The organism is Bradyrhizobium sp. USDA 4452, assembly GCF_054063575.1.
Genome location: NZ_JBSSGK010000001.1, coordinates 774809 through 1693671, shown reverse-complemented (window position 1 = coordinate 1693671; position 918863 = coordinate 774809). Strand labels below are relative to the sequence as shown.

The 918863-nt window shown below is 64.4% G+C and carries 815 protein-coding genes, 1 tRNA gene, 12 pseudogenes and 1 riboswitch (1 of these 829 cut by a window edge); of the genes and pseudogenes, 509 read left to right on the top strand and 319 right to left on the bottom strand.

Going from position 1 to position 918863, the window contains the following annotated elements; genetic code table 11:
* Nucleotides 1-366: 366 nt before the first annotated feature.
* Nucleotides 367-1158 carry an enoyl-CoA hydratase/isomerase family protein gene (locus ACVISU_RS08150; protein ID WP_456706578.1) on the bottom strand — a complete coding sequence of 264 codons (792 nt, stop codon included), beginning with the start codon at nucleotides 1156-1158 and terminating at the stop codon, nucleotides 367-369.
* Between the two features lie 260 nt (nucleotides 1159-1418).
* On the opposite strand from ACVISU_RS08150, the gene ACVISU_RS08145 reads away from it, so the two are divergent.
* Nucleotides 1419-2639 (top strand): NAD(P)/FAD-dependent oxidoreductase, encoded by a 1221-nt coding sequence (locus tag ACVISU_RS08145; protein WP_157113629.1) that lies wholly within the window; start codon nucleotides 1419-1421, stop codon nucleotides 2637-2639.
* A 116-nt stretch (nucleotides 2640-2755) separates the two neighbouring features.
* On the opposite strand, the gene ACVISU_RS08140 is transcribed toward ACVISU_RS08145, so the two are convergent.
* Nucleotides 2756-3676, bottom strand: coding sequence for a ribokinase (locus tag ACVISU_RS08140; protein WP_456706577.1), 921 nt, complete (start codon nucleotides 3674-3676; stop codon nucleotides 2756-2758).
* A 20-nt stretch (nucleotides 3677-3696) separates the two neighbouring features.
* Nucleotides 3697-4590 (bottom strand): sugar kinase, encoded by an 894-nt coding sequence (locus ACVISU_RS08135; RefSeq protein ID WP_456706576.1) that lies wholly within the window; start codon nucleotides 4588-4590, stop codon nucleotides 3697-3699.
* Nucleotides 4591-4812: 222 nt separating this feature from the next.
* On the opposite strand from ACVISU_RS08135, the gene ACVISU_RS08130 reads away from it, so the two are divergent.
* The 10 genes from ACVISU_RS08130 (at nucleotide 4813) to ACVISU_RS08085 (ending at nucleotide 15425) form a co-directional block, all read left to right on the top strand.
* Nucleotides 4813-5673, top strand: coding sequence for a VOC family protein (locus ACVISU_RS08130; RefSeq protein WP_456706575.1), 861 nt, complete (start codon nucleotides 4813-4815; stop codon nucleotides 5671-5673).
* A gap of 244 nt (nucleotides 5674-5917) precedes the next feature.
* Nucleotides 5918-6574, top strand: a complete 657-nt coding sequence (locus ACVISU_RS08125) for a TetR/AcrR family transcriptional regulator (RefSeq protein ID WP_456706574.1) — start codon at nucleotides 5918-5920, stop codon at nucleotides 6572-6574.
* A gap of 239 nt (nucleotides 6575-6813) precedes the next feature.
* A complete protein-coding gene (locus ACVISU_RS08120) occupies nucleotides 6814-7623 on the top strand; it encodes an ABC transporter permease (protein WP_456706573.1) in 810 nt (269 codons plus the stop codon).
* Between the two features lie 59 nt (nucleotides 7624-7682).
* Nucleotides 7683-8681, top strand: a complete 999-nt coding sequence (locus ACVISU_RS08115; protein ID WP_456706572.1) for an ABC transporter substrate-binding protein — start codon at nucleotides 7683-7685, stop codon at nucleotides 8679-8681.
* 3 nt (nucleotides 8682-8684) lie between these two features.
* Nucleotides 8685-9530 carry an ABC transporter ATP-binding protein gene (locus ACVISU_RS08110; protein ID WP_050404576.1) on the top strand — a complete coding sequence of 282 codons (846 nt, stop codon included), beginning with the start codon at nucleotides 8685-8687 and terminating at the stop codon, nucleotides 9528-9530.
* 13 nt (nucleotides 9531-9543) lie between these two features.
* On the top strand, nucleotides 9544-10947 hold the full coding sequence (locus ACVISU_RS08105; RefSeq protein WP_456706571.1) for a hypothetical protein: 1404 nt from the start codon (nucleotides 9544-9546) through the stop codon (nucleotides 10945-10947).
* Complete coding sequence (locus tag ACVISU_RS08100) at nucleotides 10944-12095, top strand: Gfo/Idh/MocA family protein (protein WP_456706570.1); 1152 nt, start codon at nucleotides 10944-10946, stop codon at nucleotides 12093-12095. Before ACVISU_RS08105 ends, ACVISU_RS08100 begins: the two co-directional genes overlap by 4 nt.
* Nucleotides 12096-12109: 14 nt before the next feature.
* Nucleotides 12110-13303: a dihydrodipicolinate synthase family protein gene (locus ACVISU_RS08095; protein ID WP_456706569.1), complete on the top strand. Its 1194-nt coding sequence runs from the start codon at nucleotides 12110-12112 to the stop codon at nucleotides 13301-13303.
* On the top strand, nucleotides 13303-14166 hold the full coding sequence (locus ACVISU_RS08090; protein WP_456706568.1) for a sugar phosphate isomerase/epimerase family protein: 864 nt from the start codon (nucleotides 13303-13305) through the stop codon (nucleotides 14164-14166). Before ACVISU_RS08095 ends, ACVISU_RS08090 begins: the two co-directional genes overlap by 1 nt.
* A gap of 113 nt (nucleotides 14167-14279) precedes the next feature.
* Nucleotides 14280-15425 (top strand): alpha-hydroxy acid oxidase, encoded by a 1146-nt coding sequence (locus ACVISU_RS08085; protein WP_456706567.1) that lies wholly within the window; start codon nucleotides 14280-14282, stop codon nucleotides 15423-15425.
* An 18-nt stretch (nucleotides 15426-15443) separates the two neighbouring features.
* Here the strand turns inward: ACVISU_RS08085 and rocD are convergent.
* From rocD to ACVISU_RS08070, 3 genes and pseudogenes are all read right to left on the bottom strand, one after another.
* Nucleotides 15444-16659: pseudogene (gene rocD / locus ACVISU_RS08080) on the bottom strand (ornithine--oxo-acid transaminase).
* Nucleotides 16660-16786: 127 nt separating this feature from the next.
* Nucleotides 16787-17464 (bottom strand): ion channel, encoded by a 678-nt coding sequence (locus ACVISU_RS08075; protein WP_456706566.1) that lies wholly within the window; start codon nucleotides 17462-17464, stop codon nucleotides 16787-16789.
* 4 nt (nucleotides 17465-17468) lie between these two features.
* Entirely contained in the window at nucleotides 17469-18692 is a 1224-nt protein-coding gene (locus ACVISU_RS08070; RefSeq protein WP_456706565.1) for a cytochrome P450, read from the bottom strand.
* A gap of 208 nt (nucleotides 18693-18900) precedes the next feature.
* Between ACVISU_RS08070 and ACVISU_RS08065 the strand changes: the two genes are divergently transcribed.
* The 6 genes from ACVISU_RS08065 to cnbZ all read left to right on the top strand — a co-directional run bounded on the left by ACVISU_RS08065 (nucleotide 18901) and on the right by cnbZ (nucleotide 26016).
* Nucleotides 18901-19434 (top strand): thiamine pyrophosphate-binding protein, encoded by a 534-nt coding sequence (locus tag ACVISU_RS08065; protein ID WP_050404568.1) that lies wholly within the window; start codon nucleotides 18901-18903, stop codon nucleotides 19432-19434.
* Nucleotides 19431-20021 (top strand): thiamine pyrophosphate-dependent enzyme, encoded by a 591-nt coding sequence (locus ACVISU_RS08060; protein ID WP_456706564.1) that lies wholly within the window; start codon nucleotides 19431-19433, stop codon nucleotides 20019-20021. The genes ACVISU_RS08065 and ACVISU_RS08060 overlap by 4 nt, the downstream gene beginning before the upstream one ends.
* Nucleotides 20022-20085: 64 nt before the next feature.
* Nucleotides 20086-20787, top strand: coding sequence for a TetR/AcrR family transcriptional regulator (locus tag ACVISU_RS08055; RefSeq protein WP_050404566.1), 702 nt, complete (start codon nucleotides 20086-20088; stop codon nucleotides 20785-20787).
* A 1-nt stretch (nucleotide 20788) separates the two neighbouring features.
* Nucleotides 20789-21982, top strand: a complete 1194-nt coding sequence (locus tag ACVISU_RS08050; RefSeq protein WP_050404565.1) for an efflux RND transporter periplasmic adaptor subunit — start codon at nucleotides 20789-20791, stop codon at nucleotides 21980-21982.
* An 83-nt stretch (nucleotides 21983-22065) separates the two neighbouring features.
* Nucleotides 22066-25167 carry a multidrug efflux RND transporter permease subunit gene (locus ACVISU_RS08045; RefSeq protein ID WP_050404564.1) on the top strand — a complete coding sequence of 1034 codons (3102 nt, stop codon included), beginning with the start codon at nucleotides 22066-22068 and terminating at the stop codon, nucleotides 25165-25167.
* 105 nt (nucleotides 25168-25272) lie between these two features.
* Nucleotides 25273-26016 (top strand): 2-amino-5-chloromuconate deaminase CnbZ, encoded by a 744-nt coding sequence (gene cnbZ / locus ACVISU_RS08040; RefSeq protein ID WP_456706563.1) that lies wholly within the window; start codon nucleotides 25273-25275, stop codon nucleotides 26014-26016.
* A gap of 172 nt (nucleotides 26017-26188) precedes the next feature.
* Here cnbZ and ACVISU_RS08035 read toward each other — a convergent pair whose 3' ends face one another.
* The 12 genes from ACVISU_RS08035 to ACVISU_RS07980 form a co-directional block, all read right to left on the bottom strand.
* A complete protein-coding gene (locus ACVISU_RS08035) occupies nucleotides 26189-27079 on the bottom strand; it encodes an ABC transporter permease (RefSeq protein ID WP_456706562.1) in 891 nt (296 codons plus the stop codon).
* Between the two features lie 4 nt (nucleotides 27080-27083).
* On the bottom strand, nucleotides 27084-28025 hold the full coding sequence (locus tag ACVISU_RS08030) for an ABC transporter permease (protein WP_456706561.1): 942 nt from the start codon (nucleotides 28023-28025) through the stop codon (nucleotides 27084-27086).
* A 31-nt stretch (nucleotides 28026-28056) separates the two neighbouring features.
* On the bottom strand, nucleotides 28057-29568 hold the full coding sequence (locus tag ACVISU_RS08025; protein ID WP_456706560.1) for an ABC transporter substrate-binding protein: 1512 nt from the start codon (nucleotides 29566-29568) through the stop codon (nucleotides 28057-28059).
* A 17-nt stretch (nucleotides 29569-29585) separates the two neighbouring features.
* Nucleotides 29586-30683: an ABC transporter ATP-binding protein gene (locus tag ACVISU_RS08020; protein ID WP_456706559.1), complete on the bottom strand. Its 1098-nt coding sequence runs from the start codon at nucleotides 30681-30683 to the stop codon at nucleotides 29586-29588.
* Nucleotides 30680-31669, bottom strand: coding sequence for an ABC transporter ATP-binding protein (locus ACVISU_RS08015; protein ID WP_456706558.1), 990 nt, complete (start codon nucleotides 31667-31669; stop codon nucleotides 30680-30682). Before ACVISU_RS08015 ends, ACVISU_RS08020 begins: the two co-directional genes overlap by 4 nt.
* The gene (locus ACVISU_RS08010) at nucleotides 31666-32376 is read right to left on the bottom strand and encodes a DUF1028 domain-containing protein (RefSeq protein ID WP_456706557.1); all 711 of its coding nucleotides are present in this window, start codon (nucleotides 32374-32376) and stop codon (nucleotides 31666-31668) included. The genes ACVISU_RS08015 and ACVISU_RS08010 overlap by 4 nt, the downstream gene beginning before the upstream one ends.
* 9 nt (nucleotides 32377-32385) lie before the next feature.
* Nucleotides 32386-34191: a gamma-glutamyltransferase family protein gene (locus ACVISU_RS08005; protein ID WP_456706556.1), complete on the bottom strand. Its 1806-nt coding sequence runs from the start codon at nucleotides 34189-34191 to the stop codon at nucleotides 32386-32388.
* Between the two features lie 120 nt (nucleotides 34192-34311).
* Nucleotides 34312-35307, bottom strand: a complete 996-nt coding sequence (locus tag ACVISU_RS08000) for an ABC transporter ATP-binding protein (RefSeq protein WP_456706555.1) — start codon at nucleotides 35305-35307, stop codon at nucleotides 34312-34314.
* Nucleotides 35304-36287 carry an ABC transporter ATP-binding protein gene (locus ACVISU_RS07995; protein WP_456706554.1) on the bottom strand — a complete coding sequence of 328 codons (984 nt, stop codon included), beginning with the start codon at nucleotides 36285-36287 and terminating at the stop codon, nucleotides 35304-35306. The genes ACVISU_RS08000 and ACVISU_RS07995 overlap by 4 nt, the downstream gene beginning before the upstream one ends.
* A complete protein-coding gene (locus ACVISU_RS07990) occupies nucleotides 36284-37243 on the bottom strand; it encodes an ABC transporter permease (RefSeq protein WP_456706553.1) in 960 nt (319 codons plus the stop codon). The genes ACVISU_RS07995 and ACVISU_RS07990 overlap by 4 nt, the downstream gene beginning before the upstream one ends.
* Before the next feature lie 11 nt (nucleotides 37244-37254).
* Nucleotides 37255-38235 carry an ABC transporter permease gene (locus ACVISU_RS07985; RefSeq protein WP_456706552.1) on the bottom strand — a complete coding sequence of 327 codons (981 nt, stop codon included), beginning with the start codon at nucleotides 38233-38235 and terminating at the stop codon, nucleotides 37255-37257.
* A gap of 103 nt (nucleotides 38236-38338) precedes the next feature.
* Entirely contained in the window at nucleotides 38339-39937 is a 1599-nt protein-coding gene (locus ACVISU_RS07980) for an ABC transporter substrate-binding protein (RefSeq protein ID WP_456706551.1), read from the bottom strand.
* 408 nt (nucleotides 39938-40345) lie between these two features.
* On the opposite strand from ACVISU_RS07980, the gene ACVISU_RS07975 reads away from it, so the two are divergent.
* From ACVISU_RS07975 to ACVISU_RS07950, 6 genes are all read left to right on the top strand, one after another.
* Nucleotides 40346-40600, top strand: a complete 255-nt coding sequence (locus ACVISU_RS07975; RefSeq protein ID WP_050404552.1) for a DUF6489 family protein — start codon at nucleotides 40346-40348, stop codon at nucleotides 40598-40600.
* 65 nt (nucleotides 40601-40665) lie between these two features.
* A complete protein-coding gene (locus tag ACVISU_RS07970; protein ID WP_244522157.1) occupies nucleotides 40666-41400 on the top strand; it encodes an alpha/beta hydrolase in 735 nt (244 codons plus the stop codon).
* A gap of 53 nt (nucleotides 41401-41453) precedes the next feature.
* Nucleotides 41454-43004: a WS/DGAT/MGAT family O-acyltransferase gene (locus ACVISU_RS07965; protein ID WP_456706550.1), complete on the top strand. Its 1551-nt coding sequence runs from the start codon at nucleotides 41454-41456 to the stop codon at nucleotides 43002-43004.
* A gap of 12 nt (nucleotides 43005-43016) precedes the next feature.
* On the top strand, nucleotides 43017-44012 hold the full coding sequence (locus tag ACVISU_RS07960) for an alpha/beta fold hydrolase (protein WP_456706549.1): 996 nt from the start codon (nucleotides 43017-43019) through the stop codon (nucleotides 44010-44012).
* A gap of 124 nt (nucleotides 44013-44136) precedes the next feature.
* Nucleotides 44137-47370 carry a bifunctional cytochrome P450/NADPH--P450 reductase gene (locus ACVISU_RS07955; protein ID WP_456706548.1) on the top strand — a complete coding sequence of 1078 codons (3234 nt, stop codon included), beginning with the start codon at nucleotides 44137-44139 and terminating at the stop codon, nucleotides 47368-47370.
* Nucleotides 47371-47501: 131 nt separating this feature from the next.
* Entirely contained in the window at nucleotides 47502-48176 is a 675-nt protein-coding gene (locus ACVISU_RS07950) for a spermidine synthase (protein ID WP_456706547.1), read from the top strand.
* A gap of 77 nt (nucleotides 48177-48253) precedes the next feature.
* Here ACVISU_RS07950 and ACVISU_RS07945 read toward each other — a convergent pair whose 3' ends face one another.
* Complete coding sequence (locus ACVISU_RS07945) at nucleotides 48254-48649, bottom strand: nuclear transport factor 2 family protein (RefSeq protein ID WP_430641505.1); 396 nt, start codon at nucleotides 48647-48649, stop codon at nucleotides 48254-48256.
* Nucleotides 48650-48838: 189 nt separating this feature from the next.
* Nucleotides 48839-49759, bottom strand: coding sequence for an alpha/beta fold hydrolase (locus ACVISU_RS07940; protein WP_050404039.1), 921 nt, complete (start codon nucleotides 49757-49759; stop codon nucleotides 48839-48841).
* A 181-nt stretch (nucleotides 49760-49940) separates the two neighbouring features.
* On the opposite strand from ACVISU_RS07940, the gene ACVISU_RS07935 reads away from it, so the two are divergent.
* From ACVISU_RS07935 to ACVISU_RS07855, 17 genes and pseudogenes are all read left to right on the top strand, one after another.
* Nucleotides 49941-50324 (top strand): hypothetical protein, encoded by a 384-nt coding sequence (locus ACVISU_RS07935; protein WP_050404033.1) that lies wholly within the window; start codon nucleotides 49941-49943, stop codon nucleotides 50322-50324.
* A complete protein-coding gene (locus tag ACVISU_RS07930; RefSeq protein WP_456706546.1) occupies nucleotides 50321-51409 on the top strand; it encodes a PHA/PHB synthase family protein in 1089 nt (362 codons plus the stop codon). Before ACVISU_RS07935 ends, ACVISU_RS07930 begins: the two co-directional genes overlap by 4 nt.
* Nucleotides 51410-51596: 187 nt before the next feature.
* Nucleotides 51597-52193, top strand: coding sequence for an N-acetyltransferase family protein (locus ACVISU_RS07925; RefSeq protein WP_456706545.1), 597 nt, complete (start codon nucleotides 51597-51599; stop codon nucleotides 52191-52193).
* Between the two features lie 181 nt (nucleotides 52194-52374).
* Nucleotides 52375-52851 (top strand): phasin, encoded by a 477-nt coding sequence (locus ACVISU_RS07920; protein WP_050404030.1) that lies wholly within the window; start codon nucleotides 52375-52377, stop codon nucleotides 52849-52851.
* Between the two features lie 220 nt (nucleotides 52852-53071).
* Nucleotides 53072-54355, top strand: a complete 1284-nt coding sequence (locus ACVISU_RS07915) for a DUF445 domain-containing protein (RefSeq protein WP_456706544.1) — start codon at nucleotides 53072-53074, stop codon at nucleotides 54353-54355.
* A 197-nt stretch (nucleotides 54356-54552) separates the two neighbouring features.
* The gene (locus ACVISU_RS07910) at nucleotides 54553-55323 is read left to right on the top strand and encodes an esterase/lipase family protein (RefSeq protein ID WP_456706543.1); all 771 of its coding nucleotides are present in this window, start codon (nucleotides 54553-54555) and stop codon (nucleotides 55321-55323) included.
* 91 nt (nucleotides 55324-55414) lie between these two features.
* Nucleotides 55415-56284 carry a phenylacetic acid degradation operon negative regulatory protein PaaX gene (gene paaX / locus ACVISU_RS07905; RefSeq protein WP_456706542.1) on the top strand — a complete coding sequence of 290 codons (870 nt, stop codon included), beginning with the start codon at nucleotides 55415-55417 and terminating at the stop codon, nucleotides 56282-56284.
* 76 nt (nucleotides 56285-56360) lie between these two features.
* The gene (gene paaA, locus ACVISU_RS07900; protein ID WP_050404027.1) at nucleotides 56361-57353 is read left to right on the top strand and encodes a 1,2-phenylacetyl-CoA epoxidase subunit PaaA; all 993 of its coding nucleotides are present in this window, start codon (nucleotides 56361-56363) and stop codon (nucleotides 57351-57353) included.
* 12 nt (nucleotides 57354-57365) lie between these two features.
* Nucleotides 57366-57653 (top strand): 1,2-phenylacetyl-CoA epoxidase subunit PaaB, encoded by a 288-nt coding sequence (gene paaB, locus ACVISU_RS07895; protein ID WP_050404026.1) that lies wholly within the window; start codon nucleotides 57366-57368, stop codon nucleotides 57651-57653.
* A gap of 117 nt (nucleotides 57654-57770) precedes the next feature.
* A complete protein-coding gene (gene paaC, locus ACVISU_RS07890) occupies nucleotides 57771-58547 on the top strand; it encodes a 1,2-phenylacetyl-CoA epoxidase subunit PaaC (protein ID WP_050404025.1) in 777 nt (258 codons plus the stop codon).
* Nucleotides 58541-59044: a 1,2-phenylacetyl-CoA epoxidase subunit PaaD gene (gene paaD, locus ACVISU_RS07885; RefSeq protein ID WP_456706541.1), complete on the top strand. Its 504-nt coding sequence runs from the start codon at nucleotides 58541-58543 to the stop codon at nucleotides 59042-59044. Before paaC ends, paaD begins: the two co-directional genes overlap by 7 nt.
* 2 nt (nucleotides 59045-59046) lie before the next feature.
* Complete coding sequence (paaE, locus tag ACVISU_RS07880) at nucleotides 59047-60123, top strand: 1,2-phenylacetyl-CoA epoxidase subunit PaaE (protein WP_456706540.1); 1077 nt, start codon at nucleotides 59047-59049, stop codon at nucleotides 60121-60123.
* 95 nt (nucleotides 60124-60218) lie between these two features.
* Nucleotides 60219-60674 carry a hydroxyphenylacetyl-CoA thioesterase PaaI gene (gene paaI, locus ACVISU_RS07875; protein WP_456706539.1) on the top strand — a complete coding sequence of 152 codons (456 nt, stop codon included), beginning with the start codon at nucleotides 60219-60221 and terminating at the stop codon, nucleotides 60672-60674.
* A 19-nt stretch (nucleotides 60675-60693) separates the two neighbouring features.
* Nucleotides 60694-62022, top strand: coding sequence for a phenylacetate--CoA ligase PaaK (paaK, locus tag ACVISU_RS07870; RefSeq protein ID WP_456706538.1), 1329 nt, complete (start codon nucleotides 60694-60696; stop codon nucleotides 62020-62022).
* A gap of 132 nt (nucleotides 62023-62154) precedes the next feature.
* Nucleotides 62155-62479 (top strand): annotated as a pseudogene (locus ACVISU_RS07865) (GIY-YIG nuclease family protein).
* Nucleotides 62480-62590: 111 nt separating this feature from the next.
* A complete protein-coding gene (locus tag ACVISU_RS07860; RefSeq protein ID WP_456706537.1) occupies nucleotides 62591-63601 on the top strand; it encodes a quinone oxidoreductase family protein in 1011 nt (336 codons plus the stop codon).
* 142 nt (nucleotides 63602-63743) lie between these two features.
* Nucleotides 63744-64799 carry a YeeE/YedE family protein gene (locus ACVISU_RS07855; RefSeq protein ID WP_456706536.1) on the top strand — a complete coding sequence of 352 codons (1056 nt, stop codon included), beginning with the start codon at nucleotides 63744-63746 and terminating at the stop codon, nucleotides 64797-64799.
* Between the two features lie 81 nt (nucleotides 64800-64880).
* Here ACVISU_RS07855 and ACVISU_RS07850 read toward each other — a convergent pair whose 3' ends face one another.
* The 3 genes from ACVISU_RS07850 to ACVISU_RS07840 all read right to left on the bottom strand — a co-directional run bounded on the left by ACVISU_RS07850 (nucleotide 64881) and on the right by ACVISU_RS07840 (nucleotide 66514).
* The gene (locus ACVISU_RS07850) at nucleotides 64881-65261 is read right to left on the bottom strand and encodes a response regulator (protein ID WP_456706535.1); all 381 of its coding nucleotides are present in this window, start codon (nucleotides 65259-65261) and stop codon (nucleotides 64881-64883) included.
* 5 nt (nucleotides 65262-65266) lie between these two features.
* Complete coding sequence (locus ACVISU_RS07845; RefSeq protein ID WP_456706534.1) at nucleotides 65267-65659, bottom strand: response regulator; 393 nt, start codon at nucleotides 65657-65659, stop codon at nucleotides 65267-65269.
* Nucleotides 65660-66121: 462 nt separating this feature from the next.
* Nucleotides 66122-66514, bottom strand: coding sequence for a hypothetical protein (locus tag ACVISU_RS07840; protein ID WP_456706533.1), 393 nt, complete (start codon nucleotides 66512-66514; stop codon nucleotides 66122-66124).
* A gap of 243 nt (nucleotides 66515-66757) precedes the next feature.
* On the opposite strand from ACVISU_RS07840, the gene ACVISU_RS07835 reads away from it, so the two are divergent.
* Entirely contained in the window at nucleotides 66758-67246 is a 489-nt protein-coding gene (locus ACVISU_RS07835; RefSeq protein ID WP_456706532.1) for a lipocalin-like domain-containing protein, read from the top strand.
* A gap of 227 nt (nucleotides 67247-67473) precedes the next feature.
* Nucleotides 67474-68580, top strand: a complete 1107-nt coding sequence (locus tag ACVISU_RS07830; RefSeq protein ID WP_456706531.1) for an HWE histidine kinase domain-containing protein — start codon at nucleotides 67474-67476, stop codon at nucleotides 68578-68580.
* Nucleotides 68581-68758: 178 nt separating this feature from the next.
* On the opposite strand, the gene ACVISU_RS07825 is transcribed toward ACVISU_RS07830, so the two are convergent.
* Nucleotides 68759-69658 (bottom strand): DMT family transporter, encoded by a 900-nt coding sequence (locus ACVISU_RS07825; RefSeq protein ID WP_456706530.1) that lies wholly within the window; start codon nucleotides 69656-69658, stop codon nucleotides 68759-68761.
* 90 nt (nucleotides 69659-69748) lie between these two features.
* On the opposite strand from ACVISU_RS07825, the gene pdxR reads away from it, so the two are divergent.
* On the top strand, nucleotides 69749-71206 hold the full coding sequence (gene pdxR, locus ACVISU_RS07820) for a MocR-like pyridoxine biosynthesis transcription factor PdxR (protein WP_456706529.1): 1458 nt from the start codon (nucleotides 69749-69751) through the stop codon (nucleotides 71204-71206).
* Nucleotides 71207-71559: 353 nt separating this feature from the next.
* Here pdxR and ACVISU_RS07815 read toward each other — a convergent pair whose 3' ends face one another.
* The 6 genes from ACVISU_RS07815 to ACVISU_RS07790 all read right to left on the bottom strand — a co-directional run bounded on the left by ACVISU_RS07815 (nucleotide 71560) and on the right by ACVISU_RS07790 (nucleotide 77245).
* Nucleotides 71560-72780 carry a bifunctional alpha/beta hydrolase/OsmC family protein gene (locus ACVISU_RS07815; protein WP_456706528.1) on the bottom strand — a complete coding sequence of 407 codons (1221 nt, stop codon included), beginning with the start codon at nucleotides 72778-72780 and terminating at the stop codon, nucleotides 71560-71562.
* 25 nt (nucleotides 72781-72805) lie between these two features.
* Nucleotides 72806-73468, bottom strand: a complete 663-nt coding sequence (locus tag ACVISU_RS07810; RefSeq protein ID WP_456706527.1) for a sulfite oxidase-like oxidoreductase — start codon at nucleotides 73466-73468, stop codon at nucleotides 72806-72808.
* A gap of 12 nt (nucleotides 73469-73480) precedes the next feature.
* The gene (locus ACVISU_RS07805) at nucleotides 73481-74803 is read right to left on the bottom strand and encodes an MFS transporter (protein WP_456706526.1); all 1323 of its coding nucleotides are present in this window, start codon (nucleotides 74801-74803) and stop codon (nucleotides 73481-73483) included.
* Between the two features lie 85 nt (nucleotides 74804-74888).
* Nucleotides 74889-76115 carry a cytochrome P450 gene (locus ACVISU_RS07800; RefSeq protein WP_456706525.1) on the bottom strand — a complete coding sequence of 409 codons (1227 nt, stop codon included), beginning with the start codon at nucleotides 76113-76115 and terminating at the stop codon, nucleotides 74889-74891.
* 74 nt (nucleotides 76116-76189) lie between these two features.
* Complete coding sequence (locus ACVISU_RS07795) at nucleotides 76190-76396, bottom strand: ferredoxin (protein WP_016842874.1); 207 nt, start codon at nucleotides 76394-76396, stop codon at nucleotides 76190-76192.
* Nucleotides 76397-76624: 228 nt separating this feature from the next.
* The gene (locus tag ACVISU_RS07790; RefSeq protein WP_456706524.1) at nucleotides 76625-77245 is read right to left on the bottom strand and encodes a TetR/AcrR family transcriptional regulator; all 621 of its coding nucleotides are present in this window, start codon (nucleotides 77243-77245) and stop codon (nucleotides 76625-76627) included.
* A gap of 115 nt (nucleotides 77246-77360) precedes the next feature.
* Between ACVISU_RS07790 and ACVISU_RS07785 the strand changes: the two genes are divergently transcribed.
* Together ACVISU_RS07785 and ACVISU_RS07780 are read left to right on the top strand one after the other, a co-directional pair.
* Nucleotides 77361-78107, top strand: coding sequence for an SDR family NAD(P)-dependent oxidoreductase (locus ACVISU_RS07785; protein WP_050404009.1), 747 nt, complete (start codon nucleotides 77361-77363; stop codon nucleotides 78105-78107).
* A 232-nt stretch (nucleotides 78108-78339) separates the two neighbouring features.
* Nucleotides 78340-78972 carry a TetR/AcrR family transcriptional regulator gene (locus ACVISU_RS07780; RefSeq protein ID WP_050404008.1) on the top strand — a complete coding sequence of 211 codons (633 nt, stop codon included), beginning with the start codon at nucleotides 78340-78342 and terminating at the stop codon, nucleotides 78970-78972.
* A gap of 61 nt (nucleotides 78973-79033) precedes the next feature.
* On the opposite strand, the gene ACVISU_RS07775 is transcribed toward ACVISU_RS07780, so the two are convergent.
* Nucleotides 79034-80458, bottom strand: coding sequence for an amidase (locus tag ACVISU_RS07775; protein WP_456706523.1), 1425 nt, complete (start codon nucleotides 80456-80458; stop codon nucleotides 79034-79036).
* Nucleotides 80459-80546: 88 nt separating this feature from the next.
* Between ACVISU_RS07775 and ACVISU_RS07770 the strand changes: the two genes are divergently transcribed.
* Entirely contained in the window at nucleotides 80547-81398 is an 852-nt protein-coding gene (locus tag ACVISU_RS07770) for an alpha/beta hydrolase (RefSeq protein ID WP_456706522.1), read from the top strand.
* Between the two features lie 113 nt (nucleotides 81399-81511).
* Here ACVISU_RS07770 and ACVISU_RS07765 read toward each other — a convergent pair whose 3' ends face one another.
* Nucleotides 81512-82288 (bottom strand): SDR family oxidoreductase, encoded by a 777-nt coding sequence (locus ACVISU_RS07765; RefSeq protein ID WP_456706521.1) that lies wholly within the window; start codon nucleotides 82286-82288, stop codon nucleotides 81512-81514.
* A 168-nt stretch (nucleotides 82289-82456) separates the two neighbouring features.
* Here ACVISU_RS07765 and ACVISU_RS07760 point away from each other — a divergent pair, with 168 nt between their 5' ends.
* On the top strand, nucleotides 82457-83533 hold the full coding sequence (locus ACVISU_RS07760; RefSeq protein ID WP_050406785.1) for a tartrate dehydrogenase: 1077 nt from the start codon (nucleotides 82457-82459) through the stop codon (nucleotides 83531-83533).
* A gap of 153 nt (nucleotides 83534-83686) precedes the next feature.
* Here the strand turns inward: ACVISU_RS07760 and ACVISU_RS07755 are convergent, their stop codons facing one another.
* From ACVISU_RS07755 to ACVISU_RS07745, 3 genes are all read right to left on the bottom strand, one after another.
* The gene (locus tag ACVISU_RS07755) at nucleotides 83687-84598 is read right to left on the bottom strand and encodes an NAD(P)-dependent oxidoreductase (protein WP_456706520.1); all 912 of its coding nucleotides are present in this window, start codon (nucleotides 84596-84598) and stop codon (nucleotides 83687-83689) included.
* 31 nt (nucleotides 84599-84629) lie between these two features.
* The gene (locus ACVISU_RS07750) at nucleotides 84630-85880 is read right to left on the bottom strand and encodes an allantoate amidohydrolase (RefSeq protein WP_456710779.1); all 1251 of its coding nucleotides are present in this window, start codon (nucleotides 85878-85880) and stop codon (nucleotides 84630-84632) included.
* 123 nt (nucleotides 85881-86003) lie between these two features.
* Nucleotides 86004-86921 carry a LysR family transcriptional regulator gene (locus ACVISU_RS07745; protein WP_456706519.1) on the bottom strand — a complete coding sequence of 306 codons (918 nt, stop codon included), beginning with the start codon at nucleotides 86919-86921 and terminating at the stop codon, nucleotides 86004-86006.
* A gap of 120 nt (nucleotides 86922-87041) precedes the next feature.
* On the opposite strand from ACVISU_RS07745, the gene ACVISU_RS07740 reads away from it, so the two are divergent.
* From ACVISU_RS07740 to ACVISU_RS07715, 6 genes are all read left to right on the top strand, one after another.
* Entirely contained in the window at nucleotides 87042-87860 is an 819-nt protein-coding gene (locus ACVISU_RS07740; RefSeq protein WP_456706518.1) for a putative hydro-lyase, read from the top strand.
* An 87-nt stretch (nucleotides 87861-87947) separates the two neighbouring features.
* Entirely contained in the window at nucleotides 87948-89195 is a 1248-nt protein-coding gene (locus ACVISU_RS07735; RefSeq protein WP_050406781.1) for an ABC transporter substrate-binding protein, read from the top strand.
* A 31-nt stretch (nucleotides 89196-89226) separates the two neighbouring features.
* Entirely contained in the window at nucleotides 89227-90105 is an 879-nt protein-coding gene (locus ACVISU_RS07730; RefSeq protein WP_050406780.1) for a branched-chain amino acid ABC transporter permease, read from the top strand.
* A complete protein-coding gene (locus ACVISU_RS07725; protein WP_456706517.1) occupies nucleotides 90105-91091 on the top strand; it encodes a branched-chain amino acid ABC transporter permease in 987 nt (328 codons plus the stop codon). Before ACVISU_RS07730 ends, ACVISU_RS07725 begins: the two co-directional genes overlap by 1 nt.
* Nucleotides 91088-91819, top strand: a complete 732-nt coding sequence (locus tag ACVISU_RS07720) for an ABC transporter ATP-binding protein (protein ID WP_050406779.1) — start codon at nucleotides 91088-91090, stop codon at nucleotides 91817-91819. Before ACVISU_RS07725 ends, ACVISU_RS07720 begins: the two co-directional genes overlap by 4 nt.
* Nucleotides 91803-92507, top strand: coding sequence for an ABC transporter ATP-binding protein (locus tag ACVISU_RS07715; protein ID WP_063695218.1), 705 nt, complete (start codon nucleotides 91803-91805; stop codon nucleotides 92505-92507). The genes ACVISU_RS07720 and ACVISU_RS07715 overlap by 17 nt, the downstream gene beginning before the upstream one ends.
* Before the next feature lie 190 nt (nucleotides 92508-92697).
* Here ACVISU_RS07715 and otnC read toward each other — a convergent pair whose 3' ends face one another.
* Entirely contained in the window at nucleotides 92698-93354 is a 657-nt protein-coding gene (otnC, locus tag ACVISU_RS07710) for a 3-oxo-tetronate 4-phosphate decarboxylase (RefSeq protein WP_456706516.1), read from the bottom strand.
* Between the two features lie 41 nt (nucleotides 93355-93395).
* Between otnC and ltnD the strand changes: the two genes are divergently transcribed.
* The 6 genes from ltnD (at nucleotide 93396) to ACVISU_RS07680 (ending at nucleotide 103082) form a co-directional block, all read left to right on the top strand.
* Entirely contained in the window at nucleotides 93396-94379 is a 984-nt protein-coding gene (gene ltnD / locus ACVISU_RS07705) for an L-threonate dehydrogenase (RefSeq protein ID WP_456706515.1), read from the top strand.
* A gap of 12 nt (nucleotides 94380-94391) precedes the next feature.
* Nucleotides 94392-95174, top strand: coding sequence for a 2-oxo-tetronate isomerase (gene otnI, locus ACVISU_RS07700; RefSeq protein ID WP_456706514.1), 783 nt, complete (start codon nucleotides 94392-94394; stop codon nucleotides 95172-95174).
* Complete coding sequence (gene otnK, locus ACVISU_RS07695; RefSeq protein WP_456706513.1) at nucleotides 95171-96457, top strand: 3-oxo-tetronate kinase; 1287 nt, start codon at nucleotides 95171-95173, stop codon at nucleotides 96455-96457. The genes otnI and otnK overlap by 4 nt, the downstream gene beginning before the upstream one ends.
* A gap of 178 nt (nucleotides 96458-96635) precedes the next feature.
* Nucleotides 96636-98327: a methyl-accepting chemotaxis protein gene (locus ACVISU_RS07690; protein ID WP_456706512.1), complete on the top strand. Its 1692-nt coding sequence runs from the start codon at nucleotides 96636-96638 to the stop codon at nucleotides 98325-98327.
* Between the two features lie 386 nt (nucleotides 98328-98713).
* Nucleotides 98714-101893: an efflux RND transporter permease subunit gene (locus ACVISU_RS07685; protein WP_456706511.1), complete on the top strand. Its 3180-nt coding sequence runs from the start codon at nucleotides 98714-98716 to the stop codon at nucleotides 101891-101893.
* Complete coding sequence (locus tag ACVISU_RS07680; protein ID WP_050406771.1) at nucleotides 101880-103082, top strand: efflux RND transporter periplasmic adaptor subunit; 1203 nt, start codon at nucleotides 101880-101882, stop codon at nucleotides 103080-103082. The genes ACVISU_RS07685 and ACVISU_RS07680 overlap by 14 nt, the downstream gene beginning before the upstream one ends.
* Before the next feature lie 253 nt (nucleotides 103083-103335).
* Here ACVISU_RS07680 and ACVISU_RS07675 read toward each other — a convergent pair whose 3' ends face one another.
* Together ACVISU_RS07675 and ACVISU_RS07670 are read right to left on the bottom strand one after the other, a co-directional pair.
* Entirely contained in the window at nucleotides 103336-104847 is a 1512-nt protein-coding gene (locus tag ACVISU_RS07675) for an acetyl-CoA acetyltransferase (RefSeq protein ID WP_456706510.1), read from the bottom strand.
* Nucleotides 104848-104996: 149 nt separating this feature from the next.
* Complete coding sequence (locus ACVISU_RS07670; protein ID WP_050406769.1) at nucleotides 104997-106130, bottom strand: nitronate monooxygenase; 1134 nt, start codon at nucleotides 106128-106130, stop codon at nucleotides 104997-104999.
* A gap of 278 nt (nucleotides 106131-106408) precedes the next feature.
* Between ACVISU_RS07670 and yghU the strand changes: the two genes are divergently transcribed.
* Nucleotides 106409-107287, top strand: a complete 879-nt coding sequence (yghU, locus tag ACVISU_RS07665; protein WP_050406797.1) for a glutathione-dependent disulfide-bond oxidoreductase — start codon at nucleotides 106409-106411, stop codon at nucleotides 107285-107287.
* 124 nt (nucleotides 107288-107411) lie between these two features.
* Here the strand turns inward: yghU and ACVISU_RS07660 are convergent, their stop codons facing one another.
* The 5 genes from ACVISU_RS07660 to ACVISU_RS07640 form a co-directional block, all read right to left on the bottom strand.
* A complete protein-coding gene (locus ACVISU_RS07660; RefSeq protein WP_456706509.1) occupies nucleotides 107412-107687 on the bottom strand; it encodes a GNAT family N-acetyltransferase in 276 nt (91 codons plus the stop codon).
* Nucleotides 107688-107696: 9 nt separating this feature from the next.
* On the bottom strand, nucleotides 107697-108314 hold the full coding sequence (locus tag ACVISU_RS07655; RefSeq protein WP_050406767.1) for a flavin reductase family protein: 618 nt from the start codon (nucleotides 108312-108314) through the stop codon (nucleotides 107697-107699).
* Between the two features lie 274 nt (nucleotides 108315-108588).
* Nucleotides 108589-109863 (bottom strand): acyl-CoA dehydrogenase family protein, encoded by a 1275-nt coding sequence (locus ACVISU_RS07650; protein ID WP_018270539.1) that lies wholly within the window; start codon nucleotides 109861-109863, stop codon nucleotides 108589-108591.
* A gap of 174 nt (nucleotides 109864-110037) precedes the next feature.
* Nucleotides 110038-110415: a VOC family protein gene (locus tag ACVISU_RS07645; protein WP_050406765.1), complete on the bottom strand. Its 378-nt coding sequence runs from the start codon at nucleotides 110413-110415 to the stop codon at nucleotides 110038-110040.
* Nucleotides 110416-110585: 170 nt separating this feature from the next.
* Nucleotides 110586-111368: an SDR family NAD(P)-dependent oxidoreductase gene (locus ACVISU_RS07640; protein WP_050406764.1), complete on the bottom strand. Its 783-nt coding sequence runs from the start codon at nucleotides 111366-111368 to the stop codon at nucleotides 110586-110588.
* A gap of 163 nt (nucleotides 111369-111531) precedes the next feature.
* Here ACVISU_RS07640 and ACVISU_RS07635 point away from each other — a divergent pair, with 163 nt between their 5' ends.
* Genes ACVISU_RS07635 through ACVISU_RS07625 form a run of 3 tightly spaced genes read left to right on the top strand, consistent with a single transcriptional unit; the run spans nucleotide 111532 to nucleotide 113686 of the window.
* The gene (locus tag ACVISU_RS07635) at nucleotides 111532-112326 is read left to right on the top strand and encodes an enoyl-CoA hydratase/isomerase (protein WP_212311161.1); all 795 of its coding nucleotides are present in this window, start codon (nucleotides 111532-111534) and stop codon (nucleotides 112324-112326) included.
* Nucleotides 112323-113309, top strand: a complete 987-nt coding sequence (locus ACVISU_RS07630) for a phosphotransferase family protein (RefSeq protein ID WP_456706508.1) — start codon at nucleotides 112323-112325, stop codon at nucleotides 113307-113309. The genes ACVISU_RS07635 and ACVISU_RS07630 overlap by 4 nt, the downstream gene beginning before the upstream one ends.
* A gap of 2 nt (nucleotides 113310-113311) precedes the next feature.
* A complete protein-coding gene (locus ACVISU_RS07625) occupies nucleotides 113312-113686 on the top strand; it encodes a DUF6285 domain-containing protein (protein WP_050406761.1) in 375 nt (124 codons plus the stop codon).
* Nucleotides 113687-113786: 100 nt separating this feature from the next.
* Here ACVISU_RS07625 and ACVISU_RS07620 read toward each other — a convergent pair whose 3' ends face one another.
* Nucleotides 113787-114566: an enoyl-CoA hydratase-related protein gene (locus tag ACVISU_RS07620; RefSeq protein ID WP_050406760.1), complete on the bottom strand. Its 780-nt coding sequence runs from the start codon at nucleotides 114564-114566 to the stop codon at nucleotides 113787-113789.
* A 220-nt stretch (nucleotides 114567-114786) separates the two neighbouring features.
* Between ACVISU_RS07620 and ACVISU_RS07615 the strand changes: the two genes are divergently transcribed.
* Complete coding sequence (locus tag ACVISU_RS07615) at nucleotides 114787-116061, top strand: acyl-CoA dehydrogenase family protein (RefSeq protein WP_063695243.1); 1275 nt, start codon at nucleotides 114787-114789, stop codon at nucleotides 116059-116061.
* A gap of 26 nt (nucleotides 116062-116087) precedes the next feature.
* Entirely contained in the window at nucleotides 116088-116558 is a 471-nt protein-coding gene (locus tag ACVISU_RS07610; protein ID WP_050406759.1) for a GFA family protein, read from the top strand.
* A gap of 102 nt (nucleotides 116559-116660) precedes the next feature.
* Here the strand turns inward: ACVISU_RS07610 and ACVISU_RS07605 are convergent, their stop codons facing one another.
* Together ACVISU_RS07605 and ACVISU_RS07600 are read right to left on the bottom strand one after the other, a co-directional pair.
* Nucleotides 116661-118241 (bottom strand): fatty acid--CoA ligase, encoded by a 1581-nt coding sequence (locus ACVISU_RS07605; protein WP_456706507.1) that lies wholly within the window; start codon nucleotides 118239-118241, stop codon nucleotides 116661-116663.
* A gap of 145 nt (nucleotides 118242-118386) precedes the next feature.
* Nucleotides 118387-119262, bottom strand: a complete 876-nt coding sequence (locus ACVISU_RS07600) for an SDR family oxidoreductase (RefSeq protein ID WP_050406795.1) — start codon at nucleotides 119260-119262, stop codon at nucleotides 118387-118389.
* 100 nt (nucleotides 119263-119362) lie between these two features.
* Here ACVISU_RS07600 and ACVISU_RS07595 point away from each other — a divergent pair, with 100 nt between their 5' ends.
* The 3 genes from ACVISU_RS07595 to ppc all read left to right on the top strand — a co-directional run bounded on the left by ACVISU_RS07595 (nucleotide 119363) and on the right by ppc (nucleotide 124776).
* Complete coding sequence (locus ACVISU_RS07595) at nucleotides 119363-120175, top strand: crotonase/enoyl-CoA hydratase family protein (RefSeq protein ID WP_050406757.1); 813 nt, start codon at nucleotides 119363-119365, stop codon at nucleotides 120173-120175.
* A 110-nt stretch (nucleotides 120176-120285) separates the two neighbouring features.
* Nucleotides 120286-121833 carry an acyl-CoA synthetase gene (locus ACVISU_RS07590; RefSeq protein ID WP_456706506.1) on the top strand — a complete coding sequence of 516 codons (1548 nt, stop codon included), beginning with the start codon at nucleotides 120286-120288 and terminating at the stop codon, nucleotides 121831-121833.
* Between the two features lie 150 nt (nucleotides 121834-121983).
* Nucleotides 121984-124776, top strand: coding sequence for a phosphoenolpyruvate carboxylase (ppc, locus tag ACVISU_RS07585; protein ID WP_456706505.1), 2793 nt, complete (start codon nucleotides 121984-121986; stop codon nucleotides 124774-124776).
* A gap of 44 nt (nucleotides 124777-124820) precedes the next feature.
* Here ppc and ACVISU_RS07580 read toward each other — a convergent pair whose 3' ends face one another.
* From ACVISU_RS07580 to ACVISU_RS07565, 4 genes are all read right to left on the bottom strand, one after another.
* Nucleotides 124821-125933 carry an SMP-30/gluconolactonase/LRE family protein gene (locus tag ACVISU_RS07580; protein WP_456706504.1) on the bottom strand — a complete coding sequence of 371 codons (1113 nt, stop codon included), beginning with the start codon at nucleotides 125931-125933 and terminating at the stop codon, nucleotides 124821-124823.
* Nucleotides 125934-126072: 139 nt separating this feature from the next.
* Entirely contained in the window at nucleotides 126073-126987 is a 915-nt protein-coding gene (locus ACVISU_RS07575) for an SDR family oxidoreductase (RefSeq protein ID WP_456706503.1), read from the bottom strand.
* A gap of 107 nt (nucleotides 126988-127094) precedes the next feature.
* A complete protein-coding gene (locus tag ACVISU_RS07570) occupies nucleotides 127095-128234 on the bottom strand; it encodes a thiolase C-terminal domain-containing protein (RefSeq protein WP_050406753.1) in 1140 nt (379 codons plus the stop codon).
* A 4-nt stretch (nucleotides 128235-128238) separates the two neighbouring features.
* Entirely contained in the window at nucleotides 128239-128652 is a 414-nt protein-coding gene (locus ACVISU_RS07565) for a Zn-ribbon domain-containing OB-fold protein (RefSeq protein WP_021079894.1), read from the bottom strand.
* Between the two features lie 222 nt (nucleotides 128653-128874).
* On the opposite strand from ACVISU_RS07565, the gene ACVISU_RS07560 reads away from it, so the two are divergent.
* From ACVISU_RS07560 to ACVISU_RS07515, 10 genes are all read left to right on the top strand, one after another.
* On the top strand, nucleotides 128875-130122 hold the full coding sequence (locus ACVISU_RS07560) for an amino acid ABC transporter substrate-binding protein (RefSeq protein WP_456706502.1): 1248 nt from the start codon (nucleotides 128875-128877) through the stop codon (nucleotides 130120-130122).
* Nucleotides 130123-130167: 45 nt separating this feature from the next.
* The gene (locus tag ACVISU_RS07555) at nucleotides 130168-131091 is read left to right on the top strand and encodes a branched-chain amino acid ABC transporter permease (protein WP_456706501.1); all 924 of its coding nucleotides are present in this window, start codon (nucleotides 130168-130170) and stop codon (nucleotides 131089-131091) included.
* Nucleotides 131084-132004 (top strand): branched-chain amino acid ABC transporter permease, encoded by a 921-nt coding sequence (locus tag ACVISU_RS07550; RefSeq protein ID WP_050406750.1) that lies wholly within the window; start codon nucleotides 131084-131086, stop codon nucleotides 132002-132004. The genes ACVISU_RS07555 and ACVISU_RS07550 overlap by 8 nt, the downstream gene beginning before the upstream one ends.
* Complete coding sequence (locus ACVISU_RS07545; RefSeq protein ID WP_456706500.1) at nucleotides 131994-132725, top strand: ABC transporter ATP-binding protein; 732 nt, start codon at nucleotides 131994-131996, stop codon at nucleotides 132723-132725. Before ACVISU_RS07550 ends, ACVISU_RS07545 begins: the two co-directional genes overlap by 11 nt.
* Complete coding sequence (locus ACVISU_RS07540; protein WP_456706499.1) at nucleotides 132715-133434, top strand: ABC transporter ATP-binding protein; 720 nt, start codon at nucleotides 132715-132717, stop codon at nucleotides 133432-133434. The genes ACVISU_RS07545 and ACVISU_RS07540 overlap by 11 nt, the downstream gene beginning before the upstream one ends.
* 162 nt (nucleotides 133435-133596) lie before the next feature.
* Complete coding sequence (locus ACVISU_RS07535; protein ID WP_456706498.1) at nucleotides 133597-134946, top strand: amidase; 1350 nt, start codon at nucleotides 133597-133599, stop codon at nucleotides 134944-134946.
* Nucleotides 134939-135625 carry a DUF2848 domain-containing protein gene (locus ACVISU_RS07530; RefSeq protein ID WP_050406746.1) on the top strand — a complete coding sequence of 229 codons (687 nt, stop codon included), beginning with the start codon at nucleotides 134939-134941 and terminating at the stop codon, nucleotides 135623-135625. Before ACVISU_RS07535 ends, ACVISU_RS07530 begins: the two co-directional genes overlap by 8 nt.
* Before the next feature lie 157 nt (nucleotides 135626-135782).
* Complete coding sequence (locus ACVISU_RS07525; protein ID WP_050406745.1) at nucleotides 135783-136526, top strand: 2OG-Fe(II) oxygenase; 744 nt, start codon at nucleotides 135783-135785, stop codon at nucleotides 136524-136526.
* A gap of 11 nt (nucleotides 136527-136537) precedes the next feature.
* Complete coding sequence (alkB, locus tag ACVISU_RS07520; protein ID WP_456706497.1) at nucleotides 136538-137191, top strand: DNA oxidative demethylase AlkB; 654 nt, start codon at nucleotides 136538-136540, stop codon at nucleotides 137189-137191.
* 26 nt (nucleotides 137192-137217) lie between these two features.
* Nucleotides 137218-138432, top strand: coding sequence for an MFS transporter (locus ACVISU_RS07515; RefSeq protein ID WP_456706496.1), 1215 nt, complete (start codon nucleotides 137218-137220; stop codon nucleotides 138430-138432).
* Here ACVISU_RS07515 and ACVISU_RS07510 read toward each other — a convergent pair.
* From ACVISU_RS07510 to hpaH, 6 genes are all read right to left on the bottom strand, one after another.
* Nucleotides 138429-140057: a thiamine pyrophosphate-dependent enzyme gene (locus tag ACVISU_RS07510; protein ID WP_456706495.1), complete on the bottom strand. Its 1629-nt coding sequence runs from the start codon at nucleotides 140055-140057 to the stop codon at nucleotides 138429-138431. The genes ACVISU_RS07515 and ACVISU_RS07510 overlap by 4 nt on opposite strands.
* 24 nt (nucleotides 140058-140081) lie before the next feature.
* Nucleotides 140082-140954 carry a fumarylacetoacetate hydrolase family protein gene (locus ACVISU_RS07505; RefSeq protein WP_456706494.1) on the bottom strand — a complete coding sequence of 291 codons (873 nt, stop codon included), beginning with the start codon at nucleotides 140952-140954 and terminating at the stop codon, nucleotides 140082-140084.
* Nucleotides 140955-141020: 66 nt separating this feature from the next.
* The gene (gene hpaD, locus ACVISU_RS07500; RefSeq protein ID WP_456706493.1) at nucleotides 141021-142004 is read right to left on the bottom strand and encodes a 3,4-dihydroxyphenylacetate 2,3-dioxygenase; all 984 of its coding nucleotides are present in this window, start codon (nucleotides 142002-142004) and stop codon (nucleotides 141021-141023) included.
* Between the two features lie 107 nt (nucleotides 142005-142111).
* A complete protein-coding gene (gene hpaE, locus ACVISU_RS07495) occupies nucleotides 142112-143656 on the bottom strand; it encodes a 5-carboxymethyl-2-hydroxymuconate semialdehyde dehydrogenase (protein WP_456706492.1) in 1545 nt (514 codons plus the stop codon).
* Entirely contained in the window at nucleotides 143649-144047 is a 399-nt protein-coding gene (locus tag ACVISU_RS07490; RefSeq protein ID WP_456706491.1) for a 5-carboxymethyl-2-hydroxymuconate isomerase, read from the bottom strand. The genes hpaE and ACVISU_RS07490 overlap by 8 nt, the downstream gene beginning before the upstream one ends.
* Before the next feature lie 21 nt (nucleotides 144048-144068).
* Nucleotides 144069-144875, bottom strand: coding sequence for a 2-oxo-hept-4-ene-1,7-dioate hydratase (hpaH, locus tag ACVISU_RS07485; protein WP_456706490.1), 807 nt, complete (start codon nucleotides 144873-144875; stop codon nucleotides 144069-144071).
* A gap of 110 nt (nucleotides 144876-144985) precedes the next feature.
* Between hpaH and hpaR the strand changes: the two genes are divergently transcribed.
* Nucleotides 144986-145519, top strand: coding sequence for a homoprotocatechuate degradation operon regulator HpaR (gene hpaR, locus ACVISU_RS07480; protein WP_456706489.1), 534 nt, complete (start codon nucleotides 144986-144988; stop codon nucleotides 145517-145519).
* A 27-nt stretch (nucleotides 145520-145546) separates the two neighbouring features.
* On the opposite strand, the gene ACVISU_RS07475 is transcribed toward hpaR, so the two are convergent.
* Nucleotides 145547-146542: a GntR family transcriptional regulator gene (locus ACVISU_RS07475; RefSeq protein ID WP_456706488.1), complete on the bottom strand. Its 996-nt coding sequence runs from the start codon at nucleotides 146540-146542 to the stop codon at nucleotides 145547-145549.
* Between the two features lie 289 nt (nucleotides 146543-146831).
* Between ACVISU_RS07475 and ACVISU_RS07470 the strand changes: the two genes are divergently transcribed.
* From ACVISU_RS07470 to ACVISU_RS07420, 11 genes are all read left to right on the top strand, one after another.
* Entirely contained in the window at nucleotides 146832-147977 is a 1146-nt protein-coding gene (locus tag ACVISU_RS07470; RefSeq protein WP_050406736.1) for an ABC transporter substrate-binding protein, read from the top strand.
* A gap of 216 nt (nucleotides 147978-148193) precedes the next feature.
* The gene (locus ACVISU_RS07465) at nucleotides 148194-149066 is read left to right on the top strand and encodes a branched-chain amino acid ABC transporter permease (RefSeq protein ID WP_050406735.1); all 873 of its coding nucleotides are present in this window, start codon (nucleotides 148194-148196) and stop codon (nucleotides 149064-149066) included.
* Entirely contained in the window at nucleotides 149063-150835 is a 1773-nt protein-coding gene (locus tag ACVISU_RS07460; protein ID WP_456706487.1) for a branched-chain amino acid ABC transporter ATP-binding protein/permease, read from the top strand. Before ACVISU_RS07465 ends, ACVISU_RS07460 begins: the two co-directional genes overlap by 4 nt.
* Nucleotides 150835-151563 carry an ABC transporter ATP-binding protein gene (locus ACVISU_RS07455; protein WP_456706486.1) on the top strand — a complete coding sequence of 243 codons (729 nt, stop codon included), beginning with the start codon at nucleotides 150835-150837 and terminating at the stop codon, nucleotides 151561-151563. Before ACVISU_RS07460 ends, ACVISU_RS07455 begins: the two co-directional genes overlap by 1 nt.
* Before the next feature lie 36 nt (nucleotides 151564-151599).
* Nucleotides 151600-152685: a malate/lactate/ureidoglycolate dehydrogenase gene (locus ACVISU_RS07450; RefSeq protein ID WP_456706485.1), complete on the top strand. Its 1086-nt coding sequence runs from the start codon at nucleotides 151600-151602 to the stop codon at nucleotides 152683-152685.
* 49 nt (nucleotides 152686-152734) lie between these two features.
* Nucleotides 152735-153511, top strand: a complete 777-nt coding sequence (locus ACVISU_RS07445) for an HpcH/HpaI aldolase family protein (protein WP_050406732.1) — start codon at nucleotides 152735-152737, stop codon at nucleotides 153509-153511.
* A 179-nt stretch (nucleotides 153512-153690) separates the two neighbouring features.
* The gene (locus ACVISU_RS07440; protein WP_050406731.1) at nucleotides 153691-155214 is read left to right on the top strand and encodes a UxaA family hydrolase; all 1524 of its coding nucleotides are present in this window, start codon (nucleotides 153691-153693) and stop codon (nucleotides 155212-155214) included.
* Nucleotides 155215-155321: 107 nt separating this feature from the next.
* Nucleotides 155322-155819 carry a GDSL-type esterase/lipase family protein gene (locus ACVISU_RS07435; protein WP_456706484.1) on the top strand — a complete coding sequence of 166 codons (498 nt, stop codon included), beginning with the start codon at nucleotides 155322-155324 and terminating at the stop codon, nucleotides 155817-155819.
* A 100-nt stretch (nucleotides 155820-155919) separates the two neighbouring features.
* Nucleotides 155920-159177: a transglutaminase family protein gene (locus ACVISU_RS07430; RefSeq protein WP_456706483.1), complete on the top strand. Its 3258-nt coding sequence runs from the start codon at nucleotides 155920-155922 to the stop codon at nucleotides 159175-159177.
* 83 nt (nucleotides 159178-159260) lie between these two features.
* On the top strand, nucleotides 159261-161729 hold the full coding sequence (locus tag ACVISU_RS07425; RefSeq protein WP_456706482.1) for a circularly permuted type 2 ATP-grasp protein: 2469 nt from the start codon (nucleotides 159261-159263) through the stop codon (nucleotides 161727-161729).
* Complete coding sequence (locus ACVISU_RS07420; protein ID WP_050406728.1) at nucleotides 161726-162604, top strand: transglutaminase family protein; 879 nt, start codon at nucleotides 161726-161728, stop codon at nucleotides 162602-162604. Before ACVISU_RS07425 ends, ACVISU_RS07420 begins: the two co-directional genes overlap by 4 nt.
* Before the next feature lie 45 nt (nucleotides 162605-162649).
* Here the strand turns inward: ACVISU_RS07420 and ACVISU_RS07415 are convergent, their stop codons facing one another.
* The 3 genes from ACVISU_RS07415 to ACVISU_RS07405 all read right to left on the bottom strand — a co-directional run bounded on the left by ACVISU_RS07415 (nucleotide 162650) and on the right by ACVISU_RS07405 (nucleotide 166285).
* Complete coding sequence (locus tag ACVISU_RS07415) at nucleotides 162650-164152, bottom strand: sensor domain-containing diguanylate cyclase (protein ID WP_050406727.1); 1503 nt, start codon at nucleotides 164150-164152, stop codon at nucleotides 162650-162652.
* Nucleotides 164153-164323: 171 nt separating this feature from the next.
* Nucleotides 164324-166030, bottom strand: a complete 1707-nt coding sequence (locus ACVISU_RS07410; RefSeq protein WP_456706481.1) for a methyl-accepting chemotaxis protein — start codon at nucleotides 166028-166030, stop codon at nucleotides 164324-164326.
* A gap of 84 nt (nucleotides 166031-166114) precedes the next feature.
* Nucleotides 166115-166285, bottom strand: coding sequence for a hypothetical protein (locus tag ACVISU_RS07405; RefSeq protein WP_157113234.1), 171 nt, complete (start codon nucleotides 166283-166285; stop codon nucleotides 166115-166117).
* Nucleotides 166286-166377: 92 nt separating this feature from the next.
* Between ACVISU_RS07405 and ACVISU_RS07400 the strand changes: the two genes are divergently transcribed.
* The 4 genes from ACVISU_RS07400 to ACVISU_RS07385 all read left to right on the top strand — a co-directional run bounded on the left by ACVISU_RS07400 (nucleotide 166378) and on the right by ACVISU_RS07385 (nucleotide 172952).
* Nucleotides 166378-167760 (top strand): ethanolamine ammonia-lyase subunit EutB, encoded by a 1383-nt coding sequence (locus tag ACVISU_RS07400; protein WP_456706480.1) that lies wholly within the window; start codon nucleotides 166378-166380, stop codon nucleotides 167758-167760.
* Between the two features lie 129 nt (nucleotides 167761-167889).
* Entirely contained in the window at nucleotides 167890-169476 is a 1587-nt protein-coding gene (locus ACVISU_RS07395; RefSeq protein WP_456706479.1) for a B12-binding domain-containing radical SAM protein, read from the top strand.
* Nucleotides 169477-169480: 4 nt separating this feature from the next.
* Entirely contained in the window at nucleotides 169481-170269 is a 789-nt protein-coding gene (gene eutC, locus ACVISU_RS07390; protein ID WP_456706478.1) for an ethanolamine ammonia-lyase subunit EutC, read from the top strand.
* A 298-nt stretch (nucleotides 170270-170567) separates the two neighbouring features.
* On the top strand, nucleotides 170568-172952 hold the full coding sequence (locus tag ACVISU_RS07385; protein ID WP_456706477.1) for an efflux RND transporter permease subunit: 2385 nt from the start codon (nucleotides 170568-170570) through the stop codon (nucleotides 172950-172952).
* An 80-nt stretch (nucleotides 172953-173032) separates the two neighbouring features.
* Here the strand turns inward: ACVISU_RS07385 and ACVISU_RS07380 are convergent, their stop codons facing one another.
* Entirely contained in the window at nucleotides 173033-173536 is a 504-nt protein-coding gene (locus tag ACVISU_RS07380; protein WP_456706476.1) for a hypothetical protein, read from the bottom strand.
* A gap of 406 nt (nucleotides 173537-173942) precedes the next feature.
* Between ACVISU_RS07380 and ACVISU_RS07375 the strand changes: the two genes are divergently transcribed.
* From ACVISU_RS07375 to ACVISU_RS07335, 9 genes and pseudogenes are all read left to right on the top strand, one after another.
* Nucleotides 173943-174179, top strand: coding sequence for a hypothetical protein (locus ACVISU_RS07375; RefSeq protein ID WP_050406720.1), 237 nt, complete (start codon nucleotides 173943-173945; stop codon nucleotides 174177-174179).
* Between the two features lie 196 nt (nucleotides 174180-174375).
* Nucleotides 174376-175254: a squalene synthase HpnC gene (hpnC, locus tag ACVISU_RS07370; RefSeq protein ID WP_050406719.1), complete on the top strand. Its 879-nt coding sequence runs from the start codon at nucleotides 174376-174378 to the stop codon at nucleotides 175252-175254.
* On the top strand, nucleotides 175251-176087 hold the full coding sequence (hpnD, locus tag ACVISU_RS07365) for a presqualene diphosphate synthase HpnD (RefSeq protein WP_050406718.1): 837 nt from the start codon (nucleotides 175251-175253) through the stop codon (nucleotides 176085-176087). Before hpnC ends, hpnD begins: the two co-directional genes overlap by 4 nt.
* Nucleotides 176087-177337, top strand: coding sequence for a hydroxysqualene dehydroxylase HpnE (gene hpnE / locus ACVISU_RS07360; protein ID WP_456706475.1), 1251 nt, complete (start codon nucleotides 176087-176089; stop codon nucleotides 177335-177337). The genes hpnD and hpnE overlap by 1 nt, the downstream gene beginning before the upstream one ends.
* 65 nt (nucleotides 177338-177402) lie before the next feature.
* The gene (shc, locus tag ACVISU_RS07355) at nucleotides 177403-179364 is read left to right on the top strand and encodes a squalene--hopene cyclase (protein ID WP_050406716.1); all 1962 of its coding nucleotides are present in this window, start codon (nucleotides 177403-177405) and stop codon (nucleotides 179362-179364) included.
* Nucleotides 179361-180119, top strand: a complete 759-nt coding sequence (locus tag ACVISU_RS07350; RefSeq protein WP_050406715.1) for a phosphorylase — start codon at nucleotides 179361-179363, stop codon at nucleotides 180117-180119. The genes shc and ACVISU_RS07350 overlap by 4 nt, the downstream gene beginning before the upstream one ends.
* Before the next feature lie 359 nt (nucleotides 180120-180478).
* Complete coding sequence (locus tag ACVISU_RS07345; RefSeq protein ID WP_050406714.1) at nucleotides 180479-181123, top strand: TetR/AcrR family transcriptional regulator; 645 nt, start codon at nucleotides 180479-180481, stop codon at nucleotides 181121-181123.
* A 198-nt stretch (nucleotides 181124-181321) separates the two neighbouring features.
* Nucleotides 181322-181830 (top strand): annotated as a pseudogene (locus ACVISU_RS07340) (class II aldolase/adducin family protein).
* Complete coding sequence (locus ACVISU_RS07335) at nucleotides 181827-182726, top strand: Rossmann-like and DUF2520 domain-containing protein (RefSeq protein WP_456706474.1); 900 nt, start codon at nucleotides 181827-181829, stop codon at nucleotides 182724-182726. The pseudogene ACVISU_RS07340 and the gene ACVISU_RS07335 overlap by 4 nt, the downstream one beginning before the upstream one ends.
* A gap of 70 nt (nucleotides 182727-182796) precedes the next feature.
* Here ACVISU_RS07335 and hpnH read toward each other — a convergent pair whose 3' ends face one another.
* The gene (gene hpnH, locus ACVISU_RS07330; RefSeq protein WP_050406712.1) at nucleotides 182797-183957 is read right to left on the bottom strand and encodes an adenosyl-hopene transferase HpnH; all 1161 of its coding nucleotides are present in this window, start codon (nucleotides 183955-183957) and stop codon (nucleotides 182797-182799) included.
* Nucleotides 183958-184003: 46 nt separating this feature from the next.
* On the bottom strand, nucleotides 184004-184930 hold the full coding sequence (ispH, locus tag ACVISU_RS07325) for a 4-hydroxy-3-methylbut-2-enyl diphosphate reductase (RefSeq protein WP_050406711.1): 927 nt from the start codon (nucleotides 184928-184930) through the stop codon (nucleotides 184004-184006).
* Nucleotides 184931-185381: 451 nt separating this feature from the next.
* Between ispH and hpnN the strand changes: the two genes are divergently transcribed.
* Nucleotides 185382-187997 (top strand): hopanoid transporter HpnN, encoded by a 2616-nt coding sequence (gene hpnN, locus ACVISU_RS07320; protein WP_050406710.1) that lies wholly within the window; start codon nucleotides 185382-185384, stop codon nucleotides 187995-187997.
* Nucleotides 187998-188121: 124 nt separating this feature from the next.
* On the opposite strand, the gene ACVISU_RS07315 is transcribed toward hpnN, so the two are convergent.
* Nucleotides 188122-188781, bottom strand: coding sequence for a DUF2147 domain-containing protein (locus ACVISU_RS07315; protein WP_050406709.1), 660 nt, complete (start codon nucleotides 188779-188781; stop codon nucleotides 188122-188124).
* A gap of 102 nt (nucleotides 188782-188883) precedes the next feature.
* Here ACVISU_RS07315 and hpnO point away from each other — a divergent pair, with 102 nt between their 5' ends.
* A complete protein-coding gene (hpnO, locus tag ACVISU_RS07310) occupies nucleotides 188884-190275 on the top strand; it encodes an aminobacteriohopanetriol synthase HpnO (protein ID WP_050406708.1) in 1392 nt (463 codons plus the stop codon).
* Between the two features lie 103 nt (nucleotides 190276-190378).
* Here hpnO and ACVISU_RS07305 read toward each other — a convergent pair whose 3' ends face one another.
* From ACVISU_RS07305 to ACVISU_RS07290, 4 genes are all read right to left on the bottom strand, one after another.
* On the bottom strand, nucleotides 190379-191149 hold the full coding sequence (locus tag ACVISU_RS07305) for an anti-sigma factor family protein (protein WP_456706473.1): 771 nt from the start codon (nucleotides 191147-191149) through the stop codon (nucleotides 190379-190381).
* Nucleotides 191146-191703 carry a sigma-70 family RNA polymerase sigma factor gene (locus ACVISU_RS07300; RefSeq protein WP_456710778.1) on the bottom strand — a complete coding sequence of 186 codons (558 nt, stop codon included), beginning with the start codon at nucleotides 191701-191703 and terminating at the stop codon, nucleotides 191146-191148. The genes ACVISU_RS07305 and ACVISU_RS07300 overlap by 4 nt, the downstream gene beginning before the upstream one ends.
* A 94-nt stretch (nucleotides 191704-191797) precedes the next feature.
* Complete coding sequence (locus ACVISU_RS07295; protein WP_456706472.1) at nucleotides 191798-192121, bottom strand: cupredoxin domain-containing protein; 324 nt, start codon at nucleotides 192119-192121, stop codon at nucleotides 191798-191800.
* A gap of 24 nt (nucleotides 192122-192145) precedes the next feature.
* The gene (locus ACVISU_RS07290) at nucleotides 192146-193099 is read right to left on the bottom strand and encodes a metallophosphoesterase family protein (protein WP_194455469.1); all 954 of its coding nucleotides are present in this window, start codon (nucleotides 193097-193099) and stop codon (nucleotides 192146-192148) included.
* Nucleotides 193100-193349: 250 nt separating this feature from the next.
* Between ACVISU_RS07290 and ACVISU_RS07285 the strand changes: the two genes are divergently transcribed.
* A complete protein-coding gene (locus ACVISU_RS07285) occupies nucleotides 193350-193757 on the top strand; it encodes a GFA family protein (protein WP_456706471.1) in 408 nt (135 codons plus the stop codon).
* Nucleotides 193758-193869: 112 nt separating this feature from the next.
* Here ACVISU_RS07285 and ACVISU_RS07280 read toward each other — a convergent pair whose 3' ends face one another.
* The 3 genes from ACVISU_RS07280 to ACVISU_RS07270 all read right to left on the bottom strand — a co-directional run bounded on the left by ACVISU_RS07280 (nucleotide 193870) and on the right by ACVISU_RS07270 (nucleotide 195237).
* The gene (locus ACVISU_RS07280) at nucleotides 193870-194256 is read right to left on the bottom strand and encodes a hypothetical protein (RefSeq protein ID WP_456706470.1); all 387 of its coding nucleotides are present in this window, start codon (nucleotides 194254-194256) and stop codon (nucleotides 193870-193872) included.
* Nucleotides 194253-194681 carry a universal stress protein gene (locus ACVISU_RS07275; protein ID WP_456706469.1) on the bottom strand — a complete coding sequence of 143 codons (429 nt, stop codon included), beginning with the start codon at nucleotides 194679-194681 and terminating at the stop codon, nucleotides 194253-194255. The genes ACVISU_RS07280 and ACVISU_RS07275 overlap by 4 nt, the downstream gene beginning before the upstream one ends.
* 181 nt (nucleotides 194682-194862) lie before the next feature.
* Nucleotides 194863-195237, bottom strand: a complete 375-nt coding sequence (locus ACVISU_RS07270) for a Spy/CpxP family protein refolding chaperone (RefSeq protein WP_456706468.1) — start codon at nucleotides 195235-195237, stop codon at nucleotides 194863-194865.
* Nucleotides 195238-195630: 393 nt separating this feature from the next.
* On the opposite strand from ACVISU_RS07270, the gene cax reads away from it, so the two are divergent.
* Complete coding sequence (gene cax, locus ACVISU_RS07265; protein WP_456710777.1) at nucleotides 195631-196734, top strand: calcium/proton exchanger; 1104 nt, start codon at nucleotides 195631-195633, stop codon at nucleotides 196732-196734.
* Nucleotides 196735-196835: 101 nt separating this feature from the next.
* On the opposite strand, the gene ACVISU_RS07260 is transcribed toward cax, so the two are convergent.
* From ACVISU_RS07260 to ACVISU_RS07235, 6 genes are all read right to left on the bottom strand, one after another.
* Nucleotides 196836-197165 (bottom strand): hypothetical protein, encoded by a 330-nt coding sequence (locus ACVISU_RS07260; protein WP_063695217.1) that lies wholly within the window; start codon nucleotides 197163-197165, stop codon nucleotides 196836-196838.
* Between the two features lie 223 nt (nucleotides 197166-197388).
* Nucleotides 197389-197892 carry a hypothetical protein gene (locus ACVISU_RS07255; protein ID WP_456706467.1) on the bottom strand — a complete coding sequence of 168 codons (504 nt, stop codon included), beginning with the start codon at nucleotides 197890-197892 and terminating at the stop codon, nucleotides 197389-197391.
* Nucleotides 197893-198656: 764 nt separating this feature from the next.
* Complete coding sequence (locus tag ACVISU_RS07250) at nucleotides 198657-199559, bottom strand: alpha/beta fold hydrolase (protein WP_456706466.1); 903 nt, start codon at nucleotides 199557-199559, stop codon at nucleotides 198657-198659.
* Between the two features lie 7 nt (nucleotides 199560-199566).
* The gene (locus ACVISU_RS07245; RefSeq protein ID WP_456706465.1) at nucleotides 199567-201186 is read right to left on the bottom strand and encodes a GMC family oxidoreductase; all 1620 of its coding nucleotides are present in this window, start codon (nucleotides 201184-201186) and stop codon (nucleotides 199567-199569) included.
* 98 nt (nucleotides 201187-201284) lie between these two features.
* A complete protein-coding gene (locus ACVISU_RS07240; RefSeq protein ID WP_050406789.1) occupies nucleotides 201285-202592 on the bottom strand; it encodes an MFS transporter in 1308 nt (435 codons plus the stop codon).
* A 239-nt stretch (nucleotides 202593-202831) separates the two neighbouring features.
* Nucleotides 202832-203059, bottom strand: coding sequence for a MaoC family dehydratase (locus tag ACVISU_RS07235; protein WP_456706464.1), 228 nt, complete (start codon nucleotides 203057-203059; stop codon nucleotides 202832-202834).
* 123 nt (nucleotides 203060-203182) lie between these two features.
* Here ACVISU_RS07235 and ACVISU_RS07230 point away from each other — a divergent pair, with 123 nt between their 5' ends.
* From ACVISU_RS07230 to ACVISU_RS07220, 3 genes are all read left to right on the top strand, one after another.
* Nucleotides 203183-203953 (top strand): IclR family transcriptional regulator domain-containing protein, encoded by a 771-nt coding sequence (locus ACVISU_RS07230; protein WP_050406694.1) that lies wholly within the window; start codon nucleotides 203183-203185, stop codon nucleotides 203951-203953.
* Between the two features lie 126 nt (nucleotides 203954-204079).
* Nucleotides 204080-205417, top strand: a complete 1338-nt coding sequence (locus ACVISU_RS07225; RefSeq protein WP_456706463.1) for an amidohydrolase — start codon at nucleotides 204080-204082, stop codon at nucleotides 205415-205417.
* Nucleotides 205418-205521: 104 nt separating this feature from the next.
* The gene (locus tag ACVISU_RS07220; RefSeq protein ID WP_157113233.1) at nucleotides 205522-206163 is read left to right on the top strand and encodes a pyridoxamine 5'-phosphate oxidase family protein; all 642 of its coding nucleotides are present in this window, start codon (nucleotides 205522-205524) and stop codon (nucleotides 206161-206163) included.
* Here the strand turns inward: ACVISU_RS07220 and ACVISU_RS07215 are convergent.
* The gene (locus ACVISU_RS07215; RefSeq protein ID WP_456706462.1) at nucleotides 206142-206567 is read right to left on the bottom strand and encodes a hypothetical protein; all 426 of its coding nucleotides are present in this window, start codon (nucleotides 206565-206567) and stop codon (nucleotides 206142-206144) included. The genes ACVISU_RS07220 and ACVISU_RS07215 overlap by 22 nt on opposite strands.
* A 283-nt stretch (nucleotides 206568-206850) precedes the next feature.
* Between ACVISU_RS07215 and ACVISU_RS07210 the strand changes: the two genes are divergently transcribed.
* Nucleotides 206851-208023, top strand: coding sequence for a M20 aminoacylase family protein (locus ACVISU_RS07210; RefSeq protein ID WP_050406690.1), 1173 nt, complete (start codon nucleotides 206851-206853; stop codon nucleotides 208021-208023).
* 133 nt (nucleotides 208024-208156) lie between these two features.
* Here the strand turns inward: ACVISU_RS07210 and ACVISU_RS07205 are convergent, their stop codons facing one another.
* A complete protein-coding gene (locus tag ACVISU_RS07205; RefSeq protein WP_456706461.1) occupies nucleotides 208157-209338 on the bottom strand; it encodes a cytochrome P450 in 1182 nt (393 codons plus the stop codon).
* Between the two features lie 138 nt (nucleotides 209339-209476).
* Between ACVISU_RS07205 and ACVISU_RS07200 the strand changes: the two genes are divergently transcribed.
* On the top strand, nucleotides 209477-210382 hold the full coding sequence (locus ACVISU_RS07200; protein WP_456706460.1) for a LysR family transcriptional regulator: 906 nt from the start codon (nucleotides 209477-209479) through the stop codon (nucleotides 210380-210382).
* Nucleotides 210383-210462: 80 nt separating this feature from the next.
* On the opposite strand, the gene ACVISU_RS07195 is transcribed toward ACVISU_RS07200, so the two are convergent.
* From ACVISU_RS07195 to ACVISU_RS07185, 3 genes are all read right to left on the bottom strand, one after another.
* A complete protein-coding gene (locus tag ACVISU_RS07195; RefSeq protein WP_063695215.1) occupies nucleotides 210463-212085 on the bottom strand; it encodes an inorganic phosphate transporter in 1623 nt (540 codons plus the stop codon).
* 580 nt (nucleotides 212086-212665) lie between these two features.
* Nucleotides 212666-214114 carry a UdgX family uracil-DNA binding protein gene (locus ACVISU_RS07190; RefSeq protein WP_456706459.1) on the bottom strand — a complete coding sequence of 483 codons (1449 nt, stop codon included), beginning with the start codon at nucleotides 214112-214114 and terminating at the stop codon, nucleotides 212666-212668.
* Nucleotides 214114-215349, bottom strand: coding sequence for a putative DNA modification/repair radical SAM protein (locus tag ACVISU_RS07185; RefSeq protein WP_050403341.1), 1236 nt, complete (start codon nucleotides 215347-215349; stop codon nucleotides 214114-214116). The genes ACVISU_RS07190 and ACVISU_RS07185 overlap by 1 nt, the downstream gene beginning before the upstream one ends.
* Nucleotides 215350-215517: 168 nt before the next feature.
* On the opposite strand from ACVISU_RS07185, the gene ACVISU_RS07180 reads away from it, so the two are divergent.
* The 5 genes from ACVISU_RS07180 to ACVISU_RS07160 all read left to right on the top strand — a co-directional run bounded on the left by ACVISU_RS07180 (nucleotide 215518) and on the right by ACVISU_RS07160 (nucleotide 222416).
* Entirely contained in the window at nucleotides 215518-216312 is a 795-nt protein-coding gene (locus ACVISU_RS07180; RefSeq protein ID WP_456706458.1) for an ImuA family protein, read from the top strand.
* 67 nt (nucleotides 216313-216379) lie between these two features.
* Nucleotides 216380-217990, top strand: a complete 1611-nt coding sequence (locus tag ACVISU_RS07175; RefSeq protein ID WP_456710776.1) for a Y-family DNA polymerase — start codon at nucleotides 216380-216382, stop codon at nucleotides 217988-217990.
* Nucleotides 217987-221445 (top strand): error-prone DNA polymerase, encoded by a 3459-nt coding sequence (locus tag ACVISU_RS07170; protein WP_050403338.1) that lies wholly within the window; start codon nucleotides 217987-217989, stop codon nucleotides 221443-221445. Before ACVISU_RS07175 ends, ACVISU_RS07170 begins: the two co-directional genes overlap by 4 nt.
* Nucleotides 221446-221508: 63 nt before the next feature.
* Nucleotides 221509-221724 carry a hypothetical protein gene (locus tag ACVISU_RS07165; protein WP_050403337.1) on the top strand — a complete coding sequence of 72 codons (216 nt, stop codon included), beginning with the start codon at nucleotides 221509-221511 and terminating at the stop codon, nucleotides 221722-221724.
* A gap of 155 nt (nucleotides 221725-221879) precedes the next feature.
* On the top strand, nucleotides 221880-222416 hold the full coding sequence (locus ACVISU_RS07160) for a GlcG/HbpS family heme-binding protein (protein ID WP_050403336.1): 537 nt from the start codon (nucleotides 221880-221882) through the stop codon (nucleotides 222414-222416).
* Nucleotides 222417-223195: 779 nt separating this feature from the next.
* On the opposite strand, the gene ACVISU_RS07155 is transcribed toward ACVISU_RS07160, so the two are convergent.
* Nucleotides 223196-223483 carry a hypothetical protein gene (locus ACVISU_RS07155; protein WP_050403335.1) on the bottom strand — a complete coding sequence of 96 codons (288 nt, stop codon included), beginning with the start codon at nucleotides 223481-223483 and terminating at the stop codon, nucleotides 223196-223198.
* 198 nt (nucleotides 223484-223681) lie between these two features.
* Between ACVISU_RS07155 and ACVISU_RS07150 the strand changes: the two genes are divergently transcribed.
* The 3 genes from ACVISU_RS07150 to ACVISU_RS07140 all read left to right on the top strand — a co-directional run bounded on the left by ACVISU_RS07150 (nucleotide 223682) and on the right by ACVISU_RS07140 (nucleotide 229712).
* Nucleotides 223682-225088 (top strand): CoA transferase, encoded by a 1407-nt coding sequence (locus tag ACVISU_RS07150; protein ID WP_456706457.1) that lies wholly within the window; start codon nucleotides 223682-223684, stop codon nucleotides 225086-225088.
* Nucleotides 225089-225239: 151 nt separating this feature from the next.
* Nucleotides 225240-226487 (top strand): efflux RND transporter periplasmic adaptor subunit, encoded by a 1248-nt coding sequence (locus ACVISU_RS07145; protein WP_456706456.1) that lies wholly within the window; start codon nucleotides 225240-225242, stop codon nucleotides 226485-226487.
* A gap of 90 nt (nucleotides 226488-226577) precedes the next feature.
* Nucleotides 226578-229712 (top strand): efflux RND transporter permease subunit, encoded by a 3135-nt coding sequence (locus ACVISU_RS07140; RefSeq protein WP_456706455.1) that lies wholly within the window; start codon nucleotides 226578-226580, stop codon nucleotides 229710-229712.
* On the opposite strand, the gene ACVISU_RS07135 is transcribed toward ACVISU_RS07140, so the two are convergent.
* Nucleotides 229705-230673, bottom strand: a complete 969-nt coding sequence (locus ACVISU_RS07135; RefSeq protein ID WP_456706454.1) for an amidohydrolase family protein — start codon at nucleotides 230671-230673, stop codon at nucleotides 229705-229707. The genes ACVISU_RS07140 and ACVISU_RS07135 overlap by 8 nt on opposite strands.
* A 137-nt stretch (nucleotides 230674-230810) precedes the next feature.
* On the bottom strand, nucleotides 230811-232229 hold the full coding sequence (locus ACVISU_RS07130) for a TolC family outer membrane protein (protein ID WP_083991948.1): 1419 nt from the start codon (nucleotides 232227-232229) through the stop codon (nucleotides 230811-230813).
* Nucleotides 232230-232473: 244 nt separating this feature from the next.
* Here ACVISU_RS07130 and ACVISU_RS07125 point away from each other — a divergent pair, with 244 nt between their 5' ends.
* Nucleotides 232474-234336 (top strand): acetyl-CoA hydrolase/transferase C-terminal domain-containing protein, encoded by a 1863-nt coding sequence (locus ACVISU_RS07125; protein WP_456706453.1) that lies wholly within the window; start codon nucleotides 232474-232476, stop codon nucleotides 234334-234336.
* A 97-nt stretch (nucleotides 234337-234433) separates the two neighbouring features.
* On the opposite strand, the gene ACVISU_RS07120 is transcribed toward ACVISU_RS07125, so the two are convergent.
* Nucleotides 234434-235213: an enoyl-CoA hydratase gene (locus ACVISU_RS07120; RefSeq protein WP_456706452.1), complete on the bottom strand. Its 780-nt coding sequence runs from the start codon at nucleotides 235211-235213 to the stop codon at nucleotides 234434-234436.
* Nucleotides 235214-235336: 123 nt separating this feature from the next.
* Nucleotides 235337-236008 (bottom strand): hypothetical protein, encoded by a 672-nt coding sequence (locus tag ACVISU_RS07115; protein WP_050403328.1) that lies wholly within the window; start codon nucleotides 236006-236008, stop codon nucleotides 235337-235339.
* Between the two features lie 324 nt (nucleotides 236009-236332).
* Between ACVISU_RS07115 and ACVISU_RS07110 the strand changes: the two genes are divergently transcribed.
* Nucleotides 236333-236878 carry a sigma-70 family RNA polymerase sigma factor gene (locus tag ACVISU_RS07110; protein WP_050403327.1) on the top strand — a complete coding sequence of 182 codons (546 nt, stop codon included), beginning with the start codon at nucleotides 236333-236335 and terminating at the stop codon, nucleotides 236876-236878.
* Nucleotides 236879-236880: 2 nt separating this feature from the next.
* Complete coding sequence (locus ACVISU_RS07105; RefSeq protein WP_050403326.1) at nucleotides 236881-237519, top strand: NrsF family protein; 639 nt, start codon at nucleotides 236881-236883, stop codon at nucleotides 237517-237519.
* A gap of 109 nt (nucleotides 237520-237628) precedes the next feature.
* Here ACVISU_RS07105 and ACVISU_RS07100 read toward each other — a convergent pair whose 3' ends face one another.
* The gene (locus ACVISU_RS07100) at nucleotides 237629-238735 is read right to left on the bottom strand and encodes a DUF2336 domain-containing protein (RefSeq protein WP_456706451.1); all 1107 of its coding nucleotides are present in this window, start codon (nucleotides 238733-238735) and stop codon (nucleotides 237629-237631) included.
* 60 nt (nucleotides 238736-238795) lie between these two features.
* Nucleotides 238796-239944: a GGDEF domain-containing protein gene (locus ACVISU_RS07095; protein ID WP_456706450.1), complete on the bottom strand. Its 1149-nt coding sequence runs from the start codon at nucleotides 239942-239944 to the stop codon at nucleotides 238796-238798.
* 419 nt (nucleotides 239945-240363) lie between these two features.
* On the opposite strand from ACVISU_RS07095, the gene ACVISU_RS07090 reads away from it, so the two are divergent.
* The 4 genes and pseudogenes from ACVISU_RS07090 to ACVISU_RS07075 all read left to right on the top strand — a co-directional run bounded on the left by ACVISU_RS07090 (nucleotide 240364) and on the right by ACVISU_RS07075 (nucleotide 243407).
* Entirely contained in the window at nucleotides 240364-240933 is a 570-nt protein-coding gene (locus ACVISU_RS07090) for a sigma-70 family RNA polymerase sigma factor (RefSeq protein ID WP_050403323.1), read from the top strand.
* Nucleotides 240930-241670, top strand: a complete 741-nt coding sequence (locus ACVISU_RS07085; RefSeq protein ID WP_456706449.1) for a hypothetical protein — start codon at nucleotides 240930-240932, stop codon at nucleotides 241668-241670. Before ACVISU_RS07090 ends, ACVISU_RS07085 begins: the two co-directional genes overlap by 4 nt.
* An 80-nt stretch (nucleotides 241671-241750) precedes the next feature.
* Nucleotides 241751-242247: pseudogene (locus ACVISU_RS07080) on the top strand (S8 family serine peptidase); the annotation flags it as partial.
* A gap of 650 nt (nucleotides 242248-242897) precedes the next feature.
* Complete coding sequence (locus tag ACVISU_RS07075; protein WP_456706448.1) at nucleotides 242898-243407, top strand: TIGR03809 family protein; 510 nt, start codon at nucleotides 242898-242900, stop codon at nucleotides 243405-243407.
* Here ACVISU_RS07075 and ACVISU_RS07070 read toward each other — a convergent pair.
* From ACVISU_RS07070 to meaB, 5 genes are all read right to left on the bottom strand, one after another.
* Nucleotides 243404-244774 (bottom strand): TIGR03808 family TAT-translocated repetitive protein, encoded by a 1371-nt coding sequence (locus ACVISU_RS07070; protein ID WP_456706447.1) that lies wholly within the window; start codon nucleotides 244772-244774, stop codon nucleotides 243404-243406. The two genes, ACVISU_RS07075 and ACVISU_RS07070, sit on opposite strands and share 4 nt — an antisense overlap.
* 410 nt (nucleotides 244775-245184) lie before the next feature.
* The gene (locus tag ACVISU_RS07065) at nucleotides 245185-246381 is read right to left on the bottom strand and encodes a tetratricopeptide repeat protein (protein WP_456706446.1); all 1197 of its coding nucleotides are present in this window, start codon (nucleotides 246379-246381) and stop codon (nucleotides 245185-245187) included.
* 32 nt (nucleotides 246382-246413) lie between these two features.
* Nucleotides 246414-246740, bottom strand: a complete 327-nt coding sequence (locus ACVISU_RS07060) for a hypothetical protein (protein ID WP_456706445.1) — start codon at nucleotides 246738-246740, stop codon at nucleotides 246414-246416.
* A 143-nt stretch (nucleotides 246741-246883) separates the two neighbouring features.
* Complete coding sequence (locus ACVISU_RS07055; protein WP_456706444.1) at nucleotides 246884-247531, bottom strand: pyroglutamyl-peptidase I family protein; 648 nt, start codon at nucleotides 247529-247531, stop codon at nucleotides 246884-246886.
* Nucleotides 247528-248520: a methylmalonyl Co-A mutase-associated GTPase MeaB gene (gene meaB / locus ACVISU_RS07050; protein ID WP_456706443.1), complete on the bottom strand. Its 993-nt coding sequence runs from the start codon at nucleotides 248518-248520 to the stop codon at nucleotides 247528-247530. Before meaB ends, ACVISU_RS07055 begins: the two co-directional genes overlap by 4 nt.
* A gap of 157 nt (nucleotides 248521-248677) precedes the next feature.
* Between meaB and ACVISU_RS07045 the strand changes: the two genes are divergently transcribed.
* The gene (locus ACVISU_RS07045; protein WP_050403314.1) at nucleotides 248678-249148 is read left to right on the top strand and encodes an SRPBCC family protein; all 471 of its coding nucleotides are present in this window, start codon (nucleotides 248678-248680) and stop codon (nucleotides 249146-249148) included.
* Nucleotides 249149-249162: 14 nt separating this feature from the next.
* Here the strand turns inward: ACVISU_RS07045 and ACVISU_RS07040 are convergent, their stop codons facing one another.
* The 9 genes from ACVISU_RS07040 to ACVISU_RS07000 all read right to left on the bottom strand — a co-directional run bounded on the left by ACVISU_RS07040 (nucleotide 249163) and on the right by ACVISU_RS07000 (nucleotide 257282).
* Nucleotides 249163-249978, bottom strand: a complete 816-nt coding sequence (locus tag ACVISU_RS07040; RefSeq protein WP_456706442.1) for an RsiV family protein — start codon at nucleotides 249976-249978, stop codon at nucleotides 249163-249165.
* A 34-nt stretch (nucleotides 249979-250012) separates the two neighbouring features.
* Complete coding sequence (scpA, locus tag ACVISU_RS07035) at nucleotides 250013-252169, bottom strand: methylmalonyl-CoA mutase (protein WP_456706441.1); 2157 nt, start codon at nucleotides 252167-252169, stop codon at nucleotides 250013-250015.
* A 12-nt stretch (nucleotides 252170-252181) separates the two neighbouring features.
* A complete protein-coding gene (locus tag ACVISU_RS07030) occupies nucleotides 252182-252652 on the bottom strand; it encodes a GFA family protein (RefSeq protein WP_456706440.1) in 471 nt (156 codons plus the stop codon).
* Nucleotides 252649-254523 (bottom strand): methylmalonyl-CoA mutase family protein, encoded by a 1875-nt coding sequence (locus tag ACVISU_RS07025; protein ID WP_456706439.1) that lies wholly within the window; start codon nucleotides 254521-254523, stop codon nucleotides 252649-252651. The genes ACVISU_RS07030 and ACVISU_RS07025 overlap by 4 nt, the downstream gene beginning before the upstream one ends.
* Nucleotides 254524-254629: 106 nt before the next feature.
* Entirely contained in the window at nucleotides 254630-255121 is a 492-nt protein-coding gene (folK, locus tag ACVISU_RS07020; protein ID WP_456706438.1) for a 2-amino-4-hydroxy-6-hydroxymethyldihydropteridine diphosphokinase, read from the bottom strand.
* A complete protein-coding gene (gene folB / locus ACVISU_RS07015; RefSeq protein ID WP_050403309.1) occupies nucleotides 255114-255494 on the bottom strand; it encodes a dihydroneopterin aldolase in 381 nt (126 codons plus the stop codon). The genes folK and folB overlap by 8 nt, the downstream gene beginning before the upstream one ends.
* Nucleotides 255491-256348 carry a dihydropteroate synthase gene (folP, locus tag ACVISU_RS07010; RefSeq protein ID WP_456706437.1) on the bottom strand — a complete coding sequence of 286 codons (858 nt, stop codon included), beginning with the start codon at nucleotides 256346-256348 and terminating at the stop codon, nucleotides 255491-255493. The genes folB and folP overlap by 4 nt, the downstream gene beginning before the upstream one ends.
* 98 nt (nucleotides 256349-256446) lie before the next feature.
* A complete protein-coding gene (locus ACVISU_RS07005; protein ID WP_018270650.1) occupies nucleotides 256447-256854 on the bottom strand; it encodes a DUF4332 domain-containing protein in 408 nt (135 codons plus the stop codon).
* 62 nt (nucleotides 256855-256916) lie between these two features.
* Nucleotides 256917-257282 carry a DUF2267 domain-containing protein gene (locus tag ACVISU_RS07000; RefSeq protein WP_456706436.1) on the bottom strand — a complete coding sequence of 122 codons (366 nt, stop codon included), beginning with the start codon at nucleotides 257280-257282 and terminating at the stop codon, nucleotides 256917-256919.
* A 391-nt stretch (nucleotides 257283-257673) separates the two neighbouring features.
* Here ACVISU_RS07000 and ACVISU_RS06995 point away from each other — a divergent pair, with 391 nt between their 5' ends.
* Both ACVISU_RS06995 and ACVISU_RS06990 read left to right on the top strand, forming a co-directional pair.
* Nucleotides 257674-259293 (top strand): helicase HerA-like domain-containing protein, encoded by a 1620-nt coding sequence (locus ACVISU_RS06995; RefSeq protein ID WP_456706435.1) that lies wholly within the window; start codon nucleotides 257674-257676, stop codon nucleotides 259291-259293.
* A gap of 96 nt (nucleotides 259294-259389) precedes the next feature.
* Nucleotides 259390-260790 (top strand): M20/M25/M40 family metallo-hydrolase, encoded by a 1401-nt coding sequence (locus ACVISU_RS06990; RefSeq protein ID WP_456706434.1) that lies wholly within the window; start codon nucleotides 259390-259392, stop codon nucleotides 260788-260790.
* 207 nt (nucleotides 260791-260997) lie between these two features.
* Here the strand turns inward: ACVISU_RS06990 and ACVISU_RS06985 are convergent, their stop codons facing one another.
* Nucleotides 260998-261777: a class II aldolase/adducin family protein gene (locus ACVISU_RS06985; protein ID WP_456706433.1), complete on the bottom strand. Its 780-nt coding sequence runs from the start codon at nucleotides 261775-261777 to the stop codon at nucleotides 260998-261000.
* A 168-nt stretch (nucleotides 261778-261945) separates the two neighbouring features.
* A complete protein-coding gene (locus tag ACVISU_RS06980) occupies nucleotides 261946-263595 on the bottom strand; it encodes a glycosyltransferase family 39 protein (RefSeq protein ID WP_063695212.1) in 1650 nt (549 codons plus the stop codon).
* A gap of 284 nt (nucleotides 263596-263879) precedes the next feature.
* On the opposite strand from ACVISU_RS06980, the gene ACVISU_RS06975 reads away from it, so the two are divergent.
* Together ACVISU_RS06975 and ACVISU_RS06970 are read left to right on the top strand one after the other, a co-directional pair.
* Nucleotides 263880-264827: a DUF308 domain-containing protein gene (locus ACVISU_RS06975; RefSeq protein WP_456706432.1), complete on the top strand. Its 948-nt coding sequence runs from the start codon at nucleotides 263880-263882 to the stop codon at nucleotides 264825-264827.
* A gap of 177 nt (nucleotides 264828-265004) precedes the next feature.
* Nucleotides 265005-265418, top strand: a complete 414-nt coding sequence (locus ACVISU_RS06970; RefSeq protein ID WP_063695211.1) for a MucR family transcriptional regulator — start codon at nucleotides 265005-265007, stop codon at nucleotides 265416-265418.
* A gap of 5 nt (nucleotides 265419-265423) precedes the next feature.
* Here ACVISU_RS06970 and ACVISU_RS06965 read toward each other — a convergent pair whose 3' ends face one another.
* A complete protein-coding gene (locus ACVISU_RS06965; RefSeq protein WP_050403304.1) occupies nucleotides 265424-265855 on the bottom strand; it encodes a SufE family protein in 432 nt (143 codons plus the stop codon).
* Nucleotides 265856-265999: 144 nt separating this feature from the next.
* Nucleotides 266000-266377 carry a DUF5330 domain-containing protein gene (locus tag ACVISU_RS06960; protein WP_456710775.1) on the bottom strand — a complete coding sequence of 126 codons (378 nt, stop codon included), beginning with the start codon at nucleotides 266375-266377 and terminating at the stop codon, nucleotides 266000-266002.
* Nucleotides 266378-266810: 433 nt separating this feature from the next.
* Between ACVISU_RS06960 and ACVISU_RS06955 the strand changes: the two genes are divergently transcribed.
* Both ACVISU_RS06955 and ACVISU_RS06950 read left to right on the top strand, forming a co-directional pair.
* The gene (locus tag ACVISU_RS06955) at nucleotides 266811-268622 is read left to right on the top strand and encodes an ATP-binding protein (RefSeq protein ID WP_456706431.1); all 1812 of its coding nucleotides are present in this window, start codon (nucleotides 266811-266813) and stop codon (nucleotides 268620-268622) included.
* Nucleotides 268615-269379, top strand: a complete 765-nt coding sequence (locus ACVISU_RS06950; RefSeq protein WP_456706430.1) for a peptidoglycan-binding domain-containing protein — start codon at nucleotides 268615-268617, stop codon at nucleotides 269377-269379. Before ACVISU_RS06955 ends, ACVISU_RS06950 begins: the two co-directional genes overlap by 8 nt.
* A gap of 78 nt (nucleotides 269380-269457) precedes the next feature.
* Here the strand turns inward: ACVISU_RS06950 and ACVISU_RS06945 are convergent, their stop codons facing one another.
* Nucleotides 269458-271101: an ankyrin repeat domain-containing protein gene (locus ACVISU_RS06945; RefSeq protein ID WP_456706429.1), complete on the bottom strand. Its 1644-nt coding sequence runs from the start codon at nucleotides 271099-271101 to the stop codon at nucleotides 269458-269460.
* Between the two features lie 226 nt (nucleotides 271102-271327).
* On the opposite strand from ACVISU_RS06945, the gene ACVISU_RS06940 reads away from it, so the two are divergent.
* The gene (locus ACVISU_RS06940) at nucleotides 271328-271672 is read left to right on the top strand and encodes a DUF1491 family protein (RefSeq protein WP_456706428.1); all 345 of its coding nucleotides are present in this window, start codon (nucleotides 271328-271330) and stop codon (nucleotides 271670-271672) included.
* On the opposite strand, the gene ACVISU_RS06935 is transcribed toward ACVISU_RS06940, so the two are convergent.
* The gene (locus ACVISU_RS06935) at nucleotides 271669-272640 is read right to left on the bottom strand and encodes a DUF2336 domain-containing protein (protein WP_456706427.1); all 972 of its coding nucleotides are present in this window, start codon (nucleotides 272638-272640) and stop codon (nucleotides 271669-271671) included. The genes ACVISU_RS06940 and ACVISU_RS06935 overlap by 4 nt on opposite strands.
* A gap of 256 nt (nucleotides 272641-272896) precedes the next feature.
* On the opposite strand from ACVISU_RS06935, the gene ACVISU_RS06930 reads away from it, so the two are divergent.
* Complete coding sequence (locus ACVISU_RS06930) at nucleotides 272897-273091, top strand: hypothetical protein (RefSeq protein ID WP_050403343.1); 195 nt, start codon at nucleotides 272897-272899, stop codon at nucleotides 273089-273091.
* Nucleotides 273092-273107: 16 nt separating this feature from the next.
* A complete protein-coding gene (locus ACVISU_RS06925) occupies nucleotides 273108-273875 on the top strand; it encodes a hypothetical protein (protein ID WP_050403297.1) in 768 nt (255 codons plus the stop codon).
* On the opposite strand, the gene ACVISU_RS06920 is transcribed toward ACVISU_RS06925, so the two are convergent.
* Nucleotides 273872-274732 (bottom strand): LysR family transcriptional regulator, encoded by an 861-nt coding sequence (locus ACVISU_RS06920; RefSeq protein ID WP_456706426.1) that lies wholly within the window; start codon nucleotides 274730-274732, stop codon nucleotides 273872-273874. The genes ACVISU_RS06925 and ACVISU_RS06920 overlap by 4 nt on opposite strands.
* A 91-nt stretch (nucleotides 274733-274823) precedes the next feature.
* Here ACVISU_RS06920 and ACVISU_RS06915 point away from each other — a divergent pair, with 91 nt between their 5' ends.
* Nucleotides 274824-275666 carry an MBL fold metallo-hydrolase gene (locus tag ACVISU_RS06915; protein WP_456710774.1) on the top strand — a complete coding sequence of 281 codons (843 nt, stop codon included), beginning with the start codon at nucleotides 274824-274826 and terminating at the stop codon, nucleotides 275664-275666.
* 45 nt (nucleotides 275667-275711) lie between these two features.
* On the opposite strand, the pseudogene ACVISU_RS06910 reads toward ACVISU_RS06915, so the two are convergent.
* From ACVISU_RS06910 to ACVISU_RS06900, 3 genes and pseudogenes are all read right to left on the bottom strand, one after another.
* A pseudogene (locus tag ACVISU_RS06910) lies at nucleotides 275712-276284 on the bottom strand (DUF1254 domain-containing protein); the annotation flags it as partial.
* Complete coding sequence (locus tag ACVISU_RS06905) at nucleotides 276281-276859, bottom strand: DUF1214 domain-containing protein (protein ID WP_050403293.1); 579 nt, start codon at nucleotides 276857-276859, stop codon at nucleotides 276281-276283. The pseudogene ACVISU_RS06910 and the gene ACVISU_RS06905, both read right to left, overlap by 4 nt.
* 1 nt (nucleotide 276860) lies before the next feature.
* Nucleotides 276861-279146, bottom strand: coding sequence for a transglycosylase domain-containing protein (locus ACVISU_RS06900; protein WP_456706425.1), 2286 nt, complete (start codon nucleotides 279144-279146; stop codon nucleotides 276861-276863).
* Nucleotides 279147-279422: 276 nt separating this feature from the next.
* On the opposite strand from ACVISU_RS06900, the gene ACVISU_RS06895 reads away from it, so the two are divergent.
* The 7 genes from ACVISU_RS06895 to ACVISU_RS06865 all read left to right on the top strand — a co-directional run bounded on the left by ACVISU_RS06895 (nucleotide 279423) and on the right by ACVISU_RS06865 (nucleotide 288064).
* Nucleotides 279423-279944 carry a YcgN family cysteine cluster protein gene (locus tag ACVISU_RS06895; protein ID WP_456706424.1) on the top strand — a complete coding sequence of 174 codons (522 nt, stop codon included), beginning with the start codon at nucleotides 279423-279425 and terminating at the stop codon, nucleotides 279942-279944.
* 193 nt (nucleotides 279945-280137) lie between these two features.
* Nucleotides 280138-281730: an MDR family MFS transporter gene (locus ACVISU_RS06890; protein ID WP_456706423.1), complete on the top strand. Its 1593-nt coding sequence runs from the start codon at nucleotides 280138-280140 to the stop codon at nucleotides 281728-281730.
* Between the two features lie 446 nt (nucleotides 281731-282176).
* On the top strand, nucleotides 282177-283400 hold the full coding sequence (locus tag ACVISU_RS06885) for an ABC transporter substrate-binding protein (RefSeq protein ID WP_050404978.1): 1224 nt from the start codon (nucleotides 282177-282179) through the stop codon (nucleotides 283398-283400).
* Between the two features lie 94 nt (nucleotides 283401-283494).
* Nucleotides 283495-284370 (top strand): branched-chain amino acid ABC transporter permease, encoded by an 876-nt coding sequence (locus tag ACVISU_RS06880; protein ID WP_050404977.1) that lies wholly within the window; start codon nucleotides 283495-283497, stop codon nucleotides 284368-284370.
* A 1-nt stretch (nucleotide 284371) separates the two neighbouring features.
* Entirely contained in the window at nucleotides 284372-285298 is a 927-nt protein-coding gene (locus ACVISU_RS06875) for a branched-chain amino acid ABC transporter permease (protein ID WP_456706422.1), read from the top strand.
* Entirely contained in the window at nucleotides 285299-286777 is a 1479-nt protein-coding gene (locus ACVISU_RS06870; protein ID WP_456706421.1) for an ATP-binding cassette domain-containing protein, read from the top strand. It begins immediately after the preceding gene.
* 45 nt (nucleotides 286778-286822) lie between these two features.
* Complete coding sequence (locus ACVISU_RS06865; protein ID WP_050404974.1) at nucleotides 286823-288064, top strand: ABC transporter substrate-binding protein; 1242 nt, start codon at nucleotides 286823-286825, stop codon at nucleotides 288062-288064.
* A 59-nt stretch (nucleotides 288065-288123) separates the two neighbouring features.
* Here the strand turns inward: ACVISU_RS06865 and ACVISU_RS06860 are convergent, their stop codons facing one another.
* Together ACVISU_RS06860 and ACVISU_RS06855 are read right to left on the bottom strand one after the other, a co-directional pair.
* A complete protein-coding gene (locus ACVISU_RS06860) occupies nucleotides 288124-289338 on the bottom strand; it encodes an NAD(P)/FAD-dependent oxidoreductase (RefSeq protein ID WP_456706420.1) in 1215 nt (404 codons plus the stop codon).
* Nucleotides 289339-289420: 82 nt separating this feature from the next.
* Entirely contained in the window at nucleotides 289421-291115 is a 1695-nt protein-coding gene (locus ACVISU_RS06855; RefSeq protein ID WP_456710773.1) for a thiamine pyrophosphate-requiring protein, read from the bottom strand.
* Nucleotides 291116-291378: 263 nt separating this feature from the next.
* Between ACVISU_RS06855 and ACVISU_RS06850 the strand changes: the two genes are divergently transcribed.
* A complete protein-coding gene (locus tag ACVISU_RS06850) occupies nucleotides 291379-291543 on the top strand; it encodes a Flp family type IVb pilin (protein ID WP_050404973.1) in 165 nt (54 codons plus the stop codon).
* Here the strand turns inward: ACVISU_RS06850 and ACVISU_RS06845 are convergent.
* Entirely contained in the window at nucleotides 291536-291691 is a 156-nt protein-coding gene (locus ACVISU_RS06845) for a hypothetical protein (RefSeq protein WP_456706419.1), read from the bottom strand. The genes ACVISU_RS06850 and ACVISU_RS06845 overlap by 8 nt on opposite strands.
* Nucleotides 291692-291755: 64 nt before the next feature.
* Nucleotides 291756-292733: a non-homologous end joining protein Ku gene (gene ku, locus ACVISU_RS06840; RefSeq protein WP_050404972.1), complete on the bottom strand. Its 978-nt coding sequence runs from the start codon at nucleotides 292731-292733 to the stop codon at nucleotides 291756-291758.
* A 240-nt stretch (nucleotides 292734-292973) separates the two neighbouring features.
* Between ku and ACVISU_RS06835 the strand changes: the two genes are divergently transcribed.
* From ACVISU_RS06835 to ACVISU_RS06805, 7 genes are all read left to right on the top strand, one after another.
* Nucleotides 292974-293126 (top strand): hypothetical protein, encoded by a 153-nt coding sequence (locus tag ACVISU_RS06835; RefSeq protein WP_456706418.1) that lies wholly within the window; start codon nucleotides 292974-292976, stop codon nucleotides 293124-293126.
* A gap of 449 nt (nucleotides 293127-293575) precedes the next feature.
* The gene (locus ACVISU_RS06830) at nucleotides 293576-293734 is read left to right on the top strand and encodes a hypothetical protein (protein WP_172803494.1); all 159 of its coding nucleotides are present in this window, start codon (nucleotides 293576-293578) and stop codon (nucleotides 293732-293734) included.
* A gap of 163 nt (nucleotides 293735-293897) precedes the next feature.
* A complete protein-coding gene (locus ACVISU_RS06825) occupies nucleotides 293898-294095 on the top strand; it encodes a hypothetical protein (RefSeq protein WP_050404971.1) in 198 nt (65 codons plus the stop codon).
* A gap of 157 nt (nucleotides 294096-294252) precedes the next feature.
* Nucleotides 294253-294528 (top strand): hypothetical protein, encoded by a 276-nt coding sequence (locus tag ACVISU_RS06820; RefSeq protein ID WP_456706417.1) that lies wholly within the window; start codon nucleotides 294253-294255, stop codon nucleotides 294526-294528.
* Nucleotides 294529-294583: 55 nt separating this feature from the next.
* Nucleotides 294584-295000 carry a hypothetical protein gene (locus tag ACVISU_RS06815; protein WP_050404969.1) on the top strand — a complete coding sequence of 139 codons (417 nt, stop codon included), beginning with the start codon at nucleotides 294584-294586 and terminating at the stop codon, nucleotides 294998-295000.
* Between the two features lie 94 nt (nucleotides 295001-295094).
* The gene (locus tag ACVISU_RS06810; RefSeq protein ID WP_456706416.1) at nucleotides 295095-296123 is read left to right on the top strand and encodes an NAD-dependent epimerase; all 1029 of its coding nucleotides are present in this window, start codon (nucleotides 295095-295097) and stop codon (nucleotides 296121-296123) included.
* Between the two features lie 1136 nt (nucleotides 296124-297259).
* A complete protein-coding gene (locus ACVISU_RS06805) occupies nucleotides 297260-297472 on the top strand; it encodes a hypothetical protein (RefSeq protein ID WP_456706415.1) in 213 nt (70 codons plus the stop codon).
* 173 nt (nucleotides 297473-297645) lie between these two features.
* Here the strand turns inward: ACVISU_RS06805 and ACVISU_RS06800 are convergent, their stop codons facing one another.
* Nucleotides 297646-297831: a hypothetical protein gene (locus ACVISU_RS06800; RefSeq protein ID WP_050404968.1), complete on the bottom strand. Its 186-nt coding sequence runs from the start codon at nucleotides 297829-297831 to the stop codon at nucleotides 297646-297648.
* A 673-nt stretch (nucleotides 297832-298504) separates the two neighbouring features.
* On the opposite strand from ACVISU_RS06800, the gene ACVISU_RS06795 reads away from it, so the two are divergent.
* The gene (locus tag ACVISU_RS06795) at nucleotides 298505-298879 is read left to right on the top strand and encodes a helix-turn-helix domain-containing protein (protein ID WP_050404967.1); all 375 of its coding nucleotides are present in this window, start codon (nucleotides 298505-298507) and stop codon (nucleotides 298877-298879) included.
* A 13-nt stretch (nucleotides 298880-298892) separates the two neighbouring features.
* Here ACVISU_RS06795 and ACVISU_RS06790 read toward each other — a convergent pair whose 3' ends face one another.
* A complete protein-coding gene (locus ACVISU_RS06790; protein WP_050404966.1) occupies nucleotides 298893-299198 on the bottom strand; it encodes a hypothetical protein in 306 nt (101 codons plus the stop codon).
* A gap of 95 nt (nucleotides 299199-299293) precedes the next feature.
* Between ACVISU_RS06790 and ACVISU_RS06785 the strand changes: the two genes are divergently transcribed.
* Nucleotides 299294-300736: an undecaprenyl-phosphate glucose phosphotransferase gene (locus ACVISU_RS06785; protein WP_050404965.1), complete on the top strand. Its 1443-nt coding sequence runs from the start codon at nucleotides 299294-299296 to the stop codon at nucleotides 300734-300736.
* Nucleotides 300737-300775: 39 nt separating this feature from the next.
* Here ACVISU_RS06785 and ACVISU_RS06780 read toward each other — a convergent pair whose 3' ends face one another.
* The 4 genes from ACVISU_RS06780 to ACVISU_RS06765 all read right to left on the bottom strand — a co-directional run bounded on the left by ACVISU_RS06780 (nucleotide 300776) and on the right by ACVISU_RS06765 (nucleotide 303849).
* Complete coding sequence (locus tag ACVISU_RS06780; protein WP_456706414.1) at nucleotides 300776-301357, bottom strand: hypothetical protein; 582 nt, start codon at nucleotides 301355-301357, stop codon at nucleotides 300776-300778.
* Nucleotides 301350-302129, bottom strand: coding sequence for a metallophosphoesterase family protein (locus ACVISU_RS06775; protein WP_456706413.1), 780 nt, complete (start codon nucleotides 302127-302129; stop codon nucleotides 301350-301352). Before ACVISU_RS06775 ends, ACVISU_RS06780 begins: the two co-directional genes overlap by 8 nt.
* 7 nt (nucleotides 302130-302136) lie before the next feature.
* Complete coding sequence (locus ACVISU_RS06770) at nucleotides 302137-303429, bottom strand: hypothetical protein (RefSeq protein WP_456706412.1); 1293 nt, start codon at nucleotides 303427-303429, stop codon at nucleotides 302137-302139.
* Between the two features lie 135 nt (nucleotides 303430-303564).
* Nucleotides 303565-303849 (bottom strand): hypothetical protein, encoded by a 285-nt coding sequence (locus ACVISU_RS06765; RefSeq protein ID WP_456706411.1) that lies wholly within the window; start codon nucleotides 303847-303849, stop codon nucleotides 303565-303567.
* Between the two features lie 375 nt (nucleotides 303850-304224).
* Here ACVISU_RS06765 and ACVISU_RS06760 point away from each other — a divergent pair, with 375 nt between their 5' ends.
* The 7 genes from ACVISU_RS06760 (at nucleotide 304225) to ACVISU_RS06730 (ending at nucleotide 312356) form a co-directional block, all read left to right on the top strand.
* Nucleotides 304225-306498: a polysaccharide biosynthesis tyrosine autokinase gene (locus ACVISU_RS06760; protein ID WP_456706410.1), complete on the top strand. Its 2274-nt coding sequence runs from the start codon at nucleotides 304225-304227 to the stop codon at nucleotides 306496-306498.
* Between the two features lie 67 nt (nucleotides 306499-306565).
* Nucleotides 306566-307324: a class I SAM-dependent methyltransferase gene (locus ACVISU_RS06755; protein ID WP_456706409.1), complete on the top strand. Its 759-nt coding sequence runs from the start codon at nucleotides 306566-306568 to the stop codon at nucleotides 307322-307324.
* A gap of 3 nt (nucleotides 307325-307327) precedes the next feature.
* Nucleotides 307328-308443 carry a glycosyltransferase family 4 protein gene (locus tag ACVISU_RS06750; protein WP_456706408.1) on the top strand — a complete coding sequence of 372 codons (1116 nt, stop codon included), beginning with the start codon at nucleotides 307328-307330 and terminating at the stop codon, nucleotides 308441-308443.
* Entirely contained in the window at nucleotides 308440-309732 is a 1293-nt protein-coding gene (locus ACVISU_RS06745; RefSeq protein WP_456706407.1) for an O-antigen ligase family protein, read from the top strand. The genes ACVISU_RS06750 and ACVISU_RS06745 overlap by 4 nt, the downstream gene beginning before the upstream one ends.
* Nucleotides 309729-311048: a polysaccharide transporter gene (locus tag ACVISU_RS06740; protein ID WP_456706406.1), complete on the top strand. Its 1320-nt coding sequence runs from the start codon at nucleotides 309729-309731 to the stop codon at nucleotides 311046-311048. The genes ACVISU_RS06745 and ACVISU_RS06740 overlap by 4 nt, the downstream gene beginning before the upstream one ends.
* Nucleotides 311045-311671, top strand: a complete 627-nt coding sequence (locus ACVISU_RS06735; RefSeq protein WP_456706405.1) for a class I SAM-dependent methyltransferase — start codon at nucleotides 311045-311047, stop codon at nucleotides 311669-311671. Before ACVISU_RS06740 ends, ACVISU_RS06735 begins: the two co-directional genes overlap by 4 nt.
* 13 nt (nucleotides 311672-311684) lie before the next feature.
* Nucleotides 311685-312356: a methyltransferase domain-containing protein gene (locus tag ACVISU_RS06730; protein ID WP_456706404.1), complete on the top strand. Its 672-nt coding sequence runs from the start codon at nucleotides 311685-311687 to the stop codon at nucleotides 312354-312356.
* Nucleotides 312357-312377: 21 nt separating this feature from the next.
* Here ACVISU_RS06730 and ACVISU_RS06725 read toward each other — a convergent pair whose 3' ends face one another.
* The 3 genes from ACVISU_RS06725 to ACVISU_RS06715 all read right to left on the bottom strand — a co-directional run bounded on the left by ACVISU_RS06725 (nucleotide 312378) and on the right by ACVISU_RS06715 (nucleotide 315806).
* A complete protein-coding gene (locus tag ACVISU_RS06725; RefSeq protein WP_050404953.1) occupies nucleotides 312378-313097 on the bottom strand; it encodes a class I SAM-dependent methyltransferase in 720 nt (239 codons plus the stop codon).
* Nucleotides 313098-313105: 8 nt separating this feature from the next.
* The gene (locus ACVISU_RS06720) at nucleotides 313106-314416 is read right to left on the bottom strand and encodes a nucleotide sugar dehydrogenase (RefSeq protein ID WP_456706403.1); all 1311 of its coding nucleotides are present in this window, start codon (nucleotides 314414-314416) and stop codon (nucleotides 313106-313108) included.
* Between the two features lie 79 nt (nucleotides 314417-314495).
* Nucleotides 314496-315806 (bottom strand): glycosyltransferase family 4 protein, encoded by a 1311-nt coding sequence (locus tag ACVISU_RS06715; RefSeq protein ID WP_050404951.1) that lies wholly within the window; start codon nucleotides 315804-315806, stop codon nucleotides 314496-314498.
* A gap of 117 nt (nucleotides 315807-315923) precedes the next feature.
* Between ACVISU_RS06715 and ACVISU_RS06710 the strand changes: the two genes are divergently transcribed.
* The 12 genes from ACVISU_RS06710 to ACVISU_RS06655 all read left to right on the top strand — a co-directional run bounded on the left by ACVISU_RS06710 (nucleotide 315924) and on the right by ACVISU_RS06655 (nucleotide 335017).
* Nucleotides 315924-317162 (top strand): glycosyl hydrolase, encoded by a 1239-nt coding sequence (locus tag ACVISU_RS06710; RefSeq protein WP_456706402.1) that lies wholly within the window; start codon nucleotides 315924-315926, stop codon nucleotides 317160-317162.
* 112 nt (nucleotides 317163-317274) lie between these two features.
* A complete protein-coding gene (locus tag ACVISU_RS06705) occupies nucleotides 317275-319461 on the top strand; it encodes a bi-domain-containing oxidoreductase (protein WP_456706401.1) in 2187 nt (728 codons plus the stop codon).
* Entirely contained in the window at nucleotides 319458-321449 is a 1992-nt protein-coding gene (locus tag ACVISU_RS06700; protein ID WP_456706400.1) for an alginate lyase family protein, read from the top strand. The genes ACVISU_RS06705 and ACVISU_RS06700 overlap by 4 nt, the downstream gene beginning before the upstream one ends.
* The gene (locus ACVISU_RS06695; RefSeq protein ID WP_050400835.1) at nucleotides 321446-322600 is read left to right on the top strand and encodes a glycosyltransferase family 4 protein; all 1155 of its coding nucleotides are present in this window, start codon (nucleotides 321446-321448) and stop codon (nucleotides 322598-322600) included. Before ACVISU_RS06700 ends, ACVISU_RS06695 begins: the two co-directional genes overlap by 4 nt.
* A gap of 651 nt (nucleotides 322601-323251) precedes the next feature.
* Nucleotides 323252-324694 carry a calcium-binding protein gene (locus tag ACVISU_RS06690; protein WP_050400834.1) on the top strand — a complete coding sequence of 481 codons (1443 nt, stop codon included), beginning with the start codon at nucleotides 323252-323254 and terminating at the stop codon, nucleotides 324692-324694.
* A 115-nt stretch (nucleotides 324695-324809) separates the two neighbouring features.
* Entirely contained in the window at nucleotides 324810-325133 is a 324-nt protein-coding gene (locus ACVISU_RS06685; RefSeq protein ID WP_456706399.1) for a hypothetical protein, read from the top strand.
* Nucleotides 325127-325741, top strand: coding sequence for a class I SAM-dependent methyltransferase (locus ACVISU_RS06680; protein ID WP_050400833.1), 615 nt, complete (start codon nucleotides 325127-325129; stop codon nucleotides 325739-325741). Before ACVISU_RS06685 ends, ACVISU_RS06680 begins: the two co-directional genes overlap by 7 nt.
* Before the next feature lie 191 nt (nucleotides 325742-325932).
* Nucleotides 325933-328167 (top strand): peptidase domain-containing ABC transporter, encoded by a 2235-nt coding sequence (locus tag ACVISU_RS06675; protein ID WP_050400832.1) that lies wholly within the window; start codon nucleotides 325933-325935, stop codon nucleotides 328165-328167.
* The gene (locus ACVISU_RS06670) at nucleotides 328157-329503 is read left to right on the top strand and encodes an HlyD family type I secretion periplasmic adaptor subunit (protein WP_050400831.1); all 1347 of its coding nucleotides are present in this window, start codon (nucleotides 328157-328159) and stop codon (nucleotides 329501-329503) included. Before ACVISU_RS06675 ends, ACVISU_RS06670 begins: the two co-directional genes overlap by 11 nt.
* Nucleotides 329500-331551 carry a tetratricopeptide repeat protein gene (locus ACVISU_RS06665; RefSeq protein ID WP_456706398.1) on the top strand — a complete coding sequence of 684 codons (2052 nt, stop codon included), beginning with the start codon at nucleotides 329500-329502 and terminating at the stop codon, nucleotides 331549-331551. Before ACVISU_RS06670 ends, ACVISU_RS06665 begins: the two co-directional genes overlap by 4 nt.
* A 323-nt stretch (nucleotides 331552-331874) precedes the next feature.
* Entirely contained in the window at nucleotides 331875-334082 is a 2208-nt protein-coding gene (locus ACVISU_RS06660) for a glycosyltransferase WbsX family protein (protein WP_456706397.1), read from the top strand.
* An 11-nt stretch (nucleotides 334083-334093) separates the two neighbouring features.
* On the top strand, nucleotides 334094-335017 hold the full coding sequence (locus tag ACVISU_RS06655; RefSeq protein WP_050400828.1) for a glycosyltransferase family 2 protein: 924 nt from the start codon (nucleotides 334094-334096) through the stop codon (nucleotides 335015-335017).
* Nucleotides 335018-335122: 105 nt separating this feature from the next.
* On the opposite strand, the gene ACVISU_RS06650 is transcribed toward ACVISU_RS06655, so the two are convergent.
* Complete coding sequence (locus tag ACVISU_RS06650) at nucleotides 335123-336112, bottom strand: hypothetical protein (RefSeq protein WP_456706396.1); 990 nt, start codon at nucleotides 336110-336112, stop codon at nucleotides 335123-335125.
* Between the two features lie 434 nt (nucleotides 336113-336546).
* Here ACVISU_RS06650 and ACVISU_RS06645 point away from each other — a divergent pair, with 434 nt between their 5' ends.
* Complete coding sequence (locus tag ACVISU_RS06645) at nucleotides 336547-337791, top strand: glycosyltransferase family 92 protein (RefSeq protein ID WP_456706395.1); 1245 nt, start codon at nucleotides 336547-336549, stop codon at nucleotides 337789-337791.
* 102 nt (nucleotides 337792-337893) lie between these two features.
* On the opposite strand, the gene ACVISU_RS06640 is transcribed toward ACVISU_RS06645, so the two are convergent.
* The 3 genes from ACVISU_RS06640 to rfbA are packed head-to-tail and all read right to left on the bottom strand — an operon-like array spanning nucleotide 337894 to nucleotide 340595.
* Nucleotides 337894-338601 (bottom strand): hypothetical protein, encoded by a 708-nt coding sequence (locus ACVISU_RS06640; RefSeq protein ID WP_456706394.1) that lies wholly within the window; start codon nucleotides 338599-338601, stop codon nucleotides 337894-337896.
* Between the two features lie 25 nt (nucleotides 338602-338626).
* Complete coding sequence (gene rfbB, locus ACVISU_RS06635) at nucleotides 338627-339694, bottom strand: dTDP-glucose 4,6-dehydratase (protein ID WP_063695206.1); 1068 nt, start codon at nucleotides 339692-339694, stop codon at nucleotides 338627-338629.
* Entirely contained in the window at nucleotides 339684-340595 is a 912-nt protein-coding gene (gene rfbA / locus ACVISU_RS06630; protein ID WP_050400825.1) for a glucose-1-phosphate thymidylyltransferase RfbA, read from the bottom strand. Before rfbA ends, rfbB begins: the two co-directional genes overlap by 11 nt.
* Nucleotides 340596-340703: 108 nt before the next feature.
* Between rfbA and rfbC the strand changes: the two genes are divergently transcribed.
* The 3 genes from rfbC to ACVISU_RS06615 are packed head-to-tail and all read left to right on the top strand — an operon-like array spanning nucleotide 340704 to nucleotide 342170.
* The gene (gene rfbC, locus ACVISU_RS06625; protein ID WP_050400824.1) at nucleotides 340704-341258 is read left to right on the top strand and encodes a dTDP-4-dehydrorhamnose 3,5-epimerase; all 555 of its coding nucleotides are present in this window, start codon (nucleotides 340704-340706) and stop codon (nucleotides 341256-341258) included.
* Nucleotides 341258-341767 carry an SDR family oxidoreductase gene (locus ACVISU_RS06620; RefSeq protein ID WP_456706393.1) on the top strand — a complete coding sequence of 170 codons (510 nt, stop codon included), beginning with the start codon at nucleotides 341258-341260 and terminating at the stop codon, nucleotides 341765-341767. Before rfbC ends, ACVISU_RS06620 begins: the two co-directional genes overlap by 1 nt.
* Nucleotides 341673-342170, top strand: a complete 498-nt coding sequence (locus tag ACVISU_RS06615) for an SDR family oxidoreductase (RefSeq protein WP_456706392.1) — start codon at nucleotides 341673-341675, stop codon at nucleotides 342168-342170. The genes ACVISU_RS06620 and ACVISU_RS06615 overlap by 95 nt, the downstream gene beginning before the upstream one ends.
* 136 nt (nucleotides 342171-342306) lie before the next feature.
* On the opposite strand, the gene ACVISU_RS06610 is transcribed toward ACVISU_RS06615, so the two are convergent.
* Nucleotides 342307-343614, bottom strand: coding sequence for a UDP-glucose dehydrogenase family protein (locus ACVISU_RS06610; protein ID WP_456706391.1), 1308 nt, complete (start codon nucleotides 343612-343614; stop codon nucleotides 342307-342309).
* Nucleotides 343615-343841: 227 nt separating this feature from the next.
* On the opposite strand from ACVISU_RS06610, the gene ACVISU_RS06605 reads away from it, so the two are divergent.
* Entirely contained in the window at nucleotides 343842-346190 is a 2349-nt protein-coding gene (locus tag ACVISU_RS06605) for a glycosyltransferase family 2 protein (RefSeq protein ID WP_456706390.1), read from the top strand.
* Here the strand turns inward: ACVISU_RS06605 and ACVISU_RS06600 are convergent.
* Together ACVISU_RS06600 and ACVISU_RS06595 are read right to left on the bottom strand one after the other, a co-directional pair.
* Nucleotides 346131-348686, bottom strand: coding sequence for a glycosyltransferase (locus tag ACVISU_RS06600; protein WP_456706389.1), 2556 nt, complete (start codon nucleotides 348684-348686; stop codon nucleotides 346131-346133). The genes ACVISU_RS06605 and ACVISU_RS06600 overlap by 60 nt on opposite strands.
* A gap of 25 nt (nucleotides 348687-348711) precedes the next feature.
* Nucleotides 348712-349647, bottom strand: a complete 936-nt coding sequence (locus tag ACVISU_RS06595) for a hypothetical protein (protein WP_456706388.1) — start codon at nucleotides 349645-349647, stop codon at nucleotides 348712-348714.
* Between the two features lie 197 nt (nucleotides 349648-349844).
* On the opposite strand from ACVISU_RS06595, the gene ACVISU_RS06590 reads away from it, so the two are divergent.
* The 4 genes from ACVISU_RS06590 (at nucleotide 349845) to galE (ACVISU_RS06575) (ending at nucleotide 353742) form a co-directional block, all read left to right on the top strand.
* A complete protein-coding gene (locus ACVISU_RS06590; RefSeq protein WP_050400838.1) occupies nucleotides 349845-351080 on the top strand; it encodes a glycosyltransferase family 4 protein in 1236 nt (411 codons plus the stop codon).
* A 15-nt stretch (nucleotides 351081-351095) separates the two neighbouring features.
* A complete protein-coding gene (locus ACVISU_RS06585; protein WP_050400818.1) occupies nucleotides 351096-351758 on the top strand; it encodes a ParA family protein in 663 nt (220 codons plus the stop codon).
* Between the two features lie 187 nt (nucleotides 351759-351945).
* Entirely contained in the window at nucleotides 351946-352575 is a 630-nt protein-coding gene (locus ACVISU_RS06580; RefSeq protein WP_456706387.1) for a transglutaminase-like cysteine peptidase, read from the top strand.
* A gap of 171 nt (nucleotides 352576-352746) precedes the next feature.
* Complete coding sequence (gene galE, locus ACVISU_RS06575; protein ID WP_456706386.1) at nucleotides 352747-353742, top strand: UDP-glucose 4-epimerase GalE; 996 nt, start codon at nucleotides 352747-352749, stop codon at nucleotides 353740-353742.
* Nucleotides 353743-353831: 89 nt separating this feature from the next.
* On the opposite strand, the gene ACVISU_RS06570 is transcribed toward galE (ACVISU_RS06575), so the two are convergent.
* A complete protein-coding gene (locus tag ACVISU_RS06570) occupies nucleotides 353832-354200 on the bottom strand; it encodes a hypothetical protein (RefSeq protein ID WP_063695205.1) in 369 nt (122 codons plus the stop codon).
* A 362-nt stretch (nucleotides 354201-354562) separates the two neighbouring features.
* Here ACVISU_RS06570 and ACVISU_RS06565 point away from each other — a divergent pair, with 362 nt between their 5' ends.
* From ACVISU_RS06565 to ACVISU_RS06535, 7 genes are all read left to right on the top strand, one after another.
* Entirely contained in the window at nucleotides 354563-355225 is a 663-nt protein-coding gene (locus ACVISU_RS06565) for a response regulator transcription factor (protein ID WP_050400815.1), read from the top strand.
* A gap of 218 nt (nucleotides 355226-355443) precedes the next feature.
* A complete protein-coding gene (locus ACVISU_RS06560) occupies nucleotides 355444-356820 on the top strand; it encodes a sensor histidine kinase (protein ID WP_050400814.1) in 1377 nt (458 codons plus the stop codon).
* Between the two features lie 122 nt (nucleotides 356821-356942).
* Nucleotides 356943-357113, top strand: a complete 171-nt coding sequence (locus ACVISU_RS06555) for a hypothetical protein (RefSeq protein WP_172803493.1) — start codon at nucleotides 356943-356945, stop codon at nucleotides 357111-357113.
* Between the two features lie 1079 nt (nucleotides 357114-358192).
* Nucleotides 358193-359587, top strand: coding sequence for a hypothetical protein (locus ACVISU_RS06550; protein WP_050400813.1), 1395 nt, complete (start codon nucleotides 358193-358195; stop codon nucleotides 359585-359587).
* Between the two features lie 59 nt (nucleotides 359588-359646).
* Nucleotides 359647-360396 carry a hypothetical protein gene (locus ACVISU_RS06545; RefSeq protein WP_456706385.1) on the top strand — a complete coding sequence of 250 codons (750 nt, stop codon included), beginning with the start codon at nucleotides 359647-359649 and terminating at the stop codon, nucleotides 360394-360396.
* Nucleotides 360397-360912, top strand: a complete 516-nt coding sequence (locus tag ACVISU_RS06540; RefSeq protein ID WP_456706384.1) for a type II toxin-antitoxin system VapC family toxin — start codon at nucleotides 360397-360399, stop codon at nucleotides 360910-360912.
* 67 nt (nucleotides 360913-360979) lie between these two features.
* Nucleotides 360980-361756, top strand: coding sequence for a DUF5677 domain-containing protein (locus ACVISU_RS06535; RefSeq protein ID WP_456706383.1), 777 nt, complete (start codon nucleotides 360980-360982; stop codon nucleotides 361754-361756).
* 600 nt (nucleotides 361757-362356) lie between these two features.
* Here ACVISU_RS06535 and ACVISU_RS06530 read toward each other — a convergent pair.
* A complete protein-coding gene (locus ACVISU_RS06530) occupies nucleotides 362357-363163 on the bottom strand; it encodes a Crp/Fnr family transcriptional regulator (RefSeq protein ID WP_456710772.1) in 807 nt (268 codons plus the stop codon).
* Nucleotides 363164-363611: 448 nt separating this feature from the next.
* On the opposite strand from ACVISU_RS06530, the gene ccmI reads away from it, so the two are divergent.
* From ccmI to ACVISU_RS06490, 8 genes are all read left to right on the top strand, one after another.
* Nucleotides 363612-364751, top strand: a complete 1140-nt coding sequence (ccmI, locus tag ACVISU_RS06525) for a c-type cytochrome biogenesis protein CcmI (RefSeq protein ID WP_050400812.1) — start codon at nucleotides 363612-363614, stop codon at nucleotides 364749-364751.
* Between the two features lie 59 nt (nucleotides 364752-364810).
* On the top strand, nucleotides 364811-365305 hold the full coding sequence (gene ccmE, locus ACVISU_RS06520) for a cytochrome c maturation protein CcmE (protein ID WP_456706382.1): 495 nt from the start codon (nucleotides 364811-364813) through the stop codon (nucleotides 365303-365305).
* Nucleotides 365302-367287 (top strand): heme lyase CcmF/NrfE family subunit, encoded by a 1986-nt coding sequence (locus ACVISU_RS06515; protein ID WP_456706381.1) that lies wholly within the window; start codon nucleotides 365302-365304, stop codon nucleotides 367285-367287. The genes ccmE and ACVISU_RS06515 overlap by 4 nt, the downstream gene beginning before the upstream one ends.
* Nucleotides 367287-367793 (top strand): cytochrome c-type biogenesis protein, encoded by a 507-nt coding sequence (locus ACVISU_RS06510; protein WP_456706380.1) that lies wholly within the window; start codon nucleotides 367287-367289, stop codon nucleotides 367791-367793. Before ACVISU_RS06515 ends, ACVISU_RS06510 begins: the two co-directional genes overlap by 1 nt.
* 170 nt (nucleotides 367794-367963) lie before the next feature.
* The gene (locus ACVISU_RS06505; protein ID WP_050400808.1) at nucleotides 367964-369547 is read left to right on the top strand and encodes a Do family serine endopeptidase; all 1584 of its coding nucleotides are present in this window, start codon (nucleotides 367964-367966) and stop codon (nucleotides 369545-369547) included.
* A 265-nt stretch (nucleotides 369548-369812) separates the two neighbouring features.
* Entirely contained in the window at nucleotides 369813-370493 is a 681-nt protein-coding gene (locus ACVISU_RS06500) for a winged helix-turn-helix domain-containing protein (protein ID WP_456710771.1), read from the top strand.
* Entirely contained in the window at nucleotides 370477-371931 is a 1455-nt protein-coding gene (locus tag ACVISU_RS06495) for a sensor histidine kinase (protein WP_050400806.1), read from the top strand. The genes ACVISU_RS06500 and ACVISU_RS06495 overlap by 17 nt, the downstream gene beginning before the upstream one ends.
* The gene (locus ACVISU_RS06490) at nucleotides 371928-374891 is read left to right on the top strand and encodes a bifunctional [glutamine synthetase] adenylyltransferase/[glutamine synthetase]-adenylyl-L-tyrosine phosphorylase (RefSeq protein ID WP_456706379.1); all 2964 of its coding nucleotides are present in this window, start codon (nucleotides 371928-371930) and stop codon (nucleotides 374889-374891) included. The genes ACVISU_RS06495 and ACVISU_RS06490 overlap by 4 nt, the downstream gene beginning before the upstream one ends.
* A 155-nt stretch (nucleotides 374892-375046) precedes the next feature.
* Here ACVISU_RS06490 and ACVISU_RS06485 read toward each other — a convergent pair whose 3' ends face one another.
* From ACVISU_RS06485 to ACVISU_RS06465, 5 genes are read right to left on the bottom strand one after another with little or no spacing between them, the layout of a single operon-like run.
* Nucleotides 375047-375268, bottom strand: a complete 222-nt coding sequence (locus ACVISU_RS06485; RefSeq protein WP_050405110.1) for a formate dehydrogenase subunit delta — start codon at nucleotides 375266-375268, stop codon at nucleotides 375047-375049.
* A complete protein-coding gene (gene fdhD / locus ACVISU_RS06480; RefSeq protein WP_050405109.1) occupies nucleotides 375252-376088 on the bottom strand; it encodes a formate dehydrogenase accessory sulfurtransferase FdhD in 837 nt (278 codons plus the stop codon). The genes ACVISU_RS06485 and fdhD overlap by 17 nt, the downstream gene beginning before the upstream one ends.
* Before the next feature lie 2 nt (nucleotides 376089-376090).
* The gene (gene fdhF / locus ACVISU_RS06475; protein WP_456706378.1) at nucleotides 376091-378967 is read right to left on the bottom strand and encodes a formate dehydrogenase subunit alpha; all 2877 of its coding nucleotides are present in this window, start codon (nucleotides 378965-378967) and stop codon (nucleotides 376091-376093) included.
* Between the two features lie 12 nt (nucleotides 378968-378979).
* Entirely contained in the window at nucleotides 378980-380536 is a 1557-nt protein-coding gene (locus ACVISU_RS06470; protein ID WP_456706377.1) for an NADH-ubiquinone oxidoreductase-F iron-sulfur binding region domain-containing protein, read from the bottom strand.
* Entirely contained in the window at nucleotides 380533-381009 is a 477-nt protein-coding gene (locus ACVISU_RS06465; protein WP_456706376.1) for a formate dehydrogenase subunit gamma, read from the bottom strand. Before ACVISU_RS06465 ends, ACVISU_RS06470 begins: the two co-directional genes overlap by 4 nt.
* 256 nt (nucleotides 381010-381265) lie before the next feature.
* Here ACVISU_RS06465 and ACVISU_RS06460 point away from each other — a divergent pair, with 256 nt between their 5' ends.
* The 3 genes from ACVISU_RS06460 (at nucleotide 381266) to mdoH (ending at nucleotide 385943) form a co-directional block, all read left to right on the top strand.
* A complete protein-coding gene (locus tag ACVISU_RS06460; RefSeq protein WP_050405105.1) occupies nucleotides 381266-382162 on the top strand; it encodes a LysR family transcriptional regulator in 897 nt (298 codons plus the stop codon).
* 206 nt (nucleotides 382163-382368) lie between these two features.
* Complete coding sequence (locus ACVISU_RS06455; RefSeq protein WP_456710770.1) at nucleotides 382369-383835, top strand: glucan biosynthesis protein G; 1467 nt, start codon at nucleotides 382369-382371, stop codon at nucleotides 383833-383835.
* Nucleotides 383823-385943 carry a glucans biosynthesis glucosyltransferase MdoH gene (gene mdoH, locus ACVISU_RS06450; protein WP_456706375.1) on the top strand — a complete coding sequence of 707 codons (2121 nt, stop codon included), beginning with the start codon at nucleotides 383823-383825 and terminating at the stop codon, nucleotides 385941-385943. The genes ACVISU_RS06455 and mdoH overlap by 13 nt, the downstream gene beginning before the upstream one ends.
* A gap of 8 nt (nucleotides 385944-385951) precedes the next feature.
* Here mdoH and ACVISU_RS06445 read toward each other — a convergent pair whose 3' ends face one another.
* A complete protein-coding gene (locus tag ACVISU_RS06445) occupies nucleotides 385952-388273 on the bottom strand; it encodes an ATP-binding protein (RefSeq protein ID WP_456706374.1) in 2322 nt (773 codons plus the stop codon).
* A 191-nt stretch (nucleotides 388274-388464) separates the two neighbouring features.
* Entirely contained in the window at nucleotides 388465-389853 is a 1389-nt protein-coding gene (locus tag ACVISU_RS06440) for a cation diffusion facilitator family transporter (protein ID WP_456706373.1), read from the bottom strand.
* Nucleotides 389854-390098: 245 nt separating this feature from the next.
* On the opposite strand from ACVISU_RS06440, the gene ACVISU_RS06435 reads away from it, so the two are divergent.
* The 3 genes from ACVISU_RS06435 to ACVISU_RS06425 all read left to right on the top strand — a co-directional run bounded on the left by ACVISU_RS06435 (nucleotide 390099) and on the right by ACVISU_RS06425 (nucleotide 392409).
* Complete coding sequence (locus ACVISU_RS06435; RefSeq protein ID WP_456710769.1) at nucleotides 390099-390695, top strand: TetR/AcrR family transcriptional regulator; 597 nt, start codon at nucleotides 390099-390101, stop codon at nucleotides 390693-390695.
* A gap of 70 nt (nucleotides 390696-390765) precedes the next feature.
* Nucleotides 390766-391614, top strand: coding sequence for a DMT family transporter (locus ACVISU_RS06430; RefSeq protein ID WP_050405100.1), 849 nt, complete (start codon nucleotides 390766-390768; stop codon nucleotides 391612-391614).
* Nucleotides 391615-391914: 300 nt separating this feature from the next.
* The gene (locus tag ACVISU_RS06425) at nucleotides 391915-392409 is read left to right on the top strand and encodes an RlpA-like double-psi beta-barrel domain-containing protein (protein WP_172803491.1); all 495 of its coding nucleotides are present in this window, start codon (nucleotides 391915-391917) and stop codon (nucleotides 392407-392409) included.
* Between the two features lie 33 nt (nucleotides 392410-392442).
* On the opposite strand, the gene ACVISU_RS06420 is transcribed toward ACVISU_RS06425, so the two are convergent.
* The gene (locus ACVISU_RS06420) at nucleotides 392443-393411 is read right to left on the bottom strand and encodes a zinc-binding dehydrogenase (protein ID WP_456706372.1); all 969 of its coding nucleotides are present in this window, start codon (nucleotides 393409-393411) and stop codon (nucleotides 392443-392445) included.
* 193 nt (nucleotides 393412-393604) lie between these two features.
* On the bottom strand, nucleotides 393605-394600 hold the full coding sequence (locus tag ACVISU_RS06415) for an NAD(P)H-dependent flavin oxidoreductase (RefSeq protein ID WP_050405098.1): 996 nt from the start codon (nucleotides 394598-394600) through the stop codon (nucleotides 393605-393607).
* A gap of 96 nt (nucleotides 394601-394696) precedes the next feature.
* Between ACVISU_RS06415 and ACVISU_RS06410 the strand changes: the two genes are divergently transcribed.
* Nucleotides 394697-394825, top strand: coding sequence for a hypothetical protein (locus ACVISU_RS06410; RefSeq protein WP_456706371.1), 129 nt, complete (start codon nucleotides 394697-394699; stop codon nucleotides 394823-394825).
* Between the two features lie 20 nt (nucleotides 394826-394845).
* On the opposite strand, the gene ACVISU_RS06405 is transcribed toward ACVISU_RS06410, so the two are convergent.
* The 5 genes from ACVISU_RS06405 to ACVISU_RS06385 form a co-directional block, all read right to left on the bottom strand.
* Complete coding sequence (locus ACVISU_RS06405; RefSeq protein ID WP_016846946.1) at nucleotides 394846-395280, bottom strand: CBS domain-containing protein; 435 nt, start codon at nucleotides 395278-395280, stop codon at nucleotides 394846-394848.
* Nucleotides 395281-395559: 279 nt separating this feature from the next.
* The gene (oxlT, locus tag ACVISU_RS06400; protein ID WP_456706370.1) at nucleotides 395560-396876 is read right to left on the bottom strand and encodes an oxalate/formate MFS antiporter; all 1317 of its coding nucleotides are present in this window, start codon (nucleotides 396874-396876) and stop codon (nucleotides 395560-395562) included.
* 236 nt (nucleotides 396877-397112) lie between these two features.
* Entirely contained in the window at nucleotides 397113-398408 is a 1296-nt protein-coding gene (gene oxlT / locus ACVISU_RS06395; RefSeq protein ID WP_456706369.1) for an oxalate/formate MFS antiporter, read from the bottom strand.
* A 241-nt stretch (nucleotides 398409-398649) separates the two neighbouring features.
* On the bottom strand, nucleotides 398650-398802 hold the full coding sequence (locus tag ACVISU_RS06390) for a hypothetical protein (RefSeq protein ID WP_172803490.1): 153 nt from the start codon (nucleotides 398800-398802) through the stop codon (nucleotides 398650-398652).
* A 417-nt stretch (nucleotides 398803-399219) separates the two neighbouring features.
* A complete protein-coding gene (locus tag ACVISU_RS06385) occupies nucleotides 399220-399726 on the bottom strand; it encodes a DUF2147 domain-containing protein (protein WP_456706368.1) in 507 nt (168 codons plus the stop codon).
* Nucleotides 399727-399859: 133 nt separating this feature from the next.
* On the opposite strand from ACVISU_RS06385, the gene ACVISU_RS06380 reads away from it, so the two are divergent.
* Both ACVISU_RS06380 and ACVISU_RS06375 read left to right on the top strand, forming a co-directional pair.
* Complete coding sequence (locus tag ACVISU_RS06380; RefSeq protein ID WP_172803489.1) at nucleotides 399860-400417, top strand: DUF2975 domain-containing protein; 558 nt, start codon at nucleotides 399860-399862, stop codon at nucleotides 400415-400417.
* Nucleotides 400418-400428: 11 nt separating this feature from the next.
* Nucleotides 400429-400668, top strand: a complete 240-nt coding sequence (locus ACVISU_RS06375) for a helix-turn-helix domain-containing protein (protein WP_050405125.1) — start codon at nucleotides 400429-400431, stop codon at nucleotides 400666-400668.
* 129 nt (nucleotides 400669-400797) lie between these two features.
* Here the strand turns inward: ACVISU_RS06375 and ACVISU_RS06370 are convergent, their stop codons facing one another.
* The 6 genes from ACVISU_RS06370 to ACVISU_RS06345 form a co-directional block, all read right to left on the bottom strand.
* On the bottom strand, nucleotides 400798-401943 hold the full coding sequence (locus ACVISU_RS06370) for an MFS transporter (RefSeq protein WP_456710768.1): 1146 nt from the start codon (nucleotides 401941-401943) through the stop codon (nucleotides 400798-400800).
* Between the two features lie 338 nt (nucleotides 401944-402281).
* Nucleotides 402282-402764 (bottom strand): hypothetical protein, encoded by a 483-nt coding sequence (locus ACVISU_RS06365; RefSeq protein WP_157113225.1) that lies wholly within the window; start codon nucleotides 402762-402764, stop codon nucleotides 402282-402284.
* Nucleotides 402765-402978: 214 nt separating this feature from the next.
* Nucleotides 402979-403494 (bottom strand): inorganic diphosphatase, encoded by a 516-nt coding sequence (locus tag ACVISU_RS06360; RefSeq protein ID WP_456706367.1) that lies wholly within the window; start codon nucleotides 403492-403494, stop codon nucleotides 402979-402981.
* A gap of 247 nt (nucleotides 403495-403741) precedes the next feature.
* Nucleotides 403742-405019 carry a formyl-CoA transferase gene (frc, locus tag ACVISU_RS06355; RefSeq protein ID WP_456706366.1) on the bottom strand — a complete coding sequence of 426 codons (1278 nt, stop codon included), beginning with the start codon at nucleotides 405017-405019 and terminating at the stop codon, nucleotides 403742-403744.
* Nucleotides 405020-405081: 62 nt separating this feature from the next.
* Nucleotides 405082-406815 (bottom strand): oxalyl-CoA decarboxylase, encoded by a 1734-nt coding sequence (oxc, locus tag ACVISU_RS06350; RefSeq protein ID WP_456706365.1) that lies wholly within the window; start codon nucleotides 406813-406815, stop codon nucleotides 405082-405084.
* Between the two features lie 59 nt (nucleotides 406816-406874).
* A complete protein-coding gene (locus tag ACVISU_RS06345; RefSeq protein WP_050387017.1) occupies nucleotides 406875-407570 on the bottom strand; it encodes a GntR family transcriptional regulator in 696 nt (231 codons plus the stop codon).
* A 217-nt stretch (nucleotides 407571-407787) separates the two neighbouring features.
* Between ACVISU_RS06345 and ACVISU_RS06340 the strand changes: the two genes are divergently transcribed.
* The 5 genes from ACVISU_RS06340 (at nucleotide 407788) to ACVISU_RS06320 (ending at nucleotide 413284) form a co-directional block, all read left to right on the top strand.
* On the top strand, nucleotides 407788-409917 hold the full coding sequence (locus ACVISU_RS06340) for an acetate--CoA ligase family protein (protein WP_050405092.1): 2130 nt from the start codon (nucleotides 407788-407790) through the stop codon (nucleotides 409915-409917).
* Nucleotides 409918-410103: 186 nt separating this feature from the next.
* On the top strand, nucleotides 410104-410511 hold the full coding sequence (locus tag ACVISU_RS06335; protein ID WP_050405091.1) for a hypothetical protein: 408 nt from the start codon (nucleotides 410104-410106) through the stop codon (nucleotides 410509-410511).
* Nucleotides 410512-410660: 149 nt separating this feature from the next.
* The gene (locus ACVISU_RS06330; protein ID WP_050405090.1) at nucleotides 410661-411440 is read left to right on the top strand and encodes an NYN domain-containing protein; all 780 of its coding nucleotides are present in this window, start codon (nucleotides 410661-410663) and stop codon (nucleotides 411438-411440) included.
* Nucleotides 411441-411649: 209 nt separating this feature from the next.
* Entirely contained in the window at nucleotides 411650-412039 is a 390-nt protein-coding gene (locus tag ACVISU_RS06325; protein ID WP_050405089.1) for a DUF1236 domain-containing protein, read from the top strand.
* Between the two features lie 183 nt (nucleotides 412040-412222).
* Nucleotides 412223-413284, top strand: a complete 1062-nt coding sequence (locus ACVISU_RS06320) for a ketopantoate reductase family protein (protein WP_050405088.1) — start codon at nucleotides 412223-412225, stop codon at nucleotides 413282-413284.
* 104 nt (nucleotides 413285-413388) lie between these two features.
* Here the strand turns inward: ACVISU_RS06320 and ACVISU_RS06315 are convergent, their stop codons facing one another.
* The 4 genes from ACVISU_RS06315 to ACVISU_RS06300 form a co-directional block, all read right to left on the bottom strand.
* Entirely contained in the window at nucleotides 413389-413928 is a 540-nt protein-coding gene (locus tag ACVISU_RS06315; protein ID WP_456706364.1) for a tetratricopeptide repeat protein, read from the bottom strand.
* The gene (locus ACVISU_RS06310) at nucleotides 413925-414602 is read right to left on the bottom strand and encodes a tetratricopeptide repeat protein (RefSeq protein WP_456706363.1); all 678 of its coding nucleotides are present in this window, start codon (nucleotides 414600-414602) and stop codon (nucleotides 413925-413927) included. Before ACVISU_RS06310 ends, ACVISU_RS06315 begins: the two co-directional genes overlap by 4 nt.
* A gap of 142 nt (nucleotides 414603-414744) precedes the next feature.
* Nucleotides 414745-415347, bottom strand: a complete 603-nt coding sequence (locus ACVISU_RS06305; protein ID WP_456706362.1) for a thiamine pyrophosphate-dependent enzyme — start codon at nucleotides 415345-415347, stop codon at nucleotides 414745-414747.
* An 8-nt stretch (nucleotides 415348-415355) separates the two neighbouring features.
* The gene (locus ACVISU_RS06300) at nucleotides 415356-415907 is read right to left on the bottom strand and encodes a thiamine pyrophosphate-binding protein (protein WP_092079801.1); all 552 of its coding nucleotides are present in this window, start codon (nucleotides 415905-415907) and stop codon (nucleotides 415356-415358) included.
* A gap of 181 nt (nucleotides 415908-416088) precedes the next feature.
* Here ACVISU_RS06300 and ACVISU_RS06295 point away from each other — a divergent pair, with 181 nt between their 5' ends.
* The 4 genes from ACVISU_RS06295 (at nucleotide 416089) to ACVISU_RS06280 (ending at nucleotide 419868) form a co-directional block, all read left to right on the top strand.
* The gene (locus ACVISU_RS06295) at nucleotides 416089-417054 is read left to right on the top strand and encodes a Bug family tripartite tricarboxylate transporter substrate binding protein (protein WP_456706361.1); all 966 of its coding nucleotides are present in this window, start codon (nucleotides 416089-416091) and stop codon (nucleotides 417052-417054) included.
* 4 nt (nucleotides 417055-417058) lie between these two features.
* Nucleotides 417059-417955: an amidohydrolase family protein gene (locus ACVISU_RS06290; protein WP_456706360.1), complete on the top strand. Its 897-nt coding sequence runs from the start codon at nucleotides 417059-417061 to the stop codon at nucleotides 417953-417955.
* Nucleotides 417956-417970: 15 nt separating this feature from the next.
* Nucleotides 417971-419020: a hydroxyacid dehydrogenase gene (locus ACVISU_RS06285; protein WP_456706359.1), complete on the top strand. Its 1050-nt coding sequence runs from the start codon at nucleotides 417971-417973 to the stop codon at nucleotides 419018-419020.
* Nucleotides 419021-419655: 635 nt separating this feature from the next.
* The gene (locus ACVISU_RS06280; protein ID WP_456706358.1) at nucleotides 419656-419868 is read left to right on the top strand and encodes a hypothetical protein; all 213 of its coding nucleotides are present in this window, start codon (nucleotides 419656-419658) and stop codon (nucleotides 419866-419868) included.
* A gap of 209 nt (nucleotides 419869-420077) precedes the next feature.
* On the opposite strand, the gene ilvD is transcribed toward ACVISU_RS06280, so the two are convergent.
* On the bottom strand, nucleotides 420078-421922 hold the full coding sequence (gene ilvD, locus ACVISU_RS06275) for a dihydroxy-acid dehydratase (protein WP_063695201.1): 1845 nt from the start codon (nucleotides 421920-421922) through the stop codon (nucleotides 420078-420080).
* A 215-nt stretch (nucleotides 421923-422137) separates the two neighbouring features.
* Between ilvD and ACVISU_RS06270 the strand changes: the two genes are divergently transcribed.
* Nucleotides 422138-422695, top strand: coding sequence for a carboxymuconolactone decarboxylase family protein (locus ACVISU_RS06270; protein WP_456706357.1), 558 nt, complete (start codon nucleotides 422138-422140; stop codon nucleotides 422693-422695).
* A gap of 4 nt (nucleotides 422696-422699) precedes the next feature.
* Entirely contained in the window at nucleotides 422700-423563 is an 864-nt protein-coding gene (locus ACVISU_RS06265; protein WP_456706356.1) for an SDR family NAD(P)-dependent oxidoreductase, read from the top strand.
* 10 nt (nucleotides 423564-423573) lie between these two features.
* On the opposite strand, the gene ACVISU_RS06260 is transcribed toward ACVISU_RS06265, so the two are convergent.
* Entirely contained in the window at nucleotides 423574-424257 is a 684-nt protein-coding gene (locus ACVISU_RS06260; RefSeq protein ID WP_229194286.1) for a TetR/AcrR family transcriptional regulator, read from the bottom strand.
* A gap of 64 nt (nucleotides 424258-424321) precedes the next feature.
* On the opposite strand from ACVISU_RS06260, the gene ACVISU_RS06255 reads away from it, so the two are divergent.
* Complete coding sequence (locus tag ACVISU_RS06255; protein WP_456706355.1) at nucleotides 424322-426478, top strand: alpha/beta hydrolase fold domain-containing protein; 2157 nt, start codon at nucleotides 424322-424324, stop codon at nucleotides 426476-426478.
* A 59-nt stretch (nucleotides 426479-426537) separates the two neighbouring features.
* A complete protein-coding gene (locus ACVISU_RS06250; protein WP_456706354.1) occupies nucleotides 426538-427761 on the top strand; it encodes an ABC transporter substrate-binding protein in 1224 nt (407 codons plus the stop codon).
* An 11-nt stretch (nucleotides 427762-427772) separates the two neighbouring features.
* Here the strand turns inward: ACVISU_RS06250 and ACVISU_RS06245 are convergent, their stop codons facing one another.
* Nucleotides 427773-428768, bottom strand: a complete 996-nt coding sequence (locus ACVISU_RS06245; RefSeq protein ID WP_456706353.1) for a LysR family transcriptional regulator — start codon at nucleotides 428766-428768, stop codon at nucleotides 427773-427775.
* Nucleotides 428769-428859: 91 nt separating this feature from the next.
* Here ACVISU_RS06245 and ACVISU_RS06240 point away from each other — a divergent pair, with 91 nt between their 5' ends.
* From ACVISU_RS06240 to ACVISU_RS06195, 10 genes are all read left to right on the top strand, one after another.
* Nucleotides 428860-429885, top strand: a complete 1026-nt coding sequence (locus tag ACVISU_RS06240) for an ABC transporter permease (protein WP_244521899.1) — start codon at nucleotides 428860-428862, stop codon at nucleotides 429883-429885.
* A 75-nt stretch (nucleotides 429886-429960) separates the two neighbouring features.
* Nucleotides 429961-430986: a sugar ABC transporter substrate-binding protein gene (locus ACVISU_RS06235; RefSeq protein ID WP_456706352.1), complete on the top strand. Its 1026-nt coding sequence runs from the start codon at nucleotides 429961-429963 to the stop codon at nucleotides 430984-430986.
* Between the two features lie 105 nt (nucleotides 430987-431091).
* Nucleotides 431092-433236, top strand: a complete 2145-nt coding sequence (locus ACVISU_RS06230) for an ABC transporter permease (protein ID WP_456706351.1) — start codon at nucleotides 431092-431094, stop codon at nucleotides 433234-433236.
* Nucleotides 433236-434357, top strand: a complete 1122-nt coding sequence (locus tag ACVISU_RS06225; protein ID WP_050405076.1) for an SMP-30/gluconolactonase/LRE family protein — start codon at nucleotides 433236-433238, stop codon at nucleotides 434355-434357. Before ACVISU_RS06230 ends, ACVISU_RS06225 begins: the two co-directional genes overlap by 1 nt.
* Nucleotides 434358-434368: 11 nt before the next feature.
* The gene (locus ACVISU_RS06220) at nucleotides 434369-435892 is read left to right on the top strand and encodes a sugar ABC transporter ATP-binding protein (protein WP_050405119.1); all 1524 of its coding nucleotides are present in this window, start codon (nucleotides 434369-434371) and stop codon (nucleotides 435890-435892) included.
* 347 nt (nucleotides 435893-436239) lie between these two features.
* Entirely contained in the window at nucleotides 436240-438555 is a 2316-nt protein-coding gene (locus tag ACVISU_RS06215) for a bifunctional salicylyl-CoA 5-hydroxylase/oxidoreductase (RefSeq protein ID WP_456706350.1), read from the top strand.
* Nucleotides 438552-439331, top strand: coding sequence for an SDR family NAD(P)-dependent oxidoreductase (locus ACVISU_RS06210; RefSeq protein WP_456706349.1), 780 nt, complete (start codon nucleotides 438552-438554; stop codon nucleotides 439329-439331). The genes ACVISU_RS06215 and ACVISU_RS06210 overlap by 4 nt, the downstream gene beginning before the upstream one ends.
* Nucleotides 439332-439342: 11 nt before the next feature.
* On the top strand, nucleotides 439343-440182 hold the full coding sequence (locus tag ACVISU_RS06205) for an enoyl-CoA hydratase family protein (protein WP_050405118.1): 840 nt from the start codon (nucleotides 439343-439345) through the stop codon (nucleotides 440180-440182).
* A 1-nt stretch (nucleotide 440183) separates the two neighbouring features.
* Nucleotides 440184-440579 carry a RidA family protein gene (locus tag ACVISU_RS06200; RefSeq protein WP_456706348.1) on the top strand — a complete coding sequence of 132 codons (396 nt, stop codon included), beginning with the start codon at nucleotides 440184-440186 and terminating at the stop codon, nucleotides 440577-440579.
* A 311-nt stretch (nucleotides 440580-440890) separates the two neighbouring features.
* The gene (locus ACVISU_RS06195) at nucleotides 440891-442132 is read left to right on the top strand and encodes a flavin-dependent oxidoreductase (RefSeq protein WP_456706347.1); all 1242 of its coding nucleotides are present in this window, start codon (nucleotides 440891-440893) and stop codon (nucleotides 442130-442132) included.
* 114 nt (nucleotides 442133-442246) lie between these two features.
* On the opposite strand, the gene ACVISU_RS06190 is transcribed toward ACVISU_RS06195, so the two are convergent.
* Entirely contained in the window at nucleotides 442247-442699 is a 453-nt protein-coding gene (locus tag ACVISU_RS06190; protein ID WP_026192554.1) for a cupin domain-containing protein, read from the bottom strand.
* A 21-nt stretch (nucleotides 442700-442720) separates the two neighbouring features.
* Nucleotides 442721-443887 carry an ABC transporter substrate-binding protein gene (locus ACVISU_RS06185; RefSeq protein WP_456706346.1) on the bottom strand — a complete coding sequence of 389 codons (1167 nt, stop codon included), beginning with the start codon at nucleotides 443885-443887 and terminating at the stop codon, nucleotides 442721-442723.
* A 291-nt stretch (nucleotides 443888-444178) separates the two neighbouring features.
* Here ACVISU_RS06185 and ACVISU_RS06180 point away from each other — a divergent pair, with 291 nt between their 5' ends.
* The 3 genes from ACVISU_RS06180 (at nucleotide 444179) to ACVISU_RS06170 (ending at nucleotide 447276) form a co-directional block, all read left to right on the top strand.
* Nucleotides 444179-444673, top strand: a complete 495-nt coding sequence (locus tag ACVISU_RS06180; protein WP_456706345.1) for a MarR family winged helix-turn-helix transcriptional regulator — start codon at nucleotides 444179-444181, stop codon at nucleotides 444671-444673.
* A gap of 3 nt (nucleotides 444674-444676) precedes the next feature.
* Complete coding sequence (locus tag ACVISU_RS06175) at nucleotides 444677-445492, top strand: alpha/beta hydrolase (RefSeq protein ID WP_456706344.1); 816 nt, start codon at nucleotides 444677-444679, stop codon at nucleotides 445490-445492.
* Between the two features lie 140 nt (nucleotides 445493-445632).
* Entirely contained in the window at nucleotides 445633-447276 is a 1644-nt protein-coding gene (locus ACVISU_RS06170; protein ID WP_456706343.1) for a benzoate-CoA ligase family protein, read from the top strand.
* Nucleotides 447277-447311: 35 nt separating this feature from the next.
* Here the strand turns inward: ACVISU_RS06170 and ACVISU_RS06165 are convergent, their stop codons facing one another.
* Both ACVISU_RS06165 and ACVISU_RS06160 read right to left on the bottom strand, forming a co-directional pair.
* Nucleotides 447312-448919, bottom strand: a complete 1608-nt coding sequence (locus ACVISU_RS06165; RefSeq protein WP_456706342.1) for an MDR family MFS transporter — start codon at nucleotides 448917-448919, stop codon at nucleotides 447312-447314.
* Between the two features lie 8 nt (nucleotides 448920-448927).
* Nucleotides 448928-450115, bottom strand: a complete 1188-nt coding sequence (locus ACVISU_RS06160) for an HlyD family secretion protein (RefSeq protein ID WP_456706341.1) — start codon at nucleotides 450113-450115, stop codon at nucleotides 448928-448930.
* A 155-nt stretch (nucleotides 450116-450270) separates the two neighbouring features.
* On the opposite strand from ACVISU_RS06160, the gene ACVISU_RS06155 reads away from it, so the two are divergent.
* Nucleotides 450271-450975: a TetR/AcrR family transcriptional regulator gene (locus ACVISU_RS06155; protein ID WP_456706340.1), complete on the top strand. Its 705-nt coding sequence runs from the start codon at nucleotides 450271-450273 to the stop codon at nucleotides 450973-450975.
* The gene (locus ACVISU_RS06150; RefSeq protein ID WP_456706339.1) at nucleotides 450975-451397 is read left to right on the top strand and encodes a hypothetical protein; all 423 of its coding nucleotides are present in this window, start codon (nucleotides 450975-450977) and stop codon (nucleotides 451395-451397) included. Before ACVISU_RS06155 ends, ACVISU_RS06150 begins: the two co-directional genes overlap by 1 nt.
* Before the next feature lie 22 nt (nucleotides 451398-451419).
* On the opposite strand, the gene ACVISU_RS06145 is transcribed toward ACVISU_RS06150, so the two are convergent.
* Nucleotides 451420-453117, bottom strand: a complete 1698-nt coding sequence (locus ACVISU_RS06145) for an ATP-binding protein (protein WP_157113224.1) — start codon at nucleotides 453115-453117, stop codon at nucleotides 451420-451422.
* Nucleotides 453118-453274: 157 nt separating this feature from the next.
* The gene (locus ACVISU_RS06140) at nucleotides 453275-454201 is read right to left on the bottom strand and encodes a LysR family transcriptional regulator (RefSeq protein ID WP_456706338.1); all 927 of its coding nucleotides are present in this window, start codon (nucleotides 454199-454201) and stop codon (nucleotides 453275-453277) included.
* Between the two features lie 153 nt (nucleotides 454202-454354).
* Here ACVISU_RS06140 and ACVISU_RS06135 point away from each other — a divergent pair, with 153 nt between their 5' ends.
* From ACVISU_RS06135 to mmsB (ACVISU_RS06085), 11 genes are all read left to right on the top strand, one after another.
* Nucleotides 454355-455386 (top strand): class 1 fructose-bisphosphatase, encoded by a 1032-nt coding sequence (locus tag ACVISU_RS06135; RefSeq protein WP_456710767.1) that lies wholly within the window; start codon nucleotides 454355-454357, stop codon nucleotides 455384-455386.
* 11 nt (nucleotides 455387-455397) lie between these two features.
* Nucleotides 455398-456273 (top strand): phosphoribulokinase, encoded by an 876-nt coding sequence (locus ACVISU_RS06130; RefSeq protein ID WP_050405064.1) that lies wholly within the window; start codon nucleotides 455398-455400, stop codon nucleotides 456271-456273.
* Complete coding sequence (gene tkt / locus ACVISU_RS06125) at nucleotides 456270-458282, top strand: transketolase (protein ID WP_456706337.1); 2013 nt, start codon at nucleotides 456270-456272, stop codon at nucleotides 458280-458282. The genes ACVISU_RS06130 and tkt overlap by 4 nt, the downstream gene beginning before the upstream one ends.
* A gap of 15 nt (nucleotides 458283-458297) precedes the next feature.
* On the top strand, nucleotides 458298-459380 hold the full coding sequence (gene fba, locus ACVISU_RS06120; protein WP_050405062.1) for a class II fructose-bisphosphate aldolase: 1083 nt from the start codon (nucleotides 458298-458300) through the stop codon (nucleotides 459378-459380).
* Nucleotides 459381-459416: 36 nt separating this feature from the next.
* Nucleotides 459417-460874: a form I ribulose bisphosphate carboxylase large subunit gene (locus tag ACVISU_RS06115; RefSeq protein ID WP_035653486.1), complete on the top strand. Its 1458-nt coding sequence runs from the start codon at nucleotides 459417-459419 to the stop codon at nucleotides 460872-460874.
* Between the two features lie 12 nt (nucleotides 460875-460886).
* A complete protein-coding gene (locus ACVISU_RS06110) occupies nucleotides 460887-461312 on the top strand; it encodes a ribulose bisphosphate carboxylase small subunit (protein ID WP_050405061.1) in 426 nt (141 codons plus the stop codon).
* Between the two features lie 111 nt (nucleotides 461313-461423).
* Entirely contained in the window at nucleotides 461424-462365 is a 942-nt protein-coding gene (gene cbbX / locus ACVISU_RS06105; RefSeq protein WP_050405114.1) for a CbbX protein, read from the top strand.
* On the top strand, nucleotides 462362-463078 hold the full coding sequence (locus tag ACVISU_RS06100; protein WP_456706336.1) for an HAD family hydrolase: 717 nt from the start codon (nucleotides 462362-462364) through the stop codon (nucleotides 463076-463078). Before cbbX ends, ACVISU_RS06100 begins: the two co-directional genes overlap by 4 nt.
* A gap of 527 nt (nucleotides 463079-463605) precedes the next feature.
* Nucleotides 463606-464679, top strand: a complete 1074-nt coding sequence (gene chvE, locus ACVISU_RS06095; RefSeq protein ID WP_050405059.1) for a multiple monosaccharide ABC transporter substrate-binding protein — start codon at nucleotides 463606-463608, stop codon at nucleotides 464677-464679.
* A 61-nt stretch (nucleotides 464680-464740) separates the two neighbouring features.
* Nucleotides 464741-466321, top strand: a complete 1581-nt coding sequence (mmsA, locus tag ACVISU_RS06090) for a multiple monosaccharide ABC transporter ATP-binding protein (RefSeq protein WP_456706335.1) — start codon at nucleotides 464741-464743, stop codon at nucleotides 466319-466321.
* On the top strand, nucleotides 466318-467508 hold the full coding sequence (mmsB, locus tag ACVISU_RS06085) for a multiple monosaccharide ABC transporter permease (protein WP_456706334.1): 1191 nt from the start codon (nucleotides 466318-466320) through the stop codon (nucleotides 467506-467508). Before mmsA ends, mmsB (ACVISU_RS06085) begins: the two co-directional genes overlap by 4 nt.
* Nucleotides 467509-467726: 218 nt before the next feature.
* On the opposite strand, the gene ACVISU_RS06080 is transcribed toward mmsB (ACVISU_RS06085), so the two are convergent.
* Nucleotides 467727-468950, bottom strand: coding sequence for an ABC transporter substrate-binding protein (locus ACVISU_RS06080; protein ID WP_456710766.1), 1224 nt, complete (start codon nucleotides 468948-468950; stop codon nucleotides 467727-467729).
* 185 nt (nucleotides 468951-469135) lie between these two features.
* Between ACVISU_RS06080 and ACVISU_RS06075 the strand changes: the two genes are divergently transcribed.
* A complete protein-coding gene (locus tag ACVISU_RS06075) occupies nucleotides 469136-470767 on the top strand; it encodes a flavin-containing monooxygenase (RefSeq protein ID WP_456706333.1) in 1632 nt (543 codons plus the stop codon).
* Nucleotides 470768-470935: 168 nt separating this feature from the next.
* Here the strand turns inward: ACVISU_RS06075 and ACVISU_RS06070 are convergent, their stop codons facing one another.
* The 4 genes from ACVISU_RS06070 to cobU form a co-directional block, all read right to left on the bottom strand.
* The gene (locus ACVISU_RS06070) at nucleotides 470936-471982 is read right to left on the bottom strand and encodes a LacI family DNA-binding transcriptional regulator (protein WP_456706332.1); all 1047 of its coding nucleotides are present in this window, start codon (nucleotides 471980-471982) and stop codon (nucleotides 470936-470938) included.
* 134 nt (nucleotides 471983-472116) lie between these two features.
* Nucleotides 472117-472287: a hypothetical protein gene (locus ACVISU_RS06065; RefSeq protein WP_157113223.1), complete on the bottom strand. Its 171-nt coding sequence runs from the start codon at nucleotides 472285-472287 to the stop codon at nucleotides 472117-472119.
* Nucleotides 472265-472897 carry a 5,6-dimethylbenzimidazole synthase gene (gene bluB / locus ACVISU_RS06060; RefSeq protein WP_456710765.1) on the bottom strand — a complete coding sequence of 211 codons (633 nt, stop codon included), beginning with the start codon at nucleotides 472895-472897 and terminating at the stop codon, nucleotides 472265-472267. Before bluB ends, ACVISU_RS06065 begins: the two co-directional genes overlap by 23 nt.
* Nucleotides 472898-472929: 32 nt before the next feature.
* Nucleotides 472930-473433 carry a bifunctional adenosylcobinamide kinase/adenosylcobinamide-phosphate guanylyltransferase gene (gene cobU, locus ACVISU_RS06055; protein ID WP_456706331.1) on the bottom strand — a complete coding sequence of 168 codons (504 nt, stop codon included), beginning with the start codon at nucleotides 473431-473433 and terminating at the stop codon, nucleotides 472930-472932.
* Nucleotides 473434-473581: 148 nt separating this feature from the next.
* Here cobU and cbiB point away from each other — a divergent pair, with 148 nt between their 5' ends.
* Together cbiB and cobD are read left to right on the top strand one after the other, a co-directional pair.
* The gene (gene cbiB / locus ACVISU_RS06050; RefSeq protein ID WP_456706330.1) at nucleotides 473582-474523 is read left to right on the top strand and encodes an adenosylcobinamide-phosphate synthase CbiB; all 942 of its coding nucleotides are present in this window, start codon (nucleotides 473582-473584) and stop codon (nucleotides 474521-474523) included.
* An 11-nt stretch (nucleotides 474524-474534) separates the two neighbouring features.
* Nucleotides 474535-475503 carry a threonine-phosphate decarboxylase CobD gene (cobD, locus tag ACVISU_RS06045; RefSeq protein WP_456706329.1) on the top strand — a complete coding sequence of 323 codons (969 nt, stop codon included), beginning with the start codon at nucleotides 474535-474537 and terminating at the stop codon, nucleotides 475501-475503.
* A gap of 229 nt (nucleotides 475504-475732) precedes the next feature.
* Here cobD and ACVISU_RS06040 read toward each other — a convergent pair whose 3' ends face one another.
* Both ACVISU_RS06040 and cobO read right to left on the bottom strand, forming a co-directional pair.
* On the bottom strand, nucleotides 475733-477181 hold the full coding sequence (locus ACVISU_RS06040; protein WP_456706328.1) for a cobyric acid synthase: 1449 nt from the start codon (nucleotides 477179-477181) through the stop codon (nucleotides 475733-475735).
* Nucleotides 477182-477195: 14 nt separating this feature from the next.
* Nucleotides 477196-477849 carry a cob(I)yrinic acid a,c-diamide adenosyltransferase gene (gene cobO / locus ACVISU_RS06035; protein ID WP_456706327.1) on the bottom strand — a complete coding sequence of 218 codons (654 nt, stop codon included), beginning with the start codon at nucleotides 477847-477849 and terminating at the stop codon, nucleotides 477196-477198.
* A 36-nt stretch (nucleotides 477850-477885) separates the two neighbouring features.
* Nucleotides 477886-478101: riboswitch (cobalamin riboswitch) on the top strand.
* Nucleotides 478102-478194: 93 nt separating this feature from the next.
* On the opposite strand from cobO, the gene ACVISU_RS06030 reads away from it, so the two are divergent.
* From ACVISU_RS06030 to cobJ, 7 genes are read left to right on the top strand one after another with little or no spacing between them, the layout of a single operon-like run.
* Complete coding sequence (locus ACVISU_RS06030) at nucleotides 478195-478569, top strand: DUF1636 family protein (protein WP_456706326.1); 375 nt, start codon at nucleotides 478195-478197, stop codon at nucleotides 478567-478569.
* Nucleotides 478566-479600: a cobalamin biosynthesis protein CobW gene (cobW, locus tag ACVISU_RS06025; RefSeq protein ID WP_050405048.1), complete on the top strand. Its 1035-nt coding sequence runs from the start codon at nucleotides 478566-478568 to the stop codon at nucleotides 479598-479600. Before ACVISU_RS06030 ends, cobW begins: the two co-directional genes overlap by 4 nt.
* Nucleotides 479600-482848, top strand: a complete 3249-nt coding sequence (cobN, locus tag ACVISU_RS06020; RefSeq protein WP_456706325.1) for a cobaltochelatase subunit CobN — start codon at nucleotides 479600-479602, stop codon at nucleotides 482846-482848. Before cobW ends, cobN begins: the two co-directional genes overlap by 1 nt.
* Entirely contained in the window at nucleotides 482845-484008 is a 1164-nt protein-coding gene (cobG, locus tag ACVISU_RS06015; protein ID WP_456706324.1) for a precorrin-3B synthase, read from the top strand. Before cobN ends, cobG begins: the two co-directional genes overlap by 4 nt.
* Nucleotides 484008-484637, top strand: a complete 630-nt coding sequence (locus tag ACVISU_RS06010; RefSeq protein WP_063695197.1) for a precorrin-8X methylmutase — start codon at nucleotides 484008-484010, stop codon at nucleotides 484635-484637. Before cobG ends, ACVISU_RS06010 begins: the two co-directional genes overlap by 1 nt.
* A gap of 2 nt (nucleotides 484638-484639) precedes the next feature.
* Nucleotides 484640-485371 (top strand): precorrin-2 C(20)-methyltransferase, encoded by a 732-nt coding sequence (locus ACVISU_RS06005; RefSeq protein WP_456706323.1) that lies wholly within the window; start codon nucleotides 484640-484642, stop codon nucleotides 485369-485371.
* Complete coding sequence (cobJ, locus tag ACVISU_RS06000; protein ID WP_456706322.1) at nucleotides 485368-486102, top strand: precorrin-3B C(17)-methyltransferase; 735 nt, start codon at nucleotides 485368-485370, stop codon at nucleotides 486100-486102. The genes ACVISU_RS06005 and cobJ overlap by 4 nt, the downstream gene beginning before the upstream one ends.
* Here cobJ and ACVISU_RS05995 read toward each other — a convergent pair.
* Nucleotides 486078-486827: a cobalt-precorrin-6A reductase gene (locus tag ACVISU_RS05995; protein ID WP_456706321.1), complete on the bottom strand. Its 750-nt coding sequence runs from the start codon at nucleotides 486825-486827 to the stop codon at nucleotides 486078-486080. The genes cobJ and ACVISU_RS05995 overlap by 25 nt on opposite strands.
* Between ACVISU_RS05995 and cbiE the strand changes: the two genes are divergently transcribed.
* From cbiE to cobF, 6 genes are read left to right on the top strand one after another with little or no spacing between them, the layout of a single operon-like run.
* Nucleotides 486826-488007: a precorrin-6y C5,15-methyltransferase (decarboxylating) subunit CbiE gene (cbiE, locus tag ACVISU_RS05990; protein WP_456706320.1), complete on the top strand. Its 1182-nt coding sequence runs from the start codon at nucleotides 486826-486828 to the stop codon at nucleotides 488005-488007. The genes ACVISU_RS05995 and cbiE overlap by 2 nt on opposite strands.
* On the top strand, nucleotides 488004-488372 hold the full coding sequence (locus ACVISU_RS05985; RefSeq protein ID WP_456706319.1) for a cobalamin biosynthesis protein: 369 nt from the start codon (nucleotides 488004-488006) through the stop codon (nucleotides 488370-488372). The genes cbiE and ACVISU_RS05985 overlap by 4 nt, the downstream gene beginning before the upstream one ends.
* Complete coding sequence (gene cobM / locus ACVISU_RS05980) at nucleotides 488369-489154, top strand: precorrin-4 C(11)-methyltransferase (RefSeq protein WP_456706318.1); 786 nt, start codon at nucleotides 488369-488371, stop codon at nucleotides 489152-489154. Before ACVISU_RS05985 ends, cobM begins: the two co-directional genes overlap by 4 nt.
* Nucleotides 489151-490461 (top strand): cobyrinate a,c-diamide synthase, encoded by a 1311-nt coding sequence (locus ACVISU_RS05975; protein ID WP_456706317.1) that lies wholly within the window; start codon nucleotides 489151-489153, stop codon nucleotides 490459-490461. The genes cobM and ACVISU_RS05975 overlap by 4 nt, the downstream gene beginning before the upstream one ends.
* Complete coding sequence (cobA, locus tag ACVISU_RS05970; protein ID WP_456706316.1) at nucleotides 490458-491186, top strand: uroporphyrinogen-III C-methyltransferase; 729 nt, start codon at nucleotides 490458-490460, stop codon at nucleotides 491184-491186. The genes ACVISU_RS05975 and cobA overlap by 4 nt, the downstream gene beginning before the upstream one ends.
* Nucleotides 491187-491193: 7 nt before the next feature.
* Nucleotides 491194-491943, top strand: coding sequence for a precorrin-6A synthase (deacetylating) (gene cobF, locus ACVISU_RS05965; protein WP_456706315.1), 750 nt, complete (start codon nucleotides 491194-491196; stop codon nucleotides 491941-491943).
* 38 nt (nucleotides 491944-491981) lie between these two features.
* On the opposite strand, the gene ACVISU_RS05960 is transcribed toward cobF, so the two are convergent.
* The 3 genes from ACVISU_RS05960 to ACVISU_RS05950 form a co-directional block, all read right to left on the bottom strand.
* The gene (locus ACVISU_RS05960; RefSeq protein WP_456706314.1) at nucleotides 491982-492242 is read right to left on the bottom strand and encodes a hypothetical protein; all 261 of its coding nucleotides are present in this window, start codon (nucleotides 492240-492242) and stop codon (nucleotides 491982-491984) included.
* A 272-nt stretch (nucleotides 492243-492514) separates the two neighbouring features.
* Nucleotides 492515-493021, bottom strand: coding sequence for a YkgB family protein (locus ACVISU_RS05955; RefSeq protein WP_456706313.1), 507 nt, complete (start codon nucleotides 493019-493021; stop codon nucleotides 492515-492517).
* A 35-nt stretch (nucleotides 493022-493056) separates the two neighbouring features.
* On the bottom strand, nucleotides 493057-493593 hold the full coding sequence (locus ACVISU_RS05950; RefSeq protein WP_456706312.1) for a carboxymuconolactone decarboxylase family protein: 537 nt from the start codon (nucleotides 493591-493593) through the stop codon (nucleotides 493057-493059).
* A gap of 129 nt (nucleotides 493594-493722) precedes the next feature.
* Between ACVISU_RS05950 and ACVISU_RS05945 the strand changes: the two genes are divergently transcribed.
* Nucleotides 493723-494718 (top strand): AraC family transcriptional regulator, encoded by a 996-nt coding sequence (locus ACVISU_RS05945; RefSeq protein ID WP_456706311.1) that lies wholly within the window; start codon nucleotides 493723-493725, stop codon nucleotides 494716-494718.
* Between the two features lie 54 nt (nucleotides 494719-494772).
* Here the strand turns inward: ACVISU_RS05945 and ACVISU_RS05940 are convergent, their stop codons facing one another.
* From ACVISU_RS05940 to ACVISU_RS05925, 4 genes and pseudogenes are all read right to left on the bottom strand, one after another.
* Nucleotides 494773-495447 (bottom strand): peroxiredoxin-like family protein, encoded by a 675-nt coding sequence (locus ACVISU_RS05940; RefSeq protein ID WP_456706310.1) that lies wholly within the window; start codon nucleotides 495445-495447, stop codon nucleotides 494773-494775.
* A gap of 146 nt (nucleotides 495448-495593) precedes the next feature.
* Nucleotides 495594-496472 (bottom strand): LysR family transcriptional regulator, encoded by an 879-nt coding sequence (locus tag ACVISU_RS05935; RefSeq protein WP_456706309.1) that lies wholly within the window; start codon nucleotides 496470-496472, stop codon nucleotides 495594-495596.
* 98 nt (nucleotides 496473-496570) lie between these two features.
* Entirely contained in the window at nucleotides 496571-497497 is a 927-nt protein-coding gene (locus ACVISU_RS05930) for a response regulator transcription factor (RefSeq protein WP_050400064.1), read from the bottom strand.
* Nucleotides 497487-500856 (bottom strand): annotated as a pseudogene (locus ACVISU_RS05925) (hybrid sensor histidine kinase/response regulator). The gene ACVISU_RS05930 and the pseudogene ACVISU_RS05925 overlap by 11 nt, the downstream one beginning before the upstream one ends.
* Nucleotides 500857-501023: 167 nt before the next feature.
* Here ACVISU_RS05925 and urtA point away from each other — a divergent pair.
* The 7 genes from urtA (at nucleotide 501024) to ACVISU_RS05890 (ending at nucleotide 507661) form a co-directional block, all read left to right on the top strand.
* Nucleotides 501024-502286: an urea ABC transporter substrate-binding protein gene (urtA, locus tag ACVISU_RS05920; RefSeq protein WP_050400067.1), complete on the top strand. Its 1263-nt coding sequence runs from the start codon at nucleotides 501024-501026 to the stop codon at nucleotides 502284-502286.
* Nucleotides 502287-502406: 120 nt separating this feature from the next.
* Nucleotides 502407-503333 carry an urea ABC transporter permease subunit UrtB gene (gene urtB, locus ACVISU_RS05915; RefSeq protein WP_092125363.1) on the top strand — a complete coding sequence of 309 codons (927 nt, stop codon included), beginning with the start codon at nucleotides 502407-502409 and terminating at the stop codon, nucleotides 503331-503333.
* A gap of 17 nt (nucleotides 503334-503350) precedes the next feature.
* Nucleotides 503351-504487, top strand: a complete 1137-nt coding sequence (urtC, locus tag ACVISU_RS05910) for an urea ABC transporter permease subunit UrtC (RefSeq protein WP_050400070.1) — start codon at nucleotides 503351-503353, stop codon at nucleotides 504485-504487.
* A gap of 12 nt (nucleotides 504488-504499) precedes the next feature.
* Entirely contained in the window at nucleotides 504500-505255 is a 756-nt protein-coding gene (urtD, locus tag ACVISU_RS05905; protein ID WP_063695194.1) for an urea ABC transporter ATP-binding protein UrtD, read from the top strand.
* 11 nt (nucleotides 505256-505266) lie between these two features.
* A complete protein-coding gene (urtE, locus tag ACVISU_RS05900) occupies nucleotides 505267-505956 on the top strand; it encodes an urea ABC transporter ATP-binding subunit UrtE (protein ID WP_050400072.1) in 690 nt (229 codons plus the stop codon).
* A 28-nt stretch (nucleotides 505957-505984) separates the two neighbouring features.
* Nucleotides 505985-507214 (top strand): formamidase, encoded by a 1230-nt coding sequence (fmdA, locus tag ACVISU_RS05895; protein ID WP_050400074.1) that lies wholly within the window; start codon nucleotides 505985-505987, stop codon nucleotides 507212-507214.
* Between the two features lie 96 nt (nucleotides 507215-507310).
* Nucleotides 507311-507661, top strand: a complete 351-nt coding sequence (locus ACVISU_RS05890; protein ID WP_050400075.1) for an FmdB family zinc ribbon protein — start codon at nucleotides 507311-507313, stop codon at nucleotides 507659-507661.
* 14 nt (nucleotides 507662-507675) lie between these two features.
* Here the strand turns inward: ACVISU_RS05890 and ACVISU_RS05885 are convergent, their stop codons facing one another.
* The 5 genes from ACVISU_RS05885 to ACVISU_RS05865 form a co-directional block, all read right to left on the bottom strand.
* Nucleotides 507676-508461 (bottom strand): ABC transporter ATP-binding protein, encoded by a 786-nt coding sequence (locus ACVISU_RS05885; RefSeq protein ID WP_456706308.1) that lies wholly within the window; start codon nucleotides 508459-508461, stop codon nucleotides 507676-507678.
* A complete protein-coding gene (locus ACVISU_RS05880; protein WP_050400078.1) occupies nucleotides 508458-509231 on the bottom strand; it encodes an ABC transporter permease in 774 nt (257 codons plus the stop codon). The genes ACVISU_RS05885 and ACVISU_RS05880 overlap by 4 nt, the downstream gene beginning before the upstream one ends.
* A 76-nt stretch (nucleotides 509232-509307) precedes the next feature.
* Complete coding sequence (locus ACVISU_RS05875) at nucleotides 509308-510252, bottom strand: ABC transporter substrate-binding protein (RefSeq protein WP_050400080.1); 945 nt, start codon at nucleotides 510250-510252, stop codon at nucleotides 509308-509310.
* Between the two features lie 145 nt (nucleotides 510253-510397).
* A complete protein-coding gene (gene hutC / locus ACVISU_RS05870; RefSeq protein ID WP_050400081.1) occupies nucleotides 510398-511141 on the bottom strand; it encodes a histidine utilization repressor in 744 nt (247 codons plus the stop codon).
* Nucleotides 511138-512496, bottom strand: coding sequence for a formimidoylglutamate deiminase (locus ACVISU_RS05865; protein ID WP_456706307.1), 1359 nt, complete (start codon nucleotides 512494-512496; stop codon nucleotides 511138-511140). The genes hutC and ACVISU_RS05865 overlap by 4 nt, the downstream gene beginning before the upstream one ends.
* A gap of 85 nt (nucleotides 512497-512581) precedes the next feature.
* Between ACVISU_RS05865 and hutI the strand changes: the two genes are divergently transcribed.
* The 15 genes from hutI (at nucleotide 512582) to ACVISU_RS05790 (ending at nucleotide 530865) form a co-directional block, all read left to right on the top strand.
* Nucleotides 512582-513796: an imidazolonepropionase gene (gene hutI, locus ACVISU_RS05860; protein WP_456706306.1), complete on the top strand. Its 1215-nt coding sequence runs from the start codon at nucleotides 512582-512584 to the stop codon at nucleotides 513794-513796.
* Nucleotides 513793-515352: a histidine ammonia-lyase gene (gene hutH / locus ACVISU_RS05855; protein WP_456706305.1), complete on the top strand. Its 1560-nt coding sequence runs from the start codon at nucleotides 513793-513795 to the stop codon at nucleotides 515350-515352. Before hutI ends, hutH begins: the two co-directional genes overlap by 4 nt.
* A gap of 18 nt (nucleotides 515353-515370) precedes the next feature.
* Nucleotides 515371-517038: a urocanate hydratase gene (gene hutU, locus ACVISU_RS05850; protein ID WP_456706304.1), complete on the top strand. Its 1668-nt coding sequence runs from the start codon at nucleotides 515371-515373 to the stop codon at nucleotides 517036-517038.
* 371 nt (nucleotides 517039-517409) lie between these two features.
* Nucleotides 517410-518564, top strand: coding sequence for a transporter substrate-binding domain-containing protein (locus ACVISU_RS05845; protein WP_050400285.1), 1155 nt, complete (start codon nucleotides 517410-517412; stop codon nucleotides 518562-518564).
* A complete protein-coding gene (locus tag ACVISU_RS05840; RefSeq protein WP_050400089.1) occupies nucleotides 518561-519202 on the top strand; it encodes an ANTAR domain-containing protein in 642 nt (213 codons plus the stop codon). The genes ACVISU_RS05845 and ACVISU_RS05840 overlap by 4 nt, the downstream gene beginning before the upstream one ends.
* A 128-nt stretch (nucleotides 519203-519330) precedes the next feature.
* Complete coding sequence (locus ACVISU_RS05835; protein WP_050400090.1) at nucleotides 519331-520581, top strand: transporter substrate-binding domain-containing protein; 1251 nt, start codon at nucleotides 519331-519333, stop codon at nucleotides 520579-520581.
* Between the two features lie 125 nt (nucleotides 520582-520706).
* Nucleotides 520707-521576 (top strand): urea ABC transporter permease subunit UrtB, encoded by an 870-nt coding sequence (gene urtB / locus ACVISU_RS05830; RefSeq protein ID WP_456706303.1) that lies wholly within the window; start codon nucleotides 520707-520709, stop codon nucleotides 521574-521576.
* Between the two features lie 16 nt (nucleotides 521577-521592).
* Nucleotides 521593-522732, top strand: a complete 1140-nt coding sequence (gene urtC / locus ACVISU_RS05825; protein WP_456706302.1) for an urea ABC transporter permease subunit UrtC — start codon at nucleotides 521593-521595, stop codon at nucleotides 522730-522732.
* Nucleotides 522729-523481 carry an urea ABC transporter ATP-binding protein UrtD gene (gene urtD, locus ACVISU_RS05820; RefSeq protein ID WP_456706301.1) on the top strand — a complete coding sequence of 251 codons (753 nt, stop codon included), beginning with the start codon at nucleotides 522729-522731 and terminating at the stop codon, nucleotides 523479-523481. Before urtC (ACVISU_RS05825) ends, urtD (ACVISU_RS05820) begins: the two co-directional genes overlap by 4 nt.
* The gene (urtE, locus tag ACVISU_RS05815) at nucleotides 523474-524166 is read left to right on the top strand and encodes an urea ABC transporter ATP-binding subunit UrtE (protein ID WP_456706300.1); all 693 of its coding nucleotides are present in this window, start codon (nucleotides 523474-523476) and stop codon (nucleotides 524164-524166) included. The genes urtD (ACVISU_RS05820) and urtE (ACVISU_RS05815) overlap by 8 nt, the downstream gene beginning before the upstream one ends.
* Before the next feature lie 32 nt (nucleotides 524167-524198).
* Entirely contained in the window at nucleotides 524199-525236 is a 1038-nt protein-coding gene (locus tag ACVISU_RS05810) for an aliphatic amidase (RefSeq protein ID WP_016845713.1), read from the top strand.
* 78 nt (nucleotides 525237-525314) lie between these two features.
* On the top strand, nucleotides 525315-526646 hold the full coding sequence (locus tag ACVISU_RS05805; RefSeq protein ID WP_456706299.1) for a purine-cytosine permease family protein: 1332 nt from the start codon (nucleotides 525315-525317) through the stop codon (nucleotides 526644-526646).
* A gap of 34 nt (nucleotides 526647-526680) precedes the next feature.
* On the top strand, nucleotides 526681-527700 hold the full coding sequence (locus ACVISU_RS05800) for an alpha/beta fold hydrolase (protein WP_456706298.1): 1020 nt from the start codon (nucleotides 526681-526683) through the stop codon (nucleotides 527698-527700).
* A gap of 34 nt (nucleotides 527701-527734) precedes the next feature.
* Complete coding sequence (locus ACVISU_RS05795; protein ID WP_456706297.1) at nucleotides 527735-528562, top strand: AAA family ATPase; 828 nt, start codon at nucleotides 527735-527737, stop codon at nucleotides 528560-528562.
* A 14-nt stretch (nucleotides 528563-528576) separates the two neighbouring features.
* The gene (locus ACVISU_RS05790) at nucleotides 528577-530865 is read left to right on the top strand and encodes a VWA domain-containing protein (protein ID WP_456706296.1); all 2289 of its coding nucleotides are present in this window, start codon (nucleotides 528577-528579) and stop codon (nucleotides 530863-530865) included.
* A 9-nt stretch (nucleotides 530866-530874) separates the two neighbouring features.
* On the opposite strand, the gene ACVISU_RS05785 is transcribed toward ACVISU_RS05790, so the two are convergent.
* Together ACVISU_RS05785 and ACVISU_RS05780 are read right to left on the bottom strand one after the other, a co-directional pair.
* Nucleotides 530875-531462: an ANTAR domain-containing response regulator gene (locus ACVISU_RS05785; protein WP_050400105.1), complete on the bottom strand. Its 588-nt coding sequence runs from the start codon at nucleotides 531460-531462 to the stop codon at nucleotides 530875-530877.
* Nucleotides 531459-532622, bottom strand: coding sequence for a transporter substrate-binding domain-containing protein (locus tag ACVISU_RS05780; RefSeq protein WP_456706295.1), 1164 nt, complete (start codon nucleotides 532620-532622; stop codon nucleotides 531459-531461). Before ACVISU_RS05780 ends, ACVISU_RS05785 begins: the two co-directional genes overlap by 4 nt.
* 420 nt (nucleotides 532623-533042) lie before the next feature.
* On the opposite strand from ACVISU_RS05780, the gene ACVISU_RS05775 reads away from it, so the two are divergent.
* From ACVISU_RS05775 to ACVISU_RS05735, 9 genes and pseudogenes are all read left to right on the top strand, one after another.
* Nucleotides 533043-534443, top strand: coding sequence for an amidase (locus tag ACVISU_RS05775; RefSeq protein ID WP_456706294.1), 1401 nt, complete (start codon nucleotides 533043-533045; stop codon nucleotides 534441-534443).
* A 17-nt stretch (nucleotides 534444-534460) separates the two neighbouring features.
* Nucleotides 534461-535456, top strand: a complete 996-nt coding sequence (locus tag ACVISU_RS05770; protein WP_050400109.1) for an acetamidase/formamidase family protein — start codon at nucleotides 534461-534463, stop codon at nucleotides 535454-535456.
* Between the two features lie 55 nt (nucleotides 535457-535511).
* Nucleotides 535512-536726, top strand: a complete 1215-nt coding sequence (locus tag ACVISU_RS05765; RefSeq protein ID WP_456706293.1) for an urea ABC transporter substrate-binding protein — start codon at nucleotides 535512-535514, stop codon at nucleotides 536724-536726.
* A gap of 94 nt (nucleotides 536727-536820) precedes the next feature.
* Nucleotides 536821-537688, top strand: a pseudogene (locus ACVISU_RS05760) (ABC transporter permease subunit).
* A 13-nt stretch (nucleotides 537689-537701) separates the two neighbouring features.
* Nucleotides 537702-538775, top strand: a complete 1074-nt coding sequence (locus ACVISU_RS05755) for a branched-chain amino acid ABC transporter permease (RefSeq protein ID WP_456706292.1) — start codon at nucleotides 537702-537704, stop codon at nucleotides 538773-538775.
* A gap of 3 nt (nucleotides 538776-538778) precedes the next feature.
* Nucleotides 538779-539498, top strand: coding sequence for an ATP-binding cassette domain-containing protein (locus ACVISU_RS05750; RefSeq protein ID WP_456706291.1), 720 nt, complete (start codon nucleotides 538779-538781; stop codon nucleotides 539496-539498).
* Nucleotides 539488-540198, top strand: a complete 711-nt coding sequence (locus ACVISU_RS05745) for an ABC transporter ATP-binding protein (RefSeq protein ID WP_083991936.1) — start codon at nucleotides 539488-539490, stop codon at nucleotides 540196-540198. The genes ACVISU_RS05750 and ACVISU_RS05745 overlap by 11 nt, the downstream gene beginning before the upstream one ends.
* 63 nt (nucleotides 540199-540261) lie before the next feature.
* The gene (locus ACVISU_RS05740) at nucleotides 540262-541023 is read left to right on the top strand and encodes an SDR family NAD(P)-dependent oxidoreductase (protein WP_456706290.1); all 762 of its coding nucleotides are present in this window, start codon (nucleotides 540262-540264) and stop codon (nucleotides 541021-541023) included.
* Nucleotides 541024-541039: 16 nt separating this feature from the next.
* Nucleotides 541040-542443 carry an amidase gene (locus ACVISU_RS05735; RefSeq protein ID WP_456706289.1) on the top strand — a complete coding sequence of 468 codons (1404 nt, stop codon included), beginning with the start codon at nucleotides 541040-541042 and terminating at the stop codon, nucleotides 542441-542443.
* Nucleotides 542444-542475: 32 nt separating this feature from the next.
* On the opposite strand, the gene ACVISU_RS05730 is transcribed toward ACVISU_RS05735, so the two are convergent.
* A complete protein-coding gene (locus ACVISU_RS05730; protein ID WP_456706288.1) occupies nucleotides 542476-543678 on the bottom strand; it encodes a serine hydrolase domain-containing protein in 1203 nt (400 codons plus the stop codon).
* Nucleotides 543679-543910: 232 nt separating this feature from the next.
* Here ACVISU_RS05730 and ACVISU_RS05725 point away from each other — a divergent pair, with 232 nt between their 5' ends.
* From ACVISU_RS05725 to ACVISU_RS05675, 11 genes and pseudogenes are all read left to right on the top strand, one after another.
* Complete coding sequence (locus tag ACVISU_RS05725; RefSeq protein WP_050400123.1) at nucleotides 543911-544585, top strand: helix-turn-helix transcriptional regulator; 675 nt, start codon at nucleotides 543911-543913, stop codon at nucleotides 544583-544585.
* 780 nt (nucleotides 544586-545365) lie between these two features.
* Nucleotides 545366-545659: pseudogene (locus ACVISU_RS05720) on the top strand (gamma-glutamyltransferase); the annotation flags it as partial.
* Nucleotides 545660-545908: 249 nt separating this feature from the next.
* The gene (locus ACVISU_RS05715; protein ID WP_456710764.1) at nucleotides 545909-547576 is read left to right on the top strand and encodes an amidohydrolase; all 1668 of its coding nucleotides are present in this window, start codon (nucleotides 545909-545911) and stop codon (nucleotides 547574-547576) included.
* A complete protein-coding gene (locus ACVISU_RS05710) occupies nucleotides 547576-548664 on the top strand; it encodes a CobW family GTP-binding protein (protein WP_456706287.1) in 1089 nt (362 codons plus the stop codon). The genes ACVISU_RS05715 and ACVISU_RS05710 overlap by 1 nt, the downstream gene beginning before the upstream one ends.
* 31 nt (nucleotides 548665-548695) lie before the next feature.
* On the top strand, nucleotides 548696-550009 hold the full coding sequence (locus tag ACVISU_RS05705; RefSeq protein ID WP_050400130.1) for an ABC transporter substrate-binding protein: 1314 nt from the start codon (nucleotides 548696-548698) through the stop codon (nucleotides 550007-550009).
* A gap of 1 nt (nucleotide 550010) precedes the next feature.
* On the top strand, nucleotides 550011-550742 hold the full coding sequence (locus ACVISU_RS05700; protein WP_050400132.1) for an ABC transporter ATP-binding protein: 732 nt from the start codon (nucleotides 550011-550013) through the stop codon (nucleotides 550740-550742).
* On the top strand, nucleotides 550729-551427 hold the full coding sequence (locus ACVISU_RS05695; protein ID WP_456706286.1) for an ABC transporter ATP-binding protein: 699 nt from the start codon (nucleotides 550729-550731) through the stop codon (nucleotides 551425-551427). The genes ACVISU_RS05700 and ACVISU_RS05695 overlap by 14 nt, the downstream gene beginning before the upstream one ends.
* A gap of 18 nt (nucleotides 551428-551445) precedes the next feature.
* Nucleotides 551446-552312 (top strand): branched-chain amino acid ABC transporter permease, encoded by an 867-nt coding sequence (locus tag ACVISU_RS05690; RefSeq protein WP_456706285.1) that lies wholly within the window; start codon nucleotides 551446-551448, stop codon nucleotides 552310-552312.
* A gap of 5 nt (nucleotides 552313-552317) precedes the next feature.
* Nucleotides 552318-553337 (top strand): branched-chain amino acid ABC transporter permease, encoded by a 1020-nt coding sequence (locus ACVISU_RS05685; RefSeq protein ID WP_456706284.1) that lies wholly within the window; start codon nucleotides 552318-552320, stop codon nucleotides 553335-553337.
* Between the two features lie 65 nt (nucleotides 553338-553402).
* Nucleotides 553403-555415 (top strand): copper amine oxidase, encoded by a 2013-nt coding sequence (locus ACVISU_RS05680; RefSeq protein WP_456706283.1) that lies wholly within the window; start codon nucleotides 553403-553405, stop codon nucleotides 555413-555415.
* Nucleotides 555412-555720, top strand: a complete 309-nt coding sequence (locus ACVISU_RS05675; protein WP_050400142.1) for a hypothetical protein — start codon at nucleotides 555412-555414, stop codon at nucleotides 555718-555720. Before ACVISU_RS05680 ends, ACVISU_RS05675 begins: the two co-directional genes overlap by 4 nt.
* Here the strand turns inward: ACVISU_RS05675 and ACVISU_RS05670 are convergent.
* From ACVISU_RS05670 to ACVISU_RS05660, 3 genes are read right to left on the bottom strand one after another with little or no spacing between them, the layout of a single operon-like run.
* Nucleotides 555706-557058: an aminotransferase class III-fold pyridoxal phosphate-dependent enzyme gene (locus tag ACVISU_RS05670; RefSeq protein WP_456706282.1), complete on the bottom strand. Its 1353-nt coding sequence runs from the start codon at nucleotides 557056-557058 to the stop codon at nucleotides 555706-555708. The genes ACVISU_RS05675 and ACVISU_RS05670 overlap by 15 nt on opposite strands.
* 10 nt (nucleotides 557059-557068) lie before the next feature.
* Nucleotides 557069-557734: an HAD-IA family hydrolase gene (locus ACVISU_RS05665; protein WP_456706281.1), complete on the bottom strand. Its 666-nt coding sequence runs from the start codon at nucleotides 557732-557734 to the stop codon at nucleotides 557069-557071.
* Entirely contained in the window at nucleotides 557731-558993 is a 1263-nt protein-coding gene (locus ACVISU_RS05660; RefSeq protein ID WP_050400287.1) for a Tm-1-like ATP-binding domain-containing protein, read from the bottom strand. Before ACVISU_RS05660 ends, ACVISU_RS05665 begins: the two co-directional genes overlap by 4 nt.
* A gap of 219 nt (nucleotides 558994-559212) precedes the next feature.
* Between ACVISU_RS05660 and ACVISU_RS05655 the strand changes: the two genes are divergently transcribed.
* From ACVISU_RS05655 to ACVISU_RS05640, 4 genes are all read left to right on the top strand, one after another.
* The gene (locus ACVISU_RS05655) at nucleotides 559213-560697 is read left to right on the top strand and encodes an aldehyde dehydrogenase (RefSeq protein ID WP_456706280.1); all 1485 of its coding nucleotides are present in this window, start codon (nucleotides 559213-559215) and stop codon (nucleotides 560695-560697) included.
* On the top strand, nucleotides 560694-562082 hold the full coding sequence (locus tag ACVISU_RS05650; protein WP_456706279.1) for a transaminase: 1389 nt from the start codon (nucleotides 560694-560696) through the stop codon (nucleotides 562080-562082). Before ACVISU_RS05655 ends, ACVISU_RS05650 begins: the two co-directional genes overlap by 4 nt.
* 75 nt (nucleotides 562083-562157) lie before the next feature.
* A complete protein-coding gene (locus ACVISU_RS05645; RefSeq protein WP_456706278.1) occupies nucleotides 562158-562880 on the top strand; it encodes an SDR family oxidoreductase in 723 nt (240 codons plus the stop codon).
* A gap of 53 nt (nucleotides 562881-562933) precedes the next feature.
* Entirely contained in the window at nucleotides 562934-563704 is a 771-nt protein-coding gene (locus ACVISU_RS05640) for an SDR family NAD(P)-dependent oxidoreductase (protein WP_050400152.1), read from the top strand.
* A 52-nt stretch (nucleotides 563705-563756) separates the two neighbouring features.
* On the opposite strand, the gene ACVISU_RS05635 is transcribed toward ACVISU_RS05640, so the two are convergent.
* A complete protein-coding gene (locus tag ACVISU_RS05635; protein ID WP_456706277.1) occupies nucleotides 563757-564479 on the bottom strand; it encodes a LabA-like NYN domain-containing protein in 723 nt (240 codons plus the stop codon).
* 993 nt (nucleotides 564480-565472) lie between these two features.
* On the opposite strand from ACVISU_RS05635, the gene ACVISU_RS05630 reads away from it, so the two are divergent.
* The 15 genes from ACVISU_RS05630 to ACVISU_RS05560 all read left to right on the top strand — a co-directional run bounded on the left by ACVISU_RS05630 (nucleotide 565473) and on the right by ACVISU_RS05560 (nucleotide 578133).
* The gene (locus ACVISU_RS05630; RefSeq protein ID WP_050400155.1) at nucleotides 565473-565688 is read left to right on the top strand and encodes a hypothetical protein; all 216 of its coding nucleotides are present in this window, start codon (nucleotides 565473-565475) and stop codon (nucleotides 565686-565688) included.
* 90 nt (nucleotides 565689-565778) lie between these two features.
* Nucleotides 565779-565994, top strand: coding sequence for a hypothetical protein (locus ACVISU_RS05625; protein ID WP_050400156.1), 216 nt, complete (start codon nucleotides 565779-565781; stop codon nucleotides 565992-565994).
* Between the two features lie 70 nt (nucleotides 565995-566064).
* A complete protein-coding gene (locus ACVISU_RS05620) occupies nucleotides 566065-566571 on the top strand; it encodes an A24 family peptidase (RefSeq protein WP_456706276.1) in 507 nt (168 codons plus the stop codon).
* Between the two features lies 1 nt (nucleotide 566572).
* Nucleotides 566573-567541, top strand: a complete 969-nt coding sequence (gene cpaB, locus ACVISU_RS05615; RefSeq protein ID WP_456706275.1) for a Flp pilus assembly protein CpaB — start codon at nucleotides 566573-566575, stop codon at nucleotides 567539-567541.
* 8 nt (nucleotides 567542-567549) lie between these two features.
* Nucleotides 567550-568740, top strand: coding sequence for an AAA family ATPase (locus tag ACVISU_RS05610; RefSeq protein ID WP_456706274.1), 1191 nt, complete (start codon nucleotides 567550-567552; stop codon nucleotides 568738-568740).
* Between the two features lie 194 nt (nucleotides 568741-568934).
* Entirely contained in the window at nucleotides 568935-570182 is a 1248-nt protein-coding gene (locus ACVISU_RS05605) for a CpaF family protein (RefSeq protein ID WP_456710763.1), read from the top strand.
* Nucleotides 570182-571108, top strand: a complete 927-nt coding sequence (locus ACVISU_RS05600; RefSeq protein ID WP_456706273.1) for a type II secretion system F family protein — start codon at nucleotides 570182-570184, stop codon at nucleotides 571106-571108. The genes ACVISU_RS05605 and ACVISU_RS05600 overlap by 1 nt, the downstream gene beginning before the upstream one ends.
* Entirely contained in the window at nucleotides 571045-572013 is a 969-nt protein-coding gene (locus ACVISU_RS05595) for a type II secretion system F family protein (RefSeq protein ID WP_456706272.1), read from the top strand. Before ACVISU_RS05600 ends, ACVISU_RS05595 begins: the two co-directional genes overlap by 64 nt.
* A gap of 3 nt (nucleotides 572014-572016) precedes the next feature.
* Entirely contained in the window at nucleotides 572017-572670 is a 654-nt protein-coding gene (locus tag ACVISU_RS05590) for a methyltransferase family protein (RefSeq protein ID WP_456706271.1), read from the top strand.
* 27 nt (nucleotides 572671-572697) lie between these two features.
* A complete protein-coding gene (locus ACVISU_RS05585; RefSeq protein ID WP_456706270.1) occupies nucleotides 572698-573144 on the top strand; it encodes a hypothetical protein in 447 nt (148 codons plus the stop codon).
* Nucleotides 573145-573153: 9 nt separating this feature from the next.
* Nucleotides 573154-574470, top strand: coding sequence for a pilus assembly protein TadG-related protein (locus ACVISU_RS05580; RefSeq protein WP_456706269.1), 1317 nt, complete (start codon nucleotides 573154-573156; stop codon nucleotides 574468-574470).
* Nucleotides 574470-574886 carry a TadE/TadG family type IV pilus assembly protein gene (locus ACVISU_RS05575; protein WP_456706268.1) on the top strand — a complete coding sequence of 139 codons (417 nt, stop codon included), beginning with the start codon at nucleotides 574470-574472 and terminating at the stop codon, nucleotides 574884-574886. The genes ACVISU_RS05580 and ACVISU_RS05575 overlap by 1 nt, the downstream gene beginning before the upstream one ends.
* A gap of 411 nt (nucleotides 574887-575297) precedes the next feature.
* Nucleotides 575298-576956, top strand: coding sequence for a type II and III secretion system protein family protein (locus ACVISU_RS05570; RefSeq protein WP_456706267.1), 1659 nt, complete (start codon nucleotides 575298-575300; stop codon nucleotides 576954-576956).
* Between the two features lie 12 nt (nucleotides 576957-576968).
* Nucleotides 576969-577361: a hypothetical protein gene (locus tag ACVISU_RS05565; RefSeq protein ID WP_456706266.1), complete on the top strand. Its 393-nt coding sequence runs from the start codon at nucleotides 576969-576971 to the stop codon at nucleotides 577359-577361.
* A 235-nt stretch (nucleotides 577362-577596) separates the two neighbouring features.
* Nucleotides 577597-578133, top strand: a complete 537-nt coding sequence (locus tag ACVISU_RS05560) for a tetratricopeptide repeat protein (RefSeq protein ID WP_456710762.1) — start codon at nucleotides 577597-577599, stop codon at nucleotides 578131-578133.
* 36 nt (nucleotides 578134-578169) lie between these two features.
* Here ACVISU_RS05560 and ACVISU_RS05555 read toward each other — a convergent pair whose 3' ends face one another.
* Together ACVISU_RS05555 and ACVISU_RS05550 are read right to left on the bottom strand one after the other, a co-directional pair.
* The gene (locus ACVISU_RS05555; RefSeq protein WP_456706265.1) at nucleotides 578170-579303 is read right to left on the bottom strand and encodes a hypothetical protein; all 1134 of its coding nucleotides are present in this window, start codon (nucleotides 579301-579303) and stop codon (nucleotides 578170-578172) included.
* 197 nt (nucleotides 579304-579500) lie between these two features.
* The gene (locus ACVISU_RS05550; RefSeq protein ID WP_050400174.1) at nucleotides 579501-579767 is read right to left on the bottom strand and encodes a hypothetical protein; all 267 of its coding nucleotides are present in this window, start codon (nucleotides 579765-579767) and stop codon (nucleotides 579501-579503) included.
* Nucleotides 579768-580114: 347 nt separating this feature from the next.
* Here ACVISU_RS05550 and dinB point away from each other — a divergent pair, with 347 nt between their 5' ends.
* Both dinB and ACVISU_RS05540 read left to right on the top strand, forming a co-directional pair.
* On the top strand, nucleotides 580115-581362 hold the full coding sequence (gene dinB, locus ACVISU_RS05545; protein ID WP_456706264.1) for a DNA polymerase IV: 1248 nt from the start codon (nucleotides 580115-580117) through the stop codon (nucleotides 581360-581362).
* A gap of 114 nt (nucleotides 581363-581476) precedes the next feature.
* Entirely contained in the window at nucleotides 581477-581686 is a 210-nt protein-coding gene (locus tag ACVISU_RS05540) for a hypothetical protein (protein ID WP_050400177.1), read from the top strand.
* A gap of 69 nt (nucleotides 581687-581755) precedes the next feature.
* On the opposite strand, the gene ACVISU_RS05535 is transcribed toward ACVISU_RS05540, so the two are convergent.
* Nucleotides 581756-582526 carry an SGNH/GDSL hydrolase family protein gene (locus ACVISU_RS05535; protein ID WP_456706263.1) on the bottom strand — a complete coding sequence of 257 codons (771 nt, stop codon included), beginning with the start codon at nucleotides 582524-582526 and terminating at the stop codon, nucleotides 581756-581758.
* 30 nt (nucleotides 582527-582556) lie between these two features.
* Between ACVISU_RS05535 and ACVISU_RS05530 the strand changes: the two genes are divergently transcribed.
* The 3 genes from ACVISU_RS05530 (at nucleotide 582557) to ACVISU_RS05520 (ending at nucleotide 585981) form a co-directional block, all read left to right on the top strand.
* Nucleotides 582557-583621, top strand: a complete 1065-nt coding sequence (locus ACVISU_RS05530; RefSeq protein ID WP_456706262.1) for a hypothetical protein — start codon at nucleotides 582557-582559, stop codon at nucleotides 583619-583621.
* A gap of 974 nt (nucleotides 583622-584595) precedes the next feature.
* On the top strand, nucleotides 584596-585369 hold the full coding sequence (locus ACVISU_RS05525) for a hypothetical protein (RefSeq protein WP_456706261.1): 774 nt from the start codon (nucleotides 584596-584598) through the stop codon (nucleotides 585367-585369).
* A gap of 405 nt (nucleotides 585370-585774) precedes the next feature.
* On the top strand, nucleotides 585775-585981 hold the full coding sequence (locus tag ACVISU_RS05520) for a hypothetical protein (RefSeq protein WP_244521890.1): 207 nt from the start codon (nucleotides 585775-585777) through the stop codon (nucleotides 585979-585981).
* A gap of 302 nt (nucleotides 585982-586283) precedes the next feature.
* On the opposite strand, the gene ACVISU_RS05515 is transcribed toward ACVISU_RS05520, so the two are convergent.
* Nucleotides 586284-586655 carry a hypothetical protein gene (locus ACVISU_RS05515; protein WP_456706260.1) on the bottom strand — a complete coding sequence of 124 codons (372 nt, stop codon included), beginning with the start codon at nucleotides 586653-586655 and terminating at the stop codon, nucleotides 586284-586286.
* Between the two features lie 616 nt (nucleotides 586656-587271).
* On the opposite strand from ACVISU_RS05515, the gene ACVISU_RS05510 reads away from it, so the two are divergent.
* The 4 genes from ACVISU_RS05510 (at nucleotide 587272) to ACVISU_RS05495 (ending at nucleotide 592202) form a co-directional block, all read left to right on the top strand.
* Nucleotides 587272-588261, top strand: coding sequence for a TAXI family TRAP transporter solute-binding subunit (locus tag ACVISU_RS05510; RefSeq protein WP_456710761.1), 990 nt, complete (start codon nucleotides 587272-587274; stop codon nucleotides 588259-588261).
* A 269-nt stretch (nucleotides 588262-588530) separates the two neighbouring features.
* On the top strand, nucleotides 588531-588878 hold the full coding sequence (locus ACVISU_RS05505; RefSeq protein WP_456706259.1) for a hypothetical protein: 348 nt from the start codon (nucleotides 588531-588533) through the stop codon (nucleotides 588876-588878).
* Between the two features lie 36 nt (nucleotides 588879-588914).
* Nucleotides 588915-589514 (top strand): DsrE family protein, encoded by a 600-nt coding sequence (locus tag ACVISU_RS05500; RefSeq protein ID WP_456706258.1) that lies wholly within the window; start codon nucleotides 588915-588917, stop codon nucleotides 589512-589514.
* A gap of 114 nt (nucleotides 589515-589628) precedes the next feature.
* Entirely contained in the window at nucleotides 589629-592202 is a 2574-nt protein-coding gene (locus tag ACVISU_RS05495; RefSeq protein ID WP_456706257.1) for a hypothetical protein, read from the top strand.
* 33 nt (nucleotides 592203-592235) lie between these two features.
* On the opposite strand, the gene ACVISU_RS05490 is transcribed toward ACVISU_RS05495, so the two are convergent.
* Nucleotides 592236-593618 carry a polysaccharide biosynthesis/export family protein gene (locus ACVISU_RS05490; RefSeq protein WP_456706256.1) on the bottom strand — a complete coding sequence of 461 codons (1383 nt, stop codon included), beginning with the start codon at nucleotides 593616-593618 and terminating at the stop codon, nucleotides 592236-592238.
* 372 nt (nucleotides 593619-593990) lie between these two features.
* On the opposite strand from ACVISU_RS05490, the gene ACVISU_RS05485 reads away from it, so the two are divergent.
* The 6 genes from ACVISU_RS05485 to ACVISU_RS05460 all read left to right on the top strand — a co-directional run bounded on the left by ACVISU_RS05485 (nucleotide 593991) and on the right by ACVISU_RS05460 (nucleotide 601522).
* Complete coding sequence (locus ACVISU_RS05485; RefSeq protein WP_456706255.1) at nucleotides 593991-594248, top strand: hypothetical protein; 258 nt, start codon at nucleotides 593991-593993, stop codon at nucleotides 594246-594248.
* A 107-nt stretch (nucleotides 594249-594355) separates the two neighbouring features.
* Entirely contained in the window at nucleotides 594356-595459 is a 1104-nt protein-coding gene (locus ACVISU_RS05480; RefSeq protein ID WP_456706254.1) for a GumC family protein, read from the top strand.
* Between the two features lie 235 nt (nucleotides 595460-595694).
* Nucleotides 595695-597035 (top strand): hypothetical protein, encoded by a 1341-nt coding sequence (locus tag ACVISU_RS05475; protein ID WP_456706253.1) that lies wholly within the window; start codon nucleotides 595695-595697, stop codon nucleotides 597033-597035.
* A 507-nt stretch (nucleotides 597036-597542) separates the two neighbouring features.
* Nucleotides 597543-598307, top strand: coding sequence for an FkbM family methyltransferase (locus ACVISU_RS05470; RefSeq protein ID WP_050400193.1), 765 nt, complete (start codon nucleotides 597543-597545; stop codon nucleotides 598305-598307).
* 301 nt (nucleotides 598308-598608) lie between these two features.
* Complete coding sequence (locus ACVISU_RS05465; protein WP_050400194.1) at nucleotides 598609-599832, top strand: glycosyltransferase family 4 protein; 1224 nt, start codon at nucleotides 598609-598611, stop codon at nucleotides 599830-599832.
* A 235-nt stretch (nucleotides 599833-600067) separates the two neighbouring features.
* Nucleotides 600068-601522 carry an oligosaccharide flippase family protein gene (locus ACVISU_RS05460; protein ID WP_456706252.1) on the top strand — a complete coding sequence of 485 codons (1455 nt, stop codon included), beginning with the start codon at nucleotides 600068-600070 and terminating at the stop codon, nucleotides 601520-601522.
* Between the two features lie 99 nt (nucleotides 601523-601621).
* On the opposite strand, the gene ACVISU_RS05455 is transcribed toward ACVISU_RS05460, so the two are convergent.
* Complete coding sequence (locus ACVISU_RS05455) at nucleotides 601622-602920, bottom strand: serine hydrolase domain-containing protein (protein WP_456706251.1); 1299 nt, start codon at nucleotides 602918-602920, stop codon at nucleotides 601622-601624.
* 339 nt (nucleotides 602921-603259) lie between these two features.
* Here ACVISU_RS05455 and ACVISU_RS05450 point away from each other — a divergent pair, with 339 nt between their 5' ends.
* The 4 genes from ACVISU_RS05450 (at nucleotide 603260) to ACVISU_RS05435 (ending at nucleotide 606470) form a co-directional block, all read left to right on the top strand.
* On the top strand, nucleotides 603260-604147 hold the full coding sequence (locus ACVISU_RS05450; protein ID WP_456706250.1) for a hypothetical protein: 888 nt from the start codon (nucleotides 603260-603262) through the stop codon (nucleotides 604145-604147).
* Nucleotides 604148-604263: 116 nt separating this feature from the next.
* Nucleotides 604264-604689 (top strand): hypothetical protein, encoded by a 426-nt coding sequence (locus ACVISU_RS05445; protein WP_456706249.1) that lies wholly within the window; start codon nucleotides 604264-604266, stop codon nucleotides 604687-604689.
* On the top strand, nucleotides 604649-605422 hold the full coding sequence (locus ACVISU_RS05440; protein WP_456706248.1) for a glycosyltransferase family 4 protein: 774 nt from the start codon (nucleotides 604649-604651) through the stop codon (nucleotides 605420-605422). The genes ACVISU_RS05445 and ACVISU_RS05440 overlap by 41 nt, the downstream gene beginning before the upstream one ends.
* A 181-nt stretch (nucleotides 605423-605603) precedes the next feature.
* On the top strand, nucleotides 605604-606470 hold the full coding sequence (locus ACVISU_RS05435; RefSeq protein WP_456706247.1) for a heparin lyase I family protein: 867 nt from the start codon (nucleotides 605604-605606) through the stop codon (nucleotides 606468-606470).
* Nucleotides 606471-606542: 72 nt separating this feature from the next.
* On the opposite strand, the gene ACVISU_RS05430 is transcribed toward ACVISU_RS05435, so the two are convergent.
* The 3 genes from ACVISU_RS05430 to ACVISU_RS05420 all read right to left on the bottom strand — a co-directional run bounded on the left by ACVISU_RS05430 (nucleotide 606543) and on the right by ACVISU_RS05420 (nucleotide 611094).
* A complete protein-coding gene (locus ACVISU_RS05430) occupies nucleotides 606543-607802 on the bottom strand; it encodes a glycosyltransferase family 4 protein (protein ID WP_456706246.1) in 1260 nt (419 codons plus the stop codon).
* Nucleotides 607783-609045 (bottom strand): nucleotide sugar dehydrogenase, encoded by a 1263-nt coding sequence (locus tag ACVISU_RS05425; protein WP_456706245.1) that lies wholly within the window; start codon nucleotides 609043-609045, stop codon nucleotides 607783-607785. Before ACVISU_RS05425 ends, ACVISU_RS05430 begins: the two co-directional genes overlap by 20 nt.
* A 306-nt stretch (nucleotides 609046-609351) precedes the next feature.
* Nucleotides 609352-611094, bottom strand: a complete 1743-nt coding sequence (locus ACVISU_RS05420; protein ID WP_456706244.1) for a hypothetical protein — start codon at nucleotides 611092-611094, stop codon at nucleotides 609352-609354.
* Nucleotides 611095-611819: 725 nt separating this feature from the next.
* Here ACVISU_RS05420 and ACVISU_RS05415 point away from each other — a divergent pair.
* The 7 genes from ACVISU_RS05415 (at nucleotide 611820) to ACVISU_RS05385 (ending at nucleotide 618898) form a co-directional block, all read left to right on the top strand.
* Complete coding sequence (locus tag ACVISU_RS05415) at nucleotides 611820-612980, top strand: Gfo/Idh/MocA family protein (protein WP_456706243.1); 1161 nt, start codon at nucleotides 611820-611822, stop codon at nucleotides 612978-612980.
* Entirely contained in the window at nucleotides 612967-613626 is a 660-nt protein-coding gene (locus ACVISU_RS05410; protein ID WP_050400293.1) for a sugar transferase, read from the top strand. The genes ACVISU_RS05415 and ACVISU_RS05410 overlap by 14 nt, the downstream gene beginning before the upstream one ends.
* A 41-nt stretch (nucleotides 613627-613667) precedes the next feature.
* Nucleotides 613668-614831, top strand: a complete 1164-nt coding sequence (locus tag ACVISU_RS05405) for a DegT/DnrJ/EryC1/StrS family aminotransferase (protein ID WP_456706242.1) — start codon at nucleotides 613668-613670, stop codon at nucleotides 614829-614831.
* Between the two features lie 26 nt (nucleotides 614832-614857).
* On the top strand, nucleotides 614858-615595 hold the full coding sequence (locus ACVISU_RS05400; RefSeq protein ID WP_206600777.1) for an acyltransferase: 738 nt from the start codon (nucleotides 614858-614860) through the stop codon (nucleotides 615593-615595).
* Nucleotides 615596-615621: 26 nt separating this feature from the next.
* Nucleotides 615622-616575 (top strand): glycosyltransferase, encoded by a 954-nt coding sequence (locus ACVISU_RS05395; RefSeq protein ID WP_456710760.1) that lies wholly within the window; start codon nucleotides 615622-615624, stop codon nucleotides 616573-616575.
* A 92-nt stretch (nucleotides 616576-616667) separates the two neighbouring features.
* Nucleotides 616668-617684 carry a polysaccharide deacetylase family protein gene (locus tag ACVISU_RS05390; RefSeq protein WP_456706241.1) on the top strand — a complete coding sequence of 339 codons (1017 nt, stop codon included), beginning with the start codon at nucleotides 616668-616670 and terminating at the stop codon, nucleotides 617682-617684.
* Nucleotides 617685-617746: 62 nt separating this feature from the next.
* Nucleotides 617747-618898, top strand: a complete 1152-nt coding sequence (locus ACVISU_RS05385; RefSeq protein WP_456706240.1) for a glycosyltransferase — start codon at nucleotides 617747-617749, stop codon at nucleotides 618896-618898.
* A gap of 95 nt (nucleotides 618899-618993) precedes the next feature.
* On the opposite strand, the gene asnB (ACVISU_RS05380) is transcribed toward ACVISU_RS05385, so the two are convergent.
* Nucleotides 618994-620937 carry an asparagine synthase (glutamine-hydrolyzing) gene (gene asnB / locus ACVISU_RS05380; RefSeq protein ID WP_456706239.1) on the bottom strand — a complete coding sequence of 648 codons (1944 nt, stop codon included), beginning with the start codon at nucleotides 620935-620937 and terminating at the stop codon, nucleotides 618994-618996.
* An 876-nt stretch (nucleotides 620938-621813) separates the two neighbouring features.
* Between asnB (ACVISU_RS05380) and ACVISU_RS05375 the strand changes: the two genes are divergently transcribed.
* From ACVISU_RS05375 to asnB (ACVISU_RS05360), 4 genes are all read left to right on the top strand, one after another.
* On the top strand, nucleotides 621814-623595 hold the full coding sequence (locus ACVISU_RS05375) for a heparin lyase I family protein (protein WP_456706238.1): 1782 nt from the start codon (nucleotides 621814-621816) through the stop codon (nucleotides 623593-623595).
* 494 nt (nucleotides 623596-624089) lie between these two features.
* Nucleotides 624090-626834: a type I secretion system permease/ATPase gene (locus ACVISU_RS05370; RefSeq protein WP_456706237.1), complete on the top strand. Its 2745-nt coding sequence runs from the start codon at nucleotides 624090-624092 to the stop codon at nucleotides 626832-626834.
* Nucleotides 626821-628245 (top strand): HlyD family type I secretion periplasmic adaptor subunit, encoded by a 1425-nt coding sequence (locus ACVISU_RS05365; protein ID WP_456706236.1) that lies wholly within the window; start codon nucleotides 626821-626823, stop codon nucleotides 628243-628245. Before ACVISU_RS05370 ends, ACVISU_RS05365 begins: the two co-directional genes overlap by 14 nt.
* A gap of 528 nt (nucleotides 628246-628773) precedes the next feature.
* Nucleotides 628774-630441 (top strand): asparagine synthase B, encoded by a 1668-nt coding sequence (gene asnB, locus ACVISU_RS05360; protein WP_456706235.1) that lies wholly within the window; start codon nucleotides 628774-628776, stop codon nucleotides 630439-630441.
* A 21-nt stretch (nucleotides 630442-630462) separates the two neighbouring features.
* Here asnB (ACVISU_RS05360) and ACVISU_RS05355 read toward each other — a convergent pair whose 3' ends face one another.
* Nucleotides 630463-631629: a GNAT family N-acetyltransferase gene (locus ACVISU_RS05355; RefSeq protein ID WP_456706234.1), complete on the bottom strand. Its 1167-nt coding sequence runs from the start codon at nucleotides 631627-631629 to the stop codon at nucleotides 630463-630465.
* A 358-nt stretch (nucleotides 631630-631987) separates the two neighbouring features.
* A complete protein-coding gene (locus tag ACVISU_RS05350) occupies nucleotides 631988-632425 on the bottom strand; it encodes a hypothetical protein (protein WP_050401263.1) in 438 nt (145 codons plus the stop codon).
* 1910 nt (nucleotides 632426-634335) lie between these two features.
* Between ACVISU_RS05350 and ACVISU_RS05345 the strand changes: the two genes are divergently transcribed.
* On the top strand, nucleotides 634336-635553 hold the full coding sequence (locus ACVISU_RS05345) for a heparin lyase I family protein (protein WP_456706233.1): 1218 nt from the start codon (nucleotides 634336-634338) through the stop codon (nucleotides 635551-635553).
* Between the two features lie 1196 nt (nucleotides 635554-636749).
* Here ACVISU_RS05345 and galE (ACVISU_RS05340) read toward each other — a convergent pair.
* Nucleotides 636750-637760, bottom strand: a complete 1011-nt coding sequence (gene galE, locus ACVISU_RS05340) for a UDP-glucose 4-epimerase GalE (protein ID WP_050400217.1) — start codon at nucleotides 637758-637760, stop codon at nucleotides 636750-636752.
* Nucleotides 637761-637982: 222 nt separating this feature from the next.
* Complete coding sequence (locus ACVISU_RS05335; RefSeq protein ID WP_050400218.1) at nucleotides 637983-638903, bottom strand: LuxR C-terminal-related transcriptional regulator; 921 nt, start codon at nucleotides 638901-638903, stop codon at nucleotides 637983-637985.
* A 469-nt stretch (nucleotides 638904-639372) separates the two neighbouring features.
* On the opposite strand from ACVISU_RS05335, the gene ACVISU_RS05330 reads away from it, so the two are divergent.
* From ACVISU_RS05330 to ACVISU_RS05310, 5 genes are all read left to right on the top strand, one after another.
* The gene (locus ACVISU_RS05330) at nucleotides 639373-640026 is read left to right on the top strand and encodes a LuxR C-terminal-related transcriptional regulator (RefSeq protein WP_456710759.1); all 654 of its coding nucleotides are present in this window, start codon (nucleotides 639373-639375) and stop codon (nucleotides 640024-640026) included.
* 296 nt (nucleotides 640027-640322) lie between these two features.
* Entirely contained in the window at nucleotides 640323-641162 is an 840-nt protein-coding gene (locus ACVISU_RS05325; RefSeq protein ID WP_456706232.1) for a 4'-phosphopantetheinyl transferase family protein, read from the top strand.
* Nucleotides 641163-641312: 150 nt separating this feature from the next.
* Nucleotides 641313-642314 (top strand): thioesterase domain-containing protein, encoded by a 1002-nt coding sequence (locus ACVISU_RS05320; RefSeq protein WP_050400221.1) that lies wholly within the window; start codon nucleotides 641313-641315, stop codon nucleotides 642312-642314.
* Between the two features lie 40 nt (nucleotides 642315-642354).
* Nucleotides 642355-644331 (top strand): non-ribosomal peptide synthetase, encoded by a 1977-nt coding sequence (locus ACVISU_RS05315; protein WP_456706231.1) that lies wholly within the window; start codon nucleotides 642355-642357, stop codon nucleotides 644329-644331.
* Nucleotides 644332-644395: 64 nt separating this feature from the next.
* The gene (locus tag ACVISU_RS05310; RefSeq protein ID WP_456706230.1) at nucleotides 644396-645583 is read left to right on the top strand and encodes an acyl-CoA dehydrogenase family protein; all 1188 of its coding nucleotides are present in this window, start codon (nucleotides 644396-644398) and stop codon (nucleotides 645581-645583) included.
* Nucleotides 645584-645661: 78 nt separating this feature from the next.
* Here ACVISU_RS05310 and ACVISU_RS05305 read toward each other — a convergent pair whose 3' ends face one another.
* Complete coding sequence (locus tag ACVISU_RS05305) at nucleotides 645662-645895, bottom strand: hypothetical protein (RefSeq protein ID WP_050400224.1); 234 nt, start codon at nucleotides 645893-645895, stop codon at nucleotides 645662-645664.
* Nucleotides 645896-646189: 294 nt separating this feature from the next.
* On the opposite strand from ACVISU_RS05305, the gene ACVISU_RS05300 reads away from it, so the two are divergent.
* The 5 genes from ACVISU_RS05300 to ACVISU_RS05280 are packed head-to-tail and all read left to right on the top strand — an operon-like array spanning nucleotide 646190 to nucleotide 651327.
* Nucleotides 646190-647140, top strand: coding sequence for a PDR/VanB family oxidoreductase (locus ACVISU_RS05300; protein WP_456706229.1), 951 nt, complete (start codon nucleotides 646190-646192; stop codon nucleotides 647138-647140).
* 18 nt (nucleotides 647141-647158) lie between these two features.
* Nucleotides 647159-648499 carry a Rieske 2Fe-2S domain-containing protein gene (locus tag ACVISU_RS05295; protein WP_456706228.1) on the top strand — a complete coding sequence of 447 codons (1341 nt, stop codon included), beginning with the start codon at nucleotides 647159-647161 and terminating at the stop codon, nucleotides 648497-648499.
* A complete protein-coding gene (locus tag ACVISU_RS05290) occupies nucleotides 648496-648972 on the top strand; it encodes an aromatic-ring-hydroxylating dioxygenase subunit beta (protein WP_456706227.1) in 477 nt (158 codons plus the stop codon). Before ACVISU_RS05295 ends, ACVISU_RS05290 begins: the two co-directional genes overlap by 4 nt.
* 7 nt (nucleotides 648973-648979) lie before the next feature.
* On the top strand, nucleotides 648980-650596 hold the full coding sequence (locus tag ACVISU_RS05285; RefSeq protein ID WP_456706226.1) for an ATP-dependent acyl-CoA ligase: 1617 nt from the start codon (nucleotides 648980-648982) through the stop codon (nucleotides 650594-650596).
* 2 nt (nucleotides 650597-650598) lie between these two features.
* A complete protein-coding gene (locus ACVISU_RS05280) occupies nucleotides 650599-651327 on the top strand; it encodes an SDR family NAD(P)-dependent oxidoreductase (protein ID WP_050400232.1) in 729 nt (242 codons plus the stop codon).
* Between the two features lie 9 nt (nucleotides 651328-651336).
* Here ACVISU_RS05280 and ACVISU_RS05275 read toward each other — a convergent pair whose 3' ends face one another.
* From ACVISU_RS05275 to ACVISU_RS05260, 4 genes are read right to left on the bottom strand one after another with little or no spacing between them, the layout of a single operon-like run.
* Complete coding sequence (locus tag ACVISU_RS05275) at nucleotides 651337-651819, bottom strand: MarR family winged helix-turn-helix transcriptional regulator (RefSeq protein ID WP_050400233.1); 483 nt, start codon at nucleotides 651817-651819, stop codon at nucleotides 651337-651339.
* Nucleotides 651819-652313: a MarR family winged helix-turn-helix transcriptional regulator gene (locus tag ACVISU_RS05270; protein WP_456706225.1), complete on the bottom strand. Its 495-nt coding sequence runs from the start codon at nucleotides 652311-652313 to the stop codon at nucleotides 651819-651821. The genes ACVISU_RS05275 and ACVISU_RS05270 overlap by 1 nt, the downstream gene beginning before the upstream one ends.
* Complete coding sequence (locus tag ACVISU_RS05265; RefSeq protein ID WP_456706224.1) at nucleotides 652313-653878, bottom strand: indolepyruvate oxidoreductase subunit beta family protein; 1566 nt, start codon at nucleotides 653876-653878, stop codon at nucleotides 652313-652315. The genes ACVISU_RS05270 and ACVISU_RS05265 overlap by 1 nt, the downstream gene beginning before the upstream one ends.
* Nucleotides 653875-656034: a thiamine pyrophosphate-dependent enzyme gene (locus tag ACVISU_RS05260; RefSeq protein WP_456706223.1), complete on the bottom strand. Its 2160-nt coding sequence runs from the start codon at nucleotides 656032-656034 to the stop codon at nucleotides 653875-653877. The genes ACVISU_RS05265 and ACVISU_RS05260 overlap by 4 nt, the downstream gene beginning before the upstream one ends.
* Nucleotides 656035-656150: 116 nt before the next feature.
* On the opposite strand from ACVISU_RS05260, the gene ACVISU_RS05255 reads away from it, so the two are divergent.
* From ACVISU_RS05255 to ACVISU_RS05225, 7 genes are all read left to right on the top strand, one after another.
* Complete coding sequence (locus ACVISU_RS05255; protein WP_456706222.1) at nucleotides 656151-657179, top strand: carbon-nitrogen hydrolase family protein; 1029 nt, start codon at nucleotides 656151-656153, stop codon at nucleotides 657177-657179.
* A gap of 232 nt (nucleotides 657180-657411) precedes the next feature.
* On the top strand, nucleotides 657412-658518 hold the full coding sequence (locus ACVISU_RS05250) for a cupin domain-containing protein (RefSeq protein ID WP_456706221.1): 1107 nt from the start codon (nucleotides 657412-657414) through the stop codon (nucleotides 658516-658518).
* Nucleotides 658519-658560: 42 nt separating this feature from the next.
* A complete protein-coding gene (locus ACVISU_RS05245) occupies nucleotides 658561-659469 on the top strand; it encodes a fumarylacetoacetate hydrolase family protein (protein WP_456706220.1) in 909 nt (302 codons plus the stop codon).
* A 94-nt stretch (nucleotides 659470-659563) separates the two neighbouring features.
* Complete coding sequence (locus tag ACVISU_RS05240) at nucleotides 659564-659899, top strand: acyl-CoA thioesterase (protein ID WP_456706219.1); 336 nt, start codon at nucleotides 659564-659566, stop codon at nucleotides 659897-659899.
* The gene (locus ACVISU_RS05235) at nucleotides 659896-660033 is read left to right on the top strand and encodes a hypothetical protein (RefSeq protein WP_456706218.1); all 138 of its coding nucleotides are present in this window, start codon (nucleotides 659896-659898) and stop codon (nucleotides 660031-660033) included. The genes ACVISU_RS05240 and ACVISU_RS05235 overlap by 4 nt, the downstream gene beginning before the upstream one ends.
* Before the next feature lie 90 nt (nucleotides 660034-660123).
* Nucleotides 660124-660309, top strand: a complete 186-nt coding sequence (locus tag ACVISU_RS05230; protein ID WP_456706217.1) for a hypothetical protein — start codon at nucleotides 660124-660126, stop codon at nucleotides 660307-660309.
* Nucleotides 660306-660620: a hypothetical protein gene (locus tag ACVISU_RS05225; RefSeq protein WP_456710999.1), complete on the top strand. Its 315-nt coding sequence runs from the start codon at nucleotides 660306-660308 to the stop codon at nucleotides 660618-660620. Before ACVISU_RS05230 ends, ACVISU_RS05225 begins: the two co-directional genes overlap by 4 nt.
* Here the strand turns inward: ACVISU_RS05225 and ACVISU_RS05220 are convergent.
* Nucleotides 660605-660688, bottom strand: a pseudogene (locus ACVISU_RS05220) (IS5/IS1182 family transposase); the annotation flags it as partial. The gene ACVISU_RS05225 and the pseudogene ACVISU_RS05220 overlap by 16 nt on opposite strands.
* 392 nt (nucleotides 660689-661080) lie before the next feature.
* Between ACVISU_RS05220 and ACVISU_RS05215 the strand changes: the two are divergent.
* Nucleotides 661081-663309, top strand: coding sequence for a multiheme c-type cytochrome (locus tag ACVISU_RS05215; protein WP_456706216.1), 2229 nt, complete (start codon nucleotides 661081-661083; stop codon nucleotides 663307-663309).
* A gap of 43 nt (nucleotides 663310-663352) precedes the next feature.
* Here ACVISU_RS05215 and ACVISU_RS05210 read toward each other — a convergent pair.
* Nucleotides 663353-663594 (bottom strand): annotated as a pseudogene (locus tag ACVISU_RS05210) (transporter); the annotation flags it as partial.
* Nucleotides 663595-663806: 212 nt separating this feature from the next.
* Here ACVISU_RS05210 and ACVISU_RS05205 point away from each other — a divergent pair.
* On the top strand, nucleotides 663807-666488 hold the full coding sequence (locus tag ACVISU_RS05205) for an arylsulfatase (RefSeq protein WP_456706215.1): 2682 nt from the start codon (nucleotides 663807-663809) through the stop codon (nucleotides 666486-666488).
* A gap of 21 nt (nucleotides 666489-666509) precedes the next feature.
* Nucleotides 666510-666788: a hypothetical protein gene (locus ACVISU_RS05200; RefSeq protein WP_456706214.1), complete on the top strand. Its 279-nt coding sequence runs from the start codon at nucleotides 666510-666512 to the stop codon at nucleotides 666786-666788.
* Between the two features lie 501 nt (nucleotides 666789-667289).
* Here the strand turns inward: ACVISU_RS05200 and ACVISU_RS05195 are convergent.
* From ACVISU_RS05195 to ACVISU_RS05180, 4 genes are read right to left on the bottom strand one after another with little or no spacing between them, the layout of a single operon-like run.
* Entirely contained in the window at nucleotides 667290-668003 is a 714-nt protein-coding gene (locus ACVISU_RS05195) for an ABC transporter ATP-binding protein (protein WP_456706213.1), read from the bottom strand.
* Entirely contained in the window at nucleotides 668000-669769 is a 1770-nt protein-coding gene (locus ACVISU_RS05190) for a branched-chain amino acid ABC transporter ATP-binding protein/permease (RefSeq protein ID WP_456706212.1), read from the bottom strand. The genes ACVISU_RS05195 and ACVISU_RS05190 overlap by 4 nt, the downstream gene beginning before the upstream one ends.
* Nucleotides 669766-670809: a branched-chain amino acid ABC transporter permease gene (locus tag ACVISU_RS05185; protein ID WP_456706211.1), complete on the bottom strand. Its 1044-nt coding sequence runs from the start codon at nucleotides 670807-670809 to the stop codon at nucleotides 669766-669768. The genes ACVISU_RS05190 and ACVISU_RS05185 overlap by 4 nt, the downstream gene beginning before the upstream one ends.
* Before the next feature lie 42 nt (nucleotides 670810-670851).
* Nucleotides 670852-672003 (bottom strand): ABC transporter substrate-binding protein, encoded by a 1152-nt coding sequence (locus tag ACVISU_RS05180; protein WP_456706210.1) that lies wholly within the window; start codon nucleotides 672001-672003, stop codon nucleotides 670852-670854.
* A 224-nt stretch (nucleotides 672004-672227) separates the two neighbouring features.
* Here ACVISU_RS05180 and ACVISU_RS05175 point away from each other — a divergent pair, with 224 nt between their 5' ends.
* The 6 genes from ACVISU_RS05175 to ACVISU_RS05150 all read left to right on the top strand — a co-directional run bounded on the left by ACVISU_RS05175 (nucleotide 672228) and on the right by ACVISU_RS05150 (nucleotide 677997).
* On the top strand, nucleotides 672228-672548 hold the full coding sequence (locus tag ACVISU_RS05175; RefSeq protein ID WP_456706209.1) for a hypothetical protein: 321 nt from the start codon (nucleotides 672228-672230) through the stop codon (nucleotides 672546-672548).
* An 82-nt stretch (nucleotides 672549-672630) separates the two neighbouring features.
* Nucleotides 672631-673413: an aspartate/glutamate racemase family protein gene (locus ACVISU_RS05170; protein ID WP_050400252.1), complete on the top strand. Its 783-nt coding sequence runs from the start codon at nucleotides 672631-672633 to the stop codon at nucleotides 673411-673413.
* A 136-nt stretch (nucleotides 673414-673549) separates the two neighbouring features.
* A complete protein-coding gene (locus ACVISU_RS05165) occupies nucleotides 673550-674728 on the top strand; it encodes a thiolase family protein (RefSeq protein WP_083991922.1) in 1179 nt (392 codons plus the stop codon).
* Nucleotides 674725-675966, top strand: coding sequence for an SDR family NAD(P)-dependent oxidoreductase (locus ACVISU_RS05160; RefSeq protein WP_456706208.1), 1242 nt, complete (start codon nucleotides 674725-674727; stop codon nucleotides 675964-675966). The genes ACVISU_RS05165 and ACVISU_RS05160 overlap by 4 nt, the downstream gene beginning before the upstream one ends.
* Nucleotides 675967-676000: 34 nt before the next feature.
* Complete coding sequence (locus ACVISU_RS05155) at nucleotides 676001-676783, top strand: cyclase family protein (protein ID WP_456706207.1); 783 nt, start codon at nucleotides 676001-676003, stop codon at nucleotides 676781-676783.
* A gap of 56 nt (nucleotides 676784-676839) precedes the next feature.
* A complete protein-coding gene (locus ACVISU_RS05150) occupies nucleotides 676840-677997 on the top strand; it encodes an ABC transporter substrate-binding protein (RefSeq protein ID WP_456706206.1) in 1158 nt (385 codons plus the stop codon).
* A gap of 85 nt (nucleotides 677998-678082) precedes the next feature.
* Here the strand turns inward: ACVISU_RS05150 and ACVISU_RS05145 are convergent, their stop codons facing one another.
* Nucleotides 678083-678589 carry a MarR family winged helix-turn-helix transcriptional regulator gene (locus ACVISU_RS05145; protein ID WP_050400255.1) on the bottom strand — a complete coding sequence of 169 codons (507 nt, stop codon included), beginning with the start codon at nucleotides 678587-678589 and terminating at the stop codon, nucleotides 678083-678085.
* Between the two features lie 664 nt (nucleotides 678590-679253).
* On the opposite strand from ACVISU_RS05145, the gene dusA reads away from it, so the two are divergent.
* Complete coding sequence (gene dusA / locus ACVISU_RS05140) at nucleotides 679254-680249, top strand: tRNA dihydrouridine(20/20a) synthase DusA (protein WP_456706205.1); 996 nt, start codon at nucleotides 679254-679256, stop codon at nucleotides 680247-680249.
* 9 nt (nucleotides 680250-680258) lie between these two features.
* Here the strand turns inward: dusA and ACVISU_RS05135 are convergent, their stop codons facing one another.
* From ACVISU_RS05135 to ACVISU_RS05120, 4 genes are all read right to left on the bottom strand, one after another.
* Nucleotides 680259-681176 (bottom strand): LysR family transcriptional regulator, encoded by a 918-nt coding sequence (locus ACVISU_RS05135; protein WP_456706204.1) that lies wholly within the window; start codon nucleotides 681174-681176, stop codon nucleotides 680259-680261.
* A gap of 165 nt (nucleotides 681177-681341) precedes the next feature.
* A complete protein-coding gene (locus tag ACVISU_RS05130) occupies nucleotides 681342-683459 on the bottom strand; it encodes a muconate/chloromuconate family cycloisomerase (RefSeq protein WP_456706203.1) in 2118 nt (705 codons plus the stop codon).
* Between the two features lie 72 nt (nucleotides 683460-683531).
* A complete protein-coding gene (locus ACVISU_RS05125; RefSeq protein ID WP_456706202.1) occupies nucleotides 683532-684056 on the bottom strand; it encodes a flavin reductase family protein in 525 nt (174 codons plus the stop codon).
* Nucleotides 684053-684682 (bottom strand): FAD synthetase, encoded by a 630-nt coding sequence (locus ACVISU_RS05120; protein WP_456706201.1) that lies wholly within the window; start codon nucleotides 684680-684682, stop codon nucleotides 684053-684055. The genes ACVISU_RS05125 and ACVISU_RS05120 overlap by 4 nt, the downstream gene beginning before the upstream one ends.
* A gap of 263 nt (nucleotides 684683-684945) precedes the next feature.
* On the opposite strand from ACVISU_RS05120, the gene ACVISU_RS05115 reads away from it, so the two are divergent.
* Together ACVISU_RS05115 and catC are read left to right on the top strand one after the other, a co-directional pair.
* On the top strand, nucleotides 684946-686523 hold the full coding sequence (locus tag ACVISU_RS05115; protein ID WP_456706200.1) for a 4-hydroxyphenylacetate 3-hydroxylase N-terminal domain-containing protein: 1578 nt from the start codon (nucleotides 684946-684948) through the stop codon (nucleotides 686521-686523).
* A 111-nt stretch (nucleotides 686524-686634) separates the two neighbouring features.
* Nucleotides 686635-686925 (top strand): muconolactone Delta-isomerase, encoded by a 291-nt coding sequence (gene catC, locus ACVISU_RS05110; RefSeq protein ID WP_456710758.1) that lies wholly within the window; start codon nucleotides 686635-686637, stop codon nucleotides 686923-686925.
* Here the strand turns inward: catC and ACVISU_RS05105 are convergent.
* The 4 genes from ACVISU_RS05105 to ACVISU_RS05090 all read right to left on the bottom strand — a co-directional run bounded on the left by ACVISU_RS05105 (nucleotide 686922) and on the right by ACVISU_RS05090 (nucleotide 691057).
* Entirely contained in the window at nucleotides 686922-687506 is a 585-nt protein-coding gene (locus tag ACVISU_RS05105; RefSeq protein WP_456706199.1) for a TIGR02281 family clan AA aspartic protease, read from the bottom strand. The two genes, catC and ACVISU_RS05105, sit on opposite strands and share 4 nt — an antisense overlap.
* 25 nt (nucleotides 687507-687531) lie before the next feature.
* Entirely contained in the window at nucleotides 687532-687735 is a 204-nt protein-coding gene (locus tag ACVISU_RS05100; RefSeq protein WP_050400264.1) for a DUF1289 domain-containing protein, read from the bottom strand.
* Between the two features lie 154 nt (nucleotides 687736-687889).
* Nucleotides 687890-689494, bottom strand: a complete 1605-nt coding sequence (locus ACVISU_RS05095; RefSeq protein ID WP_456706198.1) for a sensor histidine kinase — start codon at nucleotides 689492-689494, stop codon at nucleotides 687890-687892.
* A gap of 690 nt (nucleotides 689495-690184) precedes the next feature.
* The gene (locus ACVISU_RS05090; RefSeq protein ID WP_456706197.1) at nucleotides 690185-691057 is read right to left on the bottom strand and encodes an NAD(P)-dependent oxidoreductase; all 873 of its coding nucleotides are present in this window, start codon (nucleotides 691055-691057) and stop codon (nucleotides 690185-690187) included.
* A gap of 204 nt (nucleotides 691058-691261) precedes the next feature.
* On the opposite strand from ACVISU_RS05090, the gene ACVISU_RS05085 reads away from it, so the two are divergent.
* The 5 genes from ACVISU_RS05085 to ACVISU_RS05065 all read left to right on the top strand — a co-directional run bounded on the left by ACVISU_RS05085 (nucleotide 691262) and on the right by ACVISU_RS05065 (nucleotide 696114).
* Complete coding sequence (locus tag ACVISU_RS05085; protein ID WP_050400268.1) at nucleotides 691262-691699, top strand: VOC family protein; 438 nt, start codon at nucleotides 691262-691264, stop codon at nucleotides 691697-691699.
* A 103-nt stretch (nucleotides 691700-691802) separates the two neighbouring features.
* Nucleotides 691803-692933 (top strand): Mrp/NBP35 family ATP-binding protein, encoded by a 1131-nt coding sequence (locus ACVISU_RS05080; RefSeq protein ID WP_456706196.1) that lies wholly within the window; start codon nucleotides 691803-691805, stop codon nucleotides 692931-692933.
* A 205-nt stretch (nucleotides 692934-693138) separates the two neighbouring features.
* Complete coding sequence (locus ACVISU_RS05075; RefSeq protein ID WP_456706195.1) at nucleotides 693139-693372, top strand: hypothetical protein; 234 nt, start codon at nucleotides 693139-693141, stop codon at nucleotides 693370-693372.
* Nucleotides 693373-693687: 315 nt separating this feature from the next.
* The gene (locus ACVISU_RS05070) at nucleotides 693688-694776 is read left to right on the top strand and encodes a TRAP transporter substrate-binding protein (protein WP_375780394.1); all 1089 of its coding nucleotides are present in this window, start codon (nucleotides 693688-693690) and stop codon (nucleotides 694774-694776) included.
* Between the two features lie 249 nt (nucleotides 694777-695025).
* Complete coding sequence (locus ACVISU_RS05065; protein ID WP_050400272.1) at nucleotides 695026-696114, top strand: TRAP transporter substrate-binding protein; 1089 nt, start codon at nucleotides 695026-695028, stop codon at nucleotides 696112-696114.
* Nucleotides 696115-696358: 244 nt separating this feature from the next.
* Here ACVISU_RS05065 and ACVISU_RS05060 read toward each other — a convergent pair whose 3' ends face one another.
* From ACVISU_RS05060 to ACVISU_RS05040, 5 genes are all read right to left on the bottom strand, one after another.
* Nucleotides 696359-696913 (bottom strand): hypothetical protein, encoded by a 555-nt coding sequence (locus ACVISU_RS05060; protein ID WP_456706194.1) that lies wholly within the window; start codon nucleotides 696911-696913, stop codon nucleotides 696359-696361.
* 62 nt (nucleotides 696914-696975) lie between these two features.
* Entirely contained in the window at nucleotides 696976-697176 is a 201-nt protein-coding gene (locus ACVISU_RS05055) for a hypothetical protein (protein ID WP_050400274.1), read from the bottom strand.
* A gap of 39 nt (nucleotides 697177-697215) precedes the next feature.
* On the bottom strand, nucleotides 697216-698811 hold the full coding sequence (locus ACVISU_RS05050; protein ID WP_050400275.1) for an efflux transporter outer membrane subunit: 1596 nt from the start codon (nucleotides 698809-698811) through the stop codon (nucleotides 697216-697218).
* Entirely contained in the window at nucleotides 698811-702068 is a 3258-nt protein-coding gene (locus tag ACVISU_RS05045) for an efflux RND transporter permease subunit (RefSeq protein WP_456706193.1), read from the bottom strand. Before ACVISU_RS05045 ends, ACVISU_RS05050 begins: the two co-directional genes overlap by 1 nt.
* Nucleotides 702069-702113: 45 nt before the next feature.
* On the bottom strand, nucleotides 702114-703313 hold the full coding sequence (locus tag ACVISU_RS05040; protein WP_456706192.1) for an efflux RND transporter periplasmic adaptor subunit: 1200 nt from the start codon (nucleotides 703311-703313) through the stop codon (nucleotides 702114-702116).
* A 390-nt stretch (nucleotides 703314-703703) separates the two neighbouring features.
* On the opposite strand from ACVISU_RS05040, the gene ACVISU_RS05035 reads away from it, so the two are divergent.
* Nucleotides 703704-704378 (top strand): response regulator transcription factor, encoded by a 675-nt coding sequence (locus ACVISU_RS05035; RefSeq protein ID WP_050400277.1) that lies wholly within the window; start codon nucleotides 703704-703706, stop codon nucleotides 704376-704378.
* A gap of 2 nt (nucleotides 704379-704380) precedes the next feature.
* Nucleotides 704381-705715, top strand: coding sequence for a sensor histidine kinase (locus tag ACVISU_RS05030; protein ID WP_456706191.1), 1335 nt, complete (start codon nucleotides 704381-704383; stop codon nucleotides 705713-705715).
* A gap of 36 nt (nucleotides 705716-705751) precedes the next feature.
* Here ACVISU_RS05030 and ACVISU_RS05025 read toward each other — a convergent pair whose 3' ends face one another.
* The 6 genes from ACVISU_RS05025 to ACVISU_RS05000 form a co-directional block, all read right to left on the bottom strand.
* Complete coding sequence (locus ACVISU_RS05025; RefSeq protein ID WP_456706190.1) at nucleotides 705752-707041, bottom strand: M20/M25/M40 family metallo-hydrolase; 1290 nt, start codon at nucleotides 707039-707041, stop codon at nucleotides 705752-705754.
* Between the two features lie 116 nt (nucleotides 707042-707157).
* Nucleotides 707158-708762 (bottom strand): TRAP transporter large permease, encoded by a 1605-nt coding sequence (locus ACVISU_RS05020; RefSeq protein WP_050400280.1) that lies wholly within the window; start codon nucleotides 708760-708762, stop codon nucleotides 707158-707160.
* The gene (locus tag ACVISU_RS05015; RefSeq protein WP_050400305.1) at nucleotides 708759-709298 is read right to left on the bottom strand and encodes a TRAP transporter small permease subunit; all 540 of its coding nucleotides are present in this window, start codon (nucleotides 709296-709298) and stop codon (nucleotides 708759-708761) included. The genes ACVISU_RS05020 and ACVISU_RS05015 overlap by 4 nt, the downstream gene beginning before the upstream one ends.
* Nucleotides 709299-709644: 346 nt before the next feature.
* On the bottom strand, nucleotides 709645-710679 hold the full coding sequence (gene moaA, locus ACVISU_RS05010) for a GTP 3',8-cyclase MoaA (protein WP_456706189.1): 1035 nt from the start codon (nucleotides 710677-710679) through the stop codon (nucleotides 709645-709647).
* A gap of 279 nt (nucleotides 710680-710958) precedes the next feature.
* Nucleotides 710959-711426 carry a hypothetical protein gene (locus tag ACVISU_RS05005; protein ID WP_050400282.1) on the bottom strand — a complete coding sequence of 156 codons (468 nt, stop codon included), beginning with the start codon at nucleotides 711424-711426 and terminating at the stop codon, nucleotides 710959-710961.
* Nucleotides 711427-711586: 160 nt separating this feature from the next.
* A complete protein-coding gene (locus tag ACVISU_RS05000) occupies nucleotides 711587-712267 on the bottom strand; it encodes an HAD hydrolase-like protein (RefSeq protein ID WP_050400283.1) in 681 nt (226 codons plus the stop codon).
* 74 nt (nucleotides 712268-712341) lie between these two features.
* Here ACVISU_RS05000 and ACVISU_RS04995 point away from each other — a divergent pair, with 74 nt between their 5' ends.
* From ACVISU_RS04995 to ACVISU_RS04970, 6 genes are all read left to right on the top strand, one after another.
* Nucleotides 712342-713175 (top strand): SDR family NAD(P)-dependent oxidoreductase, encoded by an 834-nt coding sequence (locus tag ACVISU_RS04995; RefSeq protein WP_456706188.1) that lies wholly within the window; start codon nucleotides 712342-712344, stop codon nucleotides 713173-713175.
* Nucleotides 713176-713282: 107 nt separating this feature from the next.
* Nucleotides 713283-713981: a ribose-5-phosphate isomerase RpiA gene (gene rpiA, locus ACVISU_RS04990; RefSeq protein ID WP_157113203.1), complete on the top strand. Its 699-nt coding sequence runs from the start codon at nucleotides 713283-713285 to the stop codon at nucleotides 713979-713981.
* Nucleotides 713982-714004: 23 nt separating this feature from the next.
* Entirely contained in the window at nucleotides 714005-714538 is a 534-nt protein-coding gene (locus tag ACVISU_RS04985) for a DUF2059 domain-containing protein (protein ID WP_063695183.1), read from the top strand.
* A gap of 67 nt (nucleotides 714539-714605) precedes the next feature.
* Complete coding sequence (gene gor, locus ACVISU_RS04980; protein ID WP_456706187.1) at nucleotides 714606-715991, top strand: glutathione-disulfide reductase; 1386 nt, start codon at nucleotides 714606-714608, stop codon at nucleotides 715989-715991.
* 511 nt (nucleotides 715992-716502) lie between these two features.
* The gene (locus tag ACVISU_RS04975) at nucleotides 716503-716712 is read left to right on the top strand and encodes a DUF2934 domain-containing protein (protein WP_050404699.1); all 210 of its coding nucleotides are present in this window, start codon (nucleotides 716503-716505) and stop codon (nucleotides 716710-716712) included.
* A 57-nt stretch (nucleotides 716713-716769) separates the two neighbouring features.
* Nucleotides 716770-717123: a cupin domain-containing protein gene (locus ACVISU_RS04970; protein WP_456706186.1), complete on the top strand. Its 354-nt coding sequence runs from the start codon at nucleotides 716770-716772 to the stop codon at nucleotides 717121-717123.
* 66 nt (nucleotides 717124-717189) lie between these two features.
* On the opposite strand, the gene ACVISU_RS04965 is transcribed toward ACVISU_RS04970, so the two are convergent.
* Together ACVISU_RS04965 and ACVISU_RS04960 are read right to left on the bottom strand one after the other, a co-directional pair.
* Nucleotides 717190-717582 carry a DUF3592 domain-containing protein gene (locus ACVISU_RS04965; RefSeq protein WP_456706185.1) on the bottom strand — a complete coding sequence of 131 codons (393 nt, stop codon included), beginning with the start codon at nucleotides 717580-717582 and terminating at the stop codon, nucleotides 717190-717192.
* 828 nt (nucleotides 717583-718410) lie between these two features.
* A complete protein-coding gene (locus tag ACVISU_RS04960) occupies nucleotides 718411-719337 on the bottom strand; it encodes an alpha/beta hydrolase family protein (protein WP_456706184.1) in 927 nt (308 codons plus the stop codon).
* A 146-nt stretch (nucleotides 719338-719483) separates the two neighbouring features.
* Between ACVISU_RS04960 and ACVISU_RS04955 the strand changes: the two genes are divergently transcribed.
* From ACVISU_RS04955 to ACVISU_RS04945, 3 genes are all read left to right on the top strand, one after another.
* Nucleotides 719484-720872, top strand: coding sequence for a class II 3-deoxy-7-phosphoheptulonate synthase (locus ACVISU_RS04955; RefSeq protein ID WP_456706183.1), 1389 nt, complete (start codon nucleotides 719484-719486; stop codon nucleotides 720870-720872).
* A gap of 42 nt (nucleotides 720873-720914) precedes the next feature.
* The gene (locus tag ACVISU_RS04950) at nucleotides 720915-721268 is read left to right on the top strand and encodes a diacylglycerol kinase (protein WP_092127200.1); all 354 of its coding nucleotides are present in this window, start codon (nucleotides 720915-720917) and stop codon (nucleotides 721266-721268) included.
* Between the two features lie 142 nt (nucleotides 721269-721410).
* On the top strand, nucleotides 721411-723162 hold the full coding sequence (locus tag ACVISU_RS04945) for an NAD+ synthase (protein ID WP_456706182.1): 1752 nt from the start codon (nucleotides 721411-721413) through the stop codon (nucleotides 723160-723162).
* Nucleotides 723163-723165: 3 nt separating this feature from the next.
* Here ACVISU_RS04945 and ACVISU_RS04940 read toward each other — a convergent pair whose 3' ends face one another.
* Nucleotides 723166-724323, bottom strand: coding sequence for a DUF2865 domain-containing protein (locus tag ACVISU_RS04940; protein WP_456706181.1), 1158 nt, complete (start codon nucleotides 724321-724323; stop codon nucleotides 723166-723168).
* Nucleotides 724324-724466: 143 nt separating this feature from the next.
* The gene (locus ACVISU_RS04935) at nucleotides 724467-724790 is read right to left on the bottom strand and encodes a hypothetical protein (RefSeq protein ID WP_456706180.1); all 324 of its coding nucleotides are present in this window, start codon (nucleotides 724788-724790) and stop codon (nucleotides 724467-724469) included.
* A 295-nt stretch (nucleotides 724791-725085) separates the two neighbouring features.
* On the opposite strand from ACVISU_RS04935, the gene cysS reads away from it, so the two are divergent.
* The 4 genes from cysS (at nucleotide 725086) to ACVISU_RS04915 (ending at nucleotide 729119) form a co-directional block, all read left to right on the top strand.
* On the top strand, nucleotides 725086-726486 hold the full coding sequence (gene cysS, locus ACVISU_RS04930; RefSeq protein ID WP_456706179.1) for a cysteine--tRNA ligase: 1401 nt from the start codon (nucleotides 725086-725088) through the stop codon (nucleotides 726484-726486).
* Nucleotides 726483-726989 (top strand): GNAT family N-acetyltransferase, encoded by a 507-nt coding sequence (locus tag ACVISU_RS04925; RefSeq protein WP_456706178.1) that lies wholly within the window; start codon nucleotides 726483-726485, stop codon nucleotides 726987-726989. The genes cysS and ACVISU_RS04925 overlap by 4 nt, the downstream gene beginning before the upstream one ends.
* A complete protein-coding gene (cimA, locus tag ACVISU_RS04920) occupies nucleotides 726986-728584 on the top strand; it encodes a citramalate synthase (RefSeq protein WP_050404688.1) in 1599 nt (532 codons plus the stop codon). The genes ACVISU_RS04925 and cimA overlap by 4 nt, the downstream gene beginning before the upstream one ends.
* Nucleotides 728585-728741: 157 nt before the next feature.
* Entirely contained in the window at nucleotides 728742-729119 is a 378-nt protein-coding gene (locus tag ACVISU_RS04915; RefSeq protein ID WP_456706177.1) for a VOC family protein, read from the top strand.
* A gap of 143 nt (nucleotides 729120-729262) precedes the next feature.
* On the opposite strand, the gene ACVISU_RS04910 is transcribed toward ACVISU_RS04915, so the two are convergent.
* Nucleotides 729263-729868, bottom strand: a complete 606-nt coding sequence (locus ACVISU_RS04910; protein ID WP_050404686.1) for an LOG family protein — start codon at nucleotides 729866-729868, stop codon at nucleotides 729263-729265.
* A 213-nt stretch (nucleotides 729869-730081) separates the two neighbouring features.
* On the opposite strand from ACVISU_RS04910, the gene ACVISU_RS04905 reads away from it, so the two are divergent.
* The 4 genes from ACVISU_RS04905 to ACVISU_RS04890 all read left to right on the top strand — a co-directional run bounded on the left by ACVISU_RS04905 (nucleotide 730082) and on the right by ACVISU_RS04890 (nucleotide 734738).
* The gene (locus tag ACVISU_RS04905) at nucleotides 730082-732070 is read left to right on the top strand and encodes an ABCB family ABC transporter ATP-binding protein/permease (RefSeq protein ID WP_456706176.1); all 1989 of its coding nucleotides are present in this window, start codon (nucleotides 730082-730084) and stop codon (nucleotides 732068-732070) included.
* A 53-nt stretch (nucleotides 732071-732123) separates the two neighbouring features.
* The gene (locus ACVISU_RS04900; protein WP_050404685.1) at nucleotides 732124-732822 is read left to right on the top strand and encodes a phosphatidylserine decarboxylase; all 699 of its coding nucleotides are present in this window, start codon (nucleotides 732124-732126) and stop codon (nucleotides 732820-732822) included.
* A gap of 79 nt (nucleotides 732823-732901) precedes the next feature.
* A complete protein-coding gene (gene pssA / locus ACVISU_RS04895; RefSeq protein ID WP_050404706.1) occupies nucleotides 732902-733783 on the top strand; it encodes a CDP-diacylglycerol--serine O-phosphatidyltransferase in 882 nt (293 codons plus the stop codon).
* Nucleotides 733784-734018: 235 nt separating this feature from the next.
* Nucleotides 734019-734738 carry an RraA family protein gene (locus tag ACVISU_RS04890; RefSeq protein WP_456706175.1) on the top strand — a complete coding sequence of 240 codons (720 nt, stop codon included), beginning with the start codon at nucleotides 734019-734021 and terminating at the stop codon, nucleotides 734736-734738.
* 183 nt (nucleotides 734739-734921) lie between these two features.
* On the opposite strand, the gene ACVISU_RS04885 is transcribed toward ACVISU_RS04890, so the two are convergent.
* Both ACVISU_RS04885 and ACVISU_RS04880 read right to left on the bottom strand, forming a co-directional pair.
* Complete coding sequence (locus ACVISU_RS04885; protein ID WP_456706174.1) at nucleotides 734922-735542, bottom strand: TerC family protein; 621 nt, start codon at nucleotides 735540-735542, stop codon at nucleotides 734922-734924.
* 283 nt (nucleotides 735543-735825) lie between these two features.
* Nucleotides 735826-736110, bottom strand: a complete 285-nt coding sequence (locus ACVISU_RS04880) for a hypothetical protein (protein ID WP_050404705.1) — start codon at nucleotides 736108-736110, stop codon at nucleotides 735826-735828.
* Between the two features lie 315 nt (nucleotides 736111-736425).
* Between ACVISU_RS04880 and ACVISU_RS04875 the strand changes: the two genes are divergently transcribed.
* The 6 genes from ACVISU_RS04875 to ACVISU_RS04850 all read left to right on the top strand — a co-directional run bounded on the left by ACVISU_RS04875 (nucleotide 736426) and on the right by ACVISU_RS04850 (nucleotide 741942).
* Nucleotides 736426-737253 carry an SDR family NAD(P)-dependent oxidoreductase gene (locus tag ACVISU_RS04875; protein ID WP_050404682.1) on the top strand — a complete coding sequence of 276 codons (828 nt, stop codon included), beginning with the start codon at nucleotides 736426-736428 and terminating at the stop codon, nucleotides 737251-737253.
* 203 nt (nucleotides 737254-737456) lie between these two features.
* Nucleotides 737457-738104, top strand: coding sequence for a helix-turn-helix domain-containing protein (locus tag ACVISU_RS04870; RefSeq protein ID WP_456706173.1), 648 nt, complete (start codon nucleotides 737457-737459; stop codon nucleotides 738102-738104).
* Between the two features lie 167 nt (nucleotides 738105-738271).
* On the top strand, nucleotides 738272-738562 hold the full coding sequence (locus tag ACVISU_RS04865; protein ID WP_083991916.1) for a circadian clock KaiB family protein: 291 nt from the start codon (nucleotides 738272-738274) through the stop codon (nucleotides 738560-738562).
* The gene (kaiC, locus tag ACVISU_RS04860) at nucleotides 738552-740018 is read left to right on the top strand and encodes a circadian clock protein KaiC (RefSeq protein ID WP_050404679.1); all 1467 of its coding nucleotides are present in this window, start codon (nucleotides 738552-738554) and stop codon (nucleotides 740016-740018) included. The genes ACVISU_RS04865 and kaiC overlap by 11 nt, the downstream gene beginning before the upstream one ends.
* Nucleotides 740019-740054: 36 nt before the next feature.
* Entirely contained in the window at nucleotides 740055-741185 is a 1131-nt protein-coding gene (locus ACVISU_RS04855) for a two-component system sensor histidine kinase NtrB (protein ID WP_456706172.1), read from the top strand.
* Between the two features lie 10 nt (nucleotides 741186-741195).
* Nucleotides 741196-741942 carry a response regulator gene (locus ACVISU_RS04850; protein ID WP_456706171.1) on the top strand — a complete coding sequence of 249 codons (747 nt, stop codon included), beginning with the start codon at nucleotides 741196-741198 and terminating at the stop codon, nucleotides 741940-741942.
* Nucleotides 741943-741966: 24 nt separating this feature from the next.
* Here the strand turns inward: ACVISU_RS04850 and ACVISU_RS04845 are convergent, their stop codons facing one another.
* The 3 genes from ACVISU_RS04845 to ACVISU_RS04835 all read right to left on the bottom strand — a co-directional run bounded on the left by ACVISU_RS04845 (nucleotide 741967) and on the right by ACVISU_RS04835 (nucleotide 744906).
* On the bottom strand, nucleotides 741967-742563 hold the full coding sequence (locus tag ACVISU_RS04845; protein WP_050404677.1) for a DUF2889 domain-containing protein: 597 nt from the start codon (nucleotides 742561-742563) through the stop codon (nucleotides 741967-741969).
* Between the two features lie 92 nt (nucleotides 742564-742655).
* On the bottom strand, nucleotides 742656-744212 hold the full coding sequence (locus ACVISU_RS04840) for an acyl-CoA synthetase (RefSeq protein ID WP_456706170.1): 1557 nt from the start codon (nucleotides 744210-744212) through the stop codon (nucleotides 742656-742658).
* Complete coding sequence (locus ACVISU_RS04835; protein WP_456710757.1) at nucleotides 744142-744906, bottom strand: TetR/AcrR family transcriptional regulator; 765 nt, start codon at nucleotides 744904-744906, stop codon at nucleotides 744142-744144. Before ACVISU_RS04835 ends, ACVISU_RS04840 begins: the two co-directional genes overlap by 71 nt.
* Before the next feature lie 94 nt (nucleotides 744907-745000).
* On the opposite strand from ACVISU_RS04835, the gene ACVISU_RS04830 reads away from it, so the two are divergent.
* Genes ACVISU_RS04830 through ACVISU_RS04810 form a run of 5 tightly spaced genes read left to right on the top strand, consistent with a single transcriptional unit; the run spans nucleotide 745001 to nucleotide 749023 of the window.
* On the top strand, nucleotides 745001-746185 hold the full coding sequence (locus ACVISU_RS04830; protein ID WP_456706169.1) for a lipid-transfer protein: 1185 nt from the start codon (nucleotides 745001-745003) through the stop codon (nucleotides 746183-746185).
* Nucleotides 746186-746193: 8 nt separating this feature from the next.
* Nucleotides 746194-746625, top strand: a complete 432-nt coding sequence (locus ACVISU_RS04825; protein WP_050404673.1) for a MaoC family dehydratase N-terminal domain-containing protein — start codon at nucleotides 746194-746196, stop codon at nucleotides 746623-746625.
* Nucleotides 746622-747029, top strand: a complete 408-nt coding sequence (locus tag ACVISU_RS04820) for a MaoC family dehydratase (RefSeq protein WP_050404672.1) — start codon at nucleotides 746622-746624, stop codon at nucleotides 747027-747029. The genes ACVISU_RS04825 and ACVISU_RS04820 overlap by 4 nt, the downstream gene beginning before the upstream one ends.
* Before the next feature lie 8 nt (nucleotides 747030-747037).
* Nucleotides 747038-747865: an SDR family NAD(P)-dependent oxidoreductase gene (locus tag ACVISU_RS04815; protein WP_456706168.1), complete on the top strand. Its 828-nt coding sequence runs from the start codon at nucleotides 747038-747040 to the stop codon at nucleotides 747863-747865.
* 12 nt (nucleotides 747866-747877) lie between these two features.
* Complete coding sequence (locus ACVISU_RS04810; RefSeq protein ID WP_050404670.1) at nucleotides 747878-749023, top strand: acyl-CoA dehydrogenase family protein; 1146 nt, start codon at nucleotides 747878-747880, stop codon at nucleotides 749021-749023.
* A 23-nt stretch (nucleotides 749024-749046) separates the two neighbouring features.
* On the opposite strand, the gene ACVISU_RS04805 is transcribed toward ACVISU_RS04810, so the two are convergent.
* Nucleotides 749047-750537: a methyl-accepting chemotaxis protein gene (locus ACVISU_RS04805; protein WP_063695235.1), complete on the bottom strand. Its 1491-nt coding sequence runs from the start codon at nucleotides 750535-750537 to the stop codon at nucleotides 749047-749049.
* Nucleotides 750538-751387: 850 nt separating this feature from the next.
* Between ACVISU_RS04805 and ACVISU_RS04800 the strand changes: the two genes are divergently transcribed.
* Together ACVISU_RS04800 and ACVISU_RS04795 are read left to right on the top strand one after the other, a co-directional pair.
* A complete protein-coding gene (locus ACVISU_RS04800; protein ID WP_456706167.1) occupies nucleotides 751388-753052 on the top strand; it encodes a thiamine pyrophosphate-binding protein in 1665 nt (554 codons plus the stop codon).
* Complete coding sequence (locus tag ACVISU_RS04795; protein ID WP_456706166.1) at nucleotides 753052-754323, top strand: NAD(P)/FAD-dependent oxidoreductase; 1272 nt, start codon at nucleotides 753052-753054, stop codon at nucleotides 754321-754323. The genes ACVISU_RS04800 and ACVISU_RS04795 overlap by 1 nt, the downstream gene beginning before the upstream one ends.
* A gap of 23 nt (nucleotides 754324-754346) precedes the next feature.
* Here the strand turns inward: ACVISU_RS04795 and ACVISU_RS04790 are convergent, their stop codons facing one another.
* The 4 genes from ACVISU_RS04790 to ACVISU_RS04775 all read right to left on the bottom strand — a co-directional run bounded on the left by ACVISU_RS04790 (nucleotide 754347) and on the right by ACVISU_RS04775 (nucleotide 757061).
* Entirely contained in the window at nucleotides 754347-754580 is a 234-nt protein-coding gene (locus tag ACVISU_RS04790; RefSeq protein ID WP_050404666.1) for a hypothetical protein, read from the bottom strand.
* 286 nt (nucleotides 754581-754866) lie between these two features.
* Complete coding sequence (locus tag ACVISU_RS04785) at nucleotides 754867-755055, bottom strand: hypothetical protein (protein ID WP_456706165.1); 189 nt, start codon at nucleotides 755053-755055, stop codon at nucleotides 754867-754869.
* 750 nt (nucleotides 755056-755805) lie between these two features.
* Nucleotides 755806-756786 carry an NADPH:quinone oxidoreductase family protein gene (locus ACVISU_RS04780; protein ID WP_050404664.1) on the bottom strand — a complete coding sequence of 327 codons (981 nt, stop codon included), beginning with the start codon at nucleotides 756784-756786 and terminating at the stop codon, nucleotides 755806-755808.
* Nucleotides 756787-756842: 56 nt separating this feature from the next.
* Nucleotides 756843-757061: a hypothetical protein gene (locus tag ACVISU_RS04775; RefSeq protein ID WP_157113201.1), complete on the bottom strand. Its 219-nt coding sequence runs from the start codon at nucleotides 757059-757061 to the stop codon at nucleotides 756843-756845.
* Here ACVISU_RS04775 and ACVISU_RS04770 point away from each other — a divergent pair.
* The 7 genes from ACVISU_RS04770 to ACVISU_RS04740 all read left to right on the top strand — a co-directional run bounded on the left by ACVISU_RS04770 (nucleotide 757060) and on the right by ACVISU_RS04740 (nucleotide 765577).
* Nucleotides 757060-757833: a motility protein A gene (locus ACVISU_RS04770; RefSeq protein WP_050404663.1), complete on the top strand. Its 774-nt coding sequence runs from the start codon at nucleotides 757060-757062 to the stop codon at nucleotides 757831-757833. The genes ACVISU_RS04775 and ACVISU_RS04770 overlap by 2 nt on opposite strands.
* Before the next feature lie 28 nt (nucleotides 757834-757861).
* Nucleotides 757862-758692 (top strand): OmpA/MotB family protein, encoded by an 831-nt coding sequence (locus ACVISU_RS04765; protein ID WP_050404662.1) that lies wholly within the window; start codon nucleotides 757862-757864, stop codon nucleotides 758690-758692.
* A gap of 112 nt (nucleotides 758693-758804) precedes the next feature.
* Nucleotides 758805-760736 carry a potassium transporter Kup gene (locus tag ACVISU_RS04760; protein ID WP_456706164.1) on the top strand — a complete coding sequence of 644 codons (1932 nt, stop codon included), beginning with the start codon at nucleotides 758805-758807 and terminating at the stop codon, nucleotides 760734-760736.
* 155 nt (nucleotides 760737-760891) lie between these two features.
* Nucleotides 760892-762817, top strand: a complete 1926-nt coding sequence (locus tag ACVISU_RS04755) for a potassium transporter Kup (protein ID WP_456706163.1) — start codon at nucleotides 760892-760894, stop codon at nucleotides 762815-762817.
* A 136-nt stretch (nucleotides 762818-762953) separates the two neighbouring features.
* Nucleotides 762954-763283: a rhodanese-like domain-containing protein gene (locus ACVISU_RS04750; protein WP_016848419.1), complete on the top strand. Its 330-nt coding sequence runs from the start codon at nucleotides 762954-762956 to the stop codon at nucleotides 763281-763283.
* Nucleotides 763284-763291: 8 nt separating this feature from the next.
* Nucleotides 763292-764461: an aminotransferase gene (locus tag ACVISU_RS04745; RefSeq protein ID WP_050404660.1), complete on the top strand. Its 1170-nt coding sequence runs from the start codon at nucleotides 763292-763294 to the stop codon at nucleotides 764459-764461.
* 45 nt (nucleotides 764462-764506) lie between these two features.
* Nucleotides 764507-765577: a polyamine ABC transporter substrate-binding protein gene (locus ACVISU_RS04740; protein ID WP_456710756.1), complete on the top strand. Its 1071-nt coding sequence runs from the start codon at nucleotides 764507-764509 to the stop codon at nucleotides 765575-765577.
* Between the two features lie 130 nt (nucleotides 765578-765707).
* Here ACVISU_RS04740 and ACVISU_RS04735 read toward each other — a convergent pair whose 3' ends face one another.
* From ACVISU_RS04735 to ACVISU_RS04705, 7 genes are all read right to left on the bottom strand, one after another.
* Entirely contained in the window at nucleotides 765708-766643 is a 936-nt protein-coding gene (locus ACVISU_RS04735) for a lipid A biosynthesis lauroyl acyltransferase (protein ID WP_456706162.1), read from the bottom strand.
* A gap of 17 nt (nucleotides 766644-766660) precedes the next feature.
* On the bottom strand, nucleotides 766661-767938 hold the full coding sequence (locus ACVISU_RS04730) for a beta-ketoacyl-ACP synthase (protein ID WP_063695180.1): 1278 nt from the start codon (nucleotides 767936-767938) through the stop codon (nucleotides 766661-766663).
* 27 nt (nucleotides 767939-767965) lie between these two features.
* Complete coding sequence (locus ACVISU_RS04725) at nucleotides 767966-769150, bottom strand: beta-ketoacyl-ACP synthase (RefSeq protein ID WP_050404657.1); 1185 nt, start codon at nucleotides 769148-769150, stop codon at nucleotides 767966-767968.
* Nucleotides 769143-769619: a 3-hydroxyacyl-ACP dehydratase FabZ family protein gene (locus ACVISU_RS04720; protein WP_456706161.1), complete on the bottom strand. Its 477-nt coding sequence runs from the start codon at nucleotides 769617-769619 to the stop codon at nucleotides 769143-769145. Before ACVISU_RS04720 ends, ACVISU_RS04725 begins: the two co-directional genes overlap by 8 nt.
* Nucleotides 769620-769628: 9 nt before the next feature.
* Complete coding sequence (locus ACVISU_RS04715) at nucleotides 769629-769928, bottom strand: acyl carrier protein (protein WP_021081038.1); 300 nt, start codon at nucleotides 769926-769928, stop codon at nucleotides 769629-769631.
* Between the two features lie 181 nt (nucleotides 769929-770109).
* On the bottom strand, nucleotides 770110-770466 hold the full coding sequence (locus tag ACVISU_RS04710; RefSeq protein WP_050404703.1) for a hypothetical protein: 357 nt from the start codon (nucleotides 770464-770466) through the stop codon (nucleotides 770110-770112).
* An 84-nt stretch (nucleotides 770467-770550) separates the two neighbouring features.
* Nucleotides 770551-771426, bottom strand: a complete 876-nt coding sequence (locus tag ACVISU_RS04705) for an ion channel (protein ID WP_456706160.1) — start codon at nucleotides 771424-771426, stop codon at nucleotides 770551-770553.
* A gap of 93 nt (nucleotides 771427-771519) precedes the next feature.
* Here ACVISU_RS04705 and ACVISU_RS04700 point away from each other — a divergent pair, with 93 nt between their 5' ends.
* A complete protein-coding gene (locus ACVISU_RS04700; protein ID WP_050404654.1) occupies nucleotides 771520-772146 on the top strand; it encodes a ParB-like protein in 627 nt (208 codons plus the stop codon).
* Here the strand turns inward: ACVISU_RS04700 and ACVISU_RS04695 are convergent.
* The 3 genes from ACVISU_RS04695 to ACVISU_RS04685 form a co-directional block, all read right to left on the bottom strand.
* The gene (locus tag ACVISU_RS04695; protein WP_456706159.1) at nucleotides 772107-772619 is read right to left on the bottom strand and encodes an MgtC/SapB family protein; all 513 of its coding nucleotides are present in this window, start codon (nucleotides 772617-772619) and stop codon (nucleotides 772107-772109) included. The genes ACVISU_RS04700 and ACVISU_RS04695 overlap by 40 nt on opposite strands.
* 8 nt (nucleotides 772620-772627) lie before the next feature.
* Entirely contained in the window at nucleotides 772628-773206 is a 579-nt protein-coding gene (locus ACVISU_RS04690; RefSeq protein ID WP_050404652.1) for a peroxidase-related enzyme, read from the bottom strand.
* 184 nt (nucleotides 773207-773390) lie between these two features.
* Nucleotides 773391-775142, bottom strand: a complete 1752-nt coding sequence (locus ACVISU_RS04685; RefSeq protein WP_157113200.1) for an ATP-binding protein — start codon at nucleotides 775140-775142, stop codon at nucleotides 773391-773393.
* 398 nt (nucleotides 775143-775540) lie between these two features.
* Here ACVISU_RS04685 and ACVISU_RS04680 point away from each other — a divergent pair, with 398 nt between their 5' ends.
* The 8 genes and pseudogenes from ACVISU_RS04680 to ACVISU_RS04645 all read left to right on the top strand — a co-directional run bounded on the left by ACVISU_RS04680 (nucleotide 775541) and on the right by ACVISU_RS04645 (nucleotide 784553).
* On the top strand, nucleotides 775541-777433 hold the full coding sequence (locus ACVISU_RS04680; protein WP_430641488.1) for a putative bifunctional diguanylate cyclase/phosphodiesterase: 1893 nt from the start codon (nucleotides 775541-775543) through the stop codon (nucleotides 777431-777433).
* Nucleotides 777434-777453: 20 nt separating this feature from the next.
* Nucleotides 777454-777651 (top strand): annotated as a pseudogene (locus tag ACVISU_RS04675) (catechol 2,3-dioxygenase); the annotation flags it as partial.
* A 127-nt stretch (nucleotides 777652-777778) separates the two neighbouring features.
* Entirely contained in the window at nucleotides 777779-778261 is a 483-nt protein-coding gene (locus ACVISU_RS04670; protein ID WP_456706158.1) for a DUF1801 domain-containing protein, read from the top strand.
* Between the two features lie 128 nt (nucleotides 778262-778389).
* Entirely contained in the window at nucleotides 778390-779667 is a 1278-nt protein-coding gene (gene soxC / locus ACVISU_RS04665) for a sulfite dehydrogenase (RefSeq protein ID WP_050404649.1), read from the top strand.
* On the top strand, nucleotides 779654-780199 hold the full coding sequence (locus ACVISU_RS04660) for a c-type cytochrome (protein ID WP_456706157.1): 546 nt from the start codon (nucleotides 779654-779656) through the stop codon (nucleotides 780197-780199). Before soxC ends, ACVISU_RS04660 begins: the two co-directional genes overlap by 14 nt.
* A gap of 190 nt (nucleotides 780200-780389) precedes the next feature.
* The gene (locus tag ACVISU_RS04655) at nucleotides 780390-780695 is read left to right on the top strand and encodes a BA14K family protein (RefSeq protein WP_456706156.1); all 306 of its coding nucleotides are present in this window, start codon (nucleotides 780390-780392) and stop codon (nucleotides 780693-780695) included.
* A gap of 145 nt (nucleotides 780696-780840) precedes the next feature.
* On the top strand, nucleotides 780841-782328 hold the full coding sequence (locus ACVISU_RS04650) for an amino acid permease (protein WP_456710755.1): 1488 nt from the start codon (nucleotides 780841-780843) through the stop codon (nucleotides 782326-782328).
* 653 nt (nucleotides 782329-782981) lie between these two features.
* A complete protein-coding gene (locus ACVISU_RS04645) occupies nucleotides 782982-784553 on the top strand; it encodes a porin (protein WP_456706155.1) in 1572 nt (523 codons plus the stop codon).
* Between the two features lie 648 nt (nucleotides 784554-785201).
* On the opposite strand, the gene ACVISU_RS04640 is transcribed toward ACVISU_RS04645, so the two are convergent.
* Both ACVISU_RS04640 and ACVISU_RS04635 read right to left on the bottom strand, forming a co-directional pair.
* Nucleotides 785202-786551, bottom strand: coding sequence for an aminotransferase class III-fold pyridoxal phosphate-dependent enzyme (locus tag ACVISU_RS04640; protein ID WP_456706154.1), 1350 nt, complete (start codon nucleotides 786549-786551; stop codon nucleotides 785202-785204).
* A 12-nt stretch (nucleotides 786552-786563) separates the two neighbouring features.
* A complete protein-coding gene (locus ACVISU_RS04635; protein ID WP_456706153.1) occupies nucleotides 786564-787505 on the bottom strand; it encodes an FCD domain-containing protein in 942 nt (313 codons plus the stop codon).
* A 56-nt stretch (nucleotides 787506-787561) separates the two neighbouring features.
* On the opposite strand from ACVISU_RS04635, the gene ACVISU_RS04630 reads away from it, so the two are divergent.
* The 6 genes from ACVISU_RS04630 to ggt all read left to right on the top strand — a co-directional run bounded on the left by ACVISU_RS04630 (nucleotide 787562) and on the right by ggt (nucleotide 795542).
* Nucleotides 787562-788722 (top strand): C45 family autoproteolytic acyltransferase/hydolase, encoded by a 1161-nt coding sequence (locus tag ACVISU_RS04630; protein ID WP_456706152.1) that lies wholly within the window; start codon nucleotides 787562-787564, stop codon nucleotides 788720-788722.
* Complete coding sequence (locus ACVISU_RS04625) at nucleotides 788722-790290, top strand: ABC transporter substrate-binding protein (protein WP_456706151.1); 1569 nt, start codon at nucleotides 788722-788724, stop codon at nucleotides 790288-790290. Before ACVISU_RS04630 ends, ACVISU_RS04625 begins: the two co-directional genes overlap by 1 nt.
* A gap of 15 nt (nucleotides 790291-790305) precedes the next feature.
* Nucleotides 790306-791250 (top strand): ABC transporter permease, encoded by a 945-nt coding sequence (locus ACVISU_RS04620; protein ID WP_456706150.1) that lies wholly within the window; start codon nucleotides 790306-790308, stop codon nucleotides 791248-791250.
* Between the two features lie 16 nt (nucleotides 791251-791266).
* Nucleotides 791267-792079, top strand: coding sequence for an ABC transporter permease (locus tag ACVISU_RS04615; protein WP_456706149.1), 813 nt, complete (start codon nucleotides 791267-791269; stop codon nucleotides 792077-792079).
* Nucleotides 792076-793689, top strand: coding sequence for an ABC transporter ATP-binding protein (locus tag ACVISU_RS04610; protein WP_063695179.1), 1614 nt, complete (start codon nucleotides 792076-792078; stop codon nucleotides 793687-793689). The genes ACVISU_RS04615 and ACVISU_RS04610 overlap by 4 nt, the downstream gene beginning before the upstream one ends.
* A gap of 146 nt (nucleotides 793690-793835) precedes the next feature.
* On the top strand, nucleotides 793836-795542 hold the full coding sequence (gene ggt, locus ACVISU_RS04605; RefSeq protein ID WP_456706148.1) for a gamma-glutamyltransferase: 1707 nt from the start codon (nucleotides 793836-793838) through the stop codon (nucleotides 795540-795542).
* Nucleotides 795543-795601: 59 nt separating this feature from the next.
* Here the strand turns inward: ggt and ACVISU_RS04600 are convergent, their stop codons facing one another.
* On the bottom strand, nucleotides 795602-795952 hold the full coding sequence (locus ACVISU_RS04600) for a hypothetical protein (protein ID WP_050404735.1): 351 nt from the start codon (nucleotides 795950-795952) through the stop codon (nucleotides 795602-795604).
* A gap of 561 nt (nucleotides 795953-796513) precedes the next feature.
* Between ACVISU_RS04600 and ACVISU_RS04595 the strand changes: the two genes are divergently transcribed.
* The 4 genes from ACVISU_RS04595 (at nucleotide 796514) to ACVISU_RS04580 (ending at nucleotide 800178) form a co-directional block, all read left to right on the top strand.
* The gene (locus ACVISU_RS04595; protein WP_456706147.1) at nucleotides 796514-798991 is read left to right on the top strand and encodes a penicillin-binding protein 1A; all 2478 of its coding nucleotides are present in this window, start codon (nucleotides 796514-796516) and stop codon (nucleotides 798989-798991) included.
* 158 nt (nucleotides 798992-799149) lie between these two features.
* Entirely contained in the window at nucleotides 799150-799362 is a 213-nt protein-coding gene (locus ACVISU_RS04590; RefSeq protein ID WP_456706146.1) for a hypothetical protein, read from the top strand.
* A 188-nt stretch (nucleotides 799363-799550) separates the two neighbouring features.
* Nucleotides 799551-799624 (top strand) — tRNA-Gln (locus ACVISU_RS04585).
* Between the two features lie 146 nt (nucleotides 799625-799770).
* Nucleotides 799771-800178, top strand: coding sequence for a GNAT family N-acetyltransferase (locus ACVISU_RS04580; RefSeq protein ID WP_050404733.1), 408 nt, complete (start codon nucleotides 799771-799773; stop codon nucleotides 800176-800178).
* A gap of 197 nt (nucleotides 800179-800375) precedes the next feature.
* Here the strand turns inward: ACVISU_RS04580 and ACVISU_RS04575 are convergent, their stop codons facing one another.
* From ACVISU_RS04575 to ACVISU_RS04565, 3 genes are all read right to left on the bottom strand, one after another.
* Nucleotides 800376-800912, bottom strand: coding sequence for an invasion associated locus B family protein (locus ACVISU_RS04575; RefSeq protein ID WP_456710754.1), 537 nt, complete (start codon nucleotides 800910-800912; stop codon nucleotides 800376-800378).
* A gap of 106 nt (nucleotides 800913-801018) precedes the next feature.
* Nucleotides 801019-804165, bottom strand: coding sequence for a multidrug efflux RND transporter permease subunit (locus ACVISU_RS04570; protein WP_456706145.1), 3147 nt, complete (start codon nucleotides 804163-804165; stop codon nucleotides 801019-801021).
* The gene (locus tag ACVISU_RS04565; RefSeq protein WP_050404731.1) at nucleotides 804162-805331 is read right to left on the bottom strand and encodes an efflux RND transporter periplasmic adaptor subunit; all 1170 of its coding nucleotides are present in this window, start codon (nucleotides 805329-805331) and stop codon (nucleotides 804162-804164) included. Before ACVISU_RS04565 ends, ACVISU_RS04570 begins: the two co-directional genes overlap by 4 nt.
* 183 nt (nucleotides 805332-805514) lie before the next feature.
* On the opposite strand from ACVISU_RS04565, the gene ACVISU_RS04560 reads away from it, so the two are divergent.
* The 7 genes from ACVISU_RS04560 to ACVISU_RS04530 all read left to right on the top strand — a co-directional run bounded on the left by ACVISU_RS04560 (nucleotide 805515) and on the right by ACVISU_RS04530 (nucleotide 812151).
* On the top strand, nucleotides 805515-805976 hold the full coding sequence (locus ACVISU_RS04560; protein WP_456706144.1) for a MarR family winged helix-turn-helix transcriptional regulator: 462 nt from the start codon (nucleotides 805515-805517) through the stop codon (nucleotides 805974-805976).
* 123 nt (nucleotides 805977-806099) lie between these two features.
* On the top strand, nucleotides 806100-806339 hold the full coding sequence (locus ACVISU_RS04555) for a hypothetical protein (RefSeq protein WP_028344615.1): 240 nt from the start codon (nucleotides 806100-806102) through the stop codon (nucleotides 806337-806339).
* Between the two features lie 226 nt (nucleotides 806340-806565).
* The gene (locus ACVISU_RS04550) at nucleotides 806566-809130 is read left to right on the top strand and encodes a TonB-dependent receptor (protein ID WP_456706143.1); all 2565 of its coding nucleotides are present in this window, start codon (nucleotides 806566-806568) and stop codon (nucleotides 809128-809130) included.
* 18 nt (nucleotides 809131-809148) lie between these two features.
* Complete coding sequence (locus tag ACVISU_RS04545; RefSeq protein ID WP_050404729.1) at nucleotides 809149-809838, top strand: Fe2+-dependent dioxygenase; 690 nt, start codon at nucleotides 809149-809151, stop codon at nucleotides 809836-809838.
* A 3-nt stretch (nucleotides 809839-809841) separates the two neighbouring features.
* Complete coding sequence (gene exbB / locus ACVISU_RS04540) at nucleotides 809842-810873, top strand: tonB-system energizer ExbB (RefSeq protein WP_456706142.1); 1032 nt, start codon at nucleotides 809842-809844, stop codon at nucleotides 810871-810873.
* Between the two features lie 3 nt (nucleotides 810874-810876).
* Nucleotides 810877-811341, top strand: a complete 465-nt coding sequence (gene exbD / locus ACVISU_RS04535; protein ID WP_456706141.1) for a TonB system transport protein ExbD — start codon at nucleotides 810877-810879, stop codon at nucleotides 811339-811341.
* Between the two features lie 12 nt (nucleotides 811342-811353).
* Complete coding sequence (locus ACVISU_RS04530) at nucleotides 811354-812151, top strand: cell envelope integrity protein TolA (RefSeq protein WP_050404727.1); 798 nt, start codon at nucleotides 811354-811356, stop codon at nucleotides 812149-812151.
* A gap of 283 nt (nucleotides 812152-812434) precedes the next feature.
* Here ACVISU_RS04530 and ACVISU_RS04525 read toward each other — a convergent pair whose 3' ends face one another.
* The 4 genes from ACVISU_RS04525 to ACVISU_RS04510 all read right to left on the bottom strand — a co-directional run bounded on the left by ACVISU_RS04525 (nucleotide 812435) and on the right by ACVISU_RS04510 (nucleotide 816033).
* Nucleotides 812435-813655, bottom strand: a complete 1221-nt coding sequence (locus ACVISU_RS04525) for an ABC transporter substrate-binding protein (protein ID WP_456706140.1) — start codon at nucleotides 813653-813655, stop codon at nucleotides 812435-812437.
* Nucleotides 813656-813845: 190 nt separating this feature from the next.
* On the bottom strand, nucleotides 813846-814253 hold the full coding sequence (locus ACVISU_RS04520; RefSeq protein ID WP_456710753.1) for a hypothetical protein: 408 nt from the start codon (nucleotides 814251-814253) through the stop codon (nucleotides 813846-813848).
* A gap of 101 nt (nucleotides 814254-814354) precedes the next feature.
* Nucleotides 814355-815035 carry a site-2 protease family protein gene (locus ACVISU_RS04515; RefSeq protein WP_456706139.1) on the bottom strand — a complete coding sequence of 227 codons (681 nt, stop codon included), beginning with the start codon at nucleotides 815033-815035 and terminating at the stop codon, nucleotides 814355-814357.
* Between the two features lie 83 nt (nucleotides 815036-815118).
* Entirely contained in the window at nucleotides 815119-816033 is a 915-nt protein-coding gene (locus ACVISU_RS04510) for a DMT family transporter (RefSeq protein WP_456706138.1), read from the bottom strand.
* Nucleotides 816034-816126: 93 nt separating this feature from the next.
* On the opposite strand from ACVISU_RS04510, the gene ACVISU_RS04505 reads away from it, so the two are divergent.
* On the top strand, nucleotides 816127-816996 hold the full coding sequence (locus tag ACVISU_RS04505) for a LysR substrate-binding domain-containing protein (protein ID WP_456706137.1): 870 nt from the start codon (nucleotides 816127-816129) through the stop codon (nucleotides 816994-816996).
* A gap of 211 nt (nucleotides 816997-817207) precedes the next feature.
* Here ACVISU_RS04505 and ACVISU_RS04500 read toward each other — a convergent pair whose 3' ends face one another.
* From ACVISU_RS04500 to gntR, 4 genes are all read right to left on the bottom strand, one after another.
* The gene (locus tag ACVISU_RS04500; protein ID WP_050404723.1) at nucleotides 817208-817954 is read right to left on the bottom strand and encodes an SDR family NAD(P)-dependent oxidoreductase; all 747 of its coding nucleotides are present in this window, start codon (nucleotides 817952-817954) and stop codon (nucleotides 817208-817210) included.
* A 22-nt stretch (nucleotides 817955-817976) separates the two neighbouring features.
* Nucleotides 817977-818708, bottom strand: a complete 732-nt coding sequence (locus ACVISU_RS04495) for an SDR family oxidoreductase (protein WP_050404722.1) — start codon at nucleotides 818706-818708, stop codon at nucleotides 817977-817979.
* Between the two features lie 122 nt (nucleotides 818709-818830).
* The gene (locus ACVISU_RS04490; RefSeq protein ID WP_456706136.1) at nucleotides 818831-820669 is read right to left on the bottom strand and encodes an IlvD/Edd family dehydratase; all 1839 of its coding nucleotides are present in this window, start codon (nucleotides 820667-820669) and stop codon (nucleotides 818831-818833) included.
* Nucleotides 820670-820893: 224 nt separating this feature from the next.
* Nucleotides 820894-821922 (bottom strand): HTH-type transcriptional regulator GntR, encoded by a 1029-nt coding sequence (gntR, locus tag ACVISU_RS04485; RefSeq protein ID WP_050404720.1) that lies wholly within the window; start codon nucleotides 821920-821922, stop codon nucleotides 820894-820896.
* 205 nt (nucleotides 821923-822127) lie between these two features.
* Here gntR and ACVISU_RS04480 point away from each other — a divergent pair, with 205 nt between their 5' ends.
* The 15 genes from ACVISU_RS04480 (at nucleotide 822128) to ACVISU_RS04410 (ending at nucleotide 837588) form a co-directional block, all read left to right on the top strand.
* Entirely contained in the window at nucleotides 822128-823195 is a 1068-nt protein-coding gene (locus ACVISU_RS04480) for an ABC transporter ATP-binding protein (RefSeq protein WP_050404719.1), read from the top strand.
* Nucleotides 823196-823308: 113 nt separating this feature from the next.
* Nucleotides 823309-824631 (top strand): ABC transporter substrate-binding protein, encoded by a 1323-nt coding sequence (locus tag ACVISU_RS04475; protein ID WP_050404718.1) that lies wholly within the window; start codon nucleotides 823309-823311, stop codon nucleotides 824629-824631.
* 106 nt (nucleotides 824632-824737) lie between these two features.
* Complete coding sequence (locus ACVISU_RS04470) at nucleotides 824738-825697, top strand: carbohydrate ABC transporter permease (protein WP_050404717.1); 960 nt, start codon at nucleotides 824738-824740, stop codon at nucleotides 825695-825697.
* Entirely contained in the window at nucleotides 825690-826598 is a 909-nt protein-coding gene (locus tag ACVISU_RS04465; RefSeq protein ID WP_050404716.1) for a carbohydrate ABC transporter permease, read from the top strand. Before ACVISU_RS04470 ends, ACVISU_RS04465 begins: the two co-directional genes overlap by 8 nt.
* A 52-nt stretch (nucleotides 826599-826650) precedes the next feature.
* Nucleotides 826651-827637: a D-erythronate dehydrogenase gene (gene denD, locus ACVISU_RS04460; RefSeq protein WP_456706135.1), complete on the top strand. Its 987-nt coding sequence runs from the start codon at nucleotides 826651-826653 to the stop codon at nucleotides 827635-827637.
* Nucleotides 827638-827663: 26 nt separating this feature from the next.
* Nucleotides 827664-828620 (top strand): sugar kinase, encoded by a 957-nt coding sequence (locus ACVISU_RS04455; RefSeq protein ID WP_456706134.1) that lies wholly within the window; start codon nucleotides 827664-827666, stop codon nucleotides 828618-828620.
* Entirely contained in the window at nucleotides 828617-829267 is a 651-nt protein-coding gene (gene eda, locus ACVISU_RS04450) for a bifunctional 4-hydroxy-2-oxoglutarate aldolase/2-dehydro-3-deoxy-phosphogluconate aldolase (RefSeq protein ID WP_456706133.1), read from the top strand. The genes ACVISU_RS04455 and eda overlap by 4 nt, the downstream gene beginning before the upstream one ends.
* A gap of 137 nt (nucleotides 829268-829404) precedes the next feature.
* Nucleotides 829405-830577: an acetyl-CoA acetyltransferase gene (locus ACVISU_RS04445; protein WP_456706132.1), complete on the top strand. Its 1173-nt coding sequence runs from the start codon at nucleotides 829405-829407 to the stop codon at nucleotides 830575-830577.
* A gap of 18 nt (nucleotides 830578-830595) precedes the next feature.
* Nucleotides 830596-832128: a class I adenylate-forming enzyme family protein gene (locus ACVISU_RS04440; RefSeq protein ID WP_456706131.1), complete on the top strand. Its 1533-nt coding sequence runs from the start codon at nucleotides 830596-830598 to the stop codon at nucleotides 832126-832128.
* Between the two features lie 128 nt (nucleotides 832129-832256).
* Nucleotides 832257-832457, top strand: a complete 201-nt coding sequence (locus ACVISU_RS04435; protein WP_050404710.1) for a hypothetical protein — start codon at nucleotides 832257-832259, stop codon at nucleotides 832455-832457.
* Between the two features lie 171 nt (nucleotides 832458-832628).
* Nucleotides 832629-833828, top strand: coding sequence for a CaiB/BaiF CoA transferase family protein (locus tag ACVISU_RS04430; RefSeq protein ID WP_050404709.1), 1200 nt, complete (start codon nucleotides 832629-832631; stop codon nucleotides 833826-833828).
* Between the two features lie 11 nt (nucleotides 833829-833839).
* On the top strand, nucleotides 833840-835006 hold the full coding sequence (locus ACVISU_RS04425) for an acyl-CoA dehydrogenase family protein (protein ID WP_456706130.1): 1167 nt from the start codon (nucleotides 833840-833842) through the stop codon (nucleotides 835004-835006).
* A 141-nt stretch (nucleotides 835007-835147) separates the two neighbouring features.
* Complete coding sequence (locus ACVISU_RS04420) at nucleotides 835148-836284, top strand: thiolase family protein (protein ID WP_456706129.1); 1137 nt, start codon at nucleotides 835148-835150, stop codon at nucleotides 836282-836284.
* Nucleotides 836281-836640: a Zn-ribbon domain-containing OB-fold protein gene (locus ACVISU_RS04415; protein ID WP_456706128.1), complete on the top strand. Its 360-nt coding sequence runs from the start codon at nucleotides 836281-836283 to the stop codon at nucleotides 836638-836640. The genes ACVISU_RS04420 and ACVISU_RS04415 overlap by 4 nt, the downstream gene beginning before the upstream one ends.
* A gap of 420 nt (nucleotides 836641-837060) precedes the next feature.
* On the top strand, nucleotides 837061-837588 hold the full coding sequence (locus ACVISU_RS04410; RefSeq protein WP_050402151.1) for a carboxymuconolactone decarboxylase family protein: 528 nt from the start codon (nucleotides 837061-837063) through the stop codon (nucleotides 837586-837588).
* A 217-nt stretch (nucleotides 837589-837805) separates the two neighbouring features.
* Here the strand turns inward: ACVISU_RS04410 and glsA are convergent, their stop codons facing one another.
* Both glsA and ACVISU_RS04400 read right to left on the bottom strand, forming a co-directional pair.
* Entirely contained in the window at nucleotides 837806-839665 is a 1860-nt protein-coding gene (gene glsA, locus ACVISU_RS04405; RefSeq protein ID WP_456706127.1) for a glutaminase A, read from the bottom strand.
* Nucleotides 839666-839947: 282 nt separating this feature from the next.
* On the bottom strand, nucleotides 839948-840169 hold the full coding sequence (locus ACVISU_RS04400; protein ID WP_050402149.1) for an acetyl-CoA carboxylase biotin carboxyl carrier protein subunit: 222 nt from the start codon (nucleotides 840167-840169) through the stop codon (nucleotides 839948-839950).
* 130 nt (nucleotides 840170-840299) lie between these two features.
* Here ACVISU_RS04400 and ACVISU_RS04395 point away from each other — a divergent pair, with 130 nt between their 5' ends.
* Nucleotides 840300-841274, top strand: a complete 975-nt coding sequence (locus tag ACVISU_RS04395; protein ID WP_050402148.1) for an IclR family transcriptional regulator — start codon at nucleotides 840300-840302, stop codon at nucleotides 841272-841274.
* The gene (locus tag ACVISU_RS04390) at nucleotides 841204-842763 is read left to right on the top strand and encodes an acyl-CoA carboxylase subunit beta (RefSeq protein WP_456706126.1); all 1560 of its coding nucleotides are present in this window, start codon (nucleotides 841204-841206) and stop codon (nucleotides 842761-842763) included. The genes ACVISU_RS04395 and ACVISU_RS04390 overlap by 71 nt, the downstream gene beginning before the upstream one ends.
* A gap of 118 nt (nucleotides 842764-842881) precedes the next feature.
* On the opposite strand, the gene ACVISU_RS04385 is transcribed toward ACVISU_RS04390, so the two are convergent.
* The gene (locus ACVISU_RS04385) at nucleotides 842882-844045 is read right to left on the bottom strand and encodes a patatin-like phospholipase family protein (RefSeq protein ID WP_456706125.1); all 1164 of its coding nucleotides are present in this window, start codon (nucleotides 844043-844045) and stop codon (nucleotides 842882-842884) included.
* A 221-nt stretch (nucleotides 844046-844266) separates the two neighbouring features.
* Here ACVISU_RS04385 and ACVISU_RS04380 point away from each other — a divergent pair, with 221 nt between their 5' ends.
* Nucleotides 844267-845046: an acetoacetate decarboxylase gene (locus ACVISU_RS04380; protein WP_456706124.1), complete on the top strand. Its 780-nt coding sequence runs from the start codon at nucleotides 844267-844269 to the stop codon at nucleotides 845044-845046.
* 17 nt (nucleotides 845047-845063) lie between these two features.
* On the opposite strand, the gene ACVISU_RS04375 is transcribed toward ACVISU_RS04380, so the two are convergent.
* The 3 genes from ACVISU_RS04375 to ACVISU_RS04365 all read right to left on the bottom strand — a co-directional run bounded on the left by ACVISU_RS04375 (nucleotide 845064) and on the right by ACVISU_RS04365 (nucleotide 848317).
* The gene (locus ACVISU_RS04375; RefSeq protein WP_456706123.1) at nucleotides 845064-846368 is read right to left on the bottom strand and encodes an MFS transporter; all 1305 of its coding nucleotides are present in this window, start codon (nucleotides 846366-846368) and stop codon (nucleotides 845064-845066) included.
* A 202-nt stretch (nucleotides 846369-846570) separates the two neighbouring features.
* The gene (locus ACVISU_RS04370) at nucleotides 846571-847767 is read right to left on the bottom strand and encodes an acetyl-CoA C-acyltransferase (RefSeq protein ID WP_050402143.1); all 1197 of its coding nucleotides are present in this window, start codon (nucleotides 847765-847767) and stop codon (nucleotides 846571-846573) included.
* 382 nt (nucleotides 847768-848149) lie between these two features.
* Entirely contained in the window at nucleotides 848150-848317 is a 168-nt protein-coding gene (locus tag ACVISU_RS04365) for a hypothetical protein (protein WP_456706122.1), read from the bottom strand.
* A gap of 288 nt (nucleotides 848318-848605) precedes the next feature.
* Here ACVISU_RS04365 and ACVISU_RS04360 point away from each other — a divergent pair, with 288 nt between their 5' ends.
* Nucleotides 848606-849865: an MFS transporter gene (locus tag ACVISU_RS04360; protein WP_456706121.1), complete on the top strand. Its 1260-nt coding sequence runs from the start codon at nucleotides 848606-848608 to the stop codon at nucleotides 849863-849865.
* 104 nt (nucleotides 849866-849969) lie between these two features.
* Here the strand turns inward: ACVISU_RS04360 and ACVISU_RS04355 are convergent, their stop codons facing one another.
* Complete coding sequence (locus ACVISU_RS04355) at nucleotides 849970-852249, bottom strand: FdhF/YdeP family oxidoreductase (protein WP_456706120.1); 2280 nt, start codon at nucleotides 852247-852249, stop codon at nucleotides 849970-849972.
* 225 nt (nucleotides 852250-852474) lie between these two features.
* On the bottom strand, nucleotides 852475-853245 hold the full coding sequence (locus tag ACVISU_RS04350; RefSeq protein ID WP_456706119.1) for an enoyl-CoA hydratase: 771 nt from the start codon (nucleotides 853243-853245) through the stop codon (nucleotides 852475-852477).
* A 135-nt stretch (nucleotides 853246-853380) separates the two neighbouring features.
* Between ACVISU_RS04350 and ACVISU_RS04345 the strand changes: the two genes are divergently transcribed.
* Nucleotides 853381-853932, top strand: a complete 552-nt coding sequence (locus tag ACVISU_RS04345; RefSeq protein ID WP_456706118.1) for a PaaI family thioesterase — start codon at nucleotides 853381-853383, stop codon at nucleotides 853930-853932.
* Nucleotides 853933-853992: 60 nt separating this feature from the next.
* A complete protein-coding gene (locus tag ACVISU_RS04340) occupies nucleotides 853993-854601 on the top strand; it encodes a TetR/AcrR family transcriptional regulator (protein ID WP_456706117.1) in 609 nt (202 codons plus the stop codon).
* A gap of 143 nt (nucleotides 854602-854744) precedes the next feature.
* Here the strand turns inward: ACVISU_RS04340 and ACVISU_RS04335 are convergent, their stop codons facing one another.
* Nucleotides 854745-855251, bottom strand: coding sequence for a chromosome partitioning protein ParB (locus tag ACVISU_RS04335; RefSeq protein ID WP_456706116.1), 507 nt, complete (start codon nucleotides 855249-855251; stop codon nucleotides 854745-854747).
* 100 nt (nucleotides 855252-855351) lie between these two features.
* Nucleotides 855352-856269: a LysR family transcriptional regulator gene (locus ACVISU_RS04330; protein ID WP_456706115.1), complete on the bottom strand. Its 918-nt coding sequence runs from the start codon at nucleotides 856267-856269 to the stop codon at nucleotides 855352-855354.
* Between the two features lie 120 nt (nucleotides 856270-856389).
* Here ACVISU_RS04330 and ACVISU_RS04325 point away from each other — a divergent pair, with 120 nt between their 5' ends.
* From ACVISU_RS04325 to ACVISU_RS04285, 9 genes are all read left to right on the top strand, one after another.
* The gene (locus ACVISU_RS04325) at nucleotides 856390-857886 is read left to right on the top strand and encodes a CoA-acylating methylmalonate-semialdehyde dehydrogenase (protein WP_456706114.1); all 1497 of its coding nucleotides are present in this window, start codon (nucleotides 856390-856392) and stop codon (nucleotides 857884-857886) included.
* Between the two features lie 126 nt (nucleotides 857887-858012).
* Nucleotides 858013-859158: an isobutyryl-CoA dehydrogenase gene (locus tag ACVISU_RS04320; RefSeq protein ID WP_050402135.1), complete on the top strand. Its 1146-nt coding sequence runs from the start codon at nucleotides 858013-858015 to the stop codon at nucleotides 859156-859158.
* Nucleotides 859155-860237 (top strand): enoyl-CoA hydratase/isomerase family protein, encoded by a 1083-nt coding sequence (locus tag ACVISU_RS04315; RefSeq protein ID WP_456706113.1) that lies wholly within the window; start codon nucleotides 859155-859157, stop codon nucleotides 860235-860237. The genes ACVISU_RS04320 and ACVISU_RS04315 overlap by 4 nt, the downstream gene beginning before the upstream one ends.
* Before the next feature lie 25 nt (nucleotides 860238-860262).
* Entirely contained in the window at nucleotides 860263-861150 is an 888-nt protein-coding gene (gene mmsB, locus ACVISU_RS04310) for a 3-hydroxyisobutyrate dehydrogenase (RefSeq protein WP_456706112.1), read from the top strand.
* Between the two features lie 152 nt (nucleotides 861151-861302).
* Nucleotides 861303-863027: an AMP-binding protein gene (locus tag ACVISU_RS04305; protein ID WP_456706111.1), complete on the top strand. Its 1725-nt coding sequence runs from the start codon at nucleotides 861303-861305 to the stop codon at nucleotides 863025-863027.
* A gap of 11 nt (nucleotides 863028-863038) precedes the next feature.
* Nucleotides 863039-863518 carry a MaoC family dehydratase gene (locus ACVISU_RS04300; RefSeq protein ID WP_456706110.1) on the top strand — a complete coding sequence of 160 codons (480 nt, stop codon included), beginning with the start codon at nucleotides 863039-863041 and terminating at the stop codon, nucleotides 863516-863518.
* A gap of 140 nt (nucleotides 863519-863658) precedes the next feature.
* A complete protein-coding gene (locus tag ACVISU_RS04295; protein WP_244521876.1) occupies nucleotides 863659-863805 on the top strand; it encodes a hypothetical protein in 147 nt (48 codons plus the stop codon).
* Nucleotides 863806-864071: 266 nt separating this feature from the next.
* Nucleotides 864072-864989: an SDR family NAD(P)-dependent oxidoreductase gene (locus tag ACVISU_RS04290; RefSeq protein ID WP_050402130.1), complete on the top strand. Its 918-nt coding sequence runs from the start codon at nucleotides 864072-864074 to the stop codon at nucleotides 864987-864989.
* 2 nt (nucleotides 864990-864991) lie between these two features.
* Nucleotides 864992-866215 carry an NAD(P)/FAD-dependent oxidoreductase gene (locus tag ACVISU_RS04285; RefSeq protein ID WP_456706109.1) on the top strand — a complete coding sequence of 408 codons (1224 nt, stop codon included), beginning with the start codon at nucleotides 864992-864994 and terminating at the stop codon, nucleotides 866213-866215.
* 6 nt (nucleotides 866216-866221) lie between these two features.
* On the opposite strand, the gene ACVISU_RS04280 is transcribed toward ACVISU_RS04285, so the two are convergent.
* Nucleotides 866222-867439, bottom strand: a complete 1218-nt coding sequence (locus ACVISU_RS04280) for an MFS transporter (RefSeq protein ID WP_456706108.1) — start codon at nucleotides 867437-867439, stop codon at nucleotides 866222-866224.
* A gap of 92 nt (nucleotides 867440-867531) precedes the next feature.
* Between ACVISU_RS04280 and ACVISU_RS04275 the strand changes: the two genes are divergently transcribed.
* Complete coding sequence (locus tag ACVISU_RS04275) at nucleotides 867532-868434, top strand: LysR family transcriptional regulator (protein ID WP_050402128.1); 903 nt, start codon at nucleotides 867532-867534, stop codon at nucleotides 868432-868434.
* Here ACVISU_RS04275 and ACVISU_RS04270 read toward each other — a convergent pair.
* The 3 genes from ACVISU_RS04270 to ACVISU_RS04260 form a co-directional block, all read right to left on the bottom strand.
* Entirely contained in the window at nucleotides 868431-869510 is a 1080-nt protein-coding gene (locus tag ACVISU_RS04270; RefSeq protein WP_342710932.1) for a D-TA family PLP-dependent enzyme, read from the bottom strand. The two genes, ACVISU_RS04275 and ACVISU_RS04270, sit on opposite strands and share 4 nt — an antisense overlap.
* A gap of 127 nt (nucleotides 869511-869637) precedes the next feature.
* The gene (locus tag ACVISU_RS04265) at nucleotides 869638-871455 is read right to left on the bottom strand and encodes an ABC-F family ATP-binding cassette domain-containing protein (protein ID WP_456706107.1); all 1818 of its coding nucleotides are present in this window, start codon (nucleotides 871453-871455) and stop codon (nucleotides 869638-869640) included.
* A gap of 4 nt (nucleotides 871456-871459) precedes the next feature.
* Nucleotides 871460-871957 carry a YaiI/YqxD family protein gene (locus ACVISU_RS04260; RefSeq protein ID WP_050402125.1) on the bottom strand — a complete coding sequence of 166 codons (498 nt, stop codon included), beginning with the start codon at nucleotides 871955-871957 and terminating at the stop codon, nucleotides 871460-871462.
* A 136-nt stretch (nucleotides 871958-872093) separates the two neighbouring features.
* Here ACVISU_RS04260 and ACVISU_RS04255 point away from each other — a divergent pair, with 136 nt between their 5' ends.
* Nucleotides 872094-872885 carry a hypothetical protein gene (locus tag ACVISU_RS04255; RefSeq protein ID WP_456706106.1) on the top strand — a complete coding sequence of 264 codons (792 nt, stop codon included), beginning with the start codon at nucleotides 872094-872096 and terminating at the stop codon, nucleotides 872883-872885.
* Nucleotides 872886-873055: 170 nt separating this feature from the next.
* Here the strand turns inward: ACVISU_RS04255 and ACVISU_RS04250 are convergent, their stop codons facing one another.
* Nucleotides 873056-875428: a xanthine dehydrogenase family protein molybdopterin-binding subunit gene (locus ACVISU_RS04250; RefSeq protein ID WP_456706105.1), complete on the bottom strand. Its 2373-nt coding sequence runs from the start codon at nucleotides 875426-875428 to the stop codon at nucleotides 873056-873058.
* Between the two features lie 209 nt (nucleotides 875429-875637).
* Here ACVISU_RS04250 and ACVISU_RS04245 point away from each other — a divergent pair, with 209 nt between their 5' ends.
* Both ACVISU_RS04245 and ACVISU_RS04240 read left to right on the top strand, forming a co-directional pair.
* Nucleotides 875638-876681 (top strand): Ppx/GppA phosphatase family protein, encoded by a 1044-nt coding sequence (locus ACVISU_RS04245; protein ID WP_456706104.1) that lies wholly within the window; start codon nucleotides 875638-875640, stop codon nucleotides 876679-876681.
* A 33-nt stretch (nucleotides 876682-876714) separates the two neighbouring features.
* The gene (locus ACVISU_RS04240) at nucleotides 876715-877407 is read left to right on the top strand and encodes an RlmE family RNA methyltransferase (protein WP_456706103.1); all 693 of its coding nucleotides are present in this window, start codon (nucleotides 876715-876717) and stop codon (nucleotides 877405-877407) included.
* A gap of 525 nt (nucleotides 877408-877932) precedes the next feature.
* Here the strand turns inward: ACVISU_RS04240 and ACVISU_RS04235 are convergent.
* A complete protein-coding gene (locus ACVISU_RS04235) occupies nucleotides 877933-879420 on the bottom strand; it encodes a DHA2 family efflux MFS transporter permease subunit (RefSeq protein ID WP_456706102.1) in 1488 nt (495 codons plus the stop codon).
* A 141-nt stretch (nucleotides 879421-879561) separates the two neighbouring features.
* On the opposite strand from ACVISU_RS04235, the gene ACVISU_RS04230 reads away from it, so the two are divergent.
* The 4 genes from ACVISU_RS04230 (at nucleotide 879562) to ACVISU_RS04215 (ending at nucleotide 883173) form a co-directional block, all read left to right on the top strand.
* Complete coding sequence (locus ACVISU_RS04230; protein WP_456706101.1) at nucleotides 879562-879807, top strand: hypothetical protein; 246 nt, start codon at nucleotides 879562-879564, stop codon at nucleotides 879805-879807.
* 201 nt (nucleotides 879808-880008) lie between these two features.
* Entirely contained in the window at nucleotides 880009-881499 is a 1491-nt protein-coding gene (gene guaB / locus ACVISU_RS04225) for an IMP dehydrogenase (RefSeq protein WP_456706100.1), read from the top strand.
* A gap of 261 nt (nucleotides 881500-881760) precedes the next feature.
* Nucleotides 881761-882783 carry an NADP-dependent oxidoreductase gene (locus ACVISU_RS04220; protein ID WP_050402118.1) on the top strand — a complete coding sequence of 341 codons (1023 nt, stop codon included), beginning with the start codon at nucleotides 881761-881763 and terminating at the stop codon, nucleotides 882781-882783.
* A 141-nt stretch (nucleotides 882784-882924) separates the two neighbouring features.
* Complete coding sequence (locus ACVISU_RS04215; protein WP_050402117.1) at nucleotides 882925-883173, top strand: hypothetical protein; 249 nt, start codon at nucleotides 882925-882927, stop codon at nucleotides 883171-883173.
* Between the two features lie 6 nt (nucleotides 883174-883179).
* Here the strand turns inward: ACVISU_RS04215 and ACVISU_RS04210 are convergent, their stop codons facing one another.
* Complete coding sequence (locus ACVISU_RS04210) at nucleotides 883180-884016, bottom strand: metallophosphoesterase family protein (RefSeq protein ID WP_456706099.1); 837 nt, start codon at nucleotides 884014-884016, stop codon at nucleotides 883180-883182.
* A 440-nt stretch (nucleotides 884017-884456) separates the two neighbouring features.
* On the opposite strand from ACVISU_RS04210, the gene ACVISU_RS04205 reads away from it, so the two are divergent.
* Together ACVISU_RS04205 and ACVISU_RS04200 are read left to right on the top strand one after the other, a co-directional pair.
* Complete coding sequence (locus ACVISU_RS04205; protein ID WP_050402115.1) at nucleotides 884457-884879, top strand: MAPEG family protein; 423 nt, start codon at nucleotides 884457-884459, stop codon at nucleotides 884877-884879.
* A gap of 22 nt (nucleotides 884880-884901) precedes the next feature.
* Nucleotides 884902-886200 carry an RsmB/NOP family class I SAM-dependent RNA methyltransferase gene (locus tag ACVISU_RS04200; protein WP_050402114.1) on the top strand — a complete coding sequence of 433 codons (1299 nt, stop codon included), beginning with the start codon at nucleotides 884902-884904 and terminating at the stop codon, nucleotides 886198-886200.
* A gap of 174 nt (nucleotides 886201-886374) precedes the next feature.
* Here ACVISU_RS04200 and ACVISU_RS04195 read toward each other — a convergent pair whose 3' ends face one another.
* Nucleotides 886375-887649 carry an MFS transporter gene (locus tag ACVISU_RS04195; protein WP_456706098.1) on the bottom strand — a complete coding sequence of 425 codons (1275 nt, stop codon included), beginning with the start codon at nucleotides 887647-887649 and terminating at the stop codon, nucleotides 886375-886377.
* A 115-nt stretch (nucleotides 887650-887764) separates the two neighbouring features.
* On the opposite strand from ACVISU_RS04195, the gene ACVISU_RS04190 reads away from it, so the two are divergent.
* The gene (locus ACVISU_RS04190; protein ID WP_050402112.1) at nucleotides 887765-888217 is read left to right on the top strand and encodes a winged helix-turn-helix transcriptional regulator; all 453 of its coding nucleotides are present in this window, start codon (nucleotides 887765-887767) and stop codon (nucleotides 888215-888217) included.
* A 186-nt stretch (nucleotides 888218-888403) separates the two neighbouring features.
* Here the strand turns inward: ACVISU_RS04190 and ACVISU_RS04185 are convergent, their stop codons facing one another.
* Entirely contained in the window at nucleotides 888404-888736 is a 333-nt protein-coding gene (locus tag ACVISU_RS04185; protein ID WP_456706097.1) for a DHCW motif cupin fold protein, read from the bottom strand.
* A 91-nt stretch (nucleotides 888737-888827) separates the two neighbouring features.
* Nucleotides 888828-889199 carry a nuclear transport factor 2 family protein gene (locus ACVISU_RS04180; RefSeq protein WP_456706096.1) on the bottom strand — a complete coding sequence of 124 codons (372 nt, stop codon included), beginning with the start codon at nucleotides 889197-889199 and terminating at the stop codon, nucleotides 888828-888830.
* A 136-nt stretch (nucleotides 889200-889335) separates the two neighbouring features.
* On the opposite strand from ACVISU_RS04180, the gene guaA reads away from it, so the two are divergent.
* Nucleotides 889336-890946 (top strand): glutamine-hydrolyzing GMP synthase, encoded by a 1611-nt coding sequence (gene guaA / locus ACVISU_RS04175; RefSeq protein WP_456706095.1) that lies wholly within the window; start codon nucleotides 889336-889338, stop codon nucleotides 890944-890946.
* A 56-nt stretch (nucleotides 890947-891002) separates the two neighbouring features.
* Here the strand turns inward: guaA and ACVISU_RS04170 are convergent, their stop codons facing one another.
* Both ACVISU_RS04170 and ACVISU_RS04165 read right to left on the bottom strand, forming a co-directional pair.
* Complete coding sequence (locus ACVISU_RS04170; RefSeq protein ID WP_456706094.1) at nucleotides 891003-891860, bottom strand: DUF6602 domain-containing protein; 858 nt, start codon at nucleotides 891858-891860, stop codon at nucleotides 891003-891005.
* A 328-nt stretch (nucleotides 891861-892188) separates the two neighbouring features.
* Entirely contained in the window at nucleotides 892189-892752 is a 564-nt protein-coding gene (locus tag ACVISU_RS04165) for a TetR/AcrR family transcriptional regulator (RefSeq protein ID WP_456706093.1), read from the bottom strand.
* A gap of 111 nt (nucleotides 892753-892863) precedes the next feature.
* Between ACVISU_RS04165 and ACVISU_RS04160 the strand changes: the two genes are divergently transcribed.
* Nucleotides 892864-893517 carry a glutathione S-transferase gene (locus ACVISU_RS04160; RefSeq protein WP_050406522.1) on the top strand — a complete coding sequence of 218 codons (654 nt, stop codon included), beginning with the start codon at nucleotides 892864-892866 and terminating at the stop codon, nucleotides 893515-893517.
* Between the two features lie 117 nt (nucleotides 893518-893634).
* On the opposite strand, the pseudogene ACVISU_RS04155 reads toward ACVISU_RS04160, so the two are convergent.
* Nucleotides 893635-894235 (bottom strand): annotated as a pseudogene (locus tag ACVISU_RS04155) (NADPH-dependent F420 reductase).
* A gap of 31 nt (nucleotides 894236-894266) precedes the next feature.
* Nucleotides 894267-895001 carry an SDR family NAD(P)-dependent oxidoreductase gene (locus ACVISU_RS04150; RefSeq protein ID WP_050406615.1) on the bottom strand — a complete coding sequence of 245 codons (735 nt, stop codon included), beginning with the start codon at nucleotides 894999-895001 and terminating at the stop codon, nucleotides 894267-894269.
* 240 nt (nucleotides 895002-895241) lie between these two features.
* Here ACVISU_RS04150 and ACVISU_RS04145 point away from each other — a divergent pair, with 240 nt between their 5' ends.
* Complete coding sequence (locus ACVISU_RS04145; protein ID WP_456706092.1) at nucleotides 895242-896138, top strand: LysR family transcriptional regulator; 897 nt, start codon at nucleotides 895242-895244, stop codon at nucleotides 896136-896138.
* A gap of 688 nt (nucleotides 896139-896826) precedes the next feature.
* Here the strand turns inward: ACVISU_RS04145 and ACVISU_RS04140 are convergent.
* Nucleotides 896827-897063: a hypothetical protein gene (locus tag ACVISU_RS04140; RefSeq protein ID WP_050406520.1), complete on the bottom strand. Its 237-nt coding sequence runs from the start codon at nucleotides 897061-897063 to the stop codon at nucleotides 896827-896829.
* Nucleotides 897064-897285: 222 nt separating this feature from the next.
* Nucleotides 897286-897924: a glutathione S-transferase family protein gene (locus ACVISU_RS04135; RefSeq protein ID WP_050406519.1), complete on the bottom strand. Its 639-nt coding sequence runs from the start codon at nucleotides 897922-897924 to the stop codon at nucleotides 897286-897288.
* A gap of 264 nt (nucleotides 897925-898188) precedes the next feature.
* Here ACVISU_RS04135 and ACVISU_RS04130 point away from each other — a divergent pair, with 264 nt between their 5' ends.
* Both ACVISU_RS04130 and ACVISU_RS04125 read left to right on the top strand, forming a co-directional pair.
* Complete coding sequence (locus tag ACVISU_RS04130; protein WP_456706091.1) at nucleotides 898189-898662, top strand: VOC family protein; 474 nt, start codon at nucleotides 898189-898191, stop codon at nucleotides 898660-898662.
* Between the two features lie 188 nt (nucleotides 898663-898850).
* On the top strand, nucleotides 898851-900113 hold the full coding sequence (locus ACVISU_RS04125) for a serine hydrolase domain-containing protein (protein WP_456706090.1): 1263 nt from the start codon (nucleotides 898851-898853) through the stop codon (nucleotides 900111-900113).
* 7 nt (nucleotides 900114-900120) lie between these two features.
* Here ACVISU_RS04125 and ACVISU_RS04120 read toward each other — a convergent pair whose 3' ends face one another.
* From ACVISU_RS04120 to ACVISU_RS04105, 4 genes are all read right to left on the bottom strand, one after another.
* Nucleotides 900121-900618 carry a peptide deformylase gene (locus tag ACVISU_RS04120; RefSeq protein WP_456706089.1) on the bottom strand — a complete coding sequence of 166 codons (498 nt, stop codon included), beginning with the start codon at nucleotides 900616-900618 and terminating at the stop codon, nucleotides 900121-900123.
* Between the two features lie 69 nt (nucleotides 900619-900687).
* Entirely contained in the window at nucleotides 900688-901560 is an 873-nt protein-coding gene (locus ACVISU_RS04115; protein ID WP_456706088.1) for a GNAT family N-acetyltransferase, read from the bottom strand.
* A 67-nt stretch (nucleotides 901561-901627) separates the two neighbouring features.
* On the bottom strand, nucleotides 901628-902488 hold the full coding sequence (locus ACVISU_RS04110; RefSeq protein ID WP_050406515.1) for a DMT family transporter: 861 nt from the start codon (nucleotides 902486-902488) through the stop codon (nucleotides 901628-901630).
* Nucleotides 902485-902994, bottom strand: coding sequence for a MarR family winged helix-turn-helix transcriptional regulator (locus ACVISU_RS04105; RefSeq protein ID WP_456706087.1), 510 nt, complete (start codon nucleotides 902992-902994; stop codon nucleotides 902485-902487). Before ACVISU_RS04105 ends, ACVISU_RS04110 begins: the two co-directional genes overlap by 4 nt.
* A gap of 213 nt (nucleotides 902995-903207) precedes the next feature.
* Between ACVISU_RS04105 and ACVISU_RS04100 the strand changes: the two genes are divergently transcribed.
* Nucleotides 903208-904005, top strand: coding sequence for a DUF899 domain-containing protein (locus tag ACVISU_RS04100; protein ID WP_050406614.1), 798 nt, complete (start codon nucleotides 903208-903210; stop codon nucleotides 904003-904005).
* A 134-nt stretch (nucleotides 904006-904139) separates the two neighbouring features.
* On the opposite strand, the gene ACVISU_RS04095 is transcribed toward ACVISU_RS04100, so the two are convergent.
* Nucleotides 904140-905042 (bottom strand): LysR family transcriptional regulator, encoded by a 903-nt coding sequence (locus ACVISU_RS04095; RefSeq protein WP_456706086.1) that lies wholly within the window; start codon nucleotides 905040-905042, stop codon nucleotides 904140-904142.
* Nucleotides 905043-905144: 102 nt separating this feature from the next.
* On the opposite strand from ACVISU_RS04095, the gene ACVISU_RS04090 reads away from it, so the two are divergent.
* From ACVISU_RS04090 to ACVISU_RS04080, 3 genes are all read left to right on the top strand, one after another.
* Nucleotides 905145-905699, top strand: a complete 555-nt coding sequence (locus ACVISU_RS04090; protein WP_456706085.1) for an N-acetyltransferase family protein — start codon at nucleotides 905145-905147, stop codon at nucleotides 905697-905699.
* Nucleotides 905696-906874, top strand: coding sequence for an MFS transporter (locus ACVISU_RS04085; protein ID WP_456706084.1), 1179 nt, complete (start codon nucleotides 905696-905698; stop codon nucleotides 906872-906874). The genes ACVISU_RS04090 and ACVISU_RS04085 overlap by 4 nt, the downstream gene beginning before the upstream one ends.
* Nucleotides 906875-906945: 71 nt before the next feature.
* Nucleotides 906946-908409 carry a M20/M25/M40 family metallo-hydrolase gene (locus tag ACVISU_RS04080; RefSeq protein ID WP_456706083.1) on the top strand — a complete coding sequence of 488 codons (1464 nt, stop codon included), beginning with the start codon at nucleotides 906946-906948 and terminating at the stop codon, nucleotides 908407-908409.
* A gap of 3 nt (nucleotides 908410-908412) precedes the next feature.
* Here ACVISU_RS04080 and ACVISU_RS04075 read toward each other — a convergent pair whose 3' ends face one another.
* From ACVISU_RS04075 to ACVISU_RS04060, 4 genes are all read right to left on the bottom strand, one after another.
* Entirely contained in the window at nucleotides 908413-908922 is a 510-nt protein-coding gene (locus ACVISU_RS04075) for a DUF1993 domain-containing protein (RefSeq protein WP_456706082.1), read from the bottom strand.
* Nucleotides 908923-908939: 17 nt separating this feature from the next.
* Nucleotides 908940-909458, bottom strand: coding sequence for a glutathione S-transferase C-terminal domain-containing protein (locus ACVISU_RS04070; protein ID WP_456706081.1), 519 nt, complete (start codon nucleotides 909456-909458; stop codon nucleotides 908940-908942).
* 174 nt (nucleotides 909459-909632) lie between these two features.
* On the bottom strand, nucleotides 909633-909905 hold the full coding sequence (locus ACVISU_RS04065) for a hypothetical protein (RefSeq protein WP_456706080.1): 273 nt from the start codon (nucleotides 909903-909905) through the stop codon (nucleotides 909633-909635).
* Nucleotides 909906-909931: 26 nt separating this feature from the next.
* Nucleotides 909932-911371, bottom strand: coding sequence for an MFS transporter (locus ACVISU_RS04060; protein WP_456706079.1), 1440 nt, complete (start codon nucleotides 911369-911371; stop codon nucleotides 909932-909934).
* A 67-nt stretch (nucleotides 911372-911438) separates the two neighbouring features.
* Between ACVISU_RS04060 and ACVISU_RS04055 the strand changes: the two genes are divergently transcribed.
* Nucleotides 911439-912380, top strand: a complete 942-nt coding sequence (locus ACVISU_RS04055; RefSeq protein ID WP_456710752.1) for a LysR family transcriptional regulator — start codon at nucleotides 911439-911441, stop codon at nucleotides 912378-912380.
* A 21-nt stretch (nucleotides 912381-912401) separates the two neighbouring features.
* Here ACVISU_RS04055 and ACVISU_RS04050 read toward each other — a convergent pair whose 3' ends face one another.
* A complete protein-coding gene (locus tag ACVISU_RS04050; RefSeq protein WP_050406612.1) occupies nucleotides 912402-913307 on the bottom strand; it encodes a LysR family transcriptional regulator in 906 nt (301 codons plus the stop codon).
* Between the two features lie 214 nt (nucleotides 913308-913521).
* On the opposite strand from ACVISU_RS04050, the gene ACVISU_RS04045 reads away from it, so the two are divergent.
* On the top strand, nucleotides 913522-915039 hold the full coding sequence (locus ACVISU_RS04045) for an MFS transporter (protein ID WP_456706078.1): 1518 nt from the start codon (nucleotides 913522-913524) through the stop codon (nucleotides 915037-915039).
* A 48-nt stretch (nucleotides 915040-915087) separates the two neighbouring features.
* On the opposite strand, the gene ACVISU_RS04040 is transcribed toward ACVISU_RS04045, so the two are convergent.
* Together ACVISU_RS04040 and ACVISU_RS04035 are read right to left on the bottom strand one after the other, a co-directional pair.
* Complete coding sequence (locus tag ACVISU_RS04040) at nucleotides 915088-915492, bottom strand: cupin domain-containing protein (RefSeq protein WP_050406611.1); 405 nt, start codon at nucleotides 915490-915492, stop codon at nucleotides 915088-915090.
* A gap of 102 nt (nucleotides 915493-915594) precedes the next feature.
* Nucleotides 915595-915996, bottom strand: coding sequence for an Ohr family peroxiredoxin (locus ACVISU_RS04035; protein ID WP_050406505.1), 402 nt, complete (start codon nucleotides 915994-915996; stop codon nucleotides 915595-915597).
* A 148-nt stretch (nucleotides 915997-916144) separates the two neighbouring features.
* On the opposite strand from ACVISU_RS04035, the gene ACVISU_RS04030 reads away from it, so the two are divergent.
* Nucleotides 916145-916612, top strand: coding sequence for a MarR family winged helix-turn-helix transcriptional regulator (locus ACVISU_RS04030; RefSeq protein WP_456706077.1), 468 nt, complete (start codon nucleotides 916145-916147; stop codon nucleotides 916610-916612).
* Nucleotides 916613-916764: 152 nt separating this feature from the next.
* On the opposite strand, the gene ACVISU_RS04025 is transcribed toward ACVISU_RS04030, so the two are convergent.
* The gene (locus ACVISU_RS04025) at nucleotides 916765-917331 is read right to left on the bottom strand and encodes an AAA family ATPase (protein ID WP_456706076.1); all 567 of its coding nucleotides are present in this window, start codon (nucleotides 917329-917331) and stop codon (nucleotides 916765-916767) included.
* Nucleotides 917332-917540: 209 nt separating this feature from the next.
* On the opposite strand from ACVISU_RS04025, the gene ACVISU_RS04020 reads away from it, so the two are divergent.
* Complete coding sequence (locus tag ACVISU_RS04020; RefSeq protein WP_456706075.1) at nucleotides 917541-918704, top strand: ABC transporter substrate-binding protein; 1164 nt, start codon at nucleotides 917541-917543, stop codon at nucleotides 918702-918704.
* Between the two features lie 147 nt (nucleotides 918705-918851).
* On the opposite strand, the gene ACVISU_RS04015 is transcribed toward ACVISU_RS04020, so the two are convergent.
* Nucleotides 918852-918863, bottom strand: partial view of an aminoglycoside phosphotransferase family protein gene (locus ACVISU_RS04015; RefSeq protein WP_456706074.1) — the end only. 798 nt of this gene lie beyond the right edge of the window; the window shows 12 of its 810 coding nt (coding positions 799-810); its start codon lies off the right edge, out of view; it ends in the stop codon at nucleotides 918852-918854.

The window sequence follows — 918863 nt, the reverse complement described above, 5'->3', positions numbered from 1 at the left end:
GCACACTAAAATTCGACATGCCCCGCCTCTTTTGCTCATATGGATCAAAATATTAATTTCTCGCGCGCACCCCGGCTAATACTGCGAGGCGCTTGCCAATACAGAAATCGTAACACTGCTTGTCACTCAGTGTCACTAGCGTCGAAGTCCGCTGCGGCTCAAAATGCGCCACTCGAATTCCTCGCAAGGTGCATGGAGCAGCAGCGAAGACTTTGCATGCGGCACGAAAATGCTGAGCCCGATCGCCTCATGCACGCTTAAACCTTCAAATGAAGACCAGTTCTGGTCGATGGTCGCCCTTCGCAAGCGCGCAAGGCGGACGGTCCCGGACCTATGCATACCCGCCTTGGGAAGGCCGTCGCACGCCTACTTCGACTTGCTGGTGAACTTCTTCACCGCGACGCGGAAATCGTCGGTGTGCATCGAGGTGATGATCTTGTGTTCCTCGGCATCGAGCTGCTGCTTGGTCGGCGTGGTGGCCGCCTGATAGACCAGCGCCTTGGTCCCGGCGATCGCGGCGGGCGGGTTTTTCGCGAGGCGCTCGGCGAGCTGCCGCGTCGCGGCCTTCAGCTCGGCAGCGGGGACGGTCTTGACCACCAATCCCCATTCATAGGCCTGCTGCGCGGTGAAGCCGTCCTCGGCCAGGAAGATCTGCAGCGCGCGGCGGGTCCCGACCGTGCCGACGATGCCGACCGTGCTGCCGCCGTCGGGCGACACGCCGATCTTGGCATAGGCGGGCGTGAAGCGGGCATCCTCCGCGGCGATGCACAGGTCGGTCACGAAGGCGAGGCCCATGCCGGCGCCGGCCGCCGAACCATGCACGCTGGACAGCACGATCTTCGGCATCCGCCGCACCGCCTCGATGAAGGCGTGATAGTGATGAAGCATCTCGCCGACCACGGGGGCGACGTTGTTGGCTTCGGTCGCAGCGCCGATGGTCTGCAGATCGCCGCCGGCGCAGAAGGCGCGGCCTTCGCCCTCGATGACCAGCACGCGGACATCCTTGTTGGCTTCGACCTCGGCGGCGAGCTGCTCGAGCTTCTTGGCAATCGTCATATCGATCGCGTTGAACGCGGCCGGCCGGTTCAGCGTGATGGTCGCGATGGCGCCGTCGATGCGGAGCAAAGCGGGGTCGTTGGCGGAGGCGGGTGCTGGCATTTTTGAAGACCTTGGGCTTGTTGTTTCCGGGCATTTAAGGCCTAGGCGGCAGCCGTGGCAATCCGGCTCCGCGCGAAGGCGCGGTATCGGGTGGCCAGAATCCCCCGAGACCCCCTTGCATCGGCGCGAGCCATGAGGCCAAATGGCCGTCAGCCTTCGGTACGCAGACACGAGCGCTGTGGGGACGGGGCAAGCAAGCTAACATCGACAAGAGGAAACGGCATGGGTCACTCCTGCTCGCGCGTATGTGGGTTGTTCCGATGACAGGCTCGGTCGTCATCGTCGGCGCCGGACATGCCGGCTTCCAGCTCGCGGCATCGCTGCGCCAGGCCGGCTTTGCCGAGCGCATCGCCCTGCTCAATGACGAAGGCCATTTGCCGTACCAGCGGCCGCCTTTGTCGAAGGCCTATCTGAAGGGGACCGGTGGGCCCGAGACCCTGATGTTCCGGCCCGACAAGTTCTACCAGGACAACAAGATCGAGCTGATCACCGACCGCGCCCATGCGGTCGACCGCAACGCGAGGAAGGTGGCGCTCGCTTCCGGCACGTCGCTCGACTACGGCCATCTGGTGTTCGCGACCGGCGCGCGGAACCGGCTGCTCGATATTCCGAACGCCAGGCTCGACGCTGTCCGCTACCTGCGCATTCTCGACGAGAGCCAGGCGTTGCGCGATCTGATCGCACCCGGCATGCGCGTCGTCGTGATCGGCGCGGGCTTCATCGGGCTCGAATTTGCCGCCACCGCGCGGGCCAAGGGCCTCGAGGTCGACGTCGTCGAGCTCGCCTCGCGCGTGATGGCGCGCGCAGTGACCGCCGAGATCTCCGAGTTCTCGCAGTCGCGTCACAGCGCTGCCGGCATACGGATCCATCTCGGGGTGCAGGTCACGGCGATCGAGGCCGATGGTACGAAGGTCACCGGCGTCAGCCTGAGCAACGGGACGCATATCCCGGCAGATCTCGTCGTGGTCGGCGTCGGCGTGCTGCCGAATGTCGAGCTCGCCGCAGAAGCCGGCCTGCCGGTTGCATCGGGCATCATCGTCGACGAGCATCTCTTGACCGCCGATCCGAACGTCTCCGCAATCGGCGATTGCGCGCTCTACACCAGCAAGCGCTTCGGCGGATCGCTCCGGCTGGAGTCGGTGCAGAACGCGACCGACCATGCGCGCTGCGTGGCGGCGCGGCTGACCGGCAAAACCGAGGTCTATGACGGACTGCCGTGGTTCTGGAGCGACCAGGGGCCCGACAAGCTGCAGATGGCGGGTCTCACCACCGGCTACGACCGCGTCGTGGTGCGCGGCGACCGCGCGCAGGGGGCGTTCTCGGCGTTCTGCTACCGCGGCGACAAGCTGCTCGGCATCGAATCGGTCAATCGCGCCGGCGATCACATGTTCGGCCGCCGGCTGCTCGGCGCCGGCGGTTCGATCACGCCGGAGCAGGCGGCGGATGCGAGCTTCGATTTGAAGAGCGCGCTGGCTAGTTGAATCGTCGTCCCGGCGTCGTGTGCGATTGCGCACGGGGCCGGGACCCATACTCCGCGGCGCTGGTTGGTGGAGACGAACGCTGTCACTGCGCGCGTGCCCCAAACTGTGGCCGGTGGCTATGGATCCCGACGTGTGGAGAGAACGGCCTTCACCTCTTCAACCGTCGGCATCGATGGCGCGGCCCCCATCCGCTGCACGCAGATCGACGCAGCAATGTTCGCATAAGCCAGCGCGTCGCCGAGCGGCTTGCCGATGGCGAGCTGCGAGGCGAGGGCGCCGACGAAGCAATCGCCGGCGCCTGTGGTGTCGACGGCCTTGACCTCGCGTCCGGGCACAAGCAGCGGTTGATCCTCGACCAGCGCCAGCACGCCGCGCCTGCCGAGCGTGACACAGACGGTCTTGCCATGCCCGAGGGTCCGGGCCGCCTCGGCGAAGCGGGATGGATCGTCGCTGTCGCGCAGCTCGGCTCCCGTCAGCAGGCCAAGCTCGGTCTCGTTGAGAATCAAAACGTCGACCAGATCGAGCAGTGCCTTGTCGGCCTGTTTCGCCGGCGCCGGATTGAGGATCGTGGTGACGCCGGCGGCGCGGGCGCGGCTGAAGAACGCGGCGATCGTCGGCAGCGGGATCTCGAACTGGCTGACAGCGACGTCGCCCTTCGCAAGCACGGGTGCTGCGACATCGTCGGCATCGACCAACCCGTTGGCGCCCGGCACGACGACGATGGTGTTGTCGGCATTGGCCAGCGTGATGATCGCCGTGCCCGAATGGGTGCCGCCGGTGTCCTTGACGAAGGGGAGATCGACGCCTTGCGCGGCGAGGAAGGCTCTCAGCTCCTTGCCGAACGCGTCGATGCCGAGCCGGCCGACCAGCGTGGTCGGCACGCCCTGCTTGGCCGATGCCACCGCCTGGTTGGCGCCCTTGCCGCCGGGGAAATACAGCACCGCCTCGCCGGCGACGGTCTCGCCTATTTTCGGATGGCGCTCGGCGGTCGCCACCACGTCCATGTTGATGCTGCCGGCGACGAAGACGCGCCCCATGACCTGCCCCCTCAGCCCTGTCAGACCGCCGCGCCGAACTCCTGCTTGACCGCGGCGATGTCGGCGAGCGTCGGCAGGCCGGCCTCGTTGCCGAGCTTCTGGATCTTGAAGGTCGATGCCGCGCGCGCGAACTCGAAATGCTCATGCCAGGCTTTGCCGGGATTGGCGAGATAGGAATAGATATAGGCGCCGTGGAAGACGTCGCCGGCGCCGTTGGTGTCGATCACGCGCTTGCGCGGGATTGGAAACGCCGGCAGCGTTTGCACCTTGCCCGCCTCGTCGTACCAGAGCAGGCCGCGCTCGCCCATGGTGACGCCGCCGACCTTGCAGCCGCGGCTCTTGAGATAGTCGAGCATGTGCTCCGGGGTCTTGTCCATCTGCTCGCACAGCCGCTCGGCGACGATCGCGACGTCGATGAAGGCGAGCAGCTCGTGGGTGTTGGTGCGCAGGCCGCCGCCGTCGAGCGAGGTCAGGATCCCGTCCTCGCGGCACAGCTTCGCATAATGGATGGCGGCGTCCGGCTGGTGGCCGTCGATGTGCAGCGCGCGGCAGCCCTTGATGTTCAGGAGCGGAAAGGGGTGGATGTGCTGGTCGTCGCGGCAGCGCACGATGGCACGCTTGCCGTCGTTCGGCATGATGAAGGACAGCGAGGAGGAGTTCACCTTGCGCGGATGGAACGAGATGCCGTACCTGTCGGCCATGTCCCAGAACATCCGTCCCAGCCAGTCGTTGGCCATGGTGGCGATCAGGTCCGGCTCGATACCGAGCTTGGCGCAGCAGAACGCCGCGGTCACCGCGTTGCCGCCGAACGACACGGCGTAGGCGTCTGCGACGTGCTTTTCGTCGCCGACCGGCATGTGATCCGTGATGAAGGTGACGTCGATATAGGTCTGTCCAATGAAGAGAGCCTGCATTCGCTTCCCGTCGTCGCTTGGTGTGGTCCCGGCCGACGATGAGACTAGCACCGCTGGTCGGCCGATATCGCTGAAATTATTCGCAACCCTGCTTGGTTTACAGGTAGAGATGATGGATGTGCCGTCCCGTTCTGGTATGCGGCATAACGGCCGGTAGCAGGTCGCGGTTCCGGGATTCGCAAGGAGAAGCACAATGACGGCAGATTCGGGGAGGCCAATGCCATGATTACCGGTCTCGATCACGTCGTCGTCCTCACCGGCGACATCGCTGCCGCCAGCGCCGCCTATGAGGCGCTGTTCGCGCGGGCGCCGGCCTGGCGCAACAGCGGCGACGGCGCCGACCGCGTGCTGTTCACGCTCGACAACACGACGCTGGAATTGATGGCGCCGCGCGGCGACGACGCGGCCGCCCAGCGCGTCCGCAGCGCGCTCGTCACGCAAGGCGAGGGGCTTGCGAGCCTCTGCTTCCGCACCAGCGATATCGCCCGGACGCACCGCAGGCTGGATCGGTTGACGCTGAAGCCCGAGCCCGTCGCCGAGGTCGAGAGCCGCGACGAGGCCAGCGGCGCCACGCTGTCATGGAAGCGGACGCGCGCGGCGACCGATGCGACGCGCGGTGTGCGCATGTTCTTTTTGGAGCGGGAGCAGGAGCGGCCGCTGTCGGTGCGCACCACGCCGGCCTCGATCACCGCGATGGATCATGTGGTGGTGTCGACCGCCGATCCGGAACGCGCTGCTGCGCTCTATGGCGCGCGGCTCGGGCTCGACATGGCGCTCGACCGCTCGCATCCGGAATGGGGCCGGCTGATGTTCTTCCGCTGCGGCGACCTCGTGGTCGAGGTCACGCACCGGCCGGCCAAGGACAGCAGCAAGGCGGAGACCGACGCGCCGGACCGGCTGCGCGGCATCTGCTGGCGCGTCGCCGATATCGAGGCCACGCGCGCCCGGCTGGTTGCCGCCGGGGTCGACGTCTCGGAGATTCGCACCGGCCGCAAGCCCGGCACGCGCGTGATGACCGTACGCAACGGCACATGCGGCGTGCCGACGCTCCTGGTGCAGCCCTCACAGGGGAAGCCAGACTAGGGGCGTTCGTTCTGCGTGTCGTCACGGCAGCGTGCGTGGCGCGCAAATGAGTTCTATTCGTCATTCCGGGCTCTCGCTGCGCGAGCCCCGGAATGACGAAAGAGAAATATTCCCGCATGGCCGTCACGACAACATTCGTTCTCAAACGCTGCGCGTCATGCTACACTTGACAGTTCAGCATCACCGGGCGATCGATTTGGCGAAAGCAAAGCGGATACAGAGATGGCAGCGCGATCCCCAGGGGATGCGGCTGCGGATTCTCGAGGCGGCCAAGCAGGAATTCGCCGCCCACGGCCTCGCCGGCGCGCGGGTCGACCGGATCGCGGCCAATGCCGACGCCAACAAGCGCATGCTGTACTACCATGTCGGCAACAAGGAGGATCTCTATCTCGAGGTGCTGGAAGGCGCCTACGAGAAGATCCGTGCCGAGGAGCGCAACCTCGATCTCGAGCATCTCGATCCGCCCGAGGCGATCGGACGGCTGATTGATTTTACGTGGAACTATTTTCTGCGCAATCCCGAGTTCCTGGCGCTGCTGAACACGGAAAACCTCGCCAAGGCAAAGCACCTGAAGCGCTCGACCAAGGTCAAGTCGATGCACTCGCCCTTTGTCGAGATGATCCGCACCGTGGTGAGGCGCGGGGTCGAAAGCGGCGATTTCCGCGACGCGGTCGATCCGGTGCAGCTCTATATCTCGATTGCGGGGCTGGCGTTCTTCTATCTCTCCAACAGCGCCACCTTGAGCGTGATCTTCGGCCGCGACCTGCTCAAGAAGGACGCCCGCGACGAGCGCCTCGAGCACATGACCGCGCTGGTGCTGGCGGCGCTGACCGGCAAGTCCACTGCAACGTTTGGCAGCGCGATGCCGGTGCTGCGCACGGCCGAACACAGGGCGGTGTGAACGCATCGCAGCCCTGTAGCCCGGATGGAGCGAAGCGCAATCCGGGCAACTCTATCCGTGGACAGATCGGTCCCGGATTGCGCTTCGCTTCATCCGGGCTACGCGTCCTTCATCGATAAAAATTTCGTCTGACGAAAGTCGCGTGCTTGCCGCGATTTTACCGCGCGCGAGGGGCTGGACAGTATTTATCCAACGGGTTAATTTCTGCACGAACAGAGAAAACTGCAAGGGAGTGTGGCGTGGCGGAGGCAAAGAGCCCTTCGGGCCTGTCGGGGGTGCTGAATGCGGCGTGGGTGCGCCCGTTCCTGTTCCTGGTGGTCATCGTGGTGGCCTGGGACCTCGCGATCCGTCTGTTCCACATCCCGGCCTATCAGATCCCGTCGCCTGGCGACGTCGTCGCGGTGCTGTGGAGCGACTGGCCGGAGCTGCTGCGGCAGTCCTGGCCGACCACCTATGCGACGATCTGCGGTTTCCTGCTCTCGGCGTTGTTCGGCATTCCCACAGCCATGCTGATCGCGGGTTCGAGGACTGTCGAGAGCTACGTCTATCCGCTCTTGGTGTTCTCCCAATCCGTGCCGAAGATCGCAATCGCGCCGCTGTTCGTGGTGTGGTTCGGCTTCGGCATCATCCCCAAGGTGATCTCCGCGTTCCTGCTCGGCTTCTTCCCCGTCGTGGTCTCGGCGGTGCAGGGCTTCAAATCGGTCGATCCCGATATGGTCGACCTGGCGCGCGCGATGCAGGGCAGCCGCTTCAAGGTGTTCTGCGCCGTCAACCTGCCGCATGCGATGCCCGCGATCTTCTCCGGCCTGAAGGTGTCGGTGACGCTTGCTGTGGTCGGTGCCGTGGTCGGCGAATTCGTCGGCTCCAATTCCGGCATCGGCTACGTGATGCAGCGCTCGATCGGCACCTTCGACCTGCCGACGATGTTCGCCGCATTGGTGATCCTGGCGCTGCTCGGCGTCATCCTGTTCTGGATCGTCGACCGCATCGAGCGGCTGGTGATCCCCTGGCACGTCAGCCAGCGCGACGACATCAGCTTCGCGTCCTAGCGCAGCAACCGGACAAGCGGCCCACGCAAGGACCGCGGTACAATAAAGGGAGAACAACCATGAAGCGTTTGATTGCGGTCGCCGGCGCCGCACTGGCCTGGACCGCGCTCGCGGTGGCGCCGGCTGCTGCGGCCGACAAGGTCGTGCTGATGCTGAACTGGTACGTCTATGGCGAGCACGCGCCGTTCTATTACGGCAAGGCCAAGGGCATCTATGCCGCCGAGGGTATCGACCTCGAGATCCAGGAAGGCCGCGGCTCGGCTGCGACGACGCAGGCGGTGGCGGCCAAGACCGCCGATTTCGGCTATGTCGACGTGCCGACGATGATGCGCGCCGCGGTCAAGGGCGCGCCTGTGATTGCCACCGGCGTGCTGCTGCAGACCAGCCCGATGTCGGCGATGGGCTTCGTCGACAAGAACATCAGGAAGCCGGAAGACATCAAGGGCAAGACGGTCGCGATCACCCCTGCGGATTCGATGACCCAGATCTGGCCGCTGTTCCTGAAGAAGACCGGCCTGAAGGAAAGCGACTTCAATACCGTCGCCGGCGACGGCCAGACCAAGCTCAACGCCGTGATCAACGGCCAGGCCGATCTCCTGCTCGGCTACGTCATGGACCAGTCGATGAAGATCAAGGACGCCACCGGGAAGGACGTCTATCCGATCAAGTTCGCCGACTACGGCATCAACATGGTGTCGTCGGGCATCATCGCGAACTCCGACTATGTGAAGGCCAATGCCGATTTGGTCCGCCGTTTCATGTCGGCGACGACCAAGGCGGTGGAGGCAGCCGAGAAGGAGCCGAAGGCGGCGGCGCAGTCGATCCTCGACGCCAATCCGAAGGGCGGCAAGCTCGACACGCTGACGCAGGGCTTCGAGCTGACGATCCCGCTCTATCGCACGCCGGAGACCAAGACCAAGCGGCCGTTCCAGGTCACCGACCAGAACATGACCGAGTCGGTCGATCTGATGGTCGAGTATGGCGGCCTCGACGCCAAGGCGAAAGCCAATCCGAAGGCGTTTTACACCAACGACTATCTGCCGAAGGGTGACTCGTAAGCCATGAAATCGGCAATCAAGAGCGCTGCCGAGCAGCCCGCCGCGCATCTGCGCCTGGTCTCGGACCGCGCGGCCGGCGCCACCGCCGGCATCAAGCTGTCGGGCGTGTCGAAGACCTACCGCTCGCGCGACGGCGACGTGCCGTCGCTGCGGCCGCTCGACTTCACCATCAACGACGGCGAGTTCTTCGTCGTGGTGGGGCCCTCCGGCTGCGGCAAGTCCACGCTGCTCAAGATGATCTCCGGTCTGCTGCCGCCGACCACGGGCGAGGTGCTGGTCGACGGCGAGCCGGTGACGAAACCGCACGGCAATGTCGGCATCGTGTTCCAGAACGCGCTGTTGCTGCCGTGGCGCAACATCCTCTCCAACGTGATGCTGCCGATCGACATGAAGCAGCTCGCCCGCGACAAATATCTCGCCCGCGCCAAGGCGCTGCTGAAGCTGGTCGGGCTCGAGGGCTTTGAGAAGAAGCTGCCGTGGCAATTGTCCGGCGGCATGCAGCAGCGCGCCTCGATCTGCCGCGCGCTGGTGCACGATCCCAAGATCATGCTGATGGACGAGCCGTTCGGCGCGCTCGATGCCATGACGCGGGAGCGCATGAATGTCGAGCTGATGCGGATCCAGCGCGAGACCGGCAAGACGGTGCTGCTGATCACGCATTCGATCCCCGAAGCCGTATTCCTCGCCGACCGCGTGCTTGTCATGACCGAGCGGCCCGGCGCGATCGCCGCGATCTACGACGTGCCGATGCCGCGGCCACGCTCGCTAGAGACGATGTCCGATCCCGTCTTCACCGAACTGGTGCAACGGATCCGCAAGCATTTCTTTACCCAGGGGTCGCTGGACTAACACCGAGCCTCCAATGCCGCCTCGCCTCAGAGTCAACGATATCGCTTTCTTCGAACGGCCGCTGCCGTTCGTCCGGCCGTTCCGATTCGGCGCGGTGACGATCACGGCATCGACGCAGCTGTTCGTGCGCGTCGAGATCGAGGTGGAAAGCAAGGGCCGCGCCACCGGCGCCAGCGCCGAGATGCTGGCGCCGAAATGGTTCGACAAGCGGCCGCACCTGACGGAAGCGCAGTCGCTCGACGGCCTGCGCCGCTCGCTTGCGATTGCGCGCGAACTCTATCTGGCGAAGGGCTTTGACACCGCGTTCGGCCGGCATGCCAAATGTATCGGCCCGCAGGTTGCGGCCTGCGCCGCGGAGGATATTCCGCCGCTCACCGCCGGCTTCGGCCCGGCCGAGATCGACAAGGCGATCCTGGATGCGTTGCTGCGCGCGGCCGGCGTGAATTTCTTCGAGGGGATGGCCGGGAATATCGCCGGTATCGATGCGCGGCTAACGCCGGATCTCGACGACGCGGTCATCGCGCGGTTCCTGTCGACGCGCAGGCGGCCGGATCGTGTCGCCATCAGGCATACGGTTGGGATGGACGACACGGTTGAGGGAGACGGCGGCGTCGCCGACCCCAACGAGAATGCGGATGCGCGCTATTTCAAGCTCAAGCTAAACGGCGATCCCGCCCATGACGCCGCGCGGCTGGCGCGAATCGGCCGAGAGCTCGCAAGGCTGCCTTACGCCACCAAGGTCACGCTCGACGCCAACGAGCAATATGCCGACCTTGCGGCGTTGAGCGCACTTGTCGACCGGCTCGATCACGACGCGGCGCTTCGGCCGATCGCGGCAAACCTGCTCTACATCGAGCAGCCGATGCCGCGTGATATCACCAAAGCCTCGCCGCTCGGGGGGCTGGCCACGCGCAGCTTCATCATCGATGAGGCGGACGATTTCTATGATGCCTTCCCGCAGGCGCGGGCGCTCGGCTATCGCGGCATCTCCTCGAAATCGTGCAAGGGCATCTACAAGTCGGTCATCAACGCCACCCGCGCGGCAGCGTGGAGCGCGGATGGCGGCGAATATTTCATCAGCGGCGAGGACCTGACCTGCCAGGCCGGGCTCGGCGTGCAGCAGGACCTTGCGCTTGGTGCGTTGATCGGCGTCGCCCATGCCGAGCGCAACGGACATCATTACGTCGACGGCTTTGCCGACACCCCGGCCGACGAAGCCGACGCTTTCCTCACCGCGCATCCCGATCTCTACACGCGCGCCGGCGGCAAGGTTCGCCTTGCGATCCATGACGGCGATCTGCTGACGGGATCGATCGCCGCAGCATCAGGCTTTGCAAGTTCGATCCATCCGGACTGGTCCACCATGCAGCCGCTGAAGCGGCCAACACCACGCCTTTCGCAGGAGCAGACGATATGACGACCAAACGCCTCGGCCTGATCATGAACGGCATCACGGGCCGGATGGGTCTCAACCAGCACCTGATCCGCTCGATCGTCGCGATCCGCGAGCAGGGCGGCGTGCTGCTCGCCAACGGCGACCGCATCATGCCCGATCCGATCCTGGTCGGCCGCGACGCCGAGAAGGTCGGCGCGTTGGCGAAGCGCTACAACATCGAACGGCACACCACCGATCTCGATCGCGCGCTCGCCGACAGAAATGACACCGTGTTCTTCGACGCGGCCACGACACAGGCGCGGCCCTCGCTGCTGACCAAGGCGATCAACGCCGGCAAGCATGTGTATTGCGAAAAGCCGATCGCGACCAATCTCGAGGAAGCCGTTGCGGTGGTGAAGCTCGCCAACGCCAAGGGGTTGAAGCACGGCACGGTGCAGGACAAGCTGTTCCTGCCGGGCCTGAAGAAGCTCGCCTTCCTGCGCGACTCCGGCTTCTTCGGCCGCATGCTCTCGGTACGCGGCGAGTTCGGCTACTGGGTGTTCGAGGGAAGCTGGCAGGAGGCGCAGCGGCCGTCCTGGAACTACCGCGCCGAGGATGGTGGCGGCATTATTTTGGACATGGTCTGCCACTGGCGCTACGTGCTCGACAATCTGTTCGGCGAGGTCGAGAGCGTGGTCTGCATCGGCACCACGGACATTCCCGAGCGCTATGACGAGAAGGGCAGGAAGTACCAGGCGACCGCCGACGATTCCGCTTACGCGACTTTCAAGCTGAAGGGCGGCGTGATCGCCCATATCAACATGAGCTGGGTGACGCGGGTTTACCGCGACGACCTCGTCACCTTCCAGGTCGACGGCACCCATGGTTCGGCGGTGGCGGGCCTGACCGACTGCATGATCCAGGCCCGCCAGGCAACGCCGCGGCCGGTGTGGAATCCGGACGAGAAGCGGCTGCACGATTTTTATGCCGACTGGCAGAAGCTGCCGGAGAACGTCATCTACGACAACGGCTTCAAGGAGCAGTGGGAGATGTTCATCCGCCACGTCTGCGAGGATGCGCCCTACAAATACACCCTGCTGGAAGGTGCCAAGGGCGTGCAACTCGCCGAATGCGCGCTGAAGAGCTGGAAGGAGCGACGCTGGATCGATGTCGCCCCGATCGTGGTCTGAGAAAGGGCTTTGTCATGAACAAGCCGGTCCTGCCGATGTCGTCGCTGTCGCTGAAGCTGCCGACCGCTGGCGGCAGCCTCGAAACCTATCGCCTGGCGGCGTCGCGGAGCTTTCCGGCAAAGCTCGAGGGTGCGCTCAATCGCGTCGCGTTCTCCGCCGCCCATGTGGTCGCCGATCCGCGTGCCGATGTCGATCCCTGGCTGACGGCTGCGATCGATTGGGACCGGACAATCGCGTTCCGCGAGCATGTCTGGGACCTCGGCCTCGGCGTCGCCGAGGCGATGGACACCGCGCAGCGCGGCATGGGCCTCGATTGGCCGACCTCGCTCGAGCTGATCCGGCGCTCGGTGAAGGCGGCGAAGGCCAGAGGCGACGCGTTGGTGTTCTCGGGCGCCGGCACCGATCATCTCGCGGTCGAGGACGCGAAGTCGATCGACGACGTGATCCGTGCTTATGAGGAGCAGATCGCGGCGGTGGAGAAAGCCGGCGGCCGCATCATCCTGATGGCCTCGCGAGCGCTCGCGAAGCTCGGACAGAGCGCGGAGGATTACGCAAGGGTCTATGACCGCGTGCTCTCGCAGGTCCGCGAGCCCGTGATCATTCACTGGCTCGGCGACATGTTCGATCCGGCGCTATCTGGCTACTGGGGCACGGCCGATCTCGACACGGCGATGGACACCGCAGTTGCGATCATCAACGCCAATGCGGCCAAGGTCGATGGCGTCAAGGTCTCGCTGCTCGACAAGCAGCGCGAGATCGACATGCGACGGCGGCTCGATCCGCGCGTGAAAATGTACACCGGCGACGATTTCAACTATGCGGAGCTGATCGCCGGCGACGACAAGGGTTTCTCGCATGCGCTGCTCGGCATCTTCGACGCGATCGCGCCGGCAGCGTCCTATGCGCTGTCGCGGCTGGCTGCGGGCGACGCGGCCGGCTTCCACGACGTGCTGGGCCCGACGGTGCCGCTGTCGCGCCACATCTTCAAGGCGCCGACCCGCTTCTACAAGACAGGCATCGTGTTCATGGCGTATCTCAACGGGCATCAGGATCATTTCACGATGGTCGGCGGGCAGGAGAGCGCGCGCTCGACCGTTCATCTCGCCGAGCTGTTCCGGCTCGCCGACCAGGCCGGGCTGCTCGCCAATCCGGAGCTGGCGACGCAGCGGATGAAGACCGTGCTCGCGACGCGGGGCATCGACGCCTGATGCGCGACTTCTCCAACGATCATCGCTGGCTGTCGCTGAATACGGCGACGGTCCGCAAGCAGGGCGATCTCCTCGCCATCATCGATGCCTGTGCGCGTCACGGCATCCGCGCCATCGATCCCTGGCGCGACCAGGTCGCCGCCGTCGGCCTCGAGCGCGCCGCGCGTGCGGTGCAGGACGCCGGGCTCGACCTGTCAGGCTATTGCCGCGGTGGCATGTTCACGGCTGACAGCGCGCATCGCAGCGAGGCGCGCGACGACAACCGCCGTGCGGTCGACGAGGCGGCAGCGCTCGGCGCGTCCTGCATCGTGCTGGTGGTCGGCGGCCTGCCGCAATATTCGCGGCCGGGCAGCGCAGCGTCCAAGGACATCGCGGCGGCGCGCGATCAGGTGCATGACGGCATTGCCGAGCTGCTGGACTATGCGAAGCAGGCAAAGCTGCCGCTTGCGATCGAGCCGTTGCATCCGGCCTATGCCGCCGACCGCGCCTGCGTGAACACCACGAAGCATGCGCTCGACATCTGCGACGCGCTCGATTCCGGCCGCACCGGCGCGATCGGCGTCGCGCTCGACGTCTATCACATCTGGTGGGATCCCGAGCTCAAGAGCCAGATCGCGCGCGCAGGCAAGGATCGCCTGCTCGCGTTCCATGTCTGCGACTGGCTGGTGCCGACCAAAGACATCCTCAACGATCGCGGCATGATGGGTGACGGCGTGATCGATATCAAATCGGCGCGCGCGATGGTCGAGGCGCAGGGTTTTGCGGGCTATTCTGAGATCGAGATCTTCTCGAATGACTGGTGGGGCCGGCCGCTGGATGAGGTGCTGCAGACCTGCATCGAGCGGCATCGGACGGTGGTTTGATCCGACGGCAGGTTCGGTGGACAAGGCGAAGTGTGCCCGGTATTCCGGATGCGGTGGGTATGAACGGCGCTAAGGGCCGTTGAACCCCGCGGTCCGGACCTTCGGAGCACGACATGCGTTTGAGCGATTGCCACAATTTCCACGACTTCCGCGAGCTGGCGAGGCGGCGGCTTCCGGGGCCGATCTTCAACTATATCGACGGCGGGGCGGACGACGAGGCGACGCTTCGGCAGAACACCGCGAGCTTCGAGCGTTGCGATCTGGTGCCGAATATCCTGCGCGGCGTCGAGAACGTCGATCTCTCGGTCACCGTGATGGGCCAGAAACTGGCGACGCCGTTCTATTGTTCGCCGACCGCGTTGCAGCGCCTGTTTCATCATCAGGGCGAGCGGGCCGTCGCTGCTGCCGCGGCGAAATACGGTACGATGTTCGGCGTGTCCTCGCTTGGCACCGTGAGCCTGGAGGAATTGCGCAAGGCCTATGCGACGCCGCAGGTCTATCAGTTCTATTTCCACCGGGACCGCGGCCTGAACACGGCGATGATGCAGCGCGCTAAGCAGGCCGGCGTCGACGTGATGATGCTGACGGTCGACAGCATCACCGGCGGCAATCGCGAGCGCGATTTGAGGACCGGGTTCTCGATTCCGTTCCGGCTGACGCTCGGCGGCATGCTGCAATTCGCCATCAAGCCAGCCTGGGCCATCAATTACGTCACGCATGAGAGTTTCAAGCTGCCGCAGCTCGATGAGCATGTCGATATGGGCAGCGGCACGATGTCGATCGGGCGCTATTTCACCGAAATGCTCGATCCGGCGATGACATGGGACGACGTCTCGCAAATGGTCCGGCAGTGGAATGGCCAGTTCTGCCTGAAGGGCGTGATGTCGGTCGATGATGCCAAGCGCGCGGTCGAGATCGGCTGCACCGGCATCATCCTGTCCAATCACGGCGGCCGACAGCTCGATGGCTCCCGGGCGGCGTTCGATCAGCTGGCCGAGATCGTCGATGCCGTGGGCGACCGGATCGACGTGATGATGGACGGCGGCATCAAGCGTGGCAGCCACGTGCTGAAGGCGCTGTCGCTGGGCGCCAAGGCCGTCGGGCTCGGACGATTCTATCTTTATCCGCTGGCATCGGCCGGCCAGGCCGGAGTCGAGCGGGCGCTTGGTCTGTTGCAGGCGGAGCTGGTGCGGGACATGCGGCTGATGGGATGCTCCTCGGTCAGCCAGCTCTCCCGTGCAAACCTGCGGTTCAGATAGCCGCCCATTATCCCGCCATCACGAACGGTCCTGCGTCAACGCGGCGCCGATCTGCTCCAGCGCCCAATCGACCTGATCGGGCGTAATCACCAGCGGCGGGGCGATCCGGATGGTGTGGTCATGGGTGTCCTTGGCGAGGATGCCCTTCCCGCGCAGCACCTCGCAGTAGCGGCGCGCAGGACCGGCTTCGGGGCGAAGCTCGACCGCGAGCATCAGCCCGCGTCCGCGCACTTCGCGAACCGTGTTGGGCACGAATGATCCGCAATCCCTCGAGGAAGCGCGCGCCTTGGGCGGTCGCGTTCTCGATCATGCCTTCGTCGACCAGCACGCGCAGCGCCGCGCGCGCGATCGCGCAGGCGAGCGGATTGCCGCCGAAGGTCGAGCCGTGCTGGCCGGGCTTCAGCGTGCCGAGCACCTCGTTGTTCGAGAGCACTGCGGAGACCGGATAGAAGCCGCCGGACAGCGCCTTGCCGAGCAGCGTGACGTCGGCCTCGATGCCTTCGTGCTGTTCCGCCAGCAGCTTGCCGGTGCGCCCGAGCCCGGTCTGGATCTCGTCGAGGACCAGCATGATGTTGTTGCGGGTGCAGAGCGCGCGGACTTCGGCGAAATAGCCGGCGGGCGGAATGATGACGCCGGCCTCGCCCTGGATCGGCTCGACCAGGAAGGCGACGGTATTCGGCGTGATCGCATCTTCCAGCGCCCTGGCGTCGCCGAACGGAATGATCCTGAAGCCCGGCGCGAACGGACCGAAATGCTTGCGGGTATCAGGGTCGGTGCTGAAACCGACGATCGCAAGCGTGCGCCCATGGAAATTGTCGGCGCAGACGATGATCTCGGCCTGGTCGTCAGGCACGCCCTTGACCTCGTAGCCCCATTTGCGCACCGACTTGATGGCGCTCTCCACCGCCTCTGCGCCGCTGTTCATCGGCAGCACCTTGTGCGATCCGGTCAACTCGGCGAGTTCCTCGTAGAACGGGGCGAGCTGGTCGTTGTGGAAGGCTCGCGAGGTCAGCGTCAGCCGGCCGGCCTGCTCGACCATGGCGGCGAGGATCTTTGGATGGCAATGACCCTGATTGACCGCCGAATAGGCCGACAGGCAATCGAGGTAGCGTTTGCCGTCGGTATCCCAAACCCAGACGCCTTCGCCGCGCGACAGCACGACGCCGAGCGGCGCGTAGTTCTGGGCGCCGAACCGCGCTTCCCTTGCGATGAAATCGGAGACTGGCGGACGCATGCTTCGTCACTCCAGTTGCGCCGGCACGATGGGTGCCGCCCTGCATATTATCACTGATTTGGGTATCGGCCCGCGCGGCTTAAAGGATTGCTGTGGACCAAATTCGGTCCATTCTGTTCGTGCTGCGCTACGAATCCTGATCGCGGTGCGCGAGCTCGAGCGTGACGAGCCGGGCGAGCAGTGTCGCCGGATAGAGCTGGCCGAAGATCGCCTCGACATTGCAGAGGCTGCGCGCAATCGGATGCAGCGGCGCGACGTCGCCATAGCCAGTCGTTGTGAGCGTGGCGAAGGAGAAATAGATCAGCTGGCTCGCGAGCGATGGCCGGTCCTCGACCTTCATGCCGGCAAACGCATCCGGCACCAGCGTGCCGATGAAGGTGTAGAGCGCCGCGAAGATCACCGCCACCGTAAGATACAGCAGCACCGCGCCGATCACGCGGTGATAGGTGACGCGTCCCGGCGCGAAGGTCGCGCGCGCGACCGTCACCGCCATCGTGATGCCGACCAGCAGCCACGAGGCGGCGAACAGATTGAGATCGAGGATCGAGGGCGAGCGCAGCCGCAGGATCGCGCCGGTCACGATCATCGCGAGCGCGACCAGCATCGTGACGACGGCAATGGCGCTGCCCGACATCACGAATACGCCGCCGACCAGGAAGATGGCGAGCAACAGCTCGAACACCTGGAACTCGAACAGGCCTAGCGCCTGCAGCGGCGCCACCACGAACATCATGATCACGAGTAGCACGGTGAGCACCGTCAGCAGCGAATCGCCCCAGCGCTCGCGCAATTGCCCTGTCGTCATCGGATCAAGCACCGCGCCGGCATGGCACGCTGAGGAAGCCGCGGAAGCGCACCCGGCCGCCGCGCACCGGCTCGCCGTCGAGCACATAGTTGGGGAAGCGCTTGAGGAAGCGCGAGATCGCGATGGCGCCTTCGAGGCGCGCCAGCGCCATGCCGGCGCATTGATGCGCGCCGGTGCCGAAGGCGAGGTGGCGGTTCGGCGTGCGCGCGACGTCGAAGTCTTCAGGGTTGGGGAACTGTGCGGGGTCGCGGTTGGCGGCGCCGATGCACAGCGTGACCAGTGTGCCGGGCGGCAGCTTGATGCCGCCGAGCTCGGTCTCCTCCACGATCATCCGGTTGCCGAGCTGGTTCGAGCTCTCGTAGCGCAGCATCTCCTCGACGGCGGTCTTGATCAGCTCGGGCTGCGCGATCAGCCGCTGCTTCTGCTCGGGATGTTGGGTGAGCGTCACCAGCCCGTTGCCGATCAGGTTGGTCGTGGTCTCGTGGCCGGCGTTGAGCAGGAAGATGCAATTGTGCAGCAATTCCTTCGCGGTCAGCCGCTCGCCATTGTCCTCACCCTGGATCAACCGCGTCAACACGTCGCGTTCGGGATTGCCCGGCTTGGCGCGGCGGCGTTCGACCAGGGTTTCGAGATAGGCGAGGAAATCCTTCACCGCATCATTGCCGCGGTCGAACGCGTCCTTGCCGATCACCGGCTCCAGCGCGCCCAGGATCGCCAGCGACCAGTCGCGCAGCGGCTCGCGCTCGTCGTGCGGCACGTCGAGCAAATTGCCGATCACCTCGACCGGGATTGCGGAGGCGAAGTCGCCGATCAGCTCGAAGCGGTCGCGGGTCTCGATCCGGTCGAGCAGGCTGTCGACCAGCGCGATCAGGTCCGGCTCCATGCCGGCGATCGCCCGCGGCGACAAGGCACCCATGATCAACCGCCGCACGCGGGTGTGCGCCGGCGGGTCATTGAAGACGAGGCTGGTCGTGTGATGCTCGTAGAGCAGCGAGTTACCGTATTTCGGCAGGAACTCCTTCTTCTTGTCGGAGGAGAACGTCCTGGTGTTCTTGTAGGCGGCGATCAGGTCGTCGTAGCGGGTGAGAAAATAGCAGCCGTTCGGCAGCCGCTTGACGGGCGCGTGTTCGCGCAGCGCGCGATAGGTCGGGTAGGGGTCGGCGTAGAAGTCAGCCGTCAGCTTTTCCAGGTCGAAGCGGTCAGCCAGCTCTCGCGCGTGCCCGTTCATGGCGGATATCCAGCCCTTTATTAGTTTCATTTGCAACTATCGTAAGCTGCGGGCAAGGGCCGCGCAACACAATTTGCAGGATCGGGAGCAGCGCGCCGTGCGCCGCGCGATGCGAGGAAATCGCAGAGCCATATGCGGTTTTGCGCTTTGATGAAGCTTGCGCGCGCCTCTACAGTCGCGGCCAAACAACAGAGAGCCGGAAACGCCGATGCACGCCCGAGCCGAGTCCGCGGCCTCCTGGCCCGAGGAGATTTTTTCGATTCTGCAGCGCTTCGAGGTGCGTCAGGTGCCCTATGTGCCGGACGCCGGGCATTCCGAACTGATCGAGCGCGTACTGGGATCGTCTTCGATGCGCGGCATTGCGCTGACCACCGAGGAGGAGGGCGTGGCGCTGCTCGCAGGCGCCTGGGCCGGCGGCCAGCGCGGCGTGCTGCTGATGCAGTCGAGCGGGGTCGGCAATTGCATCAACATGCTGTCGCTGGTGCAGATCTTCCGCCTGCCGTTCCTCACCCTGGTGACGATGCGCGGCGAGTGGGGCGAGTTCAATCCCTGGCAGGTGCCGATGGGCTCGAACACCCAAGGCATTCTCGAATTGGCGGGGATCAAGGTGCTGCGCGCCTCGCGTCCGGACGAGGTGCGCGAGGTCGTCGAGGCCGGCGCGGCGCAAGCCTACAACGCCTGCACGCCAACCGCCGTGCTGCTGTCGCAGCGTCTGATCGGGGCAAAGGTCTTCACCAAATGAGCAAAGCCAATCTCCTCGACCGCCGCGCGGTGGTTTCCGAACTGCTCAGGGATCGCAAGGGCGCCTTCGCCGTCGGCGGCCTCGGCGCCTCGACCTATGACATCGCCGCCGCCGGCGACCACGACCGCAACTTCTATCTCTGGGGCGGCATGGGCGGCGCCGTGATGATCGGGCTCGGCCTCGCGCTGGCCCAGCCGACGCTGCCGGTCGTCGTGATCACGGGTGACGGCGAGATGCTCATGGGCATGGGAAGCCTTGCGACCGTCGCGCTGCAGCAGCCGAAAAACCTCTCGATCATCGTGCTCGACAACGAGGCCTATGGCGAGACCGGCGGCCAGGCCAGCCATACCGGCGGAACCGCCGATCTCGTGGGTGTTGCCAAAGCCTGCGGGATCGCCGATAGCCGCGCGATCAGCACGATGGCTGAGGTCGAGGCTTTTGCGTCGTCTTTGCAAGATGTTACGGCCGGACCACGGTTTGCCAGCGCGAAGATCGATGGGACCAATCTGGAGCGCGTGCTGTCCAGCCGCGACGGCACCTACATCGTCAACCGCATCAGAGGGTCGATCGGCCACACTCCAATTTAAAGTAGCTCTCGCGGTGCAATAGAACCTTGACTTTTGGTAAAGTGAGTGATTACTCACGACCCAAATGTCGACCTTACGCATGACGAGTGACTTGCGGCGTCAGTTGATCCTGAGCGCCGCAAAGCGGTGTTTCGCCCGCAACGGCTTTGCCGGCACCACGACCAAGAGCGTGGCGGCCGCGGCTGCCATTTCAGAAGGGCTGCTGTTCAAGCACTTCCCATCGAAGGCGGCACTCTACGCCGAGATTCTTGCCGAGGAGTGCGAGGCGGATCCCGATCTCGTGCATCTGCTCGGCCAGGAGCCGTCGACTGCGACGCTGGTCGAACTGGTGCAGGGCATGGTCGGCCACTTCATGCAGCTGCGCGACGCGCCGGACCAGGAAGAGGCGCAGCGGATGCGGCTGATGGTGACGAGCCATCTCGACGATGGCGAGTTTGCGCGCCTGCTCTACGACAAGGTCGGCAAGCTGATCGGCCCGACCTTCGCTGCCTCGCTCGAGCGCGCGATCGCCGCCGGCGAAGCGACGCGGATCGGCGACGAGCCGCTCAACCTGTTCTGGTTTGCGCACCATACCGTGCTTATGGGCGCGCTGACGCAGCTGCCTGCGACACCATGTCTCCCCTATGGCGATGCCGCTGCGGCCGAGCGGCAGCTCTGCCAGTTCATTCTTCGCGGCATCGGACTTACCGAAGCCGCAATTTCAACTCATTTGGGCCGCCAGCCGTCGCCGAGCGCAGGACCGTCGGTAACTGCAGAAAGTGCATGACATGAATATTCAGACCGAAAGCCACATCTCGGGGCAACCGATCAAGGAGAAGCAGGCCAAGCGTCCCGTCCGTCTGGTGCGCTGGTTCATCATCGTGGGATTGTTGCTGGCCCTGCTGGTCGGCGCGCTGGTCGGCTTCAACGCCTTCCGCAGCCACATGATCGCGCAGTTCTTCGCCAACAATAAGCCGCCGCCGTCGAACGTCTCGGTCGCCGAGGCGAAGACGGAAGTGATTCCGAATCTGCTGACCGCCGTCGGCGATCTCGTCGCGGTGCATCAGGTCAACGTCACCAGCGACGTGTCGGGCCGTATCACCGAGATCCTGTTCACGGCCGGCAGCCATGTGAAGGCGGGCACGCCGCTGGTCCAGCTGTTCGATGCTCCGGAGCAAGGCGACCTTGCCAACTACAAGGCGCAGGCGACCGTGGGCGAATTGCAACTCGATCGTGCCAAGCAGCTCGCGTCGCGCCAGTTCGGTCCGCAGTCGACCGTCGACACGGCGCAGGCTGCTTACGACCAGGCCAAGGCGGGCATCGCCAAGACCGAAGCCCTGATCTCGCAGAAGCTGGTGCGTGCACCGTTCGAGGGCGATCTCGGCGTGCGCCAGGTCGAAGTCGGCCAGTATCTGACGGCCGGCACGCAGATCGTGTCGCTGACCGACCTGTCGGTGCTGTATGCGAACCTGACCGTGACCGAGAAGCAGAGCTCGCAGATCAAGGTCGGCCAGCTCGTGCGGGTCGCAGTCGACGCCTATCCGGGGCGCACCTTCGAGGGCAAGATCACGACCGTCGAGCCGCAGATCGCGACCGAGACCCGCAACATCCGGGTGCAGGCCACGATCCAGAATCCGGACAGCATCCTCAAGCCCGGCATGTTCGCGACCACCACGATCGTGATGCCCGAGAAGCCACCCGTCGTGACCATTCCCGAAACCGCGGTTGACTACACGCTGTACGGCGACTCGGTGTTCCTGATCACGGAGAAGAAGGGCGACGACGGCAAGACCACGCTGACCGCCGAGCGCACCTTCGTGAAGACCGGCAATCGTGTGCAGGGCCGCGTCGAGATCCTCAAGGGCCTGAAGGCCGGGGACAAGGTCGTGGCCGTCGGCCAGATCAAGCTGCAATCGGGCATGCCTGTCGAGATCTCGAAAGATCCGGCGCCGCCGGTTCCGGCCGAGCCGCCGCGCTACTGATCTTCACAATCTGAACTCGGAGGGCCGGTTGGCCCTCCGCCACATGTTGCCGCAACCGGCAGACAACACGAATCGAGTTGGCGATGGCCTTCACTGATATTTTCATCAAGCGCCCGGTGCTGTCGGTCGTCGTCAGCTTGCTGATCCTGTTGATCGGCTTGCGCGCGGCGATGGTGCTGCCGATCCGGCAATATCCGAACCTGTCGAATACCGTCGTGACGATCACGACGTCGTATCCCGGCGCGTCGCCGGAGCTGATCAACGGCTTCATCACCACGCCGATCGAGCAGGCGGTCGCGTCGGCCGAAGGCGTCGACTACATGACGTCGAATTCGGTGCTCGGCACCTCGACGATCCAGGTCTACGTCAAGCTCAATCACGATCCGAACCAGGCACTCACCGAAGTCCTCGCCAAGGTCAATTCGGTCAAATATCTGATCCCGAAGGAAGCCTTCGATCCGGTCGTGACCAAGGCGACCGGTGACACCATCGCCGTGATGTATCTCGGCTTCTCCAGCGAGGAGCTGACCGGATCGGCGATCTCGGACTATCTGACCCGCGTCGTGCAGCCGGTGCTCTCGACGGTCGACGGCGTCGCATCGGCCGACATCCTCGGCGGCCAGACCTTTGCGATGCGCGTCTGGCTCGATCCGACTCGGATGGCCGGACGCGGCGTGTCGCCGAACGACGTTGCGGCCGCGATCGCAGCCAATAACTTCCAGGCGGCCGCCGGCCAGACCAAGGGCTTCTTCATCGTCTCCAACGTCTCGGCCAATACCGACCTGCAGAACATCGATCAGTTCAAGCGAATGATCGTGAAGGCGAAGGACGGCGGCTTCGTGCGCATCGAGGACATCGCGACGGTGGAGCTCGCGGCGCAGTCGACCGACGCCAGCGTCGCCTTCAACGGCGAGCATGCGATCTTCATCGGCATCAAGGCGACGCCGCAGGGCAACCCGCTGACCCTGGTGAAGGGCGTCCGCGCGCTGTTCCCGGACCTCGAGCGCAACCTGCCGCCCTCGATGAAGATGAAGGTGGCCTACGACTCCACCAAGTTCATCCAATCGTCGATCGACGAGGTCGAGAAGACGCTCACCGAAGCGGTCCTGATCGTGGTCGTCGTCATCTTCCTGTTCCTGGCCTCGCTCCGCTCGGTGATCATCCCTGTCGTCACCATTCCGCTGTCGCTGGTCGGCGTCTGCATCCTGATGCTGGCCGCAGGCTTCAGCTTCAACCTGCTGACGCTGCTGGCGATGGTGCTGGCGATCGGTCTCGTGGTCGACGACGCCATCGTGGTGGTGGAGAACATCCATCGACATCTCGAGGAGGGCCTGCCACCGGTGCAGGCATCGCTGAAAGGTGCGCGCGAAATCGTCGGTCCGGTCATCTCGATGACGATCACGCTCGCCGCGGTGTACGCGCCGATCGGCTTCCTCGGCGGCGTCACCGGCACGCTGTTCCGCGAATTCGCCTTCACGCTGGCCGGCTCGGTGATCGTGTCGGGCGTGATCGCACTGACGCTGTCGCCGATGATGTGCTCGGTGTTCCTCAAGAGCGCTGAAGAGGGCCGTTTCGCCAAGCTGGTCAATCGCGTGTTCGGCGCGGTGACGCGTGCCTACGGCCGCCAGCTCGACCGTTCGCTCGACTACCGCCCGATCACGGCCCTGTTCGCCGTGACCATCCTGGGTCTGGTCGGCTTCCTCTACATGCACATCCAGAAGGAACTGGCGCCGCAGGAGGACCAGGGCATCGTGTTCGCGGTGACCAAGGCGCCGAAATACGCCAACATCGACTACATCGATTTCTACGGCGACAAGATGGACAAGGAGTTCCAGAAGTTCCCCGAGACCGACCTGCGGTTCATCCTGAACGGCATCACCGGCCCGCAGGGCGGCTTCGCCGGCATGCTGCTCAAGCCGTGGGATGAGCGCAAGCGCTCGGCCCAGACGCTGCAGCCGCTGGTGCAGGCCGAGCTGTCGAAGATCGAGGGCGTCAGCGCGTTCGCGTTCAGCCTGCCGCCGTTGCCCGGCGGCCCCGGCGGTCTTCCGGTGCAGATGGTGATCTCTTCGACCGCCGGCTTCCAGCAGGTGTTCGACCAGATGAACAAGCTGAAGGAAGCCGCGCGCAAGAGCGGCCTGTTCATCGTCACCGACAGCGACCTCGACTTCAACCAGCCGGTGGTCCGCGTGAAGGTCGATCGCTCCAAGGCGAGCGACCTCGGCATCACCATGCAGTCGATCGGCGGCGCGCTGGCGACGCTGCTCGGCGGCAACTACGTCAACCGCTTCAACCTGGAAGGACGCTCCTATCAGGTGATCCCGCAGGTGCCGCGCGCCGCCCGCCTCGCGCCGGAATCGTTCGACAACTATTATGTGCCGACCGCGACCGGGCAGCTGGTGCGGCTGTCGACCGTGGTTTCGGTCGAGACCGGCGTCGATCCGAACGCGCTGACGCACTACAACCAGCTCAACTCGTCGACCTTCCAGGCCGTGCCGATGCCCGGCGTCTCGATGGGCCAGGCGGTCGAGTTCCTGCAGGGTGAAGCCAAGAAGCTGCCGTCCGGCTTCAGCTACGACTTCCTCGCCGACTCCCGGCAGTACGTCCATGAAGGCAACCAGCTGCTGGTCACCTTCGCGTTCGCCATCATCATCATCTTCCTGGTGCTGGCGGCGCAGTTCGAGAGCCTGCGCGATCCGTTCGTGATCATGATCTCGGTGCCGATGGCGATCGTCGGTGCCCTGATCCCGCTGTTCTTCGGCGTTGCCACCATGAACATCTACACCCAGGTGGGCCTCTTGACGCTGGTCGGACTGATCACCAAGCACGGCATCCTGATGGTGGAGTTCGCCAACGAACTGCAGCTCAACGAGGGACTGGACCGCCGTTCGGCGATCGAGATGTCGGCCCGGATTCGCCTGCGTCCGATCCTGATGACGACGGCGGCCATGGTCACCGGCCTGCTGCCGCTGCTCACGGCCTCGGGCGCCGGAGCGGCGAGCCGCTTCTCGATCGGACTCGTCGTCGTCACCGGCATGACGATCGGCACGCTGTTCACCCTGTTCGTGCTGCCGATGGTCTACACCGTGATCGCGACCGACCACCAGGCCGCCGCCCGTTCGGACCGCGCCAAGCAGATCGCCGACTACGAGCTCGAAGGCCGCGGCGGCGCCTTGAAACCGACCTGAGCCCTCCAAGCTCATGCTCGCAGGGAAGGCGGCACTGGCGAAAGCCACTGCCGCCTTTTCTTCGTCTCGTGCTAGCCTCGCCGCAAAGATTGGGAGGAAGCAGGCATGGCGAGCGAATTTGCGGCGGGCAATTACCGGTTCATTCCGGCCGTGTTCCAGTATTCAAGCGGTGCGCAGGCCAACGCTGGGTATGAGATCGAGCGGGTGCGCTTCGATCGCCTAGTGCCGCTTGCGGAAGGCTTTGCGCGGATTGCGGCCTACATCAAGGACGCCGGCCGGCCGCTGACCTCGTTCTGCGCCTGCGAGCTGCGTTCGCCGGCTGCCTTCACCGAGGACGGCTTCCGCGCCTTCAACCAGCATTATGTCAAGACGCTCGCCGAATGGGGTCTGTTCGATGGCACCATCAATCCGGTGGCGCGCAGCAATGTCTGTCCCGAGATCGATCCGCCGGCCGAGCCGTCGTTCCACGCGTTCTCGTTCACGCGGCCGAGCACGAGCACGTCACCGTCCTTCGTGATCGCCGGCGGCGCCGAGGCACGCAGCGGCACGGCGAGCTACCCCGACCGCATCGTCTGCTATCGCGATCTCAGCCCCGGCGCGTGGCGCGAGAAGGTCCGCTTCACTGCCAGTGAGATGGAGCGCCGCCTTGCCGAATTCAGCTTCGGCTGGCAGGACACGACCGCGGTGCAGGCCTACACCGTGCACGACATCCATCCCGTGATCGTCGACCAGCTGGTCCGCCGCGGCGCCACGCGCTCGGGCCTGACCTGGCACTTCTGCCGGCCGCCGGTGATCGATCTCGAATACGAGATGGATTGCCGCAGGGTGCTGCGCGAGGTGGTAATTTAGCCGAGTAATCTGACGCGCGCACTGCTAGGCCCGTCGTCCTGAGGAGCGCGTAGCGCGTCTCGAAGGATGCACGGCCACCAGCCGGGCCGTCGACCCTTCGAGACGCGCGTACCGCGCTCCTCAGGGTGACGGGGGAAGAATGGGGTTCGCTGCGGTAGGGCAGCGACGGGCCTCACCGCGCCTTCGGATCGAGCGCGTCGCGCAGGCCGTCGCCGACCAGGTTGAACGACAGCACGACCAGGAAGATCGCAAGCCCCGGCCAGATCGCCATCCATGGCGCGCTGGTCAGGAAACGTTGCGCGGCATTGAGCATGCTGCCCCAGGACGGCGCCGGCGGCTGCTGGCCGAGGCCGAGGAAGGACAGCGCGGCTTCGGCGATGATCGCGGCAGCGATCGACAGCGTGGCCTGCACCAGCAGCGCCGGCAGGATGTTGGGCAGGATGTGGACCAGCGCGATGCGCCAGCGCGGATTGCCCATGGCGCGCGCCGCCTCGACATAATCCTCGACCTTGACGCTCATCACCTGGCCGCGGGTCAGGCGGATGAAAATGGGTGTCGCCGAGACGCCGATCGCGATCATGGCGTTGCTGAGACTTGGGCCCAGGAACGCGGCCAGCGCAATCGCCAGGATCAGGAACGGGCAGGCCAGCATGGCATCGGTGATGCGGCTGATCAGCGCGTCGATGAAGCCGCCGCGATAGCCGGCGACGAGGCCGAGCGGCACGCCGATCGCAAGCGCGATGCCGACCGAGATGACGCCGGCGAGCAGCGAGGCGCGGGCGCCGAACACGACGCGCGCGAGCACGTCGCGGCCGAGCTCGTCGGTACCGAACCAGTGCTGCATCGACGGCGCCTTGCGCACCAGCGACCAGCTCGTCGCGACCGGATCGTAGGGCACGATCAGCGGCGCGAAGACGGCAAGCAGAACAAAGAGCGCGATCACGGCAAGGCCCAGCACGGCGCCCTTGCGCCGGATCAGCCGCCGCAAGGCGCGCCGTGCCGGACTCTCGAGCGTCTCGGCGGCTGCATGCGAAGCGAGGGGACTGAGTACGGCGTCGGTCATCCGGTCAGCTCCTCAGCCGCGGGTTGACTAGGATGTAGGCGATGTCGGCGATCAGATTGAGCGTGATGTAGATCGTCGCCGTCGTCAGCACCACGCCCTGCACGACCGCATAGTCGCGGTTGAATACGGCGTCGACGATCAGCTTGCCGAAGCCCGGGATCGAGAAGATCTGCTCGGTGAGAACCGCACCCGACAGCAGCGTGCCGAGCTCGAGCGCACCGAGCGTGATGATCGGCGTCAGCGCATTGCGCATCGCATGCTTGAGGATCACCGTGCGCTCGGACAGGCCCTTGGCGCGTGCGGTGCGGACATAGTCGCTCTCCAGCACCTGCAGCATCGCGCTTCGTGTGTGTCGCATCAGGACCGCCGCGATCGCATTGCCGAGCACGAAGGCGGGCATCACGGACGCGGCGAGGCTGGCGCGCCAGTTTTCGGTGAGCGGCACATAGCCGGAGGCCGGCAGCCAGCCAAGTTCGACGGAGAACAGGAAGATCAGCATGATGCCGAGCCAGAAATTCGGCGTCGAGATACCCCACAGCGCGAACAAATTGGCGCCGTAATCCCAAGCGGTGCCTTTCTTCACCGCCGAGATGATGCCAGCGGGGATGCCGATCAGGAAGGCGACCACGATCGCCATGCCGGCGATCTGCATCGTAACCGGCAGCTTCTGCGCGATCAGGCTCGACACCGGCATCTTGTTGCGCAGGGACTCGCCGAGGTCGCCCGTCAGCACGCCCTTGACCCAATAGGCATATTGCACCGGGATCGGTTGATCGAGGTGATATTGCTGGCGGATCTGTTCGATGACGGCCGGATCGCGCTCCTCGCCGGCCATCACGAGTGCCGGATCGCCGGGCAGCAGATGTTGCAGCGAGAAGATCAGCAGCGAGACGAAGAACAGCGTCGGGACCAGCTGAACCAGCCGCTTGGCGAGGAAGTTCAGCATGGTCGGTCTCGCATGCGCTGCGCTGTGGCGATCATTTCAGTTTCAGCCCGACCACGCGCACCAATCCATCCGGCATCTGCCGGTATCCCTCGACCTTGGTGGAGTGCGCGATCAGGAGCGTGCGGTGATAGAGATAGATGATCGGCTCGTCGTTGAGCACGATCCTGGTCATCTTCTCGTAGATCGCCTTGCGCTGGGCGGGATCGTTGATCAGCCGCGCATCTTCCATCAGCTTGTCGGCTTCCGGGTTGGAGTAGCCGCCATCGTTCTGCGGCGCCCTGGTGTGCAGGAAGACGTAGGAATTGCCGTCAGGATCGATGCGGCCGCTCCAGTTGATCTGGAACACCTGGAATTCGCCCGCCTGGGCCTGCTTGAACGTCGTCGCAAATTCGACCACGCGGATCTTGATGTCGAAGCCCGCTTCGGCCGCCATCGACTGCACGACCTGGGCCACGGCTTCGTTCTCGGCCCCTTTAGGGACCATGTAGTCGATGGCGACCGGCAGGGTGACGCCGGCCTCCTTGAGCAGCGCCTTGGCCTTGGCAAGGTCGCGTCCCCGAACCGGAAATGCCTTCTGATAGTAAGGATGCGTCGGGCTGACCCACTGATTGCCCGGCGTGAACTCGCCGTTGAAGACGACCTGGTTGAGTGCCTCGCGATCGATCGAGAGATCGAGCGCCTGCCGCACCTTCTCCGACTGGCTGAGCGGCCCCTTGCTCTTGTCGTTGGCGATGTTGATGGTGAGGCCGAGATAGCCGAGTTCAGGAGCAGTCGACAGCACCAGCCGTTTGTCGGCGCGGACGTCCTTGATGTCGGTGGCGAGCACGCGCTCGATCAGGTCGAGCCCGCCGGATTTCAGATTGGCGAGCCGCACCGTGGCATCGACGATCGGAAGGAACACGATGCGATCGATGAAGACGTTGTCCTTGTTCCAGTAATCGGCGAATTTCTCGAACACCATGCGGTCCTGCTGCACGCGTTCGACGAATTTGTAGGGTCCGGCGCAGACCGGATGCAGCCCGAATTTGTCGCCCGCCTCCTTCACCGCCTTCGGCGAGACCATCATGCCGGCGCGGTCGGTCAACTGGGCGATCAGCGGCGAGTAGGGCGTCTTGAGCACCAGCTTGATGGTCAGGGGATCGACGACGTCGACATGGTCGAGCGCCGCCAATTCCGGTTTGCGAAACGAGGCCGGCAGTGTCAGATGACGCTCCAGCGAGAATTTGGCGGCCTCGGCGTCGAATGGTTCGCCGTCGTGGAACTTGACGCCCGGCCGGAGCTTGATCGTCATCTCCTTGCCGTCGGCCGAGTTCTCGTAGGATAGCGCGAGCTGCGGAACGATGTTCAGCTTCTCGTCAATGTCGAACAGCTTGTCGCAGAACGCCGAAAACACGATGCGCCCGACATAGGTGCGCCCGATCGAAGGATCGAGAATGTCGGGGTCCTCGGCGATCCCGATGCGAAGCGTCGTCTCGGCACGCGCACTCGCTCCGCACCAGGTCACGAGGGCCGCCATCAGGACCGCCAAGCGCCAAAATCTCATCGCCAACCCCTTATTTCCTACGTCTTTATTTCCTGTGAAATAACCCCACGCCGCTCCGAGGCTTCCGCCGCATTGAACGCCGCCACCAGCTTTTCCAGTGCCGGCGAGAATCCGCCGTCGGACGGCACGATCGCCTCCGCGCCGGGCAGCTCGCCGGTCCGGTGACAGGCCGTTGCATATCCGGTGCCATCTTCGCGCAACTGCGGCACTTCGCTGCGGCAGCGCGCGACCACATAGGGGCAGCGGGTATGGAAGCGGCAGCCCGTCGGCGGATTGAGCGCGCTCGGCAGCTCGCCTTCCAGCACGATGCGGCTGCGTTTGGCACGCGGCTTCGGCACCGGGATCGCCGACAGCAGCGCGCGGCTGTAGGGATGGCGCGGGGCGGCGAACAGTGCTTGCGCCTCCGCCGTCTCGACGATGGTGCCGAGATTCATCACGGCGACGCGGTCCGCGATGTGCTTGACGACGGCGAGATCGTGCGAGACGAAGATGTAGGCGAGCTTCAGGCGATCCTGCAGGTCGCGCAGCAAATTCAATATCTGCGAGCGGATCGAGACGTCGAGCGCCGACACCGGCTCGTCGCAGATGATCAGCTTCGGCTCGACCGCGAGCGCACGGGCAATTGCGACGCGCTGGCGCTGGCCGCCGGAGAATTCGTGGGGATAGCGGCGCGCAAAGCGCGGCTCGAGCCCGACCAGACGCAACAGCTCTTCGACCCGCGCGCGGCGGTCTGCGGCCGGGACGAGATTGTGCAGCGCCAGCGGCTCGGTCAGGATCTGGCTCACCGTCATGCGCGGGTTGAGCGAGGCGTAGGGGTCCTGGAAGATCAGCTGCGCATCGCGGCGGAACGCGCGCAATTGCGCGGCGTTGAGCGTGCCGAGGTCGCGGCCTTCGAAGGTGACGCGGCCAGCGTCCGGCTCGATCAGCCGCAGCACCAGCCGGCTGACGGTTGATTTGCCGCAGCCGGATTCGCCGACCAGCGCCAGCGTCTTGCCGGCCTCGACCGTGAAGCTGACGCCGTCGACCGCCTTCACATGCGCGGTCGGCCGGCCAAACACCGAACGTTCGGCGACGAAATGCTTCACCAGCCCCTCGACCTCGAGCAGCGCAGTCATGACACCAGCCGCTCCAGCGGCGCGCGGAGGCAGCGCGAGGCGTGGGTTGCGCTCAGCAGCGCGAGCGGCGGCGGCAACCGGGTGCAGGCATCTTCCACGAACGGGCAGCGCGCGGCGAAGCGGCAGCCCGTCGGCGGGTTCGCCATATTCGGCACCATGCCCTCGATGGTGGCGAGGTGGCTGGTGCGACGGTCGAGCCGCGGGATCGAGCCGAGCAGGCCGACCGTGTAGGGATGTTGCGGGTTAGCGAACAGCTCATCCACCGGGGCACGCTCGACGATCTCGCCGGCATACATCACCGCGACCTCGTCGCAGACCTCCGCGACGACGCCGAGATCGTGGGTGATCAGGATGATCGCAGCCCCGCTCGCGGCCTTCAGCTCGCGCATCAGGTCGAGGATTTGCGCCTGCAGCGTGACGTCGAGCGCGGTGGTCGGCTCGTCGGCGATCAGGAGCTGCGGATCGCAGGCCAGCGCCATCGCGATCATCACGCGCTGGCGCATGCCGCCGGACAGCTTGTGCGGATAGTCGTCGATGCGTTTCTCGGGCGAGGGGATATGCACGCGGCGCAGCAGCTCGATGGTGCGCTCGCGCGCCGCGCGCCGGGAGCCGCCGCGGTGGCGCAAAATCGTCTCGGTGATCTGGTCGCCGATGGTGAAGCTCGGGTTGAGTGAGGTCATCGGCTCCTGGAAGATCATCGCGAGGCGATTGCCGCGCAGGTCGCGCAGCGTCGCGTCCGGCACGTCGAGCAGGTCGAAGCCGTCGAAGCGGATCGCGCCGGAGACCGCGGCGGATTGCTTCGGCAGCAACCCCATGATCGCGAGCGAAGTGACGCTCTTGCCGCAGCCGGACTCGCCGACCAGGCCGAGCGTGGCGCCCTTGGCGACGGACAGATCGACACTGTCGACGGCATGCGTCATGCGGCCGTCGTCACCATGGAAGGTGACGCGCAGGCCCTCGATCTCGATCAGCGGGCCGGCTGTCATGCGCGGCTCTTGGCTGCCGCTGCGATGCCGGCCTCGATCCTGGCGCGGTCGCTGATTCCGGCCGGGTTGTCCCGGGTCGGCATGAAGGTCCGGAATGGAACCCAGTGTTCACGGCTGACCGCTTCGAGCCGTTCGAGCTCGCGCAAGGGATCGGCGTGGTCGTCGACCCGCAGGTCGAGCAACGGCCATTGCTCGGTGCCGTGGATCAGCAGCGCCGCCGATTGCTTGCCGCGCTTGTCGCCGCCGGCTGCTTCACCGGCAAACATCGCCTTGATCAGCCGCTCTGCGAACGGCAGCTTCTGGTTCGCGGCATAGACGCGCGCGGTCTCGTCGAGCACGGCGGAGCCGGCCAGCATGTTGCCGGCAATCGAGAAGCCGTCGCCGGCGATATGGCCGAACCAGTCGATGCAATCCTTGCCGGAGTGGGCGGCGATCCGGCCCTTGCTGTCCATGACATGCACCTGCCGGCTCTCGCGGCCGCTGTCGGGCGCGAGCAGCGCCGCGATCGTCTCATGCGGGCTGTTGCCGTCGCGCAGCAGCGCGAGGCCGTCGATGCCGTAATAGGGATTGACCAGCGCCTGTGTCGCGATGGCGCCGATGTCCGGTGCGATGTGCGGCACCAGCGCGCCGACCGCGAAGAACCGCGTCGCGACCGCGATGCCGAGCTGGCCGGTGGCGCTGTCGCGGGCGATGATCGACCAGGTCATCCGAAACCTCTAGCGGCCCGCGGCATAACCCTGCATGCCGCGCGGATTGGCGGCGGCGCGGCGACGGGGGCCGACCTTCGAAGCCGCGGTAAGGCGGCCTTCCGACCAATCCGGGCCAATCTCCACCACATGGCCGCGGCGCTTCAATTCATCGATGGTCGGTTTCGGCACGCGGTTTTCCAGCACCAGCACGCCGGGACGCGAAGTGCGCGGCCAGAACGAGATCGGGAAATGCTCGGAGTGCCAGGCCGGCGCGTCGATCGCCTCCTGCAGATTGAGCCTGGCGTGGACATGGCGCAGGAAGAACTGCGTGATCCACTGATCCTGCTGGTCGCCGCCCGGCGAGCCCCAGGAGAGATAAGGCTCGCCGTCGCGCAGCGCCATGGTCGGCGACAGCGTGGTGCGCGGCCGCTTGCCCGGCGCCAGCGAGGCCGGGTGATTTTCTTCCAGCCAAAACATCTGGGCGCGGCTGCCGAGGCAGAAGCCGATCTCGGGAATCACAGGCGAGGATTGCAGCCAGCCGCCGGATGGCGTCGCCGAGATCATGTTGCCGGCCTTGTCGATGATGTCGAAATGCACGGTGTCGCCGCGTACCTCGCCGAACCGGCCGACCGTCGGTTCGCCCGCGCCCATGGCGCCGACCGCCTCGCGATGTCCTTCCGCGTGCCGCAGCTTCACGACACCGCCGAAGCCTGCGACCGAGCCGGGGCGGAAGTCGAGCGACGCCTTGTCCTTCGAGATCAGCTTGCGTCGTTCGTTGTTGTAGGCATCCGACAGCAGCGTTTCGATCGGGATGTCGGTGAACTTCGGATCGCCGTAGAACGTCTCGCGATCGGCATAGGCGAGCTTGGCGGCTTCGATCTGCAAATGGATGAAGTCCGGGCCTGCGGGATCGAGCCCGTCGAGTTCGAAACCCTTCAGCAGCGCGAGCTGCTGCAGCATCACCGGACCCTGGCTCCAGACGCCGCACTTCTGCACGGTGTAGCGGCCGTAGTCATAGGTCAGCGGCGCCTCGATGGTCGGCTGCCAGCGCGCCATGTCGTCGGCCGACAGCACGCCGCGATGCGGCGAGCCGGAGACGTCCATGACCTCCTGGGTGCGGCAGAACCTGTCGATCGCCTCGGCGACGAAGCCCTTCGACCAGGCCTGTCGCGCGCGCTCGATCTGCGCGATGCGGTCACTTCCCGCGCTCTCCGCCTCGGTCAGGATGCGAGCGTACGTCTCAGCAAGCTTTTTGTTGGTGAACATGGTGCCGGGCTTCGGCACCTCGCCATTGGGCAGATAGACCTCGGCCGAGGTGCTCCAGTATTTCCGGAACAGCTGCTCGACGGTCTTGATCGTGGCGGAGGCGCGCTCGACCAGCGGATGGCCGTCGCGGGCATAGCCGATCGCGGGCTCCAGCACGTCGCGCAGCCTCAATGTGCCGTAGTCGCGCAGCAGCAGCATCCAGGTTTCGAACGTGCCGGGCACGCACGCCGCGAGCAGGCCGGTGCCGGGCACCATCTCGAGGCCTTCGCTGCGATAATGCGCGATCGTCGCCTTGGCCGGCGCCGGTCCCTGGCCGCAGATCACTTCGGTCTTGCCGCGCTTGACGTCGTGCACGATGAGCGGGACGTCGCCGCCTGGGCCATTCAGATGCGGCTCGACCACCTGCAGCGTGAACGCCGCCGCAACGCCGGCATCGAAGGCGTTGCCGCCCTTCTCCAGTGCCGCCATGCCGACCGCGGTCGCGATCCAGTGCGTCGAGGTGACGACACCGAAGGTGCCTTCGATCTCGGGCCTTGTGGTGAACGGATCGGGATTGACGTTGCTCATGCTGCGCTTCCGGCTGGGTCTCTAAAAGGTCTCTCGACAGGTCTCTTGGCGCGCGCACTTGATCACAGGCGGGCTGGTATGCCAACCGCTTGGTGGACATGGCCGCTCCCATCCGCGTGATCATGCCGGAACGGCGGCGGCGGGGCTGTTGACCGCGTGGCAGGCGACGCCGTCGATCAGTTCCGGCGCCTTCTCGCGGCAGAGATCGAAGGCGAGGGGACAGCGCGGATTGAACGCGCAGCCCCGTGGCGGATCGATCGGGTTGGGAATCTCGCCCTTGACCGGGATGCGCTGGCGGCCGGACATCGCAAGGTCCGGAACCGCGCCGAGCAGCATCTTGGTGTAGGGCATCCGCGGGTTCTCGAACAATTTCCGGCCCTCGGCGATCTCGACGATGCGGCCGAGATACATCACGCCGATCCGGCTCGCCATGTGGCGGACGACTGCCAGATTGTGACTGATGAAGAGATAGGTCAGGCCGAACTTGTCCTGCAGATCGCGCATCAGGTTGAGGATCTGCGCCTGCACCGAGACGTCGAGCGCCGAAGTCGGCTCGTCGCAGACGATGAACTCGGCCTCCGACGCCAGCGCGCGGGCGATCGCGATGCGCTGGCGCTGGCCACCGGAGAACTCATGCGGGAATTTTTGGCCGTCGTCGGGGTGCAGACCGACCAGCGACAGCAATTCGCCGACCCGGGCCTTGATGTCGCGCTCGCCCTCGATCAGGTCGAAGGCGCGGATCGGCTCGGCCACGATAGCGGCGACTCGGTACCGTGGATTGAGGCTCGCATAAGGGTCCTGGAAAATCATCTGGATGCGCCGGCGCAGCCGGCGGCGCGCCTGGCCTTGTCGCGGATCGGTCATCGAGATGCCGTCGATGACGACTTCGCCCGAACTCGGTGGCAGCAGGCCAACGACCATGCGTGCGACCGTGGTCTTGCCGGAGCCGGATTCGCCGACCAGCGCAAACGTCTCGCCGCGCTTGATGTCGAAGCTGACGCCGTCGACGGCCTTCAGGAATTCGAGATGGCCGCCTTCGATCACCCGGTTGAGCCATGGCTTGGAGACGTCGAAGACGCGGCGCAGGTTCCTGACCTCGATCAAGGTCCCGTTCATGCCGCGGTCTCCTTCGCCGGCTCGAACAGGTGGCAGGCGACCGATTGGTCACCTTGCCGGATCGGCTCGGGGCGCTCGACGCGGCAGCGATCGAAGACGAACGCACAGCGCGGATTGAACGGGCAGCCCGGCGGGATCGCCGACAGCCGCGGCATCGCGCCCGGGATCTGGACGAGGCGCTTGTCCTCGCCCGCGAGCGTCGGGATCGCGCCCATCAGGCCCTTGGCATAGGGATGCAGCGGGTTGCGCACCACTTCCTGCACCGGGCCGATCTCGGCGATGCGGCCGGAATACATCACTGCGACGCGGTCGCAGGTCTCGGCGATCACCCCCATGTCGTGGGTCACCAGCATCACGGCGGTGCCGTGGTCGCGGCCGAGCCGCTTGATCAGCGCGATGATCTGCGCCTGCACCGAGACGTCGAGCGCGGTGGTCGGCTCGTCGGCGATGATCAACTCGGGCTCGGCGCAGATCGCAAGCGCGATCACGACGCGTTGGCGCATGCCGCCGGAGAATTTATGCGGGTAGCCGTCGATGCGCTTTTCCGGCGCAGGGATGCCGACCTCGGCCAACAGGTCGATGGCGCGCCGGCGCGCGGCGCTTTCGCTCAAGTTGGTGTGGGTGCGAATGGTCTCGATGATCTGGTCGCCGATCCGGTAGAGCGGATTGAGGCTGGTCAGCGGATCCTGGAAGATCATGCCGATCCGCTTGCCCCTGACGCGGCGGATTTCTTCCGGCGGAAGATGGTCGATCCGCGTGCCCGACAGCTCGATCTCGCCGCTACAGATGCGGCCGGGCGGATCGATCAGCCCGATCACCGCAAGGCCGGTGACCGACTTGCCGGCGCCGGACTCGCCGACCACGCCAAGCACCTCGCCCTTGGCGATGTCGAACGACACGCCGTTGATGGCGCGCAACGTGGCGCGGCGGGTGACGAATTCCACCTCGAGATTGCGCACGGAGAGAACAGGCTGGGTCATCGGAGCTTTGGGTTGAGTGCGTCGCGCAGCCAGTCGCCGAGCAGGTTGATGGAGAGGATCAGGCCGGCCAGGGCAATGCCCGGGAAGGCGACGATCCACCATTCGCCGGCGAACAGATAATTGTTGCCGATCCGGATCAGGGTGCCGAGCGAGGGCATGGTGTCGGGCATGCCGGCGCCGAGGAACGACAGCGTCGCCTCGGTGATGATCGCGAGCGCGAGGTTGATGGTGGCGATGACCAGGATCGGGCCCATCGTGTTCGGCAGCACGTGCCGCAGCATGATCTTCGGTGCCGGCAGGCCGATCAACTGCGCCGCCGCCACGTAATCCTTGTTCTTCTCGACCATGACCGAGCCGCGCACGGTGCGGGCATATTGCACCCAGAAACTGAGGCCGATCGCGATGATCAGGACGCCGAGCGTGCTCATCTCGTCGAGCCGGTTGCCGAGCAGTGACTTGGCGACGCCGTTGACCAGCAGGGCGATCAGGATCGCCGGGAAGGTGAGCTGGACGTCGGCGATCCGCATGATCACGCTGTCGACCACGCCGCCGAAATAGCCGGCGACCAGCCCAAGCGCGATACCGAGTGCGCCGGCGAACACCACGCCGGCAATGCCGACCGCAAGCGAAATGCGCAGGCCGTAGAGGATCGCGGAGAGCACGTCGCGGCCCTGCTCGTCGGTGCCGAGCAGGAACGGGCTCTGGCCGTCGGCGGTCCACAGCGGCGCGATCCGCGAGTTGATCAGTTGCAGCTGTGCCGGATCGAACGGGTTCTGCACCGCAAGCCAGGACGCAAAGATCGCCAGCAGGAAGAAGAGCAGCGTGATCGCGGCGGCGACCATCGTGAGCCTGGAGCGGCGGAACGAATAGAAGATGTCGCTGTCGAGCGCGCGCCTGAACCAGCCGGCAGGTGCCTGGTGGCCTTCGCTGCGATGGGGGACGACGGCGTCGGACATCGGTCAGCCCCTCACGCGGCGCGGCCGATGGTCGAACGCAGGCGCGGATCGACCACGGTGTAGAGGATGTCGACCACGAGATTGATGGTGACGAAGATCAGCGAGACCATCAACAGATACGCGGCCATGATCGGGATATCGACGTTTTGCACGGCCTGCACGAACAGAAGCCCCATGCCCGGCCACTGGAACACGGTTTCGGTGATGATCGAGAAAGCAATAACCGAGCCAAACTGCAGGCCGGCCACCGTGATCACCGGAACCAGGGTGTTCTTCAGCGCATGGCCGAAATGGATCGCGCGGGTGGTCAGCCCGCGGGCGCGGGCGAAGCGGATATAGTCGGTGCGCAGCACCTCCAGCATTTCGGCGCGCACCAGCCGCATGATCAGGGTCATCTGGAACAGCCCGAGCGTGATCGCCGGCATGATGATCGCCTTCCATCCGGAGACGGTGAGCAGCCCGGTCGACCACCAGCCGAGCTTCACCACCTCGCCGCGGCCGAAGGAGGGCAGCCAGCCCAAGGTCACGGCAAACAGATAGATCAGGAGGATGCCGATCAGGAATGTCGGCAGCGAAATGCCGATCAGCGATACCGCCTGGAATAATCTGGCGAGGATGGTGTCGCGGCGCAGCGCCGAATAGACCCCCATCAGGATGCCGGCCACCATCGCAAAGATGGTGGCGACGATCGCAAGCTCCAGCGTCGCCGGCATGCGCTCAGCCAGCAGCGAGGAGACCGGCAGGCGGAACTGGTAGGACACGCCGAACTTGAACTGCAGCGCATTGATGAAGTAGCGGCCGAACTGCACCAGCACGGGATCGTCGAGGCCGAGCGAGTGCCGGATCTCGGCGCGCTGCGCGGCCGAAGTGTCGATCGAGACGATCTGGTTGACCGGGTCGCCGGCGAAGCGGAACATCGCGAACGCGATGACGCCGACGGCAAGCATGACGCCGATCGCCTGCAGGAAACGCCGAAGAGTGAAAGCGAGCATCTCTACCTTTCACTGCTTTTGACATTTGGCGCGCGGCTTCGCGCGGCCGGAAAACGCGAGGTCCCGGAAGCCTGCGCTTCCGGGACCCAATTCGCTGCAACCACTATTCACCCTGCTTGGTCGCCCAGTACAGCAGCACCTGGTTGTCCGCGCGCTGGGTCAATTTGACTTTTTTCGACACGCCCCACACCAGCGGTTGCTGATGCAGCGGAATGTAGCCGTAATCCTTGATGACGATCTCGTAGGCCTGCTTGATCAGCTGGTCGCGCTTGGCGGTGTCGCTCTCGACCAGGATCTTGTCGGTGAGCGCGTCGACTTCCTTATTGCAATAGCCGCCGAGATTGGCCTCACCCCGGGTCGAATCCTTCGGATCGTCGCGGCAGCCGAGGATGTCGTGCAGCACGTTGTGCGAGTCCGACGTCGCGGGCGTCCAGCCCAGCATGAAGAACGAGGTCTGGTAGCCGCCGGGCTTCAGCACCTTGCCGAAATACTGCGCCTTCGGCTGCGCCAACAGGTTCACCTTGACGCCGATGCGGGCCAGCATGCCGACCACCGCCTGGCAGATCGCGGCGTCGTTGACGTAGCGGTCGTTCGGGCAATCCATCGTGACTTCGAAGCCGTTCGGATAGCCGGCGTCGGCCAGCAGCTTCTTGGCACCATCCGGATCGAGTTTCGGCCGGGTGAACTCCTTCGACAGCGGATAGAGCTCGGGCGCGATCATCAGGGTCGAGGGCGTCGACATGCCGCGCATCACGCGGGTCTTGATCAGGTCGACGTCGATCGTCTTGTAGAAGGCTTCGCGAACCCTGATGTCCTTGAACGGATTCTTGCCCTTGACGTTGGAATACAGCAGCTCGTCGCGGGCCATATCCATGCCGATGAAGATGGTGCGGATCTCGGGTGCGGTCATCACGGTGGCGACGCCGCTGGAATTGACGCGCTGGATGTCCTGCAGGGGAACCGGCTCGATGACGTCGACCTCGCCCGAGAGCAGCGCGGCGACGCGGGTGGCGTCGGAGCCGATGGGCGTGAAGATGATCTCCTTGAGATTGTGCTCCACCTTGCGCCAGTAATCCGGAAACGCCTTGAACACGGTCTTCACGCCGGGCTGATGGCTCTCGATCGTGAAGGGGCCGGTGCCGTTCTCGTGCAGCGCCGCGTAGCTCGGCGTGGTTGCGGAGGCCGGCGTCGGTGCTACCGAGTTGTTCTCCTCGCACCACTTCTTGTCCATGATGTACCAGCTATCCCATTGCGAGGTCAGGATGGGATTGGGCGAGTCCAGCGTCACGTCGACGGTGTAGTCGTCGACCTTGGTGAACTTGGCGTCGGCCGGGACGTTGCTGAGGAAGTTGGAGCCCTTGGCGCGGACGCGGTCGGCGGAGAACAGCACGTCGTCGGCGGTGAAGGGGTCGCCATTGTGGAATTTCACGCCCTTGCGCAGATGGAAGCGCCATTTGGTCGGGGTCAGCGTCTCCCAGCTTTCCGCCAGTGCCGGAATGATCTTGAGGTCCTTGTCGCGCGCGGTGAGGCCTTCGTAGACGTGGGCGTGGTGCGCGATCGTCGTGGTCTCCTTCAGGGTGTACGGATCGAGCGACTTCAGCTCACCCTGATTGGCATATTTCAGCGTCTGAGCCGATGCCGGCAAGGCAAAGGCGACCAGCGCGACGGCAGTCGCCGCAAACAAACTCCAACGTACCGACATGTGATCCCGCGTCCCCGTTTTTGTCCGCCGGCTGCTTTGTCCGGCTGGTATTATTGATGCATGTTGCCAGAGTTTACCGACGGCGCAAGCGCGATTTCCCAAAGGGTTAATCGCCTCGCGCGGGTGCAGCGCAATGAATGAGATATGAGGGTAGGCGGCCAGCGCGGGCGCGTGACATGCGACTTTCGGTGTGCCGCTTGCCGGTCGCCGAATGATCGCCGGCGAGCCCAGTTCGGGCCGGTCGTTCCAAATGGTTTGGAGCCGTCGCTCCAAACGGTTTGGTTGACCATAGCGGATGATTGAGGCCGACTATAGATCGGGGCGGATACGGCTCGCTTGCGCGACGGACCCGGTCCCGGCGATACTGCGACGCGCCAAGGCGAACAAGGCGCATTTGAGGAGGCGGAAATGAAAGTCAACGTCGAGATAGATTGCACGCCCCTTGAAGCGCGACAGTTCTTCGGCCTGCCGGACGTGGCACCGATGCAGAACGCGGTCATGGACAGGCTGCAGCAGCAGATGCTGTCGAACATCGAGAAAGTCTCGCCGGAAGCATTGATGCAAAGCTGGTTCACCTTCGATCCCAAGCTCGCCGAGCGCTTCCAGGACATGTTCGTGACGATGGCCGGCCTCGGCGGCATGGGCAAGAAGGACAAGAAATAGTGGTGGCCGCGAAAGGGAGCGTTGATGCGGCCGAACGCCGATTGCGCCCACCCAGCGTGTTTCTGATGCTGGCGGAAGCGCGCGGCGTGCTCGAGCTGAATTCGAGCCTGCTGCTGTCGCCGCTGCTGATGCAGGCGCCGAAGGGCGACGGTCATCCGGTGCTGGCGCTGCCCGGCTTCCTCGCCAGCGACCTGTCGATGGCGCCGATGCGTCGCTATCTGAAGGAACTCGGCTATGACGCCTACGCCTGGAACATGGGCCGCAATCTTGGCGGAATCTCCAGCCGGCGGGCTGCGCTGCGCGACCTGTTGAAGCGGGTCCATGAGGCGTCCGGGCGCAAGGTCTCGATCATCGGCTGGAGCCTCGGCGGCGTCTATGCGCGCGACCTGGCGTCGCAGATGCCGGAACTGGTGCGCTCCATCATCACGCTGGGCAGTCCGTTCGCCGACGACATCCGCGCCACCAACGCGACCCGGCTGTACGAACTGCTGTCCGGCGAGCAGGTGGACGACATCCCCGAGATTCGCGCGGCGATCGCCGGCGACATGCCGGTGCCGGCAACCTCGATCTATTCACGCACCGACGGCATCGTGAACTGGCGGACCTCGCGGGTGCGGCCGTCGGCGACCGCCGAGAACATCGAGGTGCATCTCGCCAGCCATCTCGGCCTCGGCGTCAATCCCGCGGCGCTATGGGCGATTGCGGACCGGCTGGCACAGCCGGAAGGGGAGTTCCGGCATTTTGACCGCTCGGGCCCCTTTGGCATTGCTTATGGGCCGGCAGAACAGGCACTATCCTAACGGCGAGAAGCGCCGCCAAGGCGCCCGCGTGAGTTGGCTCTCGGGAGGAGATCATGAGCGACGCCAAGAAGCTGTCCTCGCTGGACGCATCGTTTCTGTATCTGGAAACGCCGGAGATGCCGATGCATGTCGGCAGCATGGCGATCTTCCGCCTGCCCGACGGCTACAAGGGGGACTTCTTCGAGGAGTTCAAGGCGATGATCGCCTCGCGGCTGCACATCGCGCCGATCCTCAAGTCGCGCCTGCAGAAGGCGCCGCTCGACATCGACCACCCCTCCTGGGTCGAGGACGACCAGTTCGACATCGACCGCCACATCTTCCGCGCCAGCCTGCCCGCACCGCACGATCGCGCCACGCTGGAGCGCATCGTCGGATGGATGCACGCCAAGCTGTTGAACCGCGCCCGCCCGCTCTGGGAGTTCTATGTCTTCGAGGGCATGAAGGACAACGAGATCGGGCTTTACTCCAAGATGCACCACGCCTGCATCGACGGCGGCGCCGGCGCGGCGCTGACCAGCATGATTTACGACCTCACGCCGGTGCCGCGGCAGATCGCGCCGCCGAGCGCGAAGAAGGTCGCGCAGGAGCCGCGCGACATCGCGGCCAATCTGATCGACGCCTATCAGCAGCTCTGGACCCAGCCGTTCGAGGCGGCCGCCGCCGCGCAAAAGAGCCTGGAGCTGCCGCGCTCCGGCAAGAGCGACCTCGGCTCGATCCTGTTCGACAACGCCATGTTCCAGATCGAGAGCGCGGTGAAGTTCGCAGGCTCCATGCCGACCGTGCTCAAGAGCCTTTCCGACGTCGTCGCCAAGGTCGCCGATCCGCGGTCGCGCGAGAGCCTGCAGGCAATGTCCTCGCCGCCGACCATCCTCAACAAGGCGATCTCGTCCGAGCGCAGCTTTGCCGGCACCTCGATCTCGCTGTCGCGCGCCAAGGCGCTGGCCAAGGCATCGGGCGGCAAGCTCAACGACGTCGTACTGGCGCTCGCCTCGGGCGTGGTGCGGCGCTATCTGATCAGCCAGGGTGCGCTGCCGAACAAGTCGCTGACGGCCGGCGTGCCGATCTCGCTGCGCGAGGAAGGCAACGCCGAATCCAACAACCAGGTGTTCGGCATGGTCTGCTCGATCGCGACCGACGTCGAGGACCCGAAGAAGCGGCTGGAAACCATCATCGCGCAGTCCACCAAATCCAAGGAGATGTCGCATCCGCTGCGTGCCCTGGTGCCGCAGGTCTCCAACATCTCCCTGTTGGGCGCGCCGATCCTGGTACAGATCATGGCGCTGCTCTATAGCCGCTCCGACCTGTCGAACGTGCTGCCGCCGGCGACCAATATCACTGTGTCGAACGTGCCGGGGCCGCGGCAGACGCTGTACGCGGCGGGCGCAGAACTGCTGCACATCTTCCCGGTCTCGATCTCGACCCACGGGATTGCGCTCAACATCACCGTGCAGAGCTACCGCGATCAGCTCGATTTCGGCTTCATCGTCGGTGCCAACATCATTCCGCATGTGCAGGTGATGTGCGACATGCTGCCGCTCGAATTCGATGCACTCGAGGCGGCGTTTGCGCCCGCGCCTGCCGACATCAAGGGCGCGGCCGAATAGAAAGACCTGTCAATGATCGAAATGCCACCGCTGCAGTTCGCCGAGACGAACGGCATCCGCATGGGGTTCTACGAAGCAGGCCCCAAGACCGACGCACCGCCCGTGGTGCTGTGCCACGGCTGGCCAGAACTGGCATTCTCTTGGCGTCATCAAATCAAGGCGCTGGCCGAGGCCGGCATCCGGGTGATTGCACCGGACCAGCGCGGCTATGGCGCGACCGACCGGCCGGAGCCGGTCGAAGCCTACGACATGGAGCACCTGACCGGCGACCTCGTCGGCCTGCTCGACCGCCTCAAGATCGACAAGGCGATCTTCGTCGGCCACGACTGGGGCGGCTTCGTCGTCTGGCAGATGCCGCTCAGGCATCCGTCCCGGGTCGCCGGCGTCGTCGGCGTCAACACGCCGCATTGGGACCGCGCGCCGATGGATCCGATCGCGCTGTTCCGCCAGCGCTTCGGCGACCAGATGTACATCGTCCAGTTCCAGGACCCGGCACGCGAGCCGGACCGGATTTTCGGCAGCCGGGTCGAGCAGACCTTCGATGCCTTCATGCGCAAGCCGGCGCCGCGCGCCGCCGATGCGCCGCCCGAACAGCCGATCGCCGGCGTCGGCGCCTCGGCGCGGCTCAATCTGGCGTTCCCGCAGATGATCGCGAACTACGACGCCAGGCACGATCCGCGGACGCCGATCCTGTCGGCCGAAGAGAAGAAGGTGTTCGTCGACACCTTCACCAAAACCGGCTTCACCGGCGGCATCAACTGGTATCGCAACTTCACCCGCAACTGGGAACGATCGGCGGGACTGGACCATCACGTGAAGGTGCCGTCGCTGATGATCATGGCCGAGAATGACGCGGTGCTGCCGCCCTCGGCCGCCGACGGCATGGAGAGACTGGTGCCGGATCTCGAAAAATACCTTGTCCGCGACAGCGGCCATTGGACGCAGCAGGAAAAGCCTGACGAGGTCAGCGCCAAGCTGATCGAGTGGCGCAGAAAGCGATTTGGGTAATTTCTTGCCGTCATCGCGAGGAGCGAAGCGACGAAGCAATCCATTCTATCCGCTTGCGGCACGATGGATTGCTTCGCTTCGCTCGCAATGACGGCTGAGAGGCAAGGCAGGGGGCACTTCGACAATGGCATCCGGCAACAGACTGAGTCCGATCCCGCATCCGCCGACGAAGCCGGTGGTCGGCAACATGCTGTCGCTGGATTCGAACGCACCGGTGCAGCATCTGGTCAAGCTCTCCAAGGAGCTCGGACCGATCTTCTGGCTCGACATGATGGGCGCGCCGCTCGTGATCGTCTCCGGTCACGATCTGGTCGATGAGCTCTCCGATGAGAAGCGCTTCGACAAGGCGGTGCGCGGCTCGCTGCGCCGGGTGCGCGCGGTCGGTGGCGACGGGCTGTTCACCGCCGACACCAAGGAGCCGAACTGGAGCAAGGCGCACAACATCCTGATGCAGCCGTTCGGCAACCGCGCCATGCAGTCGTATCACCCGAGCATGGTCGATATCGCCGAGCAGCTGGTCAAGAAATGGGAGCGCCTCAACGCCGACGAGGAGATCGAGGTCGTCCACGACATGACGGCGCTCACCCTCGACACCATCGGGCTGTGCGGCTTCGACTATCGCTTCAACTCGTTCTATCGCCGCGACTACCATCCCTTCGTGGAATCGCTGGTGCGCTCGCTCGAGACCATCATGATGACCCGCGGCCTGCCGCTCGAGGGTCTTTGGATGCAGAAGCGGCGCAAGACGCTCGCCGACGACGTCGCCTTCATGAACAAGATGGTCGACGAGATCATCGCCGAGCGACGCGGCAACACCGACGTGACCAGCGACAAGAAGGACATGCTGGCGGCGATGATGACCGGCGTCGACCGCTCCACCGGCGAGCAGCTCGACGACGTCAACATCCGCTACCAGATCAACACCTTCCTGATCGCCGGCCACGAGACCACCTCCGGCCTGCTGTCGTGCACGATCTATGCGTTGCTGAAACATCCCGAGGTACTGAAGAAGGCCTATGAGGAGGTCGACCGCGTGCTTGGTCCCGACCTCGATGCGCGGCCGACCTATCAGCAGGTGACGCAGCTCACCTACATCACCCAGTGCCTGAAGGAGGCGCTGCGGCTATGGCCGCCGGCGCCGGCCTACGGCATCGCTCCGCTCAACGACGAGACGATCGGCGGCAAGTACAAGCTGAAGAAGAACACCTTCATCACCGTGCTGGTGATGGCGCTGCATCGCGATCCCTCGGTCTGGGGCCCGAACCCCGACGCGTTCGATCCGGAGAATTTCAGCCGCGAGGCGGAGGCCAAGCGGCCGATCAATGCCTGGAAGCCGTTCGGCAACGGCCAGCGCGCCTGCATCGGGCGCGGCTTCGCCATGCACGAGGCGGCGCTCGCGATCGGCATGATCCTGCAGCGCTTCAAGTTGCTCGACGTGCATCGCTACCAGATGCACCTGAAAGAGACGCTGACGATCAAGCCCGAAGGCTTCAGGATCAAGGTGCGGCCGCGTGACGACAGGGATCGCGGCGCGTTCGCCGGCGGCACGAGCGCCGTCGCGGCTGCGCCGAAGGCACCGCGCGCGCCGACCACGCGCCCCGGCCACAACACGCCGATGCTGGTGCTCTACGGCTCCAACCTCGGCTCGGCCGAGGAATTGGCGACCCGGATGGCCGATCTGTCGGAGATCAATGGTTTCGCGGTACGGCTCGGGCCGCTGGACGACTATGTCGGCAAGCTCCCGGAGGAGGGCGGCGTGCTGATCATCTGCGCCTCTTATAACGGCGCGGCGCCCGACAACGCGACGCAGTTCGTCAAATGGCTTGAGAGCGGCCTGCCGAAGGACGCCTTCGCCAAGGTGCGCTACGCGGTGTTCGGCTGCGGCAACAGCGATTGGGCCGCGACCTACCAGTCGGTACCGCGCTTCATCGACGAGCAGCTGACCAAGCATGGCGCCCGCGCCGTCTATCCGCGCGGCGAGGGCGATGCGCGCAGCGATCTCGACGGCCAGTTCCAGAAATGGTTTCCGGAGGCCGCGAAGGTCGCGACCAAGGAATTCGGCATCGACTGGAATTTCACCCGCACCGCCGAGGACGAACCGCTCTATGCGATCGAGCCGGTGGCGCAGGGCGCGGTCAACACCATCGTGACGCAGGGCGGCGCGGTGCCGATGAAGGTGCTCGCCAACAACGAGCTGCAGAACAAGGAAGGTGCCCATCCGTCGGAGCGCTCGACCCGGCATATCGAAGTCGAACTGCCGGCCAGCCTGAAGTATCGCGTCGGCGACCATCTCAGCGTGGTGCCGCGCAACGATCCGACCCTCGTCGATTCCGTCGCGCGCCGGTTCGGTTTCCTGCCGGCCGACCAGATCCGCCTGCAGGTCTCCGAAGGCCGCCGCGCGCAGCTGCCGGTCGGCAACGCCGTGTCGGTCGGGCGGCTGCTCACCGAGTTCGTCGAACTGCAGCAGGTCGCGACCCGCAAGCAGATCCAGATCATGGCCGAGCACACCCGCTGCCCGGTGACCAAGCCGAAGCTGGTGGCCTATGTCGGCGACGACGAGGCCGCGGCCGAGCGCTATCGCGCCGAGGTGCTGGCGAAGCGCAAATCGGTGTTCGACCTGCTCGAGGAATATCCGGCCTGCGAGCTGCCGTTCCACCTCTACCTCGAAATGCTGTCGCTGCTGGCGCCGCGCTATTACTCGATCTCGTCGTCGCCGGCCGTCGCGGCGCAGCGTTGCAGCGTCACCGTTGGTGTCGTGGAAGCACCTGCAAGCTCGGGTCGCGGCATTTATAAAGGCGTCTGCTCGAACTATCTGGCGCGCCGCCGCGCCGGCGACACCGTCCATGCCACAATCAAGGAAACCAAGGCCGGCTTCCGCCTGCCTGACGACAACACTGTCCCCATCATCATGATCGGGCCGGGCACGGGCCTCGCCCCGTTCCGCGGCTTCCTGCAAGAGCGCGCCGCGCGCAAGGCGAAGGGCGCGACGCTGGGCCCCGCGATGCTGTTCTTCGGCTGCCGCCATCCGGAGCAGGACTTCATCTATGCGGACGAACTGAAGGCGTTCGCCGCCGATGGCATCAGCGAGCTCTACACCGCGTTCTCGCGCGCCGACGGGCCGAAGACCTACGTGCAGCATCTCGTCGCCGCGCAGAAGGATCGCGTCTGGGAGCTGATCGAGAAGGGCGCGATCGTCTATGTCTGTGGCGATGGCGGCAAGATGGAACCCGACGTCAAGGCGACGTTGATGTCGATCTATCGCGAGCGCACTGGAGCCGACGCCGACGCTGCCGCGCGCTGGATCGAGGAGATGGGCACAGGGAACCGCTACGTGCTCGACGTCTGGGCCGGCGGGTAATTGCTACGTTGTAGCCCGGATGAAGCGAAGCGAAATCCGGGGCCAGTCGACCTGCGTGCGACACCGTCCCGGATTGCGCTCCGCTCCATCCGGGCTACGGCAGATGTGCGCGCCATGTTACAACCCGCCGCATGATTCCATGGGAAAAGATCGACACCGGGCGCATTCCCGGCACCGAAGGTGAACTGCGTCTGATGCGGCGCGGCCGCGAATTCTCGATCATGCTCGGCACCAACGAGCTGATGAACAGCCGTCTGTCGGGCTCGGAGGAGGCGCTGGCGACGCTTGCTGCGAAGAAGATCGAGCAGGTCGCAACGCCGCATTTCCTGATCGGCGGCCTCGGCATGGGCTTTACGCTGCGGGCCGCGCTCAAAGTGCTCGGACCCGGAGCGAGAATTGTGGTGGCCGAACTGGTGCCGGCGGTGGTTGCCTGGGCAAGAGGCCCGATGGCGGAGATCTTCGGCGACAGCCTGAGCGATCCGCGCGTGAGCATCGAAGAGGTGGACGTTGCCGACGTGATCAGGCGCCATCCCTCGAGCTTCGATGCCATCCTGCTCGATGTCGACAACGGCCCCGAAGGCCTGACCCGCAAGGCCAATGACGGGCTGTACGATGTCGCCGGACTCAGGGCTGCGCACACCGCCTTGCGGCGCGGCGGCGTGCTCGCTGTCTGGTCGTCAGGGCCGAATGCGAAATTCCCCAAATCGCTGTCGCGGGCCGGATTTGCGGTCAACGAAATTGCCGTCCGCGCCACGGGCCGCGGCCGCGGCGTCCGCCACGTGATCTGGATCGCGGCCAAGGACTAGCGGGCATTTCGATGCGCTCATCATCCTGATCATATCATGTGTCCGGTGCGCCGGGCCGGCCAGACACGTGGATACGTTCAGAACATCGTGTTGTTGTTCGCCGGATTCTCCGGCACCGGCTGCACCACGTCCCAATGTTCGACGATCTTGCCGTCCTCGAGCTTGAAGATGTCGATGATCGCATTGCCGCGGGTGCCGGGCTCGCGCACGGCGTGGACGTGCAGGATCACGTAGTCGCCATCGACGAACGAGCGCTTGATCTCGCTGTGCGAGTTCGGAAACTTCTCGCGCAGGAAGCCGATGAACTTGCGGAAGCCTTCGGGCCCGTCCGCTGCGCCCGGATTGTGCTGGACGTAGCGGTTGCCAACATAGGCGAGCGCGGCGTCGGCGTCCTTCTGGTTCAACCCCTTTTCGTAGAAGGCCAGCACCGCCTTGCGGTTGGCTTCCTGCTGCGCCTCGCTGGTCGCGGCCATCGCAGCGGAAGACGCGAGCGCGAGGAGGAGAGCGGCAACGGCTGTCCGTGGCCTGAGAAGGGTCTTCATCTGGTAGCTCCCGGTGGCTGATGACGCGCGACCCGCGCGGTGCATCGCGCTGTCTACAGCCTCCGCGCGGCCGCCGGAAGAACGCACCCCCGGTTCACATGGTTACCAGAAGATACCTGCCTAGGCCGCCTTCGCCGCGGCCCCATGCGCGTGCTTGTCGATCGCGTCGATGATCTGCGGCCACATCGGGATCGGCAGCGCATGGCCCATGCCCTCGATCATCAGGAGTTTCGCTCCCGGGATCGAGACCGCGGTGTCCTTGCCGCCCTCGGGGTGCACCAGCGGATCGACGGTGCCGTGGATCACCAGCGTCGGCGCCTTGACGCTGCGCAAGCGCTCCTTGCGGCTACCCGAGGCGAGGATGGCGCGGAGCTGGCGGCCGACGCCCTCCGGATTGAGGCCACGCTCAAAGGTGCGCCGGGCGCGCTCGGGATCGAGCGCCTCGTCTTCGGGGAACGAGCCGTTGCGCAGCACCTTCCAGGTCTGGCCGAACCGCACGAAATACTCCTCCTTGCTCTTCGGCGGCGGCGCCATCAGCACCGCGGTGGCCTCGCGGGTCGGACCCGGTATCTTCGGATTGCCCGTGGTCGACATGATCGAGGTCAGCGAGAGCACGCGCTCGGGAAAGGTGATCGCAACCTCCTGCGCGATCATGCCGCCCATCGAGGCGCCGACCAGATGCGCCTTGCGGATGCCGAGCGCATCCATCAATCCGATCGTGTCGCGCGCCATGTCGGCCAGCCGGTAGGGCGCTGCGACCGGAATCTTCAGCAAGCGCAGCTTGAGCAGCTCGAGCGCAGTCAGCCGCTTGCCGCCGCTCATGCGGGAGGACTTGCCGATATCCCTGTTGTCGAACCGGATCACGCGAAAACCGCGCGCAGCAAGCCGGCGACAGAATTCGTCGTCCCAATGGATCATCTGGGCGCCGAGCCCCATGATCAGCAGCAGCGGCTCGGCATTCGCATCGCCAAATATCTCGTAGCAAATGTCTATGCCGTTGGCGCGGGTGAGTTGCGGCAACTGATGGGCGAGCGTGGTCACGGGCGTCCTCTCCTGGATTCGCGGTCAGGAAGCTGCATGCTGCCATGGATTGACGCAGCGCAGAAGAGCTTCGACGTCGCCGGGCGCACCGCGCAGTTGACCGATCAGCGGCAACAGTGTCGTATGGCACAAACAAACGGAAGCGCGGCAAGCGCTCGCAATTGGTGTGGAGGAGGGCCGCATGGCCGACAAGGGCAACGACCCTGCCGTGATCTGGCAGACGATGATTGGCGAGATGGAGAAGGGGTTCAACTCCTTCGGCAACCAGTTGATGAGCTCGCCTGAATTCTCGAAGGTGATGAACCAGGCCGGCAGCGCTGCGGCCGGCGCGCAGAAGCAGCTCGGCGAACTGATGGAGAAATATCTGCTGGCGATGAACCTGCCGAGCCGGGCCCAGCTCGTCGGCATGGCCGAGCGTCTGCAGTCGATGGAGACCCAGCTCAACGAGATCAAGACGCTGCTGCAGCAGGTGCACCACAATTCGCTGGCGCCGGACGACGGCCACGGCGCAACGCCACGGCCGCCGCGCACGAGGCGCCCGCCATCGGAGGGAGACGGCAGATGAATGCTCCCACCTCCACCCCCTTTGATTTCGCCTCGATCTCCGAGCGGGTACAGTCCGAGGTGCAGCGCGCGATCCAGCGCAGCATCAAGGGTGTCGAGTATTTCTCGAGCTCCGGCCCCGAGCTCGGCTCGACGCCGAAGGACGTGCTGTATTCGCGCGGCACCATGAACCTCTATCACTACCGGCCGCAGGCCGACGAAGTCTATCGCGTGCCGGTCCTGATCGTGATGGCGACCACCAACCGCGGCTACATCCTCGATCTGGTGCCAGGGCAGAGCTTCATCGAATTCCTGCTGAAGCGCGGCTTCGACGTCTACATGCTGGACTGGACCGCGCCGAAGCCCGAGGAAAAATCGCTGCGCATGGAGGACTACGTCCTCGACTTCATCCCGGAATCGGTCCGCCGCGTGCAGCAGGACTCCGGTGAAAAGGACGTCTCCGTGATCGGCTATTGCTTCGGCGGCGTATTGTCGCTGCTCTATGGCTCGATCTTCAACGACGGGCCGATGAAGAACCTGATCTGCTTCACCACGCCGATCGATTTCCGCGAGATGAAGCTGTTCTCGAACTTCGCCGACCGCCGCTACTTCGACGTCGACCGCCTGATCGACAGCACCGGCAATATGCCGCCCGAACTGATCCTGCAATCGTTCGACATGTTGCGGCCGGCCGCGCGCGTCGTCGGCCAGATCCAGCTCTGGGACAACATCTGGAACGACGAGTTCGTGAAGTCGTACCGGATGTTCGACCGCTGGGCGACCGATACGCTGCCGCTGGCGGGCGAATATTTCCGCGCCATCACCAAGGACCTGATGTGGGACAACAAGCTCTTCAACGACACCATGACGGTCGGCGGCCGCCCGGCCAAGCTTGCCGACATCAAGGTGCCGATCCTGCACGCGGTCGCCGAGCACGACCACATCGTGCCGTATGATGCGGCAAAGCACCTCATCACCAAGATCGGCTCCGAGGACAAGGAGGAGGTGATGCTGAAAGGCGGTCACGTCTCGTTGGTCGCCGGCGCCAATGCAATCAAGCGGCTGTGGCCGAAACTGGACTCCTGGTTGGGCAAGAGATCGACCTGAGAAGGGTCGACTAGTGTCCCGAATCCGAAGTTCGCATCATTTGCCGCACCTTCGGAGCGAACTTCGGATTCGATAAGGACACTAGCAAACTTATGAATCTAGTGTGCTTTATGAATGCGAAGTTCGTGAAAGCGCCTGCCGCGAAATCGCACGAACTTCGCATTCAGCACACTTGAGAGAGATCGACATGACCGAACAACGTTCCTATCCGCGCCACGTCAAGACCGAGGCCGGCGACATCGAGTTCCGCCTGATGAGGCGGGCCGACGAGGCCGCGGTGCTGGCCTTCGCGCAGAAGCTACCGACGCATGATCTCTTGTTCCTGCCGCGCAACATCAGCCAGCCGAAGGTGCTGTCGGCCTGGATCAACGAGATCGAACGCGGCGACATCACGAGCTTGCTTGCGATCAAGGACGGCAGAGTGGTCGGCTGCGGCACCCTGGTGCGCGATCCGCACTCCTGGTCGCCACATGTCGGCGAGATCCGGATGGTGGTGTCAACAGACGTGCGCGGGCAGGGCGTCGGCCGGGCGCTGTCGCAGGAGACGTTCGCGATCGCCCTTGGCGCCGGGCTGGAGAAGTTCTCGGTGCAGATGACCGTCGACCAGCGGGCGGCGATCGCGCTGTTCGAGAGCCTCGGCTTCAAGGCGGAGGCCCTGCTGCGCGACCATGTCAGGGATGTCGAGGGCAAGACCCACGACATCGTCGTGCTCGGGCACAATGTGGCGCAGGTCCGGGCGCAAATGGAGGCATATGGGGTGCCCGGCGCGGTTGGGGGTGTCTAAATACCTCTAACTGCCGGTTCCAGAGGCAATCTGCCGGATATTCACGCTGTTCACAGGCTCGTGATATCGCGGTGCAACATTGATGTTGCGACGCACCATGAATTGTGGCACAACAGCCTTGCCCCGGGCCAAACCGGACGGGGTGAGCCCATAGCTCAAACCTGAGGATGGAGAGACCCCAATGACCACCGAAACCAATTCCGTGCTGAACAGCGTCAAGGAAGCCTTCGCGCCCGTCACCGAGGCGTTCACCAAGCTCCAGAACCTGGAAGTTCCGGAAGCCGCCCGTGAGTTCGTGAAGAAGCAGGCCGAGGCCGCCAAGACCCGTGCCGCCGACGCGTATGCCGGCTCCGAGAAGGTGACCAACGTGATCGAGACGGCTGTTGCCGGTTCGGTGACCGAAGCCGCCAAGATCAGCCGCAACATCCAGCAGGCGCTCTACCAGGACGCCGAGGCGTTCTTCGCCGGCATCGACAAGCTCGCTTCCGCCAAGTCGTTGAGCGAAGCTGCCCAGATCCAGTCGGACCTGGTCCGTGCGCGCGGCGAACTGTTCGTCTCGCGGGCGAAGGCCACCACCGAGTATCTCGGCAAGCTCGTCACCGACGGTGCGAAGACCGCGCAGGACAACTTCTCGAAGGTCTACAGCAAGACCGCCTGATCGCGCCTGCGCTGACCAACCGCCCTTTTCGAAGGCCCGCCATTTTGCGGGCCTTCTTTTTTGCGGTGCTTCTCATACATCGTTGATGCCGCGACTGCCGTCATTGCGAGGAGCAATAGCGACGAAGCAATCCATTTCTCCGCAAGCGGTGAAATGGATTGCTTCGCTCCGCTCGCAATGACGGCTAGTGTCCTGCCAGTGCGAGAACCCTTCGATCCCCATGACCCTTCCCGCCGCCCTCATCGCAACGCCCGTCGATGCCGAACGCGCCGCCGAACTGCGGCGCGTCAAGTGGCTGGCGACCGGCGTGCTGGCGGCAACCCTCGTCATCTTCATCGCAGCGAAGGCGCTGCTGCCGGTGCATCCCGCCTTCGGCTTCATCGCCGCCTTCGCCGAGGCCGCGACCATCGGCGGGCTCGCCGACTGGTATGCCGTCGTCGCCCTGTTCAAGCGGCCGCTGGGGCTGCCGATCCCGCACACCGCGATCATCCAGAGCAACCAGGCGCGCATCGCCGAGAAGCTCGGCGAATTCATCGAGAACAATTTCCTGGAATCCGGCCCCGTAGAGGCCAAGCTGCGCGAGATCGATTTCGGCAGCTTCATTGCCGACTGGCTGCGCGACCGCAAGCGTTCGGAGGATCTCGCCCGCTTCGTGCTGCGGATGCTGCCCGAAGCGTTTGCGGCGACCGAGAGCTCGGGCCTGATGCAGTTCATCAGCCGCCGCGTTACGACGCAGGTGCTCTCGATCGACCTTGCGCCGCTCGCGGCCGGCGCGTTGCGCGGCTTCGTGCAGGAGGGCAAGCATGGCGGCCTGCTCGACGACCTCTTGCGCGTGCTGCACCAGACGCTGACGCAGAAGGAGACAATGACGGTGATCCGCGACAAGGTCCGCGCGGAAATGCCGACGCTGCTGAGACTCTATCGCGCCGACAAGTTCGTGGTGAACCGGATCATCGCCTCGGCCACGAAGTTCTTCGAGGAGGTGCGCAACGATCCGCAGCATCCGTTCCGCGGCGAGTTCGACCGCATGCTGCTGTCGTTCGTCGATCGGCTCGGCAGCGACAACGCGTTCGCCGATCGCATCGACGGCCTCAAGCGCGACCTGATGGCGCGGCCGGAGCTTGCCAATCTCGGACGCACGATCTGGGCCAACGTCAAGGATTTCATCGAGCGCAGCGCCTCGGGCGAGTCGCAGGTGCTGCAGCATCAGCTGGCGCGGATGTTCGTCGAGGCCGGCGACGCGCTCGACGGCGACGCCGAGCTGCGCACCGAAATCAACCAGGGCCTGGTCGCGATCCTGCGCACCGTCGTTGCCGAGCAGAAGAGCGGCGTCTCGAGCTTCATCGCCGACCAGATGAAGAGCTGGGACATGGAGCAATTGATCTCGCTGATCGAGGTCAATGTCGGCAAGGATTTGCAATACATCCGCTTCAACGGCTCGCTGATCGGCGGGCTTGCCGGTTTGGCGCTTTACACGCTGGAATACGTGCTGCGGCTGCTGTGACCGATTGGGCACGCAAGTGACTTTAGTTGTGGCAAGTGTGACCTGGGCCGCTTGCACGAAAGTGATCGGTTCCCTAGCTTTTCAAGGTTGATTGTTGCGTTGCGGAACGATTCCGCCGGGTTTGCGTCAATCCGATTGACCCATCCTGTTGATCCCATTGCCGGCCGCGGAGACGTCGTGCCGGAAGAGGAGTTGAAATGTCCCTTGCTGCGCAGACGCTACGCCCGCCGTCCAGGACGCTGATGTTCCTGGAAGGCCGCGCCATTCACGAGCTCGGTGCCTTTCTTGGTGCATTGCCGCTGCTGAGCCTCGCGCCGCGCGGCGATGGGCATCCGGTGCTGGTGCTGCCCGGGCTGATTGCCTCCGACATGTCCACGCGCCCGCTGCGCGACTTCCTCAAGAGCAAGGGCTACGCCGTCAGCGGCTGGCGCCAGGGCCGCAACCTCGGGCTTCGCGCCGGCGTGCAGGACGGGATGGTCGATCTGCTGCAGGAGATGAATGAGACCAGCGGCCGCAAGGTCTCGGTGGTCGGCTGGAGCCTCGGCGGCCTCTATGCGCGCCAGCTCGCCAAGATGATGCCGGAGCGCGTGCGCCAGGTGATTACCCTCGGCAGCCCGTTTGCCGCCGGCCCGAAATCGACCAACGCCTGGCGCGTCTACGAGATGGCCAGCGGCCGCCGTGCCGACGAAGAGGACCAGCGTTTCGGCGGCTCGCTCGCCAGCGCACCGCCGGTGCCGACCACCGCGATCTTCAGCCGCACCGACGGCGTCTGCGCCTGGCAGGGGTGCCGTGAGCAGGCCTCGTCGATGACCGACAGCATCGAGGTCGAGAGCAGCCATTGCGGCATGGGCCATCATCCGGCCGTGGTCTATGCGGTCGCCGATCGCCTCGCGCAGAAGGACGGCGAGTGGGCGCCGTTCGATCGCAGCGGCTGGCGCAGCCTGGTCTATCCGGATCCGAACCGCTGAGGCTTCTTTCTTGCCTCGCCCCGCTTGCGGGGAGAGGCTAGCTCAGGCGGCTGCATTGTCGTTCCTCGACAAAACGCGCTATGCGTTGCGCATGCCACAGCCGCTTGCCCGCATCGTCGATCAGCTGAAGCGCGAGCCGTCGCGCACCGGCTCGATCATCATCACCGTGTTCGGCGATGCCATCGTGCCGCGCGGCGGCTCGGTGTGGCTCGGCACGCTGCTGGAATTCTTCAAGTCGCTCGACATCGACGGCAATGTGGTGCGCACCGCGATGTCGCGGCTTGCGGCCGACGGCTGGCTCGAGCGCAGCAAGGTCGGTCGCAACAGTTTCTACCGCTTGAATGCCAAGGGCCGGCAGACCTTCGACACCGCAACGCGGCACATCTACGATCCGCCGCCATCGGACTGGACCGGCCGCTTCGAACTGCTGTTGATCGGCAACGCCGAGGATCGCGACGCCGCGCGCGAGGCCTTGAAGAATGCCGGCTTCGGCAGCCCGCTGCCGGGCGTGTGGGTCGCGCCGTCGGGCGCGCCGATCCCCGATGAAGCCTCGCGCGCAATCCGTCTCGAAGTCTCCGCGGAAGACGACAGCGGGCGTCGGCTGCTCAGCGAGAGCTGGCCGCTCGATCGCACCGCGGACGCCTATCTGAAGTTCATGAAGACGTTCGAGCCGCTGCACGGCTCGATCACAAGAGGCGAGAATCTGAGCGATGCCGATGCCTTCACCGCGCGCATCCTGCTGATCCATCATTACCGCCGGGTCGTGCTGCGCGATCCGTTGCTGCCACCGCCGCTGCTGCCGAAGGATTGGCCGGGCCGGGCGGCCCGCAAACTCTGCGGCGAGATCTATCGCGGGCTGCTTCCGGCGTCGGAACAATGGCTTGACGATCATGCGACCAACGAGGACGGGCCGCTGCCAAAGCCCAACGGGGCGGTGGCGCGACGTTTCGAGGGCATCTGAACATATTACAGAAATATCTTGCATTCTGAAATTTGTGTTATATATTTCCACCTAACAACGCACTGGGAGGTCGGCCATGTACACGCAGGCGCTCAACTCATCCGACGGCGACGATCGCGGCGTCGAGGATGTCGCCCATGCCAGTCAGTTCCAGGCCCGCATCGATGCCGACGAGCGCATCGAGCCGAACGACTGGATGCCCGCGGCCTACCGCAAGACGCTGACACGGCAGATTTCCCAACACGCCCATTCCGAAATCGTCGGCATGCTGCCCGAAGGCAACTGGATTACCCGCGCGCCGTCGCTGCGCCGCAAGGCCGCGCTGCTCGCCAAGGTGCAGGACGAATGCGGCCACGGCCTCTATCTCTACGCCGCCGCCGAGACGCTCGGCACCTCGCGCGAAGAGCTCGTCGACGCGATGCTCGCGGGCAAGGCGAAATATTCCTCGATCTTCAATTACCCGACCCTGACCTGGGCCGACATCGGCACCATCGGCTGGTTGGTCGACGGCGCCGCGATCATGAACCAGATCCCGCTGTGCCGCTGCTCCTATGGCCCCTATGCGCGCGCGATGATCCGCGTCTGCAAGGAAGAGTCATTCCATCAGCGCCAGGGTTTTGAGATCATGGTGACGCTGTGCCGCGGCACAGCGGAGCAGAAGGCGATGGCGCAGAACGCGCTCGATCGCTGGTGGTGGCCGGTGCTGATGATGTTCGGCCCGCCGGACCAGGTCAGCCAGCACAGCGACACCTCGACCAAGTGGAAAATCAAGCGCTTCTCCAACGACGAGCTGCGCCAGAAATTCATCGACGCCACCGTGCCGCAGGCCGAGTTCCTCGGGCTCAAGATCCCCGATCCCGGCATGAAGCAGAACGAGAACGGCAATTGGGTGCACAGCCCGATCGACTGGGACGAGTTCAAGCAGGTGCTGGCCGGCAACGGCCCCTGCAACCGCGACCGCCTCGCCGCGCGCCGCAAGGCGCATGACGAAGGCGCCTGGGTTCGCGAGGCGGCTGCGGCCTATGCCGAGAAGCGCAAGAGCCGCCGGCTCGCGCAAGCCGCAGAATAAGGAGCGCTCGAGATGGCCACGCCGAACACCCCGCTCTGGGAAGTCTTCATCCGCAGCCGCAACGGGCTTGCGCACAAGCATGTCGGCTCGCTGCACGCGGCGGACTCGACGCTGGCGCTGCAAGCCGCGCGCGACATCTACACCCGCCGCGGCGAGGGACTGTCGATCTGGGTGGTGCCCTCGAATGCGATCACCGCGTCCGATCCGTCCGAGAAGGGCATGATGTTCGAGCCGGCGGAGTCGAAGATCTACCGCCACCCAACCTTCTACGACGTTCCCGACGAAGTCGGGCATATGTGACGGCGCCTCCGCTCGTCATTGCGAGCGCAGCGAAGCAATCCATCGGGCCGCGAAGCAACAAGCAAGCATGGATGCTTCGCTGCGCTCGCAATGACGGCTGAACAGCGAGTTGAAAAGATGGCAACCGCCAACATTGAAGTCTCCGAGACGCCGCTGGTGCTCTACGCGCTGCGCCGTGCCGACGATGCGCTGATCCTCGGCCATCGGCTGTCCGAATGGTGCGGCCATGCGCCGGCGCTGGAGGAGGACATGGCGCTCGCCAATATGGGGCTCGATTTGCTCGGCCAGGCCCGCGAGCTCTACAGCTACGCGGCCAAGGTCGAGGGCCGTGGCAACGACGAGGACAAGTTCGCCTATCTGCGCGACGTCCGGCAGTACCGCAATCTGCTGCTGGTCGAGCAGCCGAACGGCGATTTCGCCCGCACCATGGTGCGGCAGTTCTTCTACGCGGTGTTCGCCGATCTCTACTGGCGCGCGATGATGGCATCCAACGATCCGACGCTCGCTGCGATCGCGGCGAAATCGGAGAAGGAGAGCGCCTATCATGTCAGGCACTCGTCGGAATGGATCGTCCGTCTCGGCGACGGCACCGCGGAGAGCCATCGCCGCGCGCAGAATGCGATCGACGATCTCTGGGCCTATACCGGCGAGATGTTCGCGGTCGACGACGGCGAGCGCGGCCTGATCGACGCCGGCATCGCGATCGATCCTGCAACGCTGAAGCCACGCTGGCTGAAGACCGTGACCGGCATCGTCAACGAGGCGACGCTGGCGCTGCCGAACAGCGACTGGATGCAGCAAGGCGGCCGCTCTGGCAGCCACAGCGAGCATCTCGGCCATCTCCTCAGCGAACTGCAGTCGCTGCAGCGGACGTTCCCGGGGGCGACATGGTGACCGTTGCGCTCAGCGATGCCGATCTGCGCCGGCGCGCCTGGCACGCGGCTGCGCAGGTGGTCGATCCCGAAATTCCTGTATTGACGATCGCCGATCTCGGCGTGCTGCGCGATGTCGCGGTCCATGACGGCCATGTCGAGGTCGCGATCACGCCGACCTATTCCGGCTGTCCTGCCATGAACATGATCGCGCTCGAGATCGAGCTCGCGCTGGAGCGCGAGGGCATTCATGCGCCGAAGGTCCGCACCGTGCTGTCGCCGGCCTGGACCACCGACTGGATGAGCGAGGACGGCCGCCGTAAGCTGAAGGAGTACGGCATCGCGCCGCCGCAGCCCGGCTCCTCGCGCCGCGCGCTGTTCGGCGAGCAGCAGGTCGCATGCCCGCAATGCGGCTCTGTTGATACCGAACTGCTGTCCGAATTCGGCTCGACCTCCTGCAAGGCGCTTTGGCGTTGCAAGAGCTGCCGTGAACCCTTCGACTACTTCAAGTGTCATTGACCATGTCGACACCAAGATTCCACCGACTGTCCGTCAGCGATCTGCGCCGCGAGGCGTCCGACGCAATCTCGATGACCTTTGCGATCCCCGACGATCTGCAAGGCGATTATCGTTTCACGCCCGGCCAGTACCTGACCTTGCGCACCACGATGGACGGCGAGGAGGTTCGCCGCTCCTACTCGATCTGCTCGGGCCCCGACGACGGCGAACTGCGCATCGCGGTGAAGAAGGTCGACGGCGGTGCATTCTCGAACTGGGCCGCCGACGAGCTGAAGGCCGGCGATGAGCTCGATGTGATGACGCCGACCGGCCGCTTCGGCATCGCCCACGCACCCGGCGAAGCGCGGACCTATGTCGGCTTCGCCGCCGGCAGTGGCATCACGCCGATCCTCTCGATCATCAAGGGCGTGCTGGCGCGCGAGCCGGACAGCCGCTTCTTCCTGTTCTACGGCAACCGCACCACCGAAGGCGTCATGTTCCGCGAGGCGCTGGAGGAGCTGAAGGACCGCTTCATGCAACGGCTGTCGGTGTTCCACGTCATCTCGGGCGAGGAGCAGGACATCCCGATCTTGCACGGCCGGCTCGACGGCGAGAAGGTGCGGGTGCTGCTGCGCTCGCTGGTGCCGGCCGCAACGGTCGATCACGTCTTCGTCTGCGGCCCTGCCGCGATGAGCGAGACCATCGAGACGACCTGCCGCGAAATCGGCATCGCCGACGAGCGCATCCATGTCGAGCGCTTCGTCTCGGAGTTCGGCGGCAAGCCGCGAGCGAAGGTCGTCGTCCCGGCCGGAGCGCCGCCCAAGGCGATCGCCTCCCTGATCATCGACGGCAAGCGCCGCGAGGTCCCGGTGGCCGACGGCGAGTCGATCCTCGACGCCGCGCTGCGCGCCGGCATGGACCTGCCGTTCGCCTGCAAGGGCGGCATGTGCTCGACGTGCCGCGCCAAGCTGGTCGAAGGCGAGGCGCCGATGGACCTGAACTATTCGCTGGAGCCGTGGGAGCTGAAGGCCGGGTTCATCCTCACCTGCCAGGCCAAGCCCTGCTCCGGCAAGGTCGTGGTCGATTACGACCACGTCTAATTGTTTCTGCGCGTTGACACTCAAGGTGTCGCGCCCAACACTAGCTTAACGCCAAGAGGCCCTTAGCAAACGGGCCCGCGCACAGGGAGTTCGATGTGAACGTCAAGGCCACGCTATCGCCCGAAGATGTCGCCCGCGCCTGCGCGGATGCGATGTGGAAGGAAGACGACGCCAGCAAGGGCCTCGGCATGGAGCTGGTCGAGATCAAGCCGGGGCAGGCCATGATGGCGATGACGGTGCAGCCGCACATGGTCAACGGCCAGCGCATCTGCCATGGCGGCTACATCTTCACGCTGGCGGATTCCGCCTTCGCGTTTGCCTGCAACAGCCGCAACGACCGTGCGGTGGCGGCGCAGGGCAACATCACTTTCATCCGGCCCGGCAAGCTCGGCGACCGCCTGGTGGCGACCGCGCGCGAGATCTCGCGCAGCGGCCGGTCGGGAATCTACGACGTGCGCGTCACCGCCGGCGACAGCGTGATCGCCGAATTCCGCGGACATTCGCGGGTGATACCCGGCACCTGGCTGCCGGACACCGACATCAAGGCATAAGGCTTCAGGGGAAACGTCGATGGCAACGGCAAAGACGGTCAAGGATAGCGGCTATCACGCCGAGCTCGATGCGGCCGAACGCGCCTCGCGCGACGAGATCATGGCGCTGCAGACCAGACGGCTCGCCTGGTCGCTCAAGCACGCCTATGACAATGTCGCGCACTACAAAAAGAGCTTCGACGCGGCGGGCGTGCATCCGACGGACTTCAAGCAGCTTTCCGATCTCGGAAAATTTCCGTTCACGGTGAAGACCGATCTGCGCGACAATTACCCCTTCAACATGTTCGCGGTGCCGCGCGAGCAATTGGTGCGGGTCCATGCCTCCTCGGGGACAACAGGCAAGCCGATCGTAGTCGGCTACACCAAAGCCGACATCGACACCTGGGCGGATGTGATGGCGCGCTCGATCCGCGCTGCCGGCGGCCGCACCGGCATGCTGATGCACAACGCCTATGGCTACGGCCTGTTCACCGGCGGCTTAGGTGCGCATTACGGCGCCGAGCGGCTCGGCTGCACGGTGATCCCGATCTCCGGCGGCATGACCGAGCGGCAGGTGCAGCTGATCAACGACTTCCGGCCCGACATCATCACGGTGACGCCGAGCTACATGCTGGCGATCCTCGACGAGTTCAAGCGGCAGGGGTTCGACCCGCGCAAATCGTCGCTGAAGTTCGGCATCTTTGGCGCCGAGCCCTGGACCAACGCGATGCGCGTCGAGATCGAGCAGGCCTTCGACATGGACGCCACCGATATCTACGGCCTGTCCGAGGTGATCGGCCCCGGCGTCGCGCAGGAATGCGTGGAGACCAAGGACGGCCTGCATATCTGGGAGGATCACTTCTATCCGGAGGTGATCGATCCGCTGACCGGCAAGGTCTTGCCCGACGGCGAGAAGGGCGAACTGGTGTTCACCTCGCTGACCAAGGAAGGCTTTCCGATCATCCGCTACCGCACCCGCGACCTGACGCGGCTGCTGCCCGGCACGGCGCGGCCCGGCATGCGGCGGATGGAGAAGGTGACCGGCCGTTCCGACGACATGATCATCCTGCGCGGCGTCAACGTGTTCCCGACCCAGATCGAGGAAGCGCTGCTGGCGACCGACTGGTGCGGCGGTCATTTCGTCATCGAACTCACTCGTGAGGGCCGCATGGACGAGATGACGGTGCTCGCCGAAGCCCGGCCGGAGAGCTGGGACGGCGAAGGGCTCGTCGCGCACGCCGAGAAGGTCTCCGCCTTCATCAAGAACACGATCGGCATCTCCACCCGCGTCCGCGTCGTGGCGCCCGAGACGCTGGAACGTTCGCTCGGCAAGGCGAAACGTGTTTACGACAAGCGGCCGAAGGATTAGCTCTATCCCCTCATGGTGAGGAGGCGCGCAACGCCGTCTCGAACCATGAGGCCCGTTCGTGGCCTCATCCTTCGAGACACCGCTTCGCGGCTCCTCAGGACGAGGGGAGAGAGCGAGTGATCAGGAGCGGAAATGTCCGAGGGCGGCGCGCTTCTCTACATCCTCCGATGCGCTGATGGGAGTTTCTATATCGGCACCACCCGGACGGCGCTTGAAATCAGGGTGGCTCAGCACAATGCTGGCTCACTCGGGGGGCTACACCGCGACGCGTCGCCCGGTGACTTTGGTGTTCTCTCAATGGTTCGATCGCACAACGGATGCAATCGAAAATGAGCGCAAGCTCAAGAAATGGAGCCGCGCGAAGAAGGAAGCCTTTGTGAAAGGCGACTTCGCAGCTCTTCGCCAGCTCTCCGCTCGGCGCTCCAAACATCCGACCAAGCATTCCGCAACGCGCTAGCCGCTGCCCCTCTTGAACTAATTGCTTAATTCGGTAGTTACGGGAAAAGCTGTCATGGTATCGATCCATGCGGCCCCAAGATGCCGTCAGTTGTGCGAGCCGGAGCCCTTGATGCCTATCCCTGAACCTCATGGTCGCCCGGTCGAAGCGCGCTGTGTCCGGCTGCTGGCCAAGGCGGAGAACGCGGCAGCGGTCGCGCCGGTGATCGAAAGGCACGCGCTGTCGCGCGGCGCCGACGATCTGCTCATCGAGGTGAAGGCCGCGGCGGTCAACCCGTCCGACGTCAAGGCCGCAACCGGGCTGATGCCCTACGCCGTGTTCCCACGCACCTCGGGCCGCGACTACGCCGGCGTTGTGATCGACGGCCCCGTTGAATTCATCGGGCGCGAGGTGTTCGGCTCGTCCGGCGACCTCGGCATCCGCCGCGACGGCACCCACGCCACGCATCTGGTGGTCGAGCAAGATGCCGTGGTGGAAAAGCCCGCCGGCATGTCCTGGGACGAAGCCGCCGGGATCGGCGTGCCCTTCGTCACTGCGATGGAAGGCCTGCGCCGCGCCGGTCTGCCGAAGGCGGGCGAGACCGTGCTTGTCATGGGCGTCAACGGCAAGGTCGGCCAGGCCGCGGTGCAGATCGCAAGCTGGCACGGCGCGCGCGTGATCGGCGTGGTGCGCAAGCGCGAGCCCTATGAGGGCCACAGCAATGCGCCGGTCGAAGTGGTCGACGCCTCTGCCACCGATGTCGCCGCGCGAGTGCGCGAACTCACTGGCGGCAAGGGCGCCGACATCGTCTACAACACGGTGGGGGACCCCTATTTCCAGGCCGCGCACAAGTCGTTGGCGCTGCGCGGCCGGCAGATCCTGATCGCCGCGGTCGACCGCATCGTGCAGTTCAACATCCTCGAATTCTATCGCGGACAGCACACCTATGTCGGTATCGACACGCTCGCGCTGTCGTCGGTTGCGACCGGCGAGGTGTTGCGCGAGCTCGCGCCGGGCTTCGCCGGCGGGCATCTGCAGCCTTTTCCGATCAAGCCGGGCGCGATCTATCCGCTGGAGCAGGCCAAGGCGGCGTTTGTTGCCGTGGCAGGCTCGTCGCGCGACCGCGTGATCTTGCGGCCATGAACGACCGTCATTGCGAGCGAAGCGAAGCAATCCATCGTTCCATGTGCGCGGAAGCAATGGATTGCTTCGTCGCTTCAGCGCAAATTGCCCTTGCAATTTTGTCGCGAGCTCCTCGCAATGACGAACTCTTGAGGACCTTCCCATGGACCCCGCCACAACAGTCATCCTCGCCGCCCTGATCATCGGCCTGATCTATGGCTCGGTCGGGCTCGTCAGCGGCTTCTGCATGATGAGCGGCCTGCGCGGCTGGTGGGCCGACGGCGACGGCCGGCTGGTGCGCACCTACGCGCTGGCGATGGGGATTGCGATCGCGGCCTCGCAGCTGTTGGCGGCAGCCGGCCTCGTCGATCTCGGCAAGTCGATCTACCTGCAGCCGTCGTTCTCGGCGCCGGTGATGTTTCTCGGCGGTCTCTTGTTCGGCTACGGCATGGTGCTGTCGAACGGCTGCGGCTCGCGCGCGCTGGTGCTGCTCGGGCGCGGCAATCTGCGTTCCTTTGTGGTCGTGATCGTGCTCGGTATTTTTGCCGAGATGACGCTGAAAGGTCTGATCGCGCCCATGCGGATCGCGATGGTGCAGGCGTCGCAGGCTGCGGTCTCGGTCAATTCGGTGCCGGCGCTGCTGGCAGGCGCCGGCCTTGGCGCGATACCCGCGCGGATGATCGCAGCCTCGGTGCTGTCAGCCGTTCTGATCCTCTTCGCCTTTGCCCACGCGCCGTTCCGCAAGTCGCCGGGCCAGATCGCGGCCGGCCTGATCGTCGGCCTGCTGGTGGCGGGCGGCTGGTACGCGACCGGCACTCTCGGCGCCGATGATTTCAATCCGGTGCCGGTCACGTCGCTCACCTTCATCGCGCCGATCGCCGATGCCTTGCAATATGTCATGCTGTCGACCGGCTCGACGCTCAATTTCGGCATCGTCACCGTGTTCGGCGTGTTCGCCGGCAGTCTGGTCACGGCTGTTACCACCGGGCGATTCCAGCTCGAAGGCTATCGATCGCCGCAGCACATGCTGCGCTCGGCAGGCGGCGCCGCGCTGATGGGCGCCGGCGGCGTGATGGCCTTCGGCTGCTCGGTCGGGCAGGGGCTGACCGGCTTGTCGACGCTGTCGCTGTCGTCCTTCATCGCGGTCGCCGGCATCATGCTCGGCACCGGCGCCGGCCTGCGCGGGAGCTTGCGGGTCAGGCCGTTAGCGACGGCCTAGGGCGTGTACTCATGACCGTCGGCTTCCAGGCGGCTTTTGACCCTGAGCGGACCTCGGCTGTTCGCGGCAAATCCTTGGAACTCACGGCCTCCTTCGGGTCGCTAACAGTTGACGGATATGGTCCAGCACGGGGTGGTAATTCGGCTTCTTCCCCGCCTGCGGACCCTCCTCGCAAAGATCGCCGGCCAACGCGAGGACCTTGCCGACTGTGGCGCCCAGCATCGTCTTCACAGTTGGGTGGTTGTTCCGTATCCACGCAGAAAGAGCAAACCCGGAACCTGTGGGACCGCCTGCGTCGATCAACGCAACGTCGATCTTGTGTTTGCCACCCGCGAGGAATTCACGTGCCTCGTCGTGGTCCGTTGCCTCTACTACGCGATAGCCGCACTCGCGAAGGTACTCGGACAGCGGATGGCGCACGAGCACGTCCCGTTCGACGACCAATACAGTTGCTGTTTGCATGCATACTATAGCGCTGAGCCGAGCATCTCCGCGATCAGCATTTCGATCTGCTTGGGATCGTATGGCTTGCTGATGAACCGACCTACGCGGCTCGCTGCGCTCTCCAGTTCTATGCTTCCAGATGCAACGAGGACAAGCAGCATCGGTTGCATGACGCGCACTTTCTCAGCCAAATCAAGACCATCAAGGGTTCCGGGCATTCGAATGTCGGTTATGAGTGCCTCAATCCGCTCGCCTGATGAGATGTAATCCATCGCATCATCTGCAGTGCTCGCCTCGATGACCTGGAACCCTGCGCCTCGAAGCTGCTCAGCGAGGTCGGAGCGGATAAGCCATTCGTCCTCCACGAGCAAAACCCTAACCCGATCGCTCCTTAGCTGCTGCTCTTGGGGGACCATCGTTGGCTCCTCGGATGCTGTCAGTCAAACCGCAGGAGGGTGCAATGTTCCAAGCCATTGAGCCCTCTAAGGTTTGCACGGTTGCACGCCGACCAGAAGAATCGATCAGCGACTCCGAGTACACGGTAACAACTGAAAACGCGCGCGAGCATTGCATAGGTTAAAAGCCCCTTATGGCGCGGCAGTTGGGTTTCTTTCGTTCGAGCAAGAGAAGACCGGGTTCCCGGGTGAACGGAGTTCCGGAAAAGTTTCATGGATTATTGTTTGTCTGGTTCCGGGAGTGTGATGATCTCACGGGCGGTTTCGTGGAGTTCATCCAATGCAGGATATGAGGGCACATCTAGAGAAGCTTCGGCAAGAAGCGGAAGAGTGCGAACTGATCAGCAAGCTCGCGACCAACGGGGCTAAAAAGCACCTCTTCGCCAAGTTGGCTGCACATCACCGAGCACTGGCGGACGAGGTTCAAAAAGCGATGAGCGTATCCAATCCCCTGATATAAGTTCCTCTAGAAACATCACTGCGGCGCAGGCGTTGCTTTCTGACCAACGATGACGGAGCGCGATCATGGCGAATGATCGGCAGATTTATCGTGTGGAGCAATGTGACCGCGAACAAGTCAAGCAGATCATCGACCTCATCTGCCAATCGCGAAAATCCCTTGCTCTGAAACAACCCGACACTTTCCTGGGCCACAAGACGCAAGAGCCTTTCCCAGCAGAGGAAGACCGGCATGGCCAAGGGCACTAAGCCCGGCGATCGACTAAACACGTCCTCTAAGCGCGCGCGAGCCAGGTTGCGGGACTTGGTTACCCGATCGAAAGAGGTCGAACCTCCCCCGGTGATGGAGAGGATCAAGCTGGTGTCGGAAAAGAAGCCTGCACCGCAGAACGAACCGGAGAACGAGTAACGAATTTCCGCAATTGGCCCGTGGCTGACCTTAACCCAGAGCGGGGCGATGTCCGCTTCTGCGAGGTGACTCGAACAAGGGCATGCTGGCTGCCGGGGGCAGCCTTTGACCCTGAACGGACATTCCAGCTTCTAAACTTCTGCGCTAATATTGGGCTACAAGAAGGGCAGAGCATTGGAGGGCGGCTTCTTATGTCGAAGTTGAAGTGCCTTGCTGTCTTCGCTGGTTGGCTTATTCCAGCGTATGCGAGCTTCGCCGACGACCGTGAAAAGGTGATCGGCATCTGGAAACTTGTTTCTCAAGAGATTGAAATTCAGGCCACGGGGCAGAAAGAACCTGTCTTCGGAAGTTCTCCTACGGGATACGCGATTTTCACGGCCGAGGGCCGGGTGATGTTTGTCCTGACCGGAGAGGGGCGCAAGCCGCCGCAAACGGTCGAAGATCGCGCCGATTTGCTGAACAGCATGGCTGCCTATACCGGCATCTATCGTCTCGAAGGTGACAAATGGATTACGAAGGTCGATGTCGCTTGGAACCCTGAATGGGTGGGTACTGAGCAAACACGCTTCTTCAAATTAGACGGTGATCGCCTTCAGGTCACCTCGACGTGGCGAATAATGCCCAATTGGGCAGATAGGGGGATGCAGAGAAGCCTTCTTGTGTTCGAAAGAACGAAATAGAAGTTAGAAAACCTACCTTCGCGAGCCGGGCAGCGCCCGGTTGCGTTGCATGCGTCTCTTATTGGCCCTTCGCTTCCGTTAGGGTGTTGCGGCGAGATGTCCGGGGTCCGGGGTAGAGCGGAAGCTCCCCAGCGCTGGTCAAAACGGCGCGGTTGACCCGCAACGGACTTGACACGAGCTGTGTCGCGAGCCTTGTTCCCGATGGTAAAACCTGCTTGATGGACACCATGGGCACCGTTCGCAACGTCGAAGGCGATTTTCCCCAAGGTGGGGGCGAAGCTGCCGCACTCATCAGGTCTCTTGACTGGTCTGCCACCGGCCTGGGGCCCATCGCGGAATGGCCTGCACACCTCAAAAGTGCAGTCAGCCTTATGCTGCCGGCAAAAGCACAGATAGTGCTGTTCTGGGGGCCGGAGTTTGTGGCGCTATACAATGACGCTTATGCACCGTCGATAGGTCAGAAGCACCCAACGGCTCTTGGACGGCCTGCACGCGAGAACTGGGCCGAGTTGTGGGATGATTTAGAACCGCTACTCAGAAGCGTCCTCAATACCGGCGAAACTGTCTTCGCCAAGGATCGTCCCTTCTACATCGAGCGCCACGGCTACCCAGAAACGGTCTACTTCGACATTTCCTATTCTCCTGTTCAAAACGAGGCGGGCGAAATTGGCGGTGTACTTTGCATCGTCAGTGAGACGACCGAACGTGTATCTGCGCAAGAGCGCCAACGGCTGCTCGCTCGGGAGGCAAACCATCGCGTAAAGAACATGTTTGCCGTTTTCCAAGGCATCATAAGTCTGAGCGCTCGGTCAGCTCGAACGCCGCAGGAAATGGCTCAGTCCTTACGAGGCCGTCTGAACGCTCTCATGCAGGCCAAGGATCTGATCCGTCCCGGGATTATGGGTACGGAGATCCACAGCGAGCGAACGACCGTAGGAGACGTCGTGCGAACGGTCTTGCGACCGTACGAAGATGACACGTTTCGCGAACGCGTCATCTTAACAGGACCCACTGTGCCCGTGGGTGCTATGGCCGTGACCGGTCTCGCTCTCGCGCTGCACGAAACCACAACGAATGCGGCCAAGTATGGCGCGCTATCGGAGCCGACCGGTTCGATCAGTGTCACATGGGCGACCAAGGGCGGCAACTTACACCTTGATTGGAAGGAAACCGGCGGCCCCGCAATTGTTGCTCCGCCATCAGCCAAAGGTTTTGGGAGCGTGCTTGCAGAGCGCAGCATTTCTGGTCAGCTCGGCGGCAAGGTTGAACACAGTTGGCTGCCGAGCGGGCTCAGGCTGAGGGTTACGGTTCCTCTGGATCGTCTTGCAGTCTGAGGCTGTGCCCGGCCGTAGCATTTTGCGGCAAGCGTCCATTGAGGTTCTGTTTCGTAGCAACTCGAGCGGGACCATCAAATGACCGATTGTGGCCCAAGGCCGACATGCAGCAATGTCGGTTCGACGTCAGCTTCCGAGACCGAAGCGGACGTGACGAATCTATGAGTACAGGCCCTAGTTACGCCCGCGCCGGCGCATCCGCCAGCGCGCTCAGCGCGATGCCGCCGACGATCAAGGCCGCGGCAATTGCCAGCGACAGATCGATCGGCTCGCCGAGCAGCAATGCTGCGGTCACGATCCCGACGATCGGGGTCCCCGTGGTGCCGAGCGAGGTCGTCAGCGCCGGCAGGCTCTTGTTGACCATGGACATCGCCCAATAGGCCAGCGCCGTGCCGATTAAGCCGGAATAGAGAAACAGCAGCACGAGGTGCGGCGACCATGTCACCGTGGGCACGCCCTCGGTGACCAGCGCCGTCGCCGTCAGCACCACCGTCGCGACCAGCACCTGCCACAGCAGGAGTTGCAGCGGCGTCGCGATCCAGCGGTGCGAGCGGATGTAGATGATGTTCGCGGCCCAGCAGATCGCCGCAAGGATGATCATGCCGGCGCCGACGATGACGTGCAGATTGCTCCAGTCCAGCGACGTCGGGTTGAGGATCACGCAGAGTCCTGCAAGCCCGGAGGCGACGCCGACCAGCTTCAATGGTCCGAGCCGTTCGGTCCGCGCTGCGCCGGCGGCGAGCGCGACCCAGAGCGGCGTGGTGTAGCCGAGCACGATGCCCTTGCTGGCCGGCAGGTAGCGCAGGCCGCCCGCGACCAGGGTCGAGAAGAACGTCATGTGCAGCAGTGCGACGCTGAGCACGACGGGGACGTCGGCGATCCGCGGAATGATCAGATTGCCGCTGGCGCGCAGGATCACCAAGAGGGCGACGAGAGCAATCCAGCTGCGGATCGATGCGGTCCACAGCGGCGGCACCGCCTCGACCAGCGATTTCGTCACCGACCAGTTGATGCCCCAGGCCAGCACCACGACGACGAACAGGGCGGCGGCCTTGGCAGGGGATAGGGATTGGTTCACGGGCGGGGTCCTTGCAGGCGATACCGCTTGTGAATAGGATCACGCTGGCTCTCTCGAAAGAGCCAGATTGGACAGATCGAAGGAGCCAGATTGATCCTCGCCGAATTGCTCGCGCTGAAGCGTGCGGATGATGCCGGGCTGACCGCGCAGCTGACGCAGCAATTGCGGGCGCTGATGGCGGCGGGCCGGATCAGGAGCGGAGCCGTGCTGCCGTCGAGCCGCACCCTTGCGGCCGAGCTCGACGTGTCGCGCAACACGGTGACGCATGCCTATGAGCAGCTCGTGGCCGAGGGGTATCTGCGCGTCGCCGCGCGGCGGCGGCCGGTGGTCACGGATGATATCGAGGCGCGCTTTGCCAAGCCTGTGCCCGCGCCGCGGCGCGATGCCGCTCGTAAGCCGTTGCTGTCGCCCTGGGCTCTGCAGCTCTCCGACATGGATTGGCCGCTGTCCTATCAGGCCGATTTTCGGCCGCTGCGCCCTGGACTAGCGGATGCGCGCGAGTTTCAGCACGAGATCTGGGCGCGCTGCCTGCGCCGCAGCGCGCTGCGGCGTCGCTTCAACGACCAGACCGTGGTCAACCGGCCGAGCCTGCGCGAGGCCTTGCGCGACTATCTCGAGATCAGCCGCGGCGTGCGCGCCGAGGCCGATCAGATCCTGATCCTGCCGGCGGCGCAGGCGGCACTGACGTTGATCGCCGCGACCACCGTCGTCGCCGGCGATGCGGTGTGGACCGAGGATCCCGGCTATCCCGGCGCCGCGGCGGCGTTTCGCGCGGCCGGCGCCGATGTCGTCGGTATCAGGCTCGATCAATGGGGCATGATGCGGATGCGTGCGGCGCGCGCGCCGAAGCTCATTTTCACGACGCCGTCGCATCAGCACCCGACCGGGCGGGTGATGCCGGTGGCGCGCCGCACCGAGCTGTTGGCGGCGGCCGAGCCCGGCAAGACCTGGATCGTCGAGGACGATTACGACGGCGAGTTTCACTATGACAGCCGCCCGATGCCGGCGCTGCAGGGGCTCGATCGCGAGGGACGCGTGCTCTATCTCGGCACGTTTGCAAAAGCGATGACTGCCGATATCCGCATCGGCTATCTGGTGGTGCCGCCACAACTGGCGCGGACGATGGAGATCGCGCAGCGCCATCTCGGGCTGATCGCTTCCGTGCACGTCCAGGAGGCGCTGGCCGGCTTCATGGCCGACGGACATTTCCTGGCGCATGTCAGGCGGATGCGGCGGATCTATCGCGCGCGCCGCGATTACCTCGTTGCGGCGCTGGCGAGCCAGCTCGGCGAGGTGCTCGCGGCCGAGGTCCCGCCCGGTGGGATGCAACTGATCGCGCGCTTCAGGGATGGCGCCGCGGACCACAGCACAGTGGCGCGGCTGGTGGCCGCCGGCGTCGAGGTGCGTGCGCTGTCGAGCCTCGCGCTGGAGCGGCCACACGACCACGGCCTGTTGCTCGGCTTCGCCGCCTGGCGCGAGAACGAGATCGGCGCCGCGGTGCGCATCATGGCGAACTGCCTGGCCGGCAAGCGGGCCGGGCGTGGCTAAAGCAGGATGAGTTTTGGTTGAATCGGCTTGCCGCGGTCTCGGTTCACCTCTCCCCGTTGGGGAGAGGTCGGATTGCGAAGCAATCCGGGTGAGGGCTCTTGCTCTCGATAGACCGTAACCCCTCACCCGATTTGCTGCGCAAATCGACCTCTCCCAAGGGAGAGGTGAACCTCCGATGCCGATCCAGCTTAACCTAATCTCATCGCGCTTTAGGCCGCGAGGTGCCGCTGCACGATTTCGGAATATTGGAAATGTATCGCTGAGTTGCCCGACGTGTCAAGCGGTCTTGTCGAACGCCGGGCGGCCGCCGGCTACTGTGTATGGGGTTGTTTTCGATTTTTTCAGTCCGCCCCTCACTCCGCCGCCTTGGTGACGATCCGTACCTCCGACGTCAGCGTCTTGTGCACCGGGCATTTGTCGGCGATCTCCATCAGCCGCTTGCGCTGGTCGGCGTCGAGCTCGCCCTCGATCCGGATGACGCGGTCGATCTGGTCGAGCATGCCCTCGCGGGTCTCGCACTCCTCGCAATCCTTGGCATAGATCTTGTTGTGCTGCAGCGTCACGGTGATGCGATCGACCGGCAGCGACTTGCGATCGGCATACATCCGCATCGTCATCGAGGTGCAGGCGCCTAATCCGGTGAGCAGGAAATCGTACGGCCCGGGGCCGGTGTCATCGCCACCGACGGCCACCGGCTCGTCGGCGATTAACCGGTGCGGACCTGTCGTGACGATCTGCTGGAACTTGCCGTTGCGGGTCTCCTGCACCACGACATTGCGCGGCGCGCTGCCGGTGTCGGCCACGGGCTGCGGCGCGAGATCGACGTAGCGCTCGGCCCAGGCGCCGATCACGCCGGCGACATAGGCTGCATCCTGCTTGCCGCTCAGCAGATGGTCCGCGCCCGCAAGCGAGACGAAGCTCTTGGGGTGCTTGGCCGCGATGAAGATGTTGGTGGCGTTGTCGATGCCGACGGTGTCGTCGGTCGGCGAATGCATCACCAGCAGCGCCTTGTGCAGCTGCTTGACTTGCGCCATCAAATTCTGCTCGGCGACGTCGTCGAGGAATTCGCGCTTGATGCGGAAGGGACGGCCGGCGAGCGACACTTCGCCTTCACCCTGCGCGCGGATGTCCTCGATGCGGTCCTTGAAGAGATGCGTGACATGCACGGGATCGGACGGCGCGGCGATGGTCGCGACCGCCTTCGCCTCCGGAATCCGGCCGGCGGCCGCGAGGATTGCGGCGCCGCCGAGGCTGTGGCCGATCAGGATCGCGGGCGCCTTGCGCGTCTCGCGCAGATGGTCGGCGGCGCGGACGAGGTCGGCAACGTTCGATGAGAACGTCGAATTGGCGAAATCGCCTTCGCTGGAGCCGAGGCCGGTGAAGTCGAAGCGCAGCGTGGCGATGCCCTTGGCGGCGAGCGCTGTCGCGATGCGCTTGGCCGCCAGCACGTCCTTGCCGCAGGTGAAGCAGTGCGCGAACAGCGCATAGGCCTTGACCGGCCCATCGGGCGTATCAAGCGCGGCGGCAAGCTGATGGCCGCCGACACCGGTGAATTGAAAGCGTTCATGCGGCACGGCAGGCTCCATCGGTGGGGTGTTGTCAGTCGCCAGAATAGCGCTGTTCGGCCCAGGGATCACCGCGATTGTGATAGCCGCGCACCTCCCAGAAGCCCGGCGCATCTTCGGTGAGGAATTCGATGCGCTGCAGCCATTTGGCGCTCTTCCAGAAATACAGATGCGGCACCACCAGCCGCACCGGGCCGCCATGCTCCTGCTCCAGCGGCTGGCCCGACCAGCTATGGGCAAGCAGCGCGTCCTCGGCGGCGAAATCCTCGAGCGCGAGGTTTGTCGTGTAGCCGTCATACGAATGCAGCACGACGAAGCGCGCGTCCTCACGCGGCTGGCAGGCGGCGAGCAGGTCGCGCGTCGCAAGCCCCTCCCACTGATTGTCGTAGCGCGACCAGGTGGTGACGCAGTGGATGTCGGAGACGAACTGCGTCTGCGGCTGCGCCAAGAATTGCGGCCAGTCCCAGTAGATCGTCTGCTCGACCGCGCCGTAGACGTCGAGCCGCCAGCGCTCCCGCGTCACGTTCGGCAGCAGCCCGAGATCGAGCACCGGCCAGTCCGCCGTCAGATGCTGGCCCGGCGGCAGGCGCTGCTCCTCCGGCCTTGTGACCTTGCCGGTGAGGAATTTGCCCTCGCGCGCCCAGCGCTGCTTGCTGCGCGTCAGCTTGCTTTCGGGCGGTTCGTGATCGTCGGTCATGGCGTCATGCCGTCATTCGTGGCGATGCATCGCGGAGTCGTGCTTGGTGTCGCGCATGGTCGAGTAGATCAAGAGCGACAGGAAGATCATGCCGCTGAGATAATAGTAGAACCAGTCCTCATGCCCGATGCTCTTGAAATAGAGTGCGACTGCGGGCGCGGTACCGCCGAAGATCGATACCGTGATGGCGTAGGGCAGGCCGACGCCGAGCGCGCGGACGTTGGTCGGGAACAGCTCGGCCTTCACGATCGCATTGATCGAGGTGTAGCCGGCGACGAAGATCCAGGCGCAGCAGATCAGCAGGAACGCGATGAAGGGCGACTTGGTCTCCTTCAGCGCGGTCAGGATCGGGATCGTCGCCAGCGTGCCGGCGACGCCGAAGAAGATCAAGAGGGGCTTGCGGCCGATCTTGTCGGAGAGCCCGCCATAGATCGGCTGCAGGAAGGTCGCGAAGATCAGCGAGCCGAAGATCACGAAGGTGGTCTGGTCCTCGGTGAGGCCGACCGACAGCTTCACGAAGGTCTGCATGTAGGTGGTGAAGGTATAGAACGCCGCGGTGCCGCCGGCGGTGAGACCGACCACCAGCAGCAATTCGCGCGGATAGTTCAACAGGCCGACGATCGAGCCGGTCGGCTTGGAGACCTTCTTGGCCTCCTCGAACGCCTCGGTCTCGTGCAGGCCGCGCCGCATCACCGCTGCGAAGATCGCAAGCAGGGCGCCGATCACGAACGGAATCCGCCAGCCCCAGGCCTTCAGCTCGTCCGGGGTCAGGAACACCTTCTGCAGCAGCAAGAGCACGATGATCGCGGTCAGCTGGCCGCCGATCAGCGTGACGTACTGGAAGCTGGAATAGAAGCCGCGATGCTTGGGATCGGCGACCTCGCTGAGATAGGTGGCGCTTGCGCCGTATTCGCCGCCGAGGCTCAGGCCCTCGATGACGCGGGCGAGTGCCAGGATCGCCGGGGCCGCAAAGCCGATGGTGGCATAGGTCGGCGTCACCGCGATGATCAGCGAGCCGAAGCACATGCAGACCACCGAGAGCGTCAGCGACAGCCGCCGGCCGTAGCGGTCGGCGATGAAGCCGAACAGCCAGCCGCCGAGCGGTCGCATCAGGAAGGTGGCGGCGAACAGCACGGCAGCATTGAGCTGCTGCACCACCGGATCGCTGTGCGGGAAGAACGCCGGCGCGAAATACAGTGCGAAAGCGGTGTAGGCGTAGAAATCGTACCATTCGACGAGATTGCCGACCGAACCGATGAAGATCGCCTTGACCCGCCGCTCGACGTCATGGATGTCGAGATGATCGCTCGCGGATTGAGCGGTTTGTTCGGACATTGGCAGGCCTCCCCGGATTCTCTGGCGCGATTCCGGGGCAACCTAGCTCATTTGCGTGGTGCGATGTAACTGCTGTCCTGGTCCTTCAGGCGTTCTTGCCGAACAGAACGGGCAGTTGACGCGGGCCGCGCACCGTGCCTTCGGACCAGGTGACCTTGCCGGCCGGGTCGAGGCGGAAATCCGCAATCCGCTTCAGCCATTCCTCGATCGCCACCTGCATCTCCATCCGCGCCAGGTTGGAACCGACGCAGCGGTGGATGCCGAGGCCGAAGGCGGCGTGGCGGTTCTCCTTGCGGTCGATCACCACCTTGTCCGCATCGGGGAACATCGCAGGGTCGCGATTGGCCGCGGGGAACGACAGCAGCACCATGTTGCCGGGCTTGACCGGGCAGCCGGAGATCGTGGTTTCCTTCATCACCTCGCGCGCCATCGTCACCGGCGAATAAGCGCGCAGGAATTCCTCGATCGCGGTCGGGATCAGCGCCGGCTCCGCGACCAGGCGCTCGCGGTCGGCGGGCGTCCTGGCGAGGTGCCAGAGCGAGGAGCCGATCGCGCTCCAGGTGGTGTCGATCCCGGCGATCAGGAGCAGCCGCAACGAGCCGAGCACGTGCTCGTCGGTCAGCGGCTGGCCTCCGGGGCCCTTGGCCCGCAACAGCTGCGAGATCAGATCGTCGCCCGGCTCGAGCTTGCGCTGCTCGAGATGGGCCATGAAGTAGCCGGTCATCTCGCGCACGCCGCTCATCATCTCGTTCTCGTCCTTGATGCCGAGCTCAAGGATCTGGTGGATCCACTTGATGAAGAGGTCGCCGTCCTTCTCGGGGATTCCTAGCATATGGGCGATGGCGCGCACCGGGATGTGCTTGGTGTAGCGGGCCGCGGCGTCGCACTGTCCGTCGGCGATGAACTCGTCGATCAGCTCGTTGCAGATCGCGCGCACCCGCGGCTCCAGCCGCTTCATCGCGTCCGGCGTGAACGGCGGCAGCAGCACCTGTTTGGCGGGCTTGTGCTCCGGCGGATCGGAGGTGATCGGCGGCGCGCGGGCGGAGATCTCGGGCCGGACGTCGCGCACGATGACGCGGCGCGAGGAGAAATGCTCGGTGTCGTAGGCGATCTCCTTCACCGCCTGATAGGTGGTCGGCATGTAGCAGCCGAGGAAGCGCTCGGTGTGCACGACAGGCGAGGCCGCGCGCAACGTCTCCCAGATCGGGAACGGGTCGTCGGTCCAGACCGGATCGGTATGGTCGAAATCATGGACCCAGTCGGTGACCGGGGGATGTTCGGGCAGATAGCTTGCGGACGGGGAATCGGACATCGGCTCGTTTCCTTCTCGTTCGATCAAATGCTGGCCGGCTCAACGGGAGGCCACGCGGCCATCCCCGCTGGCGGCTATTCCTCGGTGACTTCGATCGCGATTTCCGGGCAGTTGGTCTGCGCGAGCCAGGCCTTGTCCTCGAGCCCGGCCGGAACGGTGCCGTCGCCGACTTCATGAGCGTTGCCGTATTCGTCGAGCTCGAACAGTTCGGGGGCGAGCGATTTGCAGCGGGCGTGACCCTGGCATTTGTCCTGGTCGACGCGGATTCTGAGCTTGGACATGCAAGCACTCTCCCTCGGCTCTGGCGCACAGGTGGGGCGCGCCGGGTTCCTCATTTTGGTTTATGCAAGTTCCAGCTTGCTTGGGCGGCCGGTCAACAACCAGCTCACTAAGTTATAGCATATTACATTATCGACTGGTGTGCGCGTCAAGCGAAAATTCGGGGTGCGGGACGGGTGTTCTGCGACGGCCGCGCGACATGATGGCCGCACGCCCCGGGGAGGCGGCCCCTAATGCGTGCGCGCCGTTGGTGCAGTGAGCGGGCCCCAGGCGGCGAGGGCGGCGGCTGCGATCTGCTCGAGCTGCTTGCGGCTGGCGCCGTCGCGCGCCTGGATCGACATGCCCTGCTGCACCGTGATGTAATATTGGGCGATCGCGTCAAGGTCGGCCGCGGGTGAGACCTCGCCGCGCTCGACGCCCTGGCGCAGACGTTCGCGCAGCTCCGTCACCGCCTGCGCGCGCCGCTGCACGAGTTCGCGCCGCACGGTCTCGGAATGTTCGTTCGGATGCAGCGCCGATAAGACCACAAGGCAACCGGGCGGGCGTGAGCGGCGGGTGAAGACGCGCGCGGTCTGCATCAGGAAGGCTTCCACCGCCTGATAGGCAGTGTGCGTCTTGGTCACGGCACCCCAGATCAGTCCACCTTCGCTCGCCACGTAATAGTCGAGCGCCTTGCGGAACAGGTCCTCCTTGCTGCCGAAGGCCGCATACAGGCTGGGCGAGGCAATGCCCATCGCCGAGGTGAGGTCGGCCATTGAGGCGCCCTCATAACCCCTCAGCCAGAACACCTCCATCGCGCGCGCCAAAGCGGCGTCCTTGTCGAAATTCCTCGGGCGGCCACGCTCAGCCATCGGTCGGTCCATTTCTGTGTCGATCACTAAATAATTCACTTGACGCCTCGGCGCAAGCTTTCTAATTCTGTGTCGGTCGTTACAGATATGTAACCCCCAACGAATGAGCCCCAACATGACCCTGTCCCTGCAAGGAAAGCGCGCCCTCGTCACCGGCGGCAGCCGCGGCATCGGCGCAGCCATCGCCAAACGTCTCGCCGCCGAAGGCGCCGACGTCGCGATCACTTATGAACGCTCGGCCGAGCGCGCCGAAGCCATCGGAGTCGAGATCAGGAAACAGGGCCGCCGCGCGCTTGCGCTACAGGCCGATAGCGCGGACGCCAGCGCCGTGCGCGGCGCGGTGAACGCGGCCGCCAAGGCGTTCGGCGGTCTCGACATCCTGGTCAACAATGCCGGCATCTTCCGCGGCGGCGGTCCGATCGATGCCGTCACGTTGGAGGAAATCGACGCCACGCTGGCCGTGAACGTGCGGGCGGTGGTGGTCGCCTCGCAGGCCGCGGTCGCCCATATGGGCGAGGGTGGCCGCATCATCAACATCGGCAGCAACCTCGCCAGCCGGGTGCCCGACGCCGGCATGAGCCTCTATTCGATGAGCAAGTCGGCGTTGATTGCCTGGACCCAGGGCTTGGCCCGCGACCTCGGCGGCCGCGGCATCACGGTCAATATCGTCCATCCCGGCTCCACCAACACCGACATGAACCCTGCCGATGGCGAGCAGGCCGAGGCGCAACGCGCGCGCATGGCGATCAAGCGCTACGGCAAGGCCGATGACGTCGCTGCCCTGGTCGCGTTTGTCGCCGGTCCCGAAGCGGGCTCGATCAATGGCGCCGGTCTCACCGTCGATGGCGGCGCCAACGCTTGACGACGTTGGCGTAGCGAGCGCGCTGCCCCGCGCCCTCGGCCCCGGGCAGGGAACCCGTTAAGCAAGTCAGACTCCACCGGCGATCTTGATAGACTTTCTAATGGACGCGCTGGCCGGTTTTACGGCTAATTGCCAATGGACGTCTCGTCCGCGGATGGAAGTGACCTGAACGCCCGATGTCGCTATTGTGGCGTATCCGCTATAGCTTGGCCGACGGGTGATCAGCATCTTGATGGGACAAATCGTTCGTAAGTCGTTCAAAACCTATCATCATGGCGACCTCCGGGAGGCACTGATCCAGGCCGCGCTGCGCGAGGTCGAGCTCGGTGGCCCGGAAGCGATCAGCATCAAGGCGCTGGCCAAGCAGCTCGGCGTCTCGCAGCCGGCGCCGTACCGGCATTTCGCCGACCGCGAAGCGCTGCTGGAAGCGGTGACCGCGGAGGCATTCCGGCAGTTCAACGTGATAATGCGCGAGGCAATCGCGGAGCCTGGCAAGGGCTCGAAACTGTCGCGCTTTGCCCAGGCTGCGCTGGCCTTCGGGCTCGAGCGCCACGGCATCTACCGGTTGATGTTCGCATCCCGAACCATGGCCTGCGCGCCGGTCGGCAGCGAGCTGCACGTCGCGGCGATGGAAACGCTGGCGCTGCTGATCGAGTCGTTCGAGGCGCCCGCGGTCGGGCTGTTGCGCGAACGGCAGGCGCTGAAGATCTGGGCCGGGCTGCACGGCATCGTGATGCTCGCCGAGCAGGGCCTGCTCACCGGCGAGGTCGGCCAGATCAGCCGCGAGGAGCTGATGGACGAGATCGTCGAGCAGACCAAGCTCGCGCTGTCAGCCGCGCTGCACGCGACGGAAGAAAAGGCGTAAGACGCCTTAACCTATTGCTGGGGCAGGATCGGTCCGGAAACCCGCTCCGCACTTTTCCGGATCATGCCTTCGGCGCGCGCGGATCGATCGGGGTGGTGCCGCGCACGCCCAGAATGTCCTCCAGCACTTTCGCGCCGGCCAGAAGCTGCGCCTCGGCACGCGGCTTGGCGATCATCTGCAGGCCGACCGGAAGGCCCGATGCGGTGAAGCCGCAAGGCAGCGACAGCGCCGGGCAACAGGCCAGCGTGATCGCATAGACGATGCCGAGCCATTCGACGTAATTGTCGAACTTCTTGCCGTCGCATTCGGCGACGTAGCGGTTCTCGACCGGGAACGGCGGCACGATGGTCGCGGGCGCCAGCAGCAGGTCGTATTTTTCGAAGAACTCGAGCGCACGCGCGGTGATCGCCACACGCTGCGCCTCGGCGCGCTCCAGCTTTTCGACGCTGAGCTTCAGCCCTTCCTCGATGTTCCAGATCACTTCGGGCTTCAAGAGATCGCGCTTGGTGCGCAGCAATTCGGCCTTGCTGATCGCGAAGTCGAATGCGCGCAGCACATGGAAGCATTCATGGGCCTCGCGGAAATCGGGATGCGCCTCCTCGACGATCGCGCCGGCCTCCGCGAAACGTTCCGCGGCCTTGCGGGTCACCGCTTTGACCTCGGGATCAACCGGCGTGATGCCGAGATCGGGTGAGTAGGCGATGCGTTTCGGCTTGCTGCCCGAACGCGCAGCAGACAGGAACGAGGTCGGCAGCACCGGCAGCGACAGCGGGTCGGCCGCATGCTCGCCGCTCATCGCGTCGAGCAGCATCGCGAGGTCCTCGACATTGCGCGCCATCGGTCCCTGCTGGCCGAGGGTGCGGTCGACACCGAATTTCGGCGTTTGCGCGACCCGGCCGATCGACGGCCGGAGGCCGACGACGCCGCAGAAGCTCGCCGGGTTACGCAAGCTGCCGCCCATGTCGGAGCCGTGGGCGAGCCACGCCGTGCCGCTGGCGAGCGCCGCCGCGGCGCCGCCGGAGGAGCCGGCGGCCGATCGCGAAGTGTCCCAGGGATTACGGGTCGGACCGAACACCTCGTTGAAGGTGTTGGCGCCGGCGCCGAATTCCGGCGTGTTCGACTTGGCGTAGATCACGCCGCCGTTTTGTTCGAGACGCTCGACCAGGATGTCGGATTTCGTGGGGACATTGTCCTTGAAGATCGGCGAGCCCAGTGTGGTCAGCACGCCGGAGACGGCGGTGAGGTCCTTGATCGGGACCGGAAGGCCCGCGAGCAGGCCGCGCTCGCCGACCGGTTTCTGCATCATGGCCTTGGCATGGCTGCGGGCACGGTCGAAGCAGAGCGTCGGCAGCGCATTGACCTTGCCGTCGACCTCGGCGATGCGCTTCTCCAGCACATCGAGCAGGTCGAGCGGCGTGACGTCGCCGGCTTTCAGTTTCTCTACGACGGCACACGCCGTTTCCTTCACCAGGCCCTGATCAGCCATGCACCGTTGCTCCTATGTCTTCTGTTTCCTTGTGCTGTAGAACATTTCCTGGCGTCGTGGCAATGCGACGAGAACCGAAGGGGCAGGGATGGCAGGTTTGTTTTCGGCGCTGGACTGGCGCGCGATGAGCCAGCAGGAGCGGGACCTCGGTTTGAACAATGGCGTTGCGGTCAAGGGTAGCGCCGAGATCGCCGCCGGCTGGGAGCAGCGCTCGGCGGCGATGCGGCAGCAGCATCCCGACCATCTCGACCTGCGGTATGGTCCTCGTGAACGCAACCGGATCGATTTCCTCAAAGCCCGCGACGGCGCGCCGACGTTGTTGTTTATTCATGGCGGTTACTGGCAGACCCGCGCCAAGGAGGTGTTCACGATCTTCGCCGAGGGACCGATGGCGCATGGCCTCAATGTCGCGCTGATCGGCTACACGCTGGCGCCGGATGCCACGCTCGACGAGATCGTCGCCGAGATTCACGCCGGCATCGATTTTCTGGCCGGGCAGTTGCCCGCACTCGGCGCCGCGGCCGGTGGCATCGTGGTGTCGGGCTGGTCGGCCGGCGGACATCTGACGTCGATGGTGTTGTCGAACGCCCACGTCCGGGCCGGCATGGCGATCTCGGGCATCTATGACCTCGAGCCGATCCGGCATTCCTACCTCAACGAGAAGCTCAGGCTCGACGAGGCCGGCTCACGGCGCAATTCGCCTGTCATGCAGCAAGGCGGCACGGCAAAGCCGCTGTCGCTGGTGGTCGGCAGCGCCGAGCTGCCGCTGCTGCGCAAGCAGACCGCCGATTTCGCCGGCCACCGCGCCCGCTACGGCCTGCCGGTGACCTATGAGGAGATCGCGGGGGCCGATCATTTCTCGATCATGAACCAGATGCTGGCGCCGCAAGGGCGTGTCACGACGCTGATCCGGCAGCTGTTCGAGCGGACGGCGGGGTAACACGTCATTGCGAGGAGCGAAGCGACGAAGCAATCTATCGCGCCGCATATGCCGATGCATGGATTGCTTCTGCATGGATTGCTTCGCTTCGCTCGCAATGACGGAGAGCGCGCCTAACCCCACCCCGACGTCAGCCCGCCGTCCACCGTGTAGATCACGCCCGACGTATAGCCCGCGCGATCGGAGGCCAGGAACGCCATCAGGTCGCCGATCTCGCGCGCATGCGCGGGGCGGCCGAGCGGCAGGCCCTTCTGGAATTCCTTGTAGCGGCTCTCGTCACCGAACTGGTTCTTGGCGCGGGTCTTGAGCAGCGTGACGTGGCGGTCGGTGCCGACAGGGCCGGGGTTGATGCCGACGACGCGGATGTTGTCGGCGAGGCTCTTGCCGCCGAGCGCGCGGGTGAACGACATCAGCGCCGCATTGCCGGCGCTGCCGCAGATGTAATTGGCGTCGAACTTCTCGCCGGCCGCGCCGATGTCGTTGACGATCACGCCACCGCCGCGCGCCTTCATCTGGGCATAGATCGCGCGCGTCAGATTGACATAGCCGAACACCTTGAGCTCCCAGGCATGCCGCCAGGTCGCCTCGTCGATCTTGTCGATCGAGCCGCCCGGGATGTCGCCGGCGTTGTTGACGAGGATGTCGATATCGGCAGCCTCTCTTGCCAATCGCGCCAGATCTTCCGATTTGCGCAGGTCGACGACGCTGATCGCCGCATCGATCTGATGTGCCGAGCGCAGCCGCTCGGCCAGCGCCTTCAATTGCTCGCCGTTGCGAGCGGCGAGCAGCAGATTGACGCCTTCCTCGGCAAAGGCTTCGGCGGCGGCCGCGCCAATGCCCTTGGAGGCGCCGGTGATCAGGACACGTTTGCCGCGCAGATGCAGATCCATGGGATGTCTCGTTCGGTATGAGGAGCGAATGTCGGCGAAATTGGTGGGGCAGGGTCGCGCCGCGGTCAACACTGCACTGCAGCGTTGCGCTCGCGCGAAGTTTGGTCCATTGCAGGACCATCAGCATAGGCGGCATTGCCGGCCGAGCAAATCACAAGGGTGTTCTCGATGAGCAGCAAGAAGCAGTATCGGATTGCGGTCATTCCCGGTGACGGCATCGGCAAGGAGGTGATGCCGGAGGGCCTGCGCGTCATCGAGGCGGCGGCGAAGAAGCATGGCGTCGACGTCAAGTTCGATCATTTCGACTTCGCCTCCTACGACTATTACGAGAAGCACGGCGAGATGATGCCGGCCGACTGGAAGGACCAGATCGGCAAGCATGATGCGATCTATTTCGGCGCGGTCGGCTGGCCGGCCAAGATCCCGGATCACATCTCGCTGTGGGGCTCGCTGATCAAGTTCCGCCGCGAATTCGACCAGTACGTCAATTTGCGTCCGGTGCGGCTGATGCCCGGCGTGCCGTCGCCGCTGGCGAACCGCAAGCCCGGCGACATCGATTTCTGGGTGGTGCGCGAGAACACCGAGGGCGAATACTCCTCGGTCGGCGGCCGCATGTTCCCGGACACCGACCGCGAATTCGTCACCCAGCAGACGGTGATGACCCGCATTGGCGTCGACCGCATCCTGAAATTCGCGTTCGATCTGGCGCAGTCGCGGCCGAAGAAACATCTGACCTCGGCGACCAAGTCGAACGGCATCTCGATCACGATGCCCTATTGGGACGAGCGCGTGGAGGCGATGGCCAGGAAGTATCCGGGTGTGAAGTGGGACAAGTACCACATCGACATTCTCACCGCGAATTTCGTGCTGCATCCGGACTGGTTCGACGTCGTGGTCGGCTCCAACCTGTTCGGGGACATTCTCTCCGACCTCGGCCCGGCCTGCACCGGCACCATCGGTATCGCGCCGTCGGGCAACATCAATCCGGAAGGCAATTTTCCCTCGGTGTTCGAGCCGGTGCACGGCTCGGCGCCCGACATCGCCGGGCAAGGCATCGCCAATCCGATTGGCATGATCTGGTCCGGCGCGATGATGCTGGAGCATCTCGGCGAGAAGCAGGCCGCTAGCGCCATCGTCGGCGCGATCGAGCGCACGCTCGGCGAACGAACGCTGCGCACCCGCGACCTCGGCGGCAACGCCGATACCACGGCGTGCGGCAAGGCGGTGGCGGAGATGGTGGATTAGGCTGATGTCACCCTCTCCCCTTGTGGGAGAGGGTCGCTTCGCGCAGCGAAGCGGGGTGAGGGGTATCTTTCCGCGGATACAAACCCCTCATCCGTCGCGGACTGCGTCCGCGCCACCTTCTCCCACAAGGGGAGAAGGGAAAGAAGGCCGATCCTACCCCTTCACGATCCGCCGGCAATGCTCCCATGCCGCGTGGATCAGGTTCTCGCTCGCTTCCGGCGTGCGGAACGCCGAATGCGCCGACAGCGTCACGTTCGGGATCCTCGTCAGCGGATGATCCTTCGGCAGCGGTTCGATGTTGTAGACGTCGAGCCCGGCGTGGCGGATGTGGCCCGAGTTGAGCGCATCGATCATCGCCTGCTCGTCGACGATCGCGCCGCGCGCGGTGTTGATCAGCACCACGCCCTGCTTCATCTTCGCGATCTTGTCGCGCGTGATCAGGCCGCGGGTCTCGTCGTTCAAGAGCAGATGGATCGAGACCACGTCGCTGTTCGCCAGCACGGTGTCGAGTTCGGTGAATTCGACGCCCGGATGGCTCTTGGGCGACCGGTTCCAGGCGATCACCTTCATGCCGCTGCCGAGCGCGATGCGCGCGACCTCGGCGGCGATGCCGCCGAAGCCGACCAGGCCGAGCGTCTTGCCGGTCAGCTGCATGCCGTCCTCGCGCAGCCAGTTGCCGGCGCGCATCTCGCGGTCCATCTGCGCGATCACCCGCGCCGACGACCACATCAGCGCGATCGCGGACTCCGCGACCGCGGTGTCACCATAGCCCTTGATCAGATGCACGGAGATGCCGAGCTCAGCGAGCTCTTCCGGGTTCATGTAGCTGCGCGCGCCGGTGCCGAGGAACACGACGTGCTTGAGGCCGGCGCACTTCCTTGCCACGTCGGTCGGCAGCGCGGTGTGATCGACCACCGCGATCTCGGCGCCGTCGAGCACCGCCGGATAATCCTCCGGCTTGATGTCCGGATTGCGGTTGATCCGCATCCTGGGATCGCCGGGCTTTTCCAATCGCTCCGTGATGACAGCGAGCGATTCATTGGCGTCGACAAACACTGCGCGCACGAAAACCTCCATCAAAGGGAGACGTGGATGATCAGGATGCGACGCCGGCGAGCGCCAGCACCGTATGCATCAGGACGTTGGCGCCGGCGGCGCAATCGGCCTGCGTGGCGTCTTCCAGCTCGTTGTGGCTGATGCCGTCCTTGCAGGGCACGAACACCATTGCCGCCGGCATCACCGTGTTGAGGTTGCAGGCGTCGTGGCCGGCGCCGGAGGTGATGCGGCGGTGCGAATAGCCGAGCTGCGTTGCCGCGTTCTCCACGGCGTCGACCAGCTTCGGATCGAAATGCGTCGGCGCCTTGCGCCAGACCAGATCAAGCTGCACCTCGACCTTGCGTCTTGCTGCGATCTCGGCGACCGCGGCACGCAGGTCGCGGTCCAGCGCGTCCATGATCGCGGCATCGGCGCTGCGGCAATCCACCGTGAAGGCGATCTCGCCGGGGATGACGTTGCGTGAGGGCGAGGCGATCACCGCCTCGCCGATGGTGCCGACCGCCTTCGGGCCATGCTTTTTGGCGATGCTCTCCATCGCCAGCACGATCTCCGACAGCGTCGCCAGCGCGTCGCGGCGCAGCGGCATCGGGGTCGAGCCGGCATGGCTCTCGAAGCCGGTGATCTTGCCGTCGTACCACAGCACGCCCTGGCCGGAATCGACCACGCCGATGGTCTTGCCCTCGGCTTCCAGGATCGGGCCCTGCTCGATATGCAGCTCGACGAAGCTAGTGAACTTTTGCCGGCCGACCGGGGCATCGCCGCGATAGCCGATCGAGTCCAGCGCCTGCGCCACCGTGACGCCTTCGGCGTCCTTGCGCGACAGAATGTCGTCGGTGGTGAAATCGCCGACATAGGCGGCCGACGCCATCATCGCCGGTGCGAAGCGCGAGCCCTCTTCGTTGGTCCAGTTGCAGATGCAGATCGGCAGCTCGGTCTCGATCCCTGCATCGTTGAGCGTGCGCACCAGTTCGAGCCCGGCCAATGTGCCGAGGATGCCGTCATATTTGCCGCCGGTCGGCTGGGTGTCGAGATGCGAGCCGACGCCGATCGGCGGCTTGGACATGTCCCGTCCCTTTCTCAAGCCGAACATCGAGCCGAGCGCATCGACCTGCACGTCGAGGCCGGCGTCCTCGCACGCTTTGCGGAACCAGTCGCGGACCTGCTTGTCCTCGGCGCTGAGGGTCAGCCGCCGCACGCCGCCCTTTGGCGTTGCACCGAACTGCGCGGTTTCGTGGATGGTGCCCCAGAGGCGGGCGGAATCGATCTGCAGGTTGGTGGCGGCTCGGCTCATGCTGACATTCCATTTGTGGTCGGTCATTCCGGGATGGTCCGAAGGACCAGACCCGGGATATCGAGATTCCGGGTTCGATGCTGGCACATCGCCCCGGAATGACAGTTCATATCCGGCACTCGTTCAATGGCGCGCCGCTTCCATCGCGTCAACCGCTACGCTCGCTTGCGCGATCTGCCTGGCGAGATGGGCGACACGCTCGATGGCGACCGCATCGGGGGAGGCGAGCCAGTTCGCGGTGAAGGTGAGCGGCGGCAGCTTGAGGTCGGTATCGAGCAGTTGCAGGCGGCCGTCGGCAAGCTCGTTCTCGACGATCGCCGACGGAATCACCGCAATGCCAAGGCCTTCGTTGGCCATGTGGATCACGGTCGCGAGCGAGGTCGAGGCGTGCAGCCGGATCGGCGGCAGATCGGGGGCATTGAACAGCGCGCGCACGGTCTCGTAAGGCTGGGTCTTGCGCGGAAATGTGATGATCGGAAACCGCGCCAGGTCCCGCCGCGCCACCGGGCCGGGGCCGAGACCGAGCGACGGGCTCGCCAGGAAGCCGATCGGGTAATCGCACAGCACATGATTGTGCGCGCCGGACGCCGAGACCGGCCCGAGCACGAAGGCGAGCTCGATCTCCTGCGCCAGCAGCCGCGGGGTCAGGTTCGGCGTGATGTCGACCTCGATCTCCAGCGACAGGTTCGGGTAGATCTCGTTGACGCTCTTGACCAGCCGCGGCAGCCAGGTGTGCACGATGGTCTCCGCGACACCGAGCCGCAGCGCGCCGCGCATCGCCGAACGGTCGCCGACCTCCGCCATCATCTCCGAGCGCAGCCCGATCAGCTTCTCGGCGTAGGTCATCATCAGCCTTCCGCTCGGCGTCGGCGAGGCCACCCGGTGATCCCGGTTCAGCAGCTTGACGCCCATCTCGCGCTCGAGCTGGGCGATGCGCTGCGAGATTGCCGGCTGGGTGGTGTTGAGCCGCTGGGCGGTGCCGCGGAAGCTGCCGAGCTTGACGACCCAGAGGAAGGTTTCGATCGAGCGGAAGTCCGTCATTGGAAGCGTATCCCCGATCGATAAATTATATTTATCGATTTTGATTAGAAAGGACGATTAGACATTATATCACGCTTGGTGTTGGTTTGTCCTTGTCGAGATTATGGGCAGGAGAATCCCATGACTGTTTTTGCGGCAGTGCAGCGATCTCAGGGGGAACCGGTGCTGGCGAGCGTCGAAGCGCGGCGCGCCTGCCGCAACGGCATGGCCTCGGCCACAACGGCCGGTCTCGCCAACGGTTTCGTCCAGGGCAACCTGGCGATCCTGCCGGAGAAGCTGGCCGGCGCCTTCCACCGCTTCTGCCAGCTCAATCCGAAACCGTGCCCGATCATCGGCATGTCTGACGTCGGCGATCCCCGCATCCCGGCGCTCGGCCTCGACCTCGACATCCGCACCGATGTGCCGCGCTATCGGGTCTGGCGCGACGGCGAGGTGGCCGACGAGCCGACCGACATCACCAAATACTGGCCCGCCGATCTCGTCACCTTCGTACTCGGCTGCTCCTATTCGTTCGAGGAAGCGCTGCTGGAGGACGGGCTGCCGATCCGTCACATCGAACGCAACCTGCGTGTGCCGATGTATCGGACCAACATCGCCTGCCAGCCGTCGGGGCCGTTCGCGGGACCGATGGTGGTGTCGATGCGCCCGTTCAAGCCGGCGGATGCGATCCGCGCGGTGCAGATCACCTCGCGCTTCCCGTCGGTGCACGGCGCCCCGGTTCATCTCGGTCACCCGCATGCGATCGGCATCAAGGATATCGCCAGGCCCGACTATGGCGATGCAGTGCCGGTGGCCGATGACGAGATCCCGGTGTTCTGGGCCTGTGGCGTCACGCCGCAATCGGTGATCGCAAGTGCGAAGCTGCCGTTCGCGATCACGCATTCGCCGGGCCTGATGCTGGTGACCGATCTCAGGAACAAGCAGTTGGCTGTGCTCTGAATAGGCAATTCGTGCAATTCATTGAGGCTTTACTGCGCGCTACAAGCGTCACATCGATAATAACAAGCTGACCTAAGGGGAATTGCGATGACGATCTCTCGCCGTAACGTATTGCTGGGTGCTACCGCCGCCGCTGCGCTCGGTCCGATGGCCGCGCGCGCGCAAACGAGCGAAGTTGCAATCGGCGTGATCTATCCGTTGTCCGGCTCCAGCGCCGCGATCGGCGTCGACGCGCAGCATGCCTTCAACACCGCCGCCGACATCATCAACAAGAACCATGATTTCGCGCTGCCGCTCGCCAAGGGCGAGGGCCTGTCCGGCCTCGGCGGCGCCAAGGTCAAGCTCGTGTTCGCCGACCATCAAGCCGATCCGCAGAAGGGCCGCGCCGAGACCGAGCGGCTGATCACCCAGGAGAAGGTCTGCGCCGTCGTCGGTACCTATCAGAGCGCGGTTGCCGTCACCGTCAGCCAGACCTGCGAGCGCTACGGCGTGCCGTTCATCTCGGCCGACAATTCCTCGCCGAGCCTGCATCGCCGCGGCCTGAAATACTATTTCCGCGCCTCGCCGCACGACGAGATGTTCTCGGCTGCGATGTTCGACTTCTTCGATGCGCTGAAGAAGAAGGGCCAGAAGATCGAAACGCTGGCGCTGTTCCACGAGGACACCATCTTCGGCACCGATTCGGCGAACGCCCAGACCAAGCTCGCCGCCGAGCGCGGCTACAAGATCGTGGCCGACATCAAGTACCGTGCCAACTCGCCGTCGCTGACCGCCGAGGTGCAGCAGCTCAAGGCGGCCAATGCCGACGTGCTGATGCCGTCGAGCTACACCACCGACGCGATCCTGCTGGTCAAGACCATGGCCGAGCTCGGCTACAAGCCGAAGAACATCATGGCGCAGGACGCCGGCTTCTCGGAGAAGGCCACCTATGACGCGGTCGGCGACAAGCTCGAGGGCGTGATCTCGCGCGGCAGCTTCTCGCTCGACCTCGCGCAGAAGCGTCCGATGGTCGGCCTGATCAACGAGATGTACCGCGCCAAGTCCGGCAAGGACTTCAACGACTACACCTCGCGCCAGTTCATGGGTCTCATCATCATGGCTGATGCCGTCAATCGCGCCAAGTCGACCGACGGCGACAAGATCCGCGAGGCGCTGGTCGCCACCGACATGCCGGGCGACGTGACCATCATGCCGTGGCGTCGCGTCAAGTTCGACGAGATGGGGCAGAACAATTTCGCCGATCCGGTGCTGCTGCAATACACCGCGAAGAACTTCGTGACGATCTTCCCGGAACAGGCCGCTGTCTCCGAGGCGATCTGGCCGATGAACAGCTGATCGGTCGGACGCTAGAGGGGGGCAGACGACGGTGACAGCCGAGACCATTATCCAGAGTTTGGCGAGCGGGCTCCTGATGGGGCTGCTCTACGGACTGATCGCCGCAGGCCTCGCATTGATCTTCGGATTGATGGACGTCGTGAACTTCGCGCACGGCGAGTTCCTGATGATCGCGATGTACGCGACCTTCTTCCTGTTCGCGTTCTTCGCGATCGATCCCTTGCTCGCGGCGCCGTTGGTCGCCGCGGCATTGTTCGTGTTCGGCGCAGTGGTCTACCTGCTGGTGGTCCGCTTCGCGATGCGCGCCAAGGCCAATGCCGGCATGGTGCAGATCTTCTCGACCTTCGGCCTTGCGATCGTGATGCGCGGCCTCGCCCAGTTCTTCTTCACGCCCGACTATCGCAGCGTCACCAATTCCTGGGTCGGCGGCAAGACGATCTCGATCGCCGGGATCTATCTGCCGGAGCCGCAGCTGATCGGCGCGATGCTGTCGATCGCGGCCTTCGTCGCGCTCTACTTCTTCATCAATCGCACCGATTTCGGCCGTGCGCTGGAGGCGACGCGCGAGGATGCCGGCGCGGTGGCCCTCGTCGGCATCGACAAGAACCGGGTGTTCGCGCTCGGCTGGGGGCTCGGCGCAGCGCTGGTCGGTCTCGCCGGCGCCATCATGGCGATCTTCTTCTACATCTATCCCGACGTCGGCGCGTCGTTTGCACTGATCGCCTACGTCACCGTGGCGCTCGGCGGCTTCGGCAGCGTGTTCGGCGCCTTTGCCGGCGGCATCATCGTCGGCCTCGTGGAGGCGACCACCGCGATGATCCTGCCGCCGTCGCTGAAATCGGTCGGCATCTACGCCGTTTATTTGCTCGTCGTCTTCGTCCGCCCGCGCGGCCTGTTCGGATCGTTGTGATGGACACCCACTTCGCCCAACGCCGCAGGCGTGACCTGATCGTGGCGGCCTGCCTTGCGGCGGTCGCAGCCCTGGTGCCGCTGTTCGTCAAGGACGTCTACGTCCAGAACATCATGGTCCTGACCCTGATGTATGCCGCGCTGTCGCAGAGCTGGAACATCTTGTCTGGCTATTGCGGACAGATATCGCTCGGCCATGCGCTGTATTTCGGGCTCGGGGCCTACACCACCGCGCTCTTGTTCACCAAGTTCGGCGTGCTGCCGTGGTTCGGCATGCTGGCGGGCGGGGCGATCTCCGCCGTGATCGCGATGGCGCTCGGCTATCCCTGCTTCCGCCTGCGCGGGCATTATTTCGTGATCGCGACCATCGTGATCGCCGAGATCGCGCTGCTCCTGATCCAGAATTGGGATTGGGCGGGCGCGGCGCTCGGCATCGATATCCCGGTGCGCGGCGACAGCTGGCTGAAATTCCAGTTCGCTCGCTCGAAGCTGCCTTACTTCTATTTTGCGCTGGCGCTGGCCTGCATCGCCTGGCTCGTCACCTGGTGGCTGGAAGATTCCAAATGGGGCTACTGGTGGCGCGCGGTGAAGGACAATCCCGACGCTGCCGAGAGCCTCGGCGTGGTCGTGTTCAATTCCAAGATGGGCGCGGCGGCGGTCTCCGCGTTCCTCGTTGCCGTCGGCGGCAGCTTCTACGCCCAGTTCGTCTCCTATATCGATCCCGAGAGCGTGATGGGCTTCCAGTTTTCGCTGTTGATGGCGCTGCCCGCGGTGCTCGGCGGTATCGGCACGCTGTGGGGGCCGGTGCTCGGCGCGGTGATCCTGATCCCGCTCACCGAACTGACGCGATCCTTCGTCGGCGGCTCCGGCCGCGGCGTCGACCTGATCGTCTATGGCGCGCTGATCGTTGCGATCTCGCTGGCTCTGCCGAAGGGGCTGGTCAGCGTGTTCGGCATGCTCTCCGGGCGCAAGGAGGCCGCACGATGACGGCACTGCTGGAGACTCGCGGCGTCTGGCAGCGCTTCGGCGGCCTCGTCGCCAACAGCGACGTCTCGATCTCGGTCGGGCGCGGCGAGATCGTCGGCCTGATCGGCCCGAACGGTGCCGGCAAGTCGACGTTGTTCAACCTGATCGCGGGCGTGCTGCCGCCCACCCAGGGCTCGATCCTCTTCGACGGCGAGGACGTGACAAAGCTGCCGGCGGCCGAGCGCTGCCAGCGCGGCGTCGGGCGCACCTTCCAGGTGGTCAAGAGCTTCGAGACCATGACCGTGATCGACAACGTCATCGTCGGGGCGCTGATCCGCAACACCAAGATGCGGATCGCGCGGCAGAAGGCCTATGAGGTGCTGGAGTTCTGCGGACTTGCGGCGCGCGCCGACAAGCTAGCCGCCGATCTCGTCCCGTCGGAGAAGCGCCGGCTCGAGGTTGCCCGTGCGCTGGCGACCGAACCGAAGCTGCTGCTGCTCGACGAGGTGCTGACCGGGCTGACGCCGGTCGAGGCGCAGACTGGCGTCGAGCTGGTGCGCAAGGTGCGCGCCACCGGCGTCACCGTGCTGATGGTCGAGCACGTGATGGAAATCGTGATGCCGCTGGTCGATCGCGCCATCGTCCTCAACCTCGGCAAGGTGCTGGTCGAAGGCAAGCCGACCGAGGTCGTCCGCAATCCGGAAGTCATTTCCGCCTATCTCGGGGATCGTCATGCTGTCGGTGCGTGAAGTCACCACCGCCTATCAGGGCCTGGTTGCGATCTCCTCGGTGTCGATCGACGTCACCAAGGGTGAGATCGTCTGCGTCGCCGGCGCCAACGGCGCGGGCAAGTCGACGCTGCTGAAATCGATCGCCGGCGCCGAGCGTCCGCGCGCCGGCACCGTCACCTTCGATGGCAAGCGCATCGACGGCCAGCCGCAGCACGTCATCACCGCCGGCGGCATTGCCTTCGTGCCGGAGAACCGCCGGCTGTTTCCGCGGCTGTCGGTAAGCGACAATCTGCGGCTCGGCAGCTATCTCTATCGCAGCCAATCCGACCGCGATGCGCCGCTCGATCTGGTGTTCAATCTGTTCCCGCGGCTCGGCGAACGGCTCGAGCAGCGTGCGGAGACCTTGTCCGGCGGCGAGCAGCAGATGCTCGCGATCGGCCGCGCGCTGATGACGCGGCCTCGGCTTCTGATGCTCGACGAGCCGTCGCAGGGCATCATGCCGAAGCTGGTCGATGAGATCTTCCAGGCCGTGAAGCGCATCCGCGACGCCGGCATGACGGTCCTGATCGTCGAGCAGCGCATGGCCGAGTGCCTGGAGATTGCGGACCGCGCCTACATCCTGCAAACCGGCCGCGTGCTGATGCAGGGCACCGCGGCCGAGATCACCGGCAATCCCGACGTCCGCAAGGCGTATCTCGGGCTCTGATCGTTGACGATGCCGCCGTAAACACGGGCGTCATCCCCGCGCAAAGGCAAAGCCTTTGCCGCTTGAGGTGCAAGCGGAGCGAGCCTCGAAGGATGGGGTTACAGCAGCGCTCGCGGCTCATCCTTAGGCGCGCGAGGGCGCGCACCTCAGGACGACGTCGATGTGCGCGTCAGCGCGACCCGAGGAAGCGCTAGTGCCCATGCTCCGGCAGCGTCAGCCCAAACACTTTCGTCAGATCCGCCACCTGTTCGGGCGAAAGATACCGCGGGTTCAGCCCGCGCAGCAGCAGATAGAGCTTGGCGGTTTCCTCCAGCTCCTCGGTCGCGAATACCGCCGCTTCCAGCGTGTCGCCGGAGACGACCGGGCCGTGATTGGCGAGCAGCACCGATGAATATTTGCCGGCCAGCCCCCGGATCGCGTCGGCGACGGCGGGGTCGCCGGGGCGATAATAGGGCACCAGCGCGGTCTCGCCGCATTTCATGACGTAATAGGCGGTCATGGCCGGCAGCGCGGCGCGCGGGTCGATCTCGGGCAGCATCGAGAGCGCGACCGAATGGGTCGAGTGCAGATGCACCACCGCACCGGCGCTGGCGCGCGTCTGGTAGAGCGCGGTATGCAGCGGCACCTCCTTGGTCGGGGCATCGCCGGAGACGAGGCGGCCATTGCCGTCGAGCCGCGACATTTTCGCGGGATCCAGGAAGCCGAGCGAAGCGTTGGTCGGCGTCACCAGCCAACCGCCGTCCTCGAGCCGGACGCTGATATTGCCCGAGGAGCCCGGCGTCAGCCCGCGTTCGAACAGCGAGCGGCCGAAGCGGCAGATGTCTTCACGAAGCTTTGTCTCGCTCATCCGGTGCCGCTCCTTGAGCCATCCATTTTCCGCGTTGTCTCATGCTTTGGCAGCACGGCCAAGCCGTGATAGGCAAGCGTCAAAGCAGCCAAGAACGTTCGAGGGATCGCCGCATGTCCAGTTCCGCAACACCGCACGTCGCCGTCATCGGGCTGGGCTCGATGGGATACGGCATGGCGACCTCGCTCAAGCGCGCCGGTTTCGTCGTGACCGGCTGCGATGTCTCGGCCGATGCCGTCGCCCGCTTCGTGGCCGACGGCGGCAGGGGCGCGAAAACGCCGGCCGAGGCGGCCAACGACGCCGACATCGTCGTCAGCGTCGTCGTCAATGCGGCGCAGACCGAGGCGATCCTGTTCGGCAAGGACGGCGTCGCCGAGACCCTGGCCAGGGACGCGGTCTTTATCTCCTCGGCGACGATGGATCCCGATATCGCGCGGCGGCTGGCCAAGCAGCTGGAGGCGACCGCGCGGCACTATCTCGATGCGCCGATCTCCGGCGGCGCGCAGCGCGCGGCGCAGGGCGAATTGACGATTCTGGCCTCCGGCAGTGCGGCGGCGTTTGCGAAGGCGAGGCCGGCGCTGGATGCGATGGCCGCAAAGCTCTACGAGCTCGGCGATGCGGCAGGGCAGGGCGCCGCGTTCAAGATGATCAATCAATTGCTGGCCGGCGTGCACATCGCGGCTGCTTCGGAGGCGATCGCCTTTGCCGCCAAGCAAGGCCTCGACATCCGAAAGGTCTATGAGGTGATCACGGCCTCCGCCGGCAATTCCTGGATGTTCGAGAACCGGATGCCGCATGTGCTCGACGGCGACTATGCGCCGCGCAGCGCGGTGGAGATTTTCGTGAAAGACCTCGGCATCATCCAGGACATGGCGCGCAATGCACGCTTTCCGGTGCCGGTGTCGGCCGCGGCGTTGCAGATGTTCCTGATGACGTCGGCGGCCGGCATGGGCCGCGACGACGATGCGTCGGTGGCGCGGATGTATGCGCAGGTCACCGGCACCAAGCTTCCCGGCGCGAAATAGGAGGATCGAAAAATGCCCCGCTTTGCCGCCAACCTCACCATGATGTTCAACGAGGTCCCGTTCCTCGACCGCTTCGACGCGGCGGCGAAAGCGGGCTTCACCGCGGTCGAGTTCCTGTTTCCGTACGACCATCCGGCCGAGGAGGTCGGCAAACGGCTGAAGGCCGCCGGGCTGACGCAGGCGCTGTTCAACCTGCCGCCGGGCGACTGGAACGCCGGCGAGAAGGGATTTGCGGCGCTGCCGGATCGCTTCGCCGATCTGCAAGCGAGCCTGAAGACCGCGCTGCCTTATGCGCAGGCGACCGGCGTCAAGCGCCTGCATCTGATGGCAGGTATTGCCGACCGCAGTGATCGACGCGCAGTGGAGGCCTTCTACAAATCCGTCGCGACCGCCGCGGAGTTCTTCGCGCCGCACGACCTCGACGTCGTGATCGAGCCGATCAATCCGCGCAATGTGCCCGGCTACTTCCTCAATGATTTCAACTTCGCGTACGACCTGATCAACGAGCTGAAGATTCCAAATCTCAAGCTGCAGTTCGACATCTATCACTGCCAGATCATCCATGGCGACGTCACGATGCGGCTGCGTGAGATGATGCCGATCATCGGCCACATCCAGATCGCCTCGATCCCCTCGCGCAACGAGCCGGACGGCGAGGAGCTGAACTATCCGTTCCTGTTCGGCGAGCTGGACCGGCTCGGTTATAACGGCTTCGTCGGCTGCGAATATAATCCGCGCGGCAAGACCACCGATGGTCTCGCCTGGTTCAAGCCCTATGCCGGAGTGAAGCCGTGACGCAAGCCGGAAAGCTGTCGCTCGGCTGCATCGCCGACGACTATACGGGCGCCTCCGACCTCGCCAACACGCTGACCCGCGCCGGCCTGCGCACGGTGCAGACCATCGGCGTGCCTGCGGACGATCTCGCGCTGCCGGAGGTCGACGCCGTCGTGGTGTCGCTGAAGAGCCGTTCGATCGAGGCCGGCCTCGCGGTGGCGCGTTCGCGCGCGGCGGAAGCCTGGCTGCGCGACCGGGGCGCCGGGCATATCCTGTTCAAGATCTGCTCGACCTTCGATTCCACCGATGCCGGCAATATCGGTCCGGTGATGGACGCGCTGCGCGCCGATTCGAAAGACGCCATCGTGCTGGTGACGCCGGCGTTCCCGGAAACCGGCCGCACCGTCTATCAGGGCAATCTGTTCGTCGGCTCGGTGCCGCTGAACGAGAGCCCGCTGAAGGACCATCCGCTCAACCCGATGCATGATTCCAATCTGGTCCGCGTGCTGGCGCGCCAGAGCAAGAACAAGGTCGGCCTGGTCGATCTGGCGACGCTGAGCCGTGGTGCGGATGCGGTTCGGGCGAAGCTCGCCGAGCTCGTGCGCGCTGGCGTCGGCGCTGCTGTTGTCGATGCGGTATTCGACCGCGATCTTGAGACCATCGGGCAGGTAGCGCTCGATCACGGTCTGTCGGTCGGCGCCTCCGGCATCGGGCTTGGATTGGCGCGGACGCTGGCCGCTGGCAAGGCCAAATCGGCTGCCGTGAATGCTTTGACCAGCGCCGCGATCGGCGGGCCGGCCGCCTGCCTCGCCGGCAGTTGCTCGCAGGCGACGCTGCGCCAGATCGCCAGCGCCGAGAAGGTGATGCCGGTGCTGCACCTCGATCCCGAGCAGCTCATCGCCGGCAGGGACGAGGCGCAGCGCGCGCTCGCCTGGGCGAAGGAGCGCCTCGGGGCGGGTCCAATCCTGATCGCCAGCAGTTCGACGCCGGACGAGGTGGCTGCTCTGCAATCCCGTCATGGCCGTGATGCAGCCGGACATGCGATCGAGCAGGCGATGGCAGACCTCGCGGAGGGGCTGGTGCAGTCGGGCGTGCGCAGGCTGGTGGTCGCCGGTGGTGAAACTTCAGGCGCCGTGGTCGATCGCCTGGGTATCCCGGGATTCCTGGTCGGGGCGGAAATCGCTGCGGGCGTGCCGGTTCTGCGGGCGGTCGGCGCTGGAGAAGGCCAGATGGTGCTTGCCCTGAAATCAGGCAATTTCGGCGGGCCGGAATTCTTCTCGGATGCGCTCGCATTGATGCCTTGATGCGCCTGTCGCGCGTCATGTCGGGCTGATGACTGATATCTCCGTAGTTCAACGGTGAGCCAAATTAACCCTACTTAAGGAGGGGGGCTGGCTTTGATATCTGCGGCGCACCGCCGCGCCACCAGCCTTCCTTCCGCACGAACGGGCCTCGCGAGCCCGGCACCCAAGAGACCCCACGATGTTCGCCAAATTCTCGATCCGCGCCAAGATCATTGCCGCGGTTGCGTTCCTGCTTGTCGCGCTGACGGGCATGGGCCTGCTTGCAGTCTGGAATATGCGGGCGATCAACGCCAGCACCGTCGACATCACGACCAACTGGTTGCCGAGCGTGCGCGTGCTCGGCGAGCTGCGCGCCGGCGTCATCACCTACCGCAACGTGATCCGCGAACACATGCTCTCGGAAACGCTGGAAGAGAAGCTGGCCGCCGAAAAGACGCTCGCCGGCGTCGTCGAGATGAACACAAAGGCGCGCGCCAGGTACGAGCCGATGATCACCTCACCCGAAGAGCGGGCGCTCTACCGGCAGTGGTCCGACACCTGGGACAAGTACCGCAAGGGCACCGAGGAAGTGATGAGCCTGTCGCGCAAGGAAGTCGGCAAACTTCCGCATGAGGCGCACGAGCTCAACACCAAGGTTGTGAACAAGATCGGTCTCGAGGCCGATGAGATCCTGAACAAGGACATCGAGCTCAACAACATCGGAGCCGAAAAGGCCGCGCAGGATGCCGCCAGCAATTACGGCTCGGCACTGATGATGGTCGCCATCTTGCTCGGCGTTGCCATCCTGATCAGTGTCGGCGTCAGCTTCTACACCGTCCGCGACATCTCGTCGGGCATCGCCTCGATCGTGAGCCCGATGCAGGCGCTGGGCCGCGGCGACCTGACCGCCGAGGTGCCGCACCAGGGCGAAAAGACCGAGATCGGCGCCATGGCCGACACGCTGCAGGTGTTCAAGGAGGCGCTGATCGCCAAGAGGGCGGCGGATGAGGCCGCAGCGGCCGACGCCGAGGCCAAGATCGAGCGCGGTCGCCGCGTCGATACCATCACCCGCAATTTCGAGCAGATGATCGGTGAGATCGTGCAGACCGTGTCGTCGGCCTCGACCCAGCTCGAAGCCTCGGCCGCTACGCTGTCGTCGACCGCAAGGCGTTCGCAGGAATTGACCACCTCGGTTGCCGCGGCGTCCGAGGAGGCCTCGACCAACGTCCAGTCGGTCGCGTCGGCGACCGAAGAGCTGTCGTCGTCGGTGACCGAGATCAGCCGTCAAGTGCAGGAGTCGGCGCGGATGGCGGGCGACGCCGTCGGCCAGGCGCGAACCACCAACGATCGCGTCAGCGAATTGTCGAAGGCTGCCGCGCGCATCGGCGACGTCGTCGAACTGATCAACACGATTGCCGGCCAGACCAACCTGCTGGCGCTGAACGCCACCATCGAGGCGGCGCGCGCCGGCGAGGCGGGCCGCGGCTTCGCGGTCGTGGCGTCCGAGGTCAAGGCGCTGGCTGAGCAGACCGCGAAGGCGACCGGCGAGATCGGTCAGCAGATCGCCGGCATCCAGACCGCAACTCAGGAGTCGGTCGGCGCCATCAAGGAGATCTCGTCGACCATCGAGCGGCTGTCGGAGATCTCGTCCACCATCGCCGCCGCGGTCGAAGAGCAGGGCGCGGCGACGCAGGAGATTTCCCGCAACGTGCAGCAGGCGGCGCAGGGCACCCAGCAGGTCTCGGCCAACATCACCGACGTGCAACACGGCGCCAACGAAACCGGCTCGGCTTCGACCCAGGTGCTATCGGCGGCACAGTCGCTCTCGGGTGACAGCAACCGCCTCAAGCTCGAAGTCGGCAGGTTCCTTGAGGCCGTCCGCGCGGCCTGATCCGGCGTCGCCGGTCGGGCCATACAGACATCGTTGTCGGGGCAACCGATCCAGGCGTGGTGAGCCGACCGGCTCACCACGTTTTGCATTTTTGCAGGGCAGCGATGCGTTAGCCTCCTGACAGCCGAAACGGCGTGCTCGGCCAGCGCCTGTTCGCAGCAGGACTGTCTCTTTTCTGACGATGATCCCAGCGCGATCGGCGGCACGGTGCGCGGCGTACCCGATCGGAGCGCACGACTTCACGCACTATGCCAAGGAAGTGAAGGCCGTCGCGGCTCCACAGGTTGGCGTTTTGCCCGGCATCGGGTAAATCGGCCGCTGCGGAACGGCTTTTGCAGTGCCGATTCCTCTGCCTGGGCGGGCTTCATTTCGGGAATGCTGGTTTTATGATCGCACTGGTTCGTATCGCGCTGAGCCGGCCATATACTTTCGTCGTGCTCGCGATCCTGCTTTTGATCATCGGACCGCTGGCAGCACTGCGCACGCCGACCGACATCTTTCCCGAGATCCGCATTCCCGTGATCGGCGTGGCCTGGCAGTACACCGGCTTGCCGCCGGACCAGATGTCCGGACGCATTACCACGCCCTTCGAGCGTACGTTGACCACGACGGTCAACGACATCGAGCACATCGTTGCGAACTCCTATAACGGCATCGGCATCGTCAAGATCTTCTTCCAGCCCAATGTCGACATCCGCACCGCCAACGCGCAGGTCACCGCGATCGCCCAGACCCTGCTCAAGCAGCTGCCGCCGGGCGCGACCCCGCCGCTGATCCTCAACTATAGCGCCTCGACGGTTCCGATCATTCAGGTCGCGCTGTCGGGTGACGGCCTCACGGAGCAGAACCTCGCCGACATCGGCATCAACCAATTGCGCACGCCGCTGGTCACGGTGCCCGGAGCCGCGATCCCCTATCCCTATGGCGGCAAGCAGCGCCAGATCCAGATCGACCTCAATTCGACCGCCCTGCAGGCGCGCGGCCTGTCGGGCCAGGATGTCGCCAATGCGCTCGCTGCGCAGAACCTGATCACGCCGGTCGGCACCCAGAAGATCGGCAGTTTCGAATATACCATCAACCTGAACAACTCGCCGCTCCGCATCGAGGAGCTCGGCGACCTGCCGATCAAGACCGTCAACGGTGCCATGGTCTATGTGCGCGACGTCGCCACCGTCCGCGACGGCAACCCGCCGCAGACCAACATCGTTCACGTCGACGGCAATCGTTCGGTGCTGATGATGGTGCTGAAGGCCGGCGCGGTTTCGACGCTCGATATCATTGCCGGCATCAAGCAGAAGGTGATCGACGTCAAGGACCAGCTGCCCGACGCGCTGAAGATCGGCTTCGTCGGCGACCAGTCGGTGTTCGTCCGCGGCGCGATCACCGGCGTCGCCTTCGAAGGCGTGATCGCCGCGCTGCTGACCAGCGTCATGATCCTGCTGTTCCTCGGCAGCTGGCGCTCCACCGTCATCATCGCGGTCTCGATCCCGCTGTCGGTGCTCGGTGCCATCATCATGCTGTCGGCGATCGGCGAGACGCTCAACATCATGACGCTCGGCGGCCTCGCGCTCGCGGTCGGCATCCTGGTCGACGACGCCACGGTGACGATCGAGAACATCAATTACCATCTGGAGCAGGGCAAGCCGGTCGAGCAATCGATCCTCGACGGCGCCAACCAGATCGTGACGCCGGCCTTCGTCTCGCTGCTCTGCATCTGCATCGTGTTCGTGCCGATGTTCTTCCTGACCGGCGTCGCGCGCTTCCTGTTCGTGCCGATGGCCGAAGCCGTGATGTTTGCGATGATCTGGTCGTTCATCCTGTCGCGCACCCTGGTGCCGACCATGGCGAACTACCTGCTGCAGGCGCATGTGCATCACGACGGGCCGCCGCCGAAGTCGCGCAATCCCTTCGTCTGGTTCCAGCGTGGCTTCGAGGCGCGGTTCGAGCGCATTCGCGCCGGCTACCGCGGGCTGCTTGATATGGCGCTCGGCCATCGCAAGGTGTTCGTCGGCGGCTTCCTCGCGATCGTCGCGGCGTCGTTCCTGCTGGTGCCCTTCCTGGGGCGCAACTTCTTCCCGGCGGTCGACGCCGGCAACATCCTGATGCATGTGCGCACCCAGGTCGGCACCCGCGTCGAGGAGACCGCCAACCAGATGGCGGATGTCCAGAAGGCGATCCGCAAGCTGATCCCGGGCGAGATCGAGACCATGACCGACAACATCGGCATGCCGATCTCCAGCATCAACCTGACCTACAACAACACCGGCGTGATCGGCCCGCAGGATGCCGACATCCAGATCAAGCTGAAGGAAGGTCACAGGCCGACCGAGCAGCATGTGCGCACGCTGCGTGAGCAGTTGCCGCGGCTGTTCCCGGGCACCAGTTTCTCCTTCCTGCCGGCCGACATCGTCAGCCAGATCCTGAACTTCGGCGCGCCGGCGCCGATCGACCTGCAGATCCGCGGCGCCAATCTCGAGGCCAACTACGCCTATGCCAACAAGCTGCTGGCGAAGATCAAGCGGATTCCCGGCATCGCCGACGCGCGGATCCAGCAGTCGCCGAACAACCCGACCTTCAACATCGATGTCGACCGCACCCGCGCGCAATATGTCGGTCTGACCGAGCGCGACGTCACCAACGCGCTGGTCGTCAACCTCGCCGGCTCCTCGCAGGTCGCGCCGACCTATTATCTCAATCCCGATAACGGCGTGTCCTATTCGATCGTGATGCAGACGCCGCAGTACCAGATCGACTCGCTGAGCGCGCTGCAGACGCTGCCGATCACCGCGTCCGGCAACACCCAGGCGCCGATCCTCGGCGGCATCGCCGACATCAAGCGCGCGACCTCGAGCGCGGTCGTCTCGCAATACGACATCCAGTCGCTGGTGCAGATCTACGCCACGACGCAGGGCCGCGATCTCGGCGGCGTCGCCACCGACGTGCGTCAGCTGATCGCGGACACCGCCAAGGAGGTGCCGAAGGGCTCGTCCGTGGTGCTGCTCGGTCAGGTGCAGACCATGAACTCGGCCTTCACAGGCCTGCTGTTCGGGCTGCTCGGCGCGGTCGTCTTGATCTACTTCCTGATCGTGGTGAACTTCCAGTCGTGGTCGGATCCGTTCGTGATCATCACGGCGTTGCCCGCCGCACTCGCCGGCATCGTCTGGATGCTTTTCACGACCGAGACCACGCTGTCGGTTCCGGCGCTCACCGGCGCCATCATGTGCATGGGCGTTGCGACCGCCAACAGCGTGCTGGTGATCAGTTTCGCCCGCGAGCGCTACGAGGAGCTCGGCGATCCCGTCGCGGCGGCGCTGGAGGCCGGATTCGTCCGGTTCCGCCCGGTGCTGATGACCGCGCTCGCCATGATCATCGGCATGGCGCCGATGGCGCTGGGACTCGGCGAGGGCGGCGAGCAGAACGCTCCGCTGGGCCGCGCCGTGATCGGCGGCCTGATCTTTGCAACCTTCGCGACGCTGATGTTTGTTCCCGTGGTATTCAGTATGGTACACAAGAAGCAAGGCGCCAAAGCCGCCGCCTCATCGGAGATTCCGCATGCAGCCCACTGAACAGCGCCCACCGGTGTCTCACCGGAGATTGGGCATTTTCGGCGTGGTTGCACTGGTCGGTGCCGGGCTGATCGTCGGCACCGGCATCCGTGCCCGTGAGGAGCAGGACAACCGGCTGAAGCAATGGACCGATGACCAAGCCATTCCGACGGTCGCGGTGGCGCTACCCAACGCCAAGGCGTTGAGCCCCACGATCGATCTCCCGGGCCGGCTCGAGGCCTATTCCCGCGCGCCGATCTATGCCCGGGTGTCCGGCTATCTGAAGAACTGGGACGCCGACATCGGCGCCCGCGTCAAGGCCGGCCAGGTGATCGCCGAGATCGAGGCGCCTGACCTCGACCAGCAACTGCTGCAGGCGCGCGCCGATCTCGCCAGCGCTCAGGCCTCAGCCAAGCTGTCCGAGGCCACGCTGAACCGGCGCAAGACGCTCGTCGCCTCGAACTTCGTCTCCGCCCAGGAGATCGACGAGCGCACCGCCGACCTCTCCAACAAGAACGGTGCGGTCAAGGCCGGCCAGGCCAATGTCGAGCGGCTGGAAGCGCTTGCCGGATACAAGAAGATCACGGCGCCGTTCGATGGCGTGGTGACCTCGCGCGACACCGACGTCGGCGCGCTGATCAACGCCGGCGGCGGCTCGGGCCCCGCGATGTTCACGATTTCCGACATCACCAAGCTGCGCGTCTATGTCAACGTGCCGCAGAACTACGTGCCGGCGATCAAGATCGGCGCCAAGGCCACGCTGGCATTGCCGGATTACCCGAACCGCAGCTTCCAGGCGACGGTGGAGGCCTCCTCGCAGGCCGTCGATGTTGCCTCCGGCACCACGCGGATGCAGCTCGGGCTCGACAATTCGTCCGGCGAGCTGATGCCGGGCAGCTATGCGAGCGTGAAGCTCAATTTGCAGCGCGAGTCCTCGCCGCTCAGCATTCCCGCCAGCGCGCTGATCTTCAACAGCAACGGCCTGCGGGTCGCGACCGTCAGCCCTGATGACAAAGTGCTGTTCAAGACCGTGAAGATCGGCCGAGACCTCGGCAAGGAGATCGAGGTCGCCTCGGGTCTCGCGCCCGACGACCGCATCATCACCGCCCCGCCGGACGGGCTCGCCGACGGCGACCACGTCCGCGTCACCGGCGCCGGCGCCAAGGGCAAGCCGACGACGGCGTCCGAGAAGCAGGACGTGAAGGGGTAGGGCGCAAGGCGCCCTCTTACCTCGCCCCGCTTGCGGGGAGAGGTCGGATCGCATCGTCAGATGCGATCCGGGTGAGGTGGTACAGGTCTAACCATGTTCAGAACTCGCCGAAGCAGCCCCTCTCCGCGCAAGAGCGGGGCGAGGGAGAACTGCTAAAGCGCGATGAGATTCGGTTGAATCACCTTCGCGCTTTAGCTCCTTGTTTGAGCATGATCTTTTCGGAAAACCGCTTCGCACTTTTCCGGATCATGCTTTAACCCACCCGCCATTCCAGCACGCCGTCACTCGCAGTGACGATGTCGCCAGTGCTGCCGACCGGCGTGCGGTCGAGGTCCTGCAGATATCCCAATGTCGCCGTGTCGCTCGCGGGGATGCGGCCGAGCGTGCGGCGGCCGTCCTCGGTGCGCAGCACGGTGACGCCGTGCTCGACCTCGCCATTGGCGCGATAGATCACGGTGAAAGCCTCGACCTTGCCTTTTCCCGCTGCATCGGCGGTAAAGTCGGGCACCTTGCGGCGGTTGCGATCGGCCTCCGCCTGCACGCTCGTGTCCTGCTCGAGTGCCGCGGTCGGCGCCGCGCGTGACAGCACGAGGCCATGGTGTTTGGTGACGAAGCCGCCCTGGCCGTAGAGCAGGCCGAGCGTGCCGCCGCCGCGCAGCTTGCGCACCATCGCGCAGGCCGAATGCGTCATGTAGGTGTTGAGCGGCGCGCCGAAGAACGTCAGACCGCCGGTCACGGTCGGCTGCACGTCGGCGCCGAGGCCGAGCGTCCGGCGCGCCATCTTCGGCACGCAGGGGAAGCAGCTATAGAGCTCGATCGCGTCGAACTTCCTGCCGTCGCCGCCGACGAGGTCCATCACCGCCTTCAGCACCGCATTCTGCGCGTGGCTCTCGACGAACTGGTCGCGGATCAGATAGTCGCGCGGCTCTTCCGCCGAAGCGCCGCCGAGCGGATAGATCAGCTTGTCCTCGGGCACGCCGGCGGCGCGGGCTTTCGCAAGGCTGGTCAGGATCAGCGCGCCGCCCATGTTCACCGTCGGGTTCGCCACCATCAGCTTAGTGTAGGGCCAGGCGATCATCCGGTTGTCCGGGGTCGCGGTGGTGATCTCGTCGCCGGTGAAGCGCTTCTTCAGCCAGGAGTTCGGATTGTCGGCGGCAACGCGTGCATAGGTCGACCACAACTCGCCCGACTCTTTCAGCGCCTCGCGCGGCGTCTGGCCCCAGTGCGCAGAGGTTGCGGACTCATAGAGCGGGTAGACCGTGATCGGCCGGAACACGCCGAGCGCAACCGCAAGCGGCTTCTGGAACGCGGCGCCGCGCTTCGGCTCCTCCACGTCATGGGCGAACGGCGTCCACGGCAACTCGACGCCGGCGCGCTGAGCCTTGGTCGCGGTCGATTGCGCCTCCGCGCCGCACACCGCGGCAACACTGCATTCGCCGCGCGCGATGCGCTGCGCCGCCTCGTGCAAATAGCGGATCGGGCTCTCGCCGCCGACCGGGCCGTAATAGAGATGCGCGGGCGCGATGCCGAGCCGCTGCGCGAGCTGCTTCTCCGGATCGCGGTAGCGCCAGCTCAGGAAGTTGACGACGTCGAGCGACTGCACATCGGAGAGCAATTTTGCGCCGCTGTCGGCCTCGGCGCGCTTCAGCGCCTCTTCCAGCAAGGTGAGCGGCTCGAGGCCGGCGGCGATGTCCTTCGGACGATCGACGACCTCGCCGACACCGATGATGACGGGAATGCGGTCTTCGGGGATGCTGTTCGACATTCTTGTTATTTCACTCTGCGGTATTGGACTCGATGGTTGTTCTAGGCGTCATTGCGAGCGAAGCGAAGCAATCCACATCTCCACACGGGCATAGGCGGATTGCTTCGTCGCTTTGCTCCTCGCAAGGACGGGGAGGTCCACGTATTCGATCACTCCGCCACCAGCGCGTTCATGTGCTCGACGGCCTCGACGAAATCTTCCTTGAATTCCTGCACCACGGCGCCTGCCGATTTGACGCTGTCGACCAGGCCGACACCCTGGCCGACGAAATAGCTGACCAGGTCGCGCGCCTTCTCGTTGCCGGCCTCAGCGGCGCGGTCGATGGCGTTGAAGGCATCGCGGCTGATGATGCTTTGCAGCGGCATCGGCAGCGCGCCGGGGCTGTCCGGCGAGCGGTCCCAGGCGTCGGTCCAGACCGAGCGGAGCTGCCGCGCCGGCTTGCCGGTGCGGCCCTTCGAGCGGATCGCGTCGCGCGAGGAGGCCGCGATCATCTTCTCGCGGAATATCTCCGAGGTCTCCGACTCCACGGTCGCAAGCCACACCGAGCCGGTCCAGGCGCCGGCCGCGCCCATCGCCATGCAGGCTGCCATCTGGCTGCCGGTCATGATGCCGCCGGCGGCGAGCACCGGTACGTCGCGGATCTTTTTGACCGCCTTGATCACCTCGGGCACCAGCACCATGGTCGAGACTTCGCCGCAATGGCCGCCGGCCTCGGTGCCTTGCGCGACGAGGATGTCGACACCGGCCGCGACCTGGCGCAACGCGTGTTCCTTGGAGCCGACCAGCGCCGCCACCGGCACGCCGTGCTTGCGACCCATCTCGATCATCGCCTTCGGCGGCACGCCGAGCGCGTTGGCGATCAGCCGGATCGGATGGCGGAAGGAGACCTCGAGCAATTGCAGCGCGGTCTCGGCATCGAACGGCTGCGGCTGGTTGTCGGCGACGCTCTGCGTCGTGAGCTCGATGTTGTATTTCTTCAGGAGATTGCGGGTGAAATCGCGATGCTCCTGGGAGACGCGCTTCTCCAGGCTCTTCCAGGTGACGTTCTTTTCACCCGCGGTCGAGATGTTCTCGGGGATCAGCACGTCGATGCCGTAGGGCTTGCCGTCGACGTGATCGTCGATCCATTTCAGTTCCTGCTCCAGCGTCTCCGGCAGATACCGGGTCGCGCCGAATACGCCGAAGCCGCCGGCGCGGCTGACCGCCGCCACCACGTCGCGGCAATGGCTGAAAGCGAGCAGGGGGAATTCAATTCCCAACATGTCGCAGATCGGTGATTTCATGGACTGGTTTTCTCCCGGCGGCTGCTTCTTGTGCTTGTTGGCATCAGCCCCTGCAACGCTAGCGCATCGCGGTCAGCGAAGCCAAGCGGGTTTCGGCAACGGCGATCTTGCGTGCAGGCGCTGCCTGGCTGCATCGCTCTCAGTGCATTCCGCAAGGTAGAAAATGCGATCCGGCGGGGTGGGCAAAGCCGAGCGTGCGCACCATCTAGTGCGGACATGGGGATGGGCCCGGCGGCCGCCGCGCCACCTTGGAAGAACATGAACCGGGAGCCAACGACGTGACTGACACCCCTGCCTACGAGCCGCCGAAAGTCTGGACCTGGAACAAGGAGAGCGGCGGGCGCTTCGCCAGCATCAACCGGCCGATTGCCGGTCCGACCCATGACAAGGAGCTGCCGGTCGGTCGTCATCCGCTGCAACTCTACTCGCTGGCGACGCCGAACGGCGTCAAGGTCACCGTGATGCTGGAAGAGCTGCTGGCGGCGGGCCACAAGGGCGCGGAGTACGATGCCTGGCTGATCAAGATCGACGGCAACCAGTTCGGTAGCGGCTTCGTCGCGGTCAATCCGAATTCCAAGATTCCGGCGCTGATGGACCGCAGCGGGAAGGAGCCGATCCGGGTGTTCGAATCGGGTTCGATCCTGGTGTACCTCGCGGAAAAGTTCGGCGCGTTCCTGCCGACCGACGTCAAGACCCGCGCCGAAACCTTCTCCTGGCTGTTCTGGCAAATGGGCTCAGCGCCCTATCTCGGCGGCGGCTTCGGACATTTCTATGCCTATGCGCCGACCAAGATCGAATATGCCATCGATCGCTTCGCAATGGAGGTCAAGCGCCAGCTCGACGTGCTCGACCGCAGGCTCGCCGACAACGAATATCTCGCCGGCGACGTCTACACCATCGCCGACATGGCGGTGTGGCCGTGGTACGGCAGCCTCGCCAAGGGCCTGCTCTACGGCGGCGGCGAATTCCTCTCGGTGCAGGACTACAAGAACGTGCAGCGCTGGACCGATGCGATCGCGGCACGACCCGCGGTGAAGCGCGGCCGCATGGTCAATCGCACCTGGGGCGAGCCGTCGAGCCAGCTCCACGAGCGCCATGACGCCAGCGATTTCGAGACCAGGACGCAGGACAAGATCGGCGAGCAGGCGGCGTCGTAGCTGCGTAGGGCGGATTAGCCGACCACGTCCGCCGTAGCTCAACGAGCGAAGGCGGAAGGCGTAATCCGCCAGCGTGTGCCCTCACAAAGATCGGCGGGTTACGCTTCGCTAACCCGCCCCACGCCTATCCCAGCAGATCGTTGTACTCCGGATGCTTCTTCATGAAGCCCTGGATGAACTCGCACTTCACGATGAGCTTGATGTTCTGCCCGCGCACCGCATCCAGCGTGGCGCGGGCGAGCTTGGAGCCGATGCCGCGCCCGCCGAGCTCCGGCGGCACCTCGGTGTGAACCAGCGTGATGGTATCCGGCGTCTTGCGGTAGACCACGAAGGCGGTTGCGCCATCGACCGAGAGTTCGAACCGGCTCTGTGCCGGGTTGTCGCGGAATGCTTCGCTCATTGTCTTGTCTTATTTCCTCTTTGCGCCCTCGGCCGCGGGAAACACCACGCGGTCGTCGGTGCGGCAGTAGCGATCCGCAAACATGCGGCCGATCGGATGGTAACGCTCCATGTGGACGCGCATCGCATCACGGTCCCACAATTCGTCGCGGATGTGGAAGTGAATGCCTTCGCCCATGACCAGCTGGCGGTCGCCATTGACGTCGATCAGCTTCCAGGTCTTGCATTCCATCGCGAACGGCGCGTCGGCGAGCCGGGGCACCGCGATCTTGCGCGCGGGCGCGAGCTTGAGGCCGAGATAGTCGGGCTCGCCGATCTCGGGCGGGAAGTCGCCCGAGGTCTCGTGCATCGCGCGCGCCAATGGCTCGTCGGTAAGATTGACAACGAACTCGCCCAAGCGCTGGATATTGACCAGCGTGTCCTTCTCGCGGCCGTCGGGCCTGCGGTTGACCGCGAACATGCAGAGCGGTGGGTCCTCGCAGAACACGTTGAAGAACGAGAACGGCGCCGCATTGACCACGCCATCCGCGCCGAGGCTCGTCACCCAGGCGATCGGCCGCGGCAGCACGAAGGAGGTCAGCACCTTGTAGCATTCGCGCTGGGTGAGGTCGCTTGGTGCGTATTCCATGCGGTTGTCCGGAATTCTGGTGGGTGGGTAGCGAAGCGTAACCCGCCGCTCACGGGCCGCAAAGTAAAAGGCGGGTTACGCTTGCGCCAACCCGCCTTACGATAACTTCCGAATAATAGAATTATGCCGCTGATTTGCCCGACAAGTCAAGCTGCCATGTCGAATGCCGGCGCGCCGCCGGCTACTGTGCATGGGGTTGTTTTCGATATTTTGGCCGTGCGCCCGTCACCTTAGCCCTCTCCCCGCAAAAAGCGGGGAGAGGGAGGAGTTGAAACTACGGCATGCTCAGCTCGTGGCGGCCGACCACCATCCAGTGCACCTCGTCCGGACCGTCGGCGAAGCGCAGATGGCGGACGTCCTGGTACATTTCGCCAAGCGGGGACCACTGCGAGATGCCGGTGGCGCCGTGCATCTGGATCGCCTGGTCGATCACCTTGCAGGCGCGCTCGGGAACCATGGCCTTGACCATCGAGACCCAGACCCGGGCTTCCTTGTTGCCGAGCACGTCCATCGCCTTGGCGGCCTTCAGCACCATCAGCCGCATCGCCTCGATCTCACAGCGCGCCTGAGCGATGATCTGCATGTTGCCGCCGAGATGGGCGATCTTCTTGCCGAACGCTTCGCGGGTCAGGCCACGCTGCACCATCATGTCGAGCGCCTTCTCGGCCTTGCCGATGGTGCGCATGCAGTGATGGATGCGGCCCGGTCCGAGGCGGACCTGCGAGATCTCGAAGCCGCGGCCTTCGCCGAGCAGCATGTTCTCCTTCGGCACCTTGCAATTGTTGAAGCGCAGATGCATGTGGCCGCGCGGCGCATGGTCGTGGCCGAACACGTGCATCGGGCCGAGGATCTCGACACCGGGGGTGTCGATCGGCACCAGGATCTGCGACTGCTGCTTGCTCGGCGCCGCGTCGGGATTGGTCTTCACCATCACGATCATGATCTTGCAGCGCGGATCGCCGGCACCGGAGATGTAATACTTCTCGCCGTTGATCACCCACTCGTCGCCGACCAGCTTTGCCGTGGTCGAGATGTTCTTGGCGTCGGAGGAGGCGACGTTCGGCTCGGTCATCGCATAGGCCGAACGAATCTCGCCGTTGAGCAGCGGCTTGAGCCATTTTTCCTTCTGCGCCTTGGTGCCGACGCGCTCCAGCACTTCCATGTTGCCGGTGTCCGGCGCCGAGCAATTCATCGTCTCGGAAGCCAGCGGGCTCTTGCCGAGCTCGGCGGCGATGTAGGCGTAGTCGAGGTTGTTGAGGCCTTCGCCGGTTTCGGCGTCGGGCAGGAAGAAGTTCCAGAGACCGACTTCCTTCGCCTTGTCCTTGGCCTTCTGCAGGATCGCGAGCTGCTCGTCCGTGAAGCTCCACCGGTTGGTCTTCTTCTCGCCGGCGCGATAGAACTCGACCGACATCGGGTCGACGGTGTCGCGGATGAACTGCTTCACATGATCGTAGAGCGGGCGGACCTTGTCCGACATCCGGAGGTCATTGAGCTCGTCGCCCGGGTTGAGCGTGTAGTTCGTGGTGCGCGGCACATAGGCATGCTTCATTGACTTTTCTCCCTCGCGAAGGCGCGTTTCGCGGCGGACAATAGACGCGTGCGGCGCGAAGCGCGAGCACCGATTTTCCCGACATCTCTACCGCATCGCGGAATTTGGCGACGGCGTTTCAAACGTTGTTTGAACGCCGCCGCCGACAGTGTGACAGGTCCCGGCCGATACCGGTCATGTCATCCGATGCATCGCGCAGATCTTGTTGCCGTCGAGGTCGCGCAAATAGGCGAGGTAGAGCTTGATGCCGCCTCCCTCGCGCACGCCCGGCGGGTCCTCGCAGGGCTTGCCGCCATTGGCGACGCCGGCCGCGTGCCAGGCCTCGACCTGCTCCGGCGACGAGCAGGCAAAGCCGATCGTGCCGCCATTGGCGTGCGTTGCCGGCTCGCCGTTGATCGGCTTGGAAACCATGAAAATGCCGGCCTTGGTCAAATACATGATGCGGTGACCGTCGACCCGGGCCGGCCGGACATCGAGCGTGCCAAGCAGCGCGTCATAGAACGCCTTGGCCTTGTCCAGATCGTTGGTGCCAACCATCACGTGTGAAAACATCTGAAATATCCTCCCTGCTTGTTGAAAGCCGCTTTGTGCGTCCTTACAGCGCGAACGCTAGCAGCAGTTCTGTCGCGACGGAAGCGACGCGGCGTCGCGTGGATGTATGACGCACAGACCACGCAACACACTCGCCGGACGACGGCAGGGAGTGTAGCGGTCGCTGCGCCTCAGAACGCTGTGTACCCGCCGTCGATCACGAAGCAGTCCGCCGTATGATAGGACGACGCCTTGCTCATGAGATACACCGCGATGCCGCCGAAGTCGCTCGGCTCGCCGAAACGGCGCACCGGGATGCGGGGCATCACGTTGGCGACGAACTTGTCGTTGGCCATGATGCCTGCTGTCATGTCGCTCTTGATCCAGCCGGGCAGGATCGCGTTCGCGGTGACGCCGTGGCGGGCGAGTTCGACGCCGAGTGCGCGGCACAGCGCATTCAGCGCCGCCTTGGTGCCGGCATAGTGCTCGTTGCGCGCGGTGCCGAACAGCGAGGCGAGGCTCGAAGTCGCGACCAGCCGGCCGAACTTGTCGCCGGCTTCGGAGCGCTCGGTCATGTGGCGTGCCGCAGCCTGGAATACGTGAAACACGCCGTCGAGATTGGTCGCGAACATCTTGCGCCATTCCTCCTCGGTGCGGTCGATGAAGGAGCGGCGTCCGCCACCGCCGATGCCGGCATTGGCAAAGCAGCCGTCGACGCGGCCGAAGGTGTCGAGCGTCGCCTTCATCGCGGTTTTGACCGAGCCGGGATCGCTGACGTCGCAGAATTGGGTTGCGACCTTGCCGGGTCCGGCCTTCATCGAGGCCGCGGCGTTGGCGTTTTTTTCCGCGTTGCGGCCCCAGATCGCGACGTTGCAGCCGGCGGCGTTGAGCGCCTGCGCGATGCCGAGGCCGATGCCGCCATTGCCGCCGGTGATGACAGCGACGCGGCCGGTGAGATCGAAGATGCCACTCATTGGGGTTTCCATTTGGTTTGCTGCGCGCTAATCACGCGTTCACGGATGGGCTTGACGCCGACCATGGACAAGCCCGGCACAAAAATCAAATATGGGTCCAAACATGGGTGGACCCATCGACCTACCGCGGTACCAACCGCCGAGGCAACGCAAAGAGGAAATCATGCAGTTCAAGCACGTCACGCTCGACTTCGACGGATCGGTCGCGATCCTCAAGCTCGACCATCAGGAAGTCATGAACGCGGTCTCGATCGACATGCTGGGCGGCCTTGCCGAGGCGCTCGATGCGATCGACGACAAGCGCGACGAGGTGCGCTGCTTGGTGATCACGGGCGCGGGCCGCGCCTTCTGCACCGGCGCCAATCTGCAGGGTCGCAACCAGCAGCAGAAGCCCGGCAAGAGCAACGCCGGTGCGGCACTGGAGACCGCATTCCACCCGTTCCTGCGCCGATTGCGTAAGCTGCACTGTCCGATCGTGACGGCGGTGAACGGTCCGGCCGCCGGCGCCGGCATGAGCTTCGCATTGATGGGCGACCTCATCCTGTGCGCGCGCTCGTCGTATTTCCTGCAGGCGTTCCGCCGCATCGGCCTGGTGCCGGATTGCGGCTCGACCTGGCTGCTGCCGCGGCTGATCGGCAAGGCGCGTTCGGTCGAGCTGTCGCTGCTCGGCGAGCGGCTGCCAGCCGAGAAGGCGCTGGAATGGGGTCTCGTCAACCGCGTTTATGACGACGGCGCGCTGATGGAGGAGACCATGAAGCTCGCGCACGATCTCGCCAACGGGCCGACGGTGGCGCTGTCGCTGATCCGCAAGCTCTATTGGGACAGCCCGGAAAACACCCTCGAGGATCAGCTCAATCTGGAATTCGAGTCGCAGCGGATCGCGGGCCGTGCCGAGGATTTCAAGGAAGGCGTCACCGCGTTCCTCGAGAAGCGGCCGGCGAAGTTCACGGGCAAATGATCGAGCCCGAACTCACCCGCTGCGTCGCCTCGTTTCATCCTGGCGCGACCGGCGTCACCGGCGCCGCCAAGCTCTCCGGCGGCGCCAGCCAGGAGACCTGGACGTTCGACATCGTGCACCCGAGCGGCAATGTCGGTGCGATCCTGCGCCGGGCGCCGCCGGGCTACGGTGCGGCGCCAGGCCGCGCCGCCGGCCTCGATGCCGAGGCCACGTTGATGCAGCTCGCGCATGACGCGGGCCTGCCGTCGCCGAAGGTGATGCATGTCTTGACGCCGGAAGACGGCCTTGGCCGCGGCTTCATCATGGCGCGGGTCGAAGGCGAGACTATCGCGCGGAAAATTTTGCGTGACGAGGAATTTGCCAAGGCGCGGCCGATGCTGGCGCGCCAGCTCGGTCGCGTCATCGCCGGCATTCATGGCCTGCCGCAGGCAAAACTGCCGCAACTGCGCAGCCTGACGGCGACCAAGGAGATCGAGGATCTCGCCCGCGAGTATCAGAGCTTCAACTGGCCGCGCCCGGTGTTCGAATTGGCGCTGCGCTGGCTGCGCGATCACGATCCCGGTCCGTCCTCGGAGGTGACGCTGGTGCATGGCGATTTCCGCCACGGCAATCTGATTATCGGTCCCGACGGGGTGCGCGCAGTGCTCGACTGGGAGCTCGCGCATACCGGCGATCCGATGGAGGATCTCGGCTGGATCTGCGTCAATTCGTGGCGCTTCGGCGAGATCGACAAGCCGGTCGGTGGCTTCGGCACGCGCGAGGATTTGTTCGCGGGCTACGCGGAGGCCGGCCGCAAGGTCGACCCCGACCGCGTGATGTTCTGGGAAGTGATGGGAACGCTACGCTGGGGCGTGATGTGCTGCGGGATGATGCAGCGCTTCCGCCTCGGGCCGGATCATTCGATGGAGCGCGCGATGATCGGGCGGCGCGCCTCGGAGACCGAGATCGATCTGCTGCGGTTGCTAGCTCCGCGGGGAAAATGACCATGCAGGACGAACCGACACCCACCGAACTGATCAAGGCCGTCGCCGATTTCCTGCGTAACGAGATCGCGCCCGCGATCAAGGGCCACAACGGCTTCAAGCTGCGCGTCGGCATCAACGCGCTCGATCTGGTGACGCGGCAACTCGCGCTTGCCCAAGCCGGTGATACGACCGAGGCCGCGCGGCTCAAGGCGCTGCTCGGTGCCGATGGCACGCTGATGGAGCTCAACCGCGCGCTGTCGGAAAAGATCGCGAGCGGCGAGGTCGATCTGACAACGCCGGGTCTGCCGGAGCATCTCTGGCAGACCACGATGGACAAGCTCGCGGTCGATCAGCCGAACTACGCGTCCTACAAGAGGGAGTTGGGGACGAAGTAGGGTGTGCCGTCGTCGTTGCGAGGAGCGAAGCGACGAAGCAATCCATATCTCCGCAAGCTGTGCGATGGATTGCTTCGCTTCGCTCGCAATGGCGAAGGCGCTACCGCCCCAGCCATTTCGGCGGGCGCTTCTCCGAAAATGCCTTCGGGCCCTCGATGTAATCCTGCGAGGCGGCCATCGCCTTCACCGCCGGATACTCGCGCTGCTCGGCCAGCGCCTGCTCGAGCGAGACTTCGAGGCCTTTCTGGATCGCCTGCTTCGAAGCGCGGATCGACATCGGCGAGTTCTTGGCGATGGTTTCGGCCCAGCGCTCGGCGGCAGCCAGCGCCTCGCCCTGCGGCACCACCTCGTTGACGAAGCCGAGCTCGAGGCCTTCCTTGGCGCTGACATGACGCGCGGTCAGGATCATGCCCATGGCGCGTTTCAGCCCGATCTGGCGCGGCAGCCGCTGCAGGCCGCCGGCGAGCGCGGCGAGGCCGACGCGCGGTTCGGGCAAAGCGAAGGTCGCATTCTCCGAGGCGATGATCAGGTCGCAGGCCAGCGCGACCTCGAAGCCGCCGCCCATCGCGACGCCGTTGACGGCGGCGATGATCGGCTTGTCGCAGTCGAAGCGGGTGGTCAGGCCGGCGAAGCCGCCCTTGTCCCAGCCGCGCTTGCCGCCCGCGGCCTGCCATTTCAGGTCGTTGCCGGCGCAGAACGCCTTGTCGCCGGCGCCGGTGACGATCGCGACCCACTGCTCGGGATCGGCCGAGAAGTCGTCGAACACCTTGTTGAGCTCGAAATGCGCGTCGATATGCAGCGCGTTGTAAACCTCGGGCCGCGACAGCGTCACGATGGTGATGGGACCCTTGCGCGTCACCTTGGAGAATTTCAGATCCATGTTTGCTCCCGTTGATTTTCTGCAGCGAAGAATATGGCCACTATCCTAGCGCCTGCGCTTCGTTCCGCGCCATCCAATTACGCAACGCCACCGCGCGCGCAAGCCTCACCGCCCTGCTTGACTTGGCGGCCTGCTTCTCACCTTAATCGATCCGAACGCGGCTGCGCGATAGCGCCTAAACGCAAAACCAGAATCAACAAGTTCTTCGGGAGTGACCGCCTTGGATTTCAATCTGCCGGCTGACCTGACAGCCTATCTCGCCGAGCTCGACCAATTCATCGAACGCGAGATCAAGCCGCTTGAAGAGGCTGACGACAACATCCGCTTCTTCGATCATCGCCGCGAATGGGCGCGCACCGATTTCGACAAAGGCGGCCTGCCGCGCCGTGAGTGGGAGCTCCTGCTGCGCAAGGTCAAGAACCTCGCCGACGCCGCAGGCCATCTGCGTTTCGCGATCCCGAAGCGTTATGGCGGCAAGGACGGCTCCAATCTCTGGATGGCCGTGATCCGCGAACATTTTGCCTCAAAGGGTCTCGGCCTGCACAACGATCTGCAGAATGAGCACTCGATCGTCGGCAATTTGCCGATCGTGACCATGCTCGACCGCTATGGTACCGACGAGCAGAAGGCGATGATCGACGGCTCGATCACCGGCAAGTACCGCATCACGTTCGGCCTGACCGAGCCCGAGCATGGTTCCGACGCCACGCATATGGAAACCAGGGCGGTGCCAGCCACGCGCGACAACGTCAAGGGCTGGATCATCAACGGCGAGAAGATGTGGACCACAGGCATGCATGTCGCAACCCACTGCGCGCTGTTTGCCCGCACGTCAGGCAATGACGGCGACGCCCGGGGCATCAGCTGCTTCCTGGTGCCGGCGAACTCGGCGGGCGTGAAGGTCGAGGAATACATGTGGACCTTCAACATGCCGACCGATCATCCGCGGGTCAGCTTCACTGACGTGTTCGTGCCCGAGGATGCGCAGTTCGGCGAGGTCGGTCGCGGCCTGTCGCTGGCGCAATGCTTTGTCCACGAGAACCGCATCCGCCAGGCGGCGAGCTCGCTCGGCGCTGCGGTGTATTGCATCAATGAGAGCGTGAAATACGCGCGCGAGCGAAAACCGTTCGGCAAGGCGCTGGCCGAGAACCAGGCGATCCAGTGGCCGCTGGTCGAGCTCGCGACCCAGGCCGAGATGCTGCGGCTGCTGATCCGCAAGACTGCGTGGGAGATGGATCAGCTGACCCAGGCGCAGGTCGAGCACACGCTGTCGGACCGGGTCTCGATGTGCAATTTCTGGGCAAACCGGCTGTGCTGCGAGGCCGCCGACCGCGCGATGCAGGTGCATGGCGGCATGGGCTATTCGCGCCACAAGCCGTTCGAGCACATCTACCGCCACCACCGCCGCTATCGCATCACCGAAGGCAGCGAGGAGATCCAGAAGCGCAAGGTAGCCGGCTTCCTGTTCGGCTACATGGGAGCGGGAAAGCACTAAAGCGTGGGTGAAGGAGGCGGTACGACATGGAAGGTGGATGCACTTGCAGAAACGTCCGTTATCGCCTCACCGGCGGGCCGCTGATCGTGCATGCCTGCCACTGCACCTGGTGCCAGCGCGAGACCGGCACCGTGCACGCGCTCAACGCGATGTACGAGGCCGAGCGGGTCGAGCACATCGCGGCCGAGCCGGAGATTGTTGACACGCCCTCGGCGAGCGGCAAGGGCCAGAAGATCGCCCGCTGCCCGCGCTGCAAGGTCGCGGTCTGGAGCAATTATCCGGGTTCGGGCGCGGCGGTGCGCTTCGTCCGCGTCGGCACGCTGGATGATCCGGGCCGGTGCCCGCCCGACGTCCACATCTTCACGTCGACGAAGCAGCCCTGGGTGACGTTGCCGCCGGGCGCAAAAGCGTTCGTCGAGTATTACGATCGGAACGAGGTCTGGCCGGAGGAGGCGCAGGCGCGCTGGCGAGTGCTGCGGGAGAAGATGAAGCAATAGGTGCGGACTGTCGTTCCGTCATTGCGAGCGAAGCGAAGCAATCCTTGCTGCCGCTTGCGGAGTGATGGATTGCTTCGTCGCTTCGCTCCTCGCAATGACGGATTAGTTCACCTGCCGGTCCTTGCCCGCCCAATACGGCTCACGCAAGGTCCGCCGCAGAATCTTGCCCGAGGGATTGCGCGGCAGTGCGGGAATGAAGTCGACCGATTTCGGCGTCTTGTAGCCGGCGATCCGCTCACGGGTGAAGTTGATGATGTCGGTCGCGGTCGCGCTCTTGCCCGGCTTCATCACCACCACGGCCTTGACAGCCTCACCCCATTTGTCGTCGGGGATGCCGATCACTGCGGCTTCCGCCACGTCGGGGTGATCGCACAGCGCGCTCTCGACTTCGGCCGGGTAGATGTTCTCGCCGCCGGAGATGATCATGTCCTTGATGCGGTCGTGGATGTAGAGGTAGCCGTCGCGGTCCATGTAGCCGGCATCGCCGGTGCGCAGCCAGCCGTCGCTATCGATGGTGCGTGCGGTGGCTTCGGGCAGGTTCCAGTAGCCGGCCATGTTGGAGCCGGAGCGGGTGGCGATCTCGCCGACCTCGCCTGGTGGCAGCGGCTTGCCGTCCGGATCGAGGATCGCAAGCTCGATGCCGGGCAATGCCTTGCCGGCGGAGCGCATGCGGTCGAGGCCCTCGATGTGATCCTCCGGCGGCAGCGCGACGATGGTGCCGGTGGTCTCGGTCATGCCGTACATCTGCACGAAGCCGCATTTGAAGACCTCGATGCACTCCTTCAGCAGCGCGGCCGGGATCGGGGAGGCGCCGTACAGCATGTACTTCAGGCGGGAGAAGTCGACCTGCCGCGCGCGCGGCTGCCGCACCACGAACTGCATCGCCGCCGGCACCATGAACAGTTTTGTGATGCCGGACTGCTCGAAGAAGTCGAGCACCTTGGTCGGATCGAACTCGCGCGCGATGACGCCGCGGGCGCCGTGATAGAGCCCCATCACGCCCCAGCCGGAGCCGCCGATGTGGAAGATCGGCATCGCGACCAGCGAGACGTCGTCGGTGGTCCACCGGTTCCATTCCGGTTTCTCGGCTTCGTTGCCGCTCTGCACCAAGTTGAGGAAATTGGCGTGCGAGAGCATCGCGCCCTTCGGCTTGCCGGTGGTGCCCGAGGTGTAAAGCTGGATCGCGATGTCCTTCGGCTCGATCGCAACCCGCGGGTCTGCGCCGCTCTGCGCGTCGCGCCAGGCGAGATAGTCCGGCCATTCCGGCGCGCCGCCCTCGGTGGTGATGATGGTGCGAACGCTGGGCAACTTGTCGCGGATGTTGCGCGCCTGCGTGATGAATTCGGGGCCCACGAACAGCACGGGCGCCCTGCAGTCGTCGACGATGAAGGCGACCTCGGGGCCTGCGAGGCGCCAGTTCACGGGCGCCATCACCACGCCGGCCTTCATCGCGCCCATCAGCAATTCGAAATAGAAGTCGCTGTTCTTGCCGAGATAGGCGATGCGCTCGCCCTTCCTGATGCCCATCGCGATCAGCGCGTTGGCGACGCGGTTGGTGTTGGTGTCGAATTCGGCGAAGGAGGTCTGCCGGCCCTCGAACTCATAGGCCAGCGCAGCGCCGCGGCCCTTGGCGCGGTCGCGCACCATATCGGCAAGGTTGCTCAGTTTCGGCGTGTCGGACATTGCTTCCCCCGTGACGTCTTGTTTTGGTTGCGCGGAGTGTGGCGGCATCGCGCGGGAAAAACAATATGGGGGAAGTGCGCACATCACTTCAATATCGTCGTCCTGGCTTAGGACGACGGCGGTGATTGCGGCAGGCGCGCGTTCCTCAGCCCCGCGCCGCGCGATCTTTCTCGTTCTGCGCCTTGATCGACTCGCGCGCCTTGGTCCAGTCGTCGTCGCTCCAGTCGCGCAGCTGGTAGAAATTGCCGCCCATCGCCAGCGCCTGGGCGCCGTCCATGGCGATGGTTTCGCCGTTGATCCAGTCACAGCCGCCGGAGATCAGGAACACCGCGAGGTTCTGCAACTCCTCCATGGTGCCGACGCGGCCCATCGGGTTCATCGCCTTGGTCCGGGCGCCAGCCTCGTCGCCGGGCTTGATGCGCTTGCTCATGCCCTCGGTCGGGATCTCGCCCGGCGCGATGGTGTTGAGGCGGATGCCGTGGCGGCCCCATTCGATCGCGAGCGACATCGTCATGGCATGGATCGCCGACTTGCTCATCGCCGATGGCACCACGTAGGGCGAGCCGTTGCGCACCCAGGTCACGGTGATCGACACCACATTGCCGCGATGGCCGCCGGCGATCCAGCGCCGGCCCACCGCATGCGTCACGTAGAAGGTGCCGTGCATCACGATGTTGGCGACCGCGTCGAAGCCGCGTGGCGACAGCTCTTCGGAGCGCGAGATGAAGTTGCCGGCGGCGTTGTTGATGAGATCGGTGAGGGGACCGCTGGTAGTCCAGATCGACTCGATCATCTCGTCGACCGCCATCGCGTTGCGGATATCGACACCGTGGCTGACGACGCGTCCGCCATGCTCGGCCATCAGCTCGGTGGCGGTCTCGTCGCAGACGCTCTTGCGGCGGCCGCAGATATGGACCTCGGCGCCGAGCTGCAGGAACCGCGCGGCCATCGACTTGCCGAGGCCGGTGCCGCCTCCGGTGACCAGAATGCGCCGCCCGGCGAGAAGCTGATTGGTGAACATCGTTTCCTCCACGGGGGTTGTCAGTTAATTGGTCGATTGACTAAAAGCGGACAACGGCCTTTGTGTAAAGCGCCAACGAGGAAAAGCGGAGGAGATTTCAATGGAAGATCGCGTTTCGATATCGATTTCGGACGGTATCGCCGATGTCCGCCTGGTGCGGGCGGACAAGATGAACGCGCTCGATGCCGCGATGTTCGAGGCGCTGGTGGCCGCAACCGACCGTCTTTCCAAGGAAAAAGGTGTGCGGGTGGTTGTGCTCTCCGGCGAGGGCCGTGCTTTCTGCGCCGGCCTCGACATGGGCCGTTTCGCCGCGATGAAGGACGGCGGTAACGGGGTGCCGGGCGGCGAGAAGCGCGATCTCACGATCCGCACCCATGGCAAGGCCAATTTCCCGCAACAGGCGGTCTGGGGCTGGCGGCAGCTTCCGGTGCCCGTGATCGCCGCGGTCCATGGCGTTGCGTTCGGCGGCGGCTTCCAGCTCGCGCTCGGCGCCGACATGCGCTTCCTGTCGCCGGACGCGCGGATGTCGATCATGGAGATCAAATGGGGCCTGGTCCCCGACATGGCCGGTACGCCGATCCTGGCAAGCCTGGTGCGCGACGATATCCTGCGCGAGCTGACCTATACCGGCCGCATCTTCTCGGCGCAGGAGGCCCAAAGCTATGGCCTCGCCACTCGCGTCTGTGACGATCCGCGCGCGGCGGCGCTCGAACTCGCGCGCGAGATCGCCGGCAAGAGCCCGGATGCGATCCGTGCCGCCAAGCGCATGCTGAACAATCTGTCGGTCGATCCGGGCCCTGCGCTGCTTGCGGAGTCCGTTGAGCAGCAGAAGTTGCTCGGCAGCCCGAACCAGACCGAATCCGTGCGCGCCAATCTGGAGAAGCGCGCGCCAAGGTTTGCGGACGTGGGGTAGCCGCCGTTACGGTCATGGCCGGGGCAAGCGCGCGAACCGCGTGCGCGAATGTTCCGGTCATGACGGAGTCAATCAACGTTGCTAACCGACAAGCGAAGAACAAGAAAAAAATGAGCGAAACGACCCAACCGTTCCTCGGCATCATCTCTGGCGATCGCCGCCGCGATCACGCAGCGGTCGCCGAGCGCACCGAGCGTATCGCCAGCGGCCTGAACCAGCTCGGCGTCAAGCCGGGCGACAGCGTCTGCATGCTGATGCGCAACGACATCGCGTTCATCGAGGCGGCCTACGCCGCGATGCGGCTCGGCGCCTACGGCGTGCCGATCAACTGGCACTTCAAGCCGGAGGAGATCAACTACGTGCTGACGGATTCCGGCACGCGCGTGCTGATCGGCCATGCCGACATGCTGCATGCGCTGCGCGGCGCGATCCCTGATGATGTCACCGTGCTCAGCGTGCCGACGCCGCCGGAAATCCTTAGCCACTACAAGATCAATCCTGATCATCTCGCGGCGCCCGACTTCGCGATCGATTTCGAATCCTGGCTGGCGCAGTTCCCGCGCTATGACGGCCCTGTGGTGCCGCAGCCGCAGAACATGATCTACACCTCAGGCACCACGGGCCATCCGAAGGGCGTACGCCGCTTCGCGCCGACGCCGGAGCAGACCGCCAATGCGGAAGCGATGCGCCAGATGATCTATGGCTTGAAGCCGGGGGCGCGCGCGATCCTGCCGGGGCCGCTCTACCATTCGGCGCCGAATTCCTTCGGGCTGCGCTCGGGCAGGCTCGGCGGCGCGCTGGTACTGATGCCCCGCTTCGACGCGGAGGAATTCCTGGCGCTGATCGAGCGGGAGAGGATCGACACCATCTTCATGGTGCCGACGATGTTCATCCGCCTGATGAAGCTGCCGGAGGAGGTTCGCCGGAAATACGACATGTCGTCGCTGCGCCACATCATCCATGCCGCTGCGCCGTGTCCGCCCGACGTCAAGCGCGCCATGATCGAATGGTGGGGGCCGGTGATCTACGAATTCTACGGCTCGACCGAGTCAGGTGCGGTGACGTTCGCCAATTCCGAGGACGCGCTGAAGAAGCCCGGCACGGTCGGCAAGATCGCGCCCGGCGCCGAGCTTCGCTTCATCGGCGACGACGGCAAGGAGGTGGCGCCGGGCCAGATCGGCGAGATCTATTCGCGGATCGCGGGCAATCCCGATTTCACCTATCACAACAAGTCCGAGAAGCGCGCCGAGATCGACCGGCAGGGATTCATCACCTCGGGCGACGTCGGCTATATCGACGCCGACGGCTACGTCTTCATTTGCGACCGCAAGCGCGACATGGTGATATCAGGCGGCGTCAACATCTATCCGGCCGAGATCGAGGCGGTGCTGCATGCGGTGCCCGGCGTGCACGATTGTGCGGTGTTCGGCATTCCCGACGCCGAGTTCGGTGAGGCGCTGATGGCGGTAGTCGAACCGCAGCCCGGCGTCACGCTCGACATCGCCTCAGTCCGCGCCCAGCTCAAGACCGCACTGGCCGACTACAAGGTGCCCAAGCACATCGAGATCCAGTCCAACCTGCCGCGCGAGGATTCCGGGAAAATCTTCAAGCGTCGGCTGCGCGATCCATTTTGGGAGCGGGCGGGACGGAGGATTTAGGCCGCACCCACTGACGTCCCGGCCCCTGCACGCAATCGCGCGCCAGGCCGGGACGACGGCCGAGTGTGCACCGCTTCCAAGTTCATCTTGCGCTGCGGCAAAAAAAGCGCACACTCCGAAGGAACCCGGCAGCCTCTGGAGTAGCCCGCCATGTCACCCCAGACTATGCTTTCCGAGACCGACCTCGGTGCCAGGAGTGCCGCAGAGAAGGCAGCGCAAGAGGAGGATGCACGGCTCCGGAACGATATCCGGCTGCTGGGGCGCGTGCTGGGCGACACCGTGCGCGACCAGGAGGGGGCCGACGTGTTCGACCTGGTCGAGCGCATCCGCCAGACCTCGGTCCGGTTCCATCGCGACGAGGACAAGCTGGCGCGGCGGGAGCTGGAAGGCATCCTCGACAGCATGTCGATCGCCGAGACGCTGCGGATCGTCCGCGCCTTCAGCTATTTCTCCCACCTCGCCAACATTGCCGAGGACCAGAACAACATCCGCCAGATGCGCAGCCGCGGCCCCAGCGGGGCGCCGCGGCCGAGCACGCTGGAGCAGACGCTGGTGCATGCCCGCCAGGCCGGCATCAGCCCGGCCGACCTGCGCAGCTTCTTCAAAAGTGCGCTGGTCAGCCCGGTTCTGACCGCGCATCCGACCGAGGTCCGCCGCAAGAGCACGATGGACCGCGAGATGGAGATCGCGGAGCTGCTCGACCGTCGCGAGCGGCTGCAGATGACGCCTGAGGAGAGCGAAGCCAGCGACGAGCAGCTGCGCCGCGCGGTGGTGACGCTATGGCAGACCAACCTGCTGCGCCGGACCAAGCTGACCGTGCTCGACGAGGTCGCCAACGGCCTGTCGTTCTACGATTACACCTTCCTGCAGGAAGTCCCGCGCGTGCACTGCGCGCTGGAGGACCGCCTGAACAAGGAGGGCGGCGAGGCTGGCGAACTCGCCTCGTTCCTCCGGATGGGAAGCTGGATCGGTGGCGACCGCGACGGCAATCCGTTCGTTACCGCGGAGGTGATGCGCGGCACGCTGCGGCTGCAGTCGAGCCGGGTGCTCAGCTTCTACCTCGAGGAGCTGCACGCGCTTGGCGCCGAGCTGTCGCTGGCGGCGCATCTCGCCGACGTCTCGGACGAATTGCGGATCCTTGCCGAGCGCTCGCCCGACACCTCGCCGCATCGCAGCGGCGAGCCTTATCGTCTGGCGGTATCCGGCATCTATGCGCGGCTCGCGGCGACCGCGATGCGGCTCGAGGTCGAGACTACGCGTCCGCCGGTCGGCAAGGCCGAGCCCTATGCGAGCGTCAGCGAGTTCCAGGCTGATCTCGACGTGCTCAATCGCTCGCTGATCGCGAACAATTCCGGCGTGATCGCGCGCGGCCGGCTGCGGCAGTTGCGGCGGGCGGTGGATTGCTTCGGCTTCCATTTGGCGCGGCTCGACATCCGCCAGAACTCGGCGGTGCATGAGCGCACAATCGCCGAGCTGCTCGATACCGCAAATCCCGGCATGTCCTATCTGGCGCTCGGCGAGGATGCGCGCGTCAGCCTGCTGCTTGGCGAATTGCGCAACGCGCGGCCACTGGCTTCGCCCTTCGTCAAATATTCCGAGGAGACCCAGAGCGAGCTCGATGTGTTCCGGGCCGCGGCCGAGGCGCACGCCAGGTTCGGCCACGAGGTGATCCCTCAATGCATCATCTCGATGTGCAAGGGCATGTCCGACATGCTCGAGGTCGCGGTGCTGCTGAAGGAAGTTGGGCTGGTCAATCCGTCCGGCCGCAGCGCCATCAACATCGTGCCGCTGTTCGAGACCATCGAGGACCTGCAGGCCTCCAGTGGCATCATGGACCGCATGCTGGTGCTGCACGACTATCGCAAGCTGGTCGACAGCCTCGGCAGCGTGCAGGAGGTGATGCTCGGCTATTCCGACAGCAACAAGGACGGCGGCTTCGTCACCTCGGGCTGGGAACTCTACAAGGCCGAGATCGGCCTCGTCGAGGTGTTCGAGCGGCACGGCGTGCGGCTGCGCCTGTTCCATGGGCGCGGCGGCTCGGTCGGCCGCGGCGGCGGTCCGAGCTATGACGCGATCATCGCGCAGCCCGGCGGCGCGGTGAACGGCCAGATCCGCATCACCGAGCAGGGCGAGATCATCTCGTCGAAATATTCCAATGCCGAGGTCGGCCGCAGCAACCTCGAAATCCTCGCCGCCGCCACGCTGGAAACCAGCCTGCTGCAACCGCGGCAGAGCGCGCCACGCCCCGAATATCTCAAGGCGATGGAGGAAATTTCCGCGCTCGCCTTCAAGGCCTATCGCGGGCTCGTCTACGAGACCCCGGGGTTCGCCGATTACTTCTGGGGCTCGACCGTGATCAACGAGATCGCGACCTTGAACATCGGCAGCCGTCCGGCCTCGCGCAAGAAGACCCGCGAGATCGAGGACCTGCGCGCGATTCCCTGGGTGTTCTCCTGGGCGCAATGCCGGCTGATGCTGCCGGGCTGGTATGGCTTCGGCAGCGCGGTCGAGACCTGGATCGCCGAGCACTCCGAGCAGGGCATGCCGTTCCTGCAGGAGCTCTACAGGGAATGGCCGTTCTTCCGCACGCTGCTCTCCAACATGGACATGGTGCTGGCGAAGAGCTCGATCGCGATCGCCTCGCGCTACGCCGAGCTGGTGCCTGACGTCGCGTTACGCGAGAAGATTTTCGGTCAGATCCGCCGCGAGTGGCACCTCGCGATCGAGACGCTGCTCGACATCATGGGTCACGACCGCCTGCTGCAGGGCAACCCGCTGCTGGAGCGCGGAATCCGCAACCGCTTTCCCTATCTCGATCCGCTCAACCACGTGCAGGTGGAGCTGCTGAAGGAGCATCGCGCGCAGAACCCGGACGAGCAGGTACTGCGCGGGATCCAGATCACGATCAACGGAATCTCGGCGGGGTTAAGGAATAGCGGCTGATTGTCGCCCCGGCGAAAGCCGACCTGCGCCGGGACGACGAGTGCTTAGCAGTTGTGCGCGCCCTTCGTCTCCACATAGACCGCGTAGAGTGACTGGCTCGCAGTCATGAACAGCCGGTTGCGCTTCTTGCCGCCGAAGGTGAGGTTGGCGCAGGTTTCCGGCAGCAGGATCTGGCCGATACGCGCGCCGTCGGGCGCGAACACCTGCACGCCGTCATAGCCCGGTCCGACCCAGCCGGCGCCGACCCAGATGTTGCCGTCGATGTCGACGCGCAGGCCGTCGGGGAAACCCGACTTGCCGTCCAGCGTCATGTCGATCAGCGTGCGAGGGTTCGAGAGCTTGTCGCCGTTGAGGTCGTACTGCCACACGATGTTCTTGGCGTTCGGATAGTGCGTGGTGCCGGTGTCGCAGACATAGACCTTCTTGTAGTCGTGGCTGAAGGCGATGCCGTTCGGCTTGAATGGCTCGTCGGCGACCTTGGTGATCTGGCCGGTCGCAGCGTCGATGCGGTAGACGGCTTCCTTCTGGTAGGGCTGAACCGAGCCGGTGTTGGCGCGCTGGCCCTCGTAGATCGAGACTGCGCCGTAGCCGGGATCGGTGAACCAGATCGACTTGTCGTTGGGATGGACGACCATGTCGTTCGGTCCGTTGAGCTGCTTGCCATTGGCCTGCTCGGCCAGCGACGTGACGGTTCCGTCGTGCTCGTACCGCACCAGCCGCGTGCGCTCGGCCGTGATCTGGCGGCCCTCGAAATCGAAGGTCGAGCCGTTGGCCTCGTTCGACGGCTTGTGGAACTGCTCGGAGATGTGGCCGTCATCGTCGAGATAGCGCAACTGCCGGTTGGCCGGGATGTCGCTCCACACCAGATACTGGCCCTGCGCGTTCCAGGCCGGGCCTTCAGCCCAGAGGCAGCCGGTGTACAGACGCTTGATCGCGGTGTTGCCGACCTTGGCCTTGAAGCGCTTGTCGTCGATCACGACGATGTCCGGATCGGGATAACGCTGCGGCTCCGCGTTGCGGCCGTAATCGCGCGCGGCGGCATCGGATGCAGCCATCGCAGTTGCAACAAGCGCGGTTGCACCGCGCAAGATGGCTCGACGGTCGAACGCCTTCGCGCCGTCGCTCTCGTGTTGCTCTGTGTTGTTTGGATTTGTCACGAAAGTCCTCCCAGGCTTTTTGTTATCGGGAGGACGATCATGCGCCGGCAATTCGGGCACAATGCGGGCGTGCTATAAAGAAACAACCAAAGAGAGCGCCGCCTCGACGGATTCGCCGAGGCGACTTTTCATATAACTGTCAGATCGGATCCCAGGTGAAGACATCGGCCGAGCGGTCGAGCTTGGCGAACGATCCCTTCAGCGCCGGCATGCCGTGCTCGGCAATGGTCTGCGGCGTCCAGCCTTCGCCGCGATGCACCGAGCGCACCGGACGATGCTGGCCGAACAGGAAGATCTCGTTCATGCGCACGCCGAAGATCTGCCCGGTGACGTCCTTGGCGGCGTCCGAAAGCAGATAGGCGCAGACCGGCGCGATCTTCTCCGGGCCCATCTGCTTGATCTTCTCGACGCGCGCCTTCTCGGCATCGGTCTCGGTCGGGATGGTGCCGATCATGCGGGTCCAGGCGAACGGCGACACGCAGTTCGAGCGCACGTTGAAGCGGCCCATGTCGAGCGCGATCGACTTCGACAGGCCGACGATGCCAAGCTTGGCGGCGGCGTAGTTGGCCTGGCCGTAATTGCCGATCAGGCCGGAGGTCGAGGTGAAGTGCACGAACGAGCCCGACTCCTGCTCGCGGTAGATGCGCGCGGCGGCGTGCGAGACATAGAACGAGCCCATCAGATGCACCTTGATGACGGCCTCGAAGGCTTCCACGCTCATCTTGTGGAAGATCATGTCGCGCAGGATGCCGGCATTGTTGACGACGCCGTCGAGCCTGCCGAAATGATCGGTCGCGGTCTTCACGATCTTGCTGGCGGGAACGGCTTCCGCCACCGACTCGAAATTGGCAACGGCCGTGCCGCCGCGCTTCTTGATCTCCTCGACCACCTCCTCGGCGGCCGCTGCGCTCGAGCCGCCACCGTCGGCCGCGCCACCGGGATCGTTGACCACGACCTTGGCGCCTTCCGCCGCGCAGAGCAGCGCTATCTCGCGGCCGATGCCGCGGCCCGCGCCGGTGACGATGATGACTTTGTCCTGCAGTGATTTTGCCATGTCGATTCTCCTTGTTGCTGTCCGTCATTCCGGGGCGATGCGTCAGCATCGAACCCGGAATCTCGAGGTTCCGGGTTCGCGCTTCGCACGCCCCGGAACGACGGGTGTTACTTCTCGTTCGTAAAGATGATCGTGCCCGACGCGGCGAACATGCCGCCGACGCCGTGGCAGACCGAGATCTTCGCATTTGGCACCTGCGCCGGCGCGATGCCGCGCATCTGCCGCACGCTCTCCTGCAGCGCATACATGCCGTACATCCCCGAGTGCATGTAGCTCAGGCCGCCGCCATTGGTGTTGAGCGGCAGCTTGCCGCCGGGGCGGGTGTTGCCGTCGGCGATGAACTTGCCGGTTTCCTCATGGGGCATGAAGCCGAGGTCGCCGAGGCCGTAGAGCGGCAGATGCGCGAAGGCGTCGTAGATCATCAGATGATCGACGTCCTTGTGGGTGATGCCGGCCTCCTTGAAGGCGAGCGGGCCTGCCACCTTGAAGGCGCGCGACGAGTCGAACGTCTTCATCTGGCTGACCATCGGTGTTTCGACGCTCTCGCCGGTGCCGAGGATGTAGACCGGCTTTTGCGGGAAGTCCTTGGCGCGCTCGGCCGAGGTCAGGATCAGCGCGCCGCCGCCATCGGTGACGAGGCAGCACTGCAACAGCCGGAACGGGTAGGCGATCATCCGCGAGTTCAGGACGTCGGCGACCGTGATCGGGTCCTTCATGGTCGCGCGCGGGTTCTTCGCCGCCCATTCGCGCTGCACGACGGCGACCATCGCCAGCTGCTCATGCGTGATGCCGTGCGTCTTCATGAAACGCAGCACGGGAATCGGGAACATGCTCGGCGGCCCGTAGACGCCGAACGGCGACTCAAACTGGCCGTTGAGGCTGTCGGGTGCGGTGAAGCGGGGCTGCTTGCCGATCATCGACTTGCCGCTCTCGGCATGGGTGATCAGCACGGTGTTGCAGAGGCCGGCCTCGATCGCGGCGGCGGCGTGGCGGACATGCAGCATGAAGGAGCAGCCGCCGACCGAGGTGCCGTCGACCCAGGTCGGCGTGATGCCGAGATAGTGCGCCATCTGCTGCGGGGTCTCGACCGCGGTGGCGAAGCCGTCGATGTCGGACAGCTTCAGGCCGGCGTCCGCGATCGCATTCAGCGCCGCGTCCGCGTGCAGCTGAATCTGCGACATGTTCGGGATGACCCCGAGTTCGGTGGTTTCGGCCGCACCGACGACGGCAACCTGGTTCCTGCGCATCACATTACCCCTTTGCCGGGCGGAACAAAGGAAGGGTGATCTTGTCATCGAGCGCCTCGAAGGCGACCTCGAGCGGCATGTCGAGCTCGAGCGCTTCCGGCGTCTGCGGACAATCGATGATGTTGCTCATCATGCGCGGGCCTTCGTCGAGCTCGACGATGGCGATCGCGTAAGGCGGCGTGAAGCCGGGGGCGGCGGGACGGTGGTTGATGACGTAGCTGTAGAGCTTGCCCTTGCCGCTGGCCTTGAAGACCGAGACCTTGCGCGAGGCGCAGGAGGGGCAGAACGGCCGCGGCGGGAAGTAGACATTGGCGCAGGCGTCACAGCGCTGCAGGCGCAACTCGCCGGCCTTGGTGCCGTCCCAGAAATGCTGGGTCTCAGGTGTCGGCTTTGGTTTCGCGCGCGCGGGCTCGGCCATGTCTGATACTTCCTCCCGAAATCGTTACGGTCTTGATGCGCCATCGGACCGAGGGCCGTCAACGGTCCATCCACGCCCCGCGCAGCGGCCTGTGTCCCGCGCATGCCGCATATTCCGCCCCTCGCACAATTGCTAAGGCCGCGATGCTTGTGTCGCTCCGGTCCGGCGCGTAGAAGGGCCGCGGTCCACGAGACGTCCAAGATACCCGGGAGGAATCATATCATGCTGAGGATCATCGGCGCGGCACTCGCTGCCAGCCTCGCATTTGCCACGCAGGCGGTCGCCGCCGACGCACCGTCGGAGATCAAGATCGGCACGCTCTACGCATCCTCGGGGCGCTATGCCTCGATCTCGATGCCGGTCTACAGCTCGCTCAAATTGTGGGTCGAGCAGAAGAACGCCGAGGGTGGCGTCTTCGTGAAGGCGTTCGACAAGAAGATCCCGATCAAGCTCATCTCCTACGACGACCAGAGCAACACCGCGACGGCCTCGACGCTTTATAACCAGCTCGTCACCCAGGATAAGGTCGACCTCCTGGTCGCCGATTCCGGGTCGGTGCTGACCGCGCCGGCCGTTGCGATCGCGCGCGACCACAAGATGTTCCTGTTCGACCAGACCGGCACCGGCGCGAGCTTCTTCTCCAAGGACAATCCCTACATCGCGCTGATGGCCGACCCGGTGTCGACGGTCTGGCCGAAGCCGGTCGCTGATTTCATCAGCCATGATGGTCCGGGCCTCGGCATCAAGAAGGTCGCCATCCTCTACGCGACCAACGAGTTCACCGGCACCCAGGCCAACGCGTTCCGCAAGTTCGTCAAGGAGTCCGGCGCGCCGATCGAGATCGTCTACGATCAGGGCGTGCCGACCGAGACCACCAACTACAACGTCATCATCAACAACATCAGCAACGCCAATCCCGACGCGGTGATCCATTTCGGCTACGCACCCAACGACATCGCCTTCCTGCGCAACGTCCAGGATGTCGGCACCAAGTTCAAGATGCTGTTCGCGATCTATGCCGGCCTCGAGACCGAGCTGCTCGAGAAGAACGTCGGCGCCAAGGGGCTGGAGCACATCTGGACCTATGTGCCGCCGTCCGAGCTGGATTATCCCGTCAATTTCGGGATGACCATGAAGGATTTCCGCGCCGCCTGGCTGAAGAAGTACAATGACGGCAAGATGGAGTTCGGCTTCAACGCGGTGGCCGGTTACACCACGGCGCTGGTGATCGAGAAGACGCTGTCGGTTGCGACCAGCCTCGACCAGATGGAGCTGCGCCGCGCGGTATTCTCGCTCTCAGGCCAGCTCAAGACGCTGGACGGGACCTTCGCGCTGGATGAAACGGGCGGGCAGATCGGCGAATTGACGCCGCTCGGCCAGCTCACGGTCGACGAGCACGATCACATCAAGTTCGTCTCGATCTATCCGCACGAGACCGCCACCGGCAAGCCGATCTATCCGGCGCCGTGATGCAGTCTGGGGCGGCAGGCGCAATCTCCGGCGGCGAGCGATAGCATGACCTATGCGCTCGTTGCCGGCGTGCTGTTCGGGCTGTATTTCAGCCTGGTCGGCATCGGTCTCAATCTCGTGTTCGGCGTCATGCGCATCGTCAATCTTGCGCATGGCGACATCCTGATGCTGGGCGCCTTCATCGCGCTCGGCGTGGTCGGCATTGCCGGCATCGACCCGCTGTTCGCGGTGCCGCTGGCGTTCGGGGTCTTCGTGCTGGCGGGCGTGCTGCTGTACTGGGTGCTGGTGCCGCGGCTGCAGGGCTCGGCCAATCCGGAAATGCTGTCGATCATCCTGTTCTTCGGCCTGTCGCAGGTGATCGAAGCCGTCACCACGATCTTTGCCGGCACCAGCGAGCGCTCGATCCAGAGCCGGCTGCTCGGCACCGTGTTCACGACCATCAAGGTCAAGTGGTTCGGCGGCAAGGCCGGCGGGGCAGGGCCGATCCAGATCTTCGGCCAGGGCTTTCCTGCACCCTGGGTGATCGCGGCCATCACCAGCCTGATCGCGATTGGATTTGTCTATCTCTATCTCTACCACACGCGGCTCGGCACCCTGACCCGCGCGGTGATGTCACGCCGTGACGAGGCCTTGGCGACCGGCATCGATGTCGATCGCGTCTCGGCGGCGGCGTTCGGCATCGGGCTCGGCATCGCGGCGGTCGCCGGCGTGTTCGCGCCCTTCATGTTTGGCTCGGTGACGCCGGCCTTCGGCGCCGATGCGACGGTGACCTCGTTTGCGATCGTCGTGCTCGGCTCGCTCGGCAATCCGCTGGGCACCGCGCTCGGCGGCGTCGTCTATGGCCTCTGCTACATGCTTGTGCAGACCTATCTCAGTTCCTGGGCCGACCTGTTGCCCTATGTGTTGTTGATCGTGATCCTGTTGTTGCGCCCGAGCGGTCTGCTCGGAAGGCGGGTGCGCGTTGCATAATGCATCGAAGCATCTGCTGTTCATCCTGGCGCCGCTGGTGGTGGTGTTCGCACTGCTGCCCGGCGTCTATCAAAATCATCTGTTGCTGTTCAACTTCGTGATCTTCCTGATCCTCGCGCAAGGCGTGAACATCATCTATGGCTTCACCGGCTATCTGCCGTTCGGCTATGTCGGCTTCTTCGGGGCCGGCGCCTATGGCTTCGCCATCATGGTGATGCATCTGCAGACGCCCGCGCCGTTGGCCGTGCTGGTCGGCGGCCTCGTCGCGGTGGCGCTCGGCCTGTTGCTGACGCCGCTGCTGCGGTTGTCGGGGGCGTATTTCGCGATCGCCAACCTTGCGGCCTCGCTCGCGGTGCTGCATTTCGTCGCCAACCCGGCGCTGGAGGGGATCACCAAGGGCCCCTACGGCGTGTCGCTGACCGGCACGTTCAACCCGACCCATGCCTATTACGCTGCCGTCATCGTGATGGCGCTGACGGTTGGCGCGGTGATCTATCTCAAGAACTCGCCGTTCGGGCTGGCACTGCAGGCGGTGCGCGAGGATGCGGTGTCGGCCTCGATGGCCGGCGTCAATATCGTGAAGATGCGGGTGATCGCCTGGCTCGCCTCGGCGCTGGTCGCGGGCCTCGCCGGAGGCATCTATGCCTGGTACGTCTCGGTGTTCTATCCCGATAACGTGTTCTCCGGCGAGTTCTCGATCTTCGCGATCGTGTTCGCGCTGTTCGGCGGGGTTGCCACCATTACCGGACCGATCGTCGGCGTGCTGATCCTCTACGGCATCTACAATCTGATCGGCTTCACTACGCCGCAATATTTCCAGCTGATCTATGGCCTCTTGATCATGGGACTGGTGCTGTTCCTGCCGGCAGGCCTGGTGTCGCTGGCAACGCGCAGGGGGTGGCATGTCCCCTGAGCAGAACTCCATCCTCAAGGTCTCCAAGCTGGTCAAGCGCTTCGGCGGCTTCCATGCGCTCGACGGCCTGAGCTTCCACGTCGTGCCCGGCGAGATCCTTGGCCTCGTCGGCCCGAACGGCTCCGGCAAGACCACGGCGATCAACGTGATCTCGGGTCTCTATGCGCCCGATGGCGGCGAGGTCGTGTTCGACGGCGCGTCCTCCGGCGGCGTCGCTTCGCACAAGCTCGTTCACCGCGGCATCAACCGCACCTTCCAGGTGCCGAAGCCGTTCCTGTCGCTCACGGTGCGCGAGAACATCCAGGTGGCGCTGGCCTATGGCGGCGCGACTGGCACGCCGCCGCCGATTGCCGAGTTGCTTGAGGAATACCGACTGAAGGAGGTCGCGGACCGTCCTGCCGCCGATCTCAACAGCGCGCAGCAGAAGATGCTCGATCTGACCCGTGCGCTGGCTACACGGCCGCGGCTATTGCTGCTCGACGAGCTCGCCGCCGGTCTCAACCCGGCCGAGCTCGACTGGATTGCCGGCCGCATCAAGGCGCTGGCCGCGACCGGCATGGCGATCATCGTGGTCGAGCATCTGATGGGCTTCATCGAGCAGATCACCGATCGCGTCATCGTGCTCAATGCGGGCAAGGAGATCTTCGAGGGCACGCTCGCCACCGCGGTGCGCGAGCCTCAGGTGATCGAGGTGTTTCTGGGAGGCGAGCATGCCCACTGATGCGGCGTCGCTTTTGGACGCCACGGGCGTCGATGCCGGCTACGGCACCATGCAGGTATTGTGGGGCGTCGATCTCGACGTCCGCCCCGGCGAGACCGTGCTTTTGCTCGGTGCCAATGGCGCGGGCAAGACCACCTTCCTGAAGTCGCTGGTCGGCCTGATCGAGGCCCGTAGCGGCCACATCAAGCTCGGCGGCGAGGACATCACCAAGATGCGATCTTCGGATCGCATGAAGCGCGGCATGACCTACATGTCGGAGCTTGCGGTGTTTCCCGATCTGTCGATCGAGGAGAACATCCGCGTCGGCGCGCAGGCGCTCGGCCACACCAATCCAGGTGCGCGGGTCGACGAACTATACGGCCTGTTCCCGGTGCTGCGCGACAAGCGCCGCGACCCGGCCTCCAGCCTGTCCGGCGGCCAGCGCAAGATGCTCGGCATCGCCAAGGCGCTGTCGGCCGAGCCGAAGCTGCTTGTGATGGATGAGCCCTCGGCCGGGCTGTCGCCGCTGTTCGTCAAGGAGGTGCTCCGCGCCCTGTCGAGCCTGCAGGGCCGCGGACTGGCGCTCCTGATCGCCGAGCAAAATATCGGTTTTCTCGAGATTGCCACCCGCGTATTCGTGCTGGAAGGCGGGCGGATCCGGTTCTCCGGCACGGTTGCCGAGATGAGCGGCAATGAGGAGCTGCACCGGGCCTATTTCGGGCTGAAGTGACGCTGGCGGAAGCGTTCTCGAGCGAAGTGGACACCGGTTCGCGTGAAGAAAACGCGTCAAAAAAGAAGCGCTAGCGCCGATCTGGCAATCAGCGCCGGTTCGCGCCACAATCAGCTGCAAGACCGTTTGAATTGCCAGCCAGCAAGCCGTGAAGTGAAAGCCATGCCGAAAAATCCGACGCTCGCCTCCCTTGCCGCCGACCTCGCCAGCGGCGCGACCTCTGCCCGCAAGCTCGTCGAGCAATGCATCGCCAGGATCGCCGATCCGTCGGGCGAGGGCCAGCGCACCTTCACCCTGGTCGACCGCGACGCGGCGCTGGAAGCCGCCGATGCCATGGACCACCTGCGCAAGGCCAACGCCGCGCCGTCGCCCTTTGCCGGCATTCCGGTCTCGATCAAGGACCTGTTCGACATCAAGGGGCAAGTGACGCGCGCCGGCTCCCGCGCGCTGGATGATTCCGCGCCGGCGGATGCCGATGCACCCGTGGTGGCGCGGCTCAAGCGCGCCGGCTTCATCGTGATCGGCCGCACCAACATGACCGAGTTCGCCTATTCGGGTATCGGCATCAATCCGCATTACGGGACGCCGAAGAGCGCCTGGAATCGGAGCGTCGGCCATGTGCCCGGCGGCTCATCCTCGGGCGCGGCGGTCTCGATCGCCGACGGCATGGCGTTCGGCGCGCTCGGCACCGACACCGGCGGCTCGTGCCGCATTCCGGCCGCCTTCAACGGCATCGTCGGCTACAAGCCGACCCAGCGCCGGATTCCGCTCGATGGCGGCGTGCCGCTGTCGTTCACGCTGGATAGCTACGGCCCCCTGGCCAATTCAGTCGCCTGCTGCGCCGCGCTCGACGCGGTGCTGGCCGACGAGCCGGTGACGCCGCTCGCGCCGCGCCCGGTCAAGGGCATGCGGCTCGCGGTGCCGACCACGGTCGTGCTCGACGACCTCGACGATGGCGTCGCAAAGACCTTCGAGCGCGCGCTGGCCTCGCTGTCGCGTGCCGGCGCTCTGATCGAGCGGATCGAAATGCCGGAACTGCTCGATGTCGGCGTGATGAACGCCAAGGGCGGGTTTTCCGCGGCCGAGAGCTATGCCTGGCACCGCTTCCTGCTGGCGAGCAAGGGCGACATCTACGATCCGCGCGTCGCGGTGCGGATCCAGCGCGGCGAGGGCTTCCTGGCCGCCGACTATATCGACATCGTCAACGCGCGGCGGTCGTTCATCGCCCGCACCGAGGCGCGCATCGCGCCCTATGATGCGATGGTGCTGCCGACCACGGCGAATCTGCCGCCGACCATTGCGAGCCTTGCCGATGACAAGGCATTCGCCACCGAGAATCTACGCGCGCTGCGCAATCCCTCGCTGATCAACGTGCTCGACGGCTGCGCCATCTCGCTGCCCGCGCATCGCGAGGGCGAGGCACCGGTCGGCCTGATGCTCGCCGCCGCCGGCGGTTCGGATCGCCGCATCTTCGAGCTTGCGGCCGGAATGGAGACCGTCATCCGTGTTTGATCTCACCTTCACTATCGACGACAAGGGCGTCGCGACGCCGCTCACGCTGGAAATCAAACAGGCCGTGATCGCCGGTTGGACCGGCCGCGATCCGGTGGCGCGCGACAAGCACATCGCCGAGCTCGAGGCGCTCGGTATCGCGCGGCCCGCGACCACGCCGATCTATTATCGTTGCTCGGCACGCCGGCTCACTTTCGCCGATACGATCGAGGTCTGCGGCGAGGACTCCAGCGGCGAGGCCGAGTTCGTGCTGATCGGCTGGCAGGGGCGCACCTTCGTTGGCTGCGGCTCCGACCATACCGATCGCAAGGTCGAGAGCTACAGCGTCACGGTGTCGAAGCAGATGTGCGACAAGCCTGTCGCGTCTGAATTGTGGGAGCTCGAGGACGTCATCGATCACTGGGACCAGCTTATCCTGCGCTCCTGGGCCACGATCGGCGGACAGCGCGTGCTCTACCAGGAGGGCACGCTCGATCACATGCTCCCGGTCAAGGACCTGATCGCGCGCGGCTTCGACGAGGGCGCGTTGCCCGACGGCTGCGCCATGTTCGGCGGCACGTTCGCGGCCAAGGGCGGCATCCGCCCCGCGAGCCGCTTCGAGTTCGAGCTGGAAGACCCGGTGATGAAGCGCAAGATCAGCCACGGATATGACGTGGTCACGCTGCCGGTCAGGGGTTGAGCTCTTTCCGCGCGTCGTCGCGCAGAGGTGACCAGACTCTCTCCACCCGTCGTTCCTGCTTTCGCCGGGGCGACGGCGGTGATGGGGCGCAGTTCTCCGGCATTTCCCACCGGAAATCGGGTGGCGCCGACCGCGATCAGGGGCCAGATTCTGCCCTATGACAGCAGCAGCCAAAACCCTCACCCGCCCAGCCACCAGCATTCCCGCCCGCGTCGACGGGCTCGCCTGGGAACAGATCACAACCGACCTCGACGGGCAGGGATGCGCCGTCCTGGGCGGCCTGCTGACGCCGGAGGAATGCGATGCGATCGCCGCGCTCTATCCCGATGACGGCCGGTTCCGCAGCAAGGTCGTGATGGGCCGCCACGGTTTTGGCCGCGGCGAGTACAAGTATTTCTCATACCCGCTGCCGGACCTGATCGGCGAGCTGCGGCCGGCGCTCTATGCGCGGCTGACCGCCACCGCCAATCGCTGGAACCAGACGATGGGGATCGAGATCAACTACCCGCCGTCGCATGCGGCGTTCCTGAAGCGCTGCCATGACGCCGGGCAGACACGGCCGACGCCGCTGCTGCTGCAATATGGCGAGGGCGACTATAATTGCCTGCATCAGGATCTCTATGGCGAGCACGTGTTCCCGATCCAGGTCGCGATCCTTCTGTCGCAGCCGGGCAGCGATTTCACCGGCGGCGAATTCGTGCTGACCGAGCAGCGGCCGCGGATGCAGTCGCGGCCCGAGGTGGTGCCGCTGACCAAGGGCGATGCGGTAGCGTTTGCCGTGCATCATCGTCCGGTGCAGGGGACGCGCGGGCCGTATCGTGTCAATCTGCGCCATGGCGTCAGCCGGATCAGATCCGGCCATCGCCACACCGTTGGCGTGATCTTCCACGACGCAAAGTGAGCGCGCAAGGCGTGGCTGCTGATCTGTTCGAGTCCATTGGCGATGCAAGGCCGCCGCGCGAGACGATCGCGGACGGCGCGGTGCTGCTGCGCGGCTTCGTCCGGCCGTTCGAGGCCGAGCTGATCCTGGCCTTGCGTGTCATCGTCAAGCAGGCGCCGTTCCGGCATCTGATCACGCCGGGCGGCCATCGGATGTCGGTCGCGATGACCAATTGCGGCAGCGTCGGCTGGGTTTCCGATCCCAGCGGCTATCGCTACGATCCGATCGACCCTGATACGGGACAGCCTTGGCCCACGATGCCGGCGGTGTTGCGCGGGGTCGCTGCCGATGCCGCGGCTGCAGCCGGTTTCGATGGCTTTGCGCCGCAGGCCTGCCTGATCAACCGCTATGTGCCCGGCGCAAAATTGTCGCTGCATCAGGACAAGGACGAGCTCGACTACGGCGCACCGATCGTCTCGATCTCGCTCGGGCTGCCGGCAATCTTCCTGTTCGGCGGCCTGAAGCGGAGCGATACGCCGCGCCGCTATCGGCTCGAACACGGCGATGTTGCGGTGTGGGGCGGGCCGTCGCGGCTATTTTATCACGGTGTCGCAGCGCTCGCTGATGGCGAGCACAGCGTGCTCGGCCGCCAGCGCATCAATTTGACCTTCCGCAAGGTGCGCTGAACCGCCGGGTGATCTAGACTTGGTAGATGACCACCAAGGCCGACCGCGCGGTCAACCGCGCCGGCGCTTATCTCGCCGTGCTGCAACTCGTGTTCACGCTGGGCTGGACCACCTACCTGATCTACCTGCCCAAGCTGTGCGCCGATGTCGGCATCGCGCCTTCAACCGTCATCCTGATCCTGATGATGGACCAGGCCATCTTCGCCGTGTCAGACACTGCGATGGGCATGGCCGCCGACAGGATATCGATCCTGGTCGGTCGTCTCGGCGTGTTCGTCGGCATCCTCGCTTCGATCTCCTGCGCCGCCTTCATCGCGCTGCCTTACGTCGCCGACACTGGGCCGGGCGCAAAAGTCTGGCTGATCGCGTCGATCGTGATCTGGGCCGTGACGTCGTCGGCCTTACGCGCGCCGCCATTGACGCTGCTCGGCAAGTATCGCGCGCAACCTTCCGTCCCGTTCCTCGCGGCGCTGGCGATGCTGGGCTACGGCATCGCGGGCGCGGTCTCGCCCTACCTCGCCGTCGTGCTGCGCGATCACGATGCGCGGCTGCCGTTCGTGCTGTCCGGCGCCGTGCTGCTGCTGACCGCGCTGGCGTTCTCAGGGATCGAACGCCGCGTCGCCGAGGATGTGCAGCCGGAGCGGCTCCCGCCACCGGCCCAGCGGCTCGGCGCGGTGCCGATGTTCCTTATCGGATCGCTGGTTCTGCTCTCGCTCGGCTATCAACTGCACTTCAACATCAACAGCGCCCCGTTCTATCTCCGCTTCGCCAAGCCGGACGAGCTGCAATGGTTGATGCCGGTGTTCTGGATCGGCTTCAACATCGCGATGTTCCCGGCGAGTATAGTCGTCAAGCATCGCGGCGGCCTGATCGCGATGGGCGCGGCGGGACTGCTTGGCGCATTCGCCATCGTTGCCGCGGAGATCGCCGGCAGCCTCAACGTGCTGATCGTGGCGCAGTTCATGGCGGGCGCGGCCTGGGGCTGCATGCTGATGAGCGCAGTGTCCGCGGCGCTTGCGATCGGGGAGACCGGTGCCGAAGGTAAGGTCACGGGCCTCGTGTTCTCGGCGCTGGCGCTCGCGACGTTTGCTCGGATGGCGGCGGTTGCCGGTGGCTTGCAGAAGCTGCCGGATTATGCGCCGCTGGTGCATTGGGCGCCGGTCGCCTGCTGGTCGGTCGCCGGCGCCGGCCTGCTGGTGATCGCCGCGTCGCGGGCGCAACGCGGCGTGCAGGGTGCCTAGTTGTTTCGTGCCGGATGGATGAACGCCCAGGGCGAGACTTCGGAATCGGTCGGCACTTCCACCGAGATCACGTAGGGCCCGCCGTCGGCCAGGGCCTTCTCCAGCACCGGGCGGAACTGATCCGGCGAGGTGACGCGCGCGGCGCCGGCGCCGAAGGATTCCGCGAGCTTGACGAAATCAGGATTGACCAGGTTCGAGGCGACGACGCGGCCGTCGAAATGCTGGCGCTGGTCGCGGCGGACATTGCCGTAAGCATTGTTGTTGAACACCAGCGTCACCACGCCGATCTTGAACTGCACGGCGGTAGCGAGCTCCTGCACGCCGAACATGAAGCCACCGTCACCGGTGATCGCGACCACTGGCCTGTCCGGGTTGGCGACCTTGGCGCCGAGCGCGGTCGGGAAACCCGAGCCGAGCGTGCCCTGATAGCCCGACGTGATGAAGGTGCGCGGCTCGTAGATCGGAAAACCGTACCACGACGCAAAGCCGACCTGCGACAGCTCGTCGGTGACGATGGCGTTGGCCGGCAGCACCTCACGCAGGATCTTCAGATAGGCCATCTGCGGCTGGATGCGCTGTATCTCGTGTTCGGCGGCTGCGGTCGCCTCGCGGATCGCGGCGCGGCGTCCCGCGATCTTGCTGTAGCCCGCCTTGTGCACGGCCGAGACGAGATCGGCGGTGCCGGCCTTGGCGTCCGCGATCACGCCGGCGTCGGCGGGCCAACGTCTCAGCTCGACCGGATCGATGTCGATCCGCACGCATTTCAGGCCGGCAGGCTGATAGGGCCAGCGCGACATCGTCGGCAACTCCATGCGGGTGCCGATGCCGATCATCAAATCTGTCTTCGGCCACAGCTTGTAGGCCGCGGCCATCGTGAGTCCGAGCTCGTGCGCGTTGGAGACGATGCCGCGGCCGCTGCGGAATGCGACCACCGGTGCGTCGATCATCTCGGCCAGTTCGAGGATTTCCTCGCCTGCCTCGATGGCGCCGCTGCCGACGAAGATCATCGGCGCCTTGCTGCCGGCGATCAGGTCGGCGGCGGCCTTGATGCGGTCCGGATCGGGCTGCGGCGCCGGCAACGGGTCGAACGGCTTGACCGCTGCAACCTGAGTGCGCTGGGTAAACACATCCCACGGCATCTCGAGCGACGCGGGACCGCGCCGGCCCGACAGCATCTCCTGGAACGCGCGCGACACCATCGCCGGCGCATTGTCGGGATATTCGATCCGGTCGGCCCATTTCACGAAGGTGCGCAAGGTCGCGAGCTGGTCCGGCATCTCGTGCAGATGGCCGCGGCCCTTGCCGAGGAATTGCGTCGGCACCTGGCCGGTCAGGCACAGCACCGGCTCGTTGCAGCCGAACGCAGTGAGCAACGCCGCCGAGGCGTTGAGCACGCCGGGGCCGGGCACCACGCTGAACACGCCGGGCCGGCCTGAGGAGCGGGCATAGCCGAACGCCATGTAGCCGCAGGCCTGCTCGTGCCGGGCGCCGACTACCTTGAGCTGCGCCTGGTGGAACGCATCGAACAGGCCATAGATCTGCGCGCCGGGCAGGCCGAACACGGTGTCGACGCCGTGGGCGACGAGGCCGTTGACGATTGCTTCGCCGCCGGATGTTGATGTCATGGCACTGTCCACTCGCTTGCGGGATTAGTTGGCTTCGTCGACGACGCCGTTGCGCAGGATGCCGACGCCTTCGGCCTCGACCTCGACGACATCACCGGGCTTCAGATAGCGCGGCGGATCGAACCGCGCGCCTGCGCCGGTCGGCGTTCCCGTGACGATGATGTCGCCGGGAACCAGCGTCGTGAAGGTCGAGATGTAGTTGATGAGGTAGCGGAAGCCGAAGATCAAGCGCGAGGTGCGGTCGTCCTGCCTGACCTCACCGTTGACCCGCGTGGTCAGCCGGATATCGGCGATCTGCGCCTCGCCGGTGTAGGTCACGATCCACGGGCCGAGACTGCCGGTGGAATCGAAATTCTTGCCTTGGGTGACGTTGAACTTGGCATGGCGCACCCAGTCGCGGATGGTGCCTTCATTGCAGAGCGTGATCGCGGCGATGTGATCGAGCGCCGCGCTCTCCGGGATGTGCCGGCCGGCCTTGCCGATCACCAGCACCAGTTCGCCCTCATAGTCGAGCTGCGGCGAGACGCGCGGCCGCACCACCGGCGTGTTGTGGCCGACGAAGGAGCGCGGCACCCGCAGGAACATGCTCGGAAATTTCGGCGCGTCCGAGCCGTCCTTGTACTCGGCATTGCGATCCGGATAGTTGACGCCGATGCAGATGATCTTGTCCGGCGCCGGGATCGGCGGCTGCCAGGTGACCGCGTCCAGCGCGTGGTCGGGCGCGTGCTTGGCGGCGTCCTCAACGAGCTTGGGCAGCGCGCCGGCGGCGATCGCCTCGCGCAGCGTCGGATAGTTCTTGGCGAAGCGCGACGAGAGGTCGACGATGCCGGTATCGGTGACGGCGCCATAGCTGGTGGTGCCGTTGACGGAGTAGGTGGCGAGGCGAGGAGAGGGCATCAGCAGTCCCATAATTGGTGTCGTCCCGGCTTTCGCCGGGACGGTGAGGGGATGGGGTCTTGTGCACTAATCCGCGACCAGCACGTCGGCGACGAAGCGCGGTTCGCGCACCGTTTGGCCGGCGAAGGTCGAACCTTCCTCGAACCAGGAGCGCGGCGCCGGCGCGCCCCACAGCGTCTGGCGGCGCGGATCGCGCAGCGACCAGCGCAACGGCTCGTGGTCGTGATCGCCGGTGAAATAATCGCTGGTGTAGAGCTCGATGCGGTGGCCGTCGGGATCGCGGATGTAGAGGAAGAAGGCGTTGGAGATGCCGTGCCGGCCCGGGCCGCGCTCGATGTTCTTGAGGAAGCCGGAGGAGGCCATCACGTCGCAGAGGTGCACGATGTTCATCGCGGTCGGCACCCAATAGGCGATGTGGTGCAAGCGCGGGCCACGACCGTTGGTGATGGCGAAGTCGTGGACATTGCCCTTGCGATGCATCCAGGCGGCGGCGATGCGCCCCTGGTCGCCGTCCTCCTCGGCATATTCGGTGAGGCGGAAGCCGAGCCGGGCGTAGAAGTCGACGGTGTCCTGCACCTCGGCGGCGAATACGTTGAAATGGTCGAGCCGCTGCGGATGGCAGCCCTTGTAGAGATCGTAGCGCCGCAACAGATGCGGGCGCTTCTCCATCGTAGCGTAGAGCTCGATCTGGAAGCCGAACGGATCGGCGAATTGCAGCGTGCGGCCCTGGAACGGCTGGTCGACGAAAGCGTAGGCGATGCCGTTCTCCGAGAAGAAGGCGGCCGCCTTGTCGAGGTCGCCGTCATTGCCGACCTTGAAGCCGAGCCGGTTGCAGGCAGCCTTCGCAGCCTTGCGCAGCACCACCGAGTGATGCTGGTGCTCCTCGCTGGCGCGCAGATAGACCGATTTGTCGTCGCGGTCCTCGATGTGGAGGCCGACGGTCTTCTCGTAGAAGGCGGCGCTCTTCTCCAGGTCCGTGACGTCGAGCACGGCATGGCTGCAGCGGATGATGTTGAACGGCGGATCGAAGACGTGTATCGGAACGGGCATCGGTGTTTCCCCTCAATTTTATTCGTCATTCCGGGCTCGCGAAGCGAGAACGCGGAATCTCGAGGTTCCGGGTTTGCCGCTACGCGCCGCCCCGGAACGACGTGCAATCAAATTCCCAGTTTCTGGATCTTGTGCGTCCCGCGCGCGAGCGAGACGTGCTTGGTTTCCATGTAGAAGTCGAACGAGTAGTCGCCGCCGTCGCGGCCGATGCCGGAGGCTTTCATGCCGCCGAACGGGGTTGGCAGATGGCGGACGTTTTCCGAGTTGAGCCAGATCATGCCGGCTTCCAGTGCATCGGCGACACGGAGCGCGCGGCCCATCTCGCCGGTCCAGACATAGCCGGTCAGGCCGTATTGCACGCCGTTGGCGATCTCGATCGCGTCGGCTTCGTCCTTGAACGGGATCACGGTCAGGAACGGACCGAACACTTCTTCCTGGGCGACACGCATCTTTGCGTTCGCGCCGGTGACCAGCGTCGGCTGCACATAATGTCCGCCGCCGGGGCCGTCATGCGGCTTGCCGCCGACCGCGATCGTGGCGCCGTCCTTCTGCGCGACGTCGAAATAGCTGCAAACCTTGGCGAGATGCCGCTCGTGGATCAGAGGCCCGATCTCGGTTGCGGGATCGAGGGGATGACCGACCTTGAGCGCCTTCACGCGCGCGGTCAGCTTCTCGATGAATCTGTCGGCGATGCTCTCCTGAACCAGCAGCCGGCTCGATGAGGTGCAGCGTTCGCCGTTGAGCGAGTAGATCATGAACACGACGGCATCGAGCGCGCGGTCGAGGTCGGCATCGTCGAACACGATCACCGGGTTCTTGCCGCCGAGCTCGAAATGCACTCGCTTCAGGGTCGGCGCGCCCTGCGCCATGATTGCCGAGCCCGTCGAGCTCTCGCCGACGAAGCCGATCGCCTTGATCGCGGGGTGCTCGGTCAGCGCCTTGCCGGCGTCCTCGCCGAAGCCGTGCACGGTGTTGAAGACGCCGTCCGGCATGCCGGCCTGTTTTGCGAGTTTGACCAGCAGATCAGCGGTGACCGGCGACCATTCCGCCGGCTTGTGCACCACCGTGCAGCCCGCGGCGAGCGCCGGCGCGATCTTCCAGGTCGAGAGCATGAAGGGCGTGTTCCACGGCGTGATCACGCCGACCGGGCCGATCGGCACGCGGGTGGAGATGTTCCAGTGCTCGTCCGAGGGGGTGTTGAGGCCGTCGCGGGCCTCGGCGCATTTGTCGGCGAAGAAGCGGAAATTCTCCGCGGCGCGGATCGCGGCCTTGGCCATGAAGCGGTGCGCCTGGCCGGTGTCGATGCATTCGAGCACGGCGATGTCGTCGGTGCGCTCCTCGATCGCGTCAGCCACGCGATGCAGCAGCTTGCGCCGCTGCGCCGCCGGCATGTCGCGCCAGGTCTTGAAGGCCTTGGACGCGGCGGTCGCGGCACGGTCGATATCGTCGACGTTGCCGCGCGCGACGGTCGCCAGCACCGTTCCGTCGATCGGCGATTTCGTCTCGAAGGTTTGACCGGAAGCGGATGGGACGACCTTGCCGTCGATCACATTCCCAATGCCTTCTGCCTTCAGCTTCGCCAACAGCGGCCCGGCGCGATCGCGGTTGGCCTGGAACACGTCGGCTGACGATTTCGCTGTCGCTTTATCCATTGACCGTCTCCACTTTCAGTGCGTCGTGGATGTTGTTGCGTTTCCAGCTGGTTTCCTTGTCGTTGATCTGCATGTCGAAAGACAGGGCGAACTTGGCTTTGGCGAAGACCGGATCGAGATGGGCCGACAGCGCCTGGAAGATGTGCTCGCCAGCCTTCTTGCGGGTGGCGAGGTCGCGGCCTTCGCCGAGGCGGAGCACCATGTCGAGGAAGCCGTAAGTCTTGCGGCCGTCGCCGATCGCGTAGTGCTCGCACCTGATGGCGCGGACCCGGATGCCGCCGAGCGGGAAGATGCCGGTCTCGACCGCGGCCTTGCGGACCAGTTCGACGGTCGCACCCATGTCGACGAGATCGTCGAGATTGGCGGAGTATTCAATCGTGAAATGCGGCATGCAGCGCTCCTACTGATGGCGTCAGGCGAAGTAGCAGCTCACGGAACCGTAGGGTCCGTAATCGGCCTGGATGGTGTCGCCCTTGCGGGTCTCGATCGGGCGGATGAAGGAGCCGGCCAGCACGATCTGTCCGGCTTCCAGCGCCAGCCCGTTCGGGGCGATCTTGTTGGCGAGCCACGCCACCGCGGTCGCCGGATGATTCAACACGCCGGCAGCCAGACCGGTTTCCTCGAGCTGACCATTTCGGAAGCAGAGCGCGCCGATCCAGCGCAGATCGGCTTCCAGCGGGCGGATCGGCCGGCCGCCAAGCACGATGCCGGCATTGGCGGCGTTATCGGCGATCGTGTCGAAGATCTTGCGTGTCGCCTTGGTCTCGGGATCGACGCGCTCGACCCTGGTATCCAGGATCTCCAGCGCCGGCACCACGAAGTCGGTGGCGTTGAGCACGTCGAACAGCGTGCAGTTCGGCCCTGCGAGGCGATGCTTCATCACGAAGGCGAGTTCGGCCTCGACGCGGGTTGCGATGAAGCGGTCGGTCGGCACCAGGCCGCCATCGGCAAAGAACATGTCGTCGAGCAGGATGCCGGAATCCGGCTCGTCGATATTGAGCGTGCTCTGCATCGCCTTCGAGGTCAGGCCGATCTTGTGGCCCTTGACGACGCGCCCCTGCGCCACCTTCATCCCGACCCAGGCCTTCTGAATCGCGTAGGCGTCTTCGAGGGTAATGCGGGGGTATTCCAGCGACAGCTGGCGGATTTGCTTGCGGGTCTTTTCCGCGCCGTCGAGCCGTTCGGCGGCAGCGCGGATATCGTCCTTGGAAAGGGCCATGCGTGCTACACAAAAGTGGATGTCGGGAGATGATTAACATGTTAAATGAATTTCCGCAAACTGAATCAGGGCATGCTGCAGCGCAAAAGTTCGTTGCGATGGATTGAGCGATGGCGCGAAAGAATTCGAACGACATTCGGCCAGGGCAGGGCGACGACGCATCGGCACGACGGGCCCCGATGCGCGAATTCTCGCGTTCGTTGCCGATGTCGCTGCTGCGTGCGCGCGAGGCCGTGATGCGGCAGTTCCGGCCGTCGCTGCGCAATCACGGGCTGACTGAGCAGCAATGGCGGATCCTGCGGGCGCTCACCGCGGTCGACGAAATCGAGGTCACCGAGCTCGCGCGTGTGGCGTTTCTGCTCGGCCCGAGCCTGTCGCGAATCCTGCGCGACCTCGAGGCCCGCGCATTGATCGAGCGCAAGGCGGCGGAGAACGACGGGCGGCGCGCGGTGGTCTCGATCTCGGCCAAGGGGTTGAAGCTGATCGAGGCGGTGGCGCCGACATCGGAAGCGATCTACGCCGAGATCACACGGCGGTATGGCGCGCGCAAGCTTGCGGAGCTTCACGAAATGCTGGGCACGCTGGAAGCAAGTCTCGCTGGAATGAACTCGACCGATGATGCCGCGGCCCATACCGACGAGTAGTACCGGGGCTTTGCGCGGCCATGCCGCTCAGGCCATATAGGGCACGCGCGAGATCACGTTGATGGCGCGGAATTGGGCAATCCAGCCGGCGACCTTGGAGTGGGACCATTCGATATGGCGGCGCAAGGTCGCGGCGGCCGCATCGCCGTCGCGGGCGCGCAAGGCCTCGATGATCACCAGATGCTCGTCCATGAAGGAATCGATCTGCGGCGCGGTCAGTGCCACCTGGATATGCTTGCCGATCACGAACGCGCAGTGGGTGCGCTTGAGCGCTTCGATCATCTCGCGATTGACACCGTAGCCGAGGCAACGGATATGAAGATCACCCTCGATCTCGTCGAGCTCGCCGACGCCGACACGGCTGCGGAATTGGATTCCCTCGCGCAGCCGCTCCGCCATCCGGTCTAGCAGCGCGGCAGGGATCTTTGCCGCAGCGGATTTGAGCAGTAGCGGCTCTAGGGTGGCGCGCACCTCGAAGATGTCGCGGAGGCGATCCTCGTCCAAGGGCACGACATACCAATGAGCCTTGGCGCCTTTCTCCAGGACTCCGATCGCCTGCGCGCGTAACAGCAGATTGCGCGCAACCGTGCGCCCGACGCGGAAGTGCCGTGCCAATGCGAGCTCGCTGACGCGGAAGCGACCGAACAGCGAACGGTAGATGATCTCGCGTTCGAGCTTGTAATAGAGGGTGTCCCAGGCGTCGCTTCGCACCGCCTCGACCGGGCCGTCGGTCAATCCAAACATCTCCGGCGTGATCGGGACGCGCCGCGGTTCGACATTGCGCTTGCCGGCGACGACGCCGCGGCCGTCGAAGCGGCGCACCAGTCCGACGTGCTCGAGCTGTTCGAAGGCTTGCCGCACCGGCGAGCGGCTGGAGCCGAACAGGGTCGCGATCGCCGATTCGGAAAGCACCGTGCCAGGTGGCACGTTGCCAGCGCGGATGTGCTTTGCCAACGCGCTCTTGATCAGCGCGTAGGCCGGCTGCTTCCGTCTGGTCTGCGATTTCGCTCTTGGAATCGACATCGATGACTGCCCGTCGGTCACACTATCATGTGATCCCGTCATGGTCGCTGGTAGCAGGCATTTACGCACCGTTGCCAGCGAACTTTTGACTATTGCGTGCAATGTGCAATCATGTTTAGCTGTGTCAAACGCCAGATCGCTGGCCGCCGTTGCGCGTCTTGTGCGCTGCAGCGGCGCTCACGTTTGTTCGCCGCGCCGATTGATGGCTGCGGATAGCGCAACGGATCGACGCGTCAGCTCGTTTCAACGCAGCCGACATGCAAGTTCGGCGCACCAAAGGGAGGATTGAATGAAACTGACGAGGCGTGAGTTTTCCGCCGGCTTGGCGGCAGGTCTCGCTGCTCCTGCGCTGATGCGCGGCGCTTGGGCGCAAGGGGCGACCATCAAGATCGGCATGTGCGTGCCGGTGACCGGGCCGGCGGCGGAGCAGGGCCTGTGGGCCCAGAACGGCGCCAAGCTGGCGCTGGCGGCGGTCAACAAGGCCGGCGGCGTGCTCGGCAAGCAGGTCGAGCTCGTCATCGAGGACGACCAGACCACCAATCCGGGCATCGTGCTGGCGTTCTCCAAGCTCGCCGCGCAATCCGACATCGTCGCCTTCCTCGGCTCGATCCGCTCGACCCAGGTGCAGGCGATGGCGCCCGACGTGATCAAGGTCGGCAAACCCGTGATGATCGGCGGCACCAATCCCGATCTCACTCATTCCGGCAATCCCTGGCTGTTCCGCTTCCGCCCCAACGACAATTATTCCGGCCGCGTGATCGCCGATTACGGCGTCAACACGCTCGGCAAGAAGAAATGGGCGATCGTCCATTCCACCGACGCCTTCGGCACCGCGGGCGGTAAGGCACTCACCGAGGCTCTGACCAAGCTCGGCGCGCCGCCGGTGCTCGACCAGGGCTATGCCAACCAGAGCCAGGACTTCACCCCGGTCGTGCTGGCTGTGAAGCAGTCCGGCGCCGACGTGCTCGGCACCTACTTCACCTTCGAGAACGATCTCGGCATCTTTGCCCGTCAGCTGCGCCAGCTCGGCGTCAACATCCCGTGGGTCGGCTCGCCCTCGGTGGTGGCGGTCTCCTCGACCAAGCTCGCCGGTCCGGCGCTGTTCGGCACCTACGGTGTCGCCGACTTCGCTGAAGATTCGAGCGACACCGCGAAGGCGTTCGGTAAGGCCTATCGCGATGCCTACAAGACCGCGCCCGACAACCAGAGCGCCTGGCCCTATGACGCGATCACCATCCTGTCGGCGGCGATCAACAAGGCAGGCTCGACCGATCCGAACAAGATCCGCGACGCCATCCTGGCGACGCAGAAGTTCGCCGGTGCCGAAGGCGAGTACAATTTCGACAAGAACGGCGACGGCCTGCACGGCTACAATGTCGTGAAGAACGACAAGGGCAAGATCGTCTACGACAAGCACATCGACTTCAACGACTGATCTGACAGTCAGGGAGGCACGAATGGATGGGTTCCCTCCCCCCTTGCGGGGGAGGGTTAGGGAGAGGGGTAAGACGCACGGGCGGAATTCGTGGCTTACCCCTCTCTCCAACTCTCCCCCGCAAGGGGGGAGAGAGCCCTACCACCTCCCGAACGACAATCACTTCGATCCGGCTGGTGCCGGGATGTTCGCTTCGCCTCTCAATCGAGCGCTGTCATGGATCTGGTTCTACAACTGCTGTTCACCGGAATCGGCATCGGCGCGGTCTACGCGCTGGTGGCGCTCGGTTTCGTGCTGATCTTCCGCGCCACCAACGTGGTGAACTTCGCGCAGGGCGAATTCTCGATGGTCGCCGCCTATCTGATGGTGGTCTGCGTCGAGCTGGGGCTGCCTTACTGGCTGTCCTTCGTGATCGCGCTCGCCGGCATGGCGCTGCTCGGCGTCATCTTCAATCTGGGCGTCTACTATCCGCTGCGCCACCGCACCTATCTGCCGGTCATCATCGCCACCATCGGCGCCTCGATCCTGCTCTCCAACTCTGTGCTCGCGATCTACGGTCCGCAGCCGCAGGTTCTGCAGGGCTGGTTCGACACGCCCGGTATCCAGCTCGGCCCCGTCTATCTCGACAGCCAGTATCTTCTGATCATCGGCGTCACGATCCTGCTGGTGCTGTTCAATTTCTGGTTCTTCGAGAAGACGCTGCTCGGCAAGAAGCTGCAGGCGACCTCGCAGGACAAGGAGATGGCCTCGCTGCTCGGCATTTCCGTCTCCACCATGATCATGATCACCTTCATCTATTCGGCCGTGCTGGGCGGTCTCGCCGGCATCCTGGTGGCGCCGGTGCTGTTCGTCTCGATCCAGATGGGTTCGACGATCGCGCTGAAGGCGTTTGCCGCGACCATCATCGGCGGGTTCGGCGATGTCGCCGGCGCCATCGTCGGGGGCCTCGCGCTCGGCGTCATCGAGACGTTCGGCGCCGCCTACATCTCGGTGCCATACAAGGACGGCTTTGCCTTCCTGGTGCTGATCGCGTTCCTGGTGTTCCGGCCGCAGGGTATCTTCGGCGAACGTGTCGCGGAGAAAGCATGAGCGCCAGCGACAACATGATCCAGGCGCCGGCCGTGCGCTCGAAGCCGCTGATCGTCCGGCATCTGCCGTATTTCCTCGGCGTTGCGGTGCTGGTGGCGCTCGCCGCCAGCATGCAGTTCGACGGTTACATCCTCAACATCCTGCTGCAGGCCACGACCTTCTCGATCGCGGTATTCGGATTGTCGGTCGTGCTCGGCCTGTGCGGCCAGATCAACCTGGCGCAAGCCGCATTCTTCGGCTTCGGCGCCTATGCCGTCGGCCTCGGCACCGCCGACCTGCATCTGAACTTCTGGCTCTGTTTGGTTGGCGGTTGCGTGATCACGCTGATCGCCGGCGCGTTCCTGGGGATGTCGACGCTGCGGCTCGGCGGGCATTACCTTGCGATGGTGACGATCTCGTTCCAGCAGATCGTAACGCTGGTGATGATCAACGCCATCGGCGTGACCCACGGACCGGACGGCGTCGCCAATATTCGCCGGCCCGAGCTGTTCCAGTCCTCGCAGAGCTATCTCGCCTTCTGCGTCGCGATGCTCGCCATCGTCGGCTATCTGGTCTGGCACCTGCCTGACACCAAGCTTGGCCGGGCGATGCGTGCAGTGCGCGACAACGAGCTCGCGGCCGGCGTCAACGGCATCGACGTGTTCCGCACCAAGGTCTATGCCTTCGCGGTGTGCGCGGTGCTCGGGGGCCTCGCGGGCGGCCTGTTCGCCGGCGGCTTTGCCTATGTCAGCCCGGATCAGTTCTCGTTTGCGGAATCCATTCAGTTCCTGACCATGTCGCTGCTCGGCGGCGTGGCCTCGCCGATCGGTTCGGTGATCGGCACCGGGCTTTTGATCCTGATCCCTGAATGGCTGCGTTTCCTGAAGAGCGTGCCGGGCCTCTATCTTGCGATCTACGGCCTGTCGGTGATCCTGATCATCCGCTTCATGCCTGATGGCATCTGGGGCTTCGTGTCCGACGCGTTCACGCGCTGGCGCGCCCACACCAAGGTGCCGCCCGTTGCCGGAGCGCTCCAGCTCAAGCCCGCGAGCGCCGGCGGCGACATCGTGCTCGAGGTCACCGGGCTCTCGAAGCATTTCGGCGGCCTCAAGGCGGTCGACGGCGTCGATATCGCGGTGAAGCGCGGCAGCGTGCATGCGCTGATCGGACCGAACGGCTCCGGCAAGACTACGACGTTGAACGTCTTGTCCGGGCTCTACAAGGCCACATCAGGCAAGATCCTGCTGGACGGCACCGACATCACCAGCATGGCGCCGCATCAGCGCACTGCAGCGGGGCTCGGACGCACCTTCCAGAACATCCGCCTGTTCCGCTCGATGACGGCGCTGGAGAACGTCGAGATCGGCGCCGAGCGCCCCGGCAACACCATGATCGGGAAGGGCGACGATGCGCTGACCGAGCGCGCGATGGAGGCTCTGTCCTTCGTCGGCCTCGGCAATCGCGCCAACGAGTTGATCTCGAGCTTCTCCTACGGCCACCAGCGCCTGATCGAGATCGCGCGGGCGCTGGCGTCGAACCCGACCCTGCTGCTGCTCGACGAGCCGGCCGCCGGCCTCAACTCGACCGAGAAGCTCGAACTGCATGAGCTGCTGAAGCGCATCGCGGCGCAAGGACTTACGATCCTGATCATCGATCACGACATGACGCTGGTCTCGGAAGCCGCCCAACACATCACCGTGCTGAACTTCGGACGCCGTATCGCCGACGGCGAGTCGATGGCGGTGCTGCGTCATCCCGACGTGGTCTCCGCCTATCTCGGGAGCGAATGATGCCGCTGCTCGAAATCCGCAATCTCGTGGTCCGCTGCGGCGAGATCGAAGCGCTGCGCGGCGTCACCATCGCCGTGGAGCAGGGCCAGGTGGTCACGCTGCTCGGCGCCAACGGCGCCGGAAAGTCGACCACGCTGCGCGCAATCTCTGGCCTCGCCAAGCCCGCCTCCGGCGACATCCTGTTCGACGGTCATTCGATCGCGGGCCTCGGGCCGGAAGCGATCGTGCGGCTCGGCATCTCGCATGTGCCGGAAGGCCGCCGCGTGTTTCCCGGTCTCACCGTGAAAGAGAACATCATGCTCGGCGCGTCGAACCGAAAGGTCGGGGCGTCGCAGATCTCGCGCGAGGCCGATGCGATGTTCGACCTGTTCCCGGATATCCGTGCCTTCTCCAATGCGCTCGGCTGGACGCTGTCCGGCGGCCAGCTGCAGATGGTGGCGGTGGCGCGCGGGCTGATGGCCAAGCCGCGGCTGCTGCTGCTCGACGAGCCCTCGCTCGGTCTCGCGCCTGTGATCGTGCAGGCGGTGTTCCGCATCATTTCGCAGATCAGGAAGGACACCACGGTCTTGCTCGTTGAGCAAAATGCGCGCATGGGACTTTCGGTCGCCGATCACGGCTTCGTTCTCGAAACCGGGCGGATCGTGCTCGGCGGCAAGCCCGACGAATTGTGGGGCAATGAAGCCATCGCCGCTGCCTATCTCGGCGGTCACGCCAAGACCCACGCCTGACACCTCACTGTGCTGTATCGAGCGAGCTAGTTTTTCATGGTCACCATCAAGGTCGATAATCTCATCAACTTCGTGTCCGAGGTGTTCTCCCATTCGGAGTCCTCTCCGGAGGAGGCGAAGCGCATCGCGACTTACCTCACGACCGCGAACCTCACCGGCCATGACAGCCACGGCGTGATCCGCGTGCCTGTCTATGTCAGGTGGAAGAAGATGGGCTCGATCGTGCCGAATCAAACCCCCGAGGTCGTGGTCGACACGCCGTCGCTCGCGGTGGTCGACGGCAAGTTCGGCTATGGCCAGACCGTCACCCCGATCGCAGTCAGGCTCGGCATCGAGAAGTGCAAGAAGGCGGGGCTCGCCGCCGTCGCACTGCGCAACTCCGGCCATCTCGGCCGCGTCGGCGACTGGGCCGAGATGGCTGCTGCCGAAGGCCTCGTTTCTATTCATTTCGTGACGGCGGCGGGCTCGCTCCTGGTCGCCCCTTATGGGGGCGTCGAGAAGCGGCTGTCGACCGCGCCGTATTGTGTCGGCATTCCGCGTCAGGGCCAGGACCCGATCGTGCTCGATTTCGCAACCTCCGTCGTTGCTGAAGGCAAGTGCCTGGTGGCGAGCCGCGGTGGCAAGAAGTTGCCGATCGGCGCGCTGGTCGATGCCGACGGCACGTTGAGCGAGGATCCGCATGTTTTGTATGGTCCGTACACGCCCGACGGGCCGCGCGATCACACCAAGGGAACCGGCGCGATCCGCGCCTTCGGCGATCACAAGGGCTCGGGCCTTGCCTTCATCTGCGAATTGCTTGGCGGCGCGCTGACCGGCACCGGCGCGACGTCGTCGGACCGCCGTTTCGCCAACGGCATGATGGCGTTCTACATCGACCCCAAGGTGATCGACACCAGCAATTTCTTCGATGGCGAAATCACCCGCTACACCGATTTCATCCGCGCTACCAAGCCGATCGCAGGCACGGAGTCCGTGCTGGTTCCGGGCGATCCCGAGCGGAAAACCCGCGCCGATCGCACCAGGAACGGCATCCCCTTGCCTGACGATACCTGGGCGGCGATAGTGAATACCGCGCGCGAGGTCGGCGTCAGCGAAGTCTCGATCCAGCGGGCGACCAGCTGAGGTCTGCCCTCCAAGAAAACCTTCAAGAAGCACAAAGGAAACGTGATCAATGGCGAACAAGGTCAAACAGGTCTGGGCATCGGGCAAGGCCGTGGTGAACGCGTGGCTCGCGATCCCCTCCGGGTTCTCGGCCGAAGTGATCGCGCAATGCGGCTTCGACAGCGTCACCGTCGACATGCAGCACGGTGTGCAGGATTATCAGTCGATGGTGCAGTGCTTCCAGGCGATGCATGCCCATCCGGTCACGCCGATGGTCCGCGTGCCCTGGAATGAACCCGGCATCATCGGCAAGGTGCTGGATGGCGGCGCCTATGGCGTGATCTGCCCGATGGTCAACACGCCGCAGGAAGCCAAGAACCTTGTCTCCTACGCAAAGTATCCGCCGAAGGGCGTACGCTCCAACGGCCCGATCCGCGCCGGCATGTACGGCTCAGCCGGCACCTACCAGCAGACCGCCAACGACGAGATCGTGCTGCTGCCGATGATGGAGACCAAGACCGCGGTCGAGAACATGGAAGCCATCCTCGATGTCGAAGGCATCGACGGTGTCTATATCGGCCCGTCCGATCTCGGCTTCTCCTATGGCTTGGTGCCGAAGCTCGATCGCGACGAGCCGGAGATCCTCAAGATCTACGAGAAGATCATCAAGGAATGCGGCAAGCGCGGCCTCAACCCGGGCATTCACTGCTCGGGCGCCGAGGGCGCGGTGCGCGCGATCAACATGGGCTTCAAGCTCGTGACGCTGTCGAACGAGGTCGGCCTGATGCAGGTCTACGCGAAGATGCAGGTCAACCAGACCCGCGAGAAGTCCGGCGGCAAGGCGTAAATCTATCCTCCTCCTTTCCCCGCTCTTTGCGGGGAGAGGGTTGGGGTCAGGGCCTCCATCCGGCGAGCAGTGTTTTCGTGATCGCCGGCGTGCCTTGCCCCTCAGCCGGATCGCTGACGCGGTCCGACCTCTCCCCGTGAAGGACGGGGGAGGTGAAGAAAACACCAAGGAGAACTCCCATGGCCTCGGCACAAGTGATCCGTCTGCACGCCGACGACAGCGTCCTGATCGCGCGCGCGAGCCTGCCGCCAGGACTGGAAGTCGCCGACGGTATCACCACGGTCGACCGCATCCCCGCGGGCCACAAGGTCGCGATCAAGCCGATCGCGCAGGGCGAGCCGATCCGGCGCTACGGCCAGATCATCGGCTTTGCAACCCAGCCGATTGCGCCCGGTCAGCATGTGCATACGCAGAACTGCGGCATGGGCGATTTTGCCAAGGACTACGCCTACGGCGTCGACGTCAAGCCGGTGCCGAACTTCGATCTGCCGGCGACCTTCGAGGGCATCCGCCGCGCCGATGGCCGCGTCGCGACGCGCAACTATATCGGCATCCTCACCTCTGTGAATTGCAGCGCTCACGTCGCCGGAATCGTCGCCGACATGTTCAAGAAGAACCCGTTCACCGGCGACAACCCGTTGGCGGATTTCCCGAATGTCGACGGCGTCGTGGCGCTGACCCACAAGACCGGCTGCGGCATGACGCAGGACGAGCCGTTGGCGCTGCTTCGCCGCACGCTTGGCGGCTATGCCCGGCACGTCAATTTCTCCAACGTCATCGTGCTCGGCCTCGGCTGCGAGGTGAACCAGATCGGCGGCTTGATGCAGGAACAGAAGCTCGCCGGCCGCCTGCGTGCGATGGACATCCAGGAGGTCGGTGGCACGCGCAAGACCGTGGAAGCCGGTGTGGCCTTCGTGAAGGAAGCGCTCACCGACGCCAACAAGGTCAAGCGCGAGGCGGTGCCGGCAAGCGAGTTGACCGTGGCGCTGCAATGCGGCGGCTCGGATGGTTACTCCGGCGTATCGGCCAATCCGGCGCTTGGCGCCGCGAGCGACCTCCTGGTTCGCCACGGCGGTACGGTGATCCTCTCGGAGACGCCGGAGACCTACGGCGCCGAGCATCTGTTGACCCGCCGCGCGGTCAGCCGCGAGGTCGGCGAGAAGCTGGTCGGCCTGATGCGCTGGTGGGAGGAATACACCCAGCGCGAAGGCGCCGAGATGAACGCCAATCCGAGTCCCGGCAACAAGGCCGGCGGCCTCACCACCATCCTGGAGAAGTCGCTCGGTGCGATGGCCAAGGCCGGCAGCACCAACCTCGTCGACGTCCTCAACTACGCCGAGCCCGTCACCAAGAAGGGTTTCGTGTTCATGGACACGCCCGGCTACGACCCGGTCGCCGCCACCGGGCAGGTCGCCGGCGGCGCCAACCTCGTTTGCTTCACCACCGGCCGCGGCAGCGTATTCGGCTGCAAGCCCGCGCCGTCGATCAAGCTCGCCACCAACACGCCGATGTACAAGCGGATGCAAGACGACATGGACGTCAATTGCGGCACCATCCTCGACGGCGAGGAGAGTGTGCAGGAATGCGGCCAGCGCATCTTCGACCTGATCCTCAAGACCGCCTCGGGCCAGCCGACCAAGAGCGAGAGCTTTGACTTCGGCGGCGCCGAGTTCGCGCCCTGGGTGCTGGGCGCAACGATGTAGTGTTTGCAAAGCCCGGATGGAGCGCAGCGAAATCCGGGACGCTCTTACCGTGGAGACCCCCCGATTGCGCTACGCTCGATCCGGGCTACGGATTGAATGGAGGAAACATGCGCGTGCGGCGGTTGATTGGATGCTTCGCATTGCTGGCCGCCTTGACGCTCGGCGTCGGTTCGGCCGGTGCCACAACCATCGTGGCGCTTGGCGCGAGCAATACCTACGGCAAGGGCGTGGCGCGCAGCCAGGCCTATCCCGCGCAGCTTGAAGCGATCTTGCGGACGAAGGGTTTGAGCGTCCGTGTCGTGAACGCCGGCATCAATGGCGACACCACGGAAGGAATGCTGCAGCGCCTGGACCGCGCCGTTCCGAACGGGACCCGTGCCGTGATTCTACAGCCGGGCGGCAACGATCGGCGCAAGGGCAGCCCCGACCGGACCGCGGATATTCAAAGCCGCCTCAGCGCCCGCGGCATCGCGGTGATCATGCTGTCCAACGGGATGCTGCACGGCCTCCCGCATCAGCCCGACGGTCAGCATTTGACCCCCGAGGGTTATCACATGCTCGCCGAGCAACTGGCGTCGCAGGTATCCAGCGCGATCGGCCGCTAGTCCCGTAGCCCGCCGCTTGGGCAATCGCTGCCCGTTGTTAGTGCTTGATGTCGACCGGAACCAGTGTTCTGCTCAAAAAAGCTGCTGGAGTCCTCGGTCCGTGTCGATCTTCGTCGCACTGCATCACGTCACGCACTACAAATACGACCGGCCGATCGATCTCGGGCCCCAGACCATTCGGCTCCGGCCGGCGCCGCACACACGCACGCCGATCCTGAGCTATTCGCTCAAGGTCACGCCCGCCAATCACTTCGTGAACTGGCAGCAGGATCCCCAAGGCAACTGGCTGGCGCGTTACGTCTTCCCCGAGAAGACCACCGAGCTCAAGGTCGAGGTCGACTTCACCGCGCAGATGACGGTGGTGAATCCGTTCGATTTTTTCGTCGAGCCCTACGCCAACAGCTTTCCATTTGAATACCCCGCCGATCTCAAGACCGAGCTTGCGCCCTATCTTGAGACCGATGAACCCGGGCCATTGTTCGCGGCCTATCTGAAGGACGTTCCGCGCCAGGCCGACTCGACCGTCAATTTCCTGGTCGAGCTCAACGCGCAGCTGCAGAAGAAGATCAGCTACGTGATCCGCATGGAGGCCGGCATCCAGACGCCTGAGGAGACGCTGGCCGCGGGCTCCGGCTCCTGCCGCGACTCGGCGTGGCTCTTGATCCAGGCGCTGCGCCATCTCGGGCTCGCCGCGCGCTTCGTCTCCGGATACCTCATTCAGCTGCGGCCCGACATCGATCCGCTCGAGGGGCCACGCGAAGTCGAGAGCGACTTCACCGACCTGCACGCCTGGGCCGAGGTCTATCTGCCGGGCGCAGGGTGGATCGGTTTCGACGTCACCTCCGGCATGCTGACCGGCGAGGGCCATATCCCGGTCTGCGCCACGCCGCACTACCGCTCGGCCGCGCCGGTGACCGGCACTGCTGGTATCGCCAATACCGAGTTCGGCTTCGAGATGAGCGTCAAGCGCATCCGCGAGGCGCCGCGGATCACGAGGCCGTTCTCCGATCAATCCTGGGCGCGGCTCGATCGGCTCGGCGAGCAGGTCGATGCCGATCTGCAGAAGGACGACGTGCGGCTCACCATGGGCGGCGAGCCGACCTTCGTCTCGGTCGACGATCTGGAATCGCCGGAGTGGAATGTTGCCGCGGTCGGCCCGACCAAGCGCGCGCTGGCCGACGAGTTGATCCGCAAGCTGCGCACACGGTTCGCACCCGGCGGCCTGCTGCACTACGGTCAGGGCAAATGGTATCCCGGCGAAAGCCTGCCGCGCTGGGCGTTCGGCCTCTACTGGCGCAAGGACGGCAAGCCGATCTGGAAGAATTCCGATCTGATCGCAAGCGTCGAGAATTCGCGCAAGGCCGAGATCGCGGAAGCCAAACGTTTCGTCGAGGCGACTGCAGCAAGGCTTGGTCTCGGCGCCGACTATGCCATGCCGGCCTATGAAGATCCCGCCTTCTGGCTGCAACGTGAGGCCGGCCTGCCGGCCAATGTGACACCTGCGAATTCCAAACTGACCGATCCGGAAGAGCGCGCGCGGCTCGCGCGGGTGTTCGACGAGGGGCTGACCACGCCGAAAGGTTACGTGCTGCCGATCCAGCGCTGGAGCCCGCTTGGTGACCGCGTGCCGGCGCGCTGGCGCAGCGAGCACTGGAAGATCCGGCGCAGCCATCTGTTTCTGTCCCCCGGCGATTCCCCGCTCGGCCTGCGGCTTCCGATCGCCTCGCTCGAATATGTCCCGCCCGACGACTATCCCTACGTTATCGAGCGCGATCCGATGGCGCCGCGCGAGGCGCTGTCCGAGGAATTGCAGCAGGCACTGAAAGAGATTCCCGAGCCGCTGCCGGTCCGCACTGCGATGTCGATCGAGGTGCGCGACGGCGTGCTGTGCGCCTTCATGCCGCCGGTGGAGAAGGTCGAGGATTATCTCGAGCTCATCGCCGCGATTGAAGCCGCGGCCGAAGAGTTGCAGCTGCAAGTCCATGTCGAAGGCTACGCGCCGCCGTTCGATCCGCGCATTGAGGTGATCAAGGTGACGCCGGATCCCGGCGTGATCGAGATCAACGTGCAGCCGGCGCAAAGCTGGCGCGAGGCCGTCGACATCACCCTCGGCCTCTATGAGGACGCCGCGAAGACGCGGCTCGGGGCCAACCGTTTCCTGATCGACGGTCGCCACACGGGCACCGGCGGCGGCAACCATATTGTGGTCGGCGGCAGCAAGCCGGAGGATTCGCCGTTCCTGCGCCGGCCCGATCTCTTGAAGAGCCTGGTGCTGTATTGGCAGCGGCACCCGTCGCTGTCCTATCTGTTCTCCGGCATGTTCATCGGTCCGACCAGCCAGGCGCCGCGCATCGACGAGGCGCGGCATGACGGGCTCTATGAACTCGAGATCGCGCTGTCGCATGTGCCGCCGCCGGGCATGGACGCGCCGCTGTGGCTGGTCGACCGGCTGTTCCGGCACATTCTGGTCGATATCACCGGCAACACCCATCGCGCCGAGATCTGCATCGACAAGCTCTATTCTCCCGACGGTCCGACCGGCCGGCTCGGACTGGTCGAATTCCGTGCGCTCGAAATGCCGCCCGATCCGCGGATGTCGCTGGCGCAGCAGCTCTTGATCCGCGCGTTGATCGCCAAGCTGTGGCGCGAGCCGCAGCAGGGCAAGTTCGTGCGCTGGGGATCCGCGCTGCATGACCGCTTCATGCTGCCGCATTTCCTTTGGGAGGATTTCCTCGGCGTGCTCGCCGAGCTCAGGCATTCCGGCTACGACGTCGAGCCGGAATGGTATCAGGCCCAACTCGAGTTTCGTTTTCCCGCCTTCGGCCGTGTCCATCATGGCGGCGTCGGCCTCGAACTGCGGCAGGCGCTCGAACCCTGGCACGTGCTCGGCGAGGAAGGCACCTCGGGCGGCACCGTGCGCTACGTCGATTCCTCGGTCGAGCGGTTGCAGGTGAAGGCGACCGGTTTCGTCGAGGGCCGCCACGTCATCACCTGCAACGGCAGGCGGATGCCGATGACCGAGACCGGCCGCGCCGGCGAGGCGGTCGCCGGCGTGCGCTTCAAGGCCTGGCAGCCGGCTTCCGGCCTGCATCCGACCATTCCCGTGCACGCGCCGCTGACGTTTGACCTGATCGACACCTGGAACGGCCGCTCGCTTGGCGGCTGCGTCTATCACGTCGCCCATCCCGGCGGCCGCAACTACGAGACCAAGCCGGTTAATTCCTACGAGGCCGAGGCGCGGCGGCTGGCGCGCTTCCAGGAGCACGGTCATAGCCCCGGCAAGATAGAACCGCCGCCGGAGGAACGCACAATTGAGTTTCCCTTGACCCTCGACTTGCGGACGCCGCTCCTGCACTAATTGGCTGCAGGGGAAGTGCAATGACGGCATCGGGTGGCCAAGGAAACAGTCAAGAGAGCAGGGCCCGTCCCGGTCAGCGCCGGATGGCGCAATGGGCCCGCGACTATGTCCGGCTGCCTGGAATTCCCGATGAATTCCTCGCAGAGGATGGCGCGCCGCGGCCGGTCTGGGCCCGTTTCTTCGACGCCTTTGCCGCGCTGTCGCCGGCCGACATCGAGCGCCGCTTCGCCTCTGCCGACCGCCACCTGCGCGAGGCTGGCGTCACCTATCGCCCGCACGGGGATACGTCGGATCGGATCTGGCCGCTCAGCCATCTTCCTCTGATCATCGATGCGGCTGACTGGCGGCAGCTCGCCGCCGGTGTCGCGCAGCGCGCGCAGCTTCTGGAAATGGTGCTGGCCGATCTCTACGGCGATGGCTGTCTCGTCGCCGAGGGCGCAATTCCTGCCGCGGCGATTGCCGGCAGCAGCGAATATCTGCGCGCGGTCAGCGGCATCAAGCCGCCGGGCGGCCGCTATCTGCATCTCTATGCCGCCGACATCGGCCGCGGGCCCGACGGCCGCTGGTGGGTGCTCGGCGATCGCACGCAGGCGCCGTCGGGCGCGGGCTATGCGCTGGAAAACCGCCTGGTGCTGTCACGCGCCTTCTCCAATCTCTACAAGTCGATGAATGTCGAGCGCGTTGCGCCGTTCTTCGAGGCGTTTCGCGATTCACTTCGCGCCAGCGCCGACCGCGACGAGCCGCGGATCGGCCTGCTGACGCCCGGCGCGTTCAGCGAGACCTATTTCGAGCATGCCACGCTGGCGCGCTATCTCGGCTTTCTGCTGGTCGAGGGCGACGACCTCGCGGTCTCCGGTGACCGCATCCATATTCGCACCGTTGCCGGACTGAAGCGGCTCGACGTGCTGCTGCGCCGGGTCGATTCCAACATGCTCGATCCGCTCGAGCTCGACGCCTCCTCCTATCTCGGCGTGCCCGGCCTCGTCGAGGTGCTGCGCAAGGGCGGCGCCGTGGTTGCCAACATGCCGGGCTCGGGCGTGATGGAGGCGCGGGCACTGCTCGGCTTCCTGCCCAATCTGTGCCGACGCCTGCTCTCCGAAGACCTGATGATGCCGCACATCGCGACATGGTGGTGCGGCCAGAAGTCCGCCCGCGAAGAGGTGCTGTCGCGGTTCGACGAATTCGCGATCGAAGGCGCCTATGGCCGCGGCGTTGCGGATTTTCCGGGCCATGGCCCGGTGCTACCGGGCGAGCTGTCGGCCGCGGACCGCGACCGTCTGAAGGACGCGATCGGCCATCGCGGCATCGACTATGTCGGGCAGGAGCTGGTCCGGCTGTCGACGACGCCGGTGTGGGAGAACGGCCGCATCGCGCCGCGTCCGTTCGTGCTGCGGGTGTTCGCGGCGGCGACGCCGAACGGCTGGACCGTGCTGCCCGGCGGCTTCTGCCGGATTGCCGATCGGGCGGATGCGCGCGCGGTGTCGATGGGCGACGGCGCGGTGTCCGCCGACGTCTGGGTGGTGTCCGACAAAGCGGTCGCGACCTCGACGTTGCTGCCGGCGGTCGACACCGTCCGCATCCGACGTATCGCCGGCGTGCTGCCGAGCCGCGCGGCCGATAATCTGTTCTGGCTCGGCCGCTATCTCGAGCGTGCCGAGGCTACCATTCGCCTGATCCGCGCGCTGTGTACGCCGCTGCGCGATCCCGCGCGGGCCAATGCGACCGGTTCGACGCCGGCGATGCATTCGGCCGAGCGCATCCAGCGCATGCTGGTCACCTGGGGCGCGGCCACGCAGACCGCGCGCACCAATCCCGCAAAGGTCGCACTCGAAGCGTTGCAGAGCGAGGAGAAGTTCGGCTCGGCGCTGTCGCTGGTGCGGTCGGCGCAGCGCACCGCAACCTCGCTGCGCGAGCGGCTGTCGCCGGATGCCTGGCAGGTCATCACCGAGATGGCCGACCGGCTCGCGATCGAGGTGCACGACGATGACGGCGTGGTCAGCGCCGCCGAGCTGACCTTGCAGGAACTCGCGAGCTTCGCCGGCCTCGCGCAGGAGAACATGAACCGTGCCGCCGGCTGGCGCTTCCTCGAGATGGGCCGCCGTGCCGAGCGCGCCATCAACACCACGCGCTTTGCCCGCCAGTTCGCCTATGACGAAGCCGGTGACGAGGATCTCGATGTCCTGTTGACGCTGGTCGATTGCCAGATCACCTATCGCTCGCGCTATCTGGTGCAGCCGCTGCTGACGCCGGTGCGCGATCTCGCGGTGCTCGATCCCTACAATCCGCGCTCGGTCGCGTTCCAGGTCGCCGCGCTGAACGAGCATATCGCCGCGCTGCCGAGCCTGAAGGAGCACGGCCTGATCGAGCGGCCGCAGCGGCTCGCGGTCGCGGTCGAGGCGATGTTGACGACGGCGGAAGCCGGTAGCCTCGACGTCAAGACGCTGTTTGCGCTGGAGCAGGACCTGCTCAACCTCGCCGACTCGGTCGGGCTGCACTATTTCCCGCACGGACCGAACGCCAGCCGGCCGGAGAAGCTCACGGGGCTGGCGTGATTTACGACATCCGTCACGTCACGACCTACAGCTACGAGACCCAGGTCAGCTTCGCGCGTTGCTCGCTGCGGCTGGAGCCGATCACCGGCGACGGGCAGCAGCTGGTTTCCCATTCGGTCGAGATTCGTCCCAAACCGGCGGAGCGTACCGCGCGGCGCGACTTCTTCGGCACGCTGACCGAAAGCGTCCTGATCGAGACCGCGCATCGCAGCCTTCGCATCGATTCGCGCTCGCGGGTCTCGGTGGCGCGGCAGCCGCCGCTCCGCGACGCGGCGAGCCCGCCCTGGGAGGGCGTGCGCGATAACGCATTCGAGGCATTGAGCCTCGATGCAACCTCGCCGGTCGGCTATGTCTTCGCCAGCGCGCTGGTGCCGGTGCTACGGCCGGTGACGGCCTATGCGTCCGCGAGCTTTTCGCCCGGCGGCGGCATCCTTGCCGGTGCAGCCGATCTGATGCGCCGCATCCGCAGCGATTTCAAATACGATCCCAAGGCCACCGTGATCTCGACGCCGCTTCGCGACGTGTTCGAGAAGCGCCACGGCGTCTGCCAGGATTTTGCCCATGTGATGATCGCGGGGCTTCGCGGCCTCGGCCTGCCGGCCGCCTATGTCAGCGGTTATCTGCGCACCATTCCGCCGCCGGGCCAGCCGCGGCTGCAGGGCGCGGACGCAACCCACGCCTGGGTGTCGGTCTGGTGCGGCAGCGAGCTCGGCTGGGTCGGGTTCGATCCGACCAACGATCTCATGGTCGCCAACGATCACATCATTCTCGCCATCGGCCGCGACTTCGCCGATGTCTCGCCGGTCGACGGTATCATCGTCGGCGCGCGCAAGCAGAAGCTCAGCGTCGCCGTCGACGTGTTGCCGGTGGATTGAGCCGTCGGGGCGGCCGCGCGTCCGACCGTGCCGCCGCGATCTCGATCAGGCGACGTGGCGCTTGCCCGATTTGTCCCACCCGATCGGGCTGACGATGACGCGGTCGCGGCCTTCATGCTTGGCTTGATAGAGCGCGAGGTCCGCGGCCTTGAGCAGATCGCGCGATGTGCGCTCGTGATCAGGGACGAGGCAAGACAACCCGATGCTGACGGTCGGCAACTCATGCTCGGATTCGCGCGCAGCCGTCAGCTTCGCGCGGATCTGCTCGGCAACCTCCAATGCGCCTGCCTTGCCGATGCCGGGCAGGAGCACCGAAAACTCCTCGCCGCCGTAGCGCGCACCGAGATCGGTTGCGCGCTTGGTGCTGGTTGCGATGCATCGTCCCACCGTAGCGAGCACTGCGTCGCCCGCCTGGTGGCCGTACGTATCATTGAAGGTCTTGAAATGATCGACGTCGATCATCAGAAGCGATACCGGCGATTTTGCACGCATGCCACGCCGCCATTCGACGTCAAGCGTATCGTCGAGCCGGCGGCGATTGGCAAGGCCAGTCAGCGCGTCGGTGCTCGCGAGGTGCGCGAGCCGGTCTTCCGCGGCGGCCCGCCGTTTGAGAGCGGCCAGCAGATAGAACATCAGGACGATCGAGAAGCCGCAGAGCGCCGCCACCACGCTTCCGATCAGCCAGAGCTGTTGCCACCAGTCGGCATAGATGCCGTCGAGCGCGAGGCCTTCGGCGATCAGCAGGGGATGGTGTCCGACGGCCTGAAAGACATAGAGCCGGCTGACCTGGTCGACGAGCGATTTCGTCGTGTAGGAGCCGGATTGCCGGGCCGGGAATTGCTTGAAGACCTGTGAGTCTCTGATGCTTTGCCCGATCTTGTCGATGTCGAACGGTGCCCGCATCAGCATGATGCCATCGGTGTTGAACAGCGCCATGCTGTCGCCGATGCCGAAGCTCAGCTTGCGAAACAGATTGTGGAAATAGCTGAGCCGCATGCTGCCCGCGACGACGCCGGCAAAGGAGCCGTCGTCATTGCTGATGCGGCGGCTCAGGCTGATCAGATATTCGCCGTCCGAAGTAACCCAGGGAGCGCTGATGAACAGTCCGCGGTCGGCTCGCGCCTGATGCACCCGGAAGAAGTCCCGATCGGCGAAATTTGCGGTCCGCGGCGTCAATGTCCGGGAATCCAGCGTGACGTCTCCCGCGGTATTCAGCACGAGGATCGAGCCGAGATCCTTGGCGGTGGCGGCACGATCGAACAGCACGACCTGACGAAGCTCCGGGCTGATCTTGCGGAGCTCCGGCAGCTTGACGCCGTCGGCGACGGCCTGTAGCGACAGGTCGTAGAGCTCGATGTTGCGGTCGATCTCGCTGGCGATGGAGGCGACGAGGTTGGTCGCGCCTTCCTTCGCATGCTGATAGTCCTTGCCGGCCATTTCCCAGAGAATGGACGCGCAGATCGCCGAAAAGCACAAGATGAGACCGATCCCGAGCGCGAGCAGCCGTTTGGTCGGCACCGCCTTCGGCGTTGGCAACAGCCCGTTCATCACTTGCTTCCGCTTCCCCGCGCCCCCGCGCTCTGTCACTTTCTATAGGGGCATCAAATTGAGAAAGGCGACCTCAAGCGCGGGCAATTTGCGTGCGTGCTTTGGCAGAGTCTTAACCATTCCGGATTGGTCGGCTTCCATCGTTGGCCCCGGACAGATCGACTGATCCGTTCAGGTTCCGGTCCGTCGCAGGTCCTCGGCGGCGTCGCTGCGCAAATTGCGGAAGAACTGCTCGACCTCGCGCGACAGCGTCTTCGCTGTTGCGGTCAGATCGTTCGATGCTGCGAGTACCGATTCCGCCGCCTTGCTGGTCTGGTCCATGTCGTCGCGGAGCGAGCCGACATTGGTCACCAGGGTTTCGTTGCCCTGGGCGGCCATCTGCGCGTTGGCGGAGATTTCGCGCGTGGCTGCATCCTGCTGGCCGATCGCGCTGGCGATGTTGGCGGTGACGTTGCTGATCTCGCGCACCGCCTGGCCGATCTCGCGCACGGCGGCCACCGAGTTGCGGGTCGAGGCCTGGATCAGGCCGACATTCTCGCTGATCTCGGCGGTTGCCTTCGCGGTCTGCCCGGCCAGCGCCTTGACCTCGTGCGCAACGACCGCGAAGCCGCGGCCGGCATCGCCGGCACGGGCGGCTTCGATCGTGGCGTTGAGCGCGAGCAAATTGGTCTGCTCGGCGATCGCCTGGATCAGGCTCAGCACGCCGTCGATGCGCTGGGTGGTGGCGGCAAGGCTCTCGATCTCGGTGATAGACCGGTCGGTGCGCGCACCTGCCTGATCGACCGCGCCGGAGGACTGCTTGACCTGGCGGCCGATCTCCTCGACGGAGGCGGAGAGCTCTTCGGCAGCACCCGCCACCGCAGAGACGTTGCTCGAGGCCTGCTCGGTCGCGCCTGCCGCAGCAACCGCGCGACCGTTGGCGTCCGCCGCGACGGTCGCGATGGTCTGCGCGGTTTGACGCATCGTCGTTGCGTTGTCGTGCACCGCGCGGAGCACCTCGCCGATGGTGCCGCGGAAAGTCTCGACGAAGCGCTCGATATGCCGACCGCGGGCGTCGCGGGCCTCGGCGTCCTGCAGAACTTGCGCGTTCAGGCTGCGGTTACGGTCCATCGCCTCCTGGAAGACCTTGATGGCGCGCGCCAGTGCGCCGATTTCATCGCTGCGCCCGACATGCGGTACGTCGACATGATCGGCGCCATCGGCGACATGCCTGATGGTGGTGGTGATCTGCGACAGCGGCCGCGCCACCGAGCGGGCGATGATCAAGACGCCCAGCACCACCACGATCAGGGCTGCCGCACCGAGCCCGGTCAGCAGCAGCGCCAGCTCACGATTGGTGTCGGTTTGCTGCGCCAGTCTCTTGCTGCGCTCGGCGTAGACCTTGGACAGCGCCTCGAGGTCCTTGTTCAGCGCGGTGCGCACGTCGCGGTTGGCGTCGTTGTCGCCCCACTCACGCCCGGCGGCGGCGCCGATTTCGATGCCGCGGCGGACCAGCTCCTTGCGGAACTCGATGAACTGCTCGATGCGCTTCTTGAACACCGCGAACTCCGAGGCGTCGTCGGCCTGCACCAGGGTTTCCCAATTCCTCACCACAGCGAGGATGCGGTCGTTGAACGCCAGCAGCCCGTCGCCGTATTTCTTCACCGCCGCGGGTTCGGTCGACATGTAGATGCCGCGGGATTCCATCACCACCGCGTAGACCAGCGAGTTGACCCGCTCCACATTGAGCGCGGCGCGGCTGGCGAGATCGACGGCCGCGGTCAGCTCGGCGTTGCGCCGCGCGTTGTAGTCGGACAGGACGGTGATGGCCGCGGTCAGCGCCGCAATCAGCGCAAACGTCGAGTACAGCCTTGCAGCAAGCGAGAATCGGGATGCCATGGGAGGCCGCGATGTGGGGATGGGGGATGTGACGGGGGTGGGCATTGCGGGCACTCCAAGAGGCCGGGGAGCACCTTCGGCCAATTAAAGTTTATGCAAAATCTTCATGGACAATTTCTTAACGCGTGCGTTCGCCGCCGCCGCAGCCGTTAAAATCTCTAAATAATACCAACGTCTTATGAGATGCTCCCAAGTGGCCGGGTCGCGGCGAATTGCCGTCGTGTTGAATGACGGACCGCCATCATCATCATTCATCAACATCCTCCGGCGCACGGAGCGAAGCTGATGGCACGACTTTCGCAAAGAGGTGCTAGGCTACGCTGTCCCCAGCCTCGACGCGAATTCCCATGCTTTATCGTCACACCATCGACGCCACCAATTATGCATTCGACGATCTGCGCATCCTGCTTGCCAAGGCTTCGCCGCCGCGGTCCGGCGATCGCCTAGCCGGCATCGCGGCCGACAGCGCAGCGGAAATGATCGCCGCGCGGCTCGCGCTCGCCAACGTTCCGCTCAAGCAATTCCTCGATGAGCCTGTCATCCCCTATGAGGACGACGAAGTCACCCGCCTGATCCTCGACAGCCACGACGTTGCCGGCTTCTTGCCGGTGTCGTCGCTCACCGTCGGCGGCTTCCGCGACTGGCTGCTGTCGGATGCCGCCACCGGCGTTGCGATCAACAGGATCTCGCGCGGCATCACGCCGGAGATGGTGGCGGCGGTGTCGAAGCTGATGCGCAACCAGGATCTGATCCTGGTCGCGAAGAAATGCGAGGTGACGACCCGCTTCCGCAACACCATCGGCTTGCACGGGCGAATGAGCACGCGATTGCAGCCGAACCATCCGTTCGACGATGCCAAAGGCATCACCGCCTCGATCCTCGACGGCCTGCTGCTCGGATCCGGCGATGCCTGCATCGGCATCAATCCGGCGAGCGACGATCCGAACATCATTGGCACCCTGCTGCGGCTGCTGGACGATGTCATCACGCGGCTCGAAATTCCGACACAGAGCTGCGTGCTGTCCCATGTCACGACCACGCTCGGCCTGATCGGGCAGGGGCTGCCGGTCGATCTCGTGTTCCAGTCGATCGCAGGCACCGAGGCGGCGAATCGCAGCTTCGGCGTCGACCTGTCGCTGCTGCGAGAGGCACGGGAAGCCGGGCTGTCGCTCCGCCGCGGCACGGTCGGTGACAATGTGATGTATTTCGAGACCGGGCAGGGCTCGGCACTGTCGGCCAACGCCCATCACCAGGTCGACCAGCAGACCTGCGAGGCGCGGGCCTATGCGGTGGCGCGCGCGTTCGATCCGCTGCTCGTCAACAGCGTGGTTGGCTTCATCGGTCCGGAATACCTCTATGACGGCAAGGAAATCATCCGCGCCGGGCTTGAGGATCATTTCTGCGGCAAGCTGCTCGGCCTGCCGCTCGGGATCGACGTCTGCTACACCAACCACGCTGAGGCCGACCAGGACGACATGGACAATCTCCTGACGCTGCTAGCGGCCGCCGGCGTGAACTTCATCATGGGTGTGCCGGGCGCCGATGACGTGATGCTGAACTATCAGTCGACATCGTTTCACGATGCGCTCTACATCCGCGACCTGTTCGGTGTGAGGCGGGCGCCCGAATTCGACGACTGGCTCGCGCGCGTCGGCCTTGCCGGGCAGGACTTCCGCCTCGTTGCCGATGCGGGGCGGCTGCCCGACCTCGCCGCCAGGCTCTTGACCTGACGGGATAGCGAATTTCTGCAAAGCAACTATCTCGCCGTTGTGACGTTAGGGAGTGCCACAATGTTGAAGAATTTCTGGCCCAGCGTTCGACGCCATGGTTAGATTTGCAGGTGTTTCGGGGTCGTTTTGATGAGAGCTGAGGGCATAAAGACAGCACGGCGTATTCTCTGCGTCTTTCCGCGCTATACGTCGTCCTTTGGGACCTTCGAGCACTCCTATCCCCTGACCGACGGCGTCAAGGCGTTCATGCCGCCGCAGGGCCTGCTGCTGATCGCCGCATACCTCCCCGAGAATTGGCCGGTCCGTTTCGTCGACGAGAATCTGCGTCCGGCAACGACGGAGGATTTCGAGTGGGCGGACGCCGTGTTCGTCAGCGGTATGCACATCCAGCGCCAGCAGATGAATGACATCTGCCATCGCGCACATGATCATGGCCTGGTGGTCGCGATCGGCGGCCCGTCGGTCAGCGCCTGTCCGGACTACTATCCCGCATTCGACTACCTTCATGTCGGCGAGCTCGGCGATGCGACCAATGAGCTGATCAAACGTCTGGAGCAGGACGCCAGTCGCCCCGACGAGCAGGTGGTGCTGAAGACCATCGATCGCCTGCCGATGACGGATTTCCCGCTGCCGGCCTATGAACTCGCCGAAACCAAGAAGTACTTCCTCGGCAGCATCCAGTTCTCGTCGGGCTGCCCCTATCAGTGCGAGTTCTGCGACATCCCCGGGCTCTACGGCCGCAATCCGCGGCTGAAATCGCCGCAGCAGATCATCGCCGAGCTCGACAAGCTGCGCGCCTGCGGCGCGACCGACACCGTCTATTTCGTCGACGACAATTTCATCGGCAACCGCAAGGCGGCAGCCGAGCTGCTGCCGCATCTGATCGAGTGGCAGAAACGGACCGGCTATGTCACGCGGCTCGCCTGCGAGGCGACGCTCAACATCGCCAAGCGGCCCGAGATCCTTGAGAAGATGCGCGAGGCCTTCTTCGTGACGATCTTCGTCGGCATCGAGACGCCCGATCCCGACGCGCTGAAGGCGATGCACAAGGATCAGAACATGATGGTTCCGATCCTGGAGGGCGTCCGCACCATCAATTCGTTCGGCATGGAGGTGGTCTCCGGCATCATCATGGGGCTCGATACCGACAAGCCCCAGACCGGCGACGCGCTGATCTCCTTCGTCGAGGAGTCCCGGATTCCACTCCTCACCATCAACCTGCTGCAGGCGTTGCCGAAGACGCCGCTGTGGGACCGGCTCGAAAAGGCGGGCCGGCTGGTCCATGACGACGGCCGCGATTCCAATGTCGAGTTCCTGCTGCCTTATGAGGACGTGGTCAGTTCCTGGCGCAAATGCATGGAGATCGCCTACCAGCCCGAGAAGCTGTTCGAGCGGTACTTGTATCAATGCAACTACACCTATGCCAACCGCATCAAGGTGCCGGTCAGCCCTGAGATGAAGAGCTGGGCCAACATCCGGCGCGGCCTGATCATGCTGCGCAACATCTTCTGGAAGGTCGGCGTGCTCGGCGACTACAGGCGCGTGTTCTGGAAGTTTGCGCTCGGCCGACTCAAGCGCGGCGACATCGAGGGGCTGATATCGGCGACGCTGGTTGCGCATCATCTGATCACGTTTGCGCGCGCAGCTTCCAGCGGTCGGCAGAACGCCTCGAACTACTCGATCCGGCTGCGCGAGGCTTCCGTCCCCGCCGAATGACAGCATGACGACACCGCCGGCGCCATCGTCCCCATCGCTTCCCGATTTGCGCAACCTGACGCCGGCGCGTGTCGGTCTCGGCCGATCCGGAGCCAGCCTGCCGACCGATGCGCTGCTCTCGTTCACGCTCGACCACGCCCGCGCCCGCGACGCCGTTCATGCGGCCTTCGACGTCAGCGGCATTACGGCCGGTCTTGCCGGCCTCGGCACCACGCCGTATCACGTGTCGAGCCAGGCGCCCGGCCGGCGCGACTATCTACGGCGGCCCGATCTCGGACGCATGCTGGATTCCGCATCGCGACGGTCGCTGGAAGAACTCGGCATCGCCGCTTGCTCCTGCGCGATTGTGATCGGGGACGGCCTGTCGCCGACGGCCGTCAATGTGCATGCCGTCGAATTGATCCGGCACCTCGCGCCGCGGCTTGCGGCCGACACCATCGACACCGGTGCGGTGGTAATAGCGTCAGGCGCGCGGGTCGCGCTCGGCGACGAGATCGGCACTATCATCGGCGCGCGCATGCTCGTGATGCTGATCGGCGAACGGCCGGGCTTGTCGGCGCCCGACAGCCTTGGCGCCTATCTCACCTTCGCGCCGCGGATCGGCCTGACCGATGCCGACCGCAACTGCATCTCCAACATCCACCGCGCCGGGCTGAGCTATCTGGAAGCCGCGTCCAGGATTTCCTGGCTTGTGCGCGAAGGCCTGGCACGCCAGATCACCGGGGTCGCGTTGAAGGATGAAAGCGGATCGTCACAGAATGCGCTACCAGGGTGTGACAAATCAGATACTTAATCGTGGGGATCGGCGGTTCCCCGCGCATTTGGTTGTACCCGCGCGCTTGCGAGCCAAGGGGTGGACAGGTAAAACCGGCGCCGGTCAATATTCGCGTGTTTTCAAGGACTAGCGCCGATCAGTTGCGCTCACCCGCCTCATTCGCGCCCCTAAAGCATGATCCGGAAAAGTGCGAAGCGGTTTTCCGAAAAGATCGTGCGCAAACAAGGAACTAAAGCGCGATGACGATTCAATCCGATCGCATCGCGCGTTAGACCCAAGCTAGACAGATTGAGCCGTTTTCAGAACTGGACAGGGCATGCTCGAAAAGAATTCCGAAAGTCAGGTCCACGTCGAGAAGGTCGAAGAGCCGCGGTCGGGCCCCAGCATCGCGTTCGGGATCGAGCGTCTCGGCCTGATCCCGATGCGGGCGCCGATCCTGTCCTGCGTCGTGCTCGTCCTGTTGCTGATCGGCGCGGTGTTCGGTGTGCACCGGATCAAGATCGACGATTCGCTGTCGCAGCTGTTCCGTTCCGAATCCAAGGACTACAAGCAATATGAAGCGGTGACCAAGCGCTTCCCGGCGACCGAGTTCGACGTCCTCGTCGTGGTCGAAGGCAAGACGCTGCTTGAGCGCGACAATCTCGGCAAGCTGCGTGACATGGTCACGGATCTGCAACTCGTCGACGGCGTGCGCGGCCTGGTGTCGCTGTTCTCCGCACGCCAGGCGCCGGAGCGAGGCAAGCTGCCGGCGGCGTTGTTCCCGAACGAGCTGCCCGAGGGCGCGGCCTACGACAAGTTCGTCGAGACCGTCAAAAGCAACGAGATCATCCGCGGCAAGCTGCTGTCGGAGGACGGCACGCTTGCGCTGGTCGTGCTGTCGCTCGAACCCGAGGTGGTCGGCAGCAACAAGCTCGGCAAGGTGGTCGCCGACATCAGGAAGATCATGGCCGACGATCTCGGCGGCAGCGGGCTCAATGCCCAGCTGTCCGGCGTGCCGGTCATGCAACTCGAGATCCGCAATGCGGTCGAGCGCGACGGCCTGACCTACAACATTCTCGGCATCCTCGCCGGCTGCGTCATCGCCATCATCTTCTTCCGCAAGATATCCTTCATGGTGGCGGCGGCGTTCCCGCCGATGATCGCGATCCTGCTCGCGCTCGGCGGCCTCGGCTGGGCCAATTTCAATCTCAACATGTTCCTCAACGTGATGACGCCGCTCATCATGGTGATCAGCTTCTCCGATTCGATGCAGCTGACATTCGCGGCGCGCGACCGGCTGATCGCGGGCCAGGACAAGTTCACCGCGTTCAAGAACGCGGTGCTGGTGGTCGGCCCGGCCTGCGTGCTGACGCACGGCACGGCGGGCATTTCCTTTATCGCGCTGCAGTTCTCGGATTCCGACCTGATCCGCAAGTTCGGCGAGGCCGGGCTTGCGGCGACCATCATCGCGCTGGTCGCGGTGCTGTCGCTGGTGCCGGTGTTCGGCATCCTGCTGGTGCGCAACGAGAAGGTCTTCGCGGTCAAGTTCCAGAGCGCCGATGCCGGCGTGCAGGCGCTGCGCAATTTCTGCTATTGGATCGCGGTGCGCATGGTCGGCCGTCCCGGGCTGTTCAGCCTGCTCGCGCTGATCGTGGTCGGCGGCCTCGGCATCATCTACGCCAATCTCGAGCCGCGCTATCGGCTGGCCGACCAGGTGCCGGACAAGCGGCAGGCGGTCGAGGCCTCGAGCCGGCTCGACGCCAAGCTCACCGGCGCCAATCCGGTCGATGTGCTGATCGAATTCCCCAAGGGCCAGTCGCTCTACTCGCCGGAGACGCTGAAGACGATCGCCGACGTTCATGCGATGGTCGAGGACAGCGCAGGTGTGGGCAACGTCTGGTCGCTGGAGACCCTGCGGCGCTGGCTCGCCGAGAAGGCCGGCAGCAACGACGTCGCGACGCTCAAGGAATATGTCGATCTGATCCCCGAACATTTGGTGCGCCGCTTCATCGACAAGAATCAGGATGCGGTCGTGGTGTCGGGCCGCGTCCCGGATGTGGATTCGAGCCAGTTGCTTCCGGTGGTGAACAAGCTCGATCACGCGCTGGACAAGGTGCGCGCGGAGCATCCCGGCTATGAGATCGCCGTCACCGGCCTGTCGGTGATTGCCGCGCGCAACAGCGCCAACATGATCGAGAAGCTCAACCACGGCCTCACCATCGAATTCTTGCTGGTCGCGATCTTCATCGGGCTGGCGTTCCGCTCGGTCGTGGTGATGTTCTCCTGCATCCTGCCCGGCATCTTCCCAGTGGTGCTGTCGGGCACCGTGCTGTGGCTGCTCGGGGAGGGGCTGCAATTCGCCAGCGTCGTCGCATTGACCGTGTCGTTCGGCCTGGGGCTGAGCGCGACCATCCACTTCCTCAATCGCCTGCGGCTCGAGACCAAGCCCGGCGTCACGCCGGAACTCGCGGTGGAGCGCGCCACGGTCCTGGTCGGTCCGGCGCTGATCCTGACCACGGTAGTGCTGGCTTGCGGCCTCGTCGTCACCGTGTTCTCCGACCTGCCGTCGCTGCGGCTGTTCGGCTGGCTCAGCGCGTTCTCGATGGTCGCGGCCCTGGTCGCTGACCTCTTCATCCTGCGGCCGACATCGATGTTCCTGATCAACCTGTCGCAAAGGCTCCGCGGCAAGGGCGGGCAACCGGCGCCCGTCGAGAAGGCCTGATCGACCGAAAGCAAAAGGCCCGGTTCCGAGTGATCGGAACCGGGCCCTTTTTTTTGGGCTAATGAGATCGCGCGGAGGCGTCAGGTCTTCGTCATCGTGATGGTGACGCCGCGAATCTCACCCTTGGAGTCGATCTGCACCACTTGCTTGGAGCCGTTGGTTTGCAGGTTGAGGTTTGCGGCAAAGCCGGAGGCTTCGACGAACACGTCGATCCGGCCGCCACCCGCGGTGCCCTGCAAATTGCCGAAGATGTTGCGGCTCGCCTCGCTCCAGTTGCCGGAAATCCGGTCGCCCTGGCTGGTGACGTCGCTTGACAGGTCGAATTTGTAGCTGTCGCTGGCGCAATGCAGCGATTGCTTCAGGTTCATGCCCGATGGCGCGACCTTGTAATCGGCCTTGCAACGAATCCGTTCGGTCGTGCCGTTGGACAACGCCACCGTGCCCGTACCGGTCCACGAGCCGGCAAAGCCGGCGAACGGGCCGCCGGCCTGGGCATGGACTGCGGAGGCAGACAGCAACAGTGCGGCGCCGACGCCCACAGCCCTGACGGCCTGACCATAAAGGCTGGAACCAAACAGCTTCATTGTGAATTTTCCCATCAAAATCAACGCCTCTTTCGCAAGAAAGCGTCTCGCCGCATCGAAGGTTTAGTGTCACCCAAGAATGTTAGGTTCAAACAACGGAAGCGGCCCGCGCTAGCCCGGTTGTCAACGAACAGAATCAGAAGCCGCTGGCCTCATGTTGGCATCTAGCTTTGCGCGAGTGCGATCCGCAATACCCGAACGCGACAAAGTGATGGCATGAATCAGCATTGCAAATCAATGTCTTAGGCGGGGGTTTACAGCGCCGCAAATTTAGCCGCATTTAGCAGTGCTTGTCGTTAATCCGTTGCCGCGTTACGTGGCGTCTGTAATCCCCAAAATCCGTCCCCGGCCCTGCCGAAACGCGTTTCGGGAACAGATTTTCTGCTGTCGGAAATGAAGGAATACGATGCGTAAATTTCTCCTGGCTGTTGCCCTGTTGTCGATCCCGTTCTCGTCCGGCGCCTTCGCCCAGCAGCAAGGGCGCGGTACGCCCGATGAGCAGAAGGCCTGCACGCGCGACGTGCAGCGTCACTGCCGCGCTGTGATCGATCAGGGCGATTTCACTATCCTCGCCTGCCTGCAGCAGAACCGAAGCAAGATCAGCGCCGCCTGCGAACAGGTGCTGAAGACCCACGGCCAATAAGACCGAATCCAGGTCTCAAGGGACCGCTATCGACACCGCGGCTGGCAGCCATGCCGGCCGCGGTCGCATATGCTGGCGGTCACAGATAGCATTGGTTTTGGTGGCGTATTCCCCTATATGGGGCTCGCAAATCCCCCGCATGCGCCCGTCCGTTCGCGCCTGCGTCGTGCCATGACCAGTGTAGCCCAAATTTCCCATGACCACCGCGAGCGACCTGCGATCCGGAAAGACCCACCGCGACGAGAATTTTCCGGTCGCGTCGTGGATCATTCATCCGCGGCATCGTGCTCTCATCCTGGCCTTCTACAATTTCGTCCGCACCGCCGACGATATCGCCGATCACGCCACGCTGCAGCCTGCCGACAAGCTGCGTTATCTCGACCTCATGGAGGCCGAACTGCTCGGCAATGGCGACAGCCAGAAGGAAGCGGTCAGCCTGCGCCGCGCCTTTGCCGAGCGCGGCATGCCGCCGCGGCATGCGCTCGACGTGCTGGTGGCGTTCCGCCTCGACGTCACCAAGCTGCGCTACGAAAACTGGGACGACGTGATCGACTATTGCCGCTACTCGGCGATGCCGGTCGGCCGCTTCATGCTCGACGTGCATGGCGAGGATATCTCGACCTGGGCGGCGTCGGACGCGCTCTGCGCCGGATTGCAGATCAACAATCATCTGCAGGACTGCGGCAAGGACTACCGCAACCTGAACCGCGTCTATCTGCCGCGCGACGCGCTGGCCGCCGCGGGGGCGACCGTCGAGATGCTCGGCGAGGCCAAGTCGCAGCCGGCCCTGCTCAAATGCCTGCAGGCGCTCGCGGTGCGCACCGAAGCGCTGCTCGACCAGAGCAAGCCGCTCGCCGCCGAAGTGAAAGATTTCCGGCTCGGGCTCGAGATATCAGTGATCCAGGCGTTCGCCGACAAGATCGTCAACATGCTGAAGGTGCGCGACCCGCTCAGCGAGCGCGTGCATTTGAGCAAGGTTGAACTGCTGCTGCAGAGTCTCGGCGGCGTCGCCGGCGAGGCCGCGCAGCGTGCGACCGGACGGCGCGCGGTCTCCAAGACGGCGGCGGGCGCATGAGTGCCGAGGCGGCGGCCAACGCAAACTATGGAAGCACCGCGTCGGGCAGTTCGTTCTATGCCGCGATGCGCATCCTGCCGCGCGCGCAGCGCGAGGCGATGTTCCAGATCTACAGCTTCTGCCGGCAGGTCGACGACATCGCCGATTCCGACGGTCCGCGGCCGGAGCGCCTGGCCGCCTTGCAGCAATGGCGCGAGGATATCGACGCGCTGTATGCGGGGCATCCGCCGGCGCGGCTGAAGGACTATGTCGCGTCGGTGAAGGCCTTCGGCCTGAAGCGCGAGGATTTCGTCGCGATCGTCGACGGCATGGAGATGGACGTCCCGCAGGACATCCGGGCGCCCGATCTTGCGACGCTCGATCTGTATTGCGATCGCGTCGCGAGCGCGGTTGGCCGGCTGTCGGTGCGCGTGTTCGGCCTGCCCGAGGAAGACGGCATCCAGCTCGCCTACCATCTCGGTCGCGCGCTGCAGCTCACCAATATCCTGCGCGACATCGACGAGGATGCCGGTCTCGGTCGGCTCTATTTGCCGCGCGAATGGCTCTGGCACGCTGGCATCACCAACAATGATCCGGCCCGCGTCACTGCCGACCGCGCGCTGCCGAAAGTGTGCGCGCCGCTTGCCGAGCGCGCCAAGATGCACTTCCAGAAGTCCGACGAGATCATGAAGCGCAATTCGCGCCGTGCCGTGCGCGCGCCGCGGATCATGTCGAAATACTACCGCGCGATCCTCGATCTCCTCATCGCGCGCGGCTTCGCCGCTCCGCGTGAGCCGGTGCGTGTGTCCAAGGCCGCCAAGATCGGCATTCTTCTTCGTTACGCGATCATCTGATGCAAAACACCGTTCATATCATCGGTGCCGGCATTTCCGGCCTCTCGGCGGCCGTGCGGCTCGCCAATGGCGGCTACAAGGTTGCCGTCCACGAAGCGACGCAGCAGGCCGGTGGCCGCTGCCGTTCCTATTTCGACGCCGCCACCAATCTCACCATCGACAATGGCAACCACCTGCTGCTGTCGGGCAACCGCCATGCTTTGAGCTACGCGCGTTCGATCGGCACCGAGGCCGGCCTGGTAGGACCTGCGCGCGCGCAGTTTCCGTTCGTCGATCTTGCCTCCGGCCGGCGCTGGCAGCTCGACCTCGGCGATTCCCGCCTGCCGCTGTGGGTGTTCGACGAGGCGCGCCGCGTCCCCGACACGACCTTGCGCGATTATCTCGCATTGGCGCCGCTGGCCTGGGCCGGCACCGAGGCGCTCGTCGGCAACACTATTCCCTGCAAGGGCACGCTGTATGACCGCCTGGTGCAGCCACTGCTGCTCGCCGCACTGAACGTCGATCCGCCGGAGGGCTCGGCCGGACTTGCCGGCGCCATCGTGCGCGAGACGCTGCTTGCCGGCGGGCAGGCCTGCCGTCCGCTGATCGCACGCGACGGCCTCAGCTCGGTGCTGATCGAGCCGGCCGTGAAGCTCTTGCAGGAGCGGGGCCACAGCGTCCAGTTCGGTCACGAATTGCGTACGCTTGGCACGTCCGGTGATCGCATCAGTGAGCTCGACTTCGGCGGTGGCGACAAGATCACGCTGGCGACCGACGATGCCGTCGTGCTCGCGGTGCCGCCGCGCGCCGCGGCAACCCTGCTGCCCGGCCTGAAAACCCCGACCAAATTCCGCGCCATCGTCAACGCGCATTTCCGCGTAGATCCGCCGCGCGACGCCGCGCCCATTCTCGGCGTGGTGGGCGGCCTCGTGGAGTGGCTGTTCGCGTTCCCGCAGCGGCTGTCGGTGACGATCAGCAACGGCGACCGCCTGGTCGACATGCCGCGCGAGGAGCTTGCGCAGGCGATCTGGCGGGATATCTGCAAGGCATCCGGCGTCTCCGGCGACCTGCCGCCGTGGCAGATCGTGCGCGAGCGCCGCGCCACATTTGAGGCGACGCCGGAACAGAACGCCCTGCGTCCCGGGCCCGCGACGGCGCAAAAAAACCTGTTCCTTGCCGGCGACTGGACTGCTACCGGGTTGCCGGCAACCATCGAGGGGTCGGTGCGGTCGGGTGATCGTGCCGCAGATCTGGTTCTGACCAGGCGTTAATTCGACCTGTTGAGCGAGAATGGCTTTCGATCAGCCGGCCCGCGATGAAGAGGATATCGAGCGAAATGCTTTCGAGAGATCACGGCGTTGCAGTCGACCCGGTCGCGCTGGAGAAAAGCATCTCCAAGGCAACCGAAGCGTTGCTCGGCTATCGCCAGTCCGACGGGCACTGGGTGTTCGAGCTCGAAGCCGACAGCACCATTCCGGCCGAGTACATCCTGCTGCGTCACTACCTGGCCGAGCCCGTCGATGCCGCGCTCGAGGCCAAGCTCGGCAACTATCTGCGCCGCGTCCAGGGCGCACATGGCGGCTGGCCGCTGGTGCATGACGGCCCGTTTGACATGAGCGCCAGCGTGAAGTCGTATTTCGCGCTGAAGATGATCGGCGATTCCGTCGATGCGCCGCACATGGTGCGGGCGCGCGAGGCGATCCGCTCGCGCGGCGGGGCCTCGGGCAGCAACGTGTTCACGCGCTTCCTGCTCGCGCTTTTTGGCGTCGTGACCTGGCGCGCGACGCCGGTGCTGCCGGTCGAGATCATGCTGCTGCCGATGTGGTCGCCGTTCCACATCAACAAGATCTCCTACTGGGCGCGCACCACCATGGTGCCGCTGATGGTGCTCGCCGCGCTGAAGCCGCGCGCCAGGAATCCGAAGGGCGTCGGCATCGACGAGTTGTTCCTGGAGGATCCGAAATCGGTCCGCATGGCGCCGAAGGCGCCGCATCAGAGCGCGGGCTGGTTCTATCTGTTCCGCTCGCTCGACGCCGTGCTGCGCGTGATCGAGCCGATGTTTCCGAAGCGCCTGCGCCAGCGCGCGATCGACGCCGCGCTCGCCTTCACCGAAGAGCGGTTGAACGGCGAAGACGGCATGGGCGCGATCTATCCGCCGATGGCCAACATCGTCATGATGTATGAGGCGCTCGGCAAGGACGGGAATTTCCCGCCGCGCGCCATCACCCGCCGCGGCATCGACAAGCTGCTGGTGGTCGGCGAGCACGAGGCCTATTGCCAGCCCTGCGTCTCGCCGGTGTGGGACACCGCGCTGACCTGTCATGCGCTGCAGGAAGCGGGCGGCGAGGATACGTTGGCCAAGGCCAAGCAGGGCCTCGACTGGCTGAAGCCGCGCCAGGTGCTGGAGCTGAAGGGCGACTGGGCGGTCAAGGCGCCGGGCGTCCGTCCCGGTGGCTGGGCGTTCCAGTACAACAACGACCACTATCCCGATCTCGACGATACCGCCGTGGTCGTGATGGCGATGGACCGCGCGCGGCGGCACACCGGAACCAGGGAATATGACGAGGCGATCGCGCGCGGCCGCGAGTGGATCGAGGGGCTGCAGAGCCGCGACGGTGGCTGGGCCGCGTTCGACGCCAACAACCTCGAATATTACCTCAACAACATCCCGTTCTCCGATCACGGCGCTTTGCTCGATCCGCCGACCGAGGATGTCACGGCGCGCTGCATCTCGATGCTGGGCCAACTCGGCGAGACCGCCGAGAGCAGCAAGGCGATGGCCGACGGTATTGCCTACCTGCGTCGCACCCAGCTCCCCGAAGGGTCCTGGTACGGCCGCTGGGGCCTGAATTACCTCTACGGCACCTGGTCGGTGCTCTCAGCGCTAAATGTCGCAGGGATCGATCGCAACGACCCGATGATTCGGAAAGCGGTCGATTGGCTGGTGTCAGTCCAGAATCAGGACGGTGGCTGGGGCGAGGACGCCGTCAGCTACCGGCTGGATTACAAGGGCTATGAGGTTGCGCCGTCGACTTCCTCGCAAACGGCATGGGCTTTGCTTGGATTGATGGCGGCCGGGGAGGTCGAAAATCCCGCCGTTGTGCGGGGGGTGGAGTACCTAAAGGCAACACAGACGGAAAAAGGGCTGTGGGACGAGCAGCGATACACAGCTACGGGGTTTCCGCGGGTATTTTACTTGCGATATCATGGCTACTCGAAGTTCTTTCCGCTCTGGGCGCTGGCGCGGTATCGGAATTTGAGAAGCACCAATAGCAGGGTGGTAGGGGTCGGGATGTGATTGTTGAGGCGGGGGCCGCCGAGACCGTGGGCAGTAGAATTGATCCTCGGCCGGTATTGATTGTGACTGGATTGGTGCAGGAAGCCCGTATCGCAGCGGGTCCCGGCATGATCGTGATTTGCAGCTCGAGCGATCCGCAGCAGCTGCGTGAATTGCTGGCGACGCTGGATCCGACCACCTTCCGTGGCGTGATTTCGTTCGGCGTAGCCGGCGGGCTCGATCCGTCGCTGAAGTCGGGCGACGTCGTGGTCGCGACCGAGGTGATGTCCGGCGATACCCGTTTCCTGGCCGCATCCGCTCTGAACGAAGAGATGATCGCCAGCGCCGCGTTGAAGCGCCGCAGGATCGTCCGCGGCGGGCTTGCCGGCGTCGAGGAGGTGATCGCGGCGAAGGCATGCAAGGCCGCGCTGCGCTCGATGACGGGGGCTGCCGCAGTCGACATGGAAAGCCATATTGCGGCCGCCTATGCCGCCAAGGCGGGCATTCCGTTCGCTGCGCTGCGCGTGATCAGCGATCCCGCGCACCGGGCGCTGCCCGAGCTCGCGAAATCCGCGGTGAAGCCGAACGGGGACATCGATCTGCGCAAGGTGTTGCGCGGCATCGTGCGCAATCCGCGGACGCTGCGGGCCCTGGTGTCGACCGGCATAGATTTCAATCGCGCGCTGCGCTCGCTGCGCAGCTGCCGCGGCTTCCTGCTCGGCAACGAGGTGCTGATGCCGGCGGAAGACGTTCTGATTACGGCCAAGGCGGCCTGATCCAACTGTCCCGGACCGGGACGCTCGCCGGGCCAAACTCAAAACAATCAAGCTCAAACATAGAGGCCCGATCGCATCGCGATCGGGCTTCTTGCTTTGGTGCCTGATCGATCCGGTCCGGGTTTCGCGCATTCAGCGAGCGATCTGCCGGGTTGCGGGCGGGTGACGCTCGAAGCCCGTTCCTGCCAGCGCGTCGCGCTACAAGTCTCCAAACGATCATTGTTCCGCGCGCCCGGCCGCAGCGTCCGGTAGCGGTGCGCCCTGTCCTGCGACCTCCGGCCGCCCCCTAGATGCTTGACATATCGAGCAATTCAATTGAGCATGAACTCTAATCCTTTATTCATGAATTAAGGTTCACGATGGCAATCGCTGCGGTTCGCCTCAATCAGCTGGTCGAGACCAAGGCCCGCATTCTGGATGCCGCCAGGGACGCCGTGGCGGAGAGCGGGTGGAAGGACGCCCAGATCGCCCTGATCGCCTCACGGGCCGGCGTGGCCACCGGCAGCGTGTATCGCTACTTCGACTCGAAGGCGGACCTGTACGCGCAGGTGCTCGCCCTGGTTTCCGAGCGCGAGGTGGCCGTTGTCGCCGCGATCGTCGAAGCCGAGGGATCCGCGTCCCAATGTCTGGTGGACGCGATCTACACCTTCGCAGTCCGGGCGATGCGCGGCCGCCGTCTGGCCTACGCGCTGATCGCCGAACCCTGTGAACCCGAGATCGACGCGGCGCGGCTGAAATACCGGGCGGCCTTGGCCGATCAGATCGCAACGCTGGTCCGGCGCGGCATCGCCGACGGCGAGTTCGTCGATATCGATGCGAATGTCGCGGCATCCTGCGTGGCCGGCGCCTTCATGGAGGCGCTGGTTGGTCCGCTGGCGCCCGAGGCAGCCCCGGACTCCGACGCGGCGAAGGCGATCGCACAATCGATCGCGGGGCTCTCCGCGCGCATGCTGTTTCGCCATCCCCCGCCTGAATTGACCCCTGTCTCGAGAGTTTCCGCATGAATGCGCGTGTCCGGCCGGTTGCCGCCGCGGAAGTGAAAGCCAGTACGTCCGTACGGCATGCTGTACGAGGAGATCACGGCGTCGAGCCTCGTCAAGACAGACATCGAGGGGCGGACCTTGCTGCAGCCCGACCACGGCTACAATGTCAACGTAGCCGGCTTCTAACTGCACGCTCCGATCCACCGTGCGCGGTCCGATGTGAAGTGCGTGCTGCATACTCACACCAGGGCGGGGCCCGCGGTCAGCTCCCTTGCCGAAGCGCTGCTGCCGCTGTCGCAGACGGCGATGCGGTTTCACGGACGGATCGGCTATCACGATTTCGAAGGGCCGGCGATCGATCGCGACGCATGCGATCGTGTCGTCGCCGACCTCGGCCGCAACAACGTGCGATCCTGCGTGATCATGGCCTGCTGGTCTACGGCAGCACGATTCCACAGGCGTTCAACGCGATCTACTGGCTGGAGCAGGCCTGCCGGATCCAGGTCGATGCGCTCGGCTCCGGTCGGCCGCTGCACGCGCCGAGCGAGCTGGCGATCGGCAACACGGTGACCTGCTTTGCCAGCACCGAGATCACGCTGGACAATGAGCGCGACACCAATCCGGTGCTGAATGAGGTGACGCAGAATCTGCAGGCCGGCTACGGGCTGCTGGAATGGCCGGCGCTGCGGCGCGGGCTCGACCGCATCGACGCGGGCTACGCACAATGAGCACGTCGCAGGACCCGCTGCGGATCGGCTTCATCGGCGCAGGCCGCGTGGCGCAGACGCTGGCGCCGGCGTTCGCCCGCGCGGATCTGAACGTCGCGGCCTTCTACAACCGCGGTCCCGATGCCGCGCAGCGCCTCGGATCCCGCATCCCGTCGGCGCGGCCGATGAGCGACGCGCAACAGGTCGTGGACAGCTGCGACATGGTCTTCCTCACGGTAAGCGACGACGCGATCCTGCCGGTCTGCCGCGGTCTGCGCTGGGAGCCGCGTCACCGCGTGGTCCATTGCAGCGGCGCGACGGAACTGGCGGCGCTCGACCACGCGCGATCCGCGGGCGCCGCAACCGGCGGATTTCATCCAATGCAGATGTTTGCCAATCCCGACGTCGCGCTGGAGGGCCTGCGCGGATGCACGGTCGGCATCGAGGCTGAAGGCGACTTCCGGCACGACCTCGAGCGGCTGGCTGCCGGTATCGGCTGCGAGCCGCTGGCGCTGCCGGCCGGCGTGCGGGCGCTCTATCATGCCTCGGCCTACTATGTCGGCCCGTTCCTGATCGCGCTGCTCAAGGAAGGCGTCGAGCTCTGGAAGAGTTTTGGTGCCAGCGAGGCTGACGCGCTGCGCGCCATGATGCCGCTGCTGCGAGGCACGGTCGCGGCCGTGCTCGACGGTGGCCTCGCCCACGGCATGGGTGGCTGCGTGGCGCGCGGCGACGTTGGAACGATCGTCAAGCACCTGCGGGCCCTGGACGAACGCTTTCCCGCCTCGGGCGCGCTCTATCGCGAACTGGCGCTGCGCAATGTCCCGCTCGGAATCGAGCGTGGCACACTGAGCGCTCCGCGCGCCGCGGAGATCGAGCAGCTACTGCTCCGAACCCGGCAAGACCAGGCGGCATCCTGATCCAAGAAAAAAGGCCCCAGTTCGCTGAACCGAGGCCCTTCAACTTCTTGCTCTCCGCTCACATCGAGCATCAGGCGGCGGTAGAAGCCTTCGCTTGCTGCTTGGCAGCGGCGGCGGCCGCCTCATCGCGGCGGATCTCCGAGAGCTTCTTCTGGACCTGCTCGGCGAAGATGTACTGCGCCGGACGCTGCTTCGACATGTCGATCTCCGGCGCCATCGGACCCGTGGTCTTGATGCCGCGCAGTGCGACCCACATCGCCTTCAGCGGATTGTTGATCGCAGCGGTGGCCGCGGTCGGCTCGTAACCGCAATGGGCCATACAGTCGGCGCACTTCTCGTACTTGCCGGTGCCGTAGCTGTCCCAATCGGTGGTGTCCATCAGCTCCTTGAAGGTCTTGGCGTAGCCTTCACCGAGCAGATAGCAGGGCTTCTGCCAGCCGAAGATGTTGCGTGCCGGCATGCCCCAGGGCGTGCACTCGTATTCCTGGTTGCCGGCCAGGAAGTCGAGGAACAGGCCGGAATGCATGAAGTTCCACTTCTTCCCCTTGCCGAGCGCAAAGACGTCGCGGAACAGCTTCTTGGTCTTGGTGCGGTTGAGGAAGTGCTCCTGGTCAGGCGCACGCTCATAGGCGTAACCGGGCGACATCGAGACGCCGACGCCGAGCTCGGTGGTGAAGTCGAGGAATTTGGCAATCTCCTCGGCCGGATGGCCGTCGAAGATCGTGGCGTTGACGTTGACCGTGAAGCCGCGCGCCTTCGCCGCCTTGATCGCGGAGACGGCGCGATCGAACACGCCCTTCTGCGACACCGCCTTGTCGTGATGGTCCTTCAGGCCGTCGAGATGCACCGAGAAGAACAGATAGGGCGACGGCTCGAACAGATCGAGCTTCTTCTCGAGCAGCAGCGCATTGGTGCACAGCGAGACGAACTTCTTGCGCGCCACGAGACCGCGCACGATCTCGCCGATTTCCTTGTGGATCAGCGGCTCGCCGCCGGGAATCGCCACCATCGGCGCGCCGCATTCATCGGCTGCGTCCCAGCATTCCTGGGCGGTCATGCGGCGGTTGAGGATCGCATCGGGATAGTCGATCTTGCCGCAGCCGACGCAGGCGAGGTTGCAACGGAACAGGGGTTCCAGCATCAGCACGAGCGGATAGCGTTTGCGGCCAAGCAGCTTCTGCTTGATCAGATAACCGCCGATACGCATTTCCTTGAAGAACGGTATAGCCATTAGACGATTTTCTTTCTGCACTTATTCAAAGGGAAGTGGGTTCAGATCAGCCCGTAGTCAGTTCGGCCGGCAGCCGGAATTCAATATTCTCTTCGCGGCCCGGAACGACCGAGACGGACACCGGTCCGATGCGCCGCAGGGCCTCGATGACATCGTCGACCAAAACCTCAGGTGCCGATGCACCCGCCGTAATGCCGACAGCCTTCGCATCCTTCAGCCAATCCGGGTTGAGCTCGCTCCCATCGGCAATGAGATAACTCGCGACACCAACCTCGGTGCCGATCTCACGAAGCCTGTTCGAGTTGGAACTATTGGCGGCCCCCACCACCAAAATGACATCCACCAGCTTACCTAGGTCCCTTACCGCAGATTGGCGGTTCTGTGTCGCATAGCAGATATCCCTGATGTCCGGGCCTTGAATATCTGTAAATTTTGCCTGGAGCGCCGCGATAATGTCCCTGGTGTCGTCCACGGACAGGGTGGTCTGGGTGATATAGGCGACCGGGGCGTCGGTCGGCAGCCGCAATTCCGCCACATCCTGCACGCTCTGGACCAGCAGGACCGGCCCCGGAACCTGGCCCATGGTTCCTTCGACCTCGGGATGGCCGGCATGCCCGATCAGGATCAGGGCGCGGCCTCTCGAGATGTAGCGCTTGCCTTGGTTGTGGACCTTGGTGACGAGCGGGCAGGTAGCATTGAGCACGGGCAGGTCGCGGGCCTCCGCCTCCTCCTCGACGCTCCTGGCGACGCCGTGGGCACTGAAGACGGTGACCGCCTTGGGCGGCACTTCCGACAGGTCCTCGACGAAGATCGCGCCCTTCTTCTTCAGGCTTTCGACCACGTATTTGTTGTGAACGATCTCGTGGCGGACATAGACCGGCGGGCCATATTTCTGCAGCGCGCGTTCGACGATTTCGATCGCGCGCACAACGCCCGCGCAAAAGCCGCGCGGCTGGGCAAGAAACACTTCCATAGGACATCCGTTACGCAAATTGCACCAATCTCATTCCATGCCTGCGGCTTTTTCGGCAACGCACTCCGCTCGGTCGGACGCCGCAACATCAGTTGCAATGTCCGCACCAGCTCAGGTCCTGCACGTGATCCGCGCCCTCAAGGGCATGGAAATACAGGGATTTGTGGCAAAAAGGTAGCGCTTCGAAGGGGGGAGCGGTCCGCGAGGCGAGAGGTGTAAGGTATTATGGTATGGATTTTGGGCCCTGCGACGGTCCGTCTTCCTCACTTGTTCGTCACTTTATCGCCCACTCCTGCGGTTTATACCGGCCACTCGTGGCCGTTCCTTTATTTTGGAACCTCCTCGCCATCCCGTCGAGGAAGATAACCAAAACAACATTAGATCGGTCCCCGGAACTCCGCTACAGAGCGGGCGTTTTCGGCCATGCTCCCAGAGATTAGAAAGAAACGAAGTGCTGACAAATATTGTCGTCTCCGTTGTTAGGACCTGTACGCGCTTTGCCCTTCCGGTTGTCATTCTCTCGGTGCTGCTGTCGATCGGCGCCGGCTTCTATACGGCCCGCAACTTCTCGATCAACACCGACATCAACAAGCTGATCTCGCCGGATCTGGATTGGCGCAAGCGCGACAACCAGTTCGAGGAAGCCTTTGATCGCGAGCGGCTGATCCTGGCCGTCGTCGAGGCGGCGACGCCCGAGCTGACCAGCTCGGCCGCGAAGGCGCTCACCGCAAAGCTGCAGGCCGACAAGAAGAACTTCGAGGCGATCACCGCGCTCGGCTCGGGCGAATTCTTCGAGAAGAACGGCTTGCTGTTCCTGCCGACCGAAGAGGTCGGGAAGGTCACGGCCCAGCTCGAATCGGCCGCGCCGCTGATCGAGATCATGGCCGGCGACCCTTCGATTCGCGGGCTGACCGGCGCGCTCGAGACCGGCCTTGCCGGCGTCAAGCGCGGACAGGTCAAGCTCGACAATGCCGCTCCGCCCTTCAACCTGATCTCGGAGACGGTCGAGACCGTCCTCGCCAAAGGCAATGCGACCTTCTCCTGGCGTGAGCTGACCAGCGACAAGCCGCTGACCGATTCGGACAAGCGCGCCTTCATCGAGATCAAGCCGATCATCGACTATTCGGCACTTGAGCCGGGCAAGGCCGCGACCGACGCAATCCGCCAGGCGGCCGCCGATCTGAAATTCCCGACCGAGTATCACGCGCGGGTTCGCCTGACCGGACCGGTGCCGATCGCCAACGAGGAATACGCCACCGTCCAGGACGGCGCGATCACCAACGGCATCGGCACCGTGGTGATCGTGCTGATCATCCTCTGGCTGGCGCTGCATTCCGGCAAGATCATCTTCGCCGTGTTCGTCAACCTGTTCATCGGTCTTGCCCTCACTACCGCGGTTGGCCTGATGATGGTCGGATCGCTGAACCTGCTCTCAATCGCCTTCGCGGTGCTGTTCGTCGGACTTGGCGTCGATTTCGGCATCCAGTTCAGCGTCCGCTACCGCTCCGAGCGTTACAAGAACGACAATCTGACGCTGGCGCTGGAGAACGCCGCGCGCCGCTCGGCGGTGCCGCTGTCGCTCGCGGCGATGGCGACCGCCGCCGGCTTCCTGTGCTTCCTGCCGACCGACTACAAGGGCATCTCCGAGCTCGGCAAGATCGCCGGCGCAGGCATGCTGGTGGCCTTCACCACCAGCATCACCGTGCTGCCGGCGCTGCTCGACCTGCTCAATCCGCCCGGAGAGAAGGAGCCGGTCGGCTACGCCTTCCTGGCGCCGCTCGATCACTTCCTTGAGAAGCATCGCGTCCCGATCATCGTCGGCACGATCCTGGTCACGGTCGCAGGCCTGCCGCTGCTGCACTACATGAAGTTCGACTTCAACCCGATCAATCTGCGCAACAAGCAGGCGGAATCGATCGCGACCTTCCTCGATCTGAGGAAGGATCCGAACACCGGCGCCAACGCCATCAACGTGATGACGCGCTCGGAAGACGACGCCAAGAAGATCGAGGCCAAGCTCGAGAAGCTGCCGGAAGTATCGCGCGTGATGTCGCTCGACAGCTTCGTGCCTGATGATCAGCCGGCCAAGCTGAAGCTGATCGCGCAGGCGGCCAAGACGCTCGGCCCGGCGCTCAACCCCGACTCGGTCGATCCGGCGCCGTCGGATCAGGAGAACGTCGAGTCGCTGAAGAGCTCGGTCGACAGCCTGCGCAGGACCGCGGGCGACGGCAAGGGACCGGGTGCGGTTGCCGCGCGCCGGCTCGCCGACGCCCTGCAGAAGCTTGCCGATTCGAGCCAGGCCATCCGCGACAAGGCGCAGGACGTCTTCGTCGCGCCGATGAAGATCGTGTTCGATCAGCTCCGCAACACGCTGCAGGCCCAGACCGTCACGCTGCAGAACCTGCCGCCGGAATTGATCGCGAGCTGGAAGACCAAGGACGGCCTGATGCGTGTCGAGGTCGAGCCGAAGGGCGATCCGAACGACAACGACAATCTGCGCCGCTTTGCCGACGCCGTGCTCGCGGCCGAGCCGACCGCGATCGGTGGACCGGTCTCGATCCTGAAGTCGGGCGATGTCATCGTGAATGCGTTCATCCACGCCGGCATCCTGGCGCTGGTCACGATCGGCCTGCTGCTGTGGCTGACGCTGCGCCGCATCGTCGACGTGCTGATGACGCTGGTGCCGCTCCTGGTCGCCGGCATCGTCACGCTGGAGATTTGCGTGCTGATCGGACTGCCGCTCAACTTCGCCAACATCGTCGCCCTGCCGCTGCTGCTCGGCGTCGGCGTCGCCTTCAAGATCTACTATGTCACGGCATGGCGGCAGGGCAGGACAAACCTGCTGCAGTCGAGCCTGACGCGTGCGATCTTTTTCAGCGCGCTGACCACGGCGACCGCGTTCGGCAGCCTGTGGCTGTCCAGTCATCCCGGCACCGCGAGCATGGGCAAGCTGCTTGCGCTCTCGCTCGTCACGACGCTTGCGGCAGTGCTGCTGTTCCAGCCGGCGCTGATGGGCAAGCCGCGCGAGGCCCTCAAGGAGGAGGATATCGCCAACGACGTCACCTGACGTGCAGGCGATCCACCGTTGATCCGGCTTGGCGGCAATGTGCCGCCGAGCCGCAAATTCAGCCGGGTGTCAACACGACGAGGTAGCCAGCGTGCTCGCGCGCGGCGTCGCCCGCTGGCCTCCGTCAGTGCGTCGATCGTGCAATGTCGGGGAGCAGGCAGATATCGCCGACGACGTCAGCCGATGCATTGGCGGTGCCGGGGGCACCGGCTGCCGGCTTTTGACCCGGCTTGGCGGCAGGCGCTACCGCACCTGTCGTCTTCTGCGGCGGCGCTGCCGATTTGGGCAGGGCGCCCTTCGGTGCCGGGCTGCCCGCGGCAGGCGGGTTGCCGGCGACGCTCGGAGGGATCGGCGGACCGACGCGGGTCCAGGTCTCGCCGCCGCACAGGAAGCCGAGCACGCAGCCCTGGATCTCGAGCTGATCGGTGCCGACCGGCTTGATGGTCGAGCTGTAGAGCTGGCCATCCTTCGCGTTGTAGACTTGGCCTTCCCACGCGTCGGCGCCGGCCTTCTTCTTCATGTCGATCAGGATCGGCATGCCGAGGGTCGGCCTGCTTTGCTTCGCCGGATCAGGATTGTTCTTATCCTTGCCGCCGGGGGTTTTTTCCCAGGACACCGCACCCCACATGTTGCCATTACACTGGGCGACGCGGATGGTGGCGACACCGTCCGCGACCTTCCAGTCGCCGGTCGGGTCCGCTGCAAGTGCCGGTGATAATACGGTGGCCAAAAATAAACCTGAAAAGGCTATTGTACGCGCGAAAGTTCTTGGGCAGTGCAACATGGTCCAAACCTGTGCTTAACTAGACGATCCGAGCGGGGGTCAAAACGCCGCTAGCGAGCGTTTTAAGTTGACGAGATGGCCATCAACCGACGTATGTAACGAATGGTAAGTTCCAATTTAGACGTTTCCGAGATTTTTGTGGAGCGCGAGGGGCAGCGCGGTGCCATGCACACGCGTCACCTCAATGAGCAGCTCGTGCGCGTCCTCAAGACCATCGGCTATGACGTCGGCTTCCAGAAGGGGCAAGGCCAATACCTTTTCGATCGTCAGGGGGCTCGTTACCTTGATCTATTGAGCGGATTTGGCGTTTTTGCGATTGGCCGCAATCATCCGGCCCTGCGCAAGGCGCTGAAGAGCGTGCTCGACGCCGATCTGCCCAATCTGGTCCAGCTCGATGTCTCGACGCTCGCCGGCGTGCTCGCGGAACGGCTTCTGGAGTATGTTCCATATCTAGACAAGGTGTTTTTCGCCAATTCCGGTGCCGAAACCGTCGAAGCAGCGATCAAGTTCGCGCGCGGCGCCACCGGCCGTCCGGGCATCGTCTATTGCGGGCATTCGTTCCACGGCCTGTCCTATGGCGCGCTGTCGCTGACCGATGATACGAATTTCCGCAGCGGATTCGAGCCGCTGCTGCCGGGCTGCACCCCGATCCCCTACAACGATCTCGAAGCGCTGGAGAAGGCGCTGTCGTCACGCCAGGTCGGCGCGTTCATCGTCGAGCCGATCCAGGGCAAGGGCGTCAACATGCCCACCGACGAGTTCCTGCCCGGCGCGCTGGCGCTGTGCCGCAAATACGGCACGCTGTTCATCGCCGACGAGATCCAGACCGGCATCGGCCGCACCGGCAAGTTCCTCGCGATCGAGCATTGGGGCATCGAGCCCGACATGGTGCTGCTCGCGAAGGCGCTCTCCGGCGGCCACGTGCCGATCGGCGCCCTGCTGACGCGCAAGCACATCTTCGACAAGATCTTCAACCAGATGGACCGCGCGGTCGTGCATGGCTCGACCTTCGCCAAGAACGATCTGGCGATGGCTGCCGGCATCGCCACGCTCGATGTCATCAGGAACGAGAAGCTCGTCGAGAACGCCGCCAAGCGTGGCGCCGAGCTGCGCCTTGCGCTGACGCGCATGGTGCCCGGCTATGAGCTGATGAAGGAAGTCCGTGGCAAGGGCCTGATGATCGGCGTCGAGTTCGGTCCGCCGAAATCGCTGCGGCTGAAGGCGTCGTGGAATCTGCTGGAGACCGCCAACAAGGGCCTGTTCTGCCAGCTCATCACGGTGCCGCTGTTCAAGGATCACAAGATCCTGACCCAAGTCGCCGGCCACGGCCTCCACACCATCAAACTGCTGCCGCCGCTGATGATCACCGAGGAAGACTGCAGTTGGATCGAGAAGTCGTTCGACGACGTAATCGCCGGCAGCCACAAGGTGCCCGGCGCGATCTGGTCGCTCGGCAAGACGCTGGTCGACAACGCGGTCCGCAAGTCGGCGTAAAGTTGGAACCCGTAGCCCGGATGCAGCAAAGCGAAATCCGGGGTTTTCGATCCTTGCGAGACTGTTCCCGGATTTCGCCTCGCTTCATCCGGGCTACAAGTCGTCACCCTTCCTTGTTCGCGCGCATCGCGCTCTCGAACTTGTCGCCGAACTCGGTCAGTTCGTCGGCGCCGAGATCGCTGACCGCCCAGTAATTCAGGCCGCGGTCGCTCCAGCGCCGGATGTTGAAGCCCTGCAGCGTCGAGATCTTCGCGGTCTTGCGTTCGGTGTTCGCGGTCTGCGCCACGAACAGGTTGATGACGTGTTGGCGGCGCTTGTAGACCACGGCGCCGATCTCGCGGGCGTTGACGTAGTCGAGCCGGCCGCCGATCAGGGTGAAGCCTTGCGCGGTGAGATCGATCACCGGCGGCGAGACGTCGAGCTTGCCGTTGAACCAGGGCTTGACCGTATGCTGATCGGTTGAGACCACGTCAATGAGGTGGCCGGCCTGCAGCGAACGCAGATGCGCCGACACCACCTCGTTCTCGATGCGCTGCTCGTCGTCGTTGCGCAGCACGATCGCAACCAGGCCAGTCGCGGCCATCGCCGATACCGCGGAGCCCATCGCGAAGCCGCGCAGCACCGAGCGTCGGGTCGGCGCCGCCTGCGGCTGCGGTTGCGGCAATGCCTTCTCGATCTTGCGGCGCAGCTCGAGCGGCGCCTTGTAGCGCACGTCGCTCTCGGCGATCGCCTGGCGGATCTCCTGATACTCCTTCATGAGAGCGGCGCAATGCGCGCACCCCTCGACATGGGCTTCCACTTCGCGTGCATGGCCGGCGTCGAGTTCGCCGTCGATCAGCGCGTGGACCAGCACTTCGGCTTCCTCGCAATTCATTTCACGTGCTCCTGTTCCGCAAGCCAGGCCGATCGCAGCATGGCGCGGGCGCGTGCGAGGCGGGACATCACGGTGCCGACGGGCACGGCGGCGACATCGGCGATCTCGCGGTAAGAAAGATTCTGAATTTCCCGGAGCACAAAGGTCTCGCGGAATGGCTCGGCGAGCGCCGCGACCAGCTTGCGTACGGTGTCGCCGTCGAAGCGGCGCAGCAGCTGCTTTTCCGGGGTCTCCGGCGCCTCATTCCACATAGGCGTTTGATCGCCGCCTTCGGGCAGCTCCTCGACCACGGTCGGGGCAGTCTTGCGCCGGGCATATTCGGCGCGGCAGACATTGCGCAGGATCGCGAACAGCCACGGCTTCATTGCCGGGCCCCGATAGCTGTCGAAATGTTTGTAGGCGCGTAGATAGCATTCCTGCACCGCATCCTCGGCGTCGGCGGCATCGCGCAGCAGATAGCGCGCCAGCGTATAGGCGTCGTCAAGGTACGGCAGCGCGGCTTCGCGGAAGCGCCGCGCCTTTTCGGGATCGTCTTGCGACGCATTGACAACCATCGTGTTCTGCCCGGCATGTCGTGAGACGGCTTGCGCCCGGCCGGGGGCTGTGGGCCACCGGCCGGGCATCGCAGTGATCGTATGGCTGGTCACGTTACCCAACCTTGATACTGCCTGTCATGTGCGGATGCAGCGAGCAGAAATACTTGTACTCGCCGGGCTCCGTGAAGGTGAACGAGAAGGTGCCGTCGGTATCCATGGTCTTGGAGCGGAATTTGCCCGCACACACCACGGTGTGCGGGATGTCGTCGCGGTTGGTCCAGGTCACGGTGGTGCCGACCTTCACGTCGAGCGCATTCGGCGCGAACGAGAAGTTGTCGATGTGAACCGCGACGTCTTCGGCACGGGCCGCCGTGGCCGGCAGCAGCATGGTCGCGACCACAGCCATACCGAAGTCGCGTCGGTTGATCGAACTCATGGTCTCTTCCCTTAGCCTTGTCCGTTAGCCCTGCAGCGGCGTGTCGATGATCGCCAGCGGCTGGCTGTTCTGCTTGAAGTTGATGCTTGCTACGCCGAGCATGCTGCGCAGCTTGGCATCCTCGACCTTCATCGGGCCGGGCGAGGGCGCGGCACCCGGCGCCGGCTGCGGGAAGGCCGTCGAACGCGCGGTGTGGAAAGTGACGTTGCCCTCGACCTTCTGCATCACCTGGTGGATGTGGCCGTTGAGCACAGTGACCGAGCCGAAGCCCTTGACGTATTCCAGCGCGCGGGCGCCGTCCTCGGTGCCCCAGCCCCATTGCGGATAGACCGTCCACAGCGGGATATGAGCGAACAGCACGATCGGCGTCGACTTCGAGCGGCCCTTGAGGTCGTTCTCGAGCCATTCGAGCTGCTCGTTGCCGAGATTGCCGAGGCCGCCGCCCTTGAGGTCGACGACGTTGACGAGGCCGACGAAGTGCACGCCGCCGGCGTCGAAGGAGTAGTAGCCCGGACCCTTGGTGCCCTTGCCGTAACGCTCCTTGTAGAGCTTGACCTCCTCGTCGATGAAATCATGCTCGCCGGGCACGTAATGCACGTCAAGCTTGGCCTGCGAGATGATGCGATCGGCGTCGTCGAATTCGGACGCCTTCGACAGATGCGTGATGTCGCCGGTGTGGATCATGAACGACGGCTTGACCTGCATCGCTCGGACTTTGTTGATCGCCTCCTCAAGTGTGCCGATCGCGTTCGGGTTTGCCGGCTTGTCGAAGCCGACATGGCTGTCGCTGATTTGCATGAAGGTCATGCCGGTGGTGGCTTCGGCCGCTGCCGCCGAGCCGACGATGCCGAGTGAATGCGGCACGCCGCCGGTAACCGTCCAGAGTACGCCGGTGCCGGCCCAGGTCATGCACTCCAGCACCTTGCGTCGGCTGACGCCTTTCTCTTCATCGTGGTGATTGTGATCGTGTCCGCTCATGACAAGTCTCCCATGGGCCCAAGGATTGGGTTTCCGGGGAGGTGATCGGCGTGCCCAAGGGTTTATTCCCGCGGCTTTGGAGGAGGTTCAGGGCCGGGATGACGATTTCGTGAGAGCCGGAAAGCCGGCCGTGACGTTGGGCCGCCATGCGGGCGGCGCGACAGGTGGACGCAAGGGCAAGATGCGTCATTGAAGGCCCGGGGCCTGCAACGCTATCGACCCGGCAAACCACTGATCGGTCGGAGAAAATATGTCTGAGGTCACCGGCGGCTGTCACTGCGGCGAGGTTCGTTACGAGGTGACGGGGGAACCGGTCGTCCATGCGCTCTGTCACTGCACCGATTGCCGGCGCCATGCCGGTGCGCCGATGGTCGGTTGGGTGATGGTCGCTGAAGGCATGGTCAGGGTGACCAAGGGCCAGCCCAGCATCTACCGGTCCTCAGAGCATGGCCGGCGTCATTTCTGTGCGAACTGCGGCACCGGGCTCTTCTACACCAACGGCAACATGTTGCCGGGGTTTATCGACATCCAGAGCGGCACCTATGATGATCCCGGCGCGGTGCCGGCCACCATGCATATCCAGGTCGCGGAGCGGCTGCGCTGGATCGAGGCGGCGCATGAGCTGCCGACCTACGATCGCTTTCCGCCGATGGAATGACCGGCCACCTGCCGGCGCAGCGGCGATGATACGCGCCGCAACATCGTCATGCCCCGCAATGTCATGCCCCGCAACGTAGATGAACGGGCGCAACAAAGCTGTCTTGCAGCCGTCAGCATAATGTCAGCGCTCCGGCATATGAATGGCAGACTTCATTCGCCACCGGGAGATCATCATGAGCGACCACGCAGGCGTTGAGCATCATCACAAGGCAGCTGAGCATCACGAGCACGCGGCGCGTCATCACCGCGAAGCCGCCAAACACCACGAAGCCGGCGACCACCACAAGGCGGCGCATCACGCGCACAGCGCCCATGGTCACGCCAGCCATGCCCAGCATCACCACACCGAAGCGAGCCGGCATCACGCCGAGCACCACGGCAAACACTAAAAAAAGTTCCAGTACTGCGTGAGTGGCTTCCGCCGCCCCCGCAAGGGGACGGCGTTTTCTTTGGGTGGTGCGATGACGCCGGCGTTGCTCGAGCGTCCGATCATTCACGGACAAACCAGCACGGGCGTTTTCGCCTGCGCCAGCACCTTGTTCGTCACACTGCCGATCAGGAGCATGGAGAGTCCGCTGCGTCCATGCGACGACATGACGATCAAGTCGCAACCTTTGTCCGCGGCCGCGTCGATGATCGCTTGATGGGGTTGCTCGTTCTCCGCCAGCATTGTTTCGCAAGACACGCCGGCTTCCTTAGCCGACCTGGCCGCGTCGTTCAGCGCGTTGGTCGCCTGATCTTTGCGCATGGCAGCAAAGTTGGCGACTGTTTCGCGGAAATGTCCCGTCAATTCTGAAAGAGGTTCCACGACGAAGATCACGGAGACCTTGGCTCCGATGGATTTGGCGAGCGCCAACCCTTGTGCGATCCCATGCCTCGCCAGTTCCGACCCATCCGTCGGAATGAGAATATGCCGATACATGCTTCAACCCCCATGCGGGTTCAGGAATTCGCGAGCGAAGAGCGACGCGGGACGGATGGCGAAACTTGAAGGTCGTCTGAACGAGGCAGCGCAAACGTCAGGTCGTGACGCTCGAGAAGCCTTGGCAAGGCAGACCGTGCGCTGCGGAATGTCGTCCGAAGCGCACCGCGCCATCCGGGGCTTATTCGTCCTCGTCCTCCGGACCGCCGTGCTGCTCGATCGCATTTCGCATGCCCCGCATGACGGCGAACGACACGAAGGCCATCCTTCTCTTCTGGTCATCGCTCAATGTCTTGTAGAGCGGCTCCCAGGCATCGGAGAGCTTCTTGAGGTCGGTCCCACGCTGAATTAGCCGGTCCGCTCTGCGTTGCATCATCTCGACCGGATTGCCGTCATGAAGGCCGTCCATCGGATCGTTGTCGTGCATTTCGGCAAGCTTCGTCAGCCGAGCCTGTCGGTTTTGCGCTCTCGTTCGGATCGCATCCTCGATGGCCGGCCAGTATTTCTCCTGATCGGGGGTGAGTTGCAGGGCGGCTTTTACGATGCCGACGCGCATGTCGGTCAGGCTCTTGAGGTCGGCGGCGCTGGGTGACGCCACACCGACGGTCGGGGATGTCTCTGCTGCGAAGGTGAGAGACGAGGTTGTCATCAAAAGTGCGATCGCTGCGGCGGCTGCGTTCCTCGTCATTGCGGGCTCCTGGGCGCTGTCGTGGATCTGCGAGAAGAAACGCACAGGCCGATCCGGCGCAGGTTGATCTAGGTCAAAGGGGCAAGGAGCCGAGATAGGGACATGCTTCTGACCGTTCGAAAAATGGCCGGGACTTCGGACAGGTCGCCATGGCGCACGCCGCTGCCGGCGAGACGGCGAAGAGGGATTGAGCTAGATCAAGACAGAACCGCCCTTGGTGATCAGAAATTGCTGCCCAACTCGTTTCAGCGGGGCAGTACCATGCATCTTCTGCTCAAGGAAATTCGACATAATCCGCTGCTTTGGATGTTGATCTTCGTGCCGATCGTGCTTGTGGTCGAAACGGCAGCTCCGTCCGCCCACACAGCCTTGTTCGTGCTCGCTGTCCTCGCCATCGTGCCGTTGGCTGCTCTTCTCAGCCACGCGACGGAGAGCGTCGCGGAGAAGACCGGCGACGCGATCGGAGGCCTGCTCAACGCAACGCTGGGAAATCTGACCGAACTGATCATCGCGATCGCGGCGCTCCATGCGGGAGAATACATGCTGGTCAAGGCATCGATCGCCGGTGCCATCGTCACCAACTCGCTCTTCATGCTTGGTGCATCGTTCCTGCTTGGCGGGCTCCGCCATCATGTTCAGGAGTATAATCGGGCCGGTGGGAGGATGTACGCAGCGTTGCTGCTGATGGCAACGATTGCGCTGCTTGCCCCCTCTGCCGTCGCCGATCTTGATCCGGCACGCGGCGAGGCCATGGCGCTGACACTCAGCACGGGCCTCGCGGTGCTGCTGATCTGCGCCTATGGGCTCGGCTTGCTGTTCTCGCTCAAGACGCACAAGGAGCTGTTCGCAAGTGAGGAGCATGGCGAGGCTGCCAGCGCCGGCTGGCCGATCGGACTTGCGTTGGGTACACTTCTCGCGGTCACCGTGCTGGTTGCCCTGGTCAGCGAAATATTCGTGAGTTCGGTGCAGAAAGCCGGTGAGACGCTGGGATTGAGCCCGGCATTCGTCGGTTTCATCATCGTCGCGCTGGTCGGCGCCGCAGCGGAAATGGCCGTGGCATTCGCTGCGGCGCGGAAGAACCGGCTCGACATGAGCGTCAGCATCGCGCTCGGGAGCGCTTCGCAAATCGCGCTGTTCGTCGCGCCGGCGCTAGTTCTTCTAAGCTACGTTATCGGCCCGAAGCCGATGGACCTGCAGTTCTGGCCGGGTGCCGTGACGATGGTCATGATCGCCTCCGTCACGTCCTGCTTCATCACCAACAGCGGACGGTCGGCATGGTTCATTGGCGCCTTGCTCGTGCTGATCTATGCGATTTTCGCCATGACGCTGTACATGGTGCCGCCGGGATCGCATGCTCCGGTTTGACCAACGTCGAATTGCTCGATCGTGAGCTGTTCCGACCGCTCCGGACGCAGCCTCTATACGCTCATGCGTCTTGTTCCTCGTCGAGAGCGTTCGCGCTCCGGCTACTGGCAGAGATGTTGGCGGCCATCCTCGCCACGAAAATACGTGCCGGGCTGGCAGACGAAACCCTGACCGTTCGAAGGATAGTGATAATAGCCATACGCGCCGGCTGCCGCCGCAGCGCCCACGGCAGCGGTTCCGTACACCGCCCTTCGCGTCTGGCGACGCGCGACGCCCGCGACGCTCACGGGCGTCAAAGGACGGCCGACGCGCGCTTGCGCGCTCTGGACGGAAATCGAGACGCCACTCTGTTCCGAGCGGTCAAGGGATAGCAGCATGGCACAGGCGAAGACGGCCGTTGCCAGCGTGAATGTCCGCGAAATTGTCTTCATCGCTCTCCTCCAAGCATAGGCTCCCGATCAATCCAATTTGAAAGCCGTCAGCGCGTGGAGCCGTTGATCTGGATCAAGCCCTTGGCGCAAGCTCGACCGGGCCACAATTGCGATCGTAGCCTCCATTGGCGCGTGACCTATTCTGGACGGCCTCGCCGAATCCGAGCAGCCCGACCTGGCGCCGCGACGGCATGAACCATCTGTCGACGACGGGTCGGCCGGATCAGTACTGATACTGCTGTTGCGGACAGACCATTTGACCGTATCGATTATAATAGCAGCCCTGGTTGCCGTAGTAGCCATAGCTGCCGTAATACGCTCCGGCTGCGGCCGCGGCGCCGGCCGCCGCAGCGCCATAGCCCCAACCGGGTCGATAGTAGCCTCCGCCATAACCGGGATAGCCGGCGACGGGACGGCCAGGGCGTCCTGCAATCGGTCGGCCAGGATAGCCCGGGCGCCCGGCAATCGGACGGCCCGGATAGCCCGGACGTCCCGCGATCGGGTGTGAGGGACGCGCGCGGCCGGCAGCACGATATCCTCCGCCATGGATCCTTCCTGCATGCATCCTTCCGGCGCCGGCATGCATGCCGCCGCCGCGATGAAATCCGCCGCCTCCGCCGCCGCGGAAGCCGCCGCCTCCGCCACGGCGGGCATAGGCGTCATCAGGAGCCAGGGAGACAGCAACGAGAAGCAGAGCTGCCAGAGCGGCGAGGATACAACGAAGCATGGCGTGTCCCTCCCTAGTGGACGATGTTGCGAACCGTCAAACTGCGTCGCTCGCGGGACGCCGAGTTGATGTAGATCAACGGAACGCCAAGCATGCACGGTTCCGCGGGCGCTCCCGCGCCAGCAACAGGCGCCTACTTCAAATTACTCAGGCACAATCTGCACTTTGCTGTCGAAGCGGCATTGCCTAGACTACGAGACGGGGAGGCTGCGCGACTTGTCGTGTTATCCCTCAGTCAGGCGACAGCCCCCTTCATTGCCGAGTTTCACTAACTTTTTTCGCCCGCTGCGCAGCCGGAATTGTTGAACCAACTTTGATTCGAGGCGTTCTGCAGCAGCAGGACCCCGCGATTTGCAGCGGCGATGATGAGGACGGAGTCGGAGACATCAGCCTCGCAGTGACATTCCGCCGGGCTTCTCTCCAATCTCCATCGCTTTGGCCGTGTTCTGCACAGTGGCATTGCTTCAGGGAGAAAACGAACTTGCGGAAAGCGGATGTAACGTGCGCGTGCTGTGGTGCGGGTTTCCGGCGGTTGGAGCTATGGTCCGAACCCGGCGTCAAGGGTGAGTATCATTGTCCGGTTTGCGACTACCTGCTTGAGGCATTTGATGGCACCAACCTGATCGTCTATCGGTTGACGATCCAGCCTGTGCGCGCACCGGTTTACTCGATGAGGCACTTTGACTACCGATGATGACGTGGTGATGATTGTCATCGGCGCGCTTGAGGCAAGGCGGACCCCAATTGGCCGATGAGCAGGTGCTCTAAGCGGAGCGCTCGGCAAACGTCCTGACCGCAGTGACCATCAACTCCGGCGCCTCCTGCGCGACACAGTGCCCGACATTGTCGAATGTCCAGCGGCTGGCGTGCGGGATCAGGGCGGCGGCGCGGTCGGCCATCTCCTTGTAGATCGGCCATGACTGCTGAGCGGTGGCGATGCGGACCGGGCAGGCGATCTCGGAGAACCACGGGAACGGATTGCCGCGCGCATCGCCGGTGTAGATCTGCTCCATGGCCTGGAAGATCGGCCCGAGCAGCGCCGACTCGATCTCGGGCGTACAGCGCAGCCGCATGCGGCCGTCGTCGAGCCGCGCAAAGCCGTGATGAACATAGGCCCATAGCGACGGCTCGGTCCACGGCGCGAACGCCGGCGCGGCGCGCAATCGTCGGAACAAATCGTCGGCATTGTCGAATTCGGCGCGGCGGCGTAGCACGCCCTGCACCGATCCGTTCGCGATCTCGCTCAGGCCGCCGGTGCGCGGCGTGCGTGGATCCATCGCGGTCGGTTCCGTCACGAACAGCCGCGCGAAGCGATCCGGCATCAGCTTCGTGGCGAGCATCAGGTCGGTCGCGCCGGCGCTGTGACCGATGCCGTAGATGTCCTGGAGATCGAGGCGTTCGACCACCATGCAGACATCGTCGGCGAAATCCTGGAACTGATAGCGGTCGGCCGGAGGCTTGTGGCTGAGGCCATGACCGCGGCGATCGAGCGCGTAGACGGTATAGTCAGCGGCCAGTGCTTCCGCGACTTCGGTCCATACTTCGGCGACAAAGCCGGTGCCGTGCAGCAGCAGCGCCGGCGGCTTGCCGGAGGTCGGCTCGCCCCATCGTGCCAGCGCGATCTGCGCGCCGGTATCGCCAACGAGAATGCGCTTGCTCGAGTTCATCGTCGTTCTATCGCGCATCCTGCAGGATCATCGTTGCCGCCTTCTCGGCGATCATCGCGGTCGGCGTGTTGGTGTTGCCGGAGGTGATGGTCGGCATGACAGAGGCATCCGCGATGCGCAGGCCGTGGAGGCCGTAGAAGCGCAGGCGCTCGTCGACGACGGCCATCGGATCGTTGGCCGTTCCCATCTTCGCGGTGCCGACGGGATGGAAGATCGTGGTGCCGATGTCGCCGGCGGCCCTGGCGAGCGAGGCGTCGTCGTCGCCGACGGAAGGACCCGGCAGGAACTCCTCGGGACGATATTGCTCCAGCGCCTTCTGCTTCATCAACCTGCGCGTGGTGCGGATCGCGTCGGCCGCGACCTGGCGGTCGTCCTCGGTCGACAGGTAGTTCGGTGCGATCGACGGCTTGTCGTCCGGCGCGGTCGAGCGGATGCGCACGGTGCCCCGCGAGGTCGGCTGCAGATTGCAGGCGCTCACCGTGATCGCGGGGAAGCGATGCAGGGGGTCGCCGAACTTGTCGAGCGACAGCGGCTGCACGTGGAACTGGATGTTGGCGCGCGAGCGCGTCGCATCCGAGCGCGTGAAGATACCGAGCTGCGACGGCGCCATGGTCAGCGGTCCGCGGCGGCGGAACGCGTAGTCGAGGCCCATCAGGCCGCGGCGCACGAGGTTGTAATAGGTCTCGTTCAGCGTGCGCACGCCCGATACCTTGTAGATCGCGCGCTGCTGCAAATGGTCCTGCAGATTGTGGCCGATGCCCTGCACGTCAGCCACGATGTCGACGCCGAGCGGCGACAGCCATTCGGCCGGGCCGATGCCGGAACGGTGCAGCACCTGGACCGATCCGATCGCGCCCGCGCAGAGGATCACCTCGCCCTTGGCGCGCGCCTCCACGGCCTCATTACCTTGGCGAAACAGCACGCCGGCGGCGCGGCCGCTCTCGATGATCAGGCGGTCGACCAGCACGTCGGTCTCGAGCCGCAGGTTGCTGCGCTTCAGCGCCGGCTTGAGGAAACCGCGCGCCGACGACCAGCGCCGCCCGCGCTTCTGGTTGACGTGGAAATAGCTGGTGCCTTCATTGTCGCCGGTGTTGAAGTCCGGGATGCGCTTGATGCCCATCTCCTCGGCGGCATCGCCGACCGCATCGAGGATCTGCCACGACAGCCGCGGCGCCTCGATGCGCCAGCCGCCGCCGACACCGTGATGCTCGCTTTCACCGAGGAAGTGATCCTCCAGGCGCTTGAACGCCGGCAGTACGTCCTCGTAGCTCCAGCCGGTGAGGCCGAGCTGCCGCCAGTGATCGTAATCCGCGGCCTGGCCGCGCATCGAGATCATGGCGTTGATCGCCGACGAGCCGCCGATTACCTTGCCGCGCGGATAGGCGAGCGCACGGCCGTTGAGACCGGGCTCGGCCTCCGTCTTGAACATCCAGTCCGAGCGCGGATTGCCGATCGCGAAGAGATAGCCGACCGGGATGTGAAACCAGATCCAGTTGTCCTTGCCGCCGGCCTCCAGCAGCAGCACGCGCTTCTTCGGATCGGCCGACAGGCGGTTGGCCATGATGCAGCCCGCCGTGCCTGCGCCGACGATAATGTAGTCGAAATCACCCTCGAGCCTTCGCGGCATGTCCTCGTTCCCGGGAAGCGTCTTTTGTTATTGCCTATTAGGCAGAGGCAGCGGGTCGAGACAAGTCCGGCCGATGGCGCCGGGCATGTGCTGGATGATCAGGGACGGCTCGGTTCGGCGAGTGGGACCTCGGGGCCGGGCCTCGGCACACAGAGAATCAGGGTCAGCATACCTATCGCGAGCACGGCGCCGACCAGGGCGAGCGGTGTGTAGATGCTCCCGGTCGCGACATTCATCCATCCGATCAGGGCAGGGCACACCGCGCCGCCGAACGAGCCGATCGCGCTGATCAACGCGATACCGCCCGCCGCGGCACTGCCCTCCAGCATCGCGTTCGGGATGGTCCAGAACAGGGAGAGGATCGCGAAGATGCCGATCGATGCGATGGCGAGCAGGGTCACGGTCAAGAGGATGCTGCCCTGCGCGGCCTGCAGCGCGATGAAGCACGCCGCCGCGACCAGGCCGCAAGCGACCACGTGCCAACGTCGTTCCCGCGTGCGATCGGAACTGTAGCCGATCGCGACCATGCCGATCGCCGACGCCACCGAGATCGCGCCGCTCAACCAGCCGATCTCGGTGGTGGTGACGACGCCGACGCGCTTGAGGAGCGTCGGCGTCCACAGCAGGATGGTGTTGAGCGAGCAGAAGAAAGCGAAATAGATGAAGGACAAGAGATAGACGCGCGGCTCGCGCAGCGCCGCCGCGAAGTTGCGGGTGGTGCCAGGGGCGGCGGCACGATCGCGAGCGAGATCGCTTGCGACCTGCCGCTGCTCGTCGGCGTTGAGCCAGCTCGCGGCCCGGGGCCCGTCGGCGAGATAAAGATACGCGGCGATGCCCAGCAGCACGGCGGGAACACCCTCGAGGATGAACAACCACTGCCAGCCATGCAGACCATGGACGCCCTGCATGTGGTCCATGATCAGGCCCGACAACGGTCCCGCGATGACGCCGCCGAGCGGCACCGCCATCACGAACAGGCTGGTCATGCGGCCGCGCACGCGGTCCGGAAACCACAGCGTCAGGTAATACAGGATGCCGGGGAAGAAGCCGCCCTCGGCGGCGCCGAGCAGGAAGCGCAGCAGATAGAGGTGATACTGGTTCTGCACCAGCGCGAGCAGCACGGTCACGGCGCCCCACAGCACCATGATCCGCAGCAGCGTCTTGCGCACGCCGATTCTGACCAGCAGCAGATTGCTCGGCACTTCGAGCGCGACATAGCCGACCGAGAAGATGCCGGCGGCAAGCCCGAACACCGCGTCATCGATGTTGAGGTCGTGCAGGAATTGCAGCTTGGCAAAGCCGATGTTGAAGCGATCGATGATCGCAACCGTATAGCACGCCAGCAGGAACGGGATCAGGCGCCAGGCGATCCGTCCATAAAGCCGCGAATGGGCCGCATCCTGCATCGAAACCTCCAAGTGATTCTTTTGATTGTTGAGTCGGTTGGCGCCGCGAAGGAGGCGCGCTCCCTCGCCCCGTTCTTGCGGGGAGAGGGCTGGGGTGAGGGGCTGTCTCCGCATAATGCGGCGATAGCCGAGTTCACGGGGGCTCCCCCTCACCCGGAACGCATCTGCGACGCGTTCCGGCCCCGCGCCGCGCGCGGGGAGAGGCGAAGCGGAGCCCGTTGTTCTAATTGAATACGCTGCTAGCCCGCCTTCGCGCTGGGAAACTCCAGCATCGCTTCGCCGGCGGCGACGGTCTCGCCGCGCTGGTTCTGCACGGCGACATCGACCAGCACCCAGCGCGATTTGGCGGTGGTCTGCTTGGCCTTGATGGTGCCGGCCGGGCGGATGGTGTCGCCGGGCTTCACCGGCTTCAGCCAGCGCGTCTCGAGCCGGCGATGGATCGCGCCGGCGGTTCGCCAGGCGAACAATTCATTCGCTGTGTGAATTGACGCTAGCGCGGTCGGGTGTCCCTGACAAGCGGGCAGCGCCGCGTCATGCGCAGGCCGCGATGCGGGCTGCGACGTGACGAGCAAACGCGGCAGAACGGTGCCATGAGCAAAGAGAGTGACGGCTTCGTGCGCGCGATCGCGCGCGGTTTCTCGATCATCGAAGCCCTCGGCAAGCCGCCGGGCCGGCACACGTTGGCGGAGGCCGCCGACACTGCCGGTCTCAACCGCGCCACCGCGCGCCGCATCCTCGCGACCCTGGTGGCACTGAAATACTGCGCGTCTGACGGACGCTATTTCAGCCTGCGTCCGCGTGCGCTCGGGCTCGGCCTGTCCTATCTCAATGCATTGCCGTACTGGGCGCATGCGCAGCGCGCGCTGGAGAATTTGCGCAACGAGATCGGCGAGTCCTGCGCGATGGCCGTGCTCGACGAGGACGAGATCGTCTATGCGCTGCGGCTGCCGGCGCGGCGGATCCTTTCGGCCAATCTCGGCGTCGGCAGCCGGCTGCCCGCGCATCTGGTGTCACTCGGCCGCGTCATGCTCGCGGCGCTGCCGCCTGGCAGCCGGGAAGCTTATCTTGCGAGCGGCGGCTTCAAGCAAGTCACGCCGCGCACCGTGACCGATCCGGAGCGTCTCGGCGAACTGCTCGCGCGGGTCGAAAGCGACGGCTATGCCTGGGTCGACGGCGAGCTCGATCCCGCGATCTGCGGCATCGCCGTGCCGTTGCGCGACCCGGCCGGCGCGGTGGTCGCGGCGCTCAGCGTCAATACGATCTCCGGCACGGTCAGCGAGGCCGGCGCCCGCAAGAAATTTCTGCTGCCGCTGCGCCGCACCGCGCAGGAGATCCGCAGCCAGATGCTCACCTCGGGCTAGGCGCGCGCTCTGGATCAGTCATTGTTTCCCATCAGCGCGCCTGCTTAAATTGCGCAGCAAAGCCGGGGCTGGCGATGCAAGGGTTGCCCGGGTTGCAATATCCGGGTTTCGGTTGGAGCGATCGCCATGAACAGGATTGTTCTCACGCTGCTTGCGTCCGCCGCGCTCTGCGCCTTACTGCCGCACCGCGCCAACGCTGAACTCGACGTCGCCGCGCTGAAGGGCGCAATCGAGAAGTCAGTCGAGGCCGGCTATCCGAAACTCGACGCGCTCTACAAGGATATTCACGCCCACCCCGAGATCGCGTTTCAGGAGGAGAAGACCGCGGCCAAGCTGGCTGCCGAAATGCGGGCGCTGGGCTTCGAGGTGACGGAGCACGTCGGCAAGACCGGGCTGGTCGCGCTCTACAGGAACGGCGAGGGCCCCACCATCATGGCGCGCACCGAGCTCGATGCGCTGCCGATGGAAGAGAAGACCGGACTTCCCTATGCCAGCCACGACAAGACCAACTGGCAGGGGCGGGAAACCTTCGTGGCCCACAGCTGTGGCCATGACATCCACATGGCGAGCTGGGTCGGCGCGGCGAAGACGCTGGTCGGCTTGAAAGACCAGTGGCACGGCACGCTGATGTTCATCGCCCAGCCGGCTGAAGAGATCGTGGCCGGCGCCAAGGCGATGCTGGCGGACGGTCTGTTCACGAGATTTCCAAAGCCGAATTTCGGCTTCGCCTTGCACGATGGTCCGTTCGCCTATGGAACGGTGCGCTATCGCGTCGGGATCGGCTCGTCCGCCGCCGATGGCCTCTACATCAAATTCCGTGGCCGCGGCGGGCACGGTGCGGTGCCGCAGGCGACGATCGATCCCGTGATGATGGCCGCGCGATTCGTCGTCGACGTTCAGAGCGTGATCAGCCGCGAAAAGGACCCGACCGAATTCGGCGTGGTCAGCATCGGCGCAATTCACGGCGGCACCGCGTCGAACATCATTCCTGACGATGTGGTGCTGCTCGGCACCATTCGCACCTTCAAGCCCGAAGTCCGCGCCAGGATGCTTGCAGGTATCGAGCGGACGGCAAAGGCGGTCGCCGCCATGTCGAATGCGCCGGAGCCCGAGATCAACCTGGCCGAAGGGACCAAGGCCGTGATCAACGATCCGGACGTGGTCGGCACGGCGGAAAAGGTGCTGAAGGCGGCGTTTGGCGACAAGTTCGCGACCTCGCCGCCGGGCACGCCCAGCGAGGATTACTCGGAGTTCGTCAGCGCCGGGGTGCCGTCGATGTTCTTCAACATCGGTGTCTACGAGCCGGAGCGCGTCGCCGCAGCCCTGGAGGGCAACGGCCCGCCATTGCCGAGCAACCATTCGCCGCTGTTCGCGCCGGTGCCGGAGCCGACCATCAAGACCGGTGTCGAGGCCATGACGCTGGCCGTGCTGAGCGCGTTCGATCGGCAGGCGAAGGGAAACTAGCCGACTGCGGCCGGGCAGGCCCGGATAATTTGTTGCCGCTCTGCCGAACAATCTGGCTAGGCCAAGACTCGCAGGTAGCTTGATCAACTTGTTGGAGAAGTCACGTGGCAGATCCCGTCCGCGCCCCTTTCTACCACGACGGAATGCGTGAGTTGCAGGACCGCTTCGACGGCCGTCGTGTCGCCGACGGCCTCGAGAAGCATCGCCTCCACTTCGAGTTCTGGGAGCAAGAGCGCAAGCTCATCGAGGAGACGCGATTCTTTTTCATTGCGACGAGCTATCGGGACAATGTCGATTGTTCGATGCGTTGCGGCGATCCCGGCTTCGTGAAGATCACCGGGCCCGACACGCTTGAATATCCCGAGTATGACGGCAACAACATGTACCGCACGCTCGGCAACATTCACCGCAACCCGAACGTCGGGTTGCTGTTTGTACGCCTCGACGGCAAGACGTTTCGCGCGCGCGTCCGGGGCAAGGCAACGATCGACGACAGCGCGGAGACGCTTGCCCGGCATCACGGCGCGAAGGTCGTCGTGCGCGTCAAATGCGAAATCTTTCCAAACTGCCCGCGCTACATTCCGGACCTGACGGGCGCGTCAGCGGATGTGCCGGCGAATCCGTTCGTTCCTCGGCCCGGCTACGAGCCGCCCGCGCCGGAATGGAAAAGCCGGGATTACCTGAAGGACGTGCTTTCAAAATACGATCCGCATCGGAAACCCGATCAGGGCAGCGGCGCCATGTAGGGAATGCTGCCGACCAGGACGAAAACCTGCACCGCATTGCACAGCATGCCGCCCCAGTGCAACTGGCGGAGGCGCCGCACGGCGGTCGGATCACCTGAGTCTCGCGCCTCGGCCTCGGCGTCGAGCCGCCGCAGGAACCAGCGGCGTGCCAGCACCGCAAAAGCCGCGATCAAGGCGATGCCAAGCGCGACGGCCGGCCGGCCCGCTGCGGCAAAGGCGAGCGTCCCGATCACGCCCGAGACCGTCAGCACCAGGAAGTAGGCATTGAACATCCCGCGCAGCAGGCGGGTGACTGGCGGGAGGTCGAGCTTCACGAGCAGGAACGCAGGAGCCGCGAGCAGGAAGTAGCCCATCGGCACCAGCAGGATGATGGTGGAGAACAAGACCGCTTGATCCGGCGTCATGCAGCCGCGCCCTTCTTTAAAGGCTGGAGGATTTCGGTGCGGAAACCTCAGATAGTATCCGCATGGGATATCCACGGCACTATTAGGCTTTGGTCGGACGCGATCCCGTCAGGCCATACATTGGCCAACGTACGCAAGGTCACTCGGCCCGACGTCCTCGGAACATTCGGCATCCCATTTTGCGAATGCAGGGCCCAAGCCGGAGGCATGCCACATCTGTTGGGTGGACCGTCTCTTGCATGCTAAAGAGGACTTACGTCCAACCTCCGAGGCCAGAATTCTCATGCCCATCGTCAACCGCGTCGCCGATCTGCAACCCGATATCCAGGCCTGGCGCCGCAACATCCATGAAAACCCCGAGCTGCTCTACGACGTGCACCGCACTGCATCATTCGTGGCGGACCGGCTGCGGGAATTCGGCTGCGACGAGGTCGTGACCGGGCTCGGCAAGACTGGCGTGGTCGGGGTCATCAAGGGCAAGAAGGGCGCGGCGAAGGGCGACATCAAGGTGATCGGCCTGCGCGCCGACATGGACGCGCTGCCGATCCACGAGGAAACCAATCTGCCTTACGCCTCGAAGACGCCGGGCAAGATGCACGCCTGCGGCCATGACGGCCACACTGCAATGCTGCTCGGCGCGGCGCGCTATCTCGCCGAGACGCGCAATTTCGCCGGCGACGCGGTCGTGATCTTCCAGCCGGCCGAGGAGGGTGGCGCTGGGGCTGCCGCCATGATCAAGGACGGCTTGATGGACCGCTTCGGCGTCCAGCAGGTTTACGGCATGCACAATGGCCCGGGGATTCCGATCGGCTCGTTCGCGATCCGCTCCGGCCCGATCATGGCGTCCACCGACGAGGTCAATATCAACATCGAAGGCCTCGGCGGCCATGCCGCGCGGCCGCACAAATGCATCGATTCGGTGATGGTCGGCGCACAGTTGATCACCGCGCTGCAGTCGATCGTGTCGCGCAGCGTCGATCCGCTCGATTCCGCCGTGATCTCGATCTGCGAATTTCACGCCGGCAATGCCCGCAACGTGATTCCGCAGACCGCGGTCCTGCGCGGCACCGTCCGCACCCTGACCCCGGAGGTCCGGCAATTGATCGAGAAGCGCATCGGTGAAGTGGTCAAGGGCGTGGCCCAACTGACCGGCGCCCGGATCGATCTCGACTACAAGCGCGGCTATCCCGTCACCGTCAACCACGCGCCGCAGACCGAATTCGCGACCCGCATCGCCAAGGAAGTCGCCGGCGACGGCAACGTGCATACGATGCCGCCGCTGATGGGCGGCGAGGATTTTTCGTACATGCTGGAAGCGCGGCCCGGCGCCTTCATCTTCTGCGGCAACGGCGACAGCGCCGGCCTGCATCACCCCGCCTACAATTTCAACGACGAGGCGATCGTGTTCGGGACGTCGTACTTCGTAAAGATCGTGGAGGACGCGCTGGCGGCGTGAAGCTCGCCGTTGCCGTCACTCTTCGACCGTCATTGCGAGCGAAGCGAAGCAATCCATCTATCCGCGTGCGCGGCACGATGGATTGCTTTGTCGCTTCGCTCCTCGCAATGACGAATGGTGGGAGGCGCGATCCTCACGCATCCCATCGCACCGGCAGCGTCACCGGGCCGCGGAACACCCAGCCGCGGACGACGGGCGGCGCCTCGGCGCGGAGGCGCAAATTGCGCAAGCGCGCGAACAGCATCGGCACCACGATCTTGCCGACGGTGAGCCGCGACACCCAGGTGCCGGCGCAGAAATGCGGTCCGGCGCCGAATGCCAGATGCGATTGCTTCGGTCGCGTCACGTCGAAGCGGTCGGGCTCGGCGAAGCGATTGCCGTCGCGGTTGGCGGCGCCGACGCAAAAGCCGATCTGAAGGCCCTCGGGCAGCGTGGTGCCCGAAAGGTCGACGTCGCGGGTGATGCGGCGCGGATACATGCCGATCGGCGAGATCCAGCGCACCGCTTCCTCGAGCGCGGCGGGCCATAGCCCCGGCTCCGACAACACGCTGTCCTTCTGCGCCGGGTTCTGCAGCAGACCAAGCACGAGGGTCAGGATCGCATCGCGCGGCTCGTTCAGTCCGCCGCCGATGATCACCTTGATGTTGGCGCGGATACTCTCGATCGGCATCGGCGGATCGGCGTTGACCATCGAGGACAGGATCGAGGGGTTGGGGTGGCTGCGGTGGTCATCGAGCACCGCGTCGATCGCGGCATCGACGTCGGCGCTGGCCTGCATCGCCTTGCGCTCGATTTCGGCATCGGCGGCGTAATTGCCGGCGCCGTCGATCAGTGCCTGTGACCAGTCGGCCAGGGTCTGCCACGGCATCGCGCGAAAGCCGATCATTGCCATCAGGCTGAGCGAGGCCATCGGCGCGGCCAGCGCCGGGAACAGATCGGCTTCGTCGGCAGCGGACAAATCATCGATCAGCATTGCCGCGATGGCGGTGAACTTCGGCGCCCAATACTCCTTGATCGTGGCCGGGCGGAACGAGGGCTCGATCGCCTTGCGGCCGATGGCGTGTTCGGCGCCGTCCTTGCGCATGAAGGTCGGCCCCATCACCTTGTTGACCAGCGAGGAGGGATTGTCGGCTGAGTAGGTCGCCGGATCGCGCTCGATCCGCACGATGTCGTCGAAGCGCGTCACCAGCGTCAGCTTCGCGGCCTCGACGAACGCCGCAGGCGCCAGCTCGCGCAGGCGGCGGAAGATCGGATAGGGATCGTCGAGCAGATCGTGATACGCGATGTCAGTGACGACGGGCACGGTGCAGGTCATTGGTCCTCCCGGGAGCGCTTTTTTGCCCAGCCTAGGGCCCGGGACCGCAATCGCTCAATTCGATGGCTTCGATATCAGCCATCGAAATATTCCATGACATCGTGATAGGCTGGCCGCCGGCAAGGCGGGAGGTGCAACTTGGCGGCCAATTCCTCGATCGATCCGATCGACATCGGGACCTTGCGGACGCTGGTGCTGGTCTACGACTTGCAGTCGTTCTCGGCGGCTGCCAGGCGGCTCGACGTCAACCAGTCCACCATCAGCTACGCGGTCGAGCGGCTGCGAGGCGCGCTCGGTGATCCCCTGTTCGTCCGCAGCGGCAATGGCGTGTCCGCCACCGAACGCTGCGCGGCGTTGGTCGGCTGGGCGCGGGACATGATCGGCGAGATCGACGGGCTTGCCGCACCGGTCGAATTCGCTCCGGCGACGGCGCAGGGCAGCGTGACGATCTCCTGCAACTATCACGAACGGCAGACCCTGATGCCGCAGTTCAGCGAACGGCTGCGTGCCGGCGCACCGAAAGTCCGTCTCGTCCTGCTCGATGCTGCCGGCCATGGCGACATCCATCTCAAGCAGAACCAGTGCGACATCGTGCTCGGTCCGGTCGGGATCGTCGGCGAAAGCTTCTTTCGGCGCCATGTCCTGACCGATCACTATGTCTGCGTGATGGACCCGACCAATCCGCTGGCGCGCGGCCGGATCTCTTTATCGGCGTATGCCAAGGCCGAGCATGTTTTCATCACCCATAGCGGCGAGTGGCAGCCGCTTTATCTCGAGGCGCTGAAGGCGAGGGAGATCGAAATCGAGCCCGCGGTCAGCCTTCCGAACCACGACAGTCTGGAGCGCATCGTCGCCGGCACGCGGCTTGTCGCGACCATCCCGCATTATCTTGCGCGGGCGATGCGCGGCGGCCTGCACACAGCTGCGCTGCCGTTCCGGGTGCCGATCTCGATCGACATGTACTGGAGCGCCAGGACGGCCAAATCCGGGCTGCACAAATGGGCACGCGGCCTGCTGGCCGAGATCGCGAAAGGATACGTCTGACACGCGGCTAAAAGAAAAGGCCCGCACCTGAGGTGCGGGCCTTGCGTCCGGCGCGGTGTCGCGCCGCAAGCGTGTCGGCGTCAGAACACGTGGTAGAACACGTAGTACAGGATGCCCGAGATGATCATCGCGGCGGGCAGGGTCAGCACCCAGGCCATCGCAATGTTGCGGATCGTCGCCCATTGCAGGCCGGAGCCGTTGGCGGCCATGGTGCCGGCGATGCCTGACGACAGCACGTGGGTGGTCGAGACCGGCAGGCCGTAGCCGTCGGCTGCCGCGATCGTCGCGGCCGCCGTGATCTCGGCGCAGGCGCCCTGCGCGTAGGTCAGGTGGGTCTTGCCGATCTTCTCACCGACGGTGACGACGATGCGCTTCCAGCCGACCATGGTGCCGAGGCCGAGCGCGATGGCGACGGCGAACTTCACCCAGCTCGGGATGAACTTGGTCGCGGCATCGAGTGAGCCCTTGTACTCGTTCAGCGTGGCGACGTCTGCCGCGGTCAGCTCGGCCTCCTTGTCCTTCATCAGGAAGCGGATCGCCTCGGACACGAGATACATGTCGTTACGGGTGTTGCCGACCGCGTCGGCCGGGAACTTGGCAAGCGAGCCGTACTGGGCAACCTGCTGGCCGATGTCGCGCACCAGCACCGCGAGCGAAGGATAGGTGCCTTCGTTGATCTGGTGCTGCGCGACATAGTTGGTCACGGCCGGGCGCGGGTTGCCGATCACGTTGTAACCGGCGGCCTTGCCTTCGATGACCTTGCTGGCCGCGGTCGAGTGCGCGGCGAACTGTTCGATCTGGCTCGCCGGCAGCGCCCGGTTCAGCGCGTAGGCGGTCGGCACGGTGCCGATCAGGATCAGCATGATCAGGCCCATGCCCTTCTGGCCGTCGTTCGAGCCGTGGAAGAAGCTGACCAGCGTGCAGGTCAGGATCAGGATGCCGCGGATCCACCACGGCGGCGGCTGGTCGCCGACCGGCTCGCCGAACAGCGCCGGGGTGGCGCGCTGCAGGACGATCTTGAGGATGTAGAGCAGGCCCGCGGCGAGCGCGAAGCCGAACAGCGGCGACAGCAGCAGCGCCTTGGCGATGTTGGTCGCCTGCGACCAGTCAACGCCCGAGGTGCCGTCGCGGCCGCGCAGCAGCGCGTTGGTGATGCCGACACCCATGATCGAGCCGATCAGGGTGTGCGAACTCGAGGCCGGCAGGCCGAGCCACCAGGTACCGAGATTCCAGATGATGGCAGCGATCAACAGCGCGAACACCATCGCAAAGCCGGCGCTGGAGCCGACCTGCAGGATCAGTTCGACCGGCAGCAGCGAGACGATGCCGAACGCAACGGCGCCGCTCGAGAGCAGCACGCCGAACAGGTTGAACATGCCCGACCAGACCACGGCGATATGCGCCGGCAGCGAGCGGGTGTAGATCACGGTGGCGACCGCGTTGGCGGTGTCGTGGAAGCCATTGACGAATTCGAAGCCGAGCGCGATCAGCAGCGCAACGAACAGCATGATGTAGGGCAGGAACGACGTCACGCGCGTGCCGGTGGCGTCGACGTCGGCATAGATGCTGTAGGCAACGAACAGCAGCGCGGCCGCAACCACGCCCAAATAGATGATCCCCGTCATGGGGTGAAAGCCTTTGTCGAGGTCCGGCCCCTTTTTCAAGGCGGGCTCGATCGAGCCGGGTAACGCCATATCGCTCATGGTAAACTCCTGTCCCAATGCCTCGGATTTTGATCGATGCATATGACAGGCAATTGAAATCCGCCCGGGAAATGAGGCGGCCCCCACGACAGCGGACATCGCGCCGAATTTTTGTGCAACGCATTGAAGGTCCACGCGCCCTCGCGGCCTCGTGGCAATCTTCAGCAACAGACGATCGCCGGTCGGGCAATGATCGTGATCGAATTCGTCGCCGGGTTTTGGCGGGGCGAGACGTTCGGGAGGTGGGGACGTCGGCAGCGAGACATCGAGCCCGCGAGGCCGGATCATCAGCAACCCAAGTCGTCGGAACTCCCTGCAGCAAAAAATTCTGATAGCCAGAAATTCGGTGCGTGCTGCTGACGGGTGAGGGTTGTGAAACGAGGTGGCGCGCCGCACGATTGGGGCTAGCAAACCGCGCAGCGCGCCCGCCTCAGGGTACGCCATGGCGTGAACATGACGCCCGATACCTGCGGAACACGTCACCGTACCACGGATCAATTAAAGGTTGTAGGTATTTGTCCGCGTCCAGAGACAATTTCACGTTGAAGTGTAAGTCCGGTTCCGCCGGTTTTGGCGCAACTCAGGCCGCGCGGGCCGAATTGCGCAACTGATCTGCGGCAATTTTCAGGTCGTCGATAAAACGTTGATATTCCAGCGCTTTGGCTTTCTCGTCGGGCAGCCGCAACAGGTAGGACGGGTGTACGGTGACGAGCACCTTGGTTCCGTCGTGATCGATCAGGCGGCCGCGGTTCCTATTGATCGGGGTGATCCTGCCGAGCACGCTCTGTGCTGCCGTGGCGCCGAGCGCCACCACGAGCTCCGGCCTGATGGCGGCGAGCTCGCGTTCGTACCACTGACGGCAGGCGCGGATCTCCGGTGTGTTCGGCTTCTGGTGCAACCGGATCTTGCCGCGCGGCACGAACTTGAAGTGCTTCACCGCGTTGGTGATGTAGACCTTGGCGCGCGCGATGCCGGCGTCCTCGAGTGCGCGATCGAGCATCTGCCCGGCCGGTCCGACAAAGGGATGGCCTGCGAGATCTTCCTTGTCGCCGGGCTGTTCGCCGACCAGCATCAGCGTCGCACTTTGCGGTCCTTCGCCGAACACGGTCTGGGTTGCGCCCTTCCATAGCGGGCAGGCGCGGCAGCCTGTGGCCTCTTCGCGCAAGGCCGCGATCGTGCCGCGAGCTTGCGTGTCGTGAGTTTGCTTGCGGGCCATCGGCTCATCCTGCCGCTTCTGCGGCTTGTGCGGTTCGGTCGCCTCATTCGCGATCATAGCGCCGGCGGTGCGCTCCGCGCTTGCGATCAATGGCTTAATCATCGAGGCCTCGGGCAGGTTCCTCCAGTATTTCTGTGGCATCTCGGTCTGCATCGCCTTCACCTTCAGCCGCGCCGGATTGAAAATTGCTGCGTAATAACTCCGCCAGGTTTCCTCGAGCCGGTCCTCCGTCGGCGCCTCGGACTTGGCAACGCCTGCCGTGAACGCGATCTCGTGGCCGTCCCAATGTGCGCAGACATCGGGCGTGAGGATCGACCAAGGCATGTCGGCAAAGCGCTTGGCGAAAAACGGCGCGGCGAGTTCGACGATGTGATGCTCCGGCTCGAACCAGGCGACGAAATGCGTATTCACGCGGCCGACTTCACGGAATCGGACGAAAGCGTGCATCTTGTGCTCATCGCGATGCACTGCGCGCGCCATGGCGCTGACCCCGGCAACATCGGGATCGGTGGCGACGCTGAGCAGGTCATGGTGACTGCGCAGCCGCCACAACAGGCGATAGAGCAGGGCGAACCGCTCGGGGTCGCGATGCAGGATCGCCGCTTTCGCCAGTTCGACGAATTTGGCTGGCACGTTGAAAGTGCCTTCCGTCGCTTCAGGAAGGTCATTCGTCTCGGTTGAAAACAATTCCGGCGTACCGCCGCGTACCGTCCAGGTCACGTCCTGGGGCTTCACCTGGTTCAGCGCCAGCCGCCGTGCGGCCTGTCGCCAGCCGTCGAAATCGGTTTCGCTGTCGAGGGTGATGGTATGCATCAAAACCCAAATCCCAATTGCTTCGCCGGCGGACGAAACCGCTCCGCCAATCCGGCAGCGTCGAGCAAGCGTACCGAGGGGCGGTGGTCACTGAGAACGATGAACGGCAGCGCCTTGTTCCTTGGGATGTGCAACCGAGCCAGGTCGGCGACGCGGATCGAGGTGACGCCGCGCGTCGCGATGATACGGTCGACTGCCTTGCGGCCGAAGCCGGGCACGCGTAGCAATTCCTCGCGGCTGGCGCGGTTAACGTCGAGCGGAAAGCGCTCGCGGTGGCGCAGTGCCCAGGCGAGCTTCGGATCGATGTCGAGCGGCAGCATGCCGCTTCCGTGTCCATCGACGATTTCGCCGACATCGAAACCGTAGAACCGCATCAGCCAATCGGCCTGATAGAGCCTGTGCTCGCGCACCAGCGGTGGCGCGATCAGCGGCAAGGCGCGGCTGGCATCGGGGATCGGGCTGAATGCGGAATAATAGACGCGCTTGAGCCGATAGGCGCCATAGAGATTGGCGCTGGTCTTGAGGATGGTTTGATCGCTTGCGCTGTCCGCGCCGACGATCATCTGGGTGCTCTGGCCGGCGGGCGCAAAGCGTGGCGGCCTCGCTTTCGTCGCGGGCCTTTCCGCGGCTTCGTCGAGCTTCAGCCGCAGTCGTCCCATGGTGCGGCGGATCGCACGCACGTCTTTCTCCGGCGCAAGCCTGGCGAGGCTGGTCTCCTCCGGCATCTCGATGTTGATGGAAAGGCGATCGGCATACTTGCCGGCCTCCGCAATCAGCGCGTCATCGGCTTCGGGAATGGTTTTCAGATGGATGTAGCCGCGGAAGTGATGCTCATCGCGCAGTTTTCGCGCGACGCTCACCACCTGTTCCATCGTGTAATCGGCGCTGCGGATGATGCCGGAAGAGAGGAACAGTCCCTCGATATAGTTGCGCCGATAGAAGTCGAGCGTCAGCTTCACCACTTCGTCGATGGTGAAGCGGGCGCGCGGCACGTTGGAGGAGGCGCGGTTGACGCAATACAGGCAGTCGTAGTTGCAGGCGTTGGTGAGCAGCACCTTCAGCAGCGAAATGCAGCGGCCGTCTGGCGCATAGGAATGACAGATGCCCATGCCGGGCGCGGTCGAGCCGAGACCCTTGCCATCGCTGGAATCCCGCTGCTCGGTGCCCGAGGAGGCGCAGGAGGCATCGTATTTCGCGGCGTCCGCCAGGATTTCCAGCTTGCGTTGCACGTCCATCGTGAATCCCTTTGATTCCGCTGATGAATCAGAAAAATTCGCAATCCGATTGACTCATCAGGGGCTGTTAGCTTTATATTAGAACATACCATGAACAATTGAGCCAGTCGCTGGTTCTCTGTTCAGGCAGTGACGGCCTCAAATTTTCAAGTTGAAGGAGCGGCGCATATGAATGGCGCACGCACGGGTACGCTTGCGTCTCTGCGCGGCAGCATCGCGCGCATCGAGGCGCCATCGGAGGCGGCGATGCCAAGCCGCCTCGCGCTCGGACACACCAGCGCGGACGCGATGCTGCGCGGCGGGCTTGCTCCGGCTGCGCTGCACGAGGTGTTCGCGGCCGGCCATCAGGGCGGCGCTGCGACCGGCTTCATCACGGGGCTCGCCGGACGGATATCAGCGCGCAAGCCGCTGGTCTGGGTGCGGCAGGATTTTTCCGATCGCGAAAACGGCGCGCTGTCGATGCACGGGCTCGCCGAGTTCGGCCTCGATCCGCGCCTCTTGGTCACCGTGCGCGCCGCCGATGTCGACAGCGCTCTGCGCACCGCGGCCGACGCGCTCGCCTGCGATGCGCTCGGCGCCGTGGTGCTCGAAATCTGGGGCGATGCGCGCCAGCTCGATCTCGTCGCCAGCCGCAAACTGACCCTGGCCGCGCAAGCCTCCGGCGTCACCGCGCTGCTGCTGCGGATCGCGGCGACGCCGATCCCTTCGACCGCGGAGACGCGCTGGATCGTGCGCGCGGCGCATTCGCCGCCGGGCAATGCCGCAAGCGCCTGGGGCGCGCCGCGCTTCGAGGCCGAACTCGTGCGTAACCGTCATGGCCCGGTCGGGCGATGGATCATGGAATGGAAATGTGATGAGTGCCAATTCAGTGAACCGTCGGCGTATCCTCAGCCTGTGGCTGCCGCGCCTGCCCATCGACCGCATCAAGCGCAAGCTCGCGCAGGACATCGCCTCGCAAGCTGAACTTGTTGCAGGCGAGCTGAGAGAACCGTCAAGTGAGGCGGGCACATTGGCAGGGCTCTCTCCCCCCTTGCGGGGGAGAGTTGGAGAGAGGGGGACCACGAACGACGGCGTAAGCGGCTTACCCCTCTCCCTCACCCTCCCCCGCAAGGGGGGAGGGAACCCGTCTGCCGATGCGTCCCTTACGAATAGCAAAGAACTCCCCAGCGTCGTCGTCGCAAAGGACCACAACGCGATCCTGCTGCATGCCATCGACGAGGCCGCGGTGCGCGCGGGGCTGTCGATCGGGCTGCCGCTCGCCAATGCGCGGGCGATCTGTCCGGAGCTCACGGTCTACGACGCCGATCCCGCCGCCGATCTGAAGACGCTGAACGACATCGCCGACTGGTGCGACCGCTTCACGCCGCTGGTCGCGCTCGATCCGCCATACGGCCTGTTCCTCGACATCACCGGCTGCGCGCATCTGTTCGGCGGCGAGCGTGCGCTGCTGCAGATCGTCCTCAATGCGCTGAGCCGGCGCGGCTTTGCCGTCAGTGCGGCGATATCAGGCACCTCGATCGCGGCGCGCACGGTGACGCGTCATGCCTCGGGGCAGGTCATCGCCGATGGCGCGGAGGCGCAGGCGGTCGGCCCGCTGCCGGTGTCGGCGCTCGGCGCCGATCCTGCCGTCACCACCGGCCTGCGCCGCGCCGGGTTGAAGACCATCGGCGATGTTGCCTCGCGCGCGCCGCACGAGATATCGGCGCGGTTCGGCTCGGCCTTCACCACCTTGCTCGGTTACGCGCTCGGGCAGGGCGATGCCCCGATCAGCCCACGCAAGCCGCTACCGGATTACATCGTCGAGAAGCGTTTCCCCGAGCCCATCGCGACCGACACCGTGATCGCTCTGACGCTCTCGAGCCTCGCCAAGATGCTGGTTGCGGCGATGGACAAGCAGGGCAAGGGTGCGCGGCAGCTGGAGGCGAGCTTCTTCCGCACCGATGGCGCGGTGCGCACGATCATGGTCGAGACCGGGCGTCCGGTGACGCGGCCGGAGATGATCGATCGCCTGTTCCGCGAGCGGCTCGATGCGCTCAACGATCCCCTCGATCCCGGCTTCGGCTTCGATCTCATCCGCCTCGCTGCCGGGCGCACCGAGATCGTGGTGCAGCAGCAGCGCGACCTCGACACGTCGGTGCACGACAATGACGAGGTCTCGGCGCTGATCGACCGCATCGCAGCCCGCATCGGCGGCAAACGCGTCGTCGTGCATTTGCCGCTCGAGAGCCACATCCCCGAACGCGCGGCGCTCGCGCTGCCGGCGCAGCATCATCTGGCCGCCGCCAGCGCGGCCGCCTGGCCGGACCGCGTCGCCGGCGAGCCGCCGCTGCGGCCCTTGCGGCTGTTCGAGCGGCCCGAGCCGATCAAGGTGCCGTTCGCGAGCGTGCCGGATGGTCCGCCGCACCAGTTCACCTGGCGGCGCGCCTTGCATGCGGTGGTGCGGGTCGAGGGCCCCGAGCGGATCGCGATGGAATGGTGGAAGCAGGACGGCGCGGCGCTGACGCGCGATTACTTCCGCGTCGAGGACGCCGAGGGCCAGCGCTTCTGGATCTTTCGCGACGGCCTCTATGAGAGCGAGCTGCGGGACGAGGAGGGCAGGCCGCTCCCCGCCAACTGGTATGTGCACGGGCTATTCGCATGACGACACCCAGGCCAACATATGCCGAGATCGGCATCACCAGCAATTTCTCCTTCCTGCGCGGCGGCTCCGATCCACGCGCCTATGTGCATCAGGCGAGCGAACTCGGGATTCCCGTGATCGGGCTTGCCGATCACAACACGCTGGCCGGCGTGGTGCGCGCCTGGAAGGAGCTCGACAGCGACAAGGTCGCCCATCCGCCAAAGCTTCTGATCGGCGCCCGCATCGTCTTCATCGACGGAACGCCCGATATCCTGGTCTATCCGCGCGACCGCGCCGCTTACGGCCGGCTGTGCCAGTTGCTCACCCGCGGCAAGCGTGGCGGCGGCATCGAGCGGATCGAGAAGGGCGATTGCCGTCTCAGTCTGTCCGATCTGCTCGATTTCGCCGAAGGCCAGCTTCTGGTGCTGACGCTGGCGCATCGTTTCGACGCGGAGAAAGCGCTTGATCTGCTCGCGCAACTGAAAGCCAGCGCCGCTGACGGTGTCTGGCTCGCGGCAAGCCTGCTCTATCGCGGCGACGACAGGCGCCGTCTCGCGCGGCTGCATGGCCTCGCCACGGAGGCCGACGTGCCACTGCTTGCCACCAACGAGGTGCTCTATCACCATCCCGCGCGCCGTGCGTTGCAGGACGTGCTGACTTGCATCCGCGAAAAGACCACGATCGAGGCTGTCGGCCGCAGGCTTGAGGCCAATGCCGAGCGGCATCTCAAGCCGGCGCATGAGATGGCGAGGCTGTTCCGCGATCTGCCGGATGCGATCGCGGAGACCATGCGCTTTGCCGAACGCATCTCGTTCTCGCTCGATCAGCTCAAATATCAGTATCCGGATGAGCCGGTGCCGCCGGGCAAGACCGCGCAGCAGCATCTGGAGGACTTGACCTGGGCCGGCGTCGACAAATATTTCGGCGGCGTGATCGACGACAAGCTTCGCGTCACCCTGAACAAGGAGCTCGCGCTGATCGCCGAGCTGAAATACGCGCATTACTTCCTCACCGTGCACGACATCGTGCACTATGCGCGCAGCCAGAACATCCTGTGCCAGGGGCGGGGATCGGCGGCGAATTCGGCGGTCTGCTTCGTGCTCGGCGTCACCTCGGTCGATCCGACCAAGGTCGATCTCTTGTTCGAGCGCTTCATCTCCAAGGAGCGGCTGGAGCCGCCCGACATCGACGTCGATTTCGAGCATTCGCGGCGCGAGGAGGTGATGCAATATGTCTATCGCCGCTACGGCCGCCATCGCGCTGCTATTATCGCGACCGTGATCCATTATCGCCCGCGCAGCGCGATCCGCGACGTCGGCAAGGCGCTCGGGCTGACCGAGGACGTCACCGCGGCGCTGGCCGACACCGTGTGGGGCAGCTGGGGCAAGGGCCTCAACGACATGCAGGTGCGCCAGGCCGGGCTCGATCCCAAAAATGCGATGATCAACCTCGCGGTCGAGCTCGCCACCGAGCTGATCGAGTTTCCGCGCCATCTCTCACAGCATGTCGGCGGCTATGTGCTGACCCAGGACCGGCTCGACACCTATGTGCCGATCGGCAACGCGGCGATGGACGACCGCACCTTCATCGAATGGGACAAGGACGACGTCGACGCGCTTCATATGATGAAGGTCGACGTGCTGGCGCTGGGCATGCTGACCTGCATCCGCAAATGTTTTGACCTGATCGATGACCACAAGGGCAAGCGCTGGGAGCTCGCCTCGGTCCCGCAGGACGACAAGAACGTCTACGACATGCTGTGTCGCGGCGAGTCGCTCGGCGTGTTCCAGGTCGAGAGCCGCGCCCAGATGAACATGCTGCCGCGCCTGAAGCCGCGCACCTTCTACGATCTCGTCATCGAGGTCGCGATCGTGCGCCCCGGGCCGATCCAGGGCGACATGGTGCATCCTTATCTCAGGCGGCGGAACAAGCAGGAGAAGGAAAGCTATCCTTCACCTTCACCCGAGCACGGCCCGCCGGACGAGCTCTACAACGTGCTGCACAAGACGCTCGGCGTTCCGCTGTTCCAGGAGCAGGCGATGCGGATCGCGATCGAGGCAGCAAAATTCACCTCGGAAGAGGCCAACGGCCTGCGCCGCTCGATGGCGACCTTCCGCAACGTCGGCACCATCGGCAGCTACGAGGAGAAGCTGGTCGGCAACATGGTGGCGCGCGGCTACGATCCGGATTTCGCCCGCAGCTGCTTCGACCAGATCAAGGGCTTTGGCAGTTACGGCTTCCCGGAGAGCCATGCCGCGAGCTTCGCCCAGCTCGTCTACATCTCCTCGTGGCTGAAGCACCATCATCCCGATGCGTTCTGTTGCGGCCTGCTCAACTCGCAGCCGATGGGCTTCTACGCCCCGGCGCAGATCGTCGGCGACGCCCGCAAGAACGGCGTCACGGTGCGCGACGTCGATGTCTCCTTCAGCTTTGCGCAGAATACGCTGGAGGAGCGCGACGGGAAATATTGCGCGGTGCGGCTCGGCTTTCGTCAGATCGACGGTTTTCACTGGCTGGATGAGGACGAGGAGCGGCTGAAAGCTCTCCAGTCGTCATTCCGGGGCGCGCGAAGCGCGAGCCCGGAATCCATTTCTCAGCGCAACAGCGGCCTGATGGATTCCGGGCTCGCGCCAAGTGGCGAGCCCCGGAATGACGGCGTCCAAGACTGGGCCGACCGCATCGTCGCCGCGCGCAGCCGCCGGCCTTTCACCTCGCTGGAGGACTTTGCCCGCGACACCGCGCTCCCCAAGCGCGCGCTGATCCTGCTTGCCGACGCCGATGCGTTCCGCTCGCTCGGGCTCGACCGCCGCGCGGCGCTGTGGGCGGTGCGGCGGCTACCCGACGACGTGCCGCTACCGCTGTTTCAGGCCGCCACCGCGCGCGAGCAGCCGGATGAGGGTGCAAAACCGCTGCCGGAGATGCCGCGCCCCGAGCAGGTGGTCGCCGACTATCAGACCATCCGCCTGTCGCTGAAGGGCCATCCGATGGAATTCCTGCGCGAGATGTTCACCACAGAGCGGGTCGTTGCCTGCCACACCATCAACCGCAGCAACGACCGCCGCCGCGTCCGTTGCGCCGGCGTCGTGCTGGTGCGGCAGCGGCCGGGCAGCGCCAAGGGCGTGGTGTTCATGACGCTGGAGGACGAGACCGGCATCGCCAACATCGTGGTGTGGCCGAAGGTGATGGAGCAGTATCGGAAAGAGGTGATGGGTGCGCGCCTGATCCTGGTCGAAGGCTATATCCAGAGCAGCCCGGAGGGCGTGACGCATCTGGTGGCGCAGCGCATGACCGATCGCTCCCACGATCTGATCGGGCTCGCCAACGAATCCCCTGTCAGCAAGCATCCGGTGCCGGCGGGCCCGGCGCTGATCGAGCCGCTCAACGACGATCGTCGCGATCACGGTGACAACTCGTCACAAAGGATCCGGCACCCCCGCAACGTCCGCATCCTGCCGCCGTCACGCGATTTTCATTGAGGTTGATGCAGATCAAAGCCATCACGGGGCTCGCGTAAGACAAGGCACAAGAAGGAGACCGGGATGTCAGCAACCGAGATCGCGAAACTTCATTTCTCGGCCGCGCTTGCCGAAGCCGAGACCGCTGGACTCGATCACGACAGCATCTGCCGCTCGCTGCTCGGCCTCGTCGTTGCGAAATACCTTGAAAACCGGAGCGTCGCCGACGTCCAGTCGGAACTTCGCTTCGTCGCCGACAATTGCGACCCTGATACGGACTTCGCATTCATGCGCCCGTAGCACACGGAGCGAGGGGTGCGGATTGCAGCCTTCCTCACGGCGATAATGTGCACCGCAACCAGCCGATCCCGCCTTGTGCGCCCTACGCCAATTGCTATCGTCCCGCCGCCCGGGCGATCGATCCGGGGTCTGCAACAACAACTGGGGAGGACTATATGCGTTATCTCTCTGCGCTCATCGGCGCGGCATGCGTCGCGTTCGTCACGGCCACCGCTGCATTCGCCCAGGTGCCTTCCAATCCCGACAACCCCAACGACGTCGTCCCCGATGCGCTGACGCCGCCGCCCTATGGCGAGCCGATCAACCTCGAAACCGCCAAGAAGGTCGCCGCCGCCGCGGTCGCCGAGACCCAGAAGCGAAACTGGAATGCGTTCTGCATCGCGATTGTCAATCCGGCCGGCGAGCTCGTCTATTTCGAGAAGCAGGACAATTGCCAATACGCCTCGATCGGCGTCTCCCAGCACAAGGCCCGCACCGCGACGCGCTATCGTCGGCCCACGCTGACCTTCGAGAACCTGATCGGCAAGGGCGCCTACTTCAACTATCTCATGACCCTTGACGACGTGATCGCCTCCCGCGGCGGCAACCTCCTGATGGTCGACGGCAAGATCGTCGGCGCCATCGGCGTCAGCGGCGGCTCGGGCTCGCAGGACAATGTGATCTCGCTCGCGGGACAAGCTGCGCTGAAGTGAAGTCACGGAGTGATGCTTCTGCCGGGCTTCGGCCGGGCGGAACGCTTCGCTCTACCCCCATCCTGTCGGTCTTCAAACGGCCGACGAGTTGTTCCGATTTTCAGAATTTAACTTGACGCCAGACCCAACTCAGATGTTCAATACGCCCGTCTCGCCCGATCGAGGGGCGCTTCGCGGTCGTCACGAACGCGGGTCGAGATGCGGTGGACGCGGATTGCGCGACTGACGAGTGCGCATGAAGCGGACGGTGAAGTCGTGTGGTCCTGACGCCCTGGTGGCAGGTGTCTTTTCCGATTGCGCAGGTCGCGCGTTGCGAAGACGGTGACAAGCAAGCCCAGTCTCGCCGGGGAGAGCACGAAGTAAGCCGTAACCCATCGCGCAGGGAAAGCCGGATTGCTCCGGTTACACCTGTGGTCCTACCCCCGAGCTTTCTACCCTTTGCTCGGGGCCCATGGGTGCGATCGGCACCCGGCTTTCCCTGCGCCCTCTGCGAGAGAGGAGGGTGAAACGAAGAGCAAGACTCGGGCAACTCATGTCGCGAGAATGCGAATGTGTGACTCACAGACCGTGCAACAAATTCAGTGTCGTCCCGGCCTTGAGCCGCGACCCATAACCACAAATGCTGATTGGTGTGCTTCGTCGGGATTACGAGTCCCGTTTACGACACCCGCTGCGGCGTATGGGGCCCTGCCTTCGCAGGGACGACGGATCGAGATCGAGGCGCGCAACATTCCTCGTCGCCAGCACCAGCGATTGTTCAATCCTTGCGCAGCTGCACACTATTCCAATGCGGCCCCGACCGGCGGGCCACCCGGCGGGCGATGCAGGAAGGTGATCGACGCATAGGCGCCGACCCAGGAGCCGGCCGCGGCGAAGGCGACGTAGAGCCAGTTCTCCGTGTAGCTGATCACCGCGTAGGAGGAGAGCACGTACCAGACGCTGCTCCAGGTCGCCGCCGGCACGCGCTTGCGCGCGACGACGGCCGAGGTGAACATGACGTAGACCGCGTCGGTCGCCGCGGTCGCGAGGAAGACGCCGCCGGCGGTGAGGGGATCGATGGCAGCCATTGCAACTCCTGTTTGGGTCGGGCAGAGCTAAGGCATGGTCCAGGAAATGGTTTTCCGAAAAGATCATGTCCAAAAAGGCATGGTCTCGAAAAGCGTGAAGCTGTCTTCCCAGAAGATGATGCCAAATACGGGTTGAGATCGGGCATTGCCATTTTGTCATCATGCTCGGGCATAGATTAATCGCAAACAGGAATGCGCATGCAGGACATCCGTGAAATCCTTTCCGATGTCTGGACCGGCGCCGGTGGCGCGCCGTCCGCGCTTGATGCGGTCACCCTGACCGGCAGCGAGCCGCAATTGCCGTCGTCGTTTCGGGTCGCAGCAGCTGCGCAGGTATCGATTGCCGCGGCAGGCCTTGCCGCGGCCGAGGTCTGGAAAGCCCGCAGCGGCGAGCAGCAGGACGTCGCGGTCGACATGCGCCATGCCATCGTCGAATGCCGCAGCGAGCGTTACCTGCGGGTCGACGACAAGCCGCCGCCGCCGGCGTGGGACAAGATCGCCGGCGTCTACCGCGTCCGCGACAACCGCTTCGTCCGCCTCCACACCAATTTCCCGCATCACCGCGACGCCGTCTGCAAGGTGCTGGGCTGCAGCGCCGAGCGTGACGACGTCCAGGCCGCGCTGCTGCAATGGGACGGCGAGGCGTTCGAGACCGCGGCCTATGCGGCCGGCGGCGTTGTCGCCTTGATGCGCTCATATGACGAGTGGTCGGCGACGCCGCATGCAGGCGAACTTGCAAGGCTGCCGCTGATCTCGATCGAGAAGATCGGCGACGCCGCGCCAAAGCCGTGGCCGGCGGGGAAGCGGCCGCTGGCTGGCATCCGGGTGCTCGACCTGTCGCGCGTGATCGCCGGTCCCGTCGCCGGCCGCACGCTTGCCGCGCACGGCGCCGACGTGCTCCTGATCTCCGGTCCCGATCTGCCTGATATCCCCTGGCTTACCATCGACACCGGCCGCGGCAAGCTGACGAGCTTTCTCGATCTGCGCAGCGAGCAGGGGCGGGCCGTGATGCGCGGCCTCGTCGCGCAGGCCGACATCTTCTCGCAGGGCTATCGTCCGCAGGCGATTGCGCGGCTCAGCTTTTCGCCGGAGGAGGCGGCCCACATCAATCCCGGGCTCGTCTATGTGACACTCTCGGCCTATGGCCATGCCGGTCCGTGGGCGCAGCGCCGCGGTTTCGACTCGCTGGTGCAGACCACGACCGGCTTCAATCATGCCGAAGGGCAAGCCGCCGGCGTCGATGGACCGAAGGAACTGCCGGCCCAGATGCTCGACCATGCCACCGGATATTTCATGGCTTTCGGCGCCATGATGGCCAGGGCCCGCCAGGCGCGCGAGGGCGGCAGCTGGCATGTCCGGGTATCGCTGGCGCAGACCGGGCGCTGGCTGTGGAATCTCGGCCGCCTCGAAGGCGGCTTTGCCACCGAAGACCTCAAGGCGGACGCGGTGCAGCCGTTCATCGAGCGGCTTCCGTCCGGATTTGGCACGCTGAGCTCGGTCCGGCATGCCGCCGTCCTGTCGGGCACCCCGGCCCATTGGTCCCGCCCGGCCATGCCGCTCGGCAGTCACCAGCCGGAGTTTCCTGCCCCGGAGTTTCCCGGATGAGACATTCAGTCGCCGTTCAGGCTATCCGAACTTTAACGACGGGCACCGCCGAAGTGCGATTTTTAGGTTGTTTGCAACGCCAATTCGGCACTATTAGCGCACCGCTGGGGCCGCCCCGCCGGAAGCTGCAACGATCGACCTAGCGGACCGCATGCTGAACGAGTTTACCAAGAGAATGCAGAGCTTTAGCCGTCCGCGTCTGCTCGTGGCTGCGGCGGTGCTGGTCGCCGCCTGCGCGGGCGCCTATGGCTACACGCGGTTCGGCACAGAAAAGCAGAAGCCGTCGGAAGTCTCCAGCCAGTCCCGCAAGGGCGGCACGCGCTATGCACCGTCGGCGGCCGAGTGGGCCAGCCTGACCTTCCAGACCGTATCCGAGCACACCTTCCGCTCCGAACTGGTGACCGAGGGCAAGATCGGGATCGACGAGGATCGCTCCACCCCGGTCTATTCGCCCTATACCGGGCGCGTGACCCGCCTGCTGGTGCGGCCGGGCGATACCGTGGTCAAGGGACAGCCGCTGTTCGTGATCGAAGCGGCCGACACCGTGCAGGCGCAGAACGACTATGTCGCCGCGATGACCGGCCTCAACAAGGCCCAGTCGGCGCTCGATCTGGCCCAGATCCAGGAGAAGCGCGCCAAGGACCTGTCCGAGGGCAAGGCGATCCCGCTGAAGGATTATCAGACCGCGCAGGCCGCGCTGGTGCAGGCGCAGAACGATGCGCGCTCGGCGCAGACGCTGCTGGAGGCCGCGCAGAACAAGTTGCACATCCTCGGCTTCGGCGACGACGCCATCACGACCCTGCAGCAGAAGGGCCGCCTCAATCCGGAGACGACGGTGTTCGCGCCGATCGGCGGCACGGTGGTCCAGCGCAAGGCCGGGCCCGGGCAGTATGTCTCGACCGGGGCCAGCGACCCGGTCTATGTGATCGGCGATCTCTCGACGGTCTGGCTGATCGCCTTCGTCCGCGAGTCCGACGCCGACAATGTCGCGGTCGGGCAGGACCTCAGCTTCAGCGTGATGGCGCTGCCGGGCAAGGTGCTCACCGCCCGGGTCAACTATGTCGCCGCCGCGATCGACGCGACCTCGCGCCGGCTTTTGGTCCGCGCCACCATCGACAATGCCGACAATCGGCTGAAGCCCGAGATGTTCGCCAATGTGACGCTGTATTCGAAGGGCGACCACCCGGCGGTCGGCGTGCCGAAACAGGCGCTGATCTACGAGGGCGATCAGGTTCGCGTCTGGGTCGCGAAGGCCGACGACAAGACCATCGAGCTGCGCCAGATCAAGCCCGGCCTCATCAATGGCGACCTGGTCGAGGTCGCCGGCAATCTCAAGCCGGGCGAGCAGATCGTGACGAAGGGAAGCCTCTTCATAGACCGCGCCGCATCCGGCACTTAAGACGCGCGATCCGGAACAGGGGGAACCGGCCTTTCCGGATCGACCATGCCCACCCAAGAAAAATCCTCACCGTTGAAAGTGCCGATCTGAATGGATCGCCTCGTCGCCCTTGCCGTCAATCGCCGCTACTTGATGGTGGCCATGTTCGTCGCCGTCTTCATCGGCGGCCTGCTTGCGTTCAAGCAGCTCAACATCGAGGCCTATCCCGATCCGACCCCGCCGATGGTCGACATCGTGACGCAGAGCCCGGGCCTCTCGGCCGAGGAGATCGAGCGCTACATCACGATCCCGATCGAGACCCAGGTCGCCGGTATCAAGAACCTCAAGACCATCCGGACCATCTCGCTGTACGGCCTGTCCGACGTCAAGCTGCAGTTCTCCTTCGACTACACCTATGACGAGGCGCTGCAGCAGGTGCTCAACCGCCTGTCGCAGCTCGCGCCGCTGCCCGGCAACGTGCAGCCCGGCATCTCCCCGACCAGCCCGATCGGCGAAATCTTCCGCTACCGGCTGAAGGGACCGCCGAACTACAGCGTGCTCGACCTCAAGACGTTGCAGGACTGGGTGCTGCAACGTCGCTTCCGCGCGGTGCCCGGCGTGATCGACGTCACCGGCTGGGGCGGCAAGACCAAGACCTACGAGATCCAGGTCGACTTCAACAAGCTGGTCGCCAACGGCCTGACCCTGCCGCAGGTGCTGCAGGCGGTTTCCAACGCCAACATCAATGTCGGCGGCAACACCGTGAACATCGGCTCGCAATCGGCCGTGGTGCGCGGCGTCGGCCTGATCCGCTCGATCGACGATCTCGCCAACACCATGATCTCGCAATCGGGCGGCAATCCGGTGCTGGTCCGGGACATCGGCACTGTGACGATTGGAGAGAAGCCGCGGCTCGGCATCGCCGGCATCGACAATGACGACGACATCGTGCAGGGCATCGTGCTGATGCGCCGCGGCGAGCAGAGCTCGCCGACGATCGCCCGCGTCGAGCAGCTGGTCAACCAGATCAACAATTCCTCGATCCTTCCGCCGGGCGTCAAGATCGAGCGCATCTACGACCGCAAGGATCTGATCGAGCTCACCACCCACACCGTGCTGCACAACATGGTGGTCGGCATCCTGCTGATCGTGCTGCTGCAGTGGATATTCCTCGGCGATCTGCGCAGCGCGCTGATCGTCGGCGCGACGATCCCGTTCGCGCTGTTCTTCGCCGTGATCATCTTGGTGCTGCGCGGCGAATCCGCCAATCTGCTGTCGGTCGGCGCGATCGATTTCGGCCTGATCGTCGACGCCACCGTGATCATGGTGGAGGCGATCTTCCGCAGGCTGTCGCAGACCACGGCGCTGTCGGAAGCCGAACGCGAGCACATCTCCGACGACACCGTGATGGGGATGAAGAGCCACGCAATTTTGTCGGCCGCGGCCGACGTCTCGCGCTCGATCTTCTTCGCCGCCACCATCATCGTCGCCGCGTTCCTGCCGCTGTTCACGCTGGGCGGCGTCGAGGGCAACATCTTCGGGCCGATGGCGCGAACCTATGCCTATGCCCTGGCCGGCGGGCTGCTGGCGACGTTCACGATCACGCCGGCGCTGAGCGCGATCATCCTGCCGGCGCATATCCACGAGACCGAAACCTGGATCGTCAAGAAGCTCGACGCGATCTACCTGCCGGCGTTGAACTGGGCGATCGGCAACCGCAAGATCGTGATGGCCGGGGCGGCCGGCCTCGTGGTCATGACCATCATCTTCGTGCGGTTCCTCGGCCTCGAATTCCTGCCCAAGCTGGAAGAGGGCAACCTGTGGATCCGCGCCACGCTGCCGCCGACGATCTCGCTGCAGGAGGGCAACGCCTATGTCAACGAGATGCGCAAGCTGATCCGCAGCCGTCCCGAGGTGGTGTCGGTGGTGTCGCAGCACGGCCGTCCCGACGATGGCACCGACGCCGCCGGCTTCTTCAACGCCGAATTCTTCGCGCCGCTGAAGCCGGCCGGCGAATGGCCCGACACGCACGACAAGGACGTGTTGACCGCACAATTGCTGGCGCAGTTGCAGGACAAGTTCCCCGGCGTCGAATTCAACTTCTCGCAATATCTGCAGGACAACGTCTCGGAAGCCGTGTCCGGCGTGAAGGGCGAGAACTCGATCAAGCTCTATGGCAACGATCTGCAGGCGTTGACCGACACCGCCAACAAGATCAAATCCGTGTTGTCGACGGTGCAGGGGGTCACCGACCTCGCGGTGTTCACCTCGCTCGGCCAGCCGACCGTCCAGATCGACGTCGACCGCGCGCGGGCGGCGCGCTACGGCCTGTCCCCCGGCGATATCAACGCCACCATCAAGGTCGCCGTCGGCGGCGACACCGCGGGCGATCTTTATGAACCCGGCAGCGACCGGCACTTCCCAATCATCGTCCGCCTCGCGCCGGAATATCGCAAGAGTGCGGAGGCGATCCAGAACCTGCGGATCGGCGCAAACAATCCGAATGGCGGAGTCACGCAGATACCGCTCTCTGAGGTGGCCTCGATCAAGCTGATCTCCGGAGCGGCCTACATCTATCGCGAGCAGCAGGAGCGCTATCTGCCGATCAAGTTCTCGGTGCGTGACCGCGACCTCGGCAGCGCGATCCTGGAGGCGCAGCAGAAGGTCAACGAGCAGGTCCAGTTGCCGCCCGGCTCGCGTCTCGAATGGGTCGGCGAGTTCGGCAATCTGCAGGACGCGATCAAGCGGCTGTCGATCGTGGTGCCGATCAGCCTCGTGCTGATCGCGGTGCTGCTGTTCTTCAATTTCGGCTCGATGGTCGATACCATGCTCGCGATGAGCGTGATCCCGATGGCGATCTTCGGCGGCGTGCTCGGGCTCCTGATCTCGGGCATTCCGTTCAGCGTGTCGGCGGCGATCGGCTTCATCGCACTGTTCGGCATCGCCGTGATGGACGGCATCATTATCCTGTCGCAGTTCAACCAGCTGATCGACGAGGGCTATGACCGGATGCGCGCGGTGATCCGCACTGGCGAGCTGCAGCTTCGGCCGGTGCTGATGACCTGCGTGGTGGCGGGCGTCGGCCTGCTCCCGGCGGCGGTGTCGGAGGGCATCGGCTCGCAGGTGCAGAAGCCGCTCGCCATCGTCGTCGTCACCGGCATGATGCTGGCGCCGCTGGTGATCCTGATCACCCTGCCGGTGCTGATCTCCTACTTCTCGCGTCGGCCGAAGGACAACGTCAGGTGAAGCCGTAGAGCCGCGCCGGATTGTCGACCAGGATGGTCTTGCGCACCGCGGCGTCCGGTGCCCAGACCGGAAGCTGGTTGAGGAGGCGGCCGTCGTCGATCTGGTACAACGGCGTGACGTCGGTGACCTTCTTGCCTTGGGGCGTCACCGAATCCGGATGCGGCCAATCGGTGCCCCAGACGATGCGCTCGGCATTCGCCGCGATAAGGGCCTGGGCCAGCGGCGCCGCGTCGGCATAGTCGGGCGCGAGCTTCGAAGCGCGGTAGGCGCCGGAGATCTTGACATACGCCTTGCCGGATTTGACCAGCGCGAGCAGGTCGGCAAAACCCGGCTGGCCGGTGCCGAGCGCGGCCTCGGCGCCGCCGAAATGGTCGAACACCACGGGTACCGGTGCGGCCGCGACCAGGTCCTTGATCGCCGAGATCATGGCGAGGCTGGTGAACAGTTGCACGTGCCAGCCGCGCGCCTTCATCCGCTCGACCGCGGCCGTGAAGCGCTGCCGGCCGACATCGGGATCGTTGACGCCGCCAGTCGCGAGGTTGAGGCGGATGCCGCGAAAGCCGGCCTTCTGTAGCGCGTCGAGATCGCTCTCGCTGGTCTTGTCGTCGATCACGGCGACGCCGCGCGCCGTGGGACCCCGCGCCGTCATACCGAACAGGGTCGACGAATTGTCGGAGCCGTAGACGCTCGGTGTCACGATCACCACGCGCTCGACATGCAGCGCCTTGTGCAGCGCGCTCATCTCCTCCGGCGAGGCCGGTTCCGGGGTGTAGACGCGGCCGGCGAAGAACGGGAACTTGTCGGGATCGCCATGAATGTGGGTGTGGCAGTCGCAGGCACCGGCGGGCACGTCGAAGTTCACGGGGGTGGATGGTTGCGATGCCTTGGAAAATGCGTTGCCGCCGGTCATGGTCACTCCCGCTGCGATGGAAGCCAGCATCATACTGCGTCGCGTCAGCATTGGACGTCTCCCTGCGTGCTCGGCTGTTATGCGCGCACTCCGCGCACCGGCATTGTTGATGGCCGGCGGGGCGGAGGTTATCGGCGGAGAGAGCGGGCGGAAAGAGCCGGTCCGCGGTGCGGCCGGTTCCGCAACGCCTATTGTCCCGACGGCGTGCGCAGGCCGTGCCAGGCGTCGCGCACCTGATGGTAGTGCACCTCGGGCAGATAGTCGGGCGTCTTGAGATTGAGCGTCTTGACGTCGAGGCGTCCGACCGCGCTGAGCAGCGTGTAGGACGCGATCACGCGGTCGCGCTGCGCGCCGATCAGCCGGGCCCGCGCCGTGATCAGATCCTGCTGCGAGTTGAGCACGTCGACCGTGGTGCGCTGGCCGCCGGCAGCTTCCTTCTGCACGCCGGCGAGCGCAACCTCCGCGGCCTTCACCTCGGATTCGGAGGCCGACACCGCGATCTTGGCGCCCTCATTGGCAACCCAGGCGCTGACCACGGCGGTCTTGGCCTGGTTGCGGACCTGGTCCAGCACGAGCCGGCTCTGCGCAGCGACCTCCTTGGCCTGTCGGGTCTGCGAGGCCGCGGTGCCGCCGTCATAGATCGGCTGCGTGATCTGGCCGATCACTGAGACCTGATCGGTGCCGAAAGTGCTGAGCGAGGTATCGGAGTCGCGGTTCTTGCTGGCGCTGCCCTGCACGGTGACGCTCGGCATCAGGCTGCTCTCGGCGACGCGGATCGAGGTCGAGGCCACGTCGACGTCGTATCCTGCGGCCATCACCGCCGGATGCTCGCGCACCGCAAGCGCGATCGAATCCTCACGGCTGCGCGGCAGCAGCCGGTCGATGGTGTCGGCCGGACGCAATTGCGACGGCGCGTTGCCGACCACCTGCGCATAGGTCGCCTGGCTGATCGCGAAGTTGACCTCGGCGGCGTTGAGATCGGCGAGGCCGCGGTTGAGCCGGGCCTCCGCCTGCGCCGTATCGGTCGGCGTGACGTCGCCGGCATTGAGGCGGCGCTGGGTGATCGCCTGGGTTTCCTTCAGGAAGGCGACGTTGGCGCGCTGCGCCTCGACCAGGGTCTGGTTGGCCAGCACGTTGGTATAGGCGGTGACGGCGTCGAGCAGCACGCCCTGGCCGACATTGCGCAGGGCCTCGCGGCCGGATTGCACCTGCAATTCGGCGACGCGGACGCTGTTGGCGGTCTTGAAGCCGTTGAACAGCGTCTGGGTGACCGTGACGCCGATCTGCCAGGGCTTCAGCGTCGCGCTCTGGATCACGTTGCCGGGAAGCTGGTCGCGCACGGCCTGCAGGCCGACCGAGAGGCCGGCACTGACCTGGGGGCGGTAACCGGCCAGCGCCTGCGGCACATTCTCGTCGGTCGCGCGCTGGCGCGCCCGCTCGGCATTGAGCTGCGGATTGGTCTGGTACGCCTTGACCAGGGCCTCGGGCAGGCTCTCGGCGTGGGCTGCGGTGTCAGTCAGCAGCGCGCATGCCAGACCGCTAAGGCAGATGCCCGACAAAAGCACACGCCTCGCCACGTCGCTAACCCTCGCGGCACGCTCAACCATGTGATCCCGCAAACCAAAACCCCGGCAGTCCGCTCCCGTGGACGCCGTCGGCACATATCTATCTGTTTACGGGGCGACGCCGCCACAGGCAAACCGCCACACGACATCTGCACATCATTTCACGTCTTGTCTGTTGCCGGTTCGTCACAGGCGAGCGCAACTGTCATATGAAGTATAAGTTTGAACCGCCGGCCGCCGATTCAGCGACGCCGGTTACCCACTGTCTCCTCCGGGTCCATTGCTGATGCCCATATTCTTCTCCGACCCCGAGGCGATCGCGGAGCACATTGTTCGTGACGTCGGAACCGAACTTGTGGTGGGGCTGCCGCTCGGCCTCGGCAAGGCCAACCACATCGTCAACGCGCTGTATGCGCGGGCGGTCGCCGACCGCTCTATCAACCTGACGCTGTTCTCGGCGCTGACGCTGGAAAAGCCGAAGCCGAAGAGCCTGCTCGAACAGCGCTTCATCGGCCCCGTGATCGATCGCCTGTTCGGCGGCTACCCGGATCTCGCCTATGCGGATGCGCTGCATCGCGGCGCGCTTCCGCCCAACATCAAGGTGATCGAATTCTTCTTCCTCGCAGGACAGTGGTTGTATCAACCGTTCGCTCAGCAGAACTACATTTCCGCAAATTACACCCACGCGGCGTCATACCTATTGTCGCGCGGGCTGAATGTCGTGCCCCAGCTCGTCGCCAAGCGTGTGGTCGATGGCGTGCCGCGCTACAGCCTGAGCTGCAACACCGATACGACGCTCGACGTGCTGCGCGCCCGCGCGCAGGGGCGGGCTTCATTCAAGCTGATCGGCCAGGTCAATTCCGAACTGCCGTTCATGCGGGGGCCCGGCGACCTGCCGGCGGATGAATTCGCTGCGGTGCTCGACAGCCCCGACACCGATTTCCCGCTGTTCGCGCCGCCGTCGGAGCCGATCAGCGACACCAAATATGCGATCGGACTGCATGCCGCGGGTCTGGTCCGCGACGGCGGCACGCTGCAGATCGGGATCGGGCAGGTCGGCGATGCGTTGGCGCAGGGGCTCGTGGTGCGTCACCGCGACAACGCCCAATTCCACGGCATCATGCAGCGCCTCGCACCCGGTACCGAACAGCTCGCGGCGGCCGAGACGGGGCCGTTCGAGAAGGGCCTTTATGGCGTCAGCGAGATGCTGTTCGAGGCATTCCTCGGGCTGATCGACGCCGGCATCCTCAAGCGCGAGGTCGACGGCGTGATACTGCACGGCGCATTCTTCCTCGGGCCGCAATCCTTCTATCGGGCGCTACGCGAGATGACACCCGAGCAGCTGACGCGAATCCAGATGATGCCGGTGTCCTTCACCAACGAGATCTTCGGCGACGAGGACGGCAAGCGCCGCGCCCGCGTCGATGCGCGCTTCGTCAACAACGCGATGATGGCGACGCTGCTGGGCGCTGCGATCTCCGACGGGCTCGACAACGGCCAGGTCGTGAGCGGCGTCGGCGGCCAGTACAATTTCGTGGCGCAGGCATTCGCGCTCGAAGGCGCGCGCTCGGTGCTGGCGCTGGAGGCAACCCATCAATCCGGCAGGCAGACGCAGTCGAACATCCGCTGGTCCTACGGTCACGCGACCATTCCGCGCCATCTGCGCGATGTCTTCGTCACGGAATACGGCATCGCCGACGTCAGAGGGAAATCCGACGCCGACGTGATCGCCGCGATGTTGCAGGTGTCGGACTCGCGCTTCCAGGGCGAGCTGATGCGGCAGGCCAAGGATGCCGGCAAGCTGCCGCGTGATCACCAAATCCCGGCCGCTCACCGCGAAAATTATCCCGAGCGCATCAGCACGGCGCTAAAGCCCGCGCGCGACGCAGGTCTGTTGCCGTCATTCCCGTTCGGCAGCGACTTCACCGACGTCGAGCAACGGCTAATCCCGGCGCTGCAGATCCTGCAGCAGGCGCAGCGCACGCCGCTGCAACTCGCCGGCCTGCTATGGCAGGGGATGCGGCATCCGCCCGATGCCGCCGACCGCGAATGCCTGGCGCGGCTCGGCCTCGACAAGCCGACGCGTCTCGCCGAGCGCGCCTATCTCGCGCTCGTCACTGCGGCATTGCAACGAAGCCGCGTGAATTAGAGCGTTTTCGAGCGAAGTGGATACCGGTTCGCGTCTAGAAAACGCGTCAAACAAGAATCTAGAGCCCCGTTCCGATTTCATCGGAACGGAAAAGGCTCTAGCGGTTCTTGTTGACCGGCTTGCGCTTCTCGATGAAGGCCGCCATGCCCTCGGAGCGGTCCTCGAGCGCGAAGGTCGAGTGGAACAGGTTGCGCTCGACATTCATGCCTTCCGACAGCGGCGTCTCGAACGCGCGGTTGATGGCCTCCTTGGCCATCGCGGCGGCCGGACGCGACATCGAGGCGATCTTCTCGGCCGCCGCGAGCGCCTCTTCCAGCAGCTTGTCGGCCGGAACGATCCGCGACACGAGGCCCGAGCGTTCGGCTTCCGCCGCATCCATCATGCGTCCGGTGAGGCAGAGATCCATCGCCTTCGACTTGCCGATCGCGCGGGTCAGCCGCTGCGTGCCGCCGATGCCCGGGATGGTGCCGAGGGTGATTTCCGGCTGGCCGAACTTTGCGGTGTCGGCGGCGATGATGATGTCGCACATCATCGCAAGCTCGCAGCCGCCGCCGAGCGCATAGCCCGCGACCGCGGCAATGGTCGGCTTGCGACAGCGGGCAACGCGGTCGCCGCCGATGGCGGTGAAGTCGCTGCTGAACATGTCGATGAAGCCCTTGGGCTGCATCTCCTTGATGTCGGCGCCGGCCGCGAAGGCCTTCTCGCTGCCGGTGATCAGGATGCAGCCGATCTTGTCGTCGGCCTCAAGGTCGTCCACCGCCGCGGCGATCTCGCGGAACACGCCGAACGACAGGGCATTCAGCATTTTGGGCCGGTTCAGCGTAATGACGCCGACCGGTCCCTTGCTTTCGACGATGATGAATTCGAACGTAGCCATGACGCAAACCCCGTGCCTGATTTGCCGGGCAATGTGCCCGCTGACGGGATGCGCTTCAAGTGGCTGAAAGGAGCTTTGGGCCGCGGTACGGCGCATCCGCGCCGCAAGCCGCGGGACCTTGGCTTAAGCCATGAACATACGCGCGGCGGACGCCACCGTGAGCAGGGCGCCGAAGCCGATGAAGATCTTCCCGATCAGCGAGGTCTGGTCCAGGCTCGCGCTGTCGCTGCTCGCCAGAACCGGGGCCGGCTTGGGTGCCGCTACGGCGACAGGCGGTGGCTGCGTCGGGGGCGCCTCCTGTTGGGCGGTCTGGGGTTGAACCGGCTGCGGTTGTTCCGCCGGCTGCTCCTGCTGCAGGGCCCGGTCGAGGTCATTGAGCTGGTCGGATGCGACCACGCTGCCGTCGGGTTGCGCGTCGCCGGGCTTGTCGGAGGCGGCCATCACCGGATTGGCGCCGGCGGGCGCAGTGCTCGCATTGCCGTCGCCGGACGTCAGCTCCGCATTGGCATTGGCGACCGTGGCGGGCATGCCCGCCGACGTCACGCTGCCGGCACCGCTCGTGACCTTCCTGCTCTCGGATTTGTCAGCCGTCCTGGAAGACTGGTGGCGCGCGTGGCGCCGGCCATGCCGCGAACTCTGGTCCGCGGACTTGTCGGTCGAAGCATTGTCGGATTTCGCCGTGGCGGGATCCGAACCGGCCGCATGCGCCGGCAACGGTCCGGCGAGACACACGAAAAACCCTGTCAGCCCTGTTGCAACCATCAAGGCCAAGCGCCCGCTGGCTTTGATCTTCATTCTGATGATCTCCCCATCTTGCCCGCCCAAAGGCGAAAAGAGCCCCCGCTGCGTGTCCACACCGGGGCAGAAAAAGGGAATCTTCGGGCTTGAGGGGGCGAAAGCTGGGCAATTTCCATCCCATAGGGGCTTCAGCGGCAGCACCCCGATGCTTGTCGGACCGATCGGTGTTATGAGCCCTGACGACTGGAAACCCGCCGGAGCGATTCTTTGAGGCTGATGCTCGGCGCGGCGTTGCCTGGATAACGATCACGAATTCGTGACATCTTTGGCTTGCCGCGTAACAAACTGAAAGATCGGCCGAATTGCAATTCAGGAGCCTGCGTGCGCGAACGTGAGGATGAATGGACCGACCTGATGCGGTCGGCCATTTCAGGCGATGACGCGGCGTATCATCGCCTGCTCAAGGCCATCACGCCGGTACTCCGTGCCGCGGCGCGACGCGGCTTGGCGCGCGCGGGACAACCGGTCGATCAGTCCGAGGACATCGTGCAGGACATCTTGTTGGCGGTGCATTTGAAGCGACAGACCTGGGACACCAGTGCGCCGTTCGCGCCGTGGCTGTTCGCGATCGCACGCAACAAGCTGATCGACGCCCTGCGCCGCCGCGGCAGGCGCATCTTCGTCAACATCGATGATTTCGCCGAGACGCTGCCGGGGGAAACGCCGGAGCCGACGGCGTCGCCCGGCGAGGTCACCGCCCAGTTGCAGGCGTTGCCCGCGCGGCAGCGGGAGGTGCTGCAATCGATCGCGGTCGACAGCGCCTCGATCAAGGATACTGCTGCGAAATTCGCGATGACCGAGGGCGCGGTACGGGTCGCGCTGCATCGCGGGCTTGCGAGCCTGACCGCGAAATTACGGGACCGATGAGCATGGACACCGATCAACTCATTCGAACCCTGACCGCCGACAATGCGTACCGGCCTCGTCCGATCGGCCTCGCGCTGATGATGGCGCTGCTGGCGGCGGCGCCGGTCTCGCTGCTGATCTTCTTTGCCGAACTCGGCGTGCGCCCGGACGTGATGACTGCGATGCATAATCCGTTCTTCGATCTGAAGTTCGCGGTGACGCTGGCGCTCGCCGCCTCGGCGATCGCGGTCAGCCTGCATCTGACGCGGCCGGAAGCCTCGCTGCGCGGCTTCGGCTGGTGGCTGCTGATTCCTGCCGGCATCCTCGTTGCCGCGATCAGTGGCGAGATGATGATGCCGCAGCGTACGCCGATGATGACGCGCCTGATCGGCAAGAACTCGATGGCGTGCATGACCGCGATCCCCGCGATGTCGCTGCCGCTCCTGGTCGGCGCGCTGTATGGCTTGCGACAGGGCGCGCCGGCGCGGCCGGCAGTCGCCGGCGCGGTGGCAGGCCTGCTCTCGGCGGGCCTCGCGGCGACCGTCTATGCGTCGCACTGCACCGATGACTCGCCGCTGTTCGTTGCCACCTGGTACACGCTGGCGACGGCGATCGTCGCAAGCGTCGGCGCGCTGATGGGGAAGCGGGCGCTCAGGTATTGACGCGATGTAGCCCGGATGCAGCGAAGCGAAATCCGGGTTTCTATCCGCGGACGGATCGGTCCCGGATTGCGCTGCGCTGCATCCGGGCTACGAGAAACAGGTTGAGATACTAAGCGGCGGGCGCGGATTGCTGCATGCGATGAAAGCGCAGCACCTGCTGCGCGGTGGATGGTCGCAACCGCTCATAGGTGTCCTTGCAGGCCTGCAAGTCGGTCGGCTCACCGCCCGAGATGTCGTCGCGCAGATTGATGATCGATCGCACCGTTGACCATGACAGGCCCGAAACCTTGGCCAGGATCATCACGCCCTCGGCGCGGGTTTCGATCATCATGTTCTCCGCGATGCTGACCGAGACATTGGCGAGCGCGGCAAGCGAGGCATTCGTCTCGTCGAACTTGCCGGCCTCGGCGAAGGATGCGAGCTGGAATTCGTCGAGCCGGCCGTCCTGGTAGAGCGACTTGACCAGCGCATGCGCAATCGTGGTATCCGACGTCACGGCGGCGGGCGCCGAGCGCGCGCGTCGTGTGGCTTCCTTCACCGCGATCGGGATCTCCTTGGCCTGCTGCGGATTGGCAGCCTCGAGCCGCTGCCTGACCGCATCCGAGGCCTTGGCGACCAGCTTGAGATAGAGGTGCCGCGGGATGTTCGGGCGCAGTCCGACGCAGGTCGACAGGTTGTCGTCACCCTCGGCGCGGCTGACCAGCCGGGTGAAGCCGCGCTCGGTGAATTCAGCGCCGGGATTGTTGACCGCGCTCTGGATCACCTCGTCATTGCCGCGCAGCACCAGCACGTCGGTGACGGCGCCGCTCAGCGTCTTGCGGTTGGAGATCGCGAGCAGATGCGCCTGGCTCTTGCTGCGCGCGGTTTCGATCAGGGTGTCGTCGTCGAGCCGCGGCGACAGCGTCAGCACGGGGCCTGCGACCTCGATCAGGTCGTCGAATGCAAGGGTGCGGATGGTCTGCGGTGGCGCGGTCTCGATCGGGGCGAGGCGGTTGGCGAGCAGCGCCTTGGCCGAATTCTCGATGTGCTCGAGCAGGCATTGGAAGACGTCGTCGAACAGCACGATCTGCTGGTCCGAATAGTTGACCGAGCCGTTGATGAAGAGGTCGGTCACGCGGCGCAGCGTCTCGACGCGGCGTGCGACGGTGCCGTGCGCGAGGGTCGTCTGCAACTCGTCGAGCAGACTTTCGGGGGCGGTCTCGGGCTTCGAACTCATGACTCTGTCCTGGAGCGGTGGCGACGGATTCTCCGGCGCCGAATATGGAATGAAAGGATGTCAGGCACTGGCGATGCGGTTGCGTCCCCTCGCCTTGGCTGCGTAAAGCGCGCCATCGGCGCGGGCGAGTAGCGTGTCGGAGTTTTCGTGCGGCTTGAGCGTCGTCACGCCGGCGGAGATCGTCACCTGCATGCCGGGCGAGAATGCGCTCCAGTCGAGGCCGGCGATGATGGCGCGCAGCCGCTCGAGCGCGCGCATCGCCTGATCCTGCGACAGGTCGGGCAGCACCAGCAGGAACTCCTCGCCGCCATAACGGCCGAAGCGATCGATGCTGCGGAGATTGGCGAACATGCCGATGGCGAAGGTGCGCAGCGCCTCGTCGCCGATCGGATGGCCGTAGACGTCGTTGATGCGCTTGAAATGGTCGAGGTCGATCAGCGCCACCGCGCAGGAGCTGCCATTGCGGGCGCAGCGCGCGATCTCCTCCTCGAGCGTGCGCATGATGCTGCGGCGATTGGAGGTGCCGGTCAGCTCATCGAGCTCGGCGAGCTCCTCGATGCGCCGGTAGGCCTCCTTGAGCTTGACGCCGCTCTGATACAGCGATCGCTGCATCGAGCTCGAGAAGATACCGAGATACATGCAGCGCCCGATCGTCAGCGCGAACACCAGCATGGTGGCGAGACGGTCGATCCTGGTGCCGGTCGGCATCCCGATCGCCTTGTCGGTGCCGAGGAACAGCGCGGCGAGGCCGACCACCATGATGGTCCAGACGACCGCTGTCTGCCGCGCCGAGGTGCGCAGCGCACCGAAGCCGAACACCACGAACAGATTGCAGAGGAACAGCACGCCGACTTCCGGCGCGATGTAGGTGAACACCAGCAGGTTCACCATGTTGACGGCCGATTGCGGCGCGACCAGGTAGTGGTCGCGGAAGCGCTCGTGAAAGCCGCGTTCCGAAAGCAGCACATAGATGGCGACGAGGCAGAGGCCGGTCAGGGCATAGCCGGCCGCGACCAGGACCGACGTAGTGCCGGCATGCGCGTAGATCAGCAGCACGACGGCATCGAGCACGAAGCAGGCGGCGATCATCGACTGGATCTGGCGGCGCTGCCTGGCCCGGCGGGTCAGGCGCTCTTGCGTCAGCCTGGGACGGCCGCTTTCCGATGCGCCCGCGATCGGGCTGGGAAGTGACGACGCAGCGCTGCCCATGGTCTCGCCATTGCTGAAATCCGGCGAAAATCTAAGTGGGAAAGCCTTTAGGTTTGGTATCTTTTGGTACCGAATCTGCGCCGGTGGAACCCGGTCATCACCCTTGTTTCGTAAGGGGAATCTGTTCGCCAAAGCGGACGGGGAACGATTGGGGCGGGGGACTTGCGGCGACGTCCGCTTCGCAACAGCGCTGGCTTGCCGGCCAAGCCTTGATAAGGTCGCGCCGGATGGTGCGAGTCCGCGAGAGTTTTCACTATTATGATACCGTTTATCGAGTCGCCGGCGATTTTTCCTCATTGGGATCGTCGACTGTGTCATAGATCACACATGCGGTCCGGGCATTGCCGTAATGTGAAGAATCTTGGCTCTCGCGTCGAACCACGCACCACCCCCCTCAGACCAACTTTGCGAGACGGCCATTGAGCGCGACACAGGCGGCTTCAGACGAGGTTCTGATCGCTCGGATCGCTCAAGGCGACCGGCTCGCCATGCAGGTGCTGTACGGACGGCATCATGTCAGGGTGTACCGCTTCGGGCTTCGGCTCGTGCGGGACGAACAGGTGGCGGAGGATCTCATTAGCGAGGTCTTTCTGGACGTGTGGCGTCAGGCGGGCAAATTCGAGGGACGATCCGCCGTTTCGACCTGGCTTCTGGCGATTACCCGGTTCAAGGCATTGTCTTCGCTGCGGCGAAGGAAGGACGCCGAACTGGACGATGAGGCCGCGAACGCGATCGAGGACACGTCCGACGATCCGGAAACGGCGGTGCAGAAGAAGGACACGGGTGACACGCTGCGCAAGTGCCTGACGGGACTATCGGCGGAACACCGGGAAATTGTCGATCTTGTCTATTATCACGAGAAATCCGTGGAAGACGTCGCAGAGATCGTCGGGATTCCGGAGAACACCGTGAAGACGCGCCTGTTCTATGCGCGCAAGAAACTTGCCGAGTTGCTGAAGGCAGCCGGTGTCGAGCGAGGTTGGCCATGACGGCTGCGAGCAACAAGAAAGTGCAGGGTCCAGATCCTGACGATGTCGAGATGCTGCTGCCCTGGCACGCGGCCGGCACGTTGAACGCGCGCGACGCGCGCCGCGTCGAGGACGCGCTCGCTTCCGATCCCGAACTGGCCCGGCAGTATGCCGTCATCCGCGATGAATATGCCGAGACCATCGGTCTCAACGAGAGCCTCGGTGCGCCGTCTGCGCGCGCCATGCAGAAGCTGTTCGCCGCGATCGATGCCGAGCCGGAGCGCAAGCCGTCGGCGGGCGCGCGCGTGTCGGCCTCCGTCTCGGAGTTCTTTTCGAAATTGTCGCCGCGGACGCTGGCCTGGTCGTCCAGCCTCGGGGCGCTTGTGGTGCTGTTGCAGGCCGGCGTGATCGGTGCGGTGCTGATGCGCAACGAGCCGGCCTCGTTCCAGACCGCCTCGCTTGATGCCGCCGAACAGCGCAGTGCGCCGAGCGCAGCCGTCGCACCCAGTGCGCCGATCACCCGCGACCTCGGCGCCAGCGTGTCGGCCGCGCCGACGCGGCTGTTGGTGCGCTTCACGCCGGATGCCAGGATCGGCGATATCACGTCGCTGCTCGACAATTACCAGGGCGCGATCGTCGACGGTAAGGGTGGCATGTTCCGCTTGCAGTTCCGCGCGTTGGACAAGGACGGCGTCGCGGCGCTGATTGCCCGTTTGCAGAAAGAGAAGATCGTCAGCCTCGCGGTCGAGACGCCATAGTCAGCGGCTGACGGTCTGCGCCGAGTCGAGGTCACCATGACCGCCACGGCCGGACAGAGCGGCCATTGTAGCCGCCGTGCACGATCGGCCTGATCCGCAGCGCCGGCAATCGCCCCGTCGATGCGGTGGCACGCGAGTTCGCGAGTGACAGCAGCGTCCGCTCCGTGCAGCCCAACTACCGTTACGCGCTGCAGGACCAGAAACCGGCGGCGGGCGGCAGTGACCCGGCGCAATATGCCCAGGCGCAGTTGCATCTGCCCGGGGCGCACAAGCTGGCGCGCGGCATGAACGTCACCATCGCCGTCATCGACTGCGGCATTGATGCCGCACATCCGGAACTGGCCAACACGGTCGCGGATGCGTTCGATGCGCTCGGCAGCAAGGATGGCCCGCATGCCCACGGCACCGCCGTCGCCGGCGTGATCGCGGCGCGCGTCAGGCTGACGGGGAGCACGCCGGAAGTGCGGGATCTTGGCGATCCGCGCCTTTGGCGCGGCCGGCGGGCGGCGCCGAGAGCACGTCCTATGTGATCCTCAAGAGCCTCGATTACGCGGTGGCGCACGGCGCGCAGATCGTGAAGCGACCGCGGACAAACCGTCGCAGCCTGCACAGGCGGCGGACGGCAATAACACTTCCGTGAGCCGTGCGTTGAATGAACCAGCGCCGTCGATCGCATCGGACGATTCCGCTGCAAATCACGGTGCTGCGCGGTGATTTTCGGCATCGGGCGTCTGCAACGGTGCGATGGAACCGGGCGGCGAAAAGGTTAAAAAAATCGCCGGCGATTTGAACGTGTGCCGCCCTCTCACGACTTATATGTGTGGGAGCGGTTTATCCCTCCCCGGCTATATCAGGCGCGAGCGCCCATCCACCCCAAGCGCCCATATGGCTTTGACCCGTCCGGTTGTCCCCCCGGACGGGTCTTTCATTTTGGGGGTGACCCTACGTGGCGGACTGGGCCGATTCGCGCGACGGGTGCGGCTGTTTGTTGTGGATCGTTCGGCTGCACGGCGTTCGAAAGAGACGCACATCGCAACCATGCAAGTCGATGACTTGACGAGGGTTCGGGCAAGAAACTCCGTCGTCGAGCGGACTTCTCTCATCGCCTGTCCGCGATTAAGAATTTAGTTAGACTTTATTTACGTTTTCCACAGAATATCAGCGTCACGTCCAGTTGATTCGGTTCGGTTGCGTCTGCGTCCGTTTCTTTCCCTGCGGGCACCTTCAATGACACATCGGACCGACGTGGCCAGAGGCCAGGAGATCGTTGCACGCTGGTGCAACCTCGCCGAGCAAAGGCTGGAGCACCTCAACGAGCTGTTCGAATCCGGACGTTGGCGCCGCTATCACAGCGAGCAGTCCTTTCTCGAGAACATCAGGGAAGCCCGGGCCGCCGTCGACATCTGGCGGGAATTGCTGACCCGCGAAGCCTCGCTCGACAATTCGCCGATCGATCTGTCCTGGCTCGGTCGCGGCAAGTCGAAACTGCCGCCGCCCTACATGTCGTCGGCGCCCTACGTCTCGCCGGCGCCGCAGCCGCGGCCGGAGGCAGCCACATTGGCGGAGGCCGCGATGACCGCAGTCGCGGCCGCGCTGGAAACGGCGGCAGAGGTTCTCGAGCAGCCGCCCGTTATGGCCGAGGCGCCTCCGCTGGAGATGCCTCCTCCGGTCACCCCGCCGGTGCTCGATCTCGACACTATCCAGCGCCGCTATCCGCTGCTGCGCAATGCGCTTTAGCGTCGTACCGCGTTCGCCCCGACCGTCAGCTGCACGTATTGCTGGGCGCCACCCACCGACAGGTCGCTCGTGATCGGGCGCGCGTGGTCGAGCCCGACCACCGCGCCGCCCGGGGTTTCGGCGATCATGTTGTTGTTGATCAGCGCTGTGCCCGCGCCGGGCACCACCGAGACGCCGATGCCGACGAACGCCTTGCGCACGACATTGCCCGAGATCGCGACGTCGCGCAGGTACTTGCCCCAGCCGGCGACGATGCCGAAGGTCGGCGCATTCTCGATCACATTGCCGGTTACCGTGCTGTCCGCCTCGACATAGATGCCGATGCCGGCCCCGTCGTTCGGGTCGGTGCCAACAGGGCGCTTCGGCAGCAAATTGCGGATGATGTTGCCCTGGACCACCGCGATGCGGCCGCCTTCGTTGAAATTGCACACGGAGACGCCGATCGCGGCGCCGTCGACCGTGTTGTTGGCGATCACGGCGGCCTCGAACGCGAACTCCGAATAGAGTGCGACCTCGCGGACATTGCTGACGCTGTTGTCCATGATGTGGATGTTGGAGGCCGAATTGCCGCGCACCGCCGAGAAGTCGCAGTTGCTGATGCGGTTGCCGCGCACGATCACATTGCCGGCGCGGAAGGCGTTGATGGCGTTGCCGTACTGCCCGGAGCCGCCGGGGCCGGCCTTGATGTCCTCGATGCGGTTATCGGCAACGATCGAGCCATCGTCGCCGATCGCGGTGCGCAGGATCTCGATGCCGTTGTCGTTGGTGCCCTTGATGGTGTTGCGCGCGACCATCAGGCCGAGCGCATCGAACGACACCAGCGCGGTGCTCGCGATATCGCTGAAGAAGTTGTTGCTGACGTCGCCCGACATCTGCTCGAACCAGATGCCGGCGCCGCCGCTGCCGATGAACTGGCAGTCGGTGATGCGGATGTCGCGGCCGGACAGGCAATGCACGAGGCCGCGGCGCGCAGGCAGCGGGACGTTGCCGCCGTCGAAGGCAAGGCCCATCAGGACGATGCCGCCGGCGCCTTCGCCCTCAAGCAACGAGGCGCCGCCGTTGAACGCCAGCCGGCTGGCGCCGCGCACGCCGATCAGCTGGCTGCCGGGCGCAAGCCGCAACAGCCCGGTGCGGTAGACGCCGGGCGGAAACGCCAGCGGCACCTGCGCCCGCGCGGCGTCATCGATCGCGCGCTGGAGGTTGCGGGTCTGGTCGTCGGGGCTGCCGGGACGAACGCCATATTGCGTCACGTCGCGGCCGAGCGTGCCGGCCGACTGCGCGGCGCGCGCCGCATCCGGCGACATCGCAAGCGCGCCGGCTGCGCCGGCGGCGGAGACTCCGATCAGATGGCGGCGGTTGACGTCCATGGGCATGGCCCTCGCTGAAGGCGCGAGCGGTGACCTTCGTTGCCGATTAGGTAACGCGAAATGCGCCGCTGCCTGGTGAACAGGCCGCCGCAGCCGGTTGTTTGTTGGCGGTAGGGTTAATCTCGGGTGCAGCAGGTCAGAGCGCGTCGTTAACGAGATGGGGCCTGCCTCGTGACTGCGGGTGACGGCGAAGGAACTCCCGGCCGCAGGCGCGCGCTGCCAAAATATCGAAAACAACCCCATGCACCGTAGGCTGCGGCTGCCGACGTTCGACAAGGCAATTGACACGTCGGGCAACTCAGGGATATTCTTCTATTATTCCGAAATAATGCGCTCCGGCACTTCGCAAGGGCGGTCGGTTACCAATATCCGCGACATGTGGGACCTGACCGTGGAGCCGGGAATTCGAACTAACCCAGCGAGCGCGTCTCCAGAGCCACCGCGATCTTCTCCAGGGCGGCGTTCTTGCGCTGCATTTCGGCGAGCTCCCGATCTAGAATTCCAATCGTTCCCGGGCCGGACAACCACCCGCCTGCATGCGTGCCCGTTCGGCAATAACGCCAAACCCCGGTTGCCAGGAAGGCGGCAGCAACAAGCCATAGCAGCGCCTGACCCAGGCCGGAGTCCGTGAGGGCGCGACGGAAATCGCCTTTCAGCAGGTACGCACCGGCGCGATTGCCGTAGGCGTCCCGGTCGTTCGGATCAAGCGCGATCATCTGATCGTAGTCGGCGATGGCGCGATCGTAGTCGCCCTTGGTTTGGTAAGCGTAGGCGCGGCTGAAGTAAGCGTCTCTGTATCGCGGATAAAGAGCGATCGCCTGGCTCAGGTCGGCAATGGCGCGATCGAGGTCACCTTTCGCTTGAAATGCGGAAGCGCGGTTATAGTAGGCGAGCGCGTATTTCGGATAGAGAGCGATCGCCTCAGTCGAATCTGCGATGGCGCGATCGAAATCACCCTTCGCCCGGTATGCAGTGGCGCGATTGTAGTAGGCGAGCGCATATTTCGGATCGAGCGCAATCGCCTGGTCGTAGTCGGCGATGGCACGATCAAGGTCGCCTTTGGCCCAGTAGGTGTTGCCCCGTGCGATGAGGGCAGCGGTGTTGTTCGCATTCAGTTGGAGGCTGCTGGTATAGTCCGCGATGGCACGGTCGTGGTCACCCTTGGCTTGATAGGCGTCGCCGCGCTCGCCGTATCCGACCTGCTTTCCATAGCGTGACAAACCGCTTTCGAACGCTTGGTTAGCGTCGGCTATCGCGCGGTCGTAGTCGTGCCGCTGGTTGTAGATATGCGATCGGTTGAGCAGCGAGTCGGCATCTTTCGGATTAATCCGGATCGCCTCAGTGTAGTCCTTGAAGGCGTGGTCGACACCATCGGCGGCGTTTGTCCATGACCAGGAGCAACCGCGTTGATAATACAGCCTGGACAGGTTCCCCTCGCTGTAGTCTCCGCTTTCGATCGCCCGTGTGCAGGCGGCGATCGTCGCGGCAGCGGTCTCCTTCGATCCTTTCAGGCACTCCTGTCGATCGTCAGCCGCCGCTGGCCGGCTGACGGCTGCGGCGAATGCCAGAGCAACTATCCAGAGAGGCGCGGACGTCCCGGAGCGCATGTCTTACCTCCGCCGATACGCTAATGTTCGAGCTAACCCGGAGACGGCGAGCACTTTTCCAGAGCCGTTGCGATCCTCTCCAACAACGCATTCGTGCGTTGAGATTCTGCGACCTGCTGCTCATAGAGATCGACCCAACCTGTTCCGGATGATGTGCGCGAATTCCTGCGCGTGAGCCAAATCCAGACGCTCATCAGCGCCAAGAATGGTAACCAGGACACAATCAGACCGATCGCCGAAGACGGCGAACCGCCGCCCGGCTTACTCATGAACGTGAACCATACGAGGAGAGCACCGACGAGCGCGACCCAGATCGCAACCAACAGAATCCAAGAGCGGGTTTTGGTCGTTCCGGCCACGGCAGTTCCCTTTGATAGGTTCAACGAGGCGCATGCTATCACTGGTTGATAGGCGTTTCCCATGCCTCGCGCATGCAACCGTCGCCACGTGGTTAGCCGTTCGTTGCAGGATCGATGAAAAGCTGTTCGAGGTCTGTCCGCGCTCACGGGCGCACGGCCTGCCTCGTCAGCTTCACCAGCTCCATCAGCATGGCTTCGCCGGCATCGACCAGCGCATCCAGCGTGATGTCTGATTTGCCAGGCGCTGCCGCGCCGTCACGAGCGAGCGGCGGAACATGGACGAATTGTGCGAGGTGCAGGCCGTTGTTCTTGTTCGCGGCCTCGATCGCGCGCCAGCTCAGATAGTTGCAGAGATAGCTGCCGGCATCGCGCGACATCCCTGCATCGATACCGGTGGCCAGCGCGGCACGCAGCAGCTTTTCGCTGTGCGGCCCGAACAGCTTCGCCTCGGCGCCGCCGGCGATCGATCCCTTGCGCGGATGCTGGCGGCCGGCATCGGGGAAGCGCGTCGTCATCGCATTGCGGGCGCGGCTCTCGATCCGCAGATGCGAGCTGCGGCCGGCGAGGCCGAACATCAACAGCGCCTGCGGGCGATCTCGTGCGATCAGCTCGGGCAATTCGCGGTCGACGGCAGCATAGGTGACGTCGAAGATGTGGCTCGTCAGCACGACGTTGTCGAAAGCCGGCCGGCGCAGGGCGATCAGCCGCTTGACCAGCGGCGTGGTCGGGTTGAACGGCGCACCCGGGAACGGCTTGAAGCCGGTAACGAGGATGCGCAGTTTGCCGCTCAATGCAGCATCTCCGCGATCTGCTCGGCGGCGACCGCGGGTGAGATGCGGCCGCCGGCGACCTCGGCCTCCATCTTCTTGACCTTGGCGCGGATCGAAGCGTCCGAGCGCAGCCGCGCCATTATCCGGCTCTCCAGCATCGACCACATCCACTTCACCTGCTGCTCGCGCCGGCGGGTCTCGAATTCGCCCGAGGCGCTCATCGCGGTGCGGTGCTCGAGAATCTTCTGCCAGAGCCGGTCGAGGCCGGCGCCGGTCAGCGCCGAATAGGTCTCGACCGGCGGATGCCAGTGCTCGGAGCGCGGCGCCAGGATATGCAGCGCGCTGCGATAGTCGGCGGCGGCAAGGTTGGCGCGCTTGAGGTTGTCGCCGTCGGCCTTGTTGATCGCGATCATGTCGGCGAGTTCGACGAGGCCCTTCTTGATGCCCTGCAATTCGTCCCCGGCCCCCGGCAGCATCAAGGCCAAGAAGAAATCTGTCATGTCGCAGACCGCGGTCTCGGACTGGCCGATGCCGACGGTTTCGACCAGCACGACGTCGAAGCCGGCGGCCTCGCACAACAGCATCGCCTCGCGGGTCTTGGCCGCGACGCCGCCCAGCGTGCCCGAGGACGGCGAGGGGCGGATGAAGGCCTGGTCGGAGACGGCGAGCCGCGCCATCCGCGTCTTGTCGCCGAGGATCGAGCCGCCGGTGCGCGCCGAGGAGGGATCGACCGCCAGCACCGCGACCTTGTGACCGCGCTCGATCAGGAACATGCCGAGCGCATCGATGGTGGTCGACTTGCCGACGCCGGGCGAGCCCGTGATGCCGACCCGCACCGCCTTGCCGGTGTCGGGCAGCAGCGCCTGCACCAGCTCGCGCGCCGCCGCCTGGTGGTCGCTGCGCCTGCTCTCGACCAGCGTGATCGCCCGCGCCAGCGCGGCGCGGTGGCCGGCGCGGAGGTCACGGGCGAGGGCGCTGATGTCGGGAGCGGCAGGCTTCGGCGAGGTCATGGCCTTGGTTTACAACGGCTGTCGGTTGCAGGCGAGGGCGGAGTCCGCACTCGTCCCCGATCAATCGCGAGATCGGAAATCGGGTGGGCGCGGCCGATGCCATGCGGTTGATCAGGGCGCGTTCCGCATCACTGCGGACCAACATCCGGAGCCTGCCATGACCCAAGCCTATTACAGCACCGTCCTCGACCATCCGCTCGACACCGTGTGGTCGCTGATCCGCGACTTCAACAATTACCCCGCCTATATCGAGGGCGTCAGCGAAAGCGTGATCGAGGACGACAAGCGCGGCGACCAGGTCGGTGCTGTCAGGCGCTTCTGCTATCTCGGGCTGTGGGTCAGGCAACGCCTTGCCGGCCACTCGGACGCGCAGCATTCGCTGACCTATGCCAGCATCGAGCCGCTGCCGTTTCTTTCGGATGCCGGTTCGGACGCGCCGCAGCCGACCCATTACGAGGGCACGATGCATCTGCTGCCGGTCGTCGAAGGCAACCGCACTTTCATCGAATGGTCGGTCAAGCTCGACACGGCGCCTGCTGACGCCGATCGCTGGCACAGCCAGTTCCAAGCGTGGATTCCGGACTGGACCGGCTCCCTGGTCAGAGCGCTGGCGCGTCAGCCAGGCTGAGCCTGCCGAAGCAGCTATTGCGACTGATCGTCCGCGTCGGCCTTCGGCCGTGCGCCGCCGAAGATCCTGGCGCCTTCCGGCGCCAGATACGGCTTTAGGGTCTCCCACGGCACGAAGACGACATACTGGCCTTCGGCGTAGGGGCCGACGGCATAGGGCGGGTAGTGGAAGGTGAGGCCGGAACTCTTACCTGACACGGTCGACGGCGCCAGCGTCACGGCGCCGATCTTGAGCAGGGTCGGCTTCAGCTCCTTGTACCATTCGGCGTTTGCCGTCTCGCCGGCGCCGCGCCGCTTCTTCTCGGCATTCAGCGCCGAGACGATCGCCTTGCGCATCGCCGTCAGGGTCGGGCCGCTGTCGGCTGTCTCGGTGAAGAAGGGGCGGATACTGATGCGCTTCTTCGCCGCCATGTCCCACAGGATGGTGTTGACGTCGGTGTTCGGATGCGCGCCCAGCGTGTCCATATAGTCGTCGCGCAGCACGCTGACATAGCGGCGGTCGACGATCGAGCGCACCGAATATTTGCGCTCCAACGAATAGCCGCCGCGATCCTTGAACAGCTCAGGCTCGTCCTTGCGCGCGGAAGCTGCCTCCGCCGCGTTTTTGTCGATCCACGTCCTGCCTTCGGCGAGGCAATCGGCCGCCAGCGCGTCATCTGCCTTGATCTTGTCGTCGAGATAGACGTTGGCCTCGATGCTCGCATTCTTGATCGTGGCGTCGGGCTTCGGATCGGCTTTGGGATCGGCGGCGCGAGCAGGAAGGCAGAGACATGCCAGCAGGCCGGCGAGGCCAATGATGCGGACAGGCGTCATCGAGCGGGCGGCGCGCATGGAAGCTCCTGACCGGAGAGGGGATGCGGCAGCGTTACTCCGCCGCCGCGCTATGGCCGAGCCGGGCGTTGAGCTTGTGGATCAGCTCCTCGGCGGCATCGGAGATCACGGTGCCCGGTGGGAAGATCGCCTCGGCGCCGGCGGCATAGAGCGCATCGTAATCCTGCGGCGGCACCACGCCGCCGATGATGATCATGATGTCCTCGCGGCCGTGCTTCTTCAGCGCGGCCTTCAGTTCCGGCACCGCGGTGAGATGGGCTGCTGCGAGCGAGGAGACGCCGAGGATGTGGACGTCGTTCTCGACCGCCTGCCGCGCGGCCTCGTCGGCGGTTGCGAACAGCGGCCCGATATCGACGTCGAAGCCGACATCGGCGAAGGCGGATGCGATCACCTTCTGGCCGCGGTCGTGCCCGTCCTGGCCGATCTTCGCGACCAGGATGCGCGGGCGGCGGCCCTCGGCCTCTTCGAAGGCGTCGATCAGCGCCTGCACCTTTTCGACCTTGTTGGACATCGCCGCTGCCTCTCGCTTGTAGACGCCGGTGATGGATTTGATCTCGGCGCGGTGGCGGCCGAACACCTTTTCCATCGCGTCCGAAATCTCGCCGACGGTGGCCTTGGCACGCGCGGCGTCAATGGCGAGCGCCAAGAGATTGCCGTTGCCTTCGCCGGCCGAGCGGGTCAGCGCAGCCAGCGCCGCATCGACGTCCTTCTGTTTGCGCTCCTTCTTCAGTCGCGCCAGCTTGTCGATCTGCAAGCGCCGCACGGTGGAGTTCTCGACCTTGAGCACGTCGATCGGCTTTTCGTTCTCCGGCTTGAACTTGTTGACGCCGATCACCGCTTGCCGGCCGGCATCGATCCGCGCCTGGGTCTTGGCCGAAGCTTCCTCGATCCTGAGCTTCGGCACGCCGGCCTCGATCGCCTTGGCCATACCGCCGAGTTCCTCGACCTCCTGGATGTGACCCCAGGCCTTCTTCGCAAGATCGTGGGTCAGCCGCTCGACGTAATAGGAGCCGCCCCAGGGATCGATGATGCGGTTGGTGCCGCTCTCCTGCTGCAGGAACAGCTGGGTGTTGCGGGCGATGCGCGCCGAGAAATCGGTCGGCAGCGCCAGCGCCTCGTCGAGCGCGTTGGTGTGCAGTGACTGGGTGTGGCCCTGCGTTGCCGCCATCGCCTCAATCGTGGTGCGCATCACGTTGTTGAACACGTCCTGCGCGGTCAGCGACCAGCCCGAGGTCTGGCAATGCGTGCGAAGGCTGAGCGAGCGCGGGTCCTTCGGGTTGAACTGCTTGAGCAGCTTGGCCCAGAGCAGCCGCGCCGCGCGCATCTTGGCGACTTCCATGAAGAAGTTCATGCCGATCGCCCAGAAGAAGGAGAGGCGGGGGGCAAAACGATCGACGTCGAGGCCTGCGGCAAGCCCGGCGCGCAGATATTCGACGCCGTCGGCCAGCGTATAGGCGAGCTCGAGGTCCTGCGTCGCGCCGGCCTCCTGCATGTGATAGCCGGAGATCGAAATGGAATTGTATTTCGGCATCCGCTGCGAGGTGTAGGCGAAGATGTCGGAGATGATCCGCATCGAGGGTGCCGGCGGATAGATGTAGGTGTTGCGCACCATGAACTCTTTCAGAATGTCGTTCTGAATGGTGCCCGACAGCTTCTCCGGCGGCACGCCCTGTTCCTCGGCGGCGGCGACGAACAGCGCGAGGATCGGCAGCACGGCGCCGTTCATGGTCATCGACACGCTCATCTGGTCGAGCGGGATGCCGGCGAACAGCGTGCGCATGTCGTAGATGGAATCGATCGCGACACCGGCCATGCCGACGTCGCCGGAGACGCGCGGATGATCCGAGTCATAACCGCGGTGGGTGGCGAGGTCGAACGCGACCGACAAGCCCTTCTGTCCGGCCGCAAGGTTGCGGCGATAGAAGGCGTTGGAATCCTCCGCCGTGGAGAACCCTGCATATTGCCGGATGGTCCAGGGCTGGTTGACATACATCGTCGGATAGGGCCCGCGCAGATAGGGCGCGATGCCGGGCCAGGTCTCGAGGAAGTCGATGCCTTGGAGATCGGCCTCGCCGTAGACGGACTTCACCGGAATGCCTTCGGGCGTCAGCCACGGCTCGGTGCTCGCGGCAGGCATCGCCGCCGCAACGGGCTGGAAGGCGACATCGGCGAAATTGGGAATGCGGGTCATTCCTTGGCTTCCTTAGTCATGATCCGGATGCTGGTGGCTGACGATGGTCGCCATCTTGTCCGGTCCGTAATTCTGCATCGTGGTCTGGCTCGGCAGGTTGGCGATGCCGACCACCCAGCCTTGGCGGGACTCGGTTCCGAATTGCTGGGTCGGGATCACCCGGTCGGGCCGGTCGAACGCGCCGGTCATGATCTCGATGCGGGGACCGTCGATCCGGCGGAAACTGAGTGGCGTGCCGCAAGCGGCGCAGAAGTCGCGCTCGGCGATCGAGGAGGATTTGAACGCCGCCGGTCTGCCGCGGGTCCAGGCGAAATCCTCCTTGTTGATATCGGCGAAGGAGGCGAACGGCGCACCGGAGGCCTTCTGGCACATCCGGCAGTGGCAGATGCTAACCCGGTTCGGCGCCGCGGATACCGCAAAGCGCACGGCGCCGCACTGGCAACCGCCGGTCAGAACGGGTTTCGCTGGTGCCTCTGCCGTCATGCCTGCTCCATCCGCCGATAGGCGTCGCGCAATGTCGCCAGCGCGTCACCGCCGGCGAAGACGAACTCACCGATGCCGGCCGCCCGCAGCGCCGCTTCCAGCTCGCCGGGCCGCCCTGCCAGATAGATATGCCTTACCCCGGCGCCGTGAAGGGCCCTGGCCGCCTCAGCGGCACTGGCGGCATAGACCTTATCCGAGGAACAAATGCACGCCATCGTCGCGCCGGAGGCCTTGAAGGCCGCGGCCAGCGCCGCCGGATCGGCAAAGCCCTCGCTGTCGATGGCCTCGATCCCGCCGGTCTCGAAGAAGCTCTTTGCAAATGTGGCGCGGGCCGTGAAATCCGCCGGCGTGCCGAGATTGGCGAGGAATATCCTCGGCCGCGCGCCACGCGCCTTCAATGCGGCGTCGGACTTGTCGCGCAGCGCCTCGAACGGTTCGGCGAGCCGCATCGGCGCGAGGGCGTCGAACTTGACCTTGGCACCGGCGGTGGAGATCGGCGCTGATGGTTTTACATCCAGCACTGCGAGGTCGGTCTCGTGCAGATTGGGGAATTCGCTGGCGCCGGTCAGCACGTCGCGGCGCTTCGCGACATTGGTCTCGCGCTGGGCCCGCGTTGCGGCGACTTTCTGTTGCAGCAACCCTTGCTCAAGCGCGGTGAAGATGCCGCCGGCCTTCTCGATCTCCTGGAACAGCGACCACGCCGCCTCGCAGAGCTGTGAGGTCAAAGTCTCGATGCCGCCGGCGCCGGCCGCGGGATCGGTGACCTTGGCGAGATTGGACTCGTCGAGCAGCACGAGCTGCGTGTTGCGCGCCACGCGGCGGGCGAAATCGTCGGGCAGGCCGAGCGCCAGCGTGTGCGGCAGCACGGTGATCGCATTGGCGCCGCCGAGCCCGGCGGCAAAGGTCGCGATCGTCGCGCGCAGCATGTTCACATTGGGATCGCGCTGGGTCAGCATCCGCCAGGCGGTCTGCGCGTTGACGAAGATCGGTTTCGGCGTGAGGCCGCAGGCCTCTTCGATCCTTGCCCATAGTCGGCGCAGCGCGCGGAATTTCGCCATGGTCAGGAACTGGTCGGCATCGGCGCTGAGCCGGAACGACACGGCTGTGCGTGCCGCATCGAGATCGAGCCCTGCGGCTTCCAGCATGCGCAGATAGGCGAGCGCGGTCGCGAGCGTGAAGGCGAGCTCCTGCACCTCGGAGCCGCCGGCATCATGCACCGGCCGGCCGTCGGCCAGCACGAACGGCCCCTTGAAGCCGCGCTTGATCAGGCCGCTCACCACCTGGCCGAACGGCTTCGCGTAGTCGGCCCAGGCTGTGGTCGCAGCACCGCGCACGGCAATCGTGCTGAGCGCCTGGTAATTGAAATGCAGGTCGAGCTTGGCGGGATCGAGCTTGCGGGCCTCGACCATCTCGGCAAAGGTCTCGCCAGCGTTCTCGCGTCCGATCACCGGGTTGAGCGCGATCATGATGCCGGCATCGAGATGGACGCCGCCGCAGGCCCGCGCCAGCGTCTTCTTGCTGGCATCGGCAAGACCGAAGCCGCGCGCGCCGGGACCGCCGGCGAACTCGAATTCGAGGCCGGTCGCTCCGTTCTCAAGATCCTGCAGCGCCTGCGCATTGGCCGCTGCGGCGTCGGGATGGTCGACCCGCTGCAGGATGTGCCAGGGGGTCGCGGCGGCGCGGCCGGCAAGCGGGCTCACGTTGGTGGCGCGGCGGTAAATCGGATCGATCTTCAGACCGTCATAGGTCTTGCTGACCAGCTTCTCGAACGGGGCACCCTTCAGCACGGCGTCGACCAGCTTGCGCCAGTCGTCATAGGTCGCTGGAGCAAAATCCGAAGCCAGAGCCAAATCGTCAGTCGAGGTCGTCATCCGCCCAAATCGTCCTTCATCGGCCCCGCGACGGGGCGCTTGATTTGGCCGGAAATTGCCACGGGCGGGCGGCCAAGCCAAACTTTTGTTTGCGGCGGCCGGACTTTTAGTCGAGGTCCGCTAGACGGAAAATACCTTCCGTCGAGACCCCCGCCAGCGCATCCGCGACACGGCGCCCGGCGATGACGCGGTCGGGAACGATCTCGGCCAGCGGCACCAGCACGAAGGCGCGCTCGAACCAACGCGGGTGCGGCAGCGTCAGTTCCGGCTTGTCGAGCGCGACGTCGTCATAGGCGATCAAATCGAGGTCGAGGGTGCGCGGACCCCAGCGCTGCTCGTTCTTGCGATCGCGGCCGAATTTGCTCTCGATCTTGTGCAGCGTGAACAGCAGCGCGTGCGGATCGAGGCTGGTGTCGATCTCGATGCAGGCGTTGATGAAGCTATCCTGCTGCGCTTCGCCCCAGGGGGGCGTCGAATAGTCCGACGAGCGCGCAAGGAGCGCCGCTTGCGCCATGCCGCAGATATTGGCGATCGCCTTGCGAAACGTCGAGCGGACGTCGCCGACATTGCCGCCGAGTGCGATCAGCACGCTAGCCATGTGGCAGCGGATGCCGCGAGCGGGTCAGCACCACGCCGACATCGTCGAAGATCGCAGCGATCGGTGCGTGCGGCTTGTGCACGGTGACCTTGACCGCGCGGACGCGCGGGAACGAGGCCAGGATGTCTTCTGCCACCGCGCCGGCGGCGCGCTCCAGCAGCTTGTAGTTGGTGTTCTTGAATGCCGAGGTCGCGGTCGCGACGACATTGGAATAGGAGACCGTGTCGGAGAGACGGTCGGTGCGCGAGGATTCCGAGAGGTCGGTGTAGAGCTCGAGGTCGATGACGAAGCGCTGCCCCACCTCGGTCTCATGTTCCATCACGCCATGACGGGCATGGATGACGATCCCGGTGATGAAGATCGTGTCGGTCATTGCTGTCCCTCGATTGCCGCGGCCACCCGCAGCGCCTGAACGGTTTCCGCGACGTCGTGCGCGCGGATGATGCGGGCGCCATTCTGCGCCGCGATCAGATGCGCCGCGATCGAGCCGCCGATCCGCTGTTGCGGCTCGGAGGCCACGACCGTGCTGATGAAGCGCTTGCGCGAGGCGCCGACCAGCACCGGCAGGCGGAACGCGTCGAGCTCGGCGAGCCGCGCCAGCGCCGTCATGCTCTGCTCCGGCGTCTTGCCGAAGCCGATGCCGGGATCGAGCACGATCTGGCCCGACGCGATGCCGGCGCGCGTCGCGATCTCGAGCGAGCGTTCGAAGAACGCCGTAATGTCCTGCATGATGTCGATCGCAGGATCGACCTGCTCGCGATTGTGCATGATGATCACGGGCACGCCACCTGCGGCGACGAGTGGCGCCATGCCGGCATCGCGCTGCAGGCCCCAGACGTCATTGGCGATCGCAGCGCCCTGGTCGAGTGCGAAGGCCACGACCTCCGATTTCATGCTGTCGATCGAGACCGGCACGCCGAGCGCGACCACCTCGGCCAGCACCGGCTTCAGCCGCGCCATTTCGGCTTCCGCGGAGACCGGCCGTGAGCCATAGGGGCGGGTCGATTCCGCGCCGATGTCGATGATGTCGGCGCCCTCGGCGATCAGCCTGCGGGCCTGTGCCAGCGCCTGTTCGGGCGCGATGAACTGGCCGCCGTCGGAGAACGAGTCCGGCGTCACGTTCAGGATGCCCATCACCGCCGGATAGGCCCGCGACAGCAGTGCCGGCAGCACCGCTGATGCGGCCGGGCCAGTCACCGCCGATGCTATGGGCCTGGTTGCCATCATGCGGTGGCTTTGCGCTGACCGCAGCGGCAAGTCAAGGTGTCGCGACGATGTCGGGTGCCGGCGGCAGCGGGTCCGGTCAGGGCAGCCTAGTAGTGATGCTAATAAGTGATTTTCGGAGGCAGCTTGCGTGCCTCTTCAATCAGCAGCTCGACTGACTTCTCCGAAGGCATCACCCGGACGAGCTTACGCCGCACATTGGCGTCCTTCATGCTTTGCGCCAGCCGCGACGGGTTGCGGTGCGCGAGCTCGCGTACGGTGGTGACGCCGGCGGCGCGGACCAGCCCGACCTTCGCCTTGCCCATGCCGGGAATCCGCATGTAGTCGGAGATGTTGGCCCACTCGAGCAATTGTTGTTCGCTGATCCCGGTCTTCGCGGCGAGCGCCTTGCGTCCCTTGACGGTGCGGGCGGCTTCAAGCAGTGCGTCGGTCGTGCGGATACCCTGCGATTTCAGTTTGGTGGCGCAATAGGCGGACAGGCCTTCGATCTCGGAGAGGGGGTATGTCATGATACTCGTATGCAGGTAACAGGTAGAAGGGAGCGCGCGTGCAGGGCCGTTGGGACAGCGCTTCAGGCAAACTGGCTGAGGCCGGGCGTCCCCGAGATGATCTCGCCCATTTGATCCGCTCCGATTTTGTCGCGGCCGAACCTGAAAAGTTCACGCGCGACGTTCTGAATTTCACCCATGCTCAGGCCAAGCGCCATCAGCCGGGTGCCGACAGCCATCAAGCCGCCGCCCATCAACCGCGATAGACCACCGCTGTTGTTGGAGGCGGCGATTGCCGCTTCGGCGCCGGGGATTTGGTCGATCAAAGCCTGGACTTTATCGGACGGTCCCTCGCTACGGAGGAAACCCAGAACGATGCCGATGGTTTTTTCAGCGACAGCGCCGTCGATGCCGGCCTTCGCGGCCAGCTGTCCAACCAATTCGTCCATCTTGCCCCGCCTCAACCGGACTTTGCCGGGTTGTTCTTCGGAATTTATCTTGAGCGCCTGTGTCACGAAATACAAGCGATCCGCGCATTTCAGTTGGTTTTCTTTTTCGATCGCGTCGTGACTGTGGCCTCGCTGCAAGAGTGAGCGGCGGATTCACACCATCTCGTCGCAATGCGCAATGCCTTTCGTCACTTCGCCGGGAATAAAATATCAGGAACCTGTGGCGCGACAATATACGTCAGCTTGCGGTGACGGTTTCAATCGACCGGCAAGATGCAATATGATGGCACTGGTTCGGTATCGAGCCGGGTTCGCTGTTTCGAACCGGGTTCGAGTATCGAACCGGGTGCGATGATCGAAACGATCTGAATCTGCGTGAAGAGGCGAAGCGATGGCGACCTCCGACAACAAGTTGGCCGATACCGACGAGAAGATTTTTGTCGGCAAGGGTGAGGAGACAGCCTGGCTGACGCTGGCGCTGGCGAACCGGCATGGCCTCGTCACCGGTGCAACCGGAACCGGCAAGACCGTCTCGCTTCAAGTCATGGCTGAAGGATTTGCGCGCGCCGGCGTTCCGGTTTTCGCAGCCGACATCAAGGGCGATCTCTCCGGTATCTCCGAGGTCGGCGAGGCCAAGGACTTTATCGTGAAGCGCGCCCAGCAAATGGGCTTGACCTTCCAGCCCGATCAATTCTCGACCGTGTTCTGGGACGTGTTCGGCGAGCAGGGGCATCCGGTGCGCGCCACCGTCACCGAGATGGGGCCGCTGTTGCTGTCGCGAATGCTCGATCTCAACGACGTGCAGGAGGGCGTGCTCAACGTCGCCTTCCGGGTCGCCGACGAGAATGGCCTCGCACTGATTGACATGAAGGATCTGCGCGCCCTGCTGGATGCGATTGCGCCCGACGGCAGCAAGAAGGCTGCCGATGGCGAAGAGGATCCGCTGGCGCCGATCCGCAAGGCCGCACAGAGCTATGGCAATGTGTCCAAGGCGACGGTCGGTACGATCCAGCGCCAGCTCCTGGTGCTCGAGAACCAGGGCGGCGCCAAGTTCTTCGGCGAGCCGGCGCTGACGCTGAAGGATTTCATGCGAACCGACCGTGATGGCCGGGGCATGGTTAATATCCTCGTCGCCGACAAGCTGATGCAGAGTCCGCGGCTTTACGCCACGTTCCTGCTCTGGATGCTCTCGGAACTGTTCGAGGAGTTGCCGGAGGCCGGCGATCTGCCGAAGCCGAAGCTGGTGTTCTTCTTCGACGAGGCGCATCTCTTGTTCAACGATGCCCCGAAGGCGCTGATGGACAAGATCGAGCAGGTGGTGCGCCTGATCCGCTCCAAGGGCGTCGGCGTCTATTTCGTCACGCAGAATCCGATCGACGTGCCGGACAAGGTGCTGGCGCAGCTCGGCAACCGCGTGCAGCACGCGCTGCGCGCCTTCACGCCGCGCGACCAGAAGGCGGTTGCCGCCGCCGCGCAGACCTTCCGGCCCAATCCGAAGCTCGATACCGCGCGGGTGATCATGGAGCTCGGCAAGGGCGAGGCGCTGGTCTCGTTCCTCGAGGGCGGCGGCACGCCGTCGATGGTCGAGCGGGTGATGGTGCGGCCGCCGTCGGCGCGGATCGGGCCGATCACGCCGGAGGAACGCAAGGCGATCATGGATGCAAGCCCGGTGAAGGGCAAATACGACACCGCGATCGATGCCGAGTCCGCCTACGAGATCATCCAGAAGCGCCTCGCCGGCACGGCGACGCCGGCGGACGGCGCGCCTGGCGAAGGCGGCGGCATCCTCGGCCAGATCGGCTCGATCGTCGCCACGATCTTCGGCACCAATGTCAAGCGCGGCCGGCTCTCGACCGGACAGGTGATCGCGCGCAACGTCACGCGCTCGGTGACCGACAAGGTGGTCGGCGGCGTGGTCGCAGATCTCGGCAAGTCGGTCGGTGGTTCGGTCGGCGGCTCGATCGGTCGCGCATTGGTGCGCGGCGCGCTCGGTGGAATCCTGCGCAGGTAGCATCGCGATCACCCGATCGGAATGGACAGCCGGCTTTGCCTCGGGCGGCCGGCGCGCTACAACGTCGGCAATGTCCAAACCAAAAGGATATGAGCGATGTCCAACGCCAAGCTGCAGCCCGTCCTCGACCGTATCGACGCCGATTTCGACAACAGTCTCGAGCGGCTGTTCACGCTGCTGCGGATCAAATCGATCTCGGCCGATCCGGCCTTTGCCGACGACTGCAAGGCGGCCGCCGATCACCTCGCCAAGGATATCGCAACCCTCGGCTTCAAGACCGAGGTCCGGCCGACCGCCGGCCATCCGGCCGTGGTCGGCAAGCTGAACGGCGCGACCGACGGGCGGCCGCATGTGCTGTTCTACGGCCACTACGACGTGCAGCCGGTCGATCCGCTGAATCTCTGGCATCGTCCGCCGTTCGAGCCTGTCGTGACCGACCATGCTGACGGACGCAAGATCATCGTCGCGCGCGGGGCCGAAGACGACAAGGGACAGCTGATGACCTTCGTCGAGGCGTGCCGCGCCTGGAAGAATGTGACGGGATCGCTGCCGGTCGACATCACCATCGTCATCGAGGGTGAGGAGGAGATCGGCTCGAAGAATTTCGTGCCGTTCCTCGAGGCCAACAAGGCCGATCTCAAGGCCGACTTCGCATTGGTCTGCGACACCGGCATGTGGGACCCGAACACGCCGGCGATCACCACCTCGCTGCGCGGCCTCGTTTATGATGAGGTCAAGATCAAGGCCGCCAATCGCGACCTGCATTCCGGCGTGTTCGGCGGCGGCGCGCAGAACCCGATCCGCGTGCTGACGCGGATCCTCGGCGGCCTGCATGACGAGAACGGCCATATCACCATCCCCGGTTTTTATGACGGCGTGAAGGATTTGCCGCCGGACATTCTGGCGCAGTGGAAGCAGCTCAATTTGACGCCGGACAGTTTCCTCAAGCCGATCGGCCTCTCGGTGCCTGCCGGCGAGAAGGATCGGCTCCTGATCGAGCAGGTCTCGTCACGCCCGACCTGCGACATCAACGGCATCATCGGCGGCTATACCGGCGAAGGCTCGAAGACAGTGATCGCCGCCGAGGCGTCGGCGAAGGTGTCGTTCCGCCTGGTCGAAGGGCAGGATCCCGAGAAGATCCGAAAGGCGTTCCGCGATTATGTGAAGGCGCGCCTGCCGGCGGACTGCAAGGCGGAGTTCACCGATCATTCCTCTGCGCCGGCGATTGCGCTCGACTGGAACATGAAGCCGCTGGCCGCCGCCCGCCGGGCGCTGACCGACGAATGGGGCAAGCAGGCGCTGCTGATCGGCTCCGGCGCCTCGATCCCGATCGTCGCCGATTTCAAGCGCACGCTCGGCCTCGACAGCGTGCTGGTCGGCTTCGGACTCGACGACGACAACATCCATTCGCCGAACGAGAAATACGACCTCAAGAGTTTTCACAAGGGTATCCGCTCCTGGGCGCGCATTCTCGCCGCCTTCGCCGAGGCGAAATAGGGCGAGCGCGCTGTAGCCCGGATGGAGCGAAGCGAAATCCGGGATAGTCGATCCGCGGATGGTGGCGTGCATCCCCGGATTGCGCTGCGCTCCATCCGGGCTACGGATGAGGGCCGTACGTAAAAACGCCGCCCGGAATTGGGCGGCGTTTTGATTCAGGTCGTGTAGAGGGTGTTGGCGGTCAGCCTACCCGAAAATCATGAAATTTCAATCACGATATCCGGGATTGACCCGGTCCAGCTTGCGCAGCAGCGGTGGCCAGACCAGCTGGGTCGAGCGCAGCTCGGCGCGATCGGGGTTGGAGAGCAGCTCGGTGTTCTTGTCGATCGCGTGCTGATCGACTGGATACGCGCTGCCGCCGAGCGCGCGGGTTGCCACCTGCATCGAGCAGGCGCGTTCCAGATGGTACATCCGCTCGAAGGCTGAGGCGACCGAGCGGCCGACCGTCAGCGTGCCGTGATTGCGCAGCAGCATATGGTTCTTGCTGCCGAGATCGCGCTGCAGGCGCGGGCGCTCGTCGTGATCGAGCGCGATGCCCTCATAGTCGTGATAGGCGAGATCGTGGGTGACGAGCTGCGCGGTCTGGTTCAGCGGCAGCAATCCATCGGGGCCGCTCGACACCGCGGTGCCGTCGACCGTGTGCAGATGGAGCACGCAGCCGGCGTCCTCGCGCACCTCGTGGATCGCCGAATGGATCGTGAAGCCGGCCGGGTTGATGCTGTACTCGCTCTCCGAGAGCTGGTTGCCGTCGAGGTCGACCTTGACCAGGCTCGACGCGGTGATCTCGTCGAACATCAGCCCGTAGGGGTTGATCAGGAAGTGGTGCTCGGGGCCCGGCACGCGGGCGGAGATGTGGGTATCGACCAGATCGTCCCAGCCATAGAGCGCGACCAGCCGGTAGCAGGCCGCCAGATTGATCCGCTGCTCCCATTCCGCCGCACTGATATCCGATGGCACTTCCTTCAGGCGCGCTTCCGCTGGCGACATGGCCGATGCTCCATTGATGTTGTTGCTTGATCCAAGCGTAGCGCCGCCGCCGGATCGCGGCAAGGCGGCGTAACGGCGTGACAGTCATGCCAGCATGCGACGGCTGGCCCACGATGCGGGAAGATCATGCTCCGGCAGTGGGCAGGAGCGTAACAGGCGTGCTTTGCGTTACGGCGCCGGGATCGCCAGCAGGCTCGATATGCTGCGGCCGCGGATATCGTAGACGCGGGCGAACACGACGTCGTCGCGCTTGATCTCGACCATCACGGGCGCGGCCAGGCCTTTGCAGTAGAACTCGCCGAGCGTCATCGCGAAGTCGGCGGCATGGCTGTCCCAGCCGATCGTGAAGTCGGGCCCGAGCGCGACCTGCGCGGGGCGCTGCGGTCCGCACACCGCAACCTTCCACTTGCGGTGCTGCGGCGGCACTTCCTGCCGCTCCGCGAGCTGCTCGCGCAGCCCGTCGGACGCCTGCTTCAGCGCCAGGCCCCAATAGTCCAGCATGAAGAAATTGTCGGCGGTCCGCACCGTCCCGGCGATGTGGTTGAAGTGCGTGTACTGATACGGATGCAGGCGGATCATTTCGCTGAGCGGCAGCAGCAGGCCGAACGCGAACACGGCGAGCGCCGCGGGCTGCCAGGCGCGGCGGATCTCGCCGAGCCAGTCCATGCCGCGGGCGAAGGCGACGCCGCCGAGCACCGCCATCGGCGGGATCACGAAGATGAAGTGGCGGATGCCGTTGTAGAGCGCCGGCCGCTTCACCATTGCGATCACCAGCGGCAGCGTCGCCGCCAGCGTCAGCATCAGCATGATCGTCTTGCGCTTCGCCGGCACATCGATGCGCGACAGCGACGTCAAGGTGGTGATGACGGCCGCGGTCAACAGCACCAGCAGCACTTCGGGAAGCTGCAGCGCGAACAGCGTCGGCAGATAGGACCACGGCATGTCCGGCACCGACACCAGCGCGCCGTCGAACATCTCCTTCCACGGCTTCTCAAAGAAGTGCGAGAAATAGGTCACCGCTTCCAGCGGATGGCCGGGCTCCATGATCGACCACGGCCAGATCAGGCCCATCACGAGGTAGCCGAGCACGAGCCCCGGCAGCAGCACATAGACGACGTGGGCAAAGCGATGGGCCGCCTCGCGGGGGCCCTGCTTGCGGAATTCCTCGATCCAGAGCGGGATGAAACCGATGACTGCGTAGATCAAAGCGAGGCCGCCAAGGACGCGGCAGCCGATCGACAGGCCGGCGCCGAGGCCGACGATCAGGATCGTGCGCGGCGAGGGTGCCGGATATTCCTCGATCAGGCGGACCAGGCCCATGATCAGGACCACCATCGCCACGGCGAACGGCGCGTCCTTCGGGTTCATGAACATGTGGCCGTAGAAGGTCGGGCACAGTGCCAGCAGCAACAGCGCCGCCAGTCCCGCCAGCGGGCCCCCGACACGGCGCGCCAGGCGCCAGGTTACGGCAAGCCCGATGACGCCGACGATCGCGCCGAGCAGGCGGCGCGTCTCGAACAGTTCGAGGGGAATGACCTTGTGCAGCAGCGCCGCGGCCATGTCGAAGCCGCCGCCGTACATATAGAGATTGGCAAAGGAGAGCGCGCCGGTGTCCTTGAACCCGGACCCGTACATGCGCAGCAGGAGGTCGGCGTATTCAGCGTGGGTGTAGTCGTCCCAGCCGAGACCGTAATCGCGGAACGTGAGGCCGGCGACCACGGCGACCACGCCGAGGACGAGGAATGCGAGATCGTCGCAGGTCTTCTCCACCGAGCGCCGCGCAGGCGCCTCGAGGGCAGACGTCGTAATCGATGACATAGCTAGTGATACCGGCGTGCCTGTGGCCCAGTTTGGCGCTTTAGGGCCTCATTCCCCGGCATCCATAGCGCAGTTCCGTTTCCGAGTAATTGGTAATTGTGGCGTAATTTCCCAGATGCGTTGCAATAAATTGGCAGCAATTCGTAGCCAGTAAATCTACGGAAGGCGATTTCCTGGCCGCGGCTGCAGCCGCGATCAAGACGCGCGCCAGGCCCGGTTAAGCGGGATTTTAGGGAACTCCGCCTACAATTGGCGGTTGGCGGTATGGGCAATATGACGGTATCGTGGCGCTGGTGGCCGGCGTCGATTTTCGGTCGGGTCTCCCGGGGGTTAGTTCGATGATGGTTGGTCTGTTGGTCGTCGGCGTGGGCCTGGTCGTGGCGGGCCTGGCGGCGATCGGCTTGGGAATCCCCTACAAGGAATTCAGCGTCGGCGGTGCGCTGATCACGACGGGTGTGACCGGCGTCTGCACCGGCGCGATCGTGCTGGCGCTCGCCGCCATCCTTCGGGAACTCCAGGTCATCGCGCGGCGACTCGATCCGGTTGCCGCCGGCGCCCGGGCCGAGGTTCCGCTGCCGTCCGCAACTTCTCCGCGCAATGCCCTTGAGGATCCTGTTTTCCCGCCGCCGCGTGAGCCCAAGGTTGCCGCGCCTCCGCCGCTGGCCCCGCCCGTCTCGCCATCCGCGTCCGCGGCACCGCCGCCCTGGCACGACGAAATCGCTCCACGTGGCGCCCCGGGCGAGGCGCCGCCGGCTGTGCCGGGTGGCGCGCCCCCCGAGGGCGAAGCCGCGCCCAAGCGGCGCAACCTGCTGTTTTCGTCCTCGCGGAAAGAACGCGAGCGGGCCCAGAGCCGTACGGCCGAGCCGCTGACGCCGGATCTGCTGTCGCCGGAGCTGCGTCCTGGTCCGGCCGCAGCGGCCGAGCCCGCGCCGGCAACATTCGACGATGCCTGGCCGAAAGCCGAACGGCCGCGGTCGGTCGATGTCGCCCCACGGCGTACGCCACGGCCATCCATCTTCGGCGAGACCCAGTCAGCCGGCGCGGCCCCGTCATCAGGCCACCCGCCGCCGCCCCAGGAGCAGCCGCCGGTGACCGTGCTCAAATCGGGCGTGGTGGACGGCATGGCCTATTCGCTTTATTCGGACGGATCGATCGAAGCGCAGATGCCGGAGGGCATGATGCGGTTTGCCTCGATCGACGAACTCCGCTCGCATCTGGAGCAGCGGCCGTAGATCTACGGGAATACTTGCGGTCGGGCGGCCCGAAATCTAAAACACGGGCGTTCTTGTCAGAATTGCTGTAATTCGCTCATATTCGCGAAGTAGTACGCGATTCCATTGATGTATTGCTGCACGTGGATACTGTCCGGTGGGGCGCCGGGCCGTCGCTAGCACGGGGAAGATTGAGCCATGTCCGATATGTCAGGCAAGACGCCGGTCGAACTGACCGCAAACATCGTTTCGGCCTATCTCAGCAACAATCCGACGCCGGCCGCGGATATTCCGAGCCTGATCAGCCAGGTCCACGCGGCGCTGCTGCGGGTGTCGGCCGGCCGCACCGACGCGCCGAGCGAGCCGGCGAAGCCTGCGGTGTCGATGAAGAAGTCGATCACGCCGGAATATCTGGTGTGTCTCGAGGACGGCAAGCGCTTCAAGTCGCTCAAGCGCCACCTGCGCACGCAGTACAACATGACGCCGGAGCAATATCGCGACAAATGGGGCTTGCCGGCCGACTATCCGATGGTGGCGCCAAACTATGCGGTGGCGCGATCGCAACTCGCCAAGAAGATGGGGCTCGGCCAGCAGGCACGGAAGCGGAAGTAAGCGGCTTACGCGGCGGATGCCAGTGCCTCGCGCGCATCGTTGCGGATGCGATCGACCATTGAGCGGAGGCCATTGGAGCGCTGCGGCGTCAGATGGTCGCGGAAGCCGAACTCGTCGAACAGCGCGAGCGCGTCGGTGGCCAGGATTTCCTTCGGCGTGCGCCCGGAAAACAGCGTCAGCACGATCGCGACCAGGCCGCGCACGATGTGGGCGTCGCTGTCGCCGATATAGTTCAGGCGCGGTTCACCGTTGGCATCGTGATCGATCCGCTTCGACAGCCAGACCTGGCTGACGCAACCCTGCACCTTGTTCTCGGCCGAGTGCTCCGCCTCCGACAACGGCTCCAGCGTGCGGCCGAGCTCGATGACATAGCGATAACGGTCGTCCCACTCGTCCAGCAGCGCAAAATTGTCCCTGATTTCGTCGATCGTCGTCATCGTGGTCCGCGTCCTATTCTCAACGGCTTATATAGGAAGGCGGGCCGCGAAAGCGACGAAAATGGAACCGGTTCCCGGTTGTTTTGGCGGGTTTTCTTCACGCGAGCCGGCGCCCGCCTCACACGACAGCGCTCGATCTCGCGCTTACTGCGTCGGCGGCAGGCGGAATTCAATCATCTGATCGTCCGCCGTCAGCGTGTCGCGGGACGCGCTCGGATCGGTATCATCCTTGTCGATCGAGCCGGTGTGGTCGGGCGGCTTCTTGTCGGTGATGATCTGGTAGAGCTTGCGCGCGCCATCGGTGGCGCGCTGGCCGATCGCGGTCGCGGCCTGGCCGCCGACTTCGCACGCGGACGGCTGCCGTTTGCAGAACTGACCCATGTCGTTGATCGTCGCGGTCGCAGCCGATACCGCGTCCGATGCGCTGATCTGCGGCGTCTTGTCCGCTTCAGCTGTTTTGTCTCTCGGCAGCAGCACGAGCACAAGCCCGAGCCAGAATGCCAAACGCAGCAGGAAGAACATGGCGCGATCCCGGTCGTCTATCTTGTCTTTGCTTCTTGCGCGGTCGATGCCGCTGTTGCCTTCACGGTTAGCATCGGTCGATAAATCGGAAGTATCTGCATTGAGGTAAATCCGCCGAAAAATCGCGGAAAATCCGCCTGAATTGATTCGCCGTAAATTTTCGATTGATGGCGGCTGAAGGGTGCCAGATCTGCAGGCTGCGCCGCGTCTACGAATTTGAAACCATAGTTCGTCGCACCCGGAAACCAGCCGTTCACCATCCCGGACGAATGACCGGTGAATGACAGCGTCGCAGCCTCGCCAATGCACGGTGTTTGGCAGCAGGCCGCCCTGCCTTAGCGTTCGCTTAAGTTCGCTCTGACACGTTGGCCTGCAATCACAAAGGAGGCGTTCCGGCGCGTCTGTCTGACGATTAAGCCGAAGCGCGAGTGCTGTGAGTAGTTTGAGTCTGATCCGCGATTGCCTGGATGCGCTGCTGCATCCGTCGGCGCAGTATGATGCGCTGACGCGTGCGCGCCACCGTGCCTTCATGGCGCCGCGGCTGCTCGGCAGTCTGGCGGCGCTGGCTTCGTTCCCCGCCTTTCTGGCGATGCGCGGGGCGCCGACGGCGATCGAGGTCGCGGCCTTCGCATGGCTGATCGCACCGATCCTTTTGTCCTGGTTCCTGTCGCGCACCGGCCGCTATGAAGGCGCGCATGTGCTGTCGTCGCTGGCGCTCGCCGGTCTCGTGATGATGATCGCGGCGTCCACCGGCGGCATCGCGTCGTTCGCCGCGGTATGGCTCGTCGTGATACCGATCGAGGCCGCGTTGTCGGCGTCGCGGCGTGTGGTGGCGTTTGCGTTCGCGCTGGCGATGATCTGCGCGGCGCTGCTCAGCATGCTTGGCCATTACCACGTGCTGCCGGCGGTCGATCCCGCGGTTGCCATGAACAGCACGCTGGCCGGCTTCGGCGTCGTGTCGGCGATCTTCTATGCAGCCGGGCTTGCCTTCGGCGCGGAGTCGCTGGCGCGCACCAGCGTGGCGCTGCTCTATGTCGAGGAAGAGCGCTATCGCCTGCTCGCCCACAACATGAGCGACGTGCTGTCGCGCCATAGCCGCAACGGCGCGGTGCGCTTCATTTCGCCCGCGGCCGAGATCATGCTCGGCGTGCCGGCAGCGCGGCTGTCCGGCCACGGTCTGTTCGACCGCGTCCATGTCGCCGATCGTCCGGCGTATCTGACCGCGCTGTCGGACGCCGCGCGCGGCGAGTCCCGCAGCGTCGAGTTTCGGGTGCGCCGCGACGGTGCGCGTGGCGATGCCGCCGCTGAATTCATCTGGGTCGAGATGCGTTGCCGTGCGCTCGAGCAGCCCTCGGCCGATGCCGAGGTGGTTGCCGTGATCCGCGACGTGACCGATCGCAAGGTGCAGGAGCAGGCGCTCGAACAGGCCCGCCATGCGGCCGAGCAGGCCGATGCGTCGAAGACGCGCTTCCTCGCCACCATGAGCCACGAGTTGCGGACCCCGCTCAACGCCATCATCGGCTTCTCCGAGATGATCGCGCAGGAAGATGTGCTCGGCCTGGATGCGACCCGCCGCAAGGAATACGCGCAGCTCATCAACGACTCCGGCCAGCATCTGCTGTCGGTCGTCAACGGCATCCTCGACATGTCGAAGATGGAGTCCGGCAATTTCGAGATTTCGCCGGAGCCGTTTGCGCCGCGGCCGGCGCTGCTCAATTGCTGCAACCTGGTGGCGCTGAAGGCGCGCGAGAGCGGCGTCGACCTCGTGACCCGGGTGCCTGACGACCTGCCGATCGTGAACGGCGATTCGCGCGCGTTCAAGCAGATCGTCCTCAATCTGGTTTCCAACGCCATCAAGTTCACCGAGCGCGGCGGCAAGGTCACCGTGTCGGCCGGCGTCGAGGGATCGCGGCTGCTGCTGCGGGTCTCGGACACCGGCGTCGGCATCGCTGCCGACGACCTCAAGCGGATCGGCGATCCGTTCTTTCAGGCCGGCAAGACCTATCAGCGGCGCCACGAAGGCACCGGCCTGGGCCTCTCCATCGTCAAGGGGCTGGTCGGCCTGCACAACGGCGAGATGAATGTGGAGAGCAAGGTCGGCGAGGGCACCGCCGTGTCGGTCGCGCTGCCGCTGTCGTTCACCCCGCCGGCCGCGGTCGGGCCGTCCAGCAATGTCGCGACCCTGAAGCCCGCGCTGCGGTCCGGACTGCAAGAGCAAACCCAACAGGTGAAGAAGAGTGCCTAGACAGACTTTGGATGATGACGAAACGCCGCGCCGTCGCCGCGGCGCCAAGGCAGTGGCCATCGCGGCCGAGGAGGAGCGCGGCCTCTTCCTGCGCCTGCTGCTGCACAGTCCGAAGGATCTGGTTGCGGGCCTGCTGGCGACGTCTGCCATTGTTGCGATCCTGATCAACGCCCTGTTCCTGCAGGCTGGCCGGCATCCGTCGCCTATGTTCGGCGGTTCGGTGGTGACGCTGCCGCCGCCGGCCCCGCTTGCCGCGGCCTCCAGCCCGCTGCCGCGTCCACGCCCGGCCGAGGCCGCCGCCCGGTCGGTCGAGCCCGCCGCGATGGAGCCGGCCAGGCCGGTTGATGTGAAGCCTGTCGAGACCAAGCCGGTCGAGACCAGGTCCGTTGAAGCCAAGCCGGCCGAACCCAGGCTCGAGGCCAAGCCGGTCGATCCGATGGCCAATCTGGTGCTGAAGTCGACCGCCGCCCCGCCGGCCGCTGCACCGTCCGCGGCTGCCGCGCCCTCCAGCGTCATTCGTCCGCCGGCGCCGATCCCGACACAGCATCTCAGTCCGACCGGCAAGCGCATCGCAGCGGTCCAGCGCACGCTGACCGAATATGGCTACGGCCAGCTCAAGCCGACCGGCACGATCGGCGCCGACACCCAGCACGCGATCGCGAAGTTCGAGCGTGCCCGCAAGCTGCCGGTGACCGGCCAGATGTCGGATCGCCTGGTGCGCGAGCTCGGCACGATGATCGGGCATTCGATCGAGTAAGCTCTTTGCGGCGAGATTGATTCCACTTTCGTGATGGCCGGGCATGTCCCGGCCATCTGCGTTTTCGCTACGGCTTGCTCAGGTCGTCTCGCCCAGCAGAACGTCCGTGACCTCGTCGGAGAACAGCTTCCTGCGGCCGGCCAGCAGCACCCATTCCGCATCGTCGCGATCCGGAACGGCGTGCGGCATGCCGTGGTCGAGCAGGGCCTGCGCGCAAGCGGCCCAATCGCCGCCCTCGACCGGTTCGTTACAGGACGCCCATGAAAGGCTGCCGGATGCGTTGTCGCCGAAGCCGTGCTGCTCGGTCCAGTCAGCGCCGTGCTCGAGCAGGAAACGCGTCAGCCCGGCATTGCCGCGGAACACCGCGTGATTGAGCGCCGAGGCATCCCAGTCGCCGCCGCGCACTGCGATGGGCCAGCCGAGCTCGACCATCAGCCGTACGCCGGCGTCTGCACCGGCGGCCGCAAGTTCGGGCAGCAGGCGCAGTTGCTGCGGCGAGAGCGCGCCGGGCAGATCGGGCCGCCGGGTCTGGATGCGGCGCGCTTCGCGCTCGTCGCCGCTGGCGCACGCGGCGATGAACCGTTCGTCGTCGGGAAGCGGCCTGGCTCCCGTTCGCTCGCGCAAGAGCTCGGCGACATCCGGCAGTCCATACCTCAGGGCCAGTTCGTAGGCGCTGGCGCCATCGGGCGTTGTGACCTGCGGATCCGCACCAGCATCGAGCAGCGTTGCGATGCACTGGCGCGAGCGTCGCCGCCGGATCGCCCACATCAACGGCGAGCCGTAGTCGGTAATTGGCGCGTTGCGGGCTGGCTCATTCGGATTGCCGCCATGCCGCAGCAGCAACTCGAGCGTCGCCACGTTCTCGTCGTCGAGCACCTTGTACATCGCGTTGGTGCCGGCGATCCGCGCGCCATGCTCGAGCAGCAGGCCCGTGGTCACGGAGCCTTCGAGCGAGTGGTACAGCGATTCATTGTCGTTCGGATCGGCGCCCGCATCGAGCAACAGTTTCGTCAGGCCGAGATCGTGGTTGCGTCCGGCGGCGCCATACAGCGCCGACAGCGGATTGCCGTCATCGGGTGCGTCGAGCGATCCGGGCGGCCAGCGGCTGCTGATGTGCTGGTCCGGATCGGCGCCGGCCTCGAGCAGCAGGCGCGCGCAGCGATGCAGCCGTGCTTGAAACTCCGGAATCTGCAGCAGGCTGGAATGCGTGACCGCGACCAGCGGCGGCAGTCTCAACGGACCTCCGGGACGGTTGACCCATGCCGGATCGTTGGTCGCGGTGCGCCGTACCGTCGCTTCGTCGCCGATGGCGCAGGCGAGATAGGGATCATCGGCCACGAGATCGGGATCCTCGGCGAGCATCCGCACCGCGACGCGCGGATGGGCGCGATCGGTGGTGCCGTCGACATCAGCGGCGTAGACCAGCTGCAGCCAGCGCCGCACCCGCTCGGCCTTGCTTTTGCCCGGCGGCAATTGCGCTTCGACATAGCGCCGCAGATCCGGCCACGAGGCGAAGCCGAGATCGCGCGCGATGCAGGACTGCGCGTCATGGAGCCGCAGATCGAGCGCGGCGATTTGCGGGTCGCTGAGCCCGGCGGCAGCCGGAAGCGCCTGCCGGAAACGGGCGTAAGCCTCCGGCGCCTGCCGCCGGTAAAGGCGAATGAGCTCCTTGGCCTGCTTCTTCAGATGTTCGAGATTCAATCGCGCGGGCGATCGGTCCATGGAAACCTCCGTGCATCTATCGCCGATGGTCCACAAAACCGGCTGCACAAAGGCTTGGTTGGCCGCATGTCGGGGGCAAGTGGGTTCAACCCTTCCCGTGGACCCGGGTGCGGCTTGCACCGCGAATGCAACGATATGAGCGACGCTTGGCTCGGTCAACCCGCCGCTGCGTGATGTCATTTGTCACAATTGGACGTGGCCGTGCCGCTGGCCTATAGGTCGGCGCATGCGATTGAAAACCAGCATATGGGTCGCGGCGTATCTGCGCCGCTGCCAGACCGAGGGCGTGTTCGGCGCCGTCCGCAAGAAAGGCGCGGAGGAAGCCGGCGCCGTGTTCGTCAAGGTGGCGCTGATGGACGGCAACGCGATGTTGTATGCGCCCGCGCCGCAGACGGTCTATGACGACAGCCGCCCGGCCGAGCGGTTGTTCGTGCCGACGGCGCCGCAGCCGGTGTCCGAGCCTTCGGTCGAGGAGCGGTTGACCAAGGAACTCCGCTTCGATCCCGATGCCTGGATCGTCGAGACCGAAGATCGCGCCGGACGGCACTTTCTCGATCTGGCGAAGAGCTAACTTCCGGATTTCTGGTTGCGAATGCCGGATGCGCTGCCGGGCAGCACGACGGGGCGTGTCTGCGACGATGTCGCGCGGACGCGATGGCGCTCGTCGTCGTAGAGCTGTGAGCGATATTTCGCCCGCGCCACCGCCATGGTCGAGCCGCGCCACGCCGCCAGCATCACGAGTGCCGAGCGCTCGCTGAGGCGATCGTAGAGCCGCGACAGCCGATAGACGTAGTTGACCGACGAGCCGGCTTCCGGATTGAGGAACATCAGGATGCGCTGGAATGCGGCGCTCGAGACGTCAAGCGCCCGCATCGCGCAGGCGAGCGGCTCGCCGCCGGGATCGTTGACGACCTCCGCCGCGATCCGCGACGGCAGGATCAGCGCCTCGCCGAGCTCGCGCGTGAAGTTGTCGACATCCTCGGCAAAGGCCGCCATCTCCAGGATATGGATCGCGCGCGCGGCGCGTGCGGCCGGGATCCGCGCGGCGGCCTTCAGCGGCGTCTGCTGCAGATTGTGCAGGATCTGCACGCGTTCCTTGGCGCCCGCGGCAAAGAACATGTCGGAGAGTTCGGCGGCATCGTTCGGCCGCATCGCAAGGCTCGCGGCCATCCGCTGCTCGGCCTCGGTCGGGATCTTGGCTTGGGGCGTGGACGGTGCCGGCGCAGGAGCTGGAGCGGCAGCCGGCATCTGCTGGTCGGGACCGACACGTCGCAGCCCGAGCTTGTCCATGATCCTGGCCGGAGTAGCCGGATAGATCGCAAGCCGCGCACGGACGGCGGCGCGGGTCGCGTCGTCGACCTCGTCGATCAGGCGCGACGTGAGCTCGACGAACTGGCGTTCTTCATCTGCGGAGTGCGCGCTCGCCTGCACATAGAGGTCGGTCAGGACGCGCAGCAAAGTCGGACGGATGTCGACGCCCTCGCGGCGGGAGAGCGTCATCAGCCCATCGAAACCAGGAAATAGCGGAGCTGCGCTCATCTCGGGCGTACGCGACTTGCCAATAAGACTCAGGTTGAAAACCTTCTGGGCGCGAGCCTACGCAGGCTGTTTTAAGACACAGTTAAGGAAAACAAGCCGTGAAGCCGAACGCTCGAATTTGCGCGTGTCCATTAAGGCACAGCGCCGTATCCGTAACCGTCCCTGTCGGCGGCTTAAGATATCGTTAACCATGCGCGTTCTTAACTCGGCGTGCGCGGGGCAAATCATGTCCGTGCGGGGCCAGAGAGAACGGAACATGGGCACCATCGTTGAGTTTCCGGCGGATGCGGCTGCACGGCGGCCGAGCACTGTCGGTGCTGCCGGCGAAGGCATGGGGACCGTGCTGATCCTTCCCGTCGTCCGGATTGAGCGAACGACGGAGGAGACCGGCGGGGGGCGCGGACCGGAGCAGGGCACTGCGCAGGGTCGCCGACGCCGACGCCGCTCCTGATCGCGGACATCGTGCAATGTCGCAGCTCGTGCAGCGGACCGCCGCTCGGCGGTCACTCCCGGCGCTGATCCTGCTGCTCGCAGGCTCGGCGCTCGCCGGCTGCAGCGGCGGCGACTTCGGCCGCACCCGCGCGGATTTCCGCAACGACGACATGCATCGCTGGATGGGCGCCGAGGCGACCGGCAGCGTCGGCAAGAACGCCTCGCAATTCCAGCTCACCGAACACGAACGTCAGCTGCGCGATCTCGCCTATCAATTCGTCGAGCCGCCGCTGTCGCGCCCGGCGTGGAAGAGCGTGTTCGGCGACTACCAGCCGCTGCCCTCGCCGTGGCGGCAGAGGGTCTTATTCGATCGCACTGCGTATGGCCGCAATCTGATCGACGAGCCGCATCGCTCGTTCGCCTCGCGCTATTCGCTCCTGATCGACGAGGTGCGCGACGACATCACGCGGTTCGAGCCGTTCTTCGCCACCGCGATCCAGGTGATCGAACTCGACCGCAAGCGCAGTGCCAGCCTCAGGATGATCGCCGACGTGTCGCCGCGCGAGAAGGCAGACGCAGTCGCGCGGATGGAAGAGAACACGCTGATCGTGCAATGGGTCCAGCAGGCCCTGGAGCGGCGGATCGCGTCCTATCGCTGGGCGCTGGAGCGGCTGGTGATCCAGGCACCTGACGGCATGGCGGCTGACGCCGAACGCCAGATCAACGAGCTTGCCCGGCTCACCGCCAATGCGCCGTTGATCTCAGGTCCCGTCACAGGCCAGGCCGTGGTGACCAAGGGCTAAGCCCGTTTCACCTTCCTGATTGCGGACCTCGCGCGTCGACTGTTCGCTTGCCGCGGCAGGCTCGCAATGAACGCCTTCAGCGCATCGGAGGGCGGCTGGGCGGAGGGGTAGGCGAGGCCGACCTGGCGCGTGACGTCGATATCGATCGCACGCACTGCCACATCCGGATTGCCGCGCGCCACGCCTTCGGGAACGATCGCAACGCCAACCCCGGCCGCCACCAGCGCCATCGCCCATTCCTCCGATTCCGCGATCGCTACCGGCTTGCGCGGCGGCGACGTTCGTTTGAAGAATTCCTGCTGCTCGCAATGGCAGCGGTCGATCATAGGAACGCCCGCGAAGTCGCTGGTCCGCAGCGTCTCTTTCAGGGTAAGGGGATGTGACGGCGGCAGCGCCGCGACATAGCGCTCGCTCCAGAGCGGGATGAAGTGCTCGCCGGCGTGGGTCATGGTCTTTGCGACGATCCGCGCGTCGGCCTTCTCATCGGCGCCGACCAGCCGGAGCGCGAGATCGGCGTTGGCCGTCAGCGGCCTCAGCAGCGCGACTGTCCGCGCCTGATCGAGGGTGCGCAACAGGCCGAGCGTCAGCGCCTGCCTCGTCGCGGGTTTGCGAAACAGGTTTCGCGCCGCGTCCGCCTCGTCGATGATCCTGCGGGCGATGCCGTGAAATCGCGCGGCGGACTCCGTCGGTGCCATGCCCTTCTTGTGCCGGATGAACAGCGTGGTACCGAGCTCGGCCTCGAGATTGGTGATCGCTGCCGAAATCGACGGCTGCGAGATGAAGCAGCGCTTCGCCGCGGCGGTCAGGTTGCGCTCGCGGTAGACCGCGGCGAAATAGCGGAGTTCGCGGATATCCATAGGCCTATCCTATCGCATAGATAGAAAGACAATATTTTACCTATGGAAAGACGAGTGGCAAGTCTGCGCTTGTTACAGCGGAGGACTGGTCATGCGCATCCATCATCTCAACACCGGCACGATGTGCCCGATCGGCAAGCGGCTCGTGAACGGCAGCGGCAGCATCTTCCAGCGCGCGCGGATGGTCTGCCACTGCCTGCTCGTCGAGAGCAATGACGGTCTCGTGCTGGTCGACACCGGCATCGGGCTCGACGACATCGGCAACCCGCCGCGGCTCGGTCGCAAATGGGTGCGGCAGACGACGCCGCGGCTCGATCCGGCCGAGACCGCCGCTCGCCAGGTCAAGGCGCTCGGCTTCTCGCCCGACGATGTGCGGCATCTACTGCTGACGCATCTCGATCGCGACCATGCCGGCGGCGTGCCGGACTTTCCGAGCGCCAAGGTGCATGTCCATCGCAAGGAGTACGACATGGCGGTGACGCATCAGCTCGCGCCGCCGGTAGGACGCTACATCACGGCGCAATGGCAGCATGGGCCTGACTGGGCCTTCTATGGTGCCGGCGGCGAGGACTGGTTCGGCTTCAAGGGCGTGCGCGCGCTCGGCGACCGCGAGCCGGATATCCTGATGATCCCGCTGCCGGGCCACACGCTCGGCCATTGCGGCATCGCGGTGCGCACCAACGACGGATGGCTGCTGCACGCCGGCGATGCCTACTTCCACCACGCGCAGCTCGCTCCCCGGCCGCGGGTCCCGCTGGTGCTCGGCATGTTCCAGCGCGGGGCGGACATGGATCGGCCAACGCGCATCCAGAATCAGGAGCGGCTGCGCCAGTTGAAGGCAGCGCATGGCGACAGTGTCACGATCGTCAACAGCCACGATCCCGTCGATTACGAGACCTGCCGTTGCGGCCGGCACGCGCTCGCAGCCAACTAACCGCTTGCGTGCCGCGGGCGGGGGTGCGGGGGCGGGGAGCGGCGGCGGTGCTTCCTGCTTGGCCGCGACCGGCTCGGCTTGCACCTTGCACGACGAGGCCGCAAGCGAAGCCTGCGCCTGCGGCATCAGGCCGGGCTCCGGCGCCAGCGCCTTCAAGAGGATCAGGCCGGTCTCGGTCGGCGAGTCGATGATCAGCCGGTCGGCGGCAGTGACCTCCTCGTCCTCCGGCAGCTCGTTGTGCTGCGCTTCGGTCATCAGGTCGAGCTCGATCACCTTCTTGCCGGCGGAGCGATCGTTGATCGCGTAATAGGCGACCTCGTTGCGGGTGTAGAACGACACCGAAGTATAGGCCTGGCTGACCGGCACGGTGAGCTTGAGCGGCCCGGTGGAGAGATCGTAACGGCAGATCGCCACCGCGAAGGCCGGATCCATCAGCGGCATCGGCGAGTTGCTCGGGTCGGCCAGCGGCAGCTGCGTCACCTCGTTGAGCTTGGTCATCGGTGTCAGCCGCGAATAGGCGTCCTGCGAGGCGATGCGCGGCAGCGCCAGCACGCTGACGAGATGCACCACGCCGCCGAGCAGCACGCCTGCGAGGATGGTGAACAGCACGCGGATCATGGGCAGCCCGTCGTTGCGATCGAGGGCATCGGCGCGTCGCGCTGGGTGCGGGTCGCGACTCCGACCGGCGTGTCGTAAAGCCGTAACATCAGCGCGTAGCGCTCGATGCCGCCGGTCGGCAGCCAGTTGCCGGCGCGCGAGCGCGAGGCGATGTGGATCTCGAACGTGCCGTCGGACGCGCGCACGATCTCCTGGCTGGTGAAGCCGTAGCGCTGCAGCGAATTCGCGACGAGATGACCCTTGCGGTCGAACAGCGTCAGCGTCCAGAACCGCGCCGCCGGCGTCACGCCTGAGACCACGACGTCGCAGCGTCCGTCGAGCGGCTTGTTCTTGTCGTCCGAGGTCGCCGAGAACGCGATGCCGTCGCCAGTGCCGATCGGCAGCTCGCCGCTGCGCGCGATGGTCGCTCGCGAATAGGGATCGACATCGGAGGTGCCGTTCTTCGGCCGCGCGGTCCAGGCGCCGATCTTCAGCGTGCCGATATCGGTGCCGCGCGTCGCCGTCGCATAGGTCAGGCCGAGGCCGACGGCCGTGGCGATGACGAGTGCCAGCAAGGTGGAGAGGAGGAGCCGCACGTCAGTTCTTGCGTGGCAAAGCTGGTGTCGCGCCGTCCGGCCCGGCCGCGGCAACGTAGTTTTCGGGGAACGCCAGCGCGCTCGAGGACTCCGCCTTGCCGGTCTTCGAGGGCTCGCCCAGCGTGGTCTTGCCGGTGGTCTTTTCAGCGGTCTTGGCCGCGTCGTCGAGCAGCTTCTCGACCCGCACCAGGATATCCGCGCCGCGCTTGGTCAAGACCGGCGGCGGACCCGGCTTGGTCTCCAGCACCCGCGGCGCCGTGCTCGCCTGGGCATTGGCCTGCGCCGGCTGCGGCGGCAGCTTCTGGCCCATGCCGACGCCGGCGAGTTCCTTGACTTCCACGCCCTGATGCGCGGCGACCATGATGTCGTGCCAGGTCTGCGCCGGCAGCGAGCCGCCGGTCATGCGGTTGGTCGGCGAATAGTCGTCATTGCCGTACCAGACCGCGCAGGTGAAGTTGCCGGTGTAGCCGACGAACCAGGCGTCGCGATAGGCATTGGTGGTGCCGGTCTTGCCCGCGGTCGGGATGCCGTCGAGCGCGGCGCGGCGCGCGGTGCCTTCGCTGACCACGTGGCTCATCATGCCGGCCATGTCGGCGGCGATGTTCGCCGGGATGGCCTGCCGCGGCTTGGGGCCGTCGCGGTCCCAGCGCCACACCAGATCGCCGGCGCCGGTGCGCACCTCGAGCACCGAATGCGGCGTCACCGCCTTGCCGCGGTTCGGGAAGGTCGCATAGGCCACCGCGTGCTCGATCACCGTGACTTCGTCGGAGCCGATCGGCAGCGACGGAGTATCGGGCAGCGGCGCCTTGAGGCCGAAGCGGCGCGCGACCTCGACGATCTTGGCGCGGCCCGCCTTCGGGCCTTCCTTGCCGCCCAGCGCGATCGAGAGCTTGACCGGCACCACGTTAATCGAGCGGGTGATCGCCTGCGTCAGTGTCACCGAGCCGGAATAGGAGTGGCCATAGTTCTGCGGGCACCAATTGCCGATGCAGACCGGGCCGTCGACGATCTTCGAGTTCGGAGTGAAGCCGTTCAGCAGCGCCGTGGTGTAGACGTAAGGCTTGAACGACGAGCCGGGCTGCCGGTAGGCGTCGGTCGCACGGTTGAACTGGCTCGCGCCGTAGTCGCGGCCGCCGACCATGGCGCGGATGCCGCCGTCGAGATCGGACACCACGGTTGCGGCCTGCGTCGCGTGATAATCGCGCCCGAACTGGCGGAGCTGGTTCTCGATCGCTTCCTCGGCCGCCTTCTGCACGTTCGTGTCGATCGCGGTGCGGACCACGAAGACGCGTTCGGTGTAGGATTTCGGGAAGGTGTCGACCAGCTTGCGCATCTCGTCGAAGGCGTAGTCGAGATAGTAGTTCGGCGAGTTCTCGTCGCGCCGGTCGACCGCGACCGCCGGATTGCGGCGGGCGCCGAACACCTGGCCCTCGGTCATGAAGCCGGCATCGACCAGGTTGTCGAGCACGACGTTGGCGCGGGCGCGCGCCGCCGGCAGGTTGATGTGCGGGGCATACTTCGTCGGCGCCTTGAACAGGCCGGCGAGCATCGCGGCTTCCGCGAGGTTCACGTCGCGCACCGACTTGTTGAAGTAGAAATGCGCCGCGCCGTCGACGCCGAAGGTGCCGCCGCCCATATAGGCGCGGTCGAGATAGAGTTTCAGGATCTCGTTCTTGGTGAGCCGCGTCTCCAGCCAGATCGCAAGGAACGCTTCCTTCACCTTGCGCTCGATGGTGCGCTCGTTGTTCAGGAACAGGTTCTTGGCGAGCTGCTGGGTGATCGACGAACCGCCCTGGCGGACGCCGCCGGCCTGCGCGTTGGTGACGAGCGCGCGGGCGAGGCCCGGCACGTCGATGCCGAAATGGTCGTAGAAGCGGCGGTCCTCGGTCGCGAGCGTCGCCTTGATCAGATTGTCCGGAAAGTCTTCCAGCGGGATCGAGTCATTATGCTTGATGCCGCGGCTGCCGATCGGGTTGCCGTAGCGGTCGAGAAAGGTCACCGCGAGGTCGGATTTCTTCAGCCAGTCCTCGTCGGCGGTCTCGCGGAACGCGGGGATCGCGAGCGTCAGCATCAGGATCATGCCACCGAGCCCAAGCGTTGCGGCTTCCGACAGCGGCTCGATGAACACCCAGCGCTTCCAGCGGCCGACATAGAAGCGGTCCATGAAGGTGGAATAGCGCTCGTAGAGTTCGCGCAGGCCCTTGCCCGACGAGAACAGCGTCGAGTCGATACGCGCATCGAGGTCCAGGAAGAAATTCCGGACCTTCTGTTTCCAATGCGACGGCACCAGGTCCCTTGATCAATTTGAGAGCGCTGCGGGCGCCCAAATCGGGCACAGGCTAACGTCTTGCTTCGATGTTGCGGCAATCCCAAGGCGCTTTTGCGTCGTTGGGGACTCGTTCGTTGTTCTATCCGAGCGGCTGCCATAAACCAATGGCGCGGCTTGTGAATTTAATGAAAGCCCTAACGCTGCCCACCGGCTTTTTCGACCCCGCAATATCACCCCCTTGCGGAGGGAGCGCCGGCGTCCCAAGAAGGGCTTTACCGCCATGTCAGGGATATCATGACCGCACCGCCCAAACGCCCGTCGGGCCAGGAGGGATTCTTCTGGAAAACCAAGACGTTGGAAGAGATGTCCAACGCTGAATGGGAAAGTCTGTGTGACGGCTGCGCACGGTGCTGCCTGGAGAAGCTCGAGGACGAGGACACCGGCAAGATCTATTTCACCCATATCTCCTGCAAGCTGCTCGATTCCGGCCTGTGCACCTGCAAGGACTATGCGAACCGCTCCGACCAGGTTCCGGATTGCGTCCGCCTGACGCCCGAGAACGTCCGGACCCTGAACTGGCTGCCGCCGAGCTGCGGCTACCGCCTCGTCGCCGAGGGGCGGGACCTCTACTGGTGGCATCCCCTGATCTCCGGCGATCCCAATACCGTGCATGAGGCCGGCGTCTCGGTGCGCGGTCGGGTGGAGGGCACCGAACTCGACGTCAACGACGCCGATCTCGAGGACCACATCGTGCGCTGGCCGGCCCTGCTGCCGAAACGGGCGCAATTGAAGAAGCGGCCGAAGGTCTCCAAGTAGATTTCCAAGACGCAGCGATGGCCGGGCGCGAGGGCTGGCGCCGGTGCTGCCTCAATCACGTCACCGCGAGAACGGTGCCGTGGGATGCACCCATGCGCTGAGGTGCCTGCCTCAGCAGTGAATTGCTGCATAAGTTGCGGACCAGAGAATGATTCCATCGCGGCCCGCGCCCGCGCAGCAGCATTACGCCCCAATGAACAAGTATGAACGGCAGAGCCGTTTTCCTGCCGACCAAGAGACGTTGCCTGACGACATTGCCGCAGAGCTGTCTCACCTCCCGAGCGAGGTGATCGAACTGAACGGCGCGCCGCCGCTGGCGCCCCCGGCACCGCTCAATCCGGACGAAGTCCGCACCATCGTGATCAGCCTGATGCTGACGATGTTCCTGGCCGCGCTCGACCAGACCATCGTCGCGACCGCGCTGCCGACGATCGGGCGCCAGTTTCACGACGTCACCAACCTGTCCTGGGTGATCACGGCCTATCTGCTCGCCTCGACCGCGGTGGCGCCGGTGTTCGGCACGCTGAGCGACATCTATGGCCGCCGCGTCATGATCATCACCTCGCTCAGCCTGTTCGTGGTCGGCTCGGTGCTGTGCGCGGTCGCCCCCAGCATGACCACGCTGATCGTTGCCCGCGGCCTGCAGGGCCTCGGCGGCGGCGGCATCATGCCGGTGGTCCAGACCGTGATCTCCGATGTGGTGACCCCGCGCGAGCGCGGCCGCTACCAGGCCTATTTCTCCAGCGTCTGGATGGCCGGCGGCATTCTCGGCCCTGTGGTCGGCGGCGTGTTCGCCGAGCATCTGCATTGGTCGATGATCTTCTGGATCAATTTGCCGCTCGCGGCGGCAGCGCTGGCGCTGCTGCTGCCGAAGATGGGCAAAATCCCGGTGTTCCATCGCAAGCGCAAGGTCGACTGGCTCGGCGGCGTGCTGCTGATGGCCTCGGCCGTCGTGTTGATGCTGGTGCTGACCTGGGGCGGCACCAAGCTGTCCTGGCTGTCGCCGACGATAACAGCGATGATCGGCGCCTCGATCGCGCTCGCCGGCGCCTTCGTCTGGCACGCGCGCCGCGCCGACGAGCCGTTCCTGCCGCTGTCGCTGCTCGGCGGCTCGGTGGTGCCGTTCGCAATGGGCGCGGGCGGCTGCGCGCTCGGCGCCATGGTCGGCCTCACCGTGCATCTGCCGCTCTACTACGAGGTGGTCTATCACCTCACCGCCAGCGAGGCCGGACTTGCGCTGATCCCGCTCGCGGCGATCTCGACCTTCGGCGCCGCGATCGCCGGCCGGACCATGGCGAAGGCCAAGCACTACAAGCGTGTTGCCATCGTCGGTACGTCGGTCGCTGCGATCTGTGCTGTCGGGATGGCAGTGACGACGCTGCCGCTGTGGGGATTGCTGCTGCTGATGAGCGTGTTCGCGCTCGGCCTCGGCACCACATTCCCGATCAGCGTGGTGTCGCTGCAGAACGCGGTGGCGCGGCCGCATGTCGGCACGGTGACCGGCGCGATGAACTTCTTCCGCGCGATGATGGCCTCGTTCACGGTCGCCGCCTTCACCACCATCCTGCTGATGACGCTCGGCACCGACATCTCGCTCGCCGGCGAGCATCATGCCGCTGCCGCCAGCGCCGTGGGCGCGATCCCGATGGCCGACATGATCACTGCGTTCCGCTACGTGTTCGGCGCTGCCGCCGTGCTGCTGACCACCGCCTCGATCTGCATGATCACGATGGAAGAACGTCCGCTCGCCGGTCCCGCCGCGCAGCCGGTGGAGATGGCGGAGTAGGGGCGGTAGCCAGGCTCACCGCTGTCGTCCCGGCGATGACAGCTTGGGTTGGGGCACAACCTTGCCCACTTGCGACATGAATAACCCGAGCTTTGCCCCCTATCCTCTCGTCATTCCGGGGCGCGGCTCTTGGCGCGAGCCCGGAATCCATTGGGCCGCAAAACGCGTAGATGAATGGATTCCGGGCTCTCGCTTCGCTCGCCGCCCCGGAATGACGATCTGAGAGAACTGCGCCTCACGTCTTTTATTCCCGCGCTGCCTCATATTTATTCAGCCGCAAAGCGCCCACCCACTACTTTAGTTGCCGTCCATGCATGGCGATCTGCGCGCAGTTTCACTTGCTGCGCGTTTTGTCGCAGCTATAGTCCGGCCCAAGAGCTCGAAGCAGCCGACAAAAAGAGGAGAGAAACAGGGTGAAAAGAACATCGCGACTGCCTGTTCATGCGATGCAGCAACTTGCCGGAGCGGCCGTGTTGGGCCTTTTGGCAACCAGCCCCAGCGGCGCGCTGGCGGCTGACACCCTCAAGATCGGCGTGATCGCCGAAGCGCAGGCGATCGCCGGGGCGTCGATCCCGCAGGCGGCGCAACTCGCCGCCGACGAGATCAACGCCAAGGGCGGCATCGACGGCCGCAAGATCGAGATCGTCTCCTACGACAATCACTCCTCCTCGGCGGATTCGGTGCGGGCATTCCAGCGCGCGGTCAACGAAGACAAGGTCAACGTCGTCATATCCAGCTACATCAGCGAAGTGGTGCTGGCGCTCGAGCCCTGGGCCTCGCGCCTCAAGACGCCGTTCGTCACGCCGGGCGCTGCCTCCAACGAGATCAGCAAGAGCGTTCACGCCGACTACGAGAAGAACAAGTACACCTTCCACGGCTACCTGACCTCGGCGGCGCTGGCGCTGTCGGTGTGCGACGCCGCCAAGGAACTGCTGGTCGATCAGAAGCACATGAAGACCGCGGTCATCATGAGCGAGGATGCGGCCTGGACCAAGCCGCTCGATGTCGGCTACGAGGAGTGCCTGCCCAAGATCGGGCTCAAGGTCGTCGACCATATCCGTTTCTCGCCCGATACCACCGACTTCACGCCAATCTTCAACAAGGTCGAAGGCTCGAAGCCCGACGTGATCATCACCGGCATCTCGCATGTCGGCGTGCAGCCGACGGTGCAGTGGAAGAACCAGCAGGTGCCGATCCCGATGTTCGGCATTTCCTCGCAGGCGACCAACGAGACCTTCGGCAAGGACACCAACGACGCGGCGGAAGGCGTGCTGTATCAGGGCGTGTCCGGCCCGAACGTCGCGGTGACGCCGAAGTCGGTGCCGTTCGCGGAGGGCTTCAAGAAACGCTACGGCAACTATCCGTCCTACGCGGGCTACACCGCCTATGACGAGGTCTACTACATCGCCGATGCCGTGAAGCGCGCCGGCTCGGTCGAAGCCGACAAGATGGTCGATGCGCTGGAGAAGACCGATTGGGAAGGCACCATCGGACGCGTCCAGTTCTATGGCAAGGACGATCCGTTTACCCATTCGATCAAGTACGGCAAGGGTCTGATCACCGGACTGATGCTGCAGTGGCAGGGCGGCAAGCAGGTCGCGGTCTGGCCGAAGGAGGTCGCCAAGAGCGATCTCAAGTTCCCGAGCTTCATCAAGCTCACCACCAACTGACCGATGTTCATGCTCCCGGGCCGCTCCCGGGAGCATCCGTATTCAGTTCCGCGTCCTCCACAACAGGCAGCTTTGCTGCCGCGGCCGATTCGAGATGCTTGCCTTACAAATCCTGATCGATGGCTTCGCCATCAGTGCGCTCTATGCGCTCGGCGCCACCGGCTTCACCCTGATCTTCGGTGTCTCCGGCGTTCTCAACCTCTCCCACGGTGCCATCATGGTGGCTGCGGCGGTCGCGGCCTGGGCCGCGGCCAGCGTGCTGCACCTCGACATCTACACCGGCGCGCTGTTCGGTGTCGGCGTGGCGCTGATCATGGCGTTCGCAACCTATTTTGCGGTGGTGAAGCCGATCCAGAATTCGAGGCGGATCCCCAACGAGGAGAAGGAAATCTTCGTCCTCACCGGCACCTTGCTCTGGGGCATCATGATCCAGGAGCTGATCGCGTATTTCTTCACCAACAACGCCAAGACGGTGCTGCCGATCGTCGAAGGCGTCGTCGACATCTTCGGCAACCGCACGCCGCGCAACAACATCTTCACCGCGCTGGTGTGCTGCCTCGTGATCGGCCTGCTGTGGCTGCTGGTGAACCGCACCCGCACCGGCAAGGCGGTGCTGGCGGCCTCGATGAACCCCCGCGGCGTCACCTTGCTCGGGCTCGAGCTCACCCAGATCTACATCGTGGTGTGGGGCATCTATGGCATCCTGGCCGGCATCGCCGGCGTGCTGCTCGGCATGTTCCTCGGCGTCAGCTCCTACAGCGTCGGGCCGCTGACCGCGAGCGCGTTCTCGATCGTGGTGCTCGGCGGCCTCGGCAGCGTCTCCGGCTCGCTGATCGCGGCCTTCGTGGTCGGTTATCTCGAAACGATCACCGCCTACATGATCTCGCCGGCCTACCGCACCATTCCGGCGCTGCTGCTTTTGGTGTTCGTGATGTACATCCGGCCCCAGGGCCTCTTGGGGAGGCGCTGAGATGACGAGCTTCTTCACCTCGCGCCTTTTCCTCATTTCGCTGGTCTGCGTGGTGGTTGCCGCGACGTTGCCGCTCTATGTCTCCGGCTACATCCTCGGGCTGCTCACCGTCGCGTTCTATTTCGGCGTGTTCGCGATGGCCTGGGACCTCTTGTTCGGCTTCGCCGGCGAGGTCAATTTCGGGCCGACCTTCCTGATCGGCACCGGCGCCTACACGGCCGGCATCCTCAACAACCAGTACGGCTGGTCGGTCTATGTCTGCATCCTGCTCGGCGCGCTGGCGTCGGTGGTCGCGGGCTTCGTGCTGGCGTTGCCGGCGTTGCGGGTGAGGGGACCGTATTTTGGCCTGACCACGCTGGTTGCGGTGCTGATGCTGCAGAACTTCGTCGTGGTGTTCGCTGATCTGACCGGCGGCGAGATCGGGCTCACCATCCCTGACGTCATCACCATCAATGCCGGCGCCAACTACTGGATCGCGCTCGGCTTCATGACGGTGAGCGCCGCGATCCTGTACGGGCTGTCGCAATCGCCGGTCGGCCTGGTGCTGCAGGCCAGCGGGCAGGACCCGGTACAGGCCGGCGCGCTCGGCTTCAACATCGTCAAGCACAAGCTCGCGGCCTTCATCGTCAGCGCCTTCTTCTCGGGGCTGTCGGGAGCGCTCCTGGTGTTCTACTTCGGCACCGCCTCGGTCGGCACCGTGGTCGACGTCGCGGTCGGCGTCAACGTGATCGTGTCCGCCGTGCTCGGCGGCCGGCGCACGGTGCTGGGCGCGGCGCTAGGCGCGATCTTCCTGATCGTGGCCGGCGAGTTCCTGCGCCCGACCGGCGAGCTTGCCACCTTCATCGTCTCGGCGGTGGCGCTGCTCGTCGTCCTGTTCTTCCCCGGCGGTTTCCTCGGAGCGGCCCTGTCACGCGAGGCGCGCTCCTAAATGGATCAGACTGTGACCACTGCAACGCTCACCGTTCGTGGACTGACCAAGAGATTCGGCGGCCTGACCGCGGTGAAGAACCTCTCGTTCGATCTGCATCCCGGCGAGATACTCGGCCTGATCGGGCCGAACGGCTCGGGCAAGTCGACCGCGATGAAGAGCGTGATGGGCATCGAGCGCCCGACCGCGGGCGAGGTGCTGTTCGAGGGCGAGAACGTCGCCGGGCTGCCGGCGCACAAGATCGCCCGCAAGGGCTTTGGCATGGTGTTCCAGCACTCGCGGCCGCTGAACCGGCAGACCGTGCTGGAAAACATCATGGTCGCGCTGCTGCCCGACAGCCTGTTCATGCTGTTTCCCGATAAGGCATTGACCGAGCGCGCCAGATGGATTGCCGAGCGCGTTGGCCTCGGCGCGGTGATGGACCGCCGTCCGCCGACCTTGCCGTTCGCCGATCTGCGCCGGCTGGAGCTCGCGAAAGCCATCGCACGTGACCCAAAAGTGGTGCTGGTCGATGAGCCCTTTGCCGGCCTCACCAGCGCCGAGGTCGGCATATTCTCCGCATTGATCCGCAGCTTCCGCGACGAGGGCCGCGCGGTGATGCTGGTCGACCACAACGTGAAGAGCGTGGCGGCGCTGGTCGATCGCGTGCTTGCGATGTATCTCGGCGAGGAGATCACGACCGGCCGCGCCGAGGATGTGATGAAGAACGAGACCGTGCGGCGGGTCTATCTCGGCGGCGCGATCGAGACCCACGCGCGGCCCGAGACCTCGTTCAAGGACAAGGTGCCGCTGCTGCAGGTCGAGAATGTCAGCGTGCACTACGGCAAGGCGCAGGCGCTGGAGAACGTCTCGATCCACGTCCACGAGGGCGAGTTCGTCTCGATCGTCGGGCTGAATGGCGCCGGCAAGACCACGCTGTTCAACACCATCTCGGGCTTCTTGCCCTACACCGGCGAGATCCTGCGTGGCGGCGAGAGGCTGCGCGGCACCGGGCCGGCGAAGATCGCCCGCTCCGGCCTCGTGCAGTGCCCGGAATCGCGCGAATTGTTCGGCGAGATGACGGTGCGGGAAAACCTCGATCTCGGCGGCCAGCATCTCGACGACGCGGCGCGGGCCAAGCAGCTCGCCTGGCTGTTCGAACTGTTCCCGATCCTGAAGGAGCGGCAGGGCCAGATGGCGCAGACGCTGTCCGGCGGCGAGCAGCAGATGCTGGCGATCGGTCGCGCGCTGATGATGCAGCCGCAGATCCTGATTCTGGACGAGCCGACGCTGGGCCTTGCGCCCGTCATCCTCGAATTGTTGTCGAAGGCGCTGGAGAAGCTGCGCCAGACCACCAAGATCACGGTGCTGCTCGGCGAGCAGAACGTGACGTTTGCGCTTCCGCATGCCGACCGCGTCTACGTGCTGGAGCACGCGCGGATCGTCTGGGAGGGCGATCCGGGCCGGTTCGCCGCGGAGGCCGGCAAGGACTTTCTCTGACGTTCGAAGATTCAAAAACAAGAAAGCAATGCAAGGGAGATCATCATGTCACGCTATTCAACCACGACCCGTACGAGCCTGTTGGCGACTGCGCTCGCGCTGTGCCTCGCGGCGCCGGCCTATGCGCAGTCGAACGATCCGATCAAGATCGGCGTCATCGCCGAGGTGCAGTCGATTGCTGGCGCGGCAACCCCCGGCGGCGCGCAGATCGCGGCCGACGAGATCAACGCCAAGGGCGGCGTGATGGGCCGCAAGATCGAGATCGTCACCTACGACAACAAGAGTTCGTCGGCCGATTCCGTGCGCGCGTTCCAGCGCGCGGTGAGCGAGGACAAGGTTTCGGCCGTGATCGCGAGCTACATCAGCGAGGTCGTGCTGGCGCTCGAGCCCTGGGCCTCGCGGCTGAAGATGCCGCTGATCACGCCCGGCGCCGCCTCGAACGAGATCACCAAGGCCATCCACAACGACTATGAGAAGAACAAGTACACCTTCCACGGCTACCTGACCTCGGCAGCACAGGCGCAGCTCGTCTGCGACGCGGCCAAGGAGCTCTTGGTCGACCAGCTCAAGTTCAAGTCGGTTGCGATCATGAGCGAGGACGCGGCCTGGACCAAGCCGCTCGACGTCGGCTACGAGGCGTGCCTGCCCAAGGCCGGCCTGAAGGTGGTCGAGCACATCCGCTTCTCGCCGGACACCACGGACTTCACGCCGATCTTCAACAAGATGGAAGCCGCCAAGCCCGACGTGATCGTCACCGGCATCTCCCATGTCGGCGTGCAGCCGACCGTGCAGTGGAAGAACCAGCAGGTGCCGGTCCCGATGTTCGGCATCAGCGCGCAGGCGCTGAGCCCGACGTTCTGGGGCGACACCAACGGCGCGGCCGAAGGCGTGCCCTCGCTCGCGGTGGCGACGCCCGACGTCGCCGTGACGCCGAAGACGAAGCCGTTCGCGGCCGCCTTCAAGGCCAAGTTCGGCACGCCGCCGGCCTACACCGGCTACACCGCCTATGACGAGGTCTACATCATCGCGGAAGCGATCCAGCGCGCCGGCTCGACCGATCCCGACAAGATGGTCGCCGAGCTCGAGAAGACCGATTTCGAGGGCACGATCGGCAAGATCCAGTTCTACGGCAAGAACGACGAGTTCACCCACGGCATTAAGTCCGGCCCGGGCGCCGTCACCGGCCTTGTGTTCCAGTGGCAAAGCGGCAAGCAGATCACGGTCTGGCCGAAGGCGATCGCGGAAGGGAAGCTGAAGTTTCCGGATTTCGTGAAGCTGTCGCAGTAAGCGACGCGCGAGCGATCGCGAGATGAGCAGGGGCGGTCGCGCGGTGACCGCCCCTGCTGCTATTTGCGCGTCGGCGGCGCCGTCTGGATCGTCGGCGCAGCCGCCGCGAGCAGTGCGGCGCGGTCGCCGTCACGCGGCGGATAGATGCGCTGCTGGTTGATGGTCTGCTTGGTGAGCTTGGCAGCAGCGCCCGACGTGTGCACCTCACGGTCCCAGCCGGTGGTGTAGAGCGCGCCCCAAGCGCCGAGGTCGAGCACCGTCACGTACCAGTCGATGTCGAGCGGCAGCAGGGGCTCGCCGAACAGATCCGCGACCACATTGTGTCCGGCGAAGCGGCCCATCGGCCGCGCGAACTGGCACGACATCACGGTCGGATGCTCGCCATCGATCAGGCAGGTCGCAACGTCGCCCGCAGCGAACACGCCATCGAGGCCCTCAGCGCGCATGTATTGATCCACGGCGATGCGGCCGAGCGCGTCGTGCTTGACCGGCAGCAGAGCGGCAAGCGGGCTCGCGCGCATACCGCCGCACCACACCACGGTGGCGGCCGGAATGATCTCGCCGCTGTCGAGTGTGATGCTGTCGGCGCCGACGGCGCTGACCCTGACGTTCAGCCGCGACTCGACGCCGAGCGCGGCCAGCGCCTCCTCGATGACCGGACGGCCATGTGCGCCGAACGTCGCGCCGACCGCCGGATTGGGATCGATCAGGATGACGCGGTGATCGCCGCTAATGCCGGCATGGGCGAGCTTGGCCGGCATCTCGGCCGCAACCTCGATCCCGGTGAACCCTGCTCCGACGACCGCGACCGTCGAACGCGCCTGCGACGGCAGTTGCTTGCCGAGCGCCGCCAGATGCGCGTCGAGCCGCATCGCCGCCTCGAAGGTGTCGACGTCGAAGCCATGCGCGGCCAGGCCCGGGACGGGAGGGCGGACCAGTTCGCTGCCGGTGGTCAGCACCAGCCGGTCGTAGGTCAGCGTGCCAGCGCCGGAGCCTGTCCTGACGACGACCTCGCGCTTTGCCGGGTCGATGGCCGCGACCTCGGCCACCACGTGCCTGACACCGACCGGATCGAGCAGGCCTTGCAGCGGCAGCGCGACATCGCCGAGATCGACCTCGTAATTGCGCACCCGGATGCTGTGATAGGCGTTGCGATCGACGACCAGGATCTCGGTGTTCGCCGCCCGCGCGCCGATCTCGTCGCGCTTACGGGCCGCACCGAGCGCCGCCCACAGACCGGCGAAGCCGGCCCCCAGCACCAGGATGCGCGCCATCTCTCCCTCCGATCTCGGGTCGGAGGGAGCTTGCCTGCGCAGGCGAGGTCAAATCAAGTGGGCGAGGGCGCGTGAGGTGCCCTCACGTCCCCGGCCGCGACACCTCGGTCTCCTTGCTGGTGATGAATTCCAGCAACACCGGCACGCCTTCCCTGGTCTTCTGGATGCCGCGCTTGATCGCGGGGATGATGTCCTCAGGCTTGGTCACCCGTTCGCCAAAGCCGCCGAAGGCGCGGGCCATCGCGGCGTAGTCGCCGGAGATGTCGGTCGAACGATATTTCTCGGTCGAGATCGGCATCACCTTCAACTCGATCGCCATCGAGAAATTGTTGAGCAGGATCGACATGATCGGAATCCGCTCACGCACCGCGGTCTCGAAATCCATCCCCGTGAATCCGATCGCGGCGTCGCCCCAGACATTGATGCAGAGCTTGTCAGGCTTGGCGAGCTTGGCGCCCATCGCAAGGCCGAGACCGTAGCCGAGCTGGGTGGTCTTGCCCCAGCCGATATAGGACAGCGGCTCGACCGACTTCCAGAACGGCGAGAGCTGGTCGCGCGGGCTGCCGGCGTCGTGGGTGATGATGGTGTTGTGAATGTCGACGGTGTGCTGCAGGTCCCACAGCACGCGGTAGGGATTGAGCGGCGCATCGTTATGCGTCAGCTTCGGCATCCACTTGGCGAGCCACTCCTTGTGGGACGCGGCGATCTCTTCCGCGACCGCGCTGGCGTTGCGATCGGAGGTCACGATCTTGCCGACCTCCTCCAGCAGCGCGTCGAGGACCAGGCCGGCGTCGCCGACCAGCCCGATTTTGGCTTCGACATCCTTGTTGATGTGGTTCGGATCGAGCGTCGAATGGATGATGGTCTTGCCCTTCGGCATCGCGATGCCGAACGAGGTTTCGGTGAACGAGCAGCCGATGCCGAAGATCACGTCCGCTTCGCCGAGGAATTTCGGCACCGCGCGCGACGCGGCAAGGCCGCCGGAGCCGAGCGACAGCGGATGTGTCTCCGGAAATGACGACTTGCCGCCGAGGCTGGTGGTGACGGGGATCGCGAGCCGCTCGGCGAGGCGCTTGAGCTGCGGCCAGGCCTTTGCGTAATGCACGCCCTGGCCGGCATAGATCACCGGGCGCTTGGCGCCAACGAGCAGGGCGGCGGCTTCCTTCACATGAACGGGGTCGGCGCCGTAGCGGGTGCGCAGCACCGGCGTGTAGTTCAGCGGCTCCGGCACGTCCTCGTTCCACATGTCGGCGGGGATTTCGACGATGACCGGGCCGCCGCGGCCGTTCTTCAGTTTTGTAAACGCGCGCCGAAAGATGTTGCAGACCTCGGCTGCGATGTTGATCGGCTCCGATGATTTGGAAAACGCCTTCATCGCCTGGCTCGAATTGAAGTTCGGGTCGATATTGGCGAGCCGCCGCGCATAGCCCATCGGCAACACCAGCACGGGTACGGATTCGCCGTAGCATTGCGCGACGCCGCCCATCGCGTTCTCGGCGCCCGGTCCGTGCTGCATGCAGAACGCACCGATCTTCTCGCCCGAGGTGACGCGGGAGATCGCATCCGCCATGTGCACGCCGATGCGCTCCTGGCGCACCATCACCGGGCGGATGTCGGCGGCGGCTGCGTATTCGATCAAATGGTTGACCGGGTAGCCCGTGAGGATCTCGATCCCCTCGCGCTTCATGATTTCCGCGATCGCGGTGCCGAGCTTCATGACGGTCACTCCCTTTGGATGCGGCCGGTTCGGTCCGGCCTCGTTGTCGTCCTGTCCGATAAAGGAACAGGATTCCGCCAACCGGTAAAGCGCCGCCGGGGCCGGATCGGGTAGTCCTGATGTGCGTTTACGCCCAATCGCGGCCTGCCGCCTCGCGGGGCGAGATCCGGATGCAGGCAGAACTAGCAGCGAGTTTCTCTGCAACCTTTAAGCGACCGTTCATCCTGTCCGTCAATGGGCCGTCAACCAATGTGGCCTAGTTTTGCTGGCATATTACTACGGCGCGGGAGAAAAGGGCCGCGGGCGTCGGACAGGAGCTTTCCATGCGCGCGTTGCTTGCAAGATTTCTGCGTGATGACGTCGGCGCGACGGCGATCGAATACGCCATCATTGCCGGCGGCATCAGCATTGTGATCGTCGCCGGCGTCAAAGGCATCGGCACCACTGTGAGCGGCCAATTCACTGCCGTCAGTTCGGCATTCAAGTAGCATCGCCGGACACACGCTTCACTTTCGGATTCAGTTTCCTCCGCCGTCTCCATTCGGCGCGCGAAGCATCGCGATGCGCGAACATCAGCCAGCCGGCACCTGGTTCTGCCGCGTTGATCAGATGCTCGGCCGCGATCTGCCAGCGCACCTCCCGCCGGGCGTCCTCCCATAGTTTCAAGATGTAGTCGGCGCCCTGCGGCAGCGCCGCGACCTCAACCCGCCTTCTTGCGCGCCGCGCTGCCTTGTGCGCGCGTTGCCTTCTCGGCCTTCTTCGGCTCGGGCTTGACGGCCTCCTTGGGCTCGCGCTTGCCGCTGCCCGAGATCGGCAGCAGCATCTCGCGCTGGCCCTCGATGCGCTTCTTCGGCTTCTTGCCTTTCGCCGCCTTTGCTTCCGCCTTGGCGGGCGCGGCCTGCTTCTCGTTGGCGAGGCTCTTCTTCAGCGCGTCCATCAGGTTGATGACATTGCCGCTCGCCTTCGCCGCGGGCTTGGCGATCTTGATGCCGTTGCGCTTCTGGTTGATCAAATCGATCAGCGCCTGCTCGTAGCGATCCTCGAACTCCTCCGGATCGAACTCGGCGGATTTCTGCTCGACGATGTGCTTGGCGAGATCGAGCATATCCTTGGTGATCTTCACATCCTGGATATCGTCGAAATATTCCTTCTCGCTGCGCACCTCATACGGGTAGCGCAGCAGCGTGCCCATCAGCCCGTTGTCGAGCGGCTCGAGCGCGATGATGTGCTCGCGGTTGGTCAGCACGACGCGGCCGATCGCGACCTTGTCCATGCTGCGGATGGTCTCGCGGATCACCGCGAAGGCATCGTGACCGACCTTGCCGTCGGGAACGAGATAATAGGGGCGGATCAGATAGCGGCTGTCGATCTCGCTGCGCGGCACGAATTCGTCGATCTCGATGGTGCGGGTCGAATCCAGCGCGATGTCGTCGAGCTCTTCCTTGGTGACCTCGATATAAGTGTCGGTGTCGACCTTGTAGCCCTTCATGATGTCGTCGGCGGCGACTTCCTCACCGGTCTCCGCGTCGACCTTGGCGTATTTGATCCGGTGGCCGGTCTTGCGGTTGATCTGGTTGAAGGAGACCTTCTCGGTGTCCGACGTCGCCGGGTACAGGGCAACCGGGCAAGTCACGAGCGAAAGGCGCAAAAAGCCTTTCCAGTTGGCGCGGGGGGCCATAGGCAAAACTCCGATTACGCAACCGACGGAACGTGAAGGATAACACCGGGAACCCCGGTTTGAAACAACGCGGCGCGGTGAATCTCGCAACGGCGTTAACCGTAGCTTCGGGCTGCGCGCGTTTGACGCGCTGGCGGAAGGCCGCCGGACCGCTCGGAACATCGCTTCGGATCACGCGTTGGCCTTGCGAAGGGGAGCGGCAATCGCCGGAGTTTCAGGCACTTAAGCAATGAGGTCACCATGGCAACTGAACGACACGGTCAGATCATCGAAACCCCGACCGAGGCGCGCCAGGCCGAACCCGGACCTTCGGTTCTCGCGCTGCTCACGGCCTCCCTTGGACTTGCAGTCTTGATCCTCGGAATTGTCTGGTTTGCCTTCTTCCGGGTGTAACGCTGCGAGCGGGGGTCTTTCCGCATGCGAGGTCTTGATCGTTGGACTGAGATGCGGCGGGCACGCGCCTGGTGACATGCGGTGGTTCACGGCTGCGCTTCGCCAGGGCCACCCTGCGTGTGCCAGCATGGCTGTGCCGGGCTCGACGAGCGGCTCGGTGCGCGACGCGCGATCCGCGGCGCAAATCGAATTTCATGCAAGAATTTCATGCAAGAGAAATTTCCGGCGCACGGACTCCTCGATCGCGGGAGTTGATCGCTGACCCTGTCGAGCTGAATTTCCCGCGCCAAGACTTTTATGGCGAGACGTGTCTCTGCGACGGCCCGCGCCTTCACGAGATCTTGCAGCGGAGACATGTGACGTGCGGGGCGCGTAGCTGCCGTGACCCGTCATGAGATCATCGAAATTGGCTGCTAGCTGATTTGAATCAGATACATCTTGAGCTTGAGATGTTCTATCCGCAAGAAGAAAAGCACTCGCTGCTGGCGCGCCTCAAGGAGAGAAGCGTTTCAGGTGCGTTCGTCGGACTGACGCTGCTGGCGATGGCAGGGTGGATTTATCTGCTCAGCTCGATGTTCCTGAGATTCATGCTGTGGTGGTTCTCCTGAGGCGCCTCGCTCTCGAGAACAACCGATGTGGGCGCCTGGTTATTGTTGCGCCGTTCGATTGCACAAAAAATTCCCGTGGCTGAATATTCTTTCGGCGCACGCAATCATGATGTCGTCACAACTTCGAATGTTAATAACATCGAGTCTAACATGGGCGAATGTGATGCTTTCTCCTGTACTCATCCTTGCGGCGGCGTTCGTTGCCGGCTTCTTCTCCGGTTTCGCCGCGCGCGCGTGGCGCTCGCGCAAGCGTCGCGCGCAATACCGGATCTATGCGCCGTATGTGGCGCCGTCAGCCGCCAGACCGTCGAAACGGGAGCAGCCGGTTACCGCATTCGGCCACATGCGCCGCGCATTCTAGCGGGCTAGCTCGACAGAGGTAGCGCGACAGTGTCGTGAGTTGGGATTGGCGGGCGACATGCAATCGGTCATCTTGTCTTCAATGCGGCAGCCGGGCCAGGTTCGCGTGCCGGCCGGGTGCAGCCGCTGGCCTGCGCATCGCGAGGGAACCTGCACGCATGAGTGATCTCAGGGGGCATTCGCCAAGGCGGTATGTCGTCGATGTCAGTGGACGGCGCGTGCTGGTCGGTCTCACGCTCGAAGAGACCTCGGAATTCGAAGGACTGGACACCTCGCTACCGGTGCTGGGCGGCGAAGTCTCGGGTGCGGAACTGATGCCGTCGGCCGTCGAGGGGCGCTGGCTCGAGCTCTATGACAAGCACGACAAGGCCTGGATCAAGTGGAAGGCCGACCTGAGGGCCGGGCAAGGCGGCAATTCACCATTTTTTAACTAAGACCGGGCGATTTTGAGCGATACTGCCTGAGTGGGCCCGAACCGGATACTGACAGATGTTTCAGCTGTTTTTGCGGGCTCGCGCGCATGACCTGATCAGGTCGCGGCGTGGCGAGGAAGGTTTCAAGGCGCGTTCGGCCGAGCGCGATGCCGAGACCGATCGCGCCCGGATCGGATCGATCATGGCCGCGATTGAGGCCGCGTTGCAAGCAGCCGAGAGCGAGCAATCCGGCCTTGGCCGCCGTGTCGACGATGTTCTGGCCCGCGCGGCGGTGACGCTGGGAAACGGCACCGACGAATATCTGGAGCGTGAGGCGCTTGACAACTATCATCAAGACCTGTTTGACGCCGAGATCTCCAACGGCCAGCGTCGGCTGAAGGAGTTGGCGACCGAGATTGCGCACTTCAAGTTCATGAAGGCCGCGGTCCTGAGCCGCTTTCCGGACTACAAACCTCCGGCCGCCAGCAACTGACGCGCCCCGCGGCCGCAACGCGAAGCCAGAGGCTGCGGCCCGCTCCCGACGGCGTGTGCGGCCGGTCCGGCGCAGCGAAAGGCACAGGCAAAACGTGGTGATCGCAGGCAATCTACTCGTCACGGGCTGCGCCGGCTTTATCGGCTTCCATCTGGCGGAGCATTTGCTGCGGGCAGGGCAGCCGGTCATCGGCATCGACAATCTCAACCAGTATTATGATCCCGCGCTCAAGCGCGCGCGGCTCGATCTGCTCAAGCAGCACCGTGGCTTCACCTTCCTGGAGCTCGACCTCGCCGACCGTGCCAGGATGAAGGCGCTGTTCGAGCGCTATCGCTTCGAGGTCGTGGTGCATCTCGCGGCGCAAGCCGGCGTGCGCTACTCCTTGCAGAATCCGCACGCCTACATAGATTCCAATCTCGAGGGCTTCCTCAACGTCCTCGAGGGCTGCCGGCGTACTGCGTGCCGGCACCTGCTGTTTGCGTCGTCATCATCAGTCTACGGCGCCAACACCAAGCTGCCGTTCTCGGTCCACGACAACGTCGATCATCCGGTCAGCCTGTATGCGGCTACCAAGAAGGCCAACGAGCTGCTCGCTCACTCCTATAGCCACCTCTACCGCATCCCGACGACAGGGCTGCGGTTCTTCACCGTGTACGGGACATGGTATCGGCCGGACATGGCGCTCTATGCGTTTGCGGATGCGATCACAAGCGGGAAGCCGATCCAGCTGTTCAACAACGGCAACATGCGGCGCGACTTTACCTATGTCGATGACGTGGTCGAGGCGATGGTGCGGCTGATCGGCCGCGCGCCCGAGGGCGACGTCAACTGGTCGGGAGCGCATCCCGATCCGGGTTCGAGCAAGGCGCCGTGGCGCATCTATAACATCGGCAACTCCAGGCCGGAAGAACTGGTGCACGTAGTGGCACTGCTCGAGCAGGGCTTCGGCCGGCAGGCCGAAAAGCAGTTGTTGCCAATGCAACCTGGGGATGTCCTGGAGACGTCGGCCGACGTTTCCGATCTGGAGCGTGAGATCGGCTTTCGGCCGCAGACGCGGATCGAGGACGGCATTGCCGAATTTGTCGCCTGGTATCGTGCTTACCACGACGTCGATCGGACGTAGTGCGCCGTTTGCGAATTCCAGCTCGTGAAAAACCGGGCTCGGCGTGGAACGGAGTGCGGCAACGAGAGTTATCGATGGTTTTGCGTTCGCGTCAGCGGCGATCATGTCCAGCGCAATCGTTCCAGTGCACGCGATCGATGCCCAGGTCGCACGCGCCTGAATGCTTGGATCGCGAGGGCGTTTCGGTCGCGACAGTCGGGCAATCCTGCTTCCGGCGGCAGAGGGACGCGGCGAAGGATTTGCGCAACCTATTGCAACAACTGCCTCGCCAATGGCGGCAAGACGGCCGACGACAAGCCGCCAAATCGAATAGCGCGCGATCGTCACGCGCGTTGCGAATTAGCGATGCTTATGGCGGCTGGTCGAATCCGCTGTCCGCGCGGCAAATCGTGCAGGCGCATGTGAGATAGGAGCGCGAATGCATTTCGCTGCTTCTGCTGAAGCCGAACGCATCACTACCACTCATTTTGAATTAGAACAGCGTTGTCGCGTTCGCCCGCGGTCGAGGCGAATATCTTCCATGATCGGATATTGGCGTTGATTCGTTCGCCACATTGCCAGGCGGTCCGAGCGCTCAGGTCTGCGCGGCCTCGATGTTCGAAACGGATCGAAACATTCTATGATCAATGCAGAAGACACCGCGATCCATGCTGCCCGGTTTAACCTGTTATGCGCGACAAGAAAACTGATCGATCGAAAGCAGCAGATTTAGTGTGTGCATGCTGCGTCTGGTGGAATATCTGGTTCGAGGCGGGAACACCGTACCAAGTCCCGGCCTTTGACGCGGCGACATTGTGATTGCCCGCAGGCGCATCGCCGGTTTCGACCGCGATCGCGGCGATCAACGATCGTCAAATGATTTCATGCTCTTGGTCGCGCCTCGCGGTCCGTTCCGGTTGCGCTCTTCGGTCGCGCGCCTCGTCGCTGCCGTCGACATCCCATCGCGACGACACATATAAGACCATCGATCGAACATTTCGCGATCAGGTTGTGGAACCTGATTGAGAAAATTTAGCGCGGAGCCACGTTCGTCGCAAACCTGCCCCATTAACCGCATTCCATGTGCGTGATCTAACACTGTCATCGAAACTTCAATCACATCGCTCATACCCTTAACCGCAGAGCGAGGGCGCGCCATGAAGCAGCACAAAGTTCAACATTCGCATCAGCCGATCGAAGAGGCGTTGCTCGCGACCAATCAGTCGCTGCGCAACGAAGTCGTTGCGCTGATGCTTGATATCGCCGCGTTGCGTGAAATCCATGAGCGTCCAGCCACCTCTCGTTCGTTCGGCATGTCGCATGAGCAGAACGCCCCACGCGTCGCATTGCGCCGGGTTCACCACAGCTAAAGTCCGTCAGCCTATTCTCTCGCCGGGCAGAAATTGCCGCCACATCCAAGCCAATGGGCGAGAGGGTGCAGAAAATTCAATCTAAAATTGAAAATCTGATCGAGCAAGAATTCCGGCACGATCAGATTATCCGCGGCTCTTCGCGCAAATCGGCACCGGCGAGGGCGATACAGTCAGTGTTGCCGCATGGCGCTGCGTGTCACGACGTCAGAAAGACGCTCACGCAGGATCCAGGTCTGCAACACGAGCTCGATGGCCGTATTTCGCAACTCGAAATTCTCGGCGACAAGGCGTTCCAAGGCATCGCTCGCCTCGCTGCATGCTGACTGATTCCCTTCGAAGACCTTGAGATGCGCCATAGGTTCGATCCTCGCAAAAAGTGTTGATCAGAGGTGGGCTCTGAATGGCGTCAGCGCTGGACTGTTCGTGGATGATCGGGCGGTTGGTGGCTTCCGCCTGATGACTACCGGTAGCAAAGCGCCTAATTAACAACTTTGAGGTCGAGCTATGAAGGTGCGGAGCGCGGAAGTTTTTCAAGTATGCGGGGGTTCTGACGAGGTTTAACGCATGTGTAACTATCGCTGCGAAGCCGCGCCCGCAAGCCGTCGGCTGCATGGGGTGCGGGATTAATTCGCTGGAATTTTGCGAAATATTTGCTTGATTTGCGGTGTAATTGTCATCGACTGTCATGGCGCACTCGCAATCATGGCGCACTCGCAATCCGTCGGAGAACCGATTGGGTGTTCTCATTTGTCAATGCAAAGGGTGCGCCAGTTGTGAGGACTAACTTCTCATACACAAAAAGTCGTATAACTTTTTCTGTCATAGCCTCCCGCGCGGGAATAATCGCTCACATATTCCGCTAACTAGCTTGCAGCTCCGGCATTTCTTCGCGCAATGTGGCGCTGCCGACGGCAAGTTCGAGGCTCCCGAAACGCCCCCGCGGAAATCCTCAATTTGAATTTCCTGTTGCATTTATATAGCTTATAGGCCATGCGATGTTTGCCAATCTAGGGGGCAATGAGATGACCAATGAGGCGTCATTCAACTGACGAGATAACTTCCAAGGTCAAACAGGCCGAGGAACTGATGGCGCGGGGGCAGTCACAGGCCCAGGCGTGCAAAGTGCTGGGCGTTAGCGTGATGACATTTCATCGCTGGCGTAAGCAGGAGGCGGCACGCGGCCGTCAGGCGAATGGTACTGTCGCCGAATTCGCCGCCCACGCCGAAGATCGGGATGGGGCTCCGCCTGTCCCCACCCGTATTGACGAATTGCGGCTGGAAAATGAACGGCTGCGGCGGATCGTGACCGACCTGCTACTCGAGAAAATGAAGATCGAGGAGAAGCTTGCGCTCAGGTCCAGCGGCGGGAGCGGGTTGCCTCGCCGCGGTGAAGTCCAGAGCTGACGAAGCTCTTCCGTTAGTGGATACGTGACGGCCTGGGCGCCAGCAGCAGCTGGTCGCTCAGATGCGCTTTCTCTGATCTTGCGCGCAGATCTTCGAGGATCGGGCGTAGTCTGGCCTGTGCGAGGTCCAGACCTTTGACGATGTCCTGATTCGGCATTTCAGCCGGAAACCGGGCCGATCGCAGCTTGGTTTCAACCGCCTTGACCAGCACTTCGACGTCGTCGCGGTGTTGGCCCGCGACGAGCTCGGCGCCCATCAGGCGTATCAAGTGAAGCAGCGCCACCAGCGCGGCCTCGGTTTCGCCAGCCGATGAACTCATGGATGCTCCCTGCCTGACATTGCCGGCAGGCCTTGCGAGCTCACGACCTGCCTGATATTAAACATGTGAATTGTTAACACGAATGTTAATTCCCGATGGCCGACCTTTCGGACGCTCGATTGGCGAAAGTGCCGGTCTACTTCGGCGCCTTCTCGTCCGCATTTGTCTCGCTCGAGGCGTTTGCCGTCGCCTCCGAGATGATCATTGTCGTGTTATCCAGCATCATTGGTGGCGCGGCCTATCACCTTTTTTACTACCACACGATTTATAGCAACAGCTTCGAGGGCTTTCTAGGGATCGGGGTCCTCGCCGCCATCCTTCACATGTTCGTGGCGAAGTCGCAGGGCCTCTACCATGCGCAGGTGCTGGCCGGTCTCGACCGGCGCTGGAGCAGCCTGCTCGGCGGGTGGCTCCTTGTGGTCCTGCTGATGACCCTGATCATCTTCCTTCTGAAGGTCGGCTCCGGCGTCTCGCGCGGATCGGTGATGTCGTTTGGCTTGATCGGCGGTCTTGGGCTCGTGACCGGACGGACGCTGCTGCAGGCGCCGCTGCAACGCGCGATCGACCGCGGCATGCTGGCGACGCGCCGCGCCGTCGTGGTTGGGATGGCGGACGAATTGTCGCGCATGCGGCAATCGAGCCTGCTGCGCGATTTCGGCCTCAGCGAGGTGCGACGGATCCAGTTGTCCGGCCTGTCCGACGACGAGGGCGATCGCACCGCCGTCGCGTCGGCCATTCGCGCGGCACGGGAGTGCGGCGCCGACGAGATCATCCTGGCGATGCCCTGGCAGCAGGAACCGCGCATCCAGTTCGTGTGCGATCAGCTGCGGGCGTCGCCGCTGCCGGTGCGGCTGCTGCCGGATCGGACGGCGGAGCGATTCCTGGCGCTGCGGATGGTGGCGTCTGGCCCGATGCCGACGCTGGAAATGCAGCGTTCGCCGCTGACCTCGCTCGAGCGCGCCGGCAAACGGCTGTTCGACATCGTGGCATCGATCGGCCTGCTGGTGCTGTTCGCGCCGCTTCTGATCGGGACGGCGATTGCGATCAAGCTCGACTCCAGCGGGCCGGTCCTGTTCCGGCAGCGCCGCAACGGGTTCGACGGCAGGCAATTCACCATCCTCAAATTCCGTTCGATGCATGTGCTCGAGGACGGCGATGTCATCACACAGGCCCGCGCCAACGATCCGCGACTGACCGGGATCGGCGCGACGCTGCGCCGCCGCAGCATCGACGAGCTGCCGCAGCTGGTGAACGTGCTGCGCGGCGACATGTCGCTGGTCGGGCCGCGGCCGCATGCGCTGGCGCATGACGACAAATATTCGAAGCTGATCGCAAGCTATGCGCAGCGGCAGCACGTCAAGCCGGGCATCACCGGTCTCGCACAGGTGCAGGGACTGCGCGGCGCGACGCCCGCGATCGAGGATATGCAGCTGCGCGTCGAGCACGACCTCATCTACATCAAGAGCTGGAGCTTCATGCTCGACCTGCGCATCCTGCTGCGCACGGTCGGCGCGGTGCTGCGTCACAACGGTGTGTGACGGTTGGGTACCTGACGGCCGTTGGCAGGCCGACGCGCCTTACTCGGGGATGTTCTGGTTGGCATCCTTGAATTCCGCTTCGATGATACGCCGGTTGGCGTCCGTCGCCACGCGATAGGCCTGGCCGATCGCACCCTTCAGCTCCGGCGCGCGGGTGAGGACCAGGCGGACTTGCCGCTGCAGCAGATCGACCAGCTCCACGTCGCGCGTGGTATCGACCTGCGCCAGCAGGATCAGGCGCGGCGCGATCAGGTCGCCGCGGTTGAAGCCGGTGTAGTAGGACATCTTCAGCGCCTTCGATGCGGTCGGGTTCAACCAGTCGAACCGTCCGGTCGCCGAGGCGAGGCCGAACCAGCCGCCGGCATCCATCGGCGAGAGCCGCAGCGCGCGGGTGAAGGCGGCCTCGGCGGCCTCGGGCGAGGTCTGCAATTCGCTCCAGCCGTCGGCGAGCCACAGCTCGCTCCTGACGACGCCGAGGCCGGCCGCGAGCGAAGGCTTGCCGCGCAATGCATCGGCGGCGAGCCACCAGGTCGACAGGGCCAGTGTCGCAGCGCCAATCACGATTGCGGTCGGCACGAAGGCCGGCGACAACAGCCGCGCGTCTGCCTTCGCGCTAGCCATGACGCGCTGCCCGGTTGCCGGTCATCAGCAGGGTTCGCTGCGCGCCCTCCAGCTTGACGCAGGTCAGGCGGCCTGTCGCATAGGCGCCGGTATCGACATTGATGCGGTTGCGCAGCAGCTCGGCTTCCTGCACCGGCGTGTGGCCGTGAACCACGACCTTGCCGAAATCATCTTCCGACACCAGGAAGTCGTCGCGGATCCAGAGCAGGTCCTCCTTGCGCTGTTGCTTCAGCGCGACGCCGGGCCTGACGCCGGCATGCACGAAGAAATAGCGGCCGCGGGAATAGCTGATCGGCAGCGAGCGCAGGAAGGCGAGGTGGGTCGGCGGCATCTGGCGGACCAATGCCTGCGCGAGCGCACGCCGTTCCGCGGCGTCGGGATTGAGCGACGGCGTCAGTCCATAGGACGTCAGCGTCTGCAAGCCACCGAATTGCCGCCATTGCGCGAGCATGTCGGGATTGACGAGAAACTCCAGCAGGCAGGCCTCGTGATTGCCGAGGAGGCAGACCATGCTGTGGGTGCGGCGGCGCTGGTCGAGCATCGCGATCACATCGCGCGAATCCGGTCCGCGATCGATATAGTCGCCAAGAAACACCTGGATGGGCAGCGCCGGACGCGACGTGCGGATATCGGCATCGATCCGCGCGCAGAGCTCGTGCAGCAGGTCGGCGTGTCCGTGGATGTCGCCGACCGCATAGATGCAGGCCTCGTCGCTCTCGTCATGTTCGAGGTCGCCGGTCTGGCCGACCATCCGCCGGAGGAGGTTGCGCATTTGTGATCTAGCCCGCCTGCAACCGTGAACGGCTGATCCGCTGTGCCAGTCCTGTTCCGATCACGGCTCCCAACACGATCACTCCGGGCAGCGCCGGCAATTGCGGCAAGGTGAAAGCGGCGAGCAGCAGCGTCAGCAACGCTGCCGCGGCCGCCGCGGGATGCGACCAGTCACGGCCGCGATTGCGTGCGCCGGTCGTGAACGCCGCGATGCCTGCGATCGTGACCGCGATTGAAGTCCAGAACATGGCGGAACCGAATTGCCCGATCAAGGCGGCAGCGCTGGTTGCCACCACGGGCTTTGCGGTCGCGCCTTGCCAGTCCATGTAGGTCGATGCCAGCGTGGCTGTGGTGCCGGCGCCGCCGCCGAGCGCCGGCAGGTCGGCAAGCAGGTTTTGGGTCGACTGCACGAGCTCGTCCGGCGCATCGGCGAAGGCTATGGCAAGCGCCACGTCGGGGTGACGGTTGGCGATTGCCGTTACCAGCGCGATCAGAGCGATTGCAGCCACAGCGGCGGCGCTGCTCCAGCGAGGCAGATGAAGTTTTCGCGCGGCGAAGGTCATCAGGACGAGCGCGATGCCCGCTGCGATCGCGATCGCAGCGCCACGCCGCTCGTACCAGCAGGCGCTGGCGGCGCAAAACATTGCGCCGGCGGTGAGCAGCCGGCGCGATCGGGTCGACTGGGCCGCCGTGCGGCCGCTAAAATATCCGCCGGTGTCGAGCGCGCGCGCAAGGCCGAGCGGGACGCCAATGAGAACGACGACGAGGAATCCGTTTGCCGTCCCGTCATGCGCAGCGTCGGCCGCGCCAAGCCAGGCTCTGACCGGATCGCTATACAACAGCAGGATCAGCGCTGCTGCGGCCGCGGTCGCTGCAATGCTGCGGGCCACCATGTCGGCGCGGCGGGCATCGATCGCGATCGCTGCGGCTGATATTATGACCGAGAGCAGCGACAGCCAGAGCAGCAGCGCACCAAGGCTTGCACCGGTATCGATCGTGATGCTGCCGCTGAGCGGTGCCCCCAGTATTTCGCCGGCGAACTTCCACACCGGATGCGCCCAGAACGTCAGCGGCAGCATCTGCAGGATGATCCAGAGCATCGGCACCAGCGCCGCCGCAACGGCGGGCCCGGCGACCCGCTTCAGGAAAGACAATTCACCTGGACGGATCGCGGTCAGGCTTGCCAGCAGCCCGAGCGACGTCGCGGCGCCGACCAGACCGATGGCGAGCGATGCGTCGAGGAGACCCACCGGAATCGACGCCCCGATCAAGATGCGGATGAAAGCCGTGACGTTCCACACGGGAGGCACAAATCCTTGGGGAAATCCTTGGGAAGCAGGTCCTGCGGACGATGAGAACGCAAGCCAGCGGGATGCCCCGGGCCCGCCGCGAGGTCAATGGAAATCGGTCACCGGATCGCGCGGCCGCGTAACGCGCTACTGCGGCCGGCGCAGCGCGATGAGTGGGGTCGAGGCGCGGGACCTGAGCAACGGCGCGAAGGCGCTCGCGAGATATCCGACCTGCAGCGATACCATGGCGATGATCATGAGCAGCGCAGTCTCGAACAACGAGAGGCGCGCTACGCCGATGGCGGCCAGCAGCATGAGTTCCACAAGCATCACCGGCACCAGCATCAGACAGTGCTGGCGCAGCCCAAGCACGGCGCCGCCGATCAAATTGCCAAGCAAAACAAATAACATAACCAAACCCTGCACCCGCATCTTACCGGACAGGGTCCTAAGCCGGGGTTAATCCGGTCGTCGCAAATCTGTCGGCCATGCGGCCGGTGGCGCCATGAAGAGGCGTGCAGTCACGGTGCAATGGAAACGCCCAATTCCGCGGCAGGAACGTCGGAAAGCGGTCTCGAGCTGGCGTTCGACAGCGGAATGTTAATGGTCGGCGGGGCCAGCCTGGGGCGCGGTCGGGCAGGGGGTTTTAATTGGCACGATAACTCTGGCTATGCTAACTAACTGTTATCTTTCGTTAGGGAGATAGCGGTGTTCACATTTGAGCGACCCGGCGGTCTTTCGGCGGCGCGCCCGGCGGTATTGGCGTGCCCGGCAGGACGCATTCTGCCGGCGCAGCGATAGGCCGAGATGCTTCAGCGCAACCAGATTTCGACGTCTGTCGATCTGCGAACTCGTCCGGCCGAACTGCCGTCGCTCGCGGAAACCTTCGACGCCTTCGTCACCTATCTGCTGCGGCAGTACTGGGTGATCCTCGGGACGGCTGGCCTCTGCCTGTTCGGCGGCATCTGCTACCTGATGACGGCAGCGCCGAGCTATACCGCGCTCGCCACGATGATCATCGACACGCGCAAATTCCAGGCCGTCCAGCCGCAATCGCCGGCAAATGATGTCCCGGTCGATTCCTCCGCGGTCGAGAGCCAGGTCGAAATCCTGAAGTCGGAGAACGTGGCGCTCGCGGTGATCCGCGACCTCAAGCTCAACGAGGATCCGGAATTCATCGGTTCCAGGTCCGGTGCGGCGGGAGCGGTGCTGGACTTCGTGTCCGGCCTGTTTACCCGCAGCACGCCGCCGACCGAGTTCTACCGGACCCGGCGCGCGGTCCGCACCTTCGAGAAGCAACTCGACGTCCGCCGCCGCGGCATGACCTATGTGATCGAGGTCTCTTTCCGCTCGCTCGATCCCGAGCGCGCGGCACAGATCGCCAACGCCGTTGCCGACGCCTATATCGTCGAGCAGCTCGATTCCAAGTATCAGGCGACCCGCCGCGCCAGCATCTGGCTGCAGGACCGCATCCAGGAGCTGCGCACCCAGTCATCCAACGCCGAGCGCGCGGTGCTCGACTACAAGAAGACCAACAACATCGTCACGTCCAGCGGCAAGCTGCTCAACGAGCAGCAGCTCGGCGAGCTCAACACCCAGCTGGTCCAGGTGAAGTCGCAGGTCACCGACGCCAAGGCCAAGCTCGACCGCATCGAGGCGGTGGTGAAGGGCGGCGTCCCCGATGCGACGGTTGCCGATACCCTGAACAACCAGGTCATCACCAAGCTGCGCTCGCAATATCTCGAGCTTGCCAACCGCGAGGCCGACTGGTCGTCGCGCTACGGCTACAATCACCTGGCCGCCGTCAATCTGCGCAACCAGATGCGCGAGATCCAGTCGTCGATCATCGACGAGCTGAAGCGGCTCGCCGAAAGCTACAAGAGCGACTATGCGATCGCCCTGCAGCGGCAGAACGAGATCGAGCGCGCCGTGAACGATTCGGTGTCGCAGTCGCAATCCACCAACCAGGCACAGGTCACGCTGCGCGAGCTCGAGAGCTCGGCCCAGACCTACCGCTCGCTCTATGACAATTTCCTGCAGCGCTACATGGAGAATGTGCAGCAGCAATCGTTTTCGGTCAGCGAAGCGCGGGTGATCACCCGTGCCTCGCGTCCGCTCAGCAACAGCCACCCGCAGACCTTCGTCGTGCTCGCGCTCTCGGGGCTCGGCGGCCTGATTGCCGGGCTCGCGCTCGGCGTGTTGCGCGACCTCTATGACCGGGTGTTCCGTACCGCTGAAATGGTCGAGACCATCCTCGACGCCGATTGCGTCGCAATCGTTCCCCGCATCTCGCCAAGCCAGCTCAAGGCGCCGGCGGCCGGTCGGCCGAACCTGCCGATCGGCGCGCGCATGATCCTGCGCGGCGATGAGCGGGTGCTGTGGGCGGCGATCGATTCACCTTTCTCTCGGTTCTCGGAAGCGATCCGCTCGATCAAGGTCAATGCCGACCTCAACGTGACCAAGCCGTCGAAGATCCTTGGGCTGACCTCGGCATTGCCCAACGAGGGCAAGTCGACGCTGGCCTTCGTGTTCGCGCAGCTGGTCGCCCAGAGCGGGGCGCGCGTGCTGCTGGTCGATTGCGACCTGCGCAATCCCTCGCTCAGCCGCAAGATCGCCGCGAACGCCGAGCGCGGCATTCTGGACGTATTGTCGAACAATGCGACACTGCAGGACACGCTGTGGCGCGATCCCGAGACCGGCCTGGCGTTCCTGCCGGGCGCCACACGGTCGCGCATCGCTCATTCGCACGAGGTGCTGGCTTCCGATCAGATGAAGGATTTCATCGATGGTGTCCGCAGCCATTTTGATTACGTGATCGTCGACTTCCCACCGCTGACGCCGGTGGTCGATGTCCGCATCACCGCGCACTTCGTCGATTCCTTCGTCTTCATCGTGGAGTGGGGCAAGACCCAGGTTCAGGTGGTCGAGCGGGCGCTGCGCAGTGCGCGCGCAGTCAACGAGAATCTGCTCGGCGTCGTGCTCAACAAGGCCGACATCGCCGCGATGAGCCGCTATAGCGGCTATGGCGGCAAGAACTACTATTACAACGCGCACTATGGACGATATGGCTACACCGAGTGAGACGAGGCGGGATACCCCGGCGCGCCGCTTGGCTTGCCGGCATGCCGCCCACAGCGATGGCTAGACCATGACGATGGAATTCAGCATCGGACAGCACAACGCGCATTATGAGGGCGTCTATTCGAGGCGGGAGCGCGACTGGCGCCGCGTCTGCGCGGTCGACAAGGCCGATCATATCGCAAGCTCGCTCGGCGCCTCCGCCGCCAGTGTTGGCAATGTGCTCGAGGTCGGTTGCGGCACCGGTGCCGTGCTGGCGCGGCTGTCCGCGATCGGGATCGGCCGCGACTTCACCGGCATCGACGTCATCGATCCCGCGACCAACCTGGAGACCGACGGCGCCGCGTCGGCGCCGTTCCACTGGTCGAGCTATGACGGCGCAACGATCCCGTTCGCCGACGGATCGTTCGACCTCGTCTATGCCAGCCACGTACTCGAGCACGTGGCTGAACCGCGCGCGTTCCTGCACGAGCTGGCGCGGGTGGCGCGGAATTTCATCTATCTCGAAGTGCCGTGCGAGCTCCATGCGCGGACCAATCGCCGCGCGCTGCAATCGACGCTCGACATCGGCCACATCAATTTCTACACACCCGACACGTTTCGCCTGGTGCTGGAGACCGCGGGGCTCCATGTTGCCGGCTTCGGCACCTACGATCACAGCCTGCCGGTGCACGCCTTTCATTCGTCGCGGGTGAAAGGGATTGCCAAGAGCCTGGTGCGGAAGTCGCTGTTGTTGGTCAGCCCCGGGCTCGCGACCCGGCTTGCGACCTATCATTGCGGGGCGCTCTGCCGGCGCGCCGAGACCGCGGCGCCGCCGCAGGACCGCTAAGCCATGGCGCCGCGCGTGGTCGTCTTCAACAACATGATCACACCCTATACCAACCGGCTCTACAACAAGCTGGTTAGACGTGGGCTCAATCTCGCGGTGCTGTCCTGTACCGCGCAGGAGGCCGATCGCTCCTGGGCGGGCTCGTTCACGCCACGCTACACGACGCGCACGGTGCCCGGTGTCTCGATCCCACTGTCGCGGTCGCGTCACACCCATCTCAATATCGGGATCGGGCGCGCCCTGAACGCGCTCGCGCCCGACTTGCTGTTCGTCAACGGGCTCTACCCCTCAATGTTGGCCGGCGCGGCATGGGCACGCGCCAACGGAAGGGCGGTTGCACTGACGATCGACGGCTGGCGCGAGACGATGCCCAACACGGCCTATCATCGCCTGGCGCGGCCATGGCTGCTGCGCCAGTGCGGCGCGGTCGTCTGCTGCAGCGACAAGGGTAGGGCGTACTTCCGTGATGAGGGCGTTGCCGACGACGATCTGTTCGTGGTGCCGCTGGTGCCGGCATGGGATCCGCCGGAGACCGTCCCGGGTTTCCACGACCGTCCCTTTCACTTGCTGTGGTGCGCCCGCATCAACGACGATGCCAAGAACGCGATCTTCTTCGAGAACGTCGCCATCGCGCTCGGCCGGGTCGTGCCCCAGCTGAAGGTGCGCGTGGTCGGGTCCGGCGCTGCCGAGCAGCGCATGCTGGCGCGCCTTGCTGGCGCCGGCATCGACGTCAGCCACGACAGCTATGTGCCGTGGCAGGCCATATCGGAGGTCTATCTGCAATCACGGCTGCTGCTGCTGCCCTCGTTGCTGGAACCGTGGGGGCTGGTGTGCAACGAGGCCTTGCAGTGCGGAGTTCCCTGCCTGGTGTCGCCCCATGTCGGAGCGGGCGACGAGTTGGTGCGCGACAACGACAATGGCCAGGTTTGCGCGCTCGATGAGCAGGTCTGGGTCGACGCGGCGCGCGGCTTGCTTGAACATCCCGCGCGCTGGGAGGCGATGTCGCGGCGCGCCCGGCAGAGCGTGCGGAAGGATGCGCTTTCCGACGCCGCGACGCGCTTTACAGCCTCGGTCGATCATCTCTTGAGGGCGCCGGGCCGGCAGGAAGCCGCGCAATGATAGACAGATGGTGGTTTCGAGCCGACATCTTTCTGCACGCCTATCTGGTGATGGTGCTCGGTTGCATCTACTTCCTATTCAATTTCATCGAGGGCATTTCGTTTGCGGAGCGGGCCGGGGAGTCCACGCTGTTCCGCGGCGCGTGGCTGCTGCTTTACATCCTGCTGATGCTGCACATTGCGGTCGACCGGAAACGCTTCGGCCTCGTGATGCTGCAATCGCATCTCTATCTGACGTTCATTGCTTTCGCGCTGGTGTCGCTGGTGCTGAGCGTCGACCCCGCGGGTTCGTCGATCAAGTTCGCGATGTATCTCCTGACCACGCTGTTCTCGGCATGGGTCGTGATCAGCTGCCCCGTCGATCGGCTCGTCGACACCCTGTTCCGGATCGGGATCGTGGTGCTGATCGTTCACGTCCTGCTGTTCCCGGTGATCGGCTCGCAATGGGACTACGACCCGCTGCATCGGCCGACCGTGCTCGGGACCCAGGCCTATGCCGGCGTGTTCGGTCACAAGAATCTCGCGGGCGCCTTCTTCGGTCTCATGGTGCTGAACTGTTTCGTACGCATGCTGGCGGGGCCGCGGCGGCAATTGGGCTGGTCGCTGTTGCTGATGGGGTGTCATCTTCTTGCGCTCGCGGCGGCCGGCGCCGCCGGACCGCTGATCAGCATGTTGACGGCACTCGCCGTGACTTTCGGTCTGCTGCTGCTGGTGGTTGGGCGCAGGGGAGCTGCCTCGATCTACTGGCTCGGCCTCGCCTTTGTTGCGCTTGTCATGTACACCGTGCCGAGCGACGAGTTGTACGGGCTGGTCGGCCGCAGTGGGAATCTGACCGGCCGCTCGTTCCTGTGGGCGGTCTGGCCACACTTCTTCTGGCAACATCCCTGGCTGGGCTACGGCTTCTCGGGATTCTTCAACGAGCTGCCGAACTCACCGGTGAACGAGCTGACCAGCATGGCGCCATGGAACACCGAGTTCGGCTCGTTCGAGAATTCTTATCTCGATGCCTTCCTCCAGTTCGGCCTGATCGGCGGCGTACTCTATATGCTGCTGCTGGCGCAGGCACTCTGGAACACCATCGTCTTCGCGTTCGAGCGGCGAGGGATGTACTGGCCGGCGCCGTTCGCGATGCTGCTGTTCGTCGTGATCGCGTCAGCCAACGATTCCAGTCAGCTGCTCCACAACTATTTCGGCTGCGTGCTGGTGTTCTGGTGCTATTTCGGCCCGGAAGCCCGGCTGCAAATGGCGCCGCGGCGGGCGTTCACCAGACTGCGTGCGAGTGAGGCATGACTGCGTTGACCGACAGGCTGGATCGAATGGCGGCCCAGACCCGGATCGCCGGTCCTGTGACCGGATTGCTCCGCCGGCTGCGGCGCGCCGGAGGCAATGTCGCGCTCGGCCTGGTCGATCAGGCGCTGCTCAGCGGCTCGGCCTTCGTGCTGACGATCGTGCTGGCCAATGTGCTGGATATCAATTCGTTCGGCCGGTTCAGCGTCGCCTGGTCGTTCTCGATTCTGATCGAGGCGGTGTTTCTGCGCGGGTTGTTCGACGACGGGCTGCCGGCGACCGCGCATCGCATCCCGAAATCGCGGTGGCCGCAGCTGCGGCTCGGCCTCTATCTGTCGTCGCTGCTGGTCTCGGCGGCACTTGGCTTGCTGCTGGTCGTCGCTGCTATCGCGATCGTTGCGATCGGCGGGGCCGCGGGCGGGCTCGTGATCGCAACCGGGCTCGCGATCCCGGCGGTTCGGCTGCAAAGCATGTTCCGCCGCATCGTCTATCTGGACGGGCGGCTGCCGCGCGCGGTTGCATCGTCGCTGACCTATTGTGTGGCGCTCGCCGCCTCGGCCGGGCTGATGATCGCGCTCAAGCTGACCGGCGCTGCGGCGGCGATGGCGTGCATCGCGATCTCGGCAGCGCTCGCCGGCAGCATGCTGCTGTTTTACACCGGCGAGCTGGCCTGGCCGCAGACCAGGATCTATCGCAGCTCGCTGCGGCGGCTGTTCAGGAACGGCCGCTGGTTTGTCGCGACCTCGCTCACCTATTGGATCGGCAGCATCGGGCTGATCCCGGTTTGCGGCTTCCTGATCGGGCTGGACGCGAGCGCGTCGCTGCGGATCCTGCTCCTGGTGTTCGCACCGCTCAGCCAGTTCTGCGCGACGATGTTCTCCGTCCGTCTGCCGGAGATCGCATCCGAACTGCGCGCCGGCCGGCGCAGCGCGGTCGTCGCTGCTGCGCGCGAAAATGCCGTGCTGCTCGGTTCGATCGCCGCTGCCTATGGCGCGGTGGTCGTGCTGTTCGGCGAGCGCATTCTCGCCCTCGTCATCCACGGCCAGAGTTACGAGGTCGGCACCGGCAGCCTCGCCTTGATGGGGGCCGCGATGGCGCTCGACGCGGTGTGGCTCGGCCTCGCGCTGCCGCTGTTTGCGACCGGCAGGCCGCAACGGTTCATGCTGAGCCGGATCGCCGGCCTCGTTGCGCTGTGCTGCGTCCTGCCTTTCGCTGCAGAGACCTGGCAGGTGATAGGCGCGGTTGCGGCGATGATGGCCTCCAGCGCGGCGTCGGTGATCGTGGTCGTGCTGACCAATTCGGTGCGGGAGCAGAAATGACTGACGACGCATTCGGCCGTTCGCTCTCGAAGCTGCATATCGGTGCCTTCAACTGCGGCATCGCCGGCTGGATCAACACCGATATCACGATGCATCTGTGGATTGCGCGCCTTCCGCTCGCGGCGAAAGCGCTGCATCTCGCCGGCCTGCTGAGCGACGCCCGCTATGCCGAGCATCGCCAGGGAAAGTTCGCCGGGCTTCGCTACATGGATCTGACCAAGCCGCTGCCGTTCGCGGATCGCAGCCTGTCGGCGGTGTTCAGCGCGCATGTCTTTGAGCATCTGTTTCCGGACGAGGTCGACCGCCTGGCGCACGAGATCGCGCGGGTGCTGGCGCCGGGCGGGGTATGCCGCATCGTCGTCCCCGACATGGAACGGATCGTCGCGCTCTACGATCCGGCTGCACCGCAGGCCTTCCTCAAGGGCGTGTTCGAGATCGAGCGCCGCAGGGAGGCGGCCTTCGCGCATCACTGGGGATATACCCGCGCCTCGCTCGCCGCATTGTTCCGCGACGCGGGCTGTTCTGAAACCCATACCCGGGCCTATCGCGAGGGCATCTGCCCCGACATCGATCGGCTCGACAACCGGCCGGACGAGTCGATCTTCTTCGAGGCCATCAAGTAGCGGGAGACTGACTTTGCTCGGCGCCATCCAAGCCCGATTCTCCGGTGCGGCACGCCGGCGGCGCGGCGAGTTCCTCGTCCGCACCGTGAACCTGCCGCTCGATGCGAAAATCCTCGATCTCGGCGGCGGTAACGGCCGGCACATTCGCGCGATCCTGCCGTTTCATACCGACATCACGGTTTGCGACATCTCGGCCAGCGATTTGGCGGCCGCGCGCGAGCGCTTCGGGTTCAAGACGGTGCTGCTGCAGGAGACCGAGCGGCTGCCGTTCAAGGATCAGGCGTTCGACTTCTGTTTCTGCTCGTCGGTGATCGAGCACGTTACCGGGCCGAAGCAGGACGTCGTGACGATCGCGAACGACGCGGCATTCCGGACGGTCGCGCGCGAGCACCAGAACCGCTTTGCCGGTGAGATCTCGCGGGTTGCGAAGTCGTTCTACGTGCAGACGCCGTATCGGTACTTTCCGATCGAAAGCCATACCTGGCTGCCCGGAATCATCGTGCTGCTACCGAGGCGGCTGCAAATCACGCTGATTGAACTATTCAACCGTTTCTGGTTCAAGCGGACCGCGCCAGACTGGCATCTGTTCAACTGGCGCGAGATGGCCGAAACCTTTCCGGATGCGAAGATCTATCCCGAGCGATATTTCGGCATGACCAAGTCGCTGATGGCGATCAAGGCATGAGGCGGGCATCTGCCTGCCGCATCAATCGTCGCGCCGGGCAAGGAAATTGATCAGCGTGCCGACCGCGGGCCGGCGATCGAGCGCCGCCGGGAGTGGGGAGCCGGCAAAGCTGGCGCCGAGCATGGTGAGACCCTGTCGTCGCAGCAGGCCTTGCATGATGGCCGGCGTGGTGTCGAATTTGGAAAAGGCGAGGTAGCGGAACAGCGGCCGCGAAGACACGCGTGAGGAGGCGGCGTGCGCGAGCTTGTAGCCCTGGCGCAGCAGCGATCCGCGGTTGGGGATCGAGACCAGCAATAGCCCGCCGGGCCTGAGCACGCGATGGATCTGACCGAGGCACTGCCCCACGTCGGGGACATATTCCAGTACGCTCGCGCAGAGCACGCCGTCGAAGGATCGATCGGCGAACGGCAGGTTTGCGACGGTCGGAATTTGCCGGAATGTGAGCCGGTCCGCCGGCGGGCCGTCACCGGGGCGGCGGCGTGCCGCCGCGATCATCTCCGACGAGGCGTCGACGCCGATGACGTCGCAGCCGCGTGCGGCGAGCAGGCGGGACAGCGTTCCGGTGCCGCAACCTGCATCCAGCCAGCGCTGGCCATTGAGGTCCGCATTCCCGAGCAGCTCGAACATCGCGGCGGTGCGCGCCCTGAAGGTGCGGCTCCGATGCAGCCTCTCCCATTCCGACGAAATCTCGTCGTGAAAGCGGATCTCGGGGCGGTCGCGGGTCTGGGCCATGGTGGCCATGGTTTTCCCTACCAGTGGAAGCCGCTCACTTTGGCGCGCACCTCGTCGGGCAATCCGATATCAGACAGTTCGAGCACCACCTGGTCGGGCCGGGTTGCCGTCAGCGCCGCAACGAAGCGCGGATCGGCCGTCGTCAGCACGATGATGTCGGCCCATTCGATCGTCGCCGTCACATCGTCATGCAGCAGGCCGACCAGCTCCGGGTTGCGCATCATGAAGTCGCGGTTGGCGCCGATCAGCTGCGAGAGCTGCACGTTGGGGTCGTAGATCCGGATGTCGCGCCGCTCGCCGCGCAGGCTTTTCACGAGCTCGACGAAGGGGCTGTCGCGAACATCGTCGGTGCCTGCCTTGAAGCTGATGCCAAGGAAGGCAATGCGGCGGCCGTCATGCGACAGGATCCAGTCGGCACCGCGCGACATGATCATGTCGTTGCTCGGCAGGATGCTTTCGAGCACCGGCGTCGACAGGCCGCGGCTGTGCGCCAAATGTCTCAGCGCCTTGACGTCCTTGGGCAGGCAGGAGCCGCCGAAGGCGAAACCCGGCCGCAGATAGGCCGGCGAGATGTTGAGCCGCGTGTCCTGCAGGAAGATGTTCATGACGTCGCGGCCGTCGATGCCGAGCGTCTTTGCGATGGTGCCGATCTCGTTGGCGAAGCTGACCTTCAGCGCATGCCAGCTGTTGTCGACATATTTGACCAGCTCGGCGGTCTCGACCGGCGGGGTGATCTTGGCGCCCGGCAGATCCTTGTAGAGCGCCATGACGCGGTCGGCGGTTTCCCGATTGAAGGCGCCGACCACGGTCTTGGACGGCGCGTTGAAGTCGGCAATGGCGCTGCCTTCGCGCAGGAACTCCGGATTGAAGGCGAGGTCGAAGTCGCGTCCGATCTTGTTGCCGGAGGCTTCCTCGATCAGCGGTCCGACGGTGCTGCGGGTGGTGCCGGGCAGCACGGTGGAGCGGATCGTCACGGTATGCGGCGCGTTCTTCGCCCGCAGCCCGCGCCCGATCTCGATGGCGACCTGCCGGATCGCCGTCAGGTCGAGATTGCCGTTGCCGGACGACGGCGTGCCGACGCAGACCATCGATATGTCGCTGTTGACGATCGCCTCGGTGGCGTCGGTGGTTGCGGTCAGCTGACCTGTCGCGACGGCGTGCGCCACCTTGTCCGAGATGCCGGGTTCGATGACCGGCGATCGGCCCCTTTGTATCAAGTCGACCTTCGCCATGCTCTTGTCGACACCGATGATCTGGTGACCGAGTTCAGTGAAGCAGACGGCGCAGACCGTTCCGACATAGCCGAGGCCGAAAATGCTGACGTTCATGCTTCGCCCTTCAACAATCCAGCGACCTGCATCTGGCGGCGGTCGCGTCGCGCTTGACGTGAGTGAGGCGGCAGGGCGTTCAACGCGATGCCCGCCCGGCGGCTGCATTGGCGCGGACGCCGGACGCCTGCGAGGCTGGCCGCTCCGCGGCGGCGTTCGCGCGCGGTAGGCGGCTCCGCCAGGGGAGCTTCCTGGCAAACAACGCCTCATAGGCGGCGAGCAGCTTCGGCTCCTCGTGCGTCCAGGACAATTCGCGCTCGACGCGGCTGCGGCCAAATGCCCCCATCGTCTGCCGCAGCGACGGATCGTCGATCAGCGCGACGATCTTGCCGGCGAAATCCTGCGGATCGTTCTTCGCCGCATAGAGCGAGGCTTCGAGCGCGGAGCGCCGGCCTTCGCGAACGTCGAACTGAACGATCGGCCGTCCGAGCGCCATGTACTCCATGATCTTGTTCATGGTCGAGATGTCGTTCATCGGCGTGACGCGATCCGGATTGACGCAGACGTCTGCGGTCGAGAGCATCGTAAACAGCGCCTCATCGGCGATCGCGCCGGTGAAATTCACGTAGTCGGAAAGCTGCATCTCCGCGCAGAGCTTGACCACTGCATTCCACTCCGGCCCGATGCCGGCGATGTTGAACTGGATGTCGGTGCGGCCGAGATCGTGCACGATGTGGCCGATCGACTGCAGCAGCAGATCGATGCCTTCCGACTGGCCGATCACGCCGACATAGCCGACGCTGTAGCGCCGGCCGCGGCGCCAGGCCGGATCGACGGGGCGGGAGCGCACCCGTTCGAGATTGGGGCCGGAGCGCACCACGTGGATCCGATTGGCCGGCATCCGGCCGCGGGTGATCGCGATCTCGCGATAGGATTCGTTGGTCGCGATCGAGATGCTCGCGGTCTTGAAAGTGAGATATTCGACCAGCCGCAGCAGCTGCCAGAAGAAATCCCGACGGCCGAATTTTGCTTCGTAGAGCTCGGGATTGACGTCGTGATGATCGAACACGAAGCGCTTGCCGCCGAGCCTGAACAGCAGGCCGATCAGGAAGATCAGGTCGGGCGGATTGCAGCCATGGATCACGTCGAAGCCGTGCTTCCATGCCACCTTGATCGCAAGCCACGTCTCCCAGAACAGCGCGACCGGATATTCAATGAGGTAGGCGGCGATCCCGCGCGCCTCCACCGGCATCGGATGGCGGTAAATGTGAATGCCGTCGAGGCATTCGTAAGCTTCGTCATGACCGCGGCCCTTCGGGCAGATCACCGAAACTTCATAGCCTGCCTGGCGCAGCGACGTTGCCTCGCACCACACCCTGCGATCGAAAGGAACCGGAAGGTTCTCGACGATGATCAGGATCCGCCGCGGTGATGGTTCAGCTCTCGACATCTGCGATGATCTATATCATTGACCTAACAACATCACAATCGGACTAACATCGGCATTAACATGAGCGACTCCCATTATGCAATCCCGAGGCGGATGTGACGGCGGCGAGACACCGACATGGCAGGCAAAGTGAGGGATTGGGTGCAAACGGCGTTGATTGCGCTGGTTTTGAGTGCGCTGGCGCCACTGGCTCACAAATGGCCGCTGCAGTGGGCGGGTGCGGCGGCAAACGATGCACTCAATGTGAGCCGCGTGAACGTGGTGATACCGCCGACGCTTTTCGGCATGACGATCAATGCGATCGGGCAGTCACAACCGTGGCCAGCGCTCAAATTTGACGGCGTTCGGCTTTGGGGCGCGATCTACTGGGCGCAGGTCAACCCGGCGCCCGGCATCTACAATTGGGCGCGCTTCGACGCCATCCTTGCGGCGGCCGAGCGCGAGCACGTCGATGTCGTTCTCAATCTCGCCTTCACGCCGCGTTGGGCCGCGTCCGTGAAAGATGCGCCGCCGGCGTTCGCGCCCGGCGCAAGTTCGCCGCCTGCCGATCTCGCATCATGGGATGAATGGGTGCATGCGGCCGTTGCGCGCGCCGCCGGCCGCATCAAATACTGGGAAATCTGGAACGAGCCCGAGGATCCCAAATATTACTCGGGCGACATCGCGACCATGGTCCAGATGCAGAAGCGGGCCTACGAAATCATCAAGGCCAGCGATCCCACCTTGACCGTGCTGACGCCGGCGTCCAACGGCACGCCGGACGGCTATCGCTGGCAAACGGCCTTCATGGCGCAAGGCGGCGGCCAATATGCCGATGTCTTCGCCTTCCATGGCTATGCGAGCGAGCCCGAAGCGGTGATCGGAATTATCGCGCGCTTCAGGCAGATCCTCGGCGCGCACGATCTCGCCACACGGCCGATCTGGGACACCGAGGCCGGCTGGCCGTCGCATGAGGACAACCCGGATGGCTGTCTGGCACGCGCCTATATCCTGAAATGGATCAACGGTGTCGACCGGTTCTATTGGTACGAGTTCGCCGGCGGAGGCGGCGACTTCGGCAAATTATGGGATCGGGCGCGCGGGTTGCTTCCGGGCGGAATCGCCTATCGCACCGTCCAGTCTTGGTTGGTCGGCGCCAGCGTCGTGGCCGCGGCCAGGACGTCGCCGTCGATCTGGCGCGTCGATCTGCGCATGAAGGATGGCCGCAGCGGTCTGATTCTCTGGACCACCAAGGGGCGGTCCATCTATCGGGTCGACCCGCGTTTTGGCCGGTACCAGGGCCTCGACGGTGGTGAAGGGGCTGTCGCTAACAGTGAGGTCGAGATATCGCCCAAACCGGTCCTGTTGCTGGAATGATAACGATGTTAAATCCCCGAACCATGGGATAACGATCACGACGTTCTTACCCCCGTTGCAGGCGGCGGGCACGATACAACGGGCGCTGTTAACTTGAGGCGATTGACCGACTGTGAAGCAGATCGCGCAAAACTATAAGAGCGGCGAACTCAGGCTGGTCGATGTGCCGGCGCCGCGGTGCCGCCCCGGCGGGGTCCTGGTGCGCACCGCGTTCTCGGCGGTGTCGACCGGCACCGAGATGATGAAGTTCACCGAGGGCCGGCTGTCGCTGCTCGGCAAGGCGCGTGCGCGCCCCGACCAGGTTGCCAAGGTGGCACGCTCGGTCCGCCAGCAGGGATTGCTTGCGACCTATCAGAAGGTGATGAACCGGCTCGATTCCTACACGCCGCTCGGTTACTCGCTGTCGGGCACCGTCGTGGAGGTGGGCGAGGGCGTCGGCGGCTTCTCGGTCGGACAGCGGGTCTGCTGCGGCGGCAATCAATATGCAACCCACGCTGAATACAATTGGGTGCCGGTGAACCTCTGCGTGCCGCTGCCGGACGGTGCCGCGCTCGATCAGGCCGCGTTCACGACGATCGCATCGATCGCGCTGCAGGCGATGCGCCAGTCGGAGATCCGCTTCGGCGAGACGGCCTGCGTGGTCGGCCTCGGCCTGATCGGGCAGATCATGGTACGCCTGCTGCGCAGCGCCGGCGTCGTGGTCACAGGGCTCGACAGGCTGGAGCCGCGCTGTCGTCAGGCCGAGGCTGCGGGCGCCGCGGTCTGCGCGGTCGCATCGGATGATGGCGCGGCCGGGTTTCGCGCCCGGATCGACCAGCTGACCGCGGACAATGGCGTCGATTGCGTGTTCATCACGGCTGGGAGCGAGGATCCCGATCTCGCTTCGCGCTCGGCCGCGCTGCTGCGCGACCGCGGCCGCATCGTCGATATCGGCAAATGCACGCTGAACCTGCCGTGGAACGAATTCTACGACAAGGAACTCGACGTTCGATTCTCGCGCTCCTACGGCCCCGGCCGCTACGATCCGCTCTACGAGGAGGGCGGCATCGACTACCCGATCGGCCATGTGCGCTGGACCGAGAAACGCAACATGGAGGCGATTGTCGCGCTGCTTGCCGACGGGCGGCTCGATTTTTCGTCGCTGATTTCCGAAATGGTGCCGCTGGAGCAGGCGACGGCAGCATTCGAGCGCATGAGCCGGGGCGAGGTCGGCCTCGGCATGGTGTTTGCCTATCCGGACGCCGCTCCCCGCGCGATGCAGATGGTCTATCGTCCGGCTGTCGCGTTGCGCAGCGGCCGGGTGCGGCTCGGTGTCATCGGCGCGGGCAATTATGCCTCCAGCATGCTGTTGCCGCAGCTTGCAAATAACGCGCGCGTCGATCTCGTCGAGGTCTCGACCAACACCGGCCTGAGCGGCGCCACCGCGGTGCGCAAGTTCGGCTTCGCGCGTGCCTCGACCGATGCGGCCGCGGTGCTCGAGGCTGGCGATATCGACGCCGTGCTGATCGCGACGCGCCATGCCTCCCACGCCGGCCTTGCGGCGCAAGCGCTGCGCGCCGGCAAGGCGGTGTTTGTCGAGAAGCCGCTCGCGATCGATGCAGACGAGCTCGGTGAATTGGAGCAGGTGATCCGCGAGAGCGGCAACGACAGGCTGATGGTCGGCTTCAACCGCCGCTTCTCGCCGCTGCTGCAGGGCATGCGGGCGGTATTCGCGCCGGCAGGGCCGCAGACCCTGCAATATCGCGTCATCGCCGGCCCGCTCGAGAAATCATCCTGGTATCTGCAGTCCGGGAGCGAGGGTAGCCGCTTTGTCGGCGAGGGCGGGCATTTCATCGACGTGCTGTCCTGGTGGCTCGGCGCCGAGCCGGTGCGCGTCTCCGCGCGTGCTGCCGGCAAGGACGTCGACAATCTCATCGCCACGTTCGACTTTGCCGACGGCTCGGTTGCGAGCCTCAGCTATCTCACCGGCGGCGACCCGCGGGTGCCGAAGGAGGCGCTCGAAATATCGGCCAGCACCGGCTTTGCCGCCTTCGACAATTTCGCGGGCTTCGAGGTCTGGCACGCCGGGCAACGAACGGCGAAGAAAGCGCGGCTCGACAAGGGGCAGCGGCCGATGCTGGACGCCTTCGTTGCGGCGGTCGCATCGGGGGCCGCGATGCCGATCGCTCTCGATTCTCTGCTTGCGACCACCCGCGCAACCCTCGCGGTGCAGGAGAGCGCGGCCGCCGGAATGCCGGTCGATCTGACGATCGGCGCAGCAGAGCAAGGCGTCGCGCGCGCGGCGACTGCGTTGAGATGAACCCGGCCTGGTACCTGCGCAGGCTGCAGCGTATGGAGCCGTCCGAGGTTGCGGGACGGGTGAACGACCAGCTGCTGCGCCTGCTCTGGCGCATCACTCCGCCAGATATCGCCCGACACGCCAGCGCGAGGCTAACCCCAGGCCCGCGGCGGCCGCGGCTGAAGCCGCTGCCCTTGCCGGCGCACGCTCCGCAGCAGGCCACCGGGCGGTTGATCCATGCTGCCGAGCGGATTCTCGCCGGACATTGGCGGGTCTTCGCCCGAGATCATGATGCCCTGGGCGAGCGGCCCGACTGGTTCGTCGATATCAGAAGCGGCAAGCGGGCGCCTGCGGACATGTACGCGTTTGCGGTTCCCTATCGCGACGAAGCCGCGGTCGGGAACATCAAATACATCTGGGAGCCGTCGCGTCACCACCATCTGACGGTGCTCGCGGCCGCGTATGACCTGACCTCTGACGAGCGCTACGCCAGGCGCGTGGCTGCGCATCTCACAAGCTGGTGGCGCGAAAATCCGTTTCCGTGCGGGCCGCACTGGATCAGCGGCATCGAGCTTGGCGTTCGGCTGATCTCGTGGGCGTGGGTGCGCCAGCTGCTGCGGAATTGGCCCGGCGCGCCAGCATTGTTCGAGGACAACGACCGGTTCCTGACGCAGCTTTATGCCCATCAATACTGGCTGTCGCAGTTTCCGAGCCGGGGCTCCTCCGCCAACAACCACATCATCGCAGAGGCTGCCGGGCAGTTCGTGGCGGCCTGCGTGTTTCCCTTCTTCCGCGACAGCGCGCTGTGGCGCCAGGATGCCGCCAGGACGCTGGCAGACGAAGCTGTTGCACAGACCTTCGCCTGCGGCAGCAATCGTGAGCTCGCGACCGATTACCACGGCTTCGTCCTTGAACTGCTGCTGGCCGCGGCGGTGCAGGGCGAAGCGTCCGGGCACCAACTGGACGACGTGGTCTGGACCACGATGTGCCGCATGAGCGACGTCATCGCCGCGATGCTCGACGATCGCGCTCGTCCTCCCCGTCAGGGTGATGGCGATGACGGTATCGGCCTGCTGCTCGACGATCACGCCAGCAATCGCTGGCTCGGTTTGCTCGCCACCGGGACGCGCCTGTTCGGCGAGCTGGAGTGGTGGCCCAAACTGCTCGAGCCCGATCTGCGCACGTTTTTTCTGGCCGACGGCATCAAGGCGCGTGCGATCGCCGCGCGCCCTGCGCGCCGCCCGCATCTGCTTGTTGAGGCGGGACAGACTTTTCTCGTCGATGCCGACCGAGCCGTGTGGTGCCGCTGCGATCACGGTCCGCATGGCTTCGGCCGCATTGCGGGGCATGCCCATGCGGATGCGCTGTCGCTCGAATGCCGGATCGGCGGGGTCGATATCCTCGCCGACCCCGGCACTTATTGCTATCACGGTGATCCGCGATGGCGGGCCTATTTCCGTTCCACGCTGGCGCACAACACGCTCTGCCTGTTCGGGCGCGACCAATCGGTATCGGGCGGCCCGTTTCTCTGGACGCGGCATGCGCAGAGCCGGTTGATCGCATCGAGCGGGCTGGACGATCGTGACGCGGACGCAAGCTGGGTCGCGGAGCATTCAGGGTATCAGGACGCAGCAGGTCTCGTGCACCGCCGTTCGGTGCAATTGCAGCGTCGGGCGGCGCGGCTCGTCGTCACGGATATCGTCCTTGCCGATGAAGGCCTTGCTGTGCCGGCGAGCCTCAGCTGGCACCTCGGTCCCGAGGTCGAATGCAAGCTCGAAGGGCGAATTGCGCAGCTCGCGTGGCCCGGCGGACGCGGCGAGCTCGAGCTGCCGGCGGCGCTCGGCTGGACGCCGCATCGCGGTGACGAAGCCGTGCCGGCCGGCTGGTACTCGCCGTCGTTCGATCTCAAGGTGCCGGCGACGACGCTGATCGGCTCTGGAACGCTCGCCGCCGGCCAAAGCCTGGTGACGGAGCTGCGCTGGTTTTCCGAGCCGGCGCGCCGATCATGAAGATCCTGGTCGCTCACAACAGGTATCAAGGACGCGGCGGCGAAGACGTCGTGTTCGAAGCGGAAGTCGACCTGTTGCGCGGCGCTGGACACGATGTTGAGACGCTCACGGTCAGCAACGAGGCGATCAACTCGCTGGCCGCGCGGATCGCGACGACGCTGTCGATCGCAGACAATGCGGAGGGAAAGCGGGCCATGGCGGAAGCGATCGACCGCTTCCGCCCCGACATCGTGCACGTCCATAATTTTTTCCCGCTGCTCTCGCCCGCCGTGTTCGATGTCTGCCGGCAACAGCGCGTGCCCGCGGTGGTGACGTTGCACAATTATCGCACCATCTGCACCGGCGGCATGCTGTTGCGCGACGGCCGCATTTGCCACAAATGCCTGGACCGCAGCCATCTCTGGGGTGTTGCCCATCGCTGCTACCGCGGATCGCTGCCGGGCTCGCTGGCCTCGGCCTACATGATCGCGCAGCACCGGCGCCGCGGCACCTGGACGCGGCCCGGTGTGCGCCTGATCGCGCTGACGCAGTTTGCCCGAACGCTGTTCACGCAGGCAGGCTTCGACGCCGGACGGATCGACGTGAAGCCGAATTTCATGGCCGATCCCGGTGCACCCGATCCGGCCATACCGCGCACAGGGCTGCTCTATGTCGGACGGCTGAGCCGCGAGAAGGGCGTTGGCGTGCTGCTCGACGCTGTTGCGGGGACCGGCGTGCCCTTGCGGATCGTCGGTGAAGGACCGGAGCGCGCTGCGCTTGAGGCTCGGGCGCCCGCCAATGTCAGGTTGCTCGGCGCGCTCTCGCGCTCAGAGGTGCTTCGGGAAATGGCGAGCGCCCGGGCGTTGGTCGTGCCGTCGCTATGGTACGAGGGATTTCCGATGGTCGTGGTCGAGGCTTTCGCCCAGGGTACGCCGGTGATCGCATCCGAGATCGGCGGACTTGCCGAGGTGGTGACCGCAGGCACGACCGGCGCATTGGTGCCGCCGGGCGATGCGGCCGCGCTCGGACAGCGGATTGCCGAGCTTCTGGACGCGCCTGCTCGCGCGACGGTTTGGGGAAAGGCCGCACGGGCCGCTTATCTCGAGCGCTACGCGCCGGATGAGAATCTGCGGCTGCTCGAGGCCATTTACGCACGCGCCGCCGCTGGATGATTGCCGCTCACGGTTGGCCCGCGGATCAGGCCTCGTTGCGGCGCTCGCGCCATTAATGGATTGCGGCGAATCTGATGTTAATTTGTTATATCACACGCTCGATCTGGCTCTCGTGCGGCCTTGGCCGGGCGGCTCATTCACCCCGATTCTACCGGATTTTTGCCTGCTTGGCGCTCTTAAGCCATGACCAGAGCCTGCCAGAGCGTCGCTCCGTTTGTCGGCCGGTAGCGAAGTTTGACGCTTTTCTGAAAACGCCCTCTCGTGACGCAGAAATATTTTTTCAGATCAGAAAATCGCGTCGAACCATGCGCAAAGGCTACGAAATTCCGTGCTCTGGCGCCACCGGGGCACCGGATGAAACCCCGTATAATCACTACCCTTTTTTGCGCAGCGGCTAACATTTGTGAATGACCTGCGCGGAATGTTAGCCGATGTCCGAAATTGCGCTAAGTCTCGCAAAAGTCTCGTGGAACCAAGCGTTAATGGCGCTTTGCTGATTGACACCCCGATATTGCGGACTTAACAATGGACTTAACAAGTTCGTAACGTGTGTCCACATTTGAGCTGCGTCGCAACAAACCAGTTGCGGATCAACAGCTTACGTGTGGGCGAGCGGCTTGAATCCTCGTATCCCAAGCAGGGGCTACATCGATGGCGACTTACAATCTCGACCAGACCGACCTCAAACATGCGATCAACTCCACGATCGATCACGCAACCCAGCAACAGATTCTTGACTATCTGATCAACGCAGGGATCGGGTACACCAGCCCGGATAATGGCGCGACCATCCCGGTGCAGGTGGGTGCCGGCATCAGCAACCCCAACCCGGACACCAACGTTCTCATCGAGACCAACGCCAATAACACTGTTAACACCGACGCCAACCTGAAGGCGATCATCGAGGCGACCAACCAGGACGTCACGCTGACGGTGAACGGCAGCACCCCGGTGCTGGTCGCGACCGGCAACGGTAACGATCAGATCTTCGTCAACAGCACCGGTGACACCACAGTTCTCGCCGGCAACGGCAACGACACGATCTTCGGTGGCGCGGGTCACGACTCGCTCTCCGGCGGCAACGGCGACGATGTCCTGATCGACAACGTTTCCGGTCACAGCACGCTCGATGGCGGCAAGGGCGATGATCTGCTGTCCGGCATCGGTGCCGACACCCTGATCGGTGGCTCCGGCAACGATACGCTTTACGGCGGCAGCTCGTCGACCCTGTTGGGCGGCAGCGGCAACGACGTGCTGGTGTCCGGCAGCACTGCCGGCAATTCCAGCATCCTGCTTGGCGGCACGGGCAACGACGCGCTGTACGGCGGTGCCGGCAACGATCGCCTGTTCGGCGGCGACGGCAACGACACGCTAACCGGCGGTTCGGGCAACCAGATTCTCGACGGCGGCAAGGGCAACGACGTCCTGATCGGCGGTTCGGGTAACAACGAGCTGTTCGGCGGCGCCGGCAACGACGCGCTCTACTCGAACTCGGATGCCTCGCACGGCTCGATCCTCGACGGCGGTGCCGGCAACGACTCGCTGTATGGTGGCGCCGGTGCGGACACGCTGTATGGCGGTGCCGGCAACGACCTGATTGTCGGCGGTACGGGCACTGTTGCCGAGTACGGCGGCGCCGGCAATGACGTGCTCTATTCGGGCAGCGATGCGTCGCACGCGACGAAGCTGTTTGGCGGTGACGGCAACGACTCGCTCTACGGCGGCGCCGGCAACGACACGCTGTATGGTGGCTCCGGCAGCGACACGCTGGTCGCCGGTTCGGGCACGCAGACGCTGTTCGGCGGCGGCGGCAACGACTCGTTCGTGGGCTCCGCCACCGGCACGGCCTCGATGGTCGGCGGGTCGGGTCAGGATTACTTCTACCTGTCCAACCTCCACAGCAACGACACCATTGACGGTGGCGCAGGCAGCAAGGACTCGCTGACCTTCCTGGATCATGCCTCAACCGATGTGACTGGTATCACCGCGGGCAAGGACGGTTCTCTGGACGTCAACTTCAGCAATGGCCAGGTGACCCAGATCAGCAACATCGAATACCTGATCTTCAACGATGGTCACTCGACCAAGCTGTAAGATCCTAGGCCTGAACTAGGTCTCCACTAATCAAAGGCGCCGCCTCAACCCTGGTTGAGGTGGCGTTTCTTTGCGATTACAGATGGTGTTGTGATCGACCTTTCTGGATCACGCCTTGGCCGACCTGACCGGCATTGCCGCGGGCAAGGACGGCTCTCTGGACGTCAACTTCAGCAATGGCCAGATGACCCAGATCAGCAGCCTCTATCACAAGTTCCGCCTGGGGCATGTTCGCCAACGGATGTTAGACGTTAGTTGGTCACATTCGGACCACGTAGCTTTTGTAAATGCGTGGTGCTCGCTTGATACGATGGGAACCGTGGCCGATCGCCTTCTGCGGCCCCGGCACGTTCGGTCAAGACGAACGATCGCTGCAGAATTCAGCCGCTTGATGCGCGAACCCGCGGAGCTCTCGAATTGGCCAAGAAGAAAATGCTGAATGCCGGTGCTGGATCGACGGTGACCAAGCGCATCCAGCCGCTCATGACCTCGCAGGAGTGGGAGGAGGTCCGGCTCGATGTCGACGGAGGCGTTAATCCGGACGTCGTCGGATCGATCACCGATCTCTCTCGATTGTTCCCGCTGGCCTCGTTCGACGCGATCTGGTGCTCTCACGTCATGGAGCATCTCTATGCCCATGAGATTCACCCTACATTCGTGCAGTTCCGCGAGGTTCTCAAGCCGGATGGCTTTGCGCTGATCATGTCGCCCGACCTCGAGGCGGTGGCCCAGCACATGCTGATCCATGGTCTCGGTGCGGTGGCGTATGTCTCGCCGGCGGGCCCGATCCGGCCACTGGATATGATCTACGGGCATTCCGGCGCAATCGAGCAGGGGCGCCATCACATGGCGCACAAGACCGGCTTCTCGTCCGAGCGAATGGGAAACCTGCTGCTGAGCGCCGGCTTTCCGACGGTTTCCGTGCGCAGCGGGAACTTCGAGGTCTGCGCGCTGGCGCTGATGCCCGAGGCCGAGGATGAGCGGATCCGGCCGCAGCTGGAGGCCTGCGGCTTCGACTTCCGGGAGACCGTGACCGCCGCGCCGTGATGCCGATGTTAAATAATGTTATAAAGTTCCGTGGTTAAACGGTCTGTGACAACGCTCGAATCGGCTTTGTGCCGGTCGCGAAATATATCTTTTTGGTGCGATGTGCTGAAAATGCTGCGTTAGCGAACTAACAATGATAAGTTATAGTTCGCTAAGGCCAGGATCTGCGCAGTCGAAACTTCGAGGCATCCATGACCAAACACCTCTCGCTCGTCGGCGCACCTTCGGTGGAAGGGCTGCCACCCTCGGGTCTTGCATGTCTCGTCCTCGTGGCAAGGCAGCATGGCCTGCATCTGACGCCTTCCCAGCTCATCCACGACAATCTCCTGGGTGACCAGGAGGTCACGCTTCCGGAACTTCTGAAGTGCGCGAACTCATCCGGAATGACGGCAAAGGCCGTCACGCTGGACTGGACGGGGCTGAGCCATCTCAAGCGGGCGCTGCCGGCCATCGTTCGCCTGCGCGATGGCAGCCACATGGTCCTGCTGCGCCTTGAAGGCGATGAAAACAGCACCCGGGTGGTCTTGCAGGATCCGAACGCGAGCGAGGATGCGCTGCTCGTCATCGACCAGCCGCGCTTTGAGGACATCTGGTCGGGCGACGTCGTCATGGCCAAGCGCGACTACGAGATTTCCGACGAGACCCAGCCGTTCAGCTTCGGCTTTGTCACCGCCCTGCTGTTCCGCGAACGGCGTATCCTGCGCGACGTCGCGATCGCGGCGTTGATCCTGGGCTTGATGGGCCTCGGCCCGATCATGTTCTGGCGGCTGCTCTCCGACAAGGTCATCTTCTACAAGGCCTACAACACGTTCTACGTGCTGTGCATCGGCATGCTTGTGCTCATCCTGTTCGAGGCGGCGTTCACGTTCCTGCGGCAGTATCTGGTGCAGCGTCTGACGGCCCGCCTCGACGTCAAGCTGTCGACCTACGTGTTCGAGAAGGTGCTCAATCTGCCGATCGACTACTTCGAGCAGAACCCGGTCGGCCTGATTTCGAGGGACATCCGCGAAGTGTTCCGAATTCGCGGCTTCCTCACCGGGCAGTTGTTCGGAACCATTCTCGATTCGACGACGCTGTTCTTCTTCCTGCCCGTGATGTTCTTCTTCAGCCCGATCATGACGCTGATGGTTCTCGGCTTTGCCGGCGTGATCGTAACCTGGCTTGTCCTGATGCTGCCGGCCTACCGGAAGAAGTCCTCGGCAACCCTGGCGGCCGAAGGCGCGCAGGGCGCCTTCCTGATCCAGAGCCTGAACGGCATGCGGACCATCAAATCGCTGGCGCTCGACAAGCGGCAGCGGCACATGTGGGATGTGCTTGTGGCGCGCGTCGCCAAGGCGCGTCTTGCCGAAGGCCTGACCGGAACCGCCATCCAGACGGTGGTGCGTCCGTTGGAACGATTGGCGGTGAGTGCGCCCTATGCGTTCGGTGTCTACATGGCCGTGTCGAGCGGCGATCCGGTCTATGTCGGGGCGCTGTTTGCCTTTCTGATGCTGTCGCAACGTGTCGCCGGCCCGCTGATGCAGATGGCCCAGCTCATCAATCAGTACGACGAGGCCCGCACGGCCGTCACGATCGTCGGCAGGCTGGTGAATCAGCCGCCTGAGGAGGGACGTTCCGGCCACGGCGTGCGGGTTCCGCTCAAGGGGCTGGTCGAATTCTCCGGCGTCACCTTCAAGTACAAGGGGGCGGTGTCGCCGGCACTGAACAACGTCTCCTTCGAGATTCCGCTCGGCACCACGCTGGGCGTGATGGGCAAGAGCGGCTCGGGCAAGACCACGATCACCCGGCTGCTGCAGCGCCTGCACTCCGACTACGGCGGTTTGATCAAGGTCGACGGCATCGATGTCCGCGAATACGACGTCGACCATCTCCGCCGCAACGTGGGTGTCGTGCTGCAGGAGAACTTCCTGTTCAGCGGCACGATTCGCGAAAACATTTCGGCCGCAAAGCCCGATGCGACCTTCGACGATATCGTCAGGGCGGCGCGATTGGCGGGCGCCGAGGAGTTCATCGACAAGCTGCCGCGCGGCTACGAGACCTATATCTACGAGGGATCCACCAATCTTTCCGGCGGCCAGCGTCAGCGTCTCGCGATCGCGCGAGCGCTGATCGTCAATCCTCCGATCCTGATCCTCGACGAAGCGACCAGTGCGCTCGATGCCGAGAGCGAGACGATCGTCAACGCGAATATTTCGCGGATCGCCCAGGGGCGCACGCTGATCATCATCTCGCACCGGCTGTCGTCGCTCACCAAGGCCGATGCGATCCTCGTGCTCAATCGCGGCGTGGTCAACGATATCGGCCGTCACGAGGAGCTTTTGGAACGAAACGACATCTATAGCTCGCTCTGGTACCAGCAGAACACGCATCTCGTGCCGACAGGCCGCAACGAGAAAAACTTCAGGAGTCCGACCCTTGTCTCCTAATCAGGCTTCGCTCGCGACCGTTCGCCAGTTCCAGTCCGAAACCGACGCCATCCGCGAGGCGGCCGAGCCGTTGCTGGCTCGGGCGACGCTGTTCTTGCTGTCGGCGTTCATGGTCTCCGTCGTGGCGATCATGTGCTTCACGCGCGTCGATCGGGTCATCACGAGCGTCGGCGGCCGGATCGTCCCGGTCGATCAGATCAACGTGCTGCAGGCCCTGGACGCCTCGATCATCAAGACCATCGATGTTCGGGAAGGCGAGCAGGTCGAGACCGGGCAGCTGCTCGCGACCCTCGACTCGACCTTCACCGCGGCCGATGTCACCCAGTACAAGCTGCAGATTGCGAGCCTCGATGCACAGGTTGCCCGCGACGAGGCCGAATTGTCCGGAAAGCCGCTGACATATGGTCAGTCCAACGATCCGGAAGTGACGAGGTACAACGCCTTGCAAAAGGCACTCTACGATCAGCGCGTCGCCCAGTACAACGCGCAGGTGAACAGCTACGACTCCAAGATCAGCCAGACCGAAGCGACGATCCAGAAGTCGAAGAAAGACGACGAACGCTACAGCCAACGCGCCGAGATCGCCGGCAAGATCGAGGACATGCGCTCGACGCTTGCGGAAAGCGGCAGCGGGTCCAAGCTGAACCTGTATCTGTCCCAGGACAATCGCCTGGAGCTGTTGCGCCAGATCGACAACACGCACAACACGCTGCTGGAAGCGCAACACCAGCTGGAATCGCTGAAGGCCGATCGCAAGGCTTTCATCGAGCAATGGAATGCGCAACTGAGCCAGGATCTGGTCACGACGCGCAACAGTCTCGATACGGCCCGCTCGAACTATGACAAGGCCATCAAGCATCAGGATCTTGTGCGGTGGACGGCAGCCGAGCCGTCGGTCGTCCTGACCCTCGCCAAGCTCTCGGTCGGATCGGTGCTGAAGCCGGGCGATCCCTTCATTACGCTGATGCCGCTCAAGACCCGGCTCGAGGCCGAGATCCAGATCCTGTCGCGCGATGTTGGCTTCGTCCGGCCCAACGACCCCTGCACGATGAAGGTCGATGCCTTCAACGCGGCGGAGCACGGTACGGCGCAGGGCAGGATTCGCTGGATCAGCGAAGGCGCCTTCACGACCGATGATGACGGGAAGCCGGTGGATGCCTACTACAAGGCGCGATGCTCCGTCGACGAGACCAACTTCAAGGATGTTCCGAAGAATTTCCGCCTCATCCCCGGCATGACATTGCAGGGCGATGTCAATGTCGGCACCCGGTCCGTTGCGATGTATCTGCTCGGCGGCATGCTGCGCAGCGCAAAAGAAGCAATGCGCGAGCCATGACGGTATCGGCGCGATCCCTTCTCGACCTGCTCCGGCCCCGTTCGTCCGGTTCAGACTCATCGCAGTTTGAACGGGGAATGCAGGCTTACGAGAACCGGCAATACCTCGAGGCGCTCCGCTTGTGGCGGCTCGCGTCGCGCGCGGGCAACCCGGAGGCGGATTACCGGATCGGGCTGCTCTATGCGAAGAACGAGGGCGTCATCGGCAACATTCCGGACGCGGTCGCGTGGTACGAACGCGCCGCGCTGCATGGACATGTCGATGCGCAATTCCAGCTCGGCTTGATCCACTTCCACGGCTTTCAGGCCGCGCTCGGACCGAACCGGCCCGAGATGTGGCGGCAATCCACGGCGGCGCGGCTGGGTGACAAGGCGACCAACCTCCACGATCTGGTGTTCCCGAACGGAATCGGCGTGCCGAGGGATCTCGACGCCGCCTTCCTCTGGATGTCGTTGGCGGCGGAAGCCGGCAAGGCGGACGCGCAAGCGCTGCTGGGCGACATGTACGCCAACGGGCAAGGCTGCACCAAGGATCACGCCGTTGCCCTGCGCTGGTACGAGGCTGCGGCCGAGCAGAAGGCCGCGGCCGGCGAATTCGCGCTCGGCGACGTGTACTATCAGGGCCGCGGCGTTGCCGTCGATCTTGCGCAGGCCGCGATCTGGTATTTCTTCTATCACAAGGCCGCGGAGCAGGGGCATGTCCGCGCGCAGGTTGCGCTCGCTTTCATGTGCCTCAAGGGCACCGGGCTTCCCGAGAATGTCGAAGAGGCCGCGCGGCTTTTCCAGAGTGCAGCTGCCCATGACGATGCCATCGCGCTCTACAACATCGCGCTGTTGCGGCTGAGCGGCAAAGGGGTGGCCAAGGACCTCGACAAGGCCGAGACCGCGCTGCGCAAGGCGGCGCGGAAGGATTATTTGCCGGCGATCCAGGCGCTGGCCGAGTTCTATGCGCTCGGCACCGCTGCGGAGCCGGACCTGCGCGAAGCGGCGTATTGGTATGAGAAGGCGGCCGAACGCGGCGATGCGCAGGCGCAATTCCTTACCGGGCGCTTCTACGCCACCGGCACCGGCGTTCCGCCCAGCATCCGCCAGGCTGCGAAATGGTTCGAGCGCGCGGCCGAGAGTGGCCATGCCACGGCGGCTCACAACATCGCGGTGTTCTATCTCAACGGCAACGGCGTGACGCGCGATGTCGCGACCGCGATCAAGTGGTTCGAGCGCGCGTCCGAGGGAGGCATCAGCGCCGCAGGCGTACAACTCGGCCGGCTCTACTCGGCGGGCAACGGTGTGCCGCGCGATCAGGCGCGCGCTGCCGAATGGCTCAGCAAGGCGGCCAACGCCAACGGCGGCGATGCCGATGCAAAGACGGCCTATGCCGTGTTTCTCATCCAGCAGGAGCCGTCCGAAGCCGGTCTTGCGCAGGCACGCACGCTGCTCACCGATGCCGCCGAGGCGGGGCATTCTGCCGCAGCATTCCAGTTGGGCGGGCTTCACATGGGAAGGTCCGGCGGCGCCGTCGATCTTCCGGCCGCGGTGCAATGGTTCAAGCGGGCGGCAAGCGCCGGCCATGTCGAGGCCCAGCACACATTGGCGTTGCTGTATTCCGATCCCAACAGCAGCCTCAAGGATCCGCAGGCGGCCGCCGGCTGGATCGTCAAGGCGGCCGATGGCGGCAGCGCCGCAGCGCAATTCAAGCTCGCGGTGATGTATTGCACCGGGCAGGGCGTCGAGCAGGATCTTGTCCAGGGCGTGAAATGGTACGAGGCCGCCGCGCGCCAGGGTCACACGACCGCGCAATACAACCTTGCCGTGATGCTCGGACGAGGCCAGGGCTGCGACGCCGATCCGGCGAAGGCGGCCGAGTGGTTCGCGGCCGCTGCGCAGCAAGGCATGGCCGAAGCGCAACTCGCCATTGGCGATGCGTTGCGTGCCGGCAACGGCGTCGCGCAGGACCGCGATCAGGCGCTGCGCTGGTATCGACAGGCGGCGCAGCAGAACAACGAAGGTGCGCTGCGTCGTCTCGAGGCGATGGGCGAGAGCGTCGGCTGAGATTGTTGGAGGCGGACATCACCTCGCGCGCAGGCAATTGCAGAGACGGTGAACGGCTTTGTTTTTGGGCGCGAAGGCACGGAAGCGTGCACGTCCGCGTGACAATCTAGGCAGAACTAACAATGGCTTTCATATCGACGATAGAGAGATTGCGTTAATGTGGGTCCGCGGAATAAATGCTCGTTGCACCTCTGGTTGTGGGAAGATGATCGATAAGAACCATGAGGTCGCGATCTGGAGCGTGTGATCCCGGGATCGAATGTCCGCGTGATCGGGAAAGAAACTGGAGCCGGCGTTAAACGTTGGCAGGAGATTGAGTGGCAATGAACAAGATGGTCGAACGGAGCGTCAGGGATACGAAGGATATGTTGCCCGTTGCCAGTCCGGTTCAGCAGGACGACCATCCGCAGAGCCTGTTCCTGGATCCCGATATCAGCGATCTGCAGTCGGGATCGCGGTTGCGCGGCGCAATCCTCGAATATTCCGGGCGAGGAATTTCGGGTTGGATTGTCGACGCCCAGTCGCCTGCTTCGACCGTTTCGATAGCGCTCTTCATCGCTTCCCACTGTGTTGAAGAGGGACGCACCGGCCGATCCATGCCGGCCCGCGTCGGCCCACGGAGCGTGATCGGACGTCCGGGATTTCGGATCGATCTATCGACGCCGGGCGTGCGGCGGCGGCTGGCGCGTGCCCTGAGAAACACGCTGGTGGAGCCCAAGCATGCGCAGATCTATCTCCGTATCAGCCTGAGCGACGGCGAGTACTACGAGATACCGCTGTTCGAGAACTTCACCGCGAGCGAAGTGGTCGTTGCGCTGGGTTTCTCGATCGAGGACTACGACGATCTGCTGTTTCCGAACAACGACAACAGGACCGTTGCCGGAGTGGCGGACGCCGCCACCAAAGAGGTGCGCTACATCTGCTTCTACCTGCCGCAATTCCATTCATTTGAGGAAAATGACAGGTGGTGGGGACCGGGGTTCACCGAGTGGACCAACGTCGCGCGCATGCGCGCCCAGTTTCCGGCTCACGAGTCCCCGTGGTTGCCGGCCGATCTCGGATTCTACGATGTCCGGCTGCCGGAGACGCGCCGTCAGCAGGGCGACCTTGCGCGCAAGTACGGCATCGATGGATTTTGCTACTACGTCTACTGGTTTCAGGGGAGACGGCTGCTGGAGAAGCCGCTTCAGCTGCTGCTCGAGGACGGCGAGCCGAACCTGCCGTTCTGCATCTGCTGGGCAAACGAGAACTGGTCCCGCCGGTGGGACGGCTCGGATGCCGAGCTCTTGTTGGGACAAAATCACTCGCTGGACGACGACGTCCGCTTTATCGACGACATGGCCGACCTGCTGCTCGATGAGCGCTACATCGCCGTCGATGGCCGAAAGGTCATCGTGATCTACAGGCCGTCATTGTTGCCGGACAAGCAGCGCCTGTTCGAGATCTGGCGCCAGAGGGCCAGAGAACTTGGAATCGGCGAGCTGCTGATCTGCAATGCGATGACCTTCGGCGAGTTCGACCCGCGTGACGTCAATTGCGATGCGGCGATCGAGTTTCCGCCGCACACGGTCTCGACGCGGGAAGTGCCGCCGGCCGAAGTCGATGCGCCGCCGACCTTCGCCGGGAAGGTGTACGACTATGTCGATGCCATGCGATCGTCGATCGGCAAGACCTACGATTTCCCGTTCTTTCCTGCCGTGATGCCGCGTTGGGACAATACGCCGCGCAAGGGCGCGCGCGGTCATGTCTTCACCCGGTCCAGTCCGGAGGCCTTCGAGGTCTGGCTGCGCGACGCGACGCTGCGGGCCAAGGGCAACAGCTTCTCCGAGTCGCTCGTGTTCATCAATTCCTGGAACGAGTGGGCCGAGGGTGCCCATCTCGAGCCGGATTCGCGTCATGGACGCGCATTCCTCGAGGTCGTGCGAAGGGTCGCTTCGGCGGAGCCCATCTCATCCCAGATTCGCAATAGTCCGGATCTGCTGGATTGCCTGAGCAGGCAGGAGCTCGAGTGGGCGGTGAAAGAAGCCTCGACGCATGTCGAGGTGCTTGCAAGCCTGCACCGATCCGGCCTGACGCATTCCGGGGTCCAACGCGCAAGAAGCGGCATTCCGGTCGAGGCAGAAGGGGCGTCAGACAATCCGGAAGGGTCGTTGCTGGTCATCGAGAACATCAATTCGCAAACCGGCGAACGTGTGATCGTCGATCCGCGCTATGAGATCCTGGTGCGGGGATGGATTTGCGCGGGCAATGCTTTCGAAGCCAGCCGACAGAGGACGGGATTCCTGATCCTGTCGGCGCTTGCTCCGGGGAGCGCGGCCGACAACGGGTACTGCCTGATCGTCGATTGGCACGAGCGCGTCGACGTCAAGGAGTACATGAAGGCCGAAAGCAGGGATTGCTATTTCGGCTTCCAGCTGTCGTTCTCGATTCAGGATCTGCCGGATGGTGAATATCAACTCGCGGTCCTGGAGGTCGGTGACGGAGCCAGCGCACTCGTAAGGTCCCGCCACTCGATCATCGTGAGACGTTGAGGTCGCCGCCGATGCTCGCAAGCGTTGTCATCGCGTGCTACAAGCACGAGCAGTATCTCGAGGAGTGCCTCGAGACGGTCTATCAGCAGACCTTTGCCGACATTGAACTCGTCATCGTGGACGACAATTCGCCGGACAAGAGTTTTGAGGTCGCCCAGAAGGTCATCAAGAAGAGGTCGTTCGGAAAGCGCTTTGTCTCGTGCAAGCTGCTCAAGAACCCCCAGAATCTCGGCGCCCACTACACCTGGAACAGGGCGCTGTCGCTGACGAACGGCGACATGATCTTCCTTCTGAACTCGGACGATGCTTTCTCGAAGGAGCGAGTGCGGCTGTTCGCGGATCAATATGCCAATGAGCGGCTGTTCTTCGGCTTCTCGGCCGTTGAGCCGATCGACGAGCACGGCAAGTCGATCAGCAACTACCAGTTTCCCACACGCCTGCGCTATGCGATCGATCGGGCGCAGATTGCCGGTGCGCCGCTGTCATGGACATTCCTGGACTCCCAGATTGCGGCGTCGACCGGAAACTTCGTCTTCAGCCGTGAACTGCTGCGACAGGTGGGCTGGCTCGCTGACCTCAAATATTGTCACGACTGGGACTTCGCGCTGCGCGCCGTCACCAAGGTCGAGCCGACCTATCTCGAGACCGACCGCTATCTGTATCGGCTCCACTCCACCAACAGTTTCCGAAGCCTGAGCAAGGTGGCGGAGAGCGAGACGAAGGCGTGCATGGAATCGTACTGCCTGAATGCGATCTCGTCGCGGCCCCAGAACAAGACCTGCCTCAGCCCGTCCAATTTCGGCGATTCGTTCTACGACTTCGTGAAGCTGCACCCGAACTTCAACTACTGGGTCAAGCAGATCTACGCTCCCTATCATCCGGAGCATCGGACGGTGGACTCGAACGATCGGACCATGCCGATTCGCTGGCGTTGATCGGGAGAGAGCCGCGTTGTCCGTTCCGATGCAATCGGAACAGCGCCTTGATCGAGCGTGCGCCGCGGCTCCGTGCACGCCGCGACACACTTCGTCGTAGCCAATCTAGCAGAGGTTTTTCGACGCCGTCTTTGCGGTCGCCTTGAGAACTTCGCGCAGCGCTTCCAGGCGATCGGTTTGGCAGGGCACGGTCGGGACCAGCCAGCCACCTTCGTCGTTTTCGTTCCAGGCATAGATCAGCACCGCGGGGGCCCGGCGATCGGGCGCACGGCTGTTCACCCAATTGATCGATTGCGCCAGATGGCCGGCCAATTCCTTCTTGGTCGGGGCGGTGTAGAAATTGGCGACGCCATCGCCGGGACGCTGCGACTTTTCCCAGGGCACCGGACGTTCGATGCGCGGGCGGCGGTCCCATCCGGTCATCACCGTGGGCACGACCGGGACCTGGCTTGCGGAAAGATCGTTCCAGCCCTTCTCCGCATACTTCGCAAGATCGGCAAAGCTGCCGCGGCCGTTGCCGGTCGTGATCGCATATGAGCCTACCGCGTCGGCGCCCAGATTGACGGCCTCCTGGCTCAGGAATTTCGCGTCTCCCGCCAGCACGATGTAGGGATCGGCAAGCCCGGCACCGTTGGCATCGGATTTGAACTTGCTCAGCTGAGTGCGGAGGCCTTGCACGCCGCCCCAGCTTCGCTGCACGTCCGCACCCTTGATGAAGCCCAGGAAGTAGAGCGGCCGATCGTTCTCCACCCTCAGATAATTCTTGTCCGCCATGAGGCCGATGTGCTCCTGGGGCAGCGAGGACAGCTTGGCCGCCGATCCCCATCGCCCGAGCTCGGTAAACATGCAGTATCTCAGTTCGGCCGCCTTCGGCCGCGCTCTGAAGGCGTACAGGGCTTTCGACATCGGGTGGTTGGCGCCGTAGGCGGCGAATGCCCAATAGTCCAGTCCTGCGAAGATGGCCTGGTCGATCTCCTTGTCCATCTCGGCCTCGATCGAAGCCGAAAAATCGAGCGCGTTGGGATCGCGGTTCATCTGCGTTCCGAAGAACGGCGTCCGCCAACGATATTTTTCCGGACCGAGCGATTGCTTCATGGCCTCCGTCGGCTGGGAGCCCGGCGCGTACCAGGCGTCCCATCGAATGGCTCCGACGAGGGGGCGGGAAGCTGCGGCGGCCGCAGCAGGATTGCTGGAACCCAGCAAACCGAGCGAGCCGGGCAGCAGGCTTGCGGATAACGATGCCAAAAACATCCGTCGTGTAAGCGCGAACGGCTTACGGACTGCTTCGTTCCCATTTTCCATTGGCGATCTCCGATCGTTCTCGTCCGGTGCTACGGTTTCATGCAAATGACAGCGATCCCTGGCGCTCTATTATATTGATTTCCCTCGAAATAACCTTACAACAGTTAAAATGTGAGCGCCGCGTGTTATAGCCTTATTCTTGTAGGATAAGTGCGCTAATAGGGAATTCGTGGTGCGAACCAATGGTAATTGCTTGTTGATCTCGTGGGGAGCGACTCAGGTTGGACATGGAAATTCCTGCATCGTCTAGTTTCAGCTCAGGCGTGAATCTCGATGCGCTTCCAGCAAGCGAGATCGAGACAAGGCTTCGAGATTTCTTTTCCGAGCGGATCGCAAATCCGAAGCCCGACGACCTCATCCAATCGGTCGAGCAGTTGGAGCAGCAATACGGCCACTACAAGGAGTTCCAGTTTGCAAAGGCGGCAGCGCTTGTGCAGGCATGTGATTTCGCCGGAGCGCGCGCAATTCTTCTTGATCTGGTCAAGCAGCTGCCATCCGACTCGCGGATGTTGCATCGTCTGGCGGTCGCGGATCTCAACATGGGATCGGCCCACGAGGCGCTGGATGTCTATCTCTCCGCGCTCGCTGCGGCCCCGACCAGTGAAAATCTGCGGCGGGAGTTTGCAGGCCTCCTGCGCGTGATGGAGGCGAAGAAACTCTATGTCGGGGTCGATCGGAAGAAGCATGGCCTCTCCGTCGTGTGCGCCATCAAGAACGAGGGCGACGACCTGCTGGAATGGCTGCACTTTCACAGATTGGTCGGGGTAGATCACTTCTATCTCTATGACAACGGCAGCACCGACAATACGCGCGCCGTGATCGAGTCCTTCCCGTGGCCCGAAATGATCACCTATCATTTCGTGGAGGGGGAATTCGGCCAGATGCGCGCGTTCTCCCATGCGATCGACAGCTATCGCAATTGTTCGGAATGGTGCGCCTTCATCGATGCCGATGAGTACCTGTTTCCGACGAAGGCCGGCAATATCAAGGACGTCCTGGCGGAGGTTGGGCCGGCGCCGGCGGTGGCGGTGCATTGGCTGAACTTCGGGTCGAACGGTCACGACGCGAGGCCGGCCGGCTTGTGTATCGAGTCGTTCACGCGTCGCGCTCCGGACGACTTTCCGGATCATTTCATCATGAAGTCAATCGTGCGGCCCGACACCATCGTGTCCTACCTGCATCCCCATCAATCGCTCGTTTTGGGCTGCTATGTCGCCGAAGACGGCACGCCCATCTTCCCGATCGATGGCCGCTGCACGGCCCCGAAGCGGGACAAGCTCGTGATCAATCACTATTACACGAAGTCACGGCAACAATTGCTGAAGAAGCGTGAGCGCGGCCGGCCGCTCGCCGATGGAGATCCCGAGAAGATCCGCGCGATGGAGTTCTTCACGTTGCGGGATCGCAACGATATCGAAGATGCGACGATCCAGCGGTTTCTTCCGGAACTGAAGAAGCTGGTCCAGGGTTGAAACCTGGAAGCAGTAGAAGGGCGCGCCAATTGGCGCGCCCTTCTTGTTTGGTGCATTGAACTGATCGTGGCAGTAGCGACCGGCTACGGAGGCTCTGGTCAGCTACAGCGGCTCCAGGCGGTATTTCGCGAGCAGGGCTTGTGCGGCATCGATGTCGATCCTTGCTGGCCTTTGGAAGACCGACATATTGTTGGCGCGCGCGATTTCGCGCGCGACCGTCCGCACCGAATGGTAATGGGGGCGGTTCTCGAAGTCGTGGATCGCGATGAAAGCGCCCGGTGCGGCGTGCAGCACGCATTGCACGAAGCAAGCCACGCGAAACCGGCCGTCAACGAAGTACAGGTCGGCCGTCCTGCTTTCCGGGCGTTCCCAGATGCGTTCGTGGTAATCGGGCCAGGAGCTCTCTTTCTCCTTCTCGACAGGGTAACCCCACTCGCGCAGCTTGCCGATATCGACGTGCAGCAGCTGTGGCTGGGTGCTCGCACCGCGCGTGGCGTCGGCGACCTTGGAGAGCCATTCCGACGAGGAATCGATCGAGATGACCCAGTCCTTCGTGGTTTGGCAGGCGAGCCAGGTGCTTCCGCCCGACCCGAATTCCAGATAGCGGGTCGAGAGATCCACGAAGCTCTTGAACAACGTCTGTTCCTGACCGTCCATTGCGATATTCATGGCGGGATCCCCTGGTTTCTCGATCTGTTGTCTGGCGGGCGGTTGCCAATCCACCGTCGGAAGGCGGTCGCGGCTCGTCAGGCCGCGATGAGATCCGGTTGAAACCTCATCGCGCTTGCCGGCTTCCTGTTCGCTGTCCACGCCGACGGCTTTGAGAGAGCGGCGGCTACTGGTTCAGCCCGACGCGCTCCACCTTGTAGCCGCGCTCCAGGATCGCGCGCCACCAGGGTTGCTCGTCGACATACCAGCGCACTGTCTTGGCGATGCCGGTCTCGAAATTCTCCTCGGCGCGCCAGCCGAGCTCGGTCTCGAGCTTGGTGGCGTCGATGGCGTAGCGGCGGTCGTGGCCGGGCCGGTCGGCGACGAAATTGATCAGCTGGCGCCGCGGCCCTGCCGCAGTCGGCGTGACCTCGTCGAGCAGGTCGCAGATGCTTTCCACGACGTGCAGGTTGGTGCGCTCGTTGCGGCCGCCGACATTGTAGGTCTCGCCGACCTCGCCGCGCTCCAGCACCAGCGTCAAGGCCTTGGCGTGGTCCTCGACGAACAGCCAGTCGCGAACGTTCTGGCCGTCGCCATAGACCGGCAGCGGCTCGCCGGCGAGCCCCTTGATGATCATGTGCGGGATCAGCTTTTCCGGGAAGTGGTAGGGGCCGTAATTGTTGGAGCAGTTGGTCACCAGGGTCGGCAGCTCGTAGGTCTCGCGCCAGGCGCGCACCAGATGATCGGACGAGGCCTTGCTGGCCGAATAGGGCGAGTTCGGCGCATAGGCCGTGGTCTCGGTGAACAGCCCCTCGTCGCCGAGCGAACCGAACACCTCGTCGGTCGAGATGTGCAGGAAGCGGAACTGGTCGCGCTTCTGGGGCGAGAGCGTGCGCCAGTGGCGCAGCGCCTCCTGCAGGATCGTGAAGGTGCCGACGATGTTGGTCTGGATGAATTCGCCGGGCCCGTCGATCGAGCGGTCGACATGGCTTTCCGCCGCAAGATTCATCACCGCGTCGGGCTGATATTTCTCGAACAGCCGGCGCAGCACCTGTGCTTCGCAGATGCAGGCCTTTTCGAAGCTGTAGTTCAGGCTTTCGGTCGAGCCGGGCAGGGAGGCAAGGTTCGCCGCATAGGTCAGCTTGTCGATGTTGACGACGCGGGCGTGAGTGTCTCGCAGCAGGTGCCGGACCACGGCCGAGCCGATGAATCCCGCGCCGCCGGTGACGAAGATCGTCGATCCCTTAAACCGCATGTTTGAATACCTCGGCTGTGCGGGGCTGACCCTGGAACGAGCGGTAGACCGACAGCAGATACTCGCCGTAGCTGCTCTTGGCGGTCTTCTGCGCCACCCGCGCGAAGGCTTCCAGCGAGATGTATCCCTGCCGCAGCGCGATCTCCTCGGGGCAGGCGATGCGCAGGCCCTGGCGCTGCTCAAGGATCTGGACGAAATGGCTGGCCTCGACCAGCGAGGAGTGGGTGCCGGTATCGAGCCAGGCAAAGCCGCGGCCGAGCACCTCGACAAAGAGGTCGCCGCGCTCGAGATAGGCCTTGTTGACGTCGGTGATCTCGATCTCGCCGCGCGGGGACGGCTTAATGCCGGCGGCGATGTCGACCACGTCATTGTCGTAGAAGTAGAGACCGGTGACGGCGACATTGGATTTCGGCCGCTTCGGCTTCTCCTCGATCGACAGCGCACGGCCGGTACCGTCCAGCTCGATCACGCCATACTGTTCCGGCGCGTTCACGACGTAGCCGAACACGGTGGCGCCTTTCCTGCGGACCGAGGCGGCCGACAGCATGCTGGGCAGGCCGTGGCCGTAGAAAATGTTATCGCCTAACACAAGAGCGACGGAGTCATCACCGATGAACTCGCGTCCGACGATGAAGGCGTCGGCGAGGCCGCGCGGGGTCTCCTGTGTCGCATAGGCGAACCGGACACCCATCTCGCTGCCGTCGCCGAGCAGGCGCTGGAACAGCGGCTTGTCCTGCGGCGTGGAGATGATCAGGATATCGCGGATTCCGCCGAGCATCAGCGTCGACAGCGGATAATAGATCATCGGCTTGTCGAAGACGGGTAGCAGCTGCTTGGAGACGACGGTGGTCACCGGATACAGGCGCGAGCCGGTGCCACCGGCAAGGATAATGCCTTTCATGGTCCCTCACAATTTGACTATCAAAACATAACATATAGCGTGCGCCGCACAAGTTTGTTATGAGATGGAAATTAACATTTCGGGCGCGTCAACTGGAACAAATGTTAAATGAACGTCATCAAGACCGAGCTTCCTGAAGTCCTGATCGTCGAGCCGAAGCTGTTCGGCGACCAGCGCGGCTTCTTCCTCGAGACCTACCAGTTGCCCCGCTACGTCGAGCACGGCATCGCGCGGCCCTTCGTGCAGGACAACATGTCCCGCTCGGCCTACGGCGTGCTGCGCGGGCTGCATCTGCAAAACCCGCTCACCCAGGGCAAGCTCGTGACCGTGCTGCGCGGCAAGGTGCTGGACGTCGCCGTCGACGTGCGTGTCGGCAGCCCGAATTTCGGCAAGCACGTCGCGGTCGAGTTGAGCGAGGATAACCGCCGGCAATTATGGGTACCGCGCGGCTTCGCCCACGGCTTCGTGGTGCTCTCGGAAACCGCCGACTTCTTCTACAAATGTGATGACTTCTATAGTCCCAAGGACGAACTCTCGATCCGGTGGAACGATCCGGCGATCGGGATCGAATGGGGCGTCGACAAGCCGCAGCTGTCGGCCAAGGATGCGGATGCGCCGCTGCTCGCCGACGCCAGCAACCTTCCGACCTATGGACAAATCTGATGCGGATTCTTTTGACGGGAACGCGCGGCCAGGTCGGCAGTGCGCTGAAGCCTCTGCTGGAGGGCCACGGCACCATCATCGCGCCGCCAACCGCGGAGTTCGATCTGTCGAAGCCGGAGACGTTGGCGGGCGAGCTCGAGAGACTGAAGCCCGATCTCATCATTAATCCCGCGGCCTATACGGCCGTGGATCGCGCCGAGGACGAGCGCGAGCTGGCGTTCCTGGTCAACGCCAAGGGACCCGAAAAGCTGGCGAAATGGGCGGCAGCGAACCGCGTGCCGCTGGTGCATTTCTCCACGGACTACGTCTTCAACGGTTCAGGCGACCGGGCGTGGCGCGAGGACAGTCCGACCGAACCATTGTCGGCCTACGGCGCCAGCAAGCTTGCCGGCGATCTTGCGATTCAGGCGGCGGGTGGGGGCGCATCTGATCGCGCGCACCTCCTGGGTCTATGCCGCAACAGGCACGAATTTCCTGCGCACCATCGCGCGGCTTGCCGGCGAGCGTAAGGAGCTGCGGATCGTGGCCGACCAGATCGGCGCGCCGACGACGGCGCAGGCGATCGCCGGCGCGGTCGCCGGCATCGTCCTGCCGAACATCACCACGCTGCACGATCAACTCGTGCGCAGGGGCGGTGTGGTCAATCTCGTTTGCGCCGGCGAAACCAGCTGGCACGGCTTTGCAACTGCCATTGTCGGCGGGCTGCGGTCGCGTGGTGTCACGCTGGCCGTCGACAATATCGTGCCGATCGCAACGGCCGATTTCCCGACCAAAGCGGTGCGTCCGGGCAATTCGCGGCTGGATCTGACGCGGCTGAAGACGCAGTTCGGGGTCACGATGCCGACGTGGCAGGAAGCGCTCGCGCGCGAGCTCGACGCATATGTCCAGCTCTGCGCGCCAGCTCACGCCTAGCGCTCGGAATGTGAAGCGAATTCTCCGCACCAAACACGAGGCGTTTGCGCCGGGACGATGCCGAGACGACAAGCAAAAAGCGCGATGAGGATTCAACCTCATCGCGCTTTGGAGTTGGACGGCGTTGAACGGCCGCTCAGCGCGGCCGGCCGATGCTGTCGTAGGTGAAGCCGTGCGCGGCCATCTCGTCCGGACGGTAGATGTTGCGCAGGTCGACGACGACAGGATGCTTCATTTCCTGCTTGATGCGCTTGAGATCGAGCGCGCGGAACTGGCGCCACTCGGTCACGATCACCAGCCCATCGGCCTGACGGGCGCATTCATAGGCGTCCTTGCAGTACTCGATCTCGGGCAATTCCTTGCGGGCCTGCTCCATGCCGACCGGATCGTAGGCCCGAACCTTCGCACCGAAGTCGATCAGGCCGTTGATCAACGGGATCGAGGGTGCCTCGCGCATGTCGTCGGTATCGGGCTTGAACGTCAGGCCGAGCACGCCGATCGTCTTGCCGCGCAGCTCGCCTCCGAGCACGTTGGCGACCTTGCGCGCCATCGCGCGCTTGCGGTTGTCGTTGGCGGTCAGCGTGGCTTCGACGATCTTCAGCTGGACGTCGTGATCGAGCGCCGTCTTGAACAGCGCACGGGTATCCTTCGGGAAGCACGAGCCGCCATAGCCCGCGCCGGCATGCAGGAACTTGGTCCCGATCCGGTTGTCGAGCCCGATGCCGCGCGCGACTTCCTGGACGTTTGCCCCGACCTTTTCAGAGAGATCGGCGATCTCGTTGATGAAGGTGATCTTGGTGGCGAGGAACGCATTTGCGGCGTATTTGATCAATTCCGCCGTGCGTCGCGCGGTATAGAGGATCGGCGCCTGGTTCAAATAGAGCGGGCGATAGACTTCGCCCATCACCTTCTTGGCCCGCTCGTCCTCGGTGCCGACGACGATCCGGTCGGGATGGCGAAAATCCTGGATTGCGGCGCCTTCGCGCAGGAATTCGGGGTTCGAAGCAACCGCGAAATCCGCGTTAGGACTGGTCTCGCGGATCAGGCGCTCCACCTCGTCGCCGGTGCCCACCGGCACGGTCGACTTCGTCACCACCACGGTGAACTTCTTGAGCGCTGCGCCGATCTCCTTGGCGGCCGCATAGACGTAGCTCAGGTCCGCATGGCCATCGCCGCGCCGCGAGGGCGTTCCCACCGCGATGAACACGGCATCGGCGTCGCCGACGGCGCCCGCAAGCTCCGTCGTGAAGGTCAGCCGGCCGGCGGCGGCATTGGTCTCGACGAGCTTATCGAGGTCGGTTTCGTAGATCGGGATCTTGCCGCGCTTCAGGGCCTCGATCTTGCCGGCGTCCTTGTCGACACAAACGACCTGATGGCCGAAATCGGCGAAACACGCTCCGGATACGAGACCTACATATCCCGTTCCAACCATTGCAATCTTCATGAATCCGCTCGTCGATCAGTGTGGAGAGGAGGAGTTAGCACTAGCACAATTGGCGCCGATAACGCCAAGTTTTATAACGTATGGTTTGTGTTGGAGCTCGGCGGCTTTTTGTGCAAGCGGTGATGGCGCGAGTGCAGTTGAGCGCTCGCTAATCACCTTGGGCGCGCCATGGACACATTCTCAACTTGAAATCGACCGACAATCGAGCCGACGTTTGAGGGGTGGACATGAGCACGAAGACGATTGGCAAGCAGAGGCCCTCAGGAGCTGAATACGCGTCGTTGCAAACGCAATTCTCCAGATACGATCGCACGACGTTTTCTGGATTTGTTTATGATCGCGCCGATCCGACCCGACGCTATGCCGTCGAACTGCTGGTCGACGGCGAGCCATACATGTCATCATTGTGTGACGAGTTTGTAACACAGCTTGCCGACGCCGGAATCGGCGACGGCCGGTTTGGCTTTACCTTCAACGTGCAGGACGAGGTCAGCTCGAACGCTGCGATCATCGAGGCAAGACTGGCCAATATCGGAAGTCCCGTCGGTGCTCCGATTCGCTGCGATGTCGCTGCACCGGACGCGCAGTGGCACCGTATCGGCGAGATCAAATGGGCCGGCGGCTTGCGCTTCGAGGGCTGGCTTGCGCAGGACGTCGACGAGGACATCGAGATCCTGATCGCGCAGCGCCCGGTGATGACCGTGAAGCCGACCGGGTGGACCAACGTTGCGCGCGGCAGCGAGTTCGGCGTCGGCCGTCGGATCGATTTTCATCTGCCTGAGCACTTTGCCGACGGTCGCGTGCGCGGGCTGTCCGCGCGGACGGTTTCGGGACGGAGCCTGATCGCGGAGCCGGTTGCATTCGTGGCCTTCGAGCGCGGCCTGGAGCAGACCATCGCGGAGCTCGGACGCTGGGACAGCGAGCGGCTGCGCGGACAATTGTTCGATCAACTCCTGCCTGCCTCGGTGCCGTTTCACAGCTATGCTGGCTGGAAAGGGCGGTTCTCACCGGCAACGCCGCCAGCACAGTCCGATGTGCTGTCCGAGGCCGCGGTCGTCCTGATCGGCGAGGCCAGGGTGGACGAAAGCATCGAGAGCCTGGAGGCGCAACGCCACGCGGCCTGGTCGGCGGTGTGCCTGCCGGCGCGTGGATTCAGTCAGTTCGCCCCTGACGCCGCGCGCGAGTTCGTCGACGGCGATGCCGCGAGCAGCGCGTTCTTCGTGTTCTGCCTGAGCGGAACGATTCTCGCGGAAGATGCCTTGCAGCGCTTCGCTGATGTGTTCGCGTCCGAGCCCAATTGCGATCTCGTCTATGGCGACGTCGAGATCTCGGCCGGCGCCGGCGCGGTCTGGCCGCTGCTGCTTTCGGCATTCGATCTCGAACGCGCGCTCGAGCAGGGCTATGGCGCGTATTGCTTTGCGGTGCGCCGGGAACGCGCCGTGGCAGCGCTGCGATCGGCAGCGTCGCTCTACGACATCTTCATTGGCTGCATGGAGCGTGAGCGAACCTATCACCTGCCGGGATCTGTCGCGGCGTTGCCGCGCATCGATGCGTCCGCCGCAACCGCCGAACTGGTCGCGGCAAGCAAAGCTTATTTCGCCAGGACCGGCGTCGAGGCGAATGTCGAGCCGCGGAAAGCTGGTCTTCTTCCGGCCGTTCGGGTCAAACGTGCGGTCGATTGGAACGAGCGCACCACCATCATCATCCCGACCAGAAATCGCGCCGAACTGCTCAAGCGGTGCATCGAGACGGTCTTGCCGGCCGCGCATGAGACCAACGCCCGGATTCTCGTCGTCGACAACAGCTCGAGCGAGCCGGAGGCGCTGGACTATCTGGAGGGTCTTTCTGCGGATGAGATCGATGTCATTTCGGTCGAGGGTCCGTTCAACTTCGCAGCCATCAACAATGCTGCCGTCGATTGCGTCGATACCGACAACATCTGCTTCCTCAACAACGACGTGCAGGCGCTCGACGATGGCTGGCTGGCGGAGATGCTGTGGCGGCTCGCCGCTCCCGATGTGGGCGCCGTCGGCGCAAAGCTGCTCTGGCCGAGCAGCGTCGTGCAGCATGGCGGGGTGGTGCTCGGCGCCAATTTCTCCGCCGCGCACGCCTTCAACGACCGGATGGATGGTGATCCCGGCTATGGTGATCTGCTCCAGGTGGCGCACGAATGTTCGGCGGTGACGGCCGCGTGCCTCTTGATGCGCAAGCGCGACTTCGTGGCGGTTGGCGGCATGGATGAGATCCGCTTTCCGATCAGTTTCAACGATATCGATTTGTGCCTGAAGCTGCGCCAGCTCGGAAAGCGGATCGTATTCACGCCGGACGCCAAACTCGTTCACCTGGAATCGGCAAGCCGGGGCCGCGATTCCGCGCCGGACCGCAAGGCCCGCTTCGGGCATGAGCTGGCGATGCTGCGCGCGAAGTGGGGCGAGGTGCTGCTCGACGATCCCTATTACAGCCCGCTGCTGGGGCTGGATTCGACGCCGTTCTCTTCGATGGCATGGCCGCCGCGGTCATGGAAGCCGCGCGCCAACCTCAAGCCGGTGCCGACCACTCCTCCGATCGGGATGTAGCCGCACGTCCTCGACCACCCAGTCGAGGACGGCGGCAGCCGCATCACCGGCGTCGAGGCCGGGCTGCAGCTTCAGGTCGGTCGTTCGGCCACGTCCCGGTGGCGTTGGAAGCCATTCCGTCGTGGCCGCCGGCAATCCGGTCGCCAGCAGCGCGTCCACCAGCGGATGTCCAAATGCCGGTTCGCCGATGTCGAGCACCAGTTTCGTGATGCCGTGACCTTCGATGAGGGTGGCGACGTCGTCGACGGCGATTGCGCCGGTGACCATGACGTTTGTCCGCTGCATCAGCTTGAGATCGTCGAGGGTGGTGCCGAGCACGATGATCCCGGCGTCTGCATCGGCATCGGCCATTTGATCGCTGAGCGCTCTGACGAAACGAAATTCCGCCGCGCTGCCGTGCAGGGCAAGCAGGCCGAGGCGCGCCGGGCCGCTGACGGCAGAATATCGCGCCGGCCGCGCCGACGGGTCGCTCGGCCTGACCACTTCCAGGCCGAGAACCGATACTGAAAAGGCGGCCGCGGCTTCGCCGATGGCGATCACCCGTCGGGCCCCTTCGACGAGACCGGTCCAGTCCGGATGGAGGCCCGATCCGATCGCGGCGCGCGCGGCAAGTCTGGTGTCGGTGATCAGGAGCTCGTAGGCGAAATGTTGCGTGAGCTGCGCGAGACATGCGCCGGGGATGCGGTTCGGCTCCGCAATCTCCAGCGAACGGATTCGCAGATCGACGAGCAGCTTCAGGAGAGCGTCGCGGCCCTCTGGCGTCGCAACGTCGAGTGCGATCGACTGCGGAGCTCCGCCATCCGGGGCGAAGATCGCAGCCGGTTGGCGTCGTTCGTCGCCGCGGAAGTGCACGATCAGACCGCGCGTGCCTTGCGCCGCAAGCTGTCTGCACCGCCTGGTGGCAATCTCGCAGCCAATGGCAGAACCGCAGAGGATGACATGCGGGGCGGCGGTGTGCTGTTCGTTGGCGAGCAGTTTGAGCTCGAGCGCCGCGCGGCAATCGCGCAGCGGATCGGCGAGCAGGAATGCCGCGCACTCTGTCGCATAGCGCCGGTACCGGTGCTCGAGCACGCGAAGATTACGCAGCACCAGCGAACGCTTCTCGCCAAGAAACGAGCGCGAGCCTTCGTGGCCGACAAAGACCGAAGGGATGCACACGTTGCGGAAGCCGGCCTCCGCGGCGCGCAGGCAGAAGTCGACGTCTTCGAGATAGCCGCGATAGAAGTCGTCGGAGAGCGCATGCGCGGCGTCGAGGCATTCGCGGGTGATGTAGAGACAGAACCCGATGCCGTTGGGAATGTCGATTGCGATCCCGGAATTTGCAGTGCCCGCAAGCTCGTCCAGCAATTCCAGCTCGTCGGGCAAGGGCAGGGGATTCGACCGGTTCGCAACCGGAAAGCTGGTATATTCGCCGTTGTTCGAGAACGGGGTCGCGGTGCCGACGCCCGGCGTCGATTGCACGGCGCTTCGCAAGCGTTGCAGCGCGCCTTTCGGCAGTATCGTATCCGAGTTCAGCAGCACGACGTCGCCGGTATCAGTCTCGCCAAGCGCCCGGTTGACCGCGCCGACAAAGCCGAGATTGTGCGCGTTGGTCAGCAGCCGGATGCGCTGCTCGGACGCCAGCTCGCCGAGCAGGTGCTTGATGTCGGGCTCGGGCGAGGCATCATCGACCACGACGATGGTCGCGCCCGGCGTGCAGGCGACCGCAGTCGATGCGCTCTCGATGCAGGCGCGCGTCGCGGCGAAATCCCGGTAGACCGGGATGATGATGGTGAGCGGAGGCGTTTCGGCGCTCTCGGCGCGAGGCGGCCGTTGCGGCGCGTTGCGGCGATCCGGCGCGCGGTTGGCCGGCAGCTGAATGCTCGCGATGACGCGGCCCGCCTGTGCGATCTCGAGGCGTTGCGAGGTCGTGGACGCCGGCCGCATCAGACGGAAGCTCGCAGCGCGTCGCCCGTTGAGCGCAAACCTGTGACCGGGATCGGCGGGAAGCCGGACGGTGCTGGATTGATCCGCCTGCGCCAGCGAGAGGTGTGGATCGTCTTCGCCTCGCCACGTCACCCATCCCTTCACCTCCTCATCGAGGAAGTCGATACGGGCGCAGGCGTCCTGACCGCTCTGCTCCAGCAGCAGCAGCGCGCTCCTGACTGAGTCCGGATCGTCATCGCGCCGTGCGACGCTTCGCGCGGCTTCGATCTGCGCAAGGCCGTCGCCCCAAGCCATCATGCGCCGCGCGGCGGCAAGATCGTCCGGTTCCAGTTCGAGCGCCTTGGCGACGCTGGCGACCGCCGCATCCATGAGGTCGAGGCGAAACAGCGCTTCGGCGCGCAGCAAATGGGCGCGGGCGCCCGGATGCGGCAAGATCCGGCAGCGGCGGTCGGCGAGCGCGAATGCGCGACGGAAATCACGTGCCTCGAGCGCCCCGACCGCGGCCCGCTCGAGATCGACATGGTGGAGCGTTCTGGAGGTAAAGGCGGGCCTGGGCGCGTCGGCGGTCAAGTGTCGCCCTTATCTGCCCGCATGGTCAGCCCGCCGTCTTGACGGCGTTCTGCCGGCTCCGGAACACGCGCACCCGTCCCTCGAGGCGCGGTGCCTCCTGGCGCGGCATCGGGGGGGCGGGTTCAGCGGGCCTTGGCTGTCGGGGCGCGAGGGGCGCTGCCTGCACCCGGTGCTCTTCGAGACTGAGCTTGAGGCCCACCAGCGGTTCCCGGCCCGAAGGGCCTGACACCACAATCCGGTTCCCGGTGACGCGCAAGGCAGGAGCCCCGAGGAAGATGGTCTCGGCGGCAATGGCGTAGCGATCCGCGCCGGGGCCCGTGGCCTCCAGCGAGAGCCCCGTGATGGCCAGCGCGCGGCCCCGGGTTCCGGCAAAGGTTCCGAGCGGAACGAACTGGTTGTCACCGCGCTGCGGCCTGGCGAACTTGACGGCATATTGCAGATTGAGATCGTGCGGCTTGTTTGGCCAATCGAGCGCAATCCCCTCGATTCGGGCGGGTGCGGCGGGCCCTGCAATCCACGTATTCGGGCCGACCGTCACGTCACCCAGACCCGCGACATGCGCGAGCAGCTTGAGATCGCTCAATTCGTCGGGGCCAGCGTCGGGCTCGTAGGTGCCGAATGGCTGGCCGGCCGGCTGACCGATCGGCTGCACGGCCGGTTGTCCCTGCGTCAGCGGTTCGATCTTGATATTGGCGGCGGTCGAGCCACCGGCGCGCCCCGCCGTGACCTCGACGATCAGGCGGCTGGGCCGGGCCACCGACACGACCAGCGCGGTCTCGGGCGCAAACAGGGTTCCATTGGCCGCATCGGGTCCGGTAATAATGTTACAATTGTTAAGGCTGGCGCGATCGGCGTAGACGCGCACCACCGGAGGTGATGTCTTGTCGTCCGCGCCATTGTAGCGAACCAGGAAAAGACCCCGTGCCAGGTCAATGGTTTTCTGCTGAATCTGTTCGTTCATGGTCGCCTGCGAGCCTGACGGAATGGGTCGAGATGGTTCTCACACAGTGTGCCCCAAAAATTGGTGTGATAGAAGGGGGCTTAATGTTAATCCGGTGAGATAGTTCGCACGTGCATATCGAAGACACCCTGCCGGTCATGATCTCGGATCTGACCTCAATCGGAGACCGCGCGGCCGGGGGGCGCGCCCGCCCGCCAATGAACGTCCTGTTCGTCCACAACAACTTCCCAGCCCAGTACCGCCACATTGCGCGTGCGCTCGCGGAGCAGCCCGGCAACAAGGTCGTTGCGGTCGGATCGTCGACCGCCAGCACGACGCGGGATATCCGGCTGCTCAAATATTCGACGACCAAATCGGACTCCGCGATGGTGCATCCCTTTGCCCGCCGCTTCGATGTCGAGGCGCGGCGTGCCGAAGAGGTGCTGTATGCGCTGTCGTCGCTGTCGGGGCAGGGCTTCGTGCCCGACCTGATCTTCGCGCATCCCGGTTGGGGGGAGACGCTGCCGTTGCGCACGATGTTTCCGAAAGCGCGGATCATCCTCTATTGCGAATTCTATTACGGCGCCGAAGGCAGGGACGTCGGCTTCGATCCCGAGTTTCCGATGACGGGCCTCGACGGCAATGTCGCACTTCACTTGAAGAACGCGACGACGCTGCTGGCGCTCACCGAATGCGATTCCGGCGTTTCGCCGACGCCATGGCAGCGGTCGACCTTTCCCCGCGAATTTCAGAGCAAGATCGAGGTGATCCACGAGGGCGTCGACACCGATGAGGTGAAGCCCAATCCGGTCGCCAGCTTTCAGCTTCCGAACGGCGCGACGCTGTCGGCGGACGACGAGGTGATCACCTACGTCTCGCGCAATCTGGAGCCGGTGCGCGGATTCCATGTCTTCATGCGATCGTTGCCGCGGATCATGGCCGCGCGGCCGAATGCGCAGGTGGTGATCGTCGGCGGCAGCGGGACATCCTACGGCGCCAATCCGCCGAAGGGATCGAGTTGGAAGTCGATGTTCCTGGACGAGATCAGGTCGGACATTGATCTCCGCCGCGTGCATTTCCTCGGCCGGATTCCCCGGGACCAGTATCTTGCGCTGCTGCAGATCTCCTCGGTGCACGTCTATCTGACCTATCCCTTCGTGCTGTCATGGTCGCTGCTGGAGGCCATGAGTGCGGGATGTGCGGTGGTGGCATCGGACACCGCCCCGCTTCGCGATATCATCTCGGATGGCAACGGCCTGCTGGCGCCGTTCTTTGACATTGGTGCGCTGTCCGATCAGGTGGTCTCGGTGCTGTCACGGCCGAAAGCCTTCAAGAAGATGCGAATGAAGGCGAGGAGCTTTGTGCGAGACAATTACGACGCAAAGCGGGTCTGTCTGCCCCGGATGCTGACGCTCGTCGATGAAGGTGTCCTCCCGCGCACGCACGGCGGATAACGCCAGGAGCTAGCGATGCCGCTTGTCATCTCGGTTGCCCAGCGCAAGGGCGGGGTCGGAAAGACAACGCTTGCGGTCCTGCTGGCCGCAGAACTGGACCGGCGTACCGGCGTGGTGGGATTGGTCGACGCCGATTCCCAGGCCTCCGCCTGTCACTGGGCCGAGCCCGGCAATTTGTCGTTTCCGGTCTACCAGCTCGATCCGGAAACCCGGCCCGTCGCCGAATGGGCCAGGCTGATGCGCCAGATTCCGCATCAGATCATCGTCGTCGATTCCGCGCCCAATGATCGGGTGCTGGGTGCCGTGCTCGCGGTCGCCAACATCGTGCTGATGCCATGTACGCCTTCCGGCCTCGACATCGAGGCCACCGCGCGGACGATCGACATCGTGCGGGAGGTGCGTGCCGCGCGGCGCACGGCGCTGCGCGCCATGATCGTGCCGAACCGAGTCGACCAGCGCACGCTTGAAGGCCAGCAGCTGATCGAGGAGCTGGATGCGCTCGACGAGGAGATCGGGCCGATGATCGGAAGCCGCTCGGCGTATGTTCGCGCGGTCGCGCTCGGTCAATCGGTCGCCGATTTCGCCAGCGGCACGCCCGCGGATATCGAGATCAAGAAACTCGCCGACCTCGTCATGAGCTGGTGCGGGATCGCACCCCGGCAGCGCGTGACGGTCTAGAATCGCGATCCGTCGACCTGGACGCGCGTGATCATTGGGCAGCCGAAGGGCTTGCCGGCGCGGCAATCCGGCTTGGTTAACCGAGTGCTCGCGCACATCCGAGCATTTGAGGCAAATGCCGCCGCGCGCTTGAGCGTGGGCTCAAGACATTTCCCGTACATGCTTCCCGTCACGGTGGGAGGGAAGAATGTACAACGTCAAGAGAGTGATGGCCTTGCTGCTGGCCATCGTCGCGCTCGGGACCAGCGCGCAGCAGACCCGGGCTGCAATGATCGGCTCGCCGCTGCCGCTGCGCGGCATGGTCGAGAAGATCCGCTTCAGCGAGCCGACGCTGGCGCCGATGGCCTACATGATGTTTTGCATGCGCTATGCCGACGAGTGCAAGCCGAAAGCCCGCGCCCGCATGGTGTTCCGCGGCGGCGCCACACGTCTGACCAAGCAGCGCATGGCCGACCTGATCGAGGTCAATGCCGCGGTCAATCGCAGCATCGCGCCACAGCGCAACGAGCGCGGCCTCGCCGGCGAGGAATGGCTGATCAATCCGGCACGCGGCGACTGCAACGACTATGCCGTCAGCAAGCGCCACGAGCTGCTGGCGCGCGGCTGGCCGATGCGTAACTTGCTGCTGAGCGAGGTCGTGACCTCCTGGGGCGAGCATCATCTCGTGCTGGTGGTCCGCGCCCAGGGCGGCGATGTCGTGCTCGACAATCTGAACGCGCAGATCCGCAACTGGTCGCAGGCGCACTATCGCTGGGTCAGGATGCAAACCCCCGCGAACCCCGATCGCTGGGCCGCCCTCGCACAGGCCGGCGTCTGACATCCGGGTTGGCCGACGCGCCGCGCTAGCGGCGCGTTTGCCGTCGCTGCGGCAGCAAATCCGTTCGGTCTTAACGCTATTCCCATAGTCGTTTTGCTGCGTTCGGCGGAATGTCGTACCCATCGCGTTCGTTGAGGCGCGGGATCGGTCCGCGCAGGGGCGGCATTTTCAATGGCGAGCAGGGGTTCGATCCTCATCACGGGCGGCGCGGGATACATCGGATCCCATTGCGCCAAGGCGGTCGCCGATGCCGGGTTTATCCCGGTCGTCTACGACAACCTCTCCACCGGCCATCGCAACTTCGTGCAATGGGGGCCGCTCGTAACCGGCGATGTCGCCGACCACGAGCGGGTCACTGCCACCATCCGCGGGCACGATGCGCTGGCCGTGATGCACTTCGCCGCGTTCAGCGCGGTCGGCGAGTCCGTCGCGGATCCGCAGAAATACTACAGCAACAATGTTGACGGCACGATCGGCCTGCTGCGCGGCATGCGCGAGGCCGGCTGCGACCGCCTGGTGTTCTCCTCTACCGGCGCCGTCTACGGCAATGCCGGGCGCGATCCGATTCCCGAGAGCGCCGCGGGGCCTAGCGTCAATCCCTACGGCCGCTCCAAGTTCATGATTGAGCAGATCCTCGATGATTATCGCGCCGCATATCAGTTCAAATCGGTCTGCCTGCGTTATTTCAACGCCTGCGGCGCCGATGCCTCCGGCACCATCGGCGAGCTCCGCGATCCCGAGACGCATTTGATTCCGCGCGCGCTGATGGCGCTGCTCGGGCACGTGCCGGACTTCGCGATCTTCGGCGAAGACTATGACACGCCCGACGGCACCGCGGTGCGCGACTACATCCATGTCGACGATCTCGCCGCCGCCCATATCGCGGCGCTCGAGCTCTTGTTGAAGGGCGACGCCGGCGGTGTGTTCAACCTCGGCACCGGCACCGGCTATTCGGTGCGCGAGGTGCTCGACGCGATCCGTGCCGAGACCGGTGAAGCGGTGCCGAGCGTGGTGCGCGAACGCAGGGCAGGCGATCCGCCGATCCTGGTCGCCGATCCCTCGAAATCGGAACGCGGCCTTGGCTTCAAGGCGAGCCGGTCGGATCTCGGCCACATCATTCGCTCGGCCTGGGCCTGGCACCAGAAGGCGCATCCGCGCCGGCGATAGGGCATGATCCGGAAAAGTGCGAAGCGGTTTTCCGTCACGACAACGCGGAGCGCGTTTGCGCGGAGATCATGCCGCAAAATGGCGGAAGACTAGGCTGTGTCCGTGCGCGACCTGAGCCGGCCGAACTGGCTGCGCAGCACCAGCAGGATGAGGTGACCTGCGCCGATGCCGGCAAGACCTCCCGACACCTTGACGATCGCGTCAAGCAGGCGGCCGTGACGGTCCGGTGTCAGCAGTTGCATCGCCTCGAGTGTGAACGAGCTGAAGACGACAAACAGCACGATCAGCGCGGTACGCCGCGGGTAGCCTACGACAAAGGCCATCGCCATCACTGCATATGCGGCGAAGCGTTCGGTCTGAGGGGGAAAAAACGACGGACGGTCCTGGATCGGCGACAGCGTCACGAAGGCAATAAAGGCGAGCGCAAGCCAGCCTGCAATCACGCCGAACTTCCGCATCTGTGAAATATGCAACAAAGTATTTCCGGTCCTGTACCGCAGACGACCCCCTCGCTGAATTAGCGCATCACTCGTGTTCGCGACATGGAAATGGTCGTCGAAGGTTAACTTGGCGGCCGACTGTGACCGACATGACGCGCCGTTTCCTCGCCACGCCATCGGTATAAAAATACCCTAAACTGAAACTCAGTCCCACTCGGTGCGCATCTCCCAGCGGGAACCCATCGCGCTTGCGTGGGTTCCCGGGATGGTGCACCTGACGAAAAAATAAGGTTTCGCCTGCGGCTCCATTCATAGGCCGTTCACGGCCGGAAGCCTCATTTGATGCCGGAATATCGCAATGCTCACTCTCGGAGGCTAAAGTGCGTCTGCTCGTCGTTGAGGATGACCCGGATCTGAACCGCCAACTCACCACCGCGCTCACGGACGCCGGCTATGTGGTCGATCGCGCGTTCGACGGCGAGGAGGGGCATTTCCTTGGCGACAGCGAGCCCTACGACGCCGTCGTGCTGGATATCGGCCTGCCGAAGATGGACGGTATCTCGGTGCTCGAAGCCTGGCGGCGGAACAAGCGGGTGATGCCGGTGCTGATTCTCACCGCGCGCGACCGCTGGAGCGACAAGGTTCAGGGCTTCGATGCCGGCGCCGACGACTATGTCGCCAAGCCCTTCCATCTGGAGGAGGTGCTGGCGCGGATCCGCGCGCTGCTGCGCCGCGCGACCGGGCACGCCCAGGTCGAGCTGGTCTGCGGGCCGGTGGTGCTCAACACCCGGACCAAGCGGGTCACCGTCAACGGCAACCCGATCAAGCTCACCTCGCACGAGTACAATCTGCTCGATTATCTGATGCACCATACCGGGCGGGTGGTCTCGCGCACCGAGCTGGTCGAACATCTCTACGACCAGGACTTCGACCGCGATTCCAACACCATCGAGGTGTTCGTCGGCCGCATCCGCAAGAAGCTGGAAGTCGATATCATCCAGACTGTTCGCGGCCTCGGCTATATGCTGTCCGCGCCGACCTAAACCATTTTCGAGCGAAGTGGCTGCTTGTTCGCTCGCGTGAAGAAAGCGCGACTGAACAAAAGGATGCGGGCATGTCCTGTTCAATCGGATCATGCTCTTGAAGCGCTTGATCGGCGTGCACGGGCATTGGCATGATCTGCGCCGGGAGAACTGGATTCGCCGATGTTTGAATCCCTGACGTCTGTTGCCGCTGACACGCTGTTCGAGCCCGTGCTCTGATGGGCGGCAGCTCGCTTGCGACCCGCCTGTTCGTCTCGGCGACCGCCTGGGTGGTGGTGATCCTGGCGATCACCGGCGTCATCCTGTCGTCGGTCTATCGCGACGCCACCGAGCGTGCCTTCGACCGGCGGCTCAACCTCTATCTGCGCACCCTGATCGCCGAGGTGGCGACACCTGACGAGCCGGCGGACCGTCAGTTCCAGTCGCTCGGCGAACCGCTGTTCGACCTGCCGCTGTCGGGCTGGTACTGGCAGATCACCCGCACCGATACCGAGAAGGGCGAGACCCGCGCCTCGCGCTCGCTGTGGGACAAGAAGCTGCCCAAGCTCGAAGACCACGGCGCCGAGCTGACCGCCGCCGGCGTCCGCCTCGGCTATGTCGACGGACCCGAAGGCCAGAGCCTGCGCGTGGTCGAGCGGCCGGTCGATCTCGGCGCCGACGGCAAGTTCCTGGTCAGCGTCGCCGGCGATGCCACCGAGATCTTCGATGAGACGCGGAGCTTCGACTATTACCTCGGCGGCACCTTCGCTGCGCTGGGCATCGTGCTGCTGCTAACCACGATCTTCCAGGTGCGCTACGGCCTGGCGCCGCTCAAGCGCATATCGGATGCGATCGCCGATATCCGCTCCGGCCGCGCCGAGCGGCTCGAGGGCCGGTTTCCGGTCGAGATCGCGCCGCTGGCGCGCGAGACCAACGCCCTGATCGATGCCAACCGGGAGATCGTGGAGCGCTCGCGCACCCATGTCGGCAACCTCGCCCATGCCATCAAGACCCCGCTGTCGGTGATCGTGAACGAGGCGGTCGCGCATGCCGACGATTCCTTCGCCAGCAAGGTGCTGGAGCAGGCCGACCTGATGCGTGATCAGGTCGCCCACCACCTCGAGCGTGCGCGGATCGCCGCCCGGGCCACCATCGTCAGCACCATCACCGACGTCGCCCCCGTGATCGAGGCGCTGCGCCGGACCATGGAGAAGATCCATCGCGACCGCGACCTTTCCATCGAGGCGAAGGCCGATCCGGCGGCGCGGTTTCGCGGCGAGCGGCAGGACCTCGAGGAGATGGTCGGCAATCTCGTCGACAACGCCTGCAAATGGGCGGCCTCCCAGGTGTTCATCGAGGTCGGCGTGGTCCCGCCGGAGGCGTCCGGCGCCGGTCCCAGGCTGCGCATCGTGGTCGACGACGACGGGCGCGGCCTGTCGGAGGCCGAGCGCGCCCAGGTGTCGCGGCGCGGCCAGCGGCTCGACGAATCCAAGCCCGGCTCGGGGCTCGGTCTGTCGATCGTGACCGATCTCGCCGGCCTCTATGGCGGCAAGCTCACCCTGGGCGACGCGCCAATCGGCGGCCTGCGGGCCGAGCTCGTGCTACCGGCGGTGTAGGACATGATTGCCCCTGATCTGGATCGAAGGATCTAGATCCAACCTGGGGTTCTCCGTGGGTGAACGGAGTTTCGGAAGTCGTATTGTGCGTGCAATCATCCCTTGGTCTCGGGAGACCGCTCATGAAGGACATGCAGACGCATTTGGAGAAGCTTCGTGTCGAGGCGGAAGAGTGCGAACTCATCAGCAGGCTGGCGACCAATAAGGTCAAGAAAGAACTGTTCGCCAAGTTGGCCGCACATCACCGGACTCTGGCCGATGAAGTCGAGCGGACCATGAAGGAATCCCGATAGGAACTTTGCGCTCCCATGTGGATTTACCGCCCCGTTCCCCGTAAGGAGCTGAGGGAGGAAAACGGTCACATGGGCCAAATTCGACGTCGGGTCAGACACACCAATTCACTTGAAGCGCGCCTCCTTGGGAGAGCCAGAGAGCTACGCGAACAGGCCGCAGCGCTCGCCCCGGGTATCGAGAGAGAAGCGCTCCTGAAGCTAGCCCGGCAGGCTGAGGCCGGCGCCAGCATGACCGAATGGCTGCGCGCTGCGGGCTTCAATCATCCGCGGCCTGAAGGCTGTTTGCCGACGTCACCCGTCAATCGCGTCGTACGCAACTTGCCCGGATGAAGGGGACGACGGGGATCGCGCTGAACAGGACGCGGCGCAGCAGCGCCTTGTGCGCGTCACCCACGGCTTTTCGTCGTAGCTGGATCACCGCGCTGCTGCTGCGCGCCGTACGTGGCTCATTACAATTTCTGCCGCGTGCATGACGCGCAGTGGAGGGCGCCAGCTCTCGCGTTTGGTTTTGCTGAGCGGGTTTGGGCTATCGGCGCTTTGCTGAATGCCGCGCGCGCCGATGCCGAACCGGCCAAGGCTCGTGACGCGCAACTTCACTGTCCTGTGGCCGGCAGAGAAACGGCCCCAGCACCCTTGGAGGTGATGCTGGAGCCGTTCTTTATTCCCATTCTCACGCCGAACCGCCGGTTGCCTATAATTGACGGCCCATTCTGGGCTTGTAATTTGACCTTAATGAAACGCCCTGCCCAGTCCCGAAAGGATCGAATCAGCGGGCGGTTTCAGAAATCACCTGTGTGAATCAATCGTAAATAAATTGCCGCTTTTTCCCGGGTGTTTGACAAGTGTCTTGGTTCCCAAGAGCGGCGTCCGAAGAGGACGGCATCGGCTTGCGGAGGCGAGGAGAGCTCGCGGACAATCTTCGCAGACATCGTATGCGATTTGCAGCGCGGACGCGGCGCAGCCTTTCGGGCGGCGTCGCCGGTCATTATTCCTAAACGCGTTCTTAACGCGCCCCCCTCTATCATCGCGGGCGGACGGGCTGCGGCGTTTGCCGGGCACTTGAGCTTTCACGACCGGGCATGAGCCAGAAATCGACCGAGCGGCTGAGGGACTATCTCGCGCAGCTTCCGCCGCAATCGCAGGCGTTGTTGATGCGGGAGCTGGAGCGCGCCGTCGAACGCGGCGATGACGTCGCGATCGCCAATCTGGTGCTGGAGCAGCTGCGCAAGATCGTGCGCGGGGCCGAGCAGGACGAGCAGATCCAGCCGCGCAGCGACGATCCGGCGCGGCTGCTGTTCCGGCCGCTCGAGCCGTTCCTCGCCGAGACCAATTTCCCGACCCGACCGGGCCAGCTGCGGCGTGCCTCGCTGCTGCCGATCTGGCAGTGGCTCGCCCGCGAGGGCGCGCCCGAGGCCGCCCGCGAATTCGAGACGGCGCTGGCGGCGGCCACCGAGAGCGGTCCGATGGAGATCGCCGCGCGCAAGTTCCAGCTCGCGGCCGCGGAAGCCATCATCAAGGTCGCGGGGCCGACGCAGGACGACCGTCAGCGCGCGCTGGCGCGTGTCGGTCCGCCAAGCGTTGTCGAGGACCTGCTGCCGATCGGCCTCGTCCTGCAGGCCCGCGAGGCGCTGGAAACCCTAGGCAGCCGGCTGCCGAGCCAGATCAGGGTGTTCTCCGATTCACAGATCGCCTCGGCGATGGAGGCGCTCAAGCTGCCGTCGCTGCAGACGCCGCAACTGCTGCCGTTCGCGCTGTCGTTGATTGCGCAGCGCCTTGCCGCGCCGTGGCAGCTCATCCGCCTTGCCGTCAAGATGGCGGCCTCCGACGACGAGCTGCGGGTCGCGGCAACGCCGTACGGGATTGCCGTCACCATCGCGCTGCATGATTTGTCATTCGTCGCGGCCTGCCTGCGCACCGACATCAAGCGCGGGCATTTCGATTATGTCGGCGACCAGCTCAAGACCCTGCATGACGGCGTCCGAGGCCTGCGCACCGAGCTCGACCTGCGCAACGACTCCACCTGGGGCCGCCAGCTGACGTCAGTTCGCGCCGATACCTCCAACGCGCTGCAATCGGAGATCGACAGCGTGCCCGGCCGGGTCCGCCGCATCCTGCGCCAGCGCGCCGACAAGGACATCACCGCCGGCGCCAGGATCGATCAGTCCGAGGTCGAGGACGCTGCCGCCCTGATCGATTTCGTCGCGGTGTGCCGCACCTATGCCAGCGAGCTCGCCATCAACGAGGTGACGCTGCGGACCTTCTCGGACCTGCAACATTATGTCGAGCAGGCGACCGAGGGGCTGGTGCAGTCGCTGCGCGGCGGCGAGCCCCGCGTCCGCGCCTTCCGCCAGCAGCAGGTCAAGGCCGCGATCCGCTTCTGCGAAGTGCTGTTCGGCCACGACTACGCCTCGCTGATGAACCGGGCGGCGGAGAATGCCGTCACCGGCGAGCGGAAGTCGTCGCGGGCGGGGTAGCGAGACTACCATTTGGCCGAAACGGTGCTATTTTAGGAACAATTAAGGAACGCAAAGACGTGGCTGAGCGAAAGCAATACCGCTTGCAAATCGACGTCTTCAGCGTCGATAGCCTGCCTATGGCCCGCCTGGCGGAGTACATGGCGGAGCTGGCCATCCTGCTGGGCGAGCGTGAGCGCGTACACTTCTCGCACTTGGAGAAGGGCAGCGCCGTGCTGGTTTCGACCATCGAGCCGGTCGCGTTCCCGAAGGTCGAGGAGCGCGTAAGTCGTGTCAGCCGGGGCGATGGCCCGAAGGACGCGATGCAGGCCTTCAAGAATATCGACAACCTGCTGGCGAAGGACGGCGCCGTCGCGGTGCTGACCGGGCCGACGGTCGGTCAGGTGATCGAATTCCCCGGCCGCACGCGCCCGAAGCCGGTGAAGTATGGGCCGTTCCGCGAGGTCGGCACGCTCGACGGCCGTATCATCCGCATCGGCGGCCGTGATGAGACAATTCCGGTTTGGCTTAAGGACGGCGAGGTTGAGTATCATTGCAACGTGCGCGGCGAAGAAGTCGCGCGGCGTCTCGCGCCCTATTACTTGAACGGCGTGATCCGCGTGTATGGCAGCGGCAAGTGGGTGCGCGAGGAAAGCGGCGCCTGGAGCCTTGAGCAATTCGACATCACGGATTTCGAGGTGCTGGATGACAGCCCGATGGCTGACGTCGTCGGCAAGCTGCGCGCGGTTGAGGGCAGCACCTGGCATGAAAGCGATGATGTGTTGAGCGATATTCTCGGCCTGCGGCGCGATGAACGGGATCGCCACTAAATGGCGGTCGTTGTGTTTGACACGTCCTTCCTGGTGCCGCTCCTCGACCCCCGGGTCAGAGGCGTCGGCGAGGTCGATGCCAAGCTCACACACCTTATCGAAATCCTCGACAAGCAAAAGGATGTCGTGATCGTCCCGACGCCGGCACTGAGTGAAGTGCTGATTGGCGCGGGCGACGCAGCGCCGCAGTATCTCGATATTCTCAGCAAGACGCCGCGCTTTCGTATTGCATCGTTCGGGCCACGCGCGGCGGTCGAGGCTGCCGAACGTCACCGCCAGGCCAAACGCAACAACGACAAAAAGGAAGGCGCGCAAAGCTGGGACAAGGTGAAGTTCGATCGGCAAATCGTCGCCATTGCGAAGGTCGAAGGCGCTGAGCGGATATATTCCAACGACGACGACATTTACCGGTTTGGCAAGGCGGAGGGACTTCAAGTCATCCGATTGCAAGACCTGCCCGACCCGCCCGAAAAAACTCCCGACCTGTTCGACAAGCTAAAGCGGGAAAAACCCTGAGCGGCTTGCTATCGCGGCGGCAATCGCTTTCCTGAAGGCAATTTTTTGAATGGCTCCCCTAAGGAAGATGGCTGCCCTCATCGAGGACTGGAAGGCACACTGCGAACAAATCGGCGAGACGGCCAATTCGATCTTCGCGACGGCTGACGTCAAAATCACCGAGAAAGGCTTCGCCGATCCCACATACCTGAGCCTGACACTGTTGGCGCGCACAGTCTCGAACCTCAAGGCCGCGCTTATCCTCCTGCAGGCCCACCGGATCGTCGAGGCACGCATCGTCACGCGCTGCGTATTCGAAAATCTCTATTGGGTGGTTGGCCTAGCGGAGGACGGCGATAAGTTCGTCAAACAGATGCGCGACGATGAACTAAGCCATCGCCGCTCGTTGGGACAGGCCATATTCTCCGGCGAGTACCAGCTTAACGATGAGGTTGAGGAGCGGCTGCGCGCCGTGATGCGCGACCTTAACCGAAACGGACCGGTTACTAAGATGCTCAATCCGAAGGCTGTGGCGGGCATCCGAGATGACTTCAAGCGCAGTTACATCTTCTATGCGCAGCTTTCATCGGACTCGGCACACCCCTCCGCGACGGCGCTGCACCGCTACGTGGTCGCCGATCCCCAGGGGCCTGGCTTTGACACCAATCCCGTCGTTCGGCCCAGCCAGGTCGCGGAAACTTTAGAGTATCTATCGATGTCGGCGCTCGGCGTATGCGTCGGCGTCAACCAGATTCTTGGAGGAACGTCAGGCGGTGAACAGCTACAAGCTCGCGCCTCTCGCCACGACGAACTGTCGAACCGGACGCGTGACGAAGCAAGCACGACGGCTAACGCTAATAAATAGTACCTCAGCGCACCGTTGCCTTCCTGGCTGTATCTCTGTCACTTGCAACCCCCGCGCAGATCGACGCGTTCCTGCCGAAGGTGGCGGAGTTTCATGAGAGGATGTGCGGCGTCGAGGTTACCGTGCCCTAGTGCCATAGCCACGCCACGATACCCACAATGAGGATGGCTGCGGCGATTGCCTGCCATCCCTTGGCGTCGAAATCGAAGCCGGGGCCCTTAAATCTCAGTTGGTGGTCGGACATGACACAGCTCTCCATTGGAAATCTTGAGAGTCAGTGTCTTGCGGGGGCAATTCATTGATGCCACAAATCGAAAAACGCGCAATCCCGGCGGTATGGCTTACGTGTGAATTTTGCCGCTCAAAATCGATGATTTACACGATTGTTCATGGCGTTAGCGCGTCCACATTTATATTTAGTTTCCCTCGTTAACGACCGAAAACCGCGCTCTCGAATGGCGACATGCTGAGAATCGCTTCAACCACTCAACCATCTTCTGCTGCATGTCGTATCGTCGTCCTTCGAGGTCTTCCGGCCAATGGAGTGGAAGCGGTATTGCGGCGACAGTGCACTTAATTCTCCGCGATCAATCGTGCGCGTTAGTTCGCCGAGGCCGTCTGCACCGCGATCTTGTTCTCCGCGATGATGGCTTCGGCCCGCGCGAGATTTTCCAGCAGGCGCTGGCTGGTCAAGACAAGGAAGTAATAGCCGAACTGCGGGTTCTGGAAATAGATCTCGAGCAGCTTTTCATAGGTGATGGCTAGAACGTGGCCATCCTCGATACACTCGATCGTCGCGGTTCGGCGGTTGTCAGGTGTGAGGAAGCCGAGTTCGCCCATCAGGCGGCCCGGCGGAACATCGACGCTGATTTCGACGACCCGGAATCTGCCGGTAACCGTCAGCAACATTTCGTTGGCTGCGTCACCTTTCTTCATCAAGATATCGCCCTTGCGATACTTGCGCTGGGTCATGAACGGCTTGAGCCACTCCATCGACGTGTCGCCCTGTGTTGCGGCGCGGGCCTTCTTCACGAGAGCGAGCATTTGACGAAGGCGGTAGGCGTTGATGGGAACCATCAGGAGATAAAGCAGAAATGTGGTGACGGCTCCAGTGAGCGCACCGAAGATGGCGAAGAACACGCAACCGACCATGTTGGCGACCCGGAGCGGCACCATGGTCTGCGTCAGCAGGGTGGCGACAAAGAAGCTCGCGCCGACCAGGGCGAACATGTTTGCCAGGGTAATGTTGTGCAGAAAGATTTCCAGCAGGCGGCTGAAGATGGCGTCCCAGGTCACGTTGCTGGGATCGAGCCCCATCTGAACCAGAATTTTCGCGAACCTGAGGTTGTCGGTTGCTGCATCTAGAATGCGATCCAGTATGCTGGACACGTCTGCGCTAAGCGTCATTTGGTTTCGCCAAACTGTTGTGTAAGCCAATACCGGCAGCGGTTATTCCGGATGAAACCATTGCGCTAACTCAAACGAAAGACTCAGCGAGAGCAAGATAGAGCACAAACAAGGAATTCGGCGATCATCGGCAGCGATGAGGACGAGCACTTGCGAAATTTCGGAATAATGGAAGTGTGCCGCTGAGTTGCCCGACGTGTCAAGTCGGCATTCGAGCGCCGGCGGGAAGCCTCCCGGCTACTGTGCATGGGGTTGTTTTCGATATTTTGGTCGCGCGCGCCTTCACCCGGAAGACGCCGTTGCAAGTCCGCCGGAACGGCGCCGGAAACCGGCTGATTTCGACCTTCGGTCGATCCAGCAATTGTCAATTGCCGGGCTCGCCGCCGGTAGTGTAAAGCGATTCTAAGGTGGCTTGCCGGAAGCCGCCGTTCCATCCGGGAACCGCTTGATGACGCTGTGGTTTGTGTTCGCGCTGATGACGGTCGCGGCGATCTTCGCCGTGCTGTGGCCGCTCAGCCGGCGCGGGCGGGCGGACGCGGGCGGCAGCGAGGTCGTGGTCTACCGCGACCAGCTTGCCGAGATCGACCGCGACATGGCCGCAGGGATCATCGGCGCCGCCGAGGCCGATGCCGCCCGGGTCGAGATCAGCCGCCGGCTGCTGGCGGCCGCCGACCAGAGCGGACGTGACGTCCCGGTGACAGGCAGCATCACGCTGCGGCGTGCCGCCGCGGTGGTGGCGCTGGTCGGGTTGCCGGTGATTGCCTCGAGCTTCTATCTCGCGCTCGGCTCGCCGCGGCTCGGCGACTTTCCGCTCGCCGAGCGCAGCCGGGTCGCCGATGCCAACCAGCCGCTGACCAATCTGGTGGCGCAGGTCGAGGCCCATCTGGAGAAGAACCCGACCGACGGCCGCGGCTGGACCGTGCTGGCACCGGTGCTGTCGCGGCTCGGCCGCTACGATGATGCCGTCCGCGCCTATCGCAACGCCATCACATATGCCGGCGACAGCGCCGACCGCCGCGCCGATCTCGGCGAGGCGTTGATGGGGAGCGCCGGCGGCGTCGTCACTGCCGACGCCAAGGCGGAGTTCGAGCGCGCGGTCGCGCTGAATGGCGACGACGCCAAGGCGAACTATTTCCTCGGCCTCGCCGCCGAGCAGGACGGCCGCAAGGCCGACGCCGCGGCGCTCTGGCAGAAGATGCTGGCGAAGGGGCCGTCCGATGCGCCATGGCGGCCGCTGGTGCAGGCCGCGCTGGTTCGGGTCGGCGGCACCGTCCCCGCCGGCGTGAGCGCGCCCGGTGGCGCCAGCGCACCCGCATTGCCGGATAGTGCGATGGCCGCGGCCAAGGACATGAGCGAGGCCGATCGCAGCACCATGATCAAGGGCATGGTCGATCGGCTGGCGACGCGGCTGAAGACCAATGGCGACGACGTCGAAGGCTGGCTGCGGCTGGTCCGCGCCTATCTCGTGATGGGCGAGCGCGACAAGGCGATGAGCGCGCTGGCCGATGCCCGTCAGGCGGTGGCCAATGATGCGGACCGGTTGCGGCAGCTCAATGAAGGGCTGAAGAATCTCGGGCTGGATGGATAGAGCATGACGCCGAAAAGTGCACAGCGGTTTTCGGACAACGTCATGCGCAAGGATGGACCATGACCAGGAAGCAACGGCGTTTGACACTGATCGGCTGCGCGCTCGTCGTGCTCGCGATCGCCGCGGGCCTGGTGCTGAACGCGCTGCGCGATTCCATCGTGTTCTTCTCGACGCCGTCGATGGTCGCCGAAAAGCATCTCGGTCCGGGCAAGCGGTTCCGCCTCGGCGGGCTGGTGGAGCAGGGCTCGCTCAAGCGCGGCGACAATCTCGCGGTGACCTTCACCGTCGCCGACGGTGCTGCGACGCTGCCGGTCGCCTACAAGGGCATCCTGCCGGATCTGTTCCGCGAGGGGCAGGGCGTCGTCGCCGAAGGCGCGCTCGATGCGAACGGCGTATTCCGGGCCGACACCGTGCTCGCCAAGCATGACGAGACCTACATGCCGAAGGATGTCGCCGATGCCCTGAAGAAGCAGGGCCACTGGAAGGACGATTACGGCAAGCCAAGCAACATGCCGAGCGCCTCCGCGGCGCCGACCCAGGGAGCCATGCGGTGATCGCCGAAAGCGGACATTATGCCCTGGTGCTCGCGCTCGCGCTGGCGCTGATCCAGTCGATCGTGCCGATCGTCGGCGCGCGCTGGCGCGATGCGGCGTTGATGAACGTCGCGCGCTCGACCGCGCTCGCGCAATTGCTGTTCGTCGCGGTCTCGTTCGCGGCGCTGGTAACCCTGCACGTCACCTCGGATTTCTCGGTCGCCAATGTGTTCGAGAATTCGCATTCGCTCAAGCCGCTGCTCTACAAGATCACCGGCGTGTGGGGAAACCATGAAGGATCGATGCTGCTCTGGGTGTCGATCCTGGCGCTGTTCGGCGGCCTCGTCGCCGCCTTCGGCAACAACCTGCCGCTGTCGCTGCGCGCCCATGTTCTGGCCGTGCAGGCCTGGGTCGCCACCGCGTTCTATCTGTTCATCCTGATCACCTCGAACCCGTTCCTGCGCATCGCCAATCCGCCGATCGAGGGGCGCGACCTCAATCCGGTGCTGCAGGATATCGGCCTCGCGGTGCATCCGCCGATGCTCTATCTCGGCTATGTCGGCTTCTCGATCTCGTTCTCGTTCGCGGTGGCGGCGCTGCTCGAGGGGCGGATCGATGCCGCCTGGGCGCGCTGGGTGCGGCCGTGGACGCTGATGGCGTGGATATTCCTCACCCTCGGCATCGCGATGGGCTCCTACTGGGCCTATTACGAGCTCGGCTGGGGCGGCTGGTGGTTCTGGGACCCGGTCGAGAACGCCTCGCTGATGCCGTGGCTGGGCGGCACCGCGCTGCTGCATTCGGCGCTGGTGATGGAGAAGCGCAACGCGCTGAAGGTCTGGACCGTGCTGCTGTCGATCCTGACCTTCTCGCTGTCGCTGCTCGGCACCTTCCTGGTGCGCTCCGGCGTGCTGACCTCGGTTCACGCCTTCGCCACCGACCCGACCCGCGGCGTGTTCATCCTGCTGATCCTGTTCGTGTTCATCGGCGGCAGCCTGTCGCTTTATGCCTGGCGCGCGCCGGCGCTGAAGCAGGGCGGGCTGTTCGCGCCGATCTCGCGCGAGGGCGCGCTGGTGCTCAACAATTTGCTGCTCACCACGGCCTGCGCGACCGTGTTCATCGGCACGCTGTATCCGCTGGCGCTCGAAGTGCTGACCGGCGAGAAGATCTCGGTCGGCGCGCCGTTCTTCAATTTCACCTTCGCGCCGCTGTTCGTGCCGCTGCTGCTGGCGGTGCCGTTCGGGCCGCTGCTGGCCTGGAAGCGCGGCGACCTGCTCGGCGCGGCGCAGCGCCTGATGGTCGCCGGCATCGTCGCGCTGGTTGCGATCGCGCTGGTGTTTGCCTGGACCTATGGCGGCGCGACCCTGGCGCCGCTCGCGATCGGGCTTGCCGCCTTCGTGATCATGGGCGCGCTGTGCGATCTCGCCGAGCGCGTCGCGCTGTTCCGGATTCCGCTGTCGCTCTCGCTGCGGCGTGCGCGCGGCCTGCCGCGTGCGACCTGGGGCACGGCGTTCGCGCATGCCGGCCTCGGCATAGCCCTGATCGGGATCGTCTGCGAGACCACCTGGAACAGCGAATATATCGGCTCGATGAAGCCGGACGACATCGCCAGGGTCGCCGGCTACGAGCTGCGGCTCGACGGCCTCAGCCCGCGGCAGGGGCCGAACTTCCGTGAGATGGTCGCGCAATTCACCGTGAGCCGTGACGGCGAGAAGGTCAGCGTGATGACGCCGTCGAAGCGCAACTTCACGACCCGCGGCGCCTCGACGACCGAGGCCGCGCTGCTGACGCGCGGCGCGAGCCAGCTCTATATCTCGCTCGGCGATACCACGGCCGACGGCGCCATCGCGGTGCGCATCTATCACAAGCCGCTCGTGCTGATGATCTGGTGGGGTCCGGTGCTGATGGCCTTCGGCGGCTTGCTGTCGCTGTCCGACCGCCGTTTGCGGGTCGGCGCGCCGAAGCCGGCCAAAGCCGCGGCGCGCGCCTTCCAGGCGGCCGAGTGATGCGGTCGCGCGCGGTTGCAGCCGCCGTGATTGCGACGAGCCTGATGCTCGGCGCGATGCCGGCGCGGGCGGTGCTGCCCGACGAGATCATGTCGGATCCGGCAAAGGAGGCGAGGGCGCGCGAGCTCTCGAAAGAGCTGCGCTGCATGGTCTGCCAGAACCAGTCGATCGACGATTCAGAGGCGCCGCTGGCGCGCGACCTCCGCCTGCTGGTGCGCGAGCGGATCTCGGCCGGCGACAGCGACCGCCAGGTGATCGATTTCCTGGTGGCCCGCTATGGCGAATTCGTGCTGCTGAAGCCGCGCCTCAACGAGCACACCCTGATGCTGTGGCTGACCCCGCCGCTGGCGCTTCTGCTGGGCGGTTTCGCGCTCTGGCGGCTCGGTCGGCGCAAGGCAAATCTGCCCGCCGGCGCGGCCGATTCCAGCCCCGAATTGACGCCGGACGAAGCGTCGCGCCTGGAACGGCTGCTGGCGGCCGAATCCGCGCCGGACAAGCCGCTTTAGTTCCTTTCTAAGCCCTTAATTTGCATGCGCTATTCTGCCGCAGCGCGGGCCGGCTCAATTACCAAAGTTTAATTCCGCAGCCAGCGCGCCGTAAGGCTGATGACCCCATGTTCAGGCGCATCAGGTGCTCGCCCCGCACCGAATGATTCTGGCCCTGGAGATTTCAAGACATGACCGAACGTCCCGACCTCTCGACCCTTCCGTCCTACAAGGCGCCGAAGCGCTCGCTGTTCTCTGCCCGCAAACTCGCGCTGATGGCGTCGGTCGTGGCCGGCCTCGGCGCCGCCACCTACGGCTTCAGCCCGACCCACAATCCGGCCGACCTGTTCACGACCCCCGCGCATGCGCAGGTCAACAACGAGGTCAAGAAGGTTCAGCAGCCGGTCGGGTTCGCCGACATCGTCGAACGGGTGAAGCCGTCGGTGATCTCGGTCAAGGTCAATATTCGCGAGAAGGTCGCGAAGGACGACAGCGGCAACGACGATTCGCCGTTCCAGCCGGGTTCGCCGATGGAGCGCTTCTTCCGCCGCTTCGGCGGTCCGGACGGCCTGCCCCCGGGTCTGCGCGGTGGACCGCGCGGCGGTGGCGTGGTGACGGGCCAGGGCTCCGGCTTCTTCATCTCGGCTGACGGTTATGCCGTGACCAACAATCACGTCGTCGACGGCGCCGACAAGGTCGAGGTCACGACCGACGACGGCAAGACCTATTCCGCCAAGGTGATCGGCACCGATCCGCGCACCGACCTCGCGCTGATCAAGGTCGAGGGCGGCTCCAACTTCCAGTTCGCCAAGCTCTCCGACACCAAGCCGCGCATCGGCGACTGGGTGCTGGCGGTCGGCAATCCGTTCGGCCTCGGCGGCACGGTGACCGCGGGCATCGTCTCGGCCTCCGGCCGCGACATCGGCAACGGCCCGTATGACGATTTCATCCAGATCGATGCGCCCGTGAACAAGGGCAATTCGGGTGGCCCGGCGTTCGACGTGTCCGGTGAGGTGATGGGCGTCAACACCGCGATCTACTCGCCGTCCGGCGGCAGCGTCGGCATCGCGTTCTCGATCCCGGCCCAGACCGTCAAGAGCGTCGTCGCCCAGCTGAAGGACAAGGGCTCGGTCAGCCGCGGCTGGATCGGCGTCCAGATCCAGCCGGTGACCTCTGACATCGCCGACAGCCTCGGCATGAAGAAGGCCGAAGGCGCGCTGGTTGCCGAACCGCAGGCCAACGGCCCCGCGGCCAAGGCCGGCATCGAGTCCGGTGACGTCATCACCGCCGTCAATGGCGAGCCGGTGAAGGATGCGCGCGAACTCGCCCGCACCATCGGCGGCCTCGCGCCCGGCAATGCCGTGAAGCTGAACGTGCTGCACAAGGGGCAGGACAAGACCGTCAGCATCACGCTCGGCCAGTTGCCGAACAACCTGGAAGCCAAGGCTGACACCGACAACAGCGACAAGGGCAATTCGTCCCGCGGCACCGACGTGCCGAAGCTGGGCCTCACCGTGGCGCCCGCCAACAGCGTGGCCGGTGCCGGCAAGGAAGGCGTGGTCGTGACCGAAGTCGATCCCAAGAGTGCTGCCGCTGAGCGGGGCTTCAAGGAAGGCGACGTGATCCTCGAGGTCGCCGGCAAGTCCGTCGGCACCGCCGGTGAGGTGCGTGATGCGATCACCGCGGCGCGCAATGACAACAAGAACAGCGTTCTCATGCGCGTGAAGAGCGGCGGTTCGTCGCGCTTTGTGGCAGTGCCGCTGGCCAAGGGATAACTATCTATGAGTTGGAACGCGTCGCCGGCATTCGTCGCCCCCGCCGACGGCGCGTTCCGGGGGACGGGCCCCTTGCCCGCTCCCTATGTTGCCTTTCGATGGAATATGCCCCCCTCCGTCGGAAGGTCTCAGGGCGGTGGAGTCCCCCAGCTCCACCGCCCACTTTTCCCAACAATTCCGGAATACCCGCGGTCGTCTTGCATGTGCAGGCCGGCCGCGCCATGCTGACAGAGGGCCCATTCCCGTGACCGCAACCGCTCCGCAAATGCGCATCCTGATCATCGAAGACGACCGCGAGTCAGCCGACTATCTGGTCAAGGCGTTCCGTGAAGTCGGCTATATCGCCGATCTCGCCTCCGACGGCGAGGAAGGCCTGTCGATGGCGGAGACCGGCGATTACGACGTGATGGTTGTGGATCGCATGCTGCCGAAGCGGGACGGCCTGTCGCTGATCGGCATGCTGCGCGACAAGGGCAACCGAACGCCGGTGCTGATCCTGTCGGCGCTCGGCCAGGTCGACGACCGCATCAAGGGCCTGCGCGCCGGCGGCGACGACTATCTGCCGAAACCCTATTCGTTCGCCGAGCTGCTGGCGCGCGTCGAGGTGCTGTCGCGGCGCAATGTCGGGCCGGCCGAGGAGATGACTTATCGGGTCGGCGACCTCGAGCTCGACCGGCTGTCGCATCGCGTCGCCCGCGGCAAGGATGAGCTCACCTTGCAGCCGCGCGAGTTCCGCCTGCTCGAATATCTGATGAAGCATGCCGGGCAGGTGGTGACGCGTACCATGCTGCTCGAAAACGTCTGGGATTATCATTTCGATCCGCAGACCAACGTCATCGACGTCCACATCTCGCGGCTGCGCTCCAAAATCGACAAGGGTTTTGAGCGTCCGCTGCTGCATACCATCCGCGGCGCCGGGTATATGATCCGTGACGGCATTCGGTAAACTGATCCGGACCACGGCGTTTCGGCTGACGCTGGTCTATTTGTTCCTGTTCGCGCTGTTTGCCGCCTCGCTGCTGGCTTATTTCGCCTGGAACACGCGGCGGCTGATCACCGAGCAGATCACCACGACCGTCAACGTCGAGATCAGCGAGATCACCTCCATCTATAACCGCCGCGGCTTGCACGGCCTGCTGACCACCATGGGCAATCGTGCGCTGCGGCCGGGCGCCAACCTCTATCTCCTGACGGCGCCGAACGGGCAGGCGCTGGCCGGCAATGTCGGCTCGCTGGCGCCGGGCGTGATGAGCGTGCAGGGCTGGAGCGAGACCGCCTATCGCCGGATCGACGACCAGGACAAGACCGATCATCGCGCGCTGGTGCTGGTGACCGAGATGGACAACGGCTTCCGCCTCCTGGTCGGGCGCGACCTCGAGGAGCGGCGGCGGCTGTTCGGCATCGTCGCCAAGGCCGCACAATGGTCGATCCTCGTCGTTGTCGTGCTCGGCATCGGCGGCGGCATCTTCGTCGCGCGCCGCGTGCTGCGCCGGATCGACGCCATGACCGGCACCACCAGGCGCATCATGGCGGGTGATCTGTCCGGCCGGCTGCCGGTCGGCCGCAGCGGCGACGAGCTCGACCGCCTCGCGGAAAATCTCAATGTCATGCTGGAGCGTATCGAGGCGCTGATGACGGGGCTGAAGGAGGTCTCCGACAACATCGCCCACGACCTCAAGACCCCGCTGACGCGACTGCGCAACCGCGCCGAGGAGGCGCTGGCGCGCTCCAGCAGCGAGACCGATTATCGCGCGGCGCTGGAGCGGACGATCGAGGAATCCGACGGCCTGATCCGCACCTTCAACGCGCTGCTGATGATCGCGCGCGCCGAGTCCGGCCAGGCGCGGGGCAACATGGACGATTTCGACGGTGCCGACGTCGCCAACGGCATCCACGAATTGTACGAGCCACTGGCCGAGGACGACGGCATGACGCTGCAGGTGAAGACCGCGCCGGCGCCGATTCACGGCAACCGTGAATTGATCAGCCAGGCGGTCGCCAACCTGGTCGAGAACGCCATCAAATATGGCAAGCCCGAACCGGGCGTGGAGCCGCTGAAGACCGATGCGCGGGAGATCCTGATCGAGGCCCGGCGCGAAGGCGATCAGGTGCTGCTCAGCGTCACCGACCACGGTCCGGGCATCCCCGAGGGCGACCGCAAGCACGCGGTGGAGCGCTTCGTCCGGCTCGAGGCCAGCCGTACCTTACCCGGGTCGGGTCTCGGCCTCAGCCTCGCCTCGGCGGTTGCCACGCTCCACGGCGGCGAACTGCGGCTCGGCGACGCCCATCCGGGGCTAGTGGCCACCCTGGTGCTGCCGGCGCGGGCCGGCGGCAGTGACAGGCTTGCGGCTCAAACGCAGGATGTGCCACAGAAGGCGGCATGAATGCCGCCGCGCCGGGAAACGCGGATCGACACGCTCTGGCCGCGCGGTTCGCGGACGGACCGCGTGTCGCCGCGCCCCAATCTGCCGATCAGCGCCTGACCGACTGGTTCGCCGAGCTCGAGCCGGCGCAATCGGTCGCGCTCGCGGCGCTGCTGGAGCACCCATTCGCACGCGACATCCTGCGCGGCATCGCCGAGTTCTCGCCCTATCTGTTCGAGCTCGCGCGCGCTGATGCCGCGCGGCTGATCCGGATCCTGTCATGCGACCCCGAGTCGCATCTTGCTGATCTGATCGAGACGACCTCGCGCGACGTGCTTGCCGCCGGCAGCGAGGCTGACGTGATGGTTTTGCTTCGCCGCATGAAGGCGGAGGCCGCGCTGATGATCGCGCTGTGCGACATCGGCGGCGTCTGGCCGGTGATGCGGGTGACGGCGGCGCTGACCGACATCGCCGTCAACTCGGTGCAGTCGGCGCTGAGATATCTATTGCGGCAGGAGGTTGCCCGGGGCCGGATGACTGCCGTCGATCCCGACCGTCCGGAAGCGGGTTCGGGCCTGATCGTGCTGGCGATGGGCAAGATGGGCGCGGGCGAGCTGAACTATTCCAGCGACATCGACCTGATCGTGTTCTTCGATCGCACGGCCACCTCGCTCGCCGACGACATCGAGCCGCAGCCGTTCTTCGTCCGCGTCACCCAGGCGATGGCGCGGATGCTGCAGCAGCGCTCGGGCGAGGGCTATGTGTTCCGGGTCGATCTCAGGCTGCGTCCAGACCCGGCCTCGACCCAGGTCGCGATCTCGACCGATGCGGCGTTGCATTATTACGAGCGCGAGGGGCGCACCTGGGAACGCGCCGCAATGATCAAGGCGCGGCCCTGCGCCGGCGATCCCAGGGCCGGCGAGGCGCTGATCTCCGAGCTCGCGCCCTTCGTCTGGCGCAAGCATCTGGACTTTGCCGCGCTCGCCGACGTCCACGACATGAAGCGGCAGATGCAGACCTATCGCGGCCAGAGCGAGATCTCGGTCGAGGGCCACAACGTCAAGGTCGGCCGCGGCGGCATCCGCGAGATCGAGTTCTTCGCCCAGACCCAACAGCTGATCGCCGGCGGCCGCCATCCGGAATTGCGGGTGCGGCCGACGCTCGAAGCGCTCAACGTGCTCGCCGACAGCAACTGGATCACCTTTGACGCGCGCGACGAGCTGACCACGGCCTACGAATTCCTGCGCCGGGTCGAGCATCGGCTGCAGATGATCGCCGACGAGCAGACCCATTCGCTGCCCGAAGCACCTGAGGACGTCGAGCGCTTCGCGCATTTCTTCGGCTACGAGAATCGCGAGGCCTTCGCCAGGGACCTGCTCGGCCAGCTCAACATCGTGCAGAACCATTACGGCAAGCTGTTCGAGGGCGACGATCCGACCGGGAGCGCGAAGCTGCCGGATGTCGATTACGGGGCAGGCCCCGAAGACGGCCGCCTGATCGAGCATCTCGCCAGTCTCGGCTTCAAGAAGCCGGTGATGGTCGCCGGCACCGTGCAGCAATGGATCGAGGGCGATTATCGCGCGCTGCGCGTGGAGGCGACACGCGCGGCGTTCCTCGAATTCATTCCCGGGCTGATCGACGGCCTCGCGCATGCCGAGGAGCCGGATGACGCGGTGGCGGCGTTCGACCGCTTCCTGGGCGCGCTGCAGCGGGGCGGGCGGTTGATCTCGCTGCTCAGCCAGAACCGCGATTTCGTTGCGCTGGTGGCGCTGATCCTCGGTGCTGCGCCGCGGCTCGGCGACATGCTGGCGCGGCAGCCGCAGATCATGGACGGCCTGGTCGATCCACGCTTCTTCGGCGCAATGCCGGACAAGAAGGAGCTGTCGGAGCGGCTCGCCGCCACGCTGCAGGATGCGTCGTCCTATGAGGATTTCCTCGATCGTCTGAGGCTGTTCGGCCAGGAGAGCCTGTTCCTGATTGGCACGCGGATCCTGTCCGGCACGGTGTCGGCGCAGCACGCCAGCACGGCGTTTGCCGATGTCGCCGAAGGCATCGTGCACACCGTGCACGGTCTCGTCACCGATCAGTTCGCCGCGCAGTATGGCCGGATCAAGGGGCAGGAGACCGCGATCGTCGCGATGGGCCGGCTCGGCAGCCGCGAGATGACGGCGTCCTCCGACCTCGATTTGATCCTGCTCTACGATTTCGACAGCGAGGCGCCGGACTCCGACGGCGAGCGCTCGCTGCACGGCGCACAGTATTTTGCCCGGTTCACACAGCGCCTGATCAGCGCGTTCACGACCCGGACCAATTACGGCGTGCTGTATGAAGTCGACATGCGGCTGCGGCCGTCCGGCCGCGCCGGCCCGGTCGCCTCGCGGATCGATTCGTTTTCCGACTACCAGGAGCGCGAAGCCTGGACCTGGGAGCATATGGCGCTGACGCGTGCGCGCGTGATCTCGTCGTCGCCCGAGTTCCGCGAGAGGATCGAGGCGATCATCCGCAGTGTGCTGACCCGGCCGCGCGATGCGGCCTCGACCGCGGCCGACGTCGCCGACATGCGGCGGGCGATCGCGCTGGAGAAGGGCGAGGACGATGTCTGGGACCTCAAGCTCGCCGCCGGCGGGCTCGTCGACATCGATTTCATCGCGCAATATCTCCAGCTCGCGCACGCATCGGTGAAGCCGGAGATCCTCAGCGTCTCGACGCTGCAAGTGCTGGACCACGCCGCCAAGCTCGGCCTGCTCGGCCAGTCCGAGGCCGAGATCCTGCGCTCGGCGGCGCGGCTCTATCACGACCTGACGCAGATCCTGCGGCTGTGCGTCACCGGCAAGTTCAATCCGGAGACCGCGGGTGAAGACCTGCGGCGCGTGATGGCGCGGGCCGGGGACGCGCCGGATTTCTCTGCGCTGGAAGCTCGCCTGCGCGAGACGCAGAGCGAAGTGCGCCGCGTCTTCAACGCGATTGTGGGCGGCGGGTAGCAGGGAAGTTGGACCGTCATCCTGAGGAGCGGCGTCTTCGCCGCGTCTCGAAGGATGCACGGCCACAGTTGGGCCGTCGACCCTTCGAGACGCGCGCAAGGGCGCGCTCCTCAGGGTGACGGTGAAGGAGGTTGCGCGCCTTACCTTACTTGCCGCTACGCCTGCTGCTTCAGCTTCTGAAGCGCGTCGAGCACATCGGGGTCGAGACCAGCGCCGCCGGCGTCGAGATGAGCGAAGATCTGCTTGCGCATCCGCGGATCCCAGAACTTCCAGATGTGCTCGGAAATGCCCTGCACGGCGCGATCGTGCCCCTGACTGTGGAAGAACTTTCCGATCTGGTTCGCCATATAGACCAGTTTGTCAGGCGACGACGACATAAGCGGACTCCTTGCCGGGCACCGCGCCTGTGACGCGTTCCGGATGCGTAAAGATTTCAAATCCATCCGACCGGGCAATCGCGGCGAGCGTGATGCCGGCGGCATCCGCCATCCGGACCGCAAGCGCGGTCGGGGCCGACACGGCGGCAATCAGCGGCGCGCCGATCGCAGCGGTTTTCTGCACCATCTCGACCGAGACGCGGCTGGTCAGCAGCACGATGCCGTCACTTGCGACCACCTTATCGCGGGCCAGCGCGCCGGCGAGCTTGTCGAGCGCATTGTGGCGGCCGACATCCTCGCGCAGCGCCACAATGCCGCGCGCAGCCGTCCAGAACGCGGCGGCATGCACGGCGCGGGTCTGGTGGTTGATCTCCTGCAGCGGCGCCACCGCCGCCACCGCGGTCATGATCTCGCGCGGCGAGAACATGCGGCTTGCGGACACGATCGCGGCCGGCCGAACCGCCTCGCTGATGGAATCTAACCCGCACAGGCCGCAGCCGGTCGGGCCGGCGATGTTGCGCCGTCGCTCCGCGATCCGCTCGGCCCTGTCGGGCTTGAGCCACATCCGGAGTTCGATGCCGTCATCGAGCTCGACGATGTCGAGGGTCTCGATCTCGTCGGCCGATTGCACGATGCCTTCGCTCAGGCTGAATCCGACGGCGAAGTCGCCGAGGTCCTCGGGCGAGCCCATCATCACGGCGTAGGTGCCGCCATTATAGGTCAGCGCCAGCGGCGTCTCTTCCGGGATCAGGCGCGCGCCGTCGCTGAACACGCCGTCGCGCCAGACTTTCCGCTTCGCCTTGTGGACCGGCTCGCGCATCGTTACTCCGCGGCTTCCACCACCGGCGCGATCCGGCGCGAATGGCGGGCTTGTTCGTCATAGGCCTTCTGCCAGTCGGACGGACCGTTCGACGGCGAGATCTGCACGGCCGTCACCTTATACTCCGGACAGTTGGTCGCCCAGTCCGAGAAATCGGTCGTGATGACATTGGCCTGGGTGTCCGGGTGATGGAACGTGGTGTAGACCACGCCCGGCGCCACGCGGTCGGTGATCTCGGCGCGCAGCGTCGTCTCGCCGGCGCGGCTCGCCAGCCGCACCCAGTCCCCATCGCGGACGCCGCGCTGCTCGGCGTCGTGGGGATGGATCTCCAGCCGGTCCTCGGCGTGCCAGACCACGTTCTCGGTGCGGCGGGTCTGCGCACCGACATTGTACTGGCTGAGGATGCGCCCCGTCGTGAGCAGCAGCGGGTAGCGCGGCCCGGTGCGCTCGTCGGTCGCGACATATTCGGTGACGATGAACTTGCCCTTGCCGCGCACGAAGCCGCCGATATGCATGATCGGCGTGCCCTCCGGCGCCTTCTCGTTGCAGGGCCACTGCACGGAGCCGAGTTCGTCAAGCCTGGCGTAGGAGACACCGGTGAAGGTCGGCGTCAGCGCCGCGATCTCGTCCATGATCTCGGACGGATGGTTGTAGTGCATCTCGAAGCCCATCGCCTTGGCGAGCAGGATCGTCACTTCCCAGTCGGCATAGCCGTTGCGCGGCGTCATCACCTTGCGGACGCGCTGGATGCGGCGCTCGGCGTTGGTGAAAGTGCCGTCTTTTTCCAGGAAGGTCGAGCCGGGCAGGAACACATGGGCGTAGTTCGCGGTCTCGTTCAGGAACAGATCGTGGACGATGACGCATTCCATGGCCGACAGCGCCGCCACCACATGCTTGGTGTTCGGATCGGATTGCAGGATGTCCTCACCCTGCACGTAGAGCCCCATGAAGGTGCCTTCGATCGCGGCGTCGAACATGTTGGGGATGCGCAGGCCCGGCTCCTTGTTGAGCTTCACGTTCCACATCGCCTCGAACTGCTCGCGCACGGCGTCGCCCGAGATATGGCGATAGCCGGGCAGCTCGTGCGGAAACGAGCCCATGTCGCAGGAGCCCTGCACGTTGTTCTGGCCGCGCAGCGGATTCACGCCGACGCCGGGCCGGCCGATATTGCCGGTCGCCATCGCAAGGTTGGCGATCGCGATCACCGTGGTCGAGCCCTGGCTGTGCTCGGTGACGCCGAGCCCGTAATAGATCGCGCCGTTGCCGCCGGTGGCATAGATCCGCGCCGCCTCGCGCAGGTCCTTCGGATCGACGCCGGTCATGATCGCGGTCGCTTCGGGGCTGTACTTCTCCTGGGCGACGAAGGCCGCCCATTCCTCGAACTCGCTCCAGTCGCAACGTTCGCGCACGAAGCTCTCGTTGACGAGCCCTTCGGTGACGATGACGTGGGCGAGCGCCGTGACTACGGCGACGTTGGTGCCGGGCATCAGCGGCAGATGCAGTGCCTTCACATGCGGCGATTCCACCATCTCGGTGCGGCGCGGATCGAGCACGATCAGCCTGGCGCCCTGGCGCAGCCGCTTCTTCAGCCGCGAGGCGAACACCGGATGCGCCGAGGCCGGATTGGCGCCGATGATCATGACGACGTCGGTGTCTTCCACCGAATCGAAATCTTGTGTGCCGGCCGAGGTTCCAAAAGTTTGCGATAGGCCGTAACCGGTCGGCGAATGGCAGACGCGGGCGCAGGTGTCGACATTGTTGTTGCCGAAGCCGCCGCGGATCAGCTTCTGCACAAGATAGGTCTCTTCATTGGTGCAGCGTGAGGAAGTGATGCCGCCGACCGCGTCGCGGCCGTATCTCTGCTGGATGCCCCTGAATTTCGCGGCGGCGAAGTTGAACGCCTCGTCCCACGACACTTCCTGCCAGGGATCCTCGATTCTTTCGCGGATCATCGGCTTGAGGATACGCTCCTTGTGCGTGGTATAGCCCCAGGCGAAGCGGCCCTTGACGCAGGAATGGCCGCGATTGGCCTTGCCGTCCTTCCACGGCACCATGCGCACCACTTCCTCGCCGCGCATCTCGGCCTTGAAGGCGCAGCCGACGCCGCAATAGGCGCAGGTGGTGACGACCGAATGCTCGGGCTGGCCGATCTCGATCACGGATTTTTCGGTCAGCGTCGCGGTCGGGCAGGCCTGCACGCAGGCGCCGCAGGACACGCATTCGGAGCCGAGAAAGCTCTCGCTCATGCCGGGCGAGACGCGGCTGTCGAAGCCGCGGCCGGAGATCGTCAGCGCGAAGGTGCCTTGCACTTCCTCGCAGGCGCGCACGCAGCGCGAGCAGACGATGCACTTCGAGGGATCGTAGGTGAAGTACGGATTGGATTCGTCCTTCGGCATCCAGTTGTCGTTTTCGCAGCCATGCGATTTGGCGAAGACGTGGTTCTCGCCCTCGTAGCCGTAGCGCACGTCGCGCAGGCCGACGGCGCCCGCCATGTCCTGCAACTCGCAGTCGCCGTTCGCCGCGCAGGTCAGGCAGTCCAGCGGATGATCGGAGATGTAGAGCTCCATCACGCCCTTGCGCAGCTTCTTCAGCCGCTCGCTCTGGGTGTGCACGACGAGGCCGGGCATCACCGGCGTGGTGCAGGAGGCGGGCGTACCGGCGCGGCCCTCGATCTCGACGAGGCAAAGCCGGCAGGAGCCGAAGGCGTCGACCATGTCAGTCGCGCATAGCTTTGGAATCTGGGTGCCGGCTTCCATCGCCGCGCGCATGATCGAGGTACCCTCGGGCACGGTGATCTGATTGCCGTCGATAATGAGCGTGACCATCGTCTCGGATTTGGACTTGGGCGTGCCGAAATCGGTTTCCTGGATCAGCGACATCGTGATCTCCTGTTATTCCGCGGCCTGCAGGCGGGCCGGTGCGGGACCAAAATCTTCCCGGAAGTGCTTCAGTGCGCTCATCACCGGGTAGGGTGTGAAGCCGCCCAGTGCGCACAGCGAGCCGAACTTCATGGTGTTGCAGAGGTCTTCGATCACGGCGAGGTTTTCCGCCACGCGCTCGCCGTTGATGATCTTGTTGATGGTCTCGACGCCGCGGGTCGAGCCGATCCGGCACGGCGTGCACTTGCCGCAGGATTCGATCGCGCAGAACTCCATCGCAAAGCGCGCCTGCTTGACCATGTCGACGGTGTCGTCGAACACCACGATGCCGCCATGGCCTATCAGGCCGTCGCGCGCCGCAAACGCCTCATAGTCGAACGGCGTGTCGAACAGCGCGCGGGGGAAGTAGGCCCCGAGGGGACCGCCGACCTGCACCGCGCGCACCGACCGTCCGGTGAAGGTGCCGCCGCCGATCTCGTCGACGAGCTCGCCGAGCGTGACGCCGAACGCGGTCTCGAACAGCCCGCCGTGTCTGATGTTGCCGGCGAGCTGGATCGGCAGCGTGCCGCGCGAGCGGCCCATGCCGAAATCGGCATAGGCCGTGGCGCCGTTGTCGAGGATGAAGGGGATCGCCGCGAACGACAGCACGTTGTTGATGACGCTCGGACGGCCGAACAGGCCCTTGTGCGCCGGTAGCGGCGGCTTGGCGCGGACGATGCCGCGGCGGCCTTCGAGGCTCTCCAACAGCGAGGTCTCTTCGCCGCAGACATAGGCGCCGGCGCCGACCCGCACCTCGAGATCGAACTCATGCTTAGTGCCGCCGATCTGCTTGCCGAGGAAGCCGGCGCGCCGCGCCGCCACGATCGCCGCGTTCATCGCCTCGACCGCGTGCGGATATTCCGAGCGGATGTAGATGTAGCCCTTGGTGGCGCCGACCGTGATACCTGCGATCGTCATGCCCTCGATCACGACGAAAGGGTCGCCTTCCATGATCATGCGGTCGGCGAAGGTGCCGCTATCGCCTTCGTCGGCGTTGCAGACGATGTATTTGCGATCGGCCTGCGCCTGCGCCACCGTCTTCCACTTGATGCCGGTCGGGAAGCCGGCACCGCCGCGGCCGCGCAGGCCCGAGGTGATGACGTCGGCGAGGATCTGGTCGGAAGTCAGCGTCAGCGCCCGCTCCAGGCCACGGTAGCCGCCATGGGCGCGGTAGTCGTCGACCGAACGCGGATCGACCACGCCGCAGCGGACGAAGGTCAACCGGGTCTGGCGCTTCAGCCAGGGAATTTCATCTGTGACACCTAGCCGCAGCGCATGCTGGCCGCTGCCGATCATCGCATCGAGCAGCGATGGCACATCCGCCGGCGCCACCGGGCCGAACGCGATGCGGCCTTGCGCGGTCGCAAGCTCGACCATCGGCTCCAGCCAGCACAGCCCGCGCGAGCCGTTCCTGACGATCTCGATCGCCGCGCCACGCGCGGCCGCGGCCTGCGCGAAGGCGAGGGCGACATCGTCGGCGCCGACGGCGACGGCCGCGGCATCGCGGGGGACGTAAATTCGCACCGTCATCGGTGTGCCTCCGCGACCAGGGCGTCGATCCGCGCTTCGTCGAGCCGGCCGACCAGGCGGCCATCCAGCATCGCCGACGGCGCGGTGGCGCACAGCCCGAGGCAGTAGATCGGCTCCAGCGTCACCCGCTGGTCCGCCGTGGTGCTGCCGAGGGATACGCCGAGCTTGGCCTCGGCGCGCGCCGCAAGGGCGTCGCCGCCGGCAGCCTGGCAGGCCTCGGCGCGGCAGAGCTTGAGGACGTGGCGTCCGGCCGGTTGCTTGCGGAAGTCGTGGTAGAAGGTGAACACGCCGTGCACCTCGGCGCGCGACAGATTGAGCGCCTCGGCCACCATCGGGATCGCAGGCTCCGGCACATAGCCGAAGGCTTCCTGCAGCGCGTGCAGGATCACCAGCGTGGCGCCTTCAAGCCCGGCATGCTCGGCGATGATTTCTGCGCCGCGCGCCTTGTCCCAGGGTTCGTATCGCACCGTCATCCGCGCTTCTCACGATCGGTTTTTTGCTTTGCACATGAGAGTTGGAATCCTTCGAAACATCAATAAAGCTGTCTCATGCGGCGATTGCGAAACGCGATTAATAGCGTTGCCAAATGGACCGATCCGGGATCGCAATAATGTTCTGAAATCACGCACATCCGGGGCGCTTTGGATTTCGGGATCGCACCCCGATCGTGCTACCTATGGACGCGCCGGGCTGCCATTTGGGGCGCCGTCTTCCGAAGGGATGTGAACCTTGATCGACAAGCTGGAACTTCTGCTGGCGCTGGCCAAGGAGCGGCATTTCGGCCGGGCTGCGGAGGCCTGCGGCGTCACCCAGCCGACCATGTCGACCAGTCTCAAGCAGCTCGAGGAAATCCTCGGCGTCATGCTGGTGCAGCGCGGATCGCGTTTTCAGGGTTTCACGCCGGAGGGCGAGCGGACGCTGGACTGGGCGCGGCGCATCGTCGGCGATGCGCGGGCGATGAAGCAGGAGATCAACAGCCTCAAGGACAAGCTGTCGGGCGAGATCCGGATCGCCGCGATCCCGACCGCGCTCGGCATGGTGGCCTCGCTCACTACGCCGTTCCGGGCGCGCCATCCCGATGTGCGGTTTCGCATCCAGTCGTGCACGTCGGCCGACGTACTCGGCCTCTTGGAAAATCTCGAGGTCGATGCCGGGCTGACCTATATCGAGAACGAGCCGATCGGCAAGGTTCGCACCATCCCGCTCTACAATGAGAGCTATCGGCTGCTGACGGCGCCGGATGCGATGTTCGGCGACCGCAAGCAGGTGACGTGGAAGGAAGTCGGCACCGTGCCGCTGTGCCTGCTCACGCCGGACATGCAGAACCGCCGCATCATCGACCGCGCGCTGACCTCGGTCGGCGCCGAGGCGACGCCGACGCTGACCTCGAACTCGCTGCTGGTGCTCTACACCCATGTGAAGACCGGACGCTGGGCCAGCGTGATGCCGGCCAAGCTCGCCGAGACGCTTGGCCTTGCCGATGCGGTGCGGAGCATTCCGATCGTCGATCCGGTGGTGGACTACAGCATCGGCCTCGTGATCCCGCAGCGCGATCCGATGACGCCCTTGATCGCGGCCCTGGTGCAGGTCGCGCGCGAGGTCGCGCCGAAGCTGGAGACGCAGTAGCTCTCGGCAGCCAGCCGAGACCCTTCCGTCGTAGTTCAAGCTTGCGATAATCGTGCACATGGTTCGCCGGTAGACGATCGTTCCGCGCGCGGCAATATGGAACTCAGCAGCAGTTCGGCGGTTGCTTTCCGGCGTCCCGGTCAGCGAGAGGAGCTGCTTTGAATCGTCGCCAGTTACTCCACGGATCGGCCATGTTGCCGGCACTGATGCTCTTGCGGCAGCGGCAGGCCGCGGCCGCGGGGAACACGTCGGACGCGCCTTTCAACCCATCGATGGTGAGGGAGCTCGCGCGCAACCTCGCAGCCAAGTCATTCGTGGCGCCGGACGAGAAGTTGCCGAATGGCCTGACGGATCTGAACTACGACCAGTACCGCTCGATCCGCTTCGTGCCCGACCGCGCGCTGTGGCGCGGCGCGAAGCTGCCGTTCGAAGCGCAGTTCTTTCACCGCGGTTTCTTCTACAAGAACAAGGTCCAGATATTCGAGGTCGCTGACGGCAAGGTCAGCGAAGTCAACTACAGCAAGGACATGTTCTCGTTCGGCGAGACCGTGCCTGCGTTCACCGAGACCGACCTTGGCTTCGCCGGATTTCGCATCCACGCGCCGATCAACAAACCGGACTATTACGACGAGGTCTGCGTCTTCCTCGGCGCAAGCTACTTTCGCGCCGTCGCCAAGGATGAGACCTATGGCCTGTCGGCACGCGGCCTGTCGATCGATACCGGCGAGGCCAAGGGCGAGGAGTTTCCGTTCTTCAAGGCGTTCTGGCTCGAGCGTCCGGTGCCCAACGCGACCTCGCTGGTCATCCATGCCTTGCTCGACAGCAAGAGCTGCGCGGCAAGCTATCGCTTCACGATCAGGCCGGGGAAGACCACCGTCTTCGACGTCGAGGCCTCGCTCTATCCGCGCGCCGATCTCGAGCATGCCGGTGTTGCGCCGATGACCAGCATGTTCTTCTTCGGCCCCAATGATCGTAACGAGGTCGATGATTTCCGGCCGTCGGTGCACGATTCCGACGGGCTTGCAATCTACAACGGCAGGGGCGAGAGCCTGTGGCGCCCGCTGAGCAATCCGCGCGACCTGCAGATCAGCACGTTCCAGGACATCAACCCGCACGGCTTCGGGCTGATGCAGCGGGAGAAGAATTTCTTCGCCTATCAGGACATCGAATCGAGCTTCGAGAAGCGTCCGAGCCTGTGGGTCGAGCCGATCGGCGACTGGGGCGAGGGCGCGGTGATCCTGTTCGAGATCCCGACCAAGGAGGAAATCCACGACAACATCGCCGCGTTCTGGCGGCCGAAGGCGCCGCTCAAGGCCAAGAGCGAAACCAATCTCACCTACCGGCTGCATTGGGGACCTGACGCGCCGAAGCCGCATTCGCTGGCGCGTTTCACCCGCAGCGGCATCGGCGCGCATGGCGAGAACGGCAAGCTGTTCGTGCTCGACCTGTTCGGCGACAATTTGAAGGGGATCGATCCCGCCAGCATCAAGGGCGTCGTGACGGCGGAGAAGGCCGAGATCACCAACATCGTCACGCAGCCGAACCCGAATACCGGCGGCTGGCGGCTCAGCTTCCAGTGCGCCGTCAAAAAAGATCCGATCGAGCTGCGCGCCTATCTGGCGCAGGACGACAAGCCGCTCTCGGAGATCTGGGTCTATCGATGGACACCATAGTCACCTCGTCGCGTCCCGACGTCGTGGCGGCGGCCGACGGCTTCCTGCCGCAAGAGAATCCGCTTGCGATGGCGGCGGCCGATCTCGGGCAGCCGCCTCGCGCGGTGAGCAGGCCGGTGTCGGTCGGGGCGGGCATGTTGATGCGCCGCGCGTTCGTGCTGCTGCTGACCGTCGCGCTGACCGGCGCGGGCGCCTACGAGATGTACATGGTGGTCCAGGTCGGCGGCGTGACGATCATGGAATGGATGGTGCTGGTGCTGTTCGTGGCGCTGCTCGCCTGGATCGCGTTCTCGTTCGCCTCGGCATTGGCCGGCTTCGTCGTGCTGCTTCGGCGCAAGGGGAATTCCTTACCGATCCGCGACGATGGTCCGCTGCCACAGCTCGCGAGCCGGACCGCGGTGCTGCTCCCAACCTACAACGAGAATCCGCATCAATTGATGGCGCGCCTGCACGCCATCTACGAGTCCATCGAGGCGACCGGGCAGGGTGACAGCTTCGACTGGTTCGTGCTGAGCGACACCCGCGATCCCGATATCTGGATCGCCGAAGAACAGGCGTTCCTCGCGCTCAGCGACGCCTGCGGTGGTGGCCGGCTCTACTACCGGCATCGCGCCGACAACACGGCACGGAAGTCCGGCAATATCGGGGAGTGGATCAGGCGGTTCGGCGGCGCCTACCAGTTCATGATCGTGCTCGATGCCGACAGCCTGATGTCGGGCGACACCATGGTGCGGATGGTCCACGCCATGGAGAGCAATCCGCAGGCGGCACTGCTGCAGACGCTGCCGGTCATCGTCAACGCCCGCAGCCTGTTCAGCCGCCTGCAGCAATTTGCCGGCCGGCTCTATGGACCGATGGTCGCCGCCGGTGTCGCGTGGTGGCACGGCTCCGAGGGCAATTACTGGGGCCACAACGCCATCATCAGGATCCAGGCCTTTGCGGAACAGGCTGGATTGCCTGAACTCTCCGGGCGCAAGCCGTTCGGCGGCCATATCCTGAGCCACGATTTTGTCGAGGCGGCGCTGATGCGGCGCGCCGGCTGGGGCATCTACATGGCACCGGTGCTCGGCGGCAGCTTCGAGGAGGTGCCGCCGTCGCTGCTGGATTTTGCTGCGCGCGACCGGCGCTGGTGCCAGGGCAACCTGCAGCATCTCGCGGTGCTGACGACGCGCCGCCTGCACTGGATCTCGCGGCTGCATTTCGTGACCGGGATCGGCTCCTACATCACTGCTCCAATGTGGCTTGCGTTCCTGCTGCTCGGCATCCTGATCTCGTTGCAGGCGCGCTTCATTCGCCCCGAATATTTTCCGAAGGGCTTCTCGCTATTCCCGAACTGGCCGGCGCAGGATCCCGTGCTCGCTGCGTGGGTGTTTGGTCTGACGATGGCGCTCCTGATCGTGCCGAAGCTGCTCGGCTTCATCCTGCTGCTGACGCGGCGGGACGTGCGCCGGCAATTCGGCGGCGGCTTCCAGGCGCTGACGGGGGTCATCGCGGAGGTGTTGGTCTCGGCGATGATCGCGCCGGTCATGATGGTGTTCCAGTCGATTGCCGTAGTCGAGATCCTGCTCGGCCGCGATGCCGGCTGGCAGACGCAGCGGCGCGACGACGGCGAGGTCGAGCGGCGTGAGCTCTATCGCAAGTACGGCGTCCCGACCGCCTGCGGTGTCGCGATGGCAGCAAGTGCCTGGGCGGTGTCATTGCCGCTGCTGCTATGGATGTCGCCGGTCATCGTCGGCCTGTTGTTCGCGATCCCGATTGGCGCCTGGACGGCGAAGCCCGCGATGCGCGCGCTATTCGTGACGCCGGAGGAGAGCGAGCCACCGCGCGTGCTGGTCCGCGCCAACGAACTGGCATCGCAGCCCGCGCGCGCCGCGGCCCCCGCACTCGCAATACTTCGGCAGGATTCCAGCCTGCTGCATCGTCATTTGTCGTCGCTGCCGCCGGCGAAGCGCGGCGGCCCGGGCGAGATCGATCTTCATCTCGCGGTGGCCCGTGCGCGGATCGAGGCCAGCGACAGCTTCGATGAGGCGATCGACCATCTCACGCCGCGCGAGACGCTGGCCGTGCTCGGCGATTCCGTCCTGCTGGAAGAGGTGCTCGCGAAGTAGCGTGGGGTTCAGGCCGCTTGCGGCAGTCTCGTCTGCAGCGAGCGCGGATCGCGGGGCAGGGTGACGCGGACGACGGTGCCGACGCCGAGCTTGGAGCGCAGCTTCATCGAGCCGCCATGCAGGTTGGTGAGCGATCGCGCGATCGCAAGGCCGAGCCCCGAGCCCTGATAGCTCTTGGTGAGCTGGCTCTCGACCTGCTCGAACGGCTTGCCGAGCCGCCGCAGCGATTCCGGCGCGATGCCGATGCCGCTGTCGGCGATCAGCAGCACGATCGAGTCGTCGAGCATCTGGCCGCGCACCAGCACGCGGCCGTTGTCGGGCGTGAATTTCACGGCGTTGGAGAGCAGGTTGACGATGATCTGCTTGACAGCGCGGCGGTCGGCGACGACCGAGATGGTGCTTTCGATATCCGATTCCAGCGACAGGCCCTTGTGCTCGGCGCGGCCGGAGACCACCCGCAGCGACTCGGCGAGGATGCCGGAGAGGTCGAGCGGCTCCATGTCGAACTTCATGCGGCCGGCTTCGATCTTCGACATGTCGAGGATGTCGTTGATGACCTCGAGCAGGTATTTCCCTGAGGTCAGTATGTCATGGCAGTACTCCGCGTACTTGTCCGAGCCGAGCGTGCCGAACAGGCCGGAGCCCATGATCTCGGAGAAGCCGATGATGGCATTGAGCGGCGTGCGCAGCTCATGGCTCATATTGGCGAGGAATTTCGACTTCGCGGCGTTGGCGTCCTCGGCGCGGGTCTTTTCCTGCGAGTACTTCTCGGCGAGGTCGGCGAGCTCGACGGCCTGCCGCTCCAGCTCGGATTGCGAGCGCTGCAGGTCGATCACGGTGGCGCGCAGGCGCAGATCGTTGTCGACCAGCTTCTGCTCGTGCGCCTTGATGCGGGTGATGTCGGTGCCGACCGAGACGTAGCCGCCGTCCTTGGTGCGGCGCTCGCTGATGTGCAGCCAGCTGCCGTCGTCGAGCTGCGCCTCGAAGGTACGGGCACCGGGAGCCGGCACGCCGCTCTCGTGCAGGCGGGTGCGCACTTCCGGCATGCTGCCGACCTCGATCACGGTTTCATACGAAGTGCCGGGGCTGACGGCGCTATCCGGCAGCTTGTGCAGCCGCTGGAAGTGCGAGTTGCAGAGCACGAGGCGGTCCTCGGCGTCCCAGAGCACGAAGGCCTCCGGAATCGTCTCGATCGCGTCGCGCAGCCGAAGGTCGGCTTCCACCGACTTCTCGGCGAGGCTCTTCTGTTCGGTGATGTCGACCGCGATGCCGATCAGATGCAGGCCGCTGTCGGCCGCGGCGTGGCTGAGCTCGCAGCGGACGCGCAGCCAGATCCAGTGGCCGCCGACATGGCGCATGCGGAAGCTCTGATCGATGTGATCGATCTTGCCCGAGATCAGCTGCTCGGCGATGTCGAACAGGTTGATGTCGTCGGAGTTCACCAGCGCGTTGACCTCGCCGAAGGTGAGGAGGTCGTTGCGGCTGTCGAGGCCGAGCAGGGTGAACATCGACTGCGACCAGAAGATCCGGCCGCGCGACAGGTCCCAGTCCCACAATCCGCAGCGGCCGCGGTTGAGCGCGGTGTCGATCCGGCCGCGAACGGCGTCGTTGATCAGGTCGCCCTCGCGGGCGCGGGTCGATTGCCAGTGGAACGCGAAGCCGAGGATCAGCACCACGAAGCTCGTGGTCGCCGACAGCGTCACCGAGAGCGCGGCGTCCGATCCCCAGATCGGCTCGTTCATCTCCTGGATGACGACGACCTGGCCGGGCAGCGACTTGACAAGCTGCGAGATCGCCAGCGCGCCGGCGCCGGTCGGCAGCGTCATGTCGCTGACCGCGCCCTGCTGGCTCGGTGCGACAAGCAGCTGGGCTGTGGAGACGATGTCGAGGACGCGGTCGTTCTCGCCGGCGCCGTCCATCGGCACGCGCGCCAGCACGCGATGATCGGCGCTGGTGATGATGACGTGGCGGCCGTTGGCGATGCCCCAGGACGGGATCAGGTCGGGCAGCAGCTCCTGCAGCCGCTCGATATTGGCGAGCCGATCGCGGCGCACCGAGGTCAGGCGGTCGAGGCGCTCGGCGAGGATGTCGGAGAGCGCGGCAAGGTCGCGCTTCATCGCACCGCGCTTTTGCCGGTTCTGGTCGATCACCTGGACGAAGGCGCCGAGGCAGATCGTGATGAGGAAGGCGATGATGAGCGTAGGGACAGCGCGGCGCAGTGCAGGCTCGGCCGTCAAGAGCCTGTGATAGGCCGGTTTTGCGATCGATTGCGCCAATCCCTTGATCGAATCGGATTGGACGCACGCGTTCGCTGCATGCGCGCGCGCCATGCCTTAGACCCCCGCTCTAAGCTGATTTTACCCGGATCGGATGCTCCCCACGTCGCATCCGAATCATGATGATTTGAATCCAGATTTCGCAGCCTGTCGAGAGTCAACGATTCGTTAATGCGAAATAATTCTTGTCCAAGACGGAATCAGGTCGCGCAAAGTGAGTCCGAAACAGGAACGGCTCCGTAGAATTACGCGCGCGCCGGTTCTGCGTGACTGATCACACGCTTCACGGTGGGGAACGTGCGACGCAGCTTGCGTTCGATCTCGTCGACGCTTTCGTGCACCTTGATCACACTCATCGAGGGCTCGGCGCGGCAATGGAAGTTGACGATCTCGCCGGCGTCGGTGTTGCGGACCCGCACATTATGGATGTCATGGATCGCGCCGCCATCGGCGAAGCCGGTCAGTGCGGTCTTGATGGCATCGACGCGGTCGGGCGCGGCGTCGGTTCCCCAGGGCAGTTCCGGCTGGAGCGGCTCGATATGGGTGTCGACCTCGACGTCCTCGCCAAAATCCTCGCGGATCGCGCGCTCGAGCTCGTGGGCGATGTCGTGGGCGGCGTCCAGCGCCATGTCGCTGTCGACCTCGAGGTCGATGCCGACGATCAGCTTGCCGCCGATGTCGTGCACGGTGACGTGGTGGATGGCAAGGCCGGAATTGCGCGCGATCACCATGATGCGCTCGCGCACGCTCTCATTGTCGCGCGCCACCGGCACTGCAGTGAAGGTGAGGTCGGCGTCGCCGAACGCCTTGGTCATCGCCTGCTGCGCCCGGCGCTTGATGTCCTCGACGCGGTCGATCGGATAGGTGCGCGGCACGGCGGCGATGGCATCGATGAAATGCGTGGCGCCGACCATGCGGACCCGCAGCCGCTCGACGTCGACGACCCCCGGCACCGCCCTGATCGCCGCGGTGGCCTTCTCCAGCGCGCCTTCCGGCGCACGGTCGAGCAGGGTCTCGACCGTCTCGCGCGCCATGCGCAGGCCGAGCAGGGCGATCATCACGGCAACCGCGATGGCGGCCGCGGCATCGCCCCACCAGAAGCCGAAGCCCGCCAGCACCAGCCCGACGATCACCGCCGCAGAGCCCATCACGTCGGAGGCGAAATGCAGCGCGTCGGCGGCCAGCGCCTGGCTCTTGGTGTCGCGCGCCGCGCGGTGCAGCGCCCGGGCGCGCCATAGATTGACGCCGATATCGATGGTCAGAACGATGAACGGAATGGCTGAGATCGAAGGCGGCGGCGCGCCTTCGCGCAGATGGCTGTAGGCCTGCACCAGGATGCCGCCGGCCAGCACATAGAGCAGGGCGATGATGAAGAGTGCGGAGACGCTCTCGAACTTGCCGTGGCCGTAATGATGCTCGGCGTCGGCGGGCTGGTCCGACACCCGCACCACCGCCCAGGTGATGATGGTGGCGACGAGGTCGATCGAAGAGTGCAGCGCCTCGGAGATCAGCGCCAGCGATCCGATGGCGATGCCGACGACGAACTTCGCCGCGGCCATGCCGCCGCTGGCAAGGATCGAGATCGCGGCGACGGATGTCTTGGTGTTGGGCGCGTTGGTGCTGGAAGAGCTCATGGGCGGCGGTGTAGCAGGCCAACCGTGAACATCAAGTGTCAGTCGTCACGCGCAATCGCAACTCACTTGCAACAGCAGAGTTGTATCAATGTCACGCCAAATGACGACGGGGAGGTGGTCCGCCGTGCGCCACCCCAGCCATCTTTCGCGCTCCAGCCGCCTTCCGCGTCCAAATCACCTGAAACGACCACTTGCGATATATGGACCAAATGGTCTATATATCAATCATGAGCCGCCAAACCACCATGCAGGCGCCCCGTGGCCGCCCGCGAAGTTTCGACATGGACGCCGCCGTCGAACGCGCGATGAATGTGTTCTGGTCGCGCGGCTATCACGCCACGGCACTGCCGGACCTGCTGCGTGCGACAAAACTCTCGCGCGGCAGCCTATACGCCGCTTTCGGCGACAAGCACTCGCTGTTCCTGCGCGCTCTCGATCGCTACATTGCCGATGCCCTGACGCGGATGGATGACGAACTCGATCCCCGCAGAGATCCGGTCGACGGGCTGCGGGCCTACCTTGCCGGCTACGTTGAGCGCGCGTGCGGTGCCAATGGCCGGCGCGGCTGCCTGCTGGTGGCGACGGCGATGGAGCTGGCTGGCCAGGATGCCGAGGTCGGTCGTCGCTTTGCGAGCTTCTTCAAAACCATGGAGACCAGGGTGGCGGATGCATTCTCTCGTGCGGAGAGGGCGGGCAAGCTGTCCGCTGGCGTCGAGCCTTCGAGTGCAGCCCGAATTGTCATCTGTTTCCTGTGGGGGCTGCGCGTGGTCGCCAAAACGGCTCCGGCGCGCGCCACCTCGCAAGCCACCGCCGACGCGCTGCTCGATCGCTTTCTCAGGTAAGGAACCCGCGAACGCCTTCGCGTTTGGCGTGCCTATATATAGACCGATCGGTCTTGAAAGGAAAGAAGCCATGTCCGTCATCCAGATCGTCTGCGCGGTGGCCGTTCCCTTGCTCTGGGGTTATCAGTTCGTGGTCATCAAGGTCGGCGTCACCGAGTTTCCGCCGCTGTTCTTCCTCGCGCTGCGCTTTTTGGCGATGGCGCTGCTGGTTGTCCCGTTCGTCAAGGCGCCGACGCGCCAACAACTGGGCCCGATCGCGGTCATCTCGCTCTTCCTCGGCGGGCTGAACTTCGGGCTGTTCTATGTCGGCCTCGGGCTCGGCTCGGGAAGCATGTCGGCGGTCGCCTATCAACTCGCGCCGGCCTTCACCGTGCTGCTGGCCTGGCCGCTGCTGGCGGAGCGGCCGTCGCTCGTCACATCGGTCGGCGTGGTGCTTGCGTTCGCCGGCGTGGTGCTGACAGCGGAGCCCGGCCGGTCGGCGAACGCCTTGCCGCTGCTGCTGGTGGTCGGAGCCGCCTTCGCATTCGCGGTGTCTACCGTCCTGACCAAACGTCACGGCCCGTTTGATCCGCTGATGCTGATGGGGTGGTCGTCGCTGCTCACCGTGCCGCAGGTGTTGCTGATGTCGTTGCTGCTCGAGCATGGACAAGCGGCGAGCCTTGTCACGGCGGATAGACACGGCTGGCTGGCGCTGGCCTACACCATTTTTATCGGGGGGATTGTCGGGTTCGGCCTCTGGTTCTGGCTGATCGCGCGCTGTTCGATGGACCGCATCGCTCCCTTCGGCCTGCTGGTTCCGGTGTTCGCCTTGATCTCGAGCGTGTTGTTTCTTGGCGACAGCGCGACGCCGAAGCTGATTGTCGGCGGGCTGCTCGCGATCTCCGGCGTCGCCATCACGCAGGTGAGGCCGAGCACGTAAGGCGGATTGGCGCGCAGGATGGGTAGTACGTAGCGGAGCCCATCATCTCGCCGCGCGGATACAATCGATGCTTCGCCTCGCATTGTCGAAGACAGCCCATCCAGTCATTTTGCTGACGCATTCTCTGTCTTAGTCGACGAGAACTAAAGACACTGTGTGGGACCTCTGGTTCCCACAATGGTTCCGTCGCCTGAACTGGCACGACTCCGCAACGAATTGTCACGAGTGAACGCCTCCGCGTTGCCTCGATCATGTCTTGCGGCATCGGGAACCGACGATCAGAAAATCAATCAAGGAGTTATGATGCTGTTCGGCTTGAGCGCCGCAACTTGCGGCGCCCTGGTTGCGCTTGCCATGTCTGGCACCGCTGCTCGAAGTGAAAACAATTCGGTTCATTCAAGCGCTGTCGTCAAAGCCGCTTGTGAGGATGCGATCGTCGGCGCAGCATCCATGTACGATCCGTTCAAGCCCGGCAGGGAGGAGGGCGGTCCGAGCACAGCTTCCGGCGAGCGCTATGATCGCTCGGTCTGGGCGGCCGCCATCAAAACGAGCTTGCGTCAGAAGTTCGGCGGGGTCCAATTCGGCGCGAGGCCGAAATATGCGCTCGTCGAGGCCGTAGGCAAGAAGGTCATCGTCAAGATCAATGACGTCGGGCCATTACGGCCTGGCCGCATCATTGACCTCAACGTGCGGACGATGCGCTATTTCGATCCAGGCCTGGAGCTCGGAGTCATTCGCGACGTGAAGGTGAGCCCCCTTGCGGGGGATTATTGGAGTCCCGGACCTGTCGGCTGAACGTCGCGCGCGAACTTGATGGTCGCCACGCAGCTACAGCGTCACCACGATCTTGCCGAGGTGCTTGTTGGCTTCCATGTGCTCGAACGCCTTGCCGATGTCGGCGAATTTGTAGACCTGATCGATCGGCAGCTGCAGCTTGCGCGCTTCGACCGCGGGCCAGATGTCCTTGCGCACCTCGTCGAAGATCGCGCGGATTTCCTCGATCGAGCGGGTGCGGAAGGTGACGCCGATATACTGGATGCGGCGCGCGGCGTGCAGGTCGAAGTTGAAGTCGCCATGGGTGCCGCCGAGCCGGCCGACATTGACGATGCGGCCCTTGACCTTGGTCGCTTTCAGGTTCTGGTTCGCGACCGGGCCGGAGACCTGATCGACGATCAGATCGACGCCTTCGCCACCGGTCGCCTGCAATACCTGATCGACCCAGCCGGGATCCTTGGAATCAATGGCGAGATCGGCGCCGAATTCCGTCAACCGGCTGCGGCGCATCGCGTCCGTCGAGGACCCCACCACGAGCTTTGCGCCCTTCAGTTTTGCAATCTGCATCGCCATGAGGCCGACGCCGGAGCTCGCGCCCTGGATCAGCACGGTCTGGCCCGCCTGCAGCGCGCCGTTGGTGACGACGGCGTTGTGCATGGTGGCGAGCGCGACGGGCAGGGTGGCGGCCTCGTCGAAATTCATGTTCGACGGGCTGCGAAACAGCCGGCCGTGATCGGCGAGCGTGTATTCGGCGAACGCCGCGCCGCCGGAGCCCATGATCTTGTCGCCGACCTTGACGCCTTTGGCATCGGGACCGAGCTCGGCGACTTCGCCGGCCCATTCCATGCCGAGCACGGTGCCGACGCCGCCGGCCGCGCCATGGGCGTGGCCCTTGGTCATGCCGAGATCGGCGCGGTTCAACCCGCAGGCGTGAACCTTGACCAGCACCTGGGTGCCCTTCGGCACGGGCTTAGCGACGTCGGTGATTTCGGGGCCGTTGGTTCCGTAGACATACGCTTTCATGGGCTTGTTCTCGTTGCTGTCGTCTAACGCGAGATGGCTCTGAGTTCCGTCATCACCGCGCAAAGGCGTCGCCTTTGTCGCTGGAGGTGGCCGTCCTTCCGCGGTCCTCGAAGGATGAATGGCCCGATCGGTGGCCGTCGACCCTTCGAGACGCGCTTGGCGTTCCTCAGGGTGACGGATCACCAGTGGAGGTCTATTCAGCTGCCCGACGTTTGGCGCCGGACATCATTGCCTCGAGCCGTTCGCGGATGATCGCTTCTGCCTCGCTCACGATGCGCGAGATCAGTTCGGCGCAGGACGGGATGTCGTGGATCAGGCCCTGCACCTGGCCGGCCGACCAGATGCCTTCGTCGGCGTCGCCAGTGGCGTAGACCATCTTGCCGCGGGCGCCGGCGACCAGTTCGCGAACGTCCTCGAACTTGGCGCCTTCTTTCTCCATTTGCACGACCTTGGTCGAGATCGCATTCTTGGCGACGCGCGAGGTGTTGCGCATGGTGCGGAAGATCAACTCGGTCTCGCGCTCGTCATTGGCGACGATGCGCTCCTTCACGAGCTGATGGATCGGGCTCTCCTTGGTGCACATGAAGCGGGTGCCCATGTTGATGCCCTCGGCGCCGAGCGCCAGCGCTGCGACGAGGCCGCGGGCGTCGCCGAAGCCGCCCGAGGCGATCATCGGGATCTTCACCTTGTCGGCGGCGGCGGGGATCAGGATCAGGCCGGGGGTGTCGTCCTCGCCGGGATGGCCGGCGCATTCAAAACCGTCGATCGAGATCGCGTCGGCGCCCATCCGCTCGGCGGACAGCGCGTGACGGACGCTGGTGCATTTGTGCAGCACCTTGACGCCGTGCTTCTTGAACTCGTCGACATGCTCCTGCGGTTTGTTGCCGGCGGTCTCGACGATCTTGATGCCGCTCTCGATGATGGCCTGGCGATACTCGGCGTAAGGCGGCGGCTTGATCGCGGGCAGGATGGTCAGGTTCACGCCGAACGGCTTGTCGGTCAGCTCGCGGCAGCGCGCGATCTCCTTGCGCAGATCGTCCGGCGTCGGCTGCGTCAACGCGGTGATCATGCCGAGCGCGCCGGCATTGGCGACGGCGGCGACCAGTTCCGCGCGCCCGACCCATTGCATGCCGCCCTGCACGATCGGGTGGTCGACGCCGAACATTTCGGTGAAGCGTGTCTTGATCATTCTGCCCTCGTTTCCATCGAAATTTTCCGTGACGCGGATGGCCGCGCACGGTGTTGTTATTGGATGTCGAGGGAAGGATGCAGTCCGGTCCGGCAAATGTCTACCGACGACCTGCGGCGCGCCTATGCGGAAATGGCGGGCCGCGGCGGTCAGGCGAGGGCGGGCGGGGTCTTTCGTGACCTTGTTCGGGCGCTGCTGATCGAACACGCCGCGCCCGACTGGTAATACGACAACGGAGATGCTTGCTACGCCGGCACGGCGTCCTTCTTCGACGCGGCGGTCTCCTCGTCGAAGGCCGCCGCGATGTCGCGCATGCTGACGACGCCGATCAGGCTGTAATTGTCGATCACGGGCACATGGCGAATGTGGTGCTTGGTCATGAGATGACGGATGTGCTCGAGCGTGTCGCTCGAGGTGCACGACACCAGCTGCTGCACCGAGACGAACTGCGAGACCTTCATGCCGGCGCCGGCCGCGCCGTGCTCGGCGATCGCGCGCACCACGTCGCGCTCGGTGAACATGCCGACGGCGGTGTTGCCCTCGGTGCGAACGACATCCTTGACCACCAGCGCGCTGATATTGCTGGCGCGCATCAGTTGCGCGGCGATCGCTACCGTCTCGTTCATGCGCACCGTGGCAACGCGAGGGGTTTTCTTGCGCAGGATATCTCCGACTTGCATGGCAACCTCCTTGGTTATCGTTGACAGGACTTTGGTATACAAAATGCCAATTGTCAACGCCGCCGTCAGAGGAATTTACCACTGGGAAATCGCCGAAATAGCAGAGACGCTGACGTTTCAGACGATTGTGACCCGGTGTGAGCGGGTAGGCCATTCGGCTCTCTGGGTGTTTCTGGTATCTGGCATCCCTCCGTCCGACAAAAGAAGAGGCGCACCAAAGTGCGCCTCCATCGTTCAGCGGGAAGTCCCGAAATCAGGCAGTCAAATCAGGCTGGCATCTCACGCTGTCTTGGCGTTCGTCGCAGTCTCGGCTGCTGCGGCCGCCTCGTTGCCGTTGATGAAGGCGCGGCGCATCGGCTTGATCACGAACAGTGCCATCAGCGCCGCGGTGGCATTGAGCGCAACCGCGATCACGAACACCGCCTGCCAGCCATAGCTGGCGGCCACGATGCTGGCACCCGGCACCAGGAGCGCTGCGGTGCCCTTCGCGGTGTAGAGCATGCCGTTGTTGGTGGTCGCGAACTTCGAGCCGAATGTGTCGCCGGAGGTCGCCGGGAACAACGAGTAGATCTCGCCGAACACGCCGAAATAGACCGCAGTCGCCAGCACGAACACCAGCGGGTTGTGGCCCCAGGTCGACAGCGTCAGCAGCATCAGCGCGCCGGTGCCGAACGCGATGAACATGGTGTGCTCGCGGCCGATATTGTCGGAGACCCAGCCGAAGAACGGCCGTCCGAACCCGTCGAAGATGCGGTCGAGCGAGATCGCAAAGGTCAGCGCGGCCATTTGGAAGCCGGCGAGCGAGACCGGCGTGGTGGCGATCTTGTAGTCGTGCGCGATCGGCGCGATCTGCGCCGCCGCCATCAGGCCGCCGGAGGCGACCATCACGAACACCAGATACATCACCCAGAAGATCGGGCTGCGCAGCACCTGCGGCGGCGTGAAGTCGATCTTGGTCTGCGGCAGATTGAGCTGCTTCTTCTTCGGCGGGATCGTGACCGCAGGCTTCTGGATGAAGAAGGCGAGCAGGAACACGATCAGGCCTTGCCCGATGCCGAAATCGAAGAACGCGGTCTGATAGCCGCTCGAGGCGATCATGTTGGCGATCGGCGCCACGGTCAGCGCCGCGCCGGCGCCGAAGCCTGCGGCGGTTGCGCCGGCGGCAAGGCCCCGGCGATCGGGAAACCATTTCAGCGCATTGCCGACGCAGGTGCCGTACACCGAGCCGGCACCGATGCCGCCGATGACGGCCGCGGCGTAGAGCAGGGAGAGTGAATCGGCGTAGGAGTTCAGCACCCAGGACAGCGCGATCATGGCGCCGCCGAACATGATGACGATCCGCGGGCCATATTTGTCGACGAACCACGCTTCGACCGGCACCAGCCAGGTCTCGGTCACCACGAAGATCGTGAAGGCGAACTGGATCGCCGCGCGGCCCCAATGATGCGCGCCGTCGATCGGATCGACGAACAGCGTCCAGCCATATTGCAGGTTCGCGATCATCGCCATGCAGACGATGCCCATCACGAGCTGAAGCCAGCGGAAGCCACTGGACGAGGGTTGTGCTTGTGTTGCGGCAGCATTGCTGGAAACCATCAAATCCTCCCGAGCGCGCCTGGTCTTCTTGTGACCCAGTGTCGCAATTCTTGTGGCGTATCGTCGCAATCGCTGGCGGGAGGTTGGTATACTATATCCCAGAAAGCAAGCCCATCTTTCTACTGCGCCGCAGCAAAACTGGCATGCTTTGGGCTGATCGGGCGACGACGGGATGCCGGAAAATGAAAACGCCCGGCGTCGGCCGGGCGCTTTCGTCAGTTGAAGGGCGCGGTTGCCTAAGCCAGCGCCGCCGATTTCTCGACCACGATTTTCCGCCACGGTTTCAGCACGGCGATCGCGAGCAGCGAGGCAAGGATGTTGGCGCCGGCTGCGATGATGAACACGTTGTCCCAATGGCCCGAGGACTGCTGCATGTAGTTGGCGATCGGCACCAGCAGCGCCGCGGTGCCCTTCGCGGTGTAGAGCAGGCCCGCATTGGTGGTCGCGAACTTGGCGCCGAACGTGTCGGTGCAGGTCGAGGGAAACAGCGAATAGATCTCGCCCCAGGCAAAGAACACGAAGCCCGACAGCAGCACGAACCACACCGGGTCGTGGCCCCAGAGGTAGAGCATCCAGATGCCGAAGCCTTCCATACCGAAGGCGATGAACATCGTGTTCTCGCGGCCGATCATGTCGGAGATCCAGCCGAAGAACGGACGCGTCAGACCGTTGAGCACGCGGTCGATGGTGGCCGCGAAGGTCACGGCCGTCATCGTCACCGCCATCAGCGTGACCGGCACGCTGTCGACCTTCCAGTCGACCGCGATCGGCTTCAGGTTCGCCGTCACCATCAGGCCGCCGGCGCCCACGATCACGAACATGAAGTACATCAGCCAGAAGATCGGCTGCCGCAGCACTTCGGTCGGCTGATAGTTGCGCCGGGTCTGGATGATGTTGGCATTCGCCACGACCGCCGGCACCTGGCCGGCCTTCGGCGCGAGCAGGAAGAAGGCGAGCAACACGATGATGATGCCCTGGCCGAGGCCGAAATAGAGGAAGGTGGTCTGGAAGCCGGAGTCCTTGATCATGGCCTGGATCGGCGCCACCGTCAGTGCGGAGCCCGCGCCGAAGCCGGCCGCCGTGATGCCCGCCGCAAGCCCGCGCTTGTCGGGAAACCATTTCAGCGCGTTGCCGACGCAGGTGCCGTAGACGCCGCCGGCGCCGATGCCGGCGATGATCATGCCGAGATAGTAGCCGTTCAGCGAGGTCGCCTGCGCGTTGATCGCCCACCCGATCGCGCAGAGAATGCCGCCGATTAGCACGACGAGGCGCGGACCGTATTTATCGACGAACCAGCCTTCGACCGGGACCAGCCAGGTCTCGAACAGCACAAACAGCGTAAAGGCCCACTGGATCGATGCGCGATCCCATCCAAACTTCTTCTGGATGTCGGGGACGAAGAACGTCCACCCGTATTGATAGTTTGCGATCATCACCATCGCGGCGACGCCGATCGCAAGTTGCGTCCAGCGATACGTATCGCTGACACGCGCGGCCGCGGGGGCCGCAGTTGCCTGAACCATGTCCGACATTGATCCTCCCAGTGCGCGCTTTGTCATTCTGCTTGTGGCGCGGCTCGGTCATCTTGGTATTTGATATGCCAAGGTTCAAGCTGTCGCGGAGGTCGCGTGCGAATATGCCGCAGAGGACTCAGGCGGTCATCGCGAGAGTAATTCAGCGCGCAAAAAAATGGCCCCGAAAATCGGGACCATTGGTCGAAGGTTGAATGCCAGGTCGCATGTCGCGATGCGCACCCCGATGAATCGTTCCGGCTCAGAGGCCGAAGCGCGGCAGGTCGCCGTTGCGGTTCGAGATCTCCGCGCTCTTCATCAAGAGGCGATCGATCGAAGCCAGCAGGCGGCCGAACAGGGTGGAGGAGGGCGCGAGCGCGATGGCGGTGGTCTTGATGGCAGTAGTCTTGGACATTGGTGTCCCCTTTCGCTGGAGGCCAGTAATGGGCCGGCTCACTATCTGGGGTCAAACTATGTATACCAGATGCCAGATACAACGGGAGTGTTTGCATAGCAGCATTCCAAATGGTGCAATGCAACAGGGCGCGTCGCTTGGCATCCCAGACCAGAGCAAAGGGAGGCGGAAGCCACAGGACCTGTGGGTCAGAATCTCCAGCTGAAACTGGCCTTTACCGAGTGAACCTGCACCCGGTCGGCGTACCGGCCGACGTAGGCGATGCCAACGCTGGTCTGCGGCCCGCACGTTGGGCAAGTTCGTTGGACTTCGCGTCGGCGTCGCCGCAAAAAAGAAAGGCCGCCGAATGCGGCGGCGGCCTTGAGTGACTGGGTTTGCTTTTCTTCTTGGCCGATGAAGGGTCGGGGCCAGATCCCTTCACCGCGTCCAGTCTTCGCCCGCGCATAGCGTTCCCATGCAGCCGCGAACGTTCAGCGTGCCCGACGACACCAGCGTCACCGAGCTCTCATAGGTCATGCCGTCATCGGCGTTGTAGATCCGGCCGGCCCATTTGTTCGGGCCTGCGGGCTGCATGTTGATGAACAGCGAGATGCCCATCACCGGCCGGGTCCGTTGCGCGGGATCGGCATTCTTGTCGTCGCGCTGCGGCTTGCCGGTGGCCTTGTCGGTCGGCTCCTTCAGCCAGACGACGCGGCCGCACAGCGCGCTGCCGCAGCGCTGGACTTTGATCTTGGCATCACCGGACTGGGTCAGCCAGACGCCGGCCGGATCGTTGGCCTTGTCGTTGGCTTTGGCGGCATCGGCGGCGCTGCCGAGCAGCGGAATGTGGAACGCGGCCACGATCAGGCGGCGGGCGAGATGGGCGTGGATCAATTGCTTCAAGGCCTTGGTGAGGCCGTTTTGGTCTGGGATTGCAGTCATCATCCACCTTCTTCATGAAAAATTTCATGATAAACATGAAATAAATCACGTTTAAGGTTGAGTCAACAACATTACCAAGGCATGATGCTACCCGGCTGTAATGGGCTGTTTGGCAAAAAAATTTCGGATGGGTGCGATGGGGATATCGGTTCGCGAGCAGCGCCAGCTTTGGTTTCGCCGGCTCGATCGGGCGTTCTGGGTGATCTGGGCCGCGTTGCTGGTGGTGCTGTGGCTGGCCTATTACCGCACCATCACGGCCTCGGCCACGATTGCCGAAAGCCTCATCGGCGAGCAGGCGAAATGCGCCAGCATCGTCGCCAACCCGCTCACCATGTCGACCATGGGCCAGCTGCTGTTCTGGTCGCTGTTCGCGCTTGGGGTATCGTTTTACGCGGTGTTGATCGGCATCCTTCATCGCATGGTGAACCGATTCGCCAATGGGCGGATCTTCGTGTCCGAAACGCTGCAAGGTGTCTGGTGGATGGGGATCTTCCTGGTGGTCTGGCCGTTTGTGGATACGATCACGACCAACGTAGTAGCCTATGCCCTGTATCGGATCGGCGACGTCAAATTCTTCCTGCCGAGCTACAGCGTCGACGTCGGCAATTTCGCAGGCGGGATCTTCCTGATGGCGCTGAAATTCGTGCTCGAGCACGCCATCCTGCTGCAGTCCGAAAACGACCTGACGATCTGAGGTGAATGCTTGTGCCCATCGTGGTGAACCTCGATGTCATGCTCGCCAAGCGCAAGCGCCGCCTCGGAGATCTCGCGGACGCGATCGGCATCTCGATCCAGAACCTGTCGATCCTGAAGACCGGCAAGGCGAAAGCGATGCGCTTCTCGACGCTATCGGCGATCTGTCGCGAGCTGGACTGCCGGCCGGGGGATATTCTGGAATACGTGCCGGGGGATGAAGGCGAGGCCGATGGCGGCGAGGGCGGTTGATCGGCCGCAGCCAAAAGCCACCGAACTTGCCCAACGCATTGCGCAGACGACCAGCCGCCGCTGTGGAAGCGTGGCCTCGAGGGTTGAGACGCACGCGGCGAGACGGGTGCAAGTTCGTCTGACCTCTCCTCAAAGATCCTGATTGCTCGCCTGCCTGACCTTCGTCTCAATGACAAGCAGTCCGGCGAGCGACAGCAGGGCAAAGGCAAGACCGCTAAGGAACGTGGCCGCGGGCCCAAGTGCATCCCACAGTGCGCCTGCGACGACGCTTGAGCCAAGCATCGCGACGCCGGTCAACAGGTTGAAATACCCGTAGGCGGTGCCACGCAGCGAGACGGGAGAGCTGTCAGCGATCAGCGTTGCGAACAGGCCTTGCGTCAGTCCCATGTGCAGGCCCCAAAGGACTACGCCGAGCGCCAGTCCGCCGAGATTTGCAAGGGTGGCCAGCGTCAGATCGGCGGCAGCAAGGCATACGAGCCCGAGGGCAAGCAGGTCGGTGCGGTTGATCCGGTCGGACAGCTCGCCCGCCGGATAGGCCGATAGTGCATAGACGATGTTCATCAATACCAGAACCGCGGGGACCCACATCGCGCCAAGTCCGACGTTTTGCGCGCGCAGGATCAGGAACGCCTCGCTGAAGCGGGCGAGCGTGAAGACGACGCCAATCCCGACCACGCGCCAGTAGGATTTTCCGAGTTGCTTCACAGCGGTGAAGCTCAAGGGATTTTTGGTCCCGTCATCGTCGATGGGGCGCTTCGGCTCTTCGACGGCAAACACGATCAGGGCGAGCGAGAGGACGGCGGGAATCACCGCAAGCCAGAACACCGCGCGGAAATTATCGGCGCTGATCCACATCAGGACGATGGCGAGCAGGGGGCCGACGAAGGCGCCCACGGTATCGAGGGATTGCCGAAGCCCAAAGCTCGCACCGCGCAATTCGGCGGGTGCGATATCGGCGACGAGCGCGTCGCGCGGCGCCCCACGTATGCCCTTGCCGACACGGTCGACGAAACGGGCGGCAATCAGCCAGCCGACGGTCGGCGCCAGCGGAAACACCGGCTTGGTGAAGGCGGCAATTCCGTAGCCGATCGCCGCCAGCAGCTTGCGCTTGCCAAGCCAGTCCGACAACGCACCCGAGAATATTTTTGTGATGGAAGCGGTCGCTTCGGCGATGCCTTCGATGAAGCCGACCGTCACCATCGAGGTGCCGAGCACCGTGACGAGATAGACCGGCAGTAGCGCGTGGATCATCTCCGACGAGACGTCCATCAGCATCGACACGAAACCCAGCGCCCAGACTCCCGCAGGGATCCGTGCCGGTTGAGAGGATAAGTTGGGGTTGGGCTCGGCCGTCACCTGGGTCTCCTCGCTGGGCAAAAGAGAACCCGCCAGCGGCGGGCTGACCGGAATTCCTGCTGCGGCATGGGTTGCCAGCTCACCTTGGCGGGAGCCATCGGCTCAGCGTCAGTGAGCATCGGTGGACCCCGGCGCCATCTCGTTCGCGCACGTTAGCATTCGGGTGACAAGGGACGAAAGTGCTAGCAAGGCGCAAGGCCGCCGGGAGCACCGGCGGCCTTGTCAATGCTGCAACGGCGGCATTCGGAGCTGGTGTCTTACTTCAGCTTATAGGTGCCGATTTGGTGATTGCAGTCCTGGAACGTTCCGGCCTTGATAACCGGAAAGGGTCCGAGCGGCTGGACCGTGCCGCTTGCAACCATGCCTTCGTATTTTCCCGTGCCGACGACATTCTCTCGGGTGATCTTGCCGTCGCTGCCAAGAGTAAAGTACGACAAGCGCTTGTCGCCATCTGCATCAACGGCCTCGCACACCGTGGAGCCGGTGTTCTTGCCGTCGAGCGAAGCATTCATGCCAACGCAGCGGAAGGTATGCTTGTCAAACATGCCGCCCGGAGTCGTGCTGCGGATCTCGCCCGTCATTTCGTAGCTTGCTGCGGTGTGCGTCTTGGAAAAGGTGATCATGTTGTTCGTGCCGGACCAGCACGCGGTGTAGTCGTAGTTGCCCTCCTTCGGCACTTCGGCCGCAAACGCGGACGGCATAAAGGTGGCGATCAATAGGGGTAATACGTAAGTTCGCATAGCACTCCCCTCCTGAAAAATGGATGCAAAATATCTGTCCCACGGAAGCGGGACAGTGAAGGGTAGCACAGTGATCAGACGTTTATGAGGGGGGCAATTGTTGCAACGCGCCAGCGCCGTCCCTCGGCCGGCTGTCGCGTCGGTTGATTATGCCCTCTTAGAGACAGCCTCCGAGCGTACACGTGCCATGCCATCGTACGAGTGTTGAAAATGCCTAACAACGAGATCGATTTATCGCCTTCATCGCACGACCTGGCCCGTACCATCCGAGAAACTCGAGCTCTTTTTTTTTGAGTGCATCCGTCGCGGTGAAGAACTTCTCCAGTTCGACAATGGCTCTCGCTGGAAGGCTACGGATGTCCGGCAAGTTACCAACAAACGGCGAGCGTCCGGGGACTGCGAAAATCCGGTCGTTTCTCTTCCTCTTGCGCCCGGTGACCTGCACGACTTCGAGAATACCGATGGGCCTACAGCGAAGCACCGTGCCGGGATACGTTGCGGCATCGTGGATCATCAGCACATCCAGGGGGTCTCCGTCCTCTGCCTTTGTCGAAGGAATGAACCCCCAGTCGTAGGGATAGGCCAGTCCGGTCATCAAGGGCTTTGAGAGTATGAATGCGCGCAGCTTGCCATCGAACTCCAATTTGCAGCAACTCCCGCGAGGGGTCTCGACGACGGCGTGGATGTGCCCTTTGTCGGCCCAAGTCGGCAGCTTGAAAAGATTGGTCATCGTCCTTCGCGCTCGCAGCGGTTTCTTCGCTTGGTGTCTTTAGAACCCGGATGTTATTGGGAATGTTCCAACTCCAAGCGGGACTATAGATCGGGCTTCCGGCCCCTCGCGGACGGGGCCGTCCATTTCATCGATGTCTGCAGCCGACGGCGATATTGGTGTCCGATCCCCGCGGCGTTTCCTTCAAGTAAACGAAAAATGGCCGCGGTTGCCCGCGGCCATTCATGGTGTTGCTTGAGGGCTGCCCTTACTCGGCCGCCTGCTTGCGCGGCGGATCGAGCGCGCCGGAGTCGTGGATCTCGGCGACCTGGTGATCGCTGAAGCCGAGCACCTCGCGCAGGATCTCGTCGGTGTGTTCGCCGAGCAGCGGCGAGCGGGCGACCTCGCTCGGCGAATCCGACAGCTTGATCGGGTTGCCGACCGAGAGATACTTGCCGCGGGTCGGGTGATCGACCTCGACCACGGTGCCGGTCGCGCGCAGCGACTGGTCTTCGGCGAGCTCCTTCATCGACAGGATCGGGCCGCAGGGGATGTCGTCCTTGTTGAGGATCTCCATCGCCTCGAACTTGGTCTTGGTCATCGTCCACTGCTCGATGCGGGCGAAGATCTCGTTCAGCCGCGGCAGGCGGGCCGCCGGCTTGGCGTAGTTGGGATCGGTCTTCCAGGTCGGCTCGCCGATCACGTCGCAGATCTTCTCCCAGACCGGGGCCTGGGTGATGAAGTAGATGTAGGCGTTCGGGTCGGTTTCCCAGCCCTTGCACTTCAGGATGCGGCCGGGCTGGCCGCCGCCGGAATCGTTGCCGGCGCGCGGCACGGCATCGCCGAACGGAATGCCTTCGCCGAACTGGCTGTATTCCTTGAGCGGGCCGTGGGCGAGGCGCTGCTGGTCGCGCAGCTTGACGCGGGCGAGGTTGAGCACGCCGTCCTGCATCGCCGCGGTGACGCGCTGGCCCTTGCCCGAATGGGTGCGCTGGTAAAGCGCGGTGACGATGCCGAGCGCGAGGTGCAAGCCGGTGCCGCTGTCGCCGATCTGCGCGCCGGTGACCAGCGGCAGGCCGTCGCGGAAGCCGGTGGTCGAGGCGGCGCCGCCGGTGCACTGCGCAACGTTCTCGTAGACCTTGCAATCCTCATACGGGCCAGGGCCGAAACCCTTGATCGAGGCGACGATCATCTTCGGGTTGATGGCGTGGATCTTCTCCCAGGGAAAGCCCATGCGATCGAGCACACCGGGGCCGAAATTCTCGACCAGCACGTCGCACTGCTTGATCAGCGCGGTCAACACTTCCTTGCCCTTCGGATTCTTGGTGTCGAGCGTGATCGAGCGCTTGTTGTGGTTCAGCATGGTGAAATACAGGCTGTCCACGTTCGGGATGTCCTGCAACTGGCCACGGGTGATGTCGCCGACGCCGGGACGCTCGACCTTGATCACGTCGGCGCCGAACCAGGCCAGCAGTTGCGTGCAGGTCGGACCCGACTGGACGTGGGTGAAATCGAGAATGCGAACGCCCTTGAGCGCCTTGGTCATAATATTTTGCTCCGTACTCTGGTCTGCCCCTGCACCCGCAGGGAGTGATGGGGATTAGGGGGTTACTTCTTCTTCTGCAGAACGCTCTGAGGATTGAGGTTGCCGATGCGGCCGCTCTCCGAGCCCGCTGCCGGATCGATCACCGCGTTGATCAAGGTCGGCTTGCCGGAATCCAGCGCCGCATTGACCGCGCGCTTCAGCTCGTCCGGCGAGGTGGCGTTGACGCCGACGCCGCCGAAGGCTTCCATCATCTTGTCGTAGCGCGAGCCCTTGACGAACACGGTAGTCGCCGGATCGTCGCCGGCGCTGTTGACGTCGGTGCCGCGATAGATGCCGTCATTGTTGAAGATCACGACGCAGATCGGCAGCTTGTAGCGGCAGATGGTCTCGACCTCCATGCCCGAGAAGCCGAACGCGCTGTCGCCTTCGACTGCGAGCACGGGCAGGCCGGTCTCGACCGCAGCCGCGATCGAGTAGCCCATGCCGATGCCCATCACGCCCCAGGTGCCGACGTCGAGCCGCTTGCGCGGCTTGTGCATGTCGACGACGCCGCGGGCGAGATCGAGCGTGTTGGCGCCTTCGTTGACGAAGATGGTGTCAGGACGTTCGGCGATGATCGTGCGCAGCGCGCCGAGCGCCCCGTGATAATCCATCGGCGACGCATTGCTCATCAGCTTCGGCGCCATCTTGGCGACGTTGTCGTCGCGCTTCTTGGCGACGGTCGCGAGCCAATCGCTCGGCGCGGCCGACCAGTTCGTGCCCATGGCGTCGAGGAACGCGGACACGCAGGAGCCGATATCGCCGACCACGGGGGCCACGATCTCGACGTTGGAATCCATCTCCTTCGGCTCGATGTCGACCTGGATGAATTTCTTGGGAGCTTCACCCCAGGTCTTGCCCTTGCCGTGCGACAGCAGCCAGTTGAGGCGGGCGCCGATCAGCATCACGACGTCGGCTTCCTTCAGCACCGTCGAGCGCGCAGCACCCGCGCATTGCGGATGCAGATCGGGCAACAGGCCCTTGGCCATGCTCATCGGCAGGAACGGCACGCCGCTCTTCTCGACGAAATTCTTGATCGCCTCGTCGGCCTGCGCATAAGCCGCGCCCTTGCCGAGGATGATCAGCGGACGCTTTGCGTTCTTCAGGACATCAAGCGCGCGCTTGACGGATGACGGGGCAGGGATCTGCTCCGGCGCCGCGTCGATCACCTTGACCAGCGATTTCTGGCCGGCCGCCGCGTCCATGACCTGGCCGAACAGCTTGGCCGGCAGATCGAGATAGACGCCGCCCGGACGGCCCGACACCGCGGCGCGGATCGCGCGCGCAAGGCCGATGCCGATGTCCTGGGCGTGCAGCACGCGGAACGCCGCCTTGCAGAGCGGCTTGGCGATCGCGAGCTGGTCCATCTCCTCATAGTCGCCCTGCTGCAGGTCGACGATCTCGCGCTCGGACGAGCCCGAGATCAGGATCATCGGGAAGCAGTTGGTGGTGGCATGCGCCAGCGCAGTGAGGCCGTTGAGGAAGCCGGGTGCCGAAACCGTGAGGCAAACGCCGGGACGCTTGGTCAGGAAGCCTGCGATCGAAGCGGCATAGCCGGCATTCTGCTCGTGGCGGAACGAGAGCACGCGAATGCCCGCCGCCTGGGCCATGCGGCCCAGATCCGTGATCGGGATACCCGGCACACCGTAGACGGTGTCGATGCCGTTGAGCTTGAGCGCGTCGATGACGAGGTGGAAGCCATCAGTCAGCTCTTGCTCGGTGCCCGGTGCCTCGGACTTCGTAGCGGTATTCAGCATCGGCATCGTCTCCCTGATCGTTCTTGTTCGGACGATCTGTTGTCGTCTGAAGCGGGTGGTTAAGTGAACAGTTCCTGGCCATGCGCCTCGACATAGGCGGCAAGGCCGAGCGTGTGATCGCGCGCGCGCTTTTCGGCGAGCTCGGTGTCGCGCGCCTCCAGCGCCTCGATGATCCCGAGATGCTCGGGCAACGAAGTCGCGGTGCGGTCCTTGCGGCCGATCGTGAGCTGGCGATAGCCGCGCACATGCAGCAGCAGGTCGTTGGTGAGGTCGACCAGAACAGGCGATTCCGACAGCGAGATCAGCGCCTGGTGGAAGGCGATGTTGGCCTTGGAATATTCCTCGACGTGATCCTGCGGCAGGCGGTCGTCGCTGAAGTCCTTGAAGAAGTCGCGCAGCGCCGAGATGTCCTTCTTGCGCGCGGTGGTCGTGATCAGGCGCGCCGCCATGCTCTCCAGCGCCGCCCAGGCGCGGATCATGTCGACGATCTCCGCCTTGGTGCGGCGGACCACGACGATGCCGCGGCGCGGCACGGTCTTCACGAAGCCGTCCTGCTCGAGCATCGCGATCGCTTCGCGGATCGGCGTGCGGCTGACACCGAGGCGCTCGGACAATGCGCGCTCGTCGAGCATCACGGGCTCCGGCGTCGCGTAGATGTCCATCTTCAGAATCGCTTCCTTCAAGGCCTCATAGGCCTTGTTCTTGAAGCTCGTCTCCGGGGCGATCCGGACGATGGCGATATCTGTGTCAGCCATGATGGGCGACGCCTTGGTCTGTTTCGGTTCTGGCACGACTCGTCTCCTCCTCTTGGAGACGTCTTCTTAGCAGAAGAAATTACCTTAGATTTTTGGCATGCCAAATACCAGAATGTCAAGCTACCCATATTTTTCGGTATTTTTAGCCATCGGCCGACCTTGACAATTACGTTTTTGGCATACCAAATGCCACGAAATCTGTCCCAGGAGGAAGCCAATGTCAAATTCGAAGGATGCGGTCCGCAAAATTCTCGACGCGGTCAGGGCCGACAAGCGCACGAGCCTCACCGCGCCCGAAGGCAAGGTGGTCTGCGACGCCTACGGCATCCCGGTGCCGAAGGAGGGCGTTGCCAAGTCGGCCGCCGAGGCCGCGCGGATCGCCTCCGACATGGGCTTCCCGGTCGTGATGAAGATCGTCTCGCCCGACATCCTCCATAAGACCGAGGCCGGCGGCGTGGTGGTCGGCGTCAAGAGCGCCGCGGACGCCGAGAAGAGCTACGAAACCATTCTGGCCAACGCCAGGAAGTACAAGGCCGATGCCAAGATCGAGGGCATCCAGGTCCAGCAGATGCTGGGCGGCGGCACCGAGGTGATCGTCGGGTCGATCACCGACGGCTCGTTCGGCAAGCTGGTCGCCTTCGGCCTCGGCGGTGTGCTGGTCGAAATCCTCAAGGACATCACCTTCCGTCTCGCGCCCGCGACCAAGGACGATGCGCTGTCGATGCTCGACGGCATCCAGGCGCATGAGATGCTGAAGGGCGTGCGCGGCGGCGAGCCGGTCAATCGCGAGGCGCTCGCCGACGTCATCGTCAAGGTGTCGCAGCTGGTCAGCGATTTCCCCGAGATCGTCGAGCTCGACCTCAATCCGGTATTCGCCACCAGCAAGAACGCGATCGCCGCCGACGTCCGCATCGTCGTCGACTTCGACTACAAGCCGCGCCCGGCGCCGCGTCCGACCGAAGAGATCGTCGCGGCGATGAACCGCATCATGCAGCCGAAGGGCGTTGCGGTGATCGGCGCCTCGGCCGAGGACGGCAAGATCGGCAACTCCGTGATGAAGAACCTCATCAACGGCGGCTACAAGGGCGAGATCTATCCGATCCACCCCAAGGCCGCGGAGATTCTCGGCTACAAGGCCTACAAGAGCGTCAAGGACGTGCCCGGCGTGATCGACACCGCGGTGTTCGCGATCCCGGCGAAGTTCGTCGCCGGCGCGCTCGTCGAGTGCGGCGAGAAGAAAATCCCCGGTGCGGTGCTGATTCCCTCCGGCTTCGCCGAAGCCGGGGCGCCCGAATTGCAGGCCGAGATCGTCGAGGTCGGCAAGAAGTACAACATCCGCCTGATGGGGCCGAACATCTACGGCTTCTACTATACACCGGCCAATCTCTGCGCCACGTTCTGCACCGCCTATGACGTCAAGGGCCACGCCGCCCTGTCGTCGCAGTCGGGCGGCATCGGCATGGCGATCATCGGCTTTTCGCGCTCGGCCAAGATGGGCGTGTCGGCGATCGTCGGCCTCGGCAACAAGTCCGACATCGACGAGGACGATCTGCTCGCCTTCTTCGAGCAGGACCCCAACACCAATTTGATCGCGCAGCACTGCGAAGATCTGAAGGACGGCCGTGCCTTCGCGGAGGCCGCCAAGCGCGTCTCCAAGAAGAAGCCGGTGGTCGTGCTCAAGGCAGGTCGTACGTCGGCGGGCGCCAAGGCGGCGTCGTCGCACACCGGCGCGCTCGCCGGCAACGACAAGATCTACGAGGACGTGTTCAAGCAGTCCGGCGTGATCCGCGCGCGCTCGCTCCGGCAGCTGCTCGAATTCGCCCGCGGCGTGCCGGTGCTGCCGACGCCGAAGGGCGAGAATGTCCTGATCATCACCGGCGCGGGCGGTTCCGGCGTGCTGCTCTCGGACTCCGTCGTCGACAACGGCCTGTCGTTGATGCAGATGCCGCCGGACCTCGATGCGGCGTTCCGCAAATTCATCCCGCCGTTCGGCGCAGCCGGAAATCCTGTGGATATCACCGGCGGCGAGCCGCCGATCACCTATGTCAACACCGTGAAGCTCGGTCTGTCCGATGAGCGCATCCACGCGCTGATCCTCGGCTACTGGCACACCATCGTGACGCCGCCGATGGTGTTCGCGCGCAACATGGTCGAGGTGAAGAAGGAGATGGAGGCCAAGGGCTTCGTGAAGCCGATCGTCGCCTCGCTCGCCGGCGACGTCGAGGTCGAGGAGGCCGCCGAATATCTCTACCAGAACGGCATTCCGGCCTATGCCTATTCGACCGAGCTGCCGGTCGAGGTGCTGGGCGCCAAGTACAAATGGGCGCGCGGCGCGGGATTGCTCTGATCGACGTTCGATGCCGCTTCGGACATCTTCGAAGCGGCATCAAGGCCCGGTTAACGGCATCCGAGAAATCGGGGCCTGTCCGATAATCCGGCCTTAATGGGGAGCCGACTAAAGGTTGCGTGGTTGCGGCGTGCCGGATGCCGGGCGGTATCCGCTATTGGGTCGGGAGGAGGCGTTTTCCCCATCATGTCAGTTCAGGTCGATTCGGATTTTGCGAGCGACGATCGCGCGAGGGCGCAGATCGGCGCGGCGGTGAGCTATCTGCTGAGGGACGCGACGGGTGCTGCGCGCGAGCATGCCGTCGAGATGATTGTCGAGATGGTGCGCGATGTCGCAAGCCGGCCGGCCGGCTTTGAAGCGGCGTCCCTTCAGCCGCTGATGAGCGGCGTCACCTACCGGGATTTTGTCATCGATGCCTACCGGCGTGATGTCGATCGCTGGCGTGCGACGATCCGCCGGTCGAACGGCAAGAAGATCCGGATCGCTTCTCCGCCGTCGGTGCGCGACGAGGCGACGACGACAGCGGATGCGATCACCGCCGAGAAGGCCATCGAGTTCGCCAAGCGGGCGATCGATTTGGGCGAGGTGATTTGATCACATCCAAGGGTGCATTCGCCGCGAAACTCCCGGCGATGCCAGCGACCCTATGCCTGGGACGCGCGATGTGCTCCGATGCGACGGCCGCGCCGGTTCCGGAGCCGTCAGCGGAATCGTGATCCATCGTATCCCGGCAGAGAGACACCATGCCTTCCGAACTCCGTTCGCCCCGTCTGGCGGTCCTGATCGACGCCGACAATGCATCAGCAAGGATCGCCGACGGGCTGTTCGAGGAGATCGCCAAGATCGGCGAGGCCAGCGTACGCCGCATCTATGGCGACTTCTCCAATCCGAGGTCCAAGGGCTGGGCCGACATCCTGTCCAAGCACGCCATCATCCCGCAGCAGCAATTCGCCTATACGACTGGCAAGAACGCATCCGACATCACCCTGGTGATCGACGCCATGGACCTGCTGCACAGTGGCCGGTTCGACGGCTTCTGCCTGGTCTCGTCGGACAGCGATTTTACCCGGCTTGCCGCCCGCATCCGCGAGCACGGCATCGACGTGTTCGGATTCGGCGAGCAGAAGACGCCGGAGAGTTTTCGGCAGGCCTGCCGCAGGTTCGTCTACACCGAGAATTTGCGCGGCGGCGCGACCAGCAATCAGGACGCAGCCGTGCGTGCCCAGCCGTTGCAGCCCCCCGATGCCGCGACGCCGATCCTCAAGAAGGTGATCGGCCAAATGGCCAGCGAGGACGGCTGGGTGACGCTTGGCGAAGTCGGGCGGCAGCTGGCCAATCTTGCGTCCGATTTCGATCAGCGGACGTATGGCTTCCGCACCCTGAGCGAGCTGGTGCGCAGGACCAATGCGTTCGAGATCGAGTCCAAGGGCGGGACGACGCGAATCCGCATCAAGCAGGTGGCCGCACCGCCGCCGAGACGGCGAACGCCAAGGCGACGCGCTGATCAAAAACCGCCGGAATGAACCGCGCGCAGCGGCTGAACCACCCTTGAATCTGAACCAACGATGAATGCCGCTTCGGACCTGATCCGGAGCGGCATTTCATTTGCATTGGAACAAAAGCGAGTTGCGGCGGAACTGGAATTTACGCCCAAGTTGCCGTGCCGGAACTGGAACGTCTCGTTCCCTGCGATGTTGAAGGGGCGTCTCATCACTCGGAGGAGGATAACATCATGAACAAGCGTTTTGCCGTTTCCCTTGTCGCCGCTGCGTCGCTGCTCGCGTCCGGTTCGGCCTTCGCACAGTCCACGACTGCAGCGGGCGCCGCGAACGGTGCGCGGACCGGTGGCGAGATCGCGGGCCCGGTTGGCGAGATCGTCGGCGGCACGGTTGGTGCTGCGGTCGGCGCCGGCCTCGAGATTCCCAATGCGGTGATCACGTCGATCCCGCGCGACGAACCCTCGGTGGTGGTGCGTGAGCGCGTCGTGGTCGGCGAGCCGTTGCCCGACACGGTCGTGCTGCGCCCGGTGCCGCGCTACAGCGAATATCGCTACGCGGTCGTCAATGATCGCCGCGTGATCGTGGAGCCGCGCACCCGCCGCGTCGTCAAGATCATCGACTGATCGCGTCGATATTTCAGAGTGCGAAGATCCTCGCGGGCTCGCCGCCTGCGGGGATTTTCGCATGGCAAGGGCACGCTTTTTTCATGAGGTGGCCGGTTGGCCTCGCGGCCCGATCCCCTAGACTGCTGGGCAATGGGCGGACGCAGCCAGCGCCCGCCTCGGTCGAGGGCAGGGGACGGAAGCATGGGTCGGAAGATCGCGATCGTCGGCGCGGGTGCGGTCGGCGGCTATGCCGGTGCGCATATGGTGCAGGCGGGTGAGGACGTCACCTTCATCGATCCCTGGCCCGAGCATGTCGAGCACATGCGCAAGCACGGCCTCCGCGTGACGCACGCGATGGATGTTGCCGAGTTCTCGGTGCCGGTGCGTGCGCTCCACGTCACCGACGCGCAGCAACTGGCGAAGGAAGAGCCGGTCGACATCGCCTTTGTCTGCATGAAGTCCTACGACACCGCTTGGGCGACGATGCTGATCCGGCAATATCTGGCGCCGGACGGTTACGTCGTCTCGCTGCAGAACTGCATGAACGAGGAGACGATCGCCGGCATTGTCGGCTGGGGCAAGACGCTCGGCTGCATCGCCAGCAGCATCACCGTCAACCTGCCCGAGCCCGGCCACATCCACCGCGGCGCCGGCAAGGGCGGCGCAGCCCACACCGTGTTCCGCGCCGGCGAGGTGCATGGCCGCATCACCGCGCGGGCCGAGGAAGTTTGCCGCCTGGTCGGCTTCTCCGACAGCGCCAAGGTGACCTCGAACCTCTGGGGCGAACGCTGGTCCAAGCTCGTCGCCAACGTGATGGGCAACGGGCTGTCGGCCTGCACGGGCCTCCCAGGCGGCGAGGTGCTGCAAAGCGAGCCGTTGCGCCGCTTCTCGACGCGGCTTGGCAGCGAGGCGATCCGGGTCGGCCAGGCGCACGGCTATCAGCTGGAAGAGATCCTGCACCTGCCGCCCGAGACCATCGCACGCGCGGGCGAGGGGGACGAGGCCGCAATGCGCGCCTGTGACGAGCAACGCTTCAAGGATAGCAAGCGCACCTCATCGGCACAGCGCCCCTCGATGGGCCAGGACATCCAGAAGGGCCGCCGCACCGAGATCGAATTCCTCAACGGCCTTGTGGTGCGCGAGGGCGAGAAGCTCGGCATCGCTTGCAATGCCAACGCCGCGCTGACCGACATCGTCAAGCGCGTCGAACGCGGCGAACTCAAGCCTGATCCGCGGCACATCACGGAGTTGCGGTTGAATTGAGCGGCGCATGTGCTGCGACCGGTCGGCCATGTCAGCATTTCGACCACGGCTCGTCGTCCGGTGCAGCAGATTGGGTCGGCGCACGTCGTTGACAGCACGCTCGATTATTTGATGCCGTAAATGGTCGCCATGTAGTCTGCCACGCTCAGCTTGATGGCCAGCGCGGCTGCGATGTCGGCCTCGCTGCCTGCAACATCTCCCTTTTCCCGTTTGGCCATCGCGCGACCGTAGAGCGAGGTCGGCTGCCTTGCATCGAGCCGCACAGCCGCGTCATAGGCTTCGATGGCCTGATCCGGCGCTCCTTTCTTAAGATAAACAAGGCCGCGAGACTCCAGAATGTTGGGGTCCTGAGGCCGAATTCGCGATGCTTCGTCGCAGTCGGCCAGCGCACCGTCGAACGCGCCCCGAAGGGCCCGGAATTCGCAGCGCTTGCGCAACATTTCTACGTTGCGCGGCTCAAGCGTCAAAGCAAGACCGAGATCGTCCTCGGCGCGCTTGTAGTCTCGTTTGCCGGCATAGGCGTCGGCTCGACGCGAGAAGGCCATCGCATCGGTGGGACTGAATTCGAGTTGAAGCGCCTTGTCATAGTCAGCGTCGGCGTGGCTACGATCGCCGCTGAGATCGAAGGTTCGCGCTCTGATCATGTATCCGGTTGAGCATCCGGGATCCAGCTTGACCGATTGATCCAAATCCGAGATGGCGCTGCGGTATCGCGTTTGCTCATATGTGCCAGGCCACGGACCAGGTATGCGCGGGCGTTACTGGGAGTGAGCTTGATGGACTTGCTGGTATCCGCGATGGCGCGATCATAGTCGGTCATTCGCATCAGGATCTCAGCGCGGACAAGGAAGACAATCGAGGAGCCGGGAGCCAATGCTGTCGCGCGATCATAATCCTTGAGGGCGTTGTCCAGCTTGTGATCACTCGCATAGGCCGCGGCGCGGTTAATCCGGAGAGCAAGGTTGTCCGGGTCGAGCTCCATAGCGCGGCTCCAAAGCTCAATGGCATGTTCACGCGCGCCTAAGGCCCTCGCCGAGCCTGCAGCCATCGCGAGCGGCAGAGCCGCGCTGTTGGGCGTTCTAGATGTTGGATCGATCTCGGTCGACGGAACGTTGTGTCGGCAGGCCGAGCCGATCGGCGCTGACGGTCGTTGCTCGGTCGCCGCCAGCGTGGCGGCTTCTCCCCAGCAGATCAGCGTCAGCGTAACGAAAGTCAGTTGCCAGAAGATCGACCGGCTCTGCAAACGGCGATACTGTGAGTGTCGAAACCGCGTCTCGGCCGAGACTGCAAGGATCCTGAAATTGTGAGACAACCGCATTCCGCCGCTTCGCTTACCGTGCCGACTCGACGCTAGCACACGTTGTCGTCACGCAAGTGAGCAACCGGTGACATGGGTGCGGCGTTCTGCTGCATGCCTGACATTGCGGGTTAGCGGATGGGCCGCCGGGGCTTTGCCTTAGCTACAGCAGCTGCCGAACCCCCATCCCATGCATGAACCGTTCGCGGATCTGCACGGGGTCGCGGCGGGTGGTGCCGGTGCCGGGCTTGTCGTCGATGCGAACGCCGATCAGGGTCGGGCCTGCGGCCTGTTTCGACTGCTCGATCAGCCGCTCGAAATCGTCCTCGTCGGCGGCCCAGGAGCTGTTCGCGATCCCGCTGGCGAGCGCGACCGCGACGATGTCGGTATGAACAGCCGCAGGCGTCGGCTGGCTGCCGGTGATCTGGTAGATGCCGTTGTCCATCACCACCATGGTGAGATTCTTCGGCGCCAGGGTCGCGATGGTCGAGAGACAGCCGAGCTGCATCAACAGCGAGCCGTCGCCTTCGAGCGCGAACACGCGCCGCTTCGGCTGCGCCAGCGCGACGCCGAGCGCGATCGGGAACGCCAGCCCCATGCTGCCCAGCATGTAGAAATTCTCTGGCCGGTGGCCGGCGGCCCAAAGATCGAAGTTGGTGTTGCCGATGCCGCCGATCACGGCCTCGTCCTTCAGCCCGGCGACAAGGCGCTGGGTGAGATCGAACCGGTTCATCACCTTGGTATTGCGTGCGCGTGTGCTGGTCATGGCTGATCTCACTTGTCGAAGGTCTTGCCGCCGGTCAGCAGCGGCGAGAGGATCAGCGCCACCGGCGCCTGGGTGGTGACGGCCTGTTTGATCGAGCGGTCGGCGATGAATTCGAGCTCGTCGAGCCGGGTGACGGTGTGATGTTCCATCGCCAGCGAATCCAGCACCGGGCGCATGGTGCGGCAGACCAGCGCCTGGCCGTAATTGAACTCGCCGAGCGTGCCGCGCTCGGAGACGAACATGATCAGCGGGATCTGGTAGGGCACCGCGAGCGAGGCCAGCACGTTGGCGAGCGTGGCAAAGCCCGATGTCTGCATCAGCACCGCGCCGCGCGTGCCGGCCATCCAGGCGCCGGAGACGATGCCGACGGCTTCTTCCTCGCGCGCGGTCGGAAACGTCGTGAAATAGGGATCGGCGTGCAGGTCCTTGATCAGTGTGGTCAGCACCCGGTCGGGCACGTAAGGCACCAGCTTGATCTCGTTCCGCTTCAGCGTCTGCAGCACGATGCCGTGCCAGGTGGTCGCCGTCTTCTGGGACGAGGCTTGTTCCGCGGCCGCCATCCTGCTCTCCCTTGTCGCGCGACGCTGATGATCGCTTGCGATCCAAAACTTGACGTGGTGCCGGCGATTGTCAACATGCCGCGGCGGCATCGCGATCTGCGCAATTCGGCCATCGCAGCGCCGGATCGGCGTGCGATACAGGCGGTAACGATCAAGGGACGGAACGGGACGGGAGGCGTCGATGGCCGGATGGGTCTGGCGGACCGCCATTGCGGCAGCGGCTATGATGATGGCCGGCGCCGCGTCCGCGCAGCCGTACCCGGCAAAGGCCGTTCATATTCTTGTTCCCTATCCGCCCGGCGGCGGAGTCGACGTGCTGACGCGGACGCTCGCCGAAGCCGTGTCGAAGAGCTGGACGCAGTCGATCGTGGTGGAGAACCGGCCCGGCGCCGGCGGCGTGATCGCCTCGCAGGCGATCGCGGGCTCCGCGTCTGACGGCTACAATCTGATCATGGTGGCGAGCGGCCATGCCACCAATCCGTTCCTCTATCCAAAATTGCCCTACGATACGTTCAAGGATTTTTCGCCGATCTCGCTGTTGGCATCGTCGCCCAACGTGCTGCTGGTCCGCGCGGACTCCCCGTTCAAGTCGGTCGGCGACGTCATCGCTGCTGCGAAGGCCAAACCGGGCAGCCTGTCGTTCGCCCATGCCGGCAACGGCACCTCGACCCATCTGGCCGGCGAACTGCTGAACAGTCTCGTCAAGATCGAACTCAGGGCGATCCCCTACAAGGGCGGCGCGCCCGCGATCAACGATCTGCTCGGTGGCCAGATTCCGATGTCGTTCAACAACGGGCCGGAATCGGTCGGACAGTTGCAGGCCGGCACGGTGCGCGCGCTGGCGGTGACGACGGGCTCGCGCGCGCCGTTCCTGCCCGATGTGCCCAGCATGTCGGAGACTGTGCCGGGTTACGACACCGAGGTGTGGTGGGGCCTGCTCGGACCCGGCAACATGCCCGCCGATCTCGTCGCGAAAATCTCGCATGATTTCGTCGCGGCGGTGAACACCGAAGCGGTGAAGGAGCGTCTCGGCAAGCTCGGTGCGATCGCGATCGGCTCGACGCCGGACCAATTCGCGGCCAAGATCAAGGCCGACTACGACAAATGGGGGCCGATCATCAAGGCCGCCGGCATGAAGGCGGAGTAAGCCGATGGCTGCGTCCGAAATCCCCGCCTGGCTGCCGCCGCGTCCGGTGACGCCGCCGCGAGAGAAGCTGCCGCCGAAGGCGTGCGATACCCATGCGCATGTGTTTGGCCCGGCCGACCGCTTCCCCTATGCCGCCGATCGCAGCTACACGCCGCCCGACGCACCGCTCGCGAGCTATCTCGGCATGCTCGATGCACTCGGTTTTACCCGCGGCGTGCTAGTGCAGGGCAGCGCGCATGGCCATGACAATTCGGCGATGCTGGACGCGTTGCAGCGCGAGCCGGCGCGGCTGCGCGGCGTCGGAGTAGCCGATGCCGATGTTGCGGCGGGCACGTTGCGGCAATGGCATGTGCTCGGCGTCCGCGGCTTGCGCTTCAACCATTTCTTCCGCGGCGGGCAATTGCACTATCGCGGCGGTATTCCGCTCGGTGTTGCCGAGACGCATGCGGACGTGATGGCGGAGCTCGGCTGGCATCTGCAGCTCTGGATCGACGTCAAGGATCTGCCCGACACGATCCCGACGCTGAAGGCACTGGGCCTGCCGGTCGTGGTCGATCACATGGGCCGCACCGATGCGGCCGCCGGCATCCATACCGCGGGCTTTCAGAGCCTGCTGCGGGCAGTCGGCGAGGGCTGGTGCTGGGCCAAGCTCTCGGGGGCGCACCGCCTGAGCCGGCAAGCGCCGGATTATCCGGATGCGCGGCCGTTCCACGAGGCGCTGGTATCAGCCAATCCTGAACGGCTGGTGTGGGGCGGCGACTGGCCGCATCCGCGCGTCGAGGGCGAGATGCCCGACGCCGGCCATCTTTTGACGCTGTTCCAGCAATGGACGCTGGATGCCGCGACCCGGCACCGCATCCTCGTCGACAATCCCGCACGACTCTATGGCTTCCCAAACTGAAAGCTGCTGCACGACATGACCGTCAACAACAAGCGCGTGTTCTACGTCAAATACCTCGCCCACGAGATCTACGTCGATATCCTGAAGAAGCGGCCGGATGTCCGGCTCGACCGTCTGGAGAACGAGACACCGGAGGCGCAATTCGCTCCTGTTCTGGCCGATGCGCATGCCTATCAAATCGGTGCGGCGCGCGACGAGCTGGCGCCGCACTTCCATGCCCATGCCGAGCTGCTGACGCGCGCGCCGAACCTGTTGATCGTGTCGTCGAACGGCGCCGGCTTCGATCCAGTCGACGTCGATGCCTGCACGAAGGCCGGCGTGCTGGTCGTCAATCAGTCCGGCGGCAACGCCAACTCAGTCGCCGAGCACGCGCTCGGCATGATGCTGACGCTGTCGAAGCGCATCATCCAGTCCGACCGCCGGCTGCGGCGCGAGGCCAACGTCAACCGCAACGACCTGATAGGCAACGAGCTGAACGAGAAGACCGTCGGCATCGTCGGTCTCGGCAATGTCGGCCGCCGCATCGCCGAGCTGTGCAGGGGCCTCTTGCACATGAAGGTGATCGCCTACGATCCGTATCTTACCGCTGAGGAGATGACGAAGCGGGGCGGAGAGAAGGTCGAGCTCGACGACCTCCTGCGCCGCGCGGACTTCGTCTCGATCTCCTGTCCGCTGGACAGCAAGAGCCGCGGCATGATCGGTGCGCGCGAATTCGCGCTGATGCAGCCGCACGCCTATTTCGTCACCACCGCGCGCGGCTTCATCCATGACGAGAAGGCATTGGAAGAGGCATTGCGAGAGAAGCGCATCGCCGGCGCAGGCCTCGACGTCTGGGCCAAGGAGCCTCCGCCGCCGGATCATCCGCTGCTGCAGTTCGACAATGTGCTGGCGAGCCCGCACACCGCCGGCGTCACCCGCGAGGCGCGCATCAACATGGGCCGGATCGCCGCCGAACAGATCCTCGACGCGCTCGACGGCAAGCGCCCGCCACGCATCATCAACCCCGAGGTCTGGCCGATCTACGCGAGGCGGTTCGAGAAGGCGTTCGGGTTCATGCCGGGGTAGGGGCAGGCTGCCCCATTGCGCGGGCCGTGCCCGCGCGCGGCCAAATATCGAAAACAACCCCATGCACAGTAGCCGACGGGCCGACCAGGTAACTTGACGCGTCGGGCAACTCAGGGGTACATTTCCAATATTCAGAAATCGCGCAAGCGCCCGGGCCTTACGGCGGGAGATACCGTACAGGCGAAGGGAACTGTACGGCCGGGACGTCCGCCACGGCCATACCCAACGCTGTGGGCGCGCAAAAACACCGGAGAAAATCTCCTTCGTCGTAGCCGCGATCAAGGCAACAAACCCGCTGCCCAAGCACCGGCCGGCAACGCGTCCGTTGTTATTTTCCCTGAGATATCGACGGCTTAGCCCGATATCGCCATCTTCCCGATGTGCCCGACCATTCCGGGCACGGAAGGAAGATGTGTCATGCGACAGGTCCAGTTATTGCTCCGCAACGCGCCCGCCAAGATCGGCCGTCGCCTCGCGCAGATCGTCGCGATCGCGGCCGCCAGCCTGCCTCAGGCCGGCGCGTAGTTTCCCCGCTGCGAACATTCGCACGCGCCCTTCCGAATTAACTCACTCCCATTTCGCGTTAGTGCTAGCGTGGTACCCCCAGGCTCTGCCGGTGCAGCAGGGAGGGTTCCATGTCACGCTTCGTCGTTCAGTTCATGAAGGACGTGCTTGGCGGCAATGGCCGCCAGCGCGAGGTCTGCCAGGGCGCGCTTGAGATCGACGCCACGAGCGAAGGTCAGGCGACCGAGATGGCCAAGGTCAAATTCTGCCAGGAACAATCGTTGTGCGACTGGTCGTTGCATGCCGACCGCATCCGGATCGAAGCGGCCGATTTGCATGCTTGAACCAGACAGGCCGTGCGGGTCCGACCTCTGCTCGTGGGCCTTGGCCTGCGACCCCATGTGCCGTGTCGTCATTGCGAGGAGCAATAGCGACGAAGCAATCCACGATTCCGCATGTGCGGACAGATGGATTGCTTCGCTGCGCTCGCAATGACGCAAGAGGAGCCACCTCGCTCCTCTGCGGTGAATCGTCGAGCTCAGCTCGCTGCTGATCACTCCGGCAGGATGCGCACCGCGCCCTTCGCCGCGCTGCTTGCGAACGCTGCATAGGCCTTCAGCGCGGTCGAGACAGCACGCTTGCGTGGCGCGGCCGGCTTCCACGCCGCATTGCCCTTGGCCTCCATCGCCGCGCGGCGGCGCTTCAGCTCGGCATCGTCGACCTTGAGGTTGACCTTGCGGTTCGGGATGTCGAACTCGATGATATCGCCTTCCTCGACGAGGCCGATCAGGCCGCCTTCGGCGGCTTCCGGCGAGACGTGGCCGATCGAAAGGCCGGACGAGCCGCCCGAGAAGCGGCCGTCGGTGATCAGCGCGCAGGCCTTTCCGAGGCCCTTCGACTTCAGATAGCTGGTCGGATAGAGCATCTCCTGCATGCCCGGGCCGCCGCGCGGACCTTCATAGCGGATCAGCACGACATCGCCGGCCTTGACCTTGTTGGTCAGGATGGCGTCGACCGAGGCGTCCTGGCTCTCGAAGATGCGAGCCGGACCGGAGAACTTCAGAATGCTCTGGTCGACGCCAGCGGTCTTCACGATGCAGCCGTCCTCGGCGAGGTTGCCGAACAGCACGGCGAGGCCGCCGTCCTTGGAATAGGCGTGCTCGGCGTTGCGGATGACGCCCTCGGCGCGATCGAGATCGACCTCGTCGAAGCGGCGGTCCTGGCTGAAGGCTTCCTGGGTCGGCACGCCGCCGGGCGCGGCGCGGTAGAAGTTGCGCACCTTGTCGCTCGTGGTCCGCACCACGTCCCAGCGGTTCAGCGCGTCATCGAGCGTTGCGGCATGCACGGTCGGCCCGTCGGTCGTGAGCAGTTTGGCGCGGTCGAGCTCGCCGAGGATCGCCATGATGCCGCCGGCGTGATGCACGTCCTCCATGTGGACATCCTGCACCGAGGGCGCGACCTTGCACAGCACCGGCACCTTGCGCGACAGGCGGTCGATGTCGGCCATCGTGAACGGCACTTCGCCCTCGCGCGCGGCGGCGAGCAGGTGCAGCACGGTGTTGGTCGAGCCGCCCATTGCGATGTCGAGCGTCATCGCGTTCTCGAACGACTTGAAGTTCGCGATGTTGCGCGGCAGCACCTTGGCGTCGTCCTGCTCGTAATAGCGGCGGGCGAGGTCGACGATCAGATGGCCGGCCTCGACGAACAGGCTCTTGCGGTCGGCATGGGTCGCCAGCACCGAGCCGTTGCCAGGCAGCGCGAGGCCGAGAGCCTCGGTCAGGCAGTTCATCGAGTTGGCGGTGAACATGCCGGAGCAGGAGCCGCAGGTCGGACAGGCCGAGCGCTCGATCACCTCGACCTCTTCGTCCGACACGTTGGAGTCGGCCGCGGCAACCATCGCGTCGATCAGGTCGACCGCGCGCTTCTTGCCCTTGAGCAGGATCTTGCCGGATTCCATCGGGCCGCCCGAGACGAACACGGTCGGGATGTTGAGGCGCAGCGTCGCCATCAGCATGCCGGGCGTGATCTTGTCGCAGTTGGAGATGCAGACCATCGCGTCGGCGCAATGCGCGTTGACCATGTATTCGACGCTGTCGGCGATCAGCTCGCGCGAGGGCAGGCTGTACAGCATGCCGTCATGGCCCATCGCGATGCCGTCGTCGACCGCGATGGTGTTGAACTCTTTTGCCACTCCGCCGGCCTTCTCGATCTCGCGCGCGACGAGCTGGCCGAGATTCTGCAGATGGACATGGCCGGGCACGAACTGGGTGAAGGAATTGACCACCGCGATGATCGGCTTGCCGAAATCCTCGTTCTTCATGCCGGTGGCGCGCCAGAGGCCGCGTGCACCCGCCATGTTGCGGCCGTGGGTGGTTGTGCGGGAGCGATAGGCGGGCATCGTAAATCCTTCTCAAATCCTTGGGCGATGGCCATTTTTTAAGGAGATGGCAGCCCTTATGCCCGCCCGAGCGCGTCGATTCAAGCGCGGAACCGCATGGCTGAACCCCGCAATTCGGGCAATGCCGGGCGGCCGGCTTGATCTCGGTCGGCCCGGTGCATTAGGTGGACGCACGGACAGCAAGAACAACGAACAAGCAAAAAAGGGAGAGACGCGTGGCAAGGCTGCCTTTGATTGATCCGGAGACCACGAGCGGAGACATCCGTGCCTCGTTCGACCGCATGCCGGTCAAGCTCAACATCTTCCGCATGATGGCTCATGCCGAGGCCAACATGATCCCGGCGATGCGGCTTGGCAATTCGATCCTGCACAAACAGAAGCTGTCGGCGGTCAATCGCGAGCTCTTGATCCTGCAGGCGGCGCAGCTCGAGGGCGGTGCCTATGAATGGCGCCAGCACGTGCCGATCGCGCTCGGCGTCGGCGTGACGCAGGCGCAGATCGATGCCGTCGAGCGCGGCAATTACGACGACGCTGCGCTCGACGCTGCCGAGCGCGCGCTGCTTGGCTTCGGCCGCGAGGTGGTCGAGAAGGTCCGGGTCGGCGATGCTGCCTTCGACGCCATGCGCGAGCATTTCAGCGACCAGGAGATCGTCGAGGCGATCGTCACGCTCGGCTTCTACATGATGATGGCGCGGCTGACGGAGGCGACCGAGACCGATCTCGATCCGGCCGCCGGCATGGCCGTGTTCGAAGGCGGCAAGAAGCGGGGTTGATGAGATGTCGGAGACCTCGCAAGGGAGTTCGCAAGACTCCAAGCCCGAGCGCTATGTTCGCCCGTTGAGCGCGGAATCGTCGGGTACCGCGCCGGGCAGGGGACGCCTCAACAGCCGCCGCATCCTGGTGGTCGGCGGCGGTCAGCGCGTCTTCGATGCCGCGACCGACCCGATCGGCAACGGCCGCGCCATGAGCCTGTTGTTCGCGCGCGAGGGCGCGCATGTCGCCGTCGCCGATCTCAACCGCGGCTCCGCCGAGGACACGGTGGCGCGCATCGCCGCCGACGGCGGCCGCGGCTTCGCGATCGCCGCCGACGTCACCAGGGAGGCCGACGTCATCAGGATGATTGATGAAGCTCATCAGGCCATGGGCGGGCTCGACGGCATGGTGCTGAACGTCGGCACCTTCGGCAAGACCGGGCTCGACAATGTCAGCGCCGAGGAATGGAACAGGATCTACGAGGTCAATGTGCGCGGCCCGATGCTGTGCTGTCGCGCCGCCCTGCCGAAATTCGAAGACGGCGGCTCGATCGTGTTCATTTCCTCGATCGCGGCGCTGAAGGCGGGATCGCAGATGGCGGTCTATGATTCCTCCAAGGCCGCGCTCGGCGGCCTGATGCGCAACATCGCGCATAGCGGCGCGCGGCGCGGCATCCGCGCCAACCTGGTCTATCCAGGGCTGGTCGACACGCCGAACGGCCGCGAGGCCGGCGCGGGACGGCCGTCGCGCGGCAAGAGCCATGTTCCGTTCGGCCGCCAGGCGACGGCGTGGGAGATCGCCTATGCGGTGCTGTTCTTCATGTCGGACGAAAGCGTCTACGTCACCGCGCAGACGCTTGCGGTCGACAGCGGCTTGAGTGGGATGTAACCGGCGCGCCTTAGCCTGCCGGCAGCTTCGACGAGGTGCCCTGCGAGAGCGGGCAGGTGAGCGTAGCCTCAAGCGTATCGAGGATATTCTCGATCGTGAACGGTTGCCCCCAAAGACGGCTGCTCTTGGTGTTGCGCGACTCGACGGCGGCTTCGTGCGCCGACAGGATCGCGTTGGCGTAGATCGCGAAAATTGAAAGGCGCTGTTCCACGATCGGCGCCGGCAGACGGAGCATCGTCTTCAGGTAGTTGAAGCACGCGACATAGCTCGCATTCCAACGGCCGTTGAGCGCGTCGCGCAACGCCTTCGGATCTGAGGCCTGCAGGTTCGTGGTGAAGCGGATATATCCGTGCCAACGTTCGTCCTCGCCGAGTTCGATGACGGGCATGACCAGCACCAGCAGCACCTCCCTGATGCTTTTGGGGCCCCCGCGCGCCTCGATCTCGTCCAGCATCTCGCGTCGACGCCCGTCGAGCACCGTGGCGCCGTCGACCACCATCTGGCGGATCAATTCCTCCTTGGAGCCGAAATGGTAGTGCAGGGCTGCGTTGTTACGCTGCCCACCGGCATCGACGATCTGCTGCACGGTGACCGCGTCGACACCGTGCCGGGCAAACAGCAATTGTGCCGCGGCCTTGATCTGGTTCCGCGTTTCTTCCGAACTCGCGCGCGTGGTTCTTCGCCTGCTTGACATGCGAACTGATCCTGACCTAATTTAAGCGAAATCACTTAATTCGACTATAGGGCGGAGACAAACCATGCGGGTGCTCATTGCGGGTGGCGGTATCGGCGGATTGACTACTGCGATTGCGCTGCGTCATCAAGGCGTTGACGCGCTTGTGCTGGAGCAGGCCAAAGGGCTGAGCGAGATCGGGGCCGGCATCCAGATCGCCGCCAACGCAGCGATCGTGCTGCGCGAGCTCGGGCTCGAAACCGCGATCCGCAGCGTCGGCGTGAAGCCGCAGTCTTATGACTATCGCGACCTGCGCTCCGGCAAGATGATGTACCAGGCTCCGCTGGGCGATGAGGCCGCGAGGCGCTACGGGGCGCCGATGTACAACATCCATCGCGCGGATTTGGTGCAGATTCTGTCCGATGCGGTGCCGGCGGAATCCAAGCGGCTCGGCGCCCGCTGCGTGGCGGTGTCACAGGACGCGGGCGGCGTCGAGGCGAAGCTTGCGAATGGCGAGATCGTGCGCGGCGACGTGCTGGTCGGCTGCGACGGCATACATTCGGTGGTACGCCAGCATTTGCGGGGACCGGAGCAGAAGCACTTTGCCAACATCCTGATGTGGCGTTCGCTGATTCCAGCAGAGCGTCTCGAAGGGCTCAATCTGGAGGAGCGCGGCAATTACTGGTTCGGCCCCGGCCGGACGCTGATCACCTATTGGGTGCGGCCGAAAAATCTCTACAGCATCCTCGCCTCGGTACCCGCGCAAGAGGTGACTCGCGAATCCTGGGACGAGAGCGGCGACACTTCCGAGATGCTGCGCTCCTTCGAGGACGCCGAGCCGCGCGCACGCAAAATGCTCGAGCAGTGTCGGAGCGCCTTCATCACCGGCATGTATTATCGCGATCCGATCGACAGCTGGAGCTCCGGCCGCATCACTCTGCTTGGCGATGCAGCCCATCCGATGGTGCCGTTTCTTGCCGCGGGCGCCGGCCAGAGCATCGAGGACGCCTGGACCCTTGCGCGCGTGCTGTCGCGTCGGCAGGACGATGTGCCGGGCGCGCTGAGGGAATATGAGCAGCGGCGGCTGCCGCGCACCACGCGCATCCAGGCCGGCGCGCGCGCCGTGGTCAAGCTGATGCATGAGACCGAGGCCAACCGCATACGGGATCGCAACGGCCGCTGGAAGGGCATGGCGCGCATCGATCCGCTCGCCGAGACCAGCTGGGGCCTCGCGTGGGATTATGATGTCGTGAAAGCCACGGAGGGGGCGCCCGGCGAGGTGCTCAATGTCACGGGCCTGCGCGAAGGCAAGCGCTTGCGCCGTCCCGAGGGCCAGCGCGCCTTCGATCTCTGGAAATTCGCCTTTCGGCCTGAAGATGTGGCGCGCGGACATGACGGATTGCGCGAGGCCTATGACCGCTTCCTCACCACGAACTTTCCGCTGCCCGCGGACACCACTGCGGTGGAGGACGAACTGGGTGACGTCAAGGCCTGGCGCGTCGCGGCGCCGAAGGCGCCACGCGGCAATGTCGTGCTGCATTTCCACGGCGGGGGTTATTTGATCGGCTCCGCCAAGGGCTCGCTGGAATACGCAAGCCGTCTTGCCGCGGCGGTAGATGGTGCCTGTTACACGGTGGACTACCGGCTCGCGCCGGAGCATCCCTATCCCGCCGCGATCGACGATGCGGTGGCGGCCTATCGCGCATTGCTGGCGCGTGGCGTCACTGCAAGCTCGATTTTGGTCTCCGGCGAGTCCGCGGGCGGCGGCATGGCCGTTGCGCTCGTCCTGGCGCTCCGAAACGCGGGCGACCCGTTGCCGGCGGCGATCCTCTCGGTGGCGCCATTCGCCGACCTGACCCTGTCAGGCCCGACGATTCGTGCTTTCAACGGCGACGATCCCGCCGCCAACCGCGACCTGCTCACCTTCATGGGTGCGTCGTATTTCCAGGGCCATGAGCCGACCGACCCGCTGGTGTCGCCGCTGTTCGGCGATCTGACCGGGCTGCCACCGCTGTTCGTCACCGCAAGCCAGGGCGAAGTGCTGCTCAGCGATGCCACGCGGCTGGCCGAGCGCGCCGAAAGGGCCGGTGTCGATGTGACGTTGCGGATCGTCGAGGATTCGGTCCACGTCTATCCGATCTTCCCGTTCCTCCCGGAAACACAGGCGACGATGCAGGAGGTCGCCGTCTGGGCCCGGCGCAATCTGCGTCGCAATGACATGAAGTCGGCGGCCGCCGAATAATTCGCGTCGCCACACACGAGACAAGCGCGCCGAAGCCGCGTCAGAATGGGGAGGTTGTCATGAGGATTCGGAATTTGATTGCGTGGCTGGTTGCCGCAATGCTGGCCGCAGGATGCACGGGTGCATTGGCGGAGACGCCGGGGGTTTCCGGCGGCACCGTCAAGATCGGCGTTCTCACCGACATGGGCGGCGTGTTTTCCGACCTCGCCGGTGCGGGTGCAGTTGCGGCCGCGCAGATGGCGATCGACGATTTCGTCGAGCAGGAGAAGCCGCCGTTCAAGGTGGAGCTGATCTCCGCGGATCACCAGAACAAGCCGGATGTCGCCACCGGCATCGCGCGGCAATGGTACGATACCGGCGGCGTCGACCTGATCACCGACGTCATCAATTCCGGTGTCGCGCTGGCGGTGTCGAGCGTCGCGGAAACCAAAAACCGCATGCTGATCGTCACCGGCTCCGGCTCAATGCGGCTCACCAATGAGCAGTGCTCGCCCAACACGATCAGCTATACTTGGGACACTTATTCGTTCACCAACGGACAGGCGCGGTTGGTGAAGTCGCTGGGCCTGGGGACCTGGTATTTCGTCGCCGTCGACTACGCACTGGGGAAATCCCTGGTGGCGGAAGCCTCGGAAGCCATCACGCGCGCCGGCGGCACAGTGGTCGGCACGGTCTATCACCCGATCAGCACCACTGACCTGTCGTCCTTCCTGCTGCAGGCCCAAGCCTCGAAGGCCAAGGTGATCGGATTCGCCAACGCCGGCGCCGATCTCCTGAACTCCATCACGGCTGCGAAGGATTTCAACATAACGCCGGGCCAGACCGTCGTGCCGTTGGTCGGTACGATCACCGAGGTCAACGCGCTGGGCGCGGCGGCGACGCAGGGTATGCTGCTGGTCGAACCGTTCTACTGGGACCTCGACGACCGCTCGAGGCAATGGAGCCGGCGCTTCTTTGCCAAGGTCGGGAAGATGCCAAACTTCGTGCAGGCCGGTGCCTATTCCGCTGTGACCAATTACCTGAAGGCCGTACAGGCGGTTAAGACCGACGACGCGGCAGCTGTGATGCAGCGACTCAAGTCGATGCCGATCGACGATATGTTCGCGCGCAACGGCAGGATCCGCGCGGACGGCCGCATGATCCACGACATGTATCTCGTCAAGGTGAAGGCGCCGGCCGACGTCAAGCAGAAATGGGACTATTATACAGTGGGGGAGACCATCCCGGCGGCTGAAGCCTTTCAGCCATTGTCCACGTCTAAGTGCCGGCTGGTGAATCAATAAGAATACCGCTGCTATTCAGCGGCGAGACTGGTCGGCATCGGAACTCCCACCTTCGGCCGCACCTTGGCCGCGCGGCGGTTCTTCTTGCTGAAGCGGCTGCCTGCGAGCAGCACTGCCGCGGCGCGCAGCTGCTCGCGCAGCCACTGATTGGTGGTGTCGCCCTCGGCGGTGGCATGCCAATAGAGATAGTTGACGTGCGGGCTGATCGGGAACGGGCAGGGGAAGCACTGCAACAGCCCGGGATCCTCCAGCACCGAGGCGGCGCTCTCCGACGCCGTCAGCAGCATGTTGCTGCGGCTCACGACATGGCAGGCGGTCGCGAAATTCTGGCAGGTCAGGCGCACGGTGCGCGTCAGGCCTAGCCGCTGGAGCTGGAAGTCCTCGAATGACACGCCGCTGCGCCGCGACGTCACGCAGACATGCTCCATGCGCAGATAGGCCTTCTTGTCGAGCCGGGTACGGAGCTCGGGATGGTCGCGCCGGGCGAACACCGCGATATGTTCGGTCAGGATCTGCTCGCGCCGTACCTCGGTCGAGAGCGGCAGCAGCGTATCGATCGCGACGTCCAGCGTGCCGGCGGCAAGCTCGCGCTCCAGATTGTTGCGCTCGCTGCGAACGGTGGCGATCTCGACCAGCGGCGCGACCGCGCTGATCCGGTTGATCAGCGCGCTCAGCATCGGCGCTTCCAGATTGTTGCGCAGTCCGATCACGAACCGCTTTGGCGTCTTCGCCGGATCGAAGCGGTTGGTGTGGGTCAGCGTCGTCTCGAGGCCGTTGAGCGCCTGACGCACGGTGGTGATGATCTGGCGCGCCAGCGGGGTCGGCGTCATCACGTGATGCCGGCGCACGAACAGCGGATCGTCGAACATTGCGCGCAGCCGGCTCAGCGCATGGCTCACAGCGGGCTGGGTCAGGTTGAGGCGGAAGCAGGCGCGGCTGACCCCGCCCTCGGTGTAAATCGCGTCGAACACGACGAACAGGTTCAGATCGATGTCGCGTACATGCATGGAAATAATCAATCCGTATCCGTCGAATGCATTTGACGAATATGAGTTGGCACTCTTAAAGTCTCAAGCAAAATAATACCTGGAGGAAACGATGAGCGTGCAATCGCCATCGCGCGGCGTTGCTGTCCCTGCGGCATCATCTCGCTCGGGCTCAATGTTTGCAAAACCGAGCCAGGAGCAGATCGTGCTCCTGATCACGATCGCGCTTCTGGTCGTGTTCGGCCTGACCCTGAACGGTTTTGCCACCGTCTCCAATCTCCTGAATCTGCTGCGCAGCATTTCCATCCTCGGCGTGCTCGGCCTCGGCATGGGGCTGATCGTGATCAGCCGCGGCATCGATCTGTCCGAGGTCGCGATCATGGCGGGTTCCTGGGCGATCGCGCTGATCTACATGCAGAACGGCATGCCTGTTTTCACGGCAGTGCTGTTGGCGCTGGCCATCGCGGTGCTGATCGGCGTCGTCAATGGCGTCATGGTCGCCTTTGTGGAGGCTCCAGCGCTGTTCGTGACGCTGGCCGCCGGCTTCGTGATCTATGGCCTCGCGTTCTGGATCGCGCCGGCCTGGGTGGTCTACGCGCCGAAGGACGCGCCGGGCCTGATGTATCTCGGCGCCGGACGGCTGTTCGGCATACCGGTTCCGATCCTGGTGTTCGCGGTCTGCGCGATCGCGATGCACTTGTTCCTGTCACGTACCTCGATCGGCCGCTTCATCTATGCGCAGGGCGACAATCCGGAGGCCGCGCGGCTGACCGGCATTCCGTTGCGGCCGCTGATCGTGCTGGAGCACGTGCTGGTTGCGCTGCTCGCCTGGATTGCAGGGCTGGTCTGGGTCGGCACCACGGGCAGCATGCAGATGGCGATCACGCAAGGGACCATGATCTTCGACGTCGTTCTGGTGGTCGTAATCGGCGGCATCAGCCTGATCGGCGGCCGCGGCAGCGTGTTCAGCGTCGTGGTGGGCTGCATCCTGATCGGCACGCTGCTCAACGCCTTCACCATCATGGACGTCAACAGCGAGGTGCAGAACATCATCAAGGGCGTGGTGCTGCTGGCCGCGATCGTGCTCGACAATTGGCTGCACCCCCGTGACGAGGAGACCGCGCGGCAAGGCGACTGAAACAAGGCGACTGAGCGCGCCGTGCCAATCAAAAAGAAACCCAATCAATCAAAAGAATTTTGTGTGGAGGAGACGATGAAGACGATCAAGTTCTGGACGATGCTGCTTGCCGGGGTGGCGGTGGCCGCGATGCCGTTTGCGGCATCGGCGCAGGAGGAAGGCACCAAGGCCGGGCGCGAGCTGCGCGCCGCCTATGACAAGTCGCTGCAGGGCAAGACCATCGCCTACCTGCCGATCGCGCTCGGCGTGCCGCTCTCCGACGAGTGGGGCCGCGTGGTGCAGGAAGAGGCCGAGTGGCGCGGCATGAAATACATCGTGCGCGACCCCAACAACAATCCGTCCGCCATGCAGCAGGCGCTGACCGCGCTGGTCGACCAGAAGCCCGATGTCCTGATCGTGCAGAATCCGAGCGTGACGCTCTTGATGAAGGATCTGAAGCGCGCCGAGGCCCAGGGCACCCATGTGATCCAGGTCAACATGGCCTCGAACTACAAGTCCGGCGCCTTTGTCGGCGTCGACTGGCGCGAGATCGGCCGGATGCTCGCGAACGAAACCGTCAAGGCGTGCGGCACCGGTTCCGGCAAGTCCGGCAAGGTGCAGATCGTGCAGGGCGAATTGACTGCAGCCGCCAGCGTCGATCAGGTCGGCGCCATCATGGAGGTCTTGAACAAGGATCCCAACATCAAGGTAGTTTCGAACCAGGCGGCGAACTGGGATGCCAACACTGCGCTCAACGTCACCGCCACCGTGATCCAGCAGCATCCCGATCTCTGCGCGTCGATCGGCTTCTGGGGCATCATGGAGTCGGGCGCCGCGCAGGCGATCCGCAATGCCGGCAAGATCGACGATGTCAAGGTGTTCGCCTCGGGCGAGGGCTCGCAGCTCGATTGCGACCAGGTCACGTCAGGCAATTTCAGCAAATTCCTCAGCTACAAGGCGACCGAGCAGGGTCACGACCTGATGTTTGCAGCCGAGACGCTGCTGATGTCCGGCGACAAGCCCGGCACGAAGAACCTGTCCTATTACACGCGGCCGATCTGGATCGATAAGTCGAACGCCTCGCTCGGCGGCACCTGCTTCGCGCTACCCAAGAAAAACTAACAAGGCGCGAGACAGCCGGCGCGGGGGGCATTCCCGCGCCGGCTGTATCAAGGGTCAGAATCCGGAAACGTCGAAACCGGATCAGGGAGTGCTTTGGCGATGTCGATGGCAGTTGATTCCTTTTCCGCATCGGTGCGGCGGTTCTCACCCCGGCTCCTGCTATCGGAGCTGTTGCTGAAACAGTGGTTCGAGCCGGTCGTTCCCTTCACCGTGATGATCGGGCTGTGGGCGTATTTCGCGCTCACCATTCCCGATTACGCCTCGGTGCAGAACTCGGTGTCGCTGCTGCGGCTGTTCGCCGAATTCGGCTTCGTCGCGCTGGCGATGGGCTTCTGCCTCGTCACCGGCGGCATCGACCTTTCGGTCGGCGCGATCTTCGCGCTGTGCAATTTCGCGGCGCTCTACTTCCTGCTGGTGCGAGAATGGCCGGTGGGCCTGGCCGTGCCGGCGACGCTTCTGGTCGGTGCGCTGCTCGGCAGCATCAACGGGTTTTTGATCGGCTTCCTGAAAACGCGACCGTTCCTGACCACGCTGGTGACGCTGATCATCCTGCGCGCCTCGGTCAATCTGCTCAACACCAGCTACGCCCAGGTGTTCGCGACCAATTCGGTCGAGAGCGACGCCTGGGACTTCATCGGCGGCGGCAGCGTGCTCGGCATTCCCGTCAATGCCGCGACGCTGTTCGTGGTGCTTTTGATCTGCCACATCTTCCTGTCGCGCTCGCGCTATGGCTGGCATCTCACCGCGATCGGTGCCAGCCGCAAGGCAGCGCGCCACGCCGGCATCCGCGTCCGGCTGATGCTGTTCATGACCTATGTGCTGTCGGGCACGCTGTGCGCGGCGAGTGGCATCTTCTACGCCGCGCGCCAGGCTTCGACGGATTCCACCACCGGCGTGGGCTGGGAATTCCAGGCGCTGACCGCCGTGGTGCTCGGCGGCGTGTCGCTGGCCGGCGGCAAGGGCACGGTGTGGCGGGCGATGATCGGCGCGCTGATCATCTTCCTTCTGATCAATGGTCTCGTGCGGATGGGCATCCCGGGCTACGTCACCTCGGCGGTGACCGGCATGATCCTGCTCGCGGCCGTGGGCATCGACGTCAAATGGTCAAAGAACCGCGGCAAGGCGATCCAGAAGATCTACGTCAATCCGGCCTTCGTGCCGCTGGCCTTGGCGCCCGCGGTGCAGCCGGGCGCGGCCTCGCCCTACGCGCAGAACGACCGGCTGATCAACGCCCAGGCGATCGGCGTCGACCAGGTCGAGGGACCCGAGGATGTCATCCTCGACCGTCAGGGCCGGTTGTACGGCTCGACCCGCGACGGCAATGTGATCCGCTTCTCCGGGCCGAACTTCGAGACCCGCGAGGTGTTCGCCCATATCGGCGGGCGGCCGCTCGGCATGCAGTTCGATCGCGACGAGAATCTGATCGTCGCGGTCGCCGGCATGGGCGTCTACGGCGTCGCGCCCGATGGCCGCATCTTCAAGGTCACCGACGAGACCAACCGCACCTGGTACAAGCTGAACGATGACTCGCGCCTGCGCATGGCCGACGATCTCGACATCGCGCCCGACGGCAAGATCTATTTCAGCGACTGCACCACGCGCTACGAGATGACCACCAACACCCTCGACATCCTCGAGGGCCGGCCGAACGGCCGCGTCGTCTGCTACGATCCGGCGACCAAGACCACGCGCACGGTGATCAACCACTTCTATTTCCCGAACGGGATCTGCGTCTCCCATGACGGCAAGTCGATCCTGATTGCGTCGACTTCGTTATGCAAGATCTTCCGCCACTGGATCGAGGGGCCGAACAAGGGCAAGACCGAAGTGCTGATGGACGAGTTGCCGGGCAACCCCGACAACATCAACCGCGCCTCCGACGGCACCTACTGGCTGGCGCTGGTCGGCATCCGCACGCCCACCTTCGACCTTGCGGCGCGAAAACCCGGCTTCCGGTTGCGCATGGTCAAGCAGGTGCCGACCGACGAGTGGCTGGCGCCGGCGCTCAACCATGGCTGCGTGCTGAAGTTCAACGAGAGCGGCGAGGCGCTGGAGTCGTGGTGGGACCCGACCGGCATCTCGCACTCGACCCTGACCTCGATGCGCGAGCATCAGGGCTATCTCTATCTCGGCGGGCTCGAGAACAACCGCATCGGCCGCATCAAGCTCGACGGCGTCGACGACAGCTGGACCGGCTACGATGCCTATTGGGGCGCCAAGAGTCGGGTAACAGGCAGGGTGACGAAGTAATGGGATTTTTCGATCATCTGCTGCGCGACATCCGCAGCGTCATCGACCGCGACGGCGGCCAGAACGCGATTCCGCCGCTCGACGGCGCGCTGAGCCCGAACGACCGGCTCGACACGGCGATGCCGATCGGCGAGCCGCTACCCGGCGTCGACGACGTCATCGCCGCCGGCGACGGCGCGATCTTCGTTTCCGCCGGCCGTCAAGTGCTGAAGCTCAGCGGCGCCGATTTCTCCAATCGCACGGTGATCGCCGAGTTCGAGGATGAGGCCGGCGGGCTCGCGCTGCATCCGGACGGCCGCCTTCTGGTCTGCGTCGCGGGCAGAGGGCTTGCCGCGATCGATCCCGCCAAGCCCGCGCCGCGCTGGCTGGAGGCCGCCGGCGGCGGTGCGCTCGCCGGGCTGCTGTCGGTCACGGCGGCACCCGATGGCCGCATCTACGCCGTCGAAGGCAGCGCCGGCCGCCGCCCGAGCGAGTGGCGGCACGACCTGATGGAGAAGCGTGCCGGTGGCCGTCTGATCAGCTGCGGTGCTGGCCTCGACAATCCCCAGGTGCTGTTGCGCGACCTGCCATATCCCTACGGCGTGATGGTTTCGGCCGACGGCAAGAGCCTGTGGCTCACCGAGAGCTGGGGGCATCGCCTCAGCCGGTTCGCACTAACTGGCGCTGGGCTTGGTCCGCGCGAGACCATCGCCGCCAACATGCCGGGCTATCCGGCACGGCTGCATCCGGACGGCCATGGCGGGGTGCTGCTCGGCATGTTTGCGCGCCGCACGCATCTGATCGAGTTCGTGCTCAAGGAAGACGACTTCCGCGAGGAGATGATGGCGACGATGCCGCCCGAATACTGGGTGGCGCCGGCGCTCGCCGGCGGCAGCGATTGCCTGGAGCCGATGCAGATCGGCGGGGTAAAGGCGCTCGGCATCCAGAAGCCCTGGGCGCCGCCGCGCTCCTATGGCCTGCTGGTGCATCTCGACGCCGAGGGGGAGGCCAGCGACAGCCTGCACAGCCGCGCCGGCGGTCGCTTCCACGGTATCACCGCCGCCTGCGCGACGCCGTCGGGCATCGTGATCGCGGCGCGCGGCGCCGGACGGCTGTTGCGCTACACGGGAGAGCTGCGATGAATGACGGCGTGATGCAGGCGGCGCCCGCCACCCAATCCGCAACCCGCGAGCCGGTGCTGCGGATCAGCAACGGCTCCAAGATATACGGCGGTGTGCATGCCATCGAGGGAGTGAATTTCGATCTTTATCCCGGCGAAGTACATGCGCTGGTCGGCGAGAACGGCGCCGGCAAATCGACGCTGTGCAAGGCGATCGCGGGCGCGATCAACCTCACCTCCGGCGATTATCTGCTCGACGGCAAACCCGCCAATTTCGAGCAGCCGCGCGACGCGCTCGATGCCGGCATCTGCATGGTCTATCAGGAGACCAGCCTGGTGCCGACCATGACCGCGGCGCAGAACATCGAGCTCGGCAACGAGAAGCTGCTGACGCGCTTCCGCACCCTGAACATCCAGGCGCAGCAGCTGCTTCAGTCGCTCAATTTCCACGTCGATCCGGCGACGCCGGTGGCGCTGCTCGGCACTGCCAAGAAGCAGATGGTTGAGATCGCGCGCGCGATCTACAACAAGGCGCGCATCATCATCTTCGACGAGCCGACCGCGTCGCTGACGCCGGAGGAGATCGTCCACTTCTTCCATCTGGTGCGCGACCTGCGCGCCCGCGGCGTCTCGATCATCTACATCTCGCACGCGCTGGAGGAATCGCTGCAGATCGCCGACCGCATCACCGTGCTGCGCGACGGCAAGCTGGTGATCACGGCACCCGCCAAGCAGCTCACGCGCGACGCGCTGGTGCAGCATATGGTCGGGCGCGAGGTCGCGCAGGCGGTCTACGGCGGCAAAGCGAAGACCCATCAGCGTCGCGAGAAGGTGCTGACGGTCGAGAACGTCACCATGGGCATGGCGGTCAAGAACATGTCGTTCTCGGTCTATGCCGGCGAGGTGGTCGGCATCGCCGGCCTGATCGGCTCCGGCCGCACCGAGATCGCCAAGATCGTCTACGGCGCGCTGAAGCGCAACCTGGTAAATGGCGGCACCATCCGGCTGCGCGGCAAACCGATCCGCTATCGCGTGCCGCGACAGGCGATCAATGACGGCATCGCCTACATCACCGAGGACCGCAAGGCCAACGGCTTCTTCGAGACCATGGTGGTCGACGACAACGTCTATATCGGCAGCCTCGCCACGCGGAAGGGCTGGAGCTTGCTGCTGTCGCGTGCCAAGCGCAGCAAGCTCGCCAGTTACTGGGTCGACCGGCTCAAGATCAGCGCGTTGCAGCGCAAGGCCAGGATCATCGAGCTGTCCGGCGGCAACCAGCAGAAGGTTGTGCTGGCCAAGACGCTGGTGCAGGAGCCGTCGATCATCTTCTTCGACGAGCCGACGCGCGGCGTCGACGTCGGCACCATCCCGCATATCCACGGCGAAATCCGCCGCCTCGCCGACGAGGGCAAGGCGGTGGTGGTGATCTCGTCGTATCTGCCGGAGATCCTCGCCGTCTCCGACCGCATCCTGGTTGCCCGCACCGGCCGCATCGTCGCCGAGTTCGACGCGGCGGATGCAACCCAGGACAAGATCCTGTACGCCGCGGTGCATTGAGGCCGCGCGGCGGATCTCTCCCTCTCGTCATTCCGGGGCTCGCGAAGCGAGAGTACGGAATCCATTGCGCCGCGCACGGATTCCGGGCTCAGCCCTTTGGGCTGCCCGCAATGACCGGCGTATCCCCGCTGTCATCGCCCGCGAAGGCGGGCGATCCGGTACGCCGCGGCCTATCGGTTCAATCACGACTGCCTCCGGAATACTGGATCGCCCGGTCAAGGCCGGGCGATGACAGCCGTGGGCGTGGCTCACCCCGGCCTTGACAATTATTTTAAGTATAAAATAATATGCCGCGTCGGCCAACGGCAGGAACCTGCCCGATCTGCCGAAGCCAACGGGAGAACGCCATGCGCATCGTTTGCATTGGAGGCGGGCCGGCCGGGCTCTACTTCGGCGTCCTGATGAAGATGCTGGATCCCGCGCACCAGATCTCGGTGGTCGAGCGCAACCGGCCCTACGACACGTTCGGCTTCGGCGTGGTGTTTTCCGATGCGACCATGGACAACATGCGCAAATGGGACCCGGTCACCGCCGACACGATCGAGCAGGCCTTCAACCACTGGGATGACATCGAGGTCCTGATCAAGGGCCGGCGGATGCGCACCACCGGCCATGGCTTCGTTGGCATCGGCCGCAAGCGGCTGCTCAATATCCTGCAAGCGCGGGCCGAGGAACTCGGCGTCGAATTGATCTTCGAACGCGAGGTCAATTCCGACCTCGAATTCCCCGACGCCGACCTGATCGTGGCCTGCGACGGCGTGAACTCGAAGATCCGCGCCAAATACGCCGAGACTTTCCAGCCCGACATGCTGATGCGGCCGAACCGCTATATCTGGCTCGGCACCAACCGTCCCTTCGATGCCTTCACGTTCGATTTCCGCAAGACTGAGCATGGCTGGTTCCAGGCGCACATCTACAAGTTCGAGGAGGGCGCGGCGACCTTCATCGTCGAGACCACCGAGGAGGCCTATCTCGCCCACGGCCTCGACAAGATGGATCAGGCCGCGTCCATCGCCTTCTGCGAGAAGGTGTTCGCGGAAATCCTCGAGGGGCATCATCTGGTCTCCAACGCGCGGCATCTGCGCGGTTCGGCCTGGCTGTCGTTTCCGCGGCTGATCTGCGGCAAGTGGACCGCGTTCAACGGCAACAGCCATGTCGTGCTGATGGGCGATGCCGCCCATACCGCGCATTTCGCGATCGGCTCGGGCACCAAGCTCGCGCTGGAAGATGCGATCGAGCTGACCAACCAGTTCAAGATCCACGGCGCGACCAAGGACAGCATTCCGGCCGTGCTGAAGGCTTACGAGGAGCTGCGACGGGTCGACGTGGCGCGGATCCAGAACGCCGCGCGCAACGCGATGGAATGGTTCGAAGTGGTCGGCTCACGCTACGCCGACACGCTCGAGCCGGAGCAGTTCATGTACTCGCTGCTGACCCGCTCGCAGCGCATCAGCCACGAGAACCTGCGACTGCGCGACAAGACCTGGCTCGAAGGCTATGAGCGCTGGTTTGCAGAGCGCAGCGGCGTGCCCGCCACCAACGACCGCGTCACGCCGCCGATGCTGACGCCGTTCCAGATTCGTGGCCTGTCGCTGCACAACCGGATCATCGTCTCGCCGATGGCGATGTACTCGGCGGAGGAGGGCGTGCCGAACGATTTTCACCTGGTGCACTTCGGCTCCCGCGCGCTTGGCGGCGCCGGCCTCTTGTTCACCGAGATGACCTGCGTCTCGCCGGAGGCGCGGATCACGCCCGGCTGCTGCGGTCTGTGGAACGACGCGCAGGCTGTGGCCTACAAGCGCATCGTCGAGTTCGTGCACCGCAATTCAGAGGCGCGGATCGGCATCCAGCTCGGCCATGCTGGCCGCAAGGGCTCGACCCGCGTCGCCTGGGAAGGCATGGACGAGCCGCTGCCTGACCATAACTGGCCGCTGGTGTCGGCCTCACCGGTGCCCTATCTGCCCGATGGCCAGATCCCGGAGCCGATGAGCCGCGCCGAGATGGACGAGGTGCGCGAGCAGTTCGTCGCTGCCGCCAGGCGCGCCGCCAGCGCCGGCTTCGATATTCTGGAGCTGCACTGCGCCCACGGCTATCTGCTGTCGAGCTTTCTGTCGCCGCTGACCAACCGCCGCACCGACGACTATGGCGGATCGATCGAGAACCGCGCGCGTTATCCGCTGGAAGTATTTCGCGCGATCCGTGCGGTGTGGCCGGAGGACAAGCCGATGTCGGTCCGCCTGTCCTGTCACGACTGGGCCGAGGGCGGCAACACGCCCGAGGATGCGCTGGCTTTCGCAAAACTGTTCAAGGCGGCGGGTGCCGACCTGATCGATTGCTCCTCGGGCCAGGTCTGGGCCGACGACCATCCGATCTATGGCCGGCTCTACCAGACGCCGTTCGCCGACAAGATCCGCAACGAGGTCGGCATCCCCACCATCGCGGTCGGCGCGATCTCGGAGGCCGATCACGCCAACTCGATCATCGCCGCCGGCCGCGCCGATCTCTGCGCCATCGCGCGGCCGCATCTCGCCGATCCCGCATGGACGCTGCATGAGGCCGCGAAGATCGGCGTCAAGCAGATCGCCTGGCCGAAGCAGTATCTGTCGGGCAAGTCGCAATACGAGGCCAATCTCGAACGCGCCGCTGCGGGAGTGAAGGCATGACACGGTTCTGGCCGAACGCCCATGCGCTCGTCACCGGTGCCGGTTCCGGGATCGGCGCCGCGACCGCGATCGCACTCGCGAAGGCCGGCGTGCGCGTCAGCGTTGCCGGGCGCCGGATCGATGCGCTGAAGGCGACGGCAGCATCGCTCGGCAAGCAGGCTGGCGCCGTTGTGTCGATCGATGTGACTGATGAGGCCGCGGTGACCAGGGGGATCGCCGATATCGAGGCTGCAGCCGGCCCGATCGATATCCTCGTCAACAATGCCGGTAAGGCCGGCAGCGCGCCGTTTGACAAGACGAATACCGCGCTGTGGGCGGATATGCTGGCGAGCAACCTCTCCAGCGTGTTCCTGGTGACGCAGACGGTGCTGCCCGGGATGGCGCATCGCGGTCGCGGGCGGGTGATCAATGTGGCCTCGACCGCGGGCCTCACGGGTTACGCTTATGTGTCGGCCTACGTCGCCGCCAAGCACGGCGTCATTGGCCTCACGCGGTCACTGGCGCTGGAATATGCGCGGCGCGGCGTCACCGTGAATGCGGTCTGTCCCGGCTATACCGACACGCCGCTGGTGGCCGATGCCGCCGCCAACATCGTCGCCAAGACCGGGCGCAGCGAGCAGGAGGCGCGGGCTGCGCTCGCCAAGGTCAATCCGATGCAACGGCTGGTGACGCCGGAGGAGGTCGCCGACGCCGTCCTCTGGCTCGCATCCGAAGGCGCATCGTCAATCAACGGACAAGCCGTCGCTGTCGCCGGCGGCGAGGTCTTTACCGGGTGAAGGAACACATCATGTCCGAGATGAAAGCAAAGCTCCGTCCGTTCAAGGATTATCCCGCAAAGCACTTCCGCTGGCAGGTCGACGCCAGCGGCCGCGTCGCGACGATCACGCTGAACCGGCCGGACAAGAAGAACCCGTTGACCTTCGAGTCCTATGAAGAGCTGCGCGACCTCTTCACCAATCTCAAATACGCCTCCGATGTCCGCGCCATCGTGCTGACCGGCGCCGAGGGCAATTTCTGCTCCGGCGGAGATGTGTTCGAGATCATCGAGCCGTTGACGCGGATGGGGATGCCGGACCTGCTCGCCTTCACCCGGATGACCGGTGAGGTGGTGCGGGCGATGCGCAAGTGCCCGCAGATCATCGTCGCTGCGATCGACGGCATCTGCGCTGGGGCCGGCGCGATGCTGGCGCTGGCGTCGGACCTCAGGCTGGCGACGCCGCAGGCCAAGACCGCCTTCCTGTTCACCCGCGTCGGCCTCGCCGGCGCCGACATGGGCGCGTGCGGATTGTTGCCGCGCGTGATCGGGCAGGGCCGCGCCGCCGATCTGCTCTACACCGGCCGCGCCATGAGTGCCGACGAAGGTTTTGCCTGGGGTTTCCACAACCGGCTGGTGCCGCCAACGGAGCTTGCCGCCGCCGCGCACGAGCTGGCGCGCTCGCTCGCGGACGGGCCGTGGTTCGCGCATGGCGTGACGAAGACGATGTTCAACCAGGAATGGGCGATGGGCGTCGACGAGATGATCGAGTCGGAAGCGCAGGCGCAGGCGATCTGCATGGTGACGGGTGACTTCCGCCGCGCCTTCGAGGCCTTCGCCGCCAAACAGAAACCCGCCTTCGAGGGCAATTGAGATGATCGAGATCCTGCAACCGGAAGGATGGGCGAAGCCGATCGGCTACGCCAACGGCATGGCCGCGCGCGGCAAACAGATTTTCATCGCGGGCCAGATCGGCTGGAACGGGCAATGCGTGTTCGAGACCGACGATCTCGTCGCGCAGATCGGCCAGACCCTGCGCAACATCGTCGCGGTCGCCGCCGCCGGCGGCGCCGGGCCCGAGCACATCGTGTCGATGACCTGGTTCTTGCTCGACCGCAAGGAATATTCCGCGCGGCTGAAGGAGATCGGCGCGGTCTATCGCGACGTGATCGGCCGGCGCTTTCCGGCGATGACCGCGATCCAGGTTGCCGGGCTGATCGAGGACCGCGCCAAGGTGGAAATCCAGGCCATCGCCGTGGTGTCGGATTGATGAGGATGAGCCGTCGCCAATCCCGTCATCCTGAGGAGCCGCGAAGCGGCGTCTCGAAGGATGCACGGCCCGGCTTGTGGCCGTCGACCCTTCGAGACGCGCGTTCCGCGCTCCTCCAGCGACAAGGGCGGAGCCTTTGCGCGGGGGTGACGGGGATAGATTGGAGTTCGCTGAAGCAACGTTAAGCCTAAGCCCAATCATCGCAGGCCACTCCAGGTCCCGGGCGACAAAGCCGCTTGCGGTCGGGCAACGGGCCATGCGACCCTGTATCCAAGCGTAAACGCGTCCTGTTGTGAGTGGAGTAAGGGACGATGAAGGCGATTATCGTCGGAGGCGGCATCGGAGGCCTCACCACTGCGCTGATGCTGCGCTCGCGCGGCATAAGCTGCGAGCTGTACGAGCAGTCGGAGACGATCCGCGAGCTCGGCGTCGGCATCAACACCTTGCCGCATGCGATCCGCGAACTGGCGGGGCTTGGTCTGCTCGACAGGCTCGACGACGTCGCGATCCGCACTTATGAGCTGTTCTATCTGACGCGGCATGGCCAGCAGGTCTGGCACGAGAAGCGCGGGCTCGATGCCGGCCACGACGTGCCGCAATTCTCGATCCATCGCGGTCGCCTGCAAAGCGTGATCCATCAGGCCGTGATCGAGCGGCTCGGCGCGGATGCGATCCGCACCGGCTGCCGGCTCGGCTCCTTCACGCAGGACGAGGGCGGCGTCTCGGCGTATTTCTTCGATCGCAGCGGCAGCCACGTACACACCGCGCGCGGCGACATCCTGATCGGCGCCGACGGCATCCACTCCAAGGTGCGGCAGACTCTGTTTCCGGATGAAGGCGGGCCGTGCTGGAACGGCTTGATGCTGTGGCGCGGCGCCACCGATTGGCCGGCCTTCCTGACCGGCCGGTCGATGATCATCGCGGGCGGCTTGAACGCCAAGGCCGTGATCTATCCGATCGCGCCGGGCTCGAGCCCGGCAAGCCGCCTCACCAACTGGGCGGTGCTGGTGCGGATCGGCGACGGCTCCTCGCCGCCGCCGCGCCGCGAGGGCTGGTCCAATCTCGGCCGGCGCGACGAGATGATGCCCTATGTGGCTGGTTTCACGATCCCGCAGGTCGACTTTACCGGCCTGATCAATGCGACCCCGGAGTTCTGGGAGTATCCGTGCTGTGACCGCGATCCGCTGCCGTACTGGTCGAGCGGCCGCGTCACGCTGCTCGGCGACGCCGCGCATCCGATGTATCCGGTCGGCTCGAACGGCGCGTCGCAGGCCATTCTCGATGCACGCTGCCTCGCCGACATGTTGGCGCGGGCCGAGCATCCGCGCCAGGCCCTGGCGGCCTATGAGCGGCAGCGGCTGCCGATGACCGCCGACATCGTCGCCTCCAACCGCCGTGGCGGGCCGGAGGGGGTCATCGACGCCGTCGAGCAACTCGCGCCGCAGGGCTTTACCGACGTCGACACCATTCTCAACTACGAGGCGCGCGAGGCGATCGTGCGCGGCTATGCCGCGAAGGCCGGCTTCGCCGCGCGCGTGGTGGCGCGGCAGTAGGGGATTCCGCGGCCTATCCTCGTCATTGCGAGCGAAGCGAAGCAATCCATCTTTCAGCGATCGCGTAACGATGGATTGCTTCGTCGTTTCGCTCCTCGCAATGACGGCGACGTCCTACGCCGGGGGCGGCGGCAGGAAGTGGATGTTGTGCTCGGCCGCGAGCCGCACCACGTCGTCCGGGTTCTGCTCCTTCATGTTGTGGATCGCCCAGAACAGGTCGTACAGCCGGCGGGTCGGCGACACCCAGAACAGCGTCTTTGCCGGTTGCTGGGACTTGTTGAAGATGCCGTGCGGCTTGCCCATCGGCAGGCGCACCAGATCGCCGGGTGTCGCTGATTCATCGGCGCCGTCGAGCATGAAGTCGAGCTTGCCTTCGAGGATATAGAGATACTCGTCCTGGTCGGGATGGATGTGCGGCGGCACGAAGGTGCCCGGCGGGAAGGTGGCGTGCCAGGAGAAGGAATGCTCGGTGCGGCTCTTCGGCACGTAGGTCTGGCCGAGGATGCTCCAGGAAATGCCCTGGATGCCCTCATTGGCGCGTGTGATGCCGGCGATCTCGTCTTTCATCGTCATGTTTCCTCCTGATCTTTACTTCGACGCGCAGTCCTTGGCGTAGCGGTCGCCATAATTCGAAAACACCTTTTCGACGATCTCGGTCTGGAATTTGCCGTCCGGCCGCTTCGCGACCTTGGTGAGGTAGAAATCCTGGATCGGATAGCCGTTGTTGTTGAACTTGAAGTTACCGCGCAGCGAGGTGAAGTCGGCCTTCTTCAGCGCCGCGGCGACGGCATCCTTGTTGGAAAGGTCGCCCTTCACGGCCTTGACCGCGCTGTCGATCAACAGCGCCGCGTCATAGGCCTGCATGGCGTAGGTGCCGGGCACGCCCTTGTAGGCCGCCTCATAGGCCGCGACGAACTTCTTGCTCTGGGGGTTGTCGAGGTTCGGGGCCCAGTTCGCGCCGCCGAACATGCCGACGGCGGCGTCCTGCTGTGCGGGCAGGGTGGATTCGTCGACGGTGAAGGCGGAGAGCACCGGCACGGTGGCGCCGGCCTGCTTGTACTGCTTCACGAGATTCACGCCCATGCCGCCCGGCATGAAGGTGAACAGCGCGTCAGGTTTCAGCGCGGCGATCTTGGACAGCTCGGGCTGGAAATCCAGCGTGTTCAGCGGCGTGTAGGATTCCTCGACGATTTCGCCCTTGTAGTCGAGCTTGAAGCCTGCGACGGAGTCGCGGCCGGCCTGATAGTTCGGCACCAAGAGGTAGACGCGCTTGTAGCCGCGGTCCTGTGCCACCTTGCCGAGGATCTCGTGGACCTGGTCGTTCTGGTACGAGGTCACATAGAAGAACGGGTTGCACTCCTTGCCGGCATAGCTTGAGGGGCCGGCATTCGGGCTGATCAGGAAGGTCTTGCTGTCGGTGACCGGGCGATGGATCGCCTGCAGGATGTTGGAGAAGATCGGGCCGACTACGAAATCGACCTTGTCGCGCTCGAGCAGGCCGCGCACCTTGACGACCGCGCCATCGGGCTTCAGCTCGTCGTCGGCGTTGACGATCTCGACATCGCGGCCGGCCATCTTGCCGCCGAGATCCTTGATCGCGAGCGCAAAGCCGTCGCGGACTTGCTGGCCAAGCGCCGCGGCCGGGCCCGAGGTCGTCACCAACACGCCGATCTTGATCTTCTCCTGCGCGATGGCCGGGGTCACCGCGATACCCAGCAGCGCCGCCAATCCCACGAGCTTCGTCAATTGCTTCATGTCTCTCCCCCAACAACCGCCGTGATGTTTCGGCTTCCGCCCGTTTGGCCTCAGCTTAGTCTGACGCGCGCGACCGCCGCAAGCGATGTGGCGTCGCGCCAGGGCAAGCCAGCACCATGCAGCGCGGCACATGCAAGCGTCGCGCCAATTGCTTGAAGTTTAAAGAAATTGCAGGGGATCGGTCTGGCTTATCAGGCAGGATTCGCAATTGTCCTTGCGGCGCAGCGCGAATTGCTTGAAGCTCAAAACAACCGGCCCGGCCGGGACCCGCCGCGAAGGCACGATCGCCGCATGAACCTCGATTCCGAAACCAAAGCCGTCGAATTGCCGGACGATCACGGCACCGAGCTCAGGCTGTGGCTCCGCCTCTTGACCTGCACCACGCTGATCGAAGGCGAGGTACGCAGCCAGTTGCGCGAGAAGTTCGACGTCACGCTGCCGCGCTTCGACCTGATGGCCCAGCTCGACAAGGTGTCGGACGGCATGACGCTGTCGGACCTTTCGAAGCGGATGATGGTGTCGAACGGCAACGTCACCGGGCTGGTCGAGCGGCTGGTCGAGTCCGGCCATCTCGATCGCCGCACCTCGGAGACCGACCGCCGCGTGCAGTTCATCCGGCTGACCAAGCTTGGCCGCGCCGAATTCCGCAAGATGGCGACCGAGCACGAGAAATGGATCGCCGATATCTTCGGCGATTTGTCGCCGAAGGATATCCGCGAACTGATGCGGCTGCTCGCCAAGGCCAAAGGCTCGGCCCAGCGTTCCGCCAAGGCAAGGACCGCTTAAGCCGTGAGCGAGATCGATTACGAGGTCGAATATAACAACCGGGCGCGAGTGCCGGAAAACCCGGCGCTGATGGCCGGCTGGGCGCGGGACTCCGCGGCCTATCGCGAACAGCACCCGCCGCGGCGGCTGAGCTACGGTGCCGGCAGCCGCAACGTCATCGACCTGTTCGAGGGTAACAGCGACGGGCCGCTGGTGGTCTTCATCCATGGCGGCTATTGGCAGGCGCTGGACGGCTCGTCGTCCAGCCACTGCGCGCGGGGCCTCAACGGCCACGGCATCAGCGTCGCGGTGCCGAGCTACGACCTCTGCCCCAATGTCTCAATCGGCGACATCATCGGCGAGATGCGCGCGGCGTGCCGCGAACTTGCAAAACTCGGCCGGCCGCTGGTCGTGTCGGGGCATTCCGCGGGCGGGCATCTTGCCGCATGCATGCTCGCGACCGATTGGCCGGTCTACGATGCGTCGCTGCCGACGAATCTGGTCAGCGCTGCTTACGCGATCTCCGGCCTGTTCGAGCTCGAGCCGCTGGTCGGCACCTCCATCAACAAGGCGCTTGGGCTCGACCGCGACGCGGCAAGGGCGGCGAGCCCGTTGCTATGGAAAGCGCCCGCAGGCGCGACGCTCGATGCGGTGGTTGGCGGCGCCGAGAGTGCCGAATATCACCGGCAGAGCCAGACCATCGCCGACGTCTGGGGCAGAGCGGGTGTGACGACGCGATTCGGCACCTTGCCCGACGCCAATCATTTCACCGCGATCGCTCCGCTCGCCGACCCGGAGTCGGACATGGTCGCGCGGCTGAAGCAGCTCACGCAGATCTGAGATTCCAGGGGCCGCAGCCATTCTCCACCCTTGCGCCAAATTATTTTAAGTATAAAATGATTGGCGTTTGGAACGCTGCCGGGCGTCCTCGATACGATGTTGGTCTTGGCCTTTCTGGATGGAAAGCGAGGGGCAATCGAATGTCAGGTGAATTTCCCGGGCTCGGCCCATCTGGGCATGTCGACGATTTCGCGCGGCGCAACCTGCCGCCATTCGCGCAGTGGCCGAAGCTGCTGCTCGACCGGCCCGAGTTCAGCTATCCCGATTATCTCAATGCCGCGGTCGAGCTGACCGACCGCATCGTCGAGCAGGGCATGGGCGATCGCATCGCGCTGATCGGCAACGGCCGCCAGCGCACCTACAAGGAATTGACCGACTGGTCGAACCGCCTGGCGCACGTGCTGGTGGAGAATTACGGCGTCAAGCCCGGCAATCGCGTCCTGATCCGCTCCGGCAACAACCCGGCGCTGGTCGCGGCCTGGCTTGCGGCGACCAAGGCTGGCGCCGTCGTCGTCAACACCATGCCGATGCTGCGCGCCGGCGAACTGGCTAAGATCGTCGACAAGGCCGAGATTGCGCTGGCGCTGACCGACAGCCGCATCGCCGACGAGTTGGTGGCCTGCGCCAAGACCAGCAAATTCCTCAAGCAGGTCGTTAACTTCGACGGCACGCAGAACCACGACGCCGAGCTCGACCGGATCGCGCTGAACAAACCGGTCAAGTTCGATGCGGTGAAGACCGGCCGCGACGACGTCGCGCTGCTCGGCTTCACGTCGGGCACCACGGGCGAGCCCAAGGCGACCATGCATTTCCACCGCGATCTCCTGATCGTCGCGGATGGCTATGCGCGGGAAGTGCTCAAGGTGACGCCGGACGATGTGTTCGTCGGCTCGCCGCCGCTCGCGTTCACGTTCGGCCTCGGCGGGCTGGCGATCTTCCCGCTGCGCTTCGGCGCTACCGCGACGCTGCTGGAGAACGCGGCGCCGAGCGAGATGATCCGGATCATCGAGACCTACAAGGCGACGATCTGCTTCACCGCGCCGACGGCCTATCGGGCGATGCTGGCCGCGATGGACAAGGGCGCCGATCTGTCGTCGCTGCGGCTCGCGGTCTCGGCCGGCGAGACGCTGCCGGCGCCGGTGTTCGAGAGCTGGACCAGGAAAACCGGCAAGCCGATCCTCGACGGCATCGGCAGCACCGAGTTGCTGCACATCTTCATCACCAACCGCATCGGCAGCGCCGTCGCCGGCACCACGGGCACGCCCGTGAGCGGCTACCAGGCGAAGATCGTCGACGAGGACATGAACGAGTTGCCGGCGGGCCAGGTCGGCAAGCTGGCGGTTCGTGGCCCGACCGGTTGCCGCTATCTCGCCGATTCTCGGCAGACCAAGTATGTGCGCGATGGCTGGAACATCACCGGCGATGCTTTCGTCAGCGACGAGAACGGCCGGCTGTCATTCGTGGCGCGCGCCGACGACATGATCATCTCCGCGGGCTACAACATCGCCGGTCCCGAGGTCGAAGCGGCGCTGCTCGGCCATCCCGACGTCGCGGAGTGTGCGGTGATCGGCGCACCCGACGAGGAGCGGGGACAGATCGTCTCGGCCTTCGTCGTGCTGAAGCAGGGCGCGCGCAGCGACGATGTCGAGGTCAAGCTGTTGCAGGATCACGTCAAGGCGACGATCGCGCCGTACAAATATCCCCGCGCGATCGCTTTTGTCGAAGCGCTGCCGAAGACCCAGACCGGAAAGATCCAGCGCTTCAAGCTGCGCGAGGCGAGCTAGAGGCAAGGCGGCGGCCGTAGCCGCCGCCTCGGCGTTCAATGCGCACCGGCGCCGCCCGCCGCGGTTTTCGGCTTGCCGGTCAGAACGATCGCAATCGCGGCGAGCGCCAGCACGACGCCGATCACGGCGAAGGCGTCACTGAAGCCAAGCACCAGCGCCTGACGCTTCACGATGTTGCCGATCGCCACGATGGCCTGGCTGTGTGCGGTGGCGGGGTCCGAGATGCCGTGGCTGAGGAAGTAGTTGGTGACCTCGGCGATCCGGGTCCGCACCTCGTCGCGGCCGAGGTGAACGGACTGGCCGATGATGTTGGAGTGGAACTGCTCGCGCTTGGTGACGATGGTCGAGAGCAGCGCCGTTCCGATCGCGCCGCCGAGGTTGCGCATCATGTTAGAGATGCCGGAGGCCGCCGGCGCATCCTGCGGCGCGACACTGCCGAGGCTGATGGCGGACAGCGGCGCCAGCGTGATCGCCTGGCCGACGGCGCGAACGATGTTCGGATAGAAGAACTGGTCGCCGGAATAGTCGAGCGACATCTGGATGTTCATGAAGGAGGAGATCGCGAACAGCGTCATGCCGGTGAACGCGATCAGGCGGGCATCGAAGCGCTGCATCAGCTTCGGCACCAGCGGGATCAGGATCAGTTGCGGCAGGCCGGTCCAGGCCAGCACCTGGCCGATCTGCTCGGCATTGTAGCGCTGCACCTGGCCGAGATAGGCGGGCAGCAGATAGACCGAGCCGAACAGCGCAAAGCCGACGAACACCGCCGAGATGGTACCGAAGCCGAAGCTGCGCTGGGTCAGGAGCCGCAGCCGGAGCAGCGGCTTCTCGACCACAAGCTCGATCCAGATGAACAGGGTCAGGCTGACCGCGGCGATCACGGCGAGCTTGACGATGAAGGGCGAGCCGAACCAGTCGTCCTTGTTGCCTTCCTCGAGCACCGCCTGCAATGACGACAGGCCGATCGCCATCGTGATGATGCCGAGCCAATCGCCCTCGCGCAGCAGATGCAGCTGCATCGGCTGGCGCTGCAGCGTGAAATACAGGGTGGCGACCATGACAGCGGTCGGGATCACGTTGACGAAGAAGATGGTTTGCCAGCCGTAATTTTCGGTCAGGTAGCCGCCGATGGTCGGGCCGATCGCCGGCGCAAAGGTCACCGCGAGCGCGAACATCGCCAGCCCAATCGGCTGCTGCGGCTTCGGCAGCTTGGTGAAGACAAGCGTAAAGGCCATCGGGATCAGCACGCCACCGAAGAAGCCCTGCAGGCCGCGCATCGCGATCATCGAGGGCAGATCGTGGGTGAAGGCGCAGGCGACCGAGAAGGCCGCGAACAGCGTAGCGAAGGTGATGATGATCTTGCGGAACGAGAACACTCGGCTGAGATAGTCGGTGAGCGGGATCACCACGATCTCGCCGATCAGATAGGACGTCGAGATCCAGGACCCGTTGTCGACGCCGGTTCCGATGCCGCCCTCGATGTTGAGCAGCGATGCGTTGGTGATCTGGATGTTGAGGATCGCCATGAAGGCACCGATCATGGCCGCCAGGATCGAGATCCAGACGGTCACGCTGGCGCGATTGGGATCCACGGTGGCAGCGGGGGAAGCCGCGGCGGGGGAGGAGAGCGCGAGGTCGGACATGACATCACCTATTTGAATGAGGCGACAGCAAGCTTGGGAGACGTGCTGGAGCGCGGAGCTTCCCCGGCAGGATGCGACAGCGTCGCGATGGAGGGGATCACCGACATGCCCGGCCGCAAATCGACATTGGTTGCGTCGAGCACGATCTTGACCGGGATACGCTGCACCACCTTGGTGAAGTTGCCGGTGGCGTTGTCCGGCGGCAGCAGCGCGAACTCCTGACCGCTTGCCGGCGCGAGGCTGTCGACATGGCCGCGCACGACCTGACCGGGGAACATGTCGACCTCGATCTCGACCGGCTGGCCCTTGCGGACATGGGTGAGCTGCGTCTCCTTGTAATTCGCGATCACATAGGCGCCGGTAGCCGGCACCAGCGACATCAACTGCGTGCCGGCCTGCACGTACTGGCCTGTCCGCAGCGTGCGGTTGCCGACGACGCCGTCGATCGGCGCGATGATGGTGGTGTAGCTAAGATTGAGCTCGGCCTGGTGTTGCAGGGCAGTGGCCCGTCCCAATGCCGCGATCGCCTGGGCGATCTCGGCCTTGAGGAGTTCCACCTGGCGCTCGGCGGAGGCGAGGTTTGCGGTGTCGCGGGTGATGGCGGCCTGCGCGCTGGCGTAGCGCGACTGCGCCTGCTGTGCGTTCTGCAGGCTGCCGTAGCCGGTGCCGGCGAGGTCGGTGTAGCGCTTGTTCTCCTGCTCGGCGAAGGTCTGCGTCGCGGTATCCACCGCAAGCGTCGCGCGCGCCGCCTCGATCACGGAGTGCTGCACGTCGAGCTGGGCGCGTTTGCTGGTGATCGCGGCTTCGGCGGCAGCGACATCGGCCTTCGATTGATCAAGCGCGACCTTGAAATCGCGCTCGTCGATCCGTGCCAGGATCTGGCCGGCGCGCACCTGCTCATTGTCGCCGACCAGCACCGCAGTGAGATAGCCGGAGACCTTCGGTGCGATCGTGGTGTTGTCGGCCTTCACATAGGCGTCGTCGGTCGAAACCTGGAAGCGGCCGACCGTCCAGTAATCCCAGCCGTACCAGGCGCCGCCCGCGAGGACGGCGAGAGCTGCGCCGGTCATCAGCAGGCGGCGTAGCTTGCCCTTGGCGGCGGGGGGCTTGGCGGCCTCCGGATTGGCGATCAACTGCTTGGCGGCCCCGGCCGGAACCTGGCTCTCGGCCTTGAAGGACGTTTCATGTTGGCTCATGGCAGGCGCTCCTGATGCTCTATCCATCTGGGAAACCTTGCGAATTTGGAGGTCGGTCACCCGGGATAATTAGGAAACTTGATGTTTTCCAAAATAGAGCCCATATTTGGACTGTCAATAGAATGACAGTCATCATCTAAAAGCATGGCTCGCGCATGAACCGAAACGGCAAGGACCAGACAGAGCAAACGGCGCCGGCGCGGCGTGGCCGCGGGCGGCCGCAGCTTCGTTCCGACGATGAGACGCGTGCGCTGATCTATGACGCCGCGCGGCGTGAATTTTCAGAGCGCGGGTTTGCGGCGGCCAGCATCGCCGACGTGGCGTGCCGGGCCGGCGTCTCCACCAAGACGCTCTATCGTTTGATCCCAACCAAGTTGTCGCTGTTCGAAGGCACGGTGACGGACCGTATGGACCGATTCATATCCAGCGTTAATCTCGGCGCGTGCGATGGCCGCGATATCGCGGCGGCGCTGGAGGCCGCGCTGCTGACCTGTGCCGAGCTCATACTCGATGCCGAGGTCATCGCACTCCAGCGGATCATCCTGGCCGACAGCGACAAATTCCCCGACATCGCCGAGATGTTCTACGAGAAGGCGATGCAGCGGACCCTCGGCGCGCTGGCTGCGTGGCTGGGTACGCAGCAGCGGCGGGGACGGCTAGCAGTGGACGACGCACAGGCTGCCGCGGGAATGCTGCTTGGCATGCTCGTCTTCCAGCCGCAACGCGACGTGATGTATGGCCATCGGCCACCGCTGTCGCGGGCGCAGATCGAGGCCCGCGCCAAGGCCTGTGCCGGGCTGTTCCTGTCCGGGTGCGCCGTGCCGGCCGATCAGATCAACAAGCAAAGCGGAGACGCGTGATGCCGGAGCCGGCCGCGACCTACACCGTCGAAGCGCAGATCTCGCGCGATGACCAAGCCAGATGTGAAGATATTCTGACGCGCTGGATGGCGGCGCTCAATCGCTATGACGCGTCAGCCATGGACGCGCTGATGCACTTCCCGCATGTGCGGATCGCCGGCGGCGTGGTCACCGTCTATCAGCAGCCCGGCAACAACCCGATGGACCTGTTCGAGCGGCTGCGCAAGCAGGACGGCTGGCATCACAGCGCCTGGAATGAGACCAGGCTCGTACAGTCCTCGCCGGCCAAGGCGCATTACGCCGTCCGCTATACGCGCTACCGCGAGGACGGATCGGTCATCGGGGTCTACGATTCCCTCTATGTGCTGAGCCTGCTCGGCGGCACCTGGAAGATCCAGAGCCGCTCGAGCTTTGGTCCCTGAGCAAGCCGCGTTACAAGTCGGGTTACTTGGCCGCCACCGCCGATGCCGGAGGCTGGGCCAGCACCTGCCGGATCATCCGGGCGAGATCGGCCTTGCGATAGGGTTTTGGCAACAGCGTCACGTCGGGGTCGAGACGGCCATGATGAATGATCGCGTCCTCGGTATAGCCCGACGTAAAGAGCACGCGCACCGAGGGTAGCTTGGCGATCACGGCATCGGCCACCTGCCGGCCGTTCATGCCGCCGGACATGATGACGTCGGTGAACAGCACGTCGCAGACGAAGCCGTTCTCGACCGCAGCCAATGCCTCCGGGCCGTTGGCGGTGACCATGGTGCGGTAGCCAAGCTGCTCGAGCTGGGCGCTGACGTAATTGCGGACCAGCGGATCGTCCTCGACGACCAGGATGGATTCGTGGCCGCCGCGCATGTCGACCGGAGGCGGCGGCTCGACGTCGACCATGTCGCCCATGCTGCGCGGCAGATAGAGCTTGACCGAGGTGCCGTGGCCCTCTTCGGAATAAATCTTGAGATGCCCGTCGGACTGCTTGATGAAGCCGTACACCATGCTCAGCCCGAGGCCGGTGCCCTTGCCGGTGTCCTTGGTGGTGAAGAACGGCTCGAACACCTTTTCGCGGATACCCTCCGGGATTCCGCCGCCGGTGTCGCTGACCGCGACCATCACATATTCACCGGCCCGCACATCGGGATTGGCGGCGGCATAGACCTCGTCGAGGATGACGTTGCTGGTCTCCAGCATCAGCTTGCCGCCGTCGGGCATCGCATCGCGGGCATTGACGGCGAGATTGAGCAGCGCAGTCGCCATATGGTTGGGGTCGATGAAGGCCGGCCAGGCGTCGGGCTCGAGCGCGGTATCGATCTCGATCTGCTCGCCGAGCGACGGGCGCAGCAGCCGCGCGGTGTCCTGCACCAGCGTATTGAGGTCGGCTTCACGCGGTTGCAGCGGTTGCTGCCGCGAGAAGGCCAGCAAATGCTTGGTCACCTCGGCGCCGCGAACGGCGGCGTCGCTGATCATTTTTGTCACCGACGACAGCGCGGCGTCATGTTCCACGGCCTCGGCGAGGATGTCGATCAGGCCCGTGATGACGGTCAGGATGTTGTTGAAGTCGTGCGCGATGCCGCCGGTGAGGTGCCCGACGGCCTCCATCTTCTGCACCTGGCGCAGCTTCTGCTCGGCCTCGAGCTGCTCCCGCGTGGCCTCGACCTCGCGGGCGCGCATGAAGATTTCGGCTTCCATCTGCTCGGTGCGCTCGCGCAGCCGGTCGGTCAGCTTGTCCTGTTCGGCGCCGCGCTGCTTCAGCTGAATGAAGCCGGTGACGTCTTCCACCCGATGGATGATGTAGGTGAACTGTCCGGTCGGTCCGAAAACCGGCGTATTGCGCGGGCTCCAGTAGCGTTCCTCGAATCCGCCGCCCTCCGACTCGGGTTTGCGGATGTCGTATTTCTGCACCGACATGGTGTCGGGGCGGCGGAACTGGACCACGCGCTCCAGCGAGGCGCGCAGGTTGCGCGCGCCGTCGGCCGCCGGATCGTCCGGATTGTCGGGAAATACTTCGAACAGCCCGCGCCCAAGGATCGCGGCGCGCTCGGTCCTGGTGGCGCGCAGATAGGCGTCGCTTACTGCCACGATGCGAAAGTCAGGCTGCGTCAGCACCAGATAGAGGCCGGGCGCCGCCTCGAATAACGCCTTGAAGTCAGGCATCGGCGGGGACTGGTTTTGCAGTTCATCCTCCCTCGCAGGGATACGGTCCCCCAGTGACCGCAATCAAGATGTGGCACGCGCTCGTGGGAACTTCAATGGTTAACATACGGCATTAACTCGATTTTTCCGATCGAACTGGCATCGCAATGTCGTGGCGTTAGCGGGAGTTCGGCAGATAGCGCCAGCCCTCTTTGCCCAGGAAGTCCAGCATCGCCTGGGCGGGCGGCAGCAGGATCCTGTCGGTGCGCCTGATTGCGTGCCACTGCCGCACGATCGGCAAGCCCTTCACCTTGAGCACCACCAGCCGGCCATCCTCCAGTTCGTGGAACACGGTGTGCTGGGAAATGAAGGCGATGCCGAGCCCAGCCATGACGGCCTGCTTGATGGTCTCGTTGCTGTCCATCGCCATGCCGAGCTTCGGCTCCAATCCGACCCGCTCGAAATATTGCTGCATCAGCATCCGTGTGCCCGATCCCTGCTCGCGGGTGATGAAGGTCTCATTGGCGAGCTCCGATGTCGCGACGTGCCGCCGGCGCGCCAGCCGATGATCGGGTGCGGCGATGATGAAGTGCGGATGCCGGCCGAGCGGCTTCATCTCGACCTCGACATCGGCCGGCGGCCGACCCATCACCGCGATATCGAGGTCGTAGCCGCGCAGCGCATCGCGAATCTCCTCGCGGTTGCCGATCCGCAGCGTCACCTCGATCTTGGGAAAGCGGCGTGAGAACGCCGCGATCGCGAACGGCACGAAGTATTTCGCGGTCGAGACCGCGCCCATCGCGACGCGGCCGCCGCTGCGGCCTGCGATCATGTCGAGCGACTGCTCGCAATCCTTCAGCGCCGCCTCGATCCGTTCGATCAGCGCCAGCACATGCGCGCCGGCATCGGTCAGCGCCATGCCGTCGCCGGTGCGCTGGATCAGAGGCAACCCCGCCAGCGCCTGCAGGTTGCGGAGCTGCAGCGTCACCGCCGGCTGCGTCAGGTTCAGCTGGTTGGCCGCCGACGTGATCGAGCCGGCCTCGTGCACCGCGGACAGCGCGCGCAGCTGGCGGATGGTGAGGTCCCGCGAGAAGTTCCCGGCCATCGCAAGCTCCATAAGAAATACTTTGCCAAGACCAAAGATAATAAAATTTCCCTAATTCGGCAAATCGCGCGTTGATACGGCGAAGGCGACTCCTTGCGGTGCCGCTCGACACCTCGGGACAGAGGGCGCGATCAAAGGGAGTGGCCGGTGGAGATTCGTCCTGCATTGCATGCCCATCTGGAGTGGCCGACGCAGCACAACCCGTTGCGCGCCGCGACCGTTGCGGTGGTCGAAGCCCTTGCCTGCGCCGCGATCGAGCTGTCGCGCATCATCGCCGCCGGGCCGCTTGCCGGCATCGGCGGCGAAAGCGGCGGGATCAATCCCGACGGCGATCGCCAGAAGACCATCGATATCGTCGCGGACGGACTGATGCGCGACGCGCTGCGCACTGCACCGGTCGCCGCTGTCTTGTCCGAGGAGGTCGAACTGCCAGAGACGCTCGATCCCGATGCGCCGCTCTGTGTCGCGATCGATCCGCTGGATGGATCGGCCAATCTCGAAAACAACATCTCGATCGGCACGATCTTCTCGATCCGGCCGAAGGGCAACGACGCTCTCTCGACTTTCTTCGAGCCCGGCACGGCGCAATGTGCGGCCGGCTGCTTCATCTATGGTCCGCAAACCGTGCTGGTGCTTGCGCTCGACCAGTGCGTCGACTGTTTCACGCTCGACCCGCGAACCGGCTCGTTCGTCCTGACCGCACGTGAGCTGCGGGTGCCGCAGGAGGCGTCGGAATTCGCGATCAACGCCTCGAACCGCCGGCACTGGAGCGGCCCGGTGCGCAACTACATCGATGACTGCCTCGCCGGCGTGAACGGCGAGCTCGGGCAGGATTACAACATGCGTTGGATCGGCTCGCTGGTGGCCGAAGCCTACCGCATCCTGATGCGCGGCGGCGTGTTCCTGTATCCGGCGGATGCGCGCCAGGGCTACCGCGAAGGCCGCTTGCGCCTGCTGTACGAGGCGCATCCCATTGCGCTGATCATGGAATGGGCTAATGGCGCTGCCTCGAGCGGCCGCTCACGCATTCTGGAACTCTCGGCACGTACACCGCATCAGCGCGTGCCGCTGATCATGGGATCGACGCGCGCCGTGCGCGACGTCGATGCGATCCACCTGACCGTCGAGCCGTTGTTCGAGAGCAGCGATGCCCCGCTGTTCGCGCGGCGCGGCCTGTTCCGCTGAGGGAGGAACGCGTGTCTCGCAGGCATCCCATTATCTCGATCACCGGCTCGTCCGGTGCCGGCACCACCTCGGTGAAGAAGACGTTCGAGAATATCTTCCGCCGCGAGAACGTGGTCGCGGCCTATATCGAGGGCGACGCCTTCCACCGCTACGACCGCGCCGAGATGCGCAGCATGATGGTTGAGGAGGCCGAGCGCGGCAACAAGCACTTCAGCCATTTCAGCCCCGAGACCAATCTGTTCGAGGAGCTGGAGAAGCTGTTCAGCGACTATGCCGAGACCGGCACCGGCACCACCCGGCACTATGTGCATGACGAGGAGGAAGCGCGGCTCTATGGCGCGAAGCCCGGCACCTTCACCGCCTGGGAGGCGCTGCCGGAGAACTCTGACCTCTTGTTCTACGAAGGCCTGCATGGCGCGGTGGTCACCGACAAGGTGAACGTCGCGCAGCACGCCGACCTCAAGATCGGCGTCGTGCCGGTCATCAACCTCGAATGGATCCAGAAGCTGCACCGCGATCGCAGCCATCGCGGCTACTCCACCGAGGCGGTGACCGACACCATCCTGCGCCGCATGCCGGACTATGTGAATTACATCTGCCCGCAATTCACCGAGACCGACATCAACTTCCAGCGCGTGCCGACGGTCGACACCTCGAACCCGTTCATCGCGCGCTGGATCCCGACGCCCGATGAATCGATGGTCGTGATCCGGCTGAAGAACCCGCGTGGCATCGACTTTCCTTATCTACTCTCGATGATCCCGAACAGCTTCATGTCGCGGGCCAACTCGATCGTGATTCACGGCGCCAAGCTCGACCTCGCGATGCAGCTCATCCTGACCCCGCTGATCCTGCAATTGATCGAACGAAAGAGGCGAACGATATGACCGCACTTGCGTCCGTTGCGAGCCGCCCCGAAATCGGCCACGACGAGATGGCGAACGCCATCCGCTTCCTCGCCATCGATGCGGTAGAGCAGGCGAAATCCGGCCATCCCGGCATGCCGATGGGCATGGCCGATGTCGCGACCGTGCTGTTCACCGACTTCCTGAAGTTCGATCCGGCCGATCCAGCCTGGCCCGACCGCGACCGCTTCGTGCTGTCGGCCGGCCACGGCTCGATGCTGCTCTATGCGCTGCTCTATCTGACCGGCTACGAGCGCATGACGCTCGATCAGCTTAGGGCTTTCAGGCAATGGGGATCGCAGACCCCCGGGCATCCCGAGTATGGCCATACGCCGGGTGTCGAGACCACGACCGGACCGCTCGGGCAGGGGATCGCGACCGCGGTCGGCATGGCGCTCGCCGAACGCTTGATGAACGCCCGCTTCGGCGACGACCTCGTCGACCACTACACGTACGTGATCGCCGGCGATGGTTGCCTGATGGAAGGCCTCAGCCATGAGGCGATCTCGCTCGCCGGCCATCTGCGGCTGAACCGGCTGATCGTGCTGTTCGATGACAACCAGATATCGATCGACGGCGCCACCTCGCTGTCCTGCTCGGACGACCAGGCCGCCCGATTTGCGGCCAGCGGCTGGAACGTCTGCCGGATCGACGGCCACGATCCGCAGGCGATCACAGCTGCGATCAGGCAGGCGCGCGCCAGCGATCGTCCGTCGCTGATCGCCTGCCGCACCGTGATCGGGTTCGGTGCTCCGAACCGGCAGGGCAGCGAGAAGGTGCATGGTGCGCCGCTCGGTGCCGATGAGGCAGCGAAGACCCGTGCCGCGTTGCGCTGGCCATATCCGGCCTTCGAAATCCCCGATGCGGTGCTTGCCGAGTGGCGCGAGCTCGGCGGTCGCGGCCGCGACGCGCGGCGGGCCTGGATCGAGCGCTCGCGCAGCGTCTGCAAGGGCGAGCGATCTCCGTTCCACGATGCGCTGAACCGGAAGTTGCCCTGCGCCTATGCTGAGGCGATGGCGAAGCTCGTCGATCGGTTCGCGACCGAGCGTCCGAAACTCGCCACGCGGCAGGCGTCGCAGCAGGTCATCGACGTGATCGCCGAAGCGTTGCCCAATCTCCTGGGCGGGTCGGCCGACCTGACGCATTCCAACCTGACGCTGGCGAAGTCGCAGGTTTCAGTGCGGCCGGACAAGCTCGACGGCAGCTACATCCATTACGGCATCCGCGAGCACGCTATGGCAGCTGCGATGAATGGAATCGCCCTGCACGGCGGCTTCATCCCCTATGGCGGCACCTTTCTCAGCTTTGCCGATTACAGCCGGCCGGCGATCCGCCTCGCGGCGCTGATGGGCATCCGTGTCGTCCATGTGATGACCCACGACTCGATCGGGCTCGGCGAAGACGGGCCGACGCATCAGCCGGTCGAGCATCTGGCCGCGCTGCGGGCGATCCCGAACCTGCTGGTGTTCCGTCCGGCCGATGCGGTCGAGACGGCGGAAGCCTGGGACTGCGCGCTGAAGGCAGAGACCTCGCCGTCGATCCTCTGCCTGTCGCGGCAGGCGCTGCCGACGGTTCGCGACGGCAGCAGGGACAACCAGGTCGCGCTCGGCGCCTACATTCTCGTCGAGCCGGCCCTCGGGCGTGACGTCACCCTGATTGCAACGGGTTCGGAGGTGGCGATCGCGCTCGAAGCCGCAAAGCTGCTGGCGGAAGCAGGGGTGAAGGCCGCGGTCGTTTCGGCCCCGTGCTTCGACCTGTTCCGCCAGCAGCCGAGCGACTATCGCGCAAAAGTGCTGGGCGGCGCGCCGCGCGTCGGCGTCGAAGCCGCGGTCGAGGGCGACTGGGCCCGCTGGCTCGGTGACGACGGTGCATTCGTGGGCATGACCGGCTTCGGCGCGTCAGCGCCGGCCGACGTGCTCTACCGCGAATTCGGCATCACACCAGGGGCGGTCGCCGCCACCGCAAGACAGCTCATTCAACGAGCGAATTGAAAGGAGGACGCCACGATGGCGCGGATCACACTAAGGCAATTGCTGGACCATGCCGCCGAACGCGGCTACGGCGTGCCGGCCTTCAACATCAACAACATGGAGCAAGGCCTCGCCATCATGGAGGCGGCGGCTTCCTGCGATGCGCCGGTCATCATCCAGGCCTCGCGCGGCGCGCGGTCCTACGCCAACGACATCATGCTGGCGAAGATGATCGATGCGCTTGAAGAGATGCATCCGCAGATCCCGCTCTGCCTGCATCTCGATCACGGCAACGAGGAGGCGGCCTGCGCCACCGCGATCCGCTGCGGCTTCACCTCGGTGATGATGGACGGTTCGCTCAAGGCCGACGCCAAGACCGCAGCCGACTACGAGTACAATGTCGATATCACCCGCCGGGTGGTCGATATGGCCCATTGGGTCGGCGCGTCGGTCGAAGGCGAACTCGGCGTGCTCGGCTCGCTCGAGCATGGCGGCGGCGAGCAGGAGGACGGCCACGGCGTCGAAGGTAAGTTGAGCCGCGATCAGCTGCTCACCGATCCTGACCAGGCGGTCGATTTCGTCCGCGCCACCAAGGTCGACGCGCTGGCAATCGCGATGGGCACCTCGCACGGCGCCTACAAGTTCACGCGCCGCCCCGACGGCGAGATCCTGGCGATGCGCTTGGTCGAGGAGATCCATACGCGGCTGCCCAATACGCATCTGGTGATGCACGGCTCGTCCTCGGTACCGCAACCGCTGCAGGACATGTTCAACGCGTTCGGCGGCGAGATGCCGCAGACCTGGGGCGTGCCGGTCGAGGAGATCGTCCGCGGCATCAAGCACGGCGTACGTAAGGTCAACATCGACACCGATTGCCGCCTGGCGATGGCGGCCGCCTTCCGCAAGGTCGCCGTGCAGTCGAAGAGCGAATTCGATCCGCGCAAATTCCTCAAGCCTGCGATGGATGCGCTGCGCGAGCTTTGCCGTGACCGCTTCGAGCAGTTCGGCACCGCCGGCAATGCCGCCAGGATCAAGGTGGTTGCGCTGCCGGAGATGGCCCGACGCTACCGCGCCGGCGCGCTCGACCCGCAGATTGGAAAGATCACCCAGGCCGCCTGAGCAGACGGCGCCGAACGACAGGAGATTTCGATGAACATGCAGCAGTCGATCACGGTGCGCGGCAAGGATCGCTACAAGTCCGGCGTGATGGAATACAAGCGGATGGGCTATTGGGAGCCGAACTACGAGCCCAAGGACACCGATGTCATCGCCTTGTTCCGCGTCACGCCGCAGGACGGTGTCGATCCGACCGAGGCATGCGCGGCGGTGGCCGGCGAATCCTCCACCGCGACCTGGACCGTGGTGTGGACCGACCGGTTGACGGCGGCGGAAAAGTACCGGGCCAAGTGCTATCGCGTCGATCCGGTGCCGAACTCGCCCGGCAGCTACTTCGCCTATATCGCCTACGACCTCGACCTGTTCGAGCCGGGCTCGATCTCGAACCTGACGGCGTCGATCATCGGCAACGTGTTCGGCTTCAAGCCGCTGAAGGCGCTGCGCCTCGAGGACATGCGGCTGCCGACCGCCTATGTGAAGACCTTCCAGGGTCCGGCGACCGGTATCGTGGTGGAGCGCGAGCGGCTCGACAAATTCGGCCGCCCGCTGCTCGGCGCCACCGTGAAGCCGAAGCTCGGACTGTCCGGCCGCAACTATGGGCGTGTCGTTTATGAGGCGCTGAAAGGCGGGCTCGACTTCACCAAGGACGACGAGAACATCAACTCGCAGCCCTTCATGCACTGGCGCGAGCGCTTCCTCTACTGCATGGAGGCGGTCAACCGCGCGCAGGCCGCGACCGGCGAGATCAAGGGCACCTATCTCAACGTCACCGCGGCGACCATGGAGGACATGTACGAGCGTGCCGAGTTCGCCCATGAGCTCGGCTCCAACATCGTGATGATCGACCTCGTGATCGGCTACACCGCGATCCAGTCGATGGCGAAATGGGCGCGCCGGAACAACATGATCCTGCACCTGCATCGGGCGGGTCACTCGACCTACACCAGGCAGCGCAGCCACGGCGTCTCGTTCCGCGTGATCGCGAAATGGATGCGGCTCGCCGGTGTCGACCACATCCATGCCGGCACGGTGGTCGGCAAGCTCGAGGGCGATCCGAACACCACGCGCGGCTACTACGACATCTGTCGCGAGGACTTCAACCCGATGCAGCTCGAGCACGGCGTGTTCTTCGACCAGAACTGGGCCAGCCTCAACAAGCTGATGCCGGTGGCCTCCGGCGGCATTCATGCCGGCCAGATGCATCAGCTGCTCGATCTGCTTGGCGAAGACGTCGTGCTGCAGTTCGGTGGCGGCACCATCGGCCATCCCCGCGGCATCCAGGCCGGCGCCACCGCCAACCGCGTCGCGCTGGAAGCCATGATCCTCGCCCGCAACGAGGGCCGCGACTACGTCCATGAGGGCCCGGAGATCCTGGCCAAGGCGGCGCAGACCTGCACGCCGCTGCGCGAGGCGCTCGACGTCTGGAAGGACGTCACCTTCAACTACGAGTCGACCGACGCGCCCGATTTCGTTCCCACGCCGAGCATGGCGGTCTGACAGGAGGTTCTCATGCGCGTGACCCAAGGCTGCTTCTCTTTCCTGCCCGATCTCACCGATGAGCAGATCGCTGCGCAGGTGCAATACTGCCTCGACAAGGGCTGGGCGGTGAACATCGAGTTCACCGACGATCCGCACCCCCGCAACACCTATTGGGACATGTGGGGCCTTCCGATGTTCGACCTGCGCGATGCGGCAGGGATCATGAAGGAGCTCGCCGACTGCCGGCGGGTCTATGGCGACCGCTATATCCGGATTTCCGGCTTCGACTCCAGCCACGGCTGGGAGTCGGTGCGGCTGTCCTTCATTGTCAACCGGCCGCGCGAGGAACCGGGCTTCCGGCTCGACCGCCAGGAGGCGGCCGGACGCAACCTGCATTACTCGACGCATGCTTACGCGGCTGGCCGCCCCGAGGGTGAACGCTACAGCGATCACTGACCGCGTCCGGGCTCATAAGCCAGGCGGGTTGCTCCCTCGACCGTCTGGTCCGGATGCACTTCTCCGTCGTCGCCGCAGCGACGACGGAGCTTTTCTCGAAGCGAGAGGATGATGACCCAAGCGCAAGAACAAATTAAAGAGCAAATCCGCGAGACACCACCCGCAACCATCGACCTCCGGCATGAATTCGCCGACCTCGGCATCGGCGACGTGCTCGACCAGCTCGATTCTGAATTGATCGGCCTCAAGCCGGTGAAGACGCGTATCCGGGAGATCGCCTCGCTGCTGCTGGTCGAACGCATCAGGCAGAAGATGGCGCTGGCAACGACGTTCCCGACGCTGCACATGTCGTTCACCGGCAATCCCGGCACCGGCAAGACCACTGTTGCGCTGCGGATGGCCGGCATCCTGCACAAGCTCGGCTTCGTGCGCCGCGGCCATGTCATCAGCGTCACGCGCGACGATCTCGTAGGGCAATATATCGGCCACACCGCGCCGAAGACCAAGGAGATTTTGAAGAAGGCGATGGGCGGCGTGCTGTTCATCGACGAAGCCTATTATCTGTACCGCCCCGAGAATGAGCGCGACTACGGCCAGGAAGCGATCGAGATCCTGCTGCAGGTCATGGAGCAGCAGCGCGAGGATCTGGTGGTGATCCTGGCCGGCTATGGCGACCGTATGGAGAAATTCTTCCAGAGCAATCCGGGATTCCGATCGCGCATCGCGCATCACATCGATTTCCCGGACTATTCGGACGCGGAGCTGCTGTGGATCGCCGAGCTGATGCTGCAGCAGCAGAATTATCGTTTCTCCCCCGAAGCGCGCGAGGCGTTCACCCGGTACATCGGCATCCGCAAGGCGCAGCCGTTGTTCTCCAATGCGCGCTCGATCCGCAACGCGCTCGACCGCATCCGGCTGCGCCAGGCTAACCGGATCGTGGCGAAGCTCGACCGCACGCTCACGGCCGACGACGTGATGTCGATCGAGGCCGGCGACGTGCTTGCCAGCCGCGTGTTCACCAAGGGGGGCGGCGGGACGGGCGAGGGACGATGAACCAGGCGCTGGCCGTCATCAGGAGCGCCGGGACGCGTGACATCATTGCGAACGCGCGTGCCTTGATCTTCGACGTCGACGGCACGCTCGCCGAGACCGAGGAGGTGCATCGCCGCGCCTTCAACGAGGCGTTCGCCGAGGCCGGCCTCGATTGGTTCTGGGACCAGGTCACCTACGCGCGGCTGCTTCGGGTCGCCGGTGGTAAGGAGCGCATTCGCGCCTTCGACCAGAGGAACGCGGTACCGTCGCTGACATTCGCCGACATCGCCGGCCTGCACGCAATCAAGACCGCGCGCTACGCCGCGCTGATCGCGGCGGGCGGCTGCCCGTTGCGGCCGGGCGTGCGGGCCTGGCTCGCCGGCGCGCGCAGCCGCGGCCAGCGCCTCGCGATTGCCACGACGACCTCGCACGGCAATATCGACGCGCTGCTGTCGGTCGCGTTGGGGCTGGATTGGGCGGATCTGTTCGAGGCTGTTGTCGCCGGCGACGACGTGCCACGGAAGAAGCCGGCCCCCGACGTCTATGTCGAGGTCCTGACGCGGCTCGGGCTCGGACCTGCGGATTGCATCGCGGTCGAGGATTCCGGCAACGGTCTCGCCGCCGCCGCGCAGACCGGCATCCCCGTGGTCATCACAAGAAGCACCTATTTCAGCGACGACGATTTCGCCGGAGCCCTGCTGGTCGTCGATGATCTCTCCCAGATCGATGCCTGAAGGCCGCTGCCGCCGCTGGCTGGCTCTCCGAGCAATTTATTCGGATGCTTAAATAAATGGTTGTTGCGTCCATTGCGTAGTGAGGGCACAATCCTACCGAAGTTGCCAGAAAGAGTGCCGCGTCACTTGGTTGACCGCGGGACTTGCCAGCGATTCCGGGAGAAAGCGCCTCATGATCCCCATAGCCCCGATAAATTTATTCTGTTGACTAAATAAATGGCTGGCCGATGCTCGCATCCATATGATACTCGGGGTGTCTTCTACCGAAGATTGTGAGCGGCGGTGCCGCACCAAAAAAGAGTCGGGCGGACGCTGACGCTCGCCGACAATTCCGGTAGCTGATCGTGCGGGAGTGAGCATTTGGCGCTCTTGATGGATTCAACCGACATTCCGCTGTTTTGGTTCGTGACGGCTCCGGCGCCGATCCGACATCGCCGCAGATCTGTCGCCGGCCCACGAACGATAGCGGTCGATTGACGCTGTCCAAGGCGGCAGTACCCCAAATCAAAAAACCAAGGGAGTGAAGCATGTTCAAATTGAAAACCACCTTGTTCGCGCTCGCGCTGGCCGGCCTTGCGGCGACGGCGTTCGATCGCGACGCCATGGCCCAGGCCAAGCCGACCGTCGGGATCGCAATGCCGACCAAATCCTCGGCGCGCTGGATCGACGACGGCAACAACATCGTCAAGGTGCTGAAGGAGCGCGGCTACGGCACTGACCTGCAATATGCCGACGACGACATCCCGAACCAGCTCTCCCAGGTCGAAAACATGGTGACCAAGGGCGCCAAAGTCCTGGTCATCGCGGCGATCGACGGCACCACGCTGTCCGACGCGCTGAAGCAGGCCAAGGCCCAGGGCATCACCGTGATCGCCTATGACCGCCTGATCCGGGATACGCCGAACGTCGACTATTACGCGACCTTCGATAATTTCCAGGTCGGCGTGCTGCAGGCGCAATCGATCGAGAAGGCGCTCGGACTGAAGGACGGCAAGGGCCCCTTCAACATCGAGCTGTTCGGCGGCTCGCCCGACGACAACAACGCCTATTTCTTCTACGATGGCGCGATGTCGGTGCTGAAGCCCTATATCGACAGCGGCAAGCTCGTGGTCGCCAGCGGCCAGATGGGCATGGGCAAGGTCGCGACGCTGCGCTGGGACGGTGCGACCGCGCAGGCGCGGATGGACAACCTGCTCAGCGCCTTCTACGGCAAGAAGCGCGTCGACGCGGTGCTGTCGCCCTATGACGGCCTGTCGATCGGCATCATCTCCTCGCTGAAGGGCGTCGGCTACGGCAGCAAGGACCAGCCGATGCCGTTCATCAGCGGCCAGGACGCCGAGGTGCCCTCGATCAAGGCGATGCTGCGCGGCGAGCAATACTCGACGATCTTCAAGGACACCCGCGATCTCGCCAGGGTCACGGCCGACATGGTCGACGCCGTGCTGAGCAAGAAGGAGGTCACGGTCAACGACACCAAGACCTACAACAACGGGGTCAAGGTGGTTCCATCCTATCTGCTCAAGCCGGTCGTGGTGGATAAGACCAATTGGGAGAAAGTCCTGATTGACAGCGGCTACTACAAGCGCGCGCAATTCGACTAAGGCGGACGAGCGGAGCGGGCTGATAGTGCCGAGGCCGAGTGACGTTGCGGGATATGATCCGATGACGGCGATGCTTGAGATGCGCAACGTCAGCAAGAGTTTTGCCGGCGTGCAGGCCTTGCGTGACGTCAGTTTCACCGTGGAAGCCGGCCAGATCCATGCGCTGGTCGGCGAGAACGGCGCGGGCAAGTCGACCCTGATGAAGGTGCTGAGCGGGGTCTATCCCGCCGGCAGCTACGAAGGGTCGATCCTGTTCGATGGCGAAGAGCGCCGGTTCCGCGATATCAACGACTCCGAGGCGCTCGGGATCATCATCATCCACCAGGAGCTGGCGCTGATCCCGCTGATGTCGATTGCCGAGAACATCTTTCTGTCGCGCGCGCCGTCGCGGTTCGGTGTGGTCGACCGCAATGCAGTGTATCGGCGGACGGCAGAGCTGCTGGCACAGGTCGGCCTGCGGGAATCGCCGGACACTCTCGTCACCGATCTCGGCGTCGGCAAGCAGCAGCTGGTCGAGATCGCCAAGGCACTCTCGAAAAGGGTGCGGCTCCTGATCCTGGACGAGCCGACCGCGAGTCTCAACGAGGCCGACAGTGCCGCGCTGCTGGACCGGCTGCTGGTGTTCCGCGAGCAGGGCATCGCCTCGATCCTGATCTCGCACAAGCTGAACGAGGTCGCGCGGGTCGCCGACCGGATCACGGTGCTGCGCGACGGCCGCACGGTCGACAGTATCGATTGCAAGACAGGGCAGGTCGACGAGGACCGGATCATCCGCAGCATGGTCAATCGCGATCTCGCGCATCGCTTCCCGGAGCGGAACGTCGCGATCGGCGATCCCGTGATGACGGTGCAGAACTGGTCGGTGTATCACCCGCTGCATACCGCCCGGCAGGTGATCAAGAACGTCGATTTCATGGTGCGCCGTGGCGAGGTGGTCGGCATCGCCGGCCTGATGGGCGCCGGCCGCACCGAGTTCGCCATGAGCCTGTTCGGCAGGGCCTGGGGTTACAATATCTCCGGCAGGATCAGCCTTGACGGACGCGAGGCCAACCTCACCAGCGTGCCGGATGCGATCCATGCCGGCCTCGCCTATGTCACTGAGGACCGCAAGCAGCTGGGCCTGATCCTCGCCGACGACGTCCGCAAGAACGTCACTCTGGCGAGCCTGCGTCAGGTCGCTGATCGCGGCGTGATCGACGACGTCGTCGAACTGAAGGCCGCGAGCGATTACCGCAACCGGATGCGGATCCGCTGTTCCGACGTCTATCAGGAGGCCGGGCAGCTCTCGGGCGGCAACCAGCAGAAGGTGGTGCTGTCGAAATGGCTGATGACCGATCCGCAGGTGCTGCTGCTGGACGAGCCCACCCGCGGCATCGACGTCGGGGCAAAATACGAGATCTATTGTATCATCAACGAGCTCGCGGAGGCCGGCAAGGGCGTCGTGGTGATCTCGTCGGAAATGCCGGAACTACTCGGCATCTGCGACCGGATCTGTGTGATGAATGACGGCGCTTTCGTCGGCGAGTTCGCTAAGGGCGACGCGACGCAGGAGAAGATCATGCGGGCCATCATGCGCAATGTCAGGATGTCCGGAAGCGGCGCCCCTGCCAGTGAGGCGCGGGCGGGAGGCACAGCACAATGACCGACAAGACGGTGTCACTTCCCGAGACCTCCAGGCATTCCGGCTTCATCAAGAACAATCTGCGCAACTACGGCATGCTGCTGTCGCTGCTCGCGATCATGCTGTTCTTCGAGATCGTGACCGACGGCACGCTGCTGCAGCCGGTCAACCTTACCAACCTCGTGCTGCAGAACAGCTATATCGTGATCATGGCGCTCGGCATGCTTCTGGTGATCGTCACCGGGCATATCGACCTCTCGGTCGGCTCGGTCGCGGGCTTCGTCGGCGCAGTCGCGGCGGTGCTGATGGTGACCTACCATGTCGACTATCCGATCGCCTTCATCGTCTGTCTTTTGATCGGTGCCGCGATCGGCGCGGCGCAGGGCTACTGGGTCGCCTATTTCAAGATTCCGTCCTTCATCGTGACGCTCGCGGGCATGCTGGTGTTCAAGGGCCTTGCGCTCGCCGTGCTGCAGGGCCGGTCGGTCGGGCCGTTTCCGCCGACCTTTCAGAAGCTGTCGTCGGGCTTCATCCCCGAGCTGTTTCCGAGCGCCGGCACGCTCTATCCGACTTCGCTCCTGATCGGCGTCGTGCTGGCATTCGCGCTGGTGTTGGCAAGCGCCAAGAGCCGGGCGCGGGAGCAGTCGCACGGCATCGAGGTCGAGCCCTACGCGTTCTTTGTGGCGAAGAGCATCGCGCTGGCGGGCGCGGTGCTCTACTTCACCTATCTGATCGCCTCGCATCGCGGCCTGCCGAACGTGCTCGTCATCATGACCGTGCTGATCGCGCTCTACGGTTTCGTGACGCGGCGGACCGTGATCGGCCGGCAGATCTATGCGGTCGGTGGCAACGCCAAGGCGGCGAAGCTCTCCGGCGTCAAGACCGAGCGGCTGACCTTCTTCACTTTCGTCAACATGGGCGTGCTGGCCGCGCTCGCCGGCCTGGTGTTTGCAGCGCGCCTCAACACCGCGACACCGAAGGCCGGCCTCGGCTTCGAGCTCGACGTGATCGCCGCCTGCTTCATCGGCGGCGCCTCGGCCTATGGCGGCGTCGGCCGGGTCGGCGGGGCGGTGGTCGGTGCCATGATCATGGGCGTGATGAACAACGGCATGTCGATCCTCGGCATCGGCATCGATTATCAGCAGGTGATCAAGGGCCTCGTGCTGCTGGGCGCCGTCTGCATCGATGTCTACAACCAGCGCCGCTGATTGCCGCCCAGTCATGATCCTGCGTTAGGATGCCCGCGCAACGCAGGAGAATGCCGCGTGAAGCTGTCCATGCCGATGCGCTGAACATCGGAAACATCCTCGCCGAGGTCGGCCGCACCGTTGCACGGTCCGTGAGTCATACGTGCACGCTCTCGCGACACGGATTGTCCGGCTTTGCGTCTCGTCCCACTTCTCGTTGAACAGAGGCCACAGCGGCGCTATTCGCTACCGACCTCGCCGGTGATGACGTTGCCGAACAGCTTCCAGCTCTCGCCCTCGAACCGCATCAGCTGCGACTGCTCGATCGGACGGAAGTCGTTCGCACTGGTGTTGATCCTGATCCCGGGCAGGATCATCTTCGGCGCAAAGTCCTTCAGGCCGGCGGCCTGCTTCATCACATTCTCGCGTGTGAGATCATCACCGCACTGCTTGAGCACCTGCGCGAGAGTTTGCGCGGCTGCGTAGCCATAGACGTGATTGCCGTTGGTCTTGTCGCCATCGGGCATGTATTTGTCCATGAAGGCCCGCCATTCCTTGGTTTCCGCATCGTCGTGCCAGATCGTGTCGGTCGGATCCTTGAGGTAGGCGACCGAGATGATGCCTTGGGAATGCTCGGTGCCGGCGGCGCGCATCACAGAGGCGATCGACGTTGCCGTCGAGGTCAGGAAGAAGGTCGGCTTCCAGCCGAGCTCGGCGACCTTCTTGATGGTCTGCGCCGCGCCCTTCGGCGCCGCCCAGGTGAACAGGATGTCGGCGCCGGAGGCGCGCAGCGCCACGATCTGCGAATCTAGCGTCGGATCGGTCAACTCGTAGGACTTGTCGGCAACGATCATGCTGCTCGCCTTGTCGCCGAGGCCGTCGCGCAACCCTTTGAGCGCATCCTTGCCGGCATCGTCGTTCTGCCAGAGCACTGCGATCTTGCCGTTCGGGAATTTGTCCAGGATGTATTTGGCGTAAATCCGCCCCTCGCTCTGGTAGTTCGGCTGCCAGCCCATGGTCCAGGGAAAGCCTTGGGGATCGCCGAAGCGCGTCGCGCCCGATGCGATGAAGAGGTGAGGGACCTTCTTGCCGTTCAGATATTTTTGGATCGCGACATTGGGCGCGGTGCCAAGGGGCTGGAACACCAGCAGCACCTCGTCACCCTCGACCAGCTTGCGCGCCTGTTCGACCGATTTCGGCGGCGAAAAGCCGTCGTCGTAGCTGACGAAGTTGATCTTGCGTCCGTTGATGCCGCCCTGGTCGTTGATCATCTTGAAATAGGCCGCTTCGGTCCGGCCGATCGCGCCGTAGGCGGACGCGGGACCGCTATAGGGCATGATGTTGCCGATCTTGATCTCGGTATCCGAGACCCCGGGACTGTAGTTCGTCTGTGCGAGCGCCGGCGACAGCGCACCGATCGTTGCCGCAACCGCCACGCATGCGCGAAGCCAAAATCCGTCCAACACCTGGGTCACTCCCTAATGATCCGCTGATCGCCTTGTGACGTACGCGCCGGCCCGCTCCTCGAGGGACCGGCGCGTTGACGCCCGGCGAAGTTTATCGTATGCGCTTCCGGACTGGAAACGTTTCCATATTAGCGCGCGTTCCCACCGATGGCAATATTCCTGCGGCCGGAGAGATGTGACAAATGAGCAGACTGGAGCAGACGAGCCCGGATCATGGGTCGAGGCCGCCGCTGGTTGCCGAATGCGATGTCGTCGTGGTCGGCGCTGGCTTCGGTGGGCTCTATGCGATCTACCGGTTGCGCGAACTCGGGCTGAAGGTGATCGGCATCGAGGCGGCGTCCGACGTCGGCGGCACCTGGTACTGGAATCGCTATCCCGGCGCGCGCTGCGACATACCGAGCCTGCTTTATTCCTACACCTGGTCGGAGGAACTGCGGCGGGAATGGCGCTGGAGCGAGAAGTACGCGGCCCAGCCGGAGATCCTGCGCTATGCGCAGCATGTCGCCGATCGGTTCGCGCTGCGCTCCCTGATCCGCTTCGACACGCGCGTGACTGATGCCGATTGGGACGAGGCGGCCGAGAGCTGGACCGTCCGTACCGATCGCGGCGATTGCATCGTCGCATCGACTTGCGTGATGGCGACCGGAAATCTCTCGGTGCCCAACAAGCCGAAGCTGCCGGGCCTCGAGCGTTTCCACGGACCGGTCTATCACACCGGGCAGTGGCCGCATCAGGAGATCGACTTCTCCGGCTTGCGCGTTGCCGTGATCGGCACCGGCTCGTCGGGTGTGCAGACGATCCCGATGGTCGCAAAGGCGGCGCGCCGCCTCACGGTATTCCAGCGCACGCCGAACTACTCGGTGCCGGCGCGCAACGCGCCGCTGTCCGATGCCGACATCGCAGCCGCCGAGCCCGTGATCGCGAAATATCGCGAGAGCCTCGAGAGCCCGGAGTTCGGGCGGGTGCCTGCGAATGCATTCGACGCGCCGGTGCCCGAGCGTGACGCACAGTGGGCGCGCTATGAACAGCTGTGGGAACAGGGCGGCGGTGGCATCCTGACCGCATTCCCGAACATCCTGACCGACGCGGCCGTCAACGACGTCGCCTGCGATTTCGTCCGCGACAAGATCCGCGGCATCGTGAATGACCCGGCGACGGCGGAGGCGCTGTCGCCGAAGGATTATCCGCTCGGCGTCAAGCGCATCTGCATCGATACCGGCTATTTCGCGACCTACAATCTGCCGCATGTCGAGCTGGTCGATTTCCGCACGGAGCCGCTGACATCAGTTACCGAGACCGGCGTCGAGACCGCGACGCGGTCGTTCGCGCTCGACGCGCTGGTGCTGGCAACGGGCTATGACGCGATGACGGGGGCGCTCGCCGCGATGCAGATCCGCGGGCGTAACGGCGCGACGTTGAAGGAGGCGTGGGCCGATGGCCCCAGCGCCTATCTCGGCCTGATGGTTTCGGGGTTTCCGAACCTGTTCGTCGTGACCGGGCCGGGTAGCCCCTCTGTGATCGGCAATGTGATCCACGCCTGCGAGAACCATGTCGAGTGGATCACGGCCTGTCTTGGCAGCATGCGCGCCAGGGGATTGACGCGGATCGAGCCGGAGCCCGACGCCGAGCGCGCCTGGATGGCGCATGTCGCCGACGCCGCCAGCCGCACGCTCTATCCGAAGGCCAATTCCTGGTACCAGGGCGCCAACATCGCGGGCAAGCCGCGGGTGTTCATGCCCTATGTCGGCCAGGGCTATCGCCACCGCATCGCGCAGATCGCGCAGCGCGGATATGAAGGGTTTGTGCTCCGCTGAGAGCGGCGCTATGGGTGCTCTCTCTCCGTCATTCAGAGCGAAGCGAAGCAATGCATCGTTCCGCAGACTCGTGGCAGTGGATTGCCTCGCTTCGCTCGCAATGACGTGGACGGAACTATTCGACCTGAAAAGCTGGAACCGTTTTCAGAACTTAAGCGTTTCGCCGGACTACTTCCGTCCTCGCGTGGTTGTCGCCGGTGCGGCGCAGGAGTGGCGCAGGATGAGGCGCGTCGGCAGGAACACGGGGGCGCTGCTGCCGGACTTGTCCTTGTCGCGGATGCGCTCCAGCAGCAGCCGCGCGGCGGTGCGGCCGACCTCGTTCATGTCCCAGCTCAAGGCTGAGATCGCGGGCGTCGCATGGCGCGCGAGATCGGTGTCGCCGCTGCACACGATCGAGACGTCCTGCGGATAGCGCAGGCCGTTGCTGGTGATCGCCTCGAGCACTTCGGCAAGCATGCTGGTGCCGAGCGAGATGATCGCGGTCGGCGGTCTCGTCATCTGCAGCAACTGGCACACCGAGCTGAAGGCGGTGTTGGCGCCCTGCATGTGCGGACGGATCAGGGTCGGGTCGACCTCGATCTTCGCCTCTTGATGCGCCTGGCGATAGCCGGCGAGCCGTTCCGTGCTCGGCAGCACCGCGGCGCTGCCGGTGAGCAGCGCGATCCGGCGATGGCCGAGGCCGATCAGATAGCGCGTCGCCTCCAGCGCGCCGCCGCGGTGATCGACCCGAACCATCACGCTATCAGGCACTTCGCGGTCAACGGTGACGCAGGGCAGGTCGAGCGTGGCGAGCCCCTTCATGAAATCCCTGTGCGAATTGTCGCCGGCGAACAGCAGCAATCCGTCCATCTGGCGCCGCCGCACCGCCGACAGGAACGCCGCCTCGCGCGCCTCCTCATGCTTGGTCGCCGCCAGCATCAAGAGGAAGCCGGCGCGCTGGAATTCCTCCTCCGCTGCGCTCACCATGCCGGTGTAGTGCGGATTGGAAAAATCGGCCACCATGCAACCGATCGTGTTGGAGGCCCGCGAGCGCAGCGCCTGCGCCGCCTGATCGGGCTCGAATCCGAGGCGCTTCACTGCGCGCATGATGCGCGCATGCAGTTCCGCGCTGGTATAGATGCCGCCATTGAGCGTGCGGCTGACGCTCGAGACGGAGACGCCGGCCTCGGCCGCGACGTCACGAATCGTCGGTCGTGTCCGTCGCGCTTTGATCATCGGTGGTCGGGCCCCGTCGGTTCGGCATTGCCGCGGTCAGGCGCGCCAATTGCGGCGCGCAACAGGCGGCATCACCAAACCTAATCAGGCTCCGCCCCGAATCTCAAATGATTCCTGTCGCGACGGCTCTGGCGTCACGCCGATGCCGAGGTCTCGTGCTGGCGAAACGCGCCCCGGTGCACCGCGCAGATCACGCCGTGCTCCGGGAGCGGAAAGACCAGGGAGGTGATGTCGGCGCGCCAGTGGGCCGCGCTGTTCGGGGCGCCACTGACCGGTGCGCCGTCAGCGTCGGATGGTGAATTCATCCGGACCTCGCCGTGATTCCCACTTGGCCTGCTCGAGCTCCGGACGGTCGCATTCCCCCTGGGGGTAGCCGATGCAGAGGTAGCCGATAAACTTCCACGTGGCCGGTATTTCCAGGATCTCGTGAACGCGGACTGGATTGAAGATCGAGACCCAGCCGAGGCCGATGCCTTCCGCGCGCGCGGCAAGCCACATCGAACAGATCGCAGCCACCACCGAGTATTCCGTCGTCTCCGGCATCGTCGCACGTCCGAGGCCGGAGCCGATCTGGTCGCTCTTCTCGGCAAACACGGCCAGATGACCGGGCGCCTCTTCGAGGCCGGATAGCTTCAACGCCGCATATTTCGCGGCACGCTCGCCGGAATAGGATCGCAGCGCGTCGGCGTTGCAGGTCTTGAAATCCTCGATGACAGCGCGGCGCCGCGCTGCATCGTCGACAATGACGAACCGCCAGGGCTGGCTCAACCCGACCGAAGGCGACAGGCAGGCGATCTCGATCAGCCGCTCGATCGTGCCGTCCGGCAGCGGATCGGTCCGGAAGCGGCGCACATCGCGCCGCCACACGAACAGCTCGTGCAGTTGCCGGCGAAACGCATCGTCGAATGCGACCATCGCGGGGCCTTCGCCGGGATCGATCGTGTTGCTCATTTCAGCTTCATCGGCAGGCCCGCAACGACGAACTCGACCTCGTCCGCCGCACCTACAATGCTCTGGTTCATGAGCCCTGCGGCGTCGCGGAAGCTCCGCGCCAGCGCGTTGTCGGGTACGATGCCGAGGCCAACCTCGTTGGTGACCATGATGACGGGGCTGCGCTGGTGCGACAACGCGTCAGCCAGCCGCGTGACTTCCTGCGACCAGTCGCGCTCGGCGTGCAGCAAATTGGACAGCCACAACGTCAGGCAGTCGACCAGCCTTGCGCCGCCGCCATCGGTCTCGGCCAGTGCTTCCACCAGGTCCAGCGGCACCTCGCGTTCGATCCAGGCGCTGCCGCGCCGTGCGCGATGCTTGGCGATGCGCTCATCCATCTCTGTGTCGAGCGCCTCGGCGGTCGCAACGTAGACCGGGTGACCTGGAAAGCTGCACGCGCGCAATTCGGCGCGGCGGCTCTTTCCGGAGCGGGCTCCGCCGGTGATCAGAATGACGGCCATGTGGTCTCCCGTTGCGAACCGGTGTCCGTTTCGCCTCAAAAACGCTCTAACCACCAATCGCGGCAAAAGACAAAGCCGAAATCAGCCACGGAGGGCTTGCACTCCGCCGATGTCTTGCGCATCAGAGGATCGTAGTGAGGAGAGGTGCGTGGGTTTTGCGGGAGCGATGGCGGTGGCGATGGCTGTGGACGCCTTGATCGGCTGGCCGGCTTGGCTGTTTGCCCGCGTCGGCCATCCCGTGACCTGGCTCGGCTGGCTGATCCATCTCGTCGATACCGCCTGGAACCGGGCCGTCGATCCGCCGGCGCTTCGGCGTATCGCCGGTATTGCGGCTGCCATCCTTGTGATCGCGCTCGCGACGACGGTCGGTTGGGCCGTGCAGTCATTGCTGCCATCCGGATGGATTCGCCTCGTCCTTGTCGGTGTGCTCGCGTGGCCGCTGGTTGCGCTGCGCTCGCTGCATGATCATGTTGCGGCAGTGGCTCATCCGCTCGTCTCTGGCGACGTCGCGGCCGCGCGTGCGGCGGTCGCGCAGATTGTCGGACGTGACCCGGCAACGCTCGATGACGCCGGTATCGCGCGCGCGAGCATCGAGAGCCTCGCCGAGAACGCATCCGACGGCATCGTGGCGCCGGTGTTCTGGGGCGCGGTGTTCGGCCTGCCGGGAATTCTCGGCTACAAGGCGGTCAACACGCTGGACTCGATGATCGGCCATCGCACGGAGCGGCACGAGGCGTTCGGCTGGGCCGCTGCCCGGATCGACGATCTCGCCAATCTCATTCCGGCGCGGCTGACGGGTGTTCTGTTCGTGCTGCTTGCCCCGAAGCGCCCTCAGGCCTGGTCGTGCATGTTGCGCGATGCGCGGCGCCATCGTTCGCCGAATGCCGGATGGCCGGAAGCCGCGATGGCCGGCGCGCTCGGCGTGCGGCTCAGCGGGCCCCGCATCTATCATGGTCACATCGCCGATGAGCCCTGGCTCAACGAGGGCGCGCGCGATCCGGCCGCCGCCGACATCCTCGCTGGGCGGAAACTCTATCGTTACGCCATGATGCTGCTGGCCGCGGCGTTCGTGGCGCTGGCGCTGGCGTGAAGGAGCGGCGCATGCGTGAGCACGGCGGAAATCTCCATGTCGCCCAGCAGCGCTTCGGCGGCGCCGCGGAAGACTGGATCGACCTGTCGACCGGCATCAATCGGGTGCCTTATCCCTTCGTCGATGTCGAGCTGCGGCAATGGAGCGCGTTGCCGTCGCAATCCGAGGTCGAGTCGCTGCACGCCGCGGCGCGCAAGGCCTGCGGCACCGACGCGCCGATCGTGGCGGTGGGCGGTGCGCAGGCCGCCATTCAATTGCTGCCGCATCTGGCGCCGCGCGGACGAGCGCGGATTCTTGCGCCGACCTACAATGAGTATGCCGGGATGTTATCGGCCGCCGGTTGGGACGTGACCGAAGTGTCCGATCTTGCCGCGCTTGCAGGGGCTGAGCTTGCCGTCGTAGTCAATCCGAACAATCCGGATGGCAGACAACATGATCGGCACGAACTGCTCGCGCTGCTGCCGCGCGTTGGCCGGCTCGTCATCGACGAGAGTTTTGCGGACGCGGTACCCGGCATCTCGCTTGCGCCAGAAGCAGGACAGCCAGGCCTCCTGATCCTGCGTTCATTCGGCAAGTTCTACGGACTTGCCGGCTTGCGGCTCGGCTTCGCCGTCGGCAGCGAGCCGGATATCGCCGCGCTTGCGGCGATGGCGGGACCGTGGCCGGTCTCGGGTTCGGCGATTGCGATCGGGCGACGGGCCTTGCTCGATCGCGACTGGGCAATTGCGACGATTGCGCGGCTGGCGGACGACTGTGTCAGGCTCGATATGGCGGCGCGATCGAAGGGGTGGACGCTACTCGGCGGCACGCCGCTGTTTCGCCTCTATAACGTCGGCGATGCGCTGGCTGCGCAGGAGCGACTTGCGCGTGGGCTGATCTGGTCGCGGGTGTTCCGCCAGAAGCCAGGATGGCTGCGCCTCGGTCTGCCTGGCAATGAGACCGAATGGTCGCGCCTTTCCGCGGTGCTGTCTTCGGTCTAGCGGCGAACTTGGCGGCAACTCGCCCCGCGTGCGGTCACTTCCGGGGAGGACGTTGCCAAAATATCGAAAACAACCCCATGCACAGTAGCCGGCAGCGGCCGGGATTCGACCAGGCGACTTGGGGCAACTCACGGATATTGCTCCAATATTCCGAAATCAGGCAGACGTCCTCTGAAGAACGGGAGAGGGAGCACAGCGCTGTCGCTGTTCGAGCTGATTTCATTCGGCGCTAGCGCGCCAGCGCGAGCAGGCCGTCGACGTGGAGATGAGTCTCGATGTGCTCGGCCAGTGCGTCGAGTGCGCTCCCGACTCTGGCACCGTACGGCTGATCCGCCGCGGGGATATCGAGCTGCGCAAGAAATGCCTTTCGGAAGGCGTCCGAGGTGAACAGGCCGTGCAGATAGCTGCCGTGAACACGCTCGTCACGCGACATGGCGCCTTCCGGCGCGCCGTCGAGCATCGAGAAGGGCCGCACGCGATCCGGACCATCGGTGCGCCCGATGTGGATCTCGTAGGCGCTGATCGGCTGACCGGTCGCCGCATGCACCGCGCTGACGCGGGTCAGCGTCTTCTGTTCGGACATGGTGGTGGTGACGTCGAGCAGCCCGAGCCCCCGTGTTTCGCCGGCCGGGCCTTCGATTCCTTCAGGGTCGGCGACGCTTTGCCCAAGCATCTGGTATCCGCCGCACAGGCCAAGGACATGGCCGCCGCGGCGATGATGCGCCAAGAGATCGATGTCCCAGCCCTGCGCGCGCAGGAAAGCAAGATCGCCGCGGGTCGATTTCGAGCCGGGCAGGATGACGAGGCGTGCGTCGCCCGGAATGGCTTCGCCGGGCCGCACCATCACGAGATCGACACCGGGCTCGAGTTTCAGCGGATCGAGGTCGTCGAAATTGGCGATCCGCGACAGCGCCAGAAACGCGATCTTGCATTGGCCGGGCCTGCGCGCCTCGCCGAGCCCGAGCGCATCTTCGGCCGGGAGCTCGCCGGCGCGCGCGAACCAGGGCAGCACGCCGAAGCCGCGCCATCCGGTGCGGGCTTCGATCAGGCGGTAGCCGTCGTCGAACAAGGTCGGATCGCCGCGGAATTTGTTGATGGCAAAGCCCTGGATCATTGCGGCATCATCGGGATCGATCACCGCCTGGATGCCGACGAGTTGCGCGATCACGCCGCCGCGGTCGATGTCGCCGACCAAGACCACGGGCACATCTGCCCGGCGCGCAAAGCCCATATTGGCGATATCGGACTTGCGCAGATTGACCTCGGCGGGGCTGCCGGCGCCCTCGACCAGCACGAGGTCGGCGCGCGCCTTCAGGCGCTCAAAACTCTCCAGCACCGCGCCCATCAGCGACGGTTTCATGGCGGCATAATCGCGCGCGCGGGCGGTCGCGATCCGCTTGCCGTGCACGATGACCTGCGCGCCGACATCGGTTTCCGGCTTGAGCAGCACCGGGTTCATGTCGGTGTGCGGCTCGACGCCGGCAGCGAGCGCCTGCAACGCCTGCGCGCGCCCGATCTCGCCGCCGTCGACGGTCACGGCAGCATTGTTCGACATGTTCTGCGGCTTGAATGGCAGCACGCGCAGGCCGCGCCGTTTGGCTGCGCGCGCGAGGCCGGCGACGATGAGCGACTTGCCCACGTCCGAACCGGCTCCCTGGATCATCAATGCGCGCGCCATGATCGATTATCGCTTCAGAACTCGACGCCCGGCTGGGCCTTGATGCCGGAGCGGAACGGGTGCTTGACCAGCGTCATCTCGGTGACGAGGTCGGCGATCTCGATCAATTCGTCCTTGGCGTTGCGCCCGGTGAGCACGACATGCGTCATCGGCGGCTTCGACGAGGTCAGGAAGTCGACGACATCGGCGATATCAAGATAATCGTAGCGCAGCGCGATGTTGATTTCGTCGAGTACGACCATGCGCAGGCTCGGGTCTGCGATCAGCTGCTTGGCTTTTTCCCAGCCGGCCTGCGCTGCCGCGATGTCGCGGGCGCGATCCTGCGTCTCCCAGGTAAAACCTTCGCCCATCGCGTGGAATTGACAGAGGTCGCCGAAATGCCCGGTGAGCAAACGGCGCTCGCCGGTATCCCAGGCGCCCTTGATGAATTGCACCACGGCGCAGGGGAAGCCATGCGCCACGCAGCGCACGATCATGCCGAAGGCGGAGGAGGATTTTCCTTTGCCGGCGCCGGTATGAACGATGATCAGGCCCTTTTCACCGCTCTTGGTCGCCATGATCTTGTCGCGGGCGACCTTCTTTTTCGCCATCTTGGCCGCATGGCGCGCATGCAGTGCAGGGTCGGTGCCGACGGCGCCGTCCTCAGCGTCATCTCCATCAGAAATCATCACGTTCCTTCGGCTTGACAAGTGCGAGGCTAGGCCGAATGGTGACCCCGCGTTGGTTCCTGTCCTACGACAGGCGAAGAGGGAATGCGATAGGGCTCAGACCGCAAGGTTTGCCCAAAGCGCAGCCGCCCCCGCGACCGTGACCGGAGAGATGCCCAAGCCACTGATTCCCTGATGGAGTCGGGAAGGTGGGTATCAAGGGAGAAATCCTGCTCCGCAAGCCGGGAGACCTGCCGACGCAGTGTGTTTGAGACCGGCGGACGGGGTGTTCCGCGACGGGGAACGAATCTGTTCACGTCAGGTTCGTGTGCCTCATCGCTTCCCGCAGTCAATCCAGGAAGGGCGATGAGCGTTACACTTCATGTCTGTATCACCTGCCGCGCGGGCCAGACGCTGGCCGAAGGTGAACTCGCGCCCGGTGCGCGCCTGCATGCCGCCCTCGTCGAGGCCGGCGTGCCCGATGACGTCAACCTGGTTCCCGTCGAATGCCTGTCGGCTTGCAGCCAGGGCTGCTCGGTCGCGCTCAGCGCGCCGGGGCGGTGGTCCTATGTCTACGGCCGCCTGTCCGAAGCCAATGCCAAGGATGTGATCGCCGGCGCCTCTGCCTATGCGTCGGCGCCTGACGGCATCGTGCCGTGGCGCAGCCGTCCCGAAATCTTCCGCAAGCAATCGCTTGCCCGAATTCCACCTCTTCCCGTCGTGCCGGAGGCCGCCGAATGACCACGCTCACCAAGGTTCCGGTCACCGTGGTGACCGGCTTTCTCGGGTCCGGCAAGACGACGCTGATCCAGCATCTGATCCGCAATGCAAACGGCAAGAAGCTTGCGGTGCTGGTGAACGAATTCGGCAGCGAAGGCGTCGACGGCGAGATCCTGAAGTCGTGCGCCGACGCCAATTGCCCGACCGAGAACATCGTCGAGCTCGCCAATGGCTGCATCTGCTGCACCGTCGCCGACGATTTCATCCCGGCGATGGAGCAGTTGCTCGCACGCCCCGTGCGGCCCGATCACATTGTGATCGAGACGTCCGGCCTCGCGCTGCCGAAGCCGCTGCTCAAGGCGTTCGACTGGCCCGAGATCCGCTCGCGCATCACCGTCGACGGCGTGATCGCGCTGGCTGATGCGGAGGCCGTTGCCGCCGGCCGCTTTGCGCCTGATCCCGTTGCGGTGGATGCGCAGCGCGCGGCCGATGACAATCTCGACCACGAAACGCCGCTATCGGAGGTGTTCGAGGACCAGATCGCCTGTGCCGATATTGTATTGCTGACCAAGGCCGATCTTGCGGGAGCGGAGGGGATCAGCGCTGCGAAGGCGGTGATAGCTGCCGAGATGCCGCGCGAGGTGCCGATGTTGCCCGTCGTCGACGGCGCCATCGATGCCCGCGTGATCCTGGGCCTTGAGGCCGCGGCGGAGAACGATCTCGCGTCGCGGCCATCGCATCACGACGGCGAAGAGGAACACGAGCACGACGATTTCAATTCCGTGGTGATCGATCTTCCGGAGATCGTTGATGTCGATGCGCTGGTCGCCTCGATCAAGGGGCTGGCGCGCGAGCAGAACGTGCTGCGCGCCAAGGGCTATATCGCGGTCGAGGGCAAGCCGATGCGGCTATTGGTGCAATCGGTCGGCGAGCGGGTGAGACATCAGTTCGACATGCCGTGGGGCGTGCGGGCGCGACAGTCGAAGCTCGTCGTGATCGGCGAACACGGCGATATCGATGAAGCCGCGATCAGGGCGCGACTAGGTGTCTGATGCACGTCGTCTTCCGCGAGAGCCGCGGCCTTGAGGAGACCGCGACGCCAAGGGACCTCGGCCAGGATCCGGCCGATCTCGTGGTTTTGTCGTTTTCCGACAGCGATCTCGCCGCGTTCGCGGCCGGCTGGCGGCGGGGCCGCGCCGCGCTGCCGTCGCTACGGCTCGCAAATCTCGCCGAGCTGCGCCATCCGCTGTCGGTCGATACCTATATCGAGCGCACGCTGTCGCAGGCACGCGGCATCCTGGTGCGGCTGATAGGTGGCGAGCCTTACTGGTCATATGGACTGGCCGCGGTGCATCGGCTGGCGAAGGAGCGCGGCATCGCCCTGGTCGTGCTGCCGGCGGATGGCCGCGACGATCCGCGGCTCGATGAATTCTCGACCTTGCCGGTGTCGACGCTGCGCCGCCTGAAGCTGCTGTGCGACAAGGGTGGCCCGGTGGCCGCGCAGGCCGTGATCGCGCAACTGGCGCTGGCGTCCGGACTTTATGCGGGACCGGTTGTCGGCGTGATCGATCTTCCCGAAATCGGGGTCTATGATTCCCGGCGCGGTGTCGTTGCGGCCCTGCCGGCACCGGATCGCCGGCCGCGAGTGCTGGTAACCTTCTATCGCTCCTATCTCGCGGCCGGCGACACGGCGCCGATCGATGCGCTGATCGAGGCGTTGCGCGGAAAGGGCTTTGATGCCCATGGGGTGTTCGTTACTTCGTTGAAGGCGGCGGGGGTGGCCGATTGGCTACGGGCACAGTTCGCGCAATGCCCACCGACCGCTGTCGTCAATGCGACCGCGTTCTCCGCGGCCGGTGACGATGGCACGACGCCGTTCGACGCTGCATCCTGTCCGGTGTTCCAGGTCGCGCTGTCGACGGCGCGGCGCGAGGACTGGACCTTGTCGCTGCGCGGCCTGTCGCCCGGCGATCTCGCAATGCACGTGGTGCTGCCCGAGGTTGACGGCCGCCTGTTCGCGGGGGTCGTCAGTTTCAAGTCGCCTGGCGAGCGCGATCCCGATCTGCAGTTCGCCCATCTTGCGCATCGCCCGGATGCTGAGCGCGTCGCGGCGGTTGTCGGGCGCGTGGCAGCCTGGCACCGACTTGCCGGCAAACCGGTGCAGGAGAAGCAGCTTGCGCTCGTGCTCTCGAACTATCCGGGCCGTCCGCATCAGATCGCGCACGCCGTCGGCCTTGATGCGCTGGCCTCGATCGAGGCGTTGCTGGCCGATCTCGCGGCCGCGGGCTTTGATCTTGAGCCGGTGGAGTCGCTGGGTGGCATGCTGCTGCACCGGAAGCTGACATGGGACGTGGCCGAGTATCGTGCGACGATCTCGAACCTCCCGCAGCCGCTCCAGGACGATCTTGCGCGCGCGTGGGGTGCACCGGAAGATGATCCCGATTGCCGCGACGGCGCATTTCATTTCGCGGCGATCCGGAGCGGCAAGTCGATCATCGCGGTTCAGCCGGAGCGCGGTGACGTCGGTCAGCGCGACGCCGACTACCACGATCTGTCGCGCACGCCTCGCCACGCCTATGTCGCGTTCCATCTGTGGCTCAGGCGGCAGGGCATCGATGCCGTCGTCCACATGGGCGCGCATGGCACGCTGGAATGGCTGCCCGGCAAGTCGGTTGCGCTGTCGTCCGCATGCTGGCCGGATGCGCTGATCGGCGATCTGCCCGTCATCTATCCCTTCATCGTCAACGATCCCGGCGAAGCCGCGCAGGCCAAGCGCCGGATCGGTGCCGTGACGATCGGCCATCTGCCGCCGCCGCTGGCACCGGCCACGATGCCGGACGGCTTGCGCAATCTTGAACGTTTGCTCGATGAATATTCGACGGCGGACGGTCTCGATCCGGCGCGGCGGCAGCGCCTGATTGCCGCGATCCGCGAGGAAGCCCGCATCGCCGGACTGGAGGACGATCTCGGTCTCGCGGCATCAGTCTCCGCGGCCGAGGCGATTCCGCAGATTGATCGCTTCGTCTGCGATCTCAAGGAGAGCCAGTTCGGCGACGGCCTGCATGTGTTCGGGCAGGGCGCTTGCGGCGAGGCGGAGCGGGCGGCGCTGCGCGATGCGCTCGCGGGGCGGCGTGTTGCGCCGGGGCCGTCGGGTTCGCCCTATCGCGGGCGCAGCGACGTGCTGCCGACCGGTCGCAACCTGTTTGCGGTCGATCCGCGCGCGGTGCCGACGCCGTCGGCACATGCGCAAGGCGTCAAGCTCGCCGAGGAACTGCTGCGCCGCCATTTGCAGGACCAAGGTGACTGGCCGAAAGGGCTCGTCGTCGACCTCTGGGGCTCCTCGACGATGCGTACCGCTGGCGAGGATTTTGCGATGGCCTTGCATCTCGCCGGGATCGCGCCGCGCTGGGATCATGGATCGGGCCGGGTGTCGGGCTACGACATCATCGCGCCGGCGGAGCTCGGCCGGCCGCGCATCGACGTGACGCTGCGGGTGTCGGGGCTGTTCCGCGACGTTTTCTCGGGGCTCGCGCAGCTGTTCGAAGCGGCGACCGAGGCGTTGGCCGAACGCAGCGATGAGGCGGACGAGAATCCTTACCGGCAGCGCATCTCGCGCGTGTTCGGTCCTCGCCCGGGACACTATGGCGCCGGCATCGCGGCTGTCCCTGACGTTTTCACACAGGAGGCACGCGAGGCGGCCGGTGAAGCCTGGCTGTCGGCATCGTCGTGGGCCATTGCATCCGATGGCGAGATCCGGCTCGATCGTGCCGGCATCGAGACGCGGCTCGCTGCTGCCGACAGCTTCGTCCATACCCAGGATTTGCCGGAGACCGATCTGCTGCTGGCGGCGGACTATGCCGCGCACGAGGCCGGCATCGCCGCTGCGGCGCGGCGGCTCGGCGCAAAGGCCCCGTCGCTCTATCACCTCGATGCGACGCGGCCGGATCAGCCCCATGCCCGTTCATTGACCGAGGAAATCTCTCGGGTGGTGCGGACGCGCGCAGCCAATCCCGCATGGATCGCCGGCATGATGCGCCATGGCTTCCGCGGTGCCGCCGAGATAGCGGCGACGCTGGAACATATGGCGGCGTTCGCGCATCTTGCAGGCGCGGTGCCGCCGCATCTGTTCGACCTCTATTACGACGCGACGCTCGGCAATGACGACGTTCGCGCTTTCATGGCGTGCGAGAACCCGGCGGCACTGGCTGCGATCGAAACCTGCTTCACCCGGTTGCATGACGCCTCGCTGTGGCAGACGCGGCGCAATTCGATTGCGGCGGCGCTGCAGGAGGCCTCATGAGCGCGATCGCGATCAAGGGCTGGTGTCCCGGCGCGCTCCGGCCGATGCAGTCGGGCGATGGCCTCGTGGTGCGCATCCGTCCGCGCGGCGGACGGCTGGATGCCGCGCAGGCGGCGGGGATCGCCGAGCTAGCGGCGCGATACGGCAACGGCCTGATCGATCTGACCAGTCGCGCCAATCTCCAGATCCGCGGCGTCGACGATGAGGGTTATCCGGCTCTGATCGGCGGGCTCGCCGAGTTCGGCTTGCTGGACCCGGATTCGGAAACTGAGGCGCAGCGCAACATTCTGGTGACGCCCTTCTGGAGTGCCGGAGACGACACGCGCCCGCTCGCAGCCGAACTCGAGCGGACGCTCGCCGGCGTGTCGCTCGATCTTCCGACCAAGTTCGGATTTGCGATCGACGATGGCAGCGAGCGCGTGCTCGCCGGCGCGTCGGCGGATGTCCGGATCGAGCGCGGTCGCAATGGCGGGCTGCTGGTGCGGGCCGATGGCGCACAATTCGGGCTTTCCGTCGCGCGCAGCGAGGCCGTGCAGATCGCACTGTCGCTGGCGGAATGGTTCGTCGTCTCCGGCGGAGCCAGGGGCGAGAAGCGACGAATGGCGGCTCACCTCGCCGGCGGTGCGAGCTTGCCGCAGTCGCTTCGCGGCGACGCCGAGCCCATAACCCAATCGGCGGACCCTGTGCCCGGGCTCTATCCGACCGGTGCGATGGTTGGCGTGGCCTTCGGACAACTGACGCAGCAGACACTCGGCCATCTCGCCGGTTGCGCGCAGGCTTTCCGCATGACGCCGTGGCGGATGGTGCTGGCTGAGGGGATGCATGAGATGCCCTTTGGAAAGGACCTCGTCACTGATCCCAATGATCCCGTACTCCGCGTGATCGCTTGCAGCGGCGCACCGCGCTGTCGTGAGGCGCATGCCGATACGCGCGCACTGGCGTCCGTGCTCACATCTTCTGTCCCGGCCGATGCCCGGCTTCATGTGTCCGGCTGCGCCAAGGGCTGTGCCCAGTCCGGTTCGGCTGACGTCACCCTCGTTGCGTCATGCGAGGGCTTTGACCTGATCCGTCATGGCACCACGCGGGATGCGCCGGTCTTGCGAGGCTTGACCGCTTCGTACCTCGTTGCAAATTCCGCCGTGTTGATGGGAGGCCATTGATGCCGCACGTCTATGAGACCGATGGTGCGGCGATCTATCGTCAGTCCTTTGCGACGATCCGGTCGGAGGCCGATCTCGCCCGGTTTACGCCCGACGAGGAGCCGGTGGTCGTGCGCATGATCCATGCTGCGGGCATGGTGGGTCTCGAAGCGCATGTCCGCTTCACGCCCGGCATGGCCGCATGTGCGCGCGCCGCCTTGCAGGCGGGCGCGCCGATCCTTTGCGACGCCCGCATGGTGTCGGAGGGCATCACGCGTGCACGGCTGCCGGCCGGCAACGCCGTGATCTGCACGCTCGGCGATCCCCAGATTCCGGCACTGGCGCAATCGATGCGGAATACGCGCTCCGCGGCGGCGCTCGAACTGTGGCGGCCGCATCTGGCTGGGGCCATCGTCGCGATCGGCAACGCGCCGACGGCGCTGTTTCATCTGCTCAACATGCTTGAGCACTCCGATTGCCCGCGGCCGGCGGCGATCATCGGCTGTCCGGTCGGCTTCGTGGGTGCGGCCGAGTCGAAAGCGGCATTGATGGCTGCGCCGCCGGTGCCGGCGCTGACGGTCGAGGGGCGTCTCGGCGGTTCGGCGATCACGGTCGCCGCCGTCAACGCGCTGGCGAGCCGGAGCGAATAGCGATGGGGCGCATCATCTGCTGCGGGCTCGGCCCAGGCGATCCGGATTTGATGAGCGTGCGCGCCGATCGCGTGGTGCGCGCCGCCAAGCACGTCGCCTATTTTCGCAAGAGGGGGCAGCTCGGCCAGGCGCGCCGCATTGTTGAAGGCATGCTCGCCGCCGGCGTCAGCGAATATCCGATGGAATATCCGGTCACCACGGAGATTGCCTTCGACAGTCCGGACTATGCGCGTCTGCTGGCCGGGTTCTATGACGAATGGACCGAGCGGCTGGCGCGGCTTGCGCGCGCCGTCGACATCGTCGTGCTCTGCGAGGGCGATCCCTATTTCTACGGTTCGTTCATGCACCTGCATGCCCGCCTGCAGGGTCGGATCGAGATCGAGGTGGTCGCCGGCATTCCCGGCATGGTCGGTTGCTGGAATGCGGTCGGCCGGCCGATCGCGCTTGCCGACGATGTCACCATGGTGCTGATGGGCACGCTGCCCGAGGCCGAGCTCGTACAGCGGATGCAGAACTCCGACGCGCTGGTCGTGATGAAGACCGGCCGCAATCTGACAAAAATCCGTCGCGCACTCGCGGCTGCGGGCCGTCTCGGCGATGCATGGCTCGTCGAGCGCGGCACCATGCCCGATCAGCGCGTCGCTCGGCTCGCCGATCTCGCCGAGGCCGACGCTCCGTATTTCGCGATCGTGCTGGTGCACGGGCAGGGCCGGCGCAGGGAGGCGGCGCCATGACCGGCACGCTGACCATTGCGGGACTCGGGCCGGGCGACGAGGCGCTGATCACCCCGGAGGTCTCCGCAGCGCTCGCAAATGCGACCGACATCGTGGGCTATGCGCCGTACGTTACGCGGGTGCCGCCACGCGACGGGTTGACGCTGCATCCCTCGGACAATCGCGTCGAGCTGCAGCGCGCTGGTGAGGCACTGCGGCTGGCGTCAGAGGGTCGGCACGTCGTCGTGGTGTCGTCCGGCGACCCCGGCGTGTTCGCGATGGCGTCCGCCGTGTTTGAAGCGCTGGAAAGCGTGCCGCAATGGCATGACCTGCCGATCCGCGTGCTGCCCGGCATCACGGCGATGCTGGCGGCGGCGGCGAGCGCCGGCGCGCCGCTCGGTCATGATTTCTGCGCGATCAACCTGTCCGACAATCTAAAACCCTGGCCGCTGATCGAGCAGCGCCTGCGGCTCGCGGCCGAGGCCGATTTCGCGATCGCGATGTACAACCCGCGCTCGGCTAGCCGGCCGGAAGGCTTTGCACGGACGCTCGCGATCTTGAGAGAGGCGGGCTGCAGCGAGCGCATCGTGATTTTCGCGCGCGCCGTCAGCACGCCCGAGCAGCGGATCGAGACGGTTCTGTTGCGCGATGCGCGGCCCGAGATGGCCGATATGCGGACGATGGTGATCGTCTGCAACTCGACGACGCGGCGGGTGGGCCGCTGGGTCTATGCGCCGAGGCAGGTCCGATGACCGAGCCATTCCATCACCTCGCGCACGCGTTCAACCCGCGGCCTCTCGGGCAGCAGCGGCCGCGTGATCATGATGACGGGAAGGCCGAGCGTACGGGCGGCGTCGATCTTGGCGCGGGCGCCACTTCCGCCGGAATTGCGGGCAACGATCCACGCGATCGCGCGCGTACGCATCATTTCGAGCTCGCCCTCGAGCGTGAATGGGCCGCGCGAGACGATGATTTCGGCATCGGGCAATGGCAGCGTTTCCCCGGGCGTGTCGACGAAACGCAACGTATAGGCATGCTGCGGCCGGCTGCCGAACGGGGCGATATGCTGGCGGCCGATCGCGAGGAACACGTTGGCGCGGCTCTCCGGCAAGGCCGCGACCGCCGATCCGACGTCCGCGACCTCGATCCAGCGATCGCCGGATGTTCTATTCCAGGGCGCGCGTTCGAGCGCGAGCAGCGGCGTTGCGGCTTGCGCGCACGCGGCGATCGCGTTGCGGCTCATCTCGGCGGCGAACGGATGCGTCGCGTCGATGACATGCGTGATGCCCTCGCGACGCAGATAGTCGGCAAGACCGCCGACGCCGCCGAAGCCGCCGATCCGGGTCGGCAGCGGTTGTTCGGCGGGAGAGGCGGTGCGCCCGCCATAGGAATAGACCGCGTCGATGCCCGCGCTTGCGATTGTCGCGGCAAGCAAATTGGCGTCGGCTGTTCCGCCCAGGATCAGAGCGCGCGTCATGGGTAATCCGTGGTTGACCATCATCGGCATCGGCGAAGATGGCCTTGCCGGCCTCTCCGACGCAAGCCGAAAGGCGCTTCGTGAAGCCGAAACGGTGTTCGGCGGCGAGCGGCATCTCGCGTTGGCCGGGATCACCGATCGCGGCCGCGCCTGGCCGGTGCCGTTCGATGCGGACATCGTGCTTGAATGCCGCGGCCGTCCGACCGCGGTGCTCGCCTCGGGCGATCCGTTCTGGCATGGCGTCGGCGGCAGCCTTGTCGGGAAATTGCAGGCCGGCGAGTGGGTCGCGCATTCCGCGCCATCGACGTTCTCGCTGGCGGCGGCACGGTTGGGCTGGCGGCTCGAGAACGTCATCTGTCTCGGCCTCCACGCCGCACCATTCGAACGGCTGCTGCCACATCTTGCGCGTGGTGCACGGATCATCTGCCTGGTGCGCGATGGCAACGCGGCTTCCGATCTCGCGCGCTGGCTCACCGAGCGCGGCTGGGGGCAGTCATCAGTATGGACGCTGTCCGCACTTGGCGGCCCGCGCGAATCCATCAAACAGCATTGCGCCGACAATTTTGCCGGCGCTTCAAGCGACAGCCCGGTCGCGGTTGCGCTGAAGGCGGCGGGCGCACAGGGGATCGCGCGCAGCTCGGGTCTTCCCGAGGCACTCTTCGTGCACGACGGACAACTGACAAAACGGCCGATCCGCACGCTTGCGCTGTCGGCGCTTGCGCCGCGGCCGGGCGAGCGGCTATGGGACATCGGCGCCGGCTCCGGCTCGATCTCGATCGAATGGGCGCTCTGCGGCGGGACGGCGATCGCCGTCGAGGCCCGCGGCGAACGCGCCGCCAACATCCGCAGCAACGCGGCGAGCTTCGGCTTGGCACATCGGATCACGGTGATCGAGGGCACGGCGCCGGGTATCTTGTCGGACCTCGAAGGGCCCGACGCCGTGTTCATCGGTGGTGGCCTCGATGCCGATATGTTCGATGCGATCTGGTCGCGCATCGCGCCGGGAACGCGACTGGTCGCGCATGCCGTGACGCTGGAAACCGAGGCGCTGCTTGCCGATCTGCATCAGCGGCTTGGCGGCGAACTGATGCGCGTGGAGATCGCACATGCCGAGCCGCTGGGCCGGTATCGCTCGTGGAAAGCGGCGCGGCCGATCGTGCAATGGAGCGCCGTCCGATGAAGGTCGCGGGTCTGGGATTCAGGAGCAATGCCAGTGTCGCGTCGTTGCGCGAAGCGCTCGACGCCGCCGGCGGGCCCAACGGCCTTGCGGCGGTTGCGACAGTGAGCGACAAGGCCGGTGCGGTGGCAATGCAAGCGTTGGCACAGGAACTGGGATTGCCGATCCGGAGCATTCCCGCCGAAATGTTGGCTGAGATACAAACCGCGACGCAATCCGACCTCGTCAAGGCCAGGTTTGGAACGGGCTCGGTCGCCGAGGCAGCGGCAGTCGCAGCCGCCGGGCGCGGTGCACGCTTGATCGCGGTCAGGGCCGTGTCGCGGGATCGGGCGGCGACTGCGGCGATCGCAGAAGGAGACGGCGAATGACGGTGCATTTCATCGGCGCGGGGCCGGGCGCCGCCGATCTCCTGACCTTGCGGGGCCGCGATCTCATCGCCTCCTGTCCGGTCTGCCTCTACGCCGGATCGTTGGTCCCCGCGGGCGTGTTGGCGCATTGCCCGAAGGATGCGCGCATCGTCAACACGGCATCGATGTCGCTCGACGAGATCATCGCCGAGATCGCTGCGGCGCATGCGCAAGGAAAGGACGTCGCGCGGCTGCATTCGGGCGATCTCTCGATCTGGTCGGCAATGGGGGAGCAGCTGCGCCGGTTGCGCGTGTTGGAGATTCCATATTCGGTCACGCCCGGCGTGCCGGCGTTTTCGGCGGCGGCGGCGGCGCTGGAATCCGAGCTGACGCTGCCAGGCCTTGCGCAATCGGTGGTGCTGACGCGCACGCCGGGCAGGGCGAGCGCGATGCCCGACGGCGAGACGCTCGCGGCGTTTGCCGCGACCGGCGCGGTGCTCGCGATCCATCTGTCGATCCATCTGCTGGACAAGGTTATCGCCGAGCTGACGCCACATTATGGTGCGGATTGTCCGGTGGCGATCGTCTGGCGCGCGAGCTGGCCGGACCAGCGCATCGTGCGCGCCACGCTTGCGAGCCTCGATGCCGCGCTCGGCCCCGAGCTCGAACGCACCGCGCTGATCCTGGTCGGCAAGACGCTCGGCGCCGGCGAATTCGCCGAGAGTCGCCTTTATGCGGCCGACTATGACCGCCGCTACCGGCCGGTGGCGCCCGAGCCGCGCTTTCCGGAAACATCGCGATGACCGCGGGGCTCGTGATCTCTGCACCTGCATCCGGGGTCGGCAAGACGACGCTAACCCTGGCGCTGGCGCGCGCCTGGCGCAATCGCGGGCTGAAGGTGCAATGCCTGAAGAGCGGACCGGACTATATCGATCCCGCCTTTCACGCCGTCGCGACCGGACGCGCGTCCGTCAACATCGACAGCTGGGCGATGTCGGGCGAGGCGATCGCGCATCTGGCAAGCCGTGGCGCGGAGGCGGATCTGGTGCTGGCCGAAGGCTCGATGGGACTGTTCGACGGCGTCGCAACGCGCGGCGTCTCGGGCACCGGTGCCACCGCCGATATCGCCGAGATGATGGGATGGCCCGTGCTGCTGGTGATCGATCCCTCGGGCCAGGCGCAGACCGCCGCGGCGGTTGCGGCGGGATTGCGCGACTTCCGCGCCGGCGTGCGGCTTGCCGGTGTCGTTCTCAACCGTGTCGCCAGCCCGCGGCACGAAGCACTGGTGCGCAGCGCCATGGCGGACGCTGGCATTGCGGTGCTGGGTGCGCTGCCCCGGCACGCGGAGATCGCGTTGCCGAAGCGTCATCTCGGCCTGGTGCAGGCGGAAGAGCAGGTTCAGATCGACGGTCTGATTGACGAGGCCGCGCGCTTCGTCGCCGAGCATGTCGATCTCGACGCGGTGTTGCGATCGGCGCGCGACTGGTCGCCGCAATCGGCCGCGCGCAGCCTCGACATCACGCCGCCCGGCCAGCGCATCGCGCTCGCGCGCGACGCCGCGTTCTCTTTCGTCTATCCGCACATGCTCGAGGCCTGGCGTGCGGCCGGCGCCGAGATCGTGACGTTCTCGCCGCTTGCCGACGAGGGCCCCGAGGCGAACGCCGATGTGTGCTGGCTGCCCGGCGGCTATCCCGAACTGCATGCGGCGCGGCTTGCTTCCAACACGCGATTTCTTGGCCAGTTGCGCGCCTTTGCGGAGATGAAGCCGGTGCACGGTGAGTGCGGCGGCTACATGGTGCTGGGCGCCGCGTTGACCGATGCAGACGGCGTGCGCCACGCGATGGCCGGATTGCTCGGCCTCGAGACCAGCTATGCCAAGCGGCGCATGCATCTCGGCTACCGGCTCGCTGAGCTCGCCACTGCGATGCCCGGGCACGGTCCCGGCGCACGCTTGCGCGGCCACGAATTTCACTATTCGACGATCGTCGCGCAGCCGGACACGCGGCTTGCGGTGGTGCGCGATGCGACCGGCGCGATCGTAGCCGAAACCGGATCGCGGCGCGGCAACGCCACGGGTACGTTCTTCCATCTGATTGCGGAGGACCGATGAGCGGATTCGTCTCCTTCGTCTCGGCTGGTCCCGGCGATCCCGAGCTCCTGACCATGAAGGGAGCCGGGCGGCTGCGCGAGGCCGACGTGGTGCTCTATGATGATCTCGCCTCGGGCGCGATCCTCGATCTCGCGCGCGCTGGCGCCAATCTCGTCGCGGTCGGCAAGCGCGCCGGCCGCCTCTCGGCGAAGCAGCATCATGTCAGCCGGCTGCTGGTCGACTATGCCGCGACCGGCGTGCGGGTGGTGCGGCTGAAGTCAGGCGATGCCGGCATCTTTGGACGGCTCGAAGAGGAGATCGAAGCGCTGCGCGCGGCCGGCATCGGCTACGAGATCATTCCCGGCGTAACCTCGGCCTCGGTCGCGGCGGCGCAGGCCGGCATTCCGCTGACGCGACGGCTGACCGCGCGCCGGGTCCAGTTCGTGACCGGCGCCGACGTCACCGGCGAGTTGCCCGCGGATTTGAATTGGGCGGCGCTGGCCGATCCCGAGGCCACCACCGTCGTCTATATGGGCCGGCGCACCTTTCCGGCGCTGACCGCGAGGCTGATCGCGCATGGCCTTTCTCCCGATACGCCTGCGCTGTTCGCGGAGTCGCTCGGCCACACCGAAGAGCGGATCGTCCGCACCACGATCGCAGAGCTGGCCGAACGGCTCGCGCATGCAGGCGCCGCCACCGCGGCGGCGGTCATTCTGTTCGGTGCGCTGGCGCCGGAGCAAGGTTGATACGGCCATGCTGGCGCTTTCCCTGATCGGTATCGGTTGTGGCGATCCCCGGCAGCTCACCCTTGCTGCGATCGCTGCCATCAATGCCGCCGATTTGATCCTGATCCCGCGCAAGGGGACCGCGAAGTCGGATCTCGCCGACTTGCGCCGAACGATCTGCGCCGAGGCGTTGAACAATGATCGCACGCGCATTGCCGAGTTCGACCTGCCGGTGCGTGACGCCGGCGAGGAGGACTACCGCAAGGGCGTCGACGATTGGCACGATGCGGTCGCCGCAACTTGGTCGCAGGAAATCGCGCGCCATCTCGGTGGCGCGGGGCGCGTCGCTTTGCTGATCTGGGGCGATCCCTCGCTTTACGATTCGAGCCTGCGGATTGCGCAACGGCTCGATCCGCTGCCGTCGATCGAGGTGATCCCGGGCATCACCTCGATCCAGGCGCTGTGCGCGGCGCATGCGCTGCCGCTCAACGAGATTGGCGAGCCGTTCCTGGTCACGACAGGCCGGCGGCTCCGCGAGGGCGGATGGCCTGATGGCGTCGACACCATCGTCGTGATGCTCGACGGCGGCGCCGCCTTCCAGACGCTGGATCCTGTGGGCTTGAAGATCTGGTGGGGCGCCTATCTCGGCATGCCGGATCAGATTATCATGGCGGGGGAGTTAGCCGAGGTGGGCTCTCGCATTGTCGCCGCGCGCCGGAATGCGCGTGCGCAGCACGGCTGGATCATGGACAGCTATGTCTTGAAGCGGCGTTCGTGATCGGCGGGATTGCGTCGGCAGTCCACGCAGCAGGACGGCTATCCGGCCTTCAATCCGCGGATCGAGGGTTGAATCGTCAGGCGGTAGGCCACGAGCTTGTCACCGCCGAACTGCTCGAGCGTCGTCTCGCAGACCGGGCAGCGATACACGCCCTTGGTACCCGATCCGGATGTCAGCTCAAGGCGCCGGAATCCAGCCCCGCAGCGCGGACACGTGACGTCGTCCTTCTTCATCAATCCACCCCAGAACAACACCGGCGGTATCTTGTAACCCGGACCGGACGGCAGAACCATGGTCATGGCCGGCGGAGCGACCGATCATTCCCGCATGGCAATCCCGACGCGATCCACATCGAACCTCCCCCGCCGGTTCGATCTCGCCCAGGAACGGACCGGCAACTGCGACGCATTCCGCAAACTCGCCAGCAGCTTATGGCGTAACGTCGGAGCATGATCTGACCTTGCCTGCATCGCAACATGGCGGCGATGTCGCGAAGTCAGCGGTCCTACGATCCGTGATCGCCGGCGAACGCGAGGCGCGCCGGCGATCCATCGCGATCAGTGGACGCCATCTATTGCCTGATCAGGCGCACCACGTCCTGCCTCAGCAGGTAGAGCGACACGGCGAGCAGAACGACGTCCTTCATCAGGAAGGGCACGTTGCCGGTCATCGCAGGGAAGCCTCCGGCGGCAACGTCCCAACCATCGGGCATGAACGGGATGATGGTGACTGTCGCGATGAAGGTGCCGGTCGAGCCGAGGGCGCCCAGAACGCCGAAGCGCTTGTCCCAGAACCCTGCGAGCAGCAGTGCGCCGAACGTCCATTCCGAGGTGCCGAGGAAGTAGCTGGCGCCGGCATGGCCGAAGGCCGGATACAGCCACCAGATCAGCGGTCCGTTGCTGATGAACGGGACCAGCCGTTCGAATTCGTACGGAAACCATTTCTGGTAGCCGAAAAACAGGAACATGATCACCATCGCGGCCCGAACGAGATAGTAGTCGAGATCCTCCGCAAGCAGGCCGGACCGTCCGAGTGCACGGACAAGCGGATTGTGAGCAGTGCTGGTAAGCGTGGTCATGGTCGTGATTCCCTGTGGGACACCGCGCCGCCGCTTCACGCGACAGCTGGGAAGTCGATGTCGGTGTCGTTGATGCGGTTGAAGACGTTGGTGAAGACGATGGTCGCGAACGCCAGGCTGATCTCGACCAGCTGCGCGTCGCTGTAGCCGACGGCCTTGATCGCGGCGAAGTCCTCATCGTTGACGGTGCCGCTCGACTGCGCAAGCTTGCGGACGAATTGGATCAGCATGTCTTGACGGGCATCACCGGTCGGCGCGCCTTCGCGGATCTGCTTCAGTGTGTCTGCCTTCACACCGGCGAGCTTGGCGAGATGGGAATGCGCAGCGACACAATAGTCGCAACCGCCGGCGGCGCTGATCACGAGCTTGATGATCTCCCGATCGCGCTTGGACAGGCTGCCGCCGGCGAGCACGGCATCGGCGGCGAGCATGGACTTCAGCGCGGCCGGGCCATGGGCGGCAATTGCCGCATAGGCGTTAGGGACACTGCCGGCTGCCTTCTTGATCTGGGCGTAGATCTGGCCCGACGGGCCGGTATCGGTTTCGAGATTGGGAACTGAGAGACGGGACATGGTGGCACTCCTTGTTTGGGGTGGTGAACGATTGCGGAGTGACAATAGGATCGCGGTCTGAGACATTGAATGTTCATATTGCTCGATTATATGCTCAATCGTCTCATGAGCTGCCTCGGGGGATTAACCATGGATTGGCTCAGCCGGCTATTCGAGGTGATGCCGGTGCGCGGGCGGCTCGATATTCGCTGCAGCTACAGCGTGCCCTGGCGCATCGAGCAGGGGCCGGGCGCGACCAACGAGATCCCCTATCATGCGGTGCTTGCCGGCTCGGCGATCCTGGACGATCCCGCGGGCGGCCGACCGTTGCTGCTGAAGACCGGCGACATTCTTCTGTTGCCCGGCAATCCGCGACACGTGATGCATGACGGCAGCGGGGCGCCGCCGCTGCCGCCGCGCAACCGGGCGGCACAGAATTTCACCATCAGCGAAAACCTGGGTTCGGACGAGCGGCTTGATTTGCTGTGCGGACATTTCGCGATTGCACCGCCGCACGACCGTCTGTTGCGCACCTATCTTCCGCCGCGTCTCGTCGTGCATGCCGGCGCACGGATGGGGAAGGGAACGGCGGCACAGCTTGCGGGCCTCGTGTCCCTGATGCGCAGCGAAACGGCCGACGATCATCTCGGTGGCCGCGCCATGCTGGATGCGCTGTCGACGGCGATGTTTGCGCTGGTGCTGCGGCTTGCCAGCGAGACCGATGACAGGTCACACGGTCTGCTCGCACTGGTCGGCGATCCCCGCCTTGCGCCGGCGGTGGCGGCCATGTTCAACCAGCCTGCGCGCGCCTGGTCGCTGCCGGAGCTTGCGCGTCTCTGCAACATGTCGCGCGCCACGCTGGCCCGGCAATTCCAGGACAAGCTCGGGCGATCGCCGAGCGATCTGCTCACCGATATCAGGATGACGCTTGCGGCGAACGAGTTGAAGAGATCATCGCTCTCGACCGGCGCCATTGCGGAGATGGTCGGCTACCAGTCCGAGGCTGCCTTTCAGCGCGCCTTCAAGAGCCATATCGGCGTGACGCCGGCGCAATGGCGAAAGGGGCAGCACTCCGGGGAGGAGATGTTGGCCGGTTCTGGCGCGCCGGCCGATCCGGATGGGAGTTCGCAGGCTGCGCGCGAATAATCTACGCTAGGCAAGCGGCCGGTGGCTGGTTGCCACCGGCTGTTCTGCGCGCTGTCATGCCTTCACGGCGGCGGCCTGCTGGAGAACTACGATCATGTCCTCGGGCTCCGGGCGGCGGGTATAGTCGGGGTTCACCTCCGAGTAGAGGATCACGCCGTCCTGTCCGATGACGTAGCGGGCCGGCATCGGCAATGTCCAGCTCGGATCGTCGTTGAAGGTCGGCAGGTCGTTCTTCAGCTGCTTGTAGAGCGCGACCAGATAGTCGGGCAGATGGAAGCGCAGTCCGAAGGCCTCGCCGATCTGGCCCTTCGCGTCGGACAGGATCGGGAAGGAGAGCTTGTTCTGGCGCACTGATTTGCGGCTGTTCGGCGCGGTCTGCGGCGAGATCGCGACCAGCGACGCACCGTATCTGTCGAATTCCGGCTTGGCGGCTTCGAGTGCCTGCAGCTCCATGTTGCAATACGGGCACCAGACGCCGCGGTAGAAGCTGAGCACCAGCGGGCCGCGCCTCAACAGGTCGGCCGAATTGACGATATTGCCGTCGGGATCCTGGAGCGAGAAGGCAGGAGCGACGTCGCCGGCCCTCTTGGCGCGCTGGGCGGCACCGGATGCGATCAGCTCCGCGGTGGCGCGGTGCATGATCTCGATCACGGCCGGCGGAACGTTGTAGGGCGGCTTTCCGGCTTCGAAATCGGCCTTGAAGGCATCGAGCTTGGCTTGCAGTGACATGACGGTTTTCCTCGGGCTTCTGCGCGAAGGACGGCCACGCCGTCCGCTTGTTGAGTTCACACGCAGGAAGCTAAAGGAGATGGCCGCGCAGGGTAGCGTTGCCGTTGGACTAGCGCTTATTCCCGCTCGGAATAAACGTTGCAAGATTATGCATTGAAGCTGCGCTCGAAGAAGTTCACGAATGTGCGCGCCTTGGCGGTCGCGGCGCGTCCGGTCGGAAGCACGGCCCAGAGATCGAGCGCGGGCAGGCTCCACTCCGGCAAGACTGCGCGCACGGCGCCCGCCTGGAGTTCGGGGGTGAACATCCATTCCGAGGCGATCGCGATCCCGGCATCGGCCAGCACTGCAGCGCGCACGCCTTCGGCGGCGCTCACCCGCAATCGACTCCGCACCGTCACGGCGAGTTCGGTGCTCTCGCGTTGAAACGACCACACGCTGCCCTCGCGGAGGTAAACAACAGCCTGATGCCGGCTCAGCTCGCTTGGCGTTGCCGGCGTGCCGGCGCGGTCGAAATAGGCCGGCGTGCCCAGCACGAGGCGCTTGCATCTCGCGACGCGGCGCGCGGTCAGCGTCGAATCCGTCATCTTGCCCATCCGGAGCGCGACGTCGATGCCTTCCTGCACGAGATCGATCTGGCGGTCGTCGAGCACGATCTCGAGCTCCAGCTCCGGGTGCTGCGCGAGAAACTTCGGCAGCATCGGAATGAGATGGATCCGGGCGAAGGTGACGGCGGCGCAGACCCGCAATCGTCCCTTGAGCCCGGCTCCGGCGCCGCGCGCGGCGATCTCGGCCTCGGCCGCCTCTTCAAGCGCGCGCCTGGCGCGCTCGAGGTAGCCGAGCCCGGCTTCGGTCGGGGTGAGACCATGGGTCGAGCGCGCAAGCAGCTTGACCCCGAGGAATTCCTCGAGTTGCGCGACTGATTTCGAGACCGCCGGCTGGCCGACCCGAAGCTGTCGCGCCGCAGCGGAGAACGAGCCGGTCTCGACCACCCGCACGAACGTCTCCATCGCCGCCAGACGATCCATGGCTATTCTCCACAGGAATGAGCGATACGGCCCATCCTGTCACGGTCCGGGGCGATTGGCCATTTCCGGACGCGGGTCGGTAGCGGAGAGCTGGCAGGCTACGACTTGCGGTGCCTGGCGTTGACCGCGATCGCGGCGGCGGCGGTGCGGTTCTCGACGCCGAGCTTGGCGTAGATCTGCTCGAGATGCTTGTCGACGGTGCGCGGGCTCAAACCCAGGATCTGCGCGATGTCGCGGTTGGTCTTGCCCTTGGAGAGCCAGGACAGCACCTCGCCCTCGCGGGTGGTCAGGCCGAGCTCGCTGGAGAACTCGGCCGGCATGTCGCCGCTGGTGTCCTTGGCGAGGCGCAGCAGGAATTCGTTGGGGCCGAGCTTGCCCATGAATTGCAGGCGGAGCTGCTCGTTGCCGGGGAAGGACGCCACCGTCGCGGTTTTCGCTCCGGCTTTGCCCTTCTGCGCCTGGTCGAGCCATTGCGGCATCGGCTCCGGCAACACGAAATTGTCGGCGGCTTCGGCGAGCGTATCCGACAGCAGCCGCTGTGCCTGCGGCGTCGCCCACAACAGCGTGCCCGAGCTGTTGACCGCGAGCAGGTAGCGGCCGGAGACGTCGAGCGCGGCGCGGGCGCTCTGCGTCATCCGCGCGTTGGCGAGGTGGACCCGGATCCGCGCCAACATCTCCTCGACCACGATAGGCTTGGTGACGTAGTCGACGCCGCCGGCCTCCAGTCCGCGCACGATGTGCTCGGTCTCGGCGAGCCCCGTCATGAAGATGATCGGCACGCCATCGAGCCCGGCGTCGCGCTTTAGCCGCTTGCAGGTCTCGAACCCGTCCATGCCGGGCATCACGGCATCGAGCAGGACGATGTCAGGGGTGATCTGGTCGACGATGCGCATCGCGGAGGCGCCGTCGAGCGCGACCATCACAGTCATGCCGGCGCCGTCGAGCGCGTCGGTCAAGAGCCGCAACGTCTCCGGCGAGTCGTCGACGACGAGCGCGACGTCGCGCTTTCGCTGTTCAATGGTCATAGCTGTGCAATGTCTTCAACGTCGCCATATATTGATCAAGATCGAACCGGTCGATCAGCGTGCGCATCTGGCCGACGAAATCGGCATGCTCGGGACTTTCGTTGCCGATCTCGTCGAGCTTGAGCTGGATCGCCCTGATATAGCCGAGCTGGCCGAGGCTGATCAGCTCTTCGACATATTTCACCGGCGGGCGTGAGCCCGTGTCGGGCTTCCATTGCGGAGGAGGAACCTGCTCGGCCTCATACTGCCATTCGATCTTGAGCAGCTGGCGGATGGTCTCGAGCAACCGCGGAATGTCGATCGGCTTCATCAGATAGCCGTCGTGGAACGGCTGCGCCAGCGGCGCGCCATGGGCCTCCAGCGCGCTGGCCGAGATCATCAGGATTCGTGCCTGGTGATGGCCTTCGGAGCGCAAGGTCTCGGCGACCGTCCAGCCGTCCATGCCCGCCATCGAGATATCGAGCAGGAACATGTCGGGACGACAATGCTGCGCGAGCGCAAGGCAGCCCGGCCCATCCGGTGCGCTGAGCAGGATGAAGCCGAGCGGAGCCAGGATCTGGCGCAGGAGGTCGCGGTGGGTCGGGTCGTCGTCGGTGATCAGGATGGTCTTGCGCGGGCCGTGATAGCCGTACACGGAAGCATCGACCGGGGCATCGCGGCGCGGATTGGTGACCTCGGATAGCAGCAGCTTGACGCGGAACGTGCTGCCGGCACCGACCGTGCTCAGGACCTTGATGTCGCCGCCCATCACACCCGCGAGCAAGCGGCTGATGGTGAGGCCGAGCCCGGTACCGGTCTGCGGCTGGCTGACGCCCAGTGCGCCGCGCTCGAACGGGGCGAAGATCCGCTCGAGATCGTCGGGCTGGATGCCCGGCCCGGTATCGATCACCTCGAACTCGGCGACCGGACTGCGGTAATGCACCACGAACTGCACCTTGCCGGTCTGCGTGAACTTGATCGCATTCGACAGCAGGTTGATCAGGATCTGCCGCAGCCGCTTCTCGTCGGCATAGACCACGACCGGCAGCACGGCCGGCCGTCTGAACACGAAGTCGATGCCCTTTGCGGCGGCCTGCAGGCGGAACATGCCGACCAGCTGCTCGAGGAAATCGTTCAGCCGCACCTCGTCGCGCGACAGATAGAGGCGGCCGGCCTCGATCTTGGAGATGTCGAGGATGCCGTCGATCAGGCCCGACAAATGATCGGCGCTGCGGCGGACCACGCGCACCTGCTCGCGGGGACGCACCTGGAGACTGTCGTCCTGCTCCAATAGCTGCGCGTAACCGGAGATCGCGTTGAGCGGCGAGCGGAGCTCATGGCTGAGGCCGACGACGTATCTGCTCTTGGCGAGGTTGGCGGACTCCGCCACTTCCTTGGCGCGCTGCAACTCGGCATCGGTGCGCTTGTGGGCGTCGATCTCCTGGATCAGTAGCGTGGTCTGCCGGCGGGTTTCGTCTTCGGCGGCACGGCGGCTCTGCTGCGCCAGCACGAACAGCCAGGCGACGACACCGATGATCAGGGTCAGTGCAAAGAACACCTTCCACAGCACGTCGGCCAATAGTTCGTTGGCATGCACGGCCGCGGTGGTCTGCAAATAGATCAGGCCGAGCACCAGCGCCACGAGACCGGCCGAGACCGCGAACACGCCGAGATAATGGCCGAGCTGCGAGTTGATGCGGGCGTAGATCGGCTGCGGCATCACCGTGCCCAGGGCGTCCGACACCTGCGCGCCGATCCGCCCGTGCGGTTTGCAGAGGTCGTGACAGCGGGCGTCGAGCGAGCAGCACAAGGAGCAGATCGGGCCGGCATAGGCCGGGCAGGCGGCCATGTCCTCGGGCTCGAAGGCATGCTCGCAGATACAGCATTGGATCGATTCAAGGTTCTGCCAGCTCCGCTTCGGCTTGCGCGCGATGTAATACTTGCCGTCGGTCGCCCAGGCAATCAGGGGCGCCGTGATGAACGCGACCGCGAGCGCCACGAAGGCGGACAGCGCCTTGGCGGTCGGACCGAACAGGCCGTAGAACGCGCTGATCGAGACCACGGTGGCAATCGTCATGGCCCCGACCCCGACCGGATTGATGTCGCAGAGATGGGCGCGCTTGAACTCGATATGCTGCGGCCGCAGGCCGAGCGGCTTGTTGATGACGAGATCGGCGACCAGCGCGCCGACCCAGGCGATCGCGACGTTGGAGTAGAGCGCCAGCGTCTGCTCCAGCGCCTTGTAGACGCCGATCTCCATCAACAGCAGCGCGACGACCACGTTGAACACCAGCCACACCACGCGGCCGGGATGCGAATGGGTGAGGCGGGAGAAGAAGTTCGACCAGGCGATCGAGCCGGCATAGGCGTTGGTGACGTTGATCTTGACCTGCGACAGGATCACGAACGTCCCGGTCAGCGCCATCGCGAGATCCGGCTGCGACAGCACGTAGCGGAAGGCTTCGAGATACATGTTGGCCGGCTCGGCCGCATGCTCGGCCGAGACGCCGTGGCTGAGCGCGAAGAAGGCGAGGAACGAGCCGGCCAGCAGCTTGAGCGCGCCGAGCACGATCCAGCCCGGACCGGCGCTCAGCAGCGCGATCCACCAGGCCTTGCGCGACGTGCGGCGATCGCGCGGCAGGAAGCGCAGGAAGTCGACCTGCTCGCCGATCTGCGCCACCAGCGCGAACACGACCGAGGGCCGCGGTGCCGAACAGCAGCAGGTCGAGATTCCCAGCGGGATCGCCGTGCTCGCCGGCGAATTTGCGCCACTCGGTGAAGGAATGCGGATTGGCCCAGGCGATCGCCGCGAACGGCATGATGTGGAGGATCACCCACAGCGGCTGGGTCCAGAGCTGGAAGCGGCTGATCAGCGTGATGCCGTAGACGACGAGCGGAATGATCACGACCGCGCTGATCAGATAGCCGATCGGCCGCGGGATGCCGAAGCACATGTCGAGCGCGCTGGCCAGGATCACCGCCTCGATGGCGAAGAAGATGAAGGTGAAGGAGGCGTAGATCAGCGAGGTAATGGTCGAGCCGATATAGCCGAAGCCGGCGCCGCGGGTCAGCAGGTCGATGTCGATGCCGCTTTTGGCGGCATGGTAGGCGATCGGCAATCCGCACAGGAAGATGATGACGCTGACGACCAGGATCGCGGCCGAGGCGTTCATCGCACCGTAGTTCAGCGTGATGGTGCCGCCGATCGCCTCCAGCGCGAGGAAGGAGATCGCGCCGAGCGCGGTGTTGGCAACGCGAGCGGCGGACCAGCGCCGCGCGCTCTTGGCGGTGAAGCGCAGCGCGTAGTCTTCCAGCGTCTGGTTGGCGACCCATTGATTGTATTGGCGCCTGACGCGGTCTATCCGCTGCCGCCCTGCCACTCTTCTAACTCCTGGTCCACGATGCTTTGATCGCGGGCAAATCCCGTACCAAAAACCTACGTCGCTATTTTGCGGTGCAGTATACGCGATCTCACGTATCAGTGCGCTGCACAAAAGTGAGCAATCCTCGCCCGATCAATAAGCGTTCTCGAACCAATGGGGTGCTCATGTCAGACGAAACAAAACCAGGCCTGAAGTCTCCGCTCCGGCGCAAGCTCTTGATGGGAATGGCTGCTTTGCCGGCCGTTTCGATGCTGGGCCGTCCCGCTTTTGCCGACGTTCCTGCAACCTCTGCGGTCAACACCACGGGTCTTGCAGTCACCGATAGCGAAGTGACGGTCGGCATCCTGCACTCGGTGACCGGCACCATGGCGATCTCGGAGACCGGATCGGTCGAGGCCGAGAAACTCGCGATCGAGCAGATCAACGCCGCCGGCGGCGTGCTCGGCCGCAAGATCAAGTTCATCCAGGAGGACGGCGCGAGCGACTGGCCGACCTTCGCGGAAAAGGCGAAGAAGCTGCTGGTCAACGACAAATGCGCAGCCGTGATGGGTTGCTGGACCTCGGCCTCGCGCAAGGCGGTGCTGCCGGTGTTCGAGCAGTACAACGGCATGCTGTACTACCCGACCTTCTATGAGGGTCTCGAGCAGTCCAAGAACGTGATCTACACCGGCCAGGAGGCGACGCAGCAGATCATCGCCGGCCTCGACTGGGTCAACAAGACCAAGGGCGCCAAGAGCTTCTATCTGCTCGGCTCGGACTACATCTGGCCGCGCACCTCGAACAAGATCGCGCGCAAGCACATCGAGAACCATCTGCAGGGCTGCAAGGTGGTCGGCGAGGAATACTTCCCGCTCGGCTCGACCCAGTTCAACTCGGTGATCAACAAGATCAAGCTGACCAAGCCCGACGTGATCTACGCGATCATCGTCGGCGGCTCCAACGTCGCGTTCTACAAGCAGTTGAAAGCAGCCGGCATCGACCTGTCGAAGCAGACGCTGCTGACGATCTCGGTCACCGAGGACGAGATCGACGGCATCGGCGGCGAGAACATCGCGGGCGCCTACGCCTGCATGAAGTACTTCCAGTCGCTCGACAATCCGAACAACAAGGCCTTCGTGCCCGCGTTCAAGAAGATGTGGGGCGAGAAGACCGTGATCGGAGACGTCACTCAGGCTGCCTATCTCGGCCCGTGGCTGTGGAAATTGACGGTGGAGAAGGCGGGCTCCTTCGACATCGACAAGATCGCGGCGGCGTCCCCCGGCGTCGAGTTCAAGGGCGCGCCGGAAGGCTACGTCCGGATCCACGAGAACCACCATTTGTGGTCGAAGACCCGCGTCGGACGCGCCAAGGCCGACGGCCAGTACGAGCTGATCTACGAGACCGCCGATCTCGTCGAGCCGGATCCGTTCCCCAAGGGCTACCAGTGAGGCTGCGCGCCTAAGGCGCAACTTCACTTCAAACGCATCGCGGCGTGGACGAAGTCGTCCACGCCCACGATCCGCCGTCGCGGCCGTGTCGCGACGTATGCCCTTGGACTGGAGGACCAGATGTTCGGCGACTATTCGATCAGCGACCTCGGCGCGATTCTTGCGATGCAGGGATTTGCCGGGCTCATCCTGTTCTCCGTCTATGTGCTGATGGCGCTCGGGCTTGCCATCATCTTCGGCCAGATGGGCGTCATCAACATGGCCCATGGCGAGTTCATGATCCTGGGGGCCTACGTCACCTGGATGACGTCGAACGCCGTGCAGCACGTCGCGCCCTGGCTGTTTCCCGGCTACTTCTTCATCGCGATGATCCTGGCGTTCATCGCCTCCGGCGCGCTCGGCATGCTGGTCGAATGGGCGCTGATACGTCATCTCTACAAACGGCCGCTCGATACGTTGCTGGCGACCTGGGGCCTCAGCCTGATCCTGCAGCAGGCCTATCGCTCGATCTTCGGCGCGCGCGAGGTCGGCGTCGAACTGCCGGAATGGATGATGGGCTCCTGGCAGGCGACCGACTCGATCCAGATCCCGATCAACGGCATGTTCGTGATGGCGCTGACCATGCTGATCACGATCGCGGTCGCCTACGTGCTGTTCTGGTCGAGCTGGGGCAAGCAGGTGCGCGCCGTGGTGCAGAACCGCGTGATGGCCGGCGCCGTCGGCATCAACACCGAGAAGGTCGACCGTTACACCTTCGGTCTCGGCTGCGGCATCGCCGGGATCGCGGGCTCGGCCTTCACCATGATCGGCTCGACCGGACCGACCGCCGGCCAGCTCTACATCGTCGACACCTTCCTGGTCGTCGTTTTCGGCGGCGCGGCCTCGCTGTTCGGCACCATCGCCTCCGCCTTCTCGATCTCGCAGACCCAGTCGACGCTGGAGTTCTTCCTGTCGGGATCGATGGCCAAGGTGATCACGCTGCTCACCATCGTCGCGATCTTGATGGTCCGTCCGCAGGGGCTGTTCGCGCTCAAGGTCCGCAAATAAGAACAAGCAGGCAGGTCATGGTCATCAACTCGCGCTTTTTCAATCGCTCCGAACTGCTCGGCTTCCTTGCGCTCGCGGCGCTGCTCCTTGTGATCCTGCCGCTGTCGCTGGATATCTTCCGCCTCAACCTGGTCGCCAAATACCTGACCTACGCCTTCGTCGGCATCGGCCTTGTGCTGTGCTGGGGTTATGGCGGCATCCTGAGCCTCGGGCAGGGCGTGTTCTTCGGCCTCGGCGGCTACTGCATGGCGATGTACCTCAAGCTCGAGGCATCGTCGGTCGCGAACACCAAGATCCAGTCGACGCCGGGCATTCCGGATTTCATGGACTGGAACCAGCTCACCTCGCTGCCCTTCTTCTGGAAGCCATTCCACAGCTTCCCCGTCACGCTGCTGGCGATCCTGCTGGTTCCCGCGTTCTTCGCGCTGATCATCGGTGCTGCGATGTTCAAGCGCCGGGTCGGCGGCGTCTATTTTGCGATCATCACGCAAGCGATCGCCGCGATCCTCACCATCCTGATCGTGGGGCAGCAGGGTTACACCGGCGGCATCAACGGCATCACCGATTTGCGCACGCTGCACGGCTGGGACATCCGCACCGATCACGCCAAGTTCATTCTGTATTTCGTCGAGGTTGTGCTGCTGTTCGGATGCATCGTCGCCGCGCAATTCATCCGGCTGACAAAACTCGGGCGCATCCTGGTGGCGATGCGGGAGCAGGAGGATCGCGTGCGCTTCTCCGGTTATAGCGTCGCCAACTTCAAGATCTTCGCGTTCTGCGCCGCGGCGGTGTTCGCCGCGATCGGCGGCGCCATGTTCACGCTCGAGGTCGGCTTCATGTCGCCGTCCTTCGTCGGCATCGTGCCGTCGATCGAGATGGTGATCTACACCGCGGTCGGCGGCCGGATGTCGATCTTCGGCGCAGTGTGGGGCGCGCTGCTGGTCAATTTCGCCAAGACCAGCCTCTCGGAATCCTTCCCGCAGCTCTGGCTGTTCGGCCTCGGCGCGCTGTTCATCGCGGTCGTGCTGGCCTTCCCGAACGGGCTCTCGGGCATCTGGGCGGACCATATCCAGCCCCGCATCGATCGCCTGTTCGCATCACGCAAATCGAAATCGGCGGCCGGCATGATCGCCGACGGCGCACCGGCCGAGTGAGGAGGCACCATCATGCTCGTCGGCCATCAGCCCAAGGACTTCCTGCTCGCGGTCTCCGGACTCACCGTGTCCTTTGACGGCTTCAAGGCGGTGAACGATCTCTCCTTCTATGTCGAGGAGAACGAGATCCGCGTCATCATCGGCCCGAACGGCGCCGGCAAGACCACGGTGCTCGATCTGATCTGCGGCAAGACCCGCGCCACCTCCGGCTCGATCCAGTTCCGCGGCCAGGAGCTGACAAGGCTGCGTGAGAACGAGATCGTGCAGGCCGGCGTCGGGCGCAAGTTCCAGACACCGTCGGTGTTCGAGGATCTCACCGTGTTCGAGAACCTCGAGATTTCCTACCCGCGCGGCCGCACCGTGTTCGGCTCGCTGACCTTCCAGCGCGACGACGCGGTCAAGCAGCGGGTCGAGGAGGTCGCCGAGATGATCTTCCTCAAGGATCGCCTCAACACCTATGCCGACCAGCTCAGCCACGGTCAGAAGCAGTGGCTCGAGATCGGCATGCTGCTGATCCAGGACCCGGACCTCCTGATGCTCGACGAGCCGGTTGCGGGCATGAGCGTCTCCGAGCGCGCCAAGACCGCCGAATTGCTCAACCGCATCATCAAGGACCGTTCGGTCCTCGTGATCGAGCACGACATGAAGTTCGTCGAGGACATCGCGCACAAGGTCACCGTGCTGCACCAGGGGCAGATCCTGTCCGAGGGGACGATGGAGCACGTCAAGAACGATCCGAAGGTGATCGAAGTCTATCTGGGCCACTGAGGAACAACGCGATGCTGGCAATCAATGATCTTCACGTCGCCTACGGCCAGAGCGAGGTGCTGCACGGCCTCAACGTATCGGTCGCGCCCAACGAGATCGTCGCGATCATGGGCCGCAACGGCATGGGCAAGACCACGCTGATGAAGTCGCTGATGGGCATCCTGCCGGCCAAGAGCGGTAAGGTGACCATGGACGGCACCGAGCTCGGCGCGATGAAGAGCTACGAGCGGGTGGCGAAGGGGCTCGCCTACGTGCCGCAGGGCCGCATGATCTTCTCCACCATGACGGTGAAGGAGAACATCGAGACCGGCCTCGTGGTCTCCGGCGGCTCGGAAGTGCCCGGCGATATCTATGAGTTGTTCCCGGTGCTGCTCGAGATGAAGGGCCGCCGCGGCGGCAACCTCTCCGGCGGACAACAGCAACAGCTCGCGATCGCCCGCGCGCTCGCCACCAAGCCGAAGGTGCTGCTGCTGGACGAGCCGACCGAAGGCATCCAGCCGTCGATCATCAAGGACATGGCGCGCACGTTGAAGCGGATCCGCGACGAGCGGGGCCTGTCGATCGTCGTTTCCGAGCAGGTCCTGAGCTTCGCGCTCGACATCGCCGATCGCGTGCTGGTCATCGAGAACGGCGAGATCGTCCGCGACGATCCACGCGCCAGCGTCGATGCCGCGCAGATTTCCAAGTACTTGTCCGTCTAACTATCAGTAACCCAAGGGGAGCATCGCGATGCCAGATACACTGATCAAGGTCGACCTCAGCAAATCGGCCTACGAAAACGACAAGATCCACAACCGCTGGCATCCGGAAGTGCCGATCGTCGAGTGGGTCAGCCCCGGCGACGACTTCATCATCGAGACCGTCGACTGGACCGGCGGCTTCATCAAGAATAACGATTCCGCCGATGACGTGCGCGACATCGATCTGTCGATCGTGCATTTCCTCTCGGGTCCGATCGGCGTCAAGGGTGCCGAGCCCGGCGATCTCCTGGTCGTCGACCTGCTCGACGTCGGTCCCTTGAAGGAGAGCCTGTGGGGCTTCAACGGCTTCTTCTCCAAGCAGAATGGCGGCGGCTTCCTCACCGACCACTTCCCGCTGGCGCAGAAGTCGATCTGGGACATCAAGGGTCTCTATACCTCGTCGCGCCACGTCCCTGGCGTCAACTTCGCCGGCCTGATCCATCCCGGCCTGATCGGCTGTCTGCCCGACGCCAAGATGCTGGCGGCGTGGAATGCGCGCGAGGCCGAGCTGATCGCGACCAACCCGACCCGCGTGCCCGGTCTCGCCAATCCGCCGTTCGCGCCGACCGCGCATGCCGGCCAGGCCAAGGGCGACGTCAAGGCCAAGATCGGCCTCGAGGGCGCCCGCACCGTGCCGCCGCGCGAGCATGGCGGCAATTGCGACATCAAGGACCTGTCGCGCGGCTCGAAGATCTATTTCCCGGTGTATGTGCCGGGCGGCGGGCTCTCGATGGGCGATTTGCATTTCAGCCAGGGCGACGGCGAGATCACCTTCTGCGGCGCCATCGAGATGGCCGGCTGGCTGCACATCAAGGTCGACGTCATCAAGGACGGCGTGTCGAAATACGGCATCAAGAACCCTGTGTTCAAGCCGTCGCCGATCACGCCGAACTACAAGGACTATCTGATCTTCGAGGGCATCTCGGTCGACGAGGCCGGCAAGCAGCACTATCTCGACGTCCACATCGCCTATCGCCAGGCCTGTTTGAACGCGATCGAGTATCTGAAGAAGTTCGGTTACTCCGGCGCCCAGGCCTATTCGATCCTCGGCACCGCGCCGTGCCAGGGCCACATCTCCGGCGTGGTCGACGTGCCCAACGCCTGCGCCACGCTGTGGCTGCCGACGGAGATATTCGACTTCGACGTGATGCCGTCGTCTGCCGGACCGATCAAGCACATCAAGGGCGACGTGCAGATGCCGATCTCGCCCGACAAGTGATCCTGTGATCCCTGCGCGAAGGGTGCGGGACGGCTGCGTATTGGCCGCCCCGCATCCATCGCCGGATCTCACACGACTGCGCAAGGATTTGAGGAAATGCCGATCTACGAATATCTCTGCAACGACTGCGGCCCGTTCACCGACATGCGGCCGATGGCGGAATGCGACCTGCCGCAGGACTGCCCGCAATGCGAGACGACGTCGCCGCGCGTGATCCTGACCGCGCCGGCGTTCTTCTGCATGCCCTCCGACAAGCGCAAGGCGCATGCCACCAACGAGCAGAGCCGGCACGCGCCGAAGACGCTCGATCAATACAAGGCCGCGCACGGCCCGGGCTGTGGTTGCTGCTCTCCCTCGGGAAAGAAGAAGCCGGCGCGGCTGATGACCAAGACCAGGAGCGGCGCCAAGGGCTTTCCGACCGCGCGTCCCTGGATGATCAGCCACTGACAGGGCGCTGACGCTCAGGCCTGTTCGGCGACCTTCAAGGCCTCGGTGCGGATCTCCTCGACCAGCCGTTCCTTCAGGACGACGAATTCGGGGGTGGTCTTGATCTTGTAGGAGCGGGGATGCGGCAGGTCGACCGCGATCTCGGCCTTGATACGGCCGGGACGCGCGCTCATCACGATGACGCGGCTGCCGAGGAAGATGGCTTCCTCGATGTCGTGGGTGACGAACAGCACCGTTTTCTGGTCGCGCTCCCAGATTCCGAGCAGCATCTCCTGCATCAATGCCCGGGTCTGGTTGTCGAGCGCGCCGAACGGCTCGTCGAGCAGCAGGATCTTCGGATCATTGGCGAGCGCACGGGCGATCGCGGTGCGCTGCTGCATGCCTCCGGACAATTGCTTGGGCCAGTGGTTCTCGAAGCCGGAGAGCCCGACCCGGCGGATGAACGCGTCGGCGATGTCGCGGCGTTCGGCCTGCGACACGCCGCGCTCGCGCAGGCCGAAGGCGATGTTCTCGCGCACCGTCAGCCAGGGAAACAAAGTGTAGGACTGAAACACCATGCCGCGATCGGCGCCGGGGCCGGTGACCTCGCGCCCGTCGAGCGTGACGCGGCCGCTGGTCGGCCGGTCGAGCCCGGCGATGATCCGGAGCAGGGTGGACTTTCCGCAGCCGGAGGGGCCGAGGATGGTGACGAAGTCGTTGTCGCCGACATCGAGCGTGGTCGGCTCGAGCGCCCGGGTCGGCGCGTGGCCGGCGCGAGCGGGGAAGGTTCGTGAGACCTGTTCGATCCTGAGCGCGGTCATGCGAGCTTCCACGGGAATAGCCAGGCATTGAACGCCTTGAACAGGAAATCGGAGATCAGGCCGATCAGCCCGATGACGATGATGCCGAAGATGATCTGGCCGGTGTTGAGCAGCGCCTGGCTGTCGGTGATCATATGCCCGATGCCGGACGACGAACCGATCAGTTCGGCCACGATGACGTAGGTCCAGGCCCAGCCCAGAACCAGCCTCAGGATCTCGGCGATCTCGGGCGCCGCGGAGGGCAGCAACACGCGGCGGATGACGCCGCTGTCGCCCGCGCCAAGTGTATACGCAGCCTCGACCAGGTCGCGCCGCGTGGCGCCGACGGTGACCGCCACCATTAGGATGATCTGGAACACCGCGCCGATGAAGATCACGAGCAGCTTCTGCAACTCACCGATGCCGGCCCACAGGATCAACAGCGGGATAAAGGCGGACGCCGGCAGATAGCGCGCAAAGGACACGAACGGTTCGAGGAAGGCCTCGACCGGCTTATAGGCGCCCATGAGCACGCCGAGCGGCACTGCGATGATGGCGGCAAGAGCAAAGCCGCCGACGACGCGCCAGATCGTCATGGCGATGTCGAACAGGAAGCCTTGCTTGGCGAGCAACTCATAGCCTTCCTGCACCATGGTGAGCGGGTTGGCGAGGAATGTCTTCGATACATGGCCGCCGAACGTCGCCCAGGACCAGAGGGCGACGAACAGCACGAAGAAGGCGAGGCCGTAGACCACGCGCTGCTTCGATGTTGTGGGCTCGAGGGGACGCATCAATTTGTCCAGGCGTATCTCATGCGCCGATCCCGCCCGCCTTCGCGAGGTGGGACCGGCCGAAATGATGGCTGCGTTACTTGATGAAGCTGGCGTCGTAGATGTCTTCAACCTTCGGCGCGGCCTTGATGATGCCGACCTCGAGCAGTAGCTCGGCGGCATCCTTGTTGAAGGAGAGGAAGTCGCCGGCAAAGAATTTCTGGTTGGCGGCCTTGTCCTGCCAGCGCAGGTACTTTGCCGAGTTGCCGAACTGCTCGCCGGACTGCTTCACGTCCGCGCCCATGATCTCGTAGGCCTTGGCCTGATCCTTGGTGATCATGTCGAGCGCCTCGAAATAGCTGTCGGCCAGCGCCTGCGCCGCCTTCGGATTGTCGGTCAGGAATTTTGGGGTGCAGCCGAACGTGTCCATCACGATCGGATAGTCGAGCGTGGTGGCGATGATCTTGCCCTTGTCGGGAGCGGCGCGCACCGTCGACAAATAAGGCTCGTAGGTCATCGCGGCATCGTTCTGGCCAGAGACGAAAGCCTGCGCCGCGGCGGCGGGCTCCAGATTCACCACGGTGACGTCCTTCACCGAGAGGCCGTTCTTCTTCAGCATCCAGGCCAGCGCGAAATAGGGCGAGGTGCCCGGCGCCGATGCCGCCACCGTCTTGCCCTTGAGGTCCTTGATCGCGGCGACATCGTTGCGCACGGCCATGCCGTCGGCGCCATAGCTCTTGTCGAGCTGGAAGATCTGCTTGGTCGCGACGCCGTTGGCGTTCCAGGAGATCCAGGTCTCCACCGTCGTCGCCGCGCACTGGATGTCGCCCGAGGCGATCGCCAGATGCCGGTCTTTCTGCGGGATCTTCTTCAAGGTCACGTCGAGGCCGTTCTTCTTGAAGATGCCGGCCTCCTTGGCGAGCGTCAGCGGCGCGAAGCCGGTCCAGCCGGAGATGCCGACGCCGACCTTGATGTCATCTGCGAACGCTGTGGTGGACACGAGCAGCGCCGCGATTGCGGGCAATAGCTTGAAGGAACGCATTCTCGACCCCTTGAACGATGGATTGAACCCAGTTGATGTCTTCACTTCAGTGATGTCTCGTCAGTCGCGGCGGATTGCCGCATGACGCATGGCGGTGGATGGTGGCCCATGATGCATTGCATGAATTATGCCGCGCAAGACGTCCTCAGCCTCCCTTGAAGCGAGCGACCAGCCGGTGCGTCTCGCCTGGATAGTGCAGCCGCACCGCCGTTACCGTGCGCGCGCTGCGCCAGGTGTAGCGATCGATCACGAGGCAGGGCGCGCCGACCGCGATGTCGAGCGCCTTCGCCGTGCGATCGTCGGCGACAACCGCGCTGATCGTATGTTCAGCCTCGGTCCACGGTACATGATGCAGCAGCCATGATCCCGGCGGTTCACGCGCAAAGTCCGCCGTCGCGGCTTCCGGAACGGTGGAGAGGTCGATCAGCCTGTCCTCGACCGCGAACGGCACATTGTCGGCGCTGTGCCGGCAGGTGATCGCGATCACCTTGCCGGCCATGCTCACCCCGAGCCGGGCGCGATCGGCTGCGGTCGCGGTGCGACGCCGGCAATCGATCAGCTGATAGCCGTAGCTGCGGCCGAGCGCGGTGATCTCGGCGCGCATGTCGGCAATCTTGAGCACCGCCGACAGATGCTGCGGGCGGCGGACGAATGAGCCGGCACGTCGTCGCCGTTCGATCAGGTCGGCCTGCGCAAGTTCCGACAGCGCCTTATTGACCGTCATGCGCGAGCAGCGATAGCGCGCCATCAATTGGTGCTCAAACGGGATGCGGTGGCCCGGCGGCCATTCGCCGGTGAGTATCCGCGTCTCGATGTCGAGCCTGATCCGCTTGTAGAGCGTCGGCTTGCTGCTCGCGCCCGGTTTGGCCCGTTCGGAGGCGAGGCTCATGCGACGAGCCTCCGGACGCTCGCATTGAACCGCTCGCGCGCTTTGTCGCGCAACCTGTGCCGTCCACCTGCGACCAGCTTGTCGCCGCCGGCCCAGACGCAATCGATCGCGTCGCTTGCCGAGGCAAACAGCCAGCCGTCGAGAACGGCATCGCCCGACCGTCCCGCCAGGGATGGGTGGGCAGTGTCGAGGCTGACGATGTCGGCACGCCCGCCCGGCGTGAGCCCCGCCTTGCTCTGCGCCAGCGCCTGCGCGCCGCCCGCGAGCGCGTGGTCGAACAGTGCGCGTCCGGTGGATGCACCCGGACGCCCGGAGAGCACATTGCGCTCGCGATGCTTCAGCCGCTGGCCGTATTCGAGTTGGCGAAGCTCGTCGGCGACCCCGACCAGCACGTTGGAATCGGTCCCGATGCCGAACCGGCCGCCAGATGCGAGGAATTCGCGCGCCGAAAAGATGCCGTCGCCGAGGCTTGCTTCAGTCACCGGGCAGAGGCCGGCAACCGCGCCGCTGCTGGCGAGCGCGGCGACTTCCCGATCCGTCATGTGGGTTGCGTGAATCAGGCACCAGCGTCGATCGACGGGCGCATGTTCGAGCAGCCATTCCACCGGCCGCTGCCCTGACCAGGCAAGACAATCCTCCACCTCACGCACCTGTTCGGCGGCGTGGATGTGGATTGGATCTGTCGCGGCAAGCGGAATGATTGCCGCGAGCTCATCCGGCGCGACGGCGCGCAGGCTGTGCGGGGCGATGCCGATGTTGGCGCCGGGGAGTGCTCGGATCGCCTCGCGCGACGCCGCCATCAGCGTGGCGAACTGATCGACCGAGCAGATGAAGCGGCGCTGCCCGGCATGAGGCGCGGCGCCACCGAATGTGCCGTGGGCATAGAAGCTCGGCAGCAGCGTGAGCCCGATGCCGGAGGCCTCAGTCGCCTCCGCGATGCGCACGGCCATCTCGGCCGGATTGGCATAAGGCGAGCCGTCGCGATCATGATGGAGATAGTGGAACTCGCCGACCCGGGTAAAGCCACGCTCGAGCATCTCGACATAGAGCAGAGTCGCAACGGCCGCGACGTCGTCCGGCGTCATCGTCAGCGCGAAGCGATACATGGTCTCGCGCCAGGTCCAGAACGTATCGGTGCTGTCGCCGCGCAGTTCGGCAAGGCCGGCCATGCCGCGCTGAAACGCGTGGCTGTGCAGGCTCGCCAATCCGGGAACCGCCAATTGGTGACGCTCGTCACCGGCGGCCGGGGCAACGCCCGCCGTCACTGAGGCGATCGCACCGTCGGCGACCACGATTTGCACATCACTGGCCCAGCCCGAGGGCAGCAGCGCGAATGCGAAATGCAGTCGTGTCATTTTTCCATGCCGGCTGGACAGAACCGAGACACGATTATATGTCTAGACATATAAGTCAAGCATCCCACCTTAAGGGGACGATCGCATGGCAGAGCGTTTCGATCGCATCTGGCACAACGCCCGGCTCGCCACGATGCGTGGCGATCGCGCCGATCTCGGCGAGATCGAGCAGGGCCTGATCGCGGCGCGCGATGGCCGCATCGCCTATGCAGGCGCGCAGTCGGATTTTCCCGTGGATGCGGACGCCGTCGAGCGGATCGATTGCGCGGGCCGCTGGATCACGCCAGGCCTCGTCGATTGCCACACCCATCTCGTCTATGGCGGCAACCGTGCGCACGAATTCGAGCTGCGCCTGCAGGGCGCGAGCTATGAGGAGATCGCGCGCGCGGGCGGCGGCATCGTCTCGACCGTTGCCGCAACCCGCAGCGCGACCGAGGCCGAGCTCGTCGCCGGCGCACTGCCGCGGCTCGATGCGCTGATCGGCGAGGGCGCAACCACCGTCGAGATCAAGTCCGGCTATGGCCTCAATGCCGAGACCGAGATGCGGCAACTTGCGGCGGCACGCGGCCTCGGCCGCCTGCGCCCGATTGCGATCCGCACGTCCTTCCTGGGTGCCCACGCATTGCCGCCGGAAGCCGATGGCGACAAGGACCGCTACATCGATCTGGTTTGCAACGAGATGCTGCCGGCGGTGGCCAAGGCCGGACTTGCCGATGCCGTCGATGGCTTCATGGAAGGCATTGCGTTCTCCGGAGAGCAGACGGCTCGGGTGTTCGCGGCGGCGCGTGCGCTCGGGCTGCCCGTCAAGCTGCATGCCGACCAGCTGTCGAATCTCGGCGGCGCGGCACTCGCGGCAAAATTCTCCGCGCTATCGGCCGATCACCTGGAGCATACCGATGAAGCCGGTGCCGTCGCGATGGCGAAGGCTGGGACGACAGCGGTGCTGCTGCCCGGCGCGTTCTATTTCATTCGCGAAACCCAGAAGCCGCCGGTCGAGCTGTTCCGCAACCACGGCGTCCACATGGCACTGGCGACCGACTGCAATCCCGGCAGCTCGCCGCTGACTTCGCTGCTGCTTGCGATGAACATGGGCGCAACGCTGTTCCGGATGACGGTCGCCGAATGCCTCGCCGGGGTGACGCGGGAAGGGGCGCGGGCGCTCGGCCTGCTCGCCGAGACCGGGACGCTAGAGGTCGGCAAACGCTGCGATCTCGCGATCTGGGACATCGAGCGTCCCGCCGAGTTGGTCTACCGCATCGGCTTCAATCCGTTGCACCGGCGGGTGTGGAGGGGGCAATGAGGAATGCGGCAGCGCCGATTGTCGTAACGCCCGGAACGGTCGGTCTCGACGTGCTGGCACGCGTGCTCGATGGTGCACCGATCGTGCTCGATCCGTCGTTCTGGCCGCGCGTCGAGGCGGCTGCGGAGATCGTGGCCAAAGCGGCGCAGACCGACGTGCCCGCGTACGGCATCAATACCGGCTTCGGAAAGCTGGCCTCGACGCGGATTGCCCCCGACCAGACGGCGCTGCTTCAGCGCAACCTGATCCTGTCGCATTGCTGCGGGGTTGGGCCCGCCACGCCTGAGCCGATCGTGCGCCTGATGATGACGTTGAAGGTGATCTCGCTCGGGCGTGGCGCATCCGGCGTGCGGCGTGATGTCATCGAGCAACTGCAGGGCATGCTGGTGCGCGGTGTCACTCCGTTGGTGCCGCAGCAAGGCTCGGTCGGTGCCTCCGGCGATCTCGCGCCGCTTGCGCATATGACGGCGGTCATGATCGGGGAAGGGCAGGCATTCCTTGATGGCAAGATCGTGCCGGGTCACGAAGCGCTTGCCGCTGCCGGGCTCGCGCCGCTGACGCTCGGGCCCAAGGAGGGGCTCGCGCTGATCAACGGCACGCAGTTTTCGACCGCCTATGCGATTTCCGGCGTGCTGCGCGCGCATCGTCTGGCGCGTGCCGCGCTGGTGACCGGTGCGCTGTCGGTCGATGCGGCGATGGCCTCGACCGTGCCGTTTCGTCCCGAAATTCAGTCCTTGCGCGGCCATGAGGGGCAGATCGCCGCAGCTGCGGCGCTGACCGCCTTGCTCGATGGCAGCGACATCAGGCAATCGCATCTCGAAGGCGACGAGCGTGTGCAGGATCCATATTGCCTGCGCTGCCAGCCGCAGGTCGCGGGCGCCGTGCTCGACCTGCTGGTGCACGCCGCGCGCGGGCTGACGATCGAGGCCAACGCCGTGACGGACAACCCGCTGGTCCTGGTCGAGACCGGCGAGATCGTCTCGGGCGGCAATTTCCATGCTGAGCCGGTGGCGTTCGCCGCCGACCAGATCGCGCTCGCTCTCGCGGAGATCGGCGCGACCAGCGAGCGCCGGATCGCGACCCTCGTCGATCCCGCGCTGAACTTTGGCCTGCCGCCGTTCCTGACGCCCGAGCCCGGCATCAATTCCGGGTTCATGATCGCCGAGGTGACGGCGGCCGCGCTCTATGCCGAGAACAAGCAGCGCGCGATGCCGTGCTCGATTGACTCCACGCCGACCAGCGCAAACCAGGAGGATCATGTCTCGATGGCCGCGCACGCCGCGCGCCGGCTGTCCGACATGGCCGACAACCTCGCGGCGATTCTCGGCATCGAGCTTCTGGTCGCCGCGCAAGGCATCACGCTGCGCGCGCCTCACTCGACCAGCGCGCCGCTCGCGGCAGTCATTGCCGCGCTGCGCGAGCATGTTCCGGCGCTCGCCGCGGACCGCTACATGGCCGACGATCTCGCGCGGGCCGCATCGCTGGTCGAAGCCGACGCGTTGCCAGCCGCTGCGATCGCGGCCCTTTCATCCGATCCGTTTCCAAAACTTGCGTAGCCGACAGGGACATTCATCATGAACCGCAGACTGGATAACGAACGCATCATCCGCGCGCCCCACGGCAGCGAGATCAGCGCGAAGAGCTGGCTGACGGAAGCGCCGCTGCGCATGCTGATGAACAATCTGGATCCGGATGTCGCCGAGCGTCCGAGCGAGCTCGTGGTCTATGGCGGCATCGGCCGCGCGGCGCGCGACTGGGAGAGCTTTGACCGGATTGCCGCCTCCTTGCGCAGGCTCGAAGGCGACCAGACGCTGCTGGTGCAGTCCGGCAAGCCGGTCGGCATCTTCCGCACCCATGCGGATGCACCGCGCGTCCTGATCGCGAACTCGAACCTGGTGCCGCATTGGGCGACGCTCGATCATTTCAACGAGCTCGACCGCCAGGGCCTGATGATGTTCGGCCAGATGACGGCAGGCTCCTGGATCTATATCGGCAGCCAGGGCATCGTGCAGGGGACCTATGAAACGTTCGTCGAGGTCGGCCGGCGGCACTACGGCGGCAGCCTCGCCGGCAAATGGATCCTCACCGCGGGCCTCGGCGGCATGGGTGGCGCGCAGCCGCTGGCGGCAACAATGGCCGGCGCCTCGATGCTCGCCGTGGAGTGCCAGCCGAGCCGCATCGAGATGCGGCTGCGGACAGGGTATCTCGACCGCCAGGCGACGACGCTCGATGAAGCGCTGGCGATGATTGCCGACGCGACGAAGAGCGGGACGCCTGTCTCGGTCGGCCTGCTCGGCAATGCGGCCGAGATATTTCCGGAGCTGGTGCGCCGCGGCGTGCGCCCGGGCATCGTCACCGACCAGACCAGCGCGCATGATCCGATCAACGGCTACCTGCCCAAGGGATGGACGCTCGCCGATTGGGAGGCGCGGCGCGCCGCCGATCCGAAGGCGGTCGAGACGGCGGCCAAGACTTCGATGGTCGATCACGTCCAGGCCATGCTGGATTTCCACGCGCAGGGAATCCCGACGCTCGACTACGGCAACAACATCCGCCAGATGGCCAAGGACATGGGCCTGAAGCAGGCGTTCGATTTCCCGGGTTTCGTGCCGGCTTATATTCGTCCGCTGTTCTGCCGCGGCGTCGGGCCGTTCCGCTGGGCGGCGCTGTCGGGCGATCCCGAGGACATCTTCAAGACCGACGCCAAGGTCAAGGAGCTGATGCCCAACGACGGCCATCTGCACAACTGGCTCGACATGGCGAAGGCGCGCATCAAGTTTCAGGGACTGCCGGCGCGGATTTGCTGGGTCGGTCTCGGCGACCGCCATCGCCTGGGCCTTGCCTTCAACGAGATGGTGGCGCGCGGCGAGCTCAAGGCGCCGATCGTGATCGGCCGCGATCATCTCGACAGCGGCTCGGTGGCAAGCCCGAATCGCGAGACCGAGGCGATGCGCGATGGCTCCGACGCGGTGTCGGACTGGCCGCTGCTCAACGCGCTGCTCAATTGTGCGAGCGGCGCCACCTGGGTGTCGCTGCATCACGGCGGCGGCGTCGGCATCGGCTATTCGCAGCACGCCGGCATGGTGATCGTCGCTGATGGCACGCCGGAGGCGGCGCGCCGGCTCGAACGGGTGCTGTGGAACGATCCGGCGACGGGGGTCATGCGCCACGCCGACGCCGGTTATGAAACCGCGATCGAATGCGCTCGCGCCAACGGGCTCGATCTGCCGAGCTTGCGCTGACGGCGGCCGTTGGTTCGGGAGTCATTTGCAATTCAGGCGCATCACCTGATCGGAGCTGCATAGCCTAGCGCGCAATCGCTGTGCGGCTCTCAACCTTCTGGTTGATGTCCGCGAGGTGACCGGCAGCCTTGATGCGGCAGACCTGCGGTGCGGCTACCTCAGATAGATGCTCCGCTGTGCGCTGCACCTGTGATCCGTCGCTGGCGACTTCCCGATTGCCTGCTTTCGCGTCAGCGGCGCTGACAGGATGAGCTGCCTGGGCGCTTGTCTCACGGCAGGCGACATGCAATCTTCCGCCCCCGGCAATGCTGTTCGAGAGCAACAAGAACAATAATCCCTCTCGTCCCTCCAATTCTGTCGAGGGCCTGATCATGTCGAACCCTATTCAAGCGACCTCCGCTCCGTGGCGGATAGGCGTGCTGTTCTCGCGAACCGGATTCATGTCGGTGATCGAGGAGACCCAGTATCAGGGCACGCAGCTTGCGATCGAGGAGGTGAACGAGGGAGGCGGGGTCTGCGGGCGCGAACTGGTTCCCGTCGCCTATGATCCCGGCTCGGATTCGGCCGCCTATGGCCACTATGCCAAACGGTTGATGGTCGAGGATCAGGTCAGCACCATCTTCGGCTGCTACACCTCGTCGAGCCGCAAGGCGGTGCTGCCCGTGGTCGAACGGCTGAACGGCCTGCTTTGGTACCCGACGCTCTATGAGGGGTTCGAGGCGTCGCCGAACGTCATCTACACCGGCGCCTCGCCGAATCAGAACAGCCTCGCGCTGTGCCGCTATCTGATGGATACGTTCGGAACACGATTCTATTTCGTGGGCTCCGATTACATCTATCCGCGCGAATCCAACCGGGTGATGCGGGAACTGCTGAAGAGCAACGGCGGCTCGGTGGTCGGCGAGCGCTACGTCAACGTCTACGCACGCTGGCAGGACTTCGTTCCGATCATCCAGGACATCAAGCGGGTCAGACCCGATGTGATCTTCTCGACCGTCGTGGGGGAGGGCACGGTCTTCCTCTATCAGGCCTACGCGAATGTCGGGCTCGACCCCAAGCAAGTGCCGATCGCCAGCCTGACCACGACGGAAGCCGAAATCGCCGCCATGGGCTTCGACGTCGGCGAAGGACATGTCACCGCGGCATCCTATTTCCAGGGCGTCGAGGGCAGCGCCAACAACGCGTTTGTGCAGCGCTTCAAGAAGCGGTTCGGCGCCGATATCTCCACCAACATGTGCGCCGAGGCATCCTATTTCCAGCTGCATCTGTTCGCAAAGGCGCTAGAGCAAGTCAATTCGCTCGACACCGAAGTGCTGCGCTCGATGGTGTTCGGCACCAGCTTTGATGCACCGCAAGGTGCCGTCACCGTCAACCCTATGTCGGGTCATACCGATCTGTGGACCCGCATCGGACGCGCCAACCGCCAGGGCCAGTTCGATGTCGTCAGCCAGTCGAAGGAGCCGGTGCATGCGGATCCGTTCCTGATCGGATATGGTCGTGCAACGCAAACAGGAAGCGTCCAATGAACGAGCAGTCGCGTAAGCCGTCGCTGAGCCGAGACGTCGGCGGACGCAAGACCATGGTGCAGGAACTGGCCGATCTGTCGGCCGTCGTGGTTGCGCCGGTCGACGATCAGGTCGGCATGTTGCTGCGCGAATTGCAGCGGTTCAGGATGCGGGTGCGTCAGGTCTGGCCGATGCCGGAGAGCGTACCGGCCGATGCCGACGTGGTGTACTGCGAATACTCGCCGGATCTGGCGCGGCGTCTGCCGTGGATTCCGGGCGATGCGCGTTCCGCGCTGGTGGTGATCCTGCCGGCGACGGAAACCGTTCACGCCGACGCGCTGTGTCATGCGACGCCCAACGCGGTGCTGCCGCGGCCGTTCACGCAGAATGCCGTGTTGTCCAGCCTGGTGCTGGCGCGCAGCCAGTTCAGCTACGAACGGCGGCTGCGCAGCAAGATCGAGAAACTCGACGACAATCTGCGCTCGATGCGCACGGTGGAGCGCGCCAAGGCCATTCTGATGGCGACGCGCCAGATGCCGGAAACCGAAGCCTACGGATTCATCAGACGACAGGCGATGGATCGTCGCGTGTCGGCAAGTGCAGTCGCCGCGGCGATTGTTGACTCGTTCGAACTGCTTGGCTACGATCATCAACAGTAAGCCCCAATAGCGGGGCCGGCGGCGACAGCGCCGCCTTCGACACAACCGGCAACAAAGCCCTCCCAATGCTCGCGTCAGCGCGCATCGGGAGGGCTTTTTGTTTTTTCAGTCCTGAAGGGAGCTTAAGGATGAGCATTTCACGGCGGACTTTGCTGAGGAATACAGCGGCGCTTGGCGCGTTTGCCGGCGCCGGACTGCCGCATATCTGGATCAAGAACGCCGACCTCGCCTACGCCGCGGGCGGCGAGATCAAGGTCGGCGTGCTGTTCTCGCTGACGGGAACGACTGCGATCATCGAGGAATCGCTCAACAAGGCGACGCTGCTTGCGATCGAGGAAATCAACGCCGCCGGCGGCATCAAGGGCAGCAAGATCGTGCCGATCGTCGAGGATCCGGCGTCCGATCCGGCGACCTTCTCGGAGAAGGCGCGCAAGCTCGTCGTCGGCGACAAATGCGTCAGCGTGTTCGGTTCCTACACCTCGGCGAGCCGCAAGGCGGTGCTTCCGGTGTTCGAGCGGCAGAACAACCTCTATTGGTATCCGACGCTCTACGAGGGCCGCGAGTGTTCCAAGAACGTCATTTACACCGGCGCGGTGCCGAACCAGCAGCAGGACGAGTTCGTACCCTGGCTGGTCAAGAAGTTCGGCAAGAAGTTCTATCTGATCGGCTCCAACTACATCTATCCGAAGGAAGAGAACAACTACTGCAAGAAGCTGCTCGAGAAGCTCGGCGGCGAGGTCGTGGCGGAAGAATATGTGCCGCTCGGCCATTCCGAATTCTCGTCCGTCATCAACAAGATCCGCGCGACGCAACCGAACGTGATCTTCTCCACCGTGGTCGGCGATTCCGTGGTGGCGCTGCATCGTCAGTACAAGGCGGCCGGTCTCGATCCCGAGAAGATGCCGATGGCGAGCCTGACGACCTCCGAGAACGAGGTCGCGGCGATGGGCGGCGAAGCCGCCGCCGGTCACTTCACCTCGGCGCCGTACTTCATGGTGCACAAATCGCCCGAGAACGAGAAGTTCGTCGAGGCCTACAAGAAGCGCTGGGGCGCCGACAAGGTGACGCATTTCGTCTCGGAGGCCTGCTACTTCCAGACCTATCTGTTCAAGCAAGCCGTCGAAAAGCTCGCGACCAGCGACCTGACGCCGCCGAACATCCGCGATGCGGTCAAGGGCGAAGGAATGATCGCGCCGCAGGGCAAGGTCCAGATCGAGCCGGATAATCTGCACACCTGGCTGTGGCCCAAGATCGCCCAGGCGAAGTCGAACGGCCAGTTCGAGATTCTGGTCGAGGCCAAGGATTGGCTGAAGCCGGTGCCTTACGCGGCCTATCCCGGGCAGTCCTGCACCGAGAAGGGCTTGGTCGAGAAGAGCTGACGGGGGCCGACGACGGCCGTCGGCGTGCGGCGCCGGCGGCCGGCTTCCGGCAACGAAAGCGGTCTCTCGCACACATGCGAGAGGCGCAGGACGCACCAAATCGAATATCGAAAGCGGATCCCGACGTGGACCAATTCATTGAACAAATCGTCACAGGCCTCAGCATCGGGTCGATCCTGCTGCTGGTGGCGCTGGGACTGTCGATCATCTACGGCTCGATGGGCATCATCAATCTCGCTCATGGCGAGTTCGTTATGCTCGGCGCTTATGCCGCCTGGGTGTTCCATACCTATCTCGGGCTCGGCCTGCTCGCGAGCCTCCTTCCGATCTTCCTGGTGGTTGCAACATTCGGCTGGGTCATCGAGCGCTACGTGCTGAGCCTGCTCAACAACCGGCCGCTCGACACCATCCTCGCCACCTGGGGCGTCGGCATCATGCTGCAACAGGCGGTGCGGCTGATGGTCGGCAGCGAGCTGCGCTATGTGCAGCTGCCGCCGGCGCTGTCCGACAGCATGGACGTGTTCGGCATCCCGATATCGTCGTATCGGGTGTTCCTGTTCGTCGTGTCGATCGCGCTGTTCGGGGCGACCTGGGTGCTGATGAACCGCACGACAGTGGGAATGAAGCTGCGCGCCATCATCCAGGACCGCTCGGTCGCAGCTTCCTTCGGCATCAACGCCAAGCGGGTCTATGCGCTGACCTTCGCCTATGGCGCGGGGCTTGCAGGGCTTGCCGGCGCGCTGGTGTCGCCGCTCAAGAGCGTGTCGCCCGACATGGGCACCGGCTACGTGGTCGACGCCTTCATGGTGGTTGTGCTCGGCGGCGTGCAGAGCCTCGCTGGCACCGTGGCGAGCGCCTTCATCCTCGGCGAACTCTCCGGCGGCATCGCCTTCCTGCAGAACGACACGGTGGCCAAGGCGATCGTGCTGCTCGCCATCGTCGTGCTCATCCGTTTCCGCCCCGAGGGGCTTTTCACCGCACGCGTGCGGACCTGAGACAGATCGCTCATCTATGCCGTCGAATGCTTCCAACTCCAACGGATTGCAGCGCCTGATCGCGCAGCTTGCACCCCTGCTGATCGTCTGCGCCGTGGTGTTTGCGCTCCCGGTGCTGCTCAACAACGACTTCCTGCTCAACAAGGTCGCGCGCTATCTGGTGCTCGGCATCCTCACGATATCGCTCGGGCTGTCCTGGGGCTTCGGCGGCATCCTGAATCTCGGCCAGGCGATGAGCTTCGGGCTCGGCTCCTACGCCATGGCGATGGCGCTGAAGCTCAAGACCGTGCCGGTGCATACGGGGGCCAGCGGACTGCCGGACTTCATGGTCTGGAACAACGTCCAGCATCTGCCGTGGTTCTGGGAGCCGTTCCGCTCGCTCGGCTTCGCCATCGCGGCGGGCCTGCTCGTGCCGGCGCTGGTTGCGGCCGCACTCGGCTGGTTCATGTTCCGCGGACGGGTCACCGGTGTCTACGTCTCGATCATCACGCTTGCGACCATGGTGGTGATCAATCTCGTGATCATCGACCAGCAGAGCTACACCGGCGGCTTCAACGGCATCACCGATCTCGCCCAGCTCGAGCTGTTCGGCGTCGCGTTCGATGCCTATGGCCGCGCGACCTACTACCTCGTCGCCGGCTGTGTGCTGCTCAGCCTGCTGGTCGCCTTTGCCTTCACCAAATCCAGGGCTGGCCTGATCGTGCAGGCGATCCGCGATCACGAGAGCAGGGTGCGCTACTTCGGCTACGACGTCGCGCTCTACCAGATCTTCGTGTTCGCGCTGTCGGCCGCGATCGCAGGCCTCGCCGGCATGCTCTACACGGTGGTGATGGAGTTCGCTTCGCCGACCTTCCTTGGCGTGCAGCTCTCGCTCTCGGTGGTGGTGTGGTGCGCCGTCGGCGGCAGGCAGAGCCTGGTCGGTGCGTTCCTCGGCGCGGTGCTGGTCGCGGGCATGCAGGGCGCGCTGTCGGAATCCGCGGCGTTCCTGGAAACCTGGACGTTGGTGATGGGCGCGCTGTTCGTGCTTGTGGTGCTGTTCCTGCCGAAGGGGCTCGCCGGCCTCGCGCAGGCCAACTGGCGCTGGGTTGCCCAGCGCAGACGGGCTGCAGGTAGCGCGGTCGCACGAGGTGTCAGCCAGACGGAGGGCAGCACATGAGTTCGCATCTCGACCTCCGCGACGTCTCGGTCAGCTTCAACGGTTTCAAGGCGCTCAATTCGCTCAACATGAGCGTGCGCAAGGGCGAGCTACGCTGCCTGATCGGGCCGAACGGCGCCGGCAAGACCACGGCGCTCGACATCATCTGCGGCAAGGTCAAACCGAGCGCCGGCACCGTCAGCTTCGACGGCACCGCGCTGCAGGATCTCGAGGAATACGAGATCGCGCGCGCCGGTGTCGGCCGCAAGTTCCAGGTGCCGAGCGTGTTCCGGGAGCTCTCGGTCAGCGACAATCTCGAAGTGGCGCGGGCGCGCCGCACCTCCGTGCTGGGCAATCTGCGCTGGAACATCGGCCACTCCGGCCGGGAAGACATCGAACGTCTCGCCGAGCTGGTCGGGCTCACCGAGCAACTCGACCGGCCGGCCGCCTATCTGTCGCACGGCCAGACCCAGTGGTTGGAGATCGGCATGCTGGTCGCCCAGGACGCCGAACTGATCCTGATGGACGAGCCGACCGCGGGGATGACGGCGCAGGAAACCCGCAAGACCGCCGAGCTTTTCGTACGGCTGAAGGGCAAGCACACACTGATCGTGGTCGAGCACGACATGGGCTTCGTCAAGGCGATCGGCGACATCATCTCGGTGATGCATATGGGCCAGATGCTGGCCGAGGGCACCGCGGCGGAAGTCGAGGCGCATCCGGAAGTCCGCCGCGCCTATCTCGGATCGGGAGGCATCAGCCATGCTTGAGCTGACCGACGTCGACGCGTTTTATGGCAACAGCCGCGCGCTGCAGGGCATCAACCTGATGGTCGGCAACGGCGAATTCCTGTCGGTGCTGGGCCGCAACGGCGTCGGCAAGACCACGCTGATGCGGAGCATCCTCGGCCTGATGGACCGGTGCACCGGGCGCCTGTCGCTCGACGGCGCCGACATCTCGCCGCTGCGGACCTATCAGCGTGCCAAGGCGGGCATCGCCTATGTGCCGCAGGGCCGCGGCATCCTGCCGAAGTTCACCGTGCGTGAGAACCTGACGCTCGGAACCTTTGCGGCGAAGTCGGCCAACGGCATCGAGGAGTGGGTGCTCGATCTGTTCCCGGTGCTCAAGGACTTTCTCAATCGCTATGGCGGCAATCTCTCCGGCGGCCAGCAGCAGCAGCTTGCGATCGCGCGGGCGCTGCTTGCCCAGCCCAAGGTCATCCTGCTGGACGAGCCGACCGAAGGCATTCAGCCGAACATCGTCGAGCAGATCGAGGACGTGATCACCCGCCTCAACCGCGAGCGCGGCATCACCGTCGTGCTGGTCGAACAGAATGTCGCGTTCGCGCGGCGAGCGTCTCACCGCTTCGCGTTGCTCGAAAAGGGACGCGTCGTCGCCAAGGGCGCAATCGGTGAGCTCACCGATGATCTCATCCAGCTGCACATGGCCGTGTAGCGGGAACTATCGTTCAGAAAGGGAGTCGAGACATGTTGCATGGAGATATATCGAGCAGCAAGGACACGGTCGGCGTCGCCGTGGTCAACTACAAGATGCCGCGCCTGCACACCAAGGCCGAGGTGCTGGATAACGCGCGCAACATCGCCAAGATGGTCGAGGGCATGAAGCTCGGCCTGCCGGGCATGGATCTCGTGATCTTCCCGGAATACTCGACCCACGGCATCATGTACGACTCCAAGGAGATGTACGAGACGGCTTCGTCGGTGCCGGGCGAGGAAACCCGCATCTTCGCCGACGCCTGCCGCAAGGCCAAGGTCTGGGGCGTGTTCTCGCTGACCGGCGAGCGCCACGAGGAGCATCCCAACAAGGCGCCGTACAACACGCTGATCCTGATGAACGACAAGGGCGAGATCGTCCAGAAGTATCGCAAGATCATGCCGTGGGTGCCGATCGAGGGCTGGTATCCCGGCGACTGCACCTACGTCTCGGAGGGGCCGAAGGGTCTCAAGATCAGCCTGATCATCTGCGACGACGGCAACTACCCGGAGATCTGGCGCGACTGCGCGATGCGCGGCGCCGAGCTGATCGTCCGCTGCCAGGGCTACATGTATCCGGCCAAGGAGCAGCAGATCCAGATCTCGAAGTCGATGGCCTGGGCGAACAATTGCTACGTCGCGGTCGCCAACGCTTCCGGCTTCGACGGCGTCTATTCCTACTTCGGCCATTCCGCGCTCATCGGATTTGACGGAAGGACGCTCGGTGAGTGCGGCACCGAGGAGAACGGCATCCAATACGCCCAGCTCTCGGTCTCGCTGATCCGCGACGCTCGCCGCAACATGCAGTCGCAGAACCATCTCTTCAAGCTGATGCATCGCGGCTACACCGGCCTGATCAACTCCGGAGACGGTGACCGCGGCCACGCGGTCTGTCCGTACACCTTCTACAAGAACTGGATCACGGATCCCGAAGGTACGCGGGAGATGGTTGAAGCCATGACCCGTCCGACCGTCGGCACCGACGAATGTCCGATCGAGGGGATTCCGAACCAGAAAGTCGCACATCGTTGATTGGAGAAGTCGGGCTGTGCCAGCGCGATTCGCGCCGGCACAGCTCCGAAGCTGTTGCAACGGGAAACGGGGGTTACCATGAGCAGCGAAGCAAATAGCGGGCTGGTGCATCAGTCCGAGGGGCAGATCGACGACCTTCTCGGCCATGAATTCGAGCACGAGCCGGTGCCGATCAGCGCCCGGCGCAGCGCCTTCTCGGTCACCATGGTGTGGCTGGGCTTTCCGATGATCATCACCGGCGCGATGACGGGATCGTTGCTGGTGCTGGGGATGGGCTTCAAGAATGCCCTGGTGGCGATGATCATCGGCAATCTGATCATGTTCGCCTATGTGGGCGCGCTCGGCCTGATCGGCACCAGGCGCGGCATGAACTTCGCGCTGATCGCGAGCATCGTATTCGGCAAGAAGGGCTATGTGCTGGCGTCGGGCCTGCTGTCGACCCTGTTGCTCGGATGGTATGCGGTGCAGACCGGCATCACCGGCGCATTGATCTCCTCGACTTATGGCCTCAACTATGTAGCGATGACCATCGTCGCCGGCGTGCTTTATATCGGGATCACCTTCGTCGGCGTGAAGGGATTGCACTATATCGGGCTGGCGTCGGTGCCGCTCTTTGTCGTCCTCGGCCTCTGGGTCGCGGCCGATGCCGCCTCGACCACGACGGCAGCGGCGATTTTCAGCTATGCCGGGAATAATGGCGTGGCTAGCATGTCGATGGGCGTCGGCCTGACGGTGGTGCTTGCGCTGTTCATCGACGCCGGCACGGTGACCGCGGACTTCAACCGCTGGGCGCCGAGTCCACGGGCGTCCTTGTTGGCCACCTTCAGCGCGTTTCCGTTCGCCAATCTGGTGGCGATGCTGGTCGGCGGCGTGATGACGGCTGCGCTTGCGGTACCGAATGCCAACCCGTTCGGCGTCGACAACATGTTCGGCTACATGAACGGCAAGCAGCTCACCTGGCTCAGCGTTCTCGCGTTCATCTTCCTCTACGCCAATCTCGGTTCGGTCTGCTCGCATTGCCTGTACAACGCGGCCACCGGCTGGTCGCGTATTCTCGGCACCAACATGCGGCTGATGGCCGTGATACTCGGCGCCATCGGCATCGTCGTCGCCGCGGGCAACGTCTGGGCGTTCTTCATCCAGTGGCTATCGCTGCTCGGCATTCTCGTGCCGCCGATCGGCGCGATCATCCTGGTCGATCAATATCTGTTGCGCACCGGGTCGCGCGCGGACGCGGACTGGCGCGCGAAGCCGTTCATTGCATGGGGCATCGGGTCGCTGTGCGCCTTTGCGGTTGAAAATCTGATGCCGGGGTTGTCCACTGCGATATCAGCCGCGCTGGTCGCCGGCATCGTGTATGGGGCGATTGCGCGGGTGAAATCCACCGAAAAGGTGGTGCGTCCCGCATAAGCGACAAGCTCGATCAAGCAAGAAGGGTACATCAATGGGCGTCGACTATCAGATTTATGATCTCGGCAATCTGACCTTGCAGCGCGGTGCGACCCTCCGCGACTGCAAGCTTGCCTACAAGACCTTTGGCCAGCTCAACGCGGCCAGGGACAACGTGATCGTCTATCCGACCTGGTACTCCGGCCAGCACTACGACAATGAGTGGCTGATCGGGCCGGGCATGGCGCTCGATCCGGCGAAATACTTCATCATCATTCCCAACATGCTTGGCAACGGCCTGTCGTCGTCGCCGAGCAACACGCCGGAGCCGTACAACGGGCCGCGCTTTCCGCAGGTGACGGCCTATGACAATGTCCGCGCCCAGCACCGGCTGGTGACCGAGAAATTCGGCGTCAAGCACATCCGGCTGGTGGTCGGCTGGTCGATGGGCGCGTTGCAGACGTTCCATTGGGGCGCGCTCTATCCCGACATGATGGATCTCTTGGCGCCGTTCTGCGGCTCCGCGAAATGCTCGCGGCACAACTATGTATTCCTCGAAGGCGTCAAGGCCGCACTCACGGCGGATGCAGCATGGAAGGAGGGCTGGTACACCGACAAGCCGGCCCGCGGCTTGCGTGCCGCCGCGCGGGTCTATGCCGGCTGGGGCTTCTCGCAGGCGTTCTATCGCGAGCAGCTCGACATCAAGACGATGGGCTATTCGTCGCTGGAGGATTTCCTGGTGGCGTTCTGGGAGGGCTTCTTCCTGCCGAAGGATCCCAACAACCTGCTGACCATGCTGTGGACCTGGCAGAACGGCGACATCAGCGCCAACGAGATCTACAACGGCGACTTCAAGGCTGCCTTGAAAGCCATCAAGGCCAAGGCTTATGTCATGCCGGGGCAGACCGATCTCTACTTCCCGCCTGAAGACAGCGAGAACGAGGTCGCGAACATGCCGAATGCCAAGTTCGTGCCGGTGCCGTCGATCTGGGGCCATTTCGCGGGCGGGCCGGGGACCAACCCGGTCGATGTCGCCTTCATCGATACCAAGCTCAAGGAACTGCTTGCATCGTGATGTCAATCCGTTGCGAACGGCTGCCTGCGCGATCATGGGAGGCGTGAGCTTGTCCAATCCCGCTTTGCTGCTCGACCAGTACCGCATCCGGCAGGAGCCGTATTACCGGCCGCTGAAGGATGAGGTCGAACTGTTCGGTGCAGCCTATGCGAACCGCATGCCGGTGATGCTGAAAGGCCCCACCGGCTGCGGCAAGACCCGCTTCATCGAATATATGGCCTGGCGGCTCGGCCGCCCGCTCATCACGGTCGCCTGTCACGAGGACATGACGGCGGCGGATCTGGTCGGACGCTGGCTGCTCGATGCGGAGGGTACGGTGTGGAGCGACGGGCCGCTGACGACGGCGGTGCGTCTCGGCGCGATCTGCTACCTCGACGAGATCGTCGAGGCGCGCCAGGACACGACGGTCGTGATCCATCCCTTGACCGACGATCGGCGCGTGCTGCCGCTGGAAAAACGCGGCGAGTTGATTTACGCGCATTCCGACTTCCAGCTCGTGATCTCCTACAATCCGGGCTACCAGAGCGCGATCAAGGACCTCAAGGAATCCACCAAGCAGCGCTTCGCGGCGCTGGATTTCGGTTACCCCGACCGGTCGGCGGAAACCGAGGTGGTATCGCGCGAGGCCGGCATCGAACCCAATCTCGCCGATCTCCTGGTAAGGATCGCCCAGCACAGCCGCAACTTGAAGGGCCAGGGTCTCGACGAGGGCGCTTCGACCCGGATGCTGGTCAATGCCGGCCGCTTGATCGGATGCGGCATCAGCCTCGAAAAGGCCTGCGAAACCACGATCGTCGTTCCCCTGACTGACGACGTGGACACCAGGAACACGCTGCGTGACGTGATTGCGGCCTCTGCGTGAATGGAAGCCGGGAGGTGGCGGTCGCGCAAATCAGTTCGCTCGATGGTTTCCGATCCGGACGCCGGCTTGCGGCACTGTTGCGCGGCCACGACGAGATCGCCGCGGCGGTGCAGACAGCGCGGGCCGCCTTGCAGCGCATCAGTCCGTTCGGTCGTCTGGCGGCCTGGGACGAGTCGGTGCACGACCTGTTCGAGGCCAATCTCGGCCAGGCCGTGGTTCTCGGCTTTCTGAAACTGTCGGAGCAATGGCCGGCGCAGCGATCGATCGATGATCTGATCGCGATCGGCCGCGCTGTTGGCGATATCGGCCGCAGCGCCGGGAGCCGCGCCGCCCATGGGGCGCTGACCGAATTGTCCAAAGTGCTGCCACGGCTTACGGGCGCTGGAGAACTCACCGCCGTTCTTGCTGTCCTTGGCCAACTCGCGGATGCAGGCCCGGAATCGGTGGGCCTTGCGATCGGCCGGCTGGAGCCGCTGCTCGCGCATGCCGGGGCCGACGATTTTTCCGCCTGGGTTTCGGCCGGCCTGCGCGCAAGCGGTGGCCGCGCATCGCGCCGGCGCTCTTATTTCGCGCTCGACGATCCGCTCTCGGTGCGGCTGTTCGCGGTAGGCCGGACCGGCGATGATTTCGCACGGCTGGAGAAGCGCCTCGCCGCAACCACGATCGCGCTGTGGAACAGGAAGCCGCGCTTCCGCAAGCTTGCCATAGCGCCGACGCCGGTGCCGCGGCGCGCCACGCTCGCTGCCGGCCTGATCGGGCTCCCGGAGACTTTCCCTGGTTACGCGGGCGAGGAGGCTGACACCCTCTATCTCGCCGCGGTCGCGCATGCCGGCGCGCATCTGGTGCATTCCACGGTCCGCTTTCCCGTGGGACGGCTGAAGGCGCTGCAGATCGCGCTGGTCGCGCTGATCGAGGATGCAAGGGTCGAGACGCTGGCGCTGCGCGAGATGCCCGGGCTGCACCGGCTGTGGTTGCCGTTTCACAGTGCGACGCCAACGAGCCAGGCAACTGCCGCCGGATTGATGACGCGGTTGGCGCGGGCGCTGATCGATTCGGACTATCAGGATCCGGATGCGTGGGTGACCAAGGGCCGCACGCTGTTTGCCGATGCCGCCGCCCGCTGGATTGATCCGACCATCAGCCGCGAGATCGGCGGGCTGCTCGGCAACGACATCGGGCAGATGCGGCTGCAGTTCAATGCCAGGAGCTACGTCGTCGAACCGGCCTATCGCGACGACAATCTGGCGCTGTGGGATTTTGGCGATCAGCCGGACAGCCCGACCGAGACGATCGAGCTTGCGGTCGATTCGGTGCGAATGGAGCGGCGCGACGACGCCGATGGCCAGCCCACCGACGACAACGCGAAGCACGACGAGACGCTGCGCGCGAAGGCCGCAACGGTGACCCTGCTGGACGGATTTCCGGTCGCGACCTACCCGGAATGGGACTATGTCACGCGCACCGAGCGGGCGGACTGGACCACGATCCTGGAGGCTGATGCCGCCGTCTCCCCGCAGCCGTTCGACCCTTCGACGGATGCCGAGGCGATGCGCTGGATCACCGAGCTGACCCGCGACGCCTCGGTCGGTCGCCGCATCAGACACAAGGGCCAGCGCGACGGCGACGCGCTCGACATCGACGCGGCGATCGCGCTGACGATCGAGCGACGTGCCGGCAGTATCAGCGAGCCCAGGGTCTACCAGCGCGATGCGCCGGGGCCGCGTGATCTTGCCGTCCTGCTGCTGCTCGACCTGTCGCAATCGACCGCGGACCGCGATCGTCGCGGCCGGACGGTTCTCGACGTCGAGCGCAAGGCGGCCGCGATCATGGCAACGGCGGTTGAGGCCGCCAATGACGCGATCGCGGTGCACGGTTTCAGCTCCGACGGCCGCGAGCGTGTGCGCTATCTCCGCATCAAGGGCTTCGAGGAGCCGATGGACGCCGTCGTGCGTTCACGTCTCGCGGGCCTTGGCAGCAGCCATTCCACCCGGCTCGGTGCCGCGTTGCGCCACGCCGGGGGCTACCTCGCGGGGCGACGTGCGTTCCGCAGGGTGTTGCTGGTCCTGACCGACGGCGAGCCGTCCGACGTCGACGTGCCCGACCCGCATTATCTGGTCGAGGACGCGCGGCGTGCCGCTCAGCAGCTGCGCCGGCGCGGCACCGATATTTTTGCCTTCGGCATCGGCGAGGACAGATTTCCGCAGCTCGATCGCATTTTCGGCGAGCGCCATGCGCTCCGGGTGCCGCGCATCGAGGTATTGCCGCAACGGGTGATGCAGCTTTATGCGGAACTGAAGAAATAGCCGCCGGCGCTAGCCGGTTGCGCGGGGCAGCGCGCCGTTCGCCGTGATCTCGGCCGAGAGCTCCTCAATGGTCTTGCGCTGCTCCATGGCGGCGCGCCGGATCAGCGCGAAGGCGGCCGGCTCGGCCAGCGCGTGGGTGTGCATGATCTGAAGGACGGCGGCGAGCACGACGCGGCGCGACCGCAGACGCTGTTCGAGCTTGAGCACCTGCTGCTTCAGCTCGCTGGTGCGCTCGCTTCGCTCGAAGGCGAGGACGAGCGCGGCATAGATGCCGGCCGAGCGCAGCGGCTTGACCAGGAATGAGGCCGGATCGAGCTCGAGCACCAGCTTCAGGCGGCTCGGCGTCTCGGTGCCGAGCAGGGCGATCACCGGGCTTCGTCCAAGCGATGCGCGCTGCGGAGGGGAGGTCAGCGGCAGGAACTCGTCGTCGATCAGCGTCACATCCGGCCGGCAGTCGATCTTGGCGCCGGGCTCCCATGTGACGATGTCGATCCCGAGACGCTCGAACTGGCGCTTGACGATGGTGGCGTCACGCTCGTCCTTGATGGCGACGAGCGCCCTGCGTCCGCGTAGCGAAAATGACGATGGTTTGCTCATTTCACGACCCGCAAATGCGGCGCATTCGGCAACGTTCCATCCCTTGCAGGGCCGGCGGCGATGTCGAGCTGCGTCAGGTAGGGATCCGGTTTAACCGGAGCTTCAGCTTCCCAGAAGATGTCAAACTGTCCTTCGGCGTTGGAGACGGCGAGCCGCGGCGTCAGGACGCAGTGGTTGTTGCTGCCGTCGATCCAGACCGGACCTTGCGGCGAATTGTAGCGATAGCCGGCCGCGGCGCGCCGCACCTCGCCGATATCGGACGTGCCGGCGCGCTGGAGCGCGCGGGCCAAAAGATAGACCGCGACATAAGCGGATTGTCCGTCCACCGACGGGCTGCTGTGGTCGCCGTGACGCGCCTTCCAGCGCGCGACGAAGGCCTGGTTCTCGGGCAGGCGGATGCTCTCGAAATATGCGGATGAGGTGATGCATCCGGCCGATGCTGGCCCAACGATCTTGAGCTCCGGCTCGCACAGGCTGCAGCTGACCATCGGAATCTTGAGGCCCGCAGCCATGGTCGCGGCATGAAAGGCACGAATGAACTCGTAGCTCGAACTGCCGACCAGCGTATTGAAGACCACCGGCGGCCGGCGGCGCACGATCTCGTCGACGATGTGACCGACGGCGCTCTCGCCGAGTTCAAGCAGCCGTTCGGCAAGAATGCGGCCCCCCGCCGCCGTCGCCAGCTCGCGGGTGACGCGATTGGTCTCCCAGGACCAGACATAGTTGGAGCCGACACAGAAAATCTCGCGCGACAGATTGTCCAGCACGTAACGCACCAGCGGCAGCACATTGTGATTGGGCGAGGCGCCGACATAAATGACGTTGTCGGAGCATTCGAACCCTTCGTAGCGGGCGGGATGCCAGAGCAGACGATCGGTGCGCTCGACGATCGGCAGCACCTGTTTGCGCGACGCCGAGGTGTAGCAGCCGACAATATGCTCGACGCCGACATTGCGAATGAGGTCGTCGCAGGCGGTGTGATACTCGGAAACCACTCCACGGGGATCGCGGACATGCGCCGATAGCGAGAAGTCGAACCCGTCCTGGCTGTTGATCTCGTCGACCGCCATCATCGAGCTCTTCAGCAGCTCGCGGCCCATCGCCTGATAGGGGCCGTGCTGCGAGCAGATGATGCCAACGGGAATGGACGGTTTTGTCATCGACGACTTTCAGCGCAACGCGCGAAGGAAATCATCTTCGCAGAGGTCGGTGCAAGAGGTCATGCTGATTTGCTGCGCATGCACCTTGCGAAATTTGTGCAGCCAGCCTCGTTGACAACGCGCTGCACATCTCCTTAGAATTTTCTCCTACAGGGCTACCTGTCGAACCCAGCGCGCGTCGATTTGGCCGATGACGTCCCGATCGCCGCGCAGAGTGCTCCGTTCGATCCAGGCCCCACGCGATAGTTCATAGCCGCGGCATTTGAGCCATTCGTCACCTTCGTTTCGGAGGGGCGGGTGGCTTTTTGCTTTTGCCGCCAAACAAATTGGCGACACGTCCGTGTCGCCAAGCCGGAGGCGCATGTGCGGTGATAGGCGGTGCCTGCGCTTGCGTCATGCCAAGTGCGGGGAAGAGAAACGATGCCGACGACGGAACTTCACTATCTCGGACTGATCGAGATCGGTCAGCAAATCCAGGCCGGGAAGCTCTCGCCGGTCGAGGTGACCAGGGCGATGCTCGGACGGATCGAGCAGCTCGACGGCAAGCTCAAGAGCTACGCTTATGTGATGGGCGATGCTGCGCTCACGGCAGCGGCGGCAGCCGAGAAGGAGATCGCATCCGGCAAGATCAAGGGGCGGCTGCACGGCGTGCCGATCGCCGTCAAGGATCTGTGCTGGGCCAAGGGCGCGCCGGCCGCGCACGGCATGACCATTCATCGCGACTTCCGTCCGAGCGAGGATGCCACGGTGGTCGCGCGGCTGAAGGATGCCGGCGCAGTTATTCTCGGCAAGCTGCAACAGACCGAGGGGGCCTATGCCGATCATCACCCGAAGATCGATCCCCCGAAAAATCCATGGAATGCCGATCTGTGGTCCGGCGCATCGTCGAGCGGCTCCGGCGTCGCCACCGCGGCGGGGCTTTGCTTCGGATCACTTGGAACCGATACCGGCGGCTCGATCCGGTTTCCCTCGGCGGCCAACGGCATCACCGGGCTGAAGCCGACCTGGGGACGTGTCAGCCGTTATGGCGCGTTCGAACTCGCCGCAACACTGGATCACATCGGGCCGATGGCGCGCAGCGCGGCCGATTGCGGTGCGATCCTCGGCGTGATCGCGGGCCAGGATCCCAAGGACACCACGTCGGTGCCGCTCGCCGTGCCGGACTATCTCGGTGGTCTGTCCGGCGACTTGCGCGGCGTGACGATCGGGGTCGACCGGCGCTGGACCAGCGAGGGCACCGACGAGGCTGCTGGCAAGGTGCTCAGCGAAGGTCTGCGGGTTGCCGCCGATCTCGGCGCCAAGATCAAGGACGTCGCGTTCCCCGATCCGAAGGCGGTTATCGAGGACTGGTTCCCGCTGTGCGGCATCGAGGTGGCCGTTGCGCACGAAGAAACCTATCCAGCGCGCAAGGACGAATATGGTCCGGCGCTCGCCGGCCTGCTCGATCTCGGCCGGGCACAGTCCGGCATGGACTATCAGAAGATCGTGCTGCGGCGTGAAGCGTTTCGCGGCGCGGTGCGGCTGCTGTTCGAGACGGTCGATCTGATCGCGGTGCCAGCTCAGGCGTTCGCCGCGCCGACCTTGGCCAAGATGGCGGCGCTCGGTGAGGACCCGTCGCTGATCACCGGGCTGCTGCGCTTCACCTGTCCGTTCGACATGACCGGCAGCCCAACCGTGACGCTTCCCGGCGGTTTTGCGCCGAACGGCGGTCCGGTCGCCTTCCAGTTCGTTGGCCGTCACTTCGACGAGGCAAGTCTCGTCCGTGCGGGCGATGCCTTCCAGCGCGTCACCGACTGGCACAAGCGCCATCCCGCGATCTGAGTTGAGGAGCCGTTCGCATGACAGAAGACTGGTTGAAGAGTTCCATCATGGCCAGACGGGCCGTCGCCAAAGGCGCGACCGGCACGACCCATAGTTTGACGATCGAGCAGCAGGGCGGCTTCCATTACGTCTATGGACCCTATGCCAAGCCGACGCTGTCGATCGATCCGGGCGGGGTGGTCGTCGTCGAGACCGAGGATGCCTTCGGCGGCGTGCTCACCAGCGAAAGCGACAGCCCCACGGCGAAGCTGAACTTCCCCTACCTGAACCCGCAATGCGGGCCGATCGCGGTCAAGGGTGCCAGGAAGGGCGATTGCCTTGCGGTCTATATCCGCGACGTCGAGACCCGCGGCGCGCAGCCGGCCGGCACGACCTGCATCATTCCGGAGTTCGGCGGCCTGGTCGGGACTGCATCGACGGCGCTGCTCAATCCGCCGCTGCCGGAGCGCGTCAAGAAACTGCATGTCGACCGCAACGGCGTGCGCTGGAACGACAAGATCACGCTGCCCTATGAGCCGTTCATCGGCACCATCGGCGTGTCGCCCGAGATCGAGGCGATCTCCTCGCTGCAACCCGACTATCACGGTGGCAACATGGACCTGCCCGACGTTGCGCCGGGGGCGATCATCTATTTTCCGGTGCATACCGAAGGCGGGCTGCTCTATGTCGGCGACTGTCACGCCACGCAGGGCGACGGCGAGCTCTCGGGCGTCGCGCTCGAGCAGCGCGCCACCGTGACCTTGCAGATCGATCTGATCAAGAACTGGAGCTTCGCCTGGCCGCGGCTCGAGACGCGCGACTTCATCATGACGATCGGCAGCGCGCGGCCGCTCGAGGACGCGGCGCGGATCGCCTATCGCGAGCTCGTGCGCTGGATGAGCGCCGATTACGGCTTCGACGAGATCGACGCCTACATGCTGCTCAGCCAGGCCGGCCGCATGCGGCTCGGCAACATGGTCGACCCCAAATACACGATGGGGGCGTCGATCCTGAAGAATTACCTCAAGGCGTGACGTCCAACATCTTTCAACAAGGAACATCGCGATGAATTCGGGGCGTATATTGGGAATGGCTTTGCTTGGTGCCGTGCTCGGGACGACTGCAATAGGTAGCGCTCAGGCGGCCGACCCGCCGCTCAAGGTCGGCTTGCTGGAGGACGTCTCCGGCGATCTCGCGTTCATGGGCATGCCGAAGCTGCACGGCTCGCAGCTCGCGGTCGAGGAGATCAACAAGAGCGGCGGCATTCTCGGCCGCCAGATCGAGCTGATTCACCTTGATCCCCAGGGTGACAATGCCCGCTATCAGGAGTTCGGCCGCCGGCTGCTCAACCGTGACAAGGTCGACGTGCTGATCGGCGGTATCACCTCGGCGTCGCGCGAGGCGTTGCGTCCGATCGTCGATCGCACCACCACGCCATACTTCTACACCAACCAGTATGAAGGCGGCGTCTGCGATGCCTCGATGGTCAGCATGGGCGCGGTGCCGGAGCAGCAGTTTTCGACGCTGATCCCCTGGATGGTCCAGAAGTTCGGCAAGAAGGTTTACGTGATCGCCGCCGACTACAATTTCGGCCAGATCTCGGCGGAGTGGAACCGCAAGATCATGAAGGATCTCGGCGGCGAGGTCGTGGGCGAGGAGTTCATCCCGCTCGGCGTCTCGCAATTCGCGCAGACGATCCAGAACATCCAGAAGGCGAAGCCGGATTGGCTGCTGACCATCAATGTTGGCGCGGCGCAGGACTCGTTCTTCGAGCAGGCGGCCGCCGCCAATCTCAACCTGCCGATGGGGTCCTCGATCAAGGTCATGCTCGGCTTCGAGCACAAGCGGTTCAAGCCGCCGGCGCTCAACAACATGCATGCGACCGCCAACTGGTTCGAGGAGATCGACACGCCCGAAGCCAACGACTTCAAAAAGCGCTGGCACGCCAAGTTCCCCGACGAACTCTATATCAACGACATGGGCTACAACGCCTACAACGCGCTCTACATGTACAAGGAGCTGGTCGAGAAGGCCAAATCGACCAAGCTCGAGGACATGCGCAAGGTGATCGCGACCGGCGATGCCTGCATCGACGCCCCCGAGGGCAAGGTCTGCATCGATCCGAAGAGCCAGCACACGTCGCACCGCATGCGCCTCATCTCTGTCGGACCCAAGCATGAGGTAACCGTCGAGAAGGACTACGGGACAATCCAGCCGTATTGGCTGGGCGAGATCGGCTGCGATCTCACCAAGAAGAACGACAAGGACCAGTACACGCCGAGTCATCTTCCCAGCAAATCGTGATGCAGGCGGGCACGAATCTTGCTCGTGTTTTGCATCTCGGGTTTGAGGCGAACCGGCGCCGCAACGATGCGGCGCCGTGATCACGGAGAGTGGAATGTCGGCTGAACTCTTCTCGGTATTCTATCAGTTCGCCGACGTCTTTGCGTTCCTGATCCTGTCGGCGGCGGGCCTTGCCATCGTATTCGGCATGATGGGCGTCATCAACATGGCGCATGGCGAGTTTATCATGTGCGGCGCCTATGTGACGGTCGGGCTCGTGAATCTCGGCGTGCCGCTCCCGATCGCCCAGCTCCTGGCTGCGCTGACCGCGGGGATCATCGGCATGATCGTCGAGTACCTGATCGTGCGCCGCTTCTATAAGCGCCCGCTCGACTCGCTGCTGGCGACCTGGGGCCTCAGCCTGATCGTGACGCAGTCGATGCTGCTGATCGTCGGCTCTGCGGTGCGCGGCCATCGGCACGCCCGAAGGGAGTTTTGCGATCGGGGGCTACACGTTCTCGACCTATCGGCTTGTGCTGTTCGGCTGCGCAGTCGCGGTGCTGGCCGGGCTCTACATCATCTTCATGAAGACGCGCTTTGGCGTGATCGCGCGCGCCACGATGCAGAATGCGGCGATGGCGAAGGCGCTCGGTGCGCGCACCGGGCGGATCTATTCCATCAGCTTCGGGATCGGCACGGCGCTCGCGGGACTCTGCGGTGCGCTCTATGCGCCGACCATGACGCTGATCCCGACCATGGGCGCGACCTTCGTGGTCGAAAGCTTCGTCACCGTGGTGATCGGCGGCGCGAACGTCTTGCTCGGGACCGCGCCGGCCGCAGTATTCCTGGCCATGATCCGGATGGCGCTGAATGCGAGTTATGGCCAGATCATCGGGCAGATCGGCATGCTGTTTGCCGTCATCCTGATCATACGGGTGCTGCCCGAAGGGCTATCCAGCGTATTGGTTCGTCGTGGGCGCTAGACGGGAATTTCCGATGTTGAAGCTGCTCGACGGTCCGCAGACGCTCGGACGCGGAAAGATCTTCTGGTCCTGCTTCCTTGCCGTGCTGGCCGGGGCCTTGATCTATCCGGTGTTCGCCGATTCGTACGATGTCGGCAACTTTGCCTACTTCCTGATCTGGATCTTCATGGCGCTCGGGCTCTGTTTGATGTGGGGCTACGGCGGCATGCTGTCGTTCGGCCAGACCTTCTTCTTCGGCATCTCCGGTTATGGTTACGGCGTGCTCGCCATCAATATGGGCGGCGGCACGGCGACGATCGCCGCGCTCATGCTCTCGGTCGTCATTGCGATGATCGCGGCGGGGATTCTCGGTTATTTCATGATCTGGGGCGGCATCAGCGGCATTTTCTTCGGCATCGTGACGCTGTCGGCGACGCTGGTGCTTGCCTTCTTCCTCGGGCAGACGGCAGGTCCGGAATGGCATATCGGTCCGGCGCGGCTTAACGGCTTCAACGGCATGAAGGGCATGGACCCGCTCACCGTCGGGAGCTTCGACATCGAGGGGTCTGCGCTCTATTATCTCATGATCGCGCTGATCGTGATTGTCTACGTCGCGCTGCGCATGCTGGTGAACTCGAGCATTGGCAACGTGATCGTGGCGACGCGGGAGAATCCGCAGCGCGCCGAGATGCTCGGCTACGACGTCCGCAAGTATCAGCTCCTGACATTCGTGATCGGTAGCGGCCTCGCGGGCCTCAGCGGCGCGCTGTACACGTCCTGGGGGCAGTTCATCACGCCGTCCAGCATCGGGCTCCCCGCGGCGGCGATGCCGATCGTCTGGGTCGCGTTCTCCGGACGCAACGATCTGACCGCGACGCTGGTCGGGTCGTTCCTGCTGCTGTTCGGCTTCCAGACCATCACCGTCTACAGCCAGCAGGCCGCGCTGGTGCTGATGGGCGTGCTGCTGCTTGCCACCGTGATGCTGGCGCCGCAGGGCTTTGTGCTCGGTATCGGCAAGCTCGTGGTCGACTTGTGGACGAGGCGCCGGCGGCGCGACGAGGCCCCCGCGCTGGCAGATGCCGGCCGCTTGCAATCGGATGAGACCTGATCCATGGCCCTCGTTGACGTGAAAGGTGTATCCAAGCGTTTCGGCGGATTGACCGCCGTCTCCGACGTCGACCTGACGGTCAATGCCGGTGAGGTCCATTGCCTGATCGGGCCCAACGGGGCGGGGAAGAGCACGCTGTTCAAACTGATCGTCGGCCTCTATCCACCGACGACCGGCAGCATCTTCTTCGACTCCGTCGATATCACCCCGGAGCGTCCTTACGCGCGGGTGCAGCGTGGCATGAGCATCAAGATGCAGGCGCCGAGCGTGTTCAAGGAACTGCCGGTGCGGCAGAACATCCAGATCGCGCTGCAGGAGCGGCTTTCCGGTGCCGAACGCAGCGCCGAGGAGGATCGACTGCTGGCGCTGTTCAATCTGGCGGAGAACTCCGGCAAGCTCGCCGGCGCGCTGTCGCATGGCCAGCAGCAATGGCTGGAGATCGGGATGGCGCTGGCGTTGCAGCCGCAATTGCTGCTGCTGGACGAGCCGACCGCCGGCATGTCGCCGGAGGAGACCTACAAGACCGGCGAACTGATCAAGTCGTTCAATGCCGAGGGCATGACGGTTCTTGTCGTCGAGCACGACATGGCATTCGTGCGTCAGGTCGCACAGCGCGTCACCGTTCTGCATCTTGGCAAGATCTTCGCTCGCGGCAGCCTCGAGTCCATTCTGGAAGACGAGAAGGTAGCGGAAATCTATCTGGGTAAGACCCATGCCCACTGATCGCATCCTGGACGTGTCGGGACTTTGGGCGGGCTACGGCGCGACGCCGATCCTGCAGGGCGTCAGCATGCAGGTTGCGCGCGGCGAGATCGTCGGTGTGATCGGCCGCAACGGCGTCGGCAAGTCGACCCTGATGCGGTGCCTGATCGGGCTGCTGCAGAGCTGGCGCGGCACCATCACTTTCATGGATCGGGATGTGACGCAGCTCGAGGCTGATGCGCGGGCGCGCGCCGGCTTCGGCTACATTCCGCAGGGCCGCGACGTGTTTCCGCAGATGAGCGTCGAGGAGAATTTGCAGGTCGGCGAGCTGATCGGCGGACGCGACGGCAAGAAGCTGCCGGAGCTCGTCTACACGTATTTTCCGCGCTTGAAGGAGCGCCGGCGGCAGATCGCGGGCACCATGTCGGGCGGCGAGCAGCAGCAGCTTGCGATCGGCCGGGCGCTGATCGGAAATCCGTCCCTGATGATCCTCGACGAGCCGTCCGAAGGCATCCAGCCCTCGATCGTGCAGCACATCTGCGAGGCGCTGCAATCGTTCCGCACCGAGCTCGGAACCACGATCATCTTCGTCGAGCAGAACCTCGACACCATCCTGGCGATCGCCCAGCGCTGCTACATCATGGAGAAGGGCAAGATCACGCGATCGCTGGCCGGTGAGGACGTCAACGCGGACAATGTTCGCGCGCAGCTGTTGCTTTGACCGGCCGCGCCATGCGGCAAGGAAGTGTGCGTTCCATAATCGATAACAACGGAGGGAATGGATATGGATCTGGGACTCAAGGGAGCAAAGGTTCTCGTCACCGGCAGCACCAAGGGGATCGGCCGGGCGATTGCCGATACATTTGCGGCTGAAGGTGCCAATGTCGGCATCTGCGCGCGCAATCAGGCGGACGTCGACGCCGCGGTCACCGCGATCAAGGCCAAGGGCGTGGCGGCGTTCGGCGGTGCGGTCGACGTCTCCAACGGACCGGCGCTGAAGGCCTGGGTCGCCGACATGGCGGCGAAGCTCGGCGGCATCGATGTCGTGGTCGCCAATGTCAGCGCGCTCTCGATCGGGCAGGACGAGGAGAGCTGGGAGAAGGAATTCTCTACCGACATGATGGGCACGGTGCGGCTCGTAAATGCCGCGATGCCGTATCTCGAGAAGAGCACGGCGGCGGCGATCGTCACCATCTCCAGCGTCTCGGGACGCGAGGTCGATTTTGCCAGCGGTCCCTACGGCACGTTCAAGGCCGCGATCATCCACTATACGCAAGGGCTCGCCTACCAACTCGCGGCCAAGGGCATTCGGGCCAATTCGGTGTCGCCGGGCAACACCTATTTCGAGGGCGGCGTCTGGAACATGATCAAGGACAGCAATCCCGAACTGTACAAGTCCGCGCTGGCGCTCAACCCGACCGGGCGCATGGGCACGCCACAGGAGATGGCGAACGCCGCGGTGTTCCTTGCGAGCAGGGCGGCGAGCTTCATTACGGGCACCAACCTCGTCGTGGACGGTGCCTTGACGCGCGGCGTCCAGTTCTAGGTGGGGCCAGAACGACATGTCAGCGGATCCGTTGCACTACAAGTCGATCACCGAGATCTCCGATCTCATTCGCCACGGCGAGGCGAAGGCATCGGAGATCACGGAAGCGATCCTCGGCCGGATCGCGAAGCTCGATGGGCAGTTTCACGGCTATGCGCTCGTCCTTGCGGAGCGGGCTATGGCGCAGGCGAAGCAGCGCGATGCGGAGATCGCCAAGGGGATCTGGAGGGGCCCGCTGCACGGCGTTCCGATCGGGCTGAAGGACCTCTGCTACACGACGTTTGCGCCGACCGCGGGCGGCACGACCATCCACGCCAGGTTCGTGCCGTCGTTCAACGCCACGATCGTCGACCGGCTCGAAGTCGCCGGCGCGGTGACGCTCGGCAAGCTCAAGATGACGGAGGGCGCCTATACCAGTCATCATCCGGCTGTTCAGGCTCCGCTCAATCCGTGGAATGTGGATTATTGGGTCGGCTCGTCGTCGAGCGGATCGGGCGTCGCGACGTCGGCGGGCCTCTGCTACGGCTCGATCGGCAGCGACACCGGCGGCTCGATCAGGTTTCCGTCGGCAACCTGCGGCTTGACCGGGATCAAGCCGACCTGGGGCCGGGTCAGCCGGCACGGCATCTTCCCGCTGGCGGATTCGCTCGATCACGTCGGACCGATGTGCCGCAGCGCTGATGACGCCGGAGCAATGCTCGGCGTCATCGCGGGCGCGGACGTCAACGATCCGACCGCCTTGCGGGCGCCGGTGCCGAACTATCTGGCCGGGGCAGGCGGTGGCATCAGGGGCCTCCGGATCGGCGTCGATCGCAGGTACACCCAGGAGGGCATCGATCGGCAGGTCGTCTCCGCGCTGGTGCAGGCCGAGCGCACGCTGGCCGATCTCGGCGCCGACATCCGCGAGGTGCATTTCCCGCCCTATCAGAAGCTGGTCAGCCAGTGGATTGCGATGTGCTCGGTGGAAACCGCGGAGGCGCATCTGGACACCTACCCGTCGCGGAAGTCGGAATACGGGCCGGACCTCGCGCAGCTGATCGAGCAGGGCAGGGCGACGAGCGGCGTCGACATTGCGGCGATCCATCACGAGCGCCTGAAGTTCGCAGGCGGCCTCGCTGCGATGTTCGAAGATCTCGATCTCTTGCTGATCCCGACGATGCCGGTGCCGATCCCGACGCTGACCAAGATGAGCGAATACGGCGCCGACCCCAACGTCCTCCTGAACATTCTGCGCTTCACGGCGGTGTTCGACTTCTCGGGCAGCCCGACCATCACGCTGCCGATGGGCATGGCGTCGGACCAGATGCCGCTCAGCATGCAGCTGGTCGGCCCGCATCTTTCCGAGGACGTGCTGGTCCGCGCCGGCGCCGCATTCCAATCGGTGACGGACTGGCACACGCGGCGGCCGCCGATCGAATAGCGCGTCGTCGTTGACCCCCCCGTCGCAAGCCGTCAGGCCTTACCGGCCAGTCTGGCCGCGATCGCGCGATAGCCGCGCATCCACATGTGATCGAGATCGATATCCATCGGCAGCGGCTGCGAGGAGACGCGCGCGATCACGGTCTCGTGGGTCGGATCGACATAGATCCATTGGCCATGGATGCCGACAGCCGCAAACGGCGTTTCGCGGCGGTCGAGCGTGTACCATTTGTTGCGGTAATTGCCGTTTGGAAACACCTTGGTCAGATCGCCGCGCGACCAAGCCTCGGCATTGCCGTTCTGCCTGATGTCGTCGACCCACCAGGCCGGCACCACCTGCCGTCCGTTGCTGATGCCGTGATTGCGCATCATCTCGCCGAAGCGGGCGAGATCGCGCAGTGTCGCACAGATGCCGCCGGCGACGCGGGCTGCGCCGCGCGAGTCGACGGTGATGTAGGCGTCATGCTCGGCGCCCATCGGTTGCCATAGATGCTGCGAGAGGATCTTCGCATAGGACATGCCGCAGGCGCGCTCATAGACCCAGCCGAGCACGTCGGTGTTGGTCGAGACGTAGTGGAAGGTCTGGCCATGCGGCGCGCCGTTGGGCCGCAGCGTGCGCAGATAGTCGCGCAGATTGCTCGGCGGAACGGTCGGATCCGGCAGCTCCCAGCCAGTCGAACGCCGGTAGTTCATGACGTCGCCGTCGCGCGCCATGTAGTCCTCGTCGAAGCGGATGCCGACGCTCATGTCGAGCAGATGCCGCACCGTGCAGCTGCCGCCATAGACCGATCCCTCCATCTCCGGGATGTAGCGCGTCACCGGCGCGTCGGGATCGAGCTTGCCGTGATCGGCCAGGATGCCGCCGAGCGTTCCGGCGACCGACTTGCTGACCGAGAAGATCAGATGCGGGGTGTCCGGCGTCAAGCCGTGAGCATACCATTCGAAGACGACCTGTCCGCGATGCGACACGACGATGCCGTCGGTGTGGCTGGCGCGCAGCGCCTCGCCGACGCCCACCGTCTCGCCGCGCGGGTTGGCGAAGCTGACGTCGTCGAGATAGCGCGGTGCAAAGGACAGCGGCGTCGGCGTCTGCGCGCGTGCGATGTTCGCGGTGGGCAGCAGCTCCCGGACGTTGCGAAATCCCCACTCGCTGAACGGATGCTGACGCCAGTTGGCGAGCGTGACTTGTTCGTCGACTGCTGACGGGAAGGCGGCCATGATGCGACGCGAATTCATTCTTGATCCAGCAATGAGATTGGGAGACCTGCAAGTTCCGCATGCGCCGCGTCGCTCGCAATCAACCGGATGGTGGAGGGGGCCATCGGGTTACTCCGGCGTAACCGCATCCCGGACGCGCCTTTCGTCGGCTTGGCCCGCAATTTGCTTGACTATGTCCCGCGTCTGTCCCAGCGTGCCGGGCTATGCGACGCGCAGACGTTCGCCATCGGGAAACATCGGGAGGTAGGTCATGATCGCGCTTCTGGGCCGACCGGATCCGGCAACCACGCAAGCCATTCAGTTCGCGCGAGGAATTCTCGAGGGATCCGCGACCGCGTTCTACGAGGTCGACGGCAATTTGACCCTCAACCGCTTCGTGCTCTCGAGCAACGTTCCGCCAAGCTTCCACGACCAGTACCTCGCCGGGATGAACCGGCTCGATCCGTTGCATCCGCGCTCCGCGAGCAATCGGCCAATTGCCCGGCTGAGCATCGCGCTCAGCCAATGCGCATCCCAGGAGGCGGCGACCTACCGTGCCTTCGCCGGCCAGTGCGGCGTCGCCGACATGATCGAGTTCTTCTTCCGCCGCAACGACCGGATCGTGGCCGGAATGAGCGTGCTCTGGGCGCCGGGCTGCGCGATTCCCGACGGCAGCATGCACATTGCCGAAAAGATCCATGACTACCTCGAATTCAACCTGACCAGCCGCCTGTCGTCGAACGCGGACGAGCCGGCGCGCTACGGACTGACCTCGCGCGAGATGGAAGTGGTCGAGCTGCTGTGCTGCGGCCGCACCAACCGCGAGATCGGCGAGTGCCTGAATATCGGTCTCGCGACGGTGAAGACGCATCTGATCCACATCTTCGAGAAGCTCGGCGTCGAGACCCGCTCCGCCGTCGTGGCATTGATGTCGCGGCCGCATTAGGGGCGGCCCCCACCGTCGTTCCGGCGAAGGCCGATACTCGGCGGCGCCGGTGAGCCATGCCTCCGCATTCTCGCGACATGAATTGCCCGAGCTTTGCATCTTGTTCCGCCCTCTTTTGAACAGAGGGCGCAGGGAAAGCCGGGTGCCGATCGCACCCATGGGCCCCGAGCAAAAGGGTAGAAAGCTCGGGGGTAGGACCACAGGTGTAACCGGAACAACCCGGCTTTCCCTGCGCGATGGGCTACGGCTTACTTCGTGCTCTCCCCGGCGAGACTGGGCTTGCTTGTCACCGTCTTCGCAACGCGCGACCTGCGCAATCGGAAGAGACACCTGCCGTTAGGGCGTCAGGACCACACGACTTCACCGTCCGCTTCATGCGCACTCGTCAGTCGCGCAATCCGCGTCCACCGCATCTCGACCCGCGTTCGTGACGACCGCGAAGCGCCCCTCGTGTCGGGTGAGACGGGCGCATTGAACATCTGAGTTGGGTCAGGTGTCAAGTTAAATTCGGAAAAGCCGAATGAAACTTGGCGACCTCCAATACTTGGCTGCCTGGTTGATTTTTCGCACCCCTCCCGTCATTCCGGGGTTCGCGCACTCGCGCGCCCCGGAACGACGACGGAGAAACCGAACCCGTCCGTATTCAGCCGATCCACCGTTGGGTGGATTGCGGATTGCCGCGCCGCCAACCGACAGTTCGCCAAGGACCGGTGTCGTATTCGACAATGTTGGCGAGCGGCTCCCGCTCGCAACATCAGAGGATCCGACACGCGTGATTTCATGGCCATCGGCCGCTCGGTGCCGGTTGCCGAGCGTGGCATGGCCGCAACCTCGCATCGGCAGGCGACGCTTGCCGCCGTCGAGATGTTGACGGGTTGCGGCAACGCCATTGATGCCGCGTGGCGGCGGTCGCGGTGCAGCGCGTGGTCGAGCCGCAGATGACCGAAATCGGCGGCGACTGCTTCGCGCTGTATTCGCCTGGCGCCCGGCGAGCCGGTCGCGCTGAACGGCTCAGGCCGCACGCCGGCCGGTACGGATGTCGAGAAATATTCCTCAAGCGGCTGCCAGGCGATCCGCATCGACCACGCGCGCGGCGTCCTGTTCGGCGCTTCCGACCATCGCAAGGACGGTCTGGCGCTGGGATTCGAAGGGAGGCTCTGCGGCCAGCATCGCAGCAGGCGGTGGAGCATCCACCGGACGGTGGATTGTTCCAAATGCCGACATGCCGAACGTTTGGCGTCACGCTGGTGTCGTGCGCGGTTCGGCCGCTGTGCACCGCACAGTGCGCGCTCCAGGCTTTCCCCAATCGAGAAGTTGCTCCGCATGACCAGGACATTCGCCGACACGGTCTTCCGCAACGGTCGGATCTACACGTCGAACCGGGAACTGCCCTGGGCGGCGTGCGCGGCGGTCAAGGCCGGCCGGTTCGTCGCCGTGGGCGAAGAGCGCGACGTCGCGTCGCTCATCGGCGAGGCGACGGCGACTGTCGATCTCGGTGGACGGATGGCGATGCCGGGGATCGTCGACATCCACAATCATATCATGATGGGCGGGCAGGCCGATCTCTACGAGCTGCGCTTCTCCAACGCCGACAGCGTGCCAAGGATCGCCGAGACCTTGCACAAGGCCGCGTCAGCGGCGGCGCCCGGCGCCTGGATCGTCGGCGGTCAGTTCGGCAATAATCTGCTGAACGAGATGAATACCGTGGAGTCCTGCGCGCTGCTCGACGCCGCGTGCCTCGGGCATCCCGTCGTGCTGCGCGACGACACCTATCACAATCGCTGGGCAAGCTCGGCGGCGCTGCGGCTTGCCGGTGTGCAGGCCGACACCCCTGATCCGACCGACGGCGAGATCGGCCGCGACCTCAAGACCGGGACGCTGACCGGGATCATGATCGAGGCCGCCTCGGGCCTGGTGGAGCGGGCGCTCGCGGCTTCGGGTCACTACACGGCCGAGATGGACCGCGCGGCGGTGGCGCGTTCGATCTCGGTGCTGAACACCTATGGCGTCACCGCCTTCATCGACGCCGCCAGCATGCAGCCGATCATGGCGGCGCTGAAGGGGCTCGACGACCGCGGCGAGCTCACCGCCTGGGCGGTCTGCGCGATGCCGGTGGTCGAGCCGGGCTTCATGTTCGGCAAGGCCGGCGAGGAGCTGTTTGCGCTGCGCGAACAGTATCGCGGCGCCCATGTGAAGCCGGATTATGCGAAGGTGTTCCTCGACGGCGTGCCGGGCGCCAAGACGGCGGCCTTCCACGAGCCCTATCTGGCCGACCCACTGCGCGGCTGCTGCTTCCGCGGATCGACCATGCTGACGGTGCCGGATCTGATCCGCTGGCTGGGGCGCTGCGAGAAGCTTGGGCTTGCCGCGAAGATCCATTGTGCGGGAGATGCCGCGGTGACGCAGGCGCTCGACGCGATCGATGTCGTGCGCAGCTTCAACGGCCCGACCCATCTGATCCACCACATCGCGCATGCGAGCTATATCGCGCCCGACGACGTCAAGCGCTTCGCCGAGCTCGGCGTTGCGGCCGATCTGTCGCCGATCATCTGGTATCCGACCATCTTCCTCGAGGCGCACAAGGCCGCGATGGGCGAGGAGCGGGCGCAGCGCTTCTGGCCGAACAAGGATCTGAAGGCGGCCGGCGCATTGATGGCCGGCGGCTCGGACTGGCCGGTGATCCCGATCCCCGATCCATGGCAGGGCATCGAGGGCATGGTGACAAGGCAAAATCCGACGGGGGATTTTCCCGGCAAGTCGCTCTGGGCTGAGCAGGCGCTCGATCTCGCCACCGTGATCGACATCTACACCATCGATGCCGCGCGCGCGGCCGGGCTCGGCCAATCGATCGGCTCGATCGAGATCGGCAAATCGGCCGACCTGATCGTGCTCGACCGGATGATCTTCGATATCCCGCCGGATCAGCTTGCCGATACGCGGGTCGAGATGACCTTCTTCGAGGGCCGTAAGGTCTACCAGCGGAGCGCGTGATGATTGCTGTGGATCAGATCCCGGTCACGGTGCTCACCGGCTTCCTCGGCAGCGGCAAGACCACGGTGCTGAACCATCTGCTGCGCCAGAAGGAGCTTGGCGGCGTCGTCGCCATCATCAACGAATTCGGCGAGGTGGCGGTGGATCACCTCCTGGTCGAGAGCAGCGAGGACCGTCTGGCGCTGCTCGACAATGGCTGCATCTGCTGCTCGGTGCGCGAGGATCTGATCGAGACACTGACCGATCTCGCCGCCCGCCGCGCTGCTGGCTCGATTCCGCCGTTCCATCGCGTGCTGGTCGAGACCACCGGGCTCGCCGATCCCGTACCGGTGCTGCATACGCTGATGACGGCGCCGGAGGTCGTCGGCCGCTACCGGATCGACGGCGTGGTCGCGACCGTCGATGCCGTCAATGGCGCGCGCACCCTCGAGACGCACGACGAGGCCATCAGGCAGATCGCGGTCGCCGACCGGCTGCTGGTGACCAAGACCGATCTGGCCGCCGATGATGGGCTGGTGCTGCTCGATGCGCGGCTCGCCGCGATCAATCCTGTGGCGACGCGCGCGCATGTGCGGAATGGAATGGTCGAGCCGGCAAAGGTGCTCGATGCCGGGCTGTTCGATCCGGCGGCCCGCTCGGCCGACGTCGTACGCTGGTTCGAGCTGGCATCGCATGCGGCGAACCCGCCGCATCATCACGCCGATCACGATTGCGAAGGCGCGGATTGCGGTAATCACAGTCATCACACGCACGACGCCGGCGTATCCTCCTACAGCTTGATCATCGACGAGCCGATCCAGCGTGAGGCGTTCGCGCGCTGGCTCGATTATGTCGCGGCGCTCAGGGGCGAGGACCTGCTGCGCTTCAAGGCGATCGTGCATGTCGCCGAGCAGCCCGATGCGCCGATCGTGGTGCATGGCGTGCAGCACGTGTTCCATCCGCCGATCGCGCTTGCCGGCTGGCCGTCGGCGGACCGCCGCTCACGGCTGGTCTTCATCGTGCGCGGCATCCCGCGCCACATCATCGAAAACACATTGTGCAAATTCGCGGCGGTGAGCCGTTCGGCAATCCAGCGATCCGCGGCCTAGTTACTTCAGAGTTTTGTTCAGGGAGAGGGACATGACTGAGAACTCAAAGACGAACTCGTCCAGCCGGCTCAACCGGCGGACCTTGCTGAAGGCAGCCGGCGCAACCGGACTTGCGTCGGCCATGAATGTGCCGCTGGTCAACATCGCGCGCGCCGCCGGCAACACCATCAAGATCGGCTGGGTCGGGTGCCTCTCGGGCGTCCGCGCGCCGTTTGCCGAGCCCGACACCTGGATCCACGAGCGCATCAAGGCGCGCGTCAAGGATGGGCTGAAGATCGGCGGCAAGACCTGGCAGATCGAATTTGTGTTCAAGGACAACCAGTCTGATCCGAACCGCTCGTCTGTCGTCGCCAGCGAGCTGGTGCTGCGGGAGAAATGCGACCTGATCCTGATCGAGGACGGCGATGCGCAGGCTCCGGTGCAGGAGCTCGCCGATGCCCGCGGCATTCCGTCGATTTCGACCATGGTGCCGTGGCAAGGCTGGATGTTCCCGCGCAAGTCGACGCCGGACAAGGGCTTCCCCTACAGCTACCATTTCTTCTGGGGCGCCGATGACGTCGTCAAGAACTTCCTCGGCATGTGGCAGTCGGTCGATACCAACAAGAAGGTCGGCACGCTCTATATCGACAATCCCGCCGGCCAAGCGTTCTCCGATCCGAAGGTCGGTCTGCCGGGCGGCATTGCGGCGGCAGGCTATCAGGAATTCTCCGCCGGAAAATTCCAGATCGCGACCGATGACTTCACCAACCAGGTGTCGTCTTTCAAGAACAACGGCGTCGATATCGTGTCCGGCTTCACCTACGGCAATCACTGGGTGACGCTGTGGAACCAGGCGGCGCAAGCCGGGTTCAAGCCGCAGATATGCACGGTGGCGGCGGCCTTCCTGTTCCCGAGCGCGGTGAACGCGCTCGGCGACCGTGGCGACGGCATGTCGACCGAAGTATGGTGGACGCCGGCCTATCCCTTCAAGTCGTCGCTGACTGGGCAGAGCGCCGCCGAGCTCGCCGCCGAATGGGAGAAGAGCACCGGCAAGCAATGGACCCAGCCGATCGGTTACGCCCACGCGCTCTGGGAAGTCGCGCTGGCCGCGTTGCAGAACAGTGACCCGAAGGACAAGAACTCGCTGCGCGATGCGATCGCCGGCCTCGACATGGAGACCGTGGTCGGACCAGTGAAGTTCAAGGGGACGCCCATCAAGAACGTTGCGGTGACCTCGCTGTCGGGCGGACAGTGGCGCAAGACCAAGGGCGGCAAGTCGAAATACGAGCTCCTGATCGTGCACAACGGAACGGCGCCGTTCATTCCGAAGCAGGCCGATCTCCAGCTGCTCTCCAAGCTGGCCTGAGATGGCACCCCTTCTGCGCGTCAGCGGGCTCTGCAAGCGCTTCGGCGAGATCGTGGTCGCCGACAACGTCAGCTTCGCGCTGGCGCGGGGCGAATGCCTTGGCGTGATCGGCCCGAACGGCGCCGGCAAGAGCTCGCTGCTCAACCTGATCGTCGGCCTGCTCACGGCCGACGGCGGTTCGATCATGCTCGACGACAAGGAGATAACGGGGCTGCCGCCGCACCAAAGGGCACGGATGGGGCTCGGGCGGGCGTTCCAGATCCCGCAGCCGTTTCCGCACCTGTCGGTCTACGAGAACGCGCTGGTCGCCGCGTCCTATGGCGCCGGCCTGTATGGCGAGGCGGCGTCGGACTGGACGATGCAGGTGTTGCAGCGCACCGGGCTCGACGGCAAGGCGGACAAGCTCGCCGGCGCCTTGCCGCTGATCGATCGCAAGCGGCTGGAATTCGCCAAGGCACTGGCTTCGAAGCCCAAGCTGATCCTGCTCGACGAGATCGCCGCCGGGCTGACCGAGCCCGAGGTCGAGCGCCTCGTCGCTGTCATCAAGTCGGTGAAGGCCGATCACGCCATGATCTGGATCGAGCACATTCCGCACGCGCTGCGCGCGGTCTCGGATCGTATCCTGGTGCTCGATTTCGGCCGCAAGGTGCTGGAAGGGCCGCCGGCCGAGGTGATGGACAGCGCCGTGGTGCGCGAGATCTATATGGGATTGAAGGCCGATGGCGTTGCTTGATGTGAACGGCCTGCAGATCTTCTACGGCGATCTCCAGGCCGTGTTCGACATGAACTTCACCGTGGCGGACGGAGAGGCGGTGGCGCTGGTCGGCGCCAACGGCGCCGGCAAGTCGACCTTCCTGAAGGCGCTGGTCGGGCTCAACGAGGAGCGCAAGGGAGCGGCGCATTTCGATGGCATCGACATCTCGCAGATGCCGGCCGAAGAGGTGTCGCGGCTCGGGCTGATCATGGTGCCGGAAGGGCGGTTGCTGTTCGACTCGTTGACCATCGAGGAGAACCTGCTGATGGGCAGCGTCAATCGGCGCAAGGGAAGCTGGACCTTACGTCGGGTGTTCGACCTGTTCCCGATCCTGGAGGAGCGGCGGCGGATGTTTCCGGGCCAGCTCTCCGGCGGCCAGCAGCAGATGGCGGCGATCGGCCGCGCGTTGATGTCGAACCCGCGGCTCTTGCTCTGCGACGAGATCTCGCTCGGGCTCGCGCCTGTGGTGGTCGAGCAGATCTATCGCTCCTTCGCCGATATCCGCCGCGAGGGCACCGCCGTCGTGCTGGTCGAGCAGGACGTCAAGCGCGCGCTCGCGACCTCTGAACGAATTTATTGTCTGTTGAAGGGGCGGGTGTCGCTGACCGGCCCGGCGCAAGGCTTGCAGCCGGAGCAACTGACGCACGCCTATTTCGGTAACTAGCCAGGATCGGCAACGAACATGATCTGGGTTGAGACATTGATCAACGGAGCCCTGCTGGGCGGGCTCTACGGGCTGCTCGGCATCGGGCTCGCTTTGGTGTTCGGGGTGATGCGCGTCGTCAACATCGCGCACGGCGAGTTCATGGTGCTCAGCGCGTTCTGCGCCGTGCTGCTTTCCAACCTGTTTCCGCAGGTCTCGCCGCTGCTGATGCTGATCCCGGTGATCGCGCTGTCGTTTGCGGTCGGCTGGCTCTATCAGGCCGCCATCGTCAACCGGGTGGTGACGTCGCCCGATCCGCTGTCGCCGCTGCTGCTGACCTTCGGCGTGTCGGTGATCCTGCGCAATGTCATGGTCGAAATGTTCGGTGCCGACGTGCGCAGCCTCCAGGTCGGCGAGCTGTCGCGCGCCAGTCTCGAGATCGGCGGGCTCAACATCGGAATCATGCCGCTGCTGACGCTGGTGCTGGCCGCGTTGCTGTTCATGGCGCTGCAGCTGGTGCTGCGCCATACCGAGTTCGGGCGCATCGTGCGCGCCACTGCCGACCGCCGCGACATCGTCCGGCTGTCCGGGGTCAAGCCGGACCGGGTCTACAATTACGTGATGGGCCTGTCGCTCGCGCTCGGCGCGATCGGCGGCGTACTGCTCGCGGTGCGGTCGAGCTTCACGCCGTTCTCGGGCGCCGAGCGGCTCCTGATCGCATTCGAGGTCGTGGTGCTCGGCGGGCTCGGCTCGTTCTGGGGCGCGCTGCTCGGCGGCATCGCGCTCGGCATGGCGCAATTGATCGGCCTGAAGATCGATCCGAACGCGGGGCTGCTCTACGCACATCTGTTGTTCTTCATCATGCTCCTGATCCGGCCGTCGGGCCTCGTGTCGAGCAGGGTGTGACGCCGATGCCGACACGAACCATTCTCCTGGGCTGCGTCATCGTGCTGGTCGCCGTCATCGCCGGCGCGCCCTTCGTGCTGAACGAGGGCTTCCTGCGGCTCGCGACCGAATGCCTGCTGCTGCTGACGATGGCGCAGATGTGGAACCTACTGGCGGGCTATGCCGGGCTGGTGTCGCTCGGCCATCAGGTCTTCATCGCGTTCGGTGCCTATGCGCTGTTCCTGACCTCGGGCTGGCTCGAAGTCACGCCGATCTGGGTGTTGCCGGTTGCGCCGTTGGTGGCGGGCGCGGTCGCCGCGATCATCGCGTTTCCGCTGTTTCGGTTGCGCGACGCTTATTTCTCGATCGCGATGTGGGTGTTCGCCGAGATCATCGGCGCCTTCACGATGAAATCTCAGGAGATCGGCGGCACCTCGGGCATGCCGCTCGCCACCAGCAAGCTGATCGATTTCGACTGGTTCGAGCCGACCATGTTTTGGCTCGCCGGCGGCCTGACGCTGGTCACGATCGCGGCGCTGTACAAGATGATGACCTCGAGCTTCGGGCTCGGGCTGATGAGCGTGCGCGACAATGATCTTGCCGCGATGAGCGTCGGCGTCGACGTCCGGCATAACCGCTTCGTCGCCTTCGTACTCTCGGCGGCCGGATGCGGGCTGGCGGGTGCGCTCAGCTTCATGGGCAATCTGTTCATCGCGCCGCTCGCGGCCTTCGACGTCAACTGGTCGGTCTACATGATGTTCATCGTGATCATCGGCGGTATCGGAACGCTGGAAGGGCCAATCCTCGGCGTCATCATCTTCTTCGGCCTGCGTGAGCTGATGACCGGGCCGCTCGGCCTGTCCGGAGGCTGGTATCTGGTCGGGCTGGGCATCATTGCGGTCGTCGTGATGATCGTGGCGCCGCGCGGCATCTGGCCGGCCTTGCGTGATCGTCTCGGCGTGCGGCTGCTCGACGTCCACCGCGCCGCGCCACGGCCGGCCGCGGCCACCATCCTGCCGGGCGCGTCGGAACGGGTTACCGGATGAGGCTGGCCTTCACGCCGTCACCATTGCTTGTATTCTGGTCGTTCTGGCTTTGAGTGGAGGGCGTGATGGCTCTGATTTTCCGGCATGGCGGATGGGTATTGGCCGGCCTGGTTGCGGCGGCGATGACGGCACCGCCGCCCGCGCAGGCCGAGCGCAGGATGTGGCCGCAGGCGGCCGCAACGCACCCGATGGATGGGCTCACGACGGACGAAATCCGCTCGGTCTCCGAAATCCTGCGCGGCGCCGGCAAGCTCGACGATGCGACGCGGGTCGTCTCGATGACGGTCGACGAGGATCCCAAGGACGAGGTGCGGGCGTGGAAGCCCGGCCAGCCGTTCACGCGCCGGGCGACCGCGACCTTGCTGAGCGGCGGACATCTCTATGAGGCGCATATCGATCTCGCCGTGCGCAGCCTGGCCGGCTGGGACGAAATCAGGGACCAGGAGGCCGCGCTGACCATCGACGAGCTGATGTCGGCCGGCGACCTGCCGAAGCAGGACCCGCGCTGGACCGCCGCGATGGCCAAGCGCGGCATCACCGATTTCCGCAACGTCATGTGTCTGCCGCTGACGGTCGGTCCGGTGAGCGACCCCGCCATGAAGGGCCGCCGCCTGCTCAACGTGCCCTGCGTCGACACCACAGGCGCCGTCAACAATCTCTGGGGCAAGCCGATCGAGAACCTCGTCGCCCAGGTCGATCTCAAGAGCAAGACGGTGCTGTCGGTGACCGATCTCGGCGTGGTGCCGCCGCCGCCGCAGACGCCATCGCACGCCTATGCCGACTCCGGAAAATACCGCAAGCCGCCGAAGCCGATCGAAATCGTGGCGCCCGAGGGCAGCAACGTGAAGGTGGAAGGCGGCCAGGTGCGCTGGGACAATTGGTCGTTCCATGTCCGGCTCGAGCCGCGCGTCGGCGCGGTGCTGTCGCTGATCCGCTACGACGACCACGGCACGCTGCGCGACATCGCCTACCAGATCTCGGCGAGCGAGATGTTCGTGCCCTATATGGATCCGGCGCCGACCTGGTCGTTCCGCGCCTACATGGACATCGGCGAGTACGGTTTCGGCGTGCTCTCCAGCGAATTGCAGCGCGGCATCGACTGCCCGGAAGGCGCGCATTTTCTCGATCTGACGATCTCGGATACCAAGGGCAATCCGGTGGTCGCCAAGGGCGCGGTCTGTATCTTCGAGCGCCCGACCGGCGATCCGATCTGGCGCCACAGCGAGCTGATCAACAACACCGCCGAGGTGCGGCCGAACAATGAGCTGGTGGTGCGGATGGCGCCGGTGGTCGGCAATTACGACTATCTGGTGGACTACGTGTTCGACCGCGCCGGCAACATCGACGTGCGGCTCGGTGCTTACGGCATCGATGCGACCAAGGGGGTCGCGAGCCGAACCTTGAGCGATCCGACGGCGAAGCAGGATACGGCCTACGGGACGCTGGTCGACGAGCGGCTGCTCGCCGTCAATCACGATCACTACATGACCTTTCGGATCGACATGGACGTCGACGGCACCTCGAACCGGCTGGTCGAGGACCGCTTCAGCGTCCGCCGGCTGGATGAGGGCCAGCGCAAGAGCCTCTGGCAGATCGAAACGAAGCCGGTCGCGACCGAAGGCCCCATCACGATGCCATTGAACGCCGCGCAGTTCCGGATCGAGAGCACGGGCAAGACCAACAGCCGCGGCTACCGGACGAGCTACCAGATCATGCCCGGCCACTCCGACGTGTCATTGCTCGCCAAGGACGATCCGATCCAACTGCGCGCCGGCTTCAGCGCCTACACGCTGTGGACCTCGGCCTACGCCAGGGACGAGCGCTACGCCGCAGGCATGTATCCGAACGAAAACCCTGACGTCGATGGCCTACCGAAATGGACGGCGGCGAAACGGCCGATCGAGGATCGCGACCTCGTGCTGTGGTATACGGTCGGCTTCCGCCACGTGCCGCGCGCCGAGGATTGGCCGGTCATGCCAGGGCTGTGGCATGGCTTCCGGCTGCGTCCATTCAACTTCTTCGACCGCAATCCCGCGCTCGACGTGCCGCCGATGGTGAATGCCAGGGACACCAAATGAGGGGCCGCGCGCATCACATCGGGGGGATAGCCGGCGCGCTGCTGACGCTGTTGGTGGCGCAGAAGGTCACGGCGGCCGAAAGCGGCGCTGACGATGCGTCCTTGCTCTATCTGGGCAGCGGCGACTGGGAGCGCCAATCTGCGCCGCGCAAGCTCGCGCTCGCGGCCGACTTCATGCGGATCTTCTGCACCGACCAGCGAATGTCGGCGGCATCGCTGGCCGACTGCCTCGACCATGACAGGGCGGCCGGCGCGCCGTTCGAGCGCGCCATGGCCTGCGTCAGCGCGCTGTCAGCCGGCCGCTGAGAGCCCGGCGTCGATCCCTTCGGCGATCGTCTTCACGTCGGCTGAGGTGAGGATCAGGGGCGGGGACAGGATCAGGTTGTTGCCGGAGACGCGCAGCATCACGCCGGCCTCGTAGGCGCTATCTGCCACTTTCGCCATCGTCTTCTTGTCCGCGGGCTTCTTGCTGTCGCGATCGGCAACCAGCTCGAGCGCGGCCATCAGGCCCTTGCCCCTGACGTCGCCGACCAATGCATGCTTCGCCTTGAGCGCGGCCAGCGCCTGTGCGAGGTCCTTGCCGCGTGCAGCGGCATTCTCGTCGAGCTTGAGGCGGCGGGTCTCGGCCAGCGCCGCAAGTCCGGCGGCACAGCCGACCGGATGGCCCGAATAGGTATAGCCATGACCGATCGAGCCGAAATTGGTGGTGTCAGTCTCGAAGGCTTCCGCGACCTGCTCACCGATCAAGGTCGCACCGAGCGGGAAATAGCCCGAGGTGATCGCCTTGGCCATCGTCATCATGTCAGGCTTCACGCCCCAGAGACGCGAGCCCGACCACGCACCGGTGCGCCCGAACCCGGTGACGACCTCGTCGGCGATCATCAGGATGCCGTGACGGTCGCAGATCTCGCGTGCCAGCTTCATGAAGCTGTCCGGCGGCACGATCACGCCGCCGGCACCTAACACCGGCTCCATGATGAAGGCCGCAATGGTGTCGCCGCCCTGGAACGCGATCTCCTCCTCCATCGCCGCCGCGCAAAGCTGCGCGAGCCTGGCGGGATCGGTCTCGTTGAAGGGATTGCGATAGGTCGACGGCGCCGGGATATGAAATACGCCGGGCAGCATCGGCTCATAGTTGCGGCGGAAATTGGCGTTGCCGTTGACGGAGGCGCCGCCGAAATGGGTGCCGTGATAGCCCTTCTTCAGCGCCAGGAACTTGGTGCGGTCGGCCTGGCCCTTGATCTTCCAGTATTGCCGCGCAAGCCGCAGCGCGGTCTCGACCGAGTCCGATCCGCCCGACGTGAAGAAGGCGCGCACCATGCCTTCCGGCTTGAACCATTCGGTGAGCTCGTAGGCGAGCTCGATGGAGGGACCGTTCGAGGTGCCGCGGAAGCCAGAATAGTAGGGCAGCGCGCTGAGCTGGTCTGCGATCGCCTGTTTGATCGGATCACAGCTGTAGCCGAGGTTGACGTTCCACAGGCCGCCGACCGCATCGATCACGGTCTCGCCGTCGATGTCGGTGACGTGGACGCCTTCGCCCTTCATCACGATCCGCGGCGGCTGCGCGCGCATCTCGGCAGGATGGGCCATCGGGTGCCAGATCGGCTTGGCGTTGTTCTCAACCAGGAAGTTTCTGTCGCGCATGTTGGCTCTCTTAGTGGAATTGCAGCCCGAAATGCCGCAGCGCTTCGCTGTAGGACGCGGCTGGATTGCGCACATCGAACAGCACCGTACGCATGTCGCACGCCGTGGCGCCCGTGATGTTGCGGCGCTGGTCGTCGACGAAGACGCAATCTTCTGCCTCAAGCGCCAGTTCGTCCAGCACGGTTTGATAGGCGCGCGGATCGGGCTTCAGGATACCGGTATGGGTCGCGTCGACGATGCTGTCGAAGCGCTTGAGGATGGAGAGCTGGGTGCGGAAATCCGCGCCGTAGAACAGGTCGAGCTCGTTTGAGAGGATCGCAAGCCGGAACCCGGCATCGGCGGCGAGGGTGATCGCGCGCACGGCCTCCGGGCGGATCACGGTGTCGGGATCGGCGCCGCGCGCACGCTTCACGAAAGTCTCCATATCGCGCCAGTCCTCGCCGACCATGCGCCCGACTTCGCGGCTGCGGGTCAGCCAGTAGTCGCGTTCGGAAAGCTCGCCGCGCTGCATCGCGGCCCAGAGCGGATCGCTGTCGGGGGCGAATGGTCCGAGCCATTTCAGCGTGCACGGAGCAAGCCCGAGCGCGCGCTCGGTCAGATCATGGGTCTCGAACAGGGTCTTCGAGATCACACCGCCGAAGTCGAGCACCAGCGCCTTTGCGAGCGGCCTCTTCATGCGGCAGCCGTCGCGCGGCCGGGACGGACAATGCCGGCCTTAACCCAACGGTCGAAGATGCCGAGCACGGTTTCATTGAACTTCGCGCTGTTGATGTGGTCTTTGATCTCGTGCAGCTCGACCGGCGGCTGGACTGCCGAGCGCATCGCGTCGACAAAGGCGGCGAGGGCTTCGGGGTCGTGCAGGGCTTCGCCTGCGCGGTCCCATTGCTGGATGCCGCCGGCAGGCAGCACGAAGGCGACCGGTGCGCTGGCGCCGGCCAGCTTCTCCGCAATCGCGTGAGCGATCCGGCGGCGATCGGCGGCTCCCGAGGTTGCCGACGCGAGCAGCCGGTTGTGCGCGTGGAACGGCCGATCCGCCAGCTCGTTCGGAACCCCAAGCCATGCCGGGAAGTCGACCATGTCGATCGCCCCGGGCGCGACGATCTGCGGAATGCCGGCTCTGCCGGCATTCTCCAGCCGGTCGGCGCCTGAATTGACCACCGAGCCGGTGAGCTGATTGGCCACTTCCTGCAGGCTGAGGTCCAGCACTGCGGCAAAGCCGCCCTGGGCTGCGATCGATTCCATCGCGCGGCCGCCCATGCCGGTGGTGTGGAAGACCACCACCTCGTAGCCGCGTTGCTCGAGTTGCGGCTTGAGCTCCACCATGTAGCGCAGGCAGCTCTTGCCGAGCGAGGTGATCGCAACGACCGGCCGGTCCCGGCTCGGCTTGATCGCGCTCCTGGCCGCGCCGACGATCGCGCCGCAGGCCTGCGACAGCACGGCCGTGCAGGTGCCGTTGAGGCCATAGAGGCCGCCGGCCCACAGGATCATCATCAGATCGGCGGCGACGCGCTCGGGCGGAATCAGGTGCGAGAAGGCGACGGTCGAGACGATCAGCTTCGGCAGGCCGAGCGGCAGCGCCTGCGCGACGTCGAGCGCAAGGTCGGTTCCCATCGTGCCGCCGATCGCGATCACGCCGTCGATGGCATCGCGCGCCGCAAGCTGGCGCGCGAGATTCGCAGCGCCGATTGCCATCAGCGACATCGCGGAGTTTTCGTCGCCGCTGGATGCAATCGCCGCGATCGTGGTCTCTGCAGCCGCCGCCACCGCGTGCTTGTCGTGCGCGGGCCGATAGGGCGGATCGCCGAGCACGCTGATGTCCATCATGATCGTTGTGCCGCCGGCGCGGGCGATGCAATCGCTCATGAACAGCAGTTCGTCGGCCTTGGTGTCTCCAGTGCCGATCAGAAGAATACGGGGCTGCGTGATCTCGGGCATGACCTTCGGCTCGCCGGCGGCGTGAGGGGATGTGGACGAGTTGGTCTGCACCCAGCGGGCAGGGCGTTCGGCCATCGTGCGATCACGCTATGAGGGCACCGGCCGCGGCAACATCCACCTATCGGTTGATTGCTGCCAAAGCCTTGATTTGGCGAGGATTGCGCCATGCCAGCGATCCCCGGTCGGGAGCCGCTTTTGTCACCCTCACAATGATCTCGTATGCAGCAAGCCCAGATCGATCTGTTACGTTCGGCCGCAATTCCGGCCCAGCAGCTCTTCATCGGCGGCCGGCCCGCGCAAGCGCTTGGCGAGGCACGGCTCGACGTGGTGTCGCCGATCGACGGCACGCTGCTGACGACCATTGCGGACGGCGATGCGGCCGATATCGACCTTGCCGTGAGACAGGCGCGGCAGGCCTTCGAGCAGGGAAGCTGGTCGCGCGCGGCACCGGCGCAGCGCAAGAAGGTGCTGCTGCGGCTCGCCGAACTCATCGAGCAGCACGCGCTCGAGATCGCGGTGCTCGGCGTGCGCGACAACGGCACCGAGATCGGCATGGCCTACAAGGCCGAACCGCTCTCGGCCGCTGGTACCATTCGTTACTACGCCGAAGCGATCGACAAGGTGTATGGCGAGATCGCGCCGACCTCGGGTGACGTGCTCGGGCTCGTGCATCGTGAGCCGCTCGGCGTCGTCGGCGTCATCGTGCCGTGGAATTTCCCGTTGATGATCGGGGCGTGGAAGATCGGTCCGGCGCTCGCCGCGGGAAATTCGGTCGTGGTCAAGCCGCCGGAACTGGCGTCGCTGACGCTGCTGCGGCTGGCCGAGCTCGCGACCGAGGCAGGTCTGCCGGACGGCGTGCTCAACGTCGTCACCGGCCGCGGCGTATCGGCCGGCGAGGCGCTCGCGCTGCACATGGATGTCGATGTGCTGGCCTTCACCGGCTCGGGCGTAGTCGGCCGCAGGCTGCTGGAATGCTCGGCACGCTCAAACCTGAAGCGGGTCCATCTCGAGCTGGGCGGCAAGTCACCCAACATCGTGTTCGCCGATGTGCCCGACATCAAGCATGCGGCCAAGGTCTCGGCCAACGGCATCTTCCGCAATTCGGGCCAGGTCTGCGTGGCCGGCTCGCGGCTGCTGGTGCAGTCGAAAGTCTACGATCGCTTTATGGATGAGCTGCTCGATGCGACCGCCAAGCTCCGTGTCGGCGATCCCCTCGAACTGACGTCGGATGTCGGCGCCATTTCGAGCCAAGCTCAGTTGCGCAAGAATCTCGATGCGGTTGCCCGCGCGGAAGCGCAGGGTGCGAACCGGCTGATCGGCGGCGAGCAGACCCGCGCTGAGAGCGGTGGCAATTTCATGGCGCCCGCGATCCTCGCCGAGGTGACGCCGTCGATGGAGGTCTGGCGCGAGGAAGTGTTTGGGCCGGTGCTGACGGTCACGCGGTTCGACGGCGAGCAAGAAGCCACGGCGCTCGCCAATGCGACGCCCTATGGACTTGCATCGGCGGTGTGGACCGGAAGCCTGTCGACGGCGCATCGCATGGTGCGCGCCATCAGGGCCGGCGTCGTGCACGTGAACGCCTATGGCGGCGCAGACATCACGGTGCCGCTCGGCGGCTTCAAGCAATCCGGCTTTGGGCGCGACAAGTCGCTGCACGCGCTGGACGCCTGTACCGACCTCAAGACCGCATGGATCGCGCTATGACATCAGCAACTGCCGAACGTGCGGGCGTCTTGAACCGCTTGCTCGACGCCGAGCAGGAACGCTTTCGGGCGCTGCATCCGCGCTCGGCCGCGGCCTGGCAAGAGGGCCGGCAACATTTCCTCTATGGCGGCCCGTCGCATTGGATGCGGCGTTGGGCAGGCGGCTTCCCTGTCTATGTCGAGGAGGCGCACGGGGCGCATATCAGGGATATCGACGGCCGCGACTACATCGATTTCTGCCTCGGCGACACCGGCGGCATGTGCGGGCACGCGCCGGAGGCCGTGACGGAAGCCGCGCTGCATCAGCTCAAGCGTGGCGCCACCATGATGCTGCCGACCGAGGACAGTCTCTGGGTCGGCGCCGTGCTGTCGCGTCGCTTCGGTCCGAAATACTGGACTTTGACGACATCGGCGACTGATGCCAACCGCGCCGCGATCCGCATCTCGCGCATGATCACCGGCCGGCGCAAGGTGCTGGTGTTCTCCGGCTGCTACCATGGCGGCGTCGAGGAGGCGCATGTCGAGATTCGCGATGGCCGCGTCGGCCTGCGCAACATGATCCATTCCAACGGCATCGATCATGACGCCGTGAGCCGGGTGGTCGAGTTCAACGATGTCGCGGCGCTTGAGGCGGCGCTGGCGCAGGGCGACGTCGCCTGCGTTCTGACCGAGCCGCTGATGACCAATTTCGGCATGATCCCGGTCGATCCCGGTTTTCACGAGGCGTTGCGCGACCTGACCCGCCGCACCGGCACCGTCCTCATCATCGACGAGACGCATACGCTGTCCTGCGGACCGGGCGGCTACACCGGGAGCCACGGGCTTGAGCCCGACATCTTCGTCGCCGGCAAGGCGATCGCGGGTGGCATACCAGCCGGCGTGTTCGGCCTCAGCGAGGAGGTCGCCGAACGGCTCTGGAAGCTCGTGCCGCACGTCAATCCGCGCCAGCGACAGTCCGCGCATCTTGGTTTCGGCGGCACGCTCGCCGGCAACGCGTTGACGGTCGCCACCATGCGCGCGGTGCTGGAGAAGGTCCTGACCTCAGCGAATTACGAGCGGATGATCGGAACCGCGACCCGGCTCGCACAGGAGGCGCGCCGACTGATCGAGGCGGCCGGACTGCCCTGGCACGTCACCCAGATCGGTGCGCGCGCCGAGATCATGTTCATGCCACAGCCGCCTCGCAGCGGCGCCGACGTCATTGCCGGCCGGCAACCCGATCTCGAGACCTTGCTGCATGCGTTCTACATGAACGAGGGCATCCTGGTGACGCCGTTTCACACCATGCTGCTGATGTGTCCGGCGACGTCGGGGCGGGACGTCGACAGGCACACGGCGGTGTTCGCGCAGTTCATCGAACTGCTGCGGGGCGCGGGAGCCATCTGATGCAGGCGCGTCCGTTCAAACTCGACGGCCGGGTCGCGATCGTCACCGGCGGCGGCCGCGGGATCGGCGCAGCCATTGTCAGGCGCCTTGCGCAGGGCCGGCGCGACCGTGGTGATCGCCAACCGGACGCTCGATGTGGCCGAGGCACTGGCGCGCGAACTGGCAGCCGATGGACGCGCCGCATATTGTGTCCCGTTCGACAGGCTCGATCGCGGCAGCTTGCGTGCCATGCTTGACGATATCGCCGCCAAACACGGCCGGCTCGATATCGTCGTGCACAATGCCGGCGGTTGTCCGTGGGCCTTGCTTGAACAGCTCGATGAAGCAAAGCTCGACGAGACGCTGGCGCTCAACCTGAACGCCAGCATCTGGCTGGCGCAGGCCGCAATCCCTCATATGCGCGCCAACGGCTTCGGTCGCATTCTGGTGACCTCCTCGGTGTCCGCGCGCGTCGCGATGGGCGGCGGTGCGCATTACTCGGCGGCGAAGGCCGGCGTCAACGCGTTCGTTCGCGGTGCCGCATTCGAGCTCGCGCGCGACGGCATCACCGTCAACGGCGTCGAAGCCGGCTTCATCGAGAAGCCCGGCCGCGGCACCATGAGCGCGCCGGAGAACAAGCCGAAGCTCGAACGCTTCATTCCGATGGGGCACATGGGGAGCGCCGACGACATCGCCTGCGCGATGCTCTTTCTCGCATCCACCGAGGCCAGGTACGTCACCGGGCAGACCATCGTCGTCGACGGCGGCTCGACGCTGCCGGAGACCGGATTTGCCGTCGAACGGCAGTGGGGACTCTAGATGAGCATGACATCTTCGGAAAACCGGTTTCCACTTTTCCGGATCATGCCCTGATGCCGCGGCTGGACGGAAAAACCGCGCTGGTGACCGGCGCAGCGACCGGGATCGGCCGGGCCACGGCCGTGCTGCTGGCACTGAGCGGCGCGCGCGTCGTGCTGTTCGGGCTCGGTGACGCCGAATTGCAAGCAGCCGCCGCGGAGTGCGGAGGGCGGGCCGTCTTGGGTGACGTCACGCGTCCGGACGACATCGCCGATGCCGTCGCCGCCTGCGGCGCGCGGCTCGACATCGTCGTCAACGCCGCCGGCCTGATCGTGCCGGATCAGCCCGCCAGCGTCTCGGACGAGGTCTGGGCCAGGACGCTCGATGTCAACCTCACGGGGACCATGCGGGTCTGCCGGGCATCGCTGCCGCTGCTCCGGCAGCGCGGCGGCGCGATCGTCAACGTCGCCTCGGTTGCCGCATTCAACGCCAGCCCGGATAGCGCGAGCTACGCCGCCAGCAAGGCGGCCGTCGTCGCCTATACGCGCTCGCTGGCCTACGCCCACGGCGCCGACGGCATTCGCGCCAATGCGGTGGCGCCCGGCTGGGTACGGACGCCGATGAGCGCCTATGAAATGCAGTTGCTCGCGGACCAGAACGGCACCACGGCCGATGCCGAGTTTCGTAGCGTCGAACGGCGGATCGCGCTGGGCCGGATGGCCGAGCCCGCCGAGATCGCGGCATGCTGCCTGTTCCTGGCCTCCGGCGAGGCGTCCTTCGTCACCGGTGCGGTGCTGGTCGCCGATGGCGGCGGCCGCTCGCCGACGCAGAATCGCGCGGTATAGGACCTCGTCTCGAGCCGATCCCGGCCGGCGACGACGAAAGTCGCCCGCAACGTCACTCCGGCGCGATCGGATGCGCTGGACGCTCGATCGATGGCTTGAGGCTCTCGAGTTCGACGAAGGCATCGGCGTGTCTGCGAAGCTCATCGGCGATCATCGGAGGTTTCGTTCGAATGCTGGAAACGACGGTGACACGCACGCCCTTGCGCCTGACGGCTTCAACAACGGCTCGCAGGTCGCCGTCGCCGGAGAACACGAACGCATGATCGATGCGGGGCGCGATCTCCATTGCATCGACCGCAAGCTCGATGCCGATGCTGCGCTTCATTCGCCTCCGGCCCTCGCCGTCGTCGTGCTGCCTGGCAGCCTTTCTCCTCACCGCATATCCGTTGTAATCGAGCCAATCCACCAGCGGCCGAAGGCTGCTGAACTCGTCGTCGTCCCTCACCACCGTGTAGAAATAGGCGCGGACGATTTGCCCATGCTTGCTGAACTCCAGGAGCAATCGCCGGAAGTCGACCTCGAAGCCGAGATTCTTGACCGTCGTGTGCAGATTCGCACCATCGATGAAAAGGGCAATACGATCGGTCATCTCAAGTCCCCATGAGGCCCGGATCAGTCGCAGTACGCATTGGTCCTGAAAATTTTTTCGAGCGCATGCCAGGCGCTCGATTGAAATATCTGATCCTAGAGCAAGGACTCGGCGGGGATGAAGCGGAATTTTCGATCGCGGCGGGTGCCATAGTGATCGTGCGCCTATTGATAAGGCCAGGTCCAAGCATGGCGCCGGCTCGCCGCATAGAGATGAAACGGTCGCCGTCGAGAAGAATGCTGCCGCTTACGTCCGCGCCGCACATCGGTGTATTCGGCGACGGAGGATTCCCTCGCGGTTGCGTTTCGAACTCATCGGGCGAGCGGCGCTCCGCGCAGTGCCGCACCGCGCGGCGGCGTCGGCGAACTGCCGCACCGCTGCGCCAGAGGCGACTACTGCGTCACCAGCATAACTACATCCAAAATCAATCGGGTGCACCGGCGCCATTTTGTGCCGATAGCGATATTTCGAGATACCACTTTTTTGCAGATACCGGATTTGCCGTTGCGAGTGTCGCCGGAGGGATGGCCTTGCTTCCCCGGGTGGATTGCTGATGGGCGCGGATCCGCAGCGCTGTGTTTGCTGCGCCGCCTCGACAACGCTCTCGTCCTCATACGAACCGTCGCGATCGACCCGCTGCTCGGTGTGATGTCCGTACCGGCAGGAGGCAGGTAGGCTCGCGTTGGCAGCTTGCCGTGAGCGCGGCAAGAGCCTCCTCGATGGCGAGCGCAGCAGGCTATCGGCCGCGCCGGCCGAGGCGGGCAAGTCGATGCCGGCGGTCGACCAGTTGCGTCGAACCCACCCGGAGAGCTGCGGCCGGCTCGGCGGGATTCCGCGGACCTGCTCCTGACACGAGGCCGTCATTCCGGACGTCGGTTTCGCGGCAACTTGCCCGTTGGCGCGCTCCTGAGACTGCCACCGTATTCACACGGGGGCGTCATATTGAAATGTCGTGAGATGCCAAATCTCCTATAATTTAAGGGATTTCATGCGCAGCGCTTCGGCGCGGCGTGCCCGGAAAGGGGTGTTGGCCGCTTCGCCAGTAGGGTTAACAAGGGATTACCGGGTGACAGCTTTCTTTCGGCTGATTATAAGCAAATCTTAGTTGGCGGATTTTGCCCCCAACCAGTTGCGTAAATTAATCGTAAGTAAAATTCATCGTAAAAGGGATTTTTTCCTATGCTGAAGCTCTTCATCCAGACCTCGGAATCCGTCAAGCGTCTTGCCTCGGACAAGGACGGCGTCGTGTCGTTCGAATACGTGATCGTCGCCGCCTGTGTCGTCGCCGCGGTCGCGGCTGCGTTCGGTACCAGCACTTCGTCCGGTATCGGCAAGGCGCTGAGCACCGCAATCACCAGCATCAGCACCGCTCTCACCACCGCTGTCTCGGCCTAAATCCGATCATTGACGGCGTTGGCAGAATTTTCTCTGCCAACGGTCGTCAACAGGATTGAGGTGTCGGCAAGGTAGGAGGAGGCTCGCTCCATGTTGCATCATTGCATCAAGGCAAGAGACGTGCTGCTGCGTCTGCGCACGGACAGGGACGGCGTCGTGTCGTTCGAGTACGTGATCGTGGCCGCCTGTGTCGTCGCCGCGGTCGCCGCCGCATTCGGGACGAGTACGGCCAGCGGTATCGGGCAAGCGTTGAGCACTGCGATCACCGCGATCTCAACCGCAGTTACGACCGCGGTCTCGGCCTAAATCGGCAAGTTCGCGCTTCGGAGGGGGGCATCATTTTATGCCCCCCACCACTTCTGAGGCACATATTTTCATGAGTTGGATTGCGTCCACGACCTCGTGTCTGGAAATCGCATTGTTGTTCTATGTCGCAACGATCGATATCGCGACACGGTTGATCCGAAACGAAATTTGCCTGGCGCTCGCGCTGCTTGGGATCGTCGGCCAATTGGCCAGCCCGATGCAGCTCGGCCAGTCGCTGATCGTCGCCGCAATCCTGTTCCTGGCGCTGTTCGTGATCTACCAGCGCAGAATGATCGGCGGCGGCGACGTCAAGTTGCTGGTTGCCCTGGCGATCGGTCTCCCGTTGGCCGGTGTGGTTGAGCTGCTGACGGTGACCGCATTGGCCGGCGGGGTCCTGGCTGCGGTGCATCTGTTGATGCGCCGTCTGCCGCATCCGAGGCTGGCACCCGCCGGATCGTCGCTGGTGCGCCGGGTTTACGCGGTCGAGCGCTGGCGTCACGTGCGACATGCGCCGCTGCCCTACGGCGTCGCCATCGCATGCGGCGGCATCTGGACCATTTTGAGCAAAGGATTTTGATATGTCATCCGCTCTGCGCGTCTCGATCATCATGGTGCTGTTGCTTGCGGCTACGGCGCTCGGGCTGATTGCCTATGGTGCGAACCAGTCGAAGGACACGGTTGTTGCCGAGGCGGTCGCGGAAAAGCGGCCCGCCGCGCCTGCGACGGTCGGTTACTTTGTCGCGACACGTCCGCTGTCGAAAGGCGCGCTGGCCCGGGATGAGGATTTCGCCGTGCGCCAGGCGGCGTCGGATCATGTCCCCGCAGGGGCGATCCTCGAAACGCCCGATACCAAGGCCGGACTTCCCGGTTCTCTGGTGCGCAAGTTCGTCGATGCCGGCAGTCCCATCACCTTGCAGGATATCCTGCGCCCCAAGGATCGCGGTTTCCTCGCCAGCGTTCTGGCGCCGGACAGCCGCGCCATCAGCATCAAGGTCGACGAGGAGACCGGCGTCTCGGGTTTGATCAGGCCGGGCGACAACGTTGATGTGGTGCTGACCCAGGTGTTCGAGAAGGCGAATCTGGCGCGGCGGGCGGTGAGCGAAACCGTTCTGTCCAATGTGCGCGTGATCGCGATCGATCAGGAGATCGCGCAAGGCGGGCGACCCATCACCAACGCGGTCGCGGGCAAGACGGCGCAGACCGTATCGCTGGAGCTCAAGCCGGATCAGGTCAAGAAGGTCTCCGTCGCAAAGCAGCTCGGAACGCTCTCTCTCGTCGTCCGCGCTGCGGCCGAGCAGTGGGACAAGGCAGATACCGGTGTGACGTCGAGCTGCGATGTGTCGCCCGAACTGGCGCGCCAGAGTGCGCTTGCCGGCCAGAGCACGATGGTCGCGATCTACACCGGCAGCGAAGTCAAGCAATACTCGGTCCGGAAGCAGGATATCGACGACGACGTCCTTGCGGGCTGCGACGGCGCGACGGAGGTCGACCGTCAGGCGACGGCGGTGGTGGGTGACGCGAGCAAGGGGCCGGAGAAACGTCGATGAGTGTGAACATGGCAGTGATGGAATCCCCCGAAGAGACGACGTCCGTTGTCACGCGTAACCGCATCGTCTGCTTCGTCAACGACGAGCTGAGCGCCGCAGCCCTGCGCAAGGGGCTCGACGGCAGCAATTTAGTCATCCGGCGTGGCACCATCCGTCATGCGACGCGCATGCTCGAGACCGACACCGATCTGTCGGCGTTGGTGACCGACATCAGCGGGATCGACGATCCCTTTACCGAACTGGAGCGTCTGGCCAGCGTCTGCCCGCCCGACGTCAAGGTGTGCCTGATCGGCGAGAACAGGGAGATCACTTTCTATCGCGAGCTGATGGAGATCGGCCTGACCGAGTATCTCCCGACTCCGATCACAAGGGATATGGTGCTGGACCAGCTCCGGCCGAAGCTGCTTGGCGAGGTCGCGCCCGTTCACAATGACCGGGGCGGGCATGTGGTCTCGATCTGTGGCGCGCAGGGCGGCGCCGGAGCGACCAGTGTCGCCATCAACCTCGCGCTGCAACTGGCCGAAACCACCAAGGCCAAGGTGGCGCTGCTCGATCTGCATCTGCAGGGCGGCGAGACCGCGGTAATGCTGGGTGTCCGCCCTGGACCCGGCCTCCGCATTGCGCTCGAGAATCCGATGCGGGCCGACACCCTGTTCCTGGAGCGCGCGGCGATCGAGGTGAACGATCGGGTTGTCCTGATTTCGGGCGACGAAGATCTCGATGCCAAGCTCGATATCACCGAGGCGGGCGTGCGGCACGTGCTGGGCTTGCTCCGCCAGCGGTTCAACTACGTCGTTGTCGATGTGCCGGTGCCGTTCCCCGCATCGATCTATCCGGTCATTCAGATGTCACGTCATGTGCTGGTGCTGCTGGAGGCCGAAGTGACGGGTTTGCGCAACGCGCACGCGCTACGTAACGCCGTCACCAACATCGCCGGCAAGGATCGGGTCTTTACCTTGCTCAATCGTGCCGATCGTCCTGGCGGTCTGCCCAGGGCGACGATCGTCAAGGCGTTGGGCGCAGAGCCCGACATGATCATCCCGGACCTCGGCAAGGGAATGACCCAGGCCGTCAACCTCGGCGTTCCCGCGCTCAAGCACGTCTCCGCACTACGGCGGCACCTCGCTCCGATCGTACGGGAGATCACCGGTGTCGGCTCCAGGAAGAAGGCGGGGTGGAAGAGGTGGCTCGGGCTATGAAGAAGTTCGGCAGGCGCGCAGACGAAATGCCGGTGCGGATGCTCGGGGCGATGCCAAGCCCGCCGGCAGAGGCGCCAAACGTTTGGCCAGCACCGCCGGCCTTGCCGCCGACGGATCCGGGCGTGGCGCCATCGGCGTCCAGCCTGTTCGTATCGGCACCGAAGCAGGACGAGCCTGTGACGCACCATCCGGCGATGCCGTCGTCGCTGCGCGAACGCGTGATCGAGCAGATCGAGCCGTCGGTGGCTGCGACCGTGTCCCGCGACGTCCTTCGCCGGCAGATCGAGGAAATCATTCACGGTATCGCCAACCAGGAACGGCTGGAGCTCTCGGGCCGCGAGCAGCTCTTCCTGGCGGAGGAGATCGCGGACGACATGACCGGCTACGGGCCGCTTCGTCCGCTTCTGCTCGACGAGACGATCAACGACATCATGATCAACGGGCCGAGCAACATCTATGTCGAGCGCAGCGGCAGGCTCGAGCGGGTCGCGGTCCGGTTTCGCGACAACGACCACATCGTCCAGGTCGCGCAGAAGATTGCCGCGCAGGTCGGCCGGCGCGTCGACGAATCCAGTCCGATGGTCGATTGCCGTCTCCCGGACGGCAGTCGCGTCAACATCATCTTGCCGCCCCTCTCGGTGCATAGCCCCTGCATCTCGATCCGAAAATTCCCGAGCAGGCGCCTGAACATCGCCGGAATGATCGAGAACGGCTCGATGGCGCCTGCGATCGGGCAGCTTCTGGAGATCGCATCCCGCTGCCGGCTCAATGTCCTGGTCTCCGGCGGCACCGGCTCCGGCAAGACAACGCTGCTCAACGCGATGAGCCAGTTCATCGATCACAGTGAACGCGTGGTCACGATCGAGGATGCCGCGGAGTTGCAGCTGCAGCAGCCGCACGTGATCAGTCTGGAGACGCGGCCTCCGAGCCTCGAGGGTACGGGGCAGGTGACCCAGCGTGACCTGCTCTGGAATGCACTGCGCATGCGGCCGGACCGCATCGTCGTGGGCGAGGTGCGTGGCGCCGAGGCATTCGACATGCTGCAGGCGATGAACACCGGTCATGACGGATCGATCTCCACCGTGCATGCGAACAGCACGCGCGATGCCCTGACCCGCATCGAGAACATGGTGCAGATGGGACAAGTCAATCTGCCGTCGCGCGCGATCCGTGCGCAGATCGTCGCAGCGCTGGACCTCATCGTTCAGGTCGAACGCATGCGGGACGGCCAGCGCCGCATCGTGCAGGTCAGCGAGGTGATCGGCCTCGAGGGCGAAGTGATCACCACCAATGACATTGCGCTGTTCGAGTACAAGGATGAGGACGTTCACGGGCGGATATCGGGCACCTACAGGTCCACCAACGCGGTTCCGAAATTTAAGAGCCGGCTCGTCTATTACGGGCTCGAGCGAGCCTGGGCCGAATCGATGAGGCAGATCTGATGTCGACGTCCCTGGTCATCGTTCTGGTGCTCCTGCTGTGTGCCACGGTCAATACGCTGTGGCTCGACGCGCGCCAGCGGCGCTTGGACCGCCGGCTCGAGAGTGCCTTGCCGGCGGCTGAAGCGGCAGCCCTGGTGTCCATCCGTCGTGCGGCCAAGGCTTCGCGTTTGAATCTGCTCAATCGCCTCACCAATTATCGCCCCGAGATGGTGTACGTCGTGCGCCCGGTCTACGTGCTGCTTGCAGGAGGAATGGCAGCGGCCGGTGTCCTCTACCTCAACGAGGTGCTGAAATTCCCCGGCTATCGAGCGGCTATTGCGGCGGCGGTCGTCGCCATCCTGGTCGTGCGCGGCCTGTTCGGATGGCAGCAGCGTAACTTCGCGAACCGACTCTTCCAGCAACTTCCCGACGCGGTCCAGCTGGTGACGAGTACCGTGCGGTCGGGGCTGCCAGTCAACGAAGCATTCCGCACCATCGCCCGCGAGATGCCGCAACCGACATCCGGCCAATTTGCCATCGTCTGTAACGAACTGAATATGGGCAGGTCGCCTGAGGAGGCCGTGGAAGAGATCTATCAGCGAACGCGAGTGCCGGAATATGCGATGTTTGCCGTAACGCTTGCGGTGCAGCTGAAGACCGGCGGCAGTCTGGCGGAAACGCTGCAGACGCTGGGCGAGACGGTGAGCCAGCGGGTTGCACTGGCGGCTCGCGCGAAAGCGTTGGCGGGAGAGGTCATCTTCTCCTCGCGCGCTCTCACATTCGCGCCGCTGATCGTCGGCGGGTTGCTCTATTGGATCAATCCGCAGTCGATCGATCTGCTGTTGTTCGATCCCGAAGGAAACGTGCTGCTCGCCTATGCGGCGTGTTCGGTCCTGATGGGGCATTTCGTGATCCGCTGGATGGTCAGAAGGGAGACGGCGCTATGACGGTCGGTCTCGCCCTTGCATCCCTTGCCGTCATGACCGCGGCTGCAACCTTCCTGATGATCATCCGGGAGGTGCACCTGCGCGCCTTGAACACCCGTGTTTCGAACGCGGTGCTGGGCATTCCCGACCAAACGACCTCGTCAAGGGATTTGATCGGCTGGCTTTCGTCGCTCGGCATGCGCTACAGGCGCTTCTATGGTCAGGAAAACCTCGACCAGTTGCGGATGGTCCTGCAATCGGCAGGGTTCAATCACTATCGCGTGCTGCCGATCTGGATCGGTTTCAAGACGGTCAGCATGTTCATGCTTCCGATCGCAGCCTTCTCCGTCGCGCAGATTATCGGAAGCCCGTTCAGCGACACGATGATCTATACGCTGCTTGGCGTGGCGTTTGGAATCGTGGGCCCACGTCTGATCCTGTCGGTGCTGAAGCGGCGCTTCGATGCGGCGATCCGGCTTGGAACGCCCGATACGATCGACCTGCTGGTCGTCTGCAGCGAGGCAGGCATGGGCCTGGAGAGCGCGCTGGAACGCGTGGCGGACGAGATGCGGCAGACCAATCCCGCGATCGCTCATGTACTGCATGGCCTTCTTGATGATCTCCGAATCCTGCCGAACCGCGCCGACGCATTCGAGAAGCTTGCGTCCACGTCGGAGGGGCTCCGTCGTTTTGGCACCATGGTGAGCCAAAGCCTGCAATACGGCACGCCATTGAGCCAGGCGCTGCGCAGCATCGCAACCGACTTGCGTCGGGAGCGCATCACCAAGCTGGAAGAGCGCGCGCACAAGCTGGGTGCCAAGCTCACCGTTCCGATGGTGCTGTTCATGCTGCCGGCGATGTTCATCATTCTGGGCGCGAGCCCGTTCCTTCACCTCATGCGTACATTCTCCAACATCGGTCACTAGGCCATGAGCGCAAGTACAATGACACTGCCGCCAAGCCCGGCTTACGATCGGATAACCCGGGTCCTGGGCAGCGCCTGGTTCCTTCTTCTGGGACTGACCGTGACGTTCAAGCTCGGGGCGTCGGCCGGCGAGCCGTGGCCCTCGCTGGTGTCGAGCCTTTGCCTCGCCGTGTTTTACCTGATGTTGGCGGTTCTGGTTCTGACCCGGGCGCCTGCCAAGGCGCACGCCGAAGGCCTGTTGCCGAGGATAGCCGCATTCGTCGGCACCTATTGGCCGTGGACGATCACGTTCTTCGCCAAGACCGAAGGGGCGGTGCCGAACCTTGCGTCAACGCTTTGCGTGCTGACCGGCATGATCATGATCCTCGTCACCATCCGGCATCTCGGACGATCGTTCAGTCTGGTGCCGCAAGCGCGTTCGGTGGTGCAGACCGGTCCGTACCGGTGGATCAAGCATCCGCTCTATCTCTCGGAGGAGATCGTGTTCCTGGGGGTCGTGCTGCAGCACCTGAGCTTCGTGACCGTGGCCCTGCTGATCCTGCACATCGGCATCCAGGTCTGCCGGATTCTCTATGAGGAGGACGTGCTTCGGCGCAACCTTCCCGAATACTCCAGCTACGAGGCGTCGCGCTGGAGATTGATCCCCTATGTCTGGTGATTGGCCATGCCTCGCAGGGAAAATCGTGTGAGCCTCAGGCGGTCTCTGATCGCGGATCAGCGCGGCGCGGCCGCGTTGGAGATGCCGATCGTCTACCTTTTCCTGCTCATGATCGTTTTTCTGCCGCTCGCCGACCTCGCGGCCGCCGGCTACCAATATGCATCGGCGTGGGACGCGCTGCGTGCGTTCGGGCAGTCCATCCAGTATTCGCCGCCGCCCGATGTGACGAATTCGTCGAGCTGGGCGACCGCCGCGCTCGCCAAGGCCGATTCCCGTTACCCGATTACGAGTATCCAGCTCATTTGTGGCGACGGCAACGCCGTGTGCTCGGGCACCAACACTGCGTCGCCAAAGTACTATTCGTACAGCACCACGGTCACCCTGAAGCCGATGGTGCTGAAGACGATGTTGTGCACCAGCGGCAACACCAATACCTGCTCGTTCACGTTGCCTTATACCGAACGGTTTCAATAGGAGTGTGCCATGCGTAACGTGCTCCGTTGCCGCCGAGGATCGGCCGCATTCGCAACCACGGTCGCAATGATACCCCTGATCGGTGTGCTCGCGCTCGGAGGCGAGGCGGGGTCCTGGTACGTCACCCAGCAGCGGGCGCAGAATGCTGCCGATGCCGCCGCCTATTCGGGCGGTCTGCAAGCGGCCTGCCTCGCTGCTGGAACGTCCTGCTCCATAACGACCAATAGCGATGTGATCTATCGCGGCAAGCAATTCGCTGCGCAGAACACGTTCTGCAATTCGGGCGATACGTCGTATCCCGGCTCGAAATGCGCGACGAGCCTTCCGAGTGGTATCTCGCAGAGCGTCCAGATTGCATCGCTTACGTCATGGGGCGGGACGGCCGGAACCTACGTTCAGGCCAAGGTCAGCCAGACGCAGCCGACGTATCTGGCGAAGATGCTCGGGCTTTCCACCGTCACCATCGGCGCGATGGCGGTTGCCAAGGTGCAGGGTGCGAACAAGCCGCCATGCGCCCTGGCGCTGACGGGCACGATCGGCTTCCAGGGTAGCCCGAACATCAATGCGCCCAATTGCGGCATGGCTTCGAACGACACCGCCAGCAACGCACTCGACTTCACCGGCGGCGGGATGTCGATCAATCTCGGTTCGCTCTCGGCCGCGGGCGGCTGTACGGGCGCCTCGTCATTCTGCAACACCGCGTACACCTATATGCCGCCGGTCACCAATCCGTTCTCTGCGTTGGACAGCGTGACGCTGCCGACGCTCGCCGATTGCTCCAATAGCAGCAGCCTGACAGCGTACTCTGCTACTACACCGTGCAAGAACAACAACGTGAGCTTGACGGGAAACGGCGCGCTGAATCTGACGGGCGGTGTCTACTTCATCTCTGGAACGCTGACGCTGAAGGGGAATTCCTCGATCTCGGGAACGGCGCTGTTCATCCTGCTGCCCGGCGCCAGCTTCAGCATGAAGGGTACCGGCACGATCACGATCACGGGTAACGCCTCGGTGACCAGCTCGCAGGTTCCTAGCGCGCTGCAGCCATACCTCAGCCTGCTGTCCTATATGGCGATCTACGATCAGAGCAACGTCGCCGTGCAGTTCGGAGGCAACAGCAACATCAATTTGAGCGGAACGATGTACGTTCCGAATGCGTCCGTCACCTTCCAGGGCAATCCGACGATCGATCTTGGGGGCGGAAACGGGTGCGGTGAGCTGGTTGCGGCGTCGATCGCCTTCAATGGTAACGCCACCTTCAACGACACCGGGTGTCCGACAAACACGGTGCCCTCGACTCCACAGTACGTACAATTGGTGCAGTGATGAGGAGGCTCGATCAGCGCGGCGTGGCGGCGATGCAGTTCTGCCTCGTCGCCGTGCCGCTTTTTACTCTAATCTTCGCGATCTTCGATCTCGGACGCTACGCGATCACGCTGCAATCGTTGCGCTCGCTCGCCAATGCCGGCGCCCGGGCGGTGATGATCAATTGCTACACCAACGCGGTCATCCAGAAGAATCAGCCGACCGGCTGCAGCGGGGATCCGCTGCCGACGACGGCGGCAAAACAGGCCGTTGCGCCCTTCCTGTTCAATGGCGGCCTCTCGCCGACGCTCAACGTCCCGGCGACGACAAGCAGTCCGCTCGTCGTGACGGCATCGTCGCCCAACTTCAAGATGCTGATGCCGGTCTGGGGCACCACGCTCAACGCGCCGAGCGTGACGACCAAGATTCCGTTCTGAGGAGCCTCGATTCGTTGAGCCTGAGTGGGTGGATGCTTCGGGTTCGAGAGCCGGCAGGTCAGCCTCTGCTGCAAGGCGGGGCCATGACCGCTCGCGTGGGTCATGGAAGTGGTGCGCGCTGGCAACATTGGACAGTTTTTTCAGGGATTGCCGCGGCCCTACGGGGCTCTTTCCTTGCAATCAAGAGGCGTAGCGGAGGATGATCTTCAAGCCGCCATTAGCGGCCTGGCGTCTGGGGCGAGTTGCCCTTTTGCTTCGGATCAGCGCGCCGGGGAATGGGAATTCGCAAGTAACTATTTGTAGTCGGACAGACTGTAAGCTCTACGGCGTGGTGCACGAACGGGAGTGAACGGGACGCCGAGGCCGTAGATTTACGGGGGTCGCTGTGGGGACACGGCGAAGGGGATTGTCATGATGGGAAGTCGCGCTTCGGATGATGCGGGACGCAGGCTCTTAGCCTCGAGCGCGCTGGCGCTTGGTGCCGCGGTTGCCCTGTTTCATTTCACCGATCCTGCAAGCGCCGCGGACCGGCGGGCTCCGCAATCCAGCGGCGTCTTCGTCAGCGAGATGAGCGACGTCCAGCGCGTCAAGGTGACTGTCAACAAGTCGCGCACCTTCAGGGTCGATACTGCATTTTCGACGATCGTCGCCGGCTCGCCCGATATCGCCGACGTGAAGTCGCTGAGCGACCATCTCGTCTACGTGCAAGGCAAGAAGACCGGCACCACCAACGTCATCCTGTTCGACAGCTCGATGAAGCAGATCGGCATTCTCGATGTCGAGGTGACGTTCGATATCGGCAATCTGCAGCAGAACATCCAGGCCGGCACCGGTACGCGCGGCATTCGCGTGTCCGCGTCCGAAGGCCAGGTGGTGCTGAGCGGCATGGCCGCCGATGCGGTGGCCGCGGAGAAGGCGCTCACGATTGCAAAGGGAAGCGTTCCCGAGGGCGGCGTCGTCGTCAATGCGATGAGCGTTGCAGCGCCGCAGCAGGTGATGCTCGAGGTGCGTTTCCTCGAGGTTAGTCGCCAGGCAGGACGCGACCTCGGCGTGAACCTTGGGGTGGCCAACGCCAACGGCACCAATATTGGCATTTCGGGGCAGGGTGGCGTTGTAGCGGCTGGCCGAATGCCGATTGGCGGTATCAATACAAACACTGGCACCTTGGGTGCCGGGGGCACCGCCGTCGGAACCACTCCCACAGGCAGCTTACCTGTGCTGGCAACGGTCGGAACGCTTGTCGGTTCTGCCGGGGGCGTATCTCCGCCGCCGTTCGGAAGCCTGCTGACCAGCCTCATCAGGACCGGCAACGGCGGCTCGGTGGATCTTCTGATCACCGCACTGGAAACCAAGGGACTCGCCCGCCGGCTCGCGGAGCCGAACCTGACCACGCTTTCCGGCGATGCTGCGCGCTTCCTGGCCGGCGGCGAATTCCCGGTGCCGATCCCGACCCAAACGACGAACGGTTTTCCGACCGTGACGATCGACTACAAGAAGTTCGGCGTCGAACTGGCCTTCGTGCCCACCGTGCTGTCTCGCGGCGTCATCAACCTTCGAGTCGAGCCTTCGGTCAGCGAGCTCGACTTCTCCAATGCGGTGACAATTCAGGGAACGACCGTACCATCTCTGACCCGCCGCGACGCACGCACCACGGTCGAACTGCGCGACGGCCAGAGCTTTGCCATCGCCGGTCTCTTGCAGACGCGCAACCGGCAGGACGTCTCGCAATTGCCGTGGATCGGCTCGGTGCCGGTGCTTGGAAGCTTGTTCGGCAGCAAGTCGTACCAGCAGGAGGAAACCGACCTGGTCATCATCGTGACGCCGCGCCTCGTCGCGCCGGCGGCGCCCGGTCAACAGCTGGCATCGCCGCTCGACGCGCGCCTGCCGGCCAACGACGTCGATTTCTTCCTCAATGGCCAGATGGAAGTTCGCAAGCGCTACGACGACTACGTCAATTCCGGCGGCGAGGTGAAGGGCCCTTACGGACACATCATCGCGCCCAATGCGGTCGCGCCCGTTCCGCTCCCGGCTGCCGCTGCAAACCAGCCGGTCGTGAAAACCCTGAACTAGAGGAGGCGAGAGATGACGACCAAATATCTGGCTCTGCTCGCCCCCTTGATGCTCGGCGGCTGCTATGGCGTATACGGTCATGACGAGATGGACCGCTACGTCCAGCGTTCCGACACCATCACGATGAGTGCCGGCAACGCCAAGGAGGTCAATGCCGTCACCCACACGATCCATCCGTGGCCGGCCTATGTCGGTGACCGCAGGATCGCATATGATGCGCGGCGGACAGGCGAGGCCGTGAAGCGCTACGGCACCACAACGCGGCCGGTCGATCAGCTTCCCGACATGGGCGACCCGACCAAGGCGATGGGCCAGGCGCCGCCCGTCACCACTATTCAGAATGTCAACACAACCGGCTTGGGAGCGGGGACCGGAGGCTCAGTGGCCGTCGGGGTTGGCAAGTAGTAATGGGCTGATGGATCTCAGCCTGCGGGCATTTGCCGTTCGGATGTCGATTTCTCGATCAATCTTTGCGGTGTAGGCGGGAGGACGGGGCGCGGACTTGGAAGGGGAGTTTCGACGTTGGTTTCTGGCGCCGGCCTCGGGTGTTTCGGTCGTGCCGTCTGTTTCTCGTAGGTGTTTTGCGATGATGTTTCGAAGGGTGCAGGAGATGCGCTGGAATTGGGGCACGGGGCGAGGATTGCATCGTCTCGCGCCAGCGTTGATCTGTTGTTGCTTGGCGACCGGCCTTGCCGGCTGTGATTACACGACGCGGGAAGCTGCGATCGTCGCGCCGGTGGATCCGCCCGGCGGCGACCCGGTGCAGGAGCCGACCGACGTCAAATACTATCCCTCCGATGAGCCGGTGCGGATGGGCCTCGAGCAATACAACCGCGGCAACTACGGCATCTCCCAGCGCTATTTCAAGGACGCGGTCGAGAAGGCGCCGAAGGACGTGACGGCCTGGGTCGGGCTCGCTGCGAGCTATGACAGGCTGCGCCGCTTCGATCTTGCCGATCAGGCCTATGCCCAGGCGATCCGGATCGGCGGCGAGACCGTCCAGATCCTGAACGATCAAGGCTATTCCCTGATGCTGCGCGGCAATCTCAGCGCCGCGCGACACAAGTTCGAGAAGGCGTATGCGCTCGATCCGGGCAACCCCGTCATCGCCAACAATCTCGAACTTCTCAACGGAAGCCGCAAGTTCATCGAGCGGTCGCCGAACAATCAGCCGTAGGATGGTTGCGGCGGCAAGCGATGCCGCCGCGTCGATCTAGTTCGGCATCAGCACGGCATCGATGCGGCGGCTGTTTCGCGTGCTGATGATGATCACGCCGTTGCGGATCGCAAATCTCGCTCCGACCAGTCGTGGCGCCTTCTCCGTCAGCGGCGACGGCAACGGAATCATTCCGCCCGTGACGGGATCGCCGACGTTGATCGGCGGCCCGCCGCCGGCGGCCGAAGGGGCCGCCTTGATGTATTCCCTGATCAGCTGAATCTCCTCTCGCGAGAGGTTGAGCGCAGTCTGCTCGCTGCCGGCATCAGAGGCGTTCTTGTTCGCCCCAAGCTTGTCCTGCGCCTCCTGTTGCGCGGCCTCGCGTTTCGCGGCGTCCTGTTCGAGCCGCGTGAGACGGTCTCTCAGCGGGACCAGCTCCCGCCGCAGCGCGGCGTTGTCCGACTTCAGCGAAGTGATCTGGCCGAGTGCAATCGCTGCCGCAACGCATGCAACGACCGAGATCAAGCTGAGGCATGCAACGGCCAGCCCCGGCATTGCAGCGCCATTCACCCTTTTCCGATCCGGCGTTTCGCCGTCGGAGTGCCGCTGCCGCGCTCGGGTAAATCGCGGCAGGCTGGTGCCGAGGCGTTTCACAAGGTGTGAGAGCCGGGAAGCGCTTCGGTCCGTCTCGTGAATGGAGCCAAATGCCGGCTCGGGGACGATCGGGGAGCGCGCGGGCAGGTCGGGGGCTGCCGTCGAGCGGCTTGCTCCCGAGGTCGGGCGACCGTCAAGGCCCTCTTGCATCATGAAAGGGACTGGCCGGTCGATCACGCCGGGCCGTTCGATCACGGCATTCCTGATCGCATCGCGCGGGTCGGCAGCAACGGTCTCTAGGTGCTCCGCCTGCGGTTCGCCGGCCTCCTGCTCGTCGAGTTCCTGTTCGATCCGGGACGCTTCGAGCTCGCGCCATAATGCGAGGCCGGAGTCCGTGATCTGCAGCCCAGCCTCATTGATCGAAGCCCATCCGGATTGGAAGACGTCGGCGTCGCCAAGTTCTGCCGATCGCTTCAACTTCGTGGCTGCATCGCCCGCCGCGACCATGCGCTTGACCTCGCGGCTGACCTCTTCAAGCGGGATCCGTTGCTCGGGTCTTGCGGCCAGCACGCTCAAGATCGCCAGATTGAACCTCATGTGGCGCCTCTCGATGCCCCGGCAACCGGTCGCGTGGCCGCCGCGCTCGCGTGCAGGCGCTGTACGGAGCGCTGAAGACCTCGAAGCGGATCAATCATGCCGGCGCGGACGTCCGTCAGTCAGTGAGCCGGGCAAGTCTAGCGGCCCCCGCAGAGGCAAACAATGCGCCTTCCGGCGCACGACATCCGTGAAGCCCTTCAGAGAAACTCGCGAAGCCTGGAGAGCTCGATCACGTGCTCGGGCGACAGCACATCCGGCACGAGGGGAGGCTGCGACGTGGTCCGGATCTCGTAGAGATGCCGGGTCTTCTCGGGCTTGCCCATGAAGTCCCGAATGCACTGGTCGAGCGTTCCGTTGACGATCATATAGGGCGCGCGATCCTCTCGCCGGGCATTGCTGAGAGAAGGCCATTTGTAGAGGGAGGCCGCGGCCTGGAAGTCCACCTGATGCGAGTGGTCGGTCATTCCTTGATCTCTACCCGAAAAAGCCTGTTCGTCAAACAACGCGACCGATGAGCGAGCTGGCGCGGCGGGACGCGAGACCCGCGCGTTGTCGCGCTCGTCCTCGGCAGAGAATGCCTGTGGACGTCGAGCGACCAGTCGATTGCCTCGCGGTGATTCCTTGGACTGCGACCGGCAGCCCGCTTCGATGCCTGGCACGACAGCGCATGCCCAACGGTCGCTGGACGACCGCCGGCGCCCGCGACCATTCCCGGTCGGCCGGGATTGGTTATGTTCTTGTTTTGTTCTATTCTCTATTGTAGCGTCCAGAGACGAGCGGTTTTGGTCAGGTCAGGGATGAACCGGTTGAGATGGCAACCGCAGCCACCATCCTTCACGCGGACCTGGATGCGTTTTACGCGTCGGTCGAGCAGCTGCTTGAGCCGTCGCTGCGAGGCAAGCCGATCGCCGTCGGCGGCGGGGTTGTGCTTGCCGCGTCGTATGAGGCCAAGGCCTTCGGGGTCTATGGCGGCATGTCGGGGCGGGAAGCGCGCCGGCTTTGCCCGCAACTCATTTTCGTCGGCGGCCACTTCAGTGATTACCAAAGGCTGGGCGACGCGGCCATCGAGGTGATCGGCGACTTCACGCCGCTGGTCGAGCGCATTTCGATCGACGAGGCGTTTGCCGACGTTGCCGGCTGTACGCATCTGTTCGGAACGCCCGCCGAAATAGCAGCGGCGATCCGGCGGCGCGTGCGCGCAGAGCTCGGCCTTGCGATCTCCGTGGGCGTCGCGCGCACCAAGCATCTGGCCAAGATCGCCTCGCAGGTCGCAAAGCCCGATGGACTGGTCGTCGTCGATCCCGACGCCGAGCTCGGATTCCTGCACGAACTGCCGGTTGAATTGATGTGGGGAGTAGGGCCGGTCACCAGGACACGGCTGGACGCGATCGGCGTCACGACGATCGGTCAACTCGCCGAATTGTCGGAGCGGTCGCTGACGCGGTTGCTCGGACCGGCGGCGGGCGAGAAGCTCGCTGCGCTGGCCTGGAATCGCGATCCCCGACAGCTCACGCCGCATCGGCGCGCGCGATCGGCAGGAGCACAATCGGCGCTTGGCCGAAAGCCGGCGACCGAGCAAGTCATCCGGCCGACGCTGCTTCATCTGGCCGACCGCGTCGCCACGCGGCTTCGGGCGAAATCCCGGCCCGGACGAACCGTGACGGTGCGCGTTCGCTTCGCCGACCTGAAATCGGTGACGCGCTCGATGACGCTCGATGCGCCCGTGTGCACCACGGTGATCCTCGCCAGGCTCGCCGAGAAGCTGGTGCGCGCTGCTCTTGCTGACCATCCAGGCGAGAAGATCATTTCGCTGCTGGCAATCTCGGTGTCGCATCTCGAGGAGCATTGGGATCTTGCGCTCGAGCTTCCGCTCGGACTGGCCGATCAGGCGCTTCGTCCTGGAAGTCCGATAGGGAGGGCGCGCTGGGCCGCGGACTGTGCCATCGACAAGGTCCGCGATCGTTTTGGCTGGGATGCGATCGGATATGGTTCGGCGGCGCTGGAGGCTGTTCGTTCGGTGCCCGACGACTTCCGCAAGCTGGCCGAGAAGGACCTCTAGCCCTTCGCTGGTTCACCGGCTTGTCATCGCATTAAGAAAACGCAATCTGGAATCGCGGGCTTGTGAGGTGCGGCTTCGTGCGCCCGCTCTATCCTGAGCATGCGGAGGATAGCCATGAAGTTCAGCTCCGAACTGATCCAGACGATGCGTGATGCGTTGGACGCGGTGATGGCAAGCGTACCGGCCGATCAATCCGTGTTCGGCCTCAAGGCAGCCGTTGCCGAATGCATCTTGCGAACGGCTGCGCACGGCCAGACGTCGTTCGACGGGCTCGTGACGGCGGCGTCTGATCAGCTTCAATCGATCATTTCGATGCTGAGCTAGAAGGCCGGATCGCGCCCAGGCGCCACCGATGGCCGCGTTGGCGCGTTGCTGCGCAGCCTCGTTGGGCGCCTACGATGAGCCCATGCCTTCCCGGGCGATCCTGGTAAGGGCCTCGTATCCGGATGGCGTCAGGTGCAGGAGATCGCTCTTGTAATTGGCGCACGGCGTTGTTCGTCCGCATGCGATGTCGGAGGCATCGATGGTTCTAATTCCGAGTTCCCGGCTTCTTCTGCTCAGCTCGGCATTGACGGATCCAATATTCTCGGCTGCTCCCTTCATCTGGTCGCCGCGCGGAAGAATCTGGATCGAGAAAATCTTGCCGTTCGGCCAAAGCGACCTGATCTCCCCAAACAGCTTCTTATAGGATTCCATCACGCCGCACGGCTTGTCGAGATAGATGTTGTTGGTCCCCACCAGCACGATGATGGACTTTGGCTTGATCGTCCGCAGCCGCTCGCGTTCGTGCTCGATGAACCAGAGCGTGTTCTGGATCCTGTCGCGTCCGACGCCGAGGTTGGCCACCGGGCCGGCGCCGAGTGATGCAGCCAGTTCCCTCGGCCACGCCTCGACCAGCGAGTCGCCGAGCAAGATTGTCGAGACATCGCCTGACAGGCCCGACACATTTCGTTCATACTTGCGCAAGGCATCGGCGTTGTCCGGCAGGGCGGCCGTTACGGCAAATTGCGTGTCGGTCTTGTCGCATGCAGCTCTCGAACTTTGTGCTCGTCCCGCCGATGGTAGACAGAGCGCCGCGACAATTGATAACGTCGCCGCGACATAAACGGTTGATGTCGTTGACGCGGCGTTGCGAGGTTCTCCATCAAGCGTTTTCGATGTCATTGCGCGGTTCCATCTGAGGCGGTCAATCCGATGTCGCTGAGCATTTCGATCGTGGGACAGTCAAACAGCATCTTGAAGGCAGGCTTTTTCCAGAAGCTCTTGGATGCCGATGACACAATTGAAGTGAAATCATCAGCAAGGATCGGTGCATCTCCGTCCTTGCTCGGTCCGTACTTCGCCCAGGGCGACTTCTTCAAAGGCTCGGAGTTTTGCATCGTCGATACGTGCGTGATCGATTTTTCGCTGCTTTCTGCCAATGCGATCGATTACTACGATGTTGTGAGGTGGGTCGAGTGGATTGGGCATTCCGCCAAGCGCGCCAATTGCGAGCCGGTTTTTGTTTGCATACCGGTGAGCGACATCAACGCATCAAGGACGATCATCTCCGCCTGTATTTCCGTCTGCCAGAAGCATGACTGGTACTACTTGGATGTCCGGGACGTTATCGCCGCCGTCGCCAAGTCCGGGAAGGTGGACGCGAAGGAACTATATGCAGACGGCAGTCATCCGGCCGAATTCCTGTCGGGTGTGATAGCGACGCACCTTGGCAATTTCTTGACTAAGATAGGGACGGCGGAGACTGCCAAGTGCAAACGCACGTTTGCGTTCACGTCTTACGAGCGCGTGCCGCTCAAGGATCAAATAGCGGGCAGACTGGTCGAATACTCGTCGAGGTTGATTGCGTTTTCGGGTGTCCGGCTGGAACGCGGCGAGACGTATCCGATCCACATCGGGTCGGATTCATCGATCCGCGGCCTCATGGTGAACTCGGCGGCGTGCAAGGGCGTGCTGTCGATCGAGGGTGACCGAACCTTCTACAAGAACCTGCGTCTCACGCCCTATCACCCGACCAACTTCGAGGCACGACTCATCCCAATCTGCAGGCCAATTCGAGACCATCAGGGAATGGTCAGGCTTTCGCTGACGAGCCAGCATGTGTCCATGAGCGATGTTACCTTTCATAGCTCGCAGGACGGGGGTGACGAAGGCTTCATCGAAGTTGCCGATCTCCTCGTCGAGCGAGGATGCGATCTGGTAACTTACACCACCACGCGTCCCGCCGATCCGGCCTCGATCAGGTGGATGCCTGATTGAGAGGCGCCGCAACCAAGTTGACCGAGCTCTTGGGCATGGACCGCGGGCAAAGGCCTGCGGCTCGGGCGGAGGTCTCGGGCGTCTGCCTGCTCGGCCGGTCATTTGGGCCCTGGCCGAACCAGGCATGTCCCCGCGGGGCATGCCACGGCACGTATTGCCCTCGCAATATTCCGCGCTCCTACCGACCAACAATCTTTCGGGCGCTGTTAGACGCCCCGTTCTGAAAGTCGATGGATAAGTCGGTCAACGCTTTGGCTGACAATGCCCCTCCGCCGTAGAATCATCACGATTCGGAGGCGCGCTTCATATGACTTCTCAGTCCCTCCATCCTGGCGATGTCGTTAGGTTGGTTCACATGCTCGCGGCCGCAAGGACCGGTCGGCCGTGTGTCTGGTTGCGACAATGACGCCAGGCTATTGGGAATTCCGCTCCAAGGGTGGCACGTTTCGCATCGTGCCATCGAACGGGCGATTTCACTTCTACTTCGAGGAGGAGAATTTGGGATCGTATCACTCGGCAGTGGCCGCGCTCAGCGATCTCCTCGGCGGCTATTCCCATTACCCATCGGCCCGCGGGCTACCGTTTGAAGTCCCCGAATGGACGTTCGTCAGAACGGGATAAGGATGGTTATGGCTGCGAGCGTCTGGAGTATTGCTTGCGCAGTGTTCTGATGGGTGACGTTCCGCCGAGCTGCGTCCATATCGATCGTTAAGTCTCGTGTCGGTCGTGCTTTTACCGGGCGGCTGCGCCCAGCGAGCGATGGTCGTGCAGCGGAAAATTGCGACTTGACCCAGGCCAAGGAGCTCTCCCGGTTGATGGTCGCCGAGGGCAGAGCCACTTCCCTCCTTGCCTGAGCTGAAGTACGCTACCCGCTTTCCCATTTGCGTACTTCGATGACCGCTCAGTCGGGACAACTATTGCCCTTGGTTCTGTTTTCAGTCGGATCAGATTGGTCTTGATACGGAGCGCCAAAAATGGACTCCACACTGGACAACAAGGTTCCGGAAGGGCGGCTCGCGAGTTTGGACGAGCAGCTTTCGAACCTCGCGCGCGAAGCGGGAGTCAGCCCTTCGAGCCCGCCGACCGGCATGAAGGTGCCTCGTGCGCCGCTAGCAACTATTCGACGATTGAGAGACTGGCGCTACCCTGCCTCCGTCGGTCTTGTATTGCTGGCATCCATCGGTGGCGGTGTCTGGTGGTGGTCCTCCGCTGGTACGGCGGTCGTGCCCTCTTCGAGGCCTGCGCCGCTGACACAAGTCCCGCCGAAAGACATTGCGCCGACCTCCGTCGCACTTTCTCCCGACCTGGCACAGCAGCTCGGACCGATGGCGCGCGACCTCGCTGCCTTAAGGCAAGCGGTCGAAAGGCTGCAGTTGAGGCAAGACCAACTGGTCCGCGACAATGATAGCGTGGCAAGGCAAATCACGGCGGGCCAGGCGGAAATAGCACGCAACAACAATGTCATCGACGAGATCAAGGCTGTCCAAAGTCAGATGGCGCAAGACAGCAAGACGCTCACTGAGCGGCTCAGCGCAAGCCAGGAGCAGTTGGCCCGTCTGATCGCTAACGCCTCACCACCAAAGGTGGATGCTGAAGTGCCTGAGCAGACGTCAGAACAACCAAAAGCAACCTCCGAAGTACCATTGCCGCGTCCGCGGCGGCCGACCAATGTCACACAGGCGCACAAGCCGGCGCGCCCGCAAGCCAACAAGCCGCAACCATCGGCATGGCCGTGGTCAGTGCGCTGATCTGCGCGACCGCCATCACGACAAGCAGCACGGAGAGGCCGCAGACGCTTTGACTGCGACCTCCAGTCGACAGCCCGCGATCGCTCTCATCTTGGAGTGGGTTTCAGGGCCGCACTGGCCAACCGCTTGCCTATAGCGGGTGACATCGCGCGGACCCCGCAGCGCGGATGGCCGAGCTGTAAAAACGATCTGGCTCGACGTCATGCAAGGCGCGACTTCGGAGGATCGGCGACCTGAAGGTCTTTGCCATGTGAGAGGTCGTGGCTTGGTTCGCCGAGATCGGGTGTATCGGCATAGCCCTTGCTCTAGAGGTGATGCTGGGAATTTCAGTGTCCCAGTTTAGGAAAGAACCGTCACCGGGCGTGCATTTTTGAGACCCGTGGACTGACCGATTGGGAGGTATCGTTGAAGCTCGCCGCGCCCGTATACCCTAGATTCCTCGTTCGGAAGGGAAGCACCGACTGGATGGTTTATGACCGAAAACTCAAGGGGCCGGCGCAGCTCGAAAGAGGTGGCCGCTTTGCCGAGAAGCTTACGAAGGAGCAGGCCGAACGCATAAAGCAGGCGTTGACCGAAGCTCTGCCGACGCCTGGGGACAATGCGCCGGCCTAGACTAGCCGTGATCGACTGTCTCGCGTCGTGTCGGCGAAACAGACCGCGAACAAATGACGCCAGTGTTACCTAGTAAGGTATATGAACAGAAAGAGACCTCGGGGAACGAGGCTTCGTTGAGCAAACCAGGCCTTTGCTGAATTCGACTGTGATTGCTGATCGTTAAGGACCAAGATTGCTTGCTGAGCCTTTGGAACAAGCTAGGAACTTCTCGACAGGCTCGTTTTTCATTTACCAGCCGCAGACCGGCACTGCAGTCAGTATCAGCGTGATGCGATGATCTTGCAGAGGAAGCAATCCGTTCACGTCATCTTCGACGCGCCATGTACGAGGCCATTCGTCCTTAGCCTCTGGATCGCCAACTGTTCCTCGGTGAGGCGCCGTTCGACGAATTCTCTTTCTTGTTCGGTCAGGTTGCCCTTGAGTAATCGGCGATAGCGCTCGACATTGTTCCCGTAGACTTTCAGCCGCATCAGCTGCTCGTCGGTCATCTTCGTCTCCATGCGAGACCGGTGACGGGCAGACAGCCCCGGCCATTCCCAAGAAAATATTGCAGAGATCAAGGAAGACTCTCGCCGCTGTCTCTGCGCCGCTTCAATGATTTCGGTCGCGACTTTGCGCAGTCTCCTGGCAGCGTGGAAGGCGACGATGCGCACCGAATAGCTGCTCTGCATGGAAAGGCGCGGATCAGCATCTTGCGATGCGTACTCGCATCGTCATCGGTCTTGCGCGCGGCGCGACCTATCCAAGACCATAAGGCCTCCCGCAGTAAAAAGCTCATGCCTTGGTCCGCATCTTGCGAGCGATCAAAGGCGTGCAATGAACAATCTGATCCCGCGGCAATGAAGCGGGCGTAGACTAGTTACCTTTGTTTGCAGAGAGCGGGCCGGAAATTCCGGGGTATTCTGTCGGACATGCAGTGTGCGCAAGTCCGTCGCAGAGACACCCCGACTCACGATCAACTCGAGACATCATGAGATCTGCGTCGACAGCAGCCCGGTGGAACGGGCGATCTTTCTCGTTCGGGATGCAATTTTCACGCGTGCATCGCCCAAGAAAATCACCTCACCGAAGGCAAAGCGCTTCGGTTGCTGCGTCAGGTCCGGGTGGCACAGCGCATAATCCGGAAGGGTTAGGCGGGCTCCTCCAAGGGGAAATGGCGCGCGAGGGCGAACTGCACGAAACTACGAGGAAATTTCGGATTGGCGAGGGCAGAGCCAGATGGGCAGAATGAGTGCAGCAGTGCCTCCGACCGGAAGAGATGGATTGCGTCCGTTGCTCGTGCTCGCGATGCTGGTGCTCACGAGCGTTCCGCTATTCGGCGCGGGTGTGCAGGCGCAACCTGCTGCATCTCGTCAGTTGCGGCGAGAGCCTCAGCCAGAGAAGCCGCAAGTGACGATGAATGCCTGGACTATCGGCCTCGCCGGTGGCCTGCTCGAGGGCGCACCCATTCGCCTTGCAGCCGAAATGGCGCGCGTTGTGGACGATGGCGACAAGCTGCACGTCTTGCCGGTCGTGACACGTGGTCCGACTGAGAACGTGAACTCGTTGCTCTATTTGCGCGGCATCGATGCCGCCATCATCAATTCCGACGTGCTCGATGAATACAAGAGCCAGGTGCCGGACATCCAGCAACGGCTGGCTTACGTGCTGAACCTGTTTCCGTCCGAACTCCATATCTTCGTTCGCCCCGAGGTTCAGAGCCTGAACGATCTCGTTGGAAAGAAGGTCAACTTCAATAACCTGGGGACTGCCGCGGCCTATTCGGGACCGCTGATCTTCAGCCGGCTTGGTCTCGACGTAGAAAAAACCTTCATTCCTCATCAAGTCGCGCTCGAGCAGATGCGCAAAGGTGAGATGGCCGCGGTCGTCTTCATCACCTCCAAGCCCGTGGACGCGTTCGTGCGCGGCCGCTGGGAGCCCGGATTCAAATTCCTGCCCGTCCCCTATGACAAGAAGTTTGAGGACTTCTATCTTCCCGCCTCGCTAGACGCCGCGGAGTATCCCAATCTTATCAAGCCGGGCGATCACATCGCGACAATCGCGGTGCCGACCGCACTGGTGGCCTTTAACTTCCCGGTCAAGTCGAACCGCTACGAGCGCCTTGCGCGCTTCGTGGAGTCCCTGTTCTCGCGAGTTGACAAGCTGCAGCAGCCCGGCTTCGACCAGAAGTGGAAGACCATTAATCTCGCGGCGACCGTTCCTGGCCTGACGCGTTTCCCTGCGGCGCAGGCATGGCTCGATCGCGAGCCGCGCGCCGCCACAAATCCATCGCAATGAGACGCGCGGCGATCCGCATCGTGGCTGGAGTCTTGCTGGCAAGCGGTATTGCCTCGGCACAAGCGGACGGACCTCGTCGCATTGCTCAGCTTCGTGATTGCTCCTCCATGGAGCGCCCGGAAGGGATCGAGTGCTCCGACAAGCTGCCGCGAACGTCAACGCCGTCCCAGCCTAACAACTGGGTCATTAGCGTGACGACATCGCCTCTCGACTATTCACCCGTTGCTACTGCCACGACGGCGTCTCGCGATGGTATCGGCGAAAGCGGAATGACGCTCTCGATCCGCTGCCGTGGCGGACGGAGCGAATTGATCGTCGGTGGATCGCACGTGTCCGGTCGCACCGACGGATATACGATTGCCTATCGTATCAACGACGGTCAACCGCAGCAGATCGATGCAACCGTGCCGGCGTCCGGGACCGGCGTAGCATTCGGCGGCGACGTGATGCGCTTGCTGCAGTCGCTTCCGGACCGCGGAACTCTGGCTATTCACCTTGCGTCCCGTGCTGGTTCCGCGCTGGACGCGGTGTTTCCGTTGGTTGGTCTGGATACGGTGCGCGCGAGGATCTCCGCCGCCTGCAGGTGGCCGCAACCGGCCGCCAAGCCGAACGGATAGAGGATTTAATGACGTGTGCTCAATAGGAGAGGCATCATGCGAGTGTTTCAACATATTGTGACGATAGCGACCATCGGAGCCGCAACGATCCTGCTTGGCGCTCCCTACGCTGCGGCTGAGCAGGGCGGCGGACGTTATTGGACGCCAATGACAGCGAGCACCGCTGCAGAACATGTCACGGCAAAAACCCGTGTCGCGCGCAAGGAGGCCGCTCGCAAGAAAGAGCGATCCATTCTCAACGCCAACGCCCGGATTCCATCCGACGCCAAGGCGCACAACCTGATCCTGCAAGTGAATACGAACGACCCTGCTGCCATGAATCTCGCACTCAACAATGCGACCAACGTCGCGCAATACTACAAGGAACTCGGCGAGAAGGTGAAGATCGAGGTGGTCACGTTCGGACCCGGCCTGCACATGCTTCGCGAGGACACGTCGCCCGTGAAGTCCCGAATTGAGGAGATGGCGCTAAGCACGCCGGAAATTTCGTTCAAGGCCTGCGGCAATACTCAGGAAAAAATGCACAGTGCCGAGAAGAAGGACATCCCGATCATTCGTCAGGCGGAGGTGGTGAAGTCCGGCGTCGTGCGCGTGATGGAGCTGCAGGAAAAGGGTTGGTCCTATGTAAAGCCGTGACGCACAACCTTGTCCGGAAAGGGCCACAATGCGGAATTGTGGCCTTGCGCCGAGGGTGGGGGACTTGACGCCTCGCCTCGGTAGATCGTGTTGCCATACGAAAGGTGATTGCGGATGGATCGCACGGTTCTCGCTGATGCTGAAGTAGGCCCCGCCTGCGACATCTCAGGCGCGCCGCCGCGAGGTCTGCCCAGTGTTGCACAGCCCGTGCTCCTGTGGACGACGACCGTCGCCATGCTCGCGACTGCGTGGGTACCCGAAGTGACACGGGCGTCGCCCGATGCGGTTCGTCTCGCGGCGGATGCGCAGCAAACGACGGCCCTTCGCAATACCAATTCGGCCGCCGCGGCGGAGGGCGGCAACTCCAAAGTCGGGACGGGAGACGAAGGCAGTACCGAGCGGCCGGTGCTGACGGTGCAGGGAGCGCGCGACCAGAGCGGGCCTGCCTCGGACCAGGTGCCCAATTCGGGTGAGAGCCTGTCCTGCGAACTCTCGGCCGCAAGGCTCGACATCGGCTTGTTGCAGCGCATCGAGCTCCAGCGCGAGCGGGCGGAAATGTTGGAGCAGGATCTTGCCGCGGCTCGACGCGACGTCGAGGTCCAGACTGCCTTGGCCAATAAGGCCATCGAAGACGCCGCCCGGGTGAAGCAGGCCGTGCAGGGTGGCGAGGGGGTACAGGACGGGTTGCAGCAGGCGCACGAGCGGGCAGCAAGGCTGGAGCAGGATCTGGCGGCTGCGCGACGCGATCTCGAGGTCCAGACCGCGCTGGCGGCGCGAGCAGGCGAGGAGGTTCTAGAGCTGAAGCGGTCGGGCAAGATCGGCACGGCCGAGACAAGCCAGGCGCCAGCAGGGGGCGGAGTGCCGGCGCCCGGCCTTTCCCTGGCGCGGAGTGCAGTCCAGGCCTACGAAGCTCAAGTCCGTGCGGTTGAAGGAGAACCAGCCGAACTCGGACAAGCGACTGCGAGCGATGCCGGTCCGTATCGCTACCCGGAGCGGTTCGCACGTCTCGAGCAGGACCTCGCGGTCGCGCGAGGCGAGCTCGAGACGCAGACCACGATCGCGACCAAGGCAAGCGAAGAGGCGTCCCGCCTCAGGCAGTCGCAGGAGAGGGACGCGGCGGACTTGCAGCAGGAACGCGACCGGTCTGCGCGGCTGGATCAGGATCTCGCGGCGACGCGGCGTGATCTGGAGACTCAGACCGCGCTTGCAACGAAAGCGAGCGAGGAAGCATCCCGCCTGAAAGCCGCGGGAGATCGCGGAGCGCCGGACCTGCAGAAGGAGGTGGAGCGGTCCGCGCTGCTGGAGCAGGATCTCGCGGCGGCGCGGCGCGATCTGGCGGCCCAGACGGCGCTGGCGGCAAAGGCGGGCGAGGAGCTCTCGCGTCAGAAGCTGTCGGTGGAAGCCGTGGCCGTCGATCTGAAGCAGTCGCGCGCGAAGGCCGACGCGCTGGCCCTGGAGCTGTCCCAGGCGCGCAGCTCGATATACGCATACGAGGCGCAGGCCCTTAAGGCTGGAGAAGAAGTAGCGGAGCTCAGGCGCGCGGCGGAGGGTGCCGCGGCTTCAGCTCACAAGGCCTCACCCGACGGACAATTGGCCCGGTTGGAGCAGGACCTCGCGGCGGCTCGCCGTGATGTCGAAGCGCAAGCCGCCCTGGCAGCGAAAGCAAGCGATGAAGCAGCCCGATTGAAACGGGAGAAGGAGAACGGCGCTGCAGAGGTGCAGAACCTGCTGCAAGCGGCGGTCAAGAGCGCTGCAGCCAACCTGCAAAAGGAGCGTGAGCGATCCGCACGGCTGGAGCAGGATCTGTTGGCGGCGCGACGTGATCTCGAGAGCAAGACCGCGCTGGTGGCGCAGGCAGGTGAGGAATCATCCCGACTGCAAACAGCGGGCAAGACCGCCGCGGCGGATCTGCAAAAGGAGCGCGAGCGGTCGGCACGGCTGGAGCAGGACCTGACGACGGCGCGGCGCGATGTCGAGTCCAAGACTGCATTGGTAGCCAAAGCGGTCGAGGATCTGTCCCGGTTGACATCTGCGGCGAAGAGCGGCGCGGCGGATCTGCAAAAGGAACGCGAGCGGTCGATGCGGCTGGAACAGGACCTGGCGGCAGCGCGTCGCGATAATGAGGCCCAGGCGGCGAAGGCCGCGAAGGCAAGCGAGGATGCATTGCTGCAGACGAAGGCAGCAGAAGCCGGCGCTGCCGAGCTGAGGCAATTGCGCGCCGAGAGCGCAGGCGTGAAGGCGCAGAACTTCTTCCTGTCGAGGAGCGCGATCCAAGCGTATGAGGCGCAGGGGCGCAAGGAGATCGGCGCTGCGCCGGATGTCCTGACGACCGGTTCGCCTGGCCCGGACAAGTCCAGCTCGATCGCAGCGGTTGCCAATCCGGCTCCCGCTGTTGCTCAGCCTGCTTCCGAGCAGGTTACCGAAGCGGCAGGGTTGGTCCTACGTGCAAGCGCCCTGCTCCGGCAGGGCGATGTAGGCGCGGCGCGGCTTGTGCTCGAGCGCGCCGTCGAGATGGGCAGCGCCCAGGCGAGCTTCGCACTGGCAGAAACCTACGATCCGTTGGTTTTGGCGAAATGGGGAACTTACGGCACTCGCGGCGATGCGAGCAAAGCAAGAGCCCTGTATGCCAGGGCCGATGCGGCTGGAATCAAGGATGCGAAAGCTCGGCTGGACGCGCTGCATCGCTAATGTCTGCAGACACGACCGATCGGACCGACCTCGTCATCTGATACCGACTGAAGGCGGCTCAGCTTCCGTCACCGCAGTTCGGCCCGTCGCCGGTGACGGGCCCAAGCCGCTCAGCTTTCGCGAAGGTACGTCTGGAAGATCCTGGTATCGCAAGGAGACCTCGACCGTGTCGCCTGGTTGCAACTCGGTGTCTTCGCTCGCGACAATCTGTTCCGGCCCGTTCGCGCCTTTCCTGATGATGGTAATGTCGGGCTTGCTGCCCGCTCCTCGCACAAGCTGCGATCGAACCATCGCGGTGTACTGAATCTTCTCACCCACGGCCTGCAGCCTCTCGCGAACCTGGTTAAGCCGCAAGCTCGTGTCCTGCAACTCACGCAGGAGGTCAAGTCGCCGCTGATCATCGAGCTTGGTCAGCCTTCTGACGAGTTCATCCTGCTGCTTCTTGACCTGCAGCAGTTGCGCAGAGGTTTGCAACTTCCTGGTCGACGACAGCAGAACCGCCCGACGCGCATCCGTGACGCGCGGGCTGGTCAGGGTGCCTCTGGCGAACATATCTTGCGCTTTCTGCAGCTCTTCCTGGTCCGACTGAAATCCCTCTTCCTCCCTCTTTTGCTGCTCGGACAGCACGCGCACTTCATCGTCTCCCTGCCGAACGCCGCGCTGGATGAACTCCTTCTCCTGCTGATAGTCGCTTTGCTTCGCCTTCAGATACTCCGTTTCCGCGTTGAAGATGTCTGAAATCGCCGATCGAGCTATCGGTGCCTCCCTCGCAGCGTTTGGAGCGATCTGGGTCGCATCTCCGAGTTCCGTCTTGATACGCCACAGCCGCGCCTGCTCTTTGGCGAACTCCGTCCAAAGCGATCCATATTCGGCTCTCAGGTCCGCCAGATCGAGATACGGATTGTTCATTCTCACATGCATGATGTCGTAACCGCTCGCCAGCGCTATCAGTTGACGTGCGGTGATTGACGGAAGGTAAGGGTACTGACCCGGCTTCGAGACATCGCCATTGATGTATATCGGCCTGTACTCCGCCACGGTCGCAGTGATTTCATCCGCATCGATCACGATGACGCTTTCACGCCCGTCCGGACTTCTCTGTCGAAACACCTTGTTCGCCAGTGCGGCGCCGACCTTGGTTCGGATCTGCGGTAGGCTCAGGCCGGCTACCTGAAGCACTCCGACGAGCGGCAACGATATGTTCCCGTCCGTCTGCACGGCTGCACGAGATCGCAGCTCCGGCACGCCCGCCGCCGCGACCTCCAGCACATCCCCGGTATTGACGAGATATTCGGCTTTCGCTTGGGCCACTGAAATCGTCAAGCCGAGGGCGACCAAGCCCCATTTGATGCAACCGCCGAGGTCGTTGCCCAGGATGGTGGGCCTGAAACGCTTGCGCGGTGTGGAGTTCGGCATGACGGCAACTTTCTTTGCGACGTGGTCACCAGGATGAAACCCTCGGAATCTGTCGGCATACCAACACGTCAACATCGCTGACGTTCAGGCGGCCATCGAGGCGGACGATCGGCAAACCTGGGGTTCGTTCCCTCATTTGCGGCAAGGCAGGGCTTCCCGCCCGCATTTTCGATTGATCGGCCCTGTTGATCGTCAATTCGAAGTTGCATCAGATCCATTGGGATGTGCGAACAAGCGGATCGGCAGCCGAATTTAGTCCGGCAGTGCCGCGGCTCAATGGACCATCGTAATTACCCATTTATTGCCTTTCCCAAGCCATGACCCGGAATGTACTGATTCAGCAGGAAATGTGCGATTGGGCCGTAGAGTGCCATGAACGATGCGTTCTTCACCAATTCGCCGGCCTCCGCCAATTTTCCGGTGCATCCGGTCCACGGCAGCTGGGTGAATTCAGCAAGTGCCGTCAGGCCGGGCAATGGCGCCACTGGCTATGACCGCTGCCGAACTCGTCGCCAGCGTGACTTCGGCGCATTTCGCGGTCTTCGTCTATCAGAGGTCGATGCCGTGGCCATGCGCCGGCTTCGGCCAGCTACCTTGTCTGAAAAGGTGCATGAATGTCTATTGATGTGATTCAGCCGGTCGCACCTCCCGCTAAGCTTGCGTCCTTCCGTGAGCCCCCTTGCGCTTATTGAACTGGTCGCCGCAACGGAACTCCAATCATCAGCGCTGGTACGATTATGTTGCAGAATACAACGGACAATTGGGCGAACCGGGACAACCCGCCGCCGCCGGAGTTTCATTCTACGCCGGTCATTTCCCTGCTGGCGGTTGTGGCCTTCATACGGCGACGCCTGTTGACCATATTTCTGGTGTGCTGCGCAGCGCTTGGCGTTGCCGTGCTCTACCTCATCATGGCGGTGCCCACCTTTACAGCCAAGGCGCAACTTATCGTCGACTCGAAAGCGACCCCCGGCGACGTTGCGGCAGTCGCGACGATTGTCGAGAGCCAGATCGGAATCATAAGGTCCGAGAGCATCGCGAGTGCCGTGATCGAGAAGCTTGGCCTGGCGACGGATCCGGAATTTGCAGGAAGCCAGGGTAGTAGCGTGCTGTCCGTATCGCATCTGCTCGGCTGGACCAGACCGGAAGGCCAGGGTAGCGCCATGCGTTACGCCGTGGAATCCTTCGGGCAAAGGCTTACCGCCAAGCGCGTCGGCCCGACTTACCTTGTCGAACTCACCTTCAGCTGCAAAGATCCTGATCGGGCAGCGCAGATTCTGAACGCCGTCGCAGAAAAGTACATTACTCATCAAATGGACCAGGGCGGCTCGTTGCAAGATGAGACGTGGGTCCGGGATCGACTGAATGGCTTGAGCACCCAAGCGTCAGCTGCGCAAAAGGCGCTCGAGGACTTCAGTAAAAGCAGAAAAGATGCGCCGGAGTCCGCTGCCAATATGGATAGGCTGGCGGCCGCTGCGGAATCGACCAAAAGCGCTTATGATAATTTTCGTCACATGCTGCGCAGGCTGGAGGCTACGCGACAGCAGTCCTCGCCGGTGTTCGCTGCGAGTCTCATTACCCAGGCATTGCCTCCCCTGAGGGCCGCTTCGCCAAAGCCCAAGACCGTGCTTGGAATAGCGCTCCTCGGTGGACTGCTTCTCGGCCTCGCCTTCGCTGTGCTGCAGGATCTGATGGAAGGTCACATCCAGTTCGCTGCGTGGGACCTCTTGCGCGGGCACGATGATGGAGCCGAGTGGCCCGCGCCGGACACGGTTCGACCGGATCATCAATCCGAAACATCGACGAAGACCAGGCCGGTACGCCTTACGGGTGCGGGGTGAGGGCGGAGCAGCCATTTTCGGACATGCTAGAGATACGTTGTGTTGAACGGCGGACGGGCAGGCGCCATCGGGTGATCGGTATCTGGCACGATGGTGCCTTGACCCGGCGAGCACGGTGCAGAGTTTGTGGTGCCGACCGCACCCGAGGTGAGTTTCAACGGGTCGGACGCCGCTGCGTACCGCGAAGCCATGCGCCCGAGTTCGGTCAAGCTGGAGCGCAAGGAGCCGGCCCGTCATGAGCGTTGCGCTAAGACATAGCGGCGGAACTCCCTATCGTCACGCCTCAGCGTACTCGCTCGGCGAAGGTGCAAAATGGCTCTTTCTGGCGATTGTTTTCATATTGCCCTTTCAGCGAGTGCCGTTTGTCAATACGAACCTGTTCGGCATACAAGGCTGCAAGCCCTTCAACCTGTTGTCGGCGGGAGTCTTGGTCTATTTGCTATTCCGAGTGTCGATCCTGTCAGCGACCGACAAGATTGAACGAACGTCAATCCGCGTTCTTCTGCTTTACTTCGTAACCTTCGCCATTGCTTTCGCTAGATCGATCCCGAACGCCCCTCTGCTCCATGAGCGCCTCCCGGATGTATTTCCAGAGTCCTATCTGGATTACGTCATGTCATACGGCATGGTTCCGGCGTTCTACATGTTGCCGTTTCTGTTCATTCTGAAGCGATGTCGCTCATTCCCGGAGATTGAGACCGTCGTCAATGTCATCTGCGTTTCGATTCTACTCCTATCTGCGAGCTTCATCTTCGTCGCCGCCATGAATCCCTCCGCCGCACTTTCAGGGCGTGCATCCGTTAATGGATTGTGCGAAGCCTACTTCGGCATCCACTACAATACGATGGGCACTATATACATCTGCACGGCGCCTTTGTTGCTGTACAAGGCGCTTACGCGCAGCGCATTCTGGATAGTGCCCGTCGCCTTGTCGCTTCTGGGGCTCCTTCTACTCTCATCGCGCAGCGCGCTCCTAACCGTTGCGGGCTCCTATGTTCTGATTCTGCTCTACAAACGCAAGTTCGCCGTCCTGGCTGTCGGCGCCGCGATGGTGGTCATCGCATCCGTTCTCTGGATCGCGCCAACCATGGATGCCATCCTTTCCATTGGTTTCGACGGGACGTCGGACGTGTCGGCTGATGAATTGCTTACTGGCCGCGTCGATTTCATTTGGATACCGCTGCTCAACGAATGGACGAGCGATCTCGGCCTGTTTCTGTTCGGCGCTGGTCGGTCCGGAATCATAACCAGTGAAGCTTGGTACACGGGAGCGCTCATCCAAGCCACTCATGCACACAACGCCATTATCGACTTCTTTCTCGACTGTGGAGCGATAGCGACCGGCATTCTTCTCGTTTTCATGTGCATCGGGATATCAACCGCCTGGCGCGTCGGCCGACGGTTGCATAACGACCTCTACTGGGCCTTGTTTGCTTGCATCGTCGGCTATGGAATCAGCATGTTTACCGAGCGGGAGGTGTTTCCGTCGTTCGAGAACATGTACCTGTTTCCTCTCATCGCGATGATGGTCAACCTGGCGCGCCTGTCTTCGCGCGCGCGCCAAACCTCGGCATAAGCGGCTGACGACGACGGTCGTTGCCGATGAATTGTCGCTTTGGGTAAGCCCCGGCTGCCTGACGCTGGTGCAGTACGAAACAGGTCCGAGGGATCCGGAGACCGTTCGTCGAGGCTGTGCTTGACGCAGGCACCGCAACCGCGATGACAAGCCAGTGGAGGTAGCTCAAGTTCTCCGTCTCCGAGCCGGTGATCGACTTGCAACGAAGTGATCGAGCCCGCCTAATGGTGATACTCAACCTCGTATCGTTCCAACAGTGATGGATTTCAGCGTGACCATGTCCGAGCGGGAGAGGGCGGTTGGCAACAGCCTGACTGAAACAATCGAGATCCCGTTCTCTTGCGGTCGCGCCGGCGTGGACGGTACGAACACGGCACCGTCATGCGAAATTATGAGGCATGGCGCGGCCATCTACGGCTCGAGTGAGGTGTCGTGCGACCGGGGGCAACAGGGCTTCGATGGAGCGCACCGGCGCTCGAACAGGTTGGGCGAGCAGGGGACGCTCCGGTGATAGGGCCGCTCAAGCGTCTCACGCAGCGTCTGCTCATCGGCGCGCTCGGGTTTGACAACTACCTCTTCTTCGTCGCTCAAGCGCGCATCGCGACGATTAAGGCGTTCCGTTACGAGGCCGACTTCCTGTACTTTCTCAATATGGTGCCGAACGACGGCGTGATTCTCGACATCGGCGCCAATATCGGGGTGACGGCCTATTTTCTGGCGGCCACGAAGCCGGGCTCCCGGGTCCATGCGTTCGAACCGGGGCCCGAGAACTTCCGGAGTCTGACGCGCGTGGTCGCGCAGCACACGCTCGCAAACGTGACGGTTCACGAATGCGGCCTGGGCCGTCAGGCTGCAGCGCTTCCGATGATCATGCCCGTGATAGGCGGCATCAAACGACACGCACTGTGCCAAGTCGATGACGGGCATTCCGAATACAAGGAGGGCATCCGCTTTCAGATCAAGATAGAGCCTCTCGACGATGTCCCGGAGCTCAAGACACGCACGGATGTGCACGCGATCAAGATCGACGTCGAGGAGTTCGAGGCCGAGGTGCTGAAAGGAGGCATGGAGCTGATAAGGCGCTGCCGGCCACTCATCTTCTGCGAGATATGGAAGCCCGAGAACCGCGACGAGATTCGTGCGATGTTCGAAAGCGAGCGCTATCGCATGTACGGCTACGAGCATGGCGCGCTCCAACCCGCCGGATCCGGCCGCAAGAACTTCACAGGAAACTTCTTCATCATCCCCGATGAATGTCCGCTGCCCCAGTAGAGCTTGCCCCAGTGCCTTGATCCCCGTCGCACACGCCATAGCGTTTGTGAGCGAGCGGTGCGTCGGTCACCGATCGCGGCCGCTCCCGGCTTACGCGACCAGTCGACGTCGAAGTACTACTCACAAAGAGCAAGGCAGTGAGACCGGTCGCTCCACTCGGGCGCCGCCTCCCGTTGCACCGGAAAGCCAAATGGGCTCAAATCCGAACCGGAAAGCTCGACTCCACCAGATGGGTCAAGGCCCTGGTCGCATCATGCTGTGCCCGGTTCCGCCTATCCCAGTCGAAAGTCGATGAATTGTCGTGACGCGCATCCTGGTCGTAACGCATAAGCCGCTCGCAAGCCTGACCAACGGCCATGACCTGCGTGTGTGGCACTTGTGCCGGGAATTGGCGAAGCTGCATGAACTGTACCTTCTGACGGTGAACCTCGGTTCAACAGACGCGTCCAGTGCCAGCTTGGTTGGCTTGTCCGATGTCTTCAAGAAGATTGCGGAAACGCCGAAGTTTCCGGCTCGCAGGCCCTCACTGAGGAGGCACTTCCGTCGAAATGAGTCCGACTACTTCTCGCTCTCTTATCCGGATCACTTTTCAACGGTCATCAAAGCGATAGCCGCCTTCTGCGAAGAGAACAGCATCGATCACATGATCGTCTTCTGCCTCGTGCTTGCAGAGTTCGTCCGGCCGTTTTCGGGCGATAAGACAATACTCTTTGATCTCATTGACAGTGAAGTGCTGACGCTGACCAGACAAATGCAGTTCTTTCCGCCGTGGCCCGCGCAGCTGAAAACGCGTCTCGACGCGCGCCTGATGCTCGCGCGCCGTGCAAGGGCGGAGGCGTGTTTGCCGGTCTGGTTCAACCACGTCACGACCGTCAATGATGCAGATTCTGATACTGTTTGCAGGCTGTCTGGCAGGACTGCGAACGTTAGCACGGTACCGAACGGGGTCTCGCCGGACCTGGCGGACACATTCGACGCAAATGCGCGTGTCGCCAAGCGGAGGGGAGTGGCATTTTGGGGCAACCTTGCCTTCAAACCAAACAGTGATGCGGTCCGGTTTTTCTACCAGTACGTCTATCGACCGTACCTGGCTCCGGCCGGAATTGAGTGGTGCGTGGTGGGCAAGGATGCCGAGAGCTGGATTCTGGAGGAAGCGAAGCGGGACGATGGCATTCGCCTCACTGGTTTCGTCGAAGATATCTGCTCGGTGCTCGCTGAGTACCCGATCATGGTAAATCCGATGCGAATTGGCAGTGGATTGAAGAACAAGGTACTTGAAGCATTTGCCATGGGGTTGGCCGTGGTTTCAACGGGAGTGGGCATTGAAGCGCTCGGCATGGCGCGAGAAGGCGTCGATTACATGCGAGCCGACGAGCCCGAGAAGATCGCGGCAGCGATCGGGCTGCTGATCGAAGACGAAGGCCTTCGGCATTCCATGATCCAGAGTGCTCGAAAAGTCATGCTGGAGCACTACACGTGGAAAAAGGTCGCTCGTGACATGGATGCGCTGTTGGCCTCGGTATGAGTGCCGCGAGAGGTTCGGTCATGGCTGCCCTCGGTTCGAGATTAACGAGGAGTAGTTCGAGAAGGGTGAGGCGAGAGTGATCCGATTGCCATCAAACTGTTGGGCGATTCGTGCGAATGTCGCGCTGTCCCGTGCTTCTGGAAGTCACTCAGTGAGTTCTGACGGTCTTCCTGGAAGGTTTGCCGATCGCGATCCGCGCTTCTGGTCGTCGACGCCGTCGCGAGGTCGTTGATTCATGGCATCCATACTGCGTCAAGGAATCTTGCTCTCGGCTGCACAATACACCGAGCAGGTCATCATGCTGTTGACGCCGATCGTTCTGGTGCGAACGATCGGTCCCACGGCGTTCGGTGAATACAGGCTGTTCTGGCTGCTTGTGACGACGGTAGCCCTGTTGTTTTCCTTCAATATGCCCCGAAGCCTGCTTTTCTTCTTTGTCCGGCTGGATGCGGAGGGACGCCGAATCTACGTCGGCCAGACGGTGCTGTTCCTGCTCGCCACGACGACGTTTGCGCTACTTCTCATCGTTGTCTTTCGTCATGCCCTTCCAACGGGCATGAAAGATCTGCTGCACGACCATGGTCTGTTACTGGCGATTTTCCTGTTTGTCTGGAACTTGGGCTTGTTGCTGGATGTGGTCCCCAACGCCGTCGGGCAGATCCGCTGGCAAGCGCAGGCCATCTTGGCTTCATCCGTGCTGAGAGCCGTGCTGATAATTTCCGCAGCACTCGTTTTCCATCGATTTGAAGAGGTACTCATCGCTGCTCTGATAGCCGCTGGCGTGCGCTTGGTGCTTCTTGCTGTCTTCATTGCGCGCAATTGCGGCATTCGACTTTTTCCAATCGACAAGGAGCAGTTCCGCGCGCAGCTTCGCTACGCCCTTCCGTTCGGTGTGGCCGGTCTGCTTTGGAGCATACGGAAGCAGGCGGAACTGTGGATTGTCGCGACGATGTTCTCGTCGGGTATGTTTGGCATTTTTTCGATTGCAACCATGCTCCTTATGCCGTTCGAAGTCTTGAGAGGCGGGCTGGGGAATTTGCTCTTGCCGCGGATGAGTCATTTCCACTCGCTTGGACGCCACGAAGAACTGTTGCGGCTGAACAATCAGGGCAACGTTATCATCAGTGCGGTTATGTTCCCTGCGATCGCGGCACTGTTCGTCTTTGCGGACGAGGTCATTCAGTTGCTGTTTACGAAGGAGTACGTGAGTGGTGCTCCCGTGCTGCGCATCTACTTGATACAAACGTTGATCTCGACCGAGATTACCACTCTGCTCAATGTGTTTGGGCAGGGATCGGCCAACATGCGGTACGAAGCTGCGATCCTGCCGTTTGCAGTGCTAACGAGCCTGGCCGGCGTCTGGTACTACGGTTTGCCAGGTGCGGCGATCGGGTCGGTACTCACGACCTTCGTTGTGTACGTTCTGTTTCTGAGAAGACTTGCAAAGGTCATGAGCATTCCGATCGCAAGGTTGCAAGATTGGAAGAATCTCGGACTAATTCTGGTCGCGTCGGTGTCGGCGGCAATACTGGTGCGGTTTTCATTTGACCTGCTGCACGCGCCGGTGCCTGTTGCTGCGCTGGTTGGTCCGGTTGCCGTTCTGGTGGGTTATGTCGCGATGTTGTTTGTGACCGGATACTATCGAACACTGGCCGAGGTCCGGAGAGAATGGGGAGTTCTCGGTGCGTGACGGACGGCGATCCGCTTCGTGTGGAGTTGCCTGAGTATTGGCGGGAGCGCGCGACGGCGAGCGAAGCCCGGTGACGGGCGAAGGCGGAACGTCGACTCGTCAGTGGGCCTTCGGCTGGCCATCCGGCCAATCGTATTCGGTTGCGATACTGCGGATCAGTTCGTTGGCCAACTCTCCGCCTTGATCTCCGTTCGTCATGATGACAGCGCCATCTCCATTTTCGAACATCGTCATCAAGCTGACGAACCCATCGTTGACGCCTGCATGCAGAATTCGTCGATGCGGCGCGACCCCCAGAACAATCGGGCCAAGGCCGTAGTTGCCAAGGCCGGGTGTGAGCATTTGGAGAGCCGTAGCCTGGGACAGCACGGGAGCATCTCGACCGGTCCAGGCGCGGACCAAACCGAGAGCAAAATGCGCAACGTCAGTCGGTGTCGTCCACAATCCTGCGGCAGCCAGTTCGGGATAGACATGCGGACCGCCCGGCACCGGCTCGCCGGTCGCTCGGTAGGGTGTTGCGGCCATTGGAGTTTCATTTTTGGGCAGCGGCTGCAGGAAACTGCTGTGGGTCATCCCGTACGGCCTGAGGACGACGTCCTCTAGCAAATCTGGAAACGGTTTGCCGGTCACGTCGACGAGCAGTTGCTGCACAATGGCATAGCCGCCGCTGGAGTACTTGAACCGTGTGCCAGGTTCATGATCGACAACGACAGGCGCGGTATTTGCAGAACCACATAGTGCAAACCTATCGTGCGATGGCGGCCGGAACCGGGTTAGGTCGCGACACAACAGCGACGCGCCGTTGAGAACGTCGACGAGCGACGGAATCGGTGTGCCGGCAGGATATCCCGGAAAATAAGGAACGGTTATGCCAGCCGAATGATTCAGCAGCCTTCGAAGTGTAACCTTCGACTGATCGGTGAACGAGTTAGCAGGGAGCTTCCAGGTCTTGAGGAATAGATTGACGTCGCTGTCGAGATCGAGCTTCGCGGCTTGAACCAACGCGAGCGCCGCTACAGCGGTCACCGGTTTGCTGATCGACGCTGCCTGGAACAGAGTATCAGGCGTTACAGGCGGACCACCAATGGTGGCAACCCCGAACCCGCGAGCATCGACTACGCCGCCATGGACCACCGCTATGCTGACGCCAGGAACGTGCAGGTCGTTCATCCGATCAGCGAGTTTCATCGGTGCAGCGCCCGCGGTGTCAGCCCGCAGTCCACTCACGATACGCTGCATGCGCTGTTCGAAGCCGTCGCTGCTGCCCGGTGGCGCGCCGTCCTGTGCACGCGCAGCCGAGAGGGTCGCGATGCTGCCCATGATGATGAGCAACGCGATACGGGCGACGTCGAGAAGCTTTGACGTGGAGTGCCGCGGGTGGCCAGTGGATTGGACCATGTGAGCATTTCTAGCAAGAAGACGGCAGTTCCGGTAGGGAAGTCGTCAACCGTTGAAACCATCGCCGCTGCCGGCGCCATCCGCCGCCGCACGCGGCTGCAATCCGCAAGCGATACAAACCGCTTCCAGAGGGCTGCAGAGCTCGCCTTGGTCTGCGCACATTCGGATCCGGCTGGCCCGGCCCTTGCTGTGATCGAGAATGGGTAATCCGAAAGGGTCGAGCTGCATATCGATCCAAAAGCTTATGCTTGTGAGAGAAAGGAGGCGCACCGAGAGCAGTGTGCCTTCAGTCGATAGATTTCGAGCGATGCTGAGAGAGACGAGCCGAGGGTGCGGTACATGGCGGTCCTGATGCGCTTCTCCGGAGATTTTGGGGACGGCGTGGCTTTGAATGCAAGGAATTTCTTGACGGAAGCTGATGCGTTTACGCAAACACAGGAGGCGGCGTTCTTTGCCTCAATCCGCTTGCGGAACGGTACCTACAAGACCACTGATCATCATCGCCTCGATGATCTCAATATGCTGGTTATCTGTGCGTGGAAGAAGCTGGGCAGCAAGCCGAGCCAGATCATGGACGTCGGCGTATCATCAGGAATTTCCTCACTCGAATGGGCCGATGCGCTAACGCGCGCTGACATCGATGCGAAGATTCTGGCGACCGATCTGTGCATGCGCGGGAGCCTCGTGCGTCTGTTGCCGGGATATGAGGTTCTTCTCGATCGTGACGGCAAGGTGCTTCAGCACATCGTTGCCAATCGTCCGGTGCGTTGGTACCTGAATGGTCCCCGGGATTTTCTCAAGGGCACTGGATTCGTGGTCGCCGCGCTCAACACACTTGCCGGCGTGCTGCTGCCGCTGACGAACATGCGGGAAGGGGGAAGGGATGTCCTTCTGGTGAACCCGCGTGCGCGCGACGACGCTCGGCTTAGTTTTGCCGAGGATGATATTCTGGCGCCGAACCCTGCTCGACTGCGCGGCCGGTTCGACGCGATCCGCGTGTCAAATCTGCTCAATCATGGCTATTTCAACGAAACGCAGTTGCGCCGCGCGGTCGGCAATCTACGGGATCGCCTAGTCGGTGCCGGTTCGTTCCTCATCGTGAACCGAACGCTTGCGAACGGCACTAACCACGGCACGCTCTTCCGGCTGAGCTGCGCGAACAAGTTTGAGGTGGTGGCCGAGCTAAGGGAGGGTAGCGAGATTGGGGATATCGTGTTGTCAGCCTGACGCAGGACGATCTCGTGCTCGATGACGGAAATGCCCGCCCCTTCGCTGCGCAAGGCGACCTACCTGTCGCCGAGCGTCGTTTTATGTTGCGGTCCCATTAGGCACGAGGTGTCGGGGTGCGTATTCTCTCGATGGATTTTTCCATTCCTTATCTGATGAAAGACGAAAACTATCCGATCGGCGGGTGGGCGATCGAGCTCGCAGTATGGCTACGCGCGCTTCAAAACGCCGGTCACGAGACCGCCGTCCTCACCTGGAAGGGGGCGTTGGAGCATGTTGGTTCGGGACAGCAAATCAAGCTTATCGAAACTTATGATCCCGATCGCGGGATTCGGGTCGCGAAGTATTTCTATTCGTATATCCCGAAAGTACTGGCGGCCGCCCGCAGCTATCACCCGGATATCCTGGTCCAGGGAGTATGTGGGATACATACCGCCATCATGGCGTTCGTCGCCGACCAACTAAAGGTTCCGTTCGTCTATCGCGTTGTAAGCGACATAGATGTCGATGAAAGATGCAAGGCGCTCCTTCCCAGCTCATGAATGGATATCGTACTCGTGGGCCCGGCATCATACAGCCGGATTTCTCTGTCAGAATGAGTACCAACGCGGGAAGCTGGCCGCGCTCTTTCCGGACAAGCCGGTGCACGTCCTTCATAATCCGTTTGCAGTGGCGGAGGACGCGGCCGCTCCTTTGCCGCGCACCAAACGCGGATACGTTGCCTGGCTCGGTGTCTTCCGCTATCCGAAGAATCTGCCGTTGCTGTTTCGGATCGCCAAGGCATTGCCGGCCGTCAAGTTTCGCGTGGCGGGGATGACCTCGCCCAATACCGATCAAGCGACGTTGGACGCCTTGAATGGCTTGCGTCAGCTGCCAAACGTGGAGTTGGTTGGCTATGTGCGGCGCGCCGACGTCCAACAGTTTCTATCAGAAGCGGCAATGCTTCTCTGTACATCGGATTTTGAAGGCTTCTCAAACGCATTTCTCGAGGCGCTCGCCGTCGGCGCACCCATCGTGACGCGCCGGCATGTCGATCCGGACGCGATTGTCGAGCGCCATGCTCTCGGCGCTTCAGCTGAAGACGAGTTGACGCTTTCAAGATCTGTGAGTGAGATTTGGAACATGGACGCGGGTGAATACGACACGCTCAGCCGGCGATGCCAGATCTATGTCAAGGCAAATCATTCCCCGACGGTGAAGACTGACGAGTTGATGTCGGCTTTGACGCCCCTTGTGGCCAGGTCGAGGCAACCGGGTGCGGCTGTTATGCGCTGAGCCGCCGTGACGCGACGCCTGGCGGTAGTCCTTATTTTCCCTCGATTGAGTCCCCCGATAAATTGTATCGAGATTTGAATGGGTTACGATTGCGCATGACCGCCGTTTTGTGGCGGTTGCGGGACCGAACGGGATGGCAATGAGAATAGTCTTACCTCTTATCTTTGCGCTCGCTGGGAGCGTGGCGGAAGTCTCCAATGAATCGACATCGAGCATTGCCAATGCCGGTGGTCAGAGAAGGCTATTGGCCGAGGGCCCATCGGTCGAGACCGACAATGTTGCGGGCACCGACAGCAATACGGCGACCAGCAGAGCAATTGCTTCGTCGATCACTTCATTCTCCGGTAAACCGCGAACCCGCTTTCGGATCGGCGACGTGAGCTACGGCGTTCACGTTGCAGACCAGGGCTACAGTTTGACCAATCCCGACCCCCAGACCCTGCGCTTCGAGGTCCGGAAGGGCGACCATGCCTGGTACGACAGCTCGGCCGTGGATCGTTCCGAGATCAATTCCACGGTAACCTATCCGGCCGCCACGCTCACCACGCTCAGCTACCAGTTCATGGTGGAGGCGAATGGTAGCAACGGGGCGTTCGTAAACAGCGCGGCCGGCTGGTTCATCGTCGGACAGTGGCACAATGACGACGACGCCTCGGGCGTGGGAACCTCGCCTCCGGTCGCGCTGAACATGCGGGGCGATCACCTGCAGGTGCTTGCGCGCTACTGCCCGCCGGGCAAGAACCCGGGCAACGGCGCAGGCTTCGTCGTCACCAGGACCCTCTGGACCGACCCCTACCCGATCGTGACCGGCAAGTATCACGACGTGAAAGTGCAGGCCCAATTCTCGAATGACCCGACTGGCCACCTGAAAGTCTGGATCGACGGGACACCGGTCGTGAACTACAGCGGGCCGCTAGGCTATGGCGTCGGCACCAATTGGGAATTCGGAATCTATCGGTCGTCGGCACCCGAGACCACTGCCGTCAACTACCGAAATGTGATGATAACGACCGGGTCGTTAACGCCGGTATCGTCAGAGCAACCGTGACCCACGGTGCGCAACGTCCTGATCGCGGGAACGGGGCGTCCACCGAAATGTAAAAGCAGCTGGTCCCTGTCGTCATCTATCCCTTAGCTTGAATACTTTTTCATAAGCCGCCAAAAGCTTCGTCGATGCATGATGCCAGGCGAGCTCGCCACCAATCCGTTCCCGACCGAATGCACCCATGGCTTCGCGCCTCGCCGGATCTTCCAAGAGCTCCAATATTTTGTCGCCGAATTCGGCGGTGTCCGCATTCTGCACATACAGCGATGCGTCTCCTGCCGAAAAGCGGCCCTCTGTGAGGTCGAATTGGACGATGGGCTTACCCAACGTCATGTACTCCATGATCTTGTGCATCGTCGACTTGTCGTTCATCGCACTGGGGCGGTCCGGATTCACACAGACGTCGGCCGTTGACAGGATGGTGAACAGCGTGTCGTCATCGACACGGCCGGTGAATGTGACCACGTCATCCAGTTCGAGCGCCGTCGCAAGCTTCTTGAGCTCCTCCAATTCCCGTCCGCCGCCGACGATCACGAACTGGATATCGTCGCGGTTCCGCGTCCTGCGGATGTGCCTGATCGAATCCAGCAGCAGGTCGAGCCCCTCCTGTCGCGCGATAACACCGACATATCCGACAAGATACTGTCGCCCCTTCTTCCAGGCAGGGTCCGGCGGAAGTGAGCGAACGCGGGCGACATTCGGAGCGGAGCGAACGACGAACACCCGATCCGGGCTCATTCGGCCCCGTTCTATCGCAACAGTACGATACGATTGGTTGGTAGCAATCGATACGTCCGACAATGCGAATGTGATGCGTTCGAGCACAACCATAACGCGCCAAAGAAAGCCACGACGCCCAAATTTCGCTTCGTAGAGTTCTGGATTGACGTCGTGCTGATCGAAAACAAACGACTTCCCGAACAGAAACTTATGAAATGCACCGACGATGAAAATGAGATCCGGCGGATTGCACGCGTGGATGACGTCAAATCCGCGCGTTGCTAGAACTTTCAAGCTCAGCACGAACTCCCAGAACAACGCCACGCTGTACTCTATTGCGTAGCCCAGCACGCCACGACCTTCTGCAGGCATCCAATGGCGATAGACTGCTATTCCCTCGAGCATCTCGAACGAGGCCGTTGCGCCCGGTCCCTTGGGACAGATCACGGACACCTCGTAGCCATGCCGTACCAACGTGGTCGCCTCCGCCCACACTCGGACATCGAACGGGACTGGAAGATTCTCGACGATGATCAGGACCCGGCCGCGAACCGAGCCGACGCCCGCTTGTTCGGAGCTGCCGGTTACGGTGTCGTCATGAGAGAGTGTTGACATCAATGACCCGTCTTGCGTTCAGCGCCATTTGCTTCGCCCACCCTCGGGTATCTATGACAAGGTCGAATAGCTCCGCTTCGGCCGCGGACTTGGGGATCAGCAATTTGCGGAGCGCGGGCAGATTGGAGAACGCATAGCCGAGGTTCTGCCCCAGCAGCTTTGATGGCTCGACGTGTGGATCGTAGATCGACAGGCCGATGTGCAAGCGGAGGAACTTGCGAGCCAGGTCGATATTCGGACTTTCGCGAAGATCGTCGCTGTTCTCCTTGAAGGCGAGCCCCAGCATAAGCACTCGTCCGCCAGGCGGGACTGCCTTCAGGCAATTTTCGAACAGGAAATTCTTGTGCTCGTCGTTCGATCTGAGCACAGAATCCACGAGCCAGGTGTGCGCCCCGACGTCGCTTGCGATGTATTGGAGCGCACGAACGTCCTTGGGCAGGCAGGAGCCGCCGAATGCGCCGCCCGGCCTTAAATAATACGGCGAGACGTTGAGTTTGGTGTCGGAGACGAAGATCTTGTGAACGGTGGCTGCGCTGATGCCGAGCTTGTCGCAGACGCGGCCGACTTCGTTGGCAAACGCAATCTTCACAGCGTGGAACGAGTTGTCGACGAACTTGGTCATCTCTGCAGTACGATAGGTCGTGTAAAAGACGGGTGCTGCGATGTTTGCGTTCAGTTCGTCAAGCGCCGTGCACCGTTCTCCGTCCTTCGTTCCAACCACGATCTTTGGAGGATTGAAGAAATCTTCGATCGCTACCGATTCGCGCAGGAACTCGGGATTGTAGACAACCTCGACGAGGTCCATTCTGCCGTTCAATGCGCCTTCGAAAATCGGCAGGACCAGATCCTCGATTGTGCCGGGCCGCATCGTGGAACGGAACACGACGGTCAGCGGCGTCGTGCGAGTGGGGCTGACTAGGTCGGCAATCTGATGTGAAACTTCGGCGACGAAGCTCATGTTGTGGGACCCGTCCGGCGCACTCGGTGTTCCCACACACACTATGGCCAACGTGCACGCGTCGAGGTGCCCGCTCGCGTCCTTTGTTGCGCTCAGCAGGCGCTTTCGGACAGCGGACTCGACCAGTTGATCGAGACCGGGCTCCGTGATTGGAGATTTGCCCGCATTGACGATCGCAATCTTTTCATCGCTGATGTCGACGCCGATGACTTCGTGGCCTTGCCTGGCGAGGCAAGCGGCTGTCGTCATTCCGACGTAACCGAGTCCGAACACGGCTATTTTCATTCTGATCCATCATGCGCAACAGGTTGCGATGGCAACGCTGACGGCTGCTTGGGGGGTGGCTTTTAGACCGGGGATCGCAATCACCAGGGACTTCAAACTACGTCGCAATTGTATTCGTTCAGGCCTGCAGAACCGCAACTTTTTCGGGCTACCTATTCCGGTTTTGGCAAGAAGAGGACGGCCTGAAAGGGGGCTGTCCGACCTTTCATTTTTGATCGCGGGCGGAAGTGGATCGAACGTGGGAATCGCCGAACTGTTCGCGGAGGGGCGGCCACGAAACTCGCGATTCAAATCGTACCGCGACCGCTACACGCGGAGGCGAAGTAGGTAACCGTAATTGTCGCGGAGTTCGGATAGGTAACGCCGAAGCGCCACCCCGAGCCGGTATCGGATGGAGTCTGAATCGGGGGAGACGTCCAGCTGCCTGTGATAAACGCGTATATCGGCCGAGCCACCGGGAGGGACATCGACCATCAGTCGAGCGCATCCGTCCAGGTGCTCATAAGGGACCATGTCTTGGTTGACTGTAATCCCCTTCAGGGAGGCGAGCTGTGGTTCCCGCTTCGTGACCAAGATCCGTCGCGTCACTTCCTCGCTGTTTTCGAAAAGAAGCCGTTCAGCAAACATCCTTACTGTGATTGCTTCACCGTTGGGGCGAATGCTGTAGCTGCGGCAAACGGCTTCCTCGAGAGGCCGCCAACGAAGGGTCCATCGCAAGGCCGCGAGCTGCCGAAGGAATGCCGCCAGTTCGCTGCCGTGGCCGCGGAGGAGGTCGTGATGCCCGGCAATGAAGCACGGTTTTCCCAGAATTCCGTCAAATGCGAAGTTTTCGATGCCGTGATCAATGTAGCGTCGCGTGTAAATCGGGAAGCTGCCATACCGGACGATGGCGACGCTCCAGAGGTCTGCGACCGTCGTTCCGTTCGGCGCGTCATTGGCTGGTGCGACCTCTGTGTTGACTGCCGCGATGAAGCCATTCCGCTTGAGTGCCGAGGCGGCCTCTGGCGAGAAAGCCCCTTGTGGGAAGACCATCACGTTTTCGTGGTCGAGCGCGGTCGTGTTGCGAAGGGCCTGCATTCGAAGTCTGGCGGTCTTCAGCCTCTTGTCGAGCAGCTCGAGCGAGCGGGCGGCAAATTCACCACGGGTGTGATCACAGCCATGCACGCAGACGGACAATCGCCCTTTGCTTTCCCGAAAGGCGGCCACAGTCCGGCGATTTGTTCGTCGCCAGTTCCATGGGATGAAGGCAACGGTCGTTGCGAATGTCAGCTTGTCGGCGAGCTGCAGCAGCTCGTCGAAATCGAGGAGACCGTATCGTGGCCACAGAGGCGGATCGTCAATGATCAGGCAAGCGCTGGTTTCGGTTGCCGCCAAGCAGACGTCGCGGAACGCCCACTTCAGATACATCACGATTGGCACCGCGCCGGCAAAACGCTTTTTCACGTCAAAGTAGGTTGCGGTGCGTTCGCGGATGTCCACCATCGTCAGCGAAGAGTCGACAAAAAAGCGGACACCGCAATTGGTGAGCCCGGCGAACAGGTGTCCGTCGGGCGCTCCGACGATGCTTTGTAACTGGCTGTTGCGGATGACGAGCGCGGCATCGGCGGCGCCACGCTCCAATCGGATCTGCAGGCCGGACATTGGGCCGCACATTTCCGGAAAAGCATCGGTGACCGATACGTTCATCGGCCACGGATTGGAGTCGCGGACTTCCGCCGCGGGGTCTCCCGTGATTTGGCGCAGGAGGGCCTGGCAAGGATCCGTTGCCTGAAATCCATAGACGAAGATCGAAGCGGCGGCGGCCAACCAGGTCGGGAGCGCCTCTGTCTTGCAGCGCTGCAGGACTTCGGCGAGACAGGGTGCGGAAGTCAGGATGGAGAATTGCAGATGACCCGCTGTCAGCGCGGCAACATTGTCCCCGTTCGCTTCGGCGATTGTCAGCGTCGTCCACGGAATTTCAAAGAGATCGAGAATTTCCGACAGGTGGCAATCATTGGGCGATAGAGCGTCCTCATGGAGCAGGAGCGCGATCGAAGAGCCGTTGTCCATAGCGTCGACGTCTCATCCTTGGGTTTGCGCCATCTCTCGACAAGGCTACTCAGGCTACTCTTGGGCAAGGCTGGGACATCGTGCCGATCGTTCCTGACCTCGCGCTTGTACCCCGTGTTTTGAGGAGTCCTATACGATAGGCGACCGGGTTTCCACTGAAGCACAGATGCGCATAGGGCTTGCCGGCCAACTAATCTGCGGTAGGCGGTAGGGCGGCCGTATCGTGATCGGATTGGCTCCTCCTCGGGGTGACGAGGTGACGTGCAGATCCGGCGGCAGCAATCCGCAGCACTATCATTCGGCGGAACGCAACGTGCCGCTTCCGGCCCTGGGGCATCGGATTGCCGGGGGCCAGTTCCGCACGTGGGACGGGCGGGCAGCCGTAACGAGGGACGACGGCGCCGAGCCGATCTCCGTCGGCACGTGCGACCGGCGCTGCAAGTCAAAAAATTCATGAATTACAACGCGGTGCCGCAACTCCTTGATGCACCCGGTGCGGCCATTGCGCTGCGGGCGAAGCTCGCCCGCAGTCCGCGCAGGGGCCGGGGTACCCCCGATGGGCGTGCGCCATAATCCGAGTTCTACAGCGGCGTGCGCGCCCGAGCGGATATCCTGCACGAACGCACGCTAAGGCCTTCAAACAGGGAGCCAACATGGCGAGATAACCGTGCTCGTGAGGATACTGACATTCACTCTTGCTTTCCTCTGGCGTGATCGTGACAAACATGTCGAACCAATTATATTCCAAGCTTGTTCCGGGCCTGATTGGTATTCAGGACCAAACCGCCGGCGCGGAAATTCATGCCGCAAAATCCGGCCCGTCGCTCGCCGTCATCGGTTGCGGCTACTGGGGCGCAAAACACATCCGCGTTGGCCACGATATCGGCGCAAGGGTGTCGATGGCCGCCGACACGCGGGCTGACAGACTGGAATATGTAAAATCACAGTATCCGTCGGTCGCTGTTTCGCGCGATTTCGACGCGATTCTGGATGATCCTTCGATCGATGGGGTGATCATAGCGACCCCGGCGGTGACTCACTTTGAGTTGGCGCGGGCAGCGCTGAACGCGGGAAAGCACGCGCTCGTCGAAAAGCCGTTGGCCATGACGAGCGCGCATTGCCGCGAACTGATCGCGATGGCCGAAGAACGGAAGCGCGTGCTGATGGTCGGGCACACGTTCGAGTACCATCCGGCGGTGGGTGTCATGCGCCAGATGATCCGGAGCGGCTCTCTCGGCGAGCTCTACTACATCGACTCGCGGCGCCTGAATCTCGGTCTCTACCGGCCCGATGCCAATGTCCTGTGGGATTTGGCGCCGCATGACCTCTCGATCATCTTCTTCCTGCTCGAGGAGGTCGCGCACAACATCGGCGCCTGGGGCTGCGCGCACGTTCTGCCGGACGTCGAGGATGTCGTTTACGCCAAGTTGGGCTTCAAGAGCGGGCCAACCGCCCATGTGCATGTTTCATGGTTGGACCCTGTCAAGGTGCGCCAGATCACGGTCGTCGGAAGCGATGCGATGCTGGTGTTCGACGACGTCGAGCCGTCCGAGAAGGTCCGCGTTTACCAGAAGCGCTTCAGGCCGCGGATCAACGGAGATTCATACGCCGACTTCCAGTCGGCTTATCACCATGGCGACGTTCATATCCCCGCGATATCCAGCAGCGAGCCGCTGAAGCTCGAGTTGCTCGACTTCGTCAACGCAATCAAGACCGGGACGCAGCCCGTTGCGAACGGAGCGCATGGCTTGCGCGTCGTCGAAGCGCTCGAAGCTGCATCGGAATGTCTGCGCCTCAACCAGGAGCACCGTGGCAACGGAACACATCAACCGGCGTTTCTGCGGCGGAACGCGTCGGCGGGGGCTGCGGAAATTGTCGTTAGATGAAGCCTTGCGATGGAAGGCGAGCCCGCGGGAATTCGTTAAGCGGGCGCTTGACATCGCTGTGAGCGTCACCGCGATCCTCTTGCTGGCCCCGTTTCTCGTAGCGGTGTGGATCGCGATCCGCCTCGACAGTCCCGGGCCGGCGATCTTTTGCCAGCGCCGGGTCGGACGAGACGAGAAGCCCTTCAATTGCCTCAAGTTCCGGACGCTTTATCACAACGCCGACGAAAACATCCATCGCGACGCGATCCGGCGGGTTTGGGCGAAGGAGGTCCTCTCGAACGATCCGGATGCGCCATACAAGCTGACAGATGATCCTCGCGTGACGCGCGTGGGGCGGTTGCTGCGGAGAACCAGCGTCGACGAACTGCCGCAACTGGTCAACGTATTGCGAGGCGAAATGAGTATCGTCGGTCCGCGGCCCGCGATTCCCTATGAACTCGCGTACTTCCGCGACTGGCATCATCAACGGCATATCGTGAAGCCCGGCATTACCGGACTTTGTCAGGTTCGCGGCCGTGGTCGCCTGGGCCCGGACGCGATGCTCGAGATGGACGTCGAGTATGCAATGAACTGGACGGTGTGGACCGATCTGAAGCTGATTGCCCTGACGGTTCCCGCGGTGCTGCGGGGCCGTGGTGCTCGATGAGATTTTCGAGTGATAGAAATGAATCCTGGTGAGGCTGGAAAATGAAAATTCCGTTCGTAGATCTCAAGGCACAATATGCGACGCTAAAGGACGAGGTGGCCGACGCAATTCGCGGTGTTCTCGAATCCACGCAGTTCATCGGCGGCGAAGCGGTTGCGTCGTTCGAAAGAGATTTTGCCGCGTTTTGCCAGGTGTCCTATGCGCGTGGCGTGGCGAGCGGCACGGACGCGCTTCATCTTGCGCTGCGGGCTTTGGGTGTTGGTCAAGGCGACGAGGTCATTACGACCGCCCATACCTTCATCGCCACCGCTGCGGCAATCGTAGCGACAGGAGCGCAGCCGGTATTCGTCGATATCGATCCGGATACCCAGACGATCGATCCGGGGATGATCGAGCGCGCCCTGACCAGTCGCACCAAGGCGATCGTTCCAGTTCACCTCTTTGGCCAGCCGGCCGACATGGGCCCGATCAAGGACATCGCACGGCGGCGCGGCCTCTTTGTGATTGAGGACGCAGCCCAGGCGCATGGAGCGGAGTATCACGGGATCCGAACCGGGGCGCTTGGCGACGTAGCCTGCTTTTCGTTCTACCCGGGAAAGAACCTCGGGGCATACGGTGATGGGGGAGCCGTCACCACAAACAATGCAGCGATTGCCGAGCGGATCGAACGGTTGCGCGATCACGGTCGAACGACCCACTACCATCACGCCGAGGTCGGCTTCAACAGTCGGCTCGATGCTCTCCAGGCTGCAGTTCTGCAGGTCAAGCTCCGGCGCCTGGACGAGTGGAACGAGCATCGGCGGCGTGCTGCGGAGTGGTATACTGCGGAATTGAGACACCCGGGCATCGAGACACCGTTCGTCCGAACGGGATCCACGCACGTCTACCACTTGTACGTGATCACCACGAACGAGCGGGACGCAATGCGCAAGCGGCTCGACGAGGTCGGCGTGGCGAGCGGAATCCACTATCCGTTGCCGCTGCATCTACAGCCAGCGTTCGCCTATCTCGGCTACAAGCAGGGAGACCTGCCCTGCTGCGAAGCGATGGCCGCTCGATCATTGTCGCTACCGATGTTCCCCGAGCTCACGCGCGACCAGGTGCGCCGTATCGCCGCGACTGTGCTTGCCGTTGCGGACCGCGACAGCCACCAGGAACTGCAGCGGAGGCCCGTCGCGATGCACGCCGACGGCGGGAAGGTGTGAGGATGAACCGGATTAGTTCACGGGCCGTGGTCGAGACCGAGGCGATCGGCGTGGATGTAGTGATCGCCGAGTTCGCCGTGGTGCGATCAGATGTCACGATCGGCAACAGGGTGGTCATTCACCCGCATGTCGTGATCGAGAGCGGCGCGAGAATAGGGGACAACGTCGAGATCTTCCCGGGAGCCTATATCGGGAAGGTGCCCAAGGGGGCCGGCGCGCTGTCGCGGGCACCGCATTTTGAAGCATGGATCGATATCGGCGCAGATTGTTCGATCGGACCTCACGCGGTCATTTTCTACGACGTCTCGCTCGGCGCGGGGACGCTGATCGGTGACGGGGCCTCGATCCGTGAACAGTCGCGGATCGGCTCGAAGACGGTTGTCGGACGTTACGTTACGGTCAATTACAACACGCGCATTGGCGACCGCGTCCGGGTGCAGGATCACACCTGGCTGGCCGGCAACATGAGGATCGAAGACGACGTGTTCATCTCGGGTTGCGTCGGTACCTCGAACGACAACGCGATCGGCCGGAACGGCTACGACGGCTCGCCGATGCTTGGGCCCACTATCGCGCGCGGGGCGGCGATCGGCGTGGGAGCCAATCTCCTGCCGGGCGTCAGAGTCGGTATTGGCGCTATCGTCGGCGCCGGCGCAGTGGTGACGAAGGACGTGCCTGACAACACGCTCGTGACCGGCGTCCCTGCGGAAATCCGACGAAAGCTCAACGGGGCCGGCGGCACTGCCACGGCCTCGGGGGAGTAGGCGTGAGGGTGCTCTGTGTCACCAATATGTATCCGAGCCCGGAGAGACCAGGCTCCGGAGCCTTCGTGTACCAGCAGGTAGAGCAGCTGCGCCGGTTCGGCCACACGGTCGACGTAATCAATATTGTGGGCTCCCGGTCCAAGCTGAACTATCTGAAGGGCGCCTTTGACGTCGTGCGAATGACAGGCGTGACGACATACGACATCGTCCATGCTCACTATGGATATTCGGCCTATCCCGCGATGTTTCGGCTGCGGGCGCCGCTCGTCATCACGCTGCACGGGACCGACGTACTTGGGAATGTCCTTGAAGGGCTGTCCACGCAACTGGTGTCGCATTTCGCCGACGCCATTGTCGTCGTGTCCGAGGAGATGCGGAAGCGGATTCCCGGAATCGTGATTCCTTGCGGGGTCAATCTCGGCGTATTCAAGCCGTACGATCGCCACGAAGCGCGGGCGCGGCTGCGATGGCCCAACGACAAATTCATCGTCCTGTTTCCGTTCGATCCGGCACGCCCTGAGAAGCGATATGACCTGGCACGCGCGTCGGTCGACCGGCTGGTGCAGGAAGGCGTCGACGCGCAGTTGATGACTGTCATCAATGTGCCGAACGAGGAAATGCCCTGGTACTACAGCGCGGCAAACGCCCTGCTTCTCAGCTCGGACTATGAGGGGTCACCGACCTCCATCAAGGAAGCGCTGGGGTGCAATCTTCCGGTGGTGTCGACCGATGTCGGCGACGTCCGTGAGCAGTTGAACGGCATCGCGGGGACGTGGATATGTCCACCGGACGCCGGCACGATTGCCCGCAGCCTGCGAGATGCCTTTGATTGGTCGCTGAGCGGCGAGTTTAAGGGGCGGGCGGCCGTGGCGAGATACGATCAGGCACTCACCGTGGAAAGGATCGTCGCGGTATATGCCGACGTCATCTCCAGCTTTAGGGCAAGGGCGCAGGGCGGGCGCTTGCTGCGGAGCGGATAATGGCGAGGAGCTTCGCGGAGCAAACGTCGTTTGCCTCGGGCGCCGCTTTGGCCAGCGCGACGCGGGGGCCGTTGTTCACAGGGTGAGCTGGAGTGAAGCAGGTTCTCACGAACGGCATGATCGAAATGGCCCGTTGGTCTGGCCTGACGCCGGCATTCCGCAAGATCTTTGCCGGCCGGGCGGCTATTCTAATGTTCCACGAGATCCAGCAGGATAGCCGCTCGGAACTGATGACCGGGACTTCAGTCGCCCTCTTTGAATATTCGCTCAATTGGCTGCGGCAAGAAGGGTGGGAGATTGTGAGCCTAGCGACGTGTCTCGATCGATTGGCGTCAGATTCGGGGGCGGGCGGCCGCTATGCGGTGCTTACCTTTGACGACGGCTACCGGGACAATGTCGCGACCGCGCTTCCAATTCTCGAGCGATACAACGCTCCGTTCACGATCTACGTTCCCACTGGCGCGCCGAAACGGACGCTGCAGGCCTGGTGGCTGGGTTTGCGTGAAATGTTTCGCTCGGAAGACACCGTAACGATCGATGCGATGGACCGGCGAGTCCATTGCCCCCGACTACGCGAAAAGATGGCGGGTTTGAACGAGGTGACTGAGTGGATTCATCAAGACTACAACCGGATCGGAATGCTTGCTCCAACGTTCAACAAGGCAGGTTTGTCGTTGTCGGCCTTAAATGAAGCCTATTTTCTGGATGAGCGCGAGCTTCAAGGCTTGGCGCGGCATCCTCTGGTGTCGATCGGCGGGCACACCGACTCGCATGCCGCCTTGTCGTGCCTTGATACCGAGTCCGCACGGGCTGAGATGGCAGATAACCGCCGCTATCTGGAGCAATTGCTGCAGCTGCCGGTCCAGCACTTTGCTTATCCTTACGGTGACTCCAAGGCATGTGGCCCCAGGGAAGCGGGCTTTGCAAAGGACATCGGCTTTTCAACCGCAGTGACGACGCGGCATGGGCACCTGTCTGATACGAAATCGGATCATTTTGCGCTTCCTCGCATCGGCGTTGGAGGGCAATTCGATACGACAGCCAGATTCGAGGCGCGCATCAGCGGCATTCAATCGGCAGCTCATATGCTTCTGGGGTCGCAACGTTGAATGTTGCGCTGAATCACTCACTGCGAGGTGGACTTACTCAGTTCACTCGGGAGGGCGTCGAGATGCGCATATTGCACCTTATCGAACGTCTCGGCCCGGGAGGGAAGGAACGACAAGTCGTCGAATTGCTGAAAGGACTTGCCGCTCACCGCGACATAGAGTCATTCGTCGCTGTCATGGACAAGGACGAGGTCTGCCTCGAAATTGATCGAGAACATGCGCAAGTCATTCAGCTCAATCGGAGAGGCAAGAAGGATTTGCGCCTTTTCAAGCGCTTGTATGAGCTGGTCTCCGACCTGAAAATCGATATCGTCCACTCGTGGGGCTCGATGTGCTCGATCTATGCGGCGCCGCTTACGAAGGTGTGCGGGACCGCTTTCGTAAATGGGTTCGTGCGAGATGCGCCCTCGCATATGACGCTGTGGACTGAGGGGTACTTGAGAGGCAAGCTGACGATCCCGTTCTCCGATGTTGTTGTTGCCAACTCGCGCGCAGGCCTGGCGGCCTACGGGATTCCCGAGCGCAAAGGTCTATGCATCTACAACGGGTTCAGTCCGGAAAGGGTCTCGAACCTGAAGAATGAGACCGAGCTTCGCGCCATTCTGGGGATTGCGACGCCCCATATTGTCGGGATGGTCGCCAACTTCACACCCAGAAAGGACTATGCGACCTTCGTTGAGATGGCGTGCCGCATTTGCCGTCTTCGGGAGGATGTAACGTTTTTGGCTGTCGGCAGCGGTGCAACGCTGGAGCAGGTACGCGCTAGCATTCCGACCGAACATTCGCATCGCATAAAGTTCCTGGGGCGGCAGAACGACATAGAGAGCATCGCCAATCTCTTCACCGTCGGTGTTCTCGCCACCAATAGCCGTTTGCACGGGGAGGGCATTTCCAACGCAATCACCGAATGCATGGCATTGGGTAAGCCGGTCGTGGCAACGGACGACGGGGGCACTTCCGAGTTGGTTGTGGAGGGGCAGACCGGCTTTCTTGTACCGAGTCATGACGCCGGCGCTTTGACCGATCGTGTGCTTAAACTGCTCGACGATGCTGAACTCGCCGATCGTTTGGGTGCCGCGGGACGTCGGCGCGTTGAAACGACATTCTCACTTGATGCGATGCGCGATGCATATCTCTGCCTTTATCGGAAAGTGGCATGCAAGAGAGCGCGCGCGACATGGCACGGCGCGACCACGAGCGATATGGTCGATTGATCGCTTGGTCGTTCTCATTCGCGGCAACGTCTGGCCAAGCCCCGGTCTAATGTTGTGCTTGGTTCCGATCGCGGTATCGACCGTGTCCTGGGTGTTCAAATCGGCTCCCGAACAGAATGCCTCGCCAGAGTTTCCAGACTGGACGGCTCGAAGGCGCGCAAGAACAGCTCCAGGTTGGCCAGCGACCAAAGCACCTTTTCGTGGTTTTGACGGCGGGCAAGATGCTCGTTGACCAGCTGCCTCAAGACATCCCTGTTGCAGAAGGATGCCACGCGCGCACCGTCGCATACCAGCAAATCGGAGATGAATTCGCGATAAGGACCGCGAAACCACTCCTCGATTGGCACGCGGAATCCGATCTTCTTGCGCGTCAGAATCCCCGGTGGAAGAGCGTGCTGCATCGCGGCTCGCAGTACGGACTTGCCGCCGCTCCGACCGACCAGGAAGCTGTCCGGAAACCGCGCCACGAGCCTGGCGAGACTGGTGTCCATGAATGGCATCCTGCCCTCAATTGAGCCCGCCATCATCATTCGGTCAGCACGTTCAAGGAGGTTGTCGGGTAGCCACGACGTCTGATCGAAGAACAGCGTTCGCCGGACATTCGACCCGACGGCCATTGAGAACGGATGGGAATCGGGCGGCGCTACGGGCAGGGCGCGTCCGACAATGCGGTCCCGTTCGTTAAGCGAGACGCCGCCAAACCAGAGTTGCATCCGGCTCGGCCAATCCCGCTCGCCCGCTGCAGCAGACAGGATCTTGGCGCGACGCATATCGTACGGCAGCGCACGCATTGCCGGTGATATGATGCGGTCGTGAACGGCCTGCGGAACCAGTCGTTGGTAGAGTTCGATCCACAACTCGGCTCGATGTTTGGGATAGCCGCCCAGAAGTTCGTCCGCTCCTTCTCCAGTAAGGACCATTTTCACGCTGCTCGAGGCCATGTGCGACAGCATCATAACTGGAATATCGGCCGGCTCGGCCGCAGGGGCGCCGCGCCGCAGCACGGCGGTCGGCCAGCTCTTCAGGAAGTCGTGCGGCTCCAGCACGATTTCCTCGTGATTGGTGTCGAATTGACGGGCAATGCTGCGGGCGTGATCAAGCTCGGAGTAGCCGGCTTCACGAAAGCCGACTGAGAAGGTCCGCACGCGCTCAGGGCTATGACGGACCATAGCGGCAACGACGGCAGACGAATCGATTCCGCCAGACAAGTATGCTCCAAACGCAACGTCGCTCCGCGTGCGCATGCGCACCGCATCATCGAATGTCGCCTTGAACAACCGGACCGCCTCGCCGAAGTCCGTGATATCGGGTTCTGCCGTCGCCAACGGCGGTACGAAGTACCGGGCGATGCTCGTGCGTCCTTCGCGCCACACCAGGTAGCAGCCCGGGGGAAGCTTGCGCACGGCTTGAAAGAATGTCCCGGGTCCGGGGACATATCGATTGAGGAGATAATGCCCGACGGCATGCGGGTCGATCCGGGTATTCATGCCCGGGAACTTGAGCAGGGGGGCGATTTCCGAGGCGAACAAAAGACCTGAGTGCTCGGCCATGAACAGCGGCTTCTTGCCGAACGGGTCGCGTGCCAGGACAAGCTGTTGGGTCCTCGCATCCCATAGCCCGAACGCGAACATGCCGCGGAAACGCCTGATCGAGTCCAGTCCCCATGCCCGGTAGGCTTCGATCAGCACTTCCGTATCGGAGGACGTACGAAAAGCATGTCCGAGAGAGACGAGTTCCTCGCGCAACTCAACGTAGTTATAGATCTCTCCGTTGAGTACGAGACCGATCGAGCCATCAGCGCTCCACATCGGCTGGGCGCCGCCCTCGAGATCGATGATCGAGAGACGCCTATGCCCCAAGCTGATTTGATGGCATCCGCCGGCAGTGTCGCCTTGCCAGTAGCCGGCGCCGTCGGGGCCCCTGTGCTTCATGAGGTTGGTGAGGCGGACAAGAGTGTCGTAATCTTGTCGGTGCTTTCCCCGAAGTGCCCAGCCAAAAATCCCGCACATGATCCCTGCCAGCTTCTTGTTTCCGGACATTGCTGTGGCCGCGGATGACCCTCAATGGGTAAGGCGGAGTAATCCTTGGAGATTGCGTCATATTGTCCTCTCGACTTGGCCGCGAGGTCGCTGCGCAGCGCGCTCCGCCGCGACGTGTGATGTTCGACCCAGCGAAGATGCTGAGGATCTTTTCCGGCGCGGCCTCGGCCAGCAGAAGCGGACCGGATTTCATCCAGCGACGAGCGGACCCGCTCAAGCGAGATGTGGCGCAACCGAATTCGGGTTGCGCAAGGTCTGAATGATAGGCCTCGAACGTTTTGTTTCGTCTGCGGCTGATCGTGCCGCTACCGATGCGGCGCGAACGGGCGGCAAGGATCACCGCGACGCGGAAGAGCCTGCCGACGGCGCCCGGTCGAACTGATTATGGTGGGCGCGGTTTGCGAGCGCTCCGCGATCCGCAGTGTTTGCGACTCGATCGTGCTTTGTTGCGCGACCTGCAGCATTCGCGATGGCGCTTGCCGAGATGGATTTGATCAGTGGAGAACTTTTTTGCTCCGTCACTGCCATGACGCGGAATTTGGCTGCAACGACAAGTACATGCCACCTGCGCCGCCGGCTTTGCAGTTTCAAACTATCGCCATTTTAGAAAATTTTTTTGCCATACTCGCTCATTAACCAGCCGACCCAGCAGTTGGGGATGGGCGATTCGCACTGCATTGGAATGTGCACGCAGTTGATCCTGCGATGCATCGGAAATCCGCTCGTGGCGTAGGCGTTGCGAGTGCGTGGTATGTCGCGCGCCTTCGCGCTGCGGCCGTAAATTCCCTTGTAAGCGTCAAAGAGAAGCATCTCTTCGACCCATGGAGGCCTGAATTGGATACGACTGGGACAATCACATCATTTTCTTCCACACCGATGACGAGGTTTTCGATCGGGGGCGACGTCTACGGCGTGCAGGATGCGAGCACGAGCTACAGCCTGACCAATCCTGACCCGCAAACTCTGCGCTTCGAGGTCCACCAGGGTGATCATGCCTGGTACGACGACTCGTCTGTCGACCGCTCCGAGGTGTCAGGCGCGGGCAACATTCCGGGCGGCACTCCGATCAACTTGAACTATCAGTTCATGGTGGAGGCAAATGGCCCCAACGGGTCATTTACGAATACGGCAGATGGCTGGTTCATCGTCGGCCAGATGCACAATGATGATAACGCGAGCGGCGTCGGCACCTCGCCGCCGTTTGCGATCCAGCTTGTCGGCGATCATCTGCAGGTCGTCGCCAGATATGTCCAGCCGGGCCAGGATCCGAGCAACGGGGCCGGCAATGTGCAGATGCTTACGCTCTGGACTGATCCCAATCCGATCAAGACGGGCGTGTACAACAACATTCAAATACAGGCCGACGTCTCGAACACCGGTGGCGGGTATTTGAAGGTCTCGATCAACGGGACCCAGGTCGTGAACTACAGCGGCCCCTTGGGCTATGGGCAGGCCACCAATTGGGAGTACGGGGTCTATCGCTCGACGGCGCCGGAGACCGTTGCGGTCGATTACCGAAACATGACGCTGTTGACGGGATCGGCGGCGACGTCGGCGCCGACGCAGCCGACCACACCGACGCAGCCGACCACCCCGAACGTCGCACCGACGGTGACGCAGGCGTCCGCTTCGCCGGGCACCGGAACCGAGCATGTCGGTGATGTCGTCACGTTGACGCTCACCTTGAGCGAGGCCGTGACCGTCACAGGCAAGCCGACGCTGTCGCTCAATGATGGTGCCAGCGCCACCTATGTTGGTGGCTCCGGGACAAATACGCTAACCTTCCAGACGACGGTCGCGTCGACGAATACCAACACCTCGGCGCTCGCCATCACCGGCGTCAATCTCGCGAGCGGCGTGAGCATCAAGGATTCCGGAGGACTTGCCGCTGATCTCTCGGGCGCGGTGAAGACGTTCTCCGGTCTCCAGATCTCGAACACGCCCATCATGCCGACGCAGCCAACCACACCGACGACGCCGACCACTCCGACAACTCCGTCGACGCCGACGGTGACTACGCCGGTGCTCTCCGTCGCGGACACTTCGCTCACGGTGAACGGCAGAGGTGGTCATGTCGACCTGGGGACAACGCTGTCCACGACCGATCCCAACGATAAAGTCAGCCTGAACATCAAAGGGCTGCCGAGATATGAGACGATCACGACCGGCGATGGTACGACGTTCAGCGGTGGCGACATCACGCTGAGCTCTGCGCAGGTCGCCAGCGGATTGACGCTGACATCCTACTACCGCGGCAATTCTCATCCGGTCGCGACTCTCACCCTGACGGCGAGCGCGACCGATCCGGCTACCGGCGCTGTGACGTCGGCGACGCCGCAGACCATCACCGTAACGGATCCTCGGCCGTCCACGAGCTCGGGGAGCACGACGGGCTCAGGGAGCACGACAAGCCAGGCCCATGGGCACCACCATCACCTGAGCTCGGCCAGCAACACGCTGGCAGCTACCGTGCCGCAGACCACCTCTTTGGCGAATTACGATGCGGCCAAGGGGTCCCACGCAAGCCATAGCTTCGCGCTGCTGAACCAGTATCTGGCGGGTAGCTCTGGTCGGGTCGACGGCGGTCAGATCGCGGCGGCCGTTTCGAACGGCGCCGCCTGGGTGCAGAACGCGTTCCTGACGAAGCCGCACCACTGACGACCTGCCGCACCCGGGCACCTTGCGCCCGGGTGCGGCACCGTCAATTTTTGGGCGGTACGCGGCAAGATTGGCGGGCGCAGCGAAGGGGAGGCTGAAAAACCAATCCACAACGGAGAGTTGCCGGCCGCCGCCGTTTGGCGGACAATCGTCGCAAGGATTCCGATTCGATACTTCATTGTGAGCGTAAAACGCCTGAGTTTAGGTCAGTTTTCGGGCACAACCTGCGTATGCATAAATCCACAATTCGAAAGTTTTTTCGCCATTTTTGCTCGTTAACCAACCTGCTCAGCCAGTCGGGGGGGCAATTTCAAATATCCCGTCGCGCTGAAATCTCCTCGCGGTTCGAGGCCCTAACGCTCTGATGATTGCTTGCGCCGTTTTGGCTGCGAGCACGCGTGTGTCGCATATCCTCGGATAGGCGTCATTGGAATTCCATGTGCATGCAAAGGACCACGAACGCGGCCGCTAGCCGCGAGGAGTAGAGTAACGAAATGGCGATCCAGAACGGAAATGCCCACGCACCATCAGATCTGGGGTTTCGAGCGCTGGCTCTGTTCCTGCGCCTTCATGGCGTGAACACTGAACCCGATCAGCTCCGCGATCGCTGCGGAGACGATGGGATAGGCATCCGCGCAATGCTTCGCTGCGCGCACGAATTCGGGGTCAAAGTCCGTGCAACGACGATGGATTGGCCGCGGCTGGCGGGCATCCAGTTGCCTGGGATCGCATCGCTGCGTGACGGCGGATTTTTGCTTCTAGGAAAAATCGAGGACCAGGTGGCGCTTGTGCTGCACCCGACCTCGTCGCATCCGCGGCGGATGACGCGCGCCGAATTTGAAGCGATCTGGGATGGCGGCTTGATCTCGCCCGGCTCACAGGGCCTCGCGCACCGCGCACGTCACGCGATTGCCGACATCCGCGCCCGAGCAGTTGGCCTGGGTGCCGGCCTGATGCGCCGCGCCGGTGGCCTTCTGATGCGTGTCCGCGACGGCTCGACGAAGGCCCGCGATACCTTGCTGACGAAGGCGTCCGGCATGCGGTCGCGTTTTGCAGCTTCCGCCGATGTTGCGAACGAGGCAGCGGATACCGGATCCACGGCCGCGAGCATCGACCCCGAAGACGCCGATGAATCCGGGCTCATTGCGCTCGCGATCTTGCTGCGTTGCCACGGAATCGCTGCCGACCCGGGCCAAATCCACCACCGGGTCGGCGCGGCGCGCCTCGGCGTTACTGAAATCCTGCGCTGCGCCAAGGAGTTCGGGCTCAAGGCGAGGGTGCAGCGGACCAGTTGGGACAGACTTGCAGTCACGCCGCTGCCGGGAATTGCACTGCTGCGCGACGGCAGCTTCCTGATTCTCGGCAAGCTCATCGACGGCAAGCTTCTCGTTCAGCGCCCGCTGTCTCCGCGCCCTGAAACGCTTTCCCAGGCCCAGCTCGAGGCCATCTGGGATGGTGGCCTCATTCTGATGGCCCGGCGCGCCGGCCTGACTGATCTCGCGCGACGCTTCGATATCGCCTGGTTCGTCGGCGCCATGCAAAAGTATCGCCGTCTGCTCAGCGAAGTGCTGGCGGCGTCGTTCTTCCTTCAGATCTTCGCCGTCGTCTCACCGTTGTTCTTCCAGGTGGTGATCGACAAGGTGCTGGTGCATCGAAGCATGAGCACGCTCGACGTTCTGGTCATCGGCCTCGTCGTGTTGACTGTGTTCGAAGCCATTCTCGAGACGCTGCGCGTCTATCTGTTCGCGCATACGACAAACCGTATCGATGTCGAGCTCGGTGCCAGGCTGTTTCGCCACCTGATGGCACTGCCGATCGCCTATTTCCAGACTCGCCGCGTCGGGGATTCGGTAGCCCGTGTCCGGGAGCTGGAGAATATCCGCCAGTTCCTGACGAGTTCGGCGCTCACGCTGGTCATCGACCTTCTTTTCACGGTCGTCTTCCTTGTCGTGATGTTCTACTACTCGACGACGTTGACCTGGATCGTGCTCGCGTCCTTCCCGTTCTACATCGGCATATCGGCGGGAGCCGCGCCGCTGTTCCGCGCGCGCCTCGATGAAAAGTTCAATCGCGGCTCCGAGAATCAAGCCTTCCTGGTCGAAAGCGTCACCGGCGTCGAGACCTTGAAGGCCATGGCGGTCGAGCCGCAGATGCAACGCCGCTGGGAAGAGCAGCTCGCCGGCTATGTAGCCGCAAGCTTCCGTGTGCTCAGCCTGAACAACACGGCGAGCCAGGCCGTTCAGATGATCAACAAGCTGGTCATCGCCGCGACCCTTTACTTCGGCGCGCGGCTGGTGATTGGCGGAGAGCTGACTGTCGGCGAACTCGTCGCGTTCAACATGCTGGCCGCGCGCGTCAGCACGCCGGTGCTGCGGCTTGCGCAGGTCTGGCAGGACTTCCACCAGGCCCGTCTGTCGATCGATCGTCTCGGCGACATCCTCAACACCATTCCGGAGCCGAGCTTCACTCCGTCCCGCGCCGCCTTGCCGCCGATCCGCGGCCAGGTGAGGTTCGAGCACGCGACGTTCCGCTATCGCATCGACGGCCCCGAGGTGCTGCACGACGTGTCGTTCAGCATCGAGCCGGGCCAGGTCATCGGCATCGTGGGCTCGTCGGGGTCGGGCAAGAGCACCATCACCAAGCTGATCCAGCGTCTCTATGTTCCGGAGAGCGGACGCGTACTGGTCGATGGCGTCGACCTCGCAATGGTCGACCTGAGCTGGCTGCGGCGCCAGATCGGCGTCGTGCTGCAGGAAAACGTGCTGTTCAACTGCACGATCCGGGACAACATCGCACTGACCGATCCGACCATGTCGATGGAACGCGTCATCGAGGCGGCAATGCTGGCCGGCGCGCACGACTTCATCCTGGAGCTGCCCGAGGGTTACGACACCATCGTGGGCGAGCGCGGTAGCAGCCTGTCCGGCGGACAGCGCCAGCGTATCGCAATCGCGCGCGCGCTGATCACCGATCCGCGCATCCTGATTTTCGACGAGGCGACCAGCGCGCTGGATTACGAGAGCGAGCGCGCGATCCAGCAGAACATGAGGCGGATTTCCGCCGGCCGGACCGTCATCGTTATCGCTCACCGGTTGTCGACCGTGCGCAATGCCGACCGGATCATCACGCTCGAGCATGGCCGCATCGTCGAGGACGGCAGCCATGATGAGCTGATCCAGACCAATGGCCGTTACGCGAACCTTCATTACCTGCAGGCTGGTATCCATGACGTCCGCTAGTCGCAATATCGTCCCGTTTCCGAGGCGCGAACTCCGGCGCCGGGAGCACGAGCTGGCATTTCTGCCGGCGGCGCTCGAAATCGCCGAATCGCCGCCGTCACCGATCGGGCGTGCGATCGGAGCGAGCATCATCGCAATGTTCTGCATCGCGCTCTTGTGGGCGACGCTCGGCAGCGTTGATATCGTCGCCACGGCGACCGGCAAGATCGTGCCCGGCGGCCGCACCAAGCTGATCCAGCCGTTCGAAACCGGTGTGGTCCGCGCCATCAAGGTCCGCGACGGCCAGAGCGTGAAGGCCGGTGACGTTCTGATCGAGCTCGATCCGACGATGACTGAAGCCGACCAGGAGCGCCAGAAGAGCGATCTGCTGGCGGCCGAACTCAACGCAGCGCGATTGCGGGCGGCACTCGCGCCCGATCCGCTCGCAGCCTTCCGTGCTCCGCAGAACGCCAGCGCCGCCGATATCGAGATGCATCGCCAGTTCCTGATCAGCGAGCGCGCCGAGCAGAATGCCAAGCTTTCTGAGATCGAACGGCAGCAAGGGCAGAAGGAGGCGGAGCGGGAGACGACATCGGCGAGTGTTGCCAAGCTGGAAGCAACCATTCCCGTGCTGCAGGAGAGGGTCGACATCCGCAAGGGCCTCGTCGAAAAGGCCTTGGCTTCCAAGGTCGTCTATCTGTCCGAGTATCAGGAGCTGGTCGCCATGCAGCAGGATCTCGTGCTGCAGAAGAGCCGGCTGCGCGAAGCCGATGCGGCGATCGCGCTTCTGAAGGAAACCAAGGAAAAGGCTGCCGCGGAGTATCGCCGCGCGACCTATGATGCGCTTGCGAAGGCCGAGCAGAAGGCTGCGAGCGCGGCGCAGGAGGTGATCAAGGCGGATCGGCGCACCAAGCTCCAGCGTCTGACCGCGCCGGTCGACGGGGTCGTGCAGCAGCTTGCCGTCCATACGGTGGGCGGCGTGGTGACCCCGGCTCAGGCGCTCGCAGTGGTGGTCCCCAGCGAAAGTCAGCTTGAGATCGAGGCCATGCTCTCCAACCGCGACATCGGGTTCGTCCATCCGGGGCAGGCGGCGGAGATCAAGATCGATACCTTCAACTTCACGCGTTACGGACTGCTCCATGGCGACGTGCTCAGCGTGTCGACGGATGCCATCACGCGCGACAAGATGCAGGGGGCGAATGACCGCCCGTCGGGCGCCACGTCGAGCAGCAGCGAGCCGAAAGGTCAGGAGCTGGAATATGCTGCGCGGGTTTCGCTTGACCGGACCCACATGCAAGTGGAGGACAAGCTGGTCAAGCTCAGTCCGGGCATGGCGGTGACGGTCGAGATCAAGACGGGTACGCGCAGGATCATCAGCTATCTGCTCTCGCCGCTGGCGAAGTACAAGCAGGAAGCGTTGCGGGAACGGTAAGCAGCCGTCTTGCTAGGCGAGGCCTTGTGCCGCCGGACCAAGCCGGGCGCTAGGCAGGCCCAATGCGGAAGTTGGAAAGGCCCGGATCGACGGTGACGCGATCCGGGTCGGCGCATCGCAGCTCAGACGTTGAGGCAACAGCTTTTGGCGTCGTTGTTGAGCGGCCCAGCGACCAGGCATTCTCGTCTGCGGGCAATCGAGGCTGGGCCTCATTCACTGTCCCGCAGATCACGGGATCCGTTCGGACACCCTGACACATAGGCACGGCGCGCGAGGTATCCGCCGCGAACAATCTCTACGCCACGCCGGGGGCACCTCGCTCCGCCGGAATGTTCGTCGGCATCGTCTGCCGTATACCGATCTCGTCGCCGCTCTGAAGGCGCGGCACGGCGCCTACCTCCGGGCAACCTCTCAACGCATTCTGGTTACTTCGGATGGTGTGCTGTTCAGCTTGCGAATTCAATGCCACTGTTAGGGATCGCTGATTGTGGCGGGATAGATCAGCCGGCATCGGAGGGGCTAGTCACCTTGTGCGGCTTCGTCGGCATATTCGAATTCAAAGAACCGTTTGAATCTGCGCGCAACCGGGCGCTGGAAATGGCAAAGACGGTCAGGCACCGTGGGCCGGACTGGAGTGGCATTTATTCCAGCGAACGCGCGATGCTCGCGCACGAACGGCTTTCCATCGTCGACGTAGAGCACGGAGCTCAGCCCCTCCTCGACGTCGTCGCCGGGCGGGCCTTGGCTGTGAACGGAGAGATCTACAACCATGTCGCCCTGCGCGACGCACTGAAGCGGCCGCACGATTGGAGAACGAAATCAGACTGCGAGATTATCCTGTATCTCTACGAGGAGTACGGACCGGCTCTGTGCAAGATGCTGAGCGGCATTTTTGCGTTTGCCCTCTTCGACGAACGTACCGGCGAGTTCTTCGTCGCCCGGGACCACATCGGCATCGTGCCGCTTTATATCGGATGGAGCGGGGACGGCGTGACGTATGTCGCCAGCGAAATGAAAGCTCTCGATCCGGTGTGCGAGACGATCCAGGAGTTTCCGCCGGGACATTACTATAGCGGCAAAGCCCGCGAATTCGTTCGGTGGTACGATCCGGAGTGGGCGCATGCATTTCCAACAAAGAAGGCGTCGTTGCACGAGCTCCGGACTTCGCTCGAAACCGCAGTCAAACAGCAAATGATGTGCGACGTACCCTACGGGGTACTTATTTCTGGTGGGCTCGATTCCTCGCTCATCGCAGCGCTCGCGGCGCGGCACCGCTTCAAACGGATCGAGTCTGGCGAGACCGAGGAGGCCTGGTGGCCAAGGCTGCACTCGTTCTCCGTGGGCTTGGAAAATTCGCCCGACATGAAGTATGCCCGTAAGGTGGCGGCTCACATCGGCACGGTCCATCATGAAGTTGTATTCACCGTGCAGGACGGGTTGGACGCATTGCCCGATGTGATCCGGCATCTGGAAACCTTCGATGTCACCACCATTCGTGCCGGCACGCCGATGTATCTGATGGCGCGCAAGATCAAGGCAATGGGCATCAAGATGGTGCTGTCTGGGGAGGGCGCCGACGAGGTGTTTGGCGGCTATCTCTACTTCCATATGGCCCCATCAGCGGAAGAATTCCACGAGGAGACCGTTCGAAAGCTCTTTGCGCTGAGCAGGTACGATTGCTGTCGCGCGAACAAGGCAACCGCTGCCTGGGGGGTCGAAGCGCGTGTACCGTTCCTGGACAAGGAATTCCTGGACTACGCGATGTCGATAAACCCTGCCGAAAAAATGTGCCCCGGTGCGAAGATCGAAAAGGGCATACTGCGGGAGGCTTTTACCGACCTGTTGCCGCAGGAGATCTTGTGGCGTCAAAAGGAACAGTTTTCGGACGGCGTCGGGTACAGCTGGATCGAGTGCTTGCGGAATCATGCCGAAGGCAAAGTCTCGGATCAGATGTTCGCGGAGGCGGACAAGCGCTTTCCGAAGCAGACGCCGACCTCGAAGGAGGGATATTTCTACAGGACCATCTTCGACAGCATTTTCAGGAATCCGACAGCCTGCCTGACCGTCCCGGTCGGTCCCTCGATCGCGTGTTCGACGCCGACCGCATTCCTCTGGTCGCAGCAGTTTGCGAGCATGGATGATCCATCTGGAAGGGCGGTGAAGGGCGTGCATATTGAGGCCATTGATAACGTTTAGGCAGCTGGGTGGCCAGGAAGCTCAATTTGCACTTGCTGCCCCGAAGAGCCGCAGCTTCTTTTTGGGCAGGTTCGTGACGATCGTTCGTAGCGTCCGTTTGGCCTCGCGGAGCTTCGCCTCGATGTGGCGTTCAGGACCGTCTCTGCCGATCGCGATCCACTTCATGGCATACTCGCTATTTGCTAGGTGGGCCTTGTGCCCTGCGCCGCCAGCCAGGAAATCGTAACCGCGTTCCCCGCGCGCGACGCTGTCCTCGATGGCCAGCACATGGCTGACGAGTCCGGGCTTGAGCCGGCCATCGCTTTCATAGAGAAAGCCGCTTTGGTAGTTCAGGACTCGGCCGTCATGCACGAAGTTGTAAACCACCCCAATCGTCTGGCCTCCGACCAGCGTCCGTGAGATGCGGACCGCTCCCGTGGCTATTCCGCGCGCGATGAGATCCTCGTGGAACGGGCGGAAGCCCGGATTGCCGAAAGCGCCCTTGCGTCCCCATCGCGATCGATGAAAGTCGCTCAGCAGATCGAATGCAGCCAAGGCTTCCCTCGTCGTTTCCATGATCCGGAATTCAAGGGGACCTCGTTCGGCGTACAATCTCATGGCACGGCTCACGGCCTGGCGAGTGCTGCGGCCCAGCGTGGCGCGATAATCCTTCTTTTGTTGACGGACTTTCGCGAAATCAACCCACAGGGCCGTGTCAGCGTGCTTCTCCTCGCTAACGAGCCCAGCCTGGCCCGCGGCGCGGCAAGCGGCCAACTCGAGGTCAGTATCAATTCCGGAAAGCACCAACTGGTCCGACCGGCGCAAGTGAGACGTCAACGCGTCGAGACCTGCCGGGATAATGGTGTCCGGGCGCTCGGCAAGAATGCTGTTGCACTCGATGAACAGCCGGTCGAAACGGGAATCTCCGGATTCATTGAGCAGCCAACGTGCCCGTGCATGCGGCCCAAGACTCCAGGCTCTCCGCCGGCCAATGATCGCCAACCCGACGATCTTGCCTGACGACCGTGCGACGAGGACGTGCGGCTGCGTGCCATCCGGAATATGCCGTAGCCAGGTGCCGATCCAGAGCCAAGACAAAAAGAACGAGTGGGGGGCCCGAGCTTCGAGCTCCTTCCACGCGGTCTCAAGCCAGGCAATGCTCTTCAAGGCCTCCAGGCTCACATCGGTGACGGCATCGGGCATGCTCATGCTTGTTCAACACCGCGGGGCCGCAAGCGCGCTTTGACGAGAGAACAAGGGCCCTGCTGCAACGATCGCGCATAGTCCCATGATCGGGCGAGCCTGGTCACACACGTATCCTTCTGGCGGTCACGTCATTGGGCGCCTGCGACCGTCGCCTCGGGCGGGCGGATAGCGGTACTATATCTGGAATTCCACCGATATGCGGACCCTTTCTGGTTACCTACTCCCGCGACTTGCGCCTTCGGCGCGACTGTGCCGAGGGGGCTGCGAGCGGCTAGCTTTCGGCTGGCGCCGGCGCTCCGGCGCGATACGCTCTGGCAGCCATCGCGCTTTGAGCGCACCATTTCCGCAATTGTGAGAACGGCTACGATGGTCGAGATAGAGCCTGAGCCGAGACCAGGAACGCTCCGAGTTGCTCGACCAGATCTGCGGCGATCGACTGGTCGACCATCAGAATTGTGGTGCCCGGTGTCTGGTCGGACGACCAGACGCCCTGAGCGGAGATCGCAGCATGATCGGAGCGCACCTTCACAAGCACGCGGGTTCTCTCTACGTTGAGACGCTCACCGACGAGATTGGTCCCTTCCACAGCGCCGCCGGCAGTCTGCCTGCCAACAGCGACTGGCGAAATCTCCAGTATCGCCTGGGCCAACCAGATCGCGTGCTTGTATGGAATCGTCCAAATGGCCGAGCCATGATCGGCATCAACATCAACTCTAAATGCCAGCCCGTCATCGGAGCTCTCGATCCCGAGAAAACCCTTGATGGTTTGTCGCTCAAGCGTGCCGTCTCGATTGGTCAACGCGGGCCTCGATCTTGCTTTCGCGCTAGTGAGGGTTGCTATTCCAAAACTCCACTTTCGAGTGAGCTGATCGCTCCTCAACTGGGCGGGACCGTCGCTCCCTAGGCTGGAGCGGCGATCCCTTGTCGCACGATATGTCTGGTCGGGGTGTGGGTGTCCGCCAATCCGCACGACTGGGGACACGGTAAATCGGCAAACGCCTGCGGCAAATTGCCATTCTGAACTAGTCCCGACCAAGAGGTGCAACAGCACGTCGCCTCTTGGCGCAAAGGTATTAGCGCGCCGCAGCAATTGCAGAATGCTGGTGACGAAATTCGAGAGAGACGTAAAGTCATTGGTCGAGGTTGACCGACGGCGGCTGAATACGGACAGCGACACGGTCGGAGCCGTCCAAGTTAGGCCACCCGCAGGAGCGGATTAGGCCATTGGCGCACCATCATTGGGACAACAACACCCCGTGTAATTCAGACGGGGTGAGTTCAGGCCCTGAGTCTCGCACCCCGGTAACGGCCCCGGTCTATCGCCCAGATCGGGGCTGTTTCTTTTCGGCGGAGCAGCGGCAGGTACCCCGCTCATCAGGAGCGCAACAGTTTCCTGGCCCTACCGTATGATACGAGCGACGCGGGCGCAGTCTGCTCGATCGAGGACGTCGGCTATGAAGCCTCGGTGTAACGGACCGGGCAGAACCAAATGAAGAAGGCCGCCAGATAAGGCGGCCTTGCTCTGCAGTCCTGGGATTGGTTTCCGTCATTCAATTCGGCATGAGTCGCGGCGAGGATGGCCTCGCGCTCAAACGTGCACTTGTCTCTGCGTACCGGGCGAGCTTGATCAGCGCTTCCTTGGCGGCACAGGGGGCGAGCGCTGCAGCTTCGTCCCGAAGCTCTCTGGCTCGCTCTGCAAGCCGCGCTTCGAGAGTATCCCGCTGAACCACGCGGTGGCGTAATTGTCCCATGCGCTTTTCCTCGACAGGTCCCCACCCGGAATTTACGATTCGAAGCTTTAACCGTGCGTAAAAGCTCTCCGGAGGAAGCAGTTCTGGGAGGTCAAGACGGCGCCAAGTGGGCGCGAAGAGGGCGCCAAATGGGACAAATTGCGAATTGCCTGGGAAAGGGCAGATTTTGCTGAAGGCTCAATGAGGAAGTCGAGATTCGCTCCCCGACAGGCTGCGGTGCTTGAGCAGATGGTGTGTCGATCTCGCAACGTCCCAATAGTTTCGCTGGGTATCGGGCGTGCTGGGCTTCACGTCGTTGCCAATTCGTCGTCTAATGACGGCGGACCTTCGGCGGGTGATTTTATTTCCAAGACGTTCATTTGAGATCGGGTCCAAGAGGTCGCTGTCCAGCGCCAGCGGCCTCTTCGTTTTGCTCACTGAATTGCAAAGGACCGTCCAATGCCGATACAGGTGTGGGCCGTTGCCGCTTCGATCGGCTGGACAGCCGTTGTGGGCACGATGCTGCTGTATATGATTTTCGGCCCCGGCTAACGCGACGATGCGCTGCTGGTGTCCGACCGGTAGGCAGGGCGAGGCAACCGCGACACGATATCTCGCGGCCGAAACATTGTCATTCCACGCCGACGTTTCACGTCATCGGCGCGACGCCCAAACGCTCGGGCTTCTGCGTTATCCGGGGAATTTTAGCTTAACGGCAGGCCTGAGCCGCGCTTCTCATTGTCGCCATGCTAGCTCATTTTTTTCGCCATACTCCCTGATTAACCAATCGAGCCTAGCAGTCGGGGGGCAATCCCACTGCAACGGAATGTGTGGCGGTCACCGCGATACATTGGAAATCCGCTCCTGGCGCAAGGCGTTGCGAGCGCGTGGTATGTCGCGCGCCTTCGCGCTGCGCGGCAGTGGAATTCCCTTGTAAACGTCAAAAGAGAAGAATCTCTGCGACCCACGGAGGTCTGAATTGGATACGACTGGGACAATCACATCATTTTCTTCCACACCGATGACGAGGTTTTCGATCGGGGGCGACGTCTACGGCGTGCAGGATGCGAGCACGAGCTACAGCCTGACCAATCCTGACCCGCAAACTCTGCGCTTCGAGGTCCACCAGGGTGATCATGCCTGGTACGACGACTCATCTGTCGACCGCTCCGAGGTTTCAGGCGCGGGCAACATTCCGGGCGGCACTCCGATCAACTTGAACTATCAGTTCATGGTGGAGGCAAATGGCCCCAATGGGTCATTTACGAATACGGCAGATGGCTGGTTCATCGTCGGCCAGATGCACAATGATGATAACGCGAGCGGCGTCGGCACCTCGCCGCCGTTTGCGATCCAGCTTGTCGGCGATCATCTGCAGGTCGTCGCCAGATATGTCCAGCCGGGCCAGGATCCGAGCAACGGGGCCGGCAATGTGCAGATGCTCACGCTCTGGACTGATCCCAATCCGATCAAGACGGGCGTGTACAACAACATTCAAATACAGGCCGACGTCTCGAACACCGGTGGCGGGTATTTGAAGGTCTCGATCAACGGGACCCAGGTCGTGAACTACAGCGGCCCCTTGGGCTATGGGCAGGCCACCAATTGGGAGTACGGGGTCTATCGGTCGACGGCGCCGGAGACCGTTGCGGTCGATTACCGAAACATGACGCTGTTGACGGGATCGGCGGCGACATCGGCGCCGACGCAGCCGACCACGAGCCCCACGACCGACCCAACCACTACCTCAACTGCGACCACAGCTCCAACCGGCATTGTCGCGCCGACTGTAACGCCGGACGCCACGTCGCCGGCGACCGCAGTGGTGAGCCCGGTGGCGGCTGCCACAACGACCGACCCCAGCGTCCTGGGCGCCATGGGAGCGATGGGCCTGGCGCCGACATCGGCGTCCGGTTGGTCGGCGCCAGTGACCGGCGCAAGCGCTGCAAGCCTGCCAAGCATGGATTTTTCGCGTTTCGGATTTGACACCGGTACGCTGGCAGGCGCAGCGCCGCAGACGACCAATTGGTGGGGAGACCAAGGCACGGCCGCCGCGTCTCAGCAGAGCAACAGCTATGCGCTGCTGAACCAGTATCTGGCGGGCAGCTCGGGTGGGGCCAATGGCGGTATGATCGCCGTGGCCATGAGTGGCCCTGCGTGGACACAGAACTCGTTCCTGACCAAGCCCCAGAGCTAAAGGACGGCTCGGCCGCGCGCGGTTCGTCTGCGCCGGCGCGCCTACGTGGCGCCTCGGGTAGATACCACAGGCCGGCCCGATGGTCGGCCTGTGTCACGTTGTCCTCGTGAAGCAATTGATCTTCACGATGTCGATCCGCCCATCCTGACGGCTCGAACGTTCGAGAGTGGGTTGCATTGGTCTGCGAACGCCCCCTCGGGATCCACGTGGTTCCCGCTCTTCTCTTCGCATTCGCGCTACGAGCCATCCGGTCGATCGCGAATATTCCGTTCGCTGCAATGCCACGAAGGTAGCTGCGCCTGAACCGGTGTTCGTGCCGGCACGAGCGGTCCGGCGACCCGCAGCAAGCGAAGCGCTTTCCGAGCCGGCCCGCCTCGTTGTTCGGCGTCCTTCAGTGCGGATCTTCGATTACCAAAATGAGTACCGCATATTAGGTCAGCAAAACGTCCCGAAAGCGGTCAAACCTCGCTGCTGACTTGGAGCATCCCCGGAGAGGACTGTGGGCCGGTTGGCTATCATCGCACTCGCGATCGCAATCGCGGGGCTTCTGAGCGGCGGCGTCTACTCGGTGTCGAGTTCAGGCCTCAGCACTGCAATAGTCATCAATCGCTTCACCGGCGCAGCGTGGTCGTGCAGTGTCGTTTGCGAACTCATCGAAACACGCCGGAATCCAAAATGAGGCATTTGGGCCTCGATGCGTGCATGATCTGCTGCGCCAGGCACGCCGGCCTGATGTCGCTTACGCGGAGAGCGTGCACGTCATCGCAAGTCGGGGCACGGACCGCGGCTGGGGCAGCGTCTCGCGGCGTGGAAGTCGCGCCAATGAAGTGGCGCTCGTCGGCGACAATATTCTGGAAATGGCATGGCCGCGCCTGCGGCGGTCGCTGGCTCGTCTTCGTCGCCGGACCGACAAATTCCCCGGAGATATTGTTCGTGGCATCGGCTGCCTCCGTAAGGGGACGATAAGCCAGTCCAGGGGCTGACCACGACGTTTCCTCGAGCGAGGTCGAATTGTCCGCAGCTGGCAGCACGCCGCAGAGGGCCACTCAGCGGGACCAACCGGCGAACGCCAGGCACGGCCTCCCGGCCCGCTGTACCGGGGTTGGAGGAGGTCAGGGCGGTCCCACCGACATCCGGCCGAGCTGCCGGCTCGGATCGTGGCCGGCAGTGGATCGGCGCTTCTTGCAGGCTGCCGTCTAGCTGCCGCGATAGCCACTCGGGTTCTGCATCTGCCAGCGCCAATGATCCGTGCACATCTGTGTGAGTGATCGCCTTGAGGTCCAGCCCAGCCGATTTTTTGCGAGCGTCGGATCCGCGTAGCAGATCGCGACATCACCGCTCCTGCGTTGGTCAATCACGTAAGGAACTGGCCGGCCACTCACGGTCTCGAATGTTTTCACCACCTCCAGGACGCTGCTGCCGCTTCCCGTTCCGAGATTGATGGTCAGAACGCCGGGTTGTTTCAGCGCGCTCAAGGCGCTCAGATGTCCGGATGCAAGATCGACGACATGAATGAAGTCGCGGATGCCGGTGCCATCCGGGGTATCGTAGTCATTTCCCCAAACGTGCAGCTTCTGACGTCGCCCGATGGCGACTTGCGCCACGAGTGGCAACAGATTGTTGGGTACGCCGAGCGGGTCTTCTCCGATGAGTCCGCTTTCGTGGGCGCCGACCGGATTGAAATAGCGCAGGATGGCGATCCGCCAATCGCTGTCGGACCCATGGAGATCCCTCAGAATCTCTTCGACAAAATACTTTGTGCGACCGTACGGATTGATTGGGCCGACGGGGTGCTTCTCGTCCAGCGGCAGGTATGCGGGCGTACCATAAACCGTTGCGGAGGAACTGAAGACCAGCGTTTTCACATCGGCACGCGACATCGCCGACACCAGCCGCATCGTTCCAACAACGTTGTTCTGGTAGTACGTCATGGGTTGAGTGTTGGACTCGCCGACCGCCTTGAGCCCGGCGAGGTGAATGACCGCGGTCACGCCGTGGGTGCGCAGGACCTCGTAGACCGCCTCCTCGTTGCAGATATCGATATGCCGGAATACGAGCGATCGCTCGCAGATGTCCTGCACCCGTTCGAGCGATGCGCGATTGCTGTTGCAGAGATTGTCGACTGCAACGACATCTAGCCCGGAGTCGAGTAGGGCGACTGCGATATGTGACCCGATATAGCCGGCGCCTCCGGTCAACAGGATCATTCTGATTCCATTTCCGTTCCGCGCCTGCACGCGCGCGATCACCAGGCATTTGCGGTTGTCCTGGCAACGCCCGCGTCAGGCGTTTGCGCCAACACCAAAGCGGCCGGCACCAATGGTGCCGATCGCCACATCGATGGGTGCCGCATCCATCGATGTGGCACGAACTCCGGCTCGAGATATCCGGTCGAAAGCTTCCCCGGCGGGTGGCCGAACCAATTTCGGCTATTTCCGCAGTCGGATCGCTCCCTCGGCCTTCGAACCGATTTCCTTGCGGGCGTGGCCGTTCGTAAGAGGAACTTCGAAGTAATTGACCGCATGGTCAATTGAACCGAGCGGCGCGGGCCGCCCTGTCCTCGCGATTTTAGGAAGTTCTCTCTTTGGTGGGAGGAGGCGCTCGGTTGCGTCAGCGGCCGGGTAGGCCGTCGCGCTTGATGGCCGAGCTATAGGTCGATGGTTCAGCCCCCAGATCGCCGCCTGTGTTCTGTTCTGAACACGAATCTTGCGGAGGATCGCCTTGATGTGGACCTTCACCGTAGCTTCCGCGATATCGATCTTGCGTGCGATGCACTTGTTGGAATCGCCTTCGATCAGACACTGGAGAATGGAGATTTCTCGCGGCGAAAGCTGCTGTGCGAGCCTGCTGTCGCCGTTCGCCGTGGCTTGACTATCATCGAGGCGTGGAGGGACACCGTCCGCGTCGCGCTTTTCGATTTCAAGAGCGGACGTCAAGAAGTCGGTCGGTAATACCGTTCCGCCCATCATGACGAGCTCGATGGACTTGATGAACGCATCGCAGTTCATCACGTCGATGAAATAGCCGGTGACGCCAGCTCGGATCGCAGCAGTCAACTCGCTCAGTCGATAGTGATCTGCGACGACAGCAATGCGTCCATCCGCGTGACGGCGCTTGAAGCACTCGATCTGCTCGATTGTAGGTGCGAAATCATCGCCACTGTGAACAACCAGGAACAGTGCCGGACAGGCTGAATCGCTTCCGACATTGGCCTTGCCAGGCAAATCGTCTGCATCGGAAATTGAAGCAAAGACTTGAAAATTTTCGGAATTTAGAATTCTGGCGAGACCTTCTTTGCGAAGACTGTTTTCACCACCAAGCACAATAGAAAAAGAATATTGTCGTCTCATGGAACTCTCCTGGACGCTACAAAAAATGAAACAGGCTCATCGGTTGAATCCGACTCGTTTCTTGGATGGCTTGCCAAGCCAAAACAGAGCGACGCATTGAAAATTGCTTGTTCAAATTCCGGTCGCTTGGACAGAAATTTGGGGCGAAAAAGCCCTGAGCATGCGTCAAAAGATTTACTAATATTAGATGCTAATCCCCAATATCCCTATATACCGTTGGTTATAGACATTCGTTGGGATGTCGCTCGTAATATCACGTCCGTATTTTCACGGGGCGCGATCTCCGCAGACCGGTCGAACAGCGCTCGCTTAGGGGGGCGTCGATATCGCTGCGCAATCTAAGATTGTAAAACGGCGGAATTCGGCCTAGCCGCGATGCCAAAATTTTAGTTGAATGCTCCAAATTGAAGTAGCGTGGGGATCGATATTGGGGGCGCCGATTTGAAGTGGGAACTGAGGATTGGCCGAAATGCATTTCAGTCGCGTAGTTATTGCTAGCAGATATCCCGTTGTTTTATTGGGCCTGAACTATCTGCTGGAAGCAGAACGTGATTTCGGGGTCGCTGCTCGATGCAGCGATAGTGCGAGTTGCCTAAATGCAATTCGCGCTCTTGCGCCCGATATCGCCATTCTGGACATGTCGATGCCTGACATTTTTGGGCAGGCATTGCTCGATATCGCAAATTCCCGGACTCCTGCGGTTCGGCTCGTGTTCCTCGCAACCTCCGTCGAGGATCGCGACCTCACCATGTTGGCAGAAATGGGCGCCTTTGGCGTCATCCTGAATGACGAGGAGCCCGAAACTCTTCTCCAGACATTGCGGCAAGTCGCGGACGGCCACAGGATGCTGCCTGCGCCTTCGAGCGAGGTCGCGATCTCTTCTGGGCAGTCCGCGATTTTAGAGAAGCATCTTGCCGTACTGACGGACCGGGAGCGTCAGATCATGCGTCTGGTGTCGGAGGGGTTGTCAAACAAGGAGATTGGCCGTCGTTTGAGGGTAACTGACGGCACCATCAAGGTTCATCTGCACCACATCTTTCGCAAGCTCGAGATCGGCAACAGGACGGCTCTTGCTACGCTCGCGGTCTCATACGCGGGGCAAAGCGCCTTGCCTCCCGATTGACGCGCGAGCTCTTTGACTCGGCAGGATATCAACCGACCTGGCGTTCGGGTGCGACAGCGCACGAACGCCGTCAGCGCGACAATTGGGCCGGAAGCCAAGGCGAACGAACGTCATGGGGCACAGGTCTTTTGATGTACCTTTCGATGTAGTCAGCCATACATCTAAATATCCACCAAGGCTGCTTGTTTTCGCGCTTGCGTGATTGTTCAATCGGAGAAAATTCGCGTGAACGGGAGCGGCCGCTCCAGAAGGAATGCTCCGGTGCGCACGAGCGCTCCTGCGATCGGAATTCAGGTATGACGCCTGACTGGCCTGAGCTCTACCTTACCCGACGTTCCGGTGCCGGCGGGTCCGATGGTCGTGGCGCGTCGGCTTCGAACCAGAATTTTCATGCTGCCCTGGCCCGCTCGGGGCCTCGATGGTTGCAGCCCGCCGAATTCGACGTCAGTCAGACTCTTGTCGAGCCGGCAGCGCCCGTTCCGGGCCTCCTTGATAGAGGAGTTGAGCCTGCGGGTGGGATCATCGTGCCGGTTCTCGGGGATGATCGCCTGGAGGTTCTCGCATGCATGCTCGAAGTGAGGCACGATATCGTTCGCGCGATGGACGCCTTCCTCAGCGAAGCGGAACGCAGGCGCGCTGAATGGTTGAAGTCGGAGCGGGACCGCCGCCGCTTCATCGCTTGCCGCGGACAGCTGCGCCAGGTCCTCGCTTCCAGGTTGGGGATCGCGCCGTCCGATGTCGAACTGGAATATGGACAGCTGGGAAAACCCCACCTCTCACACCGGATGCCTTCTCGCAATTTGCGCTTCAGCGTCTCTCGATCCGAAGATGTAGCGGTCATCGCGCTCTCGACCGGGCAGGAGGTCGGCGTGGACATCGAGGCAATTCGCCCCGTGCCCGAAGCGGACGAGATCGCCGCGCTGTGTTTTTCCGCCTCCGACTACGAGTCCTATGCGGCCCTCGGTCCGGACGACCGGCTGGCAGGCTTCTTCCGGCGCTGGACGCGGCTGGAGGCTATTTCCAAGGGGCTGGGATGCGGCTTGGGACATCCCGGTTCTTCGGACGACAAGGATTGGGGTGTCCGAAGTTTCATACCCAAAACGGGGTATCTCGGGTGCGTCGTTGTTCGGAAATGAATGGTCCTCCGGACTGCAGTTTCCCCGATGTAATCATTCATCGAGGATAGCGAGAAGCTTGGCCAACTTGCTCGAAAGCATGCAATTTCATTCCAAACCGCGCTTGTTTGAGACACTTCGCGGTCGCAGTCGAGAACACGGGAATAGCCTATGCAAGCGCGCGTGATGCAGTTTTCGGAACTGCTTGCAGACCTCGCGGTCAAGGACATCAAGGTCTGGGTCGAGGGCGATCGGTTGCGGTGCAGCGCTCCGGCAGGCGCGATGACGGCGGAGCTTCGCGATCAATTGCAGGGGCGGAAGGGTGAGATCATCGCGTTTCTGAACCTGGCCACCGCCACGGCCACGCAACAGCCTGCCATCATTCCTTTGCAGTCGCGCGGAACACGCACGCCAATTTACGCCGTACCCGGGCATGTCGGAGCGCCCGCCTCATTCTCGGACCTGTCGAAGCATCTGGGCGGCGATCAGCCGTTCTATGCGCTTCAACCGCCCGGCTTCGACGGGCTGAGCAAGCCGATGGACCGCGTCGAAGATATCGCCGAGTACTTCGCCCGCCAGATCCTGCAGTATCAGCCGGTCGGTCCGTATGTCATCGCTGGTTACTGCTCCGGCGGTCCAACAGCATTCGAACTGGCTAAAGCCCTCACAAAGCGCGGAGCGGATATTCCGTGCGTCGCTCTCTTTGGTCCCCTTCACCCCGCCACCCATCAGGAATTGCCGCGACTGCTGTACTTCACTGCCTGGGAGACGATCCGATCGGTCCGGAGATCGACGGCGAAGTTGCCGACATTTGGCGCGCGTCTTCGATATTTCGGCAGCCGCCTTCGCGAGCGCGCCTTCATGCGCCTCGTGCGCAAGGAGCCTGCCGCGACGGATCCGGTGCTGGCCAGCAGAGCTCTGCTGAAATCCACGGCGATGGCGGCATTTCGGCGGTATATTCCCACTCCGTACTCAGGCCGCGTATGCATCTTCCTTCCGAACAGGGCCTGGCTGCGATCGGGCGCGGCACCTCATCGATGGCGGCTGGTGGCGCCCGATGCCGAATTCTATTTCGGCCCCGACGACTGCGACGAAGTCTCCATGCTGAAAGAGCCTGACGCACCCGCCGTCGCAGAGCTTTATCGCCAGGCAACGCAGAAGCTCAACGATTGACGTGATCTGATTTTTGGCTTGCCGGATGGGAGCGCATTTCATGAATGAAGTCCTGCCTATCGTAGCGGAAAGTGTGGCGCTTCCTGCGCTGCAAGATGCCGATCATCGGGCGCTGGTCGTCGAGTACAACGCCACGTCGGCGCACTACCCATCGGACAGGACGATTGTCGATCTTTTCCATGATCAAGCGATGCTCAGTCCTGATGCTGAAGCGATCCGGTTTGGCGATACGATGCTGACATATCGGCAACTCGACGAACGCTCCAACCAGATGGCCGCGCATCTGGGCTCAAAGGGCACGGGGCCGGGTCGGATCGTCGTTGTCTTCATGGAACACTCCATCGAGGTCGTTGTCGCGATCCTGGGCGTCCTCAAAGCAGGCGCAGCCTATGTGCCGATTGATGCGGCGACGCCGAAAGGGCGCATTGCTACGATCCTGAAAGACATTTCCGGCGGAACCGGCGGGCGAACGCCGGTGGTCATCACTCAAACGCGTCTGCAGTCGGTCGTCTCTCCGGACCTTGCCGACATTTTCGTGCTCGACGCCGATTTCGCTTCGATCCTGGATCAGCCAGGCTCGGCCCGACCGTCCGCCGCGACGTCGGCAGGCATCGCCTATATCATCTTCACCTCAGGCTCGACCGGCACTCCCAAGGGCGTCGAGATCGAGCACCGCAGCCTTGTGAACTACATCTGGTGGGCCGCGCGTGTGTACAGTTCCGGCCAGCCTCTCGCTTGGCCGCTTTTCTCATCTCTCGCCTTCGACCTCACCGTCACAACGCTCTTCGCGCCGCTCATTACCGGTGGCCGAATCGTGGTCTATCTTGGCGATCCCGGGTTGAGCAACATGGTCGTGCTCAAGGTCGTGGATGACAATGCCGTCGATATCATCAAGCTGACGCCGGCGCATCTCGCGATGATCCGCGACCGCGATCTCGAGGCCACGAGATTGCGCAAGTTCATCGTGGGCGGCGAGGACTTCAAGACCGAGCTGGCGCGCGACATCACGAAAGCCATCCCTCATCCTGTCGAGATCTATAACGAGTACGGACCAACCGAAGCCACAGTGGGCTGCATGATTCATCGGTTCGACGCAGACCGGGATCAATCAGCGTCGGTGCCGATCGGCGTTCCGGCCGCCAATGCGGGAATTTACGTTCTCAGCAAGGAATATCAGCCGACCGGCCGCAACGTCATCGGTGAGATGTTCATCGCAGGCGATGGTCTCGCGAGAGGTTATTTCAATCGCCCCGATCTGACTGAAGAGCGCTTCCGCACGGTTACGGATCCCCGAGATGGCTTTTCGAGGCTGCGGCTGTACAAGACGGGCGATCTTGCCCGCTGGAGCTCGGAAGGGCGCCTGGAATTTCTCGGCCGCGTCGATCATCAGGTGAAGGTCGGCGGCACGCGTATCGAACTGGGCGAGATCGAAGCGCGGCTTCTCAAGCAGCCCCACGTTCAGGAATGCGCTGTCGTCGCCGTTCCCACTCCGGTGGGGAATGCGGAAGATGGCGCAATCACGCGACTTGTAGCCTACTATGTCGCCTCGAAACCTCTGACCGTGGCGGAGCTGCGCGCCCACCTTGCCGAAGAACTCCTGGAGTCCATGGTTCCGACGCACTATGTCTGCCTCGAACGCATGCCGCTCACGTCCAACGGCAAGATCGACCGCGCGGCGCTTCCCGAGCCGACGGCGGACAGCATTCAGCCGGCACACGAGTTCGCCGCCCCGTCAACGGAGACCGAGAAGACGTTGGCCGCCCTGTGGTGCGGTCTTCTCAAGCTCAAGTCGATCGGACGCCACGACAACTTCTTCGACCTCGGTGGGGAGTCGCTCCTGGTCGTGAGAGCGGTGGCGCGCATGCGAAAGGTCTTCGGCGTCGACGTGCAGCTTCGCAACCTGTTCGAGCGTCCGACCGTGGCCGAGCTGGCGGAAGTGATCGACGGGATGCGCTGGGTGGCCGATTCCAGAGCTGCTTCACCCTCGGGCGGACCGCGAGAGGAAATCGAACTCTAGTCTATTGCAAGGGCCGCAATTGATGCTCAGGGCGCCGATCCGGTCTGGACCTTGAGTTGGACTCATGGAACGGACGACGATGATGGACAAAGCTTGGGTACCGCAGCAAGAACCGGGGCTGCCTTGGGCAGCGGCGGAATATGAGCTCTTGCGGGACCAGGTCCGCCGCTTTGTCGAGGAGGAAATCAAGCCCTGTGCAGATCGCTGGGAGGAGGCGGGGGGCATCCCGCGTCCGGTCCTGCGTCGCATGGGCGAACTCGGCTTCTTCGGCATCCGCTATCCGGCCGAGTACGGCGGTGCCGAGATGGACACCGTCGCATCGACGGTCTTCGCAGAGGAACTCGGGCGCTCCACCTATGGCGGCGCCGCAGACGCAATGCTGGTCCAGGCCGAGATGGCTTCCAGCTATGTCTTTCACGACGGCACCAAATCCCAACGCGCTCGCTGGATGCCGGGCATTGTGAGCGGCGAGGTGATCACCGCGATCGCCATCACGGAGCCGGATGCGGGCTCGGACGTGAAGGCCATTCGCACGCGCGCGCGCCGAGACGGCGACTCCTACGTGCTCGATGGTACGAAACTATACATCACCAACGGCGTCTGTGCGGATCTCTACTGTGTTGCGGCCAAGACTGATGCTGCGGCAGGGAGCAACGGGATCACGATGTTCCTCGTCGAGAAGGGCACGCCGGGCTTCAGCGTGGCTCGCGAGCTGGACAAGCTCGGCTGGCGCTCCTCCGACACGGCCGAGCTCGTCTTCGAGGGTTGCCGCATTCCTGCCGAGAACGTGCTCGGCGCGGAGGGGCAGGGCTTCTACTCCATCATGCGCAACTTGCAGAACGAGCGCCTTGTGCTCGCCGCCATGGCGATCGGGATGGCCGAGGCGGCGATCGATATGACCCTCACTTACGTGAAAACGCGCCCCGCATTCGGAGGCGTCCTTTGGGACTTGCAGGCGATCCGTCAGCGTCTTGCGATGCTTGCTGCGAGGGTGGAGGCAAGCCGCGCGCTTCTCTATGCTACCGCCTGGCGCATGGCGGCGGACGACGACTGCATGCGCGAGATCTCGATGTTGAAGGCTCTCTGCGGCGAACTCGTCAACGAGGTGGTGTATGCGTGCGTCCAGTTCCACGGAGCCATGGGCGTCATGCGGGAGAGCCCGATTGAGCGTGTGGCGCGCGACGCCCGCATCCTCTCCATTGCCGGTGGCGCGACCGAGGTGATGCTGGACGTGGTCGCATCAATGTCGTGAGCTTGCTGCGGAAGCTGAAGCGACCGCCGGTCGGCAACATTCGCACTGACCGCAATTGGCGTCCGCGGGATGGCGGTACTAAATGTCGCCGAGCCACCGGTCGATTTCTCTGGATCCGACGATCCGTTTTGGCTGGTGCGGATTGATCGTTCCGGCCGAAAGGCTCTTCACTCTCTGGTCCTGCGCCAGCGTCCTGGTGAACTGCTTCGCTTCCTGCTCGGATTTGAAGGTCGCAGTCCTTCGCGCATGCCTGTCGGGTGGAGCATCGCGTTGATCAACGAAGGAGACGTACCAGACGTGGCCTTGCGTCATGTGGCGACCTCCGAGATTGGGTCCAGGTGCGAAAACCAGGTGGCGAAAACAAGGCTCGGCCAACCTGAGCGAGCCGGCGGCCGGGTCCACGGATAAGGGATGAAAATACGGCTTCCGTTCGAAGTGTCCCCAGGGTCTTTCTAAGTAGTTCTTCTGAGCGGTCGGTCGCAGATCACGCTTTCAAGCCGCGCGACGCGACGGCAGGACCGGGATCCGCGGCCGCCACAGCGGCGATTGACAGGTAATTATTACATGTATAAAAATATGCAAATTCATATAATATGAGATGCCCGAATGGACGCGCATCCGCTCAAGCTCAAAGTGCAGTCGATCGTTGCGGAGACGTCGGTCATTCGCAGCGTGGTGTTCGCCGTGGAGGGCGGTGCCGTGCCGGAGTGGCAAGCGGGTGCGCATGTTCGCGTGTTGCTGCCGGGCGGAGGGGACCGGCCGTATTCCCTGATGGCGTTGCCGGACCTGCCCGAAGGCACTGTGGCGCTCGGGGTACTGCGCGAGGAAACGTCAGCCGGCGGCTCAGAGTTCATCCATGCCCTTCAGGTCGGCGACGTCGTCAGAACGACCGCGCCGCTCAACAATTTCGCTCTTCACGAGGGTGCCGCGCCGGCGTTGCTGTTTGCCGGCGGCATCGGCGTCACGCCGATCCTATCGATGGCGGCGGTGCTGAAGGCGCAAGGAAACTGGTTTCGCCTGCATTATGCCGGACGCATGCCCGGGCTGCTGGCTTTCCTGCCGCAGCTGCAGGCGATCTATGCGGAGGGCCTGGCGGTCCACTACGACAGCGATGCGTCCCGCCTCGATATCGCGGCTGCGCTCGGCGATGCGCCCGCAGGTGCCCACGTCTATGTCTGCGGGCCTGCCGGCATGATTGACGCGGTGAAGGCCGCGGCGCTCGCCAAGGGCATCCCGGCAGACCGCATCCATTTCGAGCTGTTCAAGGCGGAGCAGCCAAGCTCTGCGAACCGGCCGTTCGAGATCGAGCTCAAGTCGACCGGGCAGGTCATCACGGTTGCGACCGACCAGAGCATCATCGAGGCGCTGGAAGCGGCGGGGCTCGACGTGCTCTATGATTGCCGGCGGGGCGATTGCGGCATCTGCCAGTGCGGCGTGATCGCGGGCGTGCCCGACCATCGGGACGTCATTCTCAGCGACGACGAGAAGGCGTCCAACAAGGTCATGCAGATCTGCGTGTCGCGTGCGAAGTCGGAGCGGCTTGTGTTGGATCTCTGAGCGGAGGCAAGAGGCGCCATGGCGAGATACGGAAAGGATGCCCGCGCGATCGGCGGGCTCGTGCGCGACGCCGAGGTGCATCGCGACGTCTATGTCGATCCTGAGATCTTCGAGCTCGAGATGGAGCATCTGTTTCCCAACAGCTGGATCTATGTCGGGCACGCCAGCCAGTTGTTGAAACCCGGCGATTTCATCACCGCGACTGTCGGCCGGCAGCCGGTGGTGGCAAGCCGCCATACCGACGGCTCGATCCACCTGTTCTACAATCGCTGTCCGCACAAGGGCGTCAAGATCGCCTCCGAACCGTGCGGCAACACCGGAAAGTTCTTCCGCTGCCCCTATCATGCCTGGTCGTTCAAGACCGACGGCTCGCTGCTCGCGATCCCCTTGAAGAAGGGCTATGAGGGCACCGGATTCACCGACACCCAGGCGAACGACGGGCTGTCGCGGATCAGGAATGTCGTGGTCTATCGGGATTTCATCTTCGCGCGCCTAAGCGAAAACGGCATCGGCTTCGAGGACTATTTTGGCGAAAGCCTCTCGACCATCGACAACATGGTCGACCGCTCGCCGGAAGGGAAGCTCGCCGTCATGGCCGCGCCGATTCGCTACATGCACACCTGCAACTGGAAGATGCTGGTCGAGAACCAGACCGACACCTGCCATCCCATGGTGGCGCATGAGAGCTCGGCCGGCACCGCCATCAAGGTCTGGCAACGCGAACAGGGCGACTCCAAGGAGACGCCGATGGCGGTGCAGCTCTATGGCCCCTTCATGAGCCCGTACGAGTTCTACGAGCAGAGCGGCATCCGGATCTGGCCCAACGGTCATGGCCATACCGGCGTCGCCAATTCGATCCATTCGAACTATTCGGACGTCGAGGGCTATCTCGACCAGATGATCGCAGCCTGTGGCGAGAAGCGGGCGCACGAGATTCTGGGCGAGGTTCGGCACAACACGGTCTATTTCCCGAACATCATGGTCAAGGGCGCGGTGCAGATCCTGCGCAATTTCATCCCGATCGCGGTGGACAGGACGCTGGTGGAGAGCTGGGTCTATCGGCTGGTCGGCGCGCCCGACAAGCTCTACGAGCGTGCGCTGATGTATAATCGCTTCATCAACGCACCGACCTCGATCGTCGGGCACGACGATCTCGAAATGTATGAGCGGGCCCAGGAAGGGCTGAAGACGAACGGCAATCAGTGGGTCAATCTGCGCCGGCTCTACGAGAGCGACGAGGAGCCCGACGTCACCGCCGTCATCAACGGCACGTCGGAGCGCCAGATGCGGAACCAGTTCCATGCCTGGGCCAAATTCATGACCATGGATATGGACCAGCCCGGCGAGGCCGCGGAATGATCACCGAGAAGACGATCACCGATTTCATCTATCGGGAAGCCGACCTGCTGGACACGATGCAGTGGCAGGCGTGGCTCGATTTGTTCCACCCCGAAGGGCGTTACTGGATGCCGCTGGAGTGGCAGCAGCAGGACCCGGTGCTGCAGCCGTCGCTGATGTACGAGGATCTGCTGTTGATGAAGGTACGGATCGAGCGGCTGGCCGGCGAGCGCACCTTCAGCCAGAAGCCGAAGAGCCGCTGCCATCACCTGCTCCAGGCGCCGCAGATCCTGGCCTGCGATCCGGCGGCCGGCATCTTCAGGGCAAAGACCTCCTACATCTACACCGAGACGCGCGGCGACACGCTAGAACGCTTTTCGGGATGGGCGACGCACGATCTGGTCCGGGTCGGCGATGACCTCAAGATCAGGCTCAAGCGCATTGATCTCGTGAATTTCGACGCGCCGTTCGGCAATATCCAGCTTTTCATGTGAGTGCGCCTTGACCGCAGCGACCACCGTCTACGCCCGCTTCCGCGAGACCGCCCTCGACCGCGGCGAGGCCGGCTTCCTCAACGTGCTGCCCGAGACGGCCGAGATCTACGGCATCGCGGCCGGGGAGATCTCGTATCGCGTGATGCTGGAGCGGGTCGAGCGCTGGCGCGCGGCGTTCGCGAGCCGCGGTTACGGTGAAGGCCATCGGGTCGGGCTGCTGCTGCAGAGCCGGCCGCTCTTCGTCGAGCTGTGGTTCGCGCTGAACGCGCTCGGTGTGTCGGTGGTGCCGATCAACCCGGATCTGCGGGTCAGCGAGCTCGAATACATCATCGCGCATTCCGAGATGAATGCTGCCTTCGTGCTCGCCAGGCGGCGCGACGAGGTCGAGACGGCGGCGCGCCAGGCGGGCCGGCCGATTCCGGTCGCGACCGACGGCGGCGAGATCCCGGCCCCGTTCGGCGGCGCGCGGCCGGCGAACGCCGGCGACGGTGCGAGCGAATGCGCGCTGCTCTATACGTCGGGGACGACGGGCCAGCCCAAGGGCTGCGTGCTGACCAACACCTATTTCCTGTATTCTGGAGACTGGTATCGCGACGTCGGCGGCTTGATCGATCTCCGCGGTGATAGCGTGCGTATGATCACGCCGCTGCCTTTGTTCCACATGAATGCGATGGCGGTGTCGCTGATGGCGATGCTGACGGTCGGCGGCAGCCTGACGATGCTCGATCGCTTCCATCCGCGCAGCTGGTGGCAATCGGTGCGCGACAGCCGCGCGACCTGCCTGCATTATCTCGGCGTCATGCCTTCGATGCTGATGAGCGCGCCGCCGACCAATGATGATCGTGCGCACAGCGTGCGGTTCGGCTTCGGCGCCGGCGTCGACAGGCTGCTGCATGCGCCGTTCGAGGAGCGCTTCGGCTTCCCGCTGCTCGAGGCCTGGGCGATGACCGAGACCGGAAGCGGCGGCGTGATCGCCGCCAATGCCGAGCCGCGCAAGGTCGGCACCAGCTGTTTCGGCCGTCCGGCGCCGGAGGTCGAGGTCCGGATCGTCGGCGACGACGGCCGCGATGCGGCGGCGGGAATGCCGGGCGAGCTGTTGGTGCGGCACGCGGGGGATGATCCCCGTTTCGGCTTCTTCAGGGAATACCTGAAGAACCCGGAGGCCACCGCCGAAGCCTGGAAGGACGGCTGGCTGCATACCGGCGACATCGTGTCGCGCGATGCCGATGGCGATCTGCATTTCGTCGATCGCAAGAAGAACGTGATCCGGCGCTCCGGCGAGAACATCGCCGCGGTCGAGGTCGAGTCCGTGCTCAACCGCCATGGCGCGATCCGCCAGGCCGCGGTCGCAGCGACGCCCGATCAGGTGCGCGGCGACGAGGTCGCGGCGGTCATCATCGCCGAGCAGCCGGGCGCGGACCGCGCGCTCGCCGAGGACATCGTGCGCTGGAGCCTCGAGCAGATGGCCTATTACAAGGCGCCGGGCTGGATCGCGTTCGTCGATCGGCTTCCGCTGACCGCGACCGAGAAGATCCAGCGCGGCGGATTGAAGGATTTCGTCGCGAGACTAATGCGCGACGGCGCCTTCTTCGATCTGCGCGACCTCAAGCGGCGGCAGGAGTGATCATGAGCCAGACCCGCACCACACTCATCACCGGCGGCAATTCCGGCATCGGCGAGGCGTTGGCGAAGCAGCTCGTCGGCGAGGGACAGCGGGTTATCTCGGTCGGCCTGGAGAAGCCAGACTGGACCAACGAGCTGCTCACCGCCTATCGCGCCGATTTGACCGACATCGCGGAGACGCGGGCCATTGCCGAGGAGATCTGCCGCGACCATGCGATCGATCGCCTCGTGCACAATGCCGGAATCATCCTGCCGAACCTCTTGGCCGATGCGAAGCCGGAAGACATCCTGACGCTGGCGCAGCTGCATCTCGGCGCGCCGATGCTGCTGACCCAGGCCGCGATGGAAGGGATGCGGTCGCGACGGTTCGGGCGGATCGTGTTCGTGAGCTCGCGCGCCGCGATGGGCGCGGCCACGCGCTCGGCCTATTCCGCGACCAAGGCCGGCGTGCACGGCATGGCGCGGACATGGGCGCTGGAGCTGGCGTCGAGCGGGATCACGGTCAACGTGGTCGCACCGGGTCCGATCCTGACCGACAATTTCTGGGGCATCGTCCCGAAGGGCTCCGAGCAGCAGGAGAAGATGGCGCGCAACGTTCCGGTCGGGCGGCTCGGCTCGCGTGAGGACGTCGCGCACGCGATCCGCTTCTTCCTCGACGAGCGCTCGGACTTCGTGACCGGGCAGGTACTCTACGTCTGCGGCGGCACCAGCCTGGCCGGCCTCAGTCCCTGATCGCGGCGATCAGATCTGGTTCTGGCGGATGTTCTCGACCATCTTGGCCAGCACCCGGGCGCACACCTCGATCTCGTCGGGATCGATGCCCACCGTCAGCCGGTCGTAATTTTTTTCCATGATCGGCCAGATCTTGCGCAGCAGCGCCTCACCCTCCGCGGTCAGTCCGACGACGCGGCGACGCTGGTCTTCTTCTGCGATCTCGCGCTTGACGAGGCCCGATGACACCATCGACTCGATCATGCGGCTCGCGGTCGACTGCTCGGTGACGGCCAGAACGGCGATCTCGTTGACGGTCAGGGTCTTGTAGATGAACAGCACCGAAAGCGTCCGGAACACGACGTTGTTGATGTTGTGCTCGCTGAGATCGCGGTTCTGATCCAGGTTCCAGCGATTGGCGAGCCGGTTGAAAAGATAGGGGATGTAGCTTTGCAGCTGGTCCCGTGTCCGCGGTGGACCGGATTTCCATCTGCTCCTGGAGTCTTTGGCCATTATGTCTTGCGACCCTGCTTCTTGCTTTCGCTGCCGAGTTTCGAAGCGAGGGACCGCAGCACTGACAGTGCGGTCTCCAGCTCCCGGGCGGGAATACTTTCGAGCCGTTCGCTGAGATGCCGCTTGTGCACCTCAGCCGCCTTCCTGAACAGGGCTTCGCCTTTCGGCGTCAGGCGCACGATGAACGACCGGCGGTCCTCGCTCGACATCTCCTTGCTGATCAGGTCGTCGACCAGCAGGCGCTGCACCAGGCCTGAGACGTTGCCGCCGGACACTTTCAAATTCTGCGACAACTGTCCGAGCGCGAGGCCCTCCCGGTAGCGGTCGAGCTGCGCCAGCACGTCGAACTTGGCCAGCGACAACCCGAATTCCGAGCTCAGCATCGAATTCAGCGACGCAAACAGCTCGCCATGCAGCGACAGCAGTTGCAGCCACAGCCGGGTTTCAATCTGGCCGTATGCGGGGGCGGTGCTCTCCTTGAGTGCTGCCGGCATCACGCAAAACTCTTGATGGTCCGGATCACGCCGTCGAGCTCGTTGCCGGCGGCATCCTTCAGCGCGGCTTCCCTCAGCCGGCGCGCCCAGTCGGCGGCATCCTCGCGCGGCGCGACCAGCTTGATCGCGGCCAGCGTCCTGTCGAATTTCGACAGGCCGCGGCTGTGGGTGTCGGAATAGCCTTTGACGAGGCGTCGGCACTGCAGGATCTCGACGCCCAACTGATAGTTGTTTCGGACGGCCTCGGTCGCGGCCGTGAGCCATTCGTCGCGATGCGCCGTCTCGATGGCGTGACGCAGCGAGCGGCGGCGCATGCCGCGAAGTCCGCCGACGGCATAGAGCGCGAGGAACCAGGGCAGCGAGTAGGTCCGGATCCGGCGTCCCTTGTTGACTCGGCGATCGAGCCAGCCGAGCAGGCGCGGCCTGGCTTCAAGCCAGCGGCCAAGGCCCACCGGGAGCATGCCCATCACCTCTTCCATGCGGGGATGCATGAACTCGGTGGTCTGGAGCACCTGACCCTCGGATAGTTCGAGCTCGCCTTCGATCCGCGCGCGGCGGCCCGATCTGGTCTTGAGGTCGGCAACGCGGATGACGTCGTCATAGGTCATGGCGTTGGCGAGATATTTTGCGGCGGTCTCGCTGAAGGCAAAGTTGCGCTCGGCGCCGCCGGCGCTGCGATCGGCAGCGTGAAGCTTGCCGAGGATATCGAGATATTCGCCGCCATAGGCGACGTCCTGGAAATCGACGACCTTCTTCAGCCCGGCGCGGCCCATGGGCTGCACGGCCGCGGGCAACTCCCGCGTCAGCCGGGCGGCGAGGCCGGCAAGATGGGGATCCAGCGCAGCCGGAGCGGGGGCGGTGTCGGGCGCCTTCGATTTCAAAGGCGGCGTCGGCTCCGGGGATTTCGACTGCACGCGGTCGAACGCAGCCTCGAACGCGCGGACGCTGGCCTGTGCGCCCTTGTCGCCGGCGCGGATCACGTCGAGATAGCTCTCGCGGCCAAAACTCAGCACGCCGGCGCCTGCGAGCGCGCCGAACATCGCGGCCGAGATCACGCTGCCGTTGGCGATCGCCAGCGCGTTCATGTCGAAGATGATCTCGGTCTTGGCGGCGACCCCGATGGCGCCGGTCACCGCGCCCTGGTCGGCGATGCCGTTGCCCGGTGCGATCTTCTCGCCGATCGCGAATGTCCGGTGATTGGATGCGATCAGCGTGGTGCGGTCCGGCGTCACCAGGCCGCGCAGGATCGAGCGGCCGGCTTCCATGAATTCCGCCGCCATCACCACGTCGACGTCGCCCGGCGTCGGCATCAGCGACAGGATCGGCTTGCGGCCGTCGAGCGGCGGCATCGCCTCGATGTAGTAGATCGTGGCGCCGGTGCGCTGGGCGACGCCGGGCACCGACGTCGATTGCGCGACCCAGCCATGGTTCTCGGCGAGCTGGACGATCCAGTCGGTGAGGACGCCGCCGCCCTGGCCACCCATCGCGACGATCGCGATCGAGATCGGCCGCTCGGTCGCATCACCTGCGGCGGGCAGCGCCAGTTTGACCGTTTCGTCTCTCATGCCAGAGCCTCAAGCGCCGGACGGCGGCGATCGCGCCGCCGCTGCAGCCAGCCGATCACGGCCATTGCGACCTTTGATTTGAACTTGTCCCAGCCGGTCGGATTGTGAATCACATCGGCGCGATAGAACGAGGGACACAGCACGGCTGCATCCGCGACCTCGCCGCAATTGCCGCAGCCGACGCAGGAATTGTCGATCGCCGCAACGGGATCATCGCGCAAGGGATCGTCGAGCTGCTTGACAGAGAGCGACGGGCAGCCGGAGAGGCGGATGCAGGCGTGGTCGCCGGTGCAGACGTCCTCGTCGACGCCGAAGCGCTCCTTTACCGTCCGTACGCCGTCCCTGATCGCCTTGCTGATCTGCGGCTTCACCCGGCGTTGCTTGTTCAGCATGCATTCGGAGGACGCGACGATGACCTTGGGGCCTTGCTCCTTGGTCGTCAGCGCCTCCTTCAGCGTGTCGCGCATCCGGCCGACATCGTAGGTGCGGTCGATCTGCCGGACCCATTGCCCGCCGATGCCCTTCACGGCCTGCACGATCGAGTTGTTGGTGTTGCGCCGCTTGCTGATCGCGCGCGACGACAGGATGTCCTGACCGCCGGTCGCCGAGGTGTAGTAATTGTCGACGATGACGAACACGCCGTCATGCTTGTTAAACACCGCGTTGCCGATGCCGCTGGTCAGCCCGTTGTGCCAGAAGCCGCCGTCACCCATCACGGCGATCGAGCGCTTGTCGGCCTTGACGTTGAAGGCCGAGGTCGAGGCCGGGCCGAGGCCAAAGCCCATGGTCGTGGCGCCGATGTTGAAGGGCGGCAGGATCGAAAACAGGTGACAGCCGATATCAGCGGAGACGTGATGCTCGCCGAGTTCGCTCTCGACCAGCTTCATGGCGGCGAAGATCGGCCGCTCCGGACAGCCGGTGCAGAGCCCGGGCGGCCGCGCCGGCACGACGTGTTTCAGCTTCTCGACCTCGGGATGGCCGAGCACGGGGCTGGCATCCGGCGCCGGCGGCCGGTTGCCGAGCAGCCGCGGCTCGGTCTTCTCGATGAATTCTCTGACGCCACCGAGCAGCACCTGCGCGGTGTAGTCGCCGCCCATCGGCAGCACGTCCTTGCCGTGGACACGCGCCTGGATATCCCTGCGGCGCAGCACGGTGTTGATCGCCTGCTCCAGATATTCCGGTTGGCCTTCCTCGACGATCAGGACGGCGTCCTTGTCGAGGCAGAATTCGGCGACCTCGGTGTCGATCACGGGGTAGGTGACGTTCATGACGTAAAGCGGAACCTGCGTGTTGCCGTAGGCATCCGACAGTCCGAGATATTGCAGCGCGCGGATGACATTGTTGTACATCCCGCCCTGCATGATGATGCCGACCTTGCCCTGCTTCGGCCCCATCCATTCATTCAGCCTGTTGTCGCGGACGAAGTTGATCGCTGCAGGCATCCGCGTCCTGATCTTCTCCTGCTCATGCTCGTAGGCCGCCGGCGGCAGCACGATGCGGCCGACGTCGCGCTTCGGATTGTTCAGGGCGTCCTTGATGGTGTGGGCGGGCCTGACATTGTCCTTGCAGGCAAAGCTGCCGTGCATGTGGCAGGCGCGGACGCGCACCTCCAGCATCACAGGGGTGTTGGAGACCTCCGAGAGCTCAAAGCCCTTCTCGATCAGATTGACGATGCATTCATGATCGGGGCGCGGATCGAGCAGCCAGATCTGCGATTTCATCGCAAAGGCATGGGTGCGCTCCTGCATGATCGAGGAGCCTTCGCCGTAATCCTCGCCGACGATGATCATGGTGCCGCCGGTGACGCCGCCAGAGGCAAGATTGGCCAACGCGTCGGAGGCAACGTTGGTGCCGACGGTCGACTTCCACGCCACCGCGCCGCGCAGCGGATACATCACCGAAGCCGAAAGCATCGCCGCCGCCGCCGCTTCATTGGCGGAACTCTGGAACACGACGCCGAGATCGTCGAGCACGTCCTTGGCGTCGGCCAGCACGTCCATCAAATGCGAGATCGGCGAGCCCTGATAGCCGCCGACATAGGCGACGCCGGATTGCAGAAGTGCCTTGGTGATGGCGAGGATGCCTTCGCCGCGGAAGGTGTCGCCGTCGCCGAGCCGGAGATCCTCGACCTCACGAGCAAAAGACCGTTCAGCCATTGCACCCTCCAGAAATATGCTATAGCATACGTTTACATGTAAAGTAAGTCAAACGCTGTGCCCGCCATGGGCTTTGCTCCAGGCGACGATTATGAGCCGGCGACAGGGTAGGGCCAATGCTGAAGCTGCCGCGCTTTCGAGCCGCCGCCGTCCAGGCTTCTCCTGTCTTTCTCGACGCTACCGCGACCGTCGACAAGGCTGCCTCACTGGTGCGTGAGGCCGCGGCGAACGGTGCACGGCTGGTCGCGTTCCCCGAAGCCTTCGTGCCCGGCTATCCCTATTGGAACTGGATCACCGATCCCGTCACCGGAAGCGCCTGGTTCGAAAAGCTCGTCAAGGCGTCGGTGCTGGTGCCGGGCCCTGAGATCGACGTCGTCCGCAAGGCGGCGCGCGATAGCGGGTGCTACGTCGTCCTCGGCGTCAATGAGCGCAGTCCGGTGTCGCTCGGCGCAATCTACAACACGCTGGTCTTCATCGGCCCGGACGGAACGCTGCTCGGCAAGCACCGCAAGCTGGTGCCGACCTGGGCAGAGAAGCTGACCTGGACCGGCGGCGACGGCTCGAGCCTGCGCGTCTATGATACCGAGATCGGGCGTCTCGGCGGGCTCGCCTGCGGCGAGAACACCAACACGCTCGCGCGCTTCGCGCTGCTCGGGCAGGGCGAGCTGGTTCATGTCGCAAGCTATATCTCGCTGCCCGTCGCACCACCGGATTACGACATGGCGGAGGCGATCAAGTTGCGTGCCATCGCCCATTCCTTCGAAGGAAAGGTTTTTACGATCGTCTCCTGCTCGACCGTCTCGGAAGAGATCATTGCGGCAATGGAGACCGTCGTGCCCGATGCGCGGGCGCGCCTGCAGCGCAAGTCGAGCGCATTCTCCGGCGTGATCGGTCCGGACGGCCGTGTCGTCGGTGCGCCGCTGATCGACGATGAAGGCATCGTCTATGCCGATATCGATCTCGAGCGCTGCATCCAGCCGAAGCAGATGCACGACATCGTTGGGCACTACAACCGGTTCGACATCTTCGATCTGCGGGTCAATCGCCGGCCGCAGGCACCGCTCGGCCTTGCGGAAGGCGAACGTCCGGCGACCGATGCCGCGGCGCAGGCGAGCTTCATGTCAATTCCGGGCAGGACGAAATGAATGGACGTGTCGATCCAACGACCCCTCCTCACCGTCGTCCTGGCGAAAGCCAGGACCCATTACCCCGAATGGTCATCGTCGGGCGATCCGGGGCCACGATCCCTTTCGCAGTGAATGTGGTGGTTATGGGTCCTGGCTTTCGCCAGGACGACATTGGTGAGTGTGCCGACAGGACTGCATGAGACTGGACGTCACGAGATAGGACGTCATGAGATAAGACTTGGAGGACAGGATGGGCGAGAACGTCATCGGCCGGGCCAATGTCGAGGATACCCCGGTGCTCAAGGCCTATTACAAGGATCTCGAGAAACTCGAGGCCGGCGCGCTGTGGACGGTCGCCAACAAGATCGAGCCGTGGCAGCCGCAGTCGGCGTCCATCCCCGTGCTCTGGCGCTACAGCGATCTGCGTGAGCACGTGCTGCGCTCGGTGGAGCTGGTTTCGCCGGAGAAGGCGGGACGGCGGGTAATCTATCTCAGCAATCCCGGTCGCCGCGACGTGTCGGCCGCGGTCGGCTGGCTCTATTCGGGTTTGCAGGTGATGCACCCGGGCGAAGTGGCCTCCGCCCACGCGCACTCGGCCTCGGCGCTCCGCTTCATCATGGAAGGCGAGGGCGCCTATACCATCGTCGACGGCCACAAGATGACGCTCAGCGCGCGTGATTTCGTGCTGACGCCGAACGGCACCTGGCACGAGCATGGCGTCGAGGCAGACGGCTCGGTGTGCATCTGGCAGGACGGGCTCGACATTCCGCTGGTCAACGCGCTGGAGGCCAATTTCTTCGTCGTGCACCCGAAAATACAGCAGGAGGATTCCGGCTATCCCGTCGACGACATGACCAGGACCTGGGGCAATCCCGGTCTGCGGCCGGCGGATTCGCGATGGTCGAACGGCTATTCGCCGATGTTCAAATATGAGTGGGAGCCGACCTATCAATCCCTGCAGAAATATGCCGCCGCCACCGACGGATCGCCCTATGACGGCATCCTGATGAACTATGTCAATCCGGTCACCGGCGGCCATGTGATGCAGACCATCGGCGCGAGCATGCAGCTGCTGCGGCCGGGCGAGAGGACCAAATCGCACCGCCACACCGGAAGCTTCGTCTACCAGGTCGCCAAAGGACACGGCTATTCCGTGATCGGCGGCAAGCGGTTCGAATGGCGGGAGCGCGACATCTTCTGCGTTCCCTCCTGGGCCTGGCATGAGCACGGCAACGCGTCCGAAAGTGAAGACGCCTGCCTGTTTTGCTTCAACGATCTCCCCGTCATCGAAGGGCTCGGCCTCTACCGGGAAGAAGCCTATGGCGACAATGCCGGCCATCAGCCGGTCGCGGCCTGACATTATTTCGCAGAACCCAACCCAAAAGCGGATCGAGCTTTCATGCGCCTTGTCACCTACACCTTGGGCTCAAGCGGCGCCCGTCTTGGAGCCCTCGTCAATGGACTGGTCGTCGATGTCGAGCACCTTGGTGCGTCCAGCGGTGTAACATGGCCGAGTGATATGCTGTCGTTCATCGACAACAGCGTGACCCTACTGCCTGCGCTCAGCGATGCACTGGAGGACGCCAATGGCCGATTCCCGGCCGGCTCGGCGGTTGCGGTCGAGGACGTAAAGCTGCAAGCGCCGATCCCGCGCCCGCGCAAGAACATCTTCGGCATCGGGCTGAACTATCGCGCGCATGTCGCGGAGTCCGCCAGGAGCCTCGACACCGACAAGGATCTGCCCAAGCAGCCGGTCGTGTTCTCCAAGCCGCCGACCTCGGTGATCGGGCCGGGCGCCGCGATCCAGCACAACGCCAGGATGACCCGGCAACTCGACTGGGAGGTCGAACTCGCCGTCATCATCGGCAAGACCGCGACCCGCATCCCGGTCGAGAAGGCGATGGATCACGTCTTCGGCTACTCCGTGATGATCGACATTTCCGCGCGCGACAATCGCCGCGCCGGGCAGTGGATCTTTTCCAAGGGAATGGACACCTATGCGCCGTTTGGCCCCTGCATTGTGACCGCGGACGAGATTCCCGATCCGCAGGATCTGAGGCTCTGGCTGACCAAGAACGGCGTCATGAAGCAGGATTCCAATACCAAATACATGATCTTCGATATTCCGGCCCTGATCGCCGATATCTCGTCCGGCATGACGCTCGAGCCGGGCGACATCATCGCGACCGGAACGCCGGAAGGCGTCGGCGCCGGCATGAGTCCACAGGAATGGTTGTGGCCCGGCGACGTGGTCGAGGCCGGCATCGACGGCGTCGGCGTCATCCGGCACCCCGTCGTTGCGATCTGATGGCGTCGTTCTCGTTCGATCGCGCGCTGAGGTTCGGGGACTGCGATCCATCGGGGATCGCCTATTTCCCGTCCTACCTGAACATCTCAACGGCGTGGTCGAGGAGTTCTGGGCCACGGTCGGATTTCCCTGGCCGGAGTTGATCACGGTCCGCAGGGTCGGGACGCCGACGGTGCATCTGGCCTGCGACTTTTCGCGGCCGTCGAAGTTCGGCGACCATCTGGCGTTCAGCCTCAACATCGTCAAGGTCGGCCGCGCCTCCCTTCATCTGGCGCATGTCGTGACGGGCGCAGCTGGCGCGCGCTGGCAGGCGCGCCAGATCCTTGCTGCGACGTCGCTGGTCGATCATCACGCGATTCCGTGGCCCGATGACGTTCGCGCGGCTCTCACGCAATATCTGCAAGCCGGTGAGGAGGAGGCGGCATCATGATCTCGCTGTTCATGACGTTCTCCGATCCGAAAGGCGAACGGCGCATTCACACGGACGATCTCGCGGCTGCTTCTGCCATCGTGAGGTCTGTTCCGGGCATGGCCGAAGGCTTGCTGTTCACGCCGCTGGAGTAATCGGTCGATCATCCCTACAGGGATGACGGGCGAGGGCCGGTATTTGCGCTGCAACTGCGTTTGCCGGACTTGTTTGCGTGCGAGGCCGCGATGGATCGCGGCGGCCTGCTCGCAGATCTCGCGGCAGGTCGCGGACTGCCGGGCCTTGCCGGATTGGACGTGACGCATCAGGCGATGGTGACGCGCGCCTTTCCGGTCGACGACGCAACGCAAGCGGATGGGACAGTCACGCCGTGCAGCTACCTCGTGCACTATCCGGGCCGGCCGACGATATGAATGCCTGGAATCTGCACTACCTGGAGCATCATCCCTCGATCATGCGAAGCTTCCCCGGCGTTCGCCAGATCGAGATTTACACCCGCATCGATTGGGTCGACCGGCTGCCGTCACAGCGGGTCGAGTACATGCAGCGCAACAGACTGATGTTCGACAGCCCGCAAGCCCTTGCGCTGGCGCTGAGCTCCGACGTGATCAAGCGGATGCGCGCAGACTTCGTCCAGTTTCCGCCGTTCGCGGGCGGCAACAAGCATTTTCCGATGCTGACGAGTGTTGTGCAGCCAAAGAAGTCCAAGGGCGTGAACTCATAACGAGCGGCCAGCCATATCCGGATAGATGCGAGTTGGGCGAGGGCAAGGTAGTTTCCCGCAAGGGGGCGCTTGCGGGGTAGAAGCGGACATCGGCTAGCCGACAATCTCCGCTGAAATCGTCCAAAATGACGCCAACCGGTACCAACTGATCGGGCCCGACAGGGACAGGGCCTTGAAACTAATTCGGACGCATGTTGGTCTGGTTGCCGCAGGTCTCCTAGAGCTCCCTGAGGAGAGATCCGTGGCGCGATCTCGACGTCGTCGACCGCACGGCAAAAGGTCGAATCAGACCGCATCCGATCGGGTTGTTTTGTCGCCCCCGGTCGCCGGTGGGCCTGTTGTACCTATTGCAAGGCTATCCATCGTCCCTGCCGCTGCTATCGCTCTTATCGCTGTGTCCGGCATGCTTTGGTGGCTGATGTCTCCTGCCCAGTCTCTGCGTCCGCGGGTTGACCAAGAGATGACCTTCGTCGGCAGCGCCACCTGCGTTGGCTGTCATCAGGCGGAGGCCAGTCTCTGGAGCACCTCCCAGCACAGGCTCGCTATGGACCACGCGACGGAAAAGTCAGTGCTCGGCAATTTCTCCGGCGTCACATTCAGCTATTTCGACGTGCAGTCGCGCTTCTTCCGGAACGGGGAAAAATACTTCGTCGAGACCGACGGGCCGGACGGTAAACTGGCCATCTTCGAGATCAAGTACACCTTCGGCGTCGATCCCTTGCAGCAATATCTCGTCGAATTTCCGGATGGTCGCCTGCAGGCGCTTTCCATTGCCTGGGATACGCGCCCGAAAGACCTGGGCGGACAGCGCTGGTTTCATCTCTATTCCAAGGAGAATATCCATTCCGACGATGCGCTGCACTGGACGAAACTGAATCAGAACTGGAATTTCATGTGTTCGGAATGCCATTCGACCGGTGTGAAAAAGAACTACGACGCGGGCCAAAACCGATTTACCACGACGTGGAGCGAGATCAGCGTGGGTTGCGAAGCCTGTCACGGCAAGGGATCAAGTCACGTGGCATGGGCGCGCGACCGAGCGGGATGGTGGAAGTTTGGAAACACGGACGATCCGGCAAAGGGCCTGGAGGTCGCATTCGACGAGCGCAAGAACGTAGTCTGGCTGCATGACGGCGACAGACTAAAGCGCAGCGTTGCGCCGACGACATTGCGCAAGGAGGTCGAGACCTGCGGCCTCTGCCACGCCCGTCGCGGGCAGGTTTCGGAGGACTGGCATCCCGGCCGTTCGTTGTCGGAGACCCATTTCGTTACGCCGATCACCCGTGGATTCTATTCCGCCGACGGCCAGATGCGTCATGATGAAGAGGCCTACAACTATGTCCCCTTCAAACAAAGCGCGATGTTCTCCGTCGGCGTGACATGCGGCGACTGCCATGAGCCGCACAGTGGCAAACTGCGGCGCTCCGGCGACAGCCTTTGCCTGGGCTGCCATGCGAACACCTTTGTCAGCCCGGCGCATCATCATCATGAGAGAACCGAGGCGGAGGTTACGTGCGTCTCATGCCATATGGCTACGCGCAGTTACATGGTAGTCGATCGACGGCACGACCACGGTTTTCGGATTCCACGGCCCGATCTCTCCGCAACATTGGGGACGCCGAACGCCTGCAACGATTGCCACGCCGACAAGTCGGCAGAATGGGCGGCGTCCGCGATCGCTTCATGGGGCGGAGCCGGCCACGGCTTTCAGAAATACGCCGCCGCGTTCGATGCGGCCTGGACCGGCAAGCCCGATACCGCGGCCCTGCTGGCCGAGCTTGTCAGGGATCATGCAGCCCCGGCCGTCGCGCGCGCGACTGCGTTGACCGAACTTGCACCCTACCTCTCGCCCGCCAATCTCGAACTGGCACGGTCAGGTTTGAGCGATGCCGATCCCATGGTGCGGATCGCCGCGCTCGACATGCTCGAGAACGGGCCCGTCACGCAGGTTTGGATGATCGCCGCGCCGCTGCTCGCGGATCCGGTCCGCGGCGTGCGCATCCGGGCGGCGGCGCTGCTTGCTCCGATCCCGCCGGCAAGCCTGACGACGGCCGATCGCGGTCGGTTCGAACTCGTGGCCGCCGAGTTCGTCGCCGCCCAACGGCTCAATGCCGATCGGCCGGAGGCGCGCACCGCGCTCGGGACTTTCTATGCCCAGCGGCAGCTTCCGGGCGAAGCCGAGGTCGAGTATCGGGCAGCATTGCGGCTGGACCCACGCTATGCGCCGGCAGCGATCAACCTCGCCGATCTGTTCCGGCAGATCGGGCGTGATGGTGAAGGGGCCCATGTGCTGCGCGCTGCTATCGAAGTGTCGCCTCAGGACGCAGGGTTGCATCATGCGCTTGGTCTTGCGCTGGTAAGGGCAAAGCAATCCGACCAAGCGCTGAGCGAACTGCGCCGCGCCGCCGAACTCGATCCCGATCTTGCGAGGTATACGTACATCCTAGCAATCGCATTGAACTCAGCCGGGAGGCCGCAGGATGCCCGGGCCGCGCTCAAGGATAATCTTGCGCGACATCCTGACGATCGGGACACGCTAATGGCGCTTGTCGGCATCAGCCGCGATATAGGAGATCCGGTCTCCGCCCTGGACTACGCGCAGCGGCTGGCTCAAATTGCGCCGGATGACCGGTCGATCGTCGGATTGATCGATGACCTGCGCCGGCGCGCTGGACCCGCAGCGCAATAGATCGGCTGATCTCCAGCCGCATGTGCTTTGGCACGGCACTGACCTACTTTGTTGCCAGATGCCGACTTGGCGTCACGGCGGCAGGAGCCATCGGCGAAATCGAGAACGTCAGCCATGTGTTCCACCCGGACGGCCTGTTCGCAGCATCGAACTCACCGTAGCCTTTGAGATTTAGATATCCCTGCAGTTCACCAACCGGGAACAAATATTCGAGTTGCGGGCCGATACCCGTGACCGGAAGCTGCCCAGGATCGGGTGCTGACCAAAATCATCCGTGATCTGCTTGAGCTAATTCGTCGAGTGTGTCGGATGTGGCACCCGTAAAAATCCGGAGAGCCCGACTGTCGACGCGGTGAATTGGACTGCATGAGCTTCGATTTATGCTTGATCCAGATCAAATATTGAAGCCATCGATTCTGCTACGCGAAGTTTTTGACCTCTATTGCGCGGAATCTGCCTGACTTCTCTGACCTCAGTTGCGAGTAGGGAGCGCGGCTATGACTTTTCACAAATCGTCGATCTTGGCCTTGAGTTTGACACTCATGGTCTCGTTTACGGCAGCAGCTCAGCAAGTCACCGGCACCCCGGGCGCGCCAGATGCCAGGATTACGATCGACGGGCTACAACTGCCCCCTCCGCCCCAAAAATTCGGCGGCACGATCGAGCGTGAGGCAACGAAATCAAAGCCATATTGGCCGGCGCGCATCGTCCCGCCGAAGGGCGCGCCGAATGTTCTTTTGATCATTACGGACGACTCCGGTTTTGGCGTCCCCAGTACGTTTGGCGGCGTCATTCCAACCCCGGCGCTCGACCGGATCGCGCGCGACGGCCTGCGCTACACGAATTTCCATTCGACCGCCTTGTGCTCGCCGACCCGTGCGGCGCTGATTACCGGCCGCAATCATCATTCGGCTGGCTTCGGCGTGGTTGCCGAACAGGCGACAGGTTTCCCCGGCTACGACAGTGTCATCACCAAGGACAAGGCCACGATCGGCCGCATCCTCACCGACAACGGCTATCACACCGCGTGGTTCGGCAAAAACCACAACACCCCGGAATATCAGGCGAGCCAGGCCGGCCCGTTCGATCAATGGCCGACCGGAATGGGCTTTGAATATTTCTACGGCTTCATGGGCGGGGATACCAATCAGTGGGAGCCGGGAAATCTCGTTCGTAACACCACGCCGATCTATCCTTACGTGGGAAAGCCCGGCTGGAATCTGATGACGGCGATGGCCGATGAAGCGATCGACTACGTCAACCGCATCAACGCTTTGTCACCCGAGCAGCCCTTCTTGATCAAATTCGCGCCGGGCGCAACGCATGCACCGCACCACCCGACGCCGGAATGGATCGAGAAGATCAGCAAAATGCACCTGTTCGATCAGGGCTGGAACAAGCTGCGAGAGACGATCTTCGAAAACCAGAAGAAACTCGGTGTGATTCCGCAGAACGCCAAGCTCACGCCGTGGCCGAAGGACCTTATCAAGGAATGGGATCAGCTCAATGCCGACGAAAGGAAGCTGTTCCTGCGACAGGTCGAAATCTTCGCAGCCTACGTCGCGTATGCCGACAACGAGATCGGCCGCGTCGTTCAAGCGATCGACGACCTCGGCAAACTCGACAATACACTGGTCATCTATATCAACGGCGACAACGGCACGAGCGCCGAGGGCCAGCCGAACGGCACGCCGAACGAAGTGGCAATGTTCAATCAGGCCAATCCGTCGGTCGAGGAACAGCTCAAATACTTCTACGATGTCTGGGGTACCGATCGCACCTACAACCACATGTCAATCGGGTGGGCCTGGGCGTTCGATACGCCGTTCTCCTGGACCAAGCAGGTCGTGTCGCATTTTGGCGGCACCCGCCAGGGCATGGCGATCTCATGGCCGAGGGTGATCACGGACAAAGGCGGGATCCGCAATCAGTTCCATCATGTCATCGATATCGTGCCGACCATTCTCGAGGCGGCGAATATCAAGCAGCCAACGATGGTAGATGGCATCAAGCAGAGCCCGATTGAGGGTGTCAGCATGATGTACACATTCGACAAGAAGAACGAGAACGTGCCCACAACGCACACGACGCAGTACTTCGAGATGTTCGCCGACCGCGCGATCTATCACGACGGCTGGATCGCCAGCACCAAGGTCTTGCGGCCACCGTGGGTCACCGTTGCCAAGCTGCCGAACCCGATCGATTACCCTTGGGAGCTCTACGATCTCAAGAATGACTGGACGCAGTATGAGGATGTGGCGGACAAGAATCCGGCCAAGCTGAAGGAGATGCAGGATCTGTTCTGGAAGGAAGCGGAGAAATATCAGGTGCTGCCGCTTGATTCATCTGTTGCCGGGCGGCTGGTGACGCCGCGACCGAGCCTCAGTGCCGGCCGCACATCTTTCGCCTGGACTCGGCCGATGACCGGCATCCCGAACGGCGACGCCCCGAGCGTGCTCAATGCCTCCTACAATTTCAAGGCCGACGTCGAGGTCCCACAGGGCGGCGCCGAGGGCATGCTGATCACTCAGGGTGGACGTTTCGGCGGATACGGCTTCTATGTGCTGAAGAACAAGCCGGTGTTCACCTGGAATCTGGTCGACCTCAAGCGCGTGCGCTGGGAGGGGCCGGAACTGACGCCTGGCAAACACCAGATCGAGTTCGATTTCAAATATGACGGTCTCGGCGCCGCAACCATGGTGTTCGGCGACTACAGCGGCATCGGAAAGAGCGGTACTGGGGTGCTGAAGGTCGACGGCAACGCGGTTGCGACGGAGAAGATGGAGCACACGCTTCCGTTCATCCTGCAGTGGGATGAGGCTCTCGATATCGGGTCGGATACCGGCACACCGGTCGACGACAATGACTACAGCACGCCGTTTACCTTCACCGGCAAGCTGAACAGGATCACGCTGAATATCAACCGGCCGAAACTGAGCCCCGAAGACATCAAGCGACTTGAGGCCATGGCCCGGGCGGCCGGCGACGGACCGTCAGCCGATGCCGGCAACACCTCGGCCGAGACCGCCACTCCGGAGGTTTCAAGTGGTGTCGGCTTGAGTCTTGTCCAGAAAGGCGAACTGCGCCTGGACATGCGTGAGGGTTGCCGCAAGCAAGCTGAAGCGCAAGGTCTCGGGCTGCTCGAACGAATCCAGTTCGTCCGAAAGTGTGTGCAGTGACCGAAGTTGAGGAGAACGATAATGAACGTATCTGCTTCAAGACTTGCTGCGACGATCGTCGTCGCTCTGATTTCGGCAATATTCCTGACCATCGAACCACCGTCAAAGGGCGGACTTTCATTTGGTGCGGCGGCTGCTCAGGCACGGGTGGGGCGTCCTGCGACGCCCGGCAGCGTAGCTGGCGTGGCAAGACGGACTAGCCGGCGCGCGGTCGTTGGCGGGGCGGTTGTCGGCGGCGCCGTGGTTGCGCCTGTGGTGCGTCCGAGGTGCGGCTACCATCCATATCCGCCTTGCTATTAAGTTGTTTGCCGGATCTTGCGCTCCGGTCATCACCGGAGCCTGATGGCTTCGCTCTTTGGAGAAAGGAATTGCCATGCATGCAGCTATTCTAATCTAGGACCTGCAGCGGGGAGCCGGACTGCTGATCCAGGTTTCCGACCAGGTACCGAAACTTGACGTTGCGGCGACCTGCAGAGCTTCGAGGAAATCGCAAGAGTGACTATCGTCGGCTTTTGGTCCATCGCGACATACCGCGCTGTCGCACGAATTTGGTCGCTATAGAAGCAAAGCGGACGAAGTTACCCATGACGCCGCCGGGTTTATAGGTACCAGTCCCAACGACCATGCCGCCGCGATGATGACATCGTGTCACTGATTTGCCCGACGGCGCAAGCCGTTTCTGAAAATCAGTAGGTGGTGTTCCGAGCCGCCAAGCCGCTGATCTTGCGGTGGCGGGCTACTGTGCATGGGGTTGTTTTCGACATTTTGTCGAGCAGCTTGCCGCGACCAACCAACCCGGTCTCAGTGTCCGCCGAGATAGGCGGTGATCAGCCTGGGATCGTGGATCAGGTCCTTGGCCGGGCCGGACTGCACGATCTCGCCGGTCTCCAGCACGTAGCCATAGTCGGCGGTCTCCAGCGCGGCGCGGGCGTTCTGCTCGACCAGCAGGATCGACACACCGAGGTCGCGCAAGGACGCGATGGTGCGAAAGATCTCGCGCACGATCAGCGGCGCAAGGCCGAGGCTGGGTTCATCCAGCATCAGCAGCGCGGGCTTTGCCATCAGCGCGCGTCCCAGCGCGAGCATCTGGCGCTCGCCGCCGGAGAGCGTGCCGGCGGCCTGACGCTGCCGCTCCCTCAGCCGGGGAAACCGATCATAGACCTCGTCCAGCGTCTTCTGGACGCCCGAGCGGTCACGCAGGCTGTAGGAGCCGAGCAGGAGGTTGTCGGCAACCGACATGTCGGAGAACAGCTCGCGCTTCTCCGGCACGAGGCATAGCCGGCGCTCGACGCGATCCTCGACCGACATCTTACCGAGATCGCTGCCGCGGAACACCATGCGGCCGCGCGATGCGAGCAGGCCGATGGCGGCCATCAGCAGCGTGGTCTTGCCGGCGCCGTTCGGGCCGATCACGGTGACGATCTGGCCCTCGTCGACCGACAGCGAGACGTTGCGAACGGCCTCGACGCTGTCGTAGCAGACGGTGACGTCGGTCATCGAGAACATCTCGCTCACGCGACGCCTCCGAGATAGGCCTCTTGCACCCGCTCGTCGTTGCGGATCGCGCTCGGGACGCCCTCGCAGAGCTTGGAGCCGAAATCGAGCACCACGATGCGATCGACCAGCGACATCACGAACTCCATGTCGTGCTCGACGATGAGGATGGTCAGGTGGTCTGCCCGCAGCGCGCGCAGCAGCTCCGCCAGTCTCAGCTTTTCCTGGCGGCGCAGGCCCGCGGCCGGCTCATCCAGCACCAGCAGGGCAGGATCCGCGGCGAGCGCGCGTGCGATCTCCAGGATGCGCTGGTTGCCGAGCGGAAGGTTGCCGGCGAGCTCGAACGGCTTGTCGGCGAGTCCCACACGCTCGAGCTGCAGCAGCGCCTCGTGCCGGGCGCTGGCTTCCTCACGCTGGTTGAGACGAAGAACGCCGGCGAACAGGCCGCTGCGGGTGCGGCTGTAGGTGCCGAGCATGACGTTCTCCAGCAGGCTCATGCGCGGCCGCAGCTTCACATGCTGGAAGGTCCGGGCGACGCCGGCCTTGGCGATGCGGGATTGCGGATCACGCGTGATCGAGCGCCCCGCAAAGACGATTTCGCCCTTGTTGACCCGCAGCGCGCCGGTCAGGCAGTTGAACATCGTGCTCTTGCCGGCGCCGTTCGGGCCGATGACGGCAACGATCTCGCCCGATCTCACCTCGAAGCTGACATTGTTGACCGCGACGAGACCGCCGAACCTTCGCTCGGCGCCGTCGACCTTCAGCAGCAGCTCGCCCGGTGCGGGCTGCGGACGGCGTGGCAGCGGCGGCGCCGGCTCTGGCCGCTCGCGCCTGATCTTCGGCAGATAGCGCGCAATCGAGGGCACGATGCCCTGCCGCGCCCATTGCAGGAACAGGATGAACAGCGCGGAGAAGGCGACGATCTCGAGCTGGCCGGAGGCACCCTTGGCGATCAGCGGCAGATAATCCTGCACGCTGTTCTTGAGCAGGGTGACGATAGCGGCGCCGACGACCCCGCCGAGCAGGCTGCCGGCGCCGCCGACCATCGTCATCATCAGATATTCGATGCCCATGCTGGCATCGAACGGGCCCGGGCTGATGAAGCGGCTCATATGCGCGTAGAGCCATCCGGAGAGCGCGGCCAGGAACGCGGCGATCACGAAGGTCACGAGCTTGATGCGGAAGGCGTTGATGCCGAGGCTCTCGACCAGCGTATTGCCGCCGCGCAGCGCCCGCATGGCGCGGCCGAGCCGCGAGTCCAGCAGATTGTAGCCGAGCAGGAGCGCGAGGGCGACGATGCCCCAGATCAGGTAGTAGATTTGCGCGCTGGAGACGAGCGCCAATGAACCAACGCTGATCGGCGGGATCGACGAAATGCCGTTGAAGCGGCCGAGTCCCTCGACATTGCCGAACAGGAAGCCGATCGCAAGGCCCCATGCAACGGTCGAGAGCGAGAGAAAATGGCCCTGCAGGCGCAGGGTGACGACGCCGAGGATCGCCGCGACGCCGCAGGTCAGCGCCACCCCGAACAGCAGGCCGAGCCAGGGCGATTGCCCGTTGAGGGCAGAGACCCACGCGGTCGCATAGGCTGCGATGCCGACGAACGCGGCCTGCCCGAACGACACGATGCCGCCGACGCCGGTGAGGAGCGCAAGGCCGATGGCGACCAGCGAATAGATCCCGATGTAGTTCATCAGCGTGACGCTGAACGGGCTCAGCACGAATGGCGCGAGCGCGAGGCACGCCAGTGCTGCTGCTGCTGCGAGCTGCGCATGAAGGCGCGTCATTCCTCGATCTCCTCCTCGGAATGCAGCGAGGCGAGGGATCGCCAGATCAGGACAGGGATCAGCAGCGAGAACACGATGACGTCCTTCAGGGCACTGCTCTGGAACGAGGCGAAGCTCTCGAGGATGCCGACCCCGACCGCGCCGATCGCGGCGCCGGGATAGCTGGTCATGCCGCCGACGATGGCGCCGACAAACGCCTTGAGGCCGATCAAGAATCCGGAATCGTAGAACACGGTATTGACAGGCGCGATCAGGATGCCGGAGACGCCGGCCATCAGCGAGCCCAGCAGATAGGCGATGGTGCCGGCGCGCGCCGGCCGGATCCCCATCAATCGCGAGCCGGTCCGGTTCACCGCGGTGGCGCGGAGCGATTTGCCGACCAGCGTGAAGTCGAAGAACAGATAGAGCAGGCCGCTGAAGACGAGCGCTGCGAGCACGATCAGCATGGTCTGCCCCGAGATCAGCACGCCGGCGAACTCCGTCGAGAACGATGTCAGCGGCTCGGTCCGGACCCCTTCGGGGCCGAAGAACAAGAGGCCAAGGCCGACCAGCGCGAAATGCAGCGCCACGGAGACCGTCAGCAGCAGCAGCACCGTGCCGTCGGCGATCGGGCGGAAGACGATCCGGTCGAGCAGAGGGGCGATCGGCGTGATCAGCATCAACGCGAGCACGAGCCGCACGGCGAGCGGCGGGTCGATGCGCATCGTGAGCCAGGCGATGCCGACGACCGCCAATGGAAGCACGAGATAGAACAGCAGCGCGCGCGGCAACAGGCGAAGCTCGCCGCTCCGAACGAGCGAGATGATCTCGATCAGGGTCGCAAGGCACGCCAACGCCACGACCAGCGCGCCGGTGCCCGGAAAGCGCTTGGCATCGAGCGCTGCAAGCGTCAGCGCGGTGAACGCAGCGATGTCGCCGAACGGGATGAAGATCACCCGCGTCACCGTGAAGATGAGCACGGTTCCGATCGCCACCAGCGCGTAGACCGCGCCGGTGGCTATCCCGTCGATCGCAAGGATGGCCGCGATGTCGCTCGTCATTGAGGCGCCGTTCCCCCGTTCCGACCGCCGGCCATCTTCCGCTTATGGCGCGTACTTCCAGGCGCCGCCGGTCAGGCGGACCACCACCAGCGAGCGCTCATCGACGCCGGTGACCGCACCGGGCTTGAAGTTGTAGACGGCGTGCACGCCGGGCAGTTCCTTGGTGCTGAGGATGGCGTCGCGCAGCGCGGTGCGGAATCCCGGCGTGCCGGGCTTGGCGGTCTTCAGCGCGCGCTCGGCGGCGTTGGCAAAGATCAGCCAGGCATCGAAGGAGTAGGCGGAGAACCCGTCGGTGGTCGGAATGTTATGGGTCTTCTGGTAGACCGCGCGGAAGTCGAGCGCGATTTTCTTGGCGAAGTGCTCGTCCGGAAGCTGCTCGGCCACGATCACCGGGCCCGCGGAGACCTGGATGCCCTCGGCGGCCTTGCCACCGACAGTGACAAAGTCCGGATTGACCAGCGCCACGGTGCCGTAGGTATTGCCCTTGAAGCCGCGCTCGGAGAGCGTGATGAGCGGCAGCGCGCCTTGCGTGCCGGAGCCGCCGATCAGCACTGCGTCGGGACGTGCAGCCATGACCTTGAGGATCTGCGCGGTCACCGAGGTGTCGGTGCGGGCATAGCGTTCGTTGGTCTGGATCTTGATGTCGTCGGCGGGCTCGGCGGCCTTGGCTCCGTTGTAGACGAGGTCGCCCCACGCATCGGAGAAGCCGATATAGCCGATGTTCTTCATGCCGTCGCGCTTCATCCGGTCGGCGACGATCTTGACCAGCAGCGACGCCGGCTGCGGCACGGCGACGATCCATTGCTCCGGCGAGTCCGGTAGCTTGCCGACCGGCGAGATCGAGATCATCGGCACCTTCAATTCGCTGGCGACGGCGGCCATGGCGATGGTCGAGGGGGTCGTCGCGGTGCCGATCAGCAAATCGACCTTCTCTTCTTCCACGAGCTTGCGGGCGTTGCGCGTTGCGGCCGACGGATCGGAGCCGTCGTCGAGCTGGATCAGGCGTATGGTCTCGCCGTTGATGGTCTTCTCGTATTCGTAGGCGGCATTGATGCCGCGCCCGTAGGGGATGCCGATCGATGCGCCGTTGCCGCTCAGCGAGGTGACGAAGCCGATCGTGATGTCGGCTTGCGCAGCCGATGCTGCGAAGACGCCGGCGACAAGTGCGAGTAGGCCCAGGGTCTTCTGCCGCATTTGCGTTGTCCTCCAATGATGCTGGATACGAATGTCTGGAAGCCAGGCAGGGAGCCCGGGCTGCGAACGAACCGACTGAAGGTATTGCTGCAGCGCCAGACGCCGGGCGCGGCGAGGGGAAGTTCGCTTGGCCGGGGCGTCACCGGCCATGGCGAGGCGTGCCGCTCGAACAGCGGGAGGGGCGGTCGCAACCGGCGTGCATCTGTCGAAACGAAAGGAGGCGAATGCCGCAGCCGCGACGCGCGACCGGCGATGCTGCTGCCGGCCATTGCGGTCCGACGGTTGTCCACGCGATTGAGTTTCTCAAAATCGGTGCCCTGCAACATCATCGTTTTGGCCACCGGCGGTGGCCGATGGTCGATTATTTAAAGCCTAAAGTATCCTCCGTAGCGTCGTCAACACGTGTCACGGGACTGTCAGAAAAAAATGTTGCTGCATACAATTTTGTCAGCGCGCGCCATTTCCTTCACTTCTTCCTCTCGGAAAATCGGCCTTCTCGTCGCGATGGAGAGGTGCTCTTGGCGGGCCTTGTCGTGCGCATTTGACGGGTCAATTAGTTTATGATTGAAATATCTCCGTCGGCGGGCCGACGGCCGATGCTCCCATCACCGTTTGAGGAGAAGGGCGATGCGCATCTACTGGCAGAGTTTCGTTGATGCGAGCGTGAACGCGCCCTACATGGCGCGGCTGTCGGAGTACCTCAACACGATCGCCGCGCCCGGCACGACGGTTCAGGTCGAGGGCATTTCGCCGCCGGATCGGGAGTTCGGCCGGCTCGCCGAATTGCGCTGCGCGGTTCAGGCGATCGACAACGGCATCGCTGCCGAAGAAAACGGGTTCGACGCCTTCGTGATGGGCCATTTCCAGGATCCCAGTCTTTATGAACTCCGCGCGACGCTCGACATTCCCGTAATCGGGACCGGCGAGGCGACGCTGCTCGCGGCCTCGCAACTCGGCCGGCGCCTCGGCCTCGTGACGCTCGATCCGGCGTTCGAGGTCTGGCACTACGAGCAGGCTGAACGTTACGGCCTCCGTGATCGCATCGTCCACGTGACCGGCCTCGGCTGCAAGCCGGAGGATTTCGCAAGCGCATTCGCCGGTGATCAGGCGGCGCACGCGCGGATGATCGAGGATTTCCTGGCCTGCGCCCTGCCGCTGGTCGAGCGCGGCGCCGACGTGGTGATCCCCGCCGGTGTGCTGCCGGGCCTTTTGATCGGGCGCGAGCACGGCCTGAAGGTTGGACACGCGCCCGTCGTGAACTGCGCTGCAGTGGCGTTGAAGAGCGCCGAGATGTGGGTGCAACTCCGGCGGCTCAACGGCACCGAGCCAAGCCGCGGACCGAGCTTCAAGCGTGCCAGCGGCATGGCGCGCGACGATTTCCGGGCGATGCTCGCGCGCAACAAACGTTAGCGCCCGAACAGCCGACCAGCTCTGGAGAGCCAGACGTGACGAGACCCGAGAACGTGACCCTGTTTGAATACGACTCGTGGCAGTATCGATATGAAGCTGACGGTGATCTGGGGCGAGCAGGCAAGGCAGGCGGCTGGTGAAGAATTCGCTGCGTACACCGTATGACGGCATCGTGATGGCGGCTCCCGTCACGATCCCCTATGCGCGCTATTCCATCGAGAGCGCGCAATGGTGGATCGGCCGCGCGCTGAGCGCGCTGGTCGCGCGGGCCGGCATCAAGGCCTCCGACATCGACGGCCTGTGCGTCTCGAGCTTCACCATGGGGACCGACAGCGGGATCGGCCTGACGCAGCATTTCGGGCTGTGCGTCAGATGGCTGGATACCGTCCCGCTCGGCGGCGCCAGCGCCATCGCGGCATTGCGGAAGGCGGCGCGCGCCGTGCAGGCACACGATGCCGACATCGTGGCATGCGTTGCCGGCGATACCAACCACGTCGATTCCTTCCGCCTGACGCTCGAGAACTTCTCGCGCTTCAATCAGGACGCGGTCTACCCTTACGGAGCGGGTGGCGCCAATGCGAGCTTCGCGCTGATCGCGCGCAACTATATGCGGACTTATGGCGTCACGCGCGAGGACGTCGGCAGGATCGCGGTCGCCCAGCGTGCCAACGCGCTGCGCAACCCGCATGCGCTGATGAAGACGCCGCTGACGCTCGAGCAATATCTGGCGGCTCGTCCCATTTCCGACCCCATCCATCTGTTCGATTGCGTCATGCCATGCGCCGGTGCCGAGGCTTTCCTTGTGATGCGGGACGAGACCGCGGCATCGCTTGGCTTGCCGGCGGCGCGATTGCTGTCGACGATCGAGCGGCACAACGCCTTCGCCGATGATCCAATGCAGGTGCGTGGCGGCTGGGCGATGGATGTCGACGAACTCTATGCGATGGCCGGCGTGACGCCCGATGATCTCGATATCGTCCAGACCTATGATGACTATCCCGTCATCACGATGATGCAGTTCGAGGATCTCGGCTTCTGCAACAAGGGCGAGGGCGCGGCCTTCGTGCGTCAGCACGATCTGACGGTTGACGGCGACTTCCCGCACAACACTTCGGGCGGCCAGCTCTCGGCCGGGCAGGCCGGCGCCGCCGGCGCCTATCTCGGGCTGGTCGAAGGATTGAGGCAGGTTCTCGGAGAAGCCGGTCCCACCCAGGTGAAGGATGCAAAGCTCGGTCTGGCTTCGGGCTTCGGCATGATCAACTACGACCGCGGCCTCGCCTCGGGCGCCGTGATCTTTGCGGGGCCCGCGCGATGATCGATCCGATTGAACCGCCCCGGCGCAAGAACCCGCTGCTGCGGACGCGTCTTCCGGCGTCACCGCCGCGCGCGCGCAGCAGGACATCGCACGGATTCACGCGCGCTGCCGCCGAAGGTCGCTTCATGCTGCAGCGCTGCGAGGCGTGCGGCGCCTTCGCCTATCCGGCGCGCGAGGCGTGCCCGGCCTGTCTCTCAGGCAGTCTCGCCTTCGTCGATGCACCGCGCCGCGGCGCGCTATTGGCCGAAACCACGGCGCGCGTGCCGAGCGACGTCTATTTCCGCGAGCGGGCGCCCTGGCGCATCGGCCTCGTCAAGTTGGACTGCGGCCCGACGATGGTGGCGCACCTGCATGCCGACTGCGTCGAGGGCGCGCCGGTCGTCATGTCGTTTCAGCTCGACAAGAGCGGTCAGGCGGTGGCCTTTGCCCGCCCCGAGGGGGAGACTCCCAACATGGCAGACGACAGGCAGTGGCGGGAAATGACGGCCGATCCGAAATTCCGGCGGGTGCTCGTGACCAACGGCCGCAGTCTGATCGGCCAGGAGGCCGTGGCGGCGCTGAAGGCCGCCGGCGCGAAGACGGTGTTCGTCGGCGTCGCTGAACCGTGGCGGCCATTTGCCGGCGAGCAGCGGCTGCGCGGACAGCAAGGGGTCGAGGTCGTGACGCTCGATGCGTCCGACGAAAAGTCGGTGACCGATCTTGCGGCCGACATCGGCGGCAAGGTCGATATCCTCGTCAACACGACGGAATATGTGCGGGCCGGCGGCGTGCTCGACCGTAGGGGCACGAGTGTCGCGCGGGATGAGATCGACCAGACCTACCTCGGCTTCATCAACCTCGCGCAGGCCTTCGGTCCCGCGATGCGGATGCGGGGTGCGGATGGCGTCAACAGCAGCGCCGCCTGGGTCAATATCCTGTCGGTTCATGCGCTGGCGAACTGGCCCGCATTCGGCGCCTATTCGGCATCGCAGGCCGCCTGCCTGTCGCTGTCGCATTGTCTGCGCGCGGAACTGCGGCCCGGTGGCGTCAAGGTGCTGAACCTGTTCACGGGGCCGGTCGACAACGAGTGGTTCCAGACCGTGCCGCCGCCAAAGGTCGCGCCGCGCGCCGTTGCGCAGGCGATCGTCTCCGGGCTCCGCGGCGGTCTTGAGGAGATGTATGTCGGAGACGTCGCCGAAGAAATCAGGCAGCGTCTTGCCGCCAATTCGAAAGCGCTCGAGCGCGAGCTCGACAAATAGGATCAGGATTTCAACCAAGCGGGAGGACGTGACGATGCCAAGCAACAATCTCCTGGAGCTCGCAAGTGCGGTCTCGTCGGGCGCGGTGCGCGTCGTCGATCTGACCTTCACGCTCAGCCCGGATTTCCCGGTCATCGTGCTGCCGCCGGAGTTCGGCCAGGCTGCTCCCGTGCGGATTCAGGAGATTTCGCGCTACGACGGTCGGGGTCCAGCCTGGTACTGGAATAACGTGTCCTTCGGCGAGCACACCGGCACGCATTTCGACGCGCCGATTCACTGGTTCACCGGCAAGGACCTGCCGAACAATTCCGTCGACACGATGCCTGCCAAGGACATGATCGCGCCGGCGTGCGTGATCGACTGCTCGGCCGGCGCAGCGCAGGACCCGGATTTCCTGCTGACCGTTCCGCTCGTCGAAGCTTGGGAGGCGAAGAACGGACGGATTCCGGAGCGGAACTGGGTTCTGCTGCGCACGGACTGGTCGAAGAAGGGCTGGCGCGACTACGCCAACCTCAGGGATGACGGCGCGCACACGCCTGGCCCGAACGCGGTCGTCATGAAATGGCTGGTGGAGGAACGAGGCATCATCGGCTTCGGCACCGAGACGATCGGCACCGACGCGGGGCAAGCCGGTCATTTCGAGCCGCCTTATCCGGCGCATCTTTTCCTGCATGGTGCCGGCCGCTATGGCCTGCAATGTCTCTGCAATCTCGATCAGCTTCCCGCTACCGGTGCGGTCATCGTGGCTTCGCCCTTGAAGATCCAGAACGGTTCCGGCAGCCCGCTGCGCGTGATCGCGCTGGTTTCGGCGAACTGAAGCGAGCCATGGCGCTTGCCCGACAGAAGAAACGCAAATCAAGAAGGACAGGTGCCATGATCTCGCTGAAGACCCTGCTGGCTTCCGCCGCGCTGCTCGTCGCCGCACCGCAGGTCGGGCAGGCGGAAATCCTCGTCGGGTTTGTCACCGGCCTCAGCGGGCCGGTGTCGTCGATCGGGCTTCCGAACGCAAAGGGACTGGCGGCGGGCGAGGCCTATATCGGTGAAGTCGGCGGTGAGAAGCTGCGCGTCATCCAACTCGACGACGCTTCCGATCCGACGGCATCGGCGCGCAATGCGCGCAAGCTCGTCGAGCAGGAGAAGGTGGACATTCTGATCGGCACGTCCGGCGCGCCGCAGACATTGGCGATGGCGACGGCCGCGATCGAAATGAAGACTCCGATGATCGCGGTGTCGCCGATCGCGGCGGTGCCGCCCGGCGATGGCGGGCCCTGGGTCGTGCAGACGCCGCAACCGACGCCACTGCTCGTTCAGGGCATCGTCGATCACATGAAGGCGCGAGGGTTGAAGACCGTGGCGTTCATCGGCTTCTCGGACGCGTTCGGTGATCTCATGTACGACTCGCTGTCGCAAAGCGCCAAGGCGGCCGACATCAAGGTCATCGCCAACGAGCGATACGCCAGGTCGGATTCATCGGTGACCGCCCAGGTGCTGCGCGCATTGGCGGCGCGCCCCGATGCCATCATGCTCGGCGGCACGGGAACGCCGGGCGCATTGCCGGTGATCGCCCTGTCCGAGCGTGGCTACAAGGGGCCGCTCTACGGCAACCACGGGCTGATCAGCGCCGATTTCCTGCGGCTCGCCGGCAAGGCCGCCAACGGAATCATCTGCCCGACCGGGCCGGTGACCGCGGCCGAGCAGCTTCCGGCCAGCAACCCGATCCAGAAGGTTGCGTTGGATTTCCGCGCCGCCTTCGAGAAGGCCAATGGCGAGGCGCCGACCGACTCGTTTTCATCCTATTCCTTCGATGGTTGGCTGGTGCTCGCCGATGCGGCCAAGCGCGCGATGGCGACCGGCGCGAAGCCGGGCACGCCGGAATTCCGCACCGCGTTGCGTGAGGCGCTGTTCACGACCAAGGAGTTGGCCGGCACGCAGGGCGTCTATACCTACACGCCGGCGGACCGGCACGGCGTCGATGCGCGCGCGCGGATCCTGGTTCAGATCGAGGACGGGAAGTACAAGCTGCTGCCCTAATTGAGCGGCGAAATGGCGCTGGAGTGCGACGTGCGCGCAGACAGCGGCAAGACGACGGAGCAGGGTGTGCGATGTTGCCGTCAGCTCACGGCTTCTGCATCGCGTCCCTGACGGCGCCCTTGAGCTCGTCGAGCTCGCCGGTCAATCCATCGAGCCGGTCGGCCGGGAATCCCGCCAGCAGCTCGACCAGCCATGAGCCGTGGCTCTTGGCCATGCGCCTGAAGGTTTTGCGGCCCTCCACGGTCATGCAAACGATCTGCACGCGCCGATCCAATGTGGAGGGCGTGCGGGTGATGTAGCCGTCCTCGACCAGGCGATCGACGATGGGTGTGAGATTTCCGGCAGAGACCATCAGGCGCTTCGGCAGTTCTCCGAGCACCAATCCGCTTGGCTCGCGGTCAAGCTGGGCCAAAACATCGAAGCGCGGCATCGTGAAATCGAATTCCTCGCGGAACCGGCGCCGCAGCTCGCCCTCGATCAGGGTCGTGCAGGCAAGCAGCCGAAGCCAAAGCCGTGTCTGAGCCCGGTACTCGGCCTCCTGATCGACCCCGTTCTTGGGCGAAACAGGCGGGGACTCCTTCGCGACTGCCAAATCAGATCTCCTGCGGCATCTGGCCTCGCTGAAGGCGGCGACCTCGATGTTGCCATCAAGATAGTTCGTGCCAAAAGTAAATACAAGGCTCGTTCAAGGCAGATCGAACTCGCTCGCCGATGTACGGAATTTTTCGAACGCAGCGCGCGGAAAAGCGCTCTCCGCGGCTTTCCAACGGGCGCCTCGGCGATCCCTCAACCGATAGCAATACTTTATACTTAAAATAAATGCGACGGTGCGGACTTGCAAGGGGACCAGCGTACGCTCGCGTCGGCTGCGCTTGAGTCCAAGAGGGGCTTGGTCCGGTGGGCCAATAGCTGGCTTTATGCTACGCCCATCCTACATGCTTCGGAAGCCGCTCTGCACCCGCGCATCGTCGCGCGCTGCAAGTGGACTTTTCTGTCGGACAGCTCCCCCGTGGTTTGGAGTGGCTGGGGGTTTGAGACCTCTTATGCCGTGCTCAGCCGCTGGGCTCGCTGACTAGGACCGAGCTGCGAGAATTTGCTGCACGGTGGTCTGGACTTTCGCGGGGGCTGACTCGTAGCAAATTCGTAGCAACGTCTGTATGAAAATCAGACCGGCCAAGAACGGGTTGACGAAGGTCAAGGATCAAGATCCCAGGGTCGGTGTCGCCTATCATCTGCTCGATCAAAACGAGATCTAAGTGACTGATAATAAATGGAAATTTTCCGTAGCGCCGATGATGGATTGGACTGATCGGCAGTGCCGGGTCTTCCATCGCCTGATGTCGCAGCGGGCGCGGCTTTATACGGAGATGCTGACCACGGGCGCGGTGATCCACGGCGACCGGGCGCGGCTGCTCGGCTTCGATACCAGCGAGCATCCGGTGGCGCTGCAGCTCGGCGGTTCCGATCCGCACGATCTCGCGACCGCCGCGCGGATCGGCGAGGATTTCGGCTATGACGAGATCAATCTCAATGTCGGCTGTCCGTCCGATCGGGTGAAGGACGGCCGGTTCGGCGCTTGCCTGATGGCGGAGCCCGCGTTGGTCGCCGAGGGCGTTGCGGCGATGAAGCGCGCGGTGACGATTCCCGTGACGGTGAAGTGCCGGATCGGCATCGACGACCAGGATCCGGAAACAGCGCTCGATACCCTGGCGCGCGGCGTGATCGCCGCCGGCGCGGATGCGCTCGTCGTGCATGCGCGCAAGGCCTGGCTCAACGGATTGTCGCCGAAGGAGAACCGCGACATCCCGCCGCTCGACTACGATCGCGTCTATCGCCTCAAGGCGGCGCTGCCGGATGTGCCCATCATCATCAACGGCGGCATCACGAGTATCGCTGAAGCGAAGCAGCATCTGGCGCATGTCGATGGCGTGATGCTGGGGCGGGCGGCCTATCAGGAGCCGTGGCGGCTGCTGTCGGTCGATTCCGAGCTGTTCGGTGAAACGCCGCCGCACGCCACCATCAAGGACGTGTTCGCGGCGATGCTGCCCTATATCGAGCGGCAACTGGCCGAGGGCACGCGGCTGCATTCGATCACGCGCCATTTCGTCGGCGCCTTCCACGGCGTCCCCGGCGCGCGTGCGTTCCGCAGGCACCTCGCGGAGAACGGCGTTCGGCCGGGCGCCGGGATCGACGTGCTGCGCGATGCGATCGCACGCGTTGACGATCGTGCGCTTGTGTCGGTCGCGGCCTGACGGCGCAGACTACTGCTTGCGCTGACGCCGCATGACGTCTTGCGCGATCTTCAGGAAGTTGAAGAGATGCGGCATCCGGTTGTCGCGCCGGTAGTTCAGCGACAGCGCGGTGCCGGGATTGTGTCCCTCATAGGCGCGATAGGCGACGCCGGGGCGTTCCGCCTGCGAGACCGATTTTGGCACCAGCGCGATGCCGACGCCCACCGACACCAGGCTGATCGCGGTCTGGTAGTCCTGCGCCAGCACCTGCGACTTCGGAATGAAGCCCTCTTCAAGGCAGATATTGAGGATGTGGTCGGCGAAGCTCGGACGCGGCTTGCGCGGATACAGAACGAACGTCTCGGCCTTGAGCGCTGCCAGCCGCGTGACCTGCTGTTCGAGCAGCGGCGAGGTGTCTGATAGCGCGAGGATCAACGGCTCCTGCAGCAGCGGCTCCGACTTCAACTCCTCGTCGTCGAGCGAAGGGCGGGCGACCGCGATATCGATCTCGCGCTGGATCACCGCGCGCTTCTGCTCGGCGTTATTCATCGCCGACAGCGCCAGCTCCACATCCGGATAGGCCGAGCGAAATGCCTTGATCACGTTGGGCAGCACGCCATAGGTCGCCGATCCGACGAAGGCGACGCGCAGGTGCCCCGAAAAGCCCTCCCCGATCCGCTTGATCTCGCGGTGCGTGCGGTCAAGCCGCTCCAGCACGTCGCGCGCTCGCTCCAGCAGGACGCTGCCGGCCTGGGTCAGCCGGATCTGGCTCCGGCTGCGGTCGATGAGCACGACGCCGAGATCGCTCTCCAGCTGCGCAATCTGCCGACTGAGCGGCGGCTGGGCGATCGCAAGCCGCGACGCGGCACGGCCGAAATGCAATTCCTCGGCGACGGCGACGAAGTAGACCAGCCGCCTCAGATCCATCACGTCGTCGCGATCGGTCACGGTCAGCCGGACATTTGTCCGCGCGCTTCCGCGGAAGCTGCGGGAAAGGCCTGCCGGGTTTGATATCGCGTGATCATCGGCGCACGATCGAGACGGTGGTTCCGACGCGAAGACTGGGCGGGCATCCCTTGATTGTCAATTCTCCGCCTGGCCGACGCCATCTCGCTAATCCTTGCGGGCGAAGGCGCGGATCTTGTCCTCGTCGACCTCGATGCCGAGGCCGGGGCCATCAGGCACGCAGATCTCGAACGCGTCGAACCTGATCGGGTTGACGACGAGATCCTCCACCAGGATCCGCGGGCCGAAATGCTCGCTGCCCCATTCGAGTTTGGGCAGGGTAGCGAATGCGGCGAGATGCGCGGCGGCGCCGATGCTACTCTCCAGCAGGCAGCCGCCGTAGAGCTCGAGGCCGTGCGCGCTGGCCACCGCGGCGGCGCGCTTCATCTCGAACAGGCCGCCGCTCTTCACGAGCTTCAGCGAATAGACGCTGCCGCAACCCATCGTGGCGACGCGGGCGATGTTCTCCTTGGTGAAGGCCGCTTCGTCGACAAGCAACGGGATGGAGGTGCGCGCCGCGACACGCGCCATGGCTTCCAGCTGCAGCGCCGACACCGGCTGCTCGACCAGCGCGACGTCCAGCTCCTCCAGCGCGGGCAGGAAGCGGATGCATTCGGCTTCAGTCCAACCCTGGTTGACATCGACGATCAGGCGCACCTCGTCGCCGAGGCCGGCGCGCAGCGTCTGCAACCGCTTCAGATCGGCCTGCGGGCGATTGAAGCCGAACTTGATCTTGAACTGGCGATGTTCGCGGCGCAGCAGTTTCTCTTTCGCTTCCTCCAGCTCCTGGCCGCTGTCGCCCGAGGCCAGCGCCCAGATCACCTCCATGCGCTGGCGAACCGCGCCGCCGAGCAGAGCGCTGGCGGGGAGGCCGAGCGTCTTGCCGGCGGCGTCGAGCAGGGCGGATTCGATCGCGCCCTTGGCCGCGAAATTGCGGGTGGCGGCCTTGCTCATGCGCAAGCCATTGGCCTCGAAGGCGAGGGCAGGTTGCCCGAGCAGCGCCGGCGCCAGATAATTCGTGACCGCAGCCTTGATCGATTCCACGCTCTCCTCGGCCCAGCGCGGCCCGCCGAGCGTCGAGGCTTCGCCGATACCCGTCACGCCGTTGTCGAGCAGCACACGCACCAGCACGTAGCCCTGATGCGTGACTTCCGTGTTCGAGAGCTTGTGCCGTCGGCGGGTCGGCGCTTCCACGATGGTGGCGCGGATACTGCGGATCGCAGTGTCTTGCACGACACTCCGCACTTGCTCCACGGGCTTGGCGATTTCGATCACGGCACGACTCATAGGTCCTCGCAGGTCAGTTGAGAATGAACCCTGCCAGGCTTTCCGGGCCCGGCAGGGCGTTGTGCGTATCACTCGGCCGCGACGAGGCGCTCGACCGCTGCCTTCTTGAGCTTGAAGTCGAAATCGAGAACGAGATCGGTGTCGGCGCCGGCGGGGGCCCTTGGCGAACTTTCCGATCAGGCTCTGCTTCACGGCGAACACCGAGTCGTTGTCGAGATACTTGGTCTCGGAATCGTAGATCTGCGAGATCAGCGACTGATAGCCGTCCTTGGAGAGCATGAAGTGGATGTGGCCGGGACGCCAGGGATGGTGCCCCATGTACTTCAGGAGTTCGCCACCCGCACCGTCATAGGGGATCGGGTAGGGCTCGGGACGCAGCGCCACGAAGGCGTATTCGCCGTTGGCATCGGTGGTGAACCGTCCGCGCAGATTATAGGCCGGCTGCTCCGGGTCTTGCAGGTCGTAGAGCCCGTTCGGCGCGTCTTCCCAGACGTCGATGGTGACGCCTTCGATCGGCCGGCCCGCGGTGTCGCTGATGCGCCCTGAGACCTTGACGGTCTGCGCGTTGTCGAACGTCTTCTTGATGATGGAGGCGCCCTTCGGGAGCACCGGCGGGTTCTCCCGGTAGAATGGTCCGAGCACGGTGGACTCGCTTTCACCGTCGGTAACCTTGTGGTCCAGCATGTCGACCAGCACCTCGACGCCGAGGATGTCGGCGATCAGGATGAACTCGTTGCGCTTCTCGTCCGAGATGTCGCCGGCGCGGCGCAGGAATTCGCACGCGGCGAACCACTCGGCGAAGGTCAGGTCGACCTCCTTGCAGAAGGCGTGCATGTGGCGGATCAGGCTCGTCATGATCTGGCGGTTGCGATCCGGAATGTCGTTCGCGAGCGCGGCGATCACGTGGTCGGTGATGGTGTCCTTGTTGACGTTCAGCATGGTCGTTTCCTCCTTTTCTTGCAGTTTGGATCAAACTTGCATCCCCGTTTTCGGGAATATCGGCTGGTGGTTTCACCAGACAAATTCGTAAGCGGCATTCTCCAGCATCGCGGGCGCCGGGTGCGGATCGGCAAGGCCGCCGAAACGGCCGCGGCAGAACAGCAGCGGCTTCTTGCCGGGCTGCAGCGCCATCTCGCGGACACGGCCGAGGAAGATGGTGTGGTCGCCGGCGACGATTTCGTCTGCAAGATCGGTCACGAAGTAAGCCGCAGCGTTGGCGATGACGGGCAGCTCGTTGCGGCGCTCGAAGACGTCGCAGAGATCGAGCTTCGGCTTGCCCGCAAAATGCCAGGCCAGATCCTCCATGCCCTCGGCGAGCACGCTGACCGCAAACCTGCCGGTGTTCTGGATGTTGCAGAGCATCTTCGCGCTTTTCGCGATCGAGATCGCGACCAGCGGCGGATCGAGCGAGACCGACATGAAGGCATTGGCCGTCATGCCGTGGTCGCGCCCCTCGCAATGCGTGGTGATGATGGTGACGCCGGTGCCGAATTGGCCACAGGCATTGCGCAGCTCGCGCGGATCGATCGTGGTCATGGGCCGATCACCTCGAGTTGGGGCAGGCCGGATCTATCGGCAGGCGATGCGGCCACGATATCTCTCCAATCTTCCAGCGCTGCCGCGGCGGCGCTAAGGCCGGACCGCCGAAGCAAGCGGATCCGGCTGCTGGAGACAACCTCTCCATTGCGGCAGCGCACCGGCGGCAGGATGCGCGTGTCGAAGTGCTGCCGCAGCAACTGCGCGGTGCCGCCCTTGCAGGACCCGAAGCGGAAATCCTCGCCGACGATCACTTCGTGCGGTCGCAAGCGCCGCAACTCGGCGAGGAACTCGGCCGCGCTGCGCCGAACGTAGATCTGGTTGAAATCGGCGACCACGATGTGATGCGGTGCGAATGTTGCGATGCGATCGAGCTTTTCGCGCAGCGAGATTAGCGCCTCGGCCTTTCCGAAATACACCTTTGGCGGCGGATCGAAGGTGTAGACCACGGCCGGCACGCCGCGGCGGCGCGCTGCCGCAATGGTCTGCCGCAGCAATTCCTGGTGGCCGCGGTGGACGCCGTCGAACGCACCGATCGTCACAACGCTGGCCGTGAGGGCCAATTCCCCATCGCGATGGAAAGCGACAGTGGTGCTGTCAAAATCCTTGGCTAGGCCTTTGCCCATGGTTCGCTCCGGTTTCGCTCCCTTGCCGTGCAGCGTCGGCTGCGGCGTTGCATCGGCCTGACGATCATTGCCGTCCGGTCCGTGCCGCCTCAGTCATAGCCCGTGCCGGGGCGGTCCGCGCGGTATGGTGTGATACCTTTCGCCCGCGCAGGCTGAGCGCGTAGCTTTTCCTCCGATGTCACGCCGACCAAGAGCGTGACGGGATGGTCCGGGCCGGTGTGGCAACGCCCGCCGGCCCAACGACACAAGCGGAGGAGAAACCCATGTCTACAGCAGCTGCCCTGCGGGCCGACACGCCAGCATCAACCACCAGCGTCTACACCGGCGCGGAATTCCTGGACAGCATCCAGGATGGCCGCGAGATCTACATCTACGGCGAGCGCGTCAAGAACGTCACCCAGCATCCCGCCTTCCGCAACTCGGCACGGATGGTGGCGCGCTGGTACGACCGCTTTCACGAGAAGAAGGACCAGATCGGCGTCCTGACCGACACCGGCTCGGGACAGCTGACCCATCCGTTTTTCCTGGGCTCGCGCACGGCCGATGACCTGATCAAGGGCCGCGACGCGATCGCCGAACTGCAGAAGGTTGCGTACGGCTGGATGGGCCGCTCGCCGGACTACAAGGCGGCGTTCCTCGGAACCTTGGGCGCGAATTCGGGCTTCTATGGCGAATACGCCGGCAACGCGAAGAAATGGTATGCCCGGACCCAGGAGCGGCTCGACTTCTGGAATCACGCCATCGTCAATCCTCCGATCGATCGGGACCGCGCGATCGAGGACGTGCGCGACGTCTTCATGCATGTCGAGAAGGAGACCGACGCCGGCCTGATCGTCTCGGGCGCGAAGGTGGTTGCGACCGGCTCGGCGCTGACGCACTACAATTTCATCGCCCACTACGGCATCCCGATCAAGGACAAGTCGTTCGCGCTGATCTTCACGGCGCCGATGGACGCCAAGGGCGTCAAGCTGATCGCCCGCTCGTCCTATGAATTCACCGCGGCCGCGACCGGCTCGCCGTTCGACTATCCGCTGTCCAGCCGCTTCGATGAGAACGACTCGATCCTTGTTTTCGACAAGGTGCTGGTGCCCTGGGAGAACGTCTTCATCTATGGCGACGTCGACAAGATCAACCAGTTCTTCCCGGCGTCGGGCTTCATCCCGCGCTTCACGCTGCATGGCGTGACGCGGCTCGCCGTCAAGCTCGACTTCATCGCCGGCCTGTTCTCGATGGCGGTGGAGGCGACCGGATCGAAGGATTTTCGCGGCGTGCAGACGGCAGTGGGCGAGGTGATCGCCTGGCGCAATCTGTTCCACGGCATCTCGGATGCGATGGTGAAGTCGCCGATCCCCTGGCAGGGCACCGAGGGCTACAATCTGCCGAACCTGAACTACGGGTTGGCCTATCGCGTGTTCGCCCCGATGGCCTATCCGCGGATCAAGGAACTGATCGAGCGCCATGTCGCGAGCGGTCTGATCTACCTGCCGTCGAGCTCGGCCGACCTCGAGAGCGAGGCGATCCGGCCGTATCTCGACCGCTTCGTGCGCGGCTCCAACGGCTATGCCGCGATCGACCGGATCAAGCTGCTCAAGCTGCTCTGGGACGCGGTCGGCTCGGAGTTCGGCGGCCGGCACGAACTCTACGAGCGCAACTACGCGGGCAATTACGAGAACCTGCGCGTCGAAACGCTGATGGCCGCGGGCGCGACCGGCGACCTCGGCGCCATGCAGGATTTCGTGCGCAGCTGCATGAGCGACTACGACGTCTCCGGTTGGACGGCGAAGGACCTCGTCAACCCCGACGATATCAACTTGGTCAGCCGCGGCCTGGTGCAAGGCTGACCACACGTCTGGCGATCTGCTAGACAGAGCATTGGAGCCGCCGCGATCGTGCGGCGGCTCCATTCCGTTTTCGCGCTACCGCTTCATCGCTTGCAGAGAGAGTTGATCATCATGCTGTTTCACGTCGAAATGGACGTGCGGATCCCGCACGATCTCCCGGCCGAAAAGGTCGATGCGCTGAAGGCGGCCGAACGCGCCCGTGCCATGGAGCTGCAGCGCACGGGGGCCTGGCGCCATCTGTGGCGGGTGGCCGGACGCTACGCCAATGTCAGCATCTTCGACGTGTCTGGCGCGCAGGAATTGCACGATATCCTGTCGAGCCTGCCGCTGTTTCCGTTCATGGAGATAAAGGTCACGCCGCTATGCCGGCACCCGTCGTCGATCCACGACGACGATCGCTAGTCGACGACCGTGCGCGGGTGGCGGTGACGGGCCGAGGTGTTGATGCTGCCGGTGACGTCGGGATATCCGGTCAGGCTCAGCGTATCGGAACGAACCCCCCAGCTTTCGAGCCGGTCGAGGAAGCTCATGCCGAGCAGGTTGGTCTTCATCTGCCCGCGTTGCACCACCAGCGCAGGCACCGATTTCTCGACCAGCTTGCCGACCGCGAGGCGATCGAGCGTCAGCCGCGCTGCCTTGGTGTGACCGCCGGCGGTCTCCAGGTCGACATTGTATTCGAGCATGTCGGTCGGCAGCCCGATCGCCTTGGCGGTTTCCCAGGTCAGCACCACCGAGGTCGCGCCGGTGTCGATCACCATCGGCGCGCTGACGCCGTTGATCTTGGCCCGGAACGCGAACTCGCCGCCCTGGCTGCGCACAATCTGCACCGCGGGAGCGGGCGCCGCGGCCGGTGTGGCGATGCTGCGGCCGAATATCTGGGTCAGGTTCTGCCTGGCGAGCGCGATCTGATCGGGATCGCCATAGGCGACGACGGCGCCGGCCGTTGCCATCAAGAGCAGGATGACAAGGAGGATGCGGGTCACGGTGTGGCTCCGGTCGCGGCGGAGTTCACGCGCGCTTCGGACGCGGCTCCATGCGCTCGAGCCCGGCCTCGTTCATCCGCGCCGGCAGCGTCGCCATGACCGACAGCCGCTCCGCGCGGTCCATCTTGTGCCAGCGCGCGATCTCCGGGAGCGTGCGACCACAGCCGAAGCAGAGCTTCGTCCTGGGGTCGATCATGCAGACTGCGATACACGGCGTTTCTGAGCTCATTCTTCGACTGTTGAACCGTTTCACCCGCCAGTGCAAGCCGGTTGAATCGGTCAGCGCCATCACGCCCCGGCTTTTTGTCGCGAGCGTGGTCCCGGCGCGAACGCCCGGCGTCTATTGGCAACGAAAACCGCGTCACGCTTGTTCGCGACATGCTCTACAATCCGGTGCCGGCACTCATGATCGACCTGCGGCGCACCCGTTTCCGGTCGGCGCCCATCGCGGGCTCGGCGGGCTCCGGCTGCATCGGCGGCGCGTCTTCTGTCATCGGCGCCAGCGCGCTCATCACCCGCTCCGGTGGCAAGGTCACGATCACCTCGGTGCCGATGCGCAGCTTCGATTTCAGCGTGAAGGTGCCGCCGTGCATGTCGATCAGGCTTTTCGCGATCGGCAGTCCAAGGCCCGCACCCTGTTCCGCCGACTTGATCGAGTTGGAGCCCTGGCCGAACGAGGCCAGCACGACCGGGATCTCGTCCTCGGCGATGCCGCTTCCGGTGTCCTTGACGCTCAGATATTGCCCGCCCGACGCGGTCCAGCCGACCTTCAGCCAGATCTCGCCGCCCTGCGGGGTGAATTTGATCGAGTTGGAGAGCAGGTTGAGCACGACCTGGCGGATGGCGCGCTCGTCGCCCCAGATCCGGGGCATGCCGTGCTCGAACACCTCGTGGATGGTGATACCGCGGCTGGAGGCGCGCAGTTTCAGGAGATGGTGGCAGTCGGCGACGACATGCACCAGCGCCACGGCCTCTTCGTTCAGCTCGTAGCGGCCGGCCTCGATGCGCGACAGATCGAGGATCTCGTTGATGAGGTTGAGCAGGTGCACGCCGGAATTATGGATGTCGGCGGAATATTCCTTGTAGACCGGCACCGCGTGCGCGCCGAAGATCTCGCTCTTCATCACCTCGGAGAAGCCGAGGATGGCGTTGAGCGGCGTGCGCAGTTCGTGGCTCATCTGGGCCAGGAAGCGCGACTTGGCGACGTTGGCGGACTCGGCACGGTGTCGCGCCTCGTCGGAGATCGCCTTGGCCTGTTCCAGTTCGCCGATCAGCGCGTCCTTTTCGGCGCGGGCTTCCAGCGTCGCCAGCGTGGTCGAATGCAGCCGGTGCGCCAGCAGCGCGAAATAGCCCTCGGCGGCCAGCGCCAGAAGCGCCAGCACGTAATTGTCGAACGCGCCGTTGAGCACGAGGTCGAGCGCGATCCCGACCGTCACCGGAACGGTCGCCGCGAGGGCTGCGATCGGCAGGCTCGCCGCCAGCATGCTGGAGACCGCGATCACCAGCAGCATCAGGAACATCATCAGCGTGTTGGAAGAGAGATCACGCCCGGCAGGGTGGATCAGGATCGCGGTCCAGCACAGGCCGTACAGCAGGTCGAGCAACACGAAGCGGGTCCGCCACTTGCGGGTCACCGCGACCGAGGTGGGCTCGGCGAGGAAGCGGGCGCAACTGCGGATGATGGCGAGATGGACGACGAGGATGCCGACCGTCCAGGCGCCGGCCAAGATCGGCTTCATCCAGAGGCCAAACAGGACGCCGGTTGCCACCACGAGCAGCATCACGACGTAGGATGCCGAGATCCGGGTCTGGGCATATTGCCGGAGCAGTTCGGCGTCGAACGCCGGGCGGGTTCCACTGGTCGACGTTAACCGATCCCGCGCCTCGCGCACCCGCTGCGCGGCGACGCGCCGGCTGTTCACCGGCGCCGCCACCTGAGGTCCTGCCGGAAGCGCTACAACTTCAGGCTTTTCTGCGGGATTACTCATAAACAACACAAATCCTGCCAGCGAACCGCGCGGGCCTTTTGCATTGTCTATCTGTGACGCCAAATCATTAAGCGATGACTTAAAGAGCTAAGGAAAAGCGTAAACGGGGAGTTAAATTAACTTTTGGCCCGGGGGCTGCGCCGTCGCGCAAATGACCTCACCATCGCACCAGAAGCAGTCTCGCGGCAGCCTCAGGATCGCGAGCGGAACCGCACCGAGTGGCATGCCGCGCAGATATACGGTGCGCTCGAGATCGGGCTTTCCGACCGGCGCGCAGCCGATCGCGAGATGATGGCGGTAACGTCGGCAACCTAATTGCCTTAGGGAATTGCGGTGACGGTGGCCACCGCAATTCCGGTTTGGCCACGCGCGCGCGATCCTTCGCTACGGCGAGCCGGTGCAATTTCAATCGCGGGTGAGGAGTTTCGGGCGCAATGACCGCTGAAGAGCCATCAGATGCAAGGCGAGGAAGGCTCCAGCATTTCGGAATAATGGAAGTGTGCCCCTGAGTTGCCCGACGTGTCAAGTCGTCAAATCGAATGCCGGCGGCCGGTCGGCTACTGTGCATGGGGTTGTTTTCGATATTTTGGCAGCGCGCACCTCCAGAGGGCGAATTCTCCTTCGCGCTAGGACGCTGCATGGATGGTGACCCGCCGGCGCGGGTCACCATCGCCGTATTCGGGGCGCGCGTCAGCGCTGCAGCCGCGCCAGCAGGCTCGACGTATCCCAGCGCTTGCCGCCCATCTTCTCGACCTCGGCATAGAACTGGTCGACCAGCGCGGTGGCGGGCAGGGTGGCGCCGTTGCGGCGGGCTTCGGCGAGCGCGATCGAGAGGTCCTTGCGCATCCATTCGACCGCGAAGCCGAAATCGTACTTGCCCTCGTTCATGGTCTTGTAGCGGTTCTCCATCTGCCAAGACTGCGCGGCGCCCTTGGAGATGGTCTCGATCACGGCGGTGACGTCGAGGCCGCTCTTCTTGGCGAAGTGGATGCCTTCCGAGAGGCCCTGAACCAGGCCGGCGATGCAGATCTGGTTGACCATCTTAGTGAGCTGGCCGGCGCCCGCCGGTCCGAGCAATTTGCACATCCGCGCATAGGCGCCGGTGATAACAGGCTCGGCGCCCGCATAGGCGGCTTCGCTGCCGCCGCACATCACCGTCAGCACGCCGTTCTCGGCGCCGGCCTGGCCGCCGGACACCGGCGCGTCGACGAACTTGAAGCCGGCCTTGGTGGCGGCGGCATCGAGCTCGCGGGCGACCTCGGCGGAGGCGGTGGTGTGATCGACGAAGGTCGCGCCCTTCTTCATGCCGGCAAAGGCGCCGTCGGGGCCGATCGTGACCGCCCGCAAGTCGTTGTCGTTGCCGACGCAGCACATCACGAAATCCTGGCCTTCGGCCGCGGCCCTCGGCGTTGGCGCCGTCTTGCCGCCGAACTTGTCGGCCCATTCCTTCGCCTTCGCCGCGGTCCGGTTGTAAACGGTGACCTCATGGCCGCCCTTTTTCACGAGGTGTCCCGCCATCGGGAAGCCCATTACGCCGAGACCGAGGAAAGCGACTTTAGCCATGTCTGTTACCTTGTGATTTGCCGTGGTGATCGCCCCTTGGGACCGCCGGAAAACGTCGCGGCGGGCAGGGCATTTTCGTCCATGGAAGGGAGCCGCACCATACCCCCTGCGCAGCGGAGGGCAACGGCTTCGTTGGATGGCAGACCCCGGTTTTGTGCTAGGATCGGGCTACCTAAGAACTTCACAAAAAAGGGAGTGTCTCGCATGGGCATGAGCGTCGGTGTGCTCGATCATTTCAATATCCGGACCCGCAATCTCGCCGCCACGGTGCGGTTCTATGAGGACATTCTGGGCCTGGAAAAGGGCGCGCGACCGAACTTCGCGTTCCCCGGTGCGTGGATGTACAGCGAGGGCAAGGCGGTCGTGCATCTGGTCGATATTTCCGCGACCGACGAGGCACAAAAGCCGGACTCGGGCGTCGTCCATCACGTCGCCTTTGCCAGCCAGGGCTTTGACGGGATGCGGCAGCGGCTGCAGTCCAAGGGCATGGAATTCGACTCGCGCCAGGTTCCCGGCGGCGATCTCTGGCAGATCTTCGTCAACGACCCCAACGGGGTCATGATCGAGCTGAACTACGAGGCCGCCAAGGAAGGCGGCGCGGCAGCGCCGGCCGAGCGGCGGGACGACGTCGGAGCGAGGTAGCCTTTTGCGCTGCAACGCTCTATGTGAGGTCTCCTGGGCGCGATCCGGAAAGTGTGAAGCGGGTTTTCCGACGCGCCCCGCTTGAAAAGCCAGGAGATGCGCGGTGAGCGTGACGCAGCAACAGGTTCTTGATTGTCTTGCCAAGGTGATGTCGCCGCGCGGCACTGCCCTGACCAACGCCAATGTGCTGTCGGCGATCACGGTCACCGACGGCAAGGTGTTTTTTTCGATCAATGTCGACGCTGCGGAAGCCCGCGCCTGGGAGAGCGTGCGCGCGCAGGCCGAGAACGCCGTGCGCGCCATTCCCGGCGTCAGCGTCGCGATGATCGCGCTGACCGCGGAACGCAAGGCGGGCGGCGCGGCGCCGGCGCCGCGACCGGCCGGCGGCGTCCAGCCTGCGTCCGCGCACCGTCATCCGCACCCGCCCGGTACGCAATCGCCGATGGCGCGCCAGGCCGAGATCCCCGGCATCTCCGCCGTCATTGCGGTTGCCTCCGGCAAGGGCGGGGTCGGCAAGTCGACCACGGCGCTCAACCTCGCGCTCGGCCTGCGCGACATCGGCCTGCGCGTCGGGCTGCTCGATGCCGACATCTACGGCCCGTCGGTGCCGCGGTTGACCGGCATCCACGAGAAGCCGCAGCTCAACGACGACAAGAAGATGGTCCCGCTGCAGCGCTTCGGCCTGTCGATCATGTCGATCGGCTTCCTCGTCGAGGAGGACACCGCGATGATCTGGCGCGGGCCGATGGTGATGTCGGCAATCACCCAGATGCTGCGCGACGTCGCTTGGGGCACGCTCGACGTGCTGGTCGTCGACATGCCGCCCGGCACCGGCGATGCCCAGCTCACGCTGGCGCAGAACGTCCCGCTCAAGGGCGCCGTCATCATCTCGACGCCGCAGGACCTCTCGCTGATCGATGCGCGGCGGGGACTGGCGATGTTCAAGAAGGTCAATGTGCCGGTGCTCGGGATTGTCGAGAACATGAGCTATTTCCAGTGCCCGCATTGCGGCACGCGCTCGGACATCTTCGGCCATGGCGGCGCCCGCCACGAGGCCGAGAAGCTCGGGGTGCCGTTCCTCGGCGAGATTCCCCTGCATATCGCGATCCGCACCGCCTCCGATGCCGGCAACCCGGTGGTCGAGAGCGAACCGGACGGCCCGCATGCTGCGATCTACCGCGCGATCGGCAGCAAGGTCCGCGAGCAGCTGCAAGGCGTCATCGCCGCCGCCTGAGCCCCGTTGTCCCGGTGAGCCGATCGGCCTCAAAGGCCCGGATCCGGGCGGCCTTCTTCACAGGCCTGATGCCCTTGGGCGATTGCTGAATCGCGTCCGCCCTGTATGTTTGTCCAGTACTGGCCGAATCGTACCACCGTTCCGTCGATTGAAGGCGGGCACGGGCAGCCGAAATGCGGGAAGGGGCCGTGAGGCGACCGGCGACATGGCAGCACGCGACGGAAACAAGGAACGCCGCAAGCATCTGACACGGGAGAAGCGCGAAGAGGCTTCCCGGATGGCGTTCAACCTTTCGAAGAAATCCGACTCGATCGGCGAGGCCGCCATCGCGATCGCCAAGACGTTCGGCGTCAGCAAGACCACCGCGCAAAGCTGGATCCGGCGCGGGCGGCATTTGGCTGACAAGGCCAAGAAGGCGCGGGAGACGGCGCGGCGCTGATGGCCGCTGCAGCGCGGCGGTTGGGCGCCGGCCGGGCGGCTGCACGCGGCGATTTACCGCGCGATGGACGGCAAGCCCGCGAGCCGTCGTCGCAGCAGCCTGAGCCTGCATTTTCCGGCCTATTCCCGCATCATCAGACTTTCGTTTAATTGGTGCGGTCATGCCATTGTCGCGTTTCCGTGAAGCCGTCTTCCGTGTTAAAGGGCCGATCGAGAGCGCCTCGGCGGGCCTTTTTGCAAGTGTTCTGCTTGCAGACCTCCCGCCGGAGAACTGCTTACGGTCACTGGGAAACGCCCCTCAAGGAGAAGCCTTACGATGAAGCGTCGTGATTTTTTGAAAGTGTCTGCGGCCGGTGCTGCCGCGACGGCGGTTGCCGCGCCGGCGATCGCGCAGTCCTCGCCTGAAATCAAGTGGCGCCTGACCTCGAGCTTCCCGAAGTCGCTGGACACCATCTATGGCGGTGCCGACCAGGTGGCGAAGTATGTCGCCGAAATGACCGACAACAAGTTCCAGATCCAGGTGTTCGCGGCGGGTGAGATCGTCCCCGGACTGCAGGCGCTGGACGCGACCTCCAACGGCACGGTCGAGATGTGCCACACCGTCTCGTACTACTATGTCGGCAAGGACCCGACCTTTGCGATCTACGCGTCGGTGCCGTTCGGCCTCAACGCCCGCATGCAGAACTCCTGGTGGTACCAGGGCGGCGGCGAGGCGCTGGGCAACGAGTTCTTCAAGAAGTTCGGCGTGATCGGCTTCCCCTGCGGCAACACCGGCACCCAGATGGGCGGCTGGTTCCGCAAGGAGATCAAGACGGTCGCGGATCTCTCCGGCCTCAAATTCCGGATCGGCGGCATCGCCGGTCAGGTGCTGCAGAAGGTCGGCGTGGTGCCGCAGCAGCTCGCCGGCGGCGACATCTACCCGGCGCTGGAAAAGGGCACCATCGACGCCGCCGAGTGGGTCGGTCCCTATGACGACGAGAAGCTCGGCTTCCAGAAGGTCGCCAAATACTATTACTACCCGGGCTTCTGGGAAGGCGGCCCGACCGTGCACGCCTACTGCAACCTGGAAAAGTGGAACGCGCTGCCGAAGAACTACCAGGCGATCCTGAGCAACGCGACCGCCAACGCCAACACCTGGATGGCCGCGCGCTACGACATGCAGAACCCCTCGGCGCTGAAGCGGCTGGTTGCCGGCGGCACGCAGCTGCGTCCGTTCACCAACGAAGTGCTCGAGGCCTGCCTCAAGGCGACCAACGAGCTGTGGGGTGAAATCTCGGCCAAGAATGCCGACTTCAAGAAGTCGATCGACGCCATGCAGGCGTACCGTTCCGACCAATATCTGTGGTGGCAGGTCGCTGAATACACCTTCGACAGCTTCATGATCCGCTCGCGTACCCGCGGCTGATCCCGCTTCGAGCGTTCGCGAGCAGAGAACGCGCCAGAAGCTTCGACTTAAGTAGCCCGGCCCCCGCAAGGAGGCCGGGTTTTTTGCGTCTGGAATTCGCCGAGGGGATGTTCCATGCTCGCGTCCGAAGCCTCGGCACGAAGGCGGTCGCGTGATCGGTCACCGGTCATGGCGGCAAAGAAACGCAGCGCGACAATGCAAAGCAGTCGACGCTCGGACAACACAATCACACAGGGCAGGATTCAAAAAATGAAGCGCAGGGATTTCATCAAGGTCACGGGACTAGGTGTCGCCGGTGCCGCGACCGTCGCCGCGCCGGCGATCGCGCAGTCGATGCCGGAGCTGAAATGGCGTCTGACCACGAGCTGGCCGAAAACGCTCGACACGCTGCACGGCGGCGCCGAGCTGATGGCGAAGGCGGTCGGCGAAGCCACCGACAACAAATTCCAGATCCAGACCTTTGCCGCCGGCGAGATCGTGCCCGGCCTCCAGGTGCTCGACGCGGTGCAGAATGGCACGGTCGAGATGGGGCACACCGCGCCGTATTATTACTTCGGCAAGGACCCGACCTTCACCTTCGGCTCCTCGGTGCCGTTCGGGCCAAACATGCGGTTGAACCAGGCCTGGTACATTCTGGGCGGCGGCAAGGAGCTCCTGAACGACTTCTACAAAAGCTACAACGTTACCTCGCTGCTGGCCGGCAACACCGGTTGCCAGATGGGCGGCTGGTTCCGCAAGGAGATCAACAGCGTCGACGATCTCAACGGCTTGAAATTCCGCATCGGCGGCTTTGCCGGGCGCGTGATGCAGAAGCTCGGCTGCGTGCCGCAGCAGCTTGCTGGCGGCGACATCTATCCGGCGCTCGAGAAGGGCACGATCGACGCCGCGGAATGGGTCGGCCCCTACGACGACGAGAAGCTCGGCTTGTACAAGGTCGCGCCGAACTACTATTTCCCCGGCTGGTGGGAAGGCGGCCCGATGCTGGTGGCGATGATCAATCTCGACAAGTGGAACGCGCTGCCGAAATATTATCGCAACGTGCTCGAACAGGCCGGCCATCTCGCCAACAACTGGATGATGGCGCGTTACGATCAGGCCAATCCGCTTGCGTTGAAGAAGCTGCTCGCCAGCGGCACCAAGCTGCGTCCGTTCCCGGCCCCCGTGATGGAAGCCTCGTTCAAGGCGGCCAAGGAGCTGCACGCCGAGGTGGCGGCGACCAACGCCAACTTCAAGAAGGTCTATGACTCGCTGACGTCGTTCTCCAACAACGGCTATCAGTGGTTCCAGGTCGCCGAAGTCGGCTACGACAATTTCATGGCACGCCACTCTCAGGCCTGACACCGCTAACCTTGAGCGCAAGCAAAAACCCCGGGGCGAAGCTCTGGGGTTTTTCGTGCGCAACTGGCGCGGGCCTGGGCAGATGAGTAGTTTTTGGCCAGATTCGTGCTAACGTTGTTCAGGAGCGTGAATCAGGGCGCCAAATGCGTTTCCTCGGTCTTATGCTGCGGACGTTGTTTCTGACCCTTGTGGTGGTCATCACCGCTCGCGTCGCAAGCCCGCAAAACGAAACCATCTGGTCGGCCTACGAAACGCCGTCCGATTTGTTTCGCATCATCCTGGGCGCCGCGGTCTGCCTCTTCGTCGCCGTCCAGATATTCAGGTATTCCAGAGATCCCGCTGATATGCGCAGGTGGGTCGTCATCGGCGGCGCCGCGGTGCCGTTGGCGCTGCTCTGCGCGGTCGTCATCTGGTAGGCGCCTTCGCCGATCGCGTAGGCTCGGCGATCATCGCGCAAGCTTCGTCGATCAAACGGAAACGGCAATGACCGTACCGGCACACGGCTTTCGAAGCCCATCCCGGTGGCCGGTCCGGTCCGGTAGTGGCCGTTATAATGCCCTCCGCTCGGGCAGTAATTCGGATCCTGTCGCCCCCGATCGTCGATCTTCCGGCGATAGCTTCGCTGCTGATAGCGCGTCTGCCAGCAATTGCAGTTCTGGTCACACGCGAGCCGTACCTGAACGATGCTTGCGGGGCCCCGTGGCGACAGCCGCGTGACCTGAACGGGCGCTGCGCGGGCAACCGACGCAATCATGGCACCGGCTGTGGCGATGAGAAGCAGGCGCGTTGTATTTTTCATATGGGTCTCATCGAACCGATCAGCGTGAATCCCGGAAGCCAATTCAATTGCGAAGCCCGCCGTTATTTCCTTGGCGATGGCTTGGGCGGCGAGGCCGGAGGCGTCGGTACGGCACCTTGCGTCGTGCGGACCACCGGGTTCTTCTGCTCGGTGGGTCCGCCGAGATTGCCTGACTTTTTCGGACCGCCGATCGCGCTTTGTGCGGCCGCGGATCCCGCAGAGAGTGCAAGCAGAATTGCCGCCAGGGTGAGCATGTTCTTCATTCGTCGGTTCCTCCAGTCGAAAGCCTCGTATGGCGCGTGTCAGCGGGCCGCAGGCCTGTTTTCGCTGACCTGCTGCGGGGCGGCGACGGGCAAATCCTCCAGGGCACATTTGCGCCAGTCGTCGGACGTGCAGTTCGCCGGCCACCCGCCACCAAGCGCCATGAAAAGCGCGGCGCTGTCCGAGAGGCGCGTCGCCTGGGCCTGCACGCGGACCACTGCGGCTGTCAGATAGACCTGCTGGGCATTGAGCACGACCACCTGATTGACCTGCCCGAGCGCAAGCTGCTTCTGAATGATGTCGAGGCTGGCTTTGGCGGCGAGCTCGGCCTTGACCGCAGCCTGCAAGGCGCGCGCGTCGGCCTGCAGGCTGCGCAAGGCGTCGGCGACGTTCTGCATCGCCGTGACGACAGCCTGGCGATAGAGCGCATCCGCCTGGTCCACCGCGGCCTCCGCGGCCTTCTGCTTGTGGTAGAGCGTCAGGCCATCGAACAGCGGCTGGGTCGCGCTCGCGGCGATGACGTAGAAGCTGGTTCCCGGCGTGAACAGTTCGGCGAGGCTGAAGCCGGCGGCGCCGGCATTGCCGGTGATCGTGATGTTGGGCAGCCGTGCCGCGATCGACACGCCGACCTGGGCATTCGCCGAGTGCAGCAGCGCCTCCGCGGCCCTGACGTCCGGACGCTGGGCGATCATCTTGCTCGGCAGGCTCACCGGCAGGTGCGCGGGAAGCGCCAGGCGGTCGAGCGTGAACTTCTGCAGGATTTCATCCGCCGAGAATTGCCCGGCCAGCGACGTCAGCAGGTCACGCTGAACCGCGAGCTGCTTTTCGAGCGGCGGCAGCAGTTGCTCGGACTGGGCCAGCGCGGCCTCCTGCGCCAGCACGTCGACCTGGGCGGCGCCGCCCGCGTTGAACTGGTTCTTCACGATCTCCAGAATGCCGCGTTCGATCTTCACGACGCGCTGGATCGCGGCAATCTGGCCGCGCAGCGATGCTTCCTGGATCGCCGCGGTGACGACGTTGGCCGTCAGGGTGAGATAGGCCGCTTCCAGCTGGAACAATTGCTGCTCGGAGATCGCATCGAGGCTCTCGACCGCACGAATGTTCTGGCCCCAGATATCAGGCACGAAGCTGACATTCAGTTGCGCGGTATGGAGCGAGAATACCGACGGAGACTGGCCACCCGGGCCCGAACCCGATGCGCCGGAGATTTGCTGCTGGGACGGCGTGTAGTTTGCGCCGATCTGCGGGAAGAACAGCCCGCGCTGGGCCAGCGCGTTGTACTGCGCGATCCTGATCGATGCCTCTGCCGCCTGCAAGGACGGGTTGTGCTCGACCGACATCTTGATCAATTCGTCGAGCGGCTTCGAGCGGAATGCCGTCCACCACCGCAGCGACACGTCCTCTCCGGTGACGAAGTGCTGCTTGGGCACGCTGGGGCCGCCCGGGCTCGTGCTGGGGGAAGCTAGCTTCTCGGGTGTGTAGCGATCGACGTCGGGGGCAGGCGGCGGCACGAAATTCGGCCCGACGGCGCAGCTCGCCAGCAGCAGCCCGGCGGCGCCAGCGCCAAGCATCGGGCGCAGCGCGCGCCGTCCGCCCGGCGCGAGCGTGGCAACAATCCGTGCGACGATCTCGGACATCAGGCGCCCCCTTCATGCGCCGCTTCGGGGGGCGCCACGGCAGCCGCCTCATCGGGAGAGGCTACGGGCTCGCGCGACAGGAAGATCTTGCGCAGCGCAGGCGCCACGATCAGCAGCAGCAGCGGGCCGATGAACATGCCGCCGACCACCACGGTCGCGAGCGGCCGCTGCACCTGGCTGCCGATGCCATGCGACAGCGCCGCCGGGAACAGTCCGACACCGGCGGACAGCGCGGTCATCAGCATCGGCCGCATGCGTTGCTCGGCGCCGTTGAACACCGCCTCCGCGATGCTCATGCCCGAGGCCCGCAATTCGCGGAAATAAGTGATGTTGAGGATGCCGTCCATGACAGCGACGCCGAACAGCGAGATGAAGCCGATCGCGGCCGAGATCGAGAAGTCGAGCCCGGCGAGGTACAGCGCGATCAGGCCGCCGCCGACCGCGAACGGTATGCCGGCCAGTGCCAGCAGGCTGTCGCGCAGCGAGTTGAACAGGCTGTAGAGCAAGACGAAGATCAGCAGCAGCGTCACCGGCACGACGATCATCAGCCGGGCCTTGGCGGCTTCGAGATTGTCGAATTCGCCGGACCAGATCATCCGGTAGCCGGTCGGAAGCTGCACCGCCTCGGCGACGCGCGTCTGCGCCTCCGCCACCGTGCTGCCGAGGTCGCGGCCGCGCACGCTGAACTTGATCGGGATGTAGCGCTGGCTGCGCTCGCGATAGATGAAGGATGCGCCGGTATCGAGCGAGATGTCGGCAAGCTCGCTCAGCGGGATGTAGGCGTTGGTGCCGGACGGCGTCTGGTAGGCCACCTTGATCTCGCGCACCTCGTCGATGCTCTGGCGGAATTTCGGGTCGAGCCGCACCACGACGCCGAACTGCCGGTCACCCTCCAGCACCGTCGTCGCGCTGGTGCCGCCGAGCGCCGCCTGGACGACGGTCGTCACGTCGCCGGTATTGAGACCGTAGCGCGCAGTCTTCTCGCGGTTGACCTTGATATTGAGGTTGGGCTGCCCGACCAGGTGGAAGATGCCGAGATCGGCAACGCCGCGGATCTTGGCCATCTCCTGCGCGACCTTGGTCGCGAGCTGTTCGAGCACGGCGAGGTTGGGACCGATAATCTTGACCGAGTTCGCGCCCTTGACCCCCGACAGCGCCTCCTCGACGTTGTCCTGGATGTATTGCGAGAAGTTGAAGGCGACGCCGGGCAGTTCCTCGTCGAACTCCTTCTGCAATTCCTCGGTGAGCTTCTCCTTGGTCAGGCCGGGCGGCCACTGGTCGAACGGCTTGATCGGCGCGAACAGCTCGACGTTCGCGAATGGCGAGGCGTCGCTGCCATTGTCGGGGCGGCCATGCTGCGACACCACCGTGATGATCTCTGGGTGACGCAACAGGATCTCGCGCATCTTGCGGGTCGGCTGGGTGCCGGCGTCTAGCGACATGGTCGGCGGCATCGAGGCGCGAATCCAGAAATTGCCTTCCTCCAGCGCGGGCAGGAATTCGCTGCCGAGCCGGCTCGCGGCAAGGCCGCTCAGTCCGAGGAAGATGATGCCGGTTGCGACCGCGACCCTCAGATGCGTCAGCGACCAGCGCAGCACGGGCGTGTAGGCCTTGCGCAGCGAGCGCACGATGATCGTTTCGGTTTCCTCGATATGCTTCGGCAGCAGCAGCGATGCCAGCACCGGCGTCACCGTGAATGTCGCCAGCAGCGCGCCGGCTAGCGCGTAGCCGTAGGTTCGCGCCATCGGGCCGAAGATCTGGCCTTCGACGCCCTGCATGGTGAACAGCGGCACGAACGCGGTGACCGTGATGGCCGCGGTGAAGAACACAGCCTTGTCGACCTGCAACGCGCTGACGAAGATCATGCGCAGCCGCTCGGTCCAGCCCGGCGCGGGCTGGCCGTTTCGCGCCGTGGGATCGTCTCCCCAGTAGCCCTCGGCGAGGTGTTGCAGCACCCGCAGCCGGTTCTCGGGACTGGACTGGAAATTGCGGAAGATGTTCTCCATCATGATGACGGCGGAATCGACGATGATTCCGAAGTCGACGGCGCCGAGCGACAGCAGATTGGCGTCCTCGCCCTGCAGCACCAGGATGATGATCGCGAAGAACAGCGCGAACGGGATATTGGCGCTGACGATCAGCGCGCTGCGCAGATCGCCCAGGAAGACCCACTGGATCACGAACACCAGCAGGCAGCCGAACATCAGATTGTGCAGCACGGTGTGGGTCGTCACATTGACCAGCGAGGTGCGGTCGTAATAGGGGACCACCTTGACGCCGGGCGGCAGGGTGCCGTCGCTGTTGATCTTGGCGACTTCCTCCTCGACCTTCGGCACGATGTCGTTGGTGTGTTGCGTGCGGCCCATCACGACGATCGCCGCCGCGACGTCGTCGTCCTTGTCCTTGCCGGCGATGCCGAGCCGCGGCACATAGCCGACCGACACTTTAGCGACGTCCTTGATCTGGATCGGCAGTCCGTTGGACTGGGTCAGGACGACGTTCTCGATGTCCCGTACCCGGTAGCCCTTGGTGATGTCGTCATCGCCGCCTGAATTGATCAGGCCGATGCCGCGGATGTTGACGGATTGCTGGCCGATCGCAATTTCGCGGCCACCGACATTGATGTTGGCATTGCCGAGCGCGCTGATCAGCTGCGGCACGGTGATGTTGTAGGCTTCGAGCTTGGCCAGATCGGCGTCGACGTTGAACTGCTTGGTGGTGCCGCCCCAGGCATTGATCTGCACCACACCGGGAAGCGTCATCAGCCGGCGGGCGACGACGTAGTCCTGCAAGGTCCTGAGATTGGTCAGCCCGAAATTCGGCGGACCGACCAGCTGGTAGCGGTAGATCTCGCCGACCAGGCTCGATTGCTGGATCTGCGGGATCTGATTGCCGGGCAGCTGAACGTTCTGCGTCAGGCTGTTGGTGGCCTGCGAGAGCGCGAAATAATAATCGACGCCGTATCGGAACGTGACCCGCACGAACGACAGGCCGTAGAACGAGGTCGAGCGGATGTTGACGACGCCCGGCGTCGAGTACAGCCCGACCTCCATCGGGATCGTATAGTACTTCTCCATCTCCTCGGCGGAGAGGCCGGCGGCCTGGGCCGTGATCTCGAGGATGACGGGAGCCGGGTTCGGGTAGGCCTCGATGTTCAGTTTGGTGAAGGCGGCGAAGCCGGCGGCGCAGAACACGGCGAGGCCGAGCACGATGACGGCGCTTCGGGTCAGACCGAATTGAAGGAGGCTCTTGATCAAGATGCTGTACTACTCTCGAGCGGACGAAGGCGCGGTTGGCGCGGGCTAGCCGGTGACCGCGTTGGCGAACTTGTTGCTGAGGAAGATCGCGCCCGTGGAGGCAACCTTCTCGCCGGCCGCCAGGCCGTTGAGGATCTGCCGCCAGCCATCCTGCTCCATGCCGATCGTCACCGTGCGGCGGTCGAACTTGCGGCCGTCGGTCGTGACCCACACCGTCATCGTTCCGTCGCCCTCGCGCACGATGGCGTCCAGCGGAGCGCTGACCGACAGCTTTGGCGGCTCGGTTTCGATGGTGAAGCTCGCCAGCATGCCTGCGCGCAGCTTGTGCTGGGGATCGTCGATCACCGAGCGCACCAGCTGGCGATGCGAGTTCGGATCGATATTGAGGCCAAGCGTCGTCACGCGGCCGCGAAACACCTCGTTCGGATAGGCCGGCACCCGCACCTCGACCGGTTGGCCGATCCGGTAGGACGGGGCGTCGGTCTCGATCACATTGGCGACCATCCACATCGTCGAGATGTCGGCCAGCGAATAGGGCGCGGGCGCATTGCCGGGTTGCACGAACAGACCCGGCGCGGCATTGCGCGCGATGATCCGGCCCGAAATTGGGCTCGGCACCACCAGGATGGAATCGACCTTGCGGTCAGCGACGATGCGGTCGATCTCGGCGTCGGTCTTGCCGAAGATGCGCACCGCGTTGCGTCCGGCCTTGTAGTTGCCTTCAGCCGTCTGTTGATCCGACGTCGCCTGGTCGACGTCCTTTTGTGCGCCGCCGCCGGTCTTCAAGAGCTGCCTGACCCGCGCCAGCGTCCTGGTCTGCAGTTCGAGCACGCCGGCCGCGGCGAGCAGCGACGACTCGGCCTGCAGCAGATCGGGGCTGTCGATCGTGAACAGCGTATCGCCCTTTGCAACTTCGTCACCGACATTGAGGGGCGTGTCAACGATCCTGCCGGGATTTGGGGTAAACGCCTGCACCAGCATGTTCTGGTTGAAGTCGATCGAGCCGACTGCGTTTTTCAGGGTCCGGAACGAGCGCTGCTCCGCGGCCATGACCTTCAGGGAGGCTGCCTGCTTGTCGCTTAGCGTGACGTATTGCTGCTCGACGTTGACGTCCTGCCGCGCGGTGTCTTGCGCGGCCTTGGCGTTCACCACACCATCGGCGCGCGTCGTGAGCCACGCGCCGGCGAGAAGCGCCGCCAGCACCGGCATCGCCGCAAAGCCCATATACTTCATTCGAAATGACATCGCCCGCCGCCAATACTGCATGAAAGCCTCGCGCGAGAGACGAGGTCTTGCCGCATGGCGGGCCGTCGTCCGATCTCCCGTTGAGAACAAATGAACAGATATCAGGGCTAGCTGACGCCAGGCTTACATTTGTCCTTTTCAAGCGTGCGCCCGGCGCGCAAATTTGATTGCGGCGGGTGCCGGTTTATCTATTTTGCGTGGGACTAGGGGCTGCCGCGCATAGCCAAAAAGTAGCGCTCTGAGCGGTAATCCAGCGTTGTGCTTAAATGCGTATCGTTTGCACGTCGGGACTGCTCAGCGCGCGATCTGTTGCGGAATTGTCGCTTGGCTGGCGCATCGCAACAAGGTGTGTAAACAGAACGCCGATTGAATGAAGACAGGACTGCTGCAATGCGCCTTCTGATCGTCGAGGACAATCTCGAGCTCTCGCGGTTGCTCGCGAGCGGGCTGATGGCGGCAGGATACGAGTCCGACATCGTCAACAGCGTTGCCGAAGCGCGCGATGCGCTGCGTAGCGTCAGCTATGCTGCCATGATCCTCGATCTCAGTCTGCCCGACGGCGATGGCCTGACGGTGCTGGCGGAGCTTCGCCGCAGGAACGACCCGCTGCCGGTCCTGGTGCTGACCGCGCGCAACGGCCTTCAGGATCGGGTCAACGGCCTGCGCAGCGGTGCCGACGACTATCTCGCGAAGCCGTTTGCGCTGGAAGAGCTGGTGGCGCGGCTCGAGGCCGTCCTGCGCCGGCCCGGTCAGTTGCTCGGCTCCTCGCTGAAGCTCGCCAATCTCGTCTACGACACCGAGAGCAAGCAGGTGTTCGTCGACGGCACGCCGCAGGTCTTCTCGGCGCGCGAGACCTCGGTGTTGGAGATCCTGCTGCGGCGGCAGGGGCGGGTGGTGCCGAAAAAGAACGTCGAGGACCACATCTTCGGATTGTCGGGCGAAGTCGCCTCGAATGCCGTCGAGGTCTACGTGTCGCGCCTGCGCAAGCTGCTTACCGAGCACCGCGCCAAGGTCATCATCCATACTATTCGCGGCGTCGGCTATCTGATGGCGGAGGAGAAATAGGGGTGTTCCGCTTCACGTCGCTGACCTCGCGGATCGTGTTCCTGCACATCGTGGCGGTCGCGGTCGCCGCGATCTTCCTGCCGCTGCTGCTGCTGTGGCTCTTGAATTCGGAGATCAACCATCTGCATAGCGAAGCGATGCGCGATCAGGCCGCCGATCTCGGCCAGAACCTCTCGGTCGATTCCGACGGCAAGGTTCAGCTCAACCTGCCGGACAGCCTGAAGGGGCTCTATTCCGACGCCTATGGCCGCTACCGCTACGACATCTACGATGCGGACGACAATCTGCTGTTCTCGTCGCATCGCGGAGCGCCGCGACCGCCGGCCCTGGCCGACCGGATTTCCGGCGCCAGCGCCACCCAGCTCGTCGGCGGCCAGACGCTGCGAATCCAGGTCGCCGAGGACCTCTCGCATCGCGACGTCATCATCGATGACATCGTTTCCAACTTCTTCCGCCGGGTCGGCTGGATCACCATCCCGATCCTGCTGATCCTGCTGGCCACCGACATCCTGATCTTCCGCCGCGCCGTGATTCCGCTGCTGCGGGCTTCCGAGGAGGCCAGGGCCATCGGGCCGGCCAGGACCGACATTCGTCTGCCGACGGAGGGGATTCCGAGCGAGATCCTGCCGCTGGTGACCGCCGTCAACCAGGCCTTCGATCGTCTGGAGGACGGGTTTCACGTGCAGCGCCAGTTCACCGCCGATGCCGCGCATCAGCTGCGCACTCCGCTTGCGATCCTGAGGACCCGCATCGAGACGCTGGATGTGGCCAAGGGGACCAAGGAGCTGCATGCCGACATCGAGAGCATGAGCCGGATCGTCAGCCAGCTGCTCGAGATCGCCGAGCTCGATACGCTGGTGCTGGATCCTGGCGAAACCGCGGATCTGCGCGCGGTGTGCGCCGAGGTGGTCGGCTCGATCGCGCCCTATGCGCTGGCGCAGCGGAAAGACATCGCGCTGCGCGGCGCCGACGGCCCGGTGCAGGTCAAGGGCAATGCCGAGATGCTGCAGCGCGCGATCTTCAATCTGGCCGAGAACGCCATCAAGTACACTGCGGATGGGACCTCGGTCGATGTCGAGGTGCACGAGGACGGCTCGGTGCAGGTGCGCGATTGCGGGCCGGGGATTGCGCCCGCCGAGCAGGGGCTGGTGTTCCAGCGCTTCTGGCGCGGCGAGCGCCAGCGCCAGCGCACGGACGGGGCGGGGCTCGGGCTCTCGATCGTCCGCGGCGTTGCCGACGATCACGACGCGACGATCAAGGTCGAGAACCTGCCGTCCGGTGGCGCCCAGTTCACGCTGAGCTTCCACCTCGCCAGAACGGAGCCGGCGTCCGCCTGAGGACCTCGGCCGCGGCAGCCGTCGGGCCGGCCCGGCTTACTTCACCTTGCCGTCGGACAGATCCATGATGATGCGCGTGGTCAGGTACAGCCGCGGCACGATGCTGTTGATCTGCACATACTCGGCATCATTGGAGTGCGCGCCGAAGCCCGAGAGGCCCATGCCTTCGACCACGGCTCCCTTGCTCTTCAGCGCGGCAAACGCAGCGTCGGTGCCGCCGCCCGTGGCCCGCTCGGCGACGTTCAGCGGCATGCCGAGTTCCTGATAGATCGTCTTGCCGTGGCCGGCCACGCGGCGCGAGGCGTCGTTGGCTTCGAGCGGCGGGCGACGTACCTCGAACTTCACCTCGACCTTGGAGTCGGGCAGCAGGCGGTTCTTGATCTTGTCCTGCAGCGCCGTCTCGAGCTCGTCGAAGTCGGACACCTTGAGCGCGCGTGCATCGGCCTGGGCGGAGGCTTCGGCGGGGATCACGTTGCGGTTGGTGCCGGACTTGGAAACCGTCCAGTTCAGCTTCAGGCCCTGTTCGGGCTTCGACAGGTCCTTCATCTGCAGCACCTGGTGTGACAGCTCATAGAGCGCATTCACGCCGCCTTCGGGCCTCGCGCCCGCATGTGACGACTTGCCATGCACCGTGAGATAGGCCGAGCCAATGCCGCTGGTGGCGAGGCGGAGCGTGCCGCTGGCGTCGCTGCCTTCGAACGAGAACACGGCATCCTGCTCTGAGGCGACGCGGGTGATGGTGCTGCGCCAGCCGGGCGAGGAGATCTCCTCGTCGCCGTTGATCAGCACGGTGAGCGTGCCGTAATCCTTGAAGTTCAGCTTCTGCAGCAGCGCCACGCTGTGCAGGATGGTGGCGATGCCCTGCTTGTCGTCGGCGATGCCGAGCCCGTAGGCCTTGTCGCCATCGACGCGGAAGGGTTGGTCCTTCAGCATGCCCTTGAGATACACCGTGTCCATGTGCGCGATCAGCATGATCTTCGCGCTGCCGGTGCCCTTGAAGACCGCCTGCACGGCGGGGCCGATCTTCTCCGGCGTGTCGTCCAGCCGGTAGATGTCGGTGGTCTGCAGGATGTCCACCGCGCCGCCGAGCTCCTTGAGCTGGCCGGCGATGCGCGCGGCGATCTGGTTGAGGCCCTCGAGGTCCTTGCTGCCGGATTCGATCTGCACGAGGTCGCGCAGGGTGTCGAGCAGCGGCTGCTGCTCCTGTTGCGCCAGTGCGCGAATGTCGGCCGCCGGCGCCGCATGCGCCACGGCAACGGCAAACGCCAGGCTGAGCGAGGCGACGAGCGGACGAACGAAGGAGCGGGCGGGATGCGGTTGGGGCATGGGCGGCGGTCTGTGAGTTGGAGGACGATGCATGCCCCCGCGTCTTCACAGGACTCGCCGCCGCCGTCAACGGTTCCGGCACGCCCCGCTTCCGCAGGGCACGCCGCCGATGCCGGCTACTGCTTCGGTTGCCCGAAGTCGAGCGGCGGCAGCTCGATCTGCGGCACCTCGATCTTGACCTTGTTGAGGTCGACATCGAGCGGCTTGTCGAGCAGTCCGGTGACCACGACCGGGAACGCGATCACCAGCGCCACCATGATCGCCTGCAGCCCGATCCAGGGCATTGCGCCCCAGTAGATGTCGGAGCTCTTCACTTCCTTCGGCGCCACGCCGCGCAGGTAGAACAGCGCGAAGCCGAACGGCGGATGCAGGAACGAGGTCTGCATGTTGACGCACAGCATCACGCCGAACCAGATCAGCGCGGCGTCCGGCCCGACCACCGGCGCCAGCACCTTCTGCGCGATCGGCGCGATCATCGGCAGGATGATGAAGGCGATCTCGAAGAAGTCGAGGAAGAACGCCAGGAAGAAGATGAAGATGTTGATGAAGATCAGGAAGCCCCAGACGCCGCCGGGCAGCGAGGTCAGATGGTGCTCGAGCCAGGTGCCGCCGGACACGCCGAGGAACACCACCGAGAAGCAGGTCGAGCCGATCAGGATGAAGGTGACCATGCAGGTGATGCGCATGGTGGTCTCGTAGCCCTGCTTGATCAGGTCGCGCAGGTCCGGGATCTTGACCGCCTCGAGGCAGATCCAGACCACCGCGAGATAGGTGATCGCAAACGCCAGCCTGAAGATCAGGTTCTCGCTGTAGAGCATCGCGATGATGGTGCCGATGCCGCCGGCGATCACGCCGATGATGAGCACCTTGCGGCCGGTCGCGCTGAAATCCTTGTGGTGGATCGCGGCGAGCACGATGGCGCCGACCGCGCCCATGGCGCCGGCTTCCGTCGGGGTCGCAAGGCCCATCATCATGGTGCCGAGCACGACGAAGATCAGCACCGCGGAGGGAATGATGCCGAGCAGGCACTTCTTCCACAGCGCCCAACCGGTCAGCGTGCGCGCCTCGATCGGTACCGCCGGCACATGGCTCGGCTTGAAGATGCCGAGCAGGAAGGTGTAGCCGGCGAACAGCAGGATCTGGAACACCGACGGGCCCCAGGCGCCGAGATACATGTCGCCGACCGATTTGCCGAGTTGGTCGGCGAGCACGATCAGGACGAGGGAGGGAGGGACGAGTTGCGTGATGGTGCCGGAAGCGGCCAGCACGCCGGTGATGTAGCGGATGTTGTAGCCGTAGCGGATCATCACCGGCATCGAGATCAGCGCCATCGCGATCACCTGCGCCGCCACCGTGCCGGTGATGGCGCCGAGGATGAAGCCGACGATGATCACGGAATAGCCGAGGCCGCCGCGGATCGGGCCGAACAGCTGGCCCATCGAGTCCAGCATGTCCTCGGCCAGCCCGCATCGCTCCAATATCGCGCCCATGAAGGTGAAGAACGGGATCGCGAGCAACAGTTCGTTGGAGAGCACGCTGCCGAAGATGCGGCCCGGGATCGCCTGCAGGAAGTTGAGGTCGAAGAAGCCGAGATAGATGGAGAGGAACCCGAACGACAAGCCGACCGCGGCGAGCGTGAACGCCACCGGATAGCCGATCAGCATCGCAACGATCAGGCCGCCGAACATCAGTGGCGGCATCATCTCCAGCGTAATCGTCATTGCGTCGGCCTCTCGTACTTCGCGTCGATCGTCACATAGCCTTGCAGCGCGGCGATCCGCTTGATCACCTCGGAGACGCCCTGTAACGCAAGCATCACGAAGCCGGACGGGATAACGAACTTGATCGGCCAGCGTAAGAGGCCGCCGGCATTGCCGCTCATCTCGCCGACCGCATAGGCCTGGTAGAAGAACGGCCAGGACAGATAGGCCAGCAGCAGGCAGGACGGGATCAGGAAGAACAACGTGCCGATCAGGTCGAGCCAGAGCTGGCCGCGTTCGGACAGCATCAGATAGAGGATCTCGACACGGACATGCTCGTTGCGCTTGAAGGTGTAGGAGGCGCCGAACATCACGAGGATCGCGAACATGTACCACTGCGCCTCGAGCCAGCCGTTCGAGGAGTAGCTGAACGCGTAGCGGATCATGGCATTGCCGGCGCTGACCAGGCAGGCGATCAGCACGAGCAGATTGCAGACATAGCCGATCTTCTCGTTGAGTCGGTCGATGGCCTGACTCAGTGCCAACATTGGGCGCATCACGATCTCCACGGTCGCGCGATTCGCGCGCCGAATATCTTCTCAAGCATCATCTGGCCGCCGCACGCACGCGCACGGAGCCACGGCTCACCTTCAGGAGCAGTTGCAAGCGATCGTCCTCCCCCGAAAATCCGCTTCCGCCGTTGTTGGTGCTCTTGGCTGCCGGATCGTCGGCAGGTGCCGACAGGGGGCAGCGGCCTATCCGGCCAGGCGAGCGTGAAAGCCGGGGCACCAAATCAGCGCCGCGGAACGCCGTCAATCGGAAAATGGGCAAATTGACGCCGCGGCAAATCGTTGTCCCGCCTTGGTAATCGGGGGACGGCGCCGGCGTTGGCAGCGGCTTTGACTAGCCGCCGGTGACGCTCATGTGGCGGCTGACGCTCGGGCGATTGTGACGGCGGTCGATGATGAAATCGTGCCCCTTCGGCTTCAGACCGATGGCCCGGTCGATGGCCGCCGACAGCAGATCGTTGTCGTCGGAGGCGCGCAGCGGCCGGCGCAGATCGGAGGCGTCCTCATGGCCGAGGCAGGTGTGCAGCGTGCCGGTGCAGGTGATCCGCACCCGGTTGCAGGATTCGCAGAAATTGTGGGTCATCGGCGTGATGAAGCCGAGCTTGCCGCCGGTTTCGGCAACCCGGACATAGCGGGCAGGGCCGCCGGTGTCGTCGGCAAGATCGGTCAGCGTGTAGTGCTTCTCGAGCCTCGCGCGCAGCAGCGACAGCGGAACGTACTGATCGATGCGGCCTTCGCCGATGTCGCCCATCGGCATCACCTCGATCAAGGTCAGGCTCATGCCCTTGCCGTGCGCCCATTCCATCAGCGCAGGGATCTCGTCCTCGTTCATGTTCTTCAGCGCGACCGCGTTGATCTTGACCGCAAGCCCGGCGGATCGCGCCGCCTCGATGCCCGACAGCACCTTGTCGATGTCGCCCCAGCGGGTGATGGCCCGGAATTTTACGGGATCGAGCGTGTCGAGCGAGACGTTGACGCGGCGCACGCCGCAGTCGGCCAGCTCCTGCGCGAAGCGCGCGAGCTGCGAACCGTTGGTGGTCAGCGTCAATTCATCGAGCGCGCCGGTCGAAAGGTGGCGAGACAGCGAGCGCACCAGGCCCATCACATTGCGGCGGACCAGCGGCTCGCCGCCGGTGAGGCGGATCTTGCGCACGCCCTTGGCGACGAAGGCCGAGCACAGACGGTCGAGCTCTTCCAGCGTCAAGAGGTCGGCCTTCGGCAGGAAGGTCATGTCTTCCGACATGCAATAGAAGCAGCGCAGGTCGCAGCGGTCGGTGACGGAGACGCGCAGGTAACGGATCGTCCGGCCGAACGGATCGGTCATCGGACGAAACAGCGTGTCGGAATGAGCCTGCGTGGATCCGTTCATTCAACCCAAGCCTTCAAGCCAAGCCTTCAATCAAGGCGTTCCCGGAGCGCCGGGCCGTGACGGGCCCCGCACGCGCAATCTATGCATGTTGGCACGCCGTCACAATGCGTTCCAATGGATGATCCGCAACCTGCGAAGCCAATTGCAAAGCGATAGGTGAGACAGATCGTGCGATGCATGATCGCAATCGCCGATGTGTCTCGACAAAAACCAAAAACCCGGCTTTGGGCCGGGTTCTTGTGCAGTGCAATCTCGATCAGATGCGCGCAGCGCTGCGCGTCAGCGCGTGGGCGCGGCGGCCGGCGGCGGCGCCGCGGCGTCCGGCGCGGCGGCAGGCGCCGCAGCGGCAGCCGGCCTCGGCTTCTTCTTTTTCGGCCGCATCGCCTTGTGCCCGCGCGGCGGCGGACCGGCGGGTTGCAACTCGGCGAACACCGGGCTCGGATCGAGCGTGGTGGTGGCCGGGCTGGTGAAGTCGCCCGGCGTGCGGGTCACGGTCACCGGCACCGTCGCCGGCTGGAACTTCGGCATGTTGAAGGTGACGGCGAAGTTGGCCTCCGGCGCCGGGACCGACACGGTGCAGGGCGTCTTGCAGCCCGGTCCGAGCGAGGTCACGGCGTCGGCGCCTTGCGGCGCCGAATCCAGCTGCACCTGCATCGGCGGCGGTGCCGACTTGAACGAATCCAATGAGAACGAAGAGCAGCCGGCCAAGCTCAGCCCGGCGGCCGCGAACACGATGATACGACGCATGATCCACACTCTACTGCGGCAATCAGCCACAATCCCCGGCGCGACCATAAGAGCGTCGGAACAGAGGTGCAACAGCGGGAGGTCTGTTCGTTAAGGGATGGTTAATGGAAAATTCGCATGGCAAAATATATCTATTTGATATCAATGCTTTGCGAAAATCCTATGCGGCGCCGAGGCTGGCGACGGCGTCCGGCAGGTCGCGCATATGGCTGATCAGCCGGTCCGGCTTCAGCTCGGTCATCGGCACGTCGGTATAGCCGAAATCGACGCCGATCACCGGGACGCTGGCGCGCCGGGCGACCCCGACGTCGGGACCGGCATCGCCGACCATGATGGCGCCGGGCAGCTTTCCGCCGGCGCGGGCGACCGTCTCGCGCAGGAAGGCCGGATCGGGCTTGGCGATGCCGAACGTGTCCTGGCCGCAGATCGCGGCAAAGCGCGGTGTCAGGCCGAGCCGGTCGAGCAGCAGCTTCGACAGCCACTCCAGCTTGTTGGTGCAGACCGCGAAGCGATGGCCCTTGGCTTCCAGCCGATCGAGCGCGGCCTCTAACCCGTCGAACGGTCGCGAGCCGTCGACGATGTGCTCGGCGTAATAGTCGATGAAATCCGCGGTCAGACGATCGAGGTCGGCGAGGCTGACCGCGCGTCCGTCGACCTCGAGCCCGCGCTCGAGCAGCTTGCGCGCGCCTGCACCGATCATGTTGCGGGCCGCCGACAACGGCACCGGCCGCAGGCCTTCGCGGTCGAGCACATGGTTCAGCGCACTGATCAGGTCAGGCGCGGTGTCGACCAGCGTGCCGTCGAGATCGAACACGATGATGCGGGGAGAGGAGGCAGACATCTGTTTCTGGCTATCGGGCAGCGCGGCACGATGCAAGCGAAGATGCTAGTGTCGCGCAAAAAAGGGAGGCTCGGGTGCGGGAACTTGCCGGAAAAGCCGCTTTTGTCACCGGTGCGGCCAGCGGAATTGGCCTCGCCATGGCAACCGCGTTCGCGCGCGAGGGCATGAAGGTGATGCTCGCCGACATCGAAACCGGTGCGCTGGACAAGTCCGTCGATGCGCTGCGGGCCGGCGGGGCGGATGTCCATGGCGTCGTCTGCGACGTTGCCGATCCCGCAAGCCTCGACCGCGCGGCAGAGGCATCGTTCCGCGCATTCGGCAACGTGCACGTCGTCTGCAACAATGCCGGCGTCGCGGCCGGTGGCGGCATCGACCCGATCTCGGTCGACGACTGGCGCTGGGTGATCGACGTCAACCTGATGGGCGTCGTGCACGGCGTCAGGAGCTTCCTGCCGCACATCCGCGCGCACGGCGAGGGCGGCCATATCGTCAACACCGCGTCGATGGCCGGGATGAATGCCGGGCTCGGCGTCAGCCCGTATTCGGCGACCAAATTCGCCGTCGTCAGCCTGTCCGAAGGGCTTTCGGCGCAACTGGCGCCGCTCGGGATCGGCGTCAGCGTGCTCTGTCCGAGCTATGTGCGGACCCGGATCGGCGAGAGCGGGCGCAATCGCCCGGCGCAGTATGGGCCGGCGCGCCAGCTTGCCCCTGACAGCCCGGCAGCGGCGCTCGTCGCCGAGATCGCGCGGCGTCTCGAGGCCGGTCTCGACCCGGCCTCGGTTGCGGCCCGCGTGATGCGCGCCATTCACGACGACCAGCTCTATGTTTTCACCCATCCCGGGATGCGGGCCGAGGTCGAGGACCGTTTTGCGGCGATTTTGGCCGCGATGGACGCCGTTTCGGCCTAAAGACTGGCCCGGATGGCGCTATTCCTGCCCGTGAATCGAGGCTAGATATGCGCCCGCCGGGCCGCCCGATGGCGCGCCCGTAACGGACAACCGAGGGGCTATCGGCCGTGGACATGGACGCACTGAAACGCCAGGCGGCGGCGCGCGCGCTCGAAGAGGTGCGCGACGGCATGAAGCTCGGGCTCGGCACCGGGTCGACCGCCAAGCATTTCGTCGAACTGCTCGGCGAGAAGGTCCGATCAGGCATGAAGGTGATCGGCGTGCCGACCTCGGAGGCCACCCGCGCGGACGCGATCCGCTGCGGCGTCCCGCTGACCACGTTGGACGAGATCGATCACCTCGACCTCACCATCGACGGCGCCGACGAGATCGACCCCGCGCTCAATCTGATCAAGGGCGGCGGCGGGGCGCTGCTGCGCGAGAAGATCGTGGCGGCCGCCAGTGATCGCATGATCGTGATCGCCGACGACAGCAAATGGGTCGACGTGCTCGGCCGCTTTCCGCTGCCGGTCGAGGTGATCCCGTTCGGGCTTGCCGCGACGAAGGCCGCCATGGCGCGGGCGTTCGCCGAGGCCGGCGTGTCCGGCCAGATGATCGTCCGCAAGGGCAAGGACGGTCACGTTTTTGTCACCGATGGCGGCCACTGGATCGTCGATGCGCATCTCGGCCGGATCGGCGACCCGCCGCGTCTCGCCGGTTTGCTCAGCGTGATTCCGGGCGTGGTTGAACATGGTCTGTTCATCGGCCTCGGCAGCGTCGCCGTGCTGGCCGGCGCACAGGGAATTCGGGTTGTTGAACGGCGATAGCGCCGCAAGCAAGGAGACTTGGAATGAAGCGTTTTTCGGGACTTTTGTCGGCAGCGGCCCTGGCGGCTGGCCTCGCGCTCGCGGCCGCACCGGCGATGGCGCAGCAGCAGCTGCCGCCGATGCCCAAGGTCAAGCAGTCGACGCCCGCGGCGATCGGCTACGCCAAGGAAATCCTGGCCATGAAGAACGTGGCGGTGATGTATTCCGGCGCCGTTCCGGGAATCATCGAGAAGACCAAGACCGGCCTGCTGCAGCAGTATCTGAACTACCAGAAGGACCTCGACGAGGTGGCGCTGGTCGTCGCCAAGCAGTTCGCGGGCGGCGAGAAGGAGATCGGCGAAGGCATGGCGCAGATCTACGCCGCCGAGTTCACCGAGCAGGAGCTGAAGGATCTCGTGACCTTCTACAAGACCCCGCTCGGTCAGAAACTTTTGACCGCGGAGCCCACGGCAATCAACGGATCGCTGCAATATATGCAGCAGTGGGCGCAGCAGTTCGGCGTGATCGTCAACGGCCAGTTCAAGGCCGAGATGAAGAAGCGCGGCAAGGATATCTGACGCGTTTTCGGAGCGCCGCGTGTGAACTCGCCCCGTTTGCGGGGCGAGGGGGAAGAGAGGGGTTGCCATGGCCGAGTTTGACGTCGACCTGTTTGTCATCGGTGGTGGTTCGGGCGGCGTTCGTGCCGCCCGCATCGCGGCCAATTATGGCGCCAAGGTCATGGTCGCCGAAGAGTACCGGATGGGCGGCACCTGCGTGATCCGCGGCTGCGTGCCGAAGAAGCTGTTCGTGATCGGCAGCCATGTCCACCAGGAGATCGAGGACGCGGCCGGCTTCGGCTGGAGCATCGGCCAGGTCTCGTTCGACTGGGCGACGCTCGTCGCCAACAAGGATAAGGAGATCGCCCGGCTCGAGGCCGCCTACACCACCAATGTCGAGAAATCGGGCGCGAAGATCGTGAAGACCCGCGCGGTGCTCGAGGACGCCCACACGCTGCGCCTCGCCACTGGCGAGAAGGTCACAGCAAAGTACATCCTGATCGCGACCGGCGGCGCGCCCAACCACGGGCCGATCGTGCCCGGCATCGAGCACGTGATCTCGTCCAACGAGGCGTTTCACCTGAAAGAGCTGCCGAAGCGGATCGTGATCCAGGGCGGCGGCTACATCGCGCTGGAATTCGCCGGCATCTTCGCCGGCTACGGCTCCGACGTCACCGTGGTCTACCGCGGCGACAACATCCTGCGCGGCTTCGACGAGGACGTACGCAAGCATGTCCGCGCCGAGATGGAGAAGCGCGGCATCACCATCATCACCGGCTGCACGGTGGCGAAGGTCGACAGGCACGGCAAGGATTACACGACCCATCTGTCGAGCGGCTCCAGCATCGCCTCCGACCAGGTGATGTTCGCGATCGGCCGGCATCCCAACGTCGCCAATCTCGGGCTTGAGACCGCCGGCGTTGCCATCAATCCCGCCAATGGCGGCATCCAGGTCGACGGCTGGTCGAAGACCTCGGTCGACAACATCTACGCGGTCGGCGACGTCACCCACCGCACCAATCTCACGCCGGTCGCGATCCGCGAGGGCCATGCCTTCGCCGACACCGTGTTCGGCAAGCGCCCGGTGCAGGTCGACCATGCCACGATCCCGACCGCGGTGTTCTCGCAGCCGGAGGTCGGCACCGTCGGCCTCACGGAGGAAGAGGCGCGGGCGCAGTACAGCCACGTCGACATCTACAAAACCGATTTCCGCCCGATCAAGGCGACGATGTCCGGCCGCGACACCCGCGTGCTGATGAAACTCGTGGTCGACGGGTCAAGCGACCGCGTGCTCGGCTGCCACATCGTCGGCGATTGCGCCGCCGAGATCACCCAGGCGGTTGCGATCGCCGTGAAGATGAAGGCGACCAAGGCGGACTTCGACGCCACCGTCGCGCTGCATCCGACCGCCTCCGAAGAGCTGGTGACGATGCGGACGCCATCCGCGCGCCACGTCCGCCAGGCGGCGGAGTAGGGCGCGCGGCGCGCCGAGACGATCGGCCTTGCGCTCGATTTCTGCACCGCAAGCTCGCGCTGAGCAACGGATCTCGCGGTCGGTAATGGGGAACGCGACCTGCCTGAAAGTCCAACGCCGCCCGCTTAAAATACATGCGAGCGGCGTTGTCTCTAGCCCCAGGAAGGTCACGGCAAAATCCTGATATTCTTAAGTCTGCAGAAGCGCGCAAAGGTTTCATACCTCGGAAGGGGTAGGTTGCCTGCACAACACCGGCGCGCCTGTCGGCGACCGCATTTGGCGCGGGGAACCAGGGCACCCTTGTTGACCTGGATATGCACCGGACCTTCTCCTCTGGGGCCATTGTTCGCGCGCTCAAATCAAATGCAGTTTCCGGCAGATGGCCCGCGCAGCGGCGCTTGTACCCAGACGGTGCGATAGCAGTGCGGCGATCTCGCGCGCGTTGGAACCTTGCGCTATGCTGGCAGTTCCACTCCAAACAGTTTGATGTCTCAAATTGAGGGAGCCGCCCATGACAGGCCCAACCGAGCAGGAGATTAGGACCCGCGCCTACGAATTGTGGAAGGACGCCGGGGAACCGCCGGGCCAGATGGATCAACTCTGGTACAAGGCGGAGCGGGAGTTGCTGGAGCGTAAGGCCGCCAACGGTGAAGCGCATTGCGAGATCAACGGGCACAACGGGCCGACACCATATCCGGAGAAGCTGAGGGGCGTGCATTGAGTGCGTCGCGCGGCTGAGCTAACGAGCCCGGCAGACTGGCCCGGACCCGGAGGCATCATGAGCGGCGCGATCGATCTTTCGCAGAAACTCTCGACATTCACCGATCACTGGTCGCCGCGCACGGTGGCGCAATTCAACGCCTGCGACGTCATGGTGGTGAAGGTGCAGGGCGAGTTCGTCTGGCACAAGCACGACGACACGGACGACTTCTTCCTCGTGCTGAAAGGCGTGCTCGACATCGAGCTGCGCGACCGCACCGTGACGCTGCATCCCGGCCAGATGTACATCGTGCCGAAGGGCGTCGAGCATCGGCCCGTCGCGCGGGAAGAGGTGCATCTGCTGCTGATCGAGCCGACGGGAACGCCGAACACGGGCGCTGCGGCGACGGCGGCGCCACGGAAGGTGGTGTGAGAGGGGCGGCGGGCTTGCACGGGATTGCAACCGCGGCCGTCAACACCAAGCTTTGGATTTGGCCGCCTAGTGCGCGAACTGCAGCCCCATGGCTTCCAGGGCTACGCGCAGCACCACGGTCGTGGCGACAATTGCGCCAATGAGCCAAAGCATCTTTAGGCCTGCGGAGGGTTTGATGTCAGCATTCTGCGGATCGCTCGGGTCATATGTGATCCGCGTCTGACAACCAATGGGCCAGAGTGCGACGCTCGAACCCACCTTCGAGATAAAAGTCACTTCCTGGCCGTCTGCTGTCTGAAATCGAATTCGCGGGTGCGGCACGCGCCTCGCTATTCCCCTCATGGGCAAATCGATGACGGTCCCCCAAGCCGTGACTGTACGTCGTTGCTCGCCGAAGGGATCAGCGAAGCGCCAGTACAAGGCCACGCATATGATCGCGATCACGATGTCCGTAAGCATGAGGGATTCCGAATAGACGGGATCGGCCAGGATCGTACGAAGCCTAACTTAGGTTGACAACAAGGCGTGCGCCAAAGCGCGAAATTCGCAAGGCGGATCAACGCGATCACTCCCGTCCAGTCCTCGTGCGGAAAATATTCCGCTTGGCGTTTGACCCAACTCAGATGTTCAATGTGCCCGTCTCACCCGATCGAGGGGCGCTGCGCATCGTCAGGAGTGTTGCGGTGAGATGCGGTGGACGCCGGGCATGCGAGAGACGACATGCATGCGAGGCGGACGGCGAAATCGTGTGGTCCTGACGCCCTCACGGCAGGTGTCTTCGTGCAGAACGCATTGCGTCATGCATGGGCGGTGACAAGCAAGCCCAGTCTCACCGGGGAGAGCACGTATAAGCCGTAACCCATCGCGCAGGGAAAGCCGGGATGTTCCCGGTTACACCTGTGGTCCGACCTCCGGTGCTTTTTATTTGCACCGGACCCACGGGTGCGATCGGCACCCGGCTTTCCCTGCGCCCTCTCTCTGATGAGAGCGCGAAACGAAGAGCAGAGCTCGGGCAGGTTATGTCGCGAGAATGCGGATGTATGTCTGACCGGCCGTGCCACATATTCGGTGTCGTCCCGGCGCAGGCCGGGATCCATAACGACAATTGCCAATTGTCATGCACCGCTGGAACGACGAGTTTCATAAACAACATCCGCTGCGGGGTATGGGTCCCGGCCTGCGCCGGGACGACGACTGAAATTGAGGCTCGCAGTGTGCCTCAAAACTGCGCCACGCATGCATCGTCGTCCTGGCTTTCGCCGGGATGACGGCGGCGAGAGTTCTTGCCTAGCCCTCGGCTTCGAGCCATTCCGCGGCGCCGCGCCACAGGGCGTCGCGGTGTTCGCTGCGGAAGAAGCCGAAATGGCCGATTGCTTTCGCTCCGGCATCGGCCGGACTGATCGCGATGATCTCCGGTGCGATCGACGTGAAGGCCGAGCACAGCAGCTCGACCGCCGGCCGCGTCGCCCAGCTGTCGTCGGTCATCGTGAGCGCGCGGAGCTTGCCCTTGAACTTCGAAAAATTCTCGCGCGCCGCAAGCGTCGCATCGTCGAGCAGATAGCGCTCGCGCATCACCCAGCCGCGCCATTGCTCGAACACGCCGCGCGGCAGGTCCATGCCAAGGCCGGCCCAGCCGGGCACATAGCCGAGCGTGCGCGCCAGCGGCAGGCCGATGCCGTTCATGAACGCGACGACGCGGTAGCGCTCGGGCGAGGCCATCAGCTTCCAGGTGGCGGCCTGCGAGGCCACCAGCAGCGCGCGCGGAATTTCAGTGTTGTTGGCAAGCAGCCCGAGCGCCTGGCCGCCGAAGGAGTGGCCGACATAGGCGAAGGGCAGCTCGCCATAGCGATAGCGCATCCAGCTCACCGCCGCGGTGGTGTCGAGCGCGGCCCAGTCCGCCATCGTTGCCTTGAAGCCGGCCAGCGACTTCGGCTTGTTGAGGCCGCTCGTCGCCATCGGCCGGCTATCGCCGGTGCCGCGGTAGTCGTAGGTCAGCACCGCCGCGCCGCGGCGGGCGAGGTAGCCGGCAAAGCCGCGATAGACCTTTCGCGGCACGGCGGTCGCCGAGTTGATCAGGACGGCGTGACGCTTCCTGCCGCGCGGCAGGAACAGCGTCGCGGCGAGCGGATAGCCGTCCGCGGCGGGCACGACGATGTCGTCGCTAAAAACGTCGTCCAGCGTGGCCTGGGCCACGGCAAATTGGCTGGCATTCATGGTATGGTCCAACAAATGCGAATTCGCATTTTCCTGCAAGAGTTTGACGGGATTGCAGGAATCCTTCTAGCGGGGGAGCGGGCAGCTGTGTATAAGCCGACCTTTCCCGTCGATTAAGTCGCGGTTTTTGCTCAGGAGTTGACCTTATGTCCGAGCGGTGGACACCCGATAGCTGGCGCGCCAAGAAGGTGCTGCAGGTGCCCGATTATCCCGATGCCAAGGCATTGGCCGATGTCGAGGCCCAGCTTGCGACCTTTCCGCCGCTGGTGTTCGCGGGCGAGGCGCGCAGCCTGAAGAAGGCGCTGGCGCGGGTCTCTGCCGGCGAGGCCTTCCTGCTGCAGGGCGGTGACTGCGCCGAGAGCTTTGCCGAGCACGGCGCCAACAACATCCGCGACTTCTTCCGCGTGCTGCTGCAGATGGCCGTGGTCATGACCTATGCCGGCGCGCTGCCGGTGGTGAAGGTCGGCCGCATCGCAGGCCAATTCGCCAAGCCGCGCTCGTCGCCGACCGAGAAGCAGGGCGACGTCGAGCTGCCGAGCTACCGTGGCGACATCGTCAACGACATTGCGTTCACGCCGGAAGCACGGATTCCCGATCCGCAGCGCCAGCTGATGGCCTATCGCCAGTCGGCGGCGACGCTGAACCTGCTACGCGCCTTCGCCACCGGCGGCTTCGCCAATCTCGGCAGCGTGCATCAATGGATGCTCGGCTTCCTGAAGGACTCCCCGCAGTCCCGTCGCTACAAGGAGCTGGCCGACCGTATCTCGGACGCGCTGAACTTCATGCGCGCCTGCGGCCTCGATCTCGAGAGCCATCCGGAGCTGCGCGCGACCGATTTCTACACCAGCCACGAGGCGCTGCTGCTCGGCTACGAGCAGGCGATGACGCGGGTCGATTCCACCACCGGCGACTGGTACGCGACCTCCGGCCACATGATCTGGATCGGCGACCGCACCCGCCAGCTCGATCACGGCCATGTCGAATATTTCCGCGGCATCAAGAACCCGATCGGCCTGAAATGCGGCCCGTCGCTGAAGCCGGACGAGCTGTTGAAGCTGATCGACGTGCTGAGCCCCGACAACGAGCCGGGACGGCTGACGCTGATCAACCGCTTCGGCGCCGACAAGGTCGGCGATCATCTGCCGGGCCTGATCCGCGCCGTGCAGCGGGAAGGCCGCAAGGTGGTGTGGTCGTGCGATCCGATGCACGGCAACACCATCACCTCGACCTCGGGCTACAAGACGCGGCCGTTCGACCGCGTGCTGTCGGAGGTCAAGGCGTTCTTCCAGATCCACGCTGCGGAAGGCACCCATGCCGGCGGCGTGCACCTGGAGATGACCGGGCAGGACGTCACCGAGTGCATCGGCGGCGCGCGCGCCATCACCGATGAGGATCTCAACGACCGCTACCATACGGTCTGCGATCCCCGCCTCAACGCCGAACAGTCGATCGACATGGCCTTCCTGATCGCCGAGCTGCTGAAGCAGGAGCGCGCCGGCAAGGACAAGCCGATGCCGGCCGCCGCGGGTCTGTGATTTGGGCAAGTGACTTGAGGGCGGTGACTTGAGGGCAGTGACTTGCTGAGGTTCTGGCGAGCCACCATCAACTCGCGCAACGGGCTGGCCTTCGCCATTCGCTCGGAGCAGGCGATTCGCGAGGAAGTCGTCGCGCTGGTGCTGTCGGTGCCGCTGGCCTGGCTGGTCGGCGCCACCGTGATGCGCCGGGTCGAGCTGGTCGCGACCGTGGTGCTGGTGCTCGTCATCGAGCTGCTCAACACCGCGATCGAGAAGCTTGCCGACCGCCTCACCATGGATCACGATCCGCAGATCGGCCGGGTCAAGGACATGGGCTCGGCTGCCGTCGGCGTCGCGCTGGTGATGGCCGGGCTGTTCTGGCTGTTCGCTCTCGCCGAGCGGATGGGTGCGTTCTGACCGTGATCCGGAAAAGTGGGAACCGGTTTTTCGATCAGATCATGCTCAAAACAAAAGAACGACGGTCATGGTGCGATTTCTGCAATCGCACCATGACCGAAGGGCCATTGAAGTTTGCTCGTGTGCAGGACAACTTAAGCGGATGAGCGAACAACAGATCAAGATCACCCTGGCGCAACTCAATCCGACGGTCGGTGACGTCACCGGCAACGCCGCGAAAGCGCGTGCCGCGCGCGACAAGGCGAAGGCTGATGGCGCCGATCTCGTGGTGCTGTCGGAGCTGTTCATCGCCGGCTATCCGCCGGAGGATCTGGTGCTCAAGCCGGCGTTCCAGTCGGCCTGCCGCGCCGCGATCGAGGAACTGGCGCGCGAGACCGAGGATGGCGGTCCGGCGATGCTGATCGGCACGCCCTGGGTCGAGGACGGCAAGCTCTATAATGCCTGCGCGCTGCTTGACGGTGGTCGCATCGCGGCACTGCGCTTCAAGGCCAATCTGCCGAATTACGGCGTGTTCGACGAGAAGCGGCTGTTCGCGCGCGGCCCGGCATCGGGCCCGGTGACGGTGCGCGGCGTGCGCATCGGCGTGCCGATCTGCGAGGACATCTGGCTCGAGGAGTCCGAGGACTACGAGAACGTCGTCGAGTGCCTCGCGGAGACCGGCGCCGAGATCCTGATCGTGCCGAACGGCTCGCCCTATGCCCGCGACAAGGCTGATCTCAGGCTGTCGATCGTGGTGGCGCGCGTCACCGAGAGCGGACTGCCGCTGGTCTATCTCAACGAGGTCGGCGGTCAGGACGAGCTGATCTTCGACGGCGCCTCGTTCGCCCTCAATGCTGATCTCTCCGTGGCGGCGCAGCTGCCGGCGTTCGAGGAGAACATCACGACGCTGACCTGGCGCAAGACCGCGGACGGCTGGCGCTGCAACGGGCCGATCACGGCGCAGCTCGAGGGCGACAAGGCCGATTACGCGGCCTGCGTGCTCGGCCTGCGCGACTATGTCCGCAAGAACGGTTTCCCCGGCGTGCTGCTCGGCGTCTCCGGTGGTATCGACTCGGCGTTGTGCGCGGCAATCGCGGTCGATGCGCTCGGCGCCGACAAGGTGCGCGGCGTGATGCTGCCGTTCCGCTACACCGCCCAGGTCTCGCTCGACGATGCCGCCAAGCTCGCCGCCGCGCTCGGCATCCGCTACGAGATCCTGCCGATTGCCGATGCCGTCAACGGCTTCGAGACGATTCTGGCGCCGGTGTTCAAGGGGCTGGAGCGCGACATCACCGAGGAGAATCTGCAGGCGCGCGCCCGCGGCACGCTGTTGATGGCGATCTCCAACAAGACCGGCGCGATGGTGGTGACGACCGGCAACAAGTCGGAGATGTCGGTCGGGTACGCCACGCTGTACGGCGACATGAATGGCGGCTTCAACCCGATCAAGGACATCTACAAGACCGAAGTGTTCCGCCTGTCGAGCCTGCGCAATGCCTGGAAGCCGGATGGCGCGCTCGGGCCCTCTGGCGAGGTGATCCCGGTCAACATCATCATCCGGCCGCCGACCGCTGAGCTGCGCGAGAACCAGACCGACCAGGATTCGCTGCCGCCCTATGAGGTGCTGGATGCGATCCTCGAACGGCTGGTGGAGCGCGAGGAGCCGCTGGCGACCATCATCGAAGCCGGCTTCGACCGCGATGTGGTGACCCGCGTCGATCGCCTGCTCAACATCGCCGAATACAAGCGGCGTCAGGCGGCGCCGGGGGTGAAGGTGACGCGGAAAAATTTCGGCCGCGACCGCCGCTATCCGATCACCAACCGCTTCCGCGATTTCGGCAAGGCGCTGCCGGAGCCCGACGAAAAGCTGGTGACGCGCACCTCGCGCGCGTCGGCCGAAGCGTTCGAAGGGTGAGCGCTACTGCTTCTTCTGCTGGATGAAGGTCGGGCCGACCGTGCGGATCTGGCCGTCGCTTGCGGGCGCGGCCGGCGCGGTGGCGTCGGCGGCGGCAGGTTGCTGCGGCTGAGCCGCTGCGGGCGCGCCCTTCTTGCCGCCGGCCGCCTTGGTCTGCGCGCGCTGCTGCATCTTCCGCGCGCTCTCCTCGGTGACGATGATGTCGCCCTGCTGCGCGGCCGATGCCTGGTCGTCGACCGCCTTCAGCGCCTCGGCCCAGCTCTGGCCGGCCGCCTTGCAGGAGCAGGACGGATTGAACTCGGTGCGGTATTTGAAGGCGTTCGGCAGCGACGAATAGGGCTGGCCGTTGATCGAGACCGCCTGGTTGATGTCTTCGCCGGGATTGCGGTAGGCGAACAGGCTGGCTTCCGCGGCCGGGCACTGCGCCTTGCAGATTTGCTCGTCGGCGGCAAAGCGCGCCTGTGTGGTCGCGAACGAGATCGGGAAATAGGCGCCGTCGCAAGTGCGCACGCAGACGGTGCGGAAGGTGCCGGACTGCCCGCTATACTGCGCATCGGGCGGGGGCAGCGGATTGGGATTGCCGCCGCCACCGCCACCGAACAGGTTCTCGATGAAATTACCGGGCCCGCGCGCAGCCGCTGCTGCGTATTGCGGGCCGCAATTGTTCTGCGCCAGCGCGGTCAACACCGAGCGGCGTTGGTTCTCGCGGTCGGCTCCGCCGAGGCCGCCGGTGCGCAGCCGCTCGAGATTGGCGGTCATCTGGTCGAGATTGGCGCGCATCTGCTGGATCTGGTTGTTGATCGGTCCGCACTGCGCCGAATTGTTATTGAAGAGCGACAAGAACCCGGAACTGTCGCAGCCCATGCGCCGGGCCTGCGCCGTCACGCGATCGAGCTCGCCCTGCTGCCGGGTTGCGGCGTCCTGATAGCGGCGGATCTGCTCGTCCTTGGCCGGATCGCCGCTGCCGCCGCCGCGATCGATCGCCGCCAGCTGACCCTCGAGCCGGGCGCACATCGGATTGGCCTGCGCGCCCTGGGGCGCTGGGCCGGGCGGGCCCGGAGGCACCTGCGCCAAGGCATCCGCGGCGGGCAGGGCGATCCCACCCAGCACGGCGCAAGTCAGAAACCAGCGGGAGAAGCGAGAACGGGAGCTATTGGGCATATCCGGCCATTAAAACGACGCCGCGCGGCGATCAACGCCAAAGCGCGCGGGCAAGGCCGCTGCATTAGCCGTTTCTCGGGGCAGCGTCACGTCGTTTCCGGGGCGCCGGTGTGGCAATAAGCCCGTTTGCCCAGCGGCTTGGCTCAGCGCTGGCAGGTGATGGCGACGTATTCGCCGCAGCTATTGCCGGTGCATGTCTCGCCCGCGGCGTGCGGAACCGCGCCGGTGATTTCGTCGGGATCGACGCGGCGGTAATTGGTGGCCTGCGCAAAATCGCGTGACCGGCAATAGGCGCGGGCGGCGGAGGCGCCGCAGCGGTCGCCGCGGGCGAGGCACTGGTCGATGCCATAGCCGTCGGCCTGGTTGGCGACGATGAAGACGCGGCTGTCGGCCAGGGTGGCCGAGGAGACAAGGGCGGACGGGACAAGGACGAACGTGCAGGCAATCAATGCTGAAATGAGCCGCATGGTGCACCGGTCAAATTGGCGGGGAATCCGCTGGCGTCCGGATACGCCCAATTCCTTAATAATGATTAACCATGAGGGCCTTGCCGTGACTTCGGTGCGACACGGGCTGCATAACGCCCCAAAACAGCCCCTTGACGCGATCAGGGGGCCGTGAGACACGATGGAACCATGAACGGCCACCTCGCCATCTGCAACATTTGCCGCGAGATTATGAGCTAGCGATTCGCTGGCTGAGGCCGTCTTTTCTCAATCGCCTGAGAATCACTGGACGCCCGGCCGCAAGGGACGGTGATCCATGGAATTGCGCCTTTACGATACGTTGACCCGGGAGAAGCGGCCGTTCGTGCCGCTCGATGCCGACAATGTCCGCATGTATGCCTGCGGACCGACGGTCTACGACTTCGCCCATATCGGCAACGGCCGTGCAGCGATCGTTTTCGACGTGCTGTTTCGTGTGCTGCGCCATCGCTACGGCGCCGACCACGTGAAGTACGTTCGCAATATCACTGACGTCGACGACAAGATCAACGTCCGCGCCGCGCGGGACTATCCGGGCGTGCCGCTGAACGAGGCGATCCGCAAGGTCACCGAGCTGACCTATCAGCAATATCAGGACGACGTTGCTGCGCTCGGCTGCTTGGCCCCGACCGTGCAGCCGCGCGCCACCGAGCACATCCCGGAGATGCGCGCGATCATCGAGAAGCTGGTCGGCGGCGGCTTCGCCTATGTCGCCGAGGATCATGTGCTGTTCTCGCCGCAGGCGATGAACGCGGCCAATTCGGTGCTGCCGCGCTATGGTGCGCTGTCGAAGCGGTCGCTCGACGAGATGATCGCGGGCGCCCGCGTCGACGTCGCGCCCTACAAGCGCGACAACACCGACTTCGTGCTGTGGAAGCCGTCGAAGCCGGGGGAGCCGTCATGGCCATCGCCCGCAGGGATCGCCGTCGAGGGCCGGCCCGGCTGGCACATCGAGTGCTCGGCGATGGCCTGGAAGCATCTCGGCGAGAAATTCGACATCCATGGCGGCGGCATCGATCTGGTGTTTCCGCATCATGAGAACGAACTCGCTCAGACCTGCTGCGCGTTCCATACCGACCGCATGGCCAATGTCTGGATGCACAACGGCTTCCTCCAGATCGAGAGCGAGAAGATGTCGAAGTCGCTCGGCAACTTCTTCACGATCCGGGATCTCCTGGCGGATTGGCCGGGCGAGGTGCTGCGGCTCAGCATGCTCCGGACGCATTACCGCTCGCCGCTCGACTGGACGCTGAAGAGTGCCGAAGAAGCCGCAAGGACGCTCGACGACTGGTATGCGGTCGCGGCCGACGCCGAGCCCGGCACGCCGTCGCCGGCAATGGTCGAGGCGCTCTACGACGACCTCAACACGGCGCAGGCGATGGCCGTGCTGCACGGCTTGCGCAACGCTGCCGCGAGCAGTGAGGCGAGCCGCAAGGAATTTGTCGGCTCGCTGCGGCTGCTCGGCTTCCTGTCGGAGAGCGCGGCCGCATGGAAGGGTCGCAAGGAGCAGGCCAGCGGCGTCGATGCCGCCGCGGTCGAGGCGCTGATCGCCGAGCGCACCGCGGCGCGGGCGCGGAAGGACTTCAAGGAGTCCGACCGGATCCGCGATCAGCTCGCCGCGATGGGCGTGGTGATCAAAGATTCCAAGGAAGGCACCACCTGGGAGGTCGCGCGATGAGCCGGTCCGCACCCGCATTGCGTCCGTATCTGCCCGACGATGCGCCGCTGCTGGCGGCCATCTTCGCGGCGTCGATCATGGGCCTGACCGGCGACGACTACAGCGAGGCGCAGCAGGAAGCCTGGGCGACAGCCGCCGACGACGAGGCGGCCTTCGGCAAGAAGCTCGCCGGGCAGTTGACGCTGATCGCGACACTGCAGGGGGCGCCGGTCGGCTTCGCCTCGCTGAAGGGGGCCGATTACATCGACATGCTCTATGTGCATCCGAGCGCCGTGGGGCAGGGTGTCGGTGCCGCGCTGTGCGATGCGCTGGAGAAGATCGCGAGCGCACGGGGCACCAAGACCCTCAAGGTCGATGCCAGCGACACCGCGCTCGAATTCTTCCGCAAGCGCGGCTATGTCGCGCAGCAGCGCAATTCGGTCACCGTCGGCGACGAATGGCTCGCCAACACCACGATGCAGAAGCCGCTGGACGGCATTGCCGTGCCCGGAGGCCACGCATGAGCCGCGAGCGCCTCTATTTGTTCGACACCACGCTGCGCGACGGCGCGCAGACCAATGGCGTCGACTTCACGCTGCAGGACAAGCGGGTGATCGCGGGCATGCTCGATGCGCTCGGCATCGACTATGTCGAGGGCGGTTATCCCGGTGCCAATCCGACCGACACCGAATTCTTCAGCAAGAAGCCCGCATTCGACCACGCGCGCTTCACCGCGTTCGGCATGACGCGGCGGCCCGGCCGTTCGGCCTCGAACGATCCGGGGCTCGCCGGCATCCTCGAGGCCAAGGCGGATGCGATCTGCTTCGTCGCGAAATCCTCCGCCTACCAGGTCCGAGTCGCGCTCGAGACCACCAACGAGGAGAACCTCGCCTCGATCCGCGACAGCGTTGCGGCTGCCAGGGCGATCGGCCGCGAGGTGATGGTCGACTGCGAGCATTTCTTCGACGGCTACAAGGAGAACCGCGACTATGCGCTTGCCTGCGCGAAGGCCGCCTATGAGGCCGGCGCGCGCTGGGTGGTGCTGTGCGACACCAATGGCGGCACCATGCCGCACGAGATCGAGGCCATCGTCGGCGACGTCGTCACGCAGGTGCCCGGTGCCCATGTCGGCATTCATGCCCATAACGACACCGAGCAGGCGGTGGCCAATTCGCTGGCCGCGGTGCGCGCCGGCGCGCGGCAGATCCAGGGCACGCTCAACGGCCTCGGCGAGCGTTGCGGCAACGCCAATCTCTGCTCGCTGATCCCGACCCTGAAGCTGAAGCAGGAGTTTGCCGAAAAATTCGAGATCGGCGTCACCACGGAGAAGATGGCGACGCTGATGAAGGTGTCGCGCACGCTCGACGACATGCTGAACCGCGCGCCCAACCGCCATGCGGCCTATGTCGGCGAAAGCGCCTTCGTCACCAAGACCGGCATTCATGCCTCCGCGGTCATGAAGGATCCGCAGACTTACGAGCATGTGCTGCCGGATTCCGTAGGCAACCACCGCAAGGTGCTGGTCTCGGATCAGGCCGGCCGCTCCAACGTGATGGCCGAGCTCGACCGCGCCGGGATCGCCTATGACAAGAACGATCCGCGGCTGACGCGTCTGGTCGAGGAGCTGAAGGAGCGCGAGGCCGCGGGCTTTGCCTACGAGTCGGCGAACGCCTCGTTCGACCTCTTGGCGCGCCGCACGCTCGGCAAGGTGCCGGAATATTTCAAGGTCGAGCAGTTCGACGTCAATGTCGAGCAGCGCTACAACGCCAACGGCCAGCGCGTCACGGTCGCGCTTGCGGTGGTGAAGGTCGATGTCGACGGCGAGCGGCTGATCTCGGCCGCCGAAGGCAACGGTCCGGTCAATGCGCTCGACGTGGCGCTGCGCAAGGACCTCGGCAAGTACCAGAAATACATCGATGGCCTGAAGCTGATCGACTACCGCGTGCGTATCCTCAATGGCGGGACCGAGGCGGTTACGCGGGTGCTGATCGAAAGCGAGGACGAGACCGGCGAGAGCTGGACCACGGTCGGCGTCTCGCCCAATATCATCGACGCCTCGTTCCAGGCGCTGATGGATTCGGTGTTTTACAAGCTGGTGAAGTCGGGCGCGCAGGCTTGAGGCTTGCGTGCAAGTGCTACCGCAGTCGTCATTGCGAGGAGCTCGCGACAAAATTGCAAAGCAATTTGCGCTGTAGCGACGAAGCAATCCATGTCTCAGCTTGCGGCGCGATGGATTGCTGCGCTTCGCTCGCAATGACGAGGAGGCAGGAGGGCCCATGATCGACCATGTCTCCGTCGGTGTCCGCGATCTCGAACGCGCCGCGCGGTTCTATGAGCCAACGCTCGCCGCACTCGGCCTCAGCCGCCTCGTCACGCGGCCGGCGACCATCGGTTTCGGCAAGGCCTATCCGGAGTTCTGGATCAATCTGCGCGCCACGATGGCGCATGTCGCGCATGAGAGCGGCACCCATATCTGCCTGCGTGCGAAAACCACTGCCGAGGTCGATGCGTTCCATTCGGCGGCGCTTGCATCCGGTGGCCGCTCCGATGGCGCCCCGGGCCTGCGCCCGCACGACCGCGTGCGCTACTACGCTGCCTTCGTGCTCGATCCCGATGGCAATCGCATCGAGGCCGTGACGTTTCCGAGCGAGTGACTTGGGCCGGTCTGGCGCCTCGTTGGACCCGTTAGCCTGAGCCTCTAAGGATGAATCGGCCACCAGCCGGGCCGTGCATGCTTCGAGACGGCTGCTGCGCAGCCTCCTCAGCATGACGGAGTCAGGTTCGCGCGGCTGACAGGTTACAGCCGCCGCGCCACCTCGGGCGCGAGTTCCTTTGCGGCCGCCGGCTTGCCGGCCACTGCAGAGCGCAGCCGCGGCAGGATGTCGTCGACGCGGTCGGCCATCAGGACGTTGATCGGCAGCGTCGGGCGGATGAACTCGGTCATGCGCATGTGGTTCAGCAGCGAGAGCAGGGGCTCCCAGAAGTTGTCGATGTTGGCGAGCAGGATCGGCTTGGAGTGACGGCCGAGCTGCTGCCAGGTCAACTGCTCGACCAGCTCCTCCAGCGTGCCGATGCCGCCGGGCAGCGCGACGAACGCATCCGAGCGCTCGAACATCAGCCGCTTGCGCTCGTGCATGTCGGGGGTGACGATCATCTCCTGAACCGAGGTCAGCGCGTTCTCGCGCGCCCGCAGGAATTCCGGAATGATGCCGGTGACGGAGCCGCCATGATCGAGGGTGGATTTCGCGACCGCGCCCATCAGGCCGATCGAGCCGCCGCCATAAACCAGGCGCACATTGTTGTCGGCAAAGGCCTTGCCGAGTGCGATGGCAGCTTCAACGAAGCGGGGATTGTTACCGGGGCCGGAGCCGCAATAAACACAGACGGTCTTGATTTGGTTCATACGATCCTTGTGGCACTGCAGCGTAAACAGGGTCAAGACTCCGATATGGGGATTGAGGGCCAAAATTTCCTGCAAATTCCCGCGAATCGCGAACAATTTTCGTCATAAGCCTGTACGCCGCGTTCAAACGATCTATATGACGGGCACAATGGCAAATCATGGACAAGATGTGGCAGCGCACCGGCGCGCCATGACGGCGAGGGCGGGCTCCTGATGGTGCCGCCGCAACAGACCGTGACCGCGGCCGATCAGCCCACGGCCACGACATCGGCCGCCGAGAAGGGGACGCTGCTCGGCACCCTCGTTCATCTCTGGCCCTACATCTGGCCCGGCGATCGTGCCGATTTGAAGATGCGCGTGATCTGGTCGGTGGTGCTGCTGCTGTTCGCCAAGCTCGCGACGCTGTCGGTGCCGTTCACCTTCAAATGGGCGATCGACGCGCTGAACGGCACGGGCTCGGCGCCGGTCGCTTCCTCGAACTGGATGGTCTGGCTGATCGCCTCGCCGGTGCTGATGACGATCAGCTACGGCGCGGTGCGTATCATCATGGCGGTACTGACGCAGTGGCGCGACGGCATCTTCGCCCGCGTCGCGATGCACGCGGTGCGGCGGCTCGCCTATATCACCTTCGTGCACATGCACGAGCTGTCGCTGCGTTTCCATCTCGAGCGCAAGACCGGCGGCCTGACCCGCGTGCTGGAGCGCGGCCGCTCCGGCATCGAGACCATCGTGCGGATGGTGATCCTGCAGCTGATCCCGACCATCGTGGAGGTCACGCTGCTGGCGGCGGTGCTGCTTTGGCAGTTCGACTGGCGCTACGTGCTCGCGGTGCTGATCACGGTCGTCGTGTTCATGTACTACACCTACATCGCGACCGAGTGGCGGATCGAGATCCGCCGCAAGATGAATGATTCCGACACCGAGGCGAACACCAAGGCGATCGACTCGCTGCTCAACTACGAGACGGTGAAGTATTTCGGCGCCGAGGAGCGCGAGGCGCGGCGCTACGACCGCTCGATGGAACGCTACGAGCAGGCCAGCGTGAAGACCTATACCTCGCTTGCCGTGCTCAACACCGGGCAGGCGATCATCTTCACCGCCGGCCTGACCGCGACCATGCTGATGTGCGCATTCGGCATCCGTAGCGGCACCCACACCGTCGGCGATTTCGTGCTGATCAATTCGATGATGATCCAGCTCTACCAGCCGCTGAATTTCATGGGCATGGTGTATCGCGAGATCAAGCAGGCGATCATCGACATCGAGAGGATGTTCGACGTGCTGGCGCGCGATCCCGAGGTGAAGGATGTGCCGGGCGCCAAGCCGCTCGTGGTGTCGTCCGGCAGCGTGCGTTTCGAGGACGTCCGCTTCGCCTATGAGCCCGATCGCCAGATCCTGAAAGGCCTGAGCTTCGAGGTGCCGGCCGGCAAGACGGTCGCGATCGTCGGACCCTCCGGCGCCGGCAAGTCGACGATCTCGCGGCTGCTGTTCCGGCTCTACGACGTCTCGAGCGGCCGCATCCTGATCGACGGCCAGGACATCAAGACCGTGACACAGGCCTCGCTACGGTCGGCAATCGGCATGGTGCCGCAGGATACCGTGCTGTTCAACGACACCATCCGCTACAACATCCGTTACGGTCGCTGGGATGCCAGCGACGACGAGGTCGAGGAGGCGGCCCGCCTGGCGCAGATCGACGGCTTCATCCGGATGTCGCCGCAGGGTTACGAGACGCAGGTCGGCGAGCGCGGCCTGAAACTCTCGGGCGGCGAGAAGCAGCGGGTCGCGATCGCACGCACGGTCTTGAAGGCGCCGCCGATCCTTGTGCTGGACGAGGCGACGTCGGCGCTCGACAGCCACACCGAGCACGAGATCCAGGGCGCGCTGGAGCGGGTGTCGCGCAACCGCACCTCGCTGGTGATCGCGCACCGGCTGTCGACCATTGTCGGCGCCGACGAGATCATCGTGCTGGACCAGGGCCGGATCGCCGAACGCGGCACCCATGCGCGGCTTTTGGCCGCCGATGGCCTTTACGCCAGCATGTGGAACCGGCAGCGCGAGGCCGAAGAGGCCCGCGAACGGCTCGCCCAGGTCGATGACGACGGCAGCGCACCGAATCGCCTGCCGCCCGGGGTCACCGATTCGTCTGACGATTCAACCCCGGTTGCGGGTGAGAAACCCTTGCCGACCGCCGCGGAATAGTCGATCTAGGGCCTCTCCCGCCAAACGGGGCGGGGAAACGCAAGCGAGCTCTGATGTCGATCGCCAATTCCATCCGCGCGCAGATCCCGCCGATCCACCCCGAGGGCTATCCGTTCATCGGCGGCTTCGCCCTGGCGAGCCTGATCCTGTTCTGGATCTGGACCCCGCTGGGCTGGATCGGGACGCTGCTCACGGTCTGGTGTGCGCTGTTCTTCCGCGATCCCGTCCGCGTCACGCCGCTGCGCGATGGCATCGTGGTGTCGCCGGCCGATGGCCGTGTCTCGATGGTGGTTCAGGCGCTGCCGCCGGCCGAGCTCGGCCTCGGCGACAAGCCGCTGCCGCGCGTTTCGGTGTTCATGAGCGTGTTCAACTGCCACGTGAACCGCAGCCCGGTGGCCGGCCGCATCGACCGCATCGCCTACCGGCCTGGCGCCTTCATCAATGCCGAGCTCGACAAGGCGAGCGAGGACAATGAGCGCAACTCGCTCGTGATCTCGAGCGCCAACGGGCGCATCGGCGTGGTCCAGATCGCCGGCCTCGTGGCGCGCCGCATCGTCTGCTTCGTCAAGGAAGGCCAGTCGATCGGCGCCGGCGAACGTTTCGGCCTGATCCGCTTCGGCTCGCGGCTCGACGTCTACCTGCCCGAGGGCACCAAGGCACTGGTCTCCGAGGGCCAGACCGCGGTCGCCGGCGAGACCATTCTGGCGGACTTCCGCAACGCCGATCCGGGCCGCACCTACCGCGCCGATTAACTCTGTTCCGCCAGCCTGATCAACCGGTTCCCGCCGCAATGGCGGAGCCGGGCCATGCTTGCTATATTACAGACCCATGATGCCATTCGATCCCAATTCCAGCGAGTTGCGCCGCCGCCGGTTCCGCCCGATTCCGGTGCGGATGCTCGTGCCCAACATGATCACGCTGCTGGCGATCTGCGCCGGCCTCACCGCGATCCGGCTGTCGACGGAAGGGCGGATGGAGCTGGCGGTCGCCGCCATCGTGTTCGCCGCGATCCTCGACGGCATCGACGGCCGCGTCGCCCGCATGATCAAGGGCCAGTCGAAATTCGGCGCCGAGCTCGACAGCCTCGCCGACTTCGTCAATTTCGGCGTCGCGCCGGGCCTGATCCTGTATTTCTGGCAGCTCCACGAATTGAACAATGGCGGCTGGATCGCCGCAATGGTGTTCGCGATCTCCGGTGGCCTGCGGCTTGCGCGCTTCAACGCCTCGATCGACGACCCCAACAAGCCGGCCTTCGCGGCCAACTACTTCACCGGTGTGCCGGCGCCGGCCGGCGCGATCACCGTGCTGCTGCCGATCTATCTCGCCTTCCTCGGCGTGCCGATGCCGCCGGCGACGCTGACGGCGTTCTACACGCTCCTGATCGCCTTCCTGATGGTGTCGCGCCTGCCGGTGTTCTCCGGCAAGACCGTGAAGATGCGCGTGCCGCCGGAGATGGTGTTGCCGGTATTCGTGTCGGTGGTGTTCTTCGTCGCGCTGTTGATCGGCTATCCCTGGCACATCCTGTCGGCGGGCTCGGTCGCCTATCTGATCAGCCTGCCCTGGGGCTGGAAGTCGTATCGAGACCAGGAGCGCCAGCTTGCGGCGCAGACGCAAGGCGCGAGTGCGCCGGTAGCGGCATCGCCTGCGGCTCCCTATGCGCCACCGGTCGTGGATCCGGACGACCACGACGATCGCCCGACGCATCTGCACTGAGCCACTGCGTAACCCGTCACCCTGAGGAGCGCGCAGCGCGTCTCGAAGGATGCACGGCCACCAGCGGGGCCGTCGACCCTTCGAGACCGCTGCGCGGCCTCCTCAGGGTGACGGTGATCTGGTTGCTTCATTCACGCAAATATCAGCCATGAGCGTGCCTCGGTTGGGTTCGCCTCTGATCTCGGCTATAGGCTGAGGTGGCCCAGCGAACGCCAAAAATCAGGAGAGAAACGCCGTGACGACATCCGCTTCCGCCCCGCTTCCCGCGTCCGTCCTCGAGGCGTTGGCGCGCTACGACACGCCGACGATCTGCAACGCGATGGAGATCGTGGCGCCGGAGCGCCGTCTGATCGGCTACACAGTGAAGCCGCTGGTCTGCCCGTTCCCGAGCTTGCCGCCGATCGTCGGCTATGCGCGCACAGTCGCGATCCGCTCGGTGCTGAAGTCCGGCCTCTCGGCCGAGGAGCAGTCGAAGCGCCGCATCGAATATTATGAATATGTCGGCACCGGCTTTGGCCCGCGCATCTCCGTGATCCAGGACATCGACGGACCCGACGTCGGCTACGGCGCGTTCTGGGGCGAGGTGCAGAGCGCCGTGCACAAGGCGCTCGGCTGCCTCGGCGTCATCACCGACGGTTCGATCCGCGACATTCCGCAATGGGCGCCGGGCTTCCAGGCGCTGGCCGGCTCGATCGGCCCCTCGCACGCCTGGGTGCATGCCGAAAGCTTCGGCGGCGAGGTCCGCGTTGCCGGCATGACGGTGCGTTCCGACGACCTGATCCACGCCGACAGCCACGGCGCGATCGTGATCCCGTATGATGTCGCGGCCAAGCTGCCCGAAGCCGCCGAACTGTGCGGCCGCCGCGAGACCCCGATCCTGGACATCGCGCGCAGCAAGGACTTCACGCTCGAGAAGCTGAAGGATGCGCTGAAGCGCTCGGCGGAAATCCACTGAGCGCGTCGGAGCTCAAACCGTCCAACGAGCTCCAGGTTCACCTCTCCCCGATGGGGAGAGGTCGATTTGCGCAGCAAATCGGGTGAGGGGCCGCAGCATTCTCGTGAGACCGAAATCCCTCACCCGGCGCTGCGCGCCGACCTCTCCCAAGGGAGAGGTGAAGATCCGTCCGCGTGGGTGGCGTTAAGCCGGCGCGACCTTCGCGATCTCGGACGCGCCGCGAATGGTCATGTCGACCGCGACATAGAGGATCACGGCGAGGCCGACATAGGCGATCCAGCGGTGGTTCTGTAACAACTTGGCGACGAAGGTCGCGGCCGCGCCCATCATCGCGATCGAGAGCGCGAGGCCGAACACCAGCACGATCGGCTGCTCGCGCGCCGCACCCGCGACCGCCAGCACGTTGTCGAGCGACATCGAGACGTCGGCGACGATGATCTGGGTGGTGGCCTGCCACAGCGTCTTGCGCGGCACCTCCGCCCCATCGACGGCGTGCTCGGCCGTCGTCTCATGCGCGGCCGCGCGCAGCTCCCGCCACATCTTCCAGCACACCCAGAGCAGCAGGATGCCGCCCGCCAGGAGCAGGCCGACGATCTGCATCAATTGTGTGGTGACGAGCGCGAACAGGATGCGCAGCAGCGTCGCGGCCGCGATGCCGATCAGGATCGCCTTGCCGCGCTGCTTCGCTGGCAGGCCGGCCGCGGCGAGGCCGATCACGACCGCGTTGTCGCCGGCCAGCACGAGGTCGATGACGACGACCTGCAGCAGCGCGCTGAGAGCGTGGAGTGAAAACAGTTCGGACATGGGTAATACTCCCCTTGAGGTCGGGGAGCGGACCGTTTTCAACTAAACGGGACGTCGCGGTCACACGGACAGCGAATCCGCCGCGACGCTTTTAGGTCGCGGGTCGAAGCAGGGCCACTCCAACTGAGTTCCAGTCCGACATCGCAGCTTGTGGCTGCCAGAGGGGCCCGGCCTGGGATTAAGGTCAAAGCACGATCAAATCGGATTGGATTGTCGTCGCGCTTTGTTCTTGTTTGAGCATGATCTTTTTGGAAAACCGCTTCACACTTTTCCGGATCATGCTCTATGCCGGACGCAGCGCGGCCTGTTCCTCGAAGAACAGCGCCGCCTGATCCGGTTCGCCGAGGATCGCCGCCGCACATCCCATGAAGGTGAATGCGCCGGCAAAATCCCACAGCGTGAGGTTCGCCACGCTCGCACGCATGCGGATCACGCGTGCCGCAAGCGCGGCAATGGCTGCCTCTGCGAACAACACGAGGCTGAGCGCGGGCAGCACGAGTGCGGGCTCAACCAGACGAACGGTCAGGACGATCGGCAGCGCGGTCAGCACCGCGAATAGCAACAGCATGCCCAACGGCTCCAGCGCGGGAGCCTTGCGCGAGAACCTGTCTGGAATGGTCGAGGACATTCCGGTCCTTTGCCGATCCCGGCCTTGTCGTTCATCCCAACGATATCAGAATGCATTCGCGTTGACGCGCGACGCGGCGCCGCGCGACCGCAGGCCGCGCGACAGATTGTACGCGGGTGATGATGGAGCAGGGCACTTGGGGGCCATTTCGGCGCCATTTTGGGGGCGATCGCGCTGCGGCATGCCATGGCAAAGTCCAAGCTGCGCATTTATCTTTACTGACAGCGCTGGGAGAACGACCGAAGGACGATGTCCATGAACATGGCAGGCAAGACCGTGCTGATCACCGGCTCCACCGATGGCGTCGGCCGCTACGTTGCGCTGAAGCTGGCCACCGCCGGCGCCCGGGTCCTGATCCATGGCCGCGATACCAAGCGGGCGCAGACCCTGGCCGACGAGATCAAGCGGGTCTCCGGCAGGGAGCCGATGTTCTACCAGGCCGATCTGTCCTCGCTCGCCGAGGTCCGCGAGTTCGCCCAGCTCGTGCTCGATGACCAGGAGCGCCTCGATGTTCTGGTCAGCAATGCCGGCATCGGCTCGCAGAATGAAGGGCCGGGGCGGCAGACCAGCAAGGACGGCCACGAGCTTCGCTTCGCGGTGAATTACCTCGCCGGCTTCCTGCTCGCGCATCTCTTGCTGCCGCGGCTCAAGGCCAGCACGCCGGCGCGCATCGTCAATGTCGCCTCGCTCGGCCAGCACCCGATCGATTTCGACGACGTGATGATCACCAAGAACTACAGCGGCGCCCGCGCCTATGCGCAGAGCAAGCTGTCGCAGATCATGTTCACCATCGATCTTGCCGCCGAGCTCGAAGGCTCCGGCGTGACGGTCAATTCGCTGCATCCGGCGACCTACATGAACACCACGATGGTGCGCGCCAGCGGCGCCACGCCGATCTCGACCGTCGAGCAGGGCGGCGACGCCATCCTGCGTCTGGTTCAGGATGACGACGTCGCAGGCCGAACTGGGCTGTTCTTTGACGGCAAGCGCGAGGCCCGCGCCCATGCGCAGGCCTATGATGCCGAGGCGCGCAAGCGGCTCAAAGCGGTGAGCCTTGCGCTTACCGGGCTGCGGATTTCCTGACGCGGCGCCGGCGCCTCTCGGGCACTACAACCTTGAGTGTGAATCCCGTCGAAAGGAGCCTTGCAGGCGGCCTGGACACTGGGTTCCAGCCGATAGCCCATAAGTACCAGGAGGTTAGCCTAAGGGAACCAGAGCTGGCCTCCGTACGTTGATCTGGCAACCCAAGCAAGACTGACAGATCAGACAACACATGGGAGCCAGTAATGGACCAAGTGGTGACGGATGACGCGCGCGAAGACGAAGGGCTGAGGCGAACCCTCTCCGCTGCACGCGGTGGAATCGTCTTTGTCGACGCGGACGGCCAAGTGGTGGGAATGGACACCACGGCTCGGCAGCGACTGGATGGAGAAGTTAAGCAGCTTCAGTTGCCGCTTCGCCCCGACGGCGCCGGCTCCGTCGACTGCTTCGTTTCCGCCGAAACCGTGAGCATCAAAGGCGCGCCGACACAAGTCTGCGTGATACAGCAGCGACAACCTGCGGAGCGCGCGGTCATGACTGCGATCGAATCGGTGCTGGCCGATACCTCCGCCTTCGCCCGAGGCATCATCGACCGGATCAAGTCGTTGCCGTTCGGATCTTACCACTCTGCGGCTGAAGATCTGGATTTTCTGACCGAGCGCGAGAAGGAAGTGCTCGGCTTGATCTACCAGGGTAAGAGCGATCACGAGATGAGCAGGGCACTCAATGTGTCGCGCAATACCGTGCGTAACCACATCTCGTCGCTTTACCGCAAGATCGGCGTCAACCGCCGCGCGGCCGCGATTCTCTGGGTGCGCGAGCGCGGCATTACAGGTGAGAGCTTACGCCGCAGACGACGTCGGTATCCACCGTCCGATCTGCAGCACAACTGAATCGGACCTACTAGGCGGTTGGTAGTTCTAGCTCTCTTGCACCGGACCGGCACTTGTTGTTCCTTCGAGACTCATCGGGTTCACTGGGAGCCTCCGTAACTCGGATGCTGTAGCGCCGCGGCGCTGCAGCGATTGGGCCAACGGTCAGACGAGAAGGCAATGTCTCCGTGGCCGCACGCTTGCTTCGCTTATATATCGCCGGAAATTCGGCCAGCTCGCGCCGGGCGCAGCAAAATCTAGAACGTCTGCGTGCTTCCCTCGGCACACATGGGTGGGACGTCGATGTTATCGACGTGCTGGAACGGCCGGACCTTGCCGAACGCGCGCGGATCATCGCAACACCCACGCTCTCCCACGACGATACGGCCCGCACACGACGCATCGTCGGCGATCTCGGCGACACGGCGCGGGTTCTTGAATTTCTCGGGATCGACCAGAGGATAAGGCATGAGCGTTGAGGAAGCAGACATCACTGGAGTGTTGGAGCGGGTCAAGACCGGGGTCGATGCCTTCGACGAGTTGGTGATGGGAGGATTGCCGCGGGCGCGCTCCACTGTGGTCGGCGGCACGCCTGGCAGTGGAAAGACCGTATTTGCCACGCAGTTCCTTGCACACGGCATCACTCACTTCGGCGAAAACGGTGTGCTGGTGACGTTCGAGGAGCCTCCGGCCGACATCCAGGCCAACATGAGCGGCTTCGGCTGGGACCTCGCAAAATGGAAGAAGGAAGGCAGGCTCGCGTTTGTCGATGCTAGTCCACCACCCAATGATGAACTGGTGATAGGTGACTTCGATCTCGCGGGATTGCTGTCGCGCATCCAGCACGCGGCCAAGAGCGTCAGCGCCCAACGGGTTGTCCTGGACTCACTCACCCAGCTCTTCGATCATTTCATCGGCGATCCCAAGACATTGCGCCGAGAGCTTTTTCACATCAGCACCGCCCTGAAGAAGTCGGGCCTCACTGTGCTGATGACGGCAGAGCGCAACAGCGAGTACGGCGAGATTACCCGCCATCGGCTCGAAGAGTTCGTCGCCGACAACGTTGTCATCCTGCGCAACGTGCTCTACCGCGAGAAGCGCCGTCGTACGATCGAGGTTCTGAAGATGCGTGGAAGCCATCACGTCGAGGGCGAGGCGCCGTTCACGCTTCTCGGGGGACGCGGCGTGGTGGCGATACCGTTGTCGTCGCTGAGACTGGAGCAGCATTCGAGCACGGTGCGCGTGACCAGCGGCAATCCCGATATCGACGAGATGTGCGGTGGTGGCTTATTCCGCGACAGCGTGACGCTGGTCAGCGGTGCGACGGGAACCGGCAAGACGCTACTGGTGACAAATTTTGTTGCCGGTGGGGTCGCGGCAGGAGAAAGAGTCCTGATGTTCGGCTACGAGGAAAGCCGCGGCCAGCTGTTCCGTAACGCCAGCGGCTGGGGCGCGGATTTCGCCGGCATGGAGGCAGACGGCAAGCTCAAGGTCGTCAGTCTCTATCCCGAGGCCCAGGGCTTGCCCGATCACCTGCTGACGATCCAGGGGATGGTCGATGAGTTCAAGCCCGACCGTATTGCGCTCGATAGCCTGTCCGCACTGGAGCGCATCGCCCCCGAGACGGGCTTCCGCGAGTTCCTAATCAGCCTGACCTCCTTCATCAAGAAGAGGGAAATCGCGGGTCTCTGCACGGCAACGAGCAAGTCGCTGATCGGCGGCGAGAGCGCGAGCGAACAGCATATCTCGACGATGACCGATTCGATCATCCTGCTACGGTATATCCAGGAGCAGGAAACCATGCATCGCGGTTTGATGGTGCTGAAGATGCGCGGCAGCGAACACGCCAAGGAGATCCGGCGTTTCTCGATCGACGGTTCGGGCATGCACCTTGGTGCACCTTTCAAGGAGGCGCCCAACGTCTTCAGAGAGTGACTTCCACCGCGAACGGCAGTTGTTGGGATGTGCATGATGGACACCGAGATAAGCTCCAAAATCGAGCAATCGGACATCCAGTTTCTCATAGAGAAGAACGCCGACGGCATCATCGTTGTTGATGAAGGCGGGTTTGTGCTGTTCGCCAACCCGGCGGCGGAACGCCTGTTCGGGCAGCCTCAACCGGCGCTGATCGGTTCGCCGATCGGGCTGCCGATTGTGGTTGGCGAGATGAGTGAGATCGCCATTCATCAGCCGGGAGGCGGTCTGGTGGATGCCGAGATCCGCACCGTCGAGACCAGTTGGGAGGGGCGTCCGGCGCGCCTTGCGAGCGTACGTGACGTATCGGAACGCCGCGCCATGGAAGATCGCATGCGTCACGCTGCCAAGATGGAGGCCGTCGGGCGCCTCACTGCCGGCATCGCGCACGACTTCAACAATCTGCTAGCCGTCGTCCTGGGCAATCTGGAAAGCGCGAGGCGCCGTGTCGGGCGCGAAGGCGGCGCACTGGTATCGATGCTGGACAACGCCACACGCGGCGCCCAGCAAGCCGCGCTCCTGACCAGCAAGTTACTTGCGTTCGCGAGACGCAAGCCGCTTGAATTTCGTCGCGTGGACCTCGCGGAATTGATCGCGGGCATGTCGGATTTGCTGCAGCGAACCTTGGGCGAGGGCATTGCAGTCCGAACGGAGATACCGCCTCAGCTATGGGAAGTCGAGGTCGATCCAACAGAATTGGAATCGGCGATCCTCAATCTGGCCGTTAATGCGCGCGATGCCATGCCGGAGAGCGGGCTACTCGCTATCACCGCCGAGAACATCGAGCTCGCTCGGGATGAGTCGGAGGACGGCAGCAGCGAACCCGGGCCTCACGTCAGGATCTCCGTCACCGATACCGGCATGGGGATGACGCCGGAGATCCTCAACCGGGTGTTCGAGCCGTTTTTCACCACAAAGGTCGACGGACGAGGTACCGGGCTCGGCTTGAGCCAGGTTTATGGCTTCGTCAAGCAGAGCGGCGGATACCTCAAGCTCCGCAGCGAGCCGAACGTCGGCACCAGGATTGACATCTATCTCCCTAGGGCCGTCGTGCTCCCGGGGCAGGCATCGTCTCGCATCGAAACGAGCGTGGAACCCAAGTCCATTCCTCGCGCCCGGGAGGGGTGAAACGGTTCTGGTGGTCGAAGACGACGAGGACGTGCGCGTCACCACCGTAGGCAGCCTTAGGGAGCTTGGATACAGGGTCCTCGAAGCACCGGATGCAGACGCCGCGCTCAACTTGCTGCAAAGTAACGCCGAGATCGAATTGTTGTTCACCGACCTTGGACTTCCCGGTTCCGTCAATGGCAAGGCGCTGGCAGATCGTGCGCGTGCGCTGCGGCCCGAATTGAAAGTCCTGATCACGACGGCATATGCGGGTGACGTTCTCGTTCGCGAAGGACGGCTCGATCCGGAGATCGAACTGCTGAGCAAGCCATTTTCATTCGCAGAGCTCGGGATTCGTATCCGCCGGATGCTCGAGAGCGGATCTCCACCGCCGAGCCGCGTCCTGGTGGTGGAGGATGAATGTCTCCTGAATCTTCTCGTCACGGACATGCTGACGGAGTCCGGCTTTACTGTCGATGGCGCTGCAAACTTCAAGGAAGCCGCCGCCAAGGCTCGCTCCGGTATCGACGGTCTGGTGGCCGCCGTCGTTGACCTCGGGCTGCCGGACCGACCCGGCGACGAACTTGTTGCGGAGCTGCGCAGCCTGTATCCGGACCTGCCGGTCGTGCTGGCCACCGGGTATCTGGAAGAGGATATACGAAAGCGCTTCTCCGTCGAGAATGGCGTTCAATTGCTCACGAAGCCATTCGATGTCGAACAGTTGAGGGCCGCGCTCGGAAGAGCGGGCGTGAAGAATCCCCGTACCGAAGCGAATTGACGATGGCGAGTGCATCCTGCAGTCTCACGTTCCCTGCTTGGCCTCGACAGGCTTGTTCGCGAACTGCGGGAACGTCTCGGCCACGACCGGCCCATCCAGCCGCCACGAATAGCAGCCGCCGACGAAGAACGGTGGCTCGGTGACGTCGCGTTGATGATCGAGCGCGCCGCGGCCTTGCGGGTCCTTGCCCGAGGTCGCGGTCTGGAACAGCGTCGTCACGGCGGGGCCCAGCAACTCGGCGAGATGGGTGCAGGTCTCGAGCCTGCCGATCTTGCGGCGGACCAGCTCGCGCCAGCCCTTGCCTATGCGCTCGCCGACCAGGCGCTGCAAGATGCCTTCGACGTCGAGGCAGGACGGGTAGGGCGTCGAGGCCATCGTGGTGCCGGTCTCGCGGATCGTGAAACTGTCGTCGACCGCGAGCCGCAGCCTGATGTCGTGCACGGGATCCTCGGGCTGCTGCAGGCCGCGGTGCCTGTCCTGCCGCGCATAGGGCTTGGTGTCGACCAGCCGCGCCTCGACTTCCCACAGCCCGTCGTCCCGGAGATAGCCGAGACATTCGACGGAGCGGCGGTGCATCAGGCGGCGGGGCTTGCCGTCGGCGTTGGTATCGGGTGCGGACATCGGAACTCGCTGGATTGAAGCTCAAGTCGATCCAATCGGCCGCGTGCTCCGATGTCAACGGCCGCCGGTGGGGCAGCCCTATGCAGCGTGCCTCAGCTTACGCGCCGCTCCCGGTTCTCCCAATACGGCCTACGCAGCTCGCGCTTCAGGATCTTGCCGGCGCCCGAGAGCGGCAGCGGAGTTGCCGTGATGTCGACGCTGCGCGGGCATTTGTAGCCGGCGATCAGCGTCTTGCAGTGCTCCATCAGCTCTTCCGGCGTGGCACTGGCGCCGCTCTTCATCACCACGACGGCGTGGACCTGCTCGCCCCAGCGCTCGCTTGGGATGCCGATCACGGCGCATTGCGCCACCGCCGGATGCTGGGCCAACGCGTTCTCGACCTCGGCCGAATAGACGTTCTCGCCGCCGGAGATGATCATGTCCTTGACGCGGTCGACGACGTAGACGAAGCCGTCCTCGTCCATGTAGCCGCCGTCGCCGGTGTGCATCCAGCCGTCGATCACGGCGCGCGCAGTCTCCTCGGGCCGCTCCCAATAGCCCATCATCACCATATCGCCGCGCACCGCGATCTCGCCGACGGTGCCCGGCGGCACGACCTTGTCTTCGGCGTCGACGATCTTGACCTCGGCGCCGAGCGTGGCGCGGCCCGCGCCGCGGTGCCGGCCCTTGGCGCGGCCCTCGCCGATATGCTCCTTCCAGTGCAGCAGCGTCGCGATCGGCGACAGCTCGGTCATCCCGTAGGCCTGCGTGAACTCGACATGTGGCAGCGCCTTCATGGCGCGCATCAGCACGGCATCGCTGATGACGGAGGCGCCGTAGGAAATCCGCTTCAACGACGACAGGTCATAGTTGCCGAGCGTCGGGTGATCGACGAACATCTGGATCATGGTCGGCACTAGCAGCACGTCGGTGATGCGCTCCTTCTGCACGGCGGCCGCGACGCCGTCGGGTGTAAAACCCTGGATCACGACATTGGAGCCGCCGGACAGCAGCACCGAATACATCGCCGCGCCATTGGCGAGGTGGAACATCGGCGCGGCGTGCAGGTAGATCGTGCTGCCCGGCCAAAGCCCTTCGCCGAGCGCGTTCAGCGCATTGGCCATCAGATTGCCATGGCTCAGCATCACGCCCTTGGAGCGGCCGGTGGTGCCGCCGGTGTAGAAGATGCCGGCGAGATCGTCACGGGTGCGCATCGCGTCCGGGATCGGCTCGCAGCGCGCGATCAGCGTCTCGTAATTCTCCATGCCGGCGGGCGTCTCGCCCTCGTCGGCATAAACCAGCTTGAGGCCGGGAATGGCGCCCGCCAGCGTCGTGCCGATCGGTGCAAACGCCTTGTCGACGAACAGGATTGTTGCGCGGCAGTCGCGCAGCGCGTCCTCGTTCTCGATCGGCGACCAGCGGATGTTGAGCGGCACGATCACGGCGCCGGCCCAACCGACGGCCAGGTAGAGCTCGAGATAGCGGTCGGAATTCAGCGACAGGATCGCGACGCGGTCGCCGTTGCCAGCGCCAAGCGAGCGGATCGCGGAGGCAAGGCGGGCGACGCGACTGCCGACCTCGCGCCAGGTGCGGCGCCGCTCACCGCAGACGACCGCGAGACCGTTTGGATTGACCTGCAGCGCCCGCCGCAGCCCGTGTGTGATGTTCACTCCCGTCCTCCCTTGATGCGTTTCCCTTGCGAGGCGGTTTGCCCGCCTTCTCGCGCGTTGTTGTTTTGGCGATGCCGTCGGTGAGGCGGATTGCGAATTCCTCGGCGACGGCGCGTCCGGTCAGCTCGCCGCCGGGCTGGAACCAGTGTCCGATCCAGTTCAGGGAGCCGGCGATGGCGAACGCTGCGAGCTTCGGGTCGCAGGGTTTCACCGAACCGTCCGCGATGCCAGAGGCGATATAGTCGCGGAAGGCGCGGTCGATCCGCCGCTTCGCGGTCTGCACGGTCTTGCGGTTGTGCTCGCTGAGATCGCGAAGATCGAAGCGAACCAGGCTCTTGCCGTAGTCCGTCGTCATCAGCTCGGCGTAGCGGATGGTGAGCTTGCGCAGCTTGTCGAGGCCACTGCCGGCACTGGCCGAGGTCTCGGCAATGCATTCGTCGACCAGCTCGTGCCCGATCGACCAGCACTCGAACAGGATCTCGTCCTTGCCGCGGAAGTAGTTGTAGAGCGCGGGCTTGGTGATGTTGAGCCGCTTGGCGACGTCGCTCAGCGTGGCGCGATGATAGCCCTGCTCGAGGAACAGTTGCACGGCGGCGTGCAGCACCGCTTCGCGCTTCTCGTCGCGGGCGCGGCGCCGGCTCTCGAACGGCAGCCAGGGCGACTCGGTGTTGGAAGAGGGGATGCGGGCGTCCATCGCGTTGCCGTTGTCGCATTGACTCCTGAAGGTCGCCCGTATATTACCCGTGGGTAATAAATAGTCCAGTGGGTAATTTCCGGGAGGACACGCGATGACGTCACGCACCTATGTTGCCGGGGTCGGCATGATTCCGTTCGTCAAGCCCGGCGCCAATGCGCCGTATCATGTGATGGGTGCCGAGGCGGCCAAGCTCGCGCTCGCTGACGCCGGCCTCGATTACGGCAGAGTGCAACAGGCCTATGTCGGCTATGTCTACGGCGACTCCACCTGCGGGCAGCGCGCGCTCTATCCGGTCGGCATGACCGGCATCCCGATCATCAACGTCAACAACAACTGCTCGACCGGCTCGACCGCGCTGTTCCTGGCGCGGCAGGCGATCGAATCGGGCGCGGCCGATTGCGTGATGGCGCTCGGCTTCGAGCAGATGAAGCCCGGGGCGCTCGGGGCCGTGTTCACCGACCGCCCCAGCGCGTTCGACGATTTCGATGCCGCCGCCGACAAGCTGGTTGACGCGCCCGGCGTGCCGCTGGCGCTGCGCTATTTCGGCGGCGCGGGCTTGAGCCACATGAAGAAATACGGCACGCCGCTCAGCGCATTTGCCAAAGTGCGCGCCAAGGCGAGCCGCCACGCCAAGAACAATCCGCTGGCGCTGTTCCGCAAGGAGGTCACCGCCGACGACGTGATGAACGACCAGGTGATCTGGCCCGGCGTGATGACGCGGCTGATGGCGTGTCCGCCGACCTGCGGCGGCGCCGCCGCCATCCTGGTCTCGGAGAAATTCGCCGATCAGCACGGCCTCAACAAGCAGGTCCGCATCGCAGCGCAAGCGATGACAACCGACACGCCGTCGACTTTCGGGGCTAACGACATGATGCAGCTGGTCGGCTACGACATGGCGCGCGATGCCGCGAGCAAGGTCTACGAGGCCGCCGGCATCGGCCCCAGGGATGTCGACGTCGTCGAGTTGCACGACTGCTTCGCCCATAACGAGCTGATCACCTATGAAGGGCTCGGCCTGTGCGGCGAGGGTGAGGCGGCGAAATTCATCGATGACGGCGACAACACCTATGGCGGCAGGATCGTCACCAATCCCTCAGGCGGCCTGCTGTCGAAGGGCCATCCGCTCGGCGCCACCGGCCTTGCGCAGTGCTACGAGCTGACGCGGCAGCTGCGCGGCACCGCCGCGGCGACGCAAGTGGGGGGCGCGCGGCTCGCCCTGCAGCACAATCTCGGATTGGGCGGCGCCTGTGTGGTGACGCTCTACGAACGCACCTGAGGCCGCCCATGGTCGATCAATCTGCCGTCGGGCGCGAATTCACGCCGGTGACCGCGCGCGTCGAGCCGGGGCGCCTGCGCTTCTTTCTCGATACCCTCGGCGAGAGGAATCCGGTTTTTCGGGAAGGGCCGGCGGCTCCGGTGCCGCCGACCTATCTATTTTGTCTGGAGATGATGGATGCGCCCGATCCATTCGAGTTCCTGACCGCGCTCGGTATCGATCTCGCCCGGGTGCTGCACGGCGAGCAGCGCTTCGACTATCACGCCCCCGTGGTGGTCGGCGACACCCTGACCTTCCGGCCGCGCGTCAGCAGCGTCACTGACAAGAAGGGCGGGGCGATGACGCTGATCGTGGTCGAGACCGCGGTCACCAACCAGGCCGGCGTCCATGTCGCCGATACCTCGCGCACCATCGTGGTGCGCAATGCGAGGCCGTCATGAGCAGCAGCGTTCCGTCGGTCGGCGACCGCATCGTCCACAAGGCATTCCCGTCGATCTCTCGCCACCGCCTCGCGCTCTACTGCGGCGCCTCCGGCGACCACAACCCGATCCATGTCGACATCGACTTTGCGAAGGCGGCCGGGTTTCCCGACGTGTTCGCGCACGGCATGCTGGTCATGGGTTATCTCGGCCAGGCGCTGACGGATGCGGTCGTGCCGTCACGCATCCGCTCGTTCTCGACGCGCTTTGCCGCAATCACCCAGCTCGGCGCCGCATTGACCTGCGAGGGCACGGTGACCGAGCTGATCGAGCAGGGCGGCGAGAAGCGCGCGAAACTCGCGCTCACCGCCAAGGACCAGAACGGCGAGATCAAGCTCGCGGGCGAAGCCATCATCGCGCTTTAGGAGAAATCATGTCGAAGCTGCAAGGGAAGGTCGCGCTCGTCTCCGGATCGGGCCGCGGCATCGGGCGCGCGATCGCGCTAAAACTGGCGCGCGAGGGCGCGCGTGTCGTGGTCAACGACCTCGATGCCGAGCCGGGCAATGCTGTGGTCGCCGAGATCAAGGCCATGGGCGGCGAGGCGATCGCGATCAATGGCAGCGTGACGGAAGCCGGCTTTGCCGATCGCTTTGTCGGCAGTGCCATCGATAAATTCGGCGGCCTCGACATCATCGTCAACAATGCCGGCTACACCTGGGACTCGACGATCCAGAAGATGTCGGACGAGCAGTTCCAGGCCATGCTCGACGTCCATCTCGTCGCCCCGTTCCGGATCATGCGCGCGGCGTCGGAGCCGATCCGGGTGATGGCGAAGAAGGAGGCCGAGGCGGGACGCGAGGTGTTCCGCAAGGTCGTCAACATCTCCTCGATCGCGGGCCTCTACGGCAATGCCGGGCAGGCGAGCTATTCTTCGGCCAAGGCGTCGTTGATCGGATTGACGCGCACGATGTGCAAGGAGTGGGGCCGCTACAAGGTCAACGTCAATTGCGTGGCGTTCGGCCTGATCAACACCCGCCTGACCCAGCCGATCGAGAGCCAGCAGAAGACCATCGACGTCGCCGGCCGCGACATCAAGGTCGGCGTCCAGCCGCAGATGCTGGAGGCGATGGGCCGCATGATCCCGCTCGGCCGCGGCGGCACGCCGGAAGAGGCGGCGGATGCGGTCTATCTGTTCTGCGCTCCGGAATCGAACTACATCAGTGGTCAGGTGATCGTCGCCGGCGGCGGTCTCTTGATTTAGCACGAGGGAATGATGCACTACCGATCGTCCTGGATGACCGAGGAGCTGGACACCTTCCGTGACCAGTTCCGCAAATTCCTCGCCAAGGACCTGGCGCCGCACGCCGAGAAATGGCGCGAGCAGAAGCTGGTCGACCGCTCAGCCTGGCGCGCACTCGGCGAGATGGGCGCGCTGCTGCCGAGCGTGCCGGAGGCCTATGGCGGCCTGGGCGCCAGCTTCGCCTATGACGCCGCCGTGCTCGACGACCTCGAGAGCACGGTGCCGGAGCTGACCACCGGCGTCTCCGTGCACAGCGCGATCGTCGCGCACTACATCGTCAATTACGGCTCGGAGGAGCAGAAAAAGCGCTGGTTGCCGAAGATGGCGTCCGGCGAGATGGTCGGCGCCATCGCGATGACCGAGCCCGGCACCGGCTCCGATTTGCAAGCCGTCAAGACCACGGCGAAGAAGCAGGGCAATTCCTACGTCATCAACGGCCAGAAGACGTTCATTACCAATGGCCAGGCTGCCGATCTCGTCATCGTGGTGGCGCGCACCGGAGCGCCGGGCGCCAAAGGCATCTCGCTGATCGTCGTTGAAACCGCGGGTGCCGAGGGCTACCGGCGCGGGCGTAACCTCGACAAGATCGGTCTCCATGCCTCGGACACCTCCGAACTGTTCTTCGACAATGTCACGGTGCCGCCGGAGAACCTGCTCGGCAATGAGGAGGGTAACGGCTTCGTCCAGTTGATGCAGCAATTGCCGCAGGAGCGGCTGTCGCTCGCGATCGGCGCGGTCGCCTCGATGGAGCGCGCGGTCAGGATCACCGCCGAATACACCAAGCAGCGCACCGCGTTCGGCAAGCCGCTGATCGAGTTCCAGAACACCGCATTCACGCTCGCCGAGCGCAAGACCGAGGCGATGATCGCTCGGGTGTTCGTCGACTGGTGCGTCGAGCGCCTGGTCGCCGGCGACCTCGACACCGTGACGGCCTCGATGGCGAAATGGTGGTGCTCGCAGAAGCAGGTCGAGACCGCCGACGAATGCCTGCAGCTGCATGGCGGCTACGGCTACATGCAGGAATATCCGATCTCGCGCATGTTCATCGATTCCCGCATCCAGAAGATCTATGGCGGCACCAACGAGATCATGAAGGTGCTGATCGCGCGCTCGCTGTAGGCAAGCGCGCGACCCTGGCGATACTACATCGCGCGCACGTTCTTCAGGAACTTGTCGACCTGGATTTCCAGCTCGGATGCGTTGCTGGCGAGCTCTCCGGAGGCCGACAGCACGTTCTCGGCGGCCTTGCTGGCATCGTCGATCGCCTTGGTCGTTCCGTTGATGTTGGCGGTGACCTCTTTGGTGGCCGCGGCCTGCTCCTCGACGGCGCTGGCGATCACGGTCGAGATCTCGCTGATCTGGACGATCACCTGCGAGATCGCCTTCAGCGCCGTGGCGGTGTTGCCGGTCGCCGTCTGCATCTCGTTGATCTGCGCCGAAATGTCTTCCGTGGCCTTGGCGGTCTGGTTGGCCAGCGCTTTCACCTCGGATGCGACGACAGCAAAGCCCCGGCCGGCCTCGCCGGCGCGCGCGGACTCGATCGTGGCGTTGAGCGCGAGCAGATTGGTCTGTCCGGCGATCTGGCTGATCAGGGCGACGACGTCGCCGATCTTCTGCGCCATGGTGACGAGGCCGGCGACCAGCTTGTCGGATTTCTCGGCCTCCTCGACCGCCATGCGGGCGATGCGGCTCGCCTCGGTCACCTGGCGGCTGATCTCATTGACCGAGGACGACAACTCTTCGGACGCGGACGCCGCGCTTGCCGAGCGCTGATTGACGAATTCGGCGGTTGTCGTCAGCGATCGTGCGGTGCCCTGCATTTGCGTCGAGGCCGATGCCAGCATCCCCGCAAGGCCCTTCACGTCCTTCTCGAAATCGTCGGCGAGCTTCACGTTGCTGGTGACGACGGACCAGCTCAGCATCGCGCCGGTGTAATTGCCGCGCTTGTCGGTCAGCCCGGAGACCCTGAGATCGAGCGTTTCCGGACCGAGTTTGATCTTGGCCGCATGCGGCAGGTTCTTTGGATCGCCGACGATGCGGCGCTGATGCGCCGGGTTCTTGTGGAAGATGTCGAACGAGTTGCCGAGGATCTTGTCCGGCGGCACCGGAAGCAGATGCTTGACCGTGTCGAGCGTCTTGAGGCTGGTCTGGTTGACGTAGGTGATGTTGAACTCGGTGTCGCACATCATGATGTTGATCGGCATGTTGTCGAGCATCTGCAACAGCCGCTCGGTCTGGGTTTCGAGCCGCGCCTTCTCGGTCGCAAGCTCCCAGGTCAGCATCGGTCCCGAGTAGCGGCCCCGCGAATTGGTCATCGCCGTGACCGTGAGATCGAGCGTCTCGCCGCCAATGGTGATGCGCGCCTTGTGCGGCAGGTTCTTCGGATCGGAGAGGAGCCGGCGCTGATGCTGCGGGTTCTTGTGAAAGATATCGATCGACTGCCCGATCAGCGCGTCGACCTTCACCGGCAGCACGTGCTCGATCTTCTTCAGGTTCTGCCGCGTCGACTCGTTGATGTATGTGATCCTGAAGTTGTCCAGCTCGCAGAGCATGATGCTGATCGGCATGTCGTCGAACAGCCGGTACGAATTGTCTGATGTCACTGCACTTGCAACGCTCTTGATCCCCAGCATCGAGTCCTCCACAAGTTGATTGGGCTTACGATAGGCCGCACGAAGCCGCACGCCCTGATGCCGCAGGGCGGGCGCAATGTGCGCGGTGCATTTGCTGATTTTCGATGGCCGTATGTGATTCGAGTTCGATCAAGAAGTGTATGCAATGTGCTGTTCGCGATGGCACGAGGCTGATGACGCGATGCACGCGACGAGCACAGGCCGAAGTCGCCGAGAAAGACGATGATCTGCGGCGAAATTCGCGCAAACCAGCGGCGCAGGTGCCGAGCGGTTGCTTACCGCACCGTAGTCGTACGGTGGCGCGCGCGAACGGCACAATGTTTGTCAGCGTGCACATGGGCACTTTTTACATAGCGAGTCAGCCGCGCTCCCGCTGCAAGACGGTGGCATGGCGCGGCAGCCGAACGCGCGTTCGATGTCGACCGCATCGATCTGCGGACCTCGTCACTGCGCACGCTCGGTCCGGCTGGTGTCGCCGCGCGATCGTCACGAAGCCACTGGCGAACGGCCGCTTGCAGAATGCATCTGGAGGTTGAACGCCGGAGCGGCGCGTTGCTGGATGGAGCCGGTGATGAGCAGCGTGATATCCATCCGGATGAGGTGGCGACGGGCTCGGCAGCTGGACGACGGTGGTCCTGCGCGCCGGCTGGGCCGCGATGATCCCGCCCGCAATCGTCCGCTCTGCGGAAATCGACGATGGAACAGCGTTGCCCATTGGCAATCGCATGGCTAGGCGCCGCTTCGCCCGCAAGACGCAGCTTCGGCCTTGCACGGTATTTCCGTCTATCATACCCCGTGGGACCACGAACCGCGCGAAGCCAAGGCGCGCCAGTAGCCGCAGGGAGTCCTCATGACCAAAAGCAATGCCCGCACCGGAGGCCAGATCCTGATCGACCAGCTGGTTGCGCAAGGGGTGGAGCGCGTCACCTGCGTGCCGGGCGAGAGCTACCTGGCCGCGCTCGATGCCCTGCATGACAGCCCGATCGACGTCATGATCTGCCGCGCCGAGGGTGGTGCGGCGATGATGGCGGAGGCCTATGGCAAGCTCACCGGGCGCCCCGGCATCTGCTTCGTCACCCGCGGCCCGGGTTCGACCAACGCTGCCCATGGCGTGCACATCGCGATGCAGGATTCCACCCCGATGATCCTGTTCGTCGGTCAGGTCGACACCGGCATGCGCGAGCGTGAGGCGTTCCAGGAACTCGACTACAAGGCGGTGTTCGGCACCATGGCGAAATGGGCGGTCGAGATCGATCGTCCCGACCGCATTCCCGAGCTGGTCGCGCGCGCCTTCCGCGTTGCGTTGCAGGGCCGCCCCGGTCCGGTCGTGATCTCGCTGCCGGAGAACATGCTGACCGAAACCGCCGCCGTCGCCGACGCGCCGAAGGTCGAGCCTGTGCAGGCCTGGCCGGCACCGTCGGATCTCGAGCGCCTCGGCACCATGCTGGCCGGCGCCAAGGCGCCGATCGTGGTGCTCGGCGGCTCGGCCTGGACCGCAGAAGCGGCCAAGGGCATCGCACGCCTTGCCGAGCGCTTCGACCTGCCGGTCGCGACCTCGTTTCGCCGCGCCTCGCTGTTCGACGCCGACCATTCGCATTATGCCGGCGATCTCGGCATCGGCCCGAGCCCGAAGCTCAGGGATCGCATCACTGGCGCCGACGTCATTCTGTTGATCGGCGGCCGCATGTCGGAGATGCCGTCATCGTCCTACACGCTGCTCGACATTCCCGTGCCGAGCCAGAAGCTGATTCACGTCCATCCGGGCTCCGAAGAGCTCGGCCGCGTCTACCAGCCGGCGCTGGCGATCCAGGCAACGCCTGCCGCCTTCGCCGCCGCGGTCGAGAGCATGAAGCCCGCAGCCGCGCCCGCCTGGCAGGGCGAGGCCGCCAAGGCCCACGCGGATTACCTCGCCTGGACCGACAAGCCGCGCGAGCTGCCGGGCCGTTTCCAGTATGGCGAGGTCGTGACCTGGCTGCGCGACCGGCTGCCGAAGGATGCGATCGTCTGCAACGGCGCCGGCAACTACGCCGGCTGGATCCATCGCCACCATCGCTTCCACGCTTTCGCAGCCCAACTCGCGCCGACCTCCGGCTCGATGGGCTATGGCGTACCGGCGGCCGTGATGGCCAAGCGGCAGCACCCGGATCGCGTCGTCGTCGCGTTCGCCGGCGACGGCTGCTTCCTGATGAACGGGCAGGAGTTCGCCACCGCCGTGCAGTATGACGCGCCGCTGATCGTCGTCGTCATCGACAACGCGCAATACGGCACCATTCGCATGCATCAGGAGCGCGATTATCCCGGCCGTGTGGTCGGCACCCAGCTCAAGAATCCGGACTTTGCGCTCTATGCAACGGCGTTCGGCGGCCATGGCGAGAGGGTCGAGCGCACCGAGGATTTCGCGCCGGCCTTCGAGCGTGCGCTGGCGTCCGGCAAGCCCGCGATCCTGCATTGCCTGGTCGATCAGCGCGCGCTGTCGGTCGGCAAGGATTTTGTGCCCGCGCAGGCAGCGGGCTGATGGTGCAATCCGCCGGCCGTCACGTTGCGATCATCGGTGCCGGCGCTGTCGGCGCGATCAGCGCCATCGAGGTGCTGCGCGCGGGCCACAGAGTCACGTTGATCGATCCGGGCGAGCCTGGCGGCACCCAGGCCGCGAGCTATGGCAATGCCGGCTGGCTGTCGTCGCATTCGGTGATCCCACCGGCCGAGCCCGGCACCTGGAAGAAGGTGCCGGGCTATCTGATGGACCCGCTCGGGCCGCTTTCGATCCGCTGGTCGTATCTGCCGAAAGCGTTGCCGTGGCTGATCAAGTATCTGCTGTCGAGCAGGACCGAGGCGCAGGTCGAGGTCACCGGGCGGGCGATGCGCGATCTCTTGAAGGACGCGCCGCTGCTGCACCGGCAACTCGCCGAGGAAGCCGGCGTGCCCGAGCTGATCGAGCGGCGCGGGGTGATGCACGTGTTTCCCTCGCGCGATCAGTTCGACCGCGATCTCGGCTGGCGCATCCGCAAGCGTGTCGGCATCGAATGGCTCGAGCTTGACGGAAATGAGATGCGCCAGCGCGAGCCCGATCTGCATCCCCGCTACAAGTTCGGCGTCGTGGTGGAGGAGGCCGGCCGCTGCCGCGATCCCGGCGCCTACGTCGCAGCGCTCGCCGCGCACGCGATTGCGAACGGCGCCGAGCGCATCGTCGCCAAGGCGACGGGACTCAAGCTTGCGGGCGACAGGCTCGTCGCCGTGGTCACCGAGCGTGGCGAGATCGCATGCGACGCCGCGGTGGTTGCCGCCGGCGCACGCTCGAAGCAGCTGACCGCATCGATCGGCGATCCGCTGCCGCTCGAGACTGAGCGCGGCTATCACGTCATGATCGAGCATCCGGAATCCGGACCGCGCAATTCGATGATGGCCTCGGATGCCAAGATGGTGGTCAATTGGACCGACAAGGGTCTGCGCGCCGCCGGCACCGTGGAGATCGCCGGGCTTGACGCCGCGCCGAACTGGAAGCGCGCCGAGATCCTGCGCGAGCATCTCCTCAGCATGTTCCCGAAACTGCCGAGGGACATTCCGCCCTCGCGGATCAAGACCTGGTTCGGCCATCGCCCGAGCATGCCCGACGGCCGGCCCTGCATCGGCCATAGCCGCGCCTCGCGCGACGTGGTCTATGCGTTCGGCCACGGCCATGTCGGCCTGGTCGGCTCGGCCCGAACCGGCCGGCTGGTCGCGCAACTGCTCAGTGGCAAGGCGCCGGAGATCCCGCTGCAGCCGTTCGCGCCGTCGCGTTTCCTGTAGGACGCCGCGAGGACACACTGACCTCAATTCTCGCCGGCCCAGGCCGTGATCGCAGCCGGTGCGATCACGCGTCTCGGCGTGTGCGGATTAATCGTTCCGGCGCTGACGTCCTGAGTTTGTTCGAGCAGGGTGCGCGCAAACGCCCTGGCTTCCTGCTCGGTCGTGAAGGTGCGGGTCTGGCGCGCGACGCGGTGGTGTCCGGCCTCAGGGCTCCTCACGGCGAACGACACGTACCAGATGGCCTTGTCCGTCTTCATCCCGCGTCTCAGGCCACGATGCTTTGCCCGCACGATCGGGACGTGGCGCTGGATGTTCGATATGCAAAAAGTGCCAAGGGAGGAATCCTTAAATACAGCAGATGACGGTTAATTGGCTCTTCGGCGGACAGGGATGCTACAGGATCGGCGCTGATACCGATACGGGCGGCATATTACCTCTCAACCGATGGGTGAATATAATGCGGCGTGGCGGTGTTGGTTCCTGCGATCCGAAATCGCAGTATTGGGCTGCGCGCTCGGGTGACCCCAGCCGGTCCGCCCCGCACTAGACGGCTTCGTCCCCCTTGCCAGCTGCGGCGATGGCCTTCTCGACCTCCGCAGCGAGGGCCGCAAGATGCTCGGCGAGCTTAGTGAACAATTCGCGCTTCCGGATGTCCGTGGCAAGGTCGCGGATCAGGGCGCACTCCGCGGCATCGGTGCGAAGCTTCTCCAGATGCGTCAGCATGTCCTGCATTTTTTCTCCCCATCGCCGTTTTCGGCAAACGGTAGGTGGCGCGGATTCCGGCGACAATAACGTTTGATAAGTTTGTCCCCGGCCCCGAATCCTCGACTTGGGTCATTCGGCTTTTCAGAATTTAACTTGACGCCGCACCCAACTCAGATGTTCAATACGCCCGTCTCACCCGACACGAGGGGCGCTTCGCGGTCGTCACGAACGCGGGTCGAGATGCGGTGGACGCGGTCGTGCGCAGTCGACGAATGCGCATGAAGCGGACGGTGAAGTCGTGTGGTCCTGACGCCCTAACGGCAGGTGTCTTTTCCGATTGCGCAGGTCGCGCGTTGCGAAGACGGTGACAAAAAAAGCCCAGTCTCGCCGGGGAGAGCACGAAGTAAGCCGTAGCCCATCGCGCAGGGAAAGCCGGGTTGTTTCCGGTTACACCTGTGGTCCTACCCCCCGTGCTTTCTACCTATTGCACGGGGCCCATGGGTGCGATCGGCACCCGGCTTTCCCTGCGCCCTCTGCGAGAGAAGAGGGTGAAACGAAGAGCAAGACTCGGGCAACTCATGTCGCGAGAATGCGAATGTGTGACTCACAGACCGTGCAACAAATTCAGTGTCGTCCCGGGCTTGAGCCGGGACCCGTAGCCAGGAATGCGAATTGGATTGCAGAGCTGTGGCTACAACTCATGTCAACAACGCAACCCTGTGGTTATGGGTTCCTGCTTTCGCAGGGACGACAGCGAGGATGAGGCTTCTGCCTCTCTCACTGTCCGATGCGCACCACCATCTTGCCGAGCGCTGCGCGGGTCTGCATCGTCGTGAACGCCGCGCGGAAATCTTCGAGCTCGAACACCTTGCCGACAACCGGCGTCAGGCTGCCGTCATTCAACCATGCCGACAATTGCGTCATCACGCGCGCCTGCGCCTCGGGTTCGCGGCGCGCGATCTGCGCGGCGTCGACGCCGATCAGGAGGCCGCCCTTCAACAGCGGCAGGTTGAACGGCAGAGCGGGGATCTGGCCTGCCGCAAAGCCGACCACGACATGGCGGCCGTTCCAGGCGATCGAGCGGAATGCCTGCAGCGAAACCTCGCCGCCGACCGGATCGAAGATCACGTCGGGTCCATGGCCGCCGGTTGCGTCCTTCAGCGCATCGCGCCAATCGGGCTTCGTATAGTCGACGACAGCGTCGGCGCCGAAGCTTGCGGCGAAACTGCGCTTCTCGTCCGTCGAGGCGGCGGCGACGACGCGCGCGCCGAGCAACTTGCCGACCTGGATCGCGGCGATGCCGGTGCCGCCGGCGGCGCCGAGCACGAGCAACTGCTCGCCGGCCTTGAGCGAGCCGCGCTCGGCGAGCGCGTACAGTGCGGTGAGGTAGTTGGTGCGAAAGGCCGCGGCGGCCTCCATCGACAGACCGTCGGGCATGACCTCGACGGCGGCGGGCGGCACCACGATGGACTCGGCGAGTGCGCCCGAGCGCGCCGCGCCCATCACCCGCATGCCCGGCGTGATGCCGGTGACGTCACTCGCGACCTCGTCGACTACGCCGGCGAATTCCGCACCGGGCGTGAAGGGCAGGGTATCCTTGGTCTGGTAGCGGCCTTCGACCTTCAATCCGTCAACGAAGCCGATGCTGGCGGCGTGGACCCGGACGCGGATCTGTCCGGGGCCGGGTTCGGGGGTGGCGATCTCTTTCAGCCCGATCTGATCGATGGGTGCGTATTGCTCGACGACGACCGCCTTCATTCTGTCCTGCTCGCTTGTTCGTTTCCGTTGGCCGAACCTATCCCATGTCCGTTGTTCTACGGGGAGAGCTTTTTCGCAAGCAGCGCCGGCGTCAGCTGCGGAAATCCAGCATCTTCAACGACATCGCGAAAAGACCGGCGTTTACCCGTTGTTATCCCTACCAAATTCGGTAACGCGTCCTTAATGGCATTAACGATAGGGTTTTTCCACGCGGCCCGCTTTGGGCTGCGCGCCGTCCAGGACAGGCGGGTTGCGTTCGCGTTGGAGTTTTTCATGGATATCATGACAGGCGCCGGGCTGTTGGCCGGCATCATCGTCATCGCGGTGATGATGTTCATGGGCGGCGACCTGCACATGTTCATCTCCGAACATGCCGTGATCATCATATTCGGCGGCTCGATCGCGGCGACGATGATCCGCTTTCCGCTCGGCGTGATGCTGCACGGCCTGCCGCTCGGTGCCAAGTTTGCCTTCACCATGAGCCGGCTGTCGGCCCGCGACCTCGTCGACGAGCTCGCCCGCATCGCCGAGATCGCCCGCAAGCAGGGCCCGGTGGGCCTGGAGAAGGTCGAGACCGACGAGCCGTTCCTTGCCAAGGGCATCCGCTACGTCGCCGACGGTTACGACCTCGAATTCATCCGCGACAACATGGAGCGCGACCGCGACAATTTCCTGATGCACCTCGACGAGGGCAGCAAGATCTATCGCGCGATCGGCGACTGCGCGCCGGCCTTCGGCATGATCGGCACGCTGATCGGCATGGTGCAGATGTTCGCCAACATGACCGACCCGTCCAAGCTCGGCCCGTTCATGGCGACCGCGCTGCTCGCGACGCTGTACGGCGCGCTGGTGGCCAACCTGTTCTGCCTCCCGATCGCCGACAAGCTGCACGGCAAGCTGCTCGACGAGGAGACCAACCGCACGCTGATCATCGACGGCATCCTGATGATCCGCGATTCCAAGAGCCCGGCGCTGGTGCGCGAGATGCTGCTGGCCTATCTGCCGGAAAAGCATCGCCACGAGGAAGGCGAGCCGGTTCCGGCCTGACCGGCCGGCGCTTTCGGGAAACGCAGCGATGGCCAAGAAGAAGCGCGGCGACGCCCATACCGGAGGTCACGGCTGGTTCGTGACCTTCGCCGACCTGATGGGCCTGATGATGAGCTTCTTCGTGATGCTCGTCGCGTTCTCCACCATGGACAACAACAAGCTGAAGATCGTCGCCGGCTCGATGCGCGATGCCTTCGGCGTGCAGACCAATGTGCGCTATTCGGGAATCGTCGAGTCCGACGGTCTGCCGACGCGGCCGAAGCTGAAGAATGTCGAGCACATCTCGCCGGAAGAGTCCTCCGCCAATCCGACGCCGGACGAGAAGGAGCGCAGCCAGATCAACGGCGCGCGGCTGAAGATCGACCGCGAATTCGCGCTCGCCTCCGCCTCGCTGCGGCAGGCGCTGCAGGACATGCCGGAGCTGACCGAGATATCCAAGAACATCATGTTCGAGGAGACCAAGGAGGGGCTCAACCTCGAGATCGTCGACCAGGACGGCCGCTCGATGTTTGCCGACGGCTCCCGGGAGCCGTATGAGCGCACCCGCCGGTTGATCCAGAAGCTCGCCGCGCCGCTGAAGGCGACGCCGCTGCGGGTCGCGATCGTGGGGCATACGGCCGCAGGCTTCGTGCCGGCGCGCAGCGATTACGACGCCTTCGACCTGTCCGCGGACCGCGCCAATGCGGTGCGGCAGATCCTGGAGCGGGAAGGGCTGCCGCCGTCCCACATCTTCGCGGTTTCCGGCAAGGCGGATAGCCAGCCGCTGTTTCCCGACGACCCGACGCTTCCGGCGAACCGTCGCGTGACCATCACGTTGATGCGCGAAAATCCGCCACTGCCGCCGGATCTGAAGCCGTAGCTCCGGGTTACCCTGCTACCGCTGTCGGCCCGGTTGCTCGGTTGACAGGCGGGGCGGAAGCGTCGATAGCCGCGCGGATCAAAATCAACTGATCGGGCGTTCCAACCTCGTCATGGCTATCAGCGTCTCACCCACCGAGGCCCAGGAAACTCAAGGCACGAGCCAAGGAACCGGTAGCAGAGGCCAAGGCACCTCCAGCTTCTGGGCCCTGACGCTCGGCAGCATCGGAGTGGTGTTCGGCGATATCGGAACCTCGCCGCTCTACGCATTCCGCGAGGCAGTCGGCGGCGCCGCGCATGGCCAGCCGGTCACCCGCATCATGGTGCTGGGCGTGCTCAGCCTGATCCTGTGGGCGCTGTTCACCGTCGTCACCGCCAAATATGTCCTGCTGCTGCTGCGTGCCGACAATAACGGCGAGGGCGGCACGCTGTCGCTGATGGCGCTCGGCCAGCGCGCGATCGGACGGCGCAGCTGGCCGCTGCTCGCGCTCGGCGTGGTCGGCGCCTCGATGTTCATCGGCGATTCCATGATCACGCCGGCGATCTCGGTGCTGTCGGCGGTCGAAGGCCTCAAGCTCGCCACGCCGCATCTCGAGCACTATGTGGTGCCGCTGACGATCCTGATCCTCGTGCTGCTGTTCTCGGTACAGCGCACCGGCACGGCGCGCGTCGCCTCCGCCTTCGGCCCGGTGATGGTGCTGTGGTTCGCCTCGCTCGCGGTGATGGGGCTGGTCCACGTCATGGACGATCCGTCGGTGCTGGCGGCGATCAATCCCTATTATGCGATCCAGTTCATGCTGACCCACGGCACCGTCGGCCTGGTGACGCTCGGCGCGGTGTTCCTCGCGGTGACCGGCGGCGAGGCGCTGTATGCCGATCTCGGGCATTTCGGCCGCAAGCCGATCCAGTCCGGCTGGCTGTTCTTCGTGCTGCCGTCGCTGCTGCTGAACTATTTCGGGCAGGGCGCGCTGGTGCTGTCGGATCCGGCGGCAATCGAGAACTCGTTCTACCGCATGGTGCCCGACGCGCTGCTGCTGCCGCTGGTCGGGCTCGCCACTGCTGCCACCGTGATCGCGAGCCAGGCGGTGATCACCGGCGCCTATTCGTTGATCAGCCAGGCGGTGCAGCTCGGGCTCTTGCCGCGCTTCGAGGTCCGCTACACCTCTGAGACCCATGCAGGGCAGATCTATCTGCCGCGGGTCAACCGGCTGCTGCTGCTCGGCGTGCTGCTGCTGGTGCTGCTGTTCCGCACCTCGAGCGGGCTGGCCTCGGCCTATGGCATCGCCGTCTCCACCACCATGGTCGCCGACGGCATCATGGGCTTCATCGTGATCTGGAAGCTGTGGAACTGGCGCGTGGCGTCGGCCGCCGCATTGATCCTGCCCTTCGTGATCGTCGACATGACCTTCTTCAGCGCCAATCTCTTGAAGTTGTTCGAGGGCGCGTGGGTGCCGCTGCTGTTCGGCGTCGTGATGGCGACGATGATCTGGACCTGGCGTCGCGGCGCCGCGATCCTGATCGCCAAGACCCGCCGCATCGAGGTGCCGCTGCGCGACCTGATCCACAGTCTGGAGAAGCGGCCGCCGCATATCGTCAAGGGCACCGCGGTGTTCTTGACCAGCGACCCAAGCTTCGTGCCGACCGCGCTCTTGCACAATCTCAAGCACAACAAGGTGCTGCACGAGCACAACGTGATCCTGACCATCGAGACCGCACCGACACCGCGCGTCGACCTGTCGGAGCGCGTCACCATGGAAAAGATCAGCGACAAGTTCACCGCGGTGCGGCTGCGCTTCGGCTACATGGAATCGCCGAACGTGCCGAAGGCGCTCGCGGTCGCGCGCAAGCTCGGCTGGCAGTTCGACATCATGGCGACCTCGTTCTTCGTGTCGCGTCGGTCGCTGAAGCCGTCCGCCCAGTCCGGGATGCCGCAGTGGCAGGACCACCTTTTCATCGCGATGAGCCGGTCTGCCAACGATGCGACCGACTATTTCCAGATTCCCACCGGCAGGGTTGTTGAAGTGGGTACCCAGGTAACTATTTGAGCTGACAACGAATTCCGGCGTTGAAAAAGCCCTCATCTATGCGTGGTGCGCATGGTGGAGGCCTGAATCCGTGCTAACCTATGCATTCCTGCCGGGAGTATAGGCCTGCAACCCGGCATTGTGCAGTGCGGCAGAAGATAGAGGCGCAGCTTCCCATGTCATCCGAGAGTGCGATCACCGCGGCGGAAACGCCCGCGGCAAATGGCCATGGCGAGGCGCATTCAACCGCCACCTTCAAGGCGCTGATGCTCGGCAGCATCGGCGTGGTCTATGGCGACATCGGCACCAGCCCGCTGTACGCGCTGCGCGAAGCCGTGGTCGCGGCTGCCGGCGGCGAGGGCGCCGTGACGGCGCATGCGGTGCTCGGCGTGCTCAGCCTGATCCTGTGGGCGCTGATCGTTGTCGTGACGCTGAAATATGTCGTGATCCTGCTGCGTGCCGACAACAACGGCGAGGGCGGCACACTGGCGCTGATGGCGCTGGCGCAGCGCGCGGCCACCAAGGGCGCTGCCGCGATCGTGCTGCTCGGTATCATCAGCGGCGCGCTGTTCTATGGCGATGCCGTCATCACGCCGGCGCTGTCGGTGCTGTCGGCGATCGAAGGCATCAAACTCGTCACCTCGACATTCGATCCCTATGTCGTCCCGCTCACGGTGGTGATCCTGGTCGCCTTGTTCGCGGTGCAGTCGCGCGGCACCGCGCGCGTCGCGGCGTTCTTCGGCCCGGTGATGTGCGTCTGGTTCGCCGTGATCGCGATCGCGGCGCTGCCGCAGATCGTGCGGCATCCCGAGGTGCTGTACGCGTTCAACCCGATCTTGGCGGTGTCGTTCATGCTGCATCACGGCGTGATCGGCTTCATCACCCTCGGTGCCGTCTTCCTCGCCGTGACCGGCGCCGAGGCGCTCTATGCCGACCTCGGCCATTTCGGCAAACGCCCGATCCAGACCGCATGGCTGTTCATCGTGCTGCCGTCGCTGGCGCTGAACTATCTCGGGCAGGGCGCGCTTCTGATCGGCGATCCCAAGGGCATCGAGAATCCGTTCTTCCTGATGTTCCCGGACTGGGCGCTGATCCCGATGGTCGCGCTTGCGACCATGGCGACCGTGATCGCAAGCCAGGCCGTCATCACCGGCGCATACTCGCTGACGCGGCAGGCGATCCAGCTCGGCCTGCTGCCGCGGTTCGAGATCCGCCACACCTCGGAGGCGCATTCCGGCCAGATCTACATGCCGCGCATCAACCGGTTGCTGTTCATCGCTGTGATCGTGCTGGTGCTGATGTTCCGCTCGTCGAGCGCGCTGGCGTCGGCCTATGGCATCTCGGTGACCGGCACCATGGTGGTGACGGCGATGATGGGCTTCGTGGTGATCTGGAAGGTCTGGCGCTGGTCGCCGATCGCCGCCGCGGCGCTGGTCGCGCCGTTCCTGTTCCTGGACATCACGTTCCTGGCCGCCAACCTGCTCAAGGTGTTCGAGGGCGGCTGGGTGCCGCTTGCGCTCGGCGGGGCCATGATCGTGGTGATGTACACCTGGCGGCGCGGCAGCCGGCTGTTGTTCGAGAAGTCGCGCAAGCTGGAATTCCCGCTCGCCGATCTCGTCGCGATGCTGGAGAAGCGGCCGCCGCAGCGCGTCTCCGGGACCGCGGTATTCCTGACCAGCGATCCCATCAGCGCGCCGACCGCGCTGATGCACAGCCTCAAGCATTACAAGGTGCTGCACGAGAAGAACGTCATCCTGACCATCGAGACCGCGCCGACGCCGCGCATCGATCCGTCCGAGCGGGTGCGGATGGAGCAGCTGACCGAGACTTTCTCCAAGGTGACGCTGAAGTTCGGTTTCATGGAGCAGCCGAACGTGCCGAAGACGCTGGCAATCGCCCGCAAGCTCGGCTGGCAGTTCGACATCATGTCGACCTCGTTCTTCCTGTCCCGGCGCGCGCTGAAGCCGGCGGCGCATTCGGGCATGCCGAGCTGGCAGGACCATCTGTTCATCGCGCTGAGCCGTTCCTCGAACGATGCCACCGACTACTTCCAGATCCCGACCGGGAGGGTGGTCGAGGTCGGTACGCAAGTCACGATCTAGGGTCCACGATCCAGCGTTTCCGCGCGGCATCTAACCCGTTTCGGGCGCTTGATTTTCTCCGCGCAAGAGGCGACTTTGCGGCCCGGACCGGCGAGCCGCGACGCTCGCCCATCGAATAAGTCGGGAGGATATTTCCGTGGCGGACCACAAGGTGGAAGATTTGTTTCCGGACGAGGTGTCGAAGGGCATAGCGGAAGGCCGCTATCTCCTCGTCGACGTCCGCGAGCCCAACGAGGTCGCCGTCGAGGCCTATCCCGATGGCGTCGTCGTGCCGCTGTCGACGTTCGATCCGGCCGCCATACCCGATCCGCAGGGCAAGCAGGTGGTGTTCGCCTGCCGCTCCGGCAAGCGCTCGGTGACGGCTTCGCTCGCCGCCCAGGCCGCGGGCCTGCCCTACGACAAGCATCTGGCGGGCGGCATCATCGGCTGGAAGGCGGCGGGATTGCCCACCAAGACGGGCGGCTGATCCCTGACATGACCTCCATGAACAAGGTCTTCGCGGACCTTCCCGTCACCATCTTCGAGGCGATGTCGCAGGCTGCGCGCGACAACAACGCCATCAATCTCGGACAAGGCTTTCCCGACGATCCAGGACCGGAAGACATCCGCCGCGCCGCTGCGGATGCGTCGATCAACGGCTACAATCAGTATCCGTCGATGATGGGCATCCCGGAACTCCGTCAGGCAATCGCATCGCATTACGGCCACTGGCACGGGCTCAAGCTCGATCCGATGACCGAGGTGATGGTCACCTCCGGCGGCACCGAGGCGCTGACCTCCTCGATCCTCGCAGTGGTCGAGCCGGGCGACGAGGTGGTGTGCTTCCAGCCGGTCTATGATTCCTACCTGCCGATCATCCGCCAGGCCGGGGGCATCCCGCGGCTGTTGCGGCTCGAGCCGCCGGATTGGCGGCTGAACGAGGAGATGCTGCGCAGCGTCTTCAACCACAAGACCAAGGCGGTGCTGTTCAACAATCCGCTCAACCCCGCGGCGGTGGTCTATCCGCGCGAGGACCTCGAACTGCTGGCGCGGTATTGCCAGGAGTTCGACGTGGTCGCGATTTGCGACGAGGTCTGGGAGCATGTCGTGTTCGATGGCCGCGAGCACATCCCGCTGATCACGATTCCCGGCATGCGCGATCGCACTATCAAGGTCGGCAGCGCCGGCAAGATCTTCTCGCTGACGGGGTGGAAGATCGGCTTCGTCTGCGCCGCGCCGCCGCTGCTGCGTGTCGCCGCCAAGGTGCACCAGTTCCTCACCTTCACAACCGCGCCCAATCTGCAAGCGGCGGTGGCGTACGGACTCAACAAGTCGGACGACTATTTCCTCGAGATGCGCAAGGACATGGCACGGAGCCGTGACCGCCTGACCAAGGGACTGGAGAGCATCGGCTTTCCGGTGCTGAAGTCGCAGGGGACTTATTTCCTCACCGTCGACCTGTCGCCGCTCGGACTCAACGAGACCGACGCGGAGTTCTGCTGGCGAATTGTGCAGGATTACAAGGTCGCGGCCATTCCGGTGTCGGCGTTTTACGAGCAGGATGCGGTGACGTCGGTGGTCCGTTTCTGTTTCGCCAAGAAGGATTCGACGCTCGACACCGCGCTGGAGCGGCTCGCCGACGCCGTGCATCGTCGCAAGAGGTAGACCAGAATGCAGAAGCAGAGCCGTCGTCTCGTCAGCCTCGCAGGTATGATCGCCACGGCTCTGTTGTTCGCTGCGCCCGCCGGCGCCGAGGAGCGCACGGTCAACTTCTACAACTGGTCGAACTACATGGCGCCTGATGTCCTCGAGGACTTCACCAGGGAAACCGGCATCAAGGTCGTCTACGATACGTTCGACGCCAACGAGACGCTGGAGACCCGGCTGCTCGCGGGCAAGTCGGGCTACGACGTCGTGGTGCCGACCGGTTATTTCCTGCAACGCCAGATCACCGCCAAGGTGTTTCTGAAACTCGACAAGTCGAAGTTGCCAAACCTCGCCAATGCGTGGCCCGTGGTGACCGGCCAGCTCGCGACCTACGATCCCGGCAATAATTACGGCGCCAACTACATGTGGGGCACCACGGGCATCGGCTACAACGTCAAGATGGCGGAGAAGATCCTCGGGCCCGGCGCGAAGATCGACAGCTGGGACATGGTGTTCAAGCCGGAGAACCTCGCCAAGTTCAAGGATTGTGGCGTCCACATGCTGGATTCCGCCGACGACATCCTGCCGGCGGCGCTGAGCTATCTCGGCCTCGACCCGAACTCGACCAAGCAGACGGATCTCGAGAAGGCCGCCGACCTCGTCATCAAGATCCGGCCCTATGTGCGCAAATTCCACTCGTCCGAGTATCTCAGCGCACTGGCCTCGGGCGAGATCTGCTTTGTGGTCGGCTGGTCGGGCGACATCATGCAGGCGCGCAGCCGGGCGGCGGAAGCCAACGGCGGCGTCGAGATCGGTTACACGATCCCGAAGGAGGGCGCGCAGATGTTCTTCGACAATCTGGCGATTCCGGCGGATGCAAAGAACGTCGCTGAGGCCTATGAACTGATCAACTACCTCTACCGTCCCGAGGTCGCGGCGAAGAATTCGAACTTCCTGTCCTACGCCAACGGCAATCTGGCGAGCCAGAAGCTGATCGATCCGAAGATCTTCAACGACAAGAACATCTATCCCGACGAGGCGGTGCAGAAGAAGCTGTTCGTGATCACGGCGCGCGATCCGGCGACGCAGCGGATCATCAACCGGCTGTGGACGCGGGTGAAGACCGGGAAGTGACGCGAAAAGCTGTTGCGGGATGAGCCGTCATTGCGAGCGCAGCGAAGCAATCCATATCGCCGCGATCGTTGAAGCATGGATTGCTTCGTCGCTTCGCTCCTCGCAATGACGGGGTAAGGCTACCGCTAGCCTACCGCCAGCGCCGGTGCAGCCAGAGCCACTGATCGGGATATTCGCGGACCCAGCCCTCGACGATGTCGGTGATCGCCTGCATCGTGCCCTGGATGTCGATCTCGCCGGTCGCATCGAACACCGGCTTCACTTCCTCGGTGACCTCGCCGCGGAAGCGACCGTCGGGCAGGCGGATGATCCGCGTGCCGTGGATCGGGCAGTCGATCTGCCGGCGCAGGCGCGCCAGCAGCGGATTGGCGGTGGTCTTGCGGCCGAAGAAGGTGACGGGAACGCCGTTGGTCAAATACTGGTCGACCAGCATCGCGACGTGCTGGCCGCGCTGAAGCGCCTGCGCCAGCTTGAGCGGCGCGTCACGACCGGCAGGCACCAGCGTGCCCAGGTTGACGGCTCGGATGCGTTCGATCGCACGGTCGGCGGCTTCGATGTTGGGGCGCCGGAACAGGATCGTCGCATCGAGCCCGTGTGCCGCCGCGGCAATCGGAGAGAGCTCCCAGTTGCCGAGATGTGCGGCAAAGAACAAGGCCGGTTTGCCGTCGTCACGCAACTGGTCGAACAGCTGCTTGCTGCGCTCCGAGAATTCGACGCGACCCGGCTTGTCGGGATTCCGGGGATCGTGGTCCCAGATGCGGTCGATGTGCGCGAATTCAGCGCCGATGCGTCCGAGGTTGTGCCAGACCCCCATCAGGATGTCTTCGATCTCCTGCGGCGACTTTTCGGGGAAGGCGGCTTTGAGGTTCTCGCGGCCGATGCGATCCTCACGCAGCCGGCGGCCGATGAAATGCGCGGCATGGCCAAAGAAGTTTGCGGTCTTGTCCGGATCGAAATAGCGCGTGGTCCGCAACAGACCGGTCGTCAGCCCGCCGATCGCCGCATCGGTCACGGGCTTTGCGGCATCACGCAGATGCGCTCGGGCGCGAAGGAGCAGGCGTTTCATCTGATGAGGCGAGGGCGCTAGGCCGGCTCGCGTGTCAGGATCAGCGAAGCGTTCTGCCCGCCGAACCCGAACGAGTTCGACATCACGGCGGTCACCTTGGCGTCACGCGCCTTGTTGCCGACCACGTCGAACGGGATCGCGGGATCCGGCACCTCGTAGTTGATGGTCGGCGGAATCCGCTGATGCTCCAGCGTGAGCAGCGAGAAGATCGCCTCGACCGCACCTGCAGCCGAGATGGTGTGGCCGACCATCGACTTGTTCGACGACACCGGAATGTTCTTGGTGTGCTCGCCGAACACCGCGGAGGTCGCAAGATATTCCATCTTGTCGTTTTCCGGCGTCGAGGTGCCGTGCGCGTTGATGTGATCGATCTGCTCGGGCTCCATGCCGGCGTCGGCGAGCGTCTTGCGCACGCAGCCGATCGCCGGCTTGCCGTCCGGAGCGGAGCGGGTGCGATGGAAGGAGTCGGTGAGCTCGCCGCAGCCGGCGACGACGCCGAGGATGCGGGCGCCGCGCGCCATCGCGGCCTCATAGCTCTCCAGCACCAGCGCGCCGGCGCCTTCGGCCATCACGAAGCCGTCGCGGTTCTTCGAGAACGGCTTCGAGGCGCCCTGCGGCGGATCGTTCTGGGTCGAGAGAGCCGAGAGCAGCGAGAAGCGCACCATGGCTTCGGGATTGACCGAGCCGTCGGTCGCGACGCACAGCGTGGCGTCGGTTTCGCCGCGGCGGATCGCCTCGACACCGAGCTGGATCGCGGTCGCGCCGGACGCGCAAGCCGTCGAGAGCGAGATCGGCGACCCCTTGGTGCCGAAGGTCTCGGCGAGGTTGAGCGCGACCGAGCCGAAGGTGAAGCGCCGGTGGAAGTGCGCAAACTTGCCGCCGCTGCAGGTCGCCAGATACTCGATGATGCCGAAGTCCTTGGTCGGAACCTCGCGCGCGACCTCGAGCCGCTGCGGCCATTCGGTTTCGATCGGCGCGACCGCGAGAAACAGCGGACCGGGGAAGTCGCCCTTGCTGCCGATGCCGGACTGCTCCAGCGCCTCCTCGGTCGCGATCTCAGCGAGACGCTGCGACAGGCTGGTCGAGGAGAACGGGTCGACGGTGACGAAATCGACGGCGCCTGCCATCGTCGTCTTCAGGCTGTCGAGCGGGAAGCGTGTCACGGTCTTGATGCCGGACTCGCCGGCGGTGAGGCGCTTCCAATTGTCGGTCTTGCCGCCGCCGAGCGACGTCACGATTCCCATGCCGGTCACGACGACGATCGGTCGGCCGAATTTATCGCGTGGTGCTGTCATGGTGTCCCCGTCGGTGCTTGCGCCGAATTACTTGACGGCCTCGACCAGTGCCATGCCTTCGCCCTGCCAGTGGCCGACCCCCAACACGACAATCTGGGTTGGCGCCCCGGTCTTTTCAACCTCCAGCCCGGTCGGGTCGTTGGCCGGATAGAGCGCGCCGCGGGAAATCGACAATGCGGCGAGCGCCAGCCCGAGCGGGAACTGGGCTTCCATGGTGTGCCCGAAGGTCGTTCCGGTGGCGCGGACGGCAAGGCCGGGATGCTGCCCGAGGAATTCGCGCTCCTCTGCGGTCGCAGGCTCGGCGCCGGTCGCGCCCGTGATCAGCACGGCGTTGTCGTTGCTTACCCCGAGCTGTGGCCACATCGCCTGCAGCGACTTGGTCACTGCGCCGGGCTGCTTGCGCTTGGCAAGGTCGGCGACCACCTTGGTCAGCTTGGCGTAGGGCTTGGCGCCGCGCGCCTCGGCGTGCTCGCGCGATTCCATCACCAGGAAGGCGCCGGCAGAGCCGATGGCGAAGCCCGGGTTGTTTCGGCGGGCCCACACCGACGCGTATTGATCCTTCAGGGCGAAGTCGCCGAACGAATAGAGCATCAAGAGGTCGCCGCGATCGCCATTATGGGCCGCGCCGACCAGCGCGATGTCGCTCTGTCCGGCCCCGATGCGCGCGACGGCGATCCGCGCGGCGTCGATGCTCGAGGCTTCCTCGCCCATGAAGGTGCGCGACGTCCCGCACACGCCGTGAACGATCGCGATGTTGCCGGCGAGCAGGTTCGAGAGCTGCGCCAGGAACAGCGTCGGGCGCAGCTCGTTCATCAGCTTTTCGTTGAGCAGGGCCGGCGGCAGCTTGCCCTGCGCATCGGCGTTCATGATCGCGAGGTCGACATTGAGGTCACGCTCGCCGCCACCAGCTGCGATGATCATGTCCATCCGCGACAGGATTTCCTGATCGCCTTTGACACCGGCGGAATCGAGCGCCAGCCCGGCGGCGTAGGTGCCGATCCGCTGCCACATCTCCATCTGACGCTGATCGCCTTTCTTGGGGATCTGGGCGTCGAAGCTCACGGGGGCGATCGGATGGATCACATATGGCGCGAGACGCGTGTCGTCGGCATTGACGCGCCTTTCGCCGAGCGCCTGCCAATGCGCGTCCAGCCCTTCGCCGAGCGAGGAGAGCAGGCCGATGCCAGTGATCCAGACTTCCTTCTCAGCCATTACTCATTGCCTGCAGCGGAAACCCGATCTTGTTGGCGAGCGCATCCATGTGCACACGCAAGTCGGGGCTTGGGAAGGGGATATGACGGAAGGTCAGCTCGGCGTTGCACTTGAGCTCCTTGCCGACGCGGACCTTCGCCGAGGTCACGGTGAAGCCTGAACCTTCGTGTTCGATCTTGGCTTCGATCGTCAGTGTCGAGCTGGGGCTAACGAAGCCACGCATCTTGGCTTCCTTGACCATGGCGAGGAAGGGCATGCGCTCGAACTTGGTGAGACCGAGGATCAGCCAGCCGGAGCTCTGGGCCATTGCTTCGGTGAGCAGCACGCCGGGCATGATCGGATAGCCCGGGAAGTGCCCCGCGAACACCGAGTGGCTGTCCGGCGGGACATCCGCCTCGACGACAATGGTCCTTGCGTCGAGGTTGAGGTCGACGATCCGATCGATCAGCTGAAAAGTTTCAAGCTGCATGATGGGCGATTACGAGGCTGAGCCCGTGCCCGCGTTCTTGGCCGCAACCAGCTCGTCGATGCGGTCGGCGAGATTCTGCAACACGAAGTACTGCTCCGTCGTGGCCTTGCCGTCGTTGACCTCCTGGGTCCACTTCTCGAGCGGCATCTTGATGCCGAAGGCCTTGTCGATGGCAAAGGCGATGTCGAGGAAGTCGAGGCTGTCGATCCCCAGATCGTCGATCGCGTGGCTCTCCGGCTTGATCGTATCGCGCGGGATGTCGCAGGTCTCCGCGATAATGTTGGCGATCTGCTCGAATGTGGAGGACATCATTAAGCCTTTGATATATTGAAGGTAATTCCGGGTCGGCTCGGAGGAGGCGGGCGCGGTGCCCCGGATTGCCTGATTGCTGCTGCCGGAGTCGTGTGCCCGTATATCGGAGCAGGGCCGTTAGTTCAATGGAGCTTGGCCGGGCTGGCGAGGACGGTTTTTGGGTACGGTTCCAGCTCGCCTAGCCGCGTGGCACCACCGTAATCTTCGCGCAATCCCGGCGTCCCATCAGCACGCAATCCTGGGTCTTGCGCAAATCGGCGATGCTCATGGCGAGCCAGATGCCGATCGCGGTGAGCGCCACGGTGAAGGCGAAGGCGGCGATGTTGGCGAGCATGCGCTGACGGAAATCATCCGGCTCCTCGCGCGGCTTCTCATAGCGGGAAAGGTCGTTGGCGACTGAAACAGGAGCTATGGAAGCCGGGCGGGCCGATCGGACCGGCTCCTCGCGCTTGCCGGGTGGCTGCGCCGAGGTACGCGGCCGGAATTTGAGCACCACGTGCTCGTCATCCGAGGAAATTGGCCGCTGCGTCTTCACTGTTGTCAGTCCGGTCGCGTCGCCGCTCATGTCTAGCACGTTCGCTGCGCTTCACACAAATCATGATGCGCGCAGAGGTGGTATTTATCCTTCGATGGTCTCGTGGAACCGACTGTAGTCGATCCGCAGCCGGCCGTCGTCGGTCGCCTGCAGGATCTCGGCGTAGCGATGGCCGAAGCGGATGTCGACATGCTCGTAGGATTTTCGCGCGTGCACGTTTTGCGCTGCAACGTCGTCATAGCCCGACACGATGAGGCCGAGCCCGGCATTGACGGCTTCCAGGCCCGCGGCGTCGAGGCCGTAGAGCGGACTGTCCTGGTCGATCACATGAAACAGGGTCCAGCTCAGCGCCAGCGCCGGGCTCTCGCTGCGCAGGAGCGGCAGTTCGTAGAACCGGCGGTAGGGCATGCCTTCCTTGCTGACGCCGTTCTTGAACAGCCACAGCCGCGCGGTGGCGTTGGCGATGATGTTGTGCCGCTCGTTGGCCATACGGATCATCAACGTGAGCTGGCCCTCATGGTCCGAGATCACGGGATTGTCGGCGAACAGCAGCCGCGCGCTCGGCCGCGAGAAGCGGGCGAAGATCAGCCCGGTCATCAGCGACATCGAGAAGATACCGGTGAAGAGTTCGATCGTGGCGATGAAGTGCCCGTAGTGCGTCTGCGGGTGCATGTCGCCATAGCCCGCGGTCGAGAGCGTCTCGATGCTGAAATAGAGGTAGTCGACGTATTGGCCGTCAGGCACGTTGGCGATCGGATGATCGCCGAGCCAATACAACAAGGCGAAGACGGCGTTGAAGCTGATGAACACCATTGCTGCACCGCCAATAAAGGCGGGCCAGGATGCTGTCATGCAACGATGGCTGATGTCTGCCCAGAAACTGAGCTCCAGCCCCTCGGTCACGACCTCGCGGTTGCCGAGACGGATGGTGCGCGCCTTCGCGCGTTCGCTTGCTCTCAATGCCATTCCGTCGAACCGGCTCTTCCGCCTGCCTGTGACATCATGTCATAATGGAACCCATTCCGGAGTGCCGGTCAAACGGGAGTGCATATCATGGCCCATACGCGCGAGCCTTACGTCAAACCGGTCCCGATCCTGTCGTTGCGGCCGACCCAGATGACGGTCGGCATGCATGAGGTGAAGGAGAAGCGGAAGCGCTGGCGCGAGCACAGTTCGGACAAGAAGCGCGCCGAGCTGCTCGGCAAGCACATGATCCCGGTGGTGCATGGTCCCGACGATCGCTACTACGTGGTCGATCATCATCACATGGCGCGAGCGCTGCACGAGGAGGGCGTCAAGGACATCCTGGTCACGGTGATCGGCGATCTCACGATGGTCGAGCGTGACGTGTTCTGGGGCGTAATGGACAACAAGCGCTGGGTCTATCCCTACAACTCCAAGGGCGAGCGCTGCCACTTCAAGGACATTCCGAAGTCGATCAAGGATCTCAAGGACGATCCGTTCCGCAGTCTGGCCGGCGAGATGCGCCGGGCCGGCGGCTTCGCCAAGGACACGACGCCGTTCAGCGAATTCCTGTGGGCCGATTTCCTGCGCCGCCACATCCCGCGCAAGACGGTGGAGAACAATTTCGCCAAGGCGCTGGAGAAGGGGCTGGCGCTGGGTCGCAGCGGGGGAGCGGTCTATCTGCCCGGCTGGTGCGGACCGGCATCCGACGACTGACCGGGCGCGGTCTCCGGTCCGTTCTGGTCCTCTTTGCCGCCGAGCGCGTGGTGCAGCCACCGCTCGGTCCGCTTGCCGAAGGTCAGCAGCAGAAATGCCAGCAAGAGCGCGGTGAGCACGATCGGCCAATGTCCGGCGCCGCAGACGATCCCGACGCATGCGGCGAAGAACGCGCATGCGGCGCTCGTCAGGCCGTGGACGTGAAAACGGTCGCCCCGCCGGACGATCACGCCAGCGCCGAGAAAGCCGATCCCGGTCAGCACGCCCTGAATCACGCGGCTGACCGCATCGGTGAATTTCCCGGGATCGACCCCATGCAAGGCCAGCAGCACGACGGTCGCGGTCGAGAGGCTGACGAGGCCGAGCGTCTTCAGGCCGATCGGCTTGCCGCGCAGGTCGCGGTCGAGCCCGATCGCGCTGCCGGCAAGCGTCGCCGCGCCGAGACGCAGGATGATCTCGCTCCAGTCTGCCAAGGCGTCCTCTATTTCGGCTGCCGGCCGAGCATGTAGAATTCGCTGTTCGGCCGCATGCCGGTGACGTTCGCAAGCCGGTTCGAGAGCGCGAAGAAGGCCGCGACCGCGGCGATATCCCAGACGTCGTCGTCGCTGAAGCCGTGCGCGGCGAGCGCCGCGAAATCCGCCTCCGAGACTTCCTCGGCCGCGCGGCTAACCTTGATCGCGAAATCGAGCATCGCGCGCTGCCGCGGCGTGATGTCGGCCTTGCGGTAGTTGACTGCGATCTGGTCGGCGATCTCCGGGTTCTTGGCGCGGATGCGCAGGATCGCGCCATGGGCGATCACGCAATACTGGCACTGGTTGGCGGCGCTGGTCGCCACCACGATCATCTCGCGCTCGGCCTTGGAGAGGCCGGAGTCCTTCTCCATCAGCGCGTCGTGATAGGCGAAGAAGGCGCGAAACTCGTCGGGGCGGTAGGCCAGCGTGAGGAATACGTTCGGCACGAAGCCGGACTTCTCCTGCACCGCCAGGATGCGGGTGCGGACGTCCTCGGGGAGCTTGTCGAGAGCGGGCGTCGGGAAGCGTTTTGCGGTCGGCTGCGTCATGAGATGGTTCCGGCGTGCCGCGGGGACGCGGCGTCACGCGAAACCATAGTGGATGACGGCCTGGGCGCAAGGCGCATCGGCGCCCTGCCATGGTGATGCTAAGGCATGATCCGGAAAAGTGTGAAGCGGTTTTCCGACGAGATCATGCCCAAACAAGGAGCTAAAGCGCGACGATGATCGCGCTTTAGCGCAGCGGCTTCTTGAGGAGCGAGAAGCGGTCCGGATCGAGGCCCATTGACGGCTGCAGCATCGGCGCCTCGGCGGGCGCCATGGTGCGCGGCGGTGCCGCCGGAGCGTTGAAGTTGGCATCGCCGCTCGGCGAATCGCGATGCGAGGTGGCGCCGCGCCAGCGCTCCAGCACGGCGCTGACGAAATGCATGTCATGGCCGGCGGTGACCGACGGCACCGTCGCGATGGTGGCCTCGCCGCGCGGCAACTGGTGCGGCGGCACCTCCTTGAAGCGCAGCCGGGTCGGCAGCGCCACGCCTTCGCCGAACGCCAGCACCTCGCGGGTGCCGAGCGAGGGTACGAATGACAGCAGGTTGGCGGCGGCATCCGACACCGCCGAGCGTAGCAGCGCCTGGTCGCGGTCGTTGGCGAGCCGCATCGTGAACAGCGTGTTGCACTGGGAGATGATGGTGGCGTCGAGCTCGGCCGGACGCTGGGTGATCAGGCCGAGATAGACGCCGTATTTGCGGCCCTCCTTGGCGATTCGCGACACCGCCTTGCGGGTCGGCCCGAAGCCGATGTTGCGGTCGGCGGAGGCGTAGCGGTGCGCTTCCTCGCAGACGAACAGCATCGGCGAGACGCCGTCGCTCCACAGCCCGAAATCGAACGCCATGCGGCACAGCACCGACACCACGGAATCGACGACTTCGGCGGGGAAGCCGGCGAGCTGCATGATGGTCATCGGCTTGCCGTTGGCGGGCAGGCGGAACAGATGGCTGATCACCTCGGCCATGGTATCGCCGCCGACATTGGCATTGTCGAACATGAAGGCGTAGCGGGGATCGTTGCGCACCGCGTCGATGCGCGAGATCAGCTTGTGATAGATGATGCGCGAGGAGCGGTTCTCGAGCTTGCCCATGCGCTCGTCGATCAGCGAGATCAGGTCGACGAGGCGGTAGGGTACCGGCGTATCGACGGTGTAGCCGACCTGCTTGGGGTCGATGCGCTTCAGTCCGAGACCGACCCGGTCGGAGTTCTGGTACTGGGTGTAGATGCCCTTCGCCATCGGGATCACTTCGGCGAGGATGTCGAGCTCTTCGGGCACGCCGGGCCGACCGCCGAACAGCACGTCGACGATCTCTTCGAAGTTGAACAGCCAGAACGGCAGCTTCAGGTTTCGCGGGTTGAGCACCTGCGCGCGCTCGCCGAAGCAGCGGCCGTATTCGTTGTGCACGTCGAGCAGGAAGATGCGCAGGTTCGGCCGCGACTTCAGGATCTCGTTGAGCAGCAGCGACACGCCGGTGGATTTGCCGACGCCGGTCGAGCCGAGCACCGCGAAGTGCTTGGACAACATTTCCTCGACGTCGACATAGGCGATCACTGAACGATCCTGCTGCAGCGTGCCGACATTGATCTGGTCCGAGCCGCTCGGCGCATAGACCGTGCGCAGCTCCTGGTTGGTGATCAGGTCGGTGCTGTCGCCGATGGTCGGATAGTGCGTGACACCGCGCTGGAACTTCGGGCGGTCGCCGCCGAGAATTTCGCCGAGCAGGTCGACCGAGGCGGTCGCCATGTATTCGTCGGACGCCGCCAGATTCTCGCACGACACTTCGGTGATCATGGCGACGATGACCGAGCTCGCGCAGCGGATGCTGACGAACCGGCCGACGGTCGCGCGCATTTCTGATAGCTGCATCTGGCCGCCGGCCAGCAGCCCAACCCGGGCCTGCGAGCCGCGTACAGAGATCACACGTCCGAAGGATGTCACAGTTCCAGCCTGGCTAGTTGGCAAAATCTAAATGTCCGGACCAATATGCGCGCCCGGGTTTGGAAAAACCGTTAAATCGCCGGGGGTGCACATCGGCTAAATCTACACTTTCCCGGTGACGATTTGTTTCTATCGTGCCGCGAGATTGCGTGTCGTCGCGTGCATCGGCGGCGAAATCGTCGCTTTCCGGCACAGCCGGGCCTGTTTTGCGGCTTTTTCCGTTAAGGCGGGATTCACCATCTCCGTGGAGGGCATCGGCGGCTCCGTAGGCTTACGGGAGTTTCGGCGGGATGTGTTCTGTTCTGTCTCCAGGTATCGTGTAACCGATTGCTAACTGCGAGTTGTAACGACCTTTCCATCAGTGCTGCGTAACGATGCCGCGCTCGGGAGAGATCAGCGTGCGCATCGAACACCGCAATTCATCGTCAGGAAATGCCGACGCCGGCACGACCAAGGGGCTGGCGTTCTGTGCCGGCCTGCTGGTGGGCAGCCTGTTCGGAAGCGCGACCGCGCAGTGGAGCGAGCGCGAAGGCCTGCTGATGGCGGCCTTCGCGATCATGGCCGTGATCGTCTTCCTGTTGCTGAAGCGGCACGAAGTCTCCGACGCGCGACTCGCCGCCGAACGTCGCAATCTGATGACCGCCGTGAACAACATTCCGCAGGGCCTCGTGCTGTACGATGCCTCGGCGCGCATCATCATCTGCAACCGTCCCTACATCGAGATGTTCGGGCTGTCGCCCGACGTGGCGAAACCGGGCAGCACCATGCAGCAGCTGATCGCGCACCGGCAGCAGACCGGCTCGTTCGATGGCGACGTCGACGATTTCTGCGATGCCATCATCGGCAACGTGAAGCTCGGCCGGGCTACGCGGCAGCTGACGCAGGCGCCGGGCGGGCGCGCGATCGAGATCGTCAACAAGCCGCTGCCGGAAGGCGGCTGGGTGGCGACCATCGAGGACATCACCGATCGCGCGCGCACCGAAAACAAGATCGCCCACATGGCGCACTACGATGCGCTCACCGATCTGCCCAACCGTGTCCTGTTCCGCCAGCGCCTGGAGCAGGCGCTGAAAACGATCAGGCCGGATCAGCAACTTGCGGTGATGTATATCGACATCGACGAGTTCAAGAGCGTCAACGACGCGCTCGGCCATCAGATCGGCGACGAACTGCTTGGCGCAATCGCCGATCGGCTGCGCAGCTGCGTCGGTGAAACCGATGTCGCGGCGCGGCTCGGCGGTGACGAGTTTGCCGTGATCCAGACCGCCGTCCGCGATCAGACCGAGACCATGCAACTCCTCGCAGCGATCTATCAGGCGATCCGCCAGCCGATCGATTGCAGCGGGCATCTGATCACCACCGATGCCAGCATCGGCATCGCCGTTGCGCCCGCCGACGGCCTCGACCTCGATCAATTGCTGCGCAACGCCGACCTCGCGCTCTATGGCGCGAAGAACGACGGCCGCCGCACCTACCGGTTCTTCGAAACCGGCATGGATGCGCGCGCCAAGGCGCGGCGCAGCCTCGAACTGGAATTGCGCCAGGCCATCGCCGACAGCAGCTTCGAGCTGCACTATCAGCCGCTGCTCCATCTCGAGGACGGCAAGGTCAGCTGCTGCGAGGCATTGGTGCGCTGGCGGCATCCGGAACGCGGCACCATCTCGCCCGCCGATTTCATCCCGGTCGCCGAGGACACCGGCCTGATCAACGATCTCGGGCACTGGGTGCTCAACACCGCGTGCCGGGAAGCGGTGAACTGGCCCGATCACATCAACGTCGCGGTCAACGTGTCTCCGATTCAGTTCAAGAGCCAGACGCTGGCGCTGAACGTCGCCGCCGCGCTCGCAGCGTCGGGGCTCGCGCCTGCGCGGCTCGAGCTCGAGATCACCGAAGCCGTGCTGATCCGCGACGACGACGCGGCGCTCGATGTCCTGCATCAGCTGCGCGAGCTCGGCGTCCGCATCGCGCTCGACGATTTCGGCACCGGCTATTCGTCGCTGAGCTATCTGCAGCGCTTCCCCTTCGACAAGATCAAGATCGACCGCGCCTTCATCAAGGATCTCGCCGGGACCGGTGCGTCGTCCACCATCGTCCAGGCCGTCGTGAACATTGCCGCCGCGAGCGACATGACGACGACCGCGGAGGGCGTCGAGACCGAGCAGCAGCGCAATCTGCTTCGCATCCTCGGCTGCACCGAGATGCAGGGCTATCTGTTCAGCCGGCCGGTGCCGGATCTCGAGATCCGCAAGCTCCTGTCGTCGCATCGCGAGAGGGCCGTTTCGGTCGCCTGACCGCCGGCCTCGGCCGCTTTCAATATGCGATTTTCCTGTATGTCGATGAACCCGGCGGCAACCGTGTCGAGGTCGCCAACGCCGGCGCGCGCCTGATCCTGGCGCCGGACTGGAAGCCGATCGTCTGGACCGAGGAGGAGCGCAAGAGGGGCCAGACCAGGGGGTTGAAGACGATCGGGTCGTTCCACACCCACGGCACGCCGCCGGTGGCCGGTTAGGCAGATCGCGCGCGTCGATACGCCGCCGCGAACGCCCGCGGTCGATGACGACAACATGCGCGCATCGTCGATATGATCCGGCTTCGAGCGAAGCTGCGCGACACGTGGATCGATGGGAGCAGGCACGATGGCTGGCAAGACGCCCAGGACGTCGGCGAAAGGCGCGAAAAAGAGCGCAAAGAGGAAAACTGCGAAGCGAGGGGCTGCAAAGCCGCGCCTGCTGGCAGGCGGCAATCCGCAGATCGCAAAGGGGTATGGCGACGCTCCGGTGCAAGCCTATATCGCTGCGATGCCGGGATGGAAGCGCGACGTCGGACACCGGCTTGACGCACTCATCGTGCGCACCGTTCCTGGCGTGCATAAGGCAGTGAAGTGGAACTCGCCGCTCTACGGCATGGACGGTGAGGGTTGGTTCCTCGGCATCCATGTCTTCACGCGCTACGTCAAAGTCGCGTTCTTTCGCGGCGCGTCGCTGTGTCCGATGCCGCCCGGCGAGTCCAAGCAGCAGCACATGCGCTATCTCGACATTCATGAGAACGACGAGATCGACGAAGCCCGGTTCACCGCCTGGGTGAAGCAAGCCAGTCGATTGCCCGGCGAGCGGATGTGAGAGGGCAGGTCAGGATCGGCGAGCAACGGCTAAGACGTGCCGTCGATGCAGCCCTGCGCGCTGGATCATTGCCTCGCCGCGGGCGTTTGGTGTTAGGCTGCATCGCCTAACGTCAGAGGAAAACGTCGATGAGCGAACACACGAGGGACAAGCGCGTGCGAGAGGCGTCTCGCAGGCGATTCCTTCAGGCGGGCGCAGCACTGGCTGGGGGCTCCGCGATAGCTGGAGTTGCCGGTACTACCGCGCTTGCCGAACAGGGGAATAATCTTCCGCCCAACGTGCCGGAATGGATGAAAGCGCCTGGCGAGGCGATGGGAAGCCAGCCCTATGGCACGCCGTCGGTCCACGAGAAGGGCGTCGTCAAGAACATCTCGAAGACGCTGCCGCAATACATCTCCGCGTCGGGCCGTACGCCGTTGCAGGAGCTCGACGGCATCATTACGCCGAACGGCTTATTCTACGAACGCCACCATGGCGGCGTGCCGACCATCGATCCGGCCGAGCATCGGCTGATGTTGCACGGCATGGTCGATCGCCCGCTGGTGTTCACGATGGAGGACATCCGTCGCTTTCCATCGCAATCGCGCATCCACTTCATCGAGTGCTCAGGCAATCCGGTCTACACCAAGCCCTACGGCAAGACGGCCTCCGATCTCGTCGGCCTCTTGAGCTGCGCGGAATGGACCGGCGTGCCGCTGAAGACGGTGCTCGACGAAGCGGGCCTGCAGGCGGGCGCCAAATGGATCGTAGCCGAAGGCGCCGATGCCGCTGCGCTGACGCGCTCGATCCCGATCGAGAAATGCCTCGACGATGCCATGCTGGTCTACAGCCAGAACGGCGAGCGGCTGCGTCCGCAGCAGGGCTATCCGCTGCGGCTGCTGTTGCCGGGCTTCGAAGGCAACATGAACGTGAAATGGCTGCGCCGGCTCAAGGTGGTCGCCGAGCCGGCCTATTCGCGCGAGGAGACCTCGAAATACACCGACCCGATGCCGGACGGCACGTCGCGCGAATTCACCTTCTACATGGAGGCCAAGTCGATCATTACGCGGCCATCCGGCGGCCAGAAGCTGACCACGCATGGCTTTCACGAGATCACCGGGATCGCCTGGAGCGGCCACGGCAAGATCAAGAGCGTCGAGATCTCGCTCGACGAGGGCAAGAGCTGGCAGCAGGCGGAGCTGCAAGAGCCGGTGCTGACGCGCGCGCTCACGCGCTTCCGCTTGCCCTGGCACTGGGACGGCACTCCCGCGGTGATCCAGAGCCGCGCCGTCGACGAGACCGGCTACGTGCAGCCGACGCTGGCCGAATTGGTGGCGGTGCGCGGTCTCAACTCATTCTACCACAACAACGCGATCTGGCCCTGGCGCATCGATGCGAATGGTGAGGTGACCAATGGCCAGGCGTAAGCTCAAGGCGGTGCTTGTCGTGGGCGCGATCGCGATGCTTGCCGCTGGGGCGCAGGCTGAGGATCGCTTTGGCATCGGGCGTCCGGCAACACCCGCCGAGATCGCGGGCTGGAACATCGACATCGGTCGCGATGGCTCCAACCTGCCGCCGGGCAGCGGCAGCGTCGAACGCGGCCGCACCGTGTTCGCCGAGCAGTGCGCGGCGTGCCACGGCGACAACGGGCAGGGCGCCGTCGGCGACCGCCTGGTCGGCGGACAGGGCTCACTGGCGAGCCCAAAGCCGATCCGCACCGTCGGCAGCTACTGGCCCTATGCTCCGACCCTGTTCGACTACATCCGCCGCGCGATGCCGCAGAATGCGCCGCAGTCGCTGAGCAATGAGGACGTCTACGCGGTGTCCGCCTACATTCTCAGCCTCAACGGCATCGTCCCCGCCAACGCGGTGCTCGACGCGAAGTCGCTCGCCGCCGTCAAGATGCCGAACCGCGACGGATTCGTCGCCGACCCGAGGCCTGACGTCCATAATCGGTGAAGCGCGGGCCGGACGGCCGTCGCGCGCCGTTGTCGTCGCGCCGCGCCGGCGGCCGCCTCGCGCCATTGTGACCTGGCGGCCCCTGCTTCAGGAGTTTGGCCGTCACCACATCGGATTAGGGCACAGGGACGGCGCTGCCGCCCGTGCGCAGCTATTGGGCGAATTTCAATCGATGCATCGGAGAGGTCCTTTGGCCGGACTGAAGGCCGTCGCAGCTGCCGTGCTGCTCGTGGGAATGACGCTCACGCCGGTCTCGGCCCAGATTTCGGAGCCGGCGCTTCTCGACGCGCAAAATCCGGGGCGGAGCGCCATCAACGGCGGCGCCCTGACGCCATGGGGTGAGGCCCAGCAGGCGCAGCAACGTGGCGGCAATCCGGCGAATGCCTATGGCGCCATACCGGCGGCACCGTCCTCGTCCTGCGCGCGCTATCGTTCGTTCGATCCTGCGTCCGGCACCTTCCTTGGCCGCGACGGCCGCCGCCATCCCTGCCAATAGGGTCTCGCATTCCGCTTCGTGGTGGATAAGCGCGCCGGCTATCACCCGGTGCGCCAACCACCGCATGTCGGTTGCGCTATAGTGCGCCGATCGCGTCGGGTCCCGCCGGACCCGAACGGCGGAGGCAATTGGCGTGACAGACACCCTGGCCGGTTTCTGGGACCGAAAGTCAACCGCGGAGCTGTTGCGGGAAGCGGCGCGTGCCGACGGCGACGCGGAGACGCCGGTCTTCAAGCGCTCGCTCTCGGCGTTGCAGTTGGTCGCGCTCGGCGTCGGCGGCATCATCGGCGCCGGCATCTTCGTGCTGACGGGCCATGCGGCGGCCGCGAATGCCGGACCTGCCGTCACGCTGTCCTTCATGCTTGGCGCCGTCGCCTGCGCCTTCGCCGGCCTGTGCTACGCCGAGATGTCGTCGACGGTGCCGATCTGCGGCAGTGCCTACACTTACGCGTATGCCACGCTCGGCGAGCTGATCGCCTGGATCATCGGCTGGGATCTGATCCTCGAATACGCGGTCGGCGCCATCGCGGTCTCGGTCGGATGGTCCGGCTATTTCGTCAGCTTCATGCGCGATTTCGGCATCAACCTGCCGCAGCAATTCACCTCGGCGCCGCTCGCCTACGACGCCAACAGCGGTGCGTGGTCGTCGACCGGCGCGGTCATCAACATCCCGGCGATGGCGATTGTCGCTTTCGTCACCATGCTGCTCGTGGTCGGCATTCGCGAGTCCGCGCGCTTCACCGGCTTCGTCGTCGTGGTGAAGCTCGTCGTCATCGCATTGTTTCTCGCCGCCGCAGCGTCCTCGGTCTCGCTGGCGAACTGGGTGACGGCGGGCAATCCGCAGGGCGCACTGATCCCGCCGAGTGCCGGTCCCGGCGCGTTCGGCTGGTCCGGCGTGATCCGCGGCGCGGCCGTGGTGTTCTTCGCCTATATCGGCTTCGACGCGATCTCGACCGCAGCGCAGGAGGCGAAGACGCCCGAGCGCGACATGCCGATCGGCATCCTCGGCTCGCTCGTGATCTGCGCCGCGCTCTATGTCGCGGTCGGCTTCGTGCTGACCGGCATCGTGCCGTACGACAAGCTCAGCGTGCCCGATCCCATCGCGGTCGGCATCGATGCCGTCGGCATCGGCTGGCTCGGTCCCTTCATCAAGCTCGGCATCCTGTTCGGGCTGACATCGGTGATCCTGATCATGCTGCTCGCGCAGCCGCGGATCTTCCGCGCCATGGCGCATGACGGGCTGCTGCCGGGCATCGCCGCCAGGATCCATCCGCGCTTCCAGACGCCCTATGTCTCGACCATCTTCGCCGGCAGCGTCGCTGCAATGCTCGGCGGGCTACTGCCGATCGGTCTGGTCGGCGAACTCGTTTCGATCGGCACGCTGTTCGCGTTCACCGTGGTCTCGATCGGAACGCTGGTGCTGCGTGTCCGCGATCCGGACCTGCCGCGCCCGTTCAAGGCGCCGGCGATCTGGCTGGTGGCGCCGGCAGCCGCGGCTACCTCGCTGTTCCTGATGTTCGGCCTGCCGCTCGACACCTGGATCAGGCTCGCGGTGTGGCTCGTGATCGGGCTCGTGATCTATACGGCCTATGGCCGGCGCCACAGCCGGCTGCGGGCGAGGGGTCGGGGGTAGGCAGGGCGGCTCCGGCTATCCGCATCATTGCGAGGAGCGGAGCGACGAAGCAATCCATCGTTCCGCATATGCTGAGACAATGGATGACTTCGCTTCGCTCGCAATAACGGTGAGGAGATTCCGACCAAGTGTCCAACAGCGTTGGGCTGTGCGTCCGCATTCTCGCGACGGGAATAGTCCGAGTCTTGCGTCATTTTCCAGCCTCTCAATAAGCAGAGGGCGCGGGAAAGCCTGGCGCCGGTCGCTCCCATGGGTCCCATGCAACAAGAAGCACGGGAAGTAGGAGACCACAGGTGAAACCGGATCGTTCCGGCTTTCCCGCGCGCAATAGCTGGCTGCGGGCGAGGGGCGCGAAATGCCGCAATCGCAAAATCCATCGAGCGCGTTGCGAGGAGAGCATCGGAAGATCGAACCCGGGTGCCTTATTCGTCATGCTGATGAGATCGATCAGAACAATTCATAACGCGCAGGTTCGACACTCGGCTAACCTGCGTTGGCGCTTTCAGACTCAAGGAGCAATGGACGCACTCTCGGGGCATTGGAGGGTATGTCCGAAGGCGCGGAGCGGCTGATGGACAAGGGACCAACCGCAGGATTTCCAACCGAGCGGATGCGTATCCTTGCATGACATGAAAAGAAACTTGGGGGTTAACATGAAAATGACTAGCAGCCTTATCCTCGGTTCGGCGGCGGTACTCGTCGCGGTCGGCGGAGCTCAGGCGGCCGATCTTCCCGTCAAGGCCAAAGCGGTCGAGTACGTGAAGGTCTGCTCCCTGTATGGTCCCGGTTTCTATTACATCCCGGGCACCGACACCTGTATCAAGCTGGGCGGCTACCTGCGCGCTGACGTCGTCGTAAACTCGAACTCGGATCACGTCGGCAACACCTCGGGTGCGGCGGGTGCGAGCAACCGCTTCACCAACGGCTACACCTGGCGTTCGCGTGAAGACCTGAACATCGATACCCGCACTGCGACCGAATACGGCGTGGTCCGCACGTTCTTCGATGCGACGTTCAATTGGACCTCGGACAGCTACGCCGGCCAGGGCAACGGTGCGACCGTTTACTCGCCGATCGGCACGGTTCAGGCGGCGAACAACGCCAATACGGGTGCGGTTGCGGCTGGTACGGTTGGCGTCTACTACGCCTACATCCAGTTCGCCGGCTTCACCATCGGTAAGGCGGTCTCACAGTTCTCGGCTCCGTGGGCCAACTATCCGGGCAACAACTTCGACGGTCTCGTCGGCGGCGGCGGTACCATCACCGGCGTGAACCAGTTCACCTACACCGCTGAGTTCGGCAACGGCGTGTCGCTGTCTCTGTCGGCTCAGGACCAGACGGCCTACTATCAGGCTGGTGTTTTCAACCTCGGCGCTCCGGTCACCATCGCTCCTCCGGGCGCGCTCGGTATCTTCGGCATCAGCGACTACGCCGGCACGATTGCTCCGGACCTCGTCGCGATGCTGCGCGTCGACCAGGCTTGGGGTCTGTTCCAGGCGTCGTTCGCAGCGCATGACAACCACGTCGCCTACTACGGCGGCAATGAGTTGACCGGTCATCCGGAGGACAAGTGGGGCTGGGCTGGTCAGTTGGCCCTGTCGATCAAGAACATCCCGACCGGACCTGGCGACACCATCAACTTGCAGGGCGTCTACACCAACGGTGCGACGCGCTACAACATCCAGGACCTCGCCGGTTCGGCTGGTGCGAACGCTATCTTCGGCAGCACTGGTCTTGCTGGGGCCTACCAGAGCATCGGCTTCGGCGTTGCGCCGGACTCGGTATTCGTCACCGGCGGTTCGCAGCAGCTGATCACGACCTACGGTTTCCGCGGTGCATATGTGCACAACTGGAACCCGTACTGGAACACCAGCATCTATGGTGCCTGGGCCCAGGTTAACTACAACGGCACTGCCAAGGGCTATATCTGCGGTCTCGCCGGCAACGGTGTGGGCGGCACGTTCGCTCCGCTGCTTGTTGGTGGCGCAGCTCTGACCTCGTGCAACCCCGACTACAGCATCGCGCAGATCGGCACCCAGACCCAGTGGACCCCGGTGAAGAACCTGACCTTCACGGCAGACTTCACCTACACCCACCTGGACCAGAGCTTTGCTGGCACGATTGCCTATCCGGGCAGCGCCTCGATCGGCAAGCCAGCGGCGATCTACGAACTGAAAGACCAGAATACGGTTACCTTGCTCCTCCGAGCTCAGCGCAACTGGTGAATTATCGCAGTTGTCGAGCGATCGCTTCGGAAAGTTGAGCTTTCAAACGTCTCATTGACCACAACCAGAGAGGTGTTCCTTCCATCTTCTGTACGACCTCCGAAGCCTCCGGCATGCCCGCCGGAGGCTTTTGATTCAGCGGGCGGCGGCGTGATTTGATTATCCAGCACAGCCCACACGAGCAAAAATGACATGCGGAGATCTGGGCCCAGGCTCGGAGTGAATCCCGTATGTGGCTTCGGTCATCCGGGCAACGAAGACTGATGCTGCCGATCGGACTGGCCGGCGAACTCGTTTCGATCGGCACGCTGGTGCTGCGCGTCCGCGATCCGGACTTGCCGCGCCCGTTCAAGGCGCCGGCGATCTGGCTGGCCTCGTGATCTATGCGGCCCACGGCCGGCGCCACAGCCGGCTGCGGGCGAGGGACGGAGTGTAGGTCAAGCGCGGTGTCTGCGCGAAGAACCTGTCGTCCCTGCGAAAGCAGGGACCCATACTTCGCAGCGGGTGTTGTGGACGGGATTCGTCATTCCGGCGCGACAAGCCAATCAACATTCGTGGTTATAGGTCCCTGCTTTCGCAGGGACGACACCGGATTTGTTGCGGCATCGAGAGTTCGTCATTGCGCTCTAGCCGTGGCCCTCGCCGGCTTCACTCGATCGCATGCAACGTGCGGCGGATGGCCGCAAAAATCGCTTCGATCTGGTCCTCGGTGATAATCAAAGGCGGAGAGATCATCAACGTATCGGCGGCGGCGCGGATCAGGATGCCGTCCTCGTCGTAACACCGTCTGGCGCATTCCGGCCCGCGCGTGCCGGGTGCGCCGTCGCGCGGCTTCAGATCGATCGCGGCGAGCAGGCCGATGTTCCTGATATCGATGACGTGCGGCGTGTCCCTCAACGCATGCGCCGCCGCCTCCCATACCGGCGCGATGCGGTGGGCGCGCTCGAACAGGCCGAGGTCTTGGTAGACGTCGAGCGCGGCGAGTCCGGCCGCGCAGGCCAGCGGATGCGCCGAGTAAGTATAGCCGTGGAACAGCTCGACGGTGTTTTCCGGGCCGTTCATCAGCGCAGAGTAGACCTTGTCGCTGACGATGACGCCGCCCATCGGGACGGCGGCATTGGTCATGCCCTTGGCGCAGGTGATGAGATCGGGCGTCACGCCGAGCGCATTGGCTGCGAACGGCGCGCCGAGCCGTCCGAAGCCGGTGATCACCTCGTCGAAGATCAGGAGGATGCCGTGCTGATCGCAGATCTGGCGCAGCCGCTCGAGATAGCCCGCTGGAGGCGGGTAGACGCCGCCCGAACCGGTCACCGGCTCGACGATCACGGCCGCGACGGTCGAGGGATCGTGGATCTGCAGGAGCTTGTCCAGCTCATCGGCGAAATGCGCCCCCCATTCCGGCTGCCCGCGCGAGAATGCGCTGTGCTCGGGATCGTGGGGCAGCGCCAGATGGTCGACCTCGGGCAGCAGCGGGCCGAAATCGCGGCGGTGACGATACAGGCCGCTCACCGACAATCCGCCCCAGCCCATGCCGTGATAGGCCTTGGCGCGCGAGATGAAACGGATGCGGCTGGCCTCGCCGCGGGCGCGGTGATAACCGCGTGCAATCTTGAGCGCGGTGTCGACCGATTCCGATCCGGAATTGGTGAAGAACACATGGTCGAGACCTTCGGGCGTGATCTCCGTGATGCGTCCGGCGAGCTCGAATGCGGCGGGGTGGCTCATCTGGAACGAGGACACGAAGTCGAGTTTCGCGGCCTGCGCCTGGATCGCCTCGACGATCCGCTTCTGGCCGTGACCGGCGTTGACGCACCAGAGCCCCGCCATGCCGTCGAGAATGCGCCGCCCGTCCTGGGTGATGTAGTGCATGCCCTCGGCGCCGGTGAACAGCCGCGGATTCGACTTGAACTGGCGATTGGGCGTCATCGGCATCCAGAACGGCTCCATCGCCTCGCGGGTGAGGGGCGTGTTGGTTGCCGCGGCGTGCGGTGAATGCATGGAGGCCTCCTGTTACTTGCGGGTGTTGCTGCGGTCGTTGGCCGGATCGTCGGTGACGCGCTTGACCTTCGAGGCGCCTTCGAGATGCTTGCGCATCAGCGCGGAAGCGGCCTCGCGCTCGCCGGCCTCGAGCCGGTCGAGGATCGCAAGATGCTCGCGGCAGTTCACCAGCACGCGCTCATAACCGAAGGTCCAGTCGTAGTTCGCAAAGCTGCGCAGCCGGTTCTGCTGCTGCACGGCAACCAGCAGGAAGCGGTTGCCGGAGGCCGCCGCCAATCCCTCGTGGAACGCAGCGTTCATCTCGAAGAAGGCGATGCTCGCGGTCTCGCTCCAGGTCTGCTTCATCGCATCCTGATGACGCCGGCGCATCTCGGCGGCCCAGACCGGATCGAGCCGAAAGCCCGGCTCCAGCAGGGCGGCCGGCTCGATCAGCATCCGGTAGCGGTAGCTCTCCTCGCGCGCTTCCGCATCGGCGATGATCGGCTGGAATCGCCAACCATGTCCGGGCTTGCGCTGCACTGCTGCGACCTCCGCAAGCTTGGCCAGCACGCGCTGCACCACCGGACGCGAGGCGCCGTAGCGCTGCATCAGGTCGCGCTCGGAGACGTCGACCGGAAGGCGGCCGCTGCGCCGGTCGCGCGCGATCGCGACGAACAGCCGGTCGGTATCCGCAGGCGCGGGTCTGCCTGATGTCTTCGGCGCCGGCGGAGCCGTATCGGTCACGAAGTAGCCGCGGCTTGCGCCGACCCGGATCAGGCGGCGGCCTGCCAATAATTTCAGCGCCGCGCGCACCGGCGTGCGCGAAACCTGCAGCCGTTCCGCCAGCGCCACCTCCGCAAGTCGCGTGCCGGGCGCGAGTTTTTCCGCCCGGATCAGTTCCAGGATGCCCGCGGACAGTTCGCGTTGCAGGCGGCTGGGGGCTGCCTTCGCAATGGGCGCAGATTTTTGTTTCATGTGCTCACAAAATACATTAGCCTTGGCGGAAACGCAAAAGGAAGTTGGCGCAAACCATGGTCGAACCGTTTCCCCTGATCGAGATTTCCGGTGCGCCGCACGAGCGCGGCAAGCAGTATGGCCGCCAGGCGGCCGACCGCATCCGCAAGGGCACCTCGCACTATTTCTCGCAGCTCAAGGAGCTCTCGCTCGATGCTGCCGGCGTCGCCGAGTTGGTGCGCGACTATCTTCCGGTCATCGAGGCGTTCGAGCCGACCTATATCGATGAGATGCACGGCATTGCCGAGGGCGCCGGCGTTCCGTTCGAGGATATCGTGCTGCTCAATGCCCGCACCGAGATCCTCAAGCTCGCCGAGCCATCGGTCCGGGCGCGGCTGAAGACGCCCGACGAGCCCGATGGCTGCACCGGCGTCGTCGTGCTGCCGCAGGCGACCGCGTCGGGGCGGCTGATCCACGCCCAGAACTGGGATTGGAAGCGGGAATGCGCCGAGACCGCCGTCGTGCTGAAGGTGCGCCGCGACGATGGTCCGGATCTCATGACCTTCACCGAAGCCGGCGCGCTCGGCCGCTGCGGCTTCAACGCGGCCGGCATTGCCATCACCGCGAACTATCTGCAGTGCGACCGCGACTATCGTCAGATCGGCGCGCCGCTGGCGCTGATCCGGCGCAAGGTGCTGGAGAGCGAGCATGTCGCGCTGTCGATGCGCACGGTCTATTGCACCAGGAAGTCCGCCGCCAACAACATGATCGTCAGCCATCGCGACGGTGTCGCGATCGACTTCGAATGTGCACCAGACGAGACCTTCCAGGTGCATCCCGATCGTGGGCTCTTGGTGCACGCCAATCATTTCGTCAGCCCGGTCGCGCTCGGCAAGCTCAAGGACACCGGCATCGCCAGCACGCCCGACAGCCTCTATCGCGATATCCGGGTTCGCGATCTGTTGCAGCCGCATCTCGGTGCCATCAGCTTCGAGACCGTGAAGTCGGCGCTGTTCGACGATTTCGCCTATCCGTGGTCGGTGTGCCGGCCGCCGCGCCGTAATCTCGGCAACAATCTCAGCGCGACGGTCGCGATGATCCTGATGGAGCCGGCGAGCGGGCTGATGGAAGTCGCGCCGCTGCCGGCGCTGAACCGGCAGTTCACGTCCTATCGGCTCGAGGTCACCGCCAGCCCTCGCAATGAGGCCGCGCCATCGGTGACCGCGAGGGCGTCCTGATGGTCCTACGTCGGCCATCACGCGGGATGATGGTCGGCCTGCTGGCGCTGTCGGTGATGCTGGCGGCGCCGCTGCGCGCCGACGCCGAGACGCTGCTGCGCACGCGGCTCAACGCCGACATCCGCTCCACCGATCCCGGCACCAACCGGGACGCTAACACCGACGGCGTGATGGCGCATATCGTCGAGGGCCTGGTCGCGTTCCGCGACGATACCTCGATCGGGCCGATGCTGGCGGACAGCTGGACCGTCTCGAACGACGGCAAGACCTACTCCTTCCACCTCCGGCAAGGCGTCAAGTTCCACAATGGCGCCGGCATGACCGCGGATGACGTCATCTGGTCGCTGAAGCGCTGGCTCGATCCCGCCACGCAGTGGCGCTGCCTGTCCGAATTCAGCGCGACCGGCATCGCCCAGATCCAGAAGATCGAGGCGCCTGACGCGAAGACCGTCGCGATCACGCTGGACCGGCCGACGGCGTTGTTCCTGTCGACACTGGCGCGGCCCGATTGCGGGCAGACCGCCATCATCCACCGCGACTCGGTCGGGCCTGACGGCAAGTGGATCGCGCCGGTCGGCACCGGACCATTCAAGCTTGGCGAATGGAAGCGCGGCCAGTACGTCGATCTGGTGCGCTTCGACGGTTACGCCGCGCGCAGCGAGCCGCGTACCGGCTATACCGGCGCCAAGATCGCGCAGGTCGACCGGATCAGGTTCAACGTCGTTCCCGACGGCTCGGCGGCCAAGGCCGGCCTGTTGTCCGGCTCGCTCGATGCGATCAGCAACCTCGCGATCCCCGATGTCGAGGACCTCAAGACGCGGCCGGACGTGCAGCTCAGCATCACGCCGGCGCTCGGCCTCACCGGCATCCTGTTCCAGACCCGCGATCCCTTGCTCAAGGACGTACGGATTCGGCGGGCGATCGCGCTCAGCCTCGACACCCCGCAGATCATCGACGCGGTCATGGAGGGCATCGCGCGCGCCAACAATTCGGCGTTGCCGATCGGAAGTCCGTTCTATAGCGAGGTCGAGACCCACGGCTACACGCAGAATATCGCGGAAGCCAAGAAGCTGCTCGCGCAGTCCGGCTATCACGGCCAGCCGATCAAGATGATCGCCAACAAGCGCTACAGCTACGTGTTCGATTCAGCCGTGCTGGTGCAGGCGATGGCGCAGGCCGCGGGCATCAATATCGAGATCGAGGTGCTGGACTGGGCCGCCCAGCTCGATCGCTACAACCGCGGCGATTACCAGTCGATGGCCTTCGTCTACTCGCCGCGGCTCGACCCGTCGCTCTCTTTCGAGATGCTGATGGGGCCGAAGGCGACACAGCCGCGCAAGGTCTGGGACGATTCGGAGGCGCAGCGGCTGCTGCAGGAGTCGATGATGATCGACGACAAGGCGAAGCGCCAGCTACTGTTCGACGAGCTGCACCGCCGCTTCATCGACGATGTACCGATGATCGTCCTGTTCAACGGCGCCGAGATCGCCGCCCTGCGCAACAACGTCAAGGGATTTGCCGGCTGGCTGTTCGGACAGCCGCGCTTCTGGGGCGTGAGCCTGCAGTAGGGGAGGGACGCGGCGATGCTCGGCTACCTCGCACGACGGCTGGCCATGACGATCCCGACGCTGCTCCTGGTGGCGGTCGCGGTGTTCACCTTGGTGCGCCTGATCCCCGGTGATCCGGTGCAGGTGATGCTGGGCGACAACGCCGATCCCGCGCAGGCCGCGCAATTGCGCGCGCAGCTCGGGCTCGACCAGCCGGTGCCGCTGCAATTCCTGTACTGGCTCGGCAAGCTTGCGACCGGCGATCTCGGCCATTCCATCACCAATAATCTTCCGGTGCTGCCGCTGATCCTGGAGCGCTTCCAGGTCTCGGCCACCATCGTGCTGGTGGCGGTTGGCCTTGCCGCCTGCATCGCGGTCGTGGCCGGCTTGATCGCGGCCTGGAAGCAGAACAGCGCACTCGATCTGGCGATCGTCGGCGGCGCAACGCTGCTGCTGTCGATCCCGAGCTTCTGGCTAGGCCTGCTGCTGCTCCTGCTGTTCGGGTTGAAGCTGAAATGGCTGCCGGTGATCGGCTACGTGCCGTTCTCTGAGGATGGCTGGCAGGCGATGTTGTTCATGGTGCTGCCGATCGTGACGCTGACCGCGGTCGAGATCGGCGTGCTGACGCGGATGGCGCGGGCGGCCTCGATCGAGGTGCTGCGGCTCGAATATGTCACGCATGCGCGCGCCAAGGGCGTCCCGGAATGGCTGGTGCTCGGCCGCCACGTTCTGCCCAACGCCTTTGCGCCGACCTGGACGCTGATCGGCCTCGTGCTCGGACATCTGCTCGGCGGCATCGCGGTGATCGAGACCGTGTTCACCCTGCCGGGGCTCGGAAGGCTGCTGGTCGATTCGATCTTCGCGCGCGACTATCCGGTGGTGCAGGGCTGCCTGCTGTTCACCGCGGCGATCTATGTCGTCGTCAATCTGATCGTCGACCTCTGCTATCCGCTGTTCGACCCAAGGGTGGCCGTGGCATGAAAAGAGTTGCCCTGGCATGAAATGGCGCATCAACACCCTGATCGGCGGCGCGCTGATCGCCTTGCTGCTCGGCACCGCCGCGACCGCCGCGTTCTGGACGCCGTTCGATCCGCTGCGGATCAACCTGAAGGCGCGGCTGCAAGCGCCGTCCTTGCTGCACTGGTTCGGCACCGACGAATTCGGCCGCGACGTGCTGAGCCGGCTGATGGCGGGGGCCGCCGCCAGCGTGGTGGTGGCGCTCGCCACCGTACTGATCGCCGTCAGCATCGGCGTGTTGGTCGGTGGGATCGCCGGCTATCTGCGCGGCTGGACCGATCGCATCATCATGGCCGTCAACGACGCGCTGCTGGCGTTTCCCGGCATCCTGCTGGCGCTTGCGGTGATGATCGTGATCGGCGCCAACAAGACCGGCCTCGTGTTGGCGCTGGGGCTCGCCTATATCCCGTCGGTTGCGCGCGTGGTGCGCGGCACCGTGCTGTCGATCCGCGAGAAGGAGTATATCGAGGCCTCGCGGGTGATCGGCAACTCCGAACTTTATTCGATGCTCCGCCACGTGCTGCCCAATGCAATCGCGCCGGTGGCGGTGCTGGCGACCAGCATGTTCGGCTGGGTGCTGCTGGCCGAGAGCGCGCTGAGTTTCCTCGGCCTCGGTGTGCCGCCGCCGGCGCCGACCTGGGGCAACATGCTGGCGGCGAGCCGTCCGTATATGGAAACCGCGGCCTGGCTCAGCATCGCACCGGGGCTGTGCATCGCGCTGACGCTGCTCGGCATTAATCTGCTCGGCGATTCCCTGCGCGATCGCCTCGATCCCAGGATGGCGCACGGATGACCGCGCCGCTGCTCACGGTCGATCAGCTGCGCATCGAGGCCGCCAGGACCGCTGCCGTCGTCGTCGACGATGTGTCGTTTGCGATCGAGCGCGGCGAATTCCTCGCCGTGGTCGGCGAGTCCGGCAGCGGCAAGACCGCCGCGGCGCGCGCCATTCTCGGCCTGCTGCCGCCTGGCCTGCGGCGGGTCGGCGGCGCGATCCGGCTCGACGGCGAGGACCTCGCCGAGATCGCGCCGCGGCGGATGCGCGCGCTGCGCGGCCGCTCGGTCGGCATGGTATTCCAGGAGCCGATGGTCTCGCTCAATCCGGCGATCAGCGTCGGCGCGCAGATGGCCGAGGGACTTGCCCTGCACGAGAGGCTCACGCGAGCCGAGATCAGGCAGCGTTGCCTCGACATGCTGGCGCGGGTGCAGATCCGCGATCCCGCGCGAACCTTCGATGCCTATCCGCATGAATTCTCCGGCGGCATGCGCCAGCGCATCATGCTGGCCTCGGTGATGCTCTTGAAACCGAAGCTGCTGCTGGCCGACGAGCCGACCACCGCGCTCGACACGTTGAGCCAGCGCGAGGTGCTCGACCTGATGGTCGAACTGGCGCGCGATCACGGTACCGCGGTGATGCTGATCACCCACAATCTCGGCCTGGTGTCGCGCTATGCGCAGCGCGCGGTCGTGTTGCGCCAGGGCAAACTGGTGGAGACCGGCAGCGTCCGGCAAATCCTCTCTGCGCCGCGCGAGGCCTACACAAGGCAACTCGTCGATGCGCTGCCGCGGCGGAGTTCTGCGAGCGGGCGCCGCGTGGCCGGCGACCCGCTGATCAGCGTGCGTGGCCTGAAGGTTTCGTTCGGCGGGCGGCAGCGGCTGTTCCGGAGGGATGCCGATGTTGCGGCGGTCAATGGTGTCGACCTCGAAATCGGCGCGGGGGAGACCGTCGCCGTGGTCGGCGGCAGCGGCTCGGGCAAGACCACGCTCGGCCGCGCCATGCTGCGGCTGATCCCGGCGGCCGGAGGCGAGATTCGCTTTCAGGGCAGGGACGTGATCGGAACGCGCGACCGCGCGTTTCGCCTGGCCTCGCAGCTCGTATTCCAGGATCCTTATTCGTCGCTCGACCCGCGCATGCGGGTCGGCGAGATCGTCGCCGAGCCGCTGCGGCACGTTCCGGAACTGTCGTCCCGCGAGCGCGATCGGCGCGTTGCCGGCATGCTCGAGGAGGTCGGGCTTGCCGGCTTTGCCCAGCGCTGGCCGCATGAGCTCTCCGGCGGTCAGCGCCAGCGCATCGCGATCGCGCGTGCGATCGTGCGGCATCCGTCCTTCGTGGTCGCCGACGAGCCGGTTTCCGCGCTCGACATGACGATCCAGGCCCAGGTGCTGAAGCTGTTCGAACGGTTGCAGGCGCAATACGGCTTCGCGTGTCTGTTCATCAGCCATGACCTCGCCGCGGTCGAGCAGGTCGCCGACCGCGTGGTGGTGATGCAGGCCGGCCGCATCGTCGAGCAAGGGTCGCGCGACGACGTGTTCGACCGACCGCAGCACGAATACACGAGAGCGCTGCTCGCTGCGACGCCAGTGCTGGATCTTGCCGGGCAGGCCGCCGCACGCGTGTCGGGCTGACGAAAAGTCAAGGCTGATGCGGCTATAGTGTGCGGGCGCGCGGCCTGCTACACTTGCTCGCTCCGATAGAAGCAACATGCACCGCACCCAGACGATGCAAATCGGGGGGAACTCCAATGCGAAATCCACGAACGGGCGCGCGATGGATGGTCGCTGCCATTGTCGCGATCGGCGTCACGGCGTCGCTCCCTGGCCGCGCCGCGTCGGTTGCGCCGGTCGCCGCCGAGAACGGCATGGTCGTCTCCGCACAGCATCTTGCGACGCAGGTCGGAATCGAGGTGTTGAAGCGGGGCGGCAACGCCGTCGACGCCGCGGTCGCGGTCGGTTACGCGCTGGCGGTAGCCTATCCCGCCGCCGGCAATCTCGGTGGCGGCGGGTTCATGACCATTCAGCTTGCCGACGGCCGCAAGACCTTCCTGGATTTCCGCGAGACCGCGCCGAAGGGCGCCACCGCCAACATGTATCTCGACAAGGACGGCAACGTCATTCCCGGCCTGTCGACCAAGGGACATCTCGCCGTCGGCGTGCCCGGCTCGGTGGCCGGCATGGAATATGCGCGCGAGAAATACGGCACGATGAAGCGTGCCGACGTGATCGCGCCGGCGCTGCAACTCGCCGAGGACGGCTTCGTGCTGGACCAGGGCGACATCAGCATGCTGGAGACCTCGACCAAGGATTTTCAGGACGATCCGGCCTCGGGCGCGATCTTCCTCAACAACGGCAAGCCGTTCCAGGTCGGCGAGCGGCTGACGCAGCACGAGCTTGCTGAAACGCTGCGCGAGATCAGCAAGCGCGGCACCGACGGCTTCTATAAGGGCTGGGTGGGCGCGGCGATCGTCGCCTCGAGCCAGGCCGGCAAGGGCCTGCTCACGCAGGAGGACCTCGATAACTACAGGGTTCGCGAGCTCGCGCCGGTCGAATGCGACTATCGCGGTTACCATGTGGTCTCGGCGCCGCCGCCGAGCTCGGGCGGCGTCGTGATCTGCGAGATCCTCAACATCCTCGAGGGCTATCCGCTGAAGGAGCTCGGCTACCACTCCGCGCAGGCGGTGCACTACCAGATCGAGGCGATGCGCCACGCCTATGTCGATCGCAACAGCTATCTCGGCGACCCCGACTTCGTGAAGAATCCGCTCGAGCGTCTGCTCGACAAGAATTACGCGGCGAAGATCCGCGCCGCGATCGACCCGGCCAAGGCCGGCGTGTCCAAGGACATCAAGCCCGGCGTTCCGCCGCATGAGGGCAGCAACACCACGCACTATTCGATCGCCGACAAGGACGGCAACGCGGTGTCGGTCACCTACACGCTGAACGACTGGTTCGGTGCCAAGGTGACCGCGGCCAAGACCGGCGTGCTGCTGAACGACGAGATGGACGACTTCACCGCCAAGGTCGGCGTGCCGAACCTCTACGGCCTGGTGCAGGGGGAGGCCAATTCCATCGTCGCCGGCAAGCGTCCGTTGTCCTCGATGAGCCCGACCATCGTCACCAGGGACGGCAAGCCGGTCATGGTGGTGGGGACTCCGGGCGGCAGCCGCATCATCACCGCCGTGCTGCTGACGATGATCAATGCCATCGATTACGACATGAACGCGCAGGAAGCCGTGGACATGCCGCGCTTCCACCAGCAATGGCTTCCGGATCTGACCAACCTCGAGGACTTCACGCTGTCGCCGGACACGCGGAAGATTTTGGAAGGCATGGGTCAAAAGTTCGGGCCGCCACAGCCGGCCAATCATCTCGCGGTCATCATCATTGGTGCGCCATCGCTGGGCGGCAAGCCGGTCGGCAACAACCGCTTCTATGGAGCGAACGATCCGCGCCGCAATTCGGGGCTTGCCGGCGGCTATTGATTGCCGTGGTCCGATGGCGGCGCGGCGAGGGCGCGACGCCTGCGAGATCGACCCTCGCGTCAGGCGACGGCCGTCGACCTGCCGTCCTCGTGCCCGCTCGTCAGCAGCAGGCGCCGGCGGATCGCATCCTCGACCAGGGCCAGCGACTGCTTTGCTTCACGGGCCTCGGCTTCGGCGGCCTGGGCCCGGAATTCGGCCGCGTCGAGCTGCTCTTGCTGGGACTCGATACGCCGGCGGGCCTCTTCGAGCGCCCGGGATGCATCCCTCAGCTTGCGCTCGGTGGCGGCGATGATTTCGAGCTGCGCCTGTTCGGCTGCCTCAGCACGCGCCTCGCCGGCGCGGGCCCGGTCCTCGATGCTGCGGAACAGGTCCGCCGCCTGATAGACGAGGTCCAAGGCTTCGGTGCCCATCGCCGATGTGGGAGGTCTCGGAAATCCGAGGACATTCGGGTCGGCCGCAAAAGGCCGTCTAAATCCGCGCAGTGCCATGCTAGCCAGCCCTCGCGAGTCGCGTGTACGACAACAACTTGCGGTAGTTATGGTTAATAAACCATTAATCCTGTCGGCTCGCCGGCGCTGTCCACCGGTTTCTGACGACACGGTGCCTGCAACGGCAGCGGGGTAGTGAAACCGCTCGGACCGGCCTGCGCTTTTCTTTCGCAACCGGCTCGCCGCGCAAGCGCGGCGATCGGCGATCCGCGTGCAGCGTTCCCGGCAGGCCGGCGAATCGGAAGACGGAAGGTTGGGAGGGCTGCAGGTCGACGCGGTCCCGCGGAGTGTCCGAACAGCGGGGATGGCCCTGATTTGGCTGCGCGCACGAGCCGGGCTCTATGGCATAAGTTTGGCGCCTGGCGCGCTTTAATTCTGCTGTGTTGAATTGCAGGTCCATGGTGTGACCGATATACCGGGCGGCCTAAGTGGCACGCAGCGCCCTCAGAACGAGCGACGTATTCGCCACGGAAAATCTGGTCGATGAAATTTCTGTTGCGGTTCTTCGGGTTCCTGTTCACCGCAGGAACCATCCTGTTCCTGGCTGGCCTCGCCGCGGTCGCAGGGCTGTTCTGGCATTTTTCCAAGGACCTGCCCGACTATTCGCAGCTCCAGAACTACGAGCCGCCGGTGATGACCCGCGTGCACGCGGCCGACGGATCGCTGCTGGGCGAATTCGCCAAGGAGCGCCGGCTCTATCTGCCGATCCAGGCCGTGCCGAAGCTCGTGATCAACGCTTTCCTCGCGGCCGAGGACAAGAATTTCTACGAGCACGGCGGCGTCGACTACACCGGCATGGCGCGCGCCGGCGTCTCCTACATCCAGAACTTCGGTTCCAACCGCCGTCCGCAGGGTGCTTCCACGATCACCCAGCAGGTCGCCAAGAACTTCCTTCTGACCAACGAGGTGTCGTTCACCCGCAAGATCAAGGAAGCCCTGCTGGCGATGCGAATCGAGCGGGCCTACTCCAAGGACAAGATCCTCGAGCTCTATCTCAACGAAATCTATCTCGGCCTCGGTGCCTACGGCATCGCGGCGGCCTCGCTGGTGTATTTCGACAAGTCCGTCAATGAACTGACGGTCTCGGAAGCGGCCTATCTGGCGGCGCTGCCGAAAATGCCGGCCAGCCTGCATCCGGTGCGCAACCGTGCGCGCGCCATCGAGCGGCGCAACTACGTGATCGACCGTCTGCAGGAGAACGGCTGGATCACCGCTGCCGACGCCGACAAGGCGCGCAAGGAGCCGCTGACCGTCACCAACCGCAGCAACGGCGCGCACACCTTCGCCGGCGAATATTTCTCCGAAGAGGTCCGCCGCGACATCTTCGAGCGCTATGGCGAGAAGAAGCTCTATGAGGGCGGCCTGTCGGTGCGCACCACGCTCGATCCCAAGGTCCAGGTGATGGCGCGCAAGGCCATGGTGGCAGGGCTCGTGAACTATGACGAGCAACAGGGCTATCGCGGCGCAATCCAGAAGCTCGACCTCACCAGCGACTGGGGCGTCCCGCTCGCCGAGATCAAATCGCTCTCGGACATCTCGCCGTGGCGGATGGCGGTGGTGCTGGAGAGCAACGACCAGTCGGCGCGGATCGGCTTCCAGCCCGGCCGCGAGCTCGGCGGCGCCGTCAGCAAGCAGCGCGAGACCGGCATCATCACGATGGACGGCGTGCGCTGGGCCAGGACCAAGGGCAAGACGCCGACCGCGGTCTCGCAGGTGCTGCAGCCCGGTGACGTGATCTACGCCGATCCGCTGTTCAAGGACGGCAAGGCCGTCGAGGGCCAGTACCGGTTGCGCCAGATCCCCGAACTGTCGGGCGCGATGGTGGCGATGGATCCGCACACCGGGCGCGTGCTCGCGATGGTCGGCGGCTTCTCGTTCGACCAGAGCCAGTTCAACCGCGCGACGCAGGCCTATCGGCAGCCCGGCTCGACCTTCAAGCCGATCGTCTATTCGACCGCGCTCGACAATGGCTACACCGGCTCGACCGTGATGATCGACGGGCCGATCGAGATCGACCAGGGGCAGGGCAACATCTGGCGGCCGGAGAACTTCTCCACCGGCAAGTATCAGGGCCAGGTCACGCTGCGCAACGCGCTGCGCCTGTCGCTCAACACCGTGACCGTGCGGCTGGCTCAGGAGATCGGCATGCCTGTGATCGGCGAGTATGCCAAGCGCTTCGGCGTCTATGACGAGCTGCCGAACTATCTCGCCTATGCGCTCGGCGCCGGCGAGACCACGGTGATGCGGATGGCCACGGCCTATTCGATGATCGCCAATGGCGGCGTCCGCGTGAAGCCGACCCTGATCGACCGCATCCAGGACCGCTACGGCCACACCATCTTCAGGCACGACCAGCGCGAATGCCGCGGCTGCGACGCGCCGGAAGGCTGGAAGAACCAGCCCGAGCCGCAGCTCGTCGACCGCCGCGAAAGAGTGCTCGACGCGATGACCGCCTACCAGATCACCTCGCTGATGGAGGGCGTGATCCAGGCCGGCACCGGCACCGCGCTGAAGGAGGTCGGCAAGCCGCTCGCCGGCAAGACCGGCACCTCGAACGAGGCCAAGGATCTCTGGTTCGTCGGCTTCTCGCCGGACCTCGTGGTCGGTCTCTATGTCGGCTACGACAAGCCGCGCTCGCTCGGCCGCAACGCGCAGGCCGGCCACACCGCGGCGCCGATCGCGCGCGACTTCCTGAAACTCGCGCTGGCCGACAAGCCCGCCACCCCGTTCAAGCAGCCGGTCGGCATCCGCCTGGTGCTGGTCGATGCCAAGACCGGCCTGCGCGCGACGCCCGGTCAGAACAGGGGCGTCGTGCTCGAGGCCTTCAAGCCGGGCCAGGCGCCGCCGTACTATGATCCGACGCTGGTCGCCGGCACCGATGTGATCGACGGGACCCAGCAGGGCATCTCGCCGGACGCGGATCGCGCCGTGATGCGGTCGGGGACGGGCGGGCTGTATTGACGCCGAAGTGCAAGACAGTCCCGTTGGGTGGTGCGGCGCTTCGCCGCCGTGGTTGAACGCGCCGCGCGCGGCGCCGACCCACAATAGAGTGCTCGACCGGAGAGCCCCTGCAACGAGGCGTTCCCTTCGCGTCCGGGCGCGCCGAGCCGCGGATCGCGATGGTCAAGGCGTTGCTTGTCGTAATACGGCTGATCTGGACCGTTGTTGTGGTTGGGGCGGCAACCCTGATGGGCGCGGTCCTTGGATGGGGGTGGCACGGCTGGATTGGTGCCGTCGCGCTCGGCACCGTAGGATTTGGCGTTGGAGCCCTGCTTGCAGCGTGCCCCGAAGTGTTGCTTGGCGTACTGCTTGAACTGCTCGCCGCAATGTAGCTCCTCCCGCGACGCTGATCGCCGTCCTTGCCGCGATTTTCACGCCTATTCCACGCCATCAATGCTTGCCAAGCGTGGGAGCAAGCGGGTAGAAGGTCGCACTCGCGCGGGCGCTGACTTGGCAGGCGAACCCGCTGCACCGAGATGTCCAGTCATCCAGCTAAGCTGTTGATACCACGGACTGATCTTGGGGAATGGTGTAACGGTAGCACAACAGACTCTGACTCTGTTTGTCTTGGTTCGAATCCAGGTTCCCCAGCCAATCTTGCCTCGACGGCAGGACCATCATCCGAAATGTTCTGAGATTGCGCGCAGGCGGCTTCGAGGCTGGATCAGCCCGGCGTAATCCACCATGGTCTCGCGCCTGCGGTCTCGGCCGCCCCGATGTTGCGACGGAGGTTCAAGCTGATGGACGAAATTCTCTATGCCCGCGAGTCGTCGATCGGCGTCGACGAGTTCATTGATGTGCTGCGCCAATCGGGCCTCGGCGAGCGGCGTCCGCTCGCGGATGCCGACCGGATGGGGCGCATGATCGCCAATGCCAATCTGATCGTGACGGCGCGGAAGGCTGGAAAACTGGTCGGCGTCTCGCGCGCGCTGACCGATTTCGCCTATTGCTGCTATCTGTCCGATCTCGCGGTCGATCGCTTCTATCAGGGCCATGGCATCGGCAAGCGCCTGATCGCGGAAACGCGGCGGCATGCGGGACCGGAATCGATGTGCCTGCTGCTGGCGGCACCGGACTCGGTCGGGTTCTACAAATCGATCGGCATGCCGCAGCCGGACAACGCGTTCCTCTACAAGCGGGAACGCTAGTGGTCCGCAAAGGCCATCTGCGATCGCGCTCGGGCGAGGGGGCGTCTCCATGGCTTCGGAATAGTAGAATAATACCGCCGCCTTGTCCGCCGGCTCCTTTGCATGGGGTTGTTTTTCGATATTTGGCAATGCGCCCCTAAGACGGCAGGCAATCAGCCTCGTTCGATGAGAGTCGTCATTGTTCAGCGGACGGCCGGCTACTTGATCTTGTCGTACACCGTGGCGAAGTCGGCGAGCGGCATCGGGATCGAGATGGTCTCCTTGCCGAGGTTCTGGAACGACACCTTGAGCTGCTTGCCCGATTTGAGCTGCGTCAGCACGTCGGGCGCGATCGGCGCATTGATATAGCAGCCGCGCGCCTCGCAGGTCTGGATCGGCACATCGACGGCCTTGCCGTCGTCGACCTGCAGCTTGGCGCCGACCGGCAGGTTCAGCCCGAGCGGAAGCTGGATCAGCGCCACCGGCGTGCGGGTGTCACCGGGGACGCGGATATTGACCAGCACGATGAGCTGGCCGGTCTTGGTGAGAACCGCGGTCTGCTCCATCGCGCATTCGAGCGGTGCGTCGCGGCTCGCGCTGGTGCAGCGTGCGACCCAGCCGGTGTTGTTGGGGGATGCGGCCTCGCCTTGAGGCGTGGCGGGCGCAGCCGCCGGAGCTGGCGCCGGCGCATTCTTGGCCTTGGGGGTCTGTGCGTGGCCAGGACCGATGCCAAGACCAATGCCAAGACCGGTCATGCCGAACACGGTGAACAGGACGAAAAGCGACTTTGCGACAATCTTCACGGCACCGGCTCCGAAATGAACATCTTTCGGGTGTGCCGGTATGCAGGCAAAAGTCAAGTCACTCGGCGGCCTGCTTGACCGATCCGTCCTCGCCATCGTCGGCGTCGTGGTCGGCGCGCGGTGAGCGGCCCCAGTTCGCAAACGCGTTGGAGAGTCGGTCGAGATAGAGATAGACCACGGGCGTTGTGAACAACGTCAGCGCCTGGCTGACGATCAGGCCGCCGACCATCGCGTAGCCGAGCGGCTGGCGGATCTCGGAGCCGGTGCCGGTGCCGAGCATCAGCGGCACGCCGCCGAGCATCGCGGCCATCGTCGTCATCATGATCGGGCGGAAGCGGAGCAGGGCGGCCTGGCGGATCGCCGCCACCGGCTCCATGTGCTGGTCGCGCTCGGCGGCGATCGCGAAGTCGACCATCATGATGCCGTTCTTCTTCACGATGCCGATCAGGAGAATGATGCCGATCAGCGCGATCAGCGAGAAGTCGAAGCCCGCGGCCATCAGGATCGCCAGCGCGCCGACGCCGGCCGAGGGCAGCGTCGACAGAATCGTGATCGGGTGGATGTAGCTCTCGTAGAGAATCCCGAGGATGAGGTAGACGACCACGAGCGCCGCTAGGATCAGCAACGGCACGGTCGACAGCGATTGCTGGAACGCCTGCGCAGTGCCCTGGAAGCTCGAGCTCAGGGTCGGCGGCGCGCCGAGGTCGATCATCGCCTTCTGCACCGCGTCCGTCGCCTGACCGAGCGCGACACCCTGCGCCAGGTTGAACGAGATGGTGATCGCCGGGAACTGGCCCTGGTGGCTGATCGACAGCGGCCGCACCGGCACGGTGGTCCACTTCGCAAAGGTCGACAGCGGCACCTGTTCGCCGGTCAGCGGCGACTTGATGTAGATGTTGTTCAGCGTGTCGACCGAGCCCTGCAGCTCCGGCAGCACCTCGAGGATGACGTGGTAGCTGTTGAGCTGGGTGAAGTACTGCGTCACCTGGCGCTGGCCGAACGCGTCATAGAGGGTGTCGTCGATCAGCTGCGGCTGGATGCCGTAGCGCGAGGCGGTGTCGCGGTTGATCTTCAGCTCGACCGTGGTGCCGTTGGTCTGCTGGTCGGTCGCGACGTCGCGCAGCTGCGGCAGCGTCTGCATCTTGGAGAGTATCTTCGGCGCCCACTGGTTCAGCTCGGACAGGTCGGCATCCTGCAGCGTGAACTCGAACTGGGTGCGGGTCGGGCGGCCGCCGAGGCGAACGTCCTGCGCGGCCTGCATGAACAGCCGGGCACCGAGCACCTTCTCCAGCTTCGGCCGCAGGCGGGCGATGATCTGCTGCGCGTTGGCATCGCGCTCTTTCAGCGGCTTGAGCGTGATGAACATGTTGCCGTTGTTGCCGGCCCGGCCGCTGCCGCCGATCGCCATCGCCACCGTCGCCACGCCGGGGTCCTGCATGACGATCTTGCTGAGCTCTTCCTGCTTCCCCTTCATTTGGGCGAACGAAATATCCTGATTGGCTTCCGAGGTCGCGGTGATCAGGCCGACGTCCTGCTGCGGGAAGAAGCCCTTCGGGATGATGACGAACATGTAGACCGACAGCGCCAGCGTCGCGAAGAAGATCATCAGGGTCGTGAACTTCCAGCGCAGCGCGAGGTCGAGCCCGCTCTGATAGCCGCGCAGCATGGCGTCGAAGCCCCGCTCGCTGAGCTTGTAGAGACGACCGTGCCGCTCCTCATTGTGGGCGCGCAGGAAGCGCGAGGCCATCATCGGGGTCAGCGTCAGCGACACGAACATCGAGACGAAGATGGTCATCGCCAGCACGACCGCGAATTCGCGGAACAGGCGGCCGATGATGCCGCCCATCAGCAGCAGCGGGATCAGCACCGCGACCAGCGAGATGCTGATCGAGACGATGGTGAAGCCGATTTCCTTGGAGCCCTTGAAGGCGGCGGCCATCGGCCTCTCGCCTTCCTCGATGTAGCGGCTGATGTTCTCCAGCATCACAATGGCGTCGTCGACCACGAAGCCGACCGCGATCGTCAGCGCCATCAGCGACAGATTGTCGAGCGTGTAGCCGAACACCCACATCAGCGCACAGGCGCCCAGCAACGCCAGTGGCACGGTCACCGCCGGGATGACGGTGGCCCAGAAGCTGCGCAGGAAGACAAAGATCACCATCACGACCAGGAAGATGGTCAGGAGCAGGGTGAATTGAACGTCCTCCACCGCGGCGCGGATCGTGGTGGTGCGGTCGGAGATGACCTCGATCTTGACCGCCGGCGGGATCGCCGCGACCAACCGGGGCAGCGCCGCCTTGATCTTGTCGACGGTGTCGATGACGTTGGCGCCGGGCTGCTTGAAGACGACGAGGAACACGCCGCGCTTGCCGTTGGCCCAGGCCGCCTGCTTCGCGTCCTCAGGTCCGGTAACCGCCTGGCCGATGTCACGGATGCGCAGCGGCCCGCCGTTGCGGTAGGCGATGATAACGTCGTTCCACGGATCCGCCGTCAGCAGCTGGTCGTTGGCATAGATGGTGTAGGCACGGGTGGCGCCGTCGATATTGCCCTTCGGGCTGTCGACGGTTGCGATGTTGATCGCGGCGCGGACGTCCTCCAGCGACAGGCCCTTCGCGACCAGCTTGGCGGGATCGATCTGGACGCGGACCGATGGCTTCTGCTGGCCGCCGATGATGACCTGCGCGACGCCGGAAATCTGGCTGATCTGCTGGGCGAGCTGGGCGTCGACGGAATCGCTCACCGTGGTCAGCGGCAGCGTGTCTGACGTTGCCGACAGTAGCATGATCGGCGCGTCCGCCGGATTGACCTTGCGATAGGTCGGCGGCGAGGGGAGGTTCTTCGGCAATTGGCCGCTGGCGGCGTTGATGGCGGCCTGCACGTCGTTGGCGGCGCCGTCGATCGAGCGGTTGAGGTCGAACTGGATCGTGACCGACGCGGTGCCCAGATAGCTCGTCGAGGTCATCTGCGCGATGCCGGGGATCTGCGCGAACTGGCGCTCCAGCGGCTGGGCGACCGAACTCGCCATGGTCTCCGGGCTGCCGCCCGGCAGCGTCGCGGTGATCTGGATGGTCGGGAAGTCGACTTGCGGCAGCGGCGCGACCGGCAGCAGAGGGTAGGCGACGAGGCCGACGAACAGGATACCCGCCATCAGAAGCGAGGTGCCGATCGGGAAGCGAATGAATGGTGCGGAAATTCCGTCGCTCATTCCTGCGTGACCTTCGACTGGGACTGGTCCGAGCTCGCCACCGCCGTCGTCACCAGGGTTCCCGGCGAGACCTTGTACTGGCCCGCGGTGATCACCTGCTGTCCTGGCGACAGGCCATCCTCGATCACCGACTTGCCGTCGATCGACTGGCTGACCTTGAGCTTGCGAAGCTCGGCCTTGTTCTCCTGATTGACTGAATACGCGTAGAGGCCTTCGGTGCCATGTTGCACCGCGTCGTCCGGGACGACGGTGGCATCCTTCAGCGTTTTGACCAGAAGCCGGGTCGAGACCGACTGGCCCGGCCATAGTGCATGGTCCTTGTTATCAAACACCGCCTTCAGCCGGACAGTCCCGCTCGTCGTGTCGACCTGATTGTTGATCAGCGCCAGGGTTCCGGTGGAGAGCAACTTTTTGCCGTCGGTGGTCAGGGCGATGGTCTTGGGCGGCGCCACCGCCAGCGCCGCCTTGATGTCGGGCAGCTGGTCTTCCGGAGCGGTGAAGATCACGGTGATCGGCTCGATCTGGGTGATCGTCACGATGCCGGTCTGGGCCGAGGCGTTGACGATGTTGCCGATATCGACCAGCCGCAGGCCAACAATGCCGTCGATCGGAGCCTTCACGGTGGCGTAGTCGACCTGGGTCTGGGCGTTGAAGATCGCAGCGTCGTCGGCGGAGATCTGGGCCGTGAGCTGGGCCACGGTGGAGCGCTGGGTGTCGAGCTGCTGGCGCGTCGCGAACTCGCCGAGCTTGGTATAGCGCTGCAGGTCGAGGTTGGCGTTGGCGAGGTTGGCTTCGTCCTGGGCCTTCTTGGCCTTGGCTTGGTCGAGCGTCGCCTGATAGGGCCGCGGATCGATCTCAACCAGCGTGTCGCCCGCCTTGACGAACTGGCCTTCCTTGAACGCGATCCTGGTGATCTGGCCATCGACCCGGGTGCGGACCTGGACGGTGTTGAACGCCTGCACCGTGCCGAGTCCGGTCAGGTACACCGGGAAGTCGGCCTTCTCGACCGGCGAGATCTTGACCGGGACGGCCGGGCGCTGGGCGGAACGCTTCTGCGCGGCTTCGGCTGCCAGCTTGTTGTCGGAGTATTTTTGCCAGCCGAAATAGCCGGCGGCGCCGACCGCAGCGATCACTAAAACCCAACCGATGGTGCGTGACTTTGACATGCGGACTCTTGGGTTCGACGTAACAATAAAGGGTGATCGAAACGGTTCACAGAGCTTGCGGATATAATATGCGTGCACTTAATGTGTAAACACACCAAGGCTTGAGAATCCTAAACATTTGGAAAGGTTTAGGTCAGAAACGAGCAGAAATATTCCGACTGGGAAACGCACCGAGGACCCCTAATGTCGCTCGATCTCAAACGCCAGTTCATTGCGCAGCTCGTCGAGAGTTCCCGGCTGTTGCGCAACTATATCGATCATCGCGCCAAGGCGCGAGGCACTACGCGCGCGCAGTGGATCGTGTTGTTCCGGCTGCGAGAGCAGGAGGGCCTGTCCCAGGTCGATCTTGCCGACGTTCTCGAGCTGCAGCCGATCTCGCTGGTGCGGCTGCTTGACCGGCTCGTCGAGCACGGCTTGCTCGAACGGCGCCCCGATCCCAGGGATCGCCGCGCCAATCGTCTGTTCCTGACCAGGACCGGGCGCCGCCTCGTCGACGATCTTGACAGTCTGCGCGATGCGATCGCCGGCGACGTGCTGCGCGACGTCTCCGACGAGCATGTCGAAAGCGGCCTTGCCACGCTGCGCGAGGTCAAGGATCGCATCAAGGCGCTCGGCGAAGAGGCGGAACACATCGCCGCGAAATAGCGCGCGGCTCGTCGCGGATCTGCTCTCCATCCGTTCATCTGATGCGGTTCGCGCGACGCGGTTGAAACGGCGCCGGATGTCGTTCATATCGCGCAGCGACGATGCGAGAGGATGAGGGCAGCGATGGACGAGTTGAACGGGCGCATGATGGCTTGCCAGATACTGGTCACGGGATTGATCGCGCGCGTCGCCAACGAGCAGCGTGACCCGCTGCGCTTTCTCACCGACTTCCGCGACGAGATCAAAGCGGTCGTCAACGGCGTCAATATCGCCGGCCTCGAGAACAGCGACCGCGTCCGGCAGGTCGCGCAGCGGACCATCGACGAGCTGTTCTCACTGATGAAGCCGCCAAGCGCCGAATGATTGCAGATGCCGTTGGCGCCGATTTAGAACCATTATTAGAACGCTTAAAAACTAGAGTTTAGAACGATTTCAAAGCACAGATTAGAATCGCTTTGAATTGGGGCGATTCAAGCCAACTGTGGCGCTCGTCGCATTGATAAAAAAGGTCGCGCTCGATAACCGAAAGGGACAGTTCGTCGCATGGTGATTTCGCGCGCGGACTTGCTTTTCTGGGGGCGTGCAAGACATGAGCAATGTGAAGGCGCCGAGATCGCTGCGCTTCGATGCGGCGATGGGGTCGGCTGATGATACGGGTTATTCCGCCACGAAGGTCTCCGCCGTCGCGAGCCTGATCGCGGTGGCGTCGTTTTCGGGAGCTGAAGCGCAGCAGTCCAGCCTGCCGCCGGTGAATGTGGATGCCCCGGTTGCGCGTCCGCGGCCCGTCACGTCAAAGCCCACGTCGGACCAGGTCCGCGCCCGCAACGCGCTGCGCCGCGCCGCGCGCCGCAGCAGTCAGCAGGCCCAGCAAGCGCCGGTGCCGTTTCCGAATGCCGGCGGTCTTCCCGCTGATCGCGACCGCTACGCCGATCCGGCCGCGCCGTACAAGGGCGACCGTTTGCAGGCCTCCGGCAAATATCCCGAGCCGATCCTGAACACGCCGAAGTCGGTCACGGTGCTGACCAAGGACGTGCTCGAGGACAAGAATGCCACCTCGCTGAAATCGGCGATCCTGTCGACGGCCGGCGTCACGCTCGGCACCGGCGAGGGCGGCAACGCGTTCGGCGATCGCTTCTTCATCCGCGGCTTCGATGCGCGGAACGACATCTTCATCGACGGCGTGCGCGACGCCGGCGTGAGCGTCCGCGAGAACTTCTTCACCGAGCAGGTCGAGATCCTGCGCGGCCCGGGCTCGTCCTTTGCAGGCCGCGGCACCACCGGCGGCGCGATCAACATCGTCACCAAGCAGGCGACGACCGAGAACAGCTTCTACAACATGGACACCTCGTTCGGCACCGATCGCACCAAGCGGGTGACGCTCGATGTCAACCAGGTGATCAGCCCGACGCTGGCGATCCGCGCCGGCGGCCTGTTCCAGGATGCGGGCGTCGCCGGCCGCAGCTATGTCACCGACAATCGCGATGGCGGTTTCGTCGCTGCGACCTGGAAGCCGGTCGATGCGGTGAAGATCAGCGGCAACTACATCCATACCGAACTGACCGGCATCCCGGACTTCGGCGTGCCGTACTATCGGCCGAGCACCGCGAGCACGGCCGGCGGCCCGTTCCCGGACTTCGGCGTCAACCGCAACAATTTCTACGGCTTCGTCAACCGGGACTTCTTCCGGACCGGGCAGGACATCGGCACCATCAATGCCGAGGTGCAGGTCACGCCGGACCTCATGCTCAGCAACAAGATCCGTGAATCGCGTTCGACCCAGAAATACATCGGCACGCTGCCGGAATCGCCGACGCTGGCCGCAGGTGCGCCGTTCACCGCCTACACGCTGAGCGCCAACCCGCAGAGCCGCTTCCAGGTTACCGACGTGTTCGCCAACCAGACCGAGGCGACCTACAAGTCGGTCGATGGGCTCGGCTTCAAACATACGACGACAGCGGGCGTCGAATACGACAACGAGCGGTCTTCGATCGACAGCTTCACCGGCCTTGCCTCCGAAATAACCACCGGTCCATCGTCTTTCACGGGAAGTGGCTCGCTCTCCGGCGTCAGCGTCTTCAACCCGCAATACACCAACATCCCGTTTACGAACAGCGCGAGCCTCAACGGCAGGCCAACCAAGATCAGTATCGACACTGTGAGCGGATACGTGATGGATTCCGCCAACTACAACGACTTTGTCATCCTGAACGGCGGCGTCCGCTATGACGACTACACCATCAAGACCAGCGGCTACGGTACGGTCAATGGTGTCGCGAACGTCTTCGGTCAGCAACAGCAAGACTACGGCATGCCGAACTTCAACCTCGGCTTGACGCTCAAGCCGTTGCCGAACGGGAGCGTCTATGCCGCTTATGCCACGTCATCCAACCCCGTCGGCGCGGAGTTTGACGGCACGAGCATTCAGTATGGCGGCATCGCGCCGGTTCTCAACGGCAATCCAAACCAGATCTTCGGGCCGGAGAAAAACAAGGCGATTGAAGTCGGCACCAAGTGGGAGTTGTTCGATCGTCATTTGCTGGTTACGGCGGCGCTGTTCCAGACCGAGAAGGAGAACGCGCGCGAATCGATGAACGTCACCGCGGCGACTGCAACCGCCGCATGTCCCTATCCGGCCGGCACGACCGGCACCGTCTCCTGCATTAGCGCTGGCGCGGCCTATCGCATCCGCGGCATCGATCTCGGAGTAGGCGGCAAGATCACTGACAAGTGGAGCGTGTTCGGCGGCCTCGTGTTGATGCAGTCGGAGGTGACCAAATCGAATATTCCGCCAGCCAACACGATTCTGTACACTTCGAACGTTGGCTTGCCGCTCGCCAACGTGGCGCATCAGTCGTTCAGCATGCTCTCGAAATACCAGCTGACCGACATGTGGGAGATCGGCGGGCAAGCGGTGTATCGCTCCAGGATGTACGGCGGCACGTTCCTCGCGGCCAACCAGGGCACGTCGATCCCGAGCTACTGGCGCTTCGACGCCTTTGCCGAGGCCAAGATCGACAAGCACTGGACCATGAAGCTGTTCGTCAACAACATCTTCGACAAACGCTACTACGACGCGCTGTATCAGAGCGCAGCACCGTTCGTGCTGGAGGCGCCGGGACGCGCCGCCTACCTGGTTGTGTCTGCGCGTTACTGAGAGGCTTTGCGGCACGAGATGCTGGTCTGTATTCCCAACGTACTGAGCAAGGCTGATGTGGCGGACTTCCGCCGCATCATGGATGCCAGCGATTGGGAGGACGGCCGCTCGACCGCGGGGGCTGCGTCCGCGATGGTCAAGCGCAACCAGCAGCTGCCGCCCGACAGCGAGGTCGCCAGGCTGCTCGGCAACCGGATCCTGTCGGCGCTGTCGGCGAGCCCGCGGTTCATCTCGGCGGCGATCCCGCTTCAAATCTTTCCGCCCTTGTTCAACCGCTATGCCGCAAGCGACGGGCACCATTTTGGCCTGCACGTCGACAATGCGGTGCGGGGCGACCGGCTGACGGGCATGCGGATCCGCACCGATCTTTCGGTCACGCTGTTTTTATCGGAGCCGGAAGACTATGATGGCGGCGAGCTCGTCATCGAGGACCTCTACGGATCCCACGAAATCAAGCTGCCGGCAGGCGATCTCGTGGTTTATCCTGCGTCCAGCCTGCATCTGGTCACGCCGGTCACGCGGGGGACCCGGGTAGCGTCTTTTTTCTGGCTCCAGAGCATGGTACGGGATGCCCACGCGCGCAGCCTGATCTTCGATCTCGATACTGCGATCCAGGCTCTGGTGGAGCGGCTGGGCCGCGATGACCCTGAAACGGTCAAATTGACCGGGATTTATCACAACCTGATCCGTCACTGGGCTGAAGTGTAACTGATGATGACATTCAAGTTCCCCGCTGCATCCGCCCTGATCGCCTCGCTGGCGATGCTGATGCTGGCCGCGCCGTCTTCGGCGCAGCAGCAAACGGCGCCTGCCGCGCAGCCCGCGCCGGTAACCCGGGCCCAGTCCGCACCCGTGGCTCAATCGCCGGCCGCCGCTCCGGCTGCCCCGACCGCGCCCGCGGCACCGCAAGCCCAGGCCGCGGCGGCGCCTGCCGCGGCGGCGCCGGCACCGACGGCACTCGATGCGTCGCCGGCCGTGCCCGCGAACGGTGATGCCAAGGTGCTGAAGTCGACCTCGACCGGCCTGCACGAATTGTCGCCGTGGAACATGTTCCTGAACGCGGACATCATCGTGAAGGCGGTGATGCTCGGTCTCGCCTTCGCATCGCTCGTGACCTGGACGGTGTTCATCGCCAAGATGGTCGAATTGACCGTGGCGCAGAGCAAGCTGCGCGGCGCGCTCGCCAAAATCGCTGAATCGCGCTCGCTGGCGGAGGCGCAGTTCGCACTCGGCGCCAAGGGCAGCGTGCTGTCGTCGTTCATTGCGGCTGCGATGCGCGAGGGACGGCTTTCGGCGGGCATCTCCAGCGATGCTGGCATCAAGGAGCGCGCGGCATCGAGCTTCGCCGAAATCGTGCGCGCCGAAGCCCGCAAGATCCGCGTCGGCATGGGCCTGCTCGCGACTATCGGCGCGACGTCGCCCTTCGTCGGCCTGTTCGGCACCGTCTGGGGCATCATGAACAGCTTCATCGGCATCTCGAAGTCGCAGACCACGAATCTCGCCGTGGTCGCGCCGGGCATCGCGGAAGCGCTGCTCGCAACCGCGATCGGCCTCGTCGCGGCGATCCCGGCGGTGATCATCTACAACCACTTCTCGCGCGTCACGAAGGTCTATCTCGAACTCGTCAACCGTGCTTCGGGCGCGGCGGGGCGCCTGTTGTCGCGCGATCTCGATCGCACCCATGGCAGCATTCCCGGCGAGATTCCGCGCACCGCGCATCCGCGGGCCGCAGCGGCGGAGTAGGCGATGGCAGTCTCGATCTCCGAGAACGACGGCGACGACGATTTCGCGGAATCCCACGAGATCAACGTGACGCCGTTCATCGATGTGATGCTGGTGCTGCTGATCATCTTCATGGTGGCGGCGCCGCTCTCGACCGTCGACCTGCCGATCGATCTGCCGACCTCGAGCGCAACGCCGCAGAAGAAGCCGGACAAGCCGACCTATCTCAGCATCAAGCCGGACCTCACGCTGGCGATCGGCGAGAACGCGGTGAAGCGCGCCGACCTGATCAATTCGCTCGATGCGGTACCTGACATGACCAGGGACAAATACGTGTTCCTGCGCGCCGATCGCATGGTACCCTATGGCGAGCTGATGGGCGTAATGGAGCTGTTGCGCGCCGGCGGCTACACCCATGTCAAGCTGGTGACGCTCGAGGGCGTTCCCGGAGCGCCCGCACCGGCGCAGGTCGAACCGGCCAAACCCTGACGGCGAAGCGCGATGTCCACCAACCCCGATCTTGATCTGCGGACGTCGAAGCGGCTCTGGGTGATCGCCGCGGTGACGGCGGTCGGACTGCATCTCGGCGGCGCGGCGCTGGCGCTGACAAATTTGCGCGGCGACGACGGCGATGAAGGGCTTGGTGCCGCCGGCGCGGAGTACGCCGTCGAGCTTGCCTCAGCAACCGACGAGGATAACCCGGCACCCCCTGGACCGGAGGACCGCGCACAGGAAGCTTCGCCGGAAATGACCCAGCAGAAGGCGGAGGTCAAGGAGACCGACCTTCCGCAGGCCAAGCCGACCGAGACCGAGGACGCCGATCGCATCGTCACGGAAGACAACAGCAAGAAGCCGAAGGAGGAGGACGCTCAGGTCGCCAAGGTTCAGACCGAGACGAGCGAGGCCGCCGAGAAGCACCAGGACCAGTCGCCGACCAAGCTGGACGACGCGACGCGTCAGTCGGATACGACCAAGGCGCCCAATCCGGGCATCGGCAAGGACAAGTTCGCGCTGACGGCCAAATGGGGCAAGAAGATCAGCGCCTATCTCGACCTGCACAAGAAATTCCCTGAGAACGTCAAGGCCAAGGAGGGCAAGGTGAAGCTCGCTTTGGTGCTCAACCGTCTCGGCAAGGTCCTGTCGGTCGCCGTGATGGAAACGTCGGGAGATGCTGCGTTCGACGACGCCGCGGTCTCGATGGTGCACCGTTCCGATCCGGTGCCCGCGCCGCCGGCCGGACTGACCGAGGACCAGTTCTCCTTCACGCTTCCCGTCACCTTCAACAAGCCGAAGAAGTAGCGAGCGCGCGACGCACGCAATTCGAAAGGCAGAACGCGGACGCTTCATGTCGCGAGAACATGAAGCTGCGTCCCCATCCTCGCTGTCATCGCCCGGCCTGTGCGCAATTGCGCACATGGACCGGACGATCCAGTACGCCGCGGCTTCTCGATTCCAGCACTGCTGTCTCTGTAATACTGGATCACCCGCTTTCGCGGGGATGACACCGCGAGTTTGGCCGCAAGCGTCGAAATCATCGGGCCGCGCTTTGCGCGGCCCCGTTGGCGAGCTCCGAATGACGCCATCAGCTCTTCTTCACCAGCGGGCAGGCGCTCTTCTCGAGCGGCAGGAAGGCTTCATCCGCGGGGATGGTCGCAACCAGCTTGTAATAGTCCCACGGATACTTCGACTCCGACGGCTTCTTCACCTCGAACAGGTAGGCGGGGTGGATCTTGCGGCCGTCGACGCGGATCGAGCCCTTGCCGAACAAGGGATCGTCGGTCGGCAACTCCTTCATCTTGGCGACGACGGCGCGGCCGTCATGCGGATTGCCGCCGAGCGCTTCCAGCGCCTTGAAATAGTGGATCAGCGACGAGTAGACGCCGGCCTGCACCATGGTCGGCGGGTTCTTCTTGAACCGCTCCATGAAGCGCTTGGTGAAGGCGCGGGTCTGGTCGTTCATGTCCCAGTAGAATGTCTCGGTGAAGTTCAGGCCCTGCGCGACGTTGAGGCCGAGCGCGTTGATATCGGTAATGAACAGCAGCATGCCCGCAAGCCGCTGGCCGCCCGAGACGATACCGAATTCGGCCGCCTGCTTGATCGCGTTGGTAGTGTCGCCGCCGGCATTGGCAAGACCGACGATCTTGGCCTTCGAGCTTTGCGCCTGCAGCAGGAAGGACGAGAAGTCTGCGTTGTTCAGCGGATGCTTGACGCTGCCGAGCACCTTGCCGCCATTCGCGGTGACGACCGCCGACGTATCGCGCTCGAGCGCCTGGCCGAACGCGTAGTCTGCAGTGAGGAAGAACCAGCTGTCGCCGCCGGACTTGACCAGCGCCTTGCCGGTGCCGTTGGCGAGCATGTAGGTGTCGTAGACCCAGTGTACCGTGTTTGGCGAGCATTGCGCGCCGGTGAGGTCGGACGAGGCCGAGCCGGAGTTCAGGTTGACGACGTTCTTCTCCTTGGCGAGGTTCGCGATCGCAAGCCCGACATTGGAAGCTGCGAGATCGACGAACACGTCGACCTTCTCGACATCGATCCACTGCTTGCCGATGTTGACCGCGACGTCGGGCTTGTTCTGGTGATCGGCCGAGATCAGGTCGATCTTCCAGCCCTTCGCCAGCAGCCCGGAATCCTCGATCGCCATCTGCGCTGCCACGGTCGAGCCGGGTCCGCCGATGTCCTGGTAGAGACCGGACTGGTCGCCGAGAGCGCCGACCTTGGCGACCTTGTCCGTCGTCTGCGCCGACGCGCTGCCGGCAAACACGAGGCTCGTGGTCATCACCAAAGCTGCAATGGAACGCTTCATCTTTCCTCCAGTATGATTTTTGTTCTTGAGTTCTCATTATGCCCGGCACCGGGCGCATCGCCTAGGGCACAGCCACGAGCGATCGCGCGCGAAATTCCACGGTGCGGTGATTGCGCAGGCAGTGACGCGCGACGGGATGCCGCGGCACGCGCCGGTGATGAAAGCGGAAGTGCTCGGAGCGCCGGCCGCGCTATTTCCAGTAGTACCGAATCGCGACGTAGACCACGACGAGGCAGGCGAAGATCAGCGCCACCGGCATCGGACGCCTGGCGTTCGAAGCGGAGGCGGCGGTCTTCTTGGCGGGCAGGCGGCGGAACGCGGTGACGTTGCCGGTGTCGGCGGCGGGCTCGCGCGTGCGCGCCGGAACCTCGGGTGCTTTGCCGGCGCCGCCCATCTCCGCATAGTAGGTGCGGTACATCTCCTGGATCGTCGCCTCGCCGGCTTCGGCGTCGCTCATCTGCTCCAGTAGTTTCTTGTAGATGGCGAGGAAATTCTGCGCTTCAGGCGGCAGGGCGGAGGCGCCGTTCAACTTGGCCATCATCTTCCAGGTCGCAAAGTCAGCCCGCGCGCGGGTGTCGGCGCGTCGCGCAATCAGCATATCGGCAGCTTTGATCACCATGGCCTCGAAGCGTTCCCGTCCTTGCCCATGACCCGGAAAGTGGCATCGATTTCCGGTCAGATCATGCGCCAGATCAAAAGCTATGTGTTTCCGGTGAGGAGGAGAAGGGCATTCCCAACATATCCGGTCAGAGTTCGCAGTATCATTGAAATAACATCGAGATTTAGGCCGATTTGCCTGCCAATCACGGGCAGCAGGATCAACAGTCCGATCAGGATCAGCATGCCGTAGGGCTCCAGCCGGGCGAGCGGGATTGCCAGTGGCCGCGGCAACAGCCCGACCGCGACCCTTCCGCCGTCCAGCGGCGGAATCGGCATCATGTTGAAGATCGCGAGCACGATGTTGATCAGGAAAGCGTTTTTCAGATTATCCGCGGCCCATTGCGCCGCATCGGCCGGAACCAATGGCAGTGCGTGGAATGCCAGCGCCGCTGCGGTCGCCAGAATGATGTTGGTGACCGGGCCGGCCAGCGCCACCCACACCATGTCGAGCTTGGGATGGTTGAGGTTGCGGAAGTTCACCGGCACCGGCTTGGCGTAGCCGAACAGGAACGGCGAATGCGCGAACAGCAGCATCGCGGGCAGGATCAGCGTGCCGAACGGATCGATATGCTTCAGTGGGTTGAAACTGACGCGGCCGAGCTTCCAGGCGGTGTCGTCGCCGAGCCGGTGCGCGATGAAGCCGTGCGCGGCTTCGTGGAAGGTGATGGCGATGATGAGCGGCAGCACCCAGACGGAGACGTCATAGAGGGAAATATTCAATGCCTGCCGCCTCGGGTTCGCTTGGGACCTGAGGTCAGGCTAGCACGGATTCGCTGACGGCTTTGCTGGCGAGTGGGCGCGGGTCAGCGCGTATCCGGTGCGACCATGTTGCCGGGCGCGTGCGCCCGGCGCGGCTGGATCGTCGCGATCCAGATCCCTGCGAACACCGTGACGATGCCGGCCATCAGATTCCAGCTCAAGGGCTCATCGAGCAGCACCGCGCCGACCAGCGATGCCGCGATCGGATTGACGGTGACCGAGATCGCGACCCGGGTCGGCGTCGTCCGCTCCAGCGCGAAGGCCCAGAGATAGAAGGTGAGCGCGGCGCCGATGGCGCCGAGATAGGTCGCGCCGAACCATTGCGGCGCACCGAAATCCGCAACCGGCGCAAAGCTGCCGCGCAGCAGCGAGGCCACAATGAGCACCACGGCCCCGGCGGCCATGGCGAGCGTGGTGAAGGGGATCGGGCCGGAGCGGCGGATATAGGGCTTCGACCAGATGCTATAGAGGGCCATGCACAGCGCGGCCGCGACCATCAACAGATCCCCGCGCCAGGCGCCCGGCGGCGCCGTAGCGAGGCCGGAGAGCAGCGCCATCGAGACCCCCAGGATCGTGACCAGGACGCCGGTGGTCTTGCGCGCGGTGAGCGGCTCGGCGCCCAGCGCCGCGCCGACCAGCAGCGTCAGCAGCGGCAGCGTCGACAGCGCAAGCGCGCCGCGCGCGGCGGTCGTGAAGATCAGCGAGGCGTTGAACAGGATCGGAAACGCCGCAAAGAACAGCAGGCCGAGGCCGGCCACGCCAGGCCAGTCGCGCCGCGGCGGCCAGCTCCGGCGCTGCAGCAGGGCCAGCGGCAGCAGCAGCAGGACGCCGATGCCGAAGCGGAACGCGCCGATCGCCAGCGGATCGATGGCGTTGACCAGAAACCGCGTCGCCCCGATCGACGTTCCGCCGATCGCGCTCGACAGCACCGCCGCCAATACCCCCCAGATTTCGCTCATCCGCCTCGATCCCCTTGTTTTGCTTGCGCAATCTAGGGAAAGGGACATAATCATGATATCGAATAGTTTTGATCCACAAAATCACGGATCGTTATGAGTGCGCCCATCCTCGACCCGGATCTGCTGCAAGCGTTCGTCGCGGTGGCAGACCATCGCTCCTTCACCCGCGCGGCCTTGGCGCTGAACCGGACCCAGTCGGCCATCAGCATGCAGGTGAAGCGGCTGGAGGAGCGGCTGCAGGCCGAGCTGTTTCACCGCAGCACGTCCAGTGTCGACCTGAGCGCGGCCGGCGAGGGGTTGCTCGGATACGCCCGCCGCATCCTGAGCCTCAACGCGGAGGCGGTCGGCCGGGTGCGCGCGCATGGCACCGACGGGCGGGTTCGCCTCGGCGTGATGGACGATTACGGAACATTGATCGTCCCGCCACTGCTCAAGGACTTCATCGCCAACTATCCGCTGATCCATGTCGAGATGGAGACCGGGCTTACATCGTCGATGACGGACCGGCTCGGCGAAGCCTATGATCTCGTGATCGCGATGCACCCGGAAGGACGCGGCGAGGACGAGTTGCTGCGCACCGAGCAGGCGGTGTGGGCCGCGAGCGCCGCGCATCGTGTCGAAGCGCTCGATCCGCTGCCGGTCGCGCTCTATCCGCAGGGCTGCCTGTTCCGGAGCTGGGCGATGCAGGCGCTGGACGAAGCCGGCCGGCCGTGGCGGCTCGCCTTCGTCAGCCACAGCCTGTCTGCGGTCGAGGCGATCGCAGCCCAGGGGCTTGCCGTGACGGTGGTGAAGTCCGGCACCTTTCCGCCGACCTTGCGGCGCCTGACCGCACGCGAGGGCATGCCGCGGTTGCCGCGCGCCGAAATCCGTCTGCATCGCGCGCAAAATCTGTCGCGCGCGGCGTCATTGCTTGCGGATCATCTCGTCGCGGCGCTGCGGCAGCCGGTCAGGCGGGGGAGCTAAGACCTGATGAGATTAGGCGCAGCTGGAACGGCGTCGAAAGTTCACCTCTCCCTTGGGAGAGGTCGATTTGCGTAGCAAATCGGGTGAGGGGTTACGGTCTATCGATAGAGCAAAAGCCCTCACCCGGATTGCTTCGCAATCCGACCTCTCCCCAACGGGGAGAGGTGAACCGAGACCGCGCCAAGCCAATTCAACAAAAGCTCATCCCGCTTTAGTACGTCGCCCGCCCACCGGAGATGTCGAACACCGCGCCGGTCGAGAACGCGCAATCCTCCGACGCCAGCCACGCCACCATCGACGCGAGTTCCTCGACCTGGACGAAGCGGCCCTTCGGAATCTTCGACAGCATGAAGTCGATGTGCGCTTGCGTCATCTGGTCGAAGATCGCGGTCTTCGCCGCGGCGGGCGTCACCGCATTGACCAGAATGTCGTGCTGCGCGAGCTCCTTGCCGAGCGATTTGGTCAGCGCGATCAGCCCGGCCTTCGACGAGGAGTAATGCGCGGCGTTCGGATTGCCTTCCTTGCCGGCGATCGAGGCGATGTTGACGATGCGGCCGTACTTCTGGCCGATCATGGCCGGCACGATCGCCTTGCAGCAGATAAAGGGGCCTTCGAGGTTGATGCGCATCACCCTGCGCCAATCGTCGAGATCGGTTTCCCAGACCGGCTTGTTGGCTCCGGTGATGCCGGCATTATTGACCAGGATGTCGATCTTGCCGAACGCTCCGAGCGTCCGATCGCGCGCGGCGTCGACCGCGGCGGGATCGGTGACATCAGTCTTGACCGCGATCACGTTCTCGCCGATCGCCCTCGCGGTTTTCTCGGCGAGCGGCTGGTCGAAGTCCCAGATCGCGACCCTGGCGCCGGAGGCGACGAAGCGCTCGGTGATGGCGCGACCGAAGCCCTGCGCGCCGCCGGTGACGACGGCGCAGCGGCCGTTGAGATCGATCTTGTTCATATTGGATGCCTTCGCGTGAACGTCAGAGCATGAAGCCGCCATCGACGACCATGTCGACGCCGGTGGTGAATGCGGCCTCGTCGCTCGCAAGATAGACCGCCATCGCAGCGATCTCCTCCGCGGTGCCGAGCCGACCCATCTTCTGGCGGGCGACGAATTTCTCGCGTCCGTCAGGGCCTGCCGCGGCCGCTCGCTCCAGCATCGAGGGCGTCTCGACCGTGCCGGGGCAGATCGCGTTGCAGCGGATGCCCTGGGTGATGAAATCCAGCGCGACCGCGCGAGTCAGCAGCGAGACCGCCGCCTTCGAGGCGCTGTAGACATAGCGGTTGGCCGGCGGCCGCAATGCCGCGCAGGACGAAATGTTGACGATGCTGCCGCCGCCGCCCGCCAGCATCGCGGGCAGGAATGCCTTGATGGTCCGGTGCATCGATTTGACATTGAGATCGAACGAGAAGTCGAAGTCTTCGTCGGAGCAGTCCAGGATGGTGCCGTGATGCACGAAGCCCGCCGCATTGAGCAGGATGTCGATCTTGCCGATGCGCTTGGCGAAAGCGTTGACGTCTGCGGTGCTGCGAACGTCGAGCCGGGCGGTCTCGGCGACGCCTTCCTTGCCGAGCGTGGCGATGCCGCTCTCGTTGATGTCGGTGGCAATCACGGTTGCGCCTTCACGCGCGAATGCGATCGCGCATGCGCGCCCGATGCCCGCCGCAGCGGCGGTGACGACGGCGCGTTTGCCCTTCAGTCGATTGGACATTCATATCTCCCAGAGTTCGTCTTGATCTTTGTTTCGTCATTGCGAGCGAAGCGAAGCAATCCATTCCTCCTCTGCGGGGCTATGGATTGCTTCGTCGCTACGCTCCTCGCAATGACGATGCTTCAGTGATTATCGCGCGCCACGCCGACCTTGCCGGCGATGTCGTGGTAGCGCGTTGCGAGCTCGAGGCAGGCGCCGGTCGCGTGCTGGCCGACGGTCTGCCGGTAGAGCTCCTGCCACGGCGTCTGGTTGGCCGGGTGCGGGAAGCCGCCCTTGGCCTTCAGCTCGGCGCGGCGAGTACGCAGCTCATCCTCCGAGATCATGATGTTGGCGCTGCCCTTGTTGAGGTCGATGCGGACCTTGTCGCCGGTCTTGAGGATCGCGAGCCCGCCGTCGGCGGCGGCCTCCGGCGAGGCGTTGAGGATCGAGGGCGAGCCCGAGGTGCCGGACTGCCTGCCGTCGCCGATGCAGGGCAGGGACAGGATGCCGCGTTTGATCAGCGCTGCCGGCGGCTGCATGTTCACGACCTCGGCGCCGCCTGGATAGCCGATCGGGCCGGTGCCGCGCACGAACAGCACGCAGTGCTCGTCGATGTCGAGCGCGGGATCCTCGATCCGCGCGTGATAGTCCTCCGGGCCCTCGAACACGATGGCGCGGCCCTCGAAGGCGTTGAGGTCCTTCGGGTTGGACAGATAGCGGTCGCGGAATTCCTTCGAGATCACGCTGGTCTTCATGATCGCGGAATCAAACAGATTGCCGCGCAAGACCAGGAAGCCGGCGTCCTTTACCAGCGGCTTGTCGTAAGCCCAGATCACGTCGCCATCGGGAGCAGGCGCTTCCTTGCAGTTCTCGCCCATGGTGCGGCCGTTGACGGTGAGGGCGCCTTCATGAATGCGCTTGTGCTTGATCAGCTCACGCACCACCGAGGGCACGCCGCCGGCGCGGTGATATTCCTCGCCGAGATAGAAGCCGGCCGGCTGCATGTTCACCAGGAGCGGCACGTCGTGGCCGTATTTCTGCCAGTCGTCGATCGACAGCTCGACGCCGACATGGCGCGCCAGCGCATTGATGTGGATCGGCGCATTGGTCGAGCCGCCGATCGCGGAGTTGACCACGATGCAGTTCTCGAACGCCTCGCGGGTCAGGAAGTCCGACGGCTTCAGATCCTCCCAGACCATGTCGACGATGCGCTTTCCGGTCTCGTAGGCGATCTGGCCGCGCTCGCGATAGGGCGCCGGGATCGCCGCGCAGCCCGGCAGCGAGAAGCCGAGCGCTTCCGCCAGCGAGTTCATCGTCGAGGCGGTGCCCATCGTGTTGCAGTGGCCGACCGACGGCGCCGAGGAGGCCACGATCTCGATGAACTGCTCATAGTCGATCTCGCCCGCGGCGAGCCGCTCGCGCGCCTTCCAGACCACCGTGCCGGAGCCGGTGCGCTGGCCCTCGTGCCAGCCGTTCAGCATCGGCCCGCCCGACAGCACGATCGCCGGCAGGTTGACGGTCGCCGCCGCCATCATGCAGGCCGGCGTGGTCTTGTCGCAGCCGGTGGTCAGAACCACGCCGTCGAGCGGATAGCCGAACAACACCTCGACGAGGCCGAGATAGGCGAGGTTGCGGTCGAGCGCCGCGGTCGGGCGCTTGCCGGTCTCCTGGATCGGGTGGGTCGGAAACTCCATCGCGATGCCGCCGGCGGCGCGGATGCCCTCGCGGACGCGGTGCGCGAGCTCGAGGTGATGCCGGTTGCAGGGCGACAGATCATTGCCGGTCTGGGCGATGCCGATGATCGGCTTGCCCGACTGCAATTCCTCGCGTGTCAGGCCGTAATTGAGATAGCGCTCGAGATAGAGCGCGGTCATGCCCGGATTGTGCGGGTTGTCGAACCATTCCTGGGAGCGGAGCCGGCGGCCCTTGCCTTTGTTGGTCTCGCCTGCGGCGCTGTGCCCGTTGGTGTGGGGTTTTGTCATTGGCTTCTCCCGCAATGCATATTCTTGATACGCCCATTCAAGGGCTCTGGTTCAACGTTGTTCTACCTTGCGCAAATCGTCGCGCATTACAAACCCAAGACAAACCGAAGCGATCACGCACAGGTGTTTCAACGATCGGATTGGACCTTAGTTGAAGGCGTTTGGTTGCGCTATCATTTTTGTTGTTTTCACGTCCCTTGTGACGGCCTGGTGTCGGGCTGATGTCAGCCGCGTCGCGCCGAGCTCTGCCGTTCCATGATGCTGAAGCCGAGATCGACGACAGGCTCGGCGGGGCGGCGGCCCTCCAGCGTCTCGATCACCATCGCGGCAGCGTTCCTGCCCATCTCGTAGCGGTTAGTGCGCACGCTGCTCAGCGTCGGTTCGCTCGATGCCATGAATTCGAGGTCGTTGAAACCGACGATCGCCAGCTGGCCCGGCACCGCCATGTGCCGTCGCTTGCATTCGAACAGTGCGCCGAGCGCAAGGTCGTCGTTGACGCAGAACACCGCGTCGATGTCCGGCGCCTTGGCGAGCAGGTCGGCAAGCAACGTCCCGCCCAACGTCACCGAGGTCGGAATCGCCGTGGTGACGATGAGCTGCGGATCGAGCAGTGCAGCGTCGCTCATCGCGGCGCGATAGCCGTCGAGCCGGCGCTGCACCCGCGGATCCATCCGTGCGCCAAGAAAGCCGATGCGCCGGTAGCCCTGTGCGAGCAGATGGCCGATTGCCGCTCTCGCGGCGTCAAAATGTGAGAATCCGATCATCATGTCGACCGGGGAGGGACCGATTTCCATGATCTGAACGATCGGGCAATCGACCGTCTCCATGATGGCCCGTGAATCGGCAGTCTGGTTGATTCCGGTGACGATGAGACCGGCCGGCTTTTGTGCCAGAAAAAGACGCAGCAGGCGCTCTTCCTGCAGGATGCTGTAGCGGGTGTTGGCGAGCTGGATGCTGTAGCGGCTGCCGTCGAGCGCGTCATAGATGCCGCGCAGCACGTCGGAGAACACGTTGTTGGTCAGCGACGGGATCAGGACGCCGATCACCTCGGTGCGCTGCGAGGCAAGCGCGCGTGCCGCGAGATTGGGCACATAGCCGAGCTCTTTTGCCGCACTTTCGACCCGTGCGCGTTTGCCGGCCGAGAGCGCTTGCGGATTCCTGAAGAAGCGTGAGGCCGTGATCGGGCTGACGCCGGCGAGCTTCGCAACTTCGGCGAGCCGTATCTTGCCTGGCATGATGCGCTTCGGGGCCATTTGCCGCTGATACCACGACGTTCGTCGCAGACAAACCGATATTGACAGCGCTACCAAGCGATTGCTAATCGAACGATTGCCAAAACCGGATAAACTGCGGACAATAAACCCAGTCCAGCACAGCCGCGCACCCAGCGTGGTCGGAACAAAACAAAGCGGTGGCGGCACTCGTCGTATGCCGTCGGGAATTTGAGGAGGGAAGTGGATGTCGTCGGTCCAGATTCGCGACGTGCGGAAATCGTTCGGCAATTTTGAAGTCCTGCACGGCGTGTCGATCCCGATCGAGGACGGCGAATTCGTCGTTCTGGTCGGCCCCTCCGGCTGCGGCAAGTCGACCCTGCTGCGCATGCTGGCGGGGCTCGAGAACATCACCTCGGGCACGATCTCGATCGGCGACCGCGTCGTCAACAATGTCCAGCCCAAAGAGCGCGACATTGCGATGGTGTTCCAGAATTACGCGCTCTACCCGCATATGACGGTCGCCGACAACATGGGCTTCTCGCTCAAGCTGCGCGGCGCCAAGCCCGAGGAAATCTCGACCGGCGTCAAGCGCGCCGCGGAAATCCTCGCGCTGACCCCGCTGCTCGACCGCTATCCCCGCCAGCTCTCCGGCGGCCAGCGCCAGCGCGTCGCAATGGGGCGCGCCATCGTGCGCGATCCGCAGGTGTTCCTGTTCGACGAACCGCTGTCGAACCTCGACGCCAAGCTGCGCGTTGCGATGCGCACCGAGATCAAGGAACTGCACCAGCGGCTGAAGACCACGACCGTCTACGTCACCCACGACCAGATCGAGGCCATGACGATGGCCGACAAGATCGTCGTGATGCATGACGGCATCGTCGAGCAGATGGGCTCGCCGCTCGAACTCTACGACACACCGGCGAACCAGTTCGTCGCCGGCTTCATCGGCTCGCCCGCGATGAATTTCCTTAAAGGCGCGGTGAAGGTGAACGGCGCCGCCTATTTCGAGGGGCCGAACGGCGTCAGGCTGCCGTTGAAATCGGCGCCGGCCAATTCCGACGGCAAGCCCGCCGTCTACGGCGTGCGGCCGGAGCATTTCACCATCGCCGATGACGGCGCCGAGGCCGAGATCGTTGTGGTCGAGCCGACCGGCTCGGAGACCCAGGTGTTCGCCAAGCTCGGCGGCGAGCAGGTCGTCGCGGTGTTCCGCGAGCGCCACCTGTTCAACCCGGGCGACAAGGTCCGGCTCAAGCCGGATCCGGCGCTGGTCCATCTGTTCGACGATTCGACGGGGAAACGACTGAATAGCTGACCGCCGACCCGCACGTCTCGTCCGTGCATCATTCGACCGGGGTTTCGGCCGCGGCGTTGCAGGCGGCAGGGATCATTTCTGAACAACAACCAAAAATCGGGAGAGAATTGCCAATGTCCATGTTCAACACTGACCGCCGTTCGCTGCTCAAGGGCGGCGCCACGATGCTGGCCGCCGCGGCAACGATGTCGAGCGATCAGCTGCTCGGCTATGCCAAGGCCTGGGCGCAGACGTCGCAATGGAAGCCGGAGCCGGGCGCCAAGATCAACCTGCTGCGCTGGAAGCGTTTCGTGGAAGCCGAGGACGTGGCCTTCATGAAGATCGTCGATGCCTTCCAGAAAGCCAACAACGTCACCATCAACGTCTCCAACGAATCCTACGACGACATCCAGCCGAAGGCCTCGGTCGCGGCCAATACGGGGCAGGGCCTCGACATGGTGTGGGGCCTCTATTCATTGCCCTTCCTGTTCCCGAGCAAGTGCGTCGACGTCACTGACGTCGCCGATTATCTCGGCAAGAAGTGCGGTGGCTGGGCCGATTCCGGCAAGGCGTACGGCATGCTGAACGGGAAGTGGATCGGCATTCCGGTCGCGGCCACCGGCGGTCTCGTCAACTATCGCGTCGCGGCCATGGAAAAGGCCGGCCACAAGGAGTTCCCGAAGGATCTCGCCGGCTTCGCCGATCTCGTGAAGGGCATGAACAAGAACGGCACCCCGGCCGGCATGGCGCTCGGCCACGCCTCCGGCGATGCCAACGGCTGGCTGCATTGGGCGCTGTGGGCGCATGGCGGCAAGCTGATCGACAAGGACAACAAGGTCGTCGTCAATTCGCCGGAAACCGCCAAGTCGCTCGAATACGTCAAGGGCCTCTACGACAATTTCGTGCCCGGGACCGCGTCGTGGAACGACAGCTCCAACAACAAGGCGTTCCTCGCCGGGCAGCTTCATCTCACCGTCAACGGCATCTCGATCTACGTCACGGCGAAGAAGGAGAATCCGCAGATCGCCGAAGACATGAATCACGCGCACCTGCCGGCCGGTCTCGACGGCAAGACGCGGGAGCTGCATCTCGGCTTCCCGATCCTGATCTTCAGCTTCTCGAAGTATCCGCAGGCCTGCAAGGCGTTCACCGCCTTCATGCTGGAGCAGGATCAGTTCAATCCGTGGATCGAGGCGGCGCAGGGCTATCTGTCGCACTTCCTGCTGGACTACGACAAGAATCCGGTCTGGACCGCCGACCCGAAGACGACGCCCTATCGGAGCGTGGCGCAGACCGCGTCGACCCCGGCGGGCGAGGCGCAGATGAGCGAAAACGCGGCGGCCGCGATTGCCGACTTTGTCGTGGTCGACATGTACGCGAACTACTGCACCGGACGCGAAGACGTGAAGACCGCGATGGCCTCGGCCGAACGCGCGGCCAAGCGCATCTTCCGCTAGGTGACGGCCGGCGCGGGCAGCCGCGCCGGCACCGGTCCATGGGCGATCTGAGGTGACGCACGGCAAATTGGTCGCGCGTCACCGCATGATTCGGAGTTGAGAGCGAATGAGCACTGTCCAGACATCGATGCCGGCGCAAGCCGTCGCGGCAGGCGAGCCGTCGTTTTGGTCGCGGCTCAGCGGAAACCGCAATTGGGCGGCATTCTGGTTCATGTTGCCGACGGCGGCGTTCCTGATCCTGTTTCTGGCCTATCCGCTCGGCCTCGGCGTCTGGATGAGCTTCACCGACGAGCGCATCGGCCGCGCCGGCGCCTTTATCGGCATCGAGAACTACCAGTGGCTGTGGGATGACTCGATCTTCTGGCTGTCGGTGTTCAACACCCTGTTCTACACGCTGATCGCAAGCGCCATCAAATTCGCGATCGGGCTCTATCTCGCGCTGCTGTTGAACCGGCACATGCCGTTCAAGGCGATCATCCGCTCGATCGTGCTGATCCCGTTCATCGTGCCGACCGTGCTGTCGGCGATCGCGTTCTGGTGGATCTACGATTCGCAGTTCTCGATCATCTCCTGGTCGCTGATCAAGCTCGGGGTGATCCACAGCAACATCAATTTCCTCGGCGACAGCGACTGGGCGCGGGCCAGCGTGATCTTCGCCAATGTCTGGCGCGGCGTTCCGTTCGTGGCGATCACGCTCTTGGCCGGCCTGCAGACGGTCTCGCCGTCGCTCTATGAGGCCGCCACGCTCGACGGCGCCACCAGCTGGCAGCGCTTCCGCTTCATCACCTATCCGCTGCTCACCCCGATCATCGCCGTCGTGATGACCTTCTCGGTGCTGTTCACCTTCACGGATTTCCAGTTGATCTGGGCGCTGACCCGCGGCGGCCCGGTCAACGCCACCCATCTGATGGCGACGTTGAGCTATCAGCGCGGCATCATCAGCGGGCGGCTGGGCGAGGGCGCCGCGATCGCCACCGCGATGATTCCGTTCCTGGTGGCGGCCATCGCCATCTCCTGGTTCGGAATGCAACGCCGCAAATGGCAGCAAGGATCGAACAATGACTGATTCAACCTTGCAATCGAAGGCTGCGACCGCCAAGGCCGGCGATGACACCGAAGGCATGAGCTACCTGGAGTCGCTGCCGCGGCGCCTGGTTACGCTTTATCTGCCGCTGTTCATCATCCTCGTGGTGCTGCTGTTCCCGTTCTACTGGATGGTGCTGACGTCCATCAAACCGGACGAACAGCTCATCGACATGGAAAAGTTCAACCCGTTCTGGGTGATTCATCCGACCTTCAAGCACATCAGCAAGCTGCTGTTCGAGACCCAGTATCCGCGCTGGCTCTGGAATACGATGTATGTCGCGGTCGGCGCGACGTTCCTGTCGATCGTCGCCAGCGTGCTGTCGGCCTATGCGATCACCCGGCTGCGCTTCAAGGGCGCGGACGCGGTCGGCGTGCTGATCTTCTTCGCCTATCTGGTGCCGCCCTCGATCCTGTTCATCCCGCTGGCCTCGGTGATCCAGGCCTATGGGCTGTTCGATTCGCCGCTGTCGCTGATCCTGGTCTATCCGACGCTGCTGATCCCGTTCTCGACGTGGCTGCTGATGGGCTATTTCAAGACCATCCCCTACGAGCTCGAGGAGTGCGCGCTGATCGACGGGGCGTCGCGCTGGCAGATCCTGGTCAAGATCATCGTGCCGCTGGCGGTGCCCGGCCTGATCTCCGCTTTTATTTTCTCGTTCACTCTGTGCTGGAACGAGTTCATCTACGCGCTGACGTTCCTGCAATCGACCCCGAACAAGACGGTACCGGTTGCCATCGTCAACGAGTTCGTCGACGGCGATATCTACAAATGGGGATCGCTGATGGCGGGCGCGCTGGTCGGCTCATTGCCGCTGGTTATTCTTTACGCCTTCTTCGTTGAGCATTATGTCTCGGCGATGACGGGTGCCGTGAAGGAATAGACGCGCAAGGCCCGCAGCTGAATTCGAACAAGAGAAGAGAAGGAGCAGGGTCGTGCACATTCTGATTCTGGGCGCCGCCGGCATGGTCGGCCGCAAGCTGACCGAGCGTCTGTTGCGTGAGGGCCGGCTCGGCAAGCAGGACATCAGCAGGATGACCTTGCAGGACGTGGTCGCGCCGGCCAAGCCAGCCAACGCCGCGATTCCGGTCAATGTCGTCGCATCCGATTTCGCCGATGCCGGTGCAGCAGTGCCGCTGATCGCCGAGCGCCCGGACGTGATCTTCCATCTCGCCGCGATCGTCTCGGGCGAGGCGGAGGCCGAGTTCGACAAGGGCTACCGGATCAACCTCGACGGCACCCGCCACCTGATCGACGCGATCCGCGCCGCTGGCGGCGGCTACAAGCCGCGCCTGGTGTTCACGTCCTCGATCGCGGTGTTCGGCGCGCCGTTCCCCGAGAAGATCGGCGACGAGTTCTTCCATACGCCCTTGACCAGCTACGGCACCCAGAAGTCGATCTGCGAGCTCCTGATCAACGATTACACCCGCAAGGGCCTGCTCGACGGGATCTCGATCCGCCTGCCGACGATCTGCGTGCGTCCAGGCAAGCCGAACAAGGCGGCGTCCGGCTTCTTCTCCAACATCATCCGTGAGCCGCTGGCGGGCGAGGAGGCTGTGCTGCCGGTGTCCGAGGACGTGCGGCACTGGCACGCCTCGCCGAAATCGGCGGTCGGCTTCCTGGTCCACGCCGGCACCATGGATCTGAACGCGATGGGGCCGCGGCGCAATCTCAGCATGCCCGGGATGTCCGTCACCGTCGGCGAGCAGATCGCAGCGCTGGAGCGCGTTGCCGGCAAGAACGTCACCGCGCGGATCAAGCGGGTGCCGGATCCGACCATCATCGGCATCGTCTCGGGCTGGCCGCGCGATTTCGCCACCGACCGCGCGCTGAAGCTCGGCTTCACCACCGCCGAGAAGACGTTCGACGACATCATCCGCATCCACATCGAGGACGAACTGGGCGGCAAGTTCGCCGCCTAGCTCGGCTCAGGCACGCGGGTCTTGGCATGACCAGGGTCGCCAGCATCGGCGAATGCATGATCGAGTTGCGCCAGGCTCCGGGCGGCCAGCCCGGCGGCCTGTACTCGCGCGCCTATGGCGGCGACACCCTCAACACCGCCGTCTATCTGGCCCGTCTCGGCGTCCACATCGATTATATCACGGCCCTCGGCGATGATGTGCTGAGCGATGAGATGATCGCGGGTTGGGCGAGCGAAGGCATCGGCACCAAGCATGTCGCGCGATTGGCCGGCAAGCTGCCCGGGCTCTATCTGATCCAGACCGACGACAAAGGCGAGCGGCGGTTCTTCCACTGGCGCGACAGCGCCGCCGCCCGCGAGCTGATGGACCTGCCCGAGACGGCCGACCTCCTGAACTCGCTCGCGACCTACGACCTCGTCTATCTCTCGGCGATCACGCTTTCGGTCCTGCGCGAGGATGGGCGGGAGCGGCTGATGGCGGCGCTGAAGCGGGCGCGGCTGCTCGGCACGCGCTTTGCGTTCGACACCAATTTCCGCGCCCGCGGCTGGCCGGACCTGAACGCTGCGCGAAAAGTCTTCAGCAGCGCCTTCGAGACCGCCGATATCGTGCTAGCCTCGACCGAGGATCTGGCCCCGCTCTATCCCGGCGAGAGCAACACGGCGCTGCTCGCCGGCATCACCAGCCCGGAGGTGGTGCTGAAACTTGCGGAGCCTGCCTGCATCGTGCGCTCGGCCGGCGGAACGCGCGAGGTGCGGGCGGAGCCGCTGACCCAGCCGGTCGTGGATACCACGGCGGCCGGTGACAGTTTTGCCGCAGCCTATCTCGCCGCGCGGCTCGGTGGCGCCGAACCCGAGCAGGCGGCGCGCGCCGGCCATCGTCTTGCCGGTGTCGTGGTGTGCTATCCCGGTGCGATCATTCCACGCTACGCCATGCCGCCGAAAAAGGCGTCTCGTCCTCCACCAGCCCGCAAGGCCTCGCAATGACGACCACATCGAAGCAGGACCGGATCGCCGAGCTGATCCGCCAGGCCACCGTGATCCCGGTGCTGACCATCGAGCGGCTTGAGGACGCGGTCCCGCTCGCGAGGGCGCTGGTCGCGGGCGGCGTGCGGACGCTCGAGGTGACGTTGCGGACGGCGGTCGCGGTCGATGCGGCCAAGGCCATCATATCAGAGGTGCCCGATGCGGTGGTCGGGATCGGCACCATCCTCAACGCCGACGATCTGGCGCGTGCCGAGGCGCTCGGCGCCAAATTCGGCATCAGCCCGGGAGCGACGCCCGAGTTGCTGAAGGCGGTCGCAGCCAGCCGGCTACCCTTCGCGCCGGGGATCGCGACCGCCTCCGAGCTGATGCAGGCACTGGCGCACGGCTTCGACGTCGTCAAATTCTTCCCCGCCGAGCAGGCCGGCGGTATCAAGGCACTGCGGGCTCTGGCCGGTCCGTTTCCAAACGTCAGGGTCTGCCCGACCGGCGGGATTGGCGAGCCGAATGCGGCGACCTGGCTTGCCGAGCCCAATGTGCTAGCGGTCGGTGGTTCCTGGCTCTGTCCGCCCTCGGACATCCGCGCCGGCAACTGGGCCGGCATAACCGCCATGTGCGCGAAGGCGATGAAAACGCTGAAAGCCGGCTAGGACTCCGTTCCGACAGGAACGGGGTTCTAGATTCTGTTTTGACGCGTTTTCTTTACGCGAACCGGTATCCACTTCGCTCGAAAACGCCATCGAGATACGCTACATAGCCTCCTGAACAGGAACAGGGAGATACGGCCATGACGGCAGCCAGCATCGTGGGTTGGGCGCACACGCCATTCGGAAAATTCGACGCGGAGACCGTCGAAGGCCTCGTCGTCAAGGTCGCCAACGAGGCGCTCGCCGATGCCGGCGTTGCCGCATCCGACGTCGACGAGATCATGCTCGGCCATTTCAACGCCGGCTTCTCGCCGCAGGATTTCACGGCCTCGCTGGTGCTGCAGGCCAATCCGGCGCTGCGCTTCAAGCCGACCACCCGCGTCGAGAATGCCTGCGCGACCGGCTCGGCCGCTGTGCATCAGGGCATCCGCGCCATCGAAGCCGGCGCCGCCAAGATCGTGCTGGTGGTCGGCGTCGAGCAGATGACCAAGACGCCGGGCCCGGAGATCGGCAAGAACCTGCTGAAGGCGTCGTATCTGCCCGAGGACGGCGACACGGTCGGCGGCTTCGCCGGCGTGTTCGGCAAGATCGCGCAGGCCTATTTCCAGAAATACGGCGACCAGTCGGATGCGCTGGCGATGATCGCCGCCAAGAACCACAAGAACGGCGTCGCCAACCCCTACGCGCAGATGCGCAAGGATTTCGGCTTCGAGTTCTGCCGCGCCGAGAGCGACAAGAACCCGTTCGTCGCCGGTCCCCTGAAGCGCACCGACTGCTCGCTGGTCTCCGACGGCGCTGCCGCGCTGGTGCTGACCGATGCCGAGACCGCCAAGACCATGGGCAAGGCCGTGCACATCCGCGCCACCGCCCATGCGCAGGATTTCCTGCCGATGTCGAAGCGCGACATCCTGCAGTTCGAAGGCTGCACCGTCGCCTGGCAGCGCGCGCTGCAGAAGGCCGGCCTGCAGCTCTCCGATCTGTCCTTTGTCGAGACCCACGACTGCTTCACGGTCGCCGAGCTGATCGAATATGAAGCGATGGGCCTGACGCCGAAGGGCCAGGGGGCGCGCGCGATCATGGAGGGCTGGACCCAGAAGGACGGCAAGCTGCCGGTCAATCCGTCCGGCGGCCTCAAGGCCAAGGGCCATCCGATCGGCGCCACCGGCGTCTCGATGCATGTGATGAGTGCGATGCAGCTCGCCGGGCAAGCCCCCGAAGGCATGCAGCTCAAGAACCCGCAGATCGGTGGCATCTTCAACATGGGCGGCGCCGCCGTCGCCAACTACGTCTCGATCCTCGAGCCGGCCAAGTAGCTTGACCGGTCAAGTAGCTTGAACATTGCCGAATGGCTGGCGGCGACGGCGCGGGCACGTCCCGACGCGCCGGCGCTGCTGACCGGCTTCGACCTCGACGCCGACTACGCAACCTTTGCCCGCCGCGCCGCCTCGATCGGGGCGGCGCTGGCGCGCGATCACGGCATTGCCGCCGGCGACCGCATCGCGCTGTTTGCATCGAACTGCACGCAATATCTCGAATGCCTCTATGGCATCTGGTGGATCGGCGCCGCGGCGATCCCGATCAACGCCAAGCTGCACGGCCGCGAGGCGGCGTGGATCTGCGGCAATGGCGGCGCCAAACTGGCTTTCGTATCCGATGACACGCTCGGCGCGCTGCTTGAGGCGAAGGACGATTGTCCCGCCGGCATGACCATGCTGTCGGTCGACAGCGACGCCTACAAGGCGATGCGAAGCGGCGAGGGGGCACCTGCGCCGCTGCCGCGCGAAACCAATGATCTCGCCTGGCTGTTCTACACCTCCGGCACCACCGGCCGTCCCAAGGGCGTGATGCTCAGCCACGGCAATCTGCTTGCGATGTCGCTGTGCTATCTCGCCGACGTCGATCCGGCGACGCCGAATGATTCCTCGCTCTATGCGGCGCCGATCTCGCATGGCGCGGGCCTCTACAATTTCCCGCATGTCCGGATGGGCGGACGCCACGTCGTTCCCGCGTCCGGCGGTTTCGATCCGGACGAGGTGCTCAACCTCGGCCGCCAGCTCGACAATGTCGTGATGTTCGCGGCGCCAACCATGGTGCGCCGCCTGGTCGATGCCGCCAGGAAGCGCGGCGAGAACGGCGAGGGGCTGCGCACCATCATCTATGGCGGCGGGCCGATGTACACGGCCGACATCATCGATGCGATGGCGACGATGGGCCAGCGCTTCGTGCAGATCTACGGCCAGGGCGAGTCGCCGATGACGATCACGGCGCTGTCGCGCGACTGGCATCGCGCGACCGATCATCCGCGCTATCTCGAGCGGCTGGCTTCGGTCGGGACCGCACAGAGCGTCGTCACCGTGCGCATCACCGGCAAGGACGGCAGGCCACTGCCCGCGGGCGAGACCGGCGAGATCGAGGTCAAGGGCCTGACCGTGATGCTCGGCTACTGGAACAATCCGAAAGCCAACGCCGAGACGCTGAAGGACGGCTGGCTGCGCACCGGCGATATCGGCCGGCTCGATGCCGACGGCTTCCTGACGTTGTCGGACCGTTCCAAGGACGTGATCATCTCCGGCGGCACCAACATCTATCCGCGCGAGGTCGAGGAAGCGCTGCTGACGCATCCCGACGTCCGCGAGGTCTCGGCGATCGGTGTGCCGGATCCGGAATGGGGCGAGATCGTCGTTGCCTGCGTCGTGCTCGCGGACGGCGCCAGCGCCGACGACGGCAGGCTCGACGCGCATTGCCTCGCCTCGATCGCCCGCTTCAAGCGGCCGAAACGCTATGTCTATCTCGATGCCCTGCCGAAGAACAATTACGGCAAGGTGCTGAAGACTGCGTTGCGGGAGATGATGGCCCAAGGATAGGGCCAAGGGTCGGCCCAAGGATCGGCCCAAAGATCGGCCAAAGGGATCGGCCGAGGAATCTGCAAAGGGATAGGCTGCGGCCTCCTGCCGCGCTAAGCTGCTTGCGCCTGTCACCGGGAGAACGGACCATGGGTATCGAGACGTCCCTGTCGCTGTCGGAAGTGAACGATCGCATCGCGATACTCCGGGACAATATCAGGCAGCTGATCGAGCAGGCCGCAGGCGCTGCCGGCGCCGAAGTCGAGGAGCGCATCGCTGAGCGGCTCGAGCAGCAGAACGCGGAACTGGAAAGGCTCCTGAAGGCGCGCGAGGCAATGACCGGGCAGTAGCCGGCAGCGAGCCGGCGGTGGCGCACTTCGTCTCGTCTGCCCTGCGTTCCGCCGCGCGGAAACGATCCGGCCGCTGCCGCGCATACGCCCATACGCCCCGCGCAGCTTGATCTCGGCAAAGACCTCCCGCTACTAGGATTCAATCCAGAACATCCGGGAGCGAACAGCACGATGGGACCACTGCAGGGTATCAAGGTCGTCGACATGACGACCGTGCTGATGGGGCCCTATGCCACCCAGATGCTCGGCGATTACGGCGCCGACGTCATCAAGGTGGAATCGCCTGACGGCGACGTGACGCGGCAGATCGGTCCGACGCGGCATCCAGGCATGGGGCCGGTGTTCCTCAACACCAACCGCAGCAAACGTTCGGTCTGCCTCGATCTGAAGAAGCCGGCGGGGCGCGAGGCCGTGCTGCGGCTGATCGCGCAGGCCGACGTGCTGGTCTACAACGTGCGCCCGCAGGCGATGGCGCGCCTGCAACTCGGCTACGACGTCGTCGCCAAGGTCAACCCAAAGCTGATCTATGCCGGCGTGTTCGGCTTCGGCCAGGAGGGACCATATGCAGCCAAGCCCGCCTATGACGATCTGATCCAGGGCGCCACCGCGCTGCCGGCGCTGATGGCGCAGACCTCGGACGGCGTGCCGCGCTACGTGCCGAATGCGCTGGTCGATCGCATCGTCGGCCTCACCGCAGTCGGCGCGATCTGCGCCAGCCTCGTGCATCGCAATCGCACCGGGCAGGGCCAGCGCGTCGACATTCCGATGTTCGAGACCATGGCCGGCTTCGTGATGGGCGACCACATGGGCGGCCTGACCTACGATCCGCCGCTCGACAAGGGAGGCTACGCCCGCCACCTGTCGCCGGACCGCCGGCCGTACAAGACCTTGGACGGCTATATCTGCGTGATCGTCTACAACGACAAGCAGTGGGAGAATTTCTTCAAGGCGACCGGCCGCGACGATCTGCGCAGCGATCCGAAATTCGCGACCTTCGCCGGCCGCGCCACCAACATCGACGTCGTCTACGCCGAGCTCGCGCGCATCCTGCAGACCAAGACCACGGCCGAGTGGAACGAGATTCTCGAGAAGGCCGACGTGCCCGTAATGCCGATGCATGATCTGGAGAGCCTGCTGGAGGACCCGCACATGGTCGCGACCGGCGTTTTCCCGGTGGTCGACCACCCGACCGAGGGCCGTATCCGCAGCATGACGCCATCGGCACGCTGGTCGGAAACCAAGGTCGAGCCGAGCCGGCTGGCGCCCAGACTTGGCGAGCACAGCGCGGAGATCTTGCGCGAGGCAGGTTTCTCGACCGACGAGATTGCGGCGATGCTGCGCGACGGCGCGGCCAAAGCGGTGAAGGCATAGGAGCCCGACAGATGGATTTCGCACTCTCCGCCAACCAGGAATCGATCCGCGACGCCGTCGCAAAAATCTGCTCGCGCTTCGACGAAGCCTATTGGCTGAAGAAGGACAAGGAGGGCGGTTATCCGGCCGACTTCCACCGCGCGCTGGCCGATGCCGGCTGGCTCGGCATCTGCATCCCCGAGGAATATGGCGGCTCCGGGCTCGGCATCACCGATGCCGCGATCATGATGCGCACGATCTCCGAATCCGGCGCCGGCATGTCGGGTGCATCGGCAGTGCACATGAACGTGTTCGGGCTCAATCCGGTTGTCGTGTTCGGCACCAGGGAGCAGTGCCAGCGCATGCTGCCGCCGATCATCGACGGCCGCGACAAGTCCTGCTTTGCGGTCACCGAGCCCAACACCGGCCTCAACACCACGCAGCTCAAGACCCGCGCGGTGCGCCAGGGCGACAAATACATCGTCAACGGCCAGAAGGTGTGGATCTCGACCGCGCAGGTCGCCAACAAGATCCTGCTGCTCGCGCGCACCACGCCGCTGGAGGAGGTGAAGAGCCCGACCCACGGCCTCAGCCTGTTCTACACCGACTTCGACCGCAAGCGCGTCACCGTGCACGAGATCGAGAAGATGGGCCGCAAGCCCGTCGACTCCAACGAGCTGTTCTTCGAGAATTTCGAGATACCGGTCGAGAACCGCATCGGCGAGGAGGGGCGCGGCTTCGAATACATCCTGCACGGCATGAACCCCGAGCGCATCCTGATCGCGGCTGAAGCGGTCGGCCTCGGCCAGATCGCGCTGAAGCGGGCGTCGGACTACGCCAAGGGCCGCATCGTGTTCAACCGACCGATCGGCATGAACCAGGCGATCCAGCATCCGCTGGCGAAGTGCTGGATGGAGCTGGAGGCCGCCTGGCTGATGGTGCTGCGCGCCGGCTGGCAATACGACCAGAACCTGCCCTGCGGCCCGGCCGCGAACGCGGCAAAGTATCTCGCGGCGGAAGCCGGCTTCCACGCCTGCGAGCAGGCGGTGATGACCCATGGCGGCTTCGGCTATGCCAAGGAATATCATGTCGAGCGCTATTTGCGGGAATCGCTGATCCCGCGCATCGCGCCGATCAGCCCGCAGCTCATCTTGAGCTTCATCGGCGAGAAGGTGCTCGGCCTTCCGAAGTCGTATTGATGGTAGGCGACAGGTATTTCCACTCGTCATTCCGGGACGCGCGTAGCGCGGGCCCGGAATCCATCGGGCGGCATGCGCAGGCGGAGGAATGGATTCCGGGCTCGCGCTTCGCGCGCCCCGGAATGACGAGGAGTTAACAGCATGAGCTTCGTCACCGGCGTCGGCCTCACCTCCTACGGCAGGCATGAAGGTCTCTCCTCGCTCGACCTGATGAGCAAGGCGGCCGAGCTTGCGATCTCGGACGCCGGGCTGAAGCGGGCCGACATCGACGGTATCCTGTGCGGCTATTCCACCGTCTCGCCGCACATCATGCTGGCGACGGTTTTCGCCGAGCATTTCGGCATCCGCCCGTCCTACGCCCACGCCGTGCAGGTCGGCGGCGCCACCGGGCTTGCGATGACCATGCTGGCGCATCAACTCGTCGATGCCGGTGTCGCGAAACACGTGCTGGTGGTCGGCGGCGAGAACCGGCTGACCGGGCAGAGCCGCGACGCCTCGATCCAGGCGTTGGCCCAGGTCGGCCATCCCGACTACGAGGTGACGCTCGGTCCGACCATCCCGGCCTATTATGGCCTGGTCGCGACGCGCTACATGCACGAATACGGGCTCACTCAGGAAGACCTTGCGGAGTTCGCCGTGCTGATGCGCAAGCACGCGCTGACGCATCCCGGCGCGCAATTCCACGAGCCGATCACGGTTGCCGACGTGATGGCCTCGAAGCCGGTGGCGATGCCGCTCAAGCTGCTCGACTGCTGTCCGGTCTCGGATGGCGGTGCGGCCTGCGTGATCAGCCGCGAGCCGACCGGCGAGCGGCGGGTGCGCGTCCGCGGCTGCGCCCAGGCGCATACCCATCAGCACGTCACGGCCGCGCCCGCGTTGAGCGAACTCGGCGCGGAGATTTCGATCGCGAAGGCGAAAGAAGTGTCTGGTGTCGCGATCTCGGACGTGCGCTACGCCGCGGTCTACGACAGCTTCACGATCACGCTCGCGATGCTGCTGGAAGACCTCGGCCTTGCCAAGCGCGGCGAAGCGGCAGCGCGGGTACGCGCCGGCTATTTCAATCAGGACGGCGAGATGCCGCTCAACACCCATGGCGGCCTGCTCAGCTACGGCCATTGCGGCGTCGGCGGCGCGATGGCGCATCTGGTCGAAACCCATCTGCAGATGACCGGCCGCGCCGCAAATCGCCAGGTGCGCGACGCCTCGGTGGCGCTGCTGCACGGCGACGGCGGCGTGCTGTCCTCCCATGTCAGCATGTTCCTGGAGCGCGTGCGATGAGTGGACCGATCCTCGACTGGACCAAGGGCGCGGAAGCCATCGTCTATCAGACCTGCAAGGCCTGCGGCGCCCGGCAGTATTTCCACCGCAGCTTTTGCGCGGCGTGTGGCTCGCCCGATCTTGCCGAGCATCGCGCGAGCGGGGCAGGGACGGTGTATGCGACGTCGCTGGTCTGCCGCGCCGCAACGCCGGAGACGAGGGCGCATGTGCCCTACAATATCGTGTTGGTCGACGCCGAGGAGGGCTTTCGGATGATGGCGCATGGCGACCACGACCTCGCCATCGGCGACAAGGTTTTGGCGCGCTTCACGCAGTTCGCCGGACGGCTGGTTCCGTATTTCGCAAAGGCGAAATGAGGGGCCGAACGATCCGGTCAGAACGCGCGACCAGGCTTAACCGGTTCGCTCCTGCCCCTCGAGTTGCGGATACTATCGCCAATAAAACACAAAGCTGGCGATGACGAGCATCGCCGTCACCGCCAGCATTTGCGCAAGCGCTTCCGAGGCCGCCCTCCTTGTGGCTTCCTTCATGCGTTTCCCCTAAGACCTGGGCGTGACTCATCGTTGCGCGGATTGCGCGCAAGACGGCCAGATTTTGTACTCGGAACACCCCGCGTCGAGCATTCGCTTTTGATGAGTCCCCACTCGGCGAATATCGACTATGTCAGGGTTGTCTTTGAATGCGGCGGCAATTTGACTCGCGCGTGTTGCTCATGCGACGGCCGGCGGATACTGTTTCGGAACCCGACAGAAACGACAGCAGATCAAGGTTAGGAAATGGCCCGTATCGACTACTCCGATCCCGCGAAGGCAAGCCCGCGCACCCGCGAGATTCTCGACAAGAACCGCAACGCCAACATCTTTCGCATGATGGCGCATTCGCCGAGCTACTTCGAACAGTACTGCCGGCTCGGCGGCGCGATCCGCCACAAGGGCGAGCTCGATCCGGTCGTGCGCGAGCTCGCGATCACGCGCACCGGCATTCTCTGCGAGGCGCCTTACGAGATCGTCGCGCACAAGCGCATCGGCAAGAACGTCGGCGTCACCGACGAGCAGAACGCCGCGCTGGAGAACTGGCAGCAGGCCACCTGCTTCAGCGAGGTGCAGCGTGCGGCGCTCGCCTTCACCGACGAGATCGTCAAGCTGAAGAAGCCGACGGATGCGACCTTCAAGGCGATCGCGGCGCTGCTGACGCCGGCCGCGCTGATCGAGCTGCAGCTCTCGGTCGGCTTCTACATCATGACGTCGAAGTTCCTCGAGACGTTCGAGATCGACATGCAGCCGGTCGCCGAAGTGGTGAGCTGAGCTCGCCGCGCGACTCCTTGCCTCGCTCTGCCATGGGCGGGGCTACCGCATAGGGCCATAGCCGAGAGGTGCTCGCACTATTTCGGAATAATGGAAAAATATCGCTGAGTTGCCCGACGTGTCAAGTGGCCATGTCGCACGCCGGCCGCCGCCGGCTACTGTGCATGGGGTTGTTTTCGATATTTTGGCCCGGTGCCCCTGCGAGGGCAGGCTATGGCTATCCCGACGTCAGCAGATCGACCTTGGCATTGGCCACGATCAGCCGCTCGGCGAGGATCTGCGCGAGGTTGCGCATGATCCGCTCGCCGGCGCGCGGGTGATGGTCGCGGAAGCGTTCGAAATCCCGGATATCGACCTCGTAGGCGGTCGCCGACATGTCGGCCAGCACGTCCGCCGAGCGCTTCGGCTCCAGCAGCGCCATCTCGCCGAACGCCATGCCGGCAGTCAGCGTCGCGAGCCGGATGCCGTCGGGCAGGGTGACATGGACGACGCCGCTGCGCAGGAAGAACAGCGAGGTCGCCTCATTGCCGGTAGCGATGATCTTCTCGTTCGGCTGGTAGGTCCTGATCGCGCAGAGCGAGGCGAGGTCGGCGATCTCAGCTTCACTCAATCCGGCGAGCAGCGGCTGCTCGGCAAGCTCCGTAGTCTCGAGGAAGTCGATTGAGCCGCCATAGCGGTAGACGATCTGGTCCTCCGCCCATTCGATCGCGGTATCGAGCAGATAGAAATCCCTGATATTGCCGAGCCGGTTGGTCCACTCGCTGATCGTCGTCCATTCCCGCGAGGTCCGCTTGATGCCCGAGAGGATCACGGTGACACCGAGTTCGGCCAGTTCCTGGAAGGCTTCCGCCACCAGCCTTGCGCCGGCGCGCGTCGTCGCGGTGACGCGGCGCAGGTCGAAGATCACGAATTCCGGCCGCGGGCTGCCGGCGAGGCGGCGCGAGACATAGTCGACATTGGACAGCGACAGCGTGCCGACCAGCTCGATCACCCGCACCTCCTGGAAGTGTTTTGCCAGGATCTCCTGCTCCTGCGGCCGGCGCAGGCGGCGCGACGGGTTCTTGCCGATATTGTAGTCGGCGATGATGCTGTGACGGGCGTCATCGCTGCGGTTCAGCATGTGCAGGTCGTAATGCGCCGACAGCGCCTCGCAGACCTTGATGCCGCGCACGCTGTTGCCGTGCTTGTCGAGCTTCGGAGAGTAGCTGCCGAGCCCGAGCCGCGCCGGCAGCGCCGCCAGAATGCCGCCGCCGACGCCGCTCTTCGCGGGGATGCCGACCCGGTAGATCCACTCGCCGGCGAAGTCGTACATGCCCGACGAGGTCATCACCGACAGCGTGCGCGCGATCGCATAGGGCGTCACCACCTGCTCCCCGGTTACGGGATTGATGCCGCGGTTGGCCAACGTCGCCGCCATGACAGCGGTATCGCGCGCGGTGACGAGGATGGCGCATTGCCGGAAATAGACGTCGAGCACCGCAGGCACGTTCTCGGTGATCACACTGTTGGTGCGCAAGAGATAGCCGATCGCCCGGTTGCGGTCGCCGGTCGCGCTCTCGGAGGCGTAGACCGCCTCGTCGACGTCGAGCTCGCGGCCGGCGAAGCGGCCGAGCGCGTGGCGGATGTAGTCGAATGCGCCGTCGCCCTTGTCGGCATGGAGCAGGCCGGAGCAGGCGATCGCGCCGGCGTTGACCATCGCATTGAACGGGTGATTGTCGGCATTGAGCCGGATCGAGTTGAACGGATCGCCCGACGGCTCGACGCCGATCACGCTTTCCACCCGCTCGGCGCCCAGCGTGTCCAGCGCCAGCGCGAACACGAACGGCTTTGACATCGACTGGATGGTGAACGGCACCCTGGTGTCGCCGACCTCATAGACGTGGCCGTCGAGCGTCGCCAGGCTGATGCCAAAATGGGCAGGGTCGGCTTTGCCTAGCTCGGGGATGTAGTCGGCCACCGCGCCGGCAACCTCCGGCAGGAAGTCTGCGTAACATCTGTGCAGAAACCGCAGCAGCGGCGGCTGCGAGCGGGCCCAGTTGACGGTGCTGGCGGTGACGGGAGGAGGCGATCGTTTCATCGCCTCCTGTTGTGCAACGCAATCAGGGCGCGCGCAACCGAGCACGCATCGAGATCAGCAAGGTGATAAGCCGAGCAGGCGCGAACCGGCGGCTGCCGGTTTTCGAACAGATGTTCACAAAACGAGCGGTTGCTCGGCGTTTGTATCGCCATGCGAAACTTTCGGGTCGAGAGTGTTTCGAAAGCGAAACAGCGTGCGACGCCGTGCGACTCCCAAAGGAAACCACCGCCGATCACGTGACGTCGGGGAATTTGGTTCGCGCCGAGCGGCTCGACGGCCGCGCTAGGTCTCGACGATAGCGACGGCCTGGCCTTCGGCGATGACGTCGTCAATCCTGACCAGAATCGACTTGATTTTGCCTGCTGCCGTCGATGTGACCGGGATCTCCATCTTCATCGCTTCGACGAACGCGATCTCGTCGCCATCGCCGATGCTGCTGCCGGCCTCAACGGGAAGCGCGCAAACGCGGCCGGCAACTTCGGTCACAACCTTGATCTCTGGCATTCCACTCTCCGATGCCGTCTTGCGGAAATTTCATCCGGCGAACGGCTTTTTGTTGTGGCAGCAGATTGCCTGAGGTAGCTTCATCTGCAAGTGGAATTTTATTCCGCAAGACGGAATGGAGCCAAAGCAAATGGGACGGCGCTCGGAACGGCTTAGCCGGCAGGGAATGCTCGCCAGCGAGACTGGCGATGGCGATGTCATCCAGGTGGTGTCGCGCGCGTTTGATGTGTTGCGATGCTTCGAAGGGCACGAAGCCCGGCTTGGCAATCTCGAAATCTCGAACCGCTGCGGCCTGCCGCGATCGACGGTGTCGCGCCTGACGCATACGCTGACGCGGATGGGGCAGCTCGTCTATCTGCCGCGCGATCAGAAGTATCGGATCGGCCCGAGCGCGGTCGCGATGAGCACCTCGATGATGAAGGGGCTGCAGCTGCGCAACCTGATCCGGCAGCGCCTGCAGGATGTCGCCGACCAGTTGCCCGGCACCGTGGGCTTCGTGATCCCCGATCGCTTCCATCTGGTCTATCTGGAGTTCGCCCGCGCGGCGAACGCGCTCGGCCTGCATGAGGCCACCGGCAGCCGCATCTCGATGGCGACCACCGCTGCCGGCCACGCCTACACGGCCGCGCTCGATCCCGCGATCGGCGATGCGCTGATAGCAGAGATGGAAGGCGAGTTGCCGGAGAGCGCCAAGATGCTGACGCCGCGCATCGCGGCCAACCGCCGTCATCTGCAAGAGCACGGCTACGTCGTCGCCTGCGGCCTGTGGAGCCCGCACATCAACGGCGTCGCGGTGCCGCTGTGGTCACCGCAATATCAGACCTATGTGGTCACCACGATCGGCCTGCTGTCGGCGATGTATGACGAGCCGCGGCTGCACCGCGAGGTCGCGCCGCTGATGGTCGAGCTCGCTGCCGCACTCGGCAGCCTGCTCGAGGGCGCCGACGGCGACATCTTCAGCAATCGGATTGAACGCAAGTCGCTTCCGGTGGCCACCCACAACAACAACAAAATCATCAAGACGGAGGCAATGAATGAACTGGAAGCCGGAACTCGACGACCTCGCCCGGCGCGAAGCGTTCGCGCGGGAGATGGGAGGCGTTGACAAGGTCAAGCGGCAACGCGACCAGGGCCGGCTCACGGTTCGTGAGCGCATCGACAAGCTCGTGGACCAGAGCAGCTTCCACGAGGTCGGTGCCATCTCCGGCATCGCAGAATACGACGAGAGCAACGAGCTCAAGCATCTGACGCCGGCGAACTGCGTGTTCGGGCGCGCCCGGGTCGACGGCCGCACCGTCGTCGTGGTCGGCGACGATTTCACCGTGCGCGGCGGCTCGGCCGATGCGTCGATTTCCGCCAAGCCGCTGATGGCGGAGGAGATGGCGCATGACTTCCGCCTGCCGATCATCCGCGTGATCGAGGGCTCCGGCGGCGGCGGCTCGGTGAAGACGATCGAGACCCGGGGCGCGGCCAATCTGCCCGGCGGTGTCGGCGGCACGCGCTGGTACTGGTACACGACCGCCAACCTGGCGCGCGTGCCCGTGGTTGGCCTCGGGCTCGGCTCCGTCGCAGGTCTCGGCGCGGCGCGGCTGGCGGCCACGCATTACTCGATCATGACCAAGAGCTCCGCGATGTTCGTCGCCGGCCCGCCGGTGGTGAAGCGGCTGGGGCAGGACCTGACCAAGCAGGAACTCGGTGGCGCCGACATCCAGACCCGCGCCGGCGCGATCGACCAGGCGGTCGAGACCGAGGAGGAGGCGTTCGACTACGCGCGGCGCTTCCTGTCCTACCTGCCGTCCTCGGTCTACGATCTGCCGCCGACCATTTCCTGCACCGACGATCCGGAGCGCGCCGAGGAATCGCTGCTGAAGGCCGTGCCGCGCAATCGCAAGCAGGTCTACAAGATGCGGCCGATCATCGATGCGGTGGTCGACAAGGGCTCGTTCTTCGAGGTCGCCGGCAATTTCGGCCGGCCGGTGATCGCCGGCCTGGCGCGGATCGAGGGCCGGGCGGTGCTGCTGCTCGCCAGCGATCCCTTCCACTATGGCGGCTCGTGGACCGCGGACGCCTGCCAGAAGGTGGTGCGCTGGGTCGATTTCGCCGAGACCTTCCATCTGCCGGTGGTCTACCTGATGGACTGCCCCGGCTTCATGATCGGGCTCGAGGCGGAGAAGTCGGCGACCATCCGCCACGGCGTGCGGGCGATGGCTGCCGTCAACCAGAGCACGGTACCGTGGTGCACGATCATCGTCCGCAACGCTTTCGGTGTCGCCGGTGTGGTGCATCAGCCGGCCAACCGGTTTTCGATGCGCTATGCATGGCCGTCGGCGTATTGGGGCTCGCTGCCGCTCGAGGGCGGCATCGAGGCCGCCTATCGCGCCGAGATCGATGCGGCGGCCGATCCCGCCGCCAAGCTGCGCGAGATCGAGGACCGCCTCAACAAGCTGCGCTCGCCGTTCCGCTCGGCCGAGAAATTCTGGGTCGAGGAGGTGATTGACCCGCGCAAGACGCGCTCGCTGCTCTGCGAGTTCGCGCGACTCGCCGAACCGATCCGCAAGGCCGGTCCGCCGAGCAACATGTCGACGCGGCCGTAGGGCTTTCACGCCGTCATTGCGAGGAGCGACAGCGACGAAGCAATCCACGCTTCCACAAGCGGAGATATGGATTGCTTCGCTTCGCTCGCAATGACGGTGAAGGAGCAGTCGGGCCGCGCTACTCCGCTTCGCGATGCACGTCGTGGATTACGATGCCCATGCCGTTCTCGGGCATCTTGATCCAGTCGCGCCGCTTCAGCGAGCGCTTGGTGTCCTCGTGTCCGCTCGCCCAGTGCTCGCGCATCGAGGTGCCGGAGAATTCGTGGTCCTTGGCGTCACCCTCGTAGGCCTTCTGCTGATAGATCAGCTGCAGCAGCGTGATCCCCGGCAACCGGCTGTTTGCCTTCTTGAGCTGGCGTTCCTCGTCCGACAGCTGGTCGTCGGGGATTTTTCCCAGCGCGTTGTGCAAGGCGGTGCGCAGATTGTAGGTCTTGCGGTAGACGTCGGTGTTGTAGCGGGTGCGCGACGAATACATGATGTCCTTGTGGCGGGCCATCACGTCCTGGATGTCGCGCGGCAGCGCGCCCCGCGCCGAGAACAGGTCGACCTGGAACACCAGCGAGTTCGCATTGTCCTCCTGGTCGAGCAGGTGTTGCAGCGGCGTGTTGGAGACGATGCCGCCGTCCCAGAAATGATCGGTGCCGACCTTTACCATCGGCAGTGCCGGCGGCAGCGCGCCGCTCGCCATGATGTGCTCGGGGATGATCTCGTCATGCGCGTTGTCGAAATAGATGAAGTTGCCGGACAGCACGTTCACCGCGCCGACCGCAAAGCGCATTGTCTTGGAATTGATGCGATCGAAATCGACCAGCTCCAGCAGCGATTCACGTAAGGGCGTGGTGTCGTAGTAGCTCGTGGCGGTGCGGGCGCCGGCTGGGCTGAGCCACGGATTGGTCTGGTGCGGGGTGAAGAAGCCGGGTTGCCCCAGCGTCGTCGTCAGCCATGAGCTGGTGAAATTGCGCGCCTTGCGGAAGATGTCGCCGTCAGGCGTGTAGTGCCAGATCTTGCGGCTGGTGATGCGATCCCAGAATGTGTGCAGCCGCTCCAGCCGCCTCTCGGGCGGATTGCCGGCGATAATCGCCGAGTTGATCGCGCCGATCGAGACGCCGCAGACCCAGTCCGGCTCGATGTTGGATTCGTGCAGCGCCTGATAGACGCCGGCCTGGTAGGCGCCGAGCGCGCCGCCGCCCTGCAGGACCAGCGCCACGCGATCGCATCCTTCGGGGCGCCAGCCGGGCGTCGCATGCTCGATGTCGTCAGAATGCGGGGTACGCGCGTCCATCTCAGGCACTCCAAAAAATTGCGGCGAGAATTCAGGGCGCCGATGACGCGGTGATGACAAACGCCGGGCCGGTGCACGGCGCATCCGGCATGGCTGCCTGCTTGGTTAGCATTGGCCTCCACCGCAAGACGCGGGTCATGCCCGTGACGGAAATCCCTCACATCGCCGTCAATCTCGGCCGCTAGCCTCCGCGCAATATTTCCGCACAGGGGGTTATTGCGATGCGCAGGGAAGATCTGCTCAAGCTTCCGTCCATGCCGGCTGCCGGTCCGAGCTATCCCGCCGGTCCGTACCGCTTCGTCGATCGCGAATTCCTCGTCATCACCTATGAGACCGATCCTGAATTGATCCGCGCCGGCCTGCCTGAGCCGCTGGAGCCGATCGAGCAGGCGATCGTGCATTACGAATGGATCAAGATGCCCGACAGCTCCGGGTTCGGCAGCTACACCGAGTCAGGCCTCGTGATCCCGGCGCGGCTGCGCGGTGAAGAGGTCAACTTCGTCTGCCAGATGTATCTCGACGATGATCCGCCGATCGCGGCCGGCCGCGAGATCTGGGGCTTTCCGAAGAAGTACGCCCATCCCAAGCTCGAGATCGTCAAGGACACGCTGACCGGCACGCTGGAATATGCCGGCCAGCTCGTCGCAATGGGCACGATGGGCTACAAGCACGAGAGCATGGCGGGCAATGGCGACATCACCCGCGCCACGCTGTCGAAGACGCAAGTCAATCTGAAGATGATCCCCGGCGTCGACGGCCATCTCGAGATCTGCCAGCTGGTTGCGATCAACCTGACAGACATCAACGTCAAGGGATCGTGGATCGGACCCGGTCGGCTGCACCTAGTGCCGCACGTCAACGCGCCGGTCGCGGATTTCCCGGTCAAGCGCGTGGTCGGCGCGCATCACTATATCGCCGACCTGACGCTGCCGTTCGGCCGCGTCGTGCACGACTACAACAAGGTCGAACACGCCGCGCCTACCGGTCTCGCCGCGCAGTAGCACGCCGCGAGGCTCGATCAGGCCGCGACCGGTTTCGCTTGCGGCGCGACCTTGGGCTGCGGCCGCGAGATCGCCAGCACACTCAGCGCGGCGATCACGCAAAGCGCGCCGGCGATGAAGAAGGCCGGCAGATAGCTCGCATAAAGCGTACGCGACACACCGGCGCCGAACGCGGCCGCGCCGGCGCCGAGCTGGTGGCCGGCGAAGATCCAGCCGAACACCAGATTGGCGCGCTCGGCGCCGAAGCGCTGCGCGGTGAGGCGCACCGTCGGCGGCACGGTCGCGATCCAGTCGAGGCCGTAGAACATCGCAAACAGCGACAAGCCGTAGAAGGTGAAGTCGGAGTACGGCAGATACAGCAGCGACAGGCCGCGGAGGCCGTAGTACCAGAACAGCAGCCTGCGATTGTCGAAGCGGTCCGACAGCCAGCCCGAGATGATGGTGCCGAAGAAATCGAAAATGCCCATCGCGGCGAGCAGGCTTGCGGCCTGCACCTGCGGGATGCCGTAGTCGAGGCACATCGGGATCAGGTGGACCTGAACGAGGCCGTTGGTCGAGGCGCCGCAGACGAAGAAGGTCGCGAACAGGATCCAGAACACCGACGATTTGGAGGAGTCGCGCAGTGTACAGAGCGCAGCGGCCATGATCGGCACGTTGGCCGGCGGCGGTGCGGGCAGGGGCGCGGTGCTCTCATCGCCGAATGGGCGCAGGCCGACGTCGCTCGGCCGGTCGCGCATCAGCATCAGCACCGCAAAGGCGGAGACGCCGAGCATGACGCAGACGAATCCAAGCGCGATACGCCAGCCGTAACGCTCCGTGATGGTGGCAAGTAGCGGCAGGAAGGCGAGCTGCCCGGTCGCGACGCTCGCGGTGAGCATGCCGATCACGAGGCCGCGCCGCGCCACGAACCAGCGCGTGGCGATGGTCGCGCCGAGCACCAGCGCGGTCATTCCGGTGCCGATTCCGATCACGACGCCCCACAGCGCGATCAGCTGCCAGACCTGCGTCATGGCGAGCGAAGCCACCAGGCCCGACACAACGATCAATTGCGCCGTCAGCGTGACGTTGCGCAGGCCGTAGCGGTTCATCAGCGCGGCGGCGAACGGCGCCATCAGCCCGAACAGGATGAAGCGGATCGACAGGGCCGAGGAGATCTCGGCGGTCGACCAGCCGAACTCCTTCTGCAGCGGCACGATGAAGACGCCGGGCGCGCCGACGGTGCCCGCCGAGATCAGCGCGGCCAGGAAAGTCACGGCGACCATCACCCAGCCGTAATGGATGTTGCGGTGGGCGAGGGTGGAAGCAAGCCAGTTCGAGATCATTCGGCCCTGGATATGAAATACGGTGAGGGTTCTATTCGTGATGCGCAATATGCCACGAGGGCGCGATGGCTAAAATGCCAAAGTTCCCTCGTTTTCGGACTCAGCAGGGTTCACGCCGCGAAGACGCTGCGCTCCCTCCCCCGCAAGCGGGAGAGGCCAAGTGCGTTTGCGGATAGGGCGATCTAACCGACTATCAGCGGGATCAGTGCGTGACCCGCTCGACCGCGATCGCGGTGGCTTCACCGCCGCCGATGCACAGGGCCGCGACGCCGCGCTTCAGGTTCTGCGCCTCCAGCGCGTGCAGCAGCGTCACGATCAGCCGTGCGCCGGTGGCGCCGATCGGATGGCCGAGTGCGCAGGCGCCGCCATTGATGTTCAGCCGGTCACGGGGAATTCCGAGGTCGCGCTGCGCCGCCATCGCGACCACCGCGAATGCCTCGTTGATCTCGAACAGGTCGACATCGCCGACGCTCCAGCCGACCTTGTCGAGCAGCTTCCTGATCGCCGGGATCGGTGCGGTGGTAAACCACTGCGGCTCCTGGCTGTGGGTGGCGTGACCCTTGATCTCGGCCAGAACAGGCAGGCCGTCGCGGTCGGCGAGCGAGCGCTTCGCCAGGATCAAAGCTGCGGCGCCGTCGGCATTGGCGGAGGAGGCGGCCGGCGTGATGGTCCCGTTGGCACGGAACGCCGGCTTGAGGCCGGGGATCTTTGCCGGATCGACCTTCAGCGGATGCTCGTCGTTGGCGATGATGCGCGGACCGGCCTTCTCGGTCAGCGTGATCGGCGCGATCTCGGCCTTGAAAGCGCCGCCCTCGACCGCCTTGCGGGCCCGGCTCAGCGTCTCCATTGCGAAAGCGTCCTGGTCTGCGCGGGTGAACTGATAGGCCTCCGCGGTCGCCTCGCCGAAATCGCCCATCGAGCGGCCGGTCTCGTAGGCGTCCTCGAGCCCGTCCATCATCATGTGGTCGATGATGCGGTCGTGGCCGGCGCGATAGCCGCTTCGCGCCTTCTGCAAGAGATACGGCGCGTTGCTCATGCTCTCCATGCCGCCGGACAGCACGATCTCGGCCGAGCCGGCCTTGATGATGTCGTGCGCCAGCATGGTCGCCTTCATGCCGGAGCCGCAGACCTTGTTGACGGTGGTGGCGCCGGTGGCGTCAGGCAGTTTGGCGCCGCGTGCGGCCTGGCGGGCGGGGGCCTGGCCCTGGCCGGCCGGCAGCACGTTGCCCATGAACACCTCGTCGATGCGTTCCGGCGCGAGCTTGGCGCGCTCCAGCGCCGCACCGATCACGTGCGAGCCGAGCTTGTGCGCCGCGAGCGGCGTGAGCTCGCCCATGAAGCGGCCGAGCGGGGTGCGCGCGGCGGAGAGGATGACGACGGGATCGGTGCTGGTTGCCATGGCGGGATACCCTTCAATGCGGGGATTTGATTGGATTATATGCATCATATGATGCAATGCAAAAATTGCAACTGCGCGCGGCATGAGAAAATGTCGTGGTCGCAGGAGTTGGGGCGGGGCCAGTTCCGCGATCACCGCCATCGTCCTCGCTTTGGGGGACGACGAGGAGGATGATTCTCGAGTCGAGACGTCAAACACACGGTGTCATCACCCGCGCGAAAGCGGGTGATCCGGTATTCCAGAGGCGACTGTGCTCGACCGAGAGGCCGCGGCGTACTGAATCGCGCGGTCGCGCCGGGCGATGACAGGTGAGGATGAGGACGCAGCTTCGCATTCTCGCGACATGATCCGTCCGAGTCCTGCCAGTCGTACAGACTGAAGCCTAATCCGACCGCCAGGAGCCCAGTAGAAATCGTCGCTTTGGCGCGGAGCCCGCCTGCTTCTGCACGTCGGGAAGGTCGACGGCGTAACGCTTCATCAGGAGCTTGATGGCAATCCCGATGATCACAAAGGGCATCAGGTAGATCGCGAAAACTTCGAAGGCTGGCATGTCATCCTCCGCGGCTTCGGATGAGGCATACTAGCACAATCATCTCGCGGGCGGAGGGGCGACCGATGCGCGGCGTCTCCAACCAAGCGGACAGTTTAGCACGTTGGCGCTGATGCCGCCGCGCATGGCCGCATGCGGCGGCTTCGATTGACACCGGCAGGCTCGGCGTTACGCTTCTGGAACAGGACGTTTTCCCAAGAGAATCAACGGCCGGGATCTAGATCCGGATTCGAGACCCAGAAGAAGTAAGAAAAGGGCAGGACACGCCGTGACAAGCGTCATCGCGTCTTGAGCGGGACCACGCGGACCTCCGCGCTCGCGCCATTTCGCATCCGCAGCTATCGCTTTCAATGGCCATCCGACCTGCTCACTTCCTGGGCGTTCGAGGTCGAGACGCTGGTGCTCGGCTGGTACATCATGGTCGAGACCGGCTCGGTGCTGCTGCTGACCGTGATGGCCTCGCTCCAATATGTCGGCACGCTGGTCGCGCCCGTCGTCGGCATGATCGGCGATCGGATGGGGCATCGCGATCTGCTCGCGGTGATGCGCTTTGCCTATACCGCGCTCGCCGGGACCATCATGATTCTGGCGCTGACCGGCCATCTGGCGCCGCTGAAGGTCATGATCATCGTCGCGCTGATGGGCGTGATCCGCCCGTCGGACCTCGGCGTGCGCGGCGCGCTGCTCGCCGACATCATGCCGCCGGCACAACTGGTCGGCGCCATCAGCCTGGCGCGCACGACACAGGACAGCGCGCGCATCGCCGGCGCACTGACCGGAGCCGGATTGTTCGCGGCGCTCGGCATCGGCTATGTCTATGTCGGGATTGCGAGCTTCTATTTCGTCGCCGCGATCCTGATGCTGTGCATGGGCCGGCCGAAATCGCACGGCTCTGCCGAGCAGGCGGCCGGCGATCTGCCGGGCTCGAAACTGCTACGCGACCTCAAGGAGGGCATCGTCTATGCCTGGAGCGGCCCGGGCATGCGCGCCGCGCTCTGCGTCGCGTTCCTCGCCAATCTCACCGCGTTTCCGCTGACCAACGGCCTGTTGCCCTACGTCGCGCGCGAGATCTTCCAGACCGACCAGACCGGCCTCGGCTATCTCTCGGCGAGCTTTGCGGTGGGATCGCTGATCGGCTCGATCACGCTCAGCCTGGCCGGGGGCGTGCGCATCGCACGGCTTCTGATCGGCGCGACGCTGGCCTGGTATGCGATGCTCATGGTGTTCGTCGAGCTCAGGACCATGCCGGTGGCGATGGCCTGCCTGGTGCTGGCCGGCATCGCGCAGAGCATGTCGATGATCTCGGCCGCCGTGATGCTGATGCGCAATGCCAGCGCGCATCTGCGCGGCCGGGTGATGGGCGTGCGCATGATGGTGATCTACGGCCTGCCGCTCGGCCTGCTCGCCGCCGGCAGCCTGATCGACCTGATCGGCTACACCGCGACCGGCACGCTGCTCGCCGCCGCCGGCTTCATCGCGATGCTGGCGATCGCGCTGCACTGGCGGGCCGATCTGTGGCCGGTGCATGCGCCGGCCAATGCGCGGTGAAGGGATGCGCGTAGCCCGGATGGAGCAAAGCGCAATCCGGGAAGTCCTGTCCGCGGATGGCACGGCCCGGATTTCGCTACGCTTCATCCGGGCTACGAAAGCCGTCACGCCGCCTGAGCTGGCCGCCGAATATGCACCGGCACCGACTTGTACGACGGCGTGCCGCTTTCCTTGTCCTGGTAGTCGAGCGGCACGAGGCCGTTGGCTTCCGGGTAGTAGGCGGCGACCGAGCCGCGGGCGATGTCGTAGACTATCGCAGTCAGCGTAAGGCGGCGCGGCGTGCCCGAGGGCAGCGCGGTCTCGATCTCGACAAGATCGCCATGGGCGAGGCCGCGCGCGGTGAGGTCCGCCTCGTTGGCGAACAGCACGTCGCGCCGTCCGAACACGCCGCGATAGCGGTCGTTCAGCCCGTAGATCGTGGTGTTGTACTGGTCGTGGCTGCGGATCGTCGCGAGCTTGAGGACGGTGCCGTCCGTCAGCACCGGATCCTCTTCGAGGCCGTCGAAGATCAGGAATTCGGCCTTGCCTGACGGCGTCGTCCATTTGCGCTCGGTCGGCGGCAGCGGCAGGCGGAAGCCGCCGGGAACCCGGATCCGTGCGTTGTAATCCCTAAAGTCGGGGAAGACACCCTCGATGGCGTCGCGGATGCGGTCGTAATCGGCGATCAGCTCGGCCCACGGCACCTTCGTGGCTGGCAGGGTCGCAATCGCCATGCCGGCAATAACAGCCGATTCCGAAAGCAGGTTCTCGGAGGCCGGGGTCAGCTTGCCGCGCGAGGCGTGCACCATCGACATCGAATCCTCGACGGTGACGACCTGCGGGCCCGAGGCCTGGATGTCGCGCTCGGTTCGCCCCAGCACCGGGAGGATAATCGACTGCTTGCCGACCAGAAGGTGCGAGCGGTTCAGCTTGGTGCCGAGATGCACCGCGAGCTCGAGCTTGCGCATGCCGGCAGCGCAGCGCTCGGGATCGGGCAGCGCGATGGCGAAATTGCCGCCGAGGCAGATCAGGACCTTGGACCTTCCGTCGTCGATCGCCTGCATCGCGGCGACCGCGTCGTGGCCATGATGCCGCGGCGGCTTGAAGCCGAAGGTGCGCTCGATGCCCTCGAACATCGCGATGTTGGGCTTCTCCGTGATCCCCACGGTGCGATTGCCCTGCACGTTGGAGTGGCCGCGCAGCGGGCAGATGCCGGCGCCGGGCTTGCCGTAATTGCCCTTCAGCAGCAGCAGGTTTGCGATCTGCTGGACATTGTCGGTGCCGCGGCTGTGCTGGGTGATGCCCATGCCGTAGGTGATGATGGTGGCATTGGATTTGGCGTAGGCGCTCGCGACCTCACCAAGCTGGGCGCGCGTGAAGCCGGACACCGTCTCGATCGATGGCCATGCCGTCGCGCGCAGATCGGCGGCGAATGCCTCAAAGCCGTTGGTGTGCTCGGCGAGGAAAGCGTGATCGAGGACGCCGCGGGTGGCGTCGTCCATCTCGATCAGCGACTTCATGACGCCCTTCAGCACCGCAGCGTCGGCGCCGACTTTAGGTTGGTAATAGGTCGAGGCGATCCGCGTCGAGCCGAGGGTCGCCATTTCGATCGGGTCCTGCGGATCGGCAAAGCGCTCCAGCGCGCGCTCGCGCAAGGGGTTGAACACGATGATCGGCACGCCGCGGCGCGAGACCTCCCACAACGTGCCCATCATGCGCGGATGGTTGGTGCCGGGATTGTGGCCCATCGCGATGATCAGCTCGCAATGATCGAAATCGTCCAGCGACACCGTGCCCTTGCCGATGCCGATCGATTGCGGAAGCCCGACGCTGGTGGCCTCGTGGCACATGTTCGAGCAATCGGGGAAATTGTTGGTGCCGTATTCGCGCGCGAAGATCTGGAACAGGAATGCGGCCTCGTTGGAGGCGCGGCCGGACGTGTAGAACTCGGCCATGTTCGGATCGGGCAGGCTGCGGAGCGTTTCGCCGATCCGCGCGAAGGCATCATCCCAGCTGATCGGCTGGTAGGTGTCGCTCGCGGCATCGTAGGCGAGGGGCGCGGTCAGCCGGCCTTCGTTCTCCAGATGGAAGTCGCTCCAGGTCAGCAGCTCGGTGACGGTGTGGGCGGCGAAGAACTCCGGCGTGACGCGCTTGCTGGTCGCCTCCCAGGTCACGGCCTTGGCGCCGTTCTCGCAGAACTGGAAGGTGGAGGTGTGCTCCTTGTCCGGCCAGGCGCAGCCCGGGCAGTCGAAGCCGTCGGGCTTGTTGGTCCGCAGCAGCGTGATCGGCGCTTCGACCAGGTCCATCTGATCGCGAACCGCCGTCGCGGTGGCTTTGAGGGCGCCCCAGCCGCCGGCCGGCGCATTGTAGGGTCGGATACCGGGAACGTCGCGCTTTTGGACCATATGTCCTCCTGCAGCTCTTGAGTTGTGACCCCGTGCGTCTGTCCCGAAGATTGATTGTTTTGTTGGCCGCGAGATCGGCTCGTATCGGATCGACGTTCTCGATCTGAAACAACAGCGGTCTCGTGTTGCAGGTTAGACTAATCGGCCGGGGCCTGCGGTCAACAGTCCGTCAAATGTGTAGCCCGGATTGCGCTGCGCTCCATCCGGGCTACGAGGCATCAGGCATTACCGCTTGCGATCCAGAAATCCCTGCAACAAGCGCTGCGGCTCGCCGGTCTGGAAGGATTTGCCAAACACGCCGACGCTGAGGTTCACCGACTCGGTCAGCGGCAGCTCTTCCCATTGCCGCAGCAAATCCTTCTGGATGCGCAGTGCTTCGGGGCCGCATTCGAGCAAGGCTTTCACGGTGTGCTCGACGGCCTCGTCGAGGCCGCCGGGCTTTGCCACGGTGTCGACCAGGCCCCAGGCGAGCGCAGTCGGAGCGTCGATGTTTTCAGCGGTCATCATCAGCCAGCGCGCGCGGCCCCAGCCGATCAGGCGCGGCAGCAGCGCCGCGTGGATCACCGAGGGGATGCCGACGCGCACCTCGGGCATGCCGAACATCGCATCATGCGCCGCCACCCTGACGTCGCAGGCGGCCGCGACCTCGAGGCCGCCGCCGAGGCACCAGCCGGGCAGGCGGGCGATGACGGGCGCCGGGAATTTGCGCACCGCCTCACAAAGGTCGCGCAGGCGGCTGATGAACGCCTCTGCCGACTTCTGGTCGAGCGTCGCCATCTCCTTGATGTCGGCGCCGCCGATCATGCTGCGCTCGCTCTCGCCGGCGAGGATCACCGCGTGGATGCTGCGATCGGCGGCGAGGTGCTCAAAGCCTTCGCGCACGCCGTTGGTCACGGCCGAGCTCACGATGTTCAGCTTGCCGGCATTGCAGATCGTGAGGCGGACGACGCCTCTTGAATCGCGGGCGATGCCGCAGTGGGGATTGAGCATGTCCATGGAATGGTCCCGGCGCAAGAAGTGATCGAGACGTCATGTCCCGGACAATGCCCGCCCCTGTCAAGCACCGGCGCGGCGGTTGCGCCGGCGGGCTCGGATATATAGAATTACATTCATCATTCAAATGGAGCCGTCATGACCGCCGCCGAGATATCCGACCTGCATTCGCCCGAACTGAGGCGCTCGCGCGTGGTGGAATGGCAGGCGCCCGGACCGGTGGCGAAGGCGGCGCTGCCGATGTCCGGCATCGCGGCGATGCGCGCGATCCGCGACGGCCACCTGCCGCCGCCGCCGATGGCCAAGCTGATCGGCTTCAGCATGGCCGTGGTCGAGGAGGGGCGGATCGTGATGGAACTCGAGGCGCATGAGAGCCTGGAGAATACGATCGGCCTGCTGCACGGCGCGACCGCCGCCGCGCTGCTCGATACCGCGATGGGTTGCGCGATCTCGACCCTGCTGCCGGCGGGGCAGACCTCGGTCACGCTCGACCTCAAGCTGACCTATCTGCGCCCGCTGTCGGTGCGCTCGGGAACCATCGCGGCCGAGGGCAAGGTGATCAAGCTCGGCCGCCAGACCAGCTACACCGAGGGCTTCGTCCGCGACGGCAAGGGCAATCTTGCGGTGCACGCGACTGCGACATTTTCCATGCTCGGCGGGGAACCGCAAAGCGAGAACAAGGCGAAATAACTGGAGCATTCCGGGCGCAAATCTGCTATTGTATGACTAGAAACATTCCATGAGAGCGGCATGCGCTATTCGAAAGAACACAAGCAGGAGACCCACGCGCGGATCGTGAAGAAGGCCGCGACGCGGTTGCGCGAGCGGGGCGCCCATGGCATCGGCGTCGCCGACCTGATGAAGGATGCCGGCCTGACCCATGGCGGCTTCTACGCGCATTTCGATTCGCGCGAGGCGCTGGTGATCGAGGCCTTCAACTACGCCATGGACCGCGCCAACGAGCGCTGGCGCAAGGTCACGGCGGAGGTGCCGCCGGAGAAGCGGCTTGCGACCATCGTCGATGGCTATCTCACCGCTGTGCATCGCGACGATCCCGGCCAGGGCTGCGCAGTGCCGGCGCTCGGCGCCGAGATCGCCCGCGAAAGCCCGAAGACCCGCAAGGCCTTTGCGCTCAAACTCGACCAGATGATCGACATGATCACCGACCAGATCCAGGACATGCCGCGCAAGACCGCGCGCAAGCAGGCGATGGCCACGCTGGCGACGATGCTGGGCACCATCGTGATGTCGCGGATTGCCGGCAATGGCGAAATGTCCGACGAGATCCTCGGCGCAGGCCGCGAGGCGGTCATGGGGCGGGCGGCGGTGACGAAGAAGCCGCGAGCCAAAGCGAATTAGGGGAGTTCCTGCGACGAGGTGCTGGATCTCCCCGGTCGAGTCTCCGTCAGCAACGAAGGTACCAAGCCCCCTTTGACGGCCTCAGCACTGCGAGGCCTCCGGAGCAACGGCTGATCGCGTGACTTTGATGGTCGAGGCTGCAATCAATAACGACCACCATCGCGCTTTTGTTGCGTGAGCCATTCCGACAGCGTCCGCGTTTTCGATCGTGGATCGTCCGACGACTTTCGTCTGATGCTTGTTCCGGAACGAGCCGACCGAAGCTTGGCTGATTCAGTTTCCACGACCGTGGAAGCGGATGATCCCTCGGCAGCTTCTCTCTCGAGGCGCAGCTTTTTCAATCGCGCCATTTTGTCCCGCTCGGCCTCTGCCTCGGCTCCGTCGGATAACAGCGTCTTGTGGTGAGCGGTCTCTGCTGAACCGCGGACTCCGAGGATGGCCGTCTCGCCAAGCGCCTTGCAGGCCTCGAGCCGATGCAACCCCTCGAGCAAAACGAGGCGGCCCTCATCAGGTCGAACGAGGATGGGGACTTGTTGTCCAGCCTCCAGGATACTCGCCGCGATTTCTTGAACGATCTCAGGCCTCAGGGTTTTCCGCTTCTTAACGGGCACGTAGATCTGATCGATTGGAAGACTTTCCGGGTCGGGCACAGTGTTACTCCCTCCTCAGGATCCGTCCAAAATACGGTTTAAGGATGAAGCGCCGTGCCGCCAAGCCATTTCTCAAGCCAAGCTCGATGGATCGGGCTGGTCAGGCCGGCCCGCTAAACAGCCCGTGCTCCGCCTCCACCGTCTCGTAGATGTAATCCGCGACCGCGCGGATGCGGGCGAGGTCCTTGCTGTCGGCGTGCATCAACAGCCAGAAGGTGCGCGAGATCCGCACCTCGTCGCGCAAGACCGGCTGCAGTTCGGGGTGGGCGGTCGCCATGAAATGCGGCAGCACGGCGATGCCGAACCCGGCAATCGTGGCGTTGAGCTGTGCGATCAGGTTGGCGCTGCGGAATTTGGCCGAGATCTTCGGTGAGACCTGCGGCAGATAGTCCAGTTCCGGCGTGAACAGCAGCTCCTCGATATAGCCGACGAAGCGATGCTTCGGCAGGTCGGCACGCGCCGCGATCCTGGGCGCCTGCGCGAGATAACCGGGTGCGGCATAAAGCCCGAGCGTGTAGTCGAGCAGTTTGCGGCCGACGATGCGGCCCTCCTTCGGCATGGTCAGGCTGATCGCGATGTCGGCTTCGCGCTTGGAGAGCGAGAACAGCCGCGCGGTGGCGACGAGCTGCAAATCGAGATCGGGATACCGCTCGGTGAACTTGACCAGCCGCGAGGCCAAAAAGTGGCTGCCGAAGCCGTCCGGCGCGCCGATCCGCACCGTGCCGGTGAGATGCGCGCGCGAGCCGCCGACCGCCTCCTGGTTGGCGACGATGGTCGATTCCATCGCCTCCGCGCTGTCGGCGACGCGCTGGCCGGCCTCGGTCAGCAGATAGCCGGTCTTGCGGCGATCAAACAGTTTTGCGGAGAGGTGGCCTTCCAGCCGGTCGACACGCCGGATCACTGTGGCATGATCGACGCCGAGCTGCTTGGCGGCAGCCGACACCGACCCGCCGCGCACGATGGCAAGCACGAAACGGAAGTCGTCCCAGTCGATCGTGTCGCCGCCTTGATCCTGCATTTCCGCACATCTATGGTGCAATTTATCGGACTTGAATCCTATAAAATGCAGGGTCATTAGGGTTTGTAAAGCGATCTCGCCGCGAGGCGCGGCGATTCACGTCTCCAAGGGAGGATATTCATGCGCTCGATCGGACATTTCATCGGTGGCAAGGAGGTCAAGGGCACCTCGGGCCGTACGGCTGACGTCTTCGAGCCGATGACCGGCGACGTCCAGGCCAAGGTGGCGCTGGCCTCCAAGGCCGAGGTCCGCGCCGCGGTCGAGAACGCCCGGGCGGCGCAGCCGGAGTGGGCCGCGACCAACCCGCAGCGTCGCGCCCGCGTCATGATGAAATTCGTCGAGCTGGTGCAGCGCGACTACGACAAGCTCGCCGAGCTTTTGGCGCGCGAGCACGGCAAGACCGTCCCCGACGCCAAGGGCGACATCCAGCGTGGGCTCGAGGTCGCCGAGTTCGCCTGCGGCATCCCGCATCTGATGAAGGGTGAGTACACCGAAGGCGCCGGCCCCGGCATCGACATCTATTCGATGCGCCAGCCGCTCGGCGTCGTCGCCGGCATCACGCCGTTCAACTTCCCGGCGATGATCCCGATGTGGAAGTTCGCGCCCGCGATCGCCTGCGGCAACGCCTTCATCCTCAAGCCGTCGGAGCGCGATCCCGGCGTGCCGATGAAGCTCGCCGAACTGATGATGGAAGCGGGCCTTCCGGCCGGCATCCTCAACGTGGTCAACGGCGACAAGGAAGCGGTCGACGCCATCCTCGACGATCCCGACATCAAGGCGATCGGCTTCGTCGGCTCGACCCCGATCGCCCAGTACATCTATGAGCGCGCCGCGCAGACCGGCAAGCGCTGCCAGTGCTTCGGTGGCGCCAAGAACCACGCCATCATCATGCCGGACGCCGACATGGACCAGGCGGTCGATGCGCTGATCGGCGCCGGCTACGGCTCGGCCGGCGAGCGCTGCATGGCGGTGTCGGTTGCGGTGCCCGTCGGCAAGACCACCGCCGACCGGCTGATGGAAAAGCTGATCCCGCGCGTCGAGTCGCTCAAGATCGGCACCTCGGTCGATCCGTCGGCCGATTACGGTCCGCTGGTGACCCGCGAGGCGGTCGAGAAGGTCAAGAGCTACATCGACATCGGCGTCAAGGAAGGCGCGACGCTCGCGGTCGACGGCCGCGGCTTCAAGATGCAGGGCTACGAGAACGGCTTCTATCTCGGCGGTTCGCTGTTCGACAACGTCACCAAGGACATGCGGATCTACAGGGAAGAGATCTTCGGCCCGGTGCTCTCGGTGGTGCGCGCCAGGGACTATCACGAGGCGCTCGCGCTGCCGTCCGACCACGACTACGGCAACGGCGTTGCCATCTTCACCCGTGACGGCGACGCGGCGCGCGACTTCGCGGCCAAGGTCAATGTCGGCATGGTCGGCGTCAACGTGCCGATCCCGGTGCCGATCGCCTATTACACTTTCGGCGGCTGGAAGAAGTCCGGCTTCGGCGATCTCAACCAGCACGGTCCGGACTCGGTGCGCTTCTACACCAAGACCAAGACGGTGACCTCGCGTTGGCCATCCGGTGTCAAGGACGGCGCGGAGTTCTCGATCCCGACGATGAAGTGATGGTGTGCTAGGCGCCGTCATTGCGAGGAGCGTAGCGACGAAGCAATCCATTCTTTCCCTGTGCGGAGACATGGATTGCTTCGCTTCGCTCGCAATGACGACGGGGCAGCAAGGGTAGGCGGCTAGATGCAGTTCGCTCTCAACGAGGACCAGATCGCGGTTCGCGACATGGCGCGGGCGTTTGCGGCGGAAAAGATCGCGCCGCACGCGCTCGAATGGGACGAGAAGAAGCACTTTCCGGTCGACGTGATGCGCGAGGCGGCAGGCCTCGGCATCGGCGGCATCTACATCAAGGACGATGTCGGCGGCTCGGCGATGACGCGCTTCGACGCCGCACTGATCTTCGAGGCGCTGGCGACGGGCTGTCCGACCACGTCCGCCTTCATCTCGATCCACAACATGGCGTCCTGGATGATCGATGCCTATGGCAACGATACGCAGCGCCACCAATGGCTGCCGAGGCTCTGCACCATGGAGCTGATCGCGAGCTACTGCCTGACCGAGCCGGGCGCCGGCTCCGATGCCGCTGCGCTCCGCACCCGCGCGGTGCGCGACGGCAATCACTACGTGCTCAACGGCCAGAAGCAGTTCATCTCCGGCGCCGGCAGCACCGACCTCCTGGTGGCGATGGTGCGCACCGGCGGGGATGGCCCCGGCGGCGTCTCGACGATCGTGATCGACGGCAAGACGCCGGGCGTCTCGTTCGGCGCCAATGAGCGCAAGATGGGCTGGAACGCGCAGCCGACCCGCGCCGTGGTGTTCGAGAACGCACGCGTGCCGGTCGCGAACCGGCTCGGCGAGGAGGGCATCGGCTTCAAGATCGCGATGGCCGGCCTCGACGGCGGCCGCCTCAACATCGCGGCGTGCTCGCTTGGCGGCGCGCAGGCGGCGCTCGACAAGGCGCTAGCCTACATGAAGGACCGCAAGGCCTTCGGAAAGCGGCTCGACGAATTCCAGGCGCTGCAGTTCAAGATCGCCGACATGGCGACCGAGCTCGAAGCCGCACGCACCTTCCTATGGCGCGCAGCCGCCGCGCTCGACCGCAAGGATCCGGACGCCTCGATGCTGTGCGCGATGGCAAAACGCTTCGGCACCGATGTCGGCTTCGAGGTCGCCAACCAGGCGCTGCAACTGCACGGCGGCTACGGCTATCTCAGCGAATACGGCGTCGAGAAGATCGTGCGCGATCTGCGCGTGCACCAGATCCTCGAAGGCACCAATGAAATCATGCGGCTGATCGTGTCGCGCAAACTGATCGAGGGCGCGCGATGAATGATGCGGCAGCTGCTGATGGCGACCTGATCGCGCGCAAGGAAGGTTCTGCCGGCATCATCCGGCTCAACCGGCCGAAGGCGATCAATGCCGTGACGCTGGAGATGTTCCACGACATCGACAAGGCGCTCGACGCGTTCGAGGCCGATCCCGATGTCGCGGTCGTCGTGCTGGAAGGTGCCGGCGAGCGCGGCCTGTGCGCCGGCGGCGATATCCGCGCGCTCTGGGAAAGCTCGAAGGTCAAGGGCGATCTCGGCAAGGTCCTGTGGCGCGACGAGTACATCCTCAACGCGCGGATCAAGCATTTCCCAAAACCCTATGTCGCCTTCATGGACGGCATCGTGATGGGCGGCGGCGTCGGCCTGTCGGCGCACGGCCGCCACCGCGTGGTGACCGAACGAACCAAGCTTGCGATGCCGGAAGTCGGGCTCGGCTTTTTCCCCGATGTCGGCGGCACCTATCTGCTGTCGCGTTCACCGGGCGAGATCGGCACCTATTTTGGTCTCACCGGTACCACGATGAGTGGCCCGGATGCGATCTATGCCAAGTTCGCCGATGCGGTGGTGCCGAGCGCCAAGCTTCCGGCGCTGCGCGAGGCGTTGACCAAGGTTGCGCCCGGCACCAACTCGGCCCAGATCGACCGGCTGATCGCAGGCTTCGCCACCGGCGAAAAGGCGGGTCTCGTTGCCGCGCTGCAGGCCAGGATCGACGGCTGGTTCGCGCGCGGACGGATGGAAGACATCGTTGACGCGCTAGAGTCTGACGGATCGGAGCTGGCACAGGCCACGCTGAAGACGCTCGGCGAGAAGTCACCGCGCGGCATGGTGGTGACGCTGAAGCTGCTGCGGCTGGCGCGGGTGACCGAGACGCTGGAGGAGTGCCTGGTGCGCGAATATCGCGCTGCGCTCGAAGTGTTCGCCAGCGACGATTTCCGCGAGGGCGTGCGCGCCGCCGTGATCGACAAGGACCGCAGTCCGAAATGGTCGCCGCCCGATATCGAGGACGTGACGGCGGAGATGCTGGCGCCTTACTTCGCCGAGATCGGCGCCGACGAACTGAAATTTCCCGACAGCAAATAGAAACGTCGCAAGCGGAGGACTTCTCATGGCAAACGTCGCATTCATCGGGCTCGGCAATATGGGCGGGCCGATGGCGGCCAATCTGGTCAAGGCCGGCCACAAGGTGACCGCGTTCGATCTGGTCGCGGCGTCCCGCGATCAGGCCAAGAACGACGGTGCCGCGATCGCCGAGAGCGGCGTCGGCGCGGTGAAGGGCGCCGATGTCGTCATCACGATGCTGCCGGCCGGCAAGCATGTGCTCGGCGTCTGGAACGAAGTGCTGCCGGCGATGTCCAAGGGCGCGCTGATCATCGACTGCTCGACCATCGACGTTGAAAGCGCCAAGCAGGCGCATGCACTGGCCGCCAAGCACGGCATGGCCTCGGTCGATGCGCCGGTCTCCGGCGGCACGGGCGGCGCCAAGGGTGCGACGCTGACCTTCATGTGCGGCGGCGAGGCGAAGGCGTTCGCGGCAGCGCAGCCGATGCTGGCCAACATGGGCAAGAAGATCGTGCATTGCGGGGCCGGCGGTGCAGGGCAGGCGGCCAAGATCTGCAACAACATGATCCTCGGCATTTCCATGATCGCGGTCGGCGAGGCTTTCGTGCTCGCCGAAAAGCTCGGGCTGTCGCACCAGGCGCTGTTCGACGTCGCCTCGACCTCGTCGGGGCAGTGCTGGTCGCTGACCACCTATTGCCCGGTTCCAGGTCCAGTGCCGACCTCGCCGGCCAACAACGATTACAAGCCCGGTTTCGCCTCGAACCTGATGGTCAAGGACCTGACGCTGGCGCAGGACGCCGCCACTGCCGCCGGTGCGGTGACGCCGCTCGGCAAGCATGCGCAGGAGCTCTATAAGACCTTCGACGCGTCGGGCCACGGCGGGGTCGACTTTTCCGGAATTATCCAGCACGTTCGGAGCCTCGCTAAGAAATAGCGGGCCTTCCACTGGTAGCCCGGATGGAGCGAAGCGAAATCCGGGACCGCTTCATCAGTTGGCGCGACCGGCCGCGGATTTCGCTTCGCTCCATCCGGGCTACGATTGAATGCAACGCTGGTCGCCTAGCGTGAATTCGACGGGTTCGGACGATGACCACATTTCAGGACGCACGCGCCTTTCTGCTAGAACACCGCACCGACTACGACACGGCGGTGAAGGGGTTCCGCTGGCCGGATCCGGTGCCGTTCAACTGGGCGCTCGACTGGTTCGACGCCGAGCTCGCGCACAATCCTGACAGTCGCAACCGGCCGGCGCTGTGGATCGTCGATGCCGCCAGCGGCAACGAGACGAAGCTTTCCTTTGCCGAACTGTCGCGCCGCTCCAACCAGGTCGCGAACTTCCTGCGCGCGCAGGGGCTGAAGCGCGGCGATCATCTGTTGCTGCTGCTCGGCAATGTGGTGCCGTTGTGGGAGACCATGCTGGCGGCGATGAAACTTGGCGTCGTCGTGATCCCCGCGACCACGCTATTGACCGCGGATGAATTGCGCGACCGGCTGGATCGCGGCAAGGCGAAGGCGGTGGTCGCGACGCAGGATCAGGTCGCGAAGTTCGCAGGCCTCGGCGGCGACAAGCTGGTGCGTATCGTAGTTGGCGCGACGCAGACGCATGAGGGCTGGCTGCCGTTCGAGGATACCGCCAAGGTGTCGGACGCATTCGCACCTGACGGCCTGACCAACGCCGACGATCCGATGCTGCTCTATTTCACCTCGGGCACTACGGCAAAGCCGAAACTGGTGCGGCACAGCCAGCGCAGCTACCCGGTCGGCCATCTCTCCACCATGTACTGGATCGGCCTGCAGCCCGGCGACATCCATCTCAACATCTCCTCGCCCGGTTGGGCCAAGCATGCCTGGAGCTGCTTCTTCGCGCCGTGGAATGCCGGCGCAACGATCTTCATCGCCAACCAGCCACGCTTCGAGGCAAAAGGACTGCTCTCGATCATCGGCCGCTGCGGCGTGACCACGCTGTGCGCACCGCCGACGGTGTGGCGGATGTTCATCCAGGAGCAGCTGTCGGACTTCAAGGTGAGCCTGCGTGAAGTGTGCGGCGCCGGCGAACCGCTCAACCCCGAGATCATCGAGCAGGTCAAATCCGCCTGGGGCCTGACCATCCGCGATGGCTATGGCCAGACCGAGACCACGGCGCTGGCCGGCAACTCGCCGGGGCAGACAGTGAAGGTCGGCTCGATGGGCCGGCCGTTGCCGGGTTATCGCGTTCAGGTCACCGACGGTGACGGCCATGCCGCGAAGGAAGGCGAGGTGACGTTGCTGCTCGGCGCCGACCGGCCGGCCGGCCTGATGCAGGGCTACCAGGGCGACGACGACAGGCTGATCGGCACCGACGGCGCGATCTATCGCAGCGGCGACGTCGTGTTCACCGATGACGAGGGTTATCTGACCTTTGTCGGCCGCACCGACGACGTGTTCAAGTCATCCGATTACCGCATCTCGCCGTTCGAACTGGAGAGCGTGCTGCTCGAGCATGATGCGGTGGCGGAAGCCGCCGTGGTGCCGAGTCCGGACCCGATCCGGCTGGCGGTCCCGAAGGCCTATGTGCTGCTGGTCTCCGGCGTCGAGCGTAGCCCGGAGACCGCGCTGTCGATCTTCAAACATTTGCACACGCGGCTCGCACCGTTTAAACGCATCCGCAAGATCGAGCTGGTTACCGAACTGCCCAAGACGATTTCTGGAAAAATCCGTCGCGTGCAGTTGCGCCGGCTCGAACATGACGATGTCAGAAGCGATGCGTTGCGCGGAGCCGAGTTCCGCGAGGAAGAATTTCCGGAGCTGCAGAAGGTGCGGACCTCCGGTTAGGAGGTTAGCCAATGAACGAAGTCTGGAAGAAGCCGCCGGTGTCGCTGGAAACCTACCAGGGCATGGTCGGCAAGGAGATCGGCGTGTCCTCGTGGCACCTGTTGGATCAGGGCCGCATCGACACCTATGCCGACGTGATCGAGGATCACCAGTTCATCCACGTCGATCCCGAGCGTGCCAGGAAGGAGACCGCCTTCGGCACCACGATCGCCCATGGCTTCCTGACGATGTCGCTGCTGTCGATCATGTCCTATGAGGTGATGCCGGTGCTCGAGGGCACCGCGATGGGCGTCAATTACGGCTTCGACAAGCTGCGCTTCATCTCGCCGGTGCGCTCGGGCAAGCGCGTGCGGGGCCGCTTCGTGCTGGCGGAAGCCAGCTTGCGCAAGCCGAAGGAACTGCTGTCGCGCACCAATGTCACGGTCGAGATCGAGGGCGAGGACAAGCCCGCGCTGGTCGCCGACTGGCTCGGCCTGATCTATTTCAGCTAAGGGATGGTTGAGTAGCTCCACCTTTCGCGCAAGCGGGAAAGGTGGAGTGAGCCCGCTTGGTCCAAGGAGTCCATTGACGGCCTTGATCCCTGGTGTCCATCATGCCGCCTTCAGGCGGTGCGGTCCCGGGAGTGGCAGCCATGGTGCAGAACATCGTCGCCGGACTTGTCGTGGTCGGTTTGATTGTGATCGGCTCGATGAGCTACGCCCAGGAGCATCACGAGTGCTGGAGCGGGCACCTGCTCAAAAGCCTGAAACCCTGCGGCTCGATGACCCCTGACGTCTAGCGCGTCAAGTGGTCGGCCTGGCTCCCCTCGGCCGGGCTTGACCCGGCCATCCATCGCTGCTCAAAAGCTGCCAATCGCGAGCGTCTCCACCCTCCCTCTCCCCCTGTGGGAGGGTGGCTTCGCGGAACGCGAAGCCGGGTGAGGGGTCTGTCTCCACGCAAAGACTCTCACGTGCGCTCGCGGAGACAGACCCCTCATCCGGCGCGCTGTCGCGCGCCACCTTTTCCCACAAGGGGAGAAGGGAAGTCAGAGCAGGAACGACAGGCATGGCAATCAGGTTTGACGGACGCGTCGCAATCGTCACCGGCGCGGGCAATGGTCTTGGGCGGGCGCATGCGCTAGGGCTCGCTAGCCGCGGCGCCAAGGTCGTGGTCAACGATTTCGGCGGCGCGCGCGATGGCACCGGCGGTTCGCTGTCGCCGGCCGAGACCGTGGTCGAGGAGATCCGCAAGGCCGGCGGCACCGCGATGGCCGACGGCGCCGACGTCTCGAACTTCGAGCAGGTCACCGCGATGGTCGAGCGCGCCACCAAGGAGTGGGGCAGCGTCGATCTGCTCTGCGCCAATGCCGGCATCCTGCGCGACAAGTCGTTTACCAAGCTCGAGGTCGCCGACTGGGCCAAGGTGCTCGACGTGCATCTCACCGGCACCTTCTACTGCTGCAAGGCGGTGTGGGCCGGCATGCGCGAGCGCAACTACGGCCGCATCGTGCTGACCACCTCGTCGTCCGGCCTGTTCGGCAATTTCGGCCAGGCCAATTACGGCGCGGCGAAGGCCGGCATGGTCGGCCTGATGAACGTGCTCGCCGAGGAGGGCCGCAAGAACAACATCAAGGTCAACACCATCTCGCCGACGGCCGCGACCCGCATGACCGAGGAACTGCTGCCGCCGCAGGCGCTGGAGCTGATGAAGCCGGAAGCGATCACGCCGGCGGTCGAGTTCCTGCTCTCGGAGGATGCCCCGACCCGCACCATCATGGGCGCCGGCGCCGGCTCGTTCGCTGTCATCCGCGTGCTGGAGACCGAAGGCGTCAACCTGCCGCAGTCAGAATGGACGCCCGACGGCGTTGCCGCACACTTTAGCGCGATCAGCGACATGTCGACCGCAAAGGCGCTTCAGGGCGCGTTCGAGCAGACGCAGAAATACGTCGCCCAGGCCGCGGCGCGGGCCGGGATCAAGCTCTGAGCATGGTCGTCGCCGTCATCGGAGCCGGTCCCGCCGGCCTGATGGCGGCGGAAACCCTTGCGGCGGGTGGCGCACAGGTCACCGTCTACGACGCGATGCCGTCGGCCGGGCGCAAATTCCTGATGGCCGGCCGCGGCGGGCTCAATCTCACGCACAGCGAACCGCTGCCGGATTTCCTCGGGCGCTATCGCGAGGCGATGTCGCACCTCAAGGCCGCGGTCGAGGCGTTTCCGCCCGACGCCCTGCGGGCCTGGAGCGCCGCACTGGGGCAGCCGACCTTCATCGGCACCAGCGGCCGCGTGTTTCCAAAAGTATTCAAGGCATCGCCTCTGCTGCGTGCCTGGCTGCGGCGGCTCGATGCCGCGGGTGTGCGGTTTGCGTTCCGGCATCGCTGGATTGGATGGGACGACAGCGGCGGGCTGTTGTTTGCAACGCCGGATGGTCCCCGCGAGGTCAATGCCGACGCGTCGGTGCTTGCGCTCGGCGGCGCAAGCTGGCCGCGGCTCGGCTCCGATGGGACGTGGACGGTGACCCTTGCAGCGAAGGGCATCGCCGTCGCCCCGGTGCGACCGGCCAATTCCGGCTTCACGGTCGCGTGGTCGGATGTCTTCCGTGTTCGCTTCGAAGGGCAGCCACTGAAGGGCATCGCATTGACCATCGGTCCGTACACGGTGCGCGGCGAGGCCGTCGTCACCCGCGCGGGCATCGAAGGCGGTGCCATCTACGCGTTGTCGGCGGAATTGCGCGAGGCGGTGCTCGGTATCGGGCAGGCAACGCTGACGATCGCGCTGCGGCCGGACCTCGACGCCGCCGCGCTGACCACCCGCCTGTCCGGCACGCGCGGCAAGCAGTCGCTCGCGAATTTCCTGCGCAAGGCAGCGCAGCTCTCTCCGGTCGGCATCGGCCTGATGCAGGAGGCAGCGATAGCGTCTGGCCGGCCACTGGCATCGTTCTCGCCGGCAGAGCTTGCGCAGCTGATCAATGCGATTCCGGTGCAGCTTACGGGCATCGCGCCGATCGATCGCGCGATCTCGACCGCGGGCGGGATCGCGTTCAGCGAGCTGGATACGCATTTCATGCTGCGCAAGTTGCCCGGTGTCTTCGCCGCCGGCGAGATGCTCGACTGGGAAGCGCCGACCGGCGGCTATCTGTTGCAGGCGTCGTTCGCGACCGGTGTCGCGGCCGGGAAGGGCGCGTTGAGGTGGCTCGCGCAACGCGCCTCCTAACGTTGGTCATTCCGAGCCCGTCTTCGTCGCGATGTCGGTAATGAACCCAAGCACGCCGAACGTGGCAGCCACCGCACAGACGGCCGTCCATCCACCATAACTCCACGCCGCGGACGCTGCCGCCGCACCGGCCGCGCCGCCGATGAAGAACAGCGCCACGAACAGACCATTGATCCGGCCGCGCGCTTCCGGCTGCAACAGATTGACGGCGCGGCGGCCGAGCGTCTGGTCGGTGGTGATGCCGAAATCGAGCAGCACGGCGCCGATGCCAAGCAACGAAAGGGCAGCGATCCGCGACTCGATCATGCCGGCCCAGGCGCACAGCGCGAGCGCGCCGGCGATCAGAAGGTGCGAGACGATCAGCAACGGCCGCGCGAAACCTCTGTCGCCCCAGCGCCCGGCGATCGGGGTCGCCGCCGCTCCCGCAACACCGATCAGCGCGAACAGTGCGATCCCCTTGGCGCCGAGCTTGAACGGCGCATCCGGCAGCCGCAGCGCGACAGCCGCCCAGAACGCGGTGAACGAGGCCATCACCAGCGCCGCGGTCCAGGACCGAACGCGGAGCACCGGCTCCTCGCGCAGCAATCTCGGGAATGATCGCAGCAGCGCTCCGTAGCTGACCTTCGCCGCCGGCTGCAGCGTCGGCAGATGGCGCGCCAGCGCGCAACCGAGCACGGTCATCAGCACGGCCGAGATCAGGTAATAGCCGCGCCAATTCCAGCTGTCCGCGATCAGGCTTGCCAGCGGCCGCGATAGCAGGATGCCGATCATCAAGCCGCTCATGACATCGCCGATCGCCTGTCCGCGGCGCTCCGGCGGCACCATCGAGGCGACCAGCGGCACCACCATCTGGATCGCGGCGCAGGATGCGCCGAGAATGAAGGTGGCGGCGAGCAAGATCAGCGGCGTTGGCGCCATTGCGGTGCCGATCGCCGCGACGATCGCGCAGCCGAGGGTCCGCAGGATCAGCCGCTTGTTCTCGACGAGATCGACCAGCGGCACCAGCAGCAACAGCCCGAGCGCGTAGCCGAGCAGGGTCAGCGTCGAGATCAGGCCGGCCTGCAGCGCGGTCATGTCGAGCGATCGGCTCATCAGCCCAACCAGGATTTGCGGGGCAAACAGGTTGGTGACGACGGTGCCGGTGGTGATGGCGCCGATCCAGATCAGGGGGCGCACCGAGACAGGGCGCGCCGGGGAGAGTTTGGTGGCTTCGGAAATGGTCATGGGACCTCGCGAGGAAGTGGCGAGGCCCCTTTAGGGGATCGGGCTAATATGCTACAATTCAAATAAGATAATGAAGAATATGCGAGAATGTTATGAATACCCATGACCTCGTGGCGTTCGTCGCCGTGGTGGAAACCGGATCGATCGTCGCGGCCTCGGCGCGGCTGAACCTGACCCAGCCCGGCGTCACGCGGCGGATCCAGAATCTCGAGGAGATGCTCGGCGCGCAGCTGCTCGACCGGCTGTCGAAGCCGCTGAAGCCGACGGCCGCGGGCATCGAGGCCTATGAACAGGGCCGCCGTGTGTTGCGCATGCTCGAAGATCTCAAGTCGGGCGTCGCCAATGACGGCGTGGTGCGCGGCGAGTTCAGGCTCGGCCTGACGCCGTTTTTGTCGGAGGCGGGGCTCACTGGGCCGCTCGATGCGGTGCGCGGCGAATTCCCTGCGCTTGCGGTGCGCGTCGTCTCGGGCTGGTCGCCCAATCACATGGAGCGCGTCAGTCGCAACGAGCTCGACGCCGCGGCGATCTGCCTCCCGGACGGCACTGCGCCATCAGACGATCTCGCGGCCGACGATCTCGGTGCGCAGCCGGTCGTGTTCGTCGTCGCGCGCGACATGAAGACGCCGAAGTCAGTCGATCTCGAATGGCTGTCGCGGACCGGCTGGGTGATCAACCAGGACGGCTGCGGCTTCCGTCAGACGCTGAAACGCCATTTCGATGCGGCGCATCTGCCGTTCAACATCGCGGTCGAGGCGCTCGACAGCGAACTGCGCCTGTCGCTGGTGGCGCGCGGGCTCGGCATCGGCCTGGTCACGCCGGTGGCGCTGAAGCGAAGCCCGATCCGCAGCCGGCTCAAGACCGTGAAGATCGCGGATTTCAATCCGGCGGTACGCGCCTGGATCGTGCACCGTCCGCCCGCCGGCCGCTTGGCGCGGCCGATCGAGGTGTTTCGCTCAGCGCTGGATCGCGAGTTGCAGGCGCTGATCCGCGGCTAGCGCAATTTCCCCCGCGCCGTCACCGGCAACGCGCCGATGATCTCGTCGCCGCGCACCATCACGACCTCGTCCATCATGTTGACGACGACGCAGACGTGATTGGGCACGATCCGCACGACGTCGCCGACGTTGGGCCGGGTGTTGCTGCGGGAGAGGTCGAGGAAGCCATGCTCCTCGGCGAAGCGCGCGATCTTGGCCTCGGGATGTTCGAGGATCAGGCCGTGGCCTTCGAGGCCGCCGGTGTCCGAGGTCAGCGTCTTGGAGCCGGCATCGAGGATGCCGCGCTCGGGGCCGGCGCGGCTGACCACGGTGGAATAGATATGCAGCGCGCAGTCATCCCAGGTCGCGACGCCGGCCGCGACCTGCATGCGGTCGTTGTAGATGTAGGTGCCGAAGCGGTGCTCGGTGCCGCCCTTCAATTTGCCGAGATTGACGAGGTTCGGCGTGCCGCCGGTCGAGACGATGGTCGCGTCGAGACCATGGGCACGCACGCCGGCCAGCGCTTCGTCGTAGAATTTCTGCGCATCGGCCCAGCCCGTCTCGGTCGGGTACAGCATGAAGCCGGCGAAGCTCAGGCCCTTCGAGCCTGCGATCTCGCGCGCCAGCGCGATTGCCTCGGCTGGCGTCTCGACGCCGGCGCGTTTGCGGCCGGTGTCGCATTCGACCACCACCGAAAGCGGGCGGCCGGAGGCGGCGGCCGCCTTCGGCAGGTCGCCGACCACGACCGAATTGTCGGCCGCGACGGTGACGTTGGCCTTGCCTTGCAGCGCGCCGAGCCGCGCCATCTTCTCGTCGCCGAGCAGGTTGTAGCTGATCAGGATGTCGTCGATGCCGCTGTCGGCCATGATCTCGGCCTCGCCGAGCTTCTGGCAGGTGATGCCCTTGGCGCCGGCCTTGATCTGCAGCTGCGCCAGCATCGGATTCTTGTGCGTCTTGATGTGCGGCCGGTTGGCGATGCCGGCCTCGTCACAGGCCTTCTGGATGCGCGCAATGTTGCGCTCGACCCGGTCCATGTCGATCACGGCGCAGGGCGTGCCGTATTCCTTGGCGATCTTGGCGGCGAGGGGTGTGGTCATCGGGGCGGCTCCATTCCAGATTTTCCGTCATTGCGAGCGGAGCGAAGCAATCCATCTGCCGGCATATGCGGGTGCATGGATTGCTTCGTCGCTCCGCTCCTCGCAATGACGGCACGAATCATCATGATCATGCCTGTTCGATCTCTTCACGCAGTACTTCGAGTTCGAGCCAGCGGTCCTCCGCTGCGGCGAGTTCGTCCTGGGCCTTGGCGATCGCGGCAGAGGCGGCGTCGAATTTCTTGCGATCCTTCGCATAGAGGTCGGGATCGTCGAGCAGCTTCTGCTGTTTTGCAATTTCGGCGTGCAGTCTGTCGATGGTCTTCGGCAGTGTCTCCAGCGCATGCTTCTCGTTGAAGCTCAGCCGGCGCCTCGGCACTGCTTCGGGAGCCGCAGCCCTGGATTCCTTCTTCTCCTCGATCGCGCCGTCCGCCTTCACGGTCTCGCGCTTCACATCGGCGCCGCGCTGCGCCAGCATGTCGGAATAGCCGCCGGCATATTCGATCCAGCGGCCCTGGCCTTCCGGCACGATCACCGACGTCACCACGCGGTCGAGGAAGTCGCGGTCGTGGCTGATCAGGATCACGGTGCCCTCGTAATCGCCGAGCATGTCCTCGAGCACGTCGAGGGTCTCGAGATCGAGGTCGTTGGTCGGCTCGTCCAGGATTAAGAGGTTCGACGGCTTGGCCAGCGCACGTGCCAGCATCAGGCGGCCGCGCTCGCCGCCGGAGAGGGCTTCCAGCGGCGTGCCGCGCTGCTCCTGCGCGAACAGGAAATCCTTCATGTAGCCGATGACGTGCTTCGACTTGTCGCCGACCATGACATGGTCGCCGCGGCCGCCGGTCAAAGCTTCGGCGAGCGTGAGCTTCGGATCGAGGCTTTCGCGATGCTGATCCAGCGTCGCCATCTCGATATTGGCCCCGAGTCGCACCGAACCGGTGTCGGGCGGGTCGTTGCCGATCAGAAGATGCACCAGCGTGGTCTTGCCGGCGCCGTTCGGCCCGACGATACCGACGCGGTCGCCGCGCTGGATCCGGGTTGAGAAGCCGCCGACGATGGTGCGTTCGCCATAGGCCTTGGTGATGGTCTTCGCCTCGATCACCAGGCGGCCGGATTTCTCGGCCTCGGCGGCGGCGAGCGTGGCGTTGCCGGTGGCGCCGCGATAGTTGCGGCGCTGGTCGCGCAGCGCAAAGAGATTGCCGAGCCGCTTGACATTGCGCTTGCGGCGGCCGGAGACGCCGTGGCGCAGCCAGTGCTCCTCGTTGACGATCTTGCGGTCGAGCTTGTGCTGCTCGCGCTCTTCCTCTTCCAGCACCTCGTCGCGCCATGCCTCGAACGCGCCGAAGCCGCGCTCGATCTGCCGGATCTGGCCGCGGTCGAGCCAGGCGGTGGTGCGCGACAGATTGGTGAGGAAGCGGCGGTCGTGGCTGATCAGGACCAGCGCGCAGCGCCTGCTCTCCAGTTCGCCTTCGAGCCATTCAATGGTCGGCAGGTCGAGATGGTTGGTCGGCTCGTCCAGCAGCAGGATATCCGGCGAGGGCGCCAGCACGCGTGCCAGCGCCGCGCGCCGCGCTTCGCCGCCGGAGACATGCGCGGGATCTTCCTCGCCGGTGAGGCCGAGCTGCTCGAGCAGGTAGCGCGCCTGGTAGTGATCGTCGCCGGGACCAAGGCCGGCCTCGACATAGGCCAGCGTCGTCTTGTGCTCGCCGAAGTCCGGCTCCTGCGGCAGATAGCGGATAGTGGCGCCGGGCTGCACGAAACGGCTGCCGGCATCGGGCTCGACCAGCCCGGCCGCGATCCGCAGCAAGGTCGACTTGCCGGAGCCGTTGCGGCCGATCAGGCAGACGCGCTCGCCCGCTGAGACCGACAGCTCGACGCCCGACAGCAGCGGCGTGCCGCCGAAGGTCAGGCTGATGTCCTTGAGCTGGATGAGAGGAGGCGGAGCCATCGCGCTAAGCCCCGTTTGCCGGCGCCTGCTCGGCGCGACGGCGCTGGATGCGGCGAATGGTCTGGTCGAGCGTCGACAGGAAATTCGAGCGGTCGCGTGGCGAATAGGATTTCGGGCCGCCGGTAATCTCACCGGACGAGCGCAGATCGGTCATCAGATTGCGCACCGCGAGTGTCATGCCGATCGACTGTTCGGTGAACGGCTTGCCGTTCGGCGCGATCACCTCGGCGCCGGCCTTGACGCAGCGGCTCGCCAGCGGAATGTCGGCGGTGATGACGACATCGCCTTCATGCGCGCGCTCCGCGATCCAGTCGTCGGCGGCATCCATGCCGGAACCTGCGGCGATGCGCTCGATCAGCGGATCCTGCGGCACGCGGATGAAATTGCCCGCGACCACGCTGACCGGCACGCCGAGCCGGATCGCGACGCGATAGATCTCGTCCTTCACCGGACAGGCGTCGGCGTCGACATAGATGCGGGTTTGGGCAGGGGTTTCAGTCATCGATTCATTGGCTGGCAGGCGCGGCCTGCGTGTACTCCATGGTGCGGAAAATTGCGAGCAAAACGAGAGGCTTGTCACGTCTTTTCGTTCGGCTACCATTGTCGCCAGAAAAGCAACGGAAATAAGGGAAAACCCCATGGTTTCGCTGACCTATCGCGTCTCGGCGTACAACACCTCGAAACTGTCGGAGAACAAGATCCACGACGACACGGTGGCGCGGAAGTTCGGCTTTTCCGGCGGTCTGGTGCCGGGCGTCGATGTGATGGCCTACATGATGCATCTGCCGGTCGAGAAATGGGGCCGCGATTTCCTGGAACGCGGTCTGATCGAGGCGCGTTTCGTGAAGCCGGTCTATGACGGCGAGATCGCGGAACTGACCGGCCGGGAGACCGGCAATGGGCTCATGATCGAGCTCCATAGTCGCGGCGAACTCTGCGCCACCGGCACCGCGTCGCTGCCGGCCTCTGCGCCGACATTCGTGCTCGACGATTACAAGCAGGTCGCCGCCGTCGCCGAACGCAAGCCGGTCAGCGCGGCGTCCTATGAGGAGGGCAAGTGGCTCGGCGCGATCCCGCGCGCCTGGTCCGGCGATGCCGCCAAGGAATATCTCGCCGATATCCGCGAGACCGACCCGATCTACCTGCGCGAAGGTCTCGGCCATCCCGGCCTGCTGCCGCGGGTGATGAACAAGGTGCTGGTCGACAATGCGATCCTCGGGCCGTGGATCCATGTCGGCACCCGCATGCAGCTGCTGTCAGCCGGCAAGATCGGCGACGAGCTGACCGCACGCGCCAAGGTGATCGGCAATTACGACAAGAAGGGCCACCGCTTCGTCGAGCTCGACGCGCTGGTGCTCGGCAACGGCGTGCCGCTGGCGCATTGCTGGCACATCGCGATCACCCAGCCGCGCGAGCAGGCTGCGGCGTAGGGAAGGGAGCAAGAACCGTTCACGCCCACAGGTGTCATACGCCGCGCATGCAGGGTATCCAGTACGCCGCGGCCTCTCGGCTCTATCGCTGACGTCTCTGGAATACTGGATCGCCCGCCTTCGCAGGCGATGACAGTGGTGTGGGCAGCGGCAGTGGCGGCAATACGCCCTTACGCCGCCTTCGCCTTGGCGTCCTGGATCGCGCGCCAGACGCGTTCGGGCGTCAGCGGCATGTTGATGTGCTTGACGCCGTACTCCGACAGCGCGTCCACCACGGCGTTGACGATACAGACCAGGCTGCCGGCGCAGCCGGCCTCGCCGCAGCCCTTGGTGCCGAGCGGGTTGGACTTCGCCGGCGAGGGATGATCGCCGACCTGCATCGACGGCACATCGCCGGCACGCGGCAGCGCGTAGTCCATGAACGAGCCGGTGATCGGCTGGCCGGAGGCGTCGTAGCTGACTTCCTCCATCAGCGCCTGGCCGATGCCTTGCGCCACGCCGCCATGGAGCTGGCCGGCGACGATCATCGGATTGACCACGGTGCCGAAATCGTTGACCGCCGAGTAGCGCACGATCCGCGTCACGCCGGTGTCGGGATCGATCTCGACCTCGGCGACGTGGCAGCCGTTCGGGAAGGTCGACGCGGTCTCCTTGGTGGCGTGATCGACGTCGAGCGTCTCGGGTGTGCCTTCCGGCATCTTGCCCGCGCGCATCCGCTCGGCGAGCTCCATGATGCCGATCGAGCGGTCGGTGCCCGCGATGGTGAAGCGGCCATTGCCGAACTCGATGTCCGCCTCGGAGGCCTCCAGCATGTGCGCGGCGGCCTTCTTGCCCTTCTCGACGACGAGCGCGGAGGCCTCGACGATGGCCTGGCCGGTCGCGGTGATCGAGCGCGAGCCGCCGGTGCCGTTGCCGAACCGCACCAGATCGCTGTCGCCCTGTTCGAGCGTGATCTTCTCGAAGGGCACCCCTAACTGCTCGGACAGCACCTGCGCAAACGGGGTGGCGTGGCCCTGGCCGTAATCGAGCGTGCCGGTGGTGAGCTTCACCGAGCCGTCGGGCTCGAAGGTGATCTTGCCGAGCTCGCCAGACGGCGGCGCGGTGACCTCGAGATAGGAGCCGACGGCGATGCCGCGCAGCTTGCCGTTCTTCCTGCTCTCCTTCTTGCGCTTGACGAAATTCTCGTAGTCGGAAATCTCCAGCGCCTTCTGGAACACGCCGGCGAAATCGCCGCTGTCATAGGTGACGCCGGAGGCGGCCGGGAACGGCAGCTGCGACGGCTTGATGAAGTTACGCTTGCGCAACGTGAAGCGGTCGATGCCCATCTCGTCGGCGGCGACGTCGATCAGCCGCTCCATGTAGTAATTGGCCTCGGGCCGGCCGGCGCCGCGATAGGCGCCCATCAGCGTGGTGTTGGTCAGGACCGTCTTGATGTCGACGCCGAGCAGCGGCGTGCGATAGACGCTGGCGAGGTTCTTGCCGGTGTTGAGCGACAGCGGGCCCGGCGCGACGCCGGTGATGTAGGCACCGAGATTGCCGTAGCCGGAGAGCCGCACCGCGAGGAACTTGCCGTCGGCATCGAGCGCCAGCTCGGCATGGATCAGCTGGGCGCGGCCCTGGCTGTCGGACAGGAAGCTGGTCGAGCGCTCGTCGAGCCACTTCACCGGGCGGCCGAGCTCGCGCGCCGCATGCGCGATGCAGGTGTATTCGGGATAGTTGAGGTTCTTCATCCCGAACGAGCCGCCGACATTGCCGGTGAGGATGCGGACCTTGTCGGCGGGCACGTTGAGCAGGCGCGCCAGGATCGCCTTGTTGCCGGAGACGCCCTGGGTCGGCACCTGCAGCGTGAAGCGTTCGGCTTTCTTGTCGTAATGCGCGAGCGCGACGCGCGGCTCCATCGAGACCACCGCGACGCGGGTGTTGACGATGTCGAGTTTTGTGACGTGCGCGGCGGCGGCGAATGCCGCTTCGATCTTGGCGGTGTCGCCATAATGATAGTCGAGCGCGACATTGTTGGGGATGTTGTCATAGAGCTGCGGCGCGCCGGGCTTGGCCGCTTCGGCCGCGTCGGTCACCGCTGGCAGCGGTTCGATGTCGACCTCGACGGCTTCGGCGGCATCTCGGGCCTGTGCTGCGGTCTCGGCGACCACGAAGGCAACGGGATCGCCGACGAAGCGCACCTTGTCGGTCACGAGTGCGGGGCGGTTGGTCTGCTTGAGCGGCGAGCCGTCGCGGTTCTTCAGCGGCAGGCCGCAGGTGAAGGGGTTGTAACCCGCGGCTGCGAGGTCGGCGCCCGTCCAGGCGCCGAGCACGCCCGGCATCGCCTTCGCGGCGGCCGTATCGATTCCCTTGATGATTCCATGGGCGTGAGAGGAGCGAACCATCCAGCAGTAGGCCTGGCCGGGCAGGGAGAAATCGTCGGTGTATTTGCCCTTGCCGCGCACCAGGGTGTCGTCCTCCTTTCGTCGAACTGGCTGTCCGACGCCGTATTTTTGCAGTGCGATAGCGTTTTCGAGAGAGGCGGGCGGCGTATGATCTTGCATCGAAAATGACCTGAAATGCCCGGATTTGCTGGAGTTTGGGGGCGCTGAGGAGATAACGCACGCCCCCCTTAACGACAACGCCCGATTGGGCATGGACCCAATGTGAACGGAGTTGCGCAGGGCTTTGACGCTGCTAAAGTTTCCGTGAACGACAATTATTCGGCGGCCCTTTGGATCCCTCGGGGGGTCTGCGGAAAGACAGTGTTTTGATGAATGACTATGTGCGGCTTTGTGACGGCCCTCCGGCCGGCGAAGCCCCGTCAGGGCTGATTGCGGCGGCCGCGGAAAGCGGCGTCTATGCCGCGCTCGACCTCGGCACCAACAATTGCCGGCTGTTGATCGCCTGTCCCACCGGCGACGGGTTCCGCGTGGTCGACTCGTTCTCGCGGATCATCCGGCTCGGCGAGGGCATCGCCGCCACCGGCTCGATCAGCGAGGCCGCGATCGAGCGGGCGATCGCCGCGCTCGCCATTTGCAGCGACAAGATCCGTTATCGCAAGGCCCGCCGGCTGCGCCTGATCGCCACCGAGGCCTGCCGCGCCGCCGGCAATGCCGAGAGCTTTCGCGCGCGCGTCGCGGCCGAGACCGGCATCGAGCTCGAGGTGATCGACCGCGAGACCGAGGCGACGCTTGCCGTGATCGGCTGCTCCCCGCTGCTCGACCCGAAGGGGCGGGGCGCCATCCTGTTCGACATCGGCGGCGGCTCGACCGAGCTGGTTCGGATCGAGCGCGATCCCGAAGCGCCCGATGCGCCGCCGCGCATCAAGGCGTGGATTTCGATCCCGCTCGGCGTCGTGACGCTGGCCGAGCATTTCGGCGGCCGGAACGTCACCAGGGATCTGTATGCGCAGATGATCGATGAAGTCGCCCGCCACGTCGCGCCGTTCGCGGCCGAGCACGGCCGCGATCTGCGCGACATGCACATGCTCGGCACCTCGGGCACCGTGACCACGCTCGCCGGCGTGTTCCTCAATCTGTCGCGCTACGATCGCCGCCGCATCGACGGCATCTGGATGAACGATCGCGACGTCACTGCGACGATCCAGAAGCTGCTCGGCATGAGCTACGAGGCGCGCGTCAACAACAGCTGCATCAGCGTCGAGCGGGCCGACCTCGTGCTCGCCGGCTGCGCGATCCTCGACGCGATCCGCAACGCGTTCCCGCTGCCGCGGCTGCGCGTCGCCGACCGCGGCCTGCGCGAGGGCATGCTGGTCGAGATGATGCGCGAGGACGGCGCGCTGCGGGCGTGCTAGAACACGCCCAGTCACAGCAATCCAAGAAAGATCATGGCGAAAGACACCACCGGGCGGCTGCACGTCACGGTCAAGAGCGGCGGCAAGCGAAAACTGTCGTCAAAGCTCTGGCTCGAGCGTCAGCTCAACGATCCCTACGTCGCCAAGGCCAAGGCGATGGGCTATCGCTCGCGCGCGGCCTTCAAGCTGCTCGAGATCGACGACAAATATCGCCTGCTCAAGCCGGGCATGACCGTCGTCGATCTTGGCGCTGCGCCGGGCGGTTGGAGCCAGATCGCGGCCAAGCGCACCGGTGCCGCTGACGGCAAGGGCAAGGTGGTCGCGATCGATTTGCTGGAGATGGGCGAGATTCCCGGCGTCACCTTCGCGCAGCTCGACTTCCTCGACCATGACGCCCCGGAAAAGCTGATCGCGATGATGGGCGGCCGCGCCGATGTCGTGATGTCCGACATGGCTGCCAACACCACGGGCCATCGCAAGACCGATCAGCTGCGCATCATCGGCCTGGTCGAGACTGCCGCGCATTTTGCCGGCGAGGTGCTCAATCCCGGCGGCACGTTCCTGGCAAAGGTGTTCCAGAGCGGCGCCGACGCCGAGCTGGTGGCCCAGCTGAAGCGCGATTTCGCCAGCGTGCGTCACGTCAAGCCGTCCGCCAGCCGGCAGGATTCCTCCGAGCGCTACGTGCTGGCGACGGGGTTTCGTGGACGGCAGCAGCCGTCATCGTAGAGATCGTCATTGAGGGAAGGAGACAGGACCCGCTCAGCCGCTGATCCCACGCGCGGTACGATATTTCAGCGCGAACGGTTGGAACCTTGGCGCCTGGCTGGAGTCGACTCCATTGCTCCCGGCCAATGCCCCCCCAAGCCCACCGGGAGAAAACCCCCATCGGGTTGGCGGCCTTGGTGCAGCGTCGGATTTCGCGCACTGGGGCCGTTTCTTGCAGGGCTGAAAAATCTGATATCGCAGGCGCATGTCTCTCACATGGCGACCATTGTTCAATGCAATTGCGGCGCTCAGTACAGACGCACTGAAGAGAAGGTCTTGGTGCCGCATACAGGTGACGCGATTTGCATGGTCTGCGGAGCTGCGCTGGAATCGTGGCTGGAAGCGACCCACGTTCCCGCATACGAATTTATTGAACGTCCGGATCGAGGACAGCCAGGCGGAATGACCGGCCACCCCTAAGGGCCTGGCCATGGCCGGACGGCGGCTTGCAGTGTCCGTGCTTCGGAAACGGCTCGCTCGATCAAACTAGCCGAGCCGCTGATCCCGCGCGTTCTGCGTATCCTCGGTCGCGGCCTTGAGGGCGTCGGAGGCGGCGCGTTTCTCGGCGCCCTTGCGGCTCGAGATGTCGATCGCCTTGCGGCCGGCGATCTCGTTGCCGGCGTCAACCGGCATCTGCCAGAAGAACCAGGCGGAAGCTGCCGAGATCAGCGATACCACGATGAACGCCGGTCCGAACACGTCGGCGGAGAGCTCGGTCTGGTGATGCAGCGCCAGCGTGGTCTCGACCGAGAACGCGCCGACCGCGACGCCCGCGGACACCGCGAGCTGCTGGTTGACGCTGACGAGGGTGGTCGCGCGGCTCATCTGCGGCGCCTCGACTTCTGCATAAGCGACCGTGTTGATCGCGGTGAATTGCAGCGAGCGGAAGAAACCGCCGACCACCAGGATGGTGAAGATCAGCATCAGCGGCGTCGAGATCGTGAACAGGGCGCAGGCGGCGAGGAAGGCCGAGCTGACCACCGCATTCACGGTCATCATGTTGCGGAAGCCGAAGGCCTTGATGATGCGCGCCGCCAGCGTCTTCATGCCCATGGCGCCGACCGCGGAGGCAAAGGTGACGAGGCCGGACTGGAACGGCGACAGGCCGAAGCCGACCTGCATCAACAGCGGCAGCAGGAACGGCAGCGCGCCGATGCCGAGCCGGAACATGAAGCCGCCGACGATCGATGCCCGCATCGTCGGTAGCCGCAGCAAGCCGAAATCGAGCACCGGGGAACCGGTGCGCCGGGCGTGGATGAGGTAGAGCGTCATCGAGACGGTGCCGACCCCGACCAGCGCGGCGACGATCGGCCACGGCAGCAGATTGAGGCCTGCGACCGACAGCCCGAAGGCGATGCCGGCGAGCCCGATGCCGGCGAGCACCAGTCCCACCAGATCGAAACGCTCGGGATCCTCGCTCTTGATCGGGTCGATATACTTCAGCGCCAGGAAGATGCCGAGCAGCCCGATCGGGATGTTGATCAGGAAGATCCAGTGCCAGGAGAAATAGGTGGTGATGAAGCCGCCGAGCGGTGGCCCGATCACCGGCCCTATCAGCGCGGGGACCGTGACCCAGGCCATCGCGTTGACCAGCGCGCTCTTGTCGACCGAGCGCAGCAGCACCAGCCGCCCGACCGGGGTCATCATCGCGCCGCCGAGGCCCTGCAGGATGCGGGCGAACACGAAATCGGTCACCGAGGACGACAGCGCGCAGCCGATCGACCCCAGCATGAACACGGCAACCGCGCCGGCAAACACGATGCGGGCCCCGAAGCGGTCGGCGGTCCAGCCGCTCGCCGGGATGAACACCGCGAGCGACAGCAGATAGGAGGTGATCGCGAGCTTCAGCGTCAGGGGGCTGGTGCCGATATCGGCGGCGATCGCCGGCAGCGAGGTCGCAATCACCGTGGAGTCCATGTTTTCCATGAACAGGGCGGTGGCCACGATGAGCGGGATCAGGCGTTGCTTGTTCATCAAAATAGGACAGCTGTGCTGAAAAAGGCGGGCGAGGGGGCCATATCATCCTGCCCCGCGCCACGCTATTGCGGAACCGGGCAAACGCCCTAAATCCAGCGTGACGCTGCTATGCATCCGCCAGCGTTAGGGGTCCGCGCCGTGATCTACGTTCTTGCCGCTCTGCTGCCGCCGATCGGGCTGCTCCTGAACGGACAGCCGTTTTCGGCCATCTTCAATCTGGTCCTGATCGTGTTTTGCGCGATTTTCGGGCTGTTTTTCCACGTCTTGCTGCTGGTGCCGTCGGCACATGCCCTGATCGCGGTCCACATGAAGCGGGAAGACCGCCGCCACCGCGAGGGGGTCGAGGCGATCCGCCGGTACGGGCCGCCGCAGGGATATCGCTAAGCCAGGCTGCAGGGCCTCTCGACCGGCCCGTAAAAAGCCTGTGCATGGCTGGCAAACACTTTGATTCGTCATGCCGCCATGCTATCGACCGGCGTCAACCCCACCGATGGGCGCCGATTCGACGGTGACGCAGCGAGCGTCGCCGCAGGTAGCGCTCATCCGTAAGACCATCGCGGCTCGGCCGCAGATAAGGAGTTGGCAATGGCCACGGGATTTCCGGCTATCCGCGAAGCCTTCACGTTCGACGATGTGCTTCTGAAGCCCGGTCTGTCCGACGTCCTTCCCTCGGAAGTCGATATCCGCTCGCGCGTCACCCGCGCGATCCAGCTCAACATCCCGATCATGGCGTCCGCGATGGACACCGTCACCGAGGCTCGGATGGCGATCGCGATGGCGCAGGCCGGCGGCCTCGGCGTCATCCATCGCAATTTCGATCCCGAAGGCCAGGCCGCCCAGGTGCGCCAGGTCAAGAAGTTCGAATCCGGCATGGTGGTCAACCCGCTGACCATCGGTCCCGAGGCCACGCTGGCGGACGCGCTGGCGCTGATGAAGGAAAACGGCATTTCCGGCATTCCGGTCGTCACCGGTAGCGCCAAGAACGTGCCCGGCAAGCTGGTCGGCATCCTGACCAACCGCGACGTGCGCTTTGCCAGCGATCCCAGGCAGAAGGTCTCGGAGCTGATGACGCACGAGAACCTTGTCACCGTGCGCGAGGGTGTCGGCCAGGACGAGGCGAAGCGGATGCTGCATCAGCATCGCATCGAGAAGCTGCTCGTCGTCGACGATCAATATCGCTGCGTCGGCCTGATCACCGTGAAGGACATTGAAAAGGCCGTCGCCCATCCGCTCGCCTGCAAGGACGCACAGGGCCGGCTTCGTGTCGCCGCCGCCACCACGGTCGGCGAGACCGGCTATGAGCGCACCGAGCGGCTGATCGATGCCGGCGTCGACGTCGTCGTGGTCGACACCGCGCACGGTCATTCGCAGCACGTGCTCAATGCCGTCAACCGTATCAAGCGGCTCTCCAACGCCGTGCAGGTCGTCGCCGGCAATGTCGCGACCGAAGGCGGCGCGCAGGCGCTGATCGATGCCGGCGCCGACTGCATCAAGGTCGGCATCGGCCCGGGCTCGATCTGCACCACGCGCATCGTCGCCGGCGTCGGCGTGCCGCAGCTCACCGCGATCATGGATGCGGTGGCGGCGGCGAAGAAGGCCGACGTGCCCGTGATCGCCGACGGCGGCATCAAATATTCCGGCGACCTTGCCAAGGCGCTTGCCGCCGGTGCCGACATCGCGATGGTCGGCTCGCTGCTCGCCGGCACCGACGAGACGCCCGGCGAAGTGTTCCTGTGGCAGGGCCGCTCCTACAAGGCCTATCGCGGCATGGGCTCGGTCGGCGCGATGGCGCGCGGCTCGGCCGACCGCTACTTCCAGCAGGACATCAAGGACACGCTGAAGCTCGTGCCCGAGGGCATCGAGGGCCAGGTGCCGTACAAGGGCCCGGTCGGCAACGTGATGCATCAGCTCGCCGGCGGTCTCCGCGCGGCGATGGGTTATGTCGGTGCAAAGGACATCCAGGATTTCCACGACAAGGCCGAGTTCGTCCGCATCACCGGCGCGGGCCTGCGCGAGAGCCATGTCCACGACGTCACCATCACGCGCGAATCCCCGAACTATCCGGGCGGGGTGTAACTGTCATTCCGGGGCTCGCGAAGCGAGAGCCCGGAATCCATCGAGCCTCATCGGTGGTGGATGAATGGATTCCGGGCTCGTGCTTCGCACGCCCCGGAATGACGATGGTCGGATTAGGGCGACGTCGTTCGGCATGACGCCCATCATTTCAAACAACATTTCAAACAAGCGCGCGCGAAAGAGCGAATCCATCTCCCTTGCGGGGAGCTGGATTGCATGACTACGTGTGCGCCGAACCAATCACCTCGAGAGGAAAGCCAAATGTCCCAAGGAAAGCGCATCGTTCTGGCCTCGCGCCCGCATGGCGAGCCCACGCCGGCCAATTTCAGGCTCGAGGATTACACGCCGCCGACACCGGGCGCGGGCGAGGTGCTGCTGCGCACCATCTGGCTGTCGCTCGATCCCTATATGCGCGGCCGCATGGCCGACGGTCCGTCCTATGCCGCGCCGGTGCCGGTCGGCGGCGTGATGGAAGGCGGTACGGTGAGCGAGGTGATCGCGTCGAACAATCCAGCCTTTGCCAAGGGCGATATCGTGCTGTCGCGCGCGGGCTGGCAGACCCATGCGCTGTCCGACGGCAAGGGCCTTGCCAAGATCGATCCGAAGATCGCGCCGATCTCGACCGCGGTCGGTGTGCTCGGCATGCCCGGCATGACCGCCTATACCGGCTTGCTCGAGATCGGCAAGCCGCAGGCGGGCGAGACCGTGGTGGTTGCAGCGGCGTCCGGCGCTGTCGGCTCGGCAGTCGGCCAGATCGCCAAGATCAAGGGCGCGCGAGCGATCGGCATCGCCGGCGGCAAGGACAAATGCGCCTACGTCAAGAACGAGCTCGGCTTCGACGATTGCCTCGATCACCGCGATCCCAACCTTGCGGCGAAGCTCAAGGAGGCCTGCCCGAAGGGCATCGACGTCTATTTCGAGAATGTCGGCGGCGCGGTGTTCGACGCGGTGTTTCCGCTGCTCAATGCGTTCGCGCGGATTCCGGTCTGTGGCCTGATCGCGCATTACAACGACACCGAGGCGCACGCCCCGAAATGGGCAGGTGCGATGATGCGCAACATCCTGACCAAGCGGCTGACCTTCCGCGGCTTCATCGTCAGCGACTTCGCCGCCATGCATGGCGACTTCCTGCGCGACATGTCGCAGTGGGTGCGCGAGGGCAAGGTCAAGTACAAGGAGTTCGTGACCGAGGGCCTGGACAGCGCGCCGGAGGCCTTCATGGGCCTGCTCAAGGGCGCCAATTTCGGCAAGCAGCTGGTCCGGATCGGACCGGACAAGGCCTGAGCGGGCCCATTCAGCTCGCATTCCGCGCAACAAAGTATCAAAAACGCCACAATGGCGGGGTTTTGGGGGCTTTTCGGCCCCCATTTGCTTGACGGAGACCCGCGGCACTTGATTCAATATGGCTATATTTCAGGTGTAGCCATGGTTTTTGAAGCTATTGTTGTCGGGGTCATTCTCCTCGCGCTCGGCTATTGGGCGACGATGTTCGTCATGGGCCGCCGCGACGACGTTTTGCATGGAAAATTTGTCGCGGACGAGCCGGCGGCCGAGCCGGTCCGGCCCAAGCCGCGCGTGCAGTCCGCGCCGGCGGCGCCGCAACCGAACAAGGACTCGCTACAGGCGCTGCTCACCGTCATCAAGCAGGACCTGCACGACGCGGCGCGGAGCTGAGCCGGTTCAAGCCGGCTGCTTTCCGAGCAGCATGTCCAGGTCGACATCGACCTGACCCTTGGCCCTGACGTGGCGCACCTCAAAGCTGTCCGGCTGGAAGCGGTACTCGACCAACCCGACTTCCTTGATCCCGATTACTTCCTGTCGCGCATCTGAAATGACGAAGCCGGCCGAGGGCGCCCAGATATGTCTGACATGCTCGAACGTGTAGTCGCGGCGCTGGTGCACATGACCGCTGCCGACCAGGCGCCAATCGACCTTGCCGAACATCTCGATCAGACGGCGGCGCGCCGGCTGCGGCACGTAGCGGATCGCGGTCTCGACGCGTTCGGCGTCATAGGGCACGGCGAGATACAGCGGCTTGTGCAGAAACAGCGCGACCGGCCTGCCGACGGCCTTGTCGAGCGTCGAGGCGAGCCAGTCGAACTGCGCGGCCTCGCTGTCGAGGCCGGTGTTCATGATCAGCGAATTGAGGCCGATGAAGCACCAGCCGGCGGCGTCGAAATGCCAGCGATCCTCACCTAGCACCGAGGTGAAGGCGCGGAGCGTGTCTTCGGTCGGCCGTTGTGAAGGCGTGGGACCGACCGCGGTCGGATTGTCGCCGATGTCGTGATTGCCCGGCAGATACAGGCAATCGACCGGCAGCGCGCCGTGCAACTGCTTGGCGAACACCAGATCGTCGCGACTGGTCGGCCCGTCGAACGAGACGTCGCCGGAGTTGAGCACGAGATCGGGACGCGTTGCGTCGATGTGCTCGCTGACGTGGTGAAAGTTGTCGACGAGCGGCTTGAAGCGGCGCGCGAGGTGGGTGTCGGAGATTTGTGTCAGACGAAACTGGGGCATGCATCGATCCTTTCGGCCGAATGATAGCCTCGGCGCGAAGTCGGAACGATGACGATTTCAGTGTGTTCTTCGCTGCCCTGTTTGATGCGTTGTTTGATGTCTTGTTTGATCCGTCGGCGCGAGCCCGGACACCACCATGCCGAGCCCGCCATCCGCCGCGTCGTCGAACCAGCCGATGCCGGCGTCGATCGCTTTCTACAGGGAGGTGACGAGATCGCCGGGGCTCGCGGCCGCCGGGGCCGGGCCGTCCAGGATCGGGGTGACGATGCCCATCGCGTCAGCCGTGAGGAACTGAAACCGTCATCAATCCCGGGAGTTGGTCACCCGGCCTCGTCGATGGTTCAAGGGATTACCTGGCGCGTTGTTGGCACGCTTCATTGTCAGGAGCCGCGGTGGCGGCTAAGAGGGCGGCCGGGCGCCCGGCTCGAGGGAGGTTCTTGATGTCGGTTCAAATGGTTCTATTGCCGGTCTTCATCCAGATTGGGCTCACCTTTGCGCTGCTGTTCGGGATGGCGACGCTGCGCACCCGGACGCTGGCGAGCGGCGAGACCAAGATGAGGGATATCGCGCTGCGCCAGCCGAATTGGCCGGAGCGTGCCACCCAAGTCGGCAACTGCTTTGCCAACCAGTTCGAGCTGCCGGTGCTGTTCTATGTCCTGATCGCCATTGCGCTGCCGCTGCGCCGTGCCGATCTGTTCATCGTGCTGATGTCCTGGGTGTTCGTGGTGACGCGGTTTGCCCATGCCGGGGTCTTCGTCACCTCCAACGACGTGCGGCCGCGCTCGCTCGCTTGGTTCGCCGGCGTGCTGGTGCTGGCGGCGATGTGGCTGTATTTCGCGCTCAAGCTCCTGCTGCTGATTTGACGCGCCCAACCGAAAGAGATCTATGACCCCCGCTGCCCGGCTTTCCGCCGCGATCGAGCTGATCGCCATCATCGACGCACAGCGCATTCCTGCGGCCAAGGCGCTGAAGGAATGGGGCACCGCGCACCGCTATGCCGGCTCCGGCGATCGCGCCGCGATCTCGGGCCTGATCTGGGACGTGCTGCGCCGGCAATCCTCCGCGGCCTGGCTGATGCAGGACGACAGCGCCCGGTCGCGGGTGCTCGGCATGCTCAAGCTCGAGCGCGGCATGGACATCCCGACGATCTCGGCGCTGTGCGACGGCGGTCGCTTCGCACCGGATCCGCTGACCGCGACTGAAGAGGCTGCATTGGCCTCGCGCTCGCTCGAGGATGCGCCGGCGCATGTCGCGGGCGACTATCCCGACTGGCTCGACCCGCATCTGGCAAAGGTGTTCGGCGACGACCGCGCCGCGGAAGCGACCGCGATGGCGAGCCGCGCGCCGCTCGACCTGCGCGTCAACACGCTGCGCGGCAAGCGCGAGAAGGTGCTGCCGCGGCTGTCGCATCTGGGGGCGAAGGAAACGCCGTGGTCGCCACTCGGCCTGCGCATCGAGCTCGGCGCCGATGCGCGCAATCCCGGCATCCATGCCGAGGAGGATTTCATCAAGGGCGCCATCGAGGTCCAGGACGAGGGCTCGCAGCTCGCCGCGCTGTTCTCGGCGGCCAAGCCCGGCGAGCAGGTGATCGATCTCTGCGCCGGCGCCGGCGGCAAGACGCTCGCGATAGCGGCGATGATGCAAGGCAAGGGCCGGCTGATCGCAACCGACAGCGACAAGCGGCAGCTCGCGCCGATCCATGAGCGGCTGTCGCGCGCCGGCGTGCACAATTGCGATGTGCGCACGCCGCGCGGCGAGGAGGAGGTGCTGTCCGACATCAAGGCCTCGGCCGACCTCGTGCTGATCGACGCGCCGTGCACCGGCACCGGCACATGGCGCCGCAATCCCGACGCCAAATGGCGCATGCGCCCGGGCGCGCTCGAGGTGCGGCTGAAGGACCAGGCCGAGGTGCTGGAGCGCGCCGCGCCGCTGGTCAAATCCGGCGGCCGCATCGCCTACATCACGTGCTCGGTGCTGGCCGAGGAGAACGGCGAGCAGGTCAGGGCCTTCGTCGCGCGGCATCCGGAGTTTTCGATGCAGCCGCCGGAGCAGACCGCATCGGTGCTGTGGGACAAGGCCGAGGCTTTTACGGAGGCGGCGCTGCTGTCGGCGGAAGGCCTGCTGATGACGCCGCGCCGCACCGGCACGGATGGGTTCTTCGTCTCGGTGCTGAAGAAGGCGTGACGTTTTCTCCGCCGTCATTGCAAGGAGCTCGCGACAAAATTGCAAAGCAATTTTGCGCTGAAGCGACGAAGCAATCCATGGCCGCGCCCGCGCGGTGCGATGGGTTGCTTCGCGGAGCCTGTCATCCGGCGGCGCTTCGCTCCGACCGGGTGGCTCGCAATGACGGAGGAGCCTTTACGCCTGGGAGCACACGCCCGCCGGCGCCGGCGTCTTGCTCACCACTATGACCCAGAACAGCAGCGCAACCGCACTGATCGCAGCCCCCAGCGCGCAGACGCCGAGCCAGCCCGCGGCAGCATAGGCGACCGTCGAAGTGATCGCGCCGAGCCCGCTGCCGATCGAATAGAACACCATGTAGACGCCGATCAGGCGGCTCGACGCCTCCGGGCGGGCAGCCACGATCAGGCTCTGGTTGGTGACATGGACGGCCTGCACCGCGAAATCGATCATGACGACGCCGGCGAGCACCGGCCACAGCGAGGCGTGCAGGCAGGCGATCGGCGCCCAGCCGGCGAGCACCAGCAGCAGCGACAACCCGGTGGTGCGCTGGCCCCAGCCGCGATCGGCGAGGCGGCCCGAATTACGTGCCGCCAGCGCGCCGGCAAGGCCGGCGATCCCGAACATGCCGATCGCTGTGTGCGACAGCGACAGCGGGGGCGCTGCGAGCGGCAGCACGACCGAGCTCCAGAACGCGCTGAAGCTCGCGAAGATCAACAGCGCGAACACCGCGCGCTCGCGCAGCACCGATTCCTCGACGAACAGCGCGAGCGTCGAGCGAAGCAGGTTGGCGTAGGACGATCCGGCCATTGCCTGCGGCCGATGCCGCGGCAGCGCGCGGGCGAGCAGCGGCGCCAGCACCAGCGTCAGCGCGGCCGAGGTGAGGTAGACCACCCGCCAGCCGCCGAGATCGGCCAGCGCACCGGCGGCGAAGCGTGCCAGCAGGATGCCGGATACCACGCCGCTGGTGACGGCGCCGATGGTGCGGCCGCGCTCGGCCGGCGCCGCCAGCGTCGCGGCGTAAGCGACCAGCACCTGGATGACGACCGCAAGCAGCCCGACCAGCACCATGCCAATGAGCAGCACGGCGGCGTTCGGCGCGGTGCCGACGATGGTCAGCGCAAGCGCCGAAAGCACGGTCTGGCCGACGATCAGCTTGCGGCGGTCCCAGAGATCGCCGAGCGGCACGATCAGCAATAGCCCGAAAGCGTAGCCGATCTGGGTCAGCGTCACGACGCCGCCGATCACCGCCGGCGTGATCGACAGATCCCGCGCCATGGTGTCGAGCAGCGGCTGGGCGAAATAGATGTTGGCGACGCTCAGCCCGCAGGCGACCGCGAACAGCAGCACGACCGCGGGCGACAGGGCGCCGGCCGTCCCGTTGCCGGGCTTGCCGTCCGCTTTGTCATCGCCATTGGGCGGCCGGGCCTTCGTCATGGTCTGGTTCGTCATCACGCCTCCGTCGCATTCGCAATCTGGTCTTATCATGAGACCAGTTGCGCCGGATGCTGTCTAGTCCTATTTTAATACCAGTTCACGAATCGTGATCGAAGGGAGGTAGGCAGCGATGCAGCGAACCGGATTCGCAAAGGCGGAATGCCCGGTGGCCCGCGCGCTGGATGCGATCGGCGATTGGTGGTCGCTGTTGATCGTGCGCGACGCGTTCGACGGCCTGCGCCGGTTCGGCGACTTCCAGAAGAATCTCGGCATCGCCAAGGGCATGCTGACGGCGCGGCTGCGCAAGCTGGTCGAATTGGGCGTGCTCGAGCAGGTCGCAGCGTCCGACGGCAGCGCCTATCTCGAATACGTGCTCACCAAGCGCGGACACGACCTGTTTCCGATCGTGGTCTCGTTGCGGCAATGGGGCGAGGCGCATCTCTATGCGCGGGGCGAAGCGCATTCGGTGCTGCTGGACCAGGCCGGGCAGGCGGTCGGGCAACTCGTGCTGCCTTCGAAGAGCGGCAAGCCGCTGAGCTGGGCGGATACCAGGGTGAGGAAGGTTGCGGCGCGGAGGCGGTGAGGGAGGGGCGGAGTCTCTCCACGTCATTGCGAGGAGCGAAGCGACGAAGCAATCCATGTCTCGGCCATCGGCGCGATGGATTGCGTCGCTACGCTCGCAATGACGGGGATCAGTCGGGCCGTCCACCCTGCGAGATGGTCGCTTCGCGATCTCCTCAGGGTGACGGGATAGATCAGGGGCGGGCGTTCAATCCACGATGAACAGCGTGGCGCCGGTCGCGGTCGATGAGCGGTGCGCGGCGTCGCCGAAATCGGAGACCTGGTAGCTCATGCCCGGCTTCAGAGTGAATCTGCGGCCGTCGCGCAGCTCGGTGTCGAGCTCGCCCTTGACGACAAAGAGCACATGGCCGCGATCGCACCAGTGATCGGCGAGATAATCGGGTGAATATTCGACCATCCGCACCCGCAACTCGCCGATATTGAGCGTGCGCCACAGCGCTTGCCCGGTCTCGCCGGGATGCACCGTGGGCTCGACGTTGCTCCAGTCGGTGACGGTGAAGGGCAGGGGCGGGATTTTCATGCGGGTGGTCCTGGGGTTGTGCTCAACTTATGCATCCTACGCCGCGGCGTTCTTCTCAGGGTGACGGATGATGACTCGATCCATCAGCGCCTCACCCCACCAGATGGTTCGCGGAGCCCTGCCTGATCTTGCCGTCGGCATCGAGCCGCAGATACTCGCAGATCTTCTTGCCGCGTTCGTTCTGGTAGAACACGACGACGCTGTCGGGCGAGACATAGAGGTCGATCAGCTCGAAATGCAATTCGGGCAGTTTGGCGAGCGCGGCGCTCCAATAGGCCCGCAGCTGCGCCTTGCCGCGCACGGTGCCGGACGGGCCGAAGCCGAACGCCGGGATCCGGTCCGAGGTCATCTCGGTATCATCGGCATACAGCGCCAGCACCCACTCGAGGTCGCGCGCGTTCCAGGCTGCGATCCAGTCGCGGCCGAGGGCTGCGAGGCGGGACGGTTCGTGAAAATCGGGCATTGGTTTCCTCCCATTGGTCATAGCCAAATTAGGTCAATAATACTGACGTATATCGGTTTGTCCATGCCCAAAGAAGAATGTGGGCGCCCCGCGCAGCGCGGTTGCGGGGGCGAGCGCCGTCGCGTATCTGCTTGCCATGACAGCCCAGCACACAGCCCAAGACACTTCTCATGGCTCGTCGGCGCCCTCCGTGGCCTCGGCGCATGACAAGATTCTGATTGTCGATTTCGGCAGCCAGGTGACGCAACTGATCGCCCGCCGCGTCCGCGAGATGGGCGTTTATTCCGAGATCGTGCCGTTCCAGAAGGCCGAGGCCGCCTTCAACGAGATGAAGCCGAAGGCGGTGATCCTCTCCGGTGGCCCGGAATCAGTGCATGAAACCGGCTCGCCGCGCGCCCCGCAGCTGATCTTCGAGTCAGGCGTTCCCGTGCTCGGCATCTGCTATGGCCAGATGACGCTCGCGGCCCAGCTCGGCGGCGAGGTCGAAGGCGGGCATCACCGCGAATTCGGCCGCGCCGATGTCGAGGTCAAGACCGACAGCCAGCTGTTCGACGGCGTCTGGGGCCACGGCGAAAAGCACCAGGTGTGGATGAGCCATGGCGATCGGATCACCAAAATGCCGCCCGGCTTCTCGGTGGCCGGCACCTCGCCGAATGCGCCGTTCGCGATCATCCAGGACGAGAAGCGGAAGTATTACGGCCTGATGTTCCATCCCGAGGTGGTGCACACGCCCGATGGCGCAAAGCTGCTGCGCAATTTCGTGCGCAAGGTCGCGGGGCTCACCGGCGACTGGACCATGCGTGCCTTCCGCGAGGAGGCGATCGAGAAGATCCGCGCCCAGGTCGGCAAGGGCAAGGTGATCTGCGGCCTCTCCGGCGGCGTCGATTCCGCCGTCGCGGCGGTCTTGATCCATGAGGCGATCGGCGACCAGCTCACCTGCGTGTTCGTCGATCACGGCCTGCTGCGGCTCGACGAGGCCAAGACCGTCGTCGACCTGTTCCGCAACCACTACAACATCCCGCTGGTCCATGTGGACGCGTCGAAAGAGTTTCTCGGCGAGCTCGCAGGCGTCACCGACCCCGAGGTGAAGCGCAAGACCATCGGGCGGCTGTTCATCGACGTGTTCGAGGCGGAGGCCAAGAAGATCGGCGGCGCGGCATTCCTGGCCCAGGGCACGCTCTACCCTGATGTGATCGAGAGCGTCTCCTTTACCGGCGGCCCGTCGGTGACCATCAAGTCGCACCACAACGTCGGCGGCCTTCCGGCCCGCATGAACATGAAGCTGGTCGAGCCGTTGCGCGAACTGTTCAAGGACGAGGTGCGCGTGCTCGGCCGCGAGCTCGGCCTGCCCGAAGTGTTCGTCGGCCGCCACCCGTTCCCGGGCCCGGGCCTTGCCATCCGTTGCCCCGGCGACATCACGAAGGAAAAGCTCGACATCCTGCGCAACGCGGACGCCGTCTATATCGACCAGATCCGCAAGCACGGCCTCTATGATGCGATCTGGCAGGCCTTCGCCGTGCTGCTGCCGGTCAAGACCGTCGGCGTGATGGGCGACGGCCGCACCTACGAATACGTCGTTGGCCTCCGCGCCGTCACCTCGACCGACGGCATGACCGCGGACTTCTACCAGTTCGACATGAAGTTTTTGGCGGAGACCGCGACGCGCATCATCAACGAGGTGAAGGGCGTGAACAGGGTGGTATATGACGTGACGTCCAAGCCGCCGGGGACGATCGAGTGGGAGTAGTTGGGTTAAGTTTCGCGGCACACAATCGCTATTGTTGCAATAGACCGTATCGCAGGTCAGGTGCAGGGGATCATGCCGAGTTCTGGAGAATCTGCAAACGTGCCTCTTCGGAACGAGACAAAACCTGGTCGCTGTTTTCCGGAGCCACGAGTCTCGTCGTAGTAGACGGAGAGCAGGCTCTGCAAAAGACGTTGCAATGGGATGTGGATTTCCTCCCGGGAATCCACGGCCACGTACCTAGCGCTTCGTCCGCCTCCATATCCCGGCCTGTTCTTGAAAACGCAAATTCTGCCCATCACCGAGGCTTCGTTGAGCATTGGATCGAACGCGTGCCCCTTATGCGTTTTCCTGATCTGATCAAATATCTTGCGGCCAAGCTTCGCGTCGCTCTTTTCCTCCGCCGAAAAAGCAAGGAGGCCTGTGAATGGGCCGCGGCGATCTTGTTGACTACAAAGATCGGCCGCCTCCTTCAGTGCTAAAATCTCATCCTCAATTTCCCGATTATATAGCTTCTTCTTCACCGAAATGATGCCGACGACTCCTTCTGGAGGAACAATACAGAATTCCTCAAAGCGCTCGAAAACAGGATATGCGTCTAAATCATAAACTATCACGTCAAGCTGACGGCTATGACGATCATGGAATTCTGTTACGCGTTTGACGTTCTGTACCCCCGTCTTAGTCGATGGGCACAGAATGAAGCCCGAAACAGCGCGCAGATTGCCAGGGAGGTGCTTGTTCAGGAACGAACGAAGCAAAGACTCAATGTACCGACCTTCCTCACCTCGATGCGCGGCGCCGCGTGTGGTTGCGTGCGGCAATAATGTTTCTATGGTGTGATAACGGTCGAGCAGCGTCTTGGCTTCGATCTTGAAGAATTCGCGAACTCGTAGACCCTTTATTGCGTCATCCATCTTCGTTTCGGTCTCCACGATCACGTGAGAGAAGCCCCGACGAGCGAGCGACTCAGGACAGTTTCGTCAGCCTATCGTGACTTCTCCGGCATGTCGCCCGACGGGGAAGCTCGGCAAAACCTTATCAATCCCGCGACAAGAAAATATTGCGCTTAGCGTCGGATGTTCAACATGCCCGTCTCACCCGATTTGGGAGCGGATCGGGTGGTCACGAACGTGGTGTAGGAAGTAGCAAGCATAGCCCGGACAAGCGTGGCGATATCCGGGGCTCTTTCACTCGCGTTGTGGCCCCCGCATATCGCTGCGCTCATGCGGGCTACGCGGCTAGCTACGCCGGCAGCAGACCGGCGGCACGATAGCTGTCGATCAAGGAGTCGTAGAGCGAAATATTCGAGCGGCTTCTGGCCATCAGCTGCGCGCCGGCGACGGCGGCGAAGATGGCGCGGGCGCGCTGTTCGCTCTTTCTTGCACTGGCCAGGCGCGTCGCCACCAGCAGCTTGCTCAACCACGCCACGTTGACGTCTGCAAAGGTCTGGACCTCCTGCTTCACCGCGTCCGGCAGGTCGTCGACCTCAGCGGACATGAAGCTGCACAGGCACATGCGATTGTCGTTCTCGAGCGCCTTGCGAAACACATCGGGATATCGACGCAGGCAGCGGACCGGATCGGCCGTTTCCGCCAGCATCGTCTCGAGTTGGGCAGCGGTGTCCTCCCAGTAGCGCCGCGCAACAGCTGCGCCGAGATCGGCCTTGCTCGGAAAGTGGTGATAGATGCTGGCGGCCTTGATCCCGACCTCGTCTGCGAGATCGCGGAAATTCAAGCCGGCATAGCCGCGTGCCTGCGCGGTTCGCTTTGCTGCCGCCAGGATGGCCTCCCGAGAGCTTGAGCTCACCTCATCGCCTCACTGCTTCGTTATCTACCAAGTGACAGATAGGCATTGACCGGCCGAATGGGAAGTATTCTTATTCAGCCTACCAAGTGACAGGTAGACAAGGAGCCCTGAATGAAGATTTACGACTGGCCGACCGGCCCATATCCGGCCCGCGTTCGCATTGCTCTGGCCGAGAAGGAGCTGCGGTCGCAGGTGGAGTTCGTATTGGTCGATCTCTACAAGGGCGAGCACAAGAAGCCCGAATTCCTCGCCAAGAACTACTCCGGCACGCTGCCGGTGCTCGAACTCGACGACGGGACCTTCATCGGCGAGTGCACGGCGATCACCGAGTATCTTGACGCGCTCGATGGCGCGCCGACGCTGACCGGCAGGACGCCGCGCGAAAAGGGCGTGATCCACATGATGAGCAAGCGCGCCGAGCTGGAACTGCTCGACGCCATCAGCGTCTATTTCCACCACGCCACGCCGGGTCTTGGGCCTCATGTCGAGATCTATCAGAATGCTGAGTGGGGATTCCGTCAGCGCGACAAGGCCCTCAGGGGGATGCACTACTTCGATGGCATTCTGAAGCGACAGCCGTTCGTCGCCGGCGACGCATTCACGATGGCCGATATCACCGTCATAGGCGGCTTGATCTTCGCCGGACTCGTGAACGTGCCCGTGCCGCCGGAGTGCGAGGCGCTTTCGGCATGGTATGCACGGATGCAGGCGCGTCCCAGCGTCAGGAACAGGATCACGATGTCCGAGTCGATCGAGGCATCTTGATCGGGATCATAGCTTACGAAGGCCGCTCTCGCGCTTACGCGAGAGCGGATCGGCAAGATCGCAAGCGTAGCCCGGATCAGCGCAGCGATATCCGGGATTTTCTAGCGTCGCAATCCGCTACGGCTCCTTCTTGAACAGATCCTGGAAGATCAGCGGGCCCCCAGACGCGGCTGCGTGCGTGCACCAGCGCGCCACCCTCGTTGAGCTTTCCGAGCTTGACGGGTGCGAACCCGAGTTGTTTGGCGAGGGCTGCCACGGCAGCGATCGCGTCCTCGTCGTCACCAGATAGGAAGACGACCCGGTGCCCGCCCTCGACGATCGGATCGGCAGCGAGCTTGGCCGCAATCAGGTGATTGAAGCCTTTTACGAAGCCGGCGCCGGTGAACGCCTTCGCAGCGAAGGTGGAGGAGGGGAGACCGTCCAGCTCCTCAGGCGGAAGCAACGCGTTCATCGTGTCGATGACCGTCTTGCCTTTCCAATTCGGCAGGGCCTTCGCAACTTCACGATGCTCCTCGAACGGGACCGCCAGGATGATCGTGTCGGCCTCGAGTGCATCCCGCAGCGACTTGGCGACGACCGTGGGTCCGATCGCCCGCGCTTGCGGCGCCAACGCCTCCGGTGGCCGGCGGCTCGCGACGGTCACCTCGATGTTCTTGCGGGCGAAGGCGCGGGCGAGGGCCTGGCCTACCTTGCCGAATCCTACAATTGCGTAGCTCATCATGCTTCTCCGATCGCGTTGCGAGATGAATTCAGATCGCCGAGAAGCCGCCGTCGACGGACAACTCCACGCCGTTCACGAAGCTCGAATCATCTGAGGCGAGGAACAGCGCGGCCGCCGCGATTTCCTCGGGGCGACCCATCGTTCCCCGCGGGATCAGGGATTCGAACATCCGCTTCGCTTCCTCGGTGAGGACCTGATCCTGCATCGGCGTGGCGATCGGCCCCGGGCTCAGTACGTTCACCCGGATATTCCTGCCCTTCAGCTCGTTGAGCCAGGTGCGTGCGAACGAGCGCAGCGCCGCCTTGCTCGCCGCATAGACGCCGTAACCGGGAAAGCCTTTCACCGAAGCAACCGACCCGGTCATGAAGATCGATCCGCCATCGCCAAACAGCGGCAACGCCTTCTGCACCGTGAACAACGTGCCGCGGGTATTCAGGTCGAAGGTCGCATCGAAATGCTGCTCGGTAATCTCGCCGAGCGGCACAGCGTTGCCCATGCCGGCGCTCGCGTACAGGACGTCGATCTTGCCCTTTTCCCGCTTGACAGCGTCGAACAGGCGGTCGAGGTCGTCGAGATTGGCCGCGTCGCCGCGCACGCCGGTCACGTTGCGGCCAATCAGCCTGACGGCCTCGTCGAGCAGCTCCTGCCTTCGGCCCGTGATGAAGACGTAAGCGCCTTCTTCAACGAACCGCCTGGCGCTCGCCAGCGCCATGCCGCTCGATCCACCGGTGACGACTGCAACCTTACCCTCAAGCTTTCCCATGACTTCTCCTTTGGTGGTGTCGAACCGCATCTCTGTTCCGGTGCGAGATGGCCTCCGACAACCTCGACGTAGGCCGGCCGACGTCAGGCGTTGAGTGCGGAAGCGTGCACATGGGTGGTGCGAAAACGATCCGGCTGGACTGACGCAGGCCGCGCGCGCGTGCTAACCGTATGCGGGAAGCCGTTCGATGGATTGGACGGGGGCTTTGGAAGGCGCACCCCGGCGGTGCTGGATTGCACCATGATCGACTGGGATGACGTTCGCTACTTTCTCGCCGTCGCGCGTGGAGGCTCGGTGCGGGCTGCCGCCGAGCGCCTTGGCGTGAACCACTCGACCGTGCTGCGACGCGTCGCACAGCTGGAGGAACGGCTCGGGGCGCACATGTTCCAGAAGCTGCCTTCCGGCTACCGCCTGACGGCCGCGGGGGAAGAGGTTCTCGAGCTCGCGGAGCAGATGGAAGTGTCGTCGCACCAGCTGGAGACGCGCGTCTTCGGCCGCGACCAGAGCGTGCGCGGGCTGCTGCGGGTGACGCTGGCACCGACCCTCGCGACCCACCTGCTGATGCCGGACTTCGCCGATTTCGCGCGTCTGCATCCGGACATCGAGATGGAGGTCCTGTCGTCCGGCGAGTTGGCAAATCTGACCAACCGGGAGGCCGACGTCGCGATCCGCGTCGTCTACGACCGCCAAACCCTGCCGCTCAATCTTCATGGACTGAAAGGACCGGAGTTGTTCGGAGGCATCTACATGGCCCGCGATCGACTGGCGGCGTGGCGCGCGGGCGCGCCTGATCCCGTCAGGTGGATCGTCATTAGCATTCATGGAATCCCGGACTGGGCCCACGAGGGCGAGGTTCGCGCCGCCGACGTTCCGTTCAGGGCTACAGATGCCGAGGCGCAGATCGTCGCGGTGCGGCAGGGGATCGGGATGACGACGCTGCCATGCTTCGTCGGAGATGCCGACCCGTTGCTGGTGCGGGCGCCGGGCACCGACTTGCACATGTATGGAACGCTCTGGCTTCTCACACAGGGGGAGACACGCAAGACGAAGCGTGTGCGGCTCTTCACTGAGTTCGTGTCCCGCAGGCTCGCCGCCTACGCACCGCTCCTCGCCGGGCTGTCTTTATCGCGCGACTGACGCGCGGCAGGTTTGAGACCGATCCGACAATGTTAAGGACGCGCAACTTGCTGCGCGCCGCGCCGCTGAGTTGGCTCCCGCGCAAATCAAATCTCGCTCCGTCCCCTGCGACAAATCACCCCGACGGGCAACTCACCAAAACCTGTCAATCTGCGGTTGAGAAAATATTCCGCTTGGCGTTTGACCCAACTCAGATGTTCAATCTGCGCGTCCCACCCGCCACGAGGGCGCTTCGCGATCGTCACGAGCGTGGTGTGGGATGCGGTGGACGCTGGGTGCGCAGTCGACGAATGCGCATGAAGCGGACGGTGAAGTCGTGTGGTCCTGACGCCCTAATGGCAGGTGTCTCTTCCGATTGCGCAGGTCGCGCGTTGCGAAGACGGTGACAAGCAAGCCAAGTCTCGCCGGGGAGAGCACGAAGTAAGCCGTAGCCCATCGCGCAGGGAAGGCCGGGTTGTTTCCGGTTACACCTGTGGTCCTACCCCCCGAGCTTTTTACCCTTTTGCTCGGGGCCCATGGGTGCGATCGGCACCCGGTCTTCCCTGCGCCCTCTGCTGGCAGCGAGGGCGAAACGAAGCACAAAACTCGGACAGATCATGTCGCGAGATCGCGGACGTTCATGCTGTTTGAAACGTGAATGCTGTAGCCTGGTGGCGGGACGCTCGCGTCAGCCGGGCAGCAGGCGCGATCAATACGGACCCGGTTCGCAGGGAACGTTGTTGCCGGTCCACGGCGCAGTCGCGAACGAGCCGACGCGCGGCGCCGGAATGCAGGCGCGACCATCGACATAGACAGGCTCAGTGGGCGCGGCGGCATTGGCTTCGGCGACATGCCTGGACACAGCGTGCGTTTCGCGCGCCATCGCCGGTGTCGCGATCATGGCAACCGCGATGAAAGCAGCCGACAACAGTTTGACGTTCGTCATTGAGTTTCTCCGTCTTGCTTAAGGGGCCAAGGAGTCTGGCCTCGTCAGATAGATGTGCGCAGAGCAGGCGCATTTGAATGCAATCATTGCTCACGCCGGCTCAACGCTGCGTGAGGGATTCGATACGGTCGTGATCGTGTGCGGGAACTGGATGCGGTGTGATGGTGTTGGGCGCCTGCGCGAGGTGCTGTCCCGCGTGTCGCCAACCTCAGCCGGTCGATGCTACCGCGTATTGACCGCCAGCTGCGCCTCGAAAGCCCGCTTGTACGCAGGTCGCGCTTCGCCGCGCGCGATGTAGGCGGAGAGGCCCGGAAATTCGTCGAGGATGCCGGATGCTCTCAGCCTGAGCAGAACGGACACCATCATCAAGTCGCCGGCGCTGAACGTGCCGTCGAGCCAGTCGGCATCGTCGAGATGGGCTGAGAGCTGCTTCAGCCGGTCGCGGATGCGATCCATGACCAGAGGCAGGCGCTCCCTGGTCCATGGCTTGTCGCTCTCCAGAATTCTGGCGGTTGCGAGTTCGAGGATCGGCGGTTCCACGGTGTTGACCGCGGCAAACATCCAGCTGATGGCGCGGGCGCGGGCGTTGGCATCGCGGGGCAGCAGGCCGGCATGATGCTCGGCGATATGAAGCACGATCGATCCTGTTTCAAACAGCGCGAGGTCACCGTGCTCATAGGTCGGGATCTGGCCGAACGGATGCAGCGCCAGATGGGCGGGCTCCTTCATCGCCTGGAACGAAACGAGCCGAACCTCGTAAGGCTGGCCCACCTCTTCAAGCGCCCAGCGAACGCGGGTATCGCGCGCCAGCCCCTTGCCGCCGTCGGGGGAGCGTTCGAAGGCGGTGATGGTGGGGGTCATCGTGTCTCTCCATGTCCTTGCGTCCCGAGGACGAACGGGCGACGCGCGGCCCGACGAGCGATATCGGATTATTTTGCAACGCCGCGGCCCATGCCGCTCAAATCCTTGTCGTCGGCCTGGCTTTCGCCAGGACGACAGTGCCGGCTGTAGAGGCGGTGTTGTGACAAACGCGGTTCCGCGAATTATTTTCATCGGTGTCTTGCCGCGGTGTCGGCTGGCGTCGCCGCCAATCGTCCTTTGGGCGCAAAAACCAGGAGACTGCAAATGACCGATCTCGTCACATGCCTTTGGTTCGATCAAGGCCAGGCGCGCGCAGCGGCGGAATTCTACGCTGCGACGTTTCCCGACAGCCATGTCGATGCAGGGCATGTCTCGCCGATCCCGGGCATCGGGCAGGGCGATGAACTGACGGTCGAGTTCACCGTGCTCGGCCGCCGCTTCGTCGGACTCAATGGCGGTTCCAACTACACGCCGAACGAGGCCGTCAGCTTCATGGTGCTCACCGACAACCAGGAGGAGACCGATCGCTACTGGAATGCGGTCACCGGCAATGGAGGCAAGGAATTGCCGTGCGGCTGGTGCCGGGATCGCTGGGGCTTTACCTGGCAGATCACGCCGCGGCGGTTGCTCGAACTCGTCAACGGCGCCGATCGCGCCGCCGGACGGCGCGCGATGGAGGCGATGATGACGATGAAGAACATCGACATCGCCGCGATCGAGCGGGCGGCTGCGGCGTAGTCCGCGCGCTGCAATGATTTGGCCCGAGCACGACAGTCAGGTGTCCGATCGAGCCGGTCGGTGCGGGGCTCGGCCATTTCACGTCGCGGCGTGCGCTCCCCGCGACGGTCACCCCGGCGCAAACGCAGGATGTGTCTCGTGCCATCGCATGATACGGATCTTGTTCCGCAGCTCTGGAGCCAGCCTTGATGTCCGTCGCAGCCGCCGCCAATCAGCAACCAAACCCCACCGCCGCCGAGAGCGATCCCGAGGCGCTTGGCTGGATGCAGGGCTTTCCGCCGCCGCGGGACAAGACGATCGCGTTCCAGGACGGCTCGTTCCGCAGCTTTCCCGAACTGCGCTGGGCCTGGAGCAATATCCGCCAGCTGGTGCCGACGGTGAACGTCTGGCGCGGAGCGGGGCCGGCCTCGGTGCTGCCGCGCGAGGATCACGACATCGGCGCCTCCGCGTCGGTGACGATGGACGGCCGCCCGCAGACGTTCGCGCAGATGCTGGAGGACAGCTATGCCGACGGCATCGCCGTGCTGCATCGGGGTAAATTGATCTACGAGCGCTATTTCGGCGCGCTGAAGCCGCACAAGCCGCATATCGCGATGTCGGTGACGAAGTCGTTCACCGGCGTGCTGGCCGGTATGCTGGTGGCCGAGGGCAAGATCGATCCGCAGGCGCCGGTGACCGACTATGTGCCGGAGTTGAAGGCGAGCGCGTTCGGCGATGCGCGCGTGCATGAGGTGATGGATATGACCACGGGGCTGAAATACACCGAGGTCTATACCGACAGGAATTCCGACGTGTGGGGGCTGCGGCGCGCCAACGGCATGGCGCCGATTCCCCCAGGCTATGAGGGCGCCAGCAATATCTTCGATTTCCTGTGCGGGCAGCAGAAGCAGGGCGAGCACGGCAAGGCCTTTGCCTACAAGACCGTCAATACCGACGTGCTGGCCTTCATCATCAGGCGCGCCAGCGGTATGACCCTGTCGGACATGCTGTCCGAGAAGATCTGGGCGCCGATGGGCGCGGAGGAGGATGCGCATTATCATGTCGATCGGATCGGCACCGAAAGCGGCGGCGGCGGATTGTCCACGACGCTGCGCGATCTCGCCCGCTTCGGCGAGACGATCCGCAACCATGGTCGCTTCAACGGCCGCCAGATCGTGCCGTCCACCGTCGTCGAGGACATCGCGCGGGGCGGCGATCCCGAAAAGTTCAAGCCGGCCGGCTATACCACCTTGCCCGGCGCGTCCTACCGCAATCAGTGGTGGGTGACGCACAATGCGCACGGCGCCTACATGGCGCGCGGCGTGCACGGCCAGGGCATCTACATCGATCCGAAGGCCGAGATGGTGATCGCGCGCTACGCCTCGCACCACGCCGCCGGCAATGCCGCGAACGACCCCGTCACGCTGCCGGCCTACATGGCGCTGGCGAAGGATTTGATGGCGGGAGGGTGAGGTCGAGTTACGTGCGCGAGATCTTCTCGAACCGCTTGATCAGGCGCTCCCGCTTCAGGCGGGACAGCCGCCTGATCCAGAACACGCCGTCGAGCTGATCGATCTCGTGCTGATGGCACACCGCGCGCAGCGCGTCCGACTCCTCGGTCTGCATGTTGCCGTCGAGATCCTGATAGCGGATGCGGACGCGCGCATGGCGCTCGACTTCGTCGTTGACCCCGGGCATCGAGACGCTGCCTTCCTTGTGCAGGATCATTTCCGATGAGGCCCAGATGATCTGCGGATTGACATAGGTCCGCGGCCCTTCGCCGGCATCGAGCTCGAGCACCACGACGCGCAGGGGCACACCGATGTGCGGCGCGGTGATGCCGATGCCCGGCGCCGCATGCATGGTCTCCAGCAGGTCGGCCGCCAACTCGCGCAGCGCGTCGTCGAACAGGTCGACCGGCTCAGCCGGGAGCGCAAGCCGGGGATCGGGATAACGGACGACGGGGCGGATGGTCATGCCGGTGTCATAGGCCAGCTCACGGCGCTGGACAACACGCGCAAGCAGGGGCCCCGCGAGATGCGTCGTTCAGAGATGCTTCTCGAAGAAAAGGTCGGGGTAGGGATCGTCGTTGAAACGCGGGATCTCGGTCCAGCCGGTCCTGCGATAGAGCTGGCCGGCTTCCGCCAGCGCGCTGTTGGTATCGAGCCGCAGCACCGCGATGTCGAGTTCGCGGGCGGCGCTTTCTGCGGCGTCCATGAGGCGGCGGCCGAGGCCGAGCCCGCGCGCGGCTGGCGCGACCCAGAGCCGCTTGATCTCCGCGTACTCGCCGCTCGTGCCTTTCAGCCCGACGCAGCCGATCGGCAGGCCGTCCGACATCGCCACGATGAAACTGCCGCGGGGCCGGACCATGTCCTTGGCATCGGGATCGCGGGACAGCTTGACGTCGAACCCCTGTTTGAAGCGCCGGGCGAGCTCGGCGTAATATTCGCCGAGGCAGTAGCGCGCCGCCTCGCTGCGCGGGTCCATCTCGTGCAGGGCAGTGCCGTCGCGCCCGAGCGCCGAGGCAATCAGATCCATCGCCGCCAGCAGCGCCTCGCGTTGGGTGTGATGGCCGAGGAAGTCCTTGGCCTGCCGGTTGGAAATCGCCTCGTAGGCGTTGAACTCGCGTCTGCCCGCTGGGGTCAGCTTCGCGATGCGCCGGCGCGCATCGTCGCCGTGCGCGCTCGTCTCGATCAGTCCCTCGTCCTCGAGGCTGCGCAACAGGCGGCTCATCAGGCCGGAATCGAGCCCGAGATAATCCCTAATGTCGCCGACGTCGGCGCGGCCGTGCCCGATCGCGTTCAGCACCCGCGCCGCGCCGAGCGGCCGGCCGCGGCCGAGGAACGAGGTGTCGAGCGCGCCGACCGCGGAGGTGACGGCACGGTTGAAGCGGCGGACGCGGGAAACCGGGTCGAGCATATGTCTGACCTTAGTCAGACATCATCCGGTCGTCAATTGCAGAGGCTGCGCAATCAGGCAGGCACGTCTAGCCCCGCGCCAGCACCAGCACGTTGCCGACGAGGATCGCGGCGGCGCCGGCGAGCACCGGCCAGCCCAGCGCAAGGTGCTCGAACAGCGCCGACAGCACCAGCGCGACGAGCGGCACCAGTGCGAGCGTGTACGCCGCACGGCCGGGGCCGAGACGGCGGACGAGTTCGAAATAGAGCATGAAGGTGATGCAGGAGGCTGCGACGGCGAGGTAGAGGAAGCTCAGCCCGTAGGACAGCGACAGATCGGCGGCAAACGGCGTTCCAGTTGCGACGGCCCAGAGCGCGCTCGCCGCGGCGCCGATGAAAGCGCCCCAGGCGAGCACGGCGACGACGGGCAGTCCGGCGCGCTGGTTGCGCGCGCCGACCGTTGTCCCGGCACCGGTCGCGATCGCCGCCGCAAGTGCCCAGGCCAGACCCGCGAGCGGCGCGACGCCATGCGCGGTGGTGCCGGGCAGGAAGATGATCGCGAGGCCAAGGATGCCGCACAGCGCGCCCCATACGAAGCTCGACGAGATCGGCACACCGAGCGCGGCTCGCGCGATCACGGCCGCGAACAGCGACGAGGTCGACAGTACCAGCGCCGCAAGGCCGCTCGGCATCCGCGCGGTCGCTTCATAGAACGCGATGAAGGCGATGGCGAAGAACAGCAGGCCCTGCAACGCGACGGCGAGCCGGTCCTTGCGCGGGATCGCGAGCGGCACGCCGCGCAGCCGGCTGTAACCGACCAGGATGAGGCCCGCGAGCACCATGCGCAGCGCTACCGACCACGGCGCGGGCGTGACGCCGGCCTGCATCGCGGTTGCCAGCGCGCCGCCACCCCAGAGCAGTGCGGTCAGCGCGAACAGTGCGGCCGTCACGGCGTTGCAGCGTCGTCGAGCAGCGCGCGCCAGCCGACGGCGTCGATCCGCGCGCTTTCGCCCTCGAGCCGGGTGAGGGCGGAATCGAGAGTTGTCCGCTCGCTGTCCGACAGGCGCGCAAGCAGCCGCGCCTCGATCGCGCTGCCCAAGGCGGCGATCCTGTTGAACGCGGTCCGCCCGCTGCGGGTGATGCTCACCGCCGCGAAGCGGCGGTCGGTCTTGCCCGGACGGCGCACCGCGAAGCCGAGCTCGACCAGTTGGCCGATGCCGCGGCTGACCGCGAACGGATCGAGCGTGCAGGCGCGGCCGATCTCGGAGGCGTTGGCCGCATCGCGCTCGGCGATCACGGCGAGGATGCGCCAGCCAGCCTGGCTCAGTCCGAACGTCTCGCTGTAGAAGCTCTCGAGTGGGCGGGCGACCTGGGCTGCGACGAGGAACAGGCGATAGGGGAGCCAGGCGCTGAGCTTCAGAGCATTATCGGATGCAGGGGCCAAGGTTTGCTTCATGGCGGCGAGGCTCGCACAGATAATTGCAATGTGCAAGTATAATACAAGGAGATCGAAGCGATCGGGGTGCGTGCGCGAAATCCCGACACACTTGTCACTCCCATCATTCGCTGCCGCCGCGTCAGACTGCGGCATGGCCAATGACGAACGGCCTCGGCGCGGGAACTGCATCGTGGTCGCGGAGTTCGTCCAATTCGAAAGATGGAGATCATCATGACCAAATCGGCCGAGAACGATCGCGGCGGACTGGCGGCAATGCAGACGCCGCCGGTGGTGTCGCGGGAGGCGTGGGAGGCGGCGCGGCTGGAGATGCTGGTGAAGGAGAAGGCGCAAATGCGGGCGCGCGACGCGCTTGCTGCTGAGCGGCGGCGGATGCCCTGGATGGCGGTCGAGAAGCCGTATGTCTTCGAGGGGCCGAACGGCAAGGCGAGCCTGCTCGACCTGTTCGAGGGCCGCCGGCAGCTGATCGTCTACCGCGCGTTCTTCGAGCCCGGCGTGTTCGGCTGGCCGGATCACGCCTGTCGGGGCTGCTCGCTCGGCGCCGACCAGGTCAGCCATCTCTCCCACCTGAACCAGCGCGACACCACGCTGGCCTACGCCTCGCGCGCGCCGCAGGCCGACATCGCGCGGCTGAAGGCGCGGATGGAGTGGGAGATGCCGTGGTACACGATAACAGACAGCTTTGACGCCGACTTCGGCGTTGCCGAGTGGCACGGCCACAACGTGTTCGTCCGTGACGGCGAGCGGATCTTCCGCACCTATCTCGTCAACAGCCGCGGCGATGAAGCGATGGGTACGGTGTGGAGCTATCTCGACATCACGCCGTTCGGCCGCCAGGAACTCTGGGAGGACTCGCCCAAGGGGTATCCGCAGGGCCCGACCTACAAATGGTGGAACTGGCACGACAATTACGAGGTGGAGACCGCGCCGAACGCGAAGTGGGCGGCCGTGACCGACGCCGGCGAGGCCGCGTTCCGCAAGATCGCGGAGCAGGAACGCAAGGCGACTTGACGGGTGGAGCAGGGAGGACGCGCGGCGTTTTCCCTAAAGCATGATCCGGAAAAGTGCGAAGCGGTTTTCCGAAAAGATCATGCTCAAACAAGGAGCTAAAGCGCGAAGGTTATTCAACCGAATCTCATCGCGCTTTAGCGGCCATTGTCCTTCGCTACCGAGAGTGTCTTCAGCGCCGAGAGCGTTTGCCGGAGACCGCGGTCGAGGCGCTTGTCGCGACGGATCACGACCGCGAGCCGGCGGTAGAGCCTTGGCGATAGCGACCGGAGGTTCAGGTCGCGCTGCATGGTCCTGGCGGGCACCGCCATCTCGGGCAGTATCGCGCAGCCGAGTCCGGCGCGCACCATCTCTTTGATCGCCTCGACACTGCCGAGCGACATCAACGGTTTCAGCGACACACCGCCACGCGCCAGCCATTCATCCGCGGTACGCCTGGTGTTGCCGCCGGGCTCGAACAGCAGCACCGGCCGGGTCGCCAGCACCTCTGGCGTGATCCGCGCCGGCAGCTTCATGTCGCGGGGCGCGATCAGCACGAACTCATCGTTCATGACCGGCGTGATCTCAAGGCTGCGCCCAGACACCGGCAGCGTGACGAGCGCGATGTCGATCGTGTTGTCTTCGACGGCCCGCGAGATCTCCGCTGTGTTGCCCGTCGTCACCGTGATCTCGAGCGAGGGCATGGTGGCCCGCAGTTCCTTCAGGATCGGTGGCAGGAGGAAGATGCAGGCGGTCGCGCCGGTACCGAGCCGCACACGGCCTGCGGTTCCCGCCGTCTGCTGCGCGACGGCGTCGACCGCCGACGTTACGGCCGCGTTGATCTGGTCCAGGTGCGAAAGCAGGGCAACGCCGGCCGCGGTCGGCCGGGCGCGTCGTCCGACCCGCTCGATCAAGATCGCATTCAGGCTGCGCTCAAGCTGGCGCACCTGCAGGCTCACCGCCGGCTGCGTGAGCTGCAATCGCTCGGCGGCGGCAGAAAAGCTACCGCTGTCGATTACGACGGCGAAGCTTTCGAGATAGTCGAGGTTGAGGTTCTTCATCAAAGAATCTTTTATACTACGCATAACCAATCAAAGCTTCACTTATATAATGCCGTGGCGCATGCTCGGGCAATATTGACGGCTCAAGCAGGAAGACAGGTGATGGCAGGCATCAACGGCGTCGTGGTCCGCGACGCGACCGACGGCGACATGGCTGACGTGCAGGGCATCTACACCCATCACGTGCTCAAGGGGCTCGCGACCTTCGAGGAGGTGCCGCCGACGGCGGACGAGATGCGCAGCCGCCGCGCCGCGGTGCTGGCGGCGGGGCTGCCATATTTGGTGGCCGAGATGGATGGCCGTGTGGTCGGCTATTGCTATGCGACGTCGTACCGGCCGCGGCCGGCCTATCGCCACACCATCGAGGACTCGGTCTACGTGGCCGACGGGCTGCGCGGACGCGGCATCGGCTTGGCGCTGCTGCAAGAGCTGATTGCGCGCGTGGAAGCGGGGCTCTGGCGGCAAATGATCGCCGTGATCGGCAACAGCGGCAACGCCGGATCGATCGCGCTGCACCGTCGCATGGGCTTCGAGATGGTCGGGACGCTGAAATCGGTCGGCTTCAAGCTCGGGCAGTGGGTCGACACCGTGCTGATGCAGCGGCCGCTTGGACCGGGGGCCTCCACGCTCCCGCCAGACACGGAAACGGCGCGTTGATCGCACGCCGGGTCGTGGCCGCCCTCGGGCTGGCTCAACTGATCTCGTGGGGCGCGACCTATTATCTGATCGGCGGCTTCGGCGAGCAGATCGCCGCGGATCTCGGCTGGGGGCGCGACATTGTCTACGGCGGCTTTACCGCGGCGCTGCTGGTCATGGGCGTGGCGTCACCGCTTGCGGGAAGATGGGTGGACAGCCGTGGCGGCCGGGAGGTCATGGTCGCAGGTGCCGTGATCAACGCGCTCGGCTGCGCCTGTCTCGCCATCTCGCACAAGATCGGCACCTACTTCACGTCATGGATCGTTCTCGGCCTCGGCATGCGGCTGACGCTGTATGATGCGGCATTTGCGGCGCTGGCCCGGATCGGCGGACCGGAGGAGCGCCGCGCGATGTCAGGGATCACCTTGCTCGGTGGCCTGGCGGCCACCGTATTCTGGCCGCTCGGCCATACGCTTTCGGAACAGTTCGGCTGGCGCATCGCAGTGCTGGTCTATGCGGGCTTTGCACTGCTGACGATCCCGCTGCATCTGCTGATCCCGAACAAGCGGTTTGCCGTCGTGTCGGGTTCGGCAGCGCCGGCATCTAGGCAACCGCGCGCCGCTGGCGGTCCGCGGCTTGCGGCGGCCGGCGGGCTCTACGCCGTGATCATGACCGGTGCGAACTTCCTCAATGCAGGCATGTCCGCGCATATGATCGCGGTGCTCGCCGGCCTCGGGCTCACCATCACCGTGGCGGTATGGATCGCAACGCTCCGGGGCATCGGGCAATCCGCCGCGCGGCTCTGCGAGATCCTGTTCGGTGCACGGCTCGATCCGCTGGCGCTCAACCTGATGGCCTGCCTGATCATGCCGCTGTCGTTCATCGCCGGCCTGTTCAGCGGAACGGCGAAGGAGATGGGAATCGCCTTCGCGCTGCTCTACGGCGCCTGCAACGGCATTCTGACCATCACCAGGGGAACGCTGCCGCTGATCCTGTTCGATCACCGCAGCTACGGCACGCTGGTCGGCCGGCTGATCGTCCCGAGCTTCATCCTGCCCGCGGCGGCGCCGCTGGTCTATGCAATCGTGATCGACCGCTACGGCGATGCCAGCGCGCTCTATCTCTCGACCGGCCTCGCCGTGACGACGTTGCTCGCGGCCGCGATGCTGAAGGTGATGTTCCCCAGAACTTCCTGAGCGCAGGGACTCGCTGAGGTAGGCGGCGCAAGTTATCCTGCTTCAAATCCAGATAAGGGAGGAAGAAGAACATGGTGCCGTCGACCAAGACCCGCTTCGCTGCGTTTGCTCTTGCTGCATTGCTGTGCTGTGCCGGAGCGGGACATGCACACGCCGAGCAGCCGGGCGACCGCACGGTTGAGCTGCTCAAGAAGCTGATCTCCTTCGACACGTCGAATGGTCCGGGCGATACGCGGGCACTTGCCGAATATCTGAAATCGCAATTCGCGCCGCTCGGCGCCGAGGTCGACATCTTCGTCGCCCCAAACGGCAAGGCCGCACATTTTATTGCGCGGCTGCGCGGCGACGGTTCGCGGAAGCCGGTGCTGCTCGCCGCGCATGCCGACGTGGTTCCGGTCGAGCGCGAGAAATGGACCGTGGAGCCGTTCGCCGGCGTCGAGAAGGACGGCTTCGTCTACGGGCGCGGCGCGATGGACTTCAAGGGCGGGCTCGCGGTCTTCGCCAGCGCGGTGATGCGGCTTGCCGAGGAGAAGACGCCGCTGTCGCGCGACGTGATCTTCCTCGCCGAGGCCGACGAGGAGCAAGGCCAATACAGCACGGTGTGGCTGGCGAAGAACCATTGGGACAAGATCGACGCCGAATTCGCGCTGAACGAAGGCGGCTATGTGCTGCAGGAGCGCGACGGCACGGTGCGCCAGATCAATATCACGACGGCAGAGAAGCTCTCGGCGACGTTTGCGTTGAAGGCGACCGGTCCCTCCGGTCATTCCTCACGGCCGTTCCCGGCGGGGGCGATGGCCAACGACCGCCTGATCGCGGCGCTGGCGAAGCTCGCGGCACATGATCCGGCCGTCAAGCTGGTGCCGGCGACCGAAGCCTATTTCAAGGCGCTGCTTCCGATCAGCTCGGAGCAGACGGCAGCCGATATCAGGCAGCTCTTGGCTGCGAAGGACCAGGGCGATCGCGATGCCGCGGGAAGGAAGCTGGTCGCCGACAATCCCAAGGACAGCCTACTGCTGCACGCGCTGCTGCGCGATACCATGGTGATCACCATGATCGACGCCGGCATCAAGCCCAACGTCATCCCCGGCGACGCCAAGGCGGTGGTGAACACGCGGCTGCTGCCGGGCAGCACCACGGATCAGATGATCGAGGAGATCAAGCGGGCGATCGGCGACCCCGGCATCGAGGTCAGCATCGTGACGTCGCTGTCGCAACAGGACGCGCGGGACGCCTATCTGACGCGCTCCAGGATCCCGGCGTCGCCCATCAATACCGAGCTCTATGCGGCGCTGGACCGCAACGCGAAGCGGATCTGGAAAGACGCCGTCCTGGTGCCGACGATGTTCGAGGCGGGGACGGACGCCACCGCCTGGCGCGAGCGCAACGTACCCGTCTACGGCATCTATCCCTATCCGCTCGACGACGACATCCTGAGCCGGATGCATGGCAACGACGAACGGATCGGCGTCGAGGCGATCAAGCAGGGGGCGGAGTGGGTCTACACCACGCTGCGCGAGGTCGCGAAGAAATAGAAGTCATTCCGAGAGGTAGTTGCCGAGGAAGTCACGCTTGCCGAGCGGCACGCCGCGATGGCGCAGGATGGCGTAGGCGGTCGTGACGTGGAAGAACAGGCTTGGCAGCGCGAAGCCATACAGATAGCGCGCTGACGGCATTGGCGGGACGCCGAAGGGCAAGGTGATGACCCGTTCCGCCGCCCGCTCGAATGCCCGAACCGGGACCTTGTCGATGTAGTCGAGCGTTCGCGATATCCTTGCGTAGGCCTCGGCGAGGCGCTGCTCGCCGTCGGCAAAGGGCGGCGGCTTCAGACCGGCGAGCCGCCCGGCGGCGCCCTTGGCGTGATCGCTGGCCCGTTGCACCTGACCGACCAGCGTCAGCATGTCCGGCGCCAGCCGCGCCGCGAGCATGGCATCGGGATCGAGACCGCGTTCGCGGGCGTGGGCCTCGCCCTTGCGCAGAAGATTGGCAAGCGCGTCGAGCATCTGCCGGAACACCGGAACCGAGGCGTCGTACAATGGTGTGCTCATGGGCATTCTCCCATTCGTCATGTCTGGTGCGAGGCAAGCCAATTCATCTCCGGAAGCTCCGGCACGATGCCGCGGCGGGTCGCGATCGCCCAATCGCCGTCGTAGTAGTGTGTGAGGATATGGTCGTAACGCAGCGTGGCAGCGACGCCGGGAAGGGCGTGGACGCGCCTCAATAAATCCGGCAGGTGCCGATAGTCGACGAGCCGCCTGCGGCTTGCGCGGAACAGCGGATTGTACACGGCATCGAAGCGCACCAGCGTCGAATAGACCAGGACATCGGCCAGCGTTGGCCGTTCGCCGAGGCAAAATCGGCGGCCATCGCTTAGCCGGTCGTCGAGCTCGTCGAGAAAGCCGAATAGCTGATCCATCGCGGCGGTGTATCCGCGTTGATGCGTCGCGCCGGCCACCGCGTAGACGCCGACCGACAAGCGGCGTGCGATCTCGCCGTTCAGGTCGTCCATCGCGGGCTTCAGCTCGGCCGGGCAGAGATCGAGAACGCGATCGCCGGTGATCGCATCGAATGCGTCGTTCAGCATTGCTGCGATCTCGAGCGATTCATTGCTGACGATGCGGCGGGAGTGGCGATCCCACAGCACCGGAACGGTGACCTTACCGGTATAGTTCGGTGCCGAGGCGCGATAGGCCTCGTGCAGATGCAGGAAGCCGTTGTCCGCATTGTCGATGGTCGACAGGGCGGTGTCCGCAAAGCTCTAGCCGTCGGGCGTGTCCCAATGCGGATGCAGGACGGAGAGGCCGACGATGTCCTCCAGTTGCTTGAGCGCGCGCACGATCAGGACCCGGTGCGAGAACGGGCAGGCCGGCGAGGCATAGAGGTGATAGCGCCGCGGCTCGGCGCGGAAACCCGACGCACCGTCTGCGGTGATGCGGTCGCGAAAGCGGCCGGCATGGATCATCTGTTGCGCCTTGAGTTCGGGCGTCGGATCGATATCGCCGCGCCAGAGACCGTTGATCATGAGCTTCATGGCATTCACCATCGGTCGCTGCGATCTCAGGCTGCCGCCGGCTCGCGTGGCAGCCACAGCGATAGCCAGCCGCCGAGCGCCAGCAGCGCGACATTGCAGCCGAGCGCGATCGTGAAAGCGTGTGCATAGTCGCCGGCCTGCGGACACGGTCCGAGCAGGCTGTAGAAGATGCCGCCGATGATGGCGACGCCGAGTGCGGCGCCGATCTGGAAGGTCGAGATCATCATCCCGGATGCCAGCCCGGCGTGACGCGGCTCGATGCTGCCGATCACGGCCTTGATCACCGACGGCATCACGGTGCCGAAGCCGAGCCCGCCGCAGATCAGGCCGAATTCAGCGCTTTGTGGCAACATGCCACTAACCGACAGCATCACGACACCGAAGCCGATGACCTGGAGCGCAAAGCCCAGCGTCAGCGTGCGCGCGCCGAGCCACTGCATCACCAGCGACGACACCAGCGAACTCACGAAGAAGCCGGTGGCAAAGGGCAGGGTGGCGAGGCCGGCCGCCAGCGGGGAAAAATGCAGCCCGCTTTGCAGGTAGACCGCAAAGGTGAGGTAGAACGACGACAGCATGTAGAAGGCGAGCGCCATCACCAGCCCGATGACGAAATCGCTGTTGCGTAGAAGGTGAAGCGCGACCAGCGGGTCGCCGCCGCGCCGTGCGAGGCGCGCCTCGAAGCGGACGAAGGCGGCGAGCATCAGCGGAGAGGCCAGCAGCATCGCGACGATCCAGATAGGCCAGCCGGACTCCCGGCCCTCGATCAACGGATAGACCAGCAAGCCCAGCGTCAACGAGAGCAGGATGACGCCGCCGACGTCGAGCCGCTGCGCATGCTCGGCGCGCGAGTCCGTGAGGAACAGCAGTCCGCCAATGAAGGCGGCAAGGCCGATCGGCACGTTGATCAGGAAGATCGCTTGCCAGGCGAGGCCAAACGGATGGGCCGAGACCAGGACGCCGCCGAGCACCTGGCCGCAGATGTTGGCAAGACCGAACGTTGCGCCATAGAAGCCGAGCGCGCGGCCCTGTTCGGCCGCCGGAAACAGCACGCGGATCGAGGCGAGCACCTGCGGCGCCATCACGGTCGCGGTGAGGCCTTGCAGGATTCGCCCGGCGACCAGCACGTCCGGCGACCATGCGATGCCGCACAGCACCGACGCGATCGTGAAGCCGGCGACGCCGGTCAGGAACATGCGCCGCCGGCCGAGCAGGTCGCCGAGCCGGCCGCCGGTGATCAGGAACACTGCGTAGGTCGCAGCATAGGCCGAGATCACGAACTGCACTTCGCCTGGGGTGGCGCCGAGATCGTCGCGAATGGCCGGCAGCGCGAGGTTGACGACGTTGAAATCGAGGATCGGCAGGAAGGCGCCGGTAAGAAGCACGGGCAGCGCCAGCCATCGCCGCGGGTCGACCGTTGCCGGCCTTGTGTCGTGCAGCTGCAACGTCTCGGTGGTTTCGCTTGTCACCTGCCAGCTCCTCCGCGTCGCCGGTGCGGCACTCGAGGTGCGCCCGTCGGCCGAACTTTTCGGGAAGATGGCTTGTCCGTTCGTGATAAGGTATTCGCCAACTCTGCGAACCGAGTTTGCAAAAATGCACAGCGTTCTCGCGGTAGCGCGCGAGGGCAGCCTATCCGGGGCAGCGCGCAGACTGGGCGTGACGCATTCGACCGTGTTCCGCCGCCTCGGCACGATCGAAGCAGCGATCGGAACACGCCTGTTCGAGCGCTTCCGCGATGGTTACGCGCCGACCCCCGCCGGCGAGACCGCGGCGGCTTCGGCGGCGCGGCTCGAGGATGAGGTAATCGCGCTTGAGCGCAGGTTGGCGGGACAGGACCTCAGGCCATCAGGCCCGGTCCGGATCACCACGACCGATACGCTCGGCGCGGTGCTGATGCGGCATCTGCCCGCGATGCGTGCTGCGCATCCGGAGATCGAGCCGGAAATCATCATCTCCAATGCGATGGCGAATCTGACCCGCCGCGAGGCCGAGATCGCGATCCGGCCGACGCCGGCGCCGTCCGAACTGCTGGTCGGACGGCGCGTCGCCGATATTGCCCATGCGGTCTACGGATCGCGGGCCTATCTCGCGCGGCGCAATGACAAGGATCTGTCGGCACACGACTGGGTCGGGCTCGACGATGCGCTGGCGGGAACCGTGATCGCCGGCTGGATGCGCGACAACCTGCGCCCGGCGCGCTTCGCGTGCCGCGTCGATGCGCTTCCGGCGCTGTGCGATGCGGCGGCGGCGGGACTGGGGCTTGCGTTGCTTCCCTGCTATGTCGGCGATCCCGCGCCGGCGCTGCGCCGCCTGACACCGAAGGCGCTCGCCGAGCCGCGCTCGGCGCTGTGGCTGCTGACGCATGACGATCTCAAACGCACCGCGCGCATCCGCGCCACGCTCGATTTCCTGGCCAAGGCGCTGGTGTCGGAGCGCGCGCTGTTCGAGGGCAGGCGAGCCGGCCACGCGCGGCGGTAGCGGGCAGGGCGCGCCAATCGATCAGGACCCGGCCGCTTCGGTGACGATGCGGAGATCCCGTGCCGGGCGATCCGCAGGCGGACGGTGATGTTCGCGAAAGGCGCTCGCCAACGTTTTCAGCGTCGCACGCGACTTCGCGTCCGACAATTTCGACAGCAGCATGATCTCGGATGGAGGCAGCGCGGGGAGGCCGAACTTCTCGGTGACCTCGACCGCGCCCGGCGGGACGACCCGGCGCGAGAACACCGAGATCGCAAGGCCAGCCGAGACGGCTTCGGCGACGGCAAAGGCTCCGCAGCCAAGGAAGGTTTCGGTCCACGGCAACCCTGCCGTGTCGAGCGCATGGGTCGCGGTGTTGAGGATTCCACAAGACGGCGAGGAGGCCGCCAATCGAAATGGCTCGCCCTTGCGATGGACAAAGTTCGGCGTGGCGAACCAGCCGAAATGATCGGGTCCCAGAACCTCGCCGTCGCGCCGATCGTCATCCCGGAACACGATCACGGCGTCGATCGTCCCGCGATCGAAGGCCTCCAGCAGGTCACGGGCATCGTCGAGCCGGACCTCGATCGTCAGTGCCGGATCATGCGCATTGAGCCGCGCCAGCAAGGTCGGAAGCTCGGGCGCGCCGACGTGGGTCGCGATCCCCAATGAGAAGCGGCGGCGAACGGACGACAGCCCGGCGACCGCGCGATCGTGTGCGGCAAGGAAGGCGCGCGCGGACTCGAGGAATGCGGCTCCCTGCACCGAGAGGCGCACCAGCCGCGGGGTTCGCTCGACCAGCTTCTGGCCGACCCGGTCTTCCAGCCGCCTCAGCTTGACGCTGATCGCCCCTTGCGTGGTGCCGAGCGCGTCGGCGGCGCGTGTGAAGCTCTTGAGATCTGCGATGGTCACGAAAGCCTTCACGGCGTCGACGTCGAGGGTGGTCATGTCAGTCATCCGGAATTGTTGTCTCTGAAATATCTAGTCATCCAATTCAACAATGCTCAAGCCGTGATTAGCTTTTGGCCGTGAAGCGCCGCCGCCACCCGATTCCTGCCGTTGCTGCCTCAATACATCGTGAGTCGATCGACCGTCGCTGCTGCCAGCACCCTGGCAACAGCGTGCGGTATCCCGTTGGCTTGCCATAACAAAAGGCCTGATCATGTCTACTGAACTGAGCCGCCGCGGCGCTGTCGTGTTGTCCGCCGTATGCCTTGCCTGCCTGATGTTCGGATTGGAGATATCCAGCATCCCCGCGATCCTGCCGACGCTGGAGCGGGTGTTGCATGCCGACTTCAAGTCGCTGCAATGGATCATGAACGCCTACACGATCGCGGTGACCACGGTGCTGATGGCGATCGGGACGATCGCTGATCGCTATGGGCGGAAGCGCATCTTCCTGGTCGCGATCGCGGCGTTCGGCATCACCTCGCTGATCTGCGGTGTCGCCTCGAGCGTCGAAATGCTGATCATCGCCCGGTTGCTGCAGGGGCTGAGCGGCGGCGCGCTTTTGATCTGCCAGATCGCCGTGCTGTCGCACGAATTCCAGGGCGGGCGGGTACGCGCCGTTGCCTGGGGCTGGTGGGGCGTGATCTTCGGCATCGGTCTCGGCTTCGGGCCGATCATCGGCGGCGCCGTCGTCGCGCTGCTGAGCTGGGAATGGGTGTTCCTGGTCCATGTGTTGTTCGCAGCGGTCGCGTTCGTGCTCACGATCGGCGGCGTCCATGAATCGAAGGACCCGAAGGCGAGCAGCCTCGATGTTGCCGGCATCGTCACGATGTCGCTCGCGGTGTTCTGCCTCGCCTTCTACATCACGCAGGGGCCGGATCTCGGCTTCGCCAGCCCGAAGGGGCTCGCGATCCTCGGTGTCTCCGCACTGAGCTTCATCGCGTTCCTGGTTGCCGAAAGAATCAGCCGGCGTCCGATGTTCGATTTTTCGGTGTTTCGGATCCCGGCGTTCTCCGGCTCGATCGTCGGCTCGGCCGCGATGAACCTCAGCTACTGGCCGTTCATGATCTATCTGCCGATCTGGTTTCACGCCGGCCTTGGCTATGACAGCGTGTCCGCCGGCCTTGCGCTGCTGGCCTACACGCTGCCGACGCTGGTGATGCCGCCCTTCGCCGAGCGGCTGTCGCTGCGCTATCAGCCCGGCCTGATCATCCCCGCGGGGCTGTTCACCATCGGCATCGGCTTCATGCTGATGAAGTTCGGCAGCGCCGCCGCGCAGCCCGACTGGCTGGCAATGCTGCCAGGCTGTCTGATCGCCGGAATTGGCCTCGGCATCACCAATACGCCGGTGACCAACACGACGACGGGCTCGGTCTCGAGCGACCGCGCCGGCATGGCCTCTGGCATCGACATGAGCGCGCGGATGGTCTCGCTTTCGGTCAACATCGCCTTGATGGGCTTCATCCTGGCGAGCGGCGTGCTGGCGCATTTGAAGGCCGTATTGCCCGCGCTGGATGGCGCGCAGCTTCGCGTCATCGCGGAACGGATCGCGGCCGGCGATGCCGTATCCGCGCCCGAACTGACAGGGGCTGTCGTACACCAGGCGCTGGCCAGCGGCTTTGGCTGGGTGATGCTCTATGGCGGCATCGGCGTATGGATCATGGCCGCGATCAGCTTCCTGATCTTCAACGCGCGGCCGATGCGGCAGGCCGAAGCCCAGGGCACCAAGTGAACCTGACGTCGTCGCGCTCGCCCCCGGAAAGGGGCGGGCCGCCGACATTCACTTCACGAGGGTCAGCAGCGGCTTGTCTTTCTCGACGATATAGGTCGCAAGCTCGCTGGCGGTGACGTTGCCGACGTTCTTCGCCGCATGGATCGTGCCTGCGGGAATGAACAGCACGTCGCCCGCCTTCAGCGTTGCCGGCGCTCTGCCGTCGACATCATATTCGAGCGTCCCGGCGAGCACATAGATGATCTCCTCGCCGGGATGCGTATGGCGGCCGAATGCCTTGCCGGGCGCGATATCGACACGCACCTGGACGGCTTCGCGTCCGGGCGCGCTGAGGTCGTGGTGCTGCAAATCGGTTCGCGTGAAGTCGGCCGGCGGTTGAGCTTGGGCAGTCGGTGTCGTCAGGAAACTTCCAACGATCAGGGCTGCTCTTGCGACCAGGCGCGTCGCAATCATCAGCTTGCGCGTCATCTTCAACTCCTGGGTTTGTCTTCCGGACGTGCCCGACCGCGAACCGGCAAGGCGCCGGCCCGCGTCGGTGGTCGTCATCTCTCTGCTTCAGAGAAGGGTGGTCGCGACGTCGATGTTGCCGTGGACTGCCTTGGAGTAGGGGCAGATGCCGTGCGCGGCTTCGATCAGCTGCTGCGCAACCTCGCGCTCGACGCCGGGAACGCGGACGTTGAGGCGTGCGCTCAGGAAGAACGAACTGCCGGCCTGGTTCAGATCGATCTCGGCATCGACCTCGGGCTCGCTCGCCAGCTTGACCTTGCGCTGTCCGGCGGCGAGCTGGATCGCGCCGATGTAGCAAGCCGACCAGGCGGCGGCGAACAGGTTCTCCGCGGCCGGGTGCGGCTGCGGCAGCTTGACGTCGAGGAAGCCGTCGCCTGAGCGGGCGGCGCCGTTCGGGCCGGCGGTGACGTGGGTCTTTCCGGTGACAAGGACCTTGGCATTGGCAGTCATGATGCGCTCCTTTTGGATAAAGTTAGATCGTATCCGATCTAATCGGATGCGCGTTGAATTAGTTCCGGCACTGGACTATGTCAAGCACTTCCGATTTAATCGGATGCGATTTATATGGATTGGGACTTCACAAACTCCGGAGGCGCCCGTGACCCGCTACCCCAAGGCCGAGGCCAAAGGCCGAAAACTCTCGAATTTTCTATGCTTTGCGGTCTATTCGGCCAATCTGGCCTTCGGCCGCGCTTACAAGCCGATCCTCGACGCGGTCGGCCTGACCTACACCCAGTACATTGCCCTGATCGCGCTGTCGGAGGCCGACGACCAGACCGTGAGCGAGCTCGGCGAGAAGCTGTTCCTGGAATCCAACACGCTGACGCCGATCCTGAAGAAACTGGAGCAGAGCGGTTACATCAGCCGCGTCAGAGATCCCGCCGACGAGCGGCAGGTGCGGGTGAGCCTGACGGCAGCCGGCCGGCGCCTGCTCGACAAGGAGATCAACGCGTCGCTGGTCGAGGCCACCGGGCTCGGCGACGAGTTTCCGATCGTGCAGAAGAGTGTGGTCAGGCTGCGTGACAATCTGCTGAATCACACGCGCGGCGATTCGAAGAAGGCCTGAGGCTGCGGCGGCGGCGTGCCGGCGCACCGCGCTGCCGTACCAAATTGTAACGCGCTGTATACGCGCCGCGTCGTCCGCATTTTCGCCACGGTGCAACCGGCCATCGCGTAGGAGTTCAGATTCCGAGGCGGGACGTTGTTCTAGGAGTGTCATCATGTCGCTTGCAGTTCGACGCCGCCGAGCGTTGTCAGCACGAAGTCTGCGCGTGCCGACGGCGATATCTTCGGCAGGCTGATGACGTTGTAGCCCAGCCTGGGAAGGGTCTCCATCAGCCGCTGATACTCCGCCGTCGCTGCCTCGAAGCTGTGCCGTCGCTCAGCGTCGTTAACGTAGATCTCGGGCCATGGCGGCGTCATGAACACGCGCGCGTGGTAGCGATGGTTGGAGCAGACCGGATGCAGCACCGGCTCGCCCGTCAATGCCTCCAGCGCGGATGCGGCGTCGACGAGGCCGCGATCGAAGAACACCCATCCGGAATAGGCGTTGGCCTCCGCCATGTCCTTGAGCGCGACGTCGATGGCGCGCCGAAGGAAAGCCGCCGCATCGATCCAGGGCTGCGCCGTGCCGCCGGATGCGAGCTCATCGGTGATGATGCGGCGTCCAGGCTCCTCGACGACCGGATAGCCGCGTCCGCGCAATTCGGCCAGCAAGGTCGATTTTCCGCCGCCGGAGCAGCCGGAGATCAGGACGAAGCGACTGTTCAAGAGATGTCCTTTCATCAATCGTCACAAGGCGCAAGCCGGCGCCCCCGCTGATGCGGGCTGCTCGATAGGCCTGAAGCCCTGGGGAAGGCGCGGAGATGTCTCGACGCGCATGACGAGCATAGCATCGAATGTGACGCAAACGAGGTGCGCTTGACGAATTCTTCAGCGCCGCGCCGGTAATCTCGATCAAGCATCGTTGTATTCTGCTCGAAGGGAAGGCGCACATGGCATCAGGCTCGATCACCTGCATCACGCTCGCACTGGTGCTCTGCGGCGCGACGCTTCAGCCGTCACGTGCTGCTGACCCCGCCGAACCGATCCGTATCGGCGCGGTGTTGCCGTTTTCCGGTGGCGTCGAGCTCTACGGTCAGCAGGCCAGGCTCGGGCTCGATCTCGCCGCTGGGGAAATCAACGCCGCGGGCGGCATTCTCGGCAGGCCGGTCGAGGTGATCTATGCCGACGACAAGACGCGGCCGGAGTCGGCCGCCGAGGCGATGCGTTCGCTGGTCGAGAAAGACGGCGTGCTGGCGGTGGTCGGTCCCATCACCTCGCGCAACCTGAATGCGCTGGTGCCGCTTGCCGAGAGTTCGAAGACGCCGCTGCTCTACGCCACCAATTACGAGGGCGGCAAATGCAGCCGCTATCTGTTTTCGTTCGGCGCGGTGCCGAACCAGGAACTCGGCCAGCTGCTGCCCTACATGACGCAGACCTACGGCGACACGTATTTCCTGCTCGGCGCCGACCGGGTCTGGCCGCATCAGATGTTCAGCATCGCGCAGCCCTTGATCGAGCGGCTCGGCGGCAAGGTGGTCGAGACCAAATATACGCTGGGGACCGAGTCCGATTTCTCGCCGCTGATCAGGGAGATCGCGGCGAGCAAGGCCAAGGTGCTGCTGTTTGCGCTGAAGGGCGACGGCATGGACTTCATCCGGCAGGCCGACGAGGCCGGATTGCTGAAGGACATCACCGTGGCCTTCCTCGGACTGTCCGAGGTCGATCTCATCTTCCGCGGCAAGGGCCAGAATATGGTCACGGTGGTGCCGGCGGTCGCGGCGAGCGAGGATCCCGCGGTCAGGGCGTTCGTGGCGAAGGCCCGCGCTGCCGCGAACCCCGGCGTTGCGGTGTCGAACTATGTGATGACGCACTACAACACCCTGATCGCGCTCAAGGCCGCGGCCGAGAGGGCCGGCAAGCTCGACAAGGAGGCCATCATCGACGCGATGGCCGGTCTCACCATTGCATCGCCGACCGGCCCGGTGACGCTCGGCCAGGATCACCACGTGGCGATGAACATGTTCATCGCCAGGACGCAAGGGACGGAACTGGTGCAGGTCCGTGCGCTCGGCGCCATAACGCCGCAGCCTGGATGCAATCTGGCTGGTCGCTGACAGCACGCCCGACGCCCGCTTTCAGGGGCGAAGCCGACACCCAATCTGACGTCTGGGATATCGTCTTGTGACCCGTGGCGGACCCTGGGCCGGCGTCAGCTAGGTCGACCTGCGCGAGACTAGAAGCTCCACCACGCGAAGCACAATTCAGTCTTCCGA

Coding starts and splice junctions, on each gene's coding strand:
- ACVISU_RS05005 (WP_050400282.1), bottom strand. CDS start 711,426: ATGCGTCGTATCATCGTGTTCGCGGCCGCCGGGCTGAGCTTGGCCGGC.
- ACVISU_RS06485 (WP_050405110.1), bottom strand. CDS start 375,268: ATGTCGTCGTCGCCTGACAAACTGGTCTATATGGCGAACCAGATCGGA.
- ACVISU_RS06145 (WP_157113224.1), bottom strand. CDS start 453,117: ATGCCTGACTTCAAGGCGTTATTCGAGGCGGCGCCCGGCCTCTATCTG.
- ispH (WP_050406711.1), bottom strand. CDS start 184,930: ATGGAAGTGTTTCTTGCCCAGCCGCGCGGCTTTTGCGCGGGCGTTGTG.
- ACVISU_RS04455 (WP_456706134.1), top strand. CDS start 827,664: ATGACCAGGGTCGCCAGCATCGGCGAATGCATGATCGAGTTGCGCCAG.
- ACVISU_RS04195 (WP_456706098.1), bottom strand. CDS start 887,649: ATGACGAACCAGACCATGACGAAGGCCCGGCCGCCCAATGGCGATGAC.
- ACVISU_RS07095 (WP_456706450.1), bottom strand. CDS start 239,944: ATGGGCAGCGCTGCGTCGTCACTTCCCAGCCCGATCGCGGGCGCATCG.
- ACVISU_RS05945 (WP_456706311.1), top strand. CDS start 493,723: ATGGATTGGCTCAGCCGGCTATTCGAGGTGATGCCGGTGCGCGGGCGG.
- ACVISU_RS05785 (WP_050400105.1), bottom strand. CDS start 531,462: ATGAGCAAACCATCGTCATTTTCGCTACGCGGACGCAGGGCGCTCGTC.
- ACVISU_RS04960 (WP_456706184.1), bottom strand. CDS start 719,337: ATGAATGCCAGCCAATTTGCCGTGGCCCAGGCCACGCTGGACGACGTT.
- ACVISU_RS07805 (WP_456706526.1), bottom strand. CDS start 74,803: ATGTCCGAACAAACCGCTCAATCCGCGAGCGATCATCTCGACATCCAT.
- ACVISU_RS06360 (WP_456706367.1), bottom strand. CDS start 403,494: ATGACCAATCTTTTCAAGCTGCCGACTTGGGCCGACAAAGGGCACATC.
- ACVISU_RS04725 (WP_050404657.1), bottom strand. CDS start 769,150: ATGGCTGAGAAGGAAGTCTGGATCACTGGCATCGGCCTGCTCTCCTCG.
- ACVISU_RS05845 (WP_050400285.1), top strand. CDS start 517,410: ATGTCGAACCCTATTCAAGCGACCTCCGCTCCGTGGCGGATAGGCGTG.
- ACVISU_RS05335 (WP_050400218.1), bottom strand. CDS start 638,903: ATGAGACGACAATATTCTTTTTCTATTGTGCTTGGTGGTGAAAACAGT.
- ACVISU_RS06185 (WP_456706346.1), bottom strand. CDS start 443,887: ATGAAGCAATTGACGAAGCTCGTGGGATTGGCGGCGCTGCTGGGTATC.
- ACVISU_RS06740 (WP_456706406.1), top strand. CDS start 309,729: ATGACTGCGTTGACCGACAGGCTGGATCGAATGGCGGCCCAGACCCGG.
- ACVISU_RS07445 (WP_050406732.1), top strand. CDS start 152,735: ATGGCGAACAAGGTCAAACAGGTCTGGGCATCGGGCAAGGCCGTGGTG.
- ACVISU_RS07635 (WP_212311161.1), top strand. CDS start 111,532: ATGCAGTTCAAGCACGTCACGCTCGACTTCGACGGATCGGTCGCGATC.
- ACVISU_RS05365 (WP_456706236.1), top strand. CDS start 626,821: ATGACGTCCGCTAGTCGCAATATCGTCCCGTTTCCGAGGCGCGAACTC.
- asnB (WP_456706239.1), bottom strand. CDS start 620,937: ATGTCCGGAAACAAGAAGCTGGCAGGGATCATGTGCGGGATTTTTGGC.
- ACVISU_RS05960 (WP_456706314.1), bottom strand. CDS start 492,242: ATGACCATGGTTCTGCCGTCCGGTCCGGGTTACAAGATACCGCCGGTG.
- ACVISU_RS07510 (WP_456706495.1), bottom strand. CDS start 140,057: ATGACATCAACATCCGGCGGCGAAGCAATCGTCAACGGCCTCGTCGCC.
- ACVISU_RS06660 (WP_456706397.1), top strand. CDS start 331,875: ATGAACAAGATGGTCGAACGGAGCGTCAGGGATACGAAGGATATGTTG.
- ACVISU_RS04845 (WP_050404677.1), bottom strand. CDS start 742,563: ATGTCCGCACCCGATACCAACGCCGACGGCAAGCCCCGCCGCCTGATG.
- ACVISU_RS05100 (WP_050400264.1), bottom strand. CDS start 687,735: ATGAGCTCAGAAACGCCGTGTATCGCAGTCTGCATGATCGACCCCAGG.
- ACVISU_RS04425 (WP_456706130.1), top strand. CDS start 833,840: ATGGATTTCGCACTCTCCGCCAACCAGGAATCGATCCGCGACGCCGTC.
- hutU (WP_456706304.1), top strand. CDS start 515,371: ATGAACCGCAGACTGGATAACGAACGCATCATCCGCGCGCCCCACGGC.
- ACVISU_RS04070 (WP_456706081.1), bottom strand. CDS start 909,458: ATGCTGAACGACGCATTCGATGCGATCACCGGCGATCGCGTTCTCGAT.
- ACVISU_RS05735 (WP_456706289.1), top strand. CDS start 541,040: ATGTCAGCGGATCCGTTGCACTACAAGTCGATCACCGAGATCTCCGAT.
- cobD (WP_456706329.1), top strand. CDS start 474,535: ATGCGTGAGCACGGCGGAAATCTCCATGTCGCCCAGCAGCGCTTCGGC.
- ACVISU_RS06570 (WP_063695205.1), bottom strand. CDS start 354,200: ATGCGGAAGTTCGGCGTGATTGCAGGCTGGCTTGCGCTCGCCTTTATT.
- ACVISU_RS07645 (WP_050406765.1), bottom strand. CDS start 110,415: ATGTTTTCACACGTGATGGTTGGCACCAACGATCTGGACAAGGCCAAG.
- ACVISU_RS07260 (WP_063695217.1), bottom strand. CDS start 197,165: ATGAAGACAATTTCGCGGACATTCACGCTGGCAACGGCCGTCTTCGCC.
- ACVISU_RS04765 (WP_050404662.1), top strand. CDS start 757,862: ATGGCCAAGAAGAAGCGCGGCGACGCCCATACCGGAGGTCACGGCTGG.
- ACVISU_RS04570 (WP_456706145.1), bottom strand. CDS start 804,165: ATGAGCGACGGAATTTCCGCACCATTCATTCGCTTCCCGATCGGCACC.
- ACVISU_RS06155 (WP_456706340.1), top strand. CDS start 450,271: ATGAACCGAAACGGCAAGGACCAGACAGAGCAAACGGCGCCGGCGCGG.
- ACVISU_RS05215 (WP_456706216.1), top strand. CDS start 661,081: ATGACCTTCGTCGGCAGCGCCACCTGCGTTGGCTGTCATCAGGCGGAG.
- ACVISU_RS05550 (WP_050400174.1), bottom strand. CDS start 579,767: ATGACCGACCACTCGCATCAGGTGGACTTCCAGGCCGCGGCCTCCCTC.
- ACVISU_RS08135 (WP_456706576.1), bottom strand. CDS start 4,590: ATGCAGGCTCTCTTCATTGGACAGACCTATATCGACGTCACCTTCATC.
- ACVISU_RS06795 (WP_050404967.1), top strand. CDS start 298,505: ATGAGGCGTCATTCAACTGACGAGATAACTTCCAAGGTCAAACAGGCC.
- mdoH (WP_456706375.1), top strand. CDS start 383,823: ATGGACACCATAGTCACCTCGTCGCGTCCCGACGTCGTGGCGGCGGCC.
- ACVISU_RS04910 (WP_050404686.1), bottom strand. CDS start 729,868: ATGAACCAAATCAAGACCGTCTGTGTTTATTGCGGCTCCGGCCCCGGT.
- ACVISU_RS05940 (WP_456706310.1), bottom strand. CDS start 495,447: ATGTCACTGCAAGCCAAGCTCGATGCCTTCAAGGCCGATTTCGAAGCC.
- ACVISU_RS07845 (WP_456706534.1), bottom strand. CDS start 65,659: ATGGTCCCCCAAGAGCAGCAGCTAAGGAGCGATCGGGTTAGGGTTTTG.
- ACVISU_RS06210 (WP_456706349.1), top strand. CDS start 438,552: ATGACACGGTTCTGGCCGAACGCCCATGCGCTCGTCACCGGTGCCGGT.
- ACVISU_RS07170 (WP_050403338.1), top strand. CDS start 217,987: ATGACGACACCCAGGCCAACATATGCCGAGATCGGCATCACCAGCAAT.
- ACVISU_RS04815 (WP_456706168.1), top strand. CDS start 747,038: ATGTCGAAGCTGCAAGGGAAGGTCGCGCTCGTCTCCGGATCGGGCCGC.
- ACVISU_RS07860 (WP_456706537.1), top strand. CDS start 62,591: ATGCCTATCCCTGAACCTCATGGTCGCCCGGTCGAAGCGCGCTGTGTC.
- ACVISU_RS05835 (WP_050400090.1), top strand. CDS start 519,331: ATGAGCATTTCACGGCGGACTTTGCTGAGGAATACAGCGGCGCTTGGC.
- ACVISU_RS06550 (WP_050400813.1), top strand. CDS start 358,193: ATGAGCCAGAAATCGACCGAGCGGCTGAGGGACTATCTCGCGCAGCTT.
- ACVISU_RS04855 (WP_456706172.1), top strand. CDS start 740,055: ATGGACACCGAGATAAGCTCCAAAATCGAGCAATCGGACATCCAGTTT.
- ACVISU_RS06065 (WP_157113223.1), bottom strand. CDS start 472,287: ATGAATTCACCATCCGACGCTGACGGCGCACCGGTCAGTGGCGCCCCG.
- exbB (WP_456706142.1), top strand. CDS start 809,842: ATGATGACATTCAAGTTCCCCGCTGCATCCGCCCTGATCGCCTCGCTG.
- ACVISU_RS06030 (WP_456706326.1), top strand. CDS start 478,195: ATGAGCGTTACACTTCATGTCTGTATCACCTGCCGCGCGGGCCAGACG.
- ACVISU_RS06800 (WP_050404968.1), bottom strand. CDS start 297,831: ATGGCGCATCTCAAGGTCTTCGAAGGGAATCAGTCAGCATGCAGCGAG.
- ACVISU_RS05600 (WP_456706273.1), top strand. CDS start 570,182: ATGTCGACGTCCCTGGTCATCGTTCTGGTGCTCCTGCTGTGTGCCACG.
- ACVISU_RS07945 (WP_430641505.1), bottom strand. CDS start 48,649: ATGGCCGCGACCAGCGAGGCGCAGCAGGAAGCCAACCGCAAGGCGGTG.
- ACVISU_RS06585 (WP_050400818.1), top strand. CDS start 351,096: ATGCCGCTTGTCATCTCGGTTGCCCAGCGCAAGGGCGGGGTCGGAAAG.
- ACVISU_RS04700 (WP_050404654.1), top strand. CDS start 771,520: ATGGCCCATACGCGCGAGCCTTACGTCAAACCGGTCCCGATCCTGTCG.
- ACVISU_RS08075 (WP_456706566.1), bottom strand. CDS start 17,464: ATGACGACAGGGCAATTGCGCGAGCGCTGGGGCGATTCGCTGCTGACG.
- ACVISU_RS08010 (WP_456706557.1), bottom strand. CDS start 32,376: ATGACCTGGTCGATCATCGCCCGCGACAGCGCCACCGGCCAGCTCGGC.
- ACVISU_RS04595 (WP_456706147.1), top strand. CDS start 796,514: ATGAAATTTCTGTTGCGGTTCTTCGGGTTCCTGTTCACCGCAGGAACC.
- ACVISU_RS05055 (WP_050400274.1), bottom strand. CDS start 697,176: ATGAAGAACATGCTCACCCTGGCGGCAATTCTGCTTGCACTCTCTGCG.
- ACVISU_RS06655 (WP_050400828.1), top strand. CDS start 334,094: ATGCTCGCAAGCGTTGTCATCGCGTGCTACAAGCACGAGCAGTATCTC.
- hpnH (WP_050406712.1), bottom strand. CDS start 183,957: ATGGCTATACCGTTCTTCAAGGAAATGCGTATCGGCGGTTATCTGATC.
- ACVISU_RS07230 (WP_050406694.1), top strand. CDS start 203,183: ATGAGCAAAGAGAGTGACGGCTTCGTGCGCGCGATCGCGCGCGGTTTC.
- ACVISU_RS07040 (WP_456706442.1), bottom strand. CDS start 249,978: ATGCGCGCCGCCCGCTCGATGACGCCTGTCCGCATCATTGGCCTCGCC.
- ACVISU_RS04275 (WP_050402128.1), top strand. CDS start 867,532: ATGAATACCCATGACCTCGTGGCGTTCGTCGCCGTGGTGGAAACCGGA.
- ACVISU_RS05260 (WP_456706223.1), bottom strand. CDS start 656,034: ATGGCTGAACGGTCTTTTGCTCGTGAGGTCGAGGATCTCCGGCTCGGC.
- ACVISU_RS07075 (WP_456706448.1), top strand. CDS start 242,898: ATGACACATCGGACCGACGTGGCCAGAGGCCAGGAGATCGTTGCACGC.
- ACVISU_RS04520 (WP_456710753.1), bottom strand. CDS start 814,253: ATGCTGATTGCGCGACGCGCCGACACCCGCGCGCGGGCTGACTTTGCG.
- ACVISU_RS04370 (WP_050402143.1), bottom strand. CDS start 847,767: ATGGCAACCAGCACCGATCCCGTCGTCATCCTCTCCGCCGCGCGCACC.
- ACVISU_RS08085 (WP_456706567.1), top strand. CDS start 14,280: ATGCGTTTGAGCGATTGCCACAATTTCCACGACTTCCGCGAGCTGGCG.
- ACVISU_RS06190 (WP_026192554.1), bottom strand. CDS start 442,699: ATGAAAGACGAGATCGCCGGCATCACACGCGCCAATGAGGGCATCCAG.
- ACVISU_RS05455 (WP_456706251.1), bottom strand. CDS start 602,920: ATGGTCCAATCCACTGGCCACCCGCGGCACTCCACGTCAAAGCTTCTC.
- ACVISU_RS05420 (WP_456706244.1), bottom strand. CDS start 611,094: ATGGACAACGGCTCTTCGATCGCGCTCCTGCTCCATGAGGACGCTCTA.
- ACVISU_RS05885 (WP_456706308.1), bottom strand. CDS start 508,461: ATGACCGCGCTCAGGATCGAACAGGTCTCACGAACCTTCCCCGCTCGC.
- ACVISU_RS05025 (WP_456706190.1), bottom strand. CDS start 707,041: ATGCCCCAACCGCATCCCGCCCGCTCCTTCGTTCGTCCGCTCGTCGCC.
- ACVISU_RS04915 (WP_456706177.1), top strand. CDS start 728,742: ATGATCGACCATGTCTCCGTCGGTGTCCGCGATCTCGAACGCGCCGCG.
- hpnE (WP_456706475.1), top strand. CDS start 176,087: ATGCAAAACACCGTTCATATCATCGGTGCCGGCATTTCCGGCCTCTCG.
- rfbA (WP_050400825.1), bottom strand. CDS start 340,595: ATGAAAGGCATTATCCTTGCCGGTGGCACCGGCTCGCGCCTGTATCCG.
- ACVISU_RS06205 (WP_050405118.1), top strand. CDS start 439,343: ATGTCCGAGATGAAAGCAAAGCTCCGTCCGTTCAAGGATTATCCCGCA.
- ACVISU_RS06765 (WP_456706411.1), bottom strand. CDS start 303,849: ATGCGGGTGCAGGGTTTGGTTATGTTATTTGTTTTGCTTGGCAATTTG.
- ACVISU_RS07785 (WP_050404009.1), top strand. CDS start 77,361: ATGACCCTGTCCCTGCAAGGAAAGCGCGCCCTCGTCACCGGCGGCAGC.
- ACVISU_RS06755 (WP_456706409.1), top strand. CDS start 306,566: ATGACGATGGAATTCAGCATCGGACAGCACAACGCGCATTATGAGGGC.
- ACVISU_RS04730 (WP_063695180.1), bottom strand. CDS start 767,938: ATGACAGCACCACGCGATAAATTCGGCCGACCGATCGTCGTCGTGACC.
- paaE (WP_456706540.1), top strand. CDS start 59,047: ATGTCGACACCAAGATTCCACCGACTGTCCGTCAGCGATCTGCGCCGC.
- ACVISU_RS04325 (WP_456706114.1), top strand. CDS start 856,390: ATGCGCTCGATCGGACATTTCATCGGTGGCAAGGAGGTCAAGGGCACC.
- ACVISU_RS04045 (WP_456706078.1), top strand. CDS start 913,522: ATGTCTACTGAACTGAGCCGCCGCGGCGCTGTCGTGTTGTCCGCCGTA.
- ACVISU_RS06040 (WP_456706328.1), bottom strand. CDS start 477,181: ATGGCGCGCGCATTGATGATCCAGGGAGCCGGTTCGGACGTGGGCAAG.
- ACVISU_RS04770 (WP_050404663.1), top strand. CDS start 757,060: ATGGATATCATGACAGGCGCCGGGCTGTTGGCCGGCATCATCGTCATC.
- ACVISU_RS05675 (WP_050400142.1), top strand. CDS start 555,412: ATGAGGGGCCGCGCGCATCACATCGGGGGGATAGCCGGCGCGCTGCTG.
- ACVISU_RS07120 (WP_456706452.1), bottom strand. CDS start 235,213: ATGGCTACGTTCGAATTCATCATCGTCGAAAGCAAGGGACCGGTCGGC.
- ACVISU_RS07540 (WP_456706499.1), top strand. CDS start 132,715: ATGCCCACTGATGCGGCGTCGCTTTTGGACGCCACGGGCGTCGATGCC.
- ACVISU_RS04445 (WP_456706132.1), top strand. CDS start 829,405: ATGACGGCAGCCAGCATCGTGGGTTGGGCGCACACGCCATTCGGAAAA.
- tkt (WP_456706337.1), top strand. CDS start 456,270: ATGACCGCACTTGCGTCCGTTGCGAGCCGCCCCGAAATCGGCCACGAC.
- ACVISU_RS05225 (WP_456710999.1), top strand. CDS start 660,306: ATGAATGCCTGGAATCTGCACTACCTGGAGCATCATCCCTCGATCATG.
- glsA (WP_456706127.1), bottom strand. CDS start 839,665: ATGAAACGATCGCCTCCTCCCGTCACCGCCAGCACCGTCAACTGGGCC.
- ACVISU_RS04545 (WP_050404729.1), top strand. CDS start 809,149: ATGCTGGTCTGTATTCCCAACGTACTGAGCAAGGCTGATGTGGCGGAC.
- ACVISU_RS05570 (WP_456706267.1), top strand. CDS start 575,298: ATGATGGGAAGTCGCGCTTCGGATGATGCGGGACGCAGGCTCTTAGCC.
- ACVISU_RS06345 (WP_050387017.1), bottom strand. CDS start 407,570: ATGGCTGACACAGATATCGCCATCGTCCGGATCGCCCCGGAGACGAGC.
- ACVISU_RS06775 (WP_456706413.1), bottom strand. CDS start 302,129: ATGCGCAACCTCCTCCGGCGGATGGTCGGCCAGACCGGCGACCTCGAA.
- ACVISU_RS07185 (WP_050403341.1), bottom strand. CDS start 215,349: ATGGACGTGCAACGCAAGCTGGAAATCCTGGCGGACGCCGCGAAATAC.
- ACVISU_RS07570 (WP_050406753.1), bottom strand. CDS start 128,234: ATGCGCAGGAACCAGGTTGCCGTCGTCGGTGCGGCCGAAACCACCGAA.
- ACVISU_RS07655 (WP_050406767.1), bottom strand. CDS start 108,314: ATGGAATACGCACCAAGCGACCTCACCCAGCGCGAATGCTACAAGGTG.
- ACVISU_RS04760 (WP_456706164.1), top strand. CDS start 758,805: ATGGCTATCAGCGTCTCACCCACCGAGGCCCAGGAAACTCAAGGCACG.
- ACVISU_RS06725 (WP_050404953.1), bottom strand. CDS start 313,097: ATGGCCACCATGGCCCAGACCCGCGACCGCCCCGAGATCCGCTTTCAC.
- ACVISU_RS05170 (WP_050400252.1), top strand. CDS start 672,631: ATGCGCATCTACTGGCAGAGTTTCGTTGATGCGAGCGTGAACGCGCCC.
- ACVISU_RS05780 (WP_456706295.1), bottom strand. CDS start 532,622: ATGACAAAACCGTCCATTCCCGTTGGCATCATCTGCTCGCAGCACGGC.
- ACVISU_RS07735 (WP_050406781.1), top strand. CDS start 87,948: ATGACGATCTCTCGCCGTAACGTATTGCTGGGTGCTACCGCCGCCGCT.
- ACVISU_RS07155 (WP_050403335.1), bottom strand. CDS start 223,483: ATGGCTGCCATCGATCCCCTCACCGCCGGCGGCGTCTTCCTCGCGACC.
- paaK (WP_456706538.1), top strand. CDS start 60,694: ATGGCAACGGCAAAGACGGTCAAGGATAGCGGCTATCACGCCGAGCTC.
- ACVISU_RS05590 (WP_456706271.1), top strand. CDS start 572,017: ATGAGCGCAAGTACAATGACACTGCCGCCAAGCCCGGCTTACGATCGG.
- ACVISU_RS05650 (WP_456706279.1), top strand. CDS start 560,694: ATGACATCAGCAACTGCCGAACGTGCGGGCGTCTTGAACCGCTTGCTC.
- ACVISU_RS05535 (WP_456706263.1), bottom strand. CDS start 582,526: ATGACATCGAAAACGCTTGATGGAGAACCTCGCAACGCCGCGTCAACG.
- ACVISU_RS05425 (WP_456706245.1), bottom strand. CDS start 609,045: ATGAAAATAGCCGTGTTCGGACTCGGTTACGTCGGAATGACGACAGCC.
- ACVISU_RS07740 (WP_456706518.1), top strand. CDS start 87,042: ATGACTGTTTTTGCGGCAGTGCAGCGATCTCAGGGGGAACCGGTGCTG.
- ACVISU_RS04270 (WP_342710932.1), bottom strand. CDS start 869,510: ATGACCACACCCCTCGCCGCCAAGATCGCCAAGGAATACGGCACGCCC.
- ACVISU_RS06250 (WP_456706354.1), top strand. CDS start 426,538: ATGAGGATTCGGAATTTGATTGCGTGGCTGGTTGCCGCAATGCTGGCC.
- ACVISU_RS06180 (WP_456706345.1), top strand. CDS start 444,179: ATGAACCTCGATTCCGAAACCAAAGCCGTCGAATTGCCGGACGATCAC.
- ACVISU_RS04870 (WP_456706173.1), top strand. CDS start 737,457: ATGGACCAAGTGGTGACGGATGACGCGCGCGAAGACGAAGGGCTGAGG.
- ACVISU_RS04550 (WP_456706143.1), top strand. CDS start 806,566: ATGAGCAATGTGAAGGCGCCGAGATCGCTGCGCTTCGATGCGGCGATG.
- ACVISU_RS07535 (WP_456706498.1), top strand. CDS start 133,597: ATGCCGAAAAATCCGACGCTCGCCTCCCTTGCCGCCGACCTCGCCAGC.
- ACVISU_RS04945 (WP_456706182.1), top strand. CDS start 721,411: ATGAGCGAACAACAGATCAAGATCACCCTGGCGCAACTCAATCCGACG.
- ACVISU_RS04380 (WP_456706124.1), top strand. CDS start 844,267: ATGCGCAGGGAAGATCTGCTCAAGCTTCCGTCCATGCCGGCTGCCGGT.
- ACVISU_RS06865 (WP_050404974.1), top strand. CDS start 286,823: ATGTCACGCTATTCAACCACGACCCGTACGAGCCTGTTGGCGACTGCG.
- ACVISU_RS04185 (WP_456706097.1), bottom strand. CDS start 888,736: ATGAAAATCCCGCCCCTGCCCTTCACCGTCACCGACTGGAGCAACGTC.
- ACVISU_RS07650 (WP_018270539.1), bottom strand. CDS start 109,863: ATGAAGCATGCCTATGTGCCGCGCACCACGAACTACACGCTCAACCCG.
- ACVISU_RS04305 (WP_456706111.1), top strand. CDS start 861,303: ATGACCACATTTCAGGACGCACGCGCCTTTCTGCTAGAACACCGCACC.
- ACVISU_RS07565 (WP_021079894.1), bottom strand. CDS start 128,652: ATGGCCGAGCCCGCGCGCGCGAAACCAAAGCCGACACCTGAGACCCAG.
- hutI (WP_456706306.1), top strand. CDS start 512,582: ATGGCAGAGCGTTTCGATCGCATCTGGCACAACGCCCGGCTCGCCACG.
- ACVISU_RS04465 (WP_050404716.1), top strand. CDS start 825,690: ATGACTGATTCAACCTTGCAATCGAAGGCTGCGACCGCCAAGGCCGGC.
- ACVISU_RS06875 (WP_456706422.1), top strand. CDS start 284,372: ATGACGAGCTTCTTCACCTCGCGCCTTTTCCTCATTTCGCTGGTCTGC.
- ACVISU_RS08025 (WP_456706560.1), bottom strand. CDS start 29,568: ATGAGATTTTGGCGCTTGGCGGTCCTGATGGCGGCCCTCGTGACCTGG.
- ACVISU_RS07960 (WP_456706549.1), top strand. CDS start 43,017: ATGATCGAAATGCCACCGCTGCAGTTCGCCGAGACGAACGGCATCCGC.
- ACVISU_RS05395 (WP_456710760.1), top strand. CDS start 615,622: ATGTATCCGAGCCCGGAGAGACCAGGCTCCGGAGCCTTCGTGTACCAG.
- ACVISU_RS07590 (WP_456706506.1), top strand. CDS start 120,286: ATGAGCGAAACGACCCAACCGTTCCTCGGCATCATCTCTGGCGATCGC.
- urtB (WP_092125363.1), top strand. CDS start 502,407: ATGTTCGGCGACTATTCGATCAGCGACCTCGGCGCGATTCTTGCGATG.
- ACVISU_RS06285 (WP_456706359.1), top strand. CDS start 417,971: ATGACCGTCAACAACAAGCGCGTGTTCTACGTCAAATACCTCGCCCAC.
- ACVISU_RS05265 (WP_456706224.1), bottom strand. CDS start 653,878: ATGAGAGACGAAACGGTCAAACTGGCGCTGCCCGCCGCAGGTGATGCG.
- ACVISU_RS07190 (WP_456706459.1), bottom strand. CDS start 214,114: ATGCATACCATCACCCTCGACAGCGAAACCGATTTCGACGGCTGGCGA.
- ACVISU_RS04640 (WP_456706154.1), bottom strand. CDS start 786,551: ATGCATTCACCGCACGCCGCGGCAACCAACACGCCCCTCACCCGCGAG.
- ACVISU_RS06110 (WP_050405061.1), top strand. CDS start 460,887: ATGCGCGTGACCCAAGGCTGCTTCTCTTTCCTGCCCGATCTCACCGAT.
- ACVISU_RS07780 (WP_050404008.1), top strand. CDS start 78,340: ATGGGACAAATCGTTCGTAAGTCGTTCAAAACCTATCATCATGGCGAC.
- ACVISU_RS06675 (WP_050400832.1), top strand. CDS start 325,933: ATGACCAAACACCTCTCGCTCGTCGGCGCACCTTCGGTGGAAGGGCTG.
- ACVISU_RS06590 (WP_050400838.1), top strand. CDS start 349,845: ATGAACGTCCTGTTCGTCCACAACAACTTCCCAGCCCAGTACCGCCAC.
- cbbX (WP_050405114.1), top strand. CDS start 461,424: ATGACCCAAGCGCAAGAACAAATTAAAGAGCAAATCCGCGAGACACCA.
- ACVISU_RS05120 (WP_456706201.1), bottom strand. CDS start 684,682: ATGGGCAAAGGCCTAGCCAAGGATTTTGACAGCACCACTGTCGCTTTC.
- ACVISU_RS07285 (WP_456706471.1), top strand. CDS start 193,350: ATGTCTGAGGTCACCGGCGGCTGTCACTGCGGCGAGGTTCGTTACGAG.
- ACVISU_RS07720 (WP_050406779.1), top strand. CDS start 91,088: ATGACGGCACTGCTGGAGACTCGCGGCGTCTGGCAGCGCTTCGGCGGC.
- ACVISU_RS05485 (WP_456706255.1), top strand. CDS start 593,991: ATGAACGATGCGTTCTTCACCAATTCGCCGGCCTCCGCCAATTTTCCG.
- ACVISU_RS07830 (WP_456706531.1), top strand. CDS start 67,474: ATGGGCACCGTTCGCAACGTCGAAGGCGATTTTCCCCAAGGTGGGGGC.
- ACVISU_RS07975 (WP_050404552.1), top strand. CDS start 40,346: ATGAAAGTCAACGTCGAGATAGATTGCACGCCCCTTGAAGCGCGACAG.
- ACVISU_RS07210 (WP_050406690.1), top strand. CDS start 206,851: ATGCCCATCGTCAACCGCGTCGCCGATCTGCAACCCGATATCCAGGCC.
- rfbB (WP_063695206.1), bottom strand. CDS start 339,694: ATGCGGTTTAAGGGATCGACGATCTTCGTCACCGGCGGCGCGGGATTC.
- ACVISU_RS08020 (WP_456706559.1), bottom strand. CDS start 30,683: ATGACTGCGCTGCTCGAGGTCGAGGGGCTGGTGAAGCATTTCGTCGCC.
- ACVISU_RS04795 (WP_456706166.1), top strand. CDS start 753,052: ATGGTGCAATCCGCCGGCCGTCACGTTGCGATCATCGGTGCCGGCGCT.
- ACVISU_RS06990 (WP_456706434.1), top strand. CDS start 259,390: ATGTCCAACGCCAAGCTGCAGCCCGTCCTCGACCGTATCGACGCCGAT.
- folB (WP_050403309.1), bottom strand. CDS start 255,494: ATGACCGACACGATCTTCATCACCGGGATCGTCATCCATGCCCGTCAT.
- ACVISU_RS07835 (WP_456706532.1), top strand. CDS start 66,758: ATGTCGAAGTTGAAGTGCCTTGCTGTCTTCGCTGGTTGGCTTATTCCA.
- ACVISU_RS05565 (WP_456706266.1), top strand. CDS start 576,969: ATGACGACCAAATATCTGGCTCTGCTCGCCCCCTTGATGCTCGGCGGC.
- ACVISU_RS04560 (WP_456706144.1), top strand. CDS start 805,515: ATGTCGCTCGATCTCAAACGCCAGTTCATTGCGCAGCTCGTCGAGAGT.
- ACVISU_RS04100 (WP_050406614.1), top strand. CDS start 903,208: ATGACCAAATCGGCCGAGAACGATCGCGGCGGACTGGCGGCAATGCAG.
- ACVISU_RS06310 (WP_456706363.1), bottom strand. CDS start 414,602: ATGCGGTTGTCTCACAATTTCAGGATCCTTGCAGTCTCGGCCGAGACG.
- urtC (WP_050400070.1), top strand. CDS start 503,351: ATGGTCATCAACTCGCGCTTTTTCAATCGCTCCGAACTGCTCGGCTTC.
- ACVISU_RS06920 (WP_456706426.1), bottom strand. CDS start 274,732: ATGGATATCCGCGAACTCCGCTATTTCGCCGCGGTCTACCGCGAGCGC.
- ACVISU_RS05575 (WP_456706268.1), top strand. CDS start 574,470: ATGAGGAGGCTCGATCAGCGCGGCGTGGCGGCGATGCAGTTCTGCCTC.
- ACVISU_RS04490 (WP_456706136.1), bottom strand. CDS start 820,669: ATGACAAAACCCCACACCAACGGGCACAGCGCCGCAGGCGAGACCAAC.
- ACVISU_RS06935 (WP_456706427.1), bottom strand. CDS start 272,640: ATGAGCGCAGCTCCGCTATTTCCTGGTTTCGATGGGCTGATGACGCTC.
- ACVISU_RS07250 (WP_456706466.1), bottom strand. CDS start 199,559: ATGAACTCGAGCAAGCGCATTCTCGTTGGCGATACCGGCGCGCAGATC.
- ku (WP_050404972.1), bottom strand. CDS start 292,733: ATGGCCCCCCGCGCCAACTGGAAAGGCTTTTTGCGCCTTTCGCTCGTG.
- ACVISU_RS08035 (WP_456706562.1), bottom strand. CDS start 27,079: ATGACCGACGCCGTACTCAGTCCCCTCGCTTCGCATGCAGCCGCCGAG.
- ACVISU_RS08125 (WP_456706574.1), top strand. CDS start 5,918: ATGCGGCTGCGGATTCTCGAGGCGGCCAAGCAGGAATTCGCCGCCCAC.
- ACVISU_RS04745 (WP_050404660.1), top strand. CDS start 763,292: ATGACCTCCATGAACAAGGTCTTCGCGGACCTTCCCGTCACCATCTTC.
- ACVISU_RS05000 (WP_050400283.1), bottom strand. CDS start 712,267: ATGTCTGCCTCCTCTCCCCGCATCATCGTGTTCGATCTCGACGGCACG.
- hpnC (WP_050406719.1), top strand. CDS start 174,376: ATGACCACCGCGAGCGACCTGCGATCCGGAAAGACCCACCGCGACGAG.
- ACVISU_RS08060 (WP_456706564.1), top strand. CDS start 19,431: ATGAGCAAAGCCAATCTCCTCGACCGCCGCGCGGTGGTTTCCGAACTG.
- ACVISU_RS05255 (WP_456706222.1), top strand. CDS start 656,151: ATGCTGAAGCTGCCGCGCTTTCGAGCCGCCGCCGTCCAGGCTTCTCCT.
- urtC (WP_456706302.1), top strand. CDS start 521,593: ATGCCGTCGAATGCTTCCAACTCCAACGGATTGCAGCGCCTGATCGCG.
- ACVISU_RS07455 (WP_456706486.1), top strand. CDS start 150,835: ATGCCGCTGCTCGAAATCCGCAATCTCGTGGTCCGCTGCGGCGAGATC.
- ACVISU_RS07790 (WP_456706524.1), bottom strand. CDS start 77,245: ATGGCTGAGCGTGGCCGCCCGAGGAATTTCGACAAGGACGCCGCTTTG.
- ACVISU_RS06760 (WP_456706410.1), top strand. CDS start 304,225: ATGCTTCAGCGCAACCAGATTTCGACGTCTGTCGATCTGCGAACTCGT.
- ACVISU_RS07270 (WP_456706468.1), bottom strand. CDS start 195,237: ATGCGCGTCGGCATCGTAAAAGCCGCCCTGCAACTCACCCCCGATCAG.
- ACVISU_RS06870 (WP_456706421.1), top strand. CDS start 285,299: ATGGATCAGACTGTGACCACTGCAACGCTCACCGTTCGTGGACTGACC.
- ACVISU_RS04565 (WP_050404731.1), bottom strand. CDS start 805,331: ATGTCAAAGTCACGCACCATCGGTTGGGTTTTAGTGATCGCTGCGGTC.
- ACVISU_RS04830 (WP_456706169.1), top strand. CDS start 745,001: ATGACGTCACGCACCTATGTTGCCGGGGTCGGCATGATTCCGTTCGTC.
- ACVISU_RS06170 (WP_456706343.1), top strand. CDS start 445,633: ATGTCAGGTGAATTTCCCGGGCTCGGCCCATCTGGGCATGTCGACGAT.
- ACVISU_RS04775 (WP_157113201.1), bottom strand. CDS start 757,061: ATGAAAAACTCCAACGCGAACGCAACCCGCCTGTCCTGGACGGCGCGC.
- ACVISU_RS05500 (WP_456706258.1), top strand. CDS start 588,915: ATGCGAGTGTTTCAACATATTGTGACGATAGCGACCATCGGAGCCGCA.
- mmsB (WP_456706334.1), top strand. CDS start 466,318: ATGACCGACAAGACGGTGTCACTTCCCGAGACCTCCAGGCATTCCGGC.
- ACVISU_RS06720 (WP_456706403.1), bottom strand. CDS start 314,416: ATGAACGTCAGCATTTTCGGCCTCGGCTATGTCGGAACGGTCTGCGCC.
- ACVISU_RS07595 (WP_050406757.1), top strand. CDS start 119,363: ATGGAAGATCGCGTTTCGATATCGATTTCGGACGGTATCGCCGATGTC.
- ACVISU_RS04150 (WP_050406615.1), bottom strand. CDS start 895,001: ATGGGAAAGCTTGAGGGTAAGGTTGCAGTCGTCACCGGTGGATCGAGC.
- ACVISU_RS04095 (WP_456706086.1), bottom strand. CDS start 905,042: ATGAAGAACCTCAACCTCGACTATCTCGAAAGCTTCGCCGTCGTAATC.
- ACVISU_RS05750 (WP_456706291.1), top strand. CDS start 538,779: ATGGCCCTCGTTGACGTGAAAGGTGTATCCAAGCGTTTCGGCGGATTG.
- ACVISU_RS05505 (WP_456706259.1), top strand. CDS start 588,531: ATGACGCTCTCGATCCGCTGCCGTGGCGGACGGAGCGAATTGATCGTC.
- ACVISU_RS05555 (WP_456706265.1), bottom strand. CDS start 579,303: ATGAGGTTCAATCTGGCGATCTTGAGCGTGCTGGCCGCAAGACCCGAG.
- ACVISU_RS07745 (WP_456706519.1), bottom strand. CDS start 86,921: ATGACGGACTTCCGCTCGATCGAAACCTTCCTCTGGGTCGTCAAGCTC.
- ACVISU_RS07435 (WP_456706484.1), top strand. CDS start 155,322: ATGCGCGTGCGGCGGTTGATTGGATGCTTCGCATTGCTGGCCGCCTTG.
- ACVISU_RS07000 (WP_456706436.1), bottom strand. CDS start 257,282: ATGGACGAATTGGTTGGACAGCTGGCCGCGAAGGCCGGCATCGACGGC.
- ACVISU_RS06240 (WP_244521899.1), top strand. CDS start 428,860: ATGAGCGTGCAATCGCCATCGCGCGGCGTTGCTGTCCCTGCGGCATCA.
- ACVISU_RS07560 (WP_456706502.1), top strand. CDS start 128,875: ATGCTGAGGATCATCGGCGCGGCACTCGCTGCCAGCCTCGCATTTGCC.
- ACVISU_RS07205 (WP_456706461.1), bottom strand. CDS start 209,338: ATGACCTGCACCGTGCCCGTCGTCACTGACATCGCGTATCACGATCTG.
- ACVISU_RS05660 (WP_050400287.1), bottom strand. CDS start 558,993: ATGCCCGAGATCACGCAGCCCCGTATTCTTCTGATCGGCACTGGAGAC.
- ACVISU_RS04470 (WP_050404717.1), top strand. CDS start 824,738: ATGAGCACTGTCCAGACATCGATGCCGGCGCAAGCCGTCGCGGCAGGC.
- ACVISU_RS07760 (WP_050406785.1), top strand. CDS start 82,457: ATGAGCAGCAAGAAGCAGTATCGGATTGCGGTCATTCCCGGTGACGGC.
- chvE (WP_050405059.1), top strand. CDS start 463,606: ATGTTCAAATTGAAAACCACCTTGTTCGCGCTCGCGCTGGCCGGCCTT.
- ACVISU_RS04720 (WP_456706161.1), bottom strand. CDS start 769,619: ATGCAGCTTGAAACTTTTCAGCTGATCGATCGGATCGTCGACCTCAAC.
- ACVISU_RS04900 (WP_050404685.1), top strand. CDS start 732,124: ATGTCGATCGCCAATTCCATCCGCGCGCAGATCCCGCCGATCCACCCC.
- ACVISU_RS06930 (WP_050403343.1), top strand. CDS start 272,897: ATGGGCACCATCGTTGAGTTTCCGGCGGATGCGGCTGCACGGCGGCCG.
- ACVISU_RS07625 (WP_050406761.1), top strand. CDS start 113,312: ATGCAGGACGAACCGACACCCACCGAACTGATCAAGGCCGTCGCCGAT.
- ACVISU_RS06440 (WP_456706373.1), bottom strand. CDS start 389,853: ATGAGCTCTTCCAGCACCAACGCGCCCAACACCAAGACATCCGTCGCC.
- otnC (WP_456706516.1), bottom strand. CDS start 93,354: ATGAGCGAGACAAAGCTTCGTGAAGACATCTGCCGCTTCGGCCGCTCG.
- ACVISU_RS07115 (WP_050403328.1), bottom strand. CDS start 236,008: ATGAAGATCAAAGCCAGCGGGCGCTTGGCCTTGATGGTTGCAACAGGG.
- cax (WP_456710777.1), top strand. CDS start 195,631: ATGCATCTTCTGCTCAAGGAAATTCGACATAATCCGCTGCTTTGGATG.
- ACVISU_RS05305 (WP_050400224.1), bottom strand. CDS start 645,895: ATGACGCAAGGCCACGTCTGGTACGTCTCCTTCGTTGATCAACGCGAT.
- ACVISU_RS06075 (WP_456706333.1), top strand. CDS start 469,136: ATGAGCAGACTGGAGCAGACGAGCCCGGATCATGGGTCGAGGCCGCCG.
- ACVISU_RS05950 (WP_456706312.1), bottom strand. CDS start 493,593: ATGTCCCGTCTCTCAGTTCCCAATCTCGAAACCGATACCGGCCCGTCG.
- cobJ (WP_456706322.1), top strand. CDS start 485,368: ATGACCGGCACGCTGACCATTGCGGGACTCGGGCCGGGCGACGAGGCG.
- cbiE (WP_456706320.1), top strand. CDS start 486,826: ATGGGTAATCCGTGGTTGACCATCATCGGCATCGGCGAAGATGGCCTT.
- ACVISU_RS05250 (WP_456706221.1), top strand. CDS start 657,412: ATGGGCGAGAACGTCATCGGCCGGGCCAATGTCGAGGATACCCCGGTG.
- ACVISU_RS04925 (WP_456706178.1), top strand. CDS start 726,483: ATGAGCCGGTCCGCACCCGCATTGCGTCCGTATCTGCCCGACGATGCG.
- ACVISU_RS04250 (WP_456706105.1), bottom strand. CDS start 875,428: ATGCAAGATCATACGCCGCCCGCCTCTCTCGAAAACGCTATCGCACTG.
- ACVISU_RS05405 (WP_456706242.1), top strand. CDS start 613,668: ATGAAAATTCCGTTCGTAGATCTCAAGGCACAATATGCGACGCTAAAG.
- ACVISU_RS04475 (WP_050404718.1), top strand. CDS start 823,309: ATGTCCATGTTCAACACTGACCGCCGTTCGCTGCTCAAGGGCGGCGCC.
- ACVISU_RS06220 (WP_050405119.1), top strand. CDS start 434,369: ATGCAGGCGGCGCCCGCCACCCAATCCGCAACCCGCGAGCCGGTGCTG.
- ACVISU_RS07915 (WP_456706544.1), top strand. CDS start 53,072: ATGACCCTTCCCGCCGCCCTCATCGCAACGCCCGTCGATGCCGAACGC.
- ACVISU_RS04615 (WP_456706149.1), top strand. CDS start 791,267: ATGAAATGGCGCATCAACACCCTGATCGGCGGCGCGCTGATCGCCTTG.
- ACVISU_RS07125 (WP_456706453.1), top strand. CDS start 232,474: ATGCCCATATTCTTCTCCGACCCCGAGGCGATCGCGGAGCACATTGTT.
- ACVISU_RS07410 (WP_456706481.1), bottom strand. CDS start 166,030: ATGGCATCCCGATTCTCGCTTGCTGCAAGGCTGTACTCGACGTTTGCG.
- hpaH (WP_456706490.1), bottom strand. CDS start 144,875: ATGGCCCTTTCCAAGGACGATATCCGCGCTGCCGCCGAACGGCTCGAC.
- ACVISU_RS05975 (WP_456706317.1), top strand. CDS start 489,151: ATGACCGCGGGGCTCGTGATCTCTGCACCTGCATCCGGGGTCGGCAAG.
- ACVISU_RS06880 (WP_050404977.1), top strand. CDS start 283,495: ATGCTTGCCTTACAAATCCTGATCGATGGCTTCGCCATCAGTGCGCTC.
- ACVISU_RS04400 (WP_050402149.1), bottom strand. CDS start 840,169: ATGCCAGAGATCAAGGTTGTGACCGAAGTTGCCGGCCGCGTTTGCGCG.
- ACVISU_RS07030 (WP_456706440.1), bottom strand. CDS start 252,652: ATGACGGCAGAGGCACCAGCGAAACCCGTTCTGACCGGCGGTTGCCAG.
- ACVISU_RS08090 (WP_456706568.1), top strand. CDS start 13,303: ATGCGCGACTTCTCCAACGATCATCGCTGGCTGTCGCTGAATACGGCG.
- ACVISU_RS07165 (WP_050403337.1), top strand. CDS start 221,509: ATGTCAGCAACCGAGATCGCGAAACTTCATTTCTCGGCCGCGCTTGCC.
- ACVISU_RS07965 (WP_456706550.1), top strand. CDS start 41,454: ATGAGCGACGCCAAGAAGCTGTCCTCGCTGGACGCATCGTTTCTGTAT.
- ACVISU_RS04600 (WP_050404735.1), bottom strand. CDS start 795,952: ATGGGCACCGAAGCCTTGGACCTCGTCTATCAGGCGGCGGACCTGTTC.
- ACVISU_RS04825 (WP_050404673.1), top strand. CDS start 746,194: ATGGTCGATCAATCTGCCGTCGGGCGCGAATTCACGCCGGTGACCGCG.
- cobF (WP_456706315.1), top strand. CDS start 491,194: ATGCTGGCGCTTTCCCTGATCGGTATCGGTTGTGGCGATCCCCGGCAG.
- ACVISU_RS07130 (WP_083991948.1), bottom strand. CDS start 232,229: ATGGTTGAGCGTGCCGCGAGGGTTAGCGACGTGGCGAGGCGTGTGCTT.
- ACVISU_RS05090 (WP_456706197.1), bottom strand. CDS start 691,057: ATGGCTAAAGTCGCTTTCCTCGGTCTCGGCGTAATGGGCTTCCCGATG.
- ACVISU_RS07950 (WP_456706547.1), top strand. CDS start 47,502: ATGATTCCATGGGAAAAGATCGACACCGGGCGCATTCCCGGCACCGAA.
- ACVISU_RS06470 (WP_456706377.1), bottom strand. CDS start 380,536: ATGACGGTGCGAATTTACGTCCCCCGCGATGCCGCGGCCGTCGCCGTC.
- cysS (WP_456706179.1), top strand. CDS start 725,086: ATGGAATTGCGCCTTTACGATACGTTGACCCGGGAGAAGCGGCCGTTC.
- ACVISU_RS07795 (WP_016842874.1), bottom strand. CDS start 76,396: ATGTCCAAGCTCAGAATCCGCGTCGACCAGGACAAATGCCAGGGTCAC.
- ACVISU_RS06070 (WP_456706332.1), bottom strand. CDS start 471,982: ATGATCAAAGCGCGACGGACACGACCGACGATTCGTGACGTCGCGGCC.
- ACVISU_RS04355 (WP_456706120.1), bottom strand. CDS start 852,249: ATGGTCCAAAAGCGCGACGTTCCCGGTATCCGACCCTACAATGCGCCG.
- ACVISU_RS04025 (WP_456706076.1), bottom strand. CDS start 917,331: ATGAAAGGACATCTCTTGAACAGTCGCTTCGTCCTGATCTCCGGCTGC.
- ACVISU_RS07460 (WP_456706487.1), top strand. CDS start 149,063: ATGAGCGCCAGCGACAACATGATCCAGGCGCCGGCCGTGCGCTCGAAG.
- ACVISU_RS06645 (WP_456706395.1), top strand. CDS start 336,547: ATGGAAATTCCTGCATCGTCTAGTTTCAGCTCAGGCGTGAATCTCGAT.
- ACVISU_RS07575 (WP_456706503.1), bottom strand. CDS start 126,987: ATGGCAAAATCACTGCAGGACAAAGTCATCATCGTCACCGGCGCGGGC.
- ACVISU_RS07335 (WP_456706474.1), top strand. CDS start 181,827: ATGAGCACGTCGCAGGACCCGCTGCGGATCGGCTTCATCGGCGCAGGC.
- ACVISU_RS06365 (WP_157113225.1), bottom strand. CDS start 402,764: ATGCGAACTTACGTATTACCCCTATTGATCGCCACCTTTATGCCGTCC.
- ACVISU_RS05330 (WP_456710759.1), top strand. CDS start 639,373: ATGCATTTCAGTCGCGTAGTTATTGCTAGCAGATATCCCGTTGTTTTA.
- galE (WP_456706386.1), top strand. CDS start 352,747: ATGGCGAGCAGGGGTTCGATCCTCATCACGGGCGGCGCGGGATACATC.
- ACVISU_RS06530 (WP_456710772.1), bottom strand. CDS start 363,163: ATGACGCTTAGCGCAGACGTGTCCAGCATACTGGATCGCATTCTAGAT.
- cobO (WP_456706327.1), bottom strand. CDS start 477,849: ATGATTTCTGATGGAGATGACGCTGAGGACGGCGCCGTCGGCACCGAC.
- ACVISU_RS08055 (WP_050404566.1), top strand. CDS start 20,086: ATGTCGACCTTACGCATGACGAGTGACTTGCGGCGTCAGTTGATCCTG.
- ACVISU_RS08015 (WP_456706558.1), bottom strand. CDS start 31,669: ATGACAGCCGGCCCGCTGATCGAGATCGAGGGCCTGCGCGTCACCTTC.
- ACVISU_RS04145 (WP_456706092.1), top strand. CDS start 895,242: ATGATCGACTGGGATGACGTTCGCTACTTTCTCGCCGTCGCGCGTGGA.
- ACVISU_RS05430 (WP_456706246.1), bottom strand. CDS start 607,802: ATGTCAACACTCTCTCATGACGACACCGTAACCGGCAGCTCCGAACAA.
- ACVISU_RS06610 (WP_456706391.1), bottom strand. CDS start 343,614: ATGAAGATTGCAATGGTTGGAACGGGATATGTAGGTCTCGTATCCGGA.
- ACVISU_RS04800 (WP_456706167.1), top strand. CDS start 751,388: ATGACCAAAAGCAATGCCCGCACCGGAGGCCAGATCCTGATCGACCAG.
- ACVISU_RS07910 (WP_456706543.1), top strand. CDS start 54,553: ATGTCCCTTGCTGCGCAGACGCTACGCCCGCCGTCCAGGACGCTGATG.
- ACVISU_RS06265 (WP_456706356.1), top strand. CDS start 422,700: ATGTCGGAGACCTCGCAAGGGAGTTCGCAAGACTCCAAGCCCGAGCGC.
- ACVISU_RS07315 (WP_050406709.1), bottom strand. CDS start 188,781: ATGTTGCACTGCCCAAGAACTTTCGCGCGTACAATAGCCTTTTCAGGT.
- paaB (WP_050404026.1), top strand. CDS start 57,366: ATGGCCACGCCGAACACCCCGCTCTGGGAAGTCTTCATCCGCAGCCGC.
- ACVISU_RS04610 (WP_063695179.1), top strand. CDS start 792,076: ATGACCGCGCCGCTGCTCACGGTCGATCAGCTGCGCATCGAGGCCGCC.
- ACVISU_RS07810 (WP_456706527.1), bottom strand. CDS start 73,468: ATGACCGACGATCACGAACCGCCCGAAAGCAAGCTGACGCGCAGCAAG.
- cnbZ (WP_456706563.1), top strand. CDS start 25,273: ATGGCGAGCGAATTTGCGGCGGGCAATTACCGGTTCATTCCGGCCGTG.
- ACVISU_RS05065 (WP_050400272.1), top strand. CDS start 695,026: ATGAAGCGCAGGGATTTCATCAAGGTCACGGGACTAGGTGTCGCCGGT.
- ACVISU_RS06385 (WP_456706368.1), bottom strand. CDS start 399,726: ATGATGACTGCAATCCCAGACCAAAACGGCCTCACCAAGGCCTTGAAG.
- ACVISU_RS05775 (WP_456706294.1), top strand. CDS start 533,043: ATGCCGACGACGGAACTTCACTATCTCGGACTGATCGAGATCGGTCAG.
- ACVISU_RS06555 (WP_172803493.1), top strand. CDS start 356,943: ATGAAGGACATGCAGACGCATTTGGAGAAGCTTCGTGTCGAGGCGGAA.
- hpaR (WP_456706489.1), top strand. CDS start 144,986: ATGGCGCGAAAGAATTCGAACGACATTCGGCCAGGGCAGGGCGACGAC.
- ACVISU_RS06325 (WP_050405089.1), top strand. CDS start 411,650: ATGAACAAGCGTTTTGCCGTTTCCCTTGTCGCCGCTGCGTCGCTGCTC.
- ACVISU_RS05235 (WP_456706218.1), top strand. CDS start 659,896: ATGATCTCGCTGTTCATGACGTTCTCCGATCCGAAAGGCGAACGGCGC.
- ACVISU_RS05740 (WP_456706290.1), top strand. CDS start 540,262: ATGGATCTGGGACTCAAGGGAGCAAAGGTTCTCGTCACCGGCAGCACC.
- cobM (WP_456706318.1), top strand. CDS start 488,369: ATGACGGTGCATTTCATCGGCGCGGGGCCGGGCGCCGCCGATCTCCTG.
- frc (WP_456706366.1), bottom strand. CDS start 405,019: ATGACCAAGGCGCTCAAGGGCGTTCGCATTCTCGATTTCACCCACGTC.
- ACVISU_RS06960 (WP_456710775.1), bottom strand. CDS start 266,377: ATGTTCTTCCTGCTGCGTTTGGCATTCTGGCTCGGGCTTGTGCTCGTG.
- ACVISU_RS04480 (WP_050404719.1), top strand. CDS start 822,128: ATGTCGTCGGTCCAGATTCGCGACGTGCGGAAATCGTTCGGCAATTTT.
- ACVISU_RS04395 (WP_050402148.1), top strand. CDS start 840,300: ATGGGACGGCGCTCGGAACGGCTTAGCCGGCAGGGAATGCTCGCCAGC.
- ACVISU_RS07295 (WP_456706472.1), bottom strand. CDS start 192,121: ATGAGTTCGATCAACCGACGCGACTTCGGTATGGCTGTGGTCGCGACC.
- ACVISU_RS07400 (WP_456706480.1), top strand. CDS start 166,378: ATGCTTTATCGTCACACCATCGACGCCACCAATTATGCATTCGACGAT.
- ccmI (WP_050400812.1), top strand. CDS start 363,612: ATGACGCTGTGGTTTGTGTTCGCGCTGATGACGGTCGCGGCGATCTTC.
- ACVISU_RS04365 (WP_456706122.1), bottom strand. CDS start 848,317: ATGCCAGCCTTCGAAGTTTTCGCGATCTACCTGATGCCCTTTGTGATC.
- cobW (WP_050405048.1), top strand. CDS start 478,566: ATGACCACGCTCACCAAGGTTCCGGTCACCGTGGTGACCGGCTTTCTC.
- ACVISU_RS04495 (WP_050404722.1), bottom strand. CDS start 818,708: ATGTCCAATCGACTGAAGGGCAAACGCGCCGTCGTCACCGCCGCTGCG.
- ACVISU_RS07725 (WP_456706517.1), top strand. CDS start 90,105: ATGGACACCCACTTCGCCCAACGCCGCAGGCGTGACCTGATCGTGGCG.
- ACVISU_RS06390 (WP_172803490.1), bottom strand. CDS start 398,802: ATGTCCAAGACTACTGCCATCAAGACCACCGCCATCGCGCTCGCGCCC.
- ACVISU_RS04755 (WP_456706163.1), top strand. CDS start 760,892: ATGTCATCCGAGAGTGCGATCACCGCGGCGGAAACGCCCGCGGCAAAT.
- ACVISU_RS06315 (WP_456706364.1), bottom strand. CDS start 413,928: ATGATCAGAGCGCGAACCTTCGATCTCAGCGGCGATCGTAGCCACGCC.
- ACVISU_RS04190 (WP_050402112.1), top strand. CDS start 887,765: ATGCAGCGAACCGGATTCGCAAAGGCGGAATGCCCGGTGGCCCGCGCG.
- oxlT (WP_456706369.1), bottom strand. CDS start 398,408: ATGTCGGACATGGTTCAGGCAACTGCGGCCCCCGCGGCCGCGCGTGTC.
- ACVISU_RS06850 (WP_050404973.1), top strand. CDS start 291,379: ATGCGCGCGTTGCTTGCAAGATTTCTGCGTGATGACGTCGGCGCGACG.
- mmsB (WP_456706112.1), top strand. CDS start 860,263: ATGGCAAACGTCGCATTCATCGGGCTCGGCAATATGGGCGGGCCGATG.
- ACVISU_RS05320 (WP_050400221.1), top strand. CDS start 641,313: ATGCAAGCGCGCGTGATGCAGTTTTCGGAACTGCTTGCAGACCTCGCG.
- ACVISU_RS05620 (WP_456706276.1), top strand. CDS start 566,065: ATGAGTTGGATTGCGTCCACGACCTCGTGTCTGGAAATCGCATTGTTG.
- ACVISU_RS05375 (WP_456706238.1), top strand. CDS start 621,814: ATGACGAGGTTTTCGATCGGGGGCGACGTCTACGGCGTGCAGGATGCG.
- paaC (WP_050404025.1), top strand. CDS start 57,771: ATGGCAACCGCCAACATTGAAGTCTCCGAGACGCCGCTGGTGCTCTAC.
- ACVISU_RS05325 (WP_456706232.1), top strand. CDS start 640,323: ATGACGCCTGACTGGCCTGAGCTCTACCTTACCCGACGTTCCGGTGCC.
- ACVISU_RS04130 (WP_456706091.1), top strand. CDS start 898,189: ATGACCGATCTCGTCACATGCCTTTGGTTCGATCAAGGCCAGGCGCGC.
- ACVISU_RS05745 (WP_083991936.1), top strand. CDS start 539,488: ATGCCCACTGATCGCATCCTGGACGTGTCGGGACTTTGGGCGGGCTAC.
- exbD (WP_456706141.1), top strand. CDS start 810,877: ATGGCAGTCTCGATCTCCGAGAACGACGGCGACGACGATTTCGCGGAA.
- ACVISU_RS06650 (WP_456706396.1), bottom strand. CDS start 336,112: ATGAAGCAATCGCTCGGTCCGGAAAAATATCGTTGGCGGACGCCGTTC.
- ACVISU_RS04620 (WP_456706150.1), top strand. CDS start 790,306: ATGCTCGGCTACCTCGCACGACGGCTGGCCATGACGATCCCGACGCTG.
- ACVISU_RS06860 (WP_456706420.1), bottom strand. CDS start 289,338: ATGGCGCGCATCCTGGTGCTGGGGGCCGGCTTCGCCGGTCTGTGGGCG.
- ACVISU_RS06225 (WP_050405076.1), top strand. CDS start 433,236: ATGGGATTTTTCGATCATCTGCTGCGCGACATCCGCAGCGTCATCGAC.
- ACVISU_RS06115 (WP_035653486.1), top strand. CDS start 459,417: ATGCAGCAGTCGATCACGGTGCGCGGCAAGGATCGCTACAAGTCCGGC.
- ACVISU_RS04810 (WP_050404670.1), top strand. CDS start 747,878: ATGCACTACCGATCGTCCTGGATGACCGAGGAGCTGGACACCTTCCGT.
- fdhF (WP_456706378.1), bottom strand. CDS start 378,967: ATGTCGCTGATCCAGGAAACCGATTTCGGCACGCCCAAGTCCAAATCC.
- ACVISU_RS07600 (WP_050406795.1), bottom strand. CDS start 119,262: ATGTTCACCAATCAGCTTCTCGCCGGGCGGCGCATTCTGGTCACCGGA.
- ACVISU_RS07005 (WP_018270650.1), bottom strand. CDS start 256,854: ATGACATACCCCCTCTCCGAGATCGAAGGCCTGTCCGCCTATTGCGCC.
- ACVISU_RS06925 (WP_050403297.1), top strand. CDS start 273,108: ATGTCGCAGCTCGTGCAGCGGACCGCCGCTCGGCGGTCACTCCCGGCG.
- ACVISU_RS04200 (WP_050402114.1), top strand. CDS start 884,902: ATGACCCCCGCTGCCCGGCTTTCCGCCGCGATCGAGCTGATCGCCATC.
- ilvD (WP_063695201.1), bottom strand. CDS start 421,922: ATGCCCGCCTATCGCTCCCGCACAACCACCCACGGCCGCAACATGGCG.
- ACVISU_RS06005 (WP_456706323.1), top strand. CDS start 484,640: ATGGGGCGCATCATCTGCTGCGGGCTCGGCCCAGGCGATCCGGATTTG.
- ACVISU_RS05490 (WP_456706256.1), bottom strand. CDS start 593,618: ATGCCGAACTCCACACCGCGCAAGCGTTTCAGGCCCACCATCCTGGGC.
- ACVISU_RS05475 (WP_456706253.1), top strand. CDS start 595,695: ATGAGCGTTGCGCTAAGACATAGCGGCGGAACTCCCTATCGTCACGCC.
- guaB (WP_456706100.1), top strand. CDS start 880,009: ATGGCCACGGGATTTCCGGCTATCCGCGAAGCCTTCACGTTCGACGAT.
- ACVISU_RS05295 (WP_456706228.1), top strand. CDS start 647,159: ATGGCGAGATACGGAAAGGATGCCCGCGCGATCGGCGGGCTCGTGCGC.
- ACVISU_RS06710 (WP_456706402.1), top strand. CDS start 315,924: ATGGCAGGCAAAGTGAGGGATTGGGTGCAAACGGCGTTGATTGCGCTG.
- ACVISU_RS07605 (WP_456706507.1), bottom strand. CDS start 118,241: ATGTCCGACACGCCGAAACTGAGCAACCTTGCCGATATGGTGCGCGAC.
- ACVISU_RS05290 (WP_456706227.1), top strand. CDS start 648,496: ATGATCACCGAGAAGACGATCACCGATTTCATCTATCGGGAAGCCGAC.
- ACVISU_RS05530 (WP_456706262.1), top strand. CDS start 582,557: ATGTCGCTGAGCATTTCGATCGTGGGACAGTCAAACAGCATCTTGAAG.
- eda (WP_456706133.1), top strand. CDS start 828,617: ATGACGACCACATCGAAGCAGGACCGGATCGCCGAGCTGATCCGCCAG.
- ACVISU_RS05875 (WP_050400080.1), bottom strand. CDS start 510,252: ATGCGTTCCTTCAAGCTATTGCCCGCAATCGCGGCGCTGCTCGTGTCC.
- ACVISU_RS05865 (WP_456706307.1), bottom strand. CDS start 512,496: ATGACACGACTGCATTTCGCATTCGCGCTGCTGCCCTCGGGCTGGGCC.
- ACVISU_RS06290 (WP_456706360.1), top strand. CDS start 417,059: ATGGCTGCGTCCGAAATCCCCGCCTGGCTGCCGCCGCGTCCGGTGACG.
- ACVISU_RS05370 (WP_456706237.1), top strand. CDS start 624,090: ATGGCGATCCAGAACGGAAATGCCCACGCACCATCAGATCTGGGGTTT.
- ACVISU_RS06785 (WP_050404965.1), top strand. CDS start 299,294: ATGGCCGACCTTTCGGACGCTCGATTGGCGAAAGTGCCGGTCTACTTC.
- paaX (WP_456706542.1), top strand. CDS start 55,415: ATGCCACAGCCGCTTGCCCGCATCGTCGATCAGCTGAAGCGCGAGCCG.
- ACVISU_RS05725 (WP_050400123.1), top strand. CDS start 543,911: ATGATCGCGCTTCTGGGCCGACCGGATCCGGCAACCACGCAAGCCATT.
- ACVISU_RS08100 (WP_456706570.1), top strand. CDS start 10,944: ATGACGACCAAACGCCTCGGCCTGATCATGAACGGCATCACGGGCCGG.
- ACVISU_RS07980 (WP_456706551.1), bottom strand. CDS start 39,937: ATGTCGGTACGTTGGAGTTTGTTTGCGGCGACTGCCGTCGCGCTGGTC.
- ACVISU_RS04115 (WP_456706088.1), bottom strand. CDS start 901,560: ATGCTCGACCCGGTTTCCCGCGTCCGCCGCTTCAACCGTGCCGTCACC.
- ACVISU_RS06295 (WP_456706361.1), top strand. CDS start 416,089: ATGGCCGGATGGGTCTGGCGGACCGCCATTGCGGCAGCGGCTATGATG.
- ACVISU_RS07425 (WP_456706482.1), top strand. CDS start 159,261: ATGGCGCAATGGGCCCGCGACTATGTCCGGCTGCCTGGAATTCCCGAT.
- ACVISU_RS06230 (WP_456706351.1), top strand. CDS start 431,092: ATGGCAGTTGATTCCTTTTCCGCATCGGTGCGGCGGTTCTCACCCCGG.
- ACVISU_RS07620 (WP_050406760.1), bottom strand. CDS start 114,566: ATGGATCTGAAATTCTCCAAGGTGACGCGCAAGGGTCCCATCACCATC.
- ACVISU_RS06150 (WP_456706339.1), top strand. CDS start 450,975: ATGCCGGAGCCGGCCGCGACCTACACCGTCGAAGCGCAGATCTCGCGC.
- ACVISU_RS05205 (WP_456706215.1), top strand. CDS start 663,807: ATGACTTTTCACAAATCGTCGATCTTGGCCTTGAGTTTGACACTCATG.
- ACVISU_RS08110 (WP_050404576.1), top strand. CDS start 8,685: ATGAAATCGGCAATCAAGAGCGCTGCCGAGCAGCCCGCCGCGCATCTG.
- catC (WP_456710758.1), top strand. CDS start 686,635: ATGCTGTTTCACGTCGAAATGGACGTGCGGATCCCGCACGATCTCCCG.
- ACVISU_RS07545 (WP_456706500.1), top strand. CDS start 131,994: ATGTCCCCTGAGCAGAACTCCATCCTCAAGGTCTCCAAGCTGGTCAAG.
- ACVISU_RS06445 (WP_456706374.1), bottom strand. CDS start 388,273: ATGGCGCGCGCGCATGCAGCGAACGCGTGCGTCCAATCCGATTCGATC.
- oxc (WP_456706365.1), bottom strand. CDS start 406,815: ATGCTGAATACCGCTACGAAGTCCGAGGCACCGGGCACCGAGCAAGAG.
- ACVISU_RS06405 (WP_016846946.1), bottom strand. CDS start 395,280: ATGCAAGTCGGAGATATCCTGCGCAAGAAAACCCCTCGCGTTGCCACG.
- ACVISU_RS07135 (WP_456706454.1), bottom strand. CDS start 230,673: ATGCTGACGCGACGCAGTATGATGCTGGCTTCCATCGCAGCGGGAGTG.
- ACVISU_RS05955 (WP_456706313.1), bottom strand. CDS start 493,021: ATGACCACGCTTACCAGCACTGCTCACAATCCGCTTGTCCGTGCACTC.
- ACVISU_RS05710 (WP_456706287.1), top strand. CDS start 547,576: ATGATTGCTGTGGATCAGATCCCGGTCACGGTGCTCACCGGCTTCCTC.
- ACVISU_RS04740 (WP_456710756.1), top strand. CDS start 764,507: ATGATCGCCACGGCTCTGTTGTTCGCTGCGCCCGCCGGCGCCGAGGAG.
- ACVISU_RS04885 (WP_456706174.1), bottom strand. CDS start 735,542: ATGTCCGAACTGTTTTCACTCCACGCTCTCAGCGCGCTGCTGCAGGTC.
- ACVISU_RS07670 (WP_050406769.1), bottom strand. CDS start 106,130: ATGAAATCACCGATCTGCGACATGTTGGGAATTGAATTCCCCCTGCTC.
- mmsA (WP_456706335.1), top strand. CDS start 464,741: ATGACGGCGATGCTTGAGATGCGCAACGTCAGCAAGAGTTTTGCCGGC.
- hutC (WP_050400081.1), bottom strand. CDS start 511,141: ATGAGCCTCGCCTCCGAACGGGCCAAACCGGGCGCGAGCAGCAAGCCG.
- ACVISU_RS07085 (WP_456706449.1), top strand. CDS start 240,930: ATGACGGCTGCGAGCAACAAGAAAGTGCAGGGTCCAGATCCTGACGAT.
- ACVISU_RS04075 (WP_456706082.1), bottom strand. CDS start 908,922: ATGAGCACACCATTGTACGACGCCTCGGTTCCGGTGTTCCGGCAGATG.
- ACVISU_RS05525 (WP_456706261.1), top strand. CDS start 584,596: ATGGACTCCACACTGGACAACAAGGTTCCGGAAGGGCGGCTCGCGAGT.
- ACVISU_RS04080 (WP_456706083.1), top strand. CDS start 906,946: ATGGTGCCGTCGACCAAGACCCGCTTCGCTGCGTTTGCTCTTGCTGCA.
- ACVISU_RS06995 (WP_456706435.1), top strand. CDS start 257,674: ATGGCGACCTCCGACAACAAGTTGGCCGATACCGACGAGAAGATTTTT.
- ACVISU_RS06235 (WP_456706352.1), top strand. CDS start 429,961: ATGAAGACGATCAAGTTCTGGACGATGCTGCTTGCCGGGGTGGCGGTG.
- ACVISU_RS07215 (WP_456706462.1), bottom strand. CDS start 206,567: ATGACGCCGGATCAAGCGGTCTTGTTCTCCACCATCATCCTGCTGGTG.
- ACVISU_RS04140 (WP_050406520.1), bottom strand. CDS start 897,063: ATGACGAACGTCAAACTGTTGTCGGCTGCTTTCATCGCGGTTGCCATG.
- ACVISU_RS05715 (WP_456710764.1), top strand. CDS start 545,909: ATGACCAGGACATTCGCCGACACGGTCTTCCGCAACGGTCGGATCTAC.
- ACVISU_RS05300 (WP_456706229.1), top strand. CDS start 646,190: ATGGACGCGCATCCGCTCAAGCTCAAAGTGCAGTCGATCGTTGCGGAG.
- ACVISU_RS04235 (WP_456706102.1), bottom strand. CDS start 879,420: ATGAACAAGCAACGCCTGATCCCGCTCATCGTGGCCACCGCCCTGTTC.
- ACVISU_RS05150 (WP_456706206.1), top strand. CDS start 676,840: ATGATCTCGCTGAAGACCCTGCTGGCTTCCGCCGCGCTGCTCGTCGCC.
- ACVISU_RS04255 (WP_456706106.1), top strand. CDS start 872,094: ATGGTTTCGCTGACCTATCGCGTCTCGGCGTACAACACCTCGAAACTG.
- ACVISU_RS06965 (WP_050403304.1), bottom strand. CDS start 265,855: ATGACGACGATCGACGAAATCAGGGACAATTTTGCGCTGCTGGACGAG.
- otnI (WP_456706514.1), top strand. CDS start 94,392: ATGCCCCGCTTTGCCGCCAACCTCACCATGATGTTCAACGAGGTCCCG.
- ACVISU_RS06330 (WP_050405090.1), top strand. CDS start 410,661: ATGCCTTCCGAACTCCGTTCGCCCCGTCTGGCGGTCCTGATCGACGCC.
- ACVISU_RS05930 (WP_050400064.1), bottom strand. CDS start 497,497: ATGACCATTGAACAGCGAAAGCGCGACGTCGCGCTCGTCGTCGACGAC.
- ACVISU_RS06885 (WP_050404978.1), top strand. CDS start 282,177: ATGCAGCAACTTGCCGGAGCGGCCGTGTTGGGCCTTTTGGCAACCAGC.
- ACVISU_RS06830 (WP_172803494.1), top strand. CDS start 293,576: ATGTTCTATCCGCAAGAAGAAAAGCACTCGCTGCTGGCGCGCCTCAAG.
- ACVISU_RS05985 (WP_456706319.1), top strand. CDS start 488,004: ATGAAGGTCGCGGGTCTGGGATTCAGGAGCAATGCCAGTGTCGCGTCG.
- ACVISU_RS04575 (WP_456710754.1), bottom strand. CDS start 800,912: ATGACCGGTCTTGGCATTGGTCTTGGCATCGGTCCTGGCCACGCACAG.
- ACVISU_RS04935 (WP_456706180.1), bottom strand. CDS start 724,790: ATGCGGCTCATTTCAGCATTGATTGCCTGCACGTTCGTCCTTGTCCCG.
- ACVISU_RS04290 (WP_050402130.1), top strand. CDS start 864,072: ATGGCAATCAGGTTTGACGGACGCGTCGCAATCGTCACCGGCGCGGGC.
- ACVISU_RS06945 (WP_456706429.1), bottom strand. CDS start 271,101: ATGGACCGATCGCCCGCGCGATTGAATCTCGAACATCTGAAGAAGCAG.
- ACVISU_RS05310 (WP_456706230.1), top strand. CDS start 644,396: ATGGAACGGACGACGATGATGGACAAAGCTTGGGTACCGCAGCAAGAA.
- ACVISU_RS04040 (WP_050406611.1), bottom strand. CDS start 915,492: ATGATTGCGACGCGCCTGGTCGCAAGAGCAGCCCTGATCGTTGGAAGT.
- ACVISU_RS04065 (WP_456706080.1), bottom strand. CDS start 909,905: ATGAAGCTCATGATCAACGGTCTCTGGCGCGGCGATATCGATCCGACG.
- ACVISU_RS06895 (WP_456706424.1), top strand. CDS start 279,423: ATGACCGCACCGCCCAAACGCCCGTCGGGCCAGGAGGGATTCTTCTGG.
- ACVISU_RS04970 (WP_456706186.1), top strand. CDS start 716,770: ATGAGCGGCGCGATCGATCTTTCGCAGAAACTCTCGACATTCACCGAT.
- ACVISU_RS05770 (WP_050400109.1), top strand. CDS start 534,461: ATGACAGAAGACTGGTTGAAGAGTTCCATCATGGCCAGACGGGCCGTC.
- ACVISU_RS07935 (WP_050404033.1), top strand. CDS start 49,941: ATGGCCGACAAGGGCAACGACCCTGCCGTGATCTGGCAGACGATGATT.
- ACVISU_RS04215 (WP_050402117.1), top strand. CDS start 882,925: ATGGTTTTTGAAGCTATTGTTGTCGGGGTCATTCTCCTCGCGCTCGGC.
- ACVISU_RS04790 (WP_050404666.1), bottom strand. CDS start 754,580: ATGAAGACGGACAAGGCCATCTGGTACGTGTCGTTCGCCGTGAGGAGC.
- ACVISU_RS07680 (WP_050406771.1), top strand. CDS start 101,880: ATGCAGCCCACTGAACAGCGCCCACCGGTGTCTCACCGGAGATTGGGC.
- ACVISU_RS07395 (WP_456706479.1), top strand. CDS start 167,890: ATGAGAGCTGAGGGCATAAAGACAGCACGGCGTATTCTCTGCGTCTTT.
- ACVISU_RS04505 (WP_456706137.1), top strand. CDS start 816,127: ATGAGTGCGCCCATCCTCGACCCGGATCTGCTGCAAGCGTTCGTCGCG.
- ACVISU_RS04590 (WP_456706146.1), top strand. CDS start 799,150: ATGGTCAAGGCGTTGCTTGTCGTAATACGGCTGATCTGGACCGTTGTT.
- ACVISU_RS07955 (WP_456706548.1), top strand. CDS start 44,137: ATGGCATCCGGCAACAGACTGAGTCCGATCCCGCATCCGCCGACGAAG.
- ACVISU_RS04385 (WP_456706125.1), bottom strand. CDS start 844,045: ATGGACGCGCGTACCCCGCATTCTGACGACATCGAGCATGCGACGCCC.
- ACVISU_RS04245 (WP_456706104.1), top strand. CDS start 875,638: ATGAATGACTATGTGCGGCTTTGTGACGGCCCTCCGGCCGGCGAAGCC.
- ACVISU_RS07180 (WP_456706458.1), top strand. CDS start 215,518: ATGAATGGCGCACGCACGGGTACGCTTGCGTCTCTGCGCGGCAGCATC.
- ACVISU_RS08030 (WP_456706561.1), bottom strand. CDS start 28,025: ATGCTGAACTTCCTCGCCAAGCGGCTGGTTCAGCTGGTCCCGACGCTG.
- ACVISU_RS05060 (WP_456706194.1), bottom strand. CDS start 696,913: ATGAAAAATACAACGCGCCTGCTTCTCATCGCCACAGCCGGTGCCATG.
- ACVISU_RS04735 (WP_456706162.1), bottom strand. CDS start 766,643: ATGAAACGCCTGCTCCTTCGCGCCCGAGCGCATCTGCGTGATGCCGCA.
- scpA (WP_456706441.1), bottom strand. CDS start 252,169: ATGACCCGCATTCCCAATTTCGCCGATGTCGCCTTCCAGCCCGTTGCG.
- pssA (WP_050404706.1), top strand. CDS start 732,902: ATGCCATTCGATCCCAATTCCAGCGAGTTGCGCCGCCGCCGGTTCCGC.
- ACVISU_RS06255 (WP_456706355.1), top strand. CDS start 424,322: ATGCGGGTGCTCATTGCGGGTGGCGGTATCGGCGGATTGACTACTGCG.
- ACVISU_RS06165 (WP_456706342.1), bottom strand. CDS start 448,919: ATGTCCGACCTCGCGCTCTCCTCCCCCGCCGCGGCTTCCCCCGCTGCC.
- ACVISU_RS04580 (WP_050404733.1), top strand. CDS start 799,771: ATGGACGAAATTCTCTATGCCCGCGAGTCGTCGATCGGCGTCGACGAG.
- ACVISU_RS06160 (WP_456706341.1), bottom strand. CDS start 450,115: ATGAGCCAACATGAAACGTCCTTCAAGGCCGAGAGCCAGGTTCCGGCC.
- ACVISU_RS07525 (WP_050406745.1), top strand. CDS start 135,783: ATGACAGCAGCAGCCAAAACCCTCACCCGCCCAGCCACCAGCATTCCC.
- ACVISU_RS07255 (WP_456706467.1), bottom strand. CDS start 197,892: ATGCTTCGTTGTATCCTCGCCGCTCTGGCAGCTCTGCTTCTCGTTGCT.
- ACVISU_RS06820 (WP_456706417.1), top strand. CDS start 294,253: ATGAGTGATCTCAGGGGGCATTCGCCAAGGCGGTATGTCGTCGATGTC.
- ACVISU_RS07375 (WP_050406720.1), top strand. CDS start 173,943: ATGCGTAAATTTCTCCTGGCTGTTGCCCTGTTGTCGATCCCGTTCTCG.
- ACVISU_RS04525 (WP_456706140.1), bottom strand. CDS start 813,655: ATGAAGCGTTCCATTGCAGCTTTGGTGATGACCACGAGCCTCGTGTTT.
- ACVISU_RS04120 (WP_456706089.1), bottom strand. CDS start 900,618: ATGACCATCCGCCCCGTCGTCCGTTATCCCGATCCCCGGCTTGCGCTC.
- ACVISU_RS07025 (WP_456706439.1), bottom strand. CDS start 254,523: ATGACGACCTCGACTGACGATTTGGCTCTGGCTTCGGATTTTGCTCCA.
- ACVISU_RS04625 (WP_456706151.1), top strand. CDS start 788,722: ATGGTCCTACGTCGGCCATCACGCGGGATGATGGTCGGCCTGCTGGCG.
- ACVISU_RS07385 (WP_456706477.1), top strand. CDS start 170,568: ATGCTCGAAAAGAATTCCGAAAGTCAGGTCCACGTCGAGAAGGTCGAA.
- hpaE (WP_456706492.1), bottom strand. CDS start 143,656: ATGGATAAAGCGACAGCGAAATCGTCAGCCGACGTGTTCCAGGCCAAC.
- ACVISU_RS06815 (WP_050404969.1), top strand. CDS start 294,584: ATGTTTCAGCTGTTTTTGCGGGCTCGCGCGCATGACCTGATCAGGTCG.
- galE (WP_050400217.1), bottom strand. CDS start 637,760: ATGATCCTGTTGACCGGAGGCGCCGGCTATATCGGGTCACATATCGCA.
- ACVISU_RS06695 (WP_050400835.1), top strand. CDS start 321,446: ATGAAGATCCTGGTCGCTCACAACAGGTATCAAGGACGCGGCGGCGAA.
- paaA (WP_050404027.1), top strand. CDS start 56,361: ATGTACACGCAGGCGCTCAACTCATCCGACGGCGACGATCGCGGCGTC.
- ACVISU_RS04050 (WP_050406612.1), bottom strand. CDS start 913,307: ATGACCACCCTCGACGTCGACGCCGTGAAGGCTTTCGTGACCATCGCA.
- ACVISU_RS05515 (WP_456706260.1), bottom strand. CDS start 586,655: ATGCAGAGCAGCTATTCGGTGCGCATCGTCGCCTTCCACGCTGCCAGG.
- ACVISU_RS04435 (WP_050404710.1), top strand. CDS start 832,257: ATGGGTATCGAGACGTCCCTGTCGCTGTCGGAAGTGAACGATCGCATC.
- ACVISU_RS05805 (WP_456706299.1), top strand. CDS start 525,315: ATGAGCAGCGAAGCAAATAGCGGGCTGGTGCATCAGTCCGAGGGGCAG.
- ACVISU_RS05440 (WP_456706248.1), top strand. CDS start 604,649: ATGTCGATGAAAGATGCAAGGCGCTCCTTCCCAGCTCATGAATGGATA.
- ACVISU_RS04940 (WP_456706181.1), bottom strand. CDS start 724,323: ATGCCCAATAGCTCCCGTTCTCGCTTCTCCCGCTGGTTTCTGACTTGC.
- ACVISU_RS05995 (WP_456706321.1), bottom strand. CDS start 486,827: ATGACGCGCGCTCTGATCCTGGGCGGAACAGCCGACGCCAATTTGCTT.
- ACVISU_RS05460 (WP_456706252.1), top strand. CDS start 600,068: ATGGCATCCATACTGCGTCAAGGAATCTTGCTCTCGGCTGCACAATAC.
- ACVISU_RS05705 (WP_050400130.1), top strand. CDS start 548,696: ATGACTGAGAACTCAAAGACGAACTCGTCCAGCCGGCTCAACCGGCGG.
- ACVISU_RS07145 (WP_456706456.1), top strand. CDS start 225,240: ATGCTGAACGAGTTTACCAAGAGAATGCAGAGCTTTAGCCGTCCGCGT.
- hpnD (WP_050406718.1), top strand. CDS start 175,251: ATGAGTGCCGAGGCGGCGGCCAACGCAAACTATGGAAGCACCGCGTCG.
- ACVISU_RS07380 (WP_456706476.1), bottom strand. CDS start 173,536: ATGAAGCTGTTTGGTTCCAGCCTTTATGGTCAGGCCGTCAGGGCTGTG.
- rfbC (WP_050400824.1), top strand. CDS start 340,704: ATGAACGTCATCAAGACCGAGCTTCCTGAAGTCCTGATCGTCGAGCCG.
- ACVISU_RS06915 (WP_456710774.1), top strand. CDS start 274,824: ATGCGCATCCATCATCTCAACACCGGCACGATGTGCCCGATCGGCAAG.
- folK (WP_456706438.1), bottom strand. CDS start 255,121: ATGGCTAGCGTGCTGATCGCACTCGGCGGCAATGTCGGCGACGTCCGC.
- ACVISU_RS04260 (WP_050402125.1), bottom strand. CDS start 871,957: ATGACTGAAACCCCTGCCCAAACCCGCATCTATGTCGACGCCGACGCC.
- ACVISU_RS07070 (WP_456706447.1), bottom strand. CDS start 244,774: ATGGACGTCAACCGCCGCCATCTGATCGGAGTCTCCGCCGCCGGCGCA.
- ACVISU_RS06970 (WP_063695211.1), top strand. CDS start 265,005: ATGTCCGATATGTCAGGCAAGACGCCGGTCGAACTGACCGCAAACATC.
- ACVISU_RS05050 (WP_050400275.1), bottom strand. CDS start 698,811: ATGTCCGAGATCGTCGCACGGATTGTTGCCACGCTCGCGCCGGGCGGA.
- ACVISU_RS06010 (WP_063695197.1), top strand. CDS start 484,008: ATGCCGCACGTCTATGAGACCGATGGTGCGGCGATCTATCGTCAGTCC.
- ACVISU_RS07305 (WP_456706473.1), bottom strand. CDS start 191,149: ATGAATTGCGAGGAAGCCGAAGTGCTGGTCCACGCGCTGATCGACGGC.
- ACVISU_RS08115 (WP_456706572.1), top strand. CDS start 7,683: ATGAAGCGTTTGATTGCGGTCGCCGGCGCCGCACTGGCCTGGACCGCG.
- ACVISU_RS07660 (WP_456706509.1), bottom strand. CDS start 107,687: ATGAGCGAAGCATTCCGCGACAACCCGGCACAGAGCCGGTTCGAACTC.
- ACVISU_RS05075 (WP_456706195.1), top strand. CDS start 693,139: ATGGCAGCACGCGACGGAAACAAGGAACGCCGCAAGCATCTGACACGG.
- ACVISU_RS04630 (WP_456706152.1), top strand. CDS start 787,562: ATGGTCGAACCGTTTCCCCTGATCGAGATTTCCGGTGCGCCGCACGAG.
- ACVISU_RS05640 (WP_050400152.1), top strand. CDS start 562,934: ATGCCGCGGCTGGACGGAAAAACCGCGCTGGTGACCGGCGCAGCGACC.
- ACVISU_RS06985 (WP_456706433.1), bottom strand. CDS start 261,777: ATGTCGCCAGCGGAAGCGCGCCTGAAGGAAGTGCCATCGGATATCAGT.
- ACVISU_RS04415 (WP_456706128.1), top strand. CDS start 836,281: ATGAGTGGACCGATCCTCGACTGGACCAAGGGCGCGGAAGCCATCGTC.
- ACVISU_RS04320 (WP_050402135.1), top strand. CDS start 858,013: ATGCAGTTCGCTCTCAACGAGGACCAGATCGCGGTTCGCGACATGGCG.
- ACVISU_RS06805 (WP_456706415.1), top strand. CDS start 297,260: ATGAAGCAGCACAAAGTTCAACATTCGCATCAGCCGATCGAAGAGGCG.
- ACVISU_RS04280 (WP_456706108.1), bottom strand. CDS start 867,439: ATGACCATTTCCGAAGCCACCAAACTCTCCCCGGCGCGCCCTGTCTCG.
- ACVISU_RS04780 (WP_050404664.1), bottom strand. CDS start 756,786: ATGAAGGCGGTCGTCGTCGAGCAATACGCACCCATCGATCAGATCGGG.
- ACVISU_RS05935 (WP_456706309.1), bottom strand. CDS start 496,472: ATGGATCGTCTGGCGGCGATGGAGACGTTCGTGCGGGTGGTCGAGACC.
- ACVISU_RS06490 (WP_456706379.1), top strand. CDS start 371,928: ATGAATGCCGCCGCGCCGGGAAACGCGGATCGACACGCTCTGGCCGCG.
- ltnD (WP_456706515.1), top strand. CDS start 93,396: ATGCTTTGGCAGCACGGCCAAGCCGTGATAGGCAAGCGTCAAAGCAGC.
- ACVISU_RS04180 (WP_456706096.1), bottom strand. CDS start 889,199: ATGCCCGATTTTCACGAACCGTCCCGCCTCGCAGCCCTCGGCCGCGAC.
- ACVISU_RS05115 (WP_456706200.1), top strand. CDS start 684,946: ATGTCTACAGCAGCTGCCCTGCGGGCCGACACGCCAGCATCAACCACC.
- ACVISU_RS08065 (WP_050404568.1), top strand. CDS start 18,901: ATGCACGCCCGAGCCGAGTCCGCGGCCTCCTGGCCCGAGGAGATTTTT.
- ACVISU_RS04135 (WP_050406519.1), bottom strand. CDS start 897,924: ATGACCCCCACCATCACCGCCTTCGAACGCTCCCCCGACGGCGGCAAG.
- ACVISU_RS04105 (WP_456706087.1), bottom strand. CDS start 902,994: ATGAAGCAAACCTTGGCCCCTGCATCCGATAATGCTCTGAAGCTCAGC.
- bluB (WP_456710765.1), bottom strand. CDS start 472,897: ATGGTCGCATTCGACGATGCGTTTCGCCGGCAACTGCACGAGCTGTTC.
- ACVISU_RS07930 (WP_456706546.1), top strand. CDS start 50,321: ATGAATGCTCCCACCTCCACCCCCTTTGATTTCGCCTCGATCTCCGAG.
- ACVISU_RS05190 (WP_456706212.1), bottom strand. CDS start 669,769: ATGACGCGCCTTCATGCGCAGCTCGCAGCAGCAGCAGCACTGGCGTGC.
- ACVISU_RS04090 (WP_456706085.1), top strand. CDS start 905,145: ATGGCAGGCATCAACGGCGTCGTGGTCCGCGACGCGACCGACGGCGAC.
- ACVISU_RS07240 (WP_050406789.1), bottom strand. CDS start 202,592: ATGCAGGATGCGGCCCATTCGCGGCTTTATGGACGGATCGCCTGGCGC.
- ACVISU_RS07415 (WP_050406727.1), bottom strand. CDS start 164,152: ATGAACGGGCTGTTGCCAACGCCGAAGGCGGTGCCGACCAAACGGCTG.
- ACVISU_RS04785 (WP_456706165.1), bottom strand. CDS start 755,055: ATGCAGGACATGCTGACGCATCTGGAGAAGCTTCGCACCGATGCCGCG.
- cobN (WP_456706325.1), top strand. CDS start 479,600: ATGCACGTCGTCTTCCGCGAGAGCCGCGGCCTTGAGGAGACCGCGACG.
- ACVISU_RS07470 (WP_050406736.1), top strand. CDS start 146,832: ATGAAACTGACGAGGCGTGAGTTTTCCGCCGGCTTGGCGGCAGGTCTC.
- ACVISU_RS04905 (WP_456706176.1), top strand. CDS start 730,082: ATGGTGCCGCCGCAACAGACCGTGACCGCGGCCGATCAGCCCACGGCC.
- dinB (WP_456706264.1), top strand. CDS start 580,115: ATGGCAACCGCAGCCACCATCCTTCACGCGGACCTGGATGCGTTTTAC.
- eutC (WP_456706478.1), top strand. CDS start 169,481: ATGACGACACCGCCGGCGCCATCGTCCCCATCGCTTCCCGATTTGCGC.
- ACVISU_RS04375 (WP_456706123.1), bottom strand. CDS start 846,368: ATGATCTCGAACTGGCTTGCTTCCACCCTCGCCCACCGCAACATCCAT.
- ACVISU_RS07465 (WP_050406735.1), top strand. CDS start 148,194: ATGGATCTGGTTCTACAACTGCTGTTCACCGGAATCGGCATCGGCGCG.
- ACVISU_RS07275 (WP_456706469.1), bottom strand. CDS start 194,681: ATGTATCGGCATATTCTCATTCCGACGGATGGGTCGGAACTGGCGAGG.
- ACVISU_RS06335 (WP_050405091.1), top strand. CDS start 410,104: ATGTCAGTTCAGGTCGATTCGGATTTTGCGAGCGACGATCGCGCGAGG.
- ACVISU_RS07245 (WP_456706465.1), bottom strand. CDS start 201,186: ATGCCGCGAAGGCTCGAGGGTGATTTCGACTACATTATCGTCGGCGCA.
- ACVISU_RS04020 (WP_456706075.1), top strand. CDS start 917,541: ATGGCATCAGGCTCGATCACCTGCATCACGCTCGCACTGGTGCTCTGC.
- ACVISU_RS06665 (WP_456706398.1), top strand. CDS start 329,500: ATGACGGTATCGGCGCGATCCCTTCTCGACCTGCTCCGGCCCCGTTCG.
- ACVISU_RS07290 (WP_194455469.1), bottom strand. CDS start 193,099: ATGAGCGGACACGATCACAATCACCACGATGAAGAGAAAGGCGTCAGC.
- ACVISU_RS04220 (WP_050402118.1), top strand. CDS start 881,761: ATGTCCCAAGGAAAGCGCATCGTTCTGGCCTCGCGCCCGCATGGCGAG.
- ACVISU_RS07775 (WP_456706523.1), bottom strand. CDS start 80,458: ATGGCTGATCAGGGCCTGGTGAAGGAAACGGCGTGTGCCGTCGTAGAG.
- ACVISU_RS04955 (WP_456706183.1), top strand. CDS start 719,484: ATGTCCGAGCGGTGGACACCCGATAGCTGGCGCGCCAAGAAGGTGCTG.
- ACVISU_RS07140 (WP_456706455.1), top strand. CDS start 226,578: ATGGATCGCCTCGTCGCCCTTGCCGTCAATCGCCGCTACTTGATGGTG.
- ACVISU_RS05540 (WP_050400177.1), top strand. CDS start 581,477: ATGAAGTTCAGCTCCGAACTGATCCAGACGATGCGTGATGCGTTGGAC.
- ACVISU_RS04330 (WP_456706115.1), bottom strand. CDS start 856,269: ATGCAGGATCAAGGCGGCGACACGATCGACTGGGACGACTTCCGTTTC.
- ACVISU_RS06415 (WP_050405098.1), bottom strand. CDS start 394,600: ATGATCAAGACACGCTTCACCGAAATGTTCGGCGTCGACCACCCGATC.
- ACVISU_RS07225 (WP_456706463.1), top strand. CDS start 204,080: ATGAACAGGATTGTTCTCACGCTGCTTGCGTCCGCCGCGCTCTGCGCC.
- ACVISU_RS04670 (WP_456706158.1), top strand. CDS start 777,779: ATGGCTGGCAAGACGCCCAGGACGTCGGCGAAAGGCGCGAAAAAGAGC.
- ACVISU_RS05315 (WP_456706231.1), top strand. CDS start 642,355: ATGAATGAAGTCCTGCCTATCGTAGCGGAAAGTGTGGCGCTTCCTGCG.
- ACVISU_RS06835 (WP_456706418.1), top strand. CDS start 292,974: ATGGCAACTGAACGACACGGTCAGATCATCGAAACCCCGACCGAGGCG.
- ACVISU_RS07750 (WP_456710779.1), bottom strand. CDS start 85,880: ATGAGCCGAGCCGCCACCAACCTGCAGATCGATTCCGCCCGCCTCTGG.
- ACVISU_RS05700 (WP_050400132.1), top strand. CDS start 550,011: ATGGCACCCCTTCTGCGCGTCAGCGGGCTCTGCAAGCGCTTCGGCGAG.
- ACVISU_RS05795 (WP_456706297.1), top strand. CDS start 527,735: ATGGGAGGCGTGAGCTTGTCCAATCCCGCTTTGCTGCTCGACCAGTAC.
- ACVISU_RS08130 (WP_456706575.1), top strand. CDS start 4,813: ATGATTACCGGTCTCGATCACGTCGTCGTCCTCACCGGCGACATCGCT.
- ACVISU_RS06700 (WP_456706400.1), top strand. CDS start 319,458: ATGAACCCGGCCTGGTACCTGCGCAGGCTGCAGCGTATGGAGCCGTCC.
- ACVISU_RS04345 (WP_456706118.1), top strand. CDS start 853,381: ATGACCGCCGCCGAGATATCCGACCTGCATTCGCCCGAACTGAGGCGC.
- ACVISU_RS06540 (WP_456706384.1), top strand. CDS start 360,397: ATGGCGGTCGTTGTGTTTGACACGTCCTTCCTGGTGCCGCTCCTCGAC.
- ACVISU_RS04875 (WP_050404682.1), top strand. CDS start 736,426: ATGAACATGGCAGGCAAGACCGTGCTGATCACCGGCTCCACCGATGGC.
- ACVISU_RS05015 (WP_050400305.1), bottom strand. CDS start 709,298: ATGCGCCCAATGTTGGCACTGAGTCAGGCCATCGACCGACTCAACGAG.
- ACVISU_RS08050 (WP_050404565.1), top strand. CDS start 20,789: ATGAATATTCAGACCGAAAGCCACATCTCGGGGCAACCGATCAAGGAG.
- ACVISU_RS04035 (WP_050406505.1), bottom strand. CDS start 915,996: ATGACTGCCAATGCCAAGGTCCTTGTCACCGGAAAGACCCACGTCACC.
- ACVISU_RS06580 (WP_456706387.1), top strand. CDS start 351,946: ATGTACAACGTCAAGAGAGTGATGGCCTTGCTGCTGGCCATCGTCGCG.
- urtE (WP_456706300.1), top strand. CDS start 523,474: ATGCTTGAGCTGACCGACGTCGACGCGTTTTATGGCAACAGCCGCGCG.
- ACVISU_RS05495 (WP_456706257.1), top strand. CDS start 589,629: ATGGATCGCACGGTTCTCGCTGATGCTGAAGTAGGCCCCGCCTGCGAC.
- ACVISU_RS05070 (WP_375780394.1), top strand. CDS start 693,688: ATGAAGCGTCGTGATTTTTTGAAAGTGTCTGCGGCCGGTGCTGCCGCG.
- ACVISU_RS07515 (WP_456706496.1), top strand. CDS start 137,218: ATGACCACCAAGGCCGACCGCGCGGTCAACCGCGCCGGCGCTTATCTC.
- ACVISU_RS06605 (WP_456706390.1), top strand. CDS start 343,842: ATGAGCACGAAGACGATTGGCAAGCAGAGGCCCTCAGGAGCTGAATAC.
- ACVISU_RS07985 (WP_456706552.1), bottom strand. CDS start 38,235: ATGCTCGCTTTCACTCTTCGGCGTTTCCTGCAGGCGATCGGCGTCATG.
- ACVISU_RS05035 (WP_050400277.1), top strand. CDS start 703,704: ATGCGCCTTCTGATCGTCGAGGACAATCTCGAGCTCTCGCGGTTGCTC.
- ACVISU_RS04690 (WP_050404652.1), bottom strand. CDS start 773,206: ATGACGCAGCCGACCGCAAAACGCTTCCCGACGCCCGCTCTCGACAAG.
- ACVISU_RS07995 (WP_456706554.1), bottom strand. CDS start 36,287: ATGACCCAGCCTGTTCTCTCCGTGCGCAATCTCGAGGTGGAATTCGTC.
- ACVISU_RS05385 (WP_456706240.1), top strand. CDS start 617,747: ATGCGCATATTGCACCTTATCGAACGTCTCGGCCCGGGAGGGAAGGAA.
- ACVISU_RS05245 (WP_456706220.1), top strand. CDS start 658,561: ATGCGCCTTGTCACCTACACCTTGGGCTCAAGCGGCGCCCGTCTTGGA.
- ACVISU_RS07195 (WP_063695215.1), bottom strand. CDS start 212,085: ATGAGCGATATGGCGTTACCCGGCTCGATCGAGCCCGCCTTGAAAAAG.
- ACVISU_RS06940 (WP_456706428.1), top strand. CDS start 271,328: ATGCGATTGAAAACCAGCATATGGGTCGCGGCGTATCTGCGCCGCTGC.
- ACVISU_RS04555 (WP_028344615.1), top strand. CDS start 806,100: ATGGACGAGTTGAACGGGCGCATGATGGCTTGCCAGATACTGGTCACG.
- ACVISU_RS05450 (WP_456706250.1), top strand. CDS start 603,260: ATGGCGGTCCTGATGCGCTTCTCCGGAGATTTTGGGGACGGCGTGGCT.
- ACVISU_RS07925 (WP_456706545.1), top strand. CDS start 51,597: ATGACCGAACAACGTTCCTATCCGCGCCACGTCAAGACCGAGGCCGGC.
- cpaB (WP_456706275.1), top strand. CDS start 566,573: ATGTCATCCGCTCTGCGCGTCTCGATCATCATGGTGCTGTTGCTTGCG.
- ACVISU_RS08105 (WP_456706571.1), top strand. CDS start 9,544: ATGCCGCCTCGCCTCAGAGTCAACGATATCGCTTTCTTCGAACGGCCG.
- ACVISU_RS08070 (WP_456706565.1), bottom strand. CDS start 18,692: ATGAACGGGCACGCGCGAGAGCTGGCTGACCGCTTCGACCTGGAAAAG.
- ACVISU_RS05625 (WP_050400156.1), top strand. CDS start 565,779: ATGTTGCATCATTGCATCAAGGCAAGAGACGTGCTGCTGCGTCTGCGC.
- ACVISU_RS05755 (WP_456706292.1), top strand. CDS start 537,702: ATGTTGAAGCTGCTCGACGGTCCGCAGACGCTCGGACGCGGAAAGATC.
- ACVISU_RS04985 (WP_063695183.1), top strand. CDS start 714,005: ATGAAGCGTTTTTCGGGACTTTTGTCGGCAGCGGCCCTGGCGGCTGGC.
- ACVISU_RS05085 (WP_050400268.1), top strand. CDS start 691,262: ATGGGCATGAGCGTCGGTGTGCTCGATCATTTCAATATCCGGACCCGC.
- urtD (WP_063695194.1), top strand. CDS start 504,500: ATGCTCGTCGGCCATCAGCCCAAGGACTTCCTGCTCGCGGTCTCCGGA.
- paaD (WP_456706541.1), top strand. CDS start 58,541: ATGGTGACCGTTGCGCTCAGCGATGCCGATCTGCGCCGGCGCGCCTGG.
- ACVISU_RS06680 (WP_050400833.1), top strand. CDS start 325,127: ATGCTGAATGCCGGTGCTGGATCGACGGTGACCAAGCGCATCCAGCCG.
- ACVISU_RS04240 (WP_456706103.1), top strand. CDS start 876,715: ATGGCGAAAGACACCACCGGGCGGCTGCACGTCACGGTCAAGAGCGGC.
- ACVISU_RS05185 (WP_456706211.1), bottom strand. CDS start 670,809: ATGACGAGCGACATCGCGGCCATCCTTGCGATCGACGGGATAGCCACC.
- oxlT (WP_456706370.1), bottom strand. CDS start 396,876: ATGGTTTCCAGCAATGCTGCCGCAACACAAGCACAACCCTCGTCCAGT.
- ACVISU_RS04055 (WP_456710752.1), top strand. CDS start 911,439: ATGGCTTGTCCGTTCGTGATAAGGTATTCGCCAACTCTGCGAACCGAG.
- ACVISU_RS07675 (WP_456706510.1), bottom strand. CDS start 104,847: ATGTCGAACAGCATCCCCGAAGACCGCATTCCCGTCATCATCGGTGTC.
- ACVISU_RS05685 (WP_456706284.1), top strand. CDS start 552,318: ATGCCGACACGAACCATTCTCCTGGGCTGCGTCATCGTGCTGGTCGCC.
- ACVISU_RS06100 (WP_456706336.1), top strand. CDS start 462,362: ATGAACCAGGCGCTGGCCGTCATCAGGAGCGCCGGGACGCGTGACATC.
- fmdA (WP_050400074.1), top strand. CDS start 505,985: ATGCCAGATACACTGATCAAGGTCGACCTCAGCAAATCGGCCTACGAA.
- ACVISU_RS04210 (WP_456706099.1), bottom strand. CDS start 884,016: ATGCCCCAGTTTCGTCTGACACAAATCTCCGACACCCACCTCGCGCGC.
- ACVISU_RS06745 (WP_456706407.1), top strand. CDS start 308,440: ATGATAGACAGATGGTGGTTTCGAGCCGACATCTTTCTGCACGCCTAT.
- hutH (WP_456706305.1), top strand. CDS start 513,793: ATGAGGAATGCGGCAGCGCCGATTGTCGTAACGCCCGGAACGGTCGGT.
- ACVISU_RS04265 (WP_456706107.1), bottom strand. CDS start 871,455: ATGGCTCCGCCTCCTCTCATCCAGCTCAAGGACATCAGCCTGACCTTC.
- ACVISU_RS05605 (WP_456710763.1), top strand. CDS start 568,935: ATGCCGTCGTCGCTGCGCGAACGCGTGATCGAGCAGATCGAGCCGTCG.
- ACVISU_RS07555 (WP_456706501.1), top strand. CDS start 130,168: ATGACCTATGCGCTCGTTGCCGGCGTGCTGTTCGGGCTGTATTTCAGC.
- ACVISU_RS06465 (WP_456706376.1), bottom strand. CDS start 381,009: ATGACGGTGCGATACGAACCCTGGGACAAGGCGCGCGGCGCAGAAATC.
- ACVISU_RS06410 (WP_456706371.1), top strand. CDS start 394,697: ATGTCTACCGACGACCTGCGGCGCGCCTATGCGGAAATGGCGGGCCGC.
- ACVISU_RS06780 (WP_456706414.1), bottom strand. CDS start 301,357: ATGGCTAGCGCGAAGGCAGACGCGCGGCTGTTGTCGCCGGCCTTCGTG.
- meaB (WP_456706443.1), bottom strand. CDS start 248,520: ATGACCTCGCCGAAGCCTGCCGCTCCCGACATCAGCGCCCTCGCCCGT.
- ACVISU_RS05040 (WP_456706192.1), bottom strand. CDS start 703,313: ATGTCATTTCGAATGAAGTATATGGGCTTTGCGGCGATGCCGGTGCTG.
- ACVISU_RS07970 (WP_244522157.1), top strand. CDS start 40,666: ATGCTGGCGGAAGCGCGCGGCGTGCTCGAGCTGAATTCGAGCCTGCTG.
- ACVISU_RS05355 (WP_456706234.1), bottom strand. CDS start 631,629: ATGAGCATGCCCGATGCCGTCACCGATGTGAGCCTGGAGGCCTTGAAG.
- ACVISU_RS05125 (WP_456706202.1), bottom strand. CDS start 684,056: ATGACCACGATCGATCCGCGCGAGCTGCGCAATGCCTGTGGCCAATTC.
- ACVISU_RS05665 (WP_456706281.1), bottom strand. CDS start 557,734: ATGAAGAGGCCGCTCGCAAAGGCGCTGGTGCTCGACTTCGGCGGTGTG.
- ACVISU_RS05890 (WP_050400075.1), top strand. CDS start 507,311: ATGCCGATCTACGAATATCTCTGCAACGACTGCGGCCCGTTCACCGAC.
- urtD (WP_456706301.1), top strand. CDS start 522,729: ATGAGTTCGCATCTCGACCTCCGCGACGTCTCGGTCAGCTTCAACGGT.
- ACVISU_RS06300 (WP_092079801.1), bottom strand. CDS start 415,907: ATGGCGGCCGCGGAACAAGCCTCGTCCCAGAAGACGGCGACCACCTGG.
- cobG (WP_456706324.1), top strand. CDS start 482,845: ATGAGCGCGATCGCGATCAAGGGCTGGTGTCCCGGCGCGCTCCGGCCG.
- ACVISU_RS08095 (WP_456706569.1), top strand. CDS start 12,110: ATGAACAAGCCGGTCCTGCCGATGTCGTCGCTGTCGCTGAAGCTGCCG.
- ACVISU_RS07990 (WP_456706553.1), bottom strand. CDS start 37,243: ATGTCCGACGCCGTCGTCCCCCATCGCAGCGAAGGCCACCAGGCACCT.
- cimA (WP_050404688.1), top strand. CDS start 726,986: ATGAGCCGCGAGCGCCTCTATTTGTTCGACACCACGCTGCGCGACGGC.
- hpnO (WP_050406708.1), top strand. CDS start 188,884: ATGGTAAGTTCCAATTTAGACGTTTCCGAGATTTTTGTGGAGCGCGAG.
- ACVISU_RS07800 (WP_456706525.1), bottom strand. CDS start 76,115: ATGTCCGATTCCCCGTCCGCAAGCTATCTGCCCGAACATCCCCCGGTC.
- ACVISU_RS06595 (WP_456706388.1), bottom strand. CDS start 349,647: ATGAACGAACAGATTCAGCAGAAAACCATTGACCTGGCACGGGGTCTT.
- ACVISU_RS06140 (WP_456706338.1), bottom strand. CDS start 454,201: ATGGCCGGGAACTTCTCGCGGGACCTCACCATCCGCCAGCTGCGCGCG.
- ACVISU_RS04660 (WP_456706157.1), top strand. CDS start 779,654: ATGGCCAGGCGTAAGCTCAAGGCGGTGCTTGTCGTGGGCGCGATCGCG.
- ACVISU_RS07475 (WP_456706488.1), bottom strand. CDS start 146,542: ATGTCGATTCCAAGAGCGAAATCGCAGACCAGACGGAAGCAGCCGGCC.
- folP (WP_456706437.1), bottom strand. CDS start 256,348: ATGATGGCAACCAGGCCCATAGCATCGGCGGTGACTGGCCCGGCCGCA.
- ACVISU_RS06890 (WP_456706423.1), top strand. CDS start 280,138: ATGAACAAGTATGAACGGCAGAGCCGTTTTCCTGCCGACCAAGAGACG.
- ACVISU_RS07490 (WP_456706491.1), bottom strand. CDS start 144,047: ATGCCGCATTTCACGATTGAATACTCCGCCAATCTCGACGATCTCGTC.
- ACVISU_RS05580 (WP_456706269.1), top strand. CDS start 573,154: ATGCGTAACGTGCTCCGTTGCCGCCGAGGATCGGCCGCATTCGCAACC.
- ACVISU_RS06320 (WP_050405088.1), top strand. CDS start 412,223: ATGGGTCGGAAGATCGCGATCGTCGGCGCGGGTGCGGTCGGCGGCTAT.
- ACVISU_RS08000 (WP_456706555.1), bottom strand. CDS start 35,307: ATGAACGGGACCTTGATCGAGGTCAGGAACCTGCGCCGCGTCTTCGAC.
- ACVISU_RS04430 (WP_050404709.1), top strand. CDS start 832,629: ATGGGACCACTGCAGGGTATCAAGGTCGTCGACATGACGACCGTGCTG.
- ACVISU_RS07105 (WP_050403326.1), top strand. CDS start 236,881: ATGGACACCGATCAACTCATTCGAACCCTGACCGCCGACAATGCGTAC.
- ACVISU_RS04715 (WP_021081038.1), bottom strand. CDS start 769,928: ATGTCCTCCACATTCGAGCAGATCGCCAACATTATCGCGGAGACCTGC.
- ACVISU_RS04170 (WP_456706094.1), bottom strand. CDS start 891,860: ATGGATGACGCAATAAAGGGTCTACGAGTTCGCGAATTCTTCAAGATC.
- ACVISU_RS05230 (WP_456706217.1), top strand. CDS start 660,124: ATGGATCGCGGCGGCCTGCTCGCAGATCTCGCGGCAGGTCGCGGACTG.
- ACVISU_RS04530 (WP_050404727.1), top strand. CDS start 811,354: ATGTCCACCAACCCCGATCTTGATCTGCGGACGTCGAAGCGGCTCTGG.
- ACVISU_RS04975 (WP_050404699.1), top strand. CDS start 716,503: ATGACAGGCCCAACCGAGCAGGAGATTAGGACCCGCGCCTACGAATTG.
- ACVISU_RS06980 (WP_063695212.1), bottom strand. CDS start 263,595: ATGTCATCGATTACGACGTCTGCCCTCGAGGCGCCTGCGCGGCGCTCG.
- ACVISU_RS06690 (WP_050400834.1), top strand. CDS start 323,252: ATGGCGACTTACAATCTCGACCAGACCGACCTCAAACATGCGATCAAC.
- cobA (WP_456706316.1), top strand. CDS start 490,458: ATGAGCGGATTCGTCTCCTTCGTCTCGGCTGGTCCCGGCGATCCCGAG.
- ACVISU_RS04500 (WP_050404723.1), bottom strand. CDS start 817,954: ATGAACAAGATCGATCTCAACGGCCGCTGCGCCGTCGTCACCGGCGGC.
- fdhD (WP_050405109.1), bottom strand. CDS start 376,088: ATGCGCGAGCCGGTCCACAAGGCGAAGCGGAAAGTCTGGCGCGACGGC.
- ACVISU_RS05155 (WP_456706207.1), top strand. CDS start 676,001: ATGCCAAGCAACAATCTCCTGGAGCTCGCAAGTGCGGTCTCGTCGGGC.
- urtA (WP_050400067.1), top strand. CDS start 501,024: ATGTCAGACGAAACAAAACCAGGCCTGAAGTCTCCGCTCCGGCGCAAG.
- ccmE (WP_456706382.1), top strand. CDS start 364,811: ATGACCAGGAAGCAACGGCGTTTGACACTGATCGGCTGCGCGCTCGTC.
- ACVISU_RS06510 (WP_456706380.1), top strand. CDS start 367,287: ATGCGGTCGCGCGCGGTTGCAGCCGCCGTGATTGCGACGAGCCTGATG.
- ACVISU_RS07300 (WP_456710778.1), bottom strand. CDS start 191,703: ATGGTTGTCAATGCGTCGCAAGACGATCCCGAAAAGGCGCGGCGCTTC.
- gntR (WP_050404720.1), bottom strand. CDS start 821,922: ATGGCCCCGAAGCGCATCATGCCAGGCAAGATACGGCTCGCCGAAGTT.
- ACVISU_RS05275 (WP_050400233.1), bottom strand. CDS start 651,819: ATGGCCAAAGACTCCAGGAGCAGATGGAAATCCGGTCCACCGCGGACA.
- ACVISU_RS05610 (WP_456706274.1), top strand. CDS start 567,550: ATGGCAGTGATGGAATCCCCCGAAGAGACGACGTCCGTTGTCACGCGT.
- ACVISU_RS06305 (WP_456706362.1), bottom strand. CDS start 415,347: ATGACCAGCACACGCGCACGCAATACCAAGGTGATGAACCGGTTCGAT.
- ACVISU_RS06505 (WP_050400808.1), top strand. CDS start 367,964: ATGACCGAACGTCCCGACCTCTCGACCCTTCCGTCCTACAAGGCGCCG.
- ACVISU_RS04205 (WP_050402115.1), top strand. CDS start 884,457: ATGTCGGTTCAAATGGTTCTATTGCCGGTCTTCATCCAGATTGGGCTC.
- ACVISU_RS06715 (WP_050404951.1), bottom strand. CDS start 315,806: ATGTCGAGAGCTGAACCATCACCGCGGCGGATCCTGATCATCGTCGAG.
- ACVISU_RS04125 (WP_456706090.1), top strand. CDS start 898,851: ATGTCCGTCGCAGCCGCCGCCAATCAGCAACCAAACCCCACCGCCGCC.
- ACVISU_RS06245 (WP_456706353.1), bottom strand. CDS start 428,768: ATGCATGTACGCGACATCGATCTGAACCTGTTCGTCGTGTTCGACGCG.
- ACVISU_RS06620 (WP_456706393.1), top strand. CDS start 341,258: ATGCGGATTCTTTTGACGGGAACGCGCGGCCAGGTCGGCAGTGCGCTG.
- gor (WP_456706187.1), top strand. CDS start 714,606: ATGGCCGAGTTTGACGTCGACCTGTTTGTCATCGGTGGTGGTTCGGGC.
- ACVISU_RS08140 (WP_456706577.1), bottom strand. CDS start 3,676: ATGGGGCGCGTCTTCGTCGCCGGCAGCATCAACATGGACGTGGTGGCG.
- ACVISU_RS04645 (WP_456706155.1), top strand. CDS start 782,982: ATGAAAATGACTAGCAGCCTTATCCTCGGTTCGGCGGCGGTACTCGTC.
- ACVISU_RS05690 (WP_456706285.1), top strand. CDS start 551,446: ATGATCTGGGTTGAGACATTGATCAACGGAGCCCTGCTGGGCGGGCTC.
- ACVISU_RS06455 (WP_456710770.1), top strand. CDS start 382,369: ATGCTCTTGCGGCAGCGGCAGGCCGCGGCCGCGGGGAACACGTCGGAC.
- kaiC (WP_050404679.1), top strand. CDS start 738,552: ATGAGCGTTGAGGAAGCAGACATCACTGGAGTGTTGGAGCGGGTCAAG.
- ACVISU_RS06735 (WP_456706405.1), top strand. CDS start 311,045: ATGACTGACGACGCATTCGGCCGTTCGCTCTCGAAGCTGCATATCGGT.
- soxC (WP_050404649.1), top strand. CDS start 778,390: ATGAGCGAACACACGAGGGACAAGCGCGTGCGAGAGGCGTCTCGCAGG.
- ACVISU_RS04300 (WP_456706110.1), top strand. CDS start 863,039: ATGAACGAAGTCTGGAAGAAGCCGCCGGTGTCGCTGGAAACCTACCAG.
- ACVISU_RS08145 (WP_157113629.1), top strand. CDS start 1,419: ATGACAGGCTCGGTCGTCATCGTCGGCGCCGGACATGCCGGCTTCCAG.
- ACVISU_RS04820 (WP_050404672.1), top strand. CDS start 746,622: ATGAGCAGCAGCGTTCCGTCGGTCGGCGACCGCATCGTCCACAAGGCA.
- ACVISU_RS07405 (WP_157113234.1), bottom strand. CDS start 166,285: ATGAATGATGATGATGGCGGTCCGTCATTCAACACGACGGCAATTCGC.
- ACVISU_RS07450 (WP_456706485.1), top strand. CDS start 151,600: ATGGTCACCATCAAGGTCGATAATCTCATCAACTTCGTGTCCGAGGTG.
- ACVISU_RS05880 (WP_050400078.1), bottom strand. CDS start 509,231: ATGCGTCCCCTCGAGCCCACAACATCGAAGCAGCGCGTGGTCTACGGC.
- ACVISU_RS04410 (WP_050402151.1), top strand. CDS start 837,061: ATGGCCCGTATCGACTACTCCGATCCCGCGAAGGCAAGCCCGCGCACC.
- hpaD (WP_456706493.1), bottom strand. CDS start 142,004: ATGCCCGTTCCGATACACGTCTTCGATCCGCCGTTCAACATCATCCGC.
- ACVISU_RS04420 (WP_456706129.1), top strand. CDS start 835,148: ATGAGCTTCGTCACCGGCGTCGGCCTCACCTCCTACGGCAGGCATGAA.
- ACVISU_RS07150 (WP_456706457.1), top strand. CDS start 223,682: ATGCAGGACATCCGTGAAATCCTTTCCGATGTCTGGACCGGCGCCGGT.
- ACVISU_RS07685 (WP_456706511.1), top strand. CDS start 98,714: ATGATCGCACTGGTTCGTATCGCGCTGAGCCGGCCATATACTTTCGTC.
- ACVISU_RS06535 (WP_456706383.1), top strand. CDS start 360,980: ATGGCTGCCCTCATCGAGGACTGGAAGGCACACTGCGAACAAATCGGC.
- ACVISU_RS05765 (WP_456706293.1), top strand. CDS start 535,512: ATGGCTTTGCTTGGTGCCGTGCTCGGGACGACTGCAATAGGTAGCGCT.
- ACVISU_RS06380 (WP_172803489.1), top strand. CDS start 399,860: ATGGGGATATCGGTTCGCGAGCAGCGCCAGCTTTGGTTTCGCCGGCTC.
- ACVISU_RS05095 (WP_456706198.1), bottom strand. CDS start 689,494: ATGAGTAATCCCGCAGAAAAGCCTGAAGTTGTAGCGCTTCCGGCAGGA.
- ACVISU_RS05680 (WP_456706283.1), top strand. CDS start 553,403: ATGGCTCTGATTTTCCGGCATGGCGGATGGGTATTGGCCGGCCTGGTT.
- ACVISU_RS05800 (WP_456706298.1), top strand. CDS start 526,681: ATGGGCGTCGACTATCAGATTTATGATCTCGGCAATCTGACCTTGCAG.
- ACVISU_RS06340 (WP_050405092.1), top strand. CDS start 407,788: ATGTCAAATTCGAAGGATGCGGTCCGCAAAATTCTCGACGCGGTCAGG.
- ACVISU_RS07100 (WP_456706451.1), bottom strand. CDS start 238,735: ATGAGTTCGAAGCCCGAGACCGCCCCCGAAAGTCTGCTCGACGAGTTG.
- ACVISU_RS05670 (WP_456706282.1), bottom strand. CDS start 557,058: ATGCGCGACAGAAACTTCCTGGTTGAGAACAACGCCAAGCCGATCTGG.
- ACVISU_RS05810 (WP_016845713.1), top strand. CDS start 524,199: ATGTTGCATGGAGATATATCGAGCAGCAAGGACACGGTCGGCGTCGCC.
- ACVISU_RS05180 (WP_456706210.1), bottom strand. CDS start 672,003: ATGCGGCAGAAGACCCTGGGCCTACTCGCACTTGTCGCCGGCGTCTTC.
- ACVISU_RS06260 (WP_229194286.1), bottom strand. CDS start 424,257: ATGTCAAGCAGGCGAAGAACCACGCGCGCGAGTTCGGAAGAAACGCGG.
- ACVISU_RS05200 (WP_456706214.1), top strand. CDS start 666,510: ATGAACGTATCTGCTTCAAGACTTGCTGCGACGATCGTCGTCGCTCTG.
- guaA (WP_456706095.1), top strand. CDS start 889,336: ATGACAGCCCAGCACACAGCCCAAGACACTTCTCATGGCTCGTCGGCG.
- ACVISU_RS05160 (WP_456706208.1), top strand. CDS start 674,725: ATGATCGATCCGATTGAACCGCCCCGGCGCAAGAACCCGCTGCTGCGG.
- ACVISU_RS07630 (WP_456706508.1), top strand. CDS start 112,323: ATGATCGAGCCCGAACTCACCCGCTGCGTCGCCTCGTTTCATCCTGGC.
- ACVISU_RS07765 (WP_456706521.1), bottom strand. CDS start 82,288: ATGGATCTGCATCTGCGCGGCAAACGTGTCCTGATCACCGGCGCCTCC.
- ACVISU_RS06435 (WP_456710769.1), top strand. CDS start 390,099: ATGCAGGCGCCCCGTGGCCGCCCGCGAAGTTTCGACATGGACGCCGCC.
- ACVISU_RS07065 (WP_456706446.1), bottom strand. CDS start 246,381: ATGCGCTCCGGGACGTCCGCGCCTCTCTGGATAGTTGCTCTGGCATTC.
- ACVISU_RS07505 (WP_456706494.1), bottom strand. CDS start 140,954: ATGCCCTCTCCTCGCCTCGCCACCTACTCCGTCAACGGCACCACCAGC.
- ACVISU_RS07690 (WP_456706512.1), top strand. CDS start 96,636: ATGTTCGCCAAATTCTCGATCCGCGCCAAGATCATTGCCGCGGTTGCG.
- ACVISU_RS04315 (WP_456706113.1), top strand. CDS start 859,155: ATGAATGATGCGGCAGCTGCTGATGGCGACCTGATCGCGCGCAAGGAA.
- ACVISU_RS04635 (WP_456706153.1), bottom strand. CDS start 787,505: ATGAAACAAAAATCTGCGCCCATTGCGAAGGCAGCCCCCAGCCGCCTG.
- ACVISU_RS06215 (WP_456706350.1), top strand. CDS start 436,240: ATGCGCATCGTTTGCATTGGAGGCGGGCCGGCCGGGCTCTACTTCGGC.
- ACVISU_RS06195 (WP_456706347.1), top strand. CDS start 440,891: ATGAAGGCGATTATCGTCGGAGGCGGCATCGGAGGCCTCACCACTGCG.
- ACVISU_RS04835 (WP_456710757.1), bottom strand. CDS start 744,906: ATGGACGCCCGCATCCCCTCTTCCAACACCGAGTCGCCCTGGCTGCCG.
- ACVISU_RS05130 (WP_456706203.1), bottom strand. CDS start 683,459: ATGCTGAACGTCAACAAGGACACCATCACCGACCACGTGATCGCCGCG.
- ACVISU_RS05695 (WP_456706286.1), top strand. CDS start 550,729: ATGGCGTTGCTTGATGTGAACGGCCTGCAGATCTTCTACGGCGATCTC.
- ACVISU_RS08150 (WP_456706578.1), bottom strand. CDS start 1,158: ATGCCAGCACCCGCCTCCGCCAACGACCCCGCTTTGCTCCGCATCGAC.
- ACVISU_RS05840 (WP_050400089.1), top strand. CDS start 518,561: ATGAACGAGCAGTCGCGTAAGCCGTCGCTGAGCCGAGACGTCGGCGGA.
- ACVISU_RS06420 (WP_456706372.1), bottom strand. CDS start 393,411: ATGAAAGCGTATGTCTACGGAACCAACGGCCCCGAAATCACCGACGTC.
- ACVISU_RS04350 (WP_456706119.1), bottom strand. CDS start 853,245: ATGGACATGCTCAATCCCCACTGCGGCATCGCCCGCGATTCAAGAGGC.
- shc (WP_050406716.1), top strand. CDS start 177,403: ATGCTTTCGAGAGATCACGGCGTTGCAGTCGACCCGGTCGCGCTGGAG.
- ACVISU_RS06280 (WP_456706358.1), top strand. CDS start 419,656: ATGTCACGCTTCGTCGTTCAGTTCATGAAGGACGTGCTTGGCGGCAAT.
- ACVISU_RS07855 (WP_456706536.1), top strand. CDS start 63,744: ATGGACCCCGCCACAACAGTCATCCTCGCCGCCCTGATCATCGGCCTG.
- ACVISU_RS04160 (WP_050406522.1), top strand. CDS start 892,864: ATGAAGATTTACGACTGGCCGACCGGCCCATATCCGGCCCGCGTTCGC.
- ACVISU_RS06500 (WP_456710771.1), top strand. CDS start 369,813: ATGCGCATCCTGATCATCGAAGACGACCGCGAGTCAGCCGACTATCTG.
- ACVISU_RS05270 (WP_456706225.1), bottom strand. CDS start 652,313: ATGCCGGCAGCACTCAAGGAGAGCACCGCCCCCGCATACGGCCAGATT.
- cobU (WP_456706331.1), bottom strand. CDS start 473,433: ATGGCCGTCATTCTGATCACCGGCGGAGCCCGCTCCGGAAAGAGCCGC.
- fba (WP_050405062.1), top strand. CDS start 458,298: ATGGCGCGGATCACACTAAGGCAATTGCTGGACCATGCCGCCGAACGC.
- ACVISU_RS06750 (WP_456706408.1), top strand. CDS start 307,328: ATGGCGCCGCGCGTGGTCGTCTTCAACAACATGATCACACCCTATACC.
- ACVISU_RS07160 (WP_050403336.1), top strand. CDS start 221,880: ATGCGTTATCTCTCTGCGCTCATCGGCGCGGCATGCGTCGCGTTCGTC.
- ACVISU_RS04880 (WP_050404705.1), bottom strand. CDS start 736,110: ATGCTGTTGCTATTCGCGGTGCTGACCGCGCTGCCGATCGTCCTGACC.
- ACVISU_RS08045 (WP_050404564.1), top strand. CDS start 22,066: ATGGCCTTCACTGATATTTTCATCAAGCGCCCGGTGCTGTCGGTCGTC.
- ACVISU_RS04340 (WP_456706117.1), top strand. CDS start 853,993: ATGCGCTATTCGAAAGAACACAAGCAGGAGACCCACGCGCGGATCGTG.
- ACVISU_RS05480 (WP_456706254.1), top strand. CDS start 594,356: ATGTTGCAGAATACAACGGACAATTGGGCGAACCGGGACAACCCGCCG.
- ACVISU_RS04965 (WP_456706185.1), bottom strand. CDS start 717,582: ATGCTTACGGACATCGTGATCGCGATCATATGCGTGGCCTTGTACTGG.
- ppc (WP_456706505.1), top strand. CDS start 121,984: ATGTCACCCCAGACTATGCTTTCCGAGACCGACCTCGGTGCCAGGAGT.
- ACVISU_RS06790 (WP_050404966.1), bottom strand. CDS start 299,198: ATGAGTTCATCGGCTGGCGAAACCGAGGCCGCGCTGGTGGCGCTGCTT.
- ACVISU_RS07045 (WP_050403314.1), top strand. CDS start 248,678: ATGACCCAAGCCTATTACAGCACCGTCCTCGACCATCCGCTCGACACC.
- urtE (WP_050400072.1), top strand. CDS start 505,267: ATGCTGGCAATCAATGATCTTCACGTCGCCTACGGCCAGAGCGAGGTG.
- ACVISU_RS04805 (WP_063695235.1), bottom strand. CDS start 750,537: ATGCTGGGGATCAAGAGCGTTGCAAGTGCAGTGACATCAGACAATTCG.
- ACVISU_RS06200 (WP_456706348.1), top strand. CDS start 440,184: ATGATCGAGATCCTGCAACCGGAAGGATGGGCGAAGCCGATCGGCTAC.
- ACVISU_RS07920 (WP_050404030.1), top strand. CDS start 52,375: ATGACCACCGAAACCAATTCCGTGCTGAACAGCGTCAAGGAAGCCTTC.
- ACVISU_RS05510 (WP_456710761.1), top strand. CDS start 587,272: ATGCTGGTGCTCACGAGCGTTCCGCTATTCGGCGCGGGTGTGCAGGCG.
- moaA (WP_456706189.1), bottom strand. CDS start 710,679: ATGAACGGATCCACGCAGGCTCATTCCGACACGCTGTTTCGTCCGATG.
- ACVISU_RS07345 (WP_050406714.1), top strand. CDS start 180,479: ATGGCAATCGCTGCGGTTCGCCTCAATCAGCTGGTCGAGACCAAGGCC.
- ACVISU_RS06425 (WP_172803491.1), top strand. CDS start 391,915: ATGATGCTGTTCGGCTTGAGCGCCGCAACTTGCGGCGCCCTGGTTGCG.
- ACVISU_RS05415 (WP_456706243.1), top strand. CDS start 611,820: ATGTCGAACCAATTATATTCCAAGCTTGTTCCGGGCCTGATTGGTATT.
- ACVISU_RS04285 (WP_456706109.1), top strand. CDS start 864,992: ATGGTCGTCGCCGTCATCGGAGCCGGTCCCGCCGGCCTGATGGCGGCG.
- ACVISU_RS06560 (WP_050400814.1), top strand. CDS start 355,444: ATGGGCGGCAGCTCGCTTGCGACCCGCCTGTTCGTCTCGGCGACCGCC.
- ACVISU_RS04295 (WP_244521876.1), top strand. CDS start 863,659: ATGGTGCAGAACATCGTCGCCGGACTTGTCGTGGTCGGTTTGATTGTG.
- ACVISU_RS05655 (WP_456706280.1), top strand. CDS start 559,213: ATGCAGCAAGCCCAGATCGATCTGTTACGTTCGGCCGCAATTCCGGCC.
- ACVISU_RS05020 (WP_050400280.1), bottom strand. CDS start 708,762: ATGACGATTACGCTGGAGATGATGCCGCCACTGATGTTCGGCGGCCTG.
- ACVISU_RS04390 (WP_456706126.1), top strand. CDS start 841,204: ATGAACTGGAAGCCGGAACTCGACGACCTCGCCCGGCGCGAAGCGTTC.
- ACVISU_RS05280 (WP_050400232.1), top strand. CDS start 650,599: ATGAGCCAGACCCGCACCACACTCATCACCGGCGGCAATTCCGGCATC.
- ACVISU_RS06370 (WP_456710768.1), bottom strand. CDS start 401,943: ATGCTGATGGACGTCTCGTCGGAGATGATCCACGCGCTACTGCCGGTC.
- ggt (WP_456706148.1), top strand. CDS start 793,836: ATGGTCGCTGCCATTGTCGCGATCGGCGTCACGGCGTCGCTCCCTGGC.
- ACVISU_RS05730 (WP_456706288.1), bottom strand. CDS start 543,678: ATGAATTCGCGTCGCATCATGGCCGCCTTCCCGTCAGCAGTCGACGAA.
- ACVISU_RS07850 (WP_456706535.1), bottom strand. CDS start 65,261: ATGCAAACAGCAACTGTATTGGTCGTCGAACGGGACGTGCTCGTGCGC.
- ACVISU_RS06825 (WP_050404971.1), top strand. CDS start 293,898: ATGCTTTCTCCTGTACTCATCCTTGCGGCGGCGTTCGTTGCCGGCTTC.
- ACVISU_RS07440 (WP_050406731.1), top strand. CDS start 153,691: ATGGCCTCGGCACAAGTGATCCGTCTGCACGCCGACGACAGCGTCCTG.
- ACVISU_RS07610 (WP_050406759.1), top strand. CDS start 116,088: ATGGAAGGTGGATGCACTTGCAGAAACGTCCGTTATCGCCTCACCGGC.
- ACVISU_RS06430 (WP_050405100.1), top strand. CDS start 390,766: ATGTCCGTCATCCAGATCGTCTGCGCGGTGGCCGTTCCCTTGCTCTGG.
- ACVISU_RS07640 (WP_050406764.1), bottom strand. CDS start 111,368: ATGAGTGGCATCTTCGATCTCACCGGCCGCGTCGCTGTCATCACCGGC.
- ACVISU_RS07715 (WP_063695218.1), top strand. CDS start 91,803: ATGCTGTCGGTGCGTGAAGTCACCACCGCCTATCAGGGCCTGGTTGCG.
- ACVISU_RS05175 (WP_456706209.1), top strand. CDS start 672,228: ATGCCGCAGCCGCGACGCGCGACCGGCGATGCTGCTGCCGGCCATTGC.
- ACVISU_RS04510 (WP_456706138.1), bottom strand. CDS start 816,033: ATGAGCGAAATCTGGGGGGTATTGGCGGCGGTGCTGTCGAGCGCGATC.
- ACVISU_RS08005 (WP_456706556.1), bottom strand. CDS start 34,191: ATGAGCAACGTCAATCCCGATCCGTTCACCACAAGGCCCGAGATCGAA.
- ACVISU_RS05630 (WP_050400155.1), top strand. CDS start 565,473: ATGCTGAAGCTCTTCATCCAGACCTCGGAATCCGTCAAGCGTCTTGCC.
- ACVISU_RS07770 (WP_456706522.1), top strand. CDS start 80,547: ATGGCAGGTTTGTTTTCGGCGCTGGACTGGCGCGCGATGAGCCAGCAG.